Raw genomic sequence first — 761,195 nt, 5'->3', positions numbered from 1 at the left:
GCCTTGGCTTTTCTGAAATCGGTCGTTCCCTCATTGTCGGCTCGGGTTTCACCTTTGGGTCCTGAACAACCGGAAAGCGGAATTGACTTTTAGGATATTGGAATTTCACTCTTGTTTCCACATGTCGATTACTTTTCATTTCATGCAGATTATTTTTCGTTTCAAATCGATGGATATGTTGAATAGGTTGATGTTCAAATGTTTTTGTTTTCATTAATGGGATTTGCTGTTCTGCCTGACTTTGGGAAGTTCTTCCCTGTTCAAGTTCATATTCTCGGACAACATCTTCTCCATTCAGCCAATCAATAAATTTTTTAATCCAACTCATGTTATCACTCTTTCTATTCGGTTAAAACGTAAGGGTCGATATGGATTTCCCCATTGTACCTAAAGCCATAATCTATGTGAAAACAGCCAAACGTAAAGTGAAATGTAAAATACATCTTTATTCTTCATTATACAAGTATACGTTGAAATTTCGAGTTTTTTTAGGAGGATTGCTAAAAATGATACAATCGCCTGATTTTATGTTGCTCTTAAACCCATATTGATTGAACGGAAATGAATAGGCAGGACAAACAGCTCTAACCATATTTGAATAATTCCCAATGATCATTTGAATTCAAAGTTAATTACAGTGTAAGGCGCAAGACCCCTGCTTAGAAAAGCGTGTAAGGCAAGACCATACAAGAGAGCTTGCTATGTTGAAACACCATTACTCCCGGCAGAAAGAGAGTGCCTGCAGCGAAAATTAACAAGCAAGATAAACTGAGACTGTTACTTTAGCTCAGCATCCTATTTATTTATCCACTTTAAGCATGCATAAAACCATTTTTGTTTGGAAAATTAAAAGAGAATGATGATTAAAAGGAGGTTTCACCATGAAAATTGTAAAAGCTGCATTAAGTATTACCCTAATTTCTGGAGTGTTGATGGGCTGTGCAACAAACAATCGTGACCGTAATGCGCTAGATAACACGAATCCAAGACCGGTTCGTTATAGTCCAACAGATAATGTCAACTATAATAACGGCCGCAACGATCTGATGTATAACGGAAGAAATGACGTTAACAACACTCGCAACAATACAACTCCTAATATGAGAGTAGCAGACCATGTTGCCAGCCAGGTAGCTAAACTGAAAGAAGTCCAACGTGCGAATGTCATCGTGACAGACAGCAACGCATATGTTGCTGTATTGCTTAAAGACCGCTCTCGTAAAGAAATGACCAGTACTTTTAAAAGTAAAATAACGAAAGCAGTCAAAAAAGCAGATAGAAGCATTGACAATGTTTATGTGTCAGTAAATCCGGATTTCTTTGACCGCATGAACGATTATGGCAATGAACTCCGTAATGGCCATCCGGTAGCTGGATTGTTTAATCAATTTACCGATACCATTCACCGTGTTTTCCCAACCTCCCGTTAACGAAGAAAAGCGGAACGCGACGGTTAGCGCCGTACGGACAATTAAAAAGCGGAAAGCTACGTGGCAATGAAAGCATACATCATAAAATGATGTGCAGTTTTTAGCACCACAGACAAAAAGGAGCCGGTTCATTCTACCAGGCTCCTTTCTTCATGTATTCTTAGTTTTGGATTTCTTCTTTAAATGGAGAACCAACTTCATACTGGCTGTCTTCCAAAACTAGGATTCCTTTTTCCTGAGGTGCATTCGGAAGAGCCAATTCGCGTGCAGAACATATCATTCCGCTTGAAGCAACACCGCGGAGCTCTGCATCTTTAATAATCAATCCACTTGGCATAACCGCTCCTACCTTGGCTACAACCACTTTTTGTCCTGCCTCTACATTTGGAGCACCGCAAACGATCTGTAGTGTCTCAGTGCCTACATCCACTTGGCAGATATTTAATTTATCAGCATTCGGATGCTTTTCTTTTTCCGTTACAAAACCAACCACAAATTTAGGTGAAAAATCAGCTTCTAATATTTCTGAGAAACCATTTTTTGCAAGCGCCTGATTAATGATTTTAAGCTTGTCTTCATCCATTTCTACAAGTCCATTGTCATGGATATTTAAATAGCTGGATGCATGAAAAAGATTATATCCTGCTGTTTCATCTGTATTAGGATCAAAGACGCGCGCTGCATCCCCTTTTCGCTCTACCTGCGCAGACTCAATATCCTTTAAAGAAATAATGAGTGTATCACCAATACCTTCACGATTGTAAAAAATGTTCATTTTACTTTGACTCCTTTTATGATTTTCGATTTTTTCCTAATATAAAGATCGGCTCCAGCTCCCCATCATCATACAAAAAAGAAAGAGCTGTAATCGGAACATGTCCATTTGTAAAAAAGCTCATAGCGATCTGTGCCAATACATCATACCCTGTTTCATTTAGGATGTCACCAATAATTAAGACATCCTGATGGGGTACAGCCACTGTCATGCTTCCCTGAATTTTTTCCTCCATCTCTTTCAGAAAACGTTCATTTAAAATACGGCTCGCATCATAGCCATCGTTTGTGTTCAAGAAGTAAAAGGTATTCCCTGCAACGGTATCCTGTTTAAGGTCTGTTGGCAGGGAACGAAGATTAAATCGGGCTATCTCACGTATTTTGTCCTGCTCCCAATTCTCTTTCCTCAGCAAATCCTCATCCATTAAGCGATAGGTTGTTCCAAGATCGAGCGCATAATAAATTCTGGTTTCTGCCGTATGGTCATCCGTCAAAAAACGTTTGCCCTCCGTCGATTCTAAAGGAAATGAAGTTGATCGAATAACAGGAAAGATTTTCGCTTCTTTCCCTGTGATAGCTGGATCTCTGCCCATAACTTCCAGAGCCTCTCTCACATAGTAAACAACTTCATCAATTGCTTTATCACCTTGTTCGTGCCACTTCGCTACAGCACTATTGAGGGAAATCTCAATCCCTTTTCCAGTAGTAATACTTTCCACTCTCAGGATTTCCTTTTCCCTGTCATATGTGATGGTCCGATTCTCCTGCTTCAAACGTGTCTCCAGCTCACGCCGCATCTTGCCACTATCCATTTTCATTCCACTGACCTCCTTTCATACATTAACGCACGAAAGGGGTCTGACCCCTTTTGTGCGTTAATGTGTTCCATTACTATTATTGTACATGAAAAAAGGAGCTGACTCAAAAGGTACATGAAACCGGCCAGCCCCTTCCATTCAATTGTTCAAGATCTAACTATTATTTAGACAACCCACTAATGAATTTTTCAATTTCTTCCTTTGTTTTTCGATCCTTGCTTACAAAACGGCCCAATTCCTCCCCATCTTGAAAAGCAACGAAGCTAGGGATGCCAAAAACACTCAGATCTGCACAAAGATCAATCAAATCATCACGGTCTACATACACAAATGTGTATTCCTTAAACTGCTCTTCAATCTCAGGAAGCACCGGATCAATAAAACGGCAATCCGGGCACCAATCTGCAGAAAACATAAAAATATGGCGGCCCTTTTCTTTCAATTCTTTAAACTCATCCATTGATTGTAATTTCTTCATTTTCTAATCCTCCAAATCATTTAATCGTTATGCGCAATCAAAACTAGTGATGGCGATTGCTATTTCAAGCCTTAGCCAAAGACTGCAGACTTTTGTTATACTCATTATTTTTATAAGGCCCTTTACGTAAACTTTGTTCCTAATTGACACAAAAAAATGATTTAAAACAAAGTTTTAGTATTAAATGATGTGAATAGTAAACGAAATGATGCCACGAAGGCACACAACATAAGGAATGATGCCTTGTACGTAAAGCAACAATTCATGCGAAACAGCCTTTTATAAAAAGAATAACATAGCCAATGCCGGCTGTGAAAGAAGAAAGCTTTGCCTTATCGAATGGGCAGCTCCCTTTAACCAATGGTATACAAATACTGCCCAATTAACAATTTCATCACGTGGGCAAACATTTCATCTCTTGTCACCAGCCCTGCTGTAAAAATGCCAATGGCTCCTTCTTTCTTTCGGACGTCCTTTTTTTGAGCATATTCATCCATAACTGCTCCAAGCTCTTCCCCGCCTCTAAGCCGAACGGCAATTTCCTCCGGAAGTAAAATCCTTGCTCCGCCTGCTATAAAGGGATGGCTTCCATTAACGGACATTGCTCCCCAATTACACATACATAGCCCCTGTTTTGTTTCAATCACTCCGCCTTCCAATCCGATTCCAATATCGGCAGACTCATGTAATACTGCTCCATTAGCTCTGTTAATGGCTCCTTCGATGGTCTCTTCATCGGAAAAAGGCTGTCCGTTTACACCTGACTCCGTTTCAGCAGACAAAATAACGGCATCCTTCCATTTATCCAAAAAAGCTATTTTGACAGCTTCCACCTTTGCAGGATTTGTTGAACCTACTACGACCTTCATCTTGGATCTCCTTTTAAGCAAAATGATATAAAGCTTTTGTTTTAAAAATGCTGCAGCCATAAGAAAGTTCCCAATATAAACCACAGCAAAATAGAATACTGCTTGAAAACAGACTTATCAAAAAACCGGCAGCCAGGAGACATTTTCAGAACCTGACTTTGCCGGCATTCACTTTTTTAAGCATCTGTCTCTTTATTTTCCGCGAACAGCCTCTACAGTGGTCCGATCCGTTGTTTTTACAAGCTTCACTAACAATTCCTTCGCAGCTGCATAATCATCGACATGTATTATGGAAGCATGTGTATGGATGTATCTAGAACAAATCCCTATGACAGCACTTGGAACACCTTCGTTTGATGTATGTACTCTTCCGGCATCTGTTCCTCCCTGAGAAATAAAGTATTGATAAGGAATTCCATGGCTCTCAGCAGTGTCAAGAATAAATTCCCTCATTCCTTTATGGGTCACCATGGAACGGTCATAAATCCTAAGTAATGTTCCTTTGCCAAGCTGGCCAAATTCATTTTTATCTCCAGAAGCATCATTGGCAGGACTTGCATCCAAAGCATAGAAAATATCCGGCTTGATCATGTTTGCAGCTGTCTGCGCTCCCCGAAGGCCAACCTCCTCCTGTACATTGGCACCCGAATACAGGATATTTGGCAGCTGTTCTCCTTGAAGTTCCTTTAATAATTCAATGGCTAACCCGCATCCATAACGGTTATCCCAGGCTTTGGCCATAATTTTCTTTTCATTTGCCATAGGCGTGAAAGGACAAATCGGAACAATCTGCTGTCCAGGAACAATCCCAATACGGATAGCATCATCCTTATCATCAGCTCCAATATCAATAAGCATATTTTTAATGTCCATTGGCTTATTGCGCTGGCTGTCGTCCAGCAGGTGCGGAGGAATGGATCCCACCACTCCGATAATAGGGCCATTATCTGTCATGATCTGCACTCTTTGTGCTAACAAGACCTGGCTCCACCAGCCGCCGAGAGTTTGGAAGCGCACCATTCCATTATCCGTAATAGCAGTGACCATAAAGCCAACCTCATCCATATGGCCAGCAACCATGACAACAGGGTCTTTTTCATTCCCTTTTTTGAGCCCGAAAATACCGCCAAGGCGATCCTGAATCACTTCATCCGAATACTTTTGAAGCTGCTCACGCATAAATTTTCTTACAAAATGCTCGCTCCCGGATGCGCCCGGCAATTCTGTTAATGTTTTAAAAAGCTCCAGTGTTTCTTTATCCATCTGTACCCCTCTTTTCTGATAGAATACGCTATGTACTCATTTATTTTACAAAACTTTCATTTGTCATGCCAGAACAACCGCTTATACTATCTCTTCCTGCGATTCACAAAGACGGATGAGAAAAGTGATGTGGTTTTTTCATCTTTTTTGTATAATTAAGGGAGAACGACTCTTGTCCAAACTATCAATAGGCGGTGTTTCAAAGCATGAACTGGAAAACCTTTGTGTCAGGTGCAGTAATCGGTGCAGCGGCCGGTTATTATGTTAATAAAACCGTAAAAAAATCTGCTTACATATCAGCTGAAGCTGTTCTGGGAGGCGTAAAAAAAGCTTTTAAAGAGGAAGGCTCCATTGATGGATCATGGATTCAAATGACAATGGAGGAATACGAGAAAACTCCTATTAAAGCAAAAGTATACCGCGGTGGCATCACTTGGAGAAAAGACGGCGAAAGGCTGCAATACGAATTCATCGCAGATGCCCGTACTGGTACGGTTATAGATGTCTATCCTGTAAGCTAAATTTAGGCTGCCCTTTTGTGAAGGGCAGTTTTTTTATGAGAAAGTGTAAAATCAATGTAGTCTTTGTCTAGCTCCAGCGCCTATCGGCTAGCGGATTTCTGCGTCTCCCACTAAGATAAGTCAACATCAGCTCGTGGCCTCGATGTGTTTCCTTTATCTCAGTTGTAGACTACGGAATCCGTACGCCGATGAGCAAGGCGCTTTCGCTTTTCTTTTTATCTCACTCTTTTTACACTATCGGTTATGGTTTTTCCTTCTTCATCCCACTTTAGGGCACGGTAAACGGCATCATGGTAAAAAATAAACCAGGTGTTGCTTTGAATTGCGCTTGAAATGTATTCTTGCTTGGCTTTAATGGATGTCATCGGGTAATCATCATAGGCAAGTACCCAAAGCGGATTTTGATGAGCATGCGTTGGCATTAAATCCGCCATATGAATCGCTTTTTCACCATTGCTTTCAAGCAGGATAATGGAATGGCCGTCACTATGCCCGCCAGTATGAATCATTTTTAACCCCGGGAAAATCTCCACTTGCTCGGTATAAGTTTTAACCTGATGTTCAATCGCCTGCCAGTTTTCCTGCCAGTATGTATTTTTGGACCGGATATTTGGATTTCGCATTTCGTCCCATTCTACCTCAGAAGTGTAAATAACGGCATTGGGAAAAACCGATTCATATCCGTCATCCGACTTTTTTGTCAATCCGCTTGCATGATCAAAATGCATATGAGTCATACAGATAATATGAATATCTTCAGGCGTTAGCCCAGTCTCTTTAAGGGAATTCTCAACTTTCGATTCCTCTGTAACTCCATAATTTCTTTTTTGCTTATCGGTCAATTTACCAGAACCAATACCAGATTCAATTAGTATATTTTTCCCGTTCAAGGTAAATAGAATGGGATCCGTCCTCAGCTCAATCTGATTTTTTTCATTGACGTCATACTTTTTAGACCATAACGGTTTAGGCACTACACCAAACATGGCGCCTCCATCCATATTGGTAACACCGCCGTTAAGCCAGCGTAATGTTAAATCCCCTATCTTTATTGTTTCCATAAAAATTCCTCCTTCCCTGCCCTTTTATTGTACCACTCAAATGGTGCCGCTTACAAAAAAAGAAAAGCGAGAGGTAGCCTCATAGTGAAAGTAGGCTGAAGAAGCTGCTAATATTGGGTTTTTATAAATAATAAACACTTTCTTTTTATAATGGAGGACCTGCTCATACGTCTTTGCTTATTAAAAATGGCCCTTAATAGGAAAAACCATATCTGTGAAACCATCACAGATAATTCACGGGCGATATTCACTGTCTTACGGGCAAAACAGGAAAATATACCCACACATTCTTTGATCCTTTACCGCACAAAAGGGGTCTGACCCCTTTTGTGCTTTAGCACATAAAAGCAAACAACAGGTAAATGCAAAAAAACTGGCTTTCGCCAGTTTTAACGGGGATATTTCACTTCACAGCGGTAAATACGCTGTCCTTTTTCAGAGAATTTTTCTTCATATTCCGTCATGATATTACCTTCAAATTCACTCTTGTGCAAATCAAGACTGACAAAATTCAATAGCAAGCCATAATGGGAAAAGCTCATTAATGAGTATTCAAACAGCCCTTGATTATCCGTTTTAAAGTGAACTTCACCTTCATTCACCATAATATCTTCATATAGCTTCAGAAAGCCTTTATACGTAAGCCTGCGCTTTTCGTGGCGTTTTTTTGGCCATGGATCAGAAAAGTTAAGGTAGACCCTATTAACATCGCCTTTTGCAAAAAACTCCAATAGTTTGCTTCCATCTACACATAATAATTTTACATTGGGCAATTCTTCATCAATGATCCTGTCCAATGCAGAGACAATAACGCTTGTCTGCATTTCAATTCCGAGATAGTTAATATGGGGATTGGCTTTTGCCATCCCAGTAATAAATTGCCCTTTTCCGGTCCCGACTTCAATATGAAGGGGCTGATCGTTTTGAAAAACTTCTCCCCATTTTCCTTTCCACTGTTCAGGCTGCTGAACAACATACTGAGGATACGCCTTCAGTTTGTCTTCTGCCCAGGGTTTATGTCGTAAACGCATGTAGTCACCTCTAATTCTAATTACTTGTCATGGTTATAATTCAGTTTGAAAATCACATACTACATGAGAAATCCCAGTTTGCTTTTTCACCAAGCAGGCAATCCCTTATATATTTCTGTCCTGCTTCATTCCTAAGCATCTCTTGCACAGAAAAGAAACCGGCGAATGGCCAGTTTCTGTACGATATGTTGCCATTAAAAAATAAAAAGGATGTGTCTTATATGCCTTTAACTCACCAGCATCAGCTCAGCCTCTTGAAAGATATTTTAAACGAGCATCAAACCGAATGCTGCGGCTCAGTGGCCGAATGTGAGCAGCTTGAGCGCTTAGTAAAATCTTTAATGGTGAATCCTAATATTCAGGAAAACCTAATGTCCACATTGGATGAGGTTTATCAGTATGGCCAGAGCGGCCGTAATTCACCAAATTTGGACAATCATATTCTTTCACATCAGGAAAACCTGTCTCAATGGGTAGACCATGTCAATAGCTACTGCTAATTAGCATTTGAAAAGGGGCCGGCTTGTCGCGGCTCCTTCTTTAACCTTTCTTATAGCAGGTTTTAAGCATAAAGGTTTCCCAGCTAAGTCGGCCCTTGCAAAACATTCTTTTTTAAACAATCGATTCCAAAAAATCGATCCAATGGTTCATTTCGTCAAGGCGGTTTTTATCCTTATGCCATTGAATAGATAGCAGAATTTGTGAAATAACATACCATTTCATGCGCATATGCAAACTATCCGTTTCCTCAATCCCATACTGTTCCAGCCATTGATCCCAATCCTCATTGGAGATATATAAATATAAGAGCATTCCTATGTCCAAAGCAGGATCAGCAATCATGGGACCGTCCCAATCAATCAAATAAAGCTGGTTAACCTCATCTGTAAGCAGCCAATTATTATGATTGATATCGCCATGGCACACCACATAATTTTCATACTCCATCCTGTCAATATGATCCTGCAGAAACTGAATGGATTGCATTATGATAGGCAAGGATAAAAGCTCACTATCCAGACAAGTCTCCACTTCAGCCAACATCATTTCAGGTTCAAATGGAGCCATGCCTAGTCTCTGAAGCATGGTTAGCAATGGCTTTGAGGTATGAATTTTTTTGAGTAGCTTGGCAACACGGTCTTGGTTCATTTCGTCAGGCTTTAATTCCCTGCTGTTTAACCATTCTTGAGCTGTAATGACATCGCCATTCTCCATTCTTTTCGTCCAAACAAGCTTAGGCACGATCCCCTCTGCTGATAATACTGCCAGAAAAGGAGATGAGTTTCTTTTTAAGAAAAGCTTTTTTTCTTGATGTTTGGCAAAGAATGCTTCTCCTGTTGCCCCGCCGGCAGGGATTATTTCCCACCCTTGACCAAGTATGTGTTCCAACATCATTCACCTTCATTAATTCGCCGCTATTACGATTCTCTCCGGCTTAAAGTGTAAGATTACGCCCTGCATCCCATAAGATTTATTATTGTACGTTTTAACATGTATTTATAAAATAATGATCATTTTAAAATTGGGTTCAGAACAAAAAAGACGGCTATTACATTGTATCAGACAACAATAGCCATCATTTAATAAATTTTATCTCTTTTTGACATTTTTCGTCAAGCTAAAATCTAAAATTTCCGGTTTTCCTTTTTTCTCCCATTCACCAGCGCCTGTACCAGCTAAACTGTATTATTCACTTTTGTCCATAATCTCTTGTTCCACAGGGCTTCTGGGAACGTACGAAGTCTGGCAGTTATCCAAAAGCGCTTTAACGGCTTTCAGCTGCATATGCTTAATGGGAGAATGAAGGCCCCTTTGCTGCCGGAACCAGTCCGGATATCTTCTTTTATCAATCAGCGCCAGATCATAGGGGGCATCTGGAAAATCTATATAGCCCTCACGGCAGATGATCCCCATCCTAACAGGCAGTTCAACATCATTTTCGGTAAGGATCGGCTTTATTATTTTTGCCATTCTGTTCAAATCAATTACGGGGTTTAAAATCTTTCTTTCTGCCCTGCTTGAACGTTTTACCCAGAAATGTTCGGTAGAACCAATATACACCTCATCTTTTTCCTCTTCAATAAAAACCAGGCACCAAATATCCGTTGGCGTGACGAGAAGTACGTTCATTTCTACTGGTGCTTTTTTCACCATAAAAACAGGCTGGTAAAAAACTAAAAACGTATCAGGAAACCGCTGCAGTAAATATTTCAGCTTATCGTCACGGTAGTAGCGTGAATCGACAAAGGATTGATCCCATATCGTGCTGCTTGCCCATTTAATTTGAAAGGAAAAAAACTGGTCTAAAAATATCTTTTTGAGCTCTTCTTCCGTTTCCGGCAGATAGTGGAGCAAAGGTGAAAAAGTGAAATTGAATTCCTCTGCTTTATCTTTGCTTTGATCCTCAAGCCCGCTTTCCAGTTTTTCTTTTTTCAAAATGCTCTTGAATTTTTTTATCAAACCCCACTGTTCTTCCTTGGCGGTCTCAGGGTCTTCTTTATGCAGATGTTCGCCATTTTTCCACGCTTCTTTCAGAAGCAGCCACTGCTGTTTTTTCAAGCGCATAAATTGTGCAGGATATCGCAAATGATCAATTTCATATCTTGAAATATAGTCCTGCAGCTTTATTAACTGTCCCATTTCATTCTTCCTTTTTTAAGCTCTATTGTTTTAACACATATGTATGCATTCTGTTATTATAAAATCTTTATTTAAGGCTGTTTTCGCATAAATTGTTGTTTTTCGCGAAAGTGTTAAATCCGTATTTAGCTATCTATCGTGGCATCTTTTCGTCCTAAGTTTATGGTTTTCAACCTTAAACCTTGTTTTTCAATATTTCTTTTACACAAATAGCAACAAAGTTTACGAAAAGAGCCTTATTTAATAGCCATATTAATTTTGCCTGGTGATTTCCGCTGCAGACACTCGCTTTCCTCGGGCGGTAGGGGAGCCTCCTCGTCTCAAGCTCCTGCGGGGTCTTCCCTAACTCGCTTTTCTTAGCAGGTGTCTCACGTATCTGCTCCTATCAACATAGGTCTATAATCAACATTGATTTTTATCAGAGTCCATTTTAAAAATCCGCTCGTTCAGTTTAACAAGAATACCTTTTTTTCTTCGTATTTTGGTATCCGATCTAGATGTGTTTGATATAAAACAACCCGATTGCCTGTAAATAATTGCTTTTCTTTTATTATAGTATGAAGCTTTTGACTTGAGAATGGTTCTTTTTCAGTCCATTTGCGTGAAAGGGTAATATGCGGGGCAAATGGTTTTGAATCCAGTATAAAACCCGCTTTTAAACAGCAATTATAAACCTGGTTCCTTAAATTGTTCAGAGAGTCGGATTCCTTTACTCCTGCCCACAGAATTCGGGGAGCCTCCTGTTTGCCAAATATCCCTAAGTGATCCAATTCAAGAGGAAAGGATGCAATAGCTGAAAGAGAAGAATGAAGACATTCCAGAGTATCTTCAAGCTTTTCCGGCTCTGTCCGCCCCAAAAAAGCCAAGGTTATATGATAATCCTCTTGGTGAACCCACTTTTTAAACGGAAAGGAATGTCGGATTTCTTTCGTCATTTCATATAAATACTGCTTTATTTCTTCAGGAAGCGCCAAAGCGAAAAAATAATGCGTACCAGTCATAATCTCACCTCATTTCGACATAGATTGTTATTACTAGTGTATCAAATCAGCGTGGAATTATTAACCATTCAGCCAAAAAACAGAAAGGAGAAGGTTTATGGTAAAAGGAGACTTAGTCTTATTCGACAAAGACTTATACGAGGTTTTCCATCTTTATGACAGCGGCTATTGTGAGATTAAAAAGGCAGATGGCAAGCAAATACAATTAGTACACCATACAGAAGTGGTCGTTCAGAAAAAGAATGAAGATTCGACTCCCACTCCTTGATTCGAATAAATGATCCTGCAAAAATGGTATATTGGGCCCAATGAAACTTAGGACTTTAACCAAAAGCTGTATTCACATCTATTGGGACACACTGTACACAGGATCTTTCCGCAGGTTGTCTGTCTTCACAGCATCGTTTGTAAACTATTAACAAGAATTTGTTTCAAATAGCAACAAAGTTTAGGAAAAGAGCAACAAAGTTTACGAAAAAGAGCAACAAAGTTTACGAAAAAGAGCAACAAAAAAGCAGATAGCCCTATTGCTGCTATCTGCTTTACCATTTGATTATTAAAGATGTTTTCACATAAAACTCAATTAAACAGCAACAAAGTTTACGAAAAGAGTCTAGCTGAATAACACTGCTTCTCAATTTCCTTTTCAAAAAGCTCTTGAAGCTTACGTGTCAATTGACCCGGCTTACCATCCCCGATTGTTTTTTCATTTAGCAGAATATCCGATTTGGTATTTTTGGCTAACTGCACAATCGGCATAATTTCAGAAGTCGTACTCGAAATAAATATTTCGTCAGCATCCAAAAGCTCATCCACTGTAAAAGGCTTCTCTATTACTTGAATTCCCTGTTCTTTGCAAATGTCCAGAATTACCCTTCTGGTAATTCCATTTAAAATGAGGTTTGTAGCCGGATGAGTCCATAGTTCTCCATTCTTGATAACAAATGCATTTGAAGATGACCCTTCTGTAACAATATTGGAACGATGCTGAATGGCTTCGAAACAGCCATGATTTGCTGCTTCCTGTTTAGCCAGGATATTGCCAAGCAAGTTCAGGCTTTTTATGTCACAGCGCAGCCAGCGGATGTCATCCACTAAAATCCCTTTTACTCCATTTTTCATAGAGGACTCTGGTCTTTCAACTTCCCTGGTATAGGCAATAAATACCGGAACAACATCATCTCCCGGAAATCCATGTGCCCGCATTGCAACGCCGCGTGTAAATTGCAGATAAATAATTCCGGTCTTTAATTGATTCTCTTTTACCAGATTTTCAAGCTGCTCTTCAAGGGAGTTCCTGTCATAGGGGAGTTCCATGGAAATTTTTTCTGCACTTTCGTACAGCCGTTTAATATGCTCTTCCTTTGTAAACAGCTTTCCGTTATAGACCCTTATTACCTCATAAATGCCGTCACCAAATTGGTACCCGCGATCTTCAATATCAATGTTGATTCCAGTGCGTTCAACTAATTCCCCGTTAAAAATAATTTTCTCCAAAGTAATCCCCCTGTCTGTTAAAATCTTTTTTTAGTTATTCCTGCCAGCCAATTCAAAAATGGCCTGAGCATAAATGGCTGTTGCTTTAAATAAATCTTCAACAAACATAAACTCATCTTTTTGGTGCATGACATCCGGACGGCCAGGAAACAAAGCTCCAAAAGCAACACCAGTTGTTAAAGAACGGGCATAGGTCCCGCCGCCAATCGCCAGAAGCTCAGCTTTTTCACCTGTTTGGTCTTCATAAACTTTCTGAAGTGTCTTAATAAGCGGCTCATTCTTATCGACATGATGAGGCTTGGAGTCAGAAAAGTTTTCTAAAGTATATCCATTTTTCTCAAGAATTTCTTTAATTGACTTTAAGCCGCTCTCCATATTGAATGTCACTGGATAGCGCATATTAATTCCAAAGCGCCCTCCGTTTTCCTCGTTGTAGTCCAGCCTTCCGACATTCATCGTCAGGTCACCAGTAATCTCATCTGAGTATTTTATGCCAAATCCTTCACCGCGCGATTGTTCATATAAGAATTGAACAGCGAAATCAATGAACTGTTTTCCGCCCCCATTCAATTGCTCAGAATAATCATATAAAAATTTAGCAAGCTGAAGCCCGGCATTCACTCCATTATTAGGTTCCATTCCATGTGCTGATTTTCCTTCTAATACAAGAGAAATTTCACCATTTTCCTCAAAAATTTTCCCTTTTAAAGAAGCATTTTGCATAAATTTCTGGAACTCCTCCGAAATATCCCCTTTATTTCCATTCACTTGAAGCTTTGCTTCCGCATGGTCTGGTACCATGTTGTAGCGTCTTCCAGAATGAAAAGAAACCAAACGCACATTGGCTGAATTTGCTTCAGCTTCAGGTTTAAATACAAGATCATAATCGGCTATCCCTTTTTCTGCATTTATAATCGGAAAATCACCATCAGGTGCAAACCCCATATCCGGCATCTCTTCACGCTCAAAATAATGATCAACACAGCGCCAATCACTTTCCTCATCTGTACCAACAATCAAGCGGACCCTTTTCTCAAGAGGCAGCCCCAGTTCTTTCACAATTTTCATCCCATAATAGGCTGCCAGCGTCGGACCCTTATCATCACTGGATCCTCTTGCAAAAATCTTCCCATCCTTTATAACTCCGGAATAAGGGTCAACACTCCAGCCATCTCCTTCAGGCACCACATCCACGTGACATAATATCCCGACTAGCCCCTTTCCTTCTCCCATTTCCAGGTGCCCGGCCAGATTGCCGACATTCTTGCTTATAAAGCCGTCCTTGTTTCCAAGATCTAATAAGTAATCCAACGCTTCCTTCACACCTTTTCCTAAAGGAGCATCTTCGGTTGCATTTTCTTCATCCAGCACACTTTTAATATGTAATAAACCTTGTAAATCCTTTATCAAATCGTCTTGTCTTTTTTCTACTTCTTTCATCCAATTAATAGTAGTCATGATTAAAAACTCCTTTTTAGGGATATATAATACTAGCTCTTTATATTTTACCCTTTTTAAAACTTGAAATAAATATTATAAGACAGCCCGAGGCTCCGGGATATTAAGGATCATTTCTAATTCATTCCTTTTATACACTAAGAGAATGAAACAGTCATACTTGCAAGCCATATTCATAGGCTATTAGTAGGAGAAATTTTAGCTTTATGTTTGTAAATTAAATGTGTTAAGTGTACAATATAAGTGTCCGCATCTTAGATTTGTAAATAAGTTTAAGAAAAGGAGTTGTCTACTGGAATTAAACATTTAATCAAGGAGGAATTATTTCCTCAATAGAAGCCGTCCGCAGTCTTTGTCTTAGGAAAAAAGATGAGGGAGTGGTTTTTTGAAACCTTCAACGAATAGAATGTTAACCCGAATTAAATCAATCTACGTGTTTATCAAGGAAAATGGTGCAGTTACGACCCAGGAACTTGTAGATGAGTTCGGCATCACTCCGCGTACTATTCAAAGAGATTTAAATGTACTGGCATACAACGACTTAATTAAAAGTCCGCACCGCGGAACCTGGACAACAACAGAAAAAAGAGTTCGAATTTCATCTTAAAAATAAATATTGTCTTAAAAGGCGCTCGTGAACAAGACGAGCATTTTGTATAAACACCTTGTAAAACGAACAAAAGAACTGAATCCCAATGAAAGATTCAGTTCTTTTGTTCGTTTTTTGATGAAGGCTGTTCTCGCATAAATAGTTGCTTTACTTACAATGGATAAATTCATATCGTTCATCTTCGTGATAACTTTTCATAAGCTATTTACAAGTTTTTTTTAAAACCTGTTATTTTCATCATCTTTTATGTCAAATAACAACAAAGTTTACGAAAAGAGCCCTAACTTAATTATGAATAATACAGTATTTGCGAAAAACGCCTTGATGAAAACTTCTCTATTCGAAAGGATTTCACCTTTATTCTGTCACCAGAGGATGCTCCTTTAATTTTACCACTTCCTCTTCACTCAGCTCCCGGTATTCTCCCAGCTGAAGGCTTTCATCCAGAAGCAGAGGCCCCATGGAAAGACGCCTCAAATACACCACCCTTTTTCCAACTGCTTCGAACATTCGCTTTACCTGATGAAATTTTCCTTCTGTAATAGTCAATTCGATATCAGAGCGCAGGCCTGTCTTTAAGATTTTCAACACTCCAGGCTTTGTATGATAACCATCGTCCAGTGTTACCCCTTCTCGAAATGCATCCGTATCTTTTTCACTGACCTCTCCATCGATGACGGCAAAATAAGTTTTTGGCACGTGTTTTTTGGGTGAAAGCAATTGATGGGCAAGGGCTCCGTCATTTGTAATCAGCAAAAGCCCCTCGGTATCTTTATCCAGACGCCCTACTGGAAAGGGCTCTAGAATCCGATCTTCTGTTTTTAACAGATCAATTACTGTCTTGTCCCGTAAATCCTCTGTTGCTGAAATAACACCCTGAGGTTTATTCATCATAAAATATACATATTCACGGTACACAACGGGTTCACCATGGACTGTAACAACGTCCTCCTCTGGATTAAGCTTGGTCTTTGCATCCTTCATTATCACATCATTTACTTTGACCGCTCCGTCCTTTAATAATTTTTTCACTTCTTTCCTGCTTCCTACACCAGCATTTGAAAGCAGTTTATCAATTCTCATTTCATTTTCCCCCTTAATGAACGTTTTATATTTTTTCCATTAGCTGTTTTTTCATAGATTGTTGATTTACGTACAAAGGATTATTCCATATGTTGTCTGTCTTCGTGGCATCTTTTTGTATTATTCACAAGTTTTAATACTGAATATATATTTTAAATATATTTTTGTTTCCAATAGCAACAAAGTTTACGAAAAGAGCCTTTCCATTTTATCTGTATCATTTTCTTGAATGCCTAACTAAACGATTGAAAATAGGTAAAAAAGTGGGTACACACCCATACATTCTCTTTTGGCCCACATAGCCTATGTATAAGAAAAGCGAAAGCGTCTTGCTCATCGGCGTACAAACTTCAAAAGCTATCCTATCCGCCGCTTTAGCTTAATGCACGATTAAAAGGAGTGATTCAGTTTGCACTACAGGCAAGTTATCCAAAACGGAATGCATACGCCCCATTCTCCATATCCCCAAACCGCGCCTCAAACAGCATCTGTTCAAAAACAGGAGGATCCGGAGTATGCTAGGCTAAAGGAAGAGATCAGGAGAATGGAAAAAGATATGGATCGCATGAATCGCAGGATTCTCCTTATTGAGCTTCAATTAAACAATTTGACCCCTGCCGGTTTGGCACCCCCAATTATGGAATTGCCTCCGATGGCAAAAATGGACGCTATGGAAAAACAGGGATATGCTAATTACAAAAATCTTATGTCAGGCATGAATCCATTCGGCATAAACAGCAAACAGAGTTTTGACTGTTAAATTAAGAAAGATTTTTTTTGCAGCCTGACGACCTCCTTTCCTCCGCGGAAGAAGAGGATGATTAGAAAAAGGAGGCCATATTAGAAAATGACCTCCTTTTATTATTGAAACCTTTTTTAATAATTCTTATGATCCAAGCCGCAGTTTTGCTTTTATACGCTGTACACGACTTCCAAACAGCCTGTCAGCAAGATTGGACTTAAGTCCAAGAGCAGCGTATACCAATGCTCCGACACCTCCGCAAATGACAATAATGAGGAAGGACTGAAATTTGGAAGCAGGACTTAAAAAGATGGTTAAACCCTTGTAAAGAGCAATGACAACTACACACATAATGACATTAAATACGCCAATTAAGATGGTCCTTCTTACGATCATTTTAAATGGATAGTTGGCAAAAAGCTTAATGATAACAAGGTTAATAATAATGGATACACTGTATCCCAATGCTGTAGTATAAACCGCACCCAGCACATGATATTTTTCGATAAAAGGAATATTTAAGGTTAATTTAATGAGCAAGCCTACCAAAAGACTCAAAATTGTAAATCGCTGTTCATTAATCCCCTGAAGAATAGCAGCTGTCACGGAATAAAGTGCAAAAAGGATTGCAACAGGAGCATAATGCATTAATACACTAGTCCCAATATCGCTTTGACCATTATAAAATAATGTATAGACAGGCTCTGCCAGTATGGATAATCCCATCGCAGCAGGAACTGTCACGAATAAAAGAATTTGAAAGGTTTGGTCCACAGATCGTACTAATACTTTTTTGTCACCGACTGCAAAGGATTCTGTAATTAAGGGAACTAAAGTTAGTGAAAAGGCCGTGGCAAGTGAGACAGGAATAATAACCAGCTTATGGGCATCAAAGTTTAAAACACCAAGATCCGCAATGGCATTGCCAGCATTGACTGCTTCCATCGCCCTTTTAAACGTGACTTGGTCAATGATTTGGTAAAGCGAGTTTGCAATTCCCACAAATACGAAAGGAAGTGCGTAAAGAATGATCTCTTTATACATACTTCCAAGAGAAACCGTAACTGTTCCCCGATCATGCACTAAAAGCTCATCAAAGGTTGGTTTACTTTTTTTCCAGTACCAGAACAAACAAATCAAGCTGGCAACCCCGCCGATAAACGCTGCAAACGTTGCAAGACTAATTGCGGTAACCATGCTTCCGTGAAACACCTTTAAGACGACATAGGCTCCTCCGATTAAAAAGATTGTCCGTACGATTTGTTCAACTACCTGGGATATAGCCGATGGCCCCATCATTTGATGTCCCTGGAAGAATCCCCTGATAAGGCTCATAACAGGAATAATAATCAATGCATAGCTGACAGCGCGAATAACGGTTGTCACATCTGCAACACCAAAGCTTGCTTTTTGGCTTCCTGCCATTACAAGCTCCGCAAAATAAGGAGCAGTTAAAAACATGATCAAAAAGCAGACAAATCCAGAGGTTATCATAATAAATGTACTGGATTTAAACAGCTTCCGCCCTACTGCGTATTCTTCCAGCGCGTTATGCTTCGCAATATATTTTGCTACTGCGAGCGGAATTCCCGCTGTGGATATACTGATGAAAATATTGTAGGGTACATAACCGAAGCCATACAGGGCTACTGGCTCAGACCCCCCTACAATTTCCCGAAACGGGATAACATAAAAAAGCCCCAAAACTTTTGAGATAATTGTACCAAGCGTTAAGATAAACGTACCTTTTATTAAATTAGATGAAGACGAAGACATAGAATCCCTTCCCGAACACATAGATTAGCAAAACTAGAGGACTAACTCGTCCATTATATAAGTTGTTACATAGTAATTTTTCATACAGACTGTTTTTCATAAAACAGGTACTGCAGCACAGGCATCTAAAAAAGCTATCGGAAATTGACGTTTTTAATTTTTTTTGCCATATAAAAGAAAATCTGTTAAAGATTTATTTAAAAATGCCGATATATATGCTATTTGCTCTATGTAAGCACTAATAAGTAGTTTACATCGAACAATGGCAATTGACAATTTATTTATTGTTACATTTTTAGGTAGCTTAACGAAAGAACCGTATAAAGTCCCCTCCTTTATAAAGGTTGCAATCTCCAAAAAGAAAAATTACAATTGTAAAGATTTAAATGTAAATAACGATGAATTTCCTGCCGAGTATACAGAGAGGCGTTCTGATTCGGTTCTTCTGGACGAAATTTTGGATCGGCAAACAATAAATATCAAGTCTTAATGTCTCTGTTTATGCTTATATTTTGAAAAATAACAGAGTCCTTTACCAAAGCTATCTTATAAAAAGGTGTTGAAAGCATGAAATATGATGTAATCGTTGTTGGAGGAGGCCCCTCTGGATTAATGGCCTCTATTGCAGCTGGTGAAAAAGGGGCTAAAGTATTGCTGATTGACAAAGGAAGCAAGCTTGGAAAAAAATTAGCCATCTCCGGTGGAGGGCGCTGCAATGTTACGAACCGGCTTCCCATTGATGAAATTGTAAAGCATATTCCCGGTAACGGCCGGTTTCTTTATAGTGCGTTTTCCATATTTAATAATGAAGACATTATTCGTTTCTTTGAAAATTTGGGGATTGAATTAAAAGAAGAGGATCATGGACGGATGTTTCCTGTCAGCAATAAAGCACAATCCGTTGTAGATGCACTTATCCATCGTTTAGAAGAATTGCATGTGACGGTCCGTACGAATTGCCCGGTAGAGGATGTCCTCTTTGAAGATGGCAAAGCGGCAGGAGTCATTGTCCAAAAAGGTGAAAGAATTGATTGCGGATCTCTTGTATTGGCTGTAGGCGGGAAATCCGTCCCTCATACAGGCTCAACTGGGGATGGGTATCCGTGGGCGGAAAAAGCAGGCCATACGATCACAGAGCTTTTTCCAACAGAAGTTCCTATCACTTCCGACGAACCCTTTATCAAAAGCAAGACCCTGCAAGGACTTTCATTGCGGGATGTTGCTGTAAGTGTTCTTAACCCAAAAGGAAAAGCTTTAATCACACATAAAATGGATATGATATTTACCCATTTCGGCATATCCGGCCCGGCGGTTCTGCGCTGCAGCCAGTTTGTTGTAAAGGCTATGAAGAAATGGAAGCTTTCTCACGTTACGATGTCCATCGATGCCTGCTCGGACATGAATCAGGAGGAGCTTTTCCAAAAGATACGAAAAACACTTCAGGAAGAACCAAAAAAAGCGATCAAGAATGCTCTCAAAGGCCTTGTTCCGGAAAGATATTTATTATTTTTACTTGAGAAGAGCTTAATTGACGAAAATGCACCTGGCTCAACTGTCTCCGTGGAGCTGCTCCGGGCTTTTGCACAGCTTTGCAAGAATTTTACTTTTACAGTAAACGGAACACTGCCATTAGAAAAAGCTTTCGTAACAGGCGGCGGTGTATCCATAAAAGAAATTGAACCAAAAACAATGGAATCTAAATTAATGCCTGGTCTCTTTTTCTGTGGGGAAGTGCTCGATATTTACGGATATACAGGAGGCTACAATATTACAGCTGCTCTTGTGACCGGCAGATTAGCCGGAACCAATGCTGGAAAATACCGCATCTAGTAATTGAACAACGGGACCGTTTTTTAAAGCTTGGGGCTATGAAATCCTTCGAGATGATTGGCTTCTGTCTATGGATGAGCTTTAAGAGTTTCAAATAAAAAACTCGCACTTTCGAAAAGTGCGAGTTTTTGTATTTCAGATGGCCAACCTCTTCTTTCATTTTCTCAACTTAAAAACGATAAAATCACTTGATCTCAAATCTTCTTTAAACGATGGGTATTTTTTCAACATTTCAGCTGAGGGTTTGGGTTCTATCAGATCGTCTACTATAAAACCAGCATCTTTTATGGCTCTAAAATAGCTTGATAATGTTCTGTGGAATAATAATATCTTATCTGGCTGTTCCCGTGGAATAACCTGATCATAAACGCCTTCATAAAAATAGTTATCGATTTTCCAATATAATTTTTCCCCTTCATGATTCCGTTCCCAGCCGCTATTAGGTGTAACAAAACAAGGATGCAGGATTGAGAATATAAATGTACCCCCATCTGCCAGAAGACGGTACATTTCTTTTATCGCATCCCGGTAATGTTCAAGGTCTTGAATAACCATATTGGAAACAATAAGATCAAAGCTCTTATCAGCAAAACAATCCAGTTTTTCACAGTTGCCGTGATAAAACCGTATGTTCAAATCTTCCGCTGTTTTGTTTTGAGCAATTTCCAGCATTCTCTTCGAATAATCAACCGCGGATACAATAGCCCCTGATTTAGCAAAAATTCTGCTTAAATATCCCTCTCCGCAGCCGGCATCCAGGACTTTTTTATCCCGAATGGGTTCTACAAGTCTGGACAATACAGGATTTAATAACACTTCTCTATGAATGTCCCCGTTGGCATCATAGCCGGCTGTAAATAAATCTGCATATCGGTCCCATCTTTTAATGGCTTCTTCTGTACCAGGAGAATCCCCCATAAAATCCACCTTTCTTTTTGACCTTGTTTAATTTTTATAGGACAGGCTGTTTTTTACTGCGTCCTTTCTGCCTATCCTTTAACGTCCGCCCTTTTATACATTTTACACTTTTAGGTAAAATCCCTTCTTTTTGTATAAGTTTCATTTACCGAGGAATCGTTTGCCTGCATATATCCAATCACCCAAACCAAAATGGCTTATTTATGCTGGTCTGCCACCACCAATACATCCATATGCCTGACTTCTCTTAATAAGCGCTGTGTAACCGATCCTTTAAGGATTTCCTCCCAGCGGGTACGGGCGGATTGCCCTATGATTACTTGTGTAGCCTGTTTTTCATTCATTTGCTTTGCAAGCTCTCTGAATATATGTCTTCTGTCACTTGTTTTATATTGTTCAAATCTTCCGCCAAGCCGTTCGGTTAATTGACGAATTTTCTCTAACATTTCCTCTTCCTCTTCAGTTAAAAGATGGTGGTCTTTCACATAGGCTACATACCAAAGGGCCTTTAATCGATACGCGATGCGGAAACCTCTGCGAATCAGCCGTTCGCTGTCCTGTTCCAGCTTCGTACAAACAAAAATCACTTCTTCCTGCCGCCATGGCCCTCTTAATGTCCGTTTTCTTTCCCATGCCTCCAATCTGTCATCCACATCATCTGCGACTTCCCTCAGTGCCAATTCACGCAGGGCAATCAGGTTTCCTGTTTTAAAGAAATGCTCCAATGCCTGCTCCACTTTTTCAGGAGCATAAATAAGGCCTTCTTTCATTCGGTCCCTTAATGCCTTTGGAGAGATATCTATGAGTTCGATTTCATCCGCTCTTCGTAAAATGTGATCAGGAACGGTTTCCCTGACTCTTATGCCGGTTATTTGTTCGACACTATCGTTTAAGCTTTCTATATGTTGAATATTCATAGTAGAAATAACGGATATCCCGCTTTTTAGAATGGCTTCAATATCCTCATACCGTTTATGATTTTGACTGCCTGGCACATTGGTATGGGCCAGTTCATCAACTAATACCACCTCGGGGTTTCGCTTGATAATGGCGTCCGTATTCATTTCCTCAAGCAGTGCCCCTTTATAAGGGATCTTTTTTCGAGGAATTAATTCCAGAGATCCAATCTGATCAAAAGTATCCTTCCGTCCATGTGTCTCCAGTAATCCAATGACAATATCAATTCCTTTTTGTTTGAGCTCATTGGCTTCCCTAAGCATGGTATAGGTTTTTCCAACTCCCGGCGCAGCCCCTATGTAGACTTTTAACGCCCCTCTGTTTATTTTATTAATTTCTTTTTCTAATTCCTTTATTGTAAGGCGGCGATAGGGATTATCATCCCGTTTTTTTATTTGCTTTGTTGGGAGAACACGCTCCCCATCCTTTTCAGCCCGGTCTGCAACAATAAAAATATCGATATTTTTAGTTTTCCAAAGAATTTTATTGATAATGGAACCATAGAGTATTTCTTCCCACCGGGTACGTTTTGATTGCCCCATTACAATTCGTGTGACATTATACTGTGTTGCATACTGAACAATTTGCGCCGATAACCCCTCTTTTAACTCGACTTCCTCAAACCTTCCTCCAACTTTTTCAACCAGCTTTATAATGGAGCGTTTAAAGGTTAATTCATTATTTGATCTTTTTTTATGAGGATCATGAATACAAATAACCAGCAATTCCCCGCCTAATCTTTTGGCGATTTGCTGGCCCCTTCGGATTAAAATAGAGCCATTCCAATGATATTGGACCATCACAAGAATTTTTTCTGATGCACCTGATGGACCAATCATTCCATGTTTTTCCCGGTAGTCTTCCAGTACATCGTTTACCTCGCCCGCAAGGTACCGCAATGCCGTTTCACGAAGTGCAGCAAGATTCCCTCTATGAAAGAGCTTTTCACTTTTTCGATTTTGATTATGGGAATACTCAATTTCCCCTTCCTGAAGCCTATGAAGAATAACTTCCGGCGTAACGTCCAAAAGCTTTACTTCATCAGCAAGAGCCAGCGTATCTTCTGGTACACTGCAATTCACCTTAACCTTCCCTCCAGTTATTTTAGCTGCGATTCCCTTCACGTCATCCAGTTCAAATATATTTATCGTTGTAATAACACTAATTTTCATGTTTAAAAGATAATGGATATCATCCAGCCGGGTCTGCCTCTCTGCCTCAGAACGGTTTCTGTGGGCGAGTTCATCCACCAGTACCACTTCTGGGTTCCGGTTCACAATGGCTTCAATATCCAGGTCATATTTCTCTTCACCTTTATCAATCCATTGAACAGGAGGGATCACTTCTAATTCACCAATTTGTTCAATGGTTTTTGGACGGTTTAAAGGACTGAGAAATCCAATTACAACATCTATCCCCCGTTTTTTCAAAATATTTCCTTCTCGCAGCATATGATAGGTTTTACCAGACCCAGGCACTGCACCAAGAATGATTTTCAAATGGCCTCTGCGAATTTTTTGGATTGATAATAGAATCTCCTCAGGCGTTTTTCTTCGAAAGTCATCCTCACTCATATGTATGCCACCTCTTTTCATCAAATAGGTAAGAAAAGCGCAAGCGCCTTGCTCATCGGCGTACGGATTCCGTAGTCTTCGACTGAGATAAAGAAAACTAGATGTTGACTTATCGCAGGGAGAAGATGAAGAAATCCGCTAGCCGATAGGCGCTGTCTAAAACAAAATAGAAAAATCCCCCTACCTTTTTCCCTTTTTTATTCAGTAGTAAAAAAGGGTGACTCCATTCAGCGGCATAGTCGGCTTATTGAATAACCCTCCCTTCCATTTATCTTATTTTATTTTCTGCAGTGCCATATTTATCTCTAATACATTTACACGAGGTTCACCAAAAATCCCCAATGACCGCCCTTTCGTGTGCTGATCTATTAAGGATTGCAGGCGCTCTTCAGAAATACCCGTTACTCTTGCAATCCTTGGCACCTGAGCCTTGGCAGCTTCTGGTGATAAATCCGGATCAAAGCCAGAACCCGAAGTTGTAACTAAATCTGCAGGAATGTCATTGCCGAGCCCTGGATTTTCCTTTTTCAATTGATTAACGCTTGCTTTTACCGACTTCACATAATCATGGGATGCAACAGCTGCATTCGTAGCAGCTGAAGCGGTTGGATCATACTTTGCTGCTGAAGCCCGCGGCTGGAACCACTGCGTACCTTTAAAGCCTTGTGCCAGCATCTCTGACCCTTTTACTTTACCATTTTCAGTAACCAGGCTCCCTTCTGCCTGTTTATGAAATAATACCTGTGCAAACCCTGTTGTGACGACAGGATAAATGAACCCACATAAAATCATCAGGAACACGGATGTTCGAAGCGCAGTCATAAAAAACCTCATACGAGTCTCCTCCACTATTTTTAATTAAACCGGATCAAATTTGATGCTGATTTATGCTCCGGAGCTGCCGAACATCTGAAGGCTCCATTAAAAAATTGGAAAAGGGGCCTCCAGCATCAGAGTCTTCTAAACCGCCGGTAAAAGCCCGGAGCGAAAATCAACGAAATAGGATGAACAAACAAAGCCCTTCGTTAGGCCAGATGTAAGGCTGATACAATCATATCGATTAATTTAATGCCAATAAAAGGAACGAGCACTCCTCCTGCTCCATAAATAAGCAGATTCCTTGAAAGAAGCTTATTCGCATTCATCGCCCTGTATTTAGCCCCTTTCATTGCAATTGGAATGAGAAGCGGAATGATAATCGCGTTAAAGATCAAGGCAGATAGAATCGCTGATTTCGGTGATGTTAACCCCATTACATTGAGTGTCTGCAATTGGGGTATTACCGTAATAAACAACGCCGGAATAATGGCAAAGTATTTAGCAATGTCATTTGAAATAGAAAAGGTTGTTAAAGCCCCGCGTGTAATCAATAATTGCTTTCCAATTTCAATCACAGATAAGAGCTTTGTCGGATCAGAATCCAAATCAATCATATTGGCAGCTTCTTTTGCAGCCATTGTCCCGGAATTCATGGCTAATCCGACATCAGCTTGAGCAAGAGCCGGAGCATCATTGGTGCCGTCACCAGTCATAGCCACAAGCTTCCCTTCTGCCTGCTCTTTTTTTATTGCGGCAATCTTATCCTCAGGCTTTGCTTCTGCAATAAACTCATCAACACCGGCTTCTTTCGCAATCGTGGCTGCGGTCAATGGGTTATCACCTGTACACATAACCGTTTTGATGCCCATGGCCCTTAATTCTGCAAACCGTTCTTTGAGGCCGGGTTTTACGGTATCCTTTAAATAAATGACACCATAAATTTTATTGTTAATCGCTACGGCTAAAGGAGTCCCTCCAGCCCGTGCAATTCCTTTTGCTTTCTCATCCAGATCGGCAGGAATGCTCCCATCATGGGCGGCAACATAACTTTTAATGGCTTCTACTGCCCCCTTTCTGATGGCAGTTCCATCTTTTAAATTTAATCCGGACATCCTGGTTTCAGCTGTGAATTCAACTATTTCCGCATCTTTATAGTCTTTTTCGTTCCATCTGATGCCCTTTTTATTGGCCAGCTCCACTACCGAACGCCCCTCCGGTGTGTCATCTTTTACAGATGCCTTCAGCGCTGCCATTGCAGCCTCTTCGTCAGAGATACCGACAATCGGCAAAAAGTCGCTGGCCATTCTGTTACCAAACGTAATTGTACCCGTTTTATCCAGTATCATTGTATCGATATCCCCAGCTGCTTCTACCGCTTTCCCGGACATCGCCAGAACGTTAAATTGTGTTACCCGGTTCATTCCAGCAATCCCGATCGCTGACAGCAGACCGCCGATCGTGGTTGGAATCAGACAAACCAAAAGAGCAATTAACGTCGCAACATCCAGGTTAACCTTTAAATAGTTTGCTAAAGGCACTAATGTCATAATGACAAACAAGAATATGAGGGTTAAAACCGCTAAAAGTGTAGTTAAAGCAATTTCGTTCGGCGTCTTCTGCCTTGAAGCCCCTTCGACCAATGAAATCATTCGATCCAGAAAGGATTCACCCGGATCCGTCAATATCTTAACGATGATATAATCCGATACAACCTTTGTTCCCCCTGTTACGGATGAAAAATCTCCCCCTGCTTCTTTTATCACCGGAGCGGATTCCCCTGTGATTGCTGATTCATCAATGGAAGCAAGACCCTCAATAATTTCTCCATCCGATGGAATCAGCTCTCCTATATCCACACGGACAATATCTCCTTTTCTCAAGGATGTGGATGGACGTTCTTGATAGGTTCCATCCTTTTGCAGAACCTTTGCCATGGTCTCCGATTTTGTCTTTCGAAGTGTATCTGCCTGTGCCTTTCCTCTTCCCTCTGCCAGAGCTTCTGCAAAGTTGGCAAACAGCACAGTAAACAGAAGAATAAAGAAAACTGCTGCATTATATCCATGTCCTGCAGTGCTGATTCCAAATATATCCGGCTTAATAGCAAGGATAAAGGTGATGAGGGTACCGACTTCAACAACAAACATAACGGGATTTTTGATCATCACGAGCGGATTCAGTTTTTTAAATGAATCTACAATAGCTTGAAAAACAATATCTTTTGATATTCCTATATTTTGAATGGCCATAAGATATCCTCCTTATTTAAGAAACATGCCAAGGTGTTCAGCAACTGGGCCCAATGCCAAGACAGGGAAAAACGTTAAGGCGCCAATGATTAAGATAATGGCGACAAGGATAGCAGTGAATAACGGTGTATCCGTACGGAAGGTACCTAATGTCGCTGCAGCCGTTTTTTTCGTTGCTAAAGAACCTGCAATTGCTAACATGGCAATGATTGAAATATATCGGCCAAGAAGCATAACTAAACCTATAGCAATATTATAGAAATTGGTATTCGCCGTAAGCCCTCCAAAAGCGGATCCATTATTTGCGGCACCGGATGTAAAAGCATATAAAACCTCTGAAATCCCATGATATCCCGGGTTTAATATGGAAGACACCGCTGAATGATTCATAAAGGCAAGGGCAGTCGGTACAAGAATAATCACCGGATGAATTAAAAGAGCAATAGAAGCCAGTTTCACTTCTTTAGACTCAATTTTCTTACCTAAAAATTCCGGTGTACGTCCTACCATCAAGCCGCAAATAAAAACGGATAAGATGACATACAGCAGGCCATTTAGTAATCCGACCCCTTTACCGCCAAACACGTTATTTAACATCATTTCAGCCAGTGGAACCAAACCGCCGATCGGGGTTAATGAATCATGCATATTATTAACTGATCCTGTTGTAACAGCTGTTGTGACGGCCGTAAACAAAGCGGATTCTGAAATGCCAAAACGAACTTCTTTGCCTTCCATATTTCCATGAATGCCAAGTGATTGCAGGGCTGGCGTACCTTTATATTCAGCAATAAAAACGACTGAAAGAAACAATAGGAACATAATCCCCATTGCGGCAAAAACAGACCAACCCTGGCGTTTATTTTTAATCATGACTCCAAATGCGTAGACAAGAGCAGTAGGTAAGAGCAGCATGGAAAGAATTTCAACAAGATTTGACAGTGGTGTCGGATTCTCAAATGGATGCGCCGAGTTGGTACCAAAATATCCGCCGCCATTCGTTCCAATATGTTTAATCGATTCCAGGGAGGCAACAGGACCTCTTGTAATCGTTTGTTTTGCTCCATCCATCGTGACTGCATTCACGGCTCCGTGCAGTGTTTGAGGTGTTCCTTGAAAAACCAAGAATAGCGCAATGATGAACGATAATGGTAAAAACACGCGCACCAATGAACGAACCAAGTCTACATAGAAGTTTCCCAGGTTATTTTCACGGGCAGCCAATCCACGAATAAATGCAATCGCCACAGCAAATCCTGTAGCTGCCGACGTAAACATTGGAAATGTGATCGCAATCATTTGTGACAAATAGGAAAGAGAATTCTCTCCGCTATAAGCCTGCCAGTTTGTATTCGTAATGAATGAGGCCGCTGTATTGAAGGCTAAGGCTGGCGACATATTATCGATTTTATCTGGGTTAAGAGGCAAGTACTTTTGGGTTCTGAAAACAATGTACATTAAGACCATCATGACAATGTTTGACAGCAGCATGGCAAAAACGTACTTTTTCCAGCCCATAGGCTCAGTCTCTTTAACTCCAATTAAACGGTAGATAAATCGTTCAACCGGTCCAAATACTCGGTCTAAACCTGTTTTATTATAATCAAAAACTTTAACAAGGTAGGTACCAACCGGTTTTACCAATATGCCGGCAATGATCAAGGTCACCAATACCTGTACTACTCCCATGGCCATTTTTGTATTCCTCCTATTGGTTATTCATCCTAAAATTTTTCAGGCTTTATTAAAACGACTATTAAATAAATCACTAATGCGATGCCAATCAAGGCCGGTACGAGCATCATTGATTACCCCCTTAAGCTTTTTCGCTAAATAATGCAAATCCAAAAAATAAAGAAAAAGACAAAACCATCAGTACGATTGATACAACATCACTATTCACATTTGACCATCCTTTCGAAGCATTGATAATCCGGTACTCCCTTGGTCCGGGCATCTAAACTGGACCATCACTGCCCTGATAACGGTCGGCTGCCGGCAGCCATCTATACTTTTATTAGAAAGTGGCAGGACCTTCCGGGAAGAGAAAGCAAAAAAAATAGACCTATGCTTACTCATTCCCCCGTTATCATGGCAAGCAGAAATGAAATAGAATCATCTCAATAAGATGCTCTAATTCGCCATTTCGCTTTTCATGATAATAGATGGAGAAAAAGTACTCATTGGTCTACTTAACGCCCAGCAAGCAATTTGCTTCCTTTGCATTCTGTCTCCCATATTCCTTTTTTCCGAAAATAGGCAAAATAAAAAAGACCTACTAGTTGGTTCAAGCTAATTTTTTGCTTCAAAAACAAAAAATCCCCCTGAATTAGGCGGTCTTAAGACCTCCCTCGCTTTAGCCGACGAAGTTAGCTGACGGGTAGGATGGCGAAAGAGTATCTCATCCCTTCTGCAGACTGCAGAATTAACCCCAAAAAATTGGTTCCTCCGTTCCTGAGTTTCCTCAGGATTAAGCCGATATTCAATTTGATTATGGCACAATTATATGCTTGGCGTTCATTGCTTGTAAATCGTCTAATTTAATGAAATTAACCCTTGTGAGAGTTTTTTTTCTTGAAAATCCAACTCAATCTTTCTATTTCTAATCCAATCTCGTTTTTTTAACTATTTATGCATCTTGACTTTATTAAGTAATACTGATTAAAAAAAGCATAGGCGCCATTTTCATCTAGGTATGGATTTGGGAGTCTCCGACTGAGATAAATGAAACTAGATGCCTACTTACCGCAGGGAGGAGAAGCAGAAATCCGTTAGCCATCAGGAGTTAGACTGGACAAAAACTACATTAGTTCATTATTTATTAATGGTTTTGGCGGAGGACATTGTTGGTTTTTTGCTCATTCGTTTGAAACGGAGGTTTCACACGAATGAGCAAAAAAAAGAGCAGTTTTCAACATCGAAAATTAACAGAGCTTATCCTTTAAGAAAAACGGTCGAAATGATTTGTCACTGTTCCTTGATGGAAAAACATCTGCCATCTTCCATCGCTGAATTTCCAAATAGAGCTTCGCAGCGAATATTGCCGGGTTTCTTCGTTTAAGATAAGATAGGTAGCCAGCACGATGTCTTTGGACAATGGATGGATCTCAAAATTACCTAAAACCATTTTGACCGTTCCTATGCCCTCATCGCTAATTTCTTCATCCTTGTATAACACTCTCCCTGAACTTCCAAATTCAAAGAAATCATCCGCCAGCAACCGGCTAAGCTCTTTTTGATTCGTCCTTATTTCAGGCTTTAAGAGATTTTCCTCCAGCTGCCGGAGATGTTCTTTCAAAGCTTCTTTATTCATCATAATCACATTTCCTTTCCCTCTCTTATATTTTACCTCCACCAAAAGGGTTAGAGGCTGTCACAAAAAGTCATATACTATTATGTGACCATGGAGACAGCAACTTTTCCTTACTAGTTGATTTCTACTGCAGGGACAGGCACTGCCTTACGCGGGCGGCCGGGAGTCTACAAAGACATAGGCAGCGTTCTGATCATCCTGCCGGTTGATTTCCACTTCAAGTATTCGTTTCCCCGAGCGGTATCGAACCCCGTCGCTGCAAGCTTTTGGGGTCTCACCTAGTAACTTGTGTAACTCGCAGGAGTCTTGTGCTTTCCGCTCTAATAAGCGTTGAATCCAAACGAACATTGGGTATTTCTAGATATGCGCAGCGCTAGTAGTCCTGCATGTCTTTTCTGCTTTAACAATATGGTTGTAAAATCAACATAGATTTTAAGGCAGAGACACCATGCTATTATTCGCACCCTGTGTTCCTCTTCCCTTTTTCTTTTTTGCCGGAAATATAAAAAGAGGTGGCTCAAAAGATTGCTTGTATCTTGCCTTTTGAGTCACCCTCTTTCTATTCATTCATTTCCCCCTTTATTCCCTAACAGCACCGATTCACTTTCCCGCTTTCATACCGGTCCTTTAAAATAAACAAATAGTATTCTTTTTCCGTCATAACTGGATCATTGGGATGAAATTGCTGCTGATGAAAAAGGTATCTTTCATAATTGGGCATCCCAATGATCGTTTTAATATGGGAGCGCATCCTACGTAATCGATTCATAAATGACATGATTCATCTGCACCTCACATTTGCGTTTGCTGAAAATTTGATTGTATGAATGGCGTCTCGTGCAAAGAGGTTGTTTTTTTTCGTACAAAAATATTGAACCAGACTCGAATGGAATCCAGTATCAAAAGAATTACAATTACAATAAAGGCAATCGTAATGGCGGCGTCCATCCTATCATTAAAGACGATTTGCTTCATGACTGACATACTGCCTGCGGGTGCCAGCACTTTTCCCTGGTCTATCGCAGTCTGATAAATTTTTGCATGTGCATAGAAACCGATAGCAGGAACAGTTGAAAATAATTTCATAAACGCAGCTCCAAGCGTAGTGATAGCCAGCCATACAAAAGGCAGAATGGTCACCCAGGAATAGCGGGCTTTTCCCATTTTTATGATAATGGTAGTGCCCACTGCAAGGGCAATGGCTGCCAGCATTTGATTGGAGATACCGAATAATGCCCATAAAGAATTTATGCCTCCAAATGGATCTATTGCCCCTTGATACGTAATATACGCCCAGCCTATTGTGATCAGGGCAGAAGCAATAATATTGTAAACATAGTTGTTTGTGCGTGCAAACGGTTTATACACATTCCCCAGTAAGTCCTGCAGCATAAAGCGCCCAATTCTGGTACCTGCATCGATGGTGGTTAAAATAAAGACCGCCTCAAAGAGAATGGCAAAGTGATACCAAAAGGCCTTTGCACCTGCCAGGAAGCTCGTAAAAATTTCAGCCATGCCGACTGCAAGGGTTGGTGCGCCTCCAGTTCTTGATAAAATGTTCACCTCTCCTATGCTTTTTGCTGCTGCAGTAATTTCCCCAGGTGTAATTTGAAAGCCCCATGAGGAGATTGCTTTAGCCGCACTTGCTGCACTTGTCCCAATGACAGCAGCAGAAGAGTTCATGGCAAAATATAATCCTGGATGAATGGCACAGGCTGCTATCAGCGCCATGATGGCAACACCTGACTCCATTAACATTCCTCCAAAACCAATCATACGCGCATGTGATTCCTTTTCAATCATCTTAGGTGTCGTTCCCGAGGATACGAGCGAGTGAAAGCCCGATACAGAGCCGCAAGCGATGGTAATAAACAAGAATGGAAATAAGCTTCCTGCAAATACCGGCCCAGTACCGTCTATAAATCTTGAGATTTTTGGCATTTTCAAATCAGGGAGAACAAATAAAATACCAAGTGCCAAAAGCAGGATTACTCCAATTTTTAAAAATGAGCTTAAATAGTCCCTGGGTGCCAGCAAAAGCCATACAGGAAGAATTGATGCGATAAATCCATAAATGGCAATCATGATGGCAAGCTGCGGTGCTGTAAAAGTAAACATGTCTGCCAGTGCCTTGGAATCAGCCACAAACTGTCCGCTCCAAAGAGCAATGATTAAAAGGACAAAACCAATAATCGATCCTTCCAATACCCTGCCTGGACGAATAAATCTCATATAAATTCCCATAAAGAACGCAATCGGAATGGTCATGGCAATAGTGAATACACCCCATGGTGAATTCGCCAGTGCTTTAACCACGACTAACGCTAAAACGGCAATTAAAATAATCATAATGGCGATGATTCCAATAGACGCAATAACGCCGCCGAATGGTCCAACCTCTTCCTTGGCGATTTGTCCAAGCGATTTTCCGTTTCTCCTCATAGACCCCATCAGGATAACCGAATCTTGGACGGCTCCCGCTAAAACAACCCCAATAATGATCCACAGCATTCCGGGGAGGTACCCCATTTGCGCGGCAAGGATGGGACCAACCAGAGGACCCGCCCCTGCAATAGCAGCAAAATGATGGCCAAATAATACCCATTTATTTGTCGGAACAAAATCTTTGCCATCATTATGCAGCTCGGCAGGGGTTGCACGATTGTCATTTAACCCAAATATTTTCCCGGCAATAAATTTACTATAAAAACGATAGGCAACAGCATAGGTACAAACGGCTGCTATAACCATCCAGGCAGCTGAAATCGTCTCACCATTAGAAATGGCCAGGATTGCAAAGGCAGCGGCTCCTAAAATGGAGACCAGCACCCAGATAAAGATAGACAAAATTCCCTTTCTCATTTTCTACTCCTCCTTTACTATACCAAAAGCTGGATTCCCCCTATCAAGTAAAATTCGGCAATCGTTTTTATATTCCTTTTAGAAATTTCAAATAATTTATTTTATAAGTATATTCCTTTTATTGTCACTGGCACAAAAGCGCAAGAAGCCTTCTTAACGGCTTATGTCTTTGATCCGGTGGTGCCTATAGCCGGCATGAGTCAGCGGCGTTTTTTCTTTTAAGATACTATTATAAGAGTCTTCCTCTTAAAATAGCAAAAAAGCAGCCTTCCCTTCTTTTTTAAGAAGTTTTTGCTGCTTTTTTATATAAAATCATGGCACTGAAGCAATAGATCTGTGCATCCACTTCTTCCGGTATTGCCGCTACATTAAATTTTATGTCGACAAACCGATTGTCATCCAGCGTCTTTAGAAACTTATTGACCTCTTCTTCCAAGTCCTTTTCATGCTCACAATCAATCACCTTTACCTGGATCACCAGTTTCTCTCCTTTGCGTTTTATCTCTAGTATGAACAAAGATAGAATTTTCTAAACAATTTACTTAAAAGAAAACCGTTGGGCTCCAGCCCTTCGGTATACGGATTTTCCATCGTGTTTCACAGTGATAAAAAGAGTATATTTTTATCAAAAGGCTGTTTTTGCATAGATTATTGCTTTAATTACAATGGGTCATTTCGTATGTTGTCTGTCTTCGTGGCATTTTTTTATAAGCTATTCAAAAGTTTTAATGCTGAACCTGGATTTTTAATCATTTTTTGTGTCAAATAGCCACAAAGATTACGAAAATAGCCTATCAAAAAAACCAGCAGGATTATCCCGCTGGCACTCTAATCATGTTTATTTCTTTGGCTTTGTTTCCCCTGTCCATTCCAGCATGCCGCCAGTCATATTTGTTACCTTAAATCCCTGACTGCTCATATACTCACAAACACGGCCGCTTCTGCCGCTGGAACGGCAGATGAAAATGTATTCCTCATCTTTATTGAATTGGTCAAGGGAAGCAGGGATTTCACCCATAGGAATGTGCTTAGCTTCAGGAATCATTCCTTCCGCTACTTCATCCTCTTCTCGAACGTCAATAAGGTTCAGCTTTTCCCCTTTAGCCAATTTGTTCTTTAATTCTTCAGTAGATATTACTTGAAAAGTTAACATGTATAGTTCATCCTCTCTTATCTCGCACTTTCGCTATTATACAAAAGCTAAGAGAAAAAACCAAGAATGTAAATCGATATGAAGTTACTTCCTTAAGCCTGTGTCAGCTTTTCATGAATCAGATTGGCTACCAATATATAACGCTTCGGTGCATCTCCGATATAATAAAATGGGTAGCAGGTTGTCACAGTAAGCGTGGCTCTCGGCTTCGGAACAATAACAGTCCGGTCATCCGCATCCACAATTCTGACTTTATATACTTTATAGGTAAACACACCGGCAGAGGTTTGGACAATTAATAGATCATTTATCCCCACTTCACCCAGTTTTCTGAAAACTGTATCACGGTGCCCGGACAGCACAGTGTTGTCCTTCTCACCAGGAAGGACACTTCTTGCAAAATGGCCGACTCCCTTAGCCAATTCGTCTTCATTGGCCCCCTCATATATCGATAGAGCCGCTCCCAGCTTAGGTATTTTAAGAGTGCCAATGACTGAACCCATTGCAGGAGCACTTGCATAAAGAGGAATTGACTGTTTCTTTTGTTTTGTTGCGTTTGGCTTTAGAGATGATGCCGGCTTAATGGCTATTTTTGGTACTTTATTCCCAGCCATGAAAGGCTGTATATTTTTGATAATGAGGGCAATACCTGCAGCCAGAAGAATGATACTGACGATTAAAATCAGCAGGCGTCCAGCTTTTTGGGTCATGCCTTCATCACTTTCCATTTTCTAAACAGCAATAACCCAAGTATCAATAGCACACTTCCCAAAAGGATATGATCCGCATAATGGCCTGCAGTGTTTGGCAATTTTCCTCCTGAGATCGTGCGGGCAACAGGCTTCCGGGTACTAGGCTGTTTTATTACCTTTTTCTCTGTTTTTACAATTTTATTAGCAGTAGTCTTAATGATTTCTGAACCAAACATATCTTTTGTAAGGACAATATCCGCCAAAAACTGATGGTTCGTATCATAAATTTCTATTAATAAATCGCGACCATTGGTAGATTTCATATTAATTAATTGCTGCTCGGTCACAGGGGTTTTTTCACCCTTTTTAACCAGATAGTATTTAACATCAAGCTGCAATAATGAAAGAAGCTCATTGTAGCTTTCCACTAAATTGTTTATTTGGGAAGGAGTCAAGTCTGATTTACTATTAAAATCCTTCATAGAACTCAAACGGTCCCCAATATCAGTTATTTTCTGATCAAAGCTTGGGTCCTTGACATTCAATGTCATAAAGTGGCCAATCAGCTTTTCAATTTCCTGATTGGTAAGACCGAATTGCGAGAACAATCCACTGAAATCCAGGCCTTGGGTATAGGATTTAATGGCATCGTCCAGGTCTTCTATATACTTATAGTTATCCAGCGAATCTCCATTTTCCTTTAATAAAACTTCCAATTCATCTTTTGTCATACCATATTGATTCAACAGATTTTGTAAATTTTTATCATCAATGGGTGTGCCGCTATAAAAAGACACCGTTTGATCAAGGGTATTGATGAATTTAAATTTATCACGGAGATTTTCATTTTTTTGAAGTTCATCGTTTTCTATTAAAAATGACTTTAGGTCGTCTTCGGATTTAAAATGATAATTCTTGAGCAGCTGAGCAAGATTTTCATCTGTTATGGGATCACCCAATTGTGTCTTGATCTCATCAACTGTATCAAAAGAATCTAATTCCTCATTAAAATAATACTCAAGATAGGAATTCAGCTGGGTTTTTGTCCATCCATTTTGTGCTAAGAAAGCATTCAAATCCTTATCTGGCGGTGCTGCATAACTAAGGCTTGGAAACAGGGACAAGCATAGTACAGCAGGTAAGATTAGTGCTAGAATTTTTTTCAATGTTTTTTCCCCCAATTTTTTATACTCTATAAAAATATACTGTAAAAAATAATATTTTGAAAGACTGGATATCTTATGAATGCAGCTATGTTTTATCCATTTATTCCATTTAATACCTATTTTACAAATCGCTTCTTATGGTCTAGTTTCTGCACTTTTCTCAATAGAACTTTTCACCTTGTTGAAGAAGATTTAGAAATTAAATTCGTTTTTTAATATTCTTTCACAAGCATCCATTAGCAAAAAAGACCGTTTTCCTATTCAATTCTTTATTCACATATATTAAATAGTGCCTGAATGTAATTTCTTCACGGTTTATTGCATAGCATATCTACCTCAAAAGGGGCATTCGGGTAAAAACAGTGTGTAATCGGCTAAAAACTTCCATTAATCGGGCAAAACCTGAACGTAATCGGGTAAAAATCCAACTTAATCGGCGGAAACAGGTACAAATACCCACTATGCGTCACTTCACCGCAATAAAGGGGTCAGACCCCTGCTTTACTTTAAAGCACTAAAGCACATCATAAAAAAACAGCCTCAAAGAGTGCACTCTTTGAGGCTGTTTTCAATCGCTTATTTAATTGGCTACTATGTTAACAAGCTTGCCAGGGACGGCAATAACTTTGCGAACCGTTTTGCCTTCGATCAGCCCTTGAATCGTTTCATCCTTAAGGGCGATTCCTTCAAGCTCTTCACGGCTTGCATCTTTTGCTACAAGCATTTTTGTTTTTACTTTTCCATTTACCTGAACAACAATTTCCACTTCATTGTCGACAAGCTTAGACTCATCGTATGTTGGCCATGTTCCATAGGCAATGGTTCCTGAGTGTCCTAATTTCTCCCATAGCTCCTCTGCCAGATGCGGAGCGATAGGGGAAAGCATTTTAACAAAGCCTTCTGCAAAGGATTTAGATACAAATTCAGCTTTGTAGGCTTCATTAATGAAGACCATCAGCTGTGAGATTGCCGTATTAAAATGCAACGCATCCATATCCTCTGATACCTTCTTGACAGTCTGATGATACACTTTTTCAAGTGCTTCCTCATGGCCGTCAGCCACTTTACTTGAAAGCTCTCCGCCTTCGTTTACAAGCAAACGCCAGATACGGTCAAGGAATCGTCTTGCTCCATCAAGGCCATTAGTCGACCAGGCAACAGAGGCATCTAGCGGACCCATAAACATTTCGTAAAGTCTAAGTGTATCGGCTCCGTGGCTTGCGACAATCTGGTCAGGATTTACTACATTGCCTTTCGACTTACTCATTTTTTCGTTATTTTCACCAAGAATCATTCCTTGATTAAACAGCCTTTGGAATGGTTCCTTCGTTTGGACAACGCCTATATCATAAAGGAACTTATGCCAAAAACGAGCATACATTAAGTGAAGGACAGCATGTTCAGCACCGCCGATGTAAAGATCGACAGGAAGCCATTCTTCCAGTTTTTCTTTGCTAGCCAGCTCTTCGCTGTTATGCGGGTCAATATAGCGCAGGTAATACCAGCAGCTGCCCGCCCATTGAGGCATTGTGTTGGTCTCGCGGCGGCCTTTTTTCCCTGTAACAGGATCCGTTACATTCACCCATTCCTCAATGTTCGCAAGCGGTGATTCACCAGTGCCTGAAGGTTTAATTTCATTTGTTTTTGGAAGCACAAGCGGCAGCTCTTCTTCCGGAACCGTCGTCATTGAACCATCCTCCCAGTGAATAATCGGAATAGGCTCACCCCAATAGCGCTGGCGGGCAAACAGCCAATCGCGAAGGCGGTAGGTTACTTTCTTTGTGCCGATTCCTTTTTCTTCAAGCCAAGCAATTGCTTTTCCAATGGCTTCTTCTTTATGAAGGCCATCAAGGAAATCAGAATGAACATGAGGGCCGTCTCCAGTGTAAGCCTCTTTTTCAATATTTCCGCCAGCTACAACTTCTTTAATAGGAAGCTCAAACTTACGGGCAAATTCATAGTCGCGTTCATCATGAGCCGGTACAGCCATAATCGCTCCAGTACCATAACTCATTAGAACGTAGTCCGCAATCCAGATTGGCATTTTTTCGCCATTGATTGGATTGATGGCATAGGCACCTGTAAAGACTCCCGTTTTATCCTTGGCAAGATCTGTTCTTTCCAAATCGCTTTTCGTCTTAACCTTGTCAAGATACTGGTCAACCGCACTTCTTTGCTCTAAAGAAGTAATGTCATTGATGAGCGGATGCTCAGGAGCCAGCACTGCATAAGTAGCTCCGAACAGTGTATCCGGGCGTGTGGTGAAAACGGTGAAAGTGTGATCTGTGCCATCAATGGTAAACGTAACCTCAGCACCTTCAGAGCGGCCAATCCAGTTACGCTGCATATCCTTAAGGCTTTCCGGCCAATCCAGCTCATCCAGATCTTCAAGAAGACGGTCAGCATAAGCTGTAATTTTCAGCATCCATTGCTTCATTGGACGGCGTTCGACTGGATGGCCTCCCCGTTCGCTTTTCCCGTCAATGACTTCTTCGTTGGCCAGAACTGTCCCAAGTGCAGGGCACCAGTTGACTGCTACTTCATCAATATACGCAAGACCTTTTTCGTAAAGCTTGATAAAAATCCATTGTGTCCATTTATAATAGTCCGGATCCGTTGTATTGACTTCGCGATCCCAGTCATAAGAGAAACCAAGAGATTTAATTTGACGCTTAAAGGTTGTGATATTTTGCTTCGTAAAATCAGCTGGATCATTTCCTGTGTCTATCGCATATTGCTCTGCAGGAAGCCCAAATGCGTCCCAGCCCATTGGATGAAGAACGTTGTAGCCCTGCATTCTTTTCATCCTGGAAACAATATCAGTCGCCGTATAGCCCTCTGGATGCCCTACATGCAACCCGGCACCGGATGGATAAGGAAACATATCCATTGCATAGTATTTTGGTTTACTGCTACTGTCTTCTGTTTTAAATGTTTTGTGTTCTTCCCAATACTTTTGCCATTTCTTTTCTACTTCAATGTGGCGAAAACTCATGAAATGACCTCCTTTATCTGATTTAACCCGTGTATGTCTTAAGGGATGAGTTTCTGTAAGAACAGCAAAAAACCCCTCATCCCAAAAAGGGACGAGAGGCTTATATCTCCCGCGGTACCACCCAAATTAGTGCACACACACTCACTTCATTCATCCTTAACGCGGTTAACGGCAAACATTACTAAGAATCCCTTTCACATTTGCAACTCAAAGGCGAGTTCATGATGTTATCTGATTGGCTTGCACCAGCCGCCAACTCTCTGATTTCAGTAACCATCACTACTACTCCTTCTCAACGTTTCCTATCCTATTTTTAATTGTATTCACTATTTTATCCAAAAATAAACATGTTTTCAAGCCTATTTTCACATAGTCACTTCAGTAGGCTGCTTATGCTTCGCCTTAAGGGCTTTATTATATACTGATGCTAGGATGACTGCAATGACAAACAAACCAATCAGGGTGGCAAACAATACATTCATCCCAAAGGAGTCAGCCAGAATGCCTCCTAACAAAGGACCAATCATACGACCGCCAGTTGCCGTGCTGTTTACAATCCCCTGGTAAAAGCCTTCCTTGCCTTTTGGTGCCAGAGTGTTAGCCACAGCTGGAACCGACGGCCAAACAAACATTTCACCCAATGTTAAAATAACCATGGAACACAAAAATCCCTTGAAGTCATTGGCTACACTTGCCACGCCGAAAGAAACCATAAAGATAAAAATCCCGACCAAAATTTGGCCTTTAAGATTCGAGCCGAATTTTTTAATAATTGGATTGATTAACGGCTGTCCAAGGACAATAATGGCACCATTTATCGTCCATAATAGGCTGTATTGTTTCAACGATATATGAAGGTCCTGCGTATACGTTGCCAATGTGGATTGCCACTGTACGTAACAGATCCAGCACACCAAATAAGAAGAACATAAAATCATTAATGCTCTAAGCTCCGGTTTATTTGATGGCATCAACGGCTCTTCTACTAATACCGAGTGCCTGATGGTTTCCTTTGTTATATGTTTATATCCAAAAAAGGCAATGAAAAAGAACAATACATACATGATAAGATTTGCAGCAAAAATATAATTAAAAGAATACGAAGCAACAAGGCCACCTAATGCAGATCCGACTGCAACCCCGGCATTCTGTGCGATATACATGGCATTAAAGGCTTTTCGCCCTCCTTCTTTCCACGCAGACCCTGCCATTGCAAACATAGGCGGAACCACAATCCCTGCTCCCAATCCGATAAAAGTAAGAAAAACAATATAGGCCGGCCAGCCATGCCACAGTGTTAAGCCCGCTATCGCAAGGGTCGTAATGACAATTCCCGAAATAACTGCCCGGTATCCTCCCCACTTATCATATAAGCTGCCCCCTAAAAGACTTCCTACAACACTCGCTGCAGAATTAAGCATTAAAACAATCCCAGCTACTGACAATGATTTCCCTAGATGTTCGTGGATGTATATGGTGTTTAAAGGCCATAAAAAAGAAGAGCCTGTAACATTAACCATCATCCCAATCACCAGCATCCAAACGGTTCTTGGCATGAAAACGCTCCTTTTCAACTTACTTATTTTTATAAGGCATCTTTCGTAAACTTTGCTGCTATTAGACACACAAAAATGATTAAAAAGTAAAATTTATGAATTGCTTACGAAAAGATTCTGCGAAGACCGATAACATACGGAATGATCCTTGAACGTAAAGCAATAATCTATGCGAAAATAACCTTTTGTTAACACAAAACGACCAAACAGGAACAAAAAACATAAACGAAGCAGCAAGTGTTGAAAAAAATCTTCACTATATATACCAAAGAAATTTTATTCCATTTATGTATCCTCTAGCAAGAGAAAAACAACATAAAAATAAAAACAATGTTTTCAGTTAATTAAAGGCTCAGAACCCTGGTAAATCTGAGTTTTCAGATGGGTTTTAGTATTTTTCTCGATAAGCAAAAGTGAACTTTCCCTTTCTAAAATACCTTTCCAATCTCAAAAAAAGGCTGTCCCAAAAGGTTCAAGGATATCAGAAGACTTTGGGTACAGCATATTTTTCCCTGCTGGTTGATTTCCACTTCAGGCACTCGCTTTCCGCTGGCGGTAGCGATGCCTCCTCGTCGCAAGCTCCTGCGGGGTCTCTACTTACACGCTTATCCTTCAGGAGTCTCGTGCCTTGGGCTCCAATCAACCTTGATTGAAAACGAACATTAGGTATTACTCATATATGTTATCGCTATTTGTCATACCTGTTCAGTTCCATTAATCAATATAAGTGTAAGATTAACATAGCTACTTAGCGGCCGCTCTAATATGTTCTTTCTTCCATATCAATTTTAAACTCGTATAAAGTGATTTTCAGGGTAGCTTAGTTTAAAACTAAATAAAAAGTCTCCCTGCCTTTTCCTTTTTTATTATGGCTGTTTTCGCATAAATTGTTGCTTTACGTATAAAGGATTATTCCGTATGCTGTCTGTCTTCGTGGCATCTTTTCGTAAGTTAATAAAAGTTTTAATACTGAACCTGGGTTTATACTCCTATTTTGAGCCAAATAGCAACACAGTTTACGAAAAGAGCCTTTATTATTCAGCAGTAAAAAAGGATGACTCCATTTACCGGCATTGTCCGGCTTTTTGAGTCACCCTCTTTTTATCCAACAGTTAGTCGGGATTTTCAATATGCTGTTTCGATTTTATTGGCTGGCTTTTACCCGCATTTTTCTTTTTTAGCTCTTTTACAGGATCATAATCCCGTCCGAGCTCAATATCTTGATTATTAACCCCATTTTTTGTTTTTTGCTCGGGGTTATTTTGCTTCGATCTTTTTTTCATATAAACCCTCCTACTTAATACAAAGGACGATCGTGGTCTAAAAGGATCATTTCATTTTGAAGCTGCTGAAGCTGCAGGCGCATCCGGTGCAGCTGATCCCGCTGTTGAGCGTTTGAGCTGAATGCAAGCTTGCATATTTCATTGTATGAATCCTCTAACCCTTGAAGGGCATCTGTATACTCAACATTGTGATAATGCTCCTGCTGGCTTCCCGCCTTATATTGTTCCTGGGCACAGCGGATTACATCTTCACAGCGCTGAATACAATCCTGAATTGATTGACGTGTAGCCATGGATTCCACTCCTTAACCTGCAATCGAAGCCTATCGCTTCCTTTATAGTTTGAGCTTTTACTGATTTGTTATGGGTGGTAAAGTAAGGTATCGCAAATGAGGTTGTCCTGAAAATCAGGTTCATGATACAATTTGTTGATGACGATTATGAAGTGATTTTGCGTATGGTGCTGTCCAGCCGCTTGCGAAAATTTCAAGTTGTTTAATGCATTTTTAAACCAGTAAGGAGGTTTTCCTTTGACTAAAATTGAAAACCCTTTTTCATATGCCAGTGATGATAAACGGTACTACACATGGAATTACCATCTGCGACAGCATTTTGGCCATAAAGTGTTTAAAGTAGCTTTGGATGGCGGTTTTGATTGCCCCAACCGTGACGGCACTGCGGCCTATGGGGGCTGTACCTTTTGCAGTGCTGCGGGCTCAGGCGACTTTGCGGGCAGCCGTGCAGATGATTTAGAAACACAGTTTCACACCATTAAAAACAAAATGCATGAGAAATGGAAAGACGGAAAATATATGGCATATTTTCAGGCTTACACCAATACCCATGCACCTGTTGAGGTATTACGTGAAAAATATGAAAAAGTTCTGAAGCAGGATGATGTTGTCGGTTTATCCATTGCGACAAGACCTGACTGCCTTCCTGATAATGTAGTGGAGTATTTAGCTGAATTAAATGAAAGAACCTACCTATGGGTAGAATTAGGTCTACAAACCGTTCATGAGAGGACTTCTTTGCTGATTAACAGAGCACACGACTATCAATGCTATATAGAGGGCGTAAACAAGCTTCGAAAACATGGCATTAGGGTTTGCTCCCATATTATAAATGGACTTCCTCTCGAAAACAGGGAGATGATGATGGAGACGGCACATGAGGTTGCAAAGCTTGATGTTCAGGGAATCAAGATCCATCTGCTCCATCTGCTAAAAGGAACTCCCATGGTCAAGCAATATGAAAAAGGAATGCTCGAATTTCTAACGTTTGATGAGTATGTATCCCTTGTATGCGATCAATTAGAAATTCTTCCTAAAGAAATGGTCATTCACAGAATTACCGGGGATGGCCCTATTGACCTGATGGTCGGGCCGATGTGGAGCGTTAACAAATGGGCGGTTTTAAATGCGATTGATCAGGAATTAAAAAAACGCAATAGCTGGCAAGGGAAATATTATATACAAAAAGAGGCCATCAAATGAAGCTGCAGCGAATTATCCCCTTTGCTCATCAGCTGCTGCAAAGCGCGCTAACAACTGGAGATATTGCCGTTGATTGCACAGCAGGTAATGGGCACGATACGTTATTTTTGGCAAAGCTGGTCGAAGAACGCGGCCATGTCTTTGGCTTTGATATTCAACGAGAGGCTATACTTCAAACCGAAAAACGGCTAAAAGAAGAGAACATAGCCAATGCTACTCTTTTTAATCAGGGGCATGAAACGATTCAAAAAGCCATTCCTGAAACGGCCAAAGGAAAAGTGAAAGGCGCCATTTTTAATTTAGGTTACCTTCCTGGCGGAGACAAGCATATCGTCACTCATGCCAGCTCGACAATGGAGGCCATTGAACAGCTGCTAGATTTCATGCCTTCCGAAGGGCTTATTGTAGTAGTCATTTATCATGGCCATCCTGAAGGACAAGAGGAAAAGAATGCCTTGATGGATTATCTAAGCCAATTAGATCAAAAAAAGGCACATGTCCTTCTATACCAATTTATTAACCAGGCCAATGATCCTCCATTCATTATTGCTATTGAAAAAAGATAATGGAGATGAAGTACAAAAACCTTAACATTCATTACGTTAGGGTTTTTTGCTTCTTGTTATAATATGTTTCGACTAATCCACTCTCATTCATGCTCTGTCTAAAATTCCCCGCCATAATGGATTTGGAAGCCATCCTGCCACTTTGCGTACGCAAAGGCTTCCCTTTCTTTTTATTACCCTTTTCCTTAACTCAACATATCAGCAGTAACCTAAATAAAATAACAAAATGATCATTCTGCTAAACGTTCGCCTTAATCTTCACGAATGTTTTTGGCATTTACGGCACATAGTATCTTTATGGAAACGATCTATTCTAATGGAGAAATTATCATGCCCAATAAGGAGCAGCAGCGAAAGCTTCCAAAGAAAAACATATTCTACCGTGCCTTTTTCTTAACTTTAGGAGCGGTATTGACTGCAGTAGGACTGGAAATTTTTTTGGTGCCCAACCACATTATCGACGGCGGAATCACAGGTATCTCCATCATTTTATCCCATCTTTTTCATTCAAAGCTGGGGATTTTCATTTTTCTTCTTAATACACCCTTTTTCCTGCTTGGTTACAAACAGCTTGGAAAAACGTTTATGATTTCCATGCTATACGGAATCATCGTGCTATCCATTGCTACCAGTCTTTTGACACCTGTCTCCAAATTGACTCATGACGTTTTTCTCGCAGCCATCTTTGGTGGAATTATCGTTGGAATCGGAGTGGGCATGGTTATACGGTACGGGGGAGCGCTGGATGGGACAGAGGTGCTGGCCATTCTTATCAGCAGAAAAGGCACTTTATCAGTCGGACAAATAATCCTCTTTTTTAATATCTTTATTTTTGCAAGCGCCGGGTTTGTATTTGGGTGGGACCATGCCATGTATTCCCTGATTGCCTATTTTATTGCCTTTAAGATGATTGATATTGTGGTAGAGGGACTGGAACAGTCGAGAAGTGTCTGGATTATCAGTGATCTTTACGAAGAGATTGGAGAAACCTTATTGATCAGACTTAAAAGAGGAGTTACCTATCTAAATGGAGAAGGCGGCTTTAAAGGCAATGAAAAAAAGGTCATTTTTTGTGTGATTACACGGATTGAAGAAAGCGAACTTAAAACCATTATTGAGGAAATAGATCCCAATGCCTTCCTTGCAATCGGTGATATTGCAGAGGTAAAGGGAGGCCGCTTTCATCACCAAACAGGCCCTTACACTTCATAAGGGCCTGTTTGGTGTTTCATCTAGTGTATTCCTGCTGCTTTCGCGATTAATTCATAGGATGTTAATTTTTCATTAAAATCATAAAGGATGGAGGCCAGCATGATTTCATCCGTTTCATACTTTTCGGCAATCTCCACAAGCTTTGCTAAAACGGTCTTAGGAGAGCCAATGACCATGCGCTTCCTGTTTTCCTGTACTCTTTCCAGTTCATACGGGCTGTATGAATAAGAAGCAGCTTCTTCTGGACTTGGAATGCCTTTTGATTCCATTCCCTGTTCCATCATAATCATGGATAAATCCATACTCGCTGCCAATCGTTCTGCTTCTTGGTCAGTTTCAGCACAAATAGCAAATACCGTCACCATATTTAGGGGCTTTTTTAAATAAAGCGATGGTTTAAACTGATTGCGGTAAAAACGTGTATACTGCTCTCCCCCTTCTCCGTTAATAAACAAAGCAAAGGTATAAGGAAGCCCTTTTTCTGCAGCAAGCATTGCACTCGAAGGGCTTGATCCAAGTATCCAGACCTCGGGTGCAGATTGGACGACCGGAGCCGCCTTTAGCCCATACAATGGATGATCTTCTTTTAAAGAATCATGAAGGTACTCCAGCAGCTCATCAATCTGCTGTGGATAACGGTCAACACCTCTATCTCTCCCTCCATTCAAGGCGATGGTGGCACGCGGCATGCCTCCTGGCGCTCTTCCCAGCCCTAAGTCAATTCGATTAGGTGTAAGGCCTTCAAGTACTCTGAAGTTCTCAGCAACTTTAAAGGCACTGTAATGAGGAAGCATCACACCTCCTGAGCCTACACGAATCCGTTCCGTTTTAGCTGCTAAATGTGCAATCAGTACTTCCGGGGAAGTTCCAGCCAATGTAAACGAATCATGGTGTTCAGATACCCAGAAACGAGAATATCCAAGTCTCTCTGTATGCTTTGCTAAACGGACTGTATTCGCAAGTGCCTCTTCAGGACTCATCCCTACTGAGATGGAGGATTGATCCAATACACTTAATTTTAATTTCAATGACCTCGCTTCTTTCCTATATGGATTTTGGTACAAATACCTTTTTTAGCCCTGAGGGGACAGCGTTTTGAATTTTGCGGTAAAACCTTCCGTTCCAATAGAAAAAATAGCTGATGGAGCCCCCGCTTTTCATCATTCTTTTTGAAAGCCTTCTGACATCTCTTTGTTTATTGACTTTATCATCCGACAGGTACACCCCTAATAACCCTCTATTAATGAGCTTATGGAATTTTTGATCAGGAAGCTGTTCTGTATGGCGGTCAGCCTCCGCTAAAAAATGGTTCAGGCGATCCATTAGCTCTTCATTGCTTTTGTAGTAAAAGCAAAAATTTAAATCGCCGCCTTCTTTATCCTCATCCTGATCGATAAAGTAATCTAGTAAAATATGTAACCCCTGAATATAGGGAAAATAGCCATTGCGGATAATGGCTGCGTATCCTTCTTTGAAATCCTGGCGAAGGGCGTAGGAAACCAGGCAAAAAATCCCTAAAGTAGAACCTGAGCACGCCGAAAATTCATGCCATCCCATCTCGGGCAATGTATGTTTATACTGGTTAAACCACGAGACGAGCCTATCTACTCTTTCTTCCTCTTTTACGTGCTTATGTATTTGAAGATTACAGTAATAATCACAAAGCTCCAGCAAATAGGGTCTAATATGCTGATAATGATTCATTTCCGCCAAAACCAGCTGGCATGTGCGGACTAATTCATGGAGATAGCCCCCGTCATCCTGATCTTTTCGAAGCGCATAATAATTTTTCAATTCAGCTTCCACAGTAAGGCAGTCCATCATAGAATCATGCAAAAGGGCAAAATCCTTGGGATCAAGGGATGTACTGCGGTCGCATAAATTATCCAGATAGTCACTAATCGTCTGATACGCGACGATAAAGGCTACTGCCTGTGGCTTTCTATCCAAGGCTAAAAGACCGAGGATAGATCCTCCTTCACAATGAAAGGTTTTATGTTCGATACTTGAAAGTGCTTGCCTTCGGAGCTCCTCATTTGGAATTGCTTCTGCTTTTTCTTTCCATTTCGAAAGCTCATGATGAACATTTGGCATAACCTTGCGATATACCTGGTTCATCAAAGAAATTGGGTGTGAAGGGATTGCCATGAAAAGGTCACCTCATTCAATAATATATCCTTTGGAGCGTAAACGATTTTCAACAAAGCTCTTTGCATATTGAAATATTTCTTCACGTTCAGGCTCATTAAAAAGCTCATGGTAGCATAAAGGCCACTCTTTGTAATGCTTTTCTGACAGAGAGAGCTGATTAAACCATTCTCCAACTGCAGTTTTATTGACAATTTTATCATCTCCTCCCTGTAAAACCAAAAGAGGAAAATCGGGAATTTTTGACATATTCTCATACGATTGCTTGATGCCCCTTAATAATTCACGATACCATCTAACAGATACTTTTGTCACAAATAAAGAATCATTTACAGCGGATTCGCGTATTTCTTCATTTCTCGTGGCAATATCGATGGTTAAGGGGCTCGAAAAACGGCTTTTCGGCAAAAGTTTATTTAACCCTATTGAGAGAAGGTTCAGCACAGTGGATGGATATTTTACCAAACCAAGGCAGGGGGCAGACAGGATAACTCCTTCTAATTTTAATGGCTGTTCCTGCAGGGCCCTTATAACTGCAAGCCCTCCCATGCTATGCCCCAATAAAAACACAGGAAGTTCAAACTGGTACGCGGTTTGCACCCAGTCCTTTACTTCGTAGATATATTCGTCAAAGGAATCAATATGTCCTCTATGTGACCTGGATGTAATTCCCTGTCCAGGCAAATCACCCATGATGACATGATAGCCTTCCGATCTCCACATTTCAATTAGCCAGCTATATCTCCGGTGATGCTCCATCGCACCATGGACCATGACGATAACTGCCTTTGCCTCTCCATCCGTTACCCACTTCCACATTTGCTTCCCCCCCCTTTTCCTGCCCAAATCTTTCTTTTCATTATTCTACCCATAAACAAGTAAAAATTCGAACTAAAGATAACAGCGATCAATTTATTTCAGCCATTGCCCTTCTTCTTTGGATTTGCATTTTACCCCAAAGCGTTTAGTTTTTACTTTTTTTGCACCCTCTTTTTAATCTCATCGCACGTTTAACTGCTGACCCCAGTTATTTTTATTCATATTTTTATGACAAATAGCAACAAAGTTTACCAAAAGAGCCTTACAATAAGATGGAAAAGGTTTTTCCTTTGATAAGGTCTGCTCATTGGTAAGCAAGGCTAAAACTCTTTCATGTTCATTTGTTTACTCAGAAAGGATGTTGAAAAAGATGATTTATCCTTATAAGGGAAAGCTCCCTTCTATTGCAGAAACTGCCTTCATTGCCGATTACACGACGATAACAGGTGATGTTACCATTGGAGAAGAATCCAGCGTATGGTTCAACACCGTCATCCGCGGTGATGTAGCACCCGTTATCATTGGACAGAAGGTAAATATTCAAGACAATTCCGTCCTTCATCAGAGTCCAAATAACCCGCTGATTCTTGAAGATGAAGCCACCATCGGCCATCAAGTCATTCTGCATAGCTGCATAATCAGAAAAAAGGCACTTATCGGCATGGGGTCCATCATTTTAGATAATGCCGAAATTGGTGAAGGAGCATTCATTGGGGCGGGGAGCCTGGTTCCACAAGGTAAAATCATCCCTCCAAATACCCTTGCCTTTGGACAGCCGGCAAAGGTAATCAGAAAACTGAATGAAGAAGATATACGGGATATGCAGCGTATCACAAGAGAATACGCCGAAAAAGCACAGTATTATAAATCTCTCCAAAAATAAAGGGAGTATTTCCTTATTTTTTAAAGTATTTTAGCAAAAAATCACAAATTATGCCGATGTAATATGTATAATGCATATATTGCATTTAACATTTATACATGGGTGAGGTAAATGAAAGGTCGAAACTCTAAAATTCCCGCAATTTATCTAATAATTATTTTATCCACCGGCATTCTATTGTTCGGTTTTCAAAATGGTTCCATTAAGCCTTTCAGCACGCCTGCTGCTAAGTATACGCAGCCTAACATAAAAGGCAAGGTGCTGCTGAACGTCCCTGTCTACTCACAATTCCCAGAGCTTCCGCGCGGCTGTGAAGTCACAAGCCTCTCAATGCTCCTTCAATCAGCAGGAGTATCGGCTCAAAAACTGACGCTTGCCCATCAACTAAAGAAAACGGCAGAAACAATAAAAACAAAAGACGGAAAAACCGTGTATGGAAATCCCAATCTAGGGTTTGTCGGGAATATGTTTACCCTTTCCCAGCCCGGTTACGCCGTTTATGCTAAGCCTGTTTTCGATTTGGGAGAAAAGTATTTGCCCGGGAGGATGGTGAATTTAACTGGGGCAAGCTTTGATCGTGTAAAGCTTGCCTTATCTGAAAACAAGCCTGTTTGGACGATTGTAAATACAGAATACCGCCGGCTTCCCGAAAGCTACTTCCAGAAATGGACTACCCAAGCAGGACCTGTCAGGGTCACCAAAAAAGAACATGCCGTTGTCATTACCGGTTACGATGCTAATTACGTTTACTTTAATGATCCTCTGACTGGCAAAAAAAATAAAAAAGCACCCTACGCCGATTTCGTAGCAGGATGGAAACAGATGGGCAGCCAGGCACTTACGTACAGCGATAAAAAAATGATCGCAAAAAATCCGCTGGCCGATTGGCGCTGGAGCTAGACAAAGAAATGCCCAAGCGCCTTGTTCATCGGTGTACGGATTCCGTAGTCTTCGACTGAGATAAAGGATACACAGCGAGGAATGAGCTGATGTTGACTTATCGCAGGGAGAAGACGCAGAAATCCGCTAGCCGATTGGCGCTGGAGCTGGAGCTGGACAAAGACTACACTAATAAAATCAGAAAAAGGATTCCAGGCAAATGCCTGGAATCCTTTTTGTTTTCTTAAACAGTCGCCTGTTCTTTGTTGACCTCATACTGTTTTTGGAAATCATATTTGCCTTCTAAATAAATGGAATGCCAAATCATGAAGATCAGGACTGTCCAGATTTTACGGCTGTAGTCCATTTTACCCTGACAATGGTCTTCCAGCAGCTGAAGTACATATTTTTTATTTAAAATATGATCGGTTTGGCTATCGCGGATAATTTGCTTTGCCCAATCATTCATTTCGTCCTTTAGCCAATGGCGGATCGGCACAGGGAACCCTAACTTTTTACGATTTAAAACATGATCAGGAACAATTCCTTCAGCCGCTTTACGAAGAATATATTTCGTTGTATTATTAGCTGTTTTTAAGCTTGTTGGAATTTTTGAAGCCACCTTGAAAACTTCTTTATCCAAGAACGGTACACGAAGCTCAAGCGAATTTGCCATCGTTGTTTTATCGGCTTTCAACAGGATATCGCCGCGCATCCACGTATGGATATCAATATACTGCATGCGGTCAACAGGATCGTATCCGATTGTTTCCTTATACAAAGGATTTGTAATATCCGTATAATCGAGCCTGTTATTATATTTTACAAGCAGCTGCTTCTTTTCTGCTTCTGTAAACATTTTGGCATTACCAATATAACGCTTTTCCATTGGCGTTACACCGCGCTCAATGAAGCTCTTCCCTTTTGCACCTTCAGGCATGACTTTTGCAAGAGCGGAAAGAAGGGATTTTCCAACACCCGGAATTTTATTGAATACTTCCAGTGATTGAGGTTCACGGTAGATGTTATAGCCTCCGAATAATTCGTCTGCCCCTTCGCCTGATAATACAGCTTTAACATGCTTCCTGGCTTCGCGCGCTACAAAATAAAGCGGCACCAGTGCAGGGTCAGCAAGAGGGTCATCCAAATGCCAGACAATCCGCGGCAGCTCGTTCATATATTCTTCAGGAGTGATAACATAATTAATATTTTCCACTCCAAGCTTTTCAGCTGTTTCTTTCGCTACATCAATTTCACTGAATCCATTGCGTTCAAATCCCACGGAGAAAGTTTTAATGCTTGGGTTGAACTGCTTAGCAATAGACGCAATAATAGACGAATCGATTCCGCCTGAAAGGAAAGAGCCTACAGGAACGTCTGGATCGCTGATCATATGAGAATTTACAGAATCAAAGAGAACATCTCTTATTTCTTTAACAAATTCATCCTCTGATTTTTGTACCGGCTTAAAGGAAGCCTTCCAGAACCGCTCAATCTTCATTGGCTTTCCAAGCTTCTTAATGAAGTAGTGTCCAGGCTCAAGCTTTTGAATGCCGTCTGTCATTGTATATGGCTCAGGCACAAATTGATAGGTCATGTAATACTGAACAGCATCGTAGTTAAGCACATCATTTTTCATGGCTAGCAATATACTTTTCTTTTCAGAACCAAAGAAAGTCCGGTTTTCTTCTTCACGGTAGAAGAATGGCTTTATGCCAAAATGATCACGGGCTCCATACAAGGATTGTTCCTGTTTGTCCCAAATAACAAAGGCGAACATACCGCGTAATCTTTCAACTGTTTTTTCTTTGATTTTGCTGTATAGTGCAACAATAACTTCAGTATCGGAAGAAGTTTCAAACTTCAAGCCGGCATCCATCAGTTCTTTTCTTATTTCTGCATAGTTGTAAATCTCTCCATTGAAGACAATCCAGTAACGTTCATTTTCATAAGTCAACGGCTGATGGCCCGCTTCCAGGTCAATAAAGCTCAGTCTGCGAAAACCGAACTGGATATGTTCATCCTCATAGAACCCTTCATCATCAGGTCCGCGGTGCGTAATAATATTATTCATATTTTTAAACAACTGCTGATCGTTGTTTGTCCGTTCAAATGCTTTGTCATGTATGCATCCAATAAATCCACACATATGTAGGTCACCTGCTTTAATTAAGGATAGTTTAATGGTACGGCCTTTCAATACTCTCATTATAAGTATTTTAAACGCCGTTTATAAATTTTGTGAAATTCAGAACGATGTCCGCTCCCTAAGTAAACATTTCGAAAAGAAAATAAGATACCTGGGGGTCTTAAAAAGGATTGTGACAAAAAACACAAACCATGTAAAGAGATTTTTTTATAAAAGTTGTCATAAAAAAATGCACTTTATAATACTACCACTTTTCATCCAGATTTGCAGTAGACATTTACCCGTATTTCCTTCTTGTTTAGAAAACAGTCGCTTGTTTTGAGCGAAAAGATTAAACGGGGCGTATGGGACATAGGAAGTTTGATTTGGCTGCCATGGTGCGATAGGTCTAATAACCATGGCTTGGCACAGAGACGGCTTCATGCTGGAGGTGAAGGAAAATTCACTTCGTAAATCGCTCAAATTGGTCTTCATGTTGGCAATGAAGGACCAAACCACTTGGTCCAAAGCCTATTTTGGCCTTCATGACGGCGATGAAGGACTTTTCCTCTTCACCAATCCACTCTAACGTCCTTCATCCAGATCAGAAGTACTTTTTCTCTAGTTCGATCCCCCATTCCAGCCATAGAAAAAAGGAGTTACAATTTGACTTGTAACTCCTTTACCTTTATTACTTAGTTAATTCACGAAGTGCATCTACTTTATCTGTACGTTCCCAAGGAAGGTCTACGTCTGTGCGTCCAAAGTGTCCGTAAGCAGCTGTTTGCTTATAGATAGGACGGCGAAGATCAAGCATTTTAATGATGCCTGCGGGGCGAAGGTCGAAGCTTGAACGAACTGCATCAATTAATGCATCCTCTGACACAGTACCTGTTCCAAATGTATCAACTGCAATGGATACCGGCTGCGCCACACCAATTGCATACGCAAGCTGAACCTCACATTTTTCAGCCAATCCGGCAGCAACGATATTTTTCGCTACGTATCTTGCAGCGTATGCAGCTGAACGGTCAACCTTTGTAGGATCTTTACCGGAGAATGCACCGCCTCCGTGGCGAGCGTATCCGCCGTAAGTGTCAACAATGATCTTACGTCCTGTTAAACCAGCATCTCCTTGTGGTCCGCCAATAACAAAACGGCCGGTTGGATTAATGAAATACTTTGTATTTTCATCGATTAGCTCACTAGGCACAACTGGATTGATAACAAATTCTTTAACATCCTTTTGAATTTGTTCAAGAGTAGTTTCAGGGTTATGCTGTGTAGAAATGACAATGGTATCAATACGAACAGGCTTATCGTTTTCATCATACTCTACTGTAACCTGTGTTTTTGCATCTGGACGAAGGTAAGTTAAAATTTCTTCTTTACGAACCTCAGCGATACGGCGTGCAAGCTTATGAGAAAGAGAAATTGGAAGAGGCATTAGTTCCTCTGTCTCGTTGCAGGCAAAACCAAACATTAGACCTTGGTCACCCGCACCAATCGCTTCGATTTGCTCTTCAGTCATTTGTCCTTCACGTGCTTCAAGTGCCTGGTCGACACCCATCGCAATATCCGGAGACTGTTCATCAATAGAGGTTAATACTGCGCATGTTTCAGCATCAAAGCCGTATTTTGCACGAGTATAGCCAATTCCTTTAATTGTTTCACGTACAATTTTTGGAATATCCACATAAGTACTTGTTGTAATTTCACCGGCAACAAGAACAAGGCCTGTTGTAACAGAAGTTTCACATGCTACACGAGCATTCGCATCCTTTTCAAGAATCGCATCTAAAATTGAATCGGAAATCTGGTCACAAATTTTATCAGGATGCCCTTCGGTAACTGATTCAGATGTAAATAAGCGACGTTTGTTTGACATCTTTCTTCCTCCCTTGAATGGAATTCACAGGCTAATACCTCCTGTGGATCAGTTCTATATTTAGTTCACGGTACTCATTTCCCTAATAGTATGAAATAAACATCGGATTTTTATCATGCTGGTTTTCGCATAGATTGTTGCTTTTTGTACAATGACTAAGTTGCTCTTAAAAAAGGTTTGCAAACCCAGCCTTGTGTTTTAAATGTAACAACAACGCTTATTACGAAAGCCCTTTAAAAAAATCCAGCCCAATAGAGGTTATGCGCTTTTTTCCATAAATAAAAACCTTTCCCTGTGCTTAGCTAATGAGGAAAGGTTTAGATCAAAAATCGCGCCTTTCACTCTTATCGTTCAAGGATTGAACCTTGCAACAGTTAGCACCTTTGCCTAGATAAGCTTTGGCATCCTTTAGAAAAGAATGTATTGGCTGTACCTAGAGGCAGGTTGCTGGGTTTCATCGGGTCAGTCCCTCCACCAGCTCGGGATAAGAGTATCCGTACAAGGTAAAATCATACTCAATTTGACATGGAGTGTCAATAAATAAATGAGAGAAGATAAAAACAATTTTATTTGGAACCTTCTTATTACCTTGTCCCTTATGAAAAGAAATATATTCATAATATGTCCCAAGTTCTTTATAATAGGTTCTATTAAAATTTCTAAATTGAAAACTGCTCGTTTTTTAGCTCATTTTACAGCAGAGCTGAAAGGCGTGTGAAACCAACGTTTCACACGAATGAGCTAAAAAACAACAAAGTCCCATATTAAAATAGAACAAATCCTACCATAAGCGTTCATTGCTTTCATTTCAATAGCCACCCTGAAAATGTTTTCCAATTATATAAGTCAAAATACCTTTTTGCGATAGCACAAATAAAAAAACAAATAAATAGTATAGATTATTATTTCAAATGTGTTATACTAATTACATGCAGAGCAATCATTAAACAAATATCTAGAAAAAGGAAGGTTAATATCGATGAATTCATTGGATATCTCAAATGAAATATCTGAATTATTAAATGGCCCTAATGTATATACGCAGCTATCTGTACCTCAATTAGTTGAAAGGGTCCTGTCAAGAAAAGAAGCAATATTAACCTCAACCGGTGCGGTTTGTGCAGAAACAGGCAAATACACCGGCCGGTCACCCAAAGATAAATATATTGTAGAGGAAGACGCTACAAAGGATAAAATAGATTGGGGAACGGTTAATCAGCCTATTTCCTCAGAAGTATTTGATCGTCTCTATCATAAAATGGTCAGCTTTCTTCAAAATAAGGAAGAAGTGTTTGTTTTTAAAGGCTTTGCCGGTGCAGACAGGAGCTACAGACTGCCTATTCAGGTCATTAATGAGTATGCATGGCATAACCTTTTTGCCCATCAGTTATTTATTCGCCCTACGGAAGAAGAGCTTCCTTTCCATCAGGCGGAATTTACTATCCTATCCGCCCCTACCTTTAAAGCGGTTCCAGAAGTGGATGGTACAAAATCTGAAACCTTTATCATTATCTCCTTTGAGCGCCGCATCATCCTGATTGGCGGGACAGAGTATGCTGGAGAAATGAAAAAGGGGATCTTCTCCATCATGAATTATCTTCTTCCGGAAAAAGGATCCTTGCCAATGCACTGCTCAGCAAACGTGGGGCCGGAAGGAGATGTAGCTCTTTTCTTCGGATTATCCGGTACAGGAAAGACCACATTATCTGCGGATCCAAACCGGAAACTGATTGGCGATGATGAGCATGGATGGTCTCCAAATGGCGTCTTTAATATAGAAGGCGGATGCTACGCAAAATGCATTGACTTATCCAGAGAAAAGGAACCTCAAATCTATGATGCCATTCGCTTTGGCTCCGTTCTCGAGAATGTAGTGGTTCATCAGGATACTCGTGTTCCAGACTATTCAGACCAATCCTTAACGGAAAATACGAGGGCTGCTTATCCACTTCAAGCGATTGATAACATTATTGATCCAAGTGTGGCCGGCCACCCGAACACCATCATTTTTCTAACTGCTGATGCATCCGGCGTACTGCCTCCTATCAGCAAGCTTACAAAAGAGCAGGCAATGTATCATTTTCTAAGCGGCTATACATCCAAGCTTGCAGGGACAGAACGCGGAATCACATCGCCTCAGGCAACTTTTTCCGCATGCTTTGGCTCACCGTTCCTTCCTCTTGAGCCAACTGTCTATGCTGAATTGCTAGGGAAGAAAATTGAAGAGCATGGAGTACAGGTGTTCCTTGTCAATACAGGCTGGACTGGCGGAGAGTATGGTGTTGGAAGCAGAATGAAGCTGAGCTATACTCGTGCTATGGTGCATGCTGCTTTAGAGGGCGAGCTAAATCATGTGGAAACTGTAAAGGATGAGATATTTGGCTTGCACATTCCTGTTCAGGTGCCGGGTGTGCCTGATGATGTTTTAATGCCGAATAAAACATGGGAAAGCCAGGAAGACTATCAAGCCAAAGCAAGAGAGCTTGTTCAGAAATTCAATGATAACTTCCGGAAATTCGATCACGTTTCAAAAGATATTATTGAATTAGGTGCTCCTTTAGGATGATTTTATAAGAAAAGCAAAAGCACCTTCCTTACCGGCGTACGATATCATAGTCTTCGACTGAGATAAAAGAAATGCAGCGAGGCCGTTCTCGAGCAGATGTTGACTTATCGCAGTGAGGAGACGCAGAAATACGCCAGCAGATAGGCGTTGAAGCTAGACAGCAACTACATTGGTTTAAAACCCTATTGAATAAAAAATTTATACTTATTCGATCAAAAAACCCGCCCATCGGCGGGTTTTTTTTCGTTATCATACCTTCACTGCAAGGTCAATTCGTTGAATTAAGGGAAATTAACTCATATGTAATACTGGTTTTGGTTTCTTCCCATTCCACTTTTTTTATGATGGCAGTACCGCTTGATTCGTTTTCAATATTTCTGCGCACCTCAGTAGGAATATTTATAGGATAGAGCCTGTAGCCTTTCTTTACTAATACAAACGTATTATCATTTATTCTTTGTTCTTTTCCTTTTGTAATAATCATTGTATTTAATTCAAATGGCATACCCATCTGTATGTACCTCCAAGTAAGGATTGATAATCCTATTTTACCATGGATTGGCCTGGCTTTTCATCCATAAACACAAATCTCTCACTACTTGGCGGTTAATATGGGGCGGGAAGTAATGTGTGTATTGGGGAAAGCTCCAGGTTTCCACTGGCTTATCAAGAGCCGATAAACGTTCTTCCAGCCTGCGGGCATGTTCATAGGAAACATTTTGATCTTGTAACCCATGAATGATTAATACCGGTGCTGTTAAACGGTCTATTTGATAAAGAGGTGTACGGTCTTCAAAGCGTTCCGGATATTTAGCAGGTGTTCCGCCGATAACCCTTTTCATCATGCGGCGAAGATCCTTTCTTTCAAGATAGGTTAATGCGATATCCGAAACACCTCCCCATGTCACCACGGATGCAGCCCTCCGTTCTATTGCCGTATGGAGGGCCATTGCGCCTCCCCTTGAAAATCCAAATATATGTATCCGGTTGGAAATCACTCGAGAATATTCCCTTAAGAGATCAAATGCCGCATAAGCATCTTGGCGGTCCTCTCCCACGAAATCCTCATTCCCCTCTCCTCCCCTGTTCCCTCTGTAAAAAGGAGCAAATACAATAAAACCCTCTGCGGCAAATTGGCCAATTCTCGCAGGCCTTACCATTCCTACATTTTTAATGCCGCCGCGTAAATATAAAAAGCCATCATACTCAGAGCCGTCATCCGGTTCTGCCAGCAGCCCCTTCACCCTTAACCCATCGGATATATATGTTACCAAAAACATTCTAACGTGTGGATTTGGTGATGGAAAACGCCTTTTTTCAAGCATTGCGCTCGAGCCTTGCATAAAAATCCCCTTTCATCTGCTTATTTATGGAAGAAATCATCATTCAATTGTTTAGGCTCTTCTTTTGTGCTCAAAGTATAGATAAAAAAAGTGTGCACACTTTTTTTGAAAACTGACAGTAAGTATCCATATACCAACACTAGTTCAAAACAGCCTTCAATTATTAATACCGCTATTTCTTCATCAAAACCATTCTTTGTATCCAAACTCCATTTATAGGCATTCACACAATCCCAGGACTTTCATACGATATGAAAAAGATAGGCGAATCCCCAATGGCTCGCAAAGTTTGTTTTTACACAAGGGGATGCCCGAACATTTTCCTCACCCCGCCCTCAAAAACTCAGTTAACGAAGGAGGATCTCATATGAAAAAATTGTTTAGAATTAGTTTTGCACTTTTGACATCCGCCATTCTCATTTTTGCCTTATCAGCATGTTCTGCCAATGACGCTGCTACAAAGGTAAGAGTAGCGGAGGTTACCCGCTCCATTTTTTATACTCCGCAATATGTAGCGCTCGCAAAAGGTTTTTTCAAAAAAGAAGGCTTGGATGTGGATTTAAAAACCACCCAGGGCGGAGACAAAACGATGACCACCCTTTTATCAAATGGAGCAGATATTGCTTTAGTTGGATCTGAAACCTCCATCTATGTATATAAACAAGGAACAAAGGATCCGGTTATCAATTTTGCTCAGTTAACCAAAACTGACGGCACCTTTTTAGTATCCAGAAAAAAAATAAACAATTTCTCCTGGGACCAATTAAAAGGCACTACCTTCCTCGGCCAGCGTAAAGGGGGCATGCCTCAAATGGTCGGAGAATATGTGCTGAAGAAGCATGGCATTGACCCACATAAAGATCTGAAGCTCATTCAAAATATAGATTTTGCCAATATAGCGAATGCTTTAGCGTTCTGGTACCAAATGCACTCTCAAAGAAATTAACAAGCAAGATTAACAGAGCCTATTTAGTAATAATTTTAACTTTATTATCCTTCAATAAAAGCTTCCAGCATACATTTGAATTCAATAGAAATTTCATCCTTGCCAAGATATACCCTCTCGATAATTTGGGATAACAAGGCCTTTTTTAATTCATCATCTGCATAATCAAATTTTTCTTCCCATTTATCTATTTCATTCACTAGATTATGAGTAGCAGATTCATACACTGTTTCTGTTTCCATTTCTCTTTTCAAGCTTTGTGTGTTTGTGTTGTTTTCTGTAATCTTCCTATTCACTTCCTCGATCGCCAGTGAAAGCTGATCCGGTGCAAAAGGACTTTCCCCTCTTAATGAATTGGCTATTTCAGCATAAAGCCGGTTTAGTTGTTTACTTAGATGTCCATATTCCCGCTCTAAATTCATTATATTTCGCTCAATACGTTTTTGTTTTGTCTTCTTTTGGCTAAGAGCATGCACAATAAAAGGGGATAAATCTGAGGTTCTTATAACGGCTTTAATTTGGTCTATTATCAGTGTATCATATTTTTTTGCCCCCCATATGCTTCGTTCATGATTACCGTTATTGCCACCTTTATTTAAAGGACATCTATATCGATAAATAACATTTGTGTCATACTGTCCTTGATCCTTTGCCCTGTGCTTCCTATAAAGGTAATTACCGCTTAACTTGGAACCGCAAAATTTGCAGTAGGCGAGGCCTGAAAACAATAATTTTCCTGCCAACGGAATCCCTTCCTTGTTTTGATCCTTTATTTTTTCACGTCTCTTATTTTTAAGATCCGCTGCTTTTTTAAATCTTTCATCTGAAAGCATTCTGAGTTTATCATTATAAGGCTGTTCCAAAAATTCATGATCAAAGCTTTTATATCTTTTTCTTCCTATATATACAGGATTATCCATAATACCCTGTATCGTACTTACGCCAAAGAGCCTGGCGCTTCTTGTTCTATATCCTTTAGCGTTCAGGAAATCCACAATTTTACGATACCCCATATGCCTATCAATATATAAACTGAAAATTAATTTTACCACTTCTGCTTCGGCTTCATTGATTGCTAATTCTTTCATACATTTATCCCTGTTTTTCCAGTGTGATTTCTCGGTATCAATCAGTTTGTAGCCATAAGGGACTGCACCTCCCTGGAAATATCCCCTCTCACTAAGCTGTTTTTTAGATTCCCTCACACGAATGGAGGTTTTATGGCTCTCATTATCAGAAAGCCAAAAGCTAAGATAATTCAAAAGTTTATCGCTGTGGGTGTCTATCTTTCGCTTTCCTTCCTGCACAGACCACACTTCCACGTTATTTTCATTTAAAAAGCTTACAACTAATGGCGTTTCATCCTCTCGCCTTCCCAAGCGGTCAAACATAAAAACTAACAGAATGTCAAATTCACCTTTTTTTGCGCCCTCCTTTATTCTGTTTAAAGCATCCCGCTCATTTATTTTCTTAGACCAGCCTGAAACCCCTTTTTCGGAGAGTTCTTTGGTTATAGCCCAGTCTTTTTTACTCTTCACGTATTGATGACAGGCATTTCTTTGCATGGGAATGTCATCATCTATGTTCACCTGCTTTTTGGTTGATACACGGTATAAACACCAAACACGCTTCATCTCATCACCTTCCGTCAATGAATTATGCAAAAAAACTGCACTCCTATGAGTACAGCCCGTTAAAAAAAGAGATTAGCCCTTCTCTCGCTTGTTTGTTTTTACTTGGATCTCTGCTAAAACTTAATGTTATTTTTATTCCGTTATCCGTGCTGCATACCAGATAGTCTTTTTCATCATCCGCTCTAAAAGAATACGTATAGTTTCCCAATGTAACAATTTGCAAATGGTCCGCGCGTGTCTTTTCTGAGATAACCGCTCACCCCACAATGTAAAGGTTTCTCTACATTGTATTTTGCATGGTGAACTAGTATTAATATATTCAAAAACTACCATTGAAAAGCGTACAAAAAAACCTGACTATATGCTTAGATCATCTATTTTATAAAAACTTCCATTAAAAACAGCCAGAGGCCTTCCATTTGTTGAAGGCCTCTGGCTTGTATAACATGTTTTTTATAGATCTTTTCAGCTTGCAAGTATTGCTAAAGCATTTCAGAACATTAGCAATTCAACATGGAGCTTTTAACAGCTTCCGCCCGACGTTACCTTCCAGTACGTTTACGGCGCCGGCGCGTAATGGTATCAATGGTAACTGCTAAAAGCAAGATGCTGCCTTCCACAATGTACTTAGTACTGGATGGCGCACTGAGCAAATCCATTCCATTTTCCACACTGCCGATAACCAAAGCACCAGCAAGAGCATTCCATACACTTCCGCGGCCCCCGAATAAACTGGTTCCGCCAATAACTGCCGCTGCAATAGAATCCATCAATAGATTTCCGCTTCCCGACGCCGGTGAAGCAGAACCAAGGCGTGAAGCACCAATGATGCCACCAATGGCTCCCATTGCAGAACAAAGCGTAAAAACACTCACTTTTATGGCATTCACCTTAATTCCTGCACGACGGGCTGCCTCTGCGTTACCGCCAAGTGCAAAGATGTGACGGCCATAAACGGTTGACTGAGTTACAAACGCAAAGAATACGACAAAAATCAATAAAATAAACCCTGCTACCGGAACACCCTGATAGCTGTTTAATACACCTACCACCAAACAGGAAACGACTACCAGAAGGGCTGTACGTCCCAGAATTTGCGGGGTTCCAAGTGATGATAGGTTTCGTACAGTCCGATTTCGCTGAACAAACCAGTTGATTGCAAAGAAAACAATAACGGTTATAAGGACAATGAGCCAGCCAATTAGAGACGGAACATAAGTCGAAGTAATATTTAACAGCGTCATACTTGAAATCGGCACCGTACCTGTACTGCCAAGCATGGACAATAATATACCCTGATAGCCAAGAGAGCCTGCAAGGGTTACGATAAACGCGGGCACTCCAATATAAGTGACCCATAATCCTTGAAATGCCCCAATGACTACCCCCACAGCAATCGCAGCCAGTATGGCAATCCAGGGATTGACGCCTGAATTTGATAAAAGTACCAGCACAGCAGCTGCTACACCGCTGACTGCTCCAATGGATAAGTCAATTTCTCCCAATAAGAGAATAAAGGTTTCGCCAATTCCAAGCATTCCAATTTCTGCAATTTGCAAAATGAGGTTTGACAAATTTCTTCCAGAGAGAAAGTTTGCGTTTACACTTTGAAATACTAACCAAATTAACACGAGGCCGATTAAAACCGGAATCAGGCCTAAATCACCGCCAGCAAGCTTGTTCTTAAATCCAACAGTCATAGATTTTTTCTGCAACTCGGTATTCATTAGCTTACATTAACCTCCCCTGATGCTCCCGTAATTGCCGAAATTACTTCTTCACGAGTGCTTTCTGCCTTAACAAAATTTTTAACGGTTTGACCGAGGCGAAGAACAACAATACGGTCAGCAATTTGAAACACATCACTCATATTATGGGATATGACCAGTACGCCAACTCCTTTACTGGCCAGACGCTGAATCAATTCCAAAACAGCCTTTGTTTGAGCTACCCCAAGAGCTGCAGTCGGTTCATCCATCATGACGAGTTTGGATCCCCACAGTACAGCACGGGCAACGGCTACGGTCTGGCGCTGGCCTCCGGATAGACTTGCAACGGTCGTATTTAATGGCGGTAAATTGATTCCCAGATCACGAAGAACCGGGACAGCCCTTTCTTCCATTTCTGCTTTTTGAACAATATTTAAAACCTTAGGAATGATGGCTTTCTTCAATTCTCTTCCTAAAAATAAATTTGAAACGATATCTAGATTATCGCAAAGGGCCAAATCCTGATAGACGGTTTGAATCCCCAGTTTTTCGGCAACGGATGGATCCGACAAAGAAACCGGTTTTCCTTCAAAATAAATCTGCCCCTCATCTGGCTGGGTAACTCCGGCAATCATTTTAATTGTCGTTGACTTACCGGCACCGTTATCTCCTACAAGGGCAACAACCTCACCGGGATGCACATCAATCGACACATTTTGAAGAGCCTGTACAGCTCCAAACCGCTTACGTATTCCTTGAACACTTAACAATGGTTCACTGTTCACATTCCACACCTCCATAATTCTATGTTGATGACTGTTCATTTTCAGCTCATTTTTCAGAAGATACGAAAGACATGCAAAATCGCCATTTCAACCATATGAGCTTTTTAAACAACGCTGTTTCCGCATAGATTGTTGCTGTTCGCAAAAATGTTACATTCGTAAAAGTGAGGAATCGTGGCATCTTTTCGTCTTCAGTCATTTTGTTTTAAAGCCTGAATCCTGTGTATTCTAGATTCATTTATACAAATAGCAACAAAGCTTACGAAAAGAGCCTTAAACAAAATAGTCCTTTAACAAAGCCAAATCTAAAAGGAACACAGGCTTTCACCCGCGCTCCCCTTCTCTTCATTATTTCGTAGCTGGGTTGTTAATCTTATCCATTGTTGTAAATCCATCTTTAATAACAGTGTCTTGAATGTTGTCCTTCGTTACAACAACTGGTTTCAATAGAACAGAAGGCACGTTTCCGGATCCATTGTCTGTTGTACCATTGACAACAGTTGAATCCGGAGTTTTATTTTGTAACAGGTCAACTGCAAGCTGTGCAGCAACTACCGCTTCTTGTGGTACAGCCTTGTACACTGTCATGGACTGCTTGCCCTGCATAATGGCATGAAGACCCGCATCTGTTGCATCCTGTCCTGTTACTGGCACTTTACCTGCCAAGCTTTGCGCATTCAGCGCTTGAATAATAGAACCCGCAAGTCCATCATTAGCTGAAAGGACACCATCCACATGGTTGTTAAGCTTCGTTAGAGCCTGTTCCATTTCACGAAGCCCGTTTGCAGGATCCCAGTTTGGCGTAAATGTTTCGTAAGCAATTTTAAATTTCCCTTGTTTTACAAGCGGATCTAAGACCTCATGAGCACCTTTTGCGAACAACAGGGCATTGTTGTCTGTCTGAGCACCGTTAATCATAACCACGTTTCCGCCTTGTTTTGTATGATCAGCAATAAACTGCCCTTGCAGTTTACCAACCTCTTCGTTATTAAATGAGACGTAATAGTCAACCGGTGACTTCGTAATCAGACGGTCGTAGGAAATAACTTTGACACCTGAACGATGTGCTGCTGTAACAATGGTTGCAGCGGCCTGAGAGTCAACAGGGTCAATAACAAGTACTTTTGCTCCGTTAGTAATAGCTGCTTCAGCTTGCTGCTGCTGCGTGGAAGAATCGCCCTGCGCATTTTCATAATCAACTTTCGCAGTAGAATCAAGTTTTTGAACCTGAGCCATAAAGTCCGGTTTATCCTGGGTTTCATATCGAGCAGATGAGGTAGTATCCGGCAAAAGAAGAGCGATCTTTCCTGAACCAGAACTGCTTCCCCCTCCTGATTTTGTGGTTTTGCCTGTACCAGAAGTGCTGCTGCTGCTATTTCCACATCCGGCGGCCATCGCAAGCACAATCCCTAAAGATGCTGAAACACTCAAAACTTTTTTCAATACCATACAATGATCCCCCTATTTATGCTCATCCCAGCTATTTAAGCGCTTTTAACTCAGGTGAGATTAAAAGCCTAGACATGGTGATGGCAGAATCATGATTTTTAGTTTTTTATTAAGGTAGTTTTCACATAGATGGTTGCTTTCCGTACTATTTTGCATTCTCGCAAACTAGTATACTTACAGCAAAAATGAAAAACGTGAAGAACGCGAAAGGGTTTAATGCAGTACCTTTGTCATCCTTTCCATTGGCAGTAACTCCAGCAGGCCAAGGAGTTTTCTGCCGCTTCGCTGAGAATCAGGGATGCAAGCGCTTGCACGATTATACTAAGACAATATTTACACACTCAGTACATACAAGCTCACAAGATGTATAAAAACGTTCTTGATTCCCATCTTTGTTTCGATTGCCGTCTCATCGAAGAATGTTTTACTCTGTTTTTACAATATTTTACTGATTTAGAATAGTACATAACGAGGCCAACGCTATTTCCATATAACCGTCACGCATGAATAAATTCAACTTCCTCTATTCTTAGTGGCCATGATCTAACAGCTGCTCGAGATGGACGGACAAAGCGAAACCGCAGACTTGTTCAATTTTTTTCAGTTGACTGACAATGATGGACTAAAACCAATTCTGACAAAATACATAAAGCAAGATTCGAGTCCTCTCAACTCCTTTACTTTTTGTTTTATGTAAAAAAGGACCAAAAAGCCCTCTTTGACAACAACTCTGAATAGGCATTCATTTTTTGTTCAACTTTTATAGACCATGTAAAATTGACAAAAAAATAAAGGAATGCAAAGGGTTCAGTAAGCAATGTATGATGAAATCTGCAAAAAGATGCCACGAAGTCTGACAAAATAAAGATTAGCCATTTCATTCAAGCATCGTTTACTGCTTTCTTAAAACCGCTTTCAATTTTATGTATATCATTTTTAATATAACTTCTTTTTGTTATACTACCACAATTAGTTTAATTCGTCATCTGTATATTTAGACTTTTTGTACTTTTCAAAAATAACGTGTGTTATTTTTCCTATCAACTGGACGTAATCCAATAGAACCATAAACATATATTAAAAATAAATCTGTTCTTCAGGTGATTTCCCCCCCTATTACTTGGACAAATTCTCCTGACTCCTGCTTAGATATTAAAATAGATTTTTTTACCACACCATTTCCTTCCCTTACAAACCAGCTGCTCTTATGCTTCAGCAGTGTATTTTGATACATGTTGCCTTCGCATCAGGTACAGGTGATTTTGTGCAGCTATTTGAACCAACAGCCTCAGTTTTTCAAAAAGAAGGAAAAGGCTATATCGTCGCATCATTTGGCACTGAATCCGGCGAAGTGCCTTATACAGACTACATGACAAAGCAAAGCTATCTCACTAAAAACAAGAAGACGATAGAAAAGTTTGTCCGTGCTCTTTCAGAAGCGAATAAATGGGTGCAGGAGCATACCCCTCAAGAAATTGCAGCCGCCATTCATCCATACTTTGAGGATACCGACTTGAATACACTTGCGACCGCTGTCAATCGCTATCGGAACCAAGGATCCTTTTCCAATAATCTAATTTTAAATAAAAAAGGCTGGGATAACCTCCAAGGCATTATGAAAGAAGCAGGCGAGCTTCCTCAGCCAGTAGATTACAACAAGCTTGTTAATACCTCGATTGCAAAACAGGCAAATAAATAAAGGAGAGCGATTCACATGAGCTTCCTTACCGTTGATCACATTCACCACAGCTATTTCAATTCAAAAAATGCCACACAAGTCTTAGAGGATGTTTCTTTTCAAATTGAAGAGGGGGAATTCATATCAATCCTGGGCCCCAGCGGCTGCGGCAAAACAACAGTACTATCCATTCTTGCAGGACTGATGCCTCCAACGGAAGGATCCGTCATGATTGATGGGCAGTCTCCCGCTTTGCAATTATCATCCATTGGCTATATGCTTCAGCAGGATTATTTGTTCCCCTGGAAAACCATAGAGGAAAATATATTATTGGGTCTTAAGCTAATGAAACGATTAACCCCTGAAACGAAAATACAAGCCTTAGCGCTTTTAAAGGATATTGGTCTTGCCGGAGTAGAACAACAGTTTCCAAGGCAGCTATCCGGAGGGATGAGGCAGAGGGCAGCCCTCGTCCGGACCCTTGCTTTCAATCCAAAGATTTTACTTTTGGATGAACCCTTTTCAGCACTTGATTTTCAAACAAAACTCAAACTGGAGGATTTAGTATTTGAAACCTTGAGGAATGTAAAAAAGACAGCCGTCTTGGTTACGCATGATATAGGTGAAGCCATTTCTATGAGTGACCGTATTCTGTTGTTTGCTGCAAAACCAGGAAGGCTTCACAAGATCTTTAAGGTTCCGGATGAATTGCGGTTCATTAAACCTTTTCAGGTTAGGAGCATGCCTTCCTATTCTGTTCTCTTTAATGAAATATGGAAGGAGCTGGAGTCACTTGAAGGCCTCTGATAAAACCACATTGCTTCACAAGCAGTTTATCCTGGGGATTAAGAAAGAAAAAAGACTGGTACGTTTTTATCAGCTTTTGATTTTGGTTGTGTTTATGGGTTTATGGGAAACAGCCAGCCGACTTGGCTGGATTGATCCGCTGATTTTCAGCTCTCCAAGCAGAATTTGGAGCCTTCTTATCACCAAGCTTGCCGACGGTACTCTTTATATGAATTTATTTATTACTGTATTTGAAACCATAATGGGCTTTGTACTCGGTACGCTTCTCGGCACCATCCTCGCGGCAATCCTTTGGTGGTCTCCTTTCTTGTCAAAGGTTCTTGATCCTTATCTTGTCATCTTTAATGCCATGCCGAAAGTAGCCTTGGGTCCAGTATTAATTGTGCTTATGGGACCCGGCTTTTCTTCCATTATTTCAATGGGGATCATTATCTCTGTCATTGTTACCACCATTGTCATTTACACTGCCTTCCGTGATGTAGACCCTAATTATCTTAAAGTGTTAAAAACCTTTGGCGCTTCAAGATTTCAAGCCTTTAAGGAAGCTGTTTTGCCTGGTTCCTTTCCCGCCATTATCTCTACACTTAAAGTGAATGTCGGGCTTTCTTGGGTGGGGGTCATTGTGGGAGAATATCTTGTTTCTTCAAAAGGGCTTGGTTATATGATTATTTACGGATTCCAAGTATTTAATTTTACACTTGTTATGCTTTCCATGATCATCATAGCCGTTATTGCCACCATTATGTATCAGCTGGTAGACTTTCTGGAAAAGAAACTAATTAAAGATTTATAAACAGCGTACAGACATACTGAAATTTTGCGCTAACGCCGCAAATCAAACATGAAATGAAGAAGGACTAATTACAAAATAATGCCTATAAAAAGAGCGGGGTACATTTTAATTAGCCCTGCTGCTTTTTATGTGCTTTTTTCGTAAGCCTGCTGCAATCATGCTAAAAAATGCCAAAGAGAAACAGGCAATCTTTATTGTTATGGAAGCAGCTGCAAATCCCTTGCTCTTTCGATCGCAGCAAAGACTACTCCATCATTCATAATAAAACTAAAATCTTCCCTGTTCAGTTTGTCAGATAAAGTCCCTTTGATCAGAATGGGACCATTGGTTTCATTATAATGCTCTTTCTTTTCCAACTGTTCAATACTAGCGAATAAGATCGTTTTTACAAAAGGGCCTTTCTCCGTGTCTTCCACCATGTACTCTCCAATAAAGGAACCCCTTTTAACGATACCGCCTGTTTCTTCAAAAACCTCCCGTTTTGCTGCTTCTTCTACTGATTCATTGTCTTCTACTTTTCCCCCTGGAAATTCCAGACCCCTTACAGGATGGCTGGTTAAAAGCCACTCCTCCCCAAACATGCATAACACTAGCACATGCTTGGATACAATTGGAAAGGAATGCTTTGAAAATGAAAGGCAGACTTTGTAGCCATTTTGGTCCCTAAACGTTTGATTCATGTAAGATTACTCCTAACGATATGAATTCTTCTCATACATTATAAAGGGAATTACGAGTAAATGGGAGCTTTGAAGGTTTTCTTCAAGCTCCATAAGGACTTTGCCTGCCTAAAAAAATAAGCCTGTCCCTAACTATAAAGGGACAGACTCATTTATTTAGTGGTGAAGCTGCTTAGAATTCCCATATTTTCAATATGTTTTTTTGCCTCAAGATTTCCCAGATTATAAATCATGCTGTAAGCCTTCATCATATTTTGATCATAAACATCGTTAACACGGTCGTAGTGATATTCAATAAAAGGGACATGCGCTCTAAAAAACCCTTCCCATTCGGCTTCATAATTTTGCTGAAATACTTCTCTCAGCTGTGTTATTTCATCATCGGTTGCTTCTATTTGAAAATTCCAGGGAGAATCCGTTGACCGTCTCGAAATTTCACCGCTGGCAATTTCTATAAAATAAACTTTCTTTTCATCTTCCATCCTTACGTTTCACTCCTGATAAATAGACCATTGTCATGTAAATACATGCATAGAATGATTAAGGCTGTTTTCGCATAGATGTTGTTTTTCATACAGTCAATAGCTCTCCTTTTTTCTACTCGTTCCTCTCACTAAAGTGCAAGCACCTTATTCATGAGCGAAAAAATTTCGGAGTCATATCCGAGGAAAGAGAAGTTTAATCCGCTATCCGATAGGGGCTAGACTACATTGGTTAAATAATTTCATTAACAATTCAACAAATTTTACGAAAAAGGCTTTTTAAGAAAAGCCAACTCTTTATTGCTTTTTTAATCAATTCTTATGTATTGTTTCCCACAAAACACATCAAAATATGAATGGGAGCTTTTTCTATGAAAGGTTCCATTCATATTAATCCAAGTATTGGAACCGATAAACAGGAAAAACGAGTAAACAAGCCCGCCGCTAAAGAAGGCTCTAAAGCCCCCCGCTAAAAAGTAGAAGTTATGGAAAAGCAGGGATTATTTTCAGCAAATCGGGTAAGTAATAAGAAAAGCGGAAGCGCCTTGCTCATCGGCGTACGGATTTCATAGTCTTTGACTGAGATAAAGGAAACACAGCGAGGCTTTCCACGAGCTGATGTTGACTTATCGTAGGGAAAAGACGGAGAAATCCGCTAGCCGATTGGCGCTGGAGCTAGACAATGAAAAGCGGAAGCGCCTTGCTCATCGGCGTACGGATTTCATAGTCTTTGACTGAGATAAAGGAAACTAGATGTTGACTTATCTTAATGAGGATACACAGAAATCGCTGGCTGATAGACGTTGGGAGCTGACAAGCGACTACAGTGGCTAAATAATTATTTAAAAAAAGGAAATACATAATAATTTATTCAAGAGGAGAGGTTTGCTCAGTGAGATTAGTTGATGAACTATACGAGGTATATAAAAACCGATTGACCGGGGATGAAGAGGATCTTGATATTATTACATTTGCCGTTCTAGAAAGCTCCAACCGCAAAGAATTGCTTGAAATTGTAAATGATATGAACGATAAAGAGCTTCAGCATTTCATTAACCTTTATTTAGTTGAGACGCTAAAAGGAAAATTCGCTCAAGCAGCAGATCCTTTTTCTTATCCTCCATCAAATTATTTACATTGATCCATACATAGAAAAAGCAGCCTCAGCGCTGCTTTTGTTATTTCCTTTTTTCAGGCGAACAAAAGAATCGGATGTCCACCAATTTTTATCCCAGATACGCCTTCAGCATCCATGCATGCTTTTCTATATCCTCCTGAATGCCAGTAAGCAAATCCGCTGTAGAGCCATCTCCTGCATTTCCAGCTTCTTCAATTCCCTCTGCCAGTTCACTGGATAATGATTGGAAATCACTAATTAGTGTCTGCACCATTTCTTCCGCCGATAGATTGCCTTCCGCCTCCTGTACAGAAGCAATTTCCAGCACTTCTTTTAAAGTGGCAGCAGGTCTTCCATCAAGCGCTAAAATACGCTCAGCCAGCTCATCAATATACCCGTCTGCGGTATTATACAGTTCTTCAAACTTTTCATGAAGGGTAAAGAAATGATGTCCTTTCACGAACCAGTGAAAATTATGTAATTTGGTATAAAGCACCGTCCAGTTAGCAACCTGCTTATTGATTAAAGATATAATTTGTTTTTTTTCCATATTTTCATCCTCCTCCTTTTTCACCATACCCGTTTTTAAAAATTCAAAAACCCTCAATTAGAATAAAAAGGAATGAGGTATTTTATGGTAATATAAATAAAAGGATATTATCCTGTTTTTACTAAAGGAGGCTCTTTCTATGCTGATGACGACGATTATTATTGTTGGCGTCCTGATTGTTTTATTGGTTGTCGTTCTTTCGTGGGTAACAACGTCAAAAGCGTATGCTTACAAACACACCATTGATCCGATAGAAAACAACCCTCACTTAAAAAAACTGGAGGAATCTGAACAGGATAGCAGGAAGGATTGAGGCTGTCCCAAATAGCTTCAAGCAACCTTTGAATTAAATCCAAAAATTGGACTATACGTAGATATAGGCAGCGTTCTGATCACCCTGCCGGTTGATTTGCACTCCGAATACTCGATTTTCGTGGGCGGTACTAGAGCACATCGTTCCATGCTTTTGCAGGATCCCCCCAATAACTTTGTTAACTTGCAGGAGTCTTTGCCTTCCACTCTAATCAATGTTGAATCCAAACGAGCATTGGATATTACTAGATATGCTCAGCTCGTCCTGCCTGTTCTTCTCTGCTTAAATAATTTTTTGAAACAGACACCATGCTATTATTCTCACCAAGTTTTCTTCTCCTCTTTTCCTTTTGTTTCCGTAAAAATAAATAGAGGTCACTCAAAAGGCCGCTTTTAATAACTGCCTTTTGAGTCACCCTTCTTTTTATTTTTATCCAAACCAAGGTATAATATAGTACAGAAGAACAAATTGAAAGGCAGGAACCATTGTAATGGCTAAATTTATTTTAATTAAATTGATTCGCTTCTATCAGCGCTTTATTTCACCTATTACGCCTCCTTCATGCAGATTCTATCCGACCTGCTCCAGTTATAGTCTTGAGGCAGTTAAGAGATTCGGTGCTTTTAAAGGCGGCTATTTAGCTGTAAAAAGGATTTTAAAATGTCATCCCTTCCATCCAGGCGGAGTGGATCCGGTACCTGATAAGTGGAGTTTAAAAAGCTCCCATATCGACCGCTAATTTTTTTTTGCTTGCAAATCATTATAAACTTTAGTATTATATTTTTTGGTTTAAATCGTAATGATTCTTTTTTACTTTAAATCGTAATAATTACGATTAATTAATTAAAAAAATGCTGCATTCCTACATAGAAAGGGGAATATTCTTGAAAAAACTGCTTCCAATTCTCTTTGCAATAATTGTTATTTTATCTGCTTGCGGAAGCCAATCAGGCAGTCCCGCAGGCAAAAAGGGAGTTATAAACATCTATACAACTGTTTATCCTCTTCAATATTTTTCACAACAAATTGGCGGTAAGTATGTCAATGCTACAACCATTTATCCTCCTGGGAGCGATGAGCATACTTATGAGCCATCTCAAAGGGATATCATGAATCTCGCAAATGCACAAGACTTCTTCTATGTCGGCCTTGGGCTTGAGGGCTTTGTCAATAAAGCCAAAACCGTTTTGCAGGATCAAAATGTTAAAATGGTCGCGGTGGGAGATGCTTTAAATATCAAACAAAAAAATCCTAATCCGCATGTATGGCTTGATCCAGTCTACGCCAAAGAAATGGCTTATACCATATATCAGCAGCTGGCAAAGGATCAGCCAGCGCACAAAAGCTTGTTTAAACAAAACTATACTGTTCTTTCAAAAAAATTGGATAACCTGAATGCCCAGTTTAAAGCACTCGCACAGCACTCCAAGCAAAAGGAATTCATTGTGACACACGCAGCTTACAGCTATTGGGGACAACGATATGGGATTAACGAAGAACCAATTTCAGGGGTTTCTACAACCGATGAGCCATCACAGAAAAAGCTGAAAGATATCATTGACAGTGCCAATAAACAGCATATTAAATATGTATGTTTCGAAAATAACGTTGCACCAAATTTGGGAAAAGTGGTGGAAAGTGAAACAGGTACAAAGCCATTATTCCTTCATGATCTTGCCGTTCTTCGCGATATCGATATTAAAAAACACGAAACATATTTTACTTTAATGGAACACAACTTAAAAACTTTGAATACAGCACTGAATCATTGATCCTATCCATTTCTTCCCTTGTATTTCGCTGCTAGGAATTGCTGAAAATAAGCATGTTTCACTAATCATAAGGAGCTGATACAATGGCAAAGGATGTCTTATGTTCAGTCCATAACTGTCAATATTGGAAGCAGGGCAACCAATGCTCTGCTGAACAAATCTATGTGATCAGCCATACAGGACAACAAGCTGGCCATCAGAGAGAAACAGACTGTAAAACCTTTAAGCCTGCTGATTTACAATAAGCTGCTTATGGTTTAGCTTAAGGCTCTGTTAATCTTGCCTGTTGATTTTCGCTGCAATCAATATGGGTGTAAAATCCACGCTGAGCATTTTACAGAATTCAGCTTAAAAGGGAAGTACTTTTTACTAGTACTTCCCTCTTTTTATGAACCTCTGATTTCTTCTTCATAGGTTGTTACCTCTGCCATCCTGTTATGGTTCAATTCAAATCCAATCCCCGCCTTTGAAGAGAGATGAATATTTCCATTCACCACTTCAACTTCAGGAAGAATAATATCTTCATCCCAGTATCTGTTTGATGCAGAAATGTCCCCGGGAATTTTAAAGCCCTTTAAGGAAGAGAGAACCAGATTATGTGCCCTGGAAACGCCAAACTCAATCATGCCTCCACACCATACTTCTAAACCGTTTTGCAGGCATAAATCATGAATTTTTATAGCATTTGAGAGCCCGCCGACTCTCCCTATTTTTATATTGATTACTTTACAGCTTTCAAGGTCAATGGCACTTTCCGCATCATGAAGGGTGACGATGCTTTCATCCAGGCAGACTGGTGTATTGAGCTTCCGCTGGACAAGCCTGTGCTGGACAATATCATCTACAGCTAAGGGCTGTTCAATCATTAAGAGATTAAATTCATCAAGAGCCTCCAATAAAGGAAGATCCTTCAATGTATAGGCGGAATTGGCATCTGCCATTAATGGAACGTCATGATAGTGGCTTCTAAGCGCCTTAATCAGCTTATAATCGAGCCCGGGCTTAATTTTCACCTTAATTCTCTTGTATCCCTGTTTTACAAATGCTTCCATTTGAATCAAAGCTGTATCCAGGTCATGGGCGCCGACGACGGCACCTGAAGGAATAATCATTTGTGTCCCGCCTATAACCTCCCAAAGAGGCTTATTTTGATTTTTAGCATATAGGTCCCAGACTGCAGTCTCTAGCCCTGCTTTTGCCATATGGTTCCCTCTAATGGCAGAAAAGCGGTCTTCCAGTTCACTCGGGTGGTGAACCGGTGATGCCAGCAAAATAGGGACTAACACATCCTTAAGCATATGCATGCAGGTTTTGACGGTTTCTTCTGTATACCAAGGAGTTGAAAAAGCGACTGCCTCACCAAGTCCTATTACTCCGTTTTCATCCGCCACTTGAATGATAATGCCTTCTCTTTCCCATAAAGTACCAAGAGCAGTCGAAAAAGGAGCCTTTAAATTCATTTTAATAACAGAGAGAATTACACGCTGAATGTTCATTCTAACCCGCCTTCTGATAATAGATCCATTAATTTTCTCCGCAAAAGCTTATTAGAAGCATTTCTTGGTAAAGCAGAAACGGAGAAAATTCGTTTAGGAATCTTGTATTTTGCCAAGTGTTTCTGGCAGAACTCGATGATATCTTCCTCCGACAAAGAAGCCTTTGTAACAATAAACCCATAAGGAACCTGTTCCCAAACGGGATCCTTTGCACCAGTTACACCTGCCTCCAAAATATCAGGATGGGAAAGCAGGACTTCTTCCACCTCTGCAGGATAAATATTTTCTCCTCCTGAAATAATTAGATCGGAACGCCGATCCATTACATACAGAAAGCCCTCTTCATCCACATATCCAATGTCGCCTGTAGAAAACCATCCGTTGTTAAAGTTTTCTTTATTGGCATCCTCCCTGTTCAAGTAACCGATTGTAACATTTGGTCCTTTTACGATAATTTCTCCAGGTGTATGGACTTCCGCTTCTTCCCCGTCTGCTTTTATTTTTAACTGGGATGGGAATAAGGGCTTTCCGGCAGAACCAAGCTTTCTTAAGCTGTCTTCAGGGGAGAGTGTCACGATTTGAGAAGACGTCTCCGTCATTCCATAGGATTGAAAGACAGGGATTCCCTTTTCTACACAGGTTTCAAGCAGCGGTCTTGGTGCGGGTCCGCCTCCCAGCAGCATGCAGCGAAAACGATTATGATATCGTCTTTCCTTCAAAACATCCAGCATACGATACAGCATGGCACTAACAACTGACATAATGGTCACCTTGCCAGTTACTAAAAGCTCATTAATGTTTTCTTCGTGGAATTGCTCAATTAAATAAACGGTATTCCCATAAATAACACTTCTCATAAGAATGGAAAATCCGCTTATATGGAATAATGGCACAGCACACAGCCAGGAATCATCCCCTCTTATTCCAAGATTTAAGGCAGAACCCGTTGCACTCCACCAATGATTTCCATAAGTTTGGAGAACGCCCTTTGGCTTTCCGGTAGTGCCTGAGGTGTACATAATGGAACAAACATCCTGAAGGCCGTATTCTTCATGTTGGGGAATTAGCTTCTCTTTTTGAGTAAACACATCCTCAACAGATACAGCTTCAAGTGAAGGATGCATGACTTTGATTTCATCAGTAACCGCATTGAAATCACTTTCTGCAATAAGCAGCTTTGCACCGCTGTCTTTCAATTGAAATTCCATTTCTGAAGGCGTCAAACGATGGTTTAAAAAGACGGCTCTAGCCCGTAATTGTTGTAATGCATGAATAATAAAAAATGTATGGGGACGATTTTTCAGCAGGATTCCAACGGTGTCTTCTTGACCAACATGAAGCGAAGCAATTTTTCCGGCAAGCTCCTTCGCTTGAAGATATAGCTCAAGAAAGCTGTATGATTCGCCGTTAAAAACAATTGCCTCCCGGTTTGGAGTTAAAAAAGCCCGCTGCTTTAATAGATTGGGAATTGAGGATTCCATTACATTCACCTTTGCTTTAGCATAATTTTGTTGGGACTGCATTTTTTTAAAAAGGCTCTGTTAATCTTGCCTGTTGATTTCCACTGCAGAAGTCTCACCTGCCTCTCCAATCAATATGGGTTTAAAATCAACAGTGAGTTTTAACAGGAACTAAAATTAATAAAGAATTAATTACTTATCCATTTTAAAAAAGCTTGGCGGAATGTCCACCAAGCTTTTTTCTATCAAGGGAAACGAGGGAATTGTCCAAAGTCCGGTTTGCGTTTTTCTTTAAATGCATCGCGGCCTTCTTTCGCTTCATCGCTCGTATAATAAAGCAAGGTTGCATCTCCGGCAAATTGCTGAATACCTGCTAATCCATCCGTATCTGCATTAAATGCAGCTTTCAGGAAGCGGATAGCCATTGGGCTTTTTTCAAGAATTTCCTCTGCCCATTGAACTGTTTCTTCTTCCAGTCTTTCAAGAGGGACAACTGTGTTCACAAGACCCATATCCAACGCTTCCTGTGCAGAGTACTGGCGACATAAATACCAGATTTCACGTGCTTTCTTATGTCCTACAAGACGGGCAAGATAGCCTGCACCATATCCGCCGTCAAAGCTTCCCACTTTAGGGCCTGTTTGTCCGAAAATCGCATTGTCAGCAGCAATCGTTAAGTCTGCTACGACGTGCAAAACATGCCCTCCGCCAATGGCGTATCCTGAAACCATTGCAATGACCGGCTTAGGAATTACACGCATTAGACGTTGAAGATCCAATACATTTAAACGCGGGATATTATCATCACCGACGTATCCGCCATTGCCGCGAACTTTTTGGTCTCCGCCTGAACAAAAGGCTTTATCCCCTGCTCCAGCTAAAATAATAACACCAATATTTGCGTCATCACGTGCATATGCAAAAGCATCAATAAGCTCTGTTACCGTTTTGGGACGGAATGCATTATGTACTTCAGGACGATTAATGGTGATTTTTGCAATACCATGATAAGTTTCGTACAGAATATCTTCATAATTCCGTTCTGTTTTCCACTCAATTGCCATGAAAATTACCTCCTAGAATAATATTTTATTCATGATTTTGTCTACTTCAGAGAATTAGACAAAAACTCCAATACTATTGTACCAAATTTTTCGGGATCCTCCACATGTAAAGCATGCCCTTTGTTTAAAAATGTGGTATGAGAAGCATTTTTCAGCTTCTTTATCATTTTGTCTGCAATTCTGCAAAACTTCTCATCCAAGCTTCCTGTTACTAAAAGCACCGGGCAGTTTAATTCGTCCAGGCATTCCCAATAGGATCCTTGAGCCCCCGTTCCCATGCCCTTCAAGCTGTTAGCCAGACCCATGGCATCATTCGACATCCGTTCCTCATAAACTTTTTTTTGAATGCCTTTGTCCAAAAGCTTTTGAGATTCAAACAATGGAATATTTGTCCAGTAGTCAATAAAATAAGGAATTCCCTTGGTTAAAATCATCTCGGCCAATTTTTCATCCTGTTCAATACGGGCCAGTCTTTCCTGTTCCGACCTCAAACCAGGTGAAGCACTTTCCAGCACAAGCTTTTCCACCATAGAAGGATGCCTTGCCGCAAAAGCAATGGCAAGTCTGCCTCCCATGGAATAGCCGACTACTGAAGCTCTTGATAGATTCAACCGCTGGAGCAAATCAGCAAGGTCATCCGCAGCATGCTCAATACGGTATCGAGAGGAATCCTGAGGTTTGGATGTATCCCCATGTCCCAGAAGATCAATCAAGATGACTTTGTATTTTTCAACAAGCGGCCGAACAGATGTTTCCCAGGATGAACCTTTGGAAGTAAATCCATGAAGGAATAATATCGGCTCTCCTTCACCCAAAATGCTGACATTGTATTCGACATCTTTTACAGTCATTCTCACGCTTCATCACCATTTAAGTAATCGCTGATTTCCTGGGAAACTTGATTCCACATTTTACGGTGAGCTTGTACATTTAGATTTCGATTTGTTGGTACTTCAACAACATTCAACCCTTTCCATTCAAGAGCTTGTGAAACAGCTGAATGGAAATCATCCCAGTTTTGGACCTTTGCGTAACGACCATCATACAATCGTGCAGCATGTTCGAAATTTAAATCTGTCGGAGTGCCAAATAGCGTTTCAAAATGCTTTGGTTCCTTCGCCTGAGGAAGGAACGAAAAGATTCCCCCGCCATTATTATTAATCAGAATGATATTGATATTCAAATGATGCATTTTCGCAGCCAAAAGACCATTCATATCATGGAAAAAAGAAAGATCACCTATAATGAGAAATAAAGGCTCTGCATAAACACTTGCCCCAAGAGCACTTGATACAACACCGTCAATCCCATTTGCCCCGCGGTTTGCCATTATGCGGATATTTTTCTGATTAAAATGGTAGAATGTATCGATGTCACGGATTGGCATGCTGTTCCCAACAAAAACAGTGCTGTTTTCCGGCAATTGCTTCACCAATTCCATTACGACTTTGCCTTCGTCCATATTTTGTTCCGCTTCCATAATATTGATTATTGTCTCCGTTGTGATGCGGTTGATTTCTTTCCATTTATGCAGCCAGTTTGATTCTTTCACTTCATTCAGCTGGCCAGCCATTTGCATGCAGAAGGCTTTTTCATCACAATTAACCATATGGGTGGCCATTTTTAAAGGATCCCGCCAGCCGTTTCCTCCATCCACTACAATGTGTAAAATATCATCATGCTCCTTCAAAAGCAGTGTAAGCGGCTTTGAAACTGGCATGCCCCCAAAACGAATGACTGCTTCTGGTTTAAGCTCAGCAGCTATTTTTGCATCTTTAAAAATAGAGTCATAGTTGTCAATGATATCGTCTCCTTGAAAAAATCCACTTCTAAGCTGTGACAGCGGATCAGCAAGCACTGGATAACCCAGTTTTTTTGAAAGCATTAATACAGCTTCTGCAAATCCTGGCTCATCGATAACACCACAAACAATAAGCCCCTTTTCAATTCCTTTAAGCGGCTCGATAAGATCCTTAATTTCTTCCTCTGAAAGCATCAGCTTCCCTTGGACTGTATTTAACCGTTTTGCCCCTTCTTCAAGACTAAAAGGCGAAGGCTCTAAGCGGGGAATAAGCGGCTCCCTTAATGGAAAATTAATATGCACTGGACCTGCCGGAGCCTGCTCAGCGTGCGATACTGCCCGGGCAGCTGTAGCCTTTACAAATCTCAGTACCTCCTCCCCGATTTCCGGCACCGGCATTTCAGCAAACCACTTGACATGCTTTCCATATAAATGAAGCTGGTCAATCGCTTGGGGAGCACCTACTTCGCGAAGCTCGTGGGGGCGGTCAGCCGTCAGCACAATTAAAGGCACTCGGGATATCCGTGCCTCTGCAATAGCAGGAAAATAATTGGCTGCCGCTGTTCCGGATGTACATAAAACAGCTGCCGGCCTTCTCATTTGCTTTGCTAAACCGAGAGCAAAAAAAGCAGCCGAGCGCTCATCTATATTAATGTAAGTATGAACTTTGGGATGCTCCATCAAAAGCATGGCAATTGGGGTAGACCGAGAGCCTGGGCTAATGACCACTTCCGTTACGCCTGAGCTGACTATTTCCTCTATAAAACTTGCTAAATAGGTTGTTAAACCTTCTTGATGTTTCATAAATTCTTGCCTCCTAGAGCCCTTAACATAGGTTTAAACTTAATGCCTGTTTCTATATACTCATCCTCAGGATTGGAATCTGCCACAATTCCACAGCCTGAATAAAGGATGGCTTCATTTTCTTTTAATAACCCTGAACGGATCGCAACACAGAACTCTCCGTTTCCGCGATAATCAAACCATCCTACTGGAGCTCCATAGAAACCGCGGTCGGAGTTTTCTACTTCACGTATCAGTTCCATGGCTTTTTCCCTTGGAATGCCTCCCAAAGCAGGCGTTGGATGAAGAGCTTCCACAAGTTTTAGCAATGTGGTGCCCGTATTGTTCACTTTTCCTCTAACTGGTGTATATAAATGCTGAATATCTCTCATTTTCATTACTTCCGGAGTATCCGGAATGCTCATTTCAATACAAAAAGGATCCAATACATCGCTGATCATTTTTACTACGAATTGATGTTCATCACGATTTTTCCGGTCATTTAAAAGCTCTAAACCCAGCAGTCCATCATCCGCTGCATTTCCTGTTCTTTTAATAGAGCCTGCCAGACAAGTCGATAATATCTGGTCATTTTCTTTTAAAATTAAACGTTCAGGAGAAGCACCTGTAAAACAGTGGTTCAGCTCCTCTAAAGCAAAGAGATAGCTCTGATGTTGTTCCATCCATAGACGGCTCAGCACTTGTTCAGGCAATATGGTTTTATCAAAGTCAAGCCTCATCCTTCTTGAAAGAACCACCTTATCCAGTTCACCCTCTTGAATGGCATTAACAGCAAGGGCAACTGACTCTTTCCATTCGTGTGCATTCAGCTCTTCTTGATTGACAATGTTGGATATTTCCTTATTTTGATCGGTACTGCCAAAAAGCTTCTGTACCTTTTCCTGCAGCAATTCAAGTGTTCCTTCATCGTCATTGCGTGTTGCCATAATATTAATGGTTAAAAAGGTTTGTCCTTTTATAGAAGAAATCATGATTTGCGGCAAATGGAAAGCCGCATTTCCAAATGAAGTCCAATTCTGGTCTCTCTCGGTTTCCGAGTCGAAAGAAAATCCTCCCATTAAAAGAGGACCGGTTCCTGAAATATCAAAAGGATTAAAAATATAAGCGGATGCAAGAAGCTTTTCCCATTCACGGTCAATATACTGAAACCGGTTTTCTGTTTGCTGATTTACACGTAAAGAATAAATACTTCCGAGCCCAATCAAAATGACTTCATCGTTTGGCTCCTTCCAAAAATAGCGTTCCCCGTAAAATTCAGAATAGGAAGCTGAAAACAAATCCAGCGGAGCAGCAAAAGAAGAAAGCTCTTCTGTATAACTAAATAATACGGCTCTCTTGTCCAAGGATGCCTTTTCCAAGGCTTTATTAAATTGTTGTTGTATAGTCGAATGATGAATAATTGGCATACAAAAAATCCTCCCAACAAATAGTGATAAGGAGAACACTATCTTAGGTATATTTACTTTAATGTTTTATCATTATAAAATTGTCACGGCTGCAAAAAAATGATTCCTTCCTTATTATATATTATATGCCTGCTAAAATTCAGCAAATCCGACTTAGAATCCACAAATAGGCAGTTTTTCACTTGCTTATTTGTAAAAAATACATTGACACCTACACTTCATTTACCTACACTTTTAATGAAAAGGTTTGTCATTTGCCCTTTTTCGTTATATAGTAGTATTTTATCGATTTGTAAATGTACAAACCAGTATTATAAAGGGAGAGACACAACATGGCTATAGAATCTTCACCAGCTGTAAAGCCCGATAAAGGGTGGCGGGTATGGTGGCAGCTTACACGGCCTCATACCTTAACAGCTGCTTTTGTCCCTGTGCTTCTCGGGACAACCTACGCAATGCAAACACATAAACTTCATGCAGGATTGTTTGCGGCAATGTTAATTGCTTCACTTTTAATCCAAGCTGCAACCAATATGTTCAATGAATACTACGATTTTAAACGCGGCTTAGACAATGAAAACTCCGTTGGGATTGGGGGCGCAATCGTCCGAAATGGCGTGAAGCCCAAGACTGTCTTAAGTTTAGCCTTTGCATTTTTTGCTATTTCCGTCCTTATAGGTATTTATATTTCTGCTACTACATCGTGGTGGATAGCCGCAATAGGCACCGTTTGTATGATTGTAGCCTATCTTTACACAGGAGGCCCGCTTCCTATTGCCTATACACCATTTGGTGAAATTATTTCCGGCTTTTTTATGGGTGTCATCATCGTCCTCATTTCTTTTTATATTCAAACCGGAACTATTACAAGCGGCAGTATTTTGATTTCAATTCCCATCATGATTCTTATTGGAGCCATCCTGCTTTCCAATAATATTAGGGACCTTGATGGCGACAAAGAGAATGGCCGTAAGACAGTGGCTATTCTAATAGGAAGAAAAAATGCTATTATCCTATTAGGCTCTATGTTCACATTTTCTTATCTATGGATTATTGGCTTCATCATCTTTGGCCATGCAACACCATGGCTGTTAATTATCCTGCTTAGCCTGCCAAAACCAATCGCAGCAATTAGGGGATTTATCGGAAAAACAGAAGCAATTCAAATGGTACCAGCAATGGTTGCCACAGCCCAAACAAACACCTTTTTTGGCTTCCTGCTTTCCATAGGCCTCATCATAAATTACTTCATGTAAAAAGGACAGCATTGCTGTCCTTTTATATCTTTAAAAATGGCTCCGTTAATCTTCCCTGTTGATTCCCGCAGCAAGCACCGCAGGAGTCTCGTTCTTTGACCTTCAATGAACTTTTGGGCCAGACCAACAATGGGCTTTTGCAGCGGATATAGGCCGCGCCTTGTACTTCTTGCTGGCTGAATTCCTTGCTGCGGGGTCTCCTTTTACCGATTCCGCTCCAATTCACTGCGGTAAAATCAACATTGATCTTAAACAGAGCATTAAAAATAAAGAATCCTTTACTTCATTAAAGGGATCAGACCCCTTTAACATTTTACCGCGAAGAAGTAACAAATTACTTCTAGAATTATCTGCACAACAAAAAAGCGGTAACACACAATATATGTGTGTTACCGCTTTTTGATGATGACCCGTACGGGATTCGAACCCGTGTTACCGCCGTGAAAGGGCGGTGTCTTAACCGCTTGACCAACGGGCCAAATATGGCGGAGAAGGAGGGATTTGAACCCTCGCGCCGCTTACGCGACCTACACCCTTAGCAGGGGCGCCTCTTCAGCCACTTGAGTACTTCCCCATATTGTGATGGCTCCGCAGGTAGGACTCGAACCTACGACCGATCGGTTAACAGCCGATAGCTCTACCACTGAGCTACTGCGGAATATTAATAAAAATGGGCCTAAATGGACTCGAACCATCGACCTCACGCTTATCAGGCGTGCGCTCTAACCAGCTGAGCTATAGGCCCATAATAAAATTATGGAGCGGGTGATGGGAATCGAACCCACGACAACAGCTTGGAAGGCTGTAGTTTTACCACTAAACTACACCCGCATAAATTGAAAATGGGGCGGCTGATGGGAATCGAACCCACGAATGTCGGAACCACAATCCGATGCGTTAACCACTTCGCCACAGCCGCCATCGTTTGAATGGTGGCTCGGGACGGAATCGAACCGCCGACACAAGGATTTTCAGTCCTTTGCTCTACCGACTGAGCTACCGAGCCATATTGATTTGTAAATGGCGGTCCGGACGGGACTCGAACCCGCGACCTCCTGCGTGACAGGCAGGCATTCTAACCAGCTGAACTACCGGACCATTGTATTGCGGGGGCAGGATTTGAACCTGCGACCTTCGGGTTATGAGCCCGACGAGCTACCGAACTGCTCCACCCCGCGACGATACTATAATTTTTTGTGTCTAAACAAGCCAATATTTTAAAAATAAGTATGGCGGAGGAAGAGGGATTCGAACCCCCGCGCGGTGTAACCCGCCTGTCGGTTTTCAAGACCGATCCCTTCAGCCGGACTTGGGTATTCCTCCGTACTTATGGTGGACCTTGTAGGACTCGAACCTACGACCGGACGGTTATGAGCCGTCTGCTCTAACCAGCTGAGCTAAAGGTCCTCTAATGGTAGCGGCGGAGGGGATCGAACCCCCGACCTCACGGGTATGAACCGTACGCTCTAGCCAGCTGAGCTACACCGCCATTAGAAAAATAATATATTTGGTGGAGCCTAGCGGGATCGAACCGCTGACCTCCTGCGTGCAAAGCAGGCGCTCTCCCAGCTGAGCTAAGGCCCCAAAATGATTTAAATAGTCTCTGGTCGGGAAGACAGGATTCGAACCTGCGACCCCATGGTCCCAAACCATGTGCTCTACCAAGCTGAGCTACTTCCCGTAAATGGCGCGCCCGAGAGGAGTCGAACCCCTAACCTTTTGATCCGTAGTCAAACGCTCTATCCAATTGAGCTACGGGCGCTTAAAGAAAAGTTATTTTCTACCGCAAAAAACTTTGGTGCCGAGGACCGGAATCGAACCGGTACGGTAGTCACCTACCGCAGGATTTTAAGTCCTGTGCGTCTGCCAGTTCCGCCACCCCGGCAAGGGTGTTTGGAGCGGAAGACGGGATTCGAACCCGCGACCCCCACCTTGGCAAGGTGGTGTTCTACCACTGAACTACTTCCGCAAATTTTTAAATAAGTGCGGGTGAAGGGAGTCGAACCCCCACGCCTTGCGGCGCCAGATCCTAAGTCTGGTGCGTCTGCCAATTCCGCCACACCCGCATATTTAAATGGTGAGCCATGAAGGACTCGAACCTTCGACCCTCTGATTAAAAGTCAGATGCTCTACCGACTGAGCTAATGGCTCAAACAATGAAAACCTTGATTTATAGTATACATTCTAACCTTGTGGCATCTACGACGTCCCAATCTCAGGATGTCTTGCAAGATGCAGCTCGATTGGTACGCTGATGATAATTCAGTGAAGATTATTCATCGTGCTCTACCGACTGAGCTAATGGCTCGTACTAATTTCCATAAAAGTGGTGCCGGCCAGAGGACTTGAACCCCCAACCTACTGATTACAAGTCAGTTGCTCTACCAATTGAGCTAGGCCGGCTAATAATGGTGGAGGATGACGGGTTCGAACCGCCGACCCCCTGCTTGTAAGGCAGGTGCTCTCCCAGCTGAGCTAATCCTCCAATATAATGCCTGGCAATGTCCTACTCTCACAGGGGGACAGCCCCCAACTACCATCGGCGCTGAGAAGCTTAACTTCCGTGTTCGGGATGGGAACGGGTGTGACCTTCTCGCCATAATTACCAGACCGTATTTAATTAAGGATTGCTCCTTCAAAACTAGATATGAGAAACCAAGCATAACCTTGAATCGTTTTATATATTGGTTAAGTCCTCGATCGATTAGTATCCGTCAGCTCCATGTGTCACCACACTTCCACCTCGAACCTATCAACCTGATCATCTTTCAGGGATCTTACTAGCTTGCGCTATGGGAAATCTCATCTTGAGGGGGGCTTCATGCTTAGATGCTTTCAGCACTTATCCCTTCCGCACATAGCTACCCAGCGATGCCTTTGGCAAGACAACTGGTACACCAGCGGTGCGTCCATCCCGGTCCTCTCGTACTAAGGACAGCTCCTCTCAAATTTCCTACGCCCACGACGGATAGGGACCGAACTGTCTCACGACGTTCTGAACCCAGCTCGCGTACCGCTTTAATGGGCGAACAGCCCAACCCTTGGGACCGACTACAGCCCCAGGATGCGATGAGCCGACATCGAGGTGCCAAACCTCCCCGTCGATGTGGACTCTTGGGGGAGATAAGCCTGTTATCCCCGGGGTAGCTTTTATCCGTTGAGCGATGGCCCTTCCATGCGGAACCACCGGATCACTAAGCCCGACTTTCGTCCCTGCTCGACTTGTAGGTCTCGCAGTCAAGCTCCCTTGTGCCTTTACACTCTGCGAATGATTTCCAACCATTCTGAGGGAACCTTTGGGCGCCTCCGTTACTCTTTAGGAGGCGACCGCCCCAGTCAAACTGCCTGCCTGACACTGTCTCCCACCCCGATCAGGGGTGCGGGTTAGAATTTCAATACAACCAGGGTAGTATCCCACCGACGCCTCCACCGAAGCTGGCGCTCCGGCTTCAAAGGCTCCTACCTATCCTGTACAAGTTGTACCAAAATTCAATATCAAGCTGCAGTAAAGCTCCACGGGGTCTTTCCGTCCTGTCGCGGGTAACCTGCATCTTCACAGGTACTATAATTTCACCGAGTCTCTCGTTGAGACAGTGCCCAGATCGTTACGCCTTTCGTGCGGGTCAGAACTTACCTGACAAGGAATTTCGCTACCTTAGGACCGTTATAGTTACGGCCGCCGTTTACTGGGGCTTCAGTTCAGAGCTTCGCTTGCGCTAACCCCTCTCCTTAACCTTCCAGCACCGGGCAGGCGTCAGCCCCTATACTTCGCCTTGCGGCTTCGCAGAGACCTGTGTTTTTGCTAAACAGTCGCCTGGGCCTATTCACTGCGGCTCTCTCGGGCTTGCACCCTACCAGAGCACCCCTTCTCCCGAAGTTACGGGGTCATTTTGCCGAGTTCCTTAACGAGAGTTCTCTCGCTCACCTTAGGATTCTCTCCTCGCCTACCTGTGTCGGTTTGCGGTACGGGCACCTTTTTCCTCGCTAGAGGCTTTTCTTGGCAGTGTGGAATCAGGAACTTCGGTACTATATTTCCCTCGCCATCACAGCTCCGCTTTAATGATAAGGATTTGCCTCATCATCAGCCTAACTGCTTGGACACGGCAATCCAGCGCCGTGCTTACCCTATCCTCCTGCGTCCCCCCATCACTCAAACGGAAAAGAGGTGGTACAGGAATATCAACCTGTTGTCCATCGCCTACGCCTTTCGGCCTCGGCTTAGGTCCCGACTAACCCTGAGCGGACGAGCCTTCCTCAGGAAACCTTAGGCATTCGGTGGAAGGGATTCTCACCCTTCTTTCGCTACTCATACCGGCATTCTCACTTCTAAGCGCTCCACCAGTCCTTACGGTCTAGCTTCAACGCCCTTAGAACGCTCTCCTACCACTGACACCTACGGTGTCAATCCACAGCTTCGGTGATACGTTTAGCCCCGGTACATTTTCGGCGCAGAGTCACTCGACCAGTGAGCTATTACGCACTCTTTAAATGGTGGCTGCTTCTAAGCCAACATCCTGGTTGTCTAAGCAACTCCACATCCTTTTCCACTTAACGTATACTTTGGGACCTTAGCTGGTGGTCTGGGCTGTTTCCCTTTTGACCATGGATCTTATCACTCACAGTCTGACTCCCAAGAATAAGTATTTGGCATTCGGAGTTTGTCTGAATTCGGTAACCCGATGAGGGCCCCTAGTCCAAACAGTGCTCTACCTCCAATACTCTTCTCTTGAGGCTAGCCCTAAAGCTATTTCGGAGAGAACCAGCTATCTCCAGGTTCGATTGGAATTTCTCCGCTACCCACACCTCATCCCCGCACTTTTCAACGTGCGTGGGTTCGGGCCTCCAGTAAGTGTTACCTTACCTTCACCCTGGACATGGGTAGATCACCTGGTTTCGGGTCTACGACCTCATACTCATTCGCCCTATTCAGACTCGCTTTCGCTGCGGCTCCGCCTTATCAGCTTAACCTTGCATGAAATCGTAACTCGCCGGTTCATTCTACAAAAGGCACGCCATTACCCTGCATAAATGCATAGGGCTTTGACTACTTGTAGGCACACGGTTTCAGGATCTCTTTCACTCCCCTTCCGGGGTGCTTTTCACCTTTCCCTCACGGTACTGGTTCACTATCGGTCACTAGGGAGTATTTAGCCTTGGGAGATGGTCCTCCCAGCTTCCGACGGGATTTCACGTGTCCCGCCGTACTCAGGATACACTCAAGAGGGAACGAAGTTTCAACTACAGGGTTGTTACCTTCTTTGACGGGCCTTTCCAGACCTCTTCATTTACCTCGTTCCTTTGTAACTCCGTATAGAGTGTCCTACAACCCCAAGAGGCAAGCCTCTTGGTTTGGGCTAATTCCGTTTCGCTCGCCGCTACTCAGGAAATCGCAATTGCTTTCTCTTCCTCCGGGTACTTAGATGTTTCAGTTCCCCGGGTCTGCCTTCAGTACCCTATGTATTCAGGTAAAGATACTACCCCATTACGGGCAGTGGGTTTCCCCATTCGGAAATCTCCGGATCAAAGCTTACTTACAGCTCCCCGAAGCATATCGGTGTTAGTACCGTCCTTCATCGGCTCCTAGTGCCAAGGCATCCACCGTGCGCCCTTACTAACTTAACCTATAAAAGGTTTTTACTACTAAAATGGAAAAAATCCATAAAGTGGCGATTCTCGGTTATTTGCTTGGTTATTCTCAATATCTAGTTTTCAAGGAACAATACTCAAACGAATGATCAACTTCGAATCTCTTCGTCAGCTTCACTCACTCTCATCCTCACGTATTGTCATACGTTCCGGTGATCGCTCGTTCGCTTCCTCGACCTTCTTGCTGCTGATTCGTTTGATGGTTTTGAGAGATAGTTCCCTCAAAACTAAACAAAAACAGAAACGTCTTTTTATGAAGCGAAGCTTCATTTTCCTTAGAAAGGAGGTGATCCAGCCGCACCTTCCGATACGGCTACCTTGTTACGACTTCACCCCAATCATCTGTCCCACCTTCGGCGGCTGGCTCCAAAAGGTTACCTCACCGACTTCGGGTGTTACAAACTCTCGTGGTGTGACGGGCGGTGTGTACAAGGCCCGGGAACGTATTCACCGCGGCATGCTGATCCGCGATTACTAGCGATTCCGGCTTCATGTAGGCGAGTTGCAGCCTACAATCCGAACTGAGAATGGTTTTATGGGATTGGCTAAACCTCGCGGTCTTGCAGCCCTTTGTACCATCCATTGTAGCACGTGTGTAGCCCAGGTCATAAGGGGCATGATGATTTGACGTCATCCCCACCTTCCTCCGGTTTGTCACCGGCAGTCACCCTAGAGTGCCCAACTGAATGCTGGCAACTAAGGTCAAGGGTTGCGCTCGTTGCGGGACTTAACCCAACATCTCACGACACGAGCTGACGACAACCATGCACCACCTGTCACTCTGTCCCCCGAAGGGGAAAGCCCTATCTCTAGGGTTGTCAGAGGATGTCAAGACCTGGTAAGGTTCTTCGCGTTGCTTCGAATTAAACCACATGCTCCACCGCTTGTGCGGGCCCCCGTCAATTCCTTTGAGTTTCAGCCTTGCGGCCGTACTCCCCAGGCGGAGTGCTTAATGCGTTAGCTGCAGCACTAAAGGGCGGAAACCCTCTAACACTTAGCACTCATCGTTTACGGCGTGGACTACCAGGGTATCTAATCCTGTTCGCTCCCCACGCTTTCGCGCCTCAGCGTCAGTTACAGACCAGAGAGTCGCCTTCGCCACTGGTGTTCCTCCACATATCTACGCATTTCACCGCTACACGTGGAATTCCACTCTCCTCTTCTGCACTCAAGTCTCCCAGTTTCCAATGACCCTCCACGGTTGAGCCGTGGGCTTTCACATCAGACTTAAGAAACCGCCTGCGCGCGCTTTACGCCCAATAATTCCGGACAACGCTTGCCACCTACGTATTACCGCGGCTGCTGGCACGTAGTTAGCCGTGGCTTTCTGGTTAGGTACCGTCAAGGTACCGCCCTATTCGAACGGTACTTGTTCTTCCCTAACAACAGAGTTTTACGATCCGAAAACCTTCATCACTCACGCGGCGTTGCTCCGTCAGACTTTCGTCCATTGCGGAAGATTCCCTACTGCTGCCTCCCGTAGGAGTCTGGGCCGTGTCTCAGTCCCAGTGTGGCCGATCACCCTCTCAGGTCGGCTACGCATCGTTGCCTTGGTGAGCCGTTACCTCACCAACTAGCTAATGCGCCGCGGGTCCATCTGTAAGTGATAGCCGAAGCCATCTTTCAATATTCCCCCATGCGGAGGAAGAAGTTATCCGGTATTAGCCCCGGTTTCCCGGAGTTATCCCAGTCTTACAGGCAGGTTACCCACGTGTTACTCACCCGTCCGCCGCTAACCAAAAGGGAGCAAGCTCCCAATTGATTCGCTCGACTTGCATGTATTAGGCACGCCGCCAGCGTTCGTCCTGAGCCAGGATCAAACTCTCCAAAAAAGAGTTGATATAGCTCTTAAAGTTTGTTGTCTTATAAAAGACAAAGAATTAACGTTGACGTTTCTGTTTCGTTCAGTTTTCAAAGAACAATCTTTCGTCTCTTTTTTTCAAAGCGAGACTTCCATATTATATCTCTTTCACGACTTGTTGTCAATACTTTTTTAAAAAACTTTTTAGCTTTTCAATTCTCATATTAACTTCTCTGTCGGACAGATAATAATATACCATGGATATTTTACCTGCGCAATACTTTTTTATAAATAAATTCATATATTGTAAAAGCTCTTGGTAATATAAAGTAGAATCGACTAAACCCTACATATTTTTTTGTTTAGTAAATACTATATTAACAAATACATGTTCATTTGGGAAGGTGCCTTAATATGAATATTATAGGATTAATTGTTTGTGTCCTTACTTCGTTATATCTTTTTACTTATTGCTATGTCAAAGTAAATAGCGAAAACAAAAAAGAAAAGGTATTTACCCTTACTTTTGTTTTCGCTATTTGTATGGCCTATCTCTTTACTGGGCTTTCCTATGTTTTTTTGTGCGTATAAATAGTAATGATTTCCCTTCTTTACGATTCCCCCCAACAATGAAGATTGCTATACTGCTTAATATAATCAGGCCGCCAATGATTTGTTTACCGCTCATATCTTCTCCTAACAAGATAAGCGCAAGAAATGAGGCTATAACAGGTTCTATAAGTATGAGCATGGAAATGACAGATGAGCTTACCCATTCTAGCGACCAATTTAAAATGGTATGACCAATCAAGGTTGGAACAACAGCAAGAAGGATGAAATAAATCCAATTGTTTAAGCTGTATGGAACGAAATGTTCTTGATGAAGAAGGACATAGATGAAAAGCACAACCGTACTAATTCCATATACAATAAAGGTATATGGAAGAAACGACACCCTCTTTCGTACCCCCTGCCCAAACATAAAGTATATAGAGATGAACGCACAGGATATCAATGCTAAAAGATCGCCTGTAAAGGACGACCGTTTTGTTTCAAAATCACCCCAGCCGATCACTGCGCTGCCGAAAATCGCCATCAATCCACATAGGATAGCCGAAGGGGAATACTTCTCTTTAAAGAAGAGATACGTACCCAAAAATACAAATAACGGCTGAAGGGTAACAAGAACCGTTGAACTTGCTACAGATGTGTAATTAAGTGATTGAAACCAAAATACAAAATGAAAAGCTAAAAATATACCTGCGATGATACTCGTATACCAATCCCGCTTAGAAATCATTTTTAATTCCAATGTATATTTAAAAATTATAATTGGAGCAATCATCAAAGTTGTTAAAAATAAACGATAAAAAGCTAGAACTCCTGCACTTGCAGTGGAAAGCTTCACCAAAATAGCCGAGGCAGAAACAGCCGCTACCCCGATAAATAAAATAAAATACACCCTAAGCCCCGGTTTCATCTTTTTTCCTCTTTCTTTTAAACTTCAATCTTTTTCCGCATGATTCTACACTATTTTAATACGGTATAGAATCATTTACCAGAACATTGAATAGCAAAACTCCTCTATCTGCTGTTTTCACAAATCGATGATTCTTTAAATCCAACAGTCTTACCCCAGGCTCTCCGCTTCAACCTGAATAACTCCCTGGAGGGATTTAAGCTCATAATAAATGTCCGTAGTATAGGTATGTTTAACAGTGGTGACATTGCAATAAAGAACGATGTCTTCTGATTCTTCTTTAATCTTTACCCTCTTAACCCCTAGTTTCTTTTCTTTTATTCCTTTCAACAAGCTTGTCAGATCTGTGGTTTTTTCCACAGACAATTTCACCCTGACCTCTTTTTCCTTTAGTTTTTGAGGTCCCATTCTTTCAAAAAGCTGGGGTATTAATTTCACACCTAATATGATAAAAAAAATGGCCGTAAACGCTTCTATATAAAATCCCGAACCGACCGCTATCCCAATTGAGGCGGAAGCCAAAACCAGAGAAGCTGTTGTCAGGCCTGAGATGGCTTCATTGCCTTTACGTAAAATTACACCTGCACCTAAAAATCCAATTCCGCTTACTACATAAGATGGGATTCTGCCAGGATCCATAGGACGGGAGTACGGTTTTGAATACAAGTAAGCAGACTCATATGATACGACTGTCAATAAACATGATACTAATGATACGACCAGACATGTTTTTAATCCTAAGGGTTTTCCTTTTAGCTCCCTCTCCAATCCAATCACTAAGCCCCCTAATGCTGCTAAGGCAAGCTTTAGAAACACTTCATTTTTCACAAAAGAATGAATGAATTCAGTCATGCTCTCCCTCCTTTATATTTTTCTCTATATATTCATTAATTTCAGTTGAATTCCTCTACCCTCTTCGTAAAAAAACAATCAAGTGTAACTATATATATGAATTGAAATTCCATTTCATCTCTAATTCAGGGATTCTAACCTTCTCTCGACTCCATTCAATTTCGAATTCTTTTTCAACCCATGATAATTCACGGCAATATGCGCATTCTAAGTAAATGCAGAATAATTTTTTAAAAGGGGTGCAGATATTTGGAGCTTATAGAGCGTTTAAAGGTCAATTCTGAATTTCTGAAGATCAAGAGGAAAATCATCACAATCTTGTTAAGTATGGAGGAAGAGACTAGCTATAGCACAAATCATTTAAAAGAAGATCTTTTAATGCTGGTAGACGACATTGAGGAACTCAGATATAAAAAAGAATAATCTGTTAAGCGGGCCTATGACAGCCCGCTTTTATATTTTGGTTACCCCCTGTGAAAAAATTTTCATGTTTGACAAAATATGAAATGCTGCTGGAATATTTGCTTTTGCTCGTTTATAATTAGCACTAGATACTAATATCTGGTTATAAACATTTCGATTTACATTAAGCGAGCTTTTCGCAAGAAAGAGGAATGATACTATGATCTATACTTTTGCTGCCTACTTATTAAAAATACTATTAAGCCTCTTTGGCAGATTGAAAGTGGAAGAAAAAGATAAATTACCTCAGAGCGGAGGCTTTGTGCTGGCATGTACCCATACCGGTTGGATAGAGATATTGTGGCTCGGTATTTCAATATTACCGCTGAAAATAAATTATATGGCTAAAAAGGAACTGTTTGATACACGGTTTTTAAAATGGCTCATGCATAAGCTGAATGCTTTTCCTGTCGACAGGGAGAATCCGGGACCAAGTACACTTAAAATCCCAAGAAGGCTATTGAATAAAGGTGAAATTGTTGGAATATTTCCAAGCGGAACCCGAACGACAGAAGAAGTGCCGCTAAAAAAAGGAGCCGTTACCATTGCAGCCGGATCAAATGTACCGATCGTTCCAGCAGTCTATATCGGACCGGCAAATCTTAAAGATCTATTTCAAAGAAAAAAAGCTGGAATCTTATTCGGCGATGCTATTTTGCCTGATCATACGCTCCCCAAAAAAGAACAGGCCGAGTTCATGATGGAAAAGCTAAACGAGGAATTTGAGTTCCTGCACTCTGAACTATTAAAAAGGCTGGAAAAAGGGAAATAAGTCAATAGATTAGACGGGCTTACTAAACCGCCCGTCTTTTTTTAGGAAGCAGGCATTCCAGAAGCATTAAAGCACTAAAAGTTTAAGTTAAAAGTAGGCTTTTAATGTTCATACAGACGATTGTTCCAGATAGAAAAATGGGTCTCATTTCCGAAAAATTTTAATGCAATTTTAATGCACACTGCTTTTTTGTCGTTTATAATCATAACTACTAAACATTCCTTGACTTTGTTGCTTCAAGTATTTCAGCCAATCCTACATCTGTAAGGGCTTACTCACTCATTATACAGATTTACATTTTTTACATTTTCAACCGACAAAATCAGGGATATTCAACCATACATGTATAAGAGGAGTGATAATAAATGGACAAAAACCTTATCGAGTTACAACAACGAATTCCAGATCAACATAAAGATCTCGTCAAGTATACAGAACATATCTTCTGCGCAATTGATCAATATGTTGAGGAACATCGCAGATTGGTTGCAGCAGACGCTATTGCAGGCATAAAGCCTTCAGGCATTATGGAAAAAGGATTTTATGAACAAATGCTGGAATTCAAAAAAATTCTTATTAAAGAACTGTCAAAAACAGTTGAAGATATCGAACATAAAGGCGATAAAAACTGGAATAAAAACTATAAAGACGGCATTTAAATCCCTATAGAGAACCCCCTGTTCTGTCCTTTACAAATTCACCGGGACAAAAAGGGGGTTCTATTAATTAATCTCATGTTTTTTACACTTATCGTAAAGGCTTGTTTTGCTGATTCCAAGAATAACAGCTGCTTTTTGTTTATTTCCCCCTGCACGTTGAATGGCATTTGCAATTGCATATTTTTCAGCCATTGCCAGCATATCACTTAATTTTACCGGACAGTCCTCCGTTTTTGCCCCTCCAATGAATGCATGTATCGGTATTTCAAAACCAGCCCCTGAGTATAGTTCATCATCCCGCAAATAAAGAGGCAGATGAGGAATATCAATTCTTTGTCCGTCCAGAACATTTATTGCCCTTTCCAATACATTCTCCACTCCGCGAATATTTCCAGGCCATTTATGGTGCTTAAGCTTTTCCATGACAGTAGGAGATATCTCAATATCCTTGCGATGAAACTTATATTCCAGTTTTTTAAGCAATGCTTCCGCTATAAAAGGGATATCCTCCCTTCTTTTCCGAAGCGGGGGAATTTCCAGGTTAATCACATTTAACCGGTAATAAAGATCATGCCTGAATGCGCCTTCCTTTACCATCGCTTCAAGATCGCGATGAGTTGCGGCAATCACTCTTACATTTACAACAATCGTCTTTTGGCCTCCTACGCGTTCAACTTCTTTTTCCTGTAGCACACGCAGGAGCTTGCTTTGCATAGACAATGGCATATCCCCAACTTCATCTAAAAAAATGGTACCGCCTTCTGCAAGCTCAAACTTGCCCTTTCTTCCGCCTTTTTTAGCTCCCGTAAAAGCCCCTTCGTCATAACCAAACAATTCCGATTCCAATAAATGCTCCGGAATGGAGGCACAATTGATTCTGACAAAGGGAGAACCTGCACGCGGGCTGCCATGATGAATTGCATGGGCAAAAAGCTCTTTTCCGGTGCCAGATTCCCCTGAAAGCAGTACCGCAGAATCTCCAGAAGCAATTCTTTCAGCAAGTTTTTTAATAGATGAGAACTCAAGGCTGTCACCAATCAAATCGTCAAACACATATTTACTTGTCATGGCACTATGGTATTTAATTTTATAAAAATTTAATTCCTGAACAAGCGCCTGCATTTTGTTGGAGTATTCCCTCCACTCCTCAGGGTTTTGGTACATAACTGTTCCTACAGCCCCTACCAATTTCCCTTTTGCATAGAGAGGGTAGCGATTGGCTATCATCTCACTTCCCATAATCGGCTGTATGGCAGCAAGCTCTGCTTTTCCTGTGTTGGCCACTATATGCATGCGGGTATGTTCTATTACTTCTGTTATGTGTTTTCCAATCGCCCTTTCCATTGTTGTGGATAAAAAGTCACAATACGCCTTATCGATATAAAGAATGATTCCCTTCGTATTTACAACAACGATCCTTTCAGCCACGAGATTAACAATCTCTTCCAGCCATTCAGTGGGCAGATTCACATCTCCTATTTTCATCTTCCCATCTCTCCATTAACTTCACTTTAGTCATCACTCTAATTATATCAAATATTCAAAATTCTTTCTATGTATCCTTCCTTACAGAGGAACCTGGATATAAGTACAATAAAATAGGCTAACCATGCGCTGACTGCCTCAGCCGGTGCATGGTTAGCCTCTCATGCCAAACACTCACTATTGAACTGTATAGCCTCCATCTAAAACAACTGCCTGCCCAGTGACGCCTTTCGCTTTATCACTTGCTAAGAACAATGCATAATCAGCAATCTCCGATACGGACAGGAGCCGTTTCTGGGGTACTAGCGGATAGATGACATCCTTCACCACGGATTCCAGCGGTACCTTTCTCGTTTCAGCCAAATCTTTTAATTGATTCTGTACAAGCGGTGTATCCACATAGCCGGGGCAAAGTGCATTTACCGTTATTCCATGCTCAGCTCCTTCCAGGGCTGCAACCTTGGTTAAGCCAATAACCCCATGCTTTGCACTATTGTAGGCAGCCTTTCCTGAAAATCCGATTAATCCGTTTATGGATGCCATATTGATCACTCTGCCGAGGCCCTGGTTTTTCATGATTGGAAAAGCATGTTTAATTCCATAGAATGGTGCTGTCAGCATGACTTTTATTAGCAGTTCAAATTTATCTGAAGGAAAATCCTCAATATGGGAAACATGCTGGAGACCCGCATTATTAATTAAAATATCCAGGCTGCCAAATTCCTGTGCGGTCTTCTCTAATCCCTCTTTAAACCGGGATTCATTTGTCACATCGCAAGGAAACGCAATTGCTTCATATCCCGATTCCCGTAATTCTTCAGCTGCCTGCTCACTCTTTTCCTGATTAAGATCGGAAATCACCACTTTTGCTCCTTCGCCAGCAAAAGCCTTTGCTAATTCCAGCCCAATGCCGCTGGCTGCTCCTGTAATAAAAGCAGACTTACCTTTTAAAACCTGCACCATGTCTTTAATCCTCCTAGAAACTTGTTGATCTTTTATACTACCCGTAAAATCCCCTGTATTAAACGATTTTTGTAATACTGTATAGGGCAATAACAAAAAAGACTGCCAGCGTTTTTATAATGGTTATCGCAAAGATATCCCGATAAGATTGTTTATGAGTTAAACCGGTTACCGCAAGTAAAGTAATAACGGCGCCGTTATGAGGCAGTGTATCCATTCCGCCCGATGCCATGGAAATAACTCTGTGCATGACTTCTGGAGGAATATGATATTTTTGTATGGCAGCGGTATACTTATCGGCCATAGCGCTTAGAGCAATCCCCATTCCTCCTGAAGCGGATCCTGTTACACCTGCAAGGGTCGTCGTCGTGACAGCTCCATTCACCAATGGATTCGTGAAAGTATGAGAAATACCGTTACTGATCGTTGTAAACCCTGGAAGTGAAGAAACCACTCCTCCAAAGCCGTATTCTGCCCCGGTATTCATGGTTGCTAATAATGCTCCGCCAATGCTCATATTTATTCCCGATTTAAAATTAGCCGTTACTCGTTTCCAATCAAATAAAAGTGTTGCTGCAATCCCAATGACAAGGGCCATTTGTACAGCCCAGATAGCTGTAACAGCAGCGACATCCACCACTCCGAATGCCTTTAAACCAATTTTAGAAAAATCAAAGCCATTTGGATACCACCTTGGAATAAAAATGGTAAAGACCTTATTCATTACCCCGACCAGCACCAGTGGAACAAAGGCCAAAATCTGCCGTAAAACAGAGGTCTGGGCTGTTAAATCAACATTGGTTATATCCTCTGCTGCAGGCTCCGCTGAGGCAGCTGTTTCAGTGCTTTGGAACCCCAGATACCCTTCCCCATTCCTGGCTGCCTTTTTTCTCCGCGACTCTAGATACCACAGGCCCAGAATAAGGACAAAGATGGTTCCCGCGATTCCTAAAAACGGAGCAGCATAGATGTTCGTCTTAAAAAAAGTTGTCGGAATAACGTTTTGAATTTGCGGCGTCCCAGGAAGGGCATCCATTGTAAAGGCAAAAGAGCCTAAAGCAATTGTTCCAGGGATAAGCCTTTTAGGAATATTGGCTTGTCTAAACATATGGGCTGCAAATGGATAAATGGCAAACACGGCTACAAAAAGACTGACACCACTGTAAGTCAGAATAGCTCCAAGCAGAACGATTGCAAAAATGGCCCGCTTTGGCCCTATAATTTTTACAATGGTTCTGGCGATCGATTCGGCAATCCCTGACATTTCGACCACTTTTCCGAATATAGCTCCTAAAAGAAAAACGGCAAAATATGATTTAATAAACCCTACCATCTTTTCCATGAAAACATTAGAAAAGAAAGGCAATACATAACCAGGATCGGTTAACAGCACTGCGAACAAGGCACAAATCGGTGCAAATAAAATTACCGAAAAGCCTCGGTATGCCACAAACATCAATAAACCAAGAGCTAATAAAATAACAATGATTTCCACAAACCTTCCCCCTTCTTACTTTGTTTTCTCTCCATGTAACCCTCTTCTAATAAAACGCCTACATTACTCCTCTCCGTATTTTTTCTTCAGACATTATATAAGCAATTTCTGTGCCAATTTTATAATCTCAAGCAAAAAAATTTATCTAAGCTCATTAAACCAAATACAGACAGATGATTTTTAAGATATCCAAATGTTTACAATAAAAGATTTTATCTATTCATTTCCGGATTTTCGGAATATCTTTTTTACTCTTCCGCAATTTCGTAAAAAATTCCGGTTAAACGGAAAGGATCTTTTCATAAACTTTGATGCTATTTAACACAAAAATATAATGAATTTCACAGGCTCTGTAGTAAACCTGTGATTTGCTTACAAAAATTTGCCACGAAGAAGGACAAAATACGGATTTATTTTTTGTACGTAAAGGAACAATCCCTGCAAAAACAGCCAACGAAAAAAAGAGGAAAAGAATCCTTATGTCCCTTCTATAGGACACAAGGATTCTTTTCCTCCTGTTAACTAAAATAGTCGCATGATTGAATATATAATTCCAGCTAGCAATGCTGAAATCGGCAGTGTAATCACCCATGTAATAAAAATGCGCTGGGCAGTTCCCCATTTCACACTTTTTAAGCGGTGGGCTGAGCCTACACCGAGAATGGATGAGGAAATTACATGTGTGGAACTCACAGGCAAATGAACATATGTTGCACCAAAGATGATTAGGGCTGAGGATAAATCCGCTGCAACACCGTTAACAGGCCGAAGTTTCATGATTTTCCCACCGACGGTTTTAATAATTCTCCAGCCTCCTATGGAGGTTCCTAAGCCCATGACAGCCGCACAGGCAAGCTGAACCCAAAAAGGAATGGCCGTTGAGGTAATATAGTGATTTGCAATAAGAGCCATTGTGATGATCCCCATTGACTTTTGGGCATCATTAGTACCGTGAGAATAGGATTGAAGAGCCGCCGTTAAAATTTGTATAAACCTGAACTGTTTATTTGTTGAAGAAAGATTTCGATTTTTCAATGTCAACTTAAAGATCGAATAAATAATAAATCCAATAACAAAGGCAAGGATTGGTGAAATAATCAGACCTTCAATAATTTTAAAGAATCCATGATATTTTAAAATCCCAAATCCAGCAGCTGCGATAGCTGCACCTGCAATCGAACCGATGATGGCATGGGAAGAACTGCTCGGAATCCCATAATACCAGGTAACCAAATTCCAGATAATCGCTGAAATCAAAGCCGCCAATATCACAATTCCGCCATTGTGAAGCTTAAATGGATCTACAATATCACTTGTAATGGTTTTGGCTACTCCCGTAAAGGTTAAGGCACCCAGAAAGTTCATCACGGCAGCAAGAACGATTGCATGACGCGGCTTTAATGCCTTAGTGGAAACCGATGTAGCAATCGTATTTGCCGTATCGTGAAATCCATTAATAAAGTCAAAGGCAAGGCCTGCAAGGATAATGAGCAGCGTGATAATGAACACAGTATTCATATTATAATTCCCCTTATGCGTTTTTCATGACAACTGTCTCTAGGACGTTCGCTACCTTTTGACAATAGTCTGACACTTGTTCCAGATTCTCATACACTTCTTTTAATTGAATGATGGCAATTGGATTCTTTTCCAATTCAAATAATTCTTTTACTGAGTCGCGCAAAATTTCATCACATCTGGATTCCAATTCCTTTATTCTAATGGTATGAGAACGAATGTCTCGAAGCTTTTTCCTTGATAAAAGGTCAATTGAAGCATTGATTTCCTGGCAGCTTTCAAAGAGTGCTTCGACAAACAATTTCATATAAACGGTCGGCTGGGTAATTCCATACATCTCCATTAAGGCAGCAGCCTGATCGATCCCATCCAAAATATCATCTAAGCTCATAGCTAGCTGAAGAATGTCTTCACGGTCATATGGCGTAATAAAGGATTTATGAAGTTCTACAATTAGCTCGTGAATAAAACTGTCCCCTTTAGATTCAAAATCCTTTAATGTGACAGAAAGAGCTTTTAAATCCTCTTCATTGTTTACCGTTGCCTGAGTTAAAAATTTTACGCTATCAGAAAGGTTTTCCGTTATGTTACCTAACATTACTGAAAATTTATCTTTTCTTTCGAGAATTGGCATGTTTCTTCCCCCAACATCATTTTATCTAATTACTCGCCTTCGTCATTTTAATACATTTATCGCGCGAGGAAAATGATTTCTTTCAAATCTTTACACAATCTTTACAAAAGGTTAAAAAGAAATTCAATTATTTGGATTAATATGCTATATAATGGCACAACTTACGCATTTTTTGTTATGTATAATTATACCCAAATTGAAATGGTCAAATAGCAAGCAACAAAGTTTGTTAAAGGACACCGTTGTTTTTTAGCTCATTCGTGTGAAACGGCCGTTTCACACGCCTTTCAGCACAGCTGAAAGGTTACAGTAAAGAAAGGAACCAAAAGCAAACAAATTTGCTTTTGGTTCCTTTCTTTATTGTAAAATGAGCTAAAAAACGAGCATTTATCAACTTTAAAATATAACACAACCAAAACTAAACAACAGTTTTGTATTAAAGCTTGAAATACCAAAGCCTCCACTTGTAAAACATGTCAGAATTACGATTCTCTAACTCACCTAATGGGCAACAGAGTTAAAGAATAGAATATATAAAGAAATTTTCATAAAATAGAATTTGTTGTTTAAATGGCATATAATTGATACGAAAAACAGCGATCTTACAATTAGAAAGTAGAGGTATTTATGAAAAATATTCTTGTACTTGGGGGAGTCTCCTATAATTTAATGGTTTATGTGGATGAATTCCCAAAACCGGTTGCTCAAACCATCCATTCTGTAAATTCCTATCACGAGACAGTGGGTTCAACAGGAGCTGGAAAGTCATTAAATTTAAAAAAATTAGGATTAGATGTAAACTTTTACGGAATCATTGGGGAAGATGAATATGGAGATAAACTAATTTCTTATTTTAAAAAAGAGGGAATTCCCTTTCATTTTGATATAAGTCCCAACGGTACAGAACGTCATCTTAATTTCATGAAGAATTCTACCGGGGAAAGACAATCCATTTTTCTAAACTCTACATCTGCTGATATTAAAACAAATTTAGAAAATGTTGAAAAATTTATTCAAAAAAGTGATATTGTATTTTTAAATATCATCCCTTATTGCAAAGATTTTATTTCTTTACTAAAAAAACATAACAAAGAGGTTTGGGTAGATCTGCATGACTATGACGGGAAAAATGAATATCACCAAGATTTTATTGAGGTTGCTGATGTCATACAATTCAGCTCAGAAAATAATATGTCTTACAAGGAGACAATGAAAGAATTTTTGTTGAACGGTAAAAAATTAATTATTTGTACACACGGCAACAAAGGTTCAACTATTTTATCACAAGATGGTTGGTTAGAAACACCCGCATTAAAATATGATATAACAGATACAAATGGGGCAGGAGATGCTTATTTTTCCGGGTTTTTATATGGAGTCATTAAGGGGTATGAATTAATGAAAACGGCAAAAATGGCTTCAATCGTCGGAGGATTGGCGGTAACTTCAAAGGAATTGGTTTCCGAAACTCTTTCCGCCGAAAAGCTAGAAGAAGAATATAAAACATTAATGTAAAATAGCATTTCTACATTACTTTATATTAAACTCTGTGCAGCAAATAAAAAATCTCACCAATTAATTTTTGGCGAGATTTGCTTTTTTATGGACAAAATCCATCAAAATGATTGTCATTCCATACTTTTTAGAAAAGTTCAAACAAAATCCTTTACTCTTTTCGATCGTTTTCTCTTGCCATCTTCATATAGAGGGCAGCCAAATGCCTACTTTACATATACACCCACGGACTTAAAGGCTGTCAGGGCACTTGCCATAATTCCTACACTTAACACGGTTAACAGAGAAAATAGCAGTCTCTGATCGTGTAAAATAAATAATCCAGATAGAATAATAACCGCGTCTGCCAGAAAGATGATATACCCAGGATTTATGGAGAACCATTTGGAGAATAGGAGGGCCAAAAGATCTATTCCTCCAGGGCTCGTATCCTGCCTTAGCATTAAGCCAACACCCGTTCCGATCAAAAGTCCACCGACCGGTGCACTGACCACTATTGGCCAATGCACCATTCCACTAAGCGGAAAAAGCAAGTCAATCATGGTAGATGAAAGAAGCATTCCCATAATTCCATTAATAAAATAAGTACGATCATAGGTTAATGCCAGCAGATAAATAGGGGTGTTTATGCAAACAATTGTCAGCCCTAACTTAAAACCCAGCGCATATTTCAGAAGCAAGCTAATTCCAAATATTCCGCCATTCAGCAAGTGCAAGGGAAGAATAAACAAATTAATCCCGATGGCAATAAGCAGGGCGGCAAAAGCAATCATCATTATTTTTCGTACCACTTTTCTCATCCTTGTCCACCTTCTTTCTACATATATATGTAGAAATGCTCCTTCCATTCATAAAGAAGAGAGAATTATATTGACGTACGCTTTTTTGTTGATAACTGCTCATTTTTAGATTATTCGTTTGAAAAGGCCGTTTCACACGAATAATCTAAAAACAACAGAGTCCTTTAACAAAGCCAAACCAAATATTTACGATTCCTTAATATATTCTTTATATTCAAGCGTTATAGTAAAAACAGGTTGTACACCAACCTAGACTTCCCTCGCTTTTGTACATATTTTGTCCGTCCATACCCCATGGACGGATCTTTTTTTTGCTCCATAATCGTTTACATTTACGTTATACGCTTGTTTGGAATAAAAGGAACTGGACTCCGCATAGAATAGCGGGTTACGGGTTAAAGAGGTTTTGCAGGAGCATGTGACGAGGAGGCTCCACAACCGCCCGCGGAAAGCGAGTGCCTGCAGCGGAAATCAACAGACCGGGCAATATGCATGTCTTGAGCAAAAGACCGATGTTGACCTTCATTCAACGTTGATTGCAGTAGAAGGCACAAGACTTCTGCATAGAATAGCGGATTTAAAGACTCCACCTTGTTTGGGTGCAGCAAATCAGTACCCATGAACTTTAGAAAATCTTAATAAGACATTTATAAAAACTCATTAATTTCCTTTTAAAATAAAGGCAAGGAGGTGGTATGATGAGTTTTATGGATCTTTTTGAAGAAAGTACCCGGCAGGCGATCCTTTTAAAAATGGGAATTCGGGCATTGAAAAATAAAGAGGCTGAAAAATTTTACATGAAGGGACTTATTTCAAAAGAGGAGTACGAACTGTACAAACAAGGCTTTATTTTTTATAAAAAGAAAGAGAGTGACAATCAGGACACTAACGAAAAAATGTAGCCCTTAGATTACAGCTAAAAAACTTCAGCATTACACAGTTAATAATTGATTTACACAAAGATTGTTGTCTATTTCAACTTCTCTTTCCAAAACTGTATAGTAAGAAACTGGACAACAAAGTATGTCCTTTTTTTTTGCCTAAAAATCGTGCGCAATGCAAAAAATGTCTGAAAATGTTAGCGACGGGTTTTCCCCATTCAAGAGCAGCACTCATTTGTTTCTTCCTCTTTAGTTTACGTTTAACAACCTAATTCCCTTTGTCATACTTTTCTCTTTTTCTTCAATCCTCATCCTTAATATCCGGATCCTCCGGAAGCGGCTCATTATACCATTCTTCAAATAGTTTTCTATATTTCTCCATCTGTTCAAGATGGGATTGAAATTGCTGTTTATTAATTAAATAGTTATTCCCATCATAGACAGCCCGTATCTTTTTGTGAAGAATCAAATTCTCAATATAAGTCTCTGGAAGCGAGAGATATTCAGCCGTATCTTTTATGGTTAAATACATGGTAAAACTCCTTTTTTTCTTGTGGCTTTCTCCATTATTCTATAATTAGCGGCAGGAAAAAAATCATGTGGTTAAGCTCTTTTCGTCCAGGTTAATGCTATGTACGTATTAAATAATGCTTGCAAAACGTTATTTGTGAACGTATCACTAAGCTAAAAGAAAACCGTAACTCGAAGGATTCCTGCTTTAAAAGGTTATCAGAAAAGGCTGTTTTCGCATAGATTGTTGTTTTATGTACAAAGAATGATTCCTAGAGTTGACTGTCTTCGTGGCATCTTTTCGTAAGATCTTCACAAGTTTTAATAATGAATATATGTTTAACATGATATTTTTGTGTCCAATAGCAACAAAGTTTACGAAAAGAGCCTTAGAAAAACACAATTCGTATCCAAATGTAGGCTTCAAAGCCATCAGAGGATGACGAGAAAACTTATCCTTTTTAAACCGGATCTTTTTGGACTGTCCGTAAATCAATCCAGTCTCCTTTTTCTTTTTTTGTAAGCTTAGGCATCTCCCTATAAAATATATTTAATCTTCAGCTGATATGTTTTCAAAGCTCGCCATCCTTTTTTTGTCCCAGTGGCTTAACAACTTTGGAGTGCTTCCTAAGAATCTTCACAGAAAGTTCCTGTCTTCATATGATAAAGGAAAGCAAGACTTATTAATTTTACCAGAAAAGGATGTTACAAAATGCCCGCAATAATAGGTCCATTGCAAATTTTCAATGTCGGGGGCGGTGTGGTCCAATTTGGAGACGCAGCAGTCGTTTCTCCCAAAACTTCCACTAAAACAACGACAGGATCCGGTGCATTTAATACAGGAGCCTTTATTATTACCAATAATATCGTTAGTGCCAATCCAACCATTGACAGCAACCTGGTTGATCAGCCCATCATTGGCAACAACTAACCCGGGAAGGATGAATGCTTCCCGGCAAGCATCCTTTAAAAAGGGCATGCATCCCTTCTCCAAGTTGAATGAAAAAACGACCAATTACTATTCTTTTTACATACATTAATTAGGAAAGCTTTTGAATAAAAACCACCTTTAAATAATTTCCTTCTGGGAACTCTCTTATCGTTTTAAAATCGCAAGGGAGTGAAAACTCTTCCATATACTTGAATTTTTCTCCGGTTTCCTTAAAGGCTCCTTCTATAAACCCTTTGAACTTTTTCATGCCAAAGCCGCTTGCATTGGTGGATGCTACAATCACTCCATTTTTATTCGTAATGGCAATGGTATCCTTTAATAAATTTTTATAGTCTTTGGCGGCGCTAAAAGTATGCTTTTTTGACCGGGCAAAGCTTGGGGGATCGAGAATAACCATATCAAAGGCGACCTGCTTTTTCACGGCATACTTTAAATAATGAAAAACGTCCTCTACGATAATATCCTGTGATTCTGCATCAATTGCGTTTATACTAAACTGCTCGATGGTCTTCGCTCTGCTTCTATTCGCCAAATCCACACTTGTGGTTTTCAGTGCTCCGCCTTTTGCTGCAAATACGGAGAAAGCCCCTGTATAAGAAAACATATTCAACACGGTTTTTCCGTTTGCATATTGATCCCTTATGGTTTTACGAACATCACGCTGATCTAGAAACACGCCTACCATGGCGCCATCATTTAAATAAACGGCAAAGTTTACACCATTTTCCTTCACAATGAGAGGAAATTCTCCGCGTTCACCCATAACAAAGTCATCGTCTTCTACATACGTTCCTTTTGTGTTGAAGCGTTTCTTCTCATAAACCCCTTTATAATCAGCTAGTGCCGTGAGGGAATGCAGAATTGTTTCCTTAAAGCTGTAGATTCCTTCGCTGTACCAGGTAAGTAAATAGTATCCGTCAAAGTAATCGATGGTTAAACCGCCGATACCGTCCCCTTCTCCATTAAAAACACGGAAGGCTGTCGTGTCGTTGCTTTTGAAAAAAGTGGCACGTTCAGAAAGAGCAGCTTTAATTTTTTTATCGAAAAAGGACTGATCTAATTCTTCTTTTTCATTTTGCGTTAACACCCACCCTGTTCCCTTATTTTGCTTTCCATAGTAGCCTCTGCCGATAAAACGGCTGCGCTCATCTACCAGCTGAATAATTGCCCCTTCTTCTTTGAGATCCTTCCCATTCATAATGGCATCACTATGTATTAACGGATTCCCCGCTTTTAATTCCTTTACAAAGTTATCTTTAACTTTTAAAATCACTTCTTTTTTCATTTCCCCACCCTTTTCAACCGAATTATTGAAGAATGCCTTGCAGCCAGCTATTTTCAATCATCTTTTGTTTACAATAGCAACAAAGTTTACGAAAAGAGCCTTAACCAAAAACATAACCTTTTATTCATCTTTTACACTTATGGCTTGTATATACATTGTTCAATGCGTTAAAGCGAAGAAGGGGTCAGACCCCTTCTTCGCTTTAACGCATTGACGTTTTTGAACATAAAATAAAAAAACGACATAAATCGCCGTTTTTCCAAGGTAATGGAGACTATCGGGATCGAACCGACGACCTCTTGCATGCCATGCAAGCGCTCTCCCAGCTGAGCTAAGCCCCCATAATGAATATGTAGTTAAAGTACATTTATTATTGTATTACCGTCTCTTATTTTTGTCAATAAGTTTTGTATGACTTTTTTTGAGACTAAAAACTTTACTGGTTATACCTCTTATAATAAAGTTATTTTTAATAACAAACAGAATTATTTGTAACCATATTATAGGATAGGTGGCACCCAGCTGCAAATCTATTTATGTCTAATTTATGTATTCGCTTTATTATCTTTTTTGACCGTCTTTATTGTGTTATAATCAATAGCAAAGCTGTGGAACATATAGAGGCAAACATCCATTGTACTATTGTTAATTATAAATAATCTTTTTACCAATAGTAACTTAAAAGGAGTGAAACTTGATGAACGAGGAAGATCAAAAAAATAAATTATCCATAGAGGTCGAACGTTCCTATCAATTAATCAGTAAAAAATGGATATGCCTGATTATACATACATTAATGGAGTCACCAAAGCGATTCAGTGAAATTCATGAATTTATTCCGGATTTAAGTAAACGAATGCTTAATGAACGCTTAAAAGAAATGGAAGAATGGGGCCTTGTAATAAGGAATGTCATTGCAGATAGACCTGTTCGCACAGAATATTCCCTGACCAGAAAAGGTACGGAACTTGGCAAAAGCCTGAAATCTATTGAAGCCTGGGGAGAAAAGTGGGTAGGACGGAGTTAAGAAGAAGTTCTTAAGCTCCATCCATGCCTTTAAAACGAAAATACCTCTTCCGAACAGAAAAGAAGATATTTGCATTTAGAAGGTTATGTACTCCAGTCTTCTTATCCCCTGCAATTTTGGTCTTCCACATCACCATTTTGATTTACAGTGATAATGCGGTCGGCCATTCCTACAAATAGTCCATTTTCAACTACACCGGGAATCATATTCATTTTTAATTCTAACGGCTGTGGATCCTTTATATCACCAAAATCACAATCCAAAATATAATTTCCATTGTCTGTAACATATGGTTTTCCATCTTTTACGCGCAGTATAGCAGTACAGCCAAGCTTTTCTATATGGCGCTGTGTTACTTTATATCCGAATTGAATAATTTCTACCGGGAGTTTGAAGGCACCGAGCGTCTCTACCATTTTTTTAGAGTCGGCCACTACGATAAACTGTTTTGCTAAATAAGCAATCATTTTTTCACGCAGTAATGCTCCTCCCCCGCCTTTAATCAGATTGGACTCTGGATCTGCTTCATCTGCTCCATCAATAGCCAGATGAATAGTTTCTGCTTCTTCAAATGGCATAAGCGGGATACCCACCTTCTTTGCCAGCTCTTCTGTTTGTATGGAAGTAGGTATTCCAACGATGGATAACCCTGCAGCAACCCTTTCCCCCAGCTTTTGAATGGTATAATAAACGGTTGAACCTGTACCTAAGCCTACTACCATTCCATCTTTCACATATTCTGCCGCTTTTTCACCTACCAAGAGCTTTTCATTCATGTTCATGTCCCTCGTTTCCTGCCACAAATCACTTATCAGTGGCCATTAATAGTCTTCATTATTTCCTGCCTGTCTTTATTTTATCTTATTTGGCATTGAATATCATAAGAAAAGCCCAAGCGCCTTGATCATCGGGCGTACGGATTTCAGAGTCTTCGACTGAGGTAAAGGAAACACAGCGAGACGGTTTTCGAGCTAATGTTGACTTATCGGAGTAGAAATCCGCTAGCTCATCGGTTACTACATTGGTTAAAATCTCTAATTAATAGGCTCTGTTAAATTTCTATGTTGATAACTGCTCGACACGAATGAGCTAAAAACAACAAAGTCCTCTAACAAAGCCATTTAATCAATCATTTTATACTTTCTCGCCCTTTTTAAAAAATCACAGACTCCTCTAAAGTGGAGTCTGTGATAAGTTAACACTGCTTGAAATTGAGGCTTATTTGGATAAACGCTTTTCCAATTCAGCTTTTTGTTCTTCGTATCCTGGTTTGCCAAGCAACGCGAACATATTTTTCTTGTATGCTTCAACTCCAGGCTGGTTGAATGGATTTACACCCAGTAAATGACCGCTGATACCGCAAGCTTTTTCGAAGAAATAGACCATTTCGCCGAACGTAAATTCATCCAGCTTGTCTAATTCTACGACTAAGTTAGGTACACCGCCATCGACATGCGCAAGAAGTGTTCCTTGGAACGCTTTTTTGTTGATTTCATCCAATGTTTTGCCTGCTAGGAAGTTTAAGCCATCAAGGTTATCTTTATCTTCTTCAACTGTTACTTGAACATTTGGAGTTTTTACTTGAAGAACGGTTTCAAGCAGATTTCTGCTGCCTTCTTGAACAAATTGTCCCATTGAATGCAAGTCAGTTGTGAAATCTACAGATGCAGGGAATAAACCTCTTTGGTCTTTACCTTCACTTTCGCCAAATAATTGTTTCCACCATTCAGACACATAGTGAAGATGAGGCTCGTAGTTAACAAGCAATTCGATTGCTTTGCCTTTACGGTGTAGTGCATTACGGACAACTGCGTACTGATAGCTTTCGTTAGTAGCTAAATCAGGGTTATTGTATTTATCTGCTGCTGCTGCTGCACCTTCCATCATTTTATCGATGTCAAGACCTGCAACTGCAATTGGAAGCAATCCTACTGCAGTTAACACAGAGTATCTTCCGCCTACATCATCAGGAATAACGAATGTTTCGTAGCCTTCTTCATCAGCAAGCTGCTTTAAAGCACCTTGTGCTTTGTCAGTAGTAGCAAAGATACGTTTTTTCGCTTCTTCCTTGCCATATTTTTTCTCCATAAAGTCACGGAACATACGGAATGCAATAGCAGGCTCTGTAGTTGTACCGGATTTAGAGATAACATTCACAGAAACATCTTTTCCTTCAAGCACTTCAAACAAGTGAGTGATATAGCTTGAGCTGATATTTTGTCCCGCAAAATATACTTGCGTTTTATTCACTTGATTGTAGAAAGTGTGTGAAAGAGATTCGATTGCCGCTCTTGCACCAAGGTATGAACCGCCGATTCCGATAACAATTAATGCATCAGAGTTAGAACGGATGCGTTCAGCCGCTTCCTTAATTCTTTTGAATTCAGCTTTATCGTAGTTGCTAGGAAGGTCTACCCATCCAAGATAATCGGAGCCTGCTCCTTTTTTCTCGTGAAGCATATTGTGTGCAACTTTTACGAATTCAGCTGCATTATCGATTTCATGCTGTTCCATGAATGGAAGAGCATTTTCATAATTAAAAGAAATAGTCATAATTATTTCTCCTTTGTTTCGTTTTATGTTTGTTATCCTACTAAATGGACTATATTATTCATCGAAAAGAAAGGGAGCGTTAGTGAAGCTTTACAAAAACCATCATTTTAGATCGCTCTCCAAAGATCCTAACGCCCCTTATTTAATTAAGCTATCTTATTATTTATTCGTTACTTTTGACCAGTCAGCAGCAAATTTTTCAAGACCTTGGTCTGTAAGTGGGTGTTTAGAAAGTTGTTCGATTACACTATATGGAATAGTAGCAATGTCAGCACCAGCCAAAGCAACACGAGTTACATGGTCTGGGTGGCGAACAGAAGCAGCAATAATTTGAGTATCCAAATTGTGAATTGCAAACAATTCAGCGATTTTTTCTACTAATAGAACTCCATCTTCAGAAATGTCATCCAAGCGGCCTAAGAAAGGTGAAACATATGTTGCACCTGCACGAGCAGCAAGAAGAGCTTGGTTCACAGTGAAAATAAGAGTTACGTTCGTTTTAACACCTTTTTTAGTAAGGTAACGGCAAGCTTCCAAACCAGCTAAAGTCATAGGGAGCTTGATAGTAATTCTTTTGTCTCCGCCATTGATTTTAATTAATTCATTTGCTTGTTCAATCATTTCTTCAGCAGAAGTTACATCTGGTGTTACTTCAGCAGAAACAGATTCTACATCTTCTACAGCTTGGAGGATTTCTTCAATACGATCTTCAAATTTCACGCCTTCTTTAGCAACTAGAGAAGGGTTAGTGGTAATACCTGATAATACACCAAGTTTATAAGCTTTTTTGATTTGATCTAAGTTTGCAGTATCAATAAAAAATTTCATGATAAATTCCTCCATTTTTTATAAGATTTATTACTGTTTTGAAGGGGGATGCATTGATTGCATCACTCCCTTCAATAATTTTATATTATTTCTTTTCTACAGCATGTCCGCCAAATTCGTTACGTAAAGCAGCCACTACTTTACCTGTGAATGTGTCGTTTTCTAATGAACGGTAGCGCATTAGAAGTGACATTGCAATAACAGGTGTTGCAGTTTGAAGATCAAGTGCTTCTTCTACTGTCCATTTTCCTTCACCTGAAGAATGCATTACACCTTTAATTTCATCAAGCTTAGCATCTTTAGAGAATGCATTTTCAGTAAGTTCCATTAACCAAGAACGGATAACGGAGCCATTGTTCCAAACACGAGCTACTTTTTCGTAGTCGTAATCGAATTGACTTTTTTCTAGAACGTCAAAACCTTCGCCGATCGCTTGCATCATACCATATTCAATTCCGTTGTGGACCATTTTCAGGTAGTGTCCACTTCCTGCTTTACCGGCATAAAAATATCCGTTTTCCACAGAAGTATCTTTGAAGATTGGTTCTACGATTTCCCATGCTTCTTTGTCTCCGCCGATCATGTAGCAAGCGCCATTACGAGCTCCGGACATACCGCCAGAAGTTCCGCAATCCATGAAATGGATGTCGCTTTCTTTTAATTTATTGTAGCGGCGAAGAGATTCTTTGTAATGTGAGTTACCTGCTTCAATGACGATATCGCCTTTTGAAAGCAATGGAGTCACTTCTTCAAGAACAGAATCAACCACTTGGTGAGGTACCATGATCCAAAGTACTCTTGGAGATTCAAGACCTGCGACAAGATCTTTAAGAGTAGAAGTACCAGCTGCTCCGTACTCACTCATTTCCTTTACCGCATTTTCGTTCAAGTCAAACGCAACAACTTCATGTTTATTGTCGATTAGGTTTTTCCCAAGATTTAATCCCATTTTTCCTAATCCTACTAATCCTACTTTCATGTTTTCGGCCTCCCTGTGTGATAGTATTTCTTAATTTGATGTTATTTTTTCAAAAAGTTTTTAGTAATATCCACTACATTTGAAGCGGTGAACCCGAATTTTTCTAATACTTGGTTTCCAGGACCAGACGCACCAAATGTATCGATGGAAATCATTTTGCCTTCAAAGCCTACGAAACGTTCCCATCCAAGTGAAGTTCCCATTTCGATTGAAATGCGGTTTTTATTGGAAGAAGGAAGAACTTGTTCTTTGTACTCAGCAGATTGCTTGCTGAATAATTCCCAGCTTGGCATTGCTACTACACGTACTGAAACATTTTCTTTTTCCATTTCTGCTTTTGCATCAAGGGCAAGAGAAACCTCTGATCCAGTAGCGATGTAAATTACATCTGGCTGATCATTTGTTTCAGACAGGATATATGCACCTTTTTCAAGGTCTTCGATATTTCCTTTAGTTTCTGAAAGTACAGGAAGGTTTTGACGGCTAAGTACTAGCGCTACAGGACCTTCCGTTTGTTGTAATGCGTATGCCCATGCATTGGCTGTTTCGTTCGCATCAGCTGGACGGATAACCGTTAATCCAGGAATGGTGCGAAGTGCTGCAATATGCTCAACAGGTTCATGTGTTGGACCGTCTTCACCAACTGCAATAGAGTCATGTGTAAATACATATGTTACAGGCAGCTCAGAAATTGCAGCTAAACGAATGGATGGACGAAGGTAATCGTTGAATACAAAGAATGTACTTACGAAAGGTTTTACTCCGCCGTGGTATGCCATACCGTTTGCAGCTGCTCCCATTGCATGCTCACGAACGCCAAAATATACGTTGCGGCCTGCATATGATTCAACAGCAAACTTTTCTTCGCCTTTGATGTCTGTCATGGTTGAGTGGGAAAGGTCCGCACTTCCGCCGAAGATTGTTGGAATAGTTTTCAAGTAATGGTTGATTGCTTGACCGCTTGCTACACGTGTAGATACCGCTTTGCTTTCGTCAAATGTAAGAAGATCTTTTGCTTCAATTAATGCTTTGCCGCTGATGGCAGCTTCAAATTCAGCCGCTTTCTCAGGATAAGCTTCTTTATAAGAGCTCATTAATTGATTCCATTGGTCTTCTTTGCCTTGCCATTCTTTTCTAAGCTCATCAAAGTGTGCTTTTACTTCTTCAGGAACAAAGAAGTCTTCGAAGCCCCACTCATAAGCAAGCTTTGTTGCAGCAGCTTCCTCAAGACCTAGTGGAGCTCCGTGAGCAGCGTTTGTGCCGGCTACTTTCGGACTTCCGAAACCAATGATTGTTCTAACTTCGATCAATGTTGGCTGGTCAAGATTTTGTTTTGCTTCAGCAATTGCATTTGAAATAGCTTCAACATCATTGCCGTCTTCAACTTTTAGATATTGCCAGTTGAATGTTTCAGCACGAGCCTGGATGTTTTCAGAGAAAGAAAGTCCTAATTCACCATCAAGGGAAATTAAGTTTGAATCATAAAGAACAACCAATTTACCAAGCTTCATATGTCCAGCCATAGACATTGCTTCGTAAGAAACACCTTCACTTAAATCACCGTCACCGACTAATGCATAAGTGAAGTGATCCACTAATTTGTGGTTGTCTTCATTGAATTTAGCAGCCAGATGAGCTTCAGCCATAGCCATACCTACAGCATTCGCAATCCCTTGTCCAAGAGGACCAGTTGTTGCTTCTACACCATCAGTCCAGCCAAATTCAGGATGGCCAGGTGTTTTGCTTCCTAACTTACGGAAGTTTTTAAGGTCATCGATGCTTACATCGTAACCTGCCACATGCAGAAGGCTGTATAAAAGACTGGAACCATGTCCTGCTGAAAGGACGAAACGGTCACGGTCAAACCATTTTGAATGCGCAGGGTTGTGTTTTAAATGCTTTGCCCACAAAGCGTAAGCCATTGGAGCAGCACCCATAGGAAGTCCTGGATGTCCGGAATTCGCAGCGTTAACGGCATCAATTGAAAGTGTTCTTAATGTGTTAACAGATAAATTATCAATATTTTTACTCATTGACTTCGTTCCCCCAATTTGAATGTAGCTTTTCGTTTTACAGCTTACTTCAGGTTTTATTCGAGCTTACTAAATATGTGAGCCAGACTTAAGAGGAAGCTCGCAGCTCCCTCTTAAGCAGCTCATATTCCCTTAAAAGGGATTACCACCATTTAAAACCATTTTCGGCAAGAAGCTTATCAGATGCTTCCGGCCCCATGGATCCAGCCTTGTAATGGTGAAGTGGAGCTGTGTCCGCTTCAAAGGCATCCAAAATCGGCTGAACCCACTTCCACGCAAGTTCTACTTCATTCCAGTGAGCAAAGAAAGTAGGATCGCCAAGCAATGCATCATGGATAAGCAATTCATAGGCTTCCGGTACATTTTCTTCATTGGAATAGAACATAACGTTGATTGGCTCAACTTTGCCTTCGTTCAGCAGGTTTTTACTGTTTAATTGTAAAGAAACACCTGCATTTGGATTAATTTCAATCGTTAAAAGGTTAGGAAGGGCATTACCAGCCTCATCTTTATAAACACCTCTTAATGGATCTTTGAACTCAATGACAATCCGAGTAGATTTCTCAGTCATTCTTTTTCCTGTACGAAGGTAGAACGGTACACCTTCCCACATTTCATTGTCTACCCATAATCTTGCTGCAATGAACGTATCATTTTTAGAAGTTCGTTCAATTCCAGGTTCATCGATATAACCGATGACTTTTTCACCCTTAATTTCACCGCTTGAATATTGTCCGCGGATGACATCAGTATTAATGTTTTCCGGATTAAGCGGGCGCAAGGCCTCCATTACTTTCTTCTTCTCTTCCCGGATTCCATTAGCTGAAACTTTTTCAGGGATGTGCATCGCTGTAAGCATCATCATTTGTAGCATGTGGTTTTGAATCATATCACGGATAGCACCGCTATTATCGTAATATCCGGCTCTTTCTTCAACACCCACAATTTCACTAGCTGTAATTTGAACATTTGCGATATGACGCTTGTTCCACAACGCTTGTAAAATAGGATTAGCAAATTCAATTGCTTCAAGGTTTTGAACCATCGGCTTGCCCAAATAGTGGTCAATACGATAAATTTCCTCTTCCTCAAATGATTTGCTTAATTTTGCATTTAACTCACGTGCCGACGGCAAATCATGTCCAAAAGGCTTTTCGATAATTAATCGTTTCCACCCTTTTGTTGAACCAAGTCCGCTCTGTTGAATATTAGAGGCAATCACATCAAAAAATTGAGGAGCCACTGATAAATAAAAGAGACGGTTTTCAGGAAGATTTAATTCCTTTTCACGGCTTGTCACGAGATCAAGCAGCTGGGCATACTCATCTTTTTGAGTTACATCCACTGCCATATATCGGATAAAGGAAAGGAATTCTTTCATCCTGGAATCATTGTCTTCACGTCTGGAAAATGTTTTTAGTGATTGTTCTACATATTCACTGAACTCTTCTTGCTCCATTGGGCTTCTTCCTGATCCCACAATGGAAAAATTCGGTGCCAGCTTCTCATCTAAAAACAGATTATATAGAGCCGGGAAAATTTTTCGTTTTGCTAAATCACCCGTTGCCCCAAATAAAACAAAGGTCATCGAATCCATTAACCTGTAACCTCCTGTTATATTGTGCAATAAAAAGTTCGCCAACCAGACTGGTTCGCTTTTTTATTGTTTCCAACTATCAAGGAATCAACGTGAAGCCAAATAGTGGATTTCATATGTAAATCTCTGCGAGCAATCACGACTACTTTAAGGCATTCCGATGCTTCCAAGTAACTTTTCGTAACCATGTTACATCTACGATTTCATATCGTCAACTGATTTTACTTATTTTTTTTCTTTTTTTAACTTTATTTTTATGAAAACCCTTTACTAATTTGCATTCCTATATACAAATTTGGTATTATAGTCAGTATCGTTAAAAAATCATTATAAAAAAATAGTTTACATTTAATAACCAATTGCATTATTCATCCTTGCAGCTGGTCGTTTTCCTATGGAATAACATCCCTTTTTTGGGGCAAAATAAAGATTATTAACGTAAGGAGAGCATTGCCAAATGAACCTTTTTGACGCAAAGATCATTACTACCCAATTTGGTGTTGAAATATATGTAGATGAAATCAAACATATCCAAGTAACCGATGTCCATCTTTCTTCTCCAGATCAACCCTACCATGAATGCCTCGTTGGTGTTGAATATACCCTTTTAAGAGATAAAGAATTCTACGGAAACAGAATGAACTACTTTTGGATAAGAATGACTGAGGATTTCAGCTCCCTTACTTTAGTAGAGCCGGAAACACAAAGCTTATTTGCTGTTAAAAATGATGAAGAGCGCCAGGCTACAAAAATGTTGATAGAGGATTGGCTTATTAAAACAGATGCCTTTAAGGATTCCATCAACCAGCTTATGAATGACTATAAGAACCAAAAAGACTCTGTTGTTTTAACCCAATTCTTGGAGCATCTGCTTCATTTACATTCAAATGATATTCAAACAGCTCCTGTCCAAAAATTAGAAGAGCTTGCATAAATAACTTTTTGAAGGGATTCTCACCAGTAGAGAATGCCTTTTTCTTATTGGTTCGCACGATGCAAGATTTCTGCTTAAAAAAGGTTTATTAGAAAAGGTTTAATGGAGATCACGTGCTGGTAAGATTATCAAAGCCTTCGATTAAGCAAAAGGAAAACGGGGATAATGGATAGGTAGAAGGAGCTGGTTGTATGATTTCTAACCTATACTATCTATTTCTTCGCTGGCCCGTTTTCATTAGAATGCTCATTTTGGCTTTAGCGGTTATCTGCAGTTTCGGATTTATCATACATTTGATCGAGCCTCATCGATTCCCCACTGTATTCATTGGAATTTACTGGTCGGTTATTACTGCTGCAACCGTAGGCTACGGTGATTTATACCCCATTACAAACGCTGGAAAGCTAGTCAGTATTTTTCTTGTTTTAACAGGTGTAGGAGTTTTATCCTCCTATTTTGTATCCTTATCTGCGGCAGCCGTTTCAAGCCAGAATGCTTATATGGAGGGAAAAGAAATGTTTAAGGGGAGAAATCATTGTATTATTGTCGGTTGGAATGAACGTGCCAGTACCGTCATCGAGCATCTAATAAAGAACGATGCCAGCAAGCCTATTGTGCTAATCGATCATTCCCTTGATCAAAATCCTTATCCCAAACGGGAAGTGATTTTTATAAAAGGAAAACCCCATAATGATGAAACCCTTAAAAGAGCCTCCCTTCTGAGTGCGGAATGTGTGCTTATTACAGCAGATCAAAATTCTGATGAGCTGCATGCTGATATGAATTCCATCATGATTCTCCTAACGGTTAAGGGAATTCACCCACAGGTATTTTGTGCTGTAGAAATATTAAAAGAGGAAAATGTTTCAAATGCACGCCGTGCAGGAGCGGACGAGGTTATCCAAACCAATATGCAAACCAGTTCCATTATGTTTAACAGCCTGGTGTCACACGGGATATCTGATTCTATCCTTTCCATACTTACCCATTCAAATGGTAATCACCTGCAATATACTCAGGCTACAGAGCTGTGGATCGGAAAAACATTTAAAGAAGTTGGGCTTGCTTTACAGGAGGAACGAAAATTGCTTATCGGCTTACGACGAGCAGAAGAAACCATCATTAATCCATCCCCGCTTTCCCCTTTTTTACCCGGGGATGAATTACTAATTATATCCGGTGATTCAATCCTGTAAAAGAATAGTCTCTAATTCAGAAACAAGTTCCCTGCCGAGGTCAGCGTATTTTTCATGTATCTTCCATCTTTATCTTGCGGTTTTAGCAAATTGATTAATGGAACCGGATAAATTCCCGGTATAAGCGTGATCATCCAAGTGGTTTTGATATACATGAGAGAGGATGAAGGGAGTGCCAAGCCTAACAGCGGTTCCTTCATAATCCAAGGCTTGTCCTTCCAATGGAGTAAAAGGGACCCTTAAAAACTGGTACCCATCATCGTTTGCCATTTTATAATCTAAAAACTCCTGTCCATAATCCCAATTTCCGCCAATAATATAGCCTTTTGGCTTTAAAAGCTTTTCCAGCTTAAATAACGATAAGCTCGCCTTCAAGTTTTGATTGATACATACAGCATCTCTTTTCCTTTTTAGGTTTCCAATACATGAGTCCGTATACTCCTACCACATACGAGAAGATTATGCAAAACCGGCCAGTTTCGGACATGCATAATTTTAAAGGAATGAAACACTCTAGTAATGAACCACCAAAAAAGGAGGAAATGATATGAGTATAATCCAGCGTATTGCACTGGTTTTCACTATTATTGGAGCTATTAACTGGGGGTTAATCGGATTTTTTCAATTCGATTTAGTAGCTGCCATTTTCGGTACCGGTTCAGCACTTTCACGCATCATCTATGGAATTGTTGGAATTGCCGGATTGATTAACCTCGGTTTATTATTTAAGCCAAGTGAAGAAGTAGAACGCTCAACAGAAGCAAAACCAACAAGATAGAAAAGCGGAAATCCCCCGCTTACCGGCGACCAGCATAAGACTGGCCATCCTGAAGGTTTGCTTTTTAACCTCTGGGATGGCTTGGCTTATGACCTCGAGCCGGTGGCGATTGGAGCTGGACACTAGAAAAGCGGAAGATGCCGTTCAGCGACGTACAGACTGCAAGGCTTCGACTGAGATAAAGGAAACACGAAAAGTGACAGCTTTTCGATGTTGACTTATCGCAGGGAGAAGACCGGAAGTCTGCTAGCCGCTGGTAAGGAAGGATTGATTTTTATCCTTCCATCTGGAGCTGGATCAAGAAAAGCGGAAATCGCCCGCTTACCGGCGACCAGCATAAGACGGGCCATCCTGGAGGTTTGCTTTTTAACCTCTGGGATGGCTTGGCTTATGACCTCGAGCCGGTGGCGATTGGAGCTGGATCAAGAAAAGCGGAGATCGCCCGCTTACCGGCGACCAGCATAAGACGGGCCATTCCGGAGGTTTGCTTTTTAACCTCTGGGATGGCCTGGCTTATGACCTCTAACTGTGAGTAAGGAAGGATTGTTTCTTATCCATCCACCTCGTGATGAATCAAAAAAAGCGGAGCATTCTTCTTGCACCAGCTGCCGGTATAACAAGAAAAAACACTATAGTTTATGATTGAAAAACGATTACAGGACCATTCCAGCTTTCATTCTGTAGTATTTCTTTTTTGTATGTGTCTGTATATTCACTAATTATTTTTTTCCAAAACTCATGTGCAGACTTATTGGTAATGGTTTGTTTCACTTCCCATACTCCTTTAAATTCTTTGAATATAGAAAAAGCAACGTGCTTCCCTATCCCTCTATGTCTAAACTTCCGCATGATAAAGAAGTCACTTATTACATTTGTTTTCTCAGCACTGCTTATTTTAGTAAATTCTTTTGGTACATTCAGAATAACCAATGCAAAACCGGCTATTTCCCCATTCACTTTAATCATAAAAGGCCGGCGATATTCCTCTGTCCACTGGTGGTCTAAGTATTTATACAAATATAGACCGTGGTGACTTAAAACGTTATCATCAAACTCACTGCTATCATAACGATATAACTGAAGTAAATTCCCGAGAATGGATTTATCTTCATACGGAATAAGCGATAATGAAATATCCATTTAAATCCCTCCCTTTTGTACAATCTTTCGCAAGTTCTCAATATGATTCGGGTTCTCTGCCCAGCGCTCTAATAGATAAATTTGTCTTTCCATAAGATCTTTAAAAGGTTCTGGAATCATTTCTACCTTTTTAAACCTATCTTCAAAAATAAGAGTTCCTTTCATTTTTCTATATCCTCCAAAGCCTAAATCGTCATTCAATAACCAGACAACCTTTTTAATATGTGCAAATAAAATGGCCCCCGTACACATCGGACAAGGTTCTAATGAACTATAAATAGTTAATTTTTCTCCTCTTACTTTAGCATGTAATATTTTATCTTCCGCATTTCTTATAGCATCTATTTCAGCGTGAGCAGTTAAGTCTTTGTTAGGGTACACTTGGTTTCTGCCTCTTGAAATTATGTTGTTGCCTTCATCTACAATAACAGCTCCAACTGGGTATGTATTGGATTCAAGTGCTATTTCTGCTTCTTTTAAAGCCATTTCTAAAAAGTACCTATCTAAATCATATTTCATACTGTTCTCCTTTGGAATTAAGTAAAAATAATAACTTAATCTAATTTTTTTGATAAATATCCTGTTTTTCCTCCGGTACAGATCATTCACTCTTGTGGTATTTATAAGTAAAGCAACTTTTCGGTCTGGTATACCAAAAATTCGCGTTTTTTATTAGAAATCCCTTCATAACAACAAAAAAAGCACACCCAAATCATTGCAAGTGATATAGATGCACCTTTATTAAATAGGCTTTGTTAAACGACACTGTTGTTTTTTAGCTCATTCGTGTGAAACTACCGTTTCACACGCCTTTCAGCACAGCTGAAAGGTTACAGAAAAGAAAGGAACCAAAAGCAAACAAGTTTGCTTTTGGTTCCTTTCTTTTCTGTAAAATGAGCTAAAAAACGAGCAGTTATCAACATTTTAACACAGCCATTAAATAAAACGATCCTTGAGCAATTTATGATAGTAAGTATGGCGAGACCATTAAGCTGCAGTGTTTCCCTTTTTCTAAAATATGCCGAAAAAACAATAATAACCAAAAAAGAGAACCCTTAGTCGGTTCTCTTATGAATCATTAACTTCCTTTGAAGTTGGGACAAATCGGATGAGAAATTGTCTAGAAAACATTATGTCTAAATTCGCTAATCTTACTTATTGCCGAAGTTTCCAGAAAATTGACTCACAACTGCTTGTACTTCCTCTAATTTTTCTGGTTTTAATAGACTGATCATTTTAGGAATAAATTCTTGAATATCCTCTTGTGAAAAAGTGCCTTCATCTTGTTTCTTAAAGTTTTCTAGTAGTATTTCCCTCGCTTCATCTTCCTTCCCCTCTTGAACTCTTTGCAATATAAAACTTAAAAACATTTCTTGGCCTTGTTTATTCATACCCTGCTGCCTCCATGAGATATCAAATTATAACACTATTTGGTGTTATTTAATATTGTAACAACAAATAATTTCGTGTATTTTGTTCGTTTCTTTACTGTAAAATGAGCTAAAAAGCAGTTATCAACATTGAATTTTGACACTGCCTAATAAAAAAGAAAAACCAAGGACCGAATAAGATCCTTGATTTTTATATAATTCTTAACCATATGATCTAACAATGGATTGAGTATTGCTTAGAGGATCATTCCCTGACCATTTTTTATACCAATTACGGTGTATATTAGTTTGGCAATTTTATTCAATCCTTAAAAGATGCTCCGGCTGTCTTTTTAAACCCAGCCGCGGAATTTAGACGCCTCTGCCGCATTCCGGAGGCCGACCATATAGGCCGCTAATCGCATATTAATACGGCGGCTTTGAGACGTTTCGTAGACTTTATTAAAGGATTCTACAAGCTTTTTAGTAAGCTTTTCATTCACTTCTTCTTCCGTCCAATAATAGCCTTGATTATTTTGAACCCATTCAAAATACGACACCGTAACTCCTCCGGCACTTGCAAGCACATCAGGTACCAGGAGAATGCCCCGTTCAGTAAGAATTTTTGTGGCCTCTGCCGTTGTCGGTCCGTTGGCAGCCTCCACTATAATAGAAGCCTTGATGTTATGTGCGTTTTCTACCGTAATCTGGTTGGAAATTGCCGCTGGCACCAGGATGTCACAATCCAGTTCCAGAAGCTCTTTATTGGTAATCGTATTTTCAAAAAGAGTCGTTACAGTGCCAAAGCTGTCACGGCGGTCAAGAAGATAATCGATGTCCAGCCCATTTGGATCGTATAAGGCTCCATATGCATCCGAAATGCCAACCACTTTCGCGCCCTCGTCATTCATAAACTTCGCCAGGAAGCTTCCGGCATTGCCGAATCCTTGGATAACCACTCTGGCTCCTTGGAGGGAAAAGCCTTTTTTCTTCGCCGCTTCCTCAATACAAATCGTTACACCCTGAGCGGTCGCCTTTTCACGTCCTTCCGATCCTCCCAAAACAAGAGGCTTTCCAGTGATAAAGCCCGGAGAATCATTTTCGCGCAAACGGCTGTACTCATCCATCATCCATGCCATAATCTGAGAATTTGTATAAACATCAGGAGCAGGAATATCTTTTGTCGGTCCAACGATTTGGCTTATAGCACGGACAAATCCTCTGCTTAGGCGTTCAATTTCCCCCATCGACATGGTTCTAGGATCGCAAATGATCCCTCCCTTTCCGCCTCCATAAGGCAGTCCGACAATGCCGCATTTTAAGGTCATCCACATTGAAAGTGCCTTTACTTCATCTTCATTTACTTCAGGGTGAAAACGTACTCCGCCTTTTGTCGGCCCTACTGCATCATTATGCTGGGCGCGATAACCGGTAAAAACTTTGATCGTTCCATCATCCATGCGTACTGGAATTCGAACCGTCAATACTCTTAAAGGTTCCTTTAGCAGCTCATACATTTCATCATTAAAGCCAAGCTTGGATAACGCTTCTTTAATAATTTCTTGTGTAGAGGTAAATAAATTAAGATTTTCAGTCATTGACTTTTCGCCTCTTTGTTTTTTTATCGTTGATGATTGTATTGTAGCGTTAAGAAAGAATCTTGGTAATCCGTTCGATTGCCCAATCTAAATCTTCCTTGGAAATGACTAAAGGAGGAGCAAAACGAATGACATTCTCATGCGTTTCTTTACATAACAGTCCTTCTTCTTTAAGGTCCTCGCAATATTTACGCGCAGGTTCATCTAAAACGACTCCGATAAATAATCCTTTTCCGCGAACCTCTTTAATCATAGGATTCTTGATGTCTTTCAGTTTATCCATAAAGTACTCGCCTAATTCCTGTGAACGCTCAGCAAGCTTTTCATCTAAAAGGACATCAAGAGCTGCGATGGAAACGGCACATGCCATTGGATTTCCTCCGAATGTAGAACCATGGGATCCTGGATTGAATACCCCGAGAATATTCTCATTCGCTACTACGCAGGAAATTGGAAATACACCTCCGCCCAATGCTTTACCAAGTATATACATATCAGGGTCAACATTTTCCCACTCACAAGCAAACATTTTACCTGAACGGGCAAGGCCTGCCTGAATTTCGTCCGCAATGAATAGAACATTATTTTCTTTACATAATTCTGCTGCAGCCTTCAAAAATCCTTCTGGCGGAATTACAATGCCTGCTTCTCCCTGGATCGGCTCAATTAAAAAGGCCGCAGTATTTGGTGTGATGGCTGCTTTAAGGGCGTCTATATCTCCATACGGGATTAAGGAAAGACCTGGAAGCAGCGGTCCAAATCCTCTTTTATACTCTTCATCAGAGGATAACGATACAGCTCCCATTGTCCTGCCATGGAAGTTTCCTTCACAGCCAATGATTTCAGCACGGTTCTCCGCCACACCCTTCACATCATAAGCCCATCTTCTGGCCGCTTTTATTGCTGTTTCCACTGCCTCTGCACCTGTATTCATAGGAAGAGCCATATTTTTATTTGTTAGCTTGCAAATCTTTTCGTACCATGGACCAAGCTGGTCATTGTGAAAAGCACGGGAGGTTAAGGTTACACGGTCCGCCTGTTTTTTTAATGCATCGATAATTTTAGGATGACGGTGCCCCTGGTTAACAGCTGAATAAGCACTAAGCATATCCATATACCTGTTTCCTTCCGGATCCTTCACCCATACCCCTTCAGCTTCTGACACTACGACTGGCAGCGGATGATAATTGTGAGCACCGTACTTTTCTGTTTGCTCAATCAGATCCCTCGAATTTGTAATCGCTTCCATTATTTTTTCCTCCGTTCTTATACAAAGAAGGGGCCGCTTTCATGTCAGCCATGACAAGTCAGTCCCTGCTTCTTTGTTTTGATCTTTATTTAGAGAATTATAGGTTTATAGAATTTTTGCCATTCGCATTCTGCGACATGGTTTACAGCATTTCGGAAGTTGTTTTTCCTTGCATATGAAGGGCTAAGTAGTCTGGACCCCCAGCTTTTGAATCTGTTCCTGACATGTTGAAACCACCAAACGGCTGGTATCCAACAATTGCGCCAGTACATCCGCGGTTGAAGTAGAGATTCCCCACATGGAAATCTTCACGAGCTTTTTCCATATTTTCACGATTGGATGTAATAACAGCACCTGTCAAGCCGTAATCAGTGTTGTTGGCAATTTCAATCGCATGGTCGAAATCTTTTGCTTTTGCGAAAGCAACCACTGGGCCAAAGATTTCTTCCTTCATTAAGCGGGAATTAGGATCCAGGTCAGCAAAAATGGTCGGTTTAACGAAGTAGCCTTTAGAATCGTCGCCTTCACCGCCAACTACTAATCTTCCTTCTTCCTTCCCGATTTCCACATAGCTCATGATCTTGTCAAAAGCACCTTGGTCAACAACAGGACCCATAAAGTTATCGCGGTTAGTCGGATCGCCAATTGTCAATTCTCTTGTTAATTCAGCTGCACGGTTAAGGACTTGATCATAAACATCTTCCACGATGACAGCACGTGAACATGCTGAACATTTTTGTCCAGAGAAACCAAATGAAGAAGCCACGATAGACTGAGCAGCCAATTCAAGATCAGCCTCTTTATCTACTACAATAGTATCTTTACCGCCCATTTCTGCAATGACACGTTTTAACCAGATTTGGCCTTCGTTTACCTTTGAAGCACGTTCGTTAATACGGATACCTACATCACGTGATCCAGTAAAGCTGATAAAGCGTGTTTTAGGGTGATCTACTAAGTAATCCCCTACTTCCGCACCGCTTCCTGGAACAAAGCTCAAGACACCCTTTGGAAGGCCGGCTTCTTCCAGTACTTCAACAAATTTAGCTGCAACGATAGGTGTAGTAGATGCTGGTTTTAAAAGAACAGTGTTTCCTGTAACAAGTGCAGCAACGGTTGTTCCTGCCATGATGGCAAAAGCAAAGTTCCAAGGTGAGATAACAATACCCACACCTAGAGGAATGTAACCAAAGCGGTTAAATTCACCCGGACGGCTTTCAACAGGAATGCCTTCCTTCAATTTCAGCATTTGACGGCCGTAGTATTCCATAAAATCAATGCCTTCAGCAGTGTCTGCATCCGCTTCATTCCATGGCTTTCCGGCTTCCTTAACAAGGAGAGCAGAAAATTCGTGCTTGCGGCGTCTCACGATCGCTGCAGCCTTGAAAAGGATATCAGCACGGACTTCCGGCTTCACTTTTTTCCAGGTTTGGAATGTTTCATATGCTGTTGTCATAGCTTTTTCTGCTAATTCTTTATTTGCTTTGGACACGCGTCCAATAACTTCTTCTTTATTTGCCGGGTTGTAAGAAACGATTTTATCGTCTGTAGTGACACGTTCTCCGCCAATCACTAAAGGATAATCCTGGCCTAAATAGCTCTCAACTATTTTTAAGCCTTCTTGAAAGGCCTTTTGGTTTTCTTCAGTTTTAAAATTAGTAAACGGTTCATGTTTATACGGAATCATATGTGTGCCCTCCCATTACTTTGCCATTTGCATCATGCGCTTTGCTGTGCAATGGCCGTTTAATCGTTTGTAAGCAGCCTTTTATTAAATAATTATTCCCTTTCTATAGCAGACTTCCAATTCAAGCAGACAGCCATTTGTGTGAAAAGCAAAAATTATTTGCATTCAGAAAACCCTTACATATATAATAATGCAAAATAATCTTGCATTTTTCAAGTATTTTTAGTCGATTATTAAATTTTATTTTATTCACTTAATTTCCTTGCCAGAAAGCTTTGGACTTCATCTCCTGCAGTTGATTGAAGTTTAACTCGGAGACCCTATTAGGAGATTTTATAATCAGCAGAACCGTCCCATATAAAAAAAATTTTAGTGATTAACGTTGATTGCAGCGGAAAGCGCGAGACTCCTGAGGAATCAACTTGTCAGGGAAGACACCGCAGGAGCCTGCGACGAGGAGGCTCCCGGCCCGCCCCGCGGAAAGGAGTACCTGCAGCGCAAATCAACCAGCAGGATGATACACAACCAATTACTCAGTTAAAGCCTGAATGAGAACTCAATCCAAAGTTGATTGAAGCGAAAGGTACGAGACTCCTGCGGGAAATGCTGGCATAGGGAGACACCGCAGGAGCTTGCGACGAGGAGGCTCCCGGCCCGCCCCGCGGAAAGCGAGTACCTGCAGCGCAAATCAACCAGCAGGATGTTTAGTGCACAACCAATTACTAAGTTAGAGCCTGAAATTAGATTTGAAGGAGAATGAACATGCAAAAGGGAATCCCGCTTTCTTTTTATCAAACCATTATGGATTCCACAGATGTCGGAATTCACGCCATCGATCACAACGGAAAAACCATTTTATATAACAAACAAATGATGCATATAGAAGGAATGGAAATCGAAGATGTGCTGGATAAAAACATCCTTGAAGTGTTCCAATTTAACCAGGGAGAAAACAGTACATTATTAAAAGTGCTGAAAACAGGCACCCCTATCTACAACAGCAAACAAAAATATTTTAATAATAAGGGGCAGGAAATCAATACTGTCAGTCATACATTGCCTGTAAAGGAAGGGCACAACGTTATCGGGGCAATCGAATTGGTTAAGGACGTCACAAAGTATGAAAAAATGGCCCTGGATTATCATAAATCAGCTATCGTTGGACCAGAATTTGAGTTACTTTTTTATGAAGGGATATTCCCTGCCGACATCCTTGAAGCTGCCAAACAAGCGGCCTTTAGCCAGTATTCCGTCCTAATTACGGGAGAAGAGGGCACTGGCATTGATACAATAGCTGAATTCATTTTATTGGAAAGTGATAAATCCGAACGGGGTTCCTTCAGGCAGAGCTGTGCTTCCCTTCCTGAAATATATTTGGAGGAGGTTTTATTCGCTGCTGATGGGAAAGGCTTATTAACAGAGGCAGCAGGCTGCAGCCTCTTGCTTGAAGAGATTCAGGAGCTTTCAATTCCATTGCAGCAAAAGCTGCTCACCTATCTTGAAAATCCTGCTGTTTCAGACCATGAAGGAATACCTGCAAGACCAAGAATTATAGCCACGATGAGCCAGGATCCCTTTGATGCCATAGCGGAACAGAAGCTTTTAAAGGAGCTTTATTACCGCATCAGTGAAACAGCACTAAGGGTTCCTCCTTTAAGGGAAAGAAAAACAGGTATTGCAGGTGTCTGTTCCTATTTTATAAAGAAATTCAATCAATTCTTCAACATGGATGTGCTGGGTGTATCAGAAGAAGTCAAGGGCATCTTCCATTCATATGCATGGCCAGGAAACATAAAAGAAGCAGAGCAGATCATTCAGGACTCCATGCTGGTCATGGACCGGGAGGAAAAAATTGAACAGCACCATCTTCCTATGCATTTCAGGCAAAAGGTGCACCAGGAAACAGACTTTTTAATCCAAAAGAACCGTGAGATTATGCCGCTTGAGGAGTACTTGCAGGAAACGGAAAAATACTATATTCAAAAAGCCCTTCAGTATCACAAATTCAATATAACGCAGGCTGCAAAAGCCCTTCACATGAGCAGGCAAAATCTGCAATACAGAATAAGAAAGTTTGGCTTAAAGGCTTAATGAAATGCGGAGGGCGCTGGCCCATCGGCGACCAGCCAAAGCCCAGATGACACGGAAGATCGCTCTTCCACCTCTTGGGCATCTGGGCATTTGCCCTCGAGCCGATAGCGCCCGAAGCTGGACAAGGAAATGCGGAGGGCGCTGGCCCATCGGCGACCAGCCAAAGCCCAGATGACACGGAAGATCGCTCTTCCACCTCTTGGGCATCTGGGCATTTGCCCTCGAGCCGATAGCGCCCGAAGCTGGACAAGGAAATGCGGAGGGCGCTGGCCCATCGGCGACCAGCCAAAGCCCAGATGACACGGAAGATCGCTCTTCCACCTCTTGGGCATCTGGGCATTTGCCCTCGAGCCGATAGCGCCCGAAGCTGGACAAGGAAATGCGGAGGGCGCTGGCCCATCGGCGACCAGCCAAAGCCCAGATGACACGGAAGATCGCTCTTCCACCTCTTGGGCATCTGGGCATTTGCCCTCGAGCCGATAGCGCCCGAAGCTGGACAAGGAAATGCGGAGGGCGCTGGCCCATCGGCGACCAGCCAAAGCCCAGATGACACGGAAGATCGCTCTTCCACCTCTTGGGCATCTGGGCATTTGCCCTCGAGCCGATAGCGCCCGAAGCTGGACAAGGAAATGCGGAGGGCGCTGGCCCATCGGCGACCAGCCAAAGCCCAGATGACACGGAAGATCGCTCTTCCACCTCTTGGGCATCTGGGCATTTGCCCTCGAGCCGATAGCGCCCGAAGCTGGACAAGGAAATGCGGAGGGCGCTGGCCCATCGGCGACCAGCCAAAGCCCAGATGACACGGAAGATCGCTCTTCCACCTCTTGGGCATCTGGGCATTTGCCCTCGAGCCGATAGCGCCCGAAGCTGGACAAGGAAATGCGGAGGGCGCTGGCCCATCGGCGACCAGCCAAAGCCCAGATGACACGGAAGATCGCTCTTCCACCTCTTGGGCATCTGGGCATTTGCCCTCGAGCCGATAGCGCCCGAAGCTGGACAAGGAAATGCGGAGGGCGCTGGCCCATCGGCGACCAGCCAAAGCCCAGATGACACGGAAGATCGCTCTTCCACCTCTTGGGCATCTGGGCATTTGCCCTCGAGCCGATAGCGCCCGAAGCTGGACAAGGAAATGCGGAGGGCGCTGGCCCATCGGCGACCAGCCAAAGCCCAGATGACACGGAAGATCGCTCTTCCACCTCTTGGGCATCTGGGCATTTGCCCTCGAGCCGATAGCGCCCGAAGCTGGACAAGGAAATGCGGAGGGCGCTGGCCCATCGGCGACCAGCCAAAGCCCAGATGACACGGAAGATCGCTCTTCCACCTCTTGGGCATCTGGGCATTTGCCCTCGAGCCGATAGCGCCCGAAGCTGGACAAGGAAATGCGGAGGGCGCTGGCCCATCGGCGACCAGCCAAAGCCCAGATGACACGGAAGATCGCTCTTCCACCTCTTGGGCATCTGGGCATTTGCCCTCGAGCCGATAGCGCCCGAAGCTGGACAAGGAAATGCGGAGGGCGCTGGCCCATCGGCGACCAGCCAAAGCCCAGATGACACGGAAGATCGCTCTTCCACCTCTTGGGCATCTGGGCATTTGCCCTCGAGCCGATAGCGCCCGAAGCTGGACAAGGAAATGCGGAGGGCGCTGGCCCATCGGCGACCAGCCAAAGCCCAGATGACACGGAAGATCGCTCTTCCACCTCTTGGGCATCTGGGCATTTGCCCTCGAGCCGATAGCGCCCGAAGCTGGACAAGGAAATGCGGAGGGCGCTGGCCCATCGGCGACCAGCCAAAGCCCAGATGACACGGAAGATCGCTCTTCCACCTCTTGGGCATCTGGGCATTTGCCCTCGAGCCGATAGCGCCCGAAGCTGGACAAGGAAATGCGGAGGGCGCTGGCCCATCGGCGACCAGCCAAAGCCCAGATGACACGGAAGATCGCTCTTCCACCTCTTGGGCATCTGGGCATTTGCCCTCGAGCCGATAGCGCCCGAAGCTGGACAAGGAAATGCGGAGGGCGCTGGCCCATCGGCGACCAGCCAAAGCCCAGATGACACGGAAGATCGCTCTTCCACCTCTTGGGCATCTGGGCATTTGCCCTCGAGCCGATAGCGCCCGAAGCTGGACAAGGAAATGCGGAGGGCGCTGGCCCATCGGCGACCAGCCAAAGCCCAGATGACACGGAAGATCGCTCTTCCACCTCTTGGGCATCTGGGCATTTGCCCTCGAGCCGATAGCGCCCGAAGCTGGACAAGGAAATGCGGAGGGCGCTGGCCCATCGGCGACCAGCCAAAGCCCAGATGACACGGAAGATCGCTCTTCCACCTCTTGGGCATCTGGGCATTTGCCCTCGAGCCGATAGCGCCCGAAGCTGGACAAGGAAATGCGGAGGGCGCTGGCCCATCGGCGACCAGCCAAAGCCCAGATGACACGGAAGATCGCTCTTCCACCTCTTGGGCATCTGGGCATTTGCCCTCGAGCCGATAGCGCCCGAAGCTGGACAAGGAAATGCGGAGGGCGCTGGCCCATCGGCGACCAGCCAAAGCCCAGATGACACGGAAGATCGCTCTTCCACCTCTTGGGCATCTGGGCATTTGCCCTCGAGCCGATAGCGCCCGAAGCTGGACAAGGAAATGCGGAGGGCGCTGGCCCATCGGCGACCAGCCAAAGCCCAGATGACACGGAAGATCGCTCTTCCACCTCTTGGGCATCTGGGCATTTGCCCTCGAGCCGATAGCGCCCGAAGCTGGACAAGGAAATGCGGAGGGCGCTGGCCCATCGGCGACCAGCCAAAGCCCAGATGACACGGAAGATCGCTCTTCCACCTCTTGGGCATCTGGGCATTTGCCCTCGAGCCGATAGCGCCCGAAGCTGGACAAGGAAATGCGGAGGGCGCTGGCCCATCGGCGACCAGCCAAAGCCCAGATGACACGGAAGATCGCTCTTCCACCTCTTGGGCATCTGGGCATTTGCCCTCGAGCCGATAGCGCCCGAAGCTGGACAAGGAAATGCGGAGGGCGCTGGCCCATCGGCGACCAGCCAAAGCCCAGATGACACGGAAGATCGCTCTTCCACCTCTTGGGCATCTGGGCATTTGCCCTCGAGCCGATAGCGCCCGAAGCTGGACAAGGAAATGCGGAGGGCGCTGGCCCATCGGCGACCAGCCAAAGCCCAGATGACACGGAAGATCGCTCTTCCACCTCTTGGGCATCTGGGCATTTGCCCTCGAGCCGATAGCGCCCGAAGCTGGACAAGGAAATGCGGAGGGCGCTGGCCCATCGGCGACCAGCCAAAGCCCAGATGACACGGAAGATCGCTCTTCCACCTCTTGGGCATCTGGGCATTTGCCCTCGAGCCGATAGCGCCCGAAGCTGGACAAGGAAATGCGGAGGGCGCTGGCCCATCGGCGACCAGCCAAAGCCCAGATGACACGGAAGATCGCTCTTCCACCTCTTGGGCATCTGGGCATTTGCCCTCGAGCCGATAGCGCCCGAAGCTGGACAAGGAAATGCGGAGGGCGCTGGCCCATCGGCGACCAGCCAAAGCCCAGATGACACGGAAGATCGCTCTTCCACCTCTTGGGCATCTGGGCATTTGCCCTCGAGCCGATAGCGCCCGAAGCTGGACAAGGAAATGCGGAGGGCGCTGGCCCATCGGCGACCAGCCAAAGCCCAGATGACACGGAAGATCGCTCTTCCACCTCTTGGGCATCTGGGCATTTGCCCTCGAGCCGATAGCGCCCGAAGCTGGACAAGGAAATGCGGAGGGCGCTGGCCCATCGGCGACCAGCCAAAGCCCAGATGACACGGAAGATCGCTCTTCCACCTCTTGGGCATCTGGGCATTTGCCCTCGAGCCGATAGCGCCCGAAGCTGGACAAGGAAATGCGGAGGGCGCTGGCCCATCGGCGACCAGCCAAAGCCCAGATGACACGGAAGATCGCTCTTCCACCTCTTGGGCATCTGGGCATTTGCCCTCGAGCCGATAGCGCCCGAAGCTGGACAAGGAAATGCGGAGGGCGCTGGCCCATCGGCGACCAGCCAAAGCCCAGATGACACGGAAGATCGCTCTTCCACCTCTTGGGCATCTGGGCATTTGCCCTCGAGCCGATAGCGCCCGAAGCTGGACAAGGAAATGCGGAGGGCGCTGGCCCATCGGCGACCAGCCAAAGCCCAGATGACACGGAAGATCGCTCTTCCACCTCTTGGGCATCTGGGCATTTGCCCTCGAGCCGATAGCGCCCGAAGCTGGACAAGGAAATGCGGAGGGCGCTGGCCCATCGGCGACCAGCCAAAGCCCAGATGACACGGAAGATCGCTCTTCCACCTCTTGGGCATCTGGGCATTTGCCCTCGAGCCGATAGCGCCCGAAGCTGGACAAGGAAATGCGGAGGGCGCTGGCCCATCGGCGACCAGCCAAAGCCCAGATGACACGGAAGATCGCTCTTCCACCTCTTGGGCATCTGGGCATTTGCCCTCGAGCCGATAGCGCCCGAAGCTGGACAAGGAAATGCGGAGGGCGCTGGCCCATCGGCGACCAGCCAAAGCCCAGATGACACGGAAGATCGCTCTTCCACCTCTTGGGCATCTGGGCATTTGCCCTCGAGCCGATAGCGCCCGAAGCTGGACAAGGAAATGCGGAGGGCGCTGGCCCATCGGCGACCAGCCAAAGCCCAGATGACACGGAAGATCGCTCTTCCACCTCTTGGGCATCTGGGCATTTGCCCTCGAGCCGATAGCGCCCGAAGCTGGACAAGGAAATGCGGAGGGCGCTGGCCCATCGGCGACCAGCAACAGGCCCGATGACTAGGAGGTTCGCTCTTTAACCTCTCGGGCAGCTGGGCTTTTGACCTCGAGCCGATAGCGCCCGAAGCTGGACAATGAAATGCGGAGGGCGCTCGCTCATCGGCGAACAGCAAAAGATGGGCAGTCAGAAAGGTTTGCTTTTTAACCTTTCTGACTGCCTAGCTTATGAATTTGAGCTGATGGTGCAGGAGGTTTTGTTTTTAGCCTTACAATAATAAAGGCTGTTTTCGCATATATTGTTGCTTTTCGCAAAAGTGTTAAATCCGTAATAAGTGAGACATCGTGGCATCTTTTCGTCTTCAGTCATTTTGTTTTCATCCTGAACCCTGTATATCCTAGATTCATTTATACTAATAGCAACAAAGTTTACGAAAAGAGCCCTAATAAAAAACCGGCACAATGCCGGTTCCATTTTCTTATTTATTAATAAGATCTTCACGTTCGGATTTTGCAATCCATTCTTGAAGCTTATCTTTTAACGTATTAAAGCCTTCAGTAGGCTCCTCTGTTTTTGTTACGCTGCCTTGTCCTTGACGGCGGCGTGGTTTTTTAGCTGCTTGCGCTTGTTCAGCCGCTTTTGGAGCTTCTTCTGTAGCACGAATGGATAAACTGATTTTTCCGCTCTCTTCGTCCACAGATAATACCTTTACTTGTACCTCATCGCCGACTTTTAAATGATCATTGATATCTTTTACAAATCCGTGTTTAATTTCAGAAATGTGCACTAAGCCTTGTGTTTCTTCATCAAGTGCAACAAACGCGCCATATGGCTGAATGCCTGCAACTTTCCCTTTTAATACGGTTCCTACTTCATACTGTGTCGTCATGGAAACACTCCTATTTATATGATTTTTTCTCCTATATATACGCAATAAAAAATTATACCACAGAAAGGCAAGACAAGCAAAAAAAACTAAGATTTTTGTAAAAATTCCGCAGGTTAACTCATTACTCATTATTCATTTGCTCCCTAAAAATGTTTAATTAGGGCTCAATTTAAAAACGACATTGTAGTATAATGAAAAGGTCGTTTTTTCAAGAGTTTACTAATCAAGCCACTGAGTTCAATGGGCTCAACAGATACGGAGAGTGTTTTTTGGCTTGTGACTACAAGAATTTCCCCAAATCTCGATTGTTATTAAAATCTGTGCACATGGGCTCTTTTTCTCGCATACCAATAAGCAATAGGCTATTGTGCATATTAATATTGCCATACCTTTAAAACAACTGCCATAATCTCAGCCAGGCTGACCTCGCATCCTGTCATATAAAAGCGGGAATGATGTTTAAAAGTCCTGTGTGTTGGAAAACCTATTTGCACAAGGCTTTAGAGCTGTTTTTCATTAAGATGGAACAGCTTTACAAGTATTCCCCCTTTTTAATATGATCTTGACGAGACATGCGGGCTCGTCCTTTTTTTTGCCCAAAGCTCTGTTCTTACTTGGCTGGATAAGAAATCCGTACGCCGATAGGTACGGCAGCTAGACAAAGACTATATTGGTTAAATAATTATTTTATAAAAAATATACTTATCCTTGAAACAAAGACTACCTTTAATTCATTTTTTGTATCAGGGCTTTTTAACTAGTAAATTTAACATAGACATAACTTAACCAATTAATATGTAAACACCCTTTTCTTGATCACATAAATTTTTAACATCCTCTGGAGTGAAGAATATGAATGAATCGACTTATTCAGGAACACTTTCAATCAATGGTATTGATTTATATTACGAAGAATATAAGAATTCCCCGGAAAAAGAGGCCATCGTTCTGCTGCATGGTTTTCTTTCCTCCACCTTTAGTTTTCGAAGGCTGATTCCTTTAATAACTGAAAAATACAATGTCATCGCCGTGGATCTCCCTCCTTTTGGAAAAAGCGGAAAAGTAACTACATTCCGGTATACCTACTATAATATCGGGAAAACCATCATTGACTTGCTTCAATCACTGGGCTACGAGGAGGTTTTTGCTGCAGGGCACTCTATGGGAGGGCAAATTGTTTTAAATATGATGGCACAGCGCCCTGATGTTATAAAAAAAGGAATACTTATCGGCAGCTCAGGTTATTTGCCAAGGGCTAACCAAACAATCATCCTAGCAAGCTACCTTCCTTTTTTTCATCATTTTTTAAGAACCCGTCTGGAAAAAACAGGAGTTAAAAAGAATATAGAGAATGTGTTGTTTGACCATTCATTGATTGACCTGGAATTACTGACCGGCTATGAAAAGCCATTTTTAGACCCAACCATCTATAAAGGTATGACGAAATGGCTGCGTGACCGGGAGGGGGACCTTGTAGAAGCAGCACTTCAGACAATTGAAACACCCTGCCTATTGATTTGGGGAGAGGACGATAAAGTGGTTCCTTTAGAGATTGGAGAACGGCTGTCAAAAGATATTCCAAATGCCGAGCTGATTGTCTTTAAAAATACAGGCCACCTCGTGCAGGAGGAAAAGCCCGTTGAGGTTTGGGAAGCCATTCAGTCGTTTATGGAATAGAAAAGCGTAAGCGGCTGGCTCATCGGCGTACGAATTTCAAAGTCTTCGACTGAGATAAAGGAAACACAGCGAGTTCTTTACGAGCTGATGTTGACTTATCGCAGGGAGGAGACGTAGAAATTCGCTAGCCGATAGGCGCTGGAGCTGGACAATAGAAAAGCGTAAGCGGCTGGCTCATCGGCGTACGAATTTCAGAGTCTTCGACTGAGATAAAGGAAACACAGCGAGGTTCTTTACGAGCTGATGTTGACTTATCGCAGGGAGGAGACGTAGAAATCCGTTAGGCGCTGGGGCCAGAAATTTATTGCTTATCCAGAAACAAAAGACGAATTGAACATTCAATTCGTCTTTTTTAATAGCGCGGCCGTTATCGCAGGGATAAGGCCTATTTTTTTCTGAATAAAAATTGGTTAAACCAGCGTTTCGCTTTCTCACTCTTATAGTTCACAAGAAGCCTGTGACACAATGATCAGTAATTCTGCTGCTTTTGCTTCACATTCTTCAAGAGGAATCAATTCCTCAAAGGAAAATTCATAGATATCCTGGATTTTTTGTGCCAGTCCTAGAGTGTAGCCATTCCAGCCATGCACAGTCTGAATCACATCCACAATTTCCGTTTCATATGCGTCCTCGCCATAATTCAAAGGATCCCACTTTTCCAAGGATTGTCTAAGCTTTATATTTGTTTCTTGTATTGTATTCATTACAATCACCCTGCCATCATGTACTTTGCTCTTCTATAGTATCACAATCACTTTACAAGAGCGAAATACCGGATGTCTGCAAATATTGCAGAAGATTTCAACTGAAAATTCAATCAATTTAACCCGAGCCTGCATGGTAACCTGTATTAATAATGCTTGTTCTTAATTTTTCTTTCAAGTGCAACTGCCTTTTCCTCCTGCTTTTTGTTCACCTTAATAATCCAAAGAAATACCAAAATAGCAAGAAGTGTAAAAATGGATAAACTGATAAAAGCCGGTATATATGCTGTTTTATCCTTGGGAAAAAAGAGAAATAAATTTATTACGAATGTTTGAAGCAAACCTCATCACCCTCCCCTTCCAGCCTATTCCTATTTACTTGCATTATAACAATAATTCTATATTACAGCCATGCTATTTTCCAATCTGATATAAAAAGAGCTTTCCGACAAAAGCCCTTTACCTTACCGCTTTATCGAACTAAAAACCCGTGATCAATGATACTTAGCATATATTAAAAAGGGCTCCAAAACAGAAGCCCTTTAACAAAATACATTCATCTATTATTTTAGTACTTCAACTTTTTCAATTACCACATCATGAAGCGGCTTATCCTGCATACCAGTTCTTACATTGGCGATCGTATCTACGACGTCCATTCCCTCAATTACCTGTCCGAATACTGTATGGCGGAAATCAAGCCAAGGAGTGCCGCCTTTTTCCATATATGCATCCACAACTTCTTGAGGGTATCCCGCTTGCTCCATTTGTGTTTTCATGCCTGGATCTACTTGCTGGCTTTGAACGATGAAAAATTGGCTTCCGTTTGAATTAGGGCCTGCATTAGCCATTGATAGTGCACCGCGAAGGTTAAATAGCTCCTGGGAGAATTCATCTTCAAAAGGAGAGCCATAAATACTTTGGCCGCCTGTTCCGTTTCCTGATGGATCCCCGCCTTGAATCATAAAGCCGTTAATAATACGGTGGAAAATGAGTCCATCATAATATCCATTTTCACTGTGTTTTACAAAGTTCTCCACTGTCTTTGGAGCCTGCTCCGGGAATAGCTTAATTTTAATATTTCCCATATTGGTTTTCATTTCTACCAGCTTTTCATTTTTAAGTACTTCATTGGTTAATTGGGAATATTTCACTTCAGTCATTTTATAATCTCCTTACTATGTATTTTTCGCTCATTGCATTTTGCTTTAATCCTTCATCTTTACTTTACTAAATTAAATGGAAAAAGTCCAAGAGCACCAAGCCTTATTTATTATATATACCTGTTTTTTCATCAGGCAGCGTGCTCTTCATTACCCTTTATCATATCATTATGAATTTGAATTTCTCCAGGTTTCCTTTCATAATATAATCATATTCAAAATAGGAGGGAACATCAGTGAATATCGGACAAACTGTTACGTTTTTTTATAAAACAGGGAAATACATAGGCGAAATAACACAAAGCTTTCCAGACCGCTATGTTGTCAAAACACTCGCGGTATTAACTCATCCAAAGCAGGGAGACCTTCACAATCCAAAAGAAACAGACGTACCCTTTTTTCATGAAAGAAAGGCATTGGCTTATAGAGAACAGGCTAACATTCCGATAAAAATGGTCAAAGCATATGATAAAGACATTCCCGACTACAACGATTCTTTAAAAACAGCCTTTACCGCTTTAAAAAGTGAGCTTTTAAGCGAGGAGACTGAATTTAACCAGAGAAGTCTTGAATGCCTTTCAGGAATAAAGAAAGAGTATGAACTAATGTACGTTATTATCTTATAGCAATTGATTAAGGCTGTTTTCGCTTAGATTGTTGTTTACGTACAAAGCAGCATAGCATCTTTTGATAAGCTAATCACAAGTTATAATACTAGAACCTGGATTTTAAATTATTATTTTATCTTAAATAGCAATTATGTTGACGAAAAGAGCCTTAAACAAAAATGGGCTCTTTGACCTTTTTTGTTTATTAATCATTCCATCCACAACGAAAAATGTACCTTTTCCTTCTTAATAATTCCGTTCTTGTCTTAACAAACCTCTAAAAAAAGCACGCCTTATTCCGCCCAAATGCTTCGTTTCTCTAAATTTCCTGAGCATACCACTTGATGGGACAAGGTATTTTTCGGTATGATAAATTTTAGTAAACCGAAATACAGTGGACAATTATCTCCTCCATACTCTCCATTAGAAGTCTGCAAAGTTTTCATATGTATGGTAAAAGCTCTGAATACTTGCGGCTCAACAAATGTATTTTCATAATGTGCTTTGTTAAAGCATGCAGGCATTGATGCTGCTCATATTTTTCACATATTAAAAGCAATCGGATGCTTTAATAGGGTCAAAACAGAAAAGAAGGTGTTTAGTATTAGTATAGAGAAAAGGAATTTGCGAATAATGGTTGTCTGCAATTTCCTGGTTGGAGCAAGTACGACAATGATTATGCCTTTTTTATCGTTGTACATTAAATCTCTCGGACATTTCAGTGACGAATATGTACAGCGCTGGGCAGGTTTCATTTTTGGTGTTACCTTTCTCGTTGCTTTCCTTATGTCTCCAATCTGGGGACGTTTTGGAGACCGTTTTGGGTTTAAACCGATTCTAATTATTACGGGTTATGGGATTGCAGCAAGTATTTTTTTTATGGGAATGATGAAGCATGTAGAAGGTTTATTCTTTCTAAGAATGTGCATGGGGATTGTAACAGGCTTCATTCCTACATCCATGGCATTGATCTCCTCGCAAACCCCGAGGGAAACTGCCGGCAAAACCCTTGCCACCCTGCAAATGGGCTCTGTTGGAGGCACGTTATTTGGACCCATTATCGGGGGTACCATGGCAGATGCATTTGGTTTTAAATATACCTTTATTATTACAGCCATTGCCATCACCATTTCTACAACAGGAGTCCTCTTTGGGATTATAGAAAAGAAAAAAGATCGCAATGCATCTCAGGCAAAGAATTTTACAAGAAAAGACGTTATTAAAAGGATTGTGGATCATCGTATCCTTCTCATGGTTATGATCATTGCCCTCCTTATTCAACTGGCGAATTTCAGCGTCCAGCCTTTATTGGCCCTCTATGTGACAAAGCTGACAAATGGAGGGAATGTCGCCTTTCTTTCAGGCCTTGCTTTTTCAGCAACGGGATTTGGCAACATCCTTCTGACCAGGCAGTGGGGCAAGCTTGGAGACAAGATCGGCCATGAAAAAGTACTGATGCTGCTCCTTGTTCTTGCTTGTATTTTTATTGTTCCTCAGGCTCTGGCCAGTTCATTATGGGAGCTTATTCTGTTCCGTTTCCTTTTTGGAATGGCTATAGGCGGAATGAACCCAAGCATAACCGCGTTCATCCGGCTCGAAGCGCCGCTTGGCATGCAAGGCGAAGTACTTGGCTATAATCAAAGCTTCCGGTTTCTTGGCAATGTCTCGGGTCCCGTTCTCGGCGGGATTGTCTCAGGAATAATCGGAATATCCTCTGTCTTTTACGTAACTGGTTCATTATTCCTCATTGCCTTTTTTGTCCTTTGGATTAGTGTGCATCATGACAGGAATCACCATCATTTACATCATGGGGTTTAATATGCGGGCTTTGTTGCCTTTCAGCTCAATCACTTTCACTTCTTTTGAAAGGGATTGAACCGAAAAAAGAAGAAGTTTCAAATTAAATGATGAATAAAACCAATATGTAAAAAAAGCACCTGCCAGTTCAAGTTTGATCCTGCACTGGCAGGTGTTTTTTTAAGTCTGTTATTCTGATTTTTTTGGCACCACAGCCATCGTACATCTGGATAAACAGATAAGCTTTTCTTGCTCATCCTGAATCCGTATCTCCCATACCTGAGTGCTTTTCCCTTTATGTACAATATTTGCGATGGCTGTTACCAGACCGTCCCGTTTGGAACGAATATGATTAGCATTAATTTCGAGTCCAAAGCATATCTCCGTTTCACTGTCGATAAGAGCTGCTGCCCCCACACTCGCAACAGTTTCTGCCAGTGCAACAGATGCACCGCCATGCAAATACCCGAATGGCTGCCGGGTCTTTTCATTTACAGGCATTGTGGCAGTCACTTTCCCTTCCCCTATCTCTATAAATTTCATGTCCAGCGCTTCTATTAAAGTGTTTTCAAGATTCATGTCCAATACCTCCCTATCTATTGTACTATTCAAGATAAAGGCTAGAAACTCCTGCCAAACGGCTTTTAACAAAAGGCTTTTTTCAGCTGGAGCAGCGATTCAAAGACAACTGGACTATTTGTGCCCGATCCTTCTTCTTGGGATAACTCATGAAAATGGTCTACATTATCTAAAAGCTGCCTTCATATAGTATTTGTATGACGCCCAACCAAGCAAAGGAGATGGAAGCATGTATCGTTATTATCAATATACTGTTCCAGTCTATCCGCCCGTCTCTCCTTACTATCCCCCCTTCCGCCAGCTGCCTGCCATTAAAACAGAACAGTTTATAAAATCAGCTAAAATTACAGTCCCTTTACTCAAGGATGCTGAAACCTTCATAAAACGCATCTCATCTTCTGCTTCCTTTACCAAAAAGTTTATGGAAGAAGCTCAAAAGTCGCACACAAGTGAGCTTACAAAACTGTTCAGACAATTGCATTTATCCTCCCAGCCAACAGTAAGATACAATCCAACCGGAATCATCGTCTCCTTCACAGACTCAGATGCACAAGTTGTGCTGAATATGAGATGGTGAATAGAAAAGCGGAAGGGACCGTCTTATCGGCGACCAGCATAAGCCAAGTCGGCATGAAGGTTTGCTCTTTAACCATCTTGTCGACTTGGCTTATGACCTCGAGCCGATATTGATCTTTATCCTTCCTACGGAGCTGAACAATAGAAAAGCGGAGAGCGACACTTAACAGCTGCGTTAAATCGACTAAACCCAAATAAAACCATAAGGCTATGTACCTTATGGTTTAAGCTCGTGTAAACGGAATTAATAATAGTATCCTCCGTAGTAGTATCCTCCGTAGCCTGGGTAAGCACCGTAAGGATATGGCACAGGGCGGGGTCTCACCAAGGCGCTTCCCAATAGTCCTCCCACAAATCCGCCAATAAGCGGGGCACCTAAAAAAGGAAAAAATCGTGAAGGATAAGGCCCTTGGGCCGGACCTGGGACTTGTCGATAATAATTCAATTTGGTAACCTCCTTTTTTACTCTACACCATATGTATATGCACAATCAATGAGATTGGACTGGGCATAGCCGGCATTAGGAATGGGGCATCATCTGCTCATCTTTCTTTGCAGCCTTTTTCCGGTTTTTAAAAAAAGCAATGATAATGGTTAAAACCGGCAGACCTACCTGCATCGGAAGGTGAAAATAAATAGGGACAATGGAAAGACCTTCTTTTATATGCTCAGTGAAATCACTGGCAATGGCCATTGAAAATAATAGCAATAATACCCCGAGAGGATACACCAATCTGTTCCGGTCAGGAATTTTAAAAACACTGGCTACTCCTTCAACACTTGCATAGAAGTACAAGGATATCTTAAAAAAACTTCCAATTATGAGTGCCAGCATAAAAAAGACATCGAGTCTCTCTAAAAATGAAGCTACTTTTATTTCTTGAATCGTGGAAAGAAGCGGAAAAGGTGATCGTTGATTGACATCGGCGCCCAATACAGACACATTCACCGCCATAGCCAATGCCAAATTTATGCCACTTAGAGCTATGCTTGAAAAGCAAATGGCTTTGGCTTTTTTGGGGTGATTTAAGTAGGGCAGAATCATTGTAAAGACAATCATTTCTCCAAATGGAACATAAAGCGTTTGAGTATATACAACCTTCAAAATCGGCTTGATTCCAAATTCAAGCATCGGCTTCAAGTGATTCATATCAATTAAGCCAGAAACAATTACCAGAACGAAACCCGCTATAGCAAGCAGGTACAACCACAAAAAGAATATTTCGCCTGTTCTGGCCAGTACCTCAATCCCCCTTTTAACTCCGTAAATAATGGCTACAACCATTAGAGCATGAATGATAAACAATGGAGTTTCAGGATAAGCAAAGGCTAAAAGTAATTCTCCAAAATCCCTGAGGACTCTGGAGGATAAATATAAAAAATACACAATATACAATAACCCGAAAAAACGGCCTAGAAGGTTTCCATATACTTTTGGCAGATAATCTGTAAGAATCAAATCAGGATAGTACAGATAAAGACGATAATAAATGTAAAACAGCACAAGACCTGACAGGGATCCCAAAAGTATAGCAAGCCAGGCGTCCTGCTTGGCCTGTATCCCCAGGGAAATGACAAGAGAGGTGCCCATTTCAAATAAAACAATGAGCACAAAAAGCTGGTATCCGCTGATTTTTGCCTTTCCCACTCTCTTACCACCTTTCCGTTAGCTTTTATTTAAGTCAGAATGAAAGGGTTTATTCCGAAGCTCTGTACGGCGAATAAATACATGCACCTTTACTTTTACATCAAGATTAGGAAAATATTGCTCATTCCAGTTTTTCTTCACCTTATTCCAGTACACAGCGTCTTCCCGATGGATGGTTTCTCCAAAACCAAACACATCACTCTTCTCTTTTTTCACCCTATTGATGGAGGATACTAATTCCTTTTTTACTTGGTCAGAAGCAATTTTATTTAGCTTTCGAATCACAAAGGGATCATTAAGGTCAATCGAAGTATTTGCTTCTCCTATATTTCCTTCCATTTTTGCATCAACCGTAACGGATGGTTTTCCATTTTGAACTTTTGCTTTAATCATTGATTTGCTGCTAAAGGTTTCAAATGCGATTACGCCTTTTTTGCCTTTCCAGTCCAAATTGTAGGCAGTACCTTTTAGCTTGCCTAAAATAAGGCTCGCGCTCCTGGCATCCTTTCCGGTCAACCAGCCTCTTAATTTCCCGCCTTTCATAATGGCAAGGCCTTCCGCACGTAGGGTTGCTGCATTTTTTGTGGTTTCAAGGTTTTCCTTGCCCATCCCTTTTTTTGGATCACCAAGTATTTCGAACCCGCTGATTAACGGAACGATTCCACTAGATACCAAATCCTCTATAATGTTTGAAACATCATTTTCAAACACATCGCCATAGGATTGTTCAGCAAATGCAGTCGTTTTGATAATTTTATTCGCTGGGATTTTATCAATTGGCGTGAGAGTTTCCAGCACATTTTCTGCAGTCCCATTTTTAGCAATTACCACAGCAGTTGTCGCACGAAATTCCTTGTCCCTTTCCAAATTATCCATGATGCCGTTAATTCCATCTCTTGCTGCTTTCTCTCCAATGACTACAAGATTGGTGTGAGCAAAATAAAGCCTTCTGGAAACAGTGTCAGCCCCTTTTCTTGCTGCCTCTACCATGTTCCTTCCTTTCGTTTGATAGACGGCGACAGGAAGCCCCTGTGAAGCCCCCTGAAGAGAAGAGCCTGCAACATTTCCCGGATTAACCAGCTGGAAGCTGGCCAAGTATTGTCCGTCATCTGTTTTATCGATACCGACAGCAATGACAAAGGCAAGATCAATTAATTCTTTTCTGCTCCAGCATCCGGATATAAAAAGGAAACTACCCATTAGGCATAGTAGAAGCAGTTTTTTACCCATTATTCCCCCCACCTTTTTTACTCGAATTTACTGATTCAGCAGGTAATTCGGGTCCCTGATTGCTTCCCTGGCGTTTCTGATTTGAAGAGCTTATATATTCCGGACGGTATTTCATAGCCCAAAGAGGCAGACGAAAGAACGTATCGCCAATATTTTTAGGAATAAGAGGAGCTAGAGGGCTCATATAAGGAACGCCAAAGGACCGTAGACTGCACAGATGGATAATCATAATCAGCATCCCGATCATAATTCCATAAAACCCAAACGTAGCAGCCATCACCATAAAAATAAACCGAATGATGCGGGCGGATATTGCGATAGCAAATGCAGGCGTTGCAAAGCTTGCAATCGCAGTAAGAGACACCACAATGACCATGGCCGGTGACACTAAGCCGGCTTGCACCGCTGCCTGGCCAATAACAAGGGCTCCCACGATGGATACAGCCTGTCCAATGACTCTTGGAAGTCTTAATCCTGCTTCTCTTAGTATTTCAAACGTAACCTCCATAATCGTAGCTTCCACAAACGCTGGAAACGGTACGGCTTCCCGCTGAGCAGTAATGGTAATAACAAGAAGAGTCGGAATCATTTCCTGGTGAAAGGTGGTTGCAGCAATGTAAACAGCCGGCCCCACCAGGGAAATAAAGAATACCAACACTCGCAGGAAACGAAGGGCAGTGGCAATATCAAATCGGCTGTAATAATCATCTGTACTCTGGAAAAATTGTATAAAAACAGACGGCGCAATTAACACAAAAGGGGTTCCATCCACTAAAATAGCAATTTTCCCTTCTAGAATTTCCGCCGTTGCCACATCCGGCCTTTCAGTATGGAACAGGGTAGGGAAAGTTGTAAACGTTTTATCCTCAATCAGCTGTTCAATGTATCCAGATTCCAGGATACTGTCAATTTCAATCTTTTTTAATCTTGACCGAATTTCTTCTAAAATTTCATCCCTTGCAATTCCCTTTACATACATTAAAGCCACATCAGTCTGAGTTACCTTGCCAATCGTCATGGTTTCTACCCAAAGATTGGGATTTTTAATTCTTCTTCTAATCAAAGCAGTATTTGTTCGAAGAATTTCGGTGAATCCTTCCCTCGGCCCCCGTACGGCAAGCTCTGTTTCAGGTTCCGTAATGGCCCGCTTCTCCCCCCCTCTGGAGCTGACAATCAGGGCTTCATTCGCTCCTTCTATGAGGACAACTGCTTCACCTGATAATAAATAATGGTAGGTCTCATCCCAGTCATTCACAATTTCAACGTTGCTGACACTCAGGATATTATGGGCCATTCTTTTCAAAAGATCATTTCGTGAGCCTGATGGTACAAATTCAGAACCATGAAATAATGTACTAATGATTCCTTCATTAATGATTTCTTTATTTACTAAACCATCTGTAAAAATGACAGCAGCACGAGTTGATTCCGGTTGTCCAAATGTAATTTCACGAATCAAAATATCTGTGCTATGACCAGTGGTTTTTCTGATTTCCTCTAAGTTCGCTTGAAGGCTTGAGCTTAGCTTGGTACGGTCTATCTCTTTGGCTTCACCACTATTTGACTGGGGTTTCGTTTGTTCCTTGTCTTTATTGAAGGATTTCCACCAAAAAGGCATACCTATTTCCTCGCGATCTTTTTTGTCATTTCTTTTAATTTTTACTAAGAGCATAGCGATTATGCAGATATTTCTAATCATCCGTATCTAAGGTTCCTAAAGCGGGCATTCTAACATTACTAAAAAGTATATTCTTAGAGGCTTTATTCCTAAGGTTAGCAGCAAAAAATGGATATATACCAGATAACAAACTTGGGTATAAAGGACAAAACGTTTTGAAGGCTGAATGATAAGGAGCTCTCCGGTGTAAGAAAAGCAGCAAACAATTCAAAAACAACCATATTAAAATACATTGTTTAATATGACGGTAATTTTTCGCGATACCATTGTGCATAAAGCAGCAACACTAAATATTAAAAGATGGGAAGCGGCCATATTGAAGATTATTATGATCACTTTTATGTTATTTGTTCTCTTATATATGCTTACAATAGGATTTGATTTTTTAATGGGATTCTCTTTACGGGATGCATTCTGGAACTCATTTACTCCTTTTTCTGTCATGAGCAAAACAGAATTTGCAGTCCTCTTCTTTTTTATCTTTTCATTAGGCTATCACCTTATCTTTCCTTTATATAAAAAAATGAAAGGAAACCAGTGAACGGATACTTGTTTCGCGGTGGGCTAAAAAAAGTAATGCTTGAAAGGGAGGCATTCCATCATAATCGCAGATAAACATGGCCCTGCACAAAAAAAGAAGCCTGATTCGGCTTCTTTTTTAGTGTATAGGCTCAAAAGTCTCGACAAGTAAAGCAAGTGTCCTTACCATAACGCCTGTAGCCCCAGACGGTCCAAGTTCATGCTCTCTGCTCGTAGTAGCAGTACCCGCAATATCTAGATGAACCCATGGAGTTCCTTCAGCAAATTCCCCAATAAATGCACCGCCCATGATGGCATGGCCTTCACTTCCGGGTGAATTGTTCAGATCGGCAATCTTTGAGCTCCTGACTCTTTTTTTATCATTTTCTGTATAAGGAAGCAGCCAGATAAATTCCCCTGCTTCAAAGGATGCTTCTACGACCTGCTCGTAGAAAGCTTCATGATTGGTCATGGCTCCGGTTTTATCAAGACCCAGTGCTGTAATGACACCGCCGGTTAAAGTAGCTACATCCACTAAATAATTTGCACCATGGTGCTTAGCGTACGTAACGGCATCTGCAAGAACAAGACGTCCTTCTGCATCTGTGTTTAATACCTCAATTGTTTTTCCATTCATAGAAGTAATCACATCATCAGGTTTAAAAGCAGATCCGCTAATCATATTGTCAGTCGAACCAATGACTGCCACAACATTTTGTTCCGGCTTTAATTCACCGATGATTTCCATGGCACCAAGCACAGAAGCCGCACCGCCCATATCGGTTTTCATCCCGACTATTCCTGCTTTTGTTTTAATGGAATAGCCTCCGGTATCAAAAGTAACTCCCTTTCCAACTAAACCAATTACATCTTCCCACTTCTCTTTACCCTGATATTTCAGTACAATCATCTTAGGGGGTTCAATAGATCCCTTATTAACAGCAAGGATGGCACCCATTCCGAGTTTTTCCATATCTTCTTTTTCAAGTATTTCCAACTCGAACTCATATTCTCGGGCCAAATCAGCTGCATAGGCTGCTAAGTCGCTGGCTGTTAATAAGTTGCCTGGAGTATTGACAAGGGTACGTGCAGAATTAGTTGCTTTTCCGTAAACATAACCAACATGAAGCGCAGATTGGATTTCATCCATATCCCCATCGCTATACACATTTATTTTATTAATAGTGACCTCGGGCTCATTGGACTTTTGCTTATACCCCGCGAATTCATAGCAAGCGAGGGCAAAGGCTTCGCTAAGTGCATGGGCGGCATCTGTAAAAGAAATCTCATCTGTGATAAAGGTATCAAGCAAAACCGATACTGAGACTGCCTTCAATTTCCGAATTTCCTTAAAGGCTTTTCCAAAGGATTCTTTTAATCGATCAAAGGTTAAACCTTTCTCTTTTCCTAAGCCAATAAAATTTAATCGTTTCGTTTTCATTTTCCCAAGGGTATGTACTGAAGAAAAGGCTTTAAATTTGGCAGAAAGATCACCAGACTTTACAAGCTCGGTTAATTGTTTTCCAAATATGTCATCCAGCTCTTCCAGTTTGCCGCTAAACTTCTCAGGTATATCCCTTACGCCAATTAGAACACAATCCTGACTGGCAACAAAAGGATTTGAATTTAATGTTTGAAACATTCCTTTCACCTCCAATATAATTATAGCGGAAATAGCGATTAAATGAGGAAAAACAAAGAAATTTTCAATAGGTAAGATAAACTTCATTTCAACATAAACTATAATTCAGCACAGTTAATTGCCATCAAAAAAGATTGAAAGGACGTTTATTATGGGTTTTTTAAGTAATTATCCGCTTTGGTCAGCCATTATTGCCATTTTATTTGCACAATTTATCAAGGTTCCCATTCAGCTTATAGCAACAAGAAAATTAAATTGGTCGCTTATGACCTCCACGGGCGGAATGCCCAGTTCCCATTCTGCTGGCGTCACAGCCCTTACTACTGCAATCGGGATTACTCAGGGTTTTCATTCACCTATCTTTGCCGTTTCCACTGTATTTGCGATCATCGTTATGTTTGATGCTACAGGTGTTAGACGGCAGGCCGGTGAACAGGCAATCGTCCTTAATCAGCTTGCAGCTGCCTTTTATAAATTTGTTGAAGACGCAAAGGATTTGCAAAACCGTAAAGAATTAAAGGAACTTCTCGGCCATAAACCATTGGAAGTGCTTTTTGGAATCATTACAGGCATTTTAGTAAGCGTAGTGATCTATTATATCGTTTATTAGGATATTTCTTCCTAAATCTTAAAAAGCAATCACAAGAAATGTATCCTAAAACGTCTTAAGCGAATTAGGAGAAATATACCACTGAAAGGTACAGACCAATTTATGACAACAAAAGGCAGGAAGGAACCACGGTATGGATTCCTTCCTGCTTTTCTTTTTCCAGTGCTTGTTTACCCTATTCGTATGCTACGGCCGTTTCACACGAATGATCTATGATAACTGCAGTTATCACCCTTTTAAAATCCTTATTCTTTATTCCCTTTAATATACTGCTGGCGGTACACCTGCATAGCTTTATTTTCATTAAGGTTTTTTAATGTTTGTTCAGTCAGTTTTCCCTGACCCATTTCCACTATGTACACATCAAGCGACTTTTTCCCCCATTGCTGGTATACATCTTTCACTGTTTCATAATAAAGATCCAATCTGTTCCCTTTAATTGCCGAGCCTGTATCTGCTACGACCCCATATCCATAACCTGGAATAAAGAGAATGGTTCCAATTGGAAATACCCGGGGATCCGCAGCTATGGTGGAATATAAATCACGTTTCACTTTAACACCTGAGTACGTAATGCCATATTGCGGAGAGCTTGGGTCCTTACCCGTTGACTCTACACCTGCTGTATATCCCGTAGCCATCACTTGTTTTTTTGGGAAAACAGTCCAGTTCACTTCATTTTCCAGTGTTGGCTTTGGATGTTGAAGAAGGGAATTCGCAGACATAAACAGATTGTTCTTATCTATAAGATTCAATGTTTTATAAGAAAGGCCGGTTTCTTTAAAACCGAAATTATCCCCGCTGTTAAGGAACGGCGTTTGATTGCCAATTTGTTGATACATTTCTCCATTTACTGTTTGGGCTTTTACCCCTGAAATAGATTGAAAGGTTGTATAGAGCGCCAATAAAAATAATACAATCATCACTACTCGTTTCAATAATGGTTTAATTGTCATTTTTTTCACTCCTCCCAAATCTAATCGTTTCCCATTGGGAATAGAATTATTCATGAGAGGTTGAAAAAACTTAAAATTCTGTATACAAAGAAAAGCGCAAGCGTCTTGCTCATCGGCGTATGGATTCCGGAGTCTTCGACTGAGATAATGGAAACTAGATGTTGACTTATCGCAGGGAGATGACAAAGAAATCTGCTTGCCGATAGGTGCTGGAGCTAGACAAGAGAAAAGAAAAAGTGTTAGTTTCTAAACTGCTCGTTTTTCAGCTCATTTTATAGTAAAGAAAGGAAGCGAAAGCAAACAAGTTTGCTTTCGCTTCCTTTCTTTACTGTAACCTTTCAGCTTAGCTGAAAGACGTGTGAAACTTCCGTTTCACACGAATGAGCTAAAAAACAACAGAGTCCATTTGCTCACTTTGCTAAAAGGACGGCATCCTTTATATGTATGAGTTAAAACATTCTATATCCCTTGCTGCGTAGCATTTTCATTGCAGCCCCCGATGCAAGGGCACCTAAAAAACCAAACGAAAGTATGGTAATATCGGATGGATGTAAAGATGACAGCCTTACTCCTAATTTTTGGAACGCATCCCCTGAATTCGTAAAATATTCTGCAAAACGGACGTTATCAATAATGAGTATAGCTATGATTGGATAAATGATTCCCATAATCCACGTCATTCTAAGAAGCATATTTAAAATAAAGCCAATTCCAAAAAAAAGCACAAAAAATAACAACATCGATATAATCAGTATTGGTATAGTCATTACCTGCGCTCCTCCCTTGCCCCTAAAACAAGTGTACTGAAAGTTAATAATTCAGTCAATAATCCCAAGTTTCTTTCTATTTATATGAGTGAATTTCATCATTCTGTCCTAAAATGACTCAAGACTTTGAGCTATTTTAAAATTGATTGTTATACATATTTAACCGTCAAAAAAAAACACCTTATCCAAGTTGAATAAGGTGAGAATGGCAGTTCGTTATGCAGTTTTATTTTTACCGGTTCCATCACAGCAAGGGCAGGTCTCTGAACCACCCAGAATAAGCTGAAAATATCCCTTACCTGAACAATATTCACACGATTTTGTTTCTGAAGCTGTTGTGTTTCTTTTCATCAGCGACCTCTCCTTTTTTCTTAATTGTCAGATAATATAACATACTTTTTTCTATTACGTAAACAAGCAAAAGAATCGATGTAAACGGATACAAGTAGTGTTTTCCTTTTTATATCTTCTTTTCTCTCTTGATATCAACTTTTTTCATTTTTCTAAATTTTTAAATTAAATTAATAAATAAATTAGTACAAATGTGGATTTATTCCATGACGGCCTGTAAGTGAACAGAAGCATGTGAAAATAATTAAAAGAGGCTGTCCCAAATGGTGCAATGATATCAACTGACGTTAGCTTCAACAAATTTTTTTGCTTGTTGGTTTTCACTGATGGTTAAATCAAAATTTGGATTGTACATAGATATAGGCAGCGTTCTATTGTCCTGCTGGGTTGATTTCCGCTTCAGGCACTCGCTTTCCGCGGGCGGCCGGGAGCCTCCTCGTCGCACGCTCCTGCGGGGTCTCCCTAAGGCCAGCTGATCCCGCAGGAGTCTCGCACCTTCCGCTCCAATCAACCTTTGTTTTAAATCCAAATTTGGATTGTACATAGACATAGGTAGCGTTTTGATCATCCTGCCAGTTGATTTTCACTCCGAATACTCGCTTTCCGTGGGTGGTAGTGGAACCACATCGTTGCATGCTTTTGTGGGATCCCCCAATGACTGGCTTAACTTGCAGAAGTTTTTTGTCTTCCACTCTAATCAACGTTGAGTCAAAAGAGCATTGGGTATTACTAGATATGCTCAGCGCTTTTCGTCCTGCCTGTTCTTTTTCTGCTCAAATAAATTTTTACAGAGTCACCGTGCTATTATTCGCACCAAGTGTTCTTCTCCCCTTTTCCTTTTTCTGTCCAAAAATAAAAAAGAGGTGACTAAAAAGGCCGCTTATAACCACCTTTTGAGTCACCCCTTCCGATCTATATTAAAAGAAATTAAATTTGCCCTTTTTTAATAATAGTGATGTACCGCCAATCATAAATAACGCTCGGTCATCCACTACTTTTTTCATAACAGATGCGGCAGTTCCCTTGATTTTTTTGCCGTATACAATTCCAATCGCATCGTCTTCGCCCAGCGAGCAAACAGTACCCTTGTCATCGAATACAAAATTCTCGAGATTTGTTTTTCCTTGGATTAGCTTAGCGATATTACGTGCACACACTTCTCCCTGCTGCATGGCAATCTGGGCTGTCGGAGGATATGGCCGGTTGGTTTCCTCATTAATGATCATTGAACAATCTCCAATGACGAAAATATTATTAAATGCAGGCATGCGAAGATCCAAGTTTACTTTTACCCTTCCCCGCATGTTTTCAAATCCGGAATTGTCAATGACGGCATTTCCACGTACACCGGCTGACCAAATGAGCGTATTTGCTTTAAGCTCTTTTGGAGTTTCGCCTCTTTTTCCTATAAACACACAGTCTTCTCTAGCTTCCTGAACGGCTGTGCCGACATGGAACTCAACTCCTCTGCTTTCAAGCAAAGAAACAGCGTAATCAACCAGTTCACGATCAAATTGTGGGAGAATAGCAGGAGAGGCTTCCACACAAACGATCCGTACTTTACTTTGATCTATATCATAATCCTTGCAAAGCTCCGGAATTCTGTTTGTTAATTCCCCTAAAAATTCAATCCCAGTAAATCCAGCACCTGCTACAACAATCGTTAAACGGCCGTCCTTTTTTTCTTCTTCTGTATGATAAGTAGCAAATTGATATTCAATATGTTCACGGATACGCCTGGCAGCATTTACATTGGTAATCGCATAGCCATACTTATCAAGGCCTTTAATTCCAAAGGTTTCTGCATTCGCTCCCAGCGCAATGACCAGATAATCAAAGGATACCTCTTGATCTTTGAGGACTACTTTATTTTCCTTTGCTTTTACTTCAAGAACTTCCCCTTGAATAAACTGAACTTTATTTCGGTTGAGGACTTTGGTTACATCGTACCGAACCCTGTCGTGATGAAGCGTTCCTGCTGAAGCCTCATGCAGCCAGGTTGTTTCATAATGATATTCATTTTTGTTGATAATGACAATTTCAGCTTCATCTGAATTTAATTGTTTTTGCAGGCGTGTTACTGTCATCAGTCCTCCGTAGCCTGCCCCCAATATAACAATCCTAGTTTTTTTCACTTTTACCACTTCCACTCTGATTATTTTATCTCAGAAGGAATAATAACCCCATAATATATGTCTGAATTATTCCCCTTTGTTAGTGCCTTGTTTTTTCACTAACTATAATAAAAGCCTACTCTACATAAAAAAACATGTGATTGGCTTCACAAACACATAAAGAATGTCTCGAATTAGATAAAATTTTGTCAAATTATATGCTTTCTACCTTACATAATATTTCTTTTACCACGTTTTTTCAATATAAATCAATGAAGAGGGAAATTTAAGAAAATTTAGAATCAACCGTTGTTCTTTGTTTATTCCTCACTCTTTAAAACGTTTTCGCAGCCATGCAGAGAAACCCTTAATTTGACCCTAGTTTAAGACTTCTTTCTACTTAATATTTCGTTTATTACAAGACTCTGTTGTTTTTTACCTCATTCGGGTGAAATAGACATTTATTCAACTCAACTAAAAGGTAATGAGGTGAAAATCGAGAAGTTAGAAATTAACAGAGCCAACTATTTAGGATATAATATGGTTCAAAAGATAATCTAATCTATATATGCTATGATGATTGGATTGAGGTACATATTGGAGGGATTTATGTTGAAAGAAGACGAAAAAGTTTATGACATAACCATCATTGGCGGAGGTCCTACCGGCTTGTTTACTGCCTTTTATGGCGGTATGAGACAAACGAGTGTAAAGATCATTGAAAGCTTGCCTCAATTAGGCGGACAGCTTTCAACCCTTTATCCGGAAAAATACATTTATGATGTAGCTGGTTTTCCAAAAATCAAAGCCCAGGATTTAGTCAATAATCTAAAAGAGCAATTGTCCCGATTCTCTACTGAGTTCTGTCTTGAACAGGCTGTGAAAGAGCTTGAAAAACAAGCTGACGGAGTGTTCAAGTTGACGACTGATAAAGAAGTCCATTATTCAAGAGCCGTTATTATTACTGCAGGAGCGGGAGCTTTCCAGCCGCGTAAACTGGAGCTTGATAATGCTGCACAATTTGAAAATACAAACCTTCATTATTTTGTAGATAATATGGAACAATTCCGTGGCCAAAAGGTAGCTGTTTTAGGCGGAGGAGATTCGGCAGTTGACTGGGCACTAATGCTGGAGCCGATTGCTGAAAAAGTAAGTTTAATCCATCGCCGCGATAAGTTTCGTGCCCATGAGCACAGTGTAGAAACTCTCGAGAATTCATCTGTAGAATTAAAAACACCTTTTGTTCCGACAGAAGTGATCGGTGACGAGAAGATTACCCAAATTGTCCTTGAAGAAGTAAAGGGAGAAAGAAAAGAAGTACTTGATATCGACGCTCTCATTGTCAACTATGGCTTTGTTTCTTCCCTTGGACCCATTAAGGAATGGGGACTTGATATCGAAAAGAACTCTATTGTTGTCAATTCAAAAATGGAAACCAATATTCCAGGAATCTACGCTGCCGGCGACATCTGTACATTTGAAGGGAAAATTAAATTAATTGCGACTGGTTTTGGCGAAGCCACTACAGCCATCAGCAATGCAAAAACGTACTTAGATCCAAAAGCAAGAGTCCAGCCAATGCATAGTACTTCCCTGTTTCCATCTTAAAAAGCAAGTTTTCGTAAACCTTGCAATTCTGTGTATGCAAAGCAGCAATCTATGCAAAAACAGCCATAAACAAAAAGCCTAAGACATAAAAAAGACTTGAACCTGTCTGGTTCAAGTCTTTTTTCATGCTGACCTTTTATCTTTTTATGAAGAGGTTAACCTAACTGGATCAGCAATTTTCCGGCTTACCTACATTAGTTGCAGTACGGAAAGAAGAACCGCACCCGCAGGATGCAATGGCATTTGGATTATCAATTGTAAATCCTCCTCCAAGGAGCGACTTTTTGTAGTCAATCTTGGTACCTTGAAGGATCAGCTGACTCTCCTTATCGACAAGAACTTGTATGCCGTGCTGCTCGTCTCTCGCATCATCCTCTTTCGCTTCATGGTCGAATCCCATGCCGTAAGACAATCCGCTGCAGCCGCCGCCATTCACTGCAACACGAAGGAAAGCACCTTCTTCATCATTTTGTTTCATCATATCTTTAATTTGTAATGCTGCAGCTTCCGTTATGTGGACTACACTAGCCATGCTGCCACCTCCAAATGTTATTCCGAATTTTACTTACTAGTATATACCTTTCCTTTAGGCCTTACAACTAATCTGATTTAAATGGATTTTTTTCCTGCCCCTCTATTTTTTTGTGAAATGCATCATTATAATTAGGATATAGGTCCTTATGAAAATAGAACTAGCAGAAAAATAGAACCGATGTTTATCGACGACCAACATAAGACGAGCCATTTGCAAGGTTTGCTCTTTAATCTCGCGGACGGATGGGCTTATAACCTCGAGCCAATGCCGCCAGGAGCTGGACATCTAGAAAAGAGGAAGTCCTGCAGAGGCTGGTTTACCTGCACCGCCAAGCTAGAGACAATATATTACATCCATGAAAGGGTTTGAAGAAATGGAAGCAGTATCCCCTTTTTATGAGAAAAAGCTGGAATGCCGCTTATGTGGTGAATCCTTTACAACCACAAGGCTGCGTTCGAGATTTATCAAGATTGATCACTACGAAAAGGATTTTTGTCCCATCTACCAATCCAATGAAATCAACCCGCTTTTATACTATATTAATGTTTGCCCTCATTGCGGTTTTTCCTATTCGGATGATTTTTCCCGATACTTTCCTCCAGCTACAAAGGAAAATTTAATCGAAAAAGTTTGCAGCCATTGGGTTTCACGAGATTTTGGCAAAACACGAAGTATTCAAGCAGCGATTATAACCTTAAAGCTTGCTGCTTATTGTGCAGATATAAAAAAAGAGAAAAAGATTACGCTGGCAGGGTTGTACTTACGCATTGCCTGGCTTCACCGAATGGCCAGCCAGACGGGTGAAGAGCAGAGGTTTTTGAAGATAGCAGCAAGTCTTTATACTGATGCCTATTTGAGCGAGGATATTCAGAATACACAGATGTCCGAAATGAAGATATTATATCTTATTGCAGAACTGTCATACCGTACTGGACAATTCGATACAGCCGTAAAATATTTTTCCAGGATTATCGAAAGGCAAAACACAACAACAGAAAGAACGATTGTGGAAATGGCAAGGGATCAGTGGTCCGATTTAAGAGAGATTTTAAAAAAAGATGCATAGACATTTTCGAAATATCATTTTGTCTCATAGGGATACGGAAACGATTCTCCTATGAGACAATACTGTTACACCAAGAGCCTAAAACATAGGGTTTTCTTCCAGATAACGATATATATTCTCAACAAGCTCATCTGAAGTCTGAGCTTGTACAATTTCTCCATTCACAAGTGCAAAAAGGGATTCTGCACATAAATCACAGTAATCCAGGCAGCTGTACTCAACTATATCCAGGTTTGGATCATCCTCCAGCTTTTCTAATGCTTTGTAAGCCCCGCTAGCAAGATTGCTTACGCAAAATTCAATAATGGGATTCACTTTCATCACCTCACTACAAATGATTATGCCCTTTTCCTGAGAAATTCTCAATAAAAATGGCTTACTGCTGGCAGTTATACCTGTCTTAAGGTTTGGCACTGCACTGTATAAACAGAATGGCATAACTAAAAGGCAGGATACGGGCAATTTGGAGTATTTACGGGCGAAAAACTTAAGTTTACGGACGAAACAGGCATAAAGACCTAAACTTTTAGTGCTTTACCATATAAAAAAGCATTCTTATCCGAATGCTTTTTATGTGCCTTAATTTACTTCCGGCACTGTATATCCATATTGTTGGAGCTCTTCATAGATGGATTTGAGCCTTGGGTTTCCCTCTCCCACAATTTTCCCCTCGATTGTTACAACTGGATAAAACAAATCTTCATCTATAACTCTTTGAGCAAATTGCTGTATGTCCTCGTCCGTTGGAGGATTAAAAATATCAATGTAGCGGACTATCACTGGCTGATCCTGAAATTTCCTGGAAATGGCTGCACCAAGCCAGTCACAGGTATCTTTTGAGGATGGCAGGTTTACACAGCTCGCACAAATTTGTTCAGCACCATAAACCCGAATTTCTATTTGTTTTTCGACCATATTCTCTCCCCCTTAACACCATTCTACACAACAAATAATGAAACATAAATAGGAAAAAGAAAAGGATAGAATTCGATAATAGATTTTTTCTTTAAACCTTATTATAATAAGAGTATGGAAAGGAGTCGATACACATGTCTGAACAAACGATTAATGAACAAGTTCAAGAAGTTCTAGATAAATTGCGTCCATTTCTTCTTCGCGATGGCGGAGACTGTGAATTAGTTGATGTAGAAGATGGTATTGTTAAACTTCGCCTTCTAGGTGCTTGCGGAAGCTGCCCAAGTTCCACGATTACTCTAAAAGCGGGAATTGAACGTGCTTTATTAGAAGAAGTTCCCGGTGTTGTAGAAGTCGAACAGGTATTTTAATGATAAGCGATCCATTCGAGGATCGCTTTTTATTATCCTCACAGTCCTCCTTAAGGCCGTCCCAGCCACTCAATTTCAGGAATGTTCAACCTTCTCGCAGGAACCTCCGCCATTTCATAAAAGTGTTTTAAAAAAACCTCATAATCCTTTGCCTGCCGGACAATTCCGCGTATTTGGTCTTCCAGCTGAAATCTTGAGCTTTCTCCTCCAACCAAATAGTACTCTTCTACACATGTGAAATAGTGCAATGGGAAAAGCAATCGGGCAAAGATAAGCCGCATAGAAAATGGCGATAACGGTGTTACTGTTTGATAATCCTTCAAAAATCCTTGAATCTCCGGCTGAAAAGTTCGCTTATTTTTAAAATATTGATCGCGTATCCACTCCGCTATATCCCTGCTGCTGTGGTCAAAGACCCAATCAAAAGGATTGTGTATCCAAACTTCACTTCCCCATGCCCCTTTATAAAACCTCTCATGGCAAACCGTCCCGGTGTCATATTCGTAAGGCTCTTCATCGAGCTCTGTGTCCACTAAGTATTGGATAGCATTTTCGCATAACCCGAGGTAATAAGGAAATGACTCCACAAATACCCTGTGAAACTCAACATCTGATTGGTCCTGCATTTGCTGCACCCAGACCATTTCTATTTGTTCAAGTCTTTTTTCCCAGTAATTCTTCCATTCTCCTATGCTTGCCGCTGCCTTGATCTGTTTTGAAATGCTTCTCCCCCTTGCATGGAAGCGCGCCAGCTTCCTCCCTTCTTTTGCTGATTTAGGAGCTTCTATTATATTATTCTCCAAGAGGACAAAATCCTCGTCTTCATGTGTAACAAGGAACTTTTTGTCCTTAGAAGGATAGAAAGTCGATACATACCGGTCGCCTTCGGAGGCTAAATGCTCTGACATCTCATACAACTCTACAAGCACATCTTCCTTTATGTCTGTTACCCCTACAAGGGTGTAAATTTTATCCCTTCGAATAAACCTGCTGTAATTTCCATCCATAAAGGATCGTTCAGATTTAAGGCCAAAATATTCTTTTAAAATATCCACCGCCATAGCCTTCTCCTCCCTTCTCCTGTGCATCCGTCAGAAAATCCTCCTAAAAAGATTCCCTTTCTTCGCCTTATTGTCATATATATGTATCAGAACATGATATTTGTTTATTTTCTAGAAATATTAAAAACATGAAGATAAGGCAACAATAAAGGTATTAAAAAGGAAAAACTGAAATAATATATTCTCTTGATAAAAATACTTTGGAAAAGGTGAAAACGTAATGGAGAAGGAACCAACCATTTCTGTATCAGAACAAACTGCAAGAAGATGGCTGAAGGAACGGGGAGTAGAGATTGAGGATATTGGGGAGCTCGTTATGTTTCTCCAAAAAAAATACCACCCCAATTTAAAAATGGAGGAGTGCATAGAGAATATTCAACGCGTTATTTCTAAACGTGAGGTTCAAAATGCCATTCTGACCGGAATACAGCTTGATATTTTAGCTGAAAAAGGGCTGTTGGAACAGCCGCTGCAAGCCATCATCGAAGAAGACGAAAGCTTGTATGGTGTTGATGAAATCTTGGCGCTGTCGATTGTGAATGTTTACGGATCCATCGGCTTTACTAACTATGGCTATATTGACAAAATGAAGCATGGCATCCTGAAAAAATTAAATGACCATTCCAGTGGCTCCTGCCACACCTTCCTGGATGATATTGTGGGGGCCATAGCCGCTGCGGCTTCTAGCCGACTGGCTCATCGTGCTTCCCCGAATGGATAAGATAACGGATGAAAAAAGGATTCTTATGTGAAGGTCCTGTTAATTGGAGGCAGATCCACTTTTCTCAACCCTGTTGGCACTTTTCCTATGCCACTTGGATGTTTGAAATCAAATAAATCGACCTCCTTGAACATCCTAAAAAGTCATGCTGGTTTGTACAGCATGACTTTTTATTGGAGATATCCTTTTTGTCTCGTGCTATTGCTTCGATTTTACACATCCCACTCATCAAGTGAATCAATGGCATAGGTAGGCTTTTGATCCATCTCCGCCAGGATTTCTCTTGTAGTTACGCCTGTATGAACAAGCAAGGTATCCATCCCTGCTTTCAGCCCTGCTAAAATATCCGTATCGTAATAATCTCCCACCATAATTGTCTCTTCTTTTTTTGTACCCAGGTAAGCAAGGGCTTGTTCCATAATAATCGACTCCGGCTTCCCAATAAAAATTGGCTGGGTTTGCGTTGAAACGGTAATAACGGATGTAATGGAGCCATTGCCTGGCAGAAGTCCCCTTTCGGTTGGCAGCGCAATGTCGGCATTCGTAGAAATGAAAACGGCTCCGCTGCGGACAGCAAGACATGCCAGGGCAAGCTTTTCGTAATTGAGCTCGCGGTCGATGCCAACTACAACAAAATCAGGCTTGTCTGCTGTAATGCTGAAGCCTTTTTCTCTAAGGGCAGTTTGAATGCCTTCTTCTCCAATTACATAAACAGAAGCATCCTGCTTTCTATCAAAAATAAATTGAGCCGTAGCCATTGAAGTAGTAAATACCTGTTCTTTTTTAGTCGGAATATCAAATCCTGATAATTTTTCAGCAACCTGCAGAGGGGTACGAGACGAATTATTGGTTACAAACAGGTAAGGAATTCCTTTGCGATTTAAGCGCTCTATAAAATCACCGGCTGCATCAATTTTCTCTTTTCCTTTATACATGGTACCATCTAAATCAATCAAATACCCTTTATACTTTTTCATTTACTGCATCCCTCTCTCATCCATCCGATTCAAAAAGCACTCCATTTTATGTAAAGGAACGGATGCCTCTATTCCCTCGCTATTACCTATTCTTGCCATAACCTGGTGAATCAATCATTGTTTTTAAAAGCAGAGACGGGTCCAAGCTCATTGGTTAAATAGAGGCGAACCTTATTTGGAAATAATAACAGCACCTCTCTGAATCGGCGGAATGACTCCACTAATTCTGAGGAGTTCACAGCGGCATAGTCCTGTACAAGAACTTTCCTGTAAGAGACTGTTTTCATTATCACTTTGGACATCTCCTGTGTAATGACCTTTTCATCTGTCAAAATATCGATAATGTCCTCATAGCTTCCAGGATCACGCATAATAAATCCATCAATGATAGCATTTCCTACATCCAGAATAGATTCAATAATCGTATGAGCCAGCCTTTCAAAAGCAGCCTTTTCCAGTTCAGTTTCCCATTTATCCCTGCTGTCCATTAAGTGCAGCTGATGTTCCATATATTGCAAATTTCTCTCGATTTTTTCACGGTCAACAAAATACATGGCTTACACCCTTCCTTGTGGCTTGTACAACTTATTTTACCATAATATCTGCTGAGAGCGTTACCAAACGAATGGATAGAATACATCATGCCATACTAACAACAAACGACCAGAAAGGAGTTTAAAATGACGGACGAAAAATACGAGAACAAAGACAAAGAAAAAATGCCCTATACTGATTTTTCCACTGTAGAAACCCAAAAGAATTTCTATATCCCAGAAGATTTCCCAGAAGGGCCTTATGGTTCGCCGAGAGGAGTTGAGGAGGCTGTGAAGGGGAAATCCGAATGGAGAAAAGGAAACCGGCCATACAGTGCATTTAATTATGAGTTTAAATCTTTTCACCAGGATCTTCCTCGTGAATTTCCAGGCTCCCACCCTACGCACGATGACTCTAATGTCAATCAGGAGCCCCCTTATGACGAAAGCAACTAATTTAAAATTTTATTCAAGAATTTTCAACAGGGAGAGCTGATATTTTTGGCTCTCCTTTCATATTTAGATTTTGATAAGGATCAAATGATAATTTGAATGGATGCGTGAGACTTCTTAAATGAAGGTTTGAGTGCCTGGAGCGAAAGTCAACTAGCAGGACGAACAGAACAACACTCAGATCTGAGAAAAAGCTCACTGGCAAATTGAAGACAGAGTTGATTGGAGCGGAAGGTGGGCCCTCCCTGCAGGGATAGCCTTACAAGCCAAATTTAAAAAAACCTGCAAGAAATCTTATGCAGGCCATGAAAAAGATTATATTTTTTTTACAACAAAGTAAGCGCACCCGAAATTACAGTATTCATATAAGTATTCATTTATTGTACTTATTTTTGTGTCATAGGTGGCCTTTGGATTCTGGTCGGAGAAAAAACCCTTAAGCCTTAACTGGCCATATCCCCAGTCCCCGACAATGAAATCATACTTTGTCAGTATATCACTGTAGCGCCCACGGAAAGCTTCTTCATTAAAGCCTTCTCGAAAGTCCTTCACTATCTCGTATGACAGATTTTGAACAGTAATCAATTCCTTCACCTCACAGGACGAAAATCGAATGGTTGTATCTTTAGTTTGTGAACAACCCCTAGAAAAGCCTTCTTCTTAAATTATAACGAATTCGCCAGCAATTACTAAGAAAAAAATTATTATACCAGTGCACTCTAAACACTAGGGGGTGTTTCCATTGAGAATAAGTGCCATGAAGGAATCGAAAAATCTTTCCTTCCTCATTATAACAATCCTGTGCTTTGCTTTGCTGGCAGGTTGCAGTTCCAAAAACAACAATAAGGCTGCCATCGACCCGGGAAATTCAGGTATTTATATAAAAAGCGGCAATACCATTAACCAGTATGACCGTGAGGAACTTCTCAATCCTAATAAAGTCGATACTCAGGCAAAGCAATCACAGGAATTTGGCTATGTCCGCCAGGTAAAAAATTCCCTATCGGGTGGTAATATCCACAATAAGGATATCTATACGATTAATCGCGAAAAGGTAGCAGACACCATCAGCAAATTGGCTGTATCTTTGCCAGACGTTCATGATGCTGCTTCACTTGTTACCGACGAAGAGGTGCTTGTGGCATATCAGACAAAAGCAAAAGGAAAAAAAGCTCGCTTTGATATTGCCGACCAGGTAAAGCGGACAGCAATGTCTGTTGTTCCACGCTGGTACCATGTGTATGTGACAGATGATCCCGCTTTAAGGCGAAATGTAGAAAACCTAGCATCCTTGAATGGCCGATCACCAAATCGAGAGTCCATGATTCAGAATACGGTAAAAATGATGCTAAAAAACTCGCCTCAAGGACGCAGAATGTCTTCAGGCGAAAATGCAAATGGTGAAGCTACCAATGAATTGAATGGCAAAATCCCAGACCCCAATGATTACCGCAAACAAAAAGAAAGCGGCAATCTCTAAAGAAAAGCGAAAGCGCCTTGCTCATCAGCGTACAGATTTCATAGTCTACGACTGAGATAAAGGAAACTAGATGTTGACTTATCGTAGGGAGTAGACGTAGAAATCTGCTAGCTGATAGGCGCTGGAGCTAGACAATGAAAAGCGAAAACACCTAATTATAGGTGGAAAAAACTGCGCCCCGTTGGACGCAGTTTTTCCTTAGTTTGCTTCTTGGACGACTTTTTCTTCACCTAACGCCTGTTTAGCCTTTGCTGCCGCATTTACCTGTTCATCTGCATGATAGGAAGAACGGACAAGCGGACCTGCTTCACAGTGGCTGAAGCCTTTTTGGAGAGCGATTTCACGAAGCTCCGCAAATTCATCAGGATGATAATATTTTTGTACTTTAATATGCTTTTTAGACGGCTGCAAATACTGTCCAAGCGTTAAAATATCTACATTATTTTCACGAAGGTCGTCCATCGCCTCGATGATTTCTTCCTTTGTCTCTCCTAATCCAAGCATAATGCTGGATTTTGTAGGAATATCCGGCTGCATTTCTCTTGCACGTCGGAGGAATTCAAGGGAGCGCTCATATGTTGCCCGTGCGCGTACTCTTGGAGTTAATCGTTTTACGGTTTCGATATTATGATTTAATATGTCCGGGCGTGAGTCCATTAAAGTCTTTAGGTTTTCATACTCACCCGCCATATCGGAAGGAAGTACCTCTATAGAAGTAAACGGGCTTTTCCGTCTGATTGCCCTTACAGTCTCAGCAAATACTGCTGATCCGCCATCCTTCAGGTCATCTCGAGCTACCATTGTAATAACCACATGTTTCAGGTTCATTAGCTGAACTGAATCAGCAACACGCTCAGGTTCTTTCCAATCGAGCTCTGATGGAAGACCGGTTTTAACAGCGCAGAACCGGCAGGCACGTGTACAAACATCCCCCAGGATCATAAAGGTGGCTGTGCGGCGTACGGCCCAGCACTCATGAATATTTGGGCATTTTGCTTCTTCACAGACTGTATGTAAATTTTGTTCTCTCATCATTTTCTTTAAGCCAGTATAGTTGTCATTCGTATTTAATTTTATTTTTAACCAATCTGGTTTGCGTAAATACTCATCCCGGTTGTTCTTCATGATATCATCTCCATATTTAATCTATGTCAAGTATCCGCTCTCACTTTATCATACTAAACGCTCATTATACAAGCAATGGACCTTTTTTATTACCAATATTTTTTATTTATGAAAAGGGCTTTCATACACAAAATAATCACAGGCAAGTACCATAAAGGAGGCTCGGAATGTTGCATATCATTCGGGTAAGCTTTCTCAGCTTGATCTTATGTTTTCTTATCCCTTCTCTTGCCAAAGCGGCAGAGGTGAGTGACCAAAAAATATTTCAGGCGAGAATGAATTTATATAAGAGTTTGGAGGCTGCCACCCAGATCCCTTGGTATTATCTTGCAGCGGTAGACCATTATGAGCGCAGCCTCAGATCGGCAAGAACCGACCTTCCAAAACCCACTGGGGTAACAGGCATTTATATTCCTCCTGAAAAGTGGTCGGGATGGCTGAATCCAAATCACTTTGATGACCACCCCCTCTCCATCCTTATTTTTGACGGAATGGGTGTAGACGGGAATGGAGACGGCAAAGCAAGCCTCAAAGAGGATGAAGATATTCTTTTTTCTTTTGCACATTATATATTAAATTACGGCATTGATGACGACCATTTCCGAATGGCTCTTTGGAATTATTATAAAAGGGATAAAGCAGTAGGACTGATTTTGGAGAAAGCAAAACTTTATCAGCATTTTGGGAAGCTTGACTTAAACCAAAAAGCATTTCCCCTTCCTCTGCGTGCCAACTACAGCTATCGCAGTACCTGGGGCGACTCACGAGGCTGGGGCGGCAAGAGAGTCCATGAAGGTACGGATATATTTGCAGATTATGGGGTACCGGTTAAAGCTACGACCTATGGAATCATTGAAATGAAGGGCTGGAATAAATACGGCGGCTGGAGAATCGGTATCCGTGATATCAATAATACCTATCATTATTTTGCACATTTAAGCGGATTTTCCAAAGGGCTTAAGGTTGGCCAAATCGTGGAGCCCGGTATGGTAATCGGAGGAGTCGGAAGCACGGGATACGGTCCCCCTGGGACATCTGGCAAGTTTCCCCCTCACCTCCATTATGGAATGTACAAGGACAATGGAAAAAGGGAATGGTCTTTTGATCCATACCCGCATTTAAGAACATGGGAAATTCTTGAAAAAAAGAAAAGGAAATAAGCAGTCTCCGTCAAAGGATAAAAGATAAAGAATGGGCAGCTGCATGAAAAAGCTTCGGCATATGCCGAAGCTTCTTTATTTCCCTGTGTTAGACTTCGACGGAATTTGAATCGTTGGAGAACCCCCTGTTCCACTGCCATTAAAATACTGCGGCACCTCACCCGGAAAGTATCCCAACACGCCGATTGGCACATCTTCTTTATAATGGGTCATAGCTGTTTCAAAAGGAACAATGACCTGAACATTCACTTCAATGTGCATCATTACCGAAACTTTTGAGTTATTAATGCCTGAAGGTACAACGTCATATTTAATATCTGGTATTACATCCCCCACAAAGTGGAATTGAACCGGTATTTTTGGTCCTAAATTTCCCAGCAGTGCTACCTTTGTTGCTTCACCAAGAGGAACCGAATAAACCGTTCCTTTTCGTTTGTTTTCTGGTGTATTGTTGACGGAAAGGTTTGTAAGGTTTTCAAGAGCCGCTGTGTCTCCATCCTCAGCTTTCTTTAAATTAATCAATATGAGATTGGTCACTTCCGTTTTTACTTTGTTAATGACAGGAGAATTCTGTGTGACTCCTGTGATATCACCGTTATTATTGCGGTAGATGGTCACCATGTCCTTATAATCTGTTGTTGCTTTTTGATTGACCGCATTATTTACAACCAAAGAGGCAATTTTTTGCGTTTCCGTTTCTGCAAAGCTCATTAAGGTCGGTTTAATGGCCTTATCTACAATCCATAAGCCTATCAGCGTTGAAAAAATAAAAAAGGAAAAGGAAAGCAACAGAACATATTTGAACGGCAGAGGGCCTCGCCGGGATTTTCTTGTACGCATTTTGGGCATGAAAAATCCCCTCCTTACAAGCTATATGTATGCTTGTAAGAAAAGGATTAGCTCAAAAAAAGATTATTTTTTCAGCTGTATTCCTACAGCATTTTTAAAAGAGCTTCCCTTCCCTTTATCCCCGGGATAATGCCGAGATTTTCTGCCTCCTTCGTGACCGATTCCAAAGGGGCATCCAGAAGCTCATCAATAGTTGTTACACCAACGGCTCTGCCAGCAATAATCTTTCTATGGCTCAATCGTTCATTCAAAAGTCTAATATCCAATGCTCCGCACATGATATACCCCTTAAGGCCTGCAACTGTAAGTAGGGTTGTCTTGGGCAGCCTAACCGTCGTAGCAATAAAAGGATTGCCACGAATGAAAACCTGGTCGACTATCACCATGTCCTTTTCTCCTCTCACAATAATAAAGATTTGTTTATGATTATCTTTATGAGAGGAAACAAAAGTGATGCCTGCAAAATCATAAAGAAGGATTATTTTTACAGACTCATTCGTAAGCTTTATTGTATTTGGATTAAGGCTCTTATCAAAAACTTTGTTGCTAATTGAAACAAAAAAATGCTTAAAAATCCACATTCAGTATACTTGTGAATCGAAAAGATGCCACAGTTACAAACAAAATACGGGTTTATTTCTAAGAACAACAGCATGTACTAAAGGCTATCAATTCAAAAAAACAGCCGACAAGAACTTTGTCTCGCCAGCTGTGGTATTACTATTTAAATAAAGGTTTAGGGGACAGTTTCTAAAATTAGTTTATTTTAATGTATCCGGTGGATTGTGCAGCGAATGGCCGGAGCCTTCATGGGATTCCAGACTGGCGTTTTTGTTGCTTTCCTTTAATAAAGAATTTTCTGAATCGGCCATCGCGGAATCCATCAGTTCTGATCCGGCTTCAGCAAACTTCGACCCTATTTCCTTCAAATCCTCCGTCATGTATTTGACACTTGATAGTGCATCCTTAGATATGTCCTTTACATCATTTACTTTTCCAAAGATGCCTTCATTCACATTCTCATAAAGGTGCTGCAAATCATTCATGGCATCCTTTAGTGTAGCGGCTGCCGTTTTAAAACGTTGCATCATTTGTTCCTTTACTTCCCCTGGGTTGTCCTTGACATGAGATATCATGTCCATCGAGGAGTCCTTAATGTCCATTGCTGTTTCTTTCATTTTATTTCGTGTTGAGGAATCAAGCATTGCAATGAGAGCACCTACAGCTCCTCCAATCATTATTCCCTTTAGGAGTTTACTGTTGGAGCTTTGCTGCCTCATTCTCTGTTCTACCATTTTCCTTCCTCCTTTTTTCTGCCTGTCTAATTTTTCTCATTCCCGGTAATCCTCTTATTCAAACAGATTTCCTTTCCTTTTATAAGGATTGCTCTATTAAAGCTGTATGCTAATGATGATGTAGACATGTTTGATTTGGACAAACAAACAGGTTTAATGCAGCGATTAAAAAAAAGATATCTATGCTAAAAAACAACAGAGATTTCTAACAAAGCCTATTTAATAAAAAATTTATGCTTATCCTTCAAAAAAACCCCCACCTGATGCTATCCAGATGAGGGCTTTTCATTTTATAAGTAATCCCTGCGTAATTTCCACTTAAGGACATCCCGAAGAAATTCAGGCATATGGTATTTTTTGGGCAGACGATATAATTCAGGAAAGAAATGGCCGAAGGTGTACATGTCAACGGTCGCTAACGTGTATTCCTTTGTTCGATCAAGCTTCTTTCCTTTTATATTAATTTCGCTAGTCTCTTTATTGATTTCGATGTTCCGGTAGACAAATACCCCAAGAATTTCACCACGGAACCCAAGTCCTTTTAGTTCCCATTCCGGCCAGTCAGGATTCAAGGTTTGAAGAATGACGGATTCTAAATCTTTTCCTGATAGCTTGAAAGAACAAGGATTTATCGGATGCGGTAAAATCCGGTGGACGTCATAATCTGTTACGACGCCCTTCTTAAGATTGCCCATTACAAGACCTGATTGCAAAAAGGCACAGTCCGCTTCACACCATTCCGCCAGCGCCTCACAAAGATAGGAGGGAAGCAGGGATTCTTGAAACCATTCTGTCATTAAGCTTTCAGGCAGCGTGGCGACTGAATGGTTCATGAGCGCTCTCCCCTGCTCCTGGAACCATTGTATTTCTTTTTCCTCAGAAGCCGGTGGTTCAAGGTTTCCCGTTTCAAAAAGCACCGCACTTTTTTCAGTGACTTTCTTTTTTACTTTATCCAGCTGTAATTGAACATACCCAACGTAATGCCCATGTTTTCCTCCAGCTCCCAATAAAGACTGGTTCAATCTTCTGCCATGTTGAAGTACGTGGTGAGTGTGGCCTCCAAGAATAAGATCAACTTCAGGGTATAGCTCAGCAATTTTTTCATCATCCTGAATCCCTAAGTGAGAAAGGAGAATGATGATATCCGCTTCTTCCTTTAAAGCAGCAAGCTGGTCAGAAAGCTCTGTAAAGGGCTCACGAAGCTGCCACCCAAGCAGTCTATAAAGCTTTTCAAAGTATGCAGTGACCGCTGTAACGCCTATTTTGATACCATGTTTTGTTTGATATATTTTTCTCGGAATGGTCCAGGCAGGCCTTTGATTGCCGTTTTCTTTATACAAATTAGCTAAAATTAGATCAAATGCTCTGTCATGATAAAGCTCATCAAGATCATGGTGAGCGAGAGTAATTCCTTCGTTATTGCCAATTGTCGCTGCCGTATATCCCAGATCGTTTAAAAGCTTGATATTCCCTTTTCCGAGAGTTCCCTCTGTATAAGGATGCCAGCGATCTACATGATCACCAATATCAAAAAGGAAAACCTCTTCCCCATCTCGGGCATGTCCTGATTTTTTTTCCTGTAAAAAATGGCGGATTTTCGGCCAGTTTTCAAAGTGGCTGTGAATGTCATTTGTATGATAAATGTGGATAGTTTCAGTCATGAACGTCTCTCCCAGTTTAGGATGAACCATTAAAATAAATCAAGCTGCCGAGGTGCAAGTCCGGTGTATGTTATGCCCAGCTCCTCGATCAATTGCAGAGCATTGTCGCTTGCGTCTCCTCCGGAATTATTATTAAAAATAATGTAGATCTCTTCAGTTTGTTCTTGCAGCAGCTTAAGTTTGTCCTTCCACTCCGCAAGCTCCTCCTGACTATAGCGGTACAGATATCGGACTTCACGCCAATCTCCTTGCGCTGGCCGGTTCCAGCCATACACATTTCTTCCGTGAAAACGAATCAGGGTTTCCTGTTTATCTGTGGCTTTTAGGATCGTTGGAATAGAACCCTGCCCTGCCTGCGGCTCGTCACAAATACTGTGAATCCAATTTTCATCCTCCATAAAGGAAAGCGTTTTGTCTATGTACTGCTGGGAAAACCATGATTGGTGCCGAAATTCCAAGGCAACAGGGATGCTTCCCATGTGCATCCTGCAGTAGCGAAGATAATCTACATGCTCCTTTTTGCAATCGAACCACGGGGGAAATTGAAATAGGACCATCTTCAGTTTATTAGCCTCTTGATAAGGCTTTAAGGATTGTATAAAGGCGTCAAACATTTCTTCCATTGTTTGAAAAGGGATTTCCCCTCTTAGATGGCCGGTCATTCCCTGATACGCTTTTACAATAAATTGAAAGGAGGACGGCGTTTCTTTTACCCATTTTCGGGCATTTCTTTCAGGCTGTACCGCATAAAAGGTGGAATCCACTTCAACAATTGGAAAAAAAGATGCGTATTCTCTTAGTTTCTCTTTTGTAGAGCTTCCATTTGTATAAAGGGCATCATGATCGCCCCAGCCTGCTAATCCAATATAAATCAAAGCAATCACCGCCTTTAAGTCCATCCCATTTTACCATAATTAAAGTGCAAGATAAAAAACTCTGTTTATACATTAAAAGCGGAAGCGCCTCGTTTATCGGCGTACGGATTTCGGAGTCTTCGACTGAGATAAAGGAAACACAGCGAGGGACGAGCTGATGTTAACTTATCGCAGGGAGGAGACGCAGAAATTCGCTAGCAGATAGGCGCTGAAGCTGGATAGAGAAAAGCGGAAGCGCCTCGTTTATCGGCGTACGGATTTCGGAGTCTTCGACTGAGATAAAGGAAACACAGCGAGGGACGAGCTGATGTTAACTTATCGCAGGGAGGAGACGCAGAAATTCGCTAGCCGATAGTCGCTGGAGCTGAACAGAAACTTCATTGGTTAAATACTTTTTTCAAAAAAATTTTAATGCTTTTTTTCTCAAATAAAAAACCCGTTTGAATAAATCAAACGGGTTCTCGCGAGATTCCATTATCCAATGGAGCCTTCCATTTCGAACTTAATCAAACGGTTCATTTCAACAGCATATTCCATTGGAAGCTCTTTTGTAAATGGCTCAATAAAGCCCATAACAATCATTTCAGTTGCTTCTTCTTCAGAAACACCGCGGCTCATCAAGTAGAATAATTGCTCTTCTGATACCTTAGATACCTTTGCTTCATGCTCCAATGAAATGTTGTCATTCAAGATTTCATTATAAGGAATCGTATCAGATGTTGATTGGTTATCCATAATCAATGTGTCGCACTCAATATTGGAACGGGCACCCTCCGCTTTGCGGCCAAAGTGCACAATTCCGCGGTATGTTACTTTACCGCCGTGCTTCGCAATCGATTTAGAAACAATGGTAGAAGATGTGTTTGGTGCAAGGTGAAGCATTTTTGCACCTGCATCCTGATGCTGGCCTTTACCGGCAATCGCAATAGAAAGTGTCATTCCGCGTGCCCCTTCACCCTTTAGGATAACAGCAGGATACTTCATGGTTAATTTAGATCCAATGTTGCCATCAATCCATTCCATCGTAGCATTAGCATCACAAACGGCACGCTTGGTAACAAGATTGTACACGTTGTTTGCCCAGTTTTGAATAGTGGTATAACGGCAATACGCATCCTTTTTAATGATGATTTCAACGACCGCACTGTGAAGGGAGTTTGTAGTGTAAACAGGTGCTGTACATCCTTCTACATAATGAACGTGTGCGCCTTCATCCACAATGATCAGTGTACGTTCAAATTGTCCCATGTTTTCAGAGTTGATACGGAAATACGCTTGAAGCGGCGTATCAACCTTTACACCAGGAGGAACATAGATAAACGATCCTCCAGACCACACAGCAGAGTTAAGAGCTGAGAATTTATTATCTGTGGGAGGAATTACCGTTGCCCAGTGCTCACGGAAAATGTCTTCATTTTCACGAAGGGCAGAATCCGTATCTTTAAACACGATTCCCATCTTTTCAAGGTCTTCCTTCATGTTATGATAAACAACCTCTGATTCATACTGTGCAGATACACCGGCTAAATACTTTTGCTCCGCTTCAGGAATTCCAAGCTTGTCAAACGTATTTTTAATTTCTTCAGGAACCTCATCCCAAGAACGCTCAGACTTCTCCGATGGCTTTACATAATAGGTAATTTCATCGAAATTTAATCCGGCCAAGTCCCCGCCCCATTGCGGCATCGGCATTTTGTAAAAATGCTCTAATGACTTTAAACGGAAATCAAGCATCCACTGGGGCTCATTTTTCATTTTTGAAATTTCTTCAACGATTTCTTTTGTCAATCCCCGTTTGGAACGGAAAATTGACACATCACGATCATGGAAACCGTATTTGTATTCCCCGATTTCAGGCATCTTCTTTGCCATAAATCATTCCTCCATTCTTATGTCAGGCATAGCTGTATAGAAAGCCAGCCGGTTTATTCTTCCTTCAACCCTTTTTCCATTGCCTTCCATGCAAGCGTGGCACATTTAATGCGGGCAGGGAATTTGGATACCCCTTGCAGCGCCTCAATGTCGCCAAGATCGATCTCATCATCATAATCCTTCCCCTGGACCATATCAGAAAAAATGTGTGACAGCTTATAGGCAGTTTCTACATCTTTTCCTATAATCATTTGGGTCATCATGGATGCTGATGACATGGAAATGGAACAGCCTTCGCCTTCGAACCTGGCATCGGTTATCTTTCCGTCTTCTACTTTCATCGTCAAGTGAATCCGATCGCCGCAGGTAGGGTTATTCATATCTATAGTGAGGTTACCATCTTCAAGAGTACCTTTATTTCTTGGATTTTTATAATGATCCATAATCACGCTTCGATAAAGCGCGTCTAGATTATTAGAAGACATCGCTGAAATACTCCTTTGTTTTGGCAAGCCCTTGGACGAGCTTGTCAATATCTTCTTCTGTGTTATAGAGGTAAAAGCTTGCCCTAGCAGTTGCAGACACATTCAGCCACTTCATTAACGGCTGTGCACAATGATGTCCGGCTCTGACCGCTATTCCCTCTGCATCCAGAACAGTTGCTACATCGTGTGGATGCACATCCTGAATGTTGAAGGTAACAAGTCCAGCTCTATCTTCAGACTTTCTTGGACCGTAGATAGACAGTCCTTCTATTTCGGACATTTTCTCTAAAGCATATGCAGCTAAATGATGCTCATACGCAGTGATTTGATCCATGCCGATTTCTTCAAGGAAATCAATCGCAGCCCCAAGGCCGATTGCTCCTGCAATGATAGGAGTACCGCCTTCGAATTTCCAAGGCAGCTCTTTCCATGTGGAGTCATAAAGATCCACAAAGTCAATCATTTCACCGCCGAATTCCACCGGCTCCATTTTTTCTAAAAGATGTTTCTTTCCATACATTACCCCGATACCGGTGGGGCCACACATTTTATGTCCTGAGAATGCAAGGAAATCGCAATCCAGATCCTGGACGTCTACGCGGACATGAGGAGCGCCCTGTGCAGCATCGACAACAAGATAGCCACCGTTTTCGTGTGTGATTTTTGCCACTTCTTTAATCGGGTTGATGGTGCCAAGAACATTGGAAACATAGGCCATAGCCACAAGCTTCGTTTGCGGTGTGATGGTTTTTCTCACATCATCCAACGAAATGGTTCCGTCTTCCTGCAGGGGTACATATTTTAACACAGCACCCTTCTGCTTTGCTAATTGCTGCCATGGAATTAGGTTGCTGTGGTGTTCCATATAAGTGATAACAATTTCATCACCTTCACCGACATTTTCTCGTCCAAAGCTTTGAGCAATGGTATTCATTGAGGTGGTGGTACCGCGTGTAAAGATAATTTCTTCCATAGAGGAAGCATTGATAAAACGCCGTACTTTTTCGCGTGCTCCTTCGTACTGGTCCGTTGCCAGTGTTCCCAAAGTATGCACACCGCGATGAACATTGGAATTATATTTGCGATAGTATTGTTCCACTGCCTCTATGACCTGTACAGGTTTTTGAGAGGTAGCCGCACTATCCAAATATACCAGTGGATGGCCATTGACTTCTTGGTTGAGTATTGGAAACAGCTCGCGTATCCCTTTGATATCCATTACTTAACTTTCCTTTCAATTACTTCAGTCAGCTGTTTTTTCACAGCTTCAATCGGCAATTGGTTTACGACAGGAGCCAGGAATCCATGGATGACTAAGCGTTCTGCATCTTTTCTGGAAATACCGCGGCTCATTAGATAATACAATTGATTAGGGTCAACTCGTCCAACAGATGCAGCATGTCCCGCCATAACATCGTCTTCATCAATTAATAGCATTGGATTGGCATCACCGCGTGCTTTTTCACTAAGCATTAACACACGTGATTCCTGTTCTGCATTAGACTTTGTAGCGCCATGCTCAATCTTGCCGATTCCATTAAAGATCGAGGATGCCGCTTCCGTCATAACACCATGCTTCAGGATAAAGCCTTCTGTATTTTTCCCAAAATGGGTAATATTTGTTGTGAAGTTTTGGGTTTGTTTTCCGCGTCCAACCACTACTGTTTTTGAATTTGCGTTGGATCCGTCTCCAAAAAGGTAGGTTGTATTGTCAGAAATGGTATTGCCATCGTTCATCATGCCAAGAGCCCATTCAATGGAAGCATTGCGTTTTGCTGCTCCGCGGCGGTTTACATACGTAGTGATGCCTTCTGCAAGGTGATCCACGCAGCCATAGGAGATTTTTGCATTGTCGTTTGCCACAAGCTCTGTAATGTTATTCAAAATACCTTTTGCTTCGCTGTTTACAGAAATATAGTTTTCAACATACGTAACAGCGCTGTTATCGTCTGCAACAACCAAAACATGGTTGAAAAGTGGAGCATCTGCATGATCCTGAACATATATAGTTTGGATTGGTTCCTTCACTTCCACATTTTTAGGGATGTAAAGAAAAGTTCCGCCGTTTACTAACGCCGCATGAAGGGCTGTCAGTTTGTGTTCATCCACTTTTACAGCATCCGTCATAAAATATTTCTGAACTAGCTCAGCATGGTCTTTCACAGCTGTGAAAATATCCGTAAAAATGACCCCCTGGGCTTTTAGTTCTTCAGATAAAGATAAAAATGCCGGAGTTTGGTTGTGCTGGATATACAAATTTTTATTCGTTTCTTCTGCTTCAATGACCAATTTCACTTGCTCAGGAAGCTGATCTAATGAATCATATGTTTCACTGTCCAATGCATGCTGTTCAAATTGTGTGAAATTCCAGTTTGTAATTCTTGTTTTATCAGGCCTCGGCATAGGAAGGTCTTCTGCTTTTTGTAAAGCATTCAGACGAAGCTCCGTAAACCATTGCGGCTCGCCTTTCTCTGCAGAAAAAGAGCGTACGTAATCCTGATTTACTGATAGTGTTGTTTCGACAGTCATTTTTATCCCCCTAACCTTAGGCTTCTTGACCTACAGTTTCGTCTTCAATACCAAGCTCTTGCTTAATCCAGTCGTATCCTTCTGCTTCAAGTCGCTGTGCCAGTTCAGGACCGCCGGACTTCACAACTCGGCCTTGCATCATAACATGAACAAAGTCAGGAGTGATGTAATTTAATAGACGTTGATAGTGAGTAATCATAATGCAGGAAAAATCGCTGCTGCGCATTTCGTTAATTCCTTTGGAAACGATCTTCAAAGCATCGATATCAAGACCGGAGTCAATTTCGTCAAGAATGGCAAATGCAGGCTTAAGCATCATCAATTGAAGGATTTCGTTGCGTTTTTTCTCACCGCCGGAGAAACCTTCATTTAAATAACGCTGTGCCATATCAAGATCCATTTCAAGGAATTCCATTTGTTTGTCAAGCTCGCGGATAAATTTCATTAGCGATACTTCATTACCTTCACCGCGTTTGCTGTTGATGGCAGAACGAAGGAAGTCGGCATTTGTTACACCGCTGATTTCACTTGGATATTGCATAGCTAAGAAAAGACCGGCACGTGCACGCTCATCCACTTCCATCTCAAGGACATCTTTGCCATCGAGTGTAATGCTGCCTTTTGTTACAGTGTATTTTGGGTGGCCCATGATAGCGGATGATAGAGTGGATTTACCCGTTCCGTTTGGTCCCATGATCGCATGGAATTCGCCGCTTTTCACTTCTAAATTAACACCTTTAAGAATTTCTTTTCCTTCTATTTCTACATGAAGATCCTTTATAATAAGTGTTGAACCTGCCATGATCATACCTCCGTGTTATATAAATTCTTGAATTGTCATTCTCAATTTATTCTCATTATAATCTTATAACAAATGAAAACTAATATCAACAGAGAAGGGTTTCATTTTAGCCTTCAGAAAACCTTGCCAAAAGAGCTGAATTGTGCCATAGGATGACTCCAACTTAGACATTTCAATCAAGAAAAATGAAAGGTCCCCCTTAGACGGCAAGTGGAAAATTGGACATAAAAAAGCCAGCATATTGAATGCCGGCTTATATGTTTAGTGCATGGGATTATTTTGTAGATACTGCACCGCATCCTGGACAAGTGTTACTCCCTGGCTCATCGCTGCTCCTCCGCCGAAGGCTGCCGTCACACCAATCGCTTCATATATTTCTTGTTCTGAGCAACCTTGATCCAAACATCCCTTTACATGATAGATAATGCAATACTCATCCTGTGCATAAAGGCTGATCCCCAACGCAATTAATTGCTTTTCTTTTTGGCTGAGCACCCCTTCTTTAAAGCACTCTTCAGTAAACGCATTATATTTGCTGGCGAGCTCCGGCATTTTTTGAGTAAACGTCCCCACTCCGGTTTTATAGTCAAGTAATGCATTATCAATTTGGTTTTGAAATTCAGTCAACGTATTCAACTCCATTTCCTATATCGATTTTCTTTACCATATAGATTGAAAATAGTTTTTTATAAAAGAGCTATTGATTTCCGCTCCAATCATAAGAACAAAAGCTTAAGTTCAACATTAATAGTATGTTTGCCAGCATAAAGAAATATGTAAACCATTTGATAAATCCATAATGGCAAAAGCAAAAAAAAAATCAGCCGTCCAACGGGCTGATCCTTTCCAAACTATATGATTAAGCTTGGTTGAAAACGTCTGTTAATACAGGTACAATTTGTTTCTTTCTGGAAACAACGCCTTTTAGAACAGCTGTACCGTTTTCAAGTGTCACATTAAATGCTTTTTCTACTTCCTGCGTTTTTGAACCAACTGCAAGAGCAACAGAATCGTTCGTTAAAATATCTGTTACCACAAATAAGAACAAGTCCAGGTTCTTGTCCTGAATTTGCTTTGTAATAACCTCTTCTAATTCCTTTTTAAGCCCCATTACTTCACTTGTATCAACAGCATTTACCTGTGCAATTTCCACTTTTGCACTTCCCATGCTGAATTCCTTTGCATCAAGCGAAATCAATTGTTCAACCGTTTTACCGCTTAAGTCCGCACCGGCTTTTAACATTTCCAAACCGTATGTTTCAGCGTCGACTCCTGCAACTTCCGCTAATTCTTTTGCAGCTGAAATATCTTCCTCCGTGCACGTTGGGGATTTAAATAATAAAGAATCAGAAATGATAGCAGAAAGCATAAGGCCAGCAATATTTTTTTCAATTGCAACGCCGTTTTCCTTATACATTTTATTTAAAATAGTAGCTGTACAGCCTACAGGCTCTGCACGGTAATATAATGGATCGCTTGTCTCAAAATTGGCAATGCGGTGGTGGTCGATTACTTCAAGAATGCGGACATCAGCAATATCATCAGCGCTTTGCTGGCGTTCGTTATGGTCAACCAGGATAACGTTTTTGGCTTCTCCTGCTACTTTGCCAACAAGTCTTGGAGCTTCGGCATGGAAGTGGTTTAAAGCAAATTGAGTTTCCCCGTTTACTTCTCCTAAGCGGACAGCCTCTGCATTTTTGCCCAGCTTATTTTTCAGGTCTGCATAGGCAATCGCTGAGCAGATCGTATCAGTATCAGGATTCTTATGGCCAAAAATTAGTGTTTTTTCCATCTCATTCTTCTCCTTTATATAGGGAACCCATTCCCGTAAGTCTAGTATGTAATCTTTCCTTAGATTTTATTTTAGCATATCTAAAGAGACAATTTCATTGTAAATGTTCTTTCCCATAATAGAAAGGAGAAGGATCAATTTTCATATGAATAGAATAGTTCATTTTGCATGCTAGGCACATCCACAGGAGTCTGTTATCTTCGGCTACAATCTACTTTAGATTCAGGTCAACATCGGGTTTTATTAGAGACATCAGTAGTGCCCTGTTCCTCCTGCTGGTTGATTTGCGCTTCACGCACTCGCTTTCCGCGGGGCGGTAGTGGAGCCTCCTCGTCGCTGTGCTCCTGCGGGGTCTCCCCTTACACGCTGATCCCGCAGGAGTCTCGCGCCTTCTGCTTCAATCAACTTTGGAATCAGACCACAACATTGTAATTTAAGAAAGACATGGGAGGTGCCCTGTTCCTCCTGCTAGTTGATTTTTACTGCAAGCATTTGCTTTCTGCAAACGATAAGCCCCTCCTCACTGCAAAAACTAGTGCTTATCTCCCCTAAATTGTTTTAATAGTTCCGCCCCCTCAGCATATGATAAAATCAACATAAAAAATCCAATAATAAAGACTTTATCTAAAGGAGACATCTTGGTTAAAGCTTAATTGAAGCCTTTATCCTGAAAAAGATTTTTTTAAAAAAAGCAGCATTATTTATATGGATTCTAGCAGATTAAGCGGATCATTTTCTGCAACTCCTTCATATTTGCGGCAGAGCCATAAAACAGCCTCTAATAATAGTAAATGCCTGAATGAACCCTCTACTTCAATATGGCCCATTTTTTTTAACTGGCTTAGTCTCACTTCTCCGTTCAGCAAAACCCTTAAAATAGACTCCGGGCCTGCAATTTCCAAATCTGCACTTGAACTGTTCTCCCCTGCCTGGTAATAAATATCCTGTTCAGAAAGGCTTATGATCCAAGACTCTTTGCCACTCTGTATTAACGCTGTAAATGGATTGCTGGGCAGCAGCTCCAACAAATGGCTGCGTTCTTCGAGTTTATAAAACAAACGATTTAAATACTTATCCACGATTTCCACATCCCGTCCATTTGTCATACGATTATATTCCTTGCCTTCTACCTTTAATCCTTTTACAATCGTTCAACATTATCCCCTATAAAAACATAAAAAAAGACAGCAGACCGATGATGCTTCCGCTGTCTTATCTATTTCCCAAGAAATATGTCATTTTATAGTTGCTTTTAATACACTTTTTCATGAATTAAAAATACCGGATCGAATGGGGATTTTTACTCAGACGGCCCGTTATTTTTGCTAGTCATTTTTTCATAAATGTAAGGTACAGAATGGAATGCATATAATTTTTCTTTTACCCGACCATTTTGAAAAAGAAGCAGGCAAGGGACACTTTCAATTGAAAACTTCTCTGCCATTTCAGGCATGAAGTTCAGGTCTGCCTTTCCAAAAGAGTAGCCTGTTTTAAGCTGCTCCACAACATCGAGCATCTTTGAAGCCACCTTGCAGGTCCCGCAAAGGGGAGTATAAAAGTACAGGGCAAAAGCCTGCTCATCGTGCTGCAGTATATGGATTTCATCTTGAGTCAGGATTCTCATTGTTCAATTCATCCTTTGCGTCTAGTTAAGGGCTTCTTTTCGCACAACATTGCTGAGTATAATTTTTCATCGTACATAGCAGTATCATACAAAAATAGTTAAAAAACACCTTGGAACAAGTCCAAGGTGAAGGAGAAAAATATTAATCTTCGTTAATCATTTCTTCATATTGCTCAGCTGTCATTAGGCTGTCCAATTCGGCTGCATCAGCTGGCTCTACTACGATCATCCATGCTTTGTCATATGATGATTCGTTCACATATTCAGGATTGTCCCCTAAATCTTCATTTACTTCTACTACTTTTCCGCTTACAGGCGCGTAAAGCTCAGAAACCGTTTTAACGGATTCAACGCTGCCGAATGGTTCATTTGCCGTAACTGTATCTCCTACTTCAGGAAGCTCGACAAAAACAATATCCCCTAATTCAGATTGAGCGAAATCTGTAATGCCGATACGGACATTACCGCCTTCTTGCTTAACCCACTCATGCTCTTCTGAATAACGCAATTCTTTTGGTACACTCATCCATATTCCCTCCATCTAATCATCCGTATTTCTACAAAATTCTTTACGTTTAAAAGTGAAGTTTCCCCTTCAAACAAATCTATTCACTTTATATTTACATATTTCTCAGGTAGAAAGCAAGAAAACTCTCTTTATTTTCACAGCCATTTTTGCTCATATTCTTCTTCTTTAAAACCAAAAGAAGCTTTGCTGCCATTTGTTACGACTGGACGCTTTATCAGCATGCCGTCAGAGGCTAAAGTTGTCAGGAGTTCATCTTCTGATGCAGTTTTCATTTTATCCTTTAACCCCAGCTCCCTGTATTTCATGCCGCTGGTGTTGAAGAGCTTTTTAAGCTCCAGTCCGCTTTGTTGATACAATGATTTCAATTCTTCCTTTGAAGGAGGATTATCTACAATATTCACCGCTTCAAAAGAAACATTATGATTTTCAAGCCACTTTTTCGCGTTGCGGCAAGTTCCGCATTTAGGGTACCAGTAAAAAGTCAAAGACACGTTCTATTCACCTTTCTTTTTTTAGATGTCTTAGAAGTATAGCAGAAGTTTCTACTTTTTCGAAATGAATAAAATCGTTATGTATCTCTCGTTTCCTGCAGTGTAAATCAATTTTCCAAAGGGCTTCCCACATAATGAGCCAAATCTAACTTTAAAAGCCATTCTACTCTTGATAAATCAAATCATTCTCTCATTCGTATGGAAGAGTAAACTGCCATGAAACACCAAACTTATCAACCGTCCAGCCAAACTTCTTACTAAATGGATATTCACCTAATGGCATGAGTACACCGCCAGCTGATAACCCCTCGTAAAGCCGGTTTATCTCCTCTTCCGTATCACAATTAATAAACAACGAGAAAGAAGGTGTAAATGTAAAATCGTGCTTCATGTTGCTGTCAATGCATATAAATTCCTGCCCATTAAGTGTAAAGGAGGCTTTGAGGATACTGCCTTCTTCACCCGGTCCATTTGCACCGTAACGGGTGATGCTGGTAATTTCGGAGTCTTCAATTAAAGAAGTGTAATAATTCATCGCTTCCTCTGCATTTCCCTGAAACATTAAAAATGGTGTAACCCTCGACATAAAATCCACCCCTATTCCTAATCTTATTATAAACTTTATACCCATACCACTATCCTTTAATCCACTAAAGGGGTCAGACCCCTTTAGTGCTTTACTACACAAAAGCACATATCTGGAAACTAAAAGGCTTACAGTAAAAGGGCCTGCAGAGAGCTGATTCGCTGCCCTGCAAGCCCTTAGTTTTCTATCAATGAGGCTTTTTTTGTAATGATTGCTGCTATTATACGAAGAAGCGTTCTACTTTAATAAGCTCATCCGCTGCTTCACGTTTTTTGGCAATTACATTTGTTGGGGTATGGCGAGTCAGCTTGCGAAGGGCTGACAACATCATGCGCAGCGTATCGCCTTCTTCAACTGCCACCAAGGATTCTTTCGCAATGCTTTCAATTTCATTGAAGGCTTCTTGAACGAAAATTTGTGTATAAAGCAGTTTTTGCTTGTTCTTTTCGACTCCACCCTTCGCAATTGCCTTTTCCGTACGAAGGACAGCAGATTCCATTGCATAGGCAAGAGACACAAGATCAGCAATGTTTGCTAAAATTTCTTGTTCAGTTTCAAGCTTGGCACCATATTTCTGTGCTGCAAGTCCTGCCACCATCAAGCCAACCTTTTTAGCGCTTCTTGTTAAATATTTTTCCTGATCAAGAGGAGCATCGCCAACTTCTTCTGGCATTAACATCATAAGTTCTTCCTGAAGACCCTGTGCTTTTTGAAGAAGCGGAAGCTCGCCGCTGAAAGCTTTCTTCATATACGTTGCTGGAACGATTAAACGGTTGATTTCGTTCGTTCCCTCAAAGATACGGTTAATTCGGGAGTCACGGTATGCTCTTGAGATTTCATACTCATCCATAAAGCCGTAACCGCCATGGATTTGAACGCCTTCATCTACGATATAATCCAGTACCTCAGTTGCAAATACTTTGTTCAAAGAACATTCAATGGCATATTCAGCAATGGACTTTGCTACTTCCTGGCCGCTTTTAGCCTGTTCGTCTGTCAGCGTGCTCATTCTTTCATCAAATAACCCAACTGTACGGTATACGGAGCTTTCAGAAGCATATAGCTTAGACGCCATTGTTCCTAGCTTTTCTTTTGTTAAGTTAAATTGTGAAATAGGTGTTTTGAATTGCTGGCGCTGGTTAGCATATTTGACGGCAATCTCAAATGCTGCCTTTCCGCCGCCTACTGCACCTACTCCTAATTTATAACGGCCGATGTTCAGAATGTTGAAGGCAATTTTGTGTCCTTTGCCTACTTCACCAAGAAGGTTTTCTACAGGCACTTGTGCATCTTCAAGGATTAGAGTACGTGTAGAAGAGCTTTTAATTCCCATTTTCTTTTCTTCTGCTCCTGTTGATACTCCTGGATATTCACGTTCAACAATAAAGGCAGTAAATTTATCGCCGTCAAGCTGAGCATATACCACAAATACATCCGCAAAACCGGCATTGGTAATCCATTGTTTTTCCCCATTTAATAGATAATGTGTACCTGCTTCATTTAAACGGGCAGTAGTTTTCGCACCCCTTGCATCCGATCCTGAGCTTGGCTCAGTCAACGCATAGGCTGCCAGCTTTTCACCTGTTGCTAATGCCGGCAGGTACTTTTGCTTTTGCTCTTCATTTCCGAAAAGGACAATTGGAAGAGAACCAATTCCTACATGGGCACCATGTGAAATAGAAAAGCCGCCTGCTTTAGCCATTTTTTCTGCAATTAAAGCTGAGCTTACTTTATCCAGCGCCAAGCCGCCATATTCTTCTGGAACATCCACACCTAGTAATCCTAACTCACCAGCGCTTTTTAATAATTTTACAGAGCGGTCAAATTCATGTTTTTCTAAGTATTCAACCTGCGGGAGCACTTCATTTGCTACAAAGTCTTCTGTTGTTTTTGCAATCATTTTTTGCTCATCGCTGTAATCTTCTGGTGTAAAAACGCGGTCAAAAGAAATATCTTCAATTAGAAAGCTTCCGCCTTTGATAAGGTTTTCAGTTTGGTTTGCCATGTATACTTCCTCCTTTTAATAAATGAATCTATTTATCTCGCATGTTGATTTCTGCTCCATACGCCCGCTTTTTTTAAAGGCCGTTCAGGCGAGCCTCACGCTGCTGTTTTAGCCAGATGGGTAAAACGCTTTTGCCCATAAAACCCGTGTACCGGCTCCATTATCAATGTGCGAGAATCCATATTGAGCTTTATCCAAACCCTAACAAATAGTGATTAAATTAATTCAAAAACGCCTGCGGCCCCCATTCCACCGCCGATACACATAGTGACTACGCCAAATTGCACATTTCTGCGTTTCATTTCATGGATTAGAGATAAAGTCAGCTTGGCACCGGAACAACCAAGCGGATGTCCTAAAGCAATGGCTCCCCCATTTACATTGACGATTTCCTCGTTTATTCCCAGCTGGCGGATGACCTGAATGGATTGGGAAGCAAATGCTTCATTCAATTCGAATAATCCAATATCAGATAAATCCAGACCGGCAATTTTCAACGCTTTTGGAATCGCTTCTACAGGGCCAATCCCCATAATTTCCGGAGGTACTCCCCCTACGGCAAAGGAGCGGAATTTAGCCAGAGGCTTCAATCCAAGTGAATCGGATTTCTCTCTGTCCATGAGCAATACAGCTGCCGCCCCGTCACTTGTTTGGGACGAATTACCGGCCGTAACCGAGCCTTTCATCGAAAAAGCTGGACGCAGCTTTGATAAAACCTCAAGATTGGTCCCAGGACGTACACCTTCGTCCTGTGTAAACTGAAGCTTTTTCTCCACTAGCTTATTGTCTGCTCCAACTGAACGAAGCGTTACATCAACCGGAACAATTTCATCGTTGAATTTCCCGGCAGCAATCGCCTCTGCAGCTTTTTGATGGCTACGGACAGCAAATGCATCCTGGTCTTCGCGGGAAACACCGAATCTTTGTGCCACCTGCTCTGCTGTATGGCCCATGCTCATATAATATTCCGGTGCTGTTTCTGCTAAAACGGCGTTCGGGCGTACAACATGCCCCATCATTGGGACAAGGCTCATGGATTCTGCACCGCCTGCCATGACGGTATCCGAATGCCCCAGCATTATTCTTTCAGCTCCGTATGCAATGGCCTGTAAGCCGGAAGAACAGTACCGGTTAACCGTTATCGCAGGAACAGTATCAGGAAGCCCGGCCAGTGCACCAATATTCCTTGCCATATTGAGGCCCTGCTCCGCTTCCGGCATGGCACAGCCAATAATTAGATCATCAATGTTTCCTTCGTAGTTTCCCGCACGCTTTAACGTTTCCTTTACAACCAATGCCCCTAAATCATCTGGGCGCACAGTAGCAAGAGTCCCTTTTTTGGACCTGCCTACAGGTGTTCTGGCACCAGCCACAATGACCGCTTCACGCATGTCTTTTCCCCTCTTTCATTAGTATTGCTGCGCTGTATGAATCATGTATTAAACTCTATATAAAAATAATTCTTTTAGGTGTTTGCCTGATAAAAAGACAGACACCTTATAATAGATACCTAGTTTCTTAACGGTTTGCCTTTAACAAGCATATACTGCATGCGCTGCTGTGTTTTCGGCTCAGCAATTAGGCTAAGGAAGGCCTCTCTTTCAAGGTCCAATAGGTATTGCTCATCTACTTCCGTTCCATAAGGGACCTTGCCTCCAGAGATCACATAGGCCACTTTCTTGGCAATTTTCAAATCATGCTCTGAAATATAGCCTGACAGAAGCATGGATTGTGCACCGAGTAGGAGTGTCGCATAGCCCGTTTCCCCAACTACAGGAACTTTCTTGCGAATTGGAGCGTGGTAGCCGCTTTCGTGCAGATTTAAAACCGCTTGTTTGGCATCATAAAGCTGATGATCCGGATTTACGCTGATGCCATCGGCTTCGCTTAAGAAATTATTAAGGCGGGCTTCCTCGCCTGACATCGAAACCTTTGCAAGAGCAATGCTCTCAAATACTTTGTTGGCAACCTTCTGCAAATCAAATTCCACACCATTTGGCATATTTTTCAGATGCTTGATGTAAAGCTCCTTATTTCCGCCGCCGCCAGGAAGAAGGCCGACACCTACTTCTACAAGTCCCATGTACGTTTCCATTGTCGCCTGGATATGTGCAGACGGAAGGCAAACCTCTGCTCCGCCTCCAACAGTCATTTGGAAAGGCGCTGTAACGACCGGCTTGGAGCTGTATTTAATTTTCATCATGGCATTTTGGAATTGGCGTATGACCATATCCAGTTCAAAGAAATTATCATCCTGGGCTTCCATCAGCATCATGGCCAGGTTTGCGCCGACACAGAAGTTTTTGCCCTGATTTCCAATTACAAGACCTTTGTAATTTTTCTCTACTTCATCTACAGAGAAATTAATCATTTGGACGATGTCAATTCCGATGGCATTGCTTTTTGAATGGAACTCAAGCAATGCGACACCGTCTCCAACATCAATCAGGCTTGCACCAGTATTTTCTTTAATCACTTTGCCTTGTTTTTTCAAAGAAGCAAGATCAATGATCTTTGGATTTTGGGCTGCAGCATGATACTCTCCGTTTTGATAATAGAAGACTGTACCGTTTTCTTCCTTATAGAAGGAGGTAAAGCCTTTATCCAGCATTTCTTTTACCCATGCAGGTACTTTAAGACCTTCAGCTTCCATTTTCTTAACGGATTTTTCAACTCCAATGGCATCCCATGTTTCAAATGGGCCTTTGCTCCAGCCGAATCCCCATTTCATCGCTCTGTCAATGGAAACGATGTCATCTGCGATAACGCCCGTTAATTCAGCTGAGTAAACGAAAACAGGTGCCATTATGTTCCAAAGCAAGGATCCTGCCTTATCCTCCGCATAAACAAGCGCTTTCATTTTGTTAGCTGTCCCTTTTACCTGCTTTGCAAGCTCTAACGATGGAGCTTTTAATTTTTTTCTTTCTATATATTCGAACGTTTCAGGATCAAGCTCCAATATTTCCTTGCCCTTTTTAAGGAAAAAGCCCTGTCCCGATTTACTGCCAAGCCAGCCATTTTCAAGCATTTTTTTCATAAAGGAAGGGACTTCAAAAGCTTTCTTTTCCTCCCCCTCCACTTTGTCGTACACATTATTGGCAACATGGATAAATGTATCAAGACCCACTACATCCAATGTCCGGAAGGTGGCACTTTTTGGACGGCCGATCAGGGGTCCCGTTACAGAGTCCACTTCCCCTACGCTGTATCCGCCTTTCTTCATAATATCAACGGCTACCAAGAGCCCATAGGTACCAATCCGGTTTCCGATAAAGTTAGGAGTATCTTTCGCAAGAACCACTCCTTTTCCAAGTACATCTTCACCGAATACCTTCATAAACTCAAGAACCTTGGCATCGGTTTGTTTCGTTGGAATCACTTCAAGAAGCTTTAAATATCTTGGAGGATTGAAGAAATGAGTTCCAAGGAAATGCTTCTGGAAGTCTTCTGAGCGGCCTTCTGCCATCGCTTCTACAGAAATACCTGAGGTGTTGGAGCTGACAATACTGCCAGGCTTCCGGTACTGATCTATTTTTGCAAAAACCTGCTGTTTAATATCTAATCTTTCGACGACTACTTCAATGATCCAGTCTACATCCGAAAGCCTTTTTAAATCGTCTTCCATATTTCCAGCCTCAATCAAGGCTAAATTATCTTTTTTTGTAAGCGGCGCAGGCTTTTGTTTCAATAACCCCTGTAAAGCCTGAGAGCTCAATCGATTTCGCACAGCTTTATCTTCTAATGCTAACCCTTTGGCTTGTTCCTCTGGTGTTAATTCCCTAGGCACGATATCCAATAGCAAGGTTGGAATGCCAATATTGGCCAAATGGGCAGCTATACCGGATCCCATGACTCCTGACCCTAAAACAGCTGCTTTTTTAATGCTGTAACTCAATGCTATTTCCCCCTTCGACAACTTTGAATGAATACTCATTCATTTTACTGCCAAAAAAAATCTCACGAATGAGCTTACTATACTAAATATAAATGAATTTTCTCAATATAGCAATGCTTTCGTCTTCGAAAATCGGAAATTTTTTAAAAATTTAAAGAACAGACTCTGCGGCTTTTCTTAAATATTCACCCTGCCAGCCGGGAATGCTAATTACGAATTAAATCTGGGGGGTGAAACAGATGGCACGAATGAAGAAAAATCCTTCTAAAGCAGGCGTCAGTGCTGCCAGCGTAAAAGGAAATGCAGGTCCAACCGTAGAAAATGACGGCGGAGGCAAGGTAAACAGCCAAAACAACCAGTACAAAAAACACTAGAAAAGCGGAAGACGCCTGCTTATCGGCGACCAGCATAAGGTGAGCCGGCTGAGAGGTTTGGTATTTAACCTCTCGGACGGATTGACTTATGACCTCGAGCCGATGGCGTCTGGAGCTGGACAATAGAAAAGCCGAAGACGCCCGTTTATCGGCGCCTAGCATTAGGAGAGCCGGAGAGAAAGGGTCGCCTTTTAACCTTCACTGAGGTCCATTAGTTATGACAGGACACCGCCTTCAGCACCTTTTCCATTATAAAATACAAAAACCCCCTGCAAAACACAGTAATGCAGGGGGCGTTTACATTATTTTCCGAGAACACCTTTTAGAACAAAGGCAACGTTTGCAGGGCGTTCCGCCAAGCGGCGCATAAAGTATCCATACCAGTCTGTTCCATAAGGAATATACACACGCATTTTATATCCTTCTTTGATAAGCTCCAGCTGACGCTCTGGGCGGATCCCAAACAGCATCTGAAATTCATATTGGTCATTCGGGATATTGTATTCTTTTACAAGCTGCTTGGTATACTCAATAATTTGTTCATCATGCGTAGCTATTGCAGTATAGTTTCCATTTAAAAGGTGCATCTTAATAATTTTTTTATAGTTTTCATCTACATCCTTTTTGTCCGGAAATGCAACAGTGGCAGGCTCCTTATAAGCCCCTTTGACAAGGCGCAGATTTGGGGAAAATTGATTTAGTTCCTCAATATCCTTTTCTGTACGGTACAAATAAGCCTGGATAACGGTTCCAATATTATCATATTCCGTCTTAAGGTTTTTAAAGATTTCAAGTGTTTTTTCTGTTCTTGCATGGTCTTCCATATCAATTGTAATAAAGACATTATTCTGCTTGGCAGCATCCATGATACGGCGCATATTATTCATCACAAGTTCGTCGGAAATATCCATTCCCATTGATGTAAGCTTTAATGAAACCTGGGAATCTAATCGTTCTCTGCCAATTGCCTCAATGGTTCTAATAGCATTATCCGCCATTTCGTTCGCTTCTGCTTCGTTATCTACAAATTCCCCTAAGTAGTCCACTGTAATCAGCAAGCCTTTACGGTTAAATTCTTTTATAACCTTAACAGTCTGCTCAATATTTTCCCCCGCAACAAAACGCGCTGCTCCAAATCGCAGGCCGTACCTTTTGGCCATATTAGTGAAAAATCGATTTTTTGCTAAAAACAAGAAAAAATTACGCATTAATTGTTCCATTTCTTGCCCTCTCCCCTTTGAAGTAAACTTATCATTCTTTATGGAACCGCTTACTGTCATTTTTTTATAAAAATACAGAAATTACATTCATATATTATCACGGAAAACCTTTTTTGAATAGGCATTTTATAAGGAAACCCGTCAATATTTGTCGTTTTTCATGGATAATGCCATTTCAATATTGGCACACTAAGAAAAGCGCAAGCGACTTGCTCATCGGCGTATGGATTCCGAAGTCTTCGACTGAGATAAAGAAAACACAGCGAGGGACGAGATGATGTTGACTTATCGCAGGGAGGAGACGCAAAAATCCACTAGCCGATAGGCGCTGGAGCTAGACAATGAAAAGCGCAAGCGCCTTGCTCATCGGCGTATGGATTCCGTAGTCTTCGACTGAGATAAAGAAAACACAGCGAGGGACGAGATGATGTTGACTTATCGCAGGGAGGAGACGCAGAAATCCACTAGCCGATAGGCGCTGGAGCTAGATAGATACTACTTATATAATTTCATACGCTTATCCTTTAAAAAAGGACTGCACACACAGATCATGACTGGAGGTAATATGGACATGGAACAACAACACCAACAAACTAGTCAAAATCCTGCTCATGCTTATCATGAGCCTCCGCAGGTGCTGACTACAAAAGATTTATCTTATTTAAATGACATGCTTTCCTGGAATCTGCTTGCTATGAAAAAGGCTCATTTTGCAGCAGAGCACTGCCAGGATGCTTCATTAAGAAGCGCCTTTGAAAAATGCGGACAAATGCATCAGCAGCATTATCAACAAATTTTAGGACATTTGAATACAAATCAGCCAACACAAAACACTCAACAAATGATGTAACGGAACAGGAGGTACTACTATGCAAAATCAAAATGCACCCAAAATTCAAAATTCCAAAACTTCCATACCAGAAACTCCCCGCATGAATGATCGGGATCTTGCGAACGATTTACTGGCTATGGAAAAGTATATGACAGCTTCCTATAACACCGCCCTAAATGAAGCCAGTCACTCCGCCCTTTATCAGGATCTGCTTTCTATTTATACAGAAACACATAATGAGCAGCGCGAGCTCTATAATCTTATGTTCCATAATGGCTGGTACAAGCTCGAGGCTGCGGAGCAGCAAAAAATCCAGCAGGCTTACCAGCAGCATCAGGCATACTCCTCTCAATTTCCATACGGAAATCAAACACATTGAAAGAAAAGCGGAAGCGCCTTGCTCATCGGCGTACGGATTTAAAAGGCTTCGACTAAGATAAGGCCGAATACAAACTGAGAGCACCGAAATGGGTTAGAGAATTTCCTGTACCCATTTTGGTGCTCAAATTACTCTATTTTAAAATCCTTTAAAGGATAATAAATCAAGTCACACCTTGCCACAATGGCACTCGCAGGAAACAAACCGAGACCATTGCGGCTGTCCATGCTTTTCAGACGGTTATCCCCCATAACAAAAAATTTGCCTGCAGGCACCGTAATCGGTCCAAAATCCTGATTTAATATCTCCCCTTTTTTACGTGCTTCCATTCGATTTTTAACTAGATAATTTTCGGCTTCCTTTTTTCCATTCACAAAAAGATACCCTTTTTTGATTTGAATCTTATCACCTGGCAATCCAATTAAACGCTTAACGTAATTAACTTTATGGATTGTATCTTTAATGATAACAATATCTCCTCTTTGCGGCTTTTCAAGCTTATATACCTCTTTATTTGCCAGCATATGATCTCCATTAAACAGCGTAGTTTGCATAGACTCCCCCTCTACAATATAGGGTGAAAAGAAGCATACACCTATAGCTGCCAGTGCACAAAGCAGAAGTAATACTATCTTCAATCCCCTTGTTAAGAGCCTTCTCCTTTTCATTGAACCCCCTCCAAGTCTTCTAATGTCCTTTCTTTAAACTTATTCTGATTCCATCTCATTCATGCTGTTTTCACCATTAAGAGACACCTTACATAATTCCGGTCTATTTGGAAAAGATATGGACAAATCACTATTCATGCCAGGCACCGGGGGAAGAATGATGAATATTTTTAAGAGGAAAAAAAAGCAGAAACAGGCGAATACCAATCCAAGTCCTGGCGCACAGGTCTCAATGGAGGACAAACCAGCTTCAGATGATATAAAGGAAGAATTCTTTACTAATACAAAAATGAAATTTTCCTTTTCTCTGAAATTTGTTTCTACGATTATTGATGAAAATATCCTTCAGAAGGATGTCCTGCCTTACTTATTGGAGGGAGAATTCAGCGGCCTGAATGATGTCAAGTCCATTCTTCCTATTGCAGACGTGGAAGTTAGCACAGATCCATCTATAATTGAACAGAAAATGTTTAATGGATATGTCCTTCTGCGCTCTACACAAGAAAGTGATAAGTATGTCTTTATTGCTGCACAAAAAGAGGTAAGCAGATCTATCTCCGCACCGGAAATTGAGTTTAGTGTAATTGGCCCTAAAGAAGCATTTATTGAAACACTGGATCAAAACTTAAACCTGATTCGCAAAAGGCTTCCCATTAAGGAATTAATTATAAAAGATTTTACACTTGGCACTCTCTCAAAAACCAAGGTAGCCTTGCTGTATATTGATGGAATTGCCAATGAAGAAAATGTGAATACCGTTAAGCAGCGACTGCAGGATATTGACTTTGACGAAATTAGTGACAGCTCCTTTATCGAACAGCTGATGGCGGATAATCACAATTCTCCTTTCCCTCAATTTCTTGATACAGAAAGGCCAGACCGGGCAGCCGGAGTTCTTACCCAGGGAAAACTTATCATGCTTGTAGATGGCTCTCCACATGCCTTGATTGGTCCCACCACGCTGGTGGAGTTCTTTGGTTCCTTTGAAGATTATTATCTGAATTGGATTATTGCTACTGTATTCCGGCTTCTGCGGATATTCTCGGTTGTTTTCTCCATCCTGGTAACACCGTTATATGTAGCTGCGCTTACCTACCACTATCATTTAATTCCAAGGGACCTGATGGCTACTCTTATCAGCTCTAGGCAAGGAGTTCCGTTTCCACCGATCTTAGAAGCAGTTGTTCTGGAAGGGACTATTGAGCTCCTCCGGGAAGCCGGCGCCCGATTGCCGACGAAAATCGGCCAGACGATCGGTATCGTGGGCGGTATCGTAATTGGGACTGCTTCTGTTGAAGCAGGATTCACGAGCAATGTGCTGCTCATTCTGGTTGCCCTTGCAGCACTGGCCTCCTTTACCACCCCTGTATATAAAATTGGTAATACGATCAGGCTTTTGCGTTTCCCCTTTTTGTTTTTTGCTGAGCTTTGGGGACTTCTTGGAATTGTCTTTTGTTTTTGCATTCTGATGACACATTTATTGAGGCTGACCTCTCTTGGCCGTCCATTTCTCGAGCCGCTCTATCCTCCACGCGTCATCGATTTGAAGGATACCATTGTAAGGCTTGGTTTCAACAAACAATCACTACGGCCGCAATATTTACGAACAGAAAAGACTCGGCGGTTTCCTAAAAAAGACGGAAAGATTAAGAAAGACATAGATGAGTAATCCAGATATAGAAGAATGCCCATATTGGAGGTGATACCTTGAAGCCCATTCCGGAAAATCTTAAAGTTTCACATTTCCTCACCTTTTATTTAATGGTTTCCATGCAAGTCGGTGTGGGAATTTTGGGGTTTCAGCGTATCATAGCCCGTATTGCCGGCTACGATTCTTGGATATCGGTGATTATTGCAGGTGTCAGTTCCAATATCATTATGTGGTTCATGTATAAGCTTATGGAAAACAGCAATGGCGATTTAATTGACGTTCATCGTGACCTTTTTGGAAAATGGCTGGGATCACTGGTCAGTATTGTTTTTGGGTTTTACTTCATCGCACTTCTTATCACCATTCTAAAAACGTATATCGAAATCGTTCAGGTATGGATGTTTCCGGATTTCAGCACCTTCTGGTTTGGGGCAGCCTTTCTCCTTCTGTGCATTTATATCATTTATGGAGGATTTCGGACAGTAACAGGGATTGCATTTTTTGCCTTCGTCCTTCCATTATATATAACGATAATATTTGGGCTTGCCCTCCAGTTTGCAGATTTCTTTCATTTTTTACCGATATTGGACCACTCTTTTTCCAAGATTTTGAGTGCTTCACAAAGTATGTCTTTATCCTATTCAGGATATGAAATTTTTGTCTTTTTCTATCCTTTTATAAAGAATCCAGAGAAATCAAAGAAATGGACACACTTCGGACTGATTTTTACCATGATTTTATATTTGTACACTGTATTTGTTTCTTTTTCTTTTTATACTGAGGAACAGCTCTCCAAAGATATTTGGGCCACATTAACCACCTTTAAAATTGTTCATTTGCCTGTAGCAGAAAGGTTTGAATACATTGGCATTGCCAACTGGTGCCTGATCATTCTTCCAAATGTCTGCCTTGCACTTTGGTGTGCCACCCGCATTTTTAAGAGAACCATCAAACTGAACCAGCGAATAGGAGTCATTTTAATATCCGTTTTGGCGCTTATTATCATGATATTTTTTAAAACACGAGGGCAAATTGACAATTTAAATACCATTGTTGGAGGAGTCAGTTTTTTATTGGATTATTTCTACATTCCACTCCTAACCGTAATATTACTGCTTGTGAATAAGCTGAAAAGGGGGAAAAAAATGCAATGAAATCATTTTCTCTCATCCTTTTGTGCTTCCTTTTGCTTACAGGATGTGTCCAGCAGCAAATTATTGATGAAGTGAATGTCGAGACTGGTCTGGGCTTTGATTTACTAGAAGGTAACCGTATTAAGGGTACCGTTCTTTATCCTCAATTTCTGCCGGATAAAAGTGTCAATAATGTCACGATTGTTGAATCGGCCAAGGTCAGCCGTGATTTATTATCCAAGCTTGAAAGGCAGTCCAATCAGCCTCTTGTTACAGGAAGCCTGGAGGTTGTATTATTCGGAAAAAAACTTGCGAAAGAGGGGTTTTTCCATCTGATTGATTCCTTGCAGCGCGATCCTAATATTGGGTCAAGAATTGATTTGGCTGTCGTGGATGGTACCGCCGAAGAAGTTCTTCAGGGAAAATACGGAATGGAAGGGAATGGGGTCTACATTAAAAGCCTGATGGACCATAACATGAAATACAGGGATGTTCCAAGGCAGAATCTCCACCTCTTCGCTTCCTATTTATATTCCAAAGGAAGAACGACTTATCTGCCCATTATTAGAAAGGTAAACAATACGGAATTGGAAATCAGCGGGATGGGCCTTTTTAATAATAAAAGATTAGTTCAAAAAATTGGCGAAGAAAAAATGTTTTTCTTTAAAATCCTGGTGGATAAATACAGTGAAGGCAGCGAAACCATTAAATTAGATGGGGATGAAGCAGTCGTCAGAAGTATCAGCTCCACCAATAAAATAAAGGTGAATACTCATAAACATCCGACAGAGGTAACAATTGAAGTAAAAGTTAATGGAGTAATTCGTGAATTTACTGGTAATCATCTAGACATGAAAAAAGAAAACGTCATTAGAGAAAAATTTGAAAAGATAATAAAAAAAGAAACGCTGAGCATGCTAAAGCAATTTCAAAAAAATCATATTGATCCTGTAGGCATTGGCGAACGCGTTCAAAGCGTTACGCGCCATTTTAACTGGAGCAAGTGGAGGGACGAATATCCAAACGTTAAATTTAAGGTGAAACCAAAGGTTATTATCATGGAAAGCGGTACGGTGGAGTAAGTTCATTTCTAAGCGCTTTTTATAACAACATTCACTTTCTATTCTATAAGCAAGCAGAAACATTGAATTACACAGGAAGAATGACTACAATACAATTATAGTTTTAATAACACGAGGTGGTATAGAGTGGAAGAAATTAAAAAAACCGAAACATATCAAGAACTCATTTCTCAATCAGAGCCAGTCATCATAAAGTTTTTTGCTGATTGGTGCCCGGATTGCAAGGTAATGGACATGTTCATTGATGATGTAATAAAAGAACATCAAGAGTACAAGTGGTTCGAAATGAATACCGATCAATTCCCTGAGGTGGCAAAAGAGAACCAGGTAATGGGGATTCCGAGCCTTCTCATTTTCCAGGACGGTGAAAAGAAAGCACATTTACACAGTGCAAATGCAAAATCACCTGAACAAGTGAAGGATTTTTTAGAATTAGTAAAATCTAACTAAAAAATGCGGAAGCGCCTTGTTCATCGGCGTACGGATTCCGTAGTCTTTGACTGAGATAAAGGAAACACAGTGAGGAACGAGCTGATGTTTCCTTATCGTAGGGAAAAGACGCAGAAATCCGATAGGCGCTGGAGCTGGACAATGAAATGGGGAAGCCCCTTGTTCATGACTGAGATAAAGGAATCATAGCGAGGCCGTTCATAAAAATTTTATAGGCTAATCCTCAATAAACCCGGCAAGAGCCGGGTTTATTATTTATACAGAGTTCAGTCTGTCATCTTTTCTCCTCTAATTTCTGCCAATTAATATTCAAAGTATATTCTCACTTTTCCATTTTATCATGAGAAAAATGGATTAAATGATGACTAACTTGTTTGCTTTTTAAATTTTGGGGTAATCTATCAGTAAGTAAAGCAAATAAACAGAAAGAAAGGTGAAAATACATGCTTTGGACTATAATTGGTATTTTGCTTATACTTTGGATTTTAGGATTTTCCCTTCACATTGCAGGCGGATTAATTCACATCCTGCTGGTTATTGCTATCATTGTCTTCATCATTAACCTTGTAACAGGTCGAAGACGATCATAGCAGGTCAAATAAGAAAAAAGAGTAAAAATTTTATACTTTCCACAAAAAAAGCAGGGCCCTTGGCCCTGCTTTTTCCATTTCAAACTCTTACAAAAGCTTTATTCCCAGAAGGCCTCCGATTTTCTGTCTTTGCTCTTCCAGTTCTTTTATTCCTTTAAAGTTTGTTAACAGTCCCTGAAATACGTATTTTTTAATAGGCATACTAGCAGCTTCGTTTAACAGGAAATCAGCGGCATCCATCAGCTCCTGCTGCTTTTCCGCCTTTAAGGGCAGCTGTTCTAATATCGATTTCATTTCTTTTAAGATATGCACTACTTCTTCCTCCGGATTGCTATTTTCTTTACAGCTCGTTTGGAAGAAGGCATCGATCCCGTTTGAACCGATTATCGGCTCCTCCCCTTTCTCCAAAAAGGATACTACCAACTCATCAATTCTTTTCATAATGAACTCAGACAGTCTGTCAACATTGAGTTGGATTCCCTGAAAGATCGTTACTCTTAAATATGAATTTCGAATTCCGTCCAAAGAAAGAATAACATCTCCAATAAAGGGTCTGATTTTATCACCATATATCATCATTAAGTGGCTTTCATACCATTTTATCGTCTCTGCAATATTTTTCTGTAAATATTCTCGCAGCTCTTTATTAATGGAATGATTTTGCTCACGTATGTGCATAACGATAAAATCCCGATGCTGTATAAAAAATTCAAATTGCGCCTTAATTTGTTCTTTCATTTTATCGCGGGGTGCCAATTCCGTTTCGCTTATTTTCACTATTTTCGAGCGCAGAATCGCGTAGTAATAATCAAAAATAGCAAGTAAAAGCTCTTCTTTGGATGAAAAATAAGTATAAAATGCTCCCTTTGAAATGCCATACTCTGTTACAATATCCTGCACAGAAGTTGACTGAAAGCCTTTTTCAGCAAATAGCTTAATCGCTGTTTCCAATAGCTCAATTTTTTTTTGTTTCATCCTTTTTCACCTCCCAATCGTACATACCACTTTAAGAGTATGATTCAGGCTGCAGGATGGGCATGGGCATGCGCATACATCTCGTTTCGCACCCCCATAAAGTCCCTTTGTATCTTCTATTTAGAAATCCAAAAAACAAAAGTGTATACAAGTCCATTCCTGCGATGATATGACTTCATAAAAAATTTATATAAAACAAATACTTATTTCTTGAAATGATATGACCAGTCAGTTATATTTTAAAAGGTAATGACCAGTCAGTCAAACTTATCTTTTACCTAGTCTTTATTACATATCCACTTTTCTTTTAGGGTCACCGAAGGACTGCCAGGAAAAAGCGGCTTACAACATTGCCGTCAAAATGGGGTAATTTTTTAAGAAAGCATTACATGAAACACAAAGCAGCTACCCTTTCGGTTGCTGGAAAAGGAGCGAGAATCTATTGAACGCTATCATTAACTTTTGCTTGAAAAACAAGTTTGCCATTTGGCTGATTACACTGATCGTCACAATAGCAGGCATTTATGCAGGGATAAATATGAAAATGGAAACCCTCCCTAATATTAATGCACCTATTATTACGATTACCACCACCTACCCTGGTGCAACACCGAATCAGGTAGCGGAAGACGTAACAAAGCCAATAGAGCAGCAAATTAAAAATCTTCCAGGCGTGGATACAGTGAGTTCGACCTCCATGCAAAATGCTTCTACTATCCAAATTCAATACAACTACAATAAAGATATGGATAAAGCACAAAACGAAGTAAAGGATGCCTTAACATCTGTCAATCTTCCGGACAACGTAAAGACTCCAACCGTTTCACGTTTTAATATTAATGATTTTCCAATCCTTTCCTTAAGCCTGTCCAATAAACATCAATCATTGGCTGAACTGACGCAAACAGCTACTGAGGATGTAATTCCGGACTTGGAGGGAATTGAAGGGGTTTCCCAGGTACAGGCATCAGGTCAGTATGTGCAAGAAGTGGACCTTACCTTTAACCAGGATAAACTGAATAAGTACGGCCTGTCTGAAGACACAATTAAACAATTGATTCAGGGTTCTGATGTATCCGTTCCCCTTGGGTTGATTAATTTTGGCAACAAAAATAAATCTGTTGTCATTGATGGAAATATAAAGTCCCTGGACGATTTTAAAAATATTGAAATTCCTTATACACCAAAACAGACTCCGTCAATGGGTGCTGCTGGAGGCAGTCAATCCTCCCAGGCTCAAGGAGGCATGCAGTCACAAAGCCAAGCAAGTCAGAGCGGACAAATGACAGGCAGACAAGGTTCTCAAAGCCAGGGTGCAGGTGCTCAGTATCAAAGTCAGTCCCACGCTCAATCTAGTACAGCAAATACTCAAGCCGGCAGTTCTCAAGCTGCTAATGTAAACCTTCCTACCGTTAAATTAAAGGATTTGGCAAACATTGTCCTGGTAGGCAAGCATGAATCTATTTCAAAAACAAACGGCCAAGAATCCATCGGGATTGAAATTACGAAATCCCAAGATGCGAATACCGTTGATGTTGCCAACAATATAAATGATGAAGTAAGCAAATTGAAAAAGACCCACCCGGGATTAACGGTATCGACCATTTTAGATCAGGCTACACCAATCAAGGATTCTGTCCAAACGATGCTGACAAAAGCCATCATCGGTGCAATCTTTGCCGTTTTAATTATCCTGATTTTCCTTAGAAACATCCGGTCTACCATTATTTCAGTCATATCGATTCCGCTTTCTCTATTAATCGGCGTCCTCATCCTTAAGCAAATGGATATTTCGCTGAATATTATGACCCTGGGCGCTATGACAGTCGCTATAGGACGGGTAGTCGACGATTCCATTGTCGTCATAGAAAATATCTATAGGCGCATGTCTGATTCAAATGAACCATTAAGAGGAAAAGATTTAATCCGAGAAGCAACAAAGGAAATGTTCCGTCCTATTGCTTCCTCCACTATTGTAACCGTCGCGGTCTTTCTGCCGCTTGGTTTAGTGCAGGGAATGGTCGGACAGCTGTTTCTACCTTTTGCCTTAACACTCGTATTCTCGCTATTAGCGTCCCTTGTCGTAGCTGTTACCGTTGTACCAATGTTTGCGGATTCCTTATTTAAAAAAGAAATAAAGAAAAAAAGCCAGCATGAAAAAGAACCAGCAGCAGGAAGGCTTGCCGGTGCCTATAAAAAGGCGTTAAACTGGTCCTTGAACCATAAGCTGATCACGTTTGGATTAGCCGTTCTGCTGTTGATAGGGAGCTTCTTTTTAGTGCCATTCATCGGTGTCAGCTTTATATCCAATGACCAACAAAAAACGGTTATGGCGACCTTTAATCCGAATCCAGGTGAAACACAACAGGATGTTGAAACCGTTGCTTCCAAAGCAGATGACTATTTCCTTCATCGGAAAGGCGTCCAAAATATCCAGTACTCCATTGGAAAAAGCCCATTTGGAGGAAACGACCAATCAGCGGTGTTCTATGCTGTATACAACAAGGATGCCAAAAACTTTGATAAAGAGCCTGACAAAGTCATAAAAGATCTACAAAGCATGACGAATAAGGGAACCTGGAAGTCTCAGGATTTCTCATCCTCAGGCAGCAGCAATCAAATAACCGTATCGGTATACGGTGACGATATCGATCAAATTAAACCAGTCGTTGAAAAGCTAGAAAACAATATGAAAGACGTTAAGAATTTAAAAAACGTAGATTCAAGTCTTTCTAAAACCTATCAGGAATATACACTTGAGGCTGATCAAAGCAAGCTCAGCAAGCTTGGGCTGACAGCTGGACAAATCGCCATGGGATTAAACCAATCAGGCAATAATCCCGCACTGACAACCCTTAAAATAAATGGTAAAGATATAGATGTTTATGTTCAAGCGGACAAAAGCAGCTATACAAATGTAAATGATTTAACCAATACAAAAATCAAGACCGCTTTAGGAAGTGAAGTACCGTTAAACAAGGTCGTCACAGTAAAAACCGGCGATACACCTGATACAATTTCCCGTCAGGACGGAAAGATGTACGCAAGCGTAACCGGAACAGTCGGCCAAGGTGATGTATCAAAGGTATCAAAAGATGTACAAAAAGCGATTGATAAAACAGATATCCCTAAAAACGTTCAAGTATCAATGGGCGGTGTGACAAAGGATATCAAAGATTCCTTTACAAATCTCGGCTTAGCCATGCTCGCAGCAGTGGCCATTGTTTATCTTATCCTTGTCATTACATTTGGCGGAGCATTGGCACCACTTGCCGTTTTATTCTCCCTGCCTTTCGCTATCATTGGCGGACTTGTGGCACTATGGATTACTCATGAAACACTCAGCGTGACATCCATGATCGGCGCCCTTATGCTGATTGGAATTGTTGTGACCAATGCCATTGTATTAATTGACCGTGTAATCCATAAAGAAAGAGAAGGATTCACAACAAGGGAAGCATTGCTTGAAGCGGGCGCAACCCGTCTTCGTCCAATTCTTATGACTGCTATTGCTACGATCGGGGCATTACTCCCATTGGCATTCGGGTTTGAAGGCGGAGGATTGATTTCAAAAGGCATGGGCGTCACCGTTATTGGCGGTCTTGCCAGCTCTACACTGCTTACATTGTTAATCGTTCCTGTGGTGTATGAGTTTTTTATGAAGTTTACAAGAAAGAGCAGCAGGAAAGAATCGTAACAAGATAGGCGCTGAAGCTAGACAAGAAAGTATCCACAGGTTTAGCATTTTATCATTACCTAAACAATAATAAAAAAGCAGATGCTTCTCAGCATCTGCTTTTTTGCATAGATTATCTTTTTTACCCTTCAACTGCTAATCTGCCGGTTTTCTTCTGCCATCCCCCTTGCCTTCCTAATAACATAAAAAGCATAGCCGACATAATAGACAACCAGCAAAAAATACACACCCATGGTCAAAGGATCCTTTGTGTACTGCATGTTCATCTGGCTGGAATTTAAATCGGCTTGTTTTCCTGATACTTGAAAAAGATAAAACATTCTATACAGGAAACGGCTTAAAAACACAAATAACACAAACGTCTCTATCCATATATGTGTACGATAGTAAATAGTGCCTTGCCTGGTTTCAAAGCGGCTCCATTTGATCGCCATGATCAGCAGTACACTGCCCAGAAGGCTTCCTGCAATTTCATAAATATAAGATACGGGGTGAATGGCACTGACTCCGAGCAAAAGCAGGACAACCAAAAGCAAAATCGTGCTTCGAATGACCAGCCTTCTTTGATGGTACGCTTGAAAACCAATCGACCTTTTAACACGGCGGTAAAGAATAAAAGCAATAAGCAAAACTGGAATTACATACTGGCTGTAATTCATGAAATACCACCTTTCATAATTGCATCTATTTAGATGATACCTCATTCCCTTATCAGTTTATATAGCCGCTACGCTTTTTTTCTAATGAATAAAGACCAGATAGGCCATGGTTTGAGCCCTCTCCTCGCTTGTCTTGATTGCAGAACCTTGTGGTTAATAAATCGCCCGCGTGGGGTACGGGGATGTAAAAGTGATTAACACTATATCGTCACTTTATTTGATTATATTTCAGGCTGCATTTGAACATTTCCTGCAGTTGGAGCGTTAGCAGTAGAAGAAAAATTGGCATTAACCCATTTAATGCTCACCACAAGGATGCTTTTCATCTCGCAACTGGATTTTACGGGCGATTTCAAACGAAATACGAGCGACTTTTTGGACAATACGGACGAAAAATCGAAAAATTCGGGCGAAATTCTGCTGTTTACAGGCGATTTAGGATAATATACCAAGGTTGCACCCCGATTCGCTTTAGTCCACTAAAGGGGTCAGACCCCTTTCATGCTTTACCGAACAAAAGCACCATGCTTGGCTCAGACGTTTTCTAAGCCAAGCATGGTGCAGTCTATTCATTTATTTCCTTGTATTTATGTTTAAATCTTTATTTTAAGGTTATTCCATAGCCTCAGCAGTACGATGATTATCCCCTGTCATCATTTATACAAAAAGCAGCAATCTATAGAAAAATACCCTTAAAAAACAAATAGCCCTTCCAAGGCAAATAATTTTGCTCTTGAAAAGGCAGGAAACTTTAAAAGTGACTGTGTTCATTGTGGATGTCAAATTTCGCTCCAGACGCTCTCTTCCCGCGGACACCTCAAAAGCTTCCTAGCACTTTTCACGCAGGAGCTTCATCCCTTCACCGCATTAAGACGAAATCGATAATGACCTTTAACAAAGCCTAAAAAAAAGGAACAATTTGTTCTGCGTCGTAGCCTTGCTCCTCTATTTCCTTTTTAATCTCAACGGCTGCAACTTTTTCAGCATCAAAGTCGACTTGAACCTCTCCGCTTTTAAGATCTACTTCTACCTCTTCGACACCTGCAAGTCGTCCAACACTCTCTTGAATGGTTTTTACACAATGGTTACAGGACATTCCTGTTACTTTAAAGGTAATATTTTGCATATAAACTGCCTCCCGTCCTATTTTCTTTACTATGCCCTTTTTTCAGTTATCATAATCTATTCCCGTTATAGTATACTCCCCTACCCTATAAAAAAGCTTTTCAATTTTGAGCAGCCAATGGATAATTGCCGTCCTCTCATACCAGGTCCAATTTATGTTTATACCACTGCATTTCTCATGCTCTCACCTGTTCCACAGGGTCCTTTACAGGTTTGCCAAGGTAATAGCCTTGGGCAAAGTCCATTCCGATTGCTGCACAGAATTCAAGCTCTTCTTTTCTCTCTATCCCCTCTCCCAAGACTTTTATGCCCATCTCTTTCGAAATATGGACTGCCTGCTGTAAAAATTTCTGATTCATCGTGTTTTGATCGCAATATGAGATAAAATTGCGGTCTAATTTGACGTAATCCGGCTGAAGCTTGGATAGGATGTCCAATGTGGCAAACCCGCTTCCCACATCATCCAAAGCCACCTTCATCCCTGATGCCTTATAGGTTTTAAAAATATTTTTCAAATGATCAATATCGTTTATTTCTTCCGTTTCCACAACTTCAAATACGAGGTCCGACGGCGATACGTTATATTTGTCTACAATTGAAAAGGTATGCTGTAAACAAAATTCGGGGTTGTAAATCGTGGACGGCAAAAAATTAATAAAGGTTTTCATGCCGTTTGGTATTTTTCCCACTCTTGATTTAATAGCTGTTTCCCTCGCCCTCTGATCAAGAAGTGAATATAATCCCGTTTTATGTGCTGCTTCAAAAAGCATGCCGGGAGGGACCTGCTTTTCTGAGTGATCAACCCGCAGCAGGGCTTCATAACCAAAAAGGTCGTGACTCTTCAAATTAATGATGGGCTGAAAATAACTTACAAATTTGTTCGATACAATGACATCAACCATTTCCTTGTTTCGAATTCTTTCTTTTAAGACGCTTAACTCAATCATAAGCGGTACTTTAAGTTCAGAGCCTGTTACGGCGGCACGGATTTCTCCAAGACCTCCTTCCTCAAGCATTTGAATCTCTTCCTCAAGTGACTGAATAGAGTCGTAGGGTATGTATAACTTATTTTCTATTAGTTTGGGCTTAAGTCCGTTTTTAAATACTGCAAGTGAAGCAGCATCATTTACAGGCAATGCCAGAAATCCCTGATGCATGATTGGAAAAGGAATACCGCACTCAGCACACAAATATTGATTTGTCATTTTTCGAATCATCCTTTGCTAAATAATCGCTGATCTTTGTGGCTTATTATACCATTTACCCCTAAAAATACTAAATAATCTGCTGGCAGATCATACATTAACACGAATATAGCAAACCTGACTTTCTTGTTTCATTTCCTAGGACATAAGTGCAGCACAAGCGTCTTTCTTACCGGAGTAAGGAATTCATAGCTCTCGACTGATATAAAGGAAAAGAAAACTAGATGTTGACTAATTGTAGGGAGGAGACATAGAAATCTGATTGCCGATAGGCGCTGAAGCTAGACAAGAAAAATATCGACAGGTTTAGCATTTTATAAGTTCCTAAGCACAGAAAAAGCCAGCTTCCAATAGGAGCCGGCTTTTTCTGTTAATTACTTGATTTTTGTGGTATGTGATTATAATTATATTTTTCACGGTTAATTGGGGTAAATCCTTTAGGAGTATAGAAGCGCAATAGATCGCCATACACCACTTTATCAGAAAGGCTTAACCTTTCCTGTACCATTTTTTCATCATTCTTTATTTCGAGATCCTTAGGAATCGTTACACCGGTATCTGGATTATAATACTTTCCGTTCAAAGAATAGACGTCAGGACTTACAAAGTCGCCATTACGGAACGGTACAACCTGGGAGTGCTGCTTTGAAAATAAATCCGTACCAAATTGAATGTAGTCTTTAGTATCGACTCCCAATAAATGCAGCACTGTCGGCAATACATCAATCTCGCCGCCATATTGGTGTTCAATTCCACCCTTAGTGCCTGGTACATGGATAATGAGCGGAACCTCCTGAAGCTTGGCTTCTTCTACAGGCGTAATTTCGGTGCCCATAATTTTTGCCATCGCAGTCTTATGGTTTTCTGAGATACCATAATGGTCACCATAAAATACGATAACAGAATGATTGTACAGACCTGACTGTTTCAAATAATCCATAAAGCTTTTTACTGCTTCATCCAAATAGCGTGCAGTTTGGAAGTAACTGTCTACAGATGAATCCCCTGTAGTTGCAGGACCAATGGTTGCATCCTCTTTTGAAATTGGATAAGGGAAATGATTCGACAATGTTATAAATTTAGCATAGAAAGGCTGCTTCAATGTTTTAAACATAGGAATCGATTCCTTGAAGAATGGTTTATCCTTTAATCCATAATTCAAGACGTCTTTGCTGTTCATATTATACCAGCTTGCATCAAAAAAGTGGTTAATACCGAAAGACTTATACGCTTCATCCCGGTTCCAGAAGGTTTTATAATTCCCATGGAATACGGCTGAATCATAGCCTCTTTCACCCAATATAGCAGGCTGGGACTGGAATGTATTCTGTGCTTTGGTCGTAAGTACAGAGCCCTGTGGAAGACCAAACAAAGAGTTTTCCAGCATGAATTCTGCATCAGACGTTTTCCCCTGGCCCGTTTGATGGAAGAAATGATCAAAATAATATGTGCCCTTCTCATGAGTGAGTGAATTTAAATAAGGCGTCACTTCTTGCCCGTTCAGTTTGTAATTTATTAAGAAATTTTGAAAGGACTCCAAGTGAATGTAAATAATATTCATGCCTTTCGCTTTCCCGAACATCTTTGGATCAGGTTTAGCATACTGAGCTTTTACAAAGTTCCGTACATCCGTCATATCGCTGCTGTCAGCAAAAGCTTCCTGTGCGGTTGCCGTCGTGTTTTGAATGGCATCATAAATAGTAAAATTGTAGGCTCCTAGATATTTAACCAAATATTTTCTGTCAAAGGTTCTGGACAGGAGCTCAGGACGGTCTTTCTCCGCAAGGCTTAAGTTAATGCTGAAGGCCATGATGGCCAATACATAAACCGCACTCAGCCTTCTGAATCCGACACGAACCGGTTCAGGCTTGGCTACCTTTGAGACCATCAAAACAATAAGAAAAATAATATCAAGGAAATATAAAGGGTCATGAGGCTTTATCAATGCAAGTATACTTCCGCCCAAATCGCCAAAATTATTTGACTGGGTAAGTGTCGGTATCGTGATAAAATCACTAAAGAAACGATAGTACACAATATTCGCATACAAGATAAATGTCAGGATAAAATCAATTATGATAATCCAAATAAACGCCCTTCTGCCTTTTGCAAATAATGCCAGTCCCAGAAAAAAGAGTGCTGAGCTTAATGGATTAAAAAAGAGCAGAAATTTCTGCAAAGAGCCTGAAACTCCCAGATTAAATTCATTAGCATAAGCTGCATAAGTTTTTAACCAAAAAAGTATGACGGCTAAAAAGAAAAAACCAAGATGTTTGCTTAATACATGTTGGCATTTCATCAGTAAGTTATTCATTTTGTCACCTCTTAAACCATTTACTGCGGAAAATCTCTTTTTACAATTTTCCTGTGCGTGGAGGGCAAGAGATGCATCCTCCCAAAATGGAATTTCATTTTAATACTATAGATTACATTACTATACCATGAATGCAAGAAATATGTGAGAAAAATATGATTGAATAATTCCTTTGATGTTTTTTGCATTTTTAACCACAATAAAAATAATCATAGCAATGAACCATTAAGATCTCATTAAAAACGGGTTAATAATTATTATATCTTCTTTTGAGTATATTTTCCATCTCCCTAAATAGTTCATAAAGGCTATTTTATTGTTTTTTCTTCCAAACGGTGCATGTAATCATAGAATGTCCAGTCATAATGCCCCATTATTCTCTTGTTCGAGAAATATTTTCCTAAAGCTGTGTTATAGGACACTGTTGTTTTTTAGCACATTCGTGAGAAACGGCCGTTTCACACGAATGTGCTAAAAAATGAGCAGTTATCAACATTGAAATTTAACACAGCCTTTCCTAAAAAAATTCAAACAAATTGCTGGTACAAAACCTTTGCTGTATACAGTCTTTGATGGTAGACCCTATTTTTGATGCTAAATTTAGCTCAAACTCAATGAAACAGCAAGTTGGGTAGGAACAATGTTAAAAAAAAATACAAAAAAAAGGGAGGCCCAATTGGGAACCTTCCCTTATCCAGCTTCTATAAAACCTTTTCTATCTGTTAATGGGATTTTTCACCTGTACTAATATGTTTGCGTGCTATAACGGTAACCAAAATCGCCAGAACAACTGCAATGGCCCCTACAAAGAAAGGCACATGCGGATTGTACCATTCAGCAAGCTTTCCAGCTAAATATGGTGCAATGGCCCCTCCAATAAAACGGACGAAGCTGTACGCCGCAGAAGCAGTAGAACGTTCCACAGGTGAAGATTCCATTACTGCAGTTGTGATCAATGTGTTGTTTGTACCTAAGAAAGCACCTGCAATAATAACACATACAATAACCGTTGCTGTTGAATTTGTCCATATCCCCATTGCCAAAAGAGCAAGTGCGAATAAAAACAGGGCTATCGCCATAGATCTTACAGTTCCAAAACGTTTTTCCAATTTAGGTGCTACAAATACAGACGTAAAGGCAAGCAGAATTCCCCATCCAAAGAAAACATAACCTAATCCGTGTGCATCAAGATTCATGACAAATGGAGTATACGCCATCAATGTAAAAAATCCAAAATTATAGAGCAATGCTGTAAAGGCCAGTGCCAAAAGACCAGGATAACGCAGTGCACGGAATGGATCCAGAATGGAGCTTCGTTGTTTTGGCTTTGGCACGGTTGGCAATAAGAAAGAAACAGCTATGAAAGCAATGGCCATAAGGACTGCTACACCAAAAAACGGCCCTCTCCATGAAATAGATCCCAACTCTCCGCCCAAAAGCGGTCCTACAGAGATTCCGAGCCCAAGAGCCGCTTCATATAAAATGATGGCTTTCGCAGTTCCCCCAGTTGAGACACCTACAATGACTGCTAAAGCTGTAGCAATAAACAAGGCATTTCCAAGCCCCCAGCCTGCCCGAAAGCTGACCAGCTGGCTGATTCCCCCTGAAAAGCCGCCTAAAGCAGAAAAAATAACAATAAGAATAAGACCAATTAATAATGTCCATTTAGGGCCAATACGGCTGGAGACAAACCCAGTAATTATCATGGCCAGCCCGGTGATTAAATTATAGCTTGAAAATAATAGAGAAACCTGGCTCGGAGTGGCATGTAAATTTTTTGCAATGGCAGGAAGAATGGGATCAACAAGCCCAAGTCCCATAAAAGAAATAACACATGCAAAGGCGACCGCCCAAACGGCTTTTGGCTGCTTCTGCTGCTTGACGCCTGCGTTTTCCACTGATGTTGCTTGCATTTTATTATCAACTTCCTAACTAAAATAATTTTTATTTTTTCGCCTAATAATGACTAAGTAATCTTATTTTATAATGAGTACCGGACAGGCACTTGTTTGTATAACCTTATGGCTGACGCTTCCAAATACCACTTCACCGAGAGTGCTTAGCCCCCTGATTCCCATGATAATAAGGTCAAATTCCTGGGAAACAGCCGTAATTTCCTCTGCTGGATCCCCACTTTTATAAATGGAATGATACGCAGCCTCCTGCTTTGCCAGCAACTGATGTATAGGAGCTAAGATTTGTCGCCCTTCCTTTTCCAGCAAATCATCAATTTGATCAATGTCGATTCCAGCTGTATCTATAAAATGAATATCCGGATTAACATGCAAGAGAGTGATTGTGCTTGTGCCTCCCATTTTCTTTACCAATTTAGCCGCTTCAGTGACAGCAAGATGGGAATGCTCAGAACCATCAACGGGGACGAGAATTTTTTCATACATTTTTTAACCTCCTTTTTATATTCCAAGTCCAATCTCGGTAATTTTACGTTAACGTAAAATTAATATGATTTTATTATATTTTTTTCAACATCTTACGTCAACGTTAATTTTTTGCAACAATATCCACTTCCTTTCATATACTTTATTAGCACAGTGTTAGGCTGTGCCAGCTATCATCGAAAGGGGGTGAGACAATGAATACTAGAAGCACGTTAAATGCTTTGTTTGGAGTATGGTTTCTTCTAGCCCCATGGATTCTTGACTTTTCTGGTCAAACTGGAGCAATGTGGACCAGCGTTATTATAGGATTAGTACAATTTATTGCCGCACTGTGGAGTTACAACAAATCCGGTTGGGGGACATGGCAGGATTGGGTAACCTTCATCACAGGGGTATGGTTTATCATTTTCCCTTTCGCGTACTCCCTAAACGGATCCGTTGAATGGATCAGTGTAATCCTTGGCTTGCTTACTGCTATTTTCAGTCTCTGGAATCTCAGCGGTACATCTGAATGAAGTGAATTCTAGCTTTCACAAAAACATACACCTATAGAAAAAGCATTCTGCTTCATTACAGGCCTTGTCAAGGTCTGTTTTTCTTTTTGGCCTTTTAAAAGCTTAACCTATGCTGAATAGAGTGAAAATCAACCTGCAGGATGGCCAGGTCGCTGCCAATGTCACATTACAATCCCATATAAATTTAAATCCAACGTTGATTGCAGCGGAAGGCACGAGACTCCTGCGGGATCAGCGTGCCAGGGAAGACCCCGCAGGAGCTTGCGACGAGGAGGCTTCCCGTTCGCCCCGCGGAAAGCGAGTGCCTGCAGTGGAAATCAACCTGCAGAAAATTAGAGCAATACCAATATAAACGGCTGCCCGCATGAAAAAAAGTACCCTTCTAAAAGGATACTTTTTTACTGTGGCTGTTTTCGCATAGACTGCTGCTTCCTCCAATTGATATTTAGTCGAAGAAGCAAAAATTAACCTTTCCTATTGAACCTTATATAAATAAATTTCCCACCAAGAGTCTTTTGAATTGAAGCTTTTCTCAAAAGCCAAATGATTTTGTTTAGCATTCAAAATCGGAACTGCAGATAGGACATATCTCCCGCCCATTTGCTTTAATACAGCTGTATTTAACTGCAGATGTTTTATTTTTACATTTGAGTATTTTGAATACATATAATGTTCACCAAGCTCACTGACAAAAATATAGCACCTGCCTCCCCATTGGTCGAAGTAGGATTTCAGCTCCGGACTTTTGTTCAGTTCTGGTGCAATGATTTTCCTGAATTGATGCTTATAGCTCAGCGGATAGAAGTTGTTGTATGTATCTAACGTATAGAATCCGTTATATTGAGCAATATCTGGGTGAATGCCTATGCTGACAACCCGGTATTGACTCTGTGGAAGACCGATGTAATTTTTAATATCGGTGAATTGCTGCTGTGCAAAATATTGCTTATAGCTTGGGTCATCACTGTAATTAATTTGTTCATTCGTAGGAATTATCATCCAAAGCTGTGCCGCCAGCAAGACTGTAACGGCTATATGCCCCCATTTGCCCATCCTCCAGAGGATTCTTAGGGAAATCGCAAACAGCACATAGATAATCCCCGGCCTTAAGTAATGAAATCGTCCAAAATTAAAAGTAGTTAAGATGGCAATATGGTCTTTTAAAGGCTGCCACCCTTCAAAAAACCAAAACGCATACCAGAGCGAAAGGACAAAATTCAGGATATGAAGGCCAATAAATAGCTTTTCTTTTCTCCATTCCTTTTTCACCAGCACAATTCCCAAAGCAATTAAGGTAAGCGGCATAATAACGACGGCAGATTCCGTTCTGTCCTGATTATGGCTCAAAACATAGTTTCTTATCGTCAATGACAGGGAATCCATCAGGCCGTTGTCGGATTCAACAAATTCATTTCGGTTGGTTAAACCCGATGGCACAATCATTGAAACGACCAATCTATAATCGATAAGCAAATAAATACAGGTCATATACAGAATAGAGAGAAGAAAGACCCCATTCCATTTCTTTGCCCTCCAAGCGTCGACTGCCCAAAAAATACCCAGTACTGAAAGAAAGAAACAAAAACCAAGGATAAAGCTGGACAGAAACGGCAGGATGGTCAAAACCGCAAAGTTCTTCCAGGACCTGCTTCCATTCCGTATATTTAAAAAGGCCCATAAAGCAAGAGGCATTCCAAGGATACTGAGCATTCCTGAAGGCCAAAAAGGCGTTAAAGCAAAGGTCAAGGCTGTACCAGCCTGAATCAGTGCATAGTCCTTCTCTTTCATGAAATGATGCTTTAGCAGCAAATACATCCCCAGAAAAGCTCCAAGCCGTGTAATGAGTTGTGTTAAGCCATATGCAATGATGGGAGGGAAAATTGAAAAGAGAACGACAACCCCGTAGAATTGAGAATAAAAAGCATCCCTTCTCATTTCACCATTAATAATCTGAGGAATATGAGCGTTTAATGAGCCAAAGAGCTGGCCGCTTTCGTTTAACACTTTATACCAGGCTATATTTGAGTCCAAATTATCCTGAACCCGCATATGGGCATTCTGTCCAAGAAAAAAATATGGGGATACCCAGATTATAATAATAAGAAGAGATACCCCTATATAAATCTTTTCCTTTGTCCCCAGTCCACTATGTAATCTGTTACTTTGTTTAAAACCTGCCATTTCGTTCTCCTATTCAACTTCTTTGTTTCTATTTCTATATATCATTCAGCAGCCGTAAAAAAGTGTAAGGAAGTATGCTTGGCTGCTTACTTGTTTTCTATTATAAAAGGCTTCGATGATAAATTTCCAGTAAGGCTGTTTTCGCATCGATTGTTGCTTTTCGCAAAAGTATTAAATTCGTGTAAAATGAGTCTTCGTGGCATCTTTTCGTAAGCAATTCACAGGTTTACTACAGAGCCTATGAATTTCACTATTTTTTTGTTAAATAGCAACAAAGTTTACGAAAAGAGCCTCCAGTAAAGAAGCCAAATAAGACGTTAGCCTCATAGACTCTGAATTCCGCCTAAATAAATTACTATAATATCCTATAGCTCAGATTGATGAGCTGACTCTTTCCAATTTTAAATTATACCTGTACGTCTCCTCATCGGAAGAAAGCTTATAACCAAGAACAGGACTAAAATCCAGAGAAATCCGGTGATAAAGATGTTTTTGGCTTTCTTTGGATAGAATAAATGGAATGCCTTCCACTTCAAACACGTCATCCTGCTCTGAAATTCTGTCAATTATAAGGGAGTAATCCACGTATAATGCACAGCTTCCAACGTATACAGCCTGAATTCTAACACCTTCGCCATCCAGCAGATGATATTTCTTGAGCTCGAGAGCAGCGGAAGCCTTCACAACAATTTCCATACAATACCCCTTTCTTGGTACCTTCTCTTATTTCATTATAGAACGGAAAAAGGTGCCAGGCAATGTGGCACCTTTTTTAACTGCTTTTATTCTACACTTGTTTCCAAGTTTACTGTTATGTTTCCTCTTGTAGCTTTTGAATAAGGACAGAAATGGTGAGCTTTTTCAACAAGCTCTTCCAGCTGATCCTTTTCAATTCCCTTGCCTTTTACGTGCAGGGTCACTTCAAGTTTAAATCCATCATCCGTTTCATCCTTTAGCAAACTCACATTTGCAGTGGTTTCAGATTCAAACTTCACACGAGCTTTGCTGGCCATTAACTGAAGCGCACCGTCAAAGCAAGCGGAATACCCGGAAGCAAACAGCTGTTCAGGATTGGTCGCTTCAGGAAGCTTTTTCGCTCTCGGAGTTCCAGGCATGGCAAGATCAAATTTTATTTTTCCATCAGAAGACTCAACTCTTCCCTCTCTGCCGCCAACAGCGGTCGCAGTAGAAGTAAATAATTTTTCAGACATTGTTTAACCTCCTCATATTTAAAAGAACCGTGACAAGAAGGGAATTAGCTCTTCTTTCCTTCCTAGTAGATTATTCACTTTTCACCGGTTGTTTAAACCTTTTTCAGCATATAGTACAATTCGAATAATATTGTTTCATGGTTAGTTCACAGATCTACCAATTATCCCCAAGTTTATTTATCAGAAAAACAATTTATTCATAGGCTTCATGGTAAAATAAGAGAAAATGATTGTTAAAGGAAGTTTAATGGATGAAATTCTTATTAAAATTATTTCCTCTTATCGCAAACAAAACCTTTTCAAATCTGCATGCGGATTTGCTATTTGATAGAATCAAGCGGATATCCCTTTTGCTCATCATTACGTACCCCTGTTTCTTTTATGTTGATTTTTTTCTACTTCATTCCGTTCAAAATCACTTATTCCGATCCATTCTGTCCGGAGTCCATCTTACAGGATTCCTATACTCACTCTGCTTTCTTGTTTGTTATAAAAAAATAACGTCCCGCTTAAAACCAACACTGATTCTGCTCTCTGTTATAGTGTACCTGCTGCTGGGATTGGTATCGTCCCTGAACAGCCAGCTGCTTACAGGAAATATTGATGCGTATGTCATTATTCTTATGGCAGTTGCGACAATACTCCCTCTTCATCCGATCAAATCCAGCCTTCTTTTTGGCTGTACTCAAATCTTCTTTTTAGCAGGTTTGAACATAATGGAGCTTAATCACAATTCATTACTGACAAAAGAAATCAATTCTACTGGTGCAGCCATCATCGCCTTCTTTATATCCTTTACCTTTTTTTCTTATAAACTAAAGGACTTTCAATACGAACAGAGGCTTAAGGAAGATAAGGAAAGCTTTCATACCCTTTTTCACATTAACCCGACCCCTCTTTTGATTATAAGAATAAATGATTATCAAATTCTTTTAATGAATCAGCATGCCAGGGATTATTACCAGCTGCCTGATTCTGAAACAGCCGATGGAAGTTTCTTTTTTAAGGCTCCTTTCATCGGAGAGAGGATTCTGCATAGACTGATGTCCGAACGCAGCATCAAAAATTATGCTATCAAACATACGGGTTTAGGCCTTTCGCATAAATGGTCGCTTCTTAATATGGAATGTGTAGAATATGCTCAGGAATCATGTATTTTGATTGGTTCAACAGATATTACTCATCTAAAACAAAAAGAAGAGGAGCTTTTGGAGCATGCCTCCCTTGATCCACTGACAGGAGTACTAAATCGCAGAAGCGGCATTGCGTTTTTAGAGGAGCTGCTAAATAATCCTATGCCCTCTGCCTTTATCCTCGGGTTTATTGATATTAATGACCTCAAAAAAGTGAATGACCAACTTGGGCATTCAGCAGGAGACGAAATGATCAAAAGGGTTTGTGCCATTGTTCAAGAAAAAATGGACTCTTCGGATGCTTTTTTTCGATTTGGAGGAGATGAATTCATCCTTGTATCAAAAAGAAAGACAGTTGAAGGCATTCAAGACTTTTGGGACTCTGTAACAATGGAATTTGAGCATTATAACGCATCTGATAAAGCACCTTATCGTTTATCAGTCAGTCATGGATTTATTGAACATAAAAAAGGCAGCAGCATTACCGTAGAAGCGCTACTGGAACATGCTGATAAAGAAATGTACAAGGAAAAACAGCGCTATAAACGCCAGCTGACGTATTGAATGGTGGCTAAGCAAAGAAATGGGAACATTCTTTTTACGAACAAACGCAGAGTATTCACCTCTGCGTTTTTTTTGAGATTCAGTTTTGTATGCTTCCTAATGAAATTCGTTAGTCGTACATTTGGAAGTTTCGGCTTTATTATCGAAGAATCGGTTAAACTGTTTTAACCAGGTCCAGGTGTCCGGACAGTTGGCTAACGGCTTGTTTCCGTTAATTCCAGCATATAATCCCCTACCTGGTTTTCTTCATAAAGATTAGTAATTGAAGTAGAGTAATTAGTAATCTCACCTCTAAAAGATAAATGAAGATGAGGAACTTCAATATTAAAATCATTTTTATAGAGAAGTGTTGTGACCATATGATAATCTTCACTTTTCACCTTAAAACTGAAATGAATTCTATCAAGCAATTGATCTGTTTGCTTGTCTTTCACTTTTTCATGCTGAAAATCATCAGCCTTGAAATGAGTATGATTTATGATAACTTCCTTTTCCATACACACAACCCCCAATAAATGCTTTCTCTCATTATTAACATTTGCTTATCCTCTTATTTTATTACAAAAACAATGGAATATCTTTTTATCTGCTTATAAGACAAAATGGTAAATTTTTTATTAAATTTTCAAAATACTTTAGTTGCAATTGGAAACCAAATCCCATATACTGTATTTGAATTCTTAAATTTCAAGTTAAAGGAGGAATAGAAGCTAATGAGAATGTCTGTTGTTTTGTTGATTGTCTGAGCTTAAAGGGGATACGTCTGCCCATTTTAGTAAAGTCAATCGTAAAACAACGAACATTCAGGCTCCTTTCCTTTTTATTATTCAGGTATATATTTTACTGCGATGAAAAGGGGAGTGTACGTTCACTTCTCTTTTTTATGTTTTGCAGCCGATGTCTTCGGAAGGAATACTTCCATTGGAAGTAAGATGTCTGATTCTTCTCCTTGTTTTCCGGTTGGCTTTTGCCAATTTAAAAGGAGGACTTAGAGTGAGTATTGTATCTATTGAAAATGTAACCCATTATTACGGGGATAAACTTGTCCTTAAGGATATTAATGTCCGCTTGCTGAAAAATGAACATGTAGGCCTTGTCGGAACAAATGGTTCCGGCAAATCTACCCTGCTTAAAATTTTATTTGGCGTCCTATTACCAGATGAAGGACAGATCAGCTGGATGCCAAATGTGAGGGCAGGATATTTGGAGCAGCATATCCAGCTCCCCGAGGGAACCTCAATTAGAAATTATTTAAGAAGCGCTTTCCATTCTTTATATGAAGCGGAAAAAAAATTAAACGAAACAGCAAATAAATTGGGAGCCTGCCGGGCGAAAGAATTAGAAAGGCTGTTAAAAGTTTATGCTGAACTTCAAGAAAGGCTTGAGCTTCATGACTTTTATTATATTGACAAAAAAATAGAGGAGCTGGCGGACGGACTTGGCATAACGGCGCTCGGCATGGACACCGATGTGGCTCAATTAAGCGGCGGTCAGCGAACAAAGTTGCTGCTTGCAAAATTACTGTTGGAAGAGCCGGATATTTTGCTTTTGGATGAACCGACAAATTATCTCGATTATGAGCAGGTGAATTGGCTGAAAGGATATTTAAAAAACTATCCGTATGCCTTCATCCTGATATCACATGATAGCTCTTTTCTCAATGAGGTTGTCAAGATCATTTATCATCTTGAGCATAAACAATTAATGAGGTATATAGGAAATTATCATCAGTTCCAGGAAGCATATGAATTCCGGAAGCAGCAGATTTTCCAGGCCTTTGAACGTCAGCAGACAGAAATTAACAAACTTGAAACGTTTATTGATAAAAACAAAGCAAGGGCCTCCACATCAAAACAGGCAAAATCCAGAGAGAAAAAACTAATGAAAATCAATCGGATTGAGAAGCCCGTTCCTCCGGCGAAGCCTTTCTTTACGTTTCAGGCAGGCGATCGGCCCGGAAGCCTGATTGTAGAGCTTGACCAATTAATAGTCGGATATGAAAAACCTCTCTTCCTTCCTCTTTGCATAACGTTAAAAAGAGGTGAAAAAGCCGCTATCACTGGGTACAATGGGATTGGAAAATCCACAACTCTAAAGACAATCATGGGGGAAATACCTCCTCTAAGCGGCAAAGCGCTTTTCGGCCAAAATGTTAAACCTGCTTATTTTGAGCAGGAGTGGACGACACACTCCGTTCAAACACCTCTTGACTATATTTGGTCGCGTTATCCTTTGATGAACCAACAGGAGGTCCGGCAATCACTAGCCAGAACAGCCCTAAAACAAGAGCATATTCTTCAGCCTTTGCATACGTTAAGCGGAGGAGAGCAAACAAGAGTAAGGCTTTGCGAGTTAATGCTTGAAGACAGCAACTGGCTGATTTTGGATGAACCTACCAATCACCTCGATCCAATGGCGAAAAGAGTGCTATCTGCTGCCTTGCGTGATTATGAAGGAACTGTTTTACTCGTATCGCATGAACCGGAGTTTTACCAGGATTGGATTACGCAGGTCTGGAATCTTGAAAACCTTCAGCGCTAAGAGTTTAAGAGGGTGACTCAAATGGCGGTTATAAGCGGCCTTTTGAGTCATCTTTATTAAATTTTTGGACAGAAAAAGGAAAAGCGGAAATCAACTAGCAGGATGACCAGAACGATGCCTATATCGATGTACAATCCAATTTTTGATTTAATTCAAGGGTTGATTGGTGCGGATACACGAGACTCCTGCGAGATCAGCGTGTCAGGGAAGACCCCGCAGGAGCCTGCGACGAAGAGGCTTCCCGCATGCCTCGCGGAAAGCGAGTGCCTGCAGCGGAAATCAACCAGCAGGATGATCAGAACGCTGCCTATATCTATGTAAAATTATTTGAATTTAACTTAACTTAAAGATAGGTTGAAGCGAAAAGAAATTCTGCAGTAGAAACAAACCAACAAAAGAAGTTATTGTCACCAGGGTCACTTAATATCATTGCACCCTTTGGGACAGCCTCTTTTTCATTTTCAAAACAGGAGTTTTATCACGCGGAAGCGAACAAGTTAGTAGAGATTGATATAGGAGGAATTCCGTTGGAGCTAAAGCAATATATCTATACCCTAAAGCTTTTTCCAGCTTTACTGGATGAAAAAAACTGGACAGAAAGAGAACATGCCGTTGTCTCCCGGCATTTTGAAGCCTTACAAAAGCTGATGGAACAAGATAAACTAATCCTTGCAGGAAGAACGCTAAATATGGATGAAACCACATTCGGCATCGTGATATTACAAACCACTACCGAGGAAGAAGCAAGGAATTTAATGGAACAGGATCCCGCTGTAAAAGAACAAGTCATGACAGCAGAGCTATTTCCTTATAAAATTGCCTTAATGAATGAAAGGTTTGTGAAGGGACATTGACTAAAGGAGGCATAACATGATGAATGAAGAATTCTGGATGGCCATCGTTCAATGTGATCAACAATTTGATGGCATCTTTTTTTACGGTGTGAAGACAACACGAATTTTTTGCAGGCCTTCCTGCTGTTCCAGAACTCCTAAGAAACAGAATGTAGTGATCTTTTCAGATAACCAGATGCCGGCAGAGCAAGGGTTCCGCCCCTGTAAACGGTGCAGGCCTGATCAACTCATGCCTCCAAGCCCTAAAGAAAAGCTTATCCAACAGGCTGTTCACTATCTTTCCAAACATTATAGCAGGGAGATTGGGCTAAAAGAATTAGCTGAGGTTCTATATATCAGCCCTTATTATTTACAAAGAACCTTTAAAAGCATTATGGGCCTCTCTCCCTCTGATTATGTAAAAGTAAAAAGAATAGAAGAAGCAAAATTGAGATTAAAAACCGGAAATGAGAGCTTAACAAACATTGCTTTTGAAATAGGATTTAAAAACTCTGCTTATTTTTCTTCGGTGTTTAAACAAATAGAAGGTGTTACGCCTTCTGAATACCGCCAAACGATTCAGCACTGCGTTTTACCGGATTAAATAGCAAGATATGAAAAGACAATTCTCCCTTCATCTCTCATAATGCTTAGTAGGAGGATGAAAGGAGAATCAATTCCATGAAATTATACAGCGCCTTAATCGGATTAAGCCTCATTTGGGGATTTTCATTTATTTTTATTAAAATACTGACAGAGTCTGCCGGCGTTTGGGGGACAGTCTTTCTTCGCTGTACCGCCGGCTCTCTTTTACTGCTTCCGTTTTTACTTAAAAAAAGAAAACAAATCAAAAGACCCCTGCCCTGGAAACACTTAGTGGTTGTCGGATTATGTAATGCAGGACTTCCCTGGGGATTTATTTCGTTAAGTGAAACGCAAATCAATACGAGCACTGCATCTGTTTTAAACGCTCTAACCCCTATCTTTTCCGCACTTATCGGATTTATCTTTTTTTCTAAACATTTAGGCAAAAAACAATGGATTGGCGTCATACTGGGTTTTGCAGGGATTTTGGTTTTAATGGATTTTCATATAAGAAGCCTGTTACAGGAACATTTTATCGGAATCGGAACGATGGCGGTTGCTACTCTTTTATATGGTTTTGCCTCGCAGTATACCGCAAAATACTTAAAGGAAACCGGCGTCTTGGTTACCACTGCCTGCTCATTAATTATAGGAGCTATCACCGGTTTAATTGGAATGGCCTTAACAGGTTCTTTCCAGCTGCATTTAGAAGAAAATGGACTTGGAATCTTCCTCCTATCGGTCATAGGTTTGGGCTGTTTAGGCTCGGGGACTGCCCATCTTCTGTATTATTACCTAATGAAACAGGGCAGTCCCGAATTCGCCACGACCGTCACTTATTTAATTCCGGTTACTGCGATGATCTGGGCTTATTGCTTGATGAAGGAGCCCATTAGCAGCCATTTAATCATTGGACTTCTAATCATATTTGCCGGAATTTATTTTACTAGCAAGTCTTCTCAGGTGAAAAAAGTTAATAATATTTCGTCTTAGTGAAAGCGTATGAATAATAATTAAACCCGTCTACCTAAACAGCTCAATAATAAAAATCATCGTTAATAATCCAATAATAAAGGAAAAAGTTGCTGATCTTTCATTGCCATCACCATGGCTTTCAGGGATCAGCTCTTTATATACTACAAAAAGCATAGAGCCTGCAGCAAAAGCTAGTCCATATGGTATTAAATTTAAATATTGATCAGTTAACTGCAATCCAATAAAAGAGGAACCCAGTTCAATTACTGCGGTAAATACGGTGTAAATGAGAGCCGGAATCTTAGGAATTTCATTGCTAATTAAAAATAGACAAATAAGGAATCCTTCCGGTATGTTTTGGAGACCAATTGAAAAAGAAACAAGGGATCCTAAATCATCTAAATGGCTGGCATAGCTAATTCCTACTGAAATTCCTTCTGGAATATTATGTATCGCCATAGCGGCAATTAATAAAATGGGACTTGCTCGATTAGAAGAAGGAACAATATGGTCAAGCTCAGCATGAGGCAAACTGACTTCTAGTAGAGTAAGCGTTACAGTGCCTAATAACATTCCAATGGTCAATACAAACATATTTGAGAGCTTAAGTGTAGAAGGAATTAAGGCATAAGTAGATGCAGCTACCATAATTCCTGCACTGTACGCCAACAAATTATCCTTTAATCGATGGGATACTCGGCTGAATAACAATGCGGGTAAAGCTCCAATGGTTGTACACAATGCACTTATAAAAATTCCTAAATTAAATACCAAAAACCCCACCCTTTGGACATAGCTTTTTTAAATGATATGTAAAGATCCCCAAATAAAGAATGACATAAAGGGGTTATTGCCTATAAAGTTTTTCCATAGGGGATATCTTATATCATGGCTGTTTTCGCATTATTTGTTGCTTGACGTACAAAGTGTCGTTTCGTAGGTTGTCTTCCATTGCGCCCTCTTTTCGTAAGCTATTTAAAAAGCACCGCAATTTAAACACTTTCCTCTTTCATATATAGCTCCTAAATTTCTATAGCAGCAAAGCTTCCGCTTACTCTCCTTATACATTTGATTTTCACTTTAATGAAATAGTAAGAATAGGTATCTCTTTTTGAAGAGAAAATAATGGTACTTACTAGAATTTTATCTTTATTTATTTTTGGTCCTTTCATGGTATTCACTTCCTATAATTTTCAATGTTTTTAGGCTCATTTAATCATATAAAAAGGGAGCATGGTTAATGAAGAATTTCAAGCAATACAGACTGCTTCAAAATGGTTTATTTATTATGGCAAGCAGTACAGGCGGGTATTTGCTCTCCTTGACAGGTATGTCGATTGCCTGGATGGTAGGAACTCTGATAATGGCTGGTATTCTTTCATTTTGGCAACCGCAATGGTTTCAAATGAAAGAGAACAATAAAGGGGTCCATCCATATTGGCGTTATATTGGACAGGCAATCATCGGAATAGAATTGGGGCAGAAGATGAATATGTCAGTCATTGCTATTTTTGAAAATAATGCAGTCATCATCACGGTCATGCTGTTATTCTCAATCATTCTCTCCCTTCTGTGTGGGATCGTTCTTTGGCGGTTCAGCAAGGCAGATATCCTCACAAGCTTATTTAGTACAACACCCGGCGGAATTTCAGCCATGCCAAGCATCGCAGAAGAAGTTGGAGCAAATACGGTTACCGTCAGTCTGGTGCAAATGCTGCGGATTTTCCTGGTAGTCGGTACAGTTCCGATCCTTGCCAGTTCGTCCCTATCTGCTGATAACTCAGTAAATTTCTCGGCAGCTGGGGTATCTCCTATAACGAGTATTTTGGAGTGGGGATCTGCAAGCTGGACAGCTGTTCTCATATTAGGTTCTGGAGCAGGTTATTTACTGGGGAAAAAGATTAAACTCCCTGCTCCATGGCTAGTTGGCGGGATGATAGGAGTTTCTTCCGTACAAATGCTTGGCTCTTTTATTCACGGCAATACCTTTCTTGCCTGGTGGCCGCATTGGTTCATTGTTTTGGCACAGGTATTCATTGGCTCAAGTATCGGTTCAAAGTTAAATAAAAAAATGTTTATAGGATCTAAAAATATAATACTGCTGGGATCAATGACTTCAGCCGGCATGATTTCGGCAATGGCTGTCTGTGCATGGGGCGTTTCAGAATTTACTCAAATTCCGTTTGTCACGGCATTGCTTGCATTCGCTCCCGGCGGCGTTGCCGAGATGGCGACTGCTTCTGCAGCGCTTCACGCTGGTTCTGATTTCGTTGTAGCTGTTCAGGTAATGCGGTTAATCTCTATTTTTATTCTGTTGCCGCCTTTTTTTAGATTACTGAATAGACAGGTCGTTACAAAAGCACCTTCCCAAAAAATATTTTAATCGTATGGCCTTGCACATCGACAGTTTTAGAATACTGAAGGCTGCGTCAATCTACCTGTTCACTTTAGTTTGATGCAGAAGGTTGATAAAGGTTATTTCACAGATTGCTTTCGCGGCCTCTTTTCCTCTAGCATTAAAAAAGTTAAATTATGAGAAGAACTTTTTCTGAGGCTGCTTTCAGATATATTGGTGCTTTTCGCAAAAGTGTTAATCCGTAATAAGTGAGGCATCGAGGAATCTTTTCTTCTTTAAGTCATTTTATAGTCAATCTTGAAACCCTGTGTATCCTAGATTCATTTATCCTAATAGCAACAAAGTTTACGAAAAGAACCTTACCTGAAAATAAATAAAGCATAAGTTTTCCAAACGGAAACTTATGCTTTAGGTTTTATAAGTTAAGTCCACCAAGACAAAATGTATGTATTTGGTGGAGACGGTGGGAGTCGAACCCACGTCCAAAGATATCGGCACTTAAGTGTCTACGAGTGTAGTCGATATATTCGTGTTTCACATCTTCATCTGCCTATCGACAGGCGTTTGAAGTGCTAGCCTGATTAGTCTCTTCCATCGTCCTCAGGCGGAGGACAACCGGCGTAGCCCACTAAGAGTGAGACCCTGACCCTACCACATGGGCGATGGAGGGAGGATCCGCTAAGCTACTTACGCAGCGAAAGCGAGGTTATTGTTTGTTTTGCCAGTTATTATTGGCTTTGGCGTTTTAACGAGGCCGACCCCCTCGACTCGCGACTTAAGCTCAAACTACCCCTGTCGAATCCGTAACGTCCCCTTCATAATAAAGGTTGAAATCTCGTATTTCAGAGATCAGCCTTGACGTCGGATGCTCAAGAATATGAGCTTAAATTTTGATCAACTGGCTCTTACATGATTTATTATAGCATAGATGTCGAAAAATGCAATTGTAAATTCCTGTTATCTATTGCTGCCTTGCTTTAAAGACACGTTCAATCTCACGCTTCGCTTCTTTTTTCTTTAGATCTTCCCGCTTATCATATTTCTTTTTACCACGTCCAAGACCTAGTAGAACCTTTGCGAAGCCGTCTTTAATATACATTTTTAATGGCACTAGTGAATAGCCTTGTTCTTTTGTTTCTCCAATTAATTTATTAATCTGCTTTCTGTGGAGCAGCAGCTTCCTGGTCCTTAACGGATCATGATTATATCGGTTCCCTTGTTCATATGGGCTGACATGCATATTATAGATGAATACTTCCCCTTTTTGAATCCTTGCAAAGGAATCCTTCAGGTTCACCCTTCCTGCCCGAATCGATTTTATTTCGGTTCCTTGCAGAACAATGCCTGCTTCGAAGGTTTCCTCAATAAAATAATCATGGTTAGCCTTTTTATTTTGGGCAACTGGTTTACTTTGTCCTTTTGGCATTTATACTCCCCCCGGTTTTTCTGCAGCACCAGGCATAAACTGCCTGGCGCCCTCTTTTTCTATAGCTGTTTCCTCACTGCTGCCTTTTTTTTACTGGATAATCATTATGAGTTTTAATACAAAACGTATGAACCATTTTTTCTCATTTAACAGCAAAGTTTACGAAAAAAGCCTTATTTATTTGCGTTTTTTGTTTCGTTTTGCTTTCGGTGCATTTTCATAGTTCTTCTTCTTCTTTTTCTTTCTTGGAGGACGGGTTGACCATTCATCACTGCCACCCCTTTGCTCGGAGCCTTTCGTTTTCTCTTTGCCATCCTGTGAGCGTACTTTAACGATGCGTGGTTTTTCATCTCTTGGACTGCGTGATTTTACATTCTTCATTCCAACAATTTCAAAGTCGATATCGTGCTCGTCCTTATTAACATTAATCACCCGAACGGTAATTTCATCCCCAATTCTAAAGACATTACCCGTTTTCTCGCCAATCATAGCAAATTGCCGCTCATCATAATGGTAATAATCATCTGTCATGTAGCTGACATGGACAAGACCCTCAATAGTATTTGGCAATTCCACAAACATACCGAAGTTCGTAACAGAACTAATAATTCCGTCGTATTCTTGGCCAATTTTATCTTCCATATATTCAGCTTTTTTCAGTTCGTCTGTATCGCGTTCAGCATCGACTGCACGGCGTTCCATTTTGGATGTATGATCTGCAATTTCACGAAGGACAGCATCCCACTTTGCCTGTGTGGCAGCATCCATCTTTCCGTCAATTAAATAGGTACGAATCAGCCGATGAACGATTAAATCTGGATAACGGCGGATTGGAGAAGTGAAGTGTGTATAGAATTTTGTTGACAGCCCAAAATGCCCTATACTCTCAGGATCGTATTTCGCCTGCTGCATGGAACGGAGCATGACAGTTGAAACCACCATTTCCTCCGGCTTCCCTTCAACCGCTTCGATGATTTCCTGCAGCGCTCGAGGATGAACAGAATTGGCACTGCCTCTGACAATCAGGCCAAAGTTCGTGATAAACTCAAAAAAGCGCTGGAGCTTCTCTTCTTTTGGATCTTCATGGATCCTGTACATAAACGGTACATCCATCCAGTGAAAATGTTCAGCAACGGTTTCGTTTGCTGCAAGCATGAATTCCTCGATTAAACGCTCTGCAACTGACCTTTCGCGGATTGCGACATCGGTTGGCTTTCCTTCTTCGTCCACTATCACCTTTGCTTCTTTAAAATCAAAGTCGATAGCTCCTCTTTCCATACGTTTGTTTCTAAGGATTTGTGCAAGCTTTTCCATTTCATCAAACATTGGAACAAGCGGCTCATAATGCTTGCGAAGCTCCTCATCCTTATCCACAAGAATTTTATTGACATCGGAATAGGTCATTCGTTCTGTCGTTTTAATAACACTCTCAAAGATTTCATGATTGACGACTGTTCCATTTCGGTCAATTTCCATCTCGCAGGAAAGAGTAAAACGATTTACCTTTGGATTCAAAGAACAAATCCCGTTTGACAGACGATGCGGAATCATTGGTATCACACGATCCACGAGATACACACTGGTGCCTCTTTCAAACGCTTCCCGATCAATTGGCGAGCCTTCTTTTACATAATGGCTTACATCGGCAATATGTACTCCAAGCTTGTAATGGCCGTTACTCAATTGCTGGACAGTGACGGCATCATCCAAATCCTTTGCATCGGCTCCATCTATGGTCACAATCATTTGCCCGCGAAGATCGCGGCGATTGCCGATTTCATCTTCATCAATGGTATCAGGTGTGCTGTTTGCCTGGTCAATCACTTCTTCAGGAAAGGCCTGCGGAAGACCATGCTTATGAATGATGGAAAGGATATCGACTCCCGGATCATTTTTATGTCCCAGAATTTGAATAACTTCTCCTTCTGCATTTTTACGTCCTTCAGGGTAAGATGTCAGCTTGACCACTACTTTATGACCTTCCACAGCCCCCGCACTTGCATTCTTCGGAATAAATATATCACTTCCGAATTTTTTATCATCCGGAATAACAAAACCGAAATGTCTGCTTTCCGTATAGGTTCCGACTACTTCTGTGTTTCCTCGTTCCAGTATACGGACGACGCTGCCTTCCCTTCTTGCTCCTGAGCTTTTGGAAGAAACCCGGACAATGACCATATCTCCATGCATCGCTCCATTCACTTCATGCGGAGGAATAAAAATATCATCCATGCCCGGTTCCTCCGGCGTCACAAAAGCAAAGCCTTTTGCATGGCCAGTCAATTTGCCCCGAATCAAATTCATTTTCTCAGGCAAGCCATAGCGATTGCTTCTGGTTCTGACAACGAGCCCCTTTTCTTCCATATAAACTAATGTTTTCACAAACTCTTTGAATTCGGAGGAATCATCAATCCCGAATACTTCCTCTAACTCTTGCACGGTTAATGGCTTATAGGCTTCTTCCTTCATATAAGATAAAATTCGATCTATATGCTTTTGTGTATTTTCTTCCAACTTCATCCCTCCTTTAAGGGTGCTTATTTTGACCAATCCAATGACTCAAGGAATTGGTATACATCCTCGTGCAGCTGGTCCTTTTCCTTGTCCAGCGTAATAACATGACCTGACTCTTCATACCATTTTATTTCTTTTTGCACGGATTCTATTTGATTATAAATAATATTGGCGCTGTCCGTATTGATCATATGGTCCAATCTTCCCTGTATAACAAAAACAGGAGCGTAAATCATATCAACATTATTTCGAACATCCGCTATTAATTCCTGAAGCTCCTTCAGTGTATTCATTGGGGTTTTACGAAACTCTTCCATCTCCCTATCAATTTCTTCAGGAGTTTTCCCCTCGAGCTGTTTATATTGTCTAGCATACTCGAGAACCCCCTGATAGAGCGTTTCTTCACTTTTTAAATACATAGGGGCGCACATCGGAACGATACCCTTTACAGGTACAGTGTAACCTAATTTCAAAGAAAATACCCCGCCCAGGGACAAACCTGCAACGGCAATTTCGTTATATCCCTGTGACTTTAAATGTTCGTATCCATTTATCACATCCTGCCACCAGTCCTTAGGACCAGTATGCACCAATTCTTCCGGCGGAACACCGTGTCCCTTATAATGAGGGGCATGAGACGAATATCCTTTTTTCTCCAAAAATCTTCCAAGCATACGAACATCAGCAGAGTTCCCCGTAAATCCATGCAATAGTAATACTGCTCTCTTGCCGGCTTTAAAAGTAAATGGTTTCGGTGGTACGATTTTCATGCTGTAAGCTCCTCTTTTTTATCAACCAATAATATTTTTATGTATATACAGCCCTACTATTATTTTTAACAAAGAAAGCCAAAACAATCCAGAAATATGTATAGAAAAACTGAAGATGCCTGCTTATCGGCGACTAGCATAAGTCAAGCCGATGATAGGAAGGATTGGTCTTTATCCTTCCAACTGCAGCTGGACATCTTGAAAAACGGAAAGCACCTGTTAACGGCGTACAGACTGGATGGCATAGTCATTAGAGACCGAAAAAGTGAAATAAAGAAAAACCCGGCCGCATTAGACCAGGTTTTCATTTCACTTGTCTATTATGAGAAAAAGTTCACCGCTAAGGCAAAAATAAAGAACAGCACTGAAAGTACGACAGTAATTCGATTTAAGATTAGATCAATACCGCGGGCTTTTTGCTTTCCAAATAACTGTTCTGCTCCACCGGAAATAGCGCCTGCCAATCCTTCGCTTTTTCCTGCTTGCAGTAATACAATAATAATTAATGCGATTGCATCAATGATTAACAAAACCAAAAATAGTGTATGCATTCTGCCTACCTCCTGAGACGACCGTCCAAACTTACTATAAATGTACCATAGTTTATTGTTAACTACAAACTAATTTTTCAGGCTTTTCTAACCTTGCAGCTTCATTTAGGCCTTTTTTATTAATCTCTCCTCTTGCTCTTTTCATAGTTCCCTCGTACTTTTCAGTTCAATAGAATATGGTTATATAAATCAACAAACCAGACTTGTGCATTTTGCTCAAAAACCTGAAGCTGTAAAATTTATTCGTTTCATTTTCTATTAATCTACGGGAACTTCACAATTGTCATCCTTGCAAACAAGCCCTTCCTTTGACTGAATTGGCTGTAAAGGAGAAAATTGATTTTCTTCCTCCCAAACTTTTTCCAAAGCGTTTATAAATACACCAATAGGCTGAGCACCTGAAATAGCATATTTACGATTTAAGACAAAGAATGGCACGCCTTGAATTCTGATTTGAGCAGCTTCTGCTTCTTCAGCACGCACCTCTTCTAGATAATCTTTGCCTTCTAATACCTTTTGGGATTCTTCCCGATCCAGACCAACTTCTGCTGCGAGGTTAATGAGTGTTTCATGACTCCCAATAAATTGAAATTCAGTAAAATGGGCCTTCAATATTCTTTCGGTTAATTCAGCCCCTTTTCCTTTGCCCTCAGCGTATTTCGCTAACCGATGAGCATCCAGGGTGTTGGTTTGTTTCATTTGGTCAAAGTTATATTTTAAACCTGCTTCTGCTGCTCTTTGTATGACTTGTTTATTCATTTCTTTCGCCTGGTTAATTGTCATACCCATTTTTTTGGCTAGCATCTCATCAACAGACACGTTTAAATCACTTTTTAAATCGGGCTGCAGCTCGTAGCTTTTATATACTATTTCTACTTGATCTTTATGAGAGAATTTTTCCAAAGCCTGTTCTAATGTTCTTTTCCCTATATAGCAAAATGGACAAACGAAATCGGACCATACTTCTATCCTCATTAAATATACCTCTCTTCTTTTGAGCTTTTTTCAATAATAATATGCCTATATATATTAGACTTTTTAGGTGAATTGTTCTAGTTTAAAGCATTTCGATTAATAGATGGTTGTGCCCTGATCTTCCTGCTGGTTGATTTCCGCTTCAGGCACTCGCTTTCCGCGGGCAGCCGGGAGCCTCCTCGTCGCAAGCTCCTGTGGGGTCTCCCTAAGCCTGCTTTTCCCGCAGGAGTCTCGTGCCTTACGTTCCAATCAACTTTGTATTTATTTCTATTTCAGGCTTTCACTACGATATGGGCAGTACTCTGGTCGCTCCTGCTGGTTGATTTCCGCTTCAGCCCCTGCTTTGGTGTGCAGTTTTTTACAAAGTCCATAAAAAAAGGGCAATTCCAGAGGGAATCTGCCCTGTGCCATGTATTTTATTGTCTCATGTGTACACTAACGGATTACAAATTTGTTGATAACTTGATCTGCAATAAAGCGGCTGGATTTTTTGATTTTCACCCGGATCTGATAGTTTCCTGTCTGAAAACCTTTTAGCTCATCCGTTGGTGTATCTCCTTCTTTAAGGTTAAGTGCCTTAGCAGTCTGACCGTACTGCTCCCATTTTTTCTTGCTGGCATTATATTTTTCAACTGAAACATATATGTTAACGGGTGTATTAATATCATTATAGAAGCTGACCTTTACAGTATCCCTTTGCTTTTTGGGCATTGTGTAGGAAACAGAGGCACCACTTTTAAAATAATTAAAGAGATTGGATTGATCCTGCACAGCTGGCTTTGAGCTTGCTTGTGCATTGGATGCTGCATGGAAGGAATTTGTGATAACAGCTCCTGCTATTCCAACTGCAATTAGGATAGCTGCCATGTAACGCTTCTTTATATTTTTAACACTTGCTTTACCGTTTCGGTTCTCTTTTTGCTTCAATAGGAATCTCTCCTTTCGCGATTTCAATTATTTTGTTAATCGCTATTAATAACAATAAAAAAGGATTATAACCTATTGTAACATACTATCTTTTTGTTTAAAGGCAGCTTTACTTTACATTAATAAAAAACCCCCAGGAAATGTTATTCCCAGGGGCGTATCCGTTTTAATCAGCCCTTTTAGCTGAAGCAGGTTCAATTAATTACTTGTTTTTAAGGTTGTAGAAAGAATTTTTGCCAAGATATTGTGCAGTATCAGCAAGTCCGTCTTCGATGCGAAGCAATTGGTTGTATTTCGCAACACGGTCTGTACGTGATGGAGCACCTGTTTTAATTTGTCCAGCATTTGTTGCAACAGCAATGTCAGAGATAGTAGTATCTTCTGTTTCACCAGAACGGTGGGAAATGATTGCTGTGTAGCCAGCGCGTTTTGCCATTTCAATCGCATCAAATGTTTCAGTTAATGTACCGATTTGGTTCACTTTGATTAGGATAGAATTGCCTATGCCTTGCTCGATACCCTGCTCTAATTTCTTGGTATTTGTAACGAATAAATCGTCGCCTACTAATTGAACCTTATGGCCAATACGTTGTGTTAACAGCTTATGGCCATCCCAGTCATTTTCATCAAGACCATCTTCAATTGAGATGATTGGGTATTTCTCAACAAGAGATTCATACCATTCAACCATTTCTTCAGAAGTTCTGACAACACCTTCACCACTAAGGTGATATTTTTTGTCTTCTTTATTGAATAGCTCAGAAGATGCAACGTCCATTGCAAGCATAACTTCTTCACCTGGCTTGTAGCCTGCTTTTTCAATTGCTTCAATGATTGTTTGAAGAGCTTCTTCGTTAGATTTAAGGTTTGGAGCGAATCCGCCTTCGTCACCAACAGCTGTGTTAAGACCTTTTTCTTTTAATACTGTTTTTAAGCTGTGGAAGATTTCAGCACCCATACGAAGCGCTTCTTTGAATGAAGGCGCGCCGACAGGCATTACCATGAATTCCTGGATGTCAACGTTGTTATCAGCATGCTCACCGCCATTTAAGATGTTCATCATTGGAGTTGGGAGCTGTTTTGTATTGAAGCCTCCAAGGTATTGGTATAATTCCACTCCAAGGAAATCAGCAGCAGCGCGTGCGCAAGCCATAGATACGCCAAGGATGGCATTAGCACCTAATTTTCCTTTATTTTCTGTTCCGTCGAGCTCGATTAAAAGCTTGTCAATTAGCACTTGCTCAGTTACATCATAGCCAATTAGTTCTTCTGCGATCACTTCGTTCACATTTTCAACCGCTTTAAGAACGCCTTTTCCGTTGTAACGGCTCTTGTCTCCGTCGCGAAGCTCAACTGCTTCATATTCACCTGTTGAAGCACCGCTTGGTACTAATGCGCGTCCAAATGCTCCTGATTGTGTATAAACTTCTACTTCTACTGTTGGGTTGCCGCGGGAATCCAATACTTCGCGTGCGTATACTTCTGTAATTTGTGGCATGTTCATTACTCCTTTTTATTGTAGATTTAAGGTTATTATTTTTGTTGGTTGTATGTTGTTGGTCTTTGCTGCTTTAAAGCACGATAGGGGTCAGACCCCTTTAACGCTTTAACGCTTTAGTGCTTAATGATACTGATTCCTGTCATTTCCGATGGCTTTTTGACACCTAACAGATCGAGCATGGTTGGCGCTAAGTCGCCTAGAATGCCTCCATCGCGGAGTTCAATTCCTTTTTTCGTTACGATGACTGGTACTGGATTTGTAGTATGAGCCGTCATTGGCTGTCCTTCGAGCGTTACCACTTCGTCTGAGTTTCCATGGTCTGCCGTAATGATAGCCGTGCCGCCTTTTGCCAGGATGGCTTCTACCACTCTGCCCAGACACTCGTCCACTGCTTCAATCGCTTTGATTGTAGGCTCGAGCATTCCGGAATGGCCAACCATATCCGGATTCGCAAAATTCAACAGGATGGCATCATGGCCATCCGCCTCAATATCAGCTACCAAAGCATCTGTCACTTCATATGCGCTCATTTCGGGCTTCAAATCATATGTTGCTACTTTTGGTGAATTAATGAGGATGCGATCCTCTCCCGGGAATTCAGCTTCACGCCCGCCGCTCATAAAAAAGGTGACATGCGGGTATTTTTCTGTTTCCGCAATCCTTAGCTGCTTCAAGCCATTTTGAGAAAGAACTTCACCAAGTGTATTATCTAAGTTCACTGGCTTAAATGCAACATAGCCGTCAACGGTTTCACTAAAGTGAGTCAAACAAACAAAGTATAAGTCTTTAGGGTGTCCAGGTCCTCGGTCAAAGGAACGGAAATCCTCATTTGTAAAGGTATTGGAGATTTGGATGGCACGGTCCGGCCTGAAATTATAAAAGATCACTGAATCGTTATCTTTAATGGTTGCAACAGGCTTGCCATCTTCGCCCAACATAACTGAAGGAATCACGAATTCATCGAAGATTCCATGTTCGTAGGAATCATCCACTAAATCCATTGGATTAGAATAAGTGGGGCCATCTCCATAGACCATTGCACGATAGGATTTTTCTACACGATCCCAGCGCTTATCTCTATCCATTGAATAGTATCTTCCGGAAATCGTCGCGAATTGTCCAACGCCATACTCTTTGAATTTCGCTTCCGTTTCCTCAATATATTTTTTAGCTGTTTTGGGCCCAACATCACGGCCGTCAAGAAAGGCATGAACATATACCTTTTTTAGTCCCTGGTCCGCCGCAAGCTTTAATAAAGCGAACAAATGGCGAATGTGGCTGTGAACACCGCCGTCAGACAAAAGACCAAATAAATGAAGGCTTGAATCCTGCTTCTTGGCATTTTCGATCGCCCCTATGAAGGTTTCATTTTCTTGAAATACTCCTTCACGTATGGCTACATTTACACGTGTAAGGCTTTGATAGACAATACGGCCTGCGCCAATATTTAAATGTCCAACCTCTGAATTCCCCATTTGTCCTTCCGGTAGGCCGACTGCTTCTCCGCTTGCAATCAGCTGATTATGGGGATACGTATTCCAGTAACGGTCAAAATTCGGTTTCTTTGCTTGAGCAACCGCATTTCCTTTTGTTTCGCCGCGTAGGCCAAAACCGTCTAGAATAATAAGTGCTACTGGTGATTTACTCATTGATGACCGCCTCCAAAAGCTGTAAAAACGAGTTAGGCTCCAGGCTTGCCCCGCCGACAAGTGCACCATCAATATCAGGCTGCGCCATGAATTCCTTAATATTAGCAGGCTTTACGCTTCCCCCGTATTGGATGCGTATAGAATCGCCCGCTGCTTGTGAGAAGTTTTCACTGATCACCTGACGGATATGTGCACATACTTCATTTGCATCATCAGCGGTTGAAGATTTGCCTGTGCCAATGGCCCAAATAGGCTCATATGCTATAATCGTCTTCTTTACTTGCTCTTCTGACAAATCAGAGAGAGCTTTTTTCACTTGTGATTCTACTATATCCATTGTTTGATTCTGTTCACGCTGTTCCAGTGTCTCGCCGACACAAATGATAGGAGTTAAATCATATTTAAAAGCGGCAGCTGCTTTTTTATTGACACATTCATCCGTCTCATTAAACATGCAGCGACGTTCAGAATGGCCGATAATGACATATTTTACACCTATGTCCTGCAGCGCCCTGGGGCTGATTTCTCCGGTGTATGCCCCATCTTCTTCAAAATGCATATTTTGTGCTCCGATTTCTACATGACTGTTCTTAGTTGCTTCTACCAATCGGTCCAGGAATAAAGCAGGTGCGCATATCACGCTGTCCACTTTGACCCTGTCAGGAATATGTTCTGATACCTCTTCTGCAAAAGTTTTTGCTTCAGACATTGTTTTATACATTTTCCAATTTGCCGCTATTATCGGTTTACGCATCGTGAACCAGTCCTCTCTCATCATGGAATCAGGGCTATTTAGAATTGGTGCTCCTATTTTTGCCCTTCATTGCCTATTATCTATTAAATGTTCTTACTTGTCATTTAAAGCTGCAACACCCGGCAATATTTTTCCTTCCATGAATTCGAGGGACGCGCCTCCGCCTGTAGAAATATGATCCATTTGATCAGCAAGATGGAATTTTTCTACTGCAGCTGCTGAATCTCCGCCGCCAATAATGGAATACGTATCCTTTGCATCCGCAAGTGCCTGTGCGACACCTTTTGTTCCGTTTGCAAAAATATCCATTTCGAAAACACCCATAGGCCCGTTCCAAACCACGAGCTTGGATTTTTGTATCACTTCTTTATATAGCTCCACTGTTTTAGGTCCGATATCCACTGCTTCCCAATCTGCAGGAATGCTGTCAATCGATACCACTTTAGTGTTAGCTGTTTCGGAAAACTCATCCGTTACAACGGCATCTAACGGCATATAGAAGTTCACATTCTTTTCTTTTGCCTTTTCAATGAAAGAAGCGGCTAAATCAATTTTGTCTTCTTCAAGAAGTGACTTGCCAATTTCATGGCCCTGTGACTTGATAAAAGTATACGCAAGTCCGCCGCCGATGATCAGGTTGTCCACCAGGTTAAGCAGATTTTCAATTACGCCGATTTTATCCTTTACTTTAGCTCCGCCTATAATAGCAGTAAATGGACGTTCAGGATGTGAAATGGCTTTTCCAAGCACCTCAAGCTCTTTTTCCAAAAGGAATCCTGCAACAGCAGGCAGATGGTGAGCAATTCCCTCAGTGGAAGCATGGGCACGGTGCGCTGCTCCAAAAGCATCATTTACATAGACATCTGCAAGATCTGCAAAGGCTTTTGCCAGTTCAGGGTCGTTTTTCGTTTCGCCTGGATAAAAGCGAACATTTTCAAGAAGAAGCACGTCACCATTCTCCATTTTGTTAATGTCGCTCTGTACGATTTCACCATATGCTTCATTGGATTTGCGAATATCTTTTTTAAGCAATTCGCTTAAACGTTTTGCTACAGGAGTAAGTCTTAATTCTTCTACGACTTCACCCTTTGGACGCCCTAAATGGCTTGCCAGAATGACCTTCGCCCCCTGATCCATTAAATATTGAATCGTAGGAAGGGCAGCGCGGATTCTTGTGTCATCTGTTACATTTCCATCTTTCAAAGGAACGTTAAAGTCAACACGGCAAAACACTCGTTTACCGGACAAATCGATGTCCTTAATCGTCTTCTTATTCATTTAAAAGGCCTCCTTTTTACCTGTTATTTACTAGGGTACACCCGTATATCAATACCCTCGTCTGCTATGTTTTATGTAAAAAGGGAGGGGGAATCTTCCCCGCTCCCCTTTTCCCCCTACTATTTTATAATTCGGGGACCGATTTTTCCACTGATATCAATGGAAACACCATTTAAATTGACCGCTGTTAGATATTGTTAAAAATTATAGTCCTTGTTTAGCAACGTAATCAGCTAAATCAACTACACGGTTGGAGTAGCCTGTTTCATTGTCATACCAAGATAGAACTTTTACCATATTATCTTCAAGAACCATAGTTGACAATGCATCTACAGTAGAAGAAACAGTTGCACCGTTGTAGTCAGTAGATACTAATGGAAGCTCGCTGTATGCAAGAATTCCTTTTAAATCGCCTTCAGCCGCTTCTTTTAAAGCTGCGTTTACTTCTTCAGCTGTTACGTTTTTGTCAAGCTCAGCAACAAGGTCCACAACAGATACGTTAGGAGTTGGAACACGCATTGCCATACCGTTTAATTTACCTTTTAATTCAGGTAAAACAAGTGCTACTGCTTTTGCAGCTCCTGTAGTTGTAGGAATGATGTTTTCTGCAGCTGCACGTGCACGGCGGTAATCCTTATGAGGCAAATCAAGGATTTGCTGGTCATTTGTATAGGAGTGAACGGTTGTCATCATACCGCGCTTGATGCCGAATTTTTCATGAAGAACCTTCGCAAATGGAGCTAAGCAGTTTGTTGTACAAGAAGCGTTTGAAAGGACATGGTGGTTTTTGGCATCATACTTATCTTCGTTAACACCCATAACGATTGTGATATCTTCGCCGTTGGCAGGAGCAGAAATAATTACTTTTTTCGCACCAGCTTCTAAATGTTTCGCTGCATCTTCACGTTTTGTAAAACGTCCAGTTGATTCAACAACGATATCTACACCAAGGTCTCCCCATCCCAATTGAGCAGGGTCGCGCTCAGCAAGTACTTTTACTTTATGGCCTCCTACAACCAGGCTGTCTCCGTCTACAGTAACGGTTTCTTCAAGCTTTCCGTGTACAGTATCGTACTGTAAAAGGTGTGCAAGCATGTTTGCATCTGTTAAGTCGTTAACTGCTACGATTTCAACGTTAGAGTTTTTTAAAGCTGCGCGGAATACGTTACGTCCAATACGGCCAAATCCATTAATACCAACTTTTACTGTCATTTATATTGCCTCCTTAGATTGGATAGTTTATTGTTTTATATTTCAAAAGGACAAGCCTTTTAAAAGCAATTGACTATGAATATAAAATTTCTTTTGCTGCTCCCTCATCGGTGATAAGGACAGAAGACTTTATTGCGCTCTTCATGTAGGCTTTAATCGCTTTTGCTTTTGATGCACCGCCTGCCACTGCGAGAATATGTTCGACATGCGGTAAATCCTCAGGCTGGAGTCCCGCAATCGGCACCTTGTGCACGACTTGGCCATCTTCATTAAAATAATTGCCGAAAGCCTCGCCCACTGCATGTGCAGCCTCGATTTTCTCTATTACTTCGGGTCTTGTGTTGCGGCGCAGCGCCATTGCCATGGCATCGCCAATTCCATGAAGAACAATGTTTGCCTGTTCAATTAAACTTAGGACTTCTTTAATAAATGGTTCTTTTGTAAACGATTGATACACTTCGGGGCTAACCTGATCTGGAACATAAAGGGCCCGGTGTTTTCCTCCGGTTTTTTCAGCCATTTTAGAACAAATCGTATTGGCTTGAATTTCCACATCTTCTCCAATGCCTCCGCGCGCCGGGACAAATAACAGATTCTTCCTGCCTGCAAAATCAGGTGTCAGCATGTCAGCCACAGCCGCCATTGTCGATCCTCCTGAAACAGCGATAATATTGTCCCCTATCAGCATTTCCTTCATTCTCCTGGCACATACTCTGCCAAGAGCTGCTGTCACCCACGGTGCTTCATCACTGTTGCCGGGAACAATTATGACTTCTTGGAGATTAAGAACTTCCTTTAATTTTCTTTCCATTTCATTTATACCCGAAATTTCATTCATCATACTTTCCAATTCCTTCAACACGGTTAAACCTTGTTCAGAAACCTTCATTCCGGAATTTTGAATATCAATAAGATGCTGTTTTTTAAAAAACTCCACCTCACTGCGCAAAATCCTTTCTGAAAGGCCTATGGTCTGCGCTAATGTTCTTCTTCCTACAGGCTCCATAAAATAGATGGAACGCAGAATCTGGTAGCGCTTTTCCATGACGGAAAGTACATCCGGCATTAATAGCTTTTGAATCTCAACCATTGAGTGCATGAATCTTTTCTCCTTTTCGGGACCTATAACGTCCCGGCCAGACATATTGTGTCCCATTCACTCAAAAAAAATTTACCCTTGCTACAATTCTTATTTTAGCAGGGTAAATTTTGTATTTCAACTCTGAAACATCAGCTTTTCCATTGTAAACGTTTCCTTAATGAAAAATAATCAATTTGCCCATATTGAAGAGTTTCATTTTCTGATTCGACAACAGGAATCATCAGTCCATACTTTTCAATCCATTCTTCGCTCTCATCAATATTTCGTTCAATGATCTCCAGCGAAAAGTCACGCTGCAGATCCTTCAGCACTTCCTTTGCTTCTGTACAAAGGTGGCAGCCCTGTCTGGAATATAAAATGATTTGCAAGAATGCGGCCCCCTTTGCTATTCATATCTTTTTCGTTTCGAGGAGGGGAGGATAGTAAGCTGCTCCCGATATTTCGCTATTGTCCTGCGGGAAACCATAATTCCCATCCTCTTAAAGGCATCTGCAATATTTTGGTCGGACAAAGGCTTCATCTTATTTTCCTGGCGTACCATTTCTATTATTTTGTTTTTCACTTGTGCGGCAGATGCCTGGGATTCATTTTGTTCTTCCACTGCGGCAAGAGCTGCTGAAAAGAACTTTTTCATCTCAAATGTACCATGTGGAGTTTGTATATATTTCCCTTTGACTGCTCTGCTTACCGTAGATTCATGTACACCAATTTGATCAGCGACTTCCTTTAGAGTGAGCGGCTTTAAATAGAAGGGGCCTTTTAAAAAGAAATCCCTTTGCTGTTCCAATAAAGCCATACCCACCTCATAAATCGTTTTACGGCGCTGATCCAGTGTTTTGGTTATGGTCCTGAAGCCGCGGGCCTTCTCTTTTAAAAATTTCTGCACCTGCCGGTCTCTGTACATAGAAAGGTCCCTGTAATAGTCCTTTTGAAAGGTAACACTCGGTAAATGCTTCTCAAATAAATGGAGCTCAAGATTCATATCCTGTTTTATGACGATTAAATCCGGAATGACATATTCTGAGCTGGCCTGGCTGAACCGTGCACCGGGCCTTGGATTTAATGTACGAATATAGTCGGCTGCCTCCTGAATTTCCTTTGTAGATACTTTCAGTTCTTTCGAAAGCTTCCGCCACCTTTTTTCTGCAAAATCAAGAAAGTGGCTGGATAATATCGGTTCTGCCAGTGCATGCTTTCTTCCGTTTCTTTCTATTTGAATGAGAAGGCATTCCTGCAGCGTCCTTGCCCCTACACCTGCCGGTTCGAGGGTTTGCAGCAGCTGTAAACATTCCTCTGCCTCGGCCAGCGAAATTTTGGCAGCTGCAGCAGCATCCTCCATGCCGACCGCGAAATATCCATTCAAATCCAAATGATATATGAATTGTTTTATGATTCGTTCTTCCCTCTTTGGTAACGCTTTCATGGAGATTTGAAAAAAAAGAGCATCATACAAGGATCCTGAGGTTTGAGGGACCTGTTCAATCCAGCTTTGATTTCCTTGGTCAAACGACTGTTTTTTTTGTTTTCGCGATATATCAATGCGTGAATCAACGAAGGTTAAATAAGAATGTTCCAGTTTAATTAAAGGATTTTCCATTGCTTCCGCTTCAAGAAACGCAGCTAATTCCTCTGCTGAATAAGCTAAAAGCTCGATTGCCTGCTTAAGCTCCTGGGTCATTGCTAACTTTAAGGATTGATTTTGCCATAAACCAGTCTGCAGTTCCATGTTCATCCCCCCAAAGCACTGTACTTATTCCCTATTTTACATCACACACATAAATCAGTACATGTATTTTCAAAAATAAAGCGGATATTTTTTAACACTTTACTGCACGAAAGGGGTCAGACCCCTTTCGTGCAGTAAAGTGTTAAATTGAATTAAAAAACCGCACCATGCCGATTATGACATGACATGCGGTTTTACGCACAATTCCTTGCATGTTTAATTAGCCGTGGTTGTGTTTTTCTTCCTTTTGTTTATGCTTATCGTCATGTTTAGGTTTCTCTTCTTTTGGCTTATGATTATTATCTGCTTGATTGTGTTTTTCATCTTTTGGTTTATTTTTCTTATTCCCCTGCTTGTGGTTGTCTGCTTTTTTATTCCCAGATTTAGCATGAGATTTTGAATCGCTGCTTGGCTGTTTAGGTGGAACCTCGGCAGAATCCCCCCCTTTAATATACAGTTCGTTATTCACTTTGTAGACACTGCTTGGCTGTTGAAAGCTGCTTTTGTCTGTTCCTAACGCTTGCATCATATTCTTAAACATCAGCTGTGAGATTTTCGTAGTATCTCCAAGCATATAGTTGCCGGGACCATTTTTGGCATATCCAGTCCAAACCGCCATCGTATACTGCGGGGTATACCCAGCAAACCAGCTATCATTTGTCGCATTTGATGGGTATCCAAATTGTGCACTGGTTTTATCATCAAAATTTGTTGTACCTGTTTTTCCTGCCACATCCAATCCCGGCACCATGGCCGCCTTTCCAGTTCCGGAATTCACGACTGTCCGCAGCATATCTGTAATCATATACGCGGTGTATTCATGCATGACCTGTTTTGGCTTCGGAGTAAAATCCATCACTTTTCCATTGGGAAAGACTACTTTACTGACTAAATGCGGCGTGTTGTATACTCCGTTATTTCCAAAGGCACTGTAGGCCCCAGCCATCTCCAAAGGATTAACCGTATTGCTCCCTATCGCATTCGATTCATATACCGTATTATGATCAAAGGTAATACCAAGATTCTCCGCAAAGCTCTTTGCTTTGTCCATCCCTACCGCTCGAAGGGTAAGCAGGGCGGGAATATTGTATGAATATTGAAGAGCCGTTCTTATAGATAGCTTTCCATGATATTGATGATCCCAGTTTGAAATAGGCTGCCCATTTGAGTACGTCGTCTTCTGATCATTTAATTGATGCCCTGTAGACCATTCTAAATTTTCTATGGCAGGCCCGTAATCAAAGATGGGTTTAAACGAGGAACCTGGCTGCCGTTTCATATCAATCGCAAAATTGTTGCCCAGGAAAGAGGCTTTATAATCGTTTCGGCCGCTTCCGATTGCCCGAACTTCTCCTGTTTTTGTATCCAAAAATACAAAAGCTCCTTGAAAATTACCATTAGGATAAGAAACGATCGAATTAGTGTCCATCATTTTGTCCGCATAATCCTGTGCTTTTGGATCTAAAGTAGTGTATATAGATAATCCATCGGTGCTAATGTCTACATTCTTCAGTTTTCCTTTTACTTCTCTTACTGCAGCATCTAAAAACACCTCATACGGCATACCATGATGATTGGTGTTTGGTACAAGCCCTGCCGTTACAGGAACTTTCTTCGCTTCCTGCATTTGTTTCTTGGTAATGTACCTTTGTTTATACATGGAGCTTAAAACAACATTACGGCGATCCGTAGCAGCTTTCTTGTTTTCAGGTTGGGTTGGATCGTAAATGCTGGGACCTTGTGGAAGCCCTGCCAACATCGCCTCCTCAGGAAGTGTCAATTCATTCAGGTGATTGGCATCAATCCCATAGTAGGTTTTTGCAGCTGCCGCCACCCCATATGAACCGTCTCCAAGGTAGATTTTATTTAAATACATCATTAAAATTTCTTGCTTTGAATACTTTTTTTCCAGCTGAGACGCCAAGCTCCATTCCTGTACTTTTCGCGTTATTGTTTTCTGAGGGGTCAAAAATGTGTTCTTGATCACCTGCTGTGTAATCGTACTTCCGCCCTGTGATCCGAAGTGCCCCGTTAAATTCTCGAAAATGGCTCTGACCGTTCCTTTTATATCGATACCACCATGTTCATAAAAATGTGCATCCTCCGTAGCAATGAATGCATGCTCCATCGTTTTTGGAACTTGAGCATACGTAATTTTTGTCCGGTTTTCTTTTCCATATTCAAAAAGGAAATTCCCATTCTTATCATAAAATTTAGTTGAAAGCGGATCGACCAGTTTTGAAGGATCTAGTTTTGGCGCTTTCTTCATCATTGCACCAATTGATATAACCCCTATACCAACGGAAAGCACAAAAAGCACCAAACAGGATATGAATACTTTTTTTAACATAGATCCTTTTTTGGCCAATTTATTACTCTTATGCTCATTATTCTTTTCCAGTCGTTTTCGTTCTTGACGATTACGATATTTTTCTTCTGACATTCAAATACTCTCCCAGGCGTAAGGTTATCGTAGCTGATTTAAATAATATGCTTTTAACACTTACGTATTTCTTATTGATGAGTTTGGCAATTAGATAGTTGTTTATTATGCAAAACCCGTATATATCGGATTAAAGAAGTATTGATGCAATAATCCTCTTGGTCTCCTTTTGCAATAAAGTACTTGCGCTGTATAATCTTTTCTATAATTTCTTGTAATACCTCTTCTTTTTCCACTTTCAGCTCTTTTATGATAATTTCTTTTTTAATATCATTTTCTAAAGTGTAATAAACAACAAATTCTTTCAAATTAACCCTCCCTTAATCTTATACTCTAACGGAAAGCCTGCTTTGAATTTAACCTCTCGAAATGATATAAGGTGTGCAAATACTCTTCATTCTACCCACCTGCATTTAAGGTAAGCGTTGTTTTTATACGTCCATTTTTAATAATTCAGCATACATCCCTCATAAAAAAAAAGGAAACCATTCCAGAATGATTCATAGGCTTCATAAAAATTCTTAAAGATACCTATATCCAAATCCTGTAAACCTATTGAAAACAATATCCTTCTTTGTACGTTCATATTCATGCGTAAAAAATCTACTATTTATGGGGGTAAGAGGTCATCTTTTCCTTGACGCCTTACTCTAGTTGGATAAAAGTTTCTTCTTTGATAAAGCTCTTTTCGTAAACTTTGTTGCTATTAGACACTGAAATATCACCTTAGATATATATTCAGAATTAAAACTTGTGAATAGCATACGAAAAGATGCCACGAAGACAGACAACGCACGGAATAATCCTTTGTACGTAAAGCAACATCTATGGGAAAACAGCCTTTGATAGATACAGATAAATCCATTGCTGCGGGGTTTTCAATCTGGTTGCAGACAAACAAAAAGCGAACCGTCACCAGTTCGCAAGTTATGTTTATATTTTTTTCGAATTACTCTGCAAGAACACAAGATTAACGAAGATACATCTCCTCATTTTTTCCAAACAGAGCGTAAAATTCCAGAAAAAAATCTGTCTCCCAAGAAAGAACACCTGAGTTTAGCGGGAAAAATAACAGAGCCTTTAAATTTATTAGTATCGTTTTTTTCGATTGCGCAAAAACGCAGGAATATCAAGAGATTCTTCCGTTAGCTCTGCGTATCTATTATTGTATGGAGCCTGTTCATCTTGGTGTTTCGAATCGTATTGTATTTGTTGTGCAGGCAGTTCCCTTTGATATGGATTCGTTAGCTCTTCCTTTAATGGCCGGGTAGGCGTTTCCAGAGATGTACCATCTTGTTCATTGAATCCTGTGGCAATGACAGTAATAATGATTTCATCGGTTAAGTTTTCATTAATGGCCGAACCAAAAATCATATTTAACTCCTCGTGAGAAGCAGAAGCCACGATATCCGCTGCCTCCTGCACTTCATAAAGACTTAAATTGCGGCCGCCTGTGATGTTCATGATTACACCATGCGCTCCATTAATAGAAGTTTCAAGCAGCGGACTATTTAAGGCTTTCTGTGCCGCTTCAACAGCACGATCTTTACCCTTGCCAGTGCCAATCCCCATTAAAGCTGTTCCTTTATGAGACATGACCGTTTTAACATCAGCAAAGTCAAGATTAATTAAACCTGGTACAGCAATTAAATCGGAAATCCCCTGAACCCCATGACGAAGCACATTATCCGCTTCACGAAAAGCTTCTAGCATAGGGGTTCTTTTATCAATGATCTCCAATAACCGATCATTTGGAATAATAATTAAGGTATCCACTGCCTCCCTCATTGCGTTAATTCCACTGATTGCGTTTGTTGCACGCTTACGTCCTTCAAATTTGAAAGGACGTGTTACAACCCCAATTGTCAGGGCACCAAGCTCACTGGCAATTTTTGCAATAGCAGGGGCTGCACCAGTGCCTGTACCGCCGCCCATTCCGGCTGTAACGAAAACCATATCTGCACCTGCCAACACTTCTTCAATTTGCTTTTTGCTTTCTTCCACAGCCCTTTTTCCTATTTCAGGGTTGGCGCCCGCTCCTAAACCTCTTGTTAATGCTGCACCGATTTGCATTGTAATTCCTGCTTTTGATTGATTAAGAGCTTGAGCATCAGTATTAACGGCAATGAACTCTACACCGCCGACACCATCCTCAATCATACGGTTTACAGCGTTGTTGCCTCCTCCTCCAACACCAATAACTTTAATCGTTGCGAATTGGTCGATAACCGTTTCAAAATCTAACATGATGATCCCTCCTCTTTTATCCATCTCCATGATTTTTTACGTTTTTAAAGGTATCAGAAGTACTTCTTCATATTATTCGAATTCTTATATATCTTTTTTGGGGAGGCAGGATAATTTTGTAAAGATTCATTATGATTAACATTAAAGGCAGATGATATTGTTCATAAAAAGCACATAAAAATGCCTCTGCACTTTTCATAAAGCGCAGAGGCATTTTTTGTTTAATAGTAGTACGCCCTCGGCAGGAATCGAACCCACATCTTAAGAACCGGAATCTCACGTGCTATCCGTTGCACCACGAGGGCAAGTCCGTCACTAAAATAGTATAATAGAAAAAAAGAGATATTGCAACTCTTTTTTCGCGTTTAAAAAGTTAAAATTCTGGCTAATATGTTTAAAGTATATTTAAGGGCTGTTGCATACAACAGGATCGAATTTTTTTATAAAAACCAAATTGATTTGTTTGACCTTAATTGACCATTTGGTGTATGATAACATTACATAAGGAGCAATACATTCCTTAAATGTTTCAGTTTTCCTTTATAGGGAAAAAACTAGATTAGCTATGCCTTGCCGCTAACTGGAAAGCGGACAGGAATGAAAAAAGGAGGAGAAAGTATATGAACTTAATCCCTACAGTTATTGAACAAACAAGCCGCGGAGAACGTGCATATGACATTTATTCCCGCTTGTTAAAAGACCGTATTATTATGCTTGGAAGCGCCATTGATGACAATGTGGCAAACTCTATTGTAGCACAATTGCTATTCCTGGAGTCTGAAAATCCTGAAAAAGATATCTCCATCTACATAAACAGCCCTGGCGGCAGTATCACGGCTGGTATGGCGATTTATGACACTATGCAGTTTATTAAGCCGGATGTCCAAACGATTTGTATCGGAATGGCTGCATCTATGGGTGCATTCCTTCTTAATGCAGGAGCAAAAGGCAAGCGTTATGCACTTCCAAACAGTGAGGTTATGATCCATCAGCCACTTGGCGGTGCACAGGGTCAAGCAACAGAAATTGAGATTGCTGCTAAACGTATCCTTTTCCTTCGCCAAAAGCTGAACCAAATCATGTCAGAGCGTACTGGCCAGCCTCTTGAAGTGATTGAAAGAGATACAGAGCGCGACAACTTCATGGTTGCTGAAAAAGCAAAAGAATATGGTTTAATCGACCATATTATCAGCCGCAATGAGCTGACTAATAATAACGATAAGAAATAATACCAATTGCGAAGCCTGCCATACAACCATGGCAGGTTTTTTTATTTGAGTCTGTCATTTTTCGCAATAATATATGTTTGATACATTTTTACTACAGTCTTTTCAGAGGCTTTGGCTGTGCTTTGCATTTTCTTGCTGGTTGATTTCCGCTTCAGACACTTGCTTTCCGCGGGCGGCCGTGAACCTCCTCTTCGCCTTGCTCCTGCGGGGTCTCTCCCTTTGGCCAAGCTTTTCTCGCAGCTTTCGATTCAATCAACTTTGGATTCAAATTATATTGGAACATAACATGAACATTGGTTGCGTTCTGGTCTTCCTGCTGGTTGATTTCCGCTTCAGGCACTCGCTTTCCGCGGGCGGCCGGGAGCCTCCTCTTCGCCTTGCTCCTGCGGGGTCTCCCTTTGGCCAGCTGATCCCGCAGGAGTCTCGTGCCTTCCGCTTCAATCAACTTTAGATTCAATTCACCAACAAGCTTTGCTGAGACTTCGATTGTGCTTAGCACCATCCACCTGTTGATATTCCAATGGGGCTATGGTAAAAAAGACGATTCACGTTTAAGTGTTAAGGGTTCCGTATTGATTTGCTTTTTGAATAAATGATAAGAGAAATGACGTATGAATGGGCATAGTCATTTTGGAGGCCATTTAGCATTTCATTGCGCCAAAGAAGAGGTTAGAGAAAAAAGAGGATTGGCGAGTTTCTGAACATACATTTTTTTAGATAGATGAATGTTCTGCAATCTCAAAAACATTTCCAAAAGGGTCTAGAAAGGCGGCATATCGAGCTTCAGTAGGTTTTTCGTGTAAAAATTTAATACCCTTCGACTTCATTTCATAAAACTTTTTCTCAATAGAATCTACGTGGAACACTAACACTGTTCTAGCTTCGTTTGAATAATCTCCCACCTGCCCATTTTTTTCACACTTAAACGCAACAAGTTGTGTACCTTCTAATTGAAAAATTAATTGATTGTTCTTCTCCGATATTATAGGCATCCCCAGTAGAGTAGAATAGAACCTTTTTGCTTCTCGGAGATCTGAAACAAATACCATCACATATCCTAATTTCATTTAGTATTCCTCCAGTTTAGATTTAAAAAGAACCCTTTTTCTTTTCAAGCTAGCCTGCAAGTTAGTTGAATAATGTACAAGTTAATTATAACCTAGCCGATATAACAGTTTCAGAATATTTAGCACAAAAAAGAAACTCGTCAAAACTAACGAGTTTCTTTTAATTTTCATGTCATTTCGCTTGTCATTAAACCCCTTATTTTTGAAAAAGCACCTCAAAACGGAACCCTTTACGTTAATGTACAAATCGTCTTTTTTGCTCACTTAATAATAACAAATATGAAATGTTAAAAATCAACATCATCCCTTCGTTAAATTCTTTACGAAAGTTCGTTTATCCTCTTGGTGAGTTCTTTGAATCTAAGGTCAAGCTTTTCATAATCTTTATGACTGGGGCTAATAAAACTGAGCTTGCCCAGGACTTCTTGTCTTTCTGTTTCAAGTGTTAAACGCAATTCTTCTCTATCATCTCTTTTCGGTAAAGATTCTTTCCTATTTAATCGCTTAATAATGCTGTTATTTGAAAAAACCAGCTTCGTGTTTGTGATTTTCCCCAGAAAGTAGCGATCATGCGATACGACTAACAGCGTACCGTTATATTGTTTTAGTGTCTGTTCGAGCTGTTCACGGGAAGCCAAATCGAGGTGGTTGGTTGGTTCATCCAGAATGAGTACATCTTTTTCTTCAAGAATATATTTCATTAACTTACACTTCACACGCTCACCCATGCTCATATTTCCGATAGGCTCTGTCCACTGAGATTTGATGAATCCTAAATGCTTCATAAAGTTTCGTACGCGGCCTCTCGCTTCAAAGGACTCTTGCTCGAATAACTGTTTGGGTGTTTGATCAAGAGGCAAATCAAATACTTCTTGAGCTAAATAGCCGATATGTGCTGAAAGAGAAACCCAAATATCGCCTTTAGCAGCTGCTTCTTTTCCAACTATCATGTTCAAAAAAGTAGTCTTGCCACTGCCATTTGGTCCTATAACGGAGACCTTTTCGCCATGCTGTATCGTAAAATGAACATCTTTAAAAAGCGTTCGTCCTTCAAAGGACTTTTCGACATGTTTAACTTCTAAAAAGCGTTTTCCTATCTTGGGATTTGCCTTAAAGGAAAATTCCACCTCGTATTCAGGCTCTGGAGCATCCACTTTCATCTTTTCAAGTTCTTTTTCAAGACGCTTTTGTTTCGATTTTACTTGTGAATCCATTCGTTTAGCCTTTGCACGATAGTATTCTTTAAAGCCATCCTGTTTTGTAGATTGTGCGTGGGCTGATTCAGACCATGATGTTAGTTGTTTCATTTGACCTTCAATGCGTTCTATCATCTTTTGCTGCTTCTCATATTCACGCTGCTGTGCAAGTCTGTTCCTTTCTCTAAATTCCATATAGCTCGAGTAATTGCCCTTATGACAAATGAGCGTTTTATTTTCTATTGACCATATTTTCGTGGCAATTTTATCTAGGAAATAACGATCATGTGATACAAGGAAAATGGTACCTTTAAAATCGGTAAGCTGTTTTAAAAGGAGGTCAGTACTTTGTTCGTCCAAGTGATTAGTCGGTTCGTCCAGCAATAAAATGTCGGCATCTTTGGCTAGGCCTTTTGCAAGCCGTGCTTTTAATCTTTCTCCCCCGCTTAAATGAGAGAAGCTATGGGTCGGAACCTGCCATTTCTTTAATAGTGCTTCTTCTTGAGAGGATATCTCATTAAAGGAATATGACTCGGTTTCTTGTTCAACCATTGTGATTGCGAGGTCATTTTGCAAGTATTTTATGTGTCCCTCTGTTGGTGGAAATTCTCTGTTCAATAATTGTAATAAAGTCGATTTTCCAGCGCCATTTTTCCCGATGATTCCGATGACGTCATGATGCTGGACATTCGTATTTATATTTTCAAAAATAATGCGGTCCTGAATTTCAACTTTTATATTTTGTAATTGCAATAGTTCTAGCATAAAGAATCATCCCTTCTTTTACAGGGAGAAAAAAATCCTCCCAAATCAGCTTGGAAGGATTAGTCAAATCTCATTTTTACCGTACTCAAATAAGCTATCCAGCCTTGCAGCTAAACAGCATAAAAAGAAAAATGGGCAGACTAATCCTAAGTTTTTAGTATCTGAAATATACAATTTCAAATGTTAAAAATTAGGTTAGTTATCCATTGTCCACCCATCGTTCCTTTCGTTTATAAGTGTAAATTATTTTAACACTACTCAGATAATTTTGCAATATACAATTTTCTGAACATTGACTTTCAAGCAACTGCTGACTTCATTTAATTGCAAATAAAATGAATGTTTAATTTTTAATTCACCGTAAACATCCAGGTAATTCCATATGTATCTTTAACAGAACCGTGAAGCTTTGAAAAGAATGTTGGCTGAAGATCCATATGTACATTCCCATCTTCTTTAAGCATATTCCAAGCTTTAATAGCAGCCTCCTCAGAGTTGAGCTCAACACTAATGCATACGTTTTGCCCTTGTTTAATATCACTGCTGCTATCAGAACCCATGATGTAACCATTTTCCGTCAGTTTTAATTGTGCGTGCATAACAAGGTTTTTATCGCTTTCAGCCACAGGAAATTCAGGATGTGGAGGCATATCGCTATATTTTTGCATAGCCATTAATTCGCCATCAAAAGCCTTTCGGTATAATGTAAAAGCTTCTTCACATTTCCTGTTAAACATTAAATAAGGTTTAATCATCATCCATTCTCCTTTGTCCATTAAAATAGATTTAACTGTAATGTGCTTACATTGCTTACATTGCTTCCATATGGAAATGAGCCATGACAGTCTCCCATTTGATTATACACGAACACTAGTTCTATGCACAATAAAAACATTCTTGATTTTGATTACTGCTTGTAACAAAGCCAACAAATAAATGTTTGCCAAAGTTTATAAAAAATATAAGGATTTGTTACATTTCTTTACTGTGACGGGGGCTGAAGCAGGCGTTCCAAACAAATGAGCTAAACAAAGGTTTTAGCAAGAAAAATGCCCAGAGATCATCCTCCGGACATTTTTACTTTACCCTTTATGAGCTTATTTACTTTTTGTTTTTGTCGAACCGTTTGCACAAAAGGACAGGATAAAGAGTTCGCTAATTGCAAACCATTCCCGTGCCGCGCAGGTATGTATTGCTTTCCTGCTTTCCTTCACATATCAGCGTTCTTCGATATATTTTGCCAGCGCCTCGATTGCTTCCTGCTCATCCTGCCCATCCGCTATCAGCGTAAGGGAAGATCCTGTTCCTACTGCAAGACTCATTAATCCCATAATACTTTTGGCATTAATTCTCTTGCCATCCTTCTCCAAAAAAATCTCTGAATTGAAACGGTTTGCTTCTTGAACAAATAGGGCAGCCGGCCTTGCCTGCAAGCCGGCTTTCAGCTTTACTTCCACTTGTCTCTCCAACATTTTCTACACTCCCTTTTTAACTCTTCCTTTTTTATTCTGTAACCGCTGCCGTAATCCCTTCACCTGCACGCAGTTTATCTGCAATTTCATCAATTTTGCGCAGCCTGTGATTGATCCCTGACTTGCTGATGTGGCTTCCTGAGACCATTTCTCCCAATTCCTTCAATGTTACATCTTGATGGGCAACCCGTAATTCAGCAATTTCCCTTAATTTATCCGGTAAAACCTGCAAACCGACAGAGCTTTCAATAAAACGAATGTTTTCTACCTGGCGGAGAGCAGCGCCAATCGTTTTATTTAAATTAGCTGTCTCACAGTTTACCAAGCGATTCACGGAGTTTCGCATGTCCCTTACAATTCTAACATCCTCAAAACGAAGAAGGGCACTATGGGCACCTATAATATTTAAAAACTCGGTAATTTTCTCTGCTTCTTTTAAGTAAGTGATAAAACCCTTTTTTCTTTCAAGAGTCTTACTATTTAAATCAAAAGAGTTCATCAGTTCACAAAGTGAATCATTATGCTCCTTATAAAGCGAGAAGACTTCTAAGTGATAGGATGATGTTTCCGGATTATTAACAGATCCTCCTGCAAGAAATGCCCCTCTTAAGTAAGAACGCTTGCAGCACTTCTTTTTAATCAAATTCGGAGAGATATGATGGTTAAAAACAAAGCCCTCTTCAAGAATCTGCAAATCCTCTAATATTTCTTTCGCTTTGCTTTTTAATCGCACAATATACACATTGTTTTTCTTTAAACGCATTTTCTTTCTGACTAAAAGCTCAACTGGTGTATTGTATATTTTTTTAATCAGTGTATAAATCCTTCGGGCAATGGCTGCATTTTCCGTTTGGACGTTCACTACCAGAATCCGATTGGAATACGATAAGGAACCATTCATTCGAATGAGGGCAGAAAGCTCTGCCTTCGCACAGCAATCCTTTACCTGAAGATTTGTCAGCTCCTTTTTTGTTTCAGATGCAAATGACATGCCTGACACCTCCTACATAGAGACTGCTCTCTCTATTTCAACTAACGGCTATAATCGCAAAGATGCTGAAAGGGAGAAATCCTTTCAACGCTTTGTCTAAAGCCTTGATTTATTTAGAAATTCATGATGTATAGAAAAGAGTTTTCGCTTAAATTGCTGCTTTTCGTCCATTATAATAAAGCTTAGATACGCAACCTGGGAATTTTTCTGTTTTTTGTTTTGCAAAGGCTGTTTTCGCATAGATTGTTGCTTTTACGTATAAATTCGGTATGCTGTCTGTCTTCGTGGCATCTTTTCGAATGTTATTCACCAGTATGATGACTGACTTCTATGTTTAAGATGGTATTTTTGTGCCCAAAAGCAACAAAGTTTACGAAAAGAGCCTATGCAAAAGAGCCTTGGAAAAAGCCAGGCCAAAAATGGCATCCTGCTATTTATTTATAAAAGAATAAAGAATTTTTGCCACTTTATCTGTATCGTGGCGAATATATCCGTCTCTGTACGTAACGAATTCCTCGTAGATGACGTTAACGCCAAGCTCTATAAGGCGGTCAACATCATATACCACGGGCTTTGCCAATTCTTCCTTATAACGCTCTTGAATCAATTCCGGAACCTCTTCATTATTTACGAGAATCGTATCAATGCACCTGTTGCCCATATGGTCATAAATGGCCTGAACGTGGTCGCTTGCCGTATAGTCGAGCGTTTCTCCCGCTTGTGTCATGAGATTGCAAATGTATACCTTTTTGGCTTTTGCCTTGCACACCTCATCACCAAGCTTCGGAACAAGCAGATTTGGCAAAATACTAGTATAAAGACTGCCAGGTCCTATCACAATGAGATCTGCCTTTTTGATTGCTCTAAGCGTCTCTGACAACGGATTAATGGCCTCAGGCGTCAAAAAAACCTTCTTAATTTTTTTGTTTGCCTGGGGGATTTTCGATTCTCCTGTAACAATGCTTCCATCCTCCATTTCCGCATGGAGAAAAACACTTTGATTGGCGGAAGGAAGGACTTTTCCGTGAACATTTAACACCTTGCTCATTTCCCGTATGGCATGTACAAAATCACCAGTGATAGAGGTTAAAGCAGCAATAATCAAATTGCCTAGCGAATGTCCGGCAAGTTCATTGGCCGTTTGAAAACGATGCTGGAACATCTGTTCAATCAAAGGCTCTACATCTGACAAAGCTGCCAGAACATTTCGAATGTCACCTGGTGATGGGATATCCATCTCGTTCCGGATTCGGCCGGAACTCCCGCCATCATCTGCAACCGTAACGATTGCAGTAAGGTCAATGGGATATTTCCTTAATCCTCTTAATAATACAGGCAATCCTGTACCGCCGCCGATAATGACTACTTTTGGCTTTACGTCAGCTTTCATGATGCTGTTCCTTTCTTTTCTTTATATCACGATGAGAAATCTTTGTATTATAATCCTGTTCAAAGTAATGGCCGAGGTATTCCGTTAAAGCAACCGAACGATGCTGGCCTCCTGTACAGCCAATTCCTATCACAAGCTGGCTTTTTCCTTCACGCTGATAATGCGGAAGCATAAACGCCAATAAATCCGTCACCTTTTCCAAAAATTTGCTCGTCTCGTTCCATTTCATTACATATTCCGAAACCTCTTCATCCAGCCCTGTTTTCGGCCTCATAGACTCTATATAATAAGGGTTTGGTAAAAACCGAACATCAAAAACCAGATCTGCATCAATCGGAATTCCATGCTTAAAACCAAATGACATGACATTCACTGTAAAAACTGGCTGCTTTTCAGCAGAAAACTCTATTAATATTTTTTCTCGAAGCTGTCTTGGAGACAGCTCTGATGTATTATAAATAATTTGGGCACGGCCCTTAAGATCTTCAAGGAGGCTTCTTTCCTGCTGAATCCCCTCTAGAGGAAGTCCTGATGGAGACAGCGGATGCATCCGGCGTGTTTCTTTATATCGCCTTACTAATACAGAATCCTCAGAATCTAGGAATAAAATTTTTGGTGATACCCATGACGTTTCTGTCAAACTGTCTAACGCTTTGAATAAGTGATCGAAAAATTCCCTTCCCCGTAAGTCCATTACAAGGGCCACTTTGTTCATTTTATTATTTGAATCCTTCATCAGCTCTAAAAATTTCGGAAGTAATGTAGGAGGCAGGTTATCTACACAAAAGAAGCCTAGATCTTCAAAGCTCTGAATGGCTACTGTCTTTCCTGCACCAGACATGCCTGTGATGATGACCAATTGTACGTTATTTGAACCTGTGCTCATTTCCATTCCCCCATGAATGCATTTTTTTCCGCATATTTCTGTCGATGTCTATACTGTGGCTGGGCCCTGATTGGTTAGCACCCTTAGCTAGGGTCTAAGCGGTAGGATAAAAGCTCAAAATCAGGCGTATACGTAAAGTTTCCATAAATCATTCCTTTACCATGTATCACATAATCAAGAATATGATAATCGCCTTCTGCCATCTCCAAATCCTTCAAGTTTTGAATGGAATGCCATGAAAGCTTTCCTTCATCAGATTGATCAAATTGGGCTCCGTCTCCGCTGTTCGCAATAAACGTAAACATCATCCATTCCGAAACAATTTCTGCCCCATCCTTAATAACAAACGTGAAAACACCTTTTAGCGAGGGCTGGCGCAAATAAATGCCTGTCTCTTCTCTGTATTCTCTAATAACAGCCTCGCGAATGGACTCGCCCTGTTCCATCTTCCCGCCAGGAGCCACCCACCAGCCCCGCCGCGGTTTTTGCAAGAGCAAGACCTTTTCATCATGTATAAAAACACAGTTCGTCACGCGCTGCATAACATCCACCCCGTATTCAGTAAAAATAACTATAGATAAGATATCAGAGAAGAAATCAGTTCATTCTCTCCTTGCAGCAGGAAAAAGAACATATCGTTCCTGACTCTACTGTATAGAGTGCTATTCACACTTCTCCCACTTTATTCTTATCCTTATATTATACTATTTTTCATAATGGCTAACAATGAACGCAATTTTATAATTCACCGGCATTCATTCAAAAAATCAGCTAATAACAGCTGAACCGCTTATTGTTATAAACCAAAAAAATAGCACAGGCATAACACCTGTGCTCAAAAGGGGTCTTTATTTAAAAAAGGGGGTCAATTTCATATTTATATAATAGCCCATTTTTGTTTCACTTCGATTACAACAAGGTTAAGAGCGAATTACGTTTTGGAAAACTTTGCACTTTTTATTTTGCGTTAAGTTTTTCTTGAAGTGTTTCAATATAGTGCTGAGCACTTTGTGCAGCAATACTTCCGTCACCTGTTGCCGTTACGATTTGACGAAGTGTCTTTTCGCGTACATCACCCGCCGCAAAAATGCCGGAGATTTTTGTTTCCATGTCATCATTCGTTTCAATATATCCGTGTTCATTGGTAATGCCCAATGCTTCAAACGGTTTAGAAAGCGGATCTAAGCCGATGTAGATGAAAGCACCATCCGCTTTAAACTCTCTTTCTTCCCCATTTTCAGTTGAAACGAGGGTAACGGAGCCTACTTTTCCATTTTCTTCGTTAATTTCCTTCACGGTTGTATTCCAGATGAAATCAACCTTTTCGTTAGCAAAAGCACGATCCTGAAGGATTTTTTGAGCACGAAGCTGGTCCCGTCTGTGAATGATGGTTACTTTGCTGGCAAAACGGGTTAAGTAAACACCTTCTTCAACAGCAGAATCTCCGCCGCCTACCACCACAAGCTCTTTATTTTTAAAGAATGCCCCATCACAAACAGCACAATAGGAAACGCCCCGTCCGCCGAGCTCACTCTCGCCTTTTACGCCAAGTTTTCTGTATTCCGCTCCGGTTGTAATAATGAGGGCACGGGTTTTATACTCTTTTGTCCCTGCTTTTACAATTTTGAACTCTTCACCATCTACAACTTCTTTAATATCCCCGTATGCATACTCAGCACCGAATTTTTTCGCATGCTCGAACATTTTATTTGAAAGCTCCGGTCCAAGAATAGACTCATAGCCTGGGTAGTTTTCTACTTCTTCCGTATTCGCCATCTGGCCGCCCGGAATTCCACGTTCAATCATCAAGGTAGCAAGATTTGCCCGGGATGCATATACAGCTGCTGTCATCCCGGCAGGACCTGCACCTATGATGATGACATCATAAATTTTTTCCTCTGCCATTTCAAACACTCCTTCCATATAAAAACCGCTTTCCATGAGGTTACGGTTTTTAAAACAAGCACTTATAGTATTTCCTGCTCTCTACATCCTATAAGACGAATGGTTCTTCGTCCACAGATTTGCTCACTGATACAAATCCTTTATCAGCTTGACGTATTTTTGCAGTGTAGAAGCAGAAATTTGGTACATTCCAGCTATCTCCTGCTGCGTTTTTTTCTCGCCGCGCAGCTTGTACCATTCGTACTCTACAGCTGCTGCACAAGCCCTCTCATTCGAAAAAGACCGGCCTTCCTTAAGAGCCTGCAAAAAGATCGAGAACCACATCAGGAAGAGCCCCGAGAAAAAGGAACTTACCGGCTGGTGCTGCTCATAAAGCTTCAATGCAATTTGATGGCCCTTTGCAATGTTTCCATCCGGATCAAAATGGTCCTTAATATTGGCGTCAAGGACATTGGCCAAATAGATTTTTTCCGTCAAAGTGAACTCGTCCAGCTGTTTGAAGTCTGGATGGGCTATGATATCCTGCTTTTTGCGGGATAAAGACAACAGAAAAATGCCAAAAAGCCTTTCCTCCATATATTCACTTTTTAACTTTTTTAAAATCGAGGTAATATGGCCTTCAAACCCTGCATCCCTGGACCTTTTCTCATTCCATGGTTCGTGGCCTTCTTTTTCCGGACTTATTTCCAAAAGGATTTTCCAGGCATTTTCAGCAGCCAGCCTGTGTCCTGTATGGTATGCAGAAATGGAGTACCAGTAATAGAAACCTGCATCACCATCAAACCCCATTCTTCTCAGCTTATTAAGCCACATGTAGGATTGTTCGTACTGGCCAAGAAGCGCAAAGGTCGCTCCCAGCTTATACTGATGTTCAATAAGGATGGGCTGTACCTTTGCCAATCCTTCCAGAAGCTCGTCCAGTTCCTCGTCACGGCGCTGATGGTAGAGAAAAACAGCAATATTGCAAAGAGCATGCAAATTGCCAGGATTTTTCTTCAGAAGATCTTCCAAAACTCCCGCTGCTTTATCCATATCACCGAGATAAAAATATCCGAGAGCTAAATTATTGTAGGCTGACCAGTAATCAGGATAGCTTTGAATGATTTCCTGAAGAATTTCTATCGCTTTGCCGAAATTTCCGGATTCAAGTAATTCTCTGGCTTTTTCCTGCTGGACAATAAGCTCATCCTGGTCGTCTATCGGGTAGTCGCCGGCTTCCTCTGTATTTATGATATAAATCAAATCCTCTGCCTCTTCGGTAAATTCCCCAAGCGGATCCTGTTCCAGATATATTTTGGCATGCTTATGGGCATCACCAAACAGCCCTAATTCAGCGTAATTATTAGCCATGAAATAGTGGCATTCCGACATCCTTGGATCAAGCTCTTTCAGGATGGAATGAAGCAGGTCATTCGATTTTTGATATTCCTCTAAATGCATATAGACTAATGCAAGCTGGCAGGCAATCATGGGCTCAAAGGGCTCAAGCTGCGCTGCACGCTGCAAGTATTTTTTCGCTTTTTTCAGGTCATGGCGGTGATAGGCATTGATTCCTTTATTAAAGTAATATTCACCTGTTGGTAAAAAGGAAACGACTACACCCTTTTCCTGAATGGCTTTTGAGTCTTTAAACATAAAAGTCCCTCACAAATGAAACATGATTGATTAAGGCTTTTTCAAAGCTTAGTTGCATGACGTGCAGATAAACCAGCAAAATCCCCTATGCCGGCTTCTGCAAATTGGGCAAAAAAAATCCCATGTCCAATGTACAAAAAGCAACAATGGATGCGAGAACAGCCTTTTTAAAACAGCCTTGGTTATTGTAGTATAACATAGAATCCCCCAATGATTAACAGGCAATGATAGTTATTTTATCAGGTCCCTGCCACAAGCATTAGGAACGGCGGTTTTCATTACCCGGCAAACAGTTTTGGCGTGCTTTCATTTCTTCTGCTGTATAAATAATCTTCATCGGGTTGCCTCCAACGAAAGCTCCTGCAGGCACATCCCTGTGAACGAGAGTGCCTGCCGAAATAATGGCACCGTCTCCTATTTCCACTCCCGGCAGAATCGTCGAATTCGCTCCAATCATGACTTCGCTTCCAATTTTCACATCCCCCAGCCGATATTCCTGAATTAAATATTCATGGGCTAAAATCGTGGTGTTATAGCCAATAACGGTATTGCGTCCCACTGTTATTTTCTCAGGAAACATTACATCCGGCATCACCATCAGCGCAAAGGAAGTTTGCTCTCCCACTTTCATACGGAGAAACCTTCTGTACATCCAGTTTTTCATCGCTAATGAAGGCGTATATCTTGCTGCCTGAATCACGATAAAGTTTTTCACAACCTTAAAAAAAGGAACCGTCTTGTATACATGCCATAATGAATTAGCCCCTGTTACAGGATATCGCCGGGTCCTTCTCATGCATGCTCCACGTTAAGATATTCGAGAATGTCACTCATTTTTTCAAGGATAAAATCCGGTTCAAAGCTAGCAATATACTCTCTTCCCTTTGCAGACCAAGCTACCCCTGCTGTAAGCGTACCCGCATTCTTACCTCCAAGAATATCATGCTTGCTGTCTCCCACCATGATGGATTCCTCCGGCTTCGAGTCAAGCTGTTCTAATGCCTTTTGCAAAGGCTCGGGATGAGGCTTTGCATGAACCACCTCGTCAAGGGAGATCACCACATCAAAAAATTGATCCAGCTGTGTAAGCTTAAGTCCCTTCATCACAGTTTCACCAATTTTAGTAGAAACAATGGCAAGCTTATATCCGCTCTCTTTTAAGGATTTTACCGTTTCAAAGACACCCTCAAATTCCTTCACCAGCGAATCATGCTGAGCATGGTTAAACATTCTGTAGCGCTGAATCATCGCTTCCACCATTTCCGGGGCAATAGAGGTAAAGGTTTCAGCTAAAGTCGGCCCCATAAATGGCAGTACATCCTCTCTTGCATATTTTTCAGGATAATAATGATTTAACGTATGTAAAAAGGATTGGATGATCAATTCATTCGTATCAATAAGCGTTCCGTCTAAATCAAAAAGCACTGTTGTTATTTTTCTGTCCATTTCTATGTACCTTCCTTTAATCTTTGTTGATATCTTCCCTTATGATAAAACTTTTACCATAAAAAAACAAAGTCTCTGATCGTAAAACTTGCTGCAATTGGAGGTGCTGCGCCAAAACCAACCTGCAGGATGACCAGGGCACTTCCCACTTCTCTCTTATATCCCAATATAGATTGATATCCAAAGTTGATTGGAGCGGATGGCACGAGACTCCTGCGGGATCAGAGAATTTGGGGAGACCCTGCAGGAGCACAGCGACGAGGAGGCTCCACAATCGCCCCGCGGAAAGCGAGTGCCTGCAGCGTAAATCAACCAGCAGGGTGACCGGAGCACTCCCCATAACTCAATTAGAGTCTGAAGTAAGGACTCAAACCAATGTTGATTGAAGCAGAAGGCACGAGACTCCTGCGGGATCAGCGAATTTGGGGAGACCCCGCAGGAGCGCAGCGACGAGGAGGCTCCACAATCGCCCCGCGGAAAGCGAGTGCCTGCAGCGTAAATCAACCAGCAGGAATGATTAGGGCACTTGCCATATCTATCTTAAATCTCATGTTGACCGGTAACTAAAGTTGATTAATGCAGAATCCTTTCACATCATCTGCCAAAATAAAAGAAACCGGCATATGCCAGTTTCTACTCTAAAATTATGGATTAGTCGGTGCCTTTTCGGCAGCTTCAATAGAATCATTCCGATACGGCTCAGCCGCCATACCCGTTTTCCTCCTAACGATAATCAGGACGGTACCCACAACAATCAACACAATGGATACCACTTGTGCAATCCGTAAAAAGCTTGTCAGCATCAAGCTGTCCGTACGCATACCCTCAATAAAGAAGCGGCCGATTGAATACCAAACCAGATAGCTTAAAAAAACCTCTCCTCTACGCAGATTAGCTTTATTTCTTAAAAGGATTAAAATGATAAAACCAGCTACATCCCAAACAGACTCATACAAAAAGGTTGGATGATAATAATGGCCGTTAATATCCATTTGGTTAATAATAAATGCCGGCAAATGCAAATTCTCAAGAAATTGACGGCTGACTTCCCCGCCATGGGCTTCCTGATTCATGAAATTTCCCCAGCGTCCAATACCTTGCGCAAGAATGATGCTCGGCGCAGTGATATCTGCAAGCTTCCAAAAGGACATCTTTTTAATCTTTGAAAAAATAATAGCTGTAATAACTGCGCCAATGAGGCCGCCGTGAATGGCAATACCGCCGTGCCAGATTTTAATGATTTCACTTGGGTGCTGTGAATAATATGGAAACTCGAATGATACATAATAGATACGTGCACATATAATAGCGATCGGAATGGCCCAGATTAAAAGATCCGGGATAATATCCTTATCGAGGCCCCTTCTTTGAGCTTCCCGCATGGCCAGGATCAAACCGATTGCAATTCCGCAGCCAATAATAACGCCATACCAGTGCACCTCGAGTCCACCTAAGTGAAGCGCAATGGGATTAAGCGGATGTGATCCAGAATTCATTGATTGTTCTCCTCTCTATACAAAGCAATTCCCAGGCTTAACAAGCAAACTGCTTTCCCCCTAAAATCCCCTCATTTGATGATTATCTATCACCATCTTCAATGACATCTGCGAGCTTCTCGGTAAACTGCTGCGCAGCATTGACCCCCATTTTTTTAAGGCGGAAATTCATTGCCGCCACTTCAATAAGAACGGCAATATTTCGTCCAGGACGGACAGGAATCGTAATTTTCGTCACATCACTATCAATAATTTTCATTTTCTCTTCATCAAGCCCCAGACGGTCATACTGTTTATTTTGATCCCAGATTTCAAGGGAGACAATCATAGAAATCCTTTTATGTGAACGAACAGCTCCTGCCCCAAACATCGTCATAACATCAATAATGCCAAGACCTCTAATTTCAAGCAGGTGTTCAATCAGCTCAGGAGCATTGCCGATCAGTGTATCTCCATCCTCCTGGCGAATCTCTACACAGTCATCGGCTACAAGTCTGTGGCCTCGCTTTACAAGCTCAAGGGCTGCCTCACTTTTTCCGACGCCGCTTTTACCCGTAATCAAGACCCCAACGCCATAAATGTCCACAAGCACACCATGAATAGCAGTAGTCGGTGCAAGTTTGAATTCCAAATAGTTGGTCAACCTTGAAACAAAGCGGGTTGTTTTCATCGGTGTACGCATGACGGGTACGGAGTATTCCTCAGATGCTTCAATCAGCTCTTTCGGCACCTCCAAGTCTCTCGAGATGATGATAGCCGGTGTAATATCATCGCACATCTTTTCCAAACGAATTTTACGATCCACGGAATCCAGCTGCTCACTAAAGGATATCTCGGTTCTACCCAGCAATTGAATCCGATCAGCCGGATAATGCTCAAAGTATCCGGAAAGCTCCAGTCCAGGACGGGAGATATCGCTGGTAGTAATAGTACGGTGGACTCCCTCCCCTCCACTGACTAACTCAAGATTGAATTTTTTAATAATATCTTCGACGCGAACTTTTGCCAAAGGGATAGTCCTCCTTAAAATTAAAAATGAATATATCCTGTCTTTGTACCAGCTTAAAATTTTACTGAATCAAAGGATTTATTCTATGCTTTTGGGGCATTTTTTCGAATGCTGCAGAAATCATTCAAGCACCAGCCGACTGGAAACTTGAAAATTCCCAATAGGATTTCCATTTTATTTTATCATTTCTACTATCTACAAAACCAGTCCCTATAAAAAAGCTTTCCGGGTATCCTGACACAGTCCGGATTTCTATTATAGCATTGTACCGAATATTTTTGAGGGCGCAGCTTTGTGACTAATAAAAATGGATTGGAGGATGATAGAAATGAAAATTGTGCTGGATGCCGGACATGGACCCGATACCCCTGGTAAGAGAAGTCCTAATGGGCTTAAAGAGTTTAGCTTTACAAGCGCAGCTACAGATTATACACGTGAAATATTGGAGACCTATCAAAATGTGAGCGTTTATTTTGCCCATTCCAAAAAAGAGGATGTCCCACTGTCTAAACGTACAAACCTGGCAAACCGTCTTGGAGCAAATTGCTATATTTCCATTCATGCCAATGCTGCAGGAGACGGAAAAGACTGGAATCAGGCAAACGGCATCGAAACATTTGTTTACCTTTCCAAGCCAAAGGAAGCCCTGTCGCTCGCATCAGCAATACAACACTGCATCATTCAAGCATCCGGCCTTGCCGACAGAGGTGTAAAGCGTGCGGATTTTCATGTCCTGAGGGAAACCAACATGACAGCGGTTCTGGTTGAGTGCGGGTTTTATACAAACAAAAAGGAAGAGGCATTGCTCTGCTCGCCGTCCTATCAAAAACTTTGTGCAAAAGCGATTGCCGATGGAGTGGCGCAGGTTTATTTCTTAAAGCCGCGTTAACATTAGAATTGTGAGCAAGGACAAGCAGGTTAAAGTGTGAAGAGAACTACGAAAGGAGATCAATAATTGAAATAAAGAAAAGGACAGCGGCCTGCTGTCCCTTTTTCTTATCTTTTGCTTCGCGATTGAAAAAACATGTGCTGAATAACAACGTTCACGACTGCCATGATCACTGCTACCAGAAATGCGACCCCAAAATTAGTCATGTCAAAGCGGCTTCCCATTAGTTTATCCGTTATAACTAATGTAAAGGCATTAATGAATAGCAGGAAGAAGCCGAGGGTAACAATGGTAATCGGCAGTGTGAGAATGATTAAAATGGGACGAACCAGCAGGTTCAATATAGACAAAATAAAGCTTGCTTCTAAAGCAGCACTGAAGCCATGAACTTTAAAACCCGGGAGATATCCCGCTATAGCGATGAACAGGACAGCGTTAATTAAGATACTTAATAACCATCTCATCGTTATACCTCTTCATTAGGGATGATAAAGATAGAAAGGACATAAACGAGAAAGCCTGGAACAAATGCAGTGAATGCCAATACCAGGATAAACACAATTCTCAATAGATTGGCGTCGACATTGAAATAATCCGACAATCCTCCAAACACTCCCGCAAGCTTTCGATTCGTTCGTGACCGTGTAAGTTGTTTCATACTATTTGCCTCATTTCAATTTTACTTGGTGCTGAAGCATGGTTCATGTATCCCTTTTTTGAGAGCCTACTTAATGTAGATAGAACCTGTTTTTGTATCTGCAAATAAATGGACTGGCACCTCGGTATGTCCGCTTCTGTTAAAACGAAGCTGTTTTTGGACAATTTCTTTTTTCTCATCCAGGACTTCATAGCCCTCCAGATCAATTTTATAATTTCCAAGATTAGACTTACATTCTCCTTCTACGGATATATCCGCAGGCAGATAGATCGATATGGACCCGGTTACGGCTTTTGTATGAATCGTGTCCATCATTTCCTCGCCAAGCGTACAATTAATATTCCCATTAAAGGTTTGAAGATCCGTAGAAACAAATTTCCCTTCTACATCAAGGCTGCCATTCATCGTTTCTGCAGCAAGTCTGCTCGCTTTGCTGTTAATGATCGTAATTTTCCCATTCGCCGTTTCCGCTTCCATCTTTTCAGATTCCACATCTGATAGCTGTATTTTTCCGTTCGCGGTTTTTACCTTCATGTCCTCTGCGTGAATCCCGTCAGCGCTAATGCGTCCATTAAAGGTGCGGATAGATGCTTTCTCGTATGTCTGCCTCGGAAGATATACGACTGTGTCTGTCTTGATCCACTTTGATTGTGTCGTAAAACGAAGCTTTTCATTTTCAATTGCATAATAGCTATTTTTTATAAAAGTGCTTCTGGCTTCTTCCCTGTCATCGGTTCTAAATACTTTAACCTGACATTCAATTCGAACATCCTGCTGATCCCACGGCTTTACTTCTACATGTCCATTTGCCACATCGATATCAACTCTGTTAACAATTGCATTCGATTGCTGGAACACATGTGGAAATTCAACAGATTGATTCAGCTGCAGATCAAAGTCTTTGACTTTCTTTATAGCTGTGCTGACCAGGTCCAAAATTTTATCCTTTGCCCCGGCAAATTGGGCAAACTGTTTTTCATCAAATGAGGATTTCCCGCTTCGTGCATATTTTTCCTCACGGGTGCTAAATTCCTCCTCTTCCTGCTGTTTCTCCTCGAACGTTTCTTCCTTTTCTTTATAGGAGGCTCTTGACTCGGGAGCAGGATTTCCTTTTTCACCCGCTTCTTTGTCAAGGGCTTCCAGCAATGTTAAAGCCTCCTCTGTAGAAAGCTTTCCGTCCTTTAAAAGATCCAGTATCCTTTTACGCTCTGCCTGCATAGATGATTCCTCCTTATTTATCGTTATCTCTTATACGTTTTATACTTATAATTGTTTCATGCTTAGTGAAAAATCACGTTGGTGTACCTCCATTATAATGGTTCTTTTCAGGATGTCATGTAAAACCATTTATTAGGATTGTTTTAGCCTTCTCTTCCATATCCTATGACCCTTATTTAAGAATTAGGTTTGCCTGAATTGAATTTTCCAAACACGATATTTTGGCGGCTTTGGTAACCTTTCTCCTGCGGGGTTTTCCTGACACGCTTCAATCACTTTAGATTGAGTTCTAATTCAGGCATTGGTTGTGCGTTAATCATCCTGCTGGTTGATTTCCGCTTCAGCACTCGCTTTCCGCGGGCGGCCGGGAGCCTCCTCGTCGCAAGCTCCTGCGGGGTCTCCCTTTGGCCAGCTTTTCCCGCAGGAGTCTCGTGCCTTCCGCTTCAATCAACTTTGGTATCAAATCAACAAGAGGATGCAAGAGAGACTTGGGAAGTGCACTGATCATCCTGCTGGTTCAGTTCCGCTTTAGGCACTCGTTTTCGTGGCAGGCTGGGAGCCTCTTCTTCACTATGCTCCTAATGGGGTTTCCCTACCACCCTGATCCCGCAGGAGTCTCGCGCCTTTTGCTTCAATCAATTTTGGTATCAAATCAACAAGAGGATGTAAGAGAGACTTGGGAAGTGCACTGATCATCCCGCTGGTTTTTATTCCTCACAATGATTTTTGTGTAATATAACATATTTTTTTAAAAAGAGCTTCTCATAAGAAAATGAAAAAAGCCTGAATGAGATCTTGCTTAAGATTCATTCAGGCTTTATAAAGGGTTACTTCAGCTTATTTTGCTGCTGTTAAGCTGCTTCCCAATCGTTTTTTTAGTGTTTCTTCCCTGTACTTCTTCTGTTCTTGAGCAGACATTTTCTTGAAGTCCTTTAGGAATTGGCTGTAATGCGGAAGGACTTCCTCCACTGATCCATATTCCTTTACTTCCCCATACTCAATCCAGAGCGTTTTTGTACAGAAATCCTGTACCTGATTTAAAGAGTGGCTGATAAAGAAAATGGTTTTACCACGCTCTTTGAACTCATCCATCTTGGCCAAACATTTATCAGTAAAGGTTTGGTCACCAACAGACAGCGCTTCGTCAATGATAAGTATATCGGGATCGATATTGACTGAAATGGCAAAACCAAGCCTTGATTTCATCCCGCTGGAGTAGTTTTTAACCGGCTGGTCAATAAAATGGCCAAGGTCGGCAAAATCAACAATTTCAGGCTCGAGCTCGCGAATTTCTTTGCGGTTGAAACCGAGCATTAAACATTTCAATTCGATATTTTCGCGTCCGGTTAAATTGTTATTCAATCCGGCATTTATCGCAATTAATGCTGCCTGTCCTTTTATCTCAAGCGTTCCTGCACTTGGCGGAATAATTCCGGAAATGATATTGGACAGAGTGGATTTCCCCGAACCATTTACTCCGACAATCCCGATAACATCGCCTTCATTGGCTTCAAAGCTAATATCTCTAAGCGCATAGAAGTCATCTCCATATCCGCCAGGCAAGATCAGGTCTAGCAGCTTTTCCGAATCCTTTTTATACATTTTATATTTTTTAGCAATATGCTTAACGACCACTGTTTTGCTCATAGTCTTCACTTCCTGTTTTTTAAAAGGTTGTTTTCGTATAAGATGGCACATGGCCTCAATATGGGCTTTCCCAGCGCCATTTTTTATTATAAATTATTCTTTCTAAATAACGGTACAAAATACAAAAGCAGAAGAACCTTATAAATAGTCGACCAATCTATCTCTGAATTTCATATGGAGAACAGAGCCGATCCATAATAATACCAATAGTACTGCCCAGAAATATAGAGTGTAAAACCAGTGATCGACGAAATACCAGCTTTTCCCTAAAAGGCAATTCCGATATCCTTCAATAATATAATACAATGGGTTCGCCTTCATCAGAATGACAATCCACTTACTCATACCTGTTTGGACCCATAATATCGGTGTAATGTAAAACAATACCCTCATTAACGACTGAACAATCTGATGAACATCCCGTACAATCGTTGACAGTGTAGAGGTAATAAGAGCCAGAGCAAACAAAAGCAGAATCGTTGCCACCATGTAATACGGCAGTGCCAGATAATGCACAGACACATGATACCCGTAAAACTGAAGGATGATTATAATAATGGCTAGCAGCATTAAATGCTGATAAAATTTCGCGAAAATGACGTATGTTGGGATGGCACTGAGCGGAAAGCTCATTCTCGATATCATTCTCAGCCTGCTATAGACAGATCTGGATCCTTCTATAATGGAAGGATTGATAAAAAACCAGACAACGATTCCCGCGATCAGCCAGGCAAAATACGGAACATGCCCTACATGTTTTCCTGCACGTATCCCGTATCCGAATACAAACCAGTAGATGCCAATTTGGATCATCGGATTTAATATAACCCAAAAAAGGCCTAACAAATTATCCTTATTATCACTTTTCATTTCATACAAAGATAACCTGTTAATTAAATAAAAATTAGTAAACTGTTCCTTAATGACCGTAAATAAAGACTTCATAGTTAATTCCTTCCTTGAAAAACTCTTTCAACTACTCTTTTGCTTGATTGCCCTGACTCCAAGTAACAAAATTTTTCATAGAATAGTTCAAAGGAATCAGGCAGTGCATAGTCTTCCTCTTCCGTTTTTTTAATACACTCAATCACTTGTTCGGTTGTTTTGACAAGCGGCCCCGGAGCTGTCTTCTCAAAATCAAAATAGAATCCGCGTAAATTGTCGCGATATTCTTCAATGTCATATACATAGAATATCATAGGCCGCTTTAAATTGGCATAGTCGAAGAATACAGACGAATAATCCGTAATAAGGATGTCAGCAATCAAGTATAGATCCCGAATATCCTCGTGATTAGAAAAATCGTATGCAAAACCATTATAAGGGCTTAGATCAAAATTTTCAGCAACTAAATAATGCATCCGGAGAAGAACAATGTAATTGTCGCCAAGGCTTTCCTTTAACTGTGCTAGATCAAGGTCCAAATCAAACTTATATTTACCCTTTTCATAAAACTGATTATCGCGCCAGGTTGGAGCATACAGAATAATTTTTTTATCTGCAGGTATTCCGTGTGAACGTTTAAACTGATCGATGGTTTGCTGATTATTATGCTGGTACAAATAATCATTCCTAGGATAGCCGGTCTCCAGCATTTCTTTTTCAAACTGAAAAGCGCTTTTGAAAATCTCGGTGGAATAAGCGTTCGGAGAAATCAAGTAATCCCAATTGCCCGCTTCCTTTAAAAAGCCTTGCTTATATTCTTTGATGGTCGTTTCCGGCATATGCACTTCTTCCATATCTGCCGCCAGCCTTTTAAGCGGTGTGCCGTGCCACGTTTGCAGATAAACCGTATGTTTTGGCTTTGGAATCCACAATGGCATCCGGCTGTTTGTCACCCAATACCTTGCCCTTGCCATGCACAATAACCATTTTAACGAAAAACGGGGCACAGCGGTAACGTTTTTTCCTTCAAAATTTTTCGCAAACCTTTTATCGACACTCCAGACCATTTGATAGCCGGGATGATTTTCCAATAGATATTCATAAATAGCCCTGGGATTGCAGCTATATTGCTTTCCTAAGTAGCTTTCAAATACAATAAGATTTTTTTTTACCGGCATCCAGCTAACGATCTTGAACGCCGTTTTATATATCAATTGAGTCAATCTGGATTTCTTAATATTTTTCAACTTATACATAATGCCTGTTGTTTTTTTATTTCTATCATGTTCCATAACTAACTTGTCTCCCTTTCTCAGGTGACCCAATTCCCCGCTCTTTATATAGGTAGTTCACCAATTCACCGGCAGAATGCCCATGTGAATATTTGTTCCATTTAGATGAAAAATAGCGGATTCTATTATAATCAAATCGATTTTCTTTTATTTGGCTGACGATTTCCTCCGTCTTTGTGACAACGGGGCCCGGAACCATTTTCTCATAATCCATCCATAGCCCTCTCTGCTTCTGGTAGCTCTCTTTATCATATGCATAAAAGAGCATGGGCTTATTTATCAGGGCGTATTCATACGGAATAGATGAATAATCTGTAATGAGATAATCCGTTATAAGAAGCAGATCATTTATGTCTCTGTAGTCTGAATAATCCATTATAAAATGATGATAGCGATTTTGTAAAAAAGATTTATTTCTAATAGCAGGATGCAGCTTTACGATGAGGACATATTCGTCCCCAAGCGTCTGGTACAAATAATCAAGGTCCAGCTTTATTTCAAAGGTGTCCAGGCTGCCGTCACGAAATGTAGGCGCGTACAGGATCACTTTTTTCCCGCTTAAATGATGATTTTCACGGTACAAATCAGCAATGATATGTTTTTGCTTTTCTTCACTAAAAAATAAATCGGTACGCGGAACACCAGTGTACAGGAACCTGTCCGAAGAAACACCAAATGCCTGCTGAAAGACAGCCGCCATTTCATCAGAACCTACCACTACTTTATGAAATTGGTTATATACCTTTTTAAAACGCTCAATGGCCCTGCTGCTTCTATTGGCTAGAGAATGGTCCTTTAAACCGAATGTCTTAATGGCTCCAGCTGCATGCCATATTTGAATGCACTCCACTTCCGCCTTGAAGGAAACAGCCGCAAGGAAACCGAAATAATTGTCAACAATAATGGTTTTCGAAGTCGCCAGATGATAAATATTTTCAAACCAGCTGATCGGACTAGCCGCATTAAGCTTTAGAACCTTTGCGTTCACCTCATTTTTGACAATATCATAGCAGGAGGAGTCGCAAATAAATACGATTTCACAATCGGCTTGTCTCTTCAAAAGCTCCTCATATATATAGAAGCTGTTCTGTTCAAATGAAATGACAAAGGTCAATTTATTTTTAACCGGAATCCAATTTAGTATAATGAACTGGAGTCTAAACAAAAACAAATACAGTTCAATTAAAATCTCCCTACCCATTTTTAAGTGAATAGAGGTCCTTTTTAATTTTAGTTGTCGAAATACCAATCGTTCTTGGGAGGTAAATGACATCACAATACTCGGATAGGTAGTCAAACTTTCCTTTCCAGTCATCCCCCATGACAAACGTGTCAATTTCGTACTTCTTTATATCCTCTATCTTTTGCTCCCAATTTTCTTCTGGGATTACTTTATCTACATAACGAATAGCCTCAAGAATCATCTTTCGGTCTTCATAGCTATGATAGGATTTTTTATTTTTCAGCTTGTTAAACTCGTCTGTAGAAACGCCAACAATTAAGTAGTCACCTAATTCACTGGCTCTTTTCAGTAAGTTTATATGTCCCCAATGCAAAAGATCATAGGTTCCATATGTTAACACCTTTTTCATATAGATCTCTCCCTTATCAATTAAAGGTCATCGATAAAAAAACAGATAAAAATTCATTCAGTAGCATTTGAACATCTTATTATTATAATGCCTATAGATAGCCGATACAAATTAAATTTATTTACAAAGGAAGTGATAGTTGATTGCGTAGGCTCTGTTCCTAAACTAGGATGCAGCTTATCCATCATATTATCAGTTGAATGATAGTATTTCCAACTTTGTAAAAAAGGCTTTGTCATTTTCTATGGGTAACTGCTCATATTTTAGCTCAATTTACAGTAAAGAAAGAAACATAAAAGCAAACTAGTTTGCTTTTATGTTTCTTTCTTTACTGTAACCTTTCAGCTGAGCTGAAAGGCGTGTGAAACGGCAGTTTCACACGTTTGAGCTAAAAAACAACATAGTTTCTTTCACAAATCTATTATAGGTTTGTTCATTTCCCTCGTCTACTAAGAAAAAGAGAGTTGGCAGTAACGGTGCTTCTGCAACTCTCTTTTCATTTTTTATACTAAGGCTCTATTATCCGCCTGTTTGATCTTCACTCTAAGAGCTCCAATCACCATTGTGTCAATACAATATGGAGCTTTAGCAGCCCTGCATGAAAATAAAACTTTAAAACAGATTAGCCTTGCTGACTTTCATGCTTCCAATAAACATTTAAGCCCTCTTCAAGCGTATAGGACGGCTCAAAATCGATGCTCCTTAATGCATTGATATCTGCATAGGATTCTCTGATATCACCTTCCCGCTGTTTTTCAAAAGCCAGCGGCAGGTTGACACCCGATAATTTTTTATAAATATTGATCATGTCAATTAGCTTAACAGGTTGTCCGGTCCCTACATTAAAGACACGGCCAAGGGCATCCTCCGATTCGGAAACAAGCAGCAATGCTTTAACAACATCGTCTACATACACAAAGTCACGTGTCTGCTCACCATCTCCAAATACGGTAAAGGTCTTTTCAATGCCCTTCTTATTCGAAAGCAGCCTGTCCGTCAAAATAGAGATGACTCCTGAATAAGGCGAGCTTGGATTCTGGTTTATTCCATAGACATTGAAAAAACGCACGGCTGCAGTAGGCGTACCATATAGTTGATAATAGGATAACGCATACCGCTCACTCGCAAACTTGTCTATTGCATATGGAGTTAAAGGTTGTATAGGAGAATTTTCTGTTTTTGGCAGTGTAGGCTCGTCTCCGTATACAGCAGCTGATGAAGCAAAAACAAAACGTTTGAGATTTTTATTCTTTTTGGCTTCTTCCAGCAAGTATAAAGATCCTTCTAAATTTGTCTGGTGTGTCTTCAAAGGGTTTTCTACTGAAGCAGCTACGCTTGCCACTGCTCCCAGATGAAACACTTTTTCAAAATCGTATGTTTTAAAAAGTTCCTGGACAGTAGTTTTATTTCCTAAATCCCCTTCAATAAACGTTACGTTTTCGCTTTTTGGCAAATTTTCAACATTTCCCATTGAAAGGTCGTCCAAAACGACAACTTTTCGGTTGCTGTTGATTAACGCTTTTACAAGATGAGAACCAATAAAACCTGCTCCGCCTGTAACCAATGTATACACTCTTTAACACTCCTTTACATTACCTATCGATATCCATTATAGCATTATAAACCCGTTCTCTGTTATTTTTATCCGTATAAGCAAAGAAACTGTCTACTCTATCCTTGTACTTATCTTCCATTTGGCTGTTGTTATTAATGTAGTACTTGATTTTTTCAACCAGGTCTTCATGCTTGGCAATCGTGTCGCCAAATCCCATCGTTTCATAATTATAATAGTCCAATTTAAAATGGTAGGACTCTTCGAATTGATAATAAATAACCGGTTTCTTCGTATAAGCGAAATCAAATGCTACTGAAGAGAAATCGGTAATCATAATATCTGAGGAGTTAAACATAAGCTGGTAGCTGGTATTATAGTCAACAAATTCAACCAGTTCATTCCGGTCATAATCAGACAACTGCTGCTGAATATCAGGATGCGGGAAAAACTTTATTTTATAACCGCGTTCTTCTGCAAAACGCAACAGCTCCTCATCGTTAATAAGATCATTGTACCGCTTGAAATATTCGCTTTCCTTGAAATAAGGATTATATGGGCGAATTCCCAATGCCTGATTTTTTGGAGAGACAAGAGCTTTTCTCCATGTAGGCATAATCAAAATTTGTTTTTGGCCATTGCTCTTTTCAAGGTTGTCATAGCGCGGAAATCCTCCAAGGAAAACATTTTCCTTTGTAAAGTTATAATCTCCGTTGATAATGGACTCATATTCTTTGTGAGCAGCCGTCACCATAACGCGAATATTTTTATTGTATTTATTCAACCATTGTGAATGGTCCACCATCGTTATGCCGTGCTGCAAAAAGACAAAATCGTAGGTCATTAAATCACGGTAATACACATCCGTACTAAAGAATGGATTTACTACCCATACGTCGGCATGTGTAGAGATTACCTTGGATGCAGCCATTGTTAGGAGCTTATGCTGAAGGGAGCGGAAGGCAACAACCTTTCCATACTGCTTCAATCTTTCGTAGTCTGCACAATCCTTCTTAATGACAAAATACTTTTTGATTCCATCGTTTTTTTGCATCGCATATTTGAACAGATGTTCAGCACTATCATCTGCTTTGTCTTGACGGTCAACGAAAAGCCAGACAGGCTTATGGGAGAAGAGTCGAGTTCCATAATGAGCAAGCCGCCCAATAATCGCCTTATTAAGGGCGGATTTTTGATTTTTTTTCACCCGTTTTTTCTTTCTGCTGAGTGAGAAAAGGTATTTGGCTTCTTTCGTGAAGCGGTTGAATACCGTATTGTTTTCTACATAAAGCTTTCTGTCCCTATAATAAAAAATGTGTTCATCCTTTGCGGCATACGAATTGCGCAGCCCTTGGTTTAATCCTGAATATTTAAAGAAACGAAGCTTTATATTTTGGGTAACGCCATTTTTGGTGATGAAAAATTCGATGTAGCTTCCTTTTCTAAAGACATCCTTTGGGATATCAAGTGAAAATCCAGGGTACCGTTTAATGGTTTCACCAAGTGATACATAGTTGTTCACATTTCTTACGATACTTTCCGTTTTAAAGCGTTCGTTTTCCACTTCGGCATAAATTTCTACGTTTTCATTATCAAAAAGGGATCCCCAGAAACCTTCCAAATGAACCGTGTTCTGTTTTTCTTCCAAAATTTCAACCGTTAACACTTCAGTAGAAAGTCTTGCGATAATGTTTTCGTGAAGACATAGATATAAGTCATCTTCTTCTTTATTCTCGAACACCACTTTAGAAAAGTCACCTTTATACTTCATTTTTAAGGCATGCAATAAATAATAATGACTTACATTTTTTGTATCCATGATGACGTCATCATCCATGTGGTTAAGAAGGTTTTTGATGAGTTGTACGAATTCCTCATATTCACTTTGTGTCAACGGAGTTTCCGCAATATCCTTCACGAAAAACTTCCATTTCAAATCATGCATAACGACATACTGAATAAAGCGTGGGGCAGATCCATCCGCACCGCTTGTTTTATTCACAAGATCGGTTGAGAAGGTTTGAAGAGAATGATTATACCAATCTTTATTCTTCTGTGCATTTTGCATGGCAGAGGATCCGTCAGCACGTACGCGGTAGTGGAATCTTGCTTGCTTTACAACACCGTACTTCATTTTCTTTGCAATAATTAAATTTACTAATTTTGCATCTTCACCTATCCGGCAGGACTCATCAAAGGAAAAGTGATTCATCACTTCATTTTTGATGAAAGTAGAACAGCAGTGAGTCAGAATTAAATCAGGACGTTCTTCTAAATCAAGGATTCTTGTAGAGGAAAACTTGTTATTTAAAACGTGTTTGCCCTTTCTTCCTTCAAAGAAGAAGATTGGTATGGCAACCAAATCTATTTCTTCGTCATTCTCTTCAAAAAAGGCGTACACATTTTCAAACGTATTAGGAGAGACCTTATCATCCGGATCCAGAAATTGAATATACCTTCCCCTGGCAAATTGAATTCCATAGTTTCTCGCACTGCTGACACCGCCATTTGGTTTTTTCACGTACACAACGTTATCAGGATATTCAGCCTGATATTTCAAACAGATTTCTTCACTATTATCCGGGCTTTCATCATTGACTAAGATGATTTGAATATTTTCAAGGCCTATCGTTTGATTGAGGACACTATCAACGGCTTCTGCCAGAAATTTTTCCACATTATAGATAGGCATGATGACACTAAATTTAAAATCATATTCTTGTGACTTCATAGCTAATTCTCCCTTATTGCTGTATAATTTTCATAAAAAAATCGTTATTGATATGGAGGGGATGCACATGAAACGTGTACTGAGTATCGATGTTGGCGGTACTTTCACAAAGTACGGACTCATTGATCACCACTCGCACATCAGTCATTACAACACGGTTGCTACAGAATCCATAAAGGAAGATCCTATAGCTTTCTTTCATTCAATCATCCGCCAATTCGAGACAGATATTAAAGCAGTCGCCTTTAGCTTGCCCGGTTATATTGATAATACTACCGGCACGATTACGAATGGTGCTACATTAAAGAAATTGACAGGTGTCCATTTGGAAAGTGTATTAAATACAAATAAAAAAATATTTATTGAAAATGATGCAAACTGTGCAGCATTCAGCGAGTTAAGTTTAAAATCCCAGGATCGTCCCCATACCTTTATCTATATTACATTAGGAACCGGGATTGGCGGGGCTTTCGTCCATAATAATAAATGCTATAGAGGGATGAGTAACAGATCCTGCGAATTTGGCTCAATGGTGTTAGATAGCCAGCAGGGAACCACTTTAAACTGGAATAGGCTTGGTTCTGTGCCACTGCTTAAAAAGGAGATATCCAAAGTAATCCATCGCGATATGGAAGAAAAAGAATTCCATCATATCCTTCAAAATTACAATGCCTTAGAGTGGAATGAGGATGAAGAAGCAGAGACTCTTGTACACCAGTTTTACCGATCCCATTCAATCGGTGTAAGCAATTTACTTCAGATTTTCAATCCGCCTGCTGTTTATTTTAGCGGGGGCATTACGAATCTGGAAAATTTTATCCCGAACCTATCCGTTCATTTAAAAAAGATTTACCCGGATACACATACTGTACGTTTGGCCACCGCTGGTTATAAGGATAAGGCGGGCCTGATTGGAGCCGCCTTATTATTTTTCAAAAAACACCATTCACTTTAACTGTATTTCCGCGGCTAAACAAAGGAGTGGGAGGCATGTCCCTCCCACTTGCTTAGCCTTTTAGATTGTAATGTTATGGAAATTACATAGTATATTTTTTCAGCAATTCTTCCATCACTTCAATAACTTCCTTCTGCAGGTCCTCATGCTGTAAAGCAAATTCGATAGTCGTTTTTACAAAGCCCAATTTTTCCCCTACATCAAATCGGTTACCTTCAAAGTCATAAGCAAATACTCGTTGAATTTTATTTAATTTTTGGATGGCATCTGTTAATTGAATTTCTCCGCCTGCTCCAGTAGATTGTTTTTCCAGCAAATCAAAAATTTCAGGAGTTAAAATATAACGTCCCATAATTGCCAGATTAGAAGGCGCTGTACCGCTTGCAGGTTTTTCTACGAAATTGCTGACCTCATATCTCCTGCCTTCACTTCTTAAAGGATCAATGATTCCATAACGGTGTGTTTCATCTTCAGGAACCTGTTGAACCCCGATAATGGAAGAACGTATATCTTCATATTGCTGTATTAGCTGCTGGAGGCAAGGTGTCTCACTTTGTACAATGTCATCTCCAAGCAAAACAGCAAACGGCTCGTCACCGATAAAGTTTCTCGCACACCAAACTGCGTGTCCAAGGCCTAATGGCTCTTTTTGCCTAATATAATGAATATTCGCCATGTCAGAAGAGTATTGAACTTTTTCCAATAGCTCCAGCTTGCCTTTTTCCGTTAGGTTTTGTTCCAGTTCCGGATTTTTGTCGAAATGGTCTTCAATGGCTCTTTTGCCTTTACCTGTAACGATAATAATATCTTCAATACCGGAAGCAACAGCTTCTTCGATAATATATTGGATCGTAGGCTTGTCCACAATTGGAAGCATTTCTTTTGGCATAGCCTTTGTAGCAGGCAGGAATCTAGTACCAAGGCCAGCGGCAGGTATAATGGCCTTTCTGATTTTTTTCATTATTAAAACCCCTTTAAAGACAATTTTTATAAAGGAAAATCAATTAATTTTTATAAAGCAAGTCAATATTAATATAGGATGCAGTTTAGTGCAATTCCAATTTTTAAACAAACAAGATTATAACATATAATTTTTGATTTTTCGACACAGGTTGCTATCTTGTCACGGCTTCGTAATATGAGACAATTTTATCCAAGGTTTATTTGCTGCATCAATTGGCATTCTTGCCAATGATTTGATTTTGTTTAGCACGTTCCGGAGTGCCTAAAACCGTTTTTTCTGTAGAAGTCTTATTCCTCGGTTTCAATCAACTTTGGAATTGATTGTAATTTAGAATTTTTTAAGGATAATGAGAGGGCTCTGGCCTTCCTGCTGATTGATTTCGGTTTTAGCATTCGCTTTCCAATGTAGGCTAGGGCATCATTATCGTAGGCTTCTCCCTTACCTTGTTTTTTCCGTAAGAGTCTCAAATCTTCCTTTTCAATGAATAAATTAATCTTAATTTAATCTTTTACGAGGATAATGAGTATGCCTTGGCCTTTTGCTGGTTAATTATTGGGTTAATCAACCATTCAGACTATCAATTATTTATTAATAGAAAGTTTCTTTGAGTAACAGCCCGTTTTAAAAGGTATTTATGTATGCTTCAATTGTAATTTTTATTTCTGAATTTTTTATTAAGAGTTTGATGAAAGGGATAGTAGCTAGCTTGAACTTTGTTTTATTGTTAACACTTGTTATACTATTATGGGAAAAAATCAGCTCGATTACGATTTTCAAGAGAAAAGAGGCTACCTAATGAATACTACTTTTTCGGTCATTATGCCCGTCTTTAATTCAGAGCCTTATTTAAAGGAAGCTTTAGACAGTATTATCCGTCAAACCCTTTCGTTTAAAGATCATATTGAACTCATCCTTATCAATGACGGCAGCGAAGACGACAGTGAGGCTCTTTGTTTACAATATAAACAAAATTATCCCGAGAATATTAAATACAAAAGAATTGAAAACTCAGGACCGGCTGTCGCAAGGAATACCGGGTTGGATTTGGTATCTCCCTCCAGCCACTATATCACCTTTTTGGATGCAGATGACAAGCTGGAAGCGAACGCCCTTGAGGCAGCTTCTGCGTTTTTCTCCGTACATCCATCCGTAAAAATAGCCGCTATTCCAATTTATTACTTTGAAGAGAAAACCGGATCGCACAATTTGAATTACCGTTTTGACCAAGGAAGCAGAGTCATTGACATTAATAAAGAATACAGCTCTCCCCATTTTTATATAGGAGGAATATTCATTGACCGAAGCATTATAACGGAGAAGGTCCGCTTTAATGAATCCCTTTATTTTTGGGAGGATGCGCTGTTTGTTAATAAGATTATTCTTTCCGAACAGCAATACGGCGTGATCAGCGGAACGAAATACTGGTACCGTCAGAGAATCAGTCTGAACTCATTGGTTGATACAGCCTGGAAAAATAAATACCGGTATACAGAGCTGCTCCAAACCGGCTACATGGAGCTTGTAACCGCCTCATTACAAATGCACGGCCTAATCCTGCCGTATGTTCAATTTTTGCTCGTGTATCATCTCAAGCTTTTACTGGTTAAAAAGAATAATGAAATGATGGAAAAAACCTTGAATGAAACGGAAATCCGAATATTCGTTGAGGAACTAAAAAAACTACTGGTTTTCATTGAGGATAAATATATTCTTGAGCAAAGCCTTTTAAACTACAGGAAAGAATTTTTATTAAATCTTAAACACGATGGCAAATTCGGAAAGCTTGAGTTTATCGACAAGATTGACAAAGAAGCTTCTATTCATATAACCGAAAAAAAACTGAAGGGCCTCCATGTGGAAATGAAAGGCTACTTCACCAGCGAGTTTTACTCAATGAAAGAAAGCGATAAAGTATATATTCAAATAGGCAATCGGAAAATGTATGCTTCTCACCGCGATCCTGGAAAAAAAGTGATCATCTGGGGCTATCTGGTGACGGATTACAAGAATGATGGCTTTTTGATTCAGGTTCCAATTTGGTGCTTGAGTTTTCGTTTCGGCCTGGAAACCCATCAAGGCGATATTGAACTGAAAAGAATCAATTATATTAAAACTCTATACCGGCGCCTTTTTAAAAGAAAATAAAATGCACTCCCTCTCAGTGACACCATTGAGAGGTTTTTTATTTTTCACGTTTTTTAAGCCCACGATTCTGATAACAATGAAGCGATCTCTGACGAACTTCCTTCCTTTTATTCTCAAACCCTTCCTTCAATTTTTTCGAATAAATGAAAAACAGATTAATTTTTCCATTTTATTATAAAAAATTTAAAACCTTCCCATACTACATAAAAGAATAGTTTAGCTAAAAATGCTAACTAGCTTATTGGATGCAGCCAATGGGAGGAACAAATGATGATAAGCAAAAGGCATATAACTACAGCGAAAAAAAAGCTTTATTTTATTCTCAGACCTTTAAAAAGGTTTCTTGTAGATACGGAGTTTCGCAAACGGGCCATGTATGCAAAGTATACTGAGAAAAAGCCTGTAAACAATCGAATCATTTTTTATGAAGCCTATCACGGCCAAAGTATGACTGGAAATCCTTATGCCGTATTTAAATACCTTATTGATCACAATGATTATCAGAATTGTCTCCATGTGTGGGCGATAGCTGATAAATCTCAGATTCAGGACGACTATAAAACAAGACGGAATGTAATCTTTGTCAAATACAGAAGTGCCGCCTATATTAAATGCCTTGCAGTAGCGAAATATTTAATAAACGATACGACCTTTCCCTATTATTTTCATAAAAGAAAAGAACAAATCTATGCAAACATCTGGCATGGCACTCCTTTAAAAAAAATGGGAATCGATATTCCCGTTCGGGGCTTGAGTGATCATAAGAACATCCAGAAAAATTTTCTTTTTAGTAATTATATGGTCAGCCCGAATCGGTTTACCGCCGAAACACTCCTTAAATCCCATGATGTGTATTCCCTTTATAATGGGAGCATTTTGGATACCGGGTATCCCCGCGGTGATCTCATGTACCAGGCAGACCAGCAAAAAATAAAGGCTCTTCTTTCCATACCAGAAGAAAAGAAGATCATCCTTTATGCGCCAACGTGGAGAGGGCGGTTGGGTGAGGAAGTCAATGAAAGTGAAGCATTACTGCAAAGCGTTCAGGAAATTCAGCAGCAGGCTGGTGAAAATTATATCGTACTGCTCAAATCTCATTATTACGCTTATAAATTTTTTAACCAAAATCAAATGGGGCATCTCTGTGTGCCGAATAAACTGGACACCAACGAGCTGCTCTCTATTGTTGATATGTTAATTACCGATTATTCCAGCATCTTCTTTGAATACCTTCCAACCAAAAAACCTGTCATCTTTTTTACATACGATGATGCAGATTATTTAAAGGAAAGAGGAACCTACATCCCTCTGGAAGCACTGCCTGGCCCTGTTTGCAGAACATTAGAAGAAGTCATTCATGCGATTCAGCATTCTGATGAAGAAAAAGAGCAGTATGCTGCAAAATACCAACATTTTCTGCAAACATACTGCTACAACGATGATGGACTTGCCACCCAGCGCTTTATAGAAACTGTTTTTCAAGGAAAGCCTACTCCCCATTTGTCTAAAATTAAAAACGACAAAACGAAAATCCTTCTGTATCCAGGCGGATTTTTAAATAACGGGATTACAAGCTCTGTTATCAATCTTTTAAATGCCATTGATTACAATCAATATGATGTGACACTGATTGATTATGGGAATAATACAAAAGAAGAAAAGCAATCGAATCTGTCGAAGATTAATAAAAATGTAAAGCATCTTTTCCGTGTCGGCTCCTGGAATGCCACGCTTTCCGAATGGTACCGCCACAACCTTGTTCTTCAAAGAGGCGCCTATTCCCGTTTTATGCAAAGAGTCCTGCCAGAACAGATGTATAAAAGGGAGCTCGAGCGGATTACAGGCGGAACGGAATTTGATATTGGCATTGATTTCAGCGGATACAGCCCTTTTTGGACCTCCTTGATAGGATTTGGTTCCTTTAAAAAGAAAAGCATTTTCTTACATAACGATATGGGGATGGAAATTCAGAAGAAGGTGCTTGACCGCTATCCGCACCGAAAGAATCTAAAGGTGATCTTTTCGCTTTATGACCAATTTGACAAGGTGATCAGCGTATCAAAATTGACAAACGAACAAAATAGAAGGCAGCTCAGCCACATTCTAAAAGCACCTCAGGAAAAAATGGATTTTGTTATGAATTCCATTGATTATAATAAGATTTTGTCATTAAAACAGCAGGCGTTCCAATACGAATTTGGCGAAGAGCATGATTTTACTTTTTTGCAGCTTCCAAAGGCCCGACAGTACCCAACCCCACATGCACAGGACATTAATTTTATTAATATTGGGCGGCTTGGCCCTGAAAAGGATCAGAAAAAGTTAATTAGTGCCTTTGCCCCCATTGCAGGAAACCATTCGAATGCAAAGCTGTACATTGTAGGAGATGGCGACCTGAGAGAGCAATTAATCGATCATACTCGTAAACTGGGCTTAGAGGATCAGGTAATTTTTACAGGGCAGCTGGAGAATCCATATCTTTTATTGGATCAATGCGACTGCTTTGTCCTTTCCTCCAACCACGAGGGACAGCCCATGGTCCTTTTGGAAGCACTGGTTTTAAGAAAACCAATCATTGTAACCGACATCCCCGGTTCAAGAAGCGTTGTCGGCGATGGGTACGGGATGGTTGTTGACAACTCCATTGAAGGCCTTCGGGCAGGCATGGAGCACTTCATCCAGGAAAGAAGAATCGACGCTCAGAAGTTTGACTATAAAAAGTATAGTGAAGATGCACTTGCCATGTTCTATGAAAAGGTCTGTAAATGAAAGAGTATAAAAGATTTCTATTGGCTTTGAAAAAAGACATACAAAAAAGCTAACTCACTAAGAGTTAGCTTTTTCATATTACGATTTTGTCAGCTCTACACTTTCCAAATCAGATACCCGCTTTTTCATGCGATCTGCATCTCGAACGAGGATAGGCCTTAAATATTTTCCAGTATACGACTCTGGTGTTTCGGCTACTTTTTCAGGTGTCCCTGTTGCCACAATCGTTCCGCCTTTTTCTCCGCCTTCAGGGCCAAGATCAATAAGATAATCCGCTGTTTTGATTACATCGAGATTATGCTCGATGACAAGCACGGTATCCCCATTTTCCACAAGCCTTTGGAGAACATCCAGAAGGCGGGCAATGTCATCAACATGCAGGCCGGTTGTCGGTTCATCCAGGATATACATGGAACGGCCTGTTGACCGGCGATGCAGCTCAGAAGCCAGCTTCACCCGCTGCGCCTCCCCTCCTGAAAGAGTGGTGGCAGGCTGCCCGAGTTTCACATATCCGAGGCCGACATCCGCAATTGTCTGCAGTTTCCGTTTAATTTTAGGAATATTCTCAAAAAAGGTTAAGGCATCTTCTGCGGTCATATCTAAAACATCGGCAATATTACGGCCTTTGTACATGATCTCCAGCGTTTCACGATTATATCGTTTCCCATGGCAAACCTCGCACGGAACATACACATCCGGCAAAAAGTGCATTTCAATTTTGATGATGCCGTCACCATGGCAGGCTTCACAGCGTCCGCCTTTTACATTGAAGCTAAAGCGCCCCTTTTTATATCCGCGGACCTTTGCTTCATTTGAAGAGGCAAAGACATCCCGGATATCATCAAATACCCCGGTATATGTGGCAGGGTTTGAGCGCGGCGTACGCCCGATCGGAGACTGGTCAATATCAATGACCTTCTCTAAGTAGTCAATTCCCTTGATTTCCCGGAACTCACCAGGCTTCGTCTTAGCATTATGGAGCTTTTGAGCCAGGGTCTTATGAAGGATTTCATTGATCATGGTACTTTTCCCGGATCCGGAAACACCTGTGACAGCAATGAACATCCCTAATGGGAATTTAACAGAGACGTTTTTCAAGTTGTTTTCTTTTGCCCCTTTGATTTCAATAAAGCGGCCATCCGGCTTGCGGCGCTCCTGGGGAAGCGGAATAAAACGCTGCCCTGATAAATACTGGCCTGTGAGGGAATGAGGATCTGCCATCACTTCCTCCGGTGTGCCGGCCGATACGATTTGTCCTCCATGTACGCCTGCTCCCGGCCCAATATCAATGAGATAATCAGCCGCAAGCATCGTATCTTCATCGTGCTCGACCACGATCAGGGTATTGCCGATGTCACGCATGTTCTGCATTGTCTCAATTAAGCGGTCATTGTCCCGCTGATGAAGCCCGATGGATGGTTCATCCAGAATATACAAAACACCTGTCAATCTGGAACCAATCTGAGTGGCAAGGCGAATCCGCTGGGCTTCTCCTCCTGAAAGAGTCCCTGCAGCCCTGCTCAGAGTCAGATACTCCAGTCCCACATTGACAAGGAATCCAAGGCGCTCACGAATTTCCCTTAAAATAAGGTTCGCAATCTGCTTTTCCTTCTCTGTAAGGTCTAAATGGGAGAAGAATTCATTTGCATCCTCAATGGACTGTTCTGTCACTTGGCCGATATGGTGGTTATTAATTTTCACAGCAAGGCTTTCTTCCTTCAGCCTATAGCCTTTGCAGCGCGGACATGAGTGCTGGCCCATGTACTTTTCCATTTGCTCGCGTATAAAATCGGAGCCTGTTTCTTTGTACCGCCTTGCTACATTGCTGATTACGCCTTCAAACTTGATATAATTCTCCCTTACCTGACCAAAATCATTCTCATACCGGAAGTATACTCCCTCGTCTTCAGAACCATAAAGGATTTTATCAAGCTGATGCTTCGGAAGCTCTTTAACCGGCATATCCATATCAATTCCAAAATGATTGCAAACAGCTTCTAAAAGCTGAGGATAATATTTTGAACTTACTGGCTCCCAAGGGGCAATGGCATTCTCTTTAAGAGTGAGATCCTTATTTGGAATGACGAGATCCACATCCACTTCAAGCTTCGATCCCAGTCCGTCACACTCAGGGCAAGCCCCAAACGGACTGTTGAAAGAGAACATTCTTGGTTCAAGCTTATCAATCGAGAATCCGCAAAGAGGGCATGCATGATGCTCACTAAATAAAAGCTCTTCTTCCCCAATGACATCAATCACGACCTTGCCATCTGCAAGATTCAGGGCGGTTTCAAGCGAATCCGCCAGCCTTGAAGTGACATCCGGCTTTACAACGATACGGTCAACAACCACTTCAATGGTATGCTTTTTATTTTTTTCCAATTCGATGTCTTCACTTAAATCCTGCAAGTCGCCATCGACTCTTACACGCACAAATCCCTGCTTTTTAATGTCCTCCAAAAGCTTTACATGCGAGCCCTTTCTGCCGGACACAATCGGCGCCAATACCTGAAGCTTTGTCCGTTCAGGATATTCCATAATCCGGTCAACCATCTGCTCAATGGTCTGGGATGTAATTTCAATCCCGTGGTTAGGACATATCGGCCTCCCTACCCTTGCAAATAATAGACGAAGATAGTCATATATTTCTGTAACGGTCCCAACGGTCGATCGGGGATTGCGGCTCGTCGTTTTCTGGTCAATGGAAATGGCCGGTGAGAGCCCCTCAATAGCATCCACATCCGGTTTATCCATCTGTCCCAGAAACTGGCGGGCATAAGCAGACAAGGACTCTACATAGCGTCTCTGTCCTTCTGCATAAATCGTATCAAATGCGAGGGACGATTTTCCCGAACCGGACAAACCTGTTAACACAACAAGCTTGTCACGAGGAATGGTTACATCGATATTTTTTAGATTATGTGCTCTTGCACCCTGTACAATAATTTTATCCTGTGCCATCCCTTTCTCATCCTTCCGCTTTTAATTCCAGCAATGAATCCCGAAGCTCAGCGGCCCGTTCAAAATCAAGGGCTTTGGCTGCTTCTTTCATTTCTGTTTCTAATTTAGCGATTAACAGCTCCCGCTCCTGCTTCGTCATTTTGACCACTTTCTTAGCCGGCATGTACGTCTCCTGCTCTTCAGCAGCCTGAGTAGCACGAATGACTTCCCTAATATCCTTTTGAATGGTTGTCGGCGTTACACCGTGTACTCTATTGTATTCTTCCTGGAGAGCGCGGCGGCGTGCTGTTTCTTCTATTGCTTTTTCCATGGAGTCGGTCCGTTTATCCGCATACATGATAACCTGACCGTTTGCATTCCTTGCAGCACGCCCAATGGTCTGGATAAGCGAACGTTCAGACCTGAGGAATCCTTCCTTGTCGGCATCCAGGATCGCGACAAGCGAGACCTCTGGAATATCAAGCCCTTCCCTAAGAAGGTTGATCCCTATTAAAACATCATATTTCCCCATACGCAGGTCACGGATAATTTCAATACGCTCAAGCGTCTTAATCTCGGAATGCATATATTGAACCTTTACCCCAATGTCTTTTAAATAATGTGTTAAGTCTTCAGACATTTTTTTGGTAAGCGTGGTCACAAGCACACGTTCATTCTTGACTGCACGCTCATTAATTTCACCGAGAAGGTCATCGATCTGGCCTTCTATTGGCCGCACATCAATCAACGGGTCGAGAAGGCCTGTCGGACGGATAATCTGCTCCACCATCTGCGGAGTGTGCTCAAGCTCATACGGGCCTGGTGTTGCGGAAACAAAGATTGCCTGGCTTACATGCTCTTCAAATTCAGTGAAGGTCAGCGGCCGGTTGTCAAGTGCAGATGGGAGCCGGAAACCGTGATCGACAAGGACCTGCTTGCGTGCCTGGTCGCCGTTGAACATCCCGCGCACCTGAGGAAGCGTAACGTGGGACTCATCAACAACCAAAAGGAAGTCCTTCGGGAAATAGTCCAAAAGAGTATACGGCGTCGAGCCGGGCGGCCTCAATGTCAAATGGCGCGAATAGTTTTCAATGCCTGAACAAAAGCCCATTTCCCTCATCATTTCAAGATCATACCGGGTCCTTTGCTCCAAGCGCTGTGCTTCAAGAATCTTATTATTGTCACGCATCTTTGTAAGCTGCTCTTCCAATTCCTTCTCAATGTTCTCAATGGCAATTCGCATCTTTTCTTCACGGGTTACGAAGTGGGATGCCGGAAAGATGGCAACATGATTGCGGTCGCCCAGAATTTCACCAGTTAAGGCATCGACTTCCCGAATCCTCTCAATCTCATCTCCGAAAAATTCCACACGAATACAATGTTCATCCCGTGAGACCGGGAAGATTTCCACTACATCTCCGCGCACACGAAACGTTCCGCGCTGGAAGTCGATATCATTTCTTGCATATTGGATGTCAACAAGTCTGCGAAGTAATTGATTTCGTTCAATTTCCATCTCAGTACGAAGTGACAAGACCATTTCCCGGTATTCTTCAGGTGAACCCAAGCCGTAAATACAGGAAACGCTGGCAATGATAATGACATCCTCCCGTTCAAATAAAGAGGATGTGGCAGAGTGGCGCAGCTTATCAATTTCATCATTAATGCTGGCATCTTTTTCTATAAAAGTGTCCGTTTGCGGCACATAGGCTTCAGGCTGATAGTAGTCATAATAACTGACAAAGTATTCAACTGCGTTATTAGGGAAAAATTCTTTGAATTCACTATATAATTGACCGGCGAGGGTTTTGTTGTGGGCAATGATGAGCGTCGGTTTTTTTACTTCTTTAATGACGTTGGAGATAGTAAATGTTTTTCCTGTACCTGTTGCTCCCAGCAGGGTCTGATGCTTCTTCCCGGCTTTAATTCCCTCTACCAGCTCTTTAATTGCTTCAGGCTGATCGCCATCGGGCTTATATTTTGAAACCAATTCAAACTGTTGTTCCAAATGGGTAACCTCCTATCTTTTCTCTATCTGCAATCAAAAAATGTATGAAAACTCTAGAAAAATATTTTTCTAAAAAGTAAAGTTCGATTAAATAACCATAGTCCTTATTTTACCACAAACAGCTATTTTTTAACCAGAAAAAAGCGAACAAATTTTCGTTTTTTGTTTTGGCTAAGGCTCTTTTCGTAAACTTTATTGCTATTTAAAACAAAAAAATAATGAAATTCACAGGCTCTGCAGTAATTTTGTGAATTGCTTACGGAAAGATGCCACGAAGACTCACTTCACACGAATTTAGCACTTTTGCGAAGAACAACAATCTATGCGAAAACAGCCTAGGCTTAAAATAAAGACTGTGTTAAATTTTAATTTTGATAACTGCTCGTTTTTTAGCTCATTTTACAGTAAAGAAAGGAACCAAAAGCAAATAAGTTTGCTTTGGTTCCTTTCTTTACTGTACCTTTCAGCTGTGCTGAAAGGCGTGTGAAACGGCAGATTCACACGAATGAGCTAAAAAACAACAGTGTCCTTTAACAAAGCCAAAATGAAAAAGCCCCTCCTAATATGCAAGGGTTCTTTCATTTTTGTTTCAACAAATCTTTAGAGATAGCTTGTCCTTCAGCTGACATACCGTTATTTTACTCTTTTTTCCAGAGTATAAAAATCCTCCTCCAAAGACATCATCTTTTGTTCCATTAAGACCCTTGCATCATAAAGAGCTTGATTGTAAATGAGAGGGCCCAGTTTTTCTTTAAAAAAATCAAAATACTGCTCAGCAGCCAGCCTCCCAATTTCTTCTCCATGCTCATTATAAATAAACTGCTGAATATCCGAAATAAGCCTGTCCTTTGCTTCTTTTTCCAATTTTAACTTGATCATCTATAAACACTCCTTTTTAAAATGAAGGATTCGATAAAGCTCAATACTGATATTTGACCCAATGATAATTGGATCGGATATATGAAACTACTGCGGAATAGCGCTTTATGGGAAACCCCTTGTAAAGCGAGTGCCTGCAGAGGAAATCAACCTGTAGGATGATACATGCACAACCAATTACTCAGTTAAAGTCTAAAATTAGAACTCAATCCAAAGTTGATAGCAGCGGAAGGCACGAGACTCCTGCGGGAAAAGCTGGCATGGGGAGACCCCGCAGGAGCTTGCGACGAGGAGGCTCCCGGCCGCCCCGCGGAAAGCGAGTACCTGTAGAGGAAATCAACCTGCAGTATGATACATGCACAACCAATTACTCAGTTAAAGCCTAAAATTAGAACTCAATCCAAAGTTGATTGCAGCGGAAGGCACGAGACTCCTGCGGGATCAGCGTGTCAGGGAAGACCCCGCAGGAACCTGCGACGAGGAGGCTTCCTTGCGCGACCCGCGGAAAGCGAGTGCCTGCAGCGTAAATCAACCAGCACGACCAACAGCGCTATGCATGTATTAGTTAGAACCCCCTATTAAAATAAAAACGCTTCGTGTCCTTTTTTTCTCTTTGGACATTAAGCGTCTTTGCTTTCTTCCTTTTCTTTATGTTTCAGCTTCTTCATCATCATATTTGAAAAATAGTACCCCGCCGTTAACGATGCTGCATCGATAATAAATAAGGTCCAGGTACGTGTATATCCCTTATAAACGGATGCAACGATCAGTGCCACCGTAAGGACAAGACCAATAATCTGGTTAAACGTAACTCTTGTAAAAAAGACAACCAGAATCCCCGGAAGAAAAAGGGCTGCTAAAATCTGATCAACCATCTGACCGCTCACCTCTTATTATGAGAGATATTCCCACCAATGCCCAAAAAGAACCATTGGCGAACTCGCTCTTTTTGAAAATCACCTTATCTATAAATTTTTCACAAATACGAAAAAAAAACAAGTGGTTTTTCATTTATTTTCTGATAAATCCAATTCCAAAGGAAGAAAGGCTTTTTTTACCTGCATACTTTTCCAAGAAATACTTTAGTATAAAGGCTTTGTTAATGGACGCTGTTGTTATTAGCTTACCTGTGTAAAAAACCCCCATGAATGAGCTAAACACGAGCACTCTCAACATTTAAAATTAACAAAGCCTTTTTAAGAATACTTTTAATTGGTTCAGATTGGAATCCGCTTTTTCAGCTTCCTTTATTTCCATCAACAATCGATTCGGTAATAAAGCTTAAATCGCTGTGCTCAATAAATTTTTCATTGAGCATATCCGGCAGCACATCATTTAAAAAATATTGAACACAAGCCAAATCCTTGAATTGCAGTATGGTTTTCAGAGATTCCTCGTAAATTTCCTGGAACAGCGGCTCAGGGTTTCCTTTTTGGATTTCTCCGAAGGATTCATATAATAAATCGACCTTATCAGATACGGCCAATATCATGCCCTCCAGTGTGTCATCCTTCCCTTCGCGGAATCTTTCCAAGTAGATTTCCTGATATTCTTTGGGGAACTCCCGATAGATAAATTTCTTCGTCATCTGGTCCTCTACCTGGCTGAATAAATCATGAAGCTCATCTGAAGCGTACTTCACAGGCGTTTTAATATCCCCTGTAAATAATTCAGGATAATCGTGATTCAAAGCTTTCTCATATAGGGACTTCCAATTCACCTGGCTCCCATGCTTTTCCTCAACTGTGCCCATAAACTGAGCTATTTTGGTTACCTTAAAAGAATGGCTTGCGACTGAATGGTCTTCAAATTTAAATTTTCCTGGACAACGATAAAGCTTCTCCAGGTCTGAAAGACTTTTAAAGTATTGATGGATTCCCAAATGCTATGCCCTCCTATCGTGCTGTGTCTGGTCTGTGAATAGCAGTCGCCTGAATTGGCCCGGCTTTTTTGGTTTCAATTAGAACCGTTAAGCTGATCAGTGTCACAAGGATGGTTGCTCCCATATCGGAAAGAATGGCAATCCAGAGTGTAAGCAAGCCTGGAATGGTCAGTAGAAGAGCCGCCACTTTCAGGCCCAGTGCAAGCCCGATGTTCAGCTTGATCACCCTGTTTACTTTTTTAGAAAGAGAAATGGCAGCCGGCAGCTTTCCTAAATGATCCTGCATCAAGACAATATCCGCTGTTTCAATGGCACTGTCTGTCCCTTTCCCCATTGCAATTCCGATATCAGCAGCTGCCAGTGCAGGTGCATCGTTAATGCCGTCTCCCACCATGGCCGTTTTTCCGCTTTTCGTCAGAGCCCTTACCTTTTCCACCTTTTCATCCGGTAAAAGCTCTGCAAAGTACTCATGAATCCCAATAGTACTGGATACCTTTTCGGCCGTTTTTTGATGGTCGCCTGTCAGCATCACTGTTTCTTTTATTCCCAATTTATGAAGATTGTCTAACATTCCTTTGCTTTCCCTGCGAATTTCATCAGCAATCCCGAAAAGTCCCAGCACCTTTTCGTTAGAGGCTGCTGCCACAAGCGTGTACCCTCTGGATTTTAACTCCTGTATGTCCTGTTTGTTTGATTTAGAAAGAATCGCAGAATCGATCCCTTTTTCATTACCAATAAAGTATTCTCCCCCGTTGATAGTAGCTCTAACACCCTGTCCAGGGATCACTGTCACATTTTCAGGCTCCAGGAGGACTGCTTGATGCTCCTCTAAAGCCTTTTTCAACACTGCTTTTGCAAGTGGATGAGAAGAAGATTTTTCTACAGATGCTGCTATGGAAAAAAAGGTATCATCATATATTTTTATATCTTCTACAACCGGTTCGCCCTTTGTTAAAGTGCCCGTTTTATCAAAGGCGATAATGTCGAGCTTTCCAAGCTGTTCGAGATAAATTCCGCCCTTTACCAAAATTCCATTTCGAGCATTTCGGGTTATCCCCGATACGATTGCAATCGGAGAAGAGATAATTAACGCACACGGACAGCCCACAATTAAAACTGCCAGCCCCTGATAGATCCATGTATGCCAATCTCCTCCCATAAACAGAGGGGGAATCAGGATCACCATTGCAGCAATGACCATAATGATGGGTGTGTAATACCTCGCAAAGCGATTAATAAATTGTTCTGTGGGGGTTTTGGTTTCCTGTGCCTCCTCCACCAGATGGAGAATTTTAGCAAGCGAGGAGTCTTGATACGCCTTTTCAAGCTGTACTTTTAACAGCCCATCATGATTAAGGCTGCCTCCATAAACAGCGTCGCCTTTTTGCTTTGTAAGCGGCATGGATTCACCTGTTATGGCCGCTTCATCCACGGAACTAATACCTTCTATTATAATACCGTCTGAAGGAATTTTCTGTCCTGCTTTTACAAGAACTGTGTCACCGGCCTTTAGGCTTTCAATGGAAACAATCTGCTCCTCTCCATTTATAAGCAGCACTGCTTCCTTCGGGGCTACCTCCAACAGGCTTTCCATTGACTTTCTTGCCTTTTCCATGCCGAGTCCTTCAAGATATTCATTAATGCCGAAAAGAATGGCTACAAAGGTCCCTTCCCGCCACTGCCCGATACAAAAAGCCCCAACTAAGGAAATGGTCATTAACGTATCAATATTAAATTTTAAAGAAAATAAATTCTTTAGGCCTTTTATAAAGGTTTGGTAGCCGCTGATGATAGCAGCTAAAAGATATAAAGGAATGACAGTCGTTTGATTTACATGGCTGCCAAACAGGAGTGCTGCCAGAAAGAGAACTGCAGACATTCCAATCAGCAGCTTAATGGACGGACCGTGCTGATGCCCATGAGTATGTCCATGATGAGAATGATCATGGGCATGGCTATGGACTCCACCCCCGCCAGCTGCAGGTGCTACAATGGCCGCCCCGTCCCCAGCCAGTATTTTCTGCACTCGATCCATTGGTACACCATCTGGTATGACCAGCTTGCTTGAATTAAAAAGAATCCTTGCTTCTTTTCCGTTTTCGAGTTTTTGTATTTGTTCTTCCATCTCTCTGGCGCAATTCGCACAGGAAAGTCCCTGTAATTTATATTCAGCCATGCCCATCCCCCATTATCGTTCTTGTATGAACGGTACTTTTGTCTTTCATCGATGGTCCTGTTTCTTTTAAAAAGGTTCTGCAAATCATGCTTGTTGATTTCCGCTTCAGGCGACGGTAGTCGAGCTCCTTGTCGCATCTCCTGCGGGGGCTTCCCTAACAGCTTTTCCAAGCATGAGCCAAGTGCCTTTTTCTCCAATCAACATCGTTCTTTAACATAGCCTTTTTAAAAATAGTATCAATTCTATTTTCTATCGGATTTCTACTTCCTTGCTGCTTGCCAGCTCCTAAACCTTGTAACGAAATTATTGATGGTTTGCGTGTTCAATGGCTTGGGAAAGAAGATGCATGACATGATCATCGTCGTGGGAATAAAACAGAGTTGTTCCTTCCCTCCTGTACTTAACCAGTCTTAAATTCTTCAAAAATCTCAGCTGGTGGGAAACCGTGGATTGCAAGAGCGATAGCTGCTCGGCAATCTCGTTTACGGAACACTCCTTACTTTCCAGCAGATGCAGGATGCGAATCCTCGTAGGATCCGATAATGCCTTAAACGTTTGAGAAACGATAAATAAGGTATCTTTATCCAGCTCTCCCTTAAACGTATCCTGTTTTTTTGTGTTTACTGCATTAAAATCCATATGGGATCACTCCTAGTACACTCACTATATGAGTATATGCGCATATATGTTACTGCTATTGTAGGGAAAGTGTTATGGATGGTCAAGCTATTCCATTCGTCAGCTTTTACATACATGCAGTTTTTTTGTTTTATGAAAACACTAAAATTGGGGCGAATAAAGATGTCGTTATATCCGGATTTGCACATTCGTTCTCCTATCCTGCACACTAAAAAAACTCGCTTAAAGCGAGTTTTCAGGAAACTAATTGGACATGAAAGAGGTCCTCACTTTGCTCTTAAACAGGAGGAGACGGCTTTTCGCGACTCACTATCTGAATTCGTTTTTTTCCAGCCATTTGCCTGAAATAATCTTTATTCACCAAAACAATTCCTATGATTATCGTGAATCCCCCGATGAACGAGAGAAAAGAAAGGGGCTCTTTGTTTAAAATGGCTCCAAGGAGCAAGGCTATTAAAGGCGAGATATAAAGCCAGGTGGACGGAAATACCGGATTGGTTTTTGCCACGAGCCAATAGAAAATGGTGTGTGCCACCATGGAACCAATAACGATTAAATAGATAAGTGAAAAAAGTGCCTTTAGTGTCAGCATGGAGCTGATATGCACATGTTCCGTAAACAATGATAAAACAAACAGCATCGCTCCTCCATAAATCATCTGGGCAGCATTCAATGCAATGGGAGATGTATTTTGAAACCGCTGGACAACACGTTTGGAATACACAGCCCCAGCAGAATAGAAGAATTGGCTCAACATGATTGCGATGCAGCCAAAAACCCAAAGCCTGCTTACTTTAATCATTAATCCAGGCAGTAAAAGCAAAATGACCCCTGCCATTCCCGTGATACATCCTGCAATCGATGTGACAGAAAGTCTTTTTCGTGAAATCGCTGCCTGAAGAAGCAGAGTAATGAGCGGCCCTGTTGCGGAAAGAATCGCTGCAATTCCAGAGCTTAAATATTGTTCAGACCAATACAAAATTGCAAACGTTCCAAAGGTTAGGCCTGCCGCTGTCAAGACCATTTCCCTGCGCAGCAATAGAGAAAACCGCGCCTTTCTTTGCCGTACCATCCATAAAAATAATATACTTCCGGCCAGGAAGAAACGGAGACCTGCAGAGAAAAAGGGCGGCGCTCCCGCATCAACCCCCACCTTAATGGCTAAAAAAGTGGTTCCGAATATAAGGCACATTAAGACATAATTGAACAGTACCAAATCAATTCCTCCTTTTCTTCTACTAGGGCTGCTTTCGCAAAAATTGTGCTGTACGCATAAAGGACAAAACCCTTTATAGCCCTTCTTCACAACAGCTTTTTGTTTTTCTTACTTCCATCATAAATCCCAAGGTACAGAACAGATGAAAATCAACAGAACAGTTTTCAGAATAATCTTGTATAATGGCAGAAAAGGAGGTCTTTTATGAAAAAAACGGTACACTCAAATGCCCCTGCAGAGAAGCTCTATGAACAGGTTTATGATTATCTTCTGGAAAGGATTCGCAGAGGGGAATGGGCGGCACACGAAAAGCTCCCTTCTATCAGAGAACTCGCGAACCAGCTTGACGTGCACCGGTTAACGGTCTTTAAAGCCTTTCAATTGCTTAAACTGAATAAAAAAGTATTTGTAAAGGATAAATCCGGGTACTATGTTTTGCCGGACAGCCTGATGCTCATTGATACACAGCAAAACCCCATAATTTCTGCTTGTGTCTATGAAAACAGTCTTTCTGAAATCCATCAGGTCAAGGCTGAATATCAATTCTCAAAGGCCTTGCTCGACCCGAATCTATTGCCAAATCATTATTTATCTTCCTATGTTAAAAAAGTATTTGATCTATATCCTAAAGTGCTTGGTACATATTCTACGATACAGGGAGATTTGGAGCTTCGTGAAGCTCTTTGCCGCTATTTCACAGATGAATACTATTTCCATTTGGACGCGGATGAGCTATTAATCACTGCCGGCTCACAAGAGGCCATTGATTTAGCAGCACGATTACTGGTAAAACCAAGAGATACGGTTCTGATTGAAAGACCAACCTACAGCCCTGCTATTGATGTGTTTAGGCGACAAGGTGCAGACATCCTTCCCGTCGAAATCCATCCTTATGGCTATCAATTGGAACAGGTAGAGAGTCTGATGAAAAAGTATAAGCCCCGCCTTTTTTATCTCAATCCTACTTTTCACAATCCGACTGGCTACACGGTCCCTCCAGAGCAGCGAAAAAAATTAATTGAGCTGGCTTCTTCCTATCAATGCCTGCTTATAGAGGACGATCCTTACCGGGATATCTATTTCGGCCAGAAGCCGCCCCTGCCGCTTTTCAGCTATGATACTACAGGATGTGTCATTTATATTAGAAGCTTCAGCAAGTATATTGCCCCCGGCTTAAGCATTGCAACAGTCGCTTGCCGGCATCCCCTAATGAAAAGCCTTGTGAAAACAAAATCACTATCGGATAACGGGACGCCTTTGCTGAACCAAAAAATCTTTTTGCATTACTTCTTTTCCGAAAGACTGCAGCAGCATTTAGAAAAGCTGCGGATCGCCCTTGAAATTCGCAAGAACATAATGGAGGAAGAATTAGCTGAAACGGGCTGGAAATGGTCATCTCCGGCCGGGGGCTTTAATTTATGGATTTCACTGCCCGAGGCACCATCAATGGAAAAACTTCTTGAAAAAAGCATAGAGCAATCCATTTCCTTTGTTCCCGGATCCATCTGCGATCCGCTTAGAGAATATCACTCATGGATCCGTTTGTGTTATTCCTACTTAAATGAGCAGCAATTGCGGGATGGATTGAATCGGTTTATCGGCATTTTCCGTTAGCCTTTTCTATGAAGGCTCTTTTTGTAAACTTTGTTGCTATTGGGCACAAAAATACCATTTTAAACATAGAAGTCAGTCATCATACTGGTGAATAGCACTCGAAAAGATGCGACGAAGACAGACGGCATACGGAAAAATCCTTTATACGTAAAAGCAACAATCTATGCGAAAACAGCCTCTATGAAAAACGTTGAGTGTAACTCTGTACAAAAAAGACCATAAGAAAAGGGCTGCTTCTGCAGCCCTCTATTCATCTTGCTTTTTTTGAACAAGGCCAATACCCAGACCGACAGGATCAACAAGGTATGCCAGAAAAAAATCATCAAATTCCATTATTTCACTTACAATCCTGGCTCCATTGATTACTGCTTTAGAAATGGCATCTTCCATCGACTCAACTTCAATGTGAATACGCGTTCCATGCGGAAAATCACTTGGACCTCTGCTGATTCCCCCATCGATTCCAGTATTGTTCTCTTCGCCCGTTGCGGCTGGCCAGTATTCCCACTGGGGTTCAGTCATTTTCCACCCAAAAACATTCGAATAAAATGCTGCGGCTTTTTCAGGATCTTGACTGTTCAACTCAAAACCAATGACTCTTCCCATGAATCTCCCCTGCCCTTACATTATTTTTGTACTGGGGATACATTTCCACATTCAGCTTCATAATACCTTTTTCTTTGTTCCTCACTCTACGTCCCATACTTCTTATAAATAACGAACATAAATATAGGCCATTGAAATCAAAATCGACACCAGCATTAATGGAAAACCAATTAAAAAATAATGTTTAAACGAAATTTTGTACCCTTCTTTGCCTGCAAGTCCTGCGACTATAAGATTTGCGCTTGCTCCAATCAAGGTGCCATTTCCTCCAAGGCAGGCTCCAAGAGAAAGGCTCCACCATAGAGGCTCTAAGTGGGAAATCCCCATTCCCCCCATATCTTTTATGAGAGGAATCATTGTGGCAACAAACGGGATATTATCTACGAAGGCGGAAGCAATGGCACTGAGCCAAAGTACAAGAAATGCAGTAGCCGTCTCATTCCCGCCTGTTAAATGGATCGCATACGTTGCAACCTGTTTAATCACTCCTGTTTCCTCCAATCCGGAAACAAGAACAAACAGCCCTGCAAAGAAAAAGATTGTCGTCCATTCTACTTTGGCTAATGACTTTTCTACATAGCGTTCTCCTGATAGCAGTAGCAATAAAAATGCGCCGATCAGTGCTACTGTCGCGGATTCAATTCCGATAAGCTGATGTAAAAAGAAGCCTATGATCGTAAGGAAGAGAATAATCAACGATTTGACCATTAAACGAGGATTGCTAATTTCATCTTTCTCGTTTAATTCCATTATTCTTTGGCGTACCCGGTCATCCACACGGAGCTGTTTGCGGTAAATGCCCACTAATATCAGTAGTGTAACAATAATAATCACCACAATAACAGGAGCTAAATTAGCAATAAATGCTCCAAAGGTCAGCGAATGGACGGCACTTCCAATCATGATATTGGGAGGATCGCCAATCATGGTTGCTGTCCCGCCGATATTGGAAAGCAATATTTCAGAAATCAAAAAAGGCATGGGCGATAAGTTTAATTGCCTAGTGATGCTGAAAGTAATGGGAACCATCAATAAAACCGTTGTGACATTATCCAAAAAGGCTGAACTTATGGCGGTAATCATTGATAAGGCGAGAAGAATAGCCAATGGCTTTCCGTTCACTTTTTTTGCAGACCAGATTGCCACATATTTAAAAACACCCGTCTCAGCAGTGATGCTGACAATGATCATCATACCAATCAATAACCCAAGGGTATTAAAATCAATATGCTCAAGAGCCGTCTCTTGGCCCACAATCCCAAACAGCACCATACATCCGCCGCCCAGCATCGCAACGATGGTACGGTGAATCCTTTCTGAAATGATAAATCCATACGTAATAATGAAGATTCCAATTGCAAGCAAAGCCTGATTCTCCACCTCATCACTTCCTTTCCATTATGGTCGTTTTATTTTCCGAAAAATAAACATGCAAAAAGAGCCTGCCGCCAAAGGACATAAATATCCCTTGGTGACAGGCTCCTCCCATTACGATTTATTTAGTTGCATATATCATACCATAAATTCATACTAAACGGGGTTATTTTCGCTTTTTTTTATGTAAGGCTCTTTTCGTAAACTTTGTTGCTACTTGTATAAATGAATCTAGGATACACAGAATTAGATTGCAAACTAAATGACTTTAGATGAAAAGATGCCACGATGACTACTTCAAACGGACTTTTGCGAAAGCACACCAATCTATGCAAAAACAGCCTTCTGTAAAAAGAGATTTTGGTTGTTGGCAAATTTCGGAGCGAGATCACCTTGCGGCAGCACAGCAATAAGGAAGAAGAACATTTCGAGGTTCACATGCTCAGATTAACTTTTCTTTTTCCTATTAAAAAGACCTTTTTGGGGAAAGTTGTATAAAAAAAATGAGCCGTAACTCGAATCAAGGGCAAATAACGGATATTCATGAGCTATGTAAAGCGGATATTTTATGTTTTTTTATTAATCGGGTAAAACCATGGAGTAATCGGGTAAAAGTATGCGTTAATCGGGTAAAATCACGCGATAATCGGGTGAAAATAGGGTCTAATCGGGTAAACTGAGTATTTGTACCCACCTTCCCCTTTATCCACTTGGACGCATGGAGCCGTGTTTCTGTTTCTATTATGCACAGTGACAGGCTATAAAATGTCCGCCACGCCTACAATTTTTTATAATTACTACCATACACATAAAAACAGCGTGCAAAATGCCTGCACGCCGTTTTTGTCAGCCTAGAAATTATTTATTTAAATCAACCAGATTGGCCGTCTTCATGTAAACAATCCATTCGCAAACGTTCGTGACATAGTCACCAATCCGCTCCAGGTGCTGGGCAACCAGCAGAAAATTAGAAGCCTGATTAATATGCTGGGCATCCTTCTTCATCAAATCAATCAATTCTATGAAAATTTGGGAATACAGCGCATCGATCTGATCATCTTTTTTCGCCACTTCTACCGCTTTTTCCTGATCGAGCTCGATATAGGCTTCAAGGCCGTCACGTACGATTTGTTTAACAAGCTCTCCCATTCTAGGGATGTCAATCAGCGGCTTGATATAAGCTTCACCCTGGAGGCGAAGAGTGGTTTTCGCAATGCTGACGGCATGGTCTGCCATTCTTTCCAGGTCTGTTGAAACCTTCAGCATTGTACCAATCTGGCGGAGATCGCTTCCGACCGGCTGCTGTGTTGCGATCAGCTCAAAGCATTTTTTTTCAATTTCTACTTCTAGTTCATTAATGCGCTGGTCATTCGTAACAACATCGCTTGCTAATTCCGAATCTCTTTCTACTAGCGATTTAACGCTTTTAAAAATAGATTCTTCCACCAGGACACCCATTGTCAGCAAGGATTCATGTAGGCCTTGCAATCTTTCCTCAAACAAACGTCTTGTTACCATGTAGACCAACCCCCGTTGTTTTTTTAGTCGTTTTATCAGCCGAAACGGCCTGATATATAATCTTCTGTCGCTTGTTTTTCCGGGCGGGTAAAAATATCATTGGTATTTCCGTATTCAATGACCTCGCCATTAAGGAAAAAGGCAGTATCATCTGAAACGCGTGCTGCCTGCTGCATGCTGTGCGTGACAATGACAATCGTAAATTTTTCTTTTAATTCAAGGATCAGCTCTTCAATTTTCGAAGTGGAAATAGGATCCAGTGCGGATGCCGGCTCATCCATCAGGATGACTCCCGGCTCAATCGCTAGTACACGAGCAATCACGAGACGCTGCTGCTGCCCGCCGGACATTCCCATCGCTGAACTGTTCAGGCGGTCCTTAACGTCGTCCCATAAAGCTGCCTGGCGAAGACTTTTTTCTACGATTTCATCCAGCACTTTCTTTTTTGTAATACCATGGATACGCGGTCCGTACGCGACATTGTCATAAATGGACATAGGGAATGGATTCGGACGCTGGAACACCATTCCAACATCCCTTCGCAGCTTTACTACGTCGGTTTTTGGATCGTAAATATTGTAGTTGTCGATCCAAATATTTCCTTCGGCACGGAATCCATCCACCAAATCGTTCATCCTGTTAAGCGTGCGAAGAAAAGTAGACTTTCCGCACCCCGAAGGTCCAATTAAGGCTGTAACAGTATTTTTTTTCATATTTAAATTAATGTTTTTTAAAGCATGGAACTGGTCATAATACACGTCCAAGGACTCGGCCTTAATGATTGATTCGGTTTTCTCTGCTTGTTTGATTGCCGTCGTCATCTGCATGATCTCCTTTTTTAAGAATGGCTGCTTTCGCATAGATTGTTGATTTCCGCACAGATCCAATACTCGTTTAATATTTCATCACGACATCTTTTCGCGGATGTTATAACAGGCTAAGATCCTTTGTTTATTAATCATTGAGTCCAGCCGGCAGCAAAATATACGAAAAGAGCCTTAAAGATTATCCAAAGTGGCCAGTGACATAATCTTCTGTCTGTTTCTTTCCAGGGTTAGTGAAGATTTTAGACGTTTCGTCTTCTTCAATTAGATCACCCATATAGAAAAAGGCCGTCCGGTCAGAGATGCGCGCTGCCTGCTGCATATTATGGGTCACAATAATAACGGTGTATTCCCGTTTTAGTTCCATGATCAGTTCTTCAATCTTGCTTGTAGAGATTGGATCCAGCGCGGAAGCCGGTTCATCAAGCAAAAGGATATCCGGTTCCATCGCCAATGCGCGTGCAATGCACAAACGCTGCTGCTGTCCGCCTGATAAAGCAAGTGCGGACTTATTCAGCCTGTCCTTGACTTCATCCCAAATGGCTGCTTTTCGCAGACTTGTTTCAACAATTTCATCTAATACTTTTTTATTTTTAATCCCATGGTGCTTCGGACCATAGGCCACGTTTTCATAGATTGACTTAGGGAAAGGATTAGGACGCTGAAATACCATTCCAATGTTTTTCCGTACTTCAAAGGTATTTACACTGGAATCATTTATATTGGTGCCCTTATAAATAATGCTTCCTTCTGTCCTGGCTCCTTCTATCTCATCGTTCATTCGATTAAGACTGCGCAAGAAAGTGGATTTCCCGCAGCCGGAAGGGCCGATCAGTGCTGTTACTTGATTCTTTGGAAAATCAAGTGAAACACCCTTTAATGCCAGATGACTGCCGTAATAAACCTTTATATCCTTTGTTTCCAGGGCTAAGGCATCTTGGCTGTTCATGGAACTGCTGGATGTTTTTGCATCACTTATAATGAAGGATTTTCTATCCCTATTGATTGTTTCGTTTTCATTCACCGGGTGATTTAATGTTGAAGGCATTTTATCCACTCCTTTAAGATGCTGTCATCTTGCGATAAATCAATTTTCCTATCCATCTTGCTGAAATGTTGAATAACAAAATGAAAATGATCAGTACTGCGGAAGCTCCGCTTGAAATAGCACCGACATCCGGCATGATTCCCTCACCATTAATCTTCCAAATATGGACGGCAAGAGTTTCTGCGGGGCGCAATGGATTTAACGGTGATACAGAATCTAAAGGGTTCCAATCTGTAAAGTCGAGGTTTGCAGAACTCATTCCAGCGGTATAGATTAATGCTGCTGCTTCACCAAAGACTCTTCCAGCTGCTAAAATGACTCCTGTTATAATCCCCGGCAGTGCGGCCGGCAACATAACGGTGGTAATGGTTTCCCATCTTGATACGCCGAGCGCCAGTCCTGCTTCTCTCTGCGTACCGGGAACATTGCGTAATGAATCTTCTACAACCCTTACCATTAATGGCAGGTTAAATACGGTTAATGCGAGGGCGCCAGATAGAATGGAAAAACCCCAGCCCATTTTTAAAACAAAGAATAAAAATCCAAACAAACCAACAACAATGGATGGCAGAGAGGAAAGAACCTCAATGATCGTACGAAGCGTATTAGTGAAGAAATTGTTCTTTGCATACTCGGCCATATAGATTCCAGCTCCCAATGACAGAGGAATACTGATAATCATGGTAATAACAAGCAGATAAAACGAATTGAACAGCTGCGGCCCAATACCGCCTCCAGCCAAAAAGTTCTGCGGCGGGGAAGTAATGAAGTGCCAGCTTACATGCTTCAAACCATTAACAAGTATATATCCTAATAATCCAGCTAAAATTAATACAATCACGAGAGCAATCAAATAGAACACGCCTGTTGCAATGCGGTCTGCGATCTTTGCATTCATTTAAACATCCTCCTGCGTCCTAGTAATCGAACCACCAGAATAAAGACAAGTGACATTAATAATAGAACTAAAGCCAATGACCAGAGTGCATTGTTATCGGCTTGGCCCATGACCGTGTTCCCCATGCCCATTGTTAAAATACTGGTCAGAGTGGCTGCTGGCTGAACCAAAGATTTAGGAAGCACAGCATCATTCCCGATGACCATTTGCACAGCGAGTGCTTCTCCAAATGCCCTTGCCATACCGAATACAATCGCAGTCAATAAACCTGGAAGGGCTGATCGTAATACAACACGATAAATGGTCTGCCAGCGTGTAGCTCCTAGAGCCAGTGACGCCTCACGAAGCGATCCAGGTACAGCCTTAATAGCATCAACAGAAAGACTTGTAATGGTTGGCAGAATCATGACCAAAAGGACGATGGTGCCTGCCCCGATTCCAAATCCGCTGCCGCCTACATGATTTCGGAAGATAGGAATAATGACAGAAAGACCGATAAAGCCATACACAACAGATGGAATTCCCACTAAAAGCTCCATAACAGGCTGGAGAATTCTTTTTCCAAATTGCGGGGAAATTTCCGTCATGAACACGGCTCCCCCAATGGCTAATGGTGAACAAAGCAGTGCTGCTAAAAAGGTAACCCCGAAGGATCCAATAATTAAAGGAAGCGCCCCTACAATCGGGCTGCCGGAAGCATCTTTTGAAGATGGATCCCAGTTTGTTCCTGTAAGAAAACTCAAGACATTTGCTTTATTGACAAAGAATGTACTTAAACCTTTTGAAGCAACCATAAACAGAATGGAAACAGCAATGACTACCATAATTGCAACACACAAGAATGCTGTAATTCGGCCGCGCCTCTCAATTCCAATTTTTGATTTCACTCGCGGTTGCGCTTTTTCTAATTCCATTACTCCTTCCCCTTTCCATGAGGTGGTAGAAAAAGCTGACAAGCCCTGTCCCTTAAGCGTTGATTTTGCAATCAAGTGAACTTAAGGAACCGGGCGCAGGAGCTGGCATTCAGCCCATTTTCAGCTTTAAATCTTTTTTGTTTTTACATTATTTTTTCGTGATAGTTCCCTTTGCGTCACGGTCAACTTTCATATCCGTTACTGGGATATAACCAAGTTTTGATACCAGTGTGCTTTGAACACTGCTTGAATCCATATAATCTAAGAAATCTTTTGTAAGACCTGTAGGTTGTCCGTTTGTATACATATGCTCATAAGCCCAGATTTTCCAAGTGTTATTTTCAACATTAGCTACTGTTGGTTGAACACCATCCACATTTAATGGTTGAATTGTATTATTGAAATAAGAGAACGCTAGATAGCTGATAGCACCAGGTGTTTGGCTTACGATTTTTTGTACAGTACCAGATGAATCTTGTTCTTGTGCTTTTACAGGTGTAGCTCCGCCAAGTGCCCATTTTTCAAATACTGTTCTTGTTCCAGATCCTTGTGCACGGTTGATCACAACGATTTTTTCATCTTTTCCGCCAACTTGTTTCCAGTTTGTCACTTTGCCAGTGAAAATATCGATTAATTGTTTTTTTGTGATGTTGGTAACGCCAGCATCTTTATTTACTACTGGTCCCATACCAACTACTGCTACTTTATGGTCAACGATTTTGCTTGCATCAATTCCTTGCTTTTCTTCTGCAAATACGTCTGAGTTACCAACTTGTACTGCGCCTTCTACAACTTTACTTAAACCAGTGCCGCTTCCGCCGCCTTGTACGTTAATAGTTGCACCAGAATTGTTATTCATATATTCACTCGCAGCTTCCTGAGCTAATGGCTGCAGCGCAGTAGATCCTACAGCTGTGATTGTTCCTGTTGCTCCAGATTTTGCAGCGCCAGTGCTGCCGTCTGTTGCTTTTGCACCATTGCCGGTGTTTGATTTACTTCCGCAGCCTGCTGCTACAAAAGCGAACAACAGCAACATACTGAACATAGCTATGAATCTTTTTTTCATTCTTCATTGCCCCCTAGTAGAGTTATAATTTTGTAACTTACATAGAATAAGATAAGCCCTGGGTATTAAGCCCGTGTTAATGAATTGTTAAGATATTGTAAAGTCGGAACCCTAATTATGAAGTTTCATGTCATTGAAACACCAAAAACTCTCTTTTTTTCGAGTTTATCTGCTTTTTTTCGACCGTATCCAACAAATTTCCACTAACACATTTTTATATCATTTCTCCTTTCTTTCCCCATTTTTCTTTATTACTTTAACCTCTTTATATAAAAAAATTCCTGATTCTTTGGAATCAACATCCATTTTCCGGGGACATTAGTTGGTATAAGACTATTTGGAGGTGCGAATATGCCCGCTAAATCAACGATTACCTCGAGTGAGCTAGGGACGCTTTGGATGACCTATCAGCAAAAAACGCTCACTCTTCATATGCTTGCCTATTTAATTGCCACAGCCAAGGATGATGATGCCAAGGCCATAATGGAGAATTTGTACGAAAAAATCAAGCCTTATATCCATAAAATTGAGACCATATTTCAAAATGAAAATGCGGTTGTTCCAATAGGATTTACAGAAGTGGATGTCAACAAGAGTGCCCCAGCCCTTTATGAGAATGGTATGGACATTCTTTGGCTTCGCTTAATGAAAGAAATCAGCATGGGAATGCATACACTCCATTTAAGCATGTCTACACGTGATGACATCATCCTACTATATCAAGAGCTTACGGCTCTCACACAGGAGGTTTACGCCAGCTGTACACAATACTTATTAAAAAAGGGCTTTTTGGCAACGCCTCCCTATGTCTCCATGCCAAATTCAGTTGAATTTGTTAAAAGTAAAAGCTATATGAGCGGATTTAATCTGATAGGGGATAAACGTTCCCTAAATACAGTAGAGATTGCCCATTTATACCATTCCATCGGATCCAATATCACCGGTATGCAGTTAATTATCAGCTTTGCCCAAACGGCTAAGGATCCAGAAATCAAGAAGTACTTTGTCAAAGGGAAAGAGCTGGCACAAAGCATTATCACGGCGTTCAGCAGTTTTTTCATAGAGAGTAACCTGCCAATACCCGTATCATCAGGCGGATCGATGACAACATCCACGGAGCCTCCTTATTCCGATAAATTTATGATGTACGTCGTCAGCCTTCTTTGCAGCTTCTCACTCGGCAGCAATGCATTGGGAACAGCCTTTAGCTTGAGAAATGATATTTCTGCAAAAGTTATGATCTCTGCAAAGGATGTCTTTGAATATGCACATGAAGGGGCCAAATTAATGGTGAAAAACGGATGGATGGAAGAGCCTCCTCAGGCAGAGGATCGAAACAAATTGAGTAAATAAGAAAAGCGGAGGCGCCTTGCTCATCGGCGTACGGATTCCGTAGTCTCTGACTGAGATAAAGGATACACAGCGAGGTACGAGCTGATGTTGACTTATCGTAGGGAGGAGACGGAGAAATCCGCTAGCCGATAGGCGCCGGAGCTAGACAATAAGAAAAGCGCAGGCGACTTGCTCATCGGCGTACGGATTCCGTAGTCTCTAACTGAGATAAAGGATACACAGCGAGGTACGAGCTGATGTTGACTTATCGTAGGGAGGAGACGGAGAAATCCGCTAGCCGATAGGCGCCGGAGCTAGACAATAAGAAAAGCGAGACGCCTTGCTCATCGGCGGACGGATTCCGTAGTCCCTGACCGAGATAAAGGATACACAGCGAGGTACGAGCTGATGTGGACTTATCGTAGGGAGGAGACGGAGAAATCCGCTCGCCGATAGGCGCCGGAGCTAGACAATAAGAAAAGCGAGACGCCTTGCTCATCGGCGTACGGATTCCGTAATCTCTGACTGAGATAAAGGATACACAGCGAGGTACGAGCTGATGTTGACTTATCGTAGGGAGGAGACGGAGAAATCCGCTAGCCGATAGGCGCTGGAGCTAGACAATAAGAAAAGCGGAGGCGCCTTGCTCATCGGCGTACGGATTTCAAAGTCCTCGACTGAGATAAAGGAAACTAGATGCTGACTTATCTTAGTGAGAGGACGCAGAAATCCGCTGGCAGATAAGCGCTGGAGCTAGACAGAGACTACACTCGCTAAATAATTTATTTAATGATGAATTTTATATACTCCTATCTTCCAAAAAAAACACCCAGCTCCGTCTACAAGAGCTGGGTGTTCCTATGCCTGGTATTTCGGAAGTGTAATCATAAAGGAAGTTCCTTTCCCCTCTTCACTCTCCACTTTAATATGGCCGTGATGCGATTCTACTAAATGCTTTACAATCGCAAGCCCAAGGCCAGTTCCGCCTGACTGCCGGGACCGGGCCTTATCCACACGGTAAAAGCGCTCAAATATGCGGGGAAGGTCCTTTTTTGAAATACCTATGCCGGTATCCTTGACATCCAATTCTACTTCCTGCCCCTTATCCATCACATCTACCGTAATAGTTCCTCCTTCTGGTGTGTAGGAAAGAGCATTCGCCACGAGGTTCAGAATAATTTGCTGAAGCCTGTCCTTATCAGCCTCCATCAGCAGGCTTTCCGTTTTAGGAAGCTCAATTTCAAGCTTTTTCTTATTCGCTTCTTCACGTAATGTGCTGACCGTTTCCAGTATCAGGTTTACAATATCCAGCTTGACAGGATTTAATGGCAGTTTGTGTTGTTCAATCTTAGAGAGATCCAGAATATCTGCAATTAGGCGGTGCAGCCGCTCGCTTTCTTCCAGCATGATAGTTAGAAAAGAACGTAATATCTCCTCATCATGCATCGCTCCATCCAAAAGCGTCTCCGCAAATCCTTTTAAGGAAGTAACAGGGGTTTTCAATTCATGTGATACGTTCGCAACGAATTCGCTTCTCATTTTTTCAAGCCTTCTGATTTCTGTGATGTCATGAAAGACAGTAATAACGCCTTTTATCTCCCCATTTTCACCGATGGACGGCGCCACATGCGCATCCAGTATTCTTTCAGCAGGAAAATAGACATGTACCTCTTCGTGGATGCTGACCCCTTCCTTCAGGCTGCGTCCAATCAGCTGGCTCAGCCCGAAATTTTTACCTGCCTCAATATGTAATTTACCCAGCAGCTGGTCATTCTTTCTAGCAATCATCTCTTCCATTGCCCGGTTAACAAGCATAATCCTTCCATCCGTATTGATCAGCATCACGCCGCTCACCATATTGGAGAGCACACCAGTCAGCCGCTGCTGATTTTCACGAATTTCTTCCATTTGCGTCTGCAGACTGCGGGCAAGCTCATTAACCGCATCCGAAAGCTGTTCCATTTCACCTGTCGTTTTAATGGTAACCCTACTTTTATAGTCCTTCTTTGTCAGCCTTTGCGCCACCTCAATGATGGCTTCAATCGGCCTTGTAAAGCCTTTTGCCATCCGGATTCCAATCAAAGCGGATAGGATAAGCGTAATCGCCATCGCCAAGCCGAAACTGATCCACAGATTTTTCAAGACCCTTTCAATGTTGTCAAGCGCAAAAGCCACTCGAACCACAGCAATGGTTTTCCCGTGATACACGAGAGGCTTGGCCAAATACATCATGCTGTAGCCCAGTGTTTTGCTGTATCTGATGGATTCGCTGCTTTTCTTGTGCTGCGCCACCACTCCCAGAAATTCAGGCCTTTTCGAATGATTTTCCATGGTTTCAGGGTCATGATTCGAATCTGCCAAGACCTTTCCCTTTAAATTAATGATAGTAATCCTTGGCTGATGGTCTTTGTAAAAATTCTCTATTTTCCCTTGAATGGCTGGAGATTCATCCAGCACTTCTTTAGGACTGACAACATTATAAACAAGGTCGGCATCCTGTGACAGCTGGTGCCTTGACATGTTCATATAGGTTTGCTTCATTACATCACCGATAAATAACCCTACACCCGCCAATACAACGGTAAGAAGAAGGAGAAAGGTGAGGGAAATTCGGAGCCAAAGCTTATTCATCCTTACATCCCTTCCATTTTATAGCCGAATCCCCTGACGGTTTTAATATATTTCGGCTGCCTTGTATCCTCTTCAATTTTTTCCCGCAGGTGGCTGATATGCACATCGACAATCCGGGTATCGCCTGCATAATCATAATCCCAGACCGCATCAAGCAGCTGATCGCGGCTTAATACTTTTCCATTATGATTGCCTAAATAAAGCAGCAGCTCGAATTCCTTAGGCGTAAGGACCAGCTTTTCACCTTTGAAATGGGCTTCAAATTGATCCGGATAGATTGCCAAATCACCGATGGAAATCAGCTTTTCATTCTTGCTGGTATCTTCCTCTTCTGTTTTTGCCCTTCTTAAAATGGCTTTGATTCTCGCCACAACCTCGCGAGGGCTGAACGGTTTTGTTAAATAGTCATCTGCTCCAAGCTCAAGGCCGAGGATTTTATCAAACTCATCTCCCTTGGCTGTCAGCATTAAAATAGGGGTTTTTATTTTTTCTTGGCGGAGCCTTTTACAGATTTCCATACCATCCATTCCCGGAAGCATTAAATCCAAGACAATCAGATCATGGGTTTCACCGGAAGCAAGCTTGTACCCTTCTGTTCCGTTTAAAGCTGTTTCAACTGTGAAGCCTGCTTGTTCAAGATTAAATTTTAATAATGTTACAATCGATGGCTCATCGTCTACTACTAAAATTCTGCTCACTTTATGCCCCTCCAAAAATACTCTTTTTCTTCATTGTAGTCTGTAAAGATGGGTATGTCACCCTTCAAAATAACTCAAGCGCTTACAATCAGGTGGTAATTAGATATATTTTTGCATCGGCTCAGTTGCTCTGCCTTTTGATTTCCGATGAGTGTATATGTTTTTTGCATGTGGATGAGGAGAATTTTTGCCGTATGCTCGTACAGGGGGCTGCCTCATATTTCGCTTTTCTATGCAGGAGTCGCGCAAATTGCACTTCAATCAAACTTTGGGTTCAAGTCTACTCAGATGCAACAGAGCCATGAGAATGTGCCATGATCATCCTGCTGGTTGATTTTCGCTGCAGGTACTCGCTTTCCTCGGGACGGCCGGGAGCCTCCTCGCCGCAAGCTCCTGCAGGGTCTCCCTAAGTCCGCTTTTCCCGCAGGAGTCTCGTACCTTCCGCTCCAATCAACATTAAGTTCAAGTCTACTTCGGATGTAACAGAGTCAAGGAAAGTGCCCTGTTCTCCTGCCAGTTGATCTCCGCTTGCAGACACTCATTTTCCGCGGGGCGGCCGGCTCCTTCGGGATTTTTGCTTACTTAACATGGTTTTTGGAAGTACACATCCAATCATTTCTCGGGGATTGCGATTTTTTTGTTAGTATTTACGTAATTTTCTTCAGTCAACCGCTTTACGTAATTAGCTAAGCAAAGAAAAAAAGCTGAGCACTTATTGTGCTGCAGCCTGTTCACGAATAATATATTTACAATGCTTTCCGCCCTTTGCCATACAGCAGGCTTGCTCTATTTGGTCCGTTTGTAAAACCTTTTTAAATAACGATTGCTCACATGCACATGCTTTTGTGTAACGATGTGCGACTTCAAAAATCGGGCAATTGTATTCTATCAGCTCATACTCCCCGTTTCCTTTATCTTCCCACTCCACCATATAACCATTTTCATTTTGAATTTTTGCCAGCTCTGCGACTCTCTCTGCCAAATTTTTATCTTCGATCCGATCTTTGTATTTCTTTTCCAGTCTTGTTTCTCTCTTTTCAAATAAAGAATCAATCATTTCCGGTCCGTTTATTTCTTCGATATCCTGAAGAAAGTCAACGGTTATGCTGGAATAATTCTTAGGGAACCACCCCTCTCCCTGCTTGGTTAACCCATACAGCTGGACAGGCCTCCCCATATTCTGGCGGATGGTCTCAGTCTCAATGAGACCATCGGCTTCTAATTTATTCAAATGCCTGCGGATAGCCATACCAGTGATTCCCAGGTGCGCTTCAAAGTCCGTCACGCTCAGCTTTTTATACTTTTTAATAAGATACAAAATCTCTTCTTTTGTAGGAGCTTGTTTTGTCATTTGTCCACCCCTTCTCCCATTACCAGGATCCATTTTCTTCAAGTATAGCAGGTTTTTAAACAAAAATATATAAAAAGTCACAGTAAGCCATTTGCTATGACCGCTACTAAAAAATACTATATTTTGGAATTCAAAATTCATATTGATTTAATAAAAAATAGTTATGATAAGTAAATAAGGTGTTTAGCTGTATGTTAAAATAATAATACAATGGCTAATATTATAAAAAGGCTGAAAACACAAACTACGAACTCTGCATCATCAATAACTATTTTATTTTTCATCTGAAAGGAGCATGTTGATTATGGCTTATGTCATTACAATGCCTTGCCGCAATGAAAAAGCGGCTGAATGTGTGGAAGTGTGCCCGGTTGACTGTATAGCAGAAGGAAAAGACCAATACTATATCGACCCTGATATTTGTATCGATTGTGGTGCTTGCCAGGCGGTATGTCCCGTTGATGCCATCTTTCATGAGGAAGAGCTTTTGGACGAAGACCTCCCATCACTGGAAAAAGCAAGAGAATTCTTTACAAGCTAACCCGAAATGCGGAAAGCGCCTGCCTATCGGCGACCAGCATAAGACAAGGCGGCTAGAAGGTTTGCTCTTTAATCTTCTAGCTGACTTGGTTTATGACCTCGAGCCGATGGCGCTTGGAGCTAGACAATCAGAAAAGCGCAAGCGCCTTGCTCATCGGCGTACGGATTCCGTAGGCTTCGACTGAGATAAAGGATACACAGCGAGGTACGAGCTGATGTTGACTTATCGCAGGGAGGAGACGGAGAAGCCCGCGAGCCGATAGGCGCTGGAGCTAGACAATCAGAAAGACGGGAGGAGCTTCGTGATCGGCGTGCGGGTACCGTAGGGTGGGCCTGAGATCAAGGATACACAGCGAGGTACGAGCTGATGTTGCCTTATCGCAGGGAGGAGACGGAGAAGCCCGCGAGCCGATAGGCGCTGGAGCTAGACAATCAGAAAGACGGGAGGAGCTTCGTGATCGGCGTGCGGGTACCGTAGGGTGGGCCTGAGATCAAGGATACACAGCGAGGTACGAGCTGATGTTGCCTTATCGCAGGGAGGAGACGGAGAAGCCCGCGAGCCGATAGGCGCTGGAGCTAGACAATCAGAAAGACGGGAGGAGCTTCGTGATCGGCGTGCGGGTACCGTAGGGTGGGCCTGAGATCAAGGATACACAGCGAGGTACGAGCTGATGTTGCCTTATCGCAGGGAGGAGACGGAGAAGCCCGCGAGCCGATAGGCGCTGGAGCTAGACAATCAGAAAGACGGGAGGAGCTTCGTGATCGGCGTGCGGGTACCGTAGGGTGGGCCTGAGATCAAGGATACACAGCGAGGTACGAGCTGATGTTGCCTTATCGCAGGGAGGAGACGGAGAAGCCCGCGAGCCGATAGGCGCTGGAGCTAGACAATCAGAAAGACGGGAGGAGCTTCGTGATCGGCGTGCGGGTACCGTAGGGTGGGCCTGAGATCAAGGATACACAGCGAGGTACGAGCTGATGTTGCCTTATCGCAGGGAGGAGACGGAGAAGCCCGCGAGCCGATAGGCGCTGGAGCTAGACAATCAGAAAGACGGGAGGAGCTTCGTGATCGGCGTGCGGGTACCGTAGGGTGGGCCTGAGATCAAGGATACACAGCGAGGTACGAGCTGATGTTGCCTTATCGCAGGGAGGAGACGGAGAAGCCCGCGAGCCGATAGGCGCTGGAGCTAGACAATCAGAAAGACGGGAGGAGCTTCGTGATCGGCGTGCGGGTACCGTAGGGTGGGCCTGAGATCAAGGATACACAGCGAGGTACGAGCTGATGTTGCCTTATCGCAGGGAGGAGACGGAGAAGCCCGCGAGCCGATAGGCGCTGGAGCTAGACAATCAGAAAGACGGGAGGAGCTTCGTGATCGGCGTGCGGGTACCGTAGGGTGGGCCTGAGATCAAGGATACACAGCGAGGTACGAGCTGATGTTGCCTTATCGCAGGGAGGAGACGGAGAAGCCCGCGAGCCGATAGGCGCTGGAGCTAGACAATCAGAAAGACGGGAGGAGCTTCGTGATCGGCGTGCGGGTACCGTAGGGTGGGCCTGAGATCAAGGATACACAGCGAGGTACGAGCTGATGTGGGCTTATCGCAGGAGGAGACGGAGAAATCCGCTAGCCGATAGGCGCTGGAGCTGGACAATCCGAAAAGCGGAAGCGCCTTGCTCATCGGCGTACGGATTCCGTAGTCTCTGACTGAGATAAAGGATACACAGCGAGGTACGAGCTGATGTTGACTTATCGCAGGAGGAGACGGAGAAATCCGCTAGCCGATAGGCGCTGGAGCTGGACAATCAGAAAAGCGGAAGCGCCTTGCTCATCGGCGTACGGATTCCGTAGGCTTCGACTGAGATAAAGGATACTCAGCGAGGCCGATAATAGAAAGAGCACTGGTTCCTCATGGGGCTAGTGCTCTTTTTTATGAGTGCGTTGAGCGGTTTGCAACATTTATTCGCTTTTCTGCAACATTCCTTTGAATTTCTGCAACATTTATTCGCTTTTCTGCAACATTTTCCGTAAAAATTGCTACATTTATCCTAAATTATGCAACGTTCTTTTTACGAAGACCATTTTCCACTGTTCCCTTATCCCCCATCCAACATTTCCGCACACAAAAATCCCTCCTGTTCTTTATTCAGGAGGGATTTTTGTGAATTTCCCACCAAACATGTTCTGAATTCCCCGTTTACCGGCTAAAACTTTGCTAAAGTGCAGATTTAATTCCCGTAAAACTTAGCAACCCTGAAACTCCAGTCCTATTGCCCTACTCCATCCACTCTGTGTGCAGCGCCTGCTTCAGTAATTTCCGCTCTCTTTCCTGGTGCTTTTTAGAAAGGTTGTCCTCCGTGTAGGAGTAGATGCCGCTGCCCGTTTTGGCACCGAGTTGATTTTTTTGGACATGTATATTGATAAGATCGGGAGCACTCTCCTCCGTGGATAGCTCCGGGGAAAGCTGATCAAGGACGCGCTTCCAGGTGTCCAAACCCCCGAAATCGGCTATTTCAAACGGGCCGGAAACACTCCAACGGAAACCGGGTCCTGCCGTAACCGCCTTATCAATTTCCTCTGCACTGGCCACTCCTTCTGCCAGTAAATGAAAGGCTTCCCTCATTAATGCAGCCTGCAGCCGATTGGCAATAAATCCGGGTGTTTCCTTTTTTAACTCGACAGGCACTTTGCCAATTTTCTTCATTAACTCGATTGTTTCTTTTACTGTGTTACTGTTAGCACTTTCACCTTTTACTATTTCCACAAGAGGCACCGTTTGAGCAGGATTGAAGAAATGTGTAATAATCATGCGTTCCGGCCTCTGGCTTTTTTCCGTTAATTTTGAAAGAGGAAAAGTAGAGGTATTGGATGCGATGATAGCATTAGCAGGTGCAAGCTCATCCAGCTCCTGGTATATGGACCATTTTAGTTCAAGGATTTCAGGAATAGCCTCAATAATAAAATCAGCTGTTTCTACACATTCCTTGAGACTTGTGCAAAGCGATATTCTTGATAGGGTTTCAGCCTTTTTTTCCTCTTGTAACACCGCTTCCTTTACAAGCAATGAAAGATTTTGATCTATTTGACTAAAAGCTTTTTTTAATAGTCCCTCGTTTAAATCATAAAGAAAAACTTGATGGCCCTTTAAAGCGAAAATTTGGGCAATGCCATGCCCCATAACACCAGAGCCAATTACTGAAATCGTTTTCATTTTTATGCTCACTTCCCTTTTTAATAGACTATTTCTACAAAAAAGAGAAATGTTCCTTCCATGGCTGTTGATTTCCATACCAGACACTTGCTTTTCGTCGGGCGGCTCGGGATTCTCGTGTAAACATTCCCCTCACCATTGGCTTTAACAGAACCAAAAAAAGCCTCTTCCCCAATGGAAAATGGCTTTTTCTAGTAGAGCTGGCCAGCATTTTTGACAGGATCAAGAGAGCGTATTTCCACCTTCGATTTTGGACATAGCCTCGTGAATTTTTTCCTGAACCCCTTCGTCCTGTCCTTTCAGGTCATCCAAAGTTATCTGGCCGTTTCGCAGCCGGTCAGCCAAATAATTAATTTGTTCCTCCATTGAAACAGGCAGTTGAGATGTTAAATACATTTGCTTTAGTTCATCTCCCAATTGCTTCTCCTGGACCATTTTCAATCGCTCCTTTAAAGGATTATTTTGGCACTGACTTATTTTTTGCCATTTTTTCTTATTTATGTAAGGAACAAAAATCTTAAAGGAGGACCGGAGCACTATTCTGTTTGCAAAGCCTGCCACTCTTTATTCAAATGACCATATATGACCCGGTCGTGAAACTCTCTATTTAAAAACTCATAATCCCGGATGGTTCCTTCTTTCTTAAATCCCACTCTTTCTGGAATGGTACGGCTCCTGAGATTTTTCTCAGCTACATTTATTTCAACTTTATTCGAATCTAAATCTAAAAAGGCATGGCGGATAAATAGAGCACATAAATTGCTTGCAAGTCCTTTTCCCTAATCGATAGGCGCTTAAACTAGGCAATGCATTATTTTTTATCCCTTAAAAAAAACGCCGAAAGGGCAGTCAAAATGATCAATTTTTGCTTGTTTTCACTTTTTTTAAACGCTTCTCGTCCTTTTCCACTTCATTAAAATACCATCCCAAGCTCATATAACCAGCTATTGATAAGATTCCTGCCACGATTTCTGCCCAGATCATCTGCATCCCCCTTAGCTTAATGAAGTCTCAATTCTATTTTACAGTTTTTGCCTTATGATAGGAAGTCTTTTGGTATTGTTTACTGCTATTCTGCCCAAATCAAATTTTTATTGATGTACCAGTGTGCTGCTATTCTCCCAATAGGTTCTCCGTCATTCAAACATGATTGAAATAGCGCTATACACTAATAACAACGCCATGACGATGTTAAACTGACTTCGGTATTGAGTAAGAAATTTTTGAAAAACCGATCCACAAACACCCCATAGTGACGTTGCGGCCAAGCCAATAAAGGCTAATAACAAGGAAAAGATAAGCAGGCTCACGTTAGAGTGATAATTCGGAATGATAAAAGTAGATATAGTGGTTAAACCATATAAAATGGCTTTAGGATTGATAAACTGTAAAAGCACCCCTGCCAAAAAGTTGCTCTTAAAATTTGTATCCGCATTGGCCTTAGATTTATTCTTAAGCATCTTAAATGCTAAATACAGCATATAAACGGTGCCTAACAAAGTCATGCCAAACTCAATCTTGGGAATAAAGTCCTTCAGCAAAAGATTAAAATAACTGCACAGTTCCATTATGACAAAGAATCCAATTCCTACACCGATACAAAATCGAAATGCCTTTTTAAAGCCAAATTGATGGGCAAGGCCCATTGCCATAATATTATTGGGACCAGGAGTAAATGAGGCAACAAAAACATACAGCAAGAATGGTATGATATGCATAAAGAACAACCCCTTCATATGTTATAATGACCAGAAAAACCAATATAACGTTTAAATTGTACTTTATCATTGTATATTATAGACGTTATAGAGCACAAGAGGAGAGTAACTTAAAATGGAAGATGTCCAGTTAATTATTGCACGAAATTTAAAGGCCTTTAGAGATAAAAAAAAGCTAAGCCTTGAACGGGTGGCAGAGCTTACGGGAGTCAGCAAAACCATGATCGGCCAAATCGAAAGAGGGGAATCAAGCCCGACCATCACCACGGTGTGGAAAATTGCAAATGGGCTAAAAATCTCTTTTACCTCTCTTATCAATAATCCACAGCCGGATACAATTGTTGTTCAGAAAAGTGATGTACAGGTCTTGTCCGAGGATGATGGAAAATATCGTGTATATCCCTATTTTCCTTTTCAAGAGAATAGACGATTTGAAATGTATTCTGTGGAAATTGAAAAAGAGGGAGCTTTGGAGTCAGAACCGCACACAGAAGGGACAGAAGAATATATAACAGTATTCGAGGGGCAATTAAACATAGTTGTAAATGGAGAAGAATTTCACCTGCTTCCCGGGGATTCAATCAAATTCAAAGCGGACAGGTCCCATATTTATCGGAATGAGGGAGACTCAATCGTTCAATTAAGTATGGTCATATACTATCCTGAGTAAATCCTTGTTTTTAAAAAAACAGGGATTTTCTCCTTTTAAAAGGATGTGCGGCCATTTATTTTCCAGCATTTTAATGCATTTTTCCTGTAGTTCAATTTAACAAGGGCATTCTCTAATAAACACCGACACGAAAAAGAGCCAAGATCTCCTGGCTCTTCTCCTCTACAATAGGATTCACAATTACTGCAGTTCTGTATACACCACTAAACGGTTCGATCTTTCAGTGGTCACAGGATTATACTTGCCTTCACAGGTAATTAAATTCAGCATGCGGCTGTAGGTATAGCCGAATATTTGATCAATAGGAGCATTATTTCGCGGATAGACAGCAAGCCTTTTGACAACAAATGTAAGCTTCTTGCCTTTGCTATCCAATATATAAAGCTTATCACCCGGTTTTAGCTTGTTTAAATGATAAAATACGGCTGGATTCACAGTATCATCCACATGCCCATCAATCACTGCATTGCCTTGATCTCCGGGCTTCGTTCCGTCTTTATACCAGGCTACCGTTTTGCTGCCTTTTGGAACTCCGACCTTCCCACTCGGAAGCAAGCCCACTTTGTCTACAGAGGCTTTTACATGAATCGCAGGAATTTCCAATGTTTCGGGAATCACTCCTGCTGGTTCCTCAGATTCTGCCTGAGAAACGGCCATTTGTGCAGGTGCTTTCAGCATCGATACTGCAACCGGCTGTTTGTGTACTTGTACAGATTTATCTGTACTGGCACTTTCTTTTTTGGCATTCATACTGCTGGTACAGCCTGCAAAAACGGCTGTTACAAGCAGTATGCATACTATCACAGCTAATCGTTTCATTTCACTCACCGCTCTTATTCATATTCTTAAAGGGCTGTTTACCTGAAATAATATTTACAGCTCTATACGAAAACCTTTTAAAAATAGTAGAGGAACTCCCCTCCTATTCCATAGCTGTTATCTTAGTTTGTTTTTTTTCTGCGTATCATCATGGCTGCAAGGATAGAGGATAACGCAAGCCCGATTACTGTCCATTCCGCCACCGTATTGGTGCTGTTATGCTCAGCAGGCGGTGTCAATCCTGTTTTAGGCATTTTGGAAGGCATGCTGCTTTCAAATTTACTTGGGAATTGGCTGACAATGGCGCTGGCAAGACCCTGGCCTACCATAAACATATGCATGTACGCTGTGTTCACCTCAGAGTAAGTGGCAGTGTAATTTCCAGCTTCATAGCTGTTAAAGGCATACAATAGCTCGTCGACGTGAGTTTTTAATCCTGCTTCTAAATCGGCAACCTTTAATCGTCCTCCAGTAGCCGTTGATAGGAATTGGGCTTGTTTTACCCGATAGGAATTAAGATTACTGATCGCCATATCCTTGCCTTTTGTATCCTTATTACCTGTCGCTTTTACATAATCCACGAAATATCCGATATGGCTGCTCCAAATTTGTTGGAATTGTTTCCCTGCAGCACTTCCATAAACGGAAGCAATTGCGTTGGATAAATCCATCGTATTATTATTTAATGCGGCAGCGGCAGCCTGGAAATCCTTCGCTCCATCTCCGCCTTTTTGCATCGCGGTAATCGCAAGAGCGGCATGTTCAGACAACAGATAGTTTAATTTTTCACGAAGCTCAACGGCTGGTGTGTCTACCGTTGAATGATTGAATTTAGAAGGAAATTGCTGCGTGATCGCCCATGAGAGCCCTTTTCCTGGTGTATACATATGGCTGATGGCTTCTCTGACGTTCATATAAGCAGCTGTATAATTCCCAGCGACATAATTGTTAAATGCATCAAGAAGATCTTGTACATGCATCTTAAGGCCTTCTTCAAGCTGTGCTGCTGACAATCTTCCTCCTGTTGCTTTGGAGAAAAAGTCTGCTTGTGTAATGGTGTATGAATTCAGGTTTTTCATCGCTTTTTGCTTGGCAGCATCATTTTTAGCGACTGTTGCTTTTACATAATCCACGAAATATCCGATATGGCTGCCCCAAATTTGTTTAAACTGCATGCCGGCTTGTTCTCCATATACAGATGCTACCGCCTTACTTAAATTGTCGGTGTTTTGGTTTAATGCATTTGCAGCTGCTTGAAAATCCTTTGCACCTTTTGCACCCTTCTGCATTGTAATAATAGCAAGATATGCATGCTCGGATAACAGGCTGTCCAAGTCAGCCCGTAAATTAGCTGCCGGTGATGCAATTGAAGCAGATGGTGACATCATCATATTGCCATTCATTGTGCTGGCAGATGCACTGATTGATCCTGCAGCCGGAATAAGAAGTGATAGACTTAAGGGTACACTCACCAACGTTTTCTTTACATTAATATTCATGAAAAACACTCCTTTTAATTTGTATTTACTCTAGTAACGAAAGGAGTTCAGATTTGGATCACACTAAAATGAATTTTTTCTTAAAAAATCTTTGAAATGTCATTTTGGGGAAAGCTATTGTATGGGAACTTGCTTGCGTTTAAGCAGGCGGTGAAGATTTTTTTCAGTTTTTCAACCTGGTAAATGGGTATCATAAACGCGATGAAGGTCTTACGTTAACGTCAGTCACAATTTGGTAAACAAACTTCAGACTGGTGTGGAAAACAATCTTAAGATCCTTCTGTCCAGCTGAATCAGGTCTGATTGCTTCCTCTATTTTTCTTATGAAAATAGGTGCTTTACAATTTCTTTTGTTGAGGGTACTATCATGAAATAATACACTCACAATTTTAATAGGAGGAAAAGGGATAAAATAGCCCATTTGGATGAGAGTTATTTTTTAAAGAGCGATTGTTCAGTTTTCCTTTTAAAAAAGAAGAATAAGAATATAATACATATGACTCTTTTATTTTAAAGGCTGAACAGAATAGCTTATACGCCAGCCAATTTTTACTTCCTACAAAAAGGAGCTAGACAACGTGCACATAACGCAAATATTAGAACCAATTTTTATTATTTTGGCCATTATTGCCATTTGGTTTGCCATTTCTAATTTTATAAGTGTTAAACGGGTTTTAATTGGGCGTCCGATGAGAACCGCGGAATTGAACGCACAGCATAATAAATTAATCTGGTTTATTGCCCTGCCGATCCTTTCTGCTGATTTATACTCATCTGTAGCGTACGGCCCCGAATCCGGAATGACAGAGCTTGTGGGCCTTGGTCCCAGCGCTAAGTGGATGATCATTCCCATTACGACTGCAACAGTAGTGCTGCTGATCATTTTAATCCTTTCCTATATTATGGGAATTCTTGCTTACCCAAATGGCGGGGGAGCCTATGCCATTGCCAAAGATAATTTTAAGCAGAAATGGGTTTCGCTAATCGCTTGCAGTTCGTTACTGGTCGATTATGTTTTAACAGTGGCTGTGTCCGTTTCAGCGGCGATCGAAGCAGTCTCTTCTGCCTATCCGGTTGTTGCCCCTTATGAAACCATCATGGCCATTGTATGTGTATTCATTTTATTGGTTGTTAACCTTCGCGGTGTGGCAGAATCCGCAAAAATACTGGCTTGGCCTACCATTGGTTTTGCCGTTTGTATGCTTTTATTAATTTTCACCGGTCTCTTTAATGAGGTGCAGCACGGCTTTGTGCAAAAAGCCACCCCGCCATTCGGATCTGTGCCTAAAGGGTTAAGTGTCTTATTAATTTTAAAAGCCTTTAGCTCTGCTTGTTCAGCCTTAACAGGGATTGAAACGATCTCGAATGCAGTTCCTGTCTTCAGGGATCCAAAACAGAAAAATGCCATTAAGACCTACATTGCTCTTGGCGTTGTGACATCCATCACCCTGCTGGGGTTTGCCTTTCATTTATATGTAAAAGGAATTACACCAAACCCGAACAATACCATGCTTTCACAATTAACAGAACTATATTTCGGCCATGGCATTATCTATCAATTGATTATCTGGTTTACCTTTATTGTTTTAATTTTGGCAGCGAATTCTACCTTCACAGGCTTTAGCCAGCTCGCAGCGATTGTAGCGAAGGATGGCTTCCTGCCGCGCGGGTTAACCAACCGCGGAGACCGCTTGGGATATTCCAATGGGATTATTGCTCTTGCTGCTACTGCTAGTATTTTGATTATTGCATTTCAGGCTCATACAAATGCCTTGATTCCTTTATATGCAATCGGCGTGTTCCTGTCCTTCTCCATTGCCCAGTTCGGTCTTGTAAAGAGATGGAAAAGAATAAAGGGACCACATTGGAAGACGAAACTCACCATTAATATAGTTGGGGCCATTGTCACATCCATTGTTGCCATCATATTTGGAGTGACGAAATTCACAAGCGGAGCCTGGATTGTGTTAATCATTATCCCGATTCTGATTTTCTTCTCACTTTCAATCTACAGGCATTACGAGGATGTAGCGGATGAATTAAGGATTGATCTCAAGACCATCCATCCGAAAGCAAACCAGGTTATTTCCCTTGTACTGGTATCCGGTGTTCATCGTGTCGTTAACAGCACCCTTTCCTTTGCGAAAAGTATTACGGATGATCCGCTCGCGGTTTATATAGGATTTGACGATACCTCGATTGATAGGATGGAGAAAAAATGGGAGGAATGGGGCTCACCATGCCGTCTCGTTACCTTGAAAAGTAAATACCGCTCCGTCCTAGAGCCGCTCATCCGATTAATACGGATCATAGAGGAACGGAAAGCAGAAGACGATCATATCCAAATTATTATCCCTCAGTTTATTTCAAGAAAATGGTGGCACAATTTATTGCACAACCAAACAGCCATTTTACTGAGGATTTGGCTTTTAAAGCATAAAGACATCGTGATTACAACGGTTCCATATCATTTGAAAAAATAATGACTTGAAAGCGCAATGAGCGTACGGATTTCATCTTCTTCCACTGAGACGGAGAATTCGATAGGCGCTAGAGTAGTTAATAAATTCTAGAAAAACAGGGCTGCATATGCGGCCCTGTTTTATAGTTGTTGTATGCAAATAATAGAAGTGAATACTCCCAGTATCATGCCTTTGTAAACTGAGATTGTGAAGGTTTTGATTAAGTTGAATGCTTCTTAATAGGGTTATGGTCGTTTATTCACCCGATGAAGGACTTTTCTTGCTTTGCCCGTGCTCCTTTGGGCCTTCATTCACCTGATGAAGGACTTTTCTCCCTTTGCTCATGCTCGTTTGGGCCTTCATAGACCTGATGAAGGATTTTTCTTGCTTTGCTCGTGCTTGTTTGGTCCTTCATCCATCCGATGAAGGACTTTTCTCCCTTTGCTCATGCTCGTTTGGGCCTTCATCCGCCCGATGGAGAGCTGTTCTCCCTTTACACCTACACCAATTCGAATGAGGGCGAGAATGTAAACAGGCAGCCAAATAAGTACAATTTGGTTGCCCGGTTTAAAATTTATATACGCATCTTGACCTTAAATCTATAAGATTAGCAGGCCCTCTCTTTTTCAGCTTTACTAAGCATTCGTGACATATATGATTGTTTGTAAGTCTTGGAAAAATTCTTTCCTGCTCCTAAAGCGGATGATTAAAACGAATAGCCTTCCCCGTCATCCGGTAGCAGAATGCTTTTCGAAAGGCCTTTGTCTTCAATAAATGCTTTCAATTCATCCCTTGATAATAAACAGTGGTTAAGCGACTCCATATGAACCACGACGATTTTGGCAGCGGGTGCAGCTTGCTGGGTTTTATAAATATCTTCTTTTGTCATGGTAATGTGTCCTCCCTCTAAGTACTGTGCAGCACCTCCATTCACGACAATGATCTGAGGTTTTGATTGTTGGATCGCCTCCTCGACATCCTGGCACCAGATCGTATCCCCAGCCACATACAAAGTCTTTTCATCAGGATGCTTAAAAATGAGCCCTGAGACTTTTCCGGTCCTTTTCGTGATCTCCCCTATCCCATGCTGTCCATTCGTTCTCTGTATTTTTATCTCTCCTAAATGAACCGTTTTTTGCAGATCTCCTACATTGACAAATCCATATCCCCTAACCGTTTCTGCATCAGCCTGATTTTGTGTAAAGATAGCTATATCTTTTGGGAGTGCATGTATTGCTGTTTGGTCAAAATGGTCTGGGTGCAAATGTGTCACCAAGACCGCATCGGCCTGTATAATTTCATCTATAGGTAAAGGCAGCGGAACAAGCGGATTGGCTTTCTCCTGATTAGGAGTATTGGAAAAAGGGGGCATAGAACCTTTTTCAGCCAAAAAAGGATCAATTAAAAACCTCTTGTCGGCATAGTCTAGAACAAGTGTGGCATTTCTTATTAATCTAATATTCATACTTGTCTCCTCCTTTTTGTATCTTTCTTATATAGTATAAAATAAAGGAAAGATTCCTTTACATAGATTAATGAAAGTGTTTTTCAACCTACACTTGAATTTTGAAAGGAGTTAAAAATGGACAGCACAGACAGAAGAATAGTAGAAGAATTATCGGCTTGCGGACGAATCACCATGAAGGAGCTGGGCAAAAAGGTTCATTTAACGGGGCAGGCCGCTGCAGCCAGAGTCTTAAAGCTTGAAGCAGAAGGCTTTATTGAAGGATATACGGTTAGAATCAACGAACTGAAAATGGGCTACAACGTTCATTGTTTTATCAATATTTATACGAAAGGCATGGAGCACACAGATTACCTATCCTTTTTAAAAGAACACCCTTCAAATGTCATTCATAATTTTAAAATCAGCGGTGAAGGATGCTATCTTCTCGAATGCCGTTTTCACTCCCCAGCAGATCTCAATTCTTTTTTAAACGAGCTGAACCAGCTTGCAAACTACAAGCTTTCGATTGTCATTGACAGATGAAGACTTTGCTTCCTCTGCGTACCCTTTTAGCGAAGGACAGTCTGTAGGTCTTCAGCTGAGATAAAATTGACAGCTTTTCAATGATGACTTAACGCAGGGAGGAGACGGGAAGTCTGCTGGTCGCTGGGTTTGGACTCATTGCTTTTTTGCCCTTCCAGCCCGGAGCTGGAAGTCCAATCATTCCGTTACTTAAATGGCAGGATTCTTAAAGATCGGGAAGCAATCCTGCGCACTCCCATTATACAGGGTTTACTGAACAGCTTACCTATTTATCGTATTTTCAAGTTAACTATGGTAGTGTTTAACCATTATCTATTATTTTCAGAAAGAAAGGTGTATCACTCATATGGCTGAACAACACTCTATTCTAAATCACGACTGGGAATTATTAGTGCAGGCTTTGAATGCCTCGCAAAGCGGAATTGTCATTACTGATCCGGATTTGGATGACAATCCGATTATTTATGTCAATGAGGGGTTCACCCGGATTACTGGGTATGAAGCGGAGGACATTCTGGGAAAAAACTGCCGGTTTTTACAAGGGCAGCTTACAAAGAACGATGATGTAAAAAAGATCAAGCAGACACTGGAGAATTTCACATCCGTCTCTCTGACTCTATTAAATTATCGTAAAGACGGCGAGATTTTCTATAACCAATTGACAATCGATCCTGTCTATAATGATAAAGAACAAAAATATTATTTTTTCGGAGTTCAAAAAGATATTACCAATGAAGTTCTGTACCAGCAAAGGCTTGGTGATGCATTGGCTGAAATCGAACAATTATCCACACCCATTGTTCCACTCGAAGAAGGGATTTCCATTGTTCCCTTGATAGGAATTCTATCAGATAAACTGGTAGACATCCTCTTTTCTACCTTAGCCAGCTATAAGGCTTTGAGTAGCCACCATACTCTTTTAATTGATCTTTCCGGCTTAGTTAGTTACCTACGATGAGCGGTTCGCTTATCATATCTCTACCATCTACGACTGGCTGAAGCTCATGGGGATTGAATTGATCCTATCCGGAATTTCTCCTGAAATGTCTATGCACCTCATTCAGTATAAAGAAAATTTACTGCGAATCCGTATATTCCCAAATACACAAACCGCTTTGGCACAGGTCCCAAAATAACATCCAGTTTTTCAGCATCTAAGGTGCATCTTCTGCAGGGCACTTTATCTCTTTTGCACACTTTATTGTTGTTAGAAAACAACTTGTGGACACATATGAAATGATATCCGCAAACACAAACAATATCCGAATGATTGAATGTACGTAAGCCTTGTGAAAAACTTGCGGCAGCCATCTTAGCTTTGCAAACATCCCTTGAGCCCCTGCCGTTCTATTTCTTCTCTTTTTCTATACGCTGATTCGATTCTAACAAAAGGAAGGCACATACAAGCAGAACAGCGGCTATCCAAATAGCGCGGTTTTCCAAATGCATAGTCAAAATTCCTCCGCCTAACGCACCGAATAAGAAAGAGCCAATAATGGTGTAGAATTTAAGAGCCTGTCCGGCTGCTTCTTTATTTTTTTCCATCATGGCCCGATATGCAGCTTGAGTAGCGGTCCTAAGGTTTCCAGTAGTCATTGTTGTATTATAGGACCAGGTAATCAGCTTTCTAAAGGATGATACCTGAAGCGATGCGACAAAGGAAATCACCACCGTAACAATGATATTCGGAATACCCTCAGGCAGCATGCCAACTATAATCAATACAGCGATTTCAAGCAGCAAGATGGCACGTGCAGGGAGCTTGAACAGCTTTTTCATACGGGGACTTTTAAAGCTTTCCACGACCCCGACACCGAGGACGAATGCCAGTATAGGCGGAATATGAAGGAGTGCCTGTGTCCAATTGCCTTGGGCAATCTTGATTCCAAGCAACACGATATTGCCGGTTTGGGCATTTGCAAACACGCCCCCTCTGCTTAAAAAGGTATAAGAATCCAGATATCCTCCAACAATCGCAAGCAAGATTCCTAGATGCAGGGATTCAGATGTCAGCCTCGGCACCCTCGCAGCCATTCTTCCTTTCCTGATGCTTATTCTTCTAAACCTCATACCAGATGTTCTTTGATTTTCTTTTTCTTCCAATTCTTTCACTTCCATTCTGCAGTACATTTTCTTTAGGGGAGGCTCTTTTCGTAAACTTTGTTGCTATTGAACACAAAAATATCAATTTAAATATATGTTTAGTATTAAAACTATGTAAGTAGAGACCCTGCAAAGGAGGCTCCGTTGCCGCCATTGGAGAGCGAGTGCCTATACCGGAAATCAACCAGCAGGATGTTCATGGCACTTCCCATGCCTCAAATACATCTAATGTAGATTTGAATCCAAAGTTGATTGAAGCGGAAGGTACGAAACTCCTGCGGGAAAAGCAGGCTTAGGGATACCCCGCAGGAGCTTGCGACGAGGAGACTCCCGGCCGCCCCGCGGAAAGCGAGTGCCTGCAGCGGAAATCAACCAGCAGGATTAACTAAGCCTTTATTTTAGTACTTCTATAGTACTCTGTCCATGCAACTACTATTTGAGCATTATACAGTTTTTAAAAAGCAGCAAGGGCCGGATCAAGATCAAAAAAACCACGGAGAGCTTACTCCGCGGTTTCGTTTAACATCATAAATATTTGGTTATTGACGACACCTAAGGATTTGACTCCATTTTGAATATTGGAGAAAAGAACAACGTATTTGGTGCCCCTTAATCCAAAGCTGTTCAATAAGTTATACCCAGGGAGTACTCCGTGATCGGAATAGCTGCCAGGATCATGATAGATTCCCAGCCCGTAATGATGGAATCTAGGTGTAAACACCTGCCTCAGGCTTAATGGAGATAAGAGCTTTCCAGTATAAAGCGCCTTATCAAACTTGTACATATCGTATGGTGTGGAATAAATATCGCCGCAGCCGAATAGCTCGGACATATCCGGAAGCCCCGGAGAAATCAGCTTATTATTTTTTTTCTTATAGCCGATCGATTGATATTTTTCCTGATAAAATTGATCGCCGAAACCAGTATGTTTCATCCCGGCTACATTAAATATATTCGTTTGAACATAGTGTTGCAGCGTATCGTTTGTCACTTTTTCTAAAATATAGGCAAGAATCGAATAGTTTGAATCACTATACAGCCATCTTGTCCCTGGTTTGAAACGCAATTTGCCCTTTTCAATCTTTTTAATCAGATCATCATGGGAAATCTTTGCTGCGGTTTCTGCGTGCTCCGGTATCCCGGAGGTGTGTGTCAGCAGTTCATAAAGTGTAATGCGGTTTCCGTTTGGAAAGTCAGGAATATATTTGCTTACCTTATCATGGATGTTTAATTTGTTCTGCTCCTGAAGCTGCATGATAGCGGTAGATACGAAAATTTTAGAAATGGATGCTAAATAAAATACGGTATTTGAATTATTGGGAAGGTGGTTCGTAAAGTCCCTATACCCGTAGCCTTTATCAATGACGATCTTTCCATCCTTTACAACCATCGCCGTTCCATTAAAATGGATACTCTTTAAATAGGTATCTATTTTACTATTGCGATTAATATCCTGAACAGGTTCTTGCGGAATGGCTTTTCGGGTATCAGCCCTGGCAATATTGGGATTATATATTGGGCGGTTCGGCTTCGTTTGATGCTGGCTTTCTTGCTTTGGATGAGCCGACTTTGTAAAATGCGGAATTAAAAATAGGAGAATAATAATGACAAACACTAAAAAAACAGCAACTTTATTGATTTTCATAAATAACTACCTTTCTTGGAGCGTTCGGATATTTTGAAAAGGGTGAAAGCATCTTTCCTCTGCCATTATAGCAAATTTTCATAAGAGTTCCACTGATTCTTTCAATCTATTTTCAAAAACTGGATGGAAAATGGACCCAATGAACTATAAATCATTACATATTCCAGTCTGTGTCATCATGTACATCTATAAACATCTTTGGAAACTTTTATCCTGTTATTTTACTAAGTTACCGGGTAAATAAATACTATCTATGAAAAAGGATGTGCAGCGAACATGATCAAACAGTTTAATGAATTCCTTGCAAAGCATGCAACAATCGCTCTAGGCACCATGTGGGCATTCTATATATTTTTGATTTACTCGCTTCTGCCGTTGGCGATGCCGAAATACATGAATACGCTTATGTATTGGTCAAATGTCATTCAGCTTATTACCCTTCCTCTTTTAGCCGTGGGGACCACTATTCTGGGGAAAAATTCAGAAGATAGAGCCAAGGAGGATCATAAAGCCATTATGGAACAGCTCGAATTAATTAAGAAGATGCATGGCGAGGTTAAGGAAATTCATAAGGATGTTAAAGAAAATGTTGAGAAGTAGCCTGACTTAAGGACAGACAGTTTCAACTGAAAATGTCCACTCTTTTGCATCCTTGCGTTGACAAAACGTCAACACGATTGTATCGTATTTTATGAAAACAAACTACCCCTTTTTGAAGAATACTGCTTTATAGTGCAATGATCTTTTTTGAAAACAGTGAAAGTATGGTTGGAATGGAGAGGAAGCGTAAGAATGTCCGACGTAGATACAAACAAGCTTGGAAAACAAATAAAAAAGCTTTTAGAGGAACAGAAATTATCCATGAGGATGCTCAGCGCCAAAACGGGAATTGATACAGCTACCATTTCACGTATTATAAACGGAAAAAGGAAAGCAAAACCGGAGCACCTCCAGAAATTTGCGGAATGCCTTCATGTGCCTATCGCGGATTTATTTAAAGCGGCTGGTTTCCCGATTGAACAAAAGCTGGAAACCACGTTTGATCTTACAAGCTCCGTTAACTCAATTCAGGATATCCTTGCAGCCTCTGAATTGTACGAGAAAAATTTTACAATCGGAAGCGTTAAACAAAAGCTGGAGGAATACAAGGGATATGTTCAAACAAATGAAGGAACCCAAACGATTTTAAACAAATTTGAGTCAAAGCTGCAGAGCATAGGAGCAATCGGACCTTTTATCAGCCAGTTAAAAGGAATGTATGAACGATTCCGTTTACGCCAGGGCACCCCTGTAGAACTGATTTTGATTGGCGCTGCATTGCTCTATTTTATTTCACCTGTGGATGTTATTCCTGATTATATTTTCCCGATTGGCTACTTGGATGACGCCATGGCTGTTCAGATTATTGCTGATATACTAAATAAATAACCTCCCCCATGTCTTTGGTAAAGCGAGCCCTGCATTTGGCCAATGCTGCTGGGCCCTCATCCCAATAGAACGACCTCGCTGTATTTTCTTTATTTCAGTTGAAGACTACCCTGAAAAAAGCTGCCGTAAACGCTGGCAGCTTTTATGCTTCTAAACAGCGGTAATCGGAGCAAATTAACCTAAACAAACCATAAAATAGATTTATCGATTTTGTTCTTGGTATACGGCATTCAAATTTCGTTTATATCCATCAATACCTGTCCAGGCCGCATAGTCTGCAGATATCTCTGAGACTAATAGCTCCTCCAATGTCATGCCTTTTTCAATTGAACGCGTTACTTTTTCATTTAAATGAGTCAAATAGGCAATCATGACGTCAATCTGGTTTTTTGTCACGATATTGCCATGGCCGGGTACAATTCTTTCTATATCCAATTGACGAACCTTTAATAAATTGTCTTTAAATTCCTGGGAATGAAATAGTGGAGGATGCAGATTTTCTAATACGAGGTCCCCCATAAAGGCAATTTTTTCTTCAGGAATATATAAAAAAGCATCACTTTCTGTATGCCCACCGCCAAAGCAATAAAATTCTGCTGTCCGGTCTGTACCATGTATGACCAGCTTTTCTTCAAAGGTTAAATTGGGCAGAACTATTTCAAGATCGGAAATTGCCTCACAAACCTTCGACATCTCTTTTAACTGGGTATCAAGGCTTGAAAGTAAAACAGGATCGCTTTCTGTTTTAGCTCTTTCTTTCAGCTGCCTCAAATACTGCTTTGTTTCCTCCAGTTCTTTGTCACGATCTTCAATCCTATTATTCTTTCTATGTAAGTCTCTTGTCGCAGGAGTTGATATGATAGTAGCATCCTGAAAAATTTGATTTCCAAATGTGTGGTCTCCATGAAAATGGCTGTTAAAAACATATTTAATTTCCTTCTGCGTTAGATCCTCTGCTGCTTTCCGCAAATCTCTCGCAGCACTCGGAGTAGTAAAGGTATCAAAAACAACCACTTCATTCCCCAGATCAATAATTCCTGCATTGCTCATTGCCCCTGCGCCTTTTTTCGCAATCGCTGCAAAAACGCCTTCTGAAAGCTTTGCTAATGAAAAAAATCTCGATTGAATCATACTGATTGGCATCCAGTCTATCCCCTTCGCTTTTTTTCTTCCGAACAAAAATGTTTCGATGCGGAAGTAAGATATACTTTCTGTTTGTTTAATAAAATTCCTTCTTCTGTGCGGTCTTTATCAAAATTCAAAATGCAAAGAGGATCTTTACTTCCTATTGACTCTGCCAAAATAGTATTCACCTTGTAAAAAACGCTTATCACTGGTTACATATGCAAAGTGGACTTCATCCACCCTATGAAGGACTCTTCCCACAGGTTACCTCCTCGAAACGGACTTCATCCCTCTTATGAAGAACCCTAACCACTGATTACCTCCTCCATACGGACTTCATCCACCCTATGAAGAACTCTTCCCACTGGTTACTTCCTCCAAAATGGACTTCATCCGCCTTATGAAGGACCCTAAACACTGGTTACTTCCTCAAAATGGACTTCATCCACCCTATGAAGGACTCTTCCCACTGGTTACCTCCTGGAAACGGACTTCACCACCCTTATGAAGGACCCTAAACACTGGTTATCTCCTCAATACGGACTTCATCCATACCCGGTACACTCGCCGGCCAATGCCAAAACAGCCTTCATCACCAGATGAAGGCCTATTCCAAAGTTGACCGCAGCAAGGCTATTCAAAAAGATCAAAATTCATCTTTATTTCTCTTCTTTCGTTGAGGACATCACGGTTTGTTTGATCCACTTTTTCCGAATTTTCCTGTCCATCAGCCATTCGCGTATACTTTGGAGACCTAATACAATGGAAACAAGAATTCCGCTTGCCGCTACGATGAGGGCGAAATATTCAACTGGGTTATATTTCAGCACATGGCCCCACTTGATTTTACCGATAAAATCCGAGGTTACAAGGCTCATGCCGAACATTTGGCCAATTACTGAATAAAGCGTCAGCAATAATAGCAATAAGCTTTCTTTTTTTGCATTTACATTTTCCTGATATTTGAATAAGCTGCTCAGCGTTCGTTTCGCCTCTTTATATAACAGTTCAATGTTAAACTTTTTTCGAAGGAGAAAAAACACCTCGCGGCTCGGCGATTGAGAAATTAGTTCTAGAGAAAAGTAATTGGCCGTGAAGGAGTTAATCGAATAAATTAATTTCTCCATATTTGCATTGTTGTTTTGGATATTCAATTCTGCGTACTCATGGCCTAATTTTAGCAAAACGATTTTATGGAATAAGTTGAGCAAAATCCCATAGTAGAACTCCCCGTAAAGCTGGCCTGCGAGCTCTGACACCCTTCTGGAATTTTCTTTTGTTAGGCATGTAAACAGATGCTCTTCCATCACAAAGTAAGTCAAGGGTGCCCAGCGATGGTAGCCATTTTTCTTTAAATAATCCAGAATGTATTCTTCGTTGCCGGCACTGATAAACGGTGCTCCTTCAGAAGTGATACCGCACAGGCTTCCTGCCCTGTATAGATCAGCCGGGCAAATTTCATCCTCTTCTTTGATACTTAGCAAAGATTGAACATACATTCTTTCATCCTCAAAAAAAGGAAAGGTCTCAAAATAAGAGCCCTTGGATTGAATATCCTCAAAGAAATGCGGCAAACCGTCAAACAGGACGTTATAAACAAAATCATTTACCTTGCCGTACTCTTTTTCCTTGAAAATGATTTGAGTTTTCTTGTCTATGTCGTTTCTTGGCTCAAGCTTACGAAAGCGTCCTGCAAACTCTAAAGCATGGGATAATTCCATTGATTCCTTTATTTGAGTTCGAATCGTCAAAAAACCCAGTTCAAAGGGACAAAGGATCACATCAATCGATGCAATTTGAAAAGGAATGGAAACAAGCTCTGTTTTTAACAGTGCATTCACATTTAAGGCCTTTGAGTATCGTTTGATCCCTTTTTGTTGTTCGGTATGCGGAAAAAGAACTTTATTTGTAAAGGACAAAAAGTATGCTTCCATTTCGCGGTGGGAAACACTAAAGTCCCCGTAATAGGCCGTTTCTTTTTGCAATTGATCCATTTGAAAAAAGGAAAAGCCATGTTCTTTTAAAAAAGGAAGAATCTTCAACTCAAGCCCGTTTTCTATGGAAAAGGGATAGATAAATTGAAAAATCCCTGTTTCAATGTTTTTTTCATGAATCTCAATTCCCTGCATCAATTCAATGTTTCCTTCCATTCATAGATATATAAGCATATCCATAATATGGCCTTTTTTTCGGCAGGATAATCAAGGTATCATTTTATTCCATCACGCGCATTTCTATAGGTGCTTCATGAAGCTTTTGAATACAAACAGGCAGCATATCGAGCAGAATGTCAAGAGAATAGCCGATATCTAATCGTTCCGTCCATTGATGGGCATCTCTTCCTGTCGGCCCCAGATTGATCACAGGCACATCGAATTCTTCCAATTCACTAAGAGGAATGGAGTATCCCTGATCCCATAGCGGAAAATTGCGGATAAAAGATCCCATGGAATCTGCAGGATACTGTAAGCCTACATAGCTAAGATCGGATATCCCGCCAAAGTAGTTTTGTTTTTTAAACGTAATGCCATGCCTTTCGAGGGCATAAGCTGCCATTTCACGGGTTACCGTTTTAATAGAAGGATGGTTGCGTGAGCTGACAGCAGGATAGTAGGGCGGTGTAAAAAACAGGACGATCATGGGAGCCAGTTCTTTGCACATGATGGCCAGTTTATCTACTGCCTCAATCGTTGCTTCTCTGTCATCCTTATCCTCCTGCTTGCTTAACAGCTCCTGTTGAAGGCTTTTTATTTTCTCTTTTCCGTGCTGATGAATGGCATATGAAACAAGCTCCTCATACGTCAGGACCTTTACTTGAAGCTCAGGAAGATGAAAAGGGCTGTATTTTGCGAATTCAGCTGCACGCTTTGCATAAAATTCATCCATTTTAGCAGCAGCTTGGATGGCTTTTCGATGCAAAAGAAAAACGACATCCGCCATGGTTTTTTCTAACAAAAACAAATTAAAAAGTGTAACGGCGCGATGTGGTATTTGAACAGAGTATTCTTCCTTCAGATCTTTTTGGAGTAAATTCGTTGGCGGAGGGGCCGCTTCCCCCTCAACCATTTCACAAAGCTCTGTGTTTAACTCCAGTTCCGCCGTTAAAATGGACGCCATAAAGTTGGCATTCAGGCCTGCAAAGGGTTCTCCCACATGTGTCTCTTTTCCGTAGCAATAAAAGCCTGGCAGTACCTTTCCAATGGAACCCGTATAAATATACTTATTTTGGTCCCCGGGATATTGGGTAAACATTGGTTCCGAATTCAAAACAGCTGTGTAGTCCAGTCCATACTGCTGTGCCAATTCCAATAGCCTTGGAACCGCAGCCCTCATCCCTGCTGAATTCACTTCTTCATCCGGAACCGCAAGCAATAGGATGTTGCCGTCAAACGCTCCCCCGATGGCTTTTTCAATCATGGCCATATGAAGGGCTAATCCGCATTTCATATCCATGGTCCCTCTGCCAAACAGCCAATTTCCTGACGCAATGTCATCACGGACAGCTTCTGGTACCTTGTCTTTATTGCGATAAAATAACGAAGTCAGCTCTTTTGGCTGAAAAGCATATTCTTTCCATACCCCATAATCCTGCACGTCCACCACATCAAAATGGCTGACAAGAATGACTGTGTTTTTGATCTCAGAATTCTTTTTCACAAGGGCTGTCACAAAATGCCGTCCATCTCCAACCGGGTTTTTCTGCAAATGATCAGGATGCTTTTGGAAATAGGAGAAAGCAGATAATTGTTCGATGACAAAATCGGGAAGCACCCTCTCTGCTTGTGAGCCCGTAATACTCGGAATTTGAACAAGCTCGCATAATAATTGAACCACCTGCTCTTTTGTTTTCCATTTTGGCATCATAAGCCCTCCTCGTTTTTCCGAATCGTGGAAACGCATTCCACTATACGGATATAAATAAACGACGGTTTACATCGTACTGCCGATTTTTGCAGATATTTCATTTGCTGTTTGCATTACTTTTTCAATAAGCAATGGCATGCGAGCATCGTTCATCCGCTGGCTCAGCACGCCAATACTGATAGAACCTACTACTTTATTATGAAATCCTAAAATGGGTGAAGCCACAGCTGCCGTTCCCGGTGTTCTCTCACCGAAGCTTAAAGCATAGCCCTGCTGCTCAATGCTCACTAATTGGTCCATAAACAATTTCATTTGTTCAGGTGACGAAGACAGCAGCTGGCGGATGATATCCTGTCTCTCTTTCCGATCCATTTTCGATAGTATGGCTTTATTAGCTGCACCAATGGAAAGAGGAATCCTGTCTCCTAAGTTATCAATAATTCGGACATTCGATGGACTATCCACTCTCTCAATAATAATCGAGTCCATTCCATGAGGTATATTCAGATAGACGCTTTCCTCAACTTCAGAGGACAGCTGCTTCATCGCTTCTCTTGCTACTGTTCTGTAATCGATCTTTTCCAGCTGGTGAAGGCCGATTTCCATCCACAACGGCCCAGCTTTATACAGCTTTGTTTCAGGAGTTTGTGAGACAAGCCCGTGTTTCATCAACGTATTGAGCAGTCTGTGCACGGTGCTGACTGGAAGAGAAGTTTTTTCAGCAATCTCCGAAATGGCCCAGTCTCCTTTTTTGTCATCAGAATCCAGTAATCTAATAATTCCTACGGCTCGATCAATAGACTGTACCATAACTCTCCTTGTGTTTTGAATTTATGTTTGATTAGTCTAAATTTAACAAAAATTAGAGTTGGAATCAACGGAAATTGGGTAAATTTTATTATTATTCGTGCATACTGAGAAGCCATTCTGCTTTTCTAGAAAGCTTACGGGCGAAATACTAGAGTTTACGGGCGAAAATGAGGAACTTACGAGCGAAACCAAACTTATCCTATTATAAAAAGCCATCTCCCGAAGGAAAATGGCTTTTTCGTACATCGTATCAGGACGCTTCATTTCCGTCCCATTTCTTCTTTTCATCGATTGTTATAATGCCGAGTTCATGATGGTCACCTTCGTACAAGGCTCCTTGGACAAAGCGGATTTCACCTTTTGTATCAATGATATCCAGCTTACAATAGGCGCCATTCTTTTGCAGCGCCTTGTAGATATCGGCTTTGTGCTGAATCCGGGTGCCATTGCACTTAAAGATGAGCTCACCCGTTTTGATATCCATCTTTTCAGCAGGCGTCCCTGGAATGACTGCCAATATCATGAGGCCTTCTTTTTGCGGTGTAAAGTAATAAGGGTTGGCATTTTCCCGCACCCGGTGGCGGTATGAGATCCATGCCCGTCCTGCTATGGCGATTGCGGCAGCAGCTACTGGAAGATACGGAATCCAGATGCCGGCTATCGCCACCACACTAACCAGGACGCCAAGCCTTGCAATCTGTCTGCCAAGTCGTGTGACGGCCTCTTCTGGAAGGCTGCTCTGAATCTGCTGCTGAAAGCCAATTAAAAATGGCAGCAGCACAACAGAATAGGAATGGCCGCCCCAATCAATAACGGGCCACCAATGAAAATGCGAAACCAAAGGTCCAGCAGGCATTAAGCAGAAAACCGGGACAAGCCACAGCCTTTTCGACTGGAATGCTCCCACCGTCAAGCCGCGGCGGCTTTTTCTCAGCCTTGGCGATCCTGACTTCGAGCTATTGCGTGACATGAAAATTCCTTCGGCTGAAAGCAAAAGGCCCATCAAAATCACAAAACCAGCTAGGCTGTTTTGAGGAGTCTGAGAGACAGCCGAACCAAACAGCGGAAGATGCAGACCCAGCGTTTTCACAGCATAAAGAGCTGCAAAAGCCGCTCCCAGCGTAAAGGCGGGAGACAACAGACGATGATTTCCTGCTATCGCTAATATAATCGTTGTACATGTCGCTGCTGCAATCATGGCAAATGAAATGGTGAAGCCTGCAGCCATGGCGATAACTGAAAGGGTCAATCCTCCCAATAAACCTGCCGGGAACAGGTATCGAAGCTCATGGAAAATGGGATAAATACTGACATGAAAGTCCTTGCGTTCCCGTTTCATCCTCCGTACCCCTGAAACGACTGCAAGAATAATAGAAAGATAGAAAAGCGGGTTCAGAAAAAATCTGCCGATACCCTTAAGGCATTCAATCAACCATTCACCTATCAAACGGGTCACCTCCTTTATTCGGACTGTTTAGTATAACTATTGTAGCAGATTGCTAGAAAAAAAGGTACCAGGTGATAGGGACTCCAATCGATTCATGTCCCGTCACCTGATACCTTTATTTTGCTACATATTTAAGCGCTACCTGAAGCTGGAGATCATTCGCCTCATTTTTCACTGCATTCATCACGGCTTCTTCCAGCGACCTTGCTGTTTGCGTGTCAATAATGCCTGTGCTCGGAATGTTGGACTGTGTCTGGAAGGCTTTTACGGCCATGGCGGTTTGGTTATCAAAATATCCATCCTCACGGCCAGGAGCATATCCCAGTCCATTCAGCATTTTTTGTGCTGTCTGGACCTGGTTATTGTTCATATCCTCTAGGAGCTCCTTATTTACCTCAAGAGGACTGACACCAAAATAGTCCGGCTGGCTTACTTCGATCGTCGGTGTTACTCCTTTATGATGAATCCAGTTCCCGTCTGGAGTCAGCCATTTAAACATGGTCAATTTAATCGTACTGCCATCTCCCATCGGAACAGCTTGCTGAACAGTTCCTTTACCAAAGGTCGTCTCCCCGATCAATGCATAGCCTTCCGATTCCTTTAACGAACCTGCAAGAATTTCGGAGGCCGAGGCGCTGCCTTTATCCACAAGGACCGCAATAGGATATGGCTTCTTCGTCTTCAGCTTAGAATAGATTTTTTCACGCTGCCCGCTTCTCTCTTCTATTTGGAACAAAGGCTTGGAGCTTGTAACGAAATTATCCAATATGCTTTGTACACTTGTTAAAAGTCCGCCCGGATTTCCTCTCACATCGATGATGAGTCCCTTAATATGCTGTGCTTCCATTGATTTGAGCTCCTTCTCAAAATCAGCAGCCGTATTTTGGGCGAACTGCGTAATTTGGATGTAGCCGATTGCTTTTCCATTCGATTTTTCCATCTTACCATTCACTGTATTCACAGGAATTTCATCACGCAGAACTTTCACCGTGATCGGCGCCTGAGCCCCTTCCCTCATGATCACAAGCGTAACAGTGGTACCCTTTTTCCCGCGAATATTTTTGGTAGCCTGATACAAGTCCTCGCCTTTTGTGCTCTTTCCATTGATGGATAGGATTTGGTCGTTTGGCTTCAATCCTGCTTTTTCTGCTGGTGAATCCTTATAAGGTGATACAATGACGATGTTTCCATCCTTTAAGGTAACCTCTGCACCAATTCCCTGAAAGGAGGAATCCAGTGATTCATTGAATTGGGCCGCTGTTTGGGCATCCATATAAACGGAATAAGGATCCTTTAATGTACTGACCATTCCCTGGATGGCACCATCCACCAGCTGATGCTCGTCTACTTTTTTCACATAAGATTTCATTATTAAATCATAGGCCTGTGCAATTTTTGTCATATCCGGCATTGCGGCCGTTTTGGAGTGGCTGCTTAGATCAGTTTGATTCTTTACATACCCCGGACTATCCTCGTACCATTTCATCCCGGCATAGGTACCGCCGGCTCCCGTCAATAACGATCCAGTTATCACCAAAGCCAACCATTTTCGCTCCATCATTGCCCTCCTCAATCAGTAAGGATTTCTTTCCTGACATTCGGAAAGAATACCGCTGTTGTCATTACTATGAATATATGAAGAAAAGGGACAGGTTATGATTTTTGTTTTTTAAGATGAATAGGGTTGGACGGGAAGGAATCCCCCCTTTGGCCTCTTCGCTTAAAAGGATGAAATGAACGCTGCTAATATATAATCCGCTCCAGCCGATTAATTGATTCTGCCATTTTATCTTTATGAATATTGGCAAATCCGATGACCATCCCTGCTCTGTTTTTTTCTTTGACCTTATTTTTTAACATAAACCGTTTCATGGTGTAGATTTCTAATTTCTCTTCATTCGCCCTTTTTTCTATTTCTTCATAGCTTTTGTCTGTTTTAAATTGCGCAAAGAAGTGCAGACCTGCAGGGACATCATGAATGGTGATGTTTTTCTTGAATCGCTTTTTAAGGTGCTTGATTAAACTTCTTCTGTTCATTTCATAATAGTGGTTCATTCTTTTTACATGCTTTGCATATTCACCGCTTTCAATAAAATAATGCAGGGTAAAGAGACTGAGTAAATTACTATTTTGCATGAGATCAGAATACGCTTTGCGGTACTCTCTTAAGATATCCGGCGGCAATACCATATAACTGGCTCGGAGCCCCGGAAATAAGCTTTTTGAAAAAGTACCCGTATAGATAACGCGCTGATTACGATCAAGGCTTTGCAAGGAAGGAATATGGTCTGTTTCATACTTAAACTCACTGTCATAATCATCCTCTACAATATAGCGGTCTTCCATTTCAGTTGACCAGTTAAGTAATTGAATCCGACGGGAAATAGGCATAATCGTGCCTGTCGGAAATTGGTGGGATGGCGTAACAAACAAAAAATTGGCCTTTACCGATTCAACTTCTTCAATATTAATCCCTTGTTCATTCAAAGGGACCAGCCGTATATCAAAATCCAGCCCTCTTAATAAAGTATAAAAGCGGGAATACCCGGGATCCTCCATCGCAATGATGGTGTTTTTCCTTTGCATTCCCATTAGTTGTCGTATTAATAATTGTGTACCCGCACCAATCACAATCTGCTCCGGCTCACAAACGACTCCCCGTGTTAAGGCAATCATACGGCTGATCGTCTGCCTTACAAGGTAGGGTCCCTGCGGATGGGGAATTTCTGAGAGCTCGTGCAGGTGGTTCTTGATTGCTTTATTTTGGCATTTCATCCATGCTTTAAATGGAAACAGCGAAATATCCGAGGTCATATGAGAAAGAGAGAGCCATCCTTCTTTTTCCATGCATTCCTCTTTTAAATCAGGCGGCAGCTTGTTTAGTTGATAATCCTTTTTGATAAACTGAGTGATACTTTCTACAAAATAGCCTTTTCTTTCCTTTGTATAGATATACCCCTCCGCAAGCAGCTGTCCATAGGCATTGGCAACCGAATTAACGCTGACATTCAATTCATCAGCCAGCTTCCGTTTTGAAGGCAATTGTTCATGGGCATGAATCTTCCCATCCAGGATGCTCCCTTTAATATTTTCATAGATTTGATGGTAGAGATAATTTGAGTCCTTTGTTTTATCTATAGTAAAAAAGAACATTACAGCACCCCCAATGAATGGAATTTTAACTGGTACCTAAATAAAATCATTTTTGGTACTTTTCATTGTATCAGATAATTGTAAACTGATTAATAAGTTTATATTTTCTTATATTAAGGAGGATTCTCATGACTCAATCTTACCTATCAAAAACGAAGGAATTACAAGATAAGCGTTTAAAATATGTGCCCAAAGGAGTAAGCAATGGAAATCTGAATATTGCCTCCAGTGCCAAAGGTGCCACTATACTAGATATTGATCACAATGAATATATCGACTTTGCCGGTGCCATCGGAACCCTGAATGTCGGCCATAGCCATAAAAAAGTGACCGAAGCCGTTAAGGAACAGGTGGATAAATTTTTACATCCCGGCTTTAATGTTATGATGTATCAAGGGTACATCAGCCTGGCAGAAAAGCTGTGCGAAATTTCTCCTGGAAGCTTTGACAAGCAGGCTATTTTCTTTAACTCAGGAGCAGAAGCTGTAGAGAATGCCATCAAGGTTTCAAGGCGCTTTACAGGCAGGCAGGCTGTTGTTTCCTTTGTACGCGGATACCACGGAAGAACAAACTTAACAATGGGAATGACAAGTAAAGTCAAGCCTTACAAATTGGGATTCGGGCCATTCGCACCTGAAATTTATCAAGCTCCTTTCCCTTATTTGTACCGCAAACCAAGCGAAATGAGCGACGAAGCTTATATTGATCATGTGATAGAGGAATTTAAGGATTTCTTTATTGCAACAGTGGCTCCTGAAACAGTGGCTTGCGTAGTGATGGAACCTGTTCAGGGCGAGGGCGGTTTTGTGATTCCGCCAAAACGGTTTGTTCAAGCCGTGAGTGAATTCTGTAAAGAGCATGGCATTGTATTTGTAGCAGATGAAATTCAAACAGGTTTTTGCCGGACAGGAAAACTTTTTGCCATTGAACACTTTGATGTCGTGCCTGATTTAATGACCGTGTCAAAATCGTTGGCTGCAGGTCTCCCTTTAAGCGGAATTGTAGGGCGTGCTGATATTTTAAATGTAGCCGATCCTGGTGAACTCGGAGGCACGTATGCAGGAAATCCTGTCGCATGTGCTGCTGCATTAGCAGTCATCGATATCGTAAAAGAAGAAAATTTATCGGCTAAGGCTGAAATCCTTGGGCAGAAAATTGAAGACAAACTATACGAACTTTATGCAAAGCATGAGTATGTCGGTGAAATCCGCCGCCTCGGGGCTATGGTAGCTGTTGAAATCGTAGAGAACCGTGAAAACAAAAAGCCAAACAAAGCGAAAACCGCTGAAATTATTAAGAAAGCAAATGAAAACGGTTTACTTCTCCTCTCAGCAGGCCTAAAAGGAAATATCATCCGCTTTTTGGCACCTCTCGTCATTACCGATGAGGAGCTGGCAAAAGGACTGGCTATTCTTGAAAAATCTTTTATTTAATGACACTGTTAATATAGTAGGCTGATTTTGCAACCAAGCAAATACTTGCATGATGACTAGCACGCTGACTATGTCTATGTAATAACCCAATAAAGATTTTCAACCCATGTTGATTGGAGCGGAAGGCACGAGACTCCTGCGGGATCAGTGGTTTGCGGAGACCCCGCAGGAGCTTGCTATGATGAGGGTCCGCTACCGCCCCGCGGAAAGCGAGTGCCTGCAGCGGAAATCAACCTGCAGGATGACTAGGGCGCTGACTATGTCTCTGTAATAACCCAATTAAGATTTTCAACCCATGTTGATTGGAGCGAAAGGCACGAGACTCCTGCGGGATTAGCTGGCCTTAGGGAGACCCCGCAGGAGCTTGCGACGAGGAGGCTCCCGGCCGCCCGCGGAAAGCGAGTGCCTGCAGCGAACATCAACCTGCAGGAGAACCAGAGTGCTGGATAAAGCCAAATGTTAACTCAGGAGTGAATAAATATGACAACATTCTTTAAAGTAAAAAACCCTGCCAATGGCAGCTTAGTCCAAGAAGTACAGATCAACACAGAAGAAGAAATCAAACAGGCTCTAAAGAATGGCCACGAAAGCTTTAAATCCTGGTCAAAAGTGAATGCCCATGAGCGTGCAAGACTATTAAAAAGCTGGTCTCAAAAAATTCAAGAAAACAAAGAAGAAATCGCTGTTCTTATGACTAAAGAAAATGGAAAGCCCTTACATGAATCTCTAGGTGAAGTGGACTATGCCACAAGCTACATCGATTGGTATGCAGAAGAAGCGAGACGAATATACGGGCGCACCATCCCCGCTTCAAGCGAAACAAAAAGAATTATCGTAAGCCGCCAGCCGATCGGATTAGTCGCTGCCATTACTCCTTGGAATTTTCCAGCGGCCATGATGACAAGAAAAGCAGCACCTGCTTTAGCAGCAGGCTGTACCTTCATCGTGAAGCCGGCTGAAGAAACACCTTTAACAACTATGAAATTGATCGAACTCGCTCACGAGGCTGGAATTCCAAAGGATGCCATCCAGTATGTGAATGGAGACGGCAAGGAAGTAGGCGAGCTGTTCACAGGCAGTGATTATGTAAGAAAAATTACGTTTACAGGCTCTACTCCTGTTGGCAAGTCCCTGATTAAAAACAGCGCGGATACCGTCAAGCACGTGACCATGGAATTAGGCGGACACGCTCCTTTAATCGTTTGTGAAGATGCAGATCTTGATTTCGCCGTCCAACAAACCATCGCGTCCAAATTTCGAAATGCGGGGCAAACATGTGTATGCGCCAATCGCCTCATAGTTCACGAAAGTATTCTGGATACCTTCTCGGCTAAGCTGGTAGAAGAGGTACGGAAATTAAAAGTAGGAAACGGACTGGACAAAGAAACGAAAATTGGTCCTATTATCAATGAAAAGGGATTTAATAAAATTATGTTACAGATCGATGACGCTATGGTAAAAGGCGCTGAAGTGCTGATCGGCAACCAATATGATGCAGATAAGGACCAAGGCTACTTTTTCGTCTATCCGACAGTCCTGAAAAATGTTACTCCTTCGATGAAAATCATGCAGGAAGAAACCTTTGGTCCCGTGGCACCAGTGGTAAGCTTTAAAGAGCTTGATGAAGCCGTGGAAATTGCCAATAGCACGCCGTATGGTCTTGCCGCTTATTTCTTTACCAATGACTATCGCACCGGTACGTATTTAAGTGAACACTTGGATTTCGGTATTGTCGGCTGGAATGATGGTGCCCCGTCAGGAGCCCATGTGCCTTTTGGCGGCATGAAAGAAAGCGGGCTTGGGCGCGAAGGCGGACTGGAAGGCATTGAGCCTTACTTAGAAACAAAATACTTATCGATCGGCAACTTATAAAAAGGCTGTTTTCGTCTAGCTGATTGTATATTTTAGCCCTATAAAAACGTCAAAGGGGGCAGTAAAGATGAAAATTGCTGTCGCACAATTTAATCCTGTGCTTGGGGATACGAAAGCAAACCTTAGAAAAATGATGGACTATTTGAAAGAAGCAAAAGGAAAAGAGGCCCATCTCGTTGTGTTTCCGGAAATGGCTTTAACGGGCTACTCAGTGGGAGAAAAGCTCTCCCTTCTTGCTGAAACAAAAGATGGAGAATCCTTAAAGACGCTTATGGCTGCTTGTAAAGAGCTGCATCTATATGCTCTTGTCTCTTTTCCTGAAAAGGCAGGCAGTGACTATTATATTTCCAGTGCTCTCCTCACGGATGAAGGAGCAATGGCCGGCATTTATCGGAAGACCCATCTGTTCCATAATGAAAAAATACATTTTAAACGAGGGAATTCCTGGCCTGTTTTTAACACGAAGATAGGAAGGATCGGCGTCATGATCTGTTATGACTTGGAATTTCCAGAGGTATCCCGGCTTTTACGTCTTAATGGGGCAGAAATCATCTTGGTTAATACAGCCAATATGATCCCTTACGAAAATCATCAAGCGATATACATGCAAAGCCGTGCATTGGAAAATGAACTGCCGCTCGTCATCTGTAACCGCGTTGGCCAAGAGGATGATCTCCTCTTTTTTGGAAGGAGCATGGCAGTTGATCAGGAAGGCAATACCCTGTTTCAGCTCGGAGAAGAAGAAGGCATTCAAACCGCCGACATTTCATTAGATGGACATCGGGATCCGAAGCTTGATTATACGGAAAACCTGCATCCAGCCATTAAAGGCAATTTAACAAAGGTCTTTTCGTAAGCCTTGTTGAATTTAAGGCAAATAAGTAAAGGCTCTTTTCGTAAACTATGCTGCTATCTGACACAAAAAATGATTACAATATCACGTCAGTATCAAAATTTGTGAATAGCTTACGAAAAGATGCCATTTTATGCTAAAAAATTGGAATATTCATGATTTTTAGCTCTATTGATTGGAACGGATACACGCGCTTCCTTCATGACAACCAGGCAAAGGTCCAAAGGGGCATTTGTACCGAGGAAAATTAAAAGCCAATTTGATAAAAGACTTGAGTATAAGCGCTTTAAAAGGCTACTTTGTAACTTACTGTTTAAAATGCAATATCCGCAGCAGCAAAAACCAACATGATAGAGAGGTTGATTTTATGGAGCCAGAGGAGAAAACGTTACAGAGATCACTTACATTACCGCAACTTGTCTTATTCGGCTTAGCCTACATGGCACCCATGATTGTGTTTGGCATATACGGCGTCCTCGCAGAAACAACAAAGGGTACCGTCCCTACCGCATATTTTATTGCTTTAATTGCCATGCTGTTCACTGCATACAGTTACGGTAAAATGGTAAAAGCATATCCTATTTCAGGCTCAGCCTATACTTATACACGCAAAACCATTAACGGACACTTAGGGTTTTTAGTAGGATGGGCTGTACTGCTCGATTATTTATTCCTTCCAATGGTCATTTGGTTAATTGGGGCCGTTTATCTGAAGGCCGCCTTCCCTTCCATCCCCATATGGGTTTGGATACTGGGTTTTATCTTCGTGACGACTTTTCTTAATATTATTGGCTTGCGCGTCTCAAACCGGGTTAACTTTTTAATGATGTTATTTCAGCTGCTCGTGATTGTGTTGTTCATCGGGTTATCGATCATTAGTTTAATCCATGGCAGAGGAATGGGAACATTGTTTTCAATGACTCCGTTTTTTAATGGGACAGGCTCATTTTCACTCGTGTTAGCCGGAGCTTCTGTTGCCTGCTACTCGTTCTTGGGCTTCGATGCTGTTTCGACTATGTCTGAAGAAACCATTAATCCCAGAAAAAATATCCCGCGCGCTATCTTTTTAGTCGCTTTGTTTGGCGGTGCGGTATTCATCGTCTGTACGTACTTTGTTCAGCTTGTTTACCCGGATTATAAGAATTTCCATGACATTAATTCTGCCGGGCTGGAAATTGCGGCTGTTGTCGGCGGGAATTTATTCAGCGCCATTTTTCTTGCAGGAATGATCACCGCTCAATTCGCATCTGGGATTTCTGCACAAGCCAGTGCTTCCCGCTTAATCTTTGCAATGGGCCGTGACGGCGTCCTTCCAAAAAAGGTTTTTGGCTTTCTTCATTCCAGATTCAAAACACCAATTTTCAACATTCTATTGGTTGCAGTAGTAGGCCTCATCGCCTTGAAAATGGATGTTACGACCTCAACCTCTTTTATAAATTTCGGTGCATTCGTGACCTTTACATTTGTAAATCTATCTGTCATCGCCCATTATTTTGTAAAAAAAGGACTGCGGTCAGGAAAACATCTGATTACGAATCTTATCTTTCCTTTATTTGGCGCCTTTTTCGATTTCTATTTGCTCATACACTTAGATAAAAATGCGATTATTCTTGGCCTTGTCTGGGCTGCCATTGGGTTTATCTATCTCATGTTCTTAACAAAAATGTTTAAAGTTGCACCGCCAGAAATGAATGGCGAAAATGCTGAGGTACCTAAGAGCAGAGGCAGCTTGGATAAGAGGCCGCTTGAAAACACATTTTAATTGAAAACACATTTTAATAAAATAGCCATTATTCCCTTTTGAATTCTAAGGGGATGATGGCTGTTTTTTTATTTTTGTTTTTGAAATCCTTATTCTACTTGAGAGAAAAAAAGATATTGGGTTGTGCTTTGATTTTCCTGCCGGTTGATTTACGCTATAGGCACTGGCTTTCATCAACTTTGAATTCAATTCTACATTTGATTTGCCCTGATCTTCCTGCTGGTTGATTTACTCTATAGGCACTCGCTTTCCGCTTCCATCAACTTTGAATTCAATTCTACATTGGGCTTTCATGAAGACATTGGTTGCGTTCTGGTCTTCCTGCTGGTTGATTTCCTCTAGATTCAAGATGTAAACTTTTAGCTTTAATAAAACTCAATAAAAAAATGATGAAACAAACAGGTTCTGCAGAAAAACAGGTGAGAAGCATAAAAAGAGGCAGCAATTTAGGATGAAATCAGCTTTGAATAAAATATGGACCGCATGCAATTTCATGTGTCATTACGAAAGTCCATTTATATTCTTTATCCATTATATAGATATCACCATAGTACATATGTTGTCTGCAATAAGGCAATTCTTGTATTGCAAGAGATTCAGCTTTTTCGATCAAATAGGCTTCATCTGTGTATTGGTAAAAGATTGTGCAGCTTTTCTTTTGCTGGCGGTTAAATGCATCGATTGCTTCTTCATTTGTATAGCATTGAACCTTTTTCCAGCTGCAAAGATACCACAAAAAACAATCCATGCCAATCGAGAGCTGCTCTTCTTTCGTTAGGTGCTTCGCAAAATGCCTTCTCCACTGTTCACGCAAATATCCGCTCCACTTAGGAATCTCTTTAACTTGTAATTTTTTATAACGCAAAAAGCTGTTCCGCCTTTCTCTTTTGTTTGGCGCTTTTCATCCAGAATATTCAATTTCTCTCCAGGTTCCAGATTTATGCTTCAGTCAACTTGCAATTCAATTCAACATTGGAGTTTACTTAGACATTGATTGCGCTCTAATTATCCTGCTGGTTGATTTACGCTGGAGGCACTCGCTTCCATCAACTTTGAATTCAATTCTACATTGGGCTTTCACGAAGACATTGGTTGCGTTCTGATCATCCTGCTGGTTGATTTACGCTATAGGCACTCGCTTTCCGCGGGCGGCCGGAAGCCTCCTCGTCGCAAGCTCCTGCGGGGTCTTCCTATGCCTGCTTTTCCCGCAGGAGTCTCGTGCCTTTCGCTTCAATCAACTTTGGGATCAAATTCAACATTGGCTTTCACGAAGACATTGGTTGCGTTCTGATCATCCTGCTGGTTGATTTACGCTATAGGCACTCGCTTTCCGCGGGCGGCCGGAAGCCTCCTCGTCGCAAGCTCCTGCGGGGTCTTCGCAAACACGCTAATCCCGCAGGAGTCTCGTGCCTTTCGCTCCAATCAACTTTGAATCCAATTCTACATTGGCCTTTTACGGAGACATTGGTTGTGACCTAATCTTCCTGCTGGTTGATTTACGCTATAGGCACTCGCTTTCCGCAGGGCGGCCCGGGAGCCTCCTCGTCGCAAGCTCCTGCGGGGTCTTCGCAAACACGCTAATCCCGCAGGAGTTTCGTGCCTTTCGCTCCAATCAACTTTGAATCCAATTCTACATTGGCCTTTTACGGAGACATTGGTTGTGACCTGATCTTCCTGCTGGTGACTGGACATCTTCGCTGCTTCTAGCAGGAGCCTTGTATATCCAATCCTATCAAGATAGAACTTTAATATTTGTCACTAATCATCCTTTTCTATCATCTGCTAGGTGAGAAATTTAAGGCACCTATGCCAGCGATCCACCCAACTGTTATGAGAATCTTTCTCCCATCCTTGACTGCATTCCTGCGAATCTCCTTCACTTGCTTGTATGTAATATTTTAACATAAAAGTAATTTTTATTAGCAGCTAACAATTGCACACTAAAAGGACGTACAGCTTATGCACGCCCTTTTTTCTTCTATATTATTGATTCTACCTTTTACACAGGAACCCGCGCTGATAACAAGTGTATTTTAGTTCGCAGGCTTTTTTCCAGTATTGCTGAAAAGTCCTCCAGCATGGCACTGGCCGTTGGGAATTTGCCTGCACCGGCTCCTTGCAGCGTCAGGTTTCCTGCCAGGCTTGTTTCAAGTGTAATGGCATTATCGACCCCTTCAACAGAGAATAATGGATGTGCAGAGCTGACTGCAATGGGTTTTACAGAGGCTTTCAGCTTGCCGCCTTCTGCTCTGATATCCGCAATATGTTTATATCGAAAGCCCTCTGCTTCGGCTTTTTGAACTTCCCCGGATGTAATAGCAGCAATGCCCTCGACCTCAACCTCCTCCCAATCCGGCGTGCACCCAAACGCAAGCTGGCACAATATTTTCAGCTTGCAGGCTGCATCCTTGCCCTCTACATCGTTTTCCGGATTTGCTTCTGCATATCCATTATCCTGGGCCAGCTTTAAAGCCTCTCCAAAAGAAAGCCGGTTGGCGCGCATTTCGGTTAAGATGAAGTTGCTCGTTCCATTCAGTATCCCTTGGATGCGGGTAACCCGGTTGACTTTTAAAAGCTCCTGAAGTGTACGGATAATCGGAACTGCTCCGGCTGTTGTGGCTTCATAGCCAATATGAACACCATGCTGTTTGCTTTTTTTCAAGAGTTCATTGCCATACTTCGCAAATAAAACTTTGTTGGCTGTGATGACATGACAGCCCTTTTCGATACATTGGCTTAGGTAGGTGTATCCGGGCTCTTTTCCTACAATGGCTTCAAATACAGCATGAAGTCCTGGAATGGCTAGAATCTCTTCAAAGCGAGTGGTGATGAAGGTGCCTGGCTGTACATCCCGTTTTTTCAGAGGATCACGGACTAAAATACCGGCTACTTCTACTGCATCTCCAAGCTTTTCGATCAGCTGCTCTTGGTGGTTTTGAATGCCCTTGTACACACCTTCTCCCACAGTGCCATACCCCAAAATTGCGACTTTTATGGCCAATTTAATTCCTCCCTGATTCTATTTTTGTTTTCGTGTCCAGCTGTTCCTGAAGCAGGCTTCCCCATTTAGAGAATTCAACTAAGAAGCCGTCGTGGCCAAATTCTGTTGGAATGTAAAAATAATCCCCATGGGGTACAGCATCCACAAATTCTTTCATTTGATCAGAAGGATAAATTAAATCGTATTGGAAGGTAAAAACAGAGACATGTGCCTTATAGTTTGCGGCTGCCTGTCTCCAGCCTCCCCGTTCTCTTCCGATGTCATGGCTGTTCATGGCTCTTAAAAGCGTTAAATAGCTGTTTACATCAAATCGCCCTGCCAGCTTTTCACCCTGATATTGCAAATAGGACTCCACTTCATAATGGGGAACTTCAACATTTAAAGACTGCACCCTTCTCTCAAACCGCTTGGAAAATAGAATAGAGCTCCTGTACGTGACCATTCCGGCCATTCTGGCTACATGAAATCCCTTTACCTCTTCCGAAGATGAATAGTTACCGTTCTTCCAATTAGGATCATTTTCTATAGAAGCAATACCTATTTGGTTAAAAGCAATCCCATAATCACTGAAAGCAGGGGTTGCTGCAAGAACCAGCAAATGCTCCATCATGTCTGGGTACATCAAGCCCCATTCCAGTACTTGCATGCCGCCAAGCGACCCGCCCATTACGGCTTTTAACGAATGAATTCCCAGAACCTCTAATGCTTTTTTTTGAGAGCGTACCATGTCCCTGACCGTAATATAGGGAAAAGCCCCCCTGTAGGCCTCCTGAAGTTCAGGGGAGTGGGACAACGGACCGGTTGATCCGTTGCATCCACCTAAAACATTAAAGGATATCACCTGATATTTCTGTATGTCGACTGCTTTTCCTTCACCAATCAGCCCGCTCCACCATCCGGGCTCTTCCGTTGATCCAATGGCAAATTGGTTTCCCGTTAAGGCATGGCAGACCAGTATGACTGGTGCGTCCAGCGGCCCTTTCCTCTCGTAAGCCAGCTCAACACTATCCAGCACCACACCTGACTCCAGCTTTAGCTGCCCAATGAAAACCCTGCTGTCCCTGTCGGCTATCGTCTGATGTAATTCCATTTGCGGCTCCCGATCAAACAGAAACAGCAGCTGCTTTTAGAATGGCCTGTTCCAGATCGGCGATGATATCCTCTTTCGCTTCTAAACCGACAGAAAGGCGAACCAGTTCTTCCGTTACACCGGATTGTTTAAGATCGTCGCCGCTCAGCTGCTGGTGGGTAGTAGAAGCAGGGTGGATAATAAGAGATTTTGCATCCCCTACATTCGCAACATGTGACCAGAGGGTAACATTGTCGACTACCTTGCGTCCCGCGTCCCTTCCGCCTTTAATGCCGAATGTTACGATGGAGCCCGCTGCGCTGTCCTTAAAGTATTTTTTGGCCAGCTCATGGGATGGATGGCTGGAAAGTCCAGGATAGCTTACCCAATCTACTGCAGGGTGGTTTTCTAAAAACTCTGCCACCGCCTGAGCATTTTCAGTATGCTTTGGTACACGCAAATGCAGGGTTTCCAGTCCTTGAAGCAGCAGGAATGCGCTGTCAGGGCTTAACGCAGGACCAAAATCGCGAAGGAGCTGTACACGAAGCTTTGTGGCAAACGCAGCCTGCGGCACATCCACTCCATAGCGAAGTCCATGGTAGCTATGATCCGGTTCACTGAAGCCAGGGAATTTTTCGCTGTTCCAGTCGAATTTGCCGGCATCCACAATCACTCCGCCAATGGTTGTTCCATGTCCGCCAATCCATTTGGTAGCCGAATGAACCACTACATCAGCGCCCCATTTAATTGGATTTGTGGAATATGGTGTACCAAATGTATTATCAACAATCAGCGGAATCCCGTTTTCGTGTGCAATATCTGCAACGGCTTCAACATCCAGCACCTGCAGGCTTGGATTTCCGATAATTTCAGAGAAAATCGCTTTTGTTTTTGGCGTGATCGCTTTGCGGAAGTTTTCCGGATCGGATGAATCAACGAATTTTGTCGTGATGCCGTATTTTGGCAGCGTTACGGCAAACAGGTTATAGGTTCCGCCGTAGAGATTGCTGGCAGCCACGATTTCGTCGCCTGCCTCGGCCACATTCAGGATGGAAAAGGCAATCGCTGCGGCACCGGACGATACGGCAACAGCAGCTGTTCCTCCTTCAAGCAAAGCAACGCGTTTTTCAAAAACATCTACCGTCGGGTTCCCGATACGTGTATAGATGAATCCCTCCTGCTGAAGTGCGAATAGTCCTTGAGCATAGTCTGTGTCTTTAAATACATAGGAAGTCGTTTTGTGGATAGGCACAGCACGTGATCCTGTTGCAGGGTCAGGCTGTTGTCCTCCGTGAAGTAATAAAGTTTCTGGGCGAAGTGCTTTTGATTCGTTTGTCATTTTGCATTCCTCCTAATTTTTTGTGGGTAATGAAATAGGACGTGCATCGAGAAATTCCTCTTTGCTGCAATATCTTAGGATGAGGAGTGCAGGGGGGAAAATAAAAAGCCCTCTTCATAAGAAGAGGGCGTATATTCGTATCCTCCCCTTATCTTTCAGATCCTGGTTAGATCTGTAGGAATTAGCACCTTTTCAAGCATTCCTGCCTGAAGGTTGCCGGGCTTCAAAGGGCCTAGTCCCTCCGCCGCTCTCGATAAGAGTAATTTCATTCAATTTTATGAAAAATTAAAATTCATCTTGAAATGGATTATAGTGGAGCCCAGAGGAAAAGTCAACCATGCTTTTTAAGAAATTCGAAGATTCTATTATTTTTTAGAATACGAAATGGAATGAAAAGGCGATGTTAAAGGGATGTTCGTTTACATCATTGCAGTAAAAAATTTTTTTTGCTGAATACAGAAAACCTAATAAGAAGGGCTCATTACGTTTTTTGCTCAGACTGTTTTTGTACATGTAAAAACAAGGTATAGTTCTCTATTGGCTTCTGCTCCAGGCACTTGCATTCCACTGGACAGAAAGGAGCCTGCTTGTGCCGAAGGATGTCCGTACCTTGAACAGAAAAAAGCCCTGCTAAAATAAATTTTGCAGGGGCTGATAATTGATAATATCCACTTTGAGCTCTTCAAGGCTGTATTGCAGATGGTTGATTAATCTCTCCTCGAACAGGTTTTGATCATTTTGTTTAACGGCTTCAACAAGGGCTGAATGATCCGCCCATTCATGGCTGCTTCCCTGTTCAAAATGATGGAAGGCATCATAAATGAGCAGGTAAATATCAATCTGAGACAATATCTTATTTAAGAATTCAATGAGGAACCGATTTCCTGATGCTTTCGCCAGGGTCGAGTGAAATTCACGGTTCGCCCGGTTGTAGTCCTGAAGGGTTATATTTTCAAAGAAAGCCTCCTCCACTTTGGCCAGTCTGTCCATCTCGCGAACCTGTTCCTCTGTCACCTTATGGAATCCCTCTTTTACTGCAATCAGCTCAAGTTCTTGGCGAATTGTAAAGGCCTGGACCATTTCCTCAATGCTTGGCTGAATGACATAGGCCCCCTTATTTGGGATAACGTTCACAAACCCTTCCTGCTCAAGCTTTCGAATGGCATTGCGTACAGGCGTCCTGCTCACCTTCAATTGCTCTGCAATGGTCGTTTCAATCAGCTGCGTGCCAGGAGCAAGCCTGCGGCTGATGATGGCATTGGTTAGAGTATTATATACTACTTGTTCCATCGACTTTTTCGTTTCCATATGTATACCGCCGTTTCATCTCGCTTTACTTGGTCTTTCGTTTATATATTATCATACCTTAATCCTGCATGATTACAAACGGCGGCGTTCAGAATACAAAAACACTGCCCATAGAAGGGCGGCTGCATTTTTTTATATGGCCCGCTTAAAGCCATTGCCAATGATTTCTGAGGTATTGTGAACAGTGACAAACGCATGAGGGTCGACTTCCAGAATATATTTTTTCAGCTTGATGTATTCTCCCCGTCCCATAAAGGTTGTAATAATGTTTTTCTCCTGGCTTGTAAAAGCACCTCTGCCCGTATGGATTGTTGCCCCTTTATTTAATACATCCACGATAAAGGACCTGATTAATTCTCCTTTTTCACTGATGATGGTGACTTCCTTGGATAAGTCAAATTGCGCCGCTACATAGTTTACAAACAGACTGAGTACAAAAATACCGAGAACGGAATAGAGTCCGTCTGTAAATCCAAACACGATAAAGGATGATGAGGCAATCAGCAAGTCTGCCATGATAATCCCCGTGCCGATTTTCACCGAGAAGAATTTATTTAAAATGATGGCAATAATATCGGTGCCTCCAGATGAAGCATTTTGGCGAAACAGTAAAACAAGCCCTACCGCATCAATAAAAAGCCCTACAATCAGCTGCACTAATTTGTCCTGGCTGAGAGGAGCCTCCACTGGGCAGAACCTCTCCAAAAGCAATAAGAAAACAGAGAGCGAAAAACTGCAATAAAAGCTTTTCAACCCGAATCTTACTCCGATCGTCAGCATCCCGACTATAAAGATTATCGTCTCAAATCCCATCAATATGAATCCAAGCGGCAAATTAGGCGCGTAATGATGAAGGATAATGGATATTCCGCTCACCCCTCCAAAGACAAAATGATTTGGCGCCGAAAAAAAATGTATATGAAGGGCAATAAGAATAATTCCCGCATTTAATATGGCGTAATCCTTCAACCTATTTTTCATAAAATCTCCTCCTTTTAAACACAATTAATTGTGGTACCATATTGTTCTACAATTCATGATTATAAAGGGGTAAGAAAAAGATGTAAAGACCTAGCTTTTCGTTTTCTCTCAGCTGTTTTCATGAACCAGGTTAATCTTCTCTTACGCCTTCCTTCCCTTTAACAGAACGGCAGACTTTCCTTTAAACAGATAATTTTCAACCTTTATTATTAAATATTTATTGATAAACGATAAATAAACTTTTATAATGTGATTAAATATCAGGCTGTTTTTGTACAGTAAATCCTTACAAAACGAGCCCAAAACCATAATCAGGAGTGGATGTTGTGAAACCTCATTTTTTGGCGAGAAGCATGCATGTTCTTGTTCTTATTTTTTTAGCCTTAACGGGAATCTCTTTTTTGCTTATGCCACTTTTTGTCCAGGATTATTTTAAAACGGCAGGAATCGTGCCCTCCCAGCCAGCGTGGATACTGATGCTTTTTCTGTATGCAACAGCTGTTCCATTTTTCATGCTGCTTTTAAACGTAAAAAGACTTTGTAAAAATCTTTTGGAAAACAAACCTTTTACACTAAGCAGTATAAAAGCCCTTAACTGGATCGGCCTATGCGCTTTTTCCGATTTTGTTTTATACGCATTTGGAACGATTTCGATTTTGAAAAACTTATTGTCTCTTACCCTGATGGTTGCCGCCTTTATGATTGGGCTTGTGAGCTTGCTGCTATCCCAGCTGGTGAAGGACGCCAAGGAGATAAAAGAAGAACATGACTATACGATTTGAGGTGGCAGGATGCCGATTGTAGTAAATGTGGATGTAATGCTCGCAAAGCGAAAAATGAGTGCCTCGGAGTTAGCAGAGAAGGTAGGAATTTCTCTTCCCAATTTATCAATATTGAAAACAAACAAGGCCAAGGCTGTACGATTTTCCACGTTGGAAGCCTTATGCAGAGTGTTAGAATGCCAGCCCGGAGATCTTTTGGAATACAGAAGCGATGACGAGTAATATTAAGGCTCTTTTCGTAAACTTTGTTGCTATCTGACACAAATTTAAAAATCGAGATTCTGTATTAAAACTTTTAAATAACTTACGAAAAGATGCCACGAAAATAGACCACATACGGAAAGATTCTTTATACGTAAAGCAATAATCTATGCGAAAACAGCCAATACGTAAAATCTTGGAAAGAAGGCGAGAGTATGAATGATTTTAAAAAAATATTTTTGTTATGGATTGTCATCATGTTCTTTGTGACATTTACTTGTACTTTAACGTACCTTGTCATGCAGCAAACATTAAGGCTTGGTGCCAATCAGGCGCCGCTTGAGTCGGCCATTGATGCCAAGCTGGCCCTGCAGAGAGGAACGAGTCCGGAATCCGCTCTGCCCGGCAATAAGCTGGATGCATCTGAAAGCCTGGATACCTTTGTGATGATTTATGATAAGAAGATGACACCAGTGGCGAGCTCAGGCACGATCAATGGCCAAATCCCCCACTATCCCATAGACGTTCTTAAAAATGTGGCTTTAAAGGGCGAGGAAAAGGTCACTTGGCAGCCTCAAAGAGATCTGAGATACGCTACTGTAGCGGTCAGGTATAATCACGGCTTCATTGTCGGTGCCCGCTCCCTGAAAGAAACCGAAAGCCTGATTGGCAGCATCGGAAACCTCATTCTCGCAGCATGGATTGCCTGTTTTGTCCTTTTTTCCATTGCCCTGGCCGTACTTTATTCAGTGATGAAGAAACTATACAAAACTCGAAATGCATGATAGGTTTTTAACTGTAGCACAGCAAAGCACGAAAGGGGTCTGACCCCTTTTGTGCTTTGCTGTGCTGAAGCATCACCTGTTAAAAAAAGCTGCCCAGGCATTTACTGCCGGACAGCTTTCTTTTTTGGCTGCTATTATTCCGCCGATTGGCGAAGGGCAGCTTCAAATTGTTCGATGATATCTTTCGAATTTTCAATACCGAGAGTGATACGCACCACCTGCTTTGTGATGCCGATTTTCCTTTGCATCTCCGGTGAAAGCGCACGGTGAGAGGTTCCAAGCGGATAGGACACAGTGGTCTCTACGCCTGCAAAGGAAGGCACGATCTTCACCCAATTCAGTGAAGAAAAGAAGCGGTGAATATCACATTGGTCCATTAACTCAATGGTGATAACCGCCCCGTTCCCCCTCTTCGAAACGAACTCGGGATAGTAAACCCTGCTTACAAGCGGGTTCCCCATCAAAGCATCTGCCAGTACCTGGGCATTCGTTGTCTGCTTCTCCATTCTAAGGCCAAGCGTTTTAATTCCCCGGCAGGTCATCCAAGCCTCAAACGGACTCAGCTGTGCACCAATATTCACAATCTTTTCCCGTACTTTTTGAATCAAAGGTTCACTCCCAGCCAGAACACCGGCAGCAGCATCACTATGGCCGCCAATAAACTTGGCCGAGCTGTGCACAACGAGATCCACACCCTTTTTAAAGGGCTGTGAAAGATACGGCGTAGCATACAGATTATCAATCATGGTTAAAAGCCCGTTCTCCTTTGCAATCTGCACCACGCCATCAATATCTTCAACCCGCAAAAACGGATTGGTAACCGTTTCACTATAAAGCAGACGGGTATTAGGCCGGATGGCTTTTCTAACCGCCTCTAAATCATGAAAAGAAATGAATGTTGTTTCCACTCCAAAATGCTTTAATTCCTGACTTAAAAGGCGATATGTTCCGCCAAAAATATCCTCAGCCGCGATGATATGGTCTCCAGCCGATACTGTTGCCATAATGCCTGTCAAAACCGCTGATGTCCCCGTTGCCGCTGCCACTCCCGCAGGAGCTCCTTCCAGCATGGCAACAGCCTGTCCGAGTTCATCTATGACGGCATTTCCAGGCTGGCTTGCCCGATTGGCAGAATCCCCCTGGTACAGCTTAAAATACTTTTCCAATTCCTCTAAAGAAGCGAACGAAAAAGATGAAGTCTGATAAGAAGGAGCCGATTCATTTCCAATATCCGACGCATTTTCTTGAAAACTATGAACGATTCTAGTATCTAATGAGCTCTCCATTGTTTGGCACCTCTATTTACACCTTACACTTTATCTTACAATCTATTAACTTTTTGAAAAATTGTTATAAAATCGTCAAATTTACTAGTAGACTCAAATAAGTCGATTGTACGACTCTATTACAAATTTGTCAATTTCATTAAATAGAAAAAGAACCGTTTTAAGGAATTTCCCTGTAAAACGGTTCTTCTTTCTAAAGATTTATCCAAGTTTTTCACGAATGTTTTGACTCACTTAATTTACGGATTTAACACTTTTGCGAAAAACAACAATCTATGCGAAAGCAGCCTTGCCTAAAGAATAGGAGAAAGCAAACGAGAAATAGATTCTTTAAAGCGTATATTCAGCGGACGTTCACGGTACGCCTCAAATGTCAGCTCCCTTGAGTGGAGCATATCATCAATAAAAATGTCTTCAAGCTTTTGAGCCAGAATTTGGTTATACAAAAAGGCGTTCACTTCAAAATTCAACCGGAAGCTCCGCACATCAATGTTTGCCGTTCCGACAGTGGCAATTTTTCCGTCTACCACCAGCATTTTTGCATGAATGAAGCCATTCTCATAAATGTACACCTTAGCGCCTGATTTCAGAAGCATCCCAATATTGGAGAATGTCGCCCAGTACACAAACATATGATCTGGTTTATTGGGAATCATAATCCGGACATCCACTCCTGAAAGACAGGCAATTTTCAGGGCATCAATGACACTGTCGTCCGGAATAAAATAAGGAGTCTGCATGTAGATATACCGCTTGGCTGAATTGATCATTTTCAAATAGCCATTCTTAATTTGTTCCCATTCTGAATCCGGTCCGCTTGAGACAATCTGGACATCCGTATCGCCCATATACTGAACCTCAGGGAAAAAGCGCTGCTCATAGTGGATTTCCTCGTCAGAAGCCTGATTCCAATCCAGGATAAACCGTGTCTGCATCGCATAGACTGCTTTCCCCTTAATTTTCAAATGGGTATCACGCCAGTATCCGAACTTTTTAACAAGACCCAGATACTCGTCTCCAATGTTAAATCCGCCGATATAGCCAATTTTCCCGTCCATGATGGCCAGTTTGCGGTGATTGCGGAAATTCACCCTCAAATTAAGCATGGGAATCTTGGCAGGGAAAAACGCTGCAACCTGCCCGCCGGCATCCGTTAAGCTTTTGAAAAATTTCCGGGGCAATTCCTTTGAGCCCATATCATCATACAATACGCGGACTTTTACCCCTTCATAGGCCTTCCTGGTTAATATCTCAACAAGCCTTTTCCCAAGGTCATCATTGCGGATAATGTAATAAACTAAATGAATATGGTCTTTTGCCTGCTCAATGTCCTCAAAAAGGGAACGGAATTTTTCTTTTCCGTCTGTAAAAATTTCGATATCATTATCCTGTGACAGCACGGCACCATCATTAATTAACAGCATATAAACTAAATCCTTGTAGCGGACTGTTCTTTCATCATGAAAAGGAAAAGCATTGTTTTCAAGCAGCTCAACCTGAGACTGTATGGTTTCTTTAATCCCAATCTTCTCCTGGTCCTTCCACTCGAAAATTTTTCGCCGGGACAAATTCTGCCCAAAGATTAGATAAATGATGAACCCGGCAACAGGAATAAACAGCAGGACTAGGAGCCATGCCCATGTCGCCCCAATATTTCGCCTCTCCAGAAAGATAACCGTTCCAGAGAAAACAAAGTTTAAAAGAAATAAAAGTATTAATAAGATCACAAGGATTGTCATTCTCTGCTCCTTTTTTTATGGAAATTGGCCAATATTGTAATGAATTATAGCTGATTAAAATAGCTGCCGTTTCGCGGGGAAGTGCTCAATTGATGGCATTCATTGGAAAATAGATGAAGAGTACAAAAGTATCATAACATATTATGCAAAAAAGCACATACAGTTTTCCTTTTTCATTCTCTGTCATTCTTCCCCTAACGTGAAAAAAGAAAACCACATCGATTGGATGCGGTTTTCTCTTTTAATTAGCTTTTTATTAAAAATTAATATAGTGAGTCGGATCTACTGCCGTAGCATGGGATGGAATCCACGGCCCCGGATATAATTCAAAGTGAAGATGCTGGCCGGTTGATTCGCCTGTGCTTCCCATAATCCCGATTTGCTGGCCTTTATGAACAACTGCTCCATTTCCGACTAAGCGTGCGGACATATGAGCATAAACCGTCGTATAGATTTTTCCGTTGATATCATGCGTAATAAAGATACAGTTTCCATAGCTTGATGACAGATAAGAACGGCTTACTACACCATCGGCTGTTGCCACAATCGGAACATTTGAACCAGGGTTGGCAATGTCAACACCATAATGGAAGCCGCTGTAAGTACCTTCGCGGGCCCCGAATCCCGAAGAAATATAGCCTTCAGCCGGACGCGTAAACATCCCGGATGTGACAGGGGGAAGGCTTGAGGATCCGCTGCTGCTCAGGCTAGATTCATTTTGCTGCTTTGCCTGTTCAGCGGCCTTCTGTGCCTCATCTGCCAAACGACCTTTTTCCATCTGGATTGCCTTGTCAATCGCTGCTTTTTGAGCACTTAATAAGTCATTTTGCTCGCTCATTGAAAGCTTTTCTTTTTCAATATCATCTTTCTTTTGTCCAAGCTTCTGCATCAGTGCATTTGCCTGCGATTTTTTTGCATTAAAATCAGCTTTCATTTTTTCAAGCTGGTTCAGCATTCCTTGAAGCTCTGAAAGCTTCTTCTCAACTTCAGCCTGTGCCGCCTTCAGCTTGTCCTGGTCTCTTTTTTGCTGCATCATAATATCCTTGTCTGCATTGACAATCGTATTCACAGCCGAAAGACGGTCAAGCATTTCCCCAAAGCTTTTGGAGGTTAAAATGACATCTAAATAACTGGCGGATGTACCGTTTTGCTGCATGGCGCGCGCACGCTGCTTTAACAGCTGATTTCGTTCGTCAATGCGCTTTTGCAGCACCTTAATCTGTGCTTCCAAATCATTTATTTTTTGCTTGGTATCATCCACCTGCTGTTGTTTATCACGGATTTTTTCATTGGCATCCACAATGGACATTTGCAGATTCTTTATTTGAGCTTTCAATTGATCCTGCTTGTCTTGAATTTTAGAAATCTCCTGATCCTTTTGATTCATCGAGGAATGGAGGCTGGAGCTTTTGTTTATGATATGCTGCTGCTGATTTTGCAAATCTGAAAGCTTAGAAGCAGAAGCGGTTGATTCGTATGTAATACACTGGTAAAACCAAGTACTGTTATAATTGAAAATGTTAGCAATGAACGTTTTTTCAATTATCTGTCTCTCCTTTATATTTTTCCCCGCTTAGTGCTTATTACATGAAAAACAGGGAACCAGTATCGGTCCCCTTGCTCTTCATAAAAATCACATTTTTCTAATTTGCAGCCCTGTTCATTCTGCCTGTTGTTCTTAAACAGTGCCATTTGTTTAGTATTCGTATTCTCTAAATCTATTAGACTTTCAAATAGCGCCTAATGGACATCGAGCTTCCCCATACACCGATCACCATTCCCATGATTAGAAGGAGTATGCTTACTTCCCATACGAATGGATTCGCGCTTAGCATCTGTATTAACTGATCATGAAGCTTTGGGGCTATCAGTTTGTACAGATAGGTATAGCCTACTGAAATGATGGTAATTGGGAGAATGGAGCCGAGTATTCCAAGCCACAGTCCCTCCATTACAAAAGGCCACCGAACGAACCAGTTGGTTGCTCCTACCAGTTTCATAATTTCAAGCTCATGCCTTCTGGCAAAAATGGTAATCTTAATCGTGTTCGAAATAAGGAACATCGCTGTCAGCAATAACCCGATGATCAGTACGATTCCAACATTTCGGGCTACAGTAAGAACTTTGAAGAGGTTTTCCACTTTTCCTTTTCCGTAAATGGCCGATTGTACATAATTCATGTTCTGAATCTTTGCTGCAGCCTTTGGCGTGTCTGTAGGGTTCTTCGTTTTTACAATAAATACGTCATATAACGGATTGTCCTGCTGGTAGAGCTTAAAATCGCTTCCCATTGTCTGAACTAAGTTTTGAAGTTCTTTCTGCTTGGAAGAGAATGTGACGGACTGAACCTCAGGCATCGACTCAAGCTGAGCCTTCAGCGCATTTTCATCAGCCGGATTCGCTGTAAGATCGATATGTACGCGAATCTCAACATCCTTTTCAATATCTGTCGCAATCTTGTTCATATTCATCATAATGACGAAAAATACTCCTACTAATAAAAGAGTAATCGTCACTGCACTCGCGGAAGCAAACATCATCCAGCCATTTCGGCCCAAGCTCTTGATGCTCTCCCTGAAGTGGCGTTTTAGCGTTCTAATTTTCATATCCGTAATCCCCCTGATGCTCATCACGGACAATCTTTCCGCCTTCAATCGCAATAACCCTGTGTTTAATGGCATTTACAATTTCACGGTTGTGTGTTGCCATGACCACTGTTGTTCCTCTTGAATTGATTTCTTCGAGGATTTTCATGATTTCCCATGAAGTCTCCGGGTCAAGGTTTCCTGTAGGCTCATCTGCAATCACAACTCTTGGAAGGTTTACAATGGACCTCGCAATAGATACCCTCTGCTGTTCGCCGCCGGAGAGTTCCGTTGGAAGCATTCTTGCCTTATTCTTTAAACCGACAAGTTCTAAGACGTCCATAACACGTTTTTTTATAATTTTAGGTTCTTCCTCTATTACCTCAAGTGCATAAGCAATGTTTTCATAAGCCGTTAAGGTTGGAAGCAGCTTAAAGTCCTGAAAAACAACGCCTATTTGCCGGCGGAAATAAGGAATGCGCTTATTCTTAAGTTTTGATAGATTGACACCGTTTACCGTAATGGTTCCGTTTGTCGGTCTTTCTTCACGATACATCATTTTGATAAATGTAGACTTACCGGCGCCGCTTGGTCCTACCACATAAACGAACTCTCCTTGTTTGATGCGGACATTCAAGCCGTTGGCTGCCATTACACCATTCGGATACTTTTTATAAATCTCTTGCATTTCTATCATTCAATCACCTTACTTTTCTAACAGATTGTGTAAACCACTTCTGTAGTTTTTTTATATGTTTGTTTCGTCATTATCTGCAAGTATGTATAAAATCCGCAAATAATCTCAAAATATCTCGAAATCCAAGTTCAGGACTATTATAACATCTTAGTTTCGTTATTTATTGAAAATTTATATTACATTTATGTTTCAATACGTTATATTCTAAAGCTTTTTTCCTCTCATGTGTCTTAATGTTCTATTTGTTTCACTCGGCCTACCATAAGTAAAAAGGCCTAATACAGGAGATGTATTAAGCCCTATTCTTTGCGATATTTCTTTTTCATTGTCTCAATATTTGTCGAATCACGCTAACACAAACACTTTTTTATTTTTTCTTGGCCAGCCAGGCTGCTACTACCTCTGCCTGTTTTTGGTCAATCAATCCTGGAGGCATTTGGCCTTTTCCATGATTAATAATATTGGCAATTTGGTCCTTGTCCAGCTCTCTGCCGATATGGGAGATGTTCGGTCCATAAGCACCTTTTAAATTATCTCCGTGGCATTGAATGCAGGTAGTGTTGACTATTTTTTGGGGATCCATCGTTTTGGATGAGGATGACTGGCCGTTGTTGCCAGCAGCATTTCCGCAGGCAGCCAGTCCCATTAAAAGCAGGCATCCCAAAAGCATTCCGACTACTTTTCTTTTCATTTCAGTGCCTCCTTTTTAGTGGGCAAGAATTCCTTTCATTCGTATATCAATGTAGGTTCCGTTTAAAACCTTCTCCTACGACCTCAGAAGCATCCATGACAATGACAAATGCAGCAGGATCCACACTTTTTACTAATTGTTTCAGCTTGGTGAATTCGGTTTGATCCACCACACACAAGAGGACAGGACGCTCATTTTCCGTGTAACCGCCATGTGCTGACAGCCGGGTGACTCCGCGGTCGAGCTTACTAAGAATAGCTTCACGAATCTCTTGATTGTGATCTGTAATAATAAGAGCCGCTTTAGATCGGCTCAAGCCCACTTGAACAAGATCGATGGTTTTACTGGTTACGTAAAGGCCAATCAGTGCATACAGGCCTTTTTCAATATTAAAAACAACTGCAGCGGACAAGACCACCATCCCATCAATAATCGCCACACAGGTACCAAGCGTCAAGCCTGTGAATTTATTAATGATTTGCGCTGCAAGATCTGTTCCCCCTGTTGAAGCTTTTCCCCTGAACACAATCCCTAAACCAATCCCGACGCCAATCCCGCCAAATAATGCAGCAAGCAAGGGGTTTCGGGTCCAAGGCTCAAGATGCTCCGTTAAAAAAACGAAAAAAGGCAAAAAGATCGTACCCACAAGGGTCTTAATCCCAAATTGAAAGCCCAGAAAAATTAACCCAGCAATAAAAAGCGGAATATTTAATGCCCACTGTACATAAGCCGGCTTCCAATTAAACACTCCATGCAAAATCGTACTGATCCCGCTGATACCGCCTGACGCAATCTCATTAGGAAGCAAAAAAACATTGAACGCTAAAGCAATAATGGCAGATCCTACTAAGATATAGACATATTCCATTGCCTTCGACCATATAGGATGCTCAAGAGGAACCCCCCGTTTTCTTCTCATCTGTATAATCCCCTTTTCTAGATGTACTCATACCGGAGAGAGTATAGCATGTGTCCCATTCCCTGTAAAGACTTGCTTTAAAAGGAAAAATCCGTTTATTCAGCAGGATAGAATAACTTGCACGCGTGTATGTATGTGGAGTGCCTGCAGGACTGGATGGGACGGGGTAAGGGATTTTTCAACTCGTTTTGTCCTTCATCTCCCTTATGAAGGACGGTTCGCTGAATTTTGCACCTCGTTTTGTCCTTCATATTTCCTATGAAGGACGGTTCGCTGAATTTTGCACCTCGTTTTGTCCTTCATTCCCCCTATGAAGGACGGTTCACTGGATTTTGCACCTCGTTTTGTCCTTCATTCCCCCTATGAAGAACGGTTCACTGGATTTTGCACCTCGTTTTGTCCTTCATCACCCTTATGAAGGACTTTTCGCTGATTTTTCCTTCTCGTTTTGTCCTTCATTCCCCCTATGAAGGACGGTTCACTGGATTTTGCACCTCGTTTTGTCCTTCATCACCCTTATGAAGGACGATTCACTGGATTTTGCACCTCGTTTTGTCCTTCATTCCCCCTATGAAGGACTTTTCACCGAATTTCACACCTCATTTTGTCGTTCATCCCCCTTATGAAGGACTTTTCGCTGATTTTTCCTTCTCGTTTTGTCCTTCATTCCCCCTATGAAGGACGATCCTCTGAATTCTGCACCTCGTTTTGTCCTTCATCTCCCTCTTCCCCTCTATAAAAATCGCAAAAGTCCCGCCTAGTATGCGCCAGGCGGGACTTTTACATGCATGCTGTTTTATTTTTATGAGATACGTGAGCGCAGATATGAGTCAATAAAGATATTGATGTCTCCGTCCATTACGCCATGGACATTTCCCACCTCGGTATTGGTACGGTGGTCCTTCACCATGGAATATGGATGGAATACATACGAACGGATTTGGCTTCCCCAGCCGATATCCTTTTGTTCGCCGCGAATTTCTGCCAGCGCTTTTTCTTTTTCTTCAATTTCCCGTTGATACAATTTCGCTTTCAGCATTTTCATTGCCTGCTCGCGGTTCTTGATCTGGGAGCGCTCTGATTGACATGTTACAACAACGCCGGTCGGTGTATGGGTGATACGGACCGCAGAATCGGTTGTATTGATGTGCTGTCCGCCCGCGCCGCTTGCCCGGTATGTGTCAATTTTCAGGTCTTCCGTACGGATTTCAATTTCGATTTCCTCGTTGAATTCCGGCATGACTTCACAGGAAACGAAGGAGGTATGGCGGCGGCCGGATGAATCAAACGGCGAAATCCGCACAAGTCGGTGCACTCCTTTTTCCGCTTTTAAATAACCGTAAGCATTATGGCCTTTAATGAGCAGGGTCACACTCTTAATGCCTGCTTCATCACCTGGCAGATAATCTAGTGTTTCTACCTTGAAGCCCTGCTTTTCAGCCCAGCGTGTATACATACGAAGAAGCATGGACCCCCAGTCCTGGGATTCTGTACCGCCTGCTCCCGGATGCAGCTCGAGGATGGCATTGTTTTTATCGTATGGCTCGCTTAATAAAAGCTGAAGCTCAAACTCGTTCAAGCGGGAAACCAGTTCCTGAAGCTCCGTTTCCATTTCGGCTTGTAGATCCGGATCGGCTTCTTCCTTTACAAGGTCATGGGTCAGCTCAAGGTTCTCCTGGATTTCCATAAGATCCTTGTACTCGTTCACTAGTTCCTTTAAGCCGTTTGCTTCATTAATAACCGTTTGTGCACCTTGCTGGTCATTCCAAAAATTCGGCTCCAGCATGACTTCATCAAGCTCGGCAATTCGGGTTTCTTTGTTTTCTAAGTCAAAGAGACCCCCTAAAGTCCGCTAATTTCTTAGCTGTTTTTTCTAACTCTGACCGTATTTCAAATAATTCCATTTTCCGTCACCTCATCCAAACAAATAGGACGGGGGCAGGCGCAAGGCTCTGTCCCCCATCCGGTTTTCTTTTCATTTTAGTCAACTCTTGCTTATTATATGTTCTTACCGTGGCAATTCTTATACTTTTTGCCGCTTCCGCATGGACATGGAGCATTGCGCCCTGCAGAGTCTTTCTTTTTGGCAGGCTTTTTCTTAACGGTTTCACCATCTGCCTTAGGATTGACAGCCTGGCCTTTCGCCACTTCTTCCCGTTCAAGATTATTGTGGATTTCCGCTTTCATAATATATTTAGCAGTATCCTCTTCAATGGATGCAATCATATTTTCAAACATAGCAAAACCTTCGCTTTGATACTCGCGTAGTGGATCAATCTGGCCGTAAGCGCGCAGATGGATTCCTTCACGCAGGTGGTCCATCGTATCAATATGGTCAATCCATTTAGTATCCACAGCACGAAGCAAAATTACTTTTTCAAACTCACGCATTTGCTCTTCGCCAAGGGACTCTTCTTTTTCATTATAGTCTTCTTTTACCTTGGCTAAAATGAGTTCAACCATTTCCTCCGGTTCCTTGCCGCGCAGGTCTTCCACCGTTACGTCGCCTTCATGTAAAAGAGTGGCATGAACATAATCCACGATTCCCTGAAGGTTCCAATTCTCTTCGTCCTCGTGCTGCGGTGTATGGACAGCGACCGCATTTTCCACTACGTGCTGGATCATCGCTTCCACGATTTCACGAAGGTTTTCAGAAGCAAGTACTTCATTACGCTGTTTGTAAATAATTTCGCGCTGCTGGCGAAGGACGTCATCGTATTGAAGGAGCTGTTTACGTGAATCAAAGTTATTGCCCTCTACACGTTTTTGCGCTGATTCCACTGCACGTGACACCATTTTAGACTGGATTGGCTGTGAATCGTCCATTCCAAGGCGTGTCATCATGGCTTTCATATTGTCAGAGCCGAACCTTCTCATCAATTCATCTTCCATGGAAAGGTAGAATTGAGTGACACCAGGATCTCCCTGACGGCCGGAACGTCCACGGAGCTGATTATCGATACGTCTTGATTCATGGCGTTCTGTTCCGACAACCGCAAGACCGCCGAGTTCCTTCACACCTTCACCAAGCTTGATGTCCGTACCGCGTCCTGCCATGTTCGTTGCAATGGTGACAGCACCCTGCTGCCCTGCTCCAAGGATTATTTCAGCTTCACGTTCATGGTTTTTTGCATTCAAGACATTGTGGGGAACACCACTTTTTTTCAAAAGCTGTGAAATCAACTCAGATGTTTCGATTGCAACGGTACCTACAAGAACAGGCTGCCCTTTTTCATGGCGTTCCTTAATATCCTCGACAACAGCGTTGAATTTACCTGCCATAGAGGCATAAATCAAGTCAGCACGGTCGTCCCTGACAATCGGTCTGTTCGTTGGAATGACGACAACTCTCATATTATAGATGTTGCGGAATTCCTCTTCTTCCGTTTTAGCGGTACCCGTCATCCCGGCAAGCTTTTCATACATACGGAAATAGTTCTGGAATGTAATGGTCGCCATCGTCATGCTTTCGTTTTGAATTTCCACGCCTTCTTTGGCTTCGATCGCCTGGTGAAGGCCGTCACTGAAACGGCGCCCTGCCATAAGGCGTCCTGTAAACTGGTCAACGATGACAATTTCGTCTTCCTGAACCACATAGTCGACATCCAAATGCATGCTGACATTGGCTCTTAACGCCTGGTTAATATGATGGTTCAGCGTAACATGTGAGATATCAAAAAGATTTTCAATGCCAAAAGCACGCTCGGCTTTGTTAATTCCATCCTCTGTCAGCTGGACGCTTTTTGTTTTTTCATCGTACGTAAAATCTTCGTCTTTATTCAGCGTACGGACAAATGCATTGGCTTGAATATAAAGGGCTGCAGATTTCTGTGCTTGTCCCGAAATGATCAGCGGCGTACGGGCTTCATCGATCAGGATGGAGTCGACCTCGTCAATCACCGCGTAGTAAAGCGGGCGCTGCACCTTTTGCTCTTCATAAAGGACCATATTATCACGCAGATAATCAAAGCCCAATTCATTGTTTGTGCTGTACGTAATATCAGCAGCATAGGCTTCCTGCTTTTCTTCGCCTGACATGCTGTTCAGGTTTAATCCGACAGTCAGTCCAAGAAATTCGTAAAGCTGTCCCATTTCTTCCGCGTCACGGCTGGCAAGGTATTCATTGACTGTAACCACATGAACGCCTTTTCCGGAAAGAGCATTCAAATAAACCGGCATGGTGGAAGTCAATGTTTTACCTTCCCCGGTTTTCATTTCAGAAATATTTCCTTCATGCAGGGAAATACCGCCCATCAGCTGTACATGGTAAGGATAAAGCCCAAGTACACGGCGCGCTCCTTCACGAACAACGGCAAAAGCCTCAACAAGAAGGTCATCCAGCGATTCGCCATTTTGATAGCGCTGTTTGAACTCCTCTGTTTTTTCGCGAAGCTGGTCATCCGATAGTTTTTCCATATCTGAAGCAAGCTCTTCTATTTGGTTCGCCAGCTTATCAAGGCGTTTCAATTCACGTTTATTCGCGTCAAACACTTTTTCTAAAAAAGCTACCATCTATAACGCTCCTTTTTTCATCGATAAATATGATTGGCTTCTATAGAAACCTCTTCCATTCATATTAAAAAGAAAAGCCTCTTTGTCAGGCCTCCATTTCATTCGGTAGATAGGGAGGATTCCCTCTCGCAAAAATATTAAAAATTCACCTTTCTTAATATTACCATTGAAAGCCATGTGTGACAACCAAACAAGTACAGGCAAGGAATGGGAAAAGCTAAAAGCGGAAGAAGCCTGGTTATCGGCGATAAGCATTAGACGAGTCGCCAGAGAGGTTTGTTTTTTAACCTCACTGGCGACTTGGCTTATGACTCGAGCCGATGGCTTCTGGAGCTGGATAAGGAAAGGCGGAATGCGAGGTTTTGCGACGTACAGACTGGACAGCTTCGACTGAGATAAAGGAAACACGAAAAGCGATAGCTTTTCGATGTTGACTTATCGCAGGGAGGAGTTGGGAAGTCTGCTAGTCGCAGGAGCCTGGAGCTGGACAATGCTAAAAGCAGAAGAAGCTTAGGTTTAGGCGATAAGCATTAGACGAGTCGCCAGGGAGGTTTGCTTTTTAACCTCACTGGCGACTTGGCTTATGACTCGAGCCGATGGCTTCTGGAGCTGGATAAGGAAAAGCGGAAGGCGAGGTTTTGCGACGTACAGACTGGACTGCTTCGACTGAGATAAAGGAGACACGGAATGCGATCGCTTTTCGATGTTGACTTATCGCAGGGAGGAGATGGGAAGTCTGCTAGTCGCAGGAGCCTGGAGCTGGACAAGACTAAAAGCGGAAGGAGCTCAGCTTTAGGCGCTAAGCAGAAGACGAGTCGTCAGGGAGGTTTGCTTTTTAACCTTACGGAAGGGAGTTTGAGATACAGATAAGCTCAATGTTGGAGATGTTAAAAGAGGATGCCCCTCCCAAAGCGCCTATAGACGTTGTTTAAAGACAAAGAAGAAGCAGATACCAGTCCATTTGGTGTCTGCCCCTTCTTTCATTACTTATGATTGCTTTTTCATAAAATCAAGCACATCAAGGTCGATTTTTCCTTTTTCCTGCTCTCGCATTTCAAAGTTTTCCGTATGCAGATAGGCTCTTAAGGCATCAGATAAACCGGCTGTTTCCGTTAAATAGCCCAGCCTGCTTAAATGCCGTCCGAGCTCGTCTTCCACTTCTCCCTCAATGGCTGCAATTCTTTCCGGTTTGGAGGAAGAGAAGTAAAGCCGCTGAAGTGAATAGATTCGCATTAGCTCATCAATAGGCTTTGGATGATCGTCTACGCGCAAATCAATCAACCTGTCATTAAAGCCCCCATACCCTCCTGCTTCCTTGACAACCAGCAGGGCGGCAGACTGCATTCCGCGTGAATCTCCTCCAGCCGCTTGGCCTGCATTTAAGGCCCTTAACAAACGTTTTGCGAGTGCGCCTTCCGTTTCCAGGAATGTATTTTTCATGCTCTCCACCGTTTTTTCATCGACAAGAATATTTCCCTGTGCAGCAAAATATTCACCAGTTGTGCCGCCAGCCCAGTCGTAGCATTCCTTGCCTGTGAATGTGGCTGCCTGGCCATTTGCATCTACAATGCCGACCTGGCGCATTTCTCTGTCAGGATCCTCCTGCAAGAGCAGGTCAAGAACCTCCTGTGCGCTCTTCCCTTGTTCCAGCAGCGCAAGGCCATTCGGCCCATAGGAAGTATTCGCATAGGACTGTGTGGCGATGGCTCCAACTCCTGCTTTCGCAAACGGAACAACAGCTCCCACGCCCAAAAATTTGGACTGTACTGCTACTCCCCATGTCTTCTCTTTTGGATCATACCCTACAATTGAAAACGTCATCTCACATTCCTCCTCATTACTTTAATCCACTACAGTGCGAAAGGGGTCTGACCCCTTTAGTGCTTTACCACGCTGCAATATGCCCATCCGTCCTTGATTCGGTTCCTCCCATCAAGACACCGGTTTCGGGGTTGCGCCAAATGATCTGCCCGCGCCCGAATGCTCCGGAATCAGAAGTGACCTGAATTTGATGGCCTTTCCGGATGAGTGCCTGCAGGAGATGCCGAGGAAAATGGGACTCCACCGTAAACTTCTTCCCTTCCAGCCACTGCCACCTCGGAGCATCAAGCGCTGCCTGCGGATCCAAATGGAAATCAATCGTATTCATGATGACCTGGAAATGCCCCTGCGGCTGCATATACCCGCCCATCACGCCAAACGGCCCAACGGCTTCGTTATCCTTCGTCAAAAAACCCGGAATAATGGTATGGTACGTTTTCTTTCCAGGCTTTAACGAGTTAGCATGGCCCGGATCAAGTGAAAAATCATGTCCTCGGTTTTGCAGAGCGATACCAGTTCCCGGCACTACAATGCCTGAACCAAAGCCCATATAATTGGACTGGATAAAGGAAACCATATTGCCTTCCCCATCCGCCGCCGCCAAGTAAACCGTCCCGCCCTTTGGAGGCGTGTAAACTTCAGGCTCAATCGCTTCCTCTCCGATCAGCTCACGGCGTTTCCTGGCATACTCCTCAGATAACAAATGCCCAACCTCAGCCTCCATATGGGCAGGATCGGTAATAAAGGCCTTCCCGTCTGTAAAACTAAGCTTCATAGTCTCCATTTGCTTATGGTATGTATCAACGGTTTCTTTTTCGGTAAAATCAAAACCTCCTGCAATCTTAAGCGCCATCAATGCCACCAAGCCTTGACCATTGGGCGGAATTTCCCACACATCATACCCGCGGTAACTCACAGAAATCGGTTCAACCCATTCCGGCTGATAGGCAGCCAAATCCTCTTTGCTTAGGAAGCCATCGTACTTTTGAACATAATCCGCTATTTTTTCGGCAAGCTCTCCTCTGTAAAAGCTCTCGCCATTTGATTCCGCTATTTTTCGAAGTGTATCTGCGTGGTCTTTCGATCGCCATATACCCCCAATTTCTGGAGCCTTCCCCATAGACGCAAACGTACGGAACCATTCTTGGAACTCTTCTCCTGTAAGCACTTCTTTAAAGCGCTTAAACGCATATCCCCAATACTTCCCAAGGGTTGGCGTGATGGCATAGCCCTCCTCTGCATAGCGAATGGCCGGTGCAAGCACGTCCGTTAGGGACAGCTTACCGAACTTCCTTGAAAGCTCTGCCCAGGCAGACGGGGCACCCGGAACGGTAATAGGGACAACGCCGTGAACCGGCATCTTTTCATATCCTCTTTCCTTTAACGCCTCAATCGAGATGGAAGAAGGGGCAGGGCCGCTTGCATTCAATCCATGAAGCTTTCCTTTTGTCCATACAAGGGCAAAAGCGTCTGCTCCGATTCCATTAGACGTAGGCTCCGTCACCGTTAATGCAGCCGCAGCCGCGATGGCAGCATCAATCGCATTCCCGCCTTTTTGTAAAATTTCGAGGCCTGCCTGTGCAGCAAGCGGCTGTGATGTGGCCACCATGCCATTCCGGGCAAAAACGGTATTGCGGGCAGACGGGTAGGGCTGGTATAAATGATCAAATTTCATCCTAAACTCTCCTCTGTTTGTTTCATCCAGTAGAAAACAATTGTTTCGAAGCGCGAAATAGAGATAATTTTATTATAAGTTTACTAGTTTTAATATTTCAATTATTTTACCTATTAAACTAGCATGCTTTCAGTCTGGATATTTCGTTCATTTCCATTCATAAAACTCCTGCTGGGGGATAATCGGGTAAAAATAGTGCTTTTTCGGGCAAAAACAGGTTGTAATCGGGTAAAACTCAAGGCTAATCGGGCGAAAACATAGATTAATCGGGGAAACTAAGACTTTATACCCATCGAAAAACCCCGATACTTTAATGCTTTACTCCACAAAAAGGGTCAGACCCCTTTTGTGCTTTAGCACATCACAGCACAATCCCCGTATATATCAAAAATCCCCGCAGGCAATCTGCCCGCGGGGATGGATTCAGTCATGATTAAGTTGTTTCAATTAATCCATACTTGCCATCACGGCGTCGATAGACAATGTTCGTATGGTTGGTTTCGGCATCTGTATAGATAAAGAAGCTATGGCCCAGCATGTTCATTTGCAGGACGGCTTCCTCACTATCCATCGGTTTCAGGTCAAATTGCTTCGTGCGCACAACCTCCAAGTCTATGTCTGTGTCTTCCTCTGCCTCAGCCAGGGTACTGGCCGTTTCAGATGATGCGAAGTACTCGCGCATATCGCCTTTTTCACGGAATTTGCGATTGACTTTGGTTTTGTGCTTGCGGATTTGCCTTTCCAATTTATCGACAATTAAATCCACTGCTGCATACATATCAATATTGGATTCTTCTGCGCGGAGAACGAGCTGCGTCATAGGAATCGTAATTTCTACTTTTCCTGTCTTATCCGGATAAACCTTTAAGTTTACATGGACATTTGCGTTTGGGGTTTCAATAAAATATCTTTCCAGCTTCCCGACTTTCTTTTCGACATAATCCCTAATTGCTGGAGTTACCTCAATGTTTTCGCCACGGATATTGTAGTTCATCATGTGGACTCCCCCTCGTCTGCCAAGCTTGCCGATGTGCCTTTTTGTATTTGGCTTGTCTATCTTGATACGGCCTGCTTTCGCTTTTGTATTAATATATTGCTATGAATATATATTACGATATTACCCGTCTATATTCCTTCTTAATCCTAATATTTTATTTTGTCGAAAATTAGTTGGAACAACCAGTAGATTGAGCTCCGTTATTCTAACACTCATTCACCAAATTCCTTTAAAATTAGATTTTTCAAGTTTGGCCTTTCCATCTAATTAATACTTTGTTTGAGAATGTCATTCCCATGCTAAAAAGCCCGCATGCTCCCCACACACAGGCCTTTCCGCCGTCTTCCTCTACACCTTCTTATCCATAATCATGCCAAGATAATCGTTCATCGCAGCATAGATATCAAGAAGCTTTTTTGAGGGGATTTCCTGGACCACCTGATTGGTCTGGTCATTGACGATTGTTACGTAGTACTCTTTCAGCTTTTCATGAAACTTGAACTGAATATGGGTGCTGGAAGCAGAAACAAATTTATTCAGAGCGTCCACTACTTTTTGGACATTCTCCTTGGTATTTTTGGTTCCGTCTCCCTTATCCCCGGGTGCTGCTGAAACCGGATCAGCTGTTTTTCCCTGGCTGTTCTGACTTTGAGCCGGATTTGATTGAACGGCAATGGAGGCTGACGGCCCCTGAACACGATTCATCATCTCGTAAGCTCCTTTGTGATTTTTCTTTCTATTCTGATATCGGAGGTTTTTTATGAGTCTTTATACCTAAGATAAAATAATCCAAAGTTAGACGAGGGCAAAATCCAAGTCAACGAGCGCCTCATTTTTTTCCATTCTCTCTTTTATCTGCAGCATCCATTCCTTCACTCTTTCTGTCCGGTCTTCCGGTGCCACCTTTTTATTTAAAACCGCATACAGATCAATATCACGAAGCTTTAAAAACAGCGGAATGGCAGCCAAATATTCAGCGGGCAGATCATTTTCCTCCCGATAGCCGCTTAAAAAGGCATCCATAAACTCCTTTGCATAAGCAGTCCTTTCTGCCCTGGTCCCCTTGAAGTCTCGAAACGTCGCTGTGTAATAAAGCGGGATGGCAATATCGGAAGCAAAATAATGATAACAGGCATCATCAAAGTCAAAGACATGAATTTCTTTTCCATCATAAAAAAAGTTTCCTAAATGGATATCCGAATGAATTAAGCCAAACGATTCACGGTTGGCTGGAAGCTCGCCAATCTGTCTGACGATCTCTCTTGCATGCTCCAGCAGGTGGGCATCTTCCCCGTCAAAATACTTTTCAAAATCCAGCAAGTCATTATCCGTCCACTGGTAGCGCGGTTTTATTCCGGCTGGCGGAGTGTAATCCTTAGTAATCCGGTGCATTTTCCCAATCATTTTTCCCCAGGCGATAATCATCTCTTTGCCTGCCTCTTCAGCTTTCACACCGCTTCCGGCAGCTTTTTCGAAAAGACTGGCAAAAAAATGCGTATCTCCTGCTTTGAATGCCTCTACCGTATGGCCCTCTGCAGACTCAATCACATTGGGGATATGAATGCCGTTTCTATGTAAATACTGAATCCAGTCAAGCTCGGATTCAAGCTCTTCCTTTGAACGATGGGAGCTGTGCGTAACCCGCAGAATTTGCGGCACCCCCTTCTGATAGACCTCAAAAACGTAATTCTCAAAGTCCCCTAGCTTTTTCATTTCAGGGTCCAGCTGCAGCCTTGACAGTATCTCTTTTTTCACTTCCTCTGTAAAAAGCTGATCCACCGCTTTCTCCATCCCCATCTCCTCCTTTTTTACTACAGTGAAATGATTATAGCATATCGATTCACAAAATATTTAAATTTTTTAGCAAACAAGGCATATACCCAAGAATCCTGCGGGCTATTGACATATGATTTAGTGAAAATGCTGATAAAGCATCCAAGGCTTTTTAAAAAAGCTGAATAGAAAAAATGAGGAGGAAGATTGATGCACCCAGATTTTCAAGTAATACCTGAAACGTTTGACGATGAAAGAAGAATTAGACCGGGATTCGGCGGTTTTGGCCGTCCGGGATTCGGCTTTGGAGGTTTTGGCCGTCCTGGATTTGGCTTTGGCGGATTTGGACGCCCTGGTTTTGGATGGGGACGTCCGGGATTCGGCTGGGGACGCCCAGGATTCGGATTCGGAGGTTTTGGCTTCCCATTTTTAGGAGGATTGGCAGCAGGCGCCTTACTGGGGCCAGCCTTATACGGAGGCTACGGCTACGGTTACCCTCCTTACGGTTATGGATACGGTTATCCTCCATACCCATATTATTGGTAAAAAAATAAATCATAATAGATTCCATGTAAAAAGAGGTTCTCTTTCCAAAAGAGAGCCTCTTACTCATTACCTCGACACAAATCGGTTCCCGGTTACCCAATACCTCCACGGATACTCCCTGGCCTCCCCTGTGTTATCGATGCCTATCCGAGGCCCTGCAGAAATAGCAGCTGGCGTATTGCCCTTGGCGATATAAAGAGGCGGTTCATAGATGGGATGACCGTAGTCGCTCATCTGAATGCCAAGCGCTTTGGTCAATTTGCCTGGACCATTCGTTAAATTTTTTTCAACGGGCACCTTTCTTCTTTTATACATCTCATCGATACCTGTAAAAGGCTCCACTGCCCGGATCAGGACAGCTTCCGGCTCGTCGATTCCTGCACTGACAATATTCAGCAAACAATGCGTGTGCATCGTATAGGTGTAGACAAGCCCTGCTTCAGAAAACATAATCTCAGTGCGTTTGGTCCTCCGATTCCCAAAGCTGTGGGCTGCCCGGTCCATCGGCCCCCGGTACGCCTCGGTCTCGACAATATAGCCGGATAACACACCCTCCTGTGTTTGATGGATCAATAAACAGCCAAGAAGAGACTGAGCAAGCTCGAGTGTCGGCTGCTGGTAAAATTCCTTTGGAAGAGGCAGAGACGGGACTATAGGATCGATTTTAAAAACTCCTTTCCAACGTTCATCCATTTTCTTTCTGTGACTATCATAATAAATCTGCCCTTTTTAGGAAAAAATTACATAAAAGACAACCATGTAAATAGAACAAACGGCTTATTAATAGCAAAAACCACTCTATAACAACGTCCAAAGACACAGGTATTTTTCCTTAAAAAGATTATTCAATTCTTAACATTTCCGATATATCTTGTTTACATCATCCTTCTACAATTTTATTGGAGTACATACAAGCAATGAGAAGGAGTTGTCGAAATGAAACGAAAGACTGTAATTGCTGCCGCTGTGGCTGCCCTTACACTTACTACCAGTTCTGCCTATGCAGCGATGCACATGAGCCGCACGCCCGGTCCCAAGGGGATGAATACAGGGATTACCCCGCATAATACCGCCTTAACCCCAGCCGGTCAACAAATCAAGCTTGGCGATTTTCCCATGGGCGGGGCATTGAGTCCGGATGGCCGGTATTTCGTTGTCTCGAATGACGGCCAGGGAACGCAATCCCTCCAGGTCGTCGATACAAAAACGAATAAAATCGTCCACACCGCTGAATACACATCCCCAGAATCCTTATATCTTGGCGTTGCATTCAGTCCTGACGGGAAAACGCTATATGCCTCAGCAGGCGGCAACAACAAGATTCGTCAATACCGCTTTTCCGGCGGACACCTTTTTGAGAAAAGTCCGATCATGTTAACCGATACCAAAAACTCAAACTTCTATCCTGCCGGCATCTCTGTGTCTCCAGACGGCACTTCCCTTTATGTCGCCAACAATCTGGATAACTCGGTGTCCAAGGTAGATATTGCCACCGGAAAGATTGCCCAAACCGTTTCGGTTGGAAAAAATCCATATTCCGCTTTCCTTACAAAGGATGGCAAAAATCTTTATGTCACCAACTGGGGTGAAAGCAGCGTAACGGTTCTGGATCCTGCCACCCTGCAGGTGAAGAAAACCATCACGACAGGCCTTCATCCAAATGCCATTGCGGAAAACCCGCTAACAGGCGATATCTATGTAACCAATACAGATGACGATTCTGTATCGATTATCAATGGCCAGTCGCAAAACGTGGTACAAACACTGAACCTTAAACCTTTTCAACAAAAGGAAACTGGAAGCCAGCCGGACGCTTTGACTGTATCAAAGGACGGCAAAACCCTTTATGTCGCCAATGCCGGCAATAACGATGTAGCGGTTGTCGACCTTTCAGCGAAGAAGGCAAAGGTTAAAGGGCTAATTCCAACGGCCTGGTATCCAACTGGCGTCTACCAGAATCACAATAAACTGATGGTCACCAATGCCAAAGGGCTGGGCGCCGGTCCCAATGATCAGGGACAGTATATCGGCAGCATGATTGAAGGCACCCTTTCTGTCATCAATACGCCGGATAGCCGCCAGCTCACCCGCTACACGAAGCAGGTTCAGCAGAATATGGATGAAAACGAAAAGGCAAGCAAAAGCGGCAATAATCCGATTCCGTTCACACCATCCGGGAAGTCACCGATCAAGCACGTCATCTATATCATTAAAGAAAATCGCACCTACGACCAGGTGTTTGGCGATTTAGGAAAAGGAAACGGCGACCCTAGCTTAACCGGCTTTGGCAAAAACGTGACCCCTAACCTGCACAAGCTAGCAAACCAGTTTGTCACACTCGACAATTTCTATGCCAATGCAGAAATCAGTGCACAAGGCCACAACTGGGCAACAGGTGCCATCGCGAACGATTATGTGGAAAAGAACTGGATGGCAAACTATTCAGGACGAAACCGCGGCTATGACTTTGAAGGCGACAATCAAAGCGCCTATCCAAAAGCAGGTTTCCTATGGGATGATGCTCAACGCTCCGGGGTTTCCTTCCGCGACTACGGAGAGTTCACGAACTTCGACCCAACTAAGAAGCAATGGGTGGCAACAGATCCAAGCATCGGCGACCGTTTTGACCCGAATTTCGCCGGCTGGAACCTTGATCTTTCTGACCTTGGCCGCCAATCCGAATGGGAAAAGGAATTCAATGATTTTGTAAAAAATGACAACCTGCCGCAAATGGAAATCGTCCGCTTCGGAAATGACCATACTTACGGCACAAAGGTAGGCGCCTTAACACCTGAATCGATGGTGGCGCAAAATGATGAAGCGGTTGGAAGGCTGGTCGACGCGGTCAGCCACTCGAAATACTGGAAGGACACCGCTATCTTTATCACCGAGGACGATGCTCAAAACGGTTGGGATCATGTGGATGCACATCGAACCGAATCGCTTGTCATAAGCCCATATACGCAAACAGGAAAAGTGGACAGCACCTTCTACGATACCACTTCGATGATCCGTTCCATGGAGCTGATCCTGGGCATGAAGCCGATGTCCCAATTCGATGCATCCGCTGTACCGATGTTCAATTCTTTTACAAACAAGTCGGACTTCACAGTCTACAATCATGAAGAACCAAAAATTTCACTGACGCAGAAAAACGGTGTCAACACGCCTGGCGCCCAAATTTCAAACAAGCTTGATTTCTCCCGTGCCGACCATGCCAACGAAACACAATTGAACAAGGTCTTATGGGAAAAAACCATGAAGGGCAAAAAAATGCCAAAGCTCAACCAGCAAAACCAATAACACATGAGGAGCCTCCTTTTAGGGGGCTCTCTCCCAATGAAAAGGAGAATTATTGATGAAAAAAATCATTCAAGCCCTTTCCCAGCGGTTAATCCTCCTTTCGGTGATGGTTGCCCTTTTATTTGTTTGGGGGATTTATTCCGCCAGCCAAATGAAGACAGAATACCTCCCGCAAATCAACAATCCCATTCTAATGGTCACCTGGAAAACACCTGCCGAAAGCACGGACGGCGCAGTCAGCCAGGCGGAAGAGAGCCTTTTAGCCTCTTTAAAGGAAGTAGAGGGCCTCGAGTCCATTCAATCCACCAACTATCCGCAGGGTCTTTTTGCAAGCCTTACGTTTCCGCAAAGCACCAATATCGACCAGGCGGAAAAAAACATTCAAGCAGCTGTACAGCAGGTTTCCCTTCCTGCGGGTGCCAGCAAGCCGGAAATTACCCGCATCGGCTCGGACTCTTTTCCGTTCATGGAAATCAGCTCCACAACAGAGTCAGGAACCGGCACCGCGGACGCTCTTTTGCAGCAGCTCGGCCAGATTCAAGGAATCAAAAAAATCGATACAACCGGCAATGGCCAAACAGGCTACCTCATTACACTCGATAATCAAAAGCTTTTAGCGCATGGCCTTCGCTTTGAAGATGTACAGAACTCCCTGCAAACCGCTACGAGTCTTTTACCAGAGGGCAAGGTCGTGACGAAAAACCTTCAGCTCCAGCTTCAGGTGAAAGGAACAGCCGACCAAAAAACCGAGCTTGAAAATACCGTAATACATACGCCGAACCAAAAATCAGTCCTTTTAAAGGATGTGGCATCGGTTGAAAAAGGCCCGATCAATGTTCAAACGTTAGCCCGAACCAACGGAAAGCCAAGTGTCATCCTGGATCTGTATAAAACAAGTGCTGCCGATGTCACCAGGATTAGCCAGCAGGCAGAAAAAAAGCTCCAAAGCTATCAGCAGGCTCATCCTGAGGAAAAGCTGACCGTGTTGTCCAACCAGGGCCAAACCGTTTCCCATGCCATTAACGGACTATGGAAAGAAGGCCTGCTCGGCTGTTTCTTCTCGATGCTTTGTGTTTTCCTTTTTTTCCGGGAATGGCGCGCCACGCTGGCGATTGCCTTTACCCTTCCCATTTGCTTTCTCTCATCAGTTTCCATCCTTTATGCCATGGGGATCACCTTGAACCTTTTAACGGCTTCCGGCTTAATCGTGGCAATGGGCCGTGTCGTGGATGACTCGATTGTTGTGCTGGATAATATGTACCGCAGGCTTGAACGAAACGGCAGCTATTCCTTTGACCTTTTGGCAGCTTCGGTGAAAGAAATGGTACCTGCAGTGGTTTCCTCTACTCTGACTACCATTGCCGTCTACCTGCCCTTAACCTTAACAGGCACCATGGTCGGGCAGGCCTTTTTCGGACTGGCATGGGCCGTTACGATTTCGCTCGTCTGTTCGCTTGTCGTATCGTTATTGGTGCTGCCTCCGTATGCTGCGTTTACCTGGAAGAATCGCTTTTTCAATGCGGCTCCCCAAACGGAACGATGGGCCATTCCCTTGTTGCAAAAAGCCTGGCCGAAACGCCAATGGTGGTTTGGCGGGATGGCTGCAGCCCTTGTTTTAGCAGCTGTCGGAGCGTTTTTTCTTCCGGTCAACGTGCTTCCGCGCACACACGCCCAGGATTTGAATATCCAGGTGGAGGCACCGGAGGGTTCAACGCTCGATCAAGTGAATGGAGATGTGCGTGCGTTGGAATCGCTGCTTCAGCAGCATCAGGAAATTAAGACGTATGCATCCACAGCCGGCTCCTCGTTCACTCCTGCTTTCGATGATGTTTTTGACCAGGCAGGCGGATGGATTCAGCAGCCGAACGTCGCCAATGTGTACGTCACGCCGAAGCCGGGAGTCAATGTCGACCAGCTGACGGCTCTCATCAAGGATGACATTAAAAAGCTGAATTCAGGCGCCATTTATACGGTCACCAACCAGCAAATTGCCGGCGATGATTCGCGTGTTACGCTGACGTTATCCGGCGGCAGTTCCCAAGAGCTCGCAAAGGCTGCAGGCCTTGTAAAAGGAAAGCTGCAAATGATCAATGGCCTGCAAATATACAGTGATGGAGAACAGGCGGACCAAATGAACTACACTGTCGAGCTGAACGATGACAAAATAAAGGCACTCGGACTGGACAGGCAGGCCATTGCCGACCGGCTCGAAACCTTTATCGACAAGCAGGCGGATGTTCAATTGACAACTGAGAATACTTCATCCCTGCCAATCGAGCTCCACAAGCCTTCCGCTGTTTCACTTTCTTATGCCCAAGGCGTGGACCCTGAACAGGAATGGCTCATGCAGCTTGGCCGTGTCTCATTTAAAAGTAAAACAGGAAAAACGGTACGCCTTGAAGACATTGCCTCCCTCAACGTAGATACCGCTTCGATTACGAGTGAACAAGACGGACAGCCAATTGCGGTTGTAACGGGGAATATTTTAACGAATGATATCGACGGAGTGACAGGAAAAATCAACGAAACCCTCGTTAAGCTCCAGTTGCCAAAAGGCATCCATGTGGAATTCGGCGGCATCCCTCAGCAGGTCGAGCAAATGATCTGGTCAATCAGCTTTGCAGGCATCATCTCGATCCTGCTTGTGGTAATCATCATTTCAAGCATCTTTAAAGGAATTCGGACACCAATTGCCGTGCTGTCATCCCTGCCGTTTGCCCTGGTCGGATCCGTTGCCCTGTTAGTAATCTTTAAACAGTCCTGGAATTTGGGTGCTCTCGTGGGACTGGTCATGCTGATTGGAATTGTTGCGACAAACGGAATAGTCCTGGTCGACCGGCTGGAGCGCTTGCGAAATGAAGGCAGGCCGCTGCAGCGCTTAATCTTGGAGGGCACAGCAAGCCGGGTGCGTCCGATTTTCGTAACGGCAGCCACCACCATTTTAACGCTCTTGCCCCTGACATTTTCAGGCCAATCGGATACGCTGATATCGCAGTCGCTCGGGCTGGTAGTCGTCGGCGGAATGATCACCTCAACACTCACAAGTCTTCTCGTGGTGCCGACGATTTATCATTGGCTGTGGAATTCTGTGGATAAGTCGAAGGTGCGGGGACGGATTCGGAGGATAGAAGCTTAACGCGAAAAGGTCCGCTCATGGTTGGAGCGGGCCTTTCTATTTGTGAAGATATCAACTCTAGTTATTACAGCGCTTGTTTTTAGAAACGACCTCTGCTGCCTGTGTGACGGCACTCAGAATATTGGCGACGCCCTGATAATCTGCGGTATATTCCACCCGTACAAAAGGACTCCGCTTTTCATTGGAAACATACTTCGGCGGCAAATGATTGAGAGACAGGGCCTTCACATCATCCAGACAGCGCTCACAATCGCACGCTAGGTGAAGCTGATCCTTAAACTTATCCAGCACATTTTGAACCATTTCTTCCATCACGTTGTAGACTGGCATTCTAGTCCCTCCCAGCTGCTTTCCTCAATCTTAAAGAAAACATTTATAAGTAACTAACATTATAAACTATTTTTCGAGCTGCTGGATAGAAAATACTCTATTGGACTAGTTAACCATTATTATTTTCGTTTATCGTACAGGATGCCACCCCGTTGCAGGCTTTGATAAGGATTGATATATTTAGGCGCGTTTTTCTTCTGGTTTTTGACCGTTAGGATGTCTTTTTGAATGTCTAGTTTTATTGCCTGCATTTTGTCCTGGATACGTTTGTTCAATTCCAGTGCCTCTTGGCCCATTTGCTTTTCTTCGGAAGTGAACGGACCTTTTATGTCAGAAAGAAGAGCTTCTCGTCGGGATAAAAAGCTCTGGATTTTAGCGATAACCTGGTCTCTGTCTTTACTTTCGACTGGCTTATCGATTTCAGCATAGAGCTCTTTACTAATCTGGTAAAACTCTTTTATAGCCGCCACTAGGCTTGACCGCCTTGGCTTGTTTGTTTCTGCTTGTTAATTTGGATGACTTCTTTCCACATATCGCGGAATTCTGTGACGAGTCTTTCCGCCTCGGTCAGAACAGTCAAATCATTACGCAAGTTTGCTTGGATAAGCTGACGGTAGATAAAATCGTATAATGGCATTAATTGTTTGGATACATCCATATCCATATTCAATGTACTCATGAGTTCCAGAATAATGTTTTGGGCAGCCTGAAGACTCTTATTTTTCTGCTCAATATTTTTATTTTGAATGGCTAGATGAGCCTGTTTAATAAATTTCAAACATCCGTTATAAAGCATAAGTGTTAGCTCACCAGGCGGCGCGCTAAAAACAGAATTGGTTTGATAGGTCTGGTATGGATTATTAATAGACATAGTTCTTCACTCCTTACTTCATCATCCTCCGCTGCTTAGCATAGAGGAAATATAGCCACTTTGCTGGTTTGCTTGCTCCATTGCTTGCTCCATTGCCGAAAACTGGCTGTAATATCGATTTTCAATACCCGATAGCTTTGACTGAAAATCGGTTATTTGTGTTCCTATATCTGTTAATTGCTGACCTATCGTATACTGACTGTCTACTTCGGACGTCGTTCCTGCTACATTCAGAAGTTGATTGGAGGCAGAAGAAATAGAATCCCGCAAACGCCTGGCAAGTCCCTCGGAATTAGAAGTGCCATCATTCCCACTGCTAGCAGAATTATCACTATTAAAAAGCTGATAGATAGCCTGCGGGTTTTCTTGAATTTTTTCCCTCAATGTCGCTTCGTCTATTACGAGTGCACCATTTTGAGTATAATCAGGTGATGTCGTAATACCAATTTGGGATAATTGGGTAAAACCCGATGTTACATTATTACCAGTAACAGGCGAATAAAGATTTTGGCGCATGTTTGATAAGCAGCTTGTCAGAGTAGGATCATTCGCAATCATCCCCATTTGCGCCTGGTTATTCCAATTTGTAATTTGGTCACTCGTCATAGCAGCCTTTTGATCATCCGTTAACGGTGGATAGTCACGGTCACGTTTTTCAGAAATTTTAGCATTGATCGTACTGATTGTAGAATTATATTTATCTACAAAGCCCTTAATTGCGGTAAAAATAGAGTCAACGTCCGTTTGTGTAGAAATGGATACCGATGTTCCAGGAGCTGTTTGACCTTTTATCGTGTAATTAATTCCGTTAATCGTAAAGTTATTCGATTTCTCTGTCATTGTATAGCCGTTGATTGTGACGGATGCATCTGTACCTGCAATATCGCCATTCACAGCAGGTGTAGCTGGTGTCAAAACTACACCATGTAAAGTTCCAGTTGCATCTGGGTTAAAACCAAGAGTTTGCATAAAAGCATTTGTCGCCGTATCATTTCCTACTATAGATCCTCCTGCTCCGTTCTGATTATTCGTTAAAACAATTGTATTCCCTTGCATCGCAGCAGAGACACCAAGATTAGAATTGTTAAATTTTTGAATAACGTCACTAATCTGATCTGTAGATGAAATAGAAATCGTGACATTTCTTGGTGAAGTAGCTCCTGGATCTGTTACGGAAAAAGAAAGAGTTTGATTATTACCCGGAGTATAGTTAATAGTACCGCCTTTCCAGATGGCCGCCGTTGCATTAGTGCCTGCAACATCTCCATAAACAGCAGGTTTAGCAGGTGTCAAAGCTGTACCATGTAAAGCTCCAGTTGCATCTGGACTAAAACCAAGAGATTTCATAAAAGCATTTGTCGCCGCATCACTTCCAATTATTGATCCGCCAGCACCAGTCTGATTATTTGATAAAACAATTGTATTGGCTTGCCCATCAATCGTTCCCATCATCGCTGAAACGCCAAGCGTGGAATTGTTGAATTTTTGTATGACGTCACTAATCTGATCTGTAGAAGAAATGGAAATCGTGACATTTCTTGGTGTAGTGGAGCCTGGGTCTGTTACAGAGAAATTAAGCGTTTGATTTGTGCCTGGCGTATAATTAAACGTCGTACCATTGCTTTTCCATGAAGCTGATGTCGCCAAATTCCCTACACTAATCTGTGTGGACACATTGCTGATGGAATTTACAGCGGTTGCAGATACTGTGGAATCATCCGAACTTGTAACTGTTTTTTGATCAAAAGTAGATTGCATAGTAATTCCATTAAAAGTGGTTGTATCTAAATCTTGCAGCGATGAATACATGCTGCGATAATCATCACGCTGCCACTCCAGTATTTGCTGATTTTGTTTCATGCCATCTAACGGGACACTTTCAGCCTTCATTAATTGGCTGACCATTCCGTCAATATCCATTCCGCTGGCTAAACCATTTACACGCATTAATCCGCTGTATTGGCTAGCGACCGAACCGCTGCTTGAACTACTGCTGCTTACTGGGTTTACCATATTTTCACCGCCTAAAACAATATAATCATTCATCTATTTTCGTATATAAGTAAATTTTATTTTTGCCCTTTTTCAGGAACTTACTTTTAATAAGAAGTAATCCTCTAATTAAACGTATAATATCCCTTATTATTCGTTTAATTAGATTACTAGTTCACTTTGTTTTAATGTGACTAACTATTATATCGGTATATACTTTATAATATTAACTCCTTAGAAATTATTTCTTTAATAAGCTTTTTCATAGTTTGAGGTAATATAAGTTTTGGCGTGATTTTTCGTAAAGAAATGTCGTGAATCTCGTCTGATAGTTGATTTAGTCGACATACAACTCATAAGCAATTTGTTCCCCATTCCTTATCCAAACTTCGTAAAGTCTCTTTTTCGTTCCCTCTTCCAGTACAAATCCTGCCATCCACTCATAACCTTTTTCATCCACATACGAGAGTGTTTCAATTAACAATGGGTCAGGTAACTTTTCTAAGTGTTTCGCTGGGATGAGCAGGTCATCCAGTTCCTCATGATAGAAATCATATGCTTCAAAGCTTACATCCTCAACCTTGACATCAACATTAAAAAATTTTTTCATTCTTCCAACAAACCATTTTAAATTCACCATTACTCTCCACCTTTCAAATATAGCCCTTTTCCTTACGCAAAACATATTTTCCAAAAACACACTATAGAAAATAGAAAAAGGACTTCCCTCTTATATAGAGAGAAGCCCTTTTGTTAATGTTTCTAGATACATAGTTATGATATATGCTTAATTTTCCATTTGAACACTAAGAAAAAGGAGACCCTAAGTTGATTAGGGCCTCCCTCATTATTATTATTATCCACGAAGTAATTGAAGTACTTGTTGTGGCTGTTGGTTAGCTTGAGCAAGCATTGCTTGAGCAGCTTGAGCAAGTACACTAGCTTTAGATTGGTTCATCATTTCTCCAGCCATATCTACGTCAGCGATACGGGATTGTGCATCACTTGTGTTTTGGCTAGATGTATTCAAATTGTTAATCGTATTATCTAAACGATTTGAATATGCACCAAGTTTAGCACGTTCTGTAGAAACCATATTGATTGCATTGTCAATTGCTGTGATTGCATTGGTAGCAGCTTGCGCAGAAGATGAGACATCTATACCTTTAGTTGCCACAGCCTGAGAGGTTAATTGGCCACCACTGAATTGGGCAGCATGAGCTGCAACACTATTTACTGCAATTGTAACTCCATCACTTGTAGAGCTAAGATTTCCTACATTTTTGCCAGCAGTTGTATTAATCGTTACTCCAGCAAAGTTACCAGAAGTAATGGAAAGGGATGTAGCAGTTGGGTCATTTACTTGTATGGTTTGATTATCAGCTGCATTTCCATCGCTAACAGTTACATAAGTACCTGCGTCTTGACCAGTTCCCGTAGCTGCTGTAAGTCCCAAATGACTTGCCGCATCATTTGCAGAAGCTTGATTAATTGTTACTGAAGAACCTGAACCAGTTGAATTACTTGTAATTGTTAGCCCATTTGCTGCATTTGTACCCACTTTGACAACTCCCGAGCCAAATGCTGTGTCAAGTTTGGATTGGAGGTCACTTATTAAAGCAGCCTGGTCGTCAGTACCAGGAGTAGAAGCTTTATAGTCTACTTGATTTAAAGTAATTTCTTTTGTAACACCATTTACTGTTAGATTTAAAGTGTCATGAGTAGCGTCAATGTTAACATCTTTACCAGCTGTGGCAAGTGTTGCATCATCGGTGGCCACACTTCCTGTAGCTGTACCGCTTGTTGCAGTTGTTACAGTAGAAGCATTAAAAGTTAGTTGTGCCCCATTAGTAAGTTTTGCTCCAACATTACTATTATCAATTGTTACACTAGTAATATTTGAAGGATTACCACCTATAGAAGCGACACTAGCATTTACAGTTTTATCATTTGCAGCAACTCCTAAAGAAGCTGCATCCATTGCATTAATACTAATTGTCATGGTTTGGCCAGCGTTTGCACCAATTTGAAGTGTATCTGTTCCAACACCGTTTGCAGTCATACCACCATTTAGAAGTGTTTGATTGTTAAACTGAGTGGTATTAGAAATACGAGTAATTTCAGTAGATAGTTGGTCAACTTCTTGTTGAATGTTTTGACGGTCTGAAGATGTGTTTGTATCGTTCGCAGATTGTGTTGCTAATTCGCGCATACGTTGAAGGATATCAGTTGTTTGACCTAATGCTCCTTCAGCAGTGTTAACCAATGATTGACCATCTTGAGCATTACGGGCTGCTTGGTCTAATCCATTGATTTGACCTTTCATTTTTTCAGAGATTGATAGACCTGCAGCATCATCAGCCGCACTGTTGATACGAAGACCAGAAGATAATTTAGCCATAGACTTAGCTTGGTTGTTACTGTTGATGTTCAACTGACGAAGTGCGTTTGATGCCATTGAGTTGTAATTAATAATCATGATTGGTTTCCTCCTTGAATATTGTTTTTAGGACATCCTTGTCCTATTTATAGTTAAGCTCTTTGAGCCCACTAACTAGATTGTTGAGTTTTTGCTTGTCAGCATGTCCTTTTTGACATCCCATTGATGAAATGTTGAAATTCATCATCCAGTGATATCAACAATAGCTGTGTTTTACAGAAAACTGACGTAGAGTGTTAAGCGCAGTAATATTATGATTAATCATCATTTTTAATTTCCTCCTTGAATTTCAAATCCACATCCATTTAAAGGAGTATATTTTTGAAATGTAAGGTAGGCCGCCCTTGTATCTCTTACAAAGATTATATCGACATCAATCCTGGAGTTTTTATAGCTTGTTACTATTTATTTTCATTTTTTATATTCGATAATAAACCCAGTAGTTCTGTTATGTTATTAGACGCTTCGGCATTTTCCTTCTGAATCTCCAGGTAAACTTCTTTTCTATGTATTTCAATATGTTTAGGCGCGTTAATTCCTATTTTCACTTGATCTCCATTTATCGCTGCAATCGTAATTTCAATCTCATTTCCAATTTGGATGGATTCACCTTTTTTTCTTGTCAGCACTAGCATGCTTTCACCCCTTTACCGTCTGTAAAAGATGCTTTGTTTTATAATCCTTGTCATGAAGGATGACCTGTTTCGCTAATTTTTCATTGCTATTCAAAATAATAGGAGCAAGAAGATTCGCTGTGGATTGATCAAAAGGTTTTTTGATATTTAAAATGACAAAGATTAAAACGTCTCTTTCGTTTTCCAGCTTCAGCAAATCTTTTGAACCTTCATCTAATACGAATTCATAATCTGAAAAGAAGACAAAGGGATTTGTAATGACAAAAGCCAGTGCAGGAGTCTTTGTTGACTGAAGAATAAAGTATACATTTTGTTCCTCAGCAAGCGGTAAAAGAATAAACTCTTTCTCTTCTAAAAAGCCAGGCAATCCGTTAGGGAACGCAAAGATATCGTTTTCTTCAATGTCTATTGTCCCGTGGTATTTCGTATCGATATTCATTATTTCACTCCTATATTTCTTGTTCATAGTTGATGCCTACAAATTTTATATTTTTGAAATCAATTTTTATAAATGGCTGCTGTTTTAAATCGATTGATACCTTCCCTGGACTGGACTGAATGATGGCTGGTCTTGCTTTACTATTGTTCACAGCAGGCTTGATATCCCAAGTGATATTAAGCTTTGAAGGCTGATAGTCAATTTTCACGCTGCCATAAGAGGGGATGACTCCAATTGTAAAATCATAGGTCGGCGGTTCACTGTCACGCTTCGAGATATCTGCAATGGCATTTCGGCGATTTTCAATCCTCATCATTTCATCCCCATCGCTCACGGTTTGCTGGATCCCTTTCCAGCAATCCTGCAATGCCATCTTCGCCTGATCCTCATTAAATTGTAACAAAGGCTTCATTCCCATGTCTGCCCAGGCCTGCGTTTGGTCTATGGTAAGCTTGGAGGGTGTTTTATCGATATGCATCTCTGCTGGCGGCTGTTCCATATCCAGAATGGGTCCTGGCTGTTCAATGGACAGCTTGGCATTGGTTGTTTGAATATCCAGCAATGCCGGCTGAGATTGTATTTGAATTTGCGGTACATTCATATACTCTTCTCCTCTAGTAAAAAAAGCTATTCAGTAGAATAGCTTTTACTTTAAAAAGTCCACCAGCGTTGGCTGTATGACGCTGGCCCCTACACTTAATGCAGCACGCTGTACACTTTGCTCAGAGGTTAAATCTGTGATGACCTGTGCTGTGTCCGCATCCTCATTGTTAGACATCATTTGATTCGCAGAATCCTCCTGTGAATTGACACGGTCCTCCATTAACTGGACGCGGTTTTCTCTGGCTCCCACCGTAGCCCTCTCACCTACAACGTTATTCACCTGATTGGTAATGGTATCAATTTGAGATGACAATTGACTTGGATCGCCATTCGGACCTAAATTCGTTATTAATGAATTCAAGTCATCAAACATCTGTTGAGAGAAGGCATTTTGCGGAGTGCTATTTACCTGAATAGAAATCCCTTTAGACAGTTCGATATTTACTGGGTCATTATTAGTAGATACGGTGACCGTTGTATTTCCATTTGCATCTGTCTGTTTTGTGACAGGCGGGTTTAAAGTATTGGTACCATTAAAAATATATTTATTCCCTACTTTCGTGTTCGCTACATCCACTAAATGATCTCTCAATTGCTTCACTTGATCCTGTATAGCCTGCCGGTCGCTGCTGGTAAGGGTTCCATTCGCAGCCTGTGTCGTTAATTCCTGCACACTCTGCAGCACCTGCGTCGCTTCACCCAAAGAAGAATCCGTCGAGTCCAGCCAGTTGTAGGCTTCTGTAAAATTCTTTTGGTACTGCTGAACCTGCTGCAGATTGGAGCGATAACCCATCGCCCTCATGGCTGCAGCTGGATCATCCGATGGTTTTGTCAGCTTTTTCCCGGAAGCCAGCTCGTTCTGATAGGTTTGCATCCTAGAGTTAGTGTTACTTAAGTTTTGCAGCATATTGCTGGATAGCATGGATTGCGTTACGCGCATGTTCTATTTACCTCCTATCTGCCGCCTGTGCCGAGGCCGTTGACGACTTTATCCAAAATGTCATCCATCATCGTGACCATTCTCGCAGATGCACTGTAAGCCTGCTGGTATTTAATCATATTGGTCATTTCTTCATCGATGGAGACAGAGCTGACCGATTGGCGGTTGTTATCGACTGATTGCAGTAAAGTCGTACTGTTAGTAGACAGACGGCTTGCCTGCTGAGAGTCAACGCCTAGTTTTCCAATCATCCCTTGATAATTGGAGGAAATCGTTCCAGTTTGAAAGATGTTGGAAGAATTCGCGCTTAAATCTAATGTTCCCATCCCGCCGCCTAATGTAATGGGCTTGGACAAGTCATAATCCTGTACTCCCGCAAGGTTAATGGCATTGTTTCCGTCCCCTGCTTTTGCAGCAATCGGTTTGCCGTTTGAATCTAACGTATTTGAAGATGCCGCAGCAATCTGACTCGTTGTAAGATTGCTGACCTCATTGATGGCCGCAGCTGCCCCGTGGTAATCGGAAAGACTGCCGAATGTAAAAAAGTCTGTCCCTTTTTGTCCATTTAAATCATAGCCTTGGTCTTGGACCGCATTGAATACCGTTCCAAAGGTATAAGCAAGCTTGTCCAAATTGTCCATCATTTGAGGGTAGTAGCCTTTGGTACTTGTAACAGCATTTCCTTGGGCATCCGTCGTCGTATCTGTATAGCCAAAATTCTCAATGAGTCCGCTCAGTTTTCCAGCTGAAATACCAATTGTTCCGTTAGTGGAAATACCGATTTCCTTCGCCACTGTTTGAGGATCACCAAGCTGGCTGACTGTAATCGCACTGACCGCCTGATTTCCGTTTGGACGATCCGGAATACCATCGTTGTTCGTGTCAATTCCGCCCTTAATGGCAATAGATGCATTGGTGCCTTTTTGAACCAGCTGAATCTGGGACCCATCCGGGTTGACCATACTGATGTTGTACTGCCCTTCTGCCATCGCAGACGCATTCCCCCCGCTTGGCACACGGTCTACTTTTATGTTCATGTAAGAAGATAGCTGATCGACCAGATTGTCCCGTTGATCATATAAGTCATTTGGCAAATTACCATTGGCTTCGACTGTACCAATCTGCTTATTGAGATCGCTGATTTGCTGCAGGGTTGAATTGATATCTGTAACTGATGAACCGATCTGGTCTCCCAGGTTTCCTTGAATCGAGGTCAAGGAGTCATTTATATAGTGAAAGGTATCCGCCACTGCGGTTCCATTCTGCAGCACAACAGACCGGGATCCCTCATCTTCCGGATTCGTGCTGAGGTCCTGAAGTGACTGATAGAACTGACCCATTGTCGCAGAAAGGCCGCTGTCGCTTGGTTCATTCATAATGTTTTCCATTTGGGAAAGGGCATCTGACTTTGCGCTCCACTCTCCTAGCTGCGTATTTTGGCCTCTGTATTGAGTATCAAGGAATTGATCACGGATTCGCTGGACAGAGCCTGTGGTAACGCCTGTTCCCAGTGTACCCGCTATCTGCGGGCTGTTCATGCCGGGTGACGGGAAGGCATCAGTTGCAACCATGTTTACTCGCTGGCGAGTATAGCCTGGCGTATTGGCGTTTGATACGTTTTGGGCTACGGTGCTCAGTGCACTTTGCTGAGCAGTCAGCCCCCGGTATGCTGTTTCTAAACCAAAAAAGGTGGATGTCATCGTGTTTCCTCCGTAAATTGTTTCTGTCTATTAAACCTTTGAACTGAACAATGCTCTCTGTCCCTGTACAGCCTTGGGCTTGTCCGGACGCGAATAGGTGACATGCTCTGGTACAGGTCGCAGCACGCTGAGGCTCATGTTCACAAACTGCAGTGACTGATAGATCAGCTGCTGATTTAAGTCATTTCGATGCCGAAGCTTTTCTACAATGTCCATGATGCCTGCTTGAAAAGCGGAAAGCTTTGGTCTCTCATCCTCGCTCGCGGCTTCGATACACATGGATAGTGTAGCTTCAGGCATGCCTGTTACGTTTTCTGCTGCCTGCTGTCTTTGCACTTCAATGGTTTGGATGGCAGCGATATGCTTTTGTTCATCTGCCATGATGCGCTGGAGGCCTTCCATGTCCCCCTTTTTTATGATTTCTGTTTTGTCTTCTGCTATTTTCAAAAGGTTTTCGTGAAGCTTTTGCTGTTTATCTAGCAGGCTGATGAGCAGCTTGGCGGACATGTAACAGCCTCCCTCCTATTGGTTGTTGTTTTGTTTATAAAAGTTAATGATGCTGTTTGCTACAGCCTTTGGATCGACTGTGTACTGGCCGTTTTGCACTTGGATTTTCAGCTGGTCCACTTTGGCCTGGCGCTCTTTTTCCACCTGGCTGGTCTGCTGCATTTCTTTTGCTTTCGAAGAAATTTCCACTTTGTCTGTTTGCTTTCCGGCCTGGTTACTTGTATCGATTTTATTCAGTGATTTTTGGTATGGGTTGATTCCAGATGAACCTATATTATTGATTTTCATGCTTATTCTCCTTTCTGTAAGCCTGATGAAATCGAATCGGCTCTCCGAACATGTCGTTTCTATCTATTATATCGGACTATCCATACAAATGTTTAGTCTAGGCCTATAGGAGATTCTATCCATTTTTGCTGGGCCATTCTTTGAAAAAAGCGCACGGATTGAAATCCATGCGCTTCATGCGATTTAAGCTAATTTACTTCTTGTTTTGCAGCTCACTCACATATGACTTTAGACCTGTCATCTTCTCTTTGTGTGTACATGAACTTTTTGTATTTGAATGGCATTCTTCACTTTATCAAGCTGGTCCTGCAGGCTTGTTTTAGTGTCACCATCCGGAAGTGCTGAAACATAATTTTGTGCAAAATTTACAAACCATGGCGTTTTATATGTTTTCGCGTATTGAACCGCTCTTTCCGCCTCTTTGATTTGAGCCTGGAGAATGCGGGCTTTCACTTGATCCAATTTTTGCTGTAGTCCGGTTTTGTCTGTACTGTCCGGCAGCTGATTGATCTGTTTTTGAGCATCATTCACAAGATATTGGATCGGAAGCTGTTCAGCAAGCTCCACTGCCTTTTCCGCTTTCTTCACTTGCGTTTTAAGGGCAGGGTCCACTGCCGGAACAGATGGGGCTTGCACCGGTGCGGTCTTTGCAGCTTGTGAGAATTCCGCAAAGCCGAATCCATACAACGGATCTCTGCCTGGAGCCCCAAGATCTTTTACAGAAGCATCCATCTTGGTGCGAAGCTCTGAATCAGAAAGAGTTGGATATTCTTGTTTTAATAATGCAAAGAGTCCTGTTACGTATGGTGTTGCCATGGATGTCCCGCTCATCATTTCATAACCGTTATGTAAATACGTGCTGACAATATTCACACCAGGTGCTGTAAATTCCACTTTATTGCCTGTCGATGAAAAGTAGGCTCTTTTCAGATTAGAATCGACTGCTCCAACCGCAATCGCACTGGAATAATCGGCTGGATAGTTGACGTTATCACCTGTTCCGTCGGCATTGCCGTCATTTCCTGCCGCACAAATGACGAGAGTGCCAGATTGATAGGCTTTGTCCACCATATCATGAAATGCCTGGCTGTCATCTGGTGTGCCCAGACTCATATTAACCATATCCATGTGATTTTGAATGGCCCAGTCCAGTCCTTTTAAAATATCCTGAAGATCTCCTTCTCCGTCCTGGTCCAATGCTTTGACAGCATAAAGAGAAACATCCGGCGCAACCCCTACAGTGCCCACTCCATTTTGCTGGGCGGCAATAATGCCGGCGACATGCGTGCCATGACCATTATCATCCGTGTAGGAAGTCGTATAACTGACGGTTGAGGTACCGCCCGCTACTTTTAAGTCACTGTGCGGGGCAATACCTGTATCAAGCACGGCTACTTTAATGCCTTTTCCGGTATAACCGGCTTTCCATGCATCTACTGCCTTTACATCCTGGAAGCCCCATTGGGATTCTTCCTTGGCAACGGCTGCTGTTACTGGAACAGCTTTTGTATTTTGGATCTTAAAATGCACATTTTTTTCAACATAGGCGATATTCGGGTCCTTTTTTAATGCTTGGACATTGGCTGCAGTAGCCGTCATGGCGACAGCCGGGAGCGCTTGGTATTGGTGCTCCAGGCGGCTTCCCGTTTTTAATGCCTTTTCTTTGCCGGTCTTGTTTTTATACACGATAATAACATCTTCTTTTGCTGTGCTTTTTGTGCTGGCATGGCTTGCTGAAACAAACGGAGTGCCTGCACTTACAACCACAGCCAATGACATAAAGGACGAAATCAGGATTTTTTTCGTACGATTCATCTTTGCTGCCTCCTTGAAGTTAAAAAGAATAATAGGTTCCTTTTTTCCTTGCTTCCTTGGACTCCTTTTCTTTTTCAAGACGGTTCAAGTCCTGAAGAATCCCCCCTGAACAGCTGCTGCAGAGCTTGCCCTGCGTAATAATGGTTCCGCAGAGGTCACAGGGATACCCAAGATTGGGGAACTGCGCAGCTTTCAAGCGCCCTTTCCGTGTCCATTTATAGATAAGCTCCTCCTCGACTCCTGTACTTTTCACAAGGTTTTCGATGGTAGAAGCGCGATTTGTACGTACGCGTAAAAATTTGCTGACAATGTCGTATTTCTTTTCTTCTTCTTTATAGCAATTTTCACAGACATCACGGACCGGATTTTTCATATACACCGTTCCGCAGGTCGGACAATTTTCCAGTTCTGGCATACCCATTCCTCCAAAGTTATCACTATCTTTTATATCGGAAAGTCCCGCGACTTTTTAACTAGCCTCTTGCAAGAGTAAGAGAAAAAATTTTACTGGCTCCTGCCTGCTTTAAAAGCTTTCCGGCATGGCGGAGGGTGGAGCCAGTTGTGTAAATGTCATCAATGAGCAGGATGGTTTTATCGGAGATTTCTAGGTCTCTCTTGATTTGAAACACGTTGGAAAGATGAATTCGGTCTGTGCGGGATTTCTTGGATTGCTTTTCGGTGTGGAGGCGGGTGAGGAGATCGAGAGGCTTGAGGCCTGCTTCGCGGGCAAGTGCCTCTGCCTGGTTGAAGCCGCGCTCATAAAGCCTGGATTCACTCAAAGGAATGGCAGTCACATGGTCATAGGAGATGGTTTTCACCGCTTTTTGAATATCAGCGGCAAACAGCCTGGCGAGGATGTAATCACCGCGGAACTTGAACCGGGCAATCAACTCTCTCGCAAAGTCATTATATTCGTACAAGGAGATATTTTTTTCGAGGATGTCCTGCCACTCCTTGTCCTTTTCCCAGCGGATACAGTCTGAACAGGTGTCGTGATGAATAAATTCCGGTGCAAGCTTATCTAACGGGCGGCTGCATTTCATACACAGCTTTCCTTTTATCGGAACAAGCTTTGCCTGGCAGTCCTGGCAGACGAACTTGGGCGGGGACTGAAAGAACAGCGTTGTCCAGCTTTGGTGCACAGGCAGGGTTGCAGCACAATACAGACAGGTCTCAGCCATGGATCAGCCCTCTTTTCTTTGCTTCTGTATTCATGCTGGTAATGTGGCGAATGGATTTTAGCATGGCCGAGGTCTTTCCGTAATGAAAAAGAGTAATCGCGCCTGCTGGAAAGTCAGCACTCCTCCCCACCCTGCCGGCAATCTGGACAAGGGCGGCTTCTGTAAAAATCGGGTCTTCTGCCCCTACCACAGCGACATCTATATTCGGAAATGTCACGCCCCGTTCGAGAATAGTCGTGGTCAAAAGGATCTGCGTTTCCTTGCTGCGCATTTTTTCGACCTTGGCTTTGCGGTCCGGATCCCCCGCGTGAACAGAATCCATTATCACATCGCCGATTGCTTGAAAAATCGGCATGGCTTTTTGCATTAATTTGATATTGGGGAGAAAAATGAGCGCCTGCTTGCCGGCTTGAATCCTGATCTCCACCCATTTTGTGATACCAGATGGAAGGCGTTTCTTCTCGAAGTGTTTTTTCCAATTGCCGCACCAGGTACATTCAGGTACAGGAAGGGGATAACGGTGGAAGCGGGCGGGGATGGTAACAAAGGAAAGCTTGCCCGATCGGCATTCCTGCTGCCATTTCCTGTTCGGGGTCGCTGTCAGAAAACAACGCGCTGAATGGGGTTTGGCCGCTTTTTCAACGGCAGCCTGAAGAGTTTGGTCCATCGTAAAAGGGAAAGCATCGACTTCATCCACGATCACTAGATCAAAGGCGTCCTCAAACCGGTAAAGCTGATGAGTCGTGGCAATGGTCAGCGGGGCAAAATGATGTCGGTCCTCGCTTCCACCGTAAAGAGCGGCAACCGGGACACCGGGAAACACTTTTCGAAAACGCGGGGCAAGCTCGAGCACCACATCGGTCCTTGGGGTTGCAATGCAGACACGGAGGCCTTTTTCTAAGGCCTTGTTGATACCAGCAAACAGAACCTCTGTTTTACCGGCACCACAGACCGCCCAGACCAAAAGGGTGGTTTTGGTGCGAATGGCCTGAATCACCTGGCTGGATGCATGGAGCTGTCCATCTGATAGAGCCCCTTCCCACTGCAGCGGATGAAGGCCGCAGGAGATGGCAGGCTCCGGTCCTGTCCAGGTGAAAAGCGGTGTACAGGAAGAAACGCGTCCCATCATGATGCAGTTTCGGCAATAGGTGCACAGCTTGCCGCCGCAACGGGCACATGGAAATGCTGCGAACAGCTGCGGGTTTGTATTACTGCAACGCGAGCATTTCCAACTCTTTTTAAAGGGAAGAATGCCTGGTTTTTCGCTGACAAAGCCCTGTGCGATATGCTGATCGAGTTCTTTTTCGGAAAAAGGGATTTCGCTTTGGAGCAGGAAGCGGCCGGAGAGGTGGTGCTGCAATTCAGGAGAAAATGAATTCATTGGGGAACACTCCTTTATGGGGTTTTTAGAGAGGGCCTGATGGGACAGGCCCGGGTGAGGATGATTATTTTAACATCCAGGTCATGCCTATGGCTCCTTCTCCAAGGTGAGTGGCAATCACCGGACCGAAATAGCTAATCGAAAAATCGACATTCGGGTATTTTTGAGAAAGCTCTTTTTGAAATTCCTTCGCCTCTTCCTCACGGTTTGCATGGATAATGGAGGCTTTTAATGGAATCCCTTTATCCGCGTCCTCCCCCAGCAGGTCGAAAATGCGGTTAAGTGCTTTTTTGCGGGTACGGATTTTTTCAAAGGGAACAATGACTTTGTCCACAAAATGAAGCAGCGGTTTGATATTCAAAAGGCTGCCAATCATGGCCTGTGCACTGCTCAGGCGGCCGCCGCGCTGAAGATTCGAGAGGTCATCCACCATAAAATAAGCCCGTGTCGAGGCTTTCAATTCATCAAGGCGGGCAAAAATTTCTTCCGGCTCCTTTCCTTCCGCAGCCATTTTAGCCGCATCAATCGCATAAAAGCCCTGGGCCATGCAGCTGATTTCAGAATCGTAGGCAAACACCTTAATGCTGTCCACCATTTTCCCTGCCGACACCGCTCCCTGGTAGGTTCCGCTGATGCCGCTGGAAAGATGGATGCTGATAACCGCATCGTATTCTTTTCCGAGACGTTCAAAAAGCTGCACGAATCGCCCGACAGAAGGCTGGGATGAGGTCGGCAGCTTGTGACCGAGCTTCATTTCCTCATAAAACTGCTCAGCCGTTAGATCCACTTCTTCCTCATAAGTCTCACCGTTTAACACCACGCTGAGCGGAATCATTTCTATATGGTATCGTTCACGCACTTCCTTAGGGATATACGCGGTACTGTCTGTTACAATCACCGTTTTCATCTCATCATCCTTTACAATCTACTTCAACTTGTGTGTATCAAAATGCTATATTTTTGAAAAGTGGAATAGAAAAGCGAAAGCGCCCTATTGCGGCTGCTTCCTTTTATTGCTGGTTTTCCATGGCAAACAGCTTGCTGATTTTCCAGCCATCCGACTCTTTATTTAGCGTAATGATTTGTCTGCTGCTGCGATCCATCTTGTCACCGGAGCTTCGTTCCACCACCGTTGTATCCATATCGGTAAAGACATTGGCCGTATTGCCCTTGTAGTCAATGATCATCATTTGTTTCGGGGTCATGTCCATGCTCATTTTTTTGAACGTTTTTTGCATGAACTGCTTTTCATCGTCAATCTTAAAAGAAGTCGAATGAGGGGACAGCGTACGGATATATGCGTTAATATCCTCATGGTTGAAAGAAGTAATGTATTGGTTCAAAACTTTCATAATCGCTTGTTTATCTTTTTCCGGCACGCCTGTTGCTTCTTTTATTGGCGGCAGGGCCTGTTCAACCGTTTTTTCCTTTTGGGCATTGCCCGCCGACTGTACTGCCTTCGAATCAGCAGCTTGACTTGAAGTACTGCTTCCCTGACTGCTGCAGGCTGCGAGCATGATGCTTCCAGCAATAACGGCTGCTGTCATTATCTTTCTGCTTCCAACTCCCATACTCCTTCTCCCCCTAACACATTTATTCCTGTTACAGCGCTTAACATCAATTGGTTATAAAAAAAGAGCAAAACATATGGATATGCTGCCCTTTTGCTTCTCTCTATTCTATTGTAACATGCCGCGTACTTCATAGGCTCAGTTTTTGAAAATGATGCAAAAGGAACTGAGGGCTAAGGCATTTTGCCTGTGAATTCTTCCTTTTGAGTGAAGGCTGGTGCTTTAGACTCAATACTCATTGTGGTGGATGGCGAGAGACTCCTGCAGGATAATCAAGTTTTGGGAGGGACTGCAGGAGTTTGTAGCGAGTAAGCTCCCAACCGCCCGCGGAAAGTGAGCACCTGCAGCGGAAATCAACTTGCAGGACTAAAAGCACTACGCATTTCTGAGCTATACCCAATGATGAATTTGAACTCAACGTTGATTGCAGCGGAAGGCACGAGACTCCTGCGGGATCAGCGTGTTAGGGAAGACCCCGCAGGAGCTTGCGACGAGGAGGCTTCCCGCACGCCCCGCGGAAAGCGAGTGCCTGCAGCGGAAATCAACTTGCAGGACTAAAAACGCTACGCATTTCTGAGCTATACCCAATGATAAATTTGAACTCAACGTTGATTGCAGCAAAAGACACGAGACTCCTGCGGGATCAGCGTGTTAGGGAAGACCCCGCAGGAGCTTGCGACGAGGAGGCTTCCCGCACGCCCCGCGGAAAGCGAGTGCCTGCAGCGGAAATCAACTTGCAGGACTAAAAACGCTACGCATTTCTGAGCTATACCCAATGATAAATTTGAACTCAACGTTGATTGCAGCAAAAGACACGAGACTCCTGCGGGATCAGCGTGTCAGGGAAGTCCCCGCAGGAGCTTGCGACGAGGAGGCTTCCCGCACGCCCCGCGGAAAGCGAGTGCCTGCAGCGGAAATCAACTTACAGAACTAACAGCGTTATGTATATCTGAGCTATACCCAATCATAATTTAAAATCAACAAAAGGGAGAAAAGGACTTTCTTTTACTAGCCCCTCTATTATTTCAAATCAAGCAAAGGCTTGTATTGTTCAGACATGATAAAATCATCTTCAATGAGTACATAGGGATGGGTTTCCATCAAAATCGTTTTCAGATGGTCAGGCATTTTCTCTCTTTCGTACGCACAAATTAATGGGAACGCCAAAGAATTCACTGCATGATCTACTATATTTTCAAAATCTCTTATTAAATGCAGCGGCTCTTCCATAGTCGCCCACTGCACATGAGCCCATGACCGGAAAGAGATTTTATTTTCCACGTACGGCTGCACCATTTTATTAAAGTACTCAGTGATTGCAGGCGGATGATAGCTGCCACTTGAAAAATAAAAGTCGAAGTTGTTAACATAGTGCACGAGTTCCATTTGCTCTTTCGTTAACAGCGCCTTCAGCTTATTGTGGATCATCGGAAAAATACGTTCATTTTCAATAAAAATAACGTAATCCCCTACAGTAACACTGTTTTTAATATACTTCACAGCCTGCTCGACATAGCTCTTCATTCCATTATAGGCATATAGCACATGCACACTCTTTTGTTCTTCAAACAACTGGTTCAATGTCTTTTTCAAGTCATCACCCCTTTACCTTTTATTATTTTATTATAACCGATTTTGACCATGGTTAACAGGATTGTTTACTTTCTTAAAGTGAGCACTGCAACGTCAAGCAGTGCATACTGCTCTATTTCATAAGGACAATTAACAGCCCGTACAAAAAAAGCCGCCTCAAAAAGCATTTATATCAAATACTTTCGAGACAGCTTGTCCTTTTTGTTGTAAGCAGCTTACGTCCATCAATCAGCGTACTTCCACCCAGCCATTTTTAATGGCAGCCACAACGGCTTGAGTGCGGTCATTCGCATTCATCTTTTGGAGAATATTACTCACATGGTTTTTAACCGTTTTTTCGCTTATGTATAAAGTTTCCCCGATTACCCGATTGCTTTTTCCATCGGCAAGCAATTGAAGCACTTCACATTCACGAGGCGTCAACAAATGCAGCGGCCTTACCACTTCAGGCTGCTGATATCCAAGACCTGTGTTTTGTTTGTTCGCCAGGCGTCTGAATTCCTCTACCAGGTTGCGGGTGACTTTCGGATGCAGATACGATCCGCCGTCCGCTACCACTTTAACGGCTTCAATCAGGGCATCGGAATCCATTTCCTTTAACAAATAGCCTGTTGCACCCGTTTTTAACGCGTGTGTTACATAGTTTTCATCATCGTGTATAGAAAGGATAATGACCTTTGTACCTGGGTAGGTTTCAATCAATTGACGGGTTGCTTCAATGCCGTTTTTATTCGGCATATTGATGTCCATCAAGACCACATCCGGATTAAACTTCTCTACAATGTCTGTTGCGCAGTTGCCATCTTCGCCTTCTGCCACCACTTCAAATGTTCTTTCAAATTCCAGTATCCTTTTTACCCCTTCGCGAAATAATTGGTGATCATCGATAATCGCGATATTCGTTGTCATTTTCTCCGCCTCCCTGATCTATCTTCTCACTAATAAAGGTACCTGGACAATGACGACAGTGCCCATGCCTTTTTTTGAATTAATAGTTACGGTGCCATCTAGTATTTCCACTCTTTCTTTCATGCCCACTATACCAAAAGAGCCTTCTTTTTTCGTGCTGACATCAAATCCTACTCCGTTATCCTTAACGACAACAACCACGAAGTCTTTTTTCACTTCGATTTTCACATTTATTTCAGATGCCTGCGCATGCTTTAAAGCATTTTGAACGGACTCCTGTACGAGCCTGAAAAGAGCCACTTCATAATTGGGCGGCAACCTAAGATCGTCCCCAATGTTAGTGAAATGGATACTAGTCCCCATATTATACTCTTCGATCGTCGCCAGGTATTTTTTGAGGGTCGGCAGCAAACCTAAATCATCTAATGCCATCGGCCGAAGATCATATATGATTCTCCGCACCTCTGACAAAGAGGATCTCGCCATTTTTTTCATATTTTTAATTTCTTTAAATGCTTCGTCCGTCCCTTTTTCTGCATATACCTTTTCAATTAGATCAGACCGCAAAAGCAAGTTGGCAAGCATTTGGGCAGGTCCGTCATGGATTTCCCTTGACAGGCGCTTTCTTTCTTCTTCCTGTGCTTCAATGACGCGAAGCCCGAATTCCTGCTTCTGCTTTGCATCCGCAATCGCATTTCCGATATCCTTTAAGTCACTGGTAAGGTAATTCAGGACAACGGTAGTCTGTGATGCTAAATGATCAGCTCGCTCCATCGCTTCCTCGAGAGAGAACAGCCTGCGCTGCAGCTCGTCCCGCCGTGTTCTGAGCTGATTCTCCAGCTGCCGATTGACGGAAAGCTTCATTTGCAAGTCATGAGCTGCTTCATAAGCATCCCTTACCTGTTCTTCAGAAAACTCCCGGAAATGCTGGCTTACTTCCGACAGCCGCCTTCTCGCAAACCGCGATTTCAATTCGAGCTGGTCGTTTTCATCCACCACATTGGATACCATTAATTTAATTTCTTTTAGTTCATTGGATAGAGATTCATAGTCCTGCCGGCATTCTTCTCCAATTTGGAAGATTTCATCCTTGCTTCGGCCAACGGTCTCCACCATTTTCCCTAAGATATCATCCAGTGATTTCGTATCAATCTTTTTAATTGACATACTGATTCCCCCAAGGTATCCCCTTCGAGATAGAGTTATTTTACCGCGAATTGTTAAATTAAACTATTTGGATTTTAAATTTAAAATAAAATTAGGTAAATATCCCTAATATTTTTGGTAGGAAAGCACTATTAACAAGTCGAAAGTACCTATTCGAACTTTATTTCTATGTTGTATACCATTACTAATGGCCGTGCCGTTCTTTTTTTACAGTACCGTAAAAATTTCACTGTTGTTTTATTGATATAACAATCAAAAACGCATTCTTCTTTCATTTTTACGAACAAATTTGTATGATGGTACTAGACAGAAAACGGCCTTCTTAGAGAAAGACATTCCATAAAGTATCTCTTTCTTCTCATTTTATCATATTTAAAGGCGGGATTACTGTATAATTCAGATCGGAGGGCGATGTTTTGCTAAATAAGTATTTAACAGTCAAGGGCTATGGAGAGCACGAAATTATTATTCAAAAATCCCGCTTTATTGCACATGTTCAAAGAGCTGTAACAGAGGATGAGGCGCAAAGCTTCATTCAGGAAATCAAAAAGAAGCATCGCGAGGCCAATCATAATTGTTCAGCCTATATGATCGGCCAGCAGAATCAGATTCAAAAAGCAAATGATGACGGAGAACCAACAGGTACAGCAGGCATTCCTATGCTGGAGGTGCTAAAAAAGCGGGACTTGAAGGATACAGCAGTGGTTGTCACCCGCTACTTTGGCGGCATCAAGCTTGGCGGCGGCGGATTAATTCGTGCCTATGGAAAATCAGTGTCTGAAGGCTTGAATGCAATTGGCATTGTTGAGCGTACCTTAATGTGCGTCATGCATGCCAAAATGGATTACACATGGATTGGAAAAGTGGAAAATGAATTGCGTTCTTCTATCTATGAAATAAAGGAAATTCATTATGCCGATCAGGTGGAATTTGAGGTCTATGTAGAAGAGAATCAAAAAACGGCCTATACCGAATGGATGACAGAGCTTACCAATGGACAAGCAGAGATCATGGAAGGCGAGACCCTGTATCTCGAAAAAGAAATATAAAAAAAGAAATCGGAGCAAATGCCGATTTCTTTTTTTGAATGCTTTTAAAATTGCCGGACATAATAGACTCGTCCCTGTCCGAATCAGCGTTTGGAGCGGACAAATTTCAAAAGCGGCTTGTAATTTTTCCCGACAAGGTCGATGCTCTCGACGAAAATTTCCAGGGCAATCAGCAAGACAGCGATCAGGATGATAGAACCCCACATAGTAGACATGGAGAAAATGATAGCTGCAAGACCAAACATTGCTGCGATTGCATAAATCAGCAAAACCGTTTGCCGGTGGGAAAACCCGATGCGAAGCAGGCAATGATGGAGATGGGATTTATCCGGCGCATAAATTGGCTGATTGTTTGACACCCTGCGGATAATCGCGAAAAATGTATCCGAAAGCGGCACTCCCAAAATGATAACCGGGATGATCAGAGAAATCACCGTAATGTTTTTGAATCCTAACAGCGACAGGACCGCAATCATGAATCCAAGGAAAAGCGACCCTGCATCTCCCATGAAAATTTTCGCAGGATGGAAGTTGTAAATCAAAAATCCGAGCGTACTCATAAGCACAATTGCACCCATCGTAGCTGCGAAAACATTTCCCATAATCAGGGCCATCGCACTGATGGTAATCAAAGCAATCGAGGAGACACCTGCCGCAAGTCCATCCAGGCCATCAATTAAGTTAATGGCATTCGTAACACCGACAATCCAGAAGACCGTTAATGGAATACTGAGATAGCCGAACTGGATCTGGCCGCCGAACGGAAGGTTGATAAACTGTGCCTCTGCTCCGCCCCAAAAGACGACAATCAGGGCAGCTGCGAGCTGGCCTACAAATTTAATTTTCGCCGAAAGCTCGATGATATCATCCAGAATTCCAAGACCCACAATAATAAGGCTTCCAAGAATGATTGGAAGTGGTTGTGCATGATCACCCTCAGGGCGCAAAATAAGAAAACCGATAATAAAACTTAAGAATATGGCAAAGCCGCCCATGCGCGGCATGATAGTTTGATGAACTTTTCGTTGGTTTGGCTTGTCTGTTGCACCAATCTTAAAGGCAAGCTTTTTAACGAAAGGAGTCAGTATAATTGAACTGATTAAACATATAAACAACGTGAAGTACAACATGCAAATCCTCCTTAAGGATATCGTGCCCATAATGGCAGACGAACAAACAGGAATTTCCTGCATGACTTCGATGAATTAAATCATCCATTATTTTTAAACGTAAACATACGTATATGAATCTACAATTCTAGTCACATTTTGCACTCATAGGCATTATATCATAATATATTCCAATGGAATACATTTTTTCTGCGGGTCGGTCTATTTGGTTAGACGGCATCACCCATCCAAGCCTCACAGCCAGCCAGCTAGCTATTACTACCCTTTTAACCTTTGAATTAAAACCTTCCAGGCAAATTGAGGCAAAGCAAGCATCCTTCTCCACCGTGAAGGCTGATTGACAAGACGGTAAAGCCATTCCACATTCATTCGCTGCCATGCTTCAGGTGCACGCTGAACCTCGCCAGCCAGGATATCAAAGCTGCCTCCAAGTCCCATAAAGATCCCTTTTTTGAAGGAATCATAATGGCGGGCAATCCATTGCTCCTGCTTTGGCACTCCAAGCGCCACAAGCACTAGGTCAGGCTCAAGCTCGCGGATTTCACGGGCAATGCTATCATCTTCCCAATCAAAAAAACCATTATGCGCACCCATAATCTCTACATTATGATATTCAGCAACAAGCCTAGCCATGACTCGTTCTAACACAGATTGTGATGCACCAAGCAAATAAAGGCGGAAACGCTCTTGATTGGCGATCTCCAACAGATCCATCATCGTATCAAATCCGGCCACTCTCTCAGGAAGCGGTTCATTCAGCAGCTGGGCAGCCTTTACAACCCCGATGCCGTCAGCCGTTACATAGGTAGCCTGATGGATAATATCCATATAATGCGAATCCTCTTTTGCTTTCATGACAATTTCAGGATTTGCCGTAATGACAAAGGTTTTCTGCTCTGTCTCTATTCTTTTTTTCAATAAAGCAACAAAGTCTTTACGATTTATATTGATAAAAGGTACACCAAGTATGGTGACTTTTTTCAATTCTTCTCTTTCCATTCCAAGACACCTCTGACGTTTCTTGCATCATACATCTAACCATTTCAGAAAAAGATACTTCCAATTACTATACCATATAATTCGACTTTCATGTATAGCAGTCTTTTACAATTTAGTTTTTATTTCCAAATAATTCTACTTTTCTCGACATCTCTCAACTATGGTATAATATTTCTATTAGCAATAAAGGAGAATTCAGGAATGATTACCTATATTAAGAAATCTCTTGGCACCCCCCAGGAGCGGACATTGAAAAAATATCAAAAAGCCGTAGATGAAATCAATGCACTAGAATCTGAGTATTCAGGATTGAAAGATAACGAGCTTCACCAGCAAACCTTCCTTTTAAAAGAGGAACTTAAAAATGGCGCAACAATTGATGAGATCAAAACAAGAGCGTTTGCGCTGGTTCGCGAAGCAGCAAAGCGTGTACTTGGCATGCGCCATTATGATGTCCAGCTGATCGGCGGACTTTGTTTATTAGAAGGTAATATTTCAGAGATGCCCACTGGAGAAGGAAAAACCCTTGTTGCTTCCCTCCCGAGCTATCTGCGTGCACTCGAAGGAAAAGGCGTTCACGTTATCACGGTGAATGAATACCTTGCAAAGCGTGACAAAGAAATCACCGGCCAAATCCTTGAGTTTCTTGGCCTGACAGTCGGACTTAACCTTGCTGACATGTCTCCTGAAGAAAAACAAGCTGCTTACCAAGCGGATGTTACCTACGGAATCGGCACGGAATTCGGCTTTGACTATCTGCGTGACCACATGGTGTACGACCCTTCCCAGCGTGTTCAGAGGCCTTATCATTTTGCCATCATTGATGAAATTGACAGTGTGCTAATTGATGAAGCCAAAACGCCGCTTATTATTGCAGCGAAAACAGAGCTTAATTCACAGCTTTTCTTTATATGCTCCCAAATCATCAAGGGTTTTATCCAGGACAAGGACTATACATTTGATGTCGAAACGAAAGCCGTAAATTTTACCGATGAAGGCATTACGAAAATTGAAAAGGCCTTCAGTATCGACAATCTATATGATTTGACCCATCAGTCGCTTTACCACTATTTGATTCAGTCGCTCCGTGCGCAAGTGATTTTCCGCCGTGACGTGGATTACATCATCCGTGAAGGGAAAATTGAACTGATTGATGCGTTTACCGGCCGCATCCTGGAAGGACGAAGCTTAAGCGATGGGCTTCACCAGGCCATTGAGGCAAAAGAAGGCCTAGAAATGACCGATGAAAACAGGACACAGGCAACGGTGACCATCCAAAACTACTTCCGCATGTATCCAATGCTTTCGGGTATGACCGGCACGGCTAAAACGGAAGAAAAAGAATTCCAAAAGGTCTACGGCATTAATGTCATCCAAATCCCGACGAACCGTCCAAGGATCCGTGTGGATATGGAGGACATTGTGTTTGAAAAAGCATCCCAAAAATATAAAGCGCTCACCGCTGAAGTTGTGAAGCGCCATCAAACGGGCCAGCCGATTTTAATTGGAACCACCTCCATTGAACAATCGGAAACAGTGGCAGAATACCTGGACAAAGCCGGCCTTTCCTACCAGCTGCTGAATGCAAAAAGCGCTGAAAGAGAAGCTCAGCTTATTTCAGTTGCCGGACAAAAAAATCAAATTACGATTGCGACCAATATGGCAGGGCGCGGTACCGACATTCTGCTTGGCGAAGGAGTAGCCGAGCTTGGCGGACTTCACGTTGTGGGAACAGAGCGCCATGAAAGCCGCCGTGTGGACAACCAGCTTAAAGGTCGTGCCGGCCGCCAGGGTGATCCAGGATCCAGCCAATTCTTCATTTCCATAGAGGACGAAGTGATTCAGCGCTTCGCACCAGACCTTCTTGAAAAATTCCAAAAGGGATTGAAGCCAAATGAAGACGGCGTCGTCCAAAATAAGAATGTTCATGAGTTTGTGGACCGTGTTCAAAACATTTGTGAAGGCAGTAACTTCTCTACACGCGAATACACATTAAAGCTTGATGATGTTGTCAATGAGCAAAGAAATGTCATCTATAGTTTGCGAAACCGGGTTCTCGATGCAGAAGACCCATTTGATTTTATCAAAGACATGTTCACCCATCTTTCTGCGCATTATTTGGAGAGCCTGACGAATGAGCCAGGCAGACTGGATGAAATTGCCGAGAAGCTTCAGGAAGTTGCCTTGACTGAAATTGCCGGCCTTCAGGAAGCGGAAGAAACCGATGAATTCATCGATATCCTCAAACCGGCAATGGATGAAACTGTGAAGATCATAGAAGAGATTCACAATCAAGAGCCTTCGTCATTCCTTGCTTTCAAAGGGGTCTTACTGAATGCCATTGACCAGCAATGGATCCAGCATCTTGAAGCCATGACCCGATTAAAGGAAGGAATCGGACTTCGCGGCTACAGCCAGGAAGATCCGATCCGCCTCTATCAAAAGGACGGCCTGGAGGTTTTCACGTATACCTATACCGCAATTGAAGCGGAGGTTTGCCAGTCTGTGACAGAAGCCATTAAGCGGGGTGCTGCCGAAGTACATTCCGACATTGAAATTGAAATAGAAGAAGGATAAGGGGGCATCTCTTGTGTTATTTTTAGGCAGAAATAAGAAGTCCGGTAAAGACAGCACCATTTCGTCTGAAAAGCTGCTGAAGACAGAAGAAGCGGCAGCTGTTCAAACGTCTGAAGAAGAAATTGAAACAGCACTATCCATTATGCCGGGATGGATGGATTCACCTGAAAAAGAATATGTGCTGCGCTTTTTAAACAATCAATGCCAGCCATTAAAGCCAAACCAAATTTCGTTATCAGGGATTGAATGGAATGAGGATGCCGATGGAAGATTGACTGCGACTGCCTTTGTCAGGAGCAGCCTTTCAAAAGCCATCACCTTTGATGAGGTTCCCATTCTACTGATTGATGCAGATGGTGAGCTTCTGGCAAGAGGTATGTTTGATTTGAGTTTGCTTGGAGAGCTCCCTCCAAAAAGCAGCCGCCCATGGCATTTTGAGTTTGTTATCGAAGAACGCTTGTCGACTAAACAGCCATCAGAAGGCTGGAAGCTGGCATTCGAACTGAAGCAGCAGCATTCCCTTGACCTTGCCAAGAGCTGGGAGCAGTCAATGGCGGAAGAGGACAAAGAAAAACTGCGTGAGTTTTTAAAACGGGTTCAGCCGCCAAAGCCGGGTGAAGTCAATTTTATGGGGCTCCAAGCAGCCATCAAGGAAGAAGGCAGCCTGCACATCACCCTCCTGGTGCGCAATGGATCCGATCAAGGCATTAAAATCGAATCCCTTCCCCTTATTGTGGAGGATGCATCCGGTGAAGTGGTGGCACATGGAGGGTTCAATCTCGAGGATTTCGAAGTCAAAGCGCATACAAGCAAGCCGTGGACGTTTGTTTTCCCAGCCTCTATGATCGTGAAAGAGCAGCTGGATCTCTCAGCTTGGAAGGCATATCCGCCACAAGTATAAGAGTTTAAGGTATAAGGAACCAGACATGTACGCATGGGCTGGTTCCTTTTTTGTTGGGTGGCATTTTTTACTTTGTTTCCTTTGAGTTGGGGTCTCATGTGAACGTGCTGAAGGACTTTTCTTGCTCTTCTTGATTGGGGTTTGGCCTTCATTTGCTTGATGAAGGACTTTGCTCGCTCTTCTTGATCGTGGTTTGGCCTTCATTTGCTTGATGAAGGACTTTTCTTTCTCTCCTTGACCGGGGTTTGGCCTTCATTACCTTGATGAAGGACTTTGCTCGCTCTTCATGGCTGGGGTTTGGCCTTCATTACCTTGATGAAGGACTTTGCTCGCTCTTCTTGACCTAGTTTTGGCCTTCATTTGCTCGATGAAGGACTTTGCTCGCTTTTCATGGCTGGGTTTTGGCCTTCATTTGCTTGATGAAGGACTTTGCTCGCTCTTCGTGGCTGGGTTTTGGCCTTCATTAGCTTGATGAAGGACTTTGCTCGCTCTTCTTGACCGGGTATTGGTCTTCATTAGCTTGATGAAGGACTTTGCTCGCTCTTCTTAACCAGGTTTTGGTCTTCATTAGCTCGATGAAGGACTTTTCTTTCTCTCCTTAACCTAGTTTTGGCCTTCATTAGAGTCAAGTCCACTATTATGTGTAAAAAGCATGTTCAATGGATACCACGAATATACGTCTGAGTATGGGGTTTTGGTTGAGGAGGGGGCTAGCCCCCTCCTCAATCAAAATCTTCTTACTCTAGCTTTCCTAGTTAAGCTTTTAATAAAATGTCCTTATTGAGGATGCAGGAATTTTCGGTTACCTAGATCTAAAGTATCGGCATAGTCCATCAGTACAGCTCCAATTAAGCGGAAGGCAGACTGGTGATTGGGGAAAACCCGAATCACTTGTTCACGCCGTCGAATCTCTGAATTTAATCTCTCCAGCACGTTTGTCGTACGGAGATGGATGTGGAAGTCCTCTGATTCTGTATAAAATTGTGTGGCATCATCAAAGCCCTCGTCTAAAATAAGAATGGCTTTTTGGTATCCCTTTTGTTCTTCATATGTGGCCATAAATTCGTCTTTAAGCTTTTTAGCCTCTTCCAAATTAGAGGACTTAAAGATCGCCTTTAATTGAGAGCGTGCCTCTTTCGAGTCCTTACGGGGCATGGTTTGAATCATGTTTCTCAACATGTGTACGGTACAACGTTGCCAACTGGTGCCAATGAAGGCTTTGGTAATGGCAGCTTTCAACCCCTGATGAGCATCTGAAATAATTAACTTTGGTGACTGAAGACCTCTGGATTTAAGGGATTCAAAGAATTCTCTCCAGTTTGTTTCACTTTCGGAATGATCCACCTTTAACCCAATGATTTCACGTTTGTTTTGTTCGTTGACACCCATCGCGATGTAGACCGCCTTAGAGACAACCTTATTGTGCTCCCTAACTTTAATATACATGGCATCCACGAAAAGATAGGGGAAGTACATGACATTTAAAGGCCTGTTTGCCCAGTCATTCACCAATGGATCCAGCTTTTTGGTTAGATTAGAGACCATGGACTTTGAGATAGATTCTCCGCAAAGCTCTTCCATAATCTTCGTGACTTTACGAGTGGACACCCCGTTTACGACCATCTCCAGCATAGACAAAAGCAAAGCCTTATCACATCTTGCATACTTCTCAAAGACGTCCGTAGCGAATTCGCCATTTCTTGTCCGAGGCACTTTAAGACGGATTTTTCCAACGTTCACAATCATTTCTCTCTCATAGTATCCATTTCGATAATCGGTCCGTTCTGATGAACGCTCATGGGAATTTGCCTGTATATAGCGATCTCTTTCCATTTCCATATATTGATTCAATACAAGGACAATAGAGGATTTCACAATATCGTTTAGATCTGATTTTCCGATCTCCTCTTTAAGTTTATCGAAGTCTAGTGTAAAATTAATTTGGGTCATTATCATGTCCTCCTGTTATGTTTTTTCGTGGTAGAAAAACATTGTAACATGGAGGGCTGATATGGCCCTTTTCTTTTTACACAATTATATAGACTTAATCTTCATTAGCTCGATGAAGGACTTTTCTTTCTCTCCTTAACCTAGTTTTGGCCTTCATTAGCTCGATGAAGGACTTTTCTTTCTCTCCTTAGCCTAGTTTTGGCCTTCATTAGCTTGATGAAGGACTTTGCTCGTTCTTCTTGACCTGGTTTTGGTCTTCATTAGCTCGATGAAGGACTTTGCTCGCTCTTCGTGGCTGGGTTTTGGTCTTCATTTGCTTGATGAAGGACTTTGCTCGTTCTTCTTGACCTGGTTTTGGTCTTCATTAGCTCGATGAAGGACTTTTTTCACAAAAATCCATACTCCTCACGAAACACATTCACCAATTAGGTATTTTTTTAAGGAAATATAAGAAAATTTATCTATTTTTGTCTAAATTTATTGTATTTTGTGGTACATTTAGTACAAAAGGAGGGAATACTTTTGGAAACCATCTCTACCATTCAACTTAAGAATATAAAGCATAAAAATATCCTTATGTTTACAACGTATATGATTGCGTTGACGCTGGGCGTCCTGGAAAGCTTGGTGTTAAAGGACTCAAGGGCCACTCTAAACTACGGCATCCAATGGGCTGCCATGCTGATTGTGTTTTTACTCTTCCAGGTCTTTTTAAAAAAATATAAAATTTATCCCTACATAACGGTCATATTGGCCTATCTGTTTTTAGGCTACGCCATTATCACTTTTCATGGCGGCATCACCCTGATGATAATGGTATTCTTCCTGGCCATTTTTTCTGCTGTCCAGTTTAATCTGGTTCTTTTTTCAATCGGCTATTTAGTAGGTTTGCTCGAAATGGTGTATATTCTTTTCAAAGGGACATTAAATGAAAGCGTTCTAAAAGATAATGCCCCGACCATTCTTCTTAGCTATGTTCTAGCAGGCATTATTTTAACCGTCCTTATTTACTTAAATAAAAAGCAGGACGAAAAGCTTCGGACTTTACTCGCTGCAGCCAATATGGATGCCGAAAACAAAGAAAAGCAAAAAAACCACATGAGCCAAACCGTGAAAAACGTTCTTGAAAATGTTGAAAGAATAACTGAAAAGCTCCAAACAAATATGATTTCACAGGAAGAAGTAAAGCTGGCAATTGGAGAAATTTCTGCCGGTAGTGTAAATCAAAGCGAACAAATATCCGACATCAGTCATCGTTCCCAGGTTACCTTTGAGTCCATGAGGGTGCTGAACAAAGTAACTTCAGAATTAAACAGCGAAGTGGAAGAAGCAAACCGTACTGCCTTGGAAGGCGAAACAACAGTGAATCAGCTTTCCCTTGAAATGAGCGACGTAATTGATATTGTAGGAGAATTGAAAAAAACTTTTACCATTCTGACGAAGAAAATTGAGGAAACAAATACATTTGCCGATAGTATAAAAAGTATATCGGAACAAACCAACCTGCTTGCTTTAAATGCATCCATCGAAGCTGCTAGAGCTGGTGAAGCCGGCAGAGGATTTTCAGTCGTAGCCGATGAAATCCGCAAGCTGGCTGAGGTGACAAACGGCACCGCGGAAAAAATCACCCGCAATCTGAGCGAATTGAACGAAAGCAATTCAACCGCTCATCATAAAATGGATGCCAGCAGCAGCAAAATTCTTTCGACTGTTGAATCCAGTGTTCAGGTGGCTGATTACTTCCGAAAATTAGCCAAAGTACTGACCAAGATGGAGGGACGGTTCGTAGAATTCGATGCCCTTTCCCAGGAAGTAACGGCACACTCCACAGAGGTGGAGGTTTCCACAACAGAGCTTGCAGCCATTATTGAAGAGGCCTCCGCGAGCCTTGAACAAATTAGTGCAGCGGTTGAATCCTTAACGGAGGATAGTCGCTCTATTTCAGAACAGTTATTGGAATCATCGCAAAGGATGGAAACAATTCGAAAAGAATTCTTATAAAATGCAAAAACCAGCTGTGTTGATTGTGAACAGCTGGTTTTTTTGTGAAGAAATAGAATCTTTTTATGGTTTTGGTGCCTGAATCACTGGTGATGTCGGTGCTGTTGGCGCAGTAATTCCAATTGTCGGTACTACCGCGTCTTTTGGATCAGCGGGCTGCACGACGTTTGTGTTTGAATTTTCTTGTTTGGTGCCGGCTGCCTGTTTGCCAGACTGCTTTTGATTTTTTTCCAGCGCTTCTTGGACGGTCAATGGTTTGGATGGCTGTTTGTTGGCTGTCGGCTGGTTTGGCTTCGTTTTCGTGTTGCTGTTTTTATTTTGATTAGAGTGGCTGGTATCGGATTTTGCAGCTTTTTTGTTTGAAGCTTCCGCAGGCTTGGTATTGAGCGCTTTTTTTGACGGTGCTGCAGACGTACTCTTTGTATTGTTAGAATGCTGGACTGAGTCAGGCTGATTTGAGCCGCTGGTAATCGTTTCAGTCGATACAATAGGTTTAAAAAATGCTGGTTTTTGATGAGCGGACACATAATAGCGGTATCCGATGTAGGTGACCACCGACAGAAGAAGAATCATGACGCTCAATAAAATTTTTATGACAGCCATTTGTTTTTTCAATTCTGTCGAGGCCCCTCTCTCGTTCTGATTTTCTTACAATTCGTTCTAAAATGATGGCATCTATTTATGGGATAAAAAAGGGCTTGGAGTCCGAAAAAACCGTTTGCCCATCCACCCCATCGTCGATGTTTTGAGATTTTCGGGCAATTCAGGTACAAAGACCCATACAATCTCTTTCTATTCCCTCCCTGCCACTGCAAAGCAATATACCGGCCATAGAAGGAAGTCCCCTTACTCCGGTCCTCTCCTATATTCGCTCAATTTAAAAAGGATGTAAAGCCAAATCTTTCATATCTAAAACTAAAAACGCGAATCGCTTTATCGCTCTAAAGCAAAGAAGGGGTCAGACCCCTTTTACACGTTAGTGCACGAAAGAGAGCCGCTTCCCAGGCGGTGGTTCCCGCCTGGGAGGCGGCTCTTGATCAATCAGCACATGTTAGCGATTAAATGCGGGCTTCTCGGAAGCTGGAGGCTGCATCCATATATTTTAGCATGTCGCCGCGCATCCCAAGAGTAAAAGCGGTGCTTTTTACAACCGGCATGTTTCCTGTTCCATTTGTGTTGATTTTATAAATATAGTTGTCGTTGTCACGGTTAATGTAATAGATTGTGTTATTTCTTATTTTTAAAGATGCAGCATGGGTGGACAAAAACTTCACAGGCTTTGTACCCCAGATATCAGTTCTGTAAATTTCACTGTTGCTGCTGTTCACATAATATATGCTGTTATTGTAACGAACAAAATCCGTTAAGCGCTGTAAACGGCTGTATTGGGTCGAAGTCGCCTTTGGATAGCTGGCCTGATTCCATTTATGGTCCTTTGCCAGCTGGCTTCCCGTCACAAGGAAATATTTATAGCGCAGAATATCCGTGTTATCAAAGGAGACCGGATCATCCCAAGTGGCATCTAAGTAGTAATACTTTCCGTTGACCTTCACGAGGTTCCAGGCATGGTCTTCCCCATTGGCCGTACCAGTTACTTTCTCAGACCAGATACCCGCTCTGTTCAGAAGCAAAGTCATAGCCTTTGCATACCCGTCACAGACCGCTGATTTATTGACCAGCGCACCATAAGCTGTATAATCCAGGTCAGGCAAAGCCCCCTTCTCCAGATTTGCTTCATCATATCGTACGGAATTGACAACCGCATCGTGGATGAGCAGTACTTTTTCAAACTGAGTTTTCTTCTGGTTCGCTTGACGTACAATCTTATCTGCCTGCTGGTTTAACTGCTTTTTCATTTTCAGAATGGCAGCCCTTGAATATTTGTACTTAAATTTAATGACACCATTGGAATAATAATAGACGGCATCTACGTAAAAAATTTCCGGCTGGTTATCAAGAATTTTGCGGTATTGGTTAAAAACGACTGAGCTGCTTGAAGCCGGCTGCTGCAATGTGACTTCTGGCTGAACATTTTTCATCGCCTGGTACATGACCTCATATAAAGAAGATGGATGCTTCGATACTGTTGTAGAGGCTGCAGAAGCAGTCAGCACAGGTGAAGGTGCAGGCGATGTAGAATGGGATAAATGAGAAACTGCAGCCGATATTGCAGGTGACTCCTTAAAAATAGATGAAGCTGCATCACTAATACTTTTCGGCTGATGCATGAAGCAGTATAAAAAGATCCCTGCGCATATTAAAAGGGATAACTTTTTCAACTCAGCACCTCCTCGTCTTATAATCTACTATTCCCTTTCTATTTTACTATTACTCTTCTTTTTATCCATCAATTTCAATTAGTAATTTAGGGAAAGGCTGGTATATAGAGATTATAGACGCTGGCACGATTAAAAAGAACCCCTGGTCCACAAAAGAATCCAGGGGAATTTTTATACTCCAGTCAGGCGAGGTCCTTCCTGACAATCGGCATACTCATGCAGCGCGGGCCGCCGCGGCCGCGAGACAGCTCCGAGCTTGAAATCTCAATGACCTCAATGCCATGGTTCCTGAGCACCTCATTTGAGACATAATTGCGGTTATAGGTAACCACTACTCCCGGTGCAATGGCAAGGGTGTTGGAGCCGTCATTCCATTGTTCCCTGGCAGCCGCAATCAGATCGCCGCCGCCGCAGGGAATCAGGTCAATTTCCGATAAGTGAAGCACTTCTTTTAGCGTCTCCTCCAGATTGCTTCGCTTCTGAATCGTGATGCCTTCCCCTTTCTTGCCTTGTTCCAGAATATAAATATTCATCTTGCCTTCATGATCCAGGATACCGGGATGTATGGTGAACTGATCATGGTGAACCATTGTAAAAACGGTGTCCAGATGCATATAAGCACGGCATTTCGGAATTTCCACCGCTATTACTTTTTCTACATGGCATTGTTTTTCGAACATTTGAGCAGCGAGACGCTTAATGGCTTCCTCTGACGTCCTTGCGCTAATGCCGATCGCTATGGCCTCCCTGCTCAGAACAAGCTCGTCGCCGCCTTCCAATGAATGCTCCTCATTACGGTTGAACCAGACGGGGATTTCGTGTTTGCTGAAGCGCGGGTGATAATTCATAATGTACTCCATAAACATGGATTCACGCCGCCTTGCCCCCTCGTTCATGCGGTTCATTGTAATGCCATTGCCAATGACCGCTGCAGGGTCTCTTGTAAAATAAAGATTGGGCATCGGATCGAGAAAGAAAAGCTTTTTTGAATCCATATTTTCATAGGAGTGAACCTCCTCCACTTCTTCAAGCTCACTTCTCCTCACGCCGGCCATCGTTTTTTCCACCAGCTCTTCACTAGAAAAAGAAGTAAGGTACTCCTTCACCATCTCAAAGGATCTATTTAAACGCTCTTTGCTTTCTGAAAGAAGCTGCTCAATAAATTTGTGCCGAATCTCCTCCTGCTACAGTGATTCTGATACTAATTTTTCTAAATAAAGAACCTCGACATCCCGGTTTCGAAGCTTTTCTGCAAACTCATCATGCTCTTTTTGAATAGCAGGCAGAAAGGGAATATCATCAAATAAAAGCCTCTCTAATGAATCAGGCGTTAAATTTTCCACTTCCTTTCCTGGACGGTGAAGAAGGACGGTCTTCAATTCACCGATTTCAGATGTTATATGTAATGGATGTTTCATCAATGCTCCTCCTATTTTCAGGTACCTGTTTTCAAGCATTTGTGCGCCGCTGATTGTAAAACGTGCCCTTGCAGCAGCGCTTCCTTATGGGTCCTATTCCCTAAGTCGCTAACTGGTAATCCTAAAAATGGGCATGGCCAAAGTTATGTAAATTTTTTCAAAATCGTGGTACACTTTTTGTAGATTTCAGAAAGGTATGATTAATATGAAAAACATCACCTTTAAAAATAGAAGGATTGAAAACTAAGAGGTCTTCCATCTCTTCTTTTCAATCAAAAAAACAATATTGAAAAGAGGAATACGATGTATCAGGATCAAGAACTGGCCATCCGCCCCATCCGAATGGAGGATGCAAAAAGACTGTGGGAGCTCTCCTATAAGGAAGAGGCACCCGAATGGAAAAAGTGGGACGCTCCTTATTTTCCACATAAATCAATGCCTTTTGAGGAATTCTTGGAAAAGACAGCGCCAAAATGGATCGGGAAAGAAAATTATTGGGTGATTACTGTGAATGAAGAGGTGTATGGGACAGTTTCCTATTATTTTGAAGATGAGCAGAAAAGATGGCTGGAAATGGGGATTGCCCTCTATAAATCCAATGATTGGAGCAAAGGGCTGGGAACACGCACTCTCAGACTCTGGATGCAGCATATTTTCAACACCCTGCCTTTAGTACGTGTCGGGCTCACTACCTGGTCCGGCAACAAGCGCATGATTCGTGTTGCTGAGAAACTGGGCATGCAAATGGAGGCACGCATCCGAAAGGTCCGCTATTATGAGGGAAACTATTTTGACTCTATACGCATGGGCATTCTTCGTGAGGAGTGGGAGAAGTTTAATACGTAACAAAAAAAGGGCTTCCATTGCCCTTTTTCCATAGTATAAGCCGCATCCCATGCGGCGGTATATTGTTAGATACGCTTTGCACCTACATAACGCGGTTTCCAGTAAACGTTACTGATAGAAGCAATGGACACGCCATGTGACGTAGCAGCTTGTATCATTTTTCCGTTCCCCATATACATGGCAACATGTGTAGGTCTTTCTGCTTTATTATCCGCAAAGAACATTAAATCTCCCACCGCAAGATTTGAAACTCTTTTTCCTTCAGTAAACATAGAAGCAGCGGTACGTGGCAAGACCTTTCCTTCTTTTCCGTAAGAATATTTAACTAATCCCGAGCAATCAAATCCTCTTGGTGACATTCCGCCCCAAACATATTTGACTCCCAAGTTGGATTTTGCAACGGAAACAGCTCTAGTATGATAGGTAGAAGCTTTACTTACAAATGGTGAAACGGCGACCGTGGAAATAATAGTAGCAAGAAACAAGAATGTGAAAATTTTCTTTAACAACTTTGTTTTCCCCCTGTGTGTTTTATCTAAACCTACTTTACAAAAATAGAGTAACAGGGAGATATCACCAGCATTACAATTTTATTACGCATACTAGTAATTTTAACCAGATTTTTACGATAATGATGGAGCTTAAACAGCGGAATGTCCTATCCAGTAGTAGATAGAGCATTCACTGCTCTGCATTCGCCGACACTGCGCTAACCTCCTGAAGCTCCTCAAGGGCAGCATGGTATTTCGACACCATTTTTTCTTTTGCCATTACAAGATACACTGTTTTTTGGCTGCGGATGTGCCGTAATGAAAGGGATGTAGAGGCCAGCAAAAAAATGGGAAACTGGGTCAGCACTTTAAACATCTTATACAGTCTGCTTTTTGGGTATGCTTTTTCAAAACCGAGCTGCGTGACACCCTTATCCAGCATGGTTATACCGATAATCCCTTTAATGCTGTCCTTTTGTGGATGGTTTGAGATATAGTCTGCAAGCAGAGGCATTGATTTTTCCACCATTCGGTAAATGGCTCGTGCCCGCTGCAAAGGGCTTTTGATCCTTCTTACTTCCTTTAAAATCCGGATATTATGAAGATGAATTTTAACAAGGCAATCGTTCTTTTTAATGACAGAGCCGTCCTGTAAAAAAAGCTCTCTCCCCTTATAGGTAGTGAGGCGGACCCTGAAAACACAATCCTGCCGGGAGTCTCCGCCTATCCATTCAAGCCGCCGAAAAAAATTACAAACAGGATCAAGATAATTCCAAATCATTAACACTAGCAATCGTACAGGCAACTGACTCCCTCCCGTTCATCCTTTTGGCTTTTTTCGTGACATATGCATAAAACAGCCTTCTTTTTATTTAGAATGAGCAAAAAATATGATTTTAAAAATGGTAATGTAAGGGTGAATGAGGAGAATTCAGCAGGTTAAAATAAAAATAAAAAACGAGGCGCACGGCCCCGTTTTACTGTATATTGATGGATGCTACATAATACGATTTTCCGTTGTACAACACTTTGTACCAGCAATACAAGTTAGAAGGTGTATTGTCCTCAATTGGGCCGCTGGCCAGAGAAACCTGCTGGGATACAGATAAAGTAATATATTGTGCGTTTGTAGACGTACTTTGCCTCAAACGAGCTCCTTTTAGAAGGGTCACTTTATCTCCTGTTTGATGCATTTGTGTGGAGACATGCTGATAGTTTGTTGTATAACTTGCGGCGTTAAACTGAGTACCATTCATGGTAACCGGTTCTTTTATGACCGGTTTTGTAAAAGTATCGCCTTCGATCAGAGCATCATTAAACAGATATCTGTAGACTTTATCTTGATAAGCTTTTCCGTTCCCCGGAGTATTCACTTGAGACACGCTGTTATACGCCATGACTGCAAAATACCAATCCTCGAGGCTGTTTATATTTTGATGGTTTACTGTTGGCAGGGATTTGTATCCCCATTTCTCTTTAAGAATTTGGACACCCGTCTCAATATTATATTGAAGGTCATATTTCACACGATTCCAGTCATAGCTGGAGTCCGAAGGAGAAAGAGGTGTAACCTGCATAATACCATAGCCACTGTCCAAGCTTGTGAACACATCGCCGCTGCTGGTAAATTGCGTGAGGCTTCCGTTTTCCGTCAAAGCAATGGATTTTACAATTTCCGGGGGAATGCCGTATTTTCGTGCAGCAAGATCGAGCATATTCTTGATGTCCGCAGGGCTTGCCTTCAGCCGGTCCATGATATCAGATAGACGTTTTTGCAGGTTGGATTGGTCGGTTCCTGAAAAACTTTTCATTTCTGATGTGATGGATGAATAAATGCCTGGTACTAAAGCATCTGACTTCCACTTAGAGACCAATCCATCCAGCTGCTCAAATTGAGGCTCCATTTGGATCAATGCGGCAAGCTGTCCGGTTTTATACGTTGAAGGAATAGACGCCGCCAGAAAGGCTGTGTCTTTTTTCAGCTGGTCCTTATAGCTGGATTGTGTGACTTGATCCATATTAAAAACAATAATCTTGTACTGATCAGCCAGCTTGGACGGGCTGTTCTTTATTAACCCTTCAGCAGACAGAATCGCATTTTTGACTTTTACAGGTGTGGCTAAAGCGGCCAAGTCTTTTTCAGCCGGGCTTGGGTACATATTAATGATGGTGTTTCGTGTCTTGGTTCCAACCACCGCCTTGAATACAGGGGTATATTTTTTATCATAATAAGCTAAGGAAGAATAGTCCTTAAGGAGCTGTGTGGTAATGGTTGAAGCCTTGCTGTCATTTTCCACGAGTGCTCTAATTTTTGCCTGCGATTGCCCGGCATGTACGGCATCAATATAGTGGCTTCCTTGAGTAATTTCATTTTGGACAATTTTTAAACTGTTTAAGTAGCCCGTTTTAGTCTTGCCGGAAGACAGTTTTTTTACAGCATTTAAAGCTGAACTGTATTTGCTTTTGGCATCGTTATATTCTTTTTACGGAACATTGCTTCCATTCGCTTTATGGTCCACATCAGTAGCATCTGACAATACCTTTCCGGCTTTTATGGCATTGGAGACAAGTGTACCTGTGTTAGTTGAAGCGGATACGGGTAGTAAATGAATGCCGGAATAACAAAAAACCGTGGCTAGAGCAGCTGACAACAACCTTATTTTTTTCAAAAAAGTGTGCACCTCCAAAGATTCTCTTATTCTATTATACTAAATTCTGGAGACTTAACTACTATTTTGCAACTATTAAAAAACCCGGCCGAAGCCAGGCAGTCTGTTCTCATTTTATTTAGATTTTGGCAGTTTGATCAAAGACTTCCCAGCGAATACCCAATTTTCCTAACGCCTGCTTTAATGAGCTGAAGGTGTCAATTCTGCTGAAATCCAGTCCCAGCTGAATGGACGTTTGCGCTACTTCAGGGCGTATGCCTGAGATTGTGGAGTGAATGCCAAGCAGGTTTAAAATTTGAGTCAGATGATAAATTTGCTGGGCCACCATCGTATCCACAATCGTTACACCCGATAGATCGATAAACAGATGCTGAATATTGGCTTCTGCACATTTGCTTGGTATAATTTCCTGAATCATTTTTGCCCGCTTGGTATCGATGTCGCCAATGAGTGGAAGCACCGCAATATGATCCATGATGGGAATTACGGGAGAACTTAATTCATCTATTAGAGCTTGCTGGGCATACAGTCTGGTTCTGGTAATTTTATAGTAGGACTCTACGAAGCTATTAATCAAACGGTCAAATGCTGTATGGATAACGTTGCTCCATTTTAAGATATCCTCTTTTTCTATCTCTTCATTTTCAGCAGAAAATTTTTCAACATAACGCCAATAGGACTCTCTTACTCTGCTGAGGGCTGCCATCACTTCATAAACAGGCGTATCCATCTCTACCCTGCTTTTTGCGACATCAATAGCCCAGTCCTTCATGCTTTTTTCAAAAGCATCATTATCAATCAAGATTTCACTCACAGTAAGAAGCGTTCGAGTATTTTGTTCGCGCAATAGCCGCTCGATGGATTTATTGGCGTTGAGAGAATAAATCGATCCAGCTTCCATTGTCCTTCGCTGAAGCCAATCCTCCGTGATATTCGGCATATTTTCATTTAGATATTCATATAATGCCTGATCATGCTGATTCCTTTGTTCCGTTTGAGTCATGTAATCCACCTCGATTAATTTATACTGTACCTTAAAAATGAACGAATAACTCTATTTTATCATAGTCACAAGATAAGTTCCCGATGAACACGAGTTTATATCATAATGGAAAAAATCTCATGCGGCAATCTTCCGTTAGCTTTGCTCAGAGAGTGGAATGAAATGCTTGAACAGGCCCAATGCCTTTATTTCATGATTCTGAATCTTCGTATCATAGTAGCTGATAAAAAGCCAATTATCCTCTTTCGTAACAGCCGAAAAAATATGGGGTCCGAGCAACTGAATTCCTGCATTCACCAGTGAATTATTGCTTTTTTCTTTCGCCTTGTCCGTCAGCCATTGAACATACTCGTCCTTGCTTGGATTGGTTAACAGCATCACGAGCAAGACCACGCCTGCAAGCAGTACTTTTTTCATCGTTTTCCTCCTAATATTGGAACTATCAAATCCATTATATAATAAAACGCGTGGAAAAATAAAACAGTAGCCTGGTTCAGAAACGTAATGTGAATAATAATGGGTATCAAAGGCTTCCGCTTCGCATCTTATAGCAGCTTACACCCAATGGGTAAGCTATGCCGATGAGTTTTTCGGGCGAAATTTGACCTTTTTCGGGCGAAAATTATTGTTTTTCGGGCAAATCGGGCATTTATACCTAATCAACAGCATAACACATACCCTGTTCACCGCTTTACTGTACAAAAGCACCACAACCGGCCAAGCTCCACAAAAAAGAACCGCCGGGACCGCATCATCTCTTGCATGCCCGGCAGTTCTTTTCACTTCATTCCCGTTATTTCTTATTTAAAAGCCATGGCCGCATGGACAGCTTTTTTCCAGCCGTCATACAAACCATTACGCTCCTCATCCTGCATGGTTGGTTCAAACTGGCGGTCTACCGCCCATTGTTTGGAGATTTCCTCCTGGCTTTCCCAATAGCCGACTGCCAGTCCTGCAAGGTAGGCAGCACCTAAAGCAGTGGTTTCACTTACAACCGGCCTCTCAACTGGGACATTCAAGAGATTGCTTTGGAATTCCATCAAGAAATTGTTCGCAACCGCTCCTCCATCAACACGGAGCGTTTTTAATTCAATTCCTGAATCCGCCTCCATCGCTGCGAGTACATCCTTCGTCTGATAAGCAAGCGACTCAAGAGTGGCACGGACAAAATGTTCTTTTGACGTTCCGCGCGTCAGGCCGAATACAGCTCCGCGCACATCACTGTCCCAGTAAGGGGTTCCAAGGCCGACAAAAGCAGGAACCACATATACGCCATCAGTAGAATCCACACGGGAAGCATAGCTTTCTGAGTCCTTTGCATCCTTGAACATTCTTAGCCCGTCACGGAGCCATTGGATGGCAGAGCCTGCGACAAAGATACTTCCCTCAAGTGCATATTCCACTTTTCCGTTTAATCCCCAGGCAAGCGTTGTTAAGAGACCATTTTCAGAGCGAACTGCCTTCTCGCCTGTATTCATCAGCATAAAGCAGCCGGTTCCATACGTATTTTTTGCCATTCCTTCTGCAAAACAAGCCTGGCCGAATAACGCTGCCTGCTGGTCGCCTGCCACCCCGGCGATTGGCACTTCTTTTCCAAAGAAATGATAATCCACCGTATTGGCATAGACTTCAGAGGATGGGCGGACTTCAGGAAGCATCGATTTCGGAACACCCAGAATCTCCAAGAGCTCCTCATCCCATTTCAACTCATGAATATTGTACATAAGGGTTCTGGAGGCATTAGAATAATCCGTTACGTGGGCCTTGCCTCCGGAAAGCTTCCAGATCAGCCAGGTATCAATGGTTCCAAACAGCAGCTTCCCTTGCTCTGCCTTTTCCCGGGCCCCCTCCACATTGTCGAGAATCCATTTCACTTTTGTTCCTGAAAAATAGGCATCAATCAAGAGACCGGTTTTCTCTCTGAATGTATCATTTAATCCTTTGGCCTTCAGTTCCTCACAAATTTCACTTGTTTGGCGGGACTGCCACACAATCGCGTGATAAACCGGTGCTCCTGTCTCCTTATCCCACACAACGGCCGTTTCACGCTGGTTTGTAATCCCGATCCCTGCAATCTGTTCAGGCTTAACGCTTGCTTCTGATAGAACAGACGCAATGACCGATAGAATGGAGCCCCAAATTTCGTTTGCATCATGCTCAACCCAGCCCGGCTTTGGAAAATGCTGCGTAAATTCTTTTTGAGATACGTGAACAATTTCTCCCTTTTTATTAAAAAGAATGGCACGTGAGCTAGTAGTCCCCTGGTCTAATGCTAAAATCAATTTTTCCATTCGATCTCCCCATTTCTATTGTGATTTAGTCTCTTTTTCTTCCCTTTGTTTGTACATTACGCTGCAATTTTGGACTTATCCATTTCATTTTCAGATTTTTTGCCAAATAAGTAGGCTAAAATTAAGACTACCAGATTCAGAGCAAGAATGCCCCAGAAAAGGCCGGTAACATCGCCTTTAAAAACAGCTTTATAAAATACAGCCCCCAGTGCCCCGCCTAAGATAGGACCGACTACTGGAATCCAGGCATAGCCCCAATTAGATTTTCCTTTTCCCGGAATTGGCAGCAAGAAGTGTGCAATACGAGGGCCGAGGTCACGGGCAGGGTTAATGGCATACCCTGTAGTTCCTCCCAGTGCCATACCGATTACCACGATGAGCAAGCCCACTGCCAAAGGATTCAACCCTTCTGAAAATTTATTTGCTCCAATAAACAGCAGTCCAAGTACTAAAATAAATGTACCAATGATTTCACTTAAAAGATTAGAAAATGTATGTTGAATAGCGGGTGCAGTAGCAAAAACCCCCAGTTTCGCAGCTGGATCATCTGTTGCTTTCCAGTGCGGCAAATAGTGAAGGAAAACAATAGCTGCCCCCAGAATGGCACCAATCATCTGTGCCAGAATATAGCTTGGAACACTCGACCAAGAAAAGCTTCCATTGATCGCCATCGCTATCGTTACAGCAGGATTTAAGTGCGCACCGCTGACCGAGCCTGCGGCAAACACCCCCATTGTCACTGCAAGCCCCCAAGTAATGGTGATGACAATCCACCCTGCATTGTTTGCATAGGATTTCTTCAACGAAGATCCTGCTCCAATCCCATTTCCAAAAATGATTAAGATCATGGTTCCAATAACCTCTGCAGCAAACGGCGTCAAAACAATCTCCCCCTCTTCTTTTTTTACTATATTTTTGCAACGAAAAAAGACTCACAACAGAATAAGCCCTAATCTAAAAGGCATCTGTGTGAGTCTCCGCTTCTCCGTCACAAGTATTAACTTATAGTCTAATCATACTAGCCTATGAAAGCGTTGTCAAATATTTTTCTCAATATTTTAAATATGGTTAAGCTTCCATTTATGTTCATTTAGTCGCGAGCCTGGTGTTAGGCACAGTTATTTCCACTTAACTGCTTTTACATAATGATGCTTCCTTACTTCAATCGCAATCGCTTCTTTGATCGGTATACCGGGAATTTTATAGAGATTGGTCCCTTTTGGATACGTATTGGAAAAATTCTCATCATTCTCATCCTGTTCGTTTGTAGATGACTGAGCAATTGTTCCGATCTTTGATTCCACCTTTTCCACTGTTTTGTCTGTGCCTGTATAGGATACATGGTGAAAGTTTATTAAATTGCCCGTTGCCCAGCTCCCTTGTGATGATGTATGATTTACAGTTTCAGAAGAGCATCCGTTTACCAATAGAAGTGCTGTAAGCAGATAAAGTGGCTTCTTCATTCCCTTGTCCCCACCTCCTTTTTCTATTTCTTATTTATATAGATATTCTTTCTTATCCCATAATTTACCTCCTCGCGATTTAATCTTCTCTCGATTATTTTAAACGGCTACAAGGGGTGTTGAAAGGGAATCAACACTTTTTTAGGTGACAAGCACTTTTTAACAATTGGACTAATACAATGGCAAAAAGGAGTGATGCCATTTGTCATGGATTCTCATATTGGCTTTTGCCTTTTCATCCAGTATAGATAATTTAGGTGTGGGCATATCTTACGGGATACGAAAAATAAGAATAAGATTGTTTGCAAACTTTATCATTGCCTTTATTTGCTTCCTGATGAGCGAGGCAGGAATTACGTTTGGACTCTGGCTGTCCAAAATTCTTCCGGGAATCTTCCCCATTTTGGCCGGAGCCTTTATACTGATCATTATTGGCATTCGAATTATCTTATTGGCAGTACCGCGGGACAAAGAAAAAAACACAGCCAATGCTTCCTCTGAGCAGTCTTCTCACGGACTATCGGGCATTTTAAAAAATCCAGAGTCCGCAGACCGGGATAAGTCAGGGGAAATCAGCTGGCTGGAAGCCATTGTTCTTGGAATTGCCCTTTCAGCAAATGCCCTGACAAATGGATTGGGCGCCGGGTTACTAGGCTTCTCCCCATTTGTTATTTCATTAACCGCAGCCTGCGGAAGCTTTATCAGTGTCTGGATTGGGATTAAGCTTGGATATAAGCTCTCTTCAGTACGAATCGGTTCCTGGAATCTAGGGCAATTTGGAACGATCATTAGCGGAGTGATTATTGTAATCATTGCTATCGGGGAATTTATTCATTTTTAAAAAATGATATGGGAGGCTCATGCAAGGTAGAAGACCCCGCTTAGCAGGATCCCCCTTTCGCCTGCGGCAAGAGAAGGCCTGCAGCGTAAATGAACAGGCTAAACGTAAAAAATGGATAAAACTATTGACATGAAGTGTTGATAAAACATCAACACTTTTTTCCCGTACCATAAATCTTTTCGAAAGGTATTTCCTATTATAAGGAAAACGAGTAAACTATTAATATATTAGGAATATAAAGAAAGTTTAAGACGTTTGTCTAAAATTAAGAAAGAGGACAATCAAAAAATGAAAAAGAAACTACTATTTATTCTTGTTCCAATCGCAGTCATTATTGTAGCCATTGGGGGATACGGATTTTACCTGTGGAATTCGGTCCAGACAGCAGCCACTAAAATGCATGTCGATATCAAGCTGAAAAATCACACACCTCCTAAACTCACGAGCAGTGCCCCCCAGCCAATTTCCATTTTACTACTAGGAGTAGATGAACGCACCAATGACGTGGGACGCTCAGACTCAACCATGGTCGTAACCGTCAATCCTGAAAAACAAAAAATGCAAATTGTCAGCATTCCGCGTGATACCCAAGTGACCATTCCGGGCCGGGGAGTACATAAAATCAACGCAGCCTATGCATACGGCGGTCCAGCTTTATCCATGCAGACAATTGAAAACTTCACTGGCATTAAATTGGATTATTATATTCGCATTAATATGGAAGCATTAAGTGCGCTCGTTGATGCAGTCGGCGGCGTCACGGTTTATAACACGGTGGATTGGACCGATGAAGGGTATTATAAAAAAGGCTTCCACTACACAAAAGGCAACCTTACATTGAACGGGCCGGAAGCCCTTGGATATGTCCGCATGCGGCATGAGGATCCAAACGGAGATTTTGGCAGAAACCAACGCCAGCGTGAAGTCTTGACTGCCATTATGAATAAAGCAGCTAAAATCCAGTCCATTGGAAGCTACACAAAAATACTTGCAGCTCTTGGGAATAATGTAAAAACCAATTTGACGCTGGATGACATGAAAAATATTGCATCTAATTATCGCGATGCCCGCAGCAATGTCCAGGAATACGAAGTTCAGGGGACAGGCTCAACGGAGGGCGGCGTCTACTTTTTCCACGTCAGCGATCAGGAAAAACAAAAAGTCAGCAACATGTTAAAGGATAATTTATCAAATGGGTAAGGAACAGAGAAAAAGGCCATTTCGAAAAACGGGATGGCCTTTTTCTTCGTATTTTTTTATCGTATGTATTCAGGCAGTTTTTCAATTCCAATTAACCGAGCGTAAGGAAAGATCTGCCCTTTATGATGTATTTCGTGATCAATCATTGACCGAAGCTAATTTTTTCCTCATGCTATGAAAGGATTAAAATCAAGCTGCCGGTCCAAAGCAGAATCCGTTAATGATGAAAACACAGATTTTTGTTTTCTCTTTTTACTCAATGAACATGGTTTCTTAGATCATCAACTGTTTCAACTCAGTTGAAGAAGATAATAGAGTAAATTGACTTTTTTTGGATTGCACAAACATATTGGAAGAGTCTGCAATGTGGATAACAAAATCCCCAGTGAGAACGAGCCGCCCCCAAAAAATATCCTTACCCCCCTTAAGAATCACGTTCCCATTTAATATGAACTTTTGTTAAGGAATTGTTAAGAATGTAAAGATTTGATTAATTATCCCCTTTCATCCCAATTATGGCTCAAGACTGGTGAACTTTTTTAAAAGATGGTCTATCTATTAAACAGTGTTATTCATTCCAAACACTAGTAAGCGAATAGGAGGCAGCAGCAGGGCACCATGTAGCATGACACTTGATCCCAAGATAAAAAAATTATCCGTGTAAAAATGGATCGATGAAAAAACACAATTTGCAGAACACCAAGTTAAGAAAGGAATTAACTATGGAAACGAATCAAAACAAGATGAAAATTTTACTTAGCAAGGTACCGGAAGTTACGATTTACTTCTGGATAATCAAGATTTTATGTACTACTGTCGGTGAAACATTTGCTGATTTCATTAATTTTAACGTTGGACTTGGATTAACTCTTACCACCATCATTATGGGTATAGCCTTTTTTATCATTTTATATTTTCAATTCAGAGCTACTAAGTATGTACCGGGTATTTATTGGACAACCGTTGTTCTTATAAGTGTATTTGGAACGCTGGTAACGGATAATTTGACCGACGGAATAGGAGTGCCCCTTGAGCTTAGCACAGCCGTTTTCTCCGTTCTTCTGGGATTAACGTTTTTATTCTGGTATCTCAGTGAAAAAACACTTTCAATCCATTCCATTTTTACAAGAAAAAGAGAAGTTTACTATTGGTTGACCATTCTATTTACATTTGCACTTGGAACTGCAGTAGGAGATTTATATTCCGAACAGCTGGGGCTTGGTTATCTTCATACAGGTATCATCGTGATTATTATTATTGCGCTTATATGGCTTGCCTGGAAATTCTTAAGGCTTGATGGAGTATTGGCTTTTTGGATAGCGTATATTCTTACTCGTCCACTTGGAGCATCCTTAGGGGATTACCTGTCACAGCCAAAGGTGAGTGGCGGATTAGGTTTGGGAACAACCATTACAAGTATCATTTTCCTAATCGCAATTTTTGCCATCATTATTTTCCTCGCGGTTTCAAAAATTGATATTTCACCTAAAAATGAAGCATCCGAAACTAAGGGAAGCAAGAAAAATGTTTTAACCCAAACGATTGCGGTATTGTGTATTTTCTTAGTTGTCGGGATTGGCGGTTATATTTGGCGCAATCACGTGATAGCATCACAATCTAGTGCTACCTTAGCTGGACAGTTAACCGGCTTTGTTAAAATTGAAAATGATATGCTTAAGAATGTGAATACAAGTAATTTTACTGCCGCTAAGAAAAATGCGGATGATTTGGAGCATCAATGGGATTCATCGGAAGCGAAGCTTAGAAAAATTGATGGTAGTACCTGGACTAAAATTGATGGAACGATTGACGTTGTACTAGCTTCGGTTCGGTCATCAAGTCCTAATGCGAATAAATCAACATCTGCCATCAATCATTCACTTACTGTATTAAAGAGCGCAAATACAAATAACGGCTCGTCACAAACAAGTTTAAAAGGACAATTAAATGATTTTGTTAGTATTGAAAATAGTATGCTTAAGAATGTGACCACGAATCACTTTGCTCAAGCGAAGACCGGAGCGGACGATTTAGAACATCAATGGGATGCATCAGAGGCTAAACTTAGAAAAATAGATGGCGCTACATGGTCTAAAATTGATGGAACCATCGACATCGTGCTGGCAGCAGTCCGCTCAGGAAACCCTAATACAAATCAGTGTAAATCTGCACTTAACCATTCGCTTAGCGTCTTAAACACAGCCAATAAATAAAAATTTCAGGAACCGCTCAAAATGGCGGTTCCTTTTTGCATTTGAAAGCAAATACAGCTTTCATGAAAAATGAATCCCTCCCCAATCAACCTTTGAATTAAATCTAAATTGGGATTGTACATAGATATAGGCAGCGTTCTATTCATCCTGCTGGGTTGATTTCCGCTGCAGGCACTCGCTTTCCGCGGCCGGCCGGGAGCCTCTTCGTCGCAAGCTCCTGCGGGGTCTCCCTAAGGCCCGCTGATCCCGCTGGAGTCTCGTGCCTTCCGCTTCAATCAACTTTAGATTCAGATCAACAATAGGATTTAAGAAAGCTATGGGAAGTGCCCTGGTCATCCTGCTGGTTGGTTTTCGTTGTAGAATCCCGCTTCAGGAATCGATAGAGGATGCTCCTCGTCGCAGTGATTGTGGGGGGTCTCCTTAAGGCCCGCTGATCCCGCTGGAGTCTCGCGTATCCCGCTCCAATCAACCTTTGATTTAAATCCAAATTGGGATTGTACATAGACATAGGATGCTTTCTGATCGTCTTTTAGGTTGATTTTCACTCCGAATACTCGCTTTCCGTGGGTGGTAGTGGCACCACATCGTGCATGCTTATGGGGATCCCCCAATAACTTTCTTAACTTGCAGGAGTCTTTTGCCTACCACTCTAATTAACGTTGAGCCCAAACGATCATTGGGTATTACTAGATATGCTCAGCGCTATTCTTCCTGCCTGTTCTTTTCTGCTCAAATGGATTCTTTGCAGATAGACATCATGCTTTTATTCGTATCAATTTTTCTTCTTCCCTTTTTTTGCAAAAAAATAAAAAGAGGTGACTCAATAGGCCGCTTATAACCGCCTTTTGAGTCACCCTCATTACTTAAGTTCAAAGTGCCATATTTATTATTGTCCGCCTGCCGCTTTTGCTTGATTTACATTGGCAACCTGCGTTTCACTGGCAGGATCGTTGGCATTTTGGCTGTTTTCTTCTTGTTTTTGCAATTGAAAATAGGCATCGAATACGCGGTCCGCAATAGTCAAGTTGGCATGCGTTTCACTGTTTGTGTATGGAACGATAACCGAAATGGCAATTTGAGGATTGTCATATGGTGCATATCCAATAAACGTTTCATTCCACATATTGTTGCTTACAGCTGATTTAGAACGCTCCCCTACGTACACACTTTGCGCAGTACCTGTTTTACCGGCTACTTTATAACCGTACTTATCACTCAATGGGAAGTGCCCTACCCCTGTTCCATGCGGGCCATGAAGTACATCGATTAACCCCTGCTTTACATGGTCAATGTTTTGCTGGCTAAAATCCACTTGATTTAACACCGTTGGTTCGAAATCCTGGGAAACCGGGCCAAGCTGTGTCATATCGGTAGATGGTGTCCGAATATCCTTTGCGATATGAGGCTGCATTCTGTAGCCGCCATTTGCGATGGTCGAGATATATTGGGCAAGCTGAAGCGGCGTATACGTATCGAACTGGCCAATCGCAAAGTCAAGTACTTTACCAGGCTGATCCGGCATGCCGCCGTTTACACCTGATGATTCGCCAGGAAGATCAATACCGGTTTTCACACCTAGCCCGAACTCGCTGAAATATTTTCTGAACTTATCCATTGCATCAACTTTATTAATATTTAATTTCATATTCGGAACATACGTTTTCTGTCCGCCTACTGCCATAGCAACACGCCACATATAGACGTTGGAAGACTTGGCTAGAGCCTGTAAATCCGTTAAGCCGTCTCCAAGTCCGGAAACATTCCATGACTTCTTCATCGGCGTTCCGGCAAATTTCAAATATCCATCATCATTAAAACGTGTATTAAAGTTAATGGCCCCAACCTGATAAGCTGTTAAAAGAGTGGCTGGTTTCGCAACCGATCCAACTGGATAGGCAGAGTTTATATTTCCTAGGGCATAATCCTGGATGTCATAACCGCCTGTTTTCTTATTTTTCACCCATTCCTTGCCGGCCATGGCCAGAATTTCACCCGTATTCGGATTCATCGCTGTCACAAAGGCACGGTCTGAATATGGCTGATAACCGCCTATGGAGGCTTTTTCGATATTCGGAAGATCCTCAATAATTTTTTCCACGGCAGCCTGGAATTTGGCATCAATGGTTAATTGAATGTCATCTCCTCTTTGCCCTGGTGAAATTACCTGTGTGCCGACGACATTTCCTGAAGTATCCGGTGTATCCTTCACTACTTCTTTTTTCCCTTGCAGGACATTTTCATATTCGTATTCTAAATAACTCTTACCGACACGGTCATTCCGGCTGTATCCCTGTGAAAGGTAATAGTTGGCCAAATCACTCGGCAGGCCTTCCTTCGCAGTAGATACATTCCCGAGTATCGAGTTCAATAATGCTTGGCCATTTTTTGTGGCAAACGTGTTATATCGTTCCCAGTCTATTTCCGTATCTACACCGGGAAGCTTATCTAAGTTCTCATTAATATAAGCAAATTCCTTATCTGTTACACCTTGATTTTTGATAATGACAGGTGTCAGCTTTGTCCCTGCTGCCATCAGCCTGTAGATAGCCAGAACATCCAGGTCGCTTTTAGAAAAATTCAATTGGCTCTTCGGAATCCGGCTGAGCTGGAGCTGATAAAGCAGATCATTGGAATTAGGGTTGTTCTTATACTTTTCCATATCAGCTTTAGTGATCAGCGCTTTTGCTGCATCAGGGTTCTTTAAAATCCAAAAATCCTGGCGGTCCCTTAGTGTAATGGATTTCACATCAATGGTTGAATCCTGGTTGATGATAGCTGCCAGTTTCTCAGCCACATTCAGCATATCCTGCGGCTGTACATTGCCCTTGCGTGTGTAGGTAATGGCCCTTAAGCCTTTGTTTCCCACGATTAAATTGCCGTTTCTGTCAAAAATTTGTCCGCGGGGCATAGAGGTATTAACAGTGACTTCATCGGTTTGATTTAATTGTTTCGTAAACTGGCTTCCCTGAACAATTTGGACGATTCCCAATCGCAGGATAAGAGCGGAAAATAAAAGAAACACAATAAAAAACAACACATTTAAGCGCCAAGGCAGCTGTTTCCGCTCTTTTTTCTCTTTGTTTTTATTTTTCATCTCTCACACTACTTTCCCATTTTGATGCAAATGACTTAATGAACGGAGCAACGGATTTGGTTGACAAAAAAGGATTCACGTGGATAGTGACAGTCGTTTAATTTGGTGTTACCCGGGGCAGGCTGCAAATGAAAACTCAAAAGCCGGCTGCTTGTGGATGTTTTTAGTAGAATAGGTGTTATCTTGCAATGTATATCTATCAATTTAACTTATGTCTGTAATCCTGCCTGGTTTGCTTCCATATTCAACACTTACTATTGTACAGTAAAATCTTCATTTCTACCTCAACAATAAGGTCTTTTTAACTTAGAAAATAATACTCTTTTTTATAGATTAATGGAAGCATTAATAACATTTTACCATTAAAAATTCAAACTTTAAATAAATCTACCCGAAAATGGTGAATGCTTTAGTCAACTAAAGGGGTCTGACCCCTTCTTTGCTTTAAAGTGTTAAAATCCCATAAAATTCTGCTCGTTTTTCAGCTCATTTTCAGCTGTGCTGAAAAACAACAGAGTACCTTAATACTAAACTATTTAATAAAAATTTATCTTTAAAAAAAGACCTCTTCCGGAAACGTCAATTGGTTTCCTTCCGAAGTCCTTACATGTTATACCAATACAGGGGAGAAATCGCTGATCCATGAAACGAGCTCCTCTGCTTTCAGCGGCTTTGAAAAATAATAGCCCTGGATGATAGGGTTAATGGATAACGAGGATAAAAATTCTACTTGTTCCTCCCATTCCACCCCTTCAATGACTACATTTAGATCAAGCGAATGTCCTAATGCTATAATAGCCTCTACAATGGAAGCATCCTTGACCGAAGCAGGCACCTCATCAACAAAGGTTTTATCAATTTTCAACGTTGTGATAGGCAGCCTCCTCAAATAGGATAGGGAAGAAAGCCCTGTTCCAAAATCATCCAGCGCAACCGAAAAGCCATATTTCTCAAACTCAACAACCGCCCGAATGGCACTTTCAATATTATGAATGACACTGGTTTCGGTAATTTCAAGCTCAATACAACGGCTATTCACCTTGTACTTTGCTACACTTTCCTTAAGCGTCTTCATCAATAATGGCGAGGTAAAATAAGATCCCGGAATATTAATTGCTACCTGAAAGTCCTTAAATCCCTCTTGATCCCATCTGGCAATCTGCTGGCATACCTGAGAGATGATCCAATTGGTTACTTTGTTCATTTTCCCGCTTTCTTCTAATACGGGAATAAAAACAGCCGGGGACACAAATCCGTATTTAGGATGCTGCCACCTCAGCAGCGCTTCCACCCCAAGAATTTTTCTTGACTCCAGTCCAACCTTTGGCTGGTACACCAGAAATAATTCCTCTTCCTCCATCGCCCGTTCAATGTCCTGAATCAAATAACGCTCAAACGCATAGGTATGGACAGCCGCGTCATATTCGACAACTTGATGGCGATAGCGGGGAGAGGAATGATGAAGAACTGCCATTGCATGTGAAAACAATTGGTTCTTTTCCTCTTCCCCGCTTGTATGAGAAAGAGCACACACCATTTCAATGATGGTACGATGTCCATCCATCATGATGGGTTTCGATAGCACAGAGGCTACAATCTCCATTGCCCGCTTTAACTCTTCCCGATCAGGATTATTTCCAAGAACAGCAAATCGGTTTCCTTCAATCCGGTAAACCTTTGATATGCCTGGCGCAAGCTGCAGAAGGATTTTACTCACGTTTTGGATGATTTTGTCCCCGAAAGAATATCCATAGCGGCTATTCCACTTTTCAAGATCCTGCAGATGGACAATCGCCAGGCTGCCGGTTTGGCCATATTCCCTCATGTCCTTTTCAAACTGGCGGCGATTAGGCAGCAGTGTCAGGGCATCAAAGTAATTCAAGCGATATTCTACATACCTGTCCAATAAACCGGATAAACCGGACAGCCCCAATACGAGAAACATACCAATGGTCACGGCAGCTATTAAAAACATAAAATTCATGTTCTGCATTTCATTATTGGAAAAAGAATGATCGGCATAAAACACAATGGCTGCCATTCCAGTATAATGCATGCTCGCAATAGCGAATCCCATCGTAATGGAGGTGAGAATTTTCAGCCAATGCTTCTCCATGTATTTTTGTAAAAAGGAAAAAATATAGAGAGCACAGTATGAAACCACAATAGCAATCCCGACGGACAGCCAGACAATCCCGCTTTTATAATAGACGACGGCTTCCATTCTCATGGCCGCCATTCCAATATAATGCATGGCAGAAATCCCCAGGCCCATGACAATACCGGCCAAGGCATAAGGCCAGTGGGTGCGGTTCGTTCGATTGGCAATATAGAATGCCAGGTAGGAAGCAACCAGCGCCGGCAGGATCGATATGATGGTGGTGAAAATATCATAATTCATGGGGATAGGCAGCATAAAGGCACTCATCCCGATAAAATGCATGGACCAGATTCCAAGACCCATAGCAAAGGAAGCGAGACCCAGCCAGACATTCCGATGAAAAAAACTATGCCGATTAATCCTTTCATTCAATGACAAGGCCGTATAGGACGCAATGCAGGCGATGGCGATTGAAAGAATGACTATTGGAGTGGAATACTCCCCATGCAGCATGACTTGATCTTTCATTTGTGATAAGGTGACCATAGACACACCCCTAAATACTTTCGCAATGATGTTTTCCACTTGAAAAAACCTTTCTACTAATATCGGCAGAATGATCTATTTTTCCAGTGGAAGGTAAAAACTATTTTCTACGTCTACTATGTATAAAACAGTTAAATAAAACGGCTACCCATGCTGATTGGATAGCAGCACCGTTTGTTCACGTGCTGGATATGATCCTTGTTTTATGGAAGATAATTGATTTTTACCCGCCTCCTTCGATTGCAGCAATAATTGATCTGCATAGACATATCCTTTCTCCATGGCAACCCACTGATGTACCTTGTAAAAATATAAGCCGAAGGATGCCGTGTAAGAAACTGCGGTTTGTTCTCCATTAAACTCCACTTCTACTTTACCTGTTTCAATTTTTTGAAGAAGTCCTTCAAGCAGCGCTACAGTCTCTTCGTACTCCCGGTTCCTGAGAAAAAGAGTGAATTCTTCTCCTCCGCTCCGGAATAAAAAATCCTCATTCTTCAGAATGCTTTTCAAAGTATTCGCGAAATGCTGAATGACCTGATCGCCAATGGCATGATTAAAGGTATCATTCACTTTTTTAAATTCGTCCATGTCCGCTACCACGATCCCAATCCATTCGCCGCTCTCATTCAGTTTCTCCATCTCTTTGGCCATCGCAGCTCTGTTCGAGACCCCTGTAAGGAAATCTGTATACGCCATCTCTTTGAACTTGTCCCTTTCCACCACGTTCTCAAGGTTTTGAGCTTTATTAATGAAGGAACGGCTTACCAGGAAGTTTAATATGAATAATGCCAAGAGCAGCTCCCATTGATGATCTTTTACAAACAAAAAAAGCATTCCGTTGGTAATAGCCGTTTTGCCCATATCCAAAAGGCTTCTGCTTTTAATAAACTCCAGAATATCCCTCCGCGTTTTCATTTCTCCCAGTAAAGAAAAAACGGTGATAAGGAAGGCATCCGAAAGAATCGCAGTGATGGTAACCAAAATGGCCATTAAAATCCAATATCCAAAAGGGAACGAATGAAAAAATGGATAGGTATACTGAAAAACCAGATAAGCTGCCACATTTTGCAGAACAAAGGAACCGATGTTATAAATGGTATGCATGATTTCATCAGGCTCATTGATTTTTGTCCACTTTTTATAAATATGTACGGTGATATTAAAAAGCAATTCAAATAGTAGTAAGCCGAGCAATCCTGAAAATAGAACAAAAGATAAGCTGTAATTAATCCCGTAATCTACCGTTATGTTTCCTTGCTTGCTAATTGTGCGCAGATGGAAATAGAGGCTCGAAAATACCCAGTACAAAAAAAGTGCCTTCATGTAGGGATCAACTGGCATAAAACTGCGGTTTAACCAAATCACCGCTCCGAGCGAACAGAGAAACAACATAAAAATGAATACCCTTGAAGCACGCATCTGATCATCTTCCCTTCAACATTACACACTATTATTTTAAACGATAGTTTATAAAATAGATAACTTTATTTGTAATATTTTCATATTAATTGAGCATTTAGGATTAGTTCTATTTTCATATATCATGTCACTCCATAAAATAATATAATTATGCCTAAATTCTGATTATTAAGGGTAAACCTAGTTCAGGATAGCCTTTTGGGCTGGACGCTTTTAATAGCGAACAAAAAGGAGGTTTCTCACCATGGAACATAGAAAGAAATTAGGCTTTTGGAGCATCGTCTTGCTGGGAATTAACGGAATCATTGGGTCGGGTATCTTTTTATTACCCAATCAGGCAGCCGCATTAATGGGTCCGTTGAGTATCGCAGTCATTCTTTTTGATGCCATTCTCGTTTTATCTCTTACACTATGCTTTGCCGAAGCCGGAGGAATGTTCAGGAAAAATGGAGGACCCTACGTTTATTCAAGAGAAGCGTTCGGCAGCTTTATCGGATTTGAAGTAGGGTTTATGAAATGGGCGATCGGCATTATTGCCTGGGCTGCTATGGCTGCTGCCTTTTCCACAGCTCTGGGGGTGGTGTGGGAGCCAGCTAAGGAAGGCATTGTTAAAAACATAGTGGTGACAGTCATCATTGTCTGGCTTGGAGCGATAAATTATTTAGGCGTCAGTGTTTCGAAGCTATTGAATAATGTGATTACGATTGCAAAGCTGGTTCCCCTTTTATTATTCGTTGCGGTAGGAATCTTTTTTATCCATGGGAACAGCTTTACCCCTGTTCTTCCACATGGCACCTACAAGCATGGAGCATTTGGAGCTGCAGCTTTACTGATTTTCTACGCATTTACAGGCTTTGAGTCATTAGCTGTTGCGGCGGAAGACATGAAAAACCCTGAAAAAAATATTCCTAAAGCAATCATCATGGTCATATTTATTTGTTCCCTTTTTTATGTGCTCATCCAAACCGTAGCAGAAGGTACACTTGGACCGAAGCTTGCCGTTTCGCAAGCTCCATTGGCACAGGCGACACAGCATTTTATCGGCCATGCCGGCGCCACTATCATTTTAGCTGGAACGCTCATTTCCATTGCTGGAATTAATATCGCCGCTTCCTTTATCACCCCTCGCTCTGCCGTAGCCCTTGCGAACGATGGGTTAATTCCATCTTTTCTTGCAAAAAACAGCCGGTTTGGCACACCTGCCTGGGCCATCTTCTTCACCGTTCTTTTTGCACTGCCGCTTGCTCTTTCAGGGAGCTTTGCCCAATTAGCAGCCATTAGCGTGGTCTCCCGATTTGCCCAGTATTTGCCGACCTGTCTCTCCATTATTGTTTTAAGAAAAAAACGTTCGGATTTAACCAGAACCTTTAAAGTCCCATTCGGGCCGGTTATCCCCATTCTTGCTGTTATCGTCAGTATCTGGCTGTTAACACAAGCCTCCACGCAGCAGCTCATATGGGGACTGTGCGGATTGGCAGCAGGGATTCCTGTCTATTTTTTAATGAAGCTTACTAGGATGAAGAAAAAGATGGCGGATTGAGCGAAAAGCGGAAGCGACTTGTTCATCGGCGTACGAATTCCGTAGTCCCCGACTGAGATAAAGGATACACAGCGAGGCCCTTCACGAGCTGTTGTTGACTTATCGCAGGGAGGGGACGGAGAAATTCGCTAGCCGATAGGCGCTGGAGCTAGACAGAGAAAAGCGGAAGCGCCTTGTTCATCGGCGTACGAATTCCGTAGTCCCCGACTGAGATAAAGGAAAACTGGATATTGACATTTTGCAGGAAGGAGACATGCCGATCACATAAGCTGCATTTGTTATTATGAAAAAGGCGCTGGATCCATGCAGATTCAGCGCCTTTCTTCTATATTATTTATAAAGAGACTGCGGAATTTTCACAACAGGATTTCCTGCTGCATAAGGAGCGACATCATATTCTTGGAAAAGCAAGTAGATGCCGCCTTTTGTATAGTAAAATTGCGTATTTTTATTAATCGCCACATCACTTACTTTTTGAACAAAATCTGGATACTGTTTATGCAGAACCTGATAAGCATATTCTTGAACTTTTAATATCTTGCTTTTCGTATTCACAATGTCGGTCAAATTGTATTGTTTTCCCGTTTTGGCATCAAAATTCAAGGAGGTTACAGCTGTCATTCCATGCGCTCCGCCTGTGTATTCATAGTCATAGAATAATAGACTTAATTGATTGTCAGATGCATATTGCACTTTATAAGAGACATCATATTGATAAGGAAAATGCTTGGTATGATCATTTTTCTCTTCTTTCAGCATTTCTAAATAGGCTTTATAAGACCCTTGGATATGCTTTAAAAATGCAGCATTTATCTTTTGTTCTGCCGTTTTGCTGGCCAAGCCTGTCACTTGCGGATATCTTAAAAATTTACTATTTTTATAGTGATGCTCCACCCATTTTGTTACAGCGGCTGACGGCACGCTGTGATCATAGCGGACTCCCCCGGCAAATGCATTTTTCCAATATGTTTGAGACAGCGAGTAGATTTTCGTGCCTTTTACGGTCGTTGCTGCAAATTGATTTTTCCCAATGTATATTCCTACTAGATTAGGTGTTTTGCCGTATTCTTTAAAAAACACAAGATCGCCCGGCTTCAGCTCCGACTGCTTCACGTGTTTTCCTTTGCTCCATTGATCGCTAATCTTGCGGGGAATCGTGATATTAGCGGTTGAATGCTTCAATACATACTGTGTAAATCCTGATGCATCAAAGCCTTTTGGCGTATCTCCGCCCTTAAGGTACCGTGTGCCTGCTAAACTCTTTGCTGTATCTACCACATTTTTGTTTACTGCTTGTTTTACGGCAACATCGTTTTTAACAGAAGCCGAAGAAATCGTTGATTGTGCAGTTAAACTGCCAACAGATAAAGTCAGCACAGCTGCAGGTACAATAAGTAGATTTTTCATTTTTTTCATATTAAAGCCCCCTAATGTTACATTTATGTTACAAAAATATCACAAAGGTAATATTACATTCAATTTTTTCCAGGGTCAATAACTTTTTTGGGTGTATTTTTTTCGAGGCTGTTTTCGCATAGATTGTCATTTTTCCTAAAAATAGTTAAATCCGTAATAAGTGAGGAATCACGCATCATTTTGTTTTCAAGCCTGAAGCCTGTGTATCCTAGATTCAATTATACAAATAGCAACAAAGTATACGAAAAGAGCCTTTTTCGAAAAATACCTTTAGGAAAAACTTCTTGCCAGCAAGAAAGCCGCTGCCGCTGCCAATCCGCCTACAATCATCGTTTCAAAACCGCTTTTTACAATCGGTGTACCCGTAAACCGTCCTTTTACCCCGCCAAAAATAAAGAGAATGATCAACGTGAGGATGACTGAGGCCACAAGTCCCTGACTTGGAACACTCACAATAAAGTAAGGGATTAAGGGAATAATTCCGCCTACGATATAGGATACCGCTATTGTGATAGCACTGATCCATGCCCTGGACTGATTGGGCTTTTCCAAACCCAGCTCAAAACGCATCATAAAATCCACCCATTTATCAGGCGACTGCCTCAGTTTTTGGACAATCGGTTCAATTTGAGCCTCATCTAAATTAAATTCCCTGAATACCTCTCTAACTTCTTCCTCTTCTTTTTCTGGAAATCGTTCGACTTCATCATATTCTCTCTTCAGCTCTGCACGATAGTGGTCTGCATCTGATTTTGCCGCAAGATAGCCGCCAAGGCCCATGGCAATCGAGCCGGCCGCAATCTCTGCTCCTCCTGCGGTTAAAATCAGACCCGTTGAATGGACCGCTCCAGACAGGCCGGCTGCGAGTGCAAAAGGAACGGTCAGCCCATCGGACATGCCAATCACAATATCTCTAATCGTATCGGAAGCACTAAAATGCCTCTCAATATGCTGCGTTTCTGGCAAGTTATATCCCCCTAACAAGTATAAGATAGTTTATATTTCCACCAAATAGAGAGGAATAATCATTTTTATGCGGGCTCTTTTCGTAAAACTTTGTTACTATTTGACCAAAAAAATGATTTAAAACTTGTGAATTCCCTTCGAAAAGATACCACGATGACAAGTAACATACAGCAGGATTCTTTGCATGTTAGGCAGCTATTTTTAAAAAGGAGGAGGCCCTGAAAGCAACGGAATACATGCCTTTTTGGTACTAAGACAATCTTCCTGCTTCATATTTTAAGTGAAAAAGAGGACTCTTTGATGCTGAAAATAAATTATGATAAAGGGTTTCAAATTTATATCCTAGACATTTCATCCATTAAACGGTTCTTTATCATAGACCTGGCTTTCGGATCAGGCGCGTATTTCGTCCTAAAGAAGTTCGGGTATCATGAGATTTTCTCCATTGGGGGAAGCATGGTGATGACGGAAGGAGTGAAACGGATGCTGAGGCTTGCTGCTCGCAGGTGATGGCTGGGCCCTTGGTAGGGGGGGAATTTGATTGGTGACTTCCATGGGTGGGAGCTATTTTTCTGGCTTTGCAACATTTCTGGGTTTTTGTGCAACATTTTATCGTTTTATTGCAACGTTTTTTCGTTTTTGTGCAACATTTATTGGCTTGATTGCAACATTCTTTACAATTGGTGCAACATTTCCTTTTCCGAGCACACTCTCTCCACCTCTATATGGCTTGATTCGCATTCTTTGGACCCCGATTCCAAATGTAGAACGTATTTTCTCTAACAGGGGGGTGATAATGACAAAAAACAGTGCGAACACTAAGCATTTCCTCAAAAACAAACTCTTTACTTCACTAAAGGGGTCAGACCCCTTCTTTGCGTTAATGCATTAAAGCGTGCACCCCCAAAAAAGCACAGGCCCCCACCACGGGTTCCTGCACTTTTCCAACCAGCCTGTCTGGTTATGATTTTCTTTTGAAAAGCCAGTATTCACTTATCTTTCCTTCGTAGAGCTGCGCCTGTTTGCTGACGAGCTTATATTGCTGATGAAACGATGGGACATGCTGGTTTATATAGGACATGCTTTTTCTTACCACCACATAATCGACGAGCCTGTCCCGGACATACCGGTTCTGGGCATCCATATTCATTGGATACTCCGCATAGTCGACGTTTTGTTTTTCAAAATACTTCACGTTTGGGGTAATGCCGGTTACCGTATATATCCCTAAGTCTAAGCAGTTATAATTCAGCACCGTTGCATGCTTTGTTTGATTAATAATAGACGCAAAACGGTATTGCACTAAATCCTTTTTCTTGACCCCCATCATGTACGTGTTATGGTTAAAGGCTGCAGTAAGCGCAATCGAAACAAGGAGTACAGCACCCGCCAGCATGAGCGTGTACCGGTTTCTCAGCTTCATTGACAGCCCGTCCAGAATCACAATCACTCCGAACAGGATAAACGGAGAAAAGATAAGAAAATAATAGACATAGCCTCTCCCGCCCGCATAAACTCCCAGGGCTAACAGCAGCAAACAAAGAACCAGTCCCGCCCTGCCCATGAAAGAAGGCAGATATCTTTTTAAAAGAAAGAAAAGAACTCCGATACAGGCAATCACCGCAAAGAAAGGATACAAGCTGAGATTAAGCAGAACGGTCATAAACACAAGCTTTAATCTGCCTAAAAGTGTATATTGGACAGTATAATATTTGGCGTTAAAGATGATATACGTATAAATCCAGTCATGGATAGCATGATGTATGCCAAAATAAAGAATCCACGGCAGAGCTGCCATCAGCATGCCAAGAAGGAAAAGCACACCTCCCCACAACGCCCTTACATACTGCTTATGTGCAAGCATGCAAATTCCCAATGCAGCCGTCCAGCCAATCCAAAATCCAAGCAAAGAATACTTGATCCATAAAACGATTCCCGCTAAGATCCCATTGACCAATAAGGTTTTATACCGGATAGGATCGGGATAGTCCTTTTTAAAATAATGAAGAAAAGCATATAGGCTTGCTGCGACAAAGGGCAGTGAAAATTCCTCTGCACTGTCACCATGGGAAAAGCTCTGCAAATTTAAAATAATGGCCGCAACAAAGGGCAGTCCAACGAAAGAATAGAGACTATGTAAAAATAAGGACATGATTTTATAACAGAAAAAGAGAAAAATAGTGAACGACGCCACTTCGAACAGATACACACCCAAAAAGCTTTTATGTGACAAAAGATACGCCAGCCCGTGAATGAAATATAAATAAGGCCCCTTCTGTTCAAATAAATCACGATATAAAACCTTTCCGTGCATCATGCCCTTTCCCATCGTAAAAAAGGCGTTGGAATCGACCCAATCATTGAAAGGATAGAGTGGGGAGGATTCCGTGCAAATCAGTAAAAAAACAATTGATACCAGCAGACTGTATAGGATCATCATCCATTTTTCATGTCGTATTGAACGATCCAAGATCCAGGATTCCGCAGCCATTTCGTGTTGTTCCGTCTTCATTCGGGCCTCCTCTTTTTTTGTCAAGGGAAACGTAGCTTCCCCGTGGTTCTGCCTGTATATAGATCAGGTTTTCACCAAGCGCTCTCCCTCATTATCATAGCACCTATCCACACTTCCTGAGAGCTTTTTTTCCTTGCAGATGGGCTTGTTTTTTGCATTCTTTCGGATTCTCTTTGCATTTTTTTGAAAAGTACCGGCATTTTTTAAAAAATCATCCGCGTTTTCTCAAAAAGCGCCGGCATTTTCCCGAAAAACACCCGCATTTCTTGACCAGCTAGCTATTGAGGAGTCCGCAAAAATTGCCGGCCCCTTCATTTCCGTCTGCCTGTTAAAAGCGAGTAGCAAACAGGGACAATGATCAGTGTTAGCAAGGTGGAAGCGGTCAGCCCTGAGATGACCACGATGGCAAGCGATCGGGAAATCAATCCCCCTTCTGTAGACAAAGCTAATGGAAGGAGCGCACCGACTGTGGCAATCGCCGTCATAAGGATGGGGCGCAGCCTGATTTTTCCGGCTTCTACGATGGCCTGGGTTTTGTCTTCGTATATCTTTTTATTTTGCTCGACCTTATCGATGAGGACAATGGCATTGGTCACCACAATTCCCACCAGCATTAAAATTCCTACCAGTGCCGGGATTCCCAATGATTCATGCGTTATCAAAATGCCTGCGATAACTCCCACAAAGATAAACGGCAGCGCAAACAGAATCGATAACGGGGCAAGCGGTTCCCTGAAAGCCAGCATCATGACAAGATAGACAAGGATGACACTGAAGCCGATCGCGTAAACAAGGTTATGGAACCCTTGTTTCATTTCTTCTGCTGAGCCTATAAAGGAATAGCTTACACCCTTTGGCAAGGACATTTTTGCTAATGTGTTTTTAATGTCCTGCTGGGCCTTTGAGGCTCTGGCTGAATCCATCATCACGGTTAAGGAGTCATAACCCTGCTGATTCAAACGCTGAATGGCTGCAGGTGCAAAGGTCTGTTTTACACTGCCTATATCCTTGATTGCCACCTGCTGCCCCGCCATATTGGTGACTTTCTGATTGGCTATAACGCTTATTTTATTCATGTCACCGGATTGCAGCCCGACATTTAATCCCGTTGTTTGTCCTTGAAGCTCCACATTCATAAGGGCTGTTCCGCTGAGCATGTCATGCAGATCGCTTGCCGCCATTCCCGGATACACGCCTTGTGCAGCAGCTTTTTTATCATCGATGCTCACCTCGACCTGCGGGGTTTGCTCTTCAATATTGGACGTAATTCCTGTTACACCTTGTATCGGCTTAAGGGCTTTTTCGATGTTTTGTGCCCCTTTTGTTCTCGCCTTTGAATCTGATCCGTTCACGATAATACTAAAACTGTTGGAGCTAGGAGAACCGCCGACAGGAGTAATCATGGTCTCGCTGCCTTCCCCCAGATGATCGGTTTGCTTTTTTAACTCCTGCTGAAAACCAGTAGAATCTGCATGATTCTTTAAGGTCACCTGTATGCTGATCGTTCCTGAATTTACTGTAGTGTTATAGCTTTTCACCTGCTTCTGCCCTGCAAGTTTTTGCTCCAATTGCTTGGCCAGGCTGTTGGTTTTGTCAATGGAGGTTCCGTTCGGAAGCGTGGTATTCACATCGATATATTGCACAGCCTCATCCGGAAAAAAGTTAACCGGAATCCTGGGAGCCAGCGCCAGCGTTCCCACAAGCAGGACGGCTGCCAAGCTCACAACGAGCCAGCGGTGCTGAAGCCCCCAGTAAAGAACATTTTCATAAAAGCGCTGAAGAACATTATCTTGTTTTTCAATCGGCTTTACTTTTGCCAAAAAGAGTTTGGATAGAATCGGCACAATTGTTAATGCAATCAATAGCGAAAAGGCAATGGAAATCACCACACTCCAGGCAAATGGGGCGAAAAACTTCCCGACAATTCCCGGCACAAACGCCATGGGAAGAAACACAGCAATGGTAGTAATGGTCGAGGAGGTGATGGCCTGCCCGACTTCTTGGGTGGAATCTAAAATAAATTCATTGCCTAATGATTTGCCGGCAATGGCTTCTCTAGCTTTGCGGTAAATATTTTCGATGACGACAATACTGTCATCCACCACCCGGCCAATCGCCACAGCTACGCCCGCTAATGTCATAGTATTGAGCGTGTATCCCATTGCCTTCATTACAATCATGGTAGCCAAAATAGAAAGCGGGATTGAAAGAATGGCTACAATTGTGGTACGAAGGTTCCCTAAAAACAGCATCGTTACAACAGAAGCAATGACTGCCCCCATGATGGCCTCCCGCACCATGGAATGGACCGAGTGATTGATTTCAATTGACTGGTCTCGCAAAGTGGCAATGTGATACCCCTTGGGCAAATCAAGTCCTGCCAGCTTAGCCTTTACAGACTGTACAATATCCGCTGTATTTCCACTTGCATCCGGCTGAATAGCAGCCACTACTGCCGGCTTCCCATTCAGTCGTGTATACGTGCCCCCATTATCGACCTGCAGGGAGACATCTGCAATTTTAGATAAAGGCAGCGTCGATATCGATATAGCTGGACTGCCTGGCGTCTGTGTTTTCTTGGGTTGTGGCTGGTTTCCCAGCTGATTCAGCTGATCAGCACTTTGTTTGGAAGACTGGCTGAGCTGTGATTGAATGAGAGAAACCTGCTGTTGAAGCGAAGAGATTTTACTTTGTTCCGCTGCAATTGTTTTTGCTAAAGCTGCTTGCTTTTGTTTTCCCTGTGCACTGCTTGCCAGACGAGGCTGAGCCTTCAGCTGGGCCAATTGGGTTTGGTTTTGGAACATTTGGGAGGAAAGCTGATTGATTGCACTCATCAGGCTGATTTCTTTTTGCAAAAGCGCATCACTTTCTGTATTTCCCTTTACAGCCTCTCCCAGTGTTCCTAGAGATTGGCCAACTTGGTTCAAGCCATTCCCCATACTGTTAAAAGCATCCTTCGTTCCTGAAGTATTCTGATTGACGAGTATTAAATTCATATTTCGAATATCATCCAGTGTTTTAAAGGCATGATTCACCTGTACATTCATTTCCTTGCCGTTCATGGTGACCTGGCCGGTCGGTGCCGTCACATTATTGGCGAGCAGTGCCTGTTTTACTTTATCAAGAGTCAAGTTATATTCGTTTAATCGATTGGGATCTACTTTTACAAAAATCTGTTTATCTGTTGTCCCATCCACCTCTACATTGGAAACACCCGATATGGTGGATAGGCTTGGTACAATTTTTTGCTGGACAACATCACTGATATCAGAGGATGATTTCGATGAATTACTAATGGAAAATGTATAGATGGGCTGATTTGTCGGACCAAGCTTCGAAACCTTGGGATCCCCGGCGTTGTCCGGCAGCTTCACACGGTCGAGTGCCTGGTACACCTCTTCCTGTGCTTTATTAATATCTGTATTCAAGTCAAACTCAAGGACCAGATGAGCCCCATTCGAGGCAGATGTACTGTATAAATTCTGGAGTCCATCCACATCCGAAAGCTGCTCTTCCAGAGGCTTTGAAATGTCATCCAGGACTTGCTTGGAGGATGCACCTATGTAAGGAATTTGAACAGAAAGATAAGGTATGCTTACATTCGGATATTGCTCAATCCCCATATTGGTGGATGAAATGCCTCCCCCCACCAGAATAAGCAGCATCACCAATAGAATGAATAAAGTATTTTTTAATGAAAAACCGGTTAATGCACGCACGCTGACTCCTCCTGATTCTCCCAAGCTTATCGGAAAGTATCTCTTCTTGTTATTCCCCAATATTGGAATAACATGAAGTGAGTCAAGTGTATCTTATTTTTTTATTACGATACATTTGACTCATATATTTGACAGAATATATACTCAGAAACAGGAAGTCAATACGATTACGACATCTGAAACAGGAGGCCTCCATATGTATCGCATAAAAAACGACAAGCGATCCTTCCAGTCCTGCCAGCTGATCTATGATGCACTGGCAGCATTAATGAAGACAAAATCCTTTGATACGATTACCGTGCAGGAGCTGGCTGCAAAAGCGCAGGTTGGACGCGCAACCTTTTACCGCTATTTTGACAGCCTGGAGGATGTCCTCTCGATGAAGTGCGATGAAGCCTTTCATGAGCTAAAAGAGTATCTCTTTTTATACTATCGCCAGGAGGGTGCCTTTACCGAGACGCCGGTTCCCTTCTTCAAGCCCTTTTTGCGTTATTGGTATACTCATTCCGATATAGTCGAACGGCTCATCCAGGCCAAACGCATGGATATTTTTGCACACTCCTTTACACAATTATTTACCGCCTTTTCAAAACAGCTTCCCATGTCTGATTCTGCCCAGCTGATCAGCCGCCGCTTTGACTATTTTTTAGCCATTCGGACAGGGGCCGCGACCAACATCCTCATTCAATGGATTCAAAATAAAAAGGACCTTCCGCCGGATGAGCTGGCCGACCTTGTGATTGCACAGTTCAAGGCTACCTCGGATATACAGTGGTTATAATAATTTTACGTTTGTTATTGCTTGTAAGCTCCTCAATAAAAGACGTATGCCTATTTGGCACACGTCTCTTTAGTTCGTATCCATTTCCCGTTCATATCTCGCTATTTTTTCACGAATTTTTTTCAGATGCTTCTCCGTCTCCTGAATTTGCTTGAGAACGATGGCTTCCTGCTTTTTCATCATGTCCAGCCGTTGCGGAAGTGTGTCTTCTCCATTCATGTTCCATTCAACAAATTGTTTAATTTCTCTAAGGGGCATTCCCGTATTTTTTAGACACAGAATCATTTCCAAAAATTTAAGAGATCCTTCATCGAAAACCCGGTCTCCTTTTTCATTTCGTTTTAAAAAAGGCAGCAGACCCTGCTTATCATAATAGCGCAATTGAGAAATGGATAGCTGATTCATTTCTGCGGCTTGTCCAATCGTATAATTCATCGTGCTTTTAAAAAGACATGATAGTCTTTCTCTGCCAGCTGCCGAACAATATCATATCCAATCCCTATATTAGCGCATGTAACAAAAGCGAATTTTCCCATATGAGTATCCTCCTATCTTTAAAAACAACGATACACCCTAAACTAAGGTCGAGGTCAATATTTTTTTCATGACTCCTTTAAGTATTTGCCTATTTGCTTTCTCCTACTGATTATTATTTAACGGATTTCTAAGATGGCTTGCGGATTTTGTAAATGACTGGGCCTTCATCAGCATGTTACACATCTTTTTTCCAAAATAAAAACCCGCCATTAGGCGGGCACATTTTAATTATTACATTGTTTTTGCTTCCAGCGTATTTGCTGCTTCCAGCCTTTTTAACGCTTTGCGCTTTGTCAGGTAGCGCTGAAGGAAGTAGGAACCGAGTACATAGACGACGGCAACTGCTTGCAGGGACAGGCCTTGCACATTTGAAAATACACAGAACCATACTCCGATCCAGTCAGGGAATTCAACACCGATCGGGGTTGTTGCCATCCAGCCGGCTTGCTGCATTTCCTGAACCGTCTCTCCGACCATAACGGCAAGCACCATTACTAAAAGAGCACCAGTGAATACAAGCATTTTCTTGTGAGGAAGCTTTTTCTGGAACAAGAAGGTAAGAACTCCGACCATAAGTGTTAAGGCTAAACCTATCAAAGTACCCTGAAGGATAATATCGTCACCAACCTTTAGTCTCAGGTTTTGCAGGAAAAGAACCACTTCAAAGCCCTCGCGGTAAACCGATGTGAGGCCAACTAAGAACAGTGACCAGAAAGCACCTGTTGATACTCCTGTATCACTGGTTATCAACTGCTGCTTTTTACGGTTATGTAATCCAATCCAGCCAGTCCAATATACTTTATGGAAGAACCAATTCAGAATGATTAGCAGAACAACCACTGCAAGAACACCTGTAAATGCCTGTATGTTTAATTGAGAAGCGTTCACAGAAGCAATAATTGCGACAACCGCAAACCATGTTGCCAGAGTCGCGATAAACGAAACGCCAGCTCCAATTGAAATTGGCTTCCAGTAGTTATCCTGTTTTTTGCGAATCAGCCCTGAGATGATGGCAGCTAACACCAAGATCGCTTCCAGGCCTTCCCTGAATACCAGAATAGCTGTATTAATGACGGCTGCTGCCGGTGTGATATGATGGGCCGTCGGGTCCGGATTTCCTTTAAAATACACTCCCTGCCAAACAAGGACCCCTATTAAAATCAAAACAGAAAGGGCAATCAAACCACTTCGCAGATTCAATGCTTTTTTCAGCACGGTGACTCCTCCATTCAAAACTATCTATTTTATATGTGATAATGATAATCGTTATCAATTGACTTCTTCATTTTATCGCTGCTCTTACTGGGCGTCAAGAACATTTTTAGTTTGAACCGTTTTTTCCTTTCACGTACCCTTGTGCTATTCGTTTATACTTTGCAAAAACACTTTAACTTAAGTATACAAAAAAATGACGTGCATCCTTTCACACGTCATCTTTTATCGTAATTATCTAATCAAGTACAAACTCGGTTTCCTTGATCTTATCTTTTAACACATAATGGTGGATTGCATGGGCTACCCCGTTTTCATCATTTGTCAGTGTAACAAAGTCACACATCTTCTGGATTTCCTCGGCTGCATTTCCCATGGCAATCGATAAACCGGCTACCTTAAACATCGGCACATCATTCTGCTGATCGCCAATGGCCACCGTGTCCTTCAAAGGAATATTGAAATACTCCGCCATCACTTTTAATCCATTTCCCTTGTTTCCGTTTATATTCATGATTTCAATGTTAAACGGAGAGGAGATGGTCACGTACACCCCATCAATGGTTTTCATTGATGTTAAGACACGATTTCTTTGTTCCGGATTTAAAGCAAGGATAAAAATTTTCTGGATAGCCAGTTCTTCATCCTTTAATAATGTGTCAAGATCATCGAAAAAAGTGACACCCTCTGATTTGTCCGGAATTCTTGTCATTTTTCCGTAATTTTCATCCTCGTAGAATTCAGCAGGGATGGCACCCGAGGCAATCACTCTTTCCATACGGTTTTTCCAGTCATTGTGAAAATAAATGCCTTTATTCGTATACAGCTTGTATGGCATTGATTCCTTTTCAATCACTTCAACTGCAGCCTTGTTCTGTTCGGCAGCTAAAGAAGTCAGCTCTATAAGCTTCCCACCCGCAAAAACAGCAGTTCCATTACTGCCGCCAATCGGGCAATTAAGGCCATATTTACGCTGAACTGCATTTATGGATTCCGGAGCTCTTCCGGATAATATCATCACAACATGCCCTTGTTCCTGGGCTGCTTTAATTGCTTCTATATTTTCAATACTAATTTGATTTTCAGATGATAACGTCGTACCATCCATATCAAGTGCGATTAATTTCATAGATTTACTTCCTCCTGTGCCCTCGCCTAGATACTCTTTATGTCTTTCATCTATTAACATTGTAAAACATTAATATACGAATTACAAAGAATCCAGACTGTAATCCGTTTGTATTTTTGGATAATGTTGGTGAGACCTATCCATTCCCCTCTAATAAAAAAAGAAGCCCTCTGCCGCAGCAAAGAGCTTCTTTGGATACTTGGCCATCATTAATTTGCTTCTTTCAGCAATTTAAAACGGTGGCCTTCTACTAGCCTAAGTCCACTGGAGGATTCTTTTCGGACTTCAAAATCGAACCCATCCTGTGAAAAAACCTGAATTGTGTAAGCATCTAAATTTTTGTGATTTACGTTAAAGCGGAAATTTTTACAATCACCATCAGAAATGTCCTCAACGAAAGTTACGTCTGTGTAGCCATAATTACCAATCAATAAGATATTCGAGATTTGCTCTGTTAAACCCATTGATTCCACTCCTTTAAGATGAATTTCCTTTTTTCTCTCTCATTATAACGCAATTGTAACCGCTTTAACAGGAAAAAAGGGAAAATAAGTAATTGGGATTAGCTCATTTAAAAGCAGAATTTGAGTAAGAACAACGCATTACTTCTATCAGAATAGGCACAAGCTATTGTTTGTCTGCAAATTTTTTTGTGAGCAGATGGGCAATTTTTTTACCTAAATGGTCACCATTTGGCACTTTGATGGAAGAGAATTTTCATGAAGTGCCTACAGAAGGGGACTTACTTTTATGATGGGCATAACATACGGTGAGGAATGCTTGAATGTTTTTGTATAAATTATTTTTCTCTAAAGAAACATTCAAATGGGCTTCATTCTCTTTATGAAGGACTTTTCTCAAGACTTCGGACACCTAAATGTCCTTCATCCCCCTCATGAAGGACTTTTCGCCAGACATCGGACATCCAAAAGTCCTTCATCCCCCTCATGAAGGACTTTTCGCCAGACATCGGACACCTAAAAGTCCTTCATCACCCTTATGAAGGACTTTTCTCAAGACTTCGGACATCCAAAAGTCCTTCATCCCCCTCATGAAGGACTTTTCTCAAGACATCGAACAACCAAAAGTCCTTCATCTCCCTCATGAAGGACTTTTCTCAAGACTTCGGACACCTAAAAGTCCTTCATCACCCTTATGAAGGACTTTTCGCGAGACATCGGACATCCAAAAGTCCTTCATCATCCTCATGAAGGACTTTCCTCTCACCGGGCACCCCCCAAATAGCCTTCACCCCCTATTTTTCCATGCGGAGTCAACACCCTAAATTCCCCCTACTCTCCAAAGACAAAAAGCCGCATTCCCAGAGAAAACAAGCTACGATAATGGAATTTGAACAAAGGAAAGGATGACTTTTCCAAGAGGAATGTTATAAAATAGTCCGCAGATGAAATACCTAAAAATTGCAACACGGGCGGTGGTACAGAATGAACTCTATATTAATTGCAGATGATGATATCCATATTCGAGAGCTGCTAAGGCACACCCTTCAAGCGGAGGGATACGCAGTGATTGAGGCGGAAGATGGCGGACAGGCAACGGAAATCCTGATGAAGCAGCAAGTTCAATTAGCCGTAGTCGATGTCATGATGCCCAAAAAGGATGGCCTCCAATTGTGCGAAGACATCCGAAAATATTATGATTTTCCAGTGATTCTTTTAACAGCAAAGGATCAGCTGCCTGATAAGGAAAAAGGGTTTTCTGCTGGTACGGATGATTATTTGACGAAGCCGTTTGAACCGAAAGAATTATTATTTCGCATAAAGGCACTCCTCAGGCGCTATCATTTGGCCAGTTCTGACAAAATTACTCTCAATCAAACCGTGATTGATCGGAAAAGCTATGAAGTTCATTGTGACCATAAAGTGGTGATGCTTCCCATGAAGGAATTTGAACTGCTTGCACAGCTTGCAAGCTTTCCGGATCGGGTATTTTCCCGTGAAGATTTGATTCAAATGATATGGGGAGCAGATTTTGACGGAGATGACCGTACAGTGGATGTACATATCAAACGGCTGCGGGAACGCTTTTCCAATCGCAGCGATGACTTCCAAATAAAAACGGTACGCGGAGTCGGGTATAAATTGGAGGTTCCAAAGAATTGAAAACATTATATTTACGCATCTTTATGACAACCATTGCGGTCATGATGCTGAGCAGTCTCCTCTCCTTTTTTCTTTCCAATGCCTATTACCAATACAAGCTTAAACCCTATAACGATAAAAAATTAACCCGTATGGCAGAGGACATCCAATCCTTTTACGAAAAAAATCCTGAAGACCATTTGGATGCCTATTTAAAAAGTGTAGGAAATCTTGGCTACCAGCTTTATTTAGTGGACAGCAATGGGCACAGTGTTTATTACGGAGGCCCCTTTCGTAAACGGAGGCTGGAAAGTAATGTTATTCAGTCGGTATTGAACGGAAACGTTTATCATGGAATTGCTCATTATCCTTCAAAGGTATTTATAACAGGGTTTTTTGAAAACGATCTAAAAAATACCATAGGGGTTCCCATAAAAACAAAAGGCCAGCGCTATGCTTTGTTTATGAGGCCCAATCCGGAGCTTCAAATTGGAGAATTGCGAATTTTTCTTGCCGTTCTTCTTGTTCTGACATTCATGCTTAGCGTCCTCTTCGTCATTGTCAGTACCCGCTATCTTGTTCATCCGATTACCAAGCTGACGGAAGCCACTAAAAAAATTGCCGCTGGTAAATATGATGTTCAATTGCATGTGAACCGGCGCGATGAAATTGGCAGGCTGGCTAACGACTTTTCACATATGGCAAAAAGCCTTGAACAGCTTGAAGCGATGCGCCAGGAATTTGTATCGAATGTCTCACATGAAATTCAATCACCCCTGGCCTCCATCCAGGGATTCTCGCAGACACTTCAATCCGATTCATTAACAGAGGAGGAAAGAAAGTATTATTTATCCATTATTGAAGATGAAAGCAAGCGAATGTCACAGCTTAGCAAGCAGCTGTTAACCCTCGCCTCCCTGGATAAAGAGGAAAGCATACTGGATAAAAAAACATTCGATCTTACCGCTCAAATTAAACAAATTCTTTTTATGACAGAATGGCGATGGAGGGAAAAAGATCTTGCAATTGATATGGAGCTTCCATCCGCCTATCTTTATGCAGATGAGAATTTACTCCATCAGGTGTGGTTAAATTTGATTACCAACAGTATCAAATTCAGCCGCCAAGGGGGATCCATATCCATTGGTTTGAGCAAGGAGGATGACCAGTGTCTTGTTGAGATTACAGATACCGGCATAGGAATGGCCGAAAAAGATCTCCCGCAAATTTTTAACCGATTTTATAAAGTAGACCCATCCAGAAAAAGAAACGAAGCTGGTACCGGGCTGGGACTTGCCATCGTCAAAAAAATCATTGAATTGCATAATGGCCAAATTCATGTAAAAAGCACTTTGGGGCACGGCACAACCTTCTCTATTTCTCTTCCAAGGCAATAAGAAAAGCGGAAGCTACTTGCTCATCGGTGTACGGATTTCGGAGTCTTCGACTGAGATAAAGGAAACACAGCGAGGGACGTGCTATTGTTGACTTATCGTAGGGAGGAGACGCAGAAATCCGCTAGACGATAGACGCTGGAGCTAGACAATAAGAAAAGCGAAGGCGCCTTGCTCATCGCGTACACAGTGCAGCAGTTTGTCATTTCCTGTTCATCGTCCGTTCATATTCCCTTTCTATACTGCTCTCATAGCAGTAATTATTAAAAAGGAGTTGAACGGACGATGTTTCTTTCTATACGTGAATTTAAATATGCTAAACTGCGCTACTTATTAGTCAGCTGCATCATGGTCCTCATTGCATTGCTTGTGCTTTTTGTTTCGGGACTTGCAAAAGGACTGTCTTCGGATAATGCCTCATCTATTCAAAATATGAATGCGGATTATTTAGTCCTTCAGCATGGATCCGATCACCGATTAAATCGTTCCATTTTGCCGGAACATGCATTTGACAATGTACGCAGGGAGCTGGGAAAAAAAGATGCCGCTCCCCTCAACGTTCAAATGGGGTCCATCACGAAATCAAGAACCGCTAAAAAGCTTGACGCTACTTTTTTTGCCATTGATGCAAGGAGCATGATTGCCCCTAAGATTACGGAAGGGAAAAACCTATCCCTAGACACAATGAGTGAAGTGGTTGCAGATCAAGCATTAAAAAAGAACGGTATCCGCTTAGGAGATACGATACAGGATCAAGTATCCGGCAAGCACTTCACCATTGTCGGATTTACAAAAGGACAATCCTTTAGCCACTCACCTGTCATTCATATCAACCTCAATGAATGGAAGTCTATGAACCATTCAACCGATGTAAATGCCATTGCCATTAAGGCCGATTCAGCTATGGCAAAGAAAATTTCGAGCACAGTTTCCGGTGTTGAAGTGATCAGTAAAAAAGAAGCGTTAAAAGGCATACCCGGATACCAGGAAGAACAAGGCTCCCTCATCATGATGATTGCCTTCCTCTTTATCATTGCAGCCTTTGTGCTGGCGGTATTTTTCTATGTCATTACCATTCAAAAAATAAATCAATTTGGTGTTTTGAAAGCCATTGGTGCTAAGTCAGGGTATATAGCCCGCACGATTATCGCTCAAATATTTCTCCTTACGCTGGCGAGCCTGTTCATCGCGATTTGCCTTGCCTATGGATTGTCTTATCTATTGCCAGACGGGATGCCGTTTGATTTAAGTGTACAGTTAGTCCTTGGCTGTTCCATCCTTTTTATCTTTGTCTCTTTATTGGGATCATTGCTTTCTCTTTACCGTGTAACAAAAATTGATGCCATCGAAGCAATCGGGAGGGCTGCATAATGGGAACAAAACTAGTGTTAGACAACATCAGCAAGGTTTACGGGGATGGGGACACATCCGTCAAGGTCCTCGATCGTGTTTCTTTAGAGGTAAAGCCAGGTGAATTTATTGCAGTTGCAGGTCCATCGGGATCAGGAAAAAGTACGTTCTTATCCATAGCAGGTGCACTGCTTTCACCCTCAAGCGGAAGAGTCATTTTAGACAATATCGAAGTAAATAAGCTTTCATCTAAAAAAATGAACCAGCTCAGGCTCGAAAAAATTGGGTTCATCTTTCAATCTTCTAATTTAATTCCTTATTTGACCGTCAAGGACCAGCTCTTATTAATAACTGAGCTTGCCGGTAAAAAGAAGCAGCAGGCAGAAACGAAGGCAAAACAGCTTTTAGAACGTCTTGGCCTTACACACCGCGCCCATCATTTTCCGGAAAGTCTCTCAGGAGGCGAACGGCAGAGGGCTGCGATAGCAAGGGCCTGGATGAATAACCCGGAGATCATCCTTGCTGATGAACCCACTGCCAGCCTTGATTCTGAACGGGGACGGACTGTCGTAAAAATGTTGGCTGACGAAGTAAAGCTTAGAGAAAAAGCGGCTATTATGGTTACTCATGATAAGCGGATGCTCGATCTGTGTGACCGCGTCATCTATATAGAAGATGGAAGATTATCAGAAACCCGATCAAACAATTGATCACTCGCCTTTAAAGCGCTCTGCCATTTGTGTGGCAGAGCTTTTTTAAAAAGGGATTCCGGTCTTTCTTTGTGGTAAAATGATGCTTGAGTACATATGTAGAAGCTTAGAATGCTTAAGAGAGGCAGGCATATATTCTATGAAAATACTTGAGACAGAGCGTCTTATACTTCGAGTACAGACCGCCAGCGATGCTGCTTTTATCCTTGAACTGATGAATGATCCTTCATGGATTAAGTTCATTGGGGACCGCGGAATTAGGACGGTAGAGGATGCTAAAAACTATATTTTGAACGGGGCCGTCCGTATGTATGAGCAATACGGTTTCTGCATGTTTTTGGTAGAACGGAAAGAGGACGGTGTCCCGCTTGGCATCTGCGGTCTTGCCAAAAGAGATGCCCTTGAGGATATCGACATCGGCTTTGCCTTTTTGCCAGCATACCGCGGGAAAGGTTATGCCTCGGAGGCTGCTCTGGCGGTCATGGAATACGCGAAAGCTACACTTGGGCTGAACCGCATTGTGGCGATTACCACGCAGGATAATCATTCTTCCGCCAGCCTTCTTGAAAAAACAGGTTTGAAGCTTGAACGCTTGATTCAGCTGCCCGGTGATCCTGAAAACTTGAGACTGTTTGTTTTTGATAGACAAAGAGAGAATGAGTGAGCCCTTCGTTCTTTCCTCTAAACGATGCTAATGGAGTTGCTCAAAACTCAATGCTGATTTTTCAATCGCCTGCGGGCCTAACTTAACGCTCCTTTCCCGCAGGAGCTTTTTTATATGGCATTATTTTTTAACAACATAATGTAATTCCACAAATTGATTAAAGGTTCTTATCCCTACCAAAGTCAGGTCCAGCTGAAAATCTCCCTCTTTAAATAATGGAATACCCTCTCCTATGATGGAGGGTGCAATGGTCAAATACAGTTCGTCAACCAATTTTTCCTTCATAAATGTATATAATAAATCTCCGCCTCCCACCATCCAAATATCCTTCCCTTTTTCTTTCTTTAATTTGGAAGTGAATTCTACTATCTCCTCGTTGATGAATGTTACATTTTCATCCTTCTCCAACGGTTTCCGGGAAAAAACATAGCATTGTTGTTCTTTATATGGAAAATCCCCTTTTACCTCTTCTACTATCCAATCATAGGTTCTTTTTCCCATAAAGATGGTATCTATTGTTGCTAAAAATTCTGAATAGCCATTGTCTCCTTCGCCTTCAACTTTAAATAACCAATCTAGGGAATCTTCTTTTGTTGCAATATAGCCGTCCAGGCTTTGAGCAATAAATAAAACGACCTTCCTTTGACTCATTCGTTTTCGCCTCCTATCTGTTTTTTCCAGTACTGAGAAGAAAAAAATCTCCCATAGCAAACAGTTTTATATCATTATAGAACATATGTTTGATTTATTCAAATGTCAACTATATTTTAACTAAGTAATTGGTTGTGCACTAATCATCCTGCTGGTTGATTTACGCTGCAGGCACTCGCTTTCCGCGGGGCGGTTGCGGAGCCTCCTCTAATCTTTGTTCCTGAAGGGAACACAGGAGTGCCGTACTTTCCGCCTTAATCACATAGGATTTTATTCAACAGCAGGCTTACTCTGGGAACGTTAAAAAAGAGCAGACCCATAAAGATCTGCTCTTTCCTTTTCTATATAAGCCCTTTTTACCCCTTTTACACTTTTTTCGCCCTGAAAAAAATGCTCTCTATTTAATGCCTAGCTCATTTTTAATATCAGCCAGGGTTTTGCCTTTATATTTCAATTGCGGTTTTGGTGCGTTATCCACAGTCGGATTTTGCATGCCAAAGTTCTTTTCTACAAAGGCAAAGTCTTTTGCATCCACTATGCCGTCATCATTAATGTCGGCGCTGCGTTTATTGGTTCCCCAATATGTTTGGATGGCCAATGCATCCTGAATATCGATTACGTTATCCTTATTGACATCCCCTCCTATCGCCTGGTCAACTGTTTCTGTACCTAGTCTCTTGTAGATTCCATAATCCTCGCCATCCATTGTTTTATAAGCACCGGTGAAATGATCATACATGGTGAAATGGCCCGGGATATCCTCGATTAAGGTGAACATATCACGTGTGACAGGCAGGCCGGTAGCGTAGAATTGTCCATATTTATCCATCGTGCTGGTATACGTTTTTCCATTGCTGTCCTGAATGGTTACATTTGCGCCAACCTTTGTGTAATCCTTGGAATAATCATAGTCGCCATTTGCATCTAATAAGCCGTCTGCATGGATATAGCCGATAACGCTTGAAAAGTCCGGCAAGATATTGATCGGTGCAACATACGTAAATGGACTTGTTACGGTATTGTCTGTACTTGTAAAGGTTGAAGTAACCGTTCTAAAACTTGACACAGGTGCAATATCCTTCATATCCGGTATTTGAAGGGTTACATCGACCATTGGAATATCTCCTGATACCTCTGAGGTTCCATCAAACGCCACATTCACATTAGTGTTGACGGTGTCATTTGAATTCGTTGTTTTGACATCGAGTTTACCGCCAAGCTTTTTCGCCTTCGGGTTCAAGGATATGCCGACTATGTTTGTGTCCTCTGTATATGTTGAGAAGCTATAGGCAGCCTGTTTCACTTTGTTTACATTGTTGGCTGTAAGTGTAATGGTAACCGTATCTCCAATATGTGCATTGACTTGATTTAAGCGTGTTGCGGTATTCGGCTGACCGTATACATATGGCGTATCATTTTGTACAAAGAAATACTGCTTTCGGCCATAGGAATTTCCTGCGGCGTCAATTCCTTCAAATCTCAGATTCAATACCTGTGAAGACGGATCCATGGCTATATCATCTTGGCCATTGCCTTTGGCATCCAACGTAAGCTGTCCGCTCGGCCAAGGACTATTATAGTAATACCAGATGCCATTTTTGGATTGATCCGTATTGAATCCGGCTGATTTCATTGTATTGATCATCTGGTCATGGATCGAAGCTGTTACGGGCACAGTCTGCTGGCCAGGTTTGTACTCGACGAACGGGTTGCCTGCTTTTTCACCCTCCACTTGTACATCATATTTATCCGGCATGGTGTTATCAATAAACATATCCTGTGAAGCTGTAAAAGATCTGCCAGCATCGTCATAGCCAATGAGCTTCAGCTTGTAATGTCCTTGCGGTGCTAAAATCTCATGGGAGCTGATTGGGTTGCTTGGATCATTGGTAAATGGATAATAAAATCCCATAAACGCATTGAATCGGTAAGGTACTCCTTCATCGAACTGTGTTCCATCCATTGTTCCTAAATACCCCACATCTTTGCCTGTAGAAGCATCTTCCACGACCGCATCGATATATCTCATATGCGATTTTAATGTAAAGCTTCCATAGTTGTAAGGATTGAAAAATGGATTGGTCAAGTTATTACGGTCACTTGTCATGGTTAAACGGTCAAGGCTGACATCCTGGAACCCTTCTTCCACAAAATGCACGCCGAATGGAATCCGGTAGGTCTCAGAAGGATTATCGTGATTGGTGTACACAATATAGCCTTCATAAATGCCTTTTTCCGCCGTTTTTGGAATGGTCAGCGTTACCTTTTTCGTTACTTCACTGTTGCCTGGCACCTTAATGGACTTGACCGTGTCAACCGTCACGCCATTTTTCTGTGCATCCTTTGAGCCTCTTGCATCCGTCTGGTAAGTGACACTTACGTCAAAGTTTTTCGCATTTTTACCATAATTCTTAAAACTAATGGAACGTGAATCGGTAATATCCTTGCCAGTAAAGGTCTCATTTCCAAAGCTTAATGCCCCTGTATCTTCCTTTATTTGCTTTTCTCTGCCATTTATAATGGTCGGAGTGTTTTCCTTTACTTTAATTTCCATTGTCGACTCGATCGCTTTTTCAGGATCGACACGTCCTGCCCCTTCTTCAAAGACACTGTACGTTTTGCTTAATGGATCGGCTGTATTCATTAAGATCGATTTCACATCTTCAGGCTGCAAATATGGATGAGCTTGTAATAATAAGGCTGCAATGCCCGCTACTTCCGGAGTCGCCATCGAGGTTCCAGACATGCGTTCATACGCATATTTATAGTCAGCCGGATTGTCGGGACTATGAACGAAGCCAGGAACTGTCGATAGGACGCTTACACCCGGTGCGGTCACTTCAGGCTTAATGTCATATGTGACACGCGAAGGCCCGCGGGAGCTGAAGTCAGCCAGGTTATCGCCTGTTGTAGAAAAAGAACCTGGATCGCTAAATGAAAACTGCGTGCTGCCTGCAGCAATTTTTTGCTTCAATGCCAGTCCGTCTGCATTGGTTAAATTAAAGGATGGGATAAAATCGGTTCCTTCCCCTAAATAAAATGGCATATAATCCTCAGTCGTTACATTGTCATAGATCAGGATTGCTGCAGCACCATTCAGCTTAGCTTGAAGGATCTTATCATTGATGGTGCTCGTACCGCGCTGAACAAGAACCACTTTCCCTTTCACATCTAAGCCTGTATAGTCGCTTGCCTGGCCATAACCGCCGACACTCACGATTGGTAAGCTTTTCCCTGCAAAATCGCTAATGGTATCGCTAAACCCTTTTGCCAGTAGACGCATGTCAGAATTCATGCTATCCAGATGGCCTTTCATGGTCGGAATCTGTTCCGGCACATCACTTGCGCCTACCGTCAGGGCAAGTGCAGCACCTCCAGGAGAGCCTACGGTATACATGCCGTTACCAGAATTCCCAGCTGCTACAACTGCTGTCACACCGCTCAAAACCGCATTGTTGATGGCAATGCTGTCCGGATAAAGCGGATCATTATAGTTGGCGCCCAAAGACAGGTTCATCACGTCCATACCATCTGCAACTGCTTTATCAATCCCGGCCATGATGTTTTCCGTTGAGCCTGAACCTCCAGGGCCAAGCACACGGTATACATATAAATCTGCATCTGGCGCAATCCCTGTTGTCGCATAGGGACTGTCATTTTTCCCTTGGCCGACAATCGTGCCGGAAACGTGAGTCCCGTGTTCTGTCTCATACGCGGTTGGGTCCCCGCCTGGCTTCCCGGCTTTTACCCAATCTGCATACGTGGTTTCCATTGGATCATTGTCATTATCAACGAAATCGTATCCGCCTTTATAGGCTGCTTTAATATCAGGATGGTTGTAGTCAACACCTGTATCCAGCACGGCTACTTTAACACCTTTGCCTGTGTAGCCTTCCTGATGCAGCTTATTGATATTTAAATAAGAATTTTCTTCTGACATTCCCTGACCCTGAGCTTCTTTCGAAGGCTGGGCTTCTTTTTCAGGAGGCTCTACGGTTACCTTTGAATCACTGTAGATGGCCTGAACCGCACTTGATTTTACTAATTCCTTCAGCTTGTTCGCAGGTACTTCCAGCGCGACACCGTTAAAGGCATTTTTATATTCACGTTTTACCTTATAAGAACCATCACTCTTTGTCTTAAAAGCAGATTGCAGGTCGTTTTGAAACGTCTGGTGATCTGCGTCTACATCGCTTTTTGCCTGGCCATCCGTCAAGCTTTTTCCTTGAACTGCGGATTGAAGAACGGCCACTTTATGAGGCTTGCTCTTAAACTCTACGATAACGGATACCGGTTTTGAACTGTCGGTATTGACATCTGAGTTCAAGAAAAGTCCGGATTTATTATCGGCTGTCAGCTGCTTCAATGCTTGTCTTTGTTCAGGCGTTAATTTGGCCAAAATGGTTTCTGCAGTTGTGTTTGTTGCTGCATGGACTTTCGTTGGCATGCTAATATTTAAGGTTGTAAGACTGCTATAAACCAGGCCAGCTCCTAATGTGAAGGCCGTGGCTTTTTTCATCAATTTTTTTCTGGATTTCATCTTTTGCTTCCCCTCTTTTTATGTATAATAAGTGCCTATCTCCAAATCCCCTTTGCTCTATCCACACTCCCCTTCCAAATACTTAGAATATTGTAAATTAATGTGTTAATTTAATCCTAAGAGTCGGATGGTTAAATGTAAATTGGGGTAATCAAGAAATCAAAGAGCGGCTAATAATAGACAAAAAGAATCATTTTTCTTTTTAAAAAAGACACTTTCTACCCATTCCTTACACATATCGAGAGAAAATCTTTCGCAAAAAAGTGACAATAGCCTTAGAAACCCCGCATACAATTACCCCAAATTGCAATAAAAAAGACACAGGAATGGGATGACCGGTGTCTTTTTACTCATTTTAATAGAGACTGAAATCAATTTCGTTATTCGTTTCCTGTAAAGCCCTTTCCTCCCTCTGGTGTAAAGGTGCCAGCTCTCTCTACACCTGAAAGGAGAGGCTGGGCCTGTTTGATTAATTCTTGTGTACTTTCAAGCTCTAAAGAAGCTTGATGAGCTTTTTCGTCACTCCAAATCTCATAAACAAATACAGAGTCGGGGTCGTCATTGGACGAGCTTACCATATACATTTCGCATTCCTTCAACTCTTCCATAGACCGGGCAGCTCCCAGCAAGATATGCAAGAAGGTGTCCCGCTTTCCTTCTTTTACGATGAATCGGACCATCATTCCAAACTTGCGCATTCTTATCCCTCCTTAATCCTACTATTTCTGACTTCTTCATCGCTTCATAGAATTCATGGGCGGAATGAAATAATAGTAAATGCCAATGCCTTCCTAAAAGTTGTGCTCATCTCGCCTGCCGGTTTCATGATGAAAAGTTGCCTTTAAACAGAATCCTACAAAAAAGAGCTGCCGCAGCAGCCCTTCAGTATAACTTCTCTTACTTTTCTTCCTCAGTTTGAGTGGAAACCTGCCAGGTTACACCAAATTTGTCTGTGACCTGTCCATATAATGGGCTCCAGAAGGTTTCTTGGAGAGCCATAGCCACATGGCCGCCATCTTCAAGCTTCCCGAAGATCTCTCTTGATTCATCTGGATCATTGACGAGAAGGGCTACAGTCACTTGGCCTCCCACTTGATATGACTGCCCCGGGAACGTATCCGATAACATAAGATCTGTATTGCCGACTTTTAAATGTGCGTTTAATACTAGGTTTTTTGCTTCTTCAGGGAGCTGGGACTCAGGATTTCCAGGCATGTCTCCAAATGTTTGGACATTTAAAACCTTTGCATTCAATGCCTTTTCGTAAAACTTGACGGCTTCTTGTCCATTTCCATTCAAAACCAAGTAAGGATGCATTCCAATGATCATATAAACAACCCCTTATATTTTTGATAAATTAGCAATTTCGCTTCCATCCTATTAATTCTCTATATTATGTAGAATTCCTACTTGTTTTTTGGCAATGTCGTTTTTCTTTTGTTAGCAGTAATATAGACACTGGCAGTGCTCTGTTTATCCTGCTGGCTGAGTTACGCTGCAGGTATTCGCTTTCTACGGGGCGGCCGAAATCCTCTTCGTCGCAATCTCCTGTTAGGTATGCCTTTGCAAGCTTTTCTAGTAGGAGTCTCATGCCTTGTCTTTCATTTCTATCAACTTTAGGTTCAGTTCTACTTTAGGCTTTAACTGAGTTATGCGAAGTGCTTTTATTTTTCCTGCCGGTTGATTTACACTGCAGGTACTCGCTTTCCGCGGGCAGTCGGGGAGCCTCCTCGTCGCAAGTTCGCTACTGCGGGGTCTCCCCTAACTGGCTTTTCCCGCAGGAGTCTCGTACCTTTCGCTTCAATCAACTTTGGTTTCAGTTCTACTTTTAGCTTTAACTGAGTTATTGGTTGTGCCCCTGTTCTTCCTGCTGTTTGATGGGCATTGCAGGTACTCTCGTTTTCTACTTCAATCACTATGAAATTCATTCCCTCTTAGGGCTTTAGCTGAGACATTTGCAGTGCTCTGATCATCCTGCCGGTTGAGTTACGCTGCAGGTACTCGCTTTCCGCGGGCGGCCGGAAGCCTCCTCGTCGCACGCTCCTGCGGGGTCTTCCTAAGGCCTGCTAATCCCGCAGGAGTCTCGCACCTTTCGCTTCAATCAACTTTGGTTTCAGTTCTATTTTTGGCTTTAGCTGAGTTATTGGTTGTGCCTCTGTTCTTCCTGCTGGTTGATTTCCACTATGATTTATTTGTCTTCGGTTGGTTCCTCGCATTCCAAACAAATCTTGCTTACTATAAAAAAAACGAGATTTGAGCTTATTAAAGAACAGCTGCTTGAGGCTTATTTTTCTAAATAGGAGAATATAAACAATATCCTTCAAGCTATTTAGGGTAAAATAATAGTAGAATGATTTTTATAAGGACAGAAGTCCAGAATTCGCATACAGGGAGATTATTATGACTGCATTATTTCATTTGTTAAATGAGTATGGTTATATTGTCCTTTTCGTTTCCTTAATGCTTCAGTTAATTATTGTCCCTATTCCCAGCGAAGCGCTATTGAGCTATGTAGGGGTTCTTGCTTTTCAGGGAAAAATGAATTTGATTCTCTCTCTTCTATCAGCTGGAGCTGGAGGAATTACAGGTGCGAGCATTTCCTATTGGGCCGGCTATAAGCTCGGGGTTCCCTTTATTCAAAAATATGGGCGTTACCTTCATATGGGGCCTGAAAAAATGGCGAAGATGGAGGTCTGGTACAAAAAGTATGGGAAGGTTCTGCTTCTCATTTCTTATATCATTCCGGGTATTTGCCATATTGCCAGTATTTTGTCCGGCATCATCAAGCTTCCCTATCGATCCTTTGCCATTTTCTCTTATATAGGGGTGTTTTTATGGGCAGGACTTTATATTTTCCTTGGGTATTTGCTCGGTCCTAAATGGGATCAATATCAAAGTGAAATTGAAAAATGGCTCGTTCTTGGAGGCATTGTCTTAGGGATTGGGGTTATTGCATTTATTGTTATAAAAGCGAATCGGCAATATGTGAAGGAATCGATTATTCTTATCTTCCAAGCAACGTTTAAACGGTTTGGAAGCTTTTTCAAAACGAAAATTCTCATTTTAGAAATCCTGGTTTTCTTTGCGATTCTCATTGCCTTAATGGTCAGGATGATTCAAGCGATCATTAACCATCAATTTGGACAATTCAATACCTTTTGCCTAAATGCAATGTCGTTTCTTTCCTCGCCAGGCTGGCATGGAATCATGAATACAGTGTATGCCCTCTCCTCGGTGAAAGTCTTAAGTGCGATCAGTGTTTTAACCGTTCTTGTTATCGCTTTGAATAAAAAAAATATTTTGCTGGAGCTACTATTTTTTGCCTGTACTATAGTAGGTACGCTTTTGTTTTCATTCGGAATTCATTGGCTATTCCACTTTTTATTCAGCGACATCAGCGCTCAGTTCCCGGATGCACCTTCCATGTTTTTCGTAAGCATCCTCAGCTTCTTCTTTATCATGCTGATTCGACACTATCGGAATTATCAGGTGATCTTCTTTCTAATGCTTGGCTACCTTTTCATGTTAACCGCCTACTTCATCAGCGGTGTATATCTCGTGCATGCTGAACCAAGCGATATGATGGCTGGCTATGTTTTCAGTGCAGTTTGGGTGAGCGGAATGCTTTTCGCTCTTGAAACATTTAGATTTATTTCCCTTCTTAAAAGGGAACTCAACCACTCCAGCGAACAGTAAAATAGTCAGAGATCCGCTAGCCGATAGGCGCTGGAGCTGGGCCAAAAAACACCCGTGATTCCACCTGGAACCACGGGTTTACTTTTATAGGGAGTGTCTTTTGTTATTTTGCTTCAAGTGAAGAAGCTAGCTTGGAAATAATGATTTTGCTTTCTAAAATAGGAGATTCACCGCCAGAGGAATTGGAACCTTTATGTGCTTGTTTAAAGGCATCACTATTTTTCCATTGAGAAAAATCTTCAAGACTGTCCCAGTACACATTAACATTTAGTTCATCATGCTCAGACAGATTTTGGGTAATCAGCACTTCAACCTTTACAAATCCTTTCATTTCTTGCAAAGCACCCGGTTTTGTAAAAGCTGGAGCCATTTTTTCTGCAAAACCCAATTTTGTTTTCATTCGATTCGTAACAATAATCATGTGATGATACCCTCCTATTTCCCATTAGTCAATAATGACTATTCGAACATGATTATATAGCTGTTTTATCAATTAGTCAATAATGACTAATTGAACAATACGCTTATGTAGTAAAAGATTTTCTGAGTTTTAAGTGCAAAAAATGAACCCAAAGGTGTAGGGTTCATTTTTGAAATAACATATATAAAACTAAATATCTGCACGGTTACTCCCCCTCTAGGATATTTTCAAGTCTACCGAAGCATTTAAGATCTATTTTTTTGTAGAAGATCATTTAAATATTGAAAACCATAAAAAATTAGTCCTCTTAACGTACTGACAAATAAATACTGGATTTTCGTCATCTTTACTAAAGCTGCAATCTTATAACGTTTTAAATATTTTAATCCGACAAAAGTAAAAAGTATGTGGAGAATAGTGTCCGAAATTATAAATAATTTAAAATTCCCATACGTCATTTTTAGCATCCACAGACCACTGACGAAATATGGACCAAAATTAAAGAAATCCATACTGTCAAAAGGAGGTATCCCTTTATAAAATCGCCACCATTTCTTCTTTTCACCAAATAAATCCAATGCTTTTGTAAATATAACTATAAATATGCTTGCAGGCAAATATCTTTTAAATGAAGATTTACCTAGGAAAGGTACAGTTAACCAAGGAAAAATGAGTATACCTATTAACAATAATTTTGAGCTTTTCAATATACCACCTCCACTGTTTATGATGTGTACTAATCCTCAAATTCATCCATACATATACGCAATCCTTTCATTTCAGCCAGCTGCAATCCATTTTGTGAAAATGCTTAGTATTAGTAGTAACAGAAAAAAGGGACAACCAATTCGTTTAAATTGATGTCCCTCTTCATATGGCTTTTTTTATATTTGTACACTAAAACAGGAGTGTGTGCGAAATTTACTATTTTTAATAATATATAATCAATTAGTCCTGGCTTCCAAGCTGGCGGATCGTTTTTTTAAGAAAACCCGCTTCGGCTTCAAGCATTGTCAGCTTATGATGGATGGCAAGATTAACACCTGAACGCTCTGCATGTGCGGGTGTTTTTTTAAACCTCTCAATTAATTCCTGATTTTTCTTTAAACGTTCTTTCAACGCAGGAATCGTTTTTTCCAGCGGGAGAAGATCAATAAACATTAACCCAATATCTCCTTGGTAATTCACACTTTCGGCTGAAGCTAGATTATTTAAAAGCAAATTGTAGAAGTATTGCTTGCCGTTCTCATTAATCGAATACACTTTTCGTGTCGGTCTGTTTCCTTCCTGCTCTAATTGAATATCAATATAACCATTTTGGCTCAATCGATCTAATGCTGCATAAGCAGTAGGCTTCTTCATATCCGTCACGGTGCTTAAATTTCTTTCTATAAACTCATTAATTTGATACCCATGCTGGCTTTGGTTCATGAGCAGCCCAAGCAGAATAAGTGAGCGATGTTCCATTGAAATCCTCCTTTCTTAAAATTTCCCTTTATATTCTCTCCTATTATGTATCCATAGTCAATTAGGGGTAGTGAAGCTTTCATTTCCTTTTTGTTATAAAGCCATTTTCCTAACTAATAATCATAATTAGGACGTTTTTAGAGGATAGTAATACATGACGATGTGCAGTATAGATGCTTTCAGGAAAAAATGAGTATTGAGCCGTTTCTGTGGCATCTTCGCTTTCTAAAAATATTCCGCACAAATTTACGAAAAGAGTTTCAGGAAAAAAGGGGGCCGTTGATGCAGAACAAAAAGAAATCATTCTCAACTGCTATGTTAATCATTCCATGGCTGACTGTCCCATTTATTGGGAAGACAGCATTTTTCAGATTTTTGCCGGTAGCCAGTTTTGTTAACTTGTTCATCAGCATTTTAAGTCTGATTGCAAACCGGAAAAATTGGTGGAAAAATAAAAACCCTCTCTCTCCGGGTCCGATTGATTTTTCCTATATATTAGGACCATTTTATGTGGCCACTCTCTGGATATTTAAACTATCCTATGGGAATTTCCCAAAGTATTTGCTATTAAATATCCTATTAGATTTTATTAATGCCTTTCCTTTAGGGCAAATTTGGGAGAGAATGGGGATATTTAAATTTAAAAAAATGAAACATGTTACTTGGTATTTAATTTGTGTGTTGTTATCGATCATCATCTATGCCTATCAGTATACGGTAGAAAAATCCATCAAAAAACCTGAACCCCAGGATTAGTATCTAAATTAATGTATTCTAGCAAGTTCTAAATAAAAAACAGCGTGTGTCAGAATTGCCACACGCCCTTTCACCTGCCACTGCTTATATTCTCTCTTTTTTTGTCATCAAAGCGTCATATGCCCTGGCTGGCTGCCGCCCATGCCTCCAAATTCGTGGCCCGGATAGCCTGCTCCTCCATGTCCCGGATGGCCTGGATAGCCGCCTGTTCCCCAGTGCACTGTGTGGCCCGGATAGCCGCCTGTTCCCCAATGTACCGTGTGACCTGGATAGCCGGCCATACCACCATGTCCTGGATGTCCCGGATAACCAATCATACCGCCATACCCTGGATGTCCCGGATAACCAGTCATGCCACCATACCCTGGATGTCCCGGATAACCAGTCATGCCGCCATACCCTGGATGTCCCGGATAACCAGTCATACCGCCATACCCTGGATGTCCCGGATAACCGGTCATACCGCCATGTCCTGGATAGCCTGAATAACCGCCCATCATTTGTCTAACATCATTCATTTAAATCGCTCCTTAGCTTTCTCATTAGGTAACAGTCTAGATTATGCTGTAAGTCAAAAAAGGGCATAGGCAGCCGCCCAAGTTTTTCTCAAAAAATTTAGGCTCTGTTAAATTGGCCATGTCCAAAATTCAATAAACATAAGAGTTAAGGTATATTAACCTGCATTGAAACCGCGCGCTCAAATAACGAAAGCCCTTAAAAGGACAGCGGACGCTCTTTGTTTGAATTTACGGGCGGAATTGGTAAATTTACGGGCGAAATTAACCACTTATCGGGAGAATCAGGTACAAAGACCCACAATCACCACCCCCGAGCACACCACATCACACCATTCCGCTTTATCGCTTTACTCTACTAAAAGGGTCAGACCCCTTTCACGCTTTAACGCGAAACAGCGCACCTATGCAGATTTCCAGCAATTCAAATAAGAAGTCCGATAGGCGCTGGAGCTAGATTTCAATAGGAAATTTTATACTTTCTTACTCAAAAATAAAGGCCCCTGAGAAGGAGCCTCTATACATGAATTTGAAAATTATTTTGCCTTGTATTCATACAAATTCCAGTTTTTATAATCTTTGCTTGTGGCTGGCTCCTGCCAATCACGGGGAGGAACAACATGGCAATGCTTATTTAACCAGCTGTACACTGCGCTGTTTTGTCCCTCAATGGGACTGGAAGGGGCAAGAAAGTAATGAATTTCCCCTTTTTGAGAAAGGTTTTCCAGTTTTGTAATGGTAAGGGCTGGATCGGTTCCTATAAAGCCTCCCATCGACATGACCGGAAGACCGGTATCAATATAAATAGGTGCGCCTGCTCTAGCATTAGCCGTTCCAACGAGATAGCCTCTTCCCTGATATTTTGTTTTTAAAAAATGCTCTAGCTTTCCATTGGAAGGCAAAAAATCATGCGCTCTGGAAAATTCAAGCTCAGGTCCTGCATAAGGATAGGCCGAGTCACCACCGTAAAGAATCGGCGTCATGGCCCAGGCGGCTGGAGCGGTTAGTGTGACAGCCACTATTCCAGTAAAGGCGAGGATGGAAAAGGAGCGTCTGGCCGTTTTCCAATTTAACACAAGCCCTGTAATGGCAACCAGCAAAAATGCCCCAACAATAAAGGATAGCCAGCGAAAAGTGTGATAGGACCAAATAACAGAAAGATCATAGGCGGCTGTACAGAGGAGAGACAGAGGCAAAATCCACGAACGCACGCCTCCCTTCTGCCATTGAATCCACATGTTTTTCCAGCCAATGGCAGCTAAGGCGGCGATACCTGGGGCAAGAATCACCATATAATAGCTGCTGAATTCATTCGCCATACTAAATATCAGAAACATCACCATTACCCAAGAGCACCAGAAAAGAACAGACAGCCGTTTTCTTCCGAAAAATTCCCTCCTTCCGTTTCCCCAGAAAAGAGAAAGGACGCTAAAGAGAATACTAGGTAAAAACCAGCTTAGCTGTCCGTTCAGATGAGGCGTCCTAAAAAGCCTGAGGAATCCCGGCCTGCCAATTTCACTACCGATTGGTGTAAAAGCAGCATTAATAGAATTTCCTGTTTCATTCGAATGCTGGTAAAGATTCGGCTGGCTTGTTTGATCTTTTTTATCTGCAGCCATAACCTGAATATTTCCAAGATGGCGCAGCTTTTTGCTGAACAGACGGTTAATACCGTTATAGCCTACTGCAAGATCCACCATTGAATTATCTGTTGTACTGCCTACATATGGCCTTTGATCCGCTGGAGTCATATCCACGACAATCGCCCAGGACATAGAAACAACAGCAAGAACAGCTGCAGCACAAACCATATGGACACATTTTTGTTTTAGATTCATTTTACTGCCATAGTAATAAAGGAATAAGAATGCCGGCAGGATAAGAAAAGCTTCCATCATTTTGATGTTAAATCCTATGCCTATGAGGGCAGCCGCTCCCAGCAGCCATCTAAGCCTGCCCACCTCCGCTGCTTTCATCGTTGCCCAGGCAGCGGCCAGAATGACCAGCATCAAAAGACTGTCTACTTCATTAGTTCTGTCAGAAGCCACCACAATCGGCGTAACAGTAAGAAAAAGAGCTGCCAGCAGCCCCGTCCCCTTTCCAAAAACGCGGGCTACAAGATGATAAAGCACGGCAGTAGATAACACCCCTGCCAAGGCTTGTGGAAAGAAAAGGCTCCATCCGTTAAACCCGAATATGTGAGCACTAACAGCTTGTATCCAAAAACCTGCCGGGGGCTTGTCTATCGAAATAAAGCCTTTGGAATCAAAGGAATTAAAGAAAAAGTTATGCCAGCTGCCGAGCATGCTTTTCACGGCAGATGAATAATAGAGATTTCCGTAGCCCTCTTCAGCCAATTTATAAAAATTGAGCATAACGGATAGCAGGAGAATCATCCCAAGAGCTGCAGAGTGCCACGTCCACTTATGTTTAATCATATTCATTTACTCTCCTCAAACGCGGTTATAGATGCTATTCAGAATATTGACCGCACTTCCAAATAGTAAAAATTACCCATTCACTAAATAAAGAAATGCAATAAAAAGTCTATCAATGGTATCTGTTAATTTCACTCTCCCGGCCCATTTTTCAGCAGCACAAGGAGGAACTTGCTTTACAAAAGAAGCTTATTTAATAGCATGATTGTGTCTATTATAAACAAGTCTAAATGCCTTTAGAATCACTCTAAATAAAATGTAATCAATCTTTACGAAAACTTAATAATCTTAACCTGCTTGCTAAGTCATTTCCTTCCAAAACAAGAAAAGCGGAAGCGCCTTGGTCATTGGCGTACGGATTTCGGAGTCTTCGACTGAGATAAAGGAAGCTAGATGAGAAGGAGGCGTAAAAAATCTGTGACGCGAAGCTAGAAAGAATAAAACATGTATGCTTTTCCTCCAAAAAGAAAAAGAGGAGTGATTCATCATCACTCCCCCCTTCTTCAAGCACCGCTCTATGAACATGTGGAACCTATAATCCGTACTGGTTAAACTCTTTTTCTGTCCCGCGGAAGACATTTAAATCAAGAGAGTTTTTCTTTCCTGAATGACCGGTCAATCGTCCACGGTTTGTGTATTGCCAAAACGCCCAGCCTCGGTTATCCAGCAACAAAGGCTTTGTGTATACGTTGCTGATCCATACATCACAATGAGCCAGATTGCCTTTCAGGTACATGTTATAGGATTTTTGTGTGGCATAGATAATCACCCGTTTATGATAATGCTGATTCAGCATCTTCACCATCGTTTGAAGCTCTTTAATGACTTTATCTGGGTTTGGCGGATTTTTTTCTTTATTGCCGTAAAACTCCAGATCAATAACCGGCGGAAGCCCCTTTTGGTTGGCAGGGACTGTTCGGATATAATTTTCAGCCTGGGTCTTCCCCGCGCTATCATAGCTGAAGAAATGATAGGCTCCAACCCGGATATTCGTTTTCTCTGCATTTTGCCAGTTCGTTTTAAAATATTTATCCACAAATGAGCTTCCCTCTGTCGCTTTAATAAAGGCAAAGCGAACTCCCTGTTTTTCAAATTGGGACCAGTCCACTTTCCCCTGATAAGAGGACACATCTACTCCTTTTACCGAATAAGGCTTTGCATTGATATCATTTGGAACAAAAATTCCGTTGCTCCACAATAAATAAGCCACGACAGCCGCTCCGAGTAACAGTACCAGCAAACCGGATCTTCTCTTTTTCTTCTTGATTGTTCCCTTTTTTCTTCTAACTTTTATATTCCATGCCAATCACTTCCCCTAAATAAAAAAACTAATTTCATATCGATTCAAGTGCAGCTGACACTGCATAACGCGTTTCATTTTCATCATTTTTATAGTCAATGAGTGTTGTCCATCCCTCATTATGTATAATTTAATTATACGTTTGACTTGTCCATTTTCCTATACCCCAACAGTTTCCATTCTAAAAGGTATTAGGAATCCCCTTATGAAAAAAGGGACGCTATAAAAAGGTCTGCTGCCAGTCGATTATAATTAGTGAGAAAAATCAACATTTTAAAGGAACAGATCTATTTTAAAAAAGCGTTCTTTTACCTTTTATTCCCATCTCCCTTCTTTAAACAATTGTCCCATGATGCCAGCCGTTTTTATTTTTCAAGGCAGCTCAACGTGACCCTTAAATGATTACATTGACAATAAAAAATGTAAAGAGTATATTAATAGTTGAGTGAAAAAAATAAGTGAATAAAAAATTCTCGTTAGGCGAGGCGTCTGTACAAACACAGGCCACTGCCCGGAAACGTCGAAAGACGCCAATGGGTATAACAGGTATTGCCGGATTAAGGCTTTACTTAACGTGGCTGAGCCATGACTCTACGTTGTCCAGTGCTAAAGCTAAACTAGGGGGATATCCATATACGATTTGACCAGTTTTGTTTGATGTGTCATTTACACTAACCCCCTATCCTTTCAGGGGGTTTTTATTTTTTCATTGTGTTCACTTATCGATCCAGCCGTTCATAGGATGTACCATAACAAGGTAAAAGGAGTGTGATTTTTTCGTGGATGGTTCCAGTAGTAGGTTGAGGGGAAAATTAAAATATGGAGTTACAGCACTTTCTAAGATTCGACAGGCGGCCGTCCCGAAATATCATGCTGCCTGCCAAATAGGAACAGTCGGATAGCTCCTAACCAAGGAGTGGTAAACATGATGAAATTTAATGTACCGAAAAAAATGGGGATTAAACCCAATACAGTTAATAAACAAACCATTCAAGGCTTCGACATTGAACTGAAAACAGAGGATAAAGAAAGAATCGACCGCCTTGTAGACATTTATGAAAATAGTATCCTAACCCATTTAGATGATGAATATGTTAGAAAAACCACTTGGGCTGACCGCCTGGCCGACCGGATTTCTTCCTTTGGCGGCAGCTGGAAGTTTATTATTTGCTTTGGCTTCTTTCTGGCCTTTTGGATGATCTGGAATTCGCTGGGTTTTACTAAACACTTTGATCAACCGCCTTTCATCCTGCTGAATCTGATTCTTTCCTTCATCGCGGCATTCCAGGCGCCTGTCATCATGATGAGCCAAAACCGCCAGGCTTCACGCGACAAGCACGAATCCATCATTGACTTCGCTATCAATTACAAAGCGGAGCAGGAAATCGATGATATGCAAAGCCACCTGCACAGAATGGAAGCCGAAATCATGTCCATTAAACAGTTATTGCTGGCCCAAAATAAAGAGCAGGAAAATGAAGAAGAGTGACAAATGGTTTAGAAAAAGGATTCCAAGGGATGATTGGAATCCTTTTTTCTATTTACTATTAAATTAACGGGCTTCGCAGCATTATAGCATGGGCTATTTGGGGCTAAACGCTCTTTATGGGGATGATGAAGGACTTTTTGCTTTCAAATTGACCCCCTTTCGGCCTTCATAACACCGATGAAGGACTTTTCGCTTCCTAATTAACCTCTTATTGGTCTTCATAACCACGATGAAGGACTTTTCACTTCCTAATTAACCTCTTATTGGCCGTCATAGCGGCGATGAAGGACTTTTCGCTTCTAAATTAACCTCTTATTGGTCTTCATAACACCGATGAAGGACTTTTCGCTTCCTAATTAACCTCTTATTGGTCTTCATAACCACGATGAAGGACTTTTCGCTTCCTAATTAACCTCTTATTGGTCTTCATAACTACGATGAAGGACTTTTCGCTTTCAAATTGACCTTTTATCGGCCTTCATAACCACGATGAAGGACTTTTCGCTTCCAAAGTAACCTCTTATTGGTCTTCATAACCTCGATGAAGGACTTTTTGCTTCCAAATTAACCTCTTATTGGCCTCATAACACCTATGAAGGACTTCCCCCAATCCTATAAACGTAAAACAACAATCTATGCAAAAATAAAAAAGCAGCATCCCCACCCATTATTGGTGGAAATGCTGCTTTTTTCAGTAAAACGTACCAAGAGCATGTAAATATATTTAATCTCTGCTGTTGATAATTCCGAAGAAGCGTAGAATGTTTAGGAACAGGTTAATAAAATCCAGATATAAGGATAACGCGAGCAATGGCACCATATCCTCTGTAAGCCTCATGTGCTTCATTTGGTTGAAATCGAACAGAATATACAGAGAAAAAACTATGGTTCCAATGACGGAATAAGCCATTAAACCGCCTGTGTTCAGCGGGCTAAACAAATTGAAAATGCCGATGAACAATAAGGCAAGCAATGAAACCAACAGGATGGTACTTAGAAAAGAAAGATTCTTTTTTGTTACGGTTCCAATGATGGCAAGGACAGTAAAGATTCCAAAAGTGGATCCAAAAGCCATTAATACAATATTGGCTCCAACGGTTGTAATGTAATGTTCAATGACAGGAAACATGGTAATGCCTGATATTAACGTAAAAGCATAAACAAACATGTAGCCTACTGCTTTTTTTCTTCTTAACCAGAACGCTGTAAAGATCATGGCGATTTCAACCACCTCAAGAGGCAGCATTAGTCCGGCTGGCACATATTGGCCGACATATAAACCCGCAGTGGCAATCAATAAAGACGTTGCAAACATCCACAGAACCTTCTGAGTGATGGAACGTTGATCTGAATATACTACATTTTCCATGGAAACATCCCCTTTCCTTACTAGTATTATATTTTTATTTCGTTTCATATGCTAGGATTTCAAAAAAAAATTCAAAAAACGGACTTAAATAGGCTTTTTAAATCTGGATTATTTCATTCTAACACTAGGTTCTCTTTTTAAACCTTGCTGCTTTCGCATGTTGACTGGAAAAATGTCGAAGAACCCAGCCTTCTCCATAAATAAAATTGATTTCACCCCTCTTTCTTGTTTTGGTATAGTAAAGGTAATAAAGGAAATTTATAGAAGGATGGCGGTATTGTGTTAGCAGCGGGAACTCTATTGTTAGCATTTGGTCTTATGCTTTTCCCAATGGGGATTGTTTATTTTAAAGATAGCTGGAATGATCTAAAAACATTTTCTTTCGGTAGGAAGATAGCGGCTGTACTGCTGGAAATTGCAGATATAGTGATAGCTCCAACTACAGCTTCGCTTAGTGTGCTTTTCCTGTCTGTTATTTTATTGGGTGTGGGCTGTTTATTTCTTTTAATGAATTTTCATTTGATAAGTCCGCAAATCCTAAGGTAATCTTAAATGCCTTTATTGATCTAGGCTCTGGTGCAAATTTAACCAATCCTTAAGTTTAGCATTTGTTATAACTGATATACTGGTTTCAGTCCTCATCGTCCTGCTCGTTGATTTACGCTTCAGGCACTCTCTTTCCGCTGCCGGCCAGGATCCTCATCGTCGCAAGCTCCTGCGGGGTCTCCCTTTGGTCAGCTTTTCCCTCAGAAGTCTCGCGCCTTCCGCTTCAACCAACATTGATATCAATTGTAGTTTTTCTCAAAAGTGTTAAAAAATTCGTAAGTGATTCAACAAGGCATCTTTTCGTCTTAAGTCAATGGGTATACATGCTAGAACCAAAGAAGACTCTATACCAATAGCAACAAAGTGTACGAAAAGAGCCTAAGCAAAAACGCCTAGGGGCTAATAGCCATGCCTAAGCGTTTTCTGTTATTATAGTAAGTATTTTTTAATTTTCGTTATTAAGCTTTTTGATCAGCTTTTAGCTCCTGCTGAAGCATTTGATTGGATTTTTCCAATTGTTTATCGAATTTTTCCAGAATGGAATTAATGGCTGCTCTATCTTTCTTTTGCAGAGCTGTTTTTAATTCTTTGAAGAGACCATTTTTCTTATCGTCTTTACCTTTTTTGTCTTCTTTTTTAAATAAGGCTTTTAATTCTTTATGAGCTTCTTGCTTTGTAATCTTTCCAGCTTTTTCTTCTTGCTTAATCATTTCGATTTGAGTCTTATGCGCTTTGTAGAAGGCTTGGTGCTCAGCTTTTCTTTGTTCCATTTGCTTTTTGAAAGCAGGAGTATTTCTAAGCTCCTTCATTAATTTTCCGCGCTCAGCAAGGTCTTTTTTAAGATTTGCCTTTACTTGAGGAGAAGCATATTGCTTAATCTCATTGATTAATTGATTATGCTTTTTGCCTTTTCCCCATTTTTCATGAGAGCCTTTTTCATCCTTTTGGTGTGAGGATGCTGTTGAAGTACTTTTATGGTCAGACATTGTATGGCCAATTGTTGGTACGGCTAATGCGGCTGCTAAGACAGGGACAATTAAACTTGATTTTGCTTTCATTGTTCAATTCCTCCTCAAAAAGTATTCTTAAGCTTGAACACTTCAGAGTATATCCACCGTTTCTTAAAAGTTTCTTAGAGGAAAGGAAGATTCTTATTAAAAACTCCACATATTTCATGAAGAATTGTCTTAGATTTTCGTTATCAAGTGCAGCCCTGTTGGTACCGCTATCTAAATGTTTCAAGCTAAAATTTGCTTTTTTATATGATGCTCCATATGGGCAAGATAGTCCTGTAATAGCCAATCCAGTGTTTTATGCTCACCGTTTCCGATGATACAAGTAGAGGCCAGCTTTTCTGCAGGGATATGGCTGATGATATGGATGGCTCTTTTATTAAGAGCACAAAAAAGCTGAAGGATTTCGTCAAGGGGAGTCTCTTGGTAGTGCTGCAATGCCACCCAGTGGTCCTGATTATAAACCTGGATAACATAGGGCTGTTCTTCGTACTGGATCTTTACAAATCTTTCAATGTTATTTATAGCTGAATCACATAAGTGGCCAAGGATTTCTTTTTTTGACCATTTATTTGGCAATGGGCGTTCCGTTATCTCTAATTCCTGTAATCTACTTAATTCTTTTGGAAGTGTCTCTATCCAATGGTTTAAACCGGCTATTACGGATTCAACGGTCTGCATGGTTTATGCTCCTTTATCTTTGTATTCACTAAAAGGGAAACATTAATATTGGGCTTCTACGAAATGATCCTTGTTTAAAATGGGAACCGTCTGATATACATTCAGCCGGCTGCAGTGGATGACATCCTCTCCAAATCCTTTTGCCCGCAATTCTCTTCCGCTTCCGCTCTCCCAAATCAATTCTTTTATTTTTTGTCTGGCGCTTTGAAATGCGCCCATACACACCTCTGCTTCAGGTGATTTTTCACCATCCAGCATAGAGACAATAGCACCTGCACCCAAATAATCTTCTATCGAAGGACGAAGTGCATCTTCTTCCTCTTTCCTGTTACTCCATTGCTCTCCGCATGGAACCACCGTAATATTGGCCTTCGTTTGCGCCTGAAACCGGTTCGCTGCTGCTGCTGCAGAAGATGCATTCAGCAAGGAGCCAATGAAAAGAGCCGGAACTTCAGAGGCGATCCAGGTACAAAAAGCACCATTTAGTGAGGACAGAACGTACCTTTTATTCGCATGCTCAGACCGGAATGAAACAGGAGATAAGGTTGGTTTTCCCACTTTTGCTGCCTCTGCTCTCCCTAAAATATATTCCGCTCCCAGTTTTTCAGCATATTCTTTTCCATTTAAATCGGGAGGATAAGGATAAAGGACGGCTCCGTATCGTAAAGCAGATACGACGGTGGAGGAAAAACTAAGAACATCGACAATGATCATGATATCCCCTCGTTCTGCCGCTTCTCTCGCCCCCCTTTTTCCCCACTCTACACGGCAAGCATATGGAGATTGGCTAAACATATTGCACCACCTTTACATATTGAAACAAGTATTGGCATGTTCGGACAGCCAGCCCGACCACCTCCCTTTCATTCCAATTTTAACCTATCTCGCCACGAGCAACATACATTTATCCCTTCAAAGCACAAAAAAACCTCATATATTAGCCTGCCTAATATATAAGGTCACATTTTTATATCCAGCTTTTATTCCGTTCAGGGGAAGAATCTATACTTCAGCAAAATGACTTGCTTTACTTAACCTGTGCGCAATAAGATATATCACAAAATAAATAGGGAACGAATAAAAGATACTCCAATTGGTCATGACATATAATCCAATCCACTGAAAAAGAAGCTCGCCAATGAAGGCAGACCCTCCAGCGAAGATCAATCCTTTAAGATAAGGAGATCGTATCGGCTTGTACTGTATCAGCAGCATAACAAATACAGGCAGCAAACAAAAATCCCAAGGAATAAAGGAAGGCATGGAAGGCAGCACCTTTCCTGTATAAAACCATAACCCATACATTGTCCCCCAAAAATCCAGCCAGGACGTTGTAATAATGACGAAGAAACCAGCAAATAACAAACGATCTCTGCTTTCCTTGTGACGGAAAATAAACCAAAGAACCCAAGGTACGACAGCAAGAAATAAGGACAAGAAAAAATCCCAATGAAAAAGAGTATGATGAAGCCAATAATGAAAATATTCACGATGGGCTTCAATTACTTTTTTATAAAAATGATCCACTTCGTTTATTCTGTGAGAACCCTGTAAAGTATCCATTCCCAATCCTTCTTTGTTCATAACGTCCATTTTTAAAAAACAAGTAATCCTAAAGGGTGAACGTCACTCTATATTTTCTATTCAATCCTGCAAATCCACTTATAATACTTCAATAAACTAATCAAAAGAATAGGATCCAAAATAGCTGAGTACTTCCAATCCCACCAGCCGTAATGAAAATATCCAAATGGCTGCGGCAGCATAGCGATCATTTCATAAATCAGAATACTAATAACAAAAAGAACCAAATAGATTCCTTTTGTCTTCAGATTTGATGTAAGCGGGTACCAATTTAAAAATATCATATTGACGGGAGGAAGCAGCAGAATGTGGGCGGGTAGGCCGCTCCAATCAATGGCTTTTGTAAAGTACCAGTAGCCGTGATACTTGAAGTCCACATAGATGTCAAATAGATTTTGGCATGCAATGGTATAAAACCATATGTGAGCAATTTGATTTTTACTAAGCCTCTTGCATTTTTTAAAAGCAATTAGATTAAAGACAATAATGGCAAGAATAAGTCCAATCATATAAAATCCTTTTTATCGCTAGATTGCCTTAAAAAAGGAAATTTTATTCATTTGCTTTAAGACGGTTTTTTGGAGGATTTTTTTACTATTCTTACCTTTAAATCCTTTATCAATATAATATTCCATAATTTTCTTATACAAAGAATTCCTTTGTAAGAAAATAAACCCTCTACTTCCATTACAAAAATTTTTACTATATTAAACTTATATTACAAGAGTAAAATAGGGACTATTAAATCTTTACTAGATAAGTAGATACTGTATAAAATGATAAAGATTTCAAAAAAAATCACCAAAATTAAACAACAAGAGAGGATTTGAATGGATGAAGAGTAAAATAGCGGTAACAATGGGTATGACTGCTTTACTGTTGCCGTTTAGTATGGAAAACGCAGCTGCCCACGCATCTTCTGCAATTGGAAAAGTAACAGTAAAAGCAGATCATTTATATGTTCGCTCAAGTGATAGCTTCACGGCAAAGCCTGTAAGTGTTTTAACGAAAGGCGAAACCGTTAATGTGTATAAAGAAGCCAATGGCTTATATAATATCGGTGGAAACCAATGGGTAACTGCCAGTTCAAAATATGTAACATTTTCAAAAACTGCAAGTGCAAGTGGAAGTGCAAGTACTGTAACGACTGCTTCAGTAAGCAGTAATGCACTCACGGTAAAAGTCGGACAGGTAAACATTCGGAAGTCGGCTGATTTTTCCTCTACCATTGTAGCCATTGCCTACAAAGGCGATTCTTATTCCATTCAGGGTGAAGAAAATGGAATGTACAAAATCGGCACGAACAGATGGATTACAGCTAATTCAGCCTATGTAACAGTTGGAAGCCATTCTAGCGGACAGGTTTCATCATCATCGACATCATCATCGAGCTCATCCCCTAATGTCGTTTCGTATGCTGAAAAGTATGAAGGTATGCCGTATGTCTGGGGCTCATCGGATCCGGCAAATGGCGGTTTCGATTGTTCAGGACTGATTTATTATGTCTATAAGAATAATGGATATTCCATTTCCCGCTTATCAGCTGCAGGATATTGGAATCAGGTCGAAAAATTATCTTCTCCGCAGCCAGGGGACCTAGTCTTCTTCCAAGGTACATATGAAGCAGGCCCATCTCATGTCGGCATTTATGTAGGGGGCAATAATTTCATAAGCGCAACCAGCGATGGTATTGAAATCTCGAGCCTAAGCAATTCCTATTGGCACCAGCATTTCTTAGGATATGGCCGTTTTTAAAAGTAAATTCATAAATGAAAAGGTGTTCAGTTTAAAACTGAGCACCTTTTTTATGCTTATGCTGCGTTCTCTTCGTAAACGGTCTATCGCTTTATACATATACTTTGCGGATTAGCGAAATACTGCATATATATATAAAGCATAGAAGATGGTGTTTATATGAAAAACAAAATTGAAAAAGAGAAAGAGCTTTGGAATAAAATCAAACAGCTTCGTGAAGAGATGGTTGCCATTGCTGAGAAAAAGAAATTAGACTTTCTGGATGAGGAAGTGTTATCCATAAGTCAACAGTTAAATAAGCTTTTAAATGAATATGAAAAGTTATTGCATCAAAAATAGAGTACTATCCCCTCCATCCTTCTGCTCATTTTTTAAATAGCTTCCTTGGAATGAGCTCCTAACAGATTGATTCAATAGAATTACATTTCAAAAGAGTAATCCTTCTCCACTTTACATATTCGAACGGTGTAGTTTTTATACCATTCTTGCTTGCCCTTTTCCTGGGCCATTTTATGAGCGGAGTGCTCTTTCCACTTCTTTATGGCTTCTAATGAGCTCCAATAGGAAACAGTAATTCCTATTTCCTCTCTCGCACTTTCAACTCCTAAAAATCCTTCTTGCTTTGAAGCGAGTTCATCCATGGCATTTGACATTTTATCATACCCTTTGTCCCCGTCTGATCGTTGGGATGTAAAGATTACAGCATAATATGGAGGCTGAAATTGTTTTGATTTGTTCATTTGAAGTTCCTCCCATTAGGTTCGTTTTGTTATTAAAGCAAGAATTACAGAGAACCATTGAGATATAGGAAGCGTTTTGGAGTTCCTGCTGGTTGATTTACGCTCCAGGCACTCGCTTTCCGCGGGGCGGTAGTGGAGCCTCCTCGTCGCTGCGCTTCTGCGGGGTCTCCCCTAACACGCTGATCCCGCAGGAGTCTCGTGCCTTCCGCTCCAATCAACTTTGGTTTCAATTAATAGTAGGATTGAACTGAGATTTTGGTATTGCCCTGATCATCCTCTCGTTAATGTTCGCTTTATCCATCTGTTTCTTTTCTAATCAAAAAGGGGGGCTTTCCTTGAGACGTTGGCAGCGCTCTGAATTTCATGCTGGTTGATTTACGCTTCTGGCACTCGCTTCAATCAACTTTGAATTCAATTAATAGTGGGATTGAACTGAGATTTTGGTATTGCCCTGATCATCCTGCTCGTTAATGTTCACTTTATTCATTGGTTTCTTTTCTAATCACAATAGGGTTCAAATTAACTTTGGGCTTTCCTTGAGACATTGGCAGCTCTCTGAATTTCCTGCTGGATGATTTGCGCTTCTGGCACTCGCTTTCCGCGGGACGGTTAGTGGAGCCTCCTCGTCGCTGCGCTTCTGCGGGGTCTCCCCTAACACGCTGATCCCGCAGGAGTCTCGTGCCTTTCGCTTCAATCAACTTTGGGTTCAATTCGACATCGACCTTTAACTGCTACCTTGGCAGCGTTCTAATCTTCTTATTGACTTCTGCTTCACGCAATCACTATCCGCGGGTGACCGAGAGCTTTTTCGCAGCTTTAAGTCTCCAGGTCTCCCTTTACCAGCCTTCCCCTAGACAGTGTTGTGGTTATTTTGAATTAAAGATCCCTTTTCCGGTTTCCATACTGATTGGCAATGAGGAGTGTTCATGTGTGATGGTCCATGATCCATTTTCTTTTTTTAATCCGAATGTGAATCGATTGATCATTTGACGGAGTTTTTCTCCGGACGGATTGTAGGCAGCGAACGAAACGGCACAGTGGACGAAAGCGAGATTTGAATTTTCCTCGACGGCGACGTCCTCAAAGGCTACTTTTAGATTGATCGCTTCTTCTTTTAGACCGTTAAACCAGCCCTCCACCATCTCTCTCCAATTGGAAATCCCTTTGCACTCCCAATTTTCCCAGCAATCATAAATATGAACGTCTGAAGCATATGAAGATACAAATCTCTCGACATCTTTTTCATAAACGGCAGATTGATAATTTCCCAGGACATCCTGAACTTGCTGAAAATCTGAACTCATGTATTCATCTCCTTTTTTTCACTGCATGTAGGCAGATTGGTTCCACTTACATTTCTCCATGCCTACACTCTTTTTCCTGCCTTAACATCCTGTTTTATTTCGCACACCCCAAAAAAAGGATTCCACTTCCCTAACCTCCTGCTCTAGCCCCCTTTTGTCATGGGCTTTCCATATCTAACTAAAACATGCCACAACAGCTTCAATTCCTGAAGGACTTCCTCAGGAGTCCCACGGTCTCCCCAGGACGTTGGATTTTTTTTCAAATCCGCTGCAGCAGTGCCAATGATATTGGCATCAATAAACTGATTTTGTGCAATCCGTTTTGCCAATGATGGCATGGAGGGCCCTCTAAAATCACTAGGGACCTCGTCAACCTTCAGAACAAAGCCCGTATGCCAAAAAAGCTGAATGGAATACTTCAGGCACATTTTTTCCAGAATTTCACCTATGTGCGTTCCTTTAAAAGAAGGATCAGCCACCAATACTTCAACATCTTCTTTTAGAGAGAGATCGCCATGAACCTGAGCTTCAATATAGTGATTAAGATTGTGGTTTGCCGCCTTGTTTGCCGGATCGTCTATTCTTTTTTCAAGGTTAAACAGTAAATGATGTATCAATGTTACAGGAGTTAGATTCCTCTCACCGATGGCAAACTCTCTTGTGAACGTTTCTTCCAAAAGTGCAGCCATAATGAGGTCAAACTCTTCATAGGTTCCCTTTTCTTTTGGGGCCTGATGGGAATCAAGGTACGTATAAGTGGAACGGTATGAGACCTTAGGAGAAAGCAGAAAATAACAGGATCCAAAGCGCGGAGCCGGTCCATCCGGGTGCAGCATAACATGGAGGGCCCCATACTTAGGCCGTTGGCTATTCGTTGTCCCCTTTAGCTGGTAGGCTCCTCCAAACAGCTCCTTTTCCCATAGGTCCCGCTCACCGCCAGGATAAGCAGATACACTTCCATTGGATAGGAGGGTTTCAAATTGGTTCTTATAAATCCCTTGCTCAAAAAGAGCTTCCGCAATGCTTTTCATCATTCCATCTGGTCGGTCAGGATGAAAATGCAGTCCAATCCTTGCTTTCGCTTTTAAATGATTCACCGCTTGTTCAAATTGTTGATCTGTAATATTAGACATCTTAAGGATGTGGTTCATAACTGCATTCGCTTCCTCTTTCCCTTTTCTGGCATATTGAGTGATATGATCTAATGCGAATAATTGAGATTTTGATAAGTCCATCGTATTTCATCCCTCCTCTCATCACATCTAATCTTTCTCCAAAAGTTTTGTTCTTCCCTTCTTCTACAGCTGTCACTTTTGGTAAACGAGTAAAAAAGATTGCAACTGCAACCCCATTCTCCTTCTCAAATAAATAAACTTCACTTTTTCAATAATTGATTGACTTTTCTTTTGCCCTTTAGATTCCTTTGAATCACTTTTATAGAATGGTATATCCATGCTAAAAAGGATTGCCGCAGCAATCCTTTTCCGTTCCGTACCATTCACTATTTAACTCTCCAGTGTATTTCTCTTAACCTGTCTTTATTTCCACATGCGGCTTTTTATAGATTTTAAAATAGACCCATGCAGCATTGATAAGAAGCAGGGCACTTGTTATATAAAAGATATAGCTGATTCCCAAACGGGCTGCCACCTGCCCGCCAAAGATAGAACCTCCGAATGCCCCCAGATAGCGGGCAGACATGGCAAATCCAAACACTCTTCCAGTCAGCAGTGCAGGTGTTGTCTTTTTGAGGAGCGTATTGATAGCCGGAATCAACCCTGCGGATGCCAGCCCGAATAAAAAGCGGAGTACGATTAACTGCCAGGGATTTGTCACTAAGGCCTGCGGGATAAACAGAATTCCTGATGCAATAAGGGAAATAAAGATGATTTTTTGAGGGCCGATTTTATCAGACATTCTCCCAAGTCTGGGTGCTGCGATGATATTTGCCAGTCCATCAATCGAAAAAGCTAATCCGGAAATGAGGGCAACATGGCTGGCATGATGGGATAATTGATCAACATATACCGTAATGATCGGCTCAATCGAAAAAAATGCTCCACTGATAATAAAGAAGCTCACCAGCATGATAATCGTCAAGCTTTTATCAGGAATACGGCTCCAAACCTCTTTGGTTCCGGGAGCTTTATCATTTTGCCGTGTAAAAGATTCCTTTACAAATAACCAGGTTGTCAGAAAGGAGATAAACAATAAAATACCAGTTATATAAAAAACATTCTCCAAGCCTGCTTTCTCTGCGATGAAACCGCCGATCATCGGTCCCAATAAAGACCCCGCAATATTGGACGTCGAAATAGCCCCTAAAGCCCAGCCCGTATGTTTTTCATCCGTTTGTGTGGCAATTAACGTAGTACAGGCAGAGCCATAGCCTGAAATCACTCCGAGCAATATCCTCAGCCCTATCAGTTCATAGACATTTTTGGAAAAGCCCATAAAAAAAATCACAATGGCCATGCCTAGACTTGCCCGTAATAGCATCGGCTTCCTTCCATATTTGTCAGCGGCATAGCCCCAAATCGGGGAGAAAATAGCGGAAATAATAAAGGTTGAACCGAAAGCAATTCCTGAAAACTCGGAGATTAAGCCTTGATTGTGAACGCCAAGATGTTTTATATAAATAGGCAGTATCGGGGCAATCTGACTCATTCCCACACCCGCTGTAAACATCCCAAACCAGCATACGATTAAATTTCTTTTCCATATTGGCATATGCCATTCCTTCATTTCTGTCCTAATTTATGACACTGTGCGTTAACGATTCGAACATATGGATAGGCTCTGTTCCTCCTGCCTGTTGGCCGCCATACCTTTTGGCCCAGATTGGCATCGAGCTTTAACAGAGCCTATGCAAAAGGGATCTCGCTTAGATCCCCATGTTTGTTTATTTCAATGTTTCAATCCAGGCATCCACGCTTACTACATCGGCTTGACGCGGAAATACCTTTTCTGTCAGCACTCGGTGAACCTCAGCATCCGGATCAAAACATGCGTCCTCCAGTACCGTAATTTTGAAATCTTTATCTGCTGCCTCACGCAGGGTGGATAGCACAACACCGCTTGTAGAAATGCCGCTGAGAACAATCGTATCAATATTTTGTGCGCGCAGGATCACTTCAAGAGTACTCCCTGCGAATGCACTTACTCGATATTTCGTGATAATCGGTTCGTTTGCTTCCGGTTTGACGAGCTCGTGAATTTGGGTGGCTTGATCATGAACGGTCATCGCTCCGTATTTAGAAATGGCTGAGAAAGCCTTGTTATTTGGGCTGATTTCCGGATAGCCCTCACTAAACCCAACTCTGACGAAGATAACCGGTATAGAGTTTTCACGGGCTGCTTTTATCGCTTTCTGATAGGGGGCGATAGCTTCTTCTAGATTTTCTCCTAAATGCCGTATAATTCCGTTTTGTAAATCCATTACTAATAATGCGGTTTTATTATTTTGATTCTGCATGTGTTGTAAACTCCTTTTCTCTGGGTTACTATTAAGCGGAGAACTCTCTCACTTATATTAAACGGAGACTTCTCCGTTTGTCAATATACCAATCAATGATTGTATTTGGAGTGATGGTATTGTGAAAGAAGAAAATAAGTTTTTTACCCGTACAGAACGCCGTGACGCTGCGGAGAACCGCCAGCGCATATTGGATGCAGCTCTTAAATTATTTGAGGAAAGCGATGTTGGAGATGTCAGTATGAACCAGATTGCCACTGAGGCCCAGATTAGTCCTGGGACGCTGTATCGGAGATATCGAAACAAAGGGGAGCTATGTCTTGATTTAATGAAGGACAATGTTGTCCTCTTATTCGAAGATATTGAAGCTTATTTAGAGGAAACACGGACAGAGCCAGCCTGCGTCCGGTTCAAGGGGGTTCTCGGTTTTTTTATCCGCTTCAGGGAAAATAAAGCGCAGCTGCTGAAAGGTGTGGAGGAATCTGCCTCTGGAAACAAAAGTAAAGCGCTGGCGAGCAGCCCTCTATATCACGAATTGCACCAAATATTTTTTACCCTTTTTGAAGAGATGACGGACAGCGATTCGACCAATGTGGACAATAACTATAGAGCCGATATGCTGCTGATGGCATTAAGAAGCGATTCCTATCTGTTCCAAAGAGAAGTGCGCGGCCATTCGCCTGAAATGATTTTGGAACAAACCTATTTAACGTTCATTTCTCCCCGATGAATAGAAAGCGTAGCTTGAATCTTTATATAAAAAGGTTCCCTAATTGGGGAACCTTTTTTCAGCCTGGCAGTTACTTAAATAGGAGAACAGCAATTATCGCCAACAGTATCAGCAGATTGAGCCAAACTGTATATTTTATTATGAATACAGCCCAGACCTTTTGCTTTCCAACGAAGAAAAGAATAAAGGCAAGAAATGACAAACTGGCAATTCCCTGGAAAGCTTCTTCGTTTATAAAGAATAAAATGGAGTTAATTAAACCGCTCACAATAAATAAACAAACATATACTTTATGAATGGCTGTTTTTCTTTTTCTCCCACTTTCCAATTGATACATTGCTGCACCTCAAGATAGACTTTTACATTACTTTTGAAATAATTAATTTCATTCTAAAGGTGAGTGCTCTTTATTACTAATCACTAAAATCCTTAAAAAGAGTCTCTATTTCTTCCCCATCATAATACTCCCGATCACTAATAAATTTTTCAATTTCTACTGTGCCATCCTCCATAAACTCAATCTCCCAGCGCTGACCTGGAACAGCTACTTCAACCATGACAGCTTCCTCTCTTACTTTATTAAGCCTATAGTAGATATGCCTGTCCTCCAATTTATTAAGAAACTGAATGAAATCTCTAATCTCCATCACAACCGCCTCCTGTATGATAGGAAGAAAATGATACCTTCTACTCTATAAGTCTGTCTTTCTAATCTGCTGTTTGAAGGATTTCCTTCTGCTTTCTTTTTCTTACTGGCGTTTTCGTGTCCTGGACTTTACTCCACTTTCATTTAAAACAGCATTGAGATTTAACTAAAACATTGGGAGCGTATTGGTCTTCCTGCTAATTGACATTTGCTTCAGGCACTGCTTTCCGCGGTCAGCCGGGAGGCCTTCTTGTGCACCTCTTGTTGATCTCCTTACCCCTGCTTTTCCCGCTGTAGTCTCTTTCACTTCAATCAACATTGCATGCAGATCAATATTGGAGCAATAGAGACAAGGGTAGTGCCCTAATCATCCTGCTGGTGCACTCGCTTTCCGCGGGCGGCCGGGAGCCTCCTCGTCGCACGCTCCTGCGGGGTCTCCCTTTGGCCAGCTTTTCCCGCAGGAGTCTCGTGCCTTCTGCTTCAATCAACATTGGATTGATATCAAAATTGGGGCTTAAGAGAAACATGGCTAATGCCCAGGTCTTCCTGCCGATTGATTTTCGTTTCAGGCAAGTGCTTTTCTATGTATCATAACAGGATTTTCGAAAATTCATCAGGTTAACAGTAACTTTTTCAGATAAAAAGATCGCATATCACTAACGGGCTCTGTTATTTGTCACGACATTAAACAGGTTGATTTATATGAGAGCCAATTGTATATGAATTCGACACTCATGTTTAATTAGTGTAAAGCGGTAAGTATGGAATTCACACTAAACTTTGAATAGGAAAATGCACACCGAATTGTAAGGATATACTAGTTGTTGTAACCCTGCAATTTCACCTGCATTTAATAAATAAATCGTCTTAAGCAAAATGGTTAAACCGAAATTAGTTATGGAATACAATGGATATTAATATTGAAGTGAAATAAAGATTGTGAAATAGCGTACTTAAGCTGAACGAAGCAGTTTAGTTGTGCTAGGATGAAATTGTGGGCTTTTATAGAAAGAGGAGAGATATGAAAACTTGGCGTTTTTATTACTATTTTATTTACTTTATATTAGTATTGCTTATCATTGTTTTATATGATTATTTTAGTTATAAATGGTTAAATTGGATTGATACTATTGTGAAATCTTTATTCTCGTGTTTATTCGTATTGATAATCACTTGGCATCGCAATAAGGTAAAAAAGAATGACTAGAATCAAAACTTCTTCAACTATAGGGTGCAAATGTGAATTTGAAAAGGTTGCTGCGGCAGCCTTTTACTCTTATTGAACTAAAAAAGCAGTTTAGCTGAGGAACAGAAAAGTAACTTAAGACGATTATGTGGAAATGACTATAAAAGGAGCCATCAGACTCCTTTTAATTTTGCGTTAGGCTCTTATCATATAGTTTGTTGTATTTTGACCGTAATTTTCCCCTTTAGAAAAAGCCTATCCGTGATATGCACCCCATGGGGAATGTTCTATCTTTCCATAACGAGCTTGATATGCGAACGTTCCGAATAACGCACCCAATATTATTAGTAAAGCGATAATTTTTAAAAATTTCATCCTTTGTGATTTCACCGGTTTATTTTCACGAGCTCTATTTCCATCTCGTATAGATTCATCTCGTGTATAATCTAAGTGATTTTTAAAATCCAAAATTTCACCAAGATCAATAAAATTTAGTCTCAGTTCCCTATCCATCATTCTTGCGAATTCTACTTCACCCCACTTTTCAAATTGTCCAACTAACTCTCGAAAAACATTAAGCTTACAATGAACTTTATAAATCGTTTTATCCACAAGTTCATTTTTAAATTCTAAGATTTCCCCATAGTCTTGCATATATAATCTAACTTTTTCTTCTGTATCTCTAATAAATTCTGTTTGTGACCAAAGATTACTGAATTGCTTCACCTTCTCAAATGAAATCCCAATTTCACAATAAAAATCCAATGTCATTTGCCCCAAAGCTTCACCAGCTTTCTAACCTATAAATTCTTTTATAAATTCTCTACATTAAATGTAATCCGAAATATATTGTTTTTTTTGTAAACCGAACTTCATTCAACATCCATTATTAAAAACAATAAATTTTCCGTAGTCTTTTAATAATAAATCAGATAAAAATAAAACACTACATATAATACGCGAAACAAGGATTTATACTTTAGTATTTAATCGGTATTGGAGCAGGATAGCGGGAGGCGTTCCACAGTGGGTAGACCGAGGACCTTGAAAATAAGCAACTAACTAAACAATGGATTATAAATTTTGGCTCTATTAAAGAACTCAGTTGATTTTCTTCTTTAACTAACGTGCAGGTTAGTTTAACAAGGAGTTGAGAAAATAAGGGCTTCAAAAGAAGCCCTTATTTGGCTATTGTTTTTACAATTTTTGATAAACGTTGAAGACCATCATGTATATTTGGGAGAGAAGCAAATGAATACGAAATTCGTAGATATTGTTCAACTTGAGTATCATAAACATTTCCTGGATTAAGTAATATTCCTTCTGTAAGTGCCATTTCAAATAATTTTCTCATAGAGAGTGACGGTAATATACGCAACCAAATATAAAATCCTCCAGATGGTTTATCCCAAACTGCAATATCAGAAAAATACCGGTTCAAAGTATCTAAAGTAAAATCTCTTCGAGTTTTCAGTTGTTTTCTTACTTCATTTAGATGTTTATAGTAAAGCCCACTGGAAAACCACTCTACTGCTGCCCACTGTGATAAAGAACTAGAACCATAATCGGTTTGCATTTTAATATCTGCTAAGTGCTCAACTACTGGTTCTGGACCAACAATCCATCCAATACGAAGACCAGGACTTAAAGACTTAGATAAACTTCCCAAATAAAGTACAAGTCCATTTTTGTCAAATGCCTTAATTGGCTTTGGTGGATTTTCATCAATCCATAATTCTCGGTATACATCATCTTCAATTAAAGGTAGTTGTTCTTGTTGACAAGTATCCAGCAATTGTTTGCGTCTTTCCATAGTCATTAAGGTACCAGTAGGATTATGAAATGAAGGAATGGTATAGAGTAAAGCAGCTTTTTGTTGTTTTTTATATTGTTTAATAAGATTGGCTCGAATTCCTTTTTTATCCAGAGGGATACCAGTTAAATGCATACCTGCTGACTGGAAGACATTTAAAGAATGAAGATACGATGGCTTTTCTGTTAATACTGTAGAGCCCTTATGCAATAAACCAACACTAATAAGCTGTAGGGCTTGTAATGCACCTGATACGATTAAAATCGAAGAAGGAGAAGCAGAAATCCCAAAAGTCTTTAAATAGTTGACTATTTGTTCTCTTAATGGCAGCAGCCCCTTTGGCTCTTCATATCCATAAGAAATTTCTCTATTCGACAATTGATGAAAAATTTTTTTCATTGATGTGCTTGGAATAAGATTTGGCGACAATTCACCAGTTCCCAAGCGAATTATATTAGGAATAAATTCAGCTTTATTTATTTCTTGAATCGTTGGCAAGTTGGGCTGGTGAGTCCCTACCTTTACATATGAATTCCAATCGGGTGGAGGGGTAGTAGCTAACAAGTTCCATGTATTGTTTACTACTCTGGTTCCACTGCCGCTTTTTCCCTCAATAAGTCCGTCAGCTAATAATTCATCATATGCAGTTACAACTGTACTTCTATTTACTCCTAACTCTTTTGCTAAAGTACGTTGGGGAGGAAGCCTATATCCTATCGTCCATTCACCATTTGATATTTTTTCTTTAATAAAATCAGTTATCTGCTTATGTAACGGTACTGGCGATGATTTATTTGGTTTCCAATCGGTTGTAAACATCAAAAAGTTCTCCTTTTTGTAAACTATTATATTACTTGGTTGGTTTGAATTCCATCCAATTGGTTGGAGACAAAGACATAATTTCAAAATAAAATAAGACTCGTTGAATAATAAATAAGGAAGGGCGTACTTAGGATGTTAGAACCATTTTTTCATGGAATTATTCTTGCACTAGGGCTGATACTTCCTCTTGGTGTCCAAAATGTTTTTATTTTTAATCAAGGGGTATTTCAGCCACGTTTTGTTAATGCATTACCAGCTATCATAACAGCTTCTTTGTGTGATACCCTCTTAATCCTGGTATCTGTTTTAGGTGTTTCATTTGTTATTTTAGGTTCATTTTGGATAAAAATAATTTTAATTGGGACAGGTTGTATTTTTTTAATTTATATGGGATGGACCACATGGAATAGTAAACCAAGTAATGAAAGAGAAGTAAGTGCGAATAAATTTTCTTTAAAGAAACAAGTATTTTATACAGTATCTGTTTCATTACTGAATCCTAATGCCATCATGGACACAGTAGGCGTAATTGGAACAAGTTCTTTAAGATACCAAGGAGACGATAAAGTAATCTTTGCTTTTGCTTGTATTTTGGTTTCATGGATTTGGTTTTTTGGACTTTCACTAATTGGTCGAATAAGTGGAAAACTTGATTCATCTGGTAAATTTTTGTTGACATTAAATAAAATATCAGCCCTAGTTATGTGGGGGGCAGCAGTCTATCTATTGTTTACTTTATTTAGGAAATAGCACAAGTTAATAGGGGGAAAGGGAAGATTGTGAAAAGATGTACTTAAGCTAATGGGTGCTTTACTTTAACAACAAATGAGCTGTTTCGGCAGTACTTTTTCATTAGTGTTATTAAGCTAAAAAAGCAGAATAGATTAAGAAGAAGTTTATCCTGGAATAGCAGGAATATGATTTCTTGTATTTGGTTCGTCGTTTATAAATGTAATGTTTATTGAACCTATTATTTCTTTGTCTTCATTGCCTTTTACAATATTTTCCTGAAAGTTCTTAACTATTTCATTGCTCTCTTCAAATAATTTAAGCCCATTTTGATTAAGTAATTGTAATAATTCTCTTACCCCTCTAACTTCTATTTCAAAGTTTATGACAATCATTTTATTTGAATACATTGTATGATTTGTAACCCAACCAGCACATTTTGATATAATGCTAACTGCATAATCAATCATTTCATATCTATTTTCTCTTGTGAATCCTTTTATTCTTATAGCTCTTGGTAACATTAAATCACCTATTTCCGCTCATATTTGTTTTTATGAAATTATACTACGAATTAAGTTAATAAAAAAATAAAAGAAAATATAATTACTTCTTATTCAATTAACGGGTGCTTGAGTTAAACAGTGGGGTTGCTGCGGCAATCCCATTTCTTATTCGACAAACGAAGCAGTTTAGTACAATAGGAAGTCAATTCTTTTATGTAGTTATTAAGGAGTTTTAAATAACAATAATAAGTAGGGATATTATTCCTATGCAAGTGAGAGAATAAAAAATAATCATTAAAAATGGAGTGATTTTCTAAATGAGTTCTCCTGAAAGTGTTAAACTTACTTCGTCGGAAATGGCTTCCTTGTGGAGTGAATATATCGGTCACACTCATAATAGTTGTGTTTTGCAATACTTTATTGCAAAAGCAGAAGATATTGAAGTAATTGATGTTTCTAAAAAGACCTTTCAAATTGTAGAAAATCTTAAGGAAAATACTAAGCAGATATTACAATCAGAAAATGTTCCAATTCCAATAGGGTTTGGTAGTCAGGATGTTGATGTTAATGCTCCGAGACTATTTTCAGATTCCTTTTTTTTAAAGTACATAAAGAATTTATCAAGAGTAATGGTAGTATCTTGTGGTTTAATGTATACATTGTCTACTCGTAAAGATATTAGAGAACATTTTAAGAATAGCTTATCAAAAGCAACTACAGTTTTTGATGATGTTAGTGATGTTTTGTTAGATAAAGGGTTATATACAAGACCCCCATTCATTGAACCGCCGAAGAAATCGGACTTTGTTGAAGATAAAGATTATCTAAATGGTATAAATTTGTTTGGAAACCAAAGATATTTAAACGCAGTTGAAATATCTCATTTATATGGAAACATTGAAGCAAATGTAATAGGCAAAGCGTTAGCCAAAGGTTTCGGTCAAACAGCAGATTATAAAGAAGTTCGTGAATTCATGCAAAAATCAGCAGATTTATCTGATAAAATTATTAATGAACATACACAATTTTTAACAGGTAGTGACCTTTCTGCCCCTATGCCAACAGAAACACAAGTTTTTAGCTCCTCACACCCTCCGTTTTCCGATAAATTGATGATGTATCAAATAACTATTTTATCGGCAGCTGGACTTTCTGATTATGCTACGTCATTAGCTACTAGTCAGAGGAATGATTTAAAAAGACATTACTTGGATTTGATAGTTGATACTGCAAAATTAGCAAAAAAAGCTGAATCTCTAATGGTTGAAAATAAATGGAAAGAGCAACCACCTCAACAAGATAAAATAAAATATTAAAGATTGACCACCAGTGTTATAAGTTTAAACTTTCACTGTCTGTATAGCAGACAGTTTTTATTTTTTAGCTGCCGTTTACTTCAGTTAGTTATGAACAAAAAACAAGAGTTTGTGAAGAATTGCACTTAAACTAAAGGGTGCATATGTTAAATAGGACAGGTTGCTGCGGCAGCAGCCTTTTTCTTATGGAACGGGCAGGTTAGCTCAATAGGAATATACATACTTTCAAATTAATTTTTGAATGGCGGATGAAAGCTCAGTATATTGTTAATCAATATGTTATACTGTAGTGAACCTTTAAAGCTTAGAAACATTTTACAGTACCTGTTTTAGATTCCTACTCGATCGTTGAGTAGGTTTTTTTATTTAAGAAAGAATAATCTAGAAATACATAAAAAAACAGGCTCTATTAAATAGGGCCTGTTTGTATAATTTTATTTAGATTAAGCTTTTTGAACGTTAGCAGCTTGATCTCCACGAGGTCCTTGCTCAACGTCAAATGTTACTTTTTGACCTTCGTCTAAAGATTTGAAGCCTTCACTTTGGATAGCTGAGAAGTGTACGAATACGTCGCCTCCATTAGCACGCTCGATAAAACCAAAACCTTTTTCTGAATTAAACCATTTAACTGTACCTTGTTCCATTTTTGTTGCCTCCTAGTGTGTAACCACACAATGTGTTACTATCCTTGCCCAAAGTGATCATCAAGACGAAAAGTCGATACTTATCCTATCCTTTACACCGAACAAAAATAATTCTTTTTTATCATAACAGAAAATGAAAAAGCTTGCAAACTCTTGCGGCTTCGTTGATTTCTTTTAATCATTATATACTTGTACTTAGGGGAAATTTGATAGGTTAGCGAAAAAATTGTGGTTGGAAACCATCGTTATACTCTTCCTAGAAGCTTGTGGTAATAGAGAAAATGGTTTACCCTTTTTTAGGGAGTGAAAATGTTTGAAGGATTTCAGATATTCATTACAAGGGAATAATCGAGTTTGCATAAGAGCCATTGATTGTTCATTCACAATTAAAAGTAATTTATATCAATGGAGCAGCCGGAAAATTTTTTAGAGCTTCCAAGGAAATAGTAATTGGGGTAAGCCCCTTTAGATATATTTCGAGATATTCCTAAATTAGTCATAGAAAAAGAATAGCAGAGGTCTATAATCATCCCGCATTCTTTCTATAGCAGCAAATGCCGATTCAGAATTTCAGTGACAATAACCATTATTGGAATCTTTTTTTCACATTAGTATGGGAGTGTGGAAGGATATTGTTTATTGCAAGATGCTTGGTTAATAACCGGGTAAAATGACTAAAACTAACTCGATAGGTAAATCAATTTAGAATAATAATGGAGTGATTTTATGAGTAAAGCTAAAGGAAAAGGCGGTACAGGGAGAGGAACAGACAAGAAGGGCTGGAATCGTTGGCAAGCTAGTGCAAACAAAAAAAAGAGTGCAAAACCCTATATAAGTAAAGGTACAAAGGTTGTTAAAAATGACCCCACGAGCAATAGTTAAAGTCACTTATCCGACATATAGATGAATGTGGAACAAATACAGCATACGAGGTACCTTTAAGTGGACTATACGGCTGCCAGTATTGGGAGCTGTTTTCTGCTTGCGTTAACAAAGCAGGTTAGTGACAAATAAAAAACTGAGCAATTGCTACTAACGGGTTCGGTTTTGGAGTACAAACAGTGAAATAACATTATAAATAGAGGTTTAATTCGCAAATGAATTAGACCTTTTATTTTTATTGATATAAAAGGAAAATTGATAATTTAACTCACCATTTCGCACTATAATTCGCATACCAATTCACAAGAGTCTGATAGACAACATACTCCTGCGAATTGGTATGTTAAAACGTATGCGAATTGGGTGTGCAGGAAAGGATTCGATAACGTCTGCTTAGCGACTCGATATCACTAAAAAAACTTATAACGATAAACGACATAATTTATATGCAATAGAAACGAGAAAAGACCGATTAAGCTTAATCAGTCTTTTCGGTTCCGAATATTACTTATTAAACTAACGCACCCGTTAGTTGCACAACCATTATTTTATTACAAGACTATGTTAATTCTCAATATTGATTTTCAGCCAAAACTATAACCGCCCCGTTAAGGGCGGTTTATTAAGCTATCGTTTTCCGTTACCGGAATACCTTGTACGGCTATTTCTCCAACTCATAGCGAGCCGCGATAATGCCCGACTTGAGCGTTCGGCTGGACAGCAGCTTGAGCCTGATTTTCTCACCGCCGCCGTCGAAAACCGATTTTCCGCCACCCAGGACGACCGGACAAATTGTAAGCAGGAATTCGTCAATCAGGCCGAGCTTAAGCAGCGTCTTCGCCGCTCCCGGGCTGCCGAAGATAACGAGATTTTTGCCGGGTTGCTCCTTGAGTACCTTGATTTCCTCTGCGATATTGTCCTTGATCAGCATTGTATTGTTCCATTCCACCTTGTCCATCGTGCCGGAAATGACGATCTTCTTAACATCCTGGAGCCATTTGGCATGCTCCTTTTCATGCCTCGTTGCATTCGGATCTTCCAGCACTGTGGGCCAGTAGCTCTCCATCATGCGATACGTCGTCCGTCCGTAAACGGGAACTCCTACTTCGGCTACGACCTCCTCAGCGTATTTCTCAAATTCCTCGTTGTACGGAATCCAATCGAGTCTTCCGTTCGAATCCGACGCATACCCGTCCGTGACACATGCATGAACAATACTAGTTTTCTCATGTTCGTTTCTCCTCCGATTTCGAATTTATTTTGTACGATTTTTTTGGCCGTTGGCCAGCGTTTCATCATGCTGTTACGTTCATTATAGGTCATTACGTTACGTAAGATTCAAGTGGAAATCTGAATTTTTTTGATCACAACAATGTTGCACAAAACTGCCCCGTTAGTAACATAAGAAAAAGGCTACCGCGGGCAACCCCACTGTTTAACACAAGCAACCATTAGTGGAAAAAAGTTTTCTCTTTTTTATTTGGCAATATCACTTTCATAAGGATTAGAGTACAAATCTACATCAAATTCAGCTTCAATAGTGGAAGCGAATTTGATGGTGTCTTTATCCAGATAAAAAGCAGGGGTATTTCCCTGCTCTATTTTGACAACGATAAAGAATTTACACTCCACAGAATATGTCTCTTTAATTTCGTTAATCGTTGATGACTTATTTTGTATTTTACCTACAATTTCTTGGAGTTGGTCATTTACATCACGTGAAAGTTGGTAGCCTGTTCCTAAATCCCAACTCGTCTCTTTTCTGTAACGAACAGTGGAACGATTGGGAATTAAATCACCTTTTTTATAAGCTTCAGTAGGCATTACTTCTAACTTTTTAGTAACGTCATCTATTGGAAAGTCATCTCCATACAAGCTGAAATAAACATTTACTTGAGTTTTATTCAAGCATAATTTCCCCTCTCAATAAGACTCATTTTGCATCTTTTAGATACAATTATAATACCATTCCTTCTTCCACTAACCTGCCCGTTCGTATTATAAGGTTAACCAGAATGCTAAATATTTCTGGTTGACCTTATTTATTTTGGTCTTATTATATCAGTAGCCAGGGTAGAACGTAACTGCCCGTGGGGCTTAGACCCCGTCAGCTAAACCGTTCACCCCCTACTTGTAGAAACATGATTGAGGCTGGTTGGGACATCGATCTCGCATAACAAGCGAAGCTGTGACACTGCAGGGAGGATTTAGGGGCACTGGTAAATATGAATGCTTAGGAGGAATGAAAATGAATCCAGTCGTCGGTCTGGATGTATCAAAAGGAGAAAGTCAGGTTCAGGCTTTTTTAGAGAAAGGCAAACCATTTCGTAAGAGTTTTAAGGTTTCTCATAACTTGGAGGGTCTTAGTTTACTTGTAGAGTTTCTGGAGGAGGTGAAGAATGAAACAGGCCAAAAGCCACCCATCGTACTGGAAGCAACCGGGCACTATCACTCCCCTGTTGTTCAATACTTGGAGGACCGTGGATATTTATTGATAATCATTAATCCATTGATTTCTTATAAGGCTAAAAGTTCAAGCCTTCGGAAAGTAAAGACAGATGCGATTGATGCATACCATCTCTGCGAGCTATTTTATAAAGAGGACCTTGAGCCGTATAAAAAGCGAGGAGTTCAACTTTTAAACCTTCGGAACCTTACTAGACAGCATGAGAATATTACTGGGGTATTGATTCAAACTAAACTACAATTTCAAGCCATTCTGGATCAGGTCTTCCCTGAATACAGAGGTGTTTTTGGTGACTTATATTCGATAGTATCATTATTGACTCTTTTAACGTTTACCTCATCTCAAGATATATTGGAGGCAAGTGTAGAAACTGTTGCCGACAAAATAAATGAATTATGTAAAAGTCGTTCCTCTCGATGGGCTAAAGAAAAAGCTATTCAACTAAAGGCTGCAGCAGAACGAAATCCGTTTGAAAAAACAGTTTATCAGAGTCATATTTTAAGTCTCGGTATGTATATAAACATCATTCTTCAATACAAAGGGCACCTATCCAAGTTAGAGTCAGAGATAGATGCCCTCGCTAAAGAAGTTGAAGAATATACTATTATCAAATCTATCCCTGGTATCGGAGAAAAGATCGCGGCAACGATCATTTCAGAAATTGGGGAGATAGATCGATTTACTGATCCCAAAAAGTTGGTCGCTTTCGCTGGTGTGGATCCTAGTGTATTCGAATCTGGTAAGTTTACCGCCACGAAAAATCGAATCACGAAAAGAGGATCCAGCAGGCTTCGTCACGCCTTATATATGGCTGTTCGATGTGCGATACGTGACTGTCGTAAGAGTAAAACAAGCGACGAAATCATTCCACGAAACAAGAAGTTACGGGAGTTCTATGATAAGAAACGTGCAGAAGGCAAACCTTTTAAAGTAGCTGTTATTGCCTGTGTAAACAAGCTCTTACATTGGATTTATGCCATACTTAAAAGCAAAACAACTTTCCAAGATATAGCCTAGAATCTAATTCCAACTAAATAACGTAAAACCTTCCAACTCTAGATTAACGGAGGGTTATTTGGCATGCCTATTTTTAGTATATCACTTGGTTTTTAAAATTTTTATTGAAAAATATTGACAAACTATTAGCTGGTTTAGCTTACCAAAGAAAAAGTGACCTCCGTAGCGTTCAAAACCGATTATAGGACAGTAAGTTTTTCCTATTTAACCTAGTGGTTCTAAACCGAATCTTAGGTTACGCTGCTTTAGATACTGGTTTAATTCTACTACCGCTAGCTCTAGCATCGGGCGTTATGATGCCAATCGGAGGGCGTTTCAACAAAAAATGGTTCCACTCATTCAAGATCAATGAGTGGAACCATTTTTGTTTTTTTGCTAGTTATGTCCCAGCCCCATTCCTTGTATAGGTCTATAAACATTATTGAACGCAATTTTGGGAAATATGACAGTATTAGAACCCGTTACGCCGAGGTAACTTCTTTTTTCCTTTATAAACATCTAGAAGGATAGATTACACGACATCCTAATTTTATTTTTGGAGTTGCTTTAATACATCATGTATTTCTTTCGGTTCAAGACGCTTTTTGAAATCAGGATCCAAATGAGCGAGACGAATCACACCGTTCATATCAATAACAAATGTTCCTGTTACAGGCAATGTCCAGGATTCGTCTGCGTTAATTTGTGGAAGATTTAGTTGGTCTCCCATAGTTTTATACAAATTGATTAAGTAATTCGGTAACCGGTATGCCAGGTTATAATTTGTGGCAACCTTACTTCCTACGTCGCTTAATACTTGGAAAGTCAGGTCATTTTTATCTTGCGTGTCAAGTGATGCGTCAGGTGATTGTGGGCTAATGGCAAATAATTGAGCACCAGCTTCATGAATTTGATCAAGGACTTGCTGATACGCTCTTAATTGCATATTGCAATAAGGGCACCACCCTCCTCTGTAAAATGTAACAATGGCAGGTCCTTTTTTTAGCTCCTCTGAAAGTTTCACGTTCATACCTGTTGCGTTTGGTAAATCAAAATCAGGTGCCTTATCGCCTTCGTTTAGCCCTTTTGCAAAATCATTTTCTTCAATTTCTTTAATAGATTTGTCAAATAACGCCAATACATCAGGAGGGAAGTTATTCTTTGATTCCTCTGATAAGTTTAATAATCTTTTGGCTAAGTTTTCCACGTAAAAAACCTCCTATAAAAATTTTTAGTTGCTTTTTACAGCAATGATTAAAACTAATTAAACGATAATTCTTCTCAACAAAACGATAGTTAAAAAATTTTCTCAGTAGCATTTGAGCTTATTCACCTTGGACGTACACCATCGAATTTTTGAATGTCTCATCTGCTGTAACAGCATCAATGAAAATTTATGCTTTGATAAGGGAAGAACAGGATTTTTTTAACAATCGGTCTTGAAAAAAAATTAGATAAAAAACGTTAGTGTAACTTTATAAATATCTTCTAACACGGTGCGGTCGGGCATGTGCTCTTTATCATTTAAAGAGATTCCATTAAGATGTCTACAATCTCTTTTAACTTTACTTGGTCTAGTTCATCAAAGCGATTTTTTTCTGGGGAATCAATATCAAGAACCCCAAGGAGCTGCCCTTCTTTTAGTATCGGTATCACGATTTCAGATTGGGTTGCAGAATCACAGGCAATGTGACCAGGGAATTGATTGACATCATCTACCCGGATGGTCTCCCCTTTCATTGCAGCAGCTCCACAAACTCCTTTACCAAGAGGAATCCGAACACAAGCAGGAAGACCTTGAAATGGGCCTAAAACAAGTTCATCATTACTGTCCATTAAATAAAATCCTACCCAATTGATACGATCTAAAAATTGGTTTAAAAGTGCGGATGTATTGCTAAAATTCGCAATTCGATTTTTCTCATCATATAATAAAGCCTTTAATTGTTTTTTTAAGAGTTCATAATTTTCAAGGCGGCTTCCTTTATACATTTCGACGTTAAACATGCTTTTTCACCTACCCTTCATAAATATTATATTAATTATCAAAACCACAAGGAAATGGGCATAATTCCTGGACATTTTCACAAAAAATCCCTAGTGGAGTCAAAGAATCATCCAGATAATTCTTTGGAATTAAACAGCGAAGTTGCAGTATTTATATAATGGCTTCTTTTGAAATTTCTTTATATCTGTCAAGGTTATTTTTTGAGGATCACAGTCGAGAATATAGCTCCTGCAGATTACTTCTTTCGTCAACTAGACGAGTGATTTTCATCATAGAAGTAGGATGATATAAAAAGAAGGAATTTCAGATAGGGGTACCACCCAATACCCATCAAGCTAAGCACAACTCGTACCTCTGTTGCTCCCAGCATTAAAACTCTTCCCTTGAGATTAAGTTAATTTTAGTATTTCTGGCTAATTAAACAATAAAATTTTTTTGGAGTGTTTACTCCATTTTTCTCGCAAATCAATCTTAACGATATTTTTTTGGATTGTCAACTCCATTTTTGTTATACTAAAAGTATGGAAAAACAAAATGAAGTTAAGAAACTAAAAAGAAGGCTAACGAAAAAGGGAGAAGAGACTCGTACTCGAATTGTTACCGCCGAAGCCAAATTGATGTTTGAACAGGGTGTTGCTGGTACACGCGTGGAAGACGTTCAGAAAGAGGCTCAAGTTAGCTCGTCCCAGTTATATCATTATTTCAAGGAAAAGCGAGAGCTAGTTCATGCTGTTATTATTTATCAGACTGAACAAGTGATGAGTATGCAAGAGTCTTTGGTGATCCATCTAGATAGCATGGAGGCGCTACGAACCTGGCGTGACGCAATCGTACAGCTTCAGAATGACCGGTAATGCCTAGGGGGATGTCCAATAGGCTCACTTGCCAGTGAATTATCAGACGCTGAGCCGGAAGCTCGATCTGAGCTCGCAGCTGGATTTTTGAAGTGGGAGTGAAGAGTACAGTACCCAAATGGAACTTGCTCGCCCATTCAAGCAGCAGGGGAAGGTCCTTTAAATAATTCTCATATTGCAAATCATACATCGCTGGGTCCTTGTATTTCTCCATATTATCCTCAAATATTTTTCTATTTACGTCCATTCAGTCTCACACACCTTATAAAATACAATGTTTTCCAATCTATCTTCTATAAAGTGTTGAATAAATCCTTCTTCCACTCCCTCAGTTTAATACGATTTTCTCCCGAATACTCGCTTTTTCGCAGGATTTCATAACCATTGATATAGGAATAACAATTAAATGAAATGAGGTCAGATCATTAAGGCTTCGTGAAGGCATAGTTAAATAGAGGAGTAAAGTGTAACTCCACAATTTACCATATAATGTACATGCTCCACGCCGCCCCTGGAGGCTTTCCCTCCCATGTCTCAACGGGTCAATCGCCCTCTCATTCCTTCGTCATGCCTATCCAAGGGGTGGAGGCCAGTTATGCTAAACTGATGGGTCCGTGCCCTTTCGTGCAAGAAATCTGGTACTCCGTACATATTTGAAATCCTACGAATAAGCCAACATTCGGTAAAAACAAGTTTATATTATACATATCCATCCTTAAAGGGGACGAAAAATCATCGCTTCTGTAATTATTAGGCCGCCAACGGTGATAATGGTTGAAGTTTATCAGGACAATAGATTTCATTACGTCGAGAAATACCTACAAAAATTCTTGCCAACTTTCCAATTAGCTTCATAATGGATTTCATTTTCTTCATTTTTTTACTTTAACATTATGAGAATGTAATGCTTTAAATTCTTGGTTGTTCATGACAAGGCTCATTGTTGCTAAGTAAAGGAATCGTCGCAATCTCGATCTTCCGCGTTTAGAAATGACAATTTGGCCTTTCCACTTTCCTGAACTTGCTTCAGCTAGATGCAATCCTGCATGCCTTAGTAGAGAATTACCGTGGGAGAAACCACTTAAATCTCCTGCCTCACCTAATATGCCAGCCAAAGATATTTCACTAATTCCTTTGATGGTAAGCAGTTTCTTAGCGAAAGGAATTTTGTTTAACGCTTCGGTAACTTGTTGTTCAACTCTTTCGAGTTGTGTTACAGCTAAATCATATTCCTCTAATAACTGTTCTAAATGAAATTTATATGCATCAAGTGCTTGTCTAGTACCGACAGATTTCTTAGCTAATTGAAGGAGTAATAGGGCTTTTTTTAATCCAGGCTGCCTTTTCATTATAGATTTCCAACCTGCAATAACCTCGTGAGGCTGCATAGTCTCTAAGTCCATGGGGGACGGAAATAAACGGAGGGTTGCGATTGCCCCCTTAGCCTTAATATCTTTAAACACCTGTCGGAGCTCAGGAAAAACAATATCTACCCACCGATTTAATTGATTGATAGAGCTAACAAGGCGTTTAACTACTACATCACGGTTAGACATAAGAACCCTTAGTTTTTCGAATGATTATGTTGTGTACCTAATCTCTGAGTAGTAACCGTTCTTCACCATATCTGCTATAACTAAAGCATCCTTTTTATCGCTTTTTGACTGGGTATTATCACGGTTTTCTTTATTCTTTTTTACTAAATGAGGGTTTCTGTTACAACCTCAATATCTTGTTTAGAAAGCCATTTTGAAAGATTGATCCAGTAGTGTCCAGTTGGTTCCATCCCAACAATAGCTTCATCTAGGTTGTTTAATCTTTGAAGATGTTTAATCTTTGAAGATGTTTAATCCATTTTAGTAAACTAGCAAATCCTTCTTCATTATTATTGAATGTAAGTGGATCACCGACTACAATTCCACGGAAATTTACGGCTCTGGCCACGTGAAATTGTTGGGCTATATCCACGCCAACAACAAGATGTTTAACGGAAATTCTTTCTATCAGTTGATTTTGTTTGTTTTGCATTTTAAACTTCATAGTAGGGTTCCTCCTAAGGTTGTGAGTTAGAGTGGTGTCTATACTCATATCTTACTGAGGAGCCCTATTTTTTTCAAAGAATGCTAACTGGGTACGTTCGTGGAAAAAGCTCCACAATTAACACTACAATTAGCTTAGTTCAATGGGGACTAGGCTATTTTGATTTTCTAAAGGAAAACGCACCGCATATACGGTGCGAATAGATATGCATTTTTAGTTGTAAAATCAAGTTTTGTGATAGGAAACAGAACCCGTTAGCTTATCACGGTCATACTCAAATCCTCATTAACACAAAGGCTATCTCTGGTATTTTGAAAGCTTGGAAGACACGGAGCTTTCCTGTTTTACAGGTTTTTTAATTTTTAAATTGGATGCCCAGGAGATGCGGGATTCGTACTTTTGGGTGTATTCATTGCTGACAAGAGTTTGTAAACGATCTTTGTTTTTCTCGAGGGATTCCTCAAGAGCAAATAGTCTGCGCGAAGGAAATGGCAGACCGGCTAAAACGGTGGTGATCGTAGGGTCCGTTTCCGTGACATAGGTTCCTTCAAATAATTGCAGCGGTTCTCCTACTCTTTCAAATATGGCCGGCACATTAATCAGCTTGGTGAAATGCTCAGGACCTTCAAAAATAAGGCCGGCCCGAATAACGCCTGTTGATTCTACAGGGCAAAAGATCGAATTGGCCCAGGAACGATGGATTTTGCTGGTCACATCTGAAGTGGATTTGGCGTCTGTAACGACGGTTGAAGAGATGATCGTAACACCTCTTGTATTAAGAATATTAATAAGGTCCGTCTCATCCAGATTCCCGTAAAAGGAGCTTTTCTGTGTAATCTGCAATACGCTGTTTATGGCCTCCATTACCTGATGATTCGATGCAGCATAAATCTGCTGCTTGCTGGATTGTGGATTCATCTTGCGCACTTGATCATTGTCTACCAGAAATACTGAAGCAAGCCCCTCTATTTTGGAAAGCTCCTGGACACATTCAGCTGTATTGATTCGATTGCCCGCAAGCACGTTTCGCTCTGGTACAATCGCAATCGCACCCACACTGATATCAGGCAGCTGGTCTGTTAATAAATCAATTAATAACGGGCTCATACCCGACCCGGTACCCCCATCTGTAGAAAAAGCCACCAATAGCAGATTGATATCTTTAAAGGATTGCTTTACAAACGAAATGATCTCGAGATAGTGATCCTGAATCGCTTTTAGCCCTATTGAGCGGTCCTGCCCTGCTCCATTATATCCCGGCACAAAATACTTCTTCTCCACTCTTGTGTTCACTAAGCCATCACGCTGATTCGTATTGATAAGGGCGGTTGGAAAGCCCATGGTTGAGGCAATCTCAGCAACATTCCCGCCCGCCTGGCCAACGCCCAAAATTCCGATTGATTTCACCATATCATCGCCTCCTTCTCTACTATGATAATACTCAGGAATTATAAATTTAGACTTGTTCCTTTCAAAAATGAGGGAATTGCTCTTCCTTCGTTTATTATTTTTTAAAATGTAAAATTATTTATTTTAATTATTCGCATAATTCCAGATGCGGTATATGATATAGCAGAACACCACTGCTATTTTTCACAAAAAGAGGGGAATTATGAAACTTAAAAAAACAGTGTTGGGCATTACTCTTGGACTTTGGATGCTTATAGCTGCATTATCTTTCTCTCCATCTGCTCATGCAGACAGCAGCACGGATGGTAATTCATTTTGGACAGGGACATGGTCAAAACACTACAACCACCTTGATTTAGCGCCTTCTCTCCAAGGGGATATTTTATTTGGATATGATAATGGATGCAATTACGGTGCGTTTTCTCATACTGCACTCGTGGCCCAAGGGTCCTCTTATTCTAATGGAAGTTGGGATGGGCCGATTGTAGAATCTACAGACCGAGGTTCCTCCAACTCAGTTATCACGACTGGAAAACAATCAGACTTTCAAGCTTATGATGCTGCATCCTTAACCTTTTTTAACAAAAAAGGGTATAAATTTAGCGGGCCGTCTGTCGTTAAAAATGCATTGAGCCATTCAGGTCCGTACAGCTGGTTAGCCAGTTATACCAGCAATGATAAATGGTATTGTTCAAAATTAGTTTCCCGGGCAGTCCATGATTACAATGGGTATAATCTGGGGTTTATTGTAAATGGCTCCCTCATCACGCCTGCTGCTGTATGGTATGACAGTGCACTAGGACAGCGCAGTCAATCAGTGTCCAGCGCATATGATGGAGGAAGTGTCTGGACTGCCAGCAGGACGGAAATCTCTTCTAATGCTGAACCGGTTTCCAGCACGAACGCTTCCGAAATAAGCTATAAAGGAGTCGAAGTAGCAGCCATTCATTTTAATGCAGCTGATAAAAACATAATAGACGCACGCTTGAGCGAGGAAAAAGCTGCGGGGAAAAATGATGATCAAAGCACAGGCAATACAATTGTCTTGCCCGATGCAAAGCCTGGTTTAATGAAATACTTATCTTCCCTATACCATTCTGGCGTTAGCAAAGTGGAAATTCAGAAAAAGTGGAATGTAAGTAATGATGAAATGGCTCAAATCCATTAAGACTTTTATTTACAAAGGAGATCCTCATGCCTAAAAAAAGCGTGTATGCATGTTTCCTACTTTTCCTTTGCCTCCTATTAACCAGTTGTACACTAGGTAATTGGGAAAATCAAATCAACGAGGAAAGCGTAATTTATGGATCCGGCAGGAATGCAGAACAAAATCTTACAGTAGCAGACCCCGTCACATTGAAAACCATCAAAACCATTAAAGTGACCAACGGGTGGACGAACAGAATTTATATGGACAGCAGCCGGAGGATCTGGATTCCCATTGTCAACAAACCGGATATGACTCATCAGGATGATAGAGTGTTTATTTTAAATAATAATGGAAAAATAGATCAGGTTACAGTTGGATATGCGCCCCATTACATCTTCTTTAAAGGGAAGATGACCTATGTTGTTTGTGACGAAGATGGAAAAAATCCCTCCATTTATCAAATTGATCAACATTTACAGGTCAAAAAAATAATAACGGTTACAAACGGCGGTTTAATAAGCAATGCTGTGTTTGATGGAAGAAATCTATATTTCAGCAGCTACCGGGATTTAGGGAACTATAATTTCTATCCTTTCCTTGTGAAGGTCTCCTTAAGTGGCCAGGTCCAGACAGAAAAGCTTTCAAAAATGAAATGCGGCTTAAACAATTTATTGCTTTTCGAGCATAAATTGATTTTAGGCTTAGAAGCTCCAAAGAAAGACGATTCCACCTTGGTGATGTATGATGCTGGAACGCTCAAGAAAATTAAAAACCTACATTATTATGAGTCCATGGTGGGAGATATCCTTTCAATTGGCAACGGGGACATTGCTGTAACGAACTTTACCCGATTGAGCTTTAAAGGTCAGAAAGTTACAATCTTGAACGTCAAAGAAAACAAAGTGATAAAAACCTTTCATACCACCTATCCCGTAGAAGCTTTAAGCTATGTGAATCACCAGTTTATTGCGGTTGACAATGATCACGACAAACTTGAAGTATTAGATGAAAACGGGAAATCCAAAGGAATAAGGAATATTCCCACGCAGGTTTTCAATATGATTCTCAGACCTGCCAAATAATCTCCTTTCGTGCATAAAAAAGAGGATAGAATGAACTTCTATCCCTCTTTGTTTTTTCCTACTTTCCTTTAAAAGCCGGCTTCCGCTTCTCTTTAAAAGCTGAGATTCCTTCTTGATGATCTTCGGTTTCAACCATTAAGGTTTGAAGTAATCGCTCCTGTTCCAAGACTTCTTCCAGCGAGGATGTAAACGATAAGTCCACCAGCTTCTTTTGCTTCCCGAATGCCCTGCCCGGCCCGTGTGCCAGTGTAAGGGCAAATTTCATCGTTTCTTCCTGCAGTGATTCAAGCGGGTACAGGAAATTGATTGCACCTAATTGATAGAGCCGTTCAGCAGGAATGGGCTCAGCCGTAAAGAAAAATTGCTTTGCCAGGTGAGGGCCAACTAATTGCGGAAGAAGATAAGAGCCTCCTCCATCAGATATTAATCCGACCTGAGAAAAGCTAAGCGCAAATTTACTATTCTCTGCTGCTACTATGAGATCACACGCAAAAGCCAAATTGGCACCTGCTCCAGCAGCAAAACCATGCACAGCTGCAATAATCGGCTTTTCTGTTTCTTTAATCAATAAAATAAGCTCATTCAACTTTCCGATATGTTCATAAACCTCAATACCCCTCGCTTGTCCCATGCCTTTTACATCTCCCCCGGCACTAAAAGCACGGCCGGCACCAGACAGCACAATCACCTGAACATCCTCATCTGTCCCCGCATTCCGAATAGCATCCTTTAAACCCAAAATCATCTCAGGACTAAAGGCATTCAGGCTTTCAGGCCGATTTAAGGTCAGAGAAAGCACCGGCCCCAACTTTTCCACTACTACATGCTCCATATCCTTCATCCTTTCCATCCTCTTTTTCTTCCACGTAAAATACTAACCAGTTGGTATGTTACAAATCTATTATACATTTACTATTCAAATAATTGCATTAATTAACTAAATAAGTTTTCTTTAATGGCTGATGATGATTGAAGTGAAAAGCGAGTGCCTGAAGCACAAATCAACCTGCAGAATGACCAGGGCACTTCCTTTGTATTTCGTAAACACCTATGTTGATCTGAATCCAAAGTTGATTGGAGCAGAAGGCACGAGACTCCTGCGGGATCAGCGTGCTTGCGGAGACCCAGCAGGAGAACTGCAACGAGGGGACTCCACTACCGCCCCGCGGAAAGCGAGTGCCTTCAGCGGAAATCAACCTGCAGGAAGTTCTGGGCACTTTCCATGTCTTTGTCTCTCTTCACCCCGCAGGAGAACTGCAACGAGGAGACTCCCAGCCGTCTCAAGGAAAGTCAGTGACTGCAATAGAGAGTAATCTGCAGGATGACCAGGGCACTTCCTTTGTATCTCGTAAACACCTATGTTGATCTGAATCCAAAGTTGATTGGAGCAGAAGGCACGAGACTCCTGCGGGATCAGCGGGTTAGGGGAGACCCCGCAGGAGCGCAGCGACGAGGAGGCTCCACTACCGCCCCGCGGAAAGCGAGTGCCTTCAGCGGAAATCAACCTGCAGGAAGTTCTGGGCACTTTCCCTATCTCTGTCTCTCTTAACTCTGCAGAAGCATTGTAACGATGAGAATCCCAGCAGCACCAAGGAAAGTCAGTGACTGCAATAGAGGGTAATCTGCAGGATGACCAGGGCACTTCCTTTGTATCCTCTTTAACACCTATCTTGATTTGAATCCAAAGTTGATTGGAGCGGAAGGCACGAGACTCCTGCGGGATCAGCGTGTTAGGGGAGACCCCGCAGGAGCGCAGCGACGAGGAGGCTCCACTACCGCCCCGCGGAAAGCGAGTGCCTTCAGCGGAAATCAACCTGCAGGAAGTACAAACTCAGAGACAAAACAATAACTTCTATGCATGAATTTGATGCATATTAACAATTAGAAGTTATGGAAAAAGAAGCGTATGATAAGAATAAAAGGAAACTAAAAACGATGAGGTATCCAAATGGAATGGCATCAAATCAACTACTTCCAAACCGTCGCCAAGGTTCAGCACATCACCCGAGCGGCCGAACAATTATCCATATCCCAGCCCGCACTCAGCCGTTCAATCGCAAAACTCGAAGAAGAACTCGGTGTTCAGCTTTTTGACCGGAAAGGCAGAAACATTTATTTGAATCGATACGGAAACATGTTCCTGCACCGTGTCGAGCAGTCGATTAAACAGATTGAAATCGGGAAACAAGAAATATGGGATGAAATCCACCCGGACAGCGGAACGGTTTCTTTATCCTTTCTCCCTTCACTCGGCATCAGTGTAGTACCCGAAATAATCAGCTCTTATCATCAGAAGCACCCCTATGTGAAATTCCAATTACACCAAGCCTCAAATCGGCAAATCGTGGACCATTTAAAATCCAGGAAAATAGATTTGGCCCTGATTACCATGCTTCATGAAGATCACGAGATAGAATGCCGTCCTCTTTTATCGGAGGAGCTGTTTTTGATTGTTTCAGTTGATCACTGGCTGGCAGACTATGACGAAGTAGATTTGGAAATGGTTAAAACGGAACCCTTCATCTCTTTTAAAAAAGTGAATGAGATGCAGACAATCATTAATCATTTATGCGAAGAGGCAGGCTTTACGCCGGATGTCGTATTTGAAGGAGAAGAAATTGGAACGGTTTCCGGGCTGGTCGGGGCAAAATTAGGAGTTTCGTTAGTACCGGACCTTCAGGTATTAGATAAAAGCAGGATAAAGCTTATCCGGGTAAAGCAGCCGGTATGTAAAAGAGAGATCGGAATTGCCTGGCTGAAAGGAAGCTATACCTCGCCTGTTGTGGAAGGCTTTATCCAGTATGTAAACAACATGTTTCAAACCAATTAAAGGAGCTAGCATCAATCATGAATTATATTCAACGGGGAACGCGCAAATTCAAAATGGCTGCTCTAGCTTTATTCGCTGGCGGCTTCAGTACTTTCGCCATACTATGGGGAACACAGCCCCTTCTTCCCGATTTATCCAGGGAGTTTCATGTGTCGCCTGCCGTTTCCAGTTTAAGTCTTTCCTCTACCACCATTGCATTAGCCATTAGTATTTTAATAGCCGGTTCATTATCAGAGGTATTTGGCAGAAAGTCCATTATGACCATTTCTTTGGCTGCCTCCTCCATCCTCTCCATCCTAACAGCCTTTATGCCCAATTTTCAGCTGCTGATTCTATGCAGAATCTTGCAGGGCATTACGCTTGCGGGGCTGCCTGCTGTCGCAATGGCTTATTTAGGAGAAGAAATTGAGCCAAAAAGCCTTGGAATGGCCATGGGCTTGTATATTAGCGGGAATTCTATCGGCGGGATGGCAGGCCGTATTATAAGCGGGATATTGACAGATTACTTTAGCTGGCATGCCGCTTTAATTGGCATAGGCATCATCAGCCTGCTAGCCAGCCTGGTTTTCTGGCTGATTTTGCCTCCATCCTCTCATTTCGAGCCTAAGAAATTAAACATAAAGCAGCTGGCAGTCTCACTGTTCAGCCAATTTAAAGAGCCCGGCCTTGTCTATTTGTTCCTTATTGGATTTCTTGTAATGGGAGGCTTTGTTTCACTCTATAACTATATTGGATTTCAGCTCATCAAACCGCCCTATTCACTCAGCCAAACCCTAGTAGGCTTTATCTTTATTGTTTACCTGGTCGGAACGTTTAGTTCAACCTGGATGGGGATGCTTGCAGATCAACACGGGAAAAGAAAAATACTGCAGCTCTCCTTAGTCATCCTTTTGGTGGGAGTTTGCATCACGCTGAATACAAATATTTGGCTGAAGATAATAGGAATTGCCATCTTTACCTACGGCTTCTTTGCGGGACATTCCATTGCGAGCAGCTGGGTTGGAAAAGCAGCCACTCACGATAAGGCGCAGGCCGCTTCGTTATATTTATTTTTCTATTATGCGGGCTCCAGTATCGGCGGGACGGCAAGCGGAACGTTCTACAGTTATTATGGCTGGATCGGCGTTGTCGGGATGATTGTGGTGTTAGCCGTGATTTCCATCATCCTTTCCATTCGCTTAGGCATTATTGTAAAAAGAAAAGTAAAGCTCAGTCCGCATAAGCTTTAAGAGCACTTGCTGGTAACGGGTATTGGTTTCCACTATAAAAAGCAGAAGAAAAGGGACATCAAATCGAAATGATTTAATGCCCCTTTTTTTCATTGGAGCCTCGTATCAATCAACATTGGGCAGTTTCAGGGACATTGGTTGTGTCCTGATCATCCTGCTGGTTGATTTCCGCTGCACAGGCACTCGCTTCCCGCGGCCGGCCGGGAGCCTCGTCGCAAGCTCCTGCGGGGTCTCCCTTTGGCCAGCTTTTCCCGCAGGAGTCTCGTGCCTTCCGCTTCAATCAACATGGAATTAAAGTCTCAATTGTGATTATAAAGTGATATTGGCAGCGCCTTGGTCTTCCTGCTTGGCAGCTTTTTTATTTTGTCCCTAAAAGGGGCATTGACTGGAAGCAGGATTATTAATAAATTTACATGAATATTAATAAAAAAGATGCTATCTGTTTTCTGCAGCAGATAAGCGTATTTCTTTTCAAGATATAAGGACGTGATGAAAAGAATGAGGCCATTTTTAAATAAACTAATCCGCCGAATAGTAAAAGATAGAATCAAGCCTTTTGTAATCATACAATTTATACTTTTAATTGCTTTCTTCATTGTAGCGAGTTATGCGTTAAAAGGGGGCGAAACAAATTATTTCTATCTGGGAATGTGCCAAATTATTCTGGCACTCTGTGTGTTCCTTCTGGGAATTGAACATATTCTACTGAATAAGAAGATGTCCTCTTTTTTCATGTTCATTATGACTTTCGTTTGGATTTACTTAGCGATACAATCTTTCGGATTATTAAACATAAAGCGATAAACAACCTAATGTGCACAAATTTGTTTCATGCAACGAAAGAAATGGAAAATCCCTATAAAGGAGGGGCTAAGATACGTTAAGCTTGGACTTTTGCAATAGAGTAAACAAACAAGAAAAGTAATTTCTAATTGTGGAGGATGAGGATTTACTACAATGGCTGACAATCATACAATCAAAGAAGCAGGTAAATGTATGGAATGTGGAGCAAGTGAAGTAGATGGACTATCCTGTTACGAGATGTTTCAATTTCTGCTGGTTTGGGAGCATAACGACCCAGCATTATATCAGTTGCATTTTTGGCTTGTTTCTTGTTATATGATTCAACACCCATCTAATTTCACGAAGGATGGATATCAGCATTTACTACACTTATTCACTGGAGCATATGATCATAATTGGGAGACTGACTATATTCTTAGGAAAAACAGGGAAGGCATTTTAAAACGAGGAAAAATCACCAATCCGCTGCCCAACCACAAAAGAAAACGTATACCTAGGAGCTGGTCCATGACTATAGAAGATGTATACCGCGGCGGTGAGAAAAATGCCATTACTAGTATTCAGAAGGGGAGAGAAACAATTAGAAGGGAATTAAGTTAATAAGCATATTCTAGGAGTGATAAAAAATGAAATCCATTAAGGTACACCATTATGATGCATTTAGCAGTGAGCCTAATAAAGGAAATCCAGCAGGTGTTGTTTTAAATGGAGATGAACTAACAGAAGAAGAAATGCAAGAAACAGCTTTTAAAGTTGGTTTTAACGAGACGGCTTTTACCGTTCAATCTGATAGGGCTGATGTAAGAATACGTTATTTCACACCAGGCCAGGAAGTAGATCTTTGCGGGCATGCAACGATTGCAACCATATTTGCCTTACACGAAAAGGGGCTCATAGGGGATAAAACGGACTTTTCAATTGAAACGAATGCAGGCATACTCCCAATAAAAATCAGCTCTCATGATCATAGCGTTTATATAACTATGAGGCAGGCCCCGCCCGAATTTAAAGATTTTAATGGATCCATTGAGGATTTAGCTCATTCCATTGGACTGGAAAAAGCGGATATTGATCATCATATACCTATTGTATATGGCAGTACTGGGAATTGGACATTATTAATCCCCATAAAAAGCCTTGATCCTTTTAAAAAGATGAAACCTAATAATAAGGTATTTCCTGCTATCTTAACAGAAATGCCAAAAGCATCGATTCATCCGTTTTGTCTAGAAACATTCAGCCCTAACGCTCATATGCACGGAAGGCATTTCTCTTCTCCTTATTCTGGAATGATTGAGGATCCCGTGACGGGAACAGCTTCAGGGGTAATGGGAGCGTATTATGCTAAATACATAGATACCAATTTTAAAGAATCCCTAAGGCTCTTAGTAGAACAAGGGCAAGAAATGGAGAAAGACGGGCAAGTGCTGGTAGATGTCCATAAGTCTGAATCTGGTTATGATATAGAGATTACTGGAAACGCAGTATGGGTAAAGGACTTTGAAGTAAAATTGTAGAAAGAAAAACACTATGTGGTTATCTACGGGGAATCAAATTTGTAAAAACACCTTAAAAGAGCGGACCTCTGGGCAAAATCATGATGATTGTTTTTTTGTTGACTTAAACCATGGTTTAAGTCGTAAGATAATCATGTCGACGATAAAATGTGGAGGTCTCCCGATGAAGTATTATTCCATTAGCGAAGCCGCAGGGCAATTTGGTATTCCTGAATCAACGCTGCGTTATTATGAAAAAAAAGGATTGCTGCCACTAATGGAGCGCGATGAAGCTGGCAGGCGGTTATTTTCAGAAGACCAAATTTCACTCCTTGGAACCGTAATATGTTTAAAAAATACGCATATGCCAATCAGCGGTATTAAGCAGTATATTGATTGGATCTTAGAAGGAGACAGTACGATTGAACGCAGACTTGAAATGATGAAGAATCATAAACAAGCAGTGGAAGACGAAATCTTATTGATGACAGAATCCTTAAAGGGCATAGATGTAAAAATAACACGTTATATGAACCGCATTCAGGAAAGTAAGGGTTAATAAATAATAGGAAAAGAGGAACCAAAATGAAGCTTTCAGGAAATACAATCCTTATCACCGGAGGAAGTACTGGAATTGGCTTAGCTTTTGCAGAAAGATTTTTAAAAGCGGGAAATAAAGTCATTGTCTGCGGGCGGCGTGAACAGGTGCTTCAAGAAGCGAAAGAAAAACACCCCGAGCTTATTACCCGTGTCAGTCATTTGGATGATGAAGCCGAGCGCATTGCCTTGTTTGATTGGGCAACAACGAACTATCCAGAAGTAAATGTTTTAGTGAACAATGCAGGAATCCAACAGCGTTTTAATCTATTAAAAGCAGATGCAAAGAACAATTGGAGTTATTTTAATAAAGAAATGACAACCAATATTGAAGCCCCTTTTCATCTGTCGATGCTATTCGCTCCGTATTTTGCTGCAAAAGAAGAAGCGGCTATCATCAACGTGACATCCGGGTTAGCTTTCACACCATTTGCCATTGCACCAATTTATTCAGCAACAAAAGCGGCACTCCATTCATTTACAATGAGTCTAAGACACCAACTATCTGAGTCATCTGTAGAAGTCATTGAAGTGGCTCCTCCAGCAGTGAATACAGATTTAGGCGGTACAGGGCTTCATACACATGGAGAACCTTTAGATGCCTTCGCAGATGGTATTTTCAAAGGATTAGAAGAAGGAAAAAAAGAAATTGGATACGGTTCTTCTGTAGATCGCTTACGGATGTCAAGAGATGAAATCGATGAATACACAGAAAATATGTACCAGGCTACGAAGAATATGATTGAATAACGATCTTTTCAAACATATGTCGTCATTGGTATCAAAAGGGGCATCTTGATCATTTTTAATCCGATGCCCTTTTCCTTATGTTTTTTATAAAGAAGTATTGGATCCTTGTTTAACTAAAACCTCCGTTAATAAGATTTAAATTCAAGATTATTTCTCCCATATTTCAATCCATCTTCCATCTGGATCAGAAATCCAAATAAATGTTCCAAACTCGCTTTTTTCAGGCTGTTTTAAAAGTGGTATTCCAATTTTATTGAAATGTTCCATCCAAGCTTCGATATTTTCTACTTGGAAATTTAGCATCACAGATTGTTCTTCTGGAAAATAATCATTGCTTTCTTTAAACAAAGAAAAGATTGTTTCGTTGTCAGCATCTGGCTTGATGACAGTACCATTCCACTCTTCCATCGATAAACCTAGAGTTTCTTTATACCAATTTTTTAATGAGACAACATCTTTTGTTCTCCAAAAAACCCCACCGAAACCTTTAATTTTCATAATATTGACCTCCTATTAGGTATATAAAGAAGATTTTATTGTTAAACGATTTAGTGTACGGGATAAAGAGCTGCCGTTATAACTTTTTGCTAAACTCAAGCACCCGTTTAATAACTTTCAATCCCAACATTTACTTACTGAGCAACATTTAGTTTACTTTTGATTAACAGCTGCCACAAATCGCTTGTTAGGGTTATGAACCTCAATATTCGATTTCATTAGTTATTTTGTAGCCTTGCACCATATAGTCCTTTAGATTTAAAATTTTATTCCCTGGTTTCTTATCATACAATATCACTTGACATAAGTTGTTTCCGCATCTTCAAATTCTTCAATGTCATCAAAATCCGGATTAAGATTAACTACATACTCAGCCATAAAAAGACCCTCCTAACAATAGAAGTAGCTACGCAAACACTAAACTACTAATTCAATTAAAATTAGCGGAAACCCTTCTTCCGCCCCCTTTAGCTGAATAAGACAAAACGAAATACCGCTTCAATTCCACAGGTTTACACAGGCACCAGGTCAACAGTAGCATTTCAGCTAAAATTCGGTAATTTGCAAACTTTTCCGGTTTCTGTTATGATAATAAAGAATTATTTTTGTTCGGTGTAAAGGATAGTATGAGTATCGACTTTTTATCTTGATGATCACTTTGGGCAAGGATAGTAATACATTGTGTGGTTACACACTAGGAGGCAACAACAATGGAACAAGGTACAGTTAAATGGTTTAATTCAGAAAAAGTTTTTGGATTTATCGAACGTGAAAATGGAGACGATGTATTCGTTCACTTCTCTGCTATCCAAAGTGAAGGTTTCAAATCTTTAGATGAAGGTCAAAAAGTAACATTTGACGTTGAGCAAGGCGCTCGTGGAGCTCAAGCTGCTAACGTTCAAAAAGCTTAATCTAAATAAAATTATACAAACAGGCTCTATAAATAGAGTCTGTTTTTTTTATATGTTTTTAGATGATACTCAATAAAAAACCCTACTTAACAAGTAAGCAGGGAGTTGATACAAGTACTGTAAAATGATTAAAAACTTAAAAGGTTGACTACAGTATAACATATAGATTGATAATATGCGGAGTTTTATATGATTATCTTTAATCCGCCATTCAAAAATAAGTATTATTAAATTGAATTTATGTATATTTTTTCTTCAACAAAACTGACCTTTAATATAATAAAAACCTGCCCACAGGCAGTCTCACTTATATTACTTAATTCCAACGGTTTTACTTCTTCTTTCTAATAAGACAGTATCACGCCATATACCATCCATTTTACCAATACGTTCGCGTCTCCCAACTTGTCTAAACCCGTATTTTTTGTGTAATGCAATGCTAGAAATATTTTCAGGGAATATTCCGGATTGTAAGGTCCAGTATCCGTTCTCTTCACTTGTTGTAATTAGTGAATTTAAAAGCCTATTACCAATTCCTTTCCCTCTATAGAGTTGGCTAACATAAATACTCACTTCGGCAACTCCGTTATAAACCCAGCGACTTGAAACAGGACTCAACGCAGCCCAACCCAAAATCTCCCCTTCAAAACGGGCAACAATCCGACACTCAGGTTTATGACTCATATCCCATTCTGCCCAGGTAGGAGCTTGCTTTTGAAATGTTGCATTTCCGGTAGCCATTCCTTCTATGTAAATTTCGCGTACTTGCTCCCAATCTTCACGAAGCATTTTATCAATCAGTATTGAATCCTGCATAAAACACCAACTTTATCATTTTGTTTATTTTAAACATTATTTTTTGTTCTTTTACCTGCCCCGATAGTGACATAAGAATAGAGACTGCGGTAACATCCCTTCCCATAAGCATCTTTTAGTTATTAAGAATATCGAGTTAAAAATTACTCCAGCTTTTTTCTTGAGTGGTTGACTCCAATACTTCGTAATAATATAAACATTGCTATACCGATAACTGTAATGATGCCAAAAGCAAGGTACATAATATGAATGCCGAATTTATCATAAATCCAACCACCCACTATCGTAAATGAACAATTTCCTATGCCATAAGCCACAGTAGAATAAAGAGATATCGCAGTATTTTTCATTTCTTTATTGGATATATCCATAACGTATTGAAGGCTAGCTGTGATACATAAAGCAAATGCAAATCCTTGTATCATTGTGCTGAGATAGACAATGATTATTGACGTTGAAAAATAATAAAGAATGTACCGCAGGGATGATGCCACTGTCGCAATAAGAACTACATTTAATGAAGCAAATTTTCCTATAAAGAAACTTGAGAGCTTCATAAAGGGTACTTCAAATGCTGCTACTAAAAACCAAGCTAACCCTACATTAGCAGCGGTTCCACCAATCCCCTGAATGTACATTCCCAAAAATGTATTATTGGCATCCATTGGACCAAAAGTAAAAAATGTCGCTAAAAGAAATAGGGCAAATTGAGGATATGTCAGTAAGTTTTTAAAACTTTTAAAACTAGCCTTATGATCAATGATCTTTTCTGAGGGCAGCTTATACGAAAAAAAAGCAGCTATCAAAGAGATTAAAATAAAACTATAAAAAATGATGGAGGAACTTATTTTTTCCATCATTTGTCCCATAATGACAGCAGCTAGTGCATAACCTAAAGCTCCCCAAAGTCGAAAACTGCCATATTCAAGTTTCATCCTTTTAGAATAACTTACCGTTATACTATCACTTAATGGATTGACTGCACTAAATGGTATAAAGAGCAAAATAGAGGATATGAGTACCGTGATATAGCTAGTAGAGAAGCAATATATCATTGCCGCAAATGAAGAAGCCAAAAGGGTAGATGAAAGGATTAATGTTGGTTTTTGTTTATAATCAGCAATCATTCCCCAAATAGGCTGCATTAATATACTTACAATAGGACCTACAGCCATTACCGTACCAATTTGAATACCTGTTAAATGAATCTTATCTCGTAAATATACGCTTAACAAAGTGAATAATGACCCAGGAGCGAAGAAAATAAAAAAATAGTAAACTTTTAAGAAACCAGCTTGATGCTCTTGTTTCAACAACTAAAAAACCTCACTCTATAAGTTAATAAAATAAGATTATGTAAAAAAGCCATAGTACCTGTTACTTCTAGTACGATGCTTCACAAACTTACTCAACGAAAAAGGCAATGTCACTTAACATCGCCCAAATTACTTCTTGAATAAATTAATTTTCTGTTCCTAATACGTCTGTATTTGGGGGCTCATAACCCATCTGACGGAGCATAGCTACTATTTGTCCCTTGTGATGAAACTCGTGAGTAATAGTGTGCATTAGCAATTTAAGAGGAGTAATAGATAAAAGTTCCGGTGCTTCTCTCCAAGGGATCTCTCTCTCAATTAACACGTTTAAATTATGTCCATGTAGTTCTAATAGTTCATTTACGATTGAATCCACTTGTTCAAATCGTGCTATTATTTGCTCTAAACTGAAATTATGTAAATCTTCCCTTGGAGTAAGTGGTTTGTTTGTCTTTAATAAAACAAATGAGCCAAGCCATGCAACATAGCAATCTGCTATATGCACCAATGTGTCTCTTACACTTTGCCAACCGAATCCATTTGTATGAGTAAAATGATTAGAATCTAATTTCCCGCAAAAATCTAACAGAGTTCCTCTAGTTTGTCGAACCCATCCATATTCATGTTGAAGCATCAAAACACCACCTAAACAAAGATAACTATTTTATTCTATACATGTATAGAATAATCCTTTCTTTACTGACTAAAAAAAGATCGCCGCAGCAATCCCTTCTTTAACTCAAGTACCCTCTAGTTTAAGTTTATAATTCAATCAGGAATTAGATGACCATTTTTTCATATTGTCTGTTAGTTGGAAATCGTAAAGCTAGCTTTCAGACAAAAAACAACGCTTAATCTTGTTCATCTAATTCAATAAAATAATGATCCTTACGGTAAGAAACAGCTTCCATTGTTGCTATTAGATTTTGCTCATGAAAAATCTCAATTCGATAAAATCCAGTACGAAAGTTTCGTCTTACTTCAGTTGCACGGGCAACGATCTTATCTCCAGGTTTTGCGGCTTCTATAAACTGGATTGTTGTGGATAGTCCTACTGAGGTTTTTCCATACGCATTACAAGCTACCGAAAAGGCGTGGTCTGCTAAAGCATAAATAACTGCACCATGAACAGTTCCAAAAGCATTTACCATATGATCCTGCACTTTTAGAACAGCTTCCGCAAAACCAGCCTCAAATTTTGTTAGCTGGATACCTAATGATTCAGCATATGGATCATTTTTTACTTGTTTATAAATTTGTTTGTAGTGCTTTTCATAAATTTCTTGCTCATCAATTTTCTTTTTCATTCTTATCTCCCCCTTTAGATTATTGAATATTAATTCCACTACTATTGGTATAAGAAGTGGTAATAGGAAATGGAGCATAAGTCATTATAAATGTGACTAAAAAACAAATTGGACCATAATCATATAGGCAATGGTTCCGCCAGCAATGGAGAGGAGCATTTTTTTCTGCCAAACATGTAGCAGTGCCACGACTGCGACCCCAATAAGTTCAGGAATGCCGTGACTACCAGCAAGTATACTCACATCTTTGAAGCAATAAATAACTAAAAGTCCAATGACCGCCGATGGTAGCACTTTGCCGAGATACTGTACATACTTCGGTGTGGGTTTACCTGATGGGAAAACAATAAATGGAAGAAATCTTGTTAGCATTGTTCCTAAAACAACCATAGCAATCGTAATAATCTGCTGAGTTATATTCATTGTCATATGTTGCTGACCTCCCCTTTCTCCAATGGCTTTCTAAGCAAAGTAAGTGCCCCCCAAATAGCTATCATAGCAGGTAGGATGAAATGGTTTCCTCCAAAAATAATTAGACACACAGTCGAAAGTCCCAGCCCTAATACAGCACTGTAATGTTTATCCTCCTTCCTCCACTGTTCAATGAAGATAAATTTAAATTTGATATTGAAGCATCCTCCTGCAATTCCCTTAATATAGCCTTATCATAATCGTCAAGAACAATTGCCATTTTGAAACCTCCGATATAAACATTATCGAATTATATTTCGTATAATGGATATATTATCGTATTTTTTTCACTAATCAATAAATATCTTTATAAAATTTATTATTAATAACTATATGAAGAATAAAATTCACTTTCATAGTCACTGATAGATGCTAGGTAAAAGGGTCACGTAATACCTCATTTCACTCCATAATGAGAGTATATAAAAACAAAAGCCCCTACCATTGTAGGTAGAGGTAGTGACTTTCCAGATATTCAACTATTCTGCCTAGTTACATCAATAAGAAAAAAGCATTACCGTTGTTCCAGCAATGCACCCGTTTAGTTGAAAAACCATTTCTCCCGTGGTTTAGAGTAGTATTCTCCGGCGACAAGTTCTGAAGGTACTGCTTCTTCGATTCGTGAAAGGTCATTTGGACTTAAGGTCAGATCAACTGCACGGAGTGAATCCTGAAGTTGTACTCGCTTTCTTGCCCCAACTAATGGGATAACATCTTCACCCCGAGATAGAACCCATGCGATAGCAAGCTGTGCAACGGTTACTTGCTTTTCTTTCGCAATTTCACGCAAGGACTCTACAAGGGCTAAGTTCTTTTCAAGATTTTCGCTGGTAAACCGAGGCGCATTACCACGCTTATCATCCGAACCTAACACGCGATTTTTAGACCATGTACCACTCAACAGCCCCCTAGAGAGAACACCGTAAGCCGAAAGCGAAATGCCTAGTTCCCGTAAAGTAGGTAAGATTTTTGTTTCAATGCCCCGATTAAATAGTGAGTATTCTATCTGCAACCAACTAATTGGATGTACAGAATGTGCGCGACGAATTGTATCCACTCCTACTTCAGAAAGACCAATATACCGCACATATCCCGCTTTAACCATATCGGCAATCGCACCAACTGTTTCTTCAATTGGTTCGTTTGGATCTAGACGGGCTGGCTGATAAAGATCGATGTATTCCACACCTAGACGCAGTAGAGTATCCTCAAGGCAATTCTTTATGGCATGAGGTTGGTTATCTCCATTCCGATGATTCTTGCCCTGCGAGTGCAGCTTACCATCAAATTTCACTGAAATGAACGCATTATCACGGTGGATTCCTTGCAAAGCTTCACGTAGAAGTAATTCATTATGTCCATCGCCATAGAAATCCCCTGTATCAAAGAGTGTAATGCCTTCTTCAAGTGCAGCGTGAATTGTTGCAATGCTTTCGTTTCGATCAGCATTGCCATATAACCAGGACATCCCCATACATCCAAGTCCAATCTCTGAAACCAGAGGACCGTTATGACCAATTGCTCGCTTTTTCATTGGTATATTCCCCCTATCCTCATGAGTTAAAAATATATGTGAATTTCCTCAACTGCATTCCAAGTGAACCAATCTGTTACCCGTTTCGTTTTTAAAACCCACTCTTCATAAAGTTTATATTAATTTACTCTTTCTTTACTAAAATCAAAATTCCTTTATTTTATGATACTTATTGTCCAGCTAACCTGCATACTTCGGTTTAAGTACTAACCTTTACAATCTGAACAGATTGCTGAAAACAAGTTAAACACCACTCTTCAACTGCCCTTTAGCACAATAAGAAAAAGCTGCCAACAATGACAGCCGGAACCTTAGCTATTGCACCCGTTACTTTAAGACATTTGTTCACAAACTTCAGCCCTTAGAAAAAAGTGACCAACATCAATATTTGTTATAAACAAGTGCTCCTTTTTTAATACCCTTTATTCACTTGGTTGATACTCGGTGGCGATCTCAATTTAATGTTGATTGCTATAAAAAAGGAAGCCCTATCTTTAAGGGTTTCCTTTCCTTCTGATTACTTATTAGATTGTTAGCCCAATACATTGCGTTCCTCGAATCCTCATCCTTTAGCATTCAACTAAGTTTATCGAACGTACTTTTATTTTTCTATATATGAAACGAACATTAAACAAAATTCAAATGTATTAATTTGCTGTGCTGGATCGTTCTTGACCCATTCTCTTGCCTCATTCTCATTTTCGGTTAGGAGAACACCGAAACCAAAAGCACCACTTGGGTCAAGAATGGGGCCAGTGGCAAGTGCCTTGCCTTCCTCTAACAAAGCAGCCCAATGAGCAGCATGCCCTTGCATCAACTCTTTTTCTTTTTCAGTCATTTCGTTGTGAAAATTTGGTCGTGGGGCAGGAAACTTGACAAAAACTGATTTTCGCAATCGCTTTAACATAGCTTTTCATTCCTCCGTGCTCATTAATGAATTAATGATGCTCTTAATGTATTCACGCCATTTTCCAAGTAACCCTTTAAACAAGTTAACGTATACACCCAGCCTTCTTTTTGTCCCATCATTTTGTTTACTATTTCTGGGTCATCTTCTTTCAAACCTGATTCATTTACTTCAATAATTGTAGTCGAGCGATCCAACTCTTTTAGCGTAATGGTAACAACCGTTTCTTGACCATATCCGCCCCATGAGAACACCATTTTCTTATTTTCCTCTACTTCTAATACCTTTATATCCCCTTGAGCATTGTATTCATCATATCTCAATGCAATCGTTTTACCTTCTTCCCATCTTTCAGAGCTCCTTGAGAACCAAAAATTCCCGATTTTTTCAGGGTCTACGATGGCTTCAAAAACTTCATTAGCTGGCTTTAGAATTTTCATTTTAGTAGTTACTTGAGTATCCATACAAAACATCTCCTTATCGATATGTATAATCGACATTTCTATTATACTAAAAATCATCCTATCTAATCCCTTTATTCCTTCTTTAGCTAGCCTTCCCCTTTCGTGACACAAGTAGAAAGATCGCGGCAGCTTGCCCACTTTTAATACAAAGATTAACCAAAAATAAATACAGTTAGGCTAACTGTGCAATGGTATGAGTGAAGACCGCTATATCACGGTAAGGCGATAGGTTACAAACCTGCATTTCCAGTTCAGCTGCTTGTTTGTTCCACTCAGCATCAAACTTAAATTCATTATCTATATATCCATATAAATTATGAATACCAAAACGATTTACTACTTTAAATCCCGCTTTATTCAACCACTCTTCAATGTCTTCTTTTGAAAAGAGCGATATGTCAGCCCCTATTACCGAACTGTAATCTGTTTTGTTTCCAATATACGATAAGGCTTTGGTTGGTGATTTATCGACTATTGCCTTCTTTAAAACATTTGCATGTGGGTTATGCGTAATAATAGAGATATAACCCTTGTCTTTCGTCTTATCGGCAAAATCACTAATCGCCTTTTCAGGATTTTCTACATATTCAAGGACATTGTGACAAATTAAAAAGTCAGCTTTATAATCAACTGAATTTAATTGTGTAATATTTAGATTCCTAAGTTCTACATTAACTCTTTCCTTAAGGGCTTTTTCTTTAGCAACGGTTAATAAATCTTGATTAGGTTCAATCCCTAGCACGTTGCACCCTTTTTTTGCTAACGATATACCAGTCAATCCAAATCCGCATCCTATATCTAAAACACTACTATTATTCTCTACTTTTAAGTAATTTTCCATTTGGGCTAGAGCTGTCGAATAAAATAGCTTTCCCCATGGCATTTCTGTATATTTCAGATATTGTGATACACTTTCCGAAAATACATTTATACTAGTTGTCATTTGTATGCTCCTCTTTAATAGAATACTTTTAAAGCATCTAAGTCTAATTCTCTACTATGTAAAATATATCCTTCTTCAACTCCCCGTTCGCTCAATAAGAATTCACTCTAATTAAACGATAATCAAAAAGCCGATTTCGATTAGAAATCGATAAAAAACTTACTTAAAATTCATAATGGAACCGATAAAAGCACCGCTTTAATAGCATGAATCAAATTTCGAAATGAATTCCATAAAAAGAGTTCATTTCTTTTTTTGTTCAATATATCTAGTGTTATTTATATTGACTATTCTTTAATAACCGTTTATGATTAACAGGCATTAATATTTAATACACATTAAATATTATTGTGTATTAAATATTAAAGGAGGTTAATCAATTTGGGTAAGAGTGAGTACATTGAGCGAATTCAGATTGCTCTTCAAACTTCCATTCAAAAAATGCAGCCTAAAATGACAGAAAGCTTGAATAAACATGGAATAACAGCCACTCAGTTTTTTGTATTAATGTATTTACGCAATAATGAAAGCTGTAAAATATCTGGAATCGCAGATTTTATGGGTGTGAAACCGAGTGCAGTATCATTTATGATTGATCGACTTGAACATAACCATTTTGTTTATCGCGAGCATGATAAAAAAGATAGAAGAGTTGTTAATATTAAGCTAAGTGAAGAAGGGATTAAAAAACTTAATCTTGTTATTCAAGAAAGAAAAGAGATTTTTGAAAGTTCGTTGTTAACTCTTACAGACGAAGAACTTTTACAATTTGCGAAGATAGCTGAAAAGCTTGCGGGATCAGTAACACCATAATCATCTTATTTAAAAAAAGCAGATTACTGAATCAGTAATGATAAAAATTAAATAGATAAATAGAAAAAAGGGGAAATACATTTTGAGTACAAATCAAACGATTGAAAAAGAAGGTAATCGTAAACTATTGCTAATTGGACTTATCATAGCAATGTTTTTCTCAGCACTGGACGGTACAATTGTAGGAACTGCGATGCCTAAAATTGTTGGGGATCTTGGCGGCCTTAGTCTAATGACTTGGCTTACAACTGCTTACTTATTAACGTCTACTACGGTCGTTCCAATTGCAGGTAAATTAGCTGACCTTTTAGGCCGTAGAAGTGTATATATCGCCGGATTGGTTATCTTTATGGCCGCTTCAGCACTTTGTGGGATTGCGAATAATATGACGGAATTAATTATTTACCGTGGAATCCAAGGAATCGGCGGCGGTGTCATGATGCCGATGGCAATGATTGTAATTGGCGATATGTTTACTGGTAAAGAACGTGCAAAATTCCAAGGGGTTTTTGGCGGGATTTATGGTTTAGCATCCGTTATTGGTCCACAAATTGGTGGATGGATTGTTGACACATTAAACTGGAAATGGGTATTCTATATTAACCTTCCAGTTGGTATTATTGCGACAATCTTTATTGCGTTAGGTCTTAAAGGACGTAAAAATAATGGTCCCGTTAATTTCGATATTGCTGGTATGGTAACGATGATTATCGGGGTTGTCAGTTTGCTTCTTGCATTAAGTTTAGGTGGAGTTAAGTATGATTGGAATTCTTGGCAGATTATCGGTCTATTTGCTTTAGCATTAGTCGGAATTGTGAGCTTTGTTATCGTTGAAAATAAAGCAAAAGAGCCTATTCTTCCAATGCATTTTTTCAAAAACAGAACGTTCGTGACGTTAAATTTAGTTGGATTCTTTATGACAATTGGTATGTTTGGTGCGATTATGTTTGTACCTTTCTTCATGCAAGGGATAGTTGGCGTAAGTGCTACTGCATCTGGAACGATTATGACTCCAATGATGGTAACAATGATTATTACAAGTATTATTGGTGGTCAACTTGTTTACAAAATTGGAATTAAGCCACAAATAATGTCAGGTATGTTTGTTATGGCTGCTGGTTTATATTTATTAACTACACTGGACATGGATTCAAGTAAATTAATTGCCACAACTTATATGGGAGTTGTAGGTCTTGGATTGGGACTAGTTATGCCAACAATCACACTGGCTCTACAAGAAACGTTTGATAAAACGGAACTTGGAGTAGTAACTTCATCAAGTCAATTTTTCCGGTCAATTGGCGGGACTTTTGGAGCTACAGTTCTTGGAGCAGTGATGAATAGTAAATCAGGTACTCTTTTAACAGATAAATTAATACCATTCTTAAATAAATTACCTGAGCAAGCAGCACCTTTAGCAAATCAGTTTAAGAAAACAATTGATGTAAGTCCTCAAGGTGTGTTCCAAATGCTCTTTAATGAGAAAACATTGAAACAAATCCCAACTCAAATATTAGATCCAATGCTGCCAATCATAAAAACATCCTTAATGGTATCACTACACAGTGTGTTTTTTACAGCATTAGCTTTTATATTAGTTGGAGCATTTAGTACTCTTTTCTTAAAACAAATTAAATTGTCAAATCAAAAAGCTGGAGATAAAAAAGAAAAAGAAAATCCAGAAGTTGAAAAAGCAATTTCATAATGTAAAACTTTAACTCGATATCGAATCACTATAATAAGCCGAAAATATGCAAGTTTTTATTCATAACTTGTTTATTTCTGGCTTATTTTCTATATAGTATTAGCCTGCAATGATTTTGTCTTGCCTAACTCTTAACCATTTCATATCTAATTATAGGTGGCCCAATAACTATTGCTGGTATAATGTTAATATCTTACCTTTTTTAAATATAAAAAATAAAAAATCTTCCCTTAACTAGCAGGACAGTGATGCCGAATAAATATTGTCAATAAAACAGATATTCTATCATTTTATATAATCCGGCTATACCATATAAAAATACGTATTATCAATATATTACTAATAAGGATGGATTCTGGGGGCTGCTATCGTGGAGGAAAAATTTAATCAAAATATTTTAAGGGGATTCCTTGTTAAAGGAGAACTTCACAACGCTGTTTCTTATTTAAATCAATTTCCCAGTAAACACAAACTTGTTGAAAGGTATTTATCCATTTTTAATAACGTGCCGAAACGAAAAATTAATAATGGTGTTATTAAAGACATTTTAAATATTTATTACACTTACTATAAAATGATTTTTTGGGAACGAAAAACACCTAAAGAAGGAGAAAAATTTTTAGTTAAGACATTTTCAAAAAAATATGGCTTTGATCCATATATGAAAATGGATGAATTGGAAAACTATCTTAAAGGAATTATTGAAAATGAAGGCTATTTCTTTGTGGGGGGTTATACTTCAGGCTTTTTTGGACCTTATATTTGGGAAAAAACAGAGGAAGCTCATTACAAAGTAAATTTATTAAATACAGACTATCATCTTACAGTAAAAATGATGGATGGGTTTATATCGAGAAGCTGGTTGGATTTCATTTCTTTAGGAACGATCGGTACAGGCGGATGGGCAAGTGAAAACGGTGATTTATATTGTGTACGAAAATCTTATTCAAAATACTTTGACAAGCCTCGTTTTAAGGTTTCTTATTTAAAACACGAAGCACAGCACGCTTTGGATAAGAAAAATTACGGCGATATGCTGTCAAAAGATTTAGAGTATAGGGCGAAATTAATAGAATTGATTTATTTTCCTGATATAAGGAAATTTAAACATTTTTTTTATGAGGCTGACGGATCAAGCAAAGAAAATGCCCACAGCTATGCTTCATTTGTTATAGTAAGAGATTTATCTAGATATTTATTCAATAAAGAATATGAATTAGATTATGCAAAATGGCGAGGCAAGAGTAAGATTATCAAGAAGTTCGCAGAAAAACTCCTTAATGACAATACGAAGAAAATAGAGACTAGTCAAAAAAGACCCATAGATATTATATAAAAAGAGCTTATAAGTACAACATATAACATTATTTTTTCTATTGCTAGTGATGACTGCACTTCATAATAGGCTAATTGGTTTCTTAGCTTTTGTTTTAATCACTAAAAGAATGAAAAACCGTTATTAAGATAGCTGGGGCTTTGAAGACACTGCAAAAAAGCAGTATTTTTTAGATCAAATTTGTATACTGTTTTGACTACCTTTTCGCGTTCTGTACTTTAAATCAGAACCTGTTAGCCCACTGGCGCTTTTTTTTTGCTTCCCTGATTTTTCCGCACGGAACCATAAAAATAGAACTGCACCTTTTGCAGTTCTATTAATCCTGGACATCTCCTGCTTACAATTCAGGAAAGAGAAGAAAGAATTTCTCTTTGCATAGGGCTTTTTATCAGCTTGATTTCCCCTTTTCTAGGTACAGGCTTGCTGTTTTCCACTTTGGAAAGCTCCTGTGCTGCCGTTTCATATTGCTTAAAGGAGAAGCAAAAGAGCTTTCGGTCACGTTTGCCTTTATCACCTGTCAGCTTGAACCAGTTTTGGCCGACATAAAAAGGGTTTGTCAGGATGTTTTGTACAATATACCCGATACGTTCATGTTCCTTCCCTGATTCGATCGCTGTCTTGGATGAAACGGCCAGTACAAAATAGTTACTGAATTTATCGAGTTCCAGAAGCTGAAAATGATACGACCCTCTCCTCAATTGATTGATGCCTCCCAAGGCTGATTTTATGCTTTTTTCAACATCTATTTCATATTTGCCTGCATCTCTCCAGGTAGGTATTTGAGCATCGAAAAGAGACAATGTCAGTATATAATAGGCGGCATAATCCTTTGGATCAAATTCTTCTTGACCAACTCGCATTTCATCCTTTGGTATGACAACAAACTTTTTATAGTCAGCAAAAAAATTTTCACTCATACTCTATACCTTCTTTCCTATTATAATGGAATCGACATCAACTGACGCTTAGTGCGTGTAGGAAAAGCTTCCTGGATTAAAAATAAACGTTTTCATGGAAGACTGTTTTCAGACCCGGCTGACGCAAGTGCATCTAGGGAAGTAAGCGTATCCATATGGCCGAAAAAGCCTTATCGGGAACACCCCATTTTGAGTAATTTGTATTTGTTTATATATATTCCGTTTTTAAGCCAAAAAACCTGCTTTTTCTTCTTCAAATTCTTTATTTTAATAAAAAAGTCCTAGACTACTCATAAAAATTGTCGCAAGGACGGCTGAATGGATCGTCTAAAGCGCCTTTTCTTCTATCCTGGCATTTCAATTGGCTCTGATAATTTTACTTGCGGATTTTACGCAAAAGTTTTGATCCTTTTCATGGTCGTTAAAGGAAACAGATCTGCAGCAATTACTCTCCTGTTAGTGTAAAGCTTTGCTCATTCACCAGTTTGTTGAAGTGTTTTTCCAACACGCCCCTTTTAGCAAACAAAAGAAAAACTCAACAAGAATGCAGGTGAGATAGTAATAGTTTTCTCTTATTAACTGACAACACTGATTTAACATTCTTTGATATAATAAACCAAATAAAAGATACATAAATTAGTAGTTTGCATGGAATTGAGGTGAATGAAAAGATGTATTGGACACTATTATTTGAAAACGATGTACCAGTAGCACCCTTCTGCTCTTAAGGAGAAGGTGACTACCTCTCTCCGTTAGGGGCATTTTTGACCTAAATAAAAGACGGAGGGTATAAAAAAATGAAAAGCACCTTATTAGGTTCTATCTATTTAGCCTTAGCCGCCAGTATTTGGGGCGGTATGTATGTTGTTGTTAAGATTGTGGTATCAGTGATTCCTCCACTGGAGCTTGTGTGGATGCGCTATTTAGTCGCTATTGTCACACTTATAATGATTGGATTCGTAACCCGACAAAATTGGAGAATCCATAAACGACATTTCTTACTTATCATAGCCATCGGAATCATTGGTAACGCTATTTCAATTGTTACACAGGAAACTGGCACAATGCTAACTTCCGCCGAAATGGGCGCTATTATAACTTCTTCAACCCCAGCATTTATGGTTATATTCGCCCGGCTGCTCCTAAAAGAACGATTGACATTAAAAAAAGGGCTTTCCGTTTGCTTAGCAACCATCGGCGTTTTTCTCATTGTCGGAGTAGGTCACTTAGGTTTGTCCAGCAAACTAGGGGGGATTTCACTGATTGTTGCTGCTTTAACATGGGCACTTATGTCAGTACTTGTAAAACGTGTGCCGAGTGACTACTCGCAAATTGTCGTTACGACTTATTCGATTTTGGTAGCCCTGATCGTGTTGACCCCTTTTGTATTGCCACATTTATATACAATTGATATCTTTCAGTTACGTCAACCTGCCATCTGGGGAGGAGTCTTGTATTTGGGCATAATATCCACAGCAGGAGGATTTCTCCTTTGGAATCGTGGATTACAAATGCTTAATGCCTCAAGCGGGGGGTTATTTTTCTTCTTTCAGCCCGTTGTTGGAGCATTACTCGGCTGGCTTATTTTAGGAGAAAATATTGGTATTACATTTTGGATTGGCTCCATTCTAATACTTGTTGGTGTCTTATTCGTTATCATTGAGAAAAAATAGCTGCCTATAACTTTTACCCGTAAACAGAAGTCGTTCTGTTCTTCGATAAAAAACAAAAAGCACTGCAGCTCATATGGATGCAGTGCTTTTTGCTATAGCTATTTTTAAAAGAAAATCTTAGAAATCAGCATTTCCCGGTGTACGAGGGAATGGAATCACGTCACGGATATTTTTCATTCCTGTTAAATACATGATCAGGCGCTCAAATCCAATTCCATAGCCGGAATGCTTCGTGCCGCCGTATTTTCTAAGCTCCAGGTACCACCAGTAATCTTCTTCTGACATGCCCAGTTCTTTGATCTTGTCAGCGAGAACTTCTTCCCTTTCCTCACGCTGGCTTCCGCCAATTAACTCACCGATGCCCGGCACTAATAAGTCTGTTGCAGCAACTGTTTTGCCGTCATCATTGGCTCTCATATAGAACGCCTTGATTTCTTTAGGATAGTCAGTTACAAAGACAGGACGTTTGTAAACCTCTTCGCTCAGGTAACGCTCGTGTTCGGTTTGTAGATCCGTACCCCATTCAACAGGATATTCGAATTTCTGTTCTGATTTTTGAAGCAGTTCAACAGCCTCCGTATAGGTAATTCTTCCGAAATCAGACTCTTGCGCGTTCTTTAATCTTTCAATAAGGGTTTTATCAATGAAGCTGTTAAAGAACTCCAATTCTTCCGGTGCCTGTTCGAAAATGAATCCAATGATAAATTTCACCATTTCCTCTGCAAGGTCCATAATATCCGGCAATTCAGCAAATGCCACTTCCGGTTCGACCATCCAGAACTCTGCCGCGTGGCGGGCGGTATTGGAGTTTTCTGCTCTGAAAGTAGGACCGAATGTATACACATTGCGGAATGCCAAGGCAAACGTTTCTGCATTTAATTGTCCGCTCACAGTCAGGTTCGATTCCTTGCCAAAGAAATCTTTCTTTTCATCCACTTTGCCTTCTTCCGTTACAGGAACGTTGTTTAAATCTAATGAAGTAACACGGAACATTTCCCCTGCACCCTCTGTATCGCTCCCTGTAATAATCGGTGTATGCACATTGACAAAGCCTTTTTCCTGGAAAAATTTATGGATTGCATACGATGCTAATGAACGCACTCTGAATACAGCTGAGAATGTATTGGCTCTTGGGCGCAAATGTGCAATCGTTCTAAGGTACTCGAGAGTGTGTCTCTTTTTTTGCAAAGGATAATCTGGATTGGACAGGCCTTCTACCACAATTTTGTGAGCTTTAATTTCAAAAGGCTGTTTCATTTCTGGTGTTGGAACAAATACACCCTCCACTGAAACCGAAGAGCTGATCGGCAGTTTTGTGATCTCTTTGTAGTTTTCAAGCGAATCCTCAAAAACAACCTGTACACTTTTAAAGAAAGTACCATCGTTCAATTCAAGAAATCCAACTGTTTTGGAATCGCGAAGAGTACGAATCCAGCCGGATAGTTGAACGGTCTGGTCTTTAAAACGTTCTTGATTTCTGAATAAATCTTTTACTACGGTCTTGATCATAACGAGCCTCCTATAATACTTCATGATATAAAAAGCCTTCCATCCCCAGCGAAAAAGGGACGAAAGGCTATCTTCCGCGGTACCACCCAAATTGCCACATAGATGGCCAACTTAAAGCTTTTCTGCTTCATCCAGTCCGTAACGTGCTGGAAACGTCTAAGCCTACTAAGGAATCTGTTCGGTTAGAACTCAGAGGTGTTCTTCATTAATGCCTCATCACCAGGCTTCCACCGCCCCCGGCTCGCTATCGATTCCAGCAGAATTACTTTTCCTCTTCAACGTTTTGCTATGTAAATTTACATTATAAAACGATATCACAAAACAGCACCATTTTACAACCCTATTTCGTCATAATATTAGCATAACCCTTCGGCTATTTGCGTAAACTTTGGTGGTATTTGATGCAAAAAACGGATTCGGCACTAAATCTTGCTACATTCAATCTGCTGGTTGATTTCCACTGCAGGCACTCGCTTTCCGCGGGGCGGTTGCGGAGCCTCCTCGTCGCAAGCTCCTGTGGGGTCTCCGCAAACACGCTGATCCCGCAGGAGTCTCGTGCCTTCCGCTGCAATCAACGTTGTATTCAACTAAACAGTGGGTATTAATCATACATGCGCAGTGCTGGTTGTCCTGCTTGTTGATTAAAAGCGGTTAATAGATTTTGGGAGATCCTTTATTCTAGCTGTTCATCGTACATTGTTTACTTTCATTCCTATATCCCGCTATCTTTTATTATCGAATAAAAAACGTCCTTCCATAACGAAGAAAAAGGAATGCCTCATTCATTCGTTATAAAAGAACGCTCTTTACTTTGCAGAAGACCTCTTCAGGCTCCCTCTGCATATTTTGTTCCTCAAAGAATTGTATATCTATACTTTCCTCTACAAGACTACTTTTAAATCTTCTATAGAATTAGTTAATGCCGTTCTTCTTTTTAAAAGCAGCAATTTCATCCGCTGCCATTTGTAAACCGCCCGCGAGCTTAAAGGAATGCTGAATAGCTTCTACCTTTTGATGAAACGCATCATATGAATCCAGCATGTAGTCTGCAATCTGCCGCAGATAGTCCGCAGACAGTGCTTCCTGCCTCAGCCTCTTTCCGGCTCCGAGCTCCTCAACGTGATACGCATTGGCAGGCTGATCGGCATTTTGCGGATATAAAAGCAGCGGTACACCGTAATAGATTCCTTCATTAATGCTGTTCATTCCGCCATGGGTTAAAAACAGGCGGGTATGCTCGAGAACTTCCAGCTGGGGAACATACTGTTTTACAATAAAATTGGCAGGAATCTCACCCAGCTCCTCCACAGAAACGTTCCGCCCGATAGACATTACGACCAGCAGATTTTTATCCCGAAACGCTTCAATACACTGCAGGTAAAAATCCTTCGCCCTGTTAAAGACCGTTCCCAGCGAAATAAACAAAACTTCCTTCCCTTTCAGCTTCTCCATTGGAAAGTCATGTGTTTGAGCCCTTTTTACAATAGAAGGGCCTATAAATTTATAGCGGTCCTCTAAAAACATATCGCCGCCCGGCTGAAAATAACGGCTGGTATAGATAATTGAAAATTGGGAGATATCGGAAAACAAATCAAAATACGATTTCAACCCTAATTCAAAACGGCTATTCAGCTTTTGAAAGAGCTTAGAACACTTGTCTTCAAGCGGCTTTACGTCTTCGGCAGCCGCCAAAGCTCCTCTCTTTTTCAGCATTTCCTCAAACTTCCCCTCCGGCATCACAAAGCCTGGGTGCGAATTAATAGAAGGAAGATTCAGGCGCTTAGCCGCCAAATTGCCGGCGCCAAACATGGAATCATAAATGACATAGTCAAAGGGGGTTTCCTCATGCTTTTCGAGAATGAGAGGCAGAATTTCCAAAGCCGATTGCAGTACCAAGGAGATTAAATGTAAATAGTGTGGATTTCCTTTCGGTATGCCTCCCTTGAAAAAGTTAGGGTATGTATGCACAACAGCCCCTGCCTTCTCCAATTTCTCCCGCTGTTCTTCTGTTGTAAAATAAACAACCTCTTCACCTCGTTTGATCAATTCCTGTACAAGGCCAATGGTCGGATTCACGTGACCTTCCTGCGGCCCGTTGCAAAACAATACTCTTGCCATCTCGTTCCCTCCCATAACGGTTTACGTTTTCTATCAGACTCTCATAAAACCGAGCCCTTCACCGAATTCTAGCTATCATTTCACTTTCCCGCTTTTCAGTTCATATACTCCATTTTCAAAAACTCCGAATGGCCAGTAAATCTTGTATGCAAATCATAGTGTAACCATTTTTCTCTTTTTCAGATGATTTTTTTTAAAGAAGCGTGTTACCCCTGACTATGAAGCGAATGAGCTCTGTGAACGCTCGCTCTAAAGACAAGCACTCCTGTTAAAGCCGCTAAATACATGACTCCAAACCCGGCTATTACCCATAGGGCAGGACCAATGCCTGCACGGTCCATAGCAAAACCAATGACAGCCGGGAAAACAGCCCCGCCAAGTCCGGAAAATCCGGTAATAAAGCCTGTGACAATCCGTGCTGATAATCCGGAAAGGGTATGGTTCGCATATACCATCGTAATCGAATAAATGCCTGACATCGCTAATCCGAGAACCAAGAGAAGCAGATACCCTGCCAGCATGTTTTTAAAAAGGATAAAAAGAACCAGGCTGAAAATGGCTCCAATAATGCTGAAGAGCAGATACCGTTCATAGGTCACTTTACGGATGATCCAGCCTGTAGCAATCCTCCCTGCCAGCATCGCCACCCAAAATGTCCCGATACTTAAGGAGGCAAAGGATGGAATGGCTTTTAAATAGGTAATAAAAATAGAAGACAGAAAGTTATTCAGACTGCTTTCCACTCCTGCATACATAAAGATCATAAGCACAAACAGAATCAATACCTTCCATCTTGACTGGGCCGGCAAAACCGGCGGTACAGCTGAACTGGCATCAGAAGGCTTGGCTGAAGCATCCTCTTCATGCGCATCATGCTTATTGAACCGAATGGCTTTGGATACCGCCACCATGACGACCGCGAGGATACTTGTCAAAAGAAAGGACGCTCTCCAATGCTGCTGGTTGATGAAAAAACTTGCTGCAAGCGGCATAAATAAAGCTCCTACCCCAAACGAAACCTCCAGATAGCTCATCACCACTGCACGCCTTCCAACAAAAAGCTCCATCATCAGTGTCGCCACCACCATCTCCAAGGCAGCGACCCCGATTCCATTTAAAAAGTTAAAAAAGATAATCCATTGAAAAGGCGGCAGAAAATACATCCCGATTTGAGCAACAGCAATAAAGGCGGCTGCCAGGGCCAGAAGATTCTTCTCGCTTATACGCCCCAGCATATAGGTGGATATGGGCACGCCAAGCAAAAAGCCTAATGACCCAAGAAAAACCAGTTGTCCTCCAACGGTATAGGTAAGCTCATAGTGTGCTAGAATTTGAGGCAGCACGGAACCTACTATTGTCAGTACACACCCGCCCAAAAAGTACATAACATAAGAAGTAATCGCAAACTGTTTCATAATTGACTCCTTTATTCAATGGCTTGTTAAGGGCCATAGTAATGTTGATTCAATGATAGGAGCGAAAGCAGGTTGACCGCTAAATCGTTTCCCCTGCATCACATAATCGATAGGCAGGGGAAACGGACGTTACTTGTAGCCTATTTGATAAACGCTCCTATCACAAGTGTATTTATTCCCTTTTTCCTGTAAATTCGTTATGATTCATATATCTATTTTAACCAGAGCTGGAGATACAATATGAACCTACAATACCTTTATGTCTTTAAAGAAGTAGCAAAATGGGGAAACTTCACCCGGACCGGTGAAGAACTGGGATATGCCCAATCCAGTATCACCACTCAAATAAAGAAGCTGGAAGACTACTACCAGGTAAAACTATTTGAACGCGCTGAAGGCAGAATGCGCCTAACCCAGCAAGGAGAAGAGCTCTATTTTTATGTAGAAAAAATCCTTTCCTTAGCAGAAGAAGCGAAAGAAAAGGTGTCGAACGAGACAAATGTAAGAGGAACCATTCGAATCGGCACAACGGAATCCCTTGCCGCCTATTTCATAACGCCTTATATAAAACAGATTAAACTAAAGCATCCTGAACTGAAAATCATGCTTGAGTCAGGCCTTTGCGGAAAGTTAAAGGAAAGTACGGCAGAGGGCGTCTACGATATGGCGATCATTTTGGACGAAGCAGTCGAACAGCCTGAGCTTATGACAATCCCAGTCCGGAAAGAAAAAATGGTGCTGATTGCAGCCCCCGGGCATCCTTATAGCAAGCTCGAAGAAATGAAGCTTGAACTGCTTTGTTCAGAGACTCTTATTTTAACAGAAGAAGGCTGTTCGTATCGGACTTTACTGGAAAAACGGTTAAAAGAAAACAAAATTCAGCCGAAATCTGTGATTTCCTTCAGCAGCCTGGAAGCCATTAAACAATGTGCAGCAGATGATCTGGGGATCGCACTACTCCCTGAAATTGCCGTCAGGAAGGAACTGCAGGAAGGCAAGCTTATTCAGCTGCCCTTTGCCGAAGAGTATATCAACGTCTCTATTCAAATCATCTATCAAAAAAAGAAATGGTTAACACCCCCGCTTAAGCAGCTGCTCTCTATAATAGGGGAGTCTTAAACAGAGCCGCATCATCAAAAAAATTGATTGTCTCTATCAAAAATTATCAAGTATTGAAATGCCGGTTCCGTGGTAAAATAAAGTGCTTATTCTAATGAACGAGGTGTACAGCATGATTCCATTTCTTCAATATAATCCTACTAAGCTTTATTTTGGAAAAGGCCAAATTGAGCAGCTATCCCAATTACTGGATGAAAATCTAAAGGTTCTGCTTGTGTATGGCGGCGGCAGCATCAAGCGAAACAACGTGTACCAGGATGTTATGAAAGAACTTGAAAAAGTGAATGCCACGGTGTTTGAACTTTCAGGTGTAGAGCCGAATCCCCGATTAGAAACCGTGGAAAGAGGCGTAGACATTTGCAAGACCGAAAACATTGATTTCCTGCTGGCTGTTGGCGGCGGAAGCGTAATTGATTGTACGAAAGCCATTGCCGTTGGTGCTAAATCCGCCAGCAATACCTGGGACTTAATCAGAGGCAAGGCTCCGATTGAAGCGGCTCTTCCGATAGGGACTGTTTTGACATTAGCGGCGACAAGTTCAGAAATGAACAACGTATCCGTCATTACCAATTGGGAAACAAAAGAAAAGCTCGGCTGGGGATCCCAGCTTGTGTTCCCTGTATTCTCTATCCTTGATCCGGTTTATACCTTCTCTGTTCCAAGAGACCAAACGGTATATGGAATTGTGGACAGCATGTCACATGCGTTAGAATCCTACTTCCATAGAACAGAAAATACACCGATGATCGACGGCTTTATTGAGTCTTTACTTCGTACAGCCATTGAAACAGGTCCGAAGCTATTGGAAGATCTTCACTCCTATGAGCACCGGGAAACGATGATGTATATCGGAACCACCGGCTATAACGGGACATTAATGAACGGCTCTGACGGAGGCGACTGGGCTACTCACCGGATTGAGCATGCCATTTCAGCTGTCTATGACATCCCGCACGGCGGCGGCTTAGCCATTCTTTTCCCTAACTGGCTGGAGCATGTGCTGGAGGAAGATCCATCCCGTGTGAAAATGCTGGCGGTGAACGTGTTCGGCATTGACCCGGAAGGAAAAACCGATAAAGAAGTAGCCCGCGAAGGTGCCAAAGCGCTTCGTTCCTTTTGGAATTCTTTGGGTGCCCCAAGTACCCTGCGCGACTACAACATTGATGATTCCGAATTTGACGCGATTGTCGAAAAAACGTTTATCAAACCGGGTGTCGGCAGGTATAAAGAAATGACGCCTGAAAGTGTACGGTCCATCTTGAAGGCTTCGCTGTAAGGCACAGGAAAAACGCTCTTTTCGTTGAAGAGCGTTTTTTTGATATGTGCACTTACATTATAGAGGTCAGATACAGGATAAAATGTAAAAAAATGTCGGTAATCTAAATTTTCCAAACGAATGGCTTTTTTAATATCCATGGTATATTACAGATGGTTACCAAAATGATGAAATCAATCAGGAGGCAATGATGACTTTAGAAAACTTGATTTTCCGTTATATCACTTGCAGGCAAGCAGTACCGAGCCACGTGAATGCTTTATTGGATTATACGAAAAAAGAGTACATTGCAGGGAATTTAAGCATCATTCAATACCGACGTCTGCTCAATGAGCTGGACAAACGAGGCGCTACTCCGCCATTCGATGCCGCTATGGAGTAAAAGCAGTGATTAAATCTCAGGATGCATTGAAACATGTGATATCTTAGATTATAATGGCTTTTTTATTAATTGAAGCTGAAAATGCAGCCATTTAAAGCCTATCGAGACCATGCAAAATAGATGGAAAGCACTCCAAACAAGCATCGGTGAACGATTAACAGAGTTAATCGGGTAAAAAATAGGTTTAATCGGGGAAAAAGTGAAGTTAATCGGGGAAAAATGTTCACTAATCGGGCGAAAACTCCAATTTTTCGGGTAAAACAGGCATTTGTACCCACAAATTATCCACTTTACTCAACTAAAGGGGTCAGACCCCTTCAGCGCTTTACTGCACTAAACAATATCACCCAATCCTAAAAGATGACTCAGCCTCCACATTCCAACGCCGCCACAGAAGTCATCTTTTATTTTTGTTACTCTTCCTTCTCATTCCAAGACGCCGTTTTCGGCAGCACCACCGTCATTTCCGTTCCCTCTCCCGGCCTGCTCAGCACATGAATCCGGCCATGATGCAGCTCAACAATTTTCTTCACAATCGCAAGCCCCAATCCGCTTCCGCTCCCCTGAGACGAACGATTCCTCGATGGATCCGCCTTGTAAAAACGCTCAAAGATATGCATTTGCACGTCCTGGCTCATGCCGGCTCCTGAGTCCTTGATCTTTACATAAACCACACCTCGATCATTTTCAGTAAGCTGCACCCGAATGCTGCCATTATCAGGGGTGAATTTGATGCTGTTATGGAGCAAATTAATCCAAACCTGGCTTAGCAAATCTTTGTCGGCCTCAATTGTCACTTTATTCAAATCAATATCCATCTGGAGATTTTTACTAGACCACTGCGGCTCACAGGAAATCATCACGTTCCGGAGCTGTTGATCTAACGAATACCGGGTCATCTCAAACGGCGGATGATCCGATTCCAATGTGGTCAGCTTTAACAGATTTTCACTCAGCTTTGACAGCCTCTTACTTTCCGTTTGAATAATGTCAAGATAATGCTTCCGTTCTTCAACGGATAAGTCTTCCGACTCGAGTGCCCGTGCAAATCCGCTGATAGAGGTTAACGGCGATTGAATTTCATGGGAAACATTTGAAATGAATTCCTGCCTCATCCGTTCCATTTCACCAAGCTCTGAAGCCATATGGTCAACACTCTGCACGATTTTGGAAAAAGGATGATGCGGTGACTCCAGCATCGCCTTATAGGTTGACAGGTCAATATTAAAATCTCCCTGTGCCATCTTCTCCATTGCTACCACAATCGGATTAAAAAAGCGAAACCGCCTATCCCTTATACTCTCAATCCGGGAAGAACCCAGCATAACCAGACTAAAAATAAAAAGGCCCACAAGCGATGTGATCATCTGCCCGACAAACGGAGATACACCATTCAGATGTAACAAACGCTCCACCCATGCCGTTAGATAAAACGCTGCGGTCCAGCACAGCAAGAAGAGAACCACCATCACAAGCGTTTCGGCTGCACGCTTGAAAAGTTCCACCGCTCTCATCGGGTCCTCTCCAGACGGTATCCCAGCCCTCGAATGGTCGTAATCTTAAATGGGCAGTCCTCATCAAAAAAACGATCACGAATTCGTTTAATATGCACATCCACCGTTCGTTCATCGCCTTCATAATCATAGCCCCAAAATTCCTCAATCAGCTGCTCCCTCGTAAAAATTATCCCCGGATGGGCGCCCAGCTTAAATAATATTTCAAACTCCTTTAGAGGCAGTGTGACCTCTTTTTTTCCATCAGACACCGTAAGAGTCGAGCGGTCGAGCTCCACATTTCCCACCGACACCTTATTTGAAAGAGAAATGTTATACCGCTTGAGCAATGCCTTCACACGCGCAATCAGCTCTTCAGGCTCAAAGGGCTTTACCATATAATCATCTGTCCCGATCTCAAATCCTTTAAGCTTTTCAGCAGTAGTCCCCTTTGCAGTCAGCATTAAAATAGGGAGTGAATCCGAATAATAGCTGCGGATTTCCCGGCACACCTCCCAGCCGTCCATATTGGGCATCATGATATCCAATATCAACAGGTCGACTCGCTCTTTTTCACACACTTTTAACGCTTCTTTTCCATCCTCTGCTTCCACTATTGAAAATCCTTCCCTCGCTAAAAAAACACGAACCAGCTCACGGATATTCGGATCATCATCCACAATTAGTACAGTGGCCATCTTACGGTCTCTCCTTTTAGAAAAATTCTTCTCCTTACTCGGCTTATGTATATATCCTATTATAGCTTTATGAACTGAATGTGAATAACCCCGCCACAAAACAGCAGGGTTCTCATAAGAAAATAGCTTCCATTCTGCACAATGAAAAACCGCCCTAGCAATACTGCAAAGGCGGTTTTTCCAAAGGGGTTGTTTCTTTACTGACAAATTGAGTATACGATGAAAATATGAAATTTTTATTAAGCTCTCATTGATATTTGATAAAACTTAAGCTTCTCTTGAGTATTTTAATGGAATTAATTCCATAATCTTCGTCTTAACCAATTCACCATTAACTTTGAGGATTACGAAACAATCAGGTGAATAATCTGATATAAGCTCTCGGCACATTCCACATGGACTCACCACAGTCAGTTCTCTGTTGCTTTCATCTGAATAGGGATGCCTGACGGCTACAATAGTATGAAACTCTTTTTCTCCATTGGAGATCGCACTTCCGATGGCAATGGCTTCTGCGCAAACGGTCACCCGCCCAATGTAAGCTTCAATATGAACAGCCGAAACGATGTTTCCCGACTTGGTCCGCAGGGCTGCACCAACATGATGTTTATCCTCCTCATATAAATCTATTATTTTGTTTTTCGCTTCATCAATTAGTGCATAGTCATCTTGTGTTAAGGGAAATACGTTCATGTACCTGCCTCCTATTTTTTAGCGTTACTTTTATCCTGCTGGTTAATTTCCGCTGCAGGCACTCGCTTTCAGCTTCAATCAGCTTTAGATTTGTTTCTATTTCAAGCTTTAACTGAGATATGGGGGAGTGCTCTAATCAGCCAAGACTATATTGTGAGATTCTTACTAGTAAACCCATGTTGTAGGGATTAAGAACGTCCAAGGCGCTGTCAAAATGCCCATCGAAATTCCAATGGCCCGATTTACCCGCCGGTCAGAAATGTATTTCTTTGAGTGGGTGTAGTTTGCCCAACCTATAATAAGTCCGCACACCAATACGACCAATACAAAGCCGATGGCCGTAACAGCATCATTCCAAATGGTGTAGGCATTAGGGCCATCTCCTACTGTTAAAAGAAGAGCAATCATTCCAACCACGTCGACAAGTAAACCCATTGCCCACATTTTGGTTAACAATCCCCAATGAGCTTTTTTAATCTTAATCTTATTCAGCCTGAGTACAATAAAGATAACCAGACCATCCACAATATAATTGCCTGCCAATGCAAGGATAATCAGCGGCGGTATAATCCATATCATAAAAAAAGGAAAAATAAGATCATACACCCTCTTATTTTGCTCAGCACTTATTCGTTTGAGCCAGTTAGTAAACAAACCAAAAACCCCTCCCGTCAAATTCCCCCAAGCTCCCCCCATCCAAGGGACTCTTTTATTGTATCTTAAAATAAACATTAAATGGGTTTACTTCCTTAATTAAACAAATAAATTCTTATATTTTCCGCCAATGAACCTGCTTGAGCGAATTGTTTTCTTTCTTTAACTTGTTGACTTTAAAATCATAAAGAGATACTCTTTAAACATAACGTTGACGTCATCTTTGAAAAAGGAGGCAGGATAATGGATAACCGAATGCGAATAGGTGATCTCGCAAAACGCGCTGGAGTCACTCCCCGTACTGTTAGATACTATGAAAGCATAGGGCTTATTCCTCAGGGTGAGCGTGAAACTGAGGGACAGCATTATTACTACACCAACGAGACGCTCGAGCTGTTGAAAAAAATAGGACAGTTAAAGAAAGTGGGTTTGAGCCTGGATGAAATACGTGAATTCACTCAGCTCTATTCGATTGACCCCAGTGGTGTATTAACGAAAAAGAAATTTCTAACCACTCTGCGTCAACATCTTGTTGAAACGGATCAAAAAATAAATGATTTAGAACAATTTCGCACAGAAGTACGTACACTCATTGATCACTACGAAGGTTGGTTTACTGGAAAAGAAGGTATCTAAAATTTTTTACCCAAAACATTACGCTAACGTCATTTTTAGAGTCCATTGAGTTTTAAAAAAATCGGAGTGCAGTGAGTACCAATATTCTCTTTTTAATCGCGGGATTGAAAAAGAAAGTTTGCCAACGCCAGGGAATTAGGCATTCAGGTTGTTGCGTTTGGTACATTAGTTCACGGGTTGCTCAGCGGCACATTCTTTAAAGGATCACAGCAAACATTATATCCCATTGTTTTCCCAAGAAAATATAGACAAAAATCTATCCTTAGTTGCATCCTTACGTGAAATAGCTGCAGAAAAGCAAATCACGTTGCCTCAGCTTGCCGTTGCATGGGTTTTAGCGAAGGGTGAGGATATTATTCCATTAATTGGGGCAAGACGAGTTTCGCAGCTTCAAGAATCTCTAAAATCGATGGATGTACATCTAAGTGAAAACGATGTTAAGAGAATTGAGCAGGCGATTCGAGAAAACGAAATAGCCGGAGGCAGTTTTCCTAATATGAAATTCAGAAATGGGATTGTCAGTAAGGAAAGTCTATAAATCTTTAGCTTCTCTTTCAAATCTAAGCCCTTTGCAATTTAGTTGTATTTTCCATAATTCCAGGATATTAAAATATAAAAGGGAACTGATGCATAACGGGTTCTGTTGTCGAGTACAAGTATATAAAAAGAAAAGGAAAAGGGGCATCAAATCGCAATTCGATTTAGATATCCCTTTTTTAGTCTGTTAATAGACCATAAATATCACTTTAAATTATCCAATGTAGTCATTGTTATCACAGGTTCCCGTATTTTTGATGCAGTTTCGCAAGCTGAATAAGCCATAAAGGTTACTTCTAAAGCATTCCCATTTAACCGTTAAAAGTAAAATATGTAACGTGTCCGCCTATTACAATCCTGAGCGGACATTTGGATTCTAATATATTACCAGAATAACGGCGCAGCTATAGCAGCTCCGGTAACGCCACCTACAAATCCACCTGCAAATGCTGCTCGCCCTGCAGGAAATCCTCTCCTGACAAAACCTCGCGGTCCAAATCCCGGTCTAAAGCCCGGTCCAAATCCCGGTCTAACCCCCGGTCCAAATCCTGGTCCAAATCCAAACATACATATCCCTCCTTTTGATATAGGCACTATCAATCACTGAAATTTTGTAATTAATAATGTTAATTTAATTTATGGGATTTCTATCCTTTTGTACATTATAAACGCGGAAGTGAAGGAATATAGATCATATTTCGAAGTTTGATTTGGCACAGATAATGATTTGAGTGAAGGTTACTATCTGAATTGGATAAAACAAAAATTAAAAATTCCCTCGGGTATTTATGTTGGTCATTGTAAAGGAACGACCAATTGTGCAATTGAATTAACTATTAAAGAATATGAAGGGAAAGAAGTTGAACGTAAATCTATTACCTTACACCTGAAAAACATGGGATGCGATTTAGGATCCCTTTTACACGCCTACGTTATTGAGTTCTTTAAAAGCATTAAAATTAATAAATACCATCTTCACGTTTCTCCAATCAAAAAACACGCTATAGCTTTTTATAATAAGAATAGAATCAAAAAGACACTTCTGTTCTGTAACAAAGAATTAGTATGGACCACCCATAAATGATGCACCAATGATAATTAACAGAATGAACAATACAACAATTAAAGCAAAGCTTGAGCCCATTCCACCCCCACCTTGCATTTGATAGCCCATATAAAACTAAGCCCCCATTACGAATTAACAGCCATTGAATTGGGGAAACTCCTGGTAACTTACATGAATAGCAAAACTTGGACTTCGCATTTACGAAATAGCGATATTCTTAGTGATGAAAAGAATTTTGTGAAATACTAGGGCGTTTGTACAAAAAGGGCATTGAGTTAATTCACAAGAAAAGCACCTCCTATTGTTAGATTGGTGTCTACAATTGGGGTGCATTTCAAACGCTGTGCTTTTCATTATTGTTTAATATACTTTTGGATGTATTCCAAAACAGAACCTGCTAGATGATGGGGCCTTTTTCTGTTCGTACAAAAATGAATTTTTATAACAGAACAGCTTTGTTTCTACATTTACATCTCAATTTGTTTAATCACTCTCGCAGGATTTCCGCCCACTATTGTATTGGTCGGTACATCTTTCGTCACGACTGCACCTGATGCAATTACAGCATTGTCTCCTATCGTTACACCAGGATTAATGACTGCACTCCCCCCAATCCAAACATTGTTTCCAAAGGTAATCGGCTTGGCATACTCTTTACCGGAATTCCGTTCAGTTGGGTGAAGCGGATGTGTGGCTGTATAGATTTGTACGCCTGGCCCGAGCATACAATGATCGCCAAATCGCACTTCACAAACATCTAAAATGGTACAGTCAAAGTTCGCAAAAAAGTTTTCTCCTACGTGTGTGTTATAGCCATAATCAAAGCGGATATTTGGCTCCATATACACATTTTCTCCGGTAGAGCCCAGTAACTCCTTTAATAATGCCGTCCGCACTTCTCCTTCTGATTCTAACGTTTGATTATACATCCTGACCTTATGTCTTGCTTCCTCGCGTTCTTTTAATAATAAGGGGTCAGCAGGATCGTACATCTCTCCAGCCAACATTTTATCTTTTTCCGTTTTCATCTTATGACCTGCCTCTAAATGTATTTATAAAAACATAAACTTACTATTCTTGAATAAGGCTCTAATCAATCAAAATAGACAGTCTCATTAGGATTATGTAAATATTTAAAAGCCAGTTCCATTTGAGATTCTGTATTTCTTTCGATGGATAGCGGCGGCAGTTCATCTTCAGCGAAAAATTCAACAGCGTTCGTTTCTACCCCTGTCTTTGGCTGCCCGCCAATGATTTCGCATTGTATAAATAGTTTATAAACGTGATACGGAGAAGGCGGATGAGGATGACATTTTTTATCGAGAACTCCAATCAATTTCAGTGCCTTTACGTCAAATCCTGACTCCTCTTTCACTTCTTTCACCGCCACCTCACTAGGAGTTAGCCCAATATCGCCCCAGCCGCCTGGTAACGACCACCCGCCATCATTCTTTTCCCTGACCATCAATATTTTTTTGTACCTAAATACCACAGCACGAATGTCCACTTTCGGCGTTGCATACCCTGTTTCATTTGCAAAGAGATCCTTTATCGTTTTGTGGTCCACATTTGTATGCTGAGACATGATTTCAATGCTTATCTTTCTTATCTCTTCAAACCGTTCTAAATCATATACATCCTTAGAATACGTTAATCCTGCCTGTGCTATGGATTGAAGCTGCTTCGCCCATTCCAGCCATTTTGGTTCCAATTATCTTTCACCACCGATTCATTATACTTAAACCCAACCTGATAACTGTCTGCTCTTTAAAAATAGGAAATCCTGCATACTCCTTCAAGAGCTTTCATCGGCATTATGAAGGACCTTGTTCTGTATTTTTCTCTTCATTTGGGCCTTCATCTGTCTTTTGAAGGACCGTTCTCTGTATTCTTCTCTTCGTTTGGTCCTTCATCGGCATTATGAAGGACCTTTCTTTGTTTTTTTCTCTTCATTTGGGCCTTCATCCGCCTTATGAAGGACCGTTCTCTAAATTTTTCTCTTCGTTTGGGTCTTCATCCGCCTTATGAAGGACCGTTCTCTAAATTTTTCTCTTCGTCTGGGCCTTCATCCGCCTTATGAAGGACCGTTCTTTGAATTTTTCTCAGCGTTTAGGTCTTCATTTGCCTTATGGCCTTTTCCCCTAACGCATAACTACTTACCTCATTCTATAAACCCGCTTCCTCCAGCCCCTCTCACCCCAGCCTTTTCTCCAAATAATACAGCTGGTGGCCCTTCGGATGGTCCTCCACAATCCCAGTAATTTGAAACCCCTGCTTTTGATAAAAATCCGGAGCTTGAAAGCTGAATGTATCCAGAAGGATTAACCGGCAGCAGTGCTCGATGGCCGCCTCTTCCATACGCTGGAGCAGCTCTTTGCCATGGCCCTGCCCTCTAAGCGATACATCGACCCAAAGAAAATCAATATGCAGGTGATACCAGAAGATCGTCCCCGTGATGCCGCCCATAATCGTTCCTTCGTCGTTTCGCAGCATTAAGCTGAGCTTTTTTACTGGATGGCGAAGCTCTTTTGGGAGCGCCCTGACATTGTGTTCAATAACCTTATGCCGAATATAATCGCTGTCTTTCTCATTCCATTGCTGTGTAATTTCCATCGTATCCCCCATTCAGAAAAATCTGTCTTTATCTCAGCATACACGAATGCTCAAAAACTTTCATTTGATATCTTCCTCAGTTCATATTCAGTTCAAAATTCTTACATATACTGGCTTTACTCACGATTGAAAGGAACGATTGTATGGAAACAAATTTACAGTATGCAGAACAGTCTTTGATGAAAAAGAACCACAAAATCCTGGTGATGGCTGGTTTGATCATTGGACTGATTTTTCCCGAACTGGATGAAACCGTCGTAAATACGGCCATGCCGACCATCATTCGCAGTCTCGGCGGTTTATCCTTGTACGGCTGGGTCGGTGGTATTTATATGCTGAGCCTGTCAGCCTTCATGCCGATTCTGGGTAAGCTTGCAGATCTATATGGACGTAAAAAGATTTATATGATGTCCATGGCCTTTTTTATCCTAGGCTCCATTGTCTGCGGACTTTCTCACTCGATGACGATGCTTCTGATCGGACGGGGCATTCAGGGTCTTGGTGCCGGCGGGCTGATGCCGTTAGCAATGGCGATTTCAAGTGACCTCTTTCCGGTTGAAAAGCGGGCAAAAATTCAAAGCTTAATGGGCCCGATCATGTTTATTCCGATGCTGGCAGGTCCATTAATGGGCGGTTATTTTGTCGATAAAGCCAGCTGGCATTGGATTTTCTTTGTGAACATTCCTGTTGGTATCACGGCGGCTGCCCTGTTGGCATTTGGTTTACAGGAGGCATCCGTTAAAAAGCAAGTCGTGATCGACTGGGCAGGCTCTTTTCTTTTAGTGGCAGCGATCGTCTCACTGCTGATTACACCCGTACTCATACAAAACAACGGCTATATGTGGGGCTCCCCGCTCATCATTTCACTGCTATGTTTAGGAGTGATATTGATTGGTGTGTTCATTTGGACTGAGTCCAAAGTGAAAGAACCCATTGTCCCTCTTCACCTTTTTAAAAATCGTAACATATTAGTGCTTTCCCTGATTGTTTTTACAGTAGGATTTGGGCTTATGGGATCTTTCTCTTCCTTCCCTTATTTTGCACAAAATGTGCTCGGCCTGACACCAACAGAAGCTGGATACTTAACGCTCCCGCTGATGGTCGGGGCAATTGGCTCCTCCATGGTCAGCGGCTTCCTAATCACAAAAGTCCGATACAGAGAATTATTCGGGATTGCTTTCATCATGCCGATCATCGGATTTTATCTGTTCTCCCAAATGGACATTCATATTACCGTCTTTAAAATTTGTATTTTCTTTGTGATTACCGGCCTGGGCCTTGGTGTCATGTTCGGGGGTGACAATCTCATTGTTCAGGAATCTGTGGAAAAAGAAAATAAAGGAATTGCCTTGGCTACCGTTCCGCTTTTCCAAACGATTGGAGCGACTATCGGAGTGAGTATTTTTGGCAATCTGCTTTCCTCTGCTCTCACGGATAAGCTGAAGGGAATGGGCCGCCTCCTTCCAGAGGGGATGATGAAAAACAGCAACAGCCTTGCAGCAGGCGGCATTCCCCATCATCTTCCGCCGGCTCTTTTAACAACCGTCAAGACCATGTTTATTGACGCCTTCCAGCATATTTATTTGTATTCTTTTGGCGTTGCCATCGTATCCTTTTTACTATGCTGGTTTTTAAAGAAAGAAGTTCTTTCCACCAAGAAGGAAGAAGAAACACAATCATAATGAAAACAGGCCTGCATACGAGGATGCAGGCCTGTTCCTATGTTAGCTTAATGTAGTAGAAGAACTTTCCTCCTGCAGCGGCAGGGTTACATCCTGATGATCAAAAGCCTCATCCTCTTCCTCAATCATGGCTTTAGGAAGTCCTGAATACATCGCCCAATAGTAGATTGCCAGAGAACCAATCGCAATAATGATCAAATCAAGCGGTGCGGACAGGACTCCACGCCCTCCCCCAAAGGAGCCGTAATAGCATATTACCAGCATCATCACATAATAGGCCAAGAGCCACCACGCAGATTTCAGCTGCTGGGATAAGCTTACTGCACTTTTCTTTCGGAACTTGGAAAAAGCCAGATACACGATAAACATTAGAATTTGGAAGCCCAAAAGCCATGAAATAGTATTCCAGCCTGCCCAATACACGATATACGTGACAAAAACAAACGATATAGGGGCAATGACACTTCTTCCTTTTAGCTTAAAAGGTTTCTCTAAATGTTTAGCGTTTACATTAAACGCCGCTGTTGAAATCGGTGCGACAGCATAGGATAGAATCAATGCGACAGAACATACATTGACCAATGCATTCCAGGACGGAAAAGGCAGTGTCCAAAATACAGATAAAACAAACGTTAACCATAAAGCGCTACGTGGAATTCCTGTTTTATGATCCACTTTGGAAAACTTCTGAAAAAACGTTCCATTCCTCGACCAGGCATACACCAGCCGCGATGTCGTATTCATAAAGATATTTCCGTTTCCACCTGGAGACAAGACAGCATCCATGACGACAATAACCGCCAGCCACCCCAGGCCGAGTGCCACGGCGATATCTTTAAATGGCAATGGAAATTTGCCTTGGATATTCGCCCAGCCCTGCTGAAGACTGCCAGTGGGAATACTCCCGATGAACAGCACCTGTAAAGCCGTATAGATAAGAGTGGAGAGCACGATACAGATAATCAGTGCAATCGGAATATTTCGTTTTGGATTTTTTACTTCGCCGGCAACCGACACAATGGGGTGAAGACCCAGGTAGGCGAACATGACACCGCCTGATGTAATCGCCCCCTGTATACCTTTAAAGCCAAAGGGAGTAAAACCCTTTAAGGTGAAATTACCCGCCTTGAAGTGAAGGCTTAGCGTAACGATAATGGTCAGAGGTACAAAGTATTTGAAAATGGAAATGATCCTATTCGATTTTGCAAAAGTGCTGACACTCCAATAGTTTAAAAGAAAAAAGGCAAGCAGCATTAAAAATTGGACAAGCCAGCCTACTATTGTAGGAGCCTGAGAATTCGCTTTGGTCAAACCCGGCAGCCAATACGCAATATATTGGCGTACGGCCGTTACTTCAATGGAGATAAGACTGGAATAGGCAACGATCGTAATAAACGAAATTAAATACCCAACCAGTGGCCCGTGGGAATAAACAGGGTAGCGCAATATCCCGCCCGTCCTTGGCAGTGCCGCACCAAGCTCAGCATACACCAGCCCGATTAAAAGGATAATCAAGCCGCCAATGACCCAGGAAATAAATCCGCCCGGACCCGCTTTGGAAGCCACACTGCTGACGGCAAATAGCCATGCCGACCCAAAAATAGCGCCTAGACCAATCAGAATGAGATCGACTAAAGACATTGTTTTTTTGAATTTTCCAGATTGCTGCATAAACTTCCCCCTCACATGATGCACATCTACTTCTTTTATGTAGTGATTACTTTCTTCCAAATCAACGGTGATTCTCATTGATTTGGAGTCTTGCTAACTAGCTGGCTTACTTTCTATTAAATCAATATTATACAGAGTTACAGCTCAATTTGACATAATTTGTTCATTTTTCGGAAAACTTTGCGAAAAAATACCTAGTCAGTGCAACGGAAAGGCTGTCTTTCTCTTAATAGCGCTTGCTAATTTGCTATTACCCCGATTTTGTTTCTTTCAAGCATTTCTGCAAAATTTATCGACAGAAGGGATTGCTATTATCTTATACCTTAGCAGAGACCTGGTCTTCCTGCCGGTTGATTTACGCTTATAGGCTCTCGCTTTCCGCGGAGCGATTGGGGAGCCTCCTCGTCGCAGGCTCCTGCGGGGTCTCCCCAAATACGCTGATCCCGCAGGAGTCTCGTGCCTTCCGCTTCAATCAACTTTGGGTTCAGTTCTGGATTAGGATTAAAATAGGACAGGGTTTTGCACCGTCCGTTCTGCCGGTTGGTTTACAAACGAGTTTAGTTTTCTTCAAGGAAAAATAAGCAATACTTACTCCTTATCATCATTGTGATCTTTGGATTTGGAGTAGGAAAAATTAGTAGCTTAATTTCTAAATCCCGGAAAAACAAATAAATAGGCAGCTAAACTGATGCTTCAGTAAAAAGTTAAATGGTTTTCTTAGATGCGCTTTATATTGAAGGATGATGGTAATATCCAGGTGCAAGAGTTAGATATTCCGTTTCATTTCGATGCTGAAGGGGAGATTAGTACAAGATTAAAATCAAAATTATCCCACCTATCTAAGGTCATGGAAAAAAAGGCATTTTTCATTTCTCACTGCCCCAATTTCCCCCTAAAATCTAGAACCGTTGCCATGTAGAAAATTAGATGTTAAAAAAACTCCAACAGGTGGGAGTAAATCGCTTTTAATGGGAGGCCCTGTAAGGTTTGTCTGGGTTGTAGCTATCCAACTTCCAGACTCACCAGCATGTAAAGAATGGGGATTCATCCTCAAAAGCCCTCTAAAAACCAAATGCCGAATTGAAATTGAGGCATCATCAAACACAGTTAAAAGACCAATAAATGCTGCATAAGGTGAATCAAAATGTATTTGTTTACTGGTTTCATCCCAATCTCCGTTAATCGGAATAGGAATTCCGCGAAAATTTATCGTACCACTAACCTTATTATCAGTAATAGAGTTAATGATAAAGGTACCCGAAATGAACGGTCTGCCTGAAATTGTAGCATGGATTCCCCACTGCGATGGGACTGGTATACTTACTGTTATTTTTTCATTAGTTTGCAATTGTGTACTCTCCCTGCAAATAAAAATTAGATAGTATAGCCTATGTTTTACTAAAAAGAATGGATAGAAGGATTGAAAATATTTATTTATTTTTTTGAAAGGAAATCTATGGGTATTCGCCGTTTCAAGCTATAAGTGCCTACATAATTTATAGGTAATTAGACAAAAGGAAAGATGTCCAAATGTATCTGTATGGCGCTTATCAATTTCCCCAAACTCAGTTCGAGTACTATCCATTTATACAGCAGGAACAATATGACCCTAACAGGCAATTATCACAATTACTTCAACTGCCACAATGGCAGCAACTTGAACGCAGAGTCAATCTGCTTGAAAGGCAAAACAATATTCAAGAAAGAGAAATTGAACAACTTCATCGCCAATTACAACGAGTGAATCAGAGGCTTCGTGCAGTGGAAAACAGATTACACATTTCATTTACTCCTGTGGAAGGAGAGTTTTAACATTTACTGCTGGATTGACAAGGGCTATTGGTGAAAAATTTAAAAACTTTCGTTCTAAGGAGACCTCTTAATCAATTTCAGAAGTGAAATGGGCAATCAGTAGATGTTTCAAAAAATGTTGGCTCCTATTAGCTGGTTTAGTTGAATATTACACTACTGATTAAAATGTCCGACTGTTGTTGGTGTATTTCTAACCGTTTCTGCTAAAAATTCCCGATACATTCTAACATATCGATCCCGAGGTGTCTGCCAGTCGGCAGTCTATATGTGAATCGATATGCGAATGAGTGTGTAATCTAAAGTGTTAGAATAACTAAATCGTTGTTTAATTACCAAAAATAAGGGATACCATTTCATATAAGAATGAGTATCCCTTTTAGTTTGTTATTTGATGTTTTCTACCTCAAAACTGACAGAATTAGACTTTTTTGTCTCTTTCCCTGTTTCTGAGCTGCCTTATACATTAAAAACAGAAACCGATTCGAGCAGCTCCTCTGACAGCTTGGACAAGGAAGAAGAAGATTCTGCTATTTCGATCATGGTCGCAAGCTGTTCTTCCGTAGAGGCAGAAATGTTTTGAGTGCCATCTGAAGCGGAAGCGGAGATTTCCGAAATGGTCTTAATGGACGTAACCACTTGGTCCGTTTTTGTTTCAATTTCTTTTATTGAGCTGCTTACTTTTTCAATACGCTCAGACACTGCAGCTACAGAGCCGTGGATATCCCCGAAAGCGCGGCCTGCCAGATTGACAGATTTCAAGCCTGCTGCCAGCTCACTGTTCGTTTCTTGGGCTGCTTTTACAGCATCCTGTGTTTTTTGCTGAATAGAGGTAATTAGCTCCAGCACCTGTTTAGTAGAAGAGCTGGATTGCTCAGCCAGTTTGCGCACTTCCTCAGCCACAACTGCAAATCCTCTGCCGTGCTCACCTGCTCTTGCTGCTTCAATCGCTGCATTTAACGCTAAAAGATTCGTCTGCTCTGCAATGGACTGGATAACCGTCACAATTTGCCCAATTTCAGAAGAGTGATTGCCAAGCTCTGTGACTATGCCAGTTAGGGATTTTGCGGTTGTATCAATGGATTTCATCTGGCTGACCGCTTCCTCTACAGAAGCCCTTCCTTCTTGCGCAATTTCCGTAGCTGTTACAGTTGCCTCCGTTGATTGATTGGCGTTTTCTGCAATATCCTTCATTTGCCCTGAAATGGTTTGAATAAATTCAAAGCTTTCCTGGGTATTCTGTGCCTGCTGCTCCGTACCGGCAGCCAGCTCTTGAATGGTTTCAGCAATATGCTGTGTCGCAAGGCTGGTTTGTTCTGCACTTGCTGTTAACTGTTCAGAAGAAGCTGCCACCTGTTCGGAATGGAGGCTGACCTGCTGAATAACTTCTCGTAAATGGTTCTTCAATTGATTAGATACAGAAGCAATTTCTCCGATTTCATCATTTGATTTCACCTGGATGTCTTCACCTGTAAAATCGCCTTTTGCCACTTCTTTTAATTTATCCACTACAAATCGAAGCGGACGGATTGAGAAACTGATGGCAATGGCTCCTGCAACGGCTATAACGAGAGAAATAAGACCAATTATCATTATTACTGAAGTCCCTTGTATACCAAACTGTCCTGTTTGATCCGCGTGAAGCCTAAGCTGCTTCTCTGAATCATTTTTAATTAAAGTAAGCGATGCATTAAGCGGAATATACAAATCCGTCTCCTGCGAGGTTTCAAACACGGTATGCTTTGCAGCGTCACGGTTGGTTTGCGCCATACTACCAACATTATTGGTAAAATTAGTGAAACTTTGCGCATCCGTTATAGCCTTTTCGACATGTGCCTTTGCAGCCGCATTCAGCCCCAGATGTCCCGTTTGGATTGTTTTCAAGGCATTCAGTAAGTCTTGGCCGCTGGAAGTGATCACTCCTGCAGCTGCTTTTATAATCGTAGGATCTGTCGTTTTGGGTGTTCCTGCTATAAACAATGTGTTATCAACATTTGATAAAAAGCCCAGATTTGCCTTTTGGGCCATCTGTGTGTAGGTAAGATCTTGATTTTTAATGGTGTTTACATTTTGATTCATTTTATACGACATAAACATCGATGTGCCCACGTTTGCTAAAATGAGGATCAACAAAAGCATAATAATTCTCACTACTTTTGTTGATAAAGATCTCGATTTCTTTTTCTTCTTTGCCATTTCCATTTCCCCAATTCACTTAAAGATATTTCTTCCTTTCTTTTTATCGGACGGGGAACGCGAAAATTTGAATTGTAATTCGAAGAAATTTTTTAAATCACGCAAAATATAGGTATTTATCCCTATTTCAACTCTCTCATATAGTGACTATTTAGTCTCTTGCGACTTACGCATGTCACTACTATCAAAGAAAAATAGATTAAGCACTTATTACCAATCGATGAAGTACAGGAAAGTAACTTTTACTAAGAAGAGGAAAGAGCGGACACCTTTGAGGCGGCCGCTCTTTTTATTTATTCTGTGACTCAGCATTTTTAACTTTTTTCTTTTATGTGTGCCATTTATGAAATGAAGGAACTCTCAGTTTGCCATTGGATGTCCAGTTACGAAACTTAATATTACATGGAAATCCTTTTTTAAAACGAATAACTCTATCATTTTCTTCAAAAATATTTTCTTGAAGTGCATCATAGATTTTCTTGCTTTCAGTGACTGGTAAAGACTCCATAACGCCAATAGCAGGATCATGCTCATCTAAAGCCAGCAGATAAGAATTATCCCTTTTCAGTATGCCAGTAATATATACATCAAGGTAATGATAATTAATGACCTTTATCCACTTATCAGAACGTTTATCAATCTCATAACGGGAGTCTTTTCGCTTTTGAACAATACCCTCAAGTGAGTTCTCCTTAACAGCATTGAAGTATGCTATGGCATTGCCCTCAACCCATTGAACTAAAACAACATGTTCGGTTTGGAAGTTAAGCTTTGAAAGCAGTTCTTTACGCTGAATAAGAGGCCAATTAGCCACTTTTTCACCTTTATAATAGATAATATCAAACACGCAGAATTGAAGAAAATGTGTGGATCTTGCAGATTTAAACCGCTCCATCACTGCTTCAAAATCAGGCCCTCCGTTTGGACCTGGAACAATTAACTCTCCATCTAGAATGGTTCCATCCGGGATTTCGAGATCCTTATAAATCTCAGGAAACAGGGATGTGACCTCATTATTATGGCGCGTATATAAACGTACCTTATTATCAAATTTAGAGAGCAGCAGACGAATACCATCTAGCTTCAATTCAGTGATATAGTCCTCTGAATCAAAGGGTTCAGCTCCCCTTTCCAAAAGCATCGGACTAACAAACATGGAAGTCACCTCTATATTATATTGTAATAACATAAAGGTACGAATTAGTTATTTAATTAGTGGGCGTACAGAGAGATGTTTCCACCATTTGCAAAGAGGTTGTTTAATTTTCCCCAATCAATTCCTCCATTCTGCCCCTAAATGTTGTATCCATCACTAGCTCCTCTTTGAATGATTAACCTAATTCCTCTCTTGCTAATGCTACAACCCTTCTAATGAATGGCTCTTTATTTTTTGTATATGCGGGTCTATCAAATTTATAGGTAACAGCCAGCTCTTGCTTTAACAGCTCGTATTCTTTAGCCAATAAAGGGTTCAGCCTAAGATAATCACGAAACAACAATTTTTCAAACCATTCACTGCCGCCATATTCACAAATATGCAAATGGCAGGTCCCTTGTCCCCAAAGCCCTTTTCTAAAAAATCTTCTATCCACAATCTCAGGCTTTGGAACATATTCATATCCAATTTCATTTAAGGAGGAAATTAAATCAGGTACTGCTTCTAAGTCCGGTACACCTGCCATCATGTCGATAATGGGTTTAGCTGACAGTCCTTTAATAGACGTGCTCCCGATATGTTCGATTTGAATGATTCTATCACCCAAAACACCATGTATTCTCTTTTTCTCGTATTGGAATTGGCATTCCCAATCAGGATTATACTCACTTATCACAACGATTGGTTTTGTCATGGTTCCCGCCTTTATGGTCTATTTTTACTTAGTCATTTTCTATAGTACCGAATGAACTTCCTCTTAAGCTAACCTATTCCTAAATAAAAATAAAGGAGGGAAACCTCTTTCACGTGCAGTTACATAGCCAAACATATTAAGCATCACTAAGAAGTTCATCAATACTATCCTTACAGTAGCTACAAATCAAATCCCTATATTTATCATATAAGGGGCGCAGGGCCTCTAAAGACTTTGATATAATCTCACAGCCATAATCATCGTGCATAAAGAAGATTATATTTTTAGAGACATTAACGAAAAAAACATCAGGGTATTGCATCCCAACTTCGTTTGACAATCTTGGCTTTAAAGAAGGAAAATCTCTATTAGTTAACGTTTTTAATATAAAAGGGGTTTGAATGTCACGTTTTAAGCATTTTAAAGAATACTGAATGGTATGGCAGTTAAATGGTTCTTCCTCATCCTCTGGAGGAAACGGATAGGGCAGGGTACTTTGCTGTAAACGAAACCTGACATTCTTATTGGAGATATATTTAAGATATAATCCTAATTTCGATTTATAATTAAAATCATTTTCCTTGTAAAGATTTACGATGAGAAAGACTTGGTCATCATCTGAAAAAATGCTGTTAAAGATTGACAAAGCCTGAGAAAACACTTTTTCAAAGTATCGTGGATTCAAATCATCTGATCCATCCATATGAACAGAAAGTCCTTTTGCAAACTCAAAGTGCAAGTGAATTTTCCATTGGTTAATAAGACTCGGACCTAAAATAACACCAGGAAAACATTCACTTAAATAATCATTACTATTTAGCATTCTAAATTCCTTTCTTTACATGGCAATATAACAATTCCTTATGCCTCGTTGCCGTATCGGATCCCTAGCTCTATCACCTATTCCTTATTTATATACAAAAAAAAGCAGCTGTCAGCAGTTCTAGTTTTGCATGATCGCCTAGCTATTTCGGGAATATAATTCTATGACTTTTTCGACCTAAGACTTAACCAAAGAAGAAATAAAAAAATAACCAGTTGAATTAAATATCCGCCGTATTTATCCACTTGATTCCCATTTATGGAGTAATAAATAGTATACGGAATATCAAATAAAACAATATTAGCGATTAAGAGATATTCATACCATTTAATTCTCTTAAGTTTACTATTCTTTATCCATTCCTTCATTTTTAATACTCCTATTCCATAGTTGTAAAAGATTAAAACTTCATTTCTCCAGTAAGAACCCCTGTGACTATAACGGCAATAAGAATTGCCAATAAAGAAAGGATTACCCTATAAAATAGACGAATAGAGCTTAGACGATCTTTCATCCTGCTATTAAGACTAAAAACTAAGAATAGCAATAGAGCTTCAATGATTATCCCTTTAATATCAGCGGAATTGAATCGATTTGTTATATAAATGTGTGAATAAAAGCTTATTAGGATTAGTGCCATAAAAAAGATAAGCTGAAAGACAAAATATTTAATTACGTTCAAATTCAATATTCTCCCCAATCAAAAATTTTCCATTATCGTTAACAAAAGCTCAAATAATATGGCACCATAACCACTAAAAAAAAGTATAGAAGCCATTCATCTGAACCATATCAATGTAAAGATTTCTAGAAGGATTAAAAAAATAGCTGCTACACTAAATCCTATTAGTCGCTTTCTTGAGATCTTATTCAATAAATATTGCTCACTTAGATACAAGATAAAGCCTATGAAAAGGAATATATATGCAACACCGCGATAATTGTTGTATACCCCCAGAAACCAGGTGGATAGAAAATAAATAAGACCTCCTATGATCCAAAGAACAATGGCTGGTATAATCAAAAAATGGATCCTGTTTTTATAGAAATCTCTCCCTTAAAGAGAAAGACCAATCCGTATGCGAATTGGTCTTCTAATGATGGTTATTCTGACTCTATTGTACTACAACTGAAATTTTTTTCTCTAAATCTTTCATAAAAACATTACTAGATTTAAGAAAGATGGAACTTCGTCACAGCACTCTGCAGATTTTCTGCAAGGCTGGATAAGGCTTCGGCTGAAGCAGAAATTTCCTCCATAGAGGCAAGCTGCTCCTGCGTAGCACTGGCATTTTCGTGGCTTCCTGAAGCTAATTCCTGGGAGATGCCCTTTGCCTGCTCCATTTCCGCTGCAATGGTTGATGTAGTGGTTTGCATTTTTTCCACAGCTGTAGAAACATCTGTGACCTTCTTCGTGACATTGTCAATGGAGACGGAAATCTCCTTGAATGCGTGATTAACGTCGTTTGTATAAGAAAGTCCGCGTTCGACTCTTTCTTTCCCCTGCTCCATGGCTGAAACCGTTTCGTTGGTTTCCTGCTGAATCAAGGTCACCATTTGCTTAATCTGGTCAGCGGAATTACGTGATTCCTCTGCAAGCTTACGAACCTCATTGGCAACAACCGCAAAGCCTTTACCGTGCTCTCCTGCCCTTGCGCTTTCAATCGCTGCATTCAGGGCAAGCAAATTGGTTTGTTCTGCAATTCCGGTTATCAAGGCTGTCATATTTCGAATCTCATTCGATCTTTGGCCGAGTGAATAAATTTTGTCGCTGGCACTGATAACAGACTGGTGAATTTCATTCATCTGGGATACAACATGAGCGACCGACTCTGACCCTTTTTGCGTTAAAGCAGAAGTACTTTGTGAATCCTCCAGCATGCCCTTGGAATAGCTGGCAATCCGGGAAGTATTCGTCGCCATTTCATTTACTGAGGCTGAGATCGCCGTAAAAGTTTGAAGCTGGTCCTCCGTCCTCTGTGCACTCTCCAGAACAATATGGGACACCTGTTCTGAGGAGCTGGCACTTTGCTGCGCACTGGCCGTAAGCTGTTCGGAGCTTGAGGCTACCTGCATGCTCGAATCAATTACCTGGCTGACTACCACGCGAAGATCCTCTACCATTTGGTTGAAGGAAGCTGCCAATTGGCCAATTTCATCCTTGCTTTTCACTTGCAATGGCTCTACATTTAAATTCCCTTTTGCGACCTTTTCCATAAAGCCGGTGACTTTCTGAATTGGAGTAGAAATCATGCGCCCTATAATAATGGAGACCGTCAGTCCAATGGCAAGTGCGGCCACACTTAGAATTTCAATGACAAGGATGTTGATATTAACAGCCTGCTGTGTATTCTTTACGCCTTGATTCATCGTTTTTTGTTCATTATCGACAAGCTTTTGGGTGGTATTTTTAAAATTGCTGCTGATCTGCTTCAAGGTCGTGTCCATCACTTCAGCAATTTGTTGTTGATTATTGCTTCCTTCCTTCAGTTGAAACTCCTGGTTGGCAGCATCCATAAAGCTCTGATCAAGTGTTTCAATTTGCTGCAAAAGCGCTGTACTGCTGGCTGAGTTTTGAGACTTTTCCAGCTGGTTTAAAAGCAATAGATATGTCTTCTGATCAACATAGTAACGGTCCTTTACCCCTACATTTCCCGTCACCAAATATTCTCTCATATCAATATTCTGGTCCTGCATGGCACTCTTTAAATCCTTCACCAATAGAAGCTTTTGCACCTGCTGATCCAACAGGCTTTGGTAACTCTTTTGCGTTTGCAGAAGGTTAAATATGCTGCTTCCTCCGACCAAGACCAGAAGGACCAACACCGCAATAAAACCCCTTAATATTTTCCATTTTATGGTTGTTTTGCGTGTATTCGTTTTCTTTTTAGGCTTTGTTTTTTTTGATTTCATCCTTTTTTTGGTCCTTTCGTCTCTGTTGATATATGTATATTATCCTTTCAGAAAGTATGAGTAGAGTGGAATTTTCAAACTCACTAAAACATGTAATGCTTTAGCAAACTACTTTTCCATTCTGACACAGTCTTGAACAAGGACTTTATTTCACCACTTTTATCGGATAAAATTCAGATTTATGAAGCATTACTAAAATATTATTTTATTTCGAAAATTCATCATAAAACAACCTGCCATGCGAGCGAAGACAGGCTAAAATGGGAGTGGATTTTTCCTGAATAATTATGAAAGATTGGCGGAGACTTCATTTGTCCACTTAATGGCCTTTACATAAAGGCAGAATAAATCATCATTTGTTATACCAGCAGAGCTGCCTCCTGTGTAAGCAAGGTTCTTTTCTCCCCTTTCAAGATCCTGAAAGAGATTTAGCAATTGCCGCAAATCGTCCTCTTCTCCCTGAAGCCCCTTTTTAATAAAAGAAGACAGCGGCAGCTCCTGTAAAATGACCGGAATCGGTTTTTTTAAAATAGCATCAATCACAGAGAACAACCCAAACAGATAATATTCAGATGCATTTTGTCCTATCTTTTTTGCAATGCTCTCTGCTACCTTTGCCCGGATTAAACTCAAGAGAAAAATTTCCTTTGTTACTTCATCTTTTACAGTGGAGGTCATCATTAAGAGAGTAATCCATTTTCTTAGTTCCTTCAGACCCATTAATAAAATGGCCTGCTTAATCGACTGGATTTTTATCCCCTTTGAAAAACCAACAGTATTGACAAGGCGTAACAGCTTATAAGAAATGGAAACATCCTTTTCAATGAGACTCGCAATATGATCGATATTGCTGTCCTCTTTATTCAGTTCGTTCAGTATATGTAAATATTGTCCCTCTAATGTAGGTACATCAATATCAGAAATGATACTGGGTTTACTGAAATAGTAGCCTTGAAACAAGTCAAATCCCCATAAAAAAGCCTTTTCAAATTCCTGCTGATCCTCTATTTTTTCTGCTAGAAGGAGTAAGGAATATGGTTTATATTTCCTCGCAAGCAAGCGTTTATTTTCCTCATTGGCATAAAGAAAATCAATTTTTATTATATCAATGAAAGGCAAAAGCTCTTCCGGCAAGGTGTCCTCAGTCACATCATCCACCGCAATGGTAAAACCTTTTTTCTTCAATTCTTTGCATCTGTTAATAACCTCCTGACTCCAGGTGACACTCTCCAGGATTTCAATGACAATGTCTTCCTTCGGCAAATAGTCAGCTAAATTTGACATCAAAAGGTTATATGTAAAGTTAATGAAGGCTTTTTTATGAAAGGTGAGCTTTCCCAGCCCAAATGTTAAGAGACTGTGTCTCATCACCTCGAAAGAAGCTGTATCCCCATCCATGGCATTATACACATTTATATCGCTATTTCGATATAGAAGCTCGTATCCTATTACTTTTTTCTGTCTGCTGAATATAGGCTGACGGCCGACAAATATCTCCAAAATCTCACCACTATTCATTGAGTTATTGGCAATAAATAATTTTATAACATTTCCTGAATTGCCCAATTTAAGTATACCAAGACTAAAGTGCTATTAAAATAGTTTTTTTTGGATAATCCATTACATTTAGGAGCGGACAAAGATACAGATGATTGTTTTTGAACGTAAGTTGGCTGACATCTTCTTGGTTCATCTTTATGCAAGACTCTTTTCGCAAATCGTGTTGCTTTTTGGTCCTAAACAAGCAAGTAAAACAAAAATTTCAGCCTAGGTACCCTTGGAATAGTTGACGAAAAGATGCAGCGATGACTTCGCATTCTAATTTATAAAAACCCTTACCAAAATCTCTGCACAAAGAGCAAGCAGCATTTTCCAATATGTATATAAAGGGGAGAATTTTATGTTAGTGGTAACGAAAGAACAAATTGAAGGATATGAAATAAAGGAAGTGAAAGGCGCTTGTTTTGGACTTGTGGTGAGAAGCCGCGGCTTTGCAGGACAGATCACTGCCGCATTCAGATCTCTTGGAGGCGGAGAAATACATGAATATACCGAAATGCTCGAGGATGCAAGAAAACAGGCATTGGACCGACTAACACAAAATGCCCATGCAATGGGTGCTAATGCAGTGGTCATGTTCCGATTTGATTCAGGGGAAATTGGCCAAAACATGAGCGAAATATTGGCATATGGTACAGCCGTTGTTGTCGAAAAGGTCGAATAAGCATGAAATGGCTTTTGTATTATCTTTTATTCCAGCTTTGCTTATCAACTGTTTTATGGCTCTATTCCAAACGCAAAGACAAGCGCTATAAAACAAATGACGCCACTCTTTCAGAGGACTTCATTCCTACGCAGGAAGTATCTATTGATCCTGTTTCAAAAGTGTTGAAACGAGTCTATGTTCATTCGAGGACCGGAGAGCGCAGATATGTGGAGGAAAAAAAACAGAAGCCGGTCGTAAAAGGTCAAGAGGAATGTAGAAGAAAACAATGATTTATTTCTGAAAAAATTCTTTTCTATTAAAGTAAAAAAATGTAGAAACTGATTATGATTTCTTCTAAGTAAAAAGGAGCATTTATTTGCTCCTTTTTACTAAAGGATAATGGTAGGTCCCTCCCAGGGAGGACGGAATAGGCAAAAAAACCCCCTACTATACTACTATCGGCTTATTTTATATTTTTTTAATGCCATTTCTTAATAAATATAGGAAAAAATTTGTGTTTTTTACAGAGAGAGAGTCACACCTCTAATGTATTTGACTAAGAAAATTCAGATATTACTACTTTACAAGCACCCCTCATTTCTTTTTTTAATCCAAAATTCTTCCTTATTCTCCAGTTGTTACTAAATCTATCACAGTCTTGTTATCCTACGAATTTACCATTTGAAATTTATTACAATATTACCAAAATAAAATTATTGTTTTCAGTTTTTTAGTTTAGTAGAATGCACATGATATAATTTCAGGAATAGATTACATAGGATGTGAATGAATGGAAAATATTTTTGTACTGTTTCTGTTTTATTATCCTCTCGTCATGGGAATCCTCTGGGTGGCTGGCAGCTTTATTTATTTTAAAAGAAAAGAACAGAAGCATTCGCTTCCTGAAGCACCCGCCCAAGATCTGCCGTTTGTCTCCATCTTAATCCCTGCGTATAACGAAGAAGAGACCATTGCAGAAACGGTTCGTTATGCTTCCAATCTTAACTATCCTCATTATGAGATCATCGTGATCAATGATGGAAGCAAGGACAACACGCTTAACGCTATGGAATCTATCAGGGATCTCTATCCGAAGCTTCGCATTGTTGATATTAAACAGAATAAAGGAAAAGCCAATGCATTAAAACAGGGTGTTCTTGTTTCAAAAGGGGAATTTATTGCAGCAATTGATAGCGATGCCATTCTTGAACCCGATGCATTACGCTATATGATTCCTCACTTTGTTACTCCCCAAAATAGCGAAAGAGTCGGTGCGGTCACCGGAAACCCAAGAATCAGAAACCGCTCCACCTTATTATCAAAAATACAATTAGCCGAATATGCCAGTATCATAGGCCTCATCAAGAGAACCCAGCGAATAGTAGGAAAAGTGATGACCGTGTCAGGCGTATTCGTCGTCTTTCGAAAAAAAGCGTTGCTTGACGTTGGGTTGTGGGACACAGACCTTATCACAGACGACATCGGCATCACCTGGAAATTACAAAGACGATTTTGGGACATTCGCTACGAACCCAAGGCCTTTTGCTGGATGCTTGTACCTGAAACCTTCAAAGGCCTTTGGAAGCAGCGGGCTCGCTGGGCACAGGGCGGGATTGAAGTCGTCCTTCGCCATTGGGGTATTTTCCTGGACTGGCGGCAGCGGAGATTATATCCCGTTTATATCGAACAGGTACTCAGTATTCTGTGGGCACTCGTTTGGTTTATCATTTCAATTTTGACGATATGGAATGTCATCCAGCACCATACCGTTTCCACCCCGTTCCTATGGATTGGCTATTACCTTTCGATCATCTCGATTTTTCAATTCTTTGTGGCTCTTTTTATCGAACGGCATTATGAGAAAAACATATTGAAATACTTGATCTGGACCATTTGGTATCCGCTTATTTACTGGCACATCGGAGCTCTTTTGGTTGTGTTCTCCCTGCCGAAGGCGCTGAAAATCCTTAAAAAATCCAAAAATGAATATGCGACCTGGGATAGTCCTGACAGGGGCTTGCCGTTATAACAGAAAAGGAGGAAGTTTGATTGATCATTCAACAAAAGGCAGGCAAGCTGAGAAAAAGTATTGAAGTGATTTTTACATTAGCGGGCTGGGGATTTCTTGTTGTTTTCCTTTTTAATTTAGCTACTCACTTTCAGCGCAGGCTCAGCTTTGCTTTTTACACATTAACCATTTCCAATACCACTGCCATTGTCCTGTTCACCCTGCTCACTCTTATCATCGGTACAGGGACTTTGCTGTACTGGAGCCATTATAATAAGAAAAAATACGGGGGCTTATCAAGAAGAAAGCCCCCAGAGCCTGTAACCACCAAAGAAATCGCTGAGTTTTTTCAGCTAACGGAAAGTGATGTTGAAAAGCTGCAAAATGAAAAATACGTTACGTTGAGCTGAAAATTGTATACAGAAAAAGGGACAATGGCGAGCTGCTGCCGTTGTCCCTTTTTGATATGGTCACTGTCTAGCTCCAGCGTCTATCCCCTAGCGAATTTCTACGTCTCCTCCCTGCGATAAGTCTACATCTAGTTTCCTTTATCTCAGTCGGAGACTACGGAATCCGTACGGCGATGGGCAAGGCGCTTCCACTTTTCTTATTACCCCTGTCCAAACATATATTTCCTATAGGTTTTGTTCATCGATAAGAAAATCCCCATTAAAATCATGTTGGAGAAGATCGAGCTTCCTCCGTAAGACAGAAACGGAAGAGAGATCCCTTTTACCGGCATTAAACCAATAGTCATACCAATGTTTTGGAAGATTTGAAGCGAGAAAATCACAATGGTCGCACCACATAAATACGAACCAAAGGATGAATTCGAATTCAGGCCAATCACGGTCACCCGGTACATCAGCATGAAGTAAAGAGAGATCACGACTGACGCAGCCAGGAACCCGCCCTGTTCAGCAATGGAGGAAAAAATGAAATCCGACGTTTTTTCCGGTATGTACACAGCTGACTTCGCATCTCCCAATCCTTTTCCGATTGTTTCTCCCGTTCCCACTGCAAGCAGGGATTTCTGTGTTTGATAAGCCGATGCACTATTGGCGGAAGGAGAAATCCATCCAGTAATACGGGCCTGCTGATGCGGGCTCAGCATATGCAAAAACGAATTAAATAATGTAGGTGATTGGAAGTAAATCACGACAATAAGCCCAACTAATGAAGCAGGAATTAAAACCAAAGGAAGAATAACCTTCTTTTGTATTCCTGATAAGAAAATAATCGTCAGACTGCCAGCTAAATATAAGAACGGCATCCCTGTATCCGGCTCAATGTAGACAAACAGGAAAACAGGCATTGTAGCCAGCATAATTTTTCCTACAAGCTTTAAATCCGTTTGAACGGTACGTACAGGATTCTCCGCATTATGATTTTGTGCCAGCCGGGCATTCAAGATAAGCAGAAAAACCTTCATAAACTCAGAGGGCTGAATAGAGCCCAGGAAAGGAATGTTAAACCATCTCTTCGCACCTAAAACAGGAGGAACAATTGAAGCCGGCATAAAAGGAATCACTGCTACTGTCACAAAACCAAAGATATAAAGCGGCCATGCCAGCCCTTCAATCTGGTCGATGTCAAGGTAGGAAAAAATCAAAAGGAGAACCACTCCAACCATAAAGTTGATCCCCTGCTTCAAAGCTAAATTTGAACTACCATATAACCCCTGTGCCTGTGTACTTGTCAAAGCAACAATACTAATAAGCCCTAACAGCCCTATTAAAAACAAAATGGTAGGGTCTAATTTTTTCAGAAAAGTATTTTCCATCGTCTATCTCCTATATTGATTGATGAATGAATGTACGCTTATACCGATCGTACAAAGCTGGTTATTTTTATATCAAGGGTAAATGTTGGATTTCCCAAATAAATATGTGTTACATAATAAATGACGCTGCATCAACGTTAAAGGTTCAATTATATCCTTGCATAAGTTTGTTTTTCATGTGAAAGGGAAGATAAATCTCATTTTCCATATGAAAATGAAAAAATAGAATGGAAAAGTTCATCTTACAATAAGCATGAGACAAAATCTACCTTTACGTTTGGAGAAAGAGTTTATATAAATACCGCTTTGAATCTTGCAAAAAATTCGTTATTACCAAATAGCAGTCAGGGTTTACGTGACTTATAGATCTATATATGGAAGTATCAAGTAATAATGATGAACAGCCAGAAGGTTCAAAAGCGGCATCACCAATGGAGAATCAACTCGGAGCTCAACCTATTCACAAATGCTTCCTGCCTTTTGCAAAAAAACAGCAAGGACGAATAGAGCACATGATTTTAATAAGGAGAGTCCCTTTCCTTTCTCCCCTATTAAAGATACCATAGGAAAGATGATAGGTACACCGGTAGCCGCTACTTCAAGCGAATAAAGTGTATATTTAAACCAGAACTCTTATTTTTTTATTCATTGTGATTATATCATTCCTTGCTGGTCTTGCCGTCATGATTTTTTTGGCAAATTTAGTAACGTTCCTTGTATAAGTCATTTCCCCGGAAACAATTTCATCCGTTCACTCTGCCAGCACTTCCCCATTATGACTCGTAAAGCTCATAGGCAATGGCTTCTCCATTTTTACTCCATAGCTCAAGAACGATATTCCATGTGTCCTTTTTTACGATAAAGCCAGCGCTCCAATGCTCCCCTTTATCGTTCGAATAAGAAAGAGTATAAATCGTATAATCTATTACTGTTGAGACTTCCGAAGACGTGCAGCAAACATCCGTTTCCACTATATTTTGACAAAAGATTTTTTTCATTCTCCGGCAAAATAAACGAACCAGCCACTCTTCCCTATTCCCCATCATCATCCGCTCCCATCGTCCTATTCTCCATTCCTTCTATTCTATTCACTCCTCTTTCGAATCATGAGAAAAGCCCTGCCTCCTTTTTGATGGAGTCAGGGCTTTTTAAGGCATGCAAATTTATACTCAGCAAAATAATTCTTTTGGGATCGTTCTTTCTGCGTTTCGTTTTGTAAAAAAATAAACAGGGATGTTGTCTATTTGCTCAGCCTCTATATTTTCTGTTTCAGATCTGCTGATTGGAAATATAGCTATTCCCTTTCCCAGAGCCACAAATTCCTTCATCAGAGAATAGGAATCTACCTGACAAAGCTGAGTGTTAGAGAGATGATGCCGTTGCAGGAAATCGATGGTGTATGTTCTAAAAGGACAAAGCACATCATGGCTGACGAAAAAAGATTCCTTCGCGTATTCAACAGCCGCTTTTCCTTTGATTTTATGCAGCCCTATAGGGAGTGAGGCAGTGAATACTTTTTGAAAAGAAGGCTCGGTATAATCCGTATAAGTCCCAATCATATCGACCTGCTGCTTCTTGAGCAGATGTTCCAGACGAGAACTGTTTTCCATATAAATCTGGTAATCTTTAACGTTTTCACTGATCCGGTCACTTACATAATTGGATAAAATCGTTTGGGTTGTGGCGATCCGATACGGTTCACAGCTTTTTTGAATGTCCTTTTTTGCATTATCCAGCAGCTGAAGAATTTTCTCCGTATACTCCAACAGAATTACCCCGGCTGGCAGTACGGATACCCCTCTACTCTCTCTAAGAAGCAGCTTAGTTTCCAGCTCCTGTTCTAGCTTTTTCATCCGCTCCGTTACATTTGGCTGGACATACCCCAATTCCTTTGCCGCTTTACTTATGGAGCCTTCCTGGACTACCGTTTTAAAGATGACCAAATCATTTAGTTCCATTCCGTTCAACTCCTTACCTGCCTAAATGATATCTCCCATCATACATACATGGATTACACCTCAGGATACGATATCAGGAAGAAATCGTGATGCAGTATAAGATAATTTTACCAAAAGATTATACTATGGATATTATCAGAAAAAGGTGCAGAGCAACGGACACAAGATGATCAGCTTTCCAACCTTCTCTTCACGGCCAATATCATAAAATCGTTTTTTACTAGCTTATCGCATAACATCCATTAAATTCTTAATTTTTTTTGTTTTCGAATATTGACGATAGACATGAGGATGAACCATAATGAGGGTGTAGAATCATGTCTATTGTTGTAAAAAAACGAGCTGTTCAGAATGGTGAAAAACTCTCTCATTTGCAATGGAAAAGTGTAGAAAAAAACGGATTGCAGAAAAAATCCATAGTTTAAGTGACAGGTTAACTATGCCGTTTGTCAAAATAAAACTCTGGTGCGTTTAGGTGACCTGGGAACTATTCCTTAAGTCATTTATCAAAAGATGCTGCTAGGATATACAAAAAGGAGTGGTTGTTTTGGAATTAAACGATGTTATACATAATCACAGATCTATACGAGAATACGAAGATAGGGAAGTAAGTCAGGAACTGCTGGATCAAATCTTGGATGCGGGCATACGTGCCTCTTCGAGCGGCAATATGCAATCCTATTCCATTATCGTAACAAAAGACAAGGAGCTTAAGAAAAAATTATACACTGCCCATATGGACCAATCGATGGTAGTGGATGCACCTATCCTATTAACCTTTTGTGCTGATTTTAATAGAATGAGGAAATGGATTTCGCTCAATGATGCACCTATACATTTTGATAATTTTATGAGCTTTATGATAGGTGCCATTGATGCGACTTTGGCAGCACAAAACTGTGCTTTAGCAGCAGAAAATGCTGGATTAGGCATTTGCTATATGGGCTCAACGCTTGCAAATTGTGATCAAATTGGTGAACTATTAAATTTACCGCCAAATGTCGTACCTGTTGTGGGTTACTCATTAGGGTACCCCGCTGAAAACCCTTCCACACGTGATCGGCTGCCAAGTCACGGGCTTGTTCACTATGATCAGTATCATGATTATTCAAATGAAGAAATTCTCGAAATCTACAAAGAACGAGATGAAAAAGGATGGAAACGCTACATGGACGTCCCTAGACTGAAGGAAATGACAGAGCGAATGGGATTAAAGAACCTTGCTCAAATCTATACCATTGCCAAGTATACGCAAGAATCTCATCACGAGTTTTCACAGACAGTGCTGAAATACATAGAGAAGCAGAATTTTATGAATAACGGGTGAGGTTTTTCCTTTCCTAATATTAACCAAAACATTTGAATATAAAGGCAAATGGGTATCAGTCATCATGTGAAACATTCATGTGGTGACTGATACCTTTATTATTTATTGAATTGCCTATTTCGACCGATCTTTCTTGTAAGAATTTCATCGGCTGGATACCCCTTTACTTTCTCTAAGAATAGCTTTGTTTCCAGCTCCTGTTTAACTTTTTTCATTCGCTCGGTAACATTTGGCTGGAGATATCCTAACTCCTTTGCCGCTTTGCTTATAGATCCTTCCGGGATTACCGTTTTAAAGATGACCAAATCATTTAGTTCCATTCCGTTCCACTCCTTACCTGGCATCATTCTAAATGATACCTCCCATCATACATACCTATTTTACATGGCTTACACCTCAGGATACGATCATATATATCAGGATGAGAAAGGATGAATTTTTCATGATTGAAATGCAATATAAGATTATTTTACCAAGAAATTATGATATGGATATCATTAGAAAAAGGGTGCAGGACAACGGCCACAAGACCGACGGCTTTCCCGGACTTCTTTTCAAGGCCTATTTAATAACCGAAGCAAATAAGAACGGAAATGCCTATAATTCCTATGCACCTTTGTATGTTTGGAATGACACACAAGGCATGAATCAATTTATATTTGAAGGCTTTTATGACAATATTTTAGACTCATTCGGCTGGCAGCATATCCAGATTGGCATTCCTTTATCCATTCACTTGGCAAAAGATTTTAAGAAAAGCCGATATGTACTCGAAAACTCAGGTGATATCCCTGAAAGTCCATCACTCGTGGGTGCCCCTATAAAATTGCTTGAGAATGCGGAAGAAAGCCTCGGCCGTTTATGTCTTTATAATCCAGATAAATGGAGATTCAGTGAGTTTTATTTTTATGAGGAAAAACCTGCAGTCGCCATAACCGGACATCCTATGTATGAAATTCTTCATATTTCACACTAACCCCGATTTCAAAAGGAGCTGAAGAAAAATGCCATTTGTTCATGTTTATTATTCAGAAGACCTTTCCATCAAACAAGAAAAACTAAAAAAGATCAGCCTCGATATCCATTATGCATTAATGGAACATTTTAACGTCCCAGAAAAGGATTACTTTCAATTATTTATCCCCTACCCTTCACATAATATGTTTGTGGATCCTTCCTATCTATTAGAAAATGGGGAAGAACGAACAGAAAACATGCTTCACATTGCCATCACATGCGGACCTGGCAGAACCATCGAGCAGAAAAAAAGTTTGTATCAAGCCTTAGCAACATCGGTTTCGAAGCGATTAAACATTTCAGCGGCGGATGTTTTTATTACCTTAAACGAGACACCTTTGGAAAATTGGTCGTTTGGGCAGGGGGTGGCGCAGATGGTAAAGGATAAAAGTAGAATCGGGAAGGACTAGGGTGGATTTAAATAAATAGAGTTATATAGTCGAAATGGATTATGCTTAGAAACATTCCATTCATGCACAAAATATTACATCAACCTATACGATTTTTTTCAAAATCCAAAAAAGGTGGCTCACTAGCCTGTTAAATGTCAGGCTATATGAGTCACCACCATTATCAATCATATCAGTCAAAATGATTAAACGGTATCCCATTTATATTCATAGTCATACACTGCATTGCCATCAGCGTCTATATAGTAATTTCCGTAATGTTTTATTTCACTTGTTTCCAGCATAATATGATTGTTATGTATAATTCCTAGTTGTCCATGGATAACAGATCGCACATTCCCTATTTGTATTCCTTGATTATTATAAATTGTATATTCACCCGTAACATTGGACTGAGAATGACCCACATGTATTTCTCCACCATTATAATAATCTTCTCCACCAAGTTGGTTAGGATGGGTCGATAACAATTTCTGGCCATAATCATTAAATATATCATGTCCGCCAAATATATTTGGCTGGCTGTATGCAATTTTTATTCCGCTATGCGAGTATAAATCTTGCCCTCCAAAAATATTAGCTTTTGTAGAAAAGACTATTTGATTATTAGAGTTATAAAAATCCTGTCCATTAAAAATATTATCGTGCACCGTTAACGTATCTCCGGCAGATGTGTTATACAATGGAATAGAAGGATGAAAGGTTAATGGAGAATCTAAATTATCCCCCCCCCAATATCTATTGGACCTTGAGTTTGGAAAGCATGTGGGTCTACTTGATTATGGGCATATTTTATATATTGATCTACTTTATTCTGAAGGTGAAGATGCTGTAAAGAATAAGAGTCCTTCCATACAGGTGCGTTTGAATGATCGCCGAGATCAGTATTTAGAATAGGTTCTGAATCATATGTTGAAGACGTGGCATTGCTAGATATAGAAGTATTATCTGTATGGATTACATCAAACTGCTGCATATGACCATCCACAGAATGAGAAGCATCGAAATGCGATACATCTATTCCCCCATCATTAAATAAGTGTAACTTTAGAAATGGCATAATAAATGAAATTAGGACGAGAGGTACACTCCCCATAATTCCCAAGGCTGTTTGGGTAGAGTAGCCATGATTATACATTTTTACAAGTTGGTTATGTAAAATGATTCCTCCAATTGCTGCTACTATGATCTGCTCAATCATGGTTGCACCAAGCTGCGTTTCTAACTTCCATCTTAGATATAAAGGAAGTGAACTCCCATATATAAGCATTCCAGCCTTAATGGGAAGCCAATTTCTTTTCACAAAGTCAATCCTTTTGATAAACAAGAAAATCATCAATAGAAATACCAATGGAGAAAGGATTGGGATAATAGCGACAAGTCCGCCAATAATCACCATGAAAATGGCCATTTTCCATAGCATCTTTAAAGAGGTAATCAAGAAAAAAATGATAAAACCTGCTAACAAGAAAGTTGGACTCTTATAGGAAAAATAAATAGTCAAAATGTATAACATTATAGAGCTTATGTGTAAAAAAGATTTTTTCTGTTGCATTGTCCCATCTCTCGCTTCCATCTCCACTTTTATTTTTCATCTTTTATTACGTATCAGATTATTTAAGAATAATATTTCTTGCAAAATACTTATTAGAATAATTTTACAGATAAACAAACAATTAGTAAATACTAACTAAGTAAAATATACCTATAAAACTACTAAATATGTAAATCATTTTTATTAAATAGTAGATAGATATTATATCCTCTCATTAATTTTAAAGTAGATTCTGAATTACATGAATGCCTATAAAAAAGGTTGAGCATAATGCCCGAAGGCAATCGCTCAACCTAGAAGTTATGCTTAGTGCTAATTGTTTTTTCTAATTTGAATAAAAGCTACTTATTATCTCCCTTTACTTAGGTTTACTTTTCCTTCAATTGGTTCCGTTAAATACAATACAAAATGATCCTTGGTTGTAACGGTTACCAGTATATCTGCATGGCCCGTCGTCTTTCCACCCTTAACGTTCCCGTACTTATCCACCTGAACAATTTGATTTTTTGTAGAATACAAAAAAAGACCGCATTCGGTCCTCGTGTCACAATATAAACTTTTTAGCCATTTCTTTTGATTGGCTTGAGGGGAACCTACCCTTCCCGCCTTATCAAAACATATTCCCTATTTCATTGTACTTTAATTAGGTTGTTTGATTATATAAACTACTTGAATTAAAAATATTGTTCGTATAGTCTTGATTGGTTTGGTACGATTGCATTGCTTGGTTTAATGGACTTAAAGACGGGTTAGATTGCAATTGATAATTAAACTTTGTAAAATCATCAATATTCGTAATCCCATATAAAGAAGAATTATTGCTTATATTATTTAATAAATCGTACATATTAATAGGATTACTAGATTGCTGATCTTTTTGATTTAAATTTTGTTGACTTACACTTTGTTGAGCGTAACTATCTACATTCGTTATACCAAATAAATTTGATTGATTGGCGTTATTTTGTGCTTGGTTTGTATTTTGGAAAAGAGAAGGATACCAGTTTAGATTGGAAGAAATAGAGGAGATCATACACATCACCTTCTTCAGATAAATTATTGTACTTACTAAATACTATTCCTATTAATTTTACTAAATAGAGGAGATCTTTTAATCCCTTTTCACTAGAAAAAATTGAATAAATTCCTATTTTAATGGTATATTTTTCTTCATTTACATTACCATTAGACCATAAGTTGGTATTCTATGCAATTATAAACTTAACTAGTGAAATATAAGTTCTTCCCCCTACTCACCGATTATCGGGCTCTTCTCCATTATCCCTTCCACCAATCTTCCTTACATATATTTCCCTTACTTTGCTATCTGTTATGTTTAGTTTCTTCAATAACTTGCACATTTCATATACTTTGCCCGAAGTAAATATCTGCGTCTTAAGCTGTAGCCGAAGGACATTTAACTTCCTACCAGATGTTACATCAACATTTGATGCACCACTTTGAATGTTGTACTAACAATCGTTGGTGCTGATTAATTTTGTGTAGTAAATGAATACGCTACAGCTTTTGCAGCATTACCATACACATCTTTAACCCCTGATCCAATAGAGAAACTATACGTTTTACCAGCAGTTAAGTCGGATTTCGGGACTACAGCGATACGCTGATTTGCACTGTCATACGTTATATTAGCTGGAACTGCAATTTGTGTATCCTGTTGAACTAATTGAATATTTGTGTTATTAACAGTACTTGCATCAAGTGGTGTATTTGAATTTAGAACCACTTTAAAACCTGGTTTAGTGTAGCCGCTTGGGTCAACTACAGGCGCAATCGTTCCATTTACATTAGTTGGGTTTTTTGCTAAATCAGTTCCATCCAGAAGATTTGCAGTTAATCCAAAAGGTTTAGAAATTGTGAAAGCACGGCTGAAGTCAGCAGCTTTAGTACCATCAACTATATTTACACCAACTGCTTGTAGTTTATATCGGTGGTTTGGGATAAGAGTTCCTGTTCCACCATTATAAAACGGATCAACAGTTAGTGTAATAACTGAACCTAAAGAAGTAACAGAAGCTGTAGGCACCGGAACCGGGCGATCTGCCGATGCATCAAAATCATATAAAATTACGTTTCTAGATGAAACAGACGTGAAATCAACATTGTTACTGTAAGTTACTTTGAATTTATTTACATAATCACTTCCAAGATTATCTCCGTCGCTTAATCCAAGTGGATTGCTTAGTAAAGTGTTATCGTTTTCCTCTGCATCTACTTTCGTTACATAGGAAGCCTTATTAACTGTAAATGCTGCGTTAGCAGAAGTAAACGTCTTTCCATCTTGTGTTTTAACACCAGAAACTGAAAGAATGTAAGAATCTCCAGCTGTAAAAGGATTTGATGCTTGAACTGTAACGGTTAAACCGTCAGCTGATATAGTTGGAGCCTTTGTTGCAACAGGAGTTGAACCTTGATAAATTCTAAAGTTCGTTCCGTTCACAGTTGATGCATCAACAGGCTTATTAAATTTAATGGTAATCGCTGAATTTGCAGTTACGTCTGTTGAACCATCTAATGTTACTGCTTGGTTATTAGAGTTAATCGCATTTACACTAGTTGCTTGTGGAGTAAATGGTTTAACAACTACGATTACAGAAGCAATTTTATCAATTCCATCAACTTTACCAGTTAAAGTGTAAGTTGCAGGAGTGTTAACATCTAATTTAGTAGTATCCCACGTTACGTTTACACCTTTATAATCATTATTAGATAGGACTTCAGAAACGTATGTAGGAAGAGCCTTAGTAGCGTCGTCACCTTGGTTAATTACGATAAAAGAGGGATAAATGCCGTTAATAGTAGCAACATATGGAGTGCTTAGTTTTACTGCGTGATAATAGTGATCTGCATAAGTGAATGACGTCACTGTAGAACCATCTTTAAAGTAATAAGGTAAAGCTATTGTAGCTGATTGACCGTTATCGAATAATACCCTGATTTTCCCACGAGGGATATGAATCAAATTTCCTGAGTTTTCATTTATTGCTGTTGCTGATTTCACAGTTGCAACAAATGGAGTGCTTAGTTCTACTGAGTTATAGCTGTGGCCAAAGCAAGTGAATGACGCTACAGTAGATCCAGCTTTAAAATTATAAGGCAGGTCAATCGTTTTTGTTACGCCGTCAGTAAACACAACATTGATTTGCTTTGGACCTGTTGCTGTTGCTGTTTTTACGCCGGGTGCATATGAAGTGCTTAGTTTTACTGAGTTATAGTAGTGGCCACCATAAGTGAATGACGTTACAGTAGAACCATCTTTAAAGGGGTAAGGTAAAGTAATCGTTGCCGTTTTACCGTTATCAAATACTACCTTGATTTGCTTTTCGTTTAATGGAGTTGCTGTTTTTACGTTTGGTGCTTTTACTGATGCACTTACAGCAACCGGTGCTAATGCACTAGCGATAACCGCTGCAGAAATGGTTCCGGTTACAAGTTTGCGAGACTTAGATTGAGCCATTGTAGATATTTCCTCCCTTATTATCCTTCTATTCTTTCATTGGTTAGTTACTGTATAAACAGGCTTGATAAGATTTTTCATCTTTTTCATATGTATGCCTTTGTATTCCAACCAAAGATGCTAACAACTTACAAAACAAGTAAAATGGTAACACACTAAGACCATTATGCCTAAAACATCTTCCTGAGTAAACCATTTTACTCCTATGTTTCTATATCCAACCTTAATTGGATATATTTACTTTTCCATTAATCTTTTCTATATGGAGTTCCCTTACTTTCTTGTCGGTTATATTTTGTTCCTTCAATACCTTATACATATCTTGTACTTTACCATCAGTGAATATCGGAGTCTTTAACTGTAATCGCAGGACATTTAATTTCCTAGTAATGAACTCCGTTAGCTCCGTATCGTACAGGATTAAATCATTTGATTGTATATTTCTTAGTTCACGATCAACCTTAAACGTACATCTTCTTGTAAAAGAGATCATTGATATCATATTAGAGCTTTGAATATCCAGTAATGTCCGGATAGCTTGGATATGACCGAAATTCTGATGGAATGGGTTATTCATTGGAAACTTACCATTTACTGACCATTTGGCTCTATCTCTAGCTCCGTAAATTGTTCCTGTATAGTTCTTCGCCTCAATAACAAAGACACCATAAGGAGTAAGAATAACGTGGTCAATCTGGGAGTATCCTGATTTGGATTTAGGGTTAGCAAGCAACACATCACTTATGTATCTACACTCTCTAGGAAGTTGGTCTAGTTGGATATTGATTTTGTATTCTCCTAGCTCTCCAATTCTCGACGGAGATATTCTTGATTCCTTTTTCTTAGGTTTCTCTACAACAGTTGGGGGTTTTTCTATTTCTTTTTTACTGAGTTTTGCAAATAATTTAGATATCATTCAAAACCCTTCTTTTCCTAGTATGAGATCAGTCATGTCTAATATTAATAATATCGACATTTGAAAATGGATTCTTAATATCCATTTCTAATAAAGTTTTGTAACCTACTCACTATCAAAAAGAAAAGCCCTGCGGAGATTTTTCTCGACAGAGCTTTTCGATTAATATAAGGATGCACACAACCTACCCTAGATCTAATTACTTAACCGTAGAAGAGAAGTTTAGTGCATTTCCATCAGTATCAACTACATGTTCTAAGAGATAGAGCAAAGGGAAAAAAGAAAAGCCAAGGATTTATCCTCGACTCTCCAATCATCCTTTTAAATTCACAATATTTTTCCCGTTGCGAACGGCTTGCACATTTATTTTTTTGTCTTTGTACTGTTTCTTTAATTCTTGTAAGTATTTATTCGCTAATGCCTTTGCCTGTGAATCCGTTACTTTTTTATCAAGCAATAGTGTCCCAATAGCCAGCTTACCTTGAACATAGGTTTGTCCAGAGATGACACCTTTTTCATCCTTAATAGATGTTGTTAACTTTTTATCAACTTTATTAGTTGAAGTATTTAATTTTGTTACATTAGCTGGTTTAACTTCTTTTTTGCTTTTTTGTGTTTGTGTTTGTGTTTGTGTTTGTGCAGAATGACCACATGCTGATAAAGTTATTGCTGCTCCTAAAAGAAATATAGTTAATATTCTTTTCATTTCTGCACTCTCCAAAATTATAAATGTTTTAATAAAGAATCCTCCAAGGTCATTATCCTTCAATTAGTTTTGTCGTAAGTTTATCATAAGAAATGTCGTGACTTACTCAAAAGATTCGACTAAATGCTCAAGGTAATCCAGATAACTATGAACCATTTCTCTGTGGTGTTCATCTGGAATCTTACCTATAGCTTGTTCGACTAATTCAGTATTTATATTAATAACGTTATCAATAGCCTCTTCCCGAAGTTTTTGACAGAGTTCCTTCTCAGTCAGCATCCCTCTTTGATAGTATCCAGTGGACTCATCATACCCCCTGTACAGTACTTCACTTTCTAGCACAATTTTGTTATATCTCAATTCTTCTTCATCCCTTCAAATTATACATACAGACTATTAGCAAGCTGCTCACCGTTTCTTATCCAGACTTCGTATAGCAATTTTCCAGTCTTCTTGTCCTCCACTACACCCGCTATCCATTCATAACCTTCATCATCCACATACAACAGTGTTTCGAATAATAAAGGGTCAGAAAGTTTTTTAGATGCTCTTCTGGAATGAGTAACTCATCCAGCTCTTCATGGTAAAACTCGTATGCTTCAAAGCTTACTTCTTCACTATCTACAACCATATCAAACTTGTCTTTAATAGTTGCAACAAACCAATCAACATATTGCATTATCATAGCTCCTTCCCATATCTTTGATATTATTCATACAGTTCATATGCAATCGGTTCCCCATTTTTAATCCATAAATAATCTCCTAGTCACCTCTTCCACTACAAATCCTGCATTCCACTGATTACGTTTATTATCTGAATAATTAAGCGTATGTAAAGTAGTCAGAGTAATCAGTTTTTTATAAATAGAATTATGGTTAACTACATTTAAAGATTTGTAGGACACCTCTGAAGATACCACTGATGTATTAAATGTTTTTTTCATTCTTTGACTAAATAAATTAATAAGCCCCAAATTTACTTCTTCAAACATGGTAAACCAACCTCCATTAACATAATTTCCTTTCCTTGTATTTTATTCACTCCCTTTTATAGTCATGAGAAAAAGCCCTAACTCCTTTAATGGAATTAGGGCTTTCTTGTTTATTATCCAATTTATAATATATGCTTATTTTTCTATTTGATACGGTCATCTAAAAAAGAAAAACTCAGTAGAAATTTCTCTCTACTGAGCTTTCAGTCACTCTTTTGAAATCTATCTTAAGCGATATAATGTCCTAATTTCAAAGAGTTATTTTACTGTAATAGTAGTTCCTGCAGTAACAACGTTACCAGCAACGTCAGTAATATTAGCAGTTGTTGCAGCAGTTCCAACTACGATTGAATTTGCTTTAGTAAAGTCAACATTAGAATCAGTGATTACATATTTACCAGTATCCGCACCACTGCCGTCTTTAATTACTAAATCACTTGTTGGAAGAACATTACCGTTAACAGTTACAACCAAGTCTTTTAAATCTGCAGAAGCTGCACTTGCAACTGTAGAGTCAAATCCTAAGCTTAAAGAGTTATCAGCATTTACAGTAGCATTTTTCAATACTGGTGCAACGTTATCTGTAACTGTCAATAATTGAGTACTTGGTGACAATGTTGCGCCCGTTGTTGAAACAACACCATTTACTTTGAAGACTGCTGCAGTATCAGTAGTTGTAAATGAGCCAGCAGGTAACGTAATAGTTGCTACTTTTTGAGTAGAATCTAATGTGATAACTGTGCCAGCAGGTAGAGCTGTTCCATTGATTGTGTAGTTTGAAGGTTGTGTTGCAGAACCTGCTCCAAGACCACCTTTAACTGGAGTTGAATAAGTTACTTTGATTACGTTTGAAACTACCCCAGAAATAGGAGTCGAAGTAGCACTAGCTGTATCAGTAAATGTTCCAACAGAAGAAGTACCAGTATCTACAGTTGTTGAATACTCAGCGTTTTGGTTACCAGTGTAAGATTGGTCAGTAACAGATTTAGCTGCTAAATCAAATGAATATTGACCAGAGAACATTGCACCATTTGCTACATTAAATACAGCCTTAGTATCTCCAGCTTTAACTGTTGCATCAGAGATAACTTTTGTACCAGCAGTAGTAGTATCCAATAAAATTCCATTTGAATCTACTAATGTTACATTAGATGAGCTAATAGTTCCAGCGTTTAATGCTTTATTAAAGTTAACTGTAAATGATGTTACTGCGCCAGTAGTTGAATTTTTTTGTACAGTTACACCAGTAACAGCTGGAAGAGTAGTATCTTTAGTTAATGATACAGTTTTTGTTGTAGCAGCTAATACGTTACCAACGTAATCGGTAACTCCTGTACCAGAAACAACTAGTGTTAAGTTTCTAGTGTTAGAGTTTGTAAAGAAACTTGAACCCTCATTAAATGTTGCTATATATTTTGTTCCAGTTGTATCAGCAGGGTCTGCATTTACAGTTACAGTTCCTAAGTCATTGTATGCTTCATCTTTTAAAGTGAAGCTACTACTTGGTACTGTTCCCATTTGCTTGTTAAAAGTAATTTCTAATGATTTGTCACCATTTGCAGTAACAGAAGAAATCATTGGTGCATTTACGTCTTTAGTAATTGTTAATGTAGATGTTTGGTCTGAATTAACGTTGCCAGACGCATCAGTTAAACCAACTACTTCAATTGAATGAGTTTGGCTTGAATCTAAGCTTAGCCCATTAATTTGTAATGTTGTAGTTCCAGTAGTTACCTTATAATCAGAACTACTTACTACAGTTCCATCAATTTTAATAGCAGTTAAACTAGTAACAGGTTTAGAGAAAGTTAATGTAGCTGAATTTGTAGTTGCTCCATTTGTGGAAGCAGTAGCAGCTGTTACAGTTGGTGCTGTTGTATCACTAACGTTTACCACTCCTGCATAGGTTGGAACCACAGTTGTAGCATCAGCTAAAGTTACTCCACTAACAGTCAATGTATAAGTTGCTGATGTAGTGTTTGCAACTGGGGCATCAAGAGTTAAAACCACAGATTTACCATCAGCTTGAACTACAGCTGAATCTATTTTATTTGAACCACTTAGAGAATAATTTGCTAAATTAGCTGCTGATGAAGTATATGCATCATCTGTAGTAGTAGTGTCAGCGTTTACTGGTTTATTGAATTTAACAAGCAATTGAGTACCGTTAATCGCACTTACACCAGTAACTTGTGGAGCTACTGATTTAACGATTACGTTTACAGAAGCAGTTTTGTCAGTTCCGTCAACTTTACCAGTTAAAGCGTAAGTTGCAGGAGTGTTAACATCTAGTTTAGTAGTATCCCATGTTACGTTTACGTCTTTAGAAGTGCCATTAGATAGCATTTCTTTAACTGTTGCAGGAAGAACCTTAGAAGCGTCGTCACCTTGGTTGATTGTAATATCGTCAAGAGTGCCAATGCTGTTAACAGTAGCAACATATGGAGTGTCTAGTTTTACTGATTTATAGCTGATTCCAGCAAAAGTGAAAGAAGCTTCAGTAGAACCATCTTTGAAACGGTATGGTAAGCTTACAGTTTCTGTTTCACCATTTTCAAATACTACTTTGATTGATTTTTCGTTTAATGCTACAGCAGAAGTTACTTTTGGTGCATATGCAGTGCTAAGTTTTACTGAGCTGTAGTTGTGACCGAAATATGAGAATGAAGTTACAGTAGATCCAGCTTTAAATCTGTAAGGCAGGTTTACAGTTTTTGTTACGCCGTCTGTAAATACAACCATGATTTGTTTAGGACCAGTTACTGTTACTGTTTTTACGCCTGGTGCATATGGAGTGCTTAGTTTTACTGATTTATAGTAGTGTCCACCATAAGTGAATGAAGCTACTGTTGAACCATCTTTAAAGCTATAAGGTAAGTTTACATGGTGCCAATGCACTAGCGATAACTGCTGCAGAAATGGTTCCAGTTACAAGTTTGCGAGACTTAGATTGAGCCATTGTAGGTATTTCCTCCCTTATTATCCTTTTAATCTTAATTAGCTAGATCCCGGATAGAACTGGCTTCTTATTTTTTAAAATATGTATGCCTTTTCGTCCAGCCAAAGATGCTAGTAACTTACAAAATAAGTAATATAGTAACACACGAAGTTCATTATACCCAAGACTATTTACTTGGTCAACCATTTTCTTCATGCATTTCTACAACTATCCTCAATTGGATAGTTTTTCTTACTACAATTATTTTACCTTAAATGACAAAAATAACAAGACTTTTACACCAAGTATTTTTTCCCAATTTAGTAAAATGTGAGTTTTTTCCCAACTCACTTCTATGTATCGACAGGTTTTGATGAATGTTTAACACTTTTAAACTATAAATTTCACATTTTTTTCTTTTCTTTACCAAAAAACAGAAAAAGACCCCTTACTCCCTTTGTAATATTGTGTAATATAAATGCTACTATCTGTCATTACTATGTTATTTTTAGTCTAATTCTATAATTAACTGATAATTTATTATAAAAAAACGAGACCTCTATTGAGATCTCGTTTTTTTATTTAATGCAATTCCTTCGCCAGATACTCGACAAAGTCTTGCTTTGTAATGGTGGTTTCAGGCTTAAAGGTTCCATCCGCATAGGCACGGATGATATTCGCTTTTACCAGAGCATTTGCCTGCTCGTAGAAGGACATGCTGGAATTGACGTCCTTGAAAGCCTGGGTGTCAATCATAGGGTTGTTAAAGGATGTTGCCAGCATAAAGGCCGCATCGCCTCTTAACAGGCGCCACTCCGGATTAAAAAGGTTATTTTGATATTTGTGTTCAATGGCTTTTGCCGCATCAGCAGACGAAATATAGCCTGAAGCAGGATTGGATGCCGGTACGTCTGAGAAAGCTGTATTGCGCGGTGTTCCATTCCAGTTTTTCGCCATGCCGATCATGGATACCGCATCGGCTCTGGTAATGGTACCTGTTGGCTGGAATGTGCCGTCCTGTGTCGGTTTAAGGATGTGGCGGCTGTATAGATCATCTATATATGCCGCATAGCTGCTGGTTGGAGAGATGTCTGTATACGGCACTTTAGGCGCTTGGATCAGGCCATAGCCGTAATACTTATCCTTTCCTTTCGCTCCCAGGTCTTTGGCATTTTTTTCAGCAAGCCATTCAATCGCAGATATGCCAAGAGATGGATACGCCTGCTTGTATAATGCAAAGACTCCCGAGACATACGGGGTTGCCATGGAGGTACCCGTGTCTTTTTGATAGTATCCTAGATTGCTTTTTGAACGCGGATTGATAAAGGTGCTGAGGATGTTTTCACCCGGCGCCATAAAGTCTAAATCCTTGCCATAATAGGAAAAGCTTGAGCGATGGTAGGTTCTGTCGATGGAGCCTACTGAAATCACCGTTGAATAGCGTGCGGGATAAAGAACATCCGTCACCCTTGTATCTGGGTCCTCTATGTTTCCTGCTGCTGCTACAACAATTACGCCTTTGCTGTAGGCTTTGTTGACCTCTGCCTGCAGCGCCTGCGAGCCCTGGTCGATGGTCAGGCTTAAATTGATGATATTCATATGGTTTCGGATCGCCCAGTCGATTCCTGCAATGATGTCTCCAAGGTCCCCTTTACCGTCCTGGTCAAGTGCTTTTACAGCATAAAGGGATACGTCTGGAGCCACACCGACAACACCGATCGAGTTATTCAAGGCGCCAATAATGCCTGCTACGTGAGTGCCATGGCCGTTATCGTCATTATAGGATCTTGTGTAGCCTACCTCTGAAACGCCTCCTGCCACGTGCAAATCAGGGTGATGGAGATCAATCCCCGTATCAATCACCGCGACCTTTACACCCTTGCCGGTTAAACCAAGGCTCTCAGCCTGAGTTGATTTTACCGTCGAAAGGCCGGATGTCGGAACCTGGCCCTGCATTCTGACTGTTTGGTTTGACTCAACCCATTTAATATTAGGAAGCTTCTCGACGGCTTGCTTCGCTGCTGGTGAGATGGTTCCGGAAACCGCTCTGATACTGTTAAAAACATGATCGATCTTCATACCATATTTCTCTAATTCCTGTTCATTCGTTTTACCGTTAAAACCAATCATAACTCCCTCTTTTGGAGGTTTTTCCGAACCATGAGCAATGGCCGGTCCTGCAAGGCAGACAGCTAAGAAAGTCAGTAACAAAGGGATTTTTTTCATAGAAAATTCCTTTCTAACGATAGTTTTAGAAATGAAATGACAGAGCTTTCCACATGTAGAGTCCGGCTTTTTCCTATGCTGTGAAAAAGTCTTATGTAAAAAGAAAACGGACGTAATTGTCCGTTATCATTGTCCCTTATAATTATAGTAATCTAGTATGCCTAAGTAAATGGCTTGAGCCGCTAGATTGCGATATTTATCGCTTGCAAGCTTTTGAGTCGCTTCTTTTTTGTTGGTAATAAATCCAACTTCTACCAAAATAGCAGGAAGTGAATTTTCTCTTAAGACATGAAGATCGCCGAATTTCGTTCCACGGTCCTCAGATCCCATTTCCTGTACCATGCGCTGCTGGATAAAGCCTGCCATTTTGATGCTGTCATTACCTCTTTGAACAGAGCCGGTTGTGTTATAGAAGGTTTCAATTCCATTTGCACTTGTGTCACCATCGCCTGAATTCGTATGGATACTGACATAAGCATCTGCATGGGCTTGTTCGCCAATGTCTACACGGGTTTGAAGCGGAATAAAGGTATCATCTGTACGCGTCATTACGACTTTAATCCCCGCATTTTCAAGGAGTGTGCGCACCTTGAGTCCAATGGATAAATTGATGTCCTTTTCCAATAAACCGTTCCCGGAAGCACCGTCATCCTTGCCGCCATGACCTGGATCAATACAAATGATTCGTTGGCCTGAAGCTGATAAGTAGTTCACGCTGACATACCCTTTGAGGGAGCCGAATACAATGTATGCCCAGCTGCCGGTTGTGCTTTGAACCGTGACGGCATTTCCTGCTTTCAGCACTCCCACCGCTTTTGTGCCGGCATCAGGGCCAGAGCGGACATTCAGATAGGCTGCTGTGACAATTCTTACACCAGATGAAGGCTTGGATGGTGTCGGTGCAGGCTTTGGAGCCGTTGGAGGCACGCTTGCACTTCCGCCATTGTTTGACGAGGAACTTGATTGGATAACAGATAAGTACTTCGCCGAAACGTAGCCTTTTGTTTTTCCGGACAGGATATATGCCCAGTTGTTTTTAATGCTGTAAACAGTGACTTTCGTACCCTTTGTTAGGACGCCGATCGTACTGTAGTTGGTTCCTGGACCTTTTCTCATGTACAAAGAAGCAGCATTTACCTCTTTTTGGCCCAGTGTGGTTGTACTGGATGTCGACGATGCTTGGGCAGTACTTGAAGAAGATACCTTTGTCAGGTAGGTGCCGCTGACATAGCCTTTCAGCTTACCGGACGCCATGTACGCCCAATTGCCGCTCCATTTGGAAACAGAGACTTTGGTTCCATGCTTCAATGTTCCAAGACCGCGGGAGCTTGCGTTGGCAGCCTGACGTACATTCAACGAAGTGGCGTTCACCGAATAGGTGCCGGCCGATTTAGTCGAAGCCGCTGCTTGAAGCGAAAAAGCATTAAATGCTGTTGATGATAGTACAAATAAGGCCAAAGCAAGGAGCAATATGAACTTGTGATGTTTCAACAATTTTCTAAATCCATCCTTTCAAATGTCTTATCATGTCAAAGTTTATCATATAATCAGGACTTTTTTTCTATTTTTTTAAAAATAATGAAATGGACCTAGAAAATAGATAGATTACCAGTATTTAAACCTATAACTGATGATGATTCCTGAAATTCAACGGTGTGAGCGTATTTGTAAGGGCTTTGATGTCATAGCCGTTTGCCTTTAGATAGCGAATAATGGCAGGGACTGCGTCGCTTGTTGTCGATTTATCATGCATGAGAATAACCGGAGTAATGCCTCTATTCTTCAGGGCAGCAATCTGGCTGATCGTGTACTGGGCTGTTTTCGGACCGTTTAAGAATTTCCAGTCCAGGCTGTCAACATTCCAATCCCACAGATGGTACCCATGCTGATCCATGATTTTCATAAAAGGGGGTGTCATATAAGGAACACTTCCATATGGTGTGCGGATCATAATGGATGTTTTATGGGTAATGTCCTTCATGGTTGCTAAACAGGTTTTCATTTCACCATACGCAGAGGCTGGTGAATGGTAAAACTTGCTCACTTGGTGCGTTACGCCATGGCAGCCAATTCCAAAGCCTTCATTGGCCATTTTTTTAACTGCCTTTTGTTGGCCAAGCATATTATAATTCAGCATAAAAAAGGTCGCTTTAACATGGTACTGGTCCAGAATGCCAAGAAGGCGCATGGTGTTGGTATTCGGTCCGTCATCGAATGTCAGGTATGCTACTCTTTTTTTGGATTCATTTGATGAAGCGACTTTGGCTGAGGAAAGGATGTTTTTGTTTTGGCTGTTGGTTTGGCTGTTGGTTTGGCTGTTGCCGTCCTTGCTTGTTTTTGCTTCCTGCTGTTCCGGTTTGGTTGGAGTTTTTTCCGGATTGACTGTTTGGAGCTTTAGGGTCACCTTCTGATCTGACTCTTCTTTTTTAGGACTGGCATTCGCCACTGTTCGTCCTTTTTCCTGTTTTTCTGCTGTCAGGCTTAGACACCCAAACACGAGGGACAAAATTCCCGCAACAATAAACACAATGGACCATTTTTTTCTCAAGCCGCTCTCCCCTATCGGTGCTTTTTTCTTCATTTTAAACTAATTTTCTTCATATTTGTGAAATATTAGGAAAATAATTAGGAGGTTTTTAACAGGGGCGATTTACCGCTAATGGGGGAGGATTCGACAGGATGTCCTATGAGGGGCTGGAATGGTTTTGAGGTCTTGTTTTTTAGCTCTAAAAAGTAAAAAGAGCAAGCGAATCCGCTGCGGCGGATTTGCTTGCTCTTTCATTCTCTAAAGCATAGAAGGGGTCAGACCCCTAATTTGCGGTGAAGCACTAAAGTGCACTCAGTTAGAAGAGGGTTGCAATGATCGGAGAGGCACAGAATGAGATGATGGCTGCGAGCACCATGCAGACACTGGAGATGGCACCGGAGATGCTGCTCATTTCGAGTGCTTTGGAGGTACCGGCACCATGCGAGCTTGTGCCTAGTAGAACACCGCGGGCAATTTCACTGTTGATACGGAATATCCGAATAATCAATGGCCCAATAATGGTTCCAAGTATCCCGGTGATGATGACAAATACAGCTGTAACCGTTGGGATTCCGCCGATTTTTTGCGATACCCCCATCGCAATCGGGGTTGTCACTGAATACGGCATGATACTGTGGAGCAGCGAGCCGTTAAAGCCAAACAAGACAGCAAGGCAGGCTGCTGAAAAAATGGACATGAATGAACCAACAACCACTCCGGATAAGATTTCTCTAACGTGCTTTTTTAGTACCGGAAAGAATTTATATAAAGGAATGGCAAAAGCGACCGTTGCAGGCTGTAGAAGGCTTGTAAGGACTTTTGCTCCTCCATTGTAGGTGCTGTAAGAAATATGAGTGCATGCCAAAATGACAATTAAAATAAGCGGAGCGATCAAAAGCGGTGTTAAGAACGCTTTTCCTGTCCGCTTGTAGCACCATTTAGAGCCTGCATACACAGCAATGGTAGCTATAATAGCGATGAATCCTGAAATCATACTTGTTTTTCTTCCTTTCGTTTTACCAGTTTTCCTATTTGCTCTGCCAATAAACCAGATCCAATCATAACGATTAAAGAACTGGAAATAATAATCACTAGTATTTTCAGTCCGTTATCCATCAGCAAATGCTGGTACTGCATCATCCCCACTGCGGATGGAATGAAAAATAACAGAAGCTCAGCTAATAAAAAGCTCCCGCCGGTTTCAATCCAGCTTAGCTTGACGACCTTGGTCTGCAGCAGGATAAATAGCAGAATCAGACCAATGATGCTTCCTGGAATCTTGATATTAAGAGCTGTTGTCAATGCATTTAATGCATCTGCGAATAAAAATAATGCCAGCACCTGCAGGCATCCTTTTAGTATTTTCAACATATAAATCACCTTCTTATGTTCCGTTCTGGTTTTTGCCGTATGCTGTTTCTCCTTAGTACTTGTATAGATGGGGTAAAGCTGAAATGGTAATGAGTAAAAGCAGCAATTCAGGCAAAAGAGCCTGTAGAAAAGTTGTTACTAAAAGTGTACAACACACATCGGTATAGGTAAAATGAATATATAGAATGTTCATCATTCCTTTCATCTATGACTGCGGAGGTTTTATTAAGTGGATATTCAGCATTTGCAATATTTCGTGGCTGTCGCCATACATGGCAGTTTTACAAAAGCGGCACAAAAGCTTTATGTAACACAGCCCACGATCAGTAAGATGATTAAAAACATTGAAGAAGAGCTTGGAGTTACCCTGTTCGACCGCTCCGGCAAGCAAATCAAACTCACAGACGCCGGAAATGTCATTTTTACACAGGCACAAAATATCATTAAATCCTTTGAGAATTTATCGGATGAGCTGGATGACTTAATGAGCCTGAAAACAGGCTCTATTGCTATCGGCCTTCCCCCGATGATTGGTTCTCGGTTTTTTCCAAAAATCATACAGAAGTTTCATAAGCAGTACCCGAATATTTCCCTGCAGGTCGTGGAGGTCGGGGCGAAATCAGTGGAACTGGATATCAGCAATGGCACCTTGGATTTGGGGGTCGTGGTGCTTCCGACCAAAGAGAATCATTTCCATGCCTATTCGTTTGTAAATGAGAATTTAATGCTGTTGGTCCATCCTGATCATCACCTGGCTCAGAAAGACATTGTTACGTTATCGGAGCTGGAGGAAGAAACATTTATTCTGTTCAGCAAGGACTTTACCCTGCATGACCGGATTATAGAGGAATGCGTGCGTGTCGGATTTAATCCGAACATTATTTATGAAAGCTCGCAATGGGACTTCATCAGTGAAATGGTAGCCGCTGATCTTGGCATTGCTCTTCTGCCGGAAACCGTGACGCGGGCCGTTGACTCGGATAAGGTGCGGATTATCCCGCTCCATGAACCGGTGATTCCCTGGCATCTTGCGATTATCTGGAGGCGTGACCGCTACCTCTCCTTTGCGGCAAGAGAATGGCTGAGATTTACGAAGGAATTCCTTGGCGATCCGCTTGATTCACTCAAAAACCTAGAGGAGTAAGGGCAGGGAAGCGATTGTTTAACGCTTTAAAGCAAAGAAGGGGTCTGACCCCTTCTTTGCTTTAATGTAGTAAATTGCTGCTTCTTTCCCAATATTACCCTCAGTACCTTCTTTGCCAAGTTCTTTTTGTCTTCTAAAGGCTAAAAATTTAGTAATTCCAAAAATAATATAGAAAAAGGCTGCCTCATAATTGATCCATTAATCAATTGAGACAGCCTTTTCTTATCTATTCTTTTCTACTTGCTATGAATACAGCCATACCTTCTGCCTTCCCTCACTTGAACCGGTCATCGAACACCCTTGCAAGGTAAAGGGCGAAGTCTGCCCTTGTTACTTTTTTGCTGACGTTGAAGGAACCGTCCTTGTAGGGATTCATCACGTGATTGCTGACTGCGATACTAACGTATGGAGCAAACGGGTTTCCTTTCTTGACGTCTTTAAAGGTTTGGGACGCTGAACCCTCCAGCTCAAATGCCTGTACGAGCAGCTTTGCCAGTTCCCCCCGTGTGAGGGAGCCCTGGGGGTTGAACTTGCCCTTGCTTCCCGACATAAGCCCTTCATCCGTTAGAGCCGCAATCGCTTTGTAGCCTTCCGGATCTGACTTTTTCAGCTTGCTGATGTCTGAGTACTTGGGAGCAGGGAGATTGCTGGTGCTTAACCCCAATGCGCGTACCATCATCTTTGCTGCCTCTAAACGAGTCACATCCTTTGCCGGTTCAAACATGGTCGATGTGCCGCCGGTTAAAATGCCCATGACAGAAAGCGTATTGATTTCCTCGAATGCCCAGTGTGAGCGGCTGACATCCTTATAATGCTTGGGAGATCTGCTGGTTTTATAGACATCAAAGGTAGTTGTTGTCGTATGGCCTGCAGTATCCACAACTTTTACCGTATGGATATTGTGTCCCGAAGAAAGCTTCAGATCTGCAGAAATGGTTTTCTTAAAGTTGGTGACTCTGTAGGGTGATGATAGATTATGATGATAGATTTCATCATCGTCAAGATAAACTCTTACTCCATCAAATGCATCGGAAACCCCGATTGAAAGATGAATAGAATTTACATAGGATTTAACATAATGAGCATCGCTTAAAAAGACCTTCGGAGCAGTGGAATCCAGCAAAAACCTCTGGCTGATTTCCCCTTTGTTTCCGGCTCTGTCTACTGCCGCTGCCTGAATATCGTAGACACCGTCTTTTGTATAATGAATCGTTGTATTGAACAAATATTGGTCCTGGCTGCTGTCATACGTAAGCTTGACTGATTTGCCATTTACCTCAAAGGATCTCACGCCGGATTTGTCGGTGACATACCCCGTCACTTTCACATCCTTGCTGTCGGATACTCCCAGGTATTTGGGCGTCAGCATATGCACTTCAGGTTTCGTTTTATCCACAGCACCGCTTACTTCTGCAAAAGTTGCATTGCCAGCATTATCGACTGCCACAACCGTCAGCTCCTGATCAGAAGAAAGCTTTTTCTTTAACTGGTAGCTTGTATCTTTATCGGACAGATAAGCACCAACTGAGTTCCCGTCAATCAATACATCCCAGTAGGCAATCCCGCTTCCATTTTTATTGTCAGCAGCATGCGCTGTAACCGTTTGTGTTGCCCGATTGAAGCTCGCATCAACAGTCGGAGGGGTATCATCCACTTTTACAGGGAAATCAACGGTCTGCCACTTAGCGCCAGGGTAGTCAATCACGGATTGAACCTGATAATAGTATTGTCCCTCGGCAACAGGCTTGCCATTTACCGTTCCGTCCCATCCCCAGTCTGGGTCGAAGGTATAAGGATTGGCACTGTCATAGTTTTTTGATACGAAATTTTCCGTTCTAAGCGTCCTGATGACATGTTTATCTTTATCTAGCACATTGAATTTTACTTGTTTGGCATTCCGCAAGAAGGAGAGAATCGGAATGACATTATCCTGGCTGCCGTCTCCATTTGGAGAAAAGGCATCTCGGTTTGGATCAAGGTACAGCTTTCCTGGTGTCTTGCTTTCAGCCTGATAATCCTGGCCAAGAAAGTCAAAATCAGAGCCTGCGGACGTCCCAAGCCCTGTCATGCCATAGAAGGAATCTGCATCCCAATTTGGCTTGTCCAGAATCGGTGCTTTATCCCATTCCCCTTTAAAGCCAGAATACGGAACGTGTAAATCCGGATTGGTATCGGTAGGATCCTTGAGTGTCACAAATCCTTCGACCCAGTAGCCATTGACGAATTTACTCGCAAGTTCCTGATCAACACTTGTTAAATCAACCGTCACGGTAAAAGCCACGCTTCCATTGGCCGGAATTTCTATGGTGGTTTTATCGGAGCCATTCACGGTGGCGATAGCGCCAAGGTCTTTCGCAGCTACTGCATTCGGTTCAACGACTGTGATGCCGTTGTTATCTTCCAGATTATCCGTTTGGGCATTCGCCTGAACCTCATATTGCACAGCCTTGTCCGAAAAATTTTGTGCTTTTAACTGAAAGGTTGCAGTGTTTCCGTTTATTTGTTTTAACGCGACTTTTGCTTCATTCGTGGTTGTATTGGTTACAATGGTGGGTGTCGTAAGGGCATTGTTAATTTGCATTAAGCCTGCCCCCTGGCGCCTCGGCGATACATAGGTACCGCCAAAAAGGATCGGCTTCGCTGTGTTCATTAAAAGATTCTTCGCTCTTTGAACACGATCCCGATTCTTTAATTTGAATTCCTTATCCACTCGTTCAAGAACAATTGCAGCTCCGCCTGATACTTGCGGTGCCGCCATGGAAGTACCGCTCATGATTCCGTAGGAGTTGTCATTTAATGTCGATAAAATTTCACCGCCCGGTGCGGTAATGTCCGGTTTAAAATCAAGCTCTGGTGTGAGTCCCCACGATGAAAAGTCGCTCATTTTCCCGGCCTCTGGATTCGCCGTTTTTTGTTTTTCTCCATTAAAAGTAATGGTAACATCTTTTCCGCTATCCAGTGCAGCCCTCAGTTTATCCCCATCATTTTTCTGCATGAATAATTGTGGAATCGTGATTTTTGGATCCGTCGCCATGATCGTGAGACCATCTACATTATTATAAATAATGACTCCTTCTGCTCCGGCATTCTGCGCATTTAGGGCTTTATCGACAAAGCCAATCTGTCCGCGCTGGACAAGGGCAAATTTCCCTGTAAAGTCCTCGCCTTTAAAATCAGCAGGATTTCCAACTCCTGCAGGCACCACCTTAAAGGACTTTTGGACAAAGTCATTCGGATTGGCACTTCCTGCAGACGTGTAGACCGCGGTTCCTTTGTCTCCTCCCGCATCATATTGAAGATCATCCATATCCACAAAGCTATTTTCATAGGATGCTACTTCAATAGAATCAGTGGATAAACCGGGAGATGCGCTGACACCATAGTCAGGATTCTGGCCCAAAACCGATTGGTTGTCCCCAAAAAAGGCATCGTTTCCTGCAGAGATGGACATCAGTACGCCATTATCCACTGCGCGGGTAACCGCTTGCTGTTCTGGATCATCCGGAGAAGTAAATCCAGCCGAGGATCCGAGACTCATATTGATGACATCTGCCCCGAGCTTAATGGCATCATCCAGTGCCTTTATATAAATATCTCCATAAGTGGAGGTATTTTCAGGGTTATTGCTAAATACCTTTAATGCCAGGAGCTGGGCTTCGGGGGCAATCCCTTTAATTCCCCCGTTATCTTCGTCGCCGTTGGCTGCCACAATTCCGGATACATGCATGCCATGCATGGTTGCACCTGGGCCCAGGTCGCGGATTTCACTGTTTTGGTCCATGTAGTTATAGCCATACGGTACCTTGCTTGTATAATATTTTCCCGGAAGCTTATTCGCACTGATAATTTGGCTGACTTTATCCGGTGTAAGCTTTGGCTGGGTATCCTTTGAAAGGACCATGTCGCGGTGCGTGGAATCGATGCCCGTATCAATGATGCCGACCACCATTCCTTCCCCTTTGTAGCCGGAGGATTTCCATGCTTCCTGTGCCTGGACAAGCTCTTTGCTGTATTTCATCTCAGGCATTTCTGCAGGACGCTTATATTCATTTGCTATATATACTTTTTGTACGTCTGGTATTTGTTTAATCTGGTCAATATCTTTGTACTTTACTTCCGCGCTGAAGCCGTTGAGAACCGTTGTAAAGCTGTTGATATAGCTTGCCGCGACCGCTTTTTTTCTTATTTGATTCTTGACATCATCCTGCTTTTCAAGAGCATTTTGCTCAAGTGATTTCTTGGTGGAAAGACTCAGCTCACTGAATTTAACCCCTTTTTTCGTGGCATATGTAATGGATGGCGCGGATGTTAGCTCGACGATAATCCTTACCTTTTTATTCGGATCCATGGTCGGCTTTAACACTGGTTTCAGTATGCCTGCCCTTTTACCGGCTTCCGGCAGTACTTTGGCTGCTGCACCCGCTCCAAGAGCGGTGCTTGAAAAGGCAAAAAGCAGGATAAAAAGTAAGGCTGCACTTCTTTTTAACACATGTTCCCCCCCCAAATAATATTAGTCCAATAAGTAAAACTCGTAAAAATCCGCCTCCCCTTTTTATCACGTATTAATGACGAAATATTTTGTCAAAATATAACGTAACATATGTAAAATATATATGTAAATAATATTAACCCTACATTAATCAGTATATTTTTTGATGTTTTTTTACAAATTTCACACAGCAAAATTATATTCCAATAGCATTTCAATTTTGTCTAAAAAAGAAAAAGTCTCTTTTCTTAAACTTTTTTGCTTTTACCCGCGAAGTACAGCGATTATTCACAGTTATACTTAGGAGAAAGAACTTTTTTTAAAAAAAGATGTCCCGAAACAAGCCGTTTTTATGGAACTTGCCTATGGCGAAAAAGCAATAATCTTTAAGAAAACATCCAAGAAAAAACACGGGACAGCATCTTATCCCGTGTTTTTCTTATATCGGCTTTCCCCTCTTGATTGTTTAGCTGGATAGAAGCAAAGCCTTTATTTTTGGAATACATTAGCAACCTTTTGTACGACTGCATGGCTGCCGCCCAGATCCTGGACGCCTTCTACGAGCATGGCGATTAAAAGGGTTGGGTTTTTTTGGTCGTAGGCGACAAAGACTCCGTTTTCTTTGCCGTTTTTCTCCTGCTTGTCTTTTTTCAGTTCAGCTGTACCCGTTTTTCCGGCAATCTGCATGCCTGGGAGGTTGGCAAGATGTCCGGTACCGCGCGGGTCAATGACAACGGTTCTCATCATGTGAGCAATTTCTGAAGCCGTGGCAGGTTTAATGATGTTTTCTTTCCAATAAGATGTTTTCTCATTATTTAAGAGCAAATGCGGCTTTATCATGCTTCCATTATCAATAAACGGCGTATAGGCAACGGCAAGATGCAGGATGTTCAGCTGAACCTGTCCCTGGCCAAAGCCGCTGTCTGCCAATTGGCCTTCGCTGTTGAAGGTTCCCGTGGAAGAGATCTGCGAATCCTTAAGCGGATAATCAAATGGGATCGTTTGGCCGAAACCGAATTTCTTCAATCCATTGATGAACTTATCTGCCCCCATGTCAAGAGCGGTCTGTGCAAAGAAAATATTATCGGAATACATCATAGCTGTTTCCATGTTTTCCGGTGCATTGTTGACATCGACCCGGGTGACACTGTAGCTGCCCCAGCCCTTTTTGGTCCATGATCTTCCAATGATGGTTTTGGTATCACTTGGCTTGATGGTTCCGGTATCCAGTGCAATGGCTCCCGTAATTGGCTTCATCGAAGAGCCCGGTGCATAGGAAAGGGCGAAACGGTTAATTAAAGGCTGAAGCGGATCGTTTTGCAGCTTGCTGTAATCTTGTGACGACATGCCCAATTCGAACGCATTTGGATCGAACGCTGGTGTGCTCACGAGTGCAAGGACTTCCCCTGTTTTTGGATTGATGGCTGCTGAGGTTCCTGCATTATTTTGCATTTGCCCATAGATTTTCTTCTGAAGGTTGCCATCAATCGTTACCTTTATGTTCTCACCGTTTTGAACCTTTTGCTCTGCCACGACATTCTTTACTTTTCCATCGCTTGCGACAATTTCTATTTTCTCACCCGGCTTTCCGCGGAGCTTGAGGTCATACAGCTGTTCGAGGCCCCGTTTTCCAATCAGGCTGCTCGCTGTATAGCCTTCATTCTTATGAGCGGCAAGCTCCTCTGCCGTGATAGGGCCTACATAGCCGACTAAATGGGAGGCTGCTTTGCCCAAAGGATAAACCCTTGCTTCAGCTGCCTGCTTGTCCACGCCCGGCAGCTTAAAGAGCTGTGGAATAAGCTTGTTCTGGTCAGGAGAGAGCTTTTTAATGGGAACAAAGGATTGCGGCTGCACCCATGAAGCCTTTAACTGCTGGTCTATTTCTGCTGCAGGTAATCCAAGCAGCTGCGAAAGCTTTGTCTCCACTTGCTTTTCGTGCCCCTTCATTTGTTCTGGGACAATTCCAATTTCATTCACGGTTCCGTTTGCTGCCAGCTTGCTTCCGTTTCGATCCATTATTTCCCCGCGTACCGGATTTTCCGTTACAGGCTGGATCGTATCACCCTTAGCAAGACCCGGCAGAATAAAGGAAGGCGTCCAATCAACAAACCAGTTGGTCTGCTTGTCCACTTCCTTTTTCTCCATCACCATGTTCTCTGTATAATGGATCGGCCCTGCCATGGTATCAAAAGAAATAGTGACTGGGATGGTTACCTTATTATTTTTCTTATAGTCCGCTTCCTTTACGGGCTTGTATGTAACCTTTAGGTTTTTCACATCCAAGCCTTTGTAAATTTTCGGATAGCGGTCGACAAAATCAGCAGGCTTGGTATCTTTTGTTGCACTGGAAGATAGATAGCCCTGATACATGTCTTTGAAATCATTGTTTTTCCAAAGCTTCACATATTGTGAAAGCCTTTCATTTGGCGTTGGGACCTGCGTACATGCGGAAAGAGCCATAACGGCAAGCAATATGACGGCAAGCCCGACAATGCGTTTCCCCAAAAAAAACACCTCCATTTGTTATACCCCTTCCTATTATAATGCTAAAATTCCACATTATTCAAAAAAACACGACGGGACTTTTGTCCTTTTCGACAAAAACGGGGCTATCTTTTAACGGTAAATTTGGTAGAATAATAGAATAAATGAATTTTTTGGGAGGGAAACCATTGTGAAAAAGACCATTTTGTCGGTTGCCGCGACGACACTTATGGCATCAGGCTTTACGGGACAGGCCTTTGCTGCAACCTACAAGGTTCAATCCGGTGATTCACTTTACACGATTTCAAAAAAGTATGGAACAACCATCCAGGAACTGAGGAATTGGAACCATTTAAACAGTGATGTCCTTTATCCTATGCAAATTTTAACGGTCCAACAAACCTCATCCTCCGTCTCAAAGCCTGCTGCAAGCGTAAAAACGTATAAAGTAAAATCTGGGGACACACTGAGTGCCATTGCGCTGAAATATTCTGTTACGGTCGCACAGCTAAAATCCTGGAATAAGCTCAGCTCGGATCTTATACATATTGGCGATACCTTAAAGATATCCGGTTCTGCCGCTGCATCTTCCAGCACAGCATCCATTGCCAGTACAAAAACCGCTCCTGCATCTTCTGCAAAAACGTATAAAGTCACATCCGGTGATTCTCTCAGCAAGATTGCATCAAAGTTTAAGGTTACTGTCGCACAATTGAATTCCTGGAACCAATTAAAAACAGACGTTATTAAAATCGGACAAGTGCTGAACGTGGCGAGCCCGGCAGCTGTACCTGCTTCTCCTGTAACAACAACTGGAGGCTCATCAAAGCCTGCTGCACCGCCCGCCACTGGACAAACGGGCATCTACGTTGTTAAATCAGGAGACAGTCTTTCTGTTATTGCAAAAAATGCAGGCATGAGTGTAGCCGATCTAAAAAAGCTGAACACTTTGACGAGTGACAATATTTACGCTGGCCAAAAGCTCATTGTATCCAACAGTACGACGATTGCCCAAACGCCTCCGAGCTCGGGCAAAGGTACAATATCGTCTCCTCCTCCAACAGGCTCCGGCCAAACAAGTGCAAGTACTGCCAGCTTCTCCGTTGATAAACTGATCAGTGCAGCCAAAGGCGTAATCGGAACTCCTTATGTTTGGGGAGGTTCTACACAGTCAGGCTTTGATTGCAGCGGTTTCATCTATTATGCCTACAATAAGGCAGGCTACCAGGTCTCTCGCATGTCCAGCGACAGCTACTACAGCCGTTCTTCATATGTAACAAAGCCTCAGCCAGGCGATCTTGTCTTCTTTGAGGGTACCTATCAAAGTGGTATTTCCCATTTGGGAATTTATTTAGGGAACCAGCAGTTCATTCACGCCGGTGACAACGGTGTTGAAATTTCTTCCCTTGATAATTCATATTGGAAATCCCATTTTGACAGCTTTAAACGCTTTTATGATTTGCAATAGAAATTCGATAGGACAGACTTGCTTTTGCAGTCTGTCTTTTTTTCTATACATCATCCTTTCACAAGCGGATTTTGTTACAATACAGGCAAGAAGAATCGGCAGGCCTTAGAAAGAAAAGATAGGAGGAAAAAGATGAGCAGACAGAATGTTATCTCAGAGTGCGCAGAAAAAATTATGAATATTCGCATAGATCATCCGTTACGGGTAGGCGTCAGCGGCATTACTGCATCAGGAAAGACGACTCTTGCCAACGAGATTGCCCGTGAACTTCAGGCAAGAGGGAGAAAGGTGATCAGAACCAGTATTGATCAATTTCATCATCCCATATTCGCTATCGGCGGGGAAAAAACTCTGCGATCGGATATTACGAGGATGCACATGACTACAAAGCGTTTATAGAAAAGCTTCTCCTTCCTCTGGGGCCGGGCGGTAATCTTCAATATCAAACCATTTCCCTTGACCTGGAAAAGGATCAATATGTGGATGCAAAAGCCCAGACTGCATCAAAGGACATGATTTTTATTATGGATGGAACCTTTCTTTTTAAAAAGGAGCTACGCCCATATTTTGATTATAAGCTATTTGTGGATGCTGATTTTGAGGCTGCCAGAAAAAGAGGTGCTGAACGTGAAGCAGAAGCTTTTGGCAGTATGAAGAATGCCGAAGACATGTTTCGCAGCCGCTACCATGCCGCCTGCGAGCTTTATATAAAGGAACATGCTCCCAAGCAGTACGCAGATCTCGTTATTCAAAATAATGATGTGGCTAATCCTTATTTCGGTTAAGCTTTTTCACTGTGTGATTGAAAAGCTAATGAAAAGGAGTCCGCCCCATTTTTAAAAAGCAGCGTCCCAAATGGAGATCGCTGCTTGCTTATAATTGTGTTTTTTTTTCAAAAAAACCTTATAAATAAAACTTGAAACGGTTCCCCGCATAGAAGGAATGAACATATTCAAATGGCAAGCCGTTTTTAAGAGACGCCACCCGCTCAATGAGCAAAATCGGCGATCCAGGAGCAATGTCAAGGAGCTCAGCCGTACGCTCATCTGCACTGACCGCCTCGATGGACTGCCTGGCTTCTCCGAACTGGAGGCCCGCTTTCTCCTGAAGGAATTGATACAGGGAATGCTCAGCCGCCGCCTTTGTCAGCCCCTTTGCAAGACTTTTCGGGATGACCGAGGTCTCAATGGCAATCGGAATCTCATTGCCAAGCCGAATTCTTTCTAGGTGGATGACCCTTGACCCTGTCTCTATCTCCAGAACATTCGCTTCCGTTTCGGTCGCCTTCCGTTCTGTAAAAGAAAGAACTCTGGCAGCTGCCTTCATCCCTGTCGATTCCATGAGCCGGGTGAAACTCATCATACTTTGCAGCGGCTGTTCAACTTTTTGATCATTCACATACGTGCCGCTGCCCCGTTTTCTTACCAGGATTCCTTCATCCACCAGGCCCTGAATCGCCTGGCGAATGGTCATGCGGCTGACCTCAAAAGCCTCTGTCAATATTCTTTCGGAGGGAATAACAGAACCTCGCTCCCACTCCTGCTTTTTTATCTTTTCTCGAACATACTCTTGAATTTGAAAATAGATCGGGATTGGCGAATTTTTATCAATCATGGTACAGGCCCCGTTTTAAAAGAGAGGCCGCTTCTTCATCCGCAAATACCAAGACATTCGGATGCGTTTGAAGGACAGATGCTGGATGATTAATATCCACACTTCCTTCCACCATCTGCTGGACCGCTTCCGCCTTTTGGCTCCCGAACGCGAGGAGGATGATTTTTTTAGCAGAAAGGATCGATTTAATTCCCATAGACAATGCCTGAACCGGTACATCCGTTTCCCTTTCAAAAAAGCGCTTGTTCGCTTCCCTAGTGGATTCCGTCAGGTCGACAACATGCGTTTCGGAATCAAATGAAGTCCCTGGTTCGTTAAAACCGATATGTCCGTTTGCTCCGATTCCCAGTACCTGAATATCAACAGGATGTTCACGAAGAATATTTTCGTAGCGCTGGCACTCCTCTTCTAGATCCAAGGCTGTGCCATTTGGCAAAAATGATTGCTTAAAGGAGAGGTGAGAAAATAATTCGTCCTCCATGTAATAATGATAGCTGTGCGGATCATCAGCCGGCATTCCGGCATATTCATCCAGGTTCACAGTCGTAATATTGGACACATCTAATTTTGCTTCTCGCATTTCTTTATACAGCATCAAAGGAGTGCTTCCGGTAGCAAGTCCAAGCGTCCGGACGCTCCCTGCCTCAATCCCCTCCCGGATGGTTTCAAATGCTTGTTTTGCTGCCTGCTCTTTTGTTTCAAAAACACGAATTTCCATGTTTATTCCTCCCTTTGATGACGTTTTCCCAGATGATACGTTTCTTTTACCTGAAGCTTATCGTTCAATAAAACAAAGTCAGCATCTCTTCCTGGCAAAAGCTTCCCTTTTGAATTTAGCCCAAATTCCTCTGATTGATTGACAGACGTCATTTGGACCGCTTCTTCAATGGAACAGCCTGTAAACTGAATGATGTTTCGGAAAGCCTGGTCCATCGTTAATATACTTCCCGCTAGTGATCCGTTTTCAAGCCTTGCCTCTCCATTTTTCACCATGACTTTTTGACCGCCAAGCTCTGATTCCCCGTCTGGCAAACCCTTAGCACGCATGGCATCGGAGATTAATGAAATGCCTTTTGCTCCTTTCATCCGATAAGCAAGGTTCACCATATCAGGATGGATGTGGATTCCATCCGCAATGATTTCTGCCTGGATTGAATCCTCCAACAGTGCATGCCCTGCTACGCCCGCTTCCCTGTGATGGAGTCCGCGCATGCCATTGTAGAGATGGGTCGCGTGTGTCGTCTTGCTATTCATCAGTTCTTCTCTCACTGCATCCGAGTGCCCCATGGAAGGAACGATGCCTTTTTCCAGCATGACACATTCAAATTCCTGCGCCCCATTCCGTTCCGGCGCATAGGTCACAAGCTTAATTTGTTCTCCTGATGCTTCGTGCCATTTTAAAAACAGCTCGATATCCGGTTCCGAAATATATTCAACAGGCTGTGCACCTGCTCTTTTTTCCGAAATAAAAGGACCCTCAAGGTGTATTCCTTCAATCGTCGTTCTGCCTGTTTCCTTAGCTGCTTTCACCGAAAGAAGAGCCTTCTCAATCGCTTCATAATCCTGAGTAATGGTTGTCGCGAAAAAAGAAGTCACTCCTTCGCCAAGCAGTTTATTGCTTAGAACCTCTAGTGCTTCAGGGTTTGCATCCATCGTGTCAATTCCGAATCCGCCATGTATATGGATATCAATCATTCCTGGAATGATCGTTTGGCCTTTGGCATCAAGAACCTTTTCAGCCTGTTCGAGTTTATATTCATCCATGGATCCCACCTGGATAATGGTGTCCTTGAAACGGATAAATCCATTCTTGATTCGCTTTTCGCCTGTATAAATGTCTGCATTTATCATGACGCGTGTGTCCATTTTCATCCACCTCATTATCGTTACTAACGTAATGTTATATAGTTGTCTATACCAATTATTTTACTTTTATTGCGTTTTGTCAAGATGACTCCTTATTTACCGTTCCCAATCAGACAGTAAATTATTTGGTGTTGCGATCATCATTTCTTCATTTGCATATAGGGTTATCCGTTTTTCAGGCTGTTTTCATAATATGCTCTTAAAATGCCCATACTAGCTAGAAGAGTTTCAATCATGTTGGAGGATGAAGTATGAAGCCAATTCCCGATAGCCGTAAAATATCCCCTTTCCTCGTCTTTTTCCTTATGGGCAACCAGGTTGGAATAGGGGCGATGGGATTTCAGCGCATTATTGCACGTATTGCAGGATATGATGGCTGGATTTCCGTCATCCTCGCCGGTCTCAGTACAAATCTGGTGGTATGGTTTATGTACAGGCTGATGGAAAAAAGCAGCGGAGACCTCAATGATACTCATTTCAGCCTAATGGGTAAATGGATAGGCGGTTTCTTTAGTTTCATATGGTTTGCCTACTTTATGTCCATAAGCATTACTCTTTTACGCTCTTATATTGAAGTAGTGGAAGTTTGGATGTTTCCCGATTTCAGTACCTTTTGGTTTGGCACTGCTTTTTTGCTGCTATGTATCTATATCATATTTGGAGGCTTTCGAACCATTGCTGGTGTATCCTTCTTTGCATTTGTTCTTCCTTTTTATATTATCTTTATTTTTGGCCTGGCATTGCAATTTCATGATTTCCGTCACTTCCTGCCTCTTTTTGACCATTCGGGAAAAGAAATTTTACTGGCTTCTCAGGATATGTCTTTAACCTATTTAGGCTATGAATCCGTACTATTCTTTTATCCTTTTATAAAAAATCCTGAAAGATCGAAGAAGTGGATTCATTTAGGAATAGGATTTACTACCCTTTTATACACATATGTCACCTTTGTTTCCTTTGCATTTTTTACACAGGAGCAATTGATTAAGGAAATATGGCCTACTTTATCCGTTTTTAAAATAATTGACCTTCCAGTTGTAGAGCGCTTTGAATATATCGGAATAGCAAACTGGTGCCTCATTATTTTGCCGAATGTCTGTACCTATATCTGGTGTGCGTCGCGGATTTTAAAAAGGACAGTGAAGCTCAACCAGCGAATTGGCGTTGTCCTCATTTGCATGGTTTGCCTATTCTGCCTGCCTTTTTTAAAAACACGTCTGCAAATTGATTCCCTGCTTCAGACGCTTTCAGAATTCGGATTCCTGCTGAATTATATTTATGTGCCGCTTCTTTGTATAACAGTCATCCTAGTGAAAAAAGTGAAGAATTCAAAACAGGCTTCTCTGCCAAAATGATTGTGGCAAATGCTCTATTCTTCCTGCAGGTTGCTTTCCGCTGCATGTTGAGGGCTGAATCCATTCTCTTAGTAAAACCCCCGTAGTGATCTGAATTCTATGTGGATTGGAGCGGAAGGCACGAGACTCCTGCGGGATCAGCGTGTTTGCGGAGACCCAGCAGGAGCTTGCGACGAGGAGGCTCCGCAACCGCCCCGCGGAAAGCGAGTGCCTGCAGCGCAAATCAACCCAGCAGGATGATCAGAACGCTGCCTATGTCTATGTGCATTCCCAATTTGGATTTAATTCAAAGGTTGATTGGCGCGGAAGAAGCGAGACTCCTGCGGGATCAGCGTGTTTGGGGAGACCCCGCAGGAGCGCAGCGACGAGGAGGCTCCGCAACCGCCCCGCGGAAAGCGAGTGCCTCCAGCGCAAATCAACCCAGCAGGATGATCAGAACGCTGCCTATGCCTATGTACATTCCCAATTTGGATTTAATTCAAAGGTTGATTGGCGCGGAAGAAGCGAGACTCCTGCGGGATCAGCGTGTTTGGGGAGACCCCGCAGGAGCGCAGCGACGAGGAGGCTCCGCAACCGCCCCGCGGAAAGCGAGTGCCTCCAGCGCAAATCAACCCAGCAGGATGATCAGAACGCTGCCTATGCCTATGTACATTCCCAATTTGGATTTAATTCAAAGGTTGATTGGCGCGGAAGAAGCGAGACTCCTGCGGGATCAGCGTGTTTGCGGAGACCCAGCAGGATGATAATCGCATTACCAATATCGAATTGGAAACAGCAGGATGAATCGCTCCTTCATAAAAGGAAAATAACAAAAAATGTCGTATCTATACTAGGACGAGCTTTAGGAGCAGAGGAGTTGTAAAAGATGAACCCATTTGTTTTTGCGTGTATTGCTCCCCACGGCGGGGAAATCATTCCGGAGCTGAAAGGAAGCCATCCCTCACGTATGCAAAAAACACGAGACAGCATGCAGGAGCTTGGAGAAAGAATGCAGGCGGCAAAACCGGATGCCATTATCGTTTTGACACCTCATGGAACAAGAGTAGAAGGCTTTTTTTCCATCAGCAACAGTGAGCGCATGGAAGGCATTGTGGAAGAAAACGGCAGTGTCTATCGCATGGAACGCCTGGTGGAACGGAACCTTGCCTTAAGCATCACAGAGGCTGCCAAGGAAAATGCGCTCCCTGCCGCTACGATCAATTATGGTACAAGCGCCGGTCCCATCTCCTGCCTCCAGCTGGATTGGGGAGCCATCGTGCCGCTTTCCTTTATGCCGGATGTACCCATTGTCGTCATTACCCCTTCACGCGAGGTGCCGCTCGATGTCCATTATCGTTTTGGAGAGGTTCTCGCCCAGGCTGTAAAACGGACAAAGCTGAGAGTAGGCTTGATTGCAAGCTGCGACTGGTCACACGCTCATCATGAAAGCGGACCGTATGGATACAACCCTGCAGCGAAGCTATTGGATGAAGATGTTGTGACACTGATCAAGTCCGGACAACTCGAGAAGATGAGCGAATTTGACCCGGAATATGTAGATGCAGCAAAGCCGGACGGCATCTGGCAAACCATGATTCTGGCAGGCACCATTCCTGCAGACATCCGACATACTGATCTTCTTTCATATGAAGTGCCCACCTACTTCGGGCTCATCTGTGCGGAAATTCATTAAAAGGCTAAAGGCGTAAGTTGGCACTGACCTCTTTTGCCTTTAGCCTTTCTATTTTAAAGCAGAGAAGTATTTTATTTTTCCAGCGCTGCAGCCGCTTGAAGCTTCTTTTCTTTTTGATAGCCTTCATCCAGTCCTTTAATTTCCGGCTTCAACCACAAGAGAAGCGACAGAAGAATCCAGCTAATGCCGATGGCAATGTAGAAAAGACGGATTCCTCCAGCTTCCCCTGAACCAAGCCACCCTCCTAAAAGCTGCTGCCCCATCTGTCCTTTTTCCATAAGTGGTGCAAGAATTTTTTCCTCCAATGGCCCTGAAAGCAAGTAAGAAACCGGCATCAGGGACATTGCAATCATTCTTCTTAGGGCAAACACCCGTCCTTGGATATTTGTCTCTACCTTGCTTTGCCAAATGACCTGTGAGCAGCTGTTGCCAAAAGGAAGAAAGAAGAAGCTGAGAAACAAGAACACACTGATGGAAAAGATGGATTTATTGACTCCAATCAGGGTAAAAAAGAAGGCACTGATGACACCAAAGAACAGAACGCCAAGCGCTTTTCTTTTCGGACCTCCCCATGCGCTCATGACCGCCCCTCCGGCAACCATGGCTGTGCCTAAACAAGATAGGACAAACCCTAAGTCCCTGGTTGTTCCTAGTGAGAGGATAAGCGGCTGTGTATAGACATTGACGAAGCCAAACAGGAAATTGGTAAAAGCAAAATAGGTTAGGAGCCACAGCAGTCCTTTATGCTGTAAAAGATAGTCGAGCCCTTCTTTCATTTCCTGCAAGATTGATTGTTTTTTGGAGGTTTCCGTTTGCATTCTAGTATGAGGAATTGGAATGAAGAGGATTGAAAAGATCGCAAGGAAGAAGGAAAAGAAGTCTATGATGAAGATCCCCTTCAGGTGGATCAGCGGCAATAAAATGCCTGCAAGCGGCGGTGCGATAATGGAGCCGGATGCATCCGACAATTGGATTAAACCATTCGCCCGGCCCAGATGCTTTTTTTCAACGAGCTGTGAAACAATGGCCTGATAGGCAGGAAACTGAATAATCCCTGCAATCGAGGACAAGGCTACTGAGAGATAAATTTGCCAAAGCTCCAGATGGGAGAAAAACAAAATGGCTGCAATCCCCAATGTGGAAAAACCAGCAAGAAGATCGCTGGCAATCATCATGCGCTTCCGGCTCCACTTATCGACCAGAACACCAGCTAAGGGTGCCAGCACCAGTCCAGGCACCGTCATACATAAAAGAATGAAGGAAAACTGCGAAACAGATCCTGTTTTCTGCAGGACGTACACCCCAAGGGCAAAGGAGGTCAAACTCGAACCAATCAAAGAGCCGAACTGTCCTGCCCAGATTGCGATAAACGATTTCATTTCCTGTTCTTCCTTTCTCTAATCAGATTCCTTTTTATAAACAGACAATACAATTTCATATTGCGACTTCATCTCATCTGTCTCTCTTTCTTTTACTTTTTGATGCCATTTTTCTCCGAGAGACTTTATTTCCTTTGTCAGTTCCTCTTTTTCGGAAGCCGTTAAATGCAGATGATATACATCGAGCATACTGTTTTCAGCTTCCTCTGCCATTGCCTGCAAAAAACCTTTTCTAAATTCCGTAAGAGTTTGGTTAATGATTTTTTGCTTGCCCTCCAGTTGAGTGTCCATATCTTTTAAGACGATACGAAAATCCTTTGCAACAGGCAGATAGTATTTCTCAACAATTCCATTGACCTCATTTGTGCCGGTTAGACCTAGGAGGCCTGCTTTCACCAGTTCACGGACGTGGTAATGAACCTTGGAGGCAGGGAGATTCATCTGGTCTGCCAGCTGCTTGGCAGTGCGTGGAACTTGATTATCCGTATATTGAGACAGAATTCTCCTTCTTAATTCATGGGAAAGTACTTTTGCTTGTTCAAATGAGGTGATATCCAAAACGTCAAGCTGTTTCATTGCTGCACAAATCCTTTCTAATTTTATTAAACGTACAAATTTATTTGAACGTTTAATTTAATTTGATTATATATCCTCATCTGTTAATTATCAATCTATTTTTAATATTTAGGCGCATCAAAAAAGCCCCAGTTTAATTCCGGGGCTTTAGGCCTTATTCTATGGCATTGATATATGTCATTTATGCTGCTGGTTTAGTGTAAAATGCTTTCAATTTTTTGGAGAACATCTTCTGAAAGGACGATGTCGAGCGCTTTTACATTTTCGTGAACCTGAACTGATTTGCTTGCGCCAATTAATGCGCTTGCCACGTTCGGCTGGCGCAGAATCCAAGCTAATGCAAGCTGTGAAAGCTTAACATCCAATTCTTTTGCTACACCCTCCAGCTGTTTTACTTTTGCCAGATTCTCTTCTGTCAGCGTGGATTTCATGGATTGGTTTGATTTTGGATCAGCTGCTCTTGAGCCTTCCGGAAGATTTTTTGTATCGGTATACTTTCCTGTTAAAATACCTTGAGCAAGCGGCGAAAACACAATTTGCCCAATGCCGTTCGCTTCACTGACAGGGATGACATCCTTTTCGATGTAGCGGTTTAACATGTTGTAGACAGGCTGGTTGACGACGATGCGGTCCAGCAGATACTTATCGGCTGTTCCAAGCCCTTCCTGAATTTGCTGTGCTGTCCACTCGCTGACACCAACATAAAGGACTTTTCCCTGGCGCACCATGTCATCAATAGTACGAAGCGTTTCGTCTACTGGAGTATTTTTATCATAGCGGTGGCAGTAGTAAATGTCGACATACTCTTGATTTAGGCGCTTTAGGCTTGCATGGAGCTGTTCAAACACATGCTTTCTTGAAAGTCCGCGGTCGTTTGGCCCATCTCCCATCGGCCAGAATACCTTTGTAGCGAGAACATAGGATTCACGAGGATATTTGCTAAGGGCCTCCCCAACGATTTTTTCAGCTTCTCCAATGGCATACACATTTGCCGTGTCGAAGGAGTTAATCCCTAGTTCATAGGCAGTGTCTATCGTTTTTGCAGCGGTTTCTTTTTCAACGGAATTCCCGTATGTAAGCCAACTTCCGAGGCTGATTTCGCTGACCTTTAGACCTGTTCTTCCCAAATTTCGATGCTTCATTTGGCATCCTCCTAATAGAGCTTTGTTTAACTGCAAAACAATTATAAAATTCAAACTAGTAAAAAAGAAAGCAAAACGACTCGGCAAAAAGAAAATAATGCAGGGGTGAAGTGGTGCTTTATCGCTTTAAAGCAAATTAGGGGTCAGGCCCCTTTAATACGTTAGTGCGATGATGGGGTCTGACCCCTTCACTGCACTAAAGCACTTCTTTGGTTTTCCTTTTGGGCTTGTCATTATATACTGGTAAGTGGTGATTTTTGATAAAGAAGAGAGACAGAGAGGGAGGGAGGAGTTTTATGAAGAAAACGAATACAAAGATGGTGACCATCGCCCTTTTTGTTGCTACTTTTTTAACCGCTATTGAGGGGACAATAGTGAGTACGGCCATGCCCACCATTATCAGCGATTTGAGGGGCATTGAATTGATGAACTGGGTATTTTCCATCTACTTATTAACCTCTGCCGTAACCGTTCCTGTTTTCGGCAAACTGGCTGATTTGTTCGGCCGCAAACATGTATTCTTAATTGGGACCATCGTCTTCCTGATTGGCTCTGCCTTATGCGGCCTTGCCCATACAATGGAGCAATTAATTCTTTTCCGGGCCATTCAGGGAATTGGGGCAGGAGCCGTCATGCCGGTTACCAACACGATTATTGCTGACATCTATCCGCATGAAAAAAGAGCCAAGATGCTCGGCTTAACCAGTCTGGCCTGGGGTATTGCCGGAGTCATCGGGCCGCTTGTGGGAGGATTTTTCGTTGATCAGCTCTCCTGGCACTGGGTATTCTACATTAACATTCCGTTTGGCCTTGCTTCGATCCTTATGGTGATGAGCAGCCTTCATGAATCCATTGAAAAAACAAAAAAGAGCATCGATGTCTGGGGTGCCATCACCTTTTCCAGCGGCATGCTTGCATTATTGTACGGCCTGCAAAAAGCCGGCGATACACACGATTGGGGATCGCCTTCCGTTATCGGGCTGTTTGCCTGTGCTGTGATTTTTCTGGCAGGCTTTATCTTCATCGAAACAAAGGTAAAGGAACCAATGATTCCCCTGATGCTGTTTCGCATTCAATCTATTTCTGTTTCGAATGTCGTTGCTTTGCTGGTCAGTGTTGTCTTAATCGGGCTTAATGTTTACATTCCGATGTGGGTACAGGGCGGGCTTGGCTACAATGCCACCATTTCCGGCCTCATGCTTGCACCCATGTCCATTACCTGGATGATTGGCTCCTTTTGGGGAGGAAAAATTCATTTGAGCCGCGGCAGCCGTTTTTCTGTTGCACTTGGCATGATTGTCATCACAGTGTCCATGTTCTGGCTTGCCCTGTTTACACTGCATACGCCTTCCATCATGTTTTATCTGCTTTCAGCGTTAATGGGCATAGGCTTTGGGATTGTGGTTACGATTACCATCATTAGTGCACAGTCCAGTGTAGACTGGTCGATGAGAGGTGCTGCCACAGCCTCTAATATTTTTTCCCGTAACCTTGGGCAATCTGTTGGTGCTGCAGTGCTTGGAACCTACTTCAACGCAAGTATCGCCTCTAAGCTTCAGAACCAGCCGCATGGCCAAGCGATGGGACCCAATAGCTTGAATCAGCTCATTAACCATACGAGCGCAGCAAGGCTTCCAGCTGTGATAAGAACTGCTTTAAGAAGCGTATTGGAGTCTGGTCTCCACCATTTATTTATCATCATTGCTGTTGTTTCGCTGCTCGGCTTTGCGGTAAGCTTTTTATTTCCTAGGGAAGATCAGCCGCTTAAAGCAAACGGGCAATAAAAGCTCTATTCCGTTTGGGGCTGTATTTCATAAAAATGGCAGTAGAAAAAGGCGTGTAAACTGACAACAGTTTTGACACGCCTTTTTCTGTTCTATGGATTTTTTTGTACAGGTAAAATCTTGTTGTTAGTTGTAGTTGAATTCGTTAAGCCCATAATCTTTCTACGAATTGGAGGCCTTCCCCTGAAAATACCAATTTATAAATGTCAGGTTTAGAAGTGTTTTTCCAAAATTCATATCCGTACTCGTCACAAAAATAATTCATCATAATGGTCATAACCCCCCCGTGAGTGCCGATAAGAATGGTCTTTCCTTTATAATTGTTTAAAAAGCCTTTGATTACGGGTATAGCCCGATTTTGCACATCTCTTAATGATTCTCCTCCTGGTAATTTAAAATCACGATCTGCAAAGGATTTTTTAATGGCTCGTTGTATTTCTTCATCTGGTAGTGTATACGCACCTTTCAACTGCCTTTCCCTTAATTCTTCAAACACTTTTATTTCGATATTTTTGGCATTGGCAACTCCCTCAATTGTTTGTATCGCTCTTGAATAAGGGCTTGAAACGATGAGATCGACATTTTCATCACGTATTAAATCGGTTACTCTTTTTGAGTCCGTTTCCCCTTGTAGGGATAGTTTTCTTGTGCGTTCTTGGCCAAAAATAAATGGTGATTCTGCGTGTCTTATCATATATATGGTGGTATTCAATCTTTGTTTTCCCCCTTTTGCTTCTTTAACCTGAACGCTAATTTAATAGCGACAACAATCATTGTCTTTTAAAATGATTGGACTTTTATCGTAAACTGGAATTTATCCATTATGCGAAATCAGCCTTGGGGAAATTAGCTCAAATTAGCAAATCTGCCATCAGAGGTGAGAGGGGGGCTTGTTTATTCCACATTAAAAAATATCCCGCGCATCTGCAGGCAGCTTCTTTACGTGTTTTAAATAAGCTGTCATGTTAGAATCATCCTCCGCGGGATAGGCATACTGCAGGTGCTCAGCAACATCTTTGCCAGCAGCGCGAAACAGATCGCACGCAGCAAATATGGCGTCCCAAAAGTGGTCATAATGATGATCTGAATAGGTGTGTTCGTACAATTCCCAATACGGCTCGGGAAGATATTTTTTAAAATACTTCCCCATCTTCCCTGCTGACACCGCGAAGTCGTGCTCTATTCCAAACCTCCACGAAATCATTTCATCTAATCTCTCTCTGACCACGCCTTCAAACATTTGTTTTGCATAGGGCAATTCATCCCGCCAAATCCCTTTTGCAACATTTTGAAGACACCACCAGAAGTCGTTGCAGCAGCTCGAATAACGCGTCTCTGTTGGTTTTTTTGCCCGGTAATCAACATCTGAAGGAGCCGGTATCGCCGAGAGAATATGATCCTTATCCAATAAGGGAACGGTTAGCTTATCCTTTCCGTATTCTTCCTGCATTCTATCAATCGTTTCGATATGAAGGTCGATGCGGTTCCCATCCATAAAGAGCATTAAATATCCATACGATTCATAAACAGCTTGCTCCGGCCTAGGAGTTTTATCTGGCTCCTGGATTATTCGTAAATCTCCAAAAATAGCCGTCCAGGCTCTATCCTTTATAAAAGAGTCCGTTTCTGTCACCACATATACAATATCGTAGTCTTGAAAAATATCCTTTGGAACTGCAGGGTTCGTTCTTGAACCATTCATATAAACAGCTCTGATCCGCTCATCGTTCTGAGCTGTGCCTATGATCAAATCAAACATCTCTTTTTCGGTTCTCAATAACATTCACCTCACAGTTTTTCTTTCTATAAAAGTCTGTAAGTTCCCTTCCCCATCCATAAAAATAACTCCATACAATCCCCTTCCTGTTTTATAATGATAGTTATGAAGAAAGGAGATTGCCATGAAGTTTAGAAAAACAACCGAACAAGATATTGATTCCATTATGAACATCGTTAGACAGGCTCAGGAGTTTTTTAGAACAAATCATATTGAACAATGGCTGAATAACTACCCTAATCCGGAAATCTTCCAGAAGGATATCCAACATGGATACAGCTATGTGTTGGAGGAAGCAGGGCAGATTTTGGGTACTGCAATGATTTCCTTTGACGGCGAAAAAACCTATAACAAGATCTACAACGGTGATTGGCTAACCCATGGTGAATACGCTGTAATTCATCGGCTTGCAGTAGACAGCCGCTTCAAAGGCTCCGGCATTTCATCCGAAATTATTACGCTGATAGAAAAAATGTGTTTAGATAAAGGCGTTAGAAGCATTAAAGTGGATACGCACGAAAAGAACATTCCGATGCAGCGGCTTCTTCAAAAAAATGATTTTACTTATTGCGGAGATATTTATTTGGAAGATAAGAGCAAAAGAGTCGCTTTTGAAAAAAGGTTATAAAATTGCAGCCTGATTAATGGCCCCTCATGAGCGGGGCCATTTTTCTTATTGCTTACACAGGAGTCAGCGGAGGCTTTCCTGAAAGCACGGCTATAATATTATCTGCAGCGAGCTTTGCCATTTTCAATCTTGTTGCCCTGCTTGCACTTCCGATATGGGGTAGCGTGACCAGGTTCGACAGGCTTAAAAGGGGTGAGTCTGGATTCACAGGTTCTTTTTCAAACACATCAAGCCCCGCTGCAAAAAGCTTCCCGGTGCTTAATGCTGTAAACAACGCTTCTTCGTCAACCAGCCCCCCACGCGCCGTATTGATGAGTACAGCCGTTTGCTTCATGGCGTTCATTTCCTTTTCCCCGATAAAGTGATGAAGCTCCGAGGTATACGGTACCAGGATGCACACATAATCGCAGACAGGCAGCATGTCATAAAGATCTGTGTAAAAGTCCAATCCTAACTCTTTTTCCACTTCAGGCTTTCTTGACCGGTTATGGTAAACGATCCTCATATTGAAACCTTTTGCCCGTCTCGCCAGTGCCTGCCCGATGCGTCCCATTCCAATAATTCCGAGTGTAGCTCCATAAATATCCTGCCCCGTCAGCTCCATGGGCGTCCAGGCTGACCAATTACCCGCCCGGAGGAAATCTGAGGACTCCACCAGTCTTTGAGCCGCTGCCATCAGCAGGGCAAAGGTTAAATCCGCAGTCGTTTCCGTTAGCACTCCCGGTGCATTCGTTACGATGATTCTTCTTTTGGCAGCCGCTGCAACGTCGATGTTATTGTATCCAACTGCCATATTGGCTGCAATTTTCAAATGCGGTGCACCGCTTAGCAGTTTTTCATCCACTTGATCGGTAAGAAGGCAGAGGAGGCCGTCTGCTTCTCGTATCTCTTCCTGTAATATCTCTTGTGGTACAGGTTCGTTTTCTTTGTCCCACATTTTAATATGGACATGCCCGGATAAATGCTGAAGGATTGAATCCGGAAGTTTTCTGGTTATGTATACAGCTGGGCGCAAATCTGAAAACAGCTCCTTTCGGAAAATTTTGTGCTGGCGCGATCAGCACAAAAGCATCAGACACAAATCTGGACCTTTTTAAAAAAGACAAAGAAGGGAGTGCTTCCCTTCTCAAATTCCCCTTTTTGTACTTAATATTCTCTTTTTAGTCTCTGTTGGTTTCGCTGTAGGCATCAATAAAATAGTGCAAGGCTTCAGAAAAGTCTATTGCCATTTCAGATGGTACCCTTGATTTTTTCATCACAATCGTGTCGTCTACCTGCTGAAATGTAAGAGTATCTCCTCTTTGTAATCCCAATGCGTCTAGTAATTCGTTAGGAATGGCAATCCCCAGTCCATCCCCAATTTTCTTAATTCTCCTCTCATTGTCTTTCATTTACGTTCCCCCGCATTCTTTTTGAGTTTGGAGCCACCTTTCCTGATTGTTATTTTCGGTTTCTATGCCTGATGGAGACTGGTTGGCTGATACGTATCAAGTGCCTGCTTTAAGTCTCCCCATATGTCTTCCCATGCCTCTAATCCTACTGAAAGCCGGATCAATGTATCTGTAATTCCCATTTTTACTCGCTCTGCCTCTGGTACAACGGAGTGCGTCATTGTCGCCGGATGCTGAATAAGTGTCTCTGCATCACCAAGGCTGACCGCAATTTTGATCAAATGGCAATGGTTTAAAAACTTCTGTGCATCCGCCTTCGTTCCTTTTACTTCAAAGCTGATCATTCCGCCCGGACGCTTCATTTGCTTTTTAGCGAGCTGGTATTGTGAAAAATCAGGGTCCCCGGGAAAGTACACTTTTTTCACCTGAGAATGCTCTTTAAGCAAGCGGGCAACTCTTTCAGCATTGTCACAATGACGGTCCAGCCTGACTGGGAGTGTTTTCAAGCCTCTCAGTAACAGCCAGGCATCAAATGGACTGATAATGCCCCCTATGTCCTTTAATGTCGTCATGGCTATCTCGGCTAAAGGTTCTTTCCTGCCTGCTAGCAGGCCGGCCACTACGTCTCCATGTCCGCCTATATATTTTGTGGCACTGTGTAAGACATAGTCGCAGCCCAGCTCAAGGGGCCGCTGTAAATAGGGGGAACAGAACGTGTTGTCGACCACTACCGGTATCCCGTATTCTTTTGCAATCCTCACGGTCATTTCCAGATCTACGAGCTTCATCGTAGGATTAATAGGCGTTTCAATATAGATACAGGCTGTATTGTCGCGTATGGCGGCTCTCACACTTTCTTCCTTATCAAAGGATATGAGACTATGGCCGATATTGTGCTTTTTTTCCATTAATTGGAGTAAACCAAACGTACAGCCGTATATTCCTTCTGAACAAAGGATATGGTCACCTGATTTCGTCAAATAAAAAAGTACAGCTGACACGGCAGCCATTCCGGATCCAAATGCGAGGGCTGCTTCCGCCTTTTCAAGTGCGGCCACTTTATCTTCCAGCACCTTCACGGTCGGGTTGCCCAGGCGGGAATAAATATAGCCTTCTGTCTCCCCGGCGAATCGCTTTTCCCCTTCTTCGGCTGTAGGAAAAGTAAAAGTGGAGGTCTGGAAAAGCGGCGGAACCAGGCTTCCATGGTAGTTCAATGAATCGTACCCGTTATGAATTACTTCTGTTTCAAATCGTTTCTCCCTTGTCATTGCAGCTTCCTCCCTTTTCTGCTCTCACTCTTCTTCTATCATATGATAAAACCCTTTAAAATGGAAGCGTTTTCATATAGATGGAAGGCCCTTTTGGCGGGGAAAGCGGTAGTACTTTAAAGCCCAAAAGGGGTCTGACCCCTTCTGTGCTTTAAAGTGCGAAAGGGGTCTGACCCCTTTTACGCTTTAGTGCGTTAAAAAAACACAAGGGCGGCTTCCCTTGTGTTTTTGAGCATGTAAGCAATAGGGCTTTTTACGTATGAGAAACGATTAGTCTGAGCTGGCCTTCAATAGTCAGTTCGTCTACCCCAGCAGGAAGAATGAAATGATCTCCTTTATTTAAAGGATAGTTCTCTCCATTTACAGTTAAAGTCCCTTGTCCTTCAATGACACTGGCCAGCTGGTATGGCTGATTTTGTTTGAAGCTCGCGTTTCCTTTAATATCCCATTTATATACAGTAAAATAATCTGCCTGCACATATGTTGTGATGTCTGCACCCGGTATTTCTGTTTTTTCCACATGAAGCTCGGCGTTCTGATTAGGAACGGTCGTGACCTCTATCGCTTTTTCCAAATGCAGCTCGCGCTTTTCCCCGCTTTGGTCTGTACGGTCGTAATCATATACACGATAAGTCGTATCAGAGCTTTGCTGTGTTTCCAAAACAAGCGTTCCTTCACAAAGAGCATGAATGGTGCCGCTTGGGACATAGAAGAAGTCACCAGGCTTAACAGGTATGCGGCGCAGAAGCTCGTCCCATTCGCCTTTTTCAATTTTGCTGATAAACTCCTCTTTTGTTTGAGCATTATGCCCGAAAATCAGCTCAGCATCTTCCTTGCAATCAATAATATACCAGCACTCTGTTTTTCCAAGCTCTCCATTTTCATGAACATATGCATACTCATCGTTTGGATGGACTTGGACAGATAAATCATCATTCGCATCTAAAATTTTTATTAGAAGCGGAAACACTTTTGAGGATGGATTTCCGAATAATTCAGGGTGCTGGTTCCACAGCTCAATAAGGGTGTAGCCTTTATACTCGCCACTTTTTACAATGGAAGGTCCATTTGGATGGGCGGAAATGGCCCAGCATTCTCCAGTATGATTAGACGGAATTTCATATCCGAACTGATCCCTTAAAGTGGTCCCTCCCCATATGCGCTCCTGAAAAATAGGTTCTAAAAACAATGGTTGATTCATCTTACATGCCTCCTGAATGCAAAGCCGGCCCTAAAACGTATCCTTGGCAGGGCCTGTCTTAATTTAGTGTAGTGAAACTTTACCGCAAAGAAGGGGTCAGACCCCTTTTGCGCTTTAACTGATTAAAGCACATACAATTCTTTGCAGAGGTGATCAGCCTGCCGCTTCAACACCCAACAGCAGTGCTCCCGTTATCCCGGCGTTATCCCCCAGGCCAGGTGGTACAATATAGGAAGCTAGATCTGGCAGCTCAACGTATTGATTCAGTATATCTGCCACCTTTTGCTGAATGAGCGGGTAAAGCTGTGTTTGTTTCATGACACCGCCGCCTAAAATAATCTTTTCAGGTGAGAGGATTAAAATGTATTGGGCCAGTGCCTGGGCAATATAATGCGCTTCCATTTCCCACACTTCTGGTTTCTCTGCAAGATCCATTCCTTTCTTACCCCAACGTTCCTCAATAGCAGGACCCGCTGCGAGCCCTTCCAAACAATCCTTATGATAAGGACATTTTCCAGCGTAGTGATCCTCTGGATGCCTGCGAACAAGAATATGTCCCATTTCCGGATGTGAAAGACCTTGGACAAGCTTACCTTGAACAACAGCACCTGCTCCAATTCCTGTCCCAACCGTAATGTATAAGCAGCTGTCCAGTCCTTGTGCAGCTCCTTTTCTCAATTCCCCAAGAGCGGCTGCATTCACATCCGTGTTAAAGCCAACGGGTACATTTAACTGCTCCTTAATGGCCTGGACAAAAGGGTAATTCCTCCACCCGGGCTTTGGTGTTGAAGTAATAAAACCATACGTTGGACTGTTCGGGTTTATATCAATGGGTCCAAACGAGCCAATTCCAATTCCTTTTAACGTGTAAGGCTTAAAAAATTCGATCACTTGTGGCATTGTTTCTTCAGGGACTGTGGTGGGAAAGCTTGCTCTTGCTTCAATATTTCCCTCCCGGTCACCAACTGAACAAACAAACTTTGTGCCGCCTGCTTCTATGGAACCAAATAACATATGTACACCGCCTTAATCAAGTCTTCAGTTATATTCACTCTCATTTTACATGAACCCCTTAAGTCAGGGAAGGATAAAATAGAAGATTTGATTTAGTACTTTAAAGCAAAGAAGGGGTCAGACCCCTTCTTTGATTCACCGCATTAAAGCATTCCCTTCCATGCCTATCCCCTACGATTGATACAGCTCAAGCGGCAGTCCATCGGGATCTTTAAAAAAGGTGAAGGCCTTTTGTGTAAAAGGATCCATTCGCACCTCTTCTGTCTCAATCCCCTTTTTATTCAGTTCTTGGATGGTTTCTTCGATGGATTCCACTTCAAATGCGAGATGGCGCAGACCAGCAGCTTCCGGATAGCCTACCCGCTTTGGCGGAGATGGGAATGAAAAAAGCTCAATCATATATTGGCCATTCAAAGAAAGGTCAAGCTTAAAGGAATCCCGTTCCTCCCGATACACTTCCCTTATGACCTTGAAGCCAAGCAGGTCAACGTAAAAATGCTTTGACCTTTGGTAATCCGAACAAATAATCGCAATATGATGAAGGCTTTTAAACATCTGAAATCCCCCTTAAATATGAATTTGAGCTCTAAACATTTACACTGTTATTGATGATTTCCAATTATCATCCTACCATAGAATTTTAACCCTTTAAAGCACAAAAGGCCCTGATCCGCTTGACAACGGATTAGGGCCAGTCGCTTTTAGAGGCTTTTTATGGAAGCATCCTCCGGCAATTTAAAAGGATTTTCTTTGTTGATGTGATCGTAGAACATGATTCCATTTAAGTGATCAATTTCGTGCTGGAAGACGATGGACATGAGACCCTTCAGGCGAAGAACCACTTCTTTTCCGTCCAAATCGTAGGCCCGTACCTTGATGCGTTCTGAGCGTGGTACAAATCCGGGCACAGGACGGTCCACTGAAAGGCAGCCTTCCCCGTCAGCCAGATAGCTTTTTGTAACAGAATGGCTGATAATTTTAGGGTTTACCAGCATATATTCATGCGCATTGCCTTCCTCATCCTTTACATAAACCGCAAACATACGCTTATCAAGCCCAATTTGGTTCGCAGAAAGCCCCACTCCGCCGCGCAAGTGGTATTTCTTTGATAAAACTGGATCCTGGCTGTTTTTCAAAAATTGCAGCATGCACAAAAGCGTTTCTTTGTCTTCCTTCGATAAAGGCAGCTCAACCTCTTTTGTGACAGTTCTCAAAATCGGGTCGCCTTCTCTTACAATATCATTCATTTTTAAAATATAATCTGCAGTAAACTTACTCATAAATAAACAATTCATCCACCTTTACATTTAGGATATCCGCCATTTTAAAAGCAAGGGCCAGCGTAGGGTCATACTTATCATTTTCAATGCAGTTAATCGTCTGCCTGACAACCCCGCACTGGGCAGCCAGTCTTTCCTGGGTAATACCCATTTTTTTTCGCATTTCTTTTATCTTATTTTGCATAATTTTTCACCGTATCATCCTTTTATATGCACCTTTTATTGTAGCTTTCCATTCTAAAAAAGTCCAGATTTTTGGACATTATCCCCCTATTAAGAAAAGCGTAAGGATTTTGCAGTTTTCGTTTAAAACACAACTTTATCTTAGGGAGGAGACGCAGAATTTCGCTATTAGGCGCTCCAGCTAGACAGAGCCTACTAAAAATTTTTTGTCCCACTGTAAAAAATGAAATTTTCTGAAATAATCATTTTAAAAAAAGGACAAGCATGGTTTAATTGCACTAGGAACTCACACGATCGAAAGGAGAAAGCTATGATTCCACAAAGAATAAGCTTAATTACCATCGGGGCAAAAAATTTGCCGGCACTCCGGTCTTTTTATCAGCGGCTGGTCTGGGAGGAAACGGAAATCAGTTCAGACCAATATGCAGTATTCAAAACTGCCGGAGTACTGCTTAGCTTATTTCCGATTGAAGAGCTGGCGAAGGATGCAGGGATTCCAGTGGAGGAAGCGGCAAAATCCGGCTTTAGCGGTATTACCCTCGCCATTAATGTCGACAAAAAAGAAGATGTAGACCATGCCATTGAGCTTGTACGGGAGGCTGGAGGTACCATCCTTCGTGAACCAAGCGATGCCTTCTGGGGCGGGAGAACGTCTTATTTTACCGACCCTGAAAATAACTGCTGGGAGCTCGCCTGGAATCCTGATTCCGTTTTTGATGAGCGCGGAGCTATGATCAGCTTTTAACCAACCTTGAAAAAAGCGCAGATATGGCCCGCTGTCCGTGTCTGCGCTTTACCCTGTGCTATTCTTTTCGGTATGTCCAGCCCTCTTCCTGGTATACGACGCCTTCCTTCATCAGCTTGCCAAGAGCCCTTTTAAAAGAAGCTTTGCTCATATCAAAGCGATCCAGAATGTCCTCAGGGGTACTTTTATCCCAAAAAGGCATTTTTCCGCCGCGGCTGTCCATGTAGGCAAGGATTTCATCAGCATCCTCCCCCATCGTTTCTTGTTTGCGTCCAAGCAAAGAAACATTGACCGACCCGTCCTCTTTCACATCCACAATGCGCCCTTCAACCTTTTGGCCAAGCCTTGGTTCCTCTTTGCGCTGGGACTCGTGGATGAAGCCAATGTAATTTTCAATGGTTAAAATAAAGGTCCCTACTTTTAAAAGCCGGTAGGCCCATCCGGTTACATTTTTATTAAAGTCCTTGCGTGTTGCTTTTGCTGCTACTCCGCGGATAATATCCTCTACCGCCAGCTTTCCAAACAAACGTCCGCGCCTGTCCGTTTTCAACGTAACGAATAAACGGTCGCCCACTTCAGGCCATAAAGAGTAGATTGCAGGAAGATCATCTTTTGACACAAGGATATCTTTACTGATTCCGATGTTTACGAACACACCTAGGTCATCCCTTACCTCAACGACCTCAGCCCACTCATATTTGCCCATTACAATAAAAGGAATGGTCATAGTTGCCGCAAGCCTTCCCTGGTGATCTTGAAAAAGAAACACCGTGACCGGCTGATCAGGATCGAACCCTTCTGTCATTTCATTATGATGGAGCAGTACGTCTTCTTCACCATTTGTCAGGAAGTAGCCAAACTCTACGTCACGATCCACATCGAGGGTTACAACTGTCCCTGCTTGCAAATTATCCATATGTATATCCTTCTTTCCTTTATAATCGTTTTCATCGTTTCCATATAAAAAATTATTATAACATTGATTGAGTGCCAAGTTTTACTTTTATCATAACCTAAAATGGAGAATAAAGAGACAGGTATGTGAAAACAATATTGGTAATGAAGAAATACCATTATTTTTTCATGAAAGAGGGATGAGGATGAGCGAGGAAAACCAAGTACACGCGGGAAAAGCAGATCCTCATTTTGATGGGGAATATGAAGGAGTCATCTCAAGTCCGACGGGTATTAATAACTTAGGGATGTATGTTGGGAGTAAATTCTCCCATCCATTTCATGTGACGTCCTTGCGAAAGGATCCTGAAATGGAAAGATTCTCGCGCTTCGTTGACGGTAAGTAGAGGGGGAAGGGCAATGACAAAATCCAAACATGAACAAGAACGGCAGTGGAAAGTCCGAAAACAATCGCAAAATCCACACGGCAAGGTCACTTCCTTGGAGGAGTTTGCGGAGGATGTAGGATCTGTATCGAATAAAAAGAAAAAATAAACGTTTAAATAAAGTGGGAAAAGCCAGCATTCATGCTGGTTTTTTCATTAGAACAAATATAGGCACAAGAAAAAAGCAAGGCGCCTGCTTAACGGCGAAAAGCATAAGACAGTTGCTCGAAGGTTATCTATTTAACCTTCTACAGCGCTGAGCTTATTACCCAGTGCCGATGGCGGAGGAAGGATTTCCCTGTATCCTTCCATCAGCAGCTAGTCAAGAATAATATCCACAGGATTAGCTTTTTAGAATTTCCTAAGGCTGTTTTCGCGCAAATGGTTGCTTTACGTATAGAGGATTATTCCGTATGTAGTCTGTCTTCGTGGCATCTATTCGTAGGCTATTAAAAGTTTTAATACTGTACCTGGGTTTTACTCCCATTTTAAATAGCAACAAAGTTTACGAAAAGAGCCTTTCCAAAATAAAAAAGCTCCCGGTCCGGAAGCTGAGGTCTAGCTCTATGTAACTTTTTTATTTAGTAATAACTGGCAAAACCCTTACTTCTTTCTCCATTTCAGAATGACATAATGGACATTCTGGATTTTCTCCGAATGAAAATTCTTCTCTCATCCAGCCTTGGCAGCTGTCGCTTGTACAGGACCAAACGGACGTTTCTACTTCAGGAACAGGTTCTTTCTGGCCTTTAAAATACGCCATGTCTAAAGACTCCCTTCTGATTACTCCTTTAAGTATAGCTTAATTAAAAACATAAAGATATACTATTATATGAGCAATATTGGTATAACATGTTTCTTTTTACCATCTGTTTACTACATTTCATTTCTTTTTCAGGCGGGGCCCTGCCTGGAAATGGCGCTCACCTGGAAAGAGAAACAGCATACATGGAAAGAGTCCACTCTTGTGAAGAATGGACTCTTCTTTTTTATTATAACCAAGCAGACCCAACAATAATTAACAAAATAAATAAAACTACAATTAAAGCAAAGCCCGCGCCTAATCCGTAGCCCCCGCCGTAGCCATATCCGCCGCCGCAGCCTCCGCCATAGCCATATCCGCCGAATCCGTACATATATGCCAACTCCTTTTAACGTTTTATTGTTTAAGTTAAGGATTAATATACATATGCTGCTCCAACAATTATGAGCAAAATAAACAGCACAACAAGCAACGCAAAACCGCTACCATATCCTGCACCATCCATTTAGAACACCTCCCATTGTGCTATCTGCTTATAGACTATGTTCATTTAGCAATTCCGAATGGGCTCTTGACCATTTTTCAAAAAAATAAGCAAAAAAACTATTGATTTATCGCTTTAGTGCACGAAAGGGGTCTGACCCCTTTCGCGCTTTAATGCGATAAATCCCCTTATTTCCAGGCAGCTTTTTTAATCGGATAACCGACAATACCACCTCTCAATTTCAAAACAAAAGCAGTTTCCCCTTATTGAACTGGCGGCACTTTTACACTTTAACGCACAAAAAGGGTCAGACCCCTTCAACACACTAACGTGTTGAAGGGGTCTGACCCTCATTTGCTACAGCTTGTTTATTTCACGCTTTGCCAGCTGGAGCAGCGTGATGTCGTCCATCGGCGGATTATGCAGGCCAGCACGAATGTCCCTGTACAGGCGCTGAAGCGGGCTTTTCTCAGAAAGACTTCTGGCACCGACGATTCTCATTGCCAAATCTACCGCTTCAATGCCCAAATTCGTGACCGTCATTTTGGCAGCACTCAGCTCTGGCACAAGCTGATTTCGTTCCTCTCCCTGTGCTTCATCCCACTGCTTTGCTACAGAGTAAAGAAATAAGCGTGCCTGCATCAGCTTCAATTCCATCTCACCGATTTTTTGCTGGATAGCGGGCAGCTCTGCAATCGGATGAGAAAGACTGTTCGGCGTGTAATTCTTTGCAAAGGAAATGGCTTCCCGTTTCGCGGCCTCTGCAATCCCCAAATAGCAGGCAGGAATATGCAACAGATAGCCAGGGGCTGAGCTTTTGCGGTTCCCTGATGTTTGGGCCAGGTGATGAGCGGGAACTTTTACTTGTTCAAGAATGATATCATGGCTTCCCGTCGATCTCATGGCAATGCTGTCCCAGGTTTCCTCCATCTTAACCCCTTCAGCATGGCGCGGAACCAAAAAGCTTCCAATTTCATTTGTCTCCTCTATCGTTGCTGTCACGACAAAAAAATCGACCATAGGTGCCATCGTGGAAAACGTTTTACTCCCTGTAATGCTCCACCCGTCTCCTGCCCTCTTCGCAAGTGTTGTCGGCTTTCCTCCGCGTGTAGGGCTCCCGGTTTGAGCTTCTGTTGCGTATGTGTTAAAAACAGCACCATTTACGGCATAATCAAACACTTCTTTTAATAAAGAAGGCTCCCATGGCCTTTCTTCAGAAAGATTCATCATCATCCCCATATGCCATCCAATGGAAAGCGAGGTAGCGCCGTCACCTACCGCAATAGCTTCCTGCAGACGTACAAGCTCATATAAGGAAATTCCGCCGCCTCCAAATTCCTTTGGGACTGTTAAGGCGGTATATTTACTATTTTTCAGTTCCTCTATATTTTCAAAAGGAAACCGGCCAGTTTTATCATTGTCGGCTGCACGTTCCTGAAAAGGAAGGGAAAGCTTTCGGATTGCACCTAACCGTTCATCAAGTGTCTGAATGGATAAAAGATTCACTGTGTTCTCCTCCTGTCATACATACACTCATTGTAATGGGTATGCGAATCATTTACTAGTAAGTTGATCTGAATAAACGGTTAGATGCACAAGTCTCACTTAGCTCACAAGGGAAAATCAACAAAAAAGGCTTTCTTCTGCACATGTACAAAAGGAAGCCTCATTCGTTGTTGTTATGTAATATGGCGGAGAAGGTGGGATTTGAACCCACGCGACGGTTGCCCGCCCTAACGCATTTCGAGTGCGCCCCCTTCAGCCTCTTGGGTACTCCTCCGGATAAAATAGCACTCTAAAAGTATACCAAAAATCGCTTGCTCTGTAAATTGGTACGAGCTAAAAGGAGTACCTCCCGATCCTAAGAAAACCGCACAAAGTATTATGCCATTCTGGCTGTTCCTTCAAGATTGGTTCTCCAAAGAAGACAACAGAGAAAAAAACAGGCTTTAACACATTAAAGCACAGAAGGGGTCTGACCCCTTTTATACGTTAAAGCACAGAAGGGGTCTGACCCCTACCCTTCTCATAGGCATTTGTGGTATGCTTGTGGAAAGGCTTCCCTTTGGAAGATGTCACCAGTCCAGTGAGACGGCAGTCTCCATGGACAGGCAAATTAGTATAGTTAGTATCGGAGGTTTTGCTATGGAATTAGCTCAGCTTATTAAAGAAAGACGTACCGTTAACGCATATGAGGATCGTCCGGTTTCTGTAGAGTTAGTGAAAGAATTGCTGGACACTGCCATGTGGGCTCCAAATCACAGAATGACCCAGCCTTTCCGCTTTATCCTGACGGTAGGCGACGGCAGAAAACGCCTAGCTGAAGTAAGCAGAAATGTTGCGAAAAAGAAAGAAAAGGATCCAGATTTAAGAGAAAAAGCCGGAGAAGCAGGCTACCAAAAGCTTATGGGCTCTCCTGTCCTCTTAACGGTCGTGATGAAAGAAGACCCTAATCTCGGAATACGTGAAGAAGATTACGCTACAGCCAGCTGCGTTATTCAAAATCTTCACCTCCTTGCACTGGAAAAAGAACTTGGCATGGCCTGGAAAACACCTGCTTACATTCTTCAATCGGATTTTCGTGAAGCAATCGGCGTTGAACCCGGCGAGAAAATTGTTGGGTTAGTCCACCTTGGTTATCCAGCAAAAATTCCTCCTGCTAAAACGCGTAAACCGCTTGATGAACTATTAACGATTATCGACCATGAATAATAAAGAAACTCCTAATGCTGAGCTTGGCATTAGGAGTTTTTTCTCGATATCTACAAATTCAGTTCTAAACCTTCCCAAAGACACTAAGATCCCTCAATCAAACACCTTAGCAAACACACACATATCCCTTAACCCATCTCCCAAAATGGCGCGGCTTTCATTTTTCAGGATGCCTTCCAATGTAAATCCTAAGCGTTCAGGGATGGCTCTGCTTTTGACGTTTGTGGAATCGCAGCGAATTTCAATCCGTCGCGCTTTCAGCTCACGTCTTGCGAATTCCTCAATTCCCTGTGCTGCTTCTGTCATATACCCTTTACCGCTAAATCTTGTATCAATCCAATAGCCGATTTCAAACTTTGGGATGGACCAATTGATTCGATGCAGGCCTGAAGAAGCAATAAATTGTCCGCTATCTTTTAAAAATACCAGCAGCCTTAAGTCTTCACGCTTTAAAAAAGCCACATATGACTCTCTGGTATTTGCTTCGGTTTCTTCAATCGTTTGATCTATTTTAGCCCACGGCATCCATGGCTTCAGCTCTTCAATTGATGCTTGAATCGCTTCCCAGACCGCTTTTCCATCGCCAGGCTTTGGCATTCGAATGATTAACCGCTCTGTTTCAAACTCGTTAGGAAAATCTAAAAGAATTGGTTCCATACTGTATCCCTCTTTCTTCAGTGAAGCGTATGCTTTATAACTATTCGCTCCCTGAAATCGATAATCCTTCTAAATTCCCAGTTCACATTTCAGCCGCTTAAAAAACATATCCTGACATACAAGCATAAAAAAAAGCCGCTTCCATTAAAAAGCAGCCATGTCCATCACTTTAATTTCCCTTTTAGAAATTCCAACGCCTGAAGCATATCGGCAAATGTTTCCATGTCCGTAAAATCAATGCCTTCATTCACTACCTGAATGGCTACTTCAGGGGTAATTCCTGCAATAACAATTTCAATCCCGATCAGCCTAAAAGCTGCCAAAATGTTTTTAAAGGATTGGATAGAGGACAGGATCCTGACAGCAGGAAGGGAAGAAGCATCGAGAACCAAAGAACGGAGCTTCAGATTCTTTGTTTTTTCCATTGCCCTTGCACACAGATTGTTAAAACCATCGAGCCCGAGATCAAAAGGAAGATTTTGAAGGACAACCATGCCAATTCTCTCTGCCACTGGAATAATGCTAATAGCGATTTCCTCCATAAAGGCTTTGTATTCTTCCTGTTCAAGGTAGCGCTCTGTAATATCTTCAAATTCAATCATGGCACCCGCAATTTCACCATTTTCATCCTTTAGCAGCACAGAGCGCTGGCTCAGTGTTTTCTCATAGGGGCCCCAGTTATAAGGGAAGACCTCATAATAATAGTTTTCGCCTCTTTCAAGAGTATGCTGAAGAGTCCTTGTGAACTCTGGAGGATAATTAAAAAATTTATCAATGTTTCTGCCAATCGCCTCTTTAGGCTCAATTCCTAATATGGTCTTGCACATTTGATTTGCAACTGTAATGGTAAAATGGTTATCGATGGCCATTACTGCAACGCTCAATTTCTCCAAAACTAGTGAATTCATTCCATCCCCCCCTTTAGCCTATATAGATTATCTCAGCGTACGGCAGCTGTCTGTTAAATAACAAGCAACCTCCAACATCAGCCTCGGCCAAGCATATAACGCCAGTAAGCATACATTCTATTCTGCACTTAGTATATCTTAAACAACCACCTGCTGGTATGCTTTGGGAAGTATTGCCGGTCTTCCAAGAAAAAACCCTTGAGCATATATCACACCAAGCTGCTTTGCCATCTCCAGCTCCAGTTCTGTTTCAATCCCTTCTAAAATAAGCTTGCTGTTAAATTGGCTGCAAAAATCCAGGCAATATTGGATGATCGCTTGCTTTTTTAAGGAAGAAGATAGATCCGCAGTCAAATACCGATCTAATTTAATAAATTCAGGAACCACTTCAATAATGGTTTTGAAATGAGAATAGCTTTTTCCAAAATCATCAACTGCAATCCTGATGCCAAGGCCTCTTAGTTTTTCCAGCTTTCTTATCATTTCACTGCTTACCGTCATTTCCTCAGTTTCACTAATTTCCAGTACGAGTTGTTGGCCTTGGTTCTCCTTCATTATTTTATTCACAAAATTTAAAAAATCTTTGTTTTCTAATGTGGATGGAATAATATTCAGGAATAATAGCCCGTTATCAATTGAATATCCGGCGGATTGATATGTGAAAATGGCCTTTTGAAGTGAACGAGAATCCAGCTCAAAAAGACTGTTCTTCTCTTTTGCCTCTAAAAATGCCTGCTCCGGATTAGGATATTTTTCCGAACGAAGCAGCCCTTCATAACCAATCACTGAGTTACTTTGAATGTTATAAATGGGCTGATAATGATGTGTGAAGTTTCCTTTCTCAATGACCTCATGAATTGTCATCTCCCGCTCTCCCCTTTTCTACAATGATTATGATCGCCAAGCTAAGAGGGGCATTTGCAGGCCATGATAATAGCGTGCCAATACGAAAAAACAGGAAAGCAGCAACCGAAATATGAACGGAAGCTTCCCTATTTAAGTCCACTGCTTATTCGGCGGCCCGACTGCCCTAGCATTTCTTTGTACTGCCTTAGGCTCGCGGCTTTGCGTCCTTATTTTTCAATAAGTTTGCCTTTATCGAATGAATAGTACATTTATTTCCATTATAATGCTCTTTTTCGTCAAAAGTCTACAATATTCTGCATTTTTTTAGGTTAAGAGGCCTATTCCAGTTGAACTATACATATGGAGTAGGTGAAAAAATTTCTGAATAAAGTAAACAATAATTTAAGGGAATTTTAAGATTTCTTTTCTATACTTGTAATCAGGACAAGCATTAACCCTTTTTTACTTTTAACCCCCTTATATTTGTTTTGATCCGGCCTTTGCTGCCGGATTTTTTTTTGAATCCTTTTCTACAGCGCCAATGCGCCAGCTCCTTGAAGCGTTTTTCTCTTAGAGGAGTCTCTTTGCTTCAATCAACTGTGGATTAAAATCATCATTGGTATAACATAGCCATTGGCAGCGTTCTGGTCTTCCTGCAGTTGTCTTCTCAAGGTACTCGTTTTCATCTTCGATCACCATTAGATATAGAATTTGCATAGTGCCTTGTACATAACTCCCTTCAATTGTAAAGACTAATTTTCCATATATTAAACTAAAGCGGCTCTTTTTCCTTATCGTAACGATGTGAATAAATATTGAAAATGGGGTATAAGGTAAAAAGCTTGAATGTCAGTTAAGCTGTGAGTTTAGGGAGAGGATGAATATGAAACACGAATTAATGTATATCGGAAATAAAATTATTCAAAACAGCCAGCTGCTGGCTGAGCATGTTGGGAGAAAGCAAGGCGATGCATTTGAGAAAAAGCTGGATGCTGCTCCTCTCCCGCTCGAGGAACGAATAGAATATCGGGCTAGTCTTATACAGCTATTTGGGCAAGCTCTGTATAGGGAAAACAAAGATATAGTAAGAGAGGTTGAAAAATGGGCCAACAATGCAGGACATGCTGCAATATTCAACCATTTACCCTTAAATGATGCGCTTCAAGCCATTACATGCTATCGAACGGTTATTTGGGATGTTTTTTCTGAAGAGCTTGAAAAAAACCAGTTCTCGGCTATAACCATGCTCGACGTTTCAAGGATTATTGACCCTTTGCTCGATCAGATAAGCCGTATTTATGGAAAGCTCTATGACGAACATAATCAACATCTGATGAAGCTTGCATACACAGCACTGGAAGAGCTGTCTGTTCCTGTCGTGCCTATTTTTGACTATGTTGCCGTTATCCCTTTAGTAGGGGCCATTGATACACATCGTGCAAAGCTTATTATGGAGGTAGCCTTGGAGGAAGGAGCTCGGCTTAAGCTCACTGATATCATCCTGGATGTCTCAGGTGTTCCCATTATTGATACCATGGTGGCTGACCAGCTTCTCCAAATTATAAAAGCCATTCGGCTGACAGGCATCTCAGTCATTATTACAGGGGTCCGTCCGGAAATTGCCCAAACCATTGTGAGCCTTGGCGTTAGCTTTGGAGACATCCGAACACTGGCAAGCATGAAGCAAGCGCTAAAGGAACTTGGCTTCAAAAAAGAAAAATAAGTACTATTATCAATCGATTTATCTCCGTACAATTATTTGTATAACCTTTGTATAACTTTTGTATAAAAATAGCGTTTGGGATGTTTTTTCCAGGGTATATAAGTGTTGTAACCAAATAAAGGAGGGGACCAAGTTGAAAGCGTTTAATGTTATCGCATTGATTCTTTTGATTATTGGCGGAATTAACTGGCTATTAGTAGGATTATTTCAATTTGACCTTGTTGCAGCGATTTTCGGGGGACAAAGCGGAGCGATCGCAAGAATTGTATACGTAATTGTAGGACTTTGTGCGTTATATTCCTTGGTCTTTATCCCATTTGTGAACCGTGAAAGAAGAACACCTTTAGAACATTAATCATGGTTTTTCGCTTTATACATGCTTTCCCACTCGCACCGCTTTCTGCGGTGCTTTTTTTTGAAAAATAAAAATGCCCTCAGCCAATTAAGCTGAAGTAAGGCATCTCGTTTCGAAATTATTTTATTTTTTCCTTGCCCTTGTTCTTATTCTCTGCAGCTCTAAACTCCACTATCTTCCTAATAAGTTCTTTAGGCAGCGGCTTAGTGAAAGGAAAATGGATTGAATCTTTTGTACCTTTATACTCTGCCACTTCTTCTTTAAAGGCATTCATTCCACTGGAAGTTGGATAAAATCCTATATGCTTCTTCCAAGCAGCAAAATATACTAACGTTCCATTTAATGCAAAAGCCGGCATTTGGTAGCTTATTGTTTCTTCGGCTTCAGATGCTGACTCTTTTATAATGACTCTTAATTCTTGAAGTGTATCTTGAACCTCGGCAGGAAACTGCATTATGTATTCGTCAACCGTTTGATATTTCTCTTTATCTTTTCCCATATATTTGTTCCTTCCAAATTTGTAATGATATTTTAAAGTTTAACATTTTTCTTTATTCCACAAACACTGTACAAGAGTTTCATCCATTTTTCGAATTCCCCCCCACAGATTGCTGCTTTACTTATGAACAATCATTCTGGTCTTAATGGAATCTCTTCGTATATATAGGAACAAAGTTTACGAAAAGAGCCTTATGTAAAAATCAGCATGACTCTTTAAAACACAGGCTCTGTTTCCCTGTTGATTTCCCTCTGTGGGCATTCGCTTTTCGCGGCCAGCAGAAAAACCTCATCGCAGCTCCTGCAGGGCCTCCTTTGACATGCTTGTTGCTTATATAAGCAGGAATCTTGCACCTCCCCTCCTGCCAACATTGTTCTTAACAGAGCTAAAGCATTAAAAAAGCAGAACCAGCCTAAGCCAGTCCTGCTTTTTTGTTTAAATTCTACTCTTGGTTGTCCCGTCTTGCCTTGCCGCCTTTTTCGCCAATCTCTTCGTAAAATTCATGGTCGTGGTTTTTTGAGGTGGCTTCTCCGCCTTTTTTGCCGATTTCCTGATAGAATTCTTTGTCATGATTTTTTGCAGTAGCTTCTCCGCCTTTACGTCCTGCTTCTTCTACGCTCATTTTTTTAGAATTGTTATCGTTAGCCATGTTTCATCCACTCCTTCTTAGAATTTTACTGCGTACATATATCAAATACCCTTGTCCTTTTGTTCTAAACGGTTTTTTTCATTAAAAAAGGATCTATTTAAACTTGCTGATGATTTTAATTAAAGAAAAGTCCTTCATCGGGGGGATGAAGGACCAAAGGAGCTCGAGCATAGCAAGAATAGTCCTTCATCAAGGGGATGATGGACCATTCGAGCACAATCAAACCAAGAATAGTCCTTCATCGAGGGGATGATGGACCATTCGAGCACAATCCAAGCAAGAATAGTCCTTCATCGAGGGGATGATGGACCATTCGAGCACAAATAAAGCAAGAATAGTCCTTCATCAAGGGGATGAAGGACCAAAGGAGCTCGAGCATAGCAAGAATAGTCCTTCATCAAGGGGATGATGGACCATTCGAGCACAATCCAAGCAAGAGTAGTCCTTCATCAAGGGGATGAAGGACCATTCGAGCACAATCCAAGCAAGAATAGTCCTTCATCGAGGGGATGATGGACCATTCGAGCACAATTCAAGCAAGTATAGTCCTTCATCGGGTGGATGAAGGACCATTCGAGCACAAATAAAGCAAGAAAAGTCCTTCATCAGGTGGATAAAGGACCATACGCTATTAAGAAGCATTCAACTTAAATGCTCGTATATGTGAATATCTTCACAATTTGTTCACGTTGTTTTGACAACTTATTGAACAAGGCCCAAATCGTCTTTTTATTGCACGAAGATGTGTCATAATGAAGACCTAATAACAATTTTGTAATTAGGAGAATGTCAAATGACAATTTTATTAGAATCTATTAAATTAAAAAATGAAATAACTCAATTGAGAAAAGATATGATGACAACTGCCCAACAGAAGGGCTTCAACGATCCTGAGACACTAAAATACAGCCAGGAAATTGACAGGCTGACATTAAAGTTTAAACATATCATTGTAAACAAAGGCTTAGAAGCATCTTAAGGTGCTTCTTTTTTGTCAGGCCACTACTGGGATTACCATCAATTATTTTTTCACAACACTTCAACAGAATAATGAAGATATAAAAAACCTCTGCCTTCGTCGTCAGAGGTTTGATTTATATTATTCAGCCGTTTTTTCCATTTCGAACTTCTTCTTCATTACACGGGTCACAATAATCCCGGCAATGACGATGACCATCCCCGTTATTTCCAAAGCCAATGACCAGTCCTCTCCTAAGTAAAATTGAGGAAAGAAAACAAGAGGGAACCCCATCGAGACCATATAATAATAAAAATCACGCAAAATGGTCTTATCTCTCTTTAACCTGTAAAAGAAATAAACCCATACTGCTATCAGCGCGACTATATAAACACAAAGAAAAATTAGCATCGAATCACCAACATTTATTTTCATTTCATGCTCGTTCATCTTATTTCAATTTCTAATCATCAACTGAAACAAAATCAACCATAAGCATGTAAAGGGCTAGCAAATTAACTCCCTGCATCTGTACATCATTATACCCTTTTTTAACCATATTGTCTCAGCCATATGAGGGTTTCATTCTTTTTCATCAGAGGTGTTACAATTATTTACATTTTTCGGTATCGCAACACATTCATCTTAACAGTGAAAAAATACATTCTCTATTCGTTCCAGTTTTTTCAACTTTACTCATTTAGATTCCCTCTTAGTCTATATACGGGTATCTTATGAATTAGTTTCAGTTAGTAAAAACTACAAGCGCCTTGCTCTTGGGCATACGGATTTCGTTGCCCCTTAGTTTGCCTTCATAACAAATAGATTAAAGCTAAATGGATATTTTACCTTGTTAATATATTACAATACAATAGTATGTGAAACAAAATGTTTTATACGCATAAACTTTGGAACAGTAAGGAAAAAGATACTTCTTAGGCTGAGGGGATACGAGTTGATCCATTGTACGAACTGCAACAAACTATGTGGGCATCTCGTTCTGTGCTGCGTTAATACGATTGCTTTAGTTCAACAAGGGCTTGAACTTTTCTTAAGCTCCCATCTTATGATTTCTAAGGCGGCCTATCGATAAAATATTGCTCATCTTAAAAGTACGAAATTGGTTTCGCGTGTAGCAATATGCCTGTACCTCATCTTTCAAGACCGCTAAAACTTTAATGACACGCTGGGAAAGATCATTTTTATCGGACATATAAATAAGTTCAAGCCTTTCCCCTGCTTCAAGAGCGTTTAATAATAAGCCTTTCATCGATAGAACCTCCCCAAAATACGAATGTTTGTTCTTATTATACCCAAACGTCTTTTCTTAGTAAACATAAAAACAGAACGTATTTTCGTATAAATTGGATGTTTATTATGTGCTGGAAATAAAACTGACCATGAGGGTTGTGGCGCAGATTCCGCATTGGAATAGCATTACGTGGATAAATTGGAGTTCGGTGTGGGATCGGTTGTTGTGCTTCACTAATGTCAACCAAGCACATATTAAAGATGCCTATCAGGATATCTGAGAACAGAACTTTAATTTCCAAAAAAAAACGCAGTCCCTCAAACTAGAGAAACCGCGTCAAATCAATAATAAAAATGAATGCTGGTGAGAGGACTCGAACCTCCGACCCCTTCATTACGAGTGAAGTGCACTGCCAGCTGTGCTACACCAGCCTGCACTTCCAGTATAAGACGATTGCAATCAAGATATTCATCTAATTTTCAAACATTTTTACCCCTGCTGTTCGATGCAGACATTCCAGCGTTTATTAAGGCTGTTTTCGCATAGTTTACTGTTTTGAACCATATTTAGTTTGCAGCCTTGAACCCCATTGCATCCTAGTTCATTTATACAAATGGAAACAAAGTTTACGAAAAGAACCTTTATTAAATATGCGGCTGGAAGAACTCAATCCATTCGCCATCAGGCCCATAGAAGAAGATATATTTTGCACCGTTTGGAAGAGTTGTAACAGCTTCCTCCACAAAGGTGACACCGTGTTCTTTTACACGTTCGATTTCAGCCTCGATATCCTCCACGGTAAATGCCAGGTGATGAACCTTTCCTTCAGCAGGAAGATTAGGGTTATAGCCTTCAATAATTTCTACAAGAGGCTCGCCCTCACCTTCTATTCCCAGAAATGCCAGGGTAATGGCGGGATCAACATGGCCTTCCTTTTTTAAAAGCTCCAGCCCCACAACATTAGTGTAAAAGTCAATGCTTGTTACTAAATCCTTTACTTGAATTCCTACATGTTCAAACTTTTTAATGGCCATCTAGCTGTACTCCTTTTACGTGATATCGTTTTGTAAAGATTACTTTCGCATCATAAGTGCTTTGTTCATCAGCGTACAGATTTCATAGTCTCGACTGAGATTGAAATACTAGATTGCAAGGACTTCATTATCCTAGCATTCGCCAAAAGAATCTGTCAATTGTTTACGATTCCTCTAAAATCCCGGACAAGGAGGCCTGGCAATCGCGTATTATATTCTCATCCTGCAGATCATGTCCATACAACAGTAAAAGTACCAATGTATAGATAGCCTTGAATTGAGCGAGCTGTTTCCAGCGTTCACTTACCTCACCATATAACTCAAAAAAGCGTTCACGCCCCTCAGAAGGAAAAAAGCTGTAAACCAATGATAAATCAAGTGCAGGGTGGCCGATATGGACATCTCCCCAATCAATGACACCCGAAATGGCGCCTTTTGAATCTACTAGAATATTTCGGATATGAAGATCCCCGTGTACCAGTGCTGCTTCTGTTGAATCTGATCCGTCCTCCGGCAGTCCCTCTGCAAATTGCACAATATTCGCCAGTTTACTATAAAGCCCAAGTTTATGAAGCTTTTCAAGATTGGCCAGGAGTTTGGGCTTTCTTTTCACCAGATTCAATCGTCCCAGTTCATCCTTGGGCACACCCAAAAGCCCCGCTTGTTCCACCGGAAATTGATGCAGTTCCCTCAGGAAACGGGCAAGCGGCTCCACTGACTGCAGCCGTTCTTCCCTGGTCAGATTGGAAGGGGTTTGTCCGTTTACTTTTTTATAGCCTAAAAAAAGCCATGGAAAGCCTCCGCTTGGACTTCCGGCAAATAAGGGCTCAGGAATCGCAATAGGCAGCAGCGGGGCAATTCGTGGAAGCAATCGCCTTTCTGCCCGCAGCAGCTCTACCGCCATACTGCGACGCGGAAACCGAAAAACATAGTCGTCATTCACTGTAAAAACCGTATTGTCAAAGCCTTCCCCAAGAAGCTCAACTCTGGCAGGGATAAGCTTTGGGAACTGTTCTTCAATAAGCAAAACGGCCTGCTGCTCTGTCATGATCTCTTCAGGACTCCATGCATCTGCCATTGATTCCGTTCACTCCTTTTTTTCCACATTGCTGCTATTAGAAAAAAGCTTTCCAGTGGATTATTTTGAAAAGCTGTATCTAACTAAGAATTAGATAAATCTACTCTATTGCTTTTCTATAGAGACTGCAATGTTTAGATTCTGCTGCTTTTTAACTTAGTCTCCTCTGTGTATGCTGACTGTCGTTTTTAGCCTGAAGGCCTGCAGGTCCTTGCACTGCCGCTCCCCGGTTTATAAAACTTCTTTTGCAATTCTTCAAGTCTCGCACGCTTATCGACTACGGTTTCCTGCGGATCGGCCTCAGGCAATGTAACTACGGGCTCTTGCTGCAACGGTTCTTGATACCAATCCGGAATCCATTCTTTTCTTGCAGGGCCCCTTTCTGCAAAGCCTTTTCTTTGTTGAAAGACTTTGGTTTCTTCCATGGCAGCTTTCGCGGTTTTAATTCCTTTAGAAACCCAGTTATTTAAAATGGTCCTCGCATAAGCGTAAGATGCACCAGCAGCTGCAGCTTTTTGGATTGCCATGCAGACGGCCTCCTCTTCTATTCCCTCTTTGTTGATAAAATCCTTCAGCTCTTGCATTTGGACCGTACTTGGCTTCCGATTGAAACAAGACCGGTACACTTCCTGAAAGTGTAAACCATCAGCTGCTGAAGAATTGTTTTTTTGTGGTTTCGTTTTCACTTGTTTAATAATGTTCTGGGTATCTGTCGGGGTACTTATCGGTATATTAGACAACTCATTTGCATTAGAGTTTACACTTATCCCGATGCCGGATGGCTGGTTTGTGCTGGTCTGGCTGCTTGTCGGCCTGTCAGATGACATTTCGCTGTATCCTGAGTCTTCATAAGAACCAAATGGGAGAATTTTAAAAGCTGCTGCTTTCACTCCCCTTTCCCGGTAATCAATTCTTCCCTTTTCCTTTAGTATTTTTCTCGCACCATAATAGGCATCCTTTTTTAATCCTGTCTTCATTTCAATGACCGATTTCGCCACTTCAAATTCATCCACCCAGCCCGCCTTGTTATTGATATTCATTAAGGCATGCCATAAATTGATGGCGGATGGGGGAATGGCATTCGTTTCAAGCCACACATAAAAAGCATTCATCTCTTTTATGTAATTCATAGTGATATCCTCCTTTATGTTCCCTTCAAGGGCATATGTAAGGGCTCTGCTGAATCTGCCCGTTTAAGAAACTATGTAAAAAAGAAACCACGCCTTCTATGGTTTCTTTCAAGATGAAGAACGCCTCCGTTTGGGCATCCATGGATCTCTAGACTTTTTTCAATCGTTCGGGAAGGCCTTGAATAGACTCGACCACTGCATCAAGCTTGGATTCGATCCGGTACAATAAAAACAGTGATACGACGATTGGAAAGCCAACATCGCCGATGAATTTGATCATTTGATCCACCTCTTTCACCCCTTTCCTTCATTATTAGCTATTCAAAGTGAAAGCAGGGAAAGCCCTGCTCCCACAGGATCAAGGCTCCTTTAAAACGATTAAAGCGTATAATCTGAGACATTCTGCTCAATAAGACGGGCTCCTTTTACAGCTGTAAATGGAAGTCCACTCGCACTCGTCTGTACGTTTGATGCCAAAATTTTATTCATGGCATCCTTCAGCTTCACGGTGTCAACCGGTTCAATGGGTTCATCCACTGCTATTCGAACGGTTTTGTTATCCTCTGTCACAAATTGCAATTCCAATGTTTTCATCTTCTGCACCTCCTTCCTGCTCTATCGATCTGCCATCACGATTAAGAAAGAATATCCTTACTGTCATCACGCTCAACTGTCATTAGCGGCTTAGTTGACAGAGAAGCAATTGCCTTCGCGAATGCCTGGATTTCATCTGCCGTGGCATCCATGCGAATATTGCTGAACAATTTGCTTTTTAGAATGTCTTTGCCCTTTTCATCCTTTCCATAATTAAATACCAGTCTCACCTTGGTACTTTTCAATAATGCTTCTGCCATGTCCCTCACCTCCTCTCACTCCTTATATAGAGCTGGAGGCAAAAAAAAGACACCTGTCCGGGTGTTATTTTTTAGTAATCTTTGTTTTATTCTCTTTTCGTAAACTTTGTTTCTAGTTGACACAAAAAAATGATGAAATTATTATTGGCTGTCGTAAGTTCCTAAAACTCAATTAGTATCTAATTTATTATTAAATATATCTATAAATTGCATTAGAGATGTCGGCAAAAATGTACCTTTCCGAGTAAAAAAATCGGATCTATATTTCTATATTGTGGCGGAATGGAGTGATGTTTAATGGATTCAGTCTCTATCTATTTTTTCACAACCGAATAAGGAAGCATACTAATTCCGAGGCCGGCTGAGATGCAGCCAACAATGGATTCAAGTGTTCCAAACTCCATAATTTTATTGGGAATTTATTTTGATTCATCAAACCATTGTTCAAGTCTAGCTCGGTAGGAGCATCCACTCCGAAACATAAGCAGGGTTCTAGTTTTTATATCTTCAAATGAAGTTATTGGAGGTTGACTTACGCACATTATAAGAATCAGGGCTAGTGTCACAAGAAAAAAATTGTATAATTAATTGTGTTGTTTATCCAATATGTTAATATTTCCATAAGGAGGTGTGGAATGATAAGCAAAAATCAAATAGTTGCTATTCTTTGTACACTCGGCATAATATTAATAGCACTATCATATTTAGTTCATCTATCTAATAATGTATCAACTTTCATCTTAATATTGGGTTGTGCCTTGATTGGATTTGGATTGGGAAAATTCTTTTCTAAGCCCAAAGATATAAATTAACTATTTAAGCCCCAAATAAGGGCTTTTTATTTTTATTGCTTACTTTGTAGTTATTCCTTTTTCACGAACAGGGTTAGTAAAAGTAGAATACTTTAGAGTAAAGAATGAGAGTGTATATTAAATTTTTTCCTTTGGGTAATCTTCTTTCTAATTTGGTGTAGAAAGCACGTTATATTATTGAAAAACAGTTATTATAATCCAAATTCTTATTTAACTAAAGGATGCTTTCACACCAACTGGGCTGTTTCGAGTCTGTTTTTATATCATGCTAAGAAGGAAAAGAATAAGCGGGAAATTTTAAGGGGAGAAAGCTTGGATTTGATTGATTTTGTTTTTTTAATAATTATAGCCATTATATATGTTGCAACATCTAAAGATATGAAATTAGCAATACTTGATTTTTTATTAATAGTTTTAATTTTTTACTTTATTTATTACTCTTTTGGTTTCTTGTTTAACTACCAAAGAGATGTTGGTAGCACTACTAGTATCGTGATGTGGTTATTATTGTTTAATCGTTTCTTCAAAATTAGCTTTAAAATTAGAAAATATATCGACAAAAGAAAAAATAAGTAGATGTTTTTAAACTAACGTGTGCGTTCGTGCAATTCAGAATTAAAACACCGCGAGTGTCAAAGGCGGTGTTTTAATTGTTATTTAATGTACTTTTTTGCTTACATTTTCAAGTCCTGAACTTTAAAACAGAGCCCGTTATGCGAAAACAGCCCTGTTTTATTTGATCAATCCCATGCGAATGGCTTTGACAGCGGCCTCTGTCCGATTTCTTGCTTTGAGTCTTTTCATGATTGTCGAGATATAGTCTCTTACCGTATATTCACTGAGGTGGAGCTGCTCTGCTGCTTCCGTTGTTGAAGCCCCTTCTGCCAAAAGCTCCAAAACATCAATCTCCCGGGCCGTTAGCTGGATCATCTCCCTGTCTTCTAAATGCATCAGCGGCAAATCCATACGCGGGGTAAATTTTGTCAAAAGCTCACCTGCACTTTGTCCAAATTTGAGCAAAGCGGTAATCGTACTGCTGTCGACTTCAAAGTGCTTGCCTGGACCCTGGTCTAAAATTGCCGCACCGATCAGCTTTCCTTCAGAAGGGACATAAATTGGGGTTACGATGACCGATTCAAGCTGGAATTGACGAACATACTGATCCGGAAACTCCTCGGCAGCATTTGAAATATAAATGGGCTGGAAATTTTTTATGCGGGCATTCTGCGGATGAATTTTGCTCAGGCTTTTATAAATAAATGGAATATTGTCCACATTTTCGCGGATGGAGCGGATGTCATGGTCATTAAAATGGTAGCCGGTCAGCCCGTGTCCCATTTCGTCTGTATAGGAATATTGAAAAAGAGCACAGCGTTCAAAGGGAAGGTATTGTGCATAACCGTATGCAATATGCTCAATGGCATCGTGTAAATTCTGCGATCTCATAATCCACTCACTGAATAGGATGACAGCATCCTTCCATTGATCGCCTGAATCCTGTGCTGCTTTCGCATCTTCCATTTGTAATAGATGAAGGGCATAGGTTAAAAAGGGTGCAGTAGAATGTACATCCTTATCAAAGCTGCAGAATAACAGGGTTTCTTTTTTCCAGGGGACGGGAAAGACATCTCGCGTTTCCTCCTCTTCCTCCCCTGTCCTAGTTAAATCAAGGAGAGCTTCTGTAATCAAAAACCAGGAAGGCTTAGCTGAACGTATTCTTTCCTCATCCATAATCTCCTCAGGAAGTCCAATAACAGAGCGGAGCTGATATCCCTCTTCTACGTGTTCAATGCGGGCAATCCATTCAATCTTTAATTGCTTGGAATGAACAATCTGGGAGCAGAACGAATCGACATTAAAATGCTCCTGCTTAGATATGGTGAGCATCCCCTCACAAATCTTTGAAAATAAATATTGGACAGAAGGATGCAAATGATAGGATCTTGTTGTATTGGACTTAATTACCTTGTGAACGGCATTTTCAATCAATGTTAAAATAAAAATGATTAGATTAGGCTCCGGAGCCCGCTGAAATTGCTGGATGTATTCAGACTTGATCTTTTCAATCAGTATATCTGCCTCACTCTGGTCCGATTCAAGAAATCCGGCAAAAAACCGGCAGGCAAACTCAAAGGCCTCAGCGGATTTTTTATTTGTTTCTTTTAAATAGGATAAAATATCTGAGCATTCAAGGATAATTTGTTCTTTATGCTCAAACAGCAGGTCCACTCCTTTTTTCAACACCATCTTCATATGGCTATTCAGCGACAAGGACACCATTCTCTCCCCTTATTTATATATATTTTAAATAAACGAACTAATGGATGATTGTTGTTCGATTCTGTAAGCACTTTCAGATGATACCATTACTATCGTACCATAAGCCCACCTTTTAAGGCTATGCTGAGTCTTATTGGCCGCTCTCTATTCTCTAAAAAGTGAATCCCTAAAAGGGACAAAACGCACTCATGTATGAAAACCTTTAACCTTCCCTACCATACTTTCGAAACAAACACGACATTTATAGGGGGTAACTGCCGGACAAATCCTACATTTTCAGGACTATAATTTTCTGATAGTTGAGAATAAAATAAATTTGTAAGCGTTTACCTGTAAAGGGGGGGAAGAATAAAAGATACAGGCTTTATGGTCATAATTCTTTTCTGGTGAGGGAGGAAAAAGGATGAACGAGGGGATTGCGGTTGTCAGAGGGAAAACCTCTAAAAAAAGTTTTTTTATCTCTTTTCTTGTCGGCTTGCTTGCTTTAGGAGGGCTATTATTAGGCTTTGGGGCAAATGGAGTAATGGCGGATGTACCGATGAGCGGAATCGGCCAATTCAACGTTTCTTTTGATCAAATGACCGGTAAGGGCTTCCATCTTTACGGTTCCTTGTACTCCGATAATAATGCAGCCAAGCCTGTCTTCGTCAACCAGATTGATGATGTGACCATTTCAGGTCTCGTCATTTCAAAGGATGTCAGCTTTGGCCCATTGGGGAATTATACGGTAAAAATTACAGCAGGCAGCGGCAATACTCCAGTCCATATCACAGGCTTGACGCAAAAAGCCGCACTGATTCAAGGGGATGCCCAGTTTACAAATATGGACATCAGTGAGCACAACGTGGATTTAAGTAATCCCGCTAATGCCAGCAAGGAATTTACTCAAGGGTCTGACACGATTACCATCAAAAACGGCAGCCTTGATACCAGTTACTTATTCCAGCAGGCTGTTTCATTGCCTGGCATGAAGGTGGAATTTGTTAAAAGGTAAGACTCTCTTCGTAAACCGTTCTTTTTGAAAATAGTTGAGATGTTCCCTGTACGGCTTTAAAGCTTTTCGAAAAAAAACAGCCAAAAACAAACTACAAAGGCCTTTCTCTGGGAGTTGAGATGTGATGGATCATAATCGGACATTTAGACAACGTTTCAAGAATTGGAGAATGAGCCGGCCATTTTGGGGGGCGACCTTGTCGCTCCTTGCTGGTCTGATCATTCTGTATATTCCTTTGCAGCTTCTGCAAATCGCCTTTGCACCTGGCAACCTTGCTGTTATCGGGCTTATCTTTGGCGGGCTCATTGTTTTAATTGGCGTATTAGGATTCATTTTCCCAAATTTTCATATAGTATTTGGGATCGTCACTATTTTTCTTTCTATCCTTTCCATTATGGGAGCACTTGGCGGCTTTTTTATTGGTACCCTTTTAGGCATTATTGGAGGATCCCTTTCCATTGCATGGAAAAGGGAAATTATCTATCTTCCTGCATCCAATTCAGGGACGGACGGATCAGACTCTTCTTTAAAAGAAGTTGCAGCTGGAGCTGTCGCTTTGGACGAAGCAAGTCAACACTAGTGCGCGCATCCTCATGAAGGAAAGCGCCTTTTTCATATAGGCTCTTTTCGTACTACATAAGGTTCAAGCATGCAGCCTAAATGACGTAAGACGAAAAGTGCCACGAGGACAACACTTTTGCGAAAAACAACAATCTATCTATTACAAGAAGCGGTGATGGGATGCTGAAAAAACATTTTATAATAGCCACTTTATTGGTATTGGCTTTGTCTTTTACTTATTTCCCCAAATATAGCGCCGCGGATACAGCCCCCGCATCAACAGACGGATTCATCATAGAGGCGGATGCAGTAGAGGGCGTTATGGGAATTCCTGAGCTGGTTAGCGGTGAAACCTCTTCCAGCTCAAACCAGCTGATGCTGCGCATACATTATACACACGCACGTATTATCGGCCTTAAGCTCACAAAGGTTTTAAACACCCCTTCCGGACCTGTAACCATTCAAATGAAAGCGAGTCAGCCAGTAGAGCTTAATCAGATGAGCGTCGATGCAACGAAACTGGAATTCGGGGGGATTTATGTCCCTAAAGTCGGTGAAATTGGGATGAAAAATGTCCGGCTTGTCGCCCACAAACAAACGGCGGATACAGCCGATCTTAATGGTCTGAATGTATCGTTTGTCAGCAATGCGTCGGCAGATACAACAGCCGACAGTGATGACGCTTTAAAATCTCTTGCAGACAAACTGACACAGCTCGTGTCGGGAAATGGCTTAACGCCAGGTGCTGACAGCCAGCAGCTAATCGATAAGCTTTTAAAGGGGGCAGTCCAGCAAAAGAATACCTCAACTGGCAGTAAAACAAATACGAACGGCACGCAGCCAAAGCCTCAAGCCAATACGAATGCAACAGCCTCTTCTGTTGATGAAAATAAGTCAAAAACTGCCAAGGTAAATTCTAATACTAAATATTCTCAAGAAGATTCATCCAACAACAAGCAAATAGACCAGCAATGTAAAACCAATCAACCAAGCCAACCAACTGAAAAGGATAAGACCAAAAAACAGCACGGCAAAAATTCAACTGACAGTAAAAGCAATCACGTCTTAACCAGCAGTCAATCCTGCCAGCAAGGCCAAAAAAATAATACGGATAAAGACCATTCTCCAGGCGATAACCAAAAGAACGTCAATTCCAGCGGAACATCCAATGGCTCCGACTCCTCTCCATCGAGTGGAACGAATGCCAAAGCAAATCCGCCAGGGACAGCTGACACGGGAACAAGTGCAGGAGCAAGCAGCGGTTCCTCCTCTTCTAATCCGGCAGGCGGTTCTTCCTCGAACCAAAGCGGATCTTCCAGCTCCAGTCAGAGTTCATCTGGAGGGTTGTTCGGATTTTTAAATAGCCTGCTTCCTTAGAACAGCCAAGACAAAGAGTCATCCATATTTTTTCGAACCCATTAAAAATTAAAATGAGTGTCAAATTCATATACAATTTGGCACTCATTTTTTTATTGGTATAAAGGGTTTTGTGGAAATAAGAAAATGTGTACCAATTTTTAAGGGGACACTGCTGTTCTGCCTCACATTTTGATAAACAAATCGTATAGTAGATTTCCATGTTAAAATAAAGCTTTTTCAAGATGATAAAATTGTCGCTTAATGGGTACGCACAAGAGCTATATTTTTTTATTCGAGAATGAAGGAAGAGAGATGCGCTTTTCGGCTCTCTCTACTATTTACCATAACAATGATTAAAGCTCGTCGTCCAAATTTCCAAAGGAGCCAAAAAACTCATAGTGAATCCTTTCTTCCGAAATGCCTAATTCTTTTAAAGCTTTATTGACTACTTTCATAAAGGTAGTAGGTCCGCAAAAATAAAATTGAGCTTCTGTGGCAGGCAGGATCTGCTGTAACCATTCCTTATCAATATAGCCTGCTTTATCAAAGAGCTTTTGATTTTTATCTTCTTCTGAAGGCTGTTCATAGATGAAATAGGACTTTACATTTTCATTCTTGTTGTCTGCATCTCTGATATATTCTCTAAATGCTTGTACACTGCTATTTCTCGCAGCATGAATGAACGTTACTTCTCGTTCTGGATATTCATCAATTAGAGTATTTAACATGCTCATCATAGGAGTTAAACCCACTCCACCACTTATTAAAACCACAGGCGCAGTGCTTTTCAGGTCCAAAAAGAAATCGCCTGATGGAACGGAAACAGGTAGCGTATCTCCTTCGTTATACAGTTTATGTAAATCTGTTGATACCACCCCTGCTGGCAACGCAGGTGTCGGAGAGTCTTCCCTTTTAACACTAATCCTGTAATAATTCTTTCGTGGACGGTCAGAAAGACTATACTGGCGAAGATGATTATACTGCTCCTCTTTAATATCAATTTTAACCGTTAAATATTGACCAGGGTAAAAAGAAGGAAGCTCTTTTCCATCCTTTGGTTTAAGATAAAACGAAGTAATAACATCGCTTTCTTTCACTTTCTTATCAATAATAAAGTCTTTGAAGCCAGCCCACCCGCCTGGTTGATTAATAGCAGTCTTATATAAAGTGTCTTCCATCCGAATAAAAACATCGGAAATTACTTCATAAGCATTTGCCCATGCAGAAAGAATTTCATCCGTAGCTGCGTCTCCTAATATATCTTTAATAGCTGCTAGTAAATTCTCACCCACAATCGGGTAATGTTCCGGAAGTATTTGGAGGCTTCTATGTTTTTGTCCGATCCGTTCCAAGGCTGGCATAATCGCGCTCATGTCTTCAATATTCGCAGCAGCAGCATAGATGGCGTTTGCCAATGCTCTTGGCTGATGGCCCGTAATTTGGTGTGTCATATTAAAAATATTCTTTAGCTCGGGATGCGTTTCGAACAGACGATGATAGAAACGTTTGGTAATTTCTTCACCGTGCTGCTGTACCACTGGAAGAGTCGCTTTAATCACTTCCAGGTCTTTGGGGTCAAGTTTTTTAACCGTTTTTAAGACATCATTCCAAACATGCTTATCTTGCTCCATGAACTTACCTCCCGAATTAAACATTATTCGTATTTAGTTTACCCAATTAGGGCAGTTACATTCGGGGAAGCGAAGGTTAAATGGATCATGGATTATATCATTTCTTGTCATTTTAAATGGGCGAGGCGATGATAGATTTTTACTATGGGAGAGAATAAATACTGCATGATATTGAAACCAAAACACCCTATAACCGTAAGAATAAAAAAGTTTGTTAACGCTGGTTTAGTAGAATAGACAAAACTCGAAAAAGTAAGCAAAACGAACATCAAATAACGAAGAAAAAACCGCTCCAGTGTTTTTCTTAAGAATGAAATGTTCTATTAGTAAATGAATAACCGGGAAGTTTCTTATATAAAAATTGTAAAATAGCTCATTATCCAGTAAACATAGCTCTAATTCTGTGAGATACACTATTTTTCCAGTAGTCAAAAATATTCCTGGAGGACAATAGTACTTTTTCTTGTATTTAGTTTCTGAAGGCTAATCCCATTTCCTTTAAAGCAGACCTAAGCTTAGGTAAAGAAGCGGGTCCCATACCATGAAATTGCAAAATCTCTTTTTCACTAAATGTTGATAGCTTTTGTAAAGAAGTTATTCCATTGTTTTCTAAAGCCCGTCTTGCAGGTGCAGAGAGTAGTGAAAGAAATCCATGTTCAGGTTTACGCTCTTGCTCACAAATTGGACAGGTTGGACAATCCGTACTTTTATAATATTTGTGTCCTTTGTTACAAATCCTTAAATTTTTTTCGGAATTAGTCATTTTCAAATGTCCCCTCTTCTTTAAAAAATTCTTCACCTTTCAGTCATATAACAACTATGTATGACTTTAAGCTATTTCTCTCTTTTTTTCCAAGTTCGGCGTTTTACCTTTTATGTATACTTCACCATCAATTTATAACAATACGCTCAGACAGCCCTCTCTATTTGAACTCATTTGCCGTTGGTCTAATAGAGGATTGTTAGATTTTAATATTGTTTAATTAGCAAGATTTTTTAAGTCCCAATTTCATCTGCTCACGACTATAAATATGAGACTTAATGTTGATTTCCTTATTGTGGACTCCCTCATCCTCCCTTAGGAGCTGCTGATTTCAGCAGGCATCCGTTGTAACACGATCTCTCCAGAAAAGAGAAAGCTTACAGCAGATTAACGTACAAAAATTGAGGTGATAAAAAAACCGGCAGGAGCCGGCTTTTTGGTATCATCATGTTATTAGCTCTTTTGAGCATTCATTGCTTCCCTTTCTTCTTTGCTGGGTCCATAGATCCCAGGAACTTTTAAGTTAGCTTGTCTCATAAGGACAGTCAATTGCCCGCGATGATGAGCCTGATGTTGAATTAACAGGCGGAAAACAGCTTGAACTGGCATATTCATTCCAAATAGATTCACCATTTCGTTCATTTTTTCATCTGAAACCTGTTCAGAAAATGCTTGTGCTAGCCGTTGACTTACTGTTTTGTAAGTTTCGCTGATTTCAGCAGCTGATTTCGGTGACTCTTTTTGAAGATCGGGAACTTCAAATGTTACTCCAACCTGCGAAGGAAAGTAATAAGCTGCCCCGGCAATGTGCCATGCCAGACTTCCAATGCTGTATAATCCCGGAGAAACCTCCTGATTCAAAGACTCATCCGTCAGCACATCCAGCACTTTTTGGGTAGCATCTGCTTCTTGTTTCCATTCGTTTAAGAAATCATTTACTGATACAAACATCCCATTCCCTCCTTAAATTGGCAAACCCTTCATTTAAAAAAGGGCTTTCACATTCATTTTATCATGTTCAGCTAACCATCCGCTTCATTCATTGGCTATAAATTCATAAATAACATAGTGAATTTACCGAAGGCATTATTACTCTCAAGTAAAGGAGGAAAAACAAGGTCTGGCTGATGTTTTCGGCAGCTTTTTCTTGCTTATGGGCAGTTCATGTAAAAAATAAAGTCCTTCTAAATAACAAACTATACCAATAAGTTAAACATTTGGATGAGTAAAGGAATGGTAAAACAAAAGAAAAGTTCTGGATGTCTCCTAATTAGGGGATTGTTGAACTTCAGGATTCGTTAAGGCTATAGGTTCAGTATAAACTGAGCTCATTTTTAAGATTCATCTTGCCTGTTGATTTCTGCAACACGCGAGAGACTCCATGGTTATTCCTCTTTGTAATAGAAAGCGACTTCCGTTCTCCTGTTTTATCTTTTCCTTCTTTTCGCTCTCACCAGGCGGACTATTAAAATGGCCACAATGGCACCGCAGGAATCCAGCAGTACATCATAATAGGAAGAAGTTCTTCCCGGCATAAAGGATTGGTGGTACTCATCGGTTGCTGCATAGATGGTTGTTAAAATCCATGCATTATAATAGGGATTTTTGGTAAAGGACAGTGTTAAACATACTGCTAGTAATCCCAAAATACTTAAGTGGGTCAGCTTTCGGATGAGGAAATTCAGTGTATGTGCCTCTGCTGCCTTTACACCCGTTATTTTCTCGATCACGTTTTGTGTATGGGTGCCCGTAGAGGATGGAGATGCAGTGAACAGAAAAATGATGATGCACAATAAGACTGCCATACTCCCCCAGAAAAGTGATTTTTTCATTTTGTAACCTTCTTTGACTTTATTTTATCTTTTTTTCACGTGAAACAGTTTCTTTTATGGGGCAATAGGCTGAATAAGGTCAGCTGAATCGATTTTTGCATAATTTACGCGGGTAGAGACTGGAACTGCCTCCATCTCTTCTGAGTCATAGGGAGTCAGCAGCGGCTGCAGAGTTGCCTCTTCTTCGACAGCACGGTTTAGCCAAATGGACTGCGCTTCCTTTGTCAGAATGACCGGCATCCGATCATGAATGCTTTCCATAAGCTTATTGGGAGTGGTTGTAATAATCGTACAGGTGGTGAGGACTTTGCCTTCATGCTCCCATCGATCCCAAAGACCAGCGAAGCCAAATAGACGCTGATTTTTCATTCTTATATAATAAGGCTGTTTTTGGTTTCCTTCTTTTTTCCATTCATAAAAACCATCTGCAGCAATGATGCACCTGCGCCTTTTTATCAGGCGTTTAAAGCTTGGTTTCTCATGTATGCTTTCCGCTCTGGCATTTATCATGTTATAGCCTATTTTCGAATCCTTAGCCCATGAAGGAACCAGTCCCCATTTTAAAAGTCCCACCCTGTTCCCTTCCTTCCCTTGTACAATGGAAAGGATATCCTGGCCGGGTGCAATATTATACCGGTATGAAAGCTCCAGGTCGTCCATGCTTAGGATATTAAAATATTCCAGCAGCTCTTCAGGGCTCGCATGCAATGTAAAACGGCCGCACATATTTCCCTCACCTCGTTATCCTCATCGAAAGATTGCAGGCAGATTGAGCTTTTATTTTACCATATTGCATGGTACAGCGTGAAACGTACATCCAAGATAGGAAAGAATCACTTCGTAAACCTTGTTGCTTTTAATACTCTGTTTTAAAGCTTATTTTCATTTTGACCTACTGGTGATTGGAGCACCCTGAGCGAAAATAAACCAGCAGGATGACCAGAACGCTAATCAATGTCTCTCTGAGAGCCCGATGCTGATTTGAAACCAAAACGGATTGAATCTTAAGGTGCAAAAAAAATCATGTAAAAAGACCAGGAGTGATAAACCCCTGGTCTTTTCATTTACTTAGATAAACTTGCGAAAAAGTTGCCGATGGAATCGAACAGCTGGCTAAAAAAGTTTGCTACCTTTTGCCAGAATCCTTTGTCCTCCACCGTGTTTTTCAGCTTTTGTCCAAACCCGTGCGTAAGATCACTCAGCTGCTTTTCCACATCTCCAAAATTGATGTTAAGCTTTCTCATTTGATTAAAGAGATCAATCAAAAGCTGTCTGTCTTTTGGACTTAATTGAATTTGAAGCGAATTAAGCTTGTCATCTACAATATTGGCTACATCCTGCTTCGTTGCCGGCTTTTGATTAGCCATTTCCTGTTTAATTTGCGTCAATAGCTGATTGACCTTGTCCTGGCTTATACCATCCTGTTTTGAAAGATTTGTAGCCAGGTTTAATTCCTGGTTGGCCACATCCGTACGGGCTGTATTCAGCGATCCTCCGGATGTGTCGTAGGCCTTGTAAATCCCGGTTAAAGCGGAATGTCCGCTTACCTTTATCGGGGAGGCCACTTCGACATCAGCATCTTTAATACCAGCTGTTAAAAGAGCATTTGCATACATTTGTTCGGTAACCTCTGTAATGTTATCAGGTGTAACAATTTTGATGTTAAGCCCTGATCCAGCATCTTTTCTCGTAATGATTGCAGATGAATACAGATGTGAATTAGGATCTCCATTAATATATTTCACAATGTCCGCACCGGTTACGGTTACCTCTTTTGTCTGTGTGCTGTCCGTAATCCCAAGAAGCGTTTTGGTCTCTTCCTTTTGGTCAGGTGTCAGGCTATCTCCAAATACAGCAATCGGATCGCCGAATTGCTCGTTAATGCTCCCGCTTGAATCATTGCTTGATGCTTTTACAACACTATTTAACGAAAAACCTACTGTTAAAACTAGGGCTAGCCCTATTGCGAAAATCCGCTTTACCATCTTCTCTTCTCCCTTATCATTTTAAAGTTTGTCAATAAGATAGAATGCCAATCTTATAGACGTTTGGAGCAGTGAAAGGTTTCACTTCACCTTATATCCTACTACAACAAAATAAAAACTTCATGAAAATATTATTCTTTTATCTGCATTTTGTGAAGAAATGTGCAAGCTCTTTACGGAATCTTCAGTACTTTAAAGCACAAAAGGGGTCTGACCCCTTTTGTGCTTTAGTGCATTAAATTTTTGGGATTATAGAGGAGAACGTACTGCTTGCTGGCCATAGCGTACCCTTTTTAAAGATTCCCCAGGAAATAACAAGCCTCGACAAAGGATCAGCATCAGCCATTCCTTGTCCTCTTTTAACAACGGATACCTTGTAAAACGGCCGTGAAATTATTTTTCTATGTTTTGAAATACATTGGAAATGGTGTAGATTTTTTCTTATTCCTTACATACACATATTAATAAGCCAAAAACACATATCGTTTCATGAAGAAGGATACCGTTTCCTAACTTAATTCGGCAATTACTTCCATTTGTCCGGATAATACATTATGATCATACTTATGAGTACCTCCGTTCCAATAAGGCTTCTATCCATGAAAATTCTTTTTATTCAACTTCTTCCCCGGATAAAAAGCATATAAACTATTCATTCATGGTTATTCCTTAATGTCGGAAATTTTAAAAAAGAACGCCTGGAAAACGGATTAAAAGAACGGCCTATGACAAAAATACTGCACAAAAAGCTTGCTTTATCAAAGGCGATTTTCGTAAACTTTGTTGCAATTTAAACACAAAAAAATAATGAAATTCACAGGCTCTGTAGTAAACCTGTGAATTGCTTACGAAAAGATGCCACGAAGACTCACTTTACACGAATGTAATACTTTTGAGAAAAGCAACAATCTATGCGAAAACAGCCTTATCGAAAAATGAATTTCACCATGGAGCCTATTGCTCCCATTGATGGTTACAGAAAGGATTTTTATATGGAGATGTTATCACCAGAATTTAAAGAAGAAATTATGAATATTTTTGAGTATCTTCATACCCACGCTGAAGTAAGCATGAAAGAATTTGGCACCACTCAATATCTCAAGGAACAATTAACATCCCTGGGATGCCGTGTTCAAACTTTTGATGATTGTCCTGGCGTTATTGCTGAGATTGGAGAAGGTAAGCCTGTGGTTGGATTACGTGCAGATATGGATGCCTTGTGGCAAAGAGTAGATGGCGATTTTCGGGCTAACCACTCCTGCGGCCATGATGCTCATATGTCCATGGCATTAGGAACCGCTATGCTGCTCAGTAAAAAGGCTGAACTGCCAAAGGGCACTCTCCGGTTCATTTTTCAGCCTGCTGAAGAAATAGGAAAAGGCGCGCTTGAAATGATTAAGCGAGGAGTCGCTGATGATATTGATTTCCTTTACGGTGTGCATGTCCGCCCGATTCAGGAGACAGCGAACGGACGAGCTGCACCTGCAATCCTCCACGGTGCCAGCCAATCAATCAGCGGGAAAATCATTGGGGAAGATGCCCATGGCGCCCGGCCCCATCTTGGCACCAATTCAATCGAAGTAGCTAGTACACTGATCCATGAGCTGGCTTATATTCATATTGATCCGATGATTCCTCATTCTGTAAAAATGACTTCGCTTCATGCAGGAGGAGAAAATTCCAATATTATTCCGGGCCAGGCTACCTTCAGCCTCGATTTGCGGGCTCAAACGAATGATGTGATGAAGACCCTCATTGATAAAGTCAAGCTGGCGGTTGAGTCAGTAGCGGAGTTTTATAAAGTGAAAATCGAATTGAATATTCCGGAAAGCCTTGCTGCGGCTACTTTAAATAGTGAAGCGAGAAATATTATGGCAGAAGCGATTACGAAGGTGCTCGGTAAAGATAAACTGGACGAACCGCTCAGGACAACCGGCGGGGAGGATTTTCATTTTTATCCTTTAAAACGTCCTCATTTAAAAACCACCATGCTGGGGCTGGGATGCGGGCTGGAGCCAGGGCTTCATCACCCTAACATGACGTTTGACCGGAACGCGATGTTCTCGGGTATTCAAATCCTCACAGAAGCGGTGCTGTTAACCCTAAAGGCAGCAAATTAGCTTTTTTATACTTTCTTATCCATGTACAACAGGGGATCCGTTGAAGATATAAAATAAAAGCTGCATTCCAGCGGTTGATTTTAACCTAAAAACAACTGGAATGCAGCTTTTTTATTTGGATTGAAGTGGATTGAAGTGTCTATTGTTTGTATGGACTCTAAATATAAAAAGAGCAGCAGGCATGCCACATTGTAAATATTGGAAAGGGGAACATGCCCGCTGCTATTATTTTCATCTTATCGATAAAATATTGGCCAAAAGTTAAGACATTGTTAAATTATTGTAAAATCCATCCAACGCACAAAACCTTTACCAACTTAACGTGGTAGTGCACAAAAAGGGTCAGACCCCTTTTACGGTTTAAAGCACGAAAGGGGTCTGACCCCTTTCCCGCTTTACTGAACATGCGTGTTGAGGTTTATGGTAATGAATCTGTTTGTGTTTTCGTCCTTTTGATAGACGGTAATACCAGTATTGTCCTGCTGCAGCCTTCCGTAGTTGCGATAAGGCATTTCAAGGGTTCCCGCAATAAACACACGGTTTGCCATACTGTGAGCTACCACGAGAATCGTTTCATCCCTGTGCTTCTCTGCCACTTCCTGAATAAAGTCGTTGTAGCGGTCAAACACCTGCTGGGAGGTTTCTCCTGTCCCCCCTGCTTTTCTGCTGCCGGGATCTTCAAGCCAGTCGGCCCACTCATGTATAAATTCTTCCCTGCGCTTCCCTTCCCAGGTACCATAGTTCATTTCGGCAATTCTCGGGTCCGGGGTAACCGTGAGACCATGCTCTTTTGCGATGATCGATGCCGTTTCATGAGCCCTGCCAAGTGAGGAAGAATAAGCTGCGGAAAATTCAACGTCCTTTAGAACCGATGCCACCTTCAGCGCTTGCCTTTTTCCCGTTTCAGATAATTCAATATCGGATATACCGCAGTATTTGTTCCCGTTTGCATTCCATTCCGTCTGTCCATGACGGACTATGTAGATACGCGTCATTTCATCAACCTCTTCACCTTATTAAGTCGTAATAATCCTTCTTCTCTTATTTTCACTTTGCTTCTTAAAAAGAAACCCCTTATGATCAAAAAACCCAAGGACCTTTTCCTTATCATTGGCGTCCAATAAAAAAAGTATGCCGAACAGAAAAAAGCGCAGCAGGGGGTCCCTGTCTACGCTTCTAAGTGCTTGCGCTGATATTCTGAAATCCTGTGGTAATCCTCCTCCATTTTACGTGCAATGGATAGGAAGATAGACATTAGCTCTTCGTAGACCTCCACATTTTCAGGAATCGGCTTAAGCTCGTTTGTAGAGCCGACCATATCCGCTACTGCATCGATGCTGTCAATCTCGCCAAGTGCCAATAATCCAAGCACCGCTGCCCCAAGGCTGGAGCTCTCGTAGCTTTCTGGAATATGGACCTGTGAGTTAAAGACATCGGCCATAATCTGCCTCCATAGCTTAGAACGGACAAATCCGCCGCTTGCCTGAATTTTTTTAGGCTGACCAATTAGCTCCTGCAGTGCTAACAAGACACTGTAGAGGTTATACATAACGCCTTCGAGTACTGCTCGCACCATATGGGCGCGAGTATGATGAAGAGCCAGCCCGAAGAAAGAACCTCTAGCATCAGCATTCCATAATGGTGCACGCTCGCCAGCCATATATGGATGGAAAATCAAACCATCGGAGCCTGGTGCAATTTTTTCAGCGAGTTCCGTCAACAGCTCGTATGCGTCTTTGTCTTCTGTTTTAGCTTTGTAGGTTTCCACCTGTCCAAATTGATCACGGGCCCATTGGAAGGTAATTCCCCCATTGTTCACAGGTCCGCCGATGACCCAATGCTTCTCCGTTAAGGCATAACAGAAAGTTCTGCCCTTCGGATCCGTTATTGGACGGTCACTGACTGTACGGATCGCACCGCTTGTCCCAATTGTCACAGCAAGAACACCCGGCTGGATCGCATTTAACCCAAGATTGGAAAGAACCCCGTCACTCGCACCAATAATAAACGGTGTCCCAGGAGAAATGTTCATTGCAGATGCATGCTCTTCGTTAAGGTTTTTCATGACATGTGTTGTCGGTACAAGCTCAGGAAGCTTATCTTCACTTATATTGGCAATTTCAAGGGCTTCTTTGTCCCACTTCAATGTTTCAAGCTCGAGCATGCCCGTAGCCGATGCAAGAGAGTAATCCATGATGTATTCCCCGAACAATTTAAAGAAGACATATTCCTTAATGCCGATAAATTTATGCGTTTTTTCTACAATATCCTTATGCTCATTTTGAAGCCAAATTAATTTAGAAATAGGAGACATTGGATGGATCGGAGTCCCCGTTCTTCTGTACAGCTCCTGTCCTTTTTTCGTAGCCTTGAGCTCTTCCGCATATTTCACGCTCCGATTGTCTGCCCATGTAATACTCTTTGTCAATGGATTTCCATCAGCATCGACTGCAATCACACTGTGCATAGCTGAACTGAAAGATACAAGACCAAGCTCGTCTTTTTTAATCCCGCTTGTTAACATGACTTCCCCAACTGCCAGTATGACCGCCTTATAAATTTCATCCGGATCCTGTTCTGCAATAGAAGGGGTTGGACTGTGAAGAGGATACCCTTTTGAAGAAGTCGTAATAACTTCTCCTTTTTTTGAAAAAAGCACGGCTTTCGTACTTGTCGTTCCTATATCAACGCCCATCATATAACGCGACTGTGCCATTTATTATCACCTCGAATTGATTTCCTTTTATACTATAGCACTATTCATAAAATTGAACAAAAGGGCTTTCATTTCTGTCTGCCATTGGAGTTTTCAGCACAAGACTGGCCGCCAGAAACCCTTTCTTTTAATGATGTGTCCATCGCTGTTTTCTCTTAAAAAGGTCAGAAAAGTGAAATTTAACAGACCCAGCCCATTAAACGGCTTGTCTCTCAAAAAAGCAGGCTATTTCTCTTTAGTAGAATTCCAATATATGCATGTCAGAATACCGGACTGCAGCATTTTCTTGATTCCAAAAAAGTTTTACCGCTTACAATTGTATCTTATGAAATATTTTTTCATCCAGAAACTATTTTAAAATAAATTTTTTTTATTTCAAGGAATATGTTTGTAGTATGCTCACTTTTGCTTTTAATGTAATCCCTTTAAACTCTGTTTCCATTACCCATTAAGCGTTTACAAATAAATAAAATATTTTTTATTATCGTAAACGTTTACAAAAAATATTTTTTTATCTGCCGGGATGTATTACAATAGGGAGAACAAGTAAAAGAGAAGGTGATAATTATGGGAAAATCCCTTCAATCATTCCCTTGTCTTCCGCGTATTCGTTCCTTGTATACAACGATGAGTGTGAAGGAAAAAAAGATTGCAAATTATATATTGGAAAAACCTGAAAATATTATACACAGTACCATCAATCAGGTCGCGGACGATTTGCGTGTTGCGGATGCAACTGTTTTTCGTTTTTGTAAGCGCTTAGGTTATAACGGTTTTCAAGCGATGAAAATTGCCCTGGCATCCGAAGTGGTTGCTCCTATTAAAGATATCCATGAAACGATTCAGACGGGCGATACTGAAAGAGAGATCGCTGAAAAGGTCTTTAAAGCCAATATGAGAACCTTGGAGGATACACTTTTTGCGTTTAATGAAAATAGATTTGAAGAAGCAGTAGACCTGCTGATGAGTGCTCGTAAGGTGGAATTTTACGGGAACGGGGGATCCGGAATGATCGCAATGGATGCGCATCACAAATTTCTTCGGACCGGGATCCTTTCAGGGGCGTATACAGATTCCCATTTTCAGGTGATGTCGGCTTCTCAGCTTACAGAAGAGGACGTTGCGGTCGTAATATCTCATTCAGGTTCCAATAAAGATACCCTTGATGTGTTAAAGGTAGCCCAGCGCAATGGGGCAAAATCGCTTGGGATTACCAATCTTGCCAAATCACCTTTAAGCCAAAAGGTTGACATTGCTCTCTTTACCGTCGCACAAGAAACCGATTACCGCTCTGAGGCTCTTTCTTCAAGAATTGCCCAGTTAAGTTTAATAGATGCTCTTTACGTAAATGTAATGGCAAAAAGAAGCGAAGCCGGCCATACTTCTCTACAGAAAATAAGAGAGGCCATCTCTTTAAAAAGAATATAGCAGACAAGCTCTTCCACTTATCATTTTGGAAGAGTTTTTTTATAAAGACTGTTTTCAAATCGTACAATGCATAAATCTATATGATGTCGTTCACGTCATCTTCTTCGATTTATCAAAAGACTGCAGACAACTTTTAGAATGCACACAAATTTTCCCCATGCAAAATAAACCGGGCCGCTGCCTCCCTCGTTTCGTTACATGTCGGTCCCTTCTGCAGCAGCCGTCTGAACCAAAGGCTTTAACAGCTCCGACAGCTCCATCATCAGCTCCATCGGCGAAATTTCAACCATTTCGTTTCCTTTTTGATAGGCAGCAGACAGTGCCTGTTTAAATAGTTCTGAGTGATTGTGATTTCCTTGGCTCATTTCTTTCTCCTCCTTGGCATATTCCAACATATCTCAGGTCTATTCCCATTATTCGACATGTCTAAACAAGTTTCCTTTACATATTCTTAACATATGTATAATTCATTATGTGGAGACTTATCCTTTTAGAAATGGGTTCTAAATAGGCTTGCTACCATCTTACTGCTGAATGTTTAAGTTTCTGTTAACTTTTTTTAAAAAATTGTCGGAAAAAAGAAGGAATCAGCAGCAGACAAACTTCGTAGATTTACGGATGGATGTTGACTATCATAGGGAGGAGACCTGCAGGATGATCAAGGCATTATGCAAATTTGAGTAAAAGCCTAAAGTTGAACGATATCCAAGTTGATCGCAGCGGAAGGCGCGAGACTCCTGCGGGATCAGCGTGTACAGGGAGACCCCGCAGGAGCGTAGCGACGAGGAGGCTTCCCTTCCGCCCCGCGGAAAGCGAGTGCCTTCAGCAGAAATCAACCGGCAGGACGAACAGAGCGTTATGCAAATTTGAGTAAAAGCCTAAAGTTGAACGATATCCAAGTTGATCGCAGCGGAAGGCGCGAGACTCCTGCGGGATCAGCGTGTACAGGGAGACCCCGCAGGAGCGTAGCGACGAGGAGGCTTCCCTTCCGCCCCGCGGAAAGCGAGTGCCTTCAGCGGAAATCAACCGGCAGGATGATCAGGGCGTTATGCAAATTTGAGTAAAAGCCTAAAGTTGAATGATATCCATGCTGATTGAAGCGGAAGGCGCGAGACTCCTGCGGGATCAGCGTGTACAGGGAGACCCCGCAGGAGCGCAGCGACGAGGAGGCTTCCCTTCCGCCCCGCGGAAAGCGAGTGCCTTCCGCGGAAATCAACCAGCAGGATGAACAGAGCATTAATTCGAGAATCCTGCTGAAAGCGAGCGCCCGCATCAATAAACAAGTGTAACAAAACCTAAAAAAAGCACGGCCAATTTTCAGCCGTACTTTTCCAAATGAAATTTATAATCTAAGCATGCCAGTCTGCTTTCCACCAGATTGAATAGAATGGCGCATATTAGAGGCGCTTTTTCAAGACCTCTCTTAAATTAGATTCATAGATGATTTTGTCTTCAAGCTCATAATTATTTATATAAACTGCATGCTCAGGTTTAATGCTGATGATGAAAATTTGATTGCCCATAAGTGTCAGCATCTGGACTAATTTTGTGAAGGAACTGATTCCTCTTTCTGTGACGGTTGAAACAGCATTAAAATCGAAAAAGATTTTATCACATTCAGACTCATACACTCTGCTCATCAGTTCTTCCGATCTTTCTTTTAAAAGAGAGTGGTCCAATTCTCCGTAGATGGGGATAAGAGCACTCCGGTCTGTTAATGTAATATAAGGGATCGATAATTCTTTGATCTTGCTATATGCCTTTTCAACCTCTTCCTTCTTTTCCAAGAGTTCAAAGTTGGTGGTTGCCAGCCGTTCGTGGTGCTTTTGAACAAGCCCTTCCAGATTTTTGATCCGCTGGTCCTGCTGAATACAAACCAGGTGGCCCGTTTCTTTTTCCCACGTAACGGAACAATTGAACAGTGCAAAAGGTGCCTGAACCGTTTTTAAGACCAGCTCCACTTCCTTGCTGTGATGAACATCCTTTAAGAGAGATTCTGCTTTTTTCATACTTCCTTCATTTACAATGTCCCGAAAATTTGATAGCTGTCCAAAAAGCAAATCTGCAGCAATTGAACATCCTACTACGTCGAATGAAGGAGTAATTTCAAAATAAGGATAGGGAAATACCTTACCTGATGGCATTCACATTCTCCTCGCTCTGAAGCCTGACAAGCCATTCATCCACTGTATCGAGAGTAGGGAGGATTTGTGTTTTCGGTGAACACAATGCAGAAAAATTCATCGTTGGCGTCAATCTCCCACCCAGCATGACAGTTGGCTTTGCAGGCATGTTTTCCAGCGTTTCGATGTAGCTGTTAAGTGTGGAAGTATGGTAAGCAATCGTGATGGAAAGCCCAATGACATCCGGCTGCCATTCCCCTGCCATTTTTATGGCATATTCTTTCGGAAGGTTTGCGCCAAGCATCCTGCTTTCCCATCCATGCTCCTCAAACAGCAATGATACCAGCTTCAAGCCAATCGAGTGCTGTTCATTTTCCACACAAAGAAAGAGGGCTTTCCGGCGGCCATCCTTTGGTTTGAAGCTATTTTCCTTATGATAGCGGTAGCGGGAAAGGACATATTCACATGTACTTGTTGCAAGGTGTTCATCTGCAACGGATATCACATTATTTTCCCACATCTCGCCAATTTTCCGCATACCAATGGTAACTAAGTCTTCATAAATTTCTAGGCTGGTCTTTCCATTATTGCTTTCGTCCAGTACAATGTTCCATGCCAGCTCCTGGTCACCGGAGAGAAGGGATCTTACAAATGAATCCATTTGCTCCATTGTTGTCACCTCACTGTAATTCAGCCTGTTCCTGTAAAGAATGTATAGCCAGTTCAAGCAGCTGGAGGTACTCATCCTTTTTCTGAATGTTCTCCTCCTTGATTTCCTGCTCAATTCTTTCAAAGTTATCAATAAGGAGAGAGGTTTTCATTCCCCTTTTGGTTAAAATATTATTCAGCCATAAGGCATAATCGGTAAAAAACTTTTGATCATTCATATATAAAGCCGTTTCCAAGTGCTTAAAGTGGTGTTCATTGTCTTCCCATGTCCGCTTCTTTCCTGTTTCGCCATAGCGTTCAAGAACCTCAGGGAAATCATTAAAAATGCCTTCCACCACTTTTTTTATCATGGCGCTGGTTTGCTCTGGCGTCATTGTGCCACCACCTTATAACGCTTAACTGTCGGGCGGATACTCGCAAGCTCCTGGTCAGGGTAATTTTTTTCCAGCTCATGGACCCTTTTAAAATCCTGGCTTCGAACCCATTGAAGATAATCATCTTTCGTCTCCCAGCACATATGCACGGTTAATTGTCCCGGCCTCACTTCATTTTGAAGCAGCTGAAAGGAAACAAATCCTTTATATTCATCCACTAGCCTCGAGCGCTTTTGATAAATGGAAATCAGCTCATCAGCCTTTTCTTCTGGTACCTCTACTATTGAATCTACGATATACATGGACAAGTAACGCCTCCGATCACCCGATTAAACCCTTTCTTTCATCCTATTAATCTATTCCCATTATGACATAAAAGCACATCTGTATAAACAAAAAGCCATAGTGCCGAGCCATTTTTCCGCCATTTGGGATATCGGTGCATGAAAGCCAATCATGACTTTTTTACTTTAAAGCATAAAAGGGGTCAGACCCCTTTTGTGCTTTAATTGGTTAAAGTGATTATCTTTAAAAAGGCAGCACCGCCCAAGGTCTTCAGCTTCTGCGGCTGAGTTTCGGGGCAGCACTGCCTATTTTATTATTCTATCAACGGAAGAGTGATGGTGAAGGTTGTCCCCTTATTCAGTATGCTTTCTATTTCAATTTCCCCCTGATGGTTCTCAATGATATTATAGGATACCGCAAGTCCCAGGCCGGTTCCTTTCTCTTTGCTTGTAAAGAAAAGCTGGCCGATCTGAGGAAGGAGCTCCTGCGGGATTCCCTGGCCTGTATCAGAAAGAACAATGACCGCTTCCGACCCTTTCCGCTTTGTTTCTATTTTTATCACACCGCCTGAAGGCATCGCTTCAATCGAGTTTTTGATCAGATTGATAAACACCTGTTTAATTTGATTTTCTTCACAATGAATGATGAAATCTTCCTCACTGAAAAGCTTTGTAATCAGCACTTTCTCCTTCAGAGCCTCCGTTTCCATCAGCCTGGTCACCTGGCTGAGAATGCCATGAATATTTTTATGGCTGAATGTGGTGCAATTAGGCTTGGCTAGCAGTAAAAGCTCGCTGATGATGCCTTCAATCCTCTCAATTTCCGAGTACATGACATCTAAATATTCCCGCTTCAAGGGATTTCCAGCCTGCATAATCTGTAAAAAGCCTTTTACCGCAGTAAGGGGGTTCCGTATTTCGTGTGCAACCCCCGCTGCAAGCTGTCCCGCCATTGCAAGCTTTTCAGACTTAAGAATCATTGCTTCTGATTGAAGTCTTGCACTGATATCGCGGCCGATTCCCATCACTTTTTCTATTCTCCCATCCTGATTGCGAATGGCCTTTATGCTCAATTCAATCCATATATAAACGCCTCTTTTATTACGGATCCTTACCTTTGCCACGTCAACATCCCTCTTGCCCCAATGCAAATAAACAATGTCTTCGGGATGATAATAATTAAAAATCAGCGTATCGATAATTTCTGCAGGCTTATACCCTAACAGCCTTTCTACAGCAGGCGAAATATAGGTGCAGATTCCTTCTGGCGTACAGCTTGAAATGATATCCTGAGAGTTTCGCATTAAAAGCTGATATAATTCCTTTTGCTCCCGTATTTTCTTCTGCTTGCAAATCCTTTCGGTAATATCCTTGGCAATGCCAAAGATCCACACAACCTCATCATTTTCTATAATGGGTGCATTGGTTATACTCATATAGCGTTTTTCCTTCTGCTTCGTTAGAATAGGAACCTCATAGGATTGGGCGTTTCCCTTTAAGGCTTCAGAAAAATGGTACCTTACTTTTGGCCAATCCTCCTGTGCGGCCAGCGATGAAATGGACATCTCTTGGGCTTCATTCTTCGAGTAGCCGGTATGTTTTTCAAACCCATTGTTTACCGATAAATATCGTCCATTTTTATCAATAAGATACAAAGCATCCGGATGCTGCTCAAATAGATTTTGATTTTTAAAAAAGCCAAGTGGCAGCTTGTTTTTATCATTGCTAATATCCCAAAATTCCACTTTTATACCCTCTTTGTAAGGGCTGGCATTTACCTCAAACCATTTGTCCAGTGGAAAATAATATTCTTGAAATTGTACCTTTATTTTTTGTCCCATCACTTTATGGTATTCAAAATAGAAGGTGGACCGAAATGCATTTGGAAACTCATCCCATATCATTTCACCTATTAAATCCTGTTGCTTTCTTCTTAGCAAGTCTTCGGCTATTTGATTGACAAAGGTAAACCGCCAATTCCGGTCAAGCAAATAGCAAGCTCTATCAGCCTGCTCTACACCAATGGGAGAGCGGCATTCAGCTGCATGAATGATCCTTTTTCCAGTTCTAGTTCCTGCCAACTTATTACCTGCGTGGTTGCCTTCCATAATCAAGTACCCCTTTTTATAAGAATACAGGTAACCCCTACCTATTACCTATATGTTACATCAAAAGAGGATCATTAGGATAGATGTAATCTAACTTTTTAGAATCTTTAGATGACGTCATTGTATTCTAACAATCCTCTTATCTCTTCTCTTTTCTGACACACTTTCTGCAGCTGATCATAGAAGGAAAAGTGATAGGCACCTTCGAAAAATTTAAGTCTGTTTATTCAGATGATTGTGTTTGTAGAACCTGCCGCATCCCGGGGCTGATTTCGCTGCCTGTTATCTTTGATTACATAGAAAAAAAGCGCAGCCCCCTTGGGTTACGCTTTTTTTCAATCCGGCTATGTCGGATTCTTGGAGAAAGATTTGCGCGGATTCATTCCTTCTCTATGAATATATCGGTTCCGCGAAAGGGTCCCTTTTGTCATAGAGACAAATCCTCCTTCTAGCGCAGTGCCGAATACTTTGGTTGGAGATGATCTTAAAACATTCACGTTTTATCAGGTCCCTTCCTACTGGTATTGGCCTTACACTTTCTATTTACCCGATGGCCTTGGACTAAAACACAAAAATTCGATAAATTCCCTCTATTTACGGTGGTAATTTAAGGAATTAACTGTTAGCAGACAAGGCTTTTCATTTCAGCCGCTCCATCTTCATAATAGGATGAGAAAATCTACTGTTCTGCCCTGCTATAGATTGAACGTAGGATTGGCTATTGATTTTTGCTCCAGACACCCGCTTTTCGCAGGGAAGACAGCGAGCTTCCTCGGCGTTCATTACGCTTTCGAGGTCTACGTTTGCCTGCTTGTCCCGCAGAATTCTTGCTTATTCCAATCAACAGAACAAAAACCACTATTATTCCAATTTTCAAGTTCGATACTTGGATATTGAAAATTCAATGACAACTTTTTTCTTTATGTTTGGCTGTAATGGGTAACGGGTATTTTAAAAATACTTCCAAAAGTATTCACCACAGAGGAGGTGCCACCATGGATGTCAATGATAGACTCAAAAATGATTCAATAGAACAGAAGAAAAAACAAAATAGAAATGAAGACATTGAACCACAGCGCGAGCCAGGCAAACCGCCGGTGAAACACTCGCAGCATAAAACCCTGCACGAATGTTAAACTCGTAAACTGTGTTCCTTCGATAAACCACCAAGTTCAATAGGCAGCCGTTTAAATAATGTTCAAAAAGATGCCTGGTATGGATTTGTCCATCTATGAACAGCCACCATTTATGCTAAAACAATCTTAAAAAAAGCCAGCTTCACTCAGCTGGCTTTTTTCAGTGCGCATACAGCTCTATCAAAGAAATTCCTCTTATGTCTTCGCCGCTTCTCCCTCTTCCACCCTATCGATTATCACCCGGTTTGAGCTTCTGGACAGCTGCTGTCCCTCCGCATTTTTTACGTGCACACGAATCATATAAGCTCCTGCTTGCTTTGCTTGATAATGAAATTCAGGCTCCTCCTGGTAAAAAAACTTTTCTGCAGGATCATCGTCCTTATACACATAAAAGGCATACTGAAGGCCCTCTCCTTTTGCCTCGCATGCAACAATTAGCTGATCACCCTCCTGTTTCAGCACAACGCTTTGAATAAGTGGCGGCATTTTTCCTTCAAAAGGAATCTCCAGGATCCTGCTGATCGTTTGTTTGAGATAGAATGGAAAATAAACCTTTAAATCTGCATGGTTGATTTCTTCCTCTACCTTTAAGCTCGCCTGAAAGCCTTTGTTCTTCAACACCTCGTACAGCGGAAGCACATGATTTCTGAAATGGTCATCCTTTGATCCCACATAAAGATGAATGGCAGACGATACATCAGCAGGCTGCTCCAGAACCGCTTCCATCAGCCGATTTAAAAACAAGCCATCGGAATTTCCGCTTCCTCCCGCTATATATTCAGCGATATCGGTCTGCTTTGACTCATCCACTAAATAGGTACCCAGCCGGCTTTGCGGTCCTCCGGCAATCACAGCGCCCGCACTGTATTTAATGCCGAAATAAAGTGCAGCAAATCCGCCCTTGGAGGATCCCGCCATGATGACATTTTTATGAAGGATGCCATGCTTTGCCATGATGTAATGAATCAGTGCAGCAACAGACGTTTCAATGGAATAGTCTTTGTTTTTTCCAATATAATAGGCTCCCTGGCTTCCAAAATCATCAAGAATGAAAAGCTTATTGGCTCCGATACCATCAAGGGTTTTCATATAATTATAGGTAAACCGGTAAGGATGGTTAATAGCCGAAAAAACAACAATCAGCTGTTCACGGAGCGAAGCATCTTCTGCCGGAACAAAGGTATAGTTTAGATCGCGCGTACTTTTAAAATGTGACTCCTCTTTCAGGAGAGGCTCCTTATCCCGATTAATGCGGAACGATGTTAACCGAATCTCCGTCAAGCACTCGGCCGTTCTGCCGCTTACCTCCAACTCTACGACTTCCGCTTTTCTTTTCGATTCCATTTCCGGGAACATCCACCCCTGAATCTCCGGCCGTTCTTTTCCATTTATAGTTCTCGTGATAAAAGAAATATCAGAGGAAAATTCGATTTCCGCTACTTTCCTGTTATGGCGAAAGCATTCAATGATCCGGTCATGGGCATATACCTTTAAATCAGGAGCAAGATGCCAAAGAAGCTTATATTGATGCTCTTCATCTGACACCATCTTGTCCCGGATCGAAAGACAATTCTCCTGTTTGTTATAAACCACCTTCCGTTCATGACGCACTCCGTCATAGCGCTCATTTACACCGGCCGCCTCTGATGCTTCCTGGCTGATCTGGCAGCTGTCCATATACACGCTGCTATGCTTTCCATCTACCCGCGGCAGCCCCTTCCCGTCCACCAAGAGGGTATTATGAGCAGCGGAAGAATAAGCATACTGAGTGTACTCATCCTTGTAGTTATAGCCGTTCGGTCCGGCCTCTGTCAGAATGTCGCCGTCCGAATAAACATAGATGCTAAGGTCATCACTGTGCTTATGATAGCTGGTATGGTATGCGGCTGAAAACAGCACATAGGTGCCTGCTTCCTTCTTTGACCAGCTGTCCCGGAAAACCGCGTAGCCTGATTCAGGAAACACCATATCGGTTTCTGTTGGCAGCTCACCCTCCCTGCCTGCCGTTATGGCATACCGGTGCATAGGGGTTTCATATACCCCCTCATAGAGGCTCCCGATGATTTTTTGGGGCGCTGTATCACCAATTGAAGGCAGCGAGCCGTCAGGAAGAAGAATGGCTGTCCCATACCGTTCCGTTTTTTCATAAATGGACTGAAATATTTTTGCGGATGGAGGATCCAGCTCCAGCAGCCAAACAGCCAGCTTTTTCACATTCATGGCCACTTCATAATGATAAGAAGGAGAGTGCTCCTTATGGACACCCTCTGTGGTAAAAATAGACCCAAAATACCGGGTAAGCCTTCTTATGGCGAGCGGAATCCAACCCCTGCACTGTGGATGGGATTCGAGAAATGAAACGGCGTAAGCGAGCAGGGCGATGTCCTGAAACATGCCGTGATTCGTGCCGCTAGAGTGAAAATCATCCTCGCTCAGAAGGCTTGCCGTCATTTGCATCGCATCTTCCAGGCAGTCTTTATCCTCCTTGGAAAGCTCCTGATATGAAAAAAGATGAAACTGGATCCAGTACATCAGCCTAAGGGCCGTTGTTTCATCATGATAAGCCATTAAATGCCGGCTTTCTCCAAATGGATGCTGATCAATCCAATCCCTGATAAAATCCATGCCTTTCGTGACATAAACAGGATTCCCCGTCTGCCTGTATGCTTCCGTCAAGCAGCCCAGAAAGGTATGGCCATGGAGCAAGCGCTGAAAGCTCCGCGATTCCCCTCCGTTCCAGGCTATTCCGCTCTCATATTTTACCGCTCGATGAGGCGGCAGTTTAATGGTATGGCTGTAAATCATGTTGTCCGCTGCATGAATTGGGTCCTTACTGCGGCTGCCCGGCAGCAGTTCAATCATGGGCTTTAACCGTTTTGGAATCGTCTTTTCCATCAGGAAGACCTCCTCCTCGTGAATTCATACTGAACATCTGCATCCGCCTTACAACAAGGATAAAATGCATTCCTCCAGCTTTTCTGTAATCAGGTGGCGGTCAAAGCTTGCCCGCGGATACCCCATCAGGTCATCCTTCTGTAAAGACATGTCTGTCTGTTTTTCAATGAATATGGCTGCCTGTTCTTCCTCGTTAAAAAGAAACTCTTTTGGATAAATGGTTTCCGAACCCTTCCAATGCAGCACGACCGGGAAACTGCCGGAGGACATGCCTTCCATAGGCGCCAGGTGAAAGCTTTCAAAATCACTGGTGGATAAACAATAGCCTATTTTCCTGAACCACTCCTCCATGTCGCTGCCGTGCTCGTCAAAAACCACATTGTTTTTCCATGGGGCCTGATTAATCCTTTCAAACACCGCTTCATAGTAATCATTTTCTTCTTTTCGCCTTCTGAGCCATGGCAGCTCCTGGGGCATACGGCTTTTAATATACAGCGTATACCGCGGATCCTTTTGCCAGAGGGCCTCCAAAATATTCAATGCCCTGTCCAGCCGCTTTCTGGAAGGAAGAATGCCGCAGATCCCCAGATTGAATTTTACTTGTTCCTCATCCAGCTTCGGCTGATTAAATTTCTGTGTATCAATCATATTGTAAATCATGACCATCTTTTCCCGCGGAATGCTGCAGGTTCTGTGAAATTCCTCATAAATATAAGGGGAAATCGCAATGATGCGGTCGATATTCTTTAACTGGTACTGCGCAGGGAAAACCGTCTCCCTCTCCTGCAAATGCATCCGGACAATGACTCTTTGTCCTTTTTTCTTATGGCGGGAATAAAAGACGGCATTTCCCAGTCCCCATTCACAAAACACCACATCTGCCCATTCGGAGCATTCCTTGCTGAAGGCTTCATCATGCTTATCGTGGCCCTGCCATTTGTCGATCCGGACTTCATACTTGGGATGCTTCTGAAAATATTCCAGTGCCATATGAATGAACTTCAAATCATGCCCTGCGAATACAATTTTTATTTTTTCCTGATGAAAGCTCCAAAGAAGCGGCTTAATCGCTTTATAGACTTCCTTAAACGTAAATGGCCTGCAGGCTTCATGCACCGTTTTGGCAACGGAACGGTAGAGCTTTCGGTCTGAAAAAATCTCAAGAGTTTTCTCTACAAACTCCTGCTCATTCTCTACAAATAAAGGATAATTCTTTCCCAAAAGCTGCTCATGGATCTTCGTCCTTCTCAAAAGAATGGGCTTCCCTTCCCTGCCATATTCAAGAAGCTTAGTGGAAAGCTCGACGCTCGAATCATTATCAATTTGCTCACTTCTCCAGGCAATACCAACATCCGATTCTTTGATCAGCTGGTTGGATTCCTTCCTGGAAACCGCTCCTGCCCATTGGATTTGAGGAGATTCACTGAAGAGTGCAATACATTCTTTCTTCCTTTTTGATAACTCTCCCTGAAATTTATCGCCTGCCAGATGAAGAAGGATGGAGGGGTCACTTGTGTTGACTTTTTCAAAAGCATCGAGCATTTCTTCTGTATACCAAGCTTTTGCAAATTTGCCTGTGTAGCAAAGAGCAAAGCCTTGATTCTTAAAGCTCGGCATTTCCTCATAATCCGGAATCATCGGTGAAAGCAGCTGAAACTTTTCACCGGAAACACCAATAATCTCCCCAAGGGTTTCTCCCATTTCTTTTGTCTGCACAAACATATGGGGGAATGCCTCGTAAATCTCCTTTAAAATCTCTCTCTCATCCTGCTTGATGTTCTGTTTGTCATGCGTGAAATCCGTAATATACGGAATGGTCCGCGATGCCAGTGTGCTGTTTAAGAGCTGCTTGACAAGGTTTAATCCCCTGACAAGAATGCAATGATAGTGATTTTCTTCATCCAGCTTCTCCATAATTCCTGCTGCTTCCTGAACGGTCATCCGATTCCAGTCCTGGAACCTTTCCCTTTTAAAATAACTGAACGTGTCGATGACATTGATTTGTTCAAGTCCCTCTATATCCTTTATGAGATGGTTTTTCCGAATCGGTGCCTTTAACAGGACATCCGCCCGTATGTTTTCATCCTGATTTAATACGTTCGCTAGGGATGTCAGCCAAACAGCTGAACCGTCCATAATATTTAAATCTATGTCTCCATATACCAGTATCCGAAGTTTTCTCATCTGTTCTCACCCTATAGATTGACTTGTTCGTTCAGATCGATGGATCCTTTTTTTCCAGTTCGCACAAAATTATACTTATCACTGCTAAACAGCCTGGCTCCTTTTTTAAACAAACCATCTAACGCCAGTCCTGCCTCCAGCTTCTGCAATAAGGCAGCCATATTTTCTCCCTTTAAAAGCTCTTGGCGGATGACTGCTGTTTCGGGAGCAACCTGATCGACAAACTCATACTCTTTCCCTGTGTTCCGCTCCACGAGGGTGCCGTCCTCATCCGCTTCAAAGTGATTGGCTTTCCCAATGATGTCTGCACCGCTGTATTCAATAGCAATGCCAAGATCCGTGAGATAATGCTCCCCGTAGAAATGGCCAGGATCCATATAGGTCACGTAAGGGCTTGAAACCACTTCTTCCAGCCGCTGATAGTGATCCATATAGCTTAAAACGTAAGAATGAACCGTCTCATTGTTATATTGATTTAAGATCTCGATATATCCGTCAAATAAATCTAAAAAGAGATACAGCTGTTTGTGGCTCCAGGCTTGTTTTTCAAAGGATTCCAAAACCTCGTGAAACTCTGCACGGGAACGGATCACTGAAACCACCGCGATGTCCTGATTCTTTTCCTGAAGGCTGTGGAAGCCTGCGTTCGAAAACAGCTTCATTAACCGGTGCCTGTATGTGTGATGAAGGAAGACCTCCCTGATTCCTTCCAAGGCCGTGGAACGGTAAAAGTCCTCCTCTTCCATTAGGCGCTTCAGGTTCTTTCGAAGGGTTTGATTATCCTCTGAGATGAGGACGATCCCCGGGAAAAATTTCTTCACCCCATATGAGTAGCTGCTTAATATCGGGGTTCCGCATGCCAGTCCTTCAAACACCCTTCTAGAAAACATGGTAGGCGACTCTTTTACGCTGTTCACATTCAGCATCACCTTATAGCCTTTATAGGCCTCTTCAATTTGATCGTACCGAAGGCTTCCCCTGATGCAGTCCTGGAAGCGGTCCGGAAAGCTGAAGGGGGTTTTTTGAAGTTTATTTTTTTCATAATTCCGGTCAAAAATATCCAGGCCGAATTCTGCTGCAATGTCCAGCATATCCTCCATGTCCTGTCTGCGCTCTGCATGGCGGTTGCCGTAATAAGAGCCTGCGAAACAGATTTTCGGGATCCTCTCATCCTTTAGCTTGATCGGATTATGCAGGGAGGGTTCTGCGGAAAACGGCATGGCATATACATGGGTATGCCCCGCTGTTTCCTTGTATCTCGGAATCATATTTTCATCCGTTGTATAGATAAAATCAAAGCGTTTGGCTGTATCAATAAACTTTTCAAAGTGAATCGGGTCTTCCTTATTCCAAAAAATCGTGGGGACACCATTACGTTTGCACCATTTCAGCAGTTCAAACAAAGGCGTCTTGTCTTGGTTATTGTAATGGGCGATTTTGTATTCCCATGCTCCGAAGTTTCCCCTCCAGGCAGATTCCACCATCAGCACATCCGGCTTGTTTTTCGAAAGGATCTCTCCCCAATTCTCAGGCGTAAACGTAATCAGCTGTACCTGTTTTCCAAAGCACGTCATACTGAATTCATCAAAAATGCAGGCCACCTTCATTTGGTCCAGCCTGGTGATGGAATCCTTCTGTTTTGCTGCATTAGGAAGGTAAAGAAACGGGGTATTTTTTTCCTTAATGGCAAAAGTCATTTCCTCCAGGTGAAACACACCGACATTTGAAAGCCTTAAGGCAATTCGGATCTTGCGTGTTTCCTCCTCCGGTGTAAAAAGCACTTGCTGATTCACATCGAATAAACTCGTCTTCATTCTCTTAGTTTGGGAGAATTCGGTAATGACAAGCTGAGCCTCGACATCTCCAATCAGCACACCCTTAACGTTCACTTCAAAGGTTTCATCCGGGAGAATGCTGAATTGATTGGATGGGATTGTATCGGCGTGATAGCTTGTATCCATATAGGAGACGAAATAATCCCCCGGATAATCCACATTAAAATAAAGGCCGCCATCCCTTTCATAGATATAGACATTCTCTGATGGAGCAAACCAATAGTCCTTATCGATAAAATCCGAATTTTGGACAAGGAAAGGCTTCAGATCATGAAAGATCTGCTTTTGAAAGTTTACGAGTTTATATTTAATGCTTCTTAGTAGGTCATTCATCTTTTATGCATCCTCCTAAACCATTTCTTTCTAAAGGCCCAATATTTCTTGGCCAGCCTTCCCAGCTTCGAATTTTTAAGGTTGTTCAGCTGTCTGGCGAGGTCCGCCTCTTTTTTCCTCAGAGCCTCTGCCTGCTCCTCAAGCAGAAAGATTCGATTCTCCAATTCTTCTATTTTTGCTTCGTTATCCTCTATTTCAAGAAAAAGCCGCTCGAATTCCCGCAGCATCATGTAGGTTTCATTTTTAAAGTGAAGATGCTCCCTCGATAATTCCTCATAATCTCGCTCTGGCTTTTGCTGCTTTAGCATTTCAATCAAGTGGCAATGCACCTCCAGTAAGGCAGATATGAAAGCTCATGCCCATGCATAAGCTAGAGTATTTTTCGCTGATATTTTAGGTAAAGGGTATGTTTGCCCAGATTGTTGCATTTTGTACATTGGATGAATGCAAACTTTGTCCATTTTTACGGTATCTTTCCGTCTTCAGTCATTTTATTTTCAATCCTGAACCCTGCGCTGCCTAGATTCATTTATACTAACAGCAACAAAGTTTACGAAAAACTGTTGCCTTATTATACCAATGGAAAAATGGAAGTTTAAGAGAATATACAGAACCTTTACATTTCTTTATGGAATCTTTAGGTTCTTCATTAATTTTTAACAATGAGGCTTGGTCAATGTTTCTTGCTGTAAGCTCAGGGTAAATTTATTTGTAAATGTTCATTGGGGGATAATGCCCCATTCCCGAGTGCCCTCTTCAGACAATATTTTCGAAAAATTTGATTTATTTAAAGGAATTTTGGATTGGACAGCGAACATGTTAAGAAAATGCTCGTATCTTGAAAGGAGAAGTCCTATGGATAGAATCAGTTGTCTTGCGTACCTATTGTTTCAATCTGAAGACGAGAACATCAAGAATGCGGCGATTAAAATGGTTTGCGGAGATTTAACCTTGAAGGAAGCCCGTACTGATGACAGCCTGCTGCCTTACCTTGAAACAGCCGAGCTGGCATGGAAGAAGAAAGCCTTCCAGCAGGAAGAGGTGTGCAGGTTTGTAGAAGAGTTTCTTTATGTGAGCTGACGTACCTGGTGAGATTTGCTTGGGATGGGCTGAACGCCCGTGGACGAATGCCTGTGAGCTGTTGCAGGCATTTTTTTATGTGTTTTTATATGAGCAGTGTTTTTATATGAGCAGTTTTAACCCGTTTGGCATTTATCCGTACATTCATAGTATTTATGGAGATGTTACCGGCATTTTTTTATAAAGTTGTGGTATTTCTTTCGATAATTCATGCATTTCTGGTAAAAGTGGATGCTTTCCCGCAGTAGTGTTTCCAGCCATTCGCTCACGTGGCAGGATGCTGGGCACATCCGTAGTTTGCAACATTTGCTTTGTTTTCTGCAACATTCTCCTCATTCTTTGCAACATTTTTCCGGTTTATCGCAACATTCTTTCCATTCATTGCAGCATTCCTCCCATTCTTTGCAACAATACGCCTTGTAGAACTTCTGCATCCCGCCATTTCCGCGGCCGCCTCCCCTTGCCCATTCACAAACACACGAAAAAACCCCCACTTCACATCGAATTGGGGGCTTCCTTTTTAAAAATTTACCTCTTACAGCATAGATTCTACTGCATTCATGACATCCTCTTCCAGCTTCGCAACCAGCTCCTTGCTGGCTTCTAGGGAATCGGCATTTACACCAAAATAGAATTTCGCTTTTGGCTCCGTGCCAGATGGACGTACGCAGAACCATGAACCATCCTCAAGGAAATACTTCAGGACGTTGGAGGCAGGCAGATCGATAGGAGTCGTTTCGCCTGTTTGGGCATTGGTTCTGATACTTGTTTTATAATCCTCTACAAAAGCAACCTTTAATCCAGCTACCTGCTGAAGCGGGTTTTGGCGGAATTGAGTCAAAATCGACGCGATTTTTTCCGCTCCCTCTTTGCCTTTTAGCGTTAAAGAACGAAGAGATTCTTTAAAGTAGCCGTATTGGTCAAAGATTTCAAGCAAGCCTTCATACAGGGTTTTGCCTTTTGATTTATAGTAAGCTGCTACTTCTGCTGCAAAAACAGCAGACTGAACCGCATCCTTGTCACGGACAAAGTCTCCGATCAGGTAGCCGTAGCTTTCTTCATATCCGAAAAGGAACGTGTGCTCGCCGCTTGTTTCATATTCCTTGATTTTTTCACCGATAAATTTAAATCCGGTTAATGTATCAAGGGTCGGCAAGTCAAAGGACTTGGCAATTTCACGTCCAAGCTCAGAGGTAACGATGGTTTTAATAACAATGCCATTTTCAGGAAGCTTGTTCTGCTCCTTTTTTTGCTTCAATAAATAATGAAGCATCAGGGCACCTGTCTGGTTTCCTGTCAGCACCTGATAATTTCCTTCCGGATCCTTTACAGCCACGCCAAGACGGTCTGTATCCGGATCTGTTGCCAGTAAAATATCCGCACCGATCTTGTCGCCGTATCCAATGGCAAGAGAGAAAGCCTCGTGTTCTTCCGGGTTAGGAGAAGGAACGGTAGAGAAATCGGCATCCGGAAGCTCCTGCTCTTTTACGATGGTCACGTTGCGGAAGCCAAAGTTTTCAAGTCCCTGACGGACAGGAATGTTTCCAGTTCCATGAAGCGGTGTATAGACAATTTTCAGGTCATCTGCCACAGATTCGATGATTTCAGCATTTTGGCGAAGCTCCAATAAAGACTTCTGATATGCTTGATCAACCTTGTCGCCAATGTACACAAGAAGGTCTTTATCAAGAAGCTCCTTTTCATCTGCTGCTTCAATTGTTAATTCATTTTCTACTGCATTCACATATTCAATTAGTTCATCTGCCATTTTCGGAGGAAGCTGGCCTCCGTCCGGTCCATACACTTTAAAGCCATTATATTCCTTAGGGTTATGGCTTGCCGTGATTACAACCCCTGCAAATGCATGCAAGTAGCGTACTGCAAACGATAGAAGCGGTGTTGGATGCAATGTATCAAACAGATATGCTTGAATGCCATGCTGGCCTACGGTTTTTGCTACCTCAAGCGCAAATTCCGGTGATTGGTGCCTGGAATCATAAGCGATGGCTACACCTCTGGTTATGGCTTCTGTTCCCTGTTCTACTATGTAGTCTGCTAAACCTTTTGATGCTTTGCGCACCATATATATATTCATTCGGTTAGTACCAACGCCGAGCTCCCCGCGCATGCCGCCTGTCCCGAATTCAAGGCTCTTATAAAATCTGTCCTCGAGCTCCTTTTCATTGCCTTCATGCTGGCTGAGTTCCGTTTTCAAGGATCCTTCTAGTTCAGTGAAGCTTGTCCATTTCTGATATTCAGTCTTCCAGTTCATTTGAGACTCCCCCTCTTGTTGGTTGGTCACCTATTTTATCATGAAATACTAAACTTATTATGAAAAATTTCGACTTAATAATCAACACTTATTTAAAACGCTTTAGCACATTACCACTGTAATGCACTGAGGGTCAGACCCCTTTAGGGGACTAAAGGGGTCTGACCCATGCCGTTTTAGAAGCTGCTTTTTCGGTTGACGAGTTTGGTGGAGATGTAGACTTTTTTGGCAATGATTCGTCCGCCGATCCTTTCAAGCAGCGTATCCACGGCTGTTTCACCCATGAGTTCTGTGTATACTCTTATCGTACTTAAAGCTGGATAGACATATTTGGAAATGCTGATATCATTTACACCAATGATATTGACACGGTCCGGCACTGCAATGCCTGCTTCAAGAAGGGCGCGAAGGCAGCCGACCGCAATCGAATCATTCGCGGCAAAGAAAGCCGTCGGCAGCTGACTTCCATGCTCCTTGATGGCCCGTACCATTAAATCATGCCCGCTTTGAACGGAGAATTCTCCGACATACATAAAATCTTCATTTAATAAATTGTGCTGAGCCATGTATTGCTTGAAGGTCAGCTCGCGTTTGTCTTCAATCTCAGCCGTTTGATCCTTAAACACCTCGCGACCGCCAATGTAGCCAATGCTTGTATGCCCCTTTTCCAGGAATCGGTTCAGCACCTTAGTCGTCGCTTTTTCAAAATCAATCACCACCGAGTCGAAGTGGTCTTCCTCCGGAGAAGAATCCACAAACACAATGTTTTGGGTAATAGCCAGCAGCTCCTCCACCTGTTTTGAGCTGAATTTCCCCACTGCTACAATTCCTTGGATATCCTCCTGCTTCATTTCCTCAATGTTATTTTGGAAATACTTTGTTACCTGAATATCATGATGCTTGCAGCGGTTTTCCACTCCCAGCCGGATAGACATGTAGTAGAGGTCATCCAGCTCCTCCTTCTCTGTATACCAGTGAATTAACGCAATTCGCGCAGTTTCGGATTTGCGTGCCGCCTTTTTTTTATACGAAAGCGCCTCTGCTGCTTCAAAGATTTTCTTTTTGGTTTCATCGCTCACAGACAGCGTTGCATCATAATTCAATACGCGTGAAACGGTTGCGATGGAAACACCTGCTTTTTCCGCTATATCTTTAATTGTGGCCATCTTCTGCTGCTCCCAACTATTGTACCCCAAAGGTATATTTCGTAATTGTACGATATTTAGAATTTTTTTCAAGAATGATAGAAGGGAATTCAGGATGATGGATAGCATCCGGCAGGCCCTGTGTTTCCAGGCAAACACCTAAATACGGACGGGTCTCCGCTCCCCGAATCGTAAACGGACCGGAAAGCTGGTTGCTGGTATACACCACAACACACGGCTGGTCGGTTTCCACAACAAGAACGCGGCCGCTCTCACGATCAAGAAGGGCAGCATTTCCACTCTCACCCTGTTCAAACAGGAATGGATGATCATACCCATGCCCAGCAAGAAGATTCTGCGGATGTTCAGACCCCACTCCATCTATTATTTCCCTTCCTTTTCGAAAATCAAACGGGGTGCCTTCCACTTCCAGGCTCCTGCCTGTCGGAAGCAGCTGGCCGTCAAGCTCAAGGAAACGATCGCTATTTAATGTCAGCACATGATTTTTACAATCTCTCCTTATCTCACCGCTCAGGTTAAAATAGGAGTGATTCGTCAAGTTAAGGATCGTTTTCTGATCAGACTCTCCTTCATAGGAAATAATCAATTCATTTTCAGCGGTTAGCTCATAGATGACTTGGACTGCAAGATTTCCTGGGTAGCCCTCGTCTCCATCCGGGCTTAAGAAGGAGAAACGGACCCCTGCCGACTGTTCCTTTGTAAAAGGCTCCGCTTTCCACAGAACATGGCTGAACCCTTTTTCTCCGCCATGCAAATGGTTGCCATTTTCATTTTGATCAAGTGTATATTCCTTCCCGTCCAGCTCAAAGCTTCCCCCTTTAATCCTCCCTGCTACACGGCCTACCACCGCACCGAAATAAGGAGACCACTCGAGATAATCCTCCATGCTGTCAAATCCGAGAACCACATTTTCTGCCTTCCCGGAACGGTCTGGTGCAAGAATTTCCGTAATGATACAGCCGTAATCCAGGCATGTAACGGACAGGCCCTTCTCGTTTGTAATGGTATAGGCGGTTATGCTGTTATTTTCGACTTTCCCAAATTCTCTTTGTTCCACTTTCATGGCTCGTTAACTCCCTTCTCCTTAAATAGTTGTTATGTAAAAGAAATACAGCAGCATTCCAGGCTATAAAACCATAATGAAAATCCGGCAGCTGAAACCTGGATTTGCCCAGAGGCTGTATTGGTTAAAGGCTACTTTTCGAAAACATTCATTCACGACGTTAGAAGTAAAACGTTTACGAAAAATGCCGCAAAAATACGGTGGAACCCTTTGTACGAGCTCCAATCCCATGCGAAAACAGCTTTTTTACTCACCCTTTAAAAAATCCGGAATAAGCATTCTCCTATTCCGGATTCTAAAGTCCTTATGCAAACTGCTGGATAAATCGTTTAAACGCAAGCTTCCCTTCTTCATTCCGCTTATACACACCGGCATCCTCAAGGACTCTTAAAAACTTTCTTCCTACTTCCGTGCGGATAATGCCTTCAGCGGTTTCAGAAGACAGCTGGTTTTCATAGATTTTCTTTATTGATTCAGCCCATGGCTGATGATAGGCCTTGATGTCGTTTTCTTCATCGAGCACAAATTTTCGGACTTCCTCAAGCTCTTCCCTAAGCCGTGCAGGCAAGACCGCCAGTCCCATCACTTCAATCAGCCCGATGTTCTCTTTTTTAATATGATGGACATCCGCATGAGGGTGAAAAATACCAAGCGGATGCTCCTCGCTGGTCCGGTTGTTCCGGAGAACCAGGTCCATTTCAAAATGTCCGTTTGAAAATCTGGCAATCGGTGTGATCGTATTGTGGGGATTTCCTTCAGATTCAGCCAATATCCCTGCCGTAGGATCCGAATAGCCTCTCCACTCTGCCAGAATATCTGCGGAAGCTTCTGTCAGCTCATCAGGATTTTTACTTCGCAGCCGAATCACAGACATCGGCCATTTCACAACAGAACAGTGGATATCCGGATAGTTCTTCATCGTAAAAGTCCAGTCATCCTCTGCTTTCGCCATCGCAAATTCGTAGTGTCCGCCCTGGTAATGGTCATGCGATAAAATGGAGCCTCCTACTATCGGAAGATCCGCATTCGACCCAAGAAAATAGTGTGGAAACTGTTTGACAAAAGAGAGCAGCCTCGAAAAAGTGTCAGGGCTGATTTTCATATCCGTATGCTGTTCGCACAGTACAATACAATGCTCATTGTAATAAATATACGGAGAATATTGAAGATACCAATTTTGCCCTTGTAAATAAACGCGGATCATCCGGTGGCTTGAACGGGCCGGGTGCCCGATCCTTCCCTCATAGCCTTCGTTTTCAATGCATAATAAACACTTTGGATATCCGGACTTTTTTGGAGCTGCCTTTTCACGGGCAATGGCCTTCGGATCCTTTTCCGGTTTCGACAGATTAATAGTAATATCTAAATCCCCATATTCTGTTGGTGCCTTATATTCTATATTTTTGCGTATCCTGTGCATTTGAATATACTGGCTGTTCTGGCTCAATTGGTAAAAGTAACGGGTAGCCGTTTCCGGACTGTCCTGATACTTCTGGTAAAAAGCTTGATTGATAACGGAAGGACGCGCCACAAAGCAGCTCATGATTTTACTTGAAAGAATTTCTTTTTCATCAAAAAGATCCTCAATGAGGCCCTTGCCTGCTGCATAGGAAGTCAGAAAATCGAGCAGCTCGTGAACCTCATTCTGTAAATCCGCTTCAATTGCTTCCGGAAATTCCTCCAGCTCTAAAAGCGCCAAAATTTGATTTCTTGCATAAATCTGGTCTTCTTTTTCGATTAATCCAGCTGACAATGCATGGTTGATCAATTCTTGGATGGCTTCGTTTACGCTCAAAATCCTTCACCCTCTATCGTTATAGCCATTTGGATGGTTCTGATGCCAGTTCCACGCATCCTCAATAATGCGGTGAATGGATGTTTTTTCCGGGTTCCATCCCAATACAGATTTTGCTTTTTCAGAAGAAGCAATGAGTGTGCTCGGGTCGCCTGCACGCCTTTCTCCCATTTTTACCGTAATGTCTTTCCCCGTTACCGCTCTTGCTGTCTCTACGATCTCTTTCACGGAAAATCCCTGGCTGCTGCCAAGATTGAAGACATTGCTCGAACCGCCGGCTTGCAGATACTTAAGAGCAAGAATATGGGCGGCAATTAAATCCTCGACATGAATGTAATCACGGATACATGTACCGTCTTTTGTATCATAGTCTTCACCAAAGATTGTTATGGCTTCGCGCTTTCCTAGTGCTGTTTCCAATACCACTGGAATTAAATGCGTTTCAGGGTCATGGTCCTCCCCAATTTCACCTGTGCTTCTTGCTCCCGCTACATTAAAATAACGAAGGGAAACGAATTGAATACCGTAGGCTTTTTCACACCACTTCATCATTTTTTCCATCGCAAGCTTAGTTTCGCCGTACGTATTCGTCGGCATCGTCGGCATTTCTTCTGTGATTGGCACCACCTCAGGCTCTCCGTAGGTTGCAGCGGTAGAAGAGAAGACAATATGCTTCACGCCGAATTCCTTCATCATTTCTAATACAACCTGTGTTCCAAACACATTGTTATCAAAATATTTCAAAGGCTCGATCATCGACTCGCCTACTAAGGAATTAGCCGCAAAGTGAATGATGGCTTCAATGTTTTCTTTTTGGAAAACGCTTCGCATAAAGTCTCTGTCTTTAATATCCCCCTGATAAAACGCTGCATCAGGATGAATGGCTTCCCGGTGGCCTGTTTGTAAATTATCGATCACAACCACTTTATACTGCTGGTCAATCAGTTGATATACTGCATGGGAGCCGATGTATCCTGCTCCTCCTAATACTAAAATACTCATAATACCGCCTCCAATTTCACTTCATGTGCTCCATTGCCGATACTGGCTACATAAAAATCAGCCTCATAGCCAACTGCATCTTTATAGGCTTTTCCTACATTGGCAATAAAAGCCTCAACTTTTTCATTTTCTACAATCGCAATGGCGCATCCTCCAAAGCCTGCACCGGTCATGCGTGCACCCAGCACACCCGCCTGATTCCAGGCAGCCTCAACAAGTGTATCCAATTCCTTCCCTGTGACTTCATAGTCTTCCTTCAAGGATTGATGGGACTGGTTCATGAGCTTGCCAAATACGTCAATATCGCCGGCTTTTAATGCTTTCAGTGCCTTAATGGTCCTGGCATTTTCGGAAACCGCATGCTTTGCACGCTTATAAATGGTTTTATTTGAAAGGAGCGCCCGATTTTCCTCCAGCTCTTTTTCTGATAAATCGCCTAAGGATTGAATAGAAAGCTTGGTTTGCAGCTGCTTAAGTGCTTCCTCGCATTCCGCTCTTCTTTCATTATACTTTGAATCCGCAAGCTCACGGCGTTTATTCGTGTTCATGATAAGAATATGGTGATTTTCCAAGTGAATTGGCGCATATTCATATTCAAGTGTACTGCAATCCAGAAGAATTCCGAAATCCTTTTTTCCCATTCCGATTGCAAATTGGTCCATGATTCCGCTATTTACGCCAATAAATTCATTTTCAACCCGCTGGCCGATTTTCACCAGCTCCACGCGCGGAACCTCTAATCCAAATAAGCCTTCTAACACCACTCCTGTTAAAAGCTCAATAGAGGCGGAAGAGGATAATCCGGCTCCATTCGGAATGTTGCCGTAAATCAGGCAGTCAAAACCGCCAGAAACTGAATATCCCGCCTCTTTAACAAACTTAATCATCCCTTTTGGATAATTCGCCCAATCATGTGCGCGGTCATATTCCAGTTCATCTAAAGAAAATTGGATGATTCCTTTATCCTCGAAATTGAGTGAGTAAAGCCGAACCAGCTGATCCTCGCGCTGACGGACATACGCATAGGTGCCATAGGTAATGGCACAAGGAAAAACGTGCCCGCCGTTATAGTCCGTGTGCTCTCCGATCAAATTAATGCGTCCCGGCGAGAAAAAGACTCGGTCAGGAGATTCTCTGAATTGCTGTTTAAAAGCAGCTGAAAGCTTTTCTATATTCATCGCGATACCTCCAATTATACTGAACAATACTTTACATTCGTTTAAAGGCTGCCAGGACGTTGGGTATGTATATACCATGCCCTAAAAGTCTTAACATTCTTTTAAAATCATTGTTTTAGTCTCTGATTCGTTCCATTACCCGCTTTTACCGCAGGTTCTGTTAAAGGTTTTTCATTACTTTTCTGCTAATTTTGTATAAGGCTCTTTTCATAAACTTTGTTGCTAATTGTATAAATGAATCTAGGTTACACAGGTATCAGTCTTGAAAAACAAATGATTAGACGAAAAGATGCCACGATGCCTCACTTATTACGGATTTAACACGTTTGCGAAAAGCAACAATCAATGCGAAAACAGCCTGTATAAAAACATGTACATATCGTACAGAGTGCCACAAAGATTTAATATGATTGATTGTATGGATAGTGACAAGCTATACGAAGACTGACTTAGAAAAAAATCGTTAAATAAAGCGTTTACAACATTATTGTATTATTGGAAGTAAAAAAGGTCAATGATTTTACTAATAATTTTACTAATTTTTAGTTCAAGAAAAAGCGAGGTATTCTAAAGGGGAATGTACAGGTCTTTCGGAACGCTGTTTTCACGTCCAAATACCCATTCATTGTAATGAAAGAAATGAAAGCTTTAAAAAGGGAGAGGAAAGGATCGCTTTCTTCCCTTCCTCTTCTAGCATATTTATATTTTTTTCAGCACATGACCGCTGCCAATCTCAAAGAAAATGGATTCATACGGTTTAAGCTCATGTCCTTCAAAGGATTCAGGGTATCCATTATGGTTTACTGCCACAAGATACTGCTGATTCTTTGTCTGTCTTTTTACCGCTTCCACACCAGGGCTTGTTTTCATGGTATCCAACTGGACTAACATGGCAATGTCTTCTGCCATCCTGTGCAGAATCTCCTGTTCAACACCTGCTCCAATATAATAGGCTTTGCCTTTTCCAAAGGAATTGACAGTAATGGCTGCAAACTCTTTGTAGAAAGAATCATCATAACGATACAGAGCTTCCGCTGTGGTTGGACGGATTAAATCCCGCCAAATGGAAGCATTCCCCATATGGCCTTCTTTTGAAATAATCGGGGCAGATTGGCCTTCATGCAGGGATTCCGCTTCCTCCACCTCCAGACCAAGCAGGCCGGAAAGCGGACCCGGAATCATTTCACCGAGCAGCAGATTATTGTTTTTATCTTTCACTCCTGCACGATAGGAAAAGATCACCACACCGCCCTGCTCCGTAAACTCTTCCAGCCTTTTGGCAAGCTCTGGGTCTGTCACTTTTAAGATTGGCACAACGATGACCTTATAGCCGGAAAAATCCCAATCATGGCGAATCACATCAATATTGACATTCAACCGGTAAAAAGGCTCGTACAGCCGTACCGCTTCCTCGGAAAAATGGATCAGCGGATTTTCCCGCTGGATTCTCCAAGACCAAATATTATCGAAATCATATAAAAGAGCCACATCCGCCTTTAGCGGAGAATTGAACAGCTCCTCATAGTTTTGAATATGATGGAAAAATTCCTGTACTTCTTTGTATTTTCTTGTAATCCGGTCATTCGCATCCAATATGCCCAGGCAATATTGTTCAGCCCCTCTATTCATGCCTCTCCAGCGGAAGAACAGCATATTGCTGCAGCCATGGGCAAAGGCATGGTAAGCCCAGTTCTTGGCCTGATTTGGGCGGGGCAGATACCCGATAATGTCATGACCCTGCGCTCCCATCAGCTCTTCCACAATCCAGAAGTTTTCCCTTTTCAGCCCGCGGACAAAATCCAGTGTCAAGGATAGTTGTGCAGGGGATACCGGTTCCTTTAAGCCGCCCCAAACAGGGTAGTTGTCATAGGATACAAAATCGAGATCCCTTGAAAATTCATTGTGATCAAACCATTTTCCAAAAAAGCCGCCTGGCAGATTCGTTGTCACCGTTTGATGCGAGCCTTTTAACTTCCTGACAAGCTCTATCTGTTTAAGCGCATATCGGCTTAAGGACAAGGAACGGAAACGAGCCCAGTCCAGCAATAAGACTGGATTATGCACGGTAATGGTTGTTTTTGGAACAGGGATTTCCTCAAAGCTATTATAGGTTTGTCCCCAAAAGATGGTTCCCCAAGTTTCGTTCAGTGCGTCAATCGATTGGTATTTTTCCTCGAGAAACTCTTGGAAGCCCTTATGGCAATCAGGGCAATGGCACAAATCGCTGCCTTCGTGCCCGAGCTCATTGTCAATCTGCCAGGAAACAATAGCTTCCTCGTCACGGTAATGCTCAACAAGCTTTTCGACGATTCGTAAGGACAGCTCATTATACACAACCGAATTATAGCAGTATTGTCTTCTGCCGCCGAAGCTGAGCCTTTGTCCATTTTCATCCTCTATGAAAATGGAAGGGTACTTTTTGGCAAGCCAGGCTGGAAAGGTAGCGGTCGGGGTTCCGAACATGATATGGATGCCGTATTCTTTTATTTTTCTGATTGCTGCATCAAAGAAGGAGAAATCAAATTCGCCCTCCTGCTTCTCCATCAGGTGCCAGGCAAATTCCCCTATGCGCACCATGTTGACACCCATTTCCTTCATTCTTTTTAAATCATGATCCATTATTTCTAGATCCCAGTGTTCGGGATAGTAATCTACACCTAAGTACATATTTATCACCTGATCTTTTTATTTTATGGTTGTTCATGCTGCTTTGGCAGGGGGAAGGCAGTGTTTTCTGCTTCAATCAACTTTGGTTTCAGTCCTTACTTCAGGCTCTAATGAGTTATGGGGAAGTGCTCCGGTCACCCTGCTGGTTGATCTCCACTTCAGACTTGCTTTCTGTAGACGGTTGTTGAGCTGCCTCGTGCACGCTCTTGCATACTCTCCACAAACTCGTGTTCCCGTAGGAGTCTCTTACCTTTCGCTTCAATCAACTTTGGTTTTCATTCTACTTCAAGCTTTAACTTAGTTATTGATAGTGCCCTGGTCGTCCTGCTGGTTGATTTGTGCTACAGGCACTCCCTTTCCGCGGGGCGATTGTGGAGCCTCCTCGTCTCTGCGCTCCTGCGGGGTCTCCACAAACTCGCTGATCCCGCTGGAGTCTCGTGCCTTTCGCTTCAATCAACTATAGTTTCAGTTCTCCTTAAGGCTTTATCCAAAAAAATGGATAATGCCCTGATCATCCTGCTGGTTCGCTTCATCCCGAATTAGGGCTTTAGCAGGAACCATTGGCTGCGCTTTGATTTCTCCTGCTGCATTTGCTTTCCGCGGGCCGGGATCAAAAGCATTCTATTCGGTAACAGCCTTAAGATAAAACACTTCGGATTGGAAATCTCCGCCGCGGGCCGCCTGCTGCCTGTTTACACCATTGAATTCAACAGGAAGCTGGATGCCGACTGCCATTAGCTCATCTCCGTAAAACCGGCGTTCCATTCCTTCAATTTCATACTCTACAGAAGGGTTAAGCCCCTTTAAAGGCATTGTTTGGTGTTTTTTTACACTTGGTTCTGCCAGCACTTTGTACCAGCCTGCCAGTGCTTCTTTATGATCCTTGCTGACCACCATCCACGCCGTTTCATTTTTTTCGAACGGACTGGACAGGCGGTAAAAATCGCCCGTGCGGATCAGCTTTCTATGTTCTTTATAATAGGCTACCTGCTCCTTAATCGATGATTTTTCTTCATCCGATAGCTCCAGAGGATTCAGCTCATAGCCAAATGTGCCAAAGTAAGCTGTATTCGCTCTCGTCCTGAGCGGGGTCACCCTTAAGGTTTGGTGATTGGGCACAGCGGAAACATGCGAGCCCATGCTGTAAAGAGGGTAAACGAGCGACGTTCCGTATTGGATTTTTAAACGCTCAACCGCATCGGTATCATCGCTTGTCCATGCCTGAGGGGCATAGTAAAGCAATCCCGGATCGAAGCGTCCGCCCCCGCCCGCGCAGGATTCAAACAGCACCTCAGGAAACTCGGTTGTTAAGCGCTCATACAAAGCATACACACCCAGGATGTATCGGTGGAAAAATTCCCCCTGCTGATCTGCAGCCAGATGTGACGAAAAGGCCTCCGTAATGTTCCGGTTCATATCCCATTTTATATACGACAGTCCTGTTTTTTTGATAATGTCTTCCATTTTCCCATAAATATACTCGACAATTTCCGATCTTGAAAAATCCAAGACGAGCTGATTTCTTCCAAGTGTAGCATGCCTATCCGGCACACCTACAGCCCAGTCCGGATGCTCTTTAAAAAGCTCACTCATAGGGGAAATCATTTCCGGCTCAAACCAAAGCCCAAATTTTAACCCGATCGACTTTATTTTCTCTGCCACACTTTCAATTCCATTCGGCAGCTTATGTAAATCCACTGTCCAATCTCCAAGTGATGTGGTATCATCGTTTCGTTTTCCAAACCAGCCATCGTCAAGGACAAACAGTTCAATGCCCAGATCTTTCGCCTGCTTGGCGATTTCGACAAGCTTTTCTTCATTAAAATCAAAATAGGTGGCTTCCCAGTTGTTGATCAAAATGGGGCGGTTCTGCTTTTTCCACTTCCCTCTGATCAAATGGTCACGGTACAAATTGTGAAACGCATGGCTCATGCCGTTTAAACCTTTATCTGAATAAACCATTACGGCCTCAGGCGATTGAAAACGCTCATTCTGCCCAAGCTTCCATTCAAAGCCGAATGGATGGATTCCCATCATCACCCGGGAGGTGTCATAATGGTCCACCTCAACCTGAGCCAGAAAGTTTGAGCTATAAACAAAATTAAATCCAAACACTTCCCCTTCATGCTCTGTTGCATCCGGCCTTTTTAATGCCATGAAAGGGTTGTGGTGATGGGAGCTTGCGCCTCTTAAACTGGAAACCGATTGAATCCCTGCTTCCAGTTTCCTTTCCTTTATATATCTTTCCCGCGACCAAGCGCCCGCCAGATGTAAAAAATCAAAGTTCTTATCCGGAAAATCAAGGGATGCAGCCATTAATCTTTCGACAGCGATGGCTTTAGTCCCATGATTGGTAATGGCAGCATTTCTTGTAATGGCCGGGATATCCCTGAAAATTGTATAGCTTAAGCAAAGCTCTGCGTTCAAGTGTGCATCCTTTAAGATTATTTGCAGGGTTTCTGCCTCTTCCTCCGCTTCCGTATAGGTGGCAGGAAGTCCGTCAAGCTTTGGTTTTCCCTTTAAAACTCTGTAGGAATCAAAGGTGAAGCTGGAAATGCGGCTGCCATTTTTTCCGCGGATACTGATGGCCGGCTCCCGAAAGTCCGAGGTCCCGTATGCAGGATATTCCTGCCTGATGGTTTCGAGTGAAAAGGCAGGATCCTCCTCGTATATATGGCAGCTGTTCGCAGCCGGCACATCGTAGATCTGTAAATGAGAAAAATCCTCCCGGTGCCTTAACGCCTTTCCATAATAAAGATGGCCGAGCTGGCCGTTTTTCATCACATGAAAAATATAGCTCACTTGACCATTCGTTAAATGAAATTGCTGCTTCTCTTCATTTATATAAATAAGCATATCCATCATACTCCTCCCTAGCCTAGATTGGGCTCTGCAGCCAATGAAATAGTAGTCGTCCGGTTTCCTTCAAGCTCAAGAACCACCAGTTCATTTTTCCCTTTTTTCAATAAAGGTCCCGGAAGGTAAAGGGTCGCCTGAGGACCGACAGACCAATATCTCCCTAAGTTGAATCCATTGATAAACACATTGCCCTTTGTCCATCCATCCAGCTGCACGAACGTGTCTGGTGCTGCATCTTCCTGTATTTCAAGAATTCCTCTGAAAAATTTGGGATAGCGGTTCTCCTTTTGATTCTTAAACAATACAGGGAGCCTATCAAGCTCTATGGCCGTCATTTCCCAATCGAAAACATACTTATTATTAATCCATAGGTTTCCGGCCATTCCCTTTGAATCCTTCAGGTTTTTTCCGTAATTCACTCTTCCCATATTTTCAACAAGGATTTCAAGCGAATTGATTTCTTGCGGGAAGTCAAGCATGACAAACTTGTTCTCATCTCTGCGGCTGACCGTTTTTTGATAGTGCCTGTTAACATAGATAAACGCGCGGTCACGTACCGGTGTGATGTCCATTTCAAAGCGTCCTTTTCCATCAATCGTTGTTTTGTAAAGGGTAAAGCCATAGCTTTGATCGAGCTGCTCCATCGTCAGTGGATAAGGAGACCTGACCGTTTTTCCTATAGCAGGAAGCGTGTCGAATAAGCTGATGGATTCCGTTAATTCAACTGTTCCATATGCTTTTTTAGGGGACGTGGCAGGCATTTTCGTTTCCTGCCTCTTCGCATACTTTGCCAATACCTTTTTTACCATTTCATATTTAGGGGTAATGTCCCCTGATTCCGATAAAAGCGAATCATAGTCATAGCTGGTAATGGTCGGCGTATAGGTTTCATAATGGTTGGCTCCGTTATAGAAGGCAAAATTGGTGCCGCCATGGAACATATAAAAATTTACGGATGCCCCCATTTCAAGCATCTGCTCCAGTGTATCGGCAACATCCTTTCCGTCACGGACATGATGCTCCCCCGTCCAGTGGTCAAACCAGCCGTCCCAAAACTCCATGCACATCAGCGGGCGCCCAGGCTGAAAGGCTTTCAGCTTTTGAAAAGCCTCATCAGGACGCGAGCCGAAATTCACAGTTGCCAGAACATCTGGAAGAGAACCGTCCGCAAGCATATCCGGGCCGTCCGAGGTGAAAAGGAGAACATCGACACCCCTTTTTTGTAAGGCATCCCTTAAAAAGGCAAGATACGTCTTATCATTTCCATACCCGCCGTACTCATTTTCAATTTGGACGGCAAGAACCGGACCGCCGTTTGTGGACAGAAGCGGCTTTATTCGCGGAATCAATTCATCATAATACTCTTCGATATGCTGTAAAAAGGCAGGATGGGAACAGCGGAGCTCGATGTCCTTTTCCTTGAGAAGCCAGGCAGGAAGACCGCCGAACTCCCATTCTGCACAAATATAAGGAGATGGCCTCAAAATAACATAAAGGCCCAGGCTTTCAGCAAGGCGGACAAAGGCTTCCAGATCCGCTATCCCAGTGAAATGGAATTGTCCTTTTTTAGGCTCATGAAGATTCCATGGTATATAGGTTTCGACTGTATTTAAGCCGCAATGCTTCAGCTTAAGAAGGCGGTCCTCCCAGTATTCCGGAACGACACGGAAATAATGAATCGCTCCGGAAAGAATTTGAAAAGGCCTGCCGTTTACTACGAATTGATTTCCTTGCACTGTTAGCATGATGTTTCCTCCTATTTAAGGGCACTGCCGAGCATGCCGGAAATGAAGTGCTTTTGTAACGCTAAGAACAGGATAATGATTGGGATTGTGGCAATGGTTACCCCTGTCATTACCTGGCCATAATCGATCACTGATAATCCCATCAGGCTGGAAAGCGCAACCGGGAAGGTGTACATGTCATTGGATGTGGTTGCAACAAGCGGCCACATGAAGTTGTTCCATTGTGACATGAACAGGAAGATCGATGTTGCTGCCAATGCCGGCTTCATTGCTGGCATGACAATGGAAAAGAAGATACGAAATTCTCCAGCTCCATCAAGTCTGGCAGATTCCAACAATTCGGTCGGGAATGCCAGGAAGTTTTGGCGCAGCAGGAAGATGGCGAATGGAAAGCAAAGCTGCGGAACAATCAAAGCAAAATAGGTATTTAATAGATTGAAGTTTGCCATCAGCCTAAAAAGCGGAATGATGGTTGCCTGGTTTGGAATCATCATGGATAAAAGGATAATTGTGAACAAAAGATTCCGCCCTTTAAATTGGAACTTCGCAAAAGCATATGCAGCAAAGGTACAAATAATTAACGACAAGACCAGATAAACACCGGATACGACAAGGGAATTAAACAGGACCCGCCAGATGCCGATGGATTCATTTAAATGGGTTAGATTGGTCATCAGCTGGTTGCCCGGCAAAAGGGTTGGCGGACTGGTGAACATCTTACCCGATTTGTTCGTAGAGCCGACCACCATCCAATAGAATGGAAAGATGGAAATAATGGTGAATACAGCAAGCAGTAAATACATTCCTGCACTTTTCAGGCTGAACTTTTTGCGTTTTTTTACATGAACAGTTTGAATGGGCTTATTGGTTTTATTTACTTCAACGGTTTGAACTGGGTTCATCCTACTCTTCCCCCGTAACTTTAAATTGTATGAATGTCAGGATTGCCACGAGTATAACGACTACATAGGCAATGGCAGAGGCATATCCAAAATCAAAAAATTTAAATCCATTTTCATAGATATAGAGTCCGAGTGATTTTGTGGCATCAGCCGGACCGCCTTTTGTTAAGTTGAACGGTTCATCGAACAGCTGCAGCGTCCCGATGGTCGATAGAATAGTCGAAAACAAAATAACTGGCTTTAGCTGAGGTACGGTAATATACCAGAATTGCTTTACCTTTCCAGCTCCATCAAGGGCTGCCGCTTCATATAGCTCATCAGAAAGATTTTGAAGGGCTGCGAGAAAAATGACCATATTGTATCCCGTCCATCTCCACGTCATAGCAATGATAATAGAGGCTTTCGCCCCAATCGGTGTCGACAGCCAGGAAATCTGGTGTATGCCGAACATCCCCAGCAGATTGTTTATAATACCGTCATCCTGAAGCATGATGAGAAAAAGGATGGAATAGGCTACAAGTGAGGTAACGGCCGGCAAGAAAAATGACACCCGAAAGAACGCTTTCAGCTTCAATAATTGGTTATTGAGAACATTTGCCAGAATGAGTGCAAGAATGATCATAACGGGAACTTGAATGATAAAGATGATGAATGTATTTTCAAGTGCTTTCCAGAAAATTTCATCATGAATGAGGCGCTTGTAATTGTCCAGGCCGGCAAACACATAGGTGCCGGATACGGATTTTTGAAAGCTCAGTATAAATGAAGATACGATTGGATAAACCGTAAAGACAGCAAACAAAAGTATGGCGGGGGCCAGCAGTATATATGGAAAAGATTTATTTCTATTCATTGGGTTCTCCACCTTTTTAATAAACGGGTTGAACGAAAGCTGTTCAACCCGCCGTATCCTAGATTATTTGGAAATTCGATTTTCAAGACGGCTTTTAGCATCTTCCAGTGCTTTCGTTATATCTGTTCCGTTTGCGATTTGCGATTGGGCTTTCACTGCTTCATCCTTTGCAACCGCATAATTGGTTGTATAGTTGACACTTGGAATGTTCTTCATTTCATCCGAGAACAGCTTCCAGATTGGCTGGCTGGCAAAATACGGGTCTGGTGATGTAAACATCTTGTCGCCATACACGGTATTTAAGGATGGCAGCAATCCGCCTTTCATTGCTGTCAGCTGTACATCATTTGATGTAGAGAAGAATTTCAGGAACTTATAAGCAAGATCAACATTTTTACTGTTTGATAGAATCGTATAATCACTGCCGCCGCTGTTTGCTGCATGATTACCGTCTGCAGTGAAGGCAGGCATTGGGAAGACTCCCCATTTTCCTTTTAAGTTTGCAGCCTGTTGTTCAAGTGATCCGGCAAGCCAAGCTCCTGTTGGAACCGCTGCCACTTTTCCTTGAGAAATGGCCCCAATCCAGGCATCCCAGCCGGAGGTATTTTTCACAAGCCCTGCATCCTTCAGTTTCTTTTGAACTTCCATTGCTTTTTTAGAGGCATCGGAAGTAAAGTCAATATTTCCGGATTTGTCAAAATAGAAATCGCCCTGCTGGTTGAGCATGATACGGTAAAGTCCGTCATCCCCATTTAAATCCAATCCTACTAGATCAACGCCAAGTTTTTGTTTGATGGTTTTACCTGCATTGATAAAGTCATCCCATGTTTTGATAGAGTTTGGATCAATACCGGCCTTTTTAAAGTAATCCGTACGGTAGAATACGCCAGTCGGGCCGCCATCAAATGGGAATCCATACATTTTTCCGTCTTTCGTTAATAAATCTGTTTTATAGCTTGGGAATTTTGACTTTTCGCTGTCAAATCCTTTGTCAGAAACATTGACAAACGCTTTTGGAAAAGCATTCAGATACCCCTGAATATGATCATCTTCAACTAAAACGATATCCGGCAGACCTTGGCCGCCAGCCTGCAGTCCTGTTGTCAGCTTTTGATAGACATCGTTGTTGCCCATCTCTGTAATGTTAAGCTTGAAGCCAGGATTATTCTTCGCAAATTCCTTTGCAGCCTCTTTAAGAACCGGAACGTTAACATTCCATGCCCAGGCCGTTAATTCTTTCTTGTTGCCGGAGCCGTTTCCAGAGGAGCCGCTGCATGCGGACAATGCAATTACTAAAGCAAATAGTAAACTAGCAATTCCCCAAAACTTTTTCATATTTATTACCCTCCACTTTGTTTTAATAGAAAGCGTTTACACTTGTAATCATAATTCTCCCGCAATTTAAAGTCAACTAAATTTTTACTAAAATATTTAATTAAGTATCAAGAATTTTTATAGAAGTACTCTATTATTATTGCTTGTATAATAAAGGGGTTTGAAATGATATTCGAAGAAGGCGTTTGAAAAGGATATTCATGGGAAGGACGAAGAATTCATTTTAAAAAATACTATTTTAGTAAAAAATAAGTAAATTTATTCGGTAAACTAAGTAAAAACCGAGGATGCTTTCGCACTTTAAAGCGAAGAAGGGGTCAGACCCCTTCTTCGCTTTAGTGCATTAAAGATAGCAGCCTGTACCCCTTTTTATTATTCGATTTGATAGATAAGAGCATGGTAGGGTTCCAGTGCTAAGCCTTTAGCATTTTCCGCCTGTACATGTGGATAATTGGTGAGGATCACTTCTTTGAATGCATATGCAAGTTCGTCCGGCAGTGCCGCTTCTGCTTTCTCCTCAGAAACGTTTAGCAGCACCAGCCATTTTTTATCTCCCAGCTGTCGAGTATAAGCGTAAATTTGTTTATGTTCCTCCAGAAAGGTTTCATAGTCTCCGTACACCATCACTTCATGTTCTTTGCGAAGCTCAATCAGCTTTTTGTAATAATAATAGACAGAACCAGAATCCTCTAACACCTTTGCAGCATTAATTTCCGTATAATTCGGGTTGACCTTAATCCACGGACTGCCGCTTGTAAATCCGGCATTCTCCGAATCATCCCATTGCATCGGGGTTCTGGAATTGTCCCTGCTTAAATGCAGCAGACTTTCAAAAACCTCCTGCGGGTCTCTGCCCTTTTCTATTTCTTCTTTGAACTTATTTTTCATGGCAATATCATTGTAATCCTCAATGGAAGGAAAACGGACGCCCGTCATGCCAAGCTCCTCCCCCTGATAAATATACGGCATGCCTGGCAGTGTATGCAGAAGCGTAGCAAACAGCTTTGCCGACTCCACACGAAAGACAGTGTCATTTCCAAAGCGGGTGACAAGACGCGTATGGTCGTGATTGTTCAAAAACTGTGAATTCCAGCCTTTTCCCCACATTCCTTCATACCAGCGCTTTTGTATTTCTTTAAAACGCTTCATATCCCAGTGGGCCATGTAATCGCAAACCTCGAAATGAAAAAGAGTATCCAGTTCGCCGCGGTCTTCTCCAACATACAATACACCATCTTCCGGATTTACAAACGGTATTTCCCCAACCGTAAACACATCATAATGCTTTAACACTTTTTCATGCATTTCATGGAGGTATTCATGGATACCGGGATTGTTCCCCAAATATGAAATATCCTCTGGCGTTTCGGAATCAGGGAATCCATCCTGTTTTGCCAGCAGATTAATAACGTCCATGCGAAAGCCGTCTATGCCTTTATCGAGCCAGAATTTCATCATGCGGTAGATTTCTTCTCTTACTTTGGGATTTGCCCAGTTTAAATCAGGCTGTTCCACTGCGAATGAATGGAAGTAGTACTCCTCGGTTTTCGGATCAAATTCCCAGGTAGACGGGGTAAAATACGAACGCCAATTATTCTTCGTCCTTCTCCAAATATAGTAATCTCTCTTTGGATTGTCCTTTGAAGACTTTGATTCTATGAACCATGGATGCTGATTGGAGGTATGATTGACGACCAAATCCATAATCAGCTTCATGCCGCGATCATGCACTTCTTTTAAAAGCTGCTCGAAGGTATCCATTGTTCCCGCCTTTGGCATAATGGAGCGATAATCAGAAATATCATATCCATTGTCCACATCCGGAGATCCATAGCAGGGATTGAGCCAAATAATGTCAACACCAAGACCCTTGATATAATCCAGTTTCTGGATTACGCCTTCTAAATCTCCATAGCCGTCCCCGTCCGTATCGTAAAAGCTTCGCCAATACACCTGGTACACCACTGATTCTTTCCACCATGTTTTCTTCATTTCTGTCCTCCCCTTTGTCGTTGGTTTGCCTATAGTACTATCGCAATCCCCTTACTTAGCAATTCAGGCTCTTGCAGTCCATCCCATCCTTAATTTCCTTCCTCTAAACAGCTTGTCCGGCTAGTTGATGTAAAAACTTTATTCATGTAAAGGCTGCTTCTGAACCTTGTCACCCTTTTAACTGAGTCATTGGCAGTGCCCTGATTGTCATGCTGGTTGATTTACACTTCAGGCACTCGCTTTCCGCGGGCAGTTGGGGAGCCTCCTCGTCGCACACTCCTGCGGGGTCTCCCCTAACTAGCTTTTCCCGCAGGAGTCTCGCGCCCTCCGCTTCAATCAACTTTGTTTCATTTTCCTATTTGGTTTAACTGAGTTATTGGCTTCAGTCCTCGTCATCCTGCTGATTAATTTCCACTCCAAGACACTCGCTTCCCCGGGTGATTGGAGCCAATACGTGCACACTGCTAGGGAGACGTCTCCATAAGATTTTTTCGGCCTTGCGCTCCAAAATTAAACATTAATCTTTAACACAAGGCTTTTTACTGCCATTCCTGCAGGCTTAGTGCAGCCCGCTTATTCTTTTATGAATACGTTACCAAATTTGAGCTCTGTACAAAAGTAGGGACCTGCCTCTATGGTGGCCCATCCCGCGATGAGCACTTTCCCGTCACCTGAAGGGCAGGCTTTTCCCCTAGAATTTTTTTTATATACGAGTAACGGTTTCTCTTTCTTCGATTGTATACGGCATCAGACAGCTTTCAGCAGTTTCTCCTGTATTCATCATAGAAAAAAGCATCTCAGCCGATTTGTTGCCCATTTCGTATAATGGCTGGCCAACGGCAGTAAGAGGAGGAGTAGACATCTGAGCTAGTCTGGTATTGTCATAGCCGATGATGGATAGGTCCTCCGGAATCCTTATCCCCCGCTTATTGGCATACGACATGGCGCCGACAGCCAGTTCATCACTGCTCGCAAAAACGGCCGTCACCTTCAGCGGGTGATCGACTATTTTTTCCATCGCCATCATGCCGCTCTCATAACTGAAGTCCTGAGTGGAAACAATGAGCTCCTTCGCTTCTTCATCGCCTTCTGCATTTAGTGCAGCTCGGTAGCCTTTAATCCTCGGGACGCCTGCGATCGGATCTTCCGGACTGCCCGCTATCATAGCAATTCTTCTGTGTCCCTGTTTAAGCAGATACTCCGTGGCAGCAAAGGATGCAAGTTCATCGTCTACTTTTACAAAAGGGACGGGATAGTCCGGTGACATGGTAGAGACCAGGACGATCGGCACCTTCATATCTGACATGACTTTATAATATTCATCCTTTAAATATTCACTTACAAAAATGATGCCGTCTACCCGTTTTTCAGCCAAAACCCGCAAGTACTTAAGCGTTCTCTGCCCATTGTTATCTGTGTTGCAGACGATAACACTTGAGCCAAGCTCATGTGCATAGTCGTCAATTCCATTCAGAATTCTCGCGGCAAACATATCTAAAAGTGTCGGCATTAATACACCGATGGTATGTGTCCTTTTACTTACAAGCCCCCTGGCAATCGCATTGGGCTGGTATCCAAGTTCTTCAATTACTCTTAACACCTTTGTTTTCGTTTTTACCGAAAAGCCCGGCTTATCGTTTAATATTCTGGATACGGTAGCGATGGAAACATTGGCCTTCTTCGCTACATCCTTAATGGTAGGATCCATATCTTCCCCTTCTATCTGTACACAATTTAGTCAGTTCGCTTCCTAATGCGTTTTCATAATACTTCAAGTCATACGCATCGTCAACTAACAATCAGGAAGATAGGCCTGTGCCATTATTACTCCATCGAGGTACAGCACTAATGCAAAGAAGGGGTCTGGCCCCTTCTTTGCATTACCAATCTAAAGTACAAAAGGGAGCCAGACCCACGTATCCAAAACAAGTAAATTCATTTTTTACGTATGGGAAACAATTAATTCGCATTCTCCATCCATTTCTAATTCTCCCAAACCAACAGGAATTATAAGATGCATACCCTTTTCTAAACCATATTTATTCCCACTTACACGAACAGTTCCATTACCCTTTATGACGCTGAGAAGCAAATATTGATCATTAAATAAAAAACAAGATTTCCCATGGATGTTCCATTTATATACTGTGAAAAACTTCGATTCTATGAGAGTAGTAATCCTCGCGTTTTCTTTTATTTGTACTGTAGGATTACTAACATGATTTTGATGTGGGACAACGGTCACATCAATCGCTTTTTCCAAGTGAAGATCTCTCAAATTCCCTTCCGAATCTCTGCGGTCATAATCGTACACGCGATAAGTTGTATCGGAGCTTTGCTGCGTTTCCAACACTAAGGTACCTTCACATAATGCGTGAATCGTACCGCTTGGAACATAGAAAAAGTCGCCAGGCTTGATCTTCACTCTTCGTAATAATTCATTCCATTTCCCTTCGTTGATTTGCTGGATTAATTCTTCTTTTGATTTAGCATTGTGACCAAAAATCATATCGGCGTCTTCTTTGCAGTCAATGATATACCAGCATTCCGTCTTTCCTAACTCTCCATTTTCGTTGACCATCGCATAGGAGTCATCAGGGTGAACTTGAACCGATAAGTCCATATTTGCATCTAATATCTTTGTTAATAGAGGGAAAACCTCTTCCTTCGGATATCCAAAAAGCTCGGGGCGCTCTTTCCATAGCTCGTCCAATGTCATTCCTTCAAACGGTCCGTTCGCAATAATGGAAGGTCCATTTAGATGCGCAGAAATAGCCCAGCATTCCCCGGTCTTATCCGTTGGAATCTCGTATCCGAATTCCTTTTGTAATGCGGTTCCGCCCCAAATCCGTTCTTTAAATACCGGTTTTAAAAATAATGGCTGCATGTGTTTACCTCCAGTAAAGAATTTTATTTTTCTTGAAGTGCTTGATGTGCAAGCAGAAGTGCTCCGGTACTCTAAAGCATCATCACCTAAGCCAGGACTCACAATATTATTTTCGAGAAGTAATAGGCGCTTCACGAAGCGGCTTCTTCCATATAAAATACAAAGCAGGAATCATGAACACGTACACAATCGGAAAAAGACTAAAGGAAACAGGTAAAAGCTGCTCGATATTAAAGTATTTTCTTAAAGCTAGAAACAAGAATACACCGATAATTCTTCCTATGCCAAGTGGTATTTCGCGAATAATAATATAATCCAAACGCTTGTCTTTGTATTGTGGATCCTTTTCAATCGATTCATAAATCATGGTGTTCATTGAGGTAGTAATCATATTCATTGCTACTGGCTGAATAATGGAAAAAACAATCAAAAAAATGAAGACAGGCAGGGCTGAAAGTAAAACAGAACTGAATAATAAACTAATCGAACCGATTGCGAAAATAGTAATACGAAAGTCTGAGTTAGAGAATTTAGCGAGCACAGCAAAAGCTATAATGGAAACAATTTCGGCGGCTGTATTAAATACACCCAAGCTCATTTCTCCACCTGCCACTTTAAACATAAACATGGTAATTAAAAAAGTAGTATACACTCCAGATACAATTCCATCGGCAAACATTACCTTATACATCTTCTTCCACTCTTGAGAAGGATTTCTGATAACTTCCCAAAAATAGCTTTTAGTAGCAACCGAGTTTCCTTTCACTTTTAAAGAAATAAAAAATGAAAGGATAAAGAAAACACTGGTTGCAATAAAAATGATATAATACCCGGTCATCCCCTTAAATTGCGAGATTATAATCCCGGCTAGAAGAGGTGCGATTACTCCCCCGACAGTGAATAGAATTCCTTGTATGTATAAAAACTGATCCCGCTTATCATTCGTTGTAAGATCCAAAACAGCCATATGCACACCTACATAATATAGGCTCATGGCAAATCCATTCGAGATTCCTAGTAAAAAGATATGATGGCTTAATGTATTATGGAAAACAAGCATGATTAAATACGTAATAAGATAGAATATAAACCCTAAACGCATCGTAATCATCGGACTTGTCTTCCTAGCCAGCCATGCACATAGCCCAAAACTAAAGATGATAGCAACGGACCAATACAAGCTATAATAGGCAAGCAGCGAATAGGTCTTATCTAGTTTCCACAGGAATACACTTTGAAACACACCTGACAAAGCCCCTCCAAAGGAAAAAAAGGTATTCATGAGTAAATAAAACTTCAATTCCGTGGAAAAAGATTTAAAAATAGCAAACATCCAATTTTTTCTCCCTTTTTTAAAAAGCAGGTTTTACTCTGACGACCTCCTCAGGCTAATAGACAATGATACCCTTTGAAATCTTTAGGTTAGGGTAATCAGCCATGGCCGAAGGAATCTCTTCGATTGTAAATCGATGAGAAATGAGTGAATGAACATCCACTACTTTTTTTGCAATCAGTGAAATGGCTTCTTCCTGAGTAAATGGGTTAATGAAAGAGCCTTTGATGGTAAGTTCCTTTGAAAAAATTTCAAATGGTGAAACTGAGATGGTTGTTTCCGGCCTCCCCACCCCAAAGAGTAATACCTGGCCACCTTTTGCAGCTGATTTTACTGCAAGTTCCATACTTTCCGGTCTCCCCACACATTCAATGACAACGTCTGCCACAAGGCTTGTAGCATTCATCGGATGAATCACTTTATCCGCCCCCAGATGATAAAGAAGCTCTTTTTTATTTTCAGCAGGTTCACTAACAATAACGGAATGGACATTCTGTTGTTTTACCAACTGTAAAAATAATTGTCCGATAAATCCGCCCCCAATGATGAGCACCTTACTTAAGGACGACAAGTGAATTTTCTTAAAACCATGCAAGACACACCCTAACGGCTCAACAAGAGCCGCCTCTTCAAATGACATTTGATCTGGGATCTTGTAACAATTTGCCGCTGGTACCTTGCAATACTCTCCCATGCCGCCATCTCTTGTTACCCCTACCGCCTGAAGATGGCTGCATAGATGAGCCCGGTTGCTGCGACAAAACTCGCATGCTCCACAAAAGATATTAGGATCAATCGAAACTCGGTCGCCTTTTTGTAAGTTAGATACCTCAGTTCCTACTTCAACTACTTCTCCAGCTAATTCATGTCCAAGAACGATCGGTGGCTGAACCTCAGCTGATCCAGGATGTCCATGATAAATATGCTGATCGGTTCCACAAATCCCACAGCTTTTTACCTTTACGATGACTTCCTGAGGAGATGGCGCTGGATATTGCCAATCCATCACTTCCATTTGCTTTTTTCCTTGGAAAACCGCTGCCTTCATCCTAATCATCCCTCCGCTACTATGGTTTTTACACTATTGATTGCTTTTACTCGTAATGATTCCCAAGGAATTTCTTTCCCCTGCGCCTGCTCAACCTTCATCGTTTTTGTCTCACCCGGCAGCAAATCAAAGAAATTATCCTCGATCACCAGCTGCTCGATATCCATTTCAATCGTTACCATGCGGGCTAGCACGTTAGTCGAAACGGACAGCTCATTCTTCTCCCGATTAATTTCTACGCTTAATTCCGATTCTCCCAATCCCATATCCTTTTGATCACGGAAATAATAAATATTTTCATAGGTTTTATTATTTTTTGAACGGATGATCATAACAGCCGATTCTGGCGGAAGTCCGCGTAGAGCTTCTTGTTCCATGATGACATCCACTTTTTTAGCCACATTTGCCTCAATAGAAACCGACCACTGCGTTGAAAATACTTTTTCACCGTTAAAATCGTAAACAGCAAGCTCAATTTCGTCCTCATAGTTCTCTAGTTTGTCATTCACCACCCAAATGCTGATATCCTTTCCAGGCACATGATCAAGCGAAAGCAGAATTGGGCTGAAGAATTTTCTTGCATAATGATAAGAAGCCTTTGGCAGTAAATAATAATCAATAACAGACCAGCTAGTACCCGGCCAGCAGTCATTTAACTGCCAAAATAATGCCCCGCTTGTATGAGGCTTATTACGGCGATAATGTTCAATTCCAAACTTTAAACCTTCAGCTTGCGTTAACATTGAAAAAGAAATGTACTCATCCAAATCCCCCGGAACCCCTGTGTATCCTTCCATTAACAAAATTCCTTTTGGATGATGGATATCCTTATTGCGGTACGCCAATTCTTCGCTTCCCCAGAAGAATTGATCCTTAGGGATATTTCGCTCTAATGTAAAACGGTTAGATGAGGCATGCATGCCAAACTCACTCGCAAAGGCAGTCGTATCCTTTTTAAAGTTTTTAAATGAAAGTCCTTCAATGGTATAATCCACAGTCTGCGGCTCACCAAACGTTCTAGGCTCAATATTTCCGTGCCATACCTGCCAATTATGCGTGTCGCCCTGTTCTCTCGAGTTGTGGTCATTCCCTCCAAACGGGGAGCTCGGCCAAAATAGTCTGGTTGGGTCGAGTTCCTCCAGCAATTCCGGCATTAATTCATGATAAATTTTTTCCCCATAAAAAGGATGAGTAATTTCACCCGAGGAAAACAAGGCTTCATAGAGCCAATCATTTTCATTGTTACCGCACCAGATAGCCAGGCATGGATGATTCCGTAGCCGTTTTACCACATGTGCTACTTCTTCACGAACATTCGCCATAAAATTTTTGTTGTAATCGGGATATAAGGCGCATGAAAACATAAAGTCCTGCCAAACCAATATCCCGAGGCGATTGCACTCTTCATAAAAAACGTCTTTTTCATAGATACCGCCGCCCCATACGCGAAGCATATTCATATTGGCATCTTTCGACATCTTAATTAAATGCTTGTAACGAGAATCGGGTACTGATCCTATAAAACTATCAATCGGAATCCAATTAGCACCTTTAGCAAATACCTTTTCACCATTTAAAACAAAGGTAAAACAATGATTTCCCTCTTCATCTCGTCTCTGTACTTCAATGGTCCGAATTCCAAAGCTTTCACATCTTTCATCAATCCTAACACCATCAGCAAACAGTTCGATGTTTAGTTGATACAGATTCGGCTCCCCAATATCGTGTGTCCACCATAGCTTTGGATTGGTCACTTCTACTTTAGCTGTTGCTTTTTTTCCATTTACTTTTACTTTAGTGGAAAAACAATCTTCCTCATTTGCCAGACTGATCATTGCCTCATATTCTTTTTCTTTTACATGCTTACCAATTTCAATATCCACTTCGACTATTGCTTTTTCAGGAGAAATAGATATCGTTTTCGCAAACACATGATCAATTTTGGCAAAGGTTCTTTTCTTTAAACAAACATCCTTCCAAATCCCCGCTGCAACTAAGCGCGGACCCCAATCCCATCCATAATGGCTTTGAGCTTTTCGCGTCCAGATCCGTTTCTTGCTAAAACCAGACCAGTAATATTGGACCTTTTCTTTCACATGAACATGTATCGGATCAAATTTAACAGCTAATGTATTTTTCCCTTTTTTTAGCTCCCGTGTCACTTCAAAGGTATGAGCAATAAACATATTCTCAGTTGAACCAATCTCGACACCGTTTAGGTAAACCGTTGCAAACGTATCAAGTCCCTCAAAAATCAACTCATATCGATCTTCTTTTTTTATGTCATCATGAAATTCAAATGTGTTCCGATACCACCATACCTTTTCCTCTACCCACTGGCATTTCAAATCATTATGTCCGTAAAATGGATCTTCAATTAGTTTTCGTTCTATCAAGGTGGAATGTACATCCCCCGGTACTGATGCAGTCATCCAAAAATAATCAATGTATTCAGGAGAAGCCACTTCAAGATCACGAGAGGTCCCCACATCAAATTGTCGTATTTTCCAGTTATTATTCAGTTTCATTGAAACGGCACCTGCCTTATTTATTCGTTCTATCATTTTTTTTAAAGATAAAGAGTATCTATTCAATAAAAAAATCTCTTATTTCAAGGGAAATAAAAGCAAAGGCCAAAATCGAGTAGTCCGATCTTGGCACTTCAATGTAACAATTAATCTATATAAGTCAATGAATCAAGGATTTCTTGTAAACTTAGCTCTGCACAAGCCATCGATGTATCGGCAACACCGTAGAACATCTTAACAACATCACCTTCAACAACAGCGCCGCAAGAAAAGACGACATTTCCAAAGAACCCTTCCACTTCATAAGCGGCTTCAGGCTCAAGAATTGGTTTGTCACTACGAGCAATGACTTTCGTTGGATTTTCCAAATCTAGTAGCACGGCTCCCATACAATAGCGGTGATCCTCAGTCGCACCATGGTAAAGCTCTAACCAGCCTTTTTCCGTTTTAAATGGAACAGCACCTCCGCCCATACGCGCACTGTCCCACATACCTGGACGCAAACCTAGCAAATGTCTGTGGTTGCCCCAGTGTAAAAGATTGGTAGATTCAGCAATCCACATTTCTGGCTCCCCTATAGCTTTTGGAACAGGACGATGGATAGCATAATATTTTCCATTTATTTTTTCAGGAAAAATTAACACATCTTTATTTTCAGGAGCAAAAATCATCCCATGATGTTCGGTTGTCACAAAATCTTTCGTTGAAACCATAGATTCGCCAACCCCAGCCGGTGAAACAGCACTAAAATAGATATAATACGTATCTTCTATTTTTGTAATCCGCGGGTCTTCAATTCCAAAGGTTTCTAATTCATTGGATGGGTAAACAAACGGTTTTTCATCAATAGAAAAATGATGGCCGCCATCCTTGCTGCGTGCAATTCGAAGGTATGCTAAAGAGGTTAAATACTCAAAACCTTGTGTATCCCCATTTTTTCGAATCACGCGAGGATCTGAAAAGTCGTAACTAGGATCATTTAAATGAAAATCCAAAATCTCCAGTTCATTTGTTTGTGGATTATAAATTGGTGCTTTGACTACATTAGGATCTTCACTGATCGGGCGTTCAGCAACACGAAGAAGCATGATAATTTCGTCGTTATAGGTTGTTACCCCTGCATTAAATGCTCCAATTACTTCAAAATCAGAACGATGCGGTGTTACATCCGCTGGTGTGACCAAAGGGTTCTCTTCATATCTGTATGCTTTCATTTTATAGACTCCTTTTTATTGGAATAAAATCGGAATTACTGCTCGTATTGTAAAAACGGATCTTTAATTGTCATTTTTTGCGCTTCGGCATCACTAATTCCTGCATAAAAATCGGCCATCCCATCCGGTTTTCGAACCAATCCGCCACTAAACACCACATCTAACAAGTCTGGGCGCTTCGCTGCGCCCGGAAGGAAATCACTTCTTGTAGCGATTAACTCCATATCAGAAAATTCACCTGTTTCAGGATTTAGCGCAAAGACCATTGGATAATAATGCCGATTCTCTTCCTTATCAAAAGAAGCAATATGCCCTAATACTCCAATGAGGCCGTTGGATAATAGATGAGGCTCGTTCGCTCCCCCCCACTGTTCTTCAATAAACTGTCCTTGAAGCAAGGGAGCCTCGTTGATCAAATCAATCGTAAGTTCCTCTAAAGAAGAGATACGAGTCCAGCCAATTTTACCTCTCCCGCCTTTTTCACCTTGTGGTCTTGTTAGCACCCCGATACTTCCATCTTTTAGCTCAATAAGGCGAAGGTCTTTCATTCCGTCTGGACCTTTTGCAAATTCTTGTAAGCTAGATATGGTTTTACCTTTGTAAAATACAGTTCGCCAACCAAGTGCTCCTTCAATTGTTGGATGAGGGAATATTTGGACTCCTCCCAATACTAGTTCACCGGCTATTCTTGTAAAAAAAGGATCCTGCAATTCAAATACAGGAGTACCCTCCCGAGGAACCCACTCGCCATTTCGCTCAACAAAGAAGTAAACATTGGAGTGTTCGCTGTCGCGCGACTCCACCCGCCCAGCAATGACAAGCTCGCCATTATCGGCAAACGGTGCGGTAATATTATAGACATCCTTTTCACCAATGCCCGAAAATACAATTTTCTCTTGATTGGCTGGTTTTGCTTTGGAAGCGAACTCCTTTAAAAGCTCTTCACATGTTTTAACATTCCCTTTCGTTAAAACGGTCATATTTCTGTTTCCTCCTTTAGAATCATCACTTCATTTGCTAAAAGCGTTAGGACTTTTCCGCTTGCAAGGAACTTTCTCTTTGTCGAGAGCAGCAATTTCACATCTGCCCCCAATTGAGCTCCCATATCAAACGTTCTTGATTCACCACTAAAGTTCAAAACAACTAATACTTTTTCCAAATCATCCGTTCGGACAAAGGAGACCAACCCATCTTCATTCCGTAAAAATTCATACTCTCCTAGTCGTAATGCAGAATGTTCCTTACGCAGCTTCAACAAGCTTTTATAAAAAGAAAGCATCGAATTCGGATCATTTTGCTGGTCTTCCACATTGATTTTGTAAGCATCACTCGGAATCGTGATCCATGGAAGATGCTCTGAAAAGCCGACATCGGAACAAGAATTCCATTGCATCGGGGTACGTGACTTATCCCGGCTTTTTTCATTTGCAATCGCTAATGCTTCAGCATAAGTTTGATCCGATTGTAATGCCAGCTTATACGCCATCAAACCTTGAACATCCTTCATTAAAGTAATGTCGTCCGTCAGCCAATCTCTCATGCCAATTTCATCGCCATAATAAAGGAACGGAACACCCTTCGCCGTCAGCATTAAGGTCGCAACTAGCTTCGCCCGGTCCTCGGAGCCGCCAAAACGTGATATATAGCGGGACATATCATGGCTGGAAAAGAATAAAGTTGGGAATTGTACCTCTGAATAGACTTGCTCCGTTTCTACTATTCCTTCAAAGAGTCGATTAACATCAAACTCTTTAATACTTCCAATATTAAAATTAAAGACAACATCCAGTTTATTCAGCCCGGAATACCGTTTCAGAATCTCAAGGTCCTCGGAGCCAACTTCGCCAACAAGGAATTTATTAGGGTATTGATGCACAAATGCGGCAATTTCCTCAACAATGGTTAAAATTCCTTCTTGGTCTTTATCGTACATATGGTTTTGTTCTTTATCAGCATCATAAGGATTGTCTTGAAACGAATCGTTCACCTTTAAAAAGTTGATGACATCGAGGCGGAAGCCATCGATTTCCTTTTCAAGCCAAAACTTCATGACATCAAACATCGCAGCTTTCACATCAGGATTTGCCCAATTTAAATCTACTTGTTCTTTTGCAAAGGCATGGTAATAATATTGGTTCGTTGCCGTATCATAATCCCATGCAGTGCCGCCAAAGAAAGATTCCCAGTTATTTGGTTTATCTCTCCAGATATACCAATCACGTTTTGGGTGATCTTTTGAAGACTTTGACTCTTGGAACCATGGATGCTCCGAAGAGGTGTGATTCAGCACCAAATCAGCGATTACCTTGATCCCCCGCTGATGCGCTTCTTTGATAAAAACTTCAAAATCATCCATCGTTCCATAATCGGAATCGATATCATAGTAATCAGCAATGTCATAGCCGTTATCAACCTTAGGGGAGGGATAAAAGGGCGTTAGCCATAATCCCTCAATCCCCAGGTCATTTAAATAATCAAGCTTTGAAGTAATTCCGGCAAAATCGCCGATTCCATCTCCATTTCCGTCTTTAAAGCTTGGCATATAGATTTCGTAAAAAGTTGATTGCTTCCACCATTTTTCCATTTCGACAGATCTCCTAGTATTATTTAAGGGTAAATTGCATTCCTTCTTGGAATTTTTTCGAGAAGATCAAGAAAATAATAATGATCGGAAGTGTTAATAAAACAGACGCCGCATACATCGGACCTGGATATCCGCCATATGGACCGAACATTTGCGATAAAAGGACGTTCAGCGTTAACATTCCATCGCTCTTTGTAACTAACATATCCCACAAGAGTTCTGTCCATCTTTCCATAAATAAAAACAAGAAAATAACGGTGGTAATAGATTTGGACATTGGCAGCACGATTTTGAACATAATTTGCAAATCACTGGCACCATCTAATTTTGCCGCTTCAATGAATGTATCCGGTATTGCCTTGAAGAAGTTCGTGTACATAAAGACTGCCCATAAACTAAGTGCTTTCGGCAAAATCATTCCCCAATAACTGTCGTACATTCCCATCTTTTGAACAACGAGAAAGGTTGGAATTAACAAAATGATAGCCGGAAAAAACATTTGAAATAATATAAAGTTATTAACGGTATTTCTTCCCTTAAACGGAATTTTTGCTAGTGCGTAAGCCACCATGACCCCAGTAACCATCATTAACAGCGTTGAACCTGCTGAAACGATAAAGCTGTTTAAAAAGGCATGAAGCCAAGGCCTCGGGATCACATCTTGTCCTCCGCCTAATAGCCACTGATACGATTTCAAAGTAAAATGTGTCGGTAAAAGCGTCTTATCTACTTGATCCCAATCAGCAAACGAACTTAGAACCATGTAAATATAGGGGAAAATCATAATCAGTAAGAGAACAATCGCAATGAGGTACCGAAACAATAATCCCTTTTTGTTTTTGTTAGACCCAACCATTTCGTTTCCCCCACATTTCTAAGAACTTTCGAATAATAAAGATAGAAACAAACGTCACGATGGAAGCAATAATGGCCACTGCCGATGCATAACCCGCTTGAAGATTGGTAAATGCTCGAGTAAAAATCTCCATTTGCCATGTATTGGTTGCGAAGTTTGGACCACCGCCGGTTAATTGATAAACCTCTGTAAAAATCCCAAAGGTTACACCGATTGCTAAAATTAAAACGGTATATAATGCAGGATAAAGAAGCGGGAACGTAATTTTCCAAAAACGCTGCCAAGGGGTTACCCCATCGATCATCGCCGCTTCATAAACCTCATTGCTAATGCTCTCGAAGCCGGAGGTTAAAATCAGAGCGTAATACCCGGTAAATTTCCAGGCGATGATAAAAGCAACAACAAACAGCGCAGAAAATGGTGTTCCAAGCCAGTTGATATCAAGGCCTAGTGAATTTCGTAAAAATTCATTCAATGGGCTATTGTAAGATAGGAGCCCTTTTACGATTAACGACGAAACAACTCCTGACGCTAAATAAGGAAGGAAAAATCCAATTAAAAATAGTCCTTTAAATTTCGGTAATCCATGAACGATTAAAGCAACAATAATAGACGATGCAAGAACCAAAGGCACAAAAACAGCCATAAATTTAAAGGTAACGAAAAATGCCGCTTGTACACCTGGGCTCTGTAAAGCCGTAACATAATTGGCAAAACCTTTGAAATTAAAAGTTGGAGAAATTAAATTCCAATCAGTAAACGATAAGAAAAGTGACCAAATAAGCGGTATTAGAAAGAATACGAGCCCGTATATAAGATAAGGACTGGCAAAAAGCCAGCCCAACCTCCCTTGTTTTGTTCCCATTATTTGAGAGCCCCCTCAATGGCATTCTGCATATCAGTCCATGCAGCTTTCGGATCTTTTTCACCCTTAACAACTGGATTGAATGCCTGTTGACCAATCGCTGTTTGAACATCATTATATTTTGCATTATCCATCGATGGAATTGCATATGGGATAGCAGCTGCATACGGCTGTAATGCTGGGTTTTTATCAAAGAAAGACTTAAATGCAGCGTTTGTTGATAAATCATCACGAGCAGGTGGTAAGTCTGTTTTTTCAAGCCATGTCAAATCATTTTTAGGATTTGAATAGACCCATTGAATAAATTTCATTGCTGCTTTTTGTTGCTCTTTTGTTGCAGAAGCGTATATAACTAAACCTTTTGTATCAGCAAACGTATTAACCTTCGAAGTATCCGTTCCATCTGGAACTGGAGGCGGTGTCAATGCATACGTTTTATTATATTTCATGTTCGGGAATTGGTTTGCCCAGTAAGGAATTGTCCAAGGACCAACAGCCGAGAAGATCCCTAATCCACTTTCAAACGGATTTTGGGCTTGCCTTGTTAATAATGCGTTATCCTTATTCAGGTCATTCATCAATCCAAGTACTTGTTGTCCGGCTTTTTCATCACCTGTAAATTTACTACCTTCAACAAATTTGTTACCATTGGATGCTGCATTATATAACATGAAGAAATCAAACCATCTTTTCCAGCCTGTTGGATCAGCAAGATCGGCATTTGCCCACACATATTTGTTAGGGAACTTTGCTTTTAATTTCTTCGCCACATCTAGCATTTGACTATATGTTTTTGGCGGCTCGTTATAGCCAAGCTGTTTTAAAATATCAATTCTCCATCCAAACAACATTGCATTGGAGTAGATTGGCAATACATATTGATGGCCGTCAGCAAACTTCCAGCCCTTCATCGTGTTTTCCATATTTCTGCTTTGTATTACTTTATCAAATCCATCTACCTGATCTAATGGAACAAGTGCTTTACTATCAGCTAATTGAGCAGCAAATCCACGATTAATGTTTTCAGACATAGTTGGTGCACTTCCGCCAGCAATCGCCGATTGAATACTTGCTTCTGATGTCGGGCTTTCCTTCATTGGGCTTACATTTACTTTGATCTTCGGATTCTCTTTTGTAAATTCAGCGGCCATTTCTTTCCAATATACTTGCTGCGGCGGGTTTGGAGCTGCCCAGAATTCAATGGTTGTAACCCCGTTTTTTGAAGTACCAGTTGTTGTTGTACCACTATTACCAGTAGAGCAAGCTGCAAGTCCACCTAGGGTAAGCGATGCAGCAAAAAATACTGATGCCACTTTTTTGATTTTCATCCTATTCCCTCCATTTAATAGCATTTCCACACTTTAAAGGTAAATATTTAGTTTAGTAAACAAAGTTTACTTAAAAACTATTATTATAGAAAAAACTTAAATCTAGTGATGATTCAAACAAAATTGATGATAACGCTATCATTATCCTTCAAAAAAAAGTAAAATGATCATTGTGAATATTAATCTAAATATTCTTGTGTATTAATCCCTCATCCCTCAAAATATTTAACATTACATTCCACAACGTAACGCTACAATTAACATTACAACGTTATTATTACAGTATATATTCGTAATGTCAACCTTATTTGTAATGAAAAATTTACAAATTAACCATACAATCAACTTAAATATTTTATAAAAGGCTATTGAAACATTATACTTGTAACATTACAATAAAATTACAATAATAATTACAACTTATTTATAAGGATTAAGGGAGAACGTTTATATATGGAAAAGAAAGTGTCAATGCAAGACATAGCAGACCGTCTCAATATCTCAAAAAACTCTGTTTCTCAAGCATTGTCCGGAAAGCCAGGCGTAAGCGAAGAGACCAGGGGACTAGTCCAGAAAGTTGCGGATGAATTAGGTTATCAGTACCAAACAAATCGTAAACAAAATCAGTCTGAAAAAAACTCACCTAGAAATGTAGCATTAATTGCTTCTGAATATGCTTTTTCTCTTACAAGCTTTTTTGGGAAAATTTACTTAAGTATCGAAAAAGAACTTAGAGATCGGGGAATGAATTTATTTATTGAATCGATTAATAATGATTCCAAGGAAAATTTAATTCTCCCTGCTTTGCTAACCAATCACGAAATTGATGGAATTTTAATTTTATCTCATATCAGTACAGATTATATTACCAGTGTCATCGAGACAGGTATCCCAACCGTTCTAATTGATCATCATTCACCCTATCTGCAGGCTGATTCGATTTTAACGAATAACCGTTTTGGTGCGTATATGGCAGTAGAACATTTAATCCAATTAGGACATCGTGAGATTGCCTTTGTTGGAGAAATTGACTATTCACCTAGCTATCAAGAAAGATTAGAAGGCTATTTATTGGCATTAAATAAATATGAAATTAAGCCAAATCAAGATTTTATCTTTAAAAACGCCAAGGAATCCCCAGATGAAATGACGAAGGTTTTTGAAAATCTCCATACACAACCCACTGCATGGTTTTGCGTGAACGATGGTCATGGATTTCTTGTTACATCCTTATTGCAGCAAAAAGGCATACAGATTCCTGAAGAAGTATCTGTAATCAGCTTTGACAATGGACAGTTGTCACAAATTTCTACACCGAAGATTACGTCAATGGATATCGATTTAAATTACTTTGGCAAAAAAGCAGTAGAACAGCTTTGTTGGCGAATTGATCATAAAGATGAACCGATTCATGAAATCCTGTTACCAACCAAGTTAATTATTAGAGCGTCTACCGCGGAAAGTAAAAAATCAAATTAAAAGGGATACGCCGAGCTTACTTTTGCAAAAAAGTAGGCTTTTATTATATGTAATTTCCTAAATGTCGAAAACTCCTGTGATAATTCTGCCAAATATAAAATTTATTCCGCAGGTTCAATAATGAATCCGGCGTTTTCCCCTCAAAATTAATTCCATGTATTTTACTAGTAAATTCCATTTTCCTCACTATAAAAATCATTTAAACTTCGGTGGAGATTAACATACAATTGAAATGCTCATAACGAATACCCCACTTGTAATGTTACAAACTAATACAGATATAACCTAAGTACTACAACTAGTTACAAAGTCCGAAAATTCAAAAAGTAAATTGACTTACTAATTACACACAATATATAATTTTGTTGTTAACAATTGGTAACGTTACAAATTAACGTTGTAATTATAACGAAATTCTTGTTAACGCTTCCAAGAATTATAGAAAGGAGTAACACCATAAACCCTCTATTGAATATAAGGGATACTTTTTAAAGTAAATGACTAAAAAAATGACATGTGGGAGAGATAGTTTTGAAGAAAATTAACATTTTACTTTCTTTCATTCTTTTATTTTGTTTTGCAGTACCGGTGTCCGCAAAAGAGTTAAAAAATCCCGGAATAAACATTAATTTATCCCATCTCAACTTTTTAAATGAGAAAGTTAAGATTGATGGTAAAGACATGTTAATCACACATGTTTATTCTGAATACCCTAACTATCAATGGGTAGATGCTCCAGGTGAGGGAATTGCTTGTGTAGATGACACTGCACGTGCAGCTGTAGTCTATTTGAACGACTATGAACAGACGAAAAACCAGGATTCTCTTACTAAAGCAAAATTGGCTTTAAACTTCGTCATGCACATGCAGGCTTCTGATGGTGAATTCTATAACTTCATCAACAAGGATCTGTCAATTAATAAGGATGGCCCTACTAGCATAAAATCATTTGATTGGTGGGCTGCAAGAGGAATGTGGGCATTAGGCTATGGCTATAAAGTATTTAACAAAGTTGATCCACAATATGCCAAAGAATTGAACAATAGCTTTTTGCTTGCAAATAACGCTCTGCAAAAGAAAATAAACCCAAATTTCGGAAAATATTCGACTATTCACGGATACCAAATTCCTGCATGGATTGATGGGTTCGATGCGATGTCAAACGCCTTATTAGGTCTTTCAGAATATTATTCTGCCAGCCCTAACCCTATTGTAAAAGATTCAATGATAAAACTAGGAGAAGGATTGGAAAAATTTCAGTTTGGTAGTTTTGATGATTATCCATATGGTGCGCATCTTGATTGGAGCGGATCCCCCACTTTATGGCATGCCTATGGAAGTTCACAAACTTTCGCACTAGCTAAAGCTGGTCAAGTTCTACATAAAGAGCAATGGATCCAATCTGCCAAGAAAGAGGCGGATTATCTTTTTACTCATATTCTTGTTAACGGCATGATTAATGAGATGGCGCCTACGATGGCAAAAGACCAGCAAATTGCATATGGAGTTGATATGCTTGTACAAGGATTTTCAGAACTTTCAAAAGTAACTCATGACAAAACATATGCGAATTATGCAGGTTTAGCAGCATCCTGGTTTACCGGAAACAATGATGCACAGTTTACAATGTATGATCCAAAAACCGGGAGAGGCTATGATGGTTTAAACGGAGTTACGAAAAAAGTGAACATGAATTCCGGCGCAGAATCAACGATTGAAGCTCTTATGGCTTTACAAGCTATTCGTAACAACCCAGATGCGCAAAAATATTTGTATGCTAAGACAATCGAACGCCATACTCAAAGTGTTTTAGAAGCAGAGAATTTCTTAACATCACAAGGGAATCCCCAAATAATAACGCCTCAAAACCAATGGACTGGAGATGCGAGCTATAGCGGGAACATTGTTGGCTTGCTTCCTGGGGACGGTCTTAAAACAACCATACAAAGCAACAAAAAAGAAGATGTTCTTCTGTATGCAGTAGTTGAAAAGAAATACCTTCCTCAAGGTTCACTTTTCTTGGATATATACGTAAATAACAAGTTAGTAGGAAGTTCCAATGTATCTGATTCAAAGGATACTGACTATTTGACACAGATTAAAGTTGGTAAATTAGCCACACTTAATAAAGGCAGCAACACTGTATCTGTATCACTTCGCGGCAGCCAAAATATAATGGTAAAATTAGACAATATCATTATCCAACCTGCAATAGAGTCAGCACTCTTCCAAACTGATCATCATACATTTATCGAGATAGACCGTGACTTTATTCACAAAAAAATATTGTTAAGGAATTTTATAAAAAATGACCATTAAAATTCTTTAGGCTATTATTTTCTTATCATTTCCGAGCTCACTTCTTTTGAAGGTGGGCTTTTTTACTATTTGCCATTTTATGTATCCATCATTCAACCGGCAAAGTTGAAGTATGCACTCAGTTCACTAGCTATTTTTTCCGATGTCCCCGCCATGTGCAGGAAACATCCCCTTTCAGGGTGTGCCCCTAAAATGGATATACTCATCATTCGAATCGCTTCACGTCTTCTTTCAAGCTGGTCTCACGATATTTTTCAATTATATATTTCCGATTGATTCATATATGGACCAGGGAAACCACCCTTTTAAAATTTGTTGGGCGATGGTCTTTATTTGAATCGGGAGCCCCCTTTAAATAAGGGCCCATTTCGGGTATGATAGTAAAATGAGTTGTATGACAACTAAGAGAAGACAAAAGGATTTTAACTCTGCAAAGCATTTGGGCATATACTGTTGGTAACCGGCAGGGGAAACGACATCGATTGATTATGTTGCAAGGGAATGATTCTAAAATGGATATCCAAAAGATTTACGATAAATTGTCAAAGATCATTGATAAAAATAATATTAAAACAGATGAATATTTGCGTAACCATACGTATACAAAGCTGGGAGGCAAAGCAGATTTGCTTGTCACTCCAGCCACCTATGAAGAAGTACAAAGCCTTGTACAATTTTCAAATAAAGAAGCTGTTCCGTTCACTTTACTAGGAAATGGTTCAAATCTAATTGTGAAGGATGGGGGCTTAAGAGGCATTGTCATCCTGCTCAAAAACTTTCACCAGATTACAGTGGAAGGAAACCAATTAAAAGCACAAAGCGGTGCAGCCATTATTTCTGCATCCCGGAAAGCACTGGAAGCCCGCCTTTCAGGATTGGAGTTTGCCTGCGGGATCCCGGGAACTGTAGGAGGAGCCCTCTTTATGAATGCAGGAGCCTACGGCGGGGAAATTAAAGATGTCCTTGATTATGCGCTGGTAGTGGATAAAGAGGGGAATCTTGTAAAACGCATGGCGGCAGACCTTGCGCTTGATTATCGACACAGCAATATTTCAGAAAACGGCGATATCGTGTTAGAAGCTGTCTTTTCATTAACGCCAGGGAACTATGAAGAGATCAAAGCCGTCATGGATGATCTGACGGAACGCCGGGAATCCAAGCAGCCGCTTGAGTACCCTTCTTGCGGGAGTGTTTTTAAGCGTCCTCCAGGCTACTTTGCCGGAAAGCTTATTCAAGACAGCGGCCTTCAAGGCACGCGTATTGGCGGTGCGGAGGTATCGAAAAAACACGCAGGCTTTATCGTCAATATTGATAATGCCACTGCGACTGAGTATATTGCCTTAATCCGCCACGTACAAAAAACAGTAAAAGAAAATTTTGATGTCGCGCTTGAACGTGAAGTCCGCATAATCGGCGAGGATCCAAAGGAAACACTTGTCGAGGGCTAAGAAACTGCGTAATTCAATACAACCATCAACTCCAGCTGCTTTGGCTGGGGTTTTTATTTTCTGAAAATCGATTTCAGCAAGGTCTTGTCCGTTCATGTTTAAGGGGGCCTTTTCAAAAACGGATTCATTCCGCCAAGCGTTTATTGATGAAAAGTGGTGTAAACCTCTCTCATGAACTCCGGAATGTTTAGGCCCATTGCTATATAAGAAAAATTATTATGGCTTGGATTGACGATTGGCTTTTCTCTTACATCCATTATCGTAATTCCTTTCCCTGGGCCGCTTTCAATAATTTCAATATTTCTTTGAATATAGCGGTATAGGTTCGGATTCACCAAAGCACAGACAGCCACTAAATCATGCAGAGGCGCACCGCCCAGGGCTGGCCGGATTTTTTGATAATAAGAATAATAATAATCAAACATTCCAATTAGCAGACTGTTTTCCTGTTTTTCCGAGTCATTTAAAAGGGCTCGGATGGATTGTGGTGTAAAGACAGCTTTTTCTGTCACATTAAGAAGGTAAAAATAGTTCGAAAGAATATTGGAGTGATTAAGAACCACCGCTGCAGAGGTAGAATCACCGTAGATATTGGCTTCTGCATAGGGCGTTATGTTTCCTGGCACCAAAAATGCCCCGCCCATAATATGAATGTTCTGGACCAACCCTAGCAGCTCCCCATGGAGAATAAAGGAAATGGCCAAGGAAGTAAGCCGGCCCAGGTTCAGGATTGTGACCTGCTCACTTGATCGTTTTATCAACTCAAAAATAAGATAAAAATTTTCCGGTTCTATTATCGATTGCGGCGGGGTAAACGCTCCCAGCCCTTCTTCGCCATGAATACTCGGAAAGACCGCAGGCTCTTCTCCGAGCATAGGTCGGTCCGCGCCAACAATGACCGCAATCGTATCGCCCCCCGCAAGCGAGAGGACAAATTGAATATTGCGAAGAGCAAATTCTCTTGAAACATTGCCAAAGCTCACAACGATGCCAATCAGGTTAATTTCAGGATGGCTTAAAGCATAAATAAGAGCAAAAGTATCATCTACCCCTGAATCTGTAAATAACAGGACATCCATGGTGCACCTCTTTCAGCTTTTTCGTGCATTAAGAGATCTATTTATCGGCTATTTTGTATTTATACAATTTCACTCTTATCAAGACGAAATCAACCTTTTAAAAAAACAGCTGAATAATCCTTTTCAAGTAACACAAACTATGAAAAACAAGAGGTGATGGCAGTGGGATTATTCAGCACGATATCTAACTGGCAGGAACAGCGTTATGAAAAACTTAAATTGACCATGCAGGAACAAGGCAAATGCCCGGACTGCAAAGGCAGAGGCTTTATGCCGCTCTACACACCCTACTCTGCACCCTACCAATGCACCAGCTGTGAAGGCAGCGGCATGTATGATGCATGGCTCCAAAACAACCTCTAACTAACCAGTGGCTTGCTGCTTTATCACTTTAAACCGTTAAAGGGGTCTGACCCCTTTAACGGTTTAACGTACAGAAGGGGTCAGACCCCTTTAGTACTGCAGTGCATTAAATTAGCAACCACTGTTCTGTCCTTAGCGCTGCCTGGGCAGATTTTTTTATTTTTCAATGGAATCGTGGGATAATCATTGTATATGGGAGTTTGGCTTTTTTTCGTAAGTTTTGCTGTTATTTGCACACAATGCGCAAGAAACCAAAAGATCTGCATTATGAAATGAATAACCGAAATGGAATGATGCTTATATGGTTTTTGCCATTTATGCAAAACAACAATCTACACGAAAACAGCCTTGAATCTGAATAGGAGTTGAGTACATTGCAAGTAAAAATAAACCGCATTGCCGCAAAGGTTTTAAAGAAAGAGCTCGAACGGGACGTAGCTAAAGGAAAGATGTTCCGTGTAATAGTCACTGAGAATCATGTAAATCATGCACATTATGATTTACAGCTTGATACACCGACTGAACATGATGAAGTGGTCCACACAGACAAGGGGATTGATATTATCCTTGACACCAGAGAAGAGTTTCTGGACGGAGTCTGGATTCAATACTTCTACGTACCGAAAGAAGAATTTGTTATTACAAACCCATCAAAAGAAAAACACACTCATCACCACCATTAATGAAAAAAGCCGCAAACATCACCAGAGGTGCTCCGGTGATGTTTGCGGCTTTCATCTATAATGATTTACTTCTTTCCGTTTTTAAAATGGAATCCCCTTTACGATAAATCCTCTTCGTCATTTGTAACCTTCACCCATAAACAGGTCTTCGCTTTTTCATCCTAAGGACAAAGCCGGAATTATTCTTTATACTAGATTGATAGAGAAATACTTCAAGGAGTGAAAACTGTGGCAAAGTCAAAGCAAAAAAATGAATTTTCGATCAGAAGGATAGTATGGATAGCCTTTTTGCTATTTGTTGCAGTGTTTATCGTCTATCTTTATCGTCTCCAGACCCAGGGCCGACTAGTGGCAAAACTGCTGAAATGGACAGACAGCGGTATCAATGCTGCAAAAAAAAATCCCTACATTCTCCTGGGAATCCTAAGCTACTTGCTTGTCTTCTATGGAGGCTATGTAACTGGTTTAAAAAAGCAAAGGAAAAAATAAGCCTCTTGGATGCTGATGGCAGGGAGGCATGATGTTATAGTTTTTCTCCGCTGGAGACTGCCGGAAAAGGGTTAAAAACTTAAAACAAGCGGATGGTTCTTTTTTCCTAAATGATATGTACCAAATTGTTTGAACCTGCTTAGGACTTTGAGATATAATGCTTATAATAAGAATGGCCAGGGTGATATTCCCTGGCCAAGCCAACTACAAGCCGGATAGAAAACCGGCTGCACCACTTTTGAAAAAGTAATCATTCCTGCCTTTGGACGGGAAAAGGATGATTACTTTTTTTTATTGCTGTTGACGATCGAAATGACTAAGGTTACGACTCCTATGAGGACAAGATTTGATTGAATTGCCACAGTAATGGATTCGAAGATCGTCAAATATTCCACCCCCCTTCGCTGGGAAGCGGCCAATCCTCACCCTGACATGTAGTTGTTTGGTGTCATTTTACCATAAATCCCTTTCAATAAGCTACAAAAATACAAACGAATGTTCGTTTGTGTTTTCAAACCCTCTTGAGAATTCCTTCTTTGTTATCGCTTTAAAGCATTAAAGGGGTCAGACCCCTTTAGTGCTTTAAAGTGTCTTAACCCCTATGCAGACTGGCTCCCAGCATTATGAGAAAGACTCCTTTTATCCATCTTCCCTCAACTTTTCAGGATGATATTTTTTTATATTAGTATATTTTAAAGATTGGAAATTTCAGATATATGTGATAAATTATAAAGAATTCTTTTTCCATTTCAAATTGATTTGCTGTATAAATGAATCCATTTCATCCGATACAATTAAAAAGAAGTGAAAAAGCAAAATGCCTGCTAAGGATTTTCACATCAGAGTGAGGAAGTGAATTCAGATGAAACTATTGCTGTCTGAACAGCTACAGGTATCCAAAAAAGAAGTCATGGATACATTCAACTATTTACATACGCATGCAGAAATTAGCATGAAGGAATTTGAGACAACCAAATATATTCTGAAAAAGCTTGAGCAAATGAGCTGCCGGACGACTATATTTGATGATTGCCCAGGAGTAATCGGGGAAATTGGAGAAGGAACACCAGTAATTGGCATCAGAGCGGATATGGATGCCCTCTGGCAGGAAGTGGACGGAAGGTTCCAGGCTAATCACTCCTGCGGCCATGACTCTCACATGACGATGGTGCTCGGTGCCATCAAGCTGTTATCAGAGCGCACTCTTCCGAAAGGCACCCTGCGTTTTATTTTTCAGCCGGCTGAAGAAATTGGCCAAGGTGCAAAAAGGATGATTGAAAAAGGAGTCATTGATGATGTGGATTATTTGTTTGGTGTCCACGTCCGTCCGATACAGGAAACGGAAAACGGCCATGCAGCTCCTGCCATTCTTCATGGTGCAAGCCAGTCCATCAGCGGCAGCATTATCGGAGAGGATGCGCATGGAGCAAGGCCCCACCTTGGGACGAATGCCATTGAGGTAGCAGCATCTCTGGTTCACGAGCTTGCCCACATTCATGTTGATCCCATGATACCCCATTCTGTCAAAATGACCACTTTGCATGCAGGCGGCTCCAGTTCCAATATCATTCCGGGACAGGCATCCTTCACCCTTGATTTGCGGGCGCAGACCAATGAGGTAATGAAACAGCTGGTCGAGCAGGTACAATCTGCTGTGCACGCCATCTCGGAATTTTATAAGGTAAAAATTAAGCTGGTCATCCCGGAAAGCCTTGCTGCAGCTAGATTGAACAGAGCTGCCGTCAATATTATGGCAGACGCGATTGAAGAAGTGCTGGGCGAGGATAAACTGGATGAGCCTCTCGATACAAGCGGGGGCGAGGATTTCCATTTTTATTCATTGAAAAGGCCTCATGTAAAAGCAACCATGCTCGGCCTGGGCTGCGGCTTATCTCCCGGCCTTCACCATCCGCACATGACATTTGATCACGATGCGATGATTTCAGGCATTAAAATCCTCGCTACAGCGGCACTAAAAGCGCTGGAAAAAGCGGCAGCCAAAGTCCCCGGCAAATAGTGCCTCCAGATTCTTTTACATCTATAAAGGAACGGCAGCAATGTGAACGGCGCCTCCAATTTTAGATACACTCTAAAATTTGGAGGTGCTTTTCTTTCGGCTGACTGCACATCAGCTGAACGCTTTAGCAGCAGTTTTCGGATACCTTCCTTCTGGAACACTGCTTTGTTTTCAAATTCCATTTCTCCTTGATCCCCGATAGAAATATGGAAATAATTTTTCCCCCAATGCCTTTTTTTCAAAAAGAAGGGTACATAACTGAATAAGAACAATTCTAAGGAACTAGGAGAGATACTACGATGACCGAAGCAGAAAAAATAGACCTAAAAAATCAATGTGAACGATTTGAATCTGCTTTTAACCGAATTCATAAATCCTTAAAGCAGTCCGTTAAAAATGCACATACCGATAAGTTTAAGGAACTGATTGATAAAGGAAAAAGCCATTCCCTCGTGCGGGCTTACCAGGATGACCTTTATCAATTTGCCAAGCTTCGCAATGCGATTGTCCACGAGAAAGTGGATTTGGACTACTACATTGCAGAGCCGCATCTGGATATTGTTGAAGAAATCGAAAGAATTGCCGAGGATTTTGAAAAACCTAAACAAGCCATGGCCATTGCAACCAAGCCCGTTTTTTTCTTTTATGAAGATGGAAAGCTGGAGGACGTTTTGACCATCATCAAAAAATTCTCCTATTCCCAATTCCCGATTTACAATCACGACGGTGAGTATGTATGGCTGTTAACCTCCACCCACATTGTAAAATGGCTGGCAGATCAATTATCTGAGATGACAGTGGACATTAAAAAGGTAAAGGTGAAAGAGTTATATAATGAACGATTCACCCATCAAATCGCGTTTGCCCGGGAGGATGCCAGTATCTTTGACATTGAGGATATTTATGAAGAATACCACCAAAACAATAAGAAGCTTCAAGGCATTGTACTAACAGAAAGCGGCACATCCAAAGACAAACCCAAAGGCTTTCTCACCTCGTGGGACCTGGTCGGAGTGGAAATTTTGGATTCATAATTACTTTAACACAATAAAGCACAAAAGGGGTCTGACCCCTTTTGTGCTTTACTGCATAACAGCGTTTCCTCATTCGACAATTTCCACGGTACGAAAGGCAACTAGACGCTGGCTGCCATAGTGTTTCCCGGGAAATGCAAAAAAGTTGTTTGTCGAATAAACCAATTCGGTGCTATTTTCCTAAAGCAATCTCACTCACTCTATGACATTACTCTGCAGCTTCTCCAACTCTTCCTCTATGACTTTCACATCAAGCCTCTCAAACAACGGTTGGACATTATGCAATTTTCCGCTTTCCTGGTTCCAGGCCACTTTCCAGGCTGCTTCCTTTCTGCCCAGCATCCCCTTCACTTCCCCGCTTGAGAAAGGCAAAAAGGGTTCTAATAATTGCGCCAGGTTTAAAATGGCAAATGCACAGGTGCCTATGGTTTTTTCGCATGCCTGCTGATCCTCCAGCACCTGCTTCCATGGCTGTTCATGATCAAAGTATTTGTTCATCCTGCGAACAGCCGCAAAAATCTTTTCCAATGCATCTTTAATATGGGCTTTTTCAATAAAATTTCCCACACTCTCATACAGCGAGGCCATTTCCGCTTGTACACAAGGATCAATCTCACGGTTTGGCAGGCTGCCATTATAGTATTTTTCAATGAATTTAAATGTACGATTCACCAAATTTCCATAAGCGCCTAGCAGCTCACTATTATGGCTGTAAATAAACTCTCTCCAAGAAAAATCCGTATCCCTGCTTTCAGGGGCATTCACCGTTAAAAAATAGCGGAGGGAATCAGGATGATAGCGGCCTAGAAGGTCCGGTATCCATACGGCCCAATTTCTGCTGGTCGAGAGTTTTCTTTTTTCCAACGTAAGATATTCACTGGAAACAATATGGGCAGGGAGTGCTGGTATTTCAAGTGCCATTAAAATGGCCGGCCAAATGATCGTATGAAAGGGAATATTGTCTTTCCCATGTACATAATAGGTTTTGGCTTCCTTGGACCAAAACTCATCAACCGCTTCCCCCTGCTCCTTCTCCCATAGCCTGCTTGCAGAATAATAGCCCGAAACGGCTTCAATCCAAACATAGATTTTCTTCTCTTCAAAGCCTGCCAGCGGAACACTTACTCCATTAGGCAAATCTCTGGTAGCTGCACGATCTAGAAGACCTTCGCGTAAATATCGTTCTGTCAGTCCAACAGCATTGTCACGCCAGGATTGGTTTGTTTTTGCCCATGATGCATATTCCACAATCGCATCCTGGAATCGGCTTAGGGCAAGGTAAAAATGCTCCGTAGATCTTACTGTCGGAGTACCGCCGCAAAGCTTACAGGTTTTATCCAGCAAATCAAGCGGATCTAAAATAGCCGAGCAAGCATCGCACTGATCGCCGCGAGCTGGGCTTCCGCAATTAGGACAGAGGCCTTCCACATAGCGGTCAGGAAGGAATTGACGGCAGGACTCACAATAGGTTTGCTGCACCTCTTTTTTATAGATATATCCCTTTTCCAGCAGTTTTAAAAAAATGTCCTGCACGATTTTGTGATGGTGCTCTGTATCCGTTCGGGTATAGCAGTCATACGAAAATCCAAGTGACTGAAAACATTGCTGAAACTCTTGATGATACCGGTCGGCAATCCTTTCGGGTGTCGTGCCTTCCTGGCTTGCCCGTATCGAAATTGGCGTTCCATTGACGTCACTGCCTGAGACATATAATACTTTTTCTCCTTTTAGCCGATAATAGCGGGCCAGGATATCGCCCGGAAGCAAACTCGCAATATGCCCCAAATGTAACGATCCGTTTGCATAGGGCCAGGCCCCTCCAATAAATACTGCCATCTTTCTTCCTCCTTTAAAAAATTGCTTTTTCCGGGCAGGCGTTTAGATGCTTCCTTGCAGGGAATTTAACCTGCTGGGTTTCATTAACCCGCTTTTCCATTAGGGCCCTCTCGCATCTCATCCACATAAGCTTATGAAAATAAAAAACCCCGCCCTTATCCATGAAAAGATAAGGGCGGGGTTTAATTCCGCGGTACCACCTTAATTCGCTGCCTATTTGCATAGTCCAGCCTCTGCAAGTACGGAGCCTTCAAAAAAAATGGCTTTTATACTGTGGTTTTGATAACAAGTACCAGCTCTTGTTGCAGCCTACTTATACGCTTCTTCTTGAAAGCTCTGTTCAGTGCAAGGCTCCGAGGCCATTTTTCAAATGAGCATTTTTTGCTTCTTTTCAGCTGCCGAAGCTCTCTTTCAAAAAAACACATCATTTTACTTTTTCTCATCCATGCCTTTAGCAATATTCAAATTTTATTTTTATTATAATCGGATTTCCAAAAAATGCAACCACCAATTGACTGCATTGCTTTAGTGCACGAAAGGGGTCAGACCCCTATTGTGCTTTAAAGCATAGAAGGGGTCTGACCCCTTCTGTACGTTAATATGCTAAAGCGCCCTCTTTTTCATTAAGCTTTGCAGCTCCCTGTCGAGGCGCTGATATTCTTCAGTACCCGGCTTTTGCATGCTGATTTCCCCCAGAAGCTGCGAAATTTTGAGATCCCGAATCGCTATTTCCTCTTCCTGCACCTTTTTATCCTGCTGTTTCCTTGCACTTTGTCTTTCCTCCAGCTCCCTTAACCCCATTTCGACCCGGCAGATTTTCTTATTTTCAATAACCAGCAGCTTGTCACATAATTTCTCCAGCATATAACGGTCATGCGTCACCAAAAGAATCGTCCCGCTATACTCCTTAAGCGTTTCTTCCAGCTGCTCCCGGCTTGGGAGGTCCAAGTGGTTAGTCGGCTCATCCAGAATCAGCATATCATGGTCCTCTACCATCATCTTGACGAGCTTCATTCGTGTCAGTTCCCCATTGCTTAACTCGCCGATAGGATGTGTAAGGATTTCATCACTCAAACCCATGTTTGCACAAATCGTTCGCACTTTGGTGAACTGCTCCCAGTTCTCCAAATCAAAATAATCCAGTACATTCTTATCCAAGGGCAAATCCCCCATATCCTGGCTTAGATAGGCAATATCGAGGGAATCGCTTTTCCAGAGAGACCCTTTGGTGACAGGCTCTTCCCCTAAAAGCATTTTAATAAACGTGGTTTTTCCCGCTCCATTCGGCCCCATTAACCCTGCTTTTTCACCATTCTTCAGATAGAAATGGCTTTTTTCAAATAAACATTGTTCACCAAACTGTTTGGAGACCCCCTTCGCCTCGAGAATCCGTTTTCCCCGTTTTTCAGAAGCCTCAAATTGAAAATCAACCGCGAACTCCTCTTTCGGCTTTTCAACCTGATTTTTTGAAAGTTCCAGCTCCAGCCGTTTCAGCTTGGATTTCAGCTGTTTATCTTTTTTCTTTGCCTTTGCCCGCTCGAATTCCCTCAGTCCCATCTGCCGGTTTTCTGAAAGAGATCCGCCTTTTCCTGCTTCCCGATGCGCCTTTTGGGACCATTGCTTTAACGTGGCCACCTGCTGTTCTATCATTTTTATTTTTTGCTGCTGCTTTTCATAGCTTCTTGCCTGCTGGTTTCGGCGTCTATCCTTTTCTGCACGGTAATCACTGTAATTCCCCTTGTAAACCGTCAGCTCGCCGTCCTCAATTTCAAAAATACTGGTCACTGTTTGATCAAGGAAATATCGATCATGGGAAATAATTATCGCTGATCCCGGGTAGGCTGAGATTTCACTAATCAGCCAGCCGAGCCCCTGCATATCCAAATGATTGGTTGGTTCATCCAGTACCAGAAACTCCGGCTGTTTTGCCCAGATTCTTGTTAAAGCGAGCTTTAGCTGCTCCCCGCCGCTTAAATGCTCGAGCTTCTCTCCTTCAAAATCACTTCCAATCCGTAAACCAAGCTCACTTGAAATCTGCAAAAGCGGATTTCCCGATTCTCTCCATTCCTGTTCAAAAATCGGAACCGTTTTCAAGGATTGCGGCAGATACCCGATTCTTATATCATTTGGCCAAAACGTAATGACTCCTTTATCCGGTTCAAGCTCTCCAATCATCATTTTCATTAAGGTAGACTTTCCTGCTCCGTTCCAGCCCACCAGGCCAATTTTCTCACCCTTTTGAATATCAAACTGGATATTCTTTAAAATTTCTCTTTCGCCAAAGCTTTTACTTAAACCCTGTACGCTCATCACGTTCATACATATCCACCTCTTTTATGATTTTTTTACACTAATGGATGGAATGAATCAATAGAAAAACCCCCTAGGAAACCTAGAGGGCAGGGTGTCTATACATACAGTTATGCTAATACAAGTGCGCAAATAAAACACACCTCAGCACTGCAAAACTTTACATGAGGTTTGTGAATATTTCCGCGATTAACTTGGATTGGCAAAAAAGGACAGACTAATCCTATTCTCTAGGTTTCTCATTTTATACATCATGAGTTCACTCCTAAAAAATAAGATTAAAACCACATCGCTTTTTGTACCGATCCTTTCCTAAATGACATGAATTCCCTTTCATTGTACTCAAGATGCTTCATTCTCGTCAATAACTTATGGAAAAATTAATCCATCTATCCGTAAAAATTCCATTTTTAGAAGGATTTCTATTTTATTTTATCGAAATAGACAAAGAGCTCATTCTAAAGCATAACCAAATAGCTCTCTGTTCATGTAAAATGCGGTTATTGCTTTAAGCACCGCCTTCTATAGGGTGTTCTTGAGCCTCCACGGACACCGTTTTAGCTTACGTGTCTTTACTTAGCCAGTCTTGTAAAATTCATTATGCTTTAAAAACAACCAAATCATTTACATACTAAACCGGAAAGCTGCGGCATATCTGTTTCCTTTGCTCCACTCTTACCTCTCCCATGCCGCAGAACAAATCAGCAGAAGGGAAAATATGGAATTGCAGCTTGCCAGCACTCAATTTAATCACGTACCCTTTGGCTATTTTTTATTGAACAAACAATTAGAAGTTGTGTCTTTATCTGAATATTCCTTGACCCATTTTCCATCTGTTCGCAGCTTTACAGACATTGTAGACAGCGAATGCCATAAAAAAGTGATTCGATTCCTTTTAGAAGCCCCATCCATCCGTACCATAGAAGCAAACCTCCGGACACACGAATCACCCCTTTCGCTGCATGACCTTCATTGTTACGATGAAAAAGACTACATCCATCTTTTCTGTATTAACAAAGAGAAACAGATACGAGGATTAACTAAGTGGATGGACTATATTCATCATACCATGTCTCTTTCCCATTATGACTTCACGCCAGATACATGGACAGACCAAGACAACCTTGCATCCAACATGAAGGGCATGGATCAGATCAACAGGGTGACATCTGACATTATTAATGAAATTCGCAATCCCCTTACCACCGCTAAAGGCTTTATCCAATTAATCCGCCCGCATTTACATAAGACCGGAAAAGGATCCTTTGCAGATGTGGCGATTGAGGAAATCGAGCGTGCTGACAGCCTGCTGCATGAAATCGATTATTTTTCCTCCTCTTTAAAGCCTTTAAAGGAGACAGCAGTGTTATCAAAACTATTGAATGAGACCCTCCATGAAGTAAAAAGGGAAGGGTTCCTTCAGCATGGCAGCCTCTCCATTGAACATAAAGATGAAGATATCCTTTTACCTATTGATAAAAAGCAAATAAAACATGCCCTCATCCATCTGATTAAAAACGCCTGTGAAGCCGTTTCTGACTCGGAGTGCGCTAATGGTCAAATTACTGTTTATTATTACAAAGTGAAGGAATTTGCCCATATTTTGGTCCAAGACAATGGAACTGGCATGGCAGAGGAGATCATGCAGGACATTTTCAATCCCTTCTATCCTACAAAGGAAAAAAGGGCTGGATTGGGTCTGGCCATATCCAAAAAAATAGTTCAGGCACATGGAGGCAGCATTCAAATCGTAAGCTCTTCTAAATGGGGCACCACGGCCACCCTGAAACTGCCCATCTAGTGCTTCTTTTTGTTTATTATATAGGCTCTCTTCCTAACTTTTTCAGTAAGCAAACTTTTTAAATAATAAGCGTGATGATGCAAATTTATCCATTATACGTAAGCAGCAATCTTTTCATAAAACTGCCCTTTTAAATTTCCCATTCCTGCATACTATTTCTAAATCAAGGGTAATATGCTTACAGGAATAAAGAAAAGCGGAAGCGCCTTGCTCATCGGCGTACGAATTTCAGAGTCTTCGACTGAGATAAAGGAAACTAGATGTTGACTTATCGCAGGGAGAAGATGGAGAAATTCGCTAGCCGATAGGCGCTGGAGCTAGACAGCAGCTGAATTGTTTTATTTTTCAAAATTATGATTCTGTTTTAAAATAGCATTAGATCTTACTGGAAAGGCACACGCTAAAGGAGGCAATGCGATGAACTATGACTTTAATGAAAGCATAAACCGTTTGAACACAGCATCTATTAAGTGGGATGAGGTTGAAAACCTATTTGGGGCAGCTGATATCCTTCCAATGTGGGTTGCCGATATGGATTTCAGATGTCCTCAGCCGGTTGTTGACGCCTTGAAAAACCGTGTTGAACAAGGCATTTATGGGTATACAACCCGTCCTGCCTCTTATTTTGATGCCGTTATCCATTGGATGAAAAAGCGTCATAAGTGGGACATTGAGAAGGATTGGATATGCCATGCACCTGGCGTTGTACCTGCTTTAGGCTTTATCGTTCAAGCCTATACAAACCCGGGAGACAAGATTATCATCCAGCCGCCCGTCTATCAGCCTTTTACAAATGTCATTACTCAAAATGGCCGTGAGGTGTTGGAGAATCCCCTTTTGTTCGATAACGGTACTTATAAAATGGATTATGACGACCTGGAAACCAAAGCGAAAAGCGGTGCAAAAATGATTATTCTTTCCAGTCCCCACAATCCTGTTGGGCGAGTGTGGACAAAAGAGGAGCTGACAAGGCTTGGTGAGATTTGTATACAGAACAATGTCCTTGTGGTCTCAGATGAAATCCATTTTGACTTGGTTTATAAAGGCCATATACATACACCGTTTGCCTCGATTTTCAAGGAATTTGCCATGAATTCCATAATCTGTACGGCTCCAAGCAAAACCTTTAACCTGGCCGGAATAAAAGCCTCCAATATTATCATTCCGAATCCTGATTTGAGGGAAACCTACACTGCAAAGCTTAATCAGCTTTTCTTAAACTCTTCCAGCACGTTTGGCATTGCAGCAACGGAAGCTGCCTACCGCTTTGGGGACGAATGGCTCGATCAGCTCCTTGACTATCTTCAGGGCAGCCGTGATTTTTTACTCGACTACACAGAGAAGCACTTAAACGGCATTAAGGCCGTGAAACCTGAAGGCACCTATCTTGTCTGGCTGGATTGCCGCGAGCTCGGAATGGATGCAAAAGCCCTTGAAGCCTTTATGCAAAAAGAAGCTAAGGTTGCTTTTAACGAGGGGTATATATTCGGATCCGGCGGTGAGGGCTTTACCCGCGTGAACATTGCCTGTCCCCGTTCTGTGCTCGAAGAAGGGTTACGGAGAATTGCAGAAGCCCTAAGGAAGATGCGAGGATCGGGAACTTAAAGCTTTATTTTTAATATGGCTGCTTTCGCATAGATTGTTGCTTTACGTACAAAGGATCATTCCGTATGTTGCCTGCCTTCGTGGCATCTTTTCGTAAGCGATTCAAAAATTGGAATACTGAGCCTGAGTTTTTAATCTTTTTTTGTTTCTAATAGCAACAAAGTTGACTAAAAGAGCCTTTAATATAGCACTATTAACGCTCCAGAGTCATTTTGCCTTTAATAGATTGGGGAACGGCCGTTATGAAGTGTCGCAGGCATCCACTAAAAAGGCGCCTCGCGGGAATTGCCAGGCAGGATGAACGATGCCTTTAAAGTAAGAATGTCCAACAGAGGGCATTCTTTTTTTTATGCCCTCTAAATATTTATTCTGTCGTGTTTAGGCAGCGGACATAATCCATCTTTGGACGTGCAAACAAAACAAGAGAGGATGAAAAAGATTTTTCAGCCATCTACAAAAAATTTGACACCTGTTTAGACAAAGAATGTGTGTAGTTTGACACCAAAAGCATCCGTACTCTTACCGGATGCTTCCACGATGGTCTTCCACAAAAAGCTTGTTGCTGTAAACAAGCAGATATTTCATGAATGAGACGGCTGCAGCTGCCCTTTTTTCATTGGAATGAAAAAGGCTTTCCTCCTTTCCTCCCTTCCTGATACGGACCGCTTCGTAAATAATGGGGTGCCATTCTTCCGGTATATGATGCAGCGCATACCTTCCTGCATCCAGCTTTGAAACAATTCCGTGCTCTTTTATCGTGTAGAATTGTCGAAGCATCCCCAGTACAGACCACTCTATTTCGCTATGAATCTCGTCCTCTGGCGGCAAAATGCCTGAATGGATCAAGTACTCGAGCATTTGGATGCGCCTTGTCCAATACGTATTCATATTTTCCAAGACATAGGAAACAAGATTCTGGGCCTCCACCTCAAGATTTAATTCCATGGGCTCTGGTCCGGCAATTTTGATTCCATAATGGCGGAGAATCCACCACGTTATCGAATTAAAGTGTGCACCTTCCTGTACCCTTCCCCCATTAAAGTGAAAATATAAAACATCTTTGACAGGGCTTGTCCTGCCGATATCCTCCCAAGTGATATAACAGCCGTCCATCTCAGGAGCAGACCACTTATTCGCAAGCTTTTGATGGATACCGGATATAATTCTGCTTTCTCTCTCTGTGAGCCGTTTTCTAGTAATCGCAATAAAATCAACATCGCTCAATCCCGGAACATAAGCATCAAGCGCTATGGATCCGTGAATGTACAGTCCTTCCAGCTGAGAAGGAAAAGCCTCCTCCATTAACATCACGTACTCTCTGACAATTGCTTCCGCCTCTTCTGGCAATTTCCCCATGAACGCTCCCCCATTTCAACAATACAGTTCGCTGGCATAGGGAAATATTCCTGCTTTTCGCGCATTAACGCACAAAAGGGGTCTGACCCCTTTTGTGCGTTAATGCGTTAATGCAAAAACATATTCCTTCAAGATGTTTTTGTAGGCTTCTACGGACTGCAGCTCCACATATTCAAGATCACCATGCCACGCAGCCCCGGCAGGCCCAAATTCAATAGCCGGGATGCCTTTTTTCGCAAAATAGAGGGCATCCGCTGCACCGTGCTGCCCAAAAACATCTGGAGCTTTTTCGAGCTTTTTGCTGAGTACCTTGATCAGCGCTTGTACATATGGATCCTCTTTTCGCGTTTTCACTGGCTCTCCCGTATGATGTATATGAATTCGGGCATCCGTTATATTCTGAATTTGTTTCAAAATCTCTTCCTTGCTCTGCTGGGGCAGAAAGCGAATATCCAGCGACATGGTACAAAGGTCCGGCACCTTATTATAAACGGTTCCCCCGGATATTTTTGCAAGATTAATAGAAGGTGATAAATAGAACTCAGACGAATCCTTTGTAAAAGGCAATGAAAGAATTTGCTGATACAGCTCGTACGCTTTCACAATCGCATTTTTCCCTTCCCATGGGCGGCTGCCATGAGCGGATTCCCCTTCTACCTCAATATCCAGCTGGAGAATCCCCTTTGCCTGCAAACCAATCCCTAGCTGGGTTGGCTCACCGCAAATCACAAAGTCACCTGTGAACCCATTTTCCACGAGAAAACTTGAACAGTTTATCCCGCCTATTTCCTCATCTGATACAATTTGCAGCTGAACCTTGCAGAAAAGAGATTCGCTTCTCAGCTCTTCCAGGGCAGCCATCATAGCTGCCACTCCTGCTTTCATATCCGCAGAACCCCTTCCATACAGCCTGCCTTCTTTTTCATAAGGAGTGAACTGGTCCTTATTTCCACTCACTACATCCACGTGCCCATTTAATACAATCGTCTTCTCTCCCTGACCTGTTTCACACACGAGCATTCGATATCCGTTATTAGTCAAGATTTGAGGATCCAAGCCTTTCTCCTTCAGCCACTCATAGCAAAATTGAACAGCCTCGTTGGCTCCTTCCTTCGTAGAACTATCAATGCTTACAAGATCCTTTAAAAGCTGGTGTAAAGGGTTCATAAGTATAGCCTCCAATTCTTCTATTCATAGATTCTCCCAAAGAACTCCTTAAAAATCTTCACTAATCCTCTGTGACCGTAATCCCGCAAAACATAGAGAGGTTGCCAGTAATTTTTTCTCCTACTCGTAAAAACAACCCGCTTGGCTCACCGCCTATTAAAAAAGATCCGACAAGAAGCTTGCCGGTATAAGGTCCGGTCCAGGTATCGAGTGTATAATCAGGCATTTCTTTATATTCCTGGTAAATTTTTGGCCATTCGCTATACCAATGTTCCGGATCCTCATCCACAACCTTTCGCATCCTGTCAAAAATAACTACCCCGCCGCCTTCTCTGCCGAAAATCGGCTTTTCCACATAAGGAAGGTTCAGTCCTCTAAATGGTTCATTTGAAAAGAAGGTCGGCAAAAAGTATTGCTGAATATCATTCTTTTCAGCTTCGGTAAAGATTCCTTCTTGGGATGCCAGCTCCCAAATGATGCCCATAACGGCTTTGGACTGCATCATAAAAGCCGATGGAGGATTAATAATTTTCACACGCCCATTCGCAATATGGTCCAATAACAGGTTCCCAATGTTTTTGCCGTTTGGATCTTTATCATCCGGAAGATATTCCAGCGGATACAGCCGGTACAAATAATCAATTCGTTCTCCATCTCCATCATATATTCCCGTTTCTGAAACGATAATCTCTTCAAGAGGAATATATCGGGTACGAGCGAGTCCGCTATTTCTCATATTAAACAGGACGGTTTCCCGATCTTCATCATGCCAGCCGTAGGATGTAAAATAAACAGTATCCTGAGAGGTTATTTGATACTCGTATTCAATCTTTCTCCATGCCTTAAAAATAGCTGACTCCAAATGATTGGGTGATGAATAGCCTTGGTCTTCACAAATAATTCTATTGGCTGTGGAAGTCTCTAAATAACCGGTTGGCGTGTCACTGTTCACTTCAATTAGTTTAATGTCGCCATGATTCACCACCAAGTCGAGGCGGGAAAAATAGCTGAAATAACGGCTAAGAATGCTTAACGTATCCCAGGCCTCTGCCGGTATCCCTAATCTGCTTTTTAAAGTTTCACTGCTGAATATTTCATGATAGGCTTTGTTCACTATGTGTCCAATTTTCTTTGTCGCTTCCTGGATGTCATTCCATTGCTTCCTGCCCATTTTATATAGATGAAACGACATATATTGTTCATAGTCATCTTCAAGCTCCGCTGTTCCCCATGTAAAATGTTCTTCTGCCATTTTCTGATTTAGCGCAATCCATTTTTTCATATACTCTTGTTCATTCAGCATCATCCATTATCCCTTCATTTTAGGATCATCATTATGAACCACTTGGCTCCCTGCTGCTTCCAAGTCCCTTAGAACCAGATAAAACATTTTCGCTCGATGTGACAAAGGAAGATTTTATCCTTCCATCTCTTGAAACATACCGACCGGGAATGTAAATAGAGCTGCCGTGATGAGTAGTATCCTCACATTTATCTTCATCTTTTTTATTGCTGGATTTATTGGTTGTTTTTGCTTTTTGGGAAGATGTTGCTTTTTCACAGTCATAATTTTTATAATTATCGCTGGTTACAAGCTGATCATTCGAGCAGGCTGCCAGTAGACTTGTACCGAGCCCCAGTGATGCCACAATTCCTGCTACCTTTTTCTTATTTGCTTTCATTCCTTGACTCCCCTATGTTTTTTTAAAAAATGTTCTTCTATATGTTATAAATTGGCTGTTTCCGTACGGGCTGCTGCTTTACAAACAAAGAATCAATCTGTATTTTCATCCGTCTTCGCGAGCGCTTCACAGGGTAACCACAAAACCTTGGAATTGATCATTCTTTAATGTCAAATCGCAGCAAAGTTTACGAAAAGAGCCTAAATCTTAAACTCATAACTATTACTACGTGCATGGAATGAATTAGGTTTCTATTTTAAGTGAGATTCTTTTTACTTCATATAATATGTTGGCTGAATTAAGTGCCCATCACTTATTCAGTCGGCCAAAGAGTTTTGTAAGGACAAGACAGGCAAAAACAGCCTTCCTTAACCCTTTTTTATTATACATGGAAAGGAGGCTGTTCCGTTTGGATTATTATTTCTGCTCAATGACAGGCTTGCGGTACCCATCATCTATGTGTGTTTCCTGCAGAATTAGATTTTTAAGGAGGTTTCTTTTCAAGTATGCTCTGTTAATCCTGCCTGAAGCTTACCGCGGGCAGTTAGGGAGCCTTCTCGCTGCTTTAGCTTTTCAATGTCTCCCCATAACTCGCTTTTCCTGCAGGAGTCTTGTGCGTCCGTTCATTCAGCATGAGGGCACTTTTAAATCGAGCATTTTCAAAAAATAAAAGGACCGGTACAGAAGCTTGCCTGTCCGGTCCTGAATTAATTAAAAGTCAACTGTTAGATGTTTTCTACATTCGAAATGTCTTCCTGATGAACTAAGAATGGAGAAGCATACTGACCATTTTAATCCATCCGAAAAATGAGAGCCATAACGGAATACTTAAACCAACTGCCCATACCATTCCCTTGGCAAAATTCTCTTCTTCATTAAACATTCGAAGCACCTCTGCAATCAAATTTACCCGAGGCTTAATGAGACGTTTTTTCTATTATAAGCCGGGCATCTATAAAACGTTGTCATAATCACAAGACAAAAAGATAAAAATTAATAACTAATAAAGTCGAAGAATGCCATAAAAAGCATAAAACCTATAAATAATGCTGCTATGCTTATATTTCCTCTCCTTCTATTCTTCCCTTTTTACACATAAATCTACGTGGCAAATGGCTTAAATTCTCAATTCGCACTTTTAGCCTACAGTCCGGGTCTTCCACTTTAGTAATGTAAAGCACAAAAGGGGTCTGACCCCTATTGCGCTTTAAATCACTAAAGCACTCAGCGACCAGTTCGCGGGTAATCCGAAATAGACTGTGTTATATTGGTTTATAAGATAATTTTGGTGAAGGGCAGGATATGACATGCATGTAGCTTCAATTGAAATTCAAGTTTCTTATGCGGATACCGATATGATGGGAGTCATTTACCATGCTAATTATATTAAGTGGCTGGAGCTTGGCAGGACACAATTAATTGAGGATGCAGGCTTTGACTACCTGGAAATGGAGAGGGCAGGCTTTTATGCTCCTATCTACAATTTAGAAATTACATACAAAAAGTCACTCAAGCTTGGAGATAAGGTTGTTGTTAAGACTTGGGTGGACAAGAACCAGGGGCTGAAAACGGTGTATGGCTTTGAAGTGGTGAATGGAGAGGGCGAGGTTTGTGCAGAAGGAACCACCACTCATATTGTGGTGAGAAAAGAGGACTTCAAGCCCATTCAGTTTAAAAAAGCATTCCCTGAATGGTTTCAGAAATATGAAGAAATAAAGAAGCAGTGAGCCCATGCTTGCTGCTTCTTTTTAGGGGTCAGACCCCTTTTACACTTTACTGCATGAAAGCAACTAGAATTAAAGACAATTTCTGATAAGGATACGTTTCCTTTTAAAAAAGTGGATGCTAAAGTTTTTTTTTAGAAAGCAAAGCTTGCAGTCTGGTCTAATTCCAGGACAAACGCTTTTAACAAGTCCTTGGTGGCTGTAAGGTCTGTCACGCTGACCATTTCAACAGGTGAATGTGCATAGCGGGAAGGAATGGATAAAACACCGGTCGGGATTCCTTTATTGGAAAGTGCTACTGCCCCTCCATCTGTACCTATGCCTGGAAACACTTCTAATTGGTAGGGAATTCCGTTTGTTTTAGCAGCTTGTACCAGTAGATTTTTTATCGTTTTATGTACAATTAAACTAAAATCCATCACCTTGATGCCCGTACCATCTCCAAGACGAAGGCTCTGATCCATCGTTTCTTCAGGCGTATCGCTGACAGCTGTAGTATCCACTGCAATGGCAGCATCAGCTTCTAAGCTAGCGGCAGCCGTCTGGGCACCCCTTAGTCCCACTTCCTCCTGTACGGCAAACAAAAAGATCAGTTCCCCTGCAAAGTCCTCTCCCTGCAGTTCATTCAGCAATTGCAAAAGTACAGCACAGCCCGCACGATCATCCAAGGCTTTCGAAATGATGACTTCTTTTCTTTTTGGACCCGTCATCTTCCACTCAGTTCCCCATGTGATGGGCGTTCCAACTTCTATGCCAAGTTCCTGTACCTCTGCTTTCGAGCTGGCACCGATATCCACATAAAGCTGGGAATGCTTGCGGACCTTGGATGGGTCATCAAATTTCACATAGTGGGCAGACATTGTCCCTATCACACCATCCACTATGCCATTCTCTCCAAGCACCTTAACCGGCTTTGCCAGTAAAATCCTGTCGTCATGTCCTCCAAGCTTTTCAAAACGAAGAAGCCCATTTCCTTCAATTTTCTTTACAATAAATCCCACTTCATCCATATGGGCCGTTACAAGCACAGTCGGTCCAGGTTTTGTCCCCTTTTTCCGTGCAATCACATTTCCAATCGAATCAATAACCGCCTCATCTGCTTTCCCTTCAAGATAGTCCTTGATAAAATAGGCTACCTCATGTTCATAGCCGCATGGTCCATTTAGGCTTGTTAGAGTTTTTACCAGCTCAATCATGATTTAATCTCCCTTTCTACTTTGCACAAATGTAAACGTAAAACATTATTGGCGCTGAAAATGATGAATAAAAAATATATATTGTGCAATACAAAATTATATAAAAGGGAAAAAAAGATAGCAAACACTTTTTAAAACATTAAGAAAAATCACTAAAAGGAATAGACAAATAGTTCAAACTTTAATTCTTTAACACACTAAAGGGGTCAGACCCCTTTTATGCTTTAAAGTAAAGAAAGGGTCAGACCCCTTTTTTGCGTTAACGCATAAAAGACTCTTCTCTGAGCCATATGGCTTGGCCACAAAAATTTTTAGGAGAGGTGATTAAATGACGTTTTTTGGGTATGTATTCATTACAAAAGGAGGGGAGAAAAATGGAAAAGAAAGATGTTTTATCACAAAGTGAAGACAAAGCACCTAATTCTGTTGAGGAATTATTCGGGATTGAGCCTGGAATGAGCCTGCAGTCTGTTAATTTCGCCGTAACAGAAACCCCTAATCTTAACGAACGCACCTATAACGATACTTCTGAGGAATAACGGCCTGTAAAAATGGTACAGGCCCTCGGTATACACCCGTCCTGCACCAACTTTGCAGGGCGTTTTTTACTTTTAATCCATGGATCATGCCGATCTCTAAAAGAAATGGCCCTTCGCAAATTAATCACGAAGCGGACAAATCACGGAATTGATCCATTGGAAATAAAGCAGCACTCTATGCGAATGCCAACAAAAAAAACCGTATCTGCCTTCACAAATACAAGTTTTTTTGGAGTGAAATGCGTATTCAATTGTTCATTCTTCCTTTTTCTGGTTTTCCCTGCGTAAAAAGTCCAATACCTCTTCTTTCGTGAGACCCATGGCTTTTGCATCAGCTAGTAATTCAATCCAGTCCTTGTCCAAAACAATTTTCAATGAAACCACTCCATCTCCAAGGTTGTCATTCCTCTAAATGGTCGGTTGCACCACTCACTCCAAACATTCTTTAATCAGGTGCCCAAATTCAGAATGTTTTTCATCGTATCCATCGTCGGATTCATTATATATATATTATAAATCAAAAAGTGCGACACTATCGCTACATAATTTCAACTTTTCCTAAAAATTCAAACAATTTCCTTTTCCCTTTTTGTCGAAAAATGATACCCTCTATTATCCACATATTGTAAACCCATTGATTTATCAACAATTTATAAAATCGCACACACCTTCTTTCATGCAGCATTTTGTCGATAAATTTATTTCATTTTATCTGGAAAATAAATTTTCATATCAAATGGAAAAATTCCATTTTAGTATTAAAAAAGCCTGCCACCAACAGACAGTTGATAACAGGACAGCTTTGTAACATGGCGTTGCAGCCGGCACTGCCGACTATTTTTTAAAAGTGCTGAACAGGACAATGGCTAATGGGGTTACTCCGCACCGCATTAGAGACCTTTATCCTCCTGTTATACCCCTACACTTTTTTTCAATTCAGCTGCGGCAGCAGCTGCATCCTTTGCTGTGCTGATCGCTGTGATGACAGAAACACCGTCTGCGCCTGCCTCGATCACAGAGGCTGCATTTCCCGCATGAATGCCCCCGATTCCCACGATTGGAACTTGAAAGCCTTTTTCACGAAGCATCTCAATCAAGACGGTCCCTCTCTCAGGCTTAGCATCCTCCTTTGTTACCGTAGCAAAAACCGGTCCAATTCCAAAGTAATCAGCGCCGGCTCGCTGGGCAGCCTCAGCCTCTTCAAGAGAGTGGACAGAAACGCCAAGGATACGGTCTCCAATCTTGGCACGGACTGCTTCTGCGGGCTCATCCTCCTGGCCAATGTGCACCCCATCTGCCTCTAATTCAATGGCCAATTCAATATCATCATTGATAATGAAAGGAATGCCATGCTCTTTGCATATAGATTGAAGGCGCATAGCAAGAGAACGTTTTTCCTTTCCTGCCAATGCATTCAAGCCTTTTTCCCTGAATTGAAATAAGGTGATACCTCCGTTTATGGCTTCTTTAAGGATCTTGCCGGGATCAGATGCAAGACAATTCGTGCTTCCCATAATAAAATAAACCTTTAAAGCCTGCTTAATGGTCTCTCTATCCATCCGACTAATCATTGAATACTTTCTCCTTTTTGTTTAGGCTCTGTTCATCCTGCCTGTTGATGTCAATCCAGGCGCTCGCTTTCCGACGGTTGTTCGCGAGCCTCTTCGCTTCCGGAGTCTCGCGTTTTCACTCCAATATTTTTAGCTCAATATCAACCTTGAGCATTAACAGACCCTTTATTTAAAGCATACTCCCGGTAAGCCCAATGGTTGGTTGGTCCATGACCGTTTCCAATCCCAAGATCATATTGAATAGCAGCCTGAATAAAATCCTTGGCTCTTGAAACAGCATGATTAACAGGCAGCCCCTGCGCAAGCCCTGCAGTCAAGGCTGCTGAAAACGTACACCCTGTTCCATGAGTATTTTTTGTCTGGATTCGTTTGCTTTGAAAAAGAGTGAACGTGTGGCCGTCGTAAAGGAGATCCTCTGATTCCTCGGGATTTTCATCGTGTCCGCCCTTCAGGATGACATGCTTTGCTCCAAGCTTAATGATTCGCTCGGCAGCTGCCTTTTTATCTTCCATTGTTCGAATGGCCCTTTCCGTCAGAACCTCTGCTTCAGGAATATTCGGCGTTACAATCATCGAAAGCGGCAGCAGGTATCGCTTTAAGGAGGCAATTGCCTGTTTTTGAAGGAGTGAGGCCCCTCCCTTGGCTATCATGACAGGATCGACTACAACCTTTTCCCATTGATAGTGTTTAATTTTTTCCGCAACCGCCTCAATAATATCGGCACTGAACAGCATTCCGGTTTTAACCGCATCCGTTCCTATATCTGACCCGATGGAATCGATTTGTTTAGCAACCGCTGCAGGCTCCATTGGAAAAACCGCCTGAACACCTAGCGTATTTTGAGCCGTTACAGCGGTAAGAGCAGACATTCCATATACTCCAAGCTCCGAAAACGTTTTTAAATCTGCCTGAATTCCTGCACCGCCGCCGCTGTCTGATCCCGCAATGGTTAATGCTTTTTTCATGATGCCTCATCCTTTCTGTTAAAAATTAAGACTGCCTTTTTGAAAAAGACCCAGCTTCCTGAATATCGTCTGCAGAAACCTTTGATAATTGATTTAAAAATTCTATTTGGAAGCTGCCCGGTCCCCTATCAGCAGCTAAGTGTGCAGCTTTCTCTGCCGCGACTCCGTACACCACCAATGCAGCTGCAGCTGCTTTAACTGCATTTTTCTCCACACCAGCGAAGGCGCCGATGACCGATGTTAAAAGACAGCCTGTTCCCGTTACCTTTGTTAATAGAGGATCTCCGTTCGAAATGGTGTAGGTAGTCTCTCCATCGGTCACCACATCTGTTTTTCCGGTAATGACGACTGTGATTTTGTGTTTTTTAGACGTTGAAATAGCGAGCTTCATCACATCTCCGTTTGCATTTCCTGCATCGACTCCTTTGATTTCCCATGCCTCTCCTGCTACATTGGCAATTTCAGCTGCATTTCCTCTGATTACAGAAAGCTTTACTTCTCTCATTATTCTTTGAGCTGTTTCTGTCCGATAAGATGTAGCCCCTGCACCGACAGGATCAAAAATAACCGGGATGCCTTGTTTGTTTGCTGCTTTCCCAGCCAAAATCATGGCATCTACCGTTACAGGGTTTAATGTGCCGATGTTTAAAACGAGCGCACTCGATATACCAGCCATATCCGCAACCTCTTCTGCAGCATAGGCCATCACCGGAGATGCTCCAATAGCAAGCAGCCCGTTTGCTGTCCAGTTCGTTACGACGACATTGGTAATATTATGTACAAGAGGGTTTTGAACCCTCACCTTTTCCAATGCTTCACTTATAAAATTCAATTCCATTATGATCACTCCTATTCTTTATGCCAAATGAAAAAGCCAGATCCCACTGACAGGACCTGGCTTGAAATAGCGATGTACAAAGAATAATAATTCCCTCTGCTACTTCCCTACGCTGGCACAATCCAGATCAGGTCCAAAGGGTTAAAAAACACAGTTTTTCTCTCAGCCCAAAAGCAGGCACCCCTAGTAGAATCATAGATATTCATTTTCTATCATCATAGCGTGAGTCAGCTGTGAAGTAAAGTCAAAACCGCGAAATGGCCGTAATTTAGCTCATTAACGCACAAAAGGGGTCAGACCCCTTCTTCACTTTAAAGCACTAAAAGGGTCAGACCCCTTTAGTTAACTAAAGCGCCACACCTTCATCCTCCTTGCCATCCTCGCCAAGATAATCGGTCACAATGGCCGATTCAATCACAGCATTCCCTGCCCGCTCCACTCGATAGGCTTTTGCATAAGGCCGTGAGCTCACTGCACGATAAAGCTCCTGCCCCATAAAATGCAGGGCAGCCCCATCATCTGCAGCATAGCCTGATTGAATATCGCCTTCCAGCAGCGCCTGATAGTACGATGGCCTTCTTTCCTCTTCCCCATCGTAATGCGGACAATTGCTCCCTTTTAAAAAACCTAAGCAAGAAAGCGGTCTTAAATCGCTGCCATAGGAATCCGTCATCCCTTCCTCAAACCAGCAAATGGAACCAGCGCTGATTCCCGCCAAAACCTTTCCATTTTCCCACGCCTTTTTCAATAGGTGATCCAGTCCCCAATCCTTCCATAAGGCGAGCAGATTCTTCGTATTGCCTCCCCCTACATACAGAATATCCTTTTCCATAATAAAATCGCTTAAGTCACTTGCCGGTGGCTTAAATAAAGACAAGTGTGACGGTACGCAGGAAAGTTTTTGAAAGGCATGATAAAAACGTTCGATATAGCTTTCGGCATCACCGCTGGCTGTGGGGATAAAACAGATCTTTGGAACCGAACAGCGTGCTTGCTCTAATACATACTGATCCAAAAGGACATTCTCCGGCTCCATGGAGAAACCTCCTCCGCCCATCGCAATAATTTGTTTCACCTTTCTTCCCCCTCCTCTTTAACACGTACTATTCTTCAAAACCTCAGCCTACACCTGCACTCCATTAATAAATGTCATCAGCACCCGGCTGCGAAGATCAAAAGGATCACCGCTCCACACGACAAAATCCGCATCCTTTCCCTCCTCAACAGATCCGACCCGATCCTCCACCCCAAGATGCAGAGCCGCATTCAATGTCACAGCTTGAAGAGCGAGCTCCTCCCTGACACCGGCTTTTACAGCCAGAATGACACACGCCATTAAGTGTTCAATGGAGACAATGGGATGATCCGTTGTGATGGAAAAAGGAACACCGGCTTCTGCCAACGCCACCAGGGTATGCCAGCCTTTATTGGCCAGCTCTACCTTTGAACGGGCTGACATTGTAGGGCCCACTGACACACGAACCTGGTGCTTTGCGATAAAAGGGGCAATGAGATGCCCTTCCGTACAATGCTCAATCGTCAGGTTAAAATCAAATTCTCTCTTCAGCCTTAAAACAGTGGCAATGTCATCAGCACGGTGTGCGTGTATGCGCATAGGGATTTCTTTATTCAACACTTTGGCTAGCGTCTCCAGCCCAAGGTTCCGTTCTGCTTTCCCCTTTTTCCTTTCTTCTAAATAATCCTGAGTCTTTATCAATTCTTCCCTGAGGAGGGCCGCTATCCCCATCCGTGTCACTGGCGGTCTCCCTTTTTGCCCATGCTCTCGTTTAGGATTTTCACCTGTAGCTGCTTTTAACCCGGCAGGACATTTGAGGACCATTTCATCGACAATATCTCCCGCCGTTTTCAACACCACCGTTTCCCCTCCAATCACATTGGCACTTCCGGGCATAACCTGTACGGTGGTAACCCCCGCTTGCCTTGCATCAATGAATCCCGTTTCCATCGGATTGATGCCATCCAGTGTGCGTACCTGGGGTGTGACGGCTGAACTGGTTTCATTGTAATCCCGCCCCTCCACGCCAACCCCCTGCTCCTGCACACCAAGATGTGTATGCACATCAATAAGGCCGGGTGTCAAGATCATTCCCGCCATATCAAGAACCTCGCAGCCTTCAGGAGTCCGCACATACTCTCCAATTTTCCCAAACCTTCCATTCTCAATAAAAATAGCGGCGTTCTGCAAAAGACCTCCCCTGCCGTCATATCCATTTACATTTTTCAACACCAGCATGATGTCCCCTCCTCTTGGGATTGTGGAACTTCAAAGCATATGAGCATTTGAAAATGCATGTATGATACACCTATTCTATTTTTCTGTGAAAAAGAACGATTAAAATCCCCTTTTTGTCTCGATCATGGAGTGTATCTATTTTGGAAGAAAGGTATAATAGTAGTAAGATTGAAAAGACAAGGGTGATAGATATGGAACATGATGTGACGAAGGAAATTGAGGAATTGGAAAGTCTCCTTTATGCGCTCCAAAGCCAAAATCAGGACCTTTATTTAGAGAATGTCCGGCCTTTTCTGCGTGAAAAGCTGGTCGATTTCCTTTCCGATTTTGAGCTATATTTTCGCGAAAGAGGATTTGTGGTAAAAACAAAAAATGAAAAAGTAAACGCTGACTATATGGAGCTTAACTTTTCTGCCTCTTTGGAAGAAGACGGAGAGAACCACTACCATGTCGTCATCCGAAAAGACCGGGAAGAAATAGAAGAAATAAAAGTCCGCTATAACACCTTAAGCTCTACTTTTACGTATGCCGTTCCTCCTGACGAATTTGAAGCTGAAAAGGCAAGGCTGACCAAAGAAATCGAGCGGGAGCAGAAAAAAACCCGGTACCTGCAGCAGCCGAAGTTTTATTTTTTGAGAACGATTGCAAACGAAGGATTCAGCACAGGCGAATCCCTTTTAGAAGAGTTATTTGATACCCCCTGATACCAGCCTTTCGACCGATTTCCGGGCGTTCATCCTCTATTCCTTAAAGCCGGTTTCAGGAGGTAAACCGGCATGCAGGGAATTGGCTGCATCCATAAAAGGAACCATTCCGTCCTTTCCTTTGTACAAGGCTACCTCCGCATTTTGGACAAATCCCAGCTTTAATTTGGGCCTTTTTTTCAGCCTGATCCTTTTTAATTTGTTCAATATGGCCCTTTCTTGCCTCTTTTCCCTCAATCGACCTTGCTTGTAGCCGATAAAGAATTCCCTTTCGCTGCATGGGATTCAGCATTTCTTCATGGTAGCCCTTTAAACACTTCAACAATTGCTCTGTTTGAAGGACATGAGTGTTTAACGCGGATACTTCCACTTTTTTCAAAACAGCCCTTTCTGAAAAAACAACCAAAGAGTAATAAGGGATTGGAAACTGCTCTCCAACAATTTGTTTCAGCGCCTGGATATGGCCGTAATTTTGAAAAATAGGATTGTAGAACCTTTCCTTTCGTTTGTAGATGACCTGTGTCCATTGCTTGCTTCGTTCGCTTCCGTAAATCCATCCGCGGTAGTTTTTGGTCTCAATCACAAATATCCCAGCTTTTGATATAACTAAGTGATCAAGCTGGGAGGTCTTTCCCTTCACAGTCGGCAAAAGAACATCATGCAAAACGGTATATTCTTCCGCATCGAGTTTATTTAACTGTTTCTTAACCTCAAACTCTCCTAGCCTCCCTTTTATCGTGGGCGAAGAGAGCAAAGACATCCCGATAACCAGTAAGACCAGTAATATGAATATCATAAAAAACCTCCAAATTTACATATTCTATATAATACTCTATTTTATTCCATTCATTCTATCAAGCTGGGAACAAGCGGCATCATGAAAATTTATTGAAGGTATGAAGGCTTCTGCTCCAAGTGCTCTCTTTGCCGCGGACGGTTGAAAGTCTCCTCGTCCCATTGCATCTGCAAGTACTGCCCCTAACTTACTTTTAAAGCTCTCGTCTCACCCCTACCACCGTGCCGATTTAATAGATTAAAGCACTAAAGGGGTCTGACCCCTTTACTTAACTAAAGGAATTTCCCATTCTTGTTTGGCCGTTTTATACATAGAGTGTAATAGTGCCAAAAAAGCAGCTCTGCAAATCGGCTGAACATTATAATGGGTTTTTATTTAAAATAATTATAAATAAGTATTGATTTTATATTGAGAGATGTTATTATTAACAATAACAAATTTAAATTCTAAGAGGTGACTGTACATGACCAATGAGAAAAAGAATTTAACGACAAGCTGGGGTGCTCCGGTTGGAGACAATCAAAACTCGATCACAGCAGGATCCCGCGGCCCTACTTTAATTCAGGACGTTCATTTATTAGAAAAACTTGCCCACTTCAACAGAGAACGTGTTCCAGAACGCGTCGTCCATGCGAAAGGGGCAGGGGCTCATGGCTACTTCGAAGTAACCAACGACCTGACTGCCTATACAAAGGCAAACTTCCTGTCTGAAGTCGGCAAACGCACTCCTTTGTTCATCCGATTCTCCACTGTAGCAGGTGAGCTTGGATCTGCGGACACAGTACGGGACCCTCGGGGATTTGCGGTTAAATTCTATACAGAAGAAGGCAACTACGATATTGTCGGCAACAACACTCCTGTCTTCTTCATTCGTGATGCGATTAAGTTTCCTGACTTTATCCATACTCAAAAACGCCATCCGGCCACTCACCTGAAAAATCCCAATGCAGTATGGGATTTCTGGTCTTTATCTCCTGAATCCCTGCACCAAGTGACCATCCTGATGTCTGACCGCGGCATTCCTGCCACCCTCCGTCACATGGATGGCTTCGGAAGCCATACCTTCAAGTGGGTCAACGAGGACGGAGAAGGCGTCTGGATCAAGTACCACTTTAAAACAGTGCAAGGAATCAAAAACCTTTCTGCCGATGCGGCAGCTAAAATTGCAGGTGAAAATCCTGATTACCATACAGAGGATCTTTACAATGCCATCGAAAAAGGCGATTTCCCTGCATGGAAGCTCTACGTTCAAATCATGCCTCTTAAGGATGCGAATACGTACCGCTTCGATCCATTCGATGTGACAAAGGTTTGGTCACACAAGGACTACCCGCTGATTGAAGTTGGCAAAATGGTGTTAAACCGCAATCCGGAGAACTATTTTGCGGAAGTGGAACAGGCCACCTTCTCTCCTGGCACACTTGTTCCGGGCGTAGAGGTATCGCCTGATAAAATGCTCCAAGGCCGCTTATTTGCCTATGCAGATGCTCACCGGTACCGTGTCGGCGCCAATCACAACCATCTGCCAATCAACCGTCCTAAAGCGGAGGTCCGAAACTACCAGCGTGACGGCCAGATGCGCTTTGACGGCAATGGCGGCGGCTCTGTTTACTATGAGCCGAACAGCTATGGCGGACCAAGTGAAGCACCTGAACATAAGCCTTCAGCCTATCAGGTTTCCGGCACCGCAGACAGTACTGCCTACGACCACCATGATCATTACACACAGGCAGGCGACTTATATCGATTGATGACCACAGAGGAAAGAGCCCGCCTTGTTGAAAATATTGTGGCGGCAATGAAGCCTGTCGAAAAAGACGAAATCAAGCTTCGCCAAATTCAGCACTTCTATAAGGCTGACCCTGAATACGGCACACTTGTAGCCAAAGGACTTGGTTTGTCTATTCCGGAAGAAGCATCTTCTGTAAAATAAGCCAGCTCGTAAACACGATTTCATCATTCTCAATTATTCGCTAAAATTCTCAATTAAAAGCACCGGCCCATTGGAGGTCGGTGCTTTTTTTGTATTCCTTATATCTCAGTTAAAGACTCTGAAAACCGTACGCCGATGTGCAAGGCGCTTGTGCTTTTCATAGATTTCCTGCATTCATTTGAAGCTTTCTTGTATTTATTCAAAACTTCCCTGCATTTTCTTTCATTTTCCAGCATTCTTTTCCATTCTTCCGGCATTTTCTTTAAAACTACCTGCATTCCCTCGTAATCTCCTCCATCTACTGACAGATCCTCCATTCATCCAACATGGCCATCCCCAAAAACCCTCCTAAACTCTTGCTCAGGAGGGCTTTGTGTCTCTTTTTATCTAATTACCTCTCTTTTTCACACCAAAAAACCCGCCATCCTAAAAAAAGAAGAAATCTGCAGAATCTCTTACTCTTTTACTGAATATGCAGGCTTTTACAATAAGGAACTGGGAAATTCCAATTTAAAAAGGTCATTTTTCCGAATGGCCTCTTTATTCTCTTGAAAATTGTAAGCGATTCCATTTATTTTGTCAATATTTTCTAAAGCATTCCTCACACTAGCCTCCCTGCCAGCAGCAAAGGGGGCAGGACCCTATATATTCCTGCCCCCTGCCTACCATGCTAAAATTTAAAATCCTTTTGTTCTTTCAACCCATTTTTGAAAATTATCCATTACGCCATCCAGGAATTGAGAAGTCGGTTCATGTGTGAGATGTCCTGATTCATCAAGCTTTTCATGAAGACCACCTACGAATACCTCATTTCCCGGAAGAACCAAAGCAGAAATGCCTGGTGAATTCAAAATCTGGCGCAGATGAACCTGGGCGCGGACAGTCCCTAAAATACCAGGTGACCCGCCTACGATCATAACAGGCTTGCCGACCATTACTCTATCTACACGTGAAAACCAATCGAGCGCGTTTTTTAACACGCCGGGAATAGAGTGGTTATATTCAGGCGTCGCGATAATAATCCCGTCGCTATCGGCAATTTTCTTCTTAATGTCTGTCACAATAGAAGGAGGGTTCAACTCCTCATCCTCTGAATAAAACGGAAGCTTTTCGATAGGAAGAATCTCAATGTCCGCTTTTTCCTTATAACGTTCCTGAATATAGGCTGCAAGTTTTCGATTAAGGGACTGCTTTTTAAGACTTCCCACAATGGCAACAAATTTCATAGCACGACCTCCTGGATACATTTTCTATCCATATCAGTTTATCTAAGAGGAGCTCCGGCTTCAAATAATCTGCACCATTATTCAGTATTTTTCAACGGCTCTTTTCGTAATCTTATTTGCTATTTCCCGCAAAAACCCAGTCCATCGTACGAAAATCACGAAGACAGACAACATAAGGAAAAATCCTTTATACGTACAGCAGCCATCTATGCGAAAACAACTTTTTCAAAAGCTATTACTTAAAAAGCTTATACACCCTTGCTTCGTAAGGCTCTAATGTAAAGCTTTGAGCAGAGCTTCCTTCCTCTATCTCCCGATTAGCAATAAGCAATTCGTGACGTTGATACGCAGGAGACTCCGGAAGTTCAAAGTCCTGGCGGGTATCACTAAAATTGCACACTACAAGCAGCTGCTCATTTTCCAGCGTTCTCGTGTAAGCCCAGAGCTGTTCATGATCCTCAAGCAGCACATCATATGCTCCATGTACCATCACAGGCTCTTCCTTGCGCAGGCGGATTAATGTTTGATAATAATAAAAGATGGAATGTTCATCTTCTAAGGCTTGCTTCGCATTAATCTGTTTATAGTTTGGATTTACTTCAATCCAAGGCGTCCCGGTTGTAAAGCCTCCGTTTTCGTTGTCATCCCAATGTATCGGTGTTCTTGCGTTATCACGGCTGCGTTCATGGATGCCGCGCATCATTTCCTCCAGGCTGAGCCTGCCCTCGCCATACAAATCACGAAACGCGTTCAATGTTTCCACATCGCGGTAGTCTTCCACTTTTTCAAAAGAAACATTCGTCATCCCCAGTTCTTCTCCCTGGTACACATATGGCGTTCCCTTTAAGAAGTGCAGGCACGTGGCAATCATTTTTGCACTGATTTCCCGATACTCCTCTGAATCATTGGCCCATCTGGAAACCGCTCTCGGCTGGTCATGATTGGACCAGTACAAAGAATTCCAGCCTGCTTCTTCAAGCCCTGTCTGCCATCTGGAAAAAATCCTCTTCAACTCGCTCAGCTTCCATTGTTGCGGATCCCATTTTCCATAACGTCCATTTCCGATATCGACATGCTCGAAATGAAAAATCATGTTCAATTCGTTTCGTTCTTCCCCTGTATACAGCTTAGCCTGTTCGACGTTAGCACCCGGCATTTCGCCAACTGTTACGACATTGTACTTGCTTAAGGATTCCCGGTTCATTTCCTGTAAAAATTCATGAATACGGGGGCCATTTAAAAAGTGGGGGCCGCTGTCTCCAAATTTTGCTCCTGCAATCATTTCACCGTCAGGAAATCCCGGAACCTTGGAAATGAAATTGATAACGTCCATACGGAAACCATCTACACCCTTATCCAGCCAAAAGTTCATCATACGGTAAACCTCCTGGCGAAGCTTAGGGTTCTCCCAGTTCAAATCAGGCTGCTTCTCATGGAAAAGATGCAAATAGTATTCTCCTGTTTTCTCATCATACTTCCAGGCCGAATCTCCCCAGGCTGCACCCCAGTTGCTTGGCGGCTGCCCATTCTCTTTTCCTGGGTGCCAAATATAATAATCTCTGTATGGGTTGTCCTTAGAAGAACGGGATTCTACAAACCACTTATGTTCATCGCTTGAGTGATTGACAACAAGATCCAGCATGATATGAAGACCGCGCTTATGCGCCTCCTCCAGCAGCTCATCAAAGTCTGCCATCGTTCCAAACTCTGTCATAATATCCTGATAGTCGCTGACGTCATACCCATTATCGGCATTGGGCGACTTGAAAATAGGGCTCAGCCATATGACATCAATCCCCAGCTTTTTTAAATAGTCCAGCTTCATGATGACTCCGCGCAAATCACCAACTCCATCGCCGTTGGAATCCATAAAGCTGCGGGGATAAATCTGGTAAATAACAGAATCCTTCCACCACGTCTGTTTCATATAAAAAACCTCCTAGCAATCTATTTTTTCAAACCGGTCTCTTTATCTCCTGAGCATGAAAACTCTTTCTTCCCCATTTTAACGGCTCATAGAAAAAAAGTAAACGTTTACGTAACCGTTTCTCCTATTTAAAAAAGTCTTGCTCATTTCCTTTTTCAGCTGTTGTAAAACACAGCAAATCCCCTTGTTTAACAAAAATAGCCGGCAGTAGATTTGCTGCCGGCTTAGTATGAACAGTATTTAGATATAAGACAGCCTATGCTTTTAAAATCGCATAGCCCTTTGGAGGCAGAGAAATCGCTTTTTCCTCTTCGACACTTTCGCCATTCAGAAGCAAGAAGCTGAAATGCTCATGGTCAAATTCAAATGTACCTGGCTCATCGCTGTTGTTGATAACCACAAATAACGTTTCATCTCCATAATGCTTTTCAAAGGCAAGGCAATCTTCGCGGACATGAAAACCAATTTCACCGCGGGATAGAGCTTTGTGTTCCTTTCTTAGATGCAGGAGCTGCTTCACAAATTCCAGCAATTCGAGATCCATACTTTCTTCATCCCATACCATGCAGGCACGGTTGCCTGGATCCCCTCCTCCGAACATGGCAATTTCGTCTCCATAATAAAGGCAGGGGCTTCCAGAAAAGGCCAGCTGGAACAGGAACAAAAGCTTCACTTTTTCTTTATCATCCCCGCACTCGTCCAGAATCCGCGGGGTGTCATGGCTGCCCAGCAGGTTAAAGGCTACGTCATGGACATTCTGAGGGTACATGAATTTAAGTTCCTCAATGCCTTCCCTGAATTCTGCCAAACTAATAGACCGGTAGGCAAAATAGTCCTTAACACGGCTGGTAAAAGGATAGTTCATGACGGCGTCGAACTGGTCCCCTTGCAGCCAGGGCAGACTGTCATGCCAGATTTCGCCAACAATATAAAGGTCAGGCTTTATGTCCCGTACAGTTTTGCGAAAATCGATCCAGAAGGCATGATCCACTTCATTTGCCACATCCAGCCGCCATCCGTCAATATCACACTCTTCAATCCAGTAGCGGGCAACCTTCAAGAGGTATTCTCTTGCTTCAGGATTTTGGGTGTTGAATTTTGGCATGGTATACGTAAACCCAAAGGTATCATAGTTAGGAACCGGCTCCGTTTTAACAGGAAACTCATGGATGTGAAACCAATCCTTATACTTTGACTGCTCCCCATTTTCCAGCACATCTTGAAAAGGTTTGAAATAATAGCCGCTGTGATTAAAGACTGCATCCAGCATGACGCGGATTCCTTTGTCGTGTGCTTCCTTTACCAGCCGCTTCAGGGTTTCCTTGTCCCCAAACTGCGGATCGATTTCCATATAATCGATTGTATCGTACTTATGGTTAGATTCCGCCTTGAATACAGGGGTCAAATAAATACCAGTCACACCAAGGTCCTTAATATAATCGAGCTTTTGAATGATTCCTTCCAAGTCGCCGCCAAAAAAATTGGTCTCAGAAGGCGGCTCGCTTCCCCAGGAAAGGGTTCCTTCCGGGTCATTTGATGGATCACCATTGGCAAAACGCTCAGGAAATATTTGATACCAAACGGTTTCCTTTACCCATTCCGGGGCATCAAAGACATCTGCTTTGTGCAAATAAGGATATCGAAAGTGGTTTTTTATTTCTTCATAGGCTCCGCAAAAGCCGCTTTCTCCAAAAAAGCACGTTTCTTCCCCATCCGATAATTCAAAGCAATACTCAATTCTCATTATATGAGGAGAAGAAATTTCCCCCTGCCAGTAATCATACAGGCTGCCTGTACCAATTCTGGTCATAGCCACTGTCGAATGCTCAATTCCAACACCATCAAACGCAAAGGGATCCTGAAAATGGAGTACAATGCTGTTTATGTCATCCTTTTTTGTTTGAATCCTTACATGGAGGGTCTCGCTATTATAGGCATAAACAAAATTATTTTTCGGACGATGAAAAACTGCTTCCTTAAACAAAGCCTTCACTCCTTTTTTATATGAACCCCTCTCCACCTGGCAGCGCTTGTAGAATAAAAAAAGAGTTTCCAGCAGTCCTTAGGATGGAAACTCTCAGGCTGAGGCAGCTACGAATGTTATAGGGCAAGAGAGGGTTCTCTAGCAATAATTTATTACTCTCCTATTCCCTATCCAATACGCCTGCTAAACTTCTATCTCTCTTAAAATATTCATTTTCTAAAAGAATAGCGAAAGCCCCTTGCTCAAGGCATACGTTTTTCTTAATCGTCGACTGGGATATAGGAAACTGGAGATTGACTTATCAAAGGGAGGAGACGAAAACCATGCTAGACAAAAACTATATTGGTCATTCTCTTCTATTCTTGGAAACTTTGTAGAGATTTAGTAATGATAAAAAATCCTGCTTTGGCTGCAGTATACGAATGGTTCCATTGTACTTAAAACAATCCTCCATATGGAAACGCCGTACTAAATTTTTATTATATTTTAATTAATTTTCCTCCTACCTTTTTGCATTACAGGAAAAAGGAACTATATGTCTATCGTCTGAAATTCATATAAATTACCGTTTTTCATTTTTATACAACCTCTATAAACACGAGTCAAGTGTAATTTGCATTATTCTTTAAATTATTTAAATCTTTAAAATAGTCTAATAGAATCATTTACTAAGTTTACTATTCGAATTAAAATTTTCCTAGATTTAAAAACTTTTAAATCCAAAAAAAAATTAGGAGGAAAGAAAATGAAACCAACTCTTCGCAAAACTGAATTTAGTGTGGCAGCCGGATTACTGACCTTTTTTAGTGTATTTAGCATTTCTACCTCTGCGAGCACAGCACCCCAAGCATTAAATTCGAAAATGGTAAAGCACCCTATTCATTTTAAACATCTTTCCAGTCAAAAGAACAAACCTTTTGCCTCATCAGGAAGCACTACTTACAATCCTTCTCAAATCAAAAAAGCATACGGCATTGATCAGCTATCCAAATCAGGCGTTGGCCAAACGATTGCCTTAATCGAAGCCTATGGAAGTCCAACAATCCAGTCTGATTTAAACACATTTGATACACAATGGGGGCTCCCTGCTGCTAACATCGAAGTGGATTATCCGCAAGGAAAACCGGCTACCGATGGCGGCTGGGCGCTTGAAACATCATTGGATGTAGAATGGGCACACGCTCTTGCACCTTCTGCAAAAATCATGGTGGTTTCAGCGAAATCAGCTTCTACTGCTGATTTGCTTGTTGCAGAAGACTATGCGACCAATCATGGTGCCACTGTCGTTTCAAACAGCTGGGGCGGCTCTGAATTTTCAGGTGAATCCTCCTACGACAGCCACTTCAACCATGCAGGAATTACGTACCTTGCCTCTGCAGGTGACAGCGGCGCAGGCGGATCCTGGCCGGCTTCTTCCTCCAGTGTCGTAGCCGTTGGCGGCACTACTTTAAATCTTAACAGTTCAGGAGCATACAGCAGTGAATCTGCTTGGACGGATTCCGGCGGTGCAGTGAGCTCCTATGAAGCAAGACCTTCTTATCAATCAAACTGGACAAGCGTTGTAGGCTCAAAACGCGGTATTCCGGATGTTGCCTTTGATGCAGATCCTAACACTGGCGTTTATGTCTACACAAGTACACCTGACAACGGACAGTCCGGCTGGTTCTCCGTAGGGGGTACAAGCTTCAGCGCACCAGCATGGGGAGCACTTGTTGCCCTGTCCGATGAAGGACGCTCTACAGCCCTTTCCAGCTCTCAAGTTCTTAGTGCTATTTACAGCACTGCAGGAACAACTGGAAGCACAGGCTACAAAACGAACTTCCATGACATCACAACAGGCAGCAACGGTTACTCCGCAACAGCCGGCTACGATGTAGTGACAGGCATCGGTTCACCAGTTGCCAACCAATTAGTGCCTATTTTAAATAGTAAATAAGATTAAGAGAGATATAGTAAAATGAAATCCTTCTGTTGGTTGAAAACCCTCAGAAGGATTTTTTTTTTGCACTTATTTCTTCCATATAAAATACCGGCAAAGCGGGTACGAGATGTAAGGTACGGAAAACAATGGTGAAATGTGGTTTTATAAAAAAAATTGCTCGAGATTGGGGCATTAGGTACACATTTTAAGCATGATTGTGTAGCAGACAGTTTACTCAGCATGTCAGAAGGTTAATTTTTCGGTTCACTGGGGGTCCCGAGAGCTGTTTTCGGGCGAAAATTCATGTTTTTCGGGCGAAAACCAACCCTTTTCGGGCAAAACAAGCACAAAGACCTATATGTATACCCCGCTTTTCTTTACTCCACTAAAGGGGTCAGACCCCTTTTACACTCTACCACATTAAAGCATAAATCTCCACACTGTATCCTCATTTCCATATACGAAAAAGCCATCCCCTTTGAAGGAAATGGCTTTTGGTTTCACTTATTTTTCACTCTTTACTGTATTTGCTGAACTGGTTCTGCATCATTCGGTTTGCCGCGTTTTCGATTCTTAACCGGCATATTCACTAAACAAATGCTCAATAGTATGAAAATCAATCCCGCTACTAGATTAATAGTGATCGATTCATGAAGCAGCAAGGAACTCACAATAATCGCAATCAACGGAATCAGGAAGGTGTAGGACCCAACCTTACTTGCTTCTCCGGATCCAACCAGTGTAAAAAAGGCCAGCCATCCAAAGGCAATCACAAAGATAGAGATAAACAGCAAGTCAGAAATAAAAGCGGTATTCCACTGGATCTCAGACCATCTTTCTATCCCTGTTCCTGTGCCCATTAAGATGAGCCCGCCAATCAGCAGCTGCATGGTCACCATCCAAATGGAGTTTACCCGGCCGCCTGTTTTCTTAACAAAAACCGTGCCAAGCCCCCAGCCGAGTGCTGAGCCGAGCGCAAGCAGAATGCCCGTTACAGACAAACTGCCTGTAAAGCCACCTGAGCTGATGACAGCGACACCCGCAAAGCCGAGAGCCAATCCGGCAATTTTCAGTCCATACATGGATTCACCCAGCCATATCCAGCTGAAAATCCCTAATAAAACCGGTTCAATAAACACAATAGCTGAAAAAAGCCCCGCAGGCATATAGCCCAGCCCAATGGTTTGAAGGCCATAAAACATAATAATATTTAACACAGCAGAAATCGTATATAAATGCCAGTTTTCTTTAAAACGCAGCTCTTTCCATTTAGGAAGAGCAAAAATCAGGAGAATCAATCCTCCTAGAAAAGTTCGGATGCCTGCAAATAACAGCGGCGGTGTATAGATAAGCGCAAGCTTCGAAAGCGGCCAATTAATTCCCCATATAATTACTAAAAAAGCAAGAATCAAGGCAGATTTCGTGCGCGATATTTCTTTCATTTAGTGGATCCCCCATTTCAGTAGATGAAACTATCATACTCCCGTTATCACGAAAAGGATAATATTTGTTTTTTATAGGAAATATAGCCAAATGTTATGATGGCGGTTTCGTGCAAACTTATCTTGGTGAGGGGACAGAGAAATCCGCTAGCCGATAGGCGCTGGATCTAGGCAGAGACTACGTTGAAACTTTATACTTATCCTTTTTTTAAAAAAGGGAAGCACGCAGATATGCAGCCTCCCCTTTCTCGTTTTAAAAATGCTTTTTATACCAGGCTGCAGCCGCTTCGACCTCGCCATAGGTCAACTGGTGGCCATAATTTTCCCAGTGCAGGCCAACATTTGCACGGGCTTCCTCAAGCAGCTTTTTAAGCTCTTCTGATTCCGCCGCCGGGCACATCGGGTCATTTGTTCCCGCTCCGATAAAGACTTCTGTTCCTGTAAGGTCCGGAAGATCAATTCCTCTCCTTGGAACCATCGGATGATGGAGGATGGCTCCTTTCAATGAATCTTTATAGTGGAATAACAGACTGCCGGCAATATTCGCACCGTTTGAGTAACCAATGGCTACGATATTCTTCCGGTCAAAGGCATACTTTTCTGAGGCTTCACCCAAGAAATCATAAAGCTCCTTTGTGCGGAAAATCAAATCCTCTTCATCGAATACCCCTTCTGCCAGCCTGGCAAAGAAACGCGGCATGCCGTTTTCCAGCACATTTCCCCGGACACTGAGCACGGAAGCAGCTCCATCTATTTTTTCAGCTAAAGGCAGCAAATCCTGCTCGGTTCCGCCTGTTCCATGCAATAAAAGCAGGACTGGCTTATTAGGATCAGTGCCTTTTTGGAATAAATGCTTCATATTATTCCCTCCCATACTCTCAAATAGTTTTATTTAGGTCTTTCAATGGAAAAAATGTCTCCAATTTTTGCATAATCATTGCCAGCTAGCCTGCTGACAGCTTTTAACTTGTCATAATTAATTTTCCCCGCCTCATATACCTCTTCTGCAAAGTGAAAACGAACGATCCGACCAATGATTAAGTCACAGGAGGGTGCTTCCTTTTCGCCAAGTTCAAGACAATGCTCCAAGACACATTCCATCCGGATTTTTGATTCTTTTACTCCCGGAACCGAAACGACGCTGCTCTCCACCTTCGTAAGTCTCGCTAAATCCACTTCACTTTCATCTGGCGGGAGACTGGCGGATGTCTGGTTTACTTTTACCACGTTCTCCTCATCCACAATGTGAATGACAAATTCTTTGTTCTCTAAAATATTTCTCGAAGTATCCTTCCGCTCACCTCGAACACGTCCAACAGATATGGATACCAGAGGGGGCTCGGCAGAAACCACATTAAAGTAGCTAAAAGGAGCTGCATTGACCACTCCATCGCTTGAAGCAGACGTTACAAACGCAATCGGTCTTGGAATAATGCTGCCAATCAACAATTTATAATTTTCCTTTACACTGTTTGATGCAGGATCGATCGATAACAATAAAACCACTCCTATTCGATTAATCTAGCTTCCTTGGCTCAATGGGCAGCAGCACACTTTCTATTTTCTGTCTCTGCGGTTCATACCACTCCGGAAGCATGAGTCTCTCTCCCATGGTATCAGGAGATTCATCCAGAGAAAAGCCTGGAGGATCGGTCGCAATTTCAAATAATATTTCACCATGCTCCCTGAAATAAACGGAAGTAAAATAATTTCGGTCCTTGACTGGCGTAATGTGATAGCCATGCTTTGCCAATTGTCCTCTCCATTCAAGCTGATCCTGCCCATCCTTTGCTCTCATTGCAATATGATGGACAATGCCTGCTCCCATCTTTCCACGGGCTCCTGATGCAGTACGCTTAAGATCAATCACATTGCCAATGTCGCTTGGAGATTGGAAGCGAAGGAAATCGCCTTCCTCTCCCACCCTCACAAGTCCAAACTCTTTTTCAAGAAGCTCAGCGGTTTTTTCAGGCTGGGAGGATAGAAGGGTCGCTCCGCCAAAGCCTTTGATCGCAACATCCGCAGTGACATCGCCAAACTCCCACGTATTCTTTTCCCCTTCTACTCGCTCCACAATTTCCAAATGCAAGCCATGAGGATCATCAAACGCTAAGATGTCCTCGCCAAACCGCATTGTTTTTGTAAAAGGAATCTGAAACTTCTCTAATCGATTTTCCCAAAAGGACATGGCTCCTTTCGGGACTGCATAAGTAGTTACGCCAACTTGGCCGTCTCCAATTTTTCCGCGGTACGCATCAGGCCATGGAAAAAACGTAATAATGGTTCCTGGTTTTCCTGCTTCATCACCAAAATAAAGATGGTAGGTTCCCGGATCATCAAAGTTAATCGTTCTTTTCACAAGGCGAAGGCCCAATACTCCTGCGTAGAAATCAACATTCTCCTGAGGATTTCCTACAATTGCGGTAATATGGTGAATTCCGGCTGTTCTTTTTCCCATTTTCATCTCTCCTCTTCTACCACTGTTTTTATCTTCGTTCATTATTGTGTTTATTAATTCTGCTGTTCCACTTTATTTGCTGAGTCCAATCTCGTATCTAAGCATAATCTATAGTATGTGCAATTATCTCGAAATCGAGGTATTAACATAAAAATTTTTAGAAATATATTTTCTAAACCGAAATAATTATCTCGAATTCAAGATAATTTTAACAAACGCGCATATCAGTGTCAATATGTATTTGTTTCAGGCAAAAACCCGGGCATACAAATACCCGAGTCCTTTGATAATATTGCAAGAGCTGGCGTTCATGCTGCGGCCAGCCCCGTATCTCATTATATTTTTGTGTTGCTTTTCTTCGCGCGGTTTTCAAGCTCGCTTTTCGGATTCTGAGCAGACGACACATCCTGTGCGAACCCTTGTGGATTCACGCCGGATGTTCTGTTTCCCCGGTTATTAGCCTTTTTGGCCATATTCTTCACCTCCACTCTTCTGTAGCCTTCCACAAAAAGAGTAAAGGTATCCAATTATAAAGCAGGCCTTGTTACAATTTAAAGTTGATATTGATACCCAATTGAGATTGGAGCAAAAAAGTGATACTTCCTGTATAGAAGGGGCGAGAAGGCTCCTGACTGCCTGTGGATAGCGAGTACCTGTATCGGAAAGCAACCTGCAGGATGATGAGAACTGACACCATCTTCTCAGTAAAACCCCTGTGTTGATTTAAATTACAATGTGGATTGGAGCGAAAGGCACGAGATTCCTCAGGGATTCAGCGTGCTTGCGGAGACCCCGCAGAAGCTTACTATGATGAGGCTCCCGGGCCGCCCCGCGGAAAGCAACCTGCAGGAGGATGAGGACTTAAGTCATTTTCTTCGTAAGACCTCTGTGTTGATTTGAATGCAATGCGGATTGCAGCGGAAGGAACGAGACTCCTGCGGGATCCAGAGTGTTTGCGGAGACCCCGCAGGAGCTTGCTATGATGAGGCTCCCGGGCCGCCCCGTGGAAAGCGAGTGGTGCAGCGGAAATCAACCAGCAGGAAAAACAGAGCACAACCATGTCTTTGTAAAATTCCATTACTGATTTGAATTCAGAGTTAATTGGAGTGAGTGCTTAAAGCCGAAAATAACAAGCTGGAAGATCAGGGCACAATCAAATAACTACTGAAAATCCAATGTTGAATTGATCCCAATGTGGATTGGAGCGAAAGGCACGAGATTCCTCAGGGATTCAGCGTGCTTGCGGAGACCCCGCAGGAGCTTGCTATGATGAGGCTCCCGGGCCGCCCCGCGGAAAGCGAGTGCCTGCAGCTGAAATCAACCAGCAGCAAGACCAGAACGCTACAACTAAATGGTTGAGGAAAATGTATAGCACTGAAGGAATTTTACAGAATTACTATATTTCTTGAAAAGATATAGAAGGACAAACGGAAAAAACCGCTGGATCAAAGAACGCTCGCTAAAAGCATCTAAGAGGAGCTTTTAATAATCATTGCTATTACAGAAGAAAAAAGAAGAGTGTATATATATTCGGGAGGAAAATTATTTGTATTTTGAAATGATCGCAATCGGATAAATGGCTTATTCTTTTTGATTCTGCCTCCGATTTGCAATGTTAGTCACCATTTTTTCCAGTACCTGAGCAATGGCCTTGCGTTCGTTTCGGCCGCTGTGCTGAACGCCAAAATCCCTGCTCATTCCATGAACAATATAGCGTCCCGCTTCCTCATATGAGCGAATTTCAATACGCGGATAGCCTTTTCTTCCTTTTTTCGCTGGAATGATGATAACATTCATTTTCATGGAAACATTCCCCCAATCTATAGGCTTATTATAGTATGAATCATGTTCTTTTGAATATAGCTCATGTAAATATTTTGAAGCAAGGCAGCACATTCAGCTTTTCATAATTTGATATACCCTTTCCAATGATTCTCTTCGGAAATAATTACAAAGGCCGTTTACGCATAGATTGTTGCTTTACGTACAAAGAACTATTCCGTTTGCTGCCTGTCTTCGAGGGATCTTTTCTTAAGCTCTTCACAAGTTTTAATAATGAAATTTTATTTACCATGATATTTTTGTGTCCAATAGCAACAAAGTTTACGAAAAAAGCCTTAACAAAAGACTGATTTCCCATAGATTGATGATTTTCGTACATCCTTATTAAGATTGCTTCCCTTTTAGCACTTAGCAAAAAACAGCGCATTCCTCATTCTTGAAAAGAATGTGATGCGCTGTTTTCATGGAGGCTTTTCGTACTGGCATTCGTGCTCTGCCCTTTGTACGGCGGTTGCATGTGTTTAAACCGCAATTAGCAGTACTGTGAACAAAAAGAACCTTATTTAATTATGAATCGTGTCCGTACTTCTGAACCTTTTTCCTTTACCTTGTAAAAAGAAAACAACGAAAGAAACGATGGATGCCAGCAGGACATAAAACCAAACAGTTTGATAAACAGGCTCAAGTGCTGCCCCGGTTAAAGAGGCCAGTGCTGGAATCGTCAGCGTCACCCAGGATTGAACAAAACCAACTTTTCCAATGAACACCTGAATGTTCATTTTTCGTGTATTGGCCAGGTAAAACAGGAACCATAGGAAAGCCCATAAAAGCCATGTTAGTGCATTGACCGGATCCTTGAAATGAATATAAGCAATCACACTGTAAACAAGGGCAATGATAGAGACCCAAATGGAAAACCAGCCAAGGCCGTTATTCTCAAGATTCCATAAGATTGTAATACCAAGGTATAAATACGTTAGTCCAAATAAAAAGATAGAAGCATTTGTATAAATGGTCCAATGCTGCTGATCTGAAACAACGATTAAGTAAAAGGGCACTATGACCTGCAGGGCACCAACCAATAAATTCAGAATGGCCACACTTTTCCCATCCGCTTTTCCCATTAACATCATGCTATTTAAAAATAATACTGCTCCGGAAAGCAATAATCCGACATCACCCATAATAATTTTGCGATACGCATAACAGAGCGTTTTTCGCAAAAACCTCCCTTACTAAATTATTTGATACTGTCAGGCTCTTTTAAAAACATTCAATACTCAGAGCCTTTGCATAAAATGAGAAAAAGCAATCCCTCTTTACGGCTGTAAAGAGGAAATGCTTTTGCTGCATACTTTTATATTTGTTATATGACTTCCTATACTGCAGACAGGAAGAATTATAATACTAAGCTTACGATAATCGCTGAAAGCACACTGACAAGTGTTGCGCCATACAGAAGCTTTAAGCCGAATTTTGCTACAACGTTTCCTTTCTTTTCGTGAAGGGCTTTTACAGCACCTGCAATAATTCCGATGGATGAGAAGTTAGCAAACGATACAAGGAATACAGAGATAATTCCAAGTGTACGAGGATCAAACTTGGATGAAATCTGTGTTAAATCCATCATTGCTACGAATTCGTTCGTAACAAGCTTTGTTGCCATGATACCGCCTGCACGGACTGCTTCTGACCAAGGCACACCCATGATGAACGCAAATGGCGAGAAGATATAGCCAAGGATCTGCTGGAATGAAATGCCGAAAATCATATTGAACACATCGTTGATGGCTGCCATTAAAGCAACAAATCCAAGCAGCATCGCCCCTACAATGATTGCCACTTTAAATCCGTCCAAAATGTACTCGCCCAGCATTTCGAAGAAGGACTGTCTTTCATCTTCTAGGATTTCAACAAGGTCTTCTTCTTTTTTTACTGTGTACGGATTAATAATAGAAGAAATGATAAAGCCGCCGAACAGGTTAATCACAAGAGCTGTTACCACATACTTAGGCTGAATCATTGTCATGTATGCGCCAACGATAGACATTGATACGGTTGACATCGCACTCGCACAAAGTGTATAAAGACGGTTAGGAGGCAAATGGCCTAATTGTTTTTTGACCGTAATGAAAACCTCAGATTGTCCAACCATAGCGGATGCTACAGCGTTATAAGACTCCAATTTCCCCATCCCATTGACTTTGCTTAGGATAAAGCCCAGCCATTTCATGATGAAAGGCAGGATGCGTAAATATTGAAAAATACCAATTAGAACGGAAATAAAGACGATAGGAAGCAAAACTTCTAAGAAAAATGGTGATTCACCTTTGTTAGCAATTCCTCCGAACACAAAGTCTATTCCGGATCCTGCATACGTAAGCAGTTTCGAAAAGACATCGGCAAATCCCTTAATCAAATAATAACCAAATTTTGTATTTAGCAATAACGCTGACAATGCGATCTGAATCACAATCATAAGCAGAACTGGTTTATACTTGATTTGTTTTTTATTGTTACTCGCAATGAAGGCAAGGCCCAGAACAATAATTAAACCAATAATCGCAATGATATATTTCATGTTGTCCTCCAAGTTGTTTGCCCGTTATACAAGGCATGTAATAAGCGGTGCATGCGCTTTCAGCACCATGATAAAAAAATGCATGCTTTCAATTACTTTTTCATATCCTTTGAAGAAAAATAACCTGGTAAAAGTTCATTAATCGATGTTTCAACGGTGTTTCCGTTAAGATTAGTCAAATAAATTTTTGTATTTTCATCACAGAATTCTGCCAACACCTGTCTGCATGCACCGCATGGAGAAACAGGACCTTCCGTATCTGCACAAATGGCTATTGACTGGATTTCTTTTTCACCTTCAGAAACTGCTTTAAAGATTGCTGTTCTTTCCGCACAGTTTGTCAGCCCGAAAGAAGCATTTTCAATATTGCAGCCTTGATAAAGCTTGTTGTTCTTAGTAATCAGTGCGGCACCTACCGGAAAATTTGAATAGGGAGTATAGGCTTGTGTGCGCGCTTTCAAAGCTTCTTGAATTAATTGATCCTTATTCATCGTTTTTCCCCTTTTCTATGATCTAAAGGAAATCTGCGGCCGGTTAGCGGCTTAAGCTTTCCGGCCTGCAGTGTATTACAGGGCTTGTCCAGTTCAGTTGGAAGGTTCCATCGGCTCGAGGTCATATGCCTTACCGCCATGAAGGTTAAAAGGCAAACCTTCTTGACGGTCTGGCATATGCTGGTCGCCGATTAGCGGGTCCCTTCCGCTTTTCTTAGTAACTAGCGTTTGATTTTTGGCCGTTTACGATGGCAACACCAGAGCTTGCACCGACTCGGGTTGCTCCTGCTTTTACCATGTTTTCTGCATCTTCCACGCTGCGTACTCCGCCTGATGCTTTAACACCCACGTTTTCGCCAACTGTTTTTCTCATTAATGCTATATCTTCTGCTGTAGCGCCGCCCGTTGAGAAACCTGTTGAAGTTTTAACGAAATCAGCGCCAGCTTTTACTGCTAGTTCGCAGGCTTTTACCTTTTCTTCGTCTGTAAGCAGGCATGTTTCAATGATTACTTTTGTAAGTGCTTTGCCTTTAGCCGCATCTACTACTGCTTTAATATCGTTTTCAACGATGTCATATTTTTTGTCCTTCAGCGCACTGATGTTGATGACCATATCTACCTCATCAGCACCATTTTCAATTGCATTAGCTGTTTCAAAAGCCTTAACTTCTGAAGTAGTTGCTCCAAGAGGAAAGCCAATTACAGTACATACTTTCACTTCAGGAGTCTCTTTTAATTGTTCTGCAGCCGTTTTAACCCAAACTGGATTAATGCAGACAGATGCGAATAGATTTTCTTTTGCTTCTTTGATTAATTTGTTTACTTCTGCCTCAGTGGCATCAGCTTTTAATAGTGTATGGTCAATTAATTTTGCTAGTTCTTTAGACATCTCTTTTACTTCCTTTCTGGTGGTTCATTATTGGATTTCTGTATAAATAAGTGTTGGAGCATCTACTTTTTCGTTTACAACCTGGTAAGCTGAGTAGATTTTGTCCATTACCTCTTTGACATCTTTTGTATTGCTGTGGATATAGGCAATCGCTTCGCCTTCATTTACCATATCCCCAACCTTTTTATTGAGCATAACCCCCACAGCAAGATCAATGTCAGATTCCTTCGTCAAGCGTCCGGCACCGAGCATCATAGCGGCAATCCCAATGCTTTCAGCAGTAATTTCAGAAACATATCCCTTTTCCTTCGCAGGTACCTCAATCACAAATTCTGCTGTCGGAAGCTTTTCAGGCTGATCCACTACAGTTGCATCTCCTCCCTGTGAAGCAAGGAAGGTTTTAAAGGTTTCAAGGGCTTTTCCGTTTTTCATTACTTCTTCGAGCATATTCCTTGCTTCTTCAAGAGAAGCAGCCTTTCCTGCCAATGTCACCATATGGCTGCCAAGGGATAAGCAAAGCTCATGAAGGTCTTCTGGCCCTTCACCCTTAAGTGTATCAATGGCTTCTTTTACCTCTAGCGCATTTCCTACTGCGAATCCAAGAGGCTGGCTCATATCCGAGATAATGGCCTTTGTATTTCTGCCTACGCCATTGCCGATTTCAACCATTGCTTGTGCCAATTCTTTTGCATCATCAAGGTTTTTCATGAAAGCACCATTGCCTGTTTTTACATCCAGGACAATGGCATCCGCCCCTGCTGCAATTTTCTTGCTCATAATGGAGCTTGCAATCAATGGAATGGAATCAACCGTTGCCGTTACATCGCGCAGTCCATAAAGCTTTTTATCTGCCGGTGTTAAGTTGGCACTCTGGCCGATAACAGCAATTTTATTCTCATTCACAAGGCGGATAAATTCATCATTTGTAATCTCTACGTGGAACCCAGGAACAGATTCAAGTTTATCAATTGTTCCGCCTGTATGCCCCAATCCTCTTCCTGACATTTTCGCAACAGGAACACCGAGAGCACCAACGAGCGGAGCCAGTACTAATGTAGTAGTATCACCTACTCCTCCAGTACTATGCTTATCTACTTTGATCCCTTGAATGCCTGACAGGTCGATTTGGTCGCCTGACTCCACCATTGCTTGTGTCAGGTTCACCCTTTCTCCCTTAGTCATTCCCTGGAAAAAGACAGCCATTGCAAATGCTGACATTTGATAATCCGGGATCTCATTATTTGTATAGCCTTTTATCATAAAATCAATCTCTTGTTTTGAAAGTTCTTCGCCATTTCTCTTTTTTTCAATTAAGTCAACCATTCTCATTTTAGGATTCCCCCATATATGAAAAAATTGAATGAAGCAGTGAACGCTTACATACAGTGTGAAATAACATTCAATTTACGTTTTTGTCTAGCACAAAATTACTATAACACAAGCATTGAACATATGTACACAACTTTTTGCACATTTGTAAAACACTTTTATTTCCATGAGTGGAAGTTAAATGTAAGAAAAAAACAGAAGCAGAGTTCCTGCCGAAGGTCACTTATAACTAGCTGTTTTCTTATAATAAATCTGGCTGCTATTATGCTTTAAATAGTGTCTAACAAACGGAATTGCTGACAAAAGATTTAACAGCTGCACTAGTATTAAAGACTTAGCCGATGCTTGATTTAAGAAGAGGAGGTAAAACAAAAGGTTCAGTACTTTTGCAGCAGATCCGCTAAGAAAAGCGCAAGCGCCTTGCTAATCGGCTATGTATGTCATCGTCTTCAAAACAAGAAAAGTATCCACAGGTTTAGATTTTTATCATAATCTAAAACACAAAAAAGCCCGGCAGCAGCTGCCAGGCACTATGTTTTTTCAGCCCTTTACATCTAATAAAAACTGGGCCGTATATTGATCTGTAATGAGTACGTTTCCAAAACCGCCCTTTAAAGCTCCGTAAATGCCATTAATCTTATCAGGGCCGCCCGCCACTATGATCGAATACTCTTTCTCCTTTAACTCGCATAAATCGATGCCAAGCGTTCTCTCATTCAGGCTTTCATTGCAGATATTACCGTCTCCGTCGAAGAAACGGGAAGAAATATCGCCTACCGCTTTGGAATAAATCGCATCAAGATCTTCTTTTCCAAAGTATCCCAGTTGAAATAAAAGAGAATCCGGTTTAATCGGCCCGATTGTAAACAAGGCGATATTGGCATTTTTCCCTGTATCGAGGATTTTTCGGATATGCCGGTCCGCTTCCATGGCCTTTTTAACCACTATATGATCGACAATGGCAGGGAGCGGAAGATTCAGCGGGGTGGTGTTAAATGCCTTTCCAAATAAATATAAAATTTCCGATACATAGGTATGCTTTTCAGAATGGCTGATGCCGCCCTTTAGCTGGACGACTTTCACGTCCTTTGCCAGGCTTTGCTTCAGTTCGGTGGCTACGTGATAGATAGTGGTTCCCCAGGTAACTCCGATTGTGTCGCCATCTTTTACAATGCCATCCAAGAAAACAGCGGTAGCTTCACCCAGGTATTTTTTAATAATCGTTTCCTCAAACTGTGGAACCGCTGTCACCACTGCTCTTTTTAAACCGAACTTTTGTTCAAGTTCAGCGGATAATTGTTCATTATTTTCCGAGGTATCCATTATTTTGATTTGGACAATCCCCTCTTTTTTGGCCGTTTGCAAAAGCCTCGAAACAGTTGGCCTTGATACCCCTAGTCTTTTCGCAATTTCATTTTGATTAAAATCCAGGAGATAGTACATTTTTGCTGCCTCGATTGCTTTGTTTCTTTTATCGTCCGACACGTGCATCACCCATTAAATGACATCGTTTTCTTTAGTATATCATTATTATTGAAAAGCGGGTGACAAAATTTCATTCTTTCCCTATTCATTGGTGAAAGAATGTGCACATACATATTCATCTTAAATAACTCCCACTGCCGTGTCTTTTCCTTTCTCCGTTAATTGAGCAGTATGCTGACCAAATAATTCTCCCGCAGCCGAATGAACCCCCCCCCTATCCACTTTTGCCCAGTCAATGATTTCTCCCCTAGCATCATGGCCAAAGAGCATATCAGCGAGCTTTGAAAGAAGGACAAAGCTGGCATAGGCATGAGGATTGTTGGGAGCTGGATCAGCCTGTCTCGAAAATGCTTCTAGCAGGCTTGTAGATGGATCATACATTAATTCTACAAGCTTTGCTCTGTATTCAAGATCACAAGGACCAAGTCTAGGGAAATCCTGATAATCCTTGAAATGCTGGGCCTCATGCTTTAAAAATGATACAAGAAAAGCGGGCTGATTCAGCATTTTTTCATATCGTTTCTTTACACAGTACAAGGCTTCCCTTTTCGCCCATCCGCCTGCTGCCATTTTTCCAAAGGTAGCGAAATGCAGCCAGCTGTGCAGAAGAAAATCATCCATGAAATAAACGGTCACCCTTTGAATGCCGGACGGCAGGATTACCTCGTATTCCTTCTTTTCCTGCCTTCTCCATATATAAGGGCCTCGATAAGGAGCTGTTACTCCTCCCAGAAAGTAAAGTCCCTTTTCTAGGAACTTTTTCTCAAGAGCCTCCTCCGCTTCATCCAGATGTGCAAAATGGCCATCCGCCAAAAGATTCGATAACCTGTTAAGCAAAACTTCTTCAGCGAGCACCTCATTTTCTTTACGTGCCAGCACAGCTGTAAAATAATCAAAGTAACTCTTTAGTACTTCTTTTATCCAAGGATAACTGGTTTTGTAGGGATAAACAGGCTCATGCTGAAAAAAACGTTCCGTGTATTGCTGGAATAAGGCTTCCATGTCATTCCCTTTTTTGGCATGCTTTAAATATTCATAAGCTCCCAGTACATCCCCTTTTAAACAATAAGACAATACCTTCTGTTCCAACGAATTCACTCCCTTCCACTTATACAATGCTTACAACTTTTTCTTTCCAATATAAAGAAGATGTGAAGAGGCTCCCAGCAGATAAGGATCACTTGCTTTATCTATCAGCAAGTCGGTGATTTTCTCTTCTTCTCCTTTATCGCGCCAATATGTCAGTGCTTCTCCAGATAAAAATGTTCCTACGTTTGAACCAATGAGCGCAAGGGGTTCAAAGCCTTGCCTTTCCATAAATGGCTGAATTTCTTCTATATTAAAATAATACGCTCCCGTAAAACGTCCGGCATCCTCGTGGTTGAAACAGCCTGTTTGCATAAATTCCTTAATTTTATGGGAAGAGTGATTCGGCTTCCAATTTTCAGGGGCAAGCAGGGAAGAAAGCATATGCCGCTGTCTTGGCATAAATGCCACGAAAACAATACCCTCCGCCTTTGTCACACGATAAAGCTCTTTAACCGCCTGAATGCGATCCGGTTCTTCCTGCAGATGATACATGGGTCCAAGCATCAGCACCGCATCAAATTGATGATCGTCAAGTTCACTAAGCCATCTGGCATCCGCTGCATAAAATCCATCGAATTGTGTCCTCAGCCCCAGCTCCTCTGCTCTTTCTTCTGCCATTCTGACAAAGCGTGGCGTCAAATCGGTTACCGTTACCCGAAAGCCTTTCTCTGCAAGCTTCATTGAATATTTACCTGGCCCTGCCCCATTATCCAAAATTCGTCCGCCGGCAGGCAAATAACGATTGATGTAGTGCCAGTTCACTTTAAATTCTATAGGCTCGCGATCAAGACGCCCCCATTCATCAAATTGATTATAGTAGTTGACTACCCTGTTCACACCCATCCCCCATCTCCTAAATATTGCATTATTCTGCAAAGACAAATGGTTATCCTCTTTTGAGTGCATTTTGATTAGTTTTTATCAGATGTTCTATAAAATTTTTTTATGTAGGTTGTTGCCCTTGCCTATTACGCTCGCGGAAAGCACGTATTTGGGGTGAAACTCAACCGTCAAGATGATTAAAACGCTGCCTATGTACATTCCCAATCTTGATTTAACTTAAAGGTTGATTGAAGCGAAAAGAAGTGCTTCCAGTGAAAATCAACATGGGTTTGCTCTTGTTTTCCGTGGAAAGGGGACCGCTGATAAATATCTTTAGATAACAGGATGTCATCAATTTAATGTAAAGATATGCATTCATAAAAATGGTCTCTTATATCTTTTCTGGCAGATACATTAAAAGAAAAAGTATATCCAGCTAAGCCGTGCATGGTCATATGATGTATATAAATTAGCCAAAACTTTGCTGTAAATAAGGGAGGAGCATTTAGGTTTACATCTGCCTCGGTAAATCCTTGTGAATACTTTCTATTTTTTTCATATGCTTATTAGATAGCCCTAATGTAAATTTAAAAAGAGAAACGGTCTCGGAATCTTTAATGGTTGCTATCACATGCTTACTAATGCAAGTTGACATTATGTTCCTAAACGTTTTTATTTAACAGAATAGTTGTATTAGAAATCAAATACTCATTTGCAAATAAAAACCATCAACGGGTTTTTTGTCAACTAAAAGGTTTACTTATTTCTCAAAGACACGTTTCAAATTATGATTTTCTTAAAGGATTTTATTTTTAATGGCGTATTGTATTTGCAAGGATATTGTACTGAATATCCCACGTATGGATCCCTTTAATATTGATGGTATCTCCTCTCCTTTAGTGTCTATGGTTATTAAATCAAGATGAGATTTTAATAATAGAAAATGGAGTATAGAAAATCTGATTGCAGAAAATATCAAAGGGATATTGATTTTTGTGAATTTTGCTTCGTGGAACTTCTGCATTAATCAAAAGAGCGCTTTCTTTACAAGAAGTCTTCTTGTATTGTACTGGATTCTAAAACAACACTTATTTTAGATCTAACCCATAGTTAATGCCTTTAATTGTCTATAAAACGAACGTACAAACTCATCTATTGGTGAAAGTACATAAAACGTATGACAAGAGATTTATTACGTGTCATAGATATGCCAAGGTATCAACAGAAGCTCAACAATTGAACATGCAGGGATAGAAAATTACGCAGCTGTCCATGGGGAGCCAGTAGAATTTTACTTAGAGAAACGAAGTGGGTCAAAAGCAGCGCGAGAAGAATTACAAAGAGCCTTAATATAGCTAAGAAAAGAGACACGTTTATTATTTATAAATTAGATCGTAAAAAGAATCTAATGTTTTGTGAAGGGGCCCTTCCAAATTTGAATTGGAAAAGTTAGGCCAAATACATAAGGTTAACTACTTCTGCGAAACATAATGGGCTAGGAAACCGGATTTTATTGTTTATTGACGCTTTTCGTAAAATGGATAAATTCGTATTCTGTCAGTCATCCGAGATCTTTTCAGCCAATATTCAAAAGCTTGTATACTGAAACTAGTGTTTTATTATTTCTTCAGTACAAATAGCAACAAAGTTTACGAAAAAAGCCTATGTAAAAAAAAGATTTTTATGTCCGAAACGGAGGATGAACAAAATTAGCTATCATCCTCATGGCTCCGGATACCCCACTTTAATCCCCTATTTTATCTAGTTAAATACTCATGCTTAATCAAATATTGAATGATGTCATCCGCCCCTTCATCAGCAGATTGCAGTTCAGTGTCGATGGTGATCTCAGGCTGCCTTGGAGGTTGATACGGGGACGAAATACCGGTAAAGTCAGAAATTTTACCCTGCCTGGCCAGTTTATAAAATCCTTTTGGGTCTCTTTTTTCACATGCTTCGATGGAGCACTTTGTATAGATTTCTATAAATTCTCCCTCTTCCAGCAGGCTTCTTACCAGCTGCCGGTCAGACTTATAGGGAGAAATAAAAGCGGTTAGTGTAACAATACCGGCATCAATAAATAATTTAGACACTTCACCGATTCTTCGAATGTTTTCTGTTCGGTCCTGCTGGCTGAACCCTAAGTCCTTATTTAGCCCCAGGCGAACGTTATCACCATCCAGAACATAGGTGGCTATGCCCATCGAAAATAATTTTTCTTCTACACAGCTGGCAAGGGTGGATTTACCCGACCCTGAGAGCCCCGTAAACCAAAGAACAAAGCTATTATGCCCTCTTCGTTTTTGGCGATCTTCCTTCTTAATTCTCATGAAATGCCAGGCAAGATTCTTATCATATGCATCACTCATCGGTTCCCCTCATTTCCTCTATTAAAACATCGATTACCTCAGGCCGGCTGAATTCAGCTGGCGGACGGTCGCCGTTTTTCAGCATTTCTCTGACTTTGGTTCCGGATAAAATAATCCGATCGCTGTCTTTATGAGGACAGGTTTTAACAGAAGCCATACCGGCACATTTTTTACAATAAAAACTATGTTCATAAAACAAAGGGGCAATTTTCAATTCTTGGGCAGAAAAAGACTGGAAAATGATTTGGGAATCATAAGGCCCATAATAATTGCCTACCCCCGCATGGTCACGTCCTACAACAAAATGGGTACAGCCGTAATTTTTTCTTACGAGTGCATGAAGAATTGCTTCTCTTGGCCCAGCATACCGCATGGGGGCGGGGAAAGCTGCCAGCATAGTGTACTGGTCGGAGTAATAGTGCTTGATAATGGCTTCATAGCTTTTCATCCGGGTGGAGGCTTTAATATCATCCTGCTTTGTTTGGCCAACCAAAGGATGTATGAGAAGTCCATCCACAATTTCGAGCGCCGATTTTTGAATATACTCATGGGCACGGTGAATAGGATTTCTCGTTTGAAACGCGACAATGTTTTTCCAGCCTTTGTCATTAAAAGCCTTTCTGGTCTCCGATGGAGTGAGAAAATATTTATCCGAGACCTCCCGCTTGGGAAGCCTGATCATGGTCACCATTCCTCCTGCATAAAGATTCGATTGTTCAAATAACCGTTTTACACCCGGATGATCCGTTTCGGTTGTTTTAAAAATATGCAGGGCTTCGAGAGCAGTGTCCGCCTCATAAAGATCCTCTATCTCCATTACTCCATAAATACATCCATCATGCATCAGATTTACGGTGTCGCCTGTATGAAAAGAAAGACTTCGGTCCTTAGGAACGGGCAGTGTTATTGGAAGTGTCCATACCAATCCATTTTCCAACCGCATATGATGAAGTACACTTTCGTAATCCCCCTTGGACATAAACCCGTTTATCGGACTGTAGGCGCCATTCGCAATACATTCTAAATTGGCCAATGTAAAAGCATCAATCTCTAATGATGCGTGTAAGGGGTTGATAGAATAGGAGGGATCATAAGCATTTATTAATTTACCGCCGTGTGGAGAAATCGTCATTGATTCATTACCTCTCTTTATGAAAAATATTGACGTGAATAGACATCTGTTTTTAAGGGTCTTTTCATGTTGCTGCTATTTGGCATAAAGCCGCGAACATACGGATTTTTCCATTGTACGAAAAGAAGCCATTTACACGAAAACAGCTTGTTAAAAAAACAAAAGACGTTGGGGTGTTTCTTTTATGAGCATAGAGTTTGTTCTAATGGGTTTTTTAGTAGGAGGTCTGGTGGGCCTTACAGGGGTAGGGGGAGCATCCCTTTTAACTCCCTTATTAATTTTTCTCGGCATTAACCCTTCGATGGCTATTGGTACAGATTTTGTCTATAACTCTATTACAAAATTAGCAGGTACCCTCCAGCATGTTAAGCAGCGAACGGTGGACTTTAAGATTGTAAAGTATCTAGCATTAGGCAGCGTTCCCGGCTCCATCCTAGCTAATTTGGCCGTTTTTTCCGTGTTATCTCCCTACTACAATCAACATACTGTAACCATCATTTTAGGTGTCATTTTAGTTCTTCTTTCATTTCTTACCGCTGTCCAGCTCTTTTGGATTCCTGGTAAATCAAATAAATGGAGGCTTAGAAGCCTGAACGAAAAACGGTTCCATCTAATGGGATTGGGATTTATAGTAGGCATGATTGTAGGAGCTACATCTGTAGGAGCTGGCAGCTTCACTGCGCTTATCCTTTTTTATTTTATCAACCAAAAATCCGCTGAGATAGTAGGGACAGATATTGCCCATGCCTTCATTCTCGTAACCGTAACCGGTTTCCTTATGATAGGGAGCGGCCATGTCAATTATCTACTGGCAGGTAATCTGCTGTGCGGCTCTATTCCTGGAACGATTATTGGCAGTAAACTGAGCACAAAAACGCCTCCTAAGCTGCTGCGGATAATCATGATCATCATCATATTAATCAGCGGTTTAAAACTCTTTTTCCCATGAAAAACGTCCCTGCTCATCTGCTATTCCATTCAATCGGTCTTAAAGTCTATAAATAGCTTTACCTCTCTTGTTTTTGGCTCATTCTTTAAAAATGAATGTCTTATAGGAATGAGTCAAAAGCAAGCAATTATCCGTATAGGCCTTTTAAAAACTTGAAAATAAAAACTCGTCCGTTGAAAGACGAGCTTTATTGTAAGGCTCTTTTTCAAAAACTTTATTACTATTATTCACACTAAAAAAATGAGTAAAAGAAAAGATATCCAGCTTTTGAATAGGTTAAGAAGGCTGACGAGAAGACGAATTTATAACATGACCATTTTATATTCTTATTCCTCTGAATACAGATCATGTCTTCATTTGCAGACTTCATTACATCTACACACGAAGATGAACATCACTCAGTATCGTTTTCCAAAGCTGGTCATTTTCCTCCCAAATCTCCTTGTTTGGAAGCTCCACTACGGCGACTCTTTCCACCGGCCACTCTTTTTCAACCAACCCTTGTACGTTTGTATGATTCACAACTAAAATCCTAAAATCATGTTTTACTAAATCAGAAAGGACAGACTCTAATTCTAAAACATCTGCGAAAGATCCTTCCGTGCGAACAAATAGAATACGCTTACTTGTTTCCATTTTCTCTAAGAACCGCTTGATCCGCCTGTTAAATTTCTCTTTCACTTCCGGATAGGCAGCCAGATGGGTAAGGGTGTTTTTGTCTGCTGCAAAGTCATGGTTGGAAAAGATATGATACACTTCATCTTCAACGAGAAGATTATACTCATTTGCATATCCTCTTATGGCAAGGTTCTTAAAGTCCATAAAACCGGCAAAACGATTTTTCAGTAAACGGTTGACATCTGGCAAGGAGTTGGATCCCATCCAATCCAGCACACCTGAGAATGGTCTTAACTGATTCTTTTTCAGTTGGAGCCCTGCCAAACACAGATGCCCCAGGCTAAAAATAGCATCATATTCACCTTTTATTTCCTCTAAACTCATGTTTTCATCTCCTTAAATACACTGATAAGTATTCCTGCTGTTTTGTCCCATACTTTAGTAAATGCACTTGGAACGTAAAAAGGAAGGGCTAATTAACAGTGGGAATGAAAATATGATATACGTACTGATTTCTTAATTAGAGGATTTTTTCGTAAACTTTGTTGGTGTTTGTAGTCAAAAAAATAAAGGAAACGACTGGGTTCCCTTTTAGCTCAATCAAACAGCTTTTTTCTTTCCAATAGGCTCTGTTCATCTTGCCTGTTCATTTCCACTCCAGACGGGCGGATTGGAAGCCGCCTCATGTTGATTTTAGCCTGCGGGGCTCCCTTAACCCGCTTTACCAATCAAAAGTCTTGCGTATCTGCTCCATTCACCAATTAGTCAATATCAGCATTGAGCTTTATCAGACCCTTACCGTCCTTCTTCTCTTTCCTTTCTTGGTCGAATGGACATGGATTTGTAATTGAAAGCCTTTGGAGGACTGCCTCGTCACTCTTTATTTGGACACGAGGCATTCAGTATACTGTCTGGACGCGGGATTCTGTAATCATCTGGTAAAGAAGCCTTCAATGGCCCCCATATACGATCATCCATAAATGTGGCTGCGCCGACATCCGGTTTTATGAATATGGAATGATAAGGGTCGCTTTTATATTTTTTTAAATGGATAAAGATAAATGAATTGGGTATCTCATACCCTGGGGGGAATGAGGCGACTATCTTCTCCCATATCTTGTTATCTACGAATATATACGGGGTTTTATAAGAACCTGGAAAGATATGATGGTAGGCATCACTGTTCATTGGCTTAAGGATATCGTAAATCTCCTGATTCGGCATTTTGTAATTTGCCGGCAATGAAAGTGCAATCTTCCCCCAGATTTGACTGTCGACAAACACGCCCTTGGTTTCCAAGGGTGATGAGAATAAATGATGGTACGTTTCCCCGCTCATCGGTTTAAACACTAGCAAAGAGGAAGAATTCGGAAGTATATATTCTGAAGGCAAAGACTGTTTAATGGCGTTCCACACCTTGTTGTCCACCAGTAAATCAGCATGTGCTGCTGATGCTGAAAACAAACTGTCATACCCTTTACTGCTCATGGATCGGACCATTTCATTCAATGGCGGACCGGGCAATACATAATCCTGCGGCAGGGAAGACGTAATTTGTTCCCAGATTTCACGGTGTACCATCAGCTTCGTTTCTGTATCCGGCGATAAAAACAGTGAGTTATAGGCATCAGAGTGAATTAAAGTAAATGGCTTTACCCTTTTTGTTTCAATAGACGGATCCGTTTCTTCTAAGCGGTTTTTCCTCCAATTCCACAGGCTGTTCCACCATTTTTTCACCGTTGATAATGCCCGGAGGAAGAACGCTTTAATGAATGCTGTCAGTTGTATCATCCCTGTTGCTCTTCCCCCTTTGGTTAATTGCATTTTTGTATACATCCACTACGTTTTTAACCTCTTTATCCAAGGACCAGTGCTGCTGAGCCCATTGTTTCGCATTGGCCCCAAGTTTTTTCCTGCGCTGTTCGTCGTCCAGTAATTGATTTAGATTCTTGTATAATGCCTCTTCATCCCCTGATGGTATAATAATCCCGGTTACCTCGTTTTTCACAATTTCCGGAAGCCCCCCTACATCGCTGACGATCGCGGGCAGTCCTGCCATTTGAGCCTCTATGACCGCTAAAGGCTGATTTTCCAAAAGGCTTGTAAGGACAAAAATATCAGACTTAGCCATTAAACTAGGGACATCATCCCTTTTTCCAAAAAAGAACACATCTTCATCAAGGCCAAGCGCTTTACTTTGTCCCTCCAATTCTGCCTGGTGGTCACCAGAACCTACAATCCAGCACACCCAGTCACTCCGGTCCTTCTTTAAATTGCCAAGAGCATTTATGAGGTGGTGGACGCCTTTTAATTCAACTAGCCTGCCCGAATAAAGAATGACCTTTTTATCCTTCGGCCTCTTTATAGGGGATCCCTCATTTATTCTTTTTAGGAAGCTTTGTGTATCAAACCCATAATGGAACACTTTAATAAGGTTGGAGGGAACATTGAATTCATTTGTTAAAATATTCTTTAGCCATTGATTTGCAACAATGGTGGTTTCCGCAGCGGAGGCACCCACTTTTTCAAGTTCATCAAAATAAGCCCTCGCAAGATAGGAATTGGAGGATTTATGAATGGTTGTTAATTGGTGCCGGATTTCATGGGCAACAGAACCATGCAGCGTGGCGACTAATGCGGTTTTCTTTGGACGGACACGATCTATACTTGCAGTAGAAATAACATCCTGTGTATGGATGACATCATATTTATCCAGTCCAAAATAAGCAGCAGAAAGCTCATAGACATAACGGTGGAACTCGGTATATTCCACTAGTTTATTGGCATAAATCTCAGGATGGGTTTGCGGTGTGAGTTTAGCACGAAGTAAAGGAAGCAGCTGGTCATCTTGCAGCTTTTCATCCTTGTTCACAAGATACACATGGCTGTTATCCTCGCCATACCCCATTAAATCCACTTCATGCCCTAAGGATTCCAGCTTTTTCTGAAGCTGCTCCATATACCGCCATACTCCCCCAACATGTGGAATAGGCCAATACGTGGCAAGTAATATTTTCATCTCTCCATCTCCCTCTTATTTTACTCTATACATTAACCCATCATATTAGTGGAGCCCGCATTGGTATAGTCTGTTAGCCTACATGTCCCTGATTTTTTTCCTGGAAGTAAAAGAAGTCCCTTGTACCTGACAATGAGAACCAAAAAACCACGATTGAATATACATAATTTGTATACAGCGATTGGACTTTTTTATTCTCCCTCCTTATCGCATTGGAAACTAATAAACGGTGGAGTGGTTTTTATCGATGATCATCCGAATTTCCAATTACTAGTTAAAGAGGAACTTGCTTTTTTGCAAGGTGCAAAAAACAAAACGGCAGCTATCATCAGCATGACGGCAAAAAAGTCATCAGATTTCAGGGTTTTGCCAAGGAGAGAGGCCCTCGGGTTTACAGCCATTAACTTTCTTGTAACAGACTTGGACCAGGCAAGGGAATGCCTTTTGATGATAGACGGTAGAGTGGAATATATTTTAATAGATGTTGAGCAAAAACAACATGTCCCTCTTGTAGAAGAAGCCAGAAGGATCATAAAACAATCCAGGATTATTACCTGCAAGCCCAATGATGCGACGATAGAATCCTGTGATTTACTGGTCAGGCACTATTTTAATGATGAAATTGAAAATAAATCCGTACTCGTGATCGGCTCTGGAAATTTAAGCACCAAAACGGCATTAAGGCTGGCGGAAAGAAATGCAAAGGTCAGTATGTATTCAAGGAGCTACACCAAGACAAAAAAAATAGCAGAAGCGTTAAACTTAATCCTGCCAAAATATACACTTCATCAGATCCATGCAATGAAAGAACTGGCGGAACAGCAAGAGCCATTTGACATCATCATTTCTTTTTTATCCGCTGAAAATATAGTAGGACCCGAATACTTATTATTGATAAAAGAGGACACTCTCGTCATAGATGGCGGAGTAAACAATTTTCAAGCCTCCTTTATAAAAGAGGCCCTAAAACAAGGAGCTTCCTGCTATCGATTGGACGTTCGGATCGCTTTTCTCTATAACCTGCTCTTTTTAAGTAATGAAGTGGATTCCTTCTTCATCTGCATAATGGGGAGGAAAACCCTGGATGGTGTTGATTTCGTTTCGGGAGGAATAATCGGAAATGCCGGTGATATTATCGTTGATAGAATCAACAACCCTACTCAAATCATCGGCATTGCCGACGGATACGGCGGTGTAAAAAGCAAGGCTGATTATACAAAAGAGGATGAAAGAAGAATAAATGATATACACAATAACCCTGCATTATTCGAAAAGGCCGATACGCCAGACTCCGAATAAAATTATGGGCATGGAGGGTGACTCAAAAGGTGGTTATAAGCGGCCTTTTGAGTCACCTCTTTTTTATTTTTGAACTAAAAAGGGAAAAGGGAGAAGAACAATTGGTGAGAATAATAGCATGGTGTCTCTGTTAAAAATTTATTTGAGCAGAAAAGAACAGGCAGGATGATCAGAACGCTGTCTATATCTATTTACATTCCCAATTTGAATTTAACTTAAAGGTTGATTGGAGCGGAAGGCACGAGACTCCTGCAGGATCAGCGTGTTTGGGGGGACACCGCAGGAGCTTGCTATGATGAGGCTCCCCAACCCCCCCCCCCGCGAAAAGCGAGTGCCTGCAGCGCAAATCAACCCAGCAGGAAGATCGGGGTACTCCACCATATCTCAGCTAGAGCCAGGAGTAGAAACGAATC

The 761,195-nt window shown here is 41.5% G+C and carries 686 protein-coding genes, 25 tRNA genes, 3 rRNA genes, 1 other RNA gene, 17 pseudogenes, 7 riboswitches and 3 other annotated features; of the genes and pseudogenes, 204 read left to right on the top strand and 528 right to left on the bottom strand.

Annotation, left to right across the window (positions count from 1 at the left end; translation table 11 throughout):
• Positions 1–328 (bottom strand): hypothetical protein (locus tag A5N88_RS22225; RefSeq protein ID WP_157090759.1); only part of this gene is annotated, 328 nt, incomplete at its 3' end.
• Positions 329–881: 553 nt separating this feature from the next.
• Here A5N88_RS22225 and A5N88_RS22220 point away from each other — a divergent pair.
• Positions 882–1,430: a YhcN/YlaJ family sporulation lipoprotein gene (locus A5N88_RS22220; protein WP_066270070.1), complete on the top strand. Its 549-nt coding sequence runs from the start codon at positions 882–884 to the stop codon at positions 1,428–1,430.
• A gap of 160 nt (positions 1,431–1,590) precedes the next feature.
• Here A5N88_RS22220 and ytpR read toward each other — a convergent pair whose 3' ends face one another.
• The 5 genes from ytpR to A5N88_RS22195 all read right to left on the bottom strand — a co-directional run bounded on the left by ytpR (position 1,591) and on the right by A5N88_RS22195 (position 5,632).
• A complete protein-coding gene (ytpR, locus tag A5N88_RS22215) occupies positions 1,591–2,205 on the bottom strand; it encodes a YtpR family tRNA-binding protein (RefSeq protein ID WP_066270068.1) in 615 nt (204 codons plus the stop codon).
• Between the two features lie 16 nt (positions 2,206–2,221).
• Entirely contained in the window at positions 2,222–3,016 is a 795-nt protein-coding gene (locus A5N88_RS22210) for a DUF1444 domain-containing protein (protein WP_066270804.1), read from the bottom strand.
• 166 nt (positions 3,017–3,182) lie between these two features.
• Positions 3,183–3,500, bottom strand: a complete 318-nt coding sequence (locus A5N88_RS22205; RefSeq protein ID WP_066270066.1) for a thioredoxin family protein — start codon at positions 3,498–3,500, stop codon at positions 3,183–3,185.
• Between the two features lie 353 nt (positions 3,501–3,853).
• The gene (locus A5N88_RS22200; protein WP_066270801.1) at positions 3,854–4,369 is read right to left on the bottom strand and encodes a DUF84 family protein; all 516 of its coding nucleotides are present in this window, start codon (positions 4,367–4,369) and stop codon (positions 3,854–3,856) included.
• A 192-nt stretch (positions 4,370–4,561) separates the two neighbouring features.
• Positions 4,562–5,632, bottom strand: coding sequence for a M42 family metallopeptidase (locus A5N88_RS22195; RefSeq protein ID WP_066270064.1), 1,071 nt, complete (start codon positions 5,630–5,632; stop codon positions 4,562–4,564).
• Positions 5,633–5,838: 206 nt separating this feature from the next.
• On the opposite strand from A5N88_RS22195, the gene A5N88_RS22190 reads away from it, so the two are divergent.
• Positions 5,839–6,153 carry a PepSY domain-containing protein gene (locus tag A5N88_RS22190; protein ID WP_066270062.1) on the top strand — a complete coding sequence of 105 codons (315 nt, stop codon included), beginning with the start codon at positions 5,839–5,841 and terminating at the stop codon, positions 6,151–6,153.
• A gap of 215 nt (positions 6,154–6,368) precedes the next feature.
• Here the strand turns inward: A5N88_RS22190 and A5N88_RS22185 are convergent, their stop codons facing one another.
• Both A5N88_RS22185 and trmB read right to left on the bottom strand, forming a co-directional pair.
• Entirely contained in the window at positions 6,369–7,214 is an 846-nt protein-coding gene (locus tag A5N88_RS22185; RefSeq protein ID WP_066270060.1) for a YtnP family quorum-quenching lactonase, read from the bottom strand.
• 389 nt (positions 7,215–7,603) lie between these two features.
• Positions 7,604–8,245, bottom strand: a complete 642-nt coding sequence (gene trmB / locus A5N88_RS22180; protein ID WP_066270058.1) for a tRNA (guanosine(46)-N7)-methyltransferase TrmB — start codon at positions 8,243–8,245, stop codon at positions 7,604–7,606.
• A gap of 221 nt (positions 8,246–8,466) precedes the next feature.
• Here trmB and A5N88_RS22175 point away from each other — a divergent pair, with 221 nt between their 5' ends.
• Positions 8,467–8,745 (top strand): YtzH-like family protein, encoded by a 279-nt coding sequence (locus A5N88_RS22175; protein ID WP_066270056.1) that lies wholly within the window; start codon positions 8,467–8,469, stop codon positions 8,743–8,745.
• A 112-nt stretch (positions 8,746–8,857) separates the two neighbouring features.
• Here the strand turns inward: A5N88_RS22175 and A5N88_RS22170 are convergent, their stop codons facing one another.
• From A5N88_RS22170 to thpR, 3 genes are all read right to left on the bottom strand, one after another.
• Positions 8,858–9,637, bottom strand: a complete 780-nt coding sequence (locus A5N88_RS22170; protein WP_198160332.1) for a phosphotransferase family protein — start codon at positions 9,635–9,637, stop codon at positions 8,858–8,860.
• A 294-nt stretch (positions 9,638–9,931) separates the two neighbouring features.
• On the bottom strand, positions 9,932–10,885 hold the full coding sequence (locus A5N88_RS22165) for an NERD domain-containing protein (protein ID WP_066270054.1): 954 nt from the start codon (positions 10,883–10,885) through the stop codon (positions 9,932–9,934).
• A gap of 446 nt (positions 10,886–11,331) precedes the next feature.
• The gene (gene thpR / locus A5N88_RS22160) at positions 11,332–11,886 is read right to left on the bottom strand and encodes an RNA 2',3'-cyclic phosphodiesterase (protein WP_066270052.1); all 555 of its coding nucleotides are present in this window, start codon (positions 11,884–11,886) and stop codon (positions 11,332–11,334) included.
• 97 nt (positions 11,887–11,983) lie between these two features.
• On the opposite strand from thpR, the gene A5N88_RS25255 reads away from it, so the two are divergent.
• The gene (locus tag A5N88_RS25255; RefSeq protein ID WP_157090758.1) at positions 11,984–12,154 is read left to right on the top strand and encodes a hypothetical protein; all 171 of its coding nucleotides are present in this window, start codon (positions 11,984–11,986) and stop codon (positions 12,152–12,154) included.
• 332 nt (positions 12,155–12,486) lie between these two features.
• Here A5N88_RS25255 and dat read toward each other — a convergent pair whose 3' ends face one another.
• Both dat and pepV read right to left on the bottom strand, forming a co-directional pair.
• Positions 12,487–13,383, bottom strand: coding sequence for a D-amino-acid transaminase (dat, locus tag A5N88_RS22155; RefSeq protein ID WP_066270050.1), 897 nt, complete (start codon positions 13,381–13,383; stop codon positions 12,487–12,489).
• Positions 13,384–13,413: 30 nt separating this feature from the next.
• Positions 13,414–14,841: a dipeptidase PepV gene (gene pepV, locus A5N88_RS22150; protein ID WP_066270047.1), complete on the bottom strand. Its 1,428-nt coding sequence runs from the start codon at positions 14,839–14,841 to the stop codon at positions 13,414–13,416.
• A gap of 385 nt (positions 14,842–15,226) precedes the next feature.
• On the opposite strand from pepV, the gene A5N88_RS22145 reads away from it, so the two are divergent.
• On the top strand, positions 15,227–15,448 hold the full coding sequence (locus tag A5N88_RS22145) for a DeoR family transcriptional regulator (protein ID WP_066270043.1): 222 nt from the start codon (positions 15,227–15,229) through the stop codon (positions 15,446–15,448).
• 360 nt (positions 15,449–15,808) lie between these two features.
• Here A5N88_RS22145 and A5N88_RS22140 read toward each other — a convergent pair whose 3' ends face one another.
• The gene (locus A5N88_RS22140) at positions 15,809–16,534 is read right to left on the bottom strand and encodes a pseudouridine synthase (RefSeq protein WP_066270041.1); all 726 of its coding nucleotides are present in this window, start codon (positions 16,532–16,534) and stop codon (positions 15,809–15,811) included.
• Between the two features lie 409 nt (positions 16,535–16,943).
• Between A5N88_RS22140 and A5N88_RS22135 the strand changes: the two genes are divergently transcribed.
• Entirely contained in the window at positions 16,944–17,294 is a 351-nt protein-coding gene (locus tag A5N88_RS22135) for a hypothetical protein (protein ID WP_066270039.1), read from the top strand.
• A gap of 126 nt (positions 17,295–17,420) precedes the next feature.
• On the opposite strand, the gene A5N88_RS22130 is transcribed toward A5N88_RS22135, so the two are convergent.
• The gene (locus tag A5N88_RS22130; protein WP_066270038.1) at positions 17,421–19,052 is read right to left on the bottom strand and encodes a putative polysaccharide biosynthesis protein; all 1,632 of its coding nucleotides are present in this window, start codon (positions 19,050–19,052) and stop codon (positions 17,421–17,423) included.
• 567 nt (positions 19,053–19,619) lie between these two features.
• Here A5N88_RS22130 and A5N88_RS22120 point away from each other — a divergent pair.
• Positions 19,620–20,882, top strand: coding sequence for a BaiN/RdsA family NAD(P)/FAD-dependent oxidoreductase (locus A5N88_RS22120; RefSeq protein WP_066270035.1), 1,263 nt, complete (start codon positions 19,620–19,622; stop codon positions 20,880–20,882).
• A 156-nt stretch (positions 20,883–21,038) separates the two neighbouring features.
• Here the strand turns inward: A5N88_RS22120 and A5N88_RS22115 are convergent, their stop codons facing one another.
• From A5N88_RS22115 to A5N88_RS22035, 17 genes are all read right to left on the bottom strand, one after another.
• Positions 21,039–21,800 (bottom strand): class I SAM-dependent methyltransferase, encoded by a 762-nt coding sequence (locus tag A5N88_RS22115; protein WP_066270033.1) that lies wholly within the window; start codon positions 21,798–21,800, stop codon positions 21,039–21,041.
• 197 nt (positions 21,801–21,997) lie between these two features.
• Positions 21,998–24,331, bottom strand: coding sequence for a universal stress protein (locus A5N88_RS22110; protein ID WP_066270031.1), 2,334 nt, complete (start codon positions 24,329–24,331; stop codon positions 21,998–22,000).
• Positions 24,332–24,604: 273 nt separating this feature from the next.
• A complete protein-coding gene (gene kdpC / locus A5N88_RS22105) occupies positions 24,605–25,165 on the bottom strand; it encodes a potassium-transporting ATPase subunit KdpC (RefSeq protein ID WP_066270029.1) in 561 nt (186 codons plus the stop codon).
• Between the two features lie 191 nt (positions 25,166–25,356).
• A complete protein-coding gene (kdpB, locus tag A5N88_RS22100; protein WP_066270026.1) occupies positions 25,357–27,396 on the bottom strand; it encodes a potassium-transporting ATPase subunit KdpB in 2,040 nt (679 codons plus the stop codon).
• A gap of 12 nt (positions 27,397–27,408) precedes the next feature.
• Positions 27,409–29,085, bottom strand: coding sequence for a potassium-transporting ATPase subunit KdpA (gene kdpA, locus A5N88_RS22095; protein WP_066270795.1), 1,677 nt, complete (start codon positions 29,083–29,085; stop codon positions 27,409–27,411).
• A 35-nt stretch (positions 29,086–29,120) separates the two neighbouring features.
• Entirely contained in the window at positions 29,121–29,198 is a 78-nt protein-coding gene (kdpF, locus tag A5N88_RS26430) for a K(+)-transporting ATPase subunit F (RefSeq protein ID WP_367593435.1), read from the bottom strand.
• 541 nt (positions 29,199–29,739) lie between these two features.
• Positions 29,740–29,883: riboswitch (cyclic di-AMP (ydaO/yuaA leader) on the bottom strand.
• A gap of 454 nt (positions 29,884–30,337) precedes the next feature.
• Positions 30,338–30,712 (bottom strand): nuclear transport factor 2 family protein, encoded by a 375-nt coding sequence (locus A5N88_RS22085; RefSeq protein ID WP_066270019.1) that lies wholly within the window; start codon positions 30,710–30,712, stop codon positions 30,338–30,340.
• Positions 30,713–31,295: 583 nt separating this feature from the next.
• A complete protein-coding gene (locus tag A5N88_RS22080; RefSeq protein ID WP_066270017.1) occupies positions 31,296–31,487 on the bottom strand; it encodes a CstA-like transporter-associated (seleno)protein in 192 nt (63 codons plus the stop codon).
• Positions 31,488–31,501: 14 nt separating this feature from the next.
• Positions 31,502–33,571: a carbon starvation CstA family protein gene (locus A5N88_RS22075; protein ID WP_066270013.1), complete on the bottom strand. Its 2,070-nt coding sequence runs from the start codon at positions 33,569–33,571 to the stop codon at positions 31,502–31,504.
• A gap of 280 nt (positions 33,572–33,851) precedes the next feature.
• Entirely contained in the window at positions 33,852–34,049 is a 198-nt protein-coding gene (locus tag A5N88_RS22070) for a sporulation protein Cse60 (RefSeq protein WP_066270012.1), read from the bottom strand.
• Positions 34,050–34,409: 360 nt separating this feature from the next.
• Positions 34,410–34,724 (bottom strand): rhodanese-like domain-containing protein, encoded by a 315-nt coding sequence (locus A5N88_RS22065; protein ID WP_066270010.1) that lies wholly within the window; start codon positions 34,722–34,724, stop codon positions 34,410–34,412.
• 92 nt (positions 34,725–34,816) lie between these two features.
• Positions 34,817–35,452, bottom strand: a complete 636-nt coding sequence (srtD, locus tag A5N88_RS22060) for a class D sortase, LPxTATN-specific (protein ID WP_232317612.1) — start codon at positions 35,450–35,452, stop codon at positions 34,817–34,819.
• Positions 35,431–36,582 (bottom strand): processed acidic surface protein, encoded by a 1,152-nt coding sequence (locus tag A5N88_RS22055; RefSeq protein WP_066270005.1) that lies wholly within the window; start codon positions 36,580–36,582, stop codon positions 35,431–35,433. Before A5N88_RS22055 ends, srtD begins: the two co-directional genes overlap by 22 nt.
• 580 nt (positions 36,583–37,162) lie before the next feature.
• A complete protein-coding gene (gene leuS, locus A5N88_RS22050; RefSeq protein WP_066270004.1) occupies positions 37,163–39,577 on the bottom strand; it encodes a leucine--tRNA ligase in 2,415 nt (804 codons plus the stop codon).
• Between the two features lie 84 nt (positions 39,578–39,661).
• Positions 39,662–39,882 (bottom strand) — a binding site (T-box leader).
• A 60-nt stretch (positions 39,883–39,942) separates the two neighbouring features.
• Positions 39,943–41,133: an MDR family MFS transporter gene (locus A5N88_RS22045; protein ID WP_066270002.1), complete on the bottom strand. Its 1,191-nt coding sequence runs from the start codon at positions 41,131–41,133 to the stop codon at positions 39,943–39,945.
• A 1,112-nt stretch (positions 41,134–42,245) separates the two neighbouring features.
• A complete protein-coding gene (locus tag A5N88_RS22040) occupies positions 42,246–42,416 on the bottom strand; it encodes a glycogen biosynthesis protein GlgD (protein WP_066269999.1) in 171 nt (56 codons plus the stop codon).
• 14 nt (positions 42,417–42,430) lie between these two features.
• A complete protein-coding gene (locus A5N88_RS22035; protein ID WP_066269997.1) occupies positions 42,431–42,709 on the bottom strand; it encodes a YtzC family protein in 279 nt (92 codons plus the stop codon).
• 237 nt (positions 42,710–42,946) lie between these two features.
• Here A5N88_RS22035 and mnmL point away from each other — a divergent pair, with 237 nt between their 5' ends.
• The 3 genes from mnmL to A5N88_RS22020 all read left to right on the top strand — a co-directional run bounded on the left by mnmL (position 42,947) and on the right by A5N88_RS22020 (position 45,690).
• Positions 42,947–43,912: a tRNA modification radical SAM protein MnmL/YtqA gene (mnmL, locus tag A5N88_RS22030; protein ID WP_066269995.1), complete on the top strand. Its 966-nt coding sequence runs from the start codon at positions 42,947–42,949 to the stop codon at positions 43,910–43,912.
• Entirely contained in the window at positions 43,909–44,478 is a 570-nt protein-coding gene (mnmM, locus tag A5N88_RS22025; RefSeq protein ID WP_066269994.1) for a tRNA 5-(aminomethyl)-2-thiouridylate-methyltransferase MnmM, read from the top strand. Before mnmL ends, mnmM begins: the two co-directional genes overlap by 4 nt.
• Positions 44,479–44,808: 330 nt before the next feature.
• Entirely contained in the window at positions 44,809–45,690 is an 882-nt protein-coding gene (locus A5N88_RS22020; RefSeq protein ID WP_066269993.1) for a YitT family protein, read from the top strand.
• A 20-nt stretch (positions 45,691–45,710) separates the two neighbouring features.
• On the opposite strand, the gene A5N88_RS22015 is transcribed toward A5N88_RS22020, so the two are convergent.
• Genes A5N88_RS22015 through A5N88_RS22005 form a run of 3 tightly spaced genes read right to left on the bottom strand, consistent with a single transcriptional unit; the run spans position 45,711 to position 48,657 of the window.
• A complete protein-coding gene (locus A5N88_RS22015; RefSeq protein WP_066269992.1) occupies positions 45,711–46,718 on the bottom strand; it encodes an LLM class flavin-dependent oxidoreductase in 1,008 nt (335 codons plus the stop codon).
• Between the two features lie 16 nt (positions 46,719–46,734).
• On the bottom strand, positions 46,735–47,838 hold the full coding sequence (tbcS, locus tag A5N88_RS22010; RefSeq protein ID WP_066269990.1) for a tetraprenyl-beta-curcumene synthase: 1,104 nt from the start codon (positions 47,836–47,838) through the stop codon (positions 46,735–46,737).
• Positions 47,839–47,850: 12 nt separating this feature from the next.
• Positions 47,851–48,657, bottom strand: a complete 807-nt coding sequence (locus A5N88_RS22005) for an alpha/beta hydrolase (RefSeq protein ID WP_066269985.1) — start codon at positions 48,655–48,657, stop codon at positions 47,851–47,853.
• A 370-nt stretch (positions 48,658–49,027) separates the two neighbouring features.
• Here A5N88_RS22005 and A5N88_RS22000 point away from each other — a divergent pair, with 370 nt between their 5' ends.
• Both A5N88_RS22000 and A5N88_RS21995 read left to right on the top strand, forming a co-directional pair.
• Positions 49,028–49,540, top strand: coding sequence for a gamma carbonic anhydrase (locus A5N88_RS22000; protein WP_066269983.1), 513 nt, complete (start codon positions 49,028–49,030; stop codon positions 49,538–49,540).
• Between the two features lie 111 nt (positions 49,541–49,651).
• The gene (locus A5N88_RS21995; RefSeq protein WP_066269981.1) at positions 49,652–50,440 is read left to right on the top strand and encodes a C39 family peptidase; all 789 of its coding nucleotides are present in this window, start codon (positions 49,652–49,654) and stop codon (positions 50,438–50,440) included.
• 223 nt (positions 50,441–50,663) lie between these two features.
• Here the strand turns inward: A5N88_RS21995 and asnB are convergent, their stop codons facing one another.
• On the bottom strand, positions 50,664–52,568 hold the full coding sequence (gene asnB, locus A5N88_RS21990; RefSeq protein ID WP_066269979.1) for an asparagine synthase (glutamine-hydrolyzing): 1,905 nt from the start codon (positions 52,566–52,568) through the stop codon (positions 50,664–50,666).
• 397 nt (positions 52,569–52,965) lie between these two features.
• Here asnB and A5N88_RS25250 point away from each other — a divergent pair, with 397 nt between their 5' ends.
• The gene (locus A5N88_RS25250; RefSeq protein ID WP_157090757.1) at positions 52,966–53,136 is read left to right on the top strand and encodes a hypothetical protein; all 171 of its coding nucleotides are present in this window, start codon (positions 52,966–52,968) and stop codon (positions 53,134–53,136) included.
• A 102-nt stretch (positions 53,137–53,238) separates the two neighbouring features.
• Here the strand turns inward: A5N88_RS25250 and metK are convergent, their stop codons facing one another.
• Complete coding sequence (gene metK / locus A5N88_RS21985; RefSeq protein WP_066269978.1) at positions 53,239–54,435, bottom strand: methionine adenosyltransferase; 1,197 nt, start codon at positions 54,433–54,435, stop codon at positions 53,239–53,241.
• A 341-nt stretch (positions 54,436–54,776) separates the two neighbouring features.
• Positions 54,777–54,926, bottom strand: a riboswitch (SAM riboswitch).
• 488 nt (positions 54,927–55,414) lie between these two features.
• Here metK and pckA point away from each other — a divergent pair.
• Positions 55,415–57,001 carry a phosphoenolpyruvate carboxykinase (ATP) gene (gene pckA, locus A5N88_RS21980; RefSeq protein ID WP_066269977.1) on the top strand — a complete coding sequence of 529 codons (1,587 nt, stop codon included), beginning with the start codon at positions 55,415–55,417 and terminating at the stop codon, positions 56,999–57,001.
• A 268-nt stretch (positions 57,002–57,269) separates the two neighbouring features.
• Here pckA and A5N88_RS21975 read toward each other — a convergent pair whose 3' ends face one another.
• Together A5N88_RS21975 and A5N88_RS21970 are read right to left on the bottom strand one after the other, a co-directional pair.
• Positions 57,270–57,512: a DUF2584 domain-containing protein gene (locus tag A5N88_RS21975; protein ID WP_066269973.1), complete on the bottom strand. Its 243-nt coding sequence runs from the start codon at positions 57,510–57,512 to the stop codon at positions 57,270–57,272.
• Between the two features lie 37 nt (positions 57,513–57,549).
• Positions 57,550–58,344, bottom strand: a complete 795-nt coding sequence (locus tag A5N88_RS21970) for an alpha/beta hydrolase family protein (RefSeq protein ID WP_066269971.1) — start codon at positions 58,342–58,344, stop codon at positions 57,550–57,552.
• A gap of 367 nt (positions 58,345–58,711) precedes the next feature.
• Between A5N88_RS21970 and A5N88_RS21965 the strand changes: the two are divergent.
• Positions 58,712–59,257 (top strand): annotated as a pseudogene (locus tag A5N88_RS21965) (ABC transporter substrate-binding protein); the annotation flags it as partial.
• Between the two features lie 77 nt (positions 59,258–59,334).
• On the opposite strand, the gene A5N88_RS21960 reads toward A5N88_RS21965, so the two are convergent.
• The 4 genes from A5N88_RS21960 to A5N88_RS21945 form a co-directional block, all read right to left on the bottom strand.
• Positions 59,335–60,954, bottom strand: a complete 1,620-nt coding sequence (locus A5N88_RS21960) for a recombinase family protein (RefSeq protein WP_232317611.1) — start codon at positions 60,952–60,954, stop codon at positions 59,335–59,337.
• A gap of 512 nt (positions 60,955–61,466) precedes the next feature.
• On the bottom strand, positions 61,467–62,651 hold the full coding sequence (locus A5N88_RS21955) for a sugar ABC transporter permease (RefSeq protein ID WP_232317610.1): 1,185 nt from the start codon (positions 62,649–62,651) through the stop codon (positions 61,467–61,469).
• Positions 62,651–63,418, bottom strand: coding sequence for an ATP-binding cassette domain-containing protein (locus A5N88_RS21950; protein ID WP_232317609.1), 768 nt, complete (start codon positions 63,416–63,418; stop codon positions 62,651–62,653). Before A5N88_RS21950 ends, A5N88_RS21955 begins: the two co-directional genes overlap by 1 nt.
• Positions 63,419–63,766: 348 nt before the next feature.
• Positions 63,767–64,867 carry a sugar ABC transporter substrate-binding protein gene (locus tag A5N88_RS21945; protein ID WP_066269969.1) on the bottom strand — a complete coding sequence of 367 codons (1,101 nt, stop codon included), beginning with the start codon at positions 64,865–64,867 and terminating at the stop codon, positions 63,767–63,769.
• 1,237 nt (positions 64,868–66,104) lie between these two features.
• Between A5N88_RS21945 and A5N88_RS21940 the strand changes: the two are divergent.
• From A5N88_RS21940 to A5N88_RS21930, 3 genes and pseudogenes are all read left to right on the top strand, one after another.
• Positions 66,105–66,566, top strand: a pseudogene (locus tag A5N88_RS21940) (ABC transporter substrate-binding protein); the annotation flags it as partial.
• 15 nt (positions 66,567–66,581) lie between these two features.
• Positions 66,582–67,352, top strand: a complete 771-nt coding sequence (locus A5N88_RS21935) for an ABC transporter ATP-binding protein (RefSeq protein WP_066269966.1) — start codon at positions 66,582–66,584, stop codon at positions 67,350–67,352.
• Positions 67,339–68,145 carry an ABC transporter permease gene (locus tag A5N88_RS21930; RefSeq protein ID WP_083953253.1) on the top strand — a complete coding sequence of 269 codons (807 nt, stop codon included), beginning with the start codon at positions 67,339–67,341 and terminating at the stop codon, positions 68,143–68,145. The genes A5N88_RS21935 and A5N88_RS21930 overlap by 14 nt, the downstream gene beginning before the upstream one ends.
• A gap of 197 nt (positions 68,146–68,342) precedes the next feature.
• Here the strand turns inward: A5N88_RS21930 and ytkD are convergent, their stop codons facing one another.
• The gene (ytkD, locus tag A5N88_RS21925) at positions 68,343–68,825 is read right to left on the bottom strand and encodes an RNA deprotection pyrophosphohydrolase (RefSeq protein ID WP_066269963.1); all 483 of its coding nucleotides are present in this window, start codon (positions 68,823–68,825) and stop codon (positions 68,343–68,345) included.
• A gap of 152 nt (positions 68,826–68,977) precedes the next feature.
• Positions 68,978–69,307, bottom strand: coding sequence for a hydrolase (locus tag A5N88_RS21920; protein ID WP_066269961.1), 330 nt, complete (start codon positions 69,305–69,307; stop codon positions 68,978–68,980).
• A gap of 892 nt (positions 69,308–70,199) precedes the next feature.
• Here A5N88_RS21920 and A5N88_RS21915 point away from each other — a divergent pair.
• Positions 70,200–70,448 carry a DUF6154 family protein gene (locus tag A5N88_RS21915; protein WP_066269959.1) on the top strand — a complete coding sequence of 83 codons (249 nt, stop codon included), beginning with the start codon at positions 70,200–70,202 and terminating at the stop codon, positions 70,446–70,448.
• Between the two features lie 85 nt (positions 70,449–70,533).
• Here the strand turns inward: A5N88_RS21915 and A5N88_RS21910 are convergent, their stop codons facing one another.
• On the bottom strand, positions 70,534–70,974 hold the full coding sequence (locus A5N88_RS21910) for a Dps family protein (RefSeq protein WP_066269957.1): 441 nt from the start codon (positions 70,972–70,974) through the stop codon (positions 70,534–70,536).
• Positions 70,975–71,113: 139 nt separating this feature from the next.
• Between A5N88_RS21910 and ytzI the strand changes: the two genes are divergently transcribed.
• From ytzI to A5N88_RS21895, 4 genes are all read left to right on the top strand, one after another.
• On the top strand, positions 71,114–71,287 hold the full coding sequence (ytzI, locus tag A5N88_RS24525; RefSeq protein ID WP_232317608.1) for a YtzI protein: 174 nt from the start codon (positions 71,114–71,116) through the stop codon (positions 71,285–71,287).
• Between the two features lie 490 nt (positions 71,288–71,777).
• Entirely contained in the window at positions 71,778–72,026 is a 249-nt protein-coding gene (yidD, locus tag A5N88_RS21905; RefSeq protein ID WP_066269953.1) for a membrane protein insertion efficiency factor YidD, read from the top strand.
• Between the two features lie 145 nt (positions 72,027–72,171).
• Positions 72,172–73,059, top strand: a complete 888-nt coding sequence (locus A5N88_RS21900) for a metal ABC transporter substrate-binding protein (protein WP_066269951.1) — start codon at positions 72,172–72,174, stop codon at positions 73,057–73,059.
• A gap of 83 nt (positions 73,060–73,142) precedes the next feature.
• A complete protein-coding gene (locus A5N88_RS21895) occupies positions 73,143–73,304 on the top strand; it encodes a DUF1540 domain-containing protein (protein ID WP_066269949.1) in 162 nt (53 codons plus the stop codon).
• A 141-nt stretch (positions 73,305–73,445) separates the two neighbouring features.
• Here A5N88_RS21895 and menC read toward each other — a convergent pair whose 3' ends face one another.
• The 6 genes from menC to A5N88_RS21865 all read right to left on the bottom strand — a co-directional run bounded on the left by menC (position 73,446) and on the right by A5N88_RS21865 (position 81,090).
• Positions 73,446–74,555, bottom strand: a complete 1,110-nt coding sequence (gene menC, locus A5N88_RS21890; RefSeq protein ID WP_066269948.1) for an o-succinylbenzoate synthase — start codon at positions 74,553–74,555, stop codon at positions 73,446–73,448.
• Positions 74,552–76,036 carry an o-succinylbenzoate--CoA ligase gene (locus A5N88_RS21885; RefSeq protein ID WP_066269947.1) on the bottom strand — a complete coding sequence of 495 codons (1,485 nt, stop codon included), beginning with the start codon at positions 76,034–76,036 and terminating at the stop codon, positions 74,552–74,554. The genes menC and A5N88_RS21885 overlap by 4 nt, the downstream gene beginning before the upstream one ends.
• 224 nt (positions 76,037–76,260) lie before the next feature.
• Entirely contained in the window at positions 76,261–77,079 is an 819-nt protein-coding gene (gene menB, locus A5N88_RS21880) for a 1,4-dihydroxy-2-naphthoyl-CoA synthase (protein WP_066269945.1), read from the bottom strand.
• Positions 77,080–77,120: 41 nt separating this feature from the next.
• Entirely contained in the window at positions 77,121–77,930 is an 810-nt protein-coding gene (gene menH / locus A5N88_RS21875; RefSeq protein WP_066269943.1) for a 2-succinyl-6-hydroxy-2,4-cyclohexadiene-1-carboxylate synthase, read from the bottom strand.
• Positions 77,931–77,932: 2 nt separating this feature from the next.
• Positions 77,933–79,684: a 2-succinyl-5-enolpyruvyl-6-hydroxy-3-cyclohexene-1-carboxylic-acid synthase gene (menD, locus tag A5N88_RS21870; protein ID WP_066269941.1), complete on the bottom strand. Its 1,752-nt coding sequence runs from the start codon at positions 79,682–79,684 to the stop codon at positions 77,933–77,935.
• Positions 79,681–81,090: an isochorismate synthase gene (locus A5N88_RS21865; RefSeq protein ID WP_066269939.1), complete on the bottom strand. Its 1,410-nt coding sequence runs from the start codon at positions 81,088–81,090 to the stop codon at positions 79,681–79,683. The genes menD and A5N88_RS21865 overlap by 4 nt, the downstream gene beginning before the upstream one ends.
• Positions 81,091–81,422: 332 nt before the next feature.
• Between A5N88_RS21865 and A5N88_RS21860 the strand changes: the two genes are divergently transcribed.
• Entirely contained in the window at positions 81,423–82,346 is a 924-nt protein-coding gene (locus A5N88_RS21860; protein ID WP_066269933.1) for a 1,4-dihydroxy-2-naphthoate polyprenyltransferase, read from the top strand.
• 406 nt (positions 82,347–82,752) lie between these two features.
• On the opposite strand, the gene A5N88_RS21855 is transcribed toward A5N88_RS21860, so the two are convergent.
• From A5N88_RS21855 to A5N88_RS21730, 26 genes are all read right to left on the bottom strand, one after another.
• A tRNA-Glu gene (locus A5N88_RS21855) sits at positions 82,753–82,824 on the bottom strand.
• A gap of 5 nt (positions 82,825–82,829) precedes the next feature.
• Positions 82,830–82,920, bottom strand: a tRNA-Ser gene (locus A5N88_RS21850).
• 9 nt (positions 82,921–82,929) lie between these two features.
• Positions 82,930–83,004: transfer RNA gene (locus A5N88_RS21845), tRNA-Asn, on the bottom strand.
• Positions 83,005–83,017: 13 nt separating this feature from the next.
• Positions 83,018–83,091: transfer RNA gene (locus A5N88_RS21840), tRNA-Ile, on the bottom strand.
• Positions 83,092–83,103: 12 nt separating this feature from the next.
• Positions 83,104–83,177: transfer RNA gene (locus A5N88_RS21835), tRNA-Gly, on the bottom strand.
• Between the two features lie 12 nt (positions 83,178–83,189).
• Positions 83,190–83,265, bottom strand: a tRNA-His gene (locus tag A5N88_RS21830).
• Positions 83,266–83,276: 11 nt separating this feature from the next.
• A tRNA-Phe gene (locus A5N88_RS21825) sits at positions 83,277–83,352 on the bottom strand.
• 15 nt (positions 83,353–83,367) lie between these two features.
• Positions 83,368–83,444, bottom strand: a tRNA-Asp gene (locus A5N88_RS21820).
• Positions 83,445–83,450: 6 nt separating this feature from the next.
• A tRNA-Met gene (locus A5N88_RS21815) sits at positions 83,451–83,524 on the bottom strand.
• Between the two features lie 52 nt (positions 83,525–83,576).
• A tRNA-Ser gene (locus A5N88_RS21810) sits at positions 83,577–83,669 on the bottom strand.
• A gap of 7 nt (positions 83,670–83,676) precedes the next feature.
• Positions 83,677–83,753 (bottom strand) — tRNA-Ile (locus A5N88_RS21805).
• A gap of 5 nt (positions 83,754–83,758) precedes the next feature.
• Positions 83,759–83,835 (bottom strand) — tRNA-Met (locus tag A5N88_RS21800).
• A 19-nt stretch (positions 83,836–83,854) separates the two neighbouring features.
• A tRNA-Ala gene (locus tag A5N88_RS21795) sits at positions 83,855–83,930 on the bottom strand.
• 20 nt (positions 83,931–83,950) lie between these two features.
• A tRNA-Pro gene (locus A5N88_RS21790) sits at positions 83,951–84,027 on the bottom strand.
• A 4-nt stretch (positions 84,028–84,031) separates the two neighbouring features.
• Positions 84,032–84,108, bottom strand: a tRNA-Arg gene (locus A5N88_RS21785).
• 34 nt (positions 84,109–84,142) lie between these two features.
• Positions 84,143–84,231, bottom strand: a tRNA-Leu gene (locus A5N88_RS21780).
• 9 nt (positions 84,232–84,240) lie between these two features.
• A tRNA-Gly gene (locus A5N88_RS21775) sits at positions 84,241–84,315 on the bottom strand.
• 15 nt (positions 84,316–84,330) lie between these two features.
• Positions 84,331–84,412, bottom strand: a tRNA-Leu gene (locus A5N88_RS21770).
• A gap of 9 nt (positions 84,413–84,421) precedes the next feature.
• Positions 84,422–84,497, bottom strand: a tRNA-Lys gene (locus A5N88_RS21765).
• A gap of 176 nt (positions 84,498–84,673) precedes the next feature.
• Positions 84,674–84,749, bottom strand: a tRNA-Thr gene (locus A5N88_RS21760).
• 6 nt (positions 84,750–84,755) lie between these two features.
• Positions 84,756–84,831, bottom strand: a tRNA-Val gene (locus A5N88_RS21755).
• 8 nt (positions 84,832–84,839) lie between these two features.
• Positions 84,840–84,956, bottom strand: a 5S ribosomal RNA gene (gene rrf, locus A5N88_RS21750).
• 74 nt (positions 84,957–85,030) lie between these two features.
• A 23S ribosomal RNA gene (locus tag A5N88_RS21745) occupies positions 85,031–87,968 on the bottom strand.
• A gap of 303 nt (positions 87,969–88,271) precedes the next feature.
• Positions 88,272–89,824 (bottom strand): 16S ribosomal RNA (locus A5N88_RS21740).
• Together the 16S, 23S and 5S rRNA genes with 21 tRNA genes alongside form the textbook arrangement of a ribosomal RNA operon.
• Positions 89,825–90,349: 525 nt before the next feature.
• Positions 90,350–91,273 carry a DMT family transporter gene (locus A5N88_RS21735; RefSeq protein ID WP_066269931.1) on the bottom strand — a complete coding sequence of 308 codons (924 nt, stop codon included), beginning with the start codon at positions 91,271–91,273 and terminating at the stop codon, positions 90,350–90,352.
• A 150-nt stretch (positions 91,274–91,423) separates the two neighbouring features.
• Complete coding sequence (locus A5N88_RS21730) at positions 91,424–92,125, bottom strand: MgtC/SapB family protein (RefSeq protein WP_066269929.1); 702 nt, start codon at positions 92,123–92,125, stop codon at positions 91,424–91,426.
• Positions 92,126–92,374: 249 nt separating this feature from the next.
• Here A5N88_RS21730 and A5N88_RS25245 point away from each other — a divergent pair, with 249 nt between their 5' ends.
• From A5N88_RS25245 to A5N88_RS21720, 3 genes are all read left to right on the top strand, one after another.
• Positions 92,375–92,548 (top strand): hypothetical protein, encoded by a 174-nt coding sequence (locus A5N88_RS25245; RefSeq protein ID WP_157090755.1) that lies wholly within the window; start codon positions 92,375–92,377, stop codon positions 92,546–92,548.
• Positions 92,549–92,750: 202 nt separating this feature from the next.
• Entirely contained in the window at positions 92,751–93,359 is a 609-nt protein-coding gene (locus tag A5N88_RS21725) for a lysophospholipid acyltransferase family protein (RefSeq protein ID WP_412733860.1), read from the top strand.
• A 365-nt stretch (positions 93,360–93,724) separates the two neighbouring features.
• The gene (locus A5N88_RS21720) at positions 93,725–94,018 is read left to right on the top strand and encodes a hypothetical protein (RefSeq protein ID WP_066269926.1); all 294 of its coding nucleotides are present in this window, start codon (positions 93,725–93,727) and stop codon (positions 94,016–94,018) included.
• Between the two features lie 63 nt (positions 94,019–94,081).
• Here A5N88_RS21720 and A5N88_RS21715 read toward each other — a convergent pair whose 3' ends face one another.
• From A5N88_RS21715 to A5N88_RS21690, 5 genes are all read right to left on the bottom strand, one after another.
• Positions 94,082–95,503 (bottom strand): sigma-54 interaction domain-containing protein, encoded by a 1,422-nt coding sequence (locus A5N88_RS21715; RefSeq protein ID WP_066269921.1) that lies wholly within the window; start codon positions 95,501–95,503, stop codon positions 94,082–94,084.
• 177 nt (positions 95,504–95,680) lie between these two features.
• On the bottom strand, positions 95,681–96,466 hold the full coding sequence (locus A5N88_RS21710) for a 3-hydroxybutyrate dehydrogenase (RefSeq protein WP_066269919.1): 786 nt from the start codon (positions 96,464–96,466) through the stop codon (positions 95,681–95,683).
• Positions 96,467–96,524: 58 nt separating this feature from the next.
• Complete coding sequence (locus tag A5N88_RS21705) at positions 96,525–97,961, bottom strand: GntP family permease (protein ID WP_066269918.1); 1,437 nt, start codon at positions 97,959–97,961, stop codon at positions 96,525–96,527.
• Positions 97,962–98,483: 522 nt separating this feature from the next.
• Positions 98,484–99,479 carry an inorganic phosphate transporter gene (locus tag A5N88_RS21695; RefSeq protein WP_066269911.1) on the bottom strand — a complete coding sequence of 332 codons (996 nt, stop codon included), beginning with the start codon at positions 99,477–99,479 and terminating at the stop codon, positions 98,484–98,486.
• A 13-nt stretch (positions 99,480–99,492) separates the two neighbouring features.
• On the bottom strand, positions 99,493–100,113 hold the full coding sequence (locus A5N88_RS21690; RefSeq protein WP_066269909.1) for a DUF47 domain-containing protein: 621 nt from the start codon (positions 100,111–100,113) through the stop codon (positions 99,493–99,495).
• A gap of 627 nt (positions 100,114–100,740) precedes the next feature.
• Here A5N88_RS21690 and A5N88_RS21685 point away from each other — a divergent pair.
• Complete coding sequence (locus A5N88_RS21685) at positions 100,741–101,628, top strand: carbohydrate kinase family protein (protein ID WP_066269908.1); 888 nt, start codon at positions 100,741–100,743, stop codon at positions 101,626–101,628.
• 206 nt (positions 101,629–101,834) lie between these two features.
• On the opposite strand, the gene A5N88_RS21680 is transcribed toward A5N88_RS21685, so the two are convergent.
• Complete coding sequence (locus tag A5N88_RS21680; RefSeq protein WP_232317607.1) at positions 101,835–102,428, bottom strand: YitT family protein; 594 nt, start codon at positions 102,426–102,428, stop codon at positions 101,835–101,837.
• Between the two features lie 418 nt (positions 102,429–102,846).
• Between A5N88_RS21680 and A5N88_RS25240 the strand changes: the two genes are divergently transcribed.
• Both A5N88_RS25240 and A5N88_RS21675 read left to right on the top strand, forming a co-directional pair.
• Complete coding sequence (locus tag A5N88_RS25240; RefSeq protein WP_157090754.1) at positions 102,847–103,050, top strand: hypothetical protein; 204 nt, start codon at positions 102,847–102,849, stop codon at positions 103,048–103,050.
• A 76-nt stretch (positions 103,051–103,126) separates the two neighbouring features.
• Entirely contained in the window at positions 103,127–103,330 is a 204-nt protein-coding gene (locus A5N88_RS21675) for a hypothetical protein (protein ID WP_066269907.1), read from the top strand.
• 280 nt (positions 103,331–103,610) lie between these two features.
• Here the strand turns inward: A5N88_RS21675 and A5N88_RS21670 are convergent, their stop codons facing one another.
• The gene (locus tag A5N88_RS21670) at positions 103,611–103,841 is read right to left on the bottom strand and encodes an excisionase family DNA-binding protein (RefSeq protein ID WP_066269906.1); all 231 of its coding nucleotides are present in this window, start codon (positions 103,839–103,841) and stop codon (positions 103,611–103,613) included.
• A 690-nt stretch (positions 103,842–104,531) separates the two neighbouring features.
• Between A5N88_RS21670 and A5N88_RS21660 the strand changes: the two genes are divergently transcribed.
• Positions 104,532–104,750, top strand: a complete 219-nt coding sequence (locus A5N88_RS21660; RefSeq protein ID WP_066269900.1) for a spore germination protein — start codon at positions 104,532–104,534, stop codon at positions 104,748–104,750.
• Positions 104,751–104,859: 109 nt separating this feature from the next.
• Here A5N88_RS21660 and A5N88_RS21655 read toward each other — a convergent pair whose 3' ends face one another.
• Both A5N88_RS21655 and A5N88_RS21650 read right to left on the bottom strand, forming a co-directional pair.
• On the bottom strand, positions 104,860–106,056 hold the full coding sequence (locus A5N88_RS21655) for a class I SAM-dependent rRNA methyltransferase (RefSeq protein WP_066269898.1): 1,197 nt from the start codon (positions 106,054–106,056) through the stop codon (positions 104,860–104,862).
• A gap of 268 nt (positions 106,057–106,324) precedes the next feature.
• Positions 106,325–106,397: transfer RNA gene (locus A5N88_RS21650), tRNA-Ala, on the bottom strand.
• Positions 106,398–106,753: 356 nt separating this feature from the next.
• Here A5N88_RS21650 and A5N88_RS21645 point away from each other — a divergent pair.
• Positions 106,754–107,083, top strand: coding sequence for a winged helix-turn-helix transcriptional regulator (locus A5N88_RS21645; protein ID WP_066269897.1), 330 nt, complete (start codon positions 106,754–106,756; stop codon positions 107,081–107,083).
• A gap of 101 nt (positions 107,084–107,184) precedes the next feature.
• On the opposite strand, the gene rpiA is transcribed toward A5N88_RS21645, so the two are convergent.
• The 6 genes from rpiA to zwf form a co-directional block, all read right to left on the bottom strand.
• The gene (gene rpiA / locus A5N88_RS21640; RefSeq protein WP_066270785.1) at positions 107,185–107,859 is read right to left on the bottom strand and encodes a ribose-5-phosphate isomerase RpiA; all 675 of its coding nucleotides are present in this window, start codon (positions 107,857–107,859) and stop codon (positions 107,185–107,187) included.
• A gap of 442 nt (positions 107,860–108,301) precedes the next feature.
• Positions 108,302–109,636 (bottom strand): glucose-6-phosphate isomerase, encoded by a 1,335-nt coding sequence (locus A5N88_RS21635; RefSeq protein WP_066269895.1) that lies wholly within the window; start codon positions 109,634–109,636, stop codon positions 108,302–108,304.
• A gap of 159 nt (positions 109,637–109,795) precedes the next feature.
• Positions 109,796–110,464, bottom strand: coding sequence for a fructose-6-phosphate aldolase (gene fsa, locus A5N88_RS21630; RefSeq protein ID WP_066269894.1), 669 nt, complete (start codon positions 110,462–110,464; stop codon positions 109,796–109,798).
• An 85-nt stretch (positions 110,465–110,549) separates the two neighbouring features.
• Positions 110,550–111,443: a phosphogluconate dehydrogenase (NAD(+)-dependent, decarboxylating) gene (gene gnd, locus A5N88_RS21625; protein ID WP_066269893.1), complete on the bottom strand. Its 894-nt coding sequence runs from the start codon at positions 111,441–111,443 to the stop codon at positions 110,550–110,552.
• 41 nt (positions 111,444–111,484) lie between these two features.
• On the bottom strand, positions 111,485–113,476 hold the full coding sequence (gene tkt, locus A5N88_RS21620; protein ID WP_066269891.1) for a transketolase: 1,992 nt from the start codon (positions 113,474–113,476) through the stop codon (positions 111,485–111,487).
• 142 nt (positions 113,477–113,618) lie between these two features.
• Entirely contained in the window at positions 113,619–115,073 is a 1,455-nt protein-coding gene (gene zwf / locus A5N88_RS21615) for a glucose-6-phosphate dehydrogenase (protein WP_066269889.1), read from the bottom strand.
• Between the two features lie 457 nt (positions 115,074–115,530).
• On the opposite strand from zwf, the gene A5N88_RS21610 reads away from it, so the two are divergent.
• Both A5N88_RS21610 and A5N88_RS21605 read left to right on the top strand, forming a co-directional pair.
• Positions 115,531–116,007, top strand: a complete 477-nt coding sequence (locus A5N88_RS21610; RefSeq protein WP_066269887.1) for a hypothetical protein — start codon at positions 115,531–115,533, stop codon at positions 116,005–116,007.
• A 191-nt stretch (positions 116,008–116,198) separates the two neighbouring features.
• Positions 116,199–117,203: a potassium channel family protein gene (locus A5N88_RS21605; RefSeq protein ID WP_066269885.1), complete on the top strand. Its 1,005-nt coding sequence runs from the start codon at positions 116,199–116,201 to the stop codon at positions 117,201–117,203.
• Here A5N88_RS21605 and A5N88_RS21600 read toward each other — a convergent pair.
• Positions 117,192–117,590 (bottom strand): annotated as a pseudogene (locus A5N88_RS21600) (YugN family protein). The gene A5N88_RS21605 and the pseudogene A5N88_RS21600 overlap by 12 nt on opposite strands.
• Positions 117,591–117,750: 160 nt before the next feature.
• Here A5N88_RS21600 and A5N88_RS21595 point away from each other — a divergent pair.
• Positions 117,751–117,981: a DUF378 domain-containing protein gene (locus tag A5N88_RS21595; RefSeq protein WP_066269883.1), complete on the top strand. Its 231-nt coding sequence runs from the start codon at positions 117,751–117,753 to the stop codon at positions 117,979–117,981.
• A gap of 636 nt (positions 117,982–118,617) precedes the next feature.
• Here A5N88_RS21595 and A5N88_RS21590 read toward each other — a convergent pair.
• The 6 genes from A5N88_RS21590 to pruA form a co-directional block, all read right to left on the bottom strand.
• Complete coding sequence (locus A5N88_RS21590) at positions 118,618–119,121, bottom strand: GNAT family N-acetyltransferase (RefSeq protein ID WP_066269881.1); 504 nt, start codon at positions 119,119–119,121, stop codon at positions 118,618–118,620.
• Positions 119,122–119,640, bottom strand: a complete 519-nt coding sequence (locus A5N88_RS21585; RefSeq protein ID WP_066269879.1) for a nucleoside deaminase — start codon at positions 119,638–119,640, stop codon at positions 119,122–119,124.
• Between the two features lie 632 nt (positions 119,641–120,272).
• Positions 120,273–120,512, bottom strand: coding sequence for a hypothetical protein (locus A5N88_RS21580; protein ID WP_066269877.1), 240 nt, complete (start codon positions 120,510–120,512; stop codon positions 120,273–120,275).
• A gap of 332 nt (positions 120,513–120,844) precedes the next feature.
• On the bottom strand, positions 120,845–122,089 hold the full coding sequence (locus A5N88_RS21575; protein ID WP_066269875.1) for a Glu/Leu/Phe/Val family dehydrogenase: 1,245 nt from the start codon (positions 122,087–122,089) through the stop codon (positions 120,845–120,847).
• 49 nt (positions 122,090–122,138) lie between these two features.
• The gene (locus tag A5N88_RS21570) at positions 122,139–123,338 is read right to left on the bottom strand and encodes an ornithine--oxo-acid transaminase (protein WP_066269873.1); all 1,200 of its coding nucleotides are present in this window, start codon (positions 123,336–123,338) and stop codon (positions 122,139–122,141) included.
• Positions 123,339–123,480: 142 nt separating this feature from the next.
• Positions 123,481–125,025 (bottom strand): L-glutamate gamma-semialdehyde dehydrogenase, encoded by a 1,545-nt coding sequence (pruA, locus tag A5N88_RS21565; RefSeq protein WP_066269871.1) that lies wholly within the window; start codon positions 125,023–125,025, stop codon positions 123,481–123,483.
• A 762-nt stretch (positions 125,026–125,787) separates the two neighbouring features.
• Here pruA and A5N88_RS21560 point away from each other — a divergent pair.
• Positions 125,788–127,116: a sigma 54-interacting transcriptional regulator gene (locus A5N88_RS21560; protein ID WP_198160331.1), complete on the top strand. Its 1,329-nt coding sequence runs from the start codon at positions 125,788–125,790 to the stop codon at positions 127,114–127,116.
• A gap of 5,216 nt (positions 127,117–132,332) precedes the next feature.
• On the opposite strand, the gene yugI is transcribed toward A5N88_RS21560, so the two are convergent.
• Entirely contained in the window at positions 132,333–132,743 is a 411-nt protein-coding gene (yugI, locus tag A5N88_RS21550; protein ID WP_066269866.1) for a S1 domain-containing post-transcriptional regulator GSP13, read from the bottom strand.
• 852 nt (positions 132,744–133,595) lie between these two features.
• Between yugI and A5N88_RS21545 the strand changes: the two genes are divergently transcribed.
• Positions 133,596–134,420 (top strand): alpha/beta fold hydrolase, encoded by an 825-nt coding sequence (locus tag A5N88_RS21545; RefSeq protein ID WP_066269864.1) that lies wholly within the window; start codon positions 133,596–133,598, stop codon positions 134,418–134,420.
• Between the two features lie 437 nt (positions 134,421–134,857).
• On the opposite strand, the gene A5N88_RS21540 is transcribed toward A5N88_RS21545, so the two are convergent.
• The 3 genes from A5N88_RS21540 to A5N88_RS21530 form a co-directional block, all read right to left on the bottom strand.
• Positions 134,858–135,124: a DUF1871 family protein gene (locus tag A5N88_RS21540; RefSeq protein WP_066269862.1), complete on the bottom strand. Its 267-nt coding sequence runs from the start codon at positions 135,122–135,124 to the stop codon at positions 134,858–134,860.
• Positions 135,125–135,270: 146 nt separating this feature from the next.
• Entirely contained in the window at positions 135,271–135,465 is a 195-nt protein-coding gene (locus A5N88_RS21535) for a hypothetical protein (protein ID WP_066269860.1), read from the bottom strand.
• 222 nt (positions 135,466–135,687) lie between these two features.
• Positions 135,688–136,287 (bottom strand): peptidylprolyl isomerase, encoded by a 600-nt coding sequence (locus A5N88_RS21530; protein ID WP_066269858.1) that lies wholly within the window; start codon positions 136,285–136,287, stop codon positions 135,688–135,690.
• 236 nt (positions 136,288–136,523) lie between these two features.
• Here A5N88_RS21530 and kapB point away from each other — a divergent pair, with 236 nt between their 5' ends.
• Together kapB and A5N88_RS21520 are read left to right on the top strand one after the other, a co-directional pair.
• Entirely contained in the window at positions 136,524–136,913 is a 390-nt protein-coding gene (gene kapB / locus A5N88_RS21525; protein ID WP_066269852.1) for a kinase-associated lipoprotein KapB, read from the top strand.
• Between the two features lie 585 nt (positions 136,914–137,498).
• A complete protein-coding gene (locus tag A5N88_RS21520) occupies positions 137,499–138,713 on the top strand; it encodes an MFS transporter (protein WP_066270782.1) in 1,215 nt (404 codons plus the stop codon).
• Positions 138,714–138,881: 168 nt separating this feature from the next.
• On the opposite strand, the gene A5N88_RS21515 is transcribed toward A5N88_RS21520, so the two are convergent.
• A complete protein-coding gene (locus A5N88_RS21515; protein ID WP_066269850.1) occupies positions 138,882–139,271 on the bottom strand; it encodes a hotdog fold thioesterase in 390 nt (129 codons plus the stop codon).
• Between the two features lie 229 nt (positions 139,272–139,500).
• Here A5N88_RS21515 and A5N88_RS21510 point away from each other — a divergent pair, with 229 nt between their 5' ends.
• Complete coding sequence (locus tag A5N88_RS21510; protein ID WP_066269847.1) at positions 139,501–139,848, top strand: YuzC family spore coat inner layer protein; 348 nt, start codon at positions 139,501–139,503, stop codon at positions 139,846–139,848.
• 243 nt (positions 139,849–140,091) lie between these two features.
• Here the strand turns inward: A5N88_RS21510 and A5N88_RS21505 are convergent, their stop codons facing one another.
• The 4 genes from A5N88_RS21505 to A5N88_RS21490 form a co-directional block, all read right to left on the bottom strand.
• On the bottom strand, positions 140,092–140,292 hold the full coding sequence (locus tag A5N88_RS21505; protein ID WP_066269843.1) for a hypothetical protein: 201 nt from the start codon (positions 140,290–140,292) through the stop codon (positions 140,092–140,094).
• Positions 140,293–140,367: 75 nt separating this feature from the next.
• Positions 140,368–141,495, bottom strand: coding sequence for a GerAB/ArcD/ProY family transporter (locus tag A5N88_RS21500; RefSeq protein WP_083953250.1), 1,128 nt, complete (start codon positions 141,493–141,495; stop codon positions 140,368–140,370).
• Positions 141,496–141,513: 18 nt separating this feature from the next.
• Positions 141,514–142,725: a Ger(x)C family spore germination protein gene (locus tag A5N88_RS21495; protein WP_066269842.1), complete on the bottom strand. Its 1,212-nt coding sequence runs from the start codon at positions 142,723–142,725 to the stop codon at positions 141,514–141,516.
• Positions 142,718–144,343 carry a spore germination protein gene (locus A5N88_RS21490; protein WP_066270779.1) on the bottom strand — a complete coding sequence of 542 codons (1,626 nt, stop codon included), beginning with the start codon at positions 144,341–144,343 and terminating at the stop codon, positions 142,718–142,720. Before A5N88_RS21490 ends, A5N88_RS21495 begins: the two co-directional genes overlap by 8 nt.
• A gap of 301 nt (positions 144,344–144,644) precedes the next feature.
• On the opposite strand from A5N88_RS21490, the gene A5N88_RS26575 reads away from it, so the two are divergent.
• Positions 144,645–144,944 (top strand): YczF family membrane protein, encoded by a 300-nt coding sequence (locus A5N88_RS26575; RefSeq protein WP_496197090.1) that lies wholly within the window; start codon positions 144,645–144,647, stop codon positions 144,942–144,944.
• A 117-nt stretch (positions 144,945–145,061) separates the two neighbouring features.
• Here A5N88_RS26575 and A5N88_RS21480 read toward each other — a convergent pair whose 3' ends face one another.
• A complete protein-coding gene (locus A5N88_RS21480) occupies positions 145,062–146,564 on the bottom strand; it encodes a leucyl aminopeptidase (RefSeq protein WP_066269841.1) in 1,503 nt (500 codons plus the stop codon).
• Positions 146,565–146,715: 151 nt separating this feature from the next.
• Between A5N88_RS21480 and A5N88_RS21475 the strand changes: the two genes are divergently transcribed.
• The gene (locus A5N88_RS21475) at positions 146,716–147,174 is read left to right on the top strand and encodes a divergent PAP2 family protein (protein ID WP_066269839.1); all 459 of its coding nucleotides are present in this window, start codon (positions 146,716–146,718) and stop codon (positions 147,172–147,174) included.
• Between the two features lie 245 nt (positions 147,175–147,419).
• On the opposite strand, the gene spsC is transcribed toward A5N88_RS21475, so the two are convergent.
• The 5 genes from spsC to A5N88_RS21455 all read right to left on the bottom strand — a co-directional run bounded on the left by spsC (position 147,420) and on the right by A5N88_RS21455 (position 151,383).
• Positions 147,420–148,130, bottom strand: coding sequence for a stationary phase survival protein SpsC (gene spsC / locus A5N88_RS21470; RefSeq protein ID WP_066269837.1), 711 nt, complete (start codon positions 148,128–148,130; stop codon positions 147,420–147,422).
• A gap of 449 nt (positions 148,131–148,579) precedes the next feature.
• Positions 148,580–148,897: a YuiB family protein gene (locus A5N88_RS21465; protein WP_066269835.1), complete on the bottom strand. Its 318-nt coding sequence runs from the start codon at positions 148,895–148,897 to the stop codon at positions 148,580–148,582.
• A 216-nt stretch (positions 148,898–149,113) separates the two neighbouring features.
• Complete coding sequence (locus tag A5N88_RS25665; RefSeq protein WP_198160330.1) at positions 149,114–149,248, bottom strand: YuiA family protein; 135 nt, start codon at positions 149,246–149,248, stop codon at positions 149,114–149,116.
• A gap of 371 nt (positions 149,249–149,619) precedes the next feature.
• Positions 149,620–149,883, bottom strand: a complete 264-nt coding sequence (locus A5N88_RS21460; RefSeq protein WP_066269833.1) for a hypothetical protein — start codon at positions 149,881–149,883, stop codon at positions 149,620–149,622.
• Between the two features lie 282 nt (positions 149,884–150,165).
• Entirely contained in the window at positions 150,166–151,383 is a 1,218-nt protein-coding gene (locus A5N88_RS21455; protein WP_066269831.1) for an NAD(P)/FAD-dependent oxidoreductase, read from the bottom strand.
• A gap of 591 nt (positions 151,384–151,974) precedes the next feature.
• On the opposite strand from A5N88_RS21455, the gene A5N88_RS21450 reads away from it, so the two are divergent.
• Complete coding sequence (locus A5N88_RS21450) at positions 151,975–152,970, top strand: NAD(P)/FAD-dependent oxidoreductase (RefSeq protein WP_066270773.1); 996 nt, start codon at positions 151,975–151,977, stop codon at positions 152,968–152,970.
• A 169-nt stretch (positions 152,971–153,139) separates the two neighbouring features.
• On the opposite strand, the gene A5N88_RS21445 is transcribed toward A5N88_RS21450, so the two are convergent.
• A complete protein-coding gene (locus A5N88_RS21445) occupies positions 153,140–153,502 on the bottom strand; it encodes a HesB/IscA family protein (RefSeq protein ID WP_066269829.1) in 363 nt (120 codons plus the stop codon).
• A gap of 376 nt (positions 153,503–153,878) precedes the next feature.
• Between A5N88_RS21445 and A5N88_RS21440 the strand changes: the two genes are divergently transcribed.
• The gene (locus tag A5N88_RS21440; protein ID WP_066270771.1) at positions 153,879–154,571 is read left to right on the top strand and encodes a DUF2225 domain-containing protein; all 693 of its coding nucleotides are present in this window, start codon (positions 153,879–153,881) and stop codon (positions 154,569–154,571) included.
• A gap of 78 nt (positions 154,572–154,649) precedes the next feature.
• Here the strand turns inward: A5N88_RS21440 and A5N88_RS21435 are convergent, their stop codons facing one another.
• A complete protein-coding gene (locus tag A5N88_RS21435; RefSeq protein WP_066269828.1) occupies positions 154,650–154,892 on the bottom strand; it encodes a YuzB family protein in 243 nt (80 codons plus the stop codon).
• A gap of 258 nt (positions 154,893–155,150) precedes the next feature.
• Positions 155,151–155,486, bottom strand: a complete 336-nt coding sequence (locus A5N88_RS21430) for a YuzD family protein (RefSeq protein ID WP_066269827.1) — start codon at positions 155,484–155,486, stop codon at positions 155,151–155,153.
• A 134-nt stretch (positions 155,487–155,620) separates the two neighbouring features.
• On the opposite strand from A5N88_RS21430, the gene A5N88_RS21425 reads away from it, so the two are divergent.
• The gene (locus A5N88_RS21425) at positions 155,621–155,857 is read left to right on the top strand and encodes a NifU family protein (RefSeq protein WP_066269826.1); all 237 of its coding nucleotides are present in this window, start codon (positions 155,621–155,623) and stop codon (positions 155,855–155,857) included.
• A 50-nt stretch (positions 155,858–155,907) separates the two neighbouring features.
• Here the strand turns inward: A5N88_RS21425 and yutH are convergent, their stop codons facing one another.
• Positions 155,908–156,918, bottom strand: a complete 1,011-nt coding sequence (yutH, locus tag A5N88_RS21420) for a spore coat putative kinase YutH (protein WP_066270769.1) — start codon at positions 156,916–156,918, stop codon at positions 155,908–155,910.
• A gap of 220 nt (positions 156,919–157,138) precedes the next feature.
• Here yutH and A5N88_RS21415 point away from each other — a divergent pair, with 220 nt between their 5' ends.
• Positions 157,139–157,639 carry a phosphatidylglycerophosphatase A family protein gene (locus A5N88_RS21415; protein WP_066269824.1) on the top strand — a complete coding sequence of 167 codons (501 nt, stop codon included), beginning with the start codon at positions 157,139–157,141 and terminating at the stop codon, positions 157,637–157,639.
• 212 nt (positions 157,640–157,851) lie between these two features.
• Here A5N88_RS21415 and A5N88_RS21410 read toward each other — a convergent pair whose 3' ends face one another.
• Both A5N88_RS21410 and A5N88_RS21405 read right to left on the bottom strand, forming a co-directional pair.
• A complete protein-coding gene (locus tag A5N88_RS21410; protein WP_066269823.1) occupies positions 157,852–158,616 on the bottom strand; it encodes a TIGR01457 family HAD-type hydrolase in 765 nt (254 codons plus the stop codon).
• Positions 158,617–158,726: 110 nt separating this feature from the next.
• Positions 158,727–159,170: a DUF86 domain-containing protein gene (locus A5N88_RS21405; RefSeq protein WP_066269820.1), complete on the bottom strand. Its 444-nt coding sequence runs from the start codon at positions 159,168–159,170 to the stop codon at positions 158,727–158,729.
• A gap of 126 nt (positions 159,171–159,296) precedes the next feature.
• On the opposite strand from A5N88_RS21405, the gene A5N88_RS21400 reads away from it, so the two are divergent.
• Positions 159,297–159,605 carry a cytosolic protein gene (locus tag A5N88_RS21400; RefSeq protein ID WP_066269819.1) on the top strand — a complete coding sequence of 103 codons (309 nt, stop codon included), beginning with the start codon at positions 159,297–159,299 and terminating at the stop codon, positions 159,603–159,605.
• Between the two features lie 312 nt (positions 159,606–159,917).
• On the opposite strand, the gene A5N88_RS21395 is transcribed toward A5N88_RS21400, so the two are convergent.
• Complete coding sequence (locus tag A5N88_RS21395) at positions 159,918–160,187, bottom strand: YutD family protein (protein ID WP_066269818.1); 270 nt, start codon at positions 160,185–160,187, stop codon at positions 159,918–159,920.
• Between the two features lie 157 nt (positions 160,188–160,344).
• Between A5N88_RS21395 and A5N88_RS21390 the strand changes: the two genes are divergently transcribed.
• Positions 160,345–161,082 (top strand): YhcN/YlaJ family sporulation lipoprotein, encoded by a 738-nt coding sequence (locus A5N88_RS21390; RefSeq protein ID WP_083953248.1) that lies wholly within the window; start codon positions 160,345–160,347, stop codon positions 161,080–161,082.
• Between the two features lie 198 nt (positions 161,083–161,280).
• Here A5N88_RS21390 and lipA read toward each other — a convergent pair whose 3' ends face one another.
• Complete coding sequence (lipA, locus tag A5N88_RS21385; RefSeq protein WP_066269817.1) at positions 161,281–162,207, bottom strand: lipoyl synthase; 927 nt, start codon at positions 162,205–162,207, stop codon at positions 161,281–161,283.
• 167 nt (positions 162,208–162,374) lie between these two features.
• Between lipA and A5N88_RS21380 the strand changes: the two genes are divergently transcribed.
• Entirely contained in the window at positions 162,375–163,367 is a 993-nt protein-coding gene (locus A5N88_RS21380; protein ID WP_157090752.1) for a M23 family metallopeptidase, read from the top strand.
• Between the two features lie 75 nt (positions 163,368–163,442).
• Here the strand turns inward: A5N88_RS21380 and yunB are convergent, their stop codons facing one another.
• The 20 genes from yunB to A5N88_RS21280 all read right to left on the bottom strand — a co-directional run bounded on the left by yunB (position 163,443) and on the right by A5N88_RS21280 (position 184,696).
• Positions 163,443–164,216 carry a sporulation protein YunB gene (gene yunB / locus A5N88_RS21375; RefSeq protein WP_066269813.1) on the bottom strand — a complete coding sequence of 258 codons (774 nt, stop codon included), beginning with the start codon at positions 164,214–164,216 and terminating at the stop codon, positions 163,443–163,445.
• An 83-nt stretch (positions 164,217–164,299) separates the two neighbouring features.
• Complete coding sequence (locus A5N88_RS21370; protein ID WP_066270761.1) at positions 164,300–164,602, bottom strand: YunC family protein; 303 nt, start codon at positions 164,600–164,602, stop codon at positions 164,300–164,302.
• Between the two features lie 375 nt (positions 164,603–164,977).
• Positions 164,978–165,511, bottom strand: coding sequence for a YtxH domain-containing protein (locus A5N88_RS21365; protein ID WP_066269812.1), 534 nt, complete (start codon positions 165,509–165,511; stop codon positions 164,978–164,980).
• A 290-nt stretch (positions 165,512–165,801) separates the two neighbouring features.
• On the bottom strand, positions 165,802–167,172 hold the full coding sequence (locus A5N88_RS21360; protein WP_066269811.1) for a bifunctional metallophosphatase/5'-nucleotidase: 1,371 nt from the start codon (positions 167,170–167,172) through the stop codon (positions 165,802–165,804).
• Positions 167,173–167,201: 29 nt separating this feature from the next.
• The gene (locus A5N88_RS21355) at positions 167,202–168,047 is read right to left on the bottom strand and encodes a DUF72 domain-containing protein (protein ID WP_066270757.1); all 846 of its coding nucleotides are present in this window, start codon (positions 168,045–168,047) and stop codon (positions 167,202–167,204) included.
• Between the two features lie 474 nt (positions 168,048–168,521).
• Complete coding sequence (gene sufB / locus A5N88_RS21350) at positions 168,522–169,919, bottom strand: Fe-S cluster assembly protein SufB (RefSeq protein WP_066269809.1); 1,398 nt, start codon at positions 169,917–169,919, stop codon at positions 168,522–168,524.
• Between the two features lie 53 nt (positions 169,920–169,972).
• A complete protein-coding gene (gene sufU / locus A5N88_RS21345) occupies positions 169,973–170,404 on the bottom strand; it encodes a Fe-S cluster assembly sulfur transfer protein SufU (protein WP_066269805.1) in 432 nt (143 codons plus the stop codon).
• Positions 170,394–171,623 (bottom strand): cysteine desulfurase, encoded by a 1,230-nt coding sequence (locus A5N88_RS21340; protein ID WP_066269803.1) that lies wholly within the window; start codon positions 171,621–171,623, stop codon positions 170,394–170,396. Before A5N88_RS21340 ends, sufU begins: the two co-directional genes overlap by 11 nt.
• Positions 171,623–172,933, bottom strand: a complete 1,311-nt coding sequence (gene sufD, locus A5N88_RS21335) for a Fe-S cluster assembly protein SufD (protein ID WP_066269798.1) — start codon at positions 172,931–172,933, stop codon at positions 171,623–171,625. Before sufD ends, A5N88_RS21340 begins: the two co-directional genes overlap by 1 nt.
• Positions 172,934–172,949: 16 nt before the next feature.
• Positions 172,950–173,735, bottom strand: coding sequence for a Fe-S cluster assembly ATPase SufC (gene sufC, locus A5N88_RS21330; RefSeq protein ID WP_066269797.1), 786 nt, complete (start codon positions 173,733–173,735; stop codon positions 172,950–172,952).
• 261 nt (positions 173,736–173,996) lie between these two features.
• Positions 173,997–174,377 carry a carboxymuconolactone decarboxylase family protein gene (locus tag A5N88_RS21325; RefSeq protein ID WP_066269796.1) on the bottom strand — a complete coding sequence of 127 codons (381 nt, stop codon included), beginning with the start codon at positions 174,375–174,377 and terminating at the stop codon, positions 173,997–173,999.
• 217 nt (positions 174,378–174,594) lie between these two features.
• Positions 174,595–175,527, bottom strand: coding sequence for a manganese-dependent inorganic pyrophosphatase (locus tag A5N88_RS21320; RefSeq protein WP_066269793.1), 933 nt, complete (start codon positions 175,525–175,527; stop codon positions 174,595–174,597).
• 701 nt (positions 175,528–176,228) lie between these two features.
• A complete protein-coding gene (locus A5N88_RS21315) occupies positions 176,229–176,633 on the bottom strand; it encodes an SCP2 sterol-binding domain-containing protein (protein ID WP_066269792.1) in 405 nt (134 codons plus the stop codon).
• A 194-nt stretch (positions 176,634–176,827) separates the two neighbouring features.
• Positions 176,828–177,151: a thioredoxin family protein gene (locus A5N88_RS21310; protein ID WP_066269791.1), complete on the bottom strand. Its 324-nt coding sequence runs from the start codon at positions 177,149–177,151 to the stop codon at positions 176,828–176,830.
• Positions 177,152–177,293: 142 nt separating this feature from the next.
• Positions 177,294–177,677, bottom strand: coding sequence for a glycine cleavage system protein GcvH (gene gcvH / locus A5N88_RS21305; RefSeq protein WP_066269789.1), 384 nt, complete (start codon positions 177,675–177,677; stop codon positions 177,294–177,296).
• A gap of 137 nt (positions 177,678–177,814) precedes the next feature.
• Positions 177,815–178,171 (bottom strand): arsenate reductase family protein, encoded by a 357-nt coding sequence (locus A5N88_RS21300; protein WP_066269787.1) that lies wholly within the window; start codon positions 178,169–178,171, stop codon positions 177,815–177,817.
• Positions 178,172–178,361: 190 nt separating this feature from the next.
• The gene (locus tag A5N88_RS21295) at positions 178,362–178,757 is read right to left on the bottom strand and encodes a VOC family protein (protein ID WP_066269785.1); all 396 of its coding nucleotides are present in this window, start codon (positions 178,755–178,757) and stop codon (positions 178,362–178,364) included.
• Between the two features lie 220 nt (positions 178,758–178,977).
• Positions 178,978–180,762, bottom strand: a complete 1,785-nt coding sequence (locus tag A5N88_RS21290; protein ID WP_066269783.1) for an acyl-CoA dehydrogenase FadE — start codon at positions 180,760–180,762, stop codon at positions 178,978–178,980.
• A 215-nt stretch (positions 180,763–180,977) separates the two neighbouring features.
• Positions 180,978–182,153 (bottom strand): acetyl-CoA C-acetyltransferase, encoded by a 1,176-nt coding sequence (locus A5N88_RS21285; RefSeq protein WP_066269779.1) that lies wholly within the window; start codon positions 182,151–182,153, stop codon positions 180,978–180,980.
• A gap of 119 nt (positions 182,154–182,272) precedes the next feature.
• Positions 182,273–184,696, bottom strand: a complete 2,424-nt coding sequence (locus A5N88_RS21280) for a 3-hydroxyacyl-CoA dehydrogenase/enoyl-CoA hydratase family protein (RefSeq protein ID WP_066269777.1) — start codon at positions 184,694–184,696, stop codon at positions 182,273–182,275.
• Between the two features lie 200 nt (positions 184,697–184,896).
• On the opposite strand from A5N88_RS21280, the gene A5N88_RS24515 reads away from it, so the two are divergent.
• Positions 184,897–185,031 carry a YuzL family protein gene (locus A5N88_RS24515; RefSeq protein ID WP_083953247.1) on the top strand — a complete coding sequence of 45 codons (135 nt, stop codon included), beginning with the start codon at positions 184,897–184,899 and terminating at the stop codon, positions 185,029–185,031.
• 302 nt (positions 185,032–185,333) lie between these two features.
• Here the strand turns inward: A5N88_RS24515 and A5N88_RS21275 are convergent, their stop codons facing one another.
• Complete coding sequence (locus A5N88_RS21275) at positions 185,334–186,251, bottom strand: proline dehydrogenase family protein (RefSeq protein WP_066269775.1); 918 nt, start codon at positions 186,249–186,251, stop codon at positions 185,334–185,336.
• Positions 186,252–186,822: 571 nt separating this feature from the next.
• Between A5N88_RS21275 and A5N88_RS21270 the strand changes: the two genes are divergently transcribed.
• Positions 186,823–187,101: a hypothetical protein gene (locus tag A5N88_RS21270; protein ID WP_066269773.1), complete on the top strand. Its 279-nt coding sequence runs from the start codon at positions 186,823–186,825 to the stop codon at positions 187,099–187,101.
• 19 nt (positions 187,102–187,120) lie between these two features.
• A complete protein-coding gene (locus tag A5N88_RS21265; RefSeq protein WP_066269772.1) occupies positions 187,121–187,462 on the top strand; it encodes a spore coat protein in 342 nt (113 codons plus the stop codon).
• Between the two features lie 128 nt (positions 187,463–187,590).
• Here A5N88_RS21265 and lepB read toward each other — a convergent pair whose 3' ends face one another.
• On the bottom strand, positions 187,591–188,130 hold the full coding sequence (gene lepB / locus A5N88_RS21260) for a signal peptidase I (protein ID WP_066269771.1): 540 nt from the start codon (positions 188,128–188,130) through the stop codon (positions 187,591–187,593).
• Between the two features lie 157 nt (positions 188,131–188,287).
• Here lepB and A5N88_RS21255 point away from each other — a divergent pair, with 157 nt between their 5' ends.
• The 5 genes from A5N88_RS21255 (at position 188,288) to A5N88_RS25235 (ending at position 193,036) form a co-directional block, all read left to right on the top strand.
• Complete coding sequence (locus tag A5N88_RS21255) at positions 188,288–189,799, top strand: spore germination protein (protein WP_066269769.1); 1,512 nt, start codon at positions 188,288–188,290, stop codon at positions 189,797–189,799.
• 38 nt (positions 189,800–189,837) lie between these two features.
• The gene (locus A5N88_RS21250) at positions 189,838–190,935 is read left to right on the top strand and encodes a GerAB/ArcD/ProY family transporter (protein ID WP_066269767.1); all 1,098 of its coding nucleotides are present in this window, start codon (positions 189,838–189,840) and stop codon (positions 190,933–190,935) included.
• Positions 190,932–191,996, top strand: coding sequence for a Ger(x)C family spore germination protein (locus tag A5N88_RS21245; RefSeq protein ID WP_066269765.1), 1,065 nt, complete (start codon positions 190,932–190,934; stop codon positions 191,994–191,996). The genes A5N88_RS21250 and A5N88_RS21245 overlap by 4 nt, the downstream gene beginning before the upstream one ends.
• A gap of 126 nt (positions 191,997–192,122) precedes the next feature.
• Complete coding sequence (locus A5N88_RS21240) at positions 192,123–192,446, top strand: thioredoxin family protein (protein WP_066269763.1); 324 nt, start codon at positions 192,123–192,125, stop codon at positions 192,444–192,446.
• A 443-nt stretch (positions 192,447–192,889) separates the two neighbouring features.
• Complete coding sequence (locus tag A5N88_RS25235; protein ID WP_157090751.1) at positions 192,890–193,036, top strand: lmo0937 family membrane protein; 147 nt, start codon at positions 192,890–192,892, stop codon at positions 193,034–193,036.
• Positions 193,037–193,123: 87 nt separating this feature from the next.
• Here A5N88_RS25235 and A5N88_RS21235 read toward each other — a convergent pair whose 3' ends face one another.
• Positions 193,124–194,011 (bottom strand): TetR/AcrR family transcriptional regulator, encoded by an 888-nt coding sequence (locus A5N88_RS21235; RefSeq protein WP_066269762.1) that lies wholly within the window; start codon positions 194,009–194,011, stop codon positions 193,124–193,126.
• Positions 194,012–194,453: 442 nt separating this feature from the next.
• On the opposite strand from A5N88_RS21235, the gene A5N88_RS21230 reads away from it, so the two are divergent.
• Positions 194,454–197,708 (top strand): efflux RND transporter permease subunit, encoded by a 3,255-nt coding sequence (locus A5N88_RS21230; RefSeq protein ID WP_066269760.1) that lies wholly within the window; start codon positions 194,454–194,456, stop codon positions 197,706–197,708.
• A gap of 128 nt (positions 197,709–197,836) precedes the next feature.
• Here the strand turns inward: A5N88_RS21230 and A5N88_RS21225 are convergent, their stop codons facing one another.
• The 6 genes from A5N88_RS21225 to A5N88_RS21200 form a co-directional block, all read right to left on the bottom strand.
• Positions 197,837–198,367 (bottom strand): CcdC protein domain-containing protein, encoded by a 531-nt coding sequence (locus A5N88_RS21225; RefSeq protein WP_066269758.1) that lies wholly within the window; start codon positions 198,365–198,367, stop codon positions 197,837–197,839.
• 901 nt (positions 198,368–199,268) lie between these two features.
• Entirely contained in the window at positions 199,269–199,493 is a 225-nt protein-coding gene (gene copZ / locus A5N88_RS21220; RefSeq protein ID WP_066269756.1) for a copper chaperone CopZ, read from the bottom strand.
• 175 nt (positions 199,494–199,668) lie between these two features.
• Entirely contained in the window at positions 199,669–200,697 is a 1,029-nt protein-coding gene (locus A5N88_RS21215; protein ID WP_066269755.1) for an EAL domain-containing protein, read from the bottom strand.
• Positions 200,698–201,067: 370 nt separating this feature from the next.
• Positions 201,068–203,011, bottom strand: a complete 1,944-nt coding sequence (gene ltaS, locus A5N88_RS21210) for a lipoteichoic acid synthase (protein ID WP_066269753.1) — start codon at positions 203,009–203,011, stop codon at positions 201,068–201,070.
• 722 nt (positions 203,012–203,733) lie between these two features.
• Entirely contained in the window at positions 203,734–204,924 is a 1,191-nt protein-coding gene (locus A5N88_RS21205; protein WP_066269751.1) for an MFS transporter, read from the bottom strand.
• Positions 204,925–204,987: 63 nt separating this feature from the next.
• Positions 204,988–205,410, bottom strand: coding sequence for a universal stress protein (locus A5N88_RS21200; protein ID WP_066269749.1), 423 nt, complete (start codon positions 205,408–205,410; stop codon positions 204,988–204,990).
• Positions 205,411–205,604: 194 nt separating this feature from the next.
• On the opposite strand from A5N88_RS21200, the gene A5N88_RS21195 reads away from it, so the two are divergent.
• Positions 205,605–205,925 carry an SPW repeat protein gene (locus A5N88_RS21195; RefSeq protein ID WP_066269747.1) on the top strand — a complete coding sequence of 107 codons (321 nt, stop codon included), beginning with the start codon at positions 205,605–205,607 and terminating at the stop codon, positions 205,923–205,925.
• 109 nt (positions 205,926–206,034) lie between these two features.
• Positions 206,035–206,277: a hypothetical protein gene (locus A5N88_RS21190; protein ID WP_066269745.1), complete on the top strand. Its 243-nt coding sequence runs from the start codon at positions 206,035–206,037 to the stop codon at positions 206,275–206,277.
• A 122-nt stretch (positions 206,278–206,399) separates the two neighbouring features.
• On the opposite strand, the gene A5N88_RS21185 is transcribed toward A5N88_RS21190, so the two are convergent.
• From A5N88_RS21185 to A5N88_RS21175, 3 genes are all read right to left on the bottom strand, one after another.
• Positions 206,400–208,106, bottom strand: a complete 1,707-nt coding sequence (locus A5N88_RS21185) for a DUF6044 family protein (protein ID WP_066269743.1) — start codon at positions 208,104–208,106, stop codon at positions 206,400–206,402.
• A gap of 372 nt (positions 208,107–208,478) precedes the next feature.
• Positions 208,479–208,802: an iron-sulfur cluster biosynthesis family protein gene (locus tag A5N88_RS21180; protein WP_066269742.1), complete on the bottom strand. Its 324-nt coding sequence runs from the start codon at positions 208,800–208,802 to the stop codon at positions 208,479–208,481.
• Between the two features lie 86 nt (positions 208,803–208,888).
• A complete protein-coding gene (locus A5N88_RS21175) occupies positions 208,889–209,317 on the bottom strand; it encodes an organic hydroperoxide resistance protein (protein ID WP_066269739.1) in 429 nt (142 codons plus the stop codon).
• Positions 209,318–209,568: 251 nt separating this feature from the next.
• Here A5N88_RS21175 and A5N88_RS21170 point away from each other — a divergent pair, with 251 nt between their 5' ends.
• The gene (locus A5N88_RS21170) at positions 209,569–211,014 is read left to right on the top strand and encodes a sensor domain-containing diguanylate cyclase (protein WP_066269737.1); all 1,446 of its coding nucleotides are present in this window, start codon (positions 209,569–209,571) and stop codon (positions 211,012–211,014) included.
• Positions 211,015–211,208: 194 nt separating this feature from the next.
• On the opposite strand, the gene A5N88_RS21165 is transcribed toward A5N88_RS21170, so the two are convergent.
• Positions 211,209–211,511 carry a DUF3219 family protein gene (locus A5N88_RS21165; RefSeq protein WP_066269735.1) on the bottom strand — a complete coding sequence of 101 codons (303 nt, stop codon included), beginning with the start codon at positions 211,509–211,511 and terminating at the stop codon, positions 211,209–211,211.
• Positions 211,512–212,007: 496 nt separating this feature from the next.
• Here A5N88_RS21165 and A5N88_RS21160 point away from each other — a divergent pair, with 496 nt between their 5' ends.
• From A5N88_RS21160 to A5N88_RS21145, 5 genes are all read left to right on the top strand, one after another.
• On the top strand, positions 212,008–213,555 hold the full coding sequence (locus A5N88_RS21160; protein ID WP_066269733.1) for an ABC-F family ATP-binding cassette domain-containing protein: 1,548 nt from the start codon (positions 212,008–212,010) through the stop codon (positions 213,553–213,555).
• Between the two features lie 114 nt (positions 213,556–213,669).
• A complete protein-coding gene (locus A5N88_RS25230; RefSeq protein ID WP_157090750.1) occupies positions 213,670–213,876 on the top strand; it encodes a hypothetical protein in 207 nt (68 codons plus the stop codon).
• Between the two features lie 206 nt (positions 213,877–214,082).
• Positions 214,083–214,409 (top strand): YciI family protein, encoded by a 327-nt coding sequence (locus A5N88_RS21155; RefSeq protein WP_066269731.1) that lies wholly within the window; start codon positions 214,083–214,085, stop codon positions 214,407–214,409.
• A gap of 16 nt (positions 214,410–214,425) precedes the next feature.
• Positions 214,426–214,992 (top strand): bifunctional transcriptional activator/DNA repair enzyme AdaA, encoded by a 567-nt coding sequence (locus A5N88_RS21150; RefSeq protein ID WP_083953246.1) that lies wholly within the window; start codon positions 214,426–214,428, stop codon positions 214,990–214,992.
• Positions 214,993–215,069: 77 nt separating this feature from the next.
• Entirely contained in the window at positions 215,070–215,966 is an 897-nt protein-coding gene (locus tag A5N88_RS21145; protein WP_066269730.1) for a DMT family transporter, read from the top strand.
• 30 nt (positions 215,967–215,996) lie between these two features.
• Here the strand turns inward: A5N88_RS21145 and A5N88_RS21140 are convergent, their stop codons facing one another.
• A complete protein-coding gene (locus A5N88_RS21140; protein ID WP_066269723.1) occupies positions 215,997–216,722 on the bottom strand; it encodes a ZIP family metal transporter in 726 nt (241 codons plus the stop codon).
• A 466-nt stretch (positions 216,723–217,188) separates the two neighbouring features.
• Between A5N88_RS21140 and A5N88_RS21135 the strand changes: the two genes are divergently transcribed.
• The gene (locus A5N88_RS21135) at positions 217,189–218,331 is read left to right on the top strand and encodes an AbrB family transcriptional regulator (RefSeq protein ID WP_066269721.1); all 1,143 of its coding nucleotides are present in this window, start codon (positions 217,189–217,191) and stop codon (positions 218,329–218,331) included.
• A gap of 425 nt (positions 218,332–218,756) precedes the next feature.
• Here the strand turns inward: A5N88_RS21135 and ssrA are convergent.
• From ssrA to A5N88_RS21040, 20 genes are all read right to left on the bottom strand, one after another.
• Positions 218,757–219,118, bottom strand: a transfer-messenger RNA (tmRNA) gene (gene ssrA / locus A5N88_RS21130).
• Positions 219,119–219,265: 147 nt separating this feature from the next.
• Positions 219,266–219,730 carry an SsrA-binding protein SmpB gene (smpB, locus tag A5N88_RS21125; protein ID WP_066269719.1) on the bottom strand — a complete coding sequence of 155 codons (465 nt, stop codon included), beginning with the start codon at positions 219,728–219,730 and terminating at the stop codon, positions 219,266–219,268.
• A gap of 177 nt (positions 219,731–219,907) precedes the next feature.
• Positions 219,908–222,199, bottom strand: coding sequence for a ribonuclease R (gene rnr, locus A5N88_RS21120; protein ID WP_412733827.1), 2,292 nt, complete (start codon positions 222,197–222,199; stop codon positions 219,908–219,910).
• Positions 222,200–222,267: 68 nt separating this feature from the next.
• Entirely contained in the window at positions 222,268–223,014 is a 747-nt protein-coding gene (locus tag A5N88_RS21115) for an alpha/beta hydrolase (RefSeq protein ID WP_066269715.1), read from the bottom strand.
• 320 nt (positions 223,015–223,334) lie between these two features.
• Positions 223,335–223,565, bottom strand: a complete 231-nt coding sequence (gene secG / locus A5N88_RS21110) for a preprotein translocase subunit SecG (RefSeq protein WP_066269713.1) — start codon at positions 223,563–223,565, stop codon at positions 223,335–223,337.
• 258 nt (positions 223,566–223,823) lie between these two features.
• Positions 223,824–224,540, bottom strand: coding sequence for a DsbA family oxidoreductase (locus A5N88_RS21105; protein ID WP_066269711.1), 717 nt, complete (start codon positions 224,538–224,540; stop codon positions 223,824–223,826).
• Between the two features lie 96 nt (positions 224,541–224,636).
• On the bottom strand, positions 224,637–224,789 hold the full coding sequence (locus A5N88_RS25660; RefSeq protein ID WP_198160329.1) for a hypothetical protein: 153 nt from the start codon (positions 224,787–224,789) through the stop codon (positions 224,637–224,639).
• 186 nt (positions 224,790–224,975) lie between these two features.
• Positions 224,976–225,467, bottom strand: a complete 492-nt coding sequence (locus tag A5N88_RS21100) for a hypothetical protein (RefSeq protein WP_066269706.1) — start codon at positions 225,465–225,467, stop codon at positions 224,976–224,978.
• Between the two features lie 202 nt (positions 225,468–225,669).
• Entirely contained in the window at positions 225,670–226,965 is a 1,296-nt protein-coding gene (eno, locus tag A5N88_RS21095) for a phosphopyruvate hydratase (protein WP_066269705.1), read from the bottom strand.
• A gap of 116 nt (positions 226,966–227,081) precedes the next feature.
• Complete coding sequence (gpmI, locus tag A5N88_RS21090; protein ID WP_066269701.1) at positions 227,082–228,617, bottom strand: 2,3-bisphosphoglycerate-independent phosphoglycerate mutase; 1,536 nt, start codon at positions 228,615–228,617, stop codon at positions 227,082–227,084.
• Positions 228,610–229,371 (bottom strand): triose-phosphate isomerase, encoded by a 762-nt coding sequence (gene tpiA / locus A5N88_RS21085; protein WP_066269699.1) that lies wholly within the window; start codon positions 229,369–229,371, stop codon positions 228,610–228,612. Before tpiA ends, gpmI begins: the two co-directional genes overlap by 8 nt.
• A 93-nt stretch (positions 229,372–229,464) precedes the next feature.
• Entirely contained in the window at positions 229,465–230,649 is a 1,185-nt protein-coding gene (locus A5N88_RS21080; protein ID WP_066269697.1) for a phosphoglycerate kinase, read from the bottom strand.
• 204 nt (positions 230,650–230,853) lie between these two features.
• Positions 230,854–231,861, bottom strand: coding sequence for a type I glyceraldehyde-3-phosphate dehydrogenase (gap, locus tag A5N88_RS21075; protein ID WP_066269695.1), 1,008 nt, complete (start codon positions 231,859–231,861; stop codon positions 230,854–230,856).
• Positions 231,862–231,934: 73 nt separating this feature from the next.
• Positions 231,935–232,960, bottom strand: a complete 1,026-nt coding sequence (locus A5N88_RS21070) for a sugar-binding transcriptional regulator (protein ID WP_066269693.1) — start codon at positions 232,958–232,960, stop codon at positions 231,935–231,937.
• Between the two features lie 131 nt (positions 232,961–233,091).
• A complete protein-coding gene (locus A5N88_RS21065) occupies positions 233,092–233,331 on the bottom strand; it encodes a glutaredoxin family protein (protein ID WP_066269691.1) in 240 nt (79 codons plus the stop codon).
• A 17-nt stretch (positions 233,332–233,348) separates the two neighbouring features.
• Positions 233,349–234,689: an RNA polymerase factor sigma-54 gene (rpoN, locus tag A5N88_RS21060; protein WP_066269688.1), complete on the bottom strand. Its 1,341-nt coding sequence runs from the start codon at positions 234,687–234,689 to the stop codon at positions 233,349–233,351.
• A gap of 220 nt (positions 234,690–234,909) precedes the next feature.
• Positions 234,910–237,132 carry a transglycosylase domain-containing protein gene (locus A5N88_RS21055; protein WP_066269686.1) on the bottom strand — a complete coding sequence of 741 codons (2,223 nt, stop codon included), beginning with the start codon at positions 237,130–237,132 and terminating at the stop codon, positions 234,910–234,912.
• A 71-nt stretch (positions 237,133–237,203) separates the two neighbouring features.
• Positions 237,204–237,440 carry a hypothetical protein gene (locus tag A5N88_RS21050; RefSeq protein ID WP_066269684.1) on the bottom strand — a complete coding sequence of 79 codons (237 nt, stop codon included), beginning with the start codon at positions 237,438–237,440 and terminating at the stop codon, positions 237,204–237,206.
• Positions 237,441–238,221: 781 nt separating this feature from the next.
• Entirely contained in the window at positions 238,222–239,379 is a 1,158-nt protein-coding gene (gene ftsZ / locus A5N88_RS21045) for a cell division protein FtsZ (RefSeq protein ID WP_066269683.1), read from the bottom strand.
• A 233-nt stretch (positions 239,380–239,612) separates the two neighbouring features.
• Positions 239,613–239,684: transfer RNA gene (locus A5N88_RS21040), tRNA-Arg, on the bottom strand.
• A gap of 306 nt (positions 239,685–239,990) precedes the next feature.
• Between A5N88_RS21040 and clpP the strand changes: the two are divergent.
• A pseudogene (gene clpP / locus A5N88_RS21035) lies at positions 239,991–240,608 on the top strand (ATP-dependent Clp endopeptidase proteolytic subunit ClpP); the annotation flags it as partial.
• Positions 240,609–240,759: 151 nt separating this feature from the next.
• On the opposite strand, the gene A5N88_RS21030 reads toward clpP, so the two are convergent.
• The 14 genes from A5N88_RS21030 to A5N88_RS25225 form a co-directional block, all read right to left on the bottom strand.
• Positions 240,760–241,110, bottom strand: a complete 351-nt coding sequence (locus A5N88_RS21030; RefSeq protein WP_066269680.1) for a hypothetical protein — start codon at positions 241,108–241,110, stop codon at positions 240,760–240,762.
• A gap of 211 nt (positions 241,111–241,321) precedes the next feature.
• Positions 241,322–241,675: a VOC family protein gene (locus tag A5N88_RS21025; RefSeq protein ID WP_066269679.1), complete on the bottom strand. Its 354-nt coding sequence runs from the start codon at positions 241,673–241,675 to the stop codon at positions 241,322–241,324.
• Positions 241,676–241,995: 320 nt separating this feature from the next.
• On the bottom strand, positions 241,996–243,636 hold the full coding sequence (abc-f, locus tag A5N88_RS21020; RefSeq protein WP_066269677.1) for a ribosomal protection-like ABC-F family protein: 1,641 nt from the start codon (positions 243,634–243,636) through the stop codon (positions 241,996–241,998).
• Positions 243,637–243,986: 350 nt separating this feature from the next.
• On the bottom strand, positions 243,987–244,391 hold the full coding sequence (locus tag A5N88_RS21015; RefSeq protein ID WP_066269675.1) for a VOC family protein: 405 nt from the start codon (positions 244,389–244,391) through the stop codon (positions 243,987–243,989).
• 462 nt (positions 244,392–244,853) lie between these two features.
• Positions 244,854–245,108: an HPr family phosphocarrier protein gene (locus A5N88_RS21010; protein WP_066269673.1), complete on the bottom strand. Its 255-nt coding sequence runs from the start codon at positions 245,106–245,108 to the stop codon at positions 244,854–244,856.
• Between the two features lie 31 nt (positions 245,109–245,139).
• Complete coding sequence (gene whiA / locus A5N88_RS21005; RefSeq protein WP_066269671.1) at positions 245,140–246,099, bottom strand: DNA-binding protein WhiA; 960 nt, start codon at positions 246,097–246,099, stop codon at positions 245,140–245,142.
• A 430-nt stretch (positions 246,100–246,529) separates the two neighbouring features.
• Complete coding sequence (locus tag A5N88_RS21000; protein ID WP_066269669.1) at positions 246,530–247,489, bottom strand: gluconeogenesis factor YvcK family protein; 960 nt, start codon at positions 247,487–247,489, stop codon at positions 246,530–246,532.
• Entirely contained in the window at positions 247,479–248,375 is an 897-nt protein-coding gene (gene rapZ / locus A5N88_RS20995; protein WP_066269667.1) for an RNase adapter RapZ, read from the bottom strand. The genes A5N88_RS21000 and rapZ overlap by 11 nt, the downstream gene beginning before the upstream one ends.
• An 83-nt stretch (positions 248,376–248,458) precedes the next feature.
• A complete protein-coding gene (locus tag A5N88_RS20990) occupies positions 248,459–248,917 on the bottom strand; it encodes an NUDIX hydrolase (protein WP_066269665.1) in 459 nt (152 codons plus the stop codon).
• A 415-nt stretch (positions 248,918–249,332) separates the two neighbouring features.
• A complete protein-coding gene (gene trxB / locus A5N88_RS20985) occupies positions 249,333–250,280 on the bottom strand; it encodes a thioredoxin-disulfide reductase (protein WP_066270754.1) in 948 nt (315 codons plus the stop codon).
• A 123-nt stretch (positions 250,281–250,403) separates the two neighbouring features.
• Complete coding sequence (locus A5N88_RS20980) at positions 250,404–251,915, bottom strand: tetratricopeptide repeat protein (RefSeq protein ID WP_066269664.1); 1,512 nt, start codon at positions 251,913–251,915, stop codon at positions 250,404–250,406.
• A 259-nt stretch (positions 251,916–252,174) separates the two neighbouring features.
• Positions 252,175–252,711 carry an acyltransferase gene (locus A5N88_RS20975; RefSeq protein ID WP_066269663.1) on the bottom strand — a complete coding sequence of 179 codons (537 nt, stop codon included), beginning with the start codon at positions 252,709–252,711 and terminating at the stop codon, positions 252,175–252,177.
• A complete protein-coding gene (gene ppaX / locus A5N88_RS20970; RefSeq protein ID WP_066269659.1) occupies positions 252,708–253,361 on the bottom strand; it encodes a pyrophosphatase PpaX in 654 nt (217 codons plus the stop codon). The genes A5N88_RS20975 and ppaX overlap by 4 nt, the downstream gene beginning before the upstream one ends.
• A 53-nt stretch (positions 253,362–253,414) precedes the next feature.
• On the bottom strand, positions 253,415–253,567 hold the full coding sequence (locus A5N88_RS25225; RefSeq protein ID WP_157090748.1) for a hypothetical protein: 153 nt from the start codon (positions 253,565–253,567) through the stop codon (positions 253,415–253,417).
• Between the two features lie 169 nt (positions 253,568–253,736).
• On the opposite strand from A5N88_RS25225, the gene A5N88_RS25220 reads away from it, so the two are divergent.
• Positions 253,737–253,928, top strand: a complete 192-nt coding sequence (locus A5N88_RS25220) for a hypothetical protein (protein WP_157090747.1) — start codon at positions 253,737–253,739, stop codon at positions 253,926–253,928.
• Positions 253,929–254,005: 77 nt separating this feature from the next.
• On the opposite strand, the gene lgt is transcribed toward A5N88_RS25220, so the two are convergent.
• Positions 254,006–254,857, bottom strand: coding sequence for a prolipoprotein diacylglyceryl transferase (gene lgt / locus A5N88_RS20965; RefSeq protein ID WP_066269657.1), 852 nt, complete (start codon positions 254,855–254,857; stop codon positions 254,006–254,008).
• A gap of 82 nt (positions 254,858–254,939) precedes the next feature.
• The gene (hprK, locus tag A5N88_RS20960) at positions 254,940–255,866 is read right to left on the bottom strand and encodes an HPr(Ser) kinase/phosphatase (RefSeq protein WP_066269656.1); all 927 of its coding nucleotides are present in this window, start codon (positions 255,864–255,866) and stop codon (positions 254,940–254,942) included.
• Positions 255,867–256,194: 328 nt separating this feature from the next.
• Between hprK and A5N88_RS20955 the strand changes: the two genes are divergently transcribed.
• Positions 256,195–256,755 (top strand): N-acetylmuramoyl-L-alanine amidase family protein, encoded by a 561-nt coding sequence (locus A5N88_RS20955; protein ID WP_066269654.1) that lies wholly within the window; start codon positions 256,195–256,197, stop codon positions 256,753–256,755.
• Between the two features lie 107 nt (positions 256,756–256,862).
• Here the strand turns inward: A5N88_RS20955 and A5N88_RS20950 are convergent, their stop codons facing one another.
• From A5N88_RS20950 to A5N88_RS20905, 11 genes and pseudogenes are all read right to left on the bottom strand, one after another.
• Positions 256,863–257,219, bottom strand: a complete 357-nt coding sequence (locus A5N88_RS20950) for a phage holin family protein (RefSeq protein WP_066269652.1) — start codon at positions 257,217–257,219, stop codon at positions 256,863–256,865.
• Between the two features lie 2 nt (positions 257,220–257,221).
• Positions 257,222–257,413 carry a PspC domain-containing protein gene (locus A5N88_RS20945; RefSeq protein ID WP_066269651.1) on the bottom strand — a complete coding sequence of 64 codons (192 nt, stop codon included), beginning with the start codon at positions 257,411–257,413 and terminating at the stop codon, positions 257,222–257,224.
• Between the two features lie 66 nt (positions 257,414–257,479).
• Entirely contained in the window at positions 257,480–258,631 is a 1,152-nt protein-coding gene (locus A5N88_RS20940) for a DUF4097 family beta strand repeat-containing protein (protein WP_066269649.1), read from the bottom strand.
• A gap of 312 nt (positions 258,632–258,943) precedes the next feature.
• On the bottom strand, positions 258,944–259,078 hold the full coding sequence (locus A5N88_RS26225; RefSeq protein WP_260525573.1) for a hypothetical protein: 135 nt from the start codon (positions 259,076–259,078) through the stop codon (positions 258,944–258,946).
• A gap of 390 nt (positions 259,079–259,468) precedes the next feature.
• A complete protein-coding gene (tagH, locus tag A5N88_RS20935) occupies positions 259,469–260,278 on the bottom strand; it encodes a teichoic acids export ABC transporter ATP-binding subunit TagH (protein ID WP_066269642.1) in 810 nt (269 codons plus the stop codon).
• 138 nt (positions 260,279–260,416) lie between these two features.
• Positions 260,417–261,223: an ABC transporter permease gene (locus tag A5N88_RS20930; RefSeq protein ID WP_066269637.1), complete on the bottom strand. Its 807-nt coding sequence runs from the start codon at positions 261,221–261,223 to the stop codon at positions 260,417–260,419.
• Positions 261,224–261,225: 2 nt separating this feature from the next.
• Positions 261,226–262,464: pseudogene (locus A5N88_RS20925) on the bottom strand (CDP-glycerol glycerophosphotransferase family protein); the annotation flags it as partial.
• Entirely contained in the window at positions 262,445–263,656 is a 1,212-nt protein-coding gene (locus A5N88_RS20920; protein ID WP_066269635.1) for a CDP-glycerol glycerophosphotransferase family protein, read from the bottom strand. The gene A5N88_RS20920 and the pseudogene A5N88_RS20925, both read right to left, overlap by 20 nt.
• On the bottom strand, positions 263,649–264,047 hold the full coding sequence (tagD, locus tag A5N88_RS20915) for a glycerol-3-phosphate cytidylyltransferase (protein WP_066269633.1): 399 nt from the start codon (positions 264,045–264,047) through the stop codon (positions 263,649–263,651). The genes A5N88_RS20920 and tagD overlap by 8 nt, the downstream gene beginning before the upstream one ends.
• A gap of 622 nt (positions 264,048–264,669) precedes the next feature.
• Positions 264,670–265,620: an NAD-dependent epimerase/dehydratase family protein gene (locus A5N88_RS20910; RefSeq protein ID WP_066269631.1), complete on the bottom strand. Its 951-nt coding sequence runs from the start codon at positions 265,618–265,620 to the stop codon at positions 264,670–264,672.
• Positions 265,621–265,639: 19 nt separating this feature from the next.
• Positions 265,640–268,330, bottom strand: coding sequence for a bifunctional glycosyltransferase/CDP-glycerol:glycerophosphate glycerophosphotransferase (locus A5N88_RS20905; protein WP_066269629.1), 2,691 nt, complete (start codon positions 268,328–268,330; stop codon positions 265,640–265,642).
• Between the two features lie 67 nt (positions 268,331–268,397).
• Between A5N88_RS20905 and A5N88_RS20900 the strand changes: the two genes are divergently transcribed.
• Positions 268,398–269,285 carry an ROK family protein gene (locus A5N88_RS20900; RefSeq protein ID WP_066269627.1) on the top strand — a complete coding sequence of 296 codons (888 nt, stop codon included), beginning with the start codon at positions 268,398–268,400 and terminating at the stop codon, positions 269,283–269,285.
• An 82-nt stretch (positions 269,286–269,367) separates the two neighbouring features.
• On the opposite strand, the gene galU is transcribed toward A5N88_RS20900, so the two are convergent.
• A complete protein-coding gene (gene galU, locus A5N88_RS20895; RefSeq protein WP_066269625.1) occupies positions 269,368–270,246 on the bottom strand; it encodes a UTP--glucose-1-phosphate uridylyltransferase GalU in 879 nt (292 codons plus the stop codon).
• A gap of 798 nt (positions 270,247–271,044) precedes the next feature.
• Between galU and A5N88_RS20885 the strand changes: the two genes are divergently transcribed.
• Both A5N88_RS20885 and A5N88_RS20880 read left to right on the top strand, forming a co-directional pair.
• Entirely contained in the window at positions 271,045–272,394 is a 1,350-nt protein-coding gene (locus A5N88_RS20885; protein ID WP_066269620.1) for a glycosyltransferase family A protein, read from the top strand.
• 267 nt (positions 272,395–272,661) lie between these two features.
• On the top strand, positions 272,662–275,163 hold the full coding sequence (locus A5N88_RS20880; protein ID WP_083953243.1) for a glycosyltransferase: 2,502 nt from the start codon (positions 272,662–272,664) through the stop codon (positions 275,161–275,163).
• Positions 275,164–275,241: 78 nt separating this feature from the next.
• Here the strand turns inward: A5N88_RS20880 and uvrA are convergent, their stop codons facing one another.
• The 3 genes from uvrA to A5N88_RS20865 all read right to left on the bottom strand — a co-directional run bounded on the left by uvrA (position 275,242) and on the right by A5N88_RS20865 (position 280,990).
• Positions 275,242–278,124, bottom strand: coding sequence for an excinuclease ABC subunit UvrA (gene uvrA, locus A5N88_RS20875; RefSeq protein ID WP_066269616.1), 2,883 nt, complete (start codon positions 278,122–278,124; stop codon positions 275,242–275,244).
• A 7-nt stretch (positions 278,125–278,131) separates the two neighbouring features.
• Positions 278,132–280,111 carry an excinuclease ABC subunit UvrB gene (gene uvrB, locus A5N88_RS20870; RefSeq protein WP_066269611.1) on the bottom strand — a complete coding sequence of 660 codons (1,980 nt, stop codon included), beginning with the start codon at positions 280,109–280,111 and terminating at the stop codon, positions 278,132–278,134.
• Positions 280,112–280,744: 633 nt separating this feature from the next.
• A complete protein-coding gene (locus tag A5N88_RS20865; RefSeq protein WP_066269609.1) occupies positions 280,745–280,990 on the bottom strand; it encodes a DUF2164 domain-containing protein in 246 nt (81 codons plus the stop codon).
• Between the two features lie 158 nt (positions 280,991–281,148).
• On the opposite strand from A5N88_RS20865, the gene A5N88_RS25215 reads away from it, so the two are divergent.
• Positions 281,149–281,376, top strand: coding sequence for a hypothetical protein (locus tag A5N88_RS25215; RefSeq protein ID WP_157090746.1), 228 nt, complete (start codon positions 281,149–281,151; stop codon positions 281,374–281,376).
• Positions 281,377–281,610: 234 nt separating this feature from the next.
• Here the strand turns inward: A5N88_RS25215 and A5N88_RS20860 are convergent, their stop codons facing one another.
• The 5 genes from A5N88_RS20860 to A5N88_RS20840 all read right to left on the bottom strand — a co-directional run bounded on the left by A5N88_RS20860 (position 281,611) and on the right by A5N88_RS20840 (position 286,903).
• A complete protein-coding gene (locus tag A5N88_RS20860; protein WP_066269607.1) occupies positions 281,611–281,865 on the bottom strand; it encodes a CsbA family protein in 255 nt (84 codons plus the stop codon).
• 362 nt (positions 281,866–282,227) lie between these two features.
• Positions 282,228–282,872 carry an HD domain-containing protein gene (locus A5N88_RS20855; protein ID WP_066269605.1) on the bottom strand — a complete coding sequence of 215 codons (645 nt, stop codon included), beginning with the start codon at positions 282,870–282,872 and terminating at the stop codon, positions 282,228–282,230.
• Positions 282,873–282,885: 13 nt separating this feature from the next.
• Positions 282,886–285,048: a heavy metal translocating P-type ATPase gene (locus A5N88_RS20850; RefSeq protein WP_066269603.1), complete on the bottom strand. Its 2,163-nt coding sequence runs from the start codon at positions 285,046–285,048 to the stop codon at positions 282,886–282,888.
• 303 nt (positions 285,049–285,351) lie between these two features.
• Positions 285,352–285,687: an ArsR/SmtB family transcription factor gene (locus tag A5N88_RS20845; RefSeq protein ID WP_066269601.1), complete on the bottom strand. Its 336-nt coding sequence runs from the start codon at positions 285,685–285,687 to the stop codon at positions 285,352–285,354.
• Positions 285,688–285,964: 277 nt separating this feature from the next.
• On the bottom strand, positions 285,965–286,903 hold the full coding sequence (locus A5N88_RS20840) for a DMT family transporter (protein ID WP_066269599.1): 939 nt from the start codon (positions 286,901–286,903) through the stop codon (positions 285,965–285,967).
• A 204-nt stretch (positions 286,904–287,107) separates the two neighbouring features.
• Between A5N88_RS20840 and A5N88_RS20835 the strand changes: the two genes are divergently transcribed.
• Positions 287,108–288,517, top strand: coding sequence for an aminotransferase-like domain-containing protein (locus tag A5N88_RS20835; protein WP_066269597.1), 1,410 nt, complete (start codon positions 287,108–287,110; stop codon positions 288,515–288,517).
• Between the two features lie 246 nt (positions 288,518–288,763).
• On the opposite strand, the gene A5N88_RS20830 is transcribed toward A5N88_RS20835, so the two are convergent.
• The 8 genes from A5N88_RS20830 to A5N88_RS20795 all read right to left on the bottom strand — a co-directional run bounded on the left by A5N88_RS20830 (position 288,764) and on the right by A5N88_RS20795 (position 296,765).
• A complete protein-coding gene (locus A5N88_RS20830) occupies positions 288,764–289,123 on the bottom strand; it encodes a VOC family protein (RefSeq protein ID WP_066269595.1) in 360 nt (119 codons plus the stop codon).
• A gap of 102 nt (positions 289,124–289,225) precedes the next feature.
• Positions 289,226–290,503: an ArsB/NhaD family transporter gene (locus A5N88_RS20825; RefSeq protein ID WP_066269593.1), complete on the bottom strand. Its 1,278-nt coding sequence runs from the start codon at positions 290,501–290,503 to the stop codon at positions 289,226–289,228.
• Between the two features lie 852 nt (positions 290,504–291,355).
• The gene (gene phoU / locus A5N88_RS20820; RefSeq protein ID WP_066269591.1) at positions 291,356–292,015 is read right to left on the bottom strand and encodes a phosphate signaling complex protein PhoU; all 660 of its coding nucleotides are present in this window, start codon (positions 292,013–292,015) and stop codon (positions 291,356–291,358) included.
• A 35-nt stretch (positions 292,016–292,050) separates the two neighbouring features.
• Entirely contained in the window at positions 292,051–292,836 is a 786-nt protein-coding gene (pstB, locus tag A5N88_RS20815) for a phosphate ABC transporter ATP-binding protein PstB (RefSeq protein ID WP_066269589.1), read from the bottom strand.
• 184 nt (positions 292,837–293,020) lie between these two features.
• Positions 293,021–293,788: a phosphate ABC transporter ATP-binding protein PstB gene (gene pstB, locus A5N88_RS20810; protein WP_066270751.1), complete on the bottom strand. Its 768-nt coding sequence runs from the start codon at positions 293,786–293,788 to the stop codon at positions 293,021–293,023.
• 112 nt (positions 293,789–293,900) lie between these two features.
• The gene (gene pstA / locus A5N88_RS20805; protein ID WP_066269587.1) at positions 293,901–294,785 is read right to left on the bottom strand and encodes a phosphate ABC transporter permease PstA; all 885 of its coding nucleotides are present in this window, start codon (positions 294,783–294,785) and stop codon (positions 293,901–293,903) included.
• The gene (gene pstC / locus A5N88_RS20800; RefSeq protein WP_066269585.1) at positions 294,782–295,699 is read right to left on the bottom strand and encodes a phosphate ABC transporter permease subunit PstC; all 918 of its coding nucleotides are present in this window, start codon (positions 295,697–295,699) and stop codon (positions 294,782–294,784) included. Before pstC ends, pstA begins: the two co-directional genes overlap by 4 nt.
• A 148-nt stretch (positions 295,700–295,847) precedes the next feature.
• Positions 295,848–296,765 (bottom strand): phosphate ABC transporter substrate-binding protein PstS family protein, encoded by a 918-nt coding sequence (locus A5N88_RS20795; protein ID WP_066269583.1) that lies wholly within the window; start codon positions 296,763–296,765, stop codon positions 295,848–295,850.
• A gap of 351 nt (positions 296,766–297,116) precedes the next feature.
• Between A5N88_RS20795 and A5N88_RS20790 the strand changes: the two genes are divergently transcribed.
• On the top strand, positions 297,117–298,118 hold the full coding sequence (locus A5N88_RS20790; protein WP_066269581.1) for a DUF3231 family protein: 1,002 nt from the start codon (positions 297,117–297,119) through the stop codon (positions 298,116–298,118).
• A gap of 837 nt (positions 298,119–298,955) precedes the next feature.
• Here the strand turns inward: A5N88_RS20790 and pnpS are convergent.
• From pnpS to A5N88_RS20775, 3 genes are all read right to left on the bottom strand, one after another.
• A complete protein-coding gene (gene pnpS, locus A5N88_RS20785) occupies positions 298,956–300,728 on the bottom strand; it encodes a two-component system histidine kinase PnpS (protein WP_066269579.1) in 1,773 nt (590 codons plus the stop codon).
• Between the two features lie 2 nt (positions 300,729–300,730).
• A complete protein-coding gene (locus A5N88_RS20780) occupies positions 300,731–301,426 on the bottom strand; it encodes a response regulator transcription factor (RefSeq protein ID WP_066269578.1) in 696 nt (231 codons plus the stop codon).
• Between the two features lie 712 nt (positions 301,427–302,138).
• A complete protein-coding gene (locus A5N88_RS20775) occupies positions 302,139–302,777 on the bottom strand; it encodes a helix-turn-helix transcriptional regulator (protein WP_066269577.1) in 639 nt (212 codons plus the stop codon).
• A gap of 304 nt (positions 302,778–303,081) precedes the next feature.
• Here A5N88_RS20775 and A5N88_RS20770 point away from each other — a divergent pair, with 304 nt between their 5' ends.
• The 9 genes from A5N88_RS20770 to A5N88_RS25175 all read left to right on the top strand — a co-directional run bounded on the left by A5N88_RS20770 (position 303,082) and on the right by A5N88_RS25175 (position 304,870).
• Positions 303,082–303,318 (top strand): ferredoxin family protein, encoded by a 237-nt coding sequence (locus A5N88_RS20770; RefSeq protein WP_066269576.1) that lies wholly within the window; start codon positions 303,082–303,084, stop codon positions 303,316–303,318.
• 326 nt (positions 303,319–303,644) lie between these two features.
• Positions 303,645–303,806: a hypothetical protein gene (locus A5N88_RS25210; protein ID WP_157090745.1), complete on the top strand. Its 162-nt coding sequence runs from the start codon at positions 303,645–303,647 to the stop codon at positions 303,804–303,806.
• The gene (locus A5N88_RS25205; protein WP_157090745.1) at positions 303,797–303,958 is read left to right on the top strand and encodes a hypothetical protein; all 162 of its coding nucleotides are present in this window, start codon (positions 303,797–303,799) and stop codon (positions 303,956–303,958) included. The genes A5N88_RS25210 and A5N88_RS25205 overlap by 10 nt, the downstream gene beginning before the upstream one ends.
• A complete protein-coding gene (locus A5N88_RS25200) occupies positions 303,949–304,110 on the top strand; it encodes a hypothetical protein (RefSeq protein ID WP_157090745.1) in 162 nt (53 codons plus the stop codon). Before A5N88_RS25205 ends, A5N88_RS25200 begins: the two co-directional genes overlap by 10 nt.
• The gene (locus A5N88_RS25195; RefSeq protein ID WP_157090745.1) at positions 304,101–304,262 is read left to right on the top strand and encodes a hypothetical protein; all 162 of its coding nucleotides are present in this window, start codon (positions 304,101–304,103) and stop codon (positions 304,260–304,262) included. The genes A5N88_RS25200 and A5N88_RS25195 overlap by 10 nt, the downstream gene beginning before the upstream one ends.
• A complete protein-coding gene (locus A5N88_RS25190) occupies positions 304,253–304,414 on the top strand; it encodes a hypothetical protein (protein WP_157090745.1) in 162 nt (53 codons plus the stop codon). The genes A5N88_RS25195 and A5N88_RS25190 overlap by 10 nt, the downstream gene beginning before the upstream one ends.
• Positions 304,405–304,566 carry a hypothetical protein gene (locus A5N88_RS25185; RefSeq protein ID WP_157090745.1) on the top strand — a complete coding sequence of 54 codons (162 nt, stop codon included), beginning with the start codon at positions 304,405–304,407 and terminating at the stop codon, positions 304,564–304,566. Before A5N88_RS25190 ends, A5N88_RS25185 begins: the two co-directional genes overlap by 10 nt.
• Positions 304,557–304,718: a hypothetical protein gene (locus A5N88_RS25180; RefSeq protein ID WP_157090745.1), complete on the top strand. Its 162-nt coding sequence runs from the start codon at positions 304,557–304,559 to the stop codon at positions 304,716–304,718. The genes A5N88_RS25185 and A5N88_RS25180 overlap by 10 nt, the downstream gene beginning before the upstream one ends.
• Positions 304,709–304,870: a hypothetical protein gene (locus A5N88_RS25175; protein WP_157090745.1), complete on the top strand. Its 162-nt coding sequence runs from the start codon at positions 304,709–304,711 to the stop codon at positions 304,868–304,870. Before A5N88_RS25180 ends, A5N88_RS25175 begins: the two co-directional genes overlap by 10 nt.
• A 715-nt stretch (positions 304,871–305,585) precedes the next feature.
• On the opposite strand, the gene A5N88_RS20765 is transcribed toward A5N88_RS25175, so the two are convergent.
• From A5N88_RS20765 to A5N88_RS20750, 5 genes and pseudogenes are all read right to left on the bottom strand, one after another.
• Complete coding sequence (locus tag A5N88_RS20765) at positions 305,586–306,521, bottom strand: 3-hydroxyacyl-CoA dehydrogenase family protein (protein ID WP_066269574.1); 936 nt, start codon at positions 306,519–306,521, stop codon at positions 305,586–305,588.
• A gap of 222 nt (positions 306,522–306,743) precedes the next feature.
• A complete protein-coding gene (locus A5N88_RS20755; protein ID WP_066269570.1) occupies positions 306,744–306,956 on the bottom strand; it encodes a hypothetical protein in 213 nt (70 codons plus the stop codon).
• A 101-nt stretch (positions 306,957–307,057) separates the two neighbouring features.
• Positions 307,058–307,288 (bottom strand): annotated as a pseudogene (locus A5N88_RS25170) (GNAT family N-acetyltransferase); the annotation flags it as partial.
• A gap of 91 nt (positions 307,289–307,379) precedes the next feature.
• A complete protein-coding gene (locus A5N88_RS26220) occupies positions 307,380–307,505 on the bottom strand; it encodes a hypothetical protein (RefSeq protein ID WP_260525572.1) in 126 nt (41 codons plus the stop codon).
• Between the two features lie 152 nt (positions 307,506–307,657).
• Positions 307,658–308,239 (bottom strand): LysE family transporter, encoded by a 582-nt coding sequence (locus tag A5N88_RS20750; protein WP_066269568.1) that lies wholly within the window; start codon positions 308,237–308,239, stop codon positions 307,658–307,660.
• A gap of 115 nt (positions 308,240–308,354) precedes the next feature.
• On the opposite strand from A5N88_RS20750, the gene A5N88_RS20745 reads away from it, so the two are divergent.
• Complete coding sequence (locus A5N88_RS20745) at positions 308,355–308,909, top strand: helix-turn-helix domain-containing protein (protein ID WP_066269567.1); 555 nt, start codon at positions 308,355–308,357, stop codon at positions 308,907–308,909.
• Between the two features lie 180 nt (positions 308,910–309,089).
• Here A5N88_RS20745 and A5N88_RS20740 read toward each other — a convergent pair whose 3' ends face one another.
• Together A5N88_RS20740 and A5N88_RS20735 are read right to left on the bottom strand one after the other, a co-directional pair.
• Entirely contained in the window at positions 309,090–309,728 is a 639-nt protein-coding gene (locus A5N88_RS20740) for a class F sortase (protein WP_066269562.1), read from the bottom strand.
• A gap of 122 nt (positions 309,729–309,850) precedes the next feature.
• Positions 309,851–311,227, bottom strand: coding sequence for a copper amine oxidase (locus A5N88_RS20735; RefSeq protein WP_232317605.1), 1,377 nt, complete (start codon positions 311,225–311,227; stop codon positions 309,851–309,853).
• A gap of 578 nt (positions 311,228–311,805) precedes the next feature.
• Here A5N88_RS20735 and A5N88_RS20730 point away from each other — a divergent pair.
• On the top strand, positions 311,806–313,710 hold the full coding sequence (locus tag A5N88_RS20730) for an APC family permease (RefSeq protein ID WP_232317604.1): 1,905 nt from the start codon (positions 311,806–311,808) through the stop codon (positions 313,708–313,710).
• A 685-nt stretch (positions 313,711–314,395) separates the two neighbouring features.
• On the opposite strand, the gene A5N88_RS20725 is transcribed toward A5N88_RS20730, so the two are convergent.
• Positions 314,396–315,154: an MBL fold metallo-hydrolase gene (locus tag A5N88_RS20725; protein ID WP_066269559.1), complete on the bottom strand. Its 759-nt coding sequence runs from the start codon at positions 315,152–315,154 to the stop codon at positions 314,396–314,398.
• Positions 315,155–315,271: 117 nt separating this feature from the next.
• Here A5N88_RS20725 and A5N88_RS20720 point away from each other — a divergent pair, with 117 nt between their 5' ends.
• Both A5N88_RS20720 and ytvA read left to right on the top strand, forming a co-directional pair.
• On the top strand, positions 315,272–315,679 hold the full coding sequence (locus tag A5N88_RS20720) for an Lrp/AsnC family transcriptional regulator (protein WP_066269557.1): 408 nt from the start codon (positions 315,272–315,274) through the stop codon (positions 315,677–315,679).
• A gap of 346 nt (positions 315,680–316,025) precedes the next feature.
• Positions 316,026–316,637: a YtvA family blue-light photoreceptor gene (gene ytvA, locus A5N88_RS20710; RefSeq protein ID WP_083953241.1), complete on the top strand. Its 612-nt coding sequence runs from the start codon at positions 316,026–316,028 to the stop codon at positions 316,635–316,637.
• A 389-nt stretch (positions 316,638–317,026) separates the two neighbouring features.
• Here ytvA and A5N88_RS20705 read toward each other — a convergent pair whose 3' ends face one another.
• Positions 317,027–317,713: a YoaK family protein gene (locus A5N88_RS20705; RefSeq protein WP_083953339.1), complete on the bottom strand. Its 687-nt coding sequence runs from the start codon at positions 317,711–317,713 to the stop codon at positions 317,027–317,029.
• 233 nt (positions 317,714–317,946) lie between these two features.
• Here A5N88_RS20705 and A5N88_RS26215 point away from each other — a divergent pair, with 233 nt between their 5' ends.
• Positions 317,947–318,078: a hypothetical protein gene (locus A5N88_RS26215; RefSeq protein ID WP_260525571.1), complete on the top strand. Its 132-nt coding sequence runs from the start codon at positions 317,947–317,949 to the stop codon at positions 318,076–318,078.
• A gap of 206 nt (positions 318,079–318,284) precedes the next feature.
• Here A5N88_RS26215 and A5N88_RS20700 read toward each other — a convergent pair whose 3' ends face one another.
• Positions 318,285–319,427 carry a serine hydrolase domain-containing protein gene (locus tag A5N88_RS20700; protein ID WP_066269553.1) on the bottom strand — a complete coding sequence of 381 codons (1,143 nt, stop codon included), beginning with the start codon at positions 319,425–319,427 and terminating at the stop codon, positions 318,285–318,287.
• A gap of 276 nt (positions 319,428–319,703) precedes the next feature.
• Between A5N88_RS20700 and A5N88_RS20695 the strand changes: the two genes are divergently transcribed.
• Complete coding sequence (locus tag A5N88_RS20695; protein WP_066269551.1) at positions 319,704–320,027, top strand: hypothetical protein; 324 nt, start codon at positions 319,704–319,706, stop codon at positions 320,025–320,027.
• A gap of 192 nt (positions 320,028–320,219) precedes the next feature.
• The gene (locus A5N88_RS20690) at positions 320,220–320,855 is read left to right on the top strand and encodes a helix-turn-helix domain-containing protein (RefSeq protein WP_066269550.1); all 636 of its coding nucleotides are present in this window, start codon (positions 320,220–320,222) and stop codon (positions 320,853–320,855) included.
• A 201-nt stretch (positions 320,856–321,056) separates the two neighbouring features.
• Here A5N88_RS20690 and A5N88_RS20685 read toward each other — a convergent pair whose 3' ends face one another.
• From A5N88_RS20685 to gabR, 7 genes are all read right to left on the bottom strand, one after another.
• Positions 321,057–321,998 (bottom strand): MBL fold metallo-hydrolase, encoded by a 942-nt coding sequence (locus tag A5N88_RS20685; RefSeq protein ID WP_066269549.1) that lies wholly within the window; start codon positions 321,996–321,998, stop codon positions 321,057–321,059.
• Positions 321,999–322,639: 641 nt separating this feature from the next.
• Positions 322,640–324,118 (bottom strand): hypothetical protein, encoded by a 1,479-nt coding sequence (locus A5N88_RS20680; RefSeq protein WP_066270744.1) that lies wholly within the window; start codon positions 324,116–324,118, stop codon positions 322,640–322,642.
• A 76-nt stretch (positions 324,119–324,194) separates the two neighbouring features.
• Positions 324,195–325,841 carry a M20/M25/M40 family metallo-hydrolase gene (locus A5N88_RS20675; protein WP_066269547.1) on the bottom strand — a complete coding sequence of 549 codons (1,647 nt, stop codon included), beginning with the start codon at positions 325,839–325,841 and terminating at the stop codon, positions 324,195–324,197.
• 69 nt (positions 325,842–325,910) lie between these two features.
• Entirely contained in the window at positions 325,911–326,654 is a 744-nt protein-coding gene (locus A5N88_RS20670) for an IclR family transcriptional regulator (RefSeq protein ID WP_066269545.1), read from the bottom strand.
• Positions 326,655–326,904: 250 nt separating this feature from the next.
• Entirely contained in the window at positions 326,905–328,110 is a 1,206-nt protein-coding gene (locus A5N88_RS20665; protein ID WP_412733837.1) for a PDZ domain-containing protein, read from the bottom strand.
• A gap of 106 nt (positions 328,111–328,216) precedes the next feature.
• Positions 328,217–329,659: a S41 family peptidase gene (locus tag A5N88_RS20660; protein WP_066269541.1), complete on the bottom strand. Its 1,443-nt coding sequence runs from the start codon at positions 329,657–329,659 to the stop codon at positions 328,217–328,219.
• A gap of 185 nt (positions 329,660–329,844) precedes the next feature.
• Positions 329,845–331,254: a MocR-like transcriptional regulator GabR gene (gene gabR / locus A5N88_RS20655; RefSeq protein WP_066269540.1), complete on the bottom strand. Its 1,410-nt coding sequence runs from the start codon at positions 331,252–331,254 to the stop codon at positions 329,845–329,847.
• Positions 331,255–331,382: 128 nt separating this feature from the next.
• On the opposite strand from gabR, the gene gabT reads away from it, so the two are divergent.
• The 4 genes from gabT to A5N88_RS20635 all read left to right on the top strand — a co-directional run bounded on the left by gabT (position 331,383) and on the right by A5N88_RS20635 (position 337,174).
• On the top strand, positions 331,383–332,687 hold the full coding sequence (gene gabT, locus A5N88_RS20650) for a 4-aminobutyrate--2-oxoglutarate transaminase (protein ID WP_066269537.1): 1,305 nt from the start codon (positions 331,383–331,385) through the stop codon (positions 332,685–332,687).
• Between the two features lie 480 nt (positions 332,688–333,167).
• The gene (locus tag A5N88_RS20645) at positions 333,168–334,559 is read left to right on the top strand and encodes an NAD-dependent succinate-semialdehyde dehydrogenase (RefSeq protein WP_066269535.1); all 1,392 of its coding nucleotides are present in this window, start codon (positions 333,168–333,170) and stop codon (positions 334,557–334,559) included.
• 67 nt (positions 334,560–334,626) lie between these two features.
• A complete protein-coding gene (locus A5N88_RS20640; protein WP_066269531.1) occupies positions 334,627–335,415 on the top strand; it encodes a carbon-nitrogen hydrolase family protein in 789 nt (262 codons plus the stop codon).
• 364 nt (positions 335,416–335,779) lie between these two features.
• Positions 335,780–337,174 carry an APC family permease gene (locus A5N88_RS20635; RefSeq protein ID WP_066270741.1) on the top strand — a complete coding sequence of 465 codons (1,395 nt, stop codon included), beginning with the start codon at positions 335,780–335,782 and terminating at the stop codon, positions 337,172–337,174.
• A gap of 457 nt (positions 337,175–337,631) precedes the next feature.
• Here the strand turns inward: A5N88_RS20635 and A5N88_RS20630 are convergent, their stop codons facing one another.
• From A5N88_RS20630 to A5N88_RS20605, 6 genes are all read right to left on the bottom strand, one after another.
• The gene (locus A5N88_RS20630; protein ID WP_066269529.1) at positions 337,632–338,039 is read right to left on the bottom strand and encodes a DUF4275 family protein; all 408 of its coding nucleotides are present in this window, start codon (positions 338,037–338,039) and stop codon (positions 337,632–337,634) included.
• 1,134 nt (positions 338,040–339,173) lie between these two features.
• Positions 339,174–340,175 carry a homoserine dehydrogenase gene (locus tag A5N88_RS20625; RefSeq protein WP_066269527.1) on the bottom strand — a complete coding sequence of 334 codons (1,002 nt, stop codon included), beginning with the start codon at positions 340,173–340,175 and terminating at the stop codon, positions 339,174–339,176.
• A gap of 1 nt (position 340,176) precedes the next feature.
• On the bottom strand, positions 340,177–341,265 hold the full coding sequence (metX, locus tag A5N88_RS20620) for a homoserine O-acetyltransferase MetX (RefSeq protein WP_066269525.1): 1,089 nt from the start codon (positions 341,263–341,265) through the stop codon (positions 340,177–340,179).
• Between the two features lie 13 nt (positions 341,266–341,278).
• Positions 341,279–342,583 carry an O-acetylhomoserine aminocarboxypropyltransferase/cysteine synthase family protein gene (locus A5N88_RS20615; protein WP_066269523.1) on the bottom strand — a complete coding sequence of 435 codons (1,305 nt, stop codon included), beginning with the start codon at positions 342,581–342,583 and terminating at the stop codon, positions 341,279–341,281.
• A gap of 145 nt (positions 342,584–342,728) precedes the next feature.
• Positions 342,729–342,843: riboswitch (SAM riboswitch) on the bottom strand.
• Between the two features lie 370 nt (positions 342,844–343,213).
• The gene (locus A5N88_RS20610) at positions 343,214–343,891 is read right to left on the bottom strand and encodes a GntR family transcriptional regulator (protein WP_066269521.1); all 678 of its coding nucleotides are present in this window, start codon (positions 343,889–343,891) and stop codon (positions 343,214–343,216) included.
• A 132-nt stretch (positions 343,892–344,023) separates the two neighbouring features.
• Complete coding sequence (locus tag A5N88_RS20605) at positions 344,024–344,872, bottom strand: YitT family protein (protein ID WP_066269518.1); 849 nt, start codon at positions 344,870–344,872, stop codon at positions 344,024–344,026.
• Between the two features lie 326 nt (positions 344,873–345,198).
• On the opposite strand from A5N88_RS20605, the gene A5N88_RS20600 reads away from it, so the two are divergent.
• From A5N88_RS20600 to A5N88_RS20590, 3 genes are all read left to right on the top strand, one after another.
• The gene (locus A5N88_RS20600) at positions 345,199–345,654 is read left to right on the top strand and encodes a DUF2975 domain-containing protein (RefSeq protein ID WP_066269514.1); all 456 of its coding nucleotides are present in this window, start codon (positions 345,199–345,201) and stop codon (positions 345,652–345,654) included.
• Between the two features lie 9 nt (positions 345,655–345,663).
• On the top strand, positions 345,664–345,876 hold the full coding sequence (locus A5N88_RS20595) for a helix-turn-helix domain-containing protein (protein ID WP_066269512.1): 213 nt from the start codon (positions 345,664–345,666) through the stop codon (positions 345,874–345,876).
• 194 nt (positions 345,877–346,070) lie between these two features.
• Positions 346,071–346,640, top strand: a complete 570-nt coding sequence (locus A5N88_RS20590) for a hypothetical protein (RefSeq protein ID WP_066269511.1) — start codon at positions 346,071–346,073, stop codon at positions 346,638–346,640.
• 134 nt (positions 346,641–346,774) lie between these two features.
• On the opposite strand, the gene A5N88_RS20585 is transcribed toward A5N88_RS20590, so the two are convergent.
• The 14 genes from A5N88_RS20585 to A5N88_RS20510 form a co-directional block, all read right to left on the bottom strand.
• On the bottom strand, positions 346,775–347,926 hold the full coding sequence (locus tag A5N88_RS20585; RefSeq protein ID WP_066269509.1) for a trans-sulfuration enzyme family protein: 1,152 nt from the start codon (positions 347,924–347,926) through the stop codon (positions 346,775–346,777).
• Positions 347,927–348,219: 293 nt separating this feature from the next.
• Entirely contained in the window at positions 348,220–349,665 is a 1,446-nt protein-coding gene (cls, locus tag A5N88_RS20580; RefSeq protein WP_066269508.1) for a cardiolipin synthase, read from the bottom strand.
• Between the two features lie 256 nt (positions 349,666–349,921).
• Positions 349,922–351,001, bottom strand: a complete 1,080-nt coding sequence (locus tag A5N88_RS20575; RefSeq protein ID WP_232317603.1) for a murein hydrolase activator EnvC family protein — start codon at positions 350,999–351,001, stop codon at positions 349,922–349,924.
• Between the two features lie 385 nt (positions 351,002–351,386).
• A complete protein-coding gene (gene ftsX, locus A5N88_RS20570; protein WP_066269507.1) occupies positions 351,387–352,271 on the bottom strand; it encodes a permease-like cell division protein FtsX in 885 nt (294 codons plus the stop codon).
• Positions 352,261–352,947, bottom strand: a complete 687-nt coding sequence (ftsE, locus tag A5N88_RS20565; protein WP_066269505.1) for a cell division ATP-binding protein FtsE — start codon at positions 352,945–352,947, stop codon at positions 352,261–352,263. Before ftsE ends, ftsX begins: the two co-directional genes overlap by 11 nt.
• Before the next feature lie 367 nt (positions 352,948–353,314).
• Entirely contained in the window at positions 353,315–353,638 is a 324-nt protein-coding gene (locus A5N88_RS20560) for a c-type cytochrome (RefSeq protein ID WP_066269502.1), read from the bottom strand.
• A 46-nt stretch (positions 353,639–353,684) separates the two neighbouring features.
• Positions 353,685–354,557 carry a YitT family protein gene (locus tag A5N88_RS20555; RefSeq protein ID WP_066269500.1) on the bottom strand — a complete coding sequence of 291 codons (873 nt, stop codon included), beginning with the start codon at positions 354,555–354,557 and terminating at the stop codon, positions 353,685–353,687.
• A gap of 802 nt (positions 354,558–355,359) precedes the next feature.
• Positions 355,360–356,461, bottom strand: a protein-coding gene (gene prfB, locus A5N88_RS20550) for a peptide chain release factor 2 (RefSeq protein WP_157090744.1) whose coding sequence is annotated in 2 segments (ribosomal slippage) — positions 355,360–356,388 and positions 356,390–356,461 — 1,101 coding nt in all. Because the reading frame shifts where the segments join, the coding sequence is not laid out codon by codon here.
• Between the two features lie 94 nt (positions 356,462–356,555).
• A complete protein-coding gene (gene secA / locus A5N88_RS20545) occupies positions 356,556–359,069 on the bottom strand; it encodes a preprotein translocase subunit SecA (RefSeq protein ID WP_066269496.1) in 2,514 nt (837 codons plus the stop codon).
• A gap of 987 nt (positions 359,070–360,056) precedes the next feature.
• Entirely contained in the window at positions 360,057–360,890 is an 834-nt protein-coding gene (locus A5N88_RS20530) for a DUF1028 domain-containing protein (RefSeq protein ID WP_066269491.1), read from the bottom strand.
• A gap of 64 nt (positions 360,891–360,954) precedes the next feature.
• Positions 360,955–362,565 carry a gamma-glutamyltransferase family protein gene (locus A5N88_RS20525; protein WP_066269490.1) on the bottom strand — a complete coding sequence of 537 codons (1,611 nt, stop codon included), beginning with the start codon at positions 362,563–362,565 and terminating at the stop codon, positions 360,955–360,957.
• Between the two features lie 433 nt (positions 362,566–362,998).
• Positions 362,999–363,562 carry a ribosome hibernation-promoting factor, HPF/YfiA family gene (gene hpf / locus A5N88_RS20520; RefSeq protein WP_066269488.1) on the bottom strand — a complete coding sequence of 188 codons (564 nt, stop codon included), beginning with the start codon at positions 363,560–363,562 and terminating at the stop codon, positions 362,999–363,001.
• A gap of 348 nt (positions 363,563–363,910) precedes the next feature.
• Entirely contained in the window at positions 363,911–364,270 is a 360-nt protein-coding gene (gene flaG, locus A5N88_RS20515) for a flagellar protein FlaG (RefSeq protein ID WP_066269484.1), read from the bottom strand.
• Between the two features lie 87 nt (positions 364,271–364,357).
• The gene (locus A5N88_RS20510; protein WP_066269482.1) at positions 364,358–365,353 is read right to left on the bottom strand and encodes a phosphotransferase enzyme family protein; all 996 of its coding nucleotides are present in this window, start codon (positions 365,351–365,353) and stop codon (positions 364,358–364,360) included.
• A 192-nt stretch (positions 365,354–365,545) separates the two neighbouring features.
• Here A5N88_RS20510 and ymaG point away from each other — a divergent pair, with 192 nt between their 5' ends.
• Complete coding sequence (ymaG, locus tag A5N88_RS20505) at positions 365,546–365,881, top strand: inner spore coat protein YmaG (RefSeq protein WP_066269480.1); 336 nt, start codon at positions 365,546–365,548, stop codon at positions 365,879–365,881.
• 66 nt (positions 365,882–365,947) lie between these two features.
• Here the strand turns inward: ymaG and A5N88_RS20500 are convergent, their stop codons facing one another.
• On the bottom strand, positions 365,948–366,574 hold the full coding sequence (locus tag A5N88_RS20500) for a DNA-3-methyladenine glycosylase (protein WP_066269478.1): 627 nt from the start codon (positions 366,572–366,574) through the stop codon (positions 365,948–365,950).
• Positions 366,575–366,817: 243 nt separating this feature from the next.
• Here A5N88_RS20500 and A5N88_RS20495 point away from each other — a divergent pair, with 243 nt between their 5' ends.
• Positions 366,818–369,184, top strand: a complete 2,367-nt coding sequence (locus A5N88_RS20495; protein WP_066269476.1) for a bifunctional YncE family protein/alkaline phosphatase family protein — start codon at positions 366,818–366,820, stop codon at positions 369,182–369,184.
• A 55-nt stretch (positions 369,185–369,239) separates the two neighbouring features.
• Positions 369,240–372,320, top strand: coding sequence for an efflux RND transporter permease subunit (locus tag A5N88_RS20490; RefSeq protein WP_066269475.1), 3,081 nt, complete (start codon positions 369,240–369,242; stop codon positions 372,318–372,320).
• Between the two features lie 57 nt (positions 372,321–372,377).
• Here the strand turns inward: A5N88_RS20490 and A5N88_RS20485 are convergent, their stop codons facing one another.
• The 19 genes and pseudogenes from A5N88_RS20485 to A5N88_RS20395 all read right to left on the bottom strand — a co-directional run bounded on the left by A5N88_RS20485 (position 372,378) and on the right by A5N88_RS20395 (position 389,013).
• Entirely contained in the window at positions 372,378–372,650 is a 273-nt protein-coding gene (locus tag A5N88_RS20485; protein WP_066269473.1) for a late competence development ComFB family protein, read from the bottom strand.
• 119 nt (positions 372,651–372,769) lie between these two features.
• Complete coding sequence (gene fliT / locus A5N88_RS20480; protein WP_066269472.1) at positions 372,770–373,120, bottom strand: flagellar protein FliT; 351 nt, start codon at positions 373,118–373,120, stop codon at positions 372,770–372,772.
• Positions 373,120–373,521: a flagellar export chaperone FliS gene (gene fliS / locus A5N88_RS20475; protein WP_066269470.1), complete on the bottom strand. Its 402-nt coding sequence runs from the start codon at positions 373,519–373,521 to the stop codon at positions 373,120–373,122. Before fliS ends, fliT begins: the two co-directional genes overlap by 1 nt.
• Before the next feature lie 21 nt (positions 373,522–373,542).
• Positions 373,543–375,534 carry a flagellar filament capping protein FliD gene (gene fliD / locus A5N88_RS20470; RefSeq protein WP_066269469.1) on the bottom strand — a complete coding sequence of 664 codons (1,992 nt, stop codon included), beginning with the start codon at positions 375,532–375,534 and terminating at the stop codon, positions 373,543–373,545.
• Between the two features lie 316 nt (positions 375,535–375,850).
• A complete protein-coding gene (locus tag A5N88_RS20465; protein WP_066269465.1) occupies positions 375,851–376,153 on the bottom strand; it encodes a hypothetical protein in 303 nt (100 codons plus the stop codon).
• Between the two features lie 216 nt (positions 376,154–376,369).
• Positions 376,370–377,992, bottom strand: coding sequence for a flagellin N-terminal helical domain-containing protein (locus A5N88_RS20460; RefSeq protein WP_066269463.1), 1,623 nt, complete (start codon positions 377,990–377,992; stop codon positions 376,370–376,372).
• A gap of 362 nt (positions 377,993–378,354) precedes the next feature.
• Positions 378,355–378,588, bottom strand: coding sequence for a carbon storage regulator CsrA (gene csrA, locus A5N88_RS20455; RefSeq protein WP_066269462.1), 234 nt, complete (start codon positions 378,586–378,588; stop codon positions 378,355–378,357).
• A 4-nt stretch (positions 378,589–378,592) separates the two neighbouring features.
• The gene (fliW, locus tag A5N88_RS20450) at positions 378,593–379,027 is read right to left on the bottom strand and encodes a flagellar assembly protein FliW (RefSeq protein WP_066269460.1); all 435 of its coding nucleotides are present in this window, start codon (positions 379,025–379,027) and stop codon (positions 378,593–378,595) included.
• Positions 379,028–379,037: 10 nt separating this feature from the next.
• Positions 379,038–379,628: a DUF6470 family protein gene (locus A5N88_RS20445; RefSeq protein WP_066269458.1), complete on the bottom strand. Its 591-nt coding sequence runs from the start codon at positions 379,626–379,628 to the stop codon at positions 379,038–379,040.
• A gap of 45 nt (positions 379,629–379,673) precedes the next feature.
• Positions 379,674–380,570: a flagellar hook-associated protein FlgL gene (flgL, locus tag A5N88_RS20440; RefSeq protein ID WP_066269457.1), complete on the bottom strand. Its 897-nt coding sequence runs from the start codon at positions 380,568–380,570 to the stop codon at positions 379,674–379,676.
• Between the two features lie 14 nt (positions 380,571–380,584).
• Entirely contained in the window at positions 380,585–382,270 is a 1,686-nt protein-coding gene (flgK, locus tag A5N88_RS20435; RefSeq protein WP_066269454.1) for a flagellar hook-associated protein FlgK, read from the bottom strand.
• A gap of 30 nt (positions 382,271–382,300) precedes the next feature.
• Complete coding sequence (locus tag A5N88_RS20430) at positions 382,301–382,777, bottom strand: flagellar protein FlgN (RefSeq protein ID WP_066269453.1); 477 nt, start codon at positions 382,775–382,777, stop codon at positions 382,301–382,303.
• 15 nt (positions 382,778–382,792) lie between these two features.
• Entirely contained in the window at positions 382,793–383,065 is a 273-nt protein-coding gene (gene flgM / locus A5N88_RS20425; protein ID WP_066269452.1) for a flagellar biosynthesis anti-sigma factor FlgM, read from the bottom strand.
• A 684-nt stretch (positions 383,066–383,749) separates the two neighbouring features.
• A pseudogene (locus tag A5N88_RS20420) lies at positions 383,750–384,880 on the bottom strand (S8 family serine peptidase); the annotation flags it as partial.
• Between the two features lie 19 nt (positions 384,881–384,899).
• Entirely contained in the window at positions 384,900–385,295 is a 396-nt protein-coding gene (locus A5N88_RS20415; RefSeq protein ID WP_066269449.1) for a TIGR03826 family flagellar region protein, read from the bottom strand.
• A 58-nt stretch (positions 385,296–385,353) separates the two neighbouring features.
• Positions 385,354–386,061 carry a ComFC family protein gene (locus A5N88_RS20410; RefSeq protein WP_066269447.1) on the bottom strand — a complete coding sequence of 236 codons (708 nt, stop codon included), beginning with the start codon at positions 386,059–386,061 and terminating at the stop codon, positions 385,354–385,356.
• Positions 386,054–387,442 (bottom strand): ATP-dependent helicase ComFA, encoded by a 1,389-nt coding sequence (locus A5N88_RS20405; protein ID WP_066269446.1) that lies wholly within the window; start codon positions 387,440–387,442, stop codon positions 386,054–386,056. Before A5N88_RS20405 ends, A5N88_RS20410 begins: the two co-directional genes overlap by 8 nt.
• A gap of 64 nt (positions 387,443–387,506) precedes the next feature.
• Positions 387,507–388,349 carry a DegV family protein gene (locus A5N88_RS20400; RefSeq protein ID WP_066269445.1) on the bottom strand — a complete coding sequence of 281 codons (843 nt, stop codon included), beginning with the start codon at positions 388,347–388,349 and terminating at the stop codon, positions 387,507–387,509.
• Positions 388,350–388,452: 103 nt separating this feature from the next.
• Positions 388,453–389,013 carry a hypothetical protein gene (locus A5N88_RS20395; RefSeq protein ID WP_066269443.1) on the bottom strand — a complete coding sequence of 187 codons (561 nt, stop codon included), beginning with the start codon at positions 389,011–389,013 and terminating at the stop codon, positions 388,453–388,455.
• A 399-nt stretch (positions 389,014–389,412) separates the two neighbouring features.
• Between A5N88_RS20395 and A5N88_RS20390 the strand changes: the two genes are divergently transcribed.
• The 3 genes from A5N88_RS20390 to A5N88_RS25160 are packed head-to-tail and all read left to right on the top strand — an operon-like array spanning position 389,413 to position 389,947.
• The gene (locus tag A5N88_RS20390) at positions 389,413–389,571 is read left to right on the top strand and encodes a hypothetical protein (protein ID WP_157090743.1); all 159 of its coding nucleotides are present in this window, start codon (positions 389,413–389,415) and stop codon (positions 389,569–389,571) included.
• A gap of 29 nt (positions 389,572–389,600) precedes the next feature.
• The gene (locus A5N88_RS25165) at positions 389,601–389,759 is read left to right on the top strand and encodes a hypothetical protein (protein ID WP_157090742.1); all 159 of its coding nucleotides are present in this window, start codon (positions 389,601–389,603) and stop codon (positions 389,757–389,759) included.
• Between the two features lie 29 nt (positions 389,760–389,788).
• A complete protein-coding gene (locus tag A5N88_RS25160; RefSeq protein ID WP_157090741.1) occupies positions 389,789–389,947 on the top strand; it encodes a hypothetical protein in 159 nt (52 codons plus the stop codon).
• Between the two features lie 86 nt (positions 389,948–390,033).
• Here A5N88_RS25160 and A5N88_RS20385 read toward each other — a convergent pair whose 3' ends face one another.
• The 3 genes from A5N88_RS20385 to A5N88_RS20375 form a co-directional block, all read right to left on the bottom strand.
• Entirely contained in the window at positions 390,034–390,606 is a 573-nt protein-coding gene (locus A5N88_RS20385; protein WP_066269438.1) for an MEDS domain-containing protein, read from the bottom strand.
• A gap of 228 nt (positions 390,607–390,834) precedes the next feature.
• Complete coding sequence (locus tag A5N88_RS20380) at positions 390,835–391,515, bottom strand: response regulator (protein ID WP_066269436.1); 681 nt, start codon at positions 391,513–391,515, stop codon at positions 390,835–390,837.
• An 18-nt stretch (positions 391,516–391,533) separates the two neighbouring features.
• Positions 391,534–392,682 (bottom strand): sensor histidine kinase, encoded by a 1,149-nt coding sequence (locus A5N88_RS20375; protein WP_066269434.1) that lies wholly within the window; start codon positions 392,680–392,682, stop codon positions 391,534–391,536.
• Positions 392,683–393,098: 416 nt separating this feature from the next.
• Here A5N88_RS20375 and A5N88_RS20370 point away from each other — a divergent pair, with 416 nt between their 5' ends.
• Positions 393,099–393,731 (top strand): YigZ family protein, encoded by a 633-nt coding sequence (locus tag A5N88_RS20370; protein ID WP_066269430.1) that lies wholly within the window; start codon positions 393,099–393,101, stop codon positions 393,729–393,731.
• 83 nt (positions 393,732–393,814) lie between these two features.
• Here the strand turns inward: A5N88_RS20370 and A5N88_RS20365 are convergent, their stop codons facing one another.
• Positions 393,815–394,861: a glycosyltransferase family 4 protein gene (locus A5N88_RS20365; protein ID WP_066269428.1), complete on the bottom strand. Its 1,047-nt coding sequence runs from the start codon at positions 394,859–394,861 to the stop codon at positions 393,815–393,817.
• 258 nt (positions 394,862–395,119) lie between these two features.
• Positions 395,120–395,860, bottom strand: a complete 741-nt coding sequence (locus tag A5N88_RS20360; RefSeq protein ID WP_066269426.1) for a WecB/TagA/CpsF family glycosyltransferase — start codon at positions 395,858–395,860, stop codon at positions 395,120–395,122.
• A gap of 201 nt (positions 395,861–396,061) precedes the next feature.
• Between A5N88_RS20360 and secA2 the strand changes: the two genes are divergently transcribed.
• Positions 396,062–398,437 carry an accessory Sec system translocase SecA2 gene (secA2, locus tag A5N88_RS20355; RefSeq protein ID WP_066269424.1) on the top strand — a complete coding sequence of 792 codons (2,376 nt, stop codon included), beginning with the start codon at positions 396,062–396,064 and terminating at the stop codon, positions 398,435–398,437.
• A 13-nt stretch (positions 398,438–398,450) separates the two neighbouring features.
• A complete protein-coding gene (locus A5N88_RS20350; protein ID WP_066269422.1) occupies positions 398,451–399,338 on the top strand; it encodes an accessory Sec system S-layer assembly protein in 888 nt (295 codons plus the stop codon).
• 777 nt (positions 399,339–400,115) lie between these two features.
• Here the strand turns inward: A5N88_RS20350 and A5N88_RS20345 are convergent.
• Positions 400,116–401,288, bottom strand: coding sequence for an IS256 family transposase (locus A5N88_RS20345; protein WP_066263701.1), 1,173 nt, complete (start codon positions 401,286–401,288; stop codon positions 400,116–400,118).
• Positions 401,289–401,810: 522 nt separating this feature from the next.
• On the opposite strand from A5N88_RS20345, the gene A5N88_RS20340 reads away from it, so the two are divergent.
• Entirely contained in the window at positions 401,811–403,289 is a 1,479-nt protein-coding gene (locus A5N88_RS20340; RefSeq protein WP_066269420.1) for a methyl-accepting chemotaxis protein, read from the top strand.
• Between the two features lie 63 nt (positions 403,290–403,352).
• Here the strand turns inward: A5N88_RS20340 and A5N88_RS20335 are convergent, their stop codons facing one another.
• The 3 genes and pseudogenes from A5N88_RS20335 to arcA all read right to left on the bottom strand — a co-directional run bounded on the left by A5N88_RS20335 (position 403,353) and on the right by arcA (position 406,986).
• Complete coding sequence (locus A5N88_RS20335) at positions 403,353–403,904, bottom strand: hypothetical protein (RefSeq protein ID WP_066269418.1); 552 nt, start codon at positions 403,902–403,904, stop codon at positions 403,353–403,355.
• Between the two features lie 443 nt (positions 403,905–404,347).
• Positions 404,348–405,568 carry a DUF5050 domain-containing protein gene (locus A5N88_RS20330; RefSeq protein WP_066269416.1) on the bottom strand — a complete coding sequence of 407 codons (1,221 nt, stop codon included), beginning with the start codon at positions 405,566–405,568 and terminating at the stop codon, positions 404,348–404,350.
• Positions 405,569–405,750: 182 nt separating this feature from the next.
• Positions 405,751–406,986, bottom strand: a pseudogene (arcA, locus tag A5N88_RS20325) (arginine deiminase).
• Positions 406,987–407,289: 303 nt separating this feature from the next.
• Here arcA and A5N88_RS20320 point away from each other — a divergent pair.
• Complete coding sequence (locus A5N88_RS20320) at positions 407,290–407,832, top strand: GNAT family N-acetyltransferase (protein ID WP_066269414.1); 543 nt, start codon at positions 407,290–407,292, stop codon at positions 407,830–407,832.
• A 65-nt stretch (positions 407,833–407,897) separates the two neighbouring features.
• Here A5N88_RS20320 and A5N88_RS20315 read toward each other — a convergent pair whose 3' ends face one another.
• The 10 genes and pseudogenes from A5N88_RS20315 to A5N88_RS20275 all read right to left on the bottom strand — a co-directional run bounded on the left by A5N88_RS20315 (position 407,898) and on the right by A5N88_RS20275 (position 415,749).
• On the bottom strand, positions 407,898–408,341 hold the full coding sequence (locus A5N88_RS20315; RefSeq protein ID WP_083953239.1) for a C40 family peptidase: 444 nt from the start codon (positions 408,339–408,341) through the stop codon (positions 407,898–407,900).
• Between the two features lie 172 nt (positions 408,342–408,513).
• Positions 408,514–409,128, bottom strand: a complete 615-nt coding sequence (locus A5N88_RS20310) for a YkoP family protein (RefSeq protein WP_232317602.1) — start codon at positions 409,126–409,128, stop codon at positions 408,514–408,516.
• Between the two features lie 172 nt (positions 409,129–409,300).
• Positions 409,301–410,038 (bottom strand): transglycosylase SLT domain-containing protein, encoded by a 738-nt coding sequence (locus tag A5N88_RS26210; protein ID WP_260525576.1) that lies wholly within the window; start codon positions 410,036–410,038, stop codon positions 409,301–409,303.
• 435 nt (positions 410,039–410,473) lie between these two features.
• Positions 410,474–410,794, bottom strand: a pseudogene (locus A5N88_RS26205) (hypothetical protein); the annotation flags it as partial.
• 12 nt (positions 410,795–410,806) lie between these two features.
• Positions 410,807–410,992 carry a hypothetical protein gene (locus tag A5N88_RS20300; RefSeq protein ID WP_066269408.1) on the bottom strand — a complete coding sequence of 62 codons (186 nt, stop codon included), beginning with the start codon at positions 410,990–410,992 and terminating at the stop codon, positions 410,807–410,809.
• A gap of 118 nt (positions 410,993–411,110) precedes the next feature.
• Positions 411,111–411,995: an STAS domain-containing protein gene (locus A5N88_RS20295; protein WP_066269406.1), complete on the bottom strand. Its 885-nt coding sequence runs from the start codon at positions 411,993–411,995 to the stop codon at positions 411,111–411,113.
• 135 nt (positions 411,996–412,130) lie between these two features.
• The gene (locus A5N88_RS20290; RefSeq protein WP_066269402.1) at positions 412,131–412,412 is read right to left on the bottom strand and encodes a DUF4359 domain-containing protein; all 282 of its coding nucleotides are present in this window, start codon (positions 412,410–412,412) and stop codon (positions 412,131–412,133) included.
• Between the two features lie 383 nt (positions 412,413–412,795).
• Entirely contained in the window at positions 412,796–414,286 is a 1,491-nt protein-coding gene (gene glpK / locus A5N88_RS20285) for a glycerol kinase GlpK (protein ID WP_066269400.1), read from the bottom strand.
• Positions 414,287–414,342: 56 nt separating this feature from the next.
• A complete protein-coding gene (locus A5N88_RS20280) occupies positions 414,343–415,167 on the bottom strand; it encodes an MIP/aquaporin family protein (protein WP_066269399.1) in 825 nt (274 codons plus the stop codon).
• A gap of 237 nt (positions 415,168–415,404) precedes the next feature.
• Positions 415,405–415,749 carry a hypothetical protein gene (locus tag A5N88_RS20275; protein ID WP_083953238.1) on the bottom strand — a complete coding sequence of 115 codons (345 nt, stop codon included), beginning with the start codon at positions 415,747–415,749 and terminating at the stop codon, positions 415,405–415,407.
• Between the two features lie 202 nt (positions 415,750–415,951).
• Here A5N88_RS20275 and ytaF point away from each other — a divergent pair, with 202 nt between their 5' ends.
• Both ytaF and A5N88_RS20265 read left to right on the top strand, forming a co-directional pair.
• A complete protein-coding gene (gene ytaF, locus A5N88_RS20270; protein WP_066269398.1) occupies positions 415,952–416,590 on the top strand; it encodes a sporulation membrane protein YtaF in 639 nt (212 codons plus the stop codon).
• 288 nt (positions 416,591–416,878) lie between these two features.
• Entirely contained in the window at positions 416,879–417,790 is a 912-nt protein-coding gene (locus A5N88_RS20265; RefSeq protein WP_066269395.1) for an LCP family glycopolymer transferase, read from the top strand.
• A gap of 56 nt (positions 417,791–417,846) precedes the next feature.
• Here the strand turns inward: A5N88_RS20265 and A5N88_RS24510 are convergent, their stop codons facing one another.
• A complete protein-coding gene (locus A5N88_RS24510; RefSeq protein ID WP_157090740.1) occupies positions 417,847–417,936 on the bottom strand; it encodes a DinB family protein in 90 nt (29 codons plus the stop codon).
• A gap of 576 nt (positions 417,937–418,512) precedes the next feature.
• Here A5N88_RS24510 and A5N88_RS20255 point away from each other — a divergent pair.
• Positions 418,513–420,003, top strand: a complete 1,491-nt coding sequence (locus A5N88_RS20255) for a hypothetical protein (RefSeq protein WP_066269391.1) — start codon at positions 418,513–418,515, stop codon at positions 420,001–420,003.
• A gap of 332 nt (positions 420,004–420,335) precedes the next feature.
• On the opposite strand, the gene A5N88_RS20245 is transcribed toward A5N88_RS20255, so the two are convergent.
• The 4 genes from A5N88_RS20245 to A5N88_RS20230 all read right to left on the bottom strand — a co-directional run bounded on the left by A5N88_RS20245 (position 420,336) and on the right by A5N88_RS20230 (position 427,052).
• A complete protein-coding gene (locus tag A5N88_RS20245; RefSeq protein ID WP_157090739.1) occupies positions 420,336–420,548 on the bottom strand; it encodes a hypothetical protein in 213 nt (70 codons plus the stop codon).
• Positions 420,549–420,889: 341 nt separating this feature from the next.
• Entirely contained in the window at positions 420,890–423,097 is a 2,208-nt protein-coding gene (locus A5N88_RS20240; protein ID WP_066269386.1) for a peptidoglycan D,D-transpeptidase FtsI family protein, read from the bottom strand.
• Between the two features lie 610 nt (positions 423,098–423,707).
• Complete coding sequence (locus A5N88_RS20235) at positions 423,708–425,744, bottom strand: bifunctional diguanylate cyclase/phosphodiesterase (RefSeq protein WP_066269385.1); 2,037 nt, start codon at positions 425,742–425,744, stop codon at positions 423,708–423,710.
• A gap of 144 nt (positions 425,745–425,888) precedes the next feature.
• Positions 425,889–427,052 carry a GGDEF domain-containing protein gene (locus A5N88_RS20230; protein WP_232317601.1) on the bottom strand — a complete coding sequence of 388 codons (1,164 nt, stop codon included), beginning with the start codon at positions 427,050–427,052 and terminating at the stop codon, positions 425,889–425,891.
• A 355-nt stretch (positions 427,053–427,407) separates the two neighbouring features.
• On the opposite strand from A5N88_RS20230, the gene A5N88_RS20225 reads away from it, so the two are divergent.
• Complete coding sequence (locus A5N88_RS20225) at positions 427,408–428,703, top strand: APC family permease (protein WP_066269380.1); 1,296 nt, start codon at positions 427,408–427,410, stop codon at positions 428,701–428,703.
• A 330-nt stretch (positions 428,704–429,033) separates the two neighbouring features.
• Here the strand turns inward: A5N88_RS20225 and A5N88_RS20220 are convergent, their stop codons facing one another.
• Positions 429,034–430,119 (bottom strand): NlpC/P60 family protein, encoded by a 1,086-nt coding sequence (locus A5N88_RS20220; RefSeq protein WP_066269377.1) that lies wholly within the window; start codon positions 430,117–430,119, stop codon positions 429,034–429,036.
• 270 nt (positions 430,120–430,389) lie between these two features.
• A complete protein-coding gene (locus A5N88_RS20215) occupies positions 430,390–431,085 on the bottom strand; it encodes a VIT1/CCC1 transporter family protein (protein WP_066269375.1) in 696 nt (231 codons plus the stop codon).
• A gap of 300 nt (positions 431,086–431,385) precedes the next feature.
• Here A5N88_RS20215 and A5N88_RS20210 point away from each other — a divergent pair, with 300 nt between their 5' ends.
• A complete protein-coding gene (locus tag A5N88_RS20210) occupies positions 431,386–431,595 on the top strand; it encodes a hypothetical protein (protein WP_066269373.1) in 210 nt (69 codons plus the stop codon).
• Positions 431,596–432,046: 451 nt separating this feature from the next.
• Here A5N88_RS20210 and A5N88_RS20200 read toward each other — a convergent pair whose 3' ends face one another.
• Positions 432,047–433,597, bottom strand: a complete 1,551-nt coding sequence (locus tag A5N88_RS20200; protein ID WP_083953237.1) for a hypothetical protein — start codon at positions 433,595–433,597, stop codon at positions 432,047–432,049.
• A 311-nt stretch (positions 433,598–433,908) separates the two neighbouring features.
• Positions 433,909–437,316, bottom strand: a complete 3,408-nt coding sequence (locus A5N88_RS20195; RefSeq protein ID WP_066269370.1) for an efflux RND transporter permease subunit — start codon at positions 437,314–437,316, stop codon at positions 433,909–433,911.
• Positions 437,317–437,512: 196 nt separating this feature from the next.
• Here A5N88_RS20195 and A5N88_RS20190 point away from each other — a divergent pair, with 196 nt between their 5' ends.
• Positions 437,513–438,097, top strand: coding sequence for a TetR/AcrR family transcriptional regulator (locus A5N88_RS20190; protein WP_066269368.1), 585 nt, complete (start codon positions 437,513–437,515; stop codon positions 438,095–438,097).
• A 69-nt stretch (positions 438,098–438,166) separates the two neighbouring features.
• Here the strand turns inward: A5N88_RS20190 and A5N88_RS20185 are convergent, their stop codons facing one another.
• The 5 genes and pseudogenes from A5N88_RS20185 to A5N88_RS20170 all read right to left on the bottom strand — a co-directional run bounded on the left by A5N88_RS20185 (position 438,167) and on the right by A5N88_RS20170 (position 441,439).
• Positions 438,167–438,478: a MerR family transcriptional regulator gene (locus A5N88_RS20185; RefSeq protein WP_232317644.1), complete on the bottom strand. Its 312-nt coding sequence runs from the start codon at positions 438,476–438,478 to the stop codon at positions 438,167–438,169.
• Positions 438,470–438,633, bottom strand: a pseudogene (locus tag A5N88_RS25950) (SDR family NAD(P)-dependent oxidoreductase); the annotation flags it as partial. The gene A5N88_RS20185 and the pseudogene A5N88_RS25950, both read right to left, overlap by 9 nt.
• A 232-nt stretch (positions 438,634–438,865) precedes the next feature.
• On the bottom strand, positions 438,866–439,849 hold the full coding sequence (locus A5N88_RS20180; RefSeq protein WP_083953236.1) for an FTR1 family iron permease: 984 nt from the start codon (positions 439,847–439,849) through the stop codon (positions 438,866–438,868).
• 235 nt (positions 439,850–440,084) lie between these two features.
• Positions 440,085–440,975 (bottom strand): Cof-type HAD-IIB family hydrolase, encoded by an 891-nt coding sequence (locus A5N88_RS20175; protein WP_066269363.1) that lies wholly within the window; start codon positions 440,973–440,975, stop codon positions 440,085–440,087.
• A gap of 209 nt (positions 440,976–441,184) precedes the next feature.
• Positions 441,185–441,439 carry a hypothetical protein gene (locus A5N88_RS20170; protein ID WP_066269361.1) on the bottom strand — a complete coding sequence of 85 codons (255 nt, stop codon included), beginning with the start codon at positions 441,437–441,439 and terminating at the stop codon, positions 441,185–441,187.
• A 981-nt stretch (positions 441,440–442,420) separates the two neighbouring features.
• On the opposite strand from A5N88_RS20170, the gene A5N88_RS20165 reads away from it, so the two are divergent.
• From A5N88_RS20165 to A5N88_RS20145, 5 genes are all read left to right on the top strand, one after another.
• A complete protein-coding gene (locus A5N88_RS20165) occupies positions 442,421–443,098 on the top strand; it encodes a response regulator transcription factor (protein WP_066269359.1) in 678 nt (225 codons plus the stop codon).
• Positions 443,095–444,474, top strand: a complete 1,380-nt coding sequence (locus tag A5N88_RS20160; RefSeq protein ID WP_066269358.1) for a sensor histidine kinase — start codon at positions 443,095–443,097, stop codon at positions 444,472–444,474. Before A5N88_RS20165 ends, A5N88_RS20160 begins: the two co-directional genes overlap by 4 nt.
• A 282-nt stretch (positions 444,475–444,756) precedes the next feature.
• Positions 444,757–445,842 (top strand): ABC transporter permease, encoded by a 1,086-nt coding sequence (locus A5N88_RS20155; RefSeq protein ID WP_066269355.1) that lies wholly within the window; start codon positions 444,757–444,759, stop codon positions 445,840–445,842.
• Positions 445,842–446,531 (top strand): ABC transporter ATP-binding protein, encoded by a 690-nt coding sequence (locus A5N88_RS20150; RefSeq protein WP_066269353.1) that lies wholly within the window; start codon positions 445,842–445,844, stop codon positions 446,529–446,531. Before A5N88_RS20155 ends, A5N88_RS20150 begins: the two co-directional genes overlap by 1 nt.
• Positions 446,532–446,670: 139 nt before the next feature.
• Positions 446,671–447,195 (top strand): GNAT family N-acetyltransferase, encoded by a 525-nt coding sequence (locus A5N88_RS20145; RefSeq protein ID WP_066269351.1) that lies wholly within the window; start codon positions 446,671–446,673, stop codon positions 447,193–447,195.
• Positions 447,196–447,315: 120 nt separating this feature from the next.
• On the opposite strand, the gene A5N88_RS20140 is transcribed toward A5N88_RS20145, so the two are convergent.
• The 5 genes from A5N88_RS20140 to A5N88_RS20120 form a co-directional block, all read right to left on the bottom strand.
• Positions 447,316–447,846 (bottom strand): dihydrofolate reductase family protein, encoded by a 531-nt coding sequence (locus tag A5N88_RS20140; protein ID WP_066269350.1) that lies wholly within the window; start codon positions 447,844–447,846, stop codon positions 447,316–447,318.
• 397 nt (positions 447,847–448,243) lie between these two features.
• Positions 448,244–452,386: a S8 family serine peptidase gene (locus A5N88_RS26315; RefSeq protein ID WP_066269349.1), complete on the bottom strand. Its 4,143-nt coding sequence runs from the start codon at positions 452,384–452,386 to the stop codon at positions 448,244–448,246.
• A gap of 380 nt (positions 452,387–452,766) precedes the next feature.
• On the bottom strand, positions 452,767–453,084 hold the full coding sequence (locus A5N88_RS20130) for a putative quinol monooxygenase (protein ID WP_066269346.1): 318 nt from the start codon (positions 453,082–453,084) through the stop codon (positions 452,767–452,769).
• 199 nt (positions 453,085–453,283) lie between these two features.
• The gene (locus A5N88_RS20125; protein ID WP_066269345.1) at positions 453,284–453,715 is read right to left on the bottom strand and encodes a VOC family protein; all 432 of its coding nucleotides are present in this window, start codon (positions 453,713–453,715) and stop codon (positions 453,284–453,286) included.
• Between the two features lie 356 nt (positions 453,716–454,071).
• Positions 454,072–454,314 carry a hypothetical protein gene (locus tag A5N88_RS20120; protein WP_066269344.1) on the bottom strand — a complete coding sequence of 81 codons (243 nt, stop codon included), beginning with the start codon at positions 454,312–454,314 and terminating at the stop codon, positions 454,072–454,074.
• A gap of 472 nt (positions 454,315–454,786) precedes the next feature.
• Here A5N88_RS20120 and A5N88_RS20115 point away from each other — a divergent pair, with 472 nt between their 5' ends.
• A complete protein-coding gene (locus tag A5N88_RS20115) occupies positions 454,787–456,082 on the top strand; it encodes a VTT domain-containing protein (RefSeq protein WP_066269343.1) in 1,296 nt (431 codons plus the stop codon).
• A 103-nt stretch (positions 456,083–456,185) separates the two neighbouring features.
• On the opposite strand, the gene A5N88_RS20110 is transcribed toward A5N88_RS20115, so the two are convergent.
• From A5N88_RS20110 to A5N88_RS20100, 3 genes are all read right to left on the bottom strand, one after another.
• Positions 456,186–456,503, bottom strand: coding sequence for a heme oxygenase (locus tag A5N88_RS20110; protein ID WP_066269341.1), 318 nt, complete (start codon positions 456,501–456,503; stop codon positions 456,186–456,188).
• Between the two features lie 245 nt (positions 456,504–456,748).
• Entirely contained in the window at positions 456,749–457,210 is a 462-nt protein-coding gene (locus tag A5N88_RS20105) for a hypothetical protein (protein ID WP_066269339.1), read from the bottom strand.
• Between the two features lie 241 nt (positions 457,211–457,451).
• Positions 457,452–457,970, bottom strand: a complete 519-nt coding sequence (locus A5N88_RS20100; RefSeq protein WP_066269337.1) for a PadR family transcriptional regulator — start codon at positions 457,968–457,970, stop codon at positions 457,452–457,454.
• A gap of 282 nt (positions 457,971–458,252) precedes the next feature.
• Here A5N88_RS20100 and A5N88_RS20095 point away from each other — a divergent pair, with 282 nt between their 5' ends.
• Complete coding sequence (locus A5N88_RS20095; protein ID WP_066269336.1) at positions 458,253–458,726, top strand: hypothetical protein; 474 nt, start codon at positions 458,253–458,255, stop codon at positions 458,724–458,726.
• A gap of 107 nt (positions 458,727–458,833) precedes the next feature.
• On the opposite strand, the gene A5N88_RS26310 is transcribed toward A5N88_RS20095, so the two are convergent.
• The 3 genes from A5N88_RS26310 to A5N88_RS20075 all read right to left on the bottom strand — a co-directional run bounded on the left by A5N88_RS26310 (position 458,834) and on the right by A5N88_RS20075 (position 462,946).
• Positions 458,834–459,244 (bottom strand): hypothetical protein, encoded by a 411-nt coding sequence (locus tag A5N88_RS26310; RefSeq protein WP_066269335.1) that lies wholly within the window; start codon positions 459,242–459,244, stop codon positions 458,834–458,836.
• A gap of 533 nt (positions 459,245–459,777) precedes the next feature.
• Positions 459,778–461,679 carry a glycosyltransferase family 39 protein gene (locus A5N88_RS20085; RefSeq protein ID WP_066269332.1) on the bottom strand — a complete coding sequence of 634 codons (1,902 nt, stop codon included), beginning with the start codon at positions 461,677–461,679 and terminating at the stop codon, positions 459,778–459,780.
• Positions 461,680–462,211: 532 nt separating this feature from the next.
• Positions 462,212–462,946, bottom strand: coding sequence for a GH25 family lysozyme (locus tag A5N88_RS20075; protein WP_066270732.1), 735 nt, complete (start codon positions 462,944–462,946; stop codon positions 462,212–462,214).
• A gap of 498 nt (positions 462,947–463,444) precedes the next feature.
• Positions 463,445–463,610: riboswitch (M-box (ykoK) riboswitch) on the top strand.
• A gap of 294 nt (positions 463,611–463,904) precedes the next feature.
• Between A5N88_RS20075 and A5N88_RS20070 the strand changes: the two genes are divergently transcribed.
• Entirely contained in the window at positions 463,905–464,468 is a 564-nt protein-coding gene (locus tag A5N88_RS20070) for a DUF1003 domain-containing protein (RefSeq protein WP_328006977.1), read from the top strand.
• Between the two features lie 724 nt (positions 464,469–465,192).
• Here the strand turns inward: A5N88_RS20070 and A5N88_RS20065 are convergent.
• Positions 465,193–465,837: a Bax inhibitor-1/YccA family protein gene (locus tag A5N88_RS20065; RefSeq protein ID WP_066269328.1), complete on the bottom strand. Its 645-nt coding sequence runs from the start codon at positions 465,835–465,837 to the stop codon at positions 465,193–465,195.
• A gap of 279 nt (positions 465,838–466,116) precedes the next feature.
• On the opposite strand from A5N88_RS20065, the gene A5N88_RS20060 reads away from it, so the two are divergent.
• The gene (locus A5N88_RS20060) at positions 466,117–466,383 is read left to right on the top strand and encodes a hypothetical protein (RefSeq protein WP_083953233.1); all 267 of its coding nucleotides are present in this window, start codon (positions 466,117–466,119) and stop codon (positions 466,381–466,383) included.
• Between the two features lie 458 nt (positions 466,384–466,841).
• On the opposite strand, the gene A5N88_RS20055 is transcribed toward A5N88_RS20060, so the two are convergent.
• From A5N88_RS20055 to A5N88_RS20035, 5 genes are all read right to left on the bottom strand, one after another.
• Complete coding sequence (locus A5N88_RS20055) at positions 466,842–467,441, bottom strand: hypothetical protein (protein WP_066269325.1); 600 nt, start codon at positions 467,439–467,441, stop codon at positions 466,842–466,844.
• A 180-nt stretch (positions 467,442–467,621) separates the two neighbouring features.
• Entirely contained in the window at positions 467,622–468,077 is a 456-nt protein-coding gene (locus A5N88_RS20050) for a DinB family protein (protein WP_066269322.1), read from the bottom strand.
• 42 nt (positions 468,078–468,119) lie between these two features.
• Positions 468,120–468,872, bottom strand: coding sequence for a 2-phosphosulfolactate phosphatase (locus tag A5N88_RS20045; protein ID WP_066269320.1), 753 nt, complete (start codon positions 468,870–468,872; stop codon positions 468,120–468,122).
• Positions 468,873–469,079: 207 nt separating this feature from the next.
• Positions 469,080–469,640: a CBO0543 family protein gene (locus A5N88_RS20040; protein WP_066269318.1), complete on the bottom strand. Its 561-nt coding sequence runs from the start codon at positions 469,638–469,640 to the stop codon at positions 469,080–469,082.
• 77 nt (positions 469,641–469,717) lie between these two features.
• Positions 469,718–470,170, bottom strand: a complete 453-nt coding sequence (locus A5N88_RS20035) for a hypothetical protein (protein ID WP_066269314.1) — start codon at positions 470,168–470,170, stop codon at positions 469,718–469,720.
• 325 nt (positions 470,171–470,495) lie between these two features.
• Between A5N88_RS20035 and A5N88_RS26305 the strand changes: the two genes are divergently transcribed.
• Positions 470,496–471,416, top strand: a complete 921-nt coding sequence (locus tag A5N88_RS26305) for a C40 family peptidase (RefSeq protein ID WP_083953232.1) — start codon at positions 470,496–470,498, stop codon at positions 471,414–471,416.
• Positions 471,417–471,575: 159 nt separating this feature from the next.
• Complete coding sequence (locus tag A5N88_RS20025) at positions 471,576–471,755, top strand: aspartyl-phosphate phosphatase Spo0E family protein (RefSeq protein ID WP_066269310.1); 180 nt, start codon at positions 471,576–471,578, stop codon at positions 471,753–471,755.
• Between the two features lie 80 nt (positions 471,756–471,835).
• Here A5N88_RS20025 and A5N88_RS20020 read toward each other — a convergent pair whose 3' ends face one another.
• The 7 genes from A5N88_RS20020 to A5N88_RS19995 form a co-directional block, all read right to left on the bottom strand.
• A complete protein-coding gene (locus A5N88_RS20020; RefSeq protein ID WP_066269308.1) occupies positions 471,836–472,156 on the bottom strand; it encodes an antibiotic biosynthesis monooxygenase family protein in 321 nt (106 codons plus the stop codon).
• Between the two features lie 479 nt (positions 472,157–472,635).
• A complete protein-coding gene (locus A5N88_RS25155) occupies positions 472,636–472,866 on the bottom strand; it encodes a hypothetical protein (protein ID WP_157090737.1) in 231 nt (76 codons plus the stop codon).
• A 156-nt stretch (positions 472,867–473,022) separates the two neighbouring features.
• Positions 473,023–473,460: a YybH family protein gene (locus A5N88_RS20015; RefSeq protein WP_066269306.1), complete on the bottom strand. Its 438-nt coding sequence runs from the start codon at positions 473,458–473,460 to the stop codon at positions 473,023–473,025.
• A gap of 143 nt (positions 473,461–473,603) precedes the next feature.
• Positions 473,604–474,695: a DUF3626 domain-containing protein gene (locus A5N88_RS20010; protein WP_066269304.1), complete on the bottom strand. Its 1,092-nt coding sequence runs from the start codon at positions 474,693–474,695 to the stop codon at positions 473,604–473,606.
• A gap of 72 nt (positions 474,696–474,767) precedes the next feature.
• The gene (locus A5N88_RS20005; RefSeq protein ID WP_066269302.1) at positions 474,768–474,962 is read right to left on the bottom strand and encodes a hypothetical protein; all 195 of its coding nucleotides are present in this window, start codon (positions 474,960–474,962) and stop codon (positions 474,768–474,770) included.
• Between the two features lie 25 nt (positions 474,963–474,987).
• Entirely contained in the window at positions 474,988–476,190 is a 1,203-nt protein-coding gene (locus tag A5N88_RS20000) for a multidrug efflux MFS transporter (protein WP_066269300.1), read from the bottom strand.
• A gap of 172 nt (positions 476,191–476,362) precedes the next feature.
• A complete protein-coding gene (locus A5N88_RS19995) occupies positions 476,363–476,935 on the bottom strand; it encodes a cysteine hydrolase family protein (protein WP_066269299.1) in 573 nt (190 codons plus the stop codon).
• Between the two features lie 121 nt (positions 476,936–477,056).
• Here A5N88_RS19995 and A5N88_RS19990 point away from each other — a divergent pair, with 121 nt between their 5' ends.
• A complete protein-coding gene (locus tag A5N88_RS19990; protein WP_066269298.1) occupies positions 477,057–477,665 on the top strand; it encodes a TetR/AcrR family transcriptional regulator in 609 nt (202 codons plus the stop codon).
• A 70-nt stretch (positions 477,666–477,735) separates the two neighbouring features.
• Here the strand turns inward: A5N88_RS19990 and A5N88_RS19985 are convergent, their stop codons facing one another.
• The 4 genes from A5N88_RS19985 to pdxR form a co-directional block, all read right to left on the bottom strand.
• A complete protein-coding gene (locus A5N88_RS19985; RefSeq protein ID WP_066269296.1) occupies positions 477,736–478,002 on the bottom strand; it encodes a hypothetical protein in 267 nt (88 codons plus the stop codon).
• 76 nt (positions 478,003–478,078) lie between these two features.
• Positions 478,079–478,312, bottom strand: coding sequence for a hypothetical protein (locus tag A5N88_RS19980; RefSeq protein WP_066269294.1), 234 nt, complete (start codon positions 478,310–478,312; stop codon positions 478,079–478,081).
• A gap of 1,440 nt (positions 478,313–479,752) precedes the next feature.
• The gene (locus A5N88_RS19975) at positions 479,753–480,277 is read right to left on the bottom strand and encodes a hypothetical protein (protein ID WP_157090736.1); all 525 of its coding nucleotides are present in this window, start codon (positions 480,275–480,277) and stop codon (positions 479,753–479,755) included.
• A 400-nt stretch (positions 480,278–480,677) separates the two neighbouring features.
• The gene (gene pdxR, locus A5N88_RS19970; RefSeq protein ID WP_066269290.1) at positions 480,678–482,129 is read right to left on the bottom strand and encodes a MocR-like pyridoxine biosynthesis transcription factor PdxR; all 1,452 of its coding nucleotides are present in this window, start codon (positions 482,127–482,129) and stop codon (positions 480,678–480,680) included.
• A 135-nt stretch (positions 482,130–482,264) separates the two neighbouring features.
• On the opposite strand from pdxR, the gene A5N88_RS19965 reads away from it, so the two are divergent.
• Positions 482,265–482,882 (top strand): LysE/ArgO family amino acid transporter, encoded by a 618-nt coding sequence (locus A5N88_RS19965; protein WP_066269289.1) that lies wholly within the window; start codon positions 482,265–482,267, stop codon positions 482,880–482,882.
• Between the two features lie 146 nt (positions 482,883–483,028).
• Here the strand turns inward: A5N88_RS19965 and A5N88_RS19960 are convergent, their stop codons facing one another.
• Positions 483,029–483,385 (bottom strand): hypothetical protein, encoded by a 357-nt coding sequence (locus A5N88_RS19960; RefSeq protein ID WP_066269287.1) that lies wholly within the window; start codon positions 483,383–483,385, stop codon positions 483,029–483,031.
• Positions 483,386–483,684: 299 nt separating this feature from the next.
• Here A5N88_RS19960 and A5N88_RS19955 point away from each other — a divergent pair, with 299 nt between their 5' ends.
• A complete protein-coding gene (locus A5N88_RS19955; RefSeq protein ID WP_066269285.1) occupies positions 483,685–484,683 on the top strand; it encodes a DUF3231 family protein in 999 nt (332 codons plus the stop codon).
• 443 nt (positions 484,684–485,126) lie between these two features.
• Here A5N88_RS19955 and A5N88_RS19950 read toward each other — a convergent pair whose 3' ends face one another.
• Entirely contained in the window at positions 485,127–485,327 is a 201-nt protein-coding gene (locus tag A5N88_RS19950; protein ID WP_066269283.1) for a cold-shock protein, read from the bottom strand.
• A 726-nt stretch (positions 485,328–486,053) separates the two neighbouring features.
• On the opposite strand from A5N88_RS19950, the gene A5N88_RS24505 reads away from it, so the two are divergent.
• Positions 486,054–486,209: a DUF3934 domain-containing protein gene (locus A5N88_RS24505; protein ID WP_083953231.1), complete on the top strand. Its 156-nt coding sequence runs from the start codon at positions 486,054–486,056 to the stop codon at positions 486,207–486,209.
• Between the two features lie 661 nt (positions 486,210–486,870).
• Here A5N88_RS24505 and A5N88_RS19945 read toward each other — a convergent pair.
• Positions 486,871–487,365, bottom strand: a complete 495-nt coding sequence (locus tag A5N88_RS19945; RefSeq protein WP_232317642.1) for a dihydrofolate reductase family protein — start codon at positions 487,363–487,365, stop codon at positions 486,871–486,873.
• 320 nt (positions 487,366–487,685) lie between these two features.
• On the bottom strand, positions 487,686–488,117 hold the full coding sequence (locus A5N88_RS19940) for a DUF4279 domain-containing protein (RefSeq protein WP_066269282.1): 432 nt from the start codon (positions 488,115–488,117) through the stop codon (positions 487,686–487,688).
• Between the two features lie 340 nt (positions 488,118–488,457).
• Here A5N88_RS19940 and A5N88_RS19935 point away from each other — a divergent pair, with 340 nt between their 5' ends.
• Positions 488,458–489,693 (top strand): IS110 family RNA-guided transposase, encoded by a 1,236-nt coding sequence (locus A5N88_RS19935; protein WP_066269281.1) that lies wholly within the window; start codon positions 488,458–488,460, stop codon positions 489,691–489,693.
• Positions 489,694–490,222: 529 nt separating this feature from the next.
• On the opposite strand, the gene A5N88_RS19930 is transcribed toward A5N88_RS19935, so the two are convergent.
• Both A5N88_RS19930 and A5N88_RS19925 read right to left on the bottom strand, forming a co-directional pair.
• Positions 490,223–490,879, bottom strand: coding sequence for a peroxiredoxin-like family protein (locus A5N88_RS19930; protein WP_066269280.1), 657 nt, complete (start codon positions 490,877–490,879; stop codon positions 490,223–490,225).
• Positions 490,880–491,196: 317 nt separating this feature from the next.
• Positions 491,197–491,679: a GAF domain-containing protein gene (locus tag A5N88_RS19925; protein WP_066269277.1), complete on the bottom strand. Its 483-nt coding sequence runs from the start codon at positions 491,677–491,679 to the stop codon at positions 491,197–491,199.
• A gap of 522 nt (positions 491,680–492,201) precedes the next feature.
• On the opposite strand from A5N88_RS19925, the gene A5N88_RS19920 reads away from it, so the two are divergent.
• Positions 492,202–492,534 carry a TetR/AcrR family transcriptional regulator gene (locus tag A5N88_RS19920; RefSeq protein WP_066269276.1) on the top strand — a complete coding sequence of 111 codons (333 nt, stop codon included), beginning with the start codon at positions 492,202–492,204 and terminating at the stop codon, positions 492,532–492,534.
• A gap of 750 nt (positions 492,535–493,284) precedes the next feature.
• Here the strand turns inward: A5N88_RS19920 and A5N88_RS19915 are convergent.
• Positions 493,285–494,574 (bottom strand): annotated as a pseudogene (locus A5N88_RS19915) (IS110 family RNA-guided transposase).
• A 297-nt stretch (positions 494,575–494,871) separates the two neighbouring features.
• On the bottom strand, positions 494,872–495,984 hold the full coding sequence (locus tag A5N88_RS19910) for an FtsZ/tubulin family protein (protein WP_232317600.1): 1,113 nt from the start codon (positions 495,982–495,984) through the stop codon (positions 494,872–494,874).
• A 202-nt stretch (positions 495,985–496,186) separates the two neighbouring features.
• Between A5N88_RS19910 and A5N88_RS19905 the strand changes: the two genes are divergently transcribed.
• Positions 496,187–497,152, top strand: coding sequence for a C40 family peptidase (locus tag A5N88_RS19905; protein WP_066269275.1), 966 nt, complete (start codon positions 496,187–496,189; stop codon positions 497,150–497,152).
• Between the two features lie 26 nt (positions 497,153–497,178).
• Positions 497,179–498,216 (top strand): YncE family protein, encoded by a 1,038-nt coding sequence (locus A5N88_RS19900; RefSeq protein WP_066269273.1) that lies wholly within the window; start codon positions 497,179–497,181, stop codon positions 498,214–498,216.
• Positions 498,217–498,274: 58 nt separating this feature from the next.
• On the opposite strand, the gene A5N88_RS19895 is transcribed toward A5N88_RS19900, so the two are convergent.
• Positions 498,275–499,057: an enoyl-CoA hydratase/isomerase family protein gene (locus tag A5N88_RS19895; RefSeq protein ID WP_083953230.1), complete on the bottom strand. Its 783-nt coding sequence runs from the start codon at positions 499,055–499,057 to the stop codon at positions 498,275–498,277.
• A 480-nt stretch (positions 499,058–499,537) separates the two neighbouring features.
• Between A5N88_RS19895 and A5N88_RS25150 the strand changes: the two genes are divergently transcribed.
• The 3 genes from A5N88_RS25150 (at position 499,538) to A5N88_RS19880 (ending at position 502,275) form a co-directional block, all read left to right on the top strand.
• Entirely contained in the window at positions 499,538–499,765 is a 228-nt protein-coding gene (locus A5N88_RS25150) for a hypothetical protein (protein ID WP_157090735.1), read from the top strand.
• A 399-nt stretch (positions 499,766–500,164) separates the two neighbouring features.
• On the top strand, positions 500,165–501,046 hold the full coding sequence (locus A5N88_RS19885) for a LysR family transcriptional regulator (RefSeq protein WP_066269271.1): 882 nt from the start codon (positions 500,165–500,167) through the stop codon (positions 501,044–501,046).
• Positions 501,047–501,063: 17 nt separating this feature from the next.
• Positions 501,064–502,275, top strand: coding sequence for an MFS transporter (locus A5N88_RS19880; RefSeq protein ID WP_066269270.1), 1,212 nt, complete (start codon positions 501,064–501,066; stop codon positions 502,273–502,275).
• Positions 502,276–502,384: 109 nt separating this feature from the next.
• Here A5N88_RS19880 and A5N88_RS25145 read toward each other — a convergent pair whose 3' ends face one another.
• Positions 502,385–502,555 carry a hypothetical protein gene (locus tag A5N88_RS25145; protein ID WP_157090734.1) on the bottom strand — a complete coding sequence of 57 codons (171 nt, stop codon included), beginning with the start codon at positions 502,553–502,555 and terminating at the stop codon, positions 502,385–502,387.
• Positions 502,556–503,232: 677 nt separating this feature from the next.
• Here A5N88_RS25145 and A5N88_RS19870 point away from each other — a divergent pair.
• The 4 genes from A5N88_RS19870 (at position 503,233) to A5N88_RS19855 (ending at position 505,922) form a co-directional block, all read left to right on the top strand.
• Positions 503,233–503,679 carry a DUF5946 family protein gene (locus tag A5N88_RS19870; protein ID WP_066269266.1) on the top strand — a complete coding sequence of 149 codons (447 nt, stop codon included), beginning with the start codon at positions 503,233–503,235 and terminating at the stop codon, positions 503,677–503,679.
• Positions 503,680–503,705: 26 nt separating this feature from the next.
• A complete protein-coding gene (locus A5N88_RS19865; RefSeq protein WP_066269265.1) occupies positions 503,706–504,596 on the top strand; it encodes a PhzF family phenazine biosynthesis protein in 891 nt (296 codons plus the stop codon).
• Between the two features lie 163 nt (positions 504,597–504,759).
• The gene (locus tag A5N88_RS19860) at positions 504,760–505,134 is read left to right on the top strand and encodes a MerR family transcriptional regulator (RefSeq protein ID WP_066269264.1); all 375 of its coding nucleotides are present in this window, start codon (positions 504,760–504,762) and stop codon (positions 505,132–505,134) included.
• A 26-nt stretch (positions 505,135–505,160) separates the two neighbouring features.
• A complete protein-coding gene (locus A5N88_RS19855; RefSeq protein ID WP_066269262.1) occupies positions 505,161–505,922 on the top strand; it encodes an SDR family oxidoreductase in 762 nt (253 codons plus the stop codon).
• Positions 505,923–506,069: 147 nt separating this feature from the next.
• Here the strand turns inward: A5N88_RS19855 and A5N88_RS19850 are convergent, their stop codons facing one another.
• Positions 506,070–506,420 carry a VOC family protein gene (locus A5N88_RS19850; RefSeq protein ID WP_066269261.1) on the bottom strand — a complete coding sequence of 117 codons (351 nt, stop codon included), beginning with the start codon at positions 506,418–506,420 and terminating at the stop codon, positions 506,070–506,072.
• 710 nt (positions 506,421–507,130) lie between these two features.
• Here A5N88_RS19850 and A5N88_RS19845 point away from each other — a divergent pair.
• A complete protein-coding gene (locus tag A5N88_RS19845) occupies positions 507,131–507,331 on the top strand; it encodes a cold-shock protein (RefSeq protein WP_066269260.1) in 201 nt (66 codons plus the stop codon).
• Between the two features lie 312 nt (positions 507,332–507,643).
• Here A5N88_RS19845 and A5N88_RS19840 read toward each other — a convergent pair whose 3' ends face one another.
• From A5N88_RS19840 to A5N88_RS19800, 11 genes and pseudogenes are all read right to left on the bottom strand, one after another.
• A complete protein-coding gene (locus A5N88_RS19840; protein WP_066269258.1) occupies positions 507,644–508,147 on the bottom strand; it encodes a GNAT family N-acetyltransferase in 504 nt (167 codons plus the stop codon).
• Between the two features lie 143 nt (positions 508,148–508,290).
• On the bottom strand, positions 508,291–509,463 hold the full coding sequence (locus A5N88_RS19835; RefSeq protein ID WP_083953229.1) for an MFS transporter: 1,173 nt from the start codon (positions 509,461–509,463) through the stop codon (positions 508,291–508,293).
• A gap of 145 nt (positions 509,464–509,608) precedes the next feature.
• Positions 509,609–510,097: a DinB family protein gene (locus A5N88_RS19830; protein ID WP_066269256.1), complete on the bottom strand. Its 489-nt coding sequence runs from the start codon at positions 510,095–510,097 to the stop codon at positions 509,609–509,611.
• Positions 510,098–510,314: 217 nt separating this feature from the next.
• Complete coding sequence (locus A5N88_RS19825) at positions 510,315–510,770, bottom strand: PaaI family thioesterase (protein WP_066269252.1); 456 nt, start codon at positions 510,768–510,770, stop codon at positions 510,315–510,317.
• A gap of 96 nt (positions 510,771–510,866) precedes the next feature.
• Entirely contained in the window at positions 510,867–511,199 is a 333-nt protein-coding gene (locus A5N88_RS19820; RefSeq protein WP_066269250.1) for a branched-chain amino acid transporter permease, read from the bottom strand.
• Positions 511,196–511,390: pseudogene (locus tag A5N88_RS25920) on the bottom strand (branched-chain amino acid transporter AzlC); the annotation flags it as partial. The gene A5N88_RS19820 and the pseudogene A5N88_RS25920, both read right to left, overlap by 4 nt.
• Positions 511,378–511,461, bottom strand: a pseudogene (locus tag A5N88_RS25140) (AsnC family transcriptional regulator); the annotation flags it as partial. The pseudogenes A5N88_RS25140 and A5N88_RS25920, both read right to left, overlap by 13 nt.
• A 321-nt stretch (positions 511,462–511,782) precedes the next feature.
• Positions 511,783–512,775, bottom strand: coding sequence for an aldo/keto reductase (locus A5N88_RS19815; protein ID WP_066269248.1), 993 nt, complete (start codon positions 512,773–512,775; stop codon positions 511,783–511,785).
• Between the two features lie 601 nt (positions 512,776–513,376).
• The gene (locus tag A5N88_RS19810; protein WP_066269246.1) at positions 513,377–513,682 is read right to left on the bottom strand and encodes a YciI family protein; all 306 of its coding nucleotides are present in this window, start codon (positions 513,680–513,682) and stop codon (positions 513,377–513,379) included.
• 23 nt (positions 513,683–513,705) lie between these two features.
• Positions 513,706–514,146, bottom strand: coding sequence for an SRPBCC family protein (locus tag A5N88_RS19805; RefSeq protein ID WP_066269244.1), 441 nt, complete (start codon positions 514,144–514,146; stop codon positions 513,706–513,708).
• A gap of 172 nt (positions 514,147–514,318) precedes the next feature.
• Positions 514,319–515,089, bottom strand: coding sequence for a class I SAM-dependent methyltransferase (locus tag A5N88_RS19800; protein WP_066269243.1), 771 nt, complete (start codon positions 515,087–515,089; stop codon positions 514,319–514,321).
• Between the two features lie 381 nt (positions 515,090–515,470).
• Between A5N88_RS19800 and A5N88_RS19795 the strand changes: the two genes are divergently transcribed.
• The 3 genes from A5N88_RS19795 (at position 515,471) to A5N88_RS19785 (ending at position 518,943) form a co-directional block, all read left to right on the top strand.
• The gene (locus A5N88_RS19795) at positions 515,471–515,902 is read left to right on the top strand and encodes a MarR family transcriptional regulator (protein WP_066269238.1); all 432 of its coding nucleotides are present in this window, start codon (positions 515,471–515,473) and stop codon (positions 515,900–515,902) included.
• 100 nt (positions 515,903–516,002) lie between these two features.
• Entirely contained in the window at positions 516,003–517,607 is a 1,605-nt protein-coding gene (locus tag A5N88_RS19790; RefSeq protein ID WP_083953335.1) for an MDR family MFS transporter, read from the top strand.
• Between the two features lie 370 nt (positions 517,608–517,977).
• Positions 517,978–518,943 (top strand): hypothetical protein, encoded by a 966-nt coding sequence (locus A5N88_RS19785; protein WP_066269237.1) that lies wholly within the window; start codon positions 517,978–517,980, stop codon positions 518,941–518,943.
• 344 nt (positions 518,944–519,287) lie between these two features.
• Here the strand turns inward: A5N88_RS19785 and A5N88_RS19780 are convergent, their stop codons facing one another.
• Positions 519,288–519,860 carry a hypothetical protein gene (locus tag A5N88_RS19780; RefSeq protein ID WP_066269235.1) on the bottom strand — a complete coding sequence of 191 codons (573 nt, stop codon included), beginning with the start codon at positions 519,858–519,860 and terminating at the stop codon, positions 519,288–519,290.
• Positions 519,861–520,657: 797 nt separating this feature from the next.
• Here A5N88_RS19780 and A5N88_RS19775 point away from each other — a divergent pair.
• Positions 520,658–521,533, top strand: coding sequence for a DMT family transporter (locus A5N88_RS19775; RefSeq protein ID WP_066269229.1), 876 nt, complete (start codon positions 520,658–520,660; stop codon positions 521,531–521,533).
• Between the two features lie 117 nt (positions 521,534–521,650).
• On the opposite strand, the gene asnS is transcribed toward A5N88_RS19775, so the two are convergent.
• The 4 genes from asnS to A5N88_RS19760 all read right to left on the bottom strand — a co-directional run bounded on the left by asnS (position 521,651) and on the right by A5N88_RS19760 (position 526,575).
• Complete coding sequence (asnS, locus tag A5N88_RS19770) at positions 521,651–523,042, bottom strand: asparagine--tRNA ligase (protein WP_066269227.1); 1,392 nt, start codon at positions 523,040–523,042, stop codon at positions 521,651–521,653.
• A gap of 52 nt (positions 523,043–523,094) precedes the next feature.
• Positions 523,095–523,330 (bottom strand) — a binding site (T-box leader).
• Positions 523,331–523,464: 134 nt separating this feature from the next.
• A complete protein-coding gene (locus A5N88_RS25650) occupies positions 523,465–523,617 on the bottom strand; it encodes a hypothetical protein (RefSeq protein WP_198160328.1) in 153 nt (50 codons plus the stop codon).
• A 337-nt stretch (positions 523,618–523,954) separates the two neighbouring features.
• Positions 523,955–525,160 (bottom strand): macrolide family glycosyltransferase, encoded by a 1,206-nt coding sequence (locus A5N88_RS19765; protein ID WP_066269225.1) that lies wholly within the window; start codon positions 525,158–525,160, stop codon positions 523,955–523,957.
• Positions 525,161–525,366: 206 nt separating this feature from the next.
• Positions 525,367–526,575, bottom strand: a complete 1,209-nt coding sequence (locus A5N88_RS19760) for an MFS transporter (protein ID WP_066269224.1) — start codon at positions 526,573–526,575, stop codon at positions 525,367–525,369.
• 240 nt (positions 526,576–526,815) lie between these two features.
• Between A5N88_RS19760 and A5N88_RS19755 the strand changes: the two genes are divergently transcribed.
• From A5N88_RS19755 to yppF, 3 genes are all read left to right on the top strand, one after another.
• Positions 526,816–527,694 carry a LysR family transcriptional regulator gene (locus tag A5N88_RS19755; protein ID WP_066269223.1) on the top strand — a complete coding sequence of 293 codons (879 nt, stop codon included), beginning with the start codon at positions 526,816–526,818 and terminating at the stop codon, positions 527,692–527,694.
• A gap of 112 nt (positions 527,695–527,806) precedes the next feature.
• Positions 527,807–528,970, top strand: a complete 1,164-nt coding sequence (locus A5N88_RS19750) for an iron-containing alcohol dehydrogenase (protein ID WP_066269221.1) — start codon at positions 527,807–527,809, stop codon at positions 528,968–528,970.
• Between the two features lie 190 nt (positions 528,971–529,160).
• On the top strand, positions 529,161–529,352 hold the full coding sequence (gene yppF, locus A5N88_RS19745) for a YppF family protein (protein WP_066269219.1): 192 nt from the start codon (positions 529,161–529,163) through the stop codon (positions 529,350–529,352).
• Between the two features lie 413 nt (positions 529,353–529,765).
• Here yppF and A5N88_RS19740 read toward each other — a convergent pair whose 3' ends face one another.
• From A5N88_RS19740 to A5N88_RS19725, 4 genes are all read right to left on the bottom strand, one after another.
• A complete protein-coding gene (locus A5N88_RS19740) occupies positions 529,766–530,866 on the bottom strand; it encodes a sensor histidine kinase (protein ID WP_066269218.1) in 1,101 nt (366 codons plus the stop codon).
• Complete coding sequence (locus A5N88_RS19735) at positions 530,863–531,543, bottom strand: response regulator transcription factor (protein ID WP_066269217.1); 681 nt, start codon at positions 531,541–531,543, stop codon at positions 530,863–530,865. Before A5N88_RS19735 ends, A5N88_RS19740 begins: the two co-directional genes overlap by 4 nt.
• Positions 531,544–531,810: 267 nt before the next feature.
• Positions 531,811–532,236, bottom strand: a complete 426-nt coding sequence (locus A5N88_RS19730; RefSeq protein WP_066269215.1) for a cytidine deaminase — start codon at positions 532,234–532,236, stop codon at positions 531,811–531,813.
• Positions 532,237–532,401: 165 nt separating this feature from the next.
• Positions 532,402–532,890 carry a hypothetical protein gene (locus A5N88_RS19725; protein WP_157090733.1) on the bottom strand — a complete coding sequence of 163 codons (489 nt, stop codon included), beginning with the start codon at positions 532,888–532,890 and terminating at the stop codon, positions 532,402–532,404.
• 243 nt (positions 532,891–533,133) lie between these two features.
• On the opposite strand from A5N88_RS19725, the gene A5N88_RS19720 reads away from it, so the two are divergent.
• Entirely contained in the window at positions 533,134–533,526 is a 393-nt protein-coding gene (locus tag A5N88_RS19720; protein ID WP_066269211.1) for a MerR family transcriptional regulator, read from the top strand.
• A 226-nt stretch (positions 533,527–533,752) separates the two neighbouring features.
• Positions 533,753–534,064, top strand: a complete 312-nt coding sequence (locus A5N88_RS19715) for an aldo/keto reductase (protein ID WP_066269209.1) — start codon at positions 533,753–533,755, stop codon at positions 534,062–534,064.
• Positions 534,065–534,447: 383 nt separating this feature from the next.
• Here A5N88_RS19715 and A5N88_RS19710 read toward each other — a convergent pair whose 3' ends face one another.
• The 5 genes from A5N88_RS19710 to A5N88_RS19695 all read right to left on the bottom strand — a co-directional run bounded on the left by A5N88_RS19710 (position 534,448) and on the right by A5N88_RS19695 (position 537,742).
• Entirely contained in the window at positions 534,448–534,630 is a 183-nt protein-coding gene (locus A5N88_RS19710; RefSeq protein WP_066269207.1) for a hypothetical protein, read from the bottom strand.
• Between the two features lie 493 nt (positions 534,631–535,123).
• On the bottom strand, positions 535,124–535,207 hold the full coding sequence (locus tag A5N88_RS24495; RefSeq protein WP_232317641.1) for a YjcZ family sporulation protein: 84 nt from the start codon (positions 535,205–535,207) through the stop codon (positions 535,124–535,126).
• 389 nt (positions 535,208–535,596) lie between these two features.
• Entirely contained in the window at positions 535,597–536,157 is a 561-nt protein-coding gene (locus A5N88_RS19705) for a sugar O-acetyltransferase (RefSeq protein WP_066269205.1), read from the bottom strand.
• 65 nt (positions 536,158–536,222) lie between these two features.
• Positions 536,223–536,840: an NUDIX hydrolase gene (locus tag A5N88_RS19700; RefSeq protein ID WP_066269204.1), complete on the bottom strand. Its 618-nt coding sequence runs from the start codon at positions 536,838–536,840 to the stop codon at positions 536,223–536,225.
• A 482-nt stretch (positions 536,841–537,322) separates the two neighbouring features.
• Positions 537,323–537,742: a GNAT family N-acetyltransferase gene (locus A5N88_RS19695; protein ID WP_066269202.1), complete on the bottom strand. Its 420-nt coding sequence runs from the start codon at positions 537,740–537,742 to the stop codon at positions 537,323–537,325.
• 143 nt (positions 537,743–537,885) lie between these two features.
• On the opposite strand from A5N88_RS19695, the gene A5N88_RS19690 reads away from it, so the two are divergent.
• Positions 537,886–539,424, top strand: coding sequence for an MDR family MFS transporter (locus A5N88_RS19690; RefSeq protein ID WP_066269200.1), 1,539 nt, complete (start codon positions 537,886–537,888; stop codon positions 539,422–539,424).
• A 42-nt stretch (positions 539,425–539,466) separates the two neighbouring features.
• Here A5N88_RS19690 and A5N88_RS19685 read toward each other — a convergent pair whose 3' ends face one another.
• Together A5N88_RS19685 and A5N88_RS19680 are read right to left on the bottom strand one after the other, a co-directional pair.
• Positions 539,467–541,095 carry an APC family permease gene (locus A5N88_RS19685; RefSeq protein WP_066269198.1) on the bottom strand — a complete coding sequence of 543 codons (1,629 nt, stop codon included), beginning with the start codon at positions 541,093–541,095 and terminating at the stop codon, positions 539,467–539,469.
• 892 nt (positions 541,096–541,987) lie between these two features.
• Positions 541,988–542,443 carry a hypothetical protein gene (locus tag A5N88_RS19680; protein WP_066269195.1) on the bottom strand — a complete coding sequence of 152 codons (456 nt, stop codon included), beginning with the start codon at positions 542,441–542,443 and terminating at the stop codon, positions 541,988–541,990.
• Between the two features lie 182 nt (positions 542,444–542,625).
• Between A5N88_RS19680 and A5N88_RS19675 the strand changes: the two genes are divergently transcribed.
• A complete protein-coding gene (locus tag A5N88_RS19675) occupies positions 542,626–542,907 on the top strand; it encodes a hypothetical protein (RefSeq protein WP_066269194.1) in 282 nt (93 codons plus the stop codon).
• Positions 542,908–543,363: 456 nt separating this feature from the next.
• Here A5N88_RS19675 and A5N88_RS19670 read toward each other — a convergent pair whose 3' ends face one another.
• The 6 genes from A5N88_RS19670 to A5N88_RS19635 all read right to left on the bottom strand — a co-directional run bounded on the left by A5N88_RS19670 (position 543,364) and on the right by A5N88_RS19635 (position 552,186).
• Positions 543,364–545,100: a methyl-accepting chemotaxis protein gene (locus A5N88_RS19670; protein ID WP_066269193.1), complete on the bottom strand. Its 1,737-nt coding sequence runs from the start codon at positions 545,098–545,100 to the stop codon at positions 543,364–543,366.
• A gap of 328 nt (positions 545,101–545,428) precedes the next feature.
• The gene (locus tag A5N88_RS19665; RefSeq protein ID WP_066269192.1) at positions 545,429–546,256 is read right to left on the bottom strand and encodes an ATP-dependent DNA ligase; all 828 of its coding nucleotides are present in this window, start codon (positions 546,254–546,256) and stop codon (positions 545,429–545,431) included.
• Between the two features lie 175 nt (positions 546,257–546,431).
• A complete protein-coding gene (locus tag A5N88_RS19660; RefSeq protein WP_066269188.1) occupies positions 546,432–546,950 on the bottom strand; it encodes a GrpB family protein in 519 nt (172 codons plus the stop codon).
• A 136-nt stretch (positions 546,951–547,086) separates the two neighbouring features.
• On the bottom strand, positions 547,087–547,773 hold the full coding sequence (locus A5N88_RS19655; RefSeq protein ID WP_066269186.1) for a DUF3885 domain-containing protein: 687 nt from the start codon (positions 547,771–547,773) through the stop codon (positions 547,087–547,089).
• A 1,173-nt stretch (positions 547,774–548,946) separates the two neighbouring features.
• Positions 548,947–550,686, bottom strand: a complete 1,740-nt coding sequence (locus A5N88_RS19640; RefSeq protein ID WP_066269177.1) for a methyl-accepting chemotaxis protein — start codon at positions 550,684–550,686, stop codon at positions 548,947–548,949.
• A gap of 285 nt (positions 550,687–550,971) precedes the next feature.
• Complete coding sequence (locus A5N88_RS19635; RefSeq protein WP_066270713.1) at positions 550,972–552,186, bottom strand: EAL and HDOD domain-containing protein; 1,215 nt, start codon at positions 552,184–552,186, stop codon at positions 550,972–550,974.
• A 400-nt stretch (positions 552,187–552,586) separates the two neighbouring features.
• Here A5N88_RS19635 and A5N88_RS19630 point away from each other — a divergent pair, with 400 nt between their 5' ends.
• From A5N88_RS19630 to pgaD, 4 genes are all read left to right on the top strand, one after another.
• The gene (locus tag A5N88_RS19630; protein ID WP_066269175.1) at positions 552,587–552,910 is read left to right on the top strand and encodes a heavy metal-binding domain-containing protein; all 324 of its coding nucleotides are present in this window, start codon (positions 552,587–552,589) and stop codon (positions 552,908–552,910) included.
• Positions 552,911–552,912: 2 nt separating this feature from the next.
• Positions 552,913–553,182, top strand: coding sequence for a hypothetical protein (locus tag A5N88_RS19625; RefSeq protein ID WP_066269172.1), 270 nt, complete (start codon positions 552,913–552,915; stop codon positions 553,180–553,182).
• Between the two features lie 500 nt (positions 553,183–553,682).
• The gene (pgaC, locus tag A5N88_RS19620; protein ID WP_066269170.1) at positions 553,683–554,921 is read left to right on the top strand and encodes a poly-beta-1,6-N-acetyl-D-glucosamine synthase; all 1,239 of its coding nucleotides are present in this window, start codon (positions 553,683–553,685) and stop codon (positions 554,919–554,921) included.
• Positions 554,922–554,941: 20 nt separating this feature from the next.
• Positions 554,942–555,310: a poly-beta-1,6-N-acetyl-D-glucosamine biosynthesis protein PgaD gene (gene pgaD / locus A5N88_RS19615; RefSeq protein WP_066269168.1), complete on the top strand. Its 369-nt coding sequence runs from the start codon at positions 554,942–554,944 to the stop codon at positions 555,308–555,310.
• A 200-nt stretch (positions 555,311–555,510) separates the two neighbouring features.
• Here the strand turns inward: pgaD and A5N88_RS19610 are convergent, their stop codons facing one another.
• From A5N88_RS19610 to A5N88_RS19600, 3 genes are all read right to left on the bottom strand, one after another.
• Positions 555,511–556,683, bottom strand: a complete 1,173-nt coding sequence (locus A5N88_RS19610; RefSeq protein WP_066269166.1) for an FtsW/RodA/SpoVE family cell cycle protein — start codon at positions 556,681–556,683, stop codon at positions 555,511–555,513.
• Between the two features lie 773 nt (positions 556,684–557,456).
• Positions 557,457–557,726 (bottom strand): hypothetical protein, encoded by a 270-nt coding sequence (locus A5N88_RS19605; RefSeq protein WP_066269164.1) that lies wholly within the window; start codon positions 557,724–557,726, stop codon positions 557,457–557,459.
• Positions 557,727–557,852: 126 nt separating this feature from the next.
• Positions 557,853–558,641 (bottom strand): LysR family transcriptional regulator, encoded by a 789-nt coding sequence (locus A5N88_RS19600; protein WP_066269162.1) that lies wholly within the window; start codon positions 558,639–558,641, stop codon positions 557,853–557,855.
• Between the two features lie 89 nt (positions 558,642–558,730).
• Here A5N88_RS19600 and A5N88_RS26425 point away from each other — a divergent pair, with 89 nt between their 5' ends.
• Both A5N88_RS26425 and A5N88_RS19595 read left to right on the top strand, forming a co-directional pair.
• On the top strand, positions 558,731–558,811 hold the full coding sequence (locus tag A5N88_RS26425; protein WP_157090799.1) for a DUF4865 family protein: 81 nt from the start codon (positions 558,731–558,733) through the stop codon (positions 558,809–558,811).
• Positions 558,812–559,179: 368 nt separating this feature from the next.
• Positions 559,180–559,968 (top strand): nitroreductase family protein, encoded by a 789-nt coding sequence (locus A5N88_RS19595; RefSeq protein WP_232317599.1) that lies wholly within the window; start codon positions 559,180–559,182, stop codon positions 559,966–559,968.
• Positions 559,969–560,105: 137 nt separating this feature from the next.
• Here the strand turns inward: A5N88_RS19595 and A5N88_RS25130 are convergent.
• Positions 560,106–560,288 (bottom strand): annotated as a pseudogene (locus A5N88_RS25130) (helix-turn-helix domain-containing protein); the annotation flags it as partial.
• Positions 560,289–560,410: 122 nt separating this feature from the next.
• Here A5N88_RS25130 and A5N88_RS19585 point away from each other — a divergent pair.
• Positions 560,411–560,944, top strand: coding sequence for a DUF4865 family protein (locus tag A5N88_RS19585; RefSeq protein WP_066269157.1), 534 nt, complete (start codon positions 560,411–560,413; stop codon positions 560,942–560,944).
• 28 nt (positions 560,945–560,972) lie between these two features.
• A complete protein-coding gene (locus A5N88_RS19580) occupies positions 560,973–561,395 on the top strand; it encodes a tautomerase family protein (RefSeq protein ID WP_066269155.1) in 423 nt (140 codons plus the stop codon).
• 185 nt (positions 561,396–561,580) lie between these two features.
• Here the strand turns inward: A5N88_RS19580 and A5N88_RS19575 are convergent, their stop codons facing one another.
• The 16 genes from A5N88_RS19575 to A5N88_RS19505 all read right to left on the bottom strand — a co-directional run bounded on the left by A5N88_RS19575 (position 561,581) and on the right by A5N88_RS19505 (position 578,106).
• Positions 561,581–562,045, bottom strand: coding sequence for a hypothetical protein (locus tag A5N88_RS19575; RefSeq protein ID WP_066269153.1), 465 nt, complete (start codon positions 562,043–562,045; stop codon positions 561,581–561,583).
• 65 nt (positions 562,046–562,110) lie between these two features.
• A complete protein-coding gene (locus A5N88_RS19570) occupies positions 562,111–562,863 on the bottom strand; it encodes a hypothetical protein (RefSeq protein ID WP_066269149.1) in 753 nt (250 codons plus the stop codon).
• Positions 562,864–563,298: 435 nt separating this feature from the next.
• On the bottom strand, positions 563,299–563,469 hold the full coding sequence (locus A5N88_RS25125; protein WP_157090732.1) for a hypothetical protein: 171 nt from the start codon (positions 563,467–563,469) through the stop codon (positions 563,299–563,301).
• 124 nt (positions 563,470–563,593) lie between these two features.
• Complete coding sequence (locus A5N88_RS19565; RefSeq protein ID WP_066269148.1) at positions 563,594–563,983, bottom strand: hypothetical protein; 390 nt, start codon at positions 563,981–563,983, stop codon at positions 563,594–563,596.
• Positions 563,984–564,442: 459 nt separating this feature from the next.
• Positions 564,443–566,428, bottom strand: coding sequence for an Ig-like domain-containing protein (locus A5N88_RS19560; protein WP_066269147.1), 1,986 nt, complete (start codon positions 566,426–566,428; stop codon positions 564,443–564,445).
• A 223-nt stretch (positions 566,429–566,651) separates the two neighbouring features.
• On the bottom strand, positions 566,652–567,344 hold the full coding sequence (locus A5N88_RS19555) for a nuclease-related domain-containing protein (protein WP_066269146.1): 693 nt from the start codon (positions 567,342–567,344) through the stop codon (positions 566,652–566,654).
• Positions 567,345–567,657: 313 nt separating this feature from the next.
• A complete protein-coding gene (locus tag A5N88_RS19550) occupies positions 567,658–568,050 on the bottom strand; it encodes a hypothetical protein (RefSeq protein WP_066269144.1) in 393 nt (130 codons plus the stop codon).
• 102 nt (positions 568,051–568,152) lie between these two features.
• Positions 568,153–568,410: a hypothetical protein gene (locus tag A5N88_RS19545; protein ID WP_066269140.1), complete on the bottom strand. Its 258-nt coding sequence runs from the start codon at positions 568,408–568,410 to the stop codon at positions 568,153–568,155.
• A 112-nt stretch (positions 568,411–568,522) separates the two neighbouring features.
• Positions 568,523–568,729, bottom strand: coding sequence for a hypothetical protein (locus A5N88_RS19540; RefSeq protein ID WP_232317598.1), 207 nt, complete (start codon positions 568,727–568,729; stop codon positions 568,523–568,525).
• 66 nt (positions 568,730–568,795) lie between these two features.
• Positions 568,796–569,044, bottom strand: coding sequence for a hypothetical protein (locus tag A5N88_RS19535; RefSeq protein ID WP_066269139.1), 249 nt, complete (start codon positions 569,042–569,044; stop codon positions 568,796–568,798).
• Positions 569,045–569,302: 258 nt separating this feature from the next.
• Complete coding sequence (locus A5N88_RS19530) at positions 569,303–571,942, bottom strand: beta strand repeat-containing protein (RefSeq protein WP_066269135.1); 2,640 nt, start codon at positions 571,940–571,942, stop codon at positions 569,303–569,305.
• A 622-nt stretch (positions 571,943–572,564) separates the two neighbouring features.
• Positions 572,565–574,208 (bottom strand): S8 family peptidase, encoded by a 1,644-nt coding sequence (locus A5N88_RS19525; RefSeq protein WP_066269134.1) that lies wholly within the window; start codon positions 574,206–574,208, stop codon positions 572,565–572,567.
• Between the two features lie 126 nt (positions 574,209–574,334).
• Entirely contained in the window at positions 574,335–575,702 is a 1,368-nt protein-coding gene (locus tag A5N88_RS19520) for an N-acetylmuramoyl-L-alanine amidase family protein (RefSeq protein ID WP_066269133.1), read from the bottom strand.
• Between the two features lie 127 nt (positions 575,703–575,829).
• Complete coding sequence (locus A5N88_RS19515; RefSeq protein WP_198160327.1) at positions 575,830–576,756, bottom strand: polysaccharide deacetylase family protein; 927 nt, start codon at positions 576,754–576,756, stop codon at positions 575,830–575,832.
• Positions 576,757–577,051: 295 nt separating this feature from the next.
• Positions 577,052–577,729, bottom strand: a complete 678-nt coding sequence (locus tag A5N88_RS19510) for a CidB/LrgB family autolysis modulator (RefSeq protein ID WP_066269131.1) — start codon at positions 577,727–577,729, stop codon at positions 577,052–577,054.
• Complete coding sequence (locus A5N88_RS19505) at positions 577,726–578,106, bottom strand: CidA/LrgA family holin-like protein (RefSeq protein ID WP_066269128.1); 381 nt, start codon at positions 578,104–578,106, stop codon at positions 577,726–577,728. The genes A5N88_RS19510 and A5N88_RS19505 overlap by 4 nt, the downstream gene beginning before the upstream one ends.
• A 229-nt stretch (positions 578,107–578,335) precedes the next feature.
• Here A5N88_RS19505 and cidR point away from each other — a divergent pair, with 229 nt between their 5' ends.
• Positions 578,336–579,250, top strand: coding sequence for a cidABC operon transcriptional activator CidR (gene cidR, locus A5N88_RS19500; protein ID WP_066269126.1), 915 nt, complete (start codon positions 578,336–578,338; stop codon positions 579,248–579,250).
• Between the two features lie 274 nt (positions 579,251–579,524).
• Here cidR and A5N88_RS19495 read toward each other — a convergent pair whose 3' ends face one another.
• Together A5N88_RS19495 and A5N88_RS19490 are read right to left on the bottom strand one after the other, a co-directional pair.
• Complete coding sequence (locus tag A5N88_RS19495; protein ID WP_066269124.1) at positions 579,525–583,739, bottom strand: S8 family serine peptidase; 4,215 nt, start codon at positions 583,737–583,739, stop codon at positions 579,525–579,527.
• 489 nt (positions 583,740–584,228) lie between these two features.
• On the bottom strand, positions 584,229–586,244 hold the full coding sequence (locus A5N88_RS19490) for a penicillin-binding transpeptidase domain-containing protein (protein ID WP_083953332.1): 2,016 nt from the start codon (positions 586,242–586,244) through the stop codon (positions 584,229–584,231).
• Between the two features lie 169 nt (positions 586,245–586,413).
• Between A5N88_RS19490 and A5N88_RS19485 the strand changes: the two genes are divergently transcribed.
• Together A5N88_RS19485 and A5N88_RS19480 are read left to right on the top strand one after the other, a co-directional pair.
• Positions 586,414–587,691 (top strand): C40 family peptidase, encoded by a 1,278-nt coding sequence (locus A5N88_RS19485; protein WP_232317597.1) that lies wholly within the window; start codon positions 586,414–586,416, stop codon positions 587,689–587,691.
• Positions 587,692–587,823: 132 nt separating this feature from the next.
• Positions 587,824–588,476: pseudogene (locus A5N88_RS19480) on the top strand (hypothetical protein).
• Positions 588,477–588,594: 118 nt separating this feature from the next.
• Here A5N88_RS19480 and A5N88_RS19475 read toward each other — a convergent pair.
• From A5N88_RS19475 to nagA, 3 genes are read right to left on the bottom strand one after another with little or no spacing between them, the layout of a single operon-like run.
• Entirely contained in the window at positions 588,595–589,305 is a 711-nt protein-coding gene (locus A5N88_RS19475) for a GntR family transcriptional regulator (RefSeq protein WP_066269117.1), read from the bottom strand.
• The gene (gene nagB / locus A5N88_RS19470) at positions 589,298–590,023 is read right to left on the bottom strand and encodes a glucosamine-6-phosphate deaminase (protein WP_066269116.1); all 726 of its coding nucleotides are present in this window, start codon (positions 590,021–590,023) and stop codon (positions 589,298–589,300) included. The genes A5N88_RS19475 and nagB overlap by 8 nt, the downstream gene beginning before the upstream one ends.
• Positions 590,024–590,025: 2 nt before the next feature.
• Positions 590,026–591,171 carry an N-acetylglucosamine-6-phosphate deacetylase gene (gene nagA, locus A5N88_RS19465; protein ID WP_066269110.1) on the bottom strand — a complete coding sequence of 382 codons (1,146 nt, stop codon included), beginning with the start codon at positions 591,169–591,171 and terminating at the stop codon, positions 590,026–590,028.
• Positions 591,172–591,422: 251 nt separating this feature from the next.
• Here nagA and A5N88_RS19460 point away from each other — a divergent pair, with 251 nt between their 5' ends.
• The 4 genes from A5N88_RS19460 (at position 591,423) to A5N88_RS19450 (ending at position 594,198) form a co-directional block, all read left to right on the top strand.
• Positions 591,423–592,526, top strand: coding sequence for a GerAB/ArcD/ProY family transporter (locus A5N88_RS19460; protein WP_066269108.1), 1,104 nt, complete (start codon positions 591,423–591,425; stop codon positions 592,524–592,526).
• 99 nt (positions 592,527–592,625) lie between these two features.
• Positions 592,626–592,766 (top strand): hypothetical protein, encoded by a 141-nt coding sequence (locus A5N88_RS25645; protein WP_198160326.1) that lies wholly within the window; start codon positions 592,626–592,628, stop codon positions 592,764–592,766.
• Positions 592,763–593,269 (top strand): hypothetical protein, encoded by a 507-nt coding sequence (locus A5N88_RS25640; protein WP_198160325.1) that lies wholly within the window; start codon positions 592,763–592,765, stop codon positions 593,267–593,269. The genes A5N88_RS25645 and A5N88_RS25640 overlap by 4 nt, the downstream gene beginning before the upstream one ends.
• A 122-nt stretch (positions 593,270–593,391) precedes the next feature.
• Positions 593,392–594,198 carry a DODA-type extradiol aromatic ring-opening family dioxygenase gene (locus A5N88_RS19450; RefSeq protein WP_066269103.1) on the top strand — a complete coding sequence of 269 codons (807 nt, stop codon included), beginning with the start codon at positions 593,392–593,394 and terminating at the stop codon, positions 594,196–594,198.
• 71 nt (positions 594,199–594,269) lie between these two features.
• Here the strand turns inward: A5N88_RS19450 and A5N88_RS19445 are convergent, their stop codons facing one another.
• From A5N88_RS19445 to A5N88_RS19435, 3 genes are all read right to left on the bottom strand, one after another.
• The gene (locus A5N88_RS19445) at positions 594,270–595,577 is read right to left on the bottom strand and encodes an MFS transporter (RefSeq protein WP_066269099.1); all 1,308 of its coding nucleotides are present in this window, start codon (positions 595,575–595,577) and stop codon (positions 594,270–594,272) included.
• 18 nt (positions 595,578–595,595) lie between these two features.
• On the bottom strand, positions 595,596–596,153 hold the full coding sequence (locus tag A5N88_RS19440) for an ArsR/SmtB family transcription factor (protein WP_066269097.1): 558 nt from the start codon (positions 596,151–596,153) through the stop codon (positions 595,596–595,598).
• Positions 596,154–596,347: 194 nt separating this feature from the next.
• Positions 596,348–597,295, bottom strand: coding sequence for an aldo/keto reductase family protein (locus A5N88_RS19435; protein ID WP_066269096.1), 948 nt, complete (start codon positions 597,293–597,295; stop codon positions 596,348–596,350).
• 296 nt (positions 597,296–597,591) lie between these two features.
• Here A5N88_RS19435 and A5N88_RS19430 point away from each other — a divergent pair, with 296 nt between their 5' ends.
• Positions 597,592–599,079: an MDR family MFS transporter gene (locus A5N88_RS19430; protein ID WP_066269093.1), complete on the top strand. Its 1,488-nt coding sequence runs from the start codon at positions 597,592–597,594 to the stop codon at positions 599,077–599,079.
• Positions 599,080–599,224: 145 nt separating this feature from the next.
• On the opposite strand, the gene A5N88_RS19425 is transcribed toward A5N88_RS19430, so the two are convergent.
• Together A5N88_RS19425 and A5N88_RS19420 are read right to left on the bottom strand one after the other, a co-directional pair.
• A complete protein-coding gene (locus A5N88_RS19425) occupies positions 599,225–599,791 on the bottom strand; it encodes a histidine phosphatase family protein (RefSeq protein ID WP_066269087.1) in 567 nt (188 codons plus the stop codon).
• Between the two features lie 192 nt (positions 599,792–599,983).
• Complete coding sequence (locus tag A5N88_RS19420) at positions 599,984–600,856, bottom strand: aminoglycoside 6-adenylyltransferase (protein WP_066269084.1); 873 nt, start codon at positions 600,854–600,856, stop codon at positions 599,984–599,986.
• Between the two features lie 124 nt (positions 600,857–600,980).
• Between A5N88_RS19420 and A5N88_RS19415 the strand changes: the two genes are divergently transcribed.
• Positions 600,981–601,484: a GNAT family N-acetyltransferase gene (locus A5N88_RS19415; protein WP_066269081.1), complete on the top strand. Its 504-nt coding sequence runs from the start codon at positions 600,981–600,983 to the stop codon at positions 601,482–601,484.
• 52 nt (positions 601,485–601,536) lie between these two features.
• Here A5N88_RS19415 and A5N88_RS19410 read toward each other — a convergent pair whose 3' ends face one another.
• The 8 genes from A5N88_RS19410 to A5N88_RS19375 form a co-directional block, all read right to left on the bottom strand.
• Positions 601,537–602,499 carry a 2-hydroxyacid dehydrogenase gene (locus tag A5N88_RS19410; protein WP_066269078.1) on the bottom strand — a complete coding sequence of 321 codons (963 nt, stop codon included), beginning with the start codon at positions 602,497–602,499 and terminating at the stop codon, positions 601,537–601,539.
• Positions 602,500–602,644: 145 nt separating this feature from the next.
• Positions 602,645–602,875 (bottom strand): AbrB/MazE/SpoVT family DNA-binding domain-containing protein, encoded by a 231-nt coding sequence (locus A5N88_RS19405; RefSeq protein ID WP_066269075.1) that lies wholly within the window; start codon positions 602,873–602,875, stop codon positions 602,645–602,647.
• Positions 602,876–602,937: 62 nt separating this feature from the next.
• A complete protein-coding gene (gene megL, locus A5N88_RS19400) occupies positions 602,938–604,143 on the bottom strand; it encodes a methionine gamma-lyase (protein ID WP_066269072.1) in 1,206 nt (401 codons plus the stop codon).
• 253 nt (positions 604,144–604,396) lie between these two features.
• Positions 604,397–605,344, bottom strand: a complete 948-nt coding sequence (gene manA, locus A5N88_RS19395) for a mannose-6-phosphate isomerase, class I (RefSeq protein ID WP_066269070.1) — start codon at positions 605,342–605,344, stop codon at positions 604,397–604,399.
• Between the two features lie 153 nt (positions 605,345–605,497).
• Positions 605,498–606,358: an ROK family protein gene (locus A5N88_RS19390; protein ID WP_066269068.1), complete on the bottom strand. Its 861-nt coding sequence runs from the start codon at positions 606,356–606,358 to the stop codon at positions 605,498–605,500.
• A 171-nt stretch (positions 606,359–606,529) separates the two neighbouring features.
• Positions 606,530–606,913 carry an SMU1112c/YaeR family gloxylase I-like metalloprotein gene (gloA2, locus tag A5N88_RS19385; RefSeq protein WP_066269066.1) on the bottom strand — a complete coding sequence of 128 codons (384 nt, stop codon included), beginning with the start codon at positions 606,911–606,913 and terminating at the stop codon, positions 606,530–606,532.
• A gap of 146 nt (positions 606,914–607,059) precedes the next feature.
• Positions 607,060–607,638 (bottom strand): peptide deformylase, encoded by a 579-nt coding sequence (def, locus tag A5N88_RS19380; RefSeq protein ID WP_066269064.1) that lies wholly within the window; start codon positions 607,636–607,638, stop codon positions 607,060–607,062.
• Positions 607,631–607,822, bottom strand: a complete 192-nt coding sequence (locus tag A5N88_RS19375; RefSeq protein WP_066269062.1) for a helix-turn-helix transcriptional regulator — start codon at positions 607,820–607,822, stop codon at positions 607,631–607,633. The genes def and A5N88_RS19375 overlap by 8 nt, the downstream gene beginning before the upstream one ends.
• 309 nt (positions 607,823–608,131) lie before the next feature.
• Here A5N88_RS19375 and A5N88_RS19370 point away from each other — a divergent pair, with 309 nt between their 5' ends.
• Positions 608,132–608,566, top strand: a complete 435-nt coding sequence (locus A5N88_RS19370) for a VOC family protein (RefSeq protein WP_066269060.1) — start codon at positions 608,132–608,134, stop codon at positions 608,564–608,566.
• A 58-nt stretch (positions 608,567–608,624) separates the two neighbouring features.
• On the opposite strand, the gene A5N88_RS19365 is transcribed toward A5N88_RS19370, so the two are convergent.
• On the bottom strand, positions 608,625–609,482 hold the full coding sequence (locus tag A5N88_RS19365) for a CvfB family protein (RefSeq protein ID WP_066269058.1): 858 nt from the start codon (positions 609,480–609,482) through the stop codon (positions 608,625–608,627).
• A gap of 184 nt (positions 609,483–609,666) precedes the next feature.
• On the opposite strand from A5N88_RS19365, the gene A5N88_RS19360 reads away from it, so the two are divergent.
• Both A5N88_RS19360 and A5N88_RS25915 read left to right on the top strand, forming a co-directional pair.
• Positions 609,667–609,867, top strand: a complete 201-nt coding sequence (locus A5N88_RS19360; RefSeq protein ID WP_066269056.1) for a hypothetical protein — start codon at positions 609,667–609,669, stop codon at positions 609,865–609,867.
• A gap of 13 nt (positions 609,868–609,880) precedes the next feature.
• Positions 609,881–610,015, top strand: coding sequence for a DUF6254 family protein (locus tag A5N88_RS25915; protein WP_232317596.1), 135 nt, complete (start codon positions 609,881–609,883; stop codon positions 610,013–610,015).
• A gap of 468 nt (positions 610,016–610,483) precedes the next feature.
• Here the strand turns inward: A5N88_RS25915 and A5N88_RS19355 are convergent, their stop codons facing one another.
• The 5 genes from A5N88_RS19355 to A5N88_RS19340 all read right to left on the bottom strand — a co-directional run bounded on the left by A5N88_RS19355 (position 610,484) and on the right by A5N88_RS19340 (position 612,933).
• Positions 610,484–610,669, bottom strand: coding sequence for a cold-shock protein (locus A5N88_RS19355; protein WP_066269054.1), 186 nt, complete (start codon positions 610,667–610,669; stop codon positions 610,484–610,486).
• Between the two features lie 229 nt (positions 610,670–610,898).
• Positions 610,899–611,042, bottom strand: a complete 144-nt coding sequence (locus tag A5N88_RS19350; protein WP_066269049.1) for a YjcZ family sporulation protein — start codon at positions 611,040–611,042, stop codon at positions 610,899–610,901.
• 42 nt (positions 611,043–611,084) lie between these two features.
• A complete protein-coding gene (locus A5N88_RS24490) occupies positions 611,085–611,174 on the bottom strand; it encodes a YjcZ family sporulation protein (protein ID WP_083953224.1) in 90 nt (29 codons plus the stop codon).
• Positions 611,175–611,510: 336 nt separating this feature from the next.
• Positions 611,511–612,659 (bottom strand): acyl-CoA dehydrogenase family protein, encoded by a 1,149-nt coding sequence (locus A5N88_RS19345; protein ID WP_066269046.1) that lies wholly within the window; start codon positions 612,657–612,659, stop codon positions 611,511–611,513.
• A gap of 183 nt (positions 612,660–612,842) precedes the next feature.
• A tRNA-Ser gene (locus A5N88_RS19340) sits at positions 612,843–612,933 on the bottom strand.
• A 365-nt stretch (positions 612,934–613,298) separates the two neighbouring features.
• On the opposite strand from A5N88_RS19340, the gene A5N88_RS19335 reads away from it, so the two are divergent.
• A complete protein-coding gene (locus tag A5N88_RS19335; protein ID WP_066269044.1) occupies positions 613,299–613,865 on the top strand; it encodes a nitroreductase family protein in 567 nt (188 codons plus the stop codon).
• Between the two features lie 93 nt (positions 613,866–613,958).
• Here A5N88_RS19335 and A5N88_RS19330 read toward each other — a convergent pair whose 3' ends face one another.
• From A5N88_RS19330 to A5N88_RS19320, 3 genes are all read right to left on the bottom strand, one after another.
• On the bottom strand, positions 613,959–614,522 hold the full coding sequence (locus A5N88_RS19330) for a GNAT family N-acetyltransferase (RefSeq protein WP_066269042.1): 564 nt from the start codon (positions 614,520–614,522) through the stop codon (positions 613,959–613,961).
• Positions 614,523–614,686: 164 nt separating this feature from the next.
• On the bottom strand, positions 614,687–615,430 hold the full coding sequence (locus A5N88_RS19325) for an STAS domain-containing protein (RefSeq protein ID WP_066269035.1): 744 nt from the start codon (positions 615,428–615,430) through the stop codon (positions 614,687–614,689).
• 138 nt (positions 615,431–615,568) lie between these two features.
• Entirely contained in the window at positions 615,569–616,294 is a 726-nt protein-coding gene (locus A5N88_RS19320; RefSeq protein WP_066269034.1) for an EAL domain-containing protein, read from the bottom strand.
• Between the two features lie 148 nt (positions 616,295–616,442).
• Positions 616,443–616,534, bottom strand: a riboswitch (cyclic di-GMP riboswitch).
• 625 nt (positions 616,535–617,159) lie between these two features.
• Between A5N88_RS19320 and A5N88_RS19315 the strand changes: the two genes are divergently transcribed.
• Together A5N88_RS19315 and A5N88_RS19310 are read left to right on the top strand one after the other, a co-directional pair.
• Positions 617,160–617,999 (top strand): STAS domain-containing protein, encoded by an 840-nt coding sequence (locus A5N88_RS19315; protein ID WP_066269032.1) that lies wholly within the window; start codon positions 617,160–617,162, stop codon positions 617,997–617,999.
• A 133-nt stretch (positions 618,000–618,132) separates the two neighbouring features.
• A complete protein-coding gene (locus tag A5N88_RS19310; protein ID WP_066269029.1) occupies positions 618,133–618,354 on the top strand; it encodes a DUF378 domain-containing protein in 222 nt (73 codons plus the stop codon).
• 118 nt (positions 618,355–618,472) lie between these two features.
• On the opposite strand, the gene A5N88_RS19305 is transcribed toward A5N88_RS19310, so the two are convergent.
• Both A5N88_RS19305 and A5N88_RS19300 read right to left on the bottom strand, forming a co-directional pair.
• Entirely contained in the window at positions 618,473–618,853 is a 381-nt protein-coding gene (locus A5N88_RS19305; RefSeq protein WP_066269026.1) for an iron chaperone, read from the bottom strand.
• A gap of 445 nt (positions 618,854–619,298) precedes the next feature.
• Positions 619,299–619,502 (bottom strand): annotated as a pseudogene (locus A5N88_RS19300) (KGG domain-containing protein); the annotation flags it as partial.
• A gap of 793 nt (positions 619,503–620,295) precedes the next feature.
• Here A5N88_RS19300 and A5N88_RS19295 point away from each other — a divergent pair.
• Positions 620,296–620,481 (top strand): aspartyl-phosphate phosphatase Spo0E family protein, encoded by a 186-nt coding sequence (locus A5N88_RS19295; RefSeq protein ID WP_066269021.1) that lies wholly within the window; start codon positions 620,296–620,298, stop codon positions 620,479–620,481.
• Between the two features lie 120 nt (positions 620,482–620,601).
• Here A5N88_RS19295 and A5N88_RS19290 read toward each other — a convergent pair whose 3' ends face one another.
• From A5N88_RS19290 to A5N88_RS19250, 9 genes are all read right to left on the bottom strand, one after another.
• Positions 620,602–620,895: a hypothetical protein gene (locus A5N88_RS19290; RefSeq protein ID WP_157090731.1), complete on the bottom strand. Its 294-nt coding sequence runs from the start codon at positions 620,893–620,895 to the stop codon at positions 620,602–620,604.
• A gap of 616 nt (positions 620,896–621,511) precedes the next feature.
• The gene (locus tag A5N88_RS19285; protein ID WP_066269018.1) at positions 621,512–621,730 is read right to left on the bottom strand and encodes a WYL domain-containing protein; all 219 of its coding nucleotides are present in this window, start codon (positions 621,728–621,730) and stop codon (positions 621,512–621,514) included.
• A 340-nt stretch (positions 621,731–622,070) separates the two neighbouring features.
• Positions 622,071–622,143, bottom strand: a tRNA-Thr gene (locus A5N88_RS19280).
• Between the two features lie 213 nt (positions 622,144–622,356).
• The gene (locus A5N88_RS19275; RefSeq protein WP_066269016.1) at positions 622,357–622,746 is read right to left on the bottom strand and encodes a VOC family protein; all 390 of its coding nucleotides are present in this window, start codon (positions 622,744–622,746) and stop codon (positions 622,357–622,359) included.
• Between the two features lie 163 nt (positions 622,747–622,909).
• The gene (locus tag A5N88_RS19270; protein ID WP_066269014.1) at positions 622,910–623,824 is read right to left on the bottom strand and encodes a phosphotransferase; all 915 of its coding nucleotides are present in this window, start codon (positions 623,822–623,824) and stop codon (positions 622,910–622,912) included.
• Positions 623,825–624,012: 188 nt separating this feature from the next.
• On the bottom strand, positions 624,013–624,954 hold the full coding sequence (locus A5N88_RS19265; protein WP_066269011.1) for a DnaD domain-containing protein: 942 nt from the start codon (positions 624,952–624,954) through the stop codon (positions 624,013–624,015).
• Between the two features lie 148 nt (positions 624,955–625,102).
• Entirely contained in the window at positions 625,103–625,234 is a 132-nt protein-coding gene (locus A5N88_RS19260; protein WP_412733824.1) for a YvrJ family protein, read from the bottom strand.
• Between the two features lie 98 nt (positions 625,235–625,332).
• The gene (locus A5N88_RS19255; RefSeq protein WP_066269004.1) at positions 625,333–625,548 is read right to left on the bottom strand and encodes a DUF2922 domain-containing protein; all 216 of its coding nucleotides are present in this window, start codon (positions 625,546–625,548) and stop codon (positions 625,333–625,335) included.
• A gap of 41 nt (positions 625,549–625,589) precedes the next feature.
• Positions 625,590–625,808 carry a DUF1659 domain-containing protein gene (locus A5N88_RS19250; RefSeq protein WP_066269001.1) on the bottom strand — a complete coding sequence of 73 codons (219 nt, stop codon included), beginning with the start codon at positions 625,806–625,808 and terminating at the stop codon, positions 625,590–625,592.
• 1,124 nt (positions 625,809–626,932) lie between these two features.
• On the opposite strand from A5N88_RS19250, the gene A5N88_RS19245 reads away from it, so the two are divergent.
• Entirely contained in the window at positions 626,933–627,196 is a 264-nt protein-coding gene (locus A5N88_RS19245) for a hypothetical protein (RefSeq protein WP_066268998.1), read from the top strand.
• A 156-nt stretch (positions 627,197–627,352) separates the two neighbouring features.
• On the opposite strand, the gene A5N88_RS19240 is transcribed toward A5N88_RS19245, so the two are convergent.
• Positions 627,353–628,897 (bottom strand): response regulator transcription factor, encoded by a 1,545-nt coding sequence (locus A5N88_RS19240; RefSeq protein ID WP_066268996.1) that lies wholly within the window; start codon positions 628,895–628,897, stop codon positions 627,353–627,355.
• Between the two features lie 406 nt (positions 628,898–629,303).
• Between A5N88_RS19240 and A5N88_RS19235 the strand changes: the two genes are divergently transcribed.
• From A5N88_RS19235 to A5N88_RS19225, 3 genes are all read left to right on the top strand, one after another.
• A complete protein-coding gene (locus A5N88_RS19235) occupies positions 629,304–629,894 on the top strand; it encodes a DUF6230 family protein (RefSeq protein ID WP_066268994.1) in 591 nt (196 codons plus the stop codon).
• A gap of 124 nt (positions 629,895–630,018) precedes the next feature.
• Positions 630,019–630,474, top strand: coding sequence for a DUF6114 domain-containing protein (locus A5N88_RS19230; protein ID WP_066268992.1), 456 nt, complete (start codon positions 630,019–630,021; stop codon positions 630,472–630,474).
• 161 nt (positions 630,475–630,635) lie between these two features.
• Positions 630,636–631,832 (top strand): hypothetical protein, encoded by a 1,197-nt coding sequence (locus tag A5N88_RS19225; protein ID WP_066268990.1) that lies wholly within the window; start codon positions 630,636–630,638, stop codon positions 631,830–631,832.
• Positions 631,833–632,167: 335 nt separating this feature from the next.
• On the opposite strand, the gene hmpA is transcribed toward A5N88_RS19225, so the two are convergent.
• The 6 genes from hmpA to A5N88_RS19195 all read right to left on the bottom strand — a co-directional run bounded on the left by hmpA (position 632,168) and on the right by A5N88_RS19195 (position 638,025).
• Positions 632,168–633,445, bottom strand: coding sequence for an NO-inducible flavohemoprotein (gene hmpA, locus A5N88_RS19220; protein ID WP_066268987.1), 1,278 nt, complete (start codon positions 633,443–633,445; stop codon positions 632,168–632,170).
• A gap of 469 nt (positions 633,446–633,914) precedes the next feature.
• Positions 633,915–634,208 (bottom strand): RNA polymerase alpha subunit C-terminal domain-containing protein, encoded by a 294-nt coding sequence (locus tag A5N88_RS19215; protein WP_066268985.1) that lies wholly within the window; start codon positions 634,206–634,208, stop codon positions 633,915–633,917.
• Between the two features lie 453 nt (positions 634,209–634,661).
• Complete coding sequence (locus A5N88_RS19210; protein WP_066268982.1) at positions 634,662–635,159, bottom strand: DinB family protein; 498 nt, start codon at positions 635,157–635,159, stop codon at positions 634,662–634,664.
• A 476-nt stretch (positions 635,160–635,635) separates the two neighbouring features.
• Complete coding sequence (locus tag A5N88_RS19205; RefSeq protein ID WP_066268980.1) at positions 635,636–636,040, bottom strand: VanZ family protein; 405 nt, start codon at positions 636,038–636,040, stop codon at positions 635,636–635,638.
• A gap of 54 nt (positions 636,041–636,094) precedes the next feature.
• Entirely contained in the window at positions 636,095–636,766 is a 672-nt protein-coding gene (locus A5N88_RS19200; protein ID WP_066268978.1) for an SOS response-associated peptidase, read from the bottom strand.
• 338 nt (positions 636,767–637,104) lie between these two features.
• Positions 637,105–638,025: a DUF1002 domain-containing protein gene (locus A5N88_RS19195; protein ID WP_066268973.1), complete on the bottom strand. Its 921-nt coding sequence runs from the start codon at positions 638,023–638,025 to the stop codon at positions 637,105–637,107.
• 992 nt (positions 638,026–639,017) lie between these two features.
• On the opposite strand from A5N88_RS19195, the gene A5N88_RS19190 reads away from it, so the two are divergent.
• On the top strand, positions 639,018–640,145 hold the full coding sequence (locus A5N88_RS19190; RefSeq protein WP_066270709.1) for a M20 peptidase aminoacylase family protein: 1,128 nt from the start codon (positions 639,018–639,020) through the stop codon (positions 640,143–640,145).
• A 395-nt stretch (positions 640,146–640,540) separates the two neighbouring features.
• On the opposite strand, the gene A5N88_RS19185 is transcribed toward A5N88_RS19190, so the two are convergent.
• On the bottom strand, positions 640,541–641,140 hold the full coding sequence (locus tag A5N88_RS19185; RefSeq protein WP_066268971.1) for a histidine phosphatase family protein: 600 nt from the start codon (positions 641,138–641,140) through the stop codon (positions 640,541–640,543).
• A 173-nt stretch (positions 641,141–641,313) separates the two neighbouring features.
• Positions 641,314–642,861 carry a gluconokinase gene (gene gntK / locus A5N88_RS19180; RefSeq protein WP_066268968.1) on the bottom strand — a complete coding sequence of 516 codons (1,548 nt, stop codon included), beginning with the start codon at positions 642,859–642,861 and terminating at the stop codon, positions 641,314–641,316.
• Positions 642,862–643,428: 567 nt separating this feature from the next.
• Here gntK and A5N88_RS19175 point away from each other — a divergent pair.
• Complete coding sequence (locus tag A5N88_RS19175; protein WP_066268965.1) at positions 643,429–644,289, top strand: MurR/RpiR family transcriptional regulator; 861 nt, start codon at positions 643,429–643,431, stop codon at positions 644,287–644,289.
• 194 nt (positions 644,290–644,483) lie between these two features.
• Here the strand turns inward: A5N88_RS19175 and A5N88_RS25120 are convergent, their stop codons facing one another.
• Positions 644,484–644,654: a YwzD family small protein gene (locus tag A5N88_RS25120; protein WP_157090730.1), complete on the bottom strand. Its 171-nt coding sequence runs from the start codon at positions 644,652–644,654 to the stop codon at positions 644,484–644,486.
• A 722-nt stretch (positions 644,655–645,376) separates the two neighbouring features.
• On the opposite strand from A5N88_RS25120, the gene A5N88_RS25635 reads away from it, so the two are divergent.
• A complete protein-coding gene (locus tag A5N88_RS25635; RefSeq protein ID WP_198160375.1) occupies positions 645,377–645,517 on the top strand; it encodes a hypothetical protein in 141 nt (46 codons plus the stop codon).
• Positions 645,518–645,686: 169 nt separating this feature from the next.
• Here A5N88_RS25635 and A5N88_RS19170 read toward each other — a convergent pair whose 3' ends face one another.
• From A5N88_RS19170 to A5N88_RS19150, 5 genes are all read right to left on the bottom strand, one after another.
• A complete protein-coding gene (locus A5N88_RS19170) occupies positions 645,687–646,433 on the bottom strand; it encodes an STAS domain-containing protein (protein ID WP_066268962.1) in 747 nt (248 codons plus the stop codon).
• Positions 646,420–647,082, bottom strand: a complete 663-nt coding sequence (locus A5N88_RS19165; protein ID WP_066268960.1) for a cobalamin B12-binding domain-containing protein — start codon at positions 647,080–647,082, stop codon at positions 646,420–646,422. Before A5N88_RS19165 ends, A5N88_RS19170 begins: the two co-directional genes overlap by 14 nt.
• A gap of 10 nt (positions 647,083–647,092) precedes the next feature.
• On the bottom strand, positions 647,093–647,455 hold the full coding sequence (locus tag A5N88_RS19160) for a hypothetical protein (RefSeq protein ID WP_066268958.1): 363 nt from the start codon (positions 647,453–647,455) through the stop codon (positions 647,093–647,095).
• Positions 647,452–647,757 (bottom strand): antibiotic biosynthesis monooxygenase family protein, encoded by a 306-nt coding sequence (locus A5N88_RS19155; protein ID WP_066270707.1) that lies wholly within the window; start codon positions 647,755–647,757, stop codon positions 647,452–647,454. Before A5N88_RS19155 ends, A5N88_RS19160 begins: the two co-directional genes overlap by 4 nt.
• Before the next feature lie 296 nt (positions 647,758–648,053).
• Positions 648,054–649,847, bottom strand: a complete 1,794-nt coding sequence (locus A5N88_RS19150) for a PAS domain S-box protein (protein WP_066268955.1) — start codon at positions 649,845–649,847, stop codon at positions 648,054–648,056.
• A gap of 995 nt (positions 649,848–650,842) precedes the next feature.
• Here A5N88_RS19150 and A5N88_RS25630 point away from each other — a divergent pair.
• Positions 650,843–650,983, top strand: coding sequence for a hypothetical protein (locus A5N88_RS25630; protein WP_198160324.1), 141 nt, complete (start codon positions 650,843–650,845; stop codon positions 650,981–650,983).
• A 195-nt stretch (positions 650,984–651,178) separates the two neighbouring features.
• On the opposite strand, the gene A5N88_RS19145 is transcribed toward A5N88_RS25630, so the two are convergent.
• From A5N88_RS19145 to A5N88_RS19130, 4 genes are read right to left on the bottom strand one after another with little or no spacing between them, the layout of a single operon-like run.
• Positions 651,179–653,878 (bottom strand): accessory Sec system protein Asp2, encoded by a 2,700-nt coding sequence (locus A5N88_RS19145; protein ID WP_066268953.1) that lies wholly within the window; start codon positions 653,876–653,878, stop codon positions 651,179–651,181.
• 48 nt (positions 653,879–653,926) lie between these two features.
• Positions 653,927–656,062 carry a glycosyltransferase gene (locus A5N88_RS19140; protein WP_083953223.1) on the bottom strand — a complete coding sequence of 712 codons (2,136 nt, stop codon included), beginning with the start codon at positions 656,060–656,062 and terminating at the stop codon, positions 653,927–653,929.
• A gap of 11 nt (positions 656,063–656,073) precedes the next feature.
• Positions 656,074–658,230: a CgeB family protein gene (locus tag A5N88_RS19135; protein WP_066268951.1), complete on the bottom strand. Its 2,157-nt coding sequence runs from the start codon at positions 658,228–658,230 to the stop codon at positions 656,074–656,076.
• On the bottom strand, positions 658,227–658,547 hold the full coding sequence (locus A5N88_RS19130) for a hypothetical protein (protein ID WP_066268949.1): 321 nt from the start codon (positions 658,545–658,547) through the stop codon (positions 658,227–658,229). The genes A5N88_RS19135 and A5N88_RS19130 overlap by 4 nt, the downstream gene beginning before the upstream one ends.
• Before the next feature lie 538 nt (positions 658,548–659,085).
• Here A5N88_RS19130 and A5N88_RS19125 point away from each other — a divergent pair.
• Complete coding sequence (locus A5N88_RS19125; protein ID WP_066270696.1) at positions 659,086–659,310, top strand: hypothetical protein; 225 nt, start codon at positions 659,086–659,088, stop codon at positions 659,308–659,310.
• A 265-nt stretch (positions 659,311–659,575) separates the two neighbouring features.
• Here A5N88_RS19125 and A5N88_RS19120 read toward each other — a convergent pair whose 3' ends face one another.
• The 25 genes from A5N88_RS19120 to A5N88_RS19000 form a co-directional block, all read right to left on the bottom strand.
• Positions 659,576–659,788, bottom strand: a complete 213-nt coding sequence (locus A5N88_RS19120) for a hypothetical protein (protein WP_066268946.1) — start codon at positions 659,786–659,788, stop codon at positions 659,576–659,578.
• Positions 659,789–659,845: 57 nt separating this feature from the next.
• Positions 659,846–661,582 (bottom strand): phospho-sugar mutase, encoded by a 1,737-nt coding sequence (locus tag A5N88_RS19115; RefSeq protein WP_066268944.1) that lies wholly within the window; start codon positions 661,580–661,582, stop codon positions 659,846–659,848.
• Between the two features lie 176 nt (positions 661,583–661,758).
• Positions 661,759–662,748, bottom strand: a complete 990-nt coding sequence (locus tag A5N88_RS19110) for a LacI family DNA-binding transcriptional regulator (RefSeq protein WP_066268942.1) — start codon at positions 662,746–662,748, stop codon at positions 661,759–661,761.
• A gap of 16 nt (positions 662,749–662,764) precedes the next feature.
• Entirely contained in the window at positions 662,765–663,811 is a 1,047-nt protein-coding gene (locus tag A5N88_RS19105; RefSeq protein ID WP_066268940.1) for an aldose epimerase family protein, read from the bottom strand.
• 304 nt (positions 663,812–664,115) lie between these two features.
• Positions 664,116–665,606, bottom strand: a complete 1,491-nt coding sequence (galT, locus tag A5N88_RS19100; protein ID WP_066268939.1) for a UDP-glucose--hexose-1-phosphate uridylyltransferase — start codon at positions 665,604–665,606, stop codon at positions 664,116–664,118.
• Between the two features lie 6 nt (positions 665,607–665,612).
• On the bottom strand, positions 665,613–666,608 hold the full coding sequence (gene galE, locus A5N88_RS19095) for a UDP-glucose 4-epimerase GalE (protein ID WP_066268935.1): 996 nt from the start codon (positions 666,606–666,608) through the stop codon (positions 665,613–665,615).
• Entirely contained in the window at positions 666,605–667,786 is a 1,182-nt protein-coding gene (locus A5N88_RS19090) for a galactokinase (RefSeq protein ID WP_066268932.1), read from the bottom strand. Before A5N88_RS19090 ends, galE begins: the two co-directional genes overlap by 4 nt.
• A 699-nt stretch (positions 667,787–668,485) precedes the next feature.
• Complete coding sequence (locus A5N88_RS19085; RefSeq protein ID WP_066268924.1) at positions 668,486–670,453, bottom strand: beta-galactosidase; 1,968 nt, start codon at positions 670,451–670,453, stop codon at positions 668,486–668,488.
• A gap of 621 nt (positions 670,454–671,074) precedes the next feature.
• A complete protein-coding gene (locus A5N88_RS19080; protein ID WP_066270694.1) occupies positions 671,075–673,309 on the bottom strand; it encodes an alpha-galactosidase in 2,235 nt (744 codons plus the stop codon).
• Positions 673,310–673,326: 17 nt separating this feature from the next.
• Positions 673,327–675,057, bottom strand: coding sequence for a glycoside hydrolase family 35 protein (locus A5N88_RS19075; protein WP_066268921.1), 1,731 nt, complete (start codon positions 675,055–675,057; stop codon positions 673,327–673,329).
• An 11-nt stretch (positions 675,058–675,068) separates the two neighbouring features.
• Positions 675,069–675,860, bottom strand: coding sequence for a carbohydrate ABC transporter permease (locus tag A5N88_RS19070; protein WP_412733825.1), 792 nt, complete (start codon positions 675,858–675,860; stop codon positions 675,069–675,071).
• Between the two features lie 100 nt (positions 675,861–675,960).
• Positions 675,961–676,812: a carbohydrate ABC transporter permease gene (locus A5N88_RS19065; RefSeq protein WP_066268918.1), complete on the bottom strand. Its 852-nt coding sequence runs from the start codon at positions 676,810–676,812 to the stop codon at positions 675,961–675,963.
• 63 nt (positions 676,813–676,875) lie between these two features.
• Positions 676,876–678,147 (bottom strand): ABC transporter substrate-binding protein, encoded by a 1,272-nt coding sequence (locus A5N88_RS19060; RefSeq protein WP_066268915.1) that lies wholly within the window; start codon positions 678,145–678,147, stop codon positions 676,876–676,878.
• A 372-nt stretch (positions 678,148–678,519) separates the two neighbouring features.
• Entirely contained in the window at positions 678,520–680,139 is a 1,620-nt protein-coding gene (locus tag A5N88_RS19055) for a glycoside hydrolase family 13 protein (protein WP_066268914.1), read from the bottom strand.
• A gap of 703 nt (positions 680,140–680,842) precedes the next feature.
• Complete coding sequence (locus tag A5N88_RS19050) at positions 680,843–681,847, bottom strand: LacI family DNA-binding transcriptional regulator (protein ID WP_066268910.1); 1,005 nt, start codon at positions 681,845–681,847, stop codon at positions 680,843–680,845.
• A 234-nt stretch (positions 681,848–682,081) separates the two neighbouring features.
• On the bottom strand, positions 682,082–683,026 hold the full coding sequence (manA, locus tag A5N88_RS19045) for a mannose-6-phosphate isomerase, class I (RefSeq protein ID WP_066268909.1): 945 nt from the start codon (positions 683,024–683,026) through the stop codon (positions 682,082–682,084).
• Between the two features lie 106 nt (positions 683,027–683,132).
• Positions 683,133–684,359: an MFS transporter gene (locus tag A5N88_RS19040; protein ID WP_066268906.1), complete on the bottom strand. Its 1,227-nt coding sequence runs from the start codon at positions 684,357–684,359 to the stop codon at positions 683,133–683,135.
• Positions 684,360–684,414: 55 nt separating this feature from the next.
• Positions 684,415–685,407 carry a zinc-dependent alcohol dehydrogenase family protein gene (locus A5N88_RS19035; RefSeq protein WP_066268904.1) on the bottom strand — a complete coding sequence of 331 codons (993 nt, stop codon included), beginning with the start codon at positions 685,405–685,407 and terminating at the stop codon, positions 684,415–684,417.
• A 5-nt stretch (positions 685,408–685,412) separates the two neighbouring features.
• Positions 685,413–687,935: a beta-mannosidase gene (locus tag A5N88_RS19030; protein ID WP_066270690.1), complete on the bottom strand. Its 2,523-nt coding sequence runs from the start codon at positions 687,933–687,935 to the stop codon at positions 685,413–685,415.
• A gap of 146 nt (positions 687,936–688,081) precedes the next feature.
• A complete protein-coding gene (locus tag A5N88_RS19025; RefSeq protein ID WP_066268902.1) occupies positions 688,082–689,149 on the bottom strand; it encodes a BtaManbiosPhlase in 1,068 nt (355 codons plus the stop codon).
• A 35-nt stretch (positions 689,150–689,184) separates the two neighbouring features.
• The gene (locus A5N88_RS19020) at positions 689,185–690,129 is read right to left on the bottom strand and encodes an MTP-1 family protein (RefSeq protein ID WP_066268899.1); all 945 of its coding nucleotides are present in this window, start codon (positions 690,127–690,129) and stop codon (positions 689,185–689,187) included.
• Positions 690,126–691,733 carry a glycoside hydrolase family 13 protein gene (locus A5N88_RS19015; RefSeq protein WP_066268897.1) on the bottom strand — a complete coding sequence of 536 codons (1,608 nt, stop codon included), beginning with the start codon at positions 691,731–691,733 and terminating at the stop codon, positions 690,126–690,128. Before A5N88_RS19015 ends, A5N88_RS19020 begins: the two co-directional genes overlap by 4 nt.
• 19 nt (positions 691,734–691,752) lie before the next feature.
• Positions 691,753–692,589: a carbohydrate ABC transporter permease gene (locus tag A5N88_RS19010; protein ID WP_066268896.1), complete on the bottom strand. Its 837-nt coding sequence runs from the start codon at positions 692,587–692,589 to the stop codon at positions 691,753–691,755.
• Positions 692,576–693,454: a carbohydrate ABC transporter permease gene (locus A5N88_RS19005; RefSeq protein ID WP_066268895.1), complete on the bottom strand. Its 879-nt coding sequence runs from the start codon at positions 693,452–693,454 to the stop codon at positions 692,576–692,578. The genes A5N88_RS19010 and A5N88_RS19005 overlap by 14 nt, the downstream gene beginning before the upstream one ends.
• Positions 693,454–694,782 (bottom strand): extracellular solute-binding protein, encoded by a 1,329-nt coding sequence (locus A5N88_RS19000; protein WP_066268893.1) that lies wholly within the window; start codon positions 694,780–694,782, stop codon positions 693,454–693,456. The genes A5N88_RS19005 and A5N88_RS19000 overlap by 1 nt, the downstream gene beginning before the upstream one ends.
• Before the next feature lie 453 nt (positions 694,783–695,235).
• On the opposite strand from A5N88_RS19000, the gene A5N88_RS18995 reads away from it, so the two are divergent.
• The 3 genes from A5N88_RS18995 to murB all read left to right on the top strand — a co-directional run bounded on the left by A5N88_RS18995 (position 695,236) and on the right by murB (position 700,028).
• Entirely contained in the window at positions 695,236–696,261 is a 1,026-nt protein-coding gene (locus tag A5N88_RS18995; protein ID WP_066268889.1) for a LacI family DNA-binding transcriptional regulator, read from the top strand.
• A gap of 531 nt (positions 696,262–696,792) precedes the next feature.
• On the top strand, positions 696,793–698,580 hold the full coding sequence (locus A5N88_RS18990) for a glycoside hydrolase family protein (RefSeq protein ID WP_066268886.1): 1,788 nt from the start codon (positions 696,793–696,795) through the stop codon (positions 698,578–698,580).
• A gap of 488 nt (positions 698,581–699,068) precedes the next feature.
• On the top strand, positions 699,069–700,028 hold the full coding sequence (murB, locus tag A5N88_RS18985; protein WP_412733826.1) for a UDP-N-acetylmuramate dehydrogenase: 960 nt from the start codon (positions 699,069–699,071) through the stop codon (positions 700,026–700,028).
• Positions 700,029–700,168: 140 nt separating this feature from the next.
• Here the strand turns inward: murB and A5N88_RS18980 are convergent, their stop codons facing one another.
• Both A5N88_RS18980 and A5N88_RS25625 read right to left on the bottom strand, forming a co-directional pair.
• Entirely contained in the window at positions 700,169–701,107 is a 939-nt protein-coding gene (locus A5N88_RS18980; protein WP_066268883.1) for a nucleoside hydrolase, read from the bottom strand.
• A 168-nt stretch (positions 701,108–701,275) separates the two neighbouring features.
• A complete protein-coding gene (locus tag A5N88_RS25625; RefSeq protein WP_198160323.1) occupies positions 701,276–701,458 on the bottom strand; it encodes a hypothetical protein in 183 nt (60 codons plus the stop codon).
• 386 nt (positions 701,459–701,844) lie between these two features.
• Between A5N88_RS25625 and A5N88_RS18970 the strand changes: the two genes are divergently transcribed.
• The 4 genes from A5N88_RS18970 (at position 701,845) to A5N88_RS18955 (ending at position 705,693) form a co-directional block, all read left to right on the top strand.
• Positions 701,845–702,153, top strand: coding sequence for a heme biosynthesis protein HemY (locus tag A5N88_RS18970; RefSeq protein WP_066268879.1), 309 nt, complete (start codon positions 701,845–701,847; stop codon positions 702,151–702,153).
• Positions 702,154–702,381: 228 nt separating this feature from the next.
• Entirely contained in the window at positions 702,382–702,642 is a 261-nt protein-coding gene (locus A5N88_RS18965) for a hypothetical protein (protein WP_066268877.1), read from the top strand.
• Positions 702,643–703,504: 862 nt separating this feature from the next.
• On the top strand, positions 703,505–704,659 hold the full coding sequence (locus A5N88_RS18960; protein ID WP_066268875.1) for a M20 peptidase aminoacylase family protein: 1,155 nt from the start codon (positions 703,505–703,507) through the stop codon (positions 704,657–704,659).
• A 299-nt stretch (positions 704,660–704,958) separates the two neighbouring features.
• Complete coding sequence (locus A5N88_RS18955) at positions 704,959–705,693, top strand: CBS domain-containing protein (RefSeq protein WP_066268872.1); 735 nt, start codon at positions 704,959–704,961, stop codon at positions 705,691–705,693.
• 195 nt (positions 705,694–705,888) lie between these two features.
• Here the strand turns inward: A5N88_RS18955 and metG are convergent, their stop codons facing one another.
• A complete protein-coding gene (gene metG, locus A5N88_RS18950) occupies positions 705,889–707,529 on the bottom strand; it encodes a methionine--tRNA ligase (RefSeq protein ID WP_066268870.1) in 1,641 nt (546 codons plus the stop codon).
• A 168-nt stretch (positions 707,530–707,697) separates the two neighbouring features.
• Positions 707,698–707,984 (bottom strand) — a binding site (T-box leader).
• Between the two features lie 148 nt (positions 707,985–708,132).
• Complete coding sequence (gene abc-f, locus A5N88_RS18940; protein WP_066268865.1) at positions 708,133–709,848, bottom strand: ribosomal protection-like ABC-F family protein; 1,716 nt, start codon at positions 709,846–709,848, stop codon at positions 708,133–708,135.
• A gap of 709 nt (positions 709,849–710,557) precedes the next feature.
• On the opposite strand from abc-f (A5N88_RS18940), the gene A5N88_RS18935 reads away from it, so the two are divergent.
• Both A5N88_RS18935 and A5N88_RS18930 read left to right on the top strand, forming a co-directional pair.
• On the top strand, positions 710,558–711,640 hold the full coding sequence (locus tag A5N88_RS18935; RefSeq protein ID WP_066268863.1) for a sensor histidine kinase: 1,083 nt from the start codon (positions 710,558–710,560) through the stop codon (positions 711,638–711,640).
• A 417-nt stretch (positions 711,641–712,057) separates the two neighbouring features.
• Positions 712,058–713,245 (top strand): MalY/PatB family protein, encoded by a 1,188-nt coding sequence (locus A5N88_RS18930; RefSeq protein WP_066268860.1) that lies wholly within the window; start codon positions 712,058–712,060, stop codon positions 713,243–713,245.
• Between the two features lie 519 nt (positions 713,246–713,764).
• On the opposite strand, the gene A5N88_RS18925 is transcribed toward A5N88_RS18930, so the two are convergent.
• From A5N88_RS18925 to A5N88_RS18910, 4 genes are all read right to left on the bottom strand, one after another.
• Entirely contained in the window at positions 713,765–714,601 is an 837-nt protein-coding gene (locus A5N88_RS18925) for an aminoglycoside adenylyltransferase domain-containing protein (protein WP_066268859.1), read from the bottom strand.
• A 99-nt stretch (positions 714,602–714,700) separates the two neighbouring features.
• Entirely contained in the window at positions 714,701–715,768 is a 1,068-nt protein-coding gene (locus A5N88_RS18920) for a M20 family metallopeptidase (protein ID WP_066268856.1), read from the bottom strand.
• Between the two features lie 61 nt (positions 715,769–715,829).
• Positions 715,830–717,074, bottom strand: a complete 1,245-nt coding sequence (locus tag A5N88_RS18915) for a glutathionylspermidine synthase family protein (RefSeq protein WP_412733821.1) — start codon at positions 717,072–717,074, stop codon at positions 715,830–715,832.
• Positions 717,075–717,102: 28 nt separating this feature from the next.
• A complete protein-coding gene (locus tag A5N88_RS18910) occupies positions 717,103–717,450 on the bottom strand; it encodes a hypothetical protein (RefSeq protein WP_066268851.1) in 348 nt (115 codons plus the stop codon).
• A 1,307-nt stretch (positions 717,451–718,757) separates the two neighbouring features.
• On the opposite strand from A5N88_RS18910, the gene A5N88_RS18905 reads away from it, so the two are divergent.
• Positions 718,758–719,177 (top strand): acyl-CoA thioesterase, encoded by a 420-nt coding sequence (locus A5N88_RS18905; protein WP_066268850.1) that lies wholly within the window; start codon positions 718,758–718,760, stop codon positions 719,175–719,177.
• A gap of 131 nt (positions 719,178–719,308) precedes the next feature.
• Here A5N88_RS18905 and A5N88_RS18900 read toward each other — a convergent pair whose 3' ends face one another.
• A complete protein-coding gene (locus A5N88_RS18900; protein ID WP_066268848.1) occupies positions 719,309–720,370 on the bottom strand; it encodes a M42 family metallopeptidase in 1,062 nt (353 codons plus the stop codon).
• 374 nt (positions 720,371–720,744) lie between these two features.
• Here A5N88_RS18900 and A5N88_RS25115 point away from each other — a divergent pair, with 374 nt between their 5' ends.
• Positions 720,745–720,909 carry a hypothetical protein gene (locus tag A5N88_RS25115; RefSeq protein WP_157090729.1) on the top strand — a complete coding sequence of 55 codons (165 nt, stop codon included), beginning with the start codon at positions 720,745–720,747 and terminating at the stop codon, positions 720,907–720,909.
• A gap of 255 nt (positions 720,910–721,164) precedes the next feature.
• On the opposite strand, the gene A5N88_RS24485 is transcribed toward A5N88_RS25115, so the two are convergent.
• The 6 genes from A5N88_RS24485 to A5N88_RS18875 all read right to left on the bottom strand — a co-directional run bounded on the left by A5N88_RS24485 (position 721,165) and on the right by A5N88_RS18875 (position 726,537).
• Positions 721,165–721,284, bottom strand: coding sequence for an anti-repressor SinI family protein (locus A5N88_RS24485; RefSeq protein ID WP_157090728.1), 120 nt, complete (start codon positions 721,282–721,284; stop codon positions 721,165–721,167).
• A 30-nt stretch (positions 721,285–721,314) separates the two neighbouring features.
• Positions 721,315–721,404, bottom strand: a riboswitch (cyclic di-GMP riboswitch).
• A gap of 416 nt (positions 721,405–721,820) precedes the next feature.
• Positions 721,821–722,477: a thiamine phosphate synthase gene (gene thiE, locus A5N88_RS18895; protein WP_066270680.1), complete on the bottom strand. Its 657-nt coding sequence runs from the start codon at positions 722,475–722,477 to the stop codon at positions 721,821–721,823.
• A gap of 143 nt (positions 722,478–722,620) precedes the next feature.
• The gene (thiD, locus tag A5N88_RS18890; RefSeq protein ID WP_066268843.1) at positions 722,621–723,445 is read right to left on the bottom strand and encodes a bifunctional hydroxymethylpyrimidine kinase/phosphomethylpyrimidine kinase; all 825 of its coding nucleotides are present in this window, start codon (positions 723,443–723,445) and stop codon (positions 722,621–722,623) included.
• Between the two features lie 25 nt (positions 723,446–723,470).
• A complete protein-coding gene (thiM, locus tag A5N88_RS18885) occupies positions 723,471–724,283 on the bottom strand; it encodes a hydroxyethylthiazole kinase (protein ID WP_066268842.1) in 813 nt (270 codons plus the stop codon).
• An 87-nt stretch (positions 724,284–724,370) separates the two neighbouring features.
• A riboswitch (TPP riboswitch) is annotated at positions 724,371–724,478 on the bottom strand.
• Between the two features lie 151 nt (positions 724,479–724,629).
• Entirely contained in the window at positions 724,630–725,358 is a 729-nt protein-coding gene (locus tag A5N88_RS18880) for a Type 1 glutamine amidotransferase-like domain-containing protein (RefSeq protein WP_066268841.1), read from the bottom strand.
• 48 nt (positions 725,359–725,406) lie between these two features.
• Positions 725,407–726,537, bottom strand: coding sequence for an amidohydrolase (locus A5N88_RS18875; protein WP_066268839.1), 1,131 nt, complete (start codon positions 726,535–726,537; stop codon positions 725,407–725,409).
• A 140-nt stretch (positions 726,538–726,677) separates the two neighbouring features.
• On the opposite strand from A5N88_RS18875, the gene A5N88_RS18870 reads away from it, so the two are divergent.
• Complete coding sequence (locus A5N88_RS18870; protein WP_157090727.1) at positions 726,678–727,241, top strand: hypothetical protein; 564 nt, start codon at positions 726,678–726,680, stop codon at positions 727,239–727,241.
• Positions 727,242–727,296: 55 nt separating this feature from the next.
• Here the strand turns inward: A5N88_RS18870 and A5N88_RS25910 are convergent, their stop codons facing one another.
• The gene (locus A5N88_RS25910; protein ID WP_066268834.1) at positions 727,297–728,037 is read right to left on the bottom strand and encodes an NERD domain-containing protein; all 741 of its coding nucleotides are present in this window, start codon (positions 728,035–728,037) and stop codon (positions 727,297–727,299) included.
• Positions 728,038–728,500: 463 nt separating this feature from the next.
• Between A5N88_RS25910 and katA the strand changes: the two genes are divergently transcribed.
• A complete protein-coding gene (katA, locus tag A5N88_RS18860; protein ID WP_066268832.1) occupies positions 728,501–729,970 on the top strand; it encodes a catalase KatA in 1,470 nt (489 codons plus the stop codon).
• A gap of 98 nt (positions 729,971–730,068) precedes the next feature.
• On the opposite strand, the gene A5N88_RS18855 is transcribed toward katA, so the two are convergent.
• From A5N88_RS18855 to A5N88_RS18840, 4 genes are all read right to left on the bottom strand, one after another.
• On the bottom strand, positions 730,069–730,248 hold the full coding sequence (locus tag A5N88_RS18855) for a hypothetical protein (protein ID WP_157090726.1): 180 nt from the start codon (positions 730,246–730,248) through the stop codon (positions 730,069–730,071).
• Between the two features lie 399 nt (positions 730,249–730,647).
• Positions 730,648–731,196, bottom strand: coding sequence for an NADPH-dependent FMN reductase (locus A5N88_RS18850; protein ID WP_066268827.1), 549 nt, complete (start codon positions 731,194–731,196; stop codon positions 730,648–730,650).
• 235 nt (positions 731,197–731,431) lie between these two features.
• Positions 731,432–733,123 carry a glycoside hydrolase family 13 protein gene (locus A5N88_RS18845; protein WP_066268825.1) on the bottom strand — a complete coding sequence of 564 codons (1,692 nt, stop codon included), beginning with the start codon at positions 733,121–733,123 and terminating at the stop codon, positions 731,432–731,434.
• A 256-nt stretch (positions 733,124–733,379) separates the two neighbouring features.
• Complete coding sequence (locus tag A5N88_RS18840; RefSeq protein WP_066268823.1) at positions 733,380–735,107, bottom strand: glycoside hydrolase family 13 protein; 1,728 nt, start codon at positions 735,105–735,107, stop codon at positions 733,380–733,382.
• A gap of 745 nt (positions 735,108–735,852) precedes the next feature.
• On the opposite strand from A5N88_RS18840, the gene A5N88_RS18835 reads away from it, so the two are divergent.
• Entirely contained in the window at positions 735,853–737,043 is a 1,191-nt protein-coding gene (locus A5N88_RS18835) for a S53 family peptidase (protein WP_066268820.1), read from the top strand.
• 503 nt (positions 737,044–737,546) lie between these two features.
• Here the strand turns inward: A5N88_RS18835 and A5N88_RS18830 are convergent.
• The 5 genes from A5N88_RS18830 to sspL form a co-directional block, all read right to left on the bottom strand.
• Entirely contained in the window at positions 737,547–738,470 is a 924-nt protein-coding gene (locus tag A5N88_RS18830; RefSeq protein ID WP_066268818.1) for a DMT family transporter, read from the bottom strand.
• Between the two features lie 253 nt (positions 738,471–738,723).
• Positions 738,724–739,329, bottom strand: coding sequence for an alpha/beta hydrolase (locus A5N88_RS18825; protein WP_066268817.1), 606 nt, complete (start codon positions 739,327–739,329; stop codon positions 738,724–738,726).
• Positions 739,330–739,358: 29 nt separating this feature from the next.
• Positions 739,359–739,967 carry a flavin reductase family protein gene (locus A5N88_RS18820; protein WP_066268816.1) on the bottom strand — a complete coding sequence of 203 codons (609 nt, stop codon included), beginning with the start codon at positions 739,965–739,967 and terminating at the stop codon, positions 739,359–739,361.
• 19 nt (positions 739,968–739,986) lie between these two features.
• Positions 739,987–740,928 (bottom strand): ring-cleaving dioxygenase, encoded by a 942-nt coding sequence (locus tag A5N88_RS18815; RefSeq protein WP_066268814.1) that lies wholly within the window; start codon positions 740,926–740,928, stop codon positions 739,987–739,989.
• 335 nt (positions 740,929–741,263) lie between these two features.
• Positions 741,264–741,401, bottom strand: coding sequence for a small, acid-soluble spore protein L (gene sspL, locus A5N88_RS18810; RefSeq protein WP_066268812.1), 138 nt, complete (start codon positions 741,399–741,401; stop codon positions 741,264–741,266).
• Positions 741,402–742,127: 726 nt separating this feature from the next.
• On the opposite strand from sspL, the gene A5N88_RS18805 reads away from it, so the two are divergent.
• Positions 742,128–742,337: a hypothetical protein gene (locus A5N88_RS18805; RefSeq protein WP_066268811.1), complete on the top strand. Its 210-nt coding sequence runs from the start codon at positions 742,128–742,130 to the stop codon at positions 742,335–742,337.
• 172 nt (positions 742,338–742,509) lie between these two features.
• Here A5N88_RS18805 and A5N88_RS18800 read toward each other — a convergent pair whose 3' ends face one another.
• The 12 genes and pseudogenes from A5N88_RS18800 to sat all read right to left on the bottom strand — a co-directional run bounded on the left by A5N88_RS18800 (position 742,510) and on the right by sat (position 754,897).
• Positions 742,510–742,731 (bottom strand): hypothetical protein, encoded by a 222-nt coding sequence (locus A5N88_RS18800; protein WP_066268810.1) that lies wholly within the window; start codon positions 742,729–742,731, stop codon positions 742,510–742,512.
• 542 nt (positions 742,732–743,273) lie between these two features.
• On the bottom strand, positions 743,274–743,894 hold the full coding sequence (locus tag A5N88_RS18790) for an AmiS/UreI family transporter (protein ID WP_066270679.1): 621 nt from the start codon (positions 743,892–743,894) through the stop codon (positions 743,274–743,276).
• Positions 743,895–744,109: 215 nt separating this feature from the next.
• Positions 744,110–745,291 carry a NupC/NupG family nucleoside CNT transporter gene (locus tag A5N88_RS18785; protein ID WP_066268806.1) on the bottom strand — a complete coding sequence of 394 codons (1,182 nt, stop codon included), beginning with the start codon at positions 745,289–745,291 and terminating at the stop codon, positions 744,110–744,112.
• A 92-nt stretch (positions 745,292–745,383) separates the two neighbouring features.
• On the bottom strand, positions 745,384–745,782 hold the full coding sequence (locus tag A5N88_RS18780; protein WP_066268804.1) for a cytidine deaminase: 399 nt from the start codon (positions 745,780–745,782) through the stop codon (positions 745,384–745,386).
• 214 nt (positions 745,783–745,996) lie between these two features.
• On the bottom strand, positions 745,997–746,671 hold the full coding sequence (gene deoC / locus A5N88_RS18775) for a deoxyribose-phosphate aldolase (RefSeq protein ID WP_066268802.1): 675 nt from the start codon (positions 746,669–746,671) through the stop codon (positions 745,997–745,999).
• Between the two features lie 27 nt (positions 746,672–746,698).
• Positions 746,699–748,000, bottom strand: coding sequence for a pyrimidine-nucleoside phosphorylase (locus A5N88_RS18770; protein ID WP_066268801.1), 1,302 nt, complete (start codon positions 747,998–748,000; stop codon positions 746,699–746,701).
• A gap of 540 nt (positions 748,001–748,540) precedes the next feature.
• A complete protein-coding gene (deoR, locus tag A5N88_RS18765) occupies positions 748,541–749,485 on the bottom strand; it encodes a DNA-binding transcriptional repressor DeoR (RefSeq protein WP_412733823.1) in 945 nt (314 codons plus the stop codon).
• 120 nt (positions 749,486–749,605) lie between these two features.
• Entirely contained in the window at positions 749,606–750,574 is a 969-nt protein-coding gene (locus A5N88_RS18760; RefSeq protein WP_066268799.1) for a hypothetical protein, read from the bottom strand.
• 30 nt (positions 750,575–750,604) lie between these two features.
• On the bottom strand, positions 750,605–751,411 hold the full coding sequence (locus A5N88_RS18755) for a class I SAM-dependent methyltransferase (protein ID WP_157090798.1): 807 nt from the start codon (positions 751,409–751,411) through the stop codon (positions 750,605–750,607).
• A gap of 341 nt (positions 751,412–751,752) precedes the next feature.
• Positions 751,753–751,881: pseudogene (locus A5N88_RS26420) on the bottom strand (DUF3231 family protein); the annotation flags it as partial.
• A 1,272-nt stretch (positions 751,882–753,153) separates the two neighbouring features.
• A complete protein-coding gene (gene cysC / locus A5N88_RS18750; RefSeq protein ID WP_066268795.1) occupies positions 753,154–753,765 on the bottom strand; it encodes an adenylyl-sulfate kinase in 612 nt (203 codons plus the stop codon).
• Positions 753,758–754,897 carry a sulfate adenylyltransferase gene (gene sat, locus A5N88_RS18745; RefSeq protein WP_066268793.1) on the bottom strand — a complete coding sequence of 380 codons (1,140 nt, stop codon included), beginning with the start codon at positions 754,895–754,897 and terminating at the stop codon, positions 753,758–753,760. Before sat ends, cysC begins: the two co-directional genes overlap by 8 nt.
• Before the next feature lie 184 nt (positions 754,898–755,081).
• Between sat and A5N88_RS18740 the strand changes: the two genes are divergently transcribed.
• Positions 755,082–755,846 carry a sulfite exporter TauE/SafE family protein gene (locus A5N88_RS18740; protein ID WP_066268788.1) on the top strand — a complete coding sequence of 255 codons (765 nt, stop codon included), beginning with the start codon at positions 755,082–755,084 and terminating at the stop codon, positions 755,844–755,846.
• Positions 755,847–756,221: 375 nt separating this feature from the next.
• Here the strand turns inward: A5N88_RS18740 and A5N88_RS18735 are convergent, their stop codons facing one another.
• From A5N88_RS18735 to A5N88_RS18725, 3 genes are all read right to left on the bottom strand, one after another.
• The gene (locus A5N88_RS18735; protein ID WP_066268785.1) at positions 756,222–756,848 is read right to left on the bottom strand and encodes a DUF1796 family putative cysteine peptidase; all 627 of its coding nucleotides are present in this window, start codon (positions 756,846–756,848) and stop codon (positions 756,222–756,224) included.
• Positions 756,849–757,337: 489 nt separating this feature from the next.
• Entirely contained in the window at positions 757,338–758,255 is a 918-nt protein-coding gene (locus tag A5N88_RS18730) for a hypothetical protein (RefSeq protein ID WP_066268783.1), read from the bottom strand.
• Positions 758,230–759,483, bottom strand: a complete 1,254-nt coding sequence (locus A5N88_RS18725) for a glycosyltransferase family 4 protein (RefSeq protein WP_066268781.1) — start codon at positions 759,481–759,483, stop codon at positions 758,230–758,232. Before A5N88_RS18725 ends, A5N88_RS18730 begins: the two co-directional genes overlap by 26 nt.
• 294 nt (positions 759,484–759,777) lie before the next feature.
• Between A5N88_RS18725 and A5N88_RS18720 the strand changes: the two genes are divergently transcribed.
• Positions 759,778–760,782, top strand: a complete 1,005-nt coding sequence (locus A5N88_RS18720; RefSeq protein ID WP_198160322.1) for an NAD(P)-binding domain-containing protein — start codon at positions 759,778–759,780, stop codon at positions 760,780–760,782.
• Positions 760,783–761,195 lie beyond the last annotated feature (413 nt).

The organism is Heyndrickxia acidicola, assembly GCF_001636425.1.
Taxonomy (GTDB): domain Bacteria; phylum Bacillota; class Bacilli; order Bacillales; family Bacillaceae_C; genus Bacillus_AE; species Bacillus_AE acidicola.
Note: the sequence above shows the minus strand (reverse complement) of the source record. Positions and strands in the feature narration are given on the sequence as shown.

Excerpts from the sequence above, each read along its gene's own strand:
- A5N88_RS19535 (WP_066269139.1), bottom strand. The coding sequence starts at position 569,044 with ATGTTTGAAGAAGTAAATTTGGGGCTTATTAATTTATTTAGTCAAAGA.
- lgt (WP_066269657.1), bottom strand. The coding sequence starts at position 254,857 with ATGAATTCTGGATCACATCCGCTTAATCCCATTGCGCTTCACTTAGGT.
- asnS (WP_066269227.1), bottom strand. The coding sequence starts at position 523,042 with ATGATCAAGACCGTAGTAAAAGATTTATTCAGAAATCAAGAACGTTTT.
- A5N88_RS20900 (WP_066269627.1), top strand. The coding sequence starts at position 268,398 with ATGAAACGTGTACTGAGTATCGATGTTGGCGGTACTTTCACAAAGTAC.
- A5N88_RS21115 (WP_066269715.1), bottom strand. The coding sequence starts at position 223,014 with ATGAAAATCGTACCACCGAAACCATTTACTTTTAAAGCCGGCAAGAGA.
- A5N88_RS22190 (WP_066270062.1), top strand. The coding sequence starts at position 5,839 with ATGAACTGGAAAACCTTTGTGTCAGGTGCAGTAATCGGTGCAGCGGCC.
- A5N88_RS26575 (WP_496197090.1), top strand. The coding sequence starts at position 144,645 with ATGACGGTAATTTTTCGCGATACCATTGTGCATAAAGCAGCAACACTA.
- A5N88_RS20555 (WP_066269500.1), bottom strand. The coding sequence starts at position 354,557 with ATGAGAAGAAAACGGGGGGTTCCTCTTGAGCATCCTATATGGTCGAAG.
- A5N88_RS20055 (WP_066269325.1), bottom strand. The coding sequence starts at position 467,441 with ATGAAAGCAAAATCAAGTTTAATTGTCCCTGTCTTAGCAGCCGCATTA.
- A5N88_RS20235 (WP_066269385.1), bottom strand. The coding sequence starts at position 425,744 with ATGGTCACCTTATCACAAATGAAAGATCAAGTCATGCTGCATGGGGAG.
- A5N88_RS20225 (WP_066269380.1), top strand. The coding sequence starts at position 427,408 with ATGGAACATAGAAAGAAATTAGGCTTTTGGAGCATCGTCTTGCTGGGA.
- A5N88_RS19675 (WP_066269194.1), top strand. The coding sequence starts at position 542,626 with ATGTATCTGTATGGCGCTTATCAATTTCCCCAAACTCAGTTCGAGTAC.
- kdpA (WP_066270795.1), bottom strand. The coding sequence starts at position 29,085 with ATGGGAGTAGTACAGGTATTGGTGACCTTGATCATTGCCGGCATATTG.
- A5N88_RS26315 (WP_066269349.1), bottom strand. The coding sequence starts at position 452,386 with ATGAAATCCAGAAAAAAATTGATGAAAAAAGCCACGGCCTTCACATTA.
- A5N88_RS20380 (WP_066269436.1), bottom strand. The coding sequence starts at position 391,515 with ATGACAACGAATATCGCGATTATCGATGATCACCAATTATTTCGCGAA.
- A5N88_RS21135 (WP_066269721.1), top strand. The coding sequence starts at position 217,189 with ATGAAGAATTTCAAGCAATACAGACTGCTTCAAAATGGTTTATTTATT.
- A5N88_RS19685 (WP_066269198.1), bottom strand. The coding sequence starts at position 541,095 with ATGCAGCAATCTGGAAAATTCAAAAAAACAATGTCTTTAGTCGATCTC.
- A5N88_RS21185 (WP_066269743.1), bottom strand. The coding sequence starts at position 208,106 with ATGGCAGGTTTTAAACAAAGTAACAGATTACATAGTGGACTGGGGACA.
- A5N88_RS20465 (WP_066269465.1), bottom strand. The coding sequence starts at position 376,153 with ATGGTGAATTTAAAATGGTTTGTTGGAAGAATGAAAAAATTTTTTAAT.
- A5N88_RS20860 (WP_066269607.1), bottom strand. The coding sequence starts at position 281,865 with ATGGTTGATCAGATTTTAGCAGCCCTTTTTCTTCCGGGGATTCTGGTT.
- A5N88_RS26305 (WP_083953232.1), top strand. The coding sequence starts at position 470,496 with ATGAAGAGTAAAATAGCGGTAACAATGGGTATGACTGCTTTACTGTTG.
- tagD (WP_066269633.1), bottom strand. The coding sequence starts at position 264,047 with ATGAAAAAGGTGTTAACATATGGAACCTATGATCTTTTGCATTGGGGA.
- A5N88_RS19815 (WP_066269248.1), bottom strand. The coding sequence starts at position 512,775 with ATGAAAAAGCGAGCAATTGGTCATAACGGTCCTCTGGTTTCAGAGATT.
- A5N88_RS21590 (WP_066269881.1), bottom strand. The coding sequence starts at position 119,121 with ATGGATATTTCATTATCGCTTATTCCGTATGAAGATAAATCCATTCTC.
- A5N88_RS25635 (WP_198160375.1), top strand. The coding sequence starts at position 645,377 with ATGCTGATTGAAGCGGAAGGCGCGAGACTCCTGCGGGATCAGCGTGTA.
- A5N88_RS21425 (WP_066269826.1), top strand. The coding sequence starts at position 155,621 with ATGTCTGAACAAACGATTAATGAACAAGTTCAAGAAGTTCTAGATAAA.
- A5N88_RS21285 (WP_066269779.1), bottom strand. The coding sequence starts at position 182,153 with ATGCGTGAAGCGGTCATTGTGGCTGGTGCCAGAACACCTGTAGGCAGG.
- A5N88_RS20745 (WP_066269567.1), top strand. The coding sequence starts at position 308,355 with ATGGAAGATGTCCAGTTAATTATTGCACGAAATTTAAAGGCCTTTAGA.
- A5N88_RS19510 (WP_066269131.1), bottom strand. The coding sequence starts at position 577,729 with ATGATTTCAGGATTCATCGCTATTATAGCTACCATTGCTGTGTATGCA.
- A5N88_RS21310 (WP_066269791.1), bottom strand. The coding sequence starts at position 177,151 with ATGAGAATCCTGACTCAAGATGAAATCCATATACTGCAGCACGATGAG.
- A5N88_RS25220 (WP_157090747.1), top strand. The coding sequence starts at position 253,737 with ATGTTGATTGAAGCAGAAGGCACGAGACTCCTGCGGGATCAGCGAATT.
- A5N88_RS19450 (WP_066269103.1), top strand. The coding sequence starts at position 593,392 with ATGAACCCATTTGTTTTTGCGTGTATTGCTCCCCACGGCGGGGAAATC.
- A5N88_RS20765 (WP_066269574.1), bottom strand. The coding sequence starts at position 306,521 with ATGAAAACGATTTCAGTAATTGGCTCTGGTGTTATGGGGCATGGCATT.
- A5N88_RS19050 (WP_066268910.1), bottom strand. The coding sequence starts at position 681,847 with ATGGATCCTACCATTAAGGATGTAGCGAAGAAGGCCAATGTTTCCATC.
- A5N88_RS18780 (WP_066268804.1), bottom strand. The coding sequence starts at position 745,782 with ATGAATAAGGATCAATTAATTCAAGAAGCTTTGAAAGCGCGCACACAA.
- A5N88_RS24490 (WP_083953224.1), bottom strand. The coding sequence starts at position 611,174 with ATGGATGGTGCAGGATATGGTAGCGGTTTTGCGTTGCTTGTTGTGCTG.
- A5N88_RS25250 (WP_157090757.1), top strand. The coding sequence starts at position 52,966 with ATGGCTTGGCACAGAGACGGCTTCATGCTGGAGGTGAAGGAAAATTCA.
- A5N88_RS19550 (WP_066269144.1), bottom strand. The coding sequence starts at position 568,050 with ATGAAAAGAATATTAACTATATTTCTTTTAGGAGCAGCAATAACTTTA.
- megL (WP_066269072.1), bottom strand. The coding sequence starts at position 604,143 with ATGACAAGGGAGAAACGATTTGAAACAGAAGTAATTCATAACGGGTAC.
- secA (WP_066269496.1), bottom strand. The coding sequence starts at position 359,069 with ATGGTAGCTTTTTTAGAAAAAGTGTTTGACGCGAATAAACGTGAATTG.
- A5N88_RS19090 (WP_066268932.1), bottom strand. The coding sequence starts at position 667,786 with ATGAATATAGAAAAGCTTTCAGCTGCTTTTAAACAGCAATTCAGAGAA.
- A5N88_RS20410 (WP_066269447.1), bottom strand. The coding sequence starts at position 386,061 with ATGGCTGAGACCTGTCTGTATTGTGCTGCAACCCTGCCTGTGCACCAA.
- A5N88_RS18730 (WP_066268783.1), bottom strand. The coding sequence starts at position 758,255 with ATGATACAACTGACAGCATTCATTAAAGCGTTCTTCCTCCGGGCATTA.
- A5N88_RS20125 (WP_066269345.1), bottom strand. The coding sequence starts at position 453,715 with ATGATCATTGGAATGCATCCTTACTTGGTTTTGAATGGAAATGGACAA.
- A5N88_RS19525 (WP_066269134.1), bottom strand. The coding sequence starts at position 574,208 with ATGAAAAAAATCCCTTTGTTACTGACTTTCTTAGCTGTCTGCCTTGCA.
- A5N88_RS20635 (WP_066270741.1), top strand. The coding sequence starts at position 335,780 with ATGGAGCCAGAGGAGAAAACGTTACAGAGATCACTTACATTACCGCAA.
- A5N88_RS21995 (WP_066269981.1), top strand. The coding sequence starts at position 49,652 with ATGAAAGGTCGAAACTCTAAAATTCCCGCAATTTATCTAATAATTATT.
- A5N88_RS21430 (WP_066269827.1), bottom strand. The coding sequence starts at position 155,486 with ATGGTCGAAAAACAAATAGAAATTCGGGTTTATGGTGCTGAACAAATT.
- A5N88_RS19070 (WP_412733825.1), bottom strand. The coding sequence starts at position 675,860 with ATGTATTTACTGCTTGCTGTATTCACCATTATTTCCATCTTTCCATTC.
- A5N88_RS20395 (WP_066269443.1), bottom strand. The coding sequence starts at position 389,013 with ATGGGAGTTGGAAGCAGAAAGATAATGACAGCAGCCGTTATTGCTGGA.
- A5N88_RS22185 (WP_066270060.1), bottom strand. The coding sequence starts at position 7,214 with ATGGAAACAATAAAGATAGGGGATTTAACATTACGCTGGCTTAACGGC.
- A5N88_RS19295 (WP_066269021.1), top strand. The coding sequence starts at position 620,296 with ATGACAATTTTATTAGAATCTATTAAATTAAAAAATGAAATAACTCAA.
- A5N88_RS21575 (WP_066269875.1), bottom strand. The coding sequence starts at position 122,089 with ATGACTGAAAATCTTAATTTATTTACCTCTACACAAGAAATTATTAAA.
- A5N88_RS20050 (WP_066269322.1), bottom strand. The coding sequence starts at position 468,077 with ATGCAGACCGTTGAATCCGTAATAGCCGGTTTAAACCATTGGATAGAG.
- A5N88_RS19810 (WP_066269246.1), bottom strand. The coding sequence starts at position 513,682 with ATGTTAAAGCGATTGCGAAAATCAGTTTTTGTCAAGTTTCCTGCCCCA.
- tbcS (WP_066269990.1), bottom strand. The coding sequence starts at position 47,838 with ATGGCAATCCCTTCACACCCAATTTCTTTGATGAACCAGGTATATCGC.
- A5N88_RS19190 (WP_066270709.1), top strand. The coding sequence starts at position 639,018 with ATGGAGATGTTATCACCAGAATTTAAAGAAGAAATTATGAATATTTTT.
- A5N88_RS22020 (WP_066269993.1), top strand. The coding sequence starts at position 44,809 with ATGCCCAATAAGGAGCAGCAGCGAAAGCTTCCAAAGAAAAACATATTC.
- A5N88_RS22110 (WP_066270031.1), bottom strand. The coding sequence starts at position 24,331 with ATGAGTGAGGATGACTTTCGAAGAAAAACGCCTGAGGAGATTCTATTA.
- A5N88_RS22035 (WP_066269997.1), bottom strand. The coding sequence starts at position 42,709 with ATGGCTACACGTCAATCAATTCAGGATTGTATTCAGCGCTGTGAAGAT.
- A5N88_RS18925 (WP_066268859.1), bottom strand. The coding sequence starts at position 714,601 with ATGGGGAAATTGCCAGAAGAGGCGGAAGCAATTGTCAGAGAGTACGTG.
- A5N88_RS19135 (WP_066268951.1), bottom strand. The coding sequence starts at position 658,230 with ATGAATGACCTACTAAGAAGCATTAAATATAAACTCGTAAACTTTCAA.
- gntK (WP_066268968.1), bottom strand. The coding sequence starts at position 642,861 with ATGGCACAGTCGCGTTATATGATGGGCGTTGATATAGGAACGACAAGT.
- ymaG (WP_066269480.1), top strand. The coding sequence starts at position 365,546 with ATGCACCCAGATTTTCAAGTAATACCTGAAACGTTTGACGATGAAAGA.
- A5N88_RS18725 (WP_066268781.1), bottom strand. The coding sequence starts at position 759,483 with ATGAAAATATTACTTGCCACGTATTGGCCTATTCCACATGTTGGGGGA.
- A5N88_RS19320 (WP_066269034.1), bottom strand. The coding sequence starts at position 616,294 with ATGACAATTCATGAGGTCATTGAGAAAGGAAACTTCACACATCATTAT.
- gloA2 (WP_066269066.1), bottom strand. The coding sequence starts at position 606,913 with ATGTTTAAAAGCCTTCATCATATTGCGATTATTTGTTCGGATTACCAA.
- hmpA (WP_066268987.1), bottom strand. The coding sequence starts at position 633,445 with ATGGAGCAAGATAAGCATGTTTGGAATGATGTCTTAAAAACGGTTAAA.
- flaG (WP_066269484.1), bottom strand. The coding sequence starts at position 364,270 with ATGATGAATCGTGTTCAGGGGCCGTCAGCCTCCATTGCCGTTCAATCA.
- A5N88_RS19755 (WP_066269223.1), top strand. The coding sequence starts at position 526,816 with ATGAACCTACAATACCTTTATGTCTTTAAAGAAGTAGCAAAATGGGGA.
- A5N88_RS19610 (WP_066269166.1), bottom strand. The coding sequence starts at position 556,683 with ATGGAAAATACTTTTCTGAAAAAATTAGACCCTACCATTTTGTTTTTA.
- A5N88_RS20415 (WP_066269449.1), bottom strand. The coding sequence starts at position 385,295 with ATGCCAGAACTGGAAAATTGTCCGACCTGCGGAACGGTGTATATGAAA.
- A5N88_RS20445 (WP_066269458.1), bottom strand. The coding sequence starts at position 379,628 with ATGAATGTACCGCAAATTCAAATACAATCTCAGCCGGCATTGCTGGAT.
- A5N88_RS20035 (WP_066269314.1), bottom strand. The coding sequence starts at position 470,170 with ATGATTGGACTTATTCTTGCCATTATTGTCTTTAATCTAATTGCTTTT.
- A5N88_RS22065 (WP_066270010.1), bottom strand. The coding sequence starts at position 34,724 with ATGTTAACTTTTCAAGTAATATCTACTGAAGAATTAAAGAACAAATTG.
- A5N88_RS20740 (WP_066269562.1), bottom strand. The coding sequence starts at position 309,728 with ATGAAACGATTAGCTGTGATAGTATGCATACTGCTTGTAACAGCCGTT.
- A5N88_RS18960 (WP_066268875.1), top strand. The coding sequence starts at position 703,505 with ATGAAACTATTGCTGTCTGAACAGCTACAGGTATCCAAAAAAGAAGTC.
- A5N88_RS19690 (WP_066269200.1), top strand. The coding sequence starts at position 537,886 with ATGGAAACAAATTTACAGTATGCAGAACAGTCTTTGATGAAAAAGAAC.
- A5N88_RS19215 (WP_066268985.1), bottom strand. The coding sequence starts at position 634,208 with ATGACTAATTCCGAAAAAAATTTAAGGATTTGTAACAAAGGACACAAA.
- A5N88_RS21945 (WP_066269969.1), bottom strand. The coding sequence starts at position 64,867 with ATGGTATTGAAAAAAGTTTTGAGTGTTTCAGCATCTTTAGGGATTGTG.
- cls (WP_066269508.1), bottom strand. The coding sequence starts at position 349,665 with ATGACAATCCTTGTGATCTTATTAATACTTTTATTTCTTTTAAACTTT.
- A5N88_RS18930 (WP_066268860.1), top strand. The coding sequence starts at position 712,058 with ATGAACTATGACTTTAATGAAAGCATAAACCGTTTGAACACAGCATCT.
- A5N88_RS20100 (WP_066269337.1), bottom strand. The coding sequence starts at position 457,970 with ATGGAACATCGCTCACTTATTCTGCTTGGGCTGCTCATGAACCAAAGC.
- A5N88_RS21435 (WP_066269828.1), bottom strand. The coding sequence starts at position 154,892 with ATGAAAGTGAATCCCATTATTGAATTTTGCGTAAGCAATCTTGCTAGC.
- pstC (WP_066269585.1), bottom strand. The coding sequence starts at position 295,699 with ATGGAATTAGAAAAAGCGCAACCGCGAGTGAAATCAAAAATTGGAATT.
- A5N88_RS21225 (WP_066269758.1), bottom strand. The coding sequence starts at position 198,367 with ATGAATTACAGCCAGTATGTAATTCCAGTTTTGCTTATTGCTTTTATT.
- A5N88_RS19665 (WP_066269192.1), bottom strand. The coding sequence starts at position 546,256 with ATGTTTGTTAGTCCGATGCTTTTGGAAAGGGGAGCTGAACCCTTTGAT.
- A5N88_RS25165 (WP_157090742.1), top strand. The coding sequence starts at position 389,601 with ATGATAAATTTGAACTCAACGTTGATTGCAGCAAAAGACACGAGACTC.
- A5N88_RS19985 (WP_066269296.1), bottom strand. The coding sequence starts at position 478,002 with ATGTATCAATTGGAAAGTGGGAGAAAAAGAAAAACAGCCATTCATAAA.
- A5N88_RS22115 (WP_066270033.1), bottom strand. The coding sequence starts at position 21,800 with ATGGGGGATTCTCCTGGTACAGAAGAAGCCATTAAAAGATGGGACCGA.
- A5N88_RS21315 (WP_066269792.1), bottom strand. The coding sequence starts at position 176,633 with ATGACAAATGGACGGGATGTGGAAATCGTGGATAAGTATTTAAATCGT.
- A5N88_RS19440 (WP_066269097.1), bottom strand. The coding sequence starts at position 596,153 with ATGAAACAGCTTGACGTTTTGGATATCACCTCATTTGAACAAGCAAAA.
- A5N88_RS19155 (WP_066270707.1), bottom strand. The coding sequence starts at position 647,757 with ATGTATATCGTAGATTCAATAGTAGAGGTACCAGAAGAAAAGGCTGAT.
- A5N88_RS19585 (WP_066269157.1), top strand. The coding sequence starts at position 560,411 with ATGATTGAAATGCAATATAAGATTATTTTACCAAGAAATTATGATATG.
- A5N88_RS21920 (WP_066269961.1), bottom strand. The coding sequence starts at position 69,307 with ATGGAAGATGAAAAGAAAGTTTATTTTATAGAAATTGCCAGCGGTGAA.
- A5N88_RS20375 (WP_066269434.1), bottom strand. The coding sequence starts at position 392,682 with ATGTCAATTAAAAAGATTGATACGAAATCACTGGATGATATCTTAGGG.
- fliW (WP_066269460.1), bottom strand. The coding sequence starts at position 379,027 with ATGAATATCGATACGAAATACCACGGGACAATAGACATTGAAGAAAAC.
- A5N88_RS19555 (WP_066269146.1), bottom strand. The coding sequence starts at position 567,344 with ATGATATCTAAATTATTTGCAAAACTCAGTAAAAAAGAAATAGAAAAA.
- A5N88_RS19150 (WP_066268955.1), bottom strand. The coding sequence starts at position 649,847 with ATGGAAGGCAACCACGCAGGTAATAAGTTGGCAGGAACTAGAACTGGA.
- rapZ (WP_066269667.1), bottom strand. The coding sequence starts at position 248,375 with ATGAGCACAGGTTCAAATAACGTACAATTGGTCATCATCACAGGCATG.
- A5N88_RS20695 (WP_066269551.1), top strand. The coding sequence starts at position 319,704 with ATGATCAAACAGTTTAATGAATTCCTTGCAAAGCATGCAACAATCGCT.
- A5N88_RS20110 (WP_066269341.1), bottom strand. The coding sequence starts at position 456,503 with ATGATTATTGTTACGAATCGAATGAAAACAAAATTGGGTTTTGCAGAA.
- A5N88_RS19980 (WP_066269294.1), bottom strand. The coding sequence starts at position 478,312 with ATGGAGATTAGAGATTTCATTCAGTTTCTTAATAAATTGGAGGACAGG.
- A5N88_RS21200 (WP_066269749.1), bottom strand. The coding sequence starts at position 205,410 with ATGTATGAAAAAATTCTCGTCCCCGTTGATGGTTCTGAGCATTCCCAT.
- A5N88_RS18770 (WP_066268801.1), bottom strand. The coding sequence starts at position 748,000 with ATGAGAATGGTTGACTTAATTGAAAAAAAGAGAAATGGCGAAGAACTT.
- A5N88_RS20210 (WP_066269373.1), top strand. The coding sequence starts at position 431,386 with ATGCTGAAAATAAATTATGATAAAGGGTTTCAAATTTATATCCTAGAC.
- A5N88_RS21695 (WP_066269911.1), bottom strand. The coding sequence starts at position 99,479 with ATGAATACTGTGTTCATTATCACGCTGCTCATTATCCTTGCAGGCCTT.
- A5N88_RS20700 (WP_066269553.1), bottom strand. The coding sequence starts at position 319,427 with ATGAAAATCAATAAAGTTGCTGTTTTTTTAGTGTTTGTCATTATTATT.
- A5N88_RS25160 (WP_157090741.1), top strand. The coding sequence starts at position 389,789 with ATGATAAATTTGAACTCAACGTTGATTGCAGCAAAAGACACGAGACTC.
- nagA (WP_066269110.1), bottom strand. The coding sequence starts at position 591,171 with ATGGACACACGCGTCATGATAAATGCAGACATTTATACAGGCGAAAAG.
- metG (WP_066268870.1), bottom strand. The coding sequence starts at position 707,529 with ATGGCAGTATTTATTGGAGGGGCCTGGCCCTATGCAAACGGATCGTTA.
- sufB (WP_066269809.1), bottom strand. The coding sequence starts at position 169,919 with ATGGCAAAGAAGATGCCTGAAATCGGGGAATACAAATACGGTTTCCAT.
- lepB (WP_066269771.1), bottom strand. The coding sequence starts at position 188,130 with ATGAAAAGGAGAAGGCTCTTAACAAGGGGATTGAAGATAGTATTACTT.
- A5N88_RS19860 (WP_066269264.1), top strand. The coding sequence starts at position 504,760 with ATGAAGTATTATTCCATTAGCGAAGCCGCAGGGCAATTTGGTATTCCT.
- A5N88_RS22045 (WP_066270002.1), bottom strand. The coding sequence starts at position 41,133 with ATGCCAAGAACCGTTTGGATGCTGGTGATTGGGATGATGGTTAATGTT.
- A5N88_RS19735 (WP_066269217.1), bottom strand. The coding sequence starts at position 531,543 with ATGGCCACTGTACTAATTGTGGATGATGATCCGAATATCCGTGAGCTG.
- A5N88_RS20850 (WP_066269603.1), bottom strand. The coding sequence starts at position 285,048 with ATGGCTGAATATAAATTACAGGGACTTTCCTGTGCGAATTGCGCCAGA.
- A5N88_RS19200 (WP_066268978.1), bottom strand. The coding sequence starts at position 636,766 with ATGTGCGGCCGTTTTACATTGCATGCGAGCCCTGAAGAGCTGCTGGAA.
- A5N88_RS21465 (WP_066269835.1), bottom strand. The coding sequence starts at position 148,897 with ATGACTATACCAATACTGATTATATCGATGTTGTTATTTTTTGTGCTT.
- A5N88_RS20430 (WP_066269453.1), bottom strand. The coding sequence starts at position 382,777 with ATGTCCGCCAAGCTGCTCATCAGCCTGCTAGATAAACAGCAAAAGCTT.
- A5N88_RS21190 (WP_066269745.1), top strand. The coding sequence starts at position 206,035 with ATGCTGAATAGAGTGAAAATCAACCTGCAGGATGGCCAGGTCGCTGCC.
- pruA (WP_066269871.1), bottom strand. The coding sequence starts at position 125,025 with ATGATTCCGTATAAACATGAACCGTTTACTAATTTTAAAACTGAAGAA.
- A5N88_RS20595 (WP_066269512.1), top strand. The coding sequence starts at position 345,664 with ATGCCGATTGTAGTAAATGTGGATGTAATGCTCGCAAAGCGAAAAATG.
- gap (WP_066269695.1), bottom strand. The coding sequence starts at position 231,861 with ATGACAGTAAAAGTTGGTATTAATGGATTTGGCCGTATTGGACGTAAC.
- A5N88_RS19125 (WP_066270696.1), top strand. The coding sequence starts at position 659,086 with ATGGATAGAATCAGTTGTCTTGCGTACCTATTGTTTCAATCTGAAGAC.
- A5N88_RS21340 (WP_066269803.1), bottom strand. The coding sequence starts at position 171,623 with ATGGATATCAAAGGGATACGCGAGCTGTTTCCAATACTCAACCAAGAA.
- A5N88_RS20065 (WP_066269328.1), bottom strand. The coding sequence starts at position 465,837 with ATGGAAAATGTAGTATATTCAGATCAACGTTCCATCACTCAGAAGGTT.
- A5N88_RS19085 (WP_066268924.1), bottom strand. The coding sequence starts at position 670,453 with ATGTACTTAGGTGTAGATTACTATCCCGAACACTGGGATCTAGAAATA.
- sspL (WP_066268812.1), bottom strand. The coding sequence starts at position 741,401 with ATGGCCAAAAAGGCTAATAACCGGGGAAACAGAACATCCGGCGTGAAT.
- A5N88_RS20170 (WP_066269361.1), bottom strand. The coding sequence starts at position 441,439 with ATGGGTTTAACAGAGCAAATCTCGAATATCTTATTGATTGGTAATTAT.
- A5N88_RS25120 (WP_157090730.1), bottom strand. The coding sequence starts at position 644,654 with ATGAGCCAAGGAAATCACAATCACTCAGAACTATTTAAACAGGCACTG.
- A5N88_RS22170 (WP_198160332.1), bottom strand. The coding sequence starts at position 9,637 with ATGTTGGAACACATACTTGGTCAAGGGTGGGAAATAATCCCTGCCGGC.
- gnd (WP_066269893.1), bottom strand. The coding sequence starts at position 111,443 with ATGAAAGTAGGATTAGTAGGATTAGGAAAAATGGGATTAAATCTTGGG.
- A5N88_RS18910 (WP_066268851.1), bottom strand. The coding sequence starts at position 717,450 with ATGAAAGCAAATAAGAAAAAGGTAGCAGGAATTGTGGCATCACTGGGG.
- A5N88_RS21445 (WP_066269829.1), bottom strand. The coding sequence starts at position 153,502 with ATGGCTAGTGTAGTCCACATAACGGAAGCTGCAGCATTACAAATTAAA.
- A5N88_RS19625 (WP_066269172.1), top strand. The coding sequence starts at position 552,913 with ATGAAATGGCTTTTGTATTATCTTTTATTCCAGCTTTGCTTATCAACT.
- A5N88_RS20990 (WP_066269665.1), bottom strand. The coding sequence starts at position 248,917 with ATGCAGCGCGTGACGAACTGTGTTTTTATACATGATGAAAAGGTCTTG.
- A5N88_RS19030 (WP_066270690.1), bottom strand. The coding sequence starts at position 687,935 with ATGAAACTGAATAATAACTGGAAAATACGACAATTTGATGTGGGGACC.
- A5N88_RS19145 (WP_066268953.1), bottom strand. The coding sequence starts at position 653,878 with ATGGAAAAGACGATTCCAAAACGGTTAAAGCCCATGATTGAACTGCTG.
- trxB (WP_066270754.1), bottom strand. The coding sequence starts at position 250,280 with ATGGCAGAGGAAAAAATTTATGATGTCATCATCATAGGTGCAGGTCCT.
- fliD (WP_066269469.1), bottom strand. The coding sequence starts at position 375,534 with ATGGTAAACCCAGTAAGCAGCAGTAGTTCAAGCAGCGGTTCGGTCGCT.
- A5N88_RS20930 (WP_066269637.1), bottom strand. The coding sequence starts at position 261,223 with ATGAAGTCTTTATTTACGGTCATTAAGGAACAGTTTACTAATTTTTAT.
- A5N88_RS19060 (WP_066268915.1), bottom strand. The coding sequence starts at position 678,147 with ATGAAAAAGTTTTGGGGAATTGCTAGTTTACTATTTGCTTTAGTAATT.
- A5N88_RS19195 (WP_066268973.1), bottom strand. The coding sequence starts at position 638,025 with ATGGTAAAGCGGATTTTCGCAATAGGGCTAGCCCTAGTTTTAACAGTA.
- A5N88_RS19750 (WP_066269221.1), top strand. The coding sequence starts at position 527,807 with ATGATTCCATTTCTTCAATATAATCCTACTAAGCTTTATTTTGGAAAA.
- A5N88_RS21715 (WP_066269921.1), bottom strand. The coding sequence starts at position 95,503 with ATGAAAATAGGAGATGTGAATCTGCCCACTGAATGGCTGGAAGAGATT.
- A5N88_RS20530 (WP_066269491.1), bottom strand. The coding sequence starts at position 360,890 with ATGACGTTTTCAATTGTAGGGTATGATCCAAAAGAGAAGACATGGGGA.
- A5N88_RS18845 (WP_066268825.1), bottom strand. The coding sequence starts at position 733,123 with ATGAAACAGACGTGGTGGAAGGATTCTGTTATTTACCAGATTTATCCC.
- A5N88_RS20835 (WP_066269597.1), top strand. The coding sequence starts at position 287,108 with ATGAAAAAAACGGTACACTCAAATGCCCCTGCAGAGAAGCTCTATGAA.
- A5N88_RS20720 (WP_066269557.1), top strand. The coding sequence starts at position 315,272 with ATGGACAGCACAGACAGAAGAATAGTAGAAGAATTATCGGCTTGCGGA.
- A5N88_RS21860 (WP_066269933.1), top strand. The coding sequence starts at position 81,423 with ATGGCTATAGAATCTTCACCAGCTGTAAAGCCCGATAAAGGGTGGCGG.
- whiA (WP_066269671.1), bottom strand. The coding sequence starts at position 246,099 with ATGTCATTTGCATCTGAAACAAAAAAGGAGCTGACAAATCTTCAGGTA.
- A5N88_RS21015 (WP_066269675.1), bottom strand. The coding sequence starts at position 244,391 with ATGATTAAACCTTATTTAATGTTTAACAGGAAATGTGAAGAAGCTTTT.
- A5N88_RS19230 (WP_066268992.1), top strand. The coding sequence starts at position 630,019 with ATGGATCATAATCGGACATTTAGACAACGTTTCAAGAATTGGAGAATG.
- A5N88_RS22220 (WP_066270070.1), top strand. The coding sequence starts at position 882 with ATGAAAATTGTAAAAGCTGCATTAAGTATTACCCTAATTTCTGGAGTG.
- A5N88_RS18995 (WP_066268889.1), top strand. The coding sequence starts at position 695,236 with ATGGAAAAGAAAGTGTCAATGCAAGACATAGCAGACCGTCTCAATATC.
- A5N88_RS19265 (WP_066269011.1), bottom strand. The coding sequence starts at position 624,954 with ATGAATTACATAAAAGAGATGAATGCTTTTTATGTGTGGCTTGAAACG.
- A5N88_RS19275 (WP_066269016.1), bottom strand. The coding sequence starts at position 622,746 with ATGGCCATTAAAAAGTTTGAACATGTAGGAATTCAAGTAAAGGATTTA.
- A5N88_RS20490 (WP_066269475.1), top strand. The coding sequence starts at position 369,240 with ATGAAAAAAATCATTCAAGCCCTTTCCCAGCGGTTAATCCTCCTTTCG.
- A5N88_RS22005 (WP_066269985.1), bottom strand. The coding sequence starts at position 48,657 with ATGTGGAAGTGGGTAACGGATGGAGAGGCAAAGGCAGTTATCGTCATG.
- A5N88_RS20365 (WP_066269428.1), bottom strand. The coding sequence starts at position 394,861 with ATGTTGTACTTCACGTTGTTTATATGTTTAATCAGTTCAATTATACTG.
- hpf (WP_066269488.1), bottom strand. The coding sequence starts at position 363,562 with ATGATGAACTACAATATCCGTGGCGAAAACATTGAGGTAACTCCAGCA.
- A5N88_RS21030 (WP_066269680.1), bottom strand. The coding sequence starts at position 241,110 with ATGGTGCTAAGCACAATCGAAGTCTCAGCAAAGCTTGTTGGTGAATTG.
- manA (WP_066268909.1), bottom strand. The coding sequence starts at position 683,026 with ATGCAGCCATTATTTTTAAAACCGGTATTTAAAGAACGGATTTGGGGC.
- A5N88_RS18980 (WP_066268883.1), bottom strand. The coding sequence starts at position 701,107 with ATGGATGTCCTGTTATTTACAGATTCAGGGGTAGATGATACTTTTGCT.
- A5N88_RS21265 (WP_066269772.1), top strand. The coding sequence starts at position 187,121 with ATGCAAAATCAAAATGCACCCAAAATTCAAAATTCCAAAACTTCCATA.
- A5N88_RS21560 (WP_198160331.1), top strand. The coding sequence starts at position 125,788 with ATGCAAAAGGGAATCCCGCTTTCTTTTTATCAAACCATTATGGATTCC.
- A5N88_RS20685 (WP_066269549.1), bottom strand. The coding sequence starts at position 321,998 with ATGCCAATCAGTATGATTCAATCGAGATTTTTTTCATTAGCAAAGCTT.
- A5N88_RS20290 (WP_066269402.1), bottom strand. The coding sequence starts at position 412,412 with ATGAAAAAAGTACTGCTTGCAGGCGTGGTCTTGCTCGTGATGCTGTTA.
- A5N88_RS20725 (WP_066269559.1), bottom strand. The coding sequence starts at position 315,154 with ATGAATATTAGATTAATAAGAAATGCCACACTTGTTCTAGACTATGCC.
- A5N88_RS21280 (WP_066269777.1), bottom strand. The coding sequence starts at position 184,696 with ATGAGTATTCATTCAAAGTTGTCGAAGGGGGAAATAGCATTGAGTTAC.
- A5N88_RS22040 (WP_066269999.1), bottom strand. The coding sequence starts at position 42,416 with ATGAAAAAAAGATCGAAGCAAAATAACCCCGAGCAAAAAACAAAAAAT.
- A5N88_RS19800 (WP_066269243.1), bottom strand. The coding sequence starts at position 515,089 with ATGACAACTAGTATAAATGTATTTTCGGAAAGTGTATCACAATATCTG.
- A5N88_RS20670 (WP_066269545.1), bottom strand. The coding sequence starts at position 326,654 with ATGGTACAGTCTATTGATCGAGCCGTAGGAATTATTAGATTACTGGAT.
- A5N88_RS19600 (WP_066269162.1), bottom strand. The coding sequence starts at position 558,641 with ATGGAACTAAATGATTTGGTCATCTTTAAAACGGTAGTCCAGGAAGGC.
- A5N88_RS25915 (WP_232317596.1), top strand. The coding sequence starts at position 609,881 with ATGACAAAATCCAAACATGAACAAGAACGGCAGTGGAAAGTCCGAAAA.
- A5N88_RS19325 (WP_066269035.1), bottom strand. The coding sequence starts at position 615,430 with ATGAATTCACTAGTTTTGGAGAAATTGAGCGTTGCAGTAATGGCCATC.
- ftsZ (WP_066269683.1), bottom strand. The coding sequence starts at position 239,379 with ATGTTAGATTTTGAAACGGTTATCGACCAATTCGCAACGATTAAAGTT.
- pstA (WP_066269587.1), bottom strand. The coding sequence starts at position 294,785 with ATGAATGCAAAGATCGCAGACCGCATTGCAACAGGCGTGTTCTATTTG.
- A5N88_RS21295 (WP_066269785.1), bottom strand. The coding sequence starts at position 178,757 with ATGTCGAGGGTTACACCATTTTTAATGTTTCAGGGAAATGCAGAGGAA.
- A5N88_RS19260 (WP_412733824.1), bottom strand. The coding sequence starts at position 625,234 with ATGATCAAATTCATCGGCGATGTTGGCTTTCCAATCGTCGTATCACTG.
- A5N88_RS20640 (WP_066269531.1), top strand. The coding sequence starts at position 334,627 with ATGAAAATTGCTGTCGCACAATTTAATCCTGTGCTTGGGGATACGAAA.
- A5N88_RS20920 (WP_066269635.1), bottom strand. The coding sequence starts at position 263,656 with ATGGGTAGGGAGATTTTAATTGAACTGTATTTGTTTTTGTTTAGACTC.
- rpoN (WP_066269688.1), bottom strand. The coding sequence starts at position 234,689 with ATGGAACTGCAGACTGGTTTATGGCAAAATCAATCCTTAAAGTTAGCA.
- A5N88_RS20025 (WP_066269310.1), top strand. The coding sequence starts at position 471,576 with ATGAAAAACAAAATTGAAAAAGAGAAAGAGCTTTGGAATAAAATCAAA.
- A5N88_RS19855 (WP_066269262.1), top strand. The coding sequence starts at position 505,161 with ATGAAGCTTTCAGGAAATACAATCCTTATCACCGGAGGAAGTACTGGA.
- A5N88_RS22120 (WP_066270035.1), top strand. The coding sequence starts at position 19,620 with ATGAAATATGATGTAATCGTTGTTGGAGGAGGCCCCTCTGGATTAATG.
- A5N88_RS21235 (WP_066269762.1), bottom strand. The coding sequence starts at position 194,011 with ATGAAACAAAAAAAAATTGAGCTATTGGAAACAGCGATTAAGCTATTT.
- yunB (WP_066269813.1), bottom strand. The coding sequence starts at position 164,216 with ATGCCCAAAATGCGTACAAGAAAATCCCGGCGAGGCCCTCTGCCGTTC.
- A5N88_RS21325 (WP_066269796.1), bottom strand. The coding sequence starts at position 174,377 with ATGGAGTTGAATACGTTGACTGAATTTCAAAACCAAATTGATAATGCA.
- A5N88_RS21885 (WP_066269947.1), bottom strand. The coding sequence starts at position 76,036 with ATGGAATCCTCAATTCCCAATCTATTAAAGCAGCGGGCTTTTTTAACT.
- A5N88_RS20145 (WP_066269351.1), top strand. The coding sequence starts at position 446,671 with ATGAAAATACTTGAGACAGAGCGTCTTATACTTCGAGTACAGACCGCC.
- A5N88_RS19290 (WP_157090731.1), bottom strand. The coding sequence starts at position 620,895 with ATGAAAATAAATGTTGGTGATTCGATGCTAATTTTTCTTTGTGTTTAT.
- A5N88_RS22000 (WP_066269983.1), top strand. The coding sequence starts at position 49,028 with ATGATTTATCCTTATAAGGGAAAGCTCCCTTCTATTGCAGAAACTGCC.
- lipA (WP_066269817.1), bottom strand. The coding sequence starts at position 162,207 with ATGAAGAACAACCGGGATGAGTATTTACGCAAACCAGATTGGTTAAAA.
- A5N88_RS18905 (WP_066268850.1), top strand. The coding sequence starts at position 718,758 with ATGCATGTAGCTTCAATTGAAATTCAAGTTTCTTATGCGGATACCGAT.
- A5N88_RS19920 (WP_066269276.1), top strand. The coding sequence starts at position 492,202 with ATGGAAAAACAAAATGAAGTTAAGAAACTAAAAAGAAGGCTAACGAAA.
- sufC (WP_066269797.1), bottom strand. The coding sequence starts at position 173,735 with ATGGCAGGTTCAACACTTATTATAAAGGATCTTCATGTAGAAATAGAA.
- A5N88_RS20645 (WP_066269535.1), top strand. The coding sequence starts at position 333,168 with ATGACAACATTCTTTAAAGTAAAAAACCCTGCCAATGGCAGCTTAGTC.
- A5N88_RS22165 (WP_066270054.1), bottom strand. The coding sequence starts at position 10,885 with ATGGGACAGTTAATAAAGCTGCAGGACTATATTTCAAGATATGAAATT.
- A5N88_RS21415 (WP_066269824.1), top strand. The coding sequence starts at position 157,139 with ATGGAGAAGGAACCAACCATTTCTGTATCAGAACAAACTGCAAGAAGA.
- ppaX (WP_066269659.1), bottom strand. The coding sequence starts at position 253,361 with ATGGACAGAAAAATAACAACAGTGCTTTTTGATTTAGACGGAACGCTT.
- rnr (WP_412733827.1), bottom strand. The coding sequence starts at position 222,199 with ATGAAGGAAGAAGCCTATAAGCCATTAACCGTGCAAGAGTTAGAGGAA.
- A5N88_RS20755 (WP_066269570.1), bottom strand. The coding sequence starts at position 306,956 with ATGGTCCAGGAGAAGCAATTGGGAGATGAACTAAAGCAAATGTATTTA.
- A5N88_RS19140 (WP_083953223.1), bottom strand. The coding sequence starts at position 656,062 with ATGAGAAAACTTCGGATACTGGTATATGGAGACATAGATTTAAATATT.
- A5N88_RS21675 (WP_066269907.1), top strand. The coding sequence starts at position 103,127 with ATGAGTTTTATGGATCTTTTTGAAGAAAGTACCCGGCAGGCGATCCTT.
- A5N88_RS20040 (WP_066269318.1), bottom strand. The coding sequence starts at position 469,640 with ATGGATACTTTACAGGGTTCTCACAGAATAAACGAAGTGGATCATTTT.
- A5N88_RS20690 (WP_066269550.1), top strand. The coding sequence starts at position 320,220 with ATGTCCGACGTAGATACAAACAAGCTTGGAAAACAAATAAAAAAGCTT.
- A5N88_RS20155 (WP_066269355.1), top strand. The coding sequence starts at position 444,757 with ATGTTTCTTTCTATACGTGAATTTAAATATGCTAAACTGCGCTACTTA.
- A5N88_RS19740 (WP_066269218.1), bottom strand. The coding sequence starts at position 530,866 with ATGAGAGCGGTGGAACTTTTCAAGCGTGCAGCCGAAACGCTTGTGATG.
- A5N88_RS22205 (WP_066270066.1), bottom strand. The coding sequence starts at position 3,500 with ATGAAGAAATTACAATCAATGGATGAGTTTAAAGAATTGAAAGAAAAG.
- A5N88_RS20275 (WP_083953238.1), bottom strand. The coding sequence starts at position 415,749 with ATGAAGAAGCCACTTTATCTGCTTACAGCACTTCTATTGGTAAACGGA.
- A5N88_RS24515 (WP_083953247.1), top strand. The coding sequence starts at position 184,897 with ATGGCACGAATGAAGAAAAATCCTTCTAAAGCAGGCGTCAGTGCTGCC.
- A5N88_RS21660 (WP_066269900.1), top strand. The coding sequence starts at position 104,532 with ATGCCCGCAATAATAGGTCCATTGCAAATTTTCAATGTCGGGGGCGGT.
- leuS (WP_066270004.1), bottom strand. The coding sequence starts at position 39,577 with ATGAGTTTTCGCCACATTGAAGTAGAAAAGAAATGGCAAAAGTATTGG.
- A5N88_RS19075 (WP_066268921.1), bottom strand. The coding sequence starts at position 675,057 with ATGCTAACAGTGCAAGGAAATCAATTCGTAGTAAACGGCAGGCCTTTT.
- pstB (WP_066270751.1), bottom strand. The coding sequence starts at position 293,788 with ATGAACAGCCAAGATGCCTTAGCCCTGGAAACAAAGGATATAAAGGTT.
- ftsX (WP_066269507.1), bottom strand. The coding sequence starts at position 352,271 with ATGAAAATTAGAACGCTAAAACGCCACTTCAGGGAGAGCATCAAGAGC.
- menH (WP_066269943.1), bottom strand. The coding sequence starts at position 77,930 with ATGACTGTAAAAGATGTCGAATACAATGTCAGCATTTTGGGTGAAGGA.
- A5N88_RS20120 (WP_066269344.1), bottom strand. The coding sequence starts at position 454,314 with ATGAATTTCATAGTGATTGAAGTAGAAAACGAGAGTACCTGCAATGCC.
- A5N88_RS20880 (WP_083953243.1), top strand. The coding sequence starts at position 272,662 with ATGATGATAAGCAAAAGGCATATAACTACAGCGAAAAAAAAGCTTTAT.
- A5N88_RS19165 (WP_066268960.1), bottom strand. The coding sequence starts at position 647,082 with ATGGAGCAAATGGATTCATTTGTAAGATCCCTTCTCTCCGGTGACCAG.
- A5N88_RS19960 (WP_066269287.1), bottom strand. The coding sequence starts at position 483,385 with ATGTTACCAAGAGCTATAAGAATAAAAGGATTCACAAGAGAAAATAGA.
- A5N88_RS19565 (WP_066269148.1), bottom strand. The coding sequence starts at position 563,983 with ATGATCTCCTCTATTTCTTCCAATCTAAACTGGTATCCTTCTCTTTTC.
- A5N88_RS21025 (WP_066269679.1), bottom strand. The coding sequence starts at position 241,675 with ATGAAATTAGGATATGTGATGGTATTTGTTTCAGATCTCCGAGAAGCA.
- A5N88_RS19005 (WP_066268895.1), bottom strand. The coding sequence starts at position 693,454 with ATGGGAACAAAACAAGGGAGGTTGGGCTGGCTTTTTGCCAGTCCTTAT.
- A5N88_RS18740 (WP_066268788.1), top strand. The coding sequence starts at position 755,082 with ATGAGCATAGAGTTTGTTCTAATGGGTTTTTTAGTAGGAGGTCTGGTG.
- A5N88_RS26425 (WP_157090799.1), top strand. The coding sequence starts at position 558,731 with ATGCAGTATAAGATAATTTTACCAAAAGATTATACTATGGATATTATC.
- A5N88_RS20000 (WP_066269300.1), bottom strand. The coding sequence starts at position 476,190 with ATGCCAATATGGAAAAGAAATTTAATCGTATGCTGGTTTGGGATGTTT.
- A5N88_RS19330 (WP_066269042.1), bottom strand. The coding sequence starts at position 614,522 with ATGGAACCAATTCTTTTAGATTTTCCTAACGAGTTTGAAACAGAGCGG.
- A5N88_RS19255 (WP_066269004.1), bottom strand. The coding sequence starts at position 625,548 with ATGAAAACATTGGAATTGCAATTTGTGACAGAGGATAACAAAACCGTT.
- A5N88_RS20660 (WP_066269541.1), bottom strand. The coding sequence starts at position 329,659 with ATGGAGCGAAAATGGTTGGCTTTGGTGATAACTGGATCGTTATTGACG.
- sufD (WP_066269798.1), bottom strand. The coding sequence starts at position 172,933 with ATGACTGTCGAAACAACACTATCAGTAAATCAGGATTACGTACGCTCT.
- A5N88_RS20150 (WP_066269353.1), top strand. The coding sequence starts at position 445,842 with ATGGGAACAAAACTAGTGTTAGACAACATCAGCAAGGTTTACGGGGAT.
- A5N88_RS21955 (WP_232317610.1), bottom strand. The coding sequence starts at position 62,651 with ATGAATACCGAGTTGCAGAAAAAATCTATGACTGTTGGATTTAAGAAC.
- menC (WP_066269948.1), bottom strand. The coding sequence starts at position 74,555 with ATGAACATTCAGCGTGTAATTCTCTCTGTTATTAAAATGAATTTAAAG.
- metX (WP_066269525.1), bottom strand. The coding sequence starts at position 341,265 with ATGGAATTACATCAGACGATAGCCGACAGGGACAGCAGGGTTTTCATT.
- A5N88_RS19870 (WP_066269266.1), top strand. The coding sequence starts at position 503,233 with ATGGCTGACAATCATACAATCAAAGAAGCAGGTAAATGTATGGAATGT.
- A5N88_RS21645 (WP_066269897.1), top strand. The coding sequence starts at position 106,754 with ATGAACGAGGAAGATCAAAAAAATAAATTATCCATAGAGGTCGAACGT.
- A5N88_RS20175 (WP_066269363.1), bottom strand. The coding sequence starts at position 440,975 with ATGAAATTAATCGCACTTGATATGGATGGTACGACGTTATCATCTGAA.
- A5N88_RS25645 (WP_198160326.1), top strand. The coding sequence starts at position 592,626 with ATGTGGATTGGAGCGGAAGGCACGAGACTCCTGCGGGATCAGCGTGTT.
- A5N88_RS19110 (WP_066268942.1), bottom strand. The coding sequence starts at position 662,748 with ATGGCCACAATTAAAGATATAGCGGAAAAAGCAGGTGTTTCCATCGCA.
- abc-f (WP_066268865.1), bottom strand. The coding sequence starts at position 709,848 with ATGAACGTGATGAGCGTACAGGGTTTAAGTAAAAGCTTTGGCGAAAGA.
- A5N88_RS22075 (WP_066270013.1), bottom strand. The coding sequence starts at position 33,571 with ATGAGAAAGGGAATTTTGTCTATCTTTATCTGGGTGCTGGTCTCCATT.
- trmB (WP_066270058.1), bottom strand. The coding sequence starts at position 8,245 with ATGCGTTTACGACATAAACCCTGGGCAGAAGACAAACTGAAGGCGTAT.
- fsa (WP_066269894.1), bottom strand. The coding sequence starts at position 110,464 with ATGAAATTTTTTATTGATACTGCAAACTTAGATCAAATCAAAAAAGCT.
- thiD (WP_066268843.1), bottom strand. The coding sequence starts at position 723,445 with ATGAAAAAAGCATTAACCATTGCGGGATCAGACAGCGGCGGCGGTGCA.
- menB (WP_066269945.1), bottom strand. The coding sequence starts at position 77,079 with ATGGCAATTGAGTGGAAAACAGAACGGAATTATGAAGATATTCTGTAC.
- ytzI (WP_232317608.1), top strand. The coding sequence starts at position 71,114 with ATGCTGATGACGACGATTATTATTGTTGGCGTCCTGATTGTTTTATTG.
- A5N88_RS20510 (WP_066269482.1), bottom strand. The coding sequence starts at position 365,353 with ATGGAGAAAGCGGTGGATCAGCTTTTTACAGAGGAAGTGAAAAAAGAG.
- A5N88_RS25665 (WP_198160330.1), bottom strand. The coding sequence starts at position 149,248 with ATGAAAAGAAACACAACAGCTTCAGAAACAAAATCGTGTGAATATTGT.
- A5N88_RS22085 (WP_066270019.1), bottom strand. The coding sequence starts at position 30,712 with ATGATGAATAAAGAAGCTTTGAAAGAACATCTCCGGCAGCTGGAGGAA.
- mnmM (WP_066269994.1), top strand. The coding sequence starts at position 43,909 with ATGAAGCTGCAGCGAATTATCCCCTTTGCTCATCAGCTGCTGCAAAGC.
- A5N88_RS24495 (WP_232317641.1), bottom strand. The coding sequence starts at position 535,207 with ATGGGCTCAAGCTTTGCTTTAATTGTTGTATTGTTCATTCTGTTAATT.
- sat (WP_066268793.1), bottom strand. The coding sequence starts at position 754,897 with ATGACGATTTCTCCACACGGCGGTAAATTAATAAATGCTTATGATCCC.
- A5N88_RS19955 (WP_066269285.1), top strand. The coding sequence starts at position 483,685 with ATGAGTTCTCCTGAAAGTGTTAAACTTACTTCGTCGGAAATGGCTTCC.
- gcvH (WP_066269789.1), bottom strand. The coding sequence starts at position 177,677 with ATGAGTGTACCAAAAGAATTGCGTTATTCAGAAGAGCATGAGTGGGTT.
- A5N88_RS20165 (WP_066269359.1), top strand. The coding sequence starts at position 442,421 with ATGAACTCTATATTAATTGCAGATGATGATATCCATATTCGAGAGCTG.
- A5N88_RS19775 (WP_066269229.1), top strand. The coding sequence starts at position 520,658 with ATGAAAAGCACCTTATTAGGTTCTATCTATTTAGCCTTAGCCGCCAGT.
- A5N88_RS22130 (WP_066270038.1), bottom strand. The coding sequence starts at position 19,052 with ATGTCTTCGTCTTCATCTAATTTAATAAAAGGTACGTTTATCTTAACG.
- A5N88_RS25910 (WP_066268834.1), bottom strand. The coding sequence starts at position 728,037 with ATGATATTCATATTACTGGTCTTACTGGTTATCGGGATGTCTTTGCTC.
- A5N88_RS19905 (WP_066269275.1), top strand. The coding sequence starts at position 496,187 with ATGAAACTTAAAAAAACAGTGTTGGGCATTACTCTTGGACTTTGGATG.
- A5N88_RS19315 (WP_066269032.1), top strand. The coding sequence starts at position 617,160 with ATGAAACACGAATTAATGTATATCGGAAATAAAATTATTCAAAACAGC.
- A5N88_RS19560 (WP_066269147.1), bottom strand. The coding sequence starts at position 566,428 with ATGGCTCAATCTAAGTCTCGCAAACTTGTAACCGGAACCATTTCTGCA.
- pckA (WP_066269977.1), top strand. The coding sequence starts at position 55,415 with ATGAATTCATTGGATATCTCAAATGAAATATCTGAATTATTAAATGGC.
- A5N88_RS18875 (WP_066268839.1), bottom strand. The coding sequence starts at position 726,537 with ATGCTGGTGTTGAAAAATGTAAATGGATATGACGGCAGGGGAGGTCTT.
- A5N88_RS21540 (WP_066269862.1), bottom strand. The coding sequence starts at position 135,124 with ATGAATACAATACAAGAAACAAATATAAAGCTTAGACAATCCTTGGAA.
- A5N88_RS19850 (WP_066269261.1), bottom strand. The coding sequence starts at position 506,420 with ATGAAAATTAAAGGTTTCGGTGGGGTTTTTTGGAGAACAAAAGATGTT.
- A5N88_RS21690 (WP_066269909.1), bottom strand. The coding sequence starts at position 100,113 with ATGCCAATTCTCGAAAGAAAAGATAAATTTTCAGTAATGTTAGGTAAC.
- flgK (WP_066269454.1), bottom strand. The coding sequence starts at position 382,270 with ATGACATCCACCTTTTTTGGTTTAGAAACAGCATACCGGGGGCTGACT.
- A5N88_RS19210 (WP_066268982.1), bottom strand. The coding sequence starts at position 635,159 with ATGTTTGTATCAGTAAATGATTTCTTAAACGAATGGAAACAAGAAGCA.
- A5N88_RS22080 (WP_066270017.1), bottom strand. The coding sequence starts at position 31,487 with ATGTCATTTATGAATCGATTACGTAGGATGCGCTCCCATATTAAAACG.
- A5N88_RS19845 (WP_066269260.1), top strand. The coding sequence starts at position 507,131 with ATGGAACAAGGTACAGTTAAATGGTTTAATTCAGAAAAAGTTTTTGGA.
- yugI (WP_066269866.1), bottom strand. The coding sequence starts at position 132,743 with ATGACGACACAGTATGAAGTAGGAACCGTATTAAAAGGGAAAGTTGCA.
- A5N88_RS20705 (WP_083953339.1), bottom strand. The coding sequence starts at position 317,713 with ATGGCTGCGAGGGTGCCGAGGCTGACATCTGAATCCCTGCATCTAGGA.
- gpmI (WP_066269701.1), bottom strand. The coding sequence starts at position 228,617 with ATGAGTAAATCACCAGTAGCACTTATTATTCTAGACGGTTTTGGCCTA.
- A5N88_RS19025 (WP_066268902.1), bottom strand. The coding sequence starts at position 689,149 with ATGAAAGCATACAGATATGAAGAGAACCCTTTGGTCACACCAGCGGAT.
- A5N88_RS19820 (WP_066269250.1), bottom strand. The coding sequence starts at position 511,199 with ATGACAATGAATATAACTCAGCAGATTATTACGATTGCTATGGTTGTT.
- A5N88_RS21585 (WP_066269879.1), bottom strand. The coding sequence starts at position 119,640 with ATGAAATATGATTTAGATAGGTACTTTTTAGAAATGGCTTTAAAAGAA.
- A5N88_RS25115 (WP_157090729.1), top strand. The coding sequence starts at position 720,745 with ATGGAAAAGAAAGATGTTTTATCACAAAGTGAAGACAAAGCACCTAAT.
- A5N88_RS19040 (WP_066268906.1), bottom strand. The coding sequence starts at position 684,359 with ATGTTTGCTATTTTTAAATCTTTTTCCACGGAATTGAAGTTTTATTTA.
- A5N88_RS19925 (WP_066269277.1), bottom strand. The coding sequence starts at position 491,679 with ATGTTTAACGTCGAAATGTATAAAGGAAGCCGCCTTGAAAATTATGAA.
- A5N88_RS21580 (WP_066269877.1), bottom strand. The coding sequence starts at position 120,512 with ATGAATAAACAAGGCCAAGAAATGTTTTTAAGTTTTATATTGCAAAGA.
- copZ (WP_066269756.1), bottom strand. The coding sequence starts at position 199,493 with ATGCAAAATATTACCTTTAAAGTAACAGGAATGTCCTGTAACCATTGT.
- A5N88_RS20735 (WP_232317605.1), bottom strand. The coding sequence starts at position 311,227 with ATGAATATTAATGTAAAGAAAACGTTGGTGAGTGTACCCTTAAGTCTA.
- A5N88_RS19995 (WP_066269299.1), bottom strand. The coding sequence starts at position 476,935 with ATGCAGAATCAAAATAATAAAACCGCATTATTAGTAATGGATTTACAA.
- A5N88_RS19965 (WP_066269289.1), top strand. The coding sequence starts at position 482,265 with ATGTTAGAACCATTTTTTCATGGAATTATTCTTGCACTAGGGCTGATA.
- A5N88_RS18790 (WP_066270679.1), bottom strand. The coding sequence starts at position 743,894 with ATGGGTGATGTCGGATTATTGCTTTCCGGAGCAGTATTATTTTTAAAT.
- A5N88_RS20405 (WP_066269446.1), bottom strand. The coding sequence starts at position 387,442 with ATGAATTCATTTTCTCCTGAATTGCAGCACCACCTCTCCGGCCGCTTC.
- manA (WP_066269070.1), bottom strand. The coding sequence starts at position 605,344 with ATGAATCAACCATTGTTTTTAGAACCTATTTTTCAGGAGCGCATATGG.
- A5N88_RS19010 (WP_066268896.1), bottom strand. The coding sequence starts at position 692,589 with ATGGTTGGGTCTAACAAAAACAAAAAGGGATTATTGTTTCGGTACCTC.
- A5N88_RS20675 (WP_066269547.1), bottom strand. The coding sequence starts at position 325,841 with ATGCCAAAATGGAAAACAAAAGAGCAGGTGGTTCAATTATTATGCGAG.
- A5N88_RS20770 (WP_066269576.1), top strand. The coding sequence starts at position 303,082 with ATGGCTTATGTCATTACAATGCCTTGCCGCAATGAAAAAGCGGCTGAA.
- A5N88_RS19505 (WP_066269128.1), bottom strand. The coding sequence starts at position 578,106 with ATGTTGAAAATACTAAAAGGATGCCTGCAGGTGCTGGCATTATTTTTA.
- A5N88_RS21475 (WP_066269839.1), top strand. The coding sequence starts at position 146,716 with ATGGGTTTTTTAAGTAATTATCCGCTTTGGTCAGCCATTATTGCCATT.
- secA2 (WP_066269424.1), top strand. The coding sequence starts at position 396,062 with ATGATTACCTATATTAAGAAATCTCTTGGCACCCCCCAGGAGCGGACA.
- A5N88_RS21105 (WP_066269711.1), bottom strand. The coding sequence starts at position 224,540 with ATGAGGATAGAAGTATGGTCCGATTTCGTTTGTCCATTTTGCTATATA.
- A5N88_RS21150 (WP_083953246.1), top strand. The coding sequence starts at position 214,426 with ATGATGAATGAAGAATTCTGGATGGCCATCGTTCAATGTGATCAACAA.
- A5N88_RS18855 (WP_157090726.1), bottom strand. The coding sequence starts at position 730,248 with ATGCAGGTAGTTTTAAAGAAAATGCCGGAAGAATGGAAAAGAATGCTG.
- A5N88_RS20940 (WP_066269649.1), bottom strand. The coding sequence starts at position 258,631 with ATGCAGGCAGAGCGTAAAAGGATACTGGATCTTTTAAAGGACGGAAAG.
- A5N88_RS21460 (WP_066269833.1), bottom strand. The coding sequence starts at position 149,883 with ATGCAACGATGTGGTTCCACTACCACCCACGGAAAGCGAGTATTCGGA.
- A5N88_RS20295 (WP_066269406.1), bottom strand. The coding sequence starts at position 411,995 with ATGACTCAAACGGAACAAAGGAATCAGCATGATCAGGCATTATATGAA.
- A5N88_RS25255 (WP_157090758.1), top strand. The coding sequence starts at position 11,984 with ATGGTAAAAGGAGACTTAGTCTTATTCGACAAAGACTTATACGAGGTT.
- A5N88_RS21055 (WP_066269686.1), bottom strand. The coding sequence starts at position 237,132 with ATGTCAGAAGAAAAATATCGTAATCGTCAAGAACGAAAACGACTGGAA.
- secG (WP_066269713.1), bottom strand. The coding sequence starts at position 223,565 with ATGCATACACTATTTTTGGTTTTGTTAATCATTGATGCAATCGCATTA.
- metK (WP_066269978.1), bottom strand. The coding sequence starts at position 54,435 with ATGTCAAACAAACGTCGCTTATTTACATCTGAATCAGTTACCGAAGGG.
- A5N88_RS20460 (WP_066269463.1), bottom strand. The coding sequence starts at position 377,992 with ATGATTATTAATTACAACTCAATGGCATCAAACGCACTTCGTCAGTTG.
- galE (WP_066268935.1), bottom strand. The coding sequence starts at position 666,608 with ATGAGTATTTTAGTATTAGGAGGAGCAGGATACATCGGCTCCCATGCA.
- A5N88_RS20265 (WP_066269395.1), top strand. The coding sequence starts at position 416,879 with ATGAAAAAGAAACTACTATTTATTCTTGTTCCAATCGCAGTCATTATT.
- A5N88_RS20885 (WP_066269620.1), top strand. The coding sequence starts at position 271,045 with ATGAATACTACTTTTTCGGTCATTATGCCCGTCTTTAATTCAGAGCCT.
- A5N88_RS20950 (WP_066269652.1), bottom strand. The coding sequence starts at position 257,219 with ATGAGATGGTTATTAAGTATCTTAATTAACGCTGTCCTGTTCATCGCT.
- A5N88_RS18955 (WP_066268872.1), top strand. The coding sequence starts at position 704,959 with ATGACCGAAGCAGAAAAAATAGACCTAAAAAATCAATGTGAACGATTT.
- pepV (WP_066270047.1), bottom strand. The coding sequence starts at position 14,841 with ATGACTACTATTAATTGGATGAAAGAAGTAGAAAAAAGACAAGACGAT.
- thpR (WP_066270052.1), bottom strand. The coding sequence starts at position 11,886 with ATGACTGGTACGCATTATTTTTTCGCTTTGGCGCTTCCTGAAGAAATA.
- A5N88_RS18785 (WP_066268806.1), bottom strand. The coding sequence starts at position 745,291 with ATGAAATATATCATTGCGATTATTGGTTTAATTATTGTTCTGGGCCTT.
- A5N88_RS20615 (WP_066269523.1), bottom strand. The coding sequence starts at position 342,583 with ATGACAAACGAATCAAAAGCACTTCGCCCAGAAACTTTATTACTTCAC.
- A5N88_RS20140 (WP_066269350.1), bottom strand. The coding sequence starts at position 447,846 with ATGAGTCAAAGGAAGGTCGTTTTATTTATTGCTCAAAGCCTGGACGGC.
- A5N88_RS19080 (WP_066270694.1), bottom strand. The coding sequence starts at position 673,309 with ATGCTTATTTATATAAATGAAGAGAAGCAGCAATTTCATTTAACGAAT.
- A5N88_RS18935 (WP_066268863.1), top strand. The coding sequence starts at position 710,558 with ATGGAATTGCAGCTTGCCAGCACTCAATTTAATCACGTACCCTTTGGC.
- A5N88_RS22195 (WP_066270064.1), bottom strand. The coding sequence starts at position 5,632 with ATGGATAAAGAAACACTGGAGCTTTTTAAAACATTAACAGAATTGCCG.
- A5N88_RS19880 (WP_066269270.1), top strand. The coding sequence starts at position 501,064 with ATGAATTATATTCAACGGGGAACGCGCAAATTCAAAATGGCTGCTCTA.
- eno (WP_066269705.1), bottom strand. The coding sequence starts at position 226,965 with ATGCCACAAATTACAGAAGTATACGCACGCGAAGTATTGGATTCCCGC.
- yppF (WP_066269219.1), top strand. The coding sequence starts at position 529,161 with ATGACTTTAGAAAACTTGATTTTCCGTTATATCACTTGCAGGCAAGCA.
- A5N88_RS19730 (WP_066269215.1), bottom strand. The coding sequence starts at position 532,236 with ATGAACGTATTTCCCTTAACACAAGATGACTATGCACTAATTGATGAA.
- tkt (WP_066269891.1), bottom strand. The coding sequence starts at position 113,476 with ATGAGTAAAAATATTGATAATTTATCTGTTAACACATTAAGAACACTT.
- A5N88_RS19840 (WP_066269258.1), bottom strand. The coding sequence starts at position 508,147 with ATGCAGGATTCAATACTGATTGATAAAATGCTTCGTGAAGATTGGGAG.
- tpiA (WP_066269699.1), bottom strand. The coding sequence starts at position 229,371 with ATGCGTAAACCGATAATAGCGGCAAATTGGAAAATGTATAAAACAATG.
- A5N88_RS18830 (WP_066268818.1), bottom strand. The coding sequence starts at position 738,470 with ATGAAAGAAATATCGCGCACGAAATCTGCCTTGATTCTTGCTTTTTTA.
- A5N88_RS19630 (WP_066269175.1), top strand. The coding sequence starts at position 552,587 with ATGTTAGTGGTAACGAAAGAACAAATTGAAGGATATGAAATAAAGGAA.
- A5N88_RS21635 (WP_066269895.1), bottom strand. The coding sequence starts at position 109,636 with ATGACTATTTCTTTTAATTATGAAAATGCTCTTCCATTCATGGAACAG.
- A5N88_RS21080 (WP_066269697.1), bottom strand. The coding sequence starts at position 230,649 with ATGAATAAGAAGACGATTAAGGACATCGATTTGTCCGGTAAACGAGTG.
- A5N88_RS20775 (WP_066269577.1), bottom strand. The coding sequence starts at position 302,777 with ATGACAAAACAAGCTCCTACAAAAGAAGAGATTTTGTATCTTATTAAA.
- A5N88_RS22140 (WP_066270041.1), bottom strand. The coding sequence starts at position 16,534 with ATGAGAATTGATAAACTGCTTTCAAATGCTGGTGTAGGAAGCAGGAAA.
- A5N88_RS20240 (WP_066269386.1), bottom strand. The coding sequence starts at position 423,097 with ATGAAAAATAAAAACAAAGAGAAAAAAGAGCGGAAACAGCTGCCTTGG.
- zwf (WP_066269889.1), bottom strand. The coding sequence starts at position 115,073 with ATGGATTCGATGACCTTTGTTTTATTTGGGGCAACGGGTGATTTAGCA.
- A5N88_RS21480 (WP_066269841.1), bottom strand. The coding sequence starts at position 146,564 with ATGTTTCAAACATTAAATTCAAATCCTTTTGTTGCCAGTCAGGATTGT.
- yutH (WP_066270769.1), bottom strand. The coding sequence starts at position 156,918 with ATGGCGGTGGATATTTTAAAAGAATATTTTGGCCTTAAATCTGAACGA.
- A5N88_RS19235 (WP_066268994.1), top strand. The coding sequence starts at position 629,304 with ATGAACGAGGGGATTGCGGTTGTCAGAGGGAAAACCTCTAAAAAAAGT.
- A5N88_RS21605 (WP_066269885.1), top strand. The coding sequence starts at position 116,199 with ATGATTTCTAACCTATACTATCTATTTCTTCGCTGGCCCGTTTTCATT.
- A5N88_RS20015 (WP_066269306.1), bottom strand. The coding sequence starts at position 473,460 with ATGAGTTCAGATTTTCAGCAAGTTCAGGATGTCCTGGGAAATTATCAA.
- A5N88_RS21165 (WP_066269735.1), bottom strand. The coding sequence starts at position 211,511 with ATGGAAAAGGAAGTTATCATAAATCATACTCATTTCAAGGCTGATGAT.
- A5N88_RS21680 (WP_232317607.1), bottom strand. The coding sequence starts at position 102,428 with ATGAGAAAAGTGGTACGAAAAATAATGATGATTGCTTTTGCCGCCCTG.
- pgaC (WP_066269170.1), top strand. The coding sequence starts at position 553,683 with ATGGAAAATATTTTTGTACTGTTTCTGTTTTATTATCCTCTCGTCATG.
- fliS (WP_066269470.1), bottom strand. The coding sequence starts at position 373,521 with ATGTCTATTAATAATCCATACCAGACCTATCAAACCAATTCTGTTTTT.
- A5N88_RS21360 (WP_066269811.1), bottom strand. The coding sequence starts at position 167,172 with ATGACTGAAACTATCCACATTTATCATACAAATGACATTCACAGCCAC.
- A5N88_RS21530 (WP_066269858.1), bottom strand. The coding sequence starts at position 136,287 with ATGACTGAAGTGAAATATTCCCAATTAACCAATGAAGTACTTAAAAAT.
- A5N88_RS19390 (WP_066269068.1), bottom strand. The coding sequence starts at position 606,358 with ATGTTATTTGGTTCCATAGAAGCAGGCGGCACAAAGTTTGTTTGTTCA.
- A5N88_RS21255 (WP_066269769.1), top strand. The coding sequence starts at position 188,288 with ATGATGAATATTTTTAAGAGGAAAAAAAAGCAGAAACAGGCGAATACC.
- A5N88_RS20610 (WP_066269521.1), bottom strand. The coding sequence starts at position 343,891 with ATGGAAACGAAAAAGTCGATGGAACAAGTAGTATATAATACTCTAACC.
- A5N88_RS19270 (WP_066269014.1), bottom strand. The coding sequence starts at position 623,824 with ATGGCAGATGCATGGAGTCCTGAAGAGATCATGACAGAGCAGCAGGCC.
- kdpB (WP_066270026.1), bottom strand. The coding sequence starts at position 27,396 with ATGGCCATTCAAAATATAGGAATATCAAAAGATATTGTTTTTCAAGCT.
- A5N88_RS20010 (WP_066269304.1), bottom strand. The coding sequence starts at position 474,695 with ATGGACTTATCAAAATCTCAATTATTCGCATTAGATCATATCACTCAA.
- A5N88_RS26310 (WP_066269335.1), bottom strand. The coding sequence starts at position 459,244 with ATGAATGATGTTAGACAAATGATGGGCGGTTATTCAGGCTATCCAGGA.
- A5N88_RS20590 (WP_066269511.1), top strand. The coding sequence starts at position 346,071 with ATGAATGATTTTAAAAAAATATTTTTGTTATGGATTGTCATCATGTTC.
- A5N88_RS21685 (WP_066269908.1), top strand. The coding sequence starts at position 100,741 with ATGAAAAATATTCTTGTACTTGGGGGAGTCTCCTATAATTTAATGGTT.
- yidD (WP_066269953.1), top strand. The coding sequence starts at position 71,778 with ATGGCTAAATTTATTTTAATTAAATTGATTCGCTTCTATCAGCGCTTT.
- A5N88_RS25150 (WP_157090735.1), top strand. The coding sequence starts at position 499,538 with ATGACCAGGGCACTTCCTTTGTATCTCGTAAACACCTATGTTGATCTG.
- A5N88_RS22210 (WP_066270804.1), bottom strand. The coding sequence starts at position 3,016 with ATGGATAGTGGCAAGATGCGGCGTGAGCTGGAGACACGTTTGAAGCAG.
- A5N88_RS20255 (WP_066269391.1), top strand. The coding sequence starts at position 418,513 with ATGGAAACGAATCAAAACAAGATGAAAATTTTACTTAGCAAGGTACCG.
- A5N88_RS19335 (WP_066269044.1), top strand. The coding sequence starts at position 613,299 with ATGGAATTAGCTCAGCTTATTAAAGAAAGACGTACCGTTAACGCATAT.
- A5N88_RS21710 (WP_066269919.1), bottom strand. The coding sequence starts at position 96,466 with ATGGTGCAGGTTTTAAAAGGTAAGTCTGCTTTTATTACAGGAGCAGCC.
- A5N88_RS21205 (WP_066269751.1), bottom strand. The coding sequence starts at position 204,924 with ATGCAAGCAACATCAGTGGAAAACGCAGGCGTCAAGCAGCAGAAGCAG.
- A5N88_RS21070 (WP_066269693.1), bottom strand. The coding sequence starts at position 232,960 with ATGCACTCAATGGTTGAGATTCAAAAGCTATTAATGCCGGATGTACTT.
- A5N88_RS21275 (WP_066269775.1), bottom strand. The coding sequence starts at position 186,251 with ATGGAACAATTAATGCGTAATTTTTTCTTGTTTTTAGCAAAAAATCGA.
- A5N88_RS20845 (WP_066269601.1), bottom strand. The coding sequence starts at position 285,687 with ATGGATTTTAATGCAGTAAACACAAAAAAACAGGATACGTTTAAGGGA.
- A5N88_RS21655 (WP_066269898.1), bottom strand. The coding sequence starts at position 106,056 with ATGAAAAAAGAAGTGATTTTAAAAGTTAAAGATAACTTTGTAAAGGAA.
- A5N88_RS20605 (WP_066269518.1), bottom strand. The coding sequence starts at position 344,872 with ATGAAAAATAGGTTGAAGGATTACGCCATATTAAATGCGGGAATTATT.
- A5N88_RS19580 (WP_066269155.1), top strand. The coding sequence starts at position 560,973 with ATGCCATTTGTTCATGTTTATTATTCAGAAGACCTTTCCATCAAACAA.
- A5N88_RS21490 (WP_066270779.1), bottom strand. The coding sequence starts at position 144,343 with ATGCCTTTTTGGTGGAAATCCTTCAATAAAGACAAGGAACAAACGAAA.
- gabT (WP_066269537.1), top strand. The coding sequence starts at position 331,383 with ATGACTCAATCTTACCTATCAAAAACGAAGGAATTACAAGATAAGCGT.
- A5N88_RS21405 (WP_066269820.1), bottom strand. The coding sequence starts at position 159,170 with ATGTATTTTGTTGACCGTGAAAAAATCGAGAGAAATTTGCAATATATG.
- A5N88_RS19670 (WP_066269193.1), bottom strand. The coding sequence starts at position 545,100 with ATGGCAAAGAAGAAAAAGAAATCGAGATCTTTATCAACAAAAGTAGTG.
- A5N88_RS21730 (WP_066269929.1), bottom strand. The coding sequence starts at position 92,125 with ATGACTGAATTCATTCATTCTTTTGTGAAAAATGAAGTGTTTCTAAAG.
- pdxR (WP_066269290.1), bottom strand. The coding sequence starts at position 482,129 with ATGTTTACAACCGATTGGAAACCAAATAAATCATCGCCAGTACCGTTA.
- A5N88_RS18825 (WP_066268817.1), bottom strand. The coding sequence starts at position 739,329 with ATGAAGCATTTATTCCAAAAAGGCACTGATCCTAATAAGCCAGTCCTG.
- A5N88_RS21380 (WP_157090752.1), top strand. The coding sequence starts at position 162,375 with ATGTTGCATATCATTCGGGTAAGCTTTCTCAGCTTGATCTTATGTTTT.
- ytkD (WP_066269963.1), bottom strand. The coding sequence starts at position 68,825 with ATGAATCAAACGTTTAGGGACCAAAATGGCTACAAAGTCTGCCTTTCA.
- gabR (WP_066269540.1), bottom strand. The coding sequence starts at position 331,254 with ATGTTCTTTTTTACTATAGATAAAACAAAGGACTCAAATTATCTCTAC.
- A5N88_RS20390 (WP_157090743.1), top strand. The coding sequence starts at position 389,413 with ATGATGAATTTGAACTCAACGTTGATTGCAGCGGAAGGCACGAGACTC.
- A5N88_RS20865 (WP_066269609.1), bottom strand. The coding sequence starts at position 280,990 with ATGATCAAGTTAAAATTGGAAAAAGAAGCAAAGGACAGGCTTATTTCG.
- A5N88_RS19445 (WP_066269099.1), bottom strand. The coding sequence starts at position 595,577 with ATGAAATCGTTTATCGCAATCTGGGCAGGACAGTTCGGCTCTTTGATT.
- A5N88_RS19900 (WP_066269273.1), top strand. The coding sequence starts at position 497,179 with ATGCCTAAAAAAAGCGTGTATGCATGTTTCCTACTTTTCCTTTGCCTC.
- A5N88_RS19020 (WP_066268899.1), bottom strand. The coding sequence starts at position 690,129 with ATGACCGTTTTAACGAAAGGGAATGTTAAAACATGTGAAGAGCTTTTA.
- A5N88_RS20020 (WP_066269308.1), bottom strand. The coding sequence starts at position 472,156 with ATGAACAAATCAAAACAATTTCAGCCTCCATATTATGCTGTAATCTTT.
- A5N88_RS19760 (WP_066269224.1), bottom strand. The coding sequence starts at position 526,575 with ATGAAACAGTTTGCGATTACTTCTTATGTTATGTACTTTTTGGGCGGG.
- A5N88_RS19115 (WP_066268944.1), bottom strand. The coding sequence starts at position 661,582 with ATGAACTGGAAGACTGAATATCAGAAATGGACAAGCTTCACTGAACTA.
- A5N88_RS19885 (WP_066269271.1), top strand. The coding sequence starts at position 500,165 with ATGGAATGGCATCAAATCAACTACTTCCAAACCGTCGCCAAGGTTCAG.
- A5N88_RS19350 (WP_066269049.1), bottom strand. The coding sequence starts at position 611,042 with ATGTACGGATTCGGCGGATATGGCTATGGCGGAGGCTGCGGCGGCGGA.
- uvrA (WP_066269616.1), bottom strand. The coding sequence starts at position 278,124 with ATGGCACAGGATAAAATTATTGTACAGGGTGCAAGAGCACATAATCTA.
- A5N88_RS20955 (WP_066269654.1), top strand. The coding sequence starts at position 256,195 with ATGAAAATTGTGCTGGATGCCGGACATGGACCCGATACCCCTGGTAAG.
- A5N88_RS21670 (WP_066269906.1), bottom strand. The coding sequence starts at position 103,841 with ATGTATTTAACCATAAAAGATACGGCTGAATATCTCTCGCTTCCAGAG.
- A5N88_RS20200 (WP_083953237.1), bottom strand. The coding sequence starts at position 433,597 with ATGAAGACGGAACAACACGAAATGGCTGCGGAATCCTGGATCTTGGAT.
- A5N88_RS20905 (WP_066269629.1), bottom strand. The coding sequence starts at position 268,330 with ATGAAGTCACAAGAATATGATTTTAAATTTAGTGTCATCATGCCTATC.
- A5N88_RS20585 (WP_066269509.1), bottom strand. The coding sequence starts at position 347,926 with ATGGAGAGCTCATTAGATACTAGAATCGTTCATAGTTTTCAAGAAAAT.
- A5N88_RS19705 (WP_066269205.1), bottom strand. The coding sequence starts at position 536,157 with ATGAAAACGGAAAAAGATAAAATGTTGGCTGGAGAGATGTACGATCCT.
- A5N88_RS21365 (WP_066269812.1), bottom strand. The coding sequence starts at position 165,511 with ATGGTAGAACAGAGAATGAGGCAGCAAAGCTCCAACAGTAAACTCCTA.
- katA (WP_066268832.1), top strand. The coding sequence starts at position 728,501 with ATGACCAATGAGAAAAAGAATTTAACGACAAGCTGGGGTGCTCCGGTT.
- A5N88_RS26210 (WP_260525576.1), bottom strand. The coding sequence starts at position 410,038 with ATGCTCGATCTTGCTGCACGAAAATACGGCATTCCCCCGGAAATTGTA.
- A5N88_RS19540 (WP_232317598.1), bottom strand. The coding sequence starts at position 568,729 with ATGCAATATGTTGATTGGTTTGTTGCAACTATTAAAGACAAGTTTGAT.
- A5N88_RS20795 (WP_066269583.1), bottom strand. The coding sequence starts at position 296,765 with ATGAAAAAAAGATTCATAGCTATGTTCAGTATGTTGCTGTTGTTCGCT.
- menD (WP_066269941.1), bottom strand. The coding sequence starts at position 79,684 with ATGAAACATCAAGAAGGTTTAACAACCTATTTAGCAAGTTTTATAGAG.
- flgM (WP_066269452.1), bottom strand. The coding sequence starts at position 383,065 with ATGAAAATCAATAATATAGGTTCATCTGGAATCAACCCATACCAAAAA.
- A5N88_RS19865 (WP_066269265.1), top strand. The coding sequence starts at position 503,706 with ATGAAATCCATTAAGGTACACCATTATGATGCATTTAGCAGTGAGCCT.
- A5N88_RS20360 (WP_066269426.1), bottom strand. The coding sequence starts at position 395,860 with ATGGAAAGAGAAGAATTGAAAAAAGTCACCATACTTGGTGTACCTTTT.
- srtD (WP_232317612.1), bottom strand. The coding sequence starts at position 35,452 with ATGGAAAGTGATGAAGGCATGACCCAAAAAGCTGGACGCCTGCTGATT.
- A5N88_RS21010 (WP_066269673.1), bottom strand. The coding sequence starts at position 245,108 with ATGTTGGAGAGACAAGTGGAAGTAAAGCTGAAAGCCGGCTTGCAGGCA.
- A5N88_RS19160 (WP_066268958.1), bottom strand. The coding sequence starts at position 647,455 with ATGACGCCAGAGCAAACCAGCGCCATGATAAAAAAAGTGGTGGAAGGC.
- A5N88_RS21215 (WP_066269755.1), bottom strand. The coding sequence starts at position 200,697 with ATGACAAATCAATATTTGTGTGCTGAGTGCGGTATTCCTTTTCCAATC.
- A5N88_RS19935 (WP_066269281.1), top strand. The coding sequence starts at position 488,458 with ATGAATCCAGTCGTCGGTCTGGATGTATCAAAAGGAGAAAGTCAGGTT.
- A5N88_RS19065 (WP_066268918.1), bottom strand. The coding sequence starts at position 676,812 with ATGAATAGAAATAAATCTTTTCCATATATACTGCTGGCCCCCGCCATA.
- A5N88_RS21000 (WP_066269669.1), bottom strand. The coding sequence starts at position 247,489 with ATGAAAGCTGACGTAAAGCCAAAAGTAGTCATTATCGGCGGCGGTACA.
- A5N88_RS21495 (WP_066269842.1), bottom strand. The coding sequence starts at position 142,725 with ATGGGTAAAAAACTGCTTCTACTATGCCTAATGGGTAGTTTCCTTTTT.
- A5N88_RS20045 (WP_066269320.1), bottom strand. The coding sequence starts at position 468,872 with ATGTTTAGCCAATCTCCATATGCTTGCCGTGTAGAGTGGGGAAAAAGG.
- A5N88_RS19435 (WP_066269096.1), bottom strand. The coding sequence starts at position 597,295 with ATGAAGCATCGAAATTTGGGAAGAACAGGTCTAAAGGTCAGCGAAATC.
- A5N88_RS19430 (WP_066269093.1), top strand. The coding sequence starts at position 597,592 with ATGAAGAAAACGAATACAAAGATGGTGACCATCGCCCTTTTTGTTGCT.
- kdpC (WP_066270029.1), bottom strand. The coding sequence starts at position 25,165 with ATGAGGTTTTTTATGACTGCGCTTCGAACATCCGTGTTCCTGATGATT.
- A5N88_RS19285 (WP_066269018.1), bottom strand. The coding sequence starts at position 621,730 with ATGAAAGGCTTATTATTAAACGCTCTTGAAGCAGGGGAAAGGCTTGAA.
- A5N88_RS20495 (WP_066269476.1), top strand. The coding sequence starts at position 366,818 with ATGAAACGAAAGACTGTAATTGCTGCCGCTGTGGCTGCCCTTACACTT.
- A5N88_RS19250 (WP_066269001.1), bottom strand. The coding sequence starts at position 625,808 with ATGGCAGAAGCATTATTGAAAAGTACCAAGGTGAGACTGGTATTTAAT.
- A5N88_RS21570 (WP_066269873.1), bottom strand. The coding sequence starts at position 123,338 with ATGGAAGCGATTACAAATTCGAGGGATCTGATTGAGCAAACAGAAAAG.
- glpK (WP_066269400.1), bottom strand. The coding sequence starts at position 414,286 with ATGGAAAAATTGATTTTAGCATTAGACCAGGGGACTACTAGCTCACGT.
- A5N88_RS20400 (WP_066269445.1), bottom strand. The coding sequence starts at position 388,349 with ATGAAAACGGTGATTGTAACAGACAGTACCGCGTATATCCCTAAGGAA.
- abc-f (WP_066269677.1), bottom strand. The coding sequence starts at position 243,636 with ATGCTAGAACTATTGCAATTACAAAATATAAAAGTTGAAATTCAGGAC.
- A5N88_RS21595 (WP_066269883.1), top strand. The coding sequence starts at position 117,751 with ATGAGTATAATCCAGCGTATTGCACTGGTTTTCACTATTATTGGAGCT.
- A5N88_RS21910 (WP_066269957.1), bottom strand. The coding sequence starts at position 70,974 with ATGGAAAAAAAACAAATTATATCTTTAATCAATAAGCAGGTTGCTAAC.
- flgL (WP_066269457.1), bottom strand. The coding sequence starts at position 380,570 with ATGCGCGTAACGCAATCCATGCTATCCAGCAATATGCTGCAAAACTTA.
- A5N88_RS22200 (WP_066270801.1), bottom strand. The coding sequence starts at position 4,369 with ATGAAGGTCGTAGTAGGTTCAACAAATCCTGCAAAGGTGGAAGCTGTC.
- sufU (WP_066269805.1), bottom strand. The coding sequence starts at position 170,404 with ATGTCTTCTAATAATCTAGACGCGCTTTATCGAAGCGTGATTATGGAT.
- A5N88_RS25215 (WP_157090746.1), top strand. The coding sequence starts at position 281,149 with ATGATACATGCACAACCAATTACTCAGTTAAAGTCTAAAATTAGAACT.
- A5N88_RS19655 (WP_066269186.1), bottom strand. The coding sequence starts at position 547,773 with ATGCTAAATAGTAATGATTATTTAAGTGAATGTTTTCCTGGTGTTATT.
- A5N88_RS19055 (WP_066268914.1), bottom strand. The coding sequence starts at position 680,139 with ATGAAGAAAACATGGTGGAAAGAATCAGTGGTGTACCAGGTGTATTGG.
- A5N88_RS20975 (WP_066269663.1), bottom strand. The coding sequence starts at position 252,711 with ATGAGAAGGACCCGGCGATATCCTGTAACAGGGGCTAATTCATTATGG.
- A5N88_RS20345 (WP_066263701.1), bottom strand. The coding sequence starts at position 401,288 with ATGACCCAAATTAATTTTACACTAGACTTCGATAAACTTAAAGAGGAG.
- A5N88_RS20525 (WP_066269490.1), bottom strand. The coding sequence starts at position 362,565 with ATGAAATTTGATCATTTATACCAGCCCTACCCGTCTGCCCGCAATACC.
- tagH (WP_066269642.1), bottom strand. The coding sequence starts at position 260,278 with ATGAGCAAAACAGTGGTCGTTAAGCATATTGCTAAAAAATATAAAATG.
- asnB (WP_066269979.1), bottom strand. The coding sequence starts at position 52,568 with ATGTGTGGATTTATTGGATGCATACATGACAAAGCATTTGAACGGACA.
- A5N88_RS20085 (WP_066269332.1), bottom strand. The coding sequence starts at position 461,679 with ATGATTAAACATAAGTGGACGTGGCACTCTGCAGCTCTTGGGATGATT.
- smpB (WP_066269719.1), bottom strand. The coding sequence starts at position 219,730 with ATGCCAAAAGGACAAAGTAAACCAGTTGCCCAAAATAAAAAGGCTAAC.
- A5N88_RS20485 (WP_066269473.1), bottom strand. The coding sequence starts at position 372,650 with ATGCCAGTCTACAACGTGATGGAAGAAATGGTTCAAAATGTGCTGGAT.
- A5N88_RS18735 (WP_066268785.1), bottom strand. The coding sequence starts at position 756,848 with ATGAGTTTAGAGGAAATAAAAGGTGAATATGATGCTATTTTTAGCCTG.
- A5N88_RS19405 (WP_066269075.1), bottom strand. The coding sequence starts at position 602,875 with ATGAAAGACAATGAGAGGAGAATTAAGAAAATTGGGGATGGACTGGGG.
- A5N88_RS19805 (WP_066269244.1), bottom strand. The coding sequence starts at position 514,146 with ATGGATACTCAAGTAACTACTAAAATGAAAATTCTAAAGCCAGCTAAT.
- A5N88_RS21440 (WP_066270771.1), top strand. The coding sequence starts at position 153,879 with ATGGAAGCAGTATCCCCTTTTTATGAGAAAAAGCTGGAATGCCGCTTA.
- A5N88_RS21245 (WP_066269765.1), top strand. The coding sequence starts at position 190,932 with ATGAAATCATTTTCTCTCATCCTTTTGTGCTTCCTTTTGCTTACAGGA.
- A5N88_RS25630 (WP_198160324.1), top strand. The coding sequence starts at position 650,843 with ATGGATGTCAATGATAGACTCAAAAATGATTCAATAGAACAGAAGAAA.
- A5N88_RS25640 (WP_198160325.1), top strand. The coding sequence starts at position 592,763 with ATGATCAGAACGCTGCCTATGTCTATGTGCATTCCCAATTTGGATTTA.
- A5N88_RS19475 (WP_066269117.1), bottom strand. The coding sequence starts at position 589,305 with ATGATTGATAAAAATTCGCCAATCCCGATCTATTTTCAAATTCAAGAG.
- A5N88_RS21510 (WP_066269847.1), top strand. The coding sequence starts at position 139,501 with ATGTATCGTTATTATCAATATACTGTTCCAGTCTATCCGCCCGTCTCT.
- A5N88_RS19830 (WP_066269256.1), bottom strand. The coding sequence starts at position 510,097 with ATGCTTCAACATGAATATGGATGGGTTCGACAAACTAGAGGAACTCTG.
- A5N88_RS19415 (WP_066269081.1), top strand. The coding sequence starts at position 600,981 with ATGAAGTTTAGAAAAACAACCGAACAAGATATTGATTCCATTATGAAC.
- A5N88_RS19460 (WP_066269108.1), top strand. The coding sequence starts at position 591,423 with ATGAAGCCAATTCCCGATAGCCGTAAAATATCCCCTTTCCTCGTCTTT.
- A5N88_RS21320 (WP_066269793.1), bottom strand. The coding sequence starts at position 175,527 with ATGGAAAAAACACTAATTTTTGGCCATAAGAATCCTGATACTGATACG.
- A5N88_RS21935 (WP_066269966.1), top strand. The coding sequence starts at position 66,582 with ATGAGCTTCCTTACCGTTGATCACATTCACCACAGCTATTTCAATTCA.
- A5N88_RS21970 (WP_066269971.1), bottom strand. The coding sequence starts at position 58,344 with ATGCAAGGCTCGAGCGCAATGCTTGAAAAAAGGCGTTTTCCATCACCA.
- A5N88_RS19305 (WP_066269026.1), bottom strand. The coding sequence starts at position 618,853 with ATGGGAAAAGATAAAGAGAAATATCAAACGGTTGACGAATACATAATG.
- A5N88_RS21400 (WP_066269819.1), top strand. The coding sequence starts at position 159,297 with ATGACGGACGAAAAATACGAGAACAAAGACAAAGAAAAAATGCCCTAT.
- A5N88_RS20190 (WP_066269368.1), top strand. The coding sequence starts at position 437,513 with ATGTATCGCATAAAAAACGACAAGCGATCCTTCCAGTCCTGCCAGCTG.
- A5N88_RS19720 (WP_066269211.1), top strand. The coding sequence starts at position 533,134 with ATGGATAACCGAATGCGAATAGGTGATCTCGCAAAACGCGCTGGAGTC.
- A5N88_RS19015 (WP_066268897.1), bottom strand. The coding sequence starts at position 691,733 with ATGGAAAAATGGTGGAAGCAATCAACTTTTTACGAAATCTATATGCCA.
- A5N88_RS19360 (WP_066269056.1), top strand. The coding sequence starts at position 609,667 with ATGAGCGAGGAAAACCAAGTACACGCGGGAAAAGCAGATCCTCATTTT.
- A5N88_RS19695 (WP_066269202.1), bottom strand. The coding sequence starts at position 537,742 with ATGGAAATTACACAGCAATGGAATGAGAAAGACAGCGATTATATTCGG.
- A5N88_RS19365 (WP_066269058.1), bottom strand. The coding sequence starts at position 609,482 with ATGGATAATTTGCAAGCAGGGACAGTTGTAACCCTCGATGTGGATCGT.
- A5N88_RS20560 (WP_066269502.1), bottom strand. The coding sequence starts at position 353,638 with ATGAAAAGAAAAGTAGTCGGAATGCTTTTGGGATGCCTGCTTTTAATG.
- A5N88_RS18915 (WP_412733821.1), bottom strand. The coding sequence starts at position 717,074 with ATGATGCTGAATGAACAAGAGTATATGAAAAAATGGATTGCGCTAAAT.
- A5N88_RS21290 (WP_066269783.1), bottom strand. The coding sequence starts at position 180,762 with ATGGCAAACCAAACTGAAAACCTTATCAAAGGCGGAAGCTTTCTAATT.
- A5N88_RS19355 (WP_066269054.1), bottom strand. The coding sequence starts at position 610,669 with ATGGCGTATTTTAAAGGCCAGAAAGAACCTGTTCCTGAAGTAGAAACG.
- A5N88_RS19950 (WP_066269283.1), bottom strand. The coding sequence starts at position 485,327 with ATGGAACAAGGTACAGTTAAATGGTTTAATTCAGAAAAAGGTTTTGGT.
- A5N88_RS21170 (WP_066269737.1), top strand. The coding sequence starts at position 209,569 with ATGAAATTCTTATTAAAATTATTTCCTCTTATCGCAAACAAAACCTTT.
- A5N88_RS21720 (WP_066269926.1), top strand. The coding sequence starts at position 93,725 with ATGGACAAAAACCTTATCGAGTTACAACAACGAATTCCAGATCAACAT.
- A5N88_RS18815 (WP_066268814.1), bottom strand. The coding sequence starts at position 740,928 with ATGGGAAAAAGAACAGCCGGAATTCACCATATTACCGCAATTGTAGGA.
- A5N88_RS21515 (WP_066269850.1), bottom strand. The coding sequence starts at position 139,271 with ATGAATCTTGAAAACACTTTAATAGAAGCGCTGGACATGAAATTTATA.
- ytpR (WP_066270068.1), bottom strand. The coding sequence starts at position 2,205 with ATGAACATTTTTTACAATCGTGAAGGTATTGGTGATACACTCATTATT.
- A5N88_RS20320 (WP_066269414.1), top strand. The coding sequence starts at position 407,290 with ATGTATCAGGATCAAGAACTGGCCATCCGCCCCATCCGAATGGAGGAT.
- A5N88_RS26220 (WP_260525572.1), bottom strand. The coding sequence starts at position 307,505 with ATGATCTGGGCAGAAATCGTGGCAGGAATCTTATCAATAGCTGGTTAT.
- A5N88_RS19910 (WP_232317600.1), bottom strand. The coding sequence starts at position 495,984 with ATGGTGAAATCAATCGGAATTTTGGGCGTTGGCCAGGCGGGCGGGAAT.
- A5N88_RS22175 (WP_066270056.1), top strand. The coding sequence starts at position 8,467 with ATGCCTTTAACTCACCAGCATCAGCTCAGCCTCTTGAAAGATATTTTA.
- A5N88_RS20095 (WP_066269336.1), top strand. The coding sequence starts at position 458,253 with ATGCAGAACAAAAAGAAATCATTCTCAACTGCTATGTTAATCATTCCA.
- A5N88_RS19035 (WP_066268904.1), bottom strand. The coding sequence starts at position 685,407 with ATGAAGGCAGCGGTTTTCCAAGGAAAAAAGCAAATGGAAGTGATGGAT.
- thiM (WP_066268842.1), bottom strand. The coding sequence starts at position 724,283 with ATGGAATTGAATTTTATAAGTGAAGCATTGGAAAAGGTGAGGGTTCAA.
- A5N88_RS19370 (WP_066269060.1), top strand. The coding sequence starts at position 608,132 with ATGATTCCACAAAGAATAAGCTTAATTACCATCGGGGCAAAAAATTTG.
- A5N88_RS21180 (WP_066269742.1), bottom strand. The coding sequence starts at position 208,802 with ATGGAAATTGTTGTGAAGGCTTCCGCTGCTCTCGAGCTCAAGAAATAT.
- ytvA (WP_083953241.1), top strand. The coding sequence starts at position 316,026 with ATGGCTGAACAACACTCTATTCTAAATCACGACTGGGAATTATTAGTG.
- deoC (WP_066268802.1), bottom strand. The coding sequence starts at position 746,671 with ATGTCTAAAGAACTAGCAAAATTAATTGACCATACACTATTAAAAGCT.
- A5N88_RS20980 (WP_066269664.1), bottom strand. The coding sequence starts at position 251,915 with ATGTTTAAAGACTCAAAAGCCATTCAGGAAAAGGGTGTAGTCGTTTCC.
- A5N88_RS21975 (WP_066269973.1), bottom strand. The coding sequence starts at position 57,512 with ATGGGTATGCCATTTGAATTAAATACAATGATTATTACAAAAGGAAAA.
- A5N88_RS21145 (WP_066269730.1), top strand. The coding sequence starts at position 215,070 with ATGAAATTATACAGCGCCTTAATCGGATTAAGCCTCATTTGGGGATTT.
- A5N88_RS18920 (WP_066268856.1), bottom strand. The coding sequence starts at position 715,768 with ATGAACCCTTTACACCAGCTTTTAAAGGATCTTGTAAGCATTGATAGT.
- kdpF (WP_367593435.1), bottom strand. The coding sequence starts at position 29,198 with ATGCTCGTACCGGCCTTGATTGGCATCGCATTAGTGATTTATTTAATA.
- spsC (WP_066269837.1), bottom strand. The coding sequence starts at position 148,130 with ATGACAATTAAACCATTATTGAAACGAGTAGTGATGATTGTATTATTT.
- A5N88_RS24505 (WP_083953231.1), top strand. The coding sequence starts at position 486,054 with ATGAGTAAAGCTAAAGGAAAAGGCGGTACAGGGAGAGGAACAGACAAG.
- A5N88_RS20115 (WP_066269343.1), top strand. The coding sequence starts at position 454,787 with ATGACTGCATTATTTCATTTGTTAAATGAGTATGGTTATATTGTCCTT.
- def (WP_066269064.1), bottom strand. The coding sequence starts at position 607,638 with ATGAGTAAGTTTACTGCAGATTATATTTTAAAAATGAATGATATTGTA.
- pstB (WP_066269589.1), bottom strand. The coding sequence starts at position 292,836 with ATGACGACGGCAATCAAACAAGCAGAGAAAACCGAATCAATCATTAAG.
- A5N88_RS20500 (WP_066269478.1), bottom strand. The coding sequence starts at position 366,574 with ATGGATGAACGTTGGAAAGGAGTTTTTAAAATCGATCCTATAGTCCCG.
- A5N88_RS25235 (WP_157090751.1), top strand. The coding sequence starts at position 192,890 with ATGCTTTGGACTATAATTGGTATTTTGCTTATACTTTGGATTTTAGGA.
- A5N88_RS20220 (WP_066269377.1), bottom strand. The coding sequence starts at position 430,119 with ATGAAAAAAATGAAAAATCTACTTATTGTACCTGCAGCTGTGCTGACT.
- cysC (WP_066268795.1), bottom strand. The coding sequence starts at position 753,765 with ATGAGTGATGCATATGATAAGAATCTTGCCTGGCATTTCATGAGAATT.
- A5N88_RS20750 (WP_066269568.1), bottom strand. The coding sequence starts at position 308,239 with ATGCATATCATACCATTCTTGCTGTATGTTTTTGTTGCCTCATTTACT.
- A5N88_RS18835 (WP_066268820.1), top strand. The coding sequence starts at position 735,853 with ATGAAACCAACTCTTCGCAAAACTGAATTTAGTGTGGCAGCCGGATTA.
- A5N88_RS21175 (WP_066269739.1), bottom strand. The coding sequence starts at position 209,317 with ATGTCTGAAAAATTATTTACTTCTACTGCGACCGCTGTTGGCGGCAGA.
- A5N88_RS18800 (WP_066268810.1), bottom strand. The coding sequence starts at position 742,731 with ATGAAAATGAATGTTATCATCATTCCAGCGAAAAAAGGAAGAAAAGGC.
- A5N88_RS19205 (WP_066268980.1), bottom strand. The coding sequence starts at position 636,040 with ATGAAAAAATCACTTTTCTGGGGGAGTATGGCAGTCTTATTGTGCATC.
- A5N88_RS19105 (WP_066268940.1), bottom strand. The coding sequence starts at position 663,811 with ATGAAAGTGGAACAAAGAGAATTTGGGAAAGTCGAAAATAACAGCATA.
- csrA (WP_066269462.1), bottom strand. The coding sequence starts at position 378,588 with ATGCTAGTGCTGACAAGAAAAAAAGGTGAATCCATCCAAATTGGAAAT.
- A5N88_RS21610 (WP_066269887.1), top strand. The coding sequence starts at position 115,531 with ATGAACCTTTTTGACGCAAAGATCATTACTACCCAATTTGGTGTTGAA.
- A5N88_RS21270 (WP_066269773.1), top strand. The coding sequence starts at position 186,823 with ATGGAACAACAACACCAACAAACTAGTCAAAATCCTGCTCATGCTTAT.
- A5N88_RS25230 (WP_157090750.1), top strand. The coding sequence starts at position 213,670 with ATGCCTATATCGATGTACAATCCAATTTTTGATTTAATTCAAGGGTTG.
- murB (WP_412733826.1), top strand. The coding sequence starts at position 699,069 with ATGTTGCAAGGGAATGATTCTAAAATGGATATCCAAAAGATTTACGAT.
- A5N88_RS19895 (WP_083953230.1), bottom strand. The coding sequence starts at position 499,057 with ATGAAGGATATGGAGCATGTAGTAGTGGAAAAGTTGGGGCCGGTGCTT.
- A5N88_RS19170 (WP_066268962.1), bottom strand. The coding sequence starts at position 646,433 with ATGCCATCAGGTAAGGTATTTCCCTATCCTTATTTTGAAATTACTCCT.
- A5N88_RS19765 (WP_066269225.1), bottom strand. The coding sequence starts at position 525,160 with ATGGCAAGAGTATTGTTTTGCAACGGGCCGCAGGAAGGTCACGTGAAT.
- A5N88_RS19710 (WP_066269207.1), bottom strand. The coding sequence starts at position 534,630 with ATGTTTGGATTTGGACCAGGATTTGGACCGGGGGTTAGACCGGGATTT.
- A5N88_RS20130 (WP_066269346.1), bottom strand. The coding sequence starts at position 453,084 with ATGCGCAAGTTTGGAATGATGGTCCGATTCATCGTAAAAGAAGGAAAG.
- A5N88_RS21545 (WP_066269864.1), top strand. The coding sequence starts at position 133,596 with ATGAATGAATCGACTTATTCAGGAACACTTTCAATCAATGGTATTGAT.
- A5N88_RS20830 (WP_066269595.1), bottom strand. The coding sequence starts at position 289,123 with ATGGGAAGAGTCATTGGTTTTGAGTTGAACAGTCAAGATCCTGAAAAA.
- pnpS (WP_066269579.1), bottom strand. The coding sequence starts at position 300,728 with ATGAATAAGCTTTGGCTCCGAATTTCCCTCACCTTTCTCCTTCTTCTT.
- A5N88_RS20070 (WP_328006977.1), top strand. The coding sequence starts at position 463,905 with ATGATGAAATTTAATGTACCGAAAAAAATGGGGATTAAACCCAATACA.
- phoU (WP_066269591.1), bottom strand. The coding sequence starts at position 292,015 with ATGGTAACAAGACGTTTGTTTGAGGAAAGATTGCAAGGCCTACATGAA.
- A5N88_RS19185 (WP_066268971.1), bottom strand. The coding sequence starts at position 641,140 with ATGACGCGTATCTACATAGTCCGTCATGGACAGACGGAATGGAATGCA.
- A5N88_RS18850 (WP_066268827.1), bottom strand. The coding sequence starts at position 731,196 with ATGAAATTTGTTGCCATTGTGGGAAGTCTTAAAAAGCAGTCCCTTAAT.
- A5N88_RS21410 (WP_066269823.1), bottom strand. The coding sequence starts at position 158,616 with ATGAAAAAGTATAAAGGGTATTTGATTGATTTAGATGGTACCATGTAT.
- A5N88_RS21735 (WP_066269931.1), bottom strand. The coding sequence starts at position 91,273 with ATGAAACCGGGGCTTAGGGTGTATTTTATTTTATTTATCGGGGTAGCG.
- A5N88_RS19660 (WP_066269188.1), bottom strand. The coding sequence starts at position 546,950 with ATGACAAAACCAATCGTTGTGATAAGTGAGTATAATCCTGATTGGGAA.
- nagB (WP_066269116.1), bottom strand. The coding sequence starts at position 590,023 with ATGGAAATTCGTGTTTTTGAAACAAAAGAGCAGGCAGCAAAACAAGCA.
- A5N88_RS19640 (WP_066269177.1), bottom strand. The coding sequence starts at position 550,686 with ATGAAATCAAAAAAAACAAAGCCTAAAAAGAAAACGAATACACGCAAA.
- A5N88_RS20945 (WP_066269651.1), bottom strand. The coding sequence starts at position 257,413 with ATGAAACAACTTACACGGTCACGAACGAATCGAAAGCTTGCGGGAGTG.
- A5N88_RS24510 (WP_157090740.1), bottom strand. The coding sequence starts at position 417,936 with ATGATTGATCACGAAATACATCATAAAGGGCAGATCTTTCCTTACGCT.
- A5N88_RS18900 (WP_066268848.1), bottom strand. The coding sequence starts at position 720,370 with ATGATTGAGCTGGTAAAAACTCTAACAAGCCTAAATGGACCATGCGGC.
- A5N88_RS19225 (WP_066268990.1), top strand. The coding sequence starts at position 630,636 with ATGCTGAAAAAACATTTTATAATAGCCACTTTATTGGTATTGGCTTTG.
- A5N88_RS19175 (WP_066268965.1), top strand. The coding sequence starts at position 643,429 with ATGGGAAAATCCCTTCAATCATTCCCTTGTCTTCCGCGTATTCGTTCC.
- rpiA (WP_066270785.1), bottom strand. The coding sequence starts at position 107,859 with ATGAATGAAAAGCTCTTGGTAGGTGAAAAAGCGGCAGAATATGTGAAA.
- A5N88_RS19375 (WP_066269062.1), bottom strand. The coding sequence starts at position 607,822 with ATGCAAAATAAGATAAAAGAAATGCGAAAAAAAATGGGTATTACCCAG.
- A5N88_RS19825 (WP_066269252.1), bottom strand. The coding sequence starts at position 510,770 with ATGAAAAAGAAAATTGATGAGCAAGAAATTTATGAAAAGCACTACAAA.
- A5N88_RS20790 (WP_066269581.1), top strand. The coding sequence starts at position 297,117 with ATGCCCGCTAAATCAACGATTACCTCGAGTGAGCTAGGGACGCTTTGG.
- A5N88_RS19605 (WP_066269164.1), bottom strand. The coding sequence starts at position 557,726 with ATGGGGAATAGGGAAGAGTGGCTGGTTCGTTTATTTTGCCGGAGAATG.
- A5N88_RS21865 (WP_066269939.1), bottom strand. The coding sequence starts at position 81,090 with ATGCCAATTATTCATCATTCGACTATACAACAACAATTTAATAAAGCC.
- ltaS (WP_066269753.1), bottom strand. The coding sequence starts at position 203,011 with ATGAATAACTTACTGATGAAATGCCAACATGTATTAAGCAAACATCTT.
- A5N88_RS21895 (WP_066269949.1), top strand. The coding sequence starts at position 73,143 with ATGGCAAAGGATGTCTTATGTTCAGTCCATAACTGTCAATATTGGAAG.
- A5N88_RS19780 (WP_066269235.1), bottom strand. The coding sequence starts at position 519,860 with ATGAGTGAAAATTTTTTTGCTGACTATAAAAAGTTTGTTGTCATACCA.
- galU (WP_066269625.1), bottom strand. The coding sequence starts at position 270,246 with ATGAAAAAAATCAGAAAGGCCATTATACCTGCCGCTGGCCTTGGTACT.
- A5N88_RS19000 (WP_066268893.1), bottom strand. The coding sequence starts at position 694,782 with ATGAAAATCAAAAAAGTGGCATCAGTATTTTTTGCTGCATCGCTTACC.
- ftsE (WP_066269505.1), bottom strand. The coding sequence starts at position 352,947 with ATGATAGAAATGCAAGAGATTTATAAAAAGTATCCGAATGGTGTAATG.
- A5N88_RS21195 (WP_066269747.1), top strand. The coding sequence starts at position 205,605 with ATGAATACTAGAAGCACGTTAAATGCTTTGTTTGGAGTATGGTTTCTT.
- A5N88_RS21370 (WP_066270761.1), bottom strand. The coding sequence starts at position 164,602 with ATGGTGATAGTCGACCAGGTTTTCATTCGTGGCAATCCTTTTATTGCT.